Origin of the sequence: Streptomyces durmitorensis (genome assembly GCF_023498005.1) — a bacterium.
In the GTDB taxonomy this organism is placed as follows: domain Bacteria; phylum Actinomycetota; class Actinomycetes; order Streptomycetales; family Streptomycetaceae; genus Streptomyces; species Streptomyces durmitorensis.
The window spans coordinates 286,640-1,173,534 of sequence record NZ_CP097289.1 but is presented as its reverse complement, the minus strand read 5'-3'; the positions used below and the strand labels follow the sequence as shown (position 1 = coordinate 1,173,534).

Genomic DNA, 886,895 nt, shown 5'->3' with positions numbered 1-886,895 from the left:
GCGAGGGCGCGGCGCCGGGTCCCCGGGCGTCAGGGCTCCGGGGCTCAGAGGCGGAGCCCGCGACCGCCCTCGGCGGCAGGCGGCGCGGAACCGCGCAGCGAGCCTGCCATCAGCTCAACCGGGCGGGCGGCCATGACCAAGCGCCATGCCCGCGCCCGTACGCGTGCCCGCGCTTGTACCCGTACGCGTGTCCGCGCCCGTACCCGTACGCGTGCCCGTGCCCGCATTCAACTCGTGCCCAGTGGCTCAGGACCCCGTAACCCACACATGCGCCCCGCTGCCCCGCCACTCCACGAGGTGCGGGTCGTCGAGGGCCATGTCGGCGTCGCCGAGACCCGCGCGGCGCAGGAACTCCACCAGGTCACGGTCGTCGCGCGCGACGCCGACGGCCTGCCCGCGCACGGTGACCCGCCGCCCGCCGTCGGGAGTGGGCGGGTGGACGATGATGGGTGTCTGCCAGGTCATGCCACCAGAGTGCGCTGCGCGGGGCCGCCGCGCAGCACGGTTTACGGACCCGTGTGCGAAGCCGTTGCTCAGATGTCGGGGTAGCCGCTGCGCCGGTACCCCTCCCACAGGCGCCCGCCGGACGGCGCGAGCACCTCGTCCACGAGCGCGACAAGCCCGGCGTCCCTGCCCTCAAGGGCCTCCCGCACCAGGCCCTCCAGCTCCTCGGAGAACCCGGGCCACACCGCGTCCACGCGACGGGCCGTCCATTTCCCGCCGCCCGTCCACGACCCCGTACGCAGGAGGACGAACTCGGCGGCACGCCCGGCGATCTCGGTGACGATGAAGAACCGTTCGCCGGCCGTCGAGCACCCGGCGAGGTCGTCGAGAAGGTCGGTCAGGACGTATCGCTGGTCCTCGATCTCGGCCGGGGCCGCATCGGGAGGCCCGGCCGCCAGCAACTGCCGCGCCTCGTGCCGCAGGCGGGCGCCCGCCCCGTCCCGGTCCGCGAGCACCACCCCGTGGGCGCACATCGACAGCAGCGACGACTTCCGCCGGGGGATCTCCCGCTCGACGAACCACCGCCAGCTTGCCTCGGTGTGCACGAACAGCTCCACCGGCCATGCGCCGAACCGCAGACTGCTCCGCGACGGCTCCCGCTCACCGGCGAACACGATCACGATGTCCAGATCCGAGTACGGCGTGCGGCGCGAGGTCACCACGCTCCCGCCGAGAAGCGCCGCCACGGCGTCCGGGTACCACGCCTCGACCAACTCCTGTGCGACCCGCGTGGGTTCCATGATGTCCACGGCCCAACTGTGCCGCAGTACATCGTGGCGTACACGTGAACCCCCCGGTGCGGCGCGGGTCAGGCGGCCTGTTCTGCCTGGTGGAGCCATAGGCTGGGCTTGATGATTGAGACCGTCGTGTTCGACGTGGGGGAGACCCTCACCAAAGATGACCGCTACTGGGCTTCGTGGGCCGATTGGCTCGGCGTGCCCCGTCACACCGTCTCCGCGCTCGTGGGAGGTGTCGTCACGCGGGGCCGCGACAACGCCGAGGCGCTGCGGCTGCTGAGCCCGGACATAGATGTCGCCGCCGCCTACCACGCCCGCGAGGTCGCGGGGCGCGGTGAGCACCTCGCCGAGACCGACCTCTACCCCGATGTGCGCCCTGCCCTGGGCGGGCTGCGCAAGCAAGGGGTGCGTGTCGTCGTCGCGGGGAACCAGACGTCTCGCGTGGGTGAGCTGCTGCGTGGCCTGGATCTGCCGGCCGATCTCGTCGTCACCTCGGGCGAGTGGGGTGTGGCGAAGCCGGATCCGTCGTTCTTCGCCCGGGTGATCGAGGTGGCCCAGGCGGAGCCGGAGCGGACGCTGTACGTCGGCGACCACCCCGCGAACGACATCTACCCCGCGAAGGCGGCCGGGTTGCGGGCGGCGCACATCCGGCGCGGGCCCTGGGGGCACTGGTGGGCGGACGATCCGACCGTCATCGAGGCCGCGGACTGGCGCATCGACTCCCTCACACAGGTCGCTTCGATCATCGCTGAGTGAACGTCAGAGGAGTGGCCCCACCCGGCTGTTGCGGGTGGGGCCACTCCTCTTCCGTCATCTGCCGAGATTGTCGAAGAGCGCGTGGAACGGATCCGGGGTGGCCGCGACGCCACGGCTGTAGGGGGCGTCGAAGTCCCAGATGAGGAAGAGCAGGAAGGCGAACAGGGCCGAGAACAGCCCCGCGAGGATGAGTTCGCGTGGGGTGCGGCGGATCTGCAGGGCGAAGATCATGCCGACGGTGACGAGGCCGCCGATGATCAGACCGAACCAGACGACGCCGGGCATGGTGGCCCCGGCGCTCTCCCCACGGGAGTTGCGCGCGTCCGATGCGGCCGCGACCTCGTCGATGAGCGGCTGGTAGGCCTGGGCCTCGAAGTCGGACTTGGGCTGATAGTCGGTGACGTCGTGGCGTACGCGGCCGAGGAGTTGGGCGCCGCGGTCGGTGAGTTCGCCGCGGTCGGCCATGTAGTCCCACTCGGTGGTGACGACATGGCTGACATAGGTGCGTACATCCGTACGAATGCGCTCACGGACGTCGGTCGGGTACACCCGCGCCCGCTCGGACACCTCGTGCAACGCCTGGGCCTCGGCGTGCACATGGTCCTGGGCGACGCTGCGGGCCTCCCAGACGCCCGCGATGGCCAGACCGAGGACGATGGCGTACACCACGCCGATCATCATCGTCATGTACTCGATGACGTCCGGGGTCTCCGAAGCGTCGTAGTCCGGGCTCGTCCTGCGGTGCCGCAGGACGGTGACGATCAGGACGACGGCGCACGCGGCGGCCATCGCGAGGGTGAGAACAAGCCATTCCGACATGGGACCTCCGGCGGTCAGCGCGGTCGCAGCGCGGCGACGGCGAGCACCGCGGGCGCGGTGACGAGCAGGGTGAGCGAGACCAGGGACGGGCCGCTGCGGGGCGGCGCCTTGCGCGGCGCGGCGCGGTACGAGGGGTAACTCACCGGCGACGGGACGATCTTGGGGGCGAGGGTGGGGGTCGGCTTCGGCTCGGGGCTCGGCGGCGGTGGCGGCGGGGGCGGTGGCGGCGCGGGCGTGGCAGGAGCCGGGCGCGCGGGCGGTGGCGGCGGAGGAGGCGGCTCAGGGGCCCGAGGCTCCGGGCGTGGCGGTGGAGCCGGAGCGGGCGGCGGTGGCGGGGGCGGCGGCGGAGGCTTGGGCTTGGGGCGGTGTGTGGGGCCCGCCCTGCAGACCACCCCGTCGCCCGCGACGGCCACCGCGTCGCCGCCGGGGGCGTCACCGATCGAGGCGTAGGCGCAGTTGTCGGCGGGTGCGGCGACCGATGCCGCGGCAGCCGTCGGTGAACCGAGCAGCCAGGTCAGAACCAGAAGCGCAGCTAAGCGTGTGACCAGGCCGGATGAGGCCCTAGATGATCCATGCACCCAGGGATCATGGGCAGCGTGTCCCCCTGCCACGCCGCTGCCGCCCTCCTGATACCCGAAGGGAGGAGACGGCGGGCGCGAGCTTGACGAACAAAAGAATCTTGAACGCAGGTTGAACGCACCAGCCGTTCCCACCCGTACCTAGGGCCATGCGTGACGCACTCAGCGACGCGACACCTCAAGCGACAGCGGGAGTTTGAAATGCGGCATCCATCAGGGAGTTCCTCTCGGGCCTGGCGGAGCGCCTCGCTCGTAGCGACAGCTGCGGCCATGCTGGCGCTGACGACGGCGTGCGGTCAGGAAAAGGGGGACCAGTCGCCGAACGGACAGAACGTCGGCAACCAGGCCCCGGCCAAGGGGGACGGGTACGGGGCGGGGAGCGACGGGTACGGCGCCGACACGGGCGAGGCGAAGGAAGGTGCGGGGAAGGCGAAGGCCGCCGGTCAACTCGCCGTCTGGGACAGCAAGAAGCTCGGCAAGGTCGTCACCGACAGCGAGGGCCGCACGCTCTACCGCTTCGACAAGGACACGGCCGAGCCGCCCAAGTCGAACTGTGACGGCGCCTGCGCCACGACCTGGCCCGTCGCCTCGCCCGAGGGTGCCGAAGCCCCGCCCGGCGTCGACAAGTCCCTGCTCGGCGAGGTCACGCGGACCGACGGCAGCAAGCAGCTGACCATCGACGGCTGGCCGATGTACCGGTACGCCAAGGACGCCAAGGCCGGCGACGCCAAGGGCCAGGGTGTGGGCGGCACTTGGTACGCCGCCGCCCCCGACGGCAAGAAGGCCGCGCCCGCCGCCGAGGCCGAGCCCCCCGCCGATACCGCTCCCGTCGACCCGGCAGGGCTCTCCACCCGCAAGGACCCCAAGCTCGGGGAGATCGTCGTCGACAAGAACGGCATGACCGTCTATCGCTTCACGAAGGACTCCGCCTGGCCGATGAAGTCCGCTTGCACCGGCGCCTGCCTGGAGAAGTGGCCGGTCGTTCCGCCCGTCGAGAAGAACGACACCAAGGGAATCCTCAAGAAGGGCTTCGTCGTCTTCGACCGCCCCGACGGACAGCAGCAGCAGACGATCGACTGCTGGCCGATGTACACGTTCTCCGGTGACAAGAAGCCCGGTGACACCAACGGTCAGGGTGTGGGCGGCACTTGGTACGCCGCCGGGCCCGACGGAAAGCCTGTCGGCGCGCCGAAGTAGACGTACCGGAATCAGACGTACGGGAAATAGACGCACAGAAGCAACCGTGCCGAAGGAAAGTACCGAAGGAGAAGTCCGGCCAAGAAGGGGGTCCCGTCAGAAGTACCTCGCGTACGGTCTACCGGTCCGTTCTTTTCCCCTCTCCGGGGAAGGAGCGGACCGGTTCTTTGGGTTGATATTCGGCACTTGCCGCAGGCAGTGACCGAGAACGGACGGCCAATTTCCGTTTTGACTCGCTCCTTTGGCGGACGATCAGTAGCCTCACTTCGAACACCGGCTCGCCTCGCCTACGTCTTGGAGTCTTGATGGAGCGTCCCGCCTGGGCCCCGCTGGGCATCGACATCACGATGCCCAGCGTGTCCCGCATCTACGACTACTACCTGGGCGGTTCGCACAACTTCGAGGTCGACCGGGACGCGGCCCGCCGGGCCATGGAGTTCATGCCGGGGCTGCCCAAGATCATGCAGGCGAATCGTGCCTTCATGCGCCGAGCAGTGCGTTTCGCCGTGGACGAGGGCATCACCCAGTTCCTCGACATCGGTTCGGGCATCCCGACGTTCGGCAACGTCCACGAGATCGCGCAACAGGCGCACCCCGACGCCCGCGTGGCGTACGTCGACCACGACGCGGTGGCCGTCGCACACGGCCGGGCCGTGCTCGAAGGCGACGAGAAGGCGGTGGCCGTCGCCGGGGATCTGCGCAAACCACGGGACATTCTGGGCAGTTCGGAGGTCAACGGACTCCTCGACCTGGACCGCCCGGTGGCCCTTCTCCTCGTGGCCGTCCTGCATTTCGTGGAGGACGCGTACGATCCCTACACAGCGGTCGCCGAACTACGGGACGCTCTCGCGCCCGGCAGCGTGATCGCTCTCACGCACGCCTCGTACGAAGGGATGCCGATCCCCGCCGAGCAGGCCGGTCAGGTCGTCGGCGTCTACAAGGACATCCGCAATCCACTGATCATGCGCTCGCGCGACGAGATCGCGCGGTTCTTCGAGGGATACGACATGGTGGAACCCGGCCTCGTGCCGATGCCGCGCTGGCGGCCCGACACCGCGCCCGAGGAGGAGGATCCGTATGCCTTCTCCGGGTTCGCCGGCGTGGGGCGCAGGGCATGAGCGGGGAACCGGACGGCCCCGAGGGCAGAGTGCGCAGGTTCGCCACCATCTGGAGCCGTGCGATCTTCCCGGTGACGGCGACGTCGCTGACCCGTCCCGAGTTCGAGCAGCAACTGGTGCCGCTGGCACAGCGGTTGCGTGCTGCCCTGCACGAGCGGATCTTCGACGCGGCCGAGGGTCAAGCGATCGGCGCCGCACTCGTGGGCACGCACTGCACCGACCCCGAGGCACTGAGCCGCACGCTCGACTGCGTGGACGCCTACCTGGTCCTGTACTGCGGCGACGACGGCCCCCAGGAGGAGTTGCGGGCCCGCTCCGCGCGCCTGCAGCACGCCGTGGCCGCGGGCTTCGCCGCCGCCCTGCGGGAGCGGACCCTCGCCGAGCAGGAAGCGATATCCCGCGCTGCCCTGGACGCCCGCAGCGCCGTCGCCGAAGCCCTGCACGCGAGCGAGGCACGCTTCCGTGCCGTCTTCCACGGCGCGGCCATCGGCATCGGCATCGCCGACCTCACGGGCACGGTCCTCGAGGTGAACGACGCGCTGATCCGCATGTTCGGCGGCCTGGAGAATCAGCTGCGCGGGCGCAACGTCGCGGAGTGGACGCACCCCGACGACTCGCCCCACGTGTGGAAGCTCTACGACGAGCTGGTGCGCGGGGAGCGCGAGCACTACCGCGTGGAGAAGGCCTTCTACCGCCCCGACGGCACCGTCCTGTGGACCAATCTGACCGTCTCGCTGCTGCGTGACGCGGACGGAGTCCCGCAGTACCAGCTGGCGTTGATGGAGGACACCACCGAGCGCCGGCTGCTCAATCTGCGCCTTCGCTACGAGGCCACGCACGACGCGCTCACCGGCCTGCCGAACCGGACGCTGTTCTTCGAGCGCCTGGAGAAGGCCCTCGCGTCGGGCGACGGCGCGCGGTTCGGGCTCTGCTACCTCGACCTCGACGGCTTCAAGACCGTCAACGACAGCCTCGGGCACGCGGCGGGCGACCGGCTCCTCGTCGAGGTCGCCGACCGGCTCCAGTCCTGCGCCACGGCGCCCGGCGAGATGGTCGCGCGGCTCGGCGGCGACGAGTTCGTGGCGCTGACCACGGGGCGCGACACCGAGGCCGAGGTGGACGACCTCGCCGGACGCATCATGCACGCGCTCTCCACGCCCATCCGCGTCGAGGGCCGCGAGCTGACCGTGCGCGGCAGCATCGGCATCGTCGAGGGCCCGGCAGGGGAGCGCAACGCCGCTGAGGTGCTGCGCAGTGCGGACATCACGATGTACCGCGCGAAGTCCGCGGGCGGCAACCGCTTCGAGCTCGCCGACCCCGAGGCCGACGCCCGCGCCATCACCCGGCACGGCCTGACCACCGCGCTGCCCGCCGCCCTGGAGCGCGGCGAGTTCTTCATCGAGTACCAGCCCCTCGTGCACCTCGGCGACGGCAGCGTGCGCGGCGCCGAGGCGCTGGTGCGGTGGCTGCACCCGCAGCACGGCGTCATCGGCCCGGACCGCTTCATCCCGCTCGCCGAGCACACCGGTCTGATCGTGCCGCTCGGCCGCTGGGTCCTGGAGGAATCCGTACGCCAGGCCCGCACCTGGGAGGCGCGGCACAAGGACGCGGGGCCGCTGCGCGTGAACGTGAACCTCTCGCCCATGCAGCTGACCCACCCCGGCCTGGTCTCGGACACGGTGGAGATCCTGGAGCGCGCCGGGCTCGAACCGGGCGCCCTGTGCCTGGAGGTGACCGAGTCCGCGCTGATCGGCGCCGACGACGACCTGCTCAAGCCGCTGCGGCGGCTCGCCGAGATGGGCGTGGACATCGCGCTCGACGACTTCGGCACGGGCTACTCGAACCTCGCCAATCTGCGCCGCCTGCCGGTGAGCATCCTCAAGCTCGACCGCTCCTTCACGCAGGGCATGCAGCACTTCCCGGCCGACCCCGTCGACCTGAAGATCGTCGAGGGGATCGTCGCGCTCGCCCACAGCCTGGACCTCGCGGTCACGGTCGAGGGCGTCGAGACGGGCGCCCAGGCGGACCAGCTGCGAGAGTTGGGCTGCGACACGGCGCAGGGCTGGTACTACGCACGGCCCGGCCCGCCGGACCAGCTGCACGAGCTGGCACTCGCCGACGCGACGAGCTGAGGAGTACGACGGGTGTCCTCCGGAGTGATCAAGTGGGTGTACGCCTTCGTGGACCGTCCCGCGGACCGGTTCGCGCAGGCGCACACCTTCTGGACGGCGGTGACCGGGACGCGGCTCTCCGCGTTCCGGGGCGAGGACGACCAGTTCGTGACGCTGCTGCCGGACGGGGCCGACGCCTTCCTGAAGGCGCAGGCGGTCGGTGGCGGCTCGGGCGGTGCGCATCTCGACTTCGCCGTGGAGGACGTCGTCGCCAAGGCGTGCGAGGCCGTCGCGCTCGGGGCGACCCCGGTCTTCGCGGAGGAGGGCCTGGAGGTCCTGCGTTCGCCGGGCGGGCAGCTGTTCTGCGTGGTGACGTGGGAGGGGGAGCGGGTCCGGCCCGAGCCGCTCGTCGCGCCGGACGGCACCACAAGCCGCCTCGACCAGGTGTGCCTGGACGTGCCGCCTGCGGTGTGGGAGGCGGAGAAGGCGTTCTGGCCCGCGTTCACGGGGTGGTCCGCGAGGGCGGGCTCGCGCCCGGAGTTCCACCTCGTCGAGCCTTCCGCGCAGCTGCCGATCCGGATCCTGCTGCAGCGTCTGGATGCGGGGCCCGGTGGGGCGCACCTGGACTTCTCCTGCTCAGACCCCGAAGCGGACGCCGTCCGCCACGAGCGGCTGGGCGCCGAAGCCTTGGGGAGGAGCCCGCACTGGATCGTGATGCGGGACCCCGCGGGGGGCACGTACTGCCTGACGATCAGGAATCCCGAGACCGGAGGCTTGCCCGCCGCGGGCTAGAGGCTCTCCGCGGGCCGGTGGGGGCTGGCCGCGCAGTTCCCCGCGCCCCTAAGGGCGCTCTGCTTGCTGTCACCGGGTTCCCGGCGCCCCGTCAGGGGCGCGGGGAACTGCGCGCTCAGCCCCCACCGGCCCGCAGGGACACACAACCCCCGTCGGTAGCGGCCCTCACCGCTCAAGCAGCATCCGCTGGAGCTCCCGCGCAGCCCGTGGCGGAGCCACATCGCTGCGGTGAGCCAGAGCAATGGTCCGATGCAGGGTGGGCTTCGCCAGCGGCGTCATCCGCAGGCCGCGCCCCGCGCGCTCGGCCACCATGCGCGGCACCACCGCGACCCCGAGACCCGCCTGCACGAAGCCGAGGACCGCGTCCATCTCGCCGCCCTCCACCGCGAACTCCGGCTCGAATCCCTCGGCCCGGCAAGCGGCAACCGTCAGTTCCCGCAGGTCGTACCCGTGCCGGAACATCACGAGGCGTTCGCGCTCCAGATCGGCGACCCGTACCGACGTGCCGCCCAACTTCCGCGCCTCCGGCGACGACACCACGACCAGGTCCTCACGGAGCAGCTCCACGGTCGTCAGCGCGGGGGACGGCGACGGCAGCGGGAGCACGACGACGGCCAAGTCCAGGGCGCCGCGCGCCAGTTCGCGTACGAGGTCGTGGGAGCCGCCCTCCTCCAGGAGGAGCTGGATGCCGGGGTGCCGGTCGTGGAAGGCGCGAAGGACCTCGGGCAGCAGGCCGGTGCAGACGCTGGGGGTCGCGCCCAGGCGGATCCGGCCGCGGCGCAGCTGGGCCAGCTCCTGGACCTCGATCCGCGCGGTGTCGGCGTCCGCGAGGATCCGGCGGGCCAGCGGGAGCAGCGCCTCGCCCGCGTCGGTCAGCGCGATGTTCCCCCGTGCCCTGCTGAACAGCTCGGCGCCCAGCTCCTTCTCCAAGGCGCGGACCTGCTGGGAGAGCGAGGGCTGCGAGACGTGCACCTGCTCCGCGGCCCGAGTGAAATGCCTGGTCTCGGCCACCGCGACGAAGTAGAGGAGCTGCTGGAACTGCATACACGCCAGGATACGGCCGATGATAGCCACTCGCTATCGAGATGAGCTGATCCATCTCTTGGACCGATCGGGACCTTCGGCCTTAGCGTCGGTCCCATGGCTCTGGCAACGCGGACGGACCGACGGCCGTCGATGACGCGCACGATCTGGGACTCGTCCGTCGGCAAGAAGACAGTGATGGCAGTGAGCGGCCTGATCATGCTGCTCTATCTGATCGCCCACATGATCGGGAACCTGAAGATCTTCTTCGGGCCCGCGGAGATCAACCACTACGCCCACTGGCTGCGCACGGTCGGCGAGCCCTTCATGCACTACGAGTGGACGCTCTGGCTGATCCGTGTCGTCCTCGTCGCCGCCGTGGTCGCGCACGCCACCTCCGCGTACCAGCTGAGCCGCCGCGACATCAAGGCGCGCCCCACCAAGTACGTGAACAAGAAGGCGGGCAAGAGCTTCGCGACGCGCACCATGCGCTGGGGCGGGATCATCCTCGGCCTGTTCATCGTCTGGCACATCCTCGACCTGACGACCGGCACCGTGCACCCCGGCGGCTACGAGCACCTCCACCCGTACCAGAACATCATCGACACGTTCTCCACGTGGTACGGCAACGTCATCTACATCGTCGCCGTGGTCGCCCTCGGCTTCCACGTCCGCCACGGGCTCTGGAGCGCCGCGCAGACCCTGGGTGCGGGCAAGGCGACTCGTGACCGCGCCCTCAAGATCATCGCCAATGGCCTCGCGCTGTTCCTGACGGCGGGCTTCGTCGTCGTACCCGTGGCCGTCATGACCGGACTGGTGAGCTAGCAGATGAATTCCTCTCGTGATCACTCCTCCCGTGAGTACGCCGATTACGCGACCGGGGAGCCGGTCGTCGACACCAAGGCCCCGGCCGGTCCTGTCGCCGAACGCTGGGACACCCGCCGCTTCGAGGCCAAGCTGGTCAACCCCGCCAACCGCCGCAAGCACACCGTGATCGTCGTCGGCACCGGCCTCGCGGGCGGCTCCGCGGGCGCCACGCTCGCCGAACAGGGCTACCACGTCGTGCAGTTCTGCTACCAGGACTCACCGCGCCGCGCCCACTCGATCGCCGCGCAGGGCGGCATCAACGCCGCGAAGAACTACCGCAACGACGGTGACTCCGTCCACCGCCTCTTCTACGACACCGTCAAGGGCGGCGACTTCCGCGCCCGCGAGTCCAACGTCCACCGCCTCGCGCAGATCTCGGTGGAGATCATCGACCAGTGCGTCGCGCAGGGCGTGCCCTTCGCCCGCGAGTACGGCGGACTGCTCGACACCCGCTCCTTCGGCGGTGTGCAGGTCTCGCGTACGTTCTACGCCCGCGGCCAGACGGGGCAGCAACTGCTCCTCGGCGCGTACCAGGCGCTCTCGCGGCAGATCGCTGCCGGGAACGTCGAGATGCACCCGCGCACGGAGATGCTGGACGTCATCGTGGTGGACGGACGCGCCCGCGGCATCGTGGCCCGCGACCTGATCACCGGCAAGATCGAGACCTACTTCGCCGACGCGGTGGTCCTCGCGTCCGGGGGCTACGGCAACGTCTTCTACCTCTCGACGAACGCCATGAACTCCAACGCCACGGCCGTGTGGCGGGCCCACCGGCGCGGCGCCTACTTCGCCAACCCCTGCTTCACGCAGATCCACCCCACCTGCATCCCGCGCACCGGCGACCACCAGTCGAAGCTGACGCTGATGAGTGAGTCGCTGCGCAACGACGGCCGGATCTGGGTCCCCAAGGCCCAGGGCGACGACCGCCCGGCGAACAAGATCCCCGAGGCTGAGCGCGACTACTACCTGGAGCGCATCTACCCGGCCTTCGGCAACCTCGTGCCCCGCGACATCGCGTCGCGCGCAGCCAAGAACGTGTGCGACGAGGGCAGGGGAGTGGGCCCCGGCGGCCAGGGCGTCTACCTCGACTTCGCCGACGCCATCAAGCGCATGGGCAAGAATGCGGTCGAGGCCAAGTACGGCAACCTCTTCGACATGTACGCGCGGATCACCGACGAGGACCCGTACAAGACGCCGATGCGGATCTACCCCGCCGTGCACTACACGATGGGCGGCCTCTGGGTCGACTACGACCTCCAGACCACCGTCCCGGGCCTGTTCGCGATCGGCGAGGCCAACTTCTCCGACCACGGCGCGAACCGACTCGGTGCGTCGGCCCTGATGCAGGGCCTCGCCGACGGATACTTCGTACTGCCGTCCACGATCAACGACTACCTCGCGCGCAATCCGCACCACGACGAGGTGTCCGACGAACACCCCGCCGTGCGCGAGGTGTTGGACGAGACCGAGGACCGCATCACCCGGCTCCTCGCCGTCGGCGGCGACCGCACCCCCGACTCCTTCCACCGTGAACTCGGCGAGCTGATGTGGGAGTTCTGCGGCATGGCCCGTACGGAGACGGGGCTGCGCAAGGCTCTTGAGCGCATCCCGCAGATCCGCGAGGAGTTCTGGCGCCGGCTCAAGGTCCCGGGCACCGGCGAGGAGTTCAACCAGTCCCTGGAGAAGGCGAACCGCATCGTCGACTATCTGGAGCTCGCCGAGCTGATGTGCCTCGACGCCCTGCACCGCGCCGAGTCCTGCGGCGGTCACTTCCGTGAGGAGTCGCAGACGCCGGACGGCGAAGCGGCGCGCGTGGACGAGGAGTTCTCGTACGCCGCCGCCTGGGAGTTCACGGCCACCGGTGAGGCTCCCACCCTGCACAAGGAAGACCTCGTCTTCGAGTACGTCCACCCCACTCAGCGGAGCTACGCATGAAGCTCACCCTGCGCGTCTGGCGCCAGCAGAACGCCGAAGCCGAAGGCGCCATGTCCACCTACGAGGTGGACGGCATCTCGTCCGACATGTCCTTCCTGGAGATGCTGGACACCCTCAACGAAGAGCTCATCGTCAAGGGCGACGACCCCGTCGCCTTCGACCACGACTGCCGCGAGGGCATCTGCGGCGCGTGCTCGCTCGTCATCAACGGCGACGCGCACGGTCCCGAGCGCACCACCACCTGCCAGCTGCACATGCGGTCCTTCGACGACGGCGACACGATCGACATCGAGCCGTGGCGCGCCTCGGCCTTCCCAGTCGTCAAGGACCTGGTCGTGGACCGCTCGTCCCTCGACCGGATCATCCAGTCGGGCGGCTACATCAGCGCCCCGACCGGCGCGGCCCCCGAGGCGCACGCGGCTCCCGTGCCGAAGCCGGACGCGGACTTCGCGTTCGAGCACGCGGAGTGCATCGGCTGCGGGGCGTGCGTCGCCGCCTGTCCCAACGGCTCGGCGATGCTGTTCACCTCCGCCAAGGTCAACCACCTGGGCGTCCTGCCCCAGGGCGCTCCCGAGCGCGAGACGCGTGTCCTGGACATGGTGGCGCAGATGGACGAGGAGGGCTTCGGTGGCTGCACGCTTACTGGCGCCTGCGCCTCTGCTTGTCCTAAGGGCATCCCGTTGCCTTCCATCTCTGCGATGAACAAGGAGTGGTTGCGGGCCACGCGGAAGGTGAGCCGCTAGAGGCAGTTAGGGATCTGCGGGTCGATTGTGGCTGGTCGCGCAGTTCCCCGCGCCCCTGCGGGGCGCGTAGCGTCTCCGCATGCATCCGGGAGCGTACGACCCCGCCAGGCCGGCCGTCGTCACCGCCGACGGCACGAAGACCCTCACCTACGGACAACTCGAAGAACGCTCCCTGCGGCTCGCGGATCATCTGCGGGCCGCAGGCTTGAGTCGGGGCGACCACTTCGCCCTGCTCAGCGACAACGACCCGCGCGCCCTTGAGGTCTACTGGGCGGCGCTGCGCTCGGGCCTCTATCTCACCGCCGTCAACCACCACCTTTCCACCGACGAGGCCGCGTACATCGTCCGTGACTGCGGGGCGAAGGTGCTGATCGTCTCCGGATCGCTTGCCGAACTGGGCGCGACGGTGCGGGAGTTGGCGGGCGGTCCGCCGATCATGCTCGGCCTCGACGACGGAACGTACGAGAAGGCCCTTGAGTCCGCGTCCGCCGAGCCGCCCGTCAGTCAGCCCCGTGGCACCGACATGCTCTACTCCTCCGGCACCACGGGCCGCCCCAAGGGCATCAAGCCCGCGCTGCCCGAGGGGGACGTGCGCGAGGAGCCGAGCGCCTATGTGCTCATCTTCCAGGCCATGTACGGCTTCGGGGAGGACACCGTCTACCTCTCGCCCGCGCCGATCTACCACGCGGCGCCCCTGCGCTTCTGCGGGGTCGTCACGGCGCTCGGCGGCACGGTCGTGCTCATGGATGCCTTCGACGCGGAGGGCGCCCTCGCGGCCGTCGAACGCCATCGCGTCACGCACAGCCAGTGGGTGCCGACCATGTTCGTACGGATGCTGAAGCTGCCCGCCGAGGTGCGCGAGCGCCACGACCTGTCCTCGATGAGGACCGCCATCCACGCGGCCGCTCCCTGCGCCGTCGAGGTCAAGCAGCGGATGCTGGAGTGGTGGGGCCCCATCCTGTACGAGTACTACTCCTCGACCGAGGGCAACGGCATCACGTTCATCTCGCCCGAGGAATGGCTGCGCAAGCCCGGCTCCGTGGGCAAGGACGGACTCCTCGGGGAGCTGCGGATCTGCGACGAGGCGGGCGAGCGGCTGCCGAGCGGCGAGACCGGCGCCGTCTACTTCGAGCGCGAGGAGACACCCTTCCGCTACCACAACGACGACACCCGCACCCGCGAGGCCCAGCACCCCGAGCACCCCAACTGGACCACCACGGGGGACATCGGGCACGTCGACGAGGACGGCTATCTCTTCCTCACCGACCGCAAGGCGTTCATGATCATCTCGGGTGGTGTGAACGTCTATCCGCAGGAGGCCGAGGACTGCCTCGTGCTGCATCCGGCGGTCGCGGACGTCGCGGTGATCGGGGTGCCGGACGCGGAGATGGGGGAGGCGGTCAAGGCGGTGGTGCAGCCTGCCGACGGGGTGTCCCCCGGACCCGAACTGGAGCGTGAGCTGGTCGCGTTCGTGCGGGAGCGCATCGCCCACTACAAGGCGCCGCGCTCGGTCGACTTCGCGGATTCGCTGCCGCGCACGCCCACCGGGAAGCTCGCCAAGTCCTCGCTGCGCAGGTCGTACTGGCCGTGAACGGGCCGCGTCAGACGGCCTCGCCGTCGATCTCGCCGCTCGCGAGGACCGTCTCGCGGAAGGATGCCACCACCGGCCGCAGATCGATGGCGTGCCAGGCCGCCCAGAGGTGAACGGACGCCTTGTGCCAGGGCAGTTCACGTACGGCGACGCCGTCCGTCGTGCCGCGCACCATGCTCTTCTGGATGAGCGCGAGGCCCAGGCCGGAGGCGACGAGGCCGAGCGCGGTGAGCGGCTCGGCGGCGTCCAGGCGGATGTCCGGGGTGAAGCCGGACGCCACGCACGAGGCGAGGAAGGCGTCACGCCAGGCCGGGTCCTGGGAGTTCTCGACCGCGATCCACGCCTGGCCGTCGAGGTCGCCCGGCGCCAACTCCGCCTGCGCGGCCAGTGGATGGGACGCGGGCAGCGCGAGAAGGAGCGGGTCCTCCAGGAGAGGCGCGGCCAGCAGGTCCGGGTCGTCCCGCGCCGGTGGCTCCTGGACCAGGGCGATGTCGAGGCTGCGCTGCCGCAGGCCCTCGAACTGTTCCGCCGTGGAGAGGCTGTAGAGGGCGACGTGGATGCCGGGGCGCTCCTCCTGGAGGGTGCGCAGCGCGCCCGGCAGGACGCCGGTGTGCATGGCGTCGCCCACGTATCCGATGCACAGACCGCCTTCCTCGCCGCGCCCGAGCCGGCGGCCGAGATTCTCCAGGCGGTCCGCGTGCCGCAGCAGGGCGCGGGCCTCGCTCAGGAAGACCTTGCCGTCGGAGGTGAGGCGGATGCGCTGCTGGCTGCGCTCGAAGAGGGCGAGGCCGAGCTGTTTCTCCAGCTGGGCGATCTGGCGGCTGAGCGGCGACTGGGAGATGTGCAGGGCCTCCGCCGCGCGGCCGACGTGTTCCGTCTCGGCGACGGCCACGAAATAGCGGAGTTGTCGCAGGTCAAGCATGTAAGACCTCGGAGGACTCAAGTGTGTCCAAGCGAGTCTTGGACAGTCTCAAGCATCGATCCTAACCTCGAACTCGCAAGGCCGACGGATCAACCGGTCACCACCGATACCGTCGGAAATCCACCACCGCGAGGACTCCCCATGAGCATCACGTCCCTCCTCCCCGGAGCGCTCGGCTTCGGCACCGCCCCGCTCGGCAACATGTTCCGCGCCATCCCCGACGAGGAGGCCGCGGCCACCGTCGAGGCCGCCTGGGACCAGGGCATCCGCTACTTCGACACCGCCCCCTTCTACGGCGCGGGACTCTCCGAGATCCGCCTCGGCGACGTACTCGCGGGCCACCCCCGCGACGACTACGTCCTGAGCACGAAGGTCGGCCGCGTCATCCTCGACGAGGTCGAGGACCCCGCCGCACGCGACCTCGGCGAGAAGGGCGGCCTCTTCGAGCACGGCCGCCCGAACAAGATGGTCAACGACTACACGGCCGACGCCACCCTGCGCTCCGTCGAGGACAGCCTGAAGCGGCTCAGGACGGACCGGCTCGACATCGTGTGGGTGCATGATGTCGCGCAGGATTTCTACGGCGACGAATGGCTGGCCGCCTATGAGACAGCCCGCACGGGCGCTTTCCGTACCCTGGACCGGCTGCGCGACGAGGGCGTCATCAAGGCCTGGGGCCTGGGCGTCAACCGCGTGGAGCCGCTGGAGCTCACCCTCGACCTGGACGAGCCGAAGCCCGACGCGTTCCTCCTCGCGGGCCGCTACACCCTCCTCGACCACGACCGCGCCCTGCAGCGCCTGCTGCCGGCGGCCGAGGCCCAGGGGGTCGACATCGTCGTGGGCGGGCCCTACAGCTCGGGCATCCTGGCCGGCGGTCAGCACTTCGAGTACCAGAAGGCGCCCGCGGAGATCATCGCCAAGGTCGAGCGCATCAAGGCGCTCGCCGAGCGGCACGGCGTCGGCATCAAGGCCGCCGCCCTGCAGTTCTCCCTCGCCCACCCGGCGACGGTGGCGGCGATCCCCGGGGCCACCAGGCCGAGCCGCATAGCCGAGGACGTCGCCGCGCTCGGCGAGACGGTCCCTGCCGCGTTCTGGGCGGACCTGCGCGCGGAGCACCTGATCGCCGCGGACGCCCCGGTGCCGACGGCCTGACCTGCTCGAAGCTGGCAACTCCCGCTGCCCGTAAACCCGTACACCCCTCACGTCTCAAGGAGAATCCATGGCTTCCACCTCCGCGTCGATCGAGATCCCCGTACCGGCCGACCGCGTCTGGCAGCTCATCGGCGGCTTCGACTCGCTGCCCGACTGGCTTCCGTTCATCCCTGCCAGCGAATCCAGCGAGGGCGGTCGCGTGCGCAGCCTGACGAGCGAGGACGGCGGCATCATCATCGAGCGCCTCCTGACCTTCGACGACAAGGCGCGCACCTACAGCTACTCGATCCTGAAGGCGCCCTTCCCCGCCACCGACTACGTGGCCACCCTCACGGTGCACGAGGTGCCCGGCCAGGACGCGTCGCGCGTGGAGTGGTCGGGCGTCTTCACACCGGTGGGGGTCGGCGACGACGAGGTCGTCGCGCTGTTCCACGGCATCTTCAGCGACGGCCTCGCCGCCCTGAAGCAGACCCTGGCCGCTTGATGACCCAAGGGCCCCGGGGCTGTGCCTCCCCGGGGCCCGCCTTTCTGATTCTCAGACCCGGGCTACGAACTTGACCTCGACCAGCAGTTCGGGGAAGGCGAGCCGGGAAGTGCCGATCATCGTGCTCGCCACCTGCGGGTCCGGCCGACCATAGGCTTCCTTGCGCACCGGGCCCGCCGCGGCGTCGGCCGCGTCGACGTCGAGTGCGTAGATGACCTCTTCGACGACGTCGTCCAGCGATGCGCCGAAACGCCGAAGGAGTTCCGCCGCGTTGGCATAGCACTGGCGCAGCTGCTCGCCCATGAGGGAGAAGTCCGTGACCAGTCCGGCATCATTGACCGGAGCAGGTGCCACGACGTCCGTCCCGCTGTGGGCCACCTGGCCGGAGAGGTAGATGGTGTCGCCGCGTTGGACCGCCTGCACGTACCCGTAGGTCTCTTCCCACGGGACTCCGAAACGTTCGACTTGCTGTGTGCTGCTCATGGTGTCGACGGTATGGGGCCTGTTCAGGGGTGGGCCAGGCTCGGCTGTGCCACTTAGGGCAAGGATCGTGCCAGGGGCGGGCATCCGGTGCGCGCAGGGATGAGAGGGAACAGGTGCGATCCACAGAGGGCGAGACGGTTGTCGCGGTCCTGGCGATGCCGCGCTATTACGCGCTGGACGTCAGCATCCCTGAGCATGTCTTCGGGCGGCATCTGGGATATCGCGTCCTGGTGTGCGGGGATGCGGGCGACGGGTCGGCGTCGCTCGCCGACGCGGAGCACGCCGATGTCGTCGTGGTCCCCGGCTACGCAGATCCGCACCTCCCGGTCCCGGAGGAGCACCTCGGAGTGCTGAGGAGCGCGGTCGACCGGGGCGCGCGTGTCGTGGCCGTCTGCACAGGTGTGTTCGCGCTCGCGGCCGCAGGCATCCTGGACGGCAGGTCGGCCACGACGCACTGGCGTCATACCGATGAACTCCGCCTGGCCCACCCGCGCGTCGACGTCGTCGAGAACCGGCTGTTCGTCGAGGACGGGCCGATCCTGACGTCGGCGGGCGGCGGCGCGGCGATCGACGCGTGTCTCCATGTCGTCCAGAGCGATTTCGGCGCCGCGGTCGCGGATGCCGTGGCGAAGGACGTCGTCTTCTCTTCCGTCCGTGGCGCGAACGAGCCGCAGTACGCCGAGGCGCCCGCACCTCCTCGCGACAGCCTGCGGGCGACGCGGGAATGGGTGATGGAGAACATCGGCTCGCCGATCACCGTGCAGCGGCTGGCCGACCACAGCCTCCTGTCGCGCAGGACCCTGATCCGGCGGTTCGCGCGGGAGACTGGGATGCCGCCGATGCAGTGGGTGGCCCTCCAGAGGATCCTCGGCGCGCGCCGCCTCCTTGAGACCTCCGACTGGTCCGTCGAGAAGATCGCCGGAGCGACGGGCTTCGGCTCGGCCGCGAACTTCCGGACCATCTTCCGCAGAGAGGTGGGAGTGACCCCGACCGCCTACCGGAAGCTGCATGGCCCAGCCGCGGGGTGATCTACTGAACCGTGGGGGACAAGGCCGGGCCACGCCCCGATGGCCCACCCAGTCGCACCGCAGCAGGAGGTACGCAGCATGCTCGTCGATCTCTCCGGCAAGACCGCCCTCGTCACCGGATCGACCCAGGGAATCGGGTCGGCCATCGCGGTCGGCCTGGCCAGGGCGGGTGCTCGGGTGGCCGTCAACGGACGGTCCGCCGCTTCCGTCGACAAGGCCGTCGAGCGGCTGAAGGAGGAGCACGGCGGTGCCGAATTCCTCCCGGCGCCCGGTGACATCTCCACCGACGAAGGCGCCGCGCAGGTCTTCGCGGCCGTTCCGCAGGCGGACATCCTCATCAACAACCTCGGCGTCTTCGGCGCGGAGCCCGCCCTCGACATCAGCGACGACGAATGGCGCCGCTACTTCGAGGTCAACGTACTGACCGCCGTCCGCATGATCCGGCACTACCTGCCCGGGATGAAGGACCGCGCCTGGGGACGGATCCAGAACATCGCCAGCGACTCGGCGATCGTCGTCCCCGCCGAGATGATCCACTACGGCATGTCGAAGACCGCGCTCCTCGCGGTCTCCCGGGGCTTCGCGAAGGAGGCCGCCGGCTCCGGCGTGACCGTCAACTCCGTGATCGCGGGCCCCACGCACACCGGCGGCGTGGAGGACTTCGTGTACGAACTGGTCGACTCCGCGCTGCCCTGGGACGAGGCGCAGCGGGAGTTCATGGTCAAGCACCGCCCGCAGTCCCTGATCCAGCGGCTCATCGAGCCGGAGGAGATCGCGCACATGGTGGTCTACCTCAGCTCCCCGCTGGCCTCCGCCACGACGGGCGGGGCGATCCGGGTCGACGGCGGCTACGTCGACTCGATCGTTCCGTAGCCATGACCCCGACAGGCATGCCCCCGTCAGCCGTGACGCCGATGGCCGCGACCTCCGCCACCGCGCCCCGCACCGGTCTCCTGCTCGGCGTCGACATCGGGACGTCCTCCTCCAAGGGCGTCCTCGTCCGCCCCGACGGCACGCTCGTCGCCCAGGCGCAGCGCGAGCACGCGACGTCCACGCCGCACCCCGGCTGGTTCGAGCACGACGCGGACGGCGTGTGGTGGACCGATTTCCGTTCCCTGGCACGGGAGTTGCTCGCCGCCCTGCCCGCGGGCGATTCGCTCGCCGCGGTCGGTGTGAGCGGCATCGGGCCCTGTCTGCTCCCCGTCGACGAGAAGGGCACGCCGGTCCGCCCGGCCATCCTGTACGGCGTCGACACCCGGGCCGGAGCCGAGATCGCCGAACAGAGCGAGCGCTACGGCCCCGACGAGATCATCCGCCGTTGCGGCTCGCCCCTGACCAGCCAGGCGATCGGCCCGAAGTTGGAGTGGCTGCGCCGCTACGAACCGGCGGCGTACGAGGTCACCCGCCGCTGGTACATGGCCAGTTCGTATCTCGTGCACCGCCTCACCGGTCGGTACGTCCTCGATCACCACTCGGCGAGCCAGTGCACTCCGCTGTACGACCTGGCCGCCCGGTCGTGGATCGACGAGCGCTGCGAGGAGATCGCCCCGGGCCTCCAGTGGCCCGAACTGGCCTGGCCCTGCGACGTCGTCGGGACCGTGACCCCGGAGGCCGAGGCCCTGACCGGGCTCCCCGCGGGCACGCCCGTCATCGCGGGCACGGTCGACGCCTGGGCGGAGGCGGCCGGTGTCGGTGTCGCGGCCCCCGGCGACCTGATGCTCATGTACGGCACGACGATGTTCCTGGTCGGCATCCTGCCTCAGCCGCTGACCAGCCCGCATCTGTGGGGCACGGCGGGCGCGTTCCCCGGCACGTACTGCCTGGCCGCCGGGATGGCGACGTCGGGTGCGGTCACCGGGTGGCTGCGTGACCTCACCGGCGCCTCGTACGAGCAACTGACAGCGGAGGCAGGGGCGTTGCCGCCCGGCGCCGAGGGGTTGCTGATGCTGCCGTACTTCGCGGGGGAGCGCACCCCGCTCTTCGACCCCGACGCCCGGGGGCTGGTCCACGGACTGACGCTGCGGCACGGCCGCGGCCACCTCTACCGGGCCGCCCTGGAGGCCACCGCGTACGGCGTCCGGCACAATCTCGCCGCGATGACCGAGGCGGGCGCATCCGCCGAACGCCTGGTCGCGGTGGGCGGGGGTGCCCGCGCGCTGTGGACCCGGATCGTCTCCGACGTGACCGGGCGCGAGCAGCAACTGCCGCGCCACACCATCGGTGCCGCGTACGGCGACGCCTTCCTCGCGGCGGTCGGTGCCGGGCTCGCCGCACCGGGCGACATCGCGCACTGGAACCCGACGGTCGAGGTGGTCGCCCCCGATGCCACCACCTCGGCCGTCTATGACCAGCTCTACGGGCTCTACCTGGACCTGTATCCGGCGACCCGCGAGGCCGCGCACACGCTGGCGCGCCTCAACTAGCGGGTGAACCAGCGCGTGCCGCCTAGTTGTTGGTGGTCACGTGGACGTAGTCGACGACGAGCTGTTGCGGGAAGCTCGTGCTGCCGTCCGGGTCGCCGGGCCAGTAGCCGCCGACCGCGAGGTTCAGGATCAGGAAGAACGGCTTGTCGAAGACCCACTGCTTGCCGCCCAGGTCGGCCGGGGTGCGGGTCTGGTAGACGTTGCCGTCCACGGACCACGTGACCTTGTTCGGTGACCAGTCCACCGCGAACGTGTGGAACTTGTCCGAGAACGCCTCGCCGCCGGGCAGGGTGTAGCCCGCGCCGATGCCGCCCGAGCCCGAGTAGCCGGGGCCGTGCAGCGTGCCGTGGACGGTGCCCGGTTCGAAGCCGACGTTCTCCATCACGTCGATCTCACCGCTCTGGGGCCAGCCCACGTTGCCGATGTCGGCGCCCAGGATCCAGAACGCGGGCCACATGCCCTGCCCGCGCGGCACCTTCATCCGGGCCTCGACGTGGCCGTACGTCTGGGTGAACTTGCCCGAGGTGTTCAGGCGGGCCGATGTGTACTCACAACGGCCGTACCAGCACTGGTAGTTGCCGGGGTTCTCCTTGCGGGCGGTGATGACCAGATTGCCCTGGCCGTCGAGGGCGGCGTTGTTGTTGCCCGAGGTGTAGTACTGCCGCTCGTGGTTGTTGACGTTGTCGCCGGTCTCGATCTGCCACTTGCTGCCGTCGACCGCGGAGCCCGCGGCGCCGTTGAAGTCGTCGGTGAACGTGGCGGCGGCCGCCGTGGAACCGGTGGGGGAGGGGGCCGCCGACGCTCCGGCGGGCAGTCCGGCCAGGGCCGAGGCGCAGCAGGCCAGGGCGACCGTGGAGAGCGCCGCACGGCGGCGCCAAGAGGTGTGCACTGTCATCACATCGCTTCACGTGGGGGTGGCGAGGGGGTGGGGGGCGAGTGCTCAGGCATGCGCCTGATCGATAGGGCATGCGCATGACAATCAGACATCGAGAACTGAACGCGACGAGCGATCAACCCCGACGCTTTGTTCAGTACTTGATTTAAGGCAGACTCCCGGGTGCCGTCAAGGAGTTGGTGTGTACCAACCTCAGCGGCCCTCGGCCGTGGCCCGCGCCAGATACGGCGCCGTCCGGCTCCCCTCGGTGCCCGCCACCACCGCGGGCGGCCCGGCGGCGACCACACGACCGCCCGCGTCACCGCCGCCGGGACCCAGGTCGATCACCCAGTCCGCGCCCGCCACCACCGCCATGTCGTGCTCGACGACCACCACCGAGTGGCCCGCGTCGACCAGTCCGTGCAGCTGGCGCATCAGGACCTCGACGTCGGCCGGGTGGAGTCCGGTCGTCGGCTCGTCCAGGAGGTAGAGCGTGTGACCGCGCCGGACACGCTGCAACTCGCTTGCCAGCTTGATGCGTTGGGCCTCGCCGCCCGACAGCTCCGTCGCCGGCTGGCCGAGGCGCAGATAGCCGAGACCCACGTCCAGGAGGGTCCGCAGGCTGCGGGCGACGGCCGGGGTGTCCGCGAAGAACTCCGCGGCCGCCTCCACCGTCAGGTCGAGCACCTCCGCGATGTTCCGTCCGTGGTACGTCACTTCGAGGGTCTCGGGGTTGTAGCGCGCACCCCCGCAGTCGGGGCACGGCGCGTACGTACTGGGCAAAAAGAGCAGCTCCACGCTCACGAACCCCTCGCCCTGGCAGGTCTCGCAGCGCCCGCCCGCGACGTTGAACGAGAAGCGCCCCACGCCGTAGCCCCGTGTCCGTGCCGCGTCGGTGGCCGCGAAGACCTTGCGCACCACGTCGAAGAGGCCCGTGTAGGTGGCCAGGTTGGAGCGGGGCGTGCGGCCGATCGGCTTCTGGTCGACGCACACGAGGCGCCCCACGCCGTCGAGGTCCTCGGTGACCTCGCCGATGAGCGTGGACTTGCCCGAACCGGAGACGCCGGTGACCGCCGTGAAGGCGCCGAGCGGGAACTCGGCCGTCACGTCGCGCAGGTTGTGCCGGCTCACGGGGCCGACCTTCAGCCAGCCCTTCGGGGTGCGCACCGGGCGTACAGGAGCGGGCTCGCGGCCGAAGAGGAAGCGGGCCGTCGCGGACCCCGTGACGCTCTGAAGGTCCGGCACCGGGCCGCTGTGCAGCACCTGGCCACCGTGCTCACCGGCGTCAGGACCCACGTCGACGAGCCAGTCCGCGTGGCGCATGACATCGAGATGGTGCTCCACGACGAAGACCGAGTTGCCCGCGGCCTTGAGCCGGTCGAGGACGGTGAGCAGGGACTCCGTGTCCGCGGGGTGCAGACCGGCCGACGGCTCGTCAAGGACGTACACGACACCGAAGAGCCCGGAGCGCAACTGGGTCGCCAGGCGCAGCCGTTGGAGCTCGCCCGTGGAGAGGGTGGGCGTGGCGCGGTCCGGGCTCAGATAGCCGAGGCCCAGCTCGGTGATCGTGGCGATGCGGCCGAGGAGATCCTCGGACAGGACCCGCGCCGCCTCCGAACCCGAGCTGCTCTCCAGGCACTTGGCCAGTTCCGACAGGGGCAGCGCGGCGAGGTCGGCGATCGTGCGGCCCGCGAACGTGACCGCCATCGCCTCCGGGCGCAGCCTGCTGCCGCCGCACGCCGGGCAGTCGGCGCTCGCCAGGAACCGTTCGGCCTTGGCGCGCAGCGTCTGGCTCTTGGAGTCCGAGAACGTCTTCATCACATAGCGCCGGGCGCTCATGTACGTGCCCTGGTACGGGCGTTGGATGCGGCCCGCGTCCCGCACCGGATGCACCGTCACCACCGGCTGCTCGTCCGTGAACAGGATCCACTCCCGGTCCGTCCGCGGCAGCTCGCGCCAGGGACGGTCGACGTCGTGGCCGAGGGTGTCGAGCACGTCCCGGAGGTTCTTGCCCTGCCAGGCGCCGGGCCAGGCGGCGATCGCGCCCTCGCGGATGGAGAGGGACGGATCGGGGACCAGGAGCTCCTCGCTCGTGCGGTGGACGCGGCCCAGGCCATGGCACTGCGGGCAGGCCCCCGCGGCCGTGTTCGGCGAGAAGGCGTCCGAGTCGAGCCGCTCGGCGCCATCGGGGTAGGTGCCCGCGCGGGAGAAGAGCATCCGCAGCGAGTTCGAGAGGTTGGTGACCGTGCCCACCGAGGAGCGGGACGTGGGCGCCGAGCGCCGCTGCTGGAGCGAGACCGCCGGGGGCAGGCCGGTGATCTCGCCGACCTTCGGCGCGCCCACCTGGTGGATCAGCCGTCTGGCGTACGGGGCGACGGACTCGAAGTAGCGGCGCTGGGCCTCCGCGTAGATCGTCCCGAAGGCGAGCGAGGACTTCCCCGAGCCGGAGACGCCGGTGAAGACCGCGAGGACGTCACGCGGGATGTCCACGTCGACGTCCCGCAGGTTGTGCTCGCGGGCACCCCGGACACGTACGAACGGATCGTGGGGGCTGTGCATGGGGACTCCGTACGCGGCTCGGGGGCAAACCCCACGATTCTAGGTCGTGGCCAGACCCGCGACCCGGGCCAGGCGCCGGAAGGAGTCCAGGAGGCCCGCACGGTCGTACGTACTGGTCGTGACCAGCACTTCTTGGGCCCCGCTCTCCTTGATCAGCGTCTCGAGCTCGTCGGCCACCTGCTCCTCCGTGCCGTGGATGTGGCCGGCGAGACCGGATGCGTAGAAGCCGCGCTCCTTCTCGGTCATCGTCATCGCCGGTGACTCGACGCGCTCGGCCGGGGGCAGAGGCGGGAACGTGCCGTGGGTGCGTGAGTAGGCCATCGACCAGGCCTCCGGTATCAGCAGGCGGCGGGCCTCCTCGGGGGTCCCGGCGACGGCGATGGTGCCCGAGACGACGACGTACGGCTCGCTCGACCACTCCGACGGCCGGAACGACGCGCGGTAGTGCTCGATGCCGCGGAGCATCTTCTCGCGGCTCCTGATGTCGCCGATGACCATCGGGAGCCCGGCCTGTGCCGCGATGGTGGCGCCCTCGCCGATGGCCAGGACGAACGGGGGGACGGTCAGGCCCTCGGCGGGCCGCGCGTGCGCTCCGGTGTCCGACGTGCCGCGGAACCAGCCCAGGAGCTCGGTGAGCTGCGCCGCGAAGTCCTCCGCGTCGTGCTTGTCGCGGCCGAGCGCCTTGCGCACCCCGTCGGTGAAGCCCACCGAGCGGCCGAGCCCCATGTCGATGCGCCCGGGGAAGAGCGCTTCGAGGACCCCGAACTGCTCGGCGACGATGAGGGGTTGATGGTTCGGCAGCATCACGCCGCCCGTGCCGACCCGGATGGTGCGCGTCGCGGCGGCGACGGCGGAGGCGAGGACGGTCGGCGCGGATCCCGCGACGCCCGGCACCGCGTGATGTTCGGAGACCCAGAAACGGTGATAGCCGAGCTCTTCGAGCTCCTTGGCCAGGCGGACGGTGTCGCGCAGGGCCTCGGGGGCGTCGTGCCCCTCGCGCGTGCGGGAACGGTCGAGCACGGAGAACCGGGTCGCTGCCACTCGAGATCCCTTCGCCGGTGGGGATCGCGTACTGATCTCCTCTGTGGTCTCCATGATCCGTCACGTGCGGGGAGCGGGCAAAGTGATTTCGATCGCCGTGGAGACCGGGCCCCCTACTCCTCGGGCACCCTCTGCCGCAGCCCCTGGACGCGGACCACGAGGGCGGAGTGCGCCTGGGTCTACTCGGCGGCGGGCGCCATGACCGTCAGGAGCTCGCGGGCCGGTGGGGCGAGGCGGTACGTCGTGGCGTGCGGGAAGTCCATCGCGCGTTCGCGTTCGATGAGTTCTCCCTGCGTGAGGCGTTGCAGGGTCCGGCTCAGCATGCCCTCCTCGAGGTAATGGTGGGCATTTCCGGGCCAGTTGCTGACGGGGGTCTGCACGCGAACCGTATTCAATAGTTCCGTGTACTTCAGTGGCCGGTCATTCAGGGCCACGAGGACGTCCCAATGCCATTCGCCGTTCAACAAGTGGAAAAAGTCGTGGATTCGCTGGAGATATCGCTCGTCACTCGGCGGCAGCCCTGCGTGAGTCGGGGTCGTTCCGTTTGTTTTTGATTTCAACTTACGTGCTCTCACGGATAGTTGATCCTCCCTTCGCTCGGTTCGATCCGGTTCTCTCGCCATAGGGAATACGGACATACAAAGGGTTGCGCGCATCGATTGCAAGGTACAGAGTGTGCACGATCCACAAGTTGCGGTAAGTGCGGGAAGAGGGGAGGTGTTTGTGGCCCGCGAACGATCCGGCCGGACCGTCGCGCATCTCGTTCTGGCCACCCGGCTGAAAACGCTGCGTGAATCGGCGGGGCTGAGTTTCCGGCAGGCGGCAGAGGCTCTCGGCGCCCACCCGGCCACCGTCCGCCGCATCGAACAGGCCCAGACATCTCTGGACGCGGGCCAGGTCTCCACCCTCCTCTCGGTGTACGGGGCGGGCCCGGCGGAGACCGAGGAATTCCTCGGGAAACTGGCGGCCGCCAACCGCCCCGGCTGGTGGCATCCGTGGCGTGCCGTCATGGACGTATGGCAGCTGGACCTGATGAGCGTGGAGTCCGCGGCCAGCATCATCAGGACCTGGCACCCCTCGCTGGTCCCCGCCCTGCTGCGCACCCCGGCCTATGCCCGCGCCGTCGACGACGTCCTGCGCCCGGATCTGTCGCCTGCGGACAAGGACCGTCGCACCGAATTCCTGATGCAGCGTCAAGACCGGTTGCGCGCCCAGCAGACGCGCATCTGGGCATTGATGTCGGCCGCGGCCCTGCACACGCGCGTAGGGGACGCACAGACCATGGCCGGGCAGAAGGAGTCGCTCCGATCCGCCGCCGAGCGCCCCGAAGTGACCTTGCAGATCCACCCGCTGGACGGGCCCGCGCACGCCATGACGGGCAAACCACCGCTGACCGTGTACCGGGTCGAGGTGCCGGAGATCTCCGACCACGTGGTCCGGGAGGGATGCCTGCCCGGCACGGCCGACGTCTGGGACGCGCACGAGACCGTGACGGCCTACCTCATGCTCCTTGACTACTCCTGTACCGCCGCGTCCCACCCCCACGAGTCGAAAGAGGAACTGGCGTGACCGAACCGACGAAACTGCCCCCGGAGATAGACACCTCCGTCGCCCACAGCGCGCGTGTCTGGAACTACTGGCTCGGCGGCAAGGACAACTTCCCCGCCGACCAGCAGGCCGGTGACGCCTACCGCGACAAGTATCCGCTGATCGAGCAATTCGCCCGTGAGTCACGGGACTTCCTGAGGCGCACGGTCAGCCACCTGGCACGGGACGCCAAGATTCGCCAGTTCCTCGACCTGGGCGCCGGATTACCGACGGCGAACAACACCCACGAGGTCGCCCAGCGCATCGCCCCCGAATCCCGGGTGGTCTACGTGGACCACGACCCGCTCGTCCTGCTGCACGTGCACGCGATGCGCACCAGCACCCCGGAGGGCGCCACCGCCTATGTGCTCGCGGACATGCGCGACACGGACGCGGTCCTGGAGGGCGCGGCCAGGACGCTGGACATGACCCGGCCCGTCGCCCTGGTGATCAATGACGTCCTCGGTCACATCGTGGACTGGGACGACGCCCTGTCTCTCGTGCGTCGCCTGGTGGAGAAACTCCCCTCGGGGAGCTATCTGGCCCTGAGCCACTCCACCGCCTCGGACGAGGAACACCGAAAGGTGCAGGAGGAGTACAACAACTCCGGCGCGATTCCCTACATCTTCCGCGAGCCGGAGGTGACGGTCGCCTTCTTCGAGGGGCTCGAACTGGTCGAACCCGGCTTCGTCTCCTGGCCGAACTGGCGGCCCGACTCCACCACGGACCGCACCACCGTGCGCGCGGGGTGGGGCGCCGTCGCACGGATTCCGTGACGGAGAGCAGGGCGGGCCGCGCGCAGCACGGCGCGGGGCCCGCGCCCGCCCCCGCCGTCGAGGACACGCCCTGCCGGGCAGCGCGACGGCTCACGCAGGCGGCAGGCCGCTCCGACGCCGCGCTGATCGCCGAGGCCGCCGCCCTGGCCGGCGGCTGGGCCGCCTTGGTGACCCCCGCGGCGGGCGCCCTCCACAGCCACCCGCACAGCGCCGGGCCCGCGGGGGTGCGTGCCGCCGCGCACCCCCGGTCCCATCCGCACCTCACCATCCAGCCCGCGGCCGATGCCGTCCTCGTCCTCGGCCCCGGCAAGGCGACGCCCGCTCCCCGCGTCGCCCTGATCGCACAGCTCACCGTCGATCTGCTCCTGGTGCTCGCCCGGCAGGCGGACGAGACGCGCGGCGCCGAGCAGCGGCTGCACGGCGCCGCCCTGCACCTGCTGCTGAGCGGCCACCACCGGCTGGCCGCCGACATGCTCGGAGGCAGCACGGCCACGCACGCCACCCACGCCACGGTGTACCGGCTCGCCGGGAGCAACGCCCACACCGCACACCAGGCCCTGTGGCGCGCGGCGCAGCCCGGTGCGCCTCTCGGCAGCACCACCACCCGCATGCTGGTCAGCCTGGCCGCGAGGGAACTGGTGGTCGTCGCCCTGCACGGCGCCCGGGGCGACCAGAGCGCGACGCTCCCGCTCCTGGCCCGGATCGCCGAGCGCCACCAGCTGTCCGGGGGAGCGGCGGACCCCGCGCCCCTGGACATGGTCCCCACCGCATGGGCCGAGGCCGGGGCCGCGCGGAACAGCGCGGCCGTGGGCTGTCTCGTCCCCGCGGCCGGCCTCGGGGCACACGGCCTGCTCCGCGTCCTGCCCGCGGACCGGCTCGCCGCATGGTCCGCGGCCGTCCTCCAGCCCCTGGACCGTGACCAGCGCCGGACCCTGGAGGCCTGGCTGCGGTCGGGCTCGGCCCAGGCCGCGGCACCGGCCCTCGACGTGTCCGAGGGCACGGTCCGCTCACGGCTGCGCGGCATCGGCGCTCTCCTCGCGGCCGACCTGGAAAGACCCACCGCCCAGGCGCAGCTGCTGCTGGCCCTGCGCGCCCCGGCACCACCCGACCCGGCCGCCTCGTACGTACGCCTTCCCGCCACTCCACTGCCCCCTGAACTGCTCGGCTCCGGCCAGGCCGAGCGCTGGGCCTCCGCCCTGCTCGCGCCGTTGGACACGCGGCTGCGCACCGCGCTCCGTTGCTGGCTCGGGCAGCGCGGCAGGACCGCCCCCGCCGCCGCCGAGCTGGGGCTGCACAGGGCCACCCTCACCGCCTGGCTGAACAAGTGCGGCGACACCCTGGGCCTTGACCTGTCGTCCGTGACGGTCAGGGCGGAGCTGCACCTGGCCGCCGAGACGCTCGCGACTCCTGGCGAGGCGCAGGCCGCGTTGCCGCGTCGCGGGGGCAGAACCTACCGGGGGCCGCGGCCGTAGAACCCGAGGGCCCGGTGTGGCCGTCCCGGGGATTGCCTACGCTGGGCGCGTGACGGAAGACAGCAGGCCACTGGCCGTATTCGACCTGGACGGCACGCTCGCGGACACCGCGCACCGCCAGCGCTTCCTGGAGGGCAGGCCGCGCGACTGGGCGGCCTTCTTCGCGGCGGCCCCGGAGGACCCGCCGCTGGAGCGGGGCGTGGCTCTCGCCCTACAGAGCGCGGGGGAGTGCGAGGTCGCCTACCTCACGGGCAGGCCCGAGCGGTGCCGCAAGGACACCGTGGCGTGGCTCGCGGCGCAGGGGCTTCCCGAGGGGCGGATCTGGATGCGCCGCAACGACGACCGGCGGCCCGCCCGCCGCACCAAGCTGGAGATCCTGCGGAGGATCTCCGCGTCCCGCGAGGTCCGGATGCTGGTGGACGACGACGAGCTGGTGTGCGACGAGGCGGAGCGGGCGGGCTTCACGGTCGTACGGGCGCGCTGGGCGAGCACGTCCGCCGCTCTGAAGGACGCTCAGGAGCGTGAGGGGCGGACGTGACAGCCCGGCGTGGGTGTCAGGCGCTGTCGCCGTCCTCCAGGCGGAAGCCGACCTTCAGGCCCACCTGGTAGTGCTCGATCTCGCCGTTCTCGATGTGGCCGCGCACCTGGGTGACCTCGAACCAGTCCAGCGAGCGCAGCGTCTGCGATGCGCGGGCGACGCCGTTGCGAATCGCCTGGTCGACGCCCTCGTGCGAGGTGCCGACGATCTCGGTGACCCGGTAGGTGTGGTCGGACATCAGAGTGTTCCTCTCCGCCGTGTGGTGACCTCACAGCTGTGGGGTGAGGTCACTCCACCGTGCCCCACCAGGCGGCGGTGCGCGAGGCGGTGGGCGCGGGGTGCTCGGCGGCACCGTCCAGTTCGAGCCGCGAGACGATGCGGTAGCGGTCGCCGCGGTAGAGGGAGCGCACGTACTCGACGGGGCGGTCCTCGGTGTCCGTGGTGAGCCGGTCGAAGAGCAGGGCGGGGGAGAGCACGGGCACGCCGAGCAGGGCCGCCTCGCCCTCGGTCAGGACCGTGGGCTCGATGGACTGCGCGGCGTGCGCGGGGCGGATGCGGCGGGCCTCGCGCAGGTGGGCGTAGAACCCGGACTCCACCTGCGCGGGGGTGAGCCCCGGGGCGAGGGCGGCCGGGATGTGCAGGTGCTCCAGGGCGATGGGCTCACCGTCGACCAGGCGCAGCCGCACCACGTACACGAGCTCGGCGGCGGGGGAGATCCGGAGTCTGCGGCCGACCCGGGCCCCGGCCCGGACCGTGCTGAACTCCAGGACGCTGCTCGACCAGTCGCCCGCGGCCCGCGGGGCGGTGAGCGGGCGGCTGCCCGGCGCCAGCTCCTGGGTGACCTTGGCGCGGGCCACGAACATGCCCCGGCCGTGCTCGCGCACCAGCAGCCCCGAGGCCACCAGCGTGTCGACGGCGGCGCGCAACGTCGGCCGGGAGACGCCGAGTTCGGTGCAGAGCGTGCGCTCGGAGGGGATCGCGTCGCCCGGTCGGCGGCTCTCGATCAGATCGAGCAGGACCTCGCGCACGCGCTCGCGCTTGAGTACGCCGCCGGGTACGCCCTGCTGGTCCCTTGATGTCAACGCCTTTACTGAGTCATCCATGACGAGCAAGTCCCCCTCACGCAAGGGGACTTGACGCCCCCATTGGTCCATGCCACCTTCAGTCCTCGCGAGTGGTCACCTTACCAATTGGTAAAGCCACGGTGTGTCGTTGTACCGCACCTCCCCCCACGCCGGGAGCGGTGAGCGCTCCCGGCATTCCGAAAGGAATCAGGTCGATGAACCGACACCGCTCCAGCGTGACGTTCCGGGCCATGACGTTCCGGGTCAGAACTGCCATCGCGGTCGCGGCGGCCGCGGGGCTCGGCCTCGCCGGTCTGGCCGCACTGCCCGCCTCCGCCGCGCCCGACGCCGGCGGCACGGCGACCGTCGCCGCCCCCGCGCTCTTTGACGACTTCAGCTACACCGGCCACACCGACCCGAAGATCTCCCAGCACGGCTGGAGCATCCGCGCCAACGCGGGCGGGCCCGGAGTGCCCGGAGCCTCCTGGGTGCCCGAGAACATCACCTTCCCCGAAGCCGACGGCAACTCCGTCATGAACCTGGAGACGTCGACCGCGGGCACGGGCGGATCGACGGAGCAGACCGAGATCCTCACCAAGGCGGTCAAGTTCAAGAACGGCACCTACGCGGCCCGCGTGAAGTACGCCGACGCGCCCAAGGCGGGCGGCCCCGACGGGGACCACCTCGTGCAGGCGTTCTTCTCCATCAACGACCTCAAGGCCCCGATGGCGGACGACTACTCCGAGTACGACTTCGAGTACCTGCCCAACGGAGGCTGGGGCGAGCCGGCCGACATCCTCTACACCACGTCCTGGGAGACCTTCAACCCCGAGCCGTGGGAGGCCGTCAACCAGCACACCGAGGTGCGGCAGAGCTACGCGGGCTGGCACGACGTCGTCTTCACCATCGACGACAGCACCATCAAGTACTACGTCGACGGGCAGCTGTTCGCCGCGCACGACGCCAAGTACCTGCCGGAGCGGCCCATGTCGATCAACTTCAACCAGTGGCTCATCGACCTGGCGGGCCAGTCGAGCACGACCCCGCGCGCCTACGACCAGCAGGTCGACTACGTCCTGCACGTCAAGGACCAGGTCCTCCCGCCGGACCAGGTGAAGGCGCAGGTCAGCGCCTACCGCAGCGCGGGCACCGCGTTCGAGGACACCGTTCCCGGCAGCTGATCCCACCCGCGACCCCGCCCCCGATCCCGCGCGCGAACGGCACCGGAATATCCGATCCCGGTGCCGTTCCCTCTTGACCGACCCATTGGTACAGACCAAAATCCAGCCGTACCCGTTCGAGCCACCAGCTCACCCCCACGTCGGGCCGACCTTCCCCTGTCCGCAGGAAGAAAGTGACCCACGTGAAACCGCACCGCCGTGTCGCCAAGTCCCTGTCCCTCGCCCTCGCCACGACCACGCTGCTCGCGGGATGCGGCGTCCTGCCCGGCGGAGGAGAGGAGAAGCGGACCGTCACCGTGTGGTTCATGCGGGGCAGCGCTTCGGAGGAGTTCATCAAGCGGTTCACGACCGACTTCGAGAAGCGGAACGGCGACATCGACCTGGAGATACGCCTCCAGGAGTGGACCGGCATCGGCGGCAAGGTCAAGGCCGCGCTCAAGGCGGAGGACGGGCCCGATGTCATCGAGGTCGGCAACACCCAGGTCGCCCAGTACGTCGACGAGGGCGGGCTCGACGACCTCACCCTGGAGTCCGCGCGCGACTTCGGCATGAAGGACTGGCTGCCGGGTCTCGCCGAGCCCGGACAGTACAACGGCAGCCAGTACGGCATTCCCTGGTACGCCGCCAACCGCGTCGTCATCTACAACAAGGACCTGTTCGCACGGGCCGGGATCGAACAGCCGCCGAAGACCCGCGCGCAGTGGATCGCCGACACCCGGCGGCTCGACTCCGGTAGCGACCAGGGGATCTATCTGGCGGGCCAGGACTGGTACACCCTGGCCGGATTCATCTGGGACGAGGGCGGCGAGCTCGCCACGGAGGCCAAGGGGTCGCGAGGCGTGTGGGAGGGCAGCCTGCACACGCCCGCGGCGCTGCGGGGCATGGAGTTCTACCGGCAGTTGCAGGCCTTGGGCGAGGGCCCCCGGGACGCCGACGAGGAGCATCCGCCGCAGGCCGGGGTCTTCGCCAAGGGCGATGTGGCGCAGATCGTCGCCGTGCCGGGGACGGCACGCGCCATCGAGGAGGCGAACCCCGAACTGAAGGGGAAGCTCGGCTACTTCCCGATCCCGGGCAAGACGGCGGCGAAACCGGGAGCGGTCTTCACCGGCGGGTCCGACCTCGTCGTACGCGGAAAGACGGAGGACCGCAGGGGCGCGGTGGCCGTGATCGAGGCTCTCGCGGGCAAGAAGTGGCAGAAGGACCTGGCCAGGACCATGGACTACGTGCCGAACAAGACGACGCTGGCCTCCCTCGTCTCGGGCGAGGAGGGGGTCGCCGCGATGGCCGCGGGAGCGGCCAGGGGGCGGGCGACGCCGGCCTCGCCGAAGTGGGCCGCCGTGGAGGCGGACAACCCGATCAAGGCGTACATGTCGAAGGTGCTCGGCGGGGGTGACCCGGCGACGGAGGCGAAGGTCGCCTCGCGCCGGATCACCCGGGAGCTGGATGTCAGTGGGCCGTGATGGTCACAGGACCGAGCTGTTCACCGAGCTGTTCACCGGGCAGTGCTAGCGCGCCACACTCAGCGACAGCGCGAACCGTGCCCTCTCGTCCGTCCACCAGTGGGTCAGCTTCAGGTCCGCCGCGGACAGCTCGGCCCGCACGCCGTCCTCACGGAACTTCGCCGAGATCTCGGTGCGCATCTCCTCGTGGCGCTCGAAGTCGACCGCCAGGTCGAGCGCCGGGATCTTCACCGTCTGGGCGGCCAGGGAGCGCAGGCGCATCTCGATCCACTCGTGCTCGCGGTCCCAGACGGCCACGTGCGAGAACGCGTCCGGGTCGAAGTCCGCGCCCAGCTCGCGGTTGATCACGGTCAGGACGTTCTTGTTGAAGGAGGCCGTGACGCCCGCCCCGTCGTCGTATGCCGAGACGAGCACCGACTCCTCCTTCACCAGGTCGGTGCCGAGCAGCAGCGCGTCGCCGGGGGAGAGCAGGGAGCGTACCGACGCCAGGAACGCCGAGCGCTCCGCAGGCAGCAGATTGCCGATCGTGCCGCCCAGGAAGGCGACCAGGCGCGGGCCCGGTGTGCCCGGCAGGGCGAGGCCGCGGGTGAAGTCGGAGATCAGGGCGTGCACGTTCAGGGAGGGGCGCGAGGCGATCAGGGTGTTCGCGGCGCCGGTGAGCGCGCTCTCGCTCACGTCCACGGGTACGTACGTGTGCAGGCCCGGCAGCGCGTCGATCAGGTGGCGGGTCTTCTCCGACGAGCCCGAGCCCAGCTCGATCAGCGTGCGCGCGCCCGTCGCCCCGGCGATCTCCGGGGCGCGGGTCTGCAGGATCTCGCGCTCGGCGCGCGTCGGGTAGTACTCGGGCAGCGTGGTGATCTCGTCGAAGAGCGCGCTGCCCCGCGCGTCGTAGAACCACTTAGGTGGCAGCGTCTTGGGGATGGGGGTCCCCCCTGGTCGAGCGGAGTCGAGACCTTGGGGGAGGGTGAGGCCGTGCAGGACGTCGGCGCGCAGAGCGGCATCGGTGGCGTCCACGGGCAGGGTGCGGGTCAGCTGGAACGGGCTCACGCGGTGGGCTCCTTGAGCGGGGTCAGCAGGACATCGGTACGGCTGGCGGCGAGCAGCGTGCGGTCGGGCACCTGGCGCCAGTGCGGATCGTCGTCGTAGGGCTCGGAGGCCACGACGGTGCGGCGGCCCGGTTCGGACAGATACCAGAGGGTGTCGCCCCAGGCCGTCGCGGTGATCGTCTCGCCGTTGGTGAGCAGGAGATTGAGGCGCGATCCGGGTGCCGCCTCGGCGACCTCGGTCACGGTGTCCGCGAGGGCCTGGCCCTCGTCGTCGCCGCTGCGCAGCCGGTGCAGGACGAGCGCCCACACCAGCGCGGAGTCGCACCGCGCCTCCAGGGAGAGCAGGTTCTCGGGCGGCAGGAGGCGGGCCACCGGGGCCAGCGAGCGCGGCCAGCCCGTGACCGCGCCGTTGTGGCTGAAAAGCCAGGTCCCGGCGGCGAACGGCGCCGCCGCCGCTTCCCCGTCCGCGCCCGCCTCGGTCGCGTCGCGCACCGCGGCGAGCACCGCCCCGGACCGCACGACCCGGGCGAGGTCCGCGAAGGACTGGTCGCCCCAGACCGGACCCGAGCGGCGGTAGCGGGCGGGCACGGGGTCGCCGCCGGCGTACCAGCCCACCCCGAAACCGTCGGCGTTGACCGTGCCGTAGCGCTGCTGCCGCGGCGCCCACGACTGGCGGAACAGGCTGTGCGAGGGTTCCACGAGAAGCTTTCCGAGCGGCTCATGGGGTCCCAGGTAGGCCAGGTGACGGCACATCAGACCCCCTCCGTCGGATCCGCGTCGCGCGCGGTGCGGAACCCGGAGAAGATCTGCCGCCGCACCGGGTGGTCCCAGTTGCGGAACGTGCCACGGCACGCCACCTCGTCCACCGAGAACGCGCCGCCCCGCAGCACCTTGTAGTCGCCGCCGAAGAAGACGTCCGAGTACTCGGGGTAGGGGAAGGCGGCGAACCCGGGATAGGGCAGGAAGTCGCTCGACGTCCACTCCCACACGTCGCCGATCAACTGGCGTACGCCGAGCGGGGATTCCCCGGCGGGATAGCTGCCGGCGGGGGCCGGACGCAGATGGCGCTGGCCCAGGTTCGCGCGCTCGGGTGTGGGGTCGGCGTCGCCCCACGGGTAGCGCATGGAGCGGTCGGACGCCGGGTCGTGCCGGGCGGCCTTCTCCCACTCCTCCTCGCTGGGCAGACGCCGGCCCGCCCAGCGGGCGTACGCGTCCGCCTCGTACCAACTGACGTGCAGCACCGGCTCGTCGGGCGGGACGGCCTCGACGGTCCCGAAGTGCCGGCGCAGCCACCGGCCGCCCTCCTGGCGCCAGAACAGCGGCGCCGAGAGGTCGTTGCCGCGGACCATGTCCCAGCCCGACGGCGTCCACCACCGCTGTTCGCGGTAGCCGCCGTCGGCGATGAAGCGCTGGTAGTCGGCGTTGGTCACCGGCGTCGTGTCGATGTAGAACGGCGGGACCAGACGATGGTGCGCCGGACGTTCGTTGTCGAGGGCCCACGGTTCGGTGGACGTGCCCATCGTGAAAGGACCGCCCGGCACGAGGACTTCGGCCGGGCCCTTGAACGGCGGCGCGGGCGCGGGGTCCGGAGCCGTCAGTGCCGTGGCGCCCGAGCGCAGCTGATGGGTGATCAGCATCGTCTCGTCGTGCTGCTGTTCGTGCTGCGCGATCATGCCGAACGCGAAGCCCGACTCGGTCAGCGGTGAGCCGCGAAAGGGCGTGCTCTCCAGTACGTCCAGTGCGCGCCCCCGCACCTCGGACGCGTAACGGCGGGCCTCGACGGGCGCGAGCAGCGGCAGGCTCGGCCGCTCGGAACGGGGGTGCTCGAACGCGTCGTACAGGCCGTCGATCTCGGGCCGCATGGCGTCACGGCCCGCCACCGCCCGCAGCAGCCACAGCTCCTCCTGGTTGCCGATGTGCGCCAGGTCCCAGACCAACGGTGACATCAACGGCGAGTGCTGTGCGGTGAGTTCGGGTTCCTCGACGCACGTGGTGAGGAGCGAGGTGCGGTCCCTGGCGGTCAGGAGCGCCGCCAGGGCGCGCCGACGAAGCGCATCGGGGTCGCTGACGGTTCCGGTCGTCGGAGGAGTCATCGGAGGATGCCCTTCTCGTGCTCGTGGTCGTAGTGGTGGCCGTCCCGGTGCCCGTCGAGCAGGTCGTCCGCCGGGCAGCGGCCCCGCGCGACATACCGCTCGGCGTACGCGGCGACGGCATCGCGCACCTCGGCGCTCGCGCCCATGCGGGGCAGCGCGTCGGCCGCCGCGGCGAAACAGTCGGCCGCGGCCTCGCGCAGCTCCGGGTCGGCGAGACCGTGCCGCGCCGCGTCCAGCCACAGCGGGCTGCGCGGCGCCGCGGGCGCGCCGGGCGGGCACGCGCGCTCGGCCAGCGGCTTCACGGTGCGGTAGGCGGTCTCGGCGGCCTGCGGGTCGTCGAAGAGCGCGCTCGTCACCGCGAGCGGCACGACCCAGCCGTCCGCACCCGGCTGCGCGTCGACCATCCGCAGCTCCAGGTGGCCGCGCGGGCGCACGGGCGGGAAAAGCGTGGTCAGGTGATAGTCGAGGTCGTCGCGGGTCGGCGGACGCGGCCCGCCCGAGCGGGCCCAGGTGCGGAAGGTCAGGCCCTCCGGCACGGTCCAGGGCGCGTCGTGTCCGTCGTCCTCGCCCCTGATGAACATCACCGGCGCGTCCAGGGCGTGCCGCGCCCAGGCCGCACGCGGCTCCGCGTCCATCGACGGGGCGCCGGACGTGCCCGGGGCGATCGACGCCCACACGGCCTGCCGCGTGGAGCGCCAGCCGGTGGAACGCCCGTCCTGGACCGGCGAGTTGGCGAACGCGGCGACCAGTACGGGGCCGAGGAGGTGTGCGAGCCGCCAGCGCCGGCCGTAGCCGAGCGGGCCCGGCTCCTCGTGGCCCGCGTCCAGGCAGATCTGCACGGAGGCCGTCGAACACATCATGCGGCGGCCCGCGGGACCCGTGCGGTCGAGATAGGACTCCATCGCGTCATAGCGCGGCCGGTGCAGGATGCGGGACGGCGGGCGCCAGGGATCGGCACCGAGCCCGGTGAGTGTCAGATCCAGGGTGGCGAGTCGGTCGCGTACCAACGAGAGATCAGCCGATACGGCGGACACGCACTCCATGAGCGAGGTGGCGGGGAGCGAGCTGAGCTCCAGCTGGCCGCCTGGTTCGACGGTGATCAGGGAGTGCAGGGGCAGGGCCCGCAGTGCGGCGTAGGCCGCTTCGAGGCGGGCGGGGGACACGGGCAGATGGAGCCGGTGCGGCTCGTGGATCAGCCATTCCAGTTCGACACCGGTGACGCGTGGTGGTCCGGTCTTGAAGCAGATGCCGGTGACCAGCGCCTCCGCCTCGGACTCGGAGACCGCGGTGCCGTACTTCGCGCGGTACGTCGTACAGTCGCCCTCGGGCATGCAGAGGTCCTCCTGTTCAAGTTCTGCCTGGTCCAACGGTTGTGGACCACCCGGTCAACTCGATAGGGGTGTGACCGAGTTGGCAGCGCTCGTCCCACCCAAGACCTTGTCGGCCGTTCGCACAAGAGTGCCCCTCGGGCCAATACGGTGCGAGGGAATTCTGTTGCGGCGGGCGTCGGGAAGAGCTCACGATGCGTTCATGTGTGAGTCGGGTGACGAGGCGACAGAGGTCGGGACGGGAGAGCGGGCATGAGTGCGCGACTGCGTGGCATCGCGCAGCAGACCGAGGAAATCGTGGCGGCAGGGCGGTATACCGCTCCGGGCGGCCGCGAGGTGGTGATCGCGGAAGCGGTGGACGCCGCGCGCTCCGGCACGCGGATGTTCGGTCCGGCGGCCCTGCACGTGACTCCCGCGACGCCGCCCGAGCTGATCTCCACGGTAGTCGAGGTCACCGGTGAGAGCAGCTTGGAGGCCGCGCACCGCCTGACGGGCGGGGACGGCGGCCCGGTGGCGGCCTTGAACTTCTCCTCGGCGCGCAATCCCGGCGGCGGCTATCTGAACGGCGCGCAGGCCCAGGAGGAGGCGCTGTGCCGGGCCTCGGCGCTGTACACGTGCGTGCGCTCGGCCCGGGAGTTCTACGACCACCACCGCGCCCACCGCGACCCCTTCTACAGCGACCGCGTGATCCACTCCCCGGCCGTGCCGGTCTTCCGCGACGACCGGGGGCGGCTCCTCGACGAGGCGTACGGCGTCGGCTTCCTGACCTCGGCGGCGCCGAACGCGGGCGTCGTCCTGCGCCAGGCCCCCGAGCGCGCCGCGGAGCTGCCGTCCGCCCTGGCCGGGCGCGCCGAGCGGGTCCTGGAGACCGCCGTCGCCTGCGGCTACCGGCGGCTCGTGCTCGGCGCGTGGGGGTGCGGGGTCTTCCAGAACGACCCCGCGCAGGTGGCGGAGGCGTTCCGGTCGCTGCTCGCCGAAGGCGGCCGCTTCCACGGGTACTTCGAGCACGTCGTCTTCGGGGTGCTCGACCGCACGCGCGGCGCGGTGACGCGGGCCGCCTTCGAGGAGGCGTTCGGCGCGGGTTTCAGGGGCGCGGCTCAACCCCTGCCTTAGCGCTCAACGCCAGCCGTAACGCTCCTGAAGCCGCCGCACGACCAGATTGAACCGCATCCGGTCGAGCGCGCACGCCTCGCGCCGCATGCCCGCGTCGTGCACCCGAAGCACCCGGTCGACGGCGACCCACGACTCGCGGCCCTCGCGGTCCCAGGGCCCGCTGCCGATCGGCACCCAGTCCCTCTCGTCGGCGTGCCGCTTGCTGGAGAGCTGCACGGCGAGCAGCGTGCCGCGCGCCTCGCGCGCGACGACCAGGACGGGACGGTCCTTGCCACGCCCGTCGTTCTCCTCGTAGGGAACCCACGTCCAGACGATCTCGCCGGGGTCGGGATCGCCGTCGTGGGCGGGCGCGTACGTCGTTTGGACCTGGCCGACCTCGCGCGGCTCGGCCTCGGTGGTCGCGGTGCGGCCCGTGCGGCCAGGGTGCTCGGACATCTGCTGGTCATCGGTGTTGGCAGTCACGCGGGACACCGTAGAACCTGTCTGGCCCAACCCGCGGGGCGGGTCCGCCCGATGCGCCGCAGGCTCGGGTCCATGGCGCCACGACGACACCTCAGCCGAGCCCGGGTCACCGCAGTCCTTGCCCTCTGTGGCACGGCACTTGCCCCCACGCTCCCTCAGCCGACCGACCGTTCCGCACCGCCGCCGCGCACCGTCTCGGGGTGGCTTCCCTACTGGGACCAGGAAGCCGCGTACCAGGACGCCCTGCGCCACGCCGACCAACTGCACACCGTCAGCCCCTTCTGGTACGAGGCGAAAACGGCCGGAAGCGTCGCGGGCCACACGGGCGCCGGCTCGCGCCGCGTCATCGACGGGCTCCACAAGGCGGGCATCAAGGTCGTGCCGACCGTGATGGAACGGATGCGGCCCGGAGCGCTCGCGGCCGTCGTCACCGACAAGGCCCGCCGCGCGGAGCACATCGAGGCGCTCCTTCGGGTCGTCCGCAGCCGCAGTTACGACGGCATCGATCTGGACTACGAGTCCATCGCGCCGACCGGCGACTCCGCCTACAAGAAGGTGGGAGCGGGCTACGCGACGATGGTCACCGACCTGTGCGCGCGGCTGCGCGCGCTGCGCAAGAGTTGCGTGATCACGGTCTCGCCGAAGACACGGATCAGCGGGCGCGTGTGGGACTACCGCCGACTGGGCGCGGCCGCCGACCGGTTGCGCATCATGGCCTACGACCAGCACTGGGCCGAGGGCTCCCCCGGCCCCCTGTCGTCACCCGCCTGGTACGAGGAGATCCTGCGCAACGCCACCGCCGAAGTCCCGGCCGCCAAGCTGGAGATGGGACTGCCCGGCTACGGCTGGGACTGGACGGTCGGCAGCGGCGCCCGCGCCAAGCACGTCACGTGGAAGGAGGCGGAGGCGCTGCGCCGCAGGGTCGGCGCGCCCTACCGCATCGACCCCGAGTCGAGCACGCCCCACTTCACCTACAACGAAGGCGGCAAGCGCCGCACGGTCTGGTACCAGGACGCGCGCGGCACGGCGGCGCACCTGCCGGTCCTGCGGAAGTACGGCGTGCGCCACACCGTCCTGTGGGCCATCGGCTTCGAGGACCCGGCGCTGTGGGGCACCCTCGCCAAGAACTCATGACGCCCGCGCGGGACGTGCGGGCCGTGCGGGATGCGGGGGATACGCGGGCCACTGCTCGTGCCAGCGCTGGTCCGCCTCCAACTGCGCCGCGAGCGACACCAGGAGCGGCTCGCTGCCGTCGGGCCCGAGCAGCTGCGCGCCGACCGGAAGGCCGTCCCCCACCCGGCCCGCGGGCACGTTGACGCCGGGCCAGCCCAGGACGTTCCACGTCCACGCGTAGGGGCAGGCCGCGATCATCGCCTGGTCGGTGCGCCAGCCGCTGAGCTCGGACAGGGTGCCGATCCGGGGCGGGGGAGTGGCCGTGGTGGGCGTGAGGACCACGTCGTACGTCGAGAAGATCGCGCCGACCCGGCGGTGCAGGGCGGCTTCGGCGCGGCGGGCCAGGCGCAGCGGGGCGCCGCCGAGCAGGCGGCCCAGGCGAGCCGCCTCCTTGGTCCGCGGGTCGAGCAGGTGCGGGGCGGGGACCTCGCGGGCCCAGTCGGTGATGCCGGCCGTGGCGCGCGGCACGAAGTCGAGGCCGATCTGGCCGTAGCGCGGGTCGGCCTCCTCGACGTCGTGCCCGAGCTCGGCGAGGCGGTCCGCGAGGACCATGACCTTGCGGCGCACCACGGGGTGCAGGCGCTTGGGGGTCGCGGTGAACGGCATCCGCAGGGACAGGGCGATCCGCAGCCGCCCCGGATCGCGGGTCGCCGCGTCCGATGCGCTGATGGCGGACGGTTTGTGCAGGTCACCGCTGTGGTTGCCGCTCGCCGCGTCCAGCAGCAGGGCCGCGTCGGCGACGGTCCGTGCGAGCGGGCCGTTGACGGTGATGCCGTTGAAGGCCTCGGGCCAGGGCCACGTCGAGATGCGGCCGCGCTGTGGCTTGATCCCGACGAGATGGGTCCAGGCCGCGGGGATGCGCACCGAGCCCGCGCCGTCCGAGCCGAGCGCCGCGGGGACCAGGCCCGCGGCGACCGCGGCCGCCGAGCCGCCGGACGAGCCGCCGGGGGTGTGCCCGGTGTGCCACGGGTTGCGGGTGTCCCCGAAGCCGGGCCCCTCCGTGAAGGGCCACTGGCCCAGCTCACACGTGTTGGTCTTGCCGACGATCACGGCTCCGGCCGCCCGCAGCCGGCGTACGGACTCGGCGTCCTCCTTCTTCGGCGGGAAGTCGCCCCGGCAGCCGAAAGCGGTCGGTTCGCCAGCTATGTCGGTGTCGTCCTTCACGGCGAGCGGCACGCCGAGCAGCGGCTTCCCCGTCCCACCGGCCGCCAACTCCCGGTCGGCGGCGTCCGCTTCGGCGAGTGCGGCCTCGGCCCGCAGCAGCTTGAAGGCGTTGAGCTCGGGCTGCGAGGCCTCGATCCGCGCCAGCGTCCGCTCCGTCAGCGCACGTGAGGACACTTCTCCGGCGGCCAGCGCGCGGGCGGTGCGCGCGAGACCCTCGGCACGGTCGGCAGTCATGTGGGGGCACCTTTGATCGACGGGCAGGTGCACGCACGCTAACGGGCGAGGAGGGAACGCGGTACGAGGACAGGGCAGTTCACGCCGCGCACCATCCGCCGAACGCGCCCCGACGCAGGCCAGGGGCGCCCCGCCGCCCGCCTGGGAGAGCCCCCGCGCCGTCTGGAAGGATGAGCCCCGCCATGGTGCAGATACCGAACAAGACCGCACAGCAGCCCGCGCAGTACTCCGTGCCGACGAGCGCCGACGTGGCGCGTCTGGCGGGAGTCTCACGCGCGACCGTCTCGTACGTCCTGAACAACACGAGCGCCGTCCGCATCAGCGAGCCCACCCGCCGCCGCGTCCACGAGGCCGCCAAGGAACTGGGGTACGTCCCGCACGCCGCGGCCCGCAGCCTGCGCGCCGGGCACACCCGGGTGGTCCTGATGCCCACGCCGCAGATCCCGGCGGGCCCGCTCTTCAGCGAGTTCTTCAACGAGCTGCAGTGGGCGCTCAGCCGCTTCGACTACACCGTCGTGCAGTACGGCAGCCTCGGCCTGACCGGCGAGGAGGCCGCCCGCGCCTGGGCCGAGCTGCGCCCGGTCGCGGTCCTGGCCCCCGACGCGTCGGGGCTCGGCGCACGCGGCGTGAGCGTCCTGAAGCGCTCAGGCGCCAAGGCCGTCTTCACGCTCGGCCCGCAGCGGGCCGAGGGCGCCCACGCCCTGCTCATGGACCAGCGGCTCATCGGCCGGTGCGCCGCCACGCACCTCCTGGAGCGCGGCAGCAGGCACATCGGCGTCGTGATCCCCGAGGAGCCGGGCCTCGAACCCTTCGCGCGCCCGCGCGCCGAGGGCATCCGCCGCACGCTGGCCAAGCACGGACCGGACGCCACCGTGACGGAGCTGCCCCTCGCCTACGACGAGGAGTCCGCTGCCCGGCTCGCGGCCCGCTGGCGCACGCTCGGCGTCGACGGGGTCTTCACGTACAACGACGAGTTCGCGATGCTCCTGATGAGGGCGCTCCAGGACGAAGGCATCGCCGTCCCCGAGGAGACGGCGATGATCGGCGCCGACGACTTGATGCTCGGCAGGCTCCTGCGGCCGCGCCTCAGCACGGTCCGCATCGAGCTGCCCTCGGGTCAGAAGCTCGCGGAGCTCGTCGACCGGGTCGTGCGCGACCCGGGCATGGAGCCCGAGGTGCACGACGTGCTCGGTGCGACGGCAGTGCACCGCGAGTCCAGCTGACCCTGCTGCTTGTGGGGCTGTCTGTGGTCTGTCTGTGGGTCTTCCCTACTGCTCCTGCGCCTGGGCCTTGGCCTGCTCCTCGGCGACGGACTTGCGTACCTCGTCCATGTCCAGCTTCCTGGCCTGCCCGATGACGTCCTCCAGGGCGGCCTCCGGCAGCGCGCCGGGCTGTGCGAACACGGCCACCTGATCACGGACGATCATGAGCGTCGGGATCGACTGGATGCCGAAGGCCTGAGCGAGCTCAGGCTGCGCCTCCGTGTCCACCTTGCCGAAGACCATGTCGGGATTGGCTTCGGCGGCCTTGTCGTAGACAGGCGCGAACGACTTGCACGGACCGCACCACTCGGCCCAGAAGTCGATCAGGACAAATTCGTTGTCCGTGACCGTCTGGTCGAAGTTTTCCTTGGTGAGCTCCACAGTCGTGCTGCTCATGGTGTTTCCCTCTTCCTGCTGTCGGTCGAAGCCGCTGTGCACAACGGCCCGGGCGGCGGACGTATTCCACGCGCTCACCCGTGCTCGCTTTCGCGCGCGTACCCATGTGGCCACGACGCACACCTGCGACCACACTGGCTTCCATGACGGATTCGAAGACGTACGACGTAGTGGTCCTGGGTGCCGGTCCCGTGGGGGAGAACGTCGCGGACCGGGCCCGTGCGGGCGGCCTGAGCGTGGCGATCGTGGAGAGCGAACTCGTCGGGGGCGAATGCTCGTACTGGGCGTGCATGCCGAGCAAGGCGCTCCTTCGCCCGGTCATCGCCCGCGCGGACGCCCGCAAGGTGCCCGGCCTTCGCCAGTCGGTGCAGGGGCCACTGGACGCGGCGGCGGTCCTCGCACACCGGGACGACTACACCTCGCACTGGAAGGACGACGGCCAGGTCGGCTGGCTGGACTCGATCGGCGTGGACCTCCACCGCGGGCACGGCCGCATCGCCGGGACCCGTCAGGTGACCGTCACGGGCTCCGACGGATCCGAGGTGACCCTCACCGCACGGCACGCGGTGGCGGTGTGCACCGGCACCCGCGCCGCGCTGCCCGACCTGCCGGGCATCGCCGACGTGAAGCCGTGGACGAGCCGCGAGGCCACCAGCGCCGATCATGTGCCGGGGCGCCTCGCGGTGGTCGGCGGCGGCGTCGTCGCCGTGGAGATGGCCACCGCCTGGCAGGCGCTCGGCTCGCAGGTCACGCTCCTTGTGCGGGGCGAGGGGCTGCTGCCCCGTATGGAGCCGTTCGCCGGGGAGCTGGTCGCCAAGGCGCTGAGGGAGGCGGGCGCGGAGGTCCGCACCGGCGTCTCCGTCACGGCCGTGCGGAGGGAGAACGGCACGGTCACGGCGACCCTGGACGGCGGCGACACCCTCGAAGCCGACGAGATCCTCTTCGCCACGGGCCGCGCCCCGCGCACCGACGACCTCGGCATGGAGACGATCGGCATGGACCCCGGTGCCTGGCTGCCGGTCGACGAGAGCCTGCGGGTGCAGGGCAGCACCTGGCTCTACGCGGTGGGCGACGCCAACCACCGCGCGCTCCTCACCCACCAGGGCAAGTACCAGGCCCGCATCGCCGGCGCCGCGATCACCGCCCGCGCCCAGGGCGTCCCGCTCCTGGAGACCGACGCCTGGGGCGCGCACTCCGCCACCGCCGACCGCGCCGCCGTACCCCAGGTGGTCTTCACCGACCCCGAGGCGGCATCGGCGGGCCTCACCCTCGCGGAGGCGGAAGCCGCTGGCCGCCGCGTGCGGGCCGTGGACTACGACATGGCGGGTGTGGCGGGCGCGGGCCTCTACGCGGACGGCTACGAAGGCCGCGCCCGCATGATCGTCGACCTCGACCGCGAGGTCCTGCTCGGCGTGACCTTCGTGGGCCCCGGCGTGGGCGAGCTGATCCACTCGGCGACGGTGGCGATCGCTGGCGAGGTGCCGATCGACCGGCTGTGGCACGCGGTTCCGGCCTATCCGACGGTCAGCGAGGTGTGGCTGCGGCTGCTGGAGACCTATCGCGGGTAGGCGCGGCGGCGTCCGCGCCGCCTGCTGCTCGCAGCCTGATCCGGGGCCCGTCACCCACTGGGGGTGACGGGCCCCGGTGCGTCCCTGCGTGTGTCCGCCGACGCGGCTTGTGCCGACTGCGACTGCCGCCCGGGGGTAGCAGCGCTACGCTCAACGGTAGCGACGCTAACAATCTGGTGTTAGCGTTGCTCTCATCGGGTGACGGAAGCCGCCACCCGCCCCTCGGAAACAGGGAGCAACGCCATGAGCGAGCAGCAGCCGACCGCGCCCCGTCGAGTCGCCGTCGTCACCGGAGGCTCCCGCGGCATCGGCCGCGAGAGCGCCGAGCGCCTGGCTGCCGACGGGTTCGCCGTCGTCGTCAACTACGCGGGCAACAAGACCGAGGCCGAAGGGGCGGTGGCCGCGATCACCGCCGCCGGGGGAGCGGCCGTCGCCCACCGTGCCGACGTCGCCGACGAGGAAGCGGTGTCCGGCCTCTTCGACGCGGCCGAGGAGGCCTTCGGCGGCGTCGACGTGGTCGTCCACGCTGCGGGCGTCATGACGCTCGCCCCGCTGGTCGAGACCGACCTGGACGCCCTCGACCGGATGCACCGCACCAACATCCGCGGCACCTTCGTCGTCGACCAGCAGGCCGCTCGCCGGCTGCGCTCCGGCGGCGCGATCATCAACTTCTCCAGCTCCGTCGTGGGGCTCGCCATCCCCGGCTACAGCGCGTACGCCGCCACCAAGGGCGCCGTCGAGGCCATGACCCTGGTCCTGGCCAGGGAGCTGCGGGGGCGCGACATCACCGTCAACGCCGTCGCCCCCGGGCCGACCGCCACCGCCCTTTTCCTGGACGGCAAGGACGAGGAGACCATCGCGAGGATGGCCGCCCAGGCACCCCTGGAGCGGCTCGGCACCCCGCAGGACATCAGCGAGGTCGTCTCCTTCCTCGCCGGACCCGCCCGCTGGGTCAACGGCCAGGTTCTGCGCGCCAACGGCGGCATCGTCTGATCCGGGGATCCGGCGATCCGGGTGGGGATACGTATCGCAGCCAGTCAATCCCCTTGAACTACCGAGGAGTTCATCATGGGCAAGACCACCGTCATCACCGGCGCGGCCGCGTATCAGCGCTACGGCGGCCCTGCTAGCGTCCCTCGGGTGAGTACGCGAGAACGCATCCTGGAAGTGGCGGCGAACCTGGTCGCGGAGTCGGAGGACGGCGACGTCTCCACGCGGGCCGTGTGCGAGGCCGCGCAGGTGGGTGCCCCGGCGCTGTACCGGCACTTCGGGGACAAGCAAGGGCTGCTCTCGGCCGTCGTCGACCACGGCTTCGACAAGTATCTGGCGACGAAGCGGCAGCGCGAGGCCACCGCCGACCCTGTCGACGACCTGTGCGACGGCTGGGACAGTCACGTGGACTTCGCGCTGCGGAACCCGAACCTGTACCGGCTCATGAACTCGCCCGCCATGCGGACACCGCCCGCCGCGGCCCTGGAGTCCCACCAGATCCTCACCCGGGACCTGGAACGGGCCGCGGCCCAGGGCAAGTTGCGCCTGGCCCCCGAACTGGCCGCCCAGATGGTGATGTCGGCCAACGTGGGCGTGGCGCTCATGCTCGTCGCCCGCCCTGCGACGTTCGCCGACCGCGGCATGTCCCGGCGCGTACGGGACGCGGTGCACGCCGCGGTCTTCACCCCGGACGTCACCGAGAGCCGTGCCGAGTCCTTTGCACAGGAGGCCGGGACCGCCGGCCGCGACGAGGTGCAACTGCCCGCCACCGCGGCCCGGTTGAGCGCGATGCTGGCGCAGGCGCCGCCGTCGGCGCTGACCGATGCCGAGGCGGCGCTCATGGGCGAGTGGCTCGACCGCCTCTCGCGCTGAGGCCTCCGCGAGAGGGGGTCATCGGCTCAGCCGCCCACGCCCTTCTCAGGCGCCCGCGTCCCGCCACGCCGAATCCCGCAGCAGCCGCAGCCCGTTGAGCCCCACGATCACGGTGGAGCCCTCGTGGCCGAGCACGCCCAGGGGGAGCGGCAGGCTGCCGGCGAGGTCCCAGGTGACCAGGACGGCGATGAACGCCCCGGCGATCACCAGGTTCTGCACCACGAGCCCGCGGGCGCGCCGGGACAGGGCGATCACCCTCGGCACGGTGGCGAGTTCGTCCCGCACGATGACGGCGTCGGCGGTCTCCAGGGCGAGGTCGGAGCCGGCCCGGCCCATCGCGATGCCGGTGTGGGCCGCGGCGAGGGCGGGCGCGTCGTTGACGCCGTCTCCGACGACCAGGACCTTGCGTCCCGCACCCTCCGCCTCGCGTACCGCCGCGACCTTGTCCTGCGGCAGCAGCCCGGCCCGTACGTCAGCGATGCCGACCTCCGCCGCGAGCCGGGCGGCGGCCTGCGCGTTGTCGCCGGTGAGCAGCATCGGAGCCGTGCCGGTCAGGGACTCCAGGGCGGTGACGGTCGCCGCGGCGTCCGGGCGGAGGCGGTCGGCGATGCCGAGGACGCCCACGGGGGCTCCGTCGCGCAGGACCAGCACGGCGGTCTGGCCGCCCTCGCTCAACTCCCTTGCGTACGTGGCCGCTTCGGCCCTCGCCGTGTCCTGGGCGTCGGCACCCGGCTGCGTGCCGAGCAACCGCGCGGGAGACCCGACCTCGACGGTCGCGCCGTCGACGGTGGCACGCACCCCGACACCCGGCGCCGACGCGAAGTCCGTCACCGCCGGAAGGTCGAGGCCGCGAGCGCGCGCCGCGCCCACGACGGCGCGGGCCAGGGGGTGTTCGCTGCGGTGCTCGGCGGCTGCCGCGAGGGCGAGGAGGGCGTCGTCGGTCAGGTCGCCGCCGGGGATGGTGTGGACAGCGGTCACCCGGGGAGTGCCCTCGGTCAGGGTGCCTGTCTTGTCGAAGGCGACCGCGTCGACCTGCCCCAGACGCTCCATCACGACCGCGGACTTGACCAGGACGCCGTGCCGTCCCGCGTTCGCGATCGCCGAGAGCAGCGGCGGCATCGTGGCGAGGACCACCGCGCACGGCGAGGCCACGATCATGAACGTCATCGCCCGGAGCAAGGCCCCGGTCAGATCGTCGCCGAGCGCCAGCGGTACCGCGAACACGGCGAGCGTGGCGACGACCATGCCGAGCGAGTACCGCTGCTCGACCTTCTCGATGAACAGCTGCGTGGGCGCCTTGGTCTCCGACGCCTCCTCGACCATCGCCACGATCCGCGCGATCACCGAGTCCGACGCATCACGCCCGACCCGCACCCGCAGGGCGCCCGCCCCGTTCAGCGTCCCCGCGAACACCTCGTCCCCGGCCTCCTTGGCGACCGGAAGCGGCTCCCCGGTGATCGTCGCCTGATCGACATCGCTGGCGCCGTCGAGCACCTCGCCGTCCGCACCGACCCGCTCACCAGGGCGTACGAGGATGATGTCGCCGACCCTCAACTCGGCCGTGTCGACCGGCTCTTCGTCACCCCCGTCGGCCAGCCGCGTGGCGGTGGTGGGCGCGAGGTCGAGCAGGCTGCGCACCGAGTCGGCGGTGCGGGCGGTGGCAAGGGCCTCGAGGGCGCCGGACGTGGCGAAGATGACGACGAGCAGCGCCCCGTCCATCACCTGCCCGATCGAGGCCGCGCCAAGAGCCGCGACGATCATCAGCAGGTCCACGTCCAGGGTCTTCTCGCGCAGCGCACGCAGCCCGGCGAGCGCGGGTTCCCAGCCCCCGGCGACGTACGCGACGGCGTACAGCGCACCCCACGTCCACGCGGCGGCCCCCGCCAGCTGGAGCGGCAGCGCGATCAGGAACGCGGCCGTGGCCGCCGCCGCCCAGCGGGCCTCCGCGAGCGCGAGGACACGGGTGCGGCGGCGCGGAGCCGCCGCACGATCGTCGGAGACCCCCTGGTCGGAGTGGGGGAGGAGGGCAGTGGGCATGGCGAAGGAACCCTTCACGGGCTGGGGAACGGCAACGCCCACACCGTACAGGAATGAATGAACAGCTTTTCATGTGTCATCGATAGGATGACGCCCATGGGCCACGGAGTCGACGACAAGAGCACCGCCACCACGCGTGAACGCCTGGACAGCGTGGGGGCCGCCGACGTCGCCGCCACCCTCCAGGCCCTGGCGACGCCCTCAAGACTGCTGATCCTCGCCCGACTGCAGGAAGGCCCCTGTGCGGCGGGCGACCTGGCCGAGGCGGTCGGCATGGAGCAGTCGGCCTGCTCCCACCAGCTGCGCCTGCTGCGCAACCTCGGCCTGATCACCGGCGAACGGCACGGCCGTTCCGTCATCTACGCCCTCTACGACCACCACGTCGCCGAACTCCTCGATCAGGCGCTCTTCCACGTCGAGCACCTGCGCCTCGGTCTGCGGGACACGCCGGCGGGCGGCTAGCCTGATCTTCGAAAGTGACCTCTTGATTCCGCAGTGACCTCTTGATTCCGCAGGGTCGAGGGAGTTCGGCACAGGTGAGGGAGCGCGGTGTGTGGCCCGTGGTGGCGGTCGTGGCCGTCGGCGGCGCGATCGGCGCGTCGGCCCGCTACGGCGCGTCCCTGATCTGGCCCACCGCCCCCGGCACCTTCCCCGCGACGACGCTTCTGGTGAATGTCGTCGGCTGCGCGCTGATGGGCGTCCTGATGGTGCTCCTCACCGAGGCGCGACGCACCCTCAAGGAGCCGCACCGCCTGCTGCGGCCCTTCCTCGGCACCGGCGTCCTGGGCGGCTTCACCACCTTCTCCACCTACGCGGTGGACATCGAGCGCCTGGCGGAAGGTGGCCACGCGCGCACGGCCCTTGCCTATCTCCTTCTGACGGTGCTCGCGGCCCTCGCGGCGGTGTGGAGCGCGTCGTGGGCGACGCGGCGCGCCGTGGCGTGGAGGCGGCCATGAGCCAGTGGAGGCGGCCATGAGTCAACTGGCCAACTGGCTCTGCGTGGTGGCGGGCGCGACGATCGGCGCCCCGCTGCGGTTCCTCACCGACCGTGCCGTGCAGGCCAGGCATGACACGGTCTTCCCGTGGGGGACCTTCGCGGTCAACGTGGCGGGCAGCCTGATCCTCGGCGTGCTCACCGGCGCGACCGTCGCGGGCGCAGCCTCCTCCCACACCCAACTGTTCCTCGGCACCGGCCTGTGCGGCGCTCTGACGACGTACTCGACCTTCTCGTACGAGACGCTGCGGCTGACCGAGGGCGGCGCCCGTTTCTACGCGGCGGTCAATGTCGTGGCCAGTGTGGTGGCGGCGCTGGGCGCGGTCTTCGTGGGTGTCGCGCTGGCGGAGACGGTGTGGGCGTGACGGGCCGCGGCGGCCGGGTTCTCGTCCATCGCGGGATCGACGAGAACCCGGACCCCGGACTCCGGGATCAGGCCTCCGGGAAGTCCCCCGAGAGGGCCGCGGCCATCCGCAGGTGCGGCGCCGCGTCCGTGTCCCGGCCCTGCCGCTCCAGGGTGCGCCCGAGGAGCAGCCGGGCGTACTGCTCGACGGGGTCGAGCGCGATGACCGTACGCAACTCCGTCTCCGCGCGCCGCAGTTGCGCCGAGTGGTAGTAGGCGCGGGCGAGCAGCAGACGCGGGGCGACCTGCTCCGGTACCTCGTCGGCCAGGGTGCCGAGGATGCGCGCCGCCGTGGCGTACTCCTTGGCGTCGAAGAACTGCCGCGCGCGCTCCCAGCGCTCCGCCGCGGTTCCGTGGTCGTAGTACGTCATGTCCACTGTTGCCTCCTTCGAGCCGTCCAACGAGCGGTGGTGATTGAATATTCCACTAAGTTATTCCGTGGCAATTCCACTGGGACGGCGGCGGTTCCTCCGGAATGACCGGAGCGCGTGCCTGACGTCCGGTGCCCCGCGGGTCTAGGTTGTGCGGCATGAGCAATCTTGATCGCGAGGCGGTCCCGGCCCTGTGCGGCGGGCGCGGGTTCGTCGTCGCCGAACCGGTCCGGGAACTCCTCAGCCCCCGCAAGGTCAAGCTCGGCGAGTCCACGGAGGTCCGCCGCCTGCTGCCCAACCTGGGGCGCCGCATGGTCGGCGCCTGGTGCTTCGTGGACCACTACGGCCCCGACGACATCGCCGACGAGCCCGGAATGCAGGTCGGCCCCCACCCGCACATGGGCCTGCAGACGGTCAGCTGGCTGCACGACGGCGAGGTCCTGCACCGCGACTCCACGGGCAGCCTCCAGACGATCCGCCCCCGCGAGCTGGGCCTGATGACCTCGGGCCGGGCGATCTCGCACTCCGAGGAGAGCCCCAGGTCGCACGCCCGCCTCCTGCACGGCGCCCAGCTGTGGGTGGCGCTGCCCGACGTCCACCGCAACACCGACCCGCGCTTCGAGCACCACGCGGAGCTGCCCCTGGTCACCGCCCCCGGTCTGACGGCGACCCTCATCCTGGGCACGGTCGACGGCACCACGTCACCGGGCACCACGTACACCCCGATCGTCGGCGCGGACCTCACCCTCACCCGCGACGCGGACGTACGCCTCCCGCTGAACCCCGACTTCGAGTACGCCGTCCTGTGCATGTCCGGCGAGACGAAGGTGGACGGCGTCCCCGTCCTGCCCGGCTCGATGCTGTACCTGGGCTGCGGCCGTACCGAACTGCCGCTGCACGCGGAGTCGGACGCGGGCCTGATGCTCCTTGGCGGCGAGCCGTTCGACGAGGAACTGATCATGTGGTGGAACTTCATCGGGCGCTCGAACGAGGAGATCGCACGGGCGCGCGCGGACTGGATGGAAAGCGCCCGCTTCGGAGAGGTGAAGGGCTATGACGGTGACCGGATCCCCGCGCCGGACTTGCCGCCGGTGCCGCTGAAGCCGCGGGGGCGGGTGCGCTGAGCTGGTCAGATGCCTGTCCGGCTCGAGCGGCTTGCAGGTTGGACGCACCTAGCTGTCCCTGCCAGCGATGAACCGCCGACCTGAATGCTGACCCCTGGTGCAGGTAAGATCATTTAAGAGCTCGTAACGCGATCTTGTTGAGATGCCCTGGTCGGGCGTGACCGATGTGACGATTCGGCCGTTCGTGATGGCGTGGGCACTCGACCGTGGATCGTGGACGATGAGTTGTGGGCGTTGATCGAGCCGTCGCAGGCCGCCCAGGCCGGCCCCGCCGCAGACCTGAAGCTCTGCTTGGCGGCAAGGGATACGACTCCAACGCCCACCGCGACGGGCTCCGTCGCCGGCGGATCCTGCCCGTCATCTCCCGCAAGGGATCACCGAACATCAAGGGCTTGGGCAAGCTCCGCTACGTTGTCGAGCAGACCTTCGCTCTGCTCCACCGCTTCAAGCGCCTGGCCGTCCGCTGGGAACGCCGCACCGAACTCCACGACGCCTTCGTCTCCCTCGCCCGCAGCCTCATCTGCTGGCGGCGGCTTCGGAAGCCCAAGAACGGCTGACTGGTGTCAGGGCAGGCGAGGGCCCCGGCGGGCTGCTTCAGACGTTGGTACCCTCCGCATCTACGGCGAGGCGGGGGAGGTGATCGTGGGAGCCGAGCCGTCGAGTCCTCCGAGCCGGTGGTTCAGAGGAACTGGCTTTGGGGTCGCCTTCGGTGGGCTGACCGCGGTGGTGACCACTGCTGCCATCGGGAGGGCCTGGGTTGCTTGTGGCATCGGTAGCGGCGCAGCAGCCAACAGCATGACTTTGCTACTTCTTGCGCCTCTCATATGGATCGCCGCTGCAGTTCCGTGGGTGATCCTGTACGGCACCCTCGGGAAACGTCATCGCAGGACAGCCCTGGCTGCAGGGCTCGTCGTCACCCTGTGGTTGGCCTGGTTCCTCGTCACATGGCTCGGCATGCCGGACTCCTACCCCGCCCCGCTGTGCCCGGCCAACGTCCCACCCTGGTGGCCGAGCTTCGTCCCGGCATGACTCTGGCGAGGGCCATGAACGGTCTTGGCACAGGGATCGAGCTGCAGCCTGACAACCCGCAAGGCCGGGCGCTCCCGGTCAGGCACCCCACGCGCTGCCTGATGACCTGACGCTTGCAGGTTTCGTGTGGTCAGGTCGGCGCTCTGTTGCCCAGCTCTTGTTTGCGAATACCTCGGCTCTGGGGGCCCCGCTGGAACACGCACAGAGATGAGGTGTGCCCGAGGTATGCGCCAAAGGGGCAACGGGATGATCTTGAAGCCCCTGAGCGCCCATCATCTGTCACCGGACCAGGTGGAGGGCCCGGTTGCGCTCGGCGCGGGCCTTATGACTGTTCTTCAGGCGGGAGTCTCAGCGGTGGCTGTCAGGACCGCGCGGCCGAGGATGTGGCCGGCCATGGTGAAGCCGAGGGCAGCCGGGGTGGCGTCGGCGGGGACGCCGATGGTGTCGACGTCGAGGGCATGGACCACGGTGAAGTAGCGGTGCGGGCCGTGTCCGGCCGGCGGGGCGGCGCCGATGAAACGGGCCGCGCGGGCGTCGTTGGGCAGCTGGAACGCGCCCCCGGGCAGGCCCGAGCCGGTGTCGTCGCCAGCGCCTTCGGGCAACTCGGTGACGGCGGCAGGGATGTCGGCGACCGCCCAGTGCCAGAACCCGGACCCGGTGGGGGCGTCGGGGTCGTAGACCGTGACGGCGTAGCTCCTGGTGCCGTCCGGGGCTCCGCTCCAGGAAAGCTGCGGAGAGATGTCCTTCCCGCCGGGAATGCCGGAGAGGCCGGAGTACTGCTCGATCGACCAGGGGCTGCCGTCGGTGACGGTGTTGCTGACAACGGTGAAAGAGGCCGCCTCGGGGAGACGGGCAAAGGGGTCGTTGGCGCTCATGGTGTCGTGCCTCTCAGGTGTGTTGCGGGGTGTTGGTGATGCGGCCGACGGAGGAGGTCCCGCCGTGGCGGCGCCAGGAGGCGACGTGTCACGCTTCCGTTCACCACCGAGATCGACCATAACACTGATAATCGATTATTGATTTGATCGTCTATTGTGTAGGCATGACCCAGACGACTCACACCTCACCCTCGGCGGGGAAGCAGATGCTCTCCGAGCAGGTCTACACACACCTGCGGGACGCGATCATGCGCGGAGACCACGCCCCCGGTGAGCCCCTCAAACCCCAGGACCTTGCGAAAGAGCAGGGCGTGAGCCTGGCAGTCGTGCGTGAGGCGCTCGTGCGGGTGGTCGGCGAGGGCCTCGCCGACCGGCTGCCCAACCGCGGCTTCGCCGTCCCGGCCTACTCCGACCGCCGCTGGCAGGAGATCGCGGAGGCCCGTCGGACGGTCGAACCGGTCATGCTGCGCCTGTCCATCGAACGCGGCGATGTGGACTGGGAAGCCCGCGTACGAGCCTCCCACCACCGTCTGACCCGCACCCCGGCATACGTACCGGAGGAGGGCGAGCACTACAGCAGTACCTGGGCCGAAGCCCACCGCCTCTTCCACCGCACCCTGCTGGAGGGGTGCGGCAACCTCGTCCTGCTGGAGACCTTCGACCGGATGTGGACCGCGAGCGAGCTGGCCCGCCGCTGGTCGGCGCACCGCAACCCCGGCCGGGACGGCGCCCTGGAGCATCGCCGACTGGAGGAGGCGGCCCTGGCCCGCGACGCCGACACCGCGGCCGAGGTCCTGACCCAGCACCTCACCCAGACCGCGGCCGGACTGACCGACTGCCCCCACCACGAACCCACGAACGAAGCCTGATGCGCCCTGCCTGCCTGCCTGGCCGCGACCGCACCTGATCACCGAAACCGGAGCCACAGCATGACCACCTTCGAGGCGAGCACGGGCCGCCACTGCCACAACGCCGTCAGCCCTCTGCACTCATCCGTGTACTTCGCGCCGGAGCCGCAGGACGAACTCGCGGCACTCGGCCTTGAGCGCGGATCCATGATCTACCTCGCGAGCCGCGCGGCACCCCTGGGAGCCGTCGACGCGGGCACCGTCACAGCGACGTTCTACAACTTCAACCACGAGCACGTGCAGCGGTACATCCCCGCCGCATGGACCCTCACCACACCGCAGACGGTGCTCACGGCGCGGCTGCGCGGCGCGGACCGGACGCTGCAGCGACTGCTCGGAAAGGAGGTCCTCACGTCCACGGAAATGACCGAGGCGGCCGAACTGGCGCTGCATGCCACCGAAGCCTGCCGCCGGGAGGCACGGCCGCTGTACGCCGCCAACGCCGACCTCCCCGTACCCGAAGAACCGCACCTGGCCCTGTGGCACGCCGCGACACTGCTGCGCGAACACCGGGGTGACGGTCACCTCGCCGCCCTGGCGATCGCAGGTCTGTCCGGCATCGAGGCGCTGGTCCTGCACAACGCCACCGGCACGGCACCGACGTCGGCGTTGTTCATGCGGACCCGCGGGTGGTCCGCGCAGCAGTGGGACACCGCCCGGGACCAGTTGCGCGAGCGCGGCCTGCTGGACGGGGCAGGCGACCTCACGCAGGCGGGCACGGCCCTGCGCGGCGAGACCGAGGTGCTCACCGACCGCCTCGACGCCGCCCCGTACGACCACCTCGGCCCGGCCGCCACCGCACGCCTCACCGAACTGGCCGGCGGCTTCGCCAAAACCCTCAGGGCGGCGGGCGCCTTCCCCGCGGTGCACTTCGGCAGGGGCTGAGGGCTGAGGGTCGGGGGCCAGCCTTGGGGAGTTCAGCGATCGGCGGCCCCTGCGGATTTCATTCCGCACGGGCGCACTTGTGTCACAGGGGCAGCCCCGCCTCGACGAGAGGCGGGGCTGCATGGACGGCCCTTCTAGTCGGCCACGGGACGACCAAGGTGGCAGAGGCGAGCGGCTTGGCCAGATCCACGGCCCGCTGCCGGTGCCACATTCTGCGGCCATCTCGCACGCGCGCTCAGAACCGCTTCGGTCGCCCGGCCCGCTCACCCGCTCACGCATTACGCCACCTCGCGAGCCGCATTTCGTCGGCTCCCCCAAGAGGGACAGGGCACTCTTCTTGCCCAGTCCGTATGGCTCGGCGTCCTCCGCGGTCAGGACCACGCCCAGATCGACATCGGTCAGAGGGGTGTTGGCGTCGCCGTGCGCGACGCTGCCGTTGAAGTAGGAGGTCGATCCCGGGAGGGCCCGGCGGGCGGATCTGGCGAGAAGCCGGCGGCGCCGTTTGGCCCCGGAGCCGACATGACCGGTGAAGGGCTATGACGGTGACCGGATCCCCGCGCCGGACCTCCCGCCTGTGCCGCTGAAGCCGCGGGGGCGGGTGCGCTGAGGGGTGCGGTTGTCTTCGTGAGGGCTGCGTCCCGGGTGGTCCCGGGCGGTCCTGGGGGCGGCGGATGCGGGTAGACCTCGGGTGTGCCGCTGTGCGCCTCGGACGCGCATAGGCCGCCCGCGGCAGTCGCGTGTCGCGACCGGATCCTGACGCGGTCGTCGAGCCCCCGGCCGGGGGCTCGACCTTGCCTGTCAGGCGGCGTTTCCCGCCGAGGTCCGTGCGGCATCAGGGACCGGGGCGGCGCCCGTGTCCTCGGTGACCGCGGCCTTCGCCGGTACCCCGATTCCGAGCTTCTCCTTGATCTTCTTCTCGATCTCGTCGGCGAGATCGGGGTTGTCCTTCAGGAAGTTGCGGGCGTTCTCCTTGCCTTGGCCGAGCTGGTCGCCCTCGTACGTGTACCAGGCGCCCGCCTTGCGGACGAAGCCGTTCTCCACGCCCATGTCGATCAGGCCGCCCTCGCGGCTGATGCCCTGGCCGTACAGGATGTCGAACTCGGCCTGCTTGAAGGGCGGCGCGACCTTGTTCTTGACGACCTTGACGCGGGTGCGGTTGCCCACCGCGTCCGTGCCGTCCTTCAGCGTCTCGATCCGGCGGATGTCGAGCCGCACCGAGGCGTAGAACTTCAGCGCGCGGCCACCGGTCGTGGTCTCCGGGGAGCCGAACATCACGCCGATCTTCTCGCGCAGCTGGTTGATGAAGATGACCGTCGTCCTCGTCTGGCTGAGCGCGCTGGTGATCTTCCGGAGGGCCTGGCTCATCAGGCGGGCCTGCAGACCCATGTGGGAGTCGCCCATCTCGCCCTCGATCTCGGCGCGTGGCACCAGCGCCGCGACGGAGTCGATGACGATCAGGTCGATCGCGCCGGAGCGGATCAGGATGTCGGCGATCTCCAGCGCCTGTTCACCGTTGTCCGGCTGGGACAGGATGAGGTTGTCGGTGTCGACGCCGAGCTTCTTGGCGTACTCCGGGTCCAGAGCGTGCTCGGCGTCGATGAACGCCACCGAGCCGCCGGCCTTCTGCGCGTTCGCCACCGCGTGCAACGTAAGCGTCGTCTTGCCGGAGGACTCCGGCCCGTACACCTCCACCACACGGCCCCGGGGCAGACCGCCCACGCCGAGCGCCACGTCCAGCGCGGTCGATCCGGTGGGGATCACCTCGATGGGCTCATGGGGCCGCTCGCCGAGGCGCATGACCGCACCCCTGCCGAATTTCCGCTCGATCTGTGCGAGCGCGGTGTCCAGCGCCTTCTCGTGGTCGGTTCCTGCCATGAGCTTTCACCCGGTCCGATTGTGTGGCACGCGGCACGTCGGAGGACGTGAGCGTCAACTGCCGACAACGGACGTCTCGGAGATCCCAGTAAACGAACATCCGATCGATTTACGTGTCCAGTGAAAGGTACCAAACTGCGGGGGATCGGGACGGGACGCGCACCGGACCGCTCCGGACGCAGACCGCGCCGCCCCCCGCTTCTTCCCCTCGTGATGGGCTTGTTGGTGCGTGCCGAGCCGCGGTTCGGCCAGCTGTAGCGTTTGAAGACCACTGGCAGTGGCGAAAGGCGGAGCGGGCCCATGCACAGCGCAGGCGACCGGATCGACACCTCGACCGCGCATTCGGCGCGGGTGTACGACTACATCCTGGGAGGCAAGGACCACTACCTTGTCGACGCCGAGGCGGGCGACGCCATGTGTCAGCACTGGCCGGCGCTGCCCGTGCACATGCTGGAGAACCGGCGGTTCATGCACCGTGCCGGGCGCTCCCTCGCCCAGGAGCACGGTGTCCGGCAGTTCCTCGACATAGGCACCGGCCTGCCCACGGCCCCCAACCTGCACGAGGTGGTGCAGGAGGTGGCACCGGAGTCCCGTGTGGTCTACGTCGACAACGACCCCATCGTCCTGGCTCACGCCCGCGCCCTCCTGCAGGGCTCGCCCGAGGGGGCGACCGCCTACATCGACGCTGACATGCACGACCCGGACGCCATCCTGGACAGTCCCGAATTCCGTGCGCTGATCGACGTGAACGAGCCGGTCGGCTTGATGGTCATCGGAATACTGCACTTCATCTTGCCGCCGGACGACCGGCGTCTGGTGCAGCGACTGCTCGAACCACTGCCGTCCGGCAGCTTCCTGGCAATGACCATCGGCACCGCCGACTTCGCGCCCGAGGAAGTCGGCCGGGTGGCCGAGGAGTACACCCGGCAGGGCATGCCCATGGCGCTGCGCGACCTGCCGACCGCCACCTCCCTCTTCGACGGCATGGACCTGGTCGACCCCGGCGTCACCCAGGTGCACAAGTGGCGGCCGGGCCCTGAGCAGGACAGCATCGACGACCGGGCCATCGCCATGTACGGGGCGGTGGCCCGTAAGCCCTGACCGGTTGTGACGTCCAGGCACCAGGCACCAGGCACGAGCGCGTCAACGCCTACCTGCGGACGGGACGAGATGTCAGACCAGCCCGGAACGCGGCCAGGGTGGAACTCAGCTCCGGGGATCGAGGCAGCCTCGTACGGCGATCCACATCTTGGGACCAATCCGGTGGTCCCGACTGCTCCGGATTACTCATAGACGACGCTGCTCCGGATTACACCCAGCCGGATTCCACACAGAAAGCGAGGTGACGGTGAAATGACTGACGAAGAGTTCGACGAACTGATGGCTCAGGCCCGCAGGGAGATCCTTCAGCGGCACTTCGCTCCGCCTCCTCGCCAGGAGAAACGGGACGACGACGCGTATGCCGTCCGGGCCCGGCACGCGGAATTCGGTGCCTGCGCTCACTGAGCAGTGCCCCGTTCAGCGGTGAGTACGTCGTGGATCAGCTGGGCCGTGCCGGCGACGGCGGGCACGTGGTGTCCCACGACGACAGAGCCAACCCTGCCTCACTGGCGCGGTCCCGGAACCGCGCACGGTGCGGACGCACTCAAGGAGGTAGGGCGACATGAGCGTGACCGACCCCCACACTCTGGCCGGAGCGTACGCACTCCACGCCCTCGAACCCGATGAGCGTGTCACTTTCGAGGAGCATCTCGCCCTCTGCGCGGAGTGTCGACAGGACGTGGCGGAGTTCGGCGCCACGGCTGGTCGGCTGGCCCTCGCCGTCAGTGCCACGCCACGCCAGGCCCTCAAGCGAATCGTCCTTGAGGAGATCGCAGGCGTCCGCCAGGTGCCACCTCGCACCGTGCGGAGACGCGTTGCGACATCGCCACGAAGTGCCCGTCCACGCAGGTTCATGCTGGCCGCCTGCCTGGCCGCGGCCGCCTTGGGCGGCGTGGCGACCTGGCAGCACCAGGAAGCCCGACAGGCACGCGAGCAGGCAGGCCGCGCCCAGGACAGCGCCGATCAGGTGGCGGCTGTCCTCACCGCCGTCGACGCGCGAACCCACGCCGCGTCCCTGCCCGGAGGTGCCCGCGGGGTCGTGGTGACATCGGCGAGCCAGAACCGTGCCGTCTTCACCGCGTCAGGCCTGGACACACCACCGCAGGGCAAGGTCTACGAACTCTGGTTCGACGAGCATGGCGCCATGCGCCCCGCCGGGCTCCTCGACAGCGGCCGGAGTGATCAGATGACCCTCATGGACGGCACGATCGGCCAGGCCACCGGCATGGCCGTCACCGTCGAACCCGCAGGGGGCTCCAAGACGCCGACTCTCCCGCCCGTGGGTCTGATCAGCTTCCCTGCCTGACAGCGCCTGGCAGCGCCTGGCAGCGCCTGACAGGGCCTGGCAGCGCCTGACAGGGCCTGACACGCTGCCCCCTACGACCAGGGAACCCTCAGTGCTCATGGGATGGCTCGCGGTCAATATGTGAGCTTTAAATGGAATTTTCTGTCGGAGACGCCAATCCGGCTCTGGTTCCGCTTCGAATTAACGGTGTGATCGAAATGGGCTGGTTTCTCTGACTCCCTTCGGGGGTGAGTCGTCCGCCGGCCTTCATCGGCACTCGTACAAGAGCTCTTCGAGAGCTCATCTCGTCCCGAGGAGGGACTGATCATGACCACCCGAAGCATGATCCGCACTGCCGCTGTCTCTGCCGCGGCCATCGCCCTGCCCGTGTCCCTTGGGCTCCTCGCCCCAGCGGCCCACGCCGACGACAGCAAGCCGTTTGGGCCGGCGTGTTCGTCGGTTCCCAAAGAAGGGGCGGGCAGCCTGGACGGCATGGCCAAGGACCCGGTCGCCACGGCCGCGTCCAACAACCCGGAGCTGTCGACGCTCGTGACCGCGGTCCAGAAGGCGGGCCTGGTCGACACGCTCAACAACGCGAAGAACATCACCGTCTTCGCGCCGTCCAACGACGCCTTCGAGAAGATCCCGAAGGCTGACCTGGACAAGGTCCTCGCCGACAAGGATCAGCTCACCAAGATCCTCACGTACCACGTGGTCGGCGAGAAGGCCGCGCCGAGCCAGCTGGAGATGGGTTCGTTCAAGACCCTCGAGGGCAGCGAGCTCACCACCAAGGGATCGGACGAGTCCTTCAAGGTCAATGACATGGCGAACGTCGTCTGCGGCAACGTCCAGACATCCAACGCGACGGTCTACATCATCGACAGCGTCCTCATGCCGCCCAAGTAGGCGACAGACACGGCAAGGCAGGTCCGGACCGTGGCGTCAGGAATGACGCCACGGTCCGGACGCATGAATCCGCACGTCGACGGGCCGTACGTGTGACCGACCGGCCCTCTGTCGCCCTTCAGGGCCGTGCGGCGTGGGGCGCTTCGCGATCCGCCACGCGGCCGACGCGCGACTGTCAGTGCCGAGTGCCAGGCTGGTGTCACAAGGACCTGCGAAGGGAATCGTCGTGATCACCACTGACAACACTCCCGGATCCCCCTGCTGGCTCGATCTCGGCACCCCCGACGTCCCGGCCACCGCTGCCTTCTACGGCGCGGTGCTCGGCTGGGATTACGAGTCCATGGGCGAGGCGGACGGGGAAGGAGGCATGTTCCAGAAGGACGGCAAGACCGTTGCCGGGCTCGGCAAACTCACCGAGGAGGGCGCGCGCCCGGCCTGGATGATCTATTACACGGTCACCGACGCGGACGCCACGACTCAGGCCGTCGAGCGTGCGGGCGGCACGGTGCGGGTGGCGCCCAGGGACCTCGACGACTGGGGACGGATGGCGCAGTACACCGACCCGCTGGGGGGCCAGTTCGCCGTCTGGCAGCCGGGCACGAACTCGGGCTTCGAGCTGGCGGACGACCCGGGCTCGCTGTCCTGGGCCGAGCTGTTCACGACCGACGTGGCTGCCGCGAAGGAGTTCTACGGCGGCGTCCTCGGCTGGCAGTTCAGCAACATGGAGCTGCCGGGCGGCGCCGGCACGTACACCCTCGTCACCCCTGCCGGCCTTCCGGAAGAGCGCATGCAGGGCGGCCTGATGGAGCTGAGCGAGAAGGACCTCACGCTGACGGACGGTCGGCCGTACTGGCACCCGGTCTTCGCGGTCACCGACTGCGACGCCGCGGTCGCCCAGGTCACCGGGAACGGCGGCAGCGTGGTGATGGGGCCCGACGACGCGGAGGGCGTCGGCCGGTTGGCCGTCTGCCGCGACCCGTCGAACGCGGAATTCGTGGTGCTCAACCCCGTCGAGAGCTGAACTCATCTTCTGGCTGAGCCCCCAGGAACCAACGACATCGCCGTCCTTCCGGTGGGCCCGGACCCAGAGGTGGGTGGGGCTGGGCCCACTTCTGGGCTGACCAGGGGGGAATCGGGCTGCGTGCCGTGCAGAGTGGACGCACCGAGCCGCACCGGCCGGGGTTCATGAAGCAGAGGGAAGAGTCATGCGACAGGTCGTGTCGTGGGTGGGGAGCGCCTGCGTGGGGTTCGTCCGGGCGTGCGTGGTGGTGATCGTCAGCATGTTGGTTCCGGCCGTGTGGGCCGTTGCCGTGGCGTGGGGGATCTGGTGGGGAGCGGGCAACCCGTGGTCGTGGGTCGCGCCGGTGGTGGTGGCGGGTGTCGGTACGTTCGGCCTGTCCCGCCCGGTCTGCCGGATGTTCCGCTCCCTCGTCGCGCGGTGGACAGGCACCGCCATCCCCGACGGATACCGGCAGGCCGAGCCGGTGGTGCGGATGTCCACCGGGTTCTGGTGGAACGGCTTCTCCTACGAGCGCACCCGCCGCGATGCCTTGATGGACCAGCGGTGGCGGATCTGGTGGAGCGACCCGGCCGTCCGGCGTGACCTGCGCTTCACGGGGATCGCACCGCTCACGGCGGGCGTGATCGCGGCCGTCCCGCCGGCCGGCGTCGCGGCGGCGGTCCTCGGGTTCAGCCAGCCCTCGCTCTCCGCACGCCTGGTCGGAGGGTTCAGCCTCCTCGCCGCGATCGCGAGTGCTCCGTACGCCTGGCGGGCCGCCGAACCGGTGGCCGCCCGCTTCCTGCGCGCGTCTCCCGCGATGCTCCTCGCTGCCCGGGTGGACGAACTGACGGCCCAGCGCGCCGACACGACCGTCGCCCAGGCCGCCGAGATCCGCCGGATCGAACGCGACCTGCACGACGGGGCGCAGGCACGGCTGGTCGGGCTCGGGCTCTCCTTGGCGACGGCCGAGAAGCTGATGGAGACCGATCCCGACCAGGCCAGGGCCCTGATGCGGCAGGCACGAGCGGGCGCCACCACGTCACTGGCCGAGCTCCGCGAACTGGTCAAGGGGATCAACCCGCCGGTGCTCAACGACCGAGGGCTCATCGATGCCGTTCGCGCTCTCGCCCTGGACAGCCCGCTCGAAGCAGCTGTCACCGCCGACGTGTCGCTGCGCCTCGACCCGCCGATCGAGTCCGCCGCGTACTTCGGGATCGCCGAACTGCTGACCAACGCGGTCAAGCACGCACACGCGACCCGGGCGCGGATCTCCGTCGCGCGGGACGGCACCGGTCTCGTCGTGGACGTCGAGGACGACGGCCGGGGAGGGGCGAGCGTGCGCGCCGACGGTGGACTCGCCGGGCTGCGCCGCCGCCTCGCGGCCTTCGACGGCACCCTGGAGATCACCAGCCCGGCAGGCGGCCCGACCCGCGTGAGAATAGTGGTGCCATGCGCATCGTCGTAGCCGAAGATCTCTACCTCCTGCGTGACGGAATGGTCCGCCTCATCGAGGCGTGCGGACACGAGGTGGTCGCCACGGCGGCCACCGGACCCGAGACGCTCGACGCGCTCCTGAAGTGGCGCCCGGATGTCGCCGTCGTCGACGTCCGCATGCCGCCGAGCCAGAGGGACGAGGGCCTGCGGGCGGCTCTGGCCGCCCGCGGTGAAGTGCCAGGCCTCCCGGTCCTGATCCTCTCCCAGTACGTCGAACAGCTCTATGCCCGCGAGCTGTTGGCCGACGGAAGCGGAGGCATCGGATACTTCCTCAAGGAGAGCGTGTTCGACGCCGACCAGTTCATCTACGCCCTGGAACGCGTCGCCGCCGGTGGGACCGCCATGGACCCGGCCGTCATCGCGAAGCTGCTGTCCAGCGGGTCGTCGAACCGGCGACTCGACCGGCTCACAGAACGCGAACACTCCGTGCTCGCCCTCATGGCCGAGGGACTGTCCAACCAGGCCATCGCCGGGCGGCTGTTCCTGAGCGACAGCGCTATCAGCAAGTACACCACCTCGCTCTTCGGGAAGCTCGGCATCACCGACGACGACAGCAACAACCGCCGCGTCCTCGCCGTCCTCACCTATCTGAACAACCCCTGACGCGGGTACGGACCGGGGCGGTACGCCGTGTAGCGGGCCGCGGTCGTCGGGTCGGCCTGCTGGGCGCGGGAGTTGAGGCGTGGCCGGGCGGTGCGTGTCATGCGGAGTCTCCTCGTACGGAGGGCGCGGAGGATGCGGAGGAAGCAGAGGATGCGGAGGAAGCAGAGGACGCGAGAGGCGTGGTGGCCTGCACGGCGAGGTCGTCCGCATGGGTCTCCTTCACCCGCCAGACGGCCAGTGCCGTGATCGCACCCCCGGCCGTGAGCAGCAGGGCGACGGCGTCGCTGGAGTCGTAGGCGGTGAGCAGGCCGCTGGCGATCAGCGGAGAGAAACCGGCGCCGAGCAGCGTCGCCGTCTGGTAGCCGAGCGAGGCGCCGGTGTAGCGCACCCGGGTCGAGAACATCTCGCTGAACAGGGCGCCCAACGGCCCGTACATCACGGACTGGGCGATCCCGTGCCCGATCACGCAGGCCAGGATCAGCAGGCCCGGCCGGTGGCTGTCCACGAGCGCGAAGACCGGGAAGGCGGTGGCCGCCGACAGCAGGGCTCCGGCCAGGACAAGGGGGCGGCGCCCGAAGCGGTCGGAGAGAAGGTTCGCGCACGGCAGCACCACGAGGGCCACGCAGGAGGCGACGGTGACCGCGGTGAGCACCTGCGGGCGCGTGTATCCCTCGTCGACCGCGTACGAGATCATGAAGCTCGTCATCAGCGCCTGCGCGGTGAACGGGCCGATCCCGACCGCCGAGGCGAGCAGCACCGGGCGTGGCGCGCGCAGGACTTCGAGCAGCGGCATCCGCGCTCGCTCCCGCCGCTGCGAGAGCGAGGCGAAGAGCGGGCTCTCGGCGACCTTGAGGCGGATGTAGAGGCCCGCGCCGAGCAGCAGGACGGAGAGCAGGAAGGGCACTCGCCAGCCCCAGGCCCGGAAGTCGTCGTCGGGCAGGGTGCTGACCAGGGCGACGACCCCGGTGGACAGGACCGTGCCCAGCGGGGCGCCGAGCTGCGTGAAGCTGGTCCACAGTCCGCGCGGTCGGTCGCCCGCGTGCTCGGCGACCATGAGCGTGGCGCCGCCCCATTCACCGCCGATCGCGATGCCCTGCACGACGCGGAGCAGGACGAGAAGGACGGGCGCCCAGACGCCGATCGCGTCGTACGTGGGAAGGAGGCCGATGAGGAAGCTGCCCGCGCCCATCAGGACCATGGTCAGGAGCATCATCGACTTGCGGCCGAGCCGGTCTCCGAAGTGGCCGAAGACGATGCCGCCGAGGGGGCGGGCGAGGTAGCCCGCGGCGAACGTGCCGAAGGCGGCCACCGTGCCCACCGCCGGGTCGGCGTCGGGGAAGAAGAGGTCGCCGAAGACGAGTGCGGCGACGGTGCCGTACACGAGGAAGTCGTAGAACTCGATCGCCGTGCCGAGCAGTCCGGACAGGGCGACGCGGCGCAGTTGCCCGGATCCCTCTCCGGACCTCTCCTCGGATCCCTCTCCGGATCTCTCCCCGGGTCCTGCCTTCGAGTTCGTGCTTCCGTCGGGTGGGTGCGTCATGGCGTCGGGCTCCTCAGGCGTAGAAGCGGGACAGGCTGCGCAGGACACAGGCCGGCTTGTCGCCGCCCTCGATCTCGACGGTGCCGTCGACCGCGATCTGCACTCCGCCCCGCACCTCGTCGACGGAGGCGAGCGTGGCGCGCAGACGTATCCGGGAACCCGCCTTCACGGGGGAGGGGAAACGCACCCTGTCCAGGCCGTAGTTGACCTTCGTGGTGACGCCCTGGACATCGAGGAGATCGGTGAAGAGCGGGATGAAGAGGGACAGGGTGAGGTAGCCGTGCGCGATCGGTGCCCCGAAGGGCCCCTGTGCGGCCTTCTCGGGGTCGGTGTGGATCCACTGGTGGTCGTCGGTCGCGTCGGCGAAGGTGTCGATGCGGCCTTGGTCGACCTCCAGCCAGTCGGTGACGCCGAGTTCGCTTCCGGCGAGGGCGTGCAGGTCGTCAAGTCCCTTGGCAGTGACGGTCATTGGGGCGCTTCTCCTTCACGAGTGGGTGCCTGAAGCGTCTCCGCCGTGGTCGCGGCGCAGGCTGGGCTTGTGGAGCTTCCCGGAGGCGGTGCGCGGCAGTTCGCGCACGCACACCACCGACTTGGGGATCTTGTACTTGGCGAGCCGCCCGGACAGGAAGCCGCGTACGTCGTCCGGGGCGGGGGCCGCGCCATCGCGGGGCACGACGACGGCGCGCGGCACTTCGCCCCAGCGCACGTCCGGCACGCCGATGACGGCGCACTCCACCACGTCGGGGTGGGCGAGGAGCGCGCTCTCGACCTCGGCGGGGTAGATGTTCTCGCCGCCGGAGATGATCACGTCCTTGAGGCGGTCGGCGATGGTGACGAAGCCGTCGGGGTCCACCCGTGCCGCGTCGCCGGTGCGGAACCATCCGTCGGCGAAGGAAGCGGCGGTCTCGTCGGGCAACTGCCAGTACCCGGCCATGACATGAGGGCCGCGCACCAGGATCTCGCCGGTCTCTCCGGTGGCCGCGGGGCCGAGATCGGGGCGTACGACGCGTACGTCGGTGAAGAAGTGCGGCACCCCGGCCGAGCCCGCCTTGCGCTCTGCGTGCTCGGCGTCGAGATAGAGCACGCCGGGCGCGGCCTCCGTCATCCCGTACCCCTGCTGGAAGGCGAGACCGCGCTGGGCGTACGCCTCGATCAGCGGCTCGGGAACGGGTGCCCCGCCGCACATCAGGATCCGCAGCGAGGACAGGTCGGCCGCACGCCAGCGCGGCTCGCGGGTGAGGCGCTCGTACATCGTGGGCACCCCGAACATCGCGCTGACGCCGTGCTGTTCGACGATCCCGAGAGCCTCGGCCGGGTCGAAGGACGCGACCAGTACGCAGTGGCCGCCCTTGAGGAGCACGGGAAGGGTGAGCATGCCGAGTGCCGCGGCGTGGAAGAGCGGTGCGGAGACCAGGGCGACGGTGTCGGCGGTGAGGTCGGCGTCGACGAGGACGTTGACGGCGTTCCAGGTGAGGTTGGCGTGGGTGAGCATGGCGCCCTTGGGGCGGCCCGTGGTGCCGGAGGTGTACATCAGAAGGCACACGTCGTCGGCGCCGACCGCCTCGTCAAGCGGATCCTCGACGGAGCGTCCGATCAACTCCTCGTACGCCGCGCCCACGTCGACGCAGAGATCCACGTGTCCTGCCTGCCGCAGCTCCGCCACGACAGTGGTGTGCGCGGGGGAGTGGATCAGTGTGCGGGCGCCCGCGTCGGTCAGTTGGTACGCGAGCTCGGGCGCGGTCAGACGGGTGTTGAGCGGCACGAAGACCGCGCCGAGTGCGCCGGTCGCGAAGAAGGTCTCCAGGAAGGCGGGGTGGTTGGGCCCGAGGTGGGCGACCCGGTCGCCGCGCCGGACGCCCCGGGCCCGCAGGGCGTGCGCGAGCCGCAGGACGCGGGAGTGCAGGGCGGCGTACGTGGTGGTGCGGCCCTCGTGGGTGAGGGCGGTGCGGTGCGGGGTCTTGCGGGCCCGGCGCACGGGCCAGGAGCCGAGTCCTTCGTTGCGCATGGCGCCCCCTCTACTTGAGCCCGAGCAGACGGGCGGCGTTCTCCTTGAGGATCTTGGGGCGGACCTCGTCCTTGATCGCCAGCTTCGCGAAGTCGGCGAGCCAGCGGTCGGGCGTGAGGACGGGGAAGTCGGAGCCGAAGAGGACCTTGTCCTTGAGCAAGGTGTTGGCGTAATGCACGAGTTGGGGAGGGAAGTACTTCGGTGACCACCCCGACAGGTCGATGTGCACGCCCGGCTTGTGCGTGGCGACGGCGAGGGCCTCGTCCTGCCAGGGGAAGGACGGGTGCGCGAGGATGATCTTCAGATGCGGGAAGTCGGCGGCGACGTCGTCGACGTGCATCGGATTCGAGTACTTCAGCCGGATCCCGCCGCCTCCCGGCACGCCCGCGCCGATGCCGGTCTGCCCGGTGTGGAAGAGGGCGACGCAGCCGGTCTCCTCGACGACCTCGTACAACGCGTAGGCGAGAGAACGGTCGTTGGGGAAGAAGCCCTGAATGCTGGGATGGAACTTGAAGCCCTTCACGCCGTACTCCTCCACGAGCCGGCGGGCCTGCCGCACGCCCGCCTTCCCCCGGAACGGGTCGACGGACGCGAACGGGATGAGCACATCCGGGTGGGCGGCGGCGGCCTCGGCGACCTCCTCGTTCGGGACGGGCGCGGTGCCGGTGGCGGACTCGGCGTCCACGGTGAAGACGACGGCCGCCATCTTGCGCTCGCGGTAGTAGGCGGCCATCTCCTGGAGGGTGGGCCTGCGCTTGCGGGCCTCGACCTTGAAGTACGCGCTGGAGGCGGCGTCGAGGTCCTCGTCGAGCGAGGCGTGCCCCTGGGACGAGACCTCGGCGTGCGTGTGGACGTCGATGGCGGTGAGCTCGGAGAGGTCCAACTCCCTCACGCCCCAGGGATCTTGGGTGCGGGGATACCGACCGTCTCCGGGGCGCTGCCCACCGACGTGTGCCACGCGGCGGCGATCGTCCGAGGAGTCCAGCCGCCGTCCGCGTACGCCACGGAGGCTTCCCGCGGATGCGACCACAGGGTGAGCCGGTCGCCGCCGATGCCGACGCACTGCCCGGTCACGTCGCGGGCGAGGGCCGAGGCGAGGAAGGGGACCAGCGCGGCGCAGTCGTCGGCCGACCCGAACCCCTCGCCCTTGCGGAGGAAGTCCGGCAGCGGCTGCCCCTCCCTCATGGCCGCGACGTGAGGCGCGAAGGCGGGGATGGTCTCGGTCATCGCGGTGGCGGCCACCGGCACGATCGCGTTGACGGTGATCTCGGCCCTGGCCAGCTCCATCGACCAGGTGCGCACCATGGCCGCGATCCCGGCCTTGGCGGCGGCGTAGTTGGTCTGCCCGAAGTTGCCGCGCTGCCCGGCGGGGGAGCCGACCAGGATCAGGCTGCCGCCCTCGCCCTGCTCCCGCATGCGTACGGCGGCGGCGCGGGCGCAGGTGAAGGTGCCCCGCAGATGGGTGGTGACGACCGCGTCGAAGTCCTCGTCGGACATCTTCCACAGGACCCGGTCGCGCAGGATCCCGGCGTTGGTCACCATCACGTCGAGCCGCCCGAACTCCTCGACGGCACGGGCGACAAGGCGCTCGGCGGCCTCGGTGCTGCCGACCGCGGCGACCTCCGCGACGGCGCGCCCGCCCGCTTCGGCGATGGTCTTGACGGCGTGGTCGGCAGCCTCCGCGTCGACGTCGTTGACGACCACCGAGGCCCCGGCGCGAGCGAGGGCAAGGGCGTAGGCGAGGCCGAGTCCGCGCCCCGATCCCGTGACGACGGCGACCTTGCCGCGCAGATCCACGGCGTATGAGTCCAGCACTGGAAAACCCCTTCAACAGGCAGCGAAAAGAGATGGGTTGGCGGGCCGGGGGAACACGACTCCGGTCGGCATCGGCCCGCAGAAAGGAAGCTAAGACAAACCATTGTTGTCGTCAATGATTGTTTCCAACATCGAAGATGCGGCATGCTGGACACTGTCAGCGACGATCGCCGCGACGACCGCCGTACGCCTGCCAAGCACCGATCAGGGAGAGCGCCCCTCATGACCAGCCGGAAGACCACTGCCGAGCCCGTGGAGAAAGGGTCCGTCGACGAGGGGGCACCCTGGATGCGGGGCCTCCACGCGGATGCGGGCTATCTGCTCTACCGCCTCGGCCTGCGCTCGGGGCAGCTCTTCAACGCGGCACTCCAGAGATCAGGCCTCCGCCTGCGTCACTACGCGCTGCTGCGCTACCTGGCCACCGTGGAGGGCGCGGCGCAACGCGAACTGAGCCAGGAGCTCGGCTACGACCCCAGCGCGATCGTCGGCCTGGTGGACGACCTGGAGCGCCTCGGCTTCGTCGAGCGCCGCCCGGCGCCGGACGACCGCCGCCGCCGGATCGTCGCGCTCGCCCCGGCGGGCCGCGGCTTCCTGCGGGAGTCGGACGAGGTGGCCCGGGGGGTCACTGATGAGCTGCTGGCCCCGCTTGACGCGGAGGAGCGGGAGAGGCTGCATGTGTTGTTGTCTCGGGTGGCTCATGCGGGTGGGGAGTGAGGGGCGTGCCCTTGTGGCCGGGCGGGGGTCAGTCCGGGTCGCCGAAGAGTGTGCGTGCGTGGCGGTCGAGTTCGCGGCCTGCGGTCTGGCCGGGGTGGTTGGTGCGTGCGCAGGTAGCGTTCGATGTAGACCTGGAATTCGGGCAGCGCTCCGGGCAGGCTGTGCAGCGCGACGGTGACCGCGGTGCGGTGCGGTGACGAGGGCTCGGCCGGGTCGGGTCCCTGCTCCCGGGCGGCCCAGAGCTGGAGCAGGGCATGCGCTGCGGAGACGCATCGGTCGTCCCAGTAGCCGGTGAAGTTGCCGATGGCTCTGCCCAGTCCGGCATCGCACAGCGGCTCCAGAGCGTGCTGCAGTACGTCGCGATCCCTGTCACAGAGCAGGAAGGTCTCCCTGCGCATCGGTGCGTGTTCGTGCCTCAACCAGGACATCCGGCCGCGTGCCTCGCTGTCCGGTGCTATGCCGTACGTCCAGTCGAAGTACGCGGCGAGGACCACGACGGCGTGTGCCGCGGCAAGGCGCTGTGTGCGGTCGAACCGGCCGAGGCCGCGGGACCGTTCCGCGAGGCCGGAGACCAGCGACTGACTCAGCCGCGCCAGCTAGCCCCGCGCGTCGAACAGGCTCAGCGCAAGCGCGGACCCGCCGCCGGTGGCCATCAGGAGCGCCCCGCCCGTCAGCCGGTCGAGGGCCGCGAGCGCGGGGCTCTGCGCCCCGCCCAGCAGCCGCACCGCATCCGCGTAACTCATCCCCTGGACACCGGCGCCCTCCCAGCTCCGTGACGGAACGGCCAGCGTGTCCATCATGGCGCCGGACGAGGGCACGGGCGGCCATTCGGCATCAAATGGCCGCCCCGGCAGGCGCGTTCGGATCAGGAACCCGCGGGCAGCTCCGCCCTCACCTCGCGCGCGGCGGCGACCAGGTTCTCCAGGGAGGCCTTGGTCTCGGGCCAGCCGCGGGTCTTGAGGCCGCAGTCGGGGTTGACCCAGAGCCGCTCGGCGGGGATGGCCTCAAGTCCCTTGCGCAGCAGGGTCGCTGCCTCCTCCGTGCTCGGTACGCGGGGGGAGTGGATGTCGTAGACGCCGGGGCCCGCCTCGCGCGGGTATCCGTGCTCGGCCAGTTCGCGGGCCACCTGCATGTGCGAGCGGGCGGCTTCCAGGCTGATGACGTCGGCGTCGAGGTCGTCGATGGCCTGGACGATGTCGCCGAACTCCGCGTAGCACATGTGCGTGTGGATCTGCGTGTCCGGGCGTACGCCGCTGGTGGTGAGGCGGAAGGATTCCGTGGCCCAGTCCAGGTAGGCCGGGTGGTCGGCGGCGCGCAGCGGCAGCGTCTCGCGCAGCGCGGGCTCGTCCACCTGGATGGCCGAAGTGCCCGCCGCCTCCAGGTCGTTGACCTCGTCGCGCAGGGCGAGCGCGACCTGGCGGGCCGTGTCGCCGAGCGGCTGGTCGTCACGGACGAAGGACCAGGCGAGCATGGTGACGGGACCGGTGAGCATGCCCTTGACGGGGCGGTCGGTGAGGGAGTTGGCGTACGAGGTCCACCGCACCGTCATCGGCTCGGGCCGTGAGATGTCGCCGGCCAGGACCGGCGGGCGCACATAGCGGGTGCCGTACGACTGGACCCAGCCGTGCTGCGTGGCGAGGTAGCCGGTGAGCTGCTCGGCGAAGTACTGCACCATGTCGTTGCGTTCGGGCTCGCCGTGCACCAGGACGTCGATGCCCGCCTTCTCCTGGAAGGCGAGGACCTCGCGGATCTCGTTCTTGATGCGCTCCTCGTAGCCGGACGTGTCGAGACGGCCCGCACGCAAGTCGGCGCGTGCCGTGCGCAGTTCGGTGGTCTGGGGGAAGGAGCCGATGGTGGTCGTGGGCAGCTGCGGAAGGCCGAGCCGGGTCCGCTGGGCCGCCGCACGCTCCGGGTAGGCGTGGGCGCGGCGGGCGTCGGCGCCGGTGATCGCGGCGACGCGGGAGCGTACGGCCGGGTCGTGGGTGAGGGCCGAGCCCGAGCGGGACGCCAGGCCGGCGCGGTTGGCGGACAGTTCGGCCGTGATGGCGCCCGTGCCCTGGGCCAGGCCGCGGGCCAGCGTGGCGATCTCGGCGGTCTTCTGGTGGGCGAAGGCCAGCCAGCGGGCGATCTGCGGGTCGATGTCCCGTTCGGCGGTGGCGTCCAGCGGGACGTGAAGCAGGGAGCAGGACGCGGAGACGTCGACCCGGTCTGCGAGGCCCAGAAGCGTGCCCAGTGTGCTGAGGGACTTCTCCAGGTCGTTGATCCAGATGTTGCGGCCGTTGACGACGCCCGCGACCAGACGCTTGCCGGGCAGCCCGCCGACGGCGGCGAGATCCTCCAGCTGGCTCGCGGCAGCCTCGGTGAAGTCCAGGGCGAGGCCCTCGACCGGCGCCTTGGCGAGCACCGGAAGCGCGTCGCCGAGCCTGCCGAAGTACGAGCCGACGACGAGCTGAGGGCGGTCGGTGAGCGCACCGAGATCGCGGTAGGCGCGGGTGGCGGCGTTGAGCTCGGCCGGGGTGCGGTCCTGGACCAGGGCGGGCTCGTCGAGCTGCACCCACTCGGCGCCCGCGGCGCGCAGGTCGGCGAGGACCTCGGCGTAGACGGGCAGCAGGCGGTCCAGGAGGGTGAGCGGCTCGAAGTCGGCGGCCACGCCGGGCGCGGGCTTGGCGAGCAGCAGATAGGTGACCGGGCCGACGAGCACCGGCCGGGCCACGAGGCCGAGCGCGATGGCCTCCGTCAGCTCGGCGACCTGCTTGGCGGAGTCGGCGGTGAAGACGGTGTCGGGGCCGAGCTCCGGCACGAGGTAGTGGTAGTTGGTGTCGAACCACTTGGTCATCTCAAGGGGCGCCACGTCCTGCGTGCCGCGAGCCATCGCGAAATAGCCGTCGAGCGCGTCGGTTTCGACGGCCTCGCGGTGCCGCTGGGGGACGGCGCCGACCATGACGCTGGTGTCCAGGACGTGGTCGTAGTACGAGAAGTCGCCGGTCGGCACTTCGTGGATGCCTGCGTCGGCCAGGTGCTGCCAGGTGGACCGGCGCAGTTGCGCCGCGGTGTCCCGGAGGGCGTCTGCGGTGACGCGGCCCTTCCAGTAACCCTCGACGGCCTTCTTCAGTTCCCGGTTGGGGCCCTGGCGGGGGTAGCCGTACACGGTGGCCCGTGCTGCCGCGGCTGCGGGCTTCGCTGTCACGGAAATCTCCTTCGCGAGATGACTCCTGAGATCCCGGGACGGGACACGGACGCGAAGGGATGACGAACCGGATGGACCGAACGCGTGCCCGCGGCACGGTGCTCCACCTGATCTGACGCCGACCCGCCCACGAGGTCACCGGGATGTCCGTACGTGAGGGGTCACGTACGGGCAACGGGCAGGTCTTCGGACTCGCGGGCACACCTGCCGAGGCAGGTTCCTACTGGCCGTCGCTTCCCGGATCCGCGCTCGGATCCAGTGCGTATGACGGCGGTCGTTCCCACTCACCGCTGCGGGGCAGTCCCGGATTCCCACCGGGTTCCCTCTTACGACGCGTCTGCCTGGCGGACAGGGCGAACCAGCTGCACAGGTCAGGCTAGAGGGTGTTCGGCCTCCTGGGCAGTACTGATCACATTTCGGACCGTGAGGTGAGACACGGACCCCACCCGGATCCACACGTGCGGGGACCTGGATCAGCACATGAGGGCGCGCGGAACAGATCACCACTCTGTTCCGCGCGCCCGCTCACAGCAGCCGCGGGCCCCTCGGCCCGGCGGCGGACCCGGGCCCCTCAGCCCCGGTCGTAGGTGTGGAACCCGCGGCCGCTCTTGCGGCCGAGCAGCCCCGCCTCCACCATGCGCTGGAGCAGCGGCGGCGGGGCGTACAGGGGTTCCTTGAACTCTTCGTAGAGCGATGCCGCGATGGAGGCGACCGTGTCGAGGCCGATCAGGTCCGCCAGCTTCAGCGGCCCCATCGGGTGGGCGCAGCCCAGCTCCATGCCCGCGTCCACGTCGGCGGGCGTGGCGAAGCCGGACTCGGTCATCCGGATCGCCGAGAGGAGGTAGGGGACGAGCAGCGCGTTCACGACGAAGCCCGCTCTGTCCTGGGACCGTACGACCGTCTTGCCCAGGGTGTGCGTGGCGAAGTCCTCGACGGCGGCGACGGTCCGTGCGGCCGTGTGCAGCGAGGACACGACCTCGACCAGGGGAAGCACGGGGGCGGGGTTGAAGAAGTGCAGCCCGAGGACACGGTCGGCACGCCGGGTCGCCATCCCCAGACGCATGACCGGGATGGAGGAGGTGTTGGTGGCCAGGATCGCTTCGGGGTCCTCGACGACCTTGTCCAGGGTGGTGAAGATCTCCGTCTTGGCCGCAGTGTCCTCCACGACGGCCTCGACGACGAGCTGGCGGTCGGCCAGGTCGTCGAGGCTGCCGGTGAAGACCATGCGGGCCAGCGCGTCCTCGGCGCCGATGCGGTCCAACTTGCCGCGCTGGACGGCGCGTTCGAGCGACACGGTGACCCGCTCGGCGGCGGCGCGTGCGGCGAGGGCGTCGGCCTCGCAGACCACGGTGTCCAGGCCGGCGCGGGCACACACCTCGGCGATCCCGGCGCCCATCTGGCCCCCGCCCACCACACCGACCCGCCGGATGGCCATGGTCATGACTGTCCCTCCGGGCGGCGCACGAGGTGACGGCTGTAGGCATCCGTGGTGAAGAACGCGGGCAACTCCCGTGCCAGGGCTGTCCGTTCGAAGAGGCCACGGACTTCGTCGAGAGGGGCCCACGGGTACTCCGCGCCCAGGGCGGCGAGCTCGTCCTCCACCAGTTCGAGGACCGTCGCGCGATCCACGACCCGGTGGCGCAGCCACTGCCAGATCTGCACCCGGGCGATCTCGGCGGTGGCGGCGTCCTCCATCAGCCCGTACAGGTCGACGGCTCCCTGCCCGTGCAGCCACGCGGCGAAGTAGCGCAGGGCGACAGCGATGTTGGTGCGTACGCCCTCGGACGTCGGTGGCGCGCTGATGCGGCGCACGGAGAGCAGCCGGGCCGCCGTCACCTCGACGTCGTCGCGGGTGCGGTCGATCTGATGCGGGCGCGTGTCGAGCACCCCGTCGAACACCGCGCGGCAGACGGGCACAAGGGCGGGGTGGGCGACCCAGGAGCCGTCGAAACCGTCCTCGGCCTCGCGCTCCTTGTCGAGCCGCACCGTGGCGAGGGCCGCCTGGTGGGCGTCCGGGTCCTTGCCGGGAACGTGGGCGGCCATGCCGCCGATGGCGTGGGCGCCGCGCTTGTGGCAGGTGCGGACGAGGAGTTCGGTGTACGCGCGCATGAAGGGGGCCGTCATGGTGACCTTCGCCCGGTCGGGCAGCAGGAAGTCGGTGCGGTGGCCGAAGGTCTTGATGAGGCTGAAGAGGTAGTCCCAGCGGCCCGCGTTGAGGCCGGAGCTGTGCTCGCGGAGCTCGTAGAGGATCTCCTCCATCTGGAAGGCCGCCGTGATGGTCTCGATCAGGACGGTGGCGCGGATCGTGCCGCGGGGGATGCCGAGGAGGTCCTGGGCGAGCACGAACACGTCGTTCCACAGCCGGGCCTCGTCGCGGTTCTCCAGCTTCGGAAGGTAGAAGTACGGGCCGTGTCCGGCGTCGATCTGCCGCTGGGCGCAGTGGAAGAAGTAGAGCCCGAAGTCCACGAGCGATGCGGGCGCGGGCCGCCCGTCGATCAGCAGGTGCTCCTCGGTCAGGTGCCAGCCGCGCGGGCGGACGACGATGGTCGCGACCTGCTCGCCGAGCCGGTAACGCTTGCCCTCCGGTGTGCTGAAGTCGATCCTGCGCTCGATGGCGTCGAGCAGGTTCAGGTGACCGCCGACGATGTTGTCCCAGGTGGGCGAGGTGGCGTCCTCGAAGTCCGCCATCCACACCTGCGCACCGGAGTTGAGGGCGTTGACCGCCATGCCGCGCTCCGGCGGTCCCGTGATCTCCACGCGGCGGTCGGTCAGGCCGGGCGCGGGGGGCGCCACCTGCCAGGAGTCGTCCGCCCGTATGCGGGCAGTGGCGATGGAGAAGTCGAGCGGGGAGCCGGAAGCGAGGCGGGCCGCCACCCGCATGCGCTCCTTGAGGATCTCCAGGCGGCGTTCGGCGAAGGCGTCGACGAGTCGGCCGACGAACTCCAGGGCCTCGGGGGTGAGGATCTCGTCGTGCCGGTCGGCCGGTGAGCCGAGGACCCGGGCACGGCGGGTCGGAGCGGAGAGGGGCATGCGGTCTCCTCAACAGGGGGGTACGGATCTACGGGACGGTGGAGGCCCCGTAAGGGGCGCGGGGAGCTGCGCGCCAAGCCCCCACCGGCCCGCGGATGAGATGGCGGTGATCCAGTGAAGCGTCTAGTGGAACTGCTCTTCCTCGGTGGAACCGGACAGCGCCGTCGTCGAGGAGGCGGGGTTGACGGCGGTGGACACCTGGTCGAAGTAGCCGGTGCCGACCTCGCGCTGGTGCCTGACGGCGGTGAAGCCCTGCGCCTGCGCGGCGAACTCGCGCTCCTGGAGGTCGACATAGGCGGTCATGCCGTGCTCGGCGTAGCCGCGGGCCAGGTCGAACATGCCGTGGTTGAGGGAGTGGAAGCCGGCCAGGGTGATGAACTGGAAGCGGTAGCCCATGGCGCCCAGCTCGCGCTGGAACTTGGCGATCTGGTCGTCGTCCAGGGCGGCACGCCAGTTGAACGAGGGCGAGCAGTTGTAGGCGAGCATCTGGTCGGGGTGCTCGGCGTGGATGGCCTCGGCGAACTCACGGGCCTGCGCGAGGTCAGGGGTGCCGGTCTCGACCCAGATGAGGTCCGCGTACGGGGCGTAGGCGAGGCCGCGGGCGATGACGGGCGCCATGCCGTTCTGCACCCGGTAGAAGCCCTCGGCGGTGCGCTCGCCCGTGACGAACCGCGCGTCGCGCTCGTCGACATCGCTGGTCAGCAGGTTCGCCGCGAGGGCGTCGGTGCGGGCCACGATCAGCGTCGGCACATCGGCGATGTCGGCGGCCAGGCGGGCGGCGTTGAGGGTGCGGATGTGCTGGCCGGTGGGCACGAGGACCTTTCCGCCCAGGTGGCCGCACTTCTTCTCGGAGGCCAGCTGGTCCTCGTAGTGGATACCGGCGGCGCCCGCGGCGATCATCGCCTTGGTCAGCTCGAAGGCGTTGAGCGGTCCGCCGAAGCCCGCCTCGGCGTCGGCGACGATCGGCGCGAGCCAGTCGGTGGTGTCCTCGCCGCCCTCGGCGGTGGCGATCTGGTCGGCGCGCAGCAGCGCGTTGTTGATCCGACGGATCACCTGCGGCACCGAGTTGGCCGGGTAGAGCGACTGGTCGGGGTAGGTGTGCCCGGCCTGGTTGGCGTCGGCGGCCACCTGCCAGCCGGACAGGTAGATCGCCTGAAGGCCGGCCTTGACCTGCTGGACCGCCTGGCCGCCGGTCAGGGCGCCGAGCGCGTGGATGTAGTCCTGCTCGTGCAGCTGCCGCCACAGCCGCTCGGCGCCGCGCCGGGCGAGGGTGTGCTCCTCGCGGACGCTGCCGGAGAGCCTGACCACGTCGTCGGCGGTGTAGGTGCGCTCGATCCCGTTCCAGCGGGCGTCGGTAGCCCACCGCTGAGCAAGCTCCTGGGCCGTTGCCGTCGTCGTCCCTGCCTGTGCCATGACCGTCTCCTGGGAACTCGTGAACTAAGGAAATCGTGAACTGTGCGAATCAATGGCACAGAGTGCCGGACGTATTGAGAGTGCGGCCCGCCAGCTCCGTGGTGAGCGATCCGAGCAATGCCGCCGAGCCGGGCGGAAGGGTCGGGATCACCGACGTCAGGGCATTGAGTCGTGCCCCGTTTCCGATCCGCCCGACGGAGTCCGGCGGGCCGCGGTACGACTCTGGCATCGGCACTCAGTGCCAACAAGCGGGGAAAGATGCCAAGTTCTGCGCATCTTCCTTCGCCGTTTTGCCAATCTTGTTAAGCCCGCAGTTCTCGTCCGCGTGGCTACCATCACGGGCAGTGCCGACGATCGTGACCGGACGGGCAGGAGCCACGGGTGAGCAAGACGTACGCGGGAACGCGGCTGCGACGGCTGCGGGAGGAGCGCCGCATGAGCCAGGCCGACCTGGCCCGTGCCCTGGCCATCTCGCCGAGCTATCTGAACCAGATGGAACACGACTCCCGGCCGCTGACCGTGCCCGTGCTGCTGCGGCTCACGGAGGCGTTCGGCGTCGACCCGGGCTTCTTCTCCGCGCGCGACACCAGCCGTCTGGTGGCCGACCTGCGGGACGCCCTGACCGGCGAGGTCTCGGCGGGCCGGGTGTCCGCCTCCGACCTCTCGGACCTGGCATCGCGCATGCCCGCAGTGGCGACGGTCCTGGTGGACCTCGGCCGCCGGAACCAGCACCTCACCGAACAGCTCTCCGAGGCCGCGGAGGGGCGCGGTCCGGCAGCGGTGGCGCAGCCCCGTTCCGCGCACGAGGAGATCCGCGAGTTCTTCTACCGGCGCCAGAACTACCTGCACGACATCGATCTCGCCGCCGAACAGTTCGCAGCCGAGATCGGTGTACGTCCCGGTGAGGTCGTACGCGCCCTGTCCGCGCGCCTCGCCGAGCGCCACGGGGTGCGCCTGGCCGCGGACGCCGACCGACTCCTGCACCACTACGACCCGACGGCCCGGGTCCTGCACCTCTCCAACCGGCTGCGCCCCGGCCAGCAGGCGTTCCGGATGGCCACCCAGCTCGCGCTCCTGGAGTACGCGGACGAGGTCTCCGCCCTCGCGTCGGAGGACTTCGGTCAGGAGGCCGCGGCCTGGCCGCTGGCCCGCATCGGGATCGCCAACTACTTCGCGGCCGCGCTGATCCTGCCCTACCGCCGCTTCCACGCGGCCGCGGAGGAGTTCCGCTACGACATCGAGCGGCTCACCGACCATTTCGGCCTGGGCTACGAGACGATCTGCCACCGGCTCAGCACCCTGCAGCGCTCCCGGCTGCGCGGCGTGCCCTTCTCCTTCGTCCGGGTCGACCGGGCGGGCAACATGTCGAAGCGGCAGTCCGCCACCGCGTTCCACTTCTCCCGCGCGGGCGGCACCTGCCCGCTGTGGAACGTGTACGAGGCGTTCGCCGCGCCCGGCCGCATCCATGTCCAGGTCGCGTCCATGCCGGACGGCCAGCGTTTCCTGTGGACCGCCCGTGCGGTCACCCGGCACCGCGGCGGCTGGGGCGAGCCCGGCAAGACGTTCGCCATCGGCCTCGGCTGCGAGATCCGCCACGCCGCACGGCTCGTCTACTCGGACGGCCTCGACCTCGACAGCGCCTCGTCCGCCGTGCCCATCGGCATGGGCTGCCGCCTGTGCGAACGCACCGACTGCCCCCAGCGGGCGGTTCCCCCGCTGGACCGGCGCCTCGCGATCGACGAGAACAGCAGCACCTTCGTGCCCTACCCCGTGGCCGGGGAGGAGGCGCGCGCCGACTGAGGGGCGGGCCGACTGAGGGGCGGGCCGAGGGGGGTGGACTTACTAGGACGTCCAACTATATGTTCGTGGCACAAGGTCCGCGGTGCAGGGAAGTCGGTGTGAATCCGGCACGGTCCCGCCACTGTGACCGGGGAGTGTGCTGTCATCCACACGCCACTGGCGAGGTCTGCCGGGAAGGCGGGCGGCGCGCGCAGATCCGGGAGTCAGGATACCGGCCGCGGAATGTTCCGTGTTGTCCACGAGGATGGAGCAGACACGCATGGCACCGGTCCGTACCCACGACCCTGGTGATCCGGCGGAGCGCACGCAACTCAGCACGCGCTCATAGGACTTCGCGACCCCAGGCGGTCCCGATCCACGCCTGACGGTCCCGACGTCCGCTGTCCCACGGCTCGCACCGGCAGCGCACACACCCGTGCGCCCCGCCGGCGGCTCGCCGTGCCGTCCCCGGATCTCACCTGACGAGAGCAGGCACCCATGGTCCGTGAACTCACCCATTTCATCGGCGGCAAGCACACCGCCGGCACGTCGGGCCTCTTCGGCGACGTGTACGACCCCAACACCGGCACCGTCCAGGCCCGCGTACCGCTCGCGGGGCGGGCCGACACCGAGACGGCGATCGCCGACGCGGTCACCGCCCAGCGGGAGTGGGGCAGTTGGAACCCACAGCGTCGCGCCCGTGTCCTGCTGCGCTTCCTCCAGCTCGTCGAAGCGGAACGCGACTCCCTGGCACGGATGCTGTCCGCCGAGCACGGCAAGACCGTGGCCGACGCGCACGGCGACCTCCAACGCGGCCTGGAAGTCGTGGAGTTCGCCGCGGGAATCCCTCATCTGCTCAAGGGCGAGTTCACCGACAACGCGGGCACCGGGATCGACGTGCACTCGCTGCGCTCCCCGATCGGTGTGGTCGCCGGGATCACCCCGTTCAACTTCCCCGCGATGATCCCGCTGTGGAAGGCCGCGCCCGCGCTCGCCTGCGGCAACGCCTTCATCCTGAAGCCGTCCGAGCGCGACCCGTCCGTGCCCCTGCGCCTCGCCGAACTGTTACTGGAGGCCGGTCTGCCGCCCGGCGTCCTGAACGTCGTCAACGGTGGCAAGGAGGCGGTCGACACGCTCCTGGAGGACCCCCGGGTCGGCGCGCTCGGCTTCGTCGGCTCCACGCCGATCGCTGCGCACATCTACGCCACCGCGGCCGCGCACGGCAAGCGTGCCCAGTGCTTCGGCGGCGCCAAGAACCACATGATCGTCATGCCGGACGCCGACCTCGACCAGGCCGTCGACGCGCTCATCGGCGCCGGATACGGCTCGGCGGGCGAGCGCTGCATGGCCATCTCGGTGGCCGTGCCCGTCGGCGAGGAGACCGCCGACCGGCTGGTCGCCGCACTCAAGGAACGCATCGGCACGCTGCGCATCGGCCGCAGCGACGATCCGGAAGCCGACTTCGGCCCGCTGGTGAGCAGGGACGCACGCGACCGGGTCCGTCGCTACGTGGACATCGGCGTCAACGAAGGAGCCGAACTCGTCGTCGACGGGCGGCAATTCACCCTGGCGGACCACGAGAACGGCTTCTTCGCCGGAGCCTCGCTCTTCGACCGGGTCAGCCCGCGGATGCGGATCTACCGCGAGGAGATCTTCGGCCCCGTCCTGTGCGTCGTACGGGCCGCCGACTACGAGCAGGCCCTGCGCCTGCCCAGCGAGCACCCGTACGGAAACGGGGTCGCGATCTTCACCAGGGACGGCGACACCGCCCGCGACTTCACCCGCCGGGTCGACACCGGAATGGTCGGCGTCAACGTCCCCATCCCGGTCCCCGTGGCCTACCACACCTTCGGCGGCTGGAAGCGCTCCGGCTTCGGCGACCTCAACCAGCACGGCCCGGACGCCATCCGCTTCTACACCCGCACCAAGACCGTCACCTCGCGCTGGCCCTCGGGGGCCAGGGAAGGCGCGAGCTTCACCCTGCCCACCATGGGATGAGCGCCATGACCACCACCTCGCTCAGCCAGGACCAACAGGCCCTCGTCGAGACCACGCTCGACTTCGCGGAGGACCATCTGGCCCCCCGCGCCGTGCAGTGGGACCAGGACAAGCACTTCCCCCTCGACGTACTGCGCAAGGCGGCCGGGCTCGGGCTCGGCGGCGTGTACGTACGGGAGGACGCGGGCGGCAGCGGTCTGACCCGGGCCGACGGTGTCCTCGTCTTCGAGGCACTCGCCTCCGGCTGCCCGTCCATCGCGGGCTACCTCTCCATCCACAACATGGTCGCCTGGATGATCGACACCTACGGCGACCAGGAGCAACGGGCACGGTGGCTGCCCCGCCTGTGCTCCATGGACGATCTCGGCAGCTACTGCCTCACCGAACCGGGCGCCGGATCGGATGCCGGTTCCCTGCGCACCCGGGCCGTGCGCGACGGCGACGACTATGTCCTGAGCGGGGTCAAGCAGTTCATCTCCGGTGCGGGCGCCGCGCAGGTGTACGTCGTCATGGCGCGCACCGACGCAGAAGGGCCCCGCGGGATCTCCGCGTTCGTCGTCGAACGAGACGATCCCGGGCTCTCGTTCGGCCCCAACGAGAAGAAGATGGGCTGGAACGCCCAGCCCACCCGGCAGGTCGTCCTCGACGGCGTGCGGGTGCCCGCCGACCGGCTGCTCGGCCCTGTGGGCGACGGCTTCCGCATCGCCATGAGCGGCCTGAACGGCGGCAGGCTCGGCATCGCCGCCTGCTCCCTGGGCGGCGCCCGCAGCGCCCTCAACAAGAGCCTGTCGTACCTCGCCGACCGGGAGGCCTTCGGCGCCCGGCTCCTCGACGCGCAGGGCCTGCAGTTCCGCCTCGCCGACATGGCGACCGAACTCGCCGCCGCCCGCGCCCTGGTCCACCAGGCCGCCCAGGCCCTGGACCGCCGGGACCCACAGGCGCCGCAGCTGTGCGCGATGGCCAAACGCTTCGCCACCGACACCGGCTACTCCGTCGCCGATCGTGCCCTGCAACTCCACGGAGGCTACGGCTACTTGAACGAGTACGGCATCGAGAAGATCGTCCGCGACCTCCGCGTCCACCAGATCCTGGAAGGAACCAACGAGATCATGCGCGTCATCGTGGCCCGAGGCCTGACGGAGCCGCTGCGGTGACCGCGGCCGAGGACTTCGTCCTGCTCCGTACCGAGGGCCACGCGGCCCACCTCACGCTCAACCGGCCCCAGGCCCTCAACGCCCTCACTCACGCCATGGTGCGGCGCGTCGACGAGGCGCTCACCGCCTGGGAGGACGACCCGGACGTACAGACCGTGATCATCCAAGGCGCGGGCGGACGCGGCCTGTGCGCGGGCGGCGACATCCGCTCCATCTACGAGGACGCGCGCGCCGGGACGACCGCATCCGCCGACTTCTGGCGCGACGAGTACCGGCTCAACGCCCGCATCGCCCGCTACCCCAAGCCGTACGTCGCCCTGATGGACGGGATCGTGATGGGCGGCGGCGTCGGTGTCTCCGCGCACGGCGACGTCCGCATCGTCACCGAGCGCTCCCGCATCGCGATGCCGGAGACCGGCATCGGCTTCGCGCCCGATGTGGGCGGCACCTACCTGCTGGCCCTCGCGCCCGGTGAACTGGGCACCCATCTGGCGCTCACCGGCGCACAGATCGGCGCGGGCGACGCCTTGCTCTGCGGGCTCGCCGACCATTTCGTGCCCAGCGGGGACCTGCCCCGGCTCCTCGACGACCTCGCCGCGCGACCGGTGTGGGACGCGCTCCGGCCTTACGTGCGCCAGGTGCCGCACGGTGAGCTGGCCGGGCATCGCTCCTGGATCGACGACTGCTACGCCGCCGGCACGGTGGAGGAGATCTTCGCCCGGCTGCGCGGCCATGGAGCACGCGCCGCCGCGGAGGCGGCCGACACCCTCGCCGCCAAGTCGCCCACCGCCCTGAAGGTCACGCTCGCCGCACTGCGCTGCGCACGGCGGCTCGGCCCGTTGGAGCGCGTCCTGGAGCAGGAGTACCGGATCTCCTGCGCCGCGCTCGCCTCGCACGACCTGGCCGAGGGGATCCGCGCCCAGGTCATCGACAAGGACCGCAGCCCCCGCTGGGCCCCGGCCACCCTGGCCGAGGTCGGCGGCGCGGACGTGGAGCGCTACTTCGCCCCGCCCGCCGGAGGCGAACTCGACCTGGCCTCGGCCCCACAGGAGGTGGCGTGGTGAACGGCAAGCGCACGATCGGATTCATCGGCCTAGGTCACATGGGCGGTCCGATGGCCGCCAACCTCGCCGGGGCGGGGCATCGCGTCCTCGGCCACGACCTGATGCCCGACCTGCTCACCGCGGCCGTCGAGAACGGCGTGGAGGCGGCCGGATCATCGGCACGGGCCGCAGCGGCGGCGGACGTGGTGATCACCATGCTGCCCGCGGGACGGCACGTGCTCGGCCTCTACCGCGAGGAGGGGCTCCTGGCCGCCGCGCGGCCGGGCACGCTGTTCATCGACTGCTCGACCATCGACGTGGCCGACGCGCGCAGCGCGCACGAGGCTGCGGTCGCGGCCGGGATGCGGACGCTGGACGCCCCGGTCTCCGGGGGAGTGGTGGGCGCCGAGGCCGGCACGCTCACCTTCATGGCGGGCGGCGGCGAAGCCGAGTTCGCCGAGGCCGAGCCGCTCCTGACGGTCATGGGCAGGAAGGCGGTGCACTGCGGCGGGCCCGGCGCGGGTCAGGCCGCGAAGATCTGCAACAACATGATCCTCGGGGTCTCGATGATCGCGGTGAGCGAGGCGTTCGTACTCGGCGAGAGCCTCGGCCTCTCCCCTCAGGCCCTGTTCGACGTGGCGTCGACCGCGTCCGGCCAGTGCTGGGCCCTGACCGTCAACTGTCCGGTGCCGGGCCCCGTCCCGGGCAGCCCCGCCAACCGCGACTACCGCCCCGGGTTCGCCGCCCCGCTGATGGCCAAGGACCTCGGCCTGGCGGCCAACGCCCTTGCAGCCAGTGGGATCGACGCCCAACTCGGCCTCAAGGCGGCTGAGTTGTACGCCACTTACGCGCAGGGAGCCGGAGCGGACCAGGACTTCTCCGGGATCGTCAACACCATCAGGCACCACAAGGCAGGGGACGGGGACGACGCATGACCACGGAGACCACGGAGACCACGGAGACCGCGGAGACCGCGGAGACGGCTGAGGCCACGGAGTCGTACGAGACGATCCGCATCGAGCGGAAAGGCCGCACCGCGCTGCTCACGCTCGACCGCCCCAAGTCCCTGAACGCACTCAACCTCCAAGTGATGAACGAGATCGTCGCCGCGACGGCTGACCTGGACCGGGACCCGGGCATCGGCTGCATCGTCCTCACCGGATCACCGAAGGCGTTCGCCGCCGGGGCCGACATCAAGGAGATGCGGCCCCAGAGCTACATGGACATGTACCTCAGCGACTGGTTCACCGCCTGGGACCGGCTCGGGGCGCTGCGCACGCCGACGGTCGCGGCCGTCTCTGGTTACGCGCTCGGCGGAGGCTGCGAGCTGGCCATGCTGTGCGACATCCTGCTGGCCGCCGACACCGCCGTGTTCGGACAGCCCGAGATCAAACTGGGCGTCATCCCCGGCATCGGCGGCTCGCAGCGGCTGACCCGAGCGGTGGGGAAGGCCAAGGCCATGGAGATGTGTCTGACCGGCAGGACCATGGACGCCGACGAGGCTGAGCGGGCCGGGCTCGTCTCCCGGGTGGTGCCCGCCGGTGATCTCGTCGGCGAGGCACTCGCCGTCGCCGAGACCGTCGCGGGGATGTCCCTGCCCGTCGCGATGATGGCGAAGGAGGCGGTGTCACGCGCCTTCGAGACGACCCTCGCGGAGGGCGTCCGCTTCGAACGCCGCCTTTTCCACGCCGTGTTCGCGACCGCGGACCAGAAGGAGGGGATGGCCGCCTTCGTCGAGAAGCGACAGCCCGGCTTCACGCACTCTTGACCCTCCACCCGCTCCCCGACGCCCGAAGAAGGCGTGGCGCGCGCCAGGTGTGCACGCACCGGGCACAGGGGCTGACCAGGGGCGTACGCCCTGGTCGTGTGCGCTCGCGCGTGCCACAGCTGCGGTGGTCCCGCAAGTTGTCAGGAATCTCGGTCGCGCACTAAGGTCACCACGCCTTGGTGAACGGGAAATCCGGTGTGATGCCGGTGCGGCCCTCGCCACTGTGATCGGGAAGTCCGGCTCCAGCCCTCGCGGCAGCCACTGGGTGCTCACGCACCCGGGAAGGCGGAGTCCGGTCGGTACGACCCGTCAGCCAGGAGACCGGCCAAGGCACGTTGTCCATCCACGAGGTGCTGGAGAGGGTCTGCTTAGCCATGCACATAGCCGAGGGTTTCCTCCCACCGGCGCACGCGATCGCCTGGGGCGTAGCGTCCGCGCCGTTCGTCGTCCACGGAGTCCGCTCCCTGACCCGTGAGGTCAAGGAGCACCCGGAGAGCACCCTGCTCCTGGGAGCCTCCGGTGCCTTCACATTTGTCCTTTCCGCACTCAAAATCCCTTCCGTCACGGGCAGTTGCTCGCACCCGACGGGAACCGGGCTCGGCGCGATCCTGTTCCGGCCGCCGATCATGACGGTGCTCGGCACCATCACCCTGCTGTTCCAGGCCCTGCTGCTCGCCCACGGCGGGCTCACCACGCTCGGCGCCAACGTGTTCTCCATGGCGATCGTCGGGCCATGGGCCGGATACGCCGTCTACCGGCTCCTGAAGCGGTACGACGTGCCGCTCATGGTCGCCGTGTTCTTCGGCGCGTTCGTCGCCGACCTGTCCACGTACTGCGTCACCAGCGTCCAGCTGGCCATGGCGTTCCCCGACCCCAGCAGCGGATTCATCGGCGCCCTGGGCAAGTTCGGCGGCATCTTCGCCGTCACGCAGATCCCCCTGGCCGTCAGCGAGGGACTGCTCACCGTCATCGTGATGCGGCTGCTCGTGCAGTCCAGCAAGGGTGAGCTGACGCGGCTCGGCGTGCTCCTCCAGGGCAAGCGGTCGGCCACCAAGGCGACGGAGACGGCGACGACGGAGAAGACCGCGACGACGGAGGAGACCGCGGCGACGGAGAAGACGACGACGGAGACGGGGGCCAGCGCCTGATGAGCCGGAACGCGAAGATCAACACTCTGCTGCTCCTCATCGTCGCCGCGCTCGCGGTACTGCCGTTGGCGCTCGGTCTCGGCGACGACGAGAAGGAGCCGTTCGCCGGGGCCGACGCCCAGGCCGAGACCGCGATCACCGAGATCAATCCGGACTACGAACCCTGGTTCTCGCCGCTGTACGAACCCCCCTCCGGGGAGGTCGAGTCGGCGCTCTTCGCCCTGCAGGCGGCGCTGGGCGCGGGCGTCCTCGCGTACTACTTCGGTCTGCGCAAGGGACGCAGGCAGGGCGCGGAGATCGCACGGTCGCAGGAGGCACCCGCACCCGCACCCGCCCCCGCATCCGCCCCCACGGAGCAGACAACCGATGCGGAGGGCGCCCGGCCAGAGACCGAGCAGGTCTGACCCGGCGTGCTCCCCATCGACGCGGCGGCGCACAGCAGTCGCTGGCGCCGCCGCCATCCCGTGGACAAGGCCGTGCTCGGGCTCGGCCTCACCGTCCTTGCCGTCTCCCTGCCGCCCTGGCCGGGTGCCGCCCTGGTCCTGGTCGCCGCGCTCGTCGTGCTGCTCGGGCCCGCCGGTGTGCCGCCGCGCAAACTGTGGCGCGCCTACCGCGTGCCGCTCGGCTTCTGCGTCACCGGCGCCCTGACCCTGATCGTGCAACTCGGCGGGCCCGAAGGGTTCGTCACGCTGGCCGACGGCGGCCCCGCGCGGGCCGGCGGTCTGCTCCTGCGCACCTCGGCGGCCTCGCTCGGTGTCCTGCTCTTCGCCTTCACCACACCGATGTCGGATCTGCTGCCCCGCCTGGTGAAGGCGGGCGTACCGGCGCCGGTCGTGGACGTCGCCCTGGTCATGTACCGCATGAGCTTCCTGCTCCTGGACTCCATGAGCAGGATCCGGCAGGCGCAGGCCGCGCGCCTCGGCCACACCACCCGGGCCGCCACCTGGCGCTCCCTCGGCGGCCTCGGCGCCACCGCGTTCGTGCGGGCCTTCGACCGGGCGACGCGATTGCAGGCCGGGCTCGCCGGGCGTGGCTACGACGGAACCCTGCGGGTGCTCGTGCCCGACGCCAGGGTCTCCCGGGGCTTCGTGGCCGTCAGCGCGGTACTCCTCACGGGCCTGGTGGCCCTCACCCTCGTACTGGAAAGGCTTCTTCCATGAGCGAGCCGAGCGCTCCTCGCGAGCGAGAGGCGAGCGAGACCCTGGTCGCTCTGCGCGCCGCTTCCTACGCGTACGAAGAAGGGCCCACCGTGCTCAGCGGCCTGGACTTCGACGTCACCGAGGGGCGCGCGCTTGCGCTCCTCGGCCGCAACGGCAGCGGCAAGACCACCCTCATGCGGCTGCTGAGCGGCGGACTCCGCCCGGACCAGGGCGGATTGACGCTCGGGGGCACCCCCGTGACGTACGACCGCAAGGGTCTGACCCGGCTGCGCACCACCGTGCAGCTGGTCGTCCAGGACCCGGACGACCAGCTGTTCGCGGCCTCGGTCGAGCAGGACGTGTCCTTCGGGCCGCTGAACCTGGGTCTTTCCGACGCCGAGGTCCGGGCGCGGGTCGCCGAGGCGCTCGCCGCGCTCGACATCAGCGCCCTGGCGGACCGGCCGACGCATCTGCTCTCCTACGGCCAGCGGAAGCGGACGGCCATCGCCGGCGCCGTGGCGATGCGGCCGCGCGTACTGATCCTCGACGAGCCGACGGCGGGGCTCGACCCCGACGGCCAAGAGCGCCTCCTGGACACCCTGCAAGGCCTGCGGGACGCGGGGACGACCGTGGTCATGGCCACCCACGACGTCGATCTGGCCCTCCGCTGGGCCGACGACGCGGCGCTGCTCACACCCTCGGGGGTGCGTACGGGACCGGTCGCGCAGATGCTGGCCCACCGCGACCTCCTGGCGCAGGCGGGCCTTCGCCTGCCCTGGGGGATCGCCGTATCGGAGCTGCTGCGGACCAAGGGGCTGCTCGACGTCGCGGGCGAAGGGCCGCGCACCCCCGAGGAGTTGGCGGCCCTCACGGCCCCGGCGATGCCCGGTGCGTCAGCCGGCTGACGCACCGGGAGCAGGGGTGCGGCGGGGCAGCAGCGCCACGGCGAGGAGCGGGACCGCGGCGAGCGCGAGCCACGGCACCGAGGGCGGGAGCCCCGCGTCGAGCAGCGAGCCGGTCGCGGCGCTGCCCGCGAGGACGATCAGACCGGAGACCGAGGACAGGGCGCCGGTGTAGAGGCCCAGCCTGCCGTCGCGCGTCAGATCGGGGACCCAGGCGCGCGCGGCCGGGGCGACCAGCATCTGGCCGAGCGTGAGCAGGACGACGAAGGCGGCGGCGGGCAGCAGCCCGGCAGCGCCGGTCCAGGCGGCCGGGCGCGCGAGGGCCACGACGGCGAACCCGGCGGACACGAGCACGAGCCCGGCCGCCATGGAGCGCCGCTCGTCGAGCCGGCCCGCGGCCCAGTGCGTGACCGGAAGCTGCGTGGCCACCACGAGCAGCGAGGACAGGGCGAAGAGCCAGGCCAGCGGCGCCTGTGACCCGGCCGCGCGCTCCACCTCCTGCGGGAGGGCGAGATAGAGCTGGTTGTACGCCAGGAGATAGGCGCCGTAGGCACAGCACACCGCCAGGAAGCGGCGGTTGCGCAGCAGCTCGCCCATGCCTCCTCGTACGCGGATCCGCTCCCGCCCGGGGATCCGCTGGGGCAGCAGCCACAGGTGCCCGGCCAGGACAAGGACGAAGACCCCGGCCCCGGCCAGGCAGACGGCGCGGAAGTCGACGGAGAGCAGCAGCGCGCCGATGAGCGGACCGAGGAACGCGCCGGCCTGGCCCGCCACGGTGAGCAGGGCCAGGACGCGGGTGCGCGGGCCGTGGCCTTCCTCCTCCCAGAGCACCGCCTGCCGGGCGACCTCGGACTCCACGGCGGGGGAGAACAGGGCCGCGGCGAACCCGATCAGGAGTACGGCGCCGATGACCGCCCAGGTCTGCCGCGCGAAGCCGAGCCAGGCGAAACCGGCGATCCGCAGCACGCACCCGGTGAGCACGACCGGCCGTACGCCGTACCGGTCGGTCAGGGCGCCGCCCACGACGAAGAGCCCCTGCTGGCTGAACGTCCGAAGCCCGAGGACGAGCCCGACCAGTCAGCCCGCCATGCCGATCGCCGCGCCGAGGTGCTCGGCCAGGAAGGGCAGCACGGCGAAGAAGCCGACGTTGAAGGCGAGTTGGGTCAGGATCAGCAGGCGCAGGAGCGGGGACAGGTGCGGCCAGGTCCGTTCGCGGGGTGATTGCTTCCCGGGGCGGGTGCGCAGCCGTGCGGGCAGGGGCAGTTGACGTCGAACGCTCATCGGGAGCCCGTCCCTGCCGTGGTCAACTCCCGCTTCGGGGGCGGCGCTTCGTCCACGAGGGGCGGATCGTCGGACCGGCGTCCGCGCCGCAGCCACCGGGGAACCGGCACGCCGCCCGCCGACGTCACCGCGAGGGCCCCGAGGAGGGCGAGCGCCGCTGCCGGGGCGAGCAGTGCCCAGGGGGCGCGTTCGGCGTAGGGCTGGTTCTCGGCGAGGAGCAGGCCCCACTCGGGGGACGGGGGCTGGGCGCCGAGGCCGAGGAAGCCGAGGGCGGCCAGGGCGAGCGCGACGCCGGGAAGCCGCAGCAGCGCGTGGCGGGCGACGGGCGGCAGGACCGCGGGCAGCAGATGGTGCCGGAGCTGATGCAGGCGGCCCGCGCCCAGACTCCGGGTCGCCGTCAGGTGGAGGGTGGCGCGCTCCTGGAGGAGCAGGGCGGCGGTGTGGGCGGCCAGGGGGACCCAGGCGACGGCGGCCACCGCGATCGCGGGCGTGGCCGCACCGCTGCCCGCGACACCGGCGACGAGGAGGCCCGCGAGGGTCGGCGGGATGGCGTTGAGCGTGTCGAGGAGTGGACCGGAGAACCGGGGCAGGAGCCCGAGAAGCACACCGGTCACCAGGGCGAAGGCGCTGATGCCCAGGGCCAGGGAGAGTGTGTGCAGCGCGCCGTGCCCGACCCGGGCAAGGACGTCGCGGCCCAGGGCGTCCGTGCCGAACGGGTGCGCCCAGGACGGCGCTTGGAGCCGGGCCGCGGTGTCCAGGGCGAGGGGATCGCGGGCCAGGCTGAGCAGGATGACGCCCAGGAGCAGCCCGCCGTACAGGAGCGGCAGTCGGCTGGGCGCGGGCGGGGCCGGGCTGTGCAGGGTCGGCAGCGCGCCGTCGCGCAGGGCGGGACCGCTCGTGAGGCGAGCGGCGAGGCGGAAGAGGCCGCCCGCCACGGCGGCGAGCAGTACGAGCGCGAGCGCCCCGGCCTGGAGGACGGGCAGATCCTGCGCCACGGCGGCCTGGAGGGTGGAGCGGCCGAGCCCGGGAATGTCGAAGACCTGCTCCACGGCGACCGCGCCACCGGTCAGGCCCACGACGAACAGGCCGAGGTTCGGCAGCAGGCCGGGGACGCAGCGGCGCAGCGCGTGGCACGCGATGCGCCCGCTCGGGATGCCGCGGGCCGCGGCGGCCCGCGCCCACGGTTCGGCGAAGGCGCCGGGCAGCAGGTCGTCGAGGAGCCGCCCGAGCAGTGCGCCGGCGGGCAGGCCGAGCGAGACCGCGGGCAGCACCAGCCACTGCGGCCCGTACCAGCCGAGGGCGGGCAGCCAGCCCAGGTGCACGCCGATCACGGTGGCGAGCACCGAGGCGGTCAGGAACTCGGGCAGCGCGGCGAGGACCGCCGCGCCGCTGCCCGGGTTGCGGCGCCCGGTGAGACGGCGCCGCGAGCCGAGCCACAGCGTGCGGGCGCACACCGCGCCTGCCGTGACGACGGCCACCGCGAGCGCCACGGACATCAGGAGCAACGAGACGCCCAGGGACTGCACCACGGAGGGCAGTACGGCATCACCGGAGATCCACGACCGACCGGCATCCCCGTGCAGCAGCCCGCTGGTCCACTGCCCGAGCAGGTGCAACGGCCCCTGGTCCAGGCCGATGTCGGCACGGATCGCGTCCAGGACCTCGGGCGTGGGGGTGCGCTCCGCCGACCGCGCCTTGAGCACGGTGAGCGCCGGGTCGGTGTGCGAGAGCCAGGGCAGCAGGCCGATCACGCACAGCAGCGCGGCGGCCAGGGCCGCGCGCCAGAGCAGCGCCGCCGGCCGGCCGGCGGGGGCGAGGCTTGGCACGCCGCCCTCAGCGCCTCGTGCCGGCGGAGACCAGCGTCCGCTCGTACGGGTCGAGGATCTCGCCCCGCACCGAGCCGCCGACGCCTGTGATGATCCGCTGGTGGACCAGCGGGACGACGGCGTCGGTGCCGAGGATCGCGGCCTCGGCGGCCAGGGTCGCGTCCTGCCGCTTCGCGGTGTCGGCGGTGTTCTCGGCCTTCTGCACGGCCTTGTCGACCGACGGGTCGCACAGCAGCGAGAGGTTGTAGCTGCCGTCGCAGGTGTAGTCGCTCGCGAGGACCGAGACGGGGTCGCCGGTGTCGAGCATGGTGTTGCGGGCGCCGACGAACGCGTCGAACTTCCCGGCCAGCGCGTCGCCTTCGATGCGGGAGGACTCGCGGACCTCCAGCGTCACCTTGAACCCGGCCTTCTGCAGTTGCTGCTTGAGGACTTGGGCGACCTCGGGCAGTTCGGGCCGGTTGTCGTACGTGCCCAGGGTGATCGGCCTCCCGCCGGGTGCCTTCGCCTTCGCCTGTCCCTCGGGCTTGACGCGCTTGCCCTCGGCCCAGGTCAGGGCGGGGCCGAAGATGCCCTTGCCGGTGTCGGCGTGGCCTTCGTACACGTCCTTGGCGAGCGCGGACGTGTCGATCGCGGCACGGGCGGCGGCGCGCAGACCGGGGTCCTTGAAGACGCCCTTCTCGGTGTTGAGTTGGAGAGCCGTGGTGCGGGCCGTCGCGGTCTCGCGGCCGTGGCCCTTTTCGAGTGACGCGGCCTGGGAGACGGGGACCGCCTCGGCGACGTCCACGTCGCCGGTGCGCAGCGCGTTCGTGCGGGCGGTGCCGTCGGCGATGAACCTCGCGTCGACGCCGGACGCCTGGGCGCGACCGCCCCAGTAGTCGTCGAAGCGGTCGAGGACGGCCGCGGTGGCGCCGGTGCTCCCGGTCAGCTCGAAGGGCCCCGTGGCGGTGCCGACCGGACTGACCTTGTCGCCCTTCTCGTACGCCTTCGTGGAGAGCACGGCCAGGCCGGGGCTCGACAGGCGCAGCGGAAGCGCGGGGTCGGGGTCGGCGGTGGTGATCCGGACCCGGTCGTCGCCGACGGGCTCGGCGGTGAGGGCGGCCCCCGAGAGCGCGGCCGTGACGGGCTTGGCCTCGCCCGCGTGGGTGAGGGCCGACGAGACGGCGGCCGGTGTGACCCGGGTGCCGTCCTGGAAGGTGGCCTGGCGCAGGGTGAACAGCCAGCTGCGGTCGCCCTCCTGCTTCCACGACGCGGCGAGCGACGGGGCGGCGGCGCCGTTCGCGTCCAGCTTGGTCAGGCCCTCCGTGACGCCGAGACGGCTGAGGAGGGTGGCGTCGGCTCCGTACGGCGAGAAGTTCTCGGAGGGCGGGAAGGCGAGCGCGACCTTCAGTCGGGCGCCTTCCGCGGTGTCGCCGGAGCCGGACGCGTCGTTCTTGGCGGCGAAACAGCCGGCGAGCAGGGGAGCGACGAGCAGGCCGGCTATGAGGGGGCGGTGGCGGACGGAGCGCATGGTCCTCGTTCTCGGGTGGAGTGGGGCCGACTCGGGGTGGAGCGGGTCCGGTGGTGCAGCGGCAGCCACTGAGGTTACATGACAACCATTTCCATTAATGGGTCGGGGTCCTGGCGGGGCTGCGCGGCAGGGGAGGAGTGGGGGGGCTACGGCCGCATGGGCACTTCGAAGTGCATGACGCGCGACGCGCAGGAGTCCTCGCGCTCGTCGTGCACCACCTTGCCCAGCGAACGCCAGAAGCCCTCGGCGCCGGTCACCGCCGGGTCGGTGTGCAGGTAGACGGCCTCGTAGCCGCCGTCCGCCGCGGCGAAGTCGAGCAGCTCGCCGACCAGGCGCCGGGCGAGGCCGCGGCGCCGGTGCTCGGCACGTACATAGACGCGCCGCAGCTGCGCCGTCCCGCCCGAGGGGAATCGATCGGCGATCCAGCGCGGGTTCGGCGGATGTGCGGGGCCGCGGGAGTCGAGCGCCGCGGTGGCGGCGACCGCCCCGTCCCGCTCGTCCACCGCGACCAGCAGGGTGTGGCGGGCGGGCCTCAGATACGCACCGTCGAGGTCGATGATGTCGCCGTGCCAGCGCGGCACGTACCCCGTGCCGAAATCGTGGTAGACGGTGTCGAGCATGACGGCCCGCGCGGCGCCGAGGTCGTCGGTGGTGGCCGTCCTGATGCGGTATTCAAGCACTTGCACATCCTAGGCATTAGGCCGATACGGCCTGCGGCCAGGGCTTTGGCGCGCTGTCGATCGCGGCCGGGCGGCCAACGTTGCATGGTCATGCGAAGTGATGCATACTCTTCCTATGTCCAAGGTCCTCACCTCCCTCCCCGCCGGCGAGCGCGTCGGCATTGCCTTCTCCGGCGGTCTCGACACCTCGGTTGCCGTCGCCTGGATGCGCGACAAGGGCGCCGTCCCGTGCACGTACACCGCCGACATCGGCCAGTACGACGAGCCCGACATCGCCTCCGTGCCCGGCCGTGCCTCCGCGTACGGCGCCGAGATCACCCGGCTCGTCGACTGCCGTGAAGCGCTGGTCGAGGAAGGGCTCGCCGCGCTCGCGTGCGGTGCCTTCCATATCAGGTCGGGCGGGCGTGCGTACTTCAACACCACGCCGCTGGGCCGCGCCGTGACCGGCACGCTCCTGGTGCGGGCCATGCTCGAGGACGGGGTGCAGATCTGGGGCGACGGCTCCACGTTCAAGGGCAACGACATCGAGCGGTTCTACCGGTACGGGCTGCTCGCCAACCCGCACCTGCGGATCTACAAGCCCTGGCTGGACGCGGACTTCGTCACGGAGCTCGGCGGCCGCAAGGAGATGTCGGAGTGGCTGCTCGCGCACGAGCTGCCCTACCGGGACTCGACGGAGAAGGCGTACTCCACGGACGCCAACATCTGGGGCGCCACGCACGAGGCCAAGACCCTGGAGCACCTCGACACCGGGCTCGAGACGGTCGACCCGATCATGGGCGTGAAGTTCTGGGACCCGTCGGTGGAGATCGACACCGAGGACGTGACGATCGGCTTCGACCAGGGCCGTCCGGTCACCGTCAACGGCAAGGAGTTCGCCTCCGCGGTCGACCTCGTCATGGAGGTCAACGCGATCGGCGGCCGACACGGGCTCGGCATGTCCGACCAGATCGAGAACCGGATCATCGAGGCCAAGAGCCGCGGCATCTACGAGGCCCCCGGCATGGCGCTCCTGCACATCGCCTACGAGCGTCTGGTCAACGCGATCCACAACGAGGACGTCGTGGCCTCGTACCACAACGAGGGCCGGCGTCTCGGCCGGCTGATGTACGAGGGCCGCTGGCTCGACCCGCAGGCGCTGATGATCCGCGAGTCGCTGCAGCGCTGGGTCGGCGCTGCGATCACCGGAGAGGTGACGCTGCGGCTGCGGCGCGGCGAGGACTACTCGATCCTCGACACCACGGGCCCGGCGTTCAGCTACCACCCGGACAAGCTCTCGATGGAGCGGACCGAGGACTCGGCGTTCGGCCCGGTGGACCGGATCGGCCAGCTCACCATGCGCAACCTCGACATCGCCGACTCCCGCGCGCGGCTCGAGCAGTACGCGGCCCTCGGCCTGGTCGGCGGCGGCCACCCGACGCCGATCGGCGCCGCGCAGGCGGCTTCGACCGGCCTGATCGGCGCCATGGACGGCGGCGGCGCCGAGGCGATCGCCTCGCGCGGTACTGCCGCGGACGAGGAGACGATGCTGGACCGCGCGGCGATGGAGTCCGGCACGGACTGATCGCTCACCGGTCACGAGTACCTGACCACCAGCGGGCCCCCGCGGATTCCGATCCGCGGGGGCCCGCTGGCGTCCCGGTCAGTGAACGGATACCGGCCCGCCGGCGCGGACCACGCCGAAGGCGTCCGCCATCCGCAGTGCCGCCTCCAGGTCGCCGTTGACGCTGATGACGTCCGCGCTGACCGCGTCTTCGAGCGGCAGGGAGCCCACGCCCAGCTGGAGAAAGGTGCCCAGGTCGGTGACGAGTGTCGTGACCGCGTCCGCCGCGGGGCCGAGGCCCATCTCGACGGTGCCGTCGTCGACGCGGGCATGGAAGACGAGCCCGCCGATCACGAACTCGTAGGTCTCGCGTACGCCGAGCGCGTGCTCGGGGCGGAAGGTGGCCCCGACGGCTCCGACGATGCCGTGGCGGCCGCCGGTGGCCTCGGGGTGCGCGCCGACGATGGCGATCGCCCGTGCGGCGGCCGGGAGTTCGCCCTCCAGCTCGGCGAGGCCGCGTGCGGCGGCGTCCTGGATGTCCACGAGCCGCGCGCCGACGGCCATGAAGGTCCCGAGGTCGGTCGTGATGACGCAGGCGGGGTCCGTGGCGGAGCCGTTCCGGATGTCGAGCGCCCCGTCGTCCACGCGGAGGTGGAAGGCGTCGCCATCCACCCGGAACTCGTACGTCTCCCGCACACCGATGGCCTCTTCGGGTCGGAAGCTGGCGCGCAGACAGCCGAGCACCCAGCTGAGCCGGAAGGTGTCGCCGGGCCGCGACGAGGCGGGAAGGCGCATGCCCCAGCGGGTGAGCTCGTCGATCACCGGGCGCATGGAGGCGCCGAGTTCGGTCAGTTCGTAGACCGCGGACGGCGCAGGGGGCGGCAGCTTGGCCTGGCTGAGGATGCCCGCGTCGCGCAGTTCGCGCAGCCGCTCGGCGAGGACGTTGGGGCCGATGCCGGGCAGTCCCGCGACGAGGTCGGTGTAGCGCCGGGGGCCGAGCAGCAGCTCGCGCACGATCAGCAGGGACCATCGGCCGCCGACGACGTCCAGGGCCCGTGCCGCCGGACAGGACTGGTCATAGCTGCGTGTCATGCGGGTGGGTTCGCCTTCTCACTTGATAGCAGGCACTTAGGTTTTTGATAGTACCCCTCAACTCGGGTGCTTCGGGGGCCTGTTGAGACGTTCGGAGCCATGTCCCGCACGCGCTCCAGATGTCTCAATGGGTCACATGTCTCATTGGGACATTACGAGGAGTACAGTCGGAGACATGAGCACCTACCACCCGATCGACGGCGGCTAGGCACCGCGCCGCCGCGGGGATAGATGTCCAAGGGGGACACCAGCGCACAGCACGAAGAACGAGAAGAGGCATCCCGGATGTCAGCGCAAGAACGCCCCGCATCGCCCGTCGAGATGATGAAGGCCGTCCAGTACCGCAGCGTCGGCGCGGCCCCCGAGGTGGTCACCGTCCCGCGCCCGGAGCCGGCCCCCGGCCAGGTGCTCCTCAAGGTCACCGCCGCGGGCGTCTGCCACTCCGACATCGCGGTGATGAGCTGGTCCGCACAGGAGCTGACCTTCCCGCTGCCGCTCACCCTCGGCCATGAGGGCGCGGGAACCGTCGCCGCCCTTGGCGAGGGCGTCACCGGCTTCGAGGTCGGCGACTCCGTGGCCGTCTACGGCCCCTGGGGCTGCGGCGCCTGCGCGATGTGCGCGCAGGGCAAGGAGAACTACTGCACGCGCGCCGCCGACCTCGGCATCCGGCCGCCCGGACTCGGGGCGCCCGGCGCCATCGCCGAGTACATGATCGTGGACGACGCGCGCCACCTGGTCCCGCTGGACGGCCTCGACCCGGTGACCGCGGTGCCGCTCACCGACGCGGGCCTGACCCCGTACCACGCCATCAAGACCTCCCTGCCCAAGCTGACCCCCGGCAGCACCGCCGTGGTCATCGGCACCGGCGGTCTGGGGCATGTCGCCATCCAGCTCCTTCGCGCGCTGACCCCGGCACGGGTGATCGCCCTGGACGTCACCGACGGGAAGCTGCGCCTTGCCCACCAGGTCGGCGCCCACGAGACCGTCCTTTCGGACGAACACGCGGCGGCGAAGGTCCGCGAGCTGACCGGCGGCCTCGGCGCCCAGGCGGTGTTCGACTTCGTCGGCGCGCAGCCCACCGTTGCCACGGCGACCGCCTGTGCCGCGGTGGAGGCGGACGTCACCATCGTCGGCATCGGCGGCGGGACCGCGTCCGTCGGGTTCGGCTCGACCCCTTACGACGCCGCGGTCCGCGCCCCTTACTGGGGCAGCAGGGCCGAGCTGATCGAGGTCCTCGACCTGGCGCGCTCCGGCGCGATCGACGTCCACGTGGAGACGTACGCACTGGACGACGCCCCCAAGGCGTACGAGCACCTGCACGACGGCCGGATCAACGGCAGGGCGGTCATCCTCCCCAACGGCTGATCCCCGGCGCGCCGCGCGAGGGTGTCGGGAAGTGTCGGGAATGGGCGTCATCATCCGGCCATTCCCGGCAGGTTCGCCAGGACTTGTCCTCGCAGACCACCGCGCCGCGGGGAGATCCGCGCGCGAGGCACCGCAGATCACGTGTGGCGGGATGCGGCCTCCTGGTCGTGCGCCCGTTCGCACCGGCGTGGTTACGTGGCCTCAGCCGGGCCCGGGACGACTCGACGTACGCGACACCCTTCGTGCCGCGTGACGAGAGGAATCCGTGCCATGCCTGCGTTACCGGCCCTCATGGGCAGGCTGCTGACCACCGCCTCCTGGCTGACCAGCCCGCTCGCCCCGGACGACTACCTCGGACTGATCGATCCCCTGCTCGACGCGCGGCTCCCCGCGGGCCGGGTGACAGCGGTGAGACCGCAGACCCCGGACGCCACCACGCTCACCCTCAGGCCCGGCCGGGGCTGGGCCGGACACCGCGCGGGGCAGTACCTGGCCGTCGGCGTCGAGATCGACGGCGTACGGCACTGGCGCACCTACTCCCTCACGTCCGTGCCGGACCGGGCGGACGGGCTCCTGACGATCACCGTCAAGGCCGCGCCCGGCGGCAGGGTGTCCCCGCGCCTGGCCCACCGGACGCCGCCGGGCACGGTGCTCCGCATCGGCCCGGCGCAAGGGGAGTTCGTGCTCCCGGACCGGCTTCGGGACCGCATCCTGTTCGTGACCGCGGGCAGCGGCATCACCCCGGCCATGGGCATGATCCGCACCCTCGTGCGCGGTCGGACCCCGCCCCCCGATGTCCTCCTGCTGCACAGTGCGCCCGGCGCCGATGACAGCATCTTCAGCGACGAACTGCACGCGGCCGAGCGGCGGTTGACCTGGCTGTCCTACGGCGAACACCACACCCGGCCGCACGGCAGGCTCACCCCGGACGCCCTGGTCCGGCTCTGCCCCGACTGGCGCGAGCGCGAGACCTGGGCCTGCGGCCCGGCCGGACTGCTCGACGCGATGGAGGACCACTGGAGCGGGGCGGGCCTGCGCGAACGGCTCCACGTGGAGCGCTTCCGGCTCGCCCCGGTGGCGCCGCCGGACCCCTGCGCCGCCCCCGGCGGCCGGGCGCTGTTCACCCGTACCGGGACCGAGACCGCCGCGGACGCGTCGACCCCGCTCCTGGCCGTCGGCGAGTCGGCGGGGGTGCCGATGCCGTACGGATGCCGGCGGGGCATCTGCTTCGGCTGCCTCGTTCCCCTGACGTACGGGCGCGTGCGCGATCTGCGCACCGGTGAAATCCACGACGGGACCGGCCAGTTGATCCAGACGTGCGTCTCGGCCGCGGCCGGACCGGTTTCCCTCGACGCCTAGCCACACGCCTAGCCACACGCCTAGCCACACGCCTAGCCACACAAGGAGTCCCCGTGACCGCGAACCCTCTCGCCGCCACCGATACGGAACCCGGCAAGGAACCCCGCAAGGAACTGGGCGAAGAACTGGGCGAGGAACTCGACCGGATCCGCTCCGAGATCATCGCCGCGCGCGGCGCCGACGACGCCCGCTACATCCGCACCGTGATCGCCACCCAGCGCGGCCTGGAGGCGGGCGGCCGGGCGGCCCTCGCCGTCTCCCTGTTCCCGCCCGCCTGGGCGGCGGGCACCGCCATGCTCTCCGTCGCCAAGATCCTGGAGAACATGGAGCTCGGCCACAACATCCTGCACGGCCAGTGGGACTGGATGGGTGATCCCGCGATCCACTCGTCCACCTGGGAGTGGGACTTCCTGACGCCAGCCGAGGCCTGGAAGCACACCCACAACCATCTGCACCACACCTGGACCAACGTCGTCGACCGCGACCGGGACCTCGGATATGTCGTCTTCCGGATGAGCGCCGACCAGCCCTGGTATCCGCGCCATCTCGCCCAGCCGCTCTACAACTTCGTGCTCGCGCCCCTCTTCGAGTGGGGCATCGCGCTGTACGACCTGGAGCCCGAGACGGTCGCATCGGGCTCCAGGTCATGGCGTTCGTTCGTGACGGACCTGACCGGGTTGCTCACCAAGGCCACCCGCCAGATCGCCAAGGACTACGTGCTCTTCCCGCTGCTCGCGGGGCCGTCGGCGCTGCCCTGCCTGATGGGGAACCTCACGGCCAACACCGCGCGCAATCTGTGGTCGCACACCATCATCTTCTGCGGTCATTTCCCCGGTGACGTCCAGACGTTCACGGAGGAACACGTCGAGGGCGAGACGCGTGGTCAGTGGTATCTGCGGCAGATCCAGGGCTCAGCCAACATCGACGGCGGCGGGCTCTTCCACGTCCTCAGCGGCAACCTCGGCCACCAGATCGAGCACCACGCCTTCCCCGACCTGCCCAGCAACCGCTATGCCGAGATCGCACCTCGCGTGCGGGAACTGTGCGAGAAGTACGACATCCCGTACGTCACCGGGCCGTTGTGGCGGCAGTACGGCTCGGCGTGGGGACGCATCCTGCGCTTCGCCGTCCCCACGCCGCGTCGGCCCGCCTAGATGCGCAGCAGCCGTTCCATGGATTCCCGGTACTCCCGCAGCGCGAGGCGCAGTTCCTCCGTCTGCGTCTCCGTGTGCGCCTCGGTGTCCTGGCGGCCCTGCCAGCTCGCGCGCAGGGTGCGCCGTCGCTCCGTGAGGGTCTCGGTCAGGTGCCTGACGGCGTCGTCGAAGAGGCTGTCGGCCTCTTCCACCGCCTGGCGCGGGCTCTCGACGAAGGTGCTGAGGGCCTGTTGGAGCCGCAGACCGAGCTTGTCCCGTTCGTCCTGCGGGATCAGTACGGAGTCGGTGGCGTGGAGGGGGGCGGGGGCAGGAGCGGGGGGTGGTACAGAAGCCTGAGGCGGTACAGAAGCCTGAGGCGGTACAGGGGCGGCGCTGCCGGTGGCCGGCTCGCGCGGTGTGAAGTGCTGGGCGTCCGTCATCACGTGCCACTTCCCTTCGCATGGCGCCGGGGCAGTGCCCACGGCGTGTTGCCGCGCTCGGCGGAGGCCGGCCGGCCGTTCCGGGTCGAGTCGGCCGCGTGCTCGGCGACCAGGGCGTCGAAGAGGCGCCGGGCCTCGACCATGGCCTCCCGCATTTCCTCGGTGCCGCTCTGTCCACGGGTGGCCGTGTGCACCCTGCGGTAGCCGTGGACGGAGTGGGCGTGGTGGACGGAGAGCGCGGCGACCTGCTCGTCGAAGTGCTCGCCGTCGGGGAAGCCCCGGTCCCTGGCCAGGCGGGCAAGGAGCGCGTCGGCCTCGGTCACGGCCTGCTGCGGTGATTCGACGAACTGCTCCTGGACACCGGCCCACTGGGCCACGTAGCGCTCGCGCGCCCCGGGCGGCAGGGGCTCGGCCCGCACGGAGCCGTGGAGCCGTACGCGCTCGCGGAGTTCCTGTTCGGCTGCCCGTACGTCCCCGTCGTGACGGGCGACGGTGTGGTCGTACTCGGGCCCGAAGCGGTGCTTCAGGCCGCGTCCGCCGCCCCGGGCTCGCCGCAGTCCGACGAACAGGACGGCGGCTGCCGCGATGACGACCACGGCGATGATGACGGCGGTGATCATGGCTGCCTCCCTTGATCTCGTGGTCCGTTCGGCGCTGGGACCTGCCGATGGGCACCCACGCGACGTGGGCACCGGCCGGGGCGTCTGTGATCAGCGGTCGAACGGCTGGCTGTGGATGCGCATGGCGGCCGGGTACCCCCATGTCCGGCAATCAGTCGACCCGGTTCGAGCCACCGGTCCGGTCCGGCCGCAGCGAGCACCAGATCCGGTCGGGCAGGACGGCCCCTGTCCCACAGAACTAAAACAGGTATCTAGAAATTCGCTCCATGTCGCAGGTCGTGCGGCACGGCCGACACGCCTGCTCCGCGTCGGTCGCCCGATCCGCCGCGTCGGATGACATGCTGAAACGATCAGTGAAGTGGAGGGCGTAGTACGGCGAGTGCCGGTGACATCTGGACCACGCGAAGGACGAGTGCGAAGTGCTGACCGTGCTGGTGCTGGCCGCCGATCACCGGGCCAGGGACCTGATCCCGCAGATCGAGTCCGTCCCCGGCGTGTACGTCATCTCCCAGACGGACGACAGCTTCCTCGCCCTGGCACGGGCCCGCGCCCTGCTGCCCGACGTCCTGGTCATCGACCTCAGCGCCCGCTTCGCGGGCGACGCCGCCACGGTCATCGACCAGGCGCGCCAACTCCAGCCGCCCAGCCACATCCTGGTCCACTCGGGCGACTTCGTGGTGGGGACCGTCTCGCCCGCCGGCGCGGTCGGAACCGCACCGGCGGGCGCACCGCCGGGCCTCGCGCACGAGCTGGCACGCCTCGCCGGCGACGTGGCCCCGCCACAGTGACAGGACCGGTGACGCGGCCGCGCGGGACCCGGCGCCGCTAGAGGTCCGCGACCCGCACCGAGAGCCCGTAGTCCAGCTCGGACCCGTCGACCAGGAGTGCCTCGACGGTGCGGGTCCCGGGGTCGATGTCGGCCTCCATTCCGTCACCCGCGTACCGGGGAAACCCGGAGGACCCGGTCTCGCCCGTGGCCACCACGACGGCCGAGCGCAGGGCGCCGCGGGCGTCGGTCGTACTCGCGCCGTCCCCCGAGAACGAGGGAACCAGCAGGATCTCGAAACGCTGCGGGACAGTGTTCATGCACGTGACGCTAGACAGGAGTCGCGTCCCACGCACGTCCACCGCTGCCGGTCGGCGCCGCACACCGTGCTAGCCGAGCGTCAGCTCGACCCGCAGCCGCCCCTGGGGGGCGGCCTGGGCCGACGGTTCGACGCGGACGGTGGCCTCGGCCGTGCCGGACGGGCCCATGAGGGGGTCCGCCCGGCAGATGAGCGTGTACTCGCCCGCTGTCGGGGCGACGAGGGAGAAGCGCCCCTCGGCGTCCGTCACGGCAGCGATGTCCGGCAGGGGCTGCGGCCCCTCGGTGAACAGGACGTGGGCGCCCGTCACCGGGGTGCCCGAGGTGTCGCGGACGACGCCGGTGATCTCCACTGCGGACCTGCTGCCGTTCATAGGGGTTGGCTCACGCTTTCCATGCCACGTAGTTGTTGAAGACGGGTGTGGTGAACCGGGTTCCCGAGTTCACCCGGGCTCCGCCGTAGGCGTGTATGCCGAAGCCGTAGCGACCGGTGCTGTCGATGCGGTAGACGGAGCTGCCGCTCTGTCCGCCCGCGGTGTCGATGTCGTAGTACACCTTGCGCGGGGCGACCGAGTCGATCCCGCGCGCCGCGTACCACTGCGTCCCGGACGGCTTGTCGCCCGGATAGCCGGAGATGTTGCCGGTGGTCTTGAGCAGGTCCGAGTCCGACCAGACGCCGAAGCCGAACCAGCCCGTGGTGGAGCCGATGTTGGAGGGCGTGATGATGGCGCCGTAGTCGAAGTTCTCGTCGCCGTTGGTCGTCCAGCCGGTCACCGAGCGGAAGCTCGTGCAGGTGATGCTGCCGTAGGGCAGCGAGGCGCCGTTGCGTCCCGGCATGACCTGGATGCTCTTGACCCAGCCGTCCCTGCCCGCCACACCGCTGCCCTTGATGTAGACGCAGTGGCCCGCGGTGGCCAGGGTGTGCGGTCCGAGGAGCCAGCCGGTGCCCTGGTAGAGGGCGTTGTCGCGGGCGGTGATCAGCAGGTAGCAGTGGACGCGCCACGGATACACGCTGGTGTTGGTGATCTGGATGCGGTCATCGGGACCGTGCACGGTCTCCGGGGCCAGGGGCGGGGGGCCGTACGATGCCTCCCCGATGTCGGGAAGCGTGGCGGTCGGGGCCGTCCAGGCCTCCGGCGCGAAGTGCTCCGGGCGGCGGTAGCCCTCGACGTGCTCAAGGCCCTCACCCGTCGAGTGCTGGGCCTGGCCCTCCATCCCCTCGGAGGGCGGCTGCAGAACCGCCTCCTGCTCGGCGGCCAGGGTTATGGCTCCGTCGTCCGGCTCGTTCGTCACTGCGGTGTGTGGATCTTGCGCCATTCTGGATCACCCGGCTTCTCTCAGAGCTGATGTGATGCCTTGCAGGACGCCGCGGCCGCAACGTTTCTGGGTCGAGTCCCCTTCTTACTGCCGTCGGACAAGTGCCGCAATGAGCCTTTTGCGCCGTCCGTCGCGCGGGCGCACGTTCTGGGGCTCCGGGTGCCGCGTGCGTCAACTGCCCGGCTCCCGGGGCCCATACGGCGCGCGGGGCGTCAGCTCGCCCCGCCGCCTCAGGGCGAACGGCTCCGGGCCGGGTCCCCGCAGCCACGGCCGGGCACCCGGGCCCCGCCCGCAGCGCGAACGGGCGGGGCGTGATGCCTCAATCACGTCTCGAACACGTGGGCAGCCCCCAGGGAGGGGGCCGTTCCGCCCGAAGTCGCTAGGGGCGGGCGTAGGGCCGGGTCATGATCTCCATGTTGTGGCCGTCCGGGTCGTCGAAGTACGCGCCCCGGCCGCCGAACAGGCGGTTGATCTGGCCGGGTTCGGTATGGCTGGGGTCGGCGTAGTACGTGACCCCGACCGTCTCCAGGCGGGTGATCATGGCGTCGAACTGCTCGTCGGGCACGAGGAACGCGTAGTGCTGCGACTGGATCGGCTCGTCGCTCAGCTCGTAGTAGTCGAGCGTCACGCCGTTGCCGAGATCGACGGGCAGGAACGGCCCGAACGGGGCGCCGACCCGCAGGCCCAGGATCACGGCGAGGAACTCGGCCGACAGCTGCCGGTCCTTGGCGTAGACGGCGGTGTGGTTCAACTGGGCGGTGGTGACGGGCAGAGAGGGGTCGTGCGGGTGCTGGGCTTGTGGCATGTGTGGTGTCTCTTCCGGGTCTTGGGTTCCACTGAAGGCGCGCCGCACGGGGCGCGGGGAGGAAAGACGGAAGAGGGGACGGCGGGGCTCTGGCCCGCCTCGCGCTCACGCCGAGGCCGGGCGCCTCACTCGTACGTGGCCCATGGCCGACCCGGCAGTCACCCGAGTGACCTTAATGCGCGCCACGAGGCGGGGCAATGCCGTTTCGGCCGCGCCCCCGCCGGCACAGCACCGCGCCTGGCCTGCGGCACACCATCGGCGGGCGCGCGTTAGCCTCGTCCAAGGCGACCAGGCAGTGGAAGGGAGACGGGCGTGGCGGAGCAGCGGCGGCGTTCCCGGCGGCGGGGGCAGGGTGAGCTGGAGGCGCAGGTCCTTGTCGCCCTGCGCGAGGCGGAAGGTCCCGCGACGGCGGGCTGGGTGCAGGAGCGGCTCGGCGGTGACCTCGCGTACACGACCGTCGTGACGATCCTGACCCGGCTCCTGGACAAGGGTGCGGTGACCCGCGAGCGCGCGGGCCGCTCCTTCGCGTGGACACCGTCGTCCGACGAGGCGGGACTCGCGGCGCGCAAGATGCGCAAGGTGCTCGACGGCGAGCGCGACCGCGAGGCGGTCCTCGCCAGCTTCCTCACCGCCCTTCCGCCGGGCGACGAGCGGCTGCTGCGTGAGCTTCTGGGCCAGGCCGAGGCGGAGAAGGACGTCTGAACCGCCATGGGGATGTTCGTCCTTCTGCCGCTGGTGCTTCCGCTGACGGCCTGGCCGGTCGCCCGGCTCGCCGAGCAGCGTCTGCATCCGCGGACCGCCACCCGACTGCTCACGACGGTCGCCGTGGTCATGGCGCTCGCCAGCACCCTGTGCCTGGGCCTCCTGATGGTCGTCGGCACGGCCCAGCTGCCCGGCAACCCCCTGCCGGACGGCTGGTCGGACCCTGAGGTGCGCGCCGCCGTCCCGTACGACGAGGTGGCCGGACGCCTGGCCATTCCCGGTCTGCTCGCCGTGGCCGTGGCCTGCGGCAGGACACTGTGGCGCCACCGCCAGGTGCGCCGCCGCGCCCACCGCGCGCTGGCAGGCCTGCCCGGCACCGCCGTCGCCGTCCTGCCCGACTCCGTGCCCTACGCCTACGCGCTGCCCGGCGGCGCCCGCGACCGGGTCGTGGTCACCACCGCCCTGCTCGACTGCCTCGAACCCGGCGAACGCCGCGCCCTGTTCGCCCATGAGCGCGCCCACCTCGCGACCCGGCACCACCGCTACCTCCTCGCCGTGCAGCTGGCCGCGCGCGCCAATCCGTTCCTGCGCCCGCTGCGTACCGCTGTGGCCTACACCACCGAGCGCTGGGCGGACGAGGACGCGGCCCACGCCGTCGGCGACCGCAGGACCGTCGCCCGCGCGATCGGCAAGGCCGCCCTGCACTCCCGGGGCGCCCCGGCCCCTACCCTCGCCGGACTCGCGGCACCCGGGCCCGTGCCGCGCCGGGTCGCCGCCCTCCTGGGCCCGGCTCCCGCGGCGCGCAGCTGGCCGTCCCTGTTCACCGCGGTGGGGCTCGCGGCGTGGGCGGCCGCCGCGGGGGCTGCGGTCTCCGCCATGTCGTCGGCGAACTCCGCCGTGACGATGGTCATGATCCTGCACGCGGCCACCCCGCTCTAGGCGCTCCGGTTTGCCGTTCCTTTACAGTGGCTGTAGAAGCACCACCGCTTCCACGCCACCGCCCTCGTACGACACTTCGTACGAGTACGAGAAGGAGCCACGGACCCGCAATGGGTGAGCCTCCCAGTACGAACCGTGCCATTTCCCGCCCGCTGTCCGAGCGCGAGGGAACGGGGGTGGCACGGTGACCGAGATCCTGCTTCTGCTGCTCGCCCTGCTCCTCACGCTCGCCTGCGCGCTGTTCGTCGCGGCCGAGTTCTCCCTGACCACTGTCGAGCGCGGTGACCTGGAGCGCGCCGTCGAGGCGGGGGAGCGGGGTGCCGAAGGCGCCCTGAAGGCCGTCCGGCGCCTCACCTTCCAGCTGTCCGGCGCCCAGCTCGGCATCACCGTCACGTCACTGGTGATCGGCATGCTCGCCGAACCGTCCCTCGCGGCGCTCCTGAGCGGCCCGCTGGAGGCGGCCGGACTCGGTGGCGCCGCCCCGGCCACGGCCACCCTGCTCGGCGTGGCCCTGTCCACCGTGATCCTCATGGTCGTCGGCGAGCTGGTGCCGAAGAACTGGGCGATCTCCCGGCCGCTGGCCGTCGCCAAGGTGGTGGCGGCGCCCCAGCGTGGCTTCACCGCCGCCTTCGGGCCGTTCATCCGGCATCTGAACAACACCGCGAACCACGTCGTACGCCGCTTCGGCCTGGAACCCGCCGAGGAGCTGGCCTCGGCGCGCACCCCCGAGGAACTGGTCGCCCTGGCCCGGCGCTCGGCCGCCGAGGGCGCCCTGGAGGCGGACTCCGCCGAACTGTTCGTCCGCACCCTGCACTTGAGCGAACTGACCGCTCAGAACGTGATGACCCCGCGCGTCGACGTACGCGCCCTCGAAGCGCACGCCACGGCCGCCGACGCCGCGAACCTGACGCACGCCACGGGCCTGTCCCGCTTCCCGGTCTTCCGCGACAGCCTGGACGAGGTCATCGGCACCGTGCACATCCGCGACGTGCTCGCCCTCGCCCCCGGGGAGCGGCAGCTCACCCCGGTCACCGACCTGGCCACCGAGCCCCTGCTCGTGCCCGACAGCCTGCCCGCCGACCGGCTCCTGGTGCGGATGCGCGAGACACGCACGATGGCCGTGGTCATCGACGAGTACGGCGGCACGGCCGGTGTGGCGACGGTGGAGGACATCGTCGAGGAGGTCGTCGGCGAGGTCCGCGACGAGCACGACCCCGTCGAGGTCCCCGACCTGCTGCCCGCGCAGGCGGCCCCGGACGGCCGCACCGCCTGGGAGGCCGACGGCGGCGTCCGCATCGACCAGCTCGCCGCGATAGGGCTCACCGCGCCCGAAGGACCGTACGAGACCGTGGCGGGACTGATCGCCACCCGGCTGACCCGCATCCCCGCCAAGGGCGACGCCGTCGAGCTCGACGGCTGGCAGCTGGCCGTCCTGACCGTCGAGCACCACCGCGCCGACCGGATCCGCATCACCGAACCGGCACTCCAGGTGCCCCGCCAGGCCGTGGAGGAAGTGCGATGACCACGCTCCAGCTCGCCATCGGCGCCCTGACCCTGCTCACCAACGCCTTCTTCGTCGGCGCCGAGTTCGCCCTGATCTCCGTACGCCGCAGCCAGATCGAACCCCGCGCCCAGGCGGGCGACAAGCGCGCCCGCATCACCCTGTGGGGCCTGCAGCACATCTCCGCGATGATGGCCACCGCCCAACTCGGCATCACCGTCTCCTCGCTGGTGCTCGGCGCGGTCGCGGAACCCGCCATCGCGCACCTCCTGGAGCCCGCCTTCGAGGCGGTCCGCATCCCGCACGCGCTCGTGCACCCGATCGCCTTCGTCATCGCCCTGACGGTGGCGACGTATCTGCACATGCTGATCGGCGAGATGATCCCCAAGAACATCGCGCTCGCCGCGCCCGCCAGGACCGCCCTGCTGCTCGGCCCGCCGCTCGTGGCCCTCACCCGCGCCCTCAAGCCGGTCGTCTTCGGCATCAACGCCTTCGCCAACACCCTCCTGAAGCTGCTGAAGGTCGAACCGAAGGACGAGGTCGAGTCCGTCTACACGGACGACCAGCTCGCCCGCATGGTCGTCGACTCCAGCGCGGCAGGGCTCCTTTCGGCGGCCGACGGCGAGCGGCTGCGCGACGCCCTTGAGCTCGGCACCCGGCCGGTCGGCGAGATCCTCGTGCCGACGGCCGAAATGCGCACCGTCGAGCACTCGATCACCCCGGCTCGCCTGGAGCGGGTGGCAGCCGACGCGGGCTTCTCCCGCTTCCCGGTGACCGGACCCGACGGCACCCTGCTCGGCTACCTCCACATCAAGGACACCCTGGGCATCGCCGAGCGGGACCGGCCCTTCCCGCGCGGCGTCCTGCACGTGGTCACGCGGGTGCACATCGACACCCCGCTCGACGACACCCTCACCGCGCTGCGGGCCGCGGGCAGCCACCTGGCCGCGGTCACCGGCGAGAGCGGCACGGTGCTCGGCTTCGTCACCATGGAGGACGTCCTGTCCGAGCTGGTCGGTCCTTCACCGGCGGCACTCAGCTGATTCTCAGGTGGCGCGACTGTACGCGCGGGGGCTTCGATGGCTAAGGTGCCCGTGATGTTCTACACAGGTGTAGCACCCGCATTGAACGTAAGACGCGAGACCGCGGGCCCGGGTTCCCCCGGGAGGTCCCGTGAGTGAGCCTGTCCGCTCGATGAACCAGACCGGGGCACTGCGCGCGCCGCTGCCCGCCGCGCGCAGTGCCCTCCGGCGGCGCCCTCGGTGCCCACCGTGGCGCCGAAGCCGCCGGTCAAGCGCCGCGACTCGTTCTTCGACAACGCCAAGTACCTGGCGATCGTGCTGGTCGCGATGGGTCACGCGTGGGAGCCGCTGCGCGGCGACAGCCGGGCGGCGGCCGCGCTCTACATCACCGTCTACACCTTCCACATGCCGGCGTTCATCGTCATCTCCGGCTACTTCTCGCGGAGTTTCGACGCGAGCCCGGGTCGCCTCAAGCGCCTGGTGACGGGCATCGCGGTGCCGTACGTGATCTTCGAGGTCGCGTACACCTTCTTCAAGCGCTGGGCGGGCGACGACCCGACGTACCCGATCAGTCTGCTCGACCCCTGGTACCTCACCTGGTTCCTGGTCGCGCTCTTCGTCTGGCGGCTCACCACCCCGCTGTGGAAGGTCGTGCGCCGGCCGCTGCCGATAGCGCTCGCCATCGCGGTGCTCGCCTCCGTCTCGCCGGACATCGGCGACGACCTGGACCTGCAACGGGTGCTGCAGTTCCTGCCGTTCTTCGTCCTCGGCCTGTGCCTGAAGCCCGAGCACTTCCAGATCGTGCGCCGCCGGGAGGCACGCATCCTGGCGCTGCCCGTCTTCGCCGCGGCCCTGCTGTTCGCGTACTGGGCGGCGCCGCGCATGAACGCCGCCTGGTTCTACCGCAGGGACAGCGCACAGGAGTTGGCGGCGCCCGGCTGGTCCGGGGCCGTGATGACGCTCGGGATGTTCGGCTGCTCGGCGGTCCTCGTCGCGTGCTTCTTCGCCTGGGTCCCCGGCCGCAGGCTCTGGTTCACCGCGCTCGGCGCGGGCACGCTCTACGGCTACCTGCTGCACGGCTTCATCGCCAAGGGCTCGCGCTTCTGGGACTGGTACGAACTCGACTGGCTGCACACACCGCTCGGCGAGATCACGGTCACCCTCGGCGCCGCGACCCTCATCACCGTGCTCTGTACGCCACCGGTACAGCGCCTCTTCCGGTTCGCGATGGAACCCGACATGGAGTGGGCGTTCAAGAAGGACGCGCAGGCCGTGGCCCGCGGGCGGGGCGCGCACCGGCGCTGAGGTTCAGCCCGGCGCGGGCCCGAACCGGCGCCGGTACGCCGAGGGAGTCAGCCCTGTCTCGCGCCGCATCAGGGCGCGCAGATTGGCGGTGGTGCCGAGCCCGCTGTGCCGGGCGACCGTGGTGAGGGGTGCCACGCCCCGCTCGATCAACCGGCAGGCCAGCGCCAGGCGTTCGCCGGTGAGCCAGGCCAGGGGAGTGGTGCCCAGCTGCGCCTGGAAGCGGCGGTGCAGGGTCGCGGGGCTGAGCGCGGCCCGCGCCGCGAGGTCCGGCACGGACAGGGGCGAGTCGAGCCGTTCCTGCGCCCAGGCGAGGACCGGCGCCAGGGACTCGTCGGGCACATCGGGCACGGGCCGCTCCACGAACTGCCGCTGGCCGCCGTCCCGATGGGCGGCGAAGACGAGACGGCGGCTCACCGCGTTGGCGACCTCGGCGCCGTGGTCGCGGCGGACCAGATGCAGCCCGAGGTCGAGTGCGGCGGCGCTGCCCGCGGCGGTGAGGATGTCGCCGTCGTCGACGAAGAGCACGTCCGGTTCGAGCCGTACGCCGGGGAAGCGGGCCCGGAAGTCGTCCGCCCACTGCCAGTGCGCGGTGGCCCGGCGCCCGTCGAGGACCCCGGCCTCGGCGAGCGTGAACGCCCCGCTGCAGAACCCGACGAGCCGGGCCCCTCGGGCGTGCGCCCGGCGGACGGCGTCCAGGACGGCCGGGCGGCGGGGGACCTCGATGTCGGGCCGGTTGGGCACGATCAGCGTGTCCGCGGAGTCGGCCGCGTCAAGGCCCGCGACGCCGGTGAGCGTGAAGAGCCCGTCCCGCATCAGCGTGCGCGGCTCGGGCGAGCACAGCGCGAACTCGTACAGCTCACGCCCGAGTTCGGGCCTGCGAAGCCCGAACACCTCGGTGGCGCAGCCGAGCTCGAAGGGATTGGAGTTCGCGTCGACGATGACGACGACGCGGTGCGGAGCCCGCCCTCCGGCAGCTTGAGAGGATCCTTGCGACATGAGCTGTTCCTACCACTCACGGAGCGGGCGGCGAACGCCGGACGCTTGACCCATGAGCAACGAACCCATCGCCCTCAGCAAGGCACTGGCCTCCTTCGACGCCCTGTGGAGCCCGCGCATCGTGACCCGCGTCAACGACTACGACGTACGCGTGGCCAAGGTCGAGGGCGACCACCTGTGGCACGTCCACGACGACACGGACGAGTTCTTCCTGGTCCTGGACGGCGAACTGCACATCGCCCTGCGCGAACCGACCGGCGAACGCACGGTCACCCTCCCCAAGGGTGCGGTCTTCACGGTCCCGCGCGGCACGGAACACAAGCCGTCCTCCCCGACCGGCGCCAGGATCCTCCTCTTCGAGCCGACCGGCACTCCGACCGTCGGCGACCGCCACGACGAGGTCCCGGCCCACGTCGACGCGACGACGGGGCACGGGCTCGATCTCTGAGCGCGACCCGCCGACCTCCTGGGCAGCGGCACGCGACAGCGGTATGCCAGGTGTTGACCCGTCAACCACGAGAGGTGGGGTCAGACATGTGGACCGCTGGATTCTGGAAGGCCACCGCGGAGCGCGCGCTCCGCACCTTCGCGCAGTCGCTCGCCGCCGTCCTGGTCGCCGGGGCGACGACCCTCCTGGACGTCGGCTGGAAGGCGGCGCTCGCCACCGCGGGGATGGCGACGCTGCTCGCCGTCCTCACGGCGGTCGGCGCCGCGAACGTCGGGGCGCGCGGGCCCGGCATCACGGAGACGCCCACGGCCCGCCCCGACGCGACCTAGGGCCGCTCGATCGGATCAGTCCGGACCAACCGGCCCGCCTCCACCGAGACCCGGTCGCCCCGGAACCGCTCCCGCAGCCTCCGGTCGTGCGACACCACCACCAGCGTGCCCCGGTATCCCGCGAGCGCCTCGTCGAGCTCCTCCACCAGGGCGGGGGAGAGGTGGTTCGTCGGTTCGTCGAGCAGGAGGAGGTCGGCCGGGCGCGTCACCAGGCGGGCCAGCGCCAGGCGTCGGCGCTGTCCCACGGAGAGCCCCTTCACCGGCACCTCCAAATCCTCCTCGCGGAAGAGGCCGAGGGACAGGAGTGCCTGCGCGTGCTCCTCGGGCAGGCCAGGGAGGCCCGCCGCGAAGGCGTCGAGGAGCGGCCTCGTCGTGTCCTCGTCGGTGATGTACTCGATCTCCTGCGGCAAATAGCCGATGCGGGAAGGGAGTTGGGCATCCCCCTGGTCCGGGGGCAGTGCTCCGGCCAGCACACCGAGCAGCGTCGACTTGCCCGCGCCGTTCGCCCCCGTCACCAGCGTGCGCGAACCCGGGGCGAGCAGCAGGTGGTCGACGGTCAGGCGTTCGCCCACCGTGATGCCGGTCAGTTCGACCGGGCGTACGAAGGGGTGGTCACCGCCCTCGATGCCCTCACCGGCCGTGAAGTGCAGCGGGTCGGGCGGGCGCGGCACCGGATCCGCGTGCAGCCTGCGCAGCCGCTCGCGCGCGTTGCGCACGAGACCGGAGAGCTGGCCCTCCACCGACCGCTGGTGGCCCGCGAAGCGAGGGCTGTCGCTCATCCGCCAGCCCGTCGCGAGGCGGTCGGATCCCCCCTTCGCGAGCCGCTCCTGGCGCGCGACCTCCTCGCTCCACTCCCGGTAGCGCTCCTCCCAGCGACGGCGGGCCGTGGCGCGCTGCTCCAGATAGCCGTGCCAGCCGCCGCCGAAACGGGCCACGGATCTGCGGTCGCCGTCGACCTCGACGATCACGTCGGCGACCCGGTCGAGGAAGACCCGGTCGTGGGTGACGGCGACGACCGTGCCCCGGTGGGCGCGCAGCCGCTCCTCCAGCCAGCCGAGCGCCTGGTCGTCCAGGTGGTTCGTCGGCTCATCCAGCAGGAGCAGTTCCGGTTGCGGGGCCAGGACGCAGGCGAGTGCCAGGCGTGCGGCCTCGCCGCCGGAGAGCGAACCCAGCGTGCGGGAGCGCTCCAGATGAGGGACGCCGAGACCGTGCAGCGCCGCGTCGAGGCGCGCGTCGGCGCGGTAGCCGTCACGTGCCTCGAAGGCGGCGATGAGGTCTCCGTACGCGGCAAGTCCGGCCGGGCCCGCCGCGCCGAGCGCGGCCTCCGCCTCCCTGATCCGCCGCTCCAGGTCCCGCAGTTCGGCGAGCGCGTCGTCCACCGCGTCCTGCACGGTGGAGTGCGGCGGAAGGAGCAGGGTCTGCGCGAGGTATCCGGTGCCGCCGTCCGAGACGACGGCCACCTCGCCGTCGGAGGGCGCGAACTCGCCCGCCATCAGGCGCAGGAGGGTCGACTTCCCCGAGCCGTTCTCACCGATGACACACGCCTTCTCGCCGGGCCGCACCGACAGGGAGACCCGTTCGAGCACGGGGCGCCGCGGATATCCGTACGACACGTCGCGCAGGACGAGTTGACTCACGGCGCGCATCCCCCTCGCTTCAGAGTTTCAAAGCCGCGGCATCAGACGGGCTGACCGAACAGCTCCCGCAGTACGTCCTCCATCGTGACCATGCCGGCCAGCCTGCCGTCCGAACCGAGCACCGCCGCCACATGCGTCCGGCTGCCGCGCATCGCGGTCAGCACGTCGTCCAGCGGCGTGGTCTCGCGGACCTGGGCGATCTTGCGCATGTCCGGCACCCGGAACGGCAGATCGCGCGGCATCCGGTCGAGCGCGTCCTTGACGTGCAGATAGCCGACGATGCGACGGCCGTCGTCCACGACGGGGAAGCGCGAGAAACCGGACTCCGCCGAGAGCCGCTCCAGCTCCTCGGGCGTCACGCCCACCCGGGCGTAGACCACGCTCTCCAGCGGGAGCACCACATCCCTCACCGGACGGCGGCCCAGCTCCAGGGCGTCGTGCAGCCGCTCCTGGGCGCGGTCGTCGATCAGGCCCGCGTCACTGGAGTCCTTGACCATCCGGGCCAGCTCGTCGTCCGAGAAGGACGCGCTCACCTCGTCCTTCGCCTCGACCCTGAGCAGTTTCAACAGGCCGTTGGCGAACGCGTTGATCGCGAAGATGACCGGGCGCAGCGCCCGCGCGATCGCGACGAGCGGCGGGCCGAGCAGCAGCGCCGTGCGCACCGGCTCGGCCAGCGAGATGTTCTTGGGGATCATCTCGCCGAGCAGCATGTGCAGATACGTCGCCACCGTCAGGGCGATGACGAACGAGATCGGGTGGACCAGACCGTGCGGCACCCCGACGCCGTCGAACATCGGCTCCAGGAGATGCGCGATCGCGGGCTCGGCGACGATGCCGAGCACCAGCGTGCACAGCGTGATGCCGAGCTGCGCCGCGGCGAGCAGCGCGGAGACGTGCTGCAGACCCCACAGCACGCTCTTGGCGCGCCGGTCGCCCTCCTCGGCGTACGGCTCGATCTGGCTCCTTCGTACGGAGATGAGGGCGAACTCGGCGCCCACGAAGAAGGCGTTGACGACGAGGGTCGCCAGACCGATCAACAACTGGACGGCGATCATCGCTCCTCCTCCTGGTGGTGGTCGTCGTGCAGGGGTGCGTGCAGCAGGACGCGGGCCGCGCGGCGGCCGCGGGCGTCCACGACGTCGAGCCGCCAGCCGCCCACCTGGACGCTGTCGCCCTCGGCGGGGATGCGGCCGAGCTCGGTCGCGACGAGCCCGGCGAGCGTCTCGTACGGCCCGTCCGGGGCGCGCAGGCCCACGCGGGCCAGCTGGTCGGTGCGGGCCGAGCCGTCGGCGGAGTACCGAGTGCGGCCGTCGTCGTCCGTGCCGTCGGTGGCGATGTCGGGCGTCTCGTGCGGGTCGTGCTCGTCCCGCACCTCGCCGACGACCTCCTCGACGATGTCCTCCAGGGTCGCGACGCCGGCCGTGCCGCCGTACTCGTCGATGACCACGGCCATCGTGCGCTTGCCGGAGAGCCGGTCGAGCAGACGGTCGACGGTCAGCGACTCCGGTACGAGGAGAGGCTCGCGCATCAGCTCGGCGACGGGGAAGCGGGCCCTGCGCTCGGCCGGTACCGCGAGGACGTCCTTGATGTGCGCGACGCCGACGACCGAGTCGAGGTTGCCGCGGTAGACGGGGAAGCGGGACAGGCCCGTCGCACGGGTGGCGTTCGCGACGTCCTCGCAGGTGGCCATCACGTCGAGCGCCATGACCTGGACGCGCGGCGTCATGACGTTCTCCGCGGAGAGGTCGGCGAGGTTCAGGGTGCGGACGAACAGCTCGGCGGTGTCCGCCTCCAGGGAGCCCTGCTTGGCGGAGTGCCGGGCGAGCGCCACCAGCTCCTTGGGGCTGCGTGCGGAGGCCAGCTCCTCGGTGGGCTGGATGCCGAAGCGGCGTACGGAGCGGTTCGCGGTGTTGTTCAGATGCGCGATGAAGGGGCGGAACAGGGCGCTGAACAGGCGCTGCGGTGTCGCCACCCGTTTGGCGACGGCCAGTGGCGAGGAGATCGCCCAGTTCTTGGGGACGAGCTCGCCGACGACCATCAGGAAGACCGTCGAAAGGGCCGTGCCGATGACCAGGGCCACCGAAGAGGCCGCGGACGAGGGGATGCCCATGGAGCGCAGCGGGCCCGCGATCAGCTTGGCGATGGAGGACTCGGAGAGCATGCCGACGACCAGGTTGGTGACGGTGATGCCCAGCTGGGCCCCGGAGAGCTGGAAGGTGAGGTTCTTGACCGCCTTGAGGGCGCCGGCGGCGCCGCGCTCGCCCCGTTCGGAGGCTCGCTCCAGCTCGCTGCGCTCGACCGTCGTGAGGGAGAACTCGGCCGCGACGAAGACGCCGCAGGCCAGCGAGAGCAGCACCGCCACGAGGAGCAGGAGCACTTCGGTCATCGGGTCACCTCCGTCCCATGATCGGGCAGGGACCGGGGGAATGCGCGATGTCGGGTACTGGGAGGCTCGCCCATGGGCGGACGCTCACACCTTTCGTTGACGTTCGAGTGGTCCGTCCATATTAAAGGACCAGCAAAGGCCACTCCTGTGGACTGTTCGCGGGTACCCGCGGAGCGGCCGCTCAGTCGGTGAGGTGCTTGACCCAGCGGCTCCACTGCGGCTGGGGGGCGTAGCCGGCGGCGTGCCACGCGTGGTGGGCCGGCTCGTTGCGGTCGAGGACCATGGCGTCGCCCCTGCGCCCGCCGAGGCCCAGGAAGCGCTCCTCGGCCGCGGCGAGCAGCGCCGAGCCGATGCCCTGGCGCCGGTGGTCCGGGTGCACGGCGAGGCGGTAGAGGTGGCAGCGCCAGCCGTCGAATCCGGCGATCGCGGTCCCGGCGATGCGGCCGTCGCGCTCCGCGAGCAGCAGGGCATCGGGGTCCCGTGCGACGAGGCGGGCCACTCCGTCGCGGTCGTCGCTGATGCTCGTCCCCTCCGCGGCTTCGCGCCAGAACCGCAGCACGGTGTCGATGTCCGCAGGGGCCGCGCAGCGGATGTGGAGATCACTCATGGAGAGATGAAAGCAGTGCGGCCGCCTGTCTGGCGAGCGGTTTCCGACGGCCCGGCCGGTGCCCTCCGCCCTCGGGCGGAATCCCGCCTTGAAAACTTTTTCTAGAAAATGGCTCTAGAAAGGGTGATGATTGGGCGAGAATCTCGGTCATGGTCAATCGTGAGTCCGAGCCGGTGCATCAGCCGGTCCCCGGCAACCCCTACGTCCTGCCGGTGCCGCCCACCGGCAGGACGCGCAGAACCGGCGTCGCCATCGGCGCCGGCGCCGTCGCCCTGGTCCTGATCGGTGTGGGCTTCTACGCCGTCACGCACAAGGATGGCGGCGGGAGCGGGAACGGTTCCCGTGAGCCCGTCGCGGGATCGACACGGGAGTCGCCGGACGGCGGGCGTGAGTCGGCAGAACCGGACCGGGACGCCGGCGCTGAGGGTGACGCGAAGGACGACGGATCGGCCGCCGTGATCGACGTCAACGCGGGGCGCAAGCCCGGTGAGGCCAAGGCCTGGGTCGCCATGAACGACATCGAGCTGCCGGGCAAGGGCGCGCAGCTCCAGGACCTCTGGCACGTGCCCGGCATCGTGGCCCAGGCCGAGTACGACGAGGTCAGCGGCTACCGGACCTCGGACGGCACCAAGGCATGGACGGTTTCGGTGCCCGGCACGGTGTGCGACACCCCGGTGAACCCCACACCGGACGGCAAGGTCGTGGTCGCGTACACGAAGCGGAAGTCCGAGCGGGACACGGCCTGCGACCAGCTGCGGATGATCGATCTGAAGACCGGTGAGAAGGGCTGGCACAAGGAGCTCGTCGACCACGGCTTCTGGGACGACACCAGCATGACCCACGTCTCCATCACCGGCGGCACCGTGCTGGTCGACCAGAGCGCCACCATGCGCGCCTACCGGATCGGGGACGGCAAGCGGCTGTTCACGACCGAGCGGGAGCGCGAGGGCGGTTGCTCCCTCGACGGCGTCGCGGGCGGCTCGCGGCTGCTCCAGGTGGAGTCCTGCGCGCCGGGCAGCCCCAGCACCCACGGCCGGCTCAAGAGGCTCGACCCCCGCACCGGCGACGTCAAGTGGACCTACCGGACGAAGAAGGGCTGGAGCATCCAGAAGGTCCACTCCGTCGACCCCGCCGTGGTCGTCGTCCAGAACCGCGAGGAGATGGACAAGTGGGCCGTCGTCGCCGTCGACGACAAGGGGAAGCAGCGCTCCTGGATCGGCGTCGACAAGGGGCCGCACAAGTTCGCGATGTGCGCCGGGGCGGGAGACTCCGGCGAGGGCGTGCAGAACTGTCCGGGGGCCGCCGTCGCCGCGGACACGCTCTATATGGCGACCGAGCCCAAGGACGGCCTCCTCGGCCCGAACAAGATCGTCGCGTTCGACCTCGGCACGGGAAAGCCCAAGTGGACCGGTGCGGTCGAGGGCGGGCGGCAGATCACGCCGGTGCCGGTGGCCGGAGGGGCGCGGCCCGGGGTGATCGGCTACGCACGGGCGCAGGACGGCAAGAACGGGCAGACCGTCCGGTTCGGCCCCCGTGGCGGCAAGCCGGACGTGCTGCTGCGGCACACCTCGTCGGCCCAGGGCATGGAAGCCGGGATGTACGCCGGCAACACACTGTACGCCGACGGCCGGTTCTTCGTGACGCCCACGCGTCTGTCCGGCAAGAGCCACGGCGGCAAGGGCGAGGAGGGCAACGCCCGCATGCTCGCCTTCGCCCGGTGAGGCCCGTCGACGGGCGCCCCGTGCCCCCGTCGATGAGGCCCCGGCCTCGCAGCAGAGACCCGTATCAGCACCCGCACCCGTACCAGCACCCTCACCAGCAGTGGAGCCACGATGACGCAGCCCGCCCCGCCACCTGAGCAGTCCCCGCAGTACCCGCAGGGCCCGCCCGCGCAGGGTGGCTTCGGCCCGCCCCCGCAGGGCGCCTTCGGCCCGCCGCCGCAGGGGCAGTCGCCGCAGGGACAGCCTTCGCAGGGGCAGCCCCCCGGCTTCGGCCCGCCCGTGGCCCCGCCGCCCGGTGGCTTCGGTCCGCCTCAGCCCTATCAGCCGACTCCGCTGCCCGCCCCGCCACCGGGCGGCGGCGGAGGCAGACGGCCGGGGCGCCGCACCGCGATCGTCGTCTCCGTCGTCGCCGCGACAGCCCTGATCGTCGGCGGCGGAGTCTGGTACGCCACTTCGTCCGGCGGCGGCTCGAAGGACAAGACCGCGGCCAAGCCGGGCGGCGACGGCGCGGCGCCCACGTACGAGAAGCCCAAGGAGAAGGTGCCGGCGGATCCCAAGGCCTTCTTCACGACCAAGGCCCTGCAGCCCAAGTTGCCCAAGGGGGAGAACACTTGGAAGGCGGAGGGGTCCTGGCTCACCGACAAGGTGTACGCGAAGGCCTCGGTCGAAGCGATCGTCGGCGTCGACGCCACGTCGGGGAAGGGGCTCTGGCGCCTGCCGAAGCCGGGGGAGTCGTGCGCGGGCTCCCCGGACCTGGGCAAGGGCAACATCGCCGTCGTCGTCACCGGGTCCAAGGTGCACGACGACAGGGGCTTCAAGGACGCGTGCACCGAGGTCACCGCCTTCGACGTGGACACCGGCGAGAAGCTCTGGACGAAGTCGATCACCGTCGGCTACCAGAAGGACAAGACCGTGTTCAATCAGGTCACCATCAGCGGTGACACGGCGGCGGTCGGCGGTCTGTACGGCGGCGCGGCGTTCGACCTGCGCAGCGGGAAGGTCCTGTGGGAGCCGAAGCAGGGGGAGAAGTGCCACGACGTCGGCTACGCCGGCGGCAAGCGGCTGGTGGCGGTCAATTCCTGCGGTGAGTTCGGCTCGGAGCGCTACCGCGTCGAGATCCTGGACCCGCGGACGGGCGCGTCGAAGGGCGGCCACAAGCTCCCCGACGGCGTCACCTCTCCCAGCGTGATCTCCGTCCAGCCGGTGGTCGTCGCCGTGGACTCCGGAAAGATCAGCGGATCGGGTGCGACGGACGTCTTCGCCTTCGACGAGGGCAGCGACCGGCGTACGCGGATCGCGCTGCCCGACGACAAGTACCTGCACGAGTGCGGCACCGCCTCCATCGTCCAGGACTGCCGGGGCATCACGGTGGGCAACGGCAAGCTGTACGCCCCCACCGAGCAGCGGGACGGGGCCAAGGAGTACTCCTCGACGAACGACATCGTGGCCTTCTCCCTGGCCACCGGGAAGACCACGGGGGAGCGGGTCTCGGCGGGCGACCACTCGCCGATCTTCCCGATCCGGATGGACGGCGGGAACGTCCTCGTCTACAAGAGCAGCCCGGTCACCCAGGTGGTCTCCCTCGACGGCAGGACCCTGAAGCAGGAGAAGGTGCTGCTCGACGCCACGACCCGGCCCAGCACGCTGTCTCCCCTGCGGTCCGAACTCGTCTTCAACCACAACAAGCTGTTCGTCAGCTCCGACCTGCTCGCCCAGTACTCCGGGAGCAAGGAGACGGTCATGATGTACGGCTTCGCCGCCAAGTAGCCCGCGGGGTCCGGCGGCACGAGCGGCCGGGCCCCCGGCCCGGCGCTCACTCGTCGGCCAGCTCCTCGATGACCGGACCGAACGCCTCGAAGTACGGTTCGAGGACCGTGATGTACGAGAAGCCGTACCGCTCCCGCTGGGCGCGCAGCTGGTCGGCGATCTGCCGGACGGTGCCGACCAGCAGGAGCGGCAGGTCGAGCGCCGCGTCCTCGGTGAGATGCGGGATGTAGTCGAGGAGGGGCTTGATCGCTCTCCGGCGGTCGCCGGTCACCTCCACCAGCTGGGTCAGCAGGTTCAGCTCCGCCGGTGCGGAGCGGCCCGCGGCCAGGCGCCGGTAGGTGGCGACCCGCTCGTCCAGCTCCTCGGGCGTGAGGTGGCTCATCTTCCCGCTGCTGTCGCCCGGCGCCGCCTTGGCGCCGGTGAACGCCGCGATGTCGGCGTGCTCGGCCGCCAGCTTCAGCAGGCGGTCGCCGTTGCCGCCGACAAGGAGCGGCGGCCTGGGCTGCTGCAGAGGCCGCGGCTGGTGCTCGTCGGAGCCGAGGAGCCTGTCCAACTCCTCGACGGTGCGCCGGAGATGGTCCACGCGTTCACCGGGCGTGCCCCAGGGCAGGCCTGCTACGTCGTGCTCCGGTCCGACGTATCCCGTGCCGAGCCCCACCTCCAGGCGGCCGCCCGTGAGCTGGTCCGCGGTCGCCACCTCGCGGGCGAGCAGCGTGGGGTTCCAGAACCCGGTGTTCAGGACGAACGTGCCGACGCGGGGCCGCTCGGTGGCCTCGGCCGCGGCGACGAGCGAGGGGAACGGTGAGGGCATGCCGAGATGGTCGGCGACCAGGATGACGTCGTAGCCGAGTGCCTCCGCCTTGCGGCACTTCTCGCGCCACGCGTCGCCGGTGGAAAGGGCGACCATGTTGACCCCGAAGCGGAACGGGCGAGTCATGAACTCTCCTCACGCGTATGGACAGTTGGGCACATTCGGCCCCAGCTCATCACTCATGCGCGATGGCCGCCAGCACATTCATGCGTGATGCACGCAGCGCGGGCAGCAGCGCCGCGGCGAGGCCCACGACCACCGATCCGATCAGCACCGCGATCACCGTCGTCCAGGGGATCGCGAACGCCGTCATGCCCTGCAGCGCGAGCACTTGCTGCGCCGCGACGCCCCACACCAGGCCGAGCGCGAGCCCCAGCATGGCGCCGAACACCGCGATCACCACCGATTCGAGGCGGATCATCCGGCGCAACTGCCGCCGGGCGAGCCCGATGGCGCGCAGCAGACCGATCTCACGGGTGCGTTCGACGACCGAGAGGGCCAGGGTGTTGATCACACCGAGGACCGCGATGATGATCGCCAGGCCGAGGAGCGCGTAGACGAGGTAGAGCATCACGGCGATCTGCTCGCGGATCAGTTCCTTGTAGTCCGCCTGGTCGCGGACCTGCACCTGCGGATACGGGTCGAGGGTCTTCTCGAGCCGCTCGCGCAGCGTGTCGGCATCCGTGCTCGAGGCCGCGTTCACGTACAGCGCGGAGTCCTGCCCGCCCGGCACGTACTCCTCGACCGTCCCCATCCCGAAGAAGAGCCCGCCCTCGATGCCGAACCCCTCGGACCCCGGCTGGTCGGTGAGCGCGCCCACCGTCAGTTCCGTCTTGCGCCCGCCGGGGAACTCCACGGGCAGCTCGGAGCCCACCCGCGCCTTGTGGTCCCGCGCGAAGTCCCGCTGCATGGCGATGCTTCCGGGCGCGAGGGCCTGAGCGGTGCCGCCTTCGACGTACGTGACGCGGGCGACGTCGTCCAGACGCGGGTCGTAGCCCGCCGCGGTCGTCTCCACGCTCTTGCCGTCCGGCATGGACACCTTCACGGGCGCGAACCGCTGGCGCACGACGAGCCCGGCGCCGTCGGTGTCCCGCACCTTTTCGGTGATCTCCTGCGAGAACGGCATGAAGTTGCTGTTCTGTACGACGAAGTCGGCGCCCAGCGTTTTGTCGATCTGTTCGTCGAACGACTTGGTCATCGAAGCGCTCGCCACCGACATGCCGCTCACCAGGGCGAGGCCCACCATCAGGGCGGCGGCCGTGGCACCCGTGCGGCGCGGGTTGCGCAGCGCGTTGCGCTGGCTCATCCGGCCGACCGAGCCGAACAGGGCGGGGAACGCGCCGCCGAGCACCCGGATCACCGGGCGGACCAGGAGCGGCCCCGCGATCACGGTGGCGATCAGGGTCAGGACGAGGCCGAGCCCGAGCAGGGACGCGGCCGAGGAGGTCTTCTCCGCGGTGGCGCAGCCCACGAGCGCGGCCGCGCCCGCCGCCGCCACGACCGCGCCGACCGCGGCGCGGATCCTCAACGGCCGTCCCACGCCCGCGATCTCCGCGTCGGCGAGCGCCGCCATCGGCGACACGTGCGCCGCGCGCCGTGCGGGGAGGTAGGCCGCGACGAACGTGACGCCGACCCCGACGACGTACGAGACGACGGGAGTTGCCCACCCGATGACCATCTCGGTGGACTTCAGGTTCATCCCGAACAGGCCCATCAGCTCGATGAGCCCGGCCGCAAGGCCGATCCCCGCCGCGAGGCCGACCGTGGAGCCGACCGCGCCGAGCAGGACCGCCTCGGTGAGCACGGAGCGGCGCACCTGCCTGCGGTCGGCTCCGAGCGCGCGCAGTAGGCCCAGTTCGCGCGTGCGCTGCGCGATCAGCATCGAGAAGGTGTTGACGATCAGGAAGATGCCGACCAGGACGGCGATCCCGGCGAAGCCGAGCATCACGTACTTGATGACGTCCAGGAAGCCGCCGAGTTCGGACGCCGCCGACTCGGCCTGTTCGTCGGCGGTCTTGAGGTCGTAGCCCGAGCCCAGGTCGGCGGCGATACGGCGCTTGAGCTCGGTGTCGCTCACGCCGGGGTCGGCGTCCACCGAGATGCCCGTCGCCGCGTCCTTGTCGCCCAGGAGCTCACGCTGGGCGGTCGGGGTGTCCAGGAAGACCAGGGCCGCGCCGGGGTTGGTGGTGGTGAAGGTGACGATGCCGACGACCTCGACCTTGAAGGAGCCGGGCGCGGCGAGCACCGTGAGGGTGTCGCCGATCCGCACATCCTTCTTGTCGGCCGTGTCCGCGTCGAGCAGCGCCTGGTCCTTGCCGCGCGGGGCGTGCCCCGAGGTCAGCTCGACGGGGCTGCGGTCGGTGACGTACCAGTTGGTGGCGATGGTGGGGGCGCCGGTGGTGGAGCCCACCGGGTCGTTCTCGCTGTCGACGACCGTGAGGTTCTCGACGGCCGCGTCGACACGGGTCCTCGCGACCCCGTCGACCTCGGCGAGGCGCCCGGCGAGCTTGGCGGGGACCGTCGGTGTCTGCCCCGACGGCACCGCCTCGTCGAGGTCCTCCTTCGGCTCGACGGTCACATCGGCGGACGTCGAGGCGAAGAGGCGGTCGAAGGTGCGGGCCACCGTGTCCGAGAAGATGAGGCTGCCCGCGACGAACGCCACCGAGAGGATCACGGCGAGCGCGGAGAGCAGCAGCCTGCCCTTGTGTGCGAGGAAGCTCCTGAGGGTCGCCTTCAGCATGGCCGCGGACCGCCTCAGTCCCGGTCCGGCGTGCTGTCGGCGCCCTGGTCGCCGTCGGCCCCGGGAGGGCTCTCCTGTTCGGGGCGGCTCTCCTGCGGCAGCGCGTGGATCACGTCGAACCGCTTGAGGCGTTCCAGGACCGACTCCGCCGTCGGGCGCGGCATCTCGTCGACGATGCGGCCGTCCGCGAGGAAGAGCACCAGGTCGGAGTGGGCGGCGGCGCCCGGGTCATGGGTCACCATGACGACGGTCTGCTCCAGCTTGTCCACGGCGTCACGCAGGAAGCCGAGCACTTCGAGGCCCGCGCGCGAGTCGAGGTTGCCGGTCGGCTCGTCCGCGAAGATCAGCTCGGGGCGCGACACGAGCGCCCGCGCACAGGCCACGCGCTGCTGCTGGCCGCCGGAGAGCTGGGCGGGCCGGTGCCCCAGGCGGTCGCGCAGGCCGAGCGTGTCGATGACGTACTCCAGCCACTCCCGGTCGGGGCGCTGGCCCGCGATGTCCATGGGCAGCGTGATGTTCTCCAGGGCGTTCAGGGTGGGGATGAGATTGAAGGACTGGAACATGAACCCGATGCGGTCCCGACGCAGCTGCGTCAGCTCCCGCTCCTTGAGCCCCGTGATCTCGGTGTCGCCGAGCCACACCTGTCCCGCGGAGACGGTGTCGAGTCCGGCGAGCAGGTGCATGAGCGTGGACTTGCCCGAACCGGACGGGCCCATGACCGCCGTGAACCGGCCGCGTGCGATGTCCACGTCGACCGAGTCGAGGGCGAGCACAGCTGTCTCGCCGGAGCCGTACGCCTTGGTCAGCGCGCGTGCGCGCGCGGCGACCTCGATGGGCTCCGCAAGGCCTGGGGCCGGTGCCGAAGCAGGTGTGGACAAGGCCGCCTCCTGGGTCGTGGCCGTTCCAACTCCCGTAATCCTGCCGAGAGTAGAGGGTCGGGGCGGGTGCCGGTATCCCTCCAAGGTCGTGAACCGGAGACGTATGTAAGGGGCACTGGCCGGGGATTCCTGTGCGCCCCTGCGCCCGCCCTTGCCCTCTTGCCGGTGCTAGCGTCGCGGCGCTAGCTTGAAGGCATGGCGAAGACCCAGCTGAACGTGCGGGTGGACGAAGGCACCGCCCGGGCCGCGCGCGAGCGCGCGCTGGCCCGCGGGATGAGCGTGAACCGCTACATCGAGGAACTGGTCAAACAGGACGCCGGCGAGGTCGGCCACACCTTCGTCGAGGCAGCCGCCGATTTCATGAAGCAGTACGAATCCGTCTTCGCCGAGGAGTTCGGTCCCGAGCGCGAGGGTCGTCGTTAAGCCCTTGAACCTCAGAATCGATCTTGCCTGGCTGTTGATGGTCGCCGAACACAAGACGCCGGGAGACCCACAGGTCACCGACTGGGGTGCCCTGGTGGCCGCCGTCAGCCGGCACGAGGCGGAGATATTCGGCGTGCCCGTCTACGAAAGCCCGCACGACCGCGCCGCCGCCCTGCTCCAGGTCCTGCTGCACATCCCCGCCCTGGAACGCTCCAACGCCCTCTTCGCCTCGTCCGCCGCCTACGCCTATCTGGTCGCGAGCGGCCTGAAGGTCGTCACCTCGCCCGAGCAGGTGCGCGAACTGGCCCGTCTGGTGAAGGAGGACGGGGCGAGCGTGCGCACCATCGCGGACGAGCTGCGGAAGTGGAGCCTTTAGCCGCCGGGGGAGCAACCGGGGGAGCGACCGGGGGAGCCGCCGCCCGGCGGGAGCTCACAGGTCGGTGGCCCGCGGGTGGCGCGGTTCGTACAGGCCGACCTCGCCGCCGCCCGGCAGCCGGAAGCGCGTGAGCAGACCCCACCCGGCGTCGGTGACCGGCTGGGTGAACTGCACCCCCTTGGCGGTCAGTTCACGCACCGTCACTTCCACGTCGTCGCACATCAGATAGAGCTCGTGCGACTCCGGTCCCGGGGTGGGATGGACCGCGGCCTCGGCAGGCGGCAGCCTGAAGATCAGCCACCCGCCGCCCGCGTCGACGTGGGGATACTTCAGTACGTCCCGGAAGAAGTCCCGGTCCGCATCGGCGTCATTGCTGTAGATGATGAGGTGCGCGCCATTGATCATGCGGCGAGGATAGGTTCGGTGGGAGAGAGCCGCACTTCAGGAGGACGCCCATGCCTGCCGCCATCCAGCCGATGATCATCACCCCTGATCTCGACCGCCTGCTGCGGTTCTACCAGGAGCTGCTCGGGGCCCAGGAGGTGTCGAGGACTCCGGAGGAGGGGCCCGCGTTCTTCGTGGACCTGCGCATCGGCGACTCGGAACTCGGCGTCGTCTCGGACACGAGCGTGCCGCTCGACACGCCCCAGCGGATTCTGCTGAGCGTCGCGGTGGAGGCGGTGGACGACCTCCTCGAGCGGGTGGAATCCCTGGGCGGCGAGACGCTCGGGCCGGCCAACGACATGCCGTGGGGGCAGCGCGTCGCGCACATCAAGGACCCGGACGGCAACGCGGTCAACCTCACGCAGTTGATCTGACGCCCGGTCAGTCGTTCTCCGGCCGCCGTGCCGTGCCGAGCACGCAGTACGAGGAGGGCAGTCGCGGTCCCTTCGCCGGTACCAACAGCCTTCGGTACGGGCCGAGTTCGAAACCCGCGGCGCGCAGGGCGCCCAGGGTGTCCCGTGCGACGTGACAGCCGCCGAAGAGCAGCGGCCACACCGTGCGGTCCAGGGCGCGCTGCGCGGTCGCCATCCCCGAGCCCGGAGCCACGCCGTGCTCGAAGAACCGCAGCTCGCCGCCGGGCCGCAGCACGCGCCGCAGCTCGGCGAGGGCGCGGGGCACGTCGCGCACGCTGCACAGGACCAGTGAGGCCACGGCGCCGTCGAAGGCCTCGCTCTTGACGGGCAGGGCCTCGGCGGCGCCGGGCACGACATCGACCGGTACGTCGGCCCGCACGGCCGCTGAGGCCGCCAACTGTCGCAGGATGCGCTCCGGTTCGATGGCGACGACCTCGGAGACCGCCCCCGGATAGTGCGCGAAGTTCAGGCCGTTCCCCGCGCCGACCTCGATCACACGGCCGGAGAGCCCGGCGAGCAGCTCTCTGCGGTACGTCGCGATCACGCGCTCGGCGGCCACGCTCTGGCGGGCGTAGAAACGGGCGAAGACGGGATGGTACACGGCGTCCCGGGACGCTGCCTTGGCGGAGCGAGGTGACATGGGGCCCTCCTCGACGGGGCGAGCGGATACCGCAATGGTGCCCCGGCGACGCCGCTTTCCCCCACACGAACGGCACCGAGTCGCCCCGGCGGCGAGCGCTCGCACAGCCGCCGGGGCGACGGCACGGCCATCTTGGGTCGGCGGGGCGCGCTCGGGAGGAGCGAGGGGGCGGACCTGAGGAACCGGCTGCGCCTCGTCCGGTCGTGCCGGGGCGGACTACGCCGATCCGCGTCGCGAGGATCCATGCGTGTCGCTGCCGGATGCCCCGCGACCGGCGCTCCCGTACGCACGCGGCGTCTGCCGCCGCCGGATCCGCCCACAGCCCGGGTGTCGCAGCACCCGCCGCGTCCACGCGGGCCCGGCCAGGCAAAGGAGGCGGGAGGGTCACAGACCCTCCCGGCCCCGGGGCCTCAGCCCGCCCGCACCGCCGCCTCCCGTGCCGTGAATGCCGCCCCGTCCCATGTACCGCCCAGCTCCGGACCCAGCCAGCCCCCGGCCCGTGCCCGGAAGTCGGCGCGTGACAGGGCGCCCGCCCGCTCGGGCACCGCGCCCAGGAGCGGGGCCTCTGCCTGTTCCGGCAGGTCCGCGAGGTTGCAGCGTGCTGCCAGGTCCGGTGCGGCGGGCCAGCTGCCGATCGTCACGCCCAGGGGGGTCAGGCCGCGGGCCCGCAGCGCCTCCGTGGTGAGAGCCGTCATGTTCAAGGTGCCCAGGCCCGCCGGCGTGACCACCAGAACCGGGGCCGCGAGGAGGCGGGCGGCGTCCGCGAGGGAGGAGCCCTCGTCGTCGTAGCGTACGAGCAGGCCGCCCGCGCCCTCGACCAGGACCAGGTCGTGCTCCGTCGCCAACTTCTGTGCCGCGTCGGCCACTTCGTACGGACGGACCGGCGCCATGCCCGCCCGCCGCGCCGCCGTGTTCGGAGCCAGCGGCTCCGGGAAGCGGGCGAGTTCCAGGGTGGTGATCTCGTCGCCCGCGAGACGCGTCACCTCCTGCGCGTCACCCGGCTCGCCGGGTGCCACCCCCGTCTGCGCGGGCTTGAGCACCGCGACACTGCGCCCCGCGGCCAGCCCGAGCGCGGCCACGGCGGCCGTCGTGACCGTCTTGCCGATCTCGGTGCCGGTACCCGACACCACGATGACCGTCATCTCAGCCCTCCTTCGCCGCCGCGCACACCGCGCGCCCGATCCGTGCCACGTCGTCGTCGCTCGTGATGAACGGCGGCATCGTGTAGATGAGGTCGCGGAACGGCCGCACCCACACCCCCTCGCGCCTCGCCGCGCTCGTCGCCGCCGCCATGTCCACGTCGTGGTCGAGCTGGACGACACCGATCGCGCCGAGCACGCGTACGTCCCGTACGCCCGGCAGCGCGGACGCCTCGGTCAGCGTGCCGCGCAGACCCGTCTCGATGCGCTTGACCTCGGTCTGCCAGTCCTGCCCGAGCAGCAGCTCGATCGAGGCACAGGCCACCGCGGTGGCGAGCGGGTTGCCCATGAACGTCGGGCCGTGGGCAAGGACCGGCACCTCGCCCCGCGAGATGCCGTCCGCGACCCGCGCCGTGCACAGCGTCGCCGCCAGCGTCAGATAGCCGCCGGTCAGCGCCTTGCCCAGGCACATCACATCGGGCGTGACGCCTGCGTGGTCCGCGGCGAACAGCGCGCCCGTGCGGCCGAACCCCGTGGCGATCTCGTCGAACACCAGCAGCACGTCGTGCTCGTCGCAGGCCTCCCTCAGCACCCGCAGGTAGGCGGGGGAGTGGAACCGCATACCGCCCGCGCCCTGCACCACCGGCTCCACGATCACGGCGGCCAGCTCGTCCGCGTGGCGCCCGATCGCCTCACGCAGGTGATCGGCGTACGCGTCGTCGTACGCCTCGAACCCCGCAGGCGGCGCGTCCGCGAACACCTGCTGGGGCAGCGCGCCCTGCCACAGCTCGTGCATGCCGCCCTGGGGGTCGCACACCGACATGGGCTGCCAGGTGTCCCCGTGGTAGCCGCCCCGCCAGGTCAGCATCCGCCGCTTGTCCGGTCGGCCGAGCGAGCGCCAGTGCTGCAGGCACATCTTGACCGCGACCTCGACCGACACCGAACCGGAGTCCGCGAGGAAGACATGCTCGAGGCCGTCCGGCGATATGTCGACAAGGCGCTTCGCCAGCCGGACGGCGGGCTCATGGGTGAGCCCGCCGAACATGACATGGCTCATCCGGTCCAGCTGATCGCGGACCGCGTCGTTGAGCACGGGGTGGTTGTAGCCGTGGATCGCCGCCCACCAGGACGACATCCCGTCGACCAACTCGCCCCCGTCGCCCGCCAGCTGGAGCCGCACGCCGCTCGCCGACTCGACGACCAGGGGCTCCTGGCGGCCGGGCATGGGGCCGTACGGATGCCACACGTGGCGTCGGTCCAGGTCGAGCAGTTCGGGCACGGAGAGGTCAGGCATTGGGCGCCAGGTCCGTTCCCGCGCCCCGGCGGCGTACCGCCACCAGGTCCGTGCGCGCCTCCGAGGACTCCGAGGCATCCGACGACGCGGACTGCTCGGGCACGGCGGACTGCTCGGCCGGTTCAGCCGGTTCAGCCGGTTCGGACGAGCCGCAGGGCCCGCAGCCGCCCCCGCCGTCCCCGTGCGATCCGCACCCCGCCGCCGCGAGCGCGTCCGCGCGGTGCTCCGGCAGCGTCACCGTGTCCGTGCCCTCGACCTCGAAACCGGCGTCGGCGATCATGTCCAGGTCGGTCTTGCCGGCCTGGCCCTCACTGGTCAGGTAGTCGCCCAGGAAGATGGAGTTGGCCAGGTGCAGCGCCAGGGGCTGCATCGAGCGCAGATGCACCTCGCGGCCGCCCGCGATGCGCACCTCCACGTCGGGGCAGACGAAGCGGACCATCGCGAGGATGCGCAGGCAGCGCTGCGGGGTGAGGTTCCACTCCTTGGCCAGCGGGGTGCCCTCGAAGGGGATCAGGAAGTTGACCGGCACCGAGTCGGGGTCGAGGTCGCGCAGTGCGTAGACCACGTCCACCAGGTCGTCATCCGTCTCGCCCATGCCCGCGATCAGACCGGAACAGGCGGAGAGGCCCGCGGCCTGCGCCTGCTGCACGGTGTCCACGCGATCGGCGTACGTGTGGGTGGTGGTGATCTCGCCGTACGTCCCCTCGGACGTATTGAGATTGTGGTTGTACGCGTCCGCGCCCGCCGTGCGCAGTTTGTCCGCCTGGCCCGCGGAGAGCAGCCCGAGGCACGCGCACACCTCGACGCCTTCGTTCTGGTCCTTGATCGCCTCGATGGTCTGCGACACGCGGTCGACGTCGCGGTCGGTCGGACCGCGGCCGCTCGCGACCAGGCAGACCCGCTTGGCACCGCCCGCCACCCCGGCCGCCGCGGCCTGCGACGCCTCGTCGGGCTTCAGCCAGGTGTACTTGAGGATGCCGGCCGTCGAGCCAAGACGCTGCGAACAGTACGAGCAGTCCTCCGGGCAGAGGCCCGACTTCAGATTGACCAGATAGTTGAGTTTCACCCGCCGCCCGAACCACTGCCGCCGTACCTTCCCGGCGGCGGAAACCACGTCGAGAAGCTCGTCGTCGGAGGTGGCCAGCACGGCCAGCGCTTCTTCGCGGGTCGGCAGCTCGCGCCGAAGCCCCTTGTCCACCAGCGTGTTCAGCAGATCCATGGCGCTGATCCTTACGTACGAGAGCCTCCCTTTCCAAGGAGACTTCGCACAACAGAAACGCTGAGAGGTGTGGGTATTGCCACATCCTGGCCCGGTGGCCGGACGGCTAGGGTCTGTGCACTGTCTACAAACCGGCCAGTGATGACGACCCGGAGGAACCCTCATGGCGAGCGCGCCGTTCGACTGGATCGACGAGCAGGCGAGCCTGCGCGCACAGGCCGGACTGGTCCGCACCCTGCGCCCCCGCCCCGCCGACTCCGGCGGCCTCCTCGACCTGGCGAGCAACGACTACCTGGGCCTGGCCAGACACCCCGAGATCACCGGGGGCGCCGCGGCCGCGGCCCGTCGCTGGGGCGGCGGGGCGACCGGATCACGCCTGGTGACGGGCTCCACGGAGCTGCACGCGGAACTGGAGCGGGAGCTCGCCGAGTTCTGCGGCTTCGAGGCCGCCCTGGTCCTCTCCTCCGGATACGCCGCGAACCTCGCCGCCGTCACCGCCCTCGCCCCGCACGGCTCGCTCATCGTCTCGGACGCGGGCAACCACGCCTCGCTGATCGACGGCTGCCGCCTCGCGCGCGGGACGACGCAGGTGGTGCCGCACGCCGATCCCGAAGCGGTGCGCAAGACGCTGGACTCCCACGCGGGTCCCGCGGTCGTCGTGTCGGACACGGTCTTCTCGGTCGACGGCGACGCGGCTTCACTCATCGAACTGTCTTCCGCTTGTGGCGAGTTCGGCGCCGGGCTCATCGTCGACGACGCCCATGGACTCGGCGTGCTCGGCGACGGCGGACGGGGCGCACCGCAGGCGGCCGGGCTCGCGGGCACCGCCCACACGGTGGCCACGGTCACCCTGTCGAAGTCGTTCGGCAGCCAGGGCGGCGCGGTCCTCGGCCCCGCCAAGGTCATCGACCACCTGATCAACGCGGCCCGCACCTTCATCTTCGACACCGGGCTCGCCCCCGCCGCCGCGGGTGCGGCACTGGCCGCCCTGCGGCTGCTCGTGCGGGAGCCGGAGCGCGCCGCCCGGGCCCGCGCGGTCGCGGCCGAGCTGCATGAGCGCCTCACGGCGGAAGGTCTCTCGGCGGTACGTCCCGACGCCGCCGTCGTCTCCGTGCGCGCACCGTCACCGGAAGCGGCCGTGCGGTGGGCCGCCGACTGCCGGGGCGCCGGTCTCGCCGTCGGCTGCTTCCGTCCGCCGTCGGTGCCCGACGGCATCTCGCGGCTGCGGCTGACCGCACGTGCGGATCTCACCGGCGCGCAGATTGCCGATGCCGTACGAGTGATCAGCCGCACCGCACCCCGGTAGTCACCGGAGGCCGTGGACGAAGGCCTCCCATGTGGCGGGTGAGAAGAGCAGGGCGGGCCCTGCCGTGTTCTTCGAATCGCGCACGGCGAGAAGCCCCTGCTTCGGCCCTGAAGCGAGCGAGGCTGTCTCCACGCAGTTGTTCATGCCGTTGCTGCGGCTGCTGCGATACCACCGTGCGCCGTGCAGAGAAGTGCTTGAGGGTACGTGCCGAGGCAGTGCAGTCATGGTGCCTCCTTACGCGCCGTCACCTATCCCGGCGATGTGATCCGTTGATTCCTCGGGTGAAAGTGCTTTTCCTTGAAGGGAGTTGAAGGCATCCGTGTATGCCTGGAGGTCTTCTCTCCGTTCGAGGTAGAGGCTACTCGTCAAGTGGTCTAGAACAACCACATCCAGATCAGCAATGTTCGGAAAGGAGAAGATAACGAAAGATCCGATGAGGCCCACGTGCTCTCCGGCGGCGAACGGCAACACCTGAAGTCGTACATGGGGCAACTGTGCGGCTTCCAGTAACCGTTTCAACTGACCCGCGAGCACATGATTCCCGCCCACCGGCCGGTGCAGCACCGCCTCGTCCAGGATCACGCTCAGTCGCAGCGGCGGAGCCGCGCGCAGCACGTCCTGACGCGCCAGACGCACCTCGACCAGCGTGTCCACCTGTTCCTCCGGCAGTCCGTCAAGGGCGGCCCGCGTCACCGCACGCGCGTAGTCCGGCGTCTGCAGCAGGCCGGGCACGACGGTGGTCTCCAGGGTGCGCATCCGACAGGCCTGTGACTCCAGGCTGATGAAGTCGCGGTAGGCGGGCGGCAGCAGCTCGCGGTAGGCGTGCCACCAGTGGCGGCGTCCGCCGTCGTCGTCCGAGCCCGCCAGCGCCACCAGCAACTGGCGCAGTCGGGGGTCCCGCACCTCGTACGCCTCGAGCAGCAGGCGTACGTCGGCCGCCTTGACGCTGCTACGCCCCGTCTCGATCCGGCTCACCTTCGACTGATGCCAGCCGACCCGGTCCGCCGCCTGGCCACTGGTGAGCCCGGCGTGCGTGCGCAGTGCACGCAGTTCGGCGCCGAGTTTCCTTCGGCGCACCGCGGGACCGTACCGCATGTCCGTCTCCTTTCGGACGGAGCCTCCTTTTTCGGCCTCACTCCGCCCTCTTCCCGGCGACAGTAGAGGAAGCGTCGGCCTGCCGCCCAAATACGGTCTCTCGTAGCAGAGTTCACCGCTTCGAGCGACAGATATATGCACATCTTGGTGGATGGCCACCTCTGAGCACCCCAAGAGTGGCAGGCTGGCGCGAAGCACCATTCCGGGACTGTCCTCGTGCCTTCCGCTACGAGTCGGAGCCGAGCCCCGGTGGGAAAGGGACACGTCGCCATGGCAGACCTTCAGGAAGCATCCGTCACCCTGCCGAGCGCTCCTGCCTCGGTCTCCGCGGCCCGGAAGTTCGTCTCGAACATCCTCGGCGAGTGGGGCCTGCCAGGTGATACCGAAGTGGCCGACACGGTCCGGCTCATCGTCTCCGAACTCGCCACGAACGCCGTCCAGCACACCCGGGGCGAGTCACCCACCTTCACGGTGGACATCGAGCTGGACCGGGAGGAGCAGCTGCGCATCGGCGTCACCGACAGCCACCCCCGCTACCCCAAGCGGCTGCCCGCAGCCGTCCAGCAGGACAACGGCCGAGGCCTGGTGATCATCCGCTGGCTGACCATGGAGTGTGGCGGCAGGCTCTCGGTCACGCCCACCCCCGAGGGCGGCAAGACGGTCTGGATCGCGCTGCCGTGGACCGCGCCGGTCCGCGGCGGGACAGCGGCCTCCTCGCCCTCACCCCGGTGAGCGTCCGAAGGCGCCACGGAGCAGGGCCCTGAAGGTGTCCGCCGCGGGGTGCGACTCGTCGGTGCGGTGGACGACCGAGATCGTGCGGCGCAGATCCCCCGGCTCCAGGGGCCTGACCCCCACCGGGGTGGCCGCCGTCCTCGCCACCATCTCCGGTACGACGGCGACGCCGAGCCCGGCGCTGACCAGCGCGCACACCAGCGCGTATCCCGGAGTCTCGACCAGGACCGCAGGTGTCGCCCCGGCCCGGAAGAGCGCGGACTCCACGCCCTGGCGTGGCGGATGCGTCGGCGCCATGCTGATCAGCGGCTGTCCGGCGAGTTCGGTCAGGGGCAGCCGCGACGACGCGCTCGCCAGCGCGTGGCCGGGCGAGGTCACCAGGACCAGCTCCTCGACCAGGATCGGCTCCGCGGTCACGGACGCGGGCAGCGCCACCGGATCCGCGGGCTCGTACGTGTGCGTGAGCGCCAGGTCGACATGGCCCGCCGCCACGGCCGCGACACCGAGCGGCGGTTCATAGCCCCGTACCGTCAGATCGACGTCCGGATGGGCGCGGCGGAACGCGGTCAGCGCGGGCGGCACCAGATGGATCCCGGCGGTGGTGAAGGTCCCCACGCGCAGCCTGCCGCCGGACAGGCCCGCCAGCTGGGCCAGTTCGTGCCGGGCCTGCTCCATCTCGTCAAGGACCCGGCGCGCCCGCGCGAGCAGCAGCTCGCCCGCGCCGGTCAGCCGCGCCCCGCGGTGGTGCCGGACCAGGAGCGCGGTGCCCGCCTCCCGTTCGAGCTTGGCCAGCTGCTGGGAGAGGGCGGGCACGGTGTATCCGAGGCGCTCGGCCGCGCGAGTGATCGACCCGGCCTCGGAGACCGCCACCAGTGCGGCGAGCCGCGTCGGGTCGTACATGGTGTCTCCCGGTGCAGGAGCCGACGGGCGGTGGGGCTGTCCGGCGGCGTGGGGCTAAACGCCTGCTTAAGGCAGACCCAGGATATTCCACATACCCGCTGAAGGCAGAAGAACGGCAGGCTGGCGGCCATGGACGCTCAACTGGTCGCCTTCACCGGCGTCGCCGCGGGCATGGTCGCCATGCCGGGCGCCGACTTCGCCGTCGTGGTGCGCAACTCCCTCGCCTCCCGCCGCGCCGGGGTCACCTGCGCGATCGGTGTCGCGGGCGGGCTCCTGGTGCACACGGCGCTCGCGGTGGCCGGGGTCGCCGCGGTCCTCACGGCGGTTCCCACGCTGTTCCGGGCGCTCCAGGTCCTCGGCGGTGCCTATGTGCTGTACCTCGGGTATCGCGCGCTGCGGTCGGCGGCGCGGCCCCTGGCGAGTTTCGGGGTGCCGGACGGCGCGGAACAGCCGGCGGCCGGGGGCAGCCTGCGGCAGGGCTTTTTCACCAACGCCCTCAACCCCAAGGCGCCCATCACCTTCCTCAGCGTCCTTCCCCAGTTCGTGCCCGCGGGCAGCCCCGCGATGCCGAGGACACTGCTGCTCGCGTCGATCATCGTGGCGCTTGCCCTGGTGTGGTTCCCGGTCGTCGCGCTCCTGGTGGACCGTCTTGGCCGCCGGCTGCGCAGGCCGCGTACGGCCCGCGCGATCGAGGGCGGCACGGGCGTCGCGCTGAGCGTCCTCGGCCTGGTGCTCCTCACCGAGGCCCTGATGGCCTGACGTCGTCCGACGCGCCGGTGTCCGATTCCGGGTCCCGGCCCTTGCCCGCGCCGCGCAGCAGAACGGGCAGCAGGCCCCACAGGCCCGCGCACACCACCAGCGTGCCCGCGCTCGCGATGATCCCGCCGGTGCGGCCCACGGCCACGTCCACGACCAGGAGCACGGAACCGGCGAGCGCGAACACCAGGACCGCCATGCCGATGCCGGCGAGACGGGACGAGACCCGCACGATCCGCGGCTTGGAGTGCTGCCCGAACAGCGACCTGTGCACGGCGGCCGGCGCCGTGAACAGCGCGGCGGACAGGACCGCGAGCAGCAGCGTGGTCACGTACGTGGTGCGCTGCACCGTGTCGAGCGAGGGAAAGCGCTCGGTGAAGGCGAGCGTCAGCAGGAACGCGAAGAGGATCTGCACGCCGGCCTGTGTGACGCGCAGTTCCTGGAGGATCTCGGAGAAATTGCGGTCGGCGCGTTCGAGTGTCGTCTCGTTGCGGGCGTCGGAGGACTCGCCCGAGGAGCGGGAACCGTTGTTTTCGGACATGGCGACCGAGTATCCGCGTCGACGTGCTCCACGCCCGGCGGGCGCGCCGAACGGAGGGCCGGTCGAGCGGAGGGCCGGTCGAGCGGAGGGCCGGTCGAGCGGCGGCAGCGGCCGTGAGGCCGCCGCCGCCCTCCGACAGGTCTGCGGTCGACGGTCGGTGACGGGCTGTCAGCGCACCCGGCCGTACGAGACGCTCTTCGTCCAGATCTTCTCGAGGCGCACGACGGTCCCCCTCTTGGGCGCGTGCCAGATCTTGCCCTTCCCGGCGTAGATGCCGACGTGGTAGACGCTCCGCCCGGAGTGGAAGAAGACCAGGTCGCCGCGGGAGCGCTTCGACGCCGAGACGTGGCGGGTCTTGTTGTACTGCTGCGCGGCGGTGCGCGGCAGCTTCTTGCCCGTGCGCTTGAACGAGTAGAGCGTCAGGCCCGAGCAGTCGAACCGGTTCGGCCCCGCGGCCCCGTATCCGTACGGAGAGCCCTTCTTGGAGGCAGCGATCTTGAGCGCTTTGGTCCCGTGTGTCGCGGCCTCGGCTTCCGACGTGAGCCCTGGGGCCACGAGGGTGCCGCCTACGACGGCGAGCGTGAGGGCCGATACGGAACCGGCCCTGGTGAGCAGCGACGGAACATGATTCAGCGCGGTCATGCGCAACCCTTCGTCAACCGCCTGTGAAGGATGACCTGTCGGATTCGGGCTGGCGAAGTTGCCCGGCCGCGCTGTGCGGCTTCACCCCAAGGGTCGGCGTCCGGACCTTCCGGACCGACCCGTCATGCCTGGGTCCTCCACTCCTGCCGATGCACCGATGTCGACCGGTCATCCGGGCGGCGGCAGGACTCGGCGTCCGCCCGGACCGCCCCGCCGCTGTGGCGGGGGCTTGTCGTCGGAAGGGATCTTGACCCGTCAAGGGGTCGAATTCCGAGCCGAAACGGTGTTTTGTGAGGCTCCTCACGGCTGAACCGTTCGGGTGGACAAGGTCGGATTCGAGATCGGGCCGGGCACTCCGACGATCGTTCGACCAGCACCGGAACGAGTAATTCCGGCACTCGCGTACACATCTGACGCAACCGAAGACGTCTCAAATAACGACGATCGTCTACGCCGAACGAGGTAGCCCGTTTGGTTCGTTTGAGACCGGCCCCGGACGGTTCGGGCTCGGGATGCCGGGGTGACGGGTGCTCAGGACGCCGACGGAGGCGGCACGGTGACTCGTTCCGCACGACGCTCCCCGTCGAGCACACGCAGCGCTCGGGCCAACGTCGGCGCACACACGGCGCTCTCGCCCCGCTGGTGCATCAGCGTGAGCGCCTCCCGCAGGGCGGTCGCGCTGCCGACCAGGGCCTGGGCGGCGCGCAGTCCGCCGTAGGTGTCCGAGGCGCGGGCGGGGTTGATCCGGCCCACCAGATCGACCACTTCGAGATACCGGTCGATCAACTCGCCCTCGGCGCGGGTGAGTGCGGGCAGCGGAGGAAGTTCGGGTGGCAGCATCGGCTGATCACCGCGCGTCCGGGGCGCGGAGGGACGACTTACGGCTCGCGATGATCCGGTCCACCAGGCCGTAGTCGACGGCCTCGGGGGCGCTGAGGATCTTGTCCCGCTCGATGTCGGCCGCGATGCGCTCCGGGCTCTGGCCCGTGTGGTGGACCAGCAGCCTCTCCAGTGCGGCACGGGTGCGCAGGAGTTCGTCGGCCTGGATCGCCAAGTCGGTTGCCTGGCCGTGGATCGGCTCGGTGATCGAGGGCTGGTGGATCAGCACGCGGGCGCCGGGCAGCGCGCACCGCTTGCCGGGGGTGCCCGCGGCAAGGAGGACGGCTGCCGCCGACGCCGCCTGGCCGAGGCAGGTCGTCTCCACGTCGCAGGTGACGAACTGGATCGTGTCGTAGATCGCCGTCATGGCACTGAAGGAGCCGCCGGGGGAGTTGATGTAGAGCGCGATGTCGCGGTCCGGTGCCGCGTGTTCGAGGTGCATGAACTGCGCCATCACGTCGTTGGCCGAGGTGTCGTCGATCGGGGTGCCCAGGAAGACGATGCGCTCCTCCAGCAGCTTCGCGTACGGATCGAGGGTCCGCTGCCCCGCGCTGGTGCGCTCGGTGAACTCGGGCAGGACATGGCGGGCGAAGGGTCGGTTCATGGCGCGTCTCTCCTCTGCCGGGGTCGGCTGCTCCCCGAGGCTTCCTGAAGGCTTCCTGTAAAAAATGTACAGGACGTACGTAACGTCGTCTGGGGAGCATGTTCGCGTGATCCGCCGCAGTCAACAGCTGCGACGTGTTTCAGCCGCTCGCTGAAAGCGGGGGCCGCGGCGCGCGCGACCGGATGGCCGACGCGGTGACGTGGGCATACTCCGCCTCGTCGCGACCTCAGCCGCGAGCCGTCAGCCGCCCCGACCCGTCTCCCGCCGCCCCGAAGCCGTTCGAGCCGAAAGCGTCGTATGAGTCCTGAAGCCCACCGAGCCCACCGAGCCCGCCGAGTCCCTGAAGACCTTGGCGCGCAGCAAGTGCCCGAAGCCGCCGAGCTCGTCCGGCTCACCGCCCGCGAACTCGCCGCCAGGATCCGCACCCGCGAGCTGTCCGCACGCGAGGTCGTCCAGGCGCACCTGAACCGGATCGAGCAGGTCAACGGCGCCGTGAACGCCGTGGTGACCCTGACGGCCGAGCGCGCGCTCGACGAGGCGCGCACCGCCGACGAGGAAACCGCGCGCGGCGCGCCGCTCGGCCCGCTGCACGGCCTGCCCGTCGCCCACAAGGACACCCACGACACCCGCGGCATCCGGACCACCTACGGCACACCGCTCCTCGCCGACAACGTCCCGGACCGCGACGAGCTGATCGTCGAGCGCATCCGCGCCGCCGGGGCGATCACCATCGGCAAGACCAACGTGCCCGAGTTCGCGGCCGGTTCACACACCTTCAACCCGGTCTTCGGGGCCACTCGCAACCCGTACGACCTCCGGCGGTCGGCGGGCGGCAGCAGCGGGGGAGCGGCGGCCGCGCTCGCGTGCGGCATGCACCCCCTGGCCGACGGCAGCGACATGGGCGGTTCGCTGCGCAACCCCGCGTCGTTCTGCAACGTGGTGGGCCTGCGCCCCTCGCCGGGCCGCGTGCCGAGCTGGCCGGACACCGCACCGTGGTCGACGATGGCCGTGCAGGGCCCGATGGCGCGCACGGTCGCCGACGCGGCGCTGCTCCTCTCCGTCGTCGCCGGACCCGACCCGCGCTCGCCGATCGCCCTGGAGACGCCGGGGAGCGCGTTCGGCGGGTCACTGGCACGGGATCTGACGGGTCTTCGGATCGCCTGGTCGCCGGACCTGGGCGGAGCGGTGCCGGTCGACCGCGAGGTCACCGACGTGCTCGCGCCCGCCGTCGCCGTCCTCGCCGACCTGGGGTGCGCGGTCGAGGAGGCGTGCCCCGATCTGTCCGGCGCCGACGAGGTGTTCAGGACCTTCCGCGCCTGGCAGTTCCACCTGGGGCTCGGGGCGCTCCTGGAGACCGACGGCGACCGGATGAAGCCCAGCCTGGTCCGCAACGTACGGCAGGGGAGCGCGCTCACCGGCATCGACCTGGAGCGGGCCACCGTGCTGCACGCCGAACTGTTCCACCGGGTGCGGGAGTTCTTCGAGCGGTATGACGCCCTGGTCCTGCCGACCAGCCAAGTCGTGCCGTTCCCCGTCGAGTTGGAGTATCCGGCCGAGGTCGACGGGGTGGCGATGGCGGACTATCTGGACTGGATGCGCTCGGCGTACCTGGTGTCCGCGACCGGCAGTCCGGCGCTGTCCGTGCCCGCCGGATTCACCCCGGACGGACTGCCGGTGGGGCTCCAGATCGTCGGACCGCACCGCGGCGATCTACGGGTCCTGCAGATCGGTCACGCCTTTGAACAAGCCACTCGGCACGGCGAGCGCGGGCCGGAGCGCCGCGTTACGCGCGCCGACGGCCGGGTACTCGGGCGCCATGAATCGTCTGGAGCATCTTGACCATCTGGAGAAGAGCCTCGTCGATGAACTGACGCTTGCCGCCCGCGAGGCCGTGCGCGACGAACTGCGGGAGCAGACGCGGAAACAGCGCCGCACGGCCGCGCTGTACGCGGGTGCGGGCGCCTTCGGTCTCTACGCGGGTGCCGCGCTGGCGCTCGCCTTCGGCCTGGCGCTCGCGCTGGGGCTGCCCGACTGGGCGGCCGCGTTGATCACCGCGGTGGTCCTGGCCGGCGTGGCCTATTTCCTGCGTGAGGCCGCCCGTCCGGCAAAGGGCCGGCCCTCCACGGACGGCCCAGCCGTGGTCGGCCCTGCCGCGGACACCAAGGGCACCCCGTCCGTGCCCCCGCCGCCCGTGTCGCCGCCGACCGTGGAAGCGGCCGATCCGGGTGTGGACGCGATGGATCCGAGCGTGGATCCCGAGATGCCGCACCGTTGGGGCCGGTGAGCCGAGACAACTGGCCTGAGATGTTTGGCCAACGGCTTACGGGCCACCCGGGAGTTCGAGGTGGCCATATTGAACACATCGCCAGATCCAGCGAAGAAGAAGACGACCTCGAGTTCTCAGAACTCGAGGAACTCATCCGACGAACACGCGGAAAGCGGCGGCAGGGCGAAGCGTCGGCCGGGCCCCATGGAGGTGCTGCGCACGGCGCGCACCCAGCTCGCCGAGCTCACCGGGATGGCCGCCGAGTCCGTGTCGTCCTTCGAACAGACCGATGACGGCTGGACGTTGGAGATCGAGGTCCTGGAACTCACCCGGGTTCCGGACACGATGAGTCTCCTCGCCAGCTACCAGGTGGAGTGCGACCCGCAGGGCGAGCTCCTTGGCTACAAACGCGTCCGCCGCTACGAACGCGGGCGCGCCGACTCCCACAAGGGCGGCGGCCGATAGAGCCCGCTCCGCACGGAGCTTCCGCACTTCTTTCCACAGACTTCTCAGACAAGGAGGGCCGGTCGGCATGACCGTTGTCCCTGCACAGCAAGCCGGCGGATCGGGCGGCACCAGTGGCCTGTACGACGTCCTGGAGCTAGTCCTCGACCGCGGTCTCGTCATCGACGCCTTCGTGCGTGTCTCGATCGTGGGCATCGAGATCCTGAAGATCGACGTGCGAGTGGTCGTCGCCAGCGTCGACACCTATCTGCGCTTCGCCGAGGCGTGCAACCGACTCGACCTGGAGGCGGGCCCGCACAAGAGTCCCGGACTCCCCGACCTCGTGGGCGAGGTCACCGAATCCGGTGCGCGCGGCAAGTCCAAGGGTGCGCTCTCCGGCGCCGCCGAGACCATCTCCGACGCGTTCAAGCAGTCCCGTGAAGAGAGTCAGTCGGAGTCCCGCCCGCGCGCCCGCAAGAGCACGTCCGCGCGCAGGAAGGAGGAGCAGGAATGAGTACGTACGTCTATGGCATCGCCGCGAGCTCGCACCCGTCGCTCCCCGAAGGCATGAACGGGGTGGGCAAGCCGGCGCGCCAGGTGCGCATCCTCAAGGAAGGCGATCTGGCGGCGATCGTCAGTGACGCGCCCGACGAGCTGCGCGCCAAGCGCAACGACCTGCTGGCCCACCAGAACGTCCTGAACGAGGCGGGCGCGGCAGGCCCGGTCCTTCCCATGCGGTTCGGCAACGTCGCCCCGGACGACACGGCCGTCACGAGCGTGCTCGCGGAACGCGCCGAGCACTACCGCGAGCGGCTCACGACACTGGCCGGCAAGGTCGAGTACAACGTCAAGGCCAGCCACGACGAACAGGCGGCCCTGCACCGCGTGATGGCCGACAACCCCGAGGTGCAGGCCCTCGCCGAGGCCAACCGGCAGGCGGGCGGCGGCAGTTACGAACAGAAGCTGCAGCTCGGCGAGATGGTGGTGGCCGCGCTGCAGGCCCGGGAGCGCGAGGACGCGGTGGAACTGCACCGCGCCCTGGAGCCGACGGCGCACGCCGTCAGTGTGGGCCCCGAGTCCACGGGATGGCTGGCCAACCTGTCGTTCCTCGTGGAGCGCGACGCGTCCGCGGTGTTCCTTGCCGCCGTCGATGAGGTCCGCAAGGGGCATCCGCACGTCGAACTGCGGGTCAACGGCCCGCTGCCGCCCTACAGCTTCATCGAACCCGGACCCTCGGAGCCGACGGGAGCCACGTCGGAGGCCATGGGCTCCAAGAGCGGCCGGGAGTAGGCGCATGGGACTGATCGGCGAAGTGCTGATGCTGCCGTTCGCGCCCGTGCGCGGCGGCCTCTGGGCGGTGAGCCAGGTACTCGCCGAGGCCGAGCGTCTGTACTACGACCCGGCCACTGTCCGGGCCGAACTCGCCCTTCTCGAGCAGCGGCTCGAGTCGGGGGAGATCGGCGAGGAGGAATTCGACCGCCAGGAGGACGAGTTGCTCGACCGCCTGGAAATCGGCCTGCGCGCAGGCGCGGGAACTGACAACGGGACCACACGATGAATCGACTGGGACTTGGCCTCGCCGTAGGGGCCGGATACGTCCTCGGACGTACGAAGAAGATGAAGCTCGCGTTCGCGGTCGGCACCATGGTGGCCGGCAAGCGGATGAACCTGAGCCCGCGGGCCCTTGGGGACCTGCTGTCTCAACAGCTTCAGAACAACCCGCAGTTCAAGGAGATCGGCGACCAGCTGCGCGGGGATCTGCGCGGGGTCGGGAAGGCCGCCACCGGAGCACTGGTGGAGCGTCAGATCTCCGGACTCGCCGACCGGCTGCACGGAAGGACGGCGGATGTCCGCGATCAACTCGCGGGCGTGAAGCCGGACATACCGGGGCGCGGCAGCGAGCGCGAGGCGGAGGAGCCGGACGACGCGTACGAGGAGTACGACGACCGGGACGCACGGGACGACCAGGACGACCGCGACGACCGGGACGACCGCGACGACCGGGACCACGAGCCCGCAGAGGCGGAGTCCGAGGAGGAGTCCGAGGAGAGGCCCCGGCCGAGGAAGAAGGCTCCTGCGCAGAAGGCCGCCCCCAAGAAGGCGGCAGCCAAGAAGAGCCCCGCCGGAAAGGCGGCGGCGAAGAGCCCTGCCAGGAAGACGCCGGCGAAGAAGGCCCCCGCCAGGGCCGCGGCGAAGACTTCCGCACGCCGCGCCACCGGGGCCCGGTTGCCGAAGGAGGGTGGCCGCGATGAGTGACACGCTGAAGTCCGCGACGGGACGGGCGAAGGACAACCCCATCACCGGCGTCGTGCAGAGCGAGGCCGCCGACCGGCTCAAGGCGGAGGTCCAGGAGTATCTCGCCGCCCAGGCCCAGCGACTGCTGGTCGGAGTGGGCCACAAGCTCGGCGAGACGACGGGCAAGCTCAACGACATCGCCGACGGCAACAGCCCCGGCTTCGCCAAGCTCGCCCTCGACGGCGGTCGCAAGATGGCCGAGGGCAAGGGGCCGCTGCGGTCCGCTATCGAGGTCGGCGCGGGGCGGGCCAAGGACAGTGTGGTCGACGCCTTCAAGAACATGACCGGAGGCAAGGGCCGCCGCAAGGGCGGGGCCGGCAAGAAGCCGACGGTCATCATGGAGTTCGTGGACGTCGGCGTGCCGCTGCGCACGGCGTACGACCAGTGGACGCAGTACCAGGACTTCAGCAACTTCGCCAAGGGCGTCAAGAGTGCGAACCGCGCCGACGACACCACGTCCGACTGGCAGGCCAAGGTCTTCTGGTCGAGCCGGAGTTGGAAGGCGCACACCACCGAACAGGTGGCGGACGACCGGATCGCCTGGACCTCGGAGGGCGCGAAGGGCACGACGAAGGGTGTCGTCTCCTTCCACACGCTGGCCGAGAACCTCACACGCGTCCTGCTGGTCCTGGAGTACTACCCCAAGGGTCTCTTCGAGAAGACCGGCAACATCTGGCGCGCCCAGGGCCGCCGGGCACGGCTCGACCTGAAGAACTTCGCCCGCTTCATCACCATCAAGGGCGAGGCGGAGGACGGCTGGCGCGGCGAGATCCAGGACGGCGAGGTTGTCGTCAGCCATGAGGACGCGCTCGCGGAGGAGCAGGACGAGGACGAGCGCGACGAGGAGCAGCCGGAGGAGTCCTACGAGGAAGAGGACGAGGACGAGGACGAGCGGGGCGCCTACGGCGAGGCGGATGAAGAGGAGGAGGGCGAGTACGAGGGCGAGTACGAGGGCGAGGACCACGAGGCGAAGTACGAGGAGGACGAGCCGGAAGAGGCAGAAGAAGAGGCGGAAGAAGACGCCAAGTACGACGAAGAGCCCGCGACGAGCGGGAGTCGCCGATGACGATGCCTGGTCGGATCCCGGAGCCGTACGGGCAGGGCGGCGGCGCGAACCTGGCCGACATCCTGGAGCGCGTGCTCGACAAGGGCATCGTGATCGCGGGTGACATCAGGATCAACCTGCTCGACATCGAACTGCTCACCATCAAGCTGCGGCTCATCGTCTGCTCCGTCGACAAGGCGAAGGAGATGGGAATCGACTGGTGGGAGGACGACCCCGAGCTGTCCTCCCGTGCACACAGCAAGGAACTCACGCGTGAGAACGCCGAGTTGCGTGCCCATGTCGCCGAGCTTGAGCAACTGGAGCAAGGCAGGACGGAGCGGCGGAAGCCGGCGCGACGCAAGGTGGAACAAGGCAAGGCGGAGCAAGGCAAGGCGGAGCAAGGCAAGGCGGAGGAAAGCTCATGAGCGGACTGCGGTACGTCTACGCCATCTGCCGCCCCTTCGACGCGGCACTCCAGGCGCAGGTGACCGGGGTGGACGGCGCGCCCCCCGGTCAGCTGTCGCACCACGGCCTGATCGCCGTGGTCGGCACCGTGCCGGAGGGCGACTTCGGCGAGGAGCCCCTCCGGCGCCACTTGGAGGACCTGGACTGGCTGAGCGCTACCGCGCGTGCCCACCAGGCGGTGATCGACGCGCTCACCGCGGTCACCACGCCGCTGCCGATGCGGCTCGCCACCGTGTTCCGGGACGACGCGGGCGTGCGCGTGATGATGGAGGAGCGGGAGGCCGCGTTCCTGCGGACGCTCGACCGGCTCGACGGCCGCGTGGAGTGGGGCGTCAAGATCCATGCCGAGGCGGAGCCCGCCCCCGCGGCCGAGAAGCCGGAGAAGGCCGCGTCGGGCCGGGACTATCTGCGGCAGCGCCGGCAGCGGAACAGGGCCCATGAGGAGATGTGGGAGAGCGCCGAGAAGTTCGCGCGCCGCCTGCACGACACGCTCTGCGGACACGCCGAGGACGCCAGGCTGCACGCACCCCAGAACTCCGCGCTCTCCCAGGAGTCGGGCCGCAACGTACTCAACGCCGCCTATCTGGTGCCGCGTTCGGAGTCGGAGGCCTTCGTCGAACTGGTGGAACGCGTGAAGGGCGAGGAGCCGGGCCTGCGCGTGGAACTCACCGGACCGTGGGCGGCGTACTCCTTCGCGGGCCTGGAGGACGACGCGGACGACGCGGACGGCGTGGACGGCGTGGCGAGGGAGGCGGGGTCGTGACCGTCGTCGAACGCCGGGAGGTGGCCCTGGTGGACCTGCTCGACCGGCTGCTGGCGGGCGGGGTCGTCATCACCGGGGACCTCACCTTGCGCATCGCGGACGTCGACCTGGTCCGCATCGACCTGAACGCACTCATCAGCTCGGTGAACGAGCAAGTGCCCTCGCCTTTTGAGGAGTTGCTGTGAGCGAGCGGACTCCGGGAAAGAACCGCCTCGAACTCGAGCCGGACACGGTGGAACGCGACCTGATCAAACTCGTCCTGACCGTCGTGGAGCTGCTGCGTCAGCTCATGGAGCGGCAGGCCGTGCGCCGGTTCGACACCGGGGATCTGAGCGAGGACCAGGAGGAACGCATCGGACTCACACTGATGCTCCTCGACGACCGCATGACCGAACTGCGCGAGCGCTACGGCCTGCGGCCCGAGGACCTGAACCTGGATCTCGGGCCGCTGGGACCGCTGCTGCCGAGGGAGTAGCCGCTCAGGGATCAGGGGCCACCTGGGATCAGTGAGCGGAGGCCGGCTTCGCGAACTCCGTCAGGAATGCCTCGGAGAACGCCTTCAGGTCGTCCGGCCTACGGCTGGTGATCAGCGTGTTGGGCCCGTCGTGGCAGATCTTGACCTGCTCGTCGACCCAGGTGCCGCCCGCGTTGCGGATGTCCGTGCGGATGCTGGGGAAGGAGGTGAGTCCCCGGCCCGAGACGACGTCCGCCTCGACGAGGACCCACGGGGCGTGGCAGATCGCGGCGACCGGGCGGCCGCGGTCGAAGAAGTCGCGCACGAAGGACACGGCACCTTCGTCGAGGCGCAGCGCGTCCGGGTTGGCCACGCCACCCGGCAGGACGAGCCCGTCGAAGGAGTCGGCCGACACCTCGCCGACCACCTCGTCCACGGGGAACGTGTCGGCCTTGTCGAGATGGTCGAAGGCCTGGATGTGGCCAGGCCGCGTGGACACGAGGACGGGCTCACCGCCCGCGTCGGTCACCGCCTTCCAGGGGTCGGTGAGTTCGATCTGCTCGACGCCCTCGGGTGCCATCAGGAACGCGATACGCATGGCTGCTCACTCTCCTTGCCGGTCCCGGGCGGTCACGTCCGGGACCCGTTCGTCGGGTGGGGTCTGTTGCACGGATCACGGGTTCCCTGGCCGCATCAAGGTCAACCAAGGTGACTGACCCGTGGCCTGATGGGTACTCAGAGTTACATGCGATTGAGTGTGATGGATGTGGGTTCCAACGCGGTCCGGCTGGTCGTCGTGGACGCCGAGGACGGTGTGCCGTTGCCGGTTCACACCGCCAAGTGGAGAGTGAGACTCTCCGAAGAGGTCGGGCCGACGGGGGTGATCCCCGAGGAAGCCGTGGGGCAGCTCGTCACCGCGGTCTCCGAGGCCGCGAGGACCGCCCGGCGATGGGGCTCGGCGGAGCCGCTGGCCTTCGCCACGACCGTCGTACGCAGCGCGCCCAACCGGCTGGACGTGCTGCGGATGATAAGTGAGGAGACCGGCGTGGCGCTGTGCACCATGCCCGGAGAGGTGGAGGCCGAACTCACCTTTCTGGGCGCCCGCCGGTGGATGGGCTGGCGAGCCGGGCCCCTCGCGCTGTTCGACATCGGCGGTGGCTCGCTCGAGGTGGCCTTCGGGCGCGGAAGGCTGCCGGACTACGTGGCCTCGCTGCCCCTCGGCGCGCGCCGGCTGACCCGGGAGTTCTTCGAGGGCGAGGATCCGCCGACCGAGCAGAGTGTGAAGGCGCTGCGGCGCAAGGTGCGCCATCAGCTGCGGGACGTCGCCGCGCGCATCCGCTGGGAGGGGCCGCGCACCGCCGTGGCGACGTCACGGACGTTCCAGCAGCTGGCGCGGCTCGGGGGCGCCGCCCCCGGCCGCCACGGACCGTTCATGGCGCGGCAGCTGAGCCGCGCGGAGCTGCGCCTGTGCCGTGACCGGCTCGCCGCGCTGCCGGCGGCCGAGCGTGCCCGGCTGCCGGGGGTGTCGGCGCCGCGGGCCGTGCAGAGCCTGGCGGGCGCGATCGTGGGGCACACGGCGATGAAGCTGACGGGCATCAAGACGGTCACCATCTGCCCCTGGGCCATCCGTGAAGGCGTGCTTCTGCGGCACATGGAGGACGGCGGGGCGTGGTGGGCGGAAGTCAGTCAGCGCGAGGTGGTGCCGGATTCGTTGGCGCATCCGATGGCGCTGCGGATCGCGGCTCTGCAGAACTGAGCCGTGCGGGTGCGGAGCTGCCGGCCTTCTGGCGCAGCACCGCACGCTGCTCCGCGTTGGTTCCGCCCCAGACGCCGTACGCCTGACCGCTGTCGATGGCCCAGGCGAGGCAGGGCCGGAGGACGGGGCAGCGCAGGCAGATCCGCTTGGCGGCCAGCTCCTCGCGCAGAGCGGGGCCGGTCGCGCTGACGGGGAAGAAGAGCTCGGGGTCCTCTCGCGCGCAGAGCGCGCTGGTCATCCACTCCATCAACGCCTCCCTCGGGGGTGGAGTTCGCCTCCGTGCGGTCCGTGACCGGGGCACGAGTGCCCTTGTCGCGCGGACGGAAACCGAAGAGAGCCGGGAGAAGGGAGGGGCCCGTGTTCCGTCGGGCTCATCCACGCCTGTGTTACGTCGAGCTCATCCCTCGTCGGTGTGGGGTGCCGTCGGCGGCTCCTGGAGCTGGGCGACCGTCGCGGCCAGTTGCCGTCGGAACGGCTTCGGGATCTCACCTCCCGTGGCGGCATCGACGAGTTCGGCGGCCACGACATGCAGCTTGGTGTTCGTGTTCTGGGAGACCGAGACGAGGACGTCCCACGCGTCATCGGCGCTCAGTCCGAAGGACGCCATCAGGACTCCGCGCGCCATGTCGATGACGGGCCGCGTCCGCATGGCCCGCCGCAACTGACCGAGTTCGACCCGCGGGTCCTGCTCGACGTGACCGGTCGTCGGGCAGGAGGGCGCGTCGGGTGGGGCTTCGCTGCCCTCCGCGAGCTGCGCGGGAAGTGCACGTTCGGTCATGGCGGCCACTCCGTAGCATCCGTGGGTCGTCACCTCACTCAGCGTCGGCCCGGCGAGGTTAACCCGTCAAGAGATACCGGAAATGTAGTTCGTCTTTTTGAATACGTGAATCGGACCCCCTACCTTGGAGGGATGGGTGCAGTACCTGAACCACACATCGGTTGGACCTTCCTCACCAACCACGCCCGCGTGCTGGCCGCGATCGCCGACGACCCCGCCACCCGCATCCGGGACATCGCCGCGCGCTGCCGACTCACCGAGCGTGCCGTGCAGAAGATCGTCGCGGATCTGGAGGGGGGTGGATATCTCTCCCACACACGCCAGGGCCGCTCCAACGCGTACCGCATCGAAGCGGGGACCATCCTGCGCCACCCGGCCGAATCGGGTCTCGCGGTGGCGGAACTCCTGACGCTCCTCGTCCAGCACGACGACGAACGCAGCGAAGAGCCGCGGCGGTTGCAGGCCACGCCTTCGCACACGTCCGACCCGGATACCGCCCCCTGACCTGCGGCGTATCCGTTTCGCGCGGGCCGGATGGCCGTGGCGGGCGACGGTTAAGCTGGGGAGCATGGCCTACGAGATTCCGGTGACGCAAGCCCGAGCAGAGCTCGCCGATCTGATCAACCGCGTCGTCTACGGCGGCGAGCGGGTGGTCGTCACCCGCCATGGCAAGCCACTCGTGGCCCTTGTCTCCGCCGCCGACCTGGAACGGCTCGAGGCGATGGCGGACGTGGACGTGGACGAGGAGCAGGTGGTCAGCTCCGTCTCGTCGTTGCGCTCCACCTCGTCCCCGTCGGCGGGTGCGGGTGAACGGCAGCGCTTCGGTATCGCCGCCGAACACCGGGGGCCCAACGCGACGTAGCCGTACGGCGATCGAGCGCGGGAAGCGCCGTACACCCCCGTCCGCTACAGCGGAGGCGTACGGCTGTCTCTGTGGGCTGCCGGGTCAGGCGACCTGCACCGTCTCCCGCGCCGTCGTTGCCTCGTCGCGTGCCGCGGCGGAGGGGCGGCGAAGCGCACCGAGCAGTACGGCCGTCAGGCCGAGCAGGGCCCAGACGGCGAGGGTGAGCAGGGGGCCCGTGATGCGCGCGCCGTCGAAGAAGGAGACCGAGCGCAGCAGGGTGCCGCCGGCGCCGGGCGGCAGCAACTGGCCGATGAATCCGACCGGTTCGGGCAGCAGTCGAGGCGCGGACGTCACGCCGGAGAACGGGTTGCCGAGCAGCACCATGGTCAGCGCGCCGACCCCGATGCCCGCGGGGCCGATGAGCGCGGCGCACCCGGCCACGGTGGCTCCCACCGCGAGCGTCGAGAACCCCAACACCCCTGCTTCCGCCCACCAGTTGCCCGTCAGCACGCCCAGCCAGCTGTGCGTGACCGCGGCGGCGACCACGCCGACCAGCGCGGCGGCCAGGACGAGGGAGGCCACCGCGCGGATGCCGCGCAGGCCGAGCATCGTCACGACCGCACCGGCCGCGACACCCGCGATCGCCAGCGGCAGCACGCTCGCCCCGAGAGCGGAGCCCCGAGGGTCGTCGGCGGGCGCCGCCACCACATCGGTGGTGGTCACCTCGGCCCCCTCCGGAGCCTGACCGGCCACCGCCTGCTCCAGGAGCTGGGCGACCACCGGGCTCGCCGCGGTCGCGGTCAGCAGTTTCATTCCTCGCGGAGTGACGACGACCGCTCCGTACACGGCCCGGTCCTCGACGGCGTCGCGGGCCGCGGCCTCGTCGGCGTACCGATGGATCTCGAACGCGCCCTTCTGCTGCTCCAGTTGGGACTGGAGTGGCGCCGTCGCGGCGGCGGGTCCCGCGACGCCGAGCGGCAGATCGCGGGGGGCGGTCCTCGCGGCGGGCCAGGCGAAGGCCCACAGGGCGAGGGCCACGAGCGCGGAGACCAGGAGGGCCACCGCCACCATGCGGCGGCCTTGCGGGGGCGGGGTGGCGACCGGCGTGGACATGGGCTGAGCTCCCTGGAGATCAAAGAGAAGGATCGTTCGTTTTATGTGATGCCCACTGTGCTTCCGGGTGTGGAGCTTGTCAAGAATGAATGTTCGTTTTAGTTTGAGAAGCATGGCCCGCGTATCCCAGGAGCACCTCGACGCACGCCGCCGCCAGATCATGGACGGCGCCGCCCTCTGCTTCGCCCGCAATGGCTTCCACGCCACCTCGATGCAGGACGTGCTCAAGGAGGTAGGCCTCTCCGCCGGAGCGGTCTACCGCTACTTCCGGGGCAAGGAGGAGCTGATCGGGGCGATCGTCGGTGAGGTCCTCGAATGGCTCCAGGCGACCTTCGAGGCGGCTGCCCAGGAGACCCCGCCGCCACCGCCGGACGTGCTGGTCGGCCGCGCGCTGACCCAGGTGCTCGCCCAGAACCAGGGCGGCGGCGAGGGGGAGACGCCGTACTTCCCGCGTCTGATCGTCCAGGTGTGGGCGGAGACCCTCCGCAACGAAGAGCTCGCCACCGTGATGAGGCAGGGGTACGCCAAGGTGCGGGTGGCCTGGGTGAAGATCGTCGAGGGGTATCAGGCGGCGGGCATGATGCGGGACGACGTCCCGGCCGACCACGTCGCGCGGGTGATGGTCGCCACGGCCCAGGGGTTCGCCGCGCAGCTCGCGCTCTTCGACGAGGTTCCGGTCGAGGCGCTGCAGGACGGCCTGCGCGGCTTGATGAGTATGGGGAAGCCCACTTGACGAGTATGGGGAAGCCCAGCTGAGGGTCATGGAGCGGTCAAGCGCTGGTTAACCTCGTTGAAACTCCTCCCAACTAGCCTGCGATGCCACGCCGCCAGGGGATTTCGTAACCGGGGTGCGCAAGATCGAGCGTACTGCCTGTGTGTTACATCTATATCCGTCGCGGTGGCCGCGGCAGCCGGACCCCGCACGGTCCGGAGCGAGGACTGTGAGGTGGGACGCGTGCAACTGACCCCGCACGAGCAGGAGAGACTGCTCATCCATGTGGCCGCGGACGTGGCCGAGAAGCGAAGGGCGCGGGGGCTGCTGCTCAACCACCCCGAGTCGATCGCGCTCATCACGTCCCACATCCTCGAAGGGGCCCGCGACGGCCGCACCGTCGCCGAACTCATGTCGTCGGGCCGCAAGGTGCTCACGCGCGACGACGTCATGGGCGGCATCCCGGAGATGATCCACGACGTCCAGGTCGAGGCCACCTTCCCGGACGGCACCAAGCTCGTCACCGTCCACGACCCGATCGTCTGACGGGGGCCGGACAGATGAGTCCCACGCAACCCGTGGTCCCCGGCGAGATCCTCTTCGCCGACGAGCCCGTCGCCTACAACGTAGGCCGCGAGGTCACCGCCCTCACCGTCCTCAACGCCGCCGACCGCCCCGTCCAGGTCGGCTCCCACTACCACTTCGCCGAGGCCAACCCCGGCCTCGACTTCGACCGTGCCGCCGCGCACGGCAAGCGGCTCAACATCGCCGCCGGCACCGCCGTGCGCTTCGAGCCCGGAATCCCCGTCGACGTCGAACTCGTCCCCCTGGCCGGACTGCGCATCGTGCCCGGACTGCGCGGCGAGACCGGAGGTCCCCTCGATGCCTGAACTGTCCCGCGCCGCGTACGCCGATCTGTTCGGCCCCACCACGGGCGACCGGATCCGGCTCGCCGACACCGACCTCCTCGTCGAGATCGAGGAGGACCGCTCCGGCGGCCCCGGACTCTCCGGCGACGAGTCGGTGTTCGGCGGCGGCAAGGTCATCCGCGAGTCGATGGGGCAGTCGCGCACCACGCGCGCCGAAGGCGCCCCCGACACCGTCATCACCGGCGCCGTGGTCATCGACCACTGGGGCATCGTCAAGGCCGACATCGGCATACGCGACGGCCGCATCACCGGCATCGGCAAGTCCGGCAACCCGGACACGATGGACGGCGTGCACCCCGATCTCGTGATCGGTCCTGAGACCGAGATCCTCGCGGGCAACGGCAAGATCCTCACCGCGGGCGCCATCGACACCCACATCCACTTCATCTCGCCGACCATCGTCGACGAGGCGCTGGCCTCCGGCGTCACCACCCTCATCGGGGGCGGCACCGGACCGGCCGAGGGCAGCAAGGCGACCACGATCACCCCCGGCTCGTGGCACCTGGCCCGGATGTTCGCCGCGATGGAGTCGAGCCCGGTCAACATCGGCTTCCTCGGCAAGGGCAACACGGTCTCCAGCGAGTCCATGCACGCCCAACTGAGGGCCGGAGCCGTCAGCTTCAAGATCCACGAGGACTGGGGCGCGACGCCCGCCACCATCGACGCGTGCCTGAACGTCTGCGAGGACACGGGCGCCCAGCTCGCCGTCCACACCGACACCCTCAATGAGGCGGGCTTCGTCGGCGACACGTTCAAGGCCGTCGCGGGCCGTACTCTGCACGCCTTCCACGTCGAGGGCGCGGGCGGCGGGCACGCCCCGGACATGATCACGGCGGTGTCCCTGCCCAACATGCTGCCGAGTTCCACCAACCCGACCAGGCCGCACACCGTCAACACCATCGAGGAACACCTCGACATGCTGATGGTCTGTCACCACCTCAACCCGGCGGTCCCCGAGGACCTCGCCTTCGCCGAGTCGCGGATCCGGCCCACCACCATCGGGGCCGAGGACATCCTGCACGACCTCGGCGCCATCTCGATCATGTCGTCGGACTCGCAGGCCATGGGGCGCATCGGCGAGGTCGTCATGCGGACCTGGCAGACCGCGCACGTGATGAAGCGGCGGCGCGGCTTCCTGCCGGGGGACACCCGGGCGGACAACCGGCGCGCGCGTCGCTATGTCGCCAAGTACACGATCAACCCGGCGGTCGCGCAGGGCGTCGACCACGAGATCGGCTCCGTCGAGACCGGCAAGCTCGCCGACCTGGTGCTGTGGGACCCGAAGTTCTTCGGCGTGAAGCCCCAGCTGGTCATCAAGGGCGGTCAGATCGCGTACGCGCAGATGGGCGATGCCAACGCCTCCATCCCCACGCCGCAGCCGGTCCTTCCGCGCCCCATGTTCGGTGCGCACGGGACGGCGCCGAGCCTCAACTCCTTCAACTTCGTGACGCAGTCGGCCCTTGACGACGGGCTGCCCGAACGGCTCGGCCTGGCCAAGGAGTTCACCGCGATCCGCTCGACGCGCGGGCGCACGAAGGCGGACATGTACGAGAACGACGCCCTGCCCAGGGTGGAAGTCGCGCCCGACAGCTTCGCCGTCACCATCGACGGGGAGCTCGTGGAGCCGTCACCCGCCGCCGAACTGCCGCTCGCGCAGCGGTACTTCCTGTTCTGACGGGCGCCGTCATGTCCAGTGCCGCACTACTCGTCCTGGCCGATGGCCGCTTTCCCGCCGGAGGGCACGCGCACTCCGGCGGGGCCGAGGAAGCCGTCAAGGCGGGGCGCATCACCGGTGGAGCCGACCTGGAGGAGTTCTGCCGGGGCCGCCTGCACACGACGGGGCTCGTGTCCGCCGCCCTTGCTGCGGCCGCCGCGCTCGGCATCGACCCGCTGGAGCTGGACGAGGCCGCCGACGCGCGGACACCCTCGGCCGCGCTGCGGGTCGCCGGGCGGCGGCTCGGGCGGCAGATGATGCGGGCCGCGCGATCGGCGTGGCCCGACCCCTCGCTGGACCAGCTGGCCGCCGCCCGGCCCAAGGGGGCGCACCAGCCGGTCGTGCTGGGTCTCGCCGCCCGCGCGGCGGGTCTGGGGGCACAGGACGCCGCGTACTGCTCCGCGTACGAGTGCGTCAGTGGGCCCGCGACGGCGACCGTGCGGTTGCTGAGCCTGGACCCCTTCGACGCGACGGGTGTCCTGGCCCGGCTCGCACCCGAGCTCGACCTCGTCGCCCGCGCTGCGGCGGACGCGGCGCGGGAGGCGCTGACCGACGGGGTCGACGCGCTGCCCGCGGCGTCCGCGCCGCTGCTCGAGGTGGGGGCCGAGGCACATGCTGCCTGGCCCGCGCGGTTGTTCGCCTCGTAGAGGGGCTCCGCGGACCCACACGAGCCGCCCCGCATGAGCCGCACCGCACGAGCCGCACCGCATGTGCCGCTCACGGGGCACGCCGCACGAGCCGCCCACGGGGCACGCTGCACGGGCCGAAAGAACTGAAGAACTACTGACGAACTACTGAAGAACTGCTGGACCATAGGAGTCGCACCATGCACCTCGATCACTCCCACGACGAATCCGCCGCCGTGAGCGCCGACGCCCACCGTCCCGACGGGCGCCGCCGCGCGCTGCGGATCGGGCTCGGCGGGCCCGTCGGATCCGGCAAGACCGCCACCGTCGCCGCGCTCTGCAAGGAGCTGCGGGCCGAGCTGTCCCTCGCCGTCGTCACGAACGACATCTACACCCGCGAGGATGCCGAGTTCCTGCTGCGCGAGGCCGTCCTGCCGCCCGAGCGGATCACCGCCGTGGAGACCGGCGCCTGCCCGCACACCGCGATCCGCGACGACATCTCCGCCAACCTGGAGGCCGTCGAGGACCTGGAGGACGAGGTCGGGCCGCTGGACCTGATCCTCGTCGAGTCCGGCGGGGACAACCTCACCGCCACCTTCTCCAAGGGGCTCGTCGACGCGCAGATCTTCGTCATCGACGTCGCGGGCGGCGACGACATCCCGCGCAAGGGCGGCCCCGGCGTCACCACCGCCGATCTGCTCGTCGTCAACAAGACCGACCTCGCCCCGTACGTCGGCTCCGACCTCGCAGGCATGGCCGCGGACGCCAAGGCCCAGCGCGGCGAACTCCCGGTCGTCTTCCAGTCGTTGAGGTCGGACGAGGGCGTCGGTCCCGTCGCCGCCTGGGTGCGGGCCCAGTACGCCGCCTGGACCGCGTCCGCATGACCGTGCACGCCGTCGCGGCATCCGGGGTGCGGGGCATCGCCCGTATCACCGCGCGAGGGAACGGGCGGGGCGGCACCGTCCTGCCCGTGCTCGACGGGGAGGGGCCGCTCGCCCCGCGCCGTACCCGGGCGGCCGGAGCGGGCGCCCAGGTCACCCTCGTCGGCGCGATGAGCGGCCCCCTCGGGGGCGATCACCTCACCGTCGAGGCCGCCGCCCACGACGGGGCCCGGCTGCAGATCGGTTCGGCCGCCGCCACGCTCGCCCTGCCGGGGCAGTCGAAGGAGGCGGCGCGCTACGACGTGCGCCTCACGGTCGGGGACGACGCGGAACTGCGCTGGCTGCCCGAGCAGTTGATCTCCGTGCGCGACAGCGAGCTGCGGGTCACCACGCGGGCCGAGCTCGCCGGGAGCGCGAGCCTCGTGCTGCGCGAGGAACAGGTGCTCGGGCGGACGGGCGAAGCCCCGGGGCGCCTGGCCAGCCGCCTCACGGTGCGCCGCGCGGGCCGGCTCCTCCTCGACCAGGAGCTCTCCTGCGGACCCGGAGCCCCCGGCGGGTGGGACGGCCCCGCTGTCCTCGCGGGGCATCGCGCGATCGGTCAACTCGTCGTCGTACGCCCACAATTCGAGCAGCACCGCCCCGAGCCCGCACTGCTCGGCGAGGCGGCCGCCCTCACCCCGCTCGCGGGCCCCGCCGTCCTCGTCACGGCCGTCGCCCCCGACGCGCTGCGGGTACGCCGCGTACTCGACGAGGCATTGCGCACTCTCACCTGAACAGGGGCATAACCGCTCAGCGGAGTTCCGTGCACCGTCTATCGGATTGGTAAAGAAACCCCTGCTCCGTCTGTCGCACTGAACCCTCCGACCGACAGGATCCTCCTACTGTTCGAAAATCGACAGGTAAATCGACAGGGGGAGGAACCAGTTGAGACGCACCACAGCATTCGGCGCAGCCGGCACGCTGATCACGGGCTCGCTCATAGCGGGCGCGATCTTGGCGCCCGTCGCCAATGCCGACGCTCGCCGGAGCGGCGGCAGCGCTGACGCCCGTCAGCGCACCAGCGCCGAGGCACGCGGTGTCGCGCTCGCGGCGCAGCGCGCCGCCAAGGCCGGCATCGACTGGCAGGCATGCCCTGCCGACTGGGGCCTGGACAAGGCGATCAAGTGCGGCTGGGTCACTGTCCCGCTCGACTACGCCAAGCCCAACGGCAAGAAGATCAAGCTCGCCGTGGACCGCATCGGCAGCACCGGGACGAAGAAGGAGCGCCAGGGCGCTCTTCTCTACAACCCGGGCGGCCCCGGCGCCTCAGGGCTCCGCTTCCCCAACCGCGTGGTCACCAAGGCACCGCTCTGGGAGAAGACGGCGAAGGCGTACGACTTCGTCGGCTTCGAGCCGCGCGGTGTCGGTCACTCGGCGCCCATCTCCTGTGTGGACCCGCAGGAGTTCGTCAAGGCACCCAAGCTCGACCCGGTGCCGGACTCCGAGGCGGACAAGCGCGCCCAGCGCAAGCTGGCCGCCGAGTACGCGGACGGCTGCGCCGAGCGCAGCGGCGAGATGCTGCCGCACATGACGACGCCGAACACCGCACGCGACCTGGACGTCATCCGGGCCGCGCTCGGCGAGAAGAAGCTGAACTTCCTCGGCGTCTCCTACGGCACCTACCTCGGCGCGGTCTACGGGACACTCTTCCCTTCGCACGTGCGCCGCATGGTCGTCGACTCGGTGGTCAACCCCTCGAAGGAGAAGATCTGGTACGAGGCCAACCTCGACCAGGACGTCGCCTTCGAGATCCGTCTCAAGGACTGGATGAAGTGGGTCGCCAAGTACGACGCCACCTTCCACCTCGGGGACACCGCGGACAAGGTCGCCAAGAACTGGGACAAGCTGCGTGCCGCCGCGAAGAAGGAGCCCCTGGGCGGAGTGGTCGGCCCCGCCGAGCTCATCGCCTACTTCCAGAGCGCTCCGTACTACGACTCCGCGTGGGTCGGGATCGCGACGAACTTCAGCAAGTACGTCGCCGGTGACGCCAAGCCGCTGATCGAGGCAGCCAGCCCCGACCTGTCGGACACCGCGGGCAACATCGCCTCGGAGAACGGCAACGCCGTCTACACGGCCGTCGAGTGCGCGGACGCCAAGTGGCCCACCAGCTGGAAGAAGTGGGACCGCGACAACACCCGCATCCACCGCGACAACCCGTTCATGACGTGGTCCAACGCCTGGATGAACCTGCCCTGCGCGACCTGGAAGAGCAAGCAGCACGAGCCGGTCGAGGTCAAGACCGGCAAGGGCCTGCCGCCCGTCCTGATCGCCCAGGCCACCCGCGACGCGGCCACCCCGTACGAGGGTGCCGTCGAGCTGCACAAGCGGTTCAAGGGCTCGCGTCTGATCACGGAGAAGGACGCCGGCTCGCACGGCATCACGAACCTGGTCAACCCGTGCCTCAACGACCGTGTCGAGGCCTACCTCCTGACCGGCAAGCTGGACAGCAAGGACGTGACGTGCGCGCCGCACGCCACGCCCAAGCCGTAGCCTTCTGCCGCTAGGCAGCTGAGCAAGGGGCGACCGGGGCCTCCCGGTCGCCCCTTCGCTATGCCGCTTCCTGCGCGATCGCGGCCCTGCGCGGCTCGGCGATCGCCTCGTAGTCCGCGGTCCGCAGCGCCAGCGAACGGTCCAGGCGCGCCGCGTTGAAGAACAGCTCGTCGTGGGCGAGCAGCGCCGGATCCACGACCAGTTCGAGCTCGGGGTCGAAGGAGAACGGCAGGATCGTGCCGCTCACGCTGCCCGCGAGCCGCTCGGCCGCTTCCTGCGTGGCGAACCCCGCGTACGTACCGCCCAGGAGCTGCTTGACGGCGTTCAGGTCGACGCGGCGGTCACCGGGCACCACCGCGAGGACGTACCGCTTCGTCTTCTTGCCGATCTTCACCATCACCACGATGCACTTGGCGGCCTGCTGGAGCGTGTTGCCCCGCAGCGCGCTCACCGCCTCCGTGGCGCCCTCCTCCTCGTGCTCGATGACGCGGTACGCCGCGCCCCGCTCGTCCAGCAGCCCGATCAGCTTGGTGTACAGGTTGTGTTCGCTCATGTGCAGGACCGTACGTCAGGACGTCAACTCAGCGGCATCCGGGGGAATTTCCGCCTGCTCGCGGCGGCGGCCCGCTCGGCCTCCTCCGCCTTCACGACAGCGGCGTACTTGTCGACGTACTCCTGCCCCGAGAGCCCGAGGATCGCGTACATGATCTCGTCCGTGACCGCACGCAGGACTGCCTTCTCGTTCTCCATGCCCGCGTAGCGCGAGAAGTCCAGCGGTGCGCCGAAGCGGATGGACACCTTCTGGAAGTTCGGCATCTTCTGTCCCGGCGGCTGCGCCTCGAACGTGCCGATCATCGCGCACGGGATCACCGGCACCTGCGCCTTGAGCGCCATCGCGGCGACGCCGACCTTCCCCTTGTAGAGGCGGCCGTCGTGCGAGCGCGTGCCCTCCGGGTAGATGCCGAGCAGCTCCCCCTTGCGCAGCACGCCGAGCCCCTCGCGGATCGCGGCCTGGCCCGCTTCCTTGCCGGTGCGGTCCACCGGGATCTGCCCGGCGCTGTGGAAGAACGCGGCCGTGAGGCGGCCCCTGATGCCGGGGCCCGTGAAGTACTCGGCCTTCGCGAGGAAGGTGATCCGCCGCTTGATGATGGCGGGCATCAGGAAGTGGTCCGAGAACGAGAGGTGATTGCCCGCCACGATCGCCGCGCCGGATTCCGGAATGTGCTCGAGCCCCTCGATGCGCGGCCGGAACATGAGCCGCAGCAGCGGCCCCAGGACGACGTACTTGAGCAGGTAGTAGAACACCCGTTGCTCCTTGACGTAGGTGGACCGGCCTGGGTGCTGCGTCGTCGCAGGTCACGGGTCCTCGCGTAGCGGTCAGTTTAGGTGCGACATCCCTGAGGGAGAAGGGAGCGAAGCCGGGTGGACACGGTCCCTTGGGCGACGGAAACGACGGACAGGACGCCATCCGGGCCCCGCGCCCTGCCATCCGGGCCCCGTTCCGGCCTCGTACGGGTGAGCGCCCGGCGTGTCGACCGGGCGGGCGGCGCGTGCGGGGGTGGCCTGGCGTCTCTTTGACGCAGTCCGACGCAGCTTTCCGACGCAGCACGTCACCGTCCCAGGAGGTCCCCATGAGGTCTCGTCCCACGTCCCGCCTGCGCCCGGTCGCGGCCATCGCCGTCGCGCTGATCTCCCTGGCCGCGGCCGCGCCCGCCCACGCGGCCGAAGGGACGGCTCCCCCCGCCCGGTCGAGCGGCATCTTCCTCACCGTCACCGGTCAGGACAACGCCTGGGTCCGCGGCGTGCTGCTGGACTGCGTGACCCGGCAGCCCGGACACCATCCGCACGCGGCAAAGGCCTGCGCGGCGATCGACAAGGCGCGCGGCGACTTCGACGCCCTGCCCGCGAAGTCGGGGATCTGCACCAAGCAGTACGCCCCGGTCACCGTGAGCGCGACGGGGGTCCACCGCGGCAAGCCGGTCAGCTGGAACAAGACGTACGGCAACGCCTGCGAGATGGGGTACGCGACGGGCGCCGTCTTCCGCTTCTGACAGGCTTCCGCCTTTGACGGGCTTTCGCTTCTGACAGGCCCGACGCGCTCCCCGGTGCCCTCGCGCGGCGCCCCTCAGGGGGTGCTGCGCGACAGCACCATCGCCAGTGTGAGCATCCCGATGACGACCCAGCCGAACCACAGCCAGCCGTTGCTCCCGAGCGCGACCGTGTACGCGGTCACCGCGACCAAGCCTCCGATGGTGAATACACCCATCGTCTTCGTAGAATCAGGCATCGCCCTGCCTCCTCCCGGCAGCCCCGACGCCTCGACGCCAAGACCGCGGCCTGAGACCATCCTGACCCGCGAAGACCCTTCGCCGCTAGCGGCCGCGCGCGGCCAGTGATGCCAGATAGGCGTTGTACGCCTCCAGCTCCTTGTCGCCGTCACGGTCCGCGGCCCGGTCCGTGCGCCGTGCCTGACGCTGTTCGGAGCGGTACCACTGGAAGAGCAGCGCGAGCAGCACGAGCACCGAAGGCACCTCGCTGAACGCCCAGGCGATGCCGCCCGCGGCGGTCTGATCGGCGAGTGCGTCGATGCCCAGGGAGGCGGGCGGGTTCTTGTACGTGCCCACCATCGGCTCGGACGCCATCATCAGCGCGATGCCGAAGAACGCGTGGAACGGCATGCCCGCGAACAGCTCCAGCATCCGCATGATGTATCCGGGCCGGTGCGGACCCGGGTCCACGCCCATGATCGGCCAGAAGAAGACCAGGCCGACCGCGAGGAAGTGCACCATCATCCCGATGTGGCCCACCTTGGACCCCATCAGGGTGTCGAAGAGCGGCGTGAAGTACAGCGCGTACAGGCTCGCGATGAACAGCGGGATGGTGAACGCGGGGTGCGTGATGATCCGCATGTAGCGGCTCTGCAGGATCCACAGCAGCCACTCGCGCGGGCCCTTGTGGCCGCGGGCCGCGACCGGCAGCGCGCGCAGGGCGAGGGTGATCGGAGCGCCCATCAGGATCAGGATCGGCGAGAGCATGCTGATGACCATGTGCTGCACCATGTGCACGCTGAACATGACCATGCCGTAGTCGTTCAGCTTGGTGCACATCACGAGCAGGATGGTCAGGACGCCCGCCACGAACGAGATGGTGCGGCCGACCGGCCACTTGTCACCGCGTCGTACGAGCCGGACCACGCCCCAGCCGTAGAGGCCGAGGGCCACCAGGGAGCCGATGAGGAAGAAGGGGTCGGCCGAGAGTTCGAGCCCGCGCCCCAGCGTGAACGGCGGCAGATCCATGTTCATGCCGTGCCCGCTGTGATCCATCCACTGGCTCCTGATTCGTGCGGTTGTGCGCTGTGTGTCCGCACCAGACTAGAACGGCCCCCGGACGCCGACGCGTCCGGGGGCCGTTCCTTCAGCCTTGAAACAGGGCCTGGCTCTAGAGAACGCACTCCGCCTCGGCGTAGCGCTCTTCCGGCACCGTCTTCAGCGTCTCGACGGCCTCGGCCAGCGGCACCATCGTGATGTCCGTGCCGCGCAGCGCCGTCATCTTGCCGAACTCGCCGCGGTGCACGGCCTCCACGGCGTGCCAGCCGAAACGGGTGGCGAGCACGCGGTCGTACGCGGTGGGGGTGCCGCCGCGCTGGACGTGCCCGAGGATCACCGGGCGCGCCTCCTTGCCCAGGCGCTGCTCCAGCTCGCCGGAGAGCCGCGTGGCGATGCCCGCGAACCGCTCGTGGCCGTACATGTCCTTGGCGCCCTCGTCGAAGTCCATCGTGCCCTCACGGGGCTTGGCGCCCTCGGCGGCCACGACGATCGCGAACTTCTTGCCCGCCGAGAACCGTTCGCCGACCTTCTGCGCCAGTTCCTCGATGTCGAAGGGCCGCTCCGGCACGACGATCGCGTGCGCGCCCGCGGCCATGCCCGAGTGCAGCGCGATCCAGCCGGTGTGCCGGCCCATGACCTCGACGATCAGGACCCGCTGGTGCGACTCGGCGGTCGTCTTGAGGCGGTCGAGGGCCTCGGTCGCCACGCCGACCGCGGTGTCGAAGCCGAAGGTGACGTCGGTGACCGCGATGTCGTTGTCGATCGTCTTGGGCACTCCGACGATCGGCAGACCCGCGTCCGACAGGAGCCGGGCCGCCTTCAGGGTGCCTTCGCCGCCGATCGGGATGACCGCGTCGAGGCCCAGGTCGGCGAGGTGGCCCTTGGCCCGCTCGACGCCGTCGCGCAGATGCGCGGGCTGGACCCGGGACGAGCCCAGAATCGTTCCGCCACGCGCCAGAATGCCGCCCACCGCGTCCAGGTCGAGCTTGCGGTAGTCGCATTCGAGCAGGCCGCGCCAGCCGTCGTGGAAGCCGATGACCTCGTCGCCGTGGTCGACGACGGCGCGGTGCACGACCGAACGGATGACGGCATTCAGACCGGGGCAGTCGCCGCCGGAGGTGAGGACACCAATGCGCATAGCCCGGGAAACCTTTGCAACGTGGGCCGAAGTCCGGACCACGTCGTCCGGCTGGAACCCCGCCACCCTATAGGCGTCAGGGGGCGGGGCCGCACCGGGCGTCCGACTGCTGGACGGTGCCGCTCACCTGTGCGGCACGGGCTTCAGGCGGGCTGCTGCGCCGCGTTCATGCGCTCGGCGCGCAGCGCCTCGTACCAGCGGTCGTCCGTCGGCGGCAGCGCGTTCACGTCGAGGGCCAGCTTCAGGAGCAGGTCCGCGATCAGCGGGTTGCGGGCGAGGACGGGGCCGTGCATGTACGTGCCGAAGACGGTGCCGTTGTACGCGCCCTCGGTGCCGTCGCCCGTGCCGTTGCCCCGGCCCAGCGAGACGCGGGCGAAGGGGCGCGCGGACGGGCCGATGTGCGTGATGCCCTGGTGGTTCTCGAAGCCGGTCAGCGGGGGCAGGCCCAGCTGCGGGTCGATGTCGCCCAGGACGTCGCCGACGCACCGGTCGCCCTCGCCGCGGGTGGAGATCACGTCGAGCAGGCCGAGGCCCGGCTCGCGCTGGCCGAGGTCGTTGATGAACTCCTGGCCCAGGATCTGGTAGCCCGCGCACACCGAGAAGACGATCGCGCCGTTGCCGACGGCACGCTGGAGTCCGCCGTCGCGGCGAAGGCGCTCGGCCGCCAGGCGCTGCGGACGGTCCTCGCCGCCGCCGATCAGGTAGATGTCGCCGGAGGTGGGCACCGGCTGGTCGCTGCGCACGTCGTAGCGCTCGACCTGGAGGCCGCGCTGGTGGGCGCGGCGCTCCACGACCAGGGCGTTGCCCTGGTCTCCGTACGTGCTGAGCAGGTCGGGGTAGACCCACACCAGCCGCAGGCTGTTGTCGCTCATGCTCATTCGTCCCTACGAGGGTCTAGAGGGTCCGGTGGTCTCAGTTGCCGACGCGGCGGCGCAGGTCCTGGAACGCGGTGTAGTTCGCGATCGTCTCGATCCGTCCGGGCGGCGCGAGCTGCACGGCCTCGTCGAGGGACTCGCAGACCCGGAAGTCCAGGCCCGCGACCTCAAGACGCACGGCGAGGTCCAGCTTGCGGTCGCCGAGCACGAAGATCGGGTGACCGGCGAGGCGGGTGTAGTCGACGTCCCACAGCCAGGAGGTGTCGGTGCCGTCGGCGCCACGGGCGTTCACGGAGAGCACCACCGGGGTGGGCGGCGGGTCGATCAGCGAGAACGTCTCGAGCCAGCCCGCGGGGTTCTTCGCGAGCAGCAGCCGCAGGTCGCGGCCCTGGAACTGCACGACGTCATAGCGTCCCGCGACGGCCTGCACCTGGTACATCCGCTCCAGGGCGACCTGCGGCGGCACGCCGAAGACGGCGGCGACGGCGGCCGACGTGGTCGCGTTCGCCTTGTTCGCCCGGCCCGGCAGCTGCAGATGGATCGGCCAGGCCGAGCCGTGCGGGTCAAGGACGTGGTCGCCGGAGAGTACCCAGCTCGGCGCGGGGCGCCGGAAGCCGCACTCACCGCAGAACCAGTCGTCCCCGGGGCGCTGCATCACACCGCCGCAGGAGGGGCACGACCAGGCGTCGTCCTTCCACTCCTGGCCCGCGGCCACCCACACCACGTTCGGCGACGAGGAAGCCGCCCAGACGACCAGCGGGTCGTCCGCGTTCGCGATCACGACCGCCTTGGAGCCCGCCAGTCCCTCGCGCCAGGCCTCCGCCATCATGCGGGTCTCCGCGGCGCGGTCCAGCTGGTCGCGCGAGAGGTTGAGCAGCGCGATCGCCTTGGGCTCCACATCACGGGCCACGCCGGCGAGGTACTTCTCGTCGACCTCGATCACGCCGAACCTGGCGTCCGAACCGCCCGCGAGGGCCGAGGTGATTCCCGCCGGCATGTTCGCGCCAAGGGCGTTCGACACCACGGGCCCGCTGGCGCGCAGCGCCTCCGCGAGCAGCCGGGTCGTGGTCGTCTTGCCGTTCGTGGCGGAGACGAGCACCACGTCCAGGTGCGTGGCCAGACGCCCGAGCAGGTCGGGGTCGAGCTTGAGCGATACGCGGCCGCCGATCACCGATCCGCTGCCGCGGCCCGCCGCGCGCGATACCGCCGCGGCCGCCTTGCCCGCCGTCACGGCCAGCTTGGCCCGCGGCGACAGCGGGTCCGTGTTGCCTGCCATCAGTTCTGGATCCTCCTTGCGTACGGCGCCGCGTCTGCCCCCGGCAACGCGATGAACCTCAGCCTATCGAGATCCATTGTCAAGGCCGAACCGCGGCACCACCCCGACCCCGGGGCTTTCCAAGGACCGTACCCTTGCGGCCATGCGAAGCGGCTCGATCCCGGGCGCCTCAGGGCGCGTACGACCCCTGACCCTGCTCGGTGATCCCGTGCTGCACAAGGCCTGTGAGGAGGTCACCGACTTCGGCCCCGAACTGGCCGGGCTCATCGAGGACATGTACGCCACGATGTACGCCGCCCAGGGAGTGGGCCTGGCGGCCAACCAGATCGGCGTGAACCAGCGGGTCTTCGTGTACGACTGCCCGGACGACGACGATGTGCGCCATCTCGGGTACGTGGTGAACCCGCGCCTGGTGGAGGCGGACGGCATCGTCGTGCGCGGCCCGGAGGGCTGTCTCTCGCTGCCGGGCCTGGAAGCGAGCACCCCGCGCTTCGACCACGCCGTGGTGCAGGGGGTCGACGCGCTCGGTGAGCCGGTGCGGGTGCATGGGACCGGCTGGTTCGCGCGCTGCCTCCAGCACGAGTGCGACCACCTGGAGGGCGGCGTGTACACCGATCACGTCACGGGCTGGCGGCGGCGCAGGGTGCTGCGGGCCGCCGCCAAGGCGCCCTGGCACGGCTGACCTTCGGCGGCCCGCCGGTCCTCAGAAGCCGGGGCCGCCGATGCGGTTGCCCGCCGCGGCGAGCCGTCCCCACAGCAGGTCGGCCAGGCTGCTGACCAACTCCGCGCGCGGGCACGGCCGTTCGCCGAGCCACCAGTCGCCTGCCGCGTGCATCATGCCGACGATGCCGTGGCCCCACACGCGCGCGAGCTGCGCGCTGCCGGGGCCGAGGTCGACCCGCTCCTCGATGACCTGCGCGAGCTCCTCGCCCATGCGGCGAAGGACGGGGGCGGAGTGGAGCCCCACGTCGAAGCCGCCCTCACCGGGTGCGGCGCCGTCCGAGGGGTGCATGAGGAAGCGGTACACCTGCGGGCGGGCCTCGATCGCCGCGAGGTAGGTGTCGAGGGTCTGCTCGACCCGCTCCCTGCGCTCGGCCGGGGCGTCCAGGGCGGCGCGCAGCGATTCGAGGAGCGCGTCCGTGTGCCGCTTGGCGAGCGCGGCGTACAGTCCGCCCTTGTCGCCGAAGTGCCGGTAGAGGATCGGCTTGGTGATGCCCGCCTCGGCGGCGATGGCGTTCATCGAGGCGCCGGGCCCGTCACGAAGCACCACCCGGTCCGCGGCCTCGAGGAGCTCGCGCCGCCGGCGCTCGGCAGACCGCTGCTGATCGGTCTGCTGTGTGGTGGTCTCCATAGCGTTTCTCTCCCCGCCCGTGCGATTGCGCCCCGCACGCGCAACGTAACACCCCGAGCGGTGCGCCCATCGAACGGGCGGCCGGGAGTTGACATCGGCTACCGGCCGGTAACAGACTCCAGTTACCGCAAGTAACGTACGTCTTCACCGCAGGTCCTGGAGGGGTCATGGCCGAGTTCACCATGGAGCTCAACGACGAACAGAAGGAGGTCCGGGACTGGCTCCACGGGTTCGCCGCTGATGTGATCCGTCCGGCGGCCGCCGAGTGGGACGAGCGCGAGGAGACCCCGTGGCCGATCATCCAGGAGGCCTCGAAGCTGGGGATCTACTCCCTGGACTTCTACGCCCAGCAGTTCTTCGACCCCACCGGCCTCGGCATCCCGATGGCGACCGAGGAGATCTTCTGGGGTGACGCGGGCATCGGCCTGTCCATCATGGGCACGGGCCTGGCCGCCGTGGGCGTCCTCGCCAACGGCACCGAGGAGCAGATCGGCACCTGGATCCCGCAGATGTACGGCGACGTGAACGACGTCAAGGTCGCCGCCTTCTGCTCCTCCGAGCCCGACGCGGGCTCCGACGTGGCGGCGATGCGCACCCGCGCCGTCTATGACGCGGCCAAGGACGAATGGGTGCTCAACGGCACGAAGACCTGGGCCACCAACGGCGGCATAGCCAACGTCCACGTCGTCGTCGCGGTCGTCGACGCGGAGCTCGGTTCCAAGGGCCACGCCTCCTTCATCGTCCCGCCGAACACCCCCGGCCTCTCCCAGGGCCAGAAGTTCAAGAAGCACGGCATCCGCGCCTCGCACACCGCCGAGGTCGTCCTGGAGGACGTCCGCGTTCCTGGTCACTGCCTGCTCGGCGGCAAGGAGAAGCTCGACGAGCGCCTCGCCCGCGCCCGTGAGCGCGCCAAGACCGGCGGCGAGCGCGTGAAGAACGCCGCGATGGCCACCTTCGAGGCGTCGCGCCCGGCCGTCGGCGCGATGGCCGTGGGCACGGCGCGTGCCGCCTACGAGGAGGCCCTCGAGTACGCCAAGACGCGTACGCAGTTCGGTCGCCCGATCATCGACAACCAGGGCATCGCCTTCCAGCTCGCCGACATGCGTACGCAGATCGACGCGGCCCGTCTGCTCGTCTGGCGCGCCTCGTGGATGGCGAGCACGGGCAAGAAGTTCGAGTCGGCCGAGGGCTCCATGTCGAAGCTGTACGCGAGCGAGGTCGCCAAGAAGGTCACCGCGCAGGCGGTGCAGATCCTGGGCGGCAACGGCTTCACGCGTGAGTACCCGGTGGAGCGCATGCACCGTGACGCCGCCATCTACACGATCTTCGAGGGTACGAGCGAGATCCAGCGTCTGGTGATCGCGCGTACGTTGTCGGGGATGCCGATCCGCTAGCGCGCCTGTCGTACGCACAGCATCCGCCCCTGTCGCACCTGCGGCAGGGGCGGTTTTCGTGTGCGGCCCTGCTGGCTGCCTCCCTCGGGGATAGGCAGGCAGACTTGCAAGGTTACCTGTCTATCTCCTACGGTGGCGTGCATGAGCACACCCTCTGACGACGCGGATCCCGAGCGGATCGCCGCCGATCTGTCGAACGTCGTCCGGCGGCTCGTGCGGCGCCTGCGCGGCGTGACACCGGCGACCGGACTCAGCCCCACACAGCGTTCCGTGCTCGCCCGCCTCGACCACGCGGGCCCCGCCACCACCGCGAGCCTGGCCCGCGAGGAACTCGTCCGGCCCCAGTCCATGCGGCTGACCGTGGGCGCCCTGGAGGAGATGGGGCTCGTCGAGCGGGCCCCCGATCCCGACGACGGGCGGCAGTCCGTCGTCTCCGTGACCGATCAGGGGCATCGCACCCTCACCGAGATGCGGGCCGCCAAGCACGACTGGCTCTCGACGGTCCTCGCCGACGGGCTCGACCCGGCGGAGCGCCGCCAACTGGCCGATGCCATCGTGCTGTTGGAGCGGTTGGTGCAGAAGTGAGGACGGAGCAGGACGCCCCGGCCCGCCCGGCGGCGGGCGAGCGTCCCGCCTTCGGGGCACGGCTCACCGCGCCCCTCCTGCTCGGCTCGCTGCTCAACCCGCTCAACACCACGATGATCTCCACCGCCCTGGTGGCGATCGGGCACGACTTCGGGATCGGCGCCGCCGACACCGCCTGGCTCGTGTCCGTCCTCTACCTCGCGAGCGCCGTCTCCCAGCCGGTGCTCGGCAAGCTCGCCGACACCATCGGGCCGCGCCGGGTCTTCCTCGGCGGGCTCGTGGTCGTCGTCGCCTCCGGGCTCGTCGGCGCGCTCGCCCCGGGCTTCGGCTGGCTGCTCGTCTCCCGGCTGCTCCTGGGCATCGGCACCTCCGCCGCCTACCCCGCCGCCATGGCCGTCCTGCGCGACGAATCACGCAGGCTCGGCAGCCCGACCCCGCGCACCGTCCTCGGCAGGCTTTCCTTCGCCGCGCTCGGCAGCGCGGCCGTCGGACCGACGCTCGGCGGACTCCTCGTCGCGACCGCCGGATGGCGCGGCATCTTCGCCGTCAACGTCCCCGTCGCACTCCTCGCGTACGGCGCGGCGCTCCGCTGGATACCCGCGGACCCGCCGCGCGGGGAGCGGTCGGGCAAGAGCGCGGCGGGCGGCCTCGACCCGCTCGGCACCCTGCTCTTCACCGGCGCGCTGACCTGCCTCGTCTTCTTCCTGCTCGACCTGGCGCACCCCCTGTGGTGGCTGCTCGCCCCCGTGGCGGCGCTGTCCGCCGTGCTGACCTGGTGGCAGCTGCGCCACCCGCACCCCTTCATCGACCTGCGCATGCTCGGCCGCAACCACGCCCTGGCCCGCACCTACCTGCGGCACGGCCTGAGCTACCTCGTCGTGTACTGCGTGATGTACGGCATTCCGCAGAAGAAGGGTCCTGCGTGGTCCTGACCTGAACTTCCCTTGATCGAAAACCCCTTGATGGGAGACGACTGGGAGACGGTCAGGACTTCATCGGCCTCAGCTACCACTCCCACCACCCTGCTCCCTCTCCCAGCGATTCTGCAACAGCTTCACAATCTGCCGTTCCATCGCGGGAGTCGCACTGCGGTACACCCCGCGGACGCCCTGGATGAGATGCCCCAGCCGCTCCTCGATCGCCACGTCCGCGGCGCCGTCCTCCTCAAGATGCGGGCCGTGCGCATGCCGCACCAGGTGGATTCGCTTCTTCCTGAACGACTCCACCGGCTCAAGCTTCGGCCGCGCCCAGCGGCCCACACGCTCATCGAAGCCATCCCTGACCGGCTTCCAGTAGAAGGTGTTGAAGTCCGTCTGCAGCAGAGCGCCGCCTCCCATCGCCGGGAACACCCACTCCGAGTCGTGTGACGCCAGCAGCTGCCGGTGCAACTCGGCCAGGAACGGCGGGATCACCAGGGTGCGCTCGCTCCCGTACTTCGGCAGGGCGAGGGTCGGGATGCCCTTCTCCTCAGGATTCTCTGCATCCTTCACGTACTTGTGCTGCCACTGCACACGGATCACCGGCATCGGATCCTTGCCGCAGTACCGCTTCAGAGCCGTCTCCCGGCGCTGCTTGTCGTCGTCGCACTCCGGCCAGTTCGGGCCCACGAACTCCCGGCGCAGGCCGTACATCTCGCCGAGCCGCATCCCCGTGTACGCCTTCGTCAGCATGAACACGTAGCCGGTGAAGCCCCAGACTGCTTGCGCGTTCTCGGCGAGGTGATGGAGGTCCGCCGTCGGAACCTCTTCCTTCTCCTCCTTGACGGGCCGGACGTAGCGTCCGCGGCGCCGGCTCTCGTTCGGCACGGGTGTCTCAGGGATGAGCGGCGGCCGGTGATTGGCGGCGTCGGTCATCAGCGTTCCGAACAGGGTCCGCAGGCTGTTGACGTAGTTCACCGAGTAGCGCGCCCGCAGGCGTTTGACCCACGCGTTGTACCGGAGCGTGGTGATCTCGTTGACCGGCGTCGAGCCCCACTCGGGCAGCAGCTGCGCCCGGAGCAGCTTCAGATAGTGGTAATCGGTGCCAGGGTCCACGTCCAGGGACTTCAGCCACAGGGTGGCCCAGTCCTTGAAGAGCACCTTGCCGTCGGCGCGGGCGATGTAGCGGCCGTTGCGCGCCTCCGACTCCCGGTCGAGGCCGTAGTTGTACGCCTCTTCCTCAGTCCACTCGACGCTGGACTTGCTGTCGTACAGCTTCTTGCCGGTGCCAGGATCGGTCTTACCGGTCTCCCAGCGGACCCTGCAGCTGTTTCCCCGCCACTCGATCCACGGCACGTGATCCCCCTTGGCTGTTCGCCCGCGGTATCCCGGCAGGTACCCCTACCGCCAGGACGTCCGCAGCCGACTGATCAGGCGCCTTCGCTCATGTAGCAGCTCTGGCACTTATCGCAGTCGCCTCCACTGCGTCTCACGATCTCGCGCATCCTGCGGTGCCCATCGGCATCCTTCGCGATCTCGGGAGGCGCCACGCAAACCATCTTCCCATCGACCGCCCCGGCCCACCCTGAAAACTCAGGACCAAGGTCAGCTATGAGCAAGGTGCTCTGCATAACGGTTCCCCCTCTCGGGACTACGGGGAACCCCCAAGGTGATGCTCAAACCCTGCCATGTTACGGGCCAGTTGGGACCACACGGGACCAAAGTGATCTGTGGGTAACCGGTAACAAAACCGAGAAAGCAAATGGTTGTACGGCTTTCGGGTGAACTTCGGCTACAAAACGCCCCGTTCGCGGAGCTCCACCAGTACGCGCTCGTTCAGGGCCAGGATCTCATCGGCCGTCAGGGAGCCCTTCGTGGCGATGGCGGCGGACTGGACCGCATCACCCACCGCGCGCTCCAGAGCGGACTTGGGGATCTTCGCGATATGGCCGTCGGCGCCGTCGTCGGGCTCGTTGATGATCGGGTCCTCGCCGTCAAGGATGCGCTGGCAGCTTCTGACCGCCCAGTGGAGCGCCTTTTCGATGCCCGTGTATGTGGTGGGCCTGACATTCAGGCCTGCCTCTACGCGCTTCCAGGTGTCCTTGCTCATGCTGGCGAGTTTCGCTGCCGGCTCGATGCCGAGGCGTAGCTCTTTGCGGCGCGCCTCGACGAGCTTCGCAAGGCGCGCAAGGTCAGGTGTGGCCATGGGTCCATCCTGCCAGGACCCGCTAGGACCAGCTACAAGCAGGGCCCACTGAGTCCGGAACCTGTGGGGTCAAAGTCCGGAGGGGTGTGCTTTCGCGTGCCCCCGTGTGCGCCCTCGGGTGCCCCCTCGTTGAGGATTGTCCGCTATCTAGCGCGAGAAACCGCTAGACATAGCCGCTAACTCCCGCTAGCTTCGATGCATGGAACAACCCCTCCCCACCTACCAGGTGAACGGGGCGGAAATCCGCAAGCTCCGCATGCAGGCAGGGCTGAGCACAGCCGAGTTGGCAGAGCGCGCACAGATCAGCCGTCGCTATCTGAACCACCTCGAAAACGGCTACCGCACCCGCATGAGACCGACCGCACACTCCCGGCTCCGCGCAGCACTCGATCTACGGGCCGACTCCACGCAACTGCTCCTCGAACCCCCCGAGGGGCCCTCAGAGAAGAGGTGACATGTCTCCCCGAAACACTCCCCCCACCGCCCTCGAGGCCTTTTACACCGTCCGCGAAGCGGCAAGGAAGCTCGGCTTCAACAAGCCGGACAACCCTGACGAAGAGCTGCTGGACGAGGCCGAAGACACCGGGACGAGGCAAGCCGGCGAGCGCTGGCTCCGCGACGGCGTCAACCGAACCCCCGACAAGGGGCCGCGGTTTCCTCACCACCGGCTCGGTCGCCGCCTGATGTTCAGCGAGTCCGACCTTGCCGAAATCGCCGCCATGCACCGCAACGCCCCCACGCGTTCCGGTCGGCCGCGCAGGCACCGGTCCGCCGCCTAGATCGGCATGCGGCCCCAACCGCCGGGGGCTACCGGCAGCCAGGGCCTCTGAGGAACTCCCTCACCTGCACTTACCTGCAAGAGAAAGGGCACCCCGTGTCCCAATCATCACAGACGCCAGAGCGTGAGGCCGAGCGCCTCAAGATCGAGCGTGACGAGATCGCCGACGCTGCGAAGCGTGTGTCCGCCTCGCTGCAGATCTTCATGGACGACACCACCGATCCGGGAACCGAGGCGCTGGGAGCGCAGTACGAGCTGTCCCGGCTCCTGGCGAAGCTGGAGATCGACGGCCAGGTGGTCGGCGATTCCGAGTACCTGTCGCGCTTCTCCGTCATTCCGTCAGAGGTTCACCGCTTCCTGTCGACGCGCCTCGCCGAGGACGTCCACCTGCGCTACCAGCAGGCCGTCGGCGGGCGAGCGGTCGAGGAGGCGGCGAAGGATCTGCGCATGGCTGCGGCAAGCCTGGAGGTGCACAGCGAGCAGGTAACGCCTCTCGAGTACCGCAACGCCGCTGACGAGATCGACCCGCTGAAGGGCGGCGGCCCGTTCCCGTCCACCCTGATCCGCTTCGGCGAGACGGGCGGTGCGCGATGACGACGCCTCTCGTCTTCACCTTCCCGGAGACCGCGCAGCACGTGCGGTCCGTGATGATCGACGCAAAGCCCTGGTGGCTCGCGACAGACGTCTGCGCGGTGCTGTCCATCAGCAACGTCGGCAATGCCCTCTCCCGCGTGGATGAGGCCGACAAGAGTTCCATCCGTATCGCGGATGGAACTCCAGGCAACCCCAACAAGGCCATCGTCAACGAGTCCGGCCTGTACGACTTGGTCCTCGACAGCCGCAAGCCCGAGGCTCGCGCCTTCCGGCGCTGGATCACGGATGAGGTCGTCCCCTCTCTCCGCCAGACCGGCTCGTACTCAGTGGAGCCCGCCGCCCCGGCTCTTCCGCAGGACTACGAGGAGGCGCTGGTCGCTCTCCTCGGCCAGGTGCGGGAGACGAAGGCGCTGACGGCGAAGGTCGCGGAGCTGGAGCCCGCAGCCACGTCGTGGAACGTCCTTGCCTCTACCGAGGGCGACTTCGCGGTGGGTGACGCGGCGAAGATCCTGTCCCGCGACCCGCAGATCATGCTGGGCCGGAACCGCCTGTTCACCGTGCTGGCCGACTACCGGTGGACGTACCGCCAGGTCAGCGACAACCGGGTGCGGGCGATGCAGACGGCGATCGAAACGGGGCGCCTGTCGGAGATCCCGATGTCGCACTACCACCCTCGATCAGGCGAGTTGGTGCTGGACGCCCCGCAGCTGCGGGTGACGACGAAGGGCCTGCACGAGCTGCACAAGCGGCTCGGAGGTACGGCCGCCGTGCAGATCCCGTCGGTCCCGGTTCAGGGAGGCACGTCGTGATCACGATGACCCTTCCGGCTGTGCCGATGCCGGACCGCGTGGCGGTACTCGTCGGCAGGCAGATCCCGGAACACGTCCTGCTGGCGGAGACGGCGGCGATGGATGCGATCGACGAGTTGCCGCTGTGCTTGGGGCCGGAGGCTCGGGATGTGCTGGCCTTCAACCTGCGCAGCCTGGCCGCCGCGAACAAGATCCTGGCCGCGTACAACCCGGGCCTGATCGTGCGGATCGGCGGTGGCGAGCGATGAACATTCCCACCTTCCTGTCCGCTCTCACCGGCGGGGATCTCCCTGCGACTGCGGTGGCTGAGGAGCGGTGCCTGATGCCGCCGATCGGCTGCGGTGAGCCGCTGGTCGACGAGGACGGCACGGCGCGCGTCTTCTGGGACGAGTCCGAGGCCGCCCGCTATCAGGCGGAGTGGCGGATCACCGGGCTGTGCCCCGGCTGCCAGGACTCCCTCGGCGGTGAGGGCGATGAGTGACCGCCTGTCGCCGCAGCGCGAAGCCGTGGCTGTCGACCCCGCGAAGTCCTTCCATGGCGCGAGCCGCGAGGAGCTCGTGAGGCTGGTCCGCGAAGAGTGTGCCCGTGCGGACGCCAACGGTCAGCGTGCGGACCGGCTGGAGACCCGGCTCGGAGAGGTCCGCGCCGAACGCGACGAGGCGCTGGCGGAGACGAGCCGTCTCTCCGGGCTCCTGGGCGCGCGTGATGCCGAGCTGGAGCCGCTGCGCGAGCGCGCTGCCGCTGCGGGCGAGTACTACCGCACTATCGGCGTCCAGGGCGAGGAGATCGCCCAGTTGCGGGTCGAGCGCGGAGAGCTGAAGCAGCGTGTCGCACGGGCCATCTACGCCCTGAAGTCCCCTGCACCGTCCGGCTCAGAGCACTACCGGTCCGGCTGGGATGACGGCCTCGAAGCCTCCATCGACGCCGCCCGCACCGCACTGGACGAGGCGGGTGGTCCCCGATGACGACGATCGGTATCCCGCCGCGCTCCCAGGGCGACTGGGACGTGCCCGCCGACACAGTGGCCGCGTGCATCACCCTCCGGCAGGCGGCCACGGCCACACACAGCGAGTCCGACCGCATCGCCTATGGGCTCGACGTGCAGCTCGTCACGCATCCCGAGGTCTGCTCCCACGACGAGGACTATCCCGGCTGGGCCGAGCGCGTCGCGAGGGCCGAGGCGCAGAACGCGGCCTACCGCCGGGTCGTCCGCTGGAACGCCGCACACCCGATCGGGACCCCCGTCACCGCCTACCCCGGCAGCCGCCAGGGGCAGGGCATCGACACCGCGACCTGCAGCGAAGCCATGGTGCTTGGCGGCCACAGCGCCATCGTCATCGTCGACGGCATCTCGGGCGGCATCGCCCTCTCCCACATCGACATCCGCACCGGAGGTGCGTCGTGAACCGCTTGAACCTGGACGCCGGTCTCGCCGTAGTCGTCGACGCCGTGCGTGAGGCGCACGCCCCGATCGCTAAGGCGTTCGCTGAGCGACAGCCCGTCACGATCGTCGACTTCGCGGCCCTTCACGGGGCGGTCACCGGCCTCCTCAGCGCGATCGACGCCCGCACTCCGGCGCAGGCCAAGGGGGTGGCGGCATGAAGTGCGGAGAGTCGAAGCCCGACAGCAGCTACCAGGAGTGCGACCGGGAGCTGAGGCATCGCGGGGACCACGAGTACCTCGGCCAAAAGTGGCCGCGCGTGGTTCCTGCCGAACCGGACTGGGACGTGCACGAGTTCCTTGAGGACGCGCTGCCGCCCAACGCCTGGGGAATCAACGAGCGCCGATTCCCGATCATCGTCACCGAGACGATCACCCGCGTCCTGTGGGTCGACGCCGAAACCGAGGACGAAGCCCTCGCCTACTACGCCGACGACTGGTCCGAGGTTCCGCTCAAGGACGCCCACGTCATCAACGGCGACCTGGAGTTCGAGCGGCCGGACAAGCGGCAGCGGCAGGAAGCGCCCCAGGTGAGCGGCTACGGGCGACGCATCGGCCCGCAGATCGCCTGCCCGGACTGCGGCAGGGAGTCGTTCCGACAGACCTGGTTCCACAGCCCGTACCGCAAGTGCCACGGCCCCATCGCTTGGAAGACCTCCGGGATCGGACGGCCGATGCGTGAGCACCAGCAGACCCCGGCGCACGCCGCCCGCAGCACGAAGGCGGTGGCGTAAATGGCGACCGCGATCAACACCCTGACCGATGCCGACGGCATCGAGGAGTCCCTCGTCGCTCTCGACGCCGACTACACGGCCGTGTACGGGCCCGAACTGCGCACCTGGTCGCGCGGCGTGCGGGGCGAGTACTTCTCCACCTGCATCACGCGGCGAACCCGGCAGAGCGAGGCAGTCCCGCTGCACCCCCGGCGCAGCTCGGCCAGCCGCAGGCGCAGGCACTGCAAGCAGCTGTCCTTCCGCATCAGCTTGATCGCGCCCGGCGCGGTCACCGTCCTGGCGACACCCGTATGGACGGACACGTCGGGGGAGATGACCCAGACCTTCGTCATCCGCGCCAGCAACACGGACGGCGACATGATCCGCCTCCCGCGCGGCGGATCCCGACGGCTCGCTGCGCTCCTCCAGGGCGCCTTCCCGGCCGCCGACTGGCAGCAGACACAGACCTGGCACGCCGACACAGGCCGCCTCACCACCTGGGGCCGCCACGCATCCCGCGCCTTCCGCGACACCGCCGACGCCGGATTCGTCGAGAGCCTCGCCGCATTCGACGCCCGCATGAACGCCAGGGAGGCGCCGTGACACCCGCCGAGCACATGCGGCTCACCACGAACGCCATCGCCGCAGACGCCACCAAGACCGCCGGCCGCACGGCGGACAGCGAGTCCGACGACGACACCTACGCCGACGACCAGCCGACCCCCGAACGGAGGCAGTCGTGACCATCACGACCACACCCACCAAGGCCGAAATCGCCGACGTACTCGACAAGGCCATCGACGTCATCGACCGCGTCGGCTGGCACCGCGGCTACCTCTACGACGAAGAGCAGGCCGAGGAAGGCAAAGCACTCCGGGACTGCCCGGTCTGCGCGCTCGGCTCCATCAGCGTCGCAATCTGCGGAAGCCCGACGCTCGGCGCTGGCGACCGTGACATTCACGAAGCCGTCGCCCTCGCCGACGCCGCCGCGGTGGCCGTGGCCCGCCACGTCGGGGTCCCGCCGGTCCCGCGACAGGTCGCCTACTGGAACGACGAACTCCAGCGCACCGCTGACGACGTCCGCAACGCCTTCCGCGACACCGCGGCCGAACTCCGGGCGGGGGCGACGGCATGAGCGTCCTCGACACGGTCCGCGCATTCGCCGACTGCCGCGGCCTCACCCGCCGCCAGGTCGTGCAGAAGGTCGGGCAGCTGGTGCGGGAGGCCGACGATGCGGCCTGCCAGATGGTCGCCATGGCAACCGAGATCGACGAGCAGAAGGCTGCACGCACCAAGGCGGAGGAGGACTTCGACCGGGCCGCCATCGCCTACTCCGGACTCCTCGAAGACCTGCGCGTCGAACGCGAAAAGACGAAGCAGCTGGAAGCCGAACTCGCCCCGTACCGGGCGGCCGAGGCCAACGCGAACCGGGTCACCGTCCCGCCGATGGAGCGCGACACCCGTAACGGCGCCGACCAGGCCACCGGACCCATCGACGTCCGGCCCCTCTGGGCGGCGGCCGACGCGGGACTCCTCGGCCCCGTCGTCCGCGTGTCGACATCCGGCGCCTCCGCCGACCCCAGCCAGCCGCCGCGGGCCGCCAGCTGGGGCGTCGACGACACACAGCCGCTCAGCACCATGAAGGGGGCGGCGTCATGACGACCTACAGCCTGGAGTTCGGGAAGGTCGGCGATACCTACCCGGTGCCCGCCACCACGATCACCGCGGACGACGAGAACGTCTTCCACCGCGCCGTGGCCGAGTACGCGATCCCGTACCTGAAGCCCGCCCTCGAAGCCGCTGGCTGCCCGGAGCTCGCCGACTGCTTCTTCCGCGTCAACTCGGACCACTCCTACGGCGACTTCGTGTGGCTCGACCTGCCCAGCGGCAAAGGCGCCCGGTTCTGCGCCACCCGCATCACGCCCACCTGATCTGCCGGGCCGTCGGCTGGACACCCGCCGACCGCCCGGCAACCAAGCAAGAAGCCCCGAGCGCTAGAGACGCCCGGGGGCCCGACCTCAGCATCCCACAGGGAGATCCCGTGACCGTCACGATCAACGCCCATCAGCTCGGTCGACTCATCGACAAGACGATCAGCCACATCGGCAGCGAGAGCCACGAGTCGCTGCACGGCATCCGCCTCGACATCGACGCCCGCTACCTGTACGCCGTCGCCACCGACCGCTTCACCATGGTTGCCGCCCGCTACGGCCTCAACCACGACGAGAAGGACCAGGAACCGTGGGCGCGCACCATCCCCGCCGACTATCTGCCGTCACTCCGCGAGTGGATCAACTCCATGAAGGGCGCGGAGTACATCACCATCGAGGCAGGCGACAACCGCATCGTCTTCGACTCCCCGCAGACGACCTACAGCGCAGCCGTCAGCAGCAGCCTGGAGTTCCCCGACTGGCGCGGCCTCCTGCGCAGCATCACGGAACAGACCGTCGACGAGGTCCCGTTCCCGGCCATCGACTCCCGGATGCTGAAGCGCTTCAGCGACACCGACGACATCCTCCGTGTCCGCGTCACCGCCGAGCAGAAGCCCGTCCTCGTCTTCGGTGAGGACTTCATCGGCGCCCAAATGCCCTGCCGCTACACCGGAGTCGGTGCCGTCAAGGAGGAGACGTTCGAGACCGTCAGCAGCCTGTGGCTGTGGACCCTCGCCGCCGGGGCCAAGGGCGTCGACATGGCGACGGACATTCCGGAGTCGGAACCCACCCGGCACTTCGAGGCCCCGAAGGACGTGCGTCAGACCGGCGCTGACTTGCTGCGCGGCGTCCTGTCTTCCCTCGAAAGCTCCATGGAAGCCGACTGGGACGAGGACCGCGATGCCTGGCTCGCCCACATCGCTTCTGGAGTGGCCGACTGGCGCGCCTACCGCTACCTCGACGCCCTCTACCAGGTCGACCCGCGGGCCGCTCAGGAGGTCGTAGCCGACACCGCCGAGCAGCTCGACTCCGGGGAGATCGGCGAGTGGGCGTGGGATGCCGCCGAGGAGGCGGGCCACAAGCCGGCGCAGTGGAAGGAAGAGCGTGACGAGGCGGTCGCCAAGCAGATGGCGGAGGAGCCCGCCATGTGGGCGCGGCGCCTGGCGCGCGGCCTGAACCACGCGAAGAGCGCCGGGATCAACTTCCGCATCGACGACAACCCGTTCGTCACCTACGACGCCGAGGCCGAGGAGTGGAAGGCCACCCACCCCCGGCCCGCCGAGACCCCCGCCTGATCCGCCACCCATAGCTGCCGCGTCGAGCTACCTCCCCCAGGGCTCCGCGGCAAGGGCAGCCGCCCCAGCCAACCCCCCGGTTTCGGGGCGGCTGCCCGTCTTCCGCACACCCAATTCGGCCACCACACACGCATCACGAAGTGAACGGAGCACCACGAATGACCACCGACATCGTCCGGGCAGGCGGCGCTCTAGCCATCCGCCCCGACCAGATCGATTGGACGCCGGAGCAAGCTGTGGTCCTGCAGCAGTCCGGTATCGACGGCGACGTGACCAAGGCTGAACTGTCCGGCTTTCTGCACCTCTGCCAGCGCACCCAGCTCGACCCGTTCTCTCGCCAGATCTACCTGATCGGACGAAAGGACAAGAGGGCCGGACGGAAGGTCTTCACGCCCCAGACGGGCATCGACGGCTACCGCGTAGTCGCACACCGGGTGATCGCCGAGACGCGCGAGTCGTTCGGCTACGAGGACACCCTGTGGTGCGACTCAGCTGGCAACTGGCGAGACGTGTGGCTGCCCGACGAGGCACCCGCCGCCGCCAAGGTGACGGTCCTGCGGAACGGACAGCGGTTCTCCGCCGTGGCCCTGTATCGCGAGTACGTCCAGACCGATTTCAACGGCAACCCCAGCCGCATGTGGAAGAACATGGGCGCCAACCAGATCGCGAAGTGCGCCGAAGCCCTGGCGCTGAGGAAGGCGTTCCCGCACGACCTGGCCGGGGTGTACACCGCCGAGGAGATGGCGCAGGCGGACAACTCGCAGGCCGAGGAGAGGCACCTGCGGAAGGTACAGCCCGGCGAGGCCGACCCGTGGGCGACGCCCGATCCGCAGGAAACGGCAGAGGTGAAGGGCCGATCCCGGCCCGCCCAGGACATCGCGGACGTGGCAGGAACCACGACCGACCGGACGATCGTGCAAGGGCTCTACCGGCAGGCGCGTGCGGAGAACCTGCTCGCCGAGACGGTGAAGACCGCCGACCGGGAGCTGCTCGAGCTCGGCGCGTACCTGATCAACCGAGGCCAGCAGCTCGCCGAACCCGCGCCGTCCGCAGACGCACAGAGCGATGACGGCGTGATCGACGCAGAGGTCGTGGAGAGCGACACCCCCGCCGCTGCTCCGCCTGAGGATGCGGCAACCGTCGCTGAGCGCGGGCTGCGGGCTGCCGCCGTCACCGCCGGACTCCCCAACATCGAGGAGGAATTCGAGCGCTCCTACGGCCTGCCCATCGCCGAAGCCGGGGCAGCCCAGCTGAACGAGATGGCTGGCCTTCTCAAGGGGGCAGCGTGATGGAGCTCTCCAACCTGACGAAGCTCGCCTCCGATGAGGCAGTCCTCAAGGCCCTCGCCGACGCGGTCGCCGCTCGACTCAGGGCGGTACGCACCGACATGCAGGAGGCACTCGACGCCACCGGGGGAGTGCGGCAGGTCGCCGCGACCCTGCCCGACGGGACCGAGGTCGCCAAGATCTCCCTCACCGATCCGAAGGCTGAAGCGGTCGTCACCGATCCCGACGCCTTCCGCGATTGGGTGGTCAAGAACGCCCCCTCGGAGATCAGCCGCCGCGTCGTCACGGAAGTCCGTGACTCGTACAAGGCGCTGCTCCTCAACCAGATGACCGCCGCCGGACGGCCCGAGATCTGCGACACCGAGACTGGCGTCCTCGAGACGGTCCCCGGTGTCGAGGTCAGGGCCACCAGGGCGCGCAGCCACTCCGTGCGCTTCGCCAAGGCCGGCAAGGACGCCATCGGCAAAGCCTGGCGGAACGGCGAGCTCGCCGCCGACCTGATGCCCCAACTCGACGCGGGGGACGGCGATGCCGCCTGAGATCCGGTGCGCCCGATGCGGCGACACCGACGGCCCCTTCACCAAGCCGGATGGCGAAGCCCTCTGCGAGAGCTGCGCCCGGCCCATCCCGCTGACCCAGCCACAGCGGTAGCCCGCACACGCCAGAGCCGCCCGCGGGCTTAGCGCGGGCGGCCACCCCAAGGAGACCACGAGATGACGAAGACCAGCACCTACCGCCCCGCGGTCCGGAACCTGATCGACCTGCTCCGCGCCCGCTCCACCTTCGGCCGCCCCTGCTACATCAAGCGCAATCAGCGGCACGCCGCCCTGATCGTGCCCGAGCTGCGCAATGGCGCCGACGGGCCCTACGCGCACCTCAAGACGTTCGACCGGGCCACCGTCCACGAGGCCGTCGTTCTCGGCGCGGTCACCCTCGGCGGCGACCTGGTCGACGTCCCGGCCTTCAGCGGCAACCGCAACCACTGGGCCTACGACAGCGGGCACACCGGCCGCACCATCCAGCTGACGGAGCGTGCGTCATGACCTTCCGCCCGATCACCGTGTACGTCGTCGCATGCGACGCCCGCGGCTGCACGCAGACCGTCCAGTTCTACGACTACGACGCCGACAGGCACTACGAACTGCAGCTCGACGCCCCCGAGATGAGCGCAGGCCTCCGCCGGGAGATCGCCGAGCAGGGCTGGATCGTGTCCGGCCGCCTCCTCTGCCCCGACGACGCAAAGGCCGCCACCGAGACCGCGGTCGAGCGCATCGAGATCGAGCTCACCCACGAGCCGCTCTTCGACATCCAGCAGCAGGCCATCTCCGAGGAGGGCTCACGATGAAGGCACTGACCGTCAAACAGCCCTGGGCGGACGCGATCGCCCACGGCGCGAAGCGCACCGAGAACCGCACCTGGACCACGCGCTACCGCGGACCGCTCCTCATCCACGCCGCCGTCAGCGAGGACCGTCACGCGATCCTCCCCGCCGGACAGAACACAGCGCGCGCCGACTGGCCCGACTACCGCGCCGCGATCATCGCGACCGCCGAACTCGCCGACATCCACTTCGCGGACGGCTGCTGTACCCCGTGGGGCGAACCGGACGTCTACCACTGGCAGCTCGCAGGCGTCTACGCCCTGCCCGAGCCGGTGCTCACCAAGGGGCGGTTGCAGCTCTGGACCCCGGCACCCGCCATCATCCACGCCGCCCTCGACCAGGTCGAGGAGGACGCGTCATGACCGCGCCCGTGCAGCCTGCCCTGGACGGCAGCGTCCCGGCCCCGACCAAGACCCGCATACAGCGGCAGGCGGAGGACTACGAGACGTGGCTCGCCGAAGTGTGGCCCAAGTTCATAGCCGCCGCCGCAACCGGCCGCACCTTCACCTGCTACGAGATCGCCGACGTCCACGACCTGTCGTCGCCGCCGAACCCGCAAGCCCACTGGGGACGCCTGATGACGCTCCTGAAGGACGAGGGCTACGTCCGCACCGCCGGCTGGGCCTGCAGCGACCGGCCCACCGCCCACCACAGCGGAGTCCGCACCTGGAAAGGCACCGCCGCTGCAAGGAGGGCCGCATGAAAAGCCCCGTCCCGTACTTCGGCGGCAAGCAGCGCATCGCCCCCTGGATCGCATCCCTTCTGCCCGACCACGACCACTATGTCGAACCGTTCTGCGGCGGCCTCTCTGTCCTCTTCGCTAAGCCGCGCGCCGCGATGGAGACCGTCAACGATCTCGACGGCGAACTGATGACGTTCTGGCGAGTCCTGCGTGACCAGCCCGAGCAGCTGCTGCGCGCCTGCATGCTCACCCCGCACTCCCGCACCGAGCTCACCGCCACCTGGCAGCCCGCCGACACCGACCTCGAGCTGGCCCGCCGAATCTGGTGCCGCCTCGCCCAAGGACGCTCCGGCACCCTCCGCAACACCGGCTGGCGCCACTACATCGACCCCGCCGGCTCGGCCACGTCGATGCCCGGCTACCTCGAGGCCTACGTCACCCGGCTCGCGTCCGCAGCCGAACGCTTGCGGGACGTGTCGCTTGAGAACCTTCCCGCCCTCGACCTGATCGCCAAGTACGGCAAGCAGCAAAGAGTGCTGCTGTACGTCGACCCGCCCTACCTCGGAACCACCCGCGGGTGGGGCAACAACTACCGCTGCGAGATGAAGACCGAGCTTGAGCACCGTGAGCTCGCGGCCGCGCTCGCCGACTGCAAAGCCACCGTCGTCCTCTCCGGCTACCACTCGCCCCTGTACCTCGAGCTGTACGACGGCTGGCACCACTACGAGCAGTCGACCATGACCGGCAACGCGAAGACCGACAAGGACCGCACCGAAGTCCTCTGGTCCAACCGTGTCCTCGCCGGACAGTACGACCTCTTCGACGAGGTGACCGCGTGATGTGCACCCTCGCCCTCACCGTCGGCGCCCTCGGTATCGCCGCATCCGTGACCGCGATCGTCTTCGCGCTCAGGAGGCGGACGTGAAGGAAGACGCGCTCGAACTGATCGCCACCTACACCGCCATCGCCAACGCCCTCGCCTGGGTCATGGGCATCGCCGTCGTCATCGTCCTCGGCTTCGCCGCCTGGGTCGTGATCTCCCTCGGCCGCCTCGCCTTCGACCGGATCGGCGCCTCATACACCCGCGCCAACCAGACCATCGCCGACATCCAGCAGCGGAAGGAGGAGCAGTCATGACCACCGCCGACCACATCCCGAGCCGGGCCTGCTATCTGCGCGGATGCCGCAGCGACGGGTGCGAGCGGGAGAACTACCGGTACAAGAAGCAGCTCAGCCTGGAGTACAACCAAGGCCGACGCCGCCTCCGCGATGCGACGCAGACCCGTGTTCACATCGAGCGCCTGATGCTCGCGAACTGGACGCAGGTCCAGATCGGGCAGGCGAGCGGTGTCGCCTCCGCCTCGATCCACAAGATCTACACCGGGGCGCAGACCAGCATCGCCAACTGGCGCGCCGCAGCCATTCTGGCTATCCACATCGGCCCCCCGCCGCCGGACCGCAAGCACGTGGAAGCCGCAGGAAGCCGACGGCGTCTGCAGGCCCTTCGCGTCCTGGGACACAGCCGAACGCGCCTCGCCCTGGAACTGGGCTGCTCGCCCGACCGGATCAAGGCCATCACCAACGGGATCGTCACCAGGGTTCGCGCCGAAGAAGCCACCGAGATCAAGCGGGTCTACCGCCAACTCGCCACTGTGGCAGGAAAGAAGCAGGTCGCCAGCGTGGCCCACACCCGCGGCTGGTACGGCCCGCTCGCCTGGGACGACATCGACGACCCGGCCTGCGAGCCGGAATCGGGCTGGTGCAGCGAGGCCAAGGCTGGCGCTAAGCGCAAGGTGTACGCCGACCCGGCCCGCGTCGCCGAGCTCACCGCGCAGCGCAAGTCCGCCTCCGAGATCGCACTGCAACTCGGCTGCCACCAGCGGACTGTCGTCCGCATCCGTGGCCGCGTCGCGAAGGCGGTGGCCGCATGATCCTCGACCTCTTCGCTGGCCCCGGTGGATGGTCTCAAGGTCTCCGCATGCTTGGCCTGGCAGATGTCGGCCTGGAGTGGGATGAGGCGGCTTGTAAGACCAGGGCCGCCGCAGGGCACACCACTATCCGCGTCGACGTGTCCTGCTTCGCGCTAGCGCCGATCATCGGCCGCGTGCAGGGCGCCATATTCTCCCCGCCCTGCACCAAGTTCTCAGCCGCAGGCAAGCAGTTCGGGCTGAAGGTCATGGGCCTGCTCGCCGACGGCATCAGGCGGATGTTCCGCGGCGACGACTGCCGCCAGGAACTCCGCGACAAAATCTACCCGGCCGCGCTCGCCGAGCAGGAGACCGCCAACGCCAAACGGCGTGCACCTTGGACGCAGGACAAGGTGGAGACCGCAGCCCGCGAAGACGCGTTCGCCACGGTCCTCGTTCTCGAACCCGCCCGCTATTTGCACGCACTGATCACCGGTGACCCCGGCGGCGGCATACCTATGGAGTGGGCCGTCTTCGAGCAGGTTCCCGGGGTCCTCCCACTATGGAAGGTGCACGCCGAGGAACTGCGCCGTCTCGGCTGGAACGTGTGGACCGGTGTCCTCAACGCTGCCAATTACGGCGTGCCCCAGACGCGGAAGCGCGCCGTGCTTATCGCGTCGCGGGTCCGCCGAATTGCCGCACCGGACGCCACCCATGACAAAGACCCGGCATACGACCTGTTCGGTGAATGCCTGCTGCCTTGGGTCTCCATGGCACAGGCGCTGGGCCTGGATGCAGCCGACCTGGTCAACACCCGCGGCGACCGCAAGACGCCCGGCGGCAACAACTTCCCTGTCGATGAGCCCTCTTGGGCTCTCACCGAGAAGGCCCGCTCCTGGATCTTGCACACCAACCGGAACCAGCAGCCGGACGGCAGCAGGCAGACGATTGACCCGCACACCGCACCCGCACTGACCAGCAAATCCGGCGGACAGTGGGTTCTCAAGCACAACGCTCGCGCCAACGCCACAGTACGCACGGTGGATGAGCCGGCTGCAACTCTCGCGTTCGGGCACGCCCGCAATGAGTACGAGTGGATCAACCACCGGCCCGCGACGACTGTGTGCGCCACGAACCGGATCGCTCCTCCCGGCCATCGTGACCGATCTCCGCAGGGCGAGTCGCAGTTCGCCAGCGCCGACACCGTGCGCATCACCATCCCGGAAGCGGCCATCCTCCAGTCGTTCCCCGCCGACTACCCGTGGCAGGGAACGCGAACGAAGCAGTTCGAACAGGTGGGCAACGCCGTACCGCCGCTGCTGGCCGCCCACATCGTCGCGGCTGCCATGGGCGTGCTGTTCCAGGAAGCGCGGAGGGCGGCATGATGCGCAGCGCCAGTGAAATCGTCGACCTCTTCGCCGGACCAGGCGGATGGGACGTTGGGGCTACCCGGCTCGGCCTGAACGTCACCGGAATCGAACGCGACCACGCCGCATGCGAGACCCGCCGCGCCGCGGGGCTGGGGACCGTAGAAGGCGACGTCCGCGACTACGGACCCGCTGACTTCCCCGACTCCACCGACCTCATCGGCTCCCCGCCCTGCCAGCCGTACTCGGTCGGCGGGAAGGGGAGCGGACGCAAAGCCCTCGACACCGTCCTGGACCTGGCGCAGACGCTGGCGGCCAGGCAGAGCATCGCGCTGGCCTTGAAGGGCTTCGACGATGAGCGCACCGGGCTCGTCCTGGAACCGCTGCGCTGGGCTCTGGAAGCGAAGGACGCAGGACAGTCCTACCGGACCATCTGCCTGGAACAGGTATCCACCGTGCTCCCCGTATGGGAGGCGTTCGCTCCGATCCTGCGCGCCGAGGGCTACAGCGTCACCACCGGGCGGCTGTCCGCCGAGGAGTACGGCGTACCGCAGACCCGCATCCGCGCGTTCCTCGCCGCCACCCTGAACGGTCAGGCACGGCTCCCGCAGCCGACCCACGAGAAGTACCGCAAAGGCGCCGATAGGCAGGGCGCGTTCGGGCTCCAGCCCTGGGTCTCCATGGCTGACGCGATCGGGTGGGGCATGACGCACCGGCCCGCGCTCACCGTCGCAGTCGGAACCGCAGCCGGCGGCCCCGACCCGTCCTGCGTCGGAGGCTCTGGCGCACGCGCCACCCTCTACGGCGAACGCGACGCAGGCCGTTGGATCAACTGCCAGCGCATCGTCGACGCCGCCGATTTGCCCGCCTACCGCGGGGGGCGGCGGGACACCATCCGCCTCTCCGTCCAGGACGCCGCGGCCCTCCAGACCTTCCCGCCCGATCATCCGTGGCAGGGAAGCCGCACCAAGCAGCTGGAACAGATCGGCAACGCCGTCCCCTGCCTCCTCGCCGAACACGTCATCGCCAGCGCGCTCGGCATCGCCCGACCTCAGCCAGACGCCGAGGCCGCCGCATGACCCGCCCCCGCGCCGGGCCGTAGCGCCGGCCGTGACCGCAGACCGCACGACAAAAGCCCCGCACACGGCGGGGCTGGGAGGAGAGGAGGGGAGATGCGATCAGTCGTCGGACTTGGCGGCCGGCTTGCGGCGCACGACGACCTTGCGCTTCGAGGGCTCGACGTCGTCCACCTCGAGGACGCGCTGCTCTCCGAGCGCTTCCTGGGCGCGCTCGTAGAAGTCCATGCCGACCAGGACGGCGACGCGCTTCCCGCGGGACGTCAGGACGGTCGTCTCGTCGAAGTAGCGGGCCTTCTCGATCGCGTCTGCGAGCGAGTTGCGGAACTCCGCGATCTTCTCCTGGTTCTCCTTCTTCACCGCGCTCATGTCCGGAGTGTACCTCACGATCATGATGTACATGAGCGCGTTCACCGCTATGATGTACATGAAGACGGGAACCTCCGGGCCAAATCTGCTGCCGAAATCGCACGCTCAATTCCAGCGGCACCAAAGCAATCGCTCTTTCAGATCGAGGGACAAATGGCCGTCTCCAAACGCCTCCGGTACGAAATCCTCCGCCGGGACTCGCACACCTGCCGCTACTGCGGCGCGTCCGCCCCCGACGTCCCGCTGCGCGTCGATCACGTCACGCCCGTCGCGCTTGGAGGCGCCGACACCCCCGACAACCTGGTGACCAGCTGCGAGCCGTGCAACAGCGGCAAGAGCAGCGCCAGCCCGGACGCACACCATGTGGCGGCCGTGAGCGACGACGCGCTCCGGTGGGCCGAGGCCATGAAGCAAGCCGCCAGCGACCTAAGGGACAAGCAGAGTCCGAAGATCGCCTACCGCGAAGCCTTCAAGTCGGAGTGGGAGAGCTGGACTCGCGAGAGCGGATGGAAGACCGAGCGCGTCGAACTCCTCGACGGATGGAAGGGAAGCCTCGACGCCTTCTACGAGGCCAGCCTCCCCCAGGAGGTATGGCCCGACATCATCGAGAAGGCCATGACCAACCCCACGGTCAAGGTCGACAACACCTTCCGCTACGCCTGCGGCATCGCCTGGCGCATGGTCAACGAACTCCAGGACCGCGCCCGAGCGATAGCGTCCCCGCCCGCCGAGTCGACCGTCGGCCCCATGAGTGCCGTAGGCCAGGCCGTCGTCGAACTGTGGCACCGCGAATGGACGACTGACCTCGAGCGGCCACCGACCGAATCAGAGCGCGCCAACTTCCAGGAGAGCGTCATCCGCCTGGAAGCCGGCGGCGGCTACCTCGATCCCCAGGAGCTGATCAATGCAGCCATCCATGGCGCGAGCGTAGGCCTGGCTGACATCCAAGAAGCGCTGAACGCCGAAGCCGATCAACGGCGTGCGGACATCGCCATCGACTGGTGCGACGCATGGATGGATCTCGATGGAGCATCCCCACGCGTGCAGCCACCCGATTCCTTCCTCCTCAATGTCATCAAGAGCCAGGTTGACGAGCTGGCAGACGGCGGGGTCTCGCTGGACCGCATCCGGCGCACAGCCATCTTGGCGGGCTTTCATCACTCGACGGAGCTACACCACGGCCTGCGAGCGAACGAGATCGAGCACACCGGCACCGACGCCTTCCGCCAGCGAACCGTGGACCTGTGGACGCGCAGCTTCCGGGCGGGCACGAACCGGTGGCCCGAGGCCGAGGAGCGGAGCGCCTTCCTCGGCCACTACAACCGCATTGTCGCCGACGCGAACTTCTACCTCAACGACGCTCTCGCCGCCGCCGTGGCCGCCGGGGCTTACGGAGACACCGACCTGACCACTTGCCTGTCCCGGCATCTCTCCGCCCTGGAGATCGCAGCTCAGCCGCTGGGGGACGCCAAGTGAAGACCTGCCGAGAGATCCCAGGGGAGTACTGATGCCCTGGTTCAGGATCGACGACAAGGCCCACTCCCACCCGAAGCTGATCAAAGCCGGGAACGCCGCGATCGGGCTCTGGCTGCGCTGCGGCGCCTACGCCGCCCAGCACTTGACCGACGGCATCATTCCCGGCGTAGTCGCCGGGCTGTACGGCAGCAAGCCCCAGGCGGCCAAGCTCGTCAAGGCCGGCCTGTGGCACGAGCACGCTCACAACTGTCCCCACGGATGCCCCGACCCGGCCCCCGGCGACTACGTCTTCCACGACTTCCTCGACGACGGCCGCAACACCTCCCGAGCCCGCCACGAAGCGGAGAAGAAGAAGGCGCGCGACCGCCAGGCGAAGCACCGCGAGGAGGGCCGCGGAGACCAGAACGGAGGCAAAAACGCCGACGAATCGAAGAGATTGCGCGATGAAAGTTCTTCGAAAAACAGTGAAATTGCACTGGAAAAATCTCAAAGTTCAGACTCCAGTGCAGGTCAGAGCAATGAGTCACGGCGTGACACTTCCGTCACGGGTATCCATGCCGCTGCCGCTCCTTACCCCAGTAGTTCCTACGGAACTACTGGTGCTGCTGCAGGGCAGGCGTGCGAGCCGGACGCCCACCGCAGCTACGACACGCTCGCCGAGCTGAAGACCGCCGTCGCCTCCGCAGGGATCCGCGGCGTCGGCTGGGACCTCCAGGCCTCACAGATCGAGATCGCACGCCAAGCCATGGAACGCGTCGGCGTCGAAGCCATGGCCATCTACGCGGCCAACAGCGCCCAGCAGAAGGGCCTTCCAGCCAGCGCTTCCGCGTGGATCCGCGGCTGGAAGTCCCTCGAGCCGGAGAGCCACGAGCAGCAGCTTCCCGCCGCGGCGGGAAGCAACGTCGTCCGCCTCCAGCCCGGCATCCAGCGCCCCGCCACCTCAGACCAGCGCGTCCAGCAAGCCCTCGAAGCCGGTCGTCGCCTCCAGGCCGCCGCCGATGCCCAGAACCAGGAGACCTCGTGATCACTTTCGAAGAAGCCGGGCGGCTTCTCGGCCTCGCCGCCGCCCGCGACCAGCGCATAGTTGGCGACGCCGACATCCTCGCCTGGCACTCCGACCTCAACGCAGCAGGCGTCAGCTGCCAAGACGCCGAAGCCGCCCTCACCCGCTTCTACGCCGTCGAGATGGCTGGCCTCGAACCCGAGGACCGCCGCCGCGTCACCACGCCCGATGTCATCGGCATCGCCCGCAAGATCCGCAACGAGCGCCTCGCGAACTTCGTGTACGAGCCCCCGCCGGGCGATGACGACCCGCACTATCTGGCCCGCCTCCGCGGCCAGCTCGAGGCCACCGCCGACGGCCGCCGCCCTGCCCCCACCGAGCAGGCCGCCATCGAGGGCGGCCCCCACCCCGATCTTGCCAAGGTGCTCGCCACCATCGGCCAGCCCGTACCCGATGAGGACAGCGACACCGCGACCGTCCATCGGCCCGGCCCGCTCGGTATCGAGTGCCCCAAGTGCCGTGCCGCCATCGGCCGCCCCTGTCGAACACCTGGCGGCAAGGAGCGCGCCGCGCACCCGGCCCGGACGGGCGACACCTCCGATCCGGCGGCGGAGCAGGCGGAGATGGAGCGCAGGCGTGCCGCGTCGGCCCGCCATCTCGCCCGCCAGGCCGAGGGTGAGAACGCGGCCGACGAGGAGGCCGCTTCGTGAGCACCGACTGGCACCCCAGCGCCGCAGACGTCGCCGCCACCCGCCAAGCCCGGAAAGCCGGCGACTTCAAGGCCGCACTCCGCCAGCAGATAGCCGACGGACGCAGCCGGCTCCAGCCAGGCGGCACCAACTGGCCGACCGACGGCCAGCGCAAGGACCTGTACGGCATCACCTGCCCCCGCTGCACTGCCGGCCCCGACCAGAAATGCCACCTGCGCACCCGCGACAAGACCCTGCCCAAGCCGCACCAGCAGCGCGTGGCCGCCTGGGCCGAGCTCATCGCCAGCTGCCCCGAATGCCAGGTCACACCCGGGGCGCCCTGCCGCGACGGCAAGTGGCCCCTTGCAGCTGGATCCGTCCACGCCCGCCGCTACCAGGAAGCCGAAGGGACCGCCGCATGAGCACCTGGCACCAGACGCAGTGGCGGCACTGGAAGACCGCCGACGAGTACGACGTCGAGCTCATCGTCCGCGAGAAGCGTCCCGTCGAAGGGCTGACCCGCCTCGAGCGCGTCATGGTCGCCCGCGGTCTCACCGAACGGCGCGTACCTGCCGGGGAGATCGCCCGCATCGTCGGCGTCACCCCGCGCACCGTGTGGCGCTGGCGGTCCGAGGGATTCAGGCAGGCCGCCTGATGGCGCACGTTGAACCGCGCCCCGCAGAGGGACCGGTCCTGCCGCTCGCCGCGCCCGCGTCGGCCGCGCTTGCCGTTTCCCGCACCCTCGGTCCGTCTCTGGCGGCCTCGGGGCCGTCCGGTGGCGCTCGCCCCGTCCCGCGCCCTCCTGGCGCCTCTGAGGCCCGTACAGCGCCTCTTGGCTCCGCTCGAACCTCGATACCTGCACCAACCGGACAAACCCAACTCGCAATCAAGGAGCACCGCATGATCCAGGCCCACGACCACGAGCCCACCAACTTCTTCCGGGACGCCGAGACCGACGATTGCCCGCACAAGCCGATCCCCGAGCGTGGTACCGACGCCTGGGACGAGTGGATGACGCTGGGGCACCAGCCCTACGACGACGGCATCCTGTGCCTGTCCGCTCCCGCCGGAACCTGCTGCTCAGCGTGCTCTGCCGAGCAGGGCGACGCGGTGCCGTGGTCCCGCTGCGTGAACCGCAGCCACGCCCGCGCCTTCCAGCCCACCGAGTCGCGCGAGCACAAGCCGGTGACGGTCGACGTCGCCGGGTTGGAGTGCCTGGAGCGGGAGTGCGAGGAGTACTTCACCGACGACGGCGACGAGATCCCCGGCAAGACGACCTGCTCGCACGTGCGGCAGATGGAGATCTGCGAGGGCTGCTCCGATGCGCCACGGAAGGGCGACGAATACCCGGCCGTCGTCGCGTGGGCCGACTGCACAGAGCGCAAGGCTGCGGCGGTGCAGCGATGACCACCCAGGTGATCAGCCTCAAGGGCCGCATCCGCGAGTACGGCCCGCGCCTTGAGCGTGCGCCCGAGGGCCTCGTCTACGTCGGCCGCCGATGGACCATGGGCGGCTGGGACTTGCCGGCCCATGCCCTCGCGAACCCGTTCTCGGTGAAGCGCTACGGCTCCCCGGAGGCCGCGGTGGCGGCGTACATCCGGCTGCTGCTGCGACGTCCCGACCTGGTCGCGCAGGCCCGCACGCTCCAGGACGCAACCCTCGCCTGCTGGTGCGCGCCAGCCCTCTGCCACGCGCACATCGACGCCGAGGTGGCGGACGGCATGACCCGCGAGCAGGCAGCCGCACGCGCCGACCAGCTCGAGCGCACCCACCCCGCCCCGTGATCCCCAACCCGACCCGAAGGAGCACCACATGACCACGCAACTCGATCAGTTCCGGCGCAGCCTCGAAGACTCTGTCGAGAGCGAGATCAGCAGCCACGCTGACGATCTCGCCCGCGACGTCGTCAGCGCTGTGTGGAATGCCGTCGACGATCAGATCGGCGCGCACCGCCAGTACGCCGACGACGCCGGTAAGGCCCGCGACTTCGCGCAGCGGCAGACCGGGCACATCGCCGCCAAGCGCGACCTCGCCGAGCAGGTCATCGGCCTGTGGGACTCGGGCCGGTTGGCGGCCGAGGAAGCGCTGCGGATGATCCGATCCGCGCTCGCCGTCGGTGAGGTGAAGACCCTCGACCAGCTGCGCACCCCCGCCCCGTGACCACGCAAGCGCACCGCCCGGCGGCTATCCGGGCGGTGCTCGCCCCATCGTCTCACCGACCCGATCAAGGAGAAGCACCGTGACCGAGACACCACCCGCTGTCTGGATCGACGGCGACCCGCTGATGGAGGCCATGGCCGCTTCCGTCTGGGACCGCTGCCAGCATTCCGACAGCGGCCTCGTCATCGACGACCCCCGCAACATTGCCGTCGCCGCTGTGTCCGCCCTGCGCACCACACCCGCCGACCGGGACCTCCGCGACCGCGTCACCGAGATCGTCAACCGCCTCGCCGCCCACGCCAAGGGTTTCCAGGACGTGCTCGACGAGTCCGATCGGGGCCCGTGGGGGCGGCTGGTGTGCGGCGACATCGACGAACTGCGCACGGCGCTGGCCGACCCCGCACTCGCCGACCGGGCCGCCGTGCCACCGCGGGTGTTCGCTGATGGAGGTGTGAACGATCTGCGCGAGTTGTATGCCCTGCACCATGTCCTGCGAGACGCGGGCGTTGAGCCGACCCGCCCCATCCACAAGGCGATCGACGCCCTGCGTTCGGCCTGGGATCGCGAGCTGCGGCGGGAGCAGCTCCGCCGCATGGCCGCCGCGAAGACGCAGCCGGTCGAGCCGCGCTGCACGTGCGGAGACGCCGGTCCCGCCTTCGCCCCGGCAGGCCACTACGCCGACTACCCGCAAGCCGGGGAGGGCCGGTGACCACTCTCCGCCGCGCCCGTTTCCGTTCGATCTACGTGAACGGCTGCCCGGTCTGGGAGTGCAGCCGCTGCGGTGAACGCCGGGCCCCAGCCACCCGCGAGGAAGACCTCGCCGCTCACGAAGCCGAATGCGGACAACCCGTCCAGCCCGCCAACTAGCCCCGTGGGCGGTGGTTCCGGCCGCCGCCCACCCCCAACCCGAAGGACACACGATGACCGACTACCTGCCGCCCATCGGAGGCGACAAGCGGTACTACCCGGAGCTCGACGAGACGACCTGCGTTGACAGCGACGGCGAGGTCTGGCCGGAGCACGACTACCCGCCCGTCGAGGAAGGCAGCGAATGCAGCCGCTGCGGGGCCGAAGCCGACGACGAGGCGGCGTCGTGACCGTGATCCGCCACGTCACCGTCTCCGACGACCCGCAGGTCGCCGCCCTGGTCGACATCCTGCGCGCCCACTGCCACCTGGATGCGACGGGCCTGGTCGTCGACGACCCGCACGCCATCGCCACGGCCATCGTCGAATCCCAGCGCGAGACCCGCCGCACCCGTGAAGCCAACGGCAAATGGATCAACGGGGAGGGGAAGCAGATCCTCCGCCGCTGCTATCCCGGGTTGATCCCCGCCGTCGTCATCGCCGACGCACTCCGCGACAAAGCCCGCCACGACCGGAAGATCCACCTGCTTGAGGAGACGACATGACCAGCCCCGCCGACGAACTCCGCACCGCCGCCGAGAAGCTGCGCAAGCTGGCCTCCGACGCTACGCCCGCCCCGTGGACCTGGAACCGCTGGCACTCCGACACCTGCCCGACAGGCTGCGACGATCCTTCCTGCTTCCTGCTGATCGTCGGCTCGCCATACGGCCCTGTCGGTGACGCTGACGTCGACCGTGACGTGTTCGCTGTCGAGCGCAGCGTCCAAGAGCGCGGCGAGAGCGACGCCGCGTTCATCGCCGCCATGGACCCCACGGTCGGTCTCGCCCTCGCCGACTGGCTGGACACCGCCGCCGCGAACGCCGCCGTCCTCACGTGGCCGAACGACTTCATCGAGCGCGCCCTCGCTGTCGCCCGCGCGATCAACGGCGGTGCGTCGTGACCGCCGGGTGGGCTGCCGAGCCGTCCGGCCCCTCCGATGTGGACCTGATCGAGAACCCGCCGCCCACCGTCGCCGCCGACGTGCGCGGGCAGGTCAGCGGCTACGACCTGGAACACGCCGAGATTGTCGACACGGGGGAGTGGCTGTGACCAGAGGCCCGGCTCGAATGCCCCTCACGCCGCGACAGGCCGAAGTTCTCACCGCAGCAGCCAGCGGGGCCACGCTCGCCGAGGTTGCCGCTCAACTCGGCACGCCCCGCGAGCAAGTCTCCTCCCGCCTGTCCGAGGCCTACAAACGCCTTGGCGTCGACTGGCGGCCTCGCGGCCAACGCCGGGCCGCAGCCGTCCGCGTCGCCCGCGAGCGCGGGCTGATCCCCGCACCGACCAAGGAGGCCGCATGACCATCCAGCCCGGCCAGATCTACCGCAGCTGCGACCCGCGCGGCGGGCCACGCATCCGCATCTCGTCCTACATACCCGGCCACGCCCGCGCCCACGTCGTCGACGCCCATGCCGGCAAGCGCTTCCGGCAGATCCTCGTCACCGCCCTGCACGCCGACGCCACCACCCGCGACGGCCGGTCCCGCCGTACCGGATACGTGCTGGAGGTCGACCCGTGACGCCCGCCATGACCGCCGCCGTCTGGGCGGCCTGGGCGTGGGCGGCTGTCGCCGTCACCGCCGCCGGGATCGCCATCCACCGCCGCAACCGCCAAGGAGAAGCCATGACCGAGCCCCGCCCCGAGTCCCTGCCGAACGGGGAGGACTCCAGCGCTGACCCCCGCCAACCCGCCTACGACGCCGTGTATGCCTACCTCACCAGCACAAACCATGTACCCGGCGACCTCGTCACCCGCAACGCCATGATCTGGCGCGGCGTTCACGCAGCCCTCGCCGCGATACCCGAGACCAAGCAACAACCCACCGACCAACTGCTCCACGGCCAGCCCGCCCCCTACCGCCAGCTCCTCGCCCGCCTCGAAACCGACCGGCAGCAGATGCTCGCCGCAGTCGACACCACCACCCGCGACAAGGAAGAACTACGCCAAGCCCAAGCCCAATCCGACTTGGCCTCCGGCTACCTCTACGCCGCCGCCCTCGCCGTGCGCCTCTTCGAAGGCGTCGACGCCGCAGCGCAATACATCCGCCACCACGGCGACGGACGACACCTCGTCGCCCACGACGGGCCGACGGTCGCCGAAGCCGCAGCCGACGACCGCAACTGGGACGTCGAGAAGGGCGGCGAGTGATGCCCACACGCTGGCGTTCGGGCCTAGGCCCGAACGGCTTCCTCGCCCCGGAGCGCACCGACTTGATCGACACCGCCCTGGCCCGCGGATGGCCCCTCGACGGTATGTGCCCCCACCCGGCCTGCATTCTGCGCGGCGTGGCATGCGTGGACGTGACCGCCGAACCTCCCTACGTGAGCGAGATCGTCGTCTACGAGTTCCATCCCTGCGGACACCGGTACTGGCCGCAGTGGAGCACCCTCGCCTGGAAGGTCAGCCCGCTGCTGGAGCAGCCCGTAAGTCGACGGCGCAGGCGTCGATGGCCGTCAATCCTCCGACCGAGAGCGGTACAGCCGTGAGCAGCGCCGACGACATCCTCAACCAGATCGACAACGCCCTGTACGACTCGACGGTCGGACCCGACGCGATGCGCAGCCGGCCCGCCACCGAGCCCGGCCCGCGCCTGTGGATCGCCCCAGCGGGCACAGACGCGGACGGCGACGGCTGGGAAGAGATCGGTTACGTCACCGGCGTCGACCTCACCATCGACGATGGGCAGGACGCGTCCCTCCCCGATGACTTCGTGCAGTCCTGGTCCCGCTTCGGCCAGCGGCTCCGGGAAGCGGAGGAACGCCGAGTGCGGGCCGCGATGGAAGCGCTCCGCACCCTCACCGAAGCCTTCCAGCGGATCACTGACGGCCTGCGGGGCGGCGACTGGGTCGACACCAACGGCGGGCCCGTACAGCCGCCGGAGCGTCCCCGCCCGGCCCTGCCGCGACGTGACGACCGTCCCGCCTGGCAGAGCCCCCACGGCCCCGCCACACGGCGGCGCCACTGATCCCGCAACCGAGGAGCAGCCATGACCTCCCGCGTATGGACCGGCGAAATCGACTACCACCTCACCCAAGCAGGCCACAGCGGCTACCGGCTCCGGCAAGACAGCAACTACACCGCCCGCGTCGTCCACGACCAAGGACACCTGCAGGAATACGCAGCACTCCTCAAAAGCCACGGCTACCGACCCACTCTCGAACAGCCCACGGACATCCGGCCCCTGCGGCTCCGCATCACCCGGGCCTGAACCGCGGCATACGCCCCATCGAGCAGGGCAGCCTGCCCCGTAAAGGAGACACATGGCCTCAACCCAAGACCCGATCACTGACCTCGCCGAACTCCTGCACCAGGCCGGACTCGACAACACCACGGTCGAACGCAAGCACGGCCACATCCTCATCCGCCTCACACCCGACGACACCGCCGCCCTGGCCCGACTGCTGAACCTCGACGACGCGTGGTCCCTCGCCATGGGCCTGCCCCCGCTCGGCATCCGGTACCTCACCTGCTGCATCACCCCCGAGATCAGCGCGATCACCCTGACCGACGGCAACACCAGGCACCTTGCGACCCGCATCCGATACGCCCTCTAGGAGGCGATCATGTACGACGACCAGCTTCTGCCCGGCACCCCCCTCTTCGACGACGAAGACGACGACGGCCTCGAGCGCCGCATGGCCGGGCCCTCACCCGACACCGGCCGCCTCATCGGCCAGCACCTCGTCGACCGGCAGGCGGAAGGCCGCACCCCGTACTGGCCCGACTGGGACGAATAGCCGCAGCACCCAAGGCGGGGCTGCCGCCCGGTGGCCCCGCCCGCTAGTCGCGCGACGGCACCCTGGCGGCGAGGTTCGACAGCAGACGGTCCGCGACCTCCCGATCCGGCTCGCCGCCGTTGACGACCGCGGCCAGCACGTCGAGCACGTCATGCGCCTCGGGGAGCGTCAGCAGGGGGAGGAGCGCGGCCGGCGGGTCGACAGCGGTCGGGAGATCGGCAGCAAGATCGGTCATGCCCGGTGCAACGACGACATGGCAGGCGGGATGCGGACCGACCTGCCAGAACAGGCAGAGCGATACCGAGGCTGATATCAAAGCGATATCGTCGTGGCCTAGGCCATGAACGACGGCAGGGAGGCAGCGATGAGCGAGCAGCCGTGGACCATCGACGCGATCGCCCACGCGATCCCCGTCGCCGAGGTCCGGCAGACGTTCCTCCGCAAGGCCAACCTCACCCCGCTCCCCGAACTCCCCGACGTTCTCGCCAGCTGGCAGCGCTTCGTCGAACACTGGCGCGACGACGTCGTCCCCCGCCTGGACGCCGTCCTCGAATACGCCAAGACCCACAACGGGCAGCTACCGGACGAGTACCGTGAGACACCGGAATCACGGACCGCCTGGGACCAGTGGGAGCAGAGCATGCGCCAGCACCAAGGACACTCCGCGGCGTGACCTGGCACTTCGAGCGCGACCACCTCGCCCTCGACCTCATCGCCTCCCTGCCGCACGACGCCCAGTTCGCGTTCTTCAACCTGATCCCGCGCCTCGAAGCAGACCCCGACACGGCCACCCAGCCCCACGGCCTCGACATCGACGGACCCGTCCGCATGCGCGAAGCAGTCCTCCCCGGCGCCGTCACCGTCCTGCTGATCAGCGACCAGGCCGGCCGCATCAACCTCGTCGCCGTCCTCGACCCGCCCGCCGGGGACTGAACCCCCGAAGGAGCAGCCGTGACGGACTGGACACCGCCCCCTCCCGGCGACACCCGCGAACAGCTCCCCGACGCGATCCTCACGTTGATCGAGACGGCGCCGTACACGTCCACCGCCTGCGAGACCGCGGGGCTTCTTGCCGAAGCCGCCGCCGTCCACACCGACCAGGCCGACGAACTCGGCGCGTGGGCCGACCGCATGCACCAGCGGTGTCGGATCAACCACAAGTACACCGGCAGGCTCTGCGGGTGCAGCTGCCACTGACCACGGTGGTGGGACAACGCGAACGCCAGTGCCCCGACTAGCCGCCTACGTCCACGTGCAGGATCACCGCATGACCCGTAACGCCGCCGAAGCCTTCTCCGCCAGCCATGGAATCACCATCCCCCTCGAAGAGGGCCTCGCGCTCCTCGCCGCCGCTGGAACCTCCGCCACGATCACGGCCGACGAAATCACGGACGTCGAACAATCCGTCCTCGACAAGCTCGAAGACGGTGGACTCCTCGGCTAGCAGAGCACGACGACGCACCGCCCGAAGTCCGGAGCGGGGCGTCTTGCCGCCCGCAGCCCACAGCGGGACCCTGGCAGCAACGCAAGGAGCGCCGATGGCCTGGGTTGATCGCCGCCACATCCCCGCACTGGAGCAAGACCACCGCTACGGGCGGCTGCTCAACGCGACGAAGCGGCTCTTGGAGGAACACGTGCCAGCCTGCGGCGAATGCACCGGCGGGACGAAGACCGTGCGGGACGCAGACGGCAACGAGACGATCGTCGACTGCCTAGCATGCGGCGGGACGGGCGAGGTCGGCACGATGGCCGACAACGAGGACAACGGGCAAGCCGGCGGACGGTAGCGGCTAGCCGACGTCGGGCAGCTGCTCATCCCCGAGCGGCAGGACCGGCTGCTCCACCCTCGCCGCGTTCGCTTCCCGCAGCTTCGAGATCCGCGGCCACGGATCCGGGGGCAGCGGCTGATTAGGGCACACCAAAGCATGCTCGACCCGGCACAGCTGCGACTGGACCGGCGGGCAGACGCCGTACATCGCGACCTTGCCGTCCGGGATCTCGATCCAACGGCGTTCCGGAGGGATCTCGTGCGCGGGCACCCGCAGGCCCGGCTCCAGCAGGATCGGATCAGGGTCCAGTGTCTCCACCTGATCCCGCGGCAACCCGCAATGCGGGCAAGTCAATTGGACTCGATCAGGCCTCGGCTTGCGTGAATCCCCCATAGCGTGAGCGTGCAGCTCAGGGCGGCATGCCGCACGGCCCGAACCAGCCGGGGCATATGCGGTGTGACGGGCACTGTCAGGCGCGCGAGTTGAACGGTGAACGGTTCCGGCCCGCGAGACGCAGCCGTGGCGGCCGGACGGGCGCCGTAGACAGCGAGACGCCCCACCGGTTAGGGCGAGGCGTCGACACGCGAGAGATCACGCAGCCAGCAGCTCCGGCCCCAGCTCGGTGATCCGGTACTCGCCCGGCGGGTCCGGCATCGGCACCTGGAACGCCGTGCCCAGCAGCTGGCGCACGATCATGTCGCGCTCCTGCTCCGGGCGGTCCGGCGGCAGTGCCAGAACGGTCAACGCACCCTCACGGGCCACATACCCCGTGAACCCACGCATCGTGAGACGCGACTCCACCAGCTCCACCTGCAGCTCGGCCAGAAGATCGGGGAGGGGGGTGTCGAGGAGATGGTCGGTCGTGGGGGTCGGAGGCTGCTCTAAGACAGCAGAGGCTGTTACCTTCATGGGGAGCTCCCTTTGACGAGACGGGCTTACAGATCAGCGAGTGGCAACTCGCTGGTAGAACCGGCCGGGCGTCGCAAGCGCCCGGCCGTTCGCATGTCCGGCAGCCGCCATCCTGAAGAGGCGAACCGACCAAGCGCAAACTTTGGGTGTAATTCGTGGGAGCCACGCTCGAGATCAGGAACCCGTCAGGCTCGGCGGGGCTCGGCGAACCTCGGCGAGACTCACTGAAACTGGGCCGTACAGGGGCGGTGAAGACGGCTGGAAACGACGGGAGTTGACGACGGGTTTCGTGATCCCGAGTACTGACGGAAAGATAGCCCGTAAGCCTCTGACCTGCAACAATGACATATTCGCAGAGTGAGAAACTGTCATTCGCCGTCCGGGACCTGGTCGTTCAGCTAGCCGGGGAAGCCGACCGACCGCGGCCAGTCGTGCGGGAGCTTCTCGTAGGTCTTCGGCTCGGCCGGGGCATGTCTGCGTGGGCGAGGTCGGACCGCCCGAGGCTTGGACACGAACAGCCCGTGCCCGGCCTCGAAGGTGAGTAGGCCCTCAGCCTTGAGTAGGGCAGCGGCCTTGCTGGCGGGTCCCGAGCTGCCGACGCCAGCGGCCTTGGCGAGAGTCCTGAGTGACGGGATGCGCACCCCGGCCGGCCACCTCCCGCTGATGATCTCGCAGCGCATTAGATCGGCGATCAGAGGAGGCTTCGGGCTTCCGGATACCGGGGACCATGACGACGGATCGAACTCGGCGTCGTTGTGATTGTGCGTCCCGTTGTAAAGCGGCTTCTCTGTCTTGATCGCCACCTCTTCCGCCTTGAGGGCGAGCGGGCGGGAGGCGTGCCACTCGTCGGTTCGGCGGCCAGCTCGCTTCGGCCAGTCGTCGCGGCGCGACTCGTACAGGTGCGCCTTCGCGCGGAAGTCGGGCTTGTTCGAGATCCCGACGTACAGCAGAACGTCATCGGCGTCGAAGTAGCGGTAGAGCGCGGTGGGCTCGTCGGATTCGGGCATGGGGCCTCCGTTGTGCTGCCGCTGTGTGCTGCCGGAACTTCAATGAGTACTTGATGGCGCACCCACCGTGCCCGTGCTCCTTCGAAGGAGTCAAGGGGTTCTGCTGGATTCGCAGAATCCGCCCTGTTCGCGCGTGCTCTAGAGCGATAGCTAACATCTTCAAAGGAGTCGAGCGAGGAGGACCATTGGCGCCACGTAAGGGAGAGCCTGGGCGGTACGTCGCCGCAGAGCTTGCTGCAGAGTTTCGCGCCCTGATCCAGTCCGGCGAGTTGCTCCCCGGCGCCCAGCTGCCCAGCGAGGCCGCATTGAAGGATGAGCGAAGTCTGTCCAATGCGGCGGTTCGAGCCGCCTACGAGCGCCTCATGGCGGAGGGGCTGGCGGTCAGCCGGCACGGCAAGGGCGTCTACGTACTCGATCCTAAGAGGCTGGTCCGCACCTCCCCTCGGCGCTTCGCCCGCGGCGCCCAGTCCATTCAGAGCGCGGATCTTGAAGGTCGCGAGCCTGACGTGCAGGTGGATGTTGACGAGGTGGCGACCGCCTCGGATCGTGTCGTGGAGATCCTCGGTGCTGGACCGTTCTGTCGTCGAAGCCGACTCTTCTCTCTGGATGGCCGAAAGCTACAGCTCGCCACCTCGTACCTTCCTGCGGGTCTGGCCGTCGAGGCTGGGGTCGATCAGACAGACACCGGCTCTGGCGGCATGTATGAACGCCTGGCGGAGGTTGGGCGGCGCCCCGTGAAGGCGTGCGAGCGCGTGTATGGCCGCGTCGCCACGTCGGAGGAGGCTCAGGCTCTGGGGTTGAGCAAGGGCATGTCGATCTTCCTGATTGAGCGAGTCGCCTACGACGAGGAGGGCCGCGCGGTCGAGGTCAACGAGATGACCTTGGATGCGTCGAAGTACATCCTGGAGTACGAGTTCCCCATCTGAGCCACGTCGGCTCTCGGCCCCCACTGGCATCGGCCGGTGGGGGCTTTTTCGTGCGCCCAAATCCCTGCGAACTCAGTTCACTTGGCGAGCTTGACAACTCCTTCGAAGGACGCCATGGTTATCTCCATCGAGCTGTCCTTCGAAGGAGTCAGCCACAAGTCATTGGAGCCCGTGTGATCGCCGAAGACCGAGCCCCCGACCCGGATCAGGCCGACGAGCTGCTGGACGCCAAGCAGGTCGCAGCCCTCATGAAGGTGCACGTCGCAACCGTCTATCGCCTCGCCGACAGCGGCCTCCTCAAGGCCATGCGGCTCGGCAAGGGCGAGAAGCGGCGGCGCGGTTTCCGCTGCTGGGCCTCGGACGTCGACGCGTACATGCACGGCTCCCTCATCGCCCCCACCACGGAGGTGGCGTGATCATGAGCACCGCAACCCGTACCCTGAGCCCCGCCGATCGGGCCGCCCATGACGCGGCGAGCTTCGTCCGCCCCCGCCAGGTTCTGGAGCGCTTCCCCGCTGGCGGCCCGCGTGGCTCCTGGCCGGCGGAGGACTTCGCTCGTGCCCGCCGTATGGAGGGTCAGCAGGCGGAGGTCGTAATGGACCTGGCGTCCGACGCGTTCCTCGTGATCGTGCGGAACGAGGTGGCGTCGTGATGCCGCAGCCTGCTTGGCCTGAGGACGTGGTGGCCCGCTATCTGACGTTGAGCGGGGAGATTTTCCGCGATCCGTCGATGTACGTCGAGGTGCTGCGCAAGGACGGGCAGCACTCGGTCGCTCGCTGCCGCTGCTGCACCTATGACACCAGTCGGCAGCATGACGGCCGTGCGCAGGACATGGCGCAGGCGCATGCCGAGACGTGCCGGGCCCTGCCGAAGCCCACCGCGTAACCCCCTAGATCGGCTGCGGGCGGGAACGTCCATCCCCCGGTTTCTCCCGTCCGCAGCTGCCACTGCTTGATCCCCGAGAGGATCCTCATGAGCTCGAAGGACTACCAGCCCACGCAGGCCACCGACGAGAACGGCGAGGACCGAGGCACGTTCGAAAGCCCCTTCCTCGTCCAGGCCCGCTCCGAGACCGAGGCGAACCTCGGCACGACGAACGGCGACTGGACTTTCACGGCCCGGAAGGACGAGTCGTGAGCCAGATCAGCATCGAGTCCCTCGACGAGGGCGACGAGCTCGGATCTGCCGAAACTCCCCGGTGCTGCGAGGCGGCCATGGACACGTACCCCGGCGGCTTCCAGTGCGGCCAGTGCGACTCCTTCGTCAGCTACGACCGCGACCGCACCGTCACCCACGTCGAGATCACCTGACCGTCCCCGCTTCTTGATCCCCGCTCGCCCTGGAGGGCTGCCATGTCGTACATCCCGACCGCACCAGACCTGAAGTTCGAGATTGCCCAGACGATCCGAGCCCGCCGCAGGAGCATCGCGGCGGAGGCGGACAAGGGGCGCAGCTTCTATGGCAGCACGGACCACGACGAGGCGGGCAGCTTCGGCACGGCCGGAGGGGGGCGGGTCATCGTCCAGGCTTTCGTCCGGTCGAGCGAGGAGCGAAAGTCGGGCCCCGCCTATGGATGGGAGACCCGGCTCCGGGTCGGTGCGGTCGCCAAGTGTCACGGCCACGGCTGCGTGAGCCCCGACTTCACGGACCAGCATGACGGTCACTTCGCGCTGGACGATGACGCCGACGTGACCGCAAAGGCGGCGCTGCCGCACGTCCAGGCGGCCCGCGAGTGGGCGCAGGCCCACGCGGAGAAGTGTCGTGCCCAGCCGTACACCGGCCGCTAGACCACCACCCACCTATTGATCCCCGAGAGGATCGTCATGTCTCCGTTCCTGTTCGACGCCGATCGTGGCGTCACTGAGCTCGGCCGGAAGGCCCGGCAGGTGAAGGTCGCCGATGTGATCGCCGAGTTGTTCGGCGATGAGCTGACCCGCGCCTTGTACCGCGAGACCACCTACAACGTGCCGGATGACCAGCGCCAGACGTGCCCCGTCCACCAGGACTGGAGCCGCAACTGCCAGGACCTGCACCTCAAGGCGGCGGCGTGATGGCCCGGCCCGAGTTGTCGGCGTCTGGGCGTGCATCCGTCGACGTGGCGCGTGAGCTGCTGGTCGAGGCGCAGGGGCTGGACTTGTCGCAGCGCCGGGATGTGGTGGCGATGGTGGGCCGTCTGGAGGCGGCTGTGGTGTCGCTGCTGGAGGTCGCCGATGGCGGCGAGCCGGAGGCGGCGGCGTGATCGGCCGCCGCACCCCCGAGCAGGTAGCTGCCGCGCATCACGTGCGGCAGCAGAAGCGCCGCGACCCGGCAGCTGAGGCCAAGGCGCGGGAGATCAAGGCCGAGGCCGACGCCCGAGCGAAGCGCCGCAACCCCTGATCGCCGCGGTGGTGGGGCCCCTCCGTCCCCCACGGCACCCCGCCGCCGCGGCTTCAGCCTCCGCCAGACCGATCCCGGGTCTACGCCTCGAACGCAGGCAGGGGCACGCACCACCACCCGATTCCCGATCACGAAGGAGCCCGGCATGTCCGACTCTCTGGAGAGCTTCAACGACCGCCTCGATGCTGCGCTGGCCCCCGCTGTGCAGGGCGCGTCCGACCGCCTGATGGCCCAGCGCATGACGCACGCCGCGAAGACCGGTGGCGTCGAGGCCGCGAAGGAGGTCGCCAAGGAGATGACCCCGGAGCAGGCCGCCCGGGTCGAACGGCACCTGAAGAGCTGACCGGCTGCCCGCCGGGCCCGTCTCGCACGGACCCGGTCGAGGGGAGCCGGGACAGCCCCGAGCCCACCACCGAGAGGAGCCCGTCATGGGTCTGTTCAGCCGATCTCGCCCCAACGACGCCTTCGAGCCCCCGGAGGAAGGCGGATACCCCGTCACGGACCCGCACGGAAACGTCAGCTCCTGGCACGACTCCAAGGCTGCCGCCAAGGACGAGGCCCAGCGCCTCAACAAGGCGATGGACGCCGCCAACAAGCGCCGCTAACCCTCACCCCGACCCGAAGGGAGCCCGCCATGGGCTGGAAAGACAAGATCCTCGGCACGCCTGAGGACGTCGCCGCACACCAGCAGGCCTCGCGCGACCTGGAGCACTTCAACACGAAGGACGCCGACGACACCGACCCGGCGTACCTCGCAGCGAACGACCGCAAGGGCGAGACCGCCGAGAACGTGCCCTGGTACCGCCGCTGACCGGCTGCCTGTGGTCCCGGACATCGCGCCGGGGCCGCGGGGAACCGCTCAGCGTTCCAACCGCCACCCGAGAGGAGCACGTGATGGACAAGTACACGACCGACACCGGCAGCGAGGTCGAGGTTGAGGACGACGGCGACTTCACCGTCACCTTCTCGATGCAGCTCACCAAGCCTGCCGACGACAACGACGAGAGCTGACAGGGCCCGCGATGGACGTACCTCCCGGCGAATGTCGGCAGTGCTGGCCGTGCTCCAAGAAGCACCAGCAGGAAGCGGGATTCCTGGGGAACTTCCTCGGGATCGGAGCCGCCGCCAACAAGCCCTGCTCGTGCGAAAGCCATGTGACCGGCTGCCCCCCAAACATGATCGTTCCCAAGCCGAAGAACAGCTTCTGGTGACCCGCCGGACCTGACCCCCAACCACCTGAAGGGAGGCCGCCATGCGGCCCCTGTACTGGCTGCTCTTGGCGGCCCTCCTGCTTATCGCCGGCATGTGGCCGCAGACCGCCGAGGTCACCCTCGGCCTGATGGCCGACGGCGCGAACGCGATCCTCGCTCAGATCCCCACCACCGTGCTGCTCCTCGCCGGAGTCGGCTACCTCGCACTGCGACGGAGGACCACGTGATGCGTGCCCTCTACCTGCTCGGCATGGTCTTCCCGCTCATCCTGCTCGCCTTCCTGATCGGACGAGGTCTCTCGTGAAATCCCCGCCCGCCGGTGCCAGTCGTGACTACCTCGTGGCGATCTCCCTGATCGCAGGAGTCGGCTACACCGCATCCGCCGAATACAACCTGGCCCGCGCCATCGGCTCCCCGGTACCGGTGGCGGTACTGCTGCCCCTCGCACTCGACGTGTACGTCGTCGCCGCGATCCGCCGGAACCGCGGCCGGGACATCGCCTTGTCGCTCCTCCTGATGGGCGTCGCCCAGGTGTCGGCGCACCTTCTGGAGTCCCGCGTCGTGGTGGTGTCGGTACCGCTCGTCGTCGCCGTGTCGCTCCTCATCCCGCTCGTCATCTGGCGAGTCCACGCCCTGGCGGTACTGCCGCAGAAACTGCACGCCAAGGCCGGTACCGCCCCCGGTACCGAACCGGCCCCTGCGGCCGGTGCTGAACCAGTCGCCACCGTTGAACGAGTACCGGTACCGCAGCCCACCCCGGTACCGGCCACCGAGCCGACACCAGTACCGCCTGCGAGCCGCCCGGAACTCGCCGCCGTACCGGACTCAGTACCGGCCCCGGTACCGGTACGGCCGCGCCGCCGCACCACCGGTCAGCCCGGCAGGAACAAGCCGCGCAGTACCGGCACCAAGACCGGCCAGAAGGCGGCCAGTGCCGCCTCGTTCGACGAGCACGTGAAGACCGCCACCGCATGGCTCGCAGCCGAACCCGACCTGTCCGGTACCGACATCGGCAAGAAGCTCGGCACCGGCGACTCCTACGGCCGGCGCGTCCGCCGAGCCGCCCTCGGTACCGCGGCCACTGGCCCCGCGCACCTGACCACCAACGCCACCGTCGGACAAGGCGGAGAGGGCTACAACTGATGAGCATCCACAACGGCACGGCAGTCGAGGAGAAGCTTCCGCCCCTCAAGCTGATCCCCCCGCCGACCGAAAGCATCCCCGAGGCGGATCCACAGCCCGCGGCGAAGCCTGGACGCCGTCGCCTGCGTGAAGGCGTGCGAGCCGTCCTTACCGACGACCGCACCCACGCCACCTACCGCTACATCGTCCGGCACGGCGCCTACATGACCGGCGGCGCCGGCATCGTGTACCGCCGCGCCTGGGACAGCCGCAGCACCTCCCGCTACGAGCGGATGCAGCGCACCGCCGAAGCCGCCGGGAACATCGAAGAAGCGAAAGAGTGGGAAGAGCGCGGCCACCGCTTCCGCGAGGCCCGCCACAAGCGACGCATGGAAACGCTTGCCGCGATGCGGCAGACCCCCAAGGCGGTCGGTGCCGCCACAGTCGCCGGCAGCAGCGGCCTGCTCCTCCTCGGCATCGCCCTTGCCTGGGCAAACGGCGACATCAAAGACGTAATCGCCCCAGCCGAGTTCGTCGTCGAACTGATCCGCTGGGCGTTCTTCATCGGCACCGTCGTCTGGGGCCCGGCGAAGATGGCGCTGCCCGCGCTCGGCCTGCTCGCCCTGTGGCGGGTCGGACAGCAGCGCCAAGCCGCACCGGCATGGGCGCTCCCCGCGAAGCAGCGCGTCGAAGGCGAGGCCATCACCCCGTCGATCGTCGTCAAAGCGTTCCGTGACCTGCGGATTGGCGAGTTGAAGAAGGCCATCCTGGCGATGGAGGACGGTGCGGCGTCGATGCTGTCGCCGATCGTCACCGCAGGCTGCGGCGTGGAAGTCGACGTCACGCTGCCCTCCAGCGTCTCCACCGACGAGATCATGGGTAAGCGGCGCAAGCTCGCCGAGAACCTCAACCGGCACGAGCACGAGGTCTACGTCAGTATCGCCCCTGCCGCCCGCACAGTGCGGGTGTGGATCGCCGACAGCGGCGCCCTCGACGAACCGATCGGGCCGTCCCCGCTGGTCACAGACACCAGCCTCACCGCGGACTACAAGAGCGGACGCGCCCCCTGGGGTGTCGACCTGCGCGGCGACGCCGTCCTGATCAGCCTCTACCAGAAGATGGTGCTGGTCACCGGCCTGTCCAACCAGGGCAAGACCGCCAGCCTGCGGGCGCTTGCTCTCTGGCTGGCCATGGATCCGACCGTCGAATTCCGCATCGGCGACCTCAAGGGCATCGGCGACTGGCGGATGTTCGACGGTCTCGCCACGACCCTCATCGAGGGGCCGACGGACGATCACGTCATGGACGTCACACACATGGTCGAGGGCGTCTTCGACGAGATGAACCGGCGGCTGCAGCAGCCCGAGGGCACTGTGTTCAAGCCGCTGGTCTGCATCGTTGACGAGGCGCAGGTCGCCTACGGGTCGGGCGCCCGCGAGGAGTACATCGACGACAAGGGGAACGTCAAGTACGGCGCCCCCTACGGCGGAGCCAAGGCCACGAGCAGGTACTTCCGTGCGGTCAAGGGCATCCACGACCAGGGCCGCGCCGTTGACGTGGAGATCTGGGAAGGCACCCAGGACCCCACCGACCAGAACCTGCCCAAGCGGTCCCGCGAGGGTAACCACATCCGTGCCGCGCTGGTCCTGGGCACCAAGTCTCAGGCCGAGATGGCGCTGGGGGAGGCGCCCGTGGAGAAGGGCGCCGCACCGCACAAGCTGCGCCAGGGCCTCGACAAGGGGCAGCTTGTTGCCGCAGGTGAAGGCGTTCCTCTGCCGCCCGGCCAGGTGTCGCTGAACGTCCGCACGCACTACGTCAGCAACGACGACGCCAAGGAAGTCGCAGACCGGGCCAAGGCGCTGCGCCGCAACGTCGCAACACTCGGCCGCCCGGCCGCCGTTGAAAGGCGCGACGAGCTCGTCGACGTGAGGACCGTCCTCGTTGCCGAGGACCGGGTTCGCACCACGGAGGTCATCCACCGCCTCAAGAACCTCGCCAAGTCCTACTACAAGGACTGGGACGGCGCCCGGCTGCGCAAGGTCCTCACCGACGCGGGTGAGGACACCAACACCTTCCAGGGCTACCCGCACGTGACCCGCGAACGGGTTCTGAAGGCCCTCGCCAACCGCGAGAACGATGATCCAGAAGCCAGGTGAGGCGTGGAACCGCAGGTGACTTTTCACCTACCGCCTCACCCACCCGCCTCACCGGTCCTGACCTGCACGTATGCAGACCAGGTGAGGCAGATCGGCACCTCACCCAGACTCCCGGAACCCCCGGATTCCAAGGGTTTCGGTCGCTCGCACCGCGTCGCTTACCCGATCAACCATCAACAGAAGGAGATCCACATGCCCGGTTCGTACACCGCCCGCGAGAAGTGGGAGATCGCCAAGATCAGCGCCAAGACGCTGAAGCAGGCCGCCGCTTCCGATGGCCCGCACGGCACCACCGACATCGTCGACCCGCGCCTCGGCAACCGCCTGGAAACCATCCGGCAGCGCGGCGAAGAGCGCTACGAGCGTGAAGCCAGCGCCGTGTTCCAGAAGTTGGAGCAAGCCGAGAACGCGGTCGCCAAGGCCAAGGCCGACCTGAAGACCGCCCCCGACTCCCGGACGAAGGCCACGGCCCGCCAGGCGCTGCAGAAAGCCAAGAGCGACCTGAGCAAGGCCGACCGCGCCGCCCGCAAGTACTGACCCCAACCCGAAGGGAGCCCGTGATGGGCCTGTTCACCCGCAAGGACGACTACACGCCGAGCGACGCCGAGGTCCGGGCGGCAGCCCGGAAGCTCCAGCAAGGCGGCAGCCGCCGGGAAGCCGAGCGCCTCACCCGCAAGTCCGGAAGCCAGAGCGACGCAACCGCGGGGCGCATCCTGTCCGCCGCCTCCGAGATCGACGTCAACGACTGAAAGAAGCGCCATGAACCAGCCGCTGCCCGACCGGCTGCCCGACCTCACGGACGGGCGGCTGCAGGTCCCCGCACACCACCGACCGCCCAACGTCATCTACGACGAGCACGGCCGCCCCGTGCACTTCACCATCGGCCAACCGCTGCACCCGACCCAGATGGTCATCCAGGCGCCCGTTCAGCCAGGCCTGTCGCCGGAGATGCAGCGCCTGATCATCATCACGTTCCTGATCCTCGCTGTGGTCGTCGTCTGCACCGGAGCCCTCGTCGGAATCGTCGTCCTCGTCGGCGGAACCCTGATGGGGATCATCGGCGTCGTCTCCGCGAACCTCCCCATGATCGGTCTGACCATGGCGGGCGTCATCCTCGCCGCCGGATGGGCCGCAACCAAAATCCGCCCAGACAAGAGCAAGTAGCCCTACCACCCCCTGAAGGAGCACCCCATGTCCAGCTATGTGATCCCGTCCCAGACTGTCGAGTACGAGGGTGAGCACGCCACCGTGACCGTCGCGCTGCTCGTCCTCGCGCAGTGCGAGCACGGCCACAACGTCTCCTACGTCGCGCCGGACGTCGAGGACGTCGACCACCACAGCGGCAAGGCCTGCCACTGGGCTGCCGAGCACGTCAAGGAGTGCACCGGGCCCGGACGGATGGCCCCGCCGGAGCAGTCCGGCTACAAGCCGGTCATCGACTACAACGGCGACAGCAGCCGCCCCGCAGCCTGACCATCGACGACAACGGCGCCCCCTCCGCATGCAGCGCGGAGGGGGCGCCGCGTTGACCGTACCGTGACGCCGGCCTCCGACCGCCGTTGATTCAGCGTGAGAGCTCACCGTGGGCGACCCCGCCCCGCACAATCCTCACTGGCACTACAGCCGACGGTGCGGGAGAAGCGGATCGTTCCTGCTCGGCGTTGATGCACTCGCCAGGGTGAACGTCCCGGTGTGGCGGTGGCGCCAGCCCGCCGTGGCCCTCAACGCTTTCTGCAACGGGATGGACCATGTGGGAGGAACGCCTGTGAAGCGACAGCTCGGCAGCGTATGTGCGGCCATCGTGCTCATGGCCACGACCATCGGGATGGCCCCGCCCCGCGTCCAGGACCCTGACGGCTGCGGGAAGACAGACAGAGGACGGGTGTGCATGTCCAGCCCGGCAGGCGGCCACCGGCCAGGCGTGTACAAAGCCCACTACGCCCGCTACCGGGGCGGGGAGATCACCGTCAAGCTCGGCTACGAGATCCGCATGAAGCGCACCGGGATCATCGCCGAATCCAAGTGGCTGGGCACCAAGAAGACCCGCAACGGCTACGCGGCCTTCAGCAAGCGGCTCCCGATGGGAGACGACGCGTGCATCCGCGCCAAGATGAAGCACAACGGCAAGCGTTACATCTCCAAGTACCTCGACTGCTGACGTACCTGACCGGGCTGGGGAGGAATTCGGCGTGTGGCGCATCGTCTTCTACGTGAACGTGTGGACGGTGTCCCTGTTCCTCGTCGTGGTCGCTGTGGTGGCTGTCGGGCTGGGGGTGTGGCGCCGCACGTCGCCGCGCCGTCAACGCCGGGTGGCTCGGGTGCTGTGGGTGGTGTGTCTGGCGTTGGTGCTGGCGGCCACCGTGATCCCGGACCGGCCGATCGGCTCCGGAGTCCCCTACGTGGCGATGATCCCCGGTGAAGGATTGTGGGGGAGCGCCGCCGACTACATGTACGCCAGCGAACGGCACATGATCCTCGTGCTGCAGGTCGCCAACGCAGCGATGTTCGTGCCGCTCGGCCTGTTCGCCTATACGGCGGCCCGCCGCCCCTCGCTGCCCGGGATTGTCCTGGGCTGCCTCGCGCTGAGCGTCATGATCGAGGCCGTGCAACTGGTGATGAACGCCGGCCGGGTCGTCGATGTCGACGACGTCATCTTCAACACTCTCGGCGGCCTGGTCGGCTGCCTGCTCGCGAAGGCGGCCTGGGCGGTGACAGGGCGCGGGGCCGAGAAGGATGTGAGGCGGCACGCCGGGCAGGCGCATCCTCTCCGTGCATGGCTACTCGACCAGTTCAGGGGATGACGGGCCGGGTCCTTCTGCGGCTGCAGGCACCGCCCGCGCCATCCACCTGTCGTCCGTCACCTGCCGCGGCAGCAGGGCAGGCTCCAACCCGAGGCTGGCGCACAGGAGTTCTAACGCGTCCTGGCACTCCCGCTCCGTGTCTGCCTGCACTCCGAAACGGACCGCCATGGTCGCAGTGTGACGGGGCGGGAGGGGGAGCGGGGCGGGAACCGGCGAAGTGGCTAGCCTGCGGCTTGCCGCTCCCGGAGTTCGTCGAGCAGTGACGGGTTGACGATCGTGATGATGGCTTCGATGTCGCGGTCGTCTGCGGCAGTCCACAGCACGTTGCGGGCGGCCCGGTACTTCGCGGCGAGTCGTGTCCGCTTCTCTGCGGGGAGCTGGGCGGCCCGGTCGGGGTGGCTGTTGTGGGCGTTGTCCGAGATCTTCACGAGGGTGGCGTCGCTGCTCGCCACGATGCGGCGGATCTTCTCCTCGTAGGGGACGCCCTTCTGGTTGGTCACCGCTTCGACGGCCGAGACAACGCGATCGGAGAGTCCCTCCTCGCGTAGCCGCTCAGCGGTCCAGTCGGTGTCTTCGATGATGTCGTGCAGCAGCCCGGCCATCGTCATCTCGTCACCGAACGGTGCGAGTCCGGCGGCAACCGCGCGAACGTGCTCGATGTACGGCACGCCGATCTTGTCGACCTGCCCGGCATGCGCGCAGTCGGCTATGAAGTCGACATCATTGACGCTCTTCATTCCTGCCCCTCCTTGGCCCTCTGCGTGCGCGCTGCTTCGATGACGCTCCGGTCGGGCCGGGCAGGGAGCTTGGCTCCGGGCTCGCGGATGTACCAGTCGATGAGTTCCCGGATGACGGCTGCTCGTTCGGTCCCCATGGCCTTGGCGGCGGCGTCGAAGTCGTACCAGGTGTCCCCGATCCGGATCTGGCGGGCGGGGGTCTTCGGCGCGTTCGGTGACATGCGCTGACCGTATCCAGGTGTAGCTACCTGCGTCATCTTCCCTCTCCTCTCGTGTAGCTACCGGTGTAGCTACAGATTCTCGGTCGAACCACTTGCGTGGTGTAGCTACACCAGCCTACGGTGTAGCTACACCCCAAACAAGGGGCAGGGAGACCAGCAGGGGATAGGGAGAGACGGTGGCCAGGAAGCGCCCGGTACTCGAACGACTCAGGGAGAAGATCGTCGTCTCCTCCGCAGGCTGCTGGCTATTTACCGGCCGCCTCAGCCGTGACGGTTACGGGCGGATCTATGACGAAGGTAAGCAGCGTGAGGCTTACCGGGTGGCCTACGAGCAGTTGATAGGGCTGGTTCCCGCCGGTCTCGAGTTGGACCACCTGTGCCGGGTCCGGCGTTGCGTGAACCCGGCACACCTGGAGCCCGTCACCCCCGCAGTAAACAAAGCGCGCGCCAATCGAGTGACGGCCTCCATCAACGAACGGAGGGCTGAGTGCAAGCGTGGCCACGCGCTCACCCCGGAAAACACGGCCTACCAGAACGGCGGTAGACGCTACTGCCGACCGTGCAAGCGCATCACGCGCCGCGAGCGACAAGCGCGCCAGTCCAGCACCTGAGACCTCCGGTCCTCGTCGGCCGGGCCCGCCGATCCACCGCACACCGCACCCAGGGGGGAACCGATGATCCGCTCGAACCGCATCCGCCGCGCCACCCTGAAGGCCCGCGCCCTCACCACCCGCGCCGCCGTCCGCATCCGCCGCAACGGTGCCGGGACCCTCGCCTCGCACGCCATGGCGCACGGACTCTGCCACCGTGACGCGGCCAGCATGGTCGGCACGCTGCGCAAGGTTGCCGCGAAGCTCGGCGTCATCGGTGCCACCGGCCGGGTCCACGCCGGACGCCGGATGCGGGACTGTGCCAGGTTCACGCCCCAACAGGTTGCCGCCATCGCCCTCAACTACAAGCCGCGCCGCGCCGAATTCAAGATCTGCGCTGCCCGACTTGCCCTCGCCGCCTAGGAGTTGTCATGGAGTTCCACATCAGCCAGCAAGTTCAGACCACCGTCGACGCCCCCGCGCTGACCGAAGGTGACTTCGCGGCGCCCGCGGGAACCCTCGGCACGATCTCCGGCCTGCCCCTCCCGGACGGCACTAGCTATGGCGTGCTGCTCGACGGCGACCCCGACGCCTTGCCCGCCAGCTATGAACCGCAAGAGCTCATCGCCGCGCCATCACGAGAGGACGCATCCATGAGCCAGCGCCGCGACTACCTGAACACCGTCAATACCGTGATGGCGCAGGCCGGCTTCGGGCCTGCGTCCTACAGCCCTCTCACCGGTCACGCCCAGGCCTGGTACCAGTGGACTGGGGGCCAGTACGCCGTCAACGCGGACGCCTGGCCAGCAGGTTTGTACGTCATCTGGCACCACGCGCGAGGCTGGCACTACAGCACCGGTCGGGACACCGGCGTGCGGCACCCGCTGCCGTTCACGCTGTTCGCCGACCCCATGGATGTGGCCGACGGTGTCCGGCGTCTGCTCCTGGGCCTGGTCCGGGACCTGCCCGCCAGCACCGACGACTGGCAGCCCGCCGCCGCTCTCGCCGTCATTCAGGACGGCCCGCAGTGAACGCCGAGCCGGAGATTCTTCAGGTGCTAAGGGCGGCAGCCACGGACGGGCCCAGGCTTGTGCTGTCCGGGCCCCGCATGGACCCCAAGCTGTATCAGCGGGTCAACGAGGTGTTGGAGGCTGTCGGCGGGCGCTGGAGCCGCACCGCGGAAGCCCATCTGTTCCCGATGGGCGCGGCGGAGGCGATAGCCCCGGTCCTGGCTGGCGGGCAGGTCGTGACCTTGCGGGAGAAGCGCAATCAGGCCCAGTACTTCCCCACCCCGCCCGCGGTCGTGAATCGTCTCCTGGAGATTGCCGCGATCAATCCGGGCATGGAGGTTCTGGAGCCGTCCGCCGGCTCTGGTGCGATCGCCGCCGCGGTGGCAGACCTGGGCGCTGTCGTGGACTGCTTCGAGCAGGACCCCGGCTGTGCGGGGCTTCTCGACGGCGTCAGCACTATCCGTACCGTGCGCGTCGCCGACTTCCTGACTGTGCCCGCCACGCCCGCCTACGACCGGGTGGTGATGAATCCGCCGTTCACCCGGCAAGCCGATGTGGCGCACGTTCGGCACGCGCTCGGATTCCTCAGGCCCGAAGGGCTGCTGGTGGCGGTCATGTCGGGTGCGGTTGCCTACCAGAACGGTCCGGCGGCCGAATTCCGGAAGCTGGTGGAGGAGCGCGGCGGGCAGGCGGAGATGCTGCCGGAGAAGGCGTTCGCCGCATCCGGGACCGGTGTCAGGACGATGGTCGTGACGGTCCCGGCGACCCGTCCCGCCGATGCCTCCCCGACGGTTTGGCCGATCAGGGAAGCCGAGCAGGCCGACGAGCCGGAATTCGCCGACCCGGCGCAGATCGCCCGTCAGATCGTTGCCGACCTCCGCAAGGCCACTCGCGCTTTCGAAGCCGTCGCCAAGGCCCTGGAGCAGGCCACCTCGAAGCCCGCCGAGGCCGTTTCGGAGCCGGGCGTTCAGCTTGGCTTTGACGAAGTCGCCTGAGAGGAGCACCCCATGCACTTCCTGTCCGAGATCGTCCGCTGGGTGTGGGGTGACCACCAGACCGAGGCGATCATCGCCGCCGCTGTGGTCGTCGTCGCCGTCGGGCTGCGCGAACTGTTCCGACCCGGCAGCTAAGAAGCCGGGCGGACCTGCCCGGCACCCAGAACCGATAGGAGAACCCGATGGGCTACACCACGCACGTCTCCGGCGAATTCGCCATTGAACCGCCGCTCGCCTACACCGAGTTCAAGGACAGCAAGTTCGCCCCGGACAACATGACCAGCAGCTGGAGCCCGTCGCTGGCTCTCCGAGTGGACGAGCAGATGGTGGAGAAGGAGGACGGCGTCTTCCTCCGCCGTACCGCGACGGCGCTCGTCATGCGGGAGATCGACGAGTATCGCGAGCGCGGTCTCGTCGACGAGGTTCAGTCGGCAATCGACTCGTTCCCCGGTCACACGTTCACCGGCCGCCTGGAATGCGAGGGCGAGGAGAACGCCGATATCTGGCGCGTCGTCGTTCGCGACGGCAGCGCTACGAGGATCGAACCCCGCATCGTCTGGCCCGACGACGAGAGGGAGTGACCGCCCCGCCCTGCAGGTCCGCATGGCCCGTTCCGATCCTGGGGCGGGCCATTGCTGTGCCATCGGCCCACCCCTGTCAACCCGTCGTGCACAATTGGCCCATCCGTCACCCTGCTTCCCGAACCACCCGAGGAGCCTGCCGTGCACGACCACCCCACCGACCTCACCGAATACGAGTGGCCGGTCTGCGTAACCCCCGGCTGCGGACGGCAGCTTTGGGTCAGCGAAGCAGGCCGATGGGCTTGCAGGCCGGACGAGGATGCCACCGCGAAGCGCCTCGCCGAACTCCCCGCGCTGTTCCGGCAGCTGGACACCACGGCAGCGTTGATGCGCGGCGCCCGGCGAATAGGCGGCGGAGGCTCGGGCTCGAAGAACCCGCCGATCCCGCCCCGGCTGGAAGTCCTCGCGCTCGTCGGGCCCGGCGGTGTCGCGGCCCGGCTGTCGGCGATCGAGGACTCGTGGCGGACGGCGCTCGGCTGGACGGTCGCACCGTGGCGGGGCAGCCCGGCGGAAGCTGTCCCGCATCTCGTCAAGTTCCTGACGGACAACCTGCTGTGGGCGTGTGGCGGCTACGAGTCCGTCGGCCAGGATGTTGAAGCGGTCCGCAAGCTCCATGGCGAGTGCTCGGCGATCGTCAACGACAAGCCGAAGTACGGCAACGTGAAGATCGGGCTCTGTCCGGTCGTCATCGAGGACCGCCTCTGCGCTGAGCAGCTCTACGCCAGTGCCCGAAGTTTCAAAACTGCGTGCCCCGCCTGCCGGAGCAGGTGGGAAGGCGAAGAGGAGTGGCGGCAACTCCGGGCCGCGCAAGAGCAGATACTCGCCGAAGCGGCAGGGGTGGCGGCATGACAGACGACACCACCCTCGCCCTCACCTTCAAGCGCTACGCGCAGCAGTTCGCCATGGACGAGGAGCTGTTCCTTGACATGGACGTCTCTGTGCAACGTGACTTCATCGGGGACCAGCTTCTGTTCCAACTGAAGACAAAGATCCTCGCCGACGACTTGCCGCCCGAGACGTTCACCGCCCGGCACCGCGTCACCTACGAAGTCCCCACCTCCACCTGGCAGATGTGGAAGAAGCGGCACGCCCGCCGCTGGTACGCCCGACGCCTCGTCACGCGCTGGCCGGTCCGCTACGGCCCGGACCCGGACGGACGCGGCACGGACGCGGTCTGCGAGTTCAACCTGGAGCGGTACCGGATCTATCCACGCTCGCGGCTCCAGCTGCCGCGTGATCAGTTCGGTCTCGCGGTTCTGGCGCACGGGATCCGCGATCTGCGATGGGAAGAGAAGACCGAAGCGTGAACCAATCCAAGGGCCACCGATGAGCGAGATCGCCGACTTCCTGCGGAACCGATGGGCAGAGGCTCGCGCCGCTGAGCTCGCCAAGCGCCGCAGCATCCCCAGCGCGTTCGACGGCCACGACGTCGAGGTCCGGCACGAGAGGGACATGCCCGCAGAAGTCCTGATCGACGGCCACCCCTACGCGGCCGAGAAGTACTTGGCCGTGGCCACCGAGCCTGCACCCGACCCCCACGTCATCGCCGACCTCGACGCGAAGCTCGCCCTCATCGACGACCTGCTCGCCGAGCGGCACGAAGTCGTGGACGGCGACTGCTGGTACACCTGCGCAGCAGCCACCGAGGAACACGACGGCGGGGAAACGTGCGACGACGACCGCCGTGGCAGGCCCTGTGACTGCGGGAGGGACGCGCGCGTCGGGCGGCTACTCGCCATCCTCGCCCAGCCGTTCGCCGGGCATCCGGACCACAAGGGGGAGGAGTGGACGCCGTGAGCGTTATGCATGTCGTCGTAGAAGACGCCGGATACGACGTCGGCCGCCTCGTTCAAGGCGTATTCAGCACGCCGGAGAAGGCCGACGAGTGGATCGCGACAAAGCGCGCCGAGTACACCCGCCGAGCCCAGCAGGGCGGGATCTCTCGGGGCGGACCGTCGTATGACGTTGAGGAGTGCCCGCTCGACCCTGACGCGGGGGCGCCGTGAGCGAGCGCAAGACTTTGGAAGAGATCCGCGCGGAGCTTGCCGACGATGCCGAAGGCTGTGAGGCGTGCGCGGACTATGGTCAGTGCATCGACCATGGTGACGACTACCTGGACGACGTGGCGGAGCGGATCTTCCGAGAGCAGGACGTTCCGCGAGCTGAGGGCGCGCCATGAGTGGGATCGTCCCCAACCAGGGCCTGTTCAGGATGTACGCCGTCGCGTGGGTCGCCGCCGCCAGCATGACGGCCATGGTCACCCTCGCCGTCACCGGTCTATCACCCGAGGGCATCATGGCCCACCTGCTCGTCGGGGCGTTCCTGTGGGGCATCGACATGCTGCTCACCGGCGCAAGGCCGGAACCGGGTCACGGGGCCTCGCACGCCATCCTCGTCGCCGCCCTCGCCCTCGTCTGGCCGCTGGTCCTCGCAGGAATCATCGTGTTCCTTGTCGCGGGGGTCGTGCACGGCCTGCGTTCCGATCGTCAGGCTGCTTGACGATTTTGAGTCGATCTGTAATCGTGATCCCTAATCGTGGCACACGAGTCACAACACGCTTCTGGAGCCCCCGCCGTGAACACACCGGTGGGGGCTTTCGCGTACCCGGTGGAGGTGTCGTGGTCGCCTACCCGAACCCGGACGGGCTCGAAATCCACTTCGCGCAGATCGCAGGCAACGCCGACCTCGGTGACCTGTGGGAAGCCGCCCGCAGCGTCGGCGTGAAGCCCGGCACGATCCGCGTCTGGGTCACCCGAGGGAAGATCGAACCCGTCCTCGACGGTGAAGCAGGCCAGTACTTCCACCTCCCCACCATCCAGCGAGCGGCAGCAGGCGGCGCCAAGTACAAGCCCGCCGACCCCGCAGCCAACAGTCGCGGCCCCCACGCCCACGCCGCCTGAAAGCCCCCTGCGCATTGGTCGACGCAGGGAGGGCCTTGTAGCGCACCCCCCGCGCTCGGCCCCTTTGTCCGCCCGGCCGTGGGGGCCGGGCGGACAAAGACCCCCCAGACGGGGCGGTCGCGCTCATCCGCCCCTCGTCCCGCCGCCCACTTCACCCTCGGCCTGGCGGCGGGACACCCCCAAGACCGGGCCTCCGTCTCGGGACCCGGACACCCTCGGGTAGCGCCCGAGGAAACCCGCAAGGGGCGAGACGCCGCCGCCTGGCGATGGGACCGAAGAGATCCTCACTGCGCTTACGGGCGCTGGTGCGCTAGCAGCGTCCAGGCGGCGGAACTCCTTGCTACACCGAGAGGCGGTGCGGCATGCGGCGCCTCCTCTCCACAGCTGGCCTCCTCGCCGGGATGCTGGCAGCCAGCCTCCTCGCACCCACCGCCGAAGCCGGGCCAACGTGGAAGCTCCGCTTCTCCGACGCCTTCAACACCCCGGTGGCGAAGGGCCGGTTCACGGACTGCGGCCACAACGTGGACACCCCGAAGGTGTACTGCGGCGGCCTCACCGGCAGCACGCGGACCAACTGGTGGGCGTACCCGAAGGGGTGGCCCGACACCGCCACTCAGCGCTCGTATCCGGTCGGTGGCGTCTACGACCCGGCATCCACGGTGTGGGTGTCGGGCGGGCAGATGCACATCCGCATGTGGCGCGGCCCGTCCGGGCCCGTCCACTCCGCGGCCGTCGTACCGAAGAAGCTCATGGGCCAGCGCTACGGCCGGTACGAGGAACGCTTCCGCGTCTCCAAGGTCGCCGTCGGCTACAAGAGCGCACACCTGCTGTGGCCCGACGTGAACCAGACCTGCCCCGACTGCGAGATCGACTTTCCCGAGTCTGAGTGGACCGAGGACATTCACGCCTTCACCCACCCCAAGGGCGGCGGCAAGCAGGACGCCTTCGACACCAACCGATCCTGGGGCGCCTGGCGGACCTCGGTCATCGAGTGGCGGCCCGGCGAAGTGAAGTACTTCCTCGACGGCCGCCTGATCGGCCGCTCGACCCGCGGCATCCCCGACAAGCCCATGAGCTGGATCATCCAGAACGAGGCCGCCCTCAACGGGGACCGTGCCGCACCCAACTCGTCCGCACAGATGGACATCGCCTACGTCAAAGGCTGGACCTGGAACTAAGGAGGCAGCGATGCCCGACGAGTACGCGCTGTGGCTGGAGGCCTCCGGCGAGGTCACCACCGCCCAACCCGACACCGACGACAGCGCCGAGCCCGAGCCTGAGGAGAGCGAGCGATGACCGCAGGACTCGCCCCCGGCCTCGTCTCCGGCTGGCTCGACACTCTCCGTGCTACCGGCAGCGGCGGCACCTCGTACACGGCCGTCGCCGGGACGTTCGTGCAGCTGCACACCGGCGACCCCGGCGCGGCAGGCACCTCCGCGGTCTCCGTCGGTTCGACGACCCGCAACTCCTTCGTGTTCTCCGACTCTTCGTCCGGGTCGTCGCTGTCGCTGGGCACCCCGCCCTCGGCGTGGACGAACGGCGGCACGTCGGAGACGCTCACCCACATCTCGGTGTGGACTGCGTCGTCGGCCGGGACGTTCCTGTTCTCGGTGGCGCTGACGGCGTCGAAGGCCTGGGCGTCGGCGGATCAGTTCAGCCTCGCCACTCTCACCGCGGCCCTGACACCGCAGGCCGCCTGACGGATAGCGGTGGGAGCGGGAGGCCGCCGTGACGACCTTCACCGACGACTTCAACCGCGCGGACTCCAGCAACCTGGGCGCCAACTGGGTTGAGGTGTCCGGCGACTGGTCGATCATCTCCAACCGGCTGTCCTCCGGCTCCGCAGGCGGCACGATCATCCTCCGTGCCGCCGGAGCGATGGCCAGCAACGACAACTCCGCACAGGTCACGATCGCCACCACGGCAGCCGTCAGCCACGGCGTCTGGTGCCGCGGCAGTCTCACCCTCACCAGCGGCTACCTGTGGCGCAACGACGGCACAAGCTGGAACCTCTTCGCCGTCGTCGGCGGCTCCTTCATCAACATCGGCAGCTACGCCGCAGCGGCAGCCGCGGGCGACGTGGCGAAAGTTGAGGCCGTCGGCTCGACGATCAAAGGCTTCGTCAACGGCATCCAGCGCGTCTCGGTCACGGACACCAACGTCGCCACTGGCGCGAGCGTCGGCATCCGCGCCGAGAGCGTAAGCAGCCTCCGCTTCGACGACTTCACTGGAGCGGATGTCGTCACCGGCACTACAGGCGACGCGGCATTCTCGGGCGCCGTCGCGCTGTCCGCATCGGGGCTACGGGCCTCCGTCGGTTCCGCCACCCTCGGCACCACTGTTGCTCTCGCCGCGTCAGGCATTCGCACCACCGCAGGGGTCGCGGCACTCTCGCCCACAGCCGCCCTGGCCGCAGGCGGAGTGCGAGCCACGGCTGGCGACGCCGCGTTGGCGTCCTCGGCTGGCCTGGCGGCGGACGGACAGCTCACAGTCGCCGGTGACGCCACACTCGCGGCCACGGCAGATCTCGCTGCGGCCGGACTACACGGCGCGATCGCCGCAGCGGGTCTGGCCACTACCGCGGACATGGCGGCCGTCGGACTGGTGGGCCAAACCGGGCAGGCCGCGCTCGACGCAATTGCCGATCTCTTCGCAAGCGGGGCACGCCGAGTACAGGCCGACGCAACCCTGGTTGCCACGACCTCCCTGACCTCGCAAGGGCAGGTCGACCAAAGCAGCACCGCCACCCTGGTAGCCGTGGCCACGCTGACGGCTGCCGGAACGACGGGAACTCCGCCCGTTCTCGGGGACGCCATTCTGGTTGTGACCGGCACCCTCGCGGCGGCAGGCGACCGCACGGTGACCGCAGGCGCGGCCCTGGCCGCCACGGCGACCCTCGCGGCGGCAGGGGCGTCGGCAGTCACCGCCAGCGCGACGCTCACCGCCACAGCAACTCTCGCGGCCGGAGGCGCGACGCTCTCCACCACCGACGACATCAACATCACCGCCGGCGCCCCCTACAGCCCATGGGCCGCAGCGGCGCCGTACTCGCCCGCCTGGGCTGTGCATCCACCGAGCCTGTGACCGGGAGGTGGGTGCGTGCAGATCCCCGCGAGCAGCACCGAATACCTGCACATCCCGGTGACCGGCCCTGACGGCGTCGACCTGACCGGAGCCCAGGTGAGGATCGCGGCCGTCATGCACCGCGACAACCCGTCCGGCAGCGAGTGGAAGACCGCCGACTGGATCGGCGGCGAAGCCCGGCTCCTCATCGGCCCCGGCAGCGAACTCGCTCTGGCCCGCGGTGACTACCGGGTGTGGGTGTCCGTGGATCCGCCTGGCGCCGAAAACATCACCCGCATTGCCGGACACCTCGGCGTCACCTAGGACGCGATCGGGGGAGGGATGCGCTGCGGGGCGGGCGCCCTTACGAAGTCTCGCTCGCCGCGCGCCTGCCGGTCGACTATTGATCGCCCAATTCCGAGACGCCTGGCAATACTCAGATGGCTTTCCCCCGTCTTGAGGGCTTCCTCAATTTGAGCGTCGATCTCAGGTGTCGTCGCCACTGGACGTCCACGCGGGAGATTCTTCTTCTTGAGGTCGGTCATGTTGTCTTGGTGAGTCCCCAGAAACCAATGCCGCGGATTGTGGCACCAGCCGTGATCGCACGTGTGGAGCACGTGTAGGTCTCCTGGCGGGTATCCGTAGTGGATCTCCCAGCCGACGCGGGTCGCGATGTGCGTCTTGCCCTTCCAGCTGAACGCGCCCCGGTCGAGGCTCGCGTAGGCGCTCGTCCATGGCCAGCACTCGTCTGGTCCGCGCTCATCGACCTTCTCCAGGTATCGCGTCCGGTAGTCCTTCTTCGGAGCGGACGCCAACGGATCTCCGAATCGGTGCCAGCGCAAGTAATGAGCGCGGCACCATCCGCGAATTTGGACATGAACTGGCTTCGTGCATCCGTCAATTGAGCACATGACTCCATATTAATTTATGGCGCCCAGAAAAGGCGGTGATTGGAATTAGTGACAACCTTTCGAATACGGCCGAGAATCGGTGCCTCGACTGGATCATGGGGACGGCGACGACCGCCCCCACCCTTCCGCTCAAGGTCGCCCTCGTTACCGCCAACGGATCCGACAGCGCGGCAGGCACCGAAGCCACCGGCGGCAGCTACGTGCGCAAGAACTTGACCGTCGGGGCAGCCTCATCCGGCGCCACCTCCAACACGGCCGACCTGGTCTGGACGGGCATGCCTGCCGGAACGTTCGTCGGCGTCGAGGTGTGGGACTCCGCGGGCGTGCCGATCCGCCTCTGGTACGGGCCGCTCGCCGCCAGCCGCACCCTGCTCGCCGGGGATGAGCTCAAGATAACCGCAGGCCAGCTCACGTTTGCGCTTTCCTGATCGCGGGGTGAATCGTGGCCCTGCTCTCCACACTCGTTGACACGTTCAACGACAACGTCATCGGCCCCAACTGGGGCAACTCCTACGGTGGCGTCTCCGAGACGGGCGGCAAGGCCCGGATCCCGTGCGTGGCAGGCACGTTCGCCGGTTACCAGACCGCGAAGGACTGGACGCTCGCGGGCAGTAGCGCCTTCGTTCAGCTCACCCTGGCTGCGGCTGCGAACGGCGCCACGACGGAAGCCCAGACGACGTTCAACATCATCCAGGCGACCGCTGGCACGTCCATCGCCATCAACATCAACACGGTGGCGAACACGATCCGCTTCGAGTCCAACGTCGGCTACACCGACGGATCCGCGGTCTCCCTCACCTACTCGGCCGTCACGCACCTGTGGCTCCGCATCCGCGAAACCGGCGGCACCCTCTTCTGGGACACCAGCACCGACGGGTCCGCCTGGACTAACCGGCGCTCCATCTCCACCCCCGCCTGGGTGACCAGCGCCGTCAACACCGTCGCCGTCGAAATGTACTCGTGGCGCAACAACGGTTCCACGAACTATGCCGAGTGGGACAACTTCAACACCGCCGCCAGCTCGGCCGCCGTGTACTTCGGATCCGCCGCCCTCACCGCCGACGGTGCACAGACCGCAGCAGCGACCCGCTCCATCGTCGTCGCCTCCAGCCTGACCGCGGAGTCAGACCTCGGCGTGACCACAGTCCAGACAGGCACGGCCGCCGCCGCCCTCACCGGCAACAGCGAACTCGGCGCCCGCACCGACGCCCTCGACACAGACGACATCACCGTCCAGTACAGCGAACCCCGCGGGGGATGGACGGTGAGCCAGCCGTGGATCTAGCCGCCATCAGTACCGAGTACGTCAAAGTCACCGTCGTCACCCGAGCCGGTGGCGCCCAGGTCCAACTTGCCGTGCCGCCGCAGTTCGCGTTCCTCCTCACCGACACCAGCCCCGAAGAAGACGACTGGCTGGTCGGCGAATGGATCGCTCCCCACGGGCGCATCCTCGTCGGCCCCAACGGTGGCGTCACCACCCTCGAACCCGGCGAATACACGCTGTGGATCAAATTCGCGGGCGGCTTTGAAACCCCCGTCTACCGGGCCGGAACGCTCAAGGTCTACTGAACGGAGCCCACGCCATTGATCTCCGTCCTTCTGCCATCCCGCGGTCGACCCCAGCCGCTCGCCGAGACGGTGGCGACGCTCCTGGAACTGGCAGACAAGCCAGGCGGCATCCAAATCCTGATCGCCGCCGACCCTGACGACCAGCCCACCCTCCAGGCCCCGGTCCCCTGGCAGGCCAGCGTCTGGGCAGCCCCGGAACGATACGGCTACCCACGGCTCCACGAGTACGTGAACCGGCTGGCAGAGCAGGCCGACGGGGACTGGCTGATGCTGTGGAACGACGACGCCCGCATCCTCACCGAAGACTGGGACCGCCTCGTCGAAGAACGCGCACCCGGTGTGCTGTGGCCGCACAGCAACGACATCGCGACCTGCAACACCTTCCCGATCTGGCCCCGCACCTGGACTGATCACCTCGGCCACGTGTCCCTGTCACCGCACTGCGACTCGTGGATCCAATACCTCGGCCAGACCCTGGGCCTGCACCAGCGAGTCGATGTCGAGATCCTTCACGACCGCGCAGACCTCACCGGCGGGCACAACGACCAGACCCGAGCCGAATCGCTGGCCGGATACCGCACCACCGACTACGGCAGCCCCGCCATGGACGCCGCACGCGCCGCCGACATAGCCGCCCTCAAGCAGTTCCTCAACATCGCCTAACGGTCGGGCCCGCGCCCGGACCCGCGCCCCGGAAGGTAACCCCGCATGAGCACAGTCGGATGGATCGGCCTCGGGAAACTGGGCGTCGTATGCGCCCTCACCCTCGCCAAGCACGGCGGTCACCGCGTCATCGGCTACGACCCGTCACCGCGGCCCGCGCAGATCCTCCGAGGCGAAACACCGCCGCCGCAAGAAGAAGGCATCGAGGCACTTCTCGCCAGCGCCGAACTCACCCTGGCGTCCACGCCGTCGCAGGTCGTGGCCAGCATCGACCGTGTCGTGTTCGTCGCCGTCCAGACGCCGCACAGTCCCGCCTACGGCGGCGAGCAGCCCATGCCGGACGAGCCCAGCGACTTCGAATACCAGCACCTCGTGCAGGCCGTGCGCGACCTGTGCCGGTCTGCGGCACTGCAGGCGAAGCCGATCACCATCGCCGTCATCTCCACCTGCCTGCCCGGCACCATGAACCGGCTGATCCGGCCGCTCCTCAACGAGTGGACCACGCTCGTCTACAACCCCGCCTTCATTGCGATGGGTACGACGATCGCCGACTACCTCAACCCTGAGTTCGTGCTCCTCGGCGCCGACGATCCCCGGCATGTCGAACCGGTCCTCGACATCCACGCCACGGTCCACGACCGCCCGGCGCAGGTCATGGGCATCGAGTCGGCGGAGCTGACGAAGGTCGCCTACAACGTCGTCATCTCCACGAAGATCGTGGTGGCGAATGCGCTCATGGAGATCTGCCACAAGACCGGCGCCGACTGCGACGCCGTCACCGACGCACTCGCCGCGGCCACCGACCGTGTCGTCTCCGCGAAGTACATGCGCGGCGGCATGGGAGACGGCGGCCACTGCCACCCCCGCGACCTGATCGCCATGTCGTGGCTCGCCCAACGCCTCGACCTGTCCACCGACGTCCTCGGCTACATGGCGCGCGCCCGCGAAGCCCAGTCCGAATGGCTCGCCGACCTGGTGGGGCAGTGGGCAGAACAGTCCGGCCTCGGCGTTTGCATCCTCGGTAAGGCGTACAAGCCCGGCTCTGACCTCACCGGCGGAAGCCCCGCACTGCTCCTCGCGCATCAACTCCGCGACCGCGGCGTCGATCTGGAGCACTGGGATCCGCACGTCGACACCGGCGGCTCTTTCGCACCCGACCAGCCCGGGGTCTTCGTGATCGCCACCCGGCACGACGTGTTCCTCCAGTACCACTTCCAGCCCGGCTCCGTGGTCATCGACCCGCACGGCTACATGCCCGACCAGCCCGGCGTCACCACCATCCGCGTAGGGAGGAAGACGTGACGCTCGGGCTGCGCTACAGGCCGCGCTCCGACTGTCGGAGCACGACCATATGGATGCTGCGCTACCTCCTCGCCGAGCCCCGCGACGCCGTCTACTGCCTGCCTCGCCGCGTCGCCTGCCGTGCCCTCGGTCGCCACAACGCCACCTGCGCAGGACGCCCTGACCATCAACATCTCAGGAGGCGACGATGAAGGCCGATGAGGCGATCGCCAACTGGAGCCGCCCCGGCGCCACCGACTTCATTCACCCCTCGCGAGGTATCTCGGAAGACGCCTACTGGGAGAGCGGCAGCAAGCAGGCCGAACTCCTCGCCGCCGACATCCCGCCCGGGGTGAAGGTGATGGACTTCGGGTGCGGTGACGGGCGCGTCGCCATCCCGTTGCGGGCTCTCGGCTACGAGGTGACGGCAGTCGACGGCTCGGCGAGCATGGTCGACGCGCTCGCCGCCAACGCCCCCGACCTGACCGGCTTCCAGTCCGACGGCAGCGACTTCGGCAGCCACCTCGGCCGCCGCAAGACGGACGCCGTGTACTGCCTGGCCGTGCTCATCCACCTCGACTACGCGTCCGCCGACATGTTGATCCGCAACCTGCGGGCCATCGTCAAGAAGGGCGGGCTGCTCATCCTCGACTGGCCCGTCGCCAGCGAACCCGCCGAGGGTGTGGCCTGGCTGGACGTCACCACCTGGTCCCAGGAGCAGCAGGACGCGCTAGCCGCCGAGCTGGGGCTGACGTCGGTGGACGACCAGCACGTTCCCTGGCAGGTGTTCCGCGCATGAGCGTCGCAGTCGTCATCCCGTGGCGGCCCGGCACTTCGGAGCGCAACGCCCACCACGAGTACGTCCGCGCCCACCTTGCCGGGCTGCTTCCCGACGGGATCCACCTCGACGTCGACAGCGGGCACGACCCGTTCTCGCGGGCCGGATCCCGTAATGAAGGCATCCGTCAGGCCGCAACCGCAGGAGCTGACGTCGTCGTCCTCTGTGACGCCGACACCCTGCCCGAGCCGGAGCCCCTGTACACAGCGATCGAGGCAGCCGCGGACGGTGTTCTGCACCTGCCGTACAGCTGGTACCGCGGCCTGTCCCGTGACGGAACGCAGACCTACCTCGCCGGCGCCCCGGCGGCCGACTGCTCGACCGACCTCGCCCACGAGTGGGCCACCGGTGGAGTCCTCGTCATCCAGCCCGACGCCTGGCGGCAGGCCGGCGGCATGGATGAAGGCTTTACCGGCTGGGGTTTTGAGGATGCCGCCTACCGCATCGCGGCGGACGCGCTCCTCGGGCCGACCGTGCGTCACGAGGGCGCGATCACGCACCTGTGGCATCCGCAGGAGTCCGGCCTCGGCAGCCCGCAGCACGTGGCCAACGGGCAGCTCTGCCAGCGCTACGTCGACGCCACCGGCAAGCCGGATGCACTCCGCGCCCTGATCGCCGAACGCTCTCGCGTCGACGCCTGAACTGGGAGGTCTGCGCGATGCCCGCACCCGACTACGCCCTCATCGACCGCCTCGAACGCGAGCTCGGCATCGGCCAACGCGCGCGTAAGAAGCCCATGCAGACGGCCCGCCCGGTGTGCCTGATCAAGGACTGCGACGGCACCGACACGGAGCTCCGCACCTGGAACGGCGTGCTCGTCATGCGCATCCACGAACACTGACCACCCCACATCGGAAGGCCCGCGCCATGCCTGATCCCGAAGATCCGATCACCGAACTCGCAGCCGGAGCGGCCCAGCTCCACGAGGTGTACCTCGCCTACCTCGACGCCGGATTCACCAACGACCAGGCCTTCGACCTCACCAAAGCCGTCCTCATCGCCAGCATCGACGACTAGACCCGACCACCCCACAGGAGCCCGCGCCATGGCCCGCTACCGCAAGAAGCCCGTAGAAATCGACGCCGCGCAATGGGACGGCACAGCAGAGGGCGCCACGCCGATCATCGACTGGATCCTCAACGGCGGTTCGACCGCGAACTACATCTGTTCGAACCCCGACCGCTGCGCGGAGCACAACGGTGACATCCCGCATTCCATCAGCATCCGAACCCTCGAAGGCGACATGACCGCCTCGCTCGGCGACTGGATCATCCGAGGCGTGAAGGGCGAGTTCTACCCCTGCCGCGACGACATCTTCCGCGCCACCTACGAGGCGGTGGATGTCTGATGGCCCGCATCCAGATCCTCGAACTCCCCGAAGGTGGCGGAGACGACAGGGTGCCCTTCGTCCTCGTCGTCGACCAGTGGACGAATCCGTTCCGTGGATACCCCAATGAGTGGGCCGCGACCGTCGGAGCCCAGGGCGTTCTCGTCTTCGAGGACACCATCGACATCCCCGCCAACGACGTACCCCTCGACGAGAACGGACAGCCACTCTTCCTCAAGGTCCACGTCGAGGGCGAGTTCGAACGGTTCCGCGAGCAGGTACAGCAGGAAGTCCTCGCCGCTCAAGGAAAGATCACGCGAGCGATCAACGAGACCGACCCCGTACACGAGCGGGCCACCATCGAGCTGGACGCCGATCGCCTCGGCAAGTGGACGGACGAACTCGCCGACGCCCTCGGCATCGACCGACTCCGCGACTGGGACGACATGCGCGACGCCGCAGCCCGGCTGCGGCGGGAGCGCGACGCGCAAGCACGGGCCATCGAACGCGTCCGCAACCTACATCGAGCAGTCGAGTACCGGGGCACGGTCATCTGCGGGGAGTGCTCCGCATTCGCGGGCTCAAGCACAGACAACGCGCCCGTCGCCTACGACCAGTGCGGCACCCTCCTCGCACTGAACGGCGACCCCGCGAACACCCAGGAGCAGGCGTGAGCGGCGGCAGCTACAACTACCTCTTCGCCGCCGCCGACCTCGAAGACCTCGTCTCCCGACGCTGGGACCTCGAAGAGATGGCCAGCCGCCTCGCAGGCCTCGGCTACGCACAAGACGCCGCACGCGAAACCGAAGAACTCCTCGTCCTGTACCGGCAATGGGAGACCCGCGCCAGCGTCCGCCTCGCCCGTCTCAGCGACGTGTGGAAAGCCGTCGAATGGTGGGACTCCAACGACAGCAGCGAGAGCCGCGTCCACGAAGCCCTCGCCAAATACCGGGGCGACACCGACGGGACCACGGCGCCATGAGCGGCGGCTGGTCCGGATCGGACAGGCGGCAACGCCTCCCGTCCGGGTGGTCGAAGATCCGGGCGCGGATCTTGGAGCGCGATCCGATCTGCAAGATCTGCGACGTGCGACCCAGCCGATTCTGCGATCACATCGTGGCCAAGGCGGATCTCAATGGGCCTGCCGATCTTCAGGGCGTGTGCGGACCTTGCCATGATCGCAAGAGCAGTCGCGAGGGGAATGACGCGCAGCGCGCCAACCCGAAGCCCGGACGGCAACGGCCGGGCGAGCGCCATCCCGGACTCCTGTGAGGCGGTGACCATGCCGCGCTACCTGATCATCCACGCCGAACGACGCGGCGACGACACCCTCATCGAAGACGACCAGCTCACTGTCAAGTTCGACCCCCACTGGGTGACCCTCTTCGACAACGTCGGGCCGTGCTTCGCCGCACCCCGCGAGAAGATTCACGCCGTCATCCGGGTAGACGACCCGGAGCACGAAGACCAGAAGCCCGCGCCAGACGAGGAGTGATCCACGTGGCGAGCAAGGGACGAGGAAACCGCAGCCGGCGAGGGAACGCCGGGACCTTCACGGGCAGCCGAGCCAACGTCGGGCGGCGACGGTGACCAGCACGCTGCACGTCACTCCACTCCGTGACCTGGTCGACCATGACACCAGCACAGCCGAACCCGACTGCGTGTGCGGACCCGAGGGCAGGCCGGTAACCCGAGACGATGGGTCGACGGCATGGCTGCTGGTCCATCACTCCATCGACGGCAGGGAGCAGGCCGACCGCGAGGGGTAGGGCAGGCGGTGCCGCCACCCCCATGTGTTGCCCCCCTACCGGGGCAGGCGGGCAGGGCATGGGCAGGGCAGCGTCGGGGTGAGGCATGCATGTGCAGTGCTGCATGGTGATGCGATGGTGATCGCGTGAGAGTGATCAGTTGTTGATCGACGAATTGATCAATGATTGAAGTCGAAGAAGATTGAGAACAAAGATCGATTCGAGAGATCAACTGACGTGAGTAGCTAAGGCCTTAGGGAACACCATGGTCAACGGCACCGCCTGGATGATCCCTCAGTGATCTCTGGCTGATCCAAACGATCTCGGATTTGACTGTCGCGACGATCACGCCTCTGACCTGGGGGGATAGGCCTGACCTGCGGTTATGCGGATCGGGACCGTATACACGCTAAGGACGGCCCTGGGTCTGGGGACTTTGGATCTTGAGTTAAGGCGGGAGGTGAGCCTCTATGGCTGGCCGTGGACCCGCCCCTAAGGACCCGAAGCGCCGAGCTGGGCACAGTAAGGACCCGCACGCCCAGACGATCCTCCGCTTCGAGCAGGCCGAGCCGCCGGAGTTGCCGACGCTGTCGGTACTGAAGGACGGCGATCTGGTCGAGTACGCCTGGCCGGCGCGGACGCTGGATTGGTGGGAGATGTGGAAGGCCTCCCCGCAGGCCGAGCACTTCTCTTCGACCGACTGGGACTTCCTCCTCGATACGGCTGTCGTGCACGCCCGGCTGTGGTCCGGCGAGATGTCGGCGGCCGGCGAACTGCGGCTGAGGGTCGCCAAGTTCGGCGCGACTCCCGAGGACCGGGCCCGCCTGCGGATGCAGTTCGCTCAGGCTGACGAGGCGGACGGCAAGCGGCCCGACGGTGGCCGCTCGTCGAGGGAGCGTCGCGGCGTACTGAGGGCGCTTCCGCCCCCTCCTGGCGAGGCGAGCGGATAGAATCAACACATAGAACCCCGGCGGTAGTTGGAGCTACCCCGGGGCCGTGGCCAACCTGGTGAGAGGTTGACGTGAGTCAGCTTACCTGCGTCATTTGCGCTGCCCCGTTTGAGGGTCGCCGACCATCGAAGTACTGCACGTCGCGTTGCAAGTGGACGGCGGCGAACCGTAAGCGCTACAAGCGCCCCGACCGCTCATGCCCTGGATGCGGCACGGACCTGAGTCAACAACACGGCAGAGTGATGTTCTGCTCGAACGCGTGCCGAACTTGGGTGCGCAATGGACACACCGCCCTTCGATCCCCGGCGTCGGCCTGCGTGGAATGCGGCAAGGGCCTTTCAGGGATGCGAGCGAACGCAATCTACTGCACGCGTAAGTGCAAGAACGGCGCATCCGAGAAGCGGCGGGGTCGAGACGACGCCGCCCGCTACCAAGCCGAACGAGAGCGCCGTCTCGCATACGCCATCGCCTACGCCAAGGCGAACCCGCACGTGGGGCAGGCCGCCCGGAACCGTCGCAAGGCGTGGAAGCGCGATGCGGGAGTCTTCGCCTTTTCGGGCAGAGAGTGGCGCCGCCTTTGCGTCCGCCAGAGAGGCGAGTGCTTCTACTGCAAGGAACGCGCCGATCTAACGATGGATCACGTCATACCGCTCTCCAAGGGCGGACGGCATTCGATTGGGAACGTGATCCCAGCGTGCATCTCCTGTAACTCCTCCAAGTCAGACGCCTTCCTGGCGGTCTGGAAGATGAGGCGCCAAAGGGGGTGATCGTCATCCCCTGGAAACCACCTGAGCCTGGCGCAGTTCCGACGCTCGGCTACGGCGTGATCGACTGGATCTCGGAGATGCTGGCCGCTCCGGACCGCGGTGACTACGAGCCCTTTCTGCTGTATCCCGAGCAGGAGGACTTCGTCCTCCGGTACTACGAGATCAACCCCGGTACTGGGAAGCGTCGCTTCCGCCGTGGGGTGATCTCCCGGCCTCGCGGCTGGGGTTGAGGCAAGTCCCCATTCCTCGCCGCCTTGGCGATCGTTGAGGCTCTCGGCCCGGTCCTGCCGGACGGCTGGGATGCCGCGGGGCAGCCGGTCGGTAAGCCGTGGTCTGAGGTGCGGACGCCGTTGGTGCAGATCGCGGCGGTGTCGGAGACGCAGACGAAGAACACGTGGTCGCCTCTGCTGGAGATGCTCCAGGGTCCGGTGATTGACGCGTACCCGGGGCTGGAGCCGCTCGATACGTTCGTCAATCTGCCGCGGGGCCGGATTGAGCCGATCACATCGTCGGCGCGGACGGTGAAGGGCAATAAGCCGGTGTTCGCGGTGCTGGACCAGACCGAGGAGTGGGTGCGGTCGAACCGCGGGAACCGACTGGCGGAGACGATGCGGATCAACGCCGCGAAGATCGGCGGCACGACCATCGAGTCGCCGAACGCCTTCATCCCAGGCGAAGGCTCGGTGGCTGAGGAGTCTGCGGCATTCTGGGCGAAGATTCGCGAGGGTCGGGCACGGGACGACGGCCTCTTCTACGACCACCGTGAGGCGCCGCCCGAGACTGACATGACGGACCGCGTCTCGCTGGTGTCCGGGCTCTCGTACACCTACGGCGACTCGGCCGACCGCAACGGCGGCCATGTCGACTTGGACACCATCGTCGCCACGATCTGGGACCCCAGCACGGACCCCCAGACGGCACGGGCAGACTTCCTGAACCAGATCACACACGCTTCCGACTCGTGGATCTCGCAACCCGAGTGGGCTGGCGTTGCCGCGGCGGACAAGGTCGTCGGGCGCGGCGAGGAGATCGTCCTCGGCTTCGACGGTTCCCGCCGCCGCAACCGTGGCGTCACCGACGCCACCGCTCTCGTCGGCTGCCGAGTCTCGGACGGCCATCTGTTCCTCCTCGGTTGCTGGGAGCAGCCTGACGGGCCCTTCGGCCAGGACTGGCAGGTACCGACCATCGAGGTTCTGGCAGCTGTCGAGGACGCCTTCCGCGAGTACAAGGTCGTCGGCATGTACGCGGACCCGGCCAGGTGGGAGTCCCATGTGGCGAGGTGGGAGGCGGACCACGGCCGGCGGCTGAAGTTGAAGTCCTCGGTGCAGCATCCGATCGAGTGGTGGATGACGGGTGGCAGGTCGAACCAGATCGTGCGTGCGCTGGAGAAGTTCCGGTCGAGTGTCGTCGACGGCGAGCTGTCCCATGACGGGTCGAGCGTGTTGACGAGGCACATCCTCAACTCGCGGCGGCGCGAGTCGCGGAGCGGCATCCAGATCATGAAGGAGCATCCCGACAGTCCAAAGAAGATCGACGCCGCCATCGCTGCGGTCCTCGCCTGGCAGGCCCGCGTTGACGCGATGGCCAAGGGGCTCGGCAAGAAGAAGACAGGCAAGTCGGGACGGGTGGTGGTGCTGCGGTGACCGTCTCGATTCCTGATCTTCCGTTGGTGTATCTGTCGGATGACGAACTCGCCTTGATCAACATGTTGCGGGCGGACATGCTGCGTGACCGGCATGCGCTGCTGTTGCGGGATGCCTATTTCAACGGCGAGCAGCTGGTCCGCGACTTGGGTATCAGTATTCCGCCGCAGCTCAAGAGCCTGCACACGGTGATCGGTTGGCCGCGTGTAGGTGTCGAAAGCCTGGAGGAGCGTCTCGATTTGGAGGCGTTCCGTTGGGGGGATGGTTCGGACTCCAGCGAGCTGGACGAGATCGCCGACGCGAACGATCTGTTCGACGAGTCGAGTCTGGCTCATCTGGATTCTCTGGTGTATGGCCGCGAGTATCTGGCGGTCGGGTCGGGGGATTGTGGTACGGATGACTGCCCGCCGCTGATTTCGGCTGAGTCGCCGATGGACATGACGCTGATGTGGGATGCCCGTCTGCGGATGGGCACGGCAGCCCTGCGCGAGTGCGCGGCCGATGGCTTTGTGGAGTCGGGCCCCGAGGAGCGGATGATCGTCCTGTATCTGCCTGATCAGACGGTCACGGCTCTGCCGTCGCCGTCCGGTGGCTGGGAGGTCGTCGACCGGGACATTCACCGGCTGGGCGTCGTGCCGGTGGTGCGGATGGCGAACCGTCAGCGCACTGCGGACCGGGTCGGCAAGTCGGAGATCACCCCCGAGGTCATGTCGATCACGGACGCCGCCTGCCGGCGGCTGATGGGCATGGAGGTCGCGGCCGAGTTCTTCGGTGCCCCGCAGCGCTACATCCTGGGGGCGTCCGAGTCGGCGTTCCAGGACGCGGACGGTACGGCGAAGTCGGCGTGGGAGACGTACATCGGCCGGGTTCTCGCCTTGGAGCGGGACGAGGACGGCAACGTGCCGGACGTCGGTCAGTTCGCTGCGCATGATCCGACCGGCATGACGAAGATCATCGATCTGTATGCGCGGATCATGTCCAGCCAGTTCGGGCTGCCGCCGCACATGCTCGGCTACACCACCGACAATCCGGCTTCCGCGGACGCCATCCGTTCCACCGAAGCCAAGCTGGTCAAGCGCTCGGAGCGCCGCATCCGCCGGTACGGGGCGGCCTGGCAGCAGGCCATGCGCCTCGCTCTGTGGGTGCGGGACGGTGAGCCGCCGGAGAAGACCCGGCGGATCGAGACGGTGTGGCGCAACCCGGCGACACCGACGGTGGCCGCGCAGGCTGACGCCACGGTGAAGCTCGTCCAGGCCGGGATCCTCCCCGCCGACTCCGACGTCACGTTGGAGATGGCGGGACTCTCGGAGGGCCAGCGGCAGCGAGTCCGCGCGGATCGCCGGCGTGCGAACGGGCGGTCCGTGCTGGATCGCCTGGCAGCTCTGGGTGCTCCTGGCGATGAGGTTCAGTCTCCGGAGGTCGTCGATGGCGACGACAGTCTCGGATGATGGCGCCGGCGCGAACCGCCAGCGGCGCGTCCAGCGCGGCCTGACGCGGTATCTGATCCGGGACATGCGGACGCTGCGGCGTTTGATCCGCCCGCAGGATCTGGAAGGCACGGTGCCGGACTGGATTGAGGCGGTGCGCGCCCTGGTGGCGCAGTACGGCAACGCCTCGGCGACGGCGGCAGCGGACTTCTACGACGCCGAGCGGGTGGCCGCGAGGGTGACGGGACGGTTCACCGTTCCGCTGCTGGAGCCGCCCGCAGACGACAAGGTCAACAACAGTCTGCGGTGGGCGACGAAAGACCTCTGGCCCCGCGACCCGGACGACCCTGCTACCACCGAAGCCCAATTGCAACCGCTGGACGTGCGCCTGGATGCCGCCGAGAAGAAGGCCGAGGGCGCGGTCGAAAAGCTGGTCCTGGACCAGGGCCGGGGCACCCTCAGAGGTGCCGTGCAAGCGGATCGATCGGCGGTCGGCTACGCCCGCGCTGCCGCCCTTGGCGCGTGCTCCTTCTGCAAGCTGATGGCGGCGCGAGGCGCTACATACAAGGACCTGGACGCGGCTGGACGCACGGCCAACGCTTCGTTCGTCGGCGAGGACAGCGTCATCAAGTTCCATGACTGGTGCCACTGCCAACCGGTTCCGATCTTTAGAGGGCAGCAGTTCGAGCTGTCCGATCATGCCCGTGAGTGGGAGCGGCTGTACAAGCAGTACGCCGCTGGCCATTCCGGTAGCCAACTGGCCTGGTTCAGGCGGGCGCTGGCTGAGCACGACCAGTACCCACTCCCTGGATCCAACTGATCAACGGTCGCCCTGGTGGCGGCCTTTCTCATTTCCACAGCCCCTGGAGGGCCGATCCGTCATGCCTGAAGAGACCGAGCAGAGCGCCGAGCAGCAGACCGAGACCGGCACCGAGGAGGCCGTCGAGGAGACGGCGACCGAGGAGAACGGCACCACCGAGACCACGGAGGACGCCCCGGAGGCGGACCCCGAGGTCGAGGAAAAGCCGTTCGACCGGAAGAAGTTCGAAGCAGCGCTGCGCAAGAAGAACAGCGAGGCGGAGAACCTCCGCAAGCGGCTCAAGGAGCAGGAGCCGCTGCTGGCTGAGCTCAAGAAGCGTAAGGAAGCGGACCTGTCCGAGTCCGAGCGCCTCACCGAGCAGCTGACGGCAGCGCAGGAGCAGATCGCCAAGACCCGGCAGCGGCTTGTCCGCAGCCAGGTGCAGGCCCTGGCCGGCGTCGCGACGGACAGCCGGGCGGCGTTCGCTGATCCGGCGGATGCGTTCGGCGAGCTCGATTTCGACTCGTATATCGACGGCGATGGCGACATCGACGAGGCGGCCATTGAGGCCGACCTTCAGGCGCTTTTGGAGCGCAAGCCGCACTGGGCGAAGCCCCAGCCCCAGGAGGGCCCGCGGCGTCCGGCACCGGATCGCACTCAGGCGTCCGGCGCCAACAAGCAACGGTCCCCCAGCCCCGCTGACGAGTTCGCGGGGTTCCTTCATGCGCAGCTGAAGTAGCTGCCGAAAGCAGGAATCATGGTGGCTACGGCCCCGATCAAGCTGAGTGATGTCAACGCGTCGCTCCTGCCGCGGACCCTCGCCGGTCCCATCTTCGAGAAGAGCGTCGAGCAGTCGGCGGTGATGGCGCTGGCGCGTCCGGCGCCGCTGGCGATCGACGCGACCACATCCATTCCGATCCCGATGGACGTGCCGGTCGCCGACTGGGTCGGCCAGGCCGCCCGGAAGCCGCTGTCGAGCGGCGGCGTCAGCATCAAGCAGATGACCGCGAAGAAGGTCGCTGTCCTCATTCCCGTGGCCGAAGAGGTCGCGATGACCAACGCGGGCGGCCTGTACACGCAGCTGCAGCGGGATCTACCGACGGCGTTCGCCCGCGCTTTCGACCACGCGGCGATCCACGGCCTCACCATGAAGGGCGCTGCCGGCCCGTTCGACGACTATCTCGCGGAGACCACCAACTCGGTGGCTCTCGGCACTGCCGATCAGGCGGACGGCGGGGTGTGGGCGGATTTCGTCAACGGCATGGGGCTCGTCATCAACGACGACTGGGACTACACCGGCACGGTGGCGGACCACCGGCTGAAGCCGCGTCTGCTGCTCGCGACGGACACCACCGGCCGCCCGATCCTCGTTGACACCACGGTGCCAGGCACGCAGATGGCGTCGGCCGGAACTCTGATCGGTGAGCCGCTGGCCTACTCGCGGAGCGTGTCGGGCAAGCAGCGCCGACAGTCCACCTCGTCGGACACGGGACTGCGCGCGATCGGCGGCGACTGGTCGCAGGCCGCCTACGGCGTCGGCATGGACATTACGGTCAGGATCTCCAAGGAGGCGACCTACGTCGACGAGGACGGCGGCGTCCACTCGGCGTTCCAGGAGAACCTCGTTCTCATCCTCGCCGAGGCGTTCTACGGCTACGTGCAGGGTGACGCGCAGGCGTTCGTCAAGTACACCGGCACGGCGGGCTCCTCCTCGTGACGCAGGCCCGCAGCGGCGGGAAGAGCAGCCGGGCGATGCAGATCGTTGCCCGGCTGCATGCCGCCCCGCCCCGGCACAATGCGGGCGCAGAGTGGATGGCCTGGTCGATGTTCCGGGCTCTCGTCGAGCGCGGGCACGAGGTCACGGTATGGCTGTCGCGCTACGGAGAAGATCACAAGCCGTATGAGCTGGACGGCGTCAAGGTGATCCCGCTGGAGTCCCGTCTGGACTTCGCGACAGCGGTCCGGCGCGGCGACGTGCTGGTGTCTCACCTGGAGAATGTTCCCTCGACCGCCGCATTGTCCCGCGGCTACGGGAAGCCGTTTGTGGCGATCTGCCACAACACGTTCACGCCGACGTTTCGGGACATGGCTTCGGGGTCGACAGCCTTGGCGGTCTACAACTCGCAGTGGATGGCCCGAGAGGCCGAGCTGCACTTCGTGGACCACCCGAAGGGCGTCCGGCCCGAACGGTCGATCGTCGTCCGCCCGCCGGTGTTCGCCGAGGAGTATGCGACGAAGCCCGGCGACCGGGTGACGCTGATCAACACCAACCCCGACAAGGGCGGGCGGCTGTTCCACAAGCTCGCCAAGCGCATGCCCGACACCAAGTTCATGGCGGTGAAGGGCTCCTACGGGGAGCAGACCGACTACTCGGATCTCCCTAACGTGCTGGAGGTCGAGCACGTCTCGGGGCACGACATGCGGGAACAGGTGTATGCCCGCACCCGGCTGCTGTTGATGCCATCGCTGTACGAGTCGTGGGGCCGGGCAGGCTGCGAGGCACTCGCCTCCGGGATACCGGTCTTGGCTCATCCAACGCCGGGTTTGTGTGAGGCGCTGGCCGAAGGCGGGATCTTCCTGGAGCGGGAGGATCTGGACGGTTATGAGGCCGTGATCCGGAAGCTTGGTTCGGCGTCCGCTTACCGGCTCGCCAGTAAGCGGGCCAAGGCCCGCTCTGCCGAGCTCGATCCGTCAGCCGATCTGGCTGCCTGGTGCGAAGCCGTGGAGGCCCTGCCCGCCTAGGAGGCTGCTGTGGCATTCGAGATCCCGACAGCTGAGGATCTGGGCCTGTACCTGGACTTGGAAGAGATCGGTGGGGACAGGGCGGCACTCCTGATCCGGCAGGCCATCAACCTGTGCCAGACGGTGGTGAAGCCTCTCCCAGAGGGCGCCGAGGCCGTCGTCCTGTCGGTCGCTGGCCGGGCCTACACCAATCCGCAGCAGGTCTCTTACGAGACGATCGGCCCCATGTCGGTGCAGCGCCCGACCGGTTCGGGCGGCCTGTATCTGACCAAGGCCGACAAGTCGGCACTCAAGTCGCTGGCGGGTCGGGGCGGGGCGTTCACGGTCGACCCGACACCGGAGACGGCGGATCCGTCGCCGACCTGGCCGATCGACGATGCCGGGTTCGCCGACGAGTTCGAGCCTGGCTGGGGTTACACCTGATGCCCGGCCCGTACCCCTACGGGGAGACGGTGGTGCGCCTGAGGCGTGGGCCGTCGCCGGGCAAGGATCCACGAGGGCAACCGATTCCCGGCCCGCTGTTGGACCAGCCGGTGAGGGGCTGCGTTGTGGTGCCCCGCCAGTCCACGCCGACAGTCGGCGGGGATGAGCAGCAGGCCCGCGACACCGTGATTGTCGGCTTCACCGTGTATGCGCCGTCGGGCACTGACTGGCGCACAACCGACCGGGTGCGGATCCGCGGCGAGGTCTGCGAGATCACCGGCGAGCCCGGCGACTGGGGTCAGAGCCCGTTCACCGGCACTCGCGGCCCGATGCAGTTCGCTGCCGACCGCGTGACGGGCTAGCCGACCGGAGGTGGTCATGGCTGCACGGTTCAAGATGTCCAACAAGGGCGTGGGGCAGCTACTCCGCTCGGAGATGATCCGGGTGGAGATGGTGCGCCGGGCCGAGCTCGTCAAGTCGGTGGCCGAGTCGATCGCCCCCGTCGGCGGTGCATCGGATCCGCATCCGGGCCACTACAAGGGCAGCTTCAACGTCACCAGCACGCGACGTGGTGGCCGCCGCAGGGACCGGGCCACCGCCACCGTCACCAACACGGCCTACTACGCCCGGTTCGTGGAGTACGGCACCGAGAAGGTGCACGCCCACCACGTGCTGCTCCGTGCCGCACAGGCAGGTGGCCGCTGATGGCCGCCGTCGGGTCGGTGGACGTCGAGTTGGAGCTCATCGGCCGCACGCAGGCCTACGTGGGCAGCAGGGCTGCCGTCCGGGATGAGCTCGACAACAACCTGCTCAACGAGCTGCCCACGATCCAGATCGAAGTGATCAACGGTGACGACGACGGCTTCCGGCTCGACCGTGCCCTCGTCGACTTCAACGTCTACGCCGCTACCAGGGCGGAAGCGATCGCTCTGGCGGCCGAGTTGCACGGCTGGATCCTCACGCAGCTCAGCGGGTCCACCAGCGCGACCGCCGTGATCGGCAGAACGGGCACCATCTCCCGCCCTGCTGTCCGCCCCTACGAGAACACCTCGCTTCGCCGCGTCGGCGGCACCTACGAGATCTACAGCCACCCGGTCTCCTGACCGTTTGCGGGCCCGCGCCCCCCTGATCCCGCCCGTGCGCGGGCTTCACGCATGTCTGGAGACAACGATGGTCAACATCACCCGCGCCGCCGATTTGACGGTTATCGGAGCAAATGGAGGGGGTTGGGTAGGCGACACGGGCACTACTGCGCCTGCGTCGCCTCTCGTTCAGCCGCTCTCTCCGTGGGAGCCGCTCGGCGCGATCTCGGACGACGGTCTGACCTACGGATTCGACGAGGACAGTCAGGAGTTCACCCCCTGGGGTCTGACGTCGCCGTTCCGCACGCAGATCACCAAGTCCGTCCGCACGTTCAAGGTCACCCTGTGGGAGACCGCCCGCGTCGCCGTCCAGTCGATCATGTACCGGATTCCGGCCGCCGAACTGGAGCCCGTCTCCGGCATCACGAGCTTCGCGGAGACCGCGAGCCCGGTGCCGGACCGCCGCGCCTGGTGGTTCCTCGTCATGGACGGAGACACCGCCAAGGGCTTCTACGTCCCCCAGGGTGAAGTCTCCGACCGCTCCGACGTGACGTTCAAGCAGGACGAGATGTCCGGCTACGAGATCACCGTCACCGCCTACCCGGACGCTGCTGGGAACACCGTCTACCACACGGACTCGGTCCCGGCGACGCCCGACTACACCGGCTCCTGACCCCCTCTGACTGGTGGACGGGCTGCGCACGCGGGCCCGGCCCGTCCACCTCCCTTCCCACGCCCGCGCCATAGACGAACGAGAGGCCCGCGCCATGGCTGCCAATGCCAGGACCGCAACCGCCCGCACGAAGCCCGCCGCCCGCAAGAAGACTGCTGCCGCCCGGCCGCCCCGCAAGACGGACGTCGTCGTCCCGGACGTCGAGCCCGATGAGGACTACGACGACGAGGACGACGACGCCGCCGAAGCCCAGGAGTCCGAGGCGCTCGGTGGCTACGTGACTGCCCGGCTGCGTGGCGAGGAGCTGCGGGTTCTGCCGCCGATGGTGTGGAGGCAGTCGTGGAACCGGCTGTTGAACTCGGGCCAGATCGACGCTTTCGCCGAGCTTGCCATCCACCCGGACGACTTCGAGGTGTATGAGGAACTCGACCCGACGAATGGGGAGTTCGGCGAGTTCATCGGTGAGGCCAGCGAGCAGGCGCCGGAGAGCCAGGGAAAATCGCGTGGACCCAACAGGTCTACGAGGCGCATGCGGAGGCGGTAGAGGCCGATCTCTGGCGCTTCTACCAGCGTGACGTCCTGGACGTGCACCGCGGGTTGATGACGTGGCGGCAGCTGCGGGTCCTGATCCAGCATCTGCCGCCCGAGTCATCAACGATGACCGCGCTCCGCAACAAGCTCTCGGGCGAGGAGCTGACGGAGCAGGCGGAGAAGGGTGAGCCGGAGAAGGGGCGCTGGTCTCAGCTGGAGCAGCTAACGGCCTCCGTGCTGGATGCGGTCCGGCGCCTGGAGTACGTGACGATCTGCGCCAACACGGAGAAGAAGCGCGACCAGCCTGAGCCTCCGACGCCTACGCCCCGACCGGGCGCGAAGCCGCGTAAGCCGAAGCCGAAGATCACCGAGCAGGCCGCTGAGCGTCTCTTCGAGCTCATCAACGGGGGCGCCGCGTAGCGCTGCGAGGGGAGGCCCCTCGTGGCGATCAGTGTCGGCTCCGTTGAAGTTGATGTTGTCCCGAACACGCAGCAGATCTATTCCAGACTGCGCGCCGGGCTTGTTCCGGCGGCGACGCGCGCCGGTACTGATGCGGGCAACGCGGCCGGGCGCTCATTCGGGCCGGCGATGCAGGCGCAGGTCGGCAACGTCGGTCTGGCGATCGGCGAGCAGATCGGGCAGCAGATCGCCAACCGCATCACCGCTGCTCTGCGGGACGCGATCCGCGATGGCGTCACCCAGGGCGGTCGCACGGCTCGCCCTTCGGCTGTCCGGCAGGGCGACGACACGGCAGGTGCCTTCTCCCGGGCGATGAAGGTGCATCTGCAGGCGGCTTTCCGGTCGCTGCCGAAGCTGCAGATCGGCGCCGACACCTCTGAGGCGGACTCGGATCTGCAGGCGCTGCGGTTCCGTATGGAGACGCTGGCGGACAAGCGGATCGGGATCGACATTTCCGCCGCTGACGCCAAGGCCGAGATTAGGGCGATCGAGGCTGAGCTCACCCGTCTCGGAGCGAAGCATCCGAACGTCCAGGTCAGGGCGGACACAGCAGCAGCCCTGACGCAACTGGCGACCGTCCGGGCCGCGATCGCTGCGGTTGACGGCAAGCGCATCAACATCCGGACCGATGTCAGTACTGCTCAGGCGACTGCCGCGCTGTTGCAGCTGACCGTGGCGCTCGGCGCGGTCGGCGCCATCCCTGCCATCCCGATCCTCGCGGCGGGCATCGGCTCTATCGCCTCGGCGGCTGTTGCCGCCGGGGCTGGCGTTGGCGCGCTCGCAGCCGTCGCGATCCCTGCATTCGTTGGCATCGCGGGGGCTCTGCAGGCGCAGAAGACCGCCCAGGATGCGGCGGCGACCGCCTCCATCAAGGGCGGCCAGGCTGCCGGGCAGGGCGCCGGCAAGGCTGTGCAGTTGGCGGGCGCGCAGCAGTCGCTGGCGACGGCGCACCGCAATGCCGCCCAGCAGATCTCGCAGGGCCAGCAGGCGGTCGCAGACGCCGTCGAAGCGGGAGCCGAGCGGGTCCGGCAGGCGCAGGAGAAGGTCGGGGACGCGGTCCGGAGTGCGGCAGAGGCGAACCGGAGCGCCGCACAGCAGGTGAAGGCTGCCCAGCAGTCGGTGGCGGACGCGGTACAGCAGGCCGCCGACCGGCAGCGGGATGCGGCCGAACGTGTCGCGCAGGCCGAGGACTCTCTCGCGGACGCCCAGCGCACGGCCCGCCAGGCTCAGCAGGACCTGACGCAGGCCCGCAAGGACGCCGTCCTCGAGCTGGCCGAGCTGTCGGACCGTCTGGCGAGCGCCCAGCTGTCTGAGCGCGACGCGGTCCTGTCGGTGCAGGAGGCCCGGGACCGGCTGCGGGCGACACAGGCTGTCGGATCGAAGGCCACGCTGCTGCAGCAGCAGCGTGCCCAGCTGTCTTACGACCAGGCCGTGCAGCGGCTCAAGGAGCAGAAGGACGAGACGAAGAGTCTCGCCGCGGAGAAGCGGGCTGCGGACAAGGCTGGCGTTGAGGGCTCCGACACGGTCAAGTCGGCGCAGGAGCGTCTCGCGAACGCCCAGCGCAATGTGGGCTCCCAGCAGAAGGCGTTGGCGAAGGCCCACCAGGAGGCGGCGCAGCAGCAGATCCAGGGGACCAAGGACATCGCCGCCGCCCAGGCGAAAGTCTCTGAGGCGCAGCGCAATGCGGCGCGCACACAGGAGGACGGGGCCCGGTCGGTAGCCCGTGCGCAGCGTGAGGTGACTCAGGCCGCGGAGGAGTCCGCGGAGGGAGTGGCACGCGCGCAGGAGCAGCTGGCTCAGGCGCGGCTGTCGGCGGCGGACTCGATTGCGTCAGCTGAGCGGCAGATTGCCTCCGCGTCGCAGCAGGCGGCCGGAGGCGTGGATCAGGCTGCCGTCGCGCAGGCCAAGTACCAGGCAGCCCTGGCGAAGCTGACTCCGTCGGCACGGGACACCTTTGACGCGTTCGTCAGCTTGAAGGGCGCTTTCGGCGACTGGTCAAAGAGCCTGCAGCCGCAGGTCATGCCCATCTTCACGCGCGCCCTGAATGGCATCAAGAACAGCCTGCCGGGCCTGACGCCGTTCGTCGAGGGCGCAGTCCGGGCCATCACGAAGCTGCAGGACAAGGTCTCGAAGGGCTTCGATTCGCCCTGGTGGAACAGTTTCCGTGACGACCTGGCGGGCTCCGTCGAGCCCGCGATCGTCGGGCTGGGCGTGTCCTTCGGGCGCGTCTTCAAGGGGATCGGCGGGGTCGTCCAGGCCTTCCTGCCGCACATGGACACCATCTCCAAGACGATGCAGCGCATCACCGGGCGCTTCGCGAACTGGGGCACCAGTCTGAAGGGTTCGCCTGCGTTCGAGCGGTTCTTGCAGTACGCGGCGGAGAACGGCCCGCTGGTGGCCAAGACCATCGGTGACATCTCCAGCGCCTTCTTCGAGGTGGCGAGGGCTCTGTCGCCGCTGTCCGGCCCGGTGCTGGAGGTGCTGGGCGCGCTGGCGCGCGGTGTCGCCTCGATCGCCGTGAACCTGCCGTGGCTGATCCAGGGCATGTACCTGGCGTACATCGCAACGAAGTTGTGGACCCTCGCGGTGTTCTTGTTCAACCTCGTGCTGAATGCGAACCCGATCACGCTGATCGTGATCGGGATCATCGCGCTCGTCGCTGCCGTGATCTACGCCTACAAGAACTTCGGCTGGTTCCGCGACATCATCCAGGCGGCGTGGCAGGGCATTCAGACGGCCGCCTTGTTTGCCTGGAACAACATCCTGAAGCCGACGTTCGATGGGATCGTGCTGGCCCTTCAGTGGGTTGGCCGTATCGCGATGTGGCTGTGGCGCAACGCGATCAAGCCTGCGTTCGACGGGATCGTTCTCGCCGCGAAGATCCTCATCACGATCATCTTGGTCGTCCTCATCGCACCGCTGGTGATCGCGTTCCAGGTGGCGGCGGCGATCGGGAAGTGGCTGTGGAAGAACGCCCTTGCCCCGGCCCTCCGGGGCATCGGCGATGCCGCGAGGTGGCTGTATGAGAAGGCGATCAAGCCTGCGTTCGACGGGATCGTTGCCGCCTTCCGGTTTGTCGCCCGCATCGGTGCGTGGCTGTACAAGTCGGCGATCAAGCCCGCCTTCGAGGGCATCGCGACGGCGGGGAAATGGCTGTACGAGAAGGCGATCAAGCCCGCGACGAATGGCATCGTCACCGCCTTCCGTTTCGTCGGCAAGATCGGGAGGTGGCTGTACAACACTGCCATCAAGCCTGCGTTCCGAGGAATCGGCGAGGTGGGGCGGTGGCTGTACGACAAGGCCCTGAAGCCTGCATTCAATGCCATCGCGAGCCGGGCGAAGTGGCTGTACGAAAAGGGCCTCAGGCCTGCATTCAACCGGATCAAGGACGCGGTCCGCCTCGTCGGCAAGGCCTTCGACACGGCCAAGAAGGCCATCGGCGTCGCCTTCGGCAAGATCAAGGGCATCGTGAAGACGCCCGTCAACTTCGTCATCAAGTGGGTGTACAAGAAGGGCATCAAGGCCGTCTGGGACAAGGTCGCCGGTTTCGTCGGCCTCAAGAAACTGCCCGACGCACCAGACGAGCTCGCCGCCGGTGGCACGGTCGGGCAGGGCTGGAACCGGGCCCGCCCGATGGTCACCAACCGCCCGACCGCGATCGTCGGCGAGGGCAATCCTCGCTACCCCGAGTACGTCATCCCGACCGACCCGCAGTACCGCAACAGGGCGCAGGCGCTACATGCGGCTGCGGGCACCAAGCTCATGGCCAAGGGCGGCATCCTCGGCCCGCTCGACGGCGCGTGGGACTGGACGAAGGACACGGTCAGCGATGTCGTCGGCAAGGGCATCGACTGGGCAAAGGCCGGAGCCGACCTGCTGGTTCACCCCTCGAAGGTGTGGACCAAGCTGGTCAAGCCTGTCCTGTCCAAGGTCACCAAGGGCGTTGGTACGGCGCCGGTAGGCAAGGCGCTCGCCAAGTTCCCGATCAAGATGGTGGGTGGCCTAAAGGACAAGATCGTCGATGCCGTCTCGAGCATGTTCGCGGGCGGCTACGAAGGCCGGGGCCAATGGACAAAGCCCGTCAACGCGCGCTACGGCACCCCCTTCGGCAAGCGCGGCAGCATGTGGTCCTCCGGACGCCACACTGGCCTCGACTTCCCGGCCGCCACGGGTGCTGCAGTCAAGGCAGTCGCCGACGGAAACGTCTCCCAAGCCACCTCGGGCGGCCCCTACGGCAAACACATCATGATCGACCACGGAAGTGGTCTGCAGTCGCTGTACGCCCACCTGTCGAGAATCCGCACCACCGTCCCCAAGGCCGTCAACGGCGGCAGCCGCATCGGTGACGTCGGCGCGACCGGCAACGTCACCGGCCCTCACCTTCACCTTGAAGCACGCAAAGGTGGCAAGGCCGTCGACCCCATGCCCTACCTCACCGGCGGAGGAGGCGGGTTCGCGGGCAAGGCCGTCGGTTCCGCTCAGCGCTACGCCAAGTCGATTCTCGGACGCTACGGCTGGGGCCCATCCCAATTCGGGCCGCTCAAGAAGCTCTGGCACGGGGAATCGGGCTGGCGCTGGAACGCCGACAATCCCACGTCAGACGCCTACGGAATCCCTCAGGCGCTCCCCGGATCGAAGATGCGGTCGGCGGGCGCCGACTGGCGCACCAACCCGGCGACGCAGATCCGGTGGGGCCTGGGCTACATCAAGGGGCGCCCGGACTACGGGTCGCCGTCCAGGGCGTATTCGAAGTGGCTTTCGAGGTCACCGCACTGGTACGACGAGGGCGGCTACCTGCAGCCCGGCCTCAACCTTGCCTACAACGGCACCGGTCGGCCCGAACCCGTCTTCACGGGGACACAGGCGAACGCGCTGACACGGCTGGCGATGTCCCCATCCGCAGGGGGCGGCGGCCAGTTCGAAGGCGACCTGTACCTCGACTCCGGAGCCTTCCTCGGGCACGTCCGCGGCGAAGTCCAGCAGACGATGAACGAGCTCACCACCACGCTGACCGCAGGCCGGAGGTGAGACATGCCGATCCCCGGGAATCTCCTGTCGGCAACCACCGAGTCGGTTGACCCGAACACCTCCGGCTGGGTGAGCAAGCTCAACGCCACTCTGTCCAAGGGCACGGGAGGGAGGAACGGGGACGGCTGCTTGGTCGTCAAGTCCGTTGCGGCGGGGGAGATGCAGGCCCGCACCGTCTCCTCCTACCCGGTCACCGCCGGAACCGTCTATCAGACGTTCGCGGACGCGGCCGGAGTGGTTCCCGAGCGGATCGGGATCCGCTGGCTGTCAGCGACCAGCACCGAAATCTCGGTGACCTGGTCGCTCGTCACGTCGGCAGCGTCCAGCGGATGGCATCGGGTCGGCGTGGCCGGGATGGCGCCGGCGGGGTCGACACAGGCGCAGGTTCTCCTGTCGTCGACCCCGGCTGCCGGGCTGGTCAATCAGTACTGGGAGAACGTCTATTTGGGGTTGCCGATCCGCACGACCGGCAACCTCTTCGCGTTCGGTACCGAGTCCGCCGAGATCGACGTGGCCGGGTGGACGGCCGAGGTCAACGCGGGCGTCTCCCGGCAAGTCCCCGTCGCGTCCTGGGCCGTCGACAACTACCTGGCGGGCGGCCACACCATCGCGGTCACCGCGACCGGCGCAGGCAACGCCGCCGCAGTCTCGACCGATCGGCCTGCTGTCACGCCGGGCACCGACTATCTGACCTACGCCTACCTCAACCCGCCGACGCTGCTGGCGGACTGCTGGATTGAGCTGCGCTACTACGACGTCAATGGCAACCAGATCAGCGCCACGCGCTCCACTCTCGTCTCGCCGATGCCAGGCTCCGGCTGGTACCGGCAGCGGGCCTCCGCTGTCGCCCCTGCCAACGCCGCGACGTGCGGTGTCGCGGCGGGCGTCAACGGAGCTTCCGCGGGGCAGGTGCTGCGGCTCGAAGGCGTGGTCGTCGCGGTCGCACCGGTCTTGCAGGCCGGAACGGTCCTCCCGTATGCAGACGGCAGCTTCGAGCAGGGTGTCGCCGGATGGACGCGGCCCTCCGGGGTGGCGGTCATCAGCCGGTCGACGCCGTGGGGCCAGGTCGCCTTCGACGGCTCCTACTCCCTGTCCATCACGTCAGCGACGGCCACGGCCAGCGTTGTGCGCTCGGCGAAGTTCGCGGCGCCGGGAGGCGTGGGTACCAGCTACCGGGCGCAGGTCCTCGCGACGCTCGGCGCGGGTTCGTGGACCGTGAACGTCAAGGTCCGCTGGTACTCGGCAGCAGACGCGGACCTGGGCACCACCGGAGGCATCAACTACACCTTCCCCGGCGCCAGCTGGTACGCGATGGCGACCGACGCCAGCGTCCCCGCCACCGCCACCCAGGGCGCCATCGAGCTCACGGTCACGGCGGGCGCCACCAGCTCGGCGATGTATGTCGACGTGGCGGCCCTGTGGCTGGCCGTGCCGCTCACCGCAGTGGCCGTCGTGGAGGAGAGCGCCAGCATCACGCTGACGCTGCGGGAACTCGCTGTCGGTCAGTCCATCAGCGTCTACCGCGAAGGGGTCGACGGCCTCCGCACCCTCGTGCGCGGGCCGTCTGGCCTCCTCGACCGGACCCGCATCACCTCCGACCTGATGATCATCGAGGACTATGAGGCACCCCTCGGCGTACCCGTGACGTACCGGATCGAACTCTGGCCAGACGGGGCCACCACCCCCGGCACCCGCAGCTCCGACACCGTCACCATCACCGCCGGAGACGCCAACCTGTCCTGGCTGAAAGACCCAGGGAATCCGCAGCGCAACATCCGGCTCATGATCTCGAAGCCGCCCGACTGGCAGCGCCCCGTCGAGCAGTCCGTCTACCGGGTCAAGGGCCGCCGCAACGCGGTGGTTCTCAGCGATACGCGAGGCGGCCTCGAAGGCGACCTCACCCTGTGGACGCGATCCGATGACGAACGCAAGGCGCTGCACTGGCTCTTGGACTCGGGGAACGTCCTGCTATGGCAGGCCGTCCCCGGCATGGGCGTCGACGACAGCTACGTCAGCGTCGCCCAAGCCACGGAGGCCCGCGTCGGCGGCACCGCAATGGAACTCTGGCGGGCCTGGACGCTGCCCCTCACCCAGACCGACATGCCCGTCACGACCGGGCTCAGCGGATCTGCGGGCCGCACCTGGCAGGACGTACTCGCCGAATTCGACACCTGGGCGGATCTGCTTCCCGTGTATGCCACCTGGGAGGACGTCCTCCTCGACCGCCGGATGGGGTGACGCCGTGTACCCCGTCACCGACCGCTTCCTGCCGCGCCTTGGTGAATCCCACACCCCGGTCACCGAGGTCAAACTCTTCAAGGCCGACGGCAGTGTGGTCACGCTCGAGCACACCGGTGGCTCGGTGCCGGTGGACCGCGGGCAGACGATCCGCCGCACCTGCACCGTCACCTCGGCGGACGTCTCGCTGATCCCCCGGACCCCTACCGACCAGCTGGCAACCGACGGGGCGCGGCTGCGGATCGCCCGCGGTGTCAGCTACGGCGACGGCTCCCAAGAGCTCGTCCCCGTCGGTGTGTTCCGACTCGACAGCGTCGACGGCGACCCCTCGGACGGCCCGGTCACGCTGACGGGCAAAAGCCTCGAGGCGTGCGTCACCGACGACAAATTCACCGAGCCGTACAAGGCCACCGGGACCGTCGTCGGCGCCGCCTCCGCACTCATCCAGCGCTCCCTGCCGGACGCCGACGTCATCAGCCTTATCGTCGACACCCCGATCGGCGCCCGCACCTTCGACGTCGAAGCTGATCCGTGGGCGGGCGTGCAGGAGATCGTGGCCGCGGCCGGAGCCGAGTGCTACACGAATGCGGACGGGGTCTTCGTCATCGCAGCGTTGCCAGAACTCTTGGCAACACCCGCGGTCTGGGAAGTCGCCGCCAAAGAGGGCGGCGTGTACGTGCAGGGAAGCCGCGGAATGAGCGCCGACAAGGTCCACAACGGCGTCTTGGCCCGCGGCGAGAACACGGAGGAGAACGTCGCCCCCGTCGAGTACCTAGCCACCGACAACGACGTCAACTCGCCGACGTACTGGGGTGGTCCGTTCGGAAGGCGCCCGGACTTCTATAGCTCTAGCACGCTGATCACCGTCAACGCGTGCGCTCAGGCCGCCAACCTGAAGCTGATCGCCGGGAAGGCGCCCAACGCGAGCGGCGACTTCTCCGCGCTGCCCAATCCCGCGCTGGAGTGCGGCGACGTCATCCGCGTCATCCACCCCGACGGAACCCGCGAGCTGCATCAAGTCCAGAGCTTCTCCGTGCCGTTGGACACCGGCGGCGACTTCCCGATCACCACGATCGCGGCGAAGGAGGACTCGTGAAGGAATCCTTCGGCACCGTCCGCAAGCTCGCCGACGCACTCCAGCAGCAGGCCGTATCCGCAGGAGCCACCGCGACCAGCGTGCGCGGCGCGGACTGGCGGCTCGCTACCGTCCAGACCGTCAACGGAGACGGAACGATCCTCACCGCGGACGGCATCACGGTGCGCTGCCTGGAGACCTACGTTCAGCCGGTCGTCGGCGACCTGGTGGTGATCTCCCAGTCTTCGTCAGGGAACTGGCTGGCCACCGGCCGTACCGCCACCGCCGACCTCGGTATCGGGCAGACGCGCGTCGCCCTGAAGGCGGCCGACACTTCACGCACCAACAACGCCACACCCGCCGACGACCCGCACCTCACGTTCGAGGTAGCGGCGAACGCTATCTACACGGTCGACGGCTGGATCAAGTACTCGGCCCTGGTCGACCTTGACATCACCATCGACTGGACGACCCCGGCCGGGGCGCTCGGCGAGTGGACCGGTCACGGTGCAGGGCTGGGTACCACCGCCCAGTCCACCAACGGCTACAGCATCCGCACCGAGACCAACGACGTGGCGCAGCCCCGAAATTTCAGCGGCACCACCAGCGCCGCGGGCGAGTACAGCGTCCTGATCGCCGGGACGCTGCGCGTGCAGGGCACGGGCGGCACCTACGCCCTTCAGTGGTCACAGGGAAACACCGGTGCCACAGCCACCACCGTCTACACCGATTCCTGGCTCCGCCTGACCCGCATCGCATAAGGAGTGACCCGCGTGCCCATCACGGACGACTACGGGCAGGGCGTCCAGATCGCCGCCCTCACCGACGCTCCCGACGCCGGGAAGCTGGCCAAGGACATCGTCAACGCGCTTGCCCAGCGCGGAGGCATGCGCTTTGCTTCTGCTTCGGCGCGCTCGGCGACCCTGACAGGTGCTGCGGCACCCGTTGAGGGGATGCAGACCTGGCTTCAGGACGTGAACCGCCTGGATGTGTACGACGGTTCGGGCTGGGTGGCCGTCTCTACGGGCGCCTCCGCCTGGACAACGATCTCTGTCGCGTCCGGCTTCCAGCAGAACGGCAACAGCAACGGGACGTTGCAGTACCGACTGCTCAACATCTCTGGTGAGGAGTCGCTTCAGCTCCGTGGCGCGGTCGGACGCTCCTCCTGGCCGTCGACACCGGCGGGCAGCTACGTCATCAACTCGTTGGCTCTGCCGTCCGTGGTACGTCCGTCCACCCTTCGCACGGTGCTCATACCGTGCTCGGACATTGCCTCCGATCGCATCGCCTTGAAGCTCGACGTGCAGACGGACGGCTATCTGCAGGTCTACGGCACCGGCTCCTCCGTGAAACCCCCGTGGATCGGCTTCAACGGCGTCATCGTCAGCCTCTGACCAGCCCGAACGCGCAATCGCCACGCCCCGCGATCGGGGCTCTTTTCATGTTCGGAGGCGCCATGGCCACCGTGTGCAAGCTGTACCGCGGCGACAAGCCACAGATCGTCCCACCGGAGACGTGGACGCTCGTCACGTTCGAGCGGGTCATCACGAACGACCGCTCCATGGCCCGCAAGCTCAGCCTGATCATGCCGCCTTTCGACGGCGACTTCATCTGGTCCCGCAACCTGCGCTGGGCCGCCCTCGTCGTGCCCGAAGGTGATCTGCGGCAGCGGCAGTTCATGTCCCGGTTCATTCGCGACCCGCACGGCGAACGTGACGACACCGGGGCCGCCGACCATCCCGTCACGCCAGGTCGCAGCTGGGAGACCACGAGCTGGTGCTTCCACGGCGAGGCCAACCAGCCCGTCGGCGTCGAAGTCTGGCACGACCACCACGAGCCCTGGGCTGTCGAGCACGCCCAATTCGTCGGCACGACCTGGGACTACTAGAAGGGGCACCCCTTGAAGCTGATCACCCGCGCCCAGCTCGGCTGGCCCACCTCCGCCGCACCAGCACAGTCCTCCACCAAGGGCGTCAAGGTCCACTACGAGGGCACCACCGTCAGCACGACGCTCCTCACTGACCACGACAAGTGCATCGCCCTGTGGAAGGCCATCCGCAAGGCGCACCTGGCGAACACCGCCGAGGGCTACAGCGACGTCGCCTACAACTACGCCGCCTGCCCCCACGGCTACCTGATGGAGGGCCGCGGCCTGCGCAGGCGGACCGGCGCCAACGGCAACCAGTCGCTGAACGTCGCGCACTACGCGATCCTTGGCCTCCTCGGCTCGAAGGGCCTGACCGAACCGAACGATCCGATGCTCCACGCGCTCCGCGACGGCATCGAACTCCTCCGCAAGAACGGCGCTGGCAGCGAGGTCAAGGGGCACCGGGACGGCTACGCCACCGCCTGCCCCGGCGGCCCCCTCTACGCCTGGGTACAGAAGGGCGCACCCCGCCCCGGCGGCAGCACACCGCCCAAGCCCGGACCCGGCACACCAAAGTACGAGCCCTTCCCCGGCTCCAGCTTCTTCATGAAGGCCGGGAAGCCCGCCCTCGGCAAGGTGTCCCCGATCTTCACCGCGATGAGGAAGCGCCTTGTCGCCGTCGGCTGCGGGCGCTACCAGGTCGGGCCCGGCAAGACGCTCGGCCAGGCCGACGTCGACTCCTACGAAGCCTGGCAGCGGATGTGCGGATACAGCGGCGCCGCAGCCAAGTGGCCGCCCGGCAAAACCACCTGGGACGAGCTCCGCGTCCCCAACGTCTGAACCAGCCACCACCATCACATCGTCCGGCGCTGGCTCGCCGAACGGGAAGCGAGAACGTCATGAAGGTCTTCGGCAGAGAGCCCGCTCTCATCATCGCCACCGTCAGCGCAGGCCTGTCCCTCCTGGTCAGCTTCCAGTTCGGCCTCTCCGCCGAGCAGGCAGGCGCCATCGTTGCCGTCATCTCCGCAGTGTTCGCCGCGGCCACCGCAGCCATCACCCGCCCGATCGCCCCCGCGGCGTTCACCGGCCTCGTCGCCGCGGTCGTCGCACTGCTCGCCGCCTACGGCCTCGACGTGTCCGCCGAAACCGTCGGCGCCCTCAATGCTGCCGTGCTCGCCGTGCTTGGCCTGCTCACCCGTGGACAGGTCTCCCCGGCTAAGACCGCGGCAGTCTAAGTGCGGTGCCGTGTGCTGCGGCGGCTCGCCAGAGTGCTGGGGCGCCGCGGCGTAATCCTCCTGTCCTACGGCACGGTGTGGTCCCTGTACGGGTACGGGCAGCTCATCACTCCGCAGCCGGACCAGCGTGGCCTGCAGCTACTCCTCAACCTCATGCCACTGGACGCGTGGGCTGCCCTGTGGATTGGAACGGGCCTTGCCGCGATCGTGTGCGCATTCCTTCCGCAGGGCCGTGACGCGCCAGGGTTCGTAGCCCTGGTCCTGATCGTCATCCCGTGGATGTCCTCTTACCTGCTGTCGTGGTGGCCGCTGGGCACCTTCCCGCGCGGCTGGGTCGCGGCAGCAATCTGGGTGGTGATCGCCGTACCGGTGATAGTCGTGGCCGGGTGGCGTGAACCGCCGCGGTCCAAGAGAGTGGGGCCGCCCTATGAGTCCTGAGGTGATCTCCTCCGTTGTGGTGTCCGTACTCACCGCACTGTGCGGCTTGTGGGCTGCACGGTCGGCACGCAGGACACCGCGGCAGGAGAAGCGGGACGACTTCACCGCCATCACAGACCAGCAGGGCAAGGCCATCGAGCGCCTGGAGCACCGCATCCAGGTGCGGGAGGCCGAGGCCGAGCGGCAGCGGGAGCGGATCAGCGAGCAGGACGAAGCCATCGGCTGGCTCCTCAACCGGGTCCGCGGCCTCGTCGGCTACATCCGCGGGACCGGGCTGGAGCCGCCTGCGCAGGATCCGATGTCGGAGAGGGCCCGCAAGTACATTCACCACATCGACGGCTGAGCGAACTGGAGTTCCCGTGCCTGAACCCCGCCCGATGGACCGCCGCCTCGACGACTCGGCAGGCGACATGCCCAGCCTCGTCAAACTCGGCCTCGCCGAACCCCAGCCGCAGCCCTCCTACGAGGGCCTCTTCCTGGAGCCGGACCCGCCGCCGGAGAGCCCGACCGAATAGACGATGCCCCCGTCGCCTGCCTCGTGCAGGTGGCGGGGGCATTCCTGTGCGCTCAGTCCTTGATGGTCCCGCTGAACTCTGGCGGCTCTTCCGCACCGAAGTCGTTGCTGTCTCGCTGCACACTGACGATGACATTCCGGCCGTACTTGGTCTTCAGGGCGCTGTCGTCGGTCTTCGTCACCGTGACGCCTGCACCCAGACGCCCTTCCAACGGATCGGATCCCCGGTCGAGCATCGCGGCCCTCGCCTCCCCGCCGTTCGTGGCGCCCTCGACCAGGGTGGACAGGCTGTCCAGGGCGAAGGGCTCCTTCGACCCGTTGATGACCTTGATCTTCAGGCGGAAGTCCCGGTCTCCCGGTTCGGCGGACTCGCCCAACTCGGAGTTGTAGTCGGTGAAGACTCGCGCCTCGACGACACTGACCTTGATCCCGTCCGGATACGTGTACGTCTCGCCGAACTTCAGGCTTGTCGCCTGGCCCTCGGCCCCGTCCTCGCCAGTGCCTTCCTCGGCGCAGTGATCCAACCAGTCGGCCTGGCTGAGGTCTTCGTCCGTACAGTCGACCTGCTTCGAGGTCGTCTCCTTCTTGCCGGTGGCCGACTTCTCGTCGGGGTCGTCGTCCCCGCTGGCGCATCCGGTGAGGGCGGCAAGGAGCAGGACGGCCGTCGCTGAGATGGTACGAACTCGCATATGTCCCCCCAGGGTTGAGCTAGAGGGACACCGTAGGGCAGAAGCTACGGGCGGGGGAGAGGGTGCGGCCCAGGCTGAACGATCAGGCGAGTGCGCGGGCCCGCTCCTCGGCGCGCTCCAGCAACTCGCGCTCGCCGTCGCGGTAGTCATCGAGAGTCCGGGTGCCCAATCCGGCGAGGAAGACGCTGGCCTGACCGGAGGTGTCGCGGATGCCGAGCGCCTCGAACAGCATCGCCTGATCGGACTTACTTGTGTCCCGCCGGATCAACGTGAAGATGGCGTCGTTGAACAGGGCCCGGTCCCGCTGGTCCTGCATCCACTTGTCGAGGGTGGGCCTGCTGATGCCGAGGCTTTTGGCGATGGCGTCCTTGGTGGCGCCGTTCTCCTTGGCGCGCGCGATGAGCACGTCGCGACCGTCGAGAGCGACGCGCTCCTGGCGGGCCTGCGCTGCGGTGTGCGCGCGAAGCTGGGCGAGTACGTCCTCGGCGGCGTCCTCGGCGCGCTGCTGCCCGGCGACCTCCAGTTCCCAGCCGATCCAGGTGAGGAGGTCGGACCGGGTGGCGGTCTCGTCGGTGGCGACACGGACGAGCTCTGTGTGCTTGAGGTCGTCGAGGTAGCGGTCGGCGATGGAGCCGAGGGGGAGGGTGCCGATGAGTAGCTGGTCGAGCTCTGCCGGGGTGACGTAGTCCTGTAGGCCGGGTCCCTCATAGTTGAGGAGGTCGATGATGTCGGCGTAGGTCTTCATGGGGTCCTCCTCGGGCGATCCGTCCTTACGTAAAGAGACTTTACGTTGCTCCGGGTTGGACGTAAAGAGGCTTTACGTTCCCGCTGTCGGTTTGCCGCTCCCTCGTGGCGAGAGGGGACGGTCCGCGTGTGCAGGGCTAGCGCATAACGTCTTGTTATGTGCTGGTAGTTGACGATCCGTAACGGATGTCTGCGACGGCTACCGATCAAGCTGAGTGATGGTTGATAATGACAGTTATCCAATCCTAAGGAGTGGTCTAGGTGCCCGAGGAAGCGAAGGCAGCACTGCGCGAGATCATCGAGATGGAGCAGGAACGCAAGCTCCAGGGCTTCGGTCCGGTGCAACACGGGATCCAGTTCGCCGCCGAGGGCCGCCCGCTCGCTGAGTTTGTCTCCGAGGGGTACCTGCCTATCCCGGCAACGGGACAGCGGATCGAAATCCACGGCGTCCCGGTCCTCGTCACCGACGTCAGTGTCGCCTACGAAACGACGGAGGACGGAGCCCCAGCGGTCTACGCATCAGTCACTGTGGAGCCGGTGGACGCATGACCGGTCTCATCCCGCGTCCGTCGGCGGAGCTGTCGACCGACCGGCACGACCCCCGCGACGACTGGCCCGACGAAGCCCGTCAACTCGCCGACCACCTCGCAGGCATCTACGGCGACCGCGATCCGCTGCCCACTCTGACCGGAGGATGGATCGCACGGCAGAAGAGCCGCCACACCAGGAGGGCCTACGTCCGGACGTTCAAGTCGTGGGAGGAGTACGCCCGCTCCACCGGCATCCACCCACTCCAGGCGAAGCTGCCGCTCGCCGACGCCTACGCCAAGCACCTTGCCAAGACGCCCACGAGGAACGGCAAGCCGCCCGCCGAGACCACCCAGGCGCAGGCCCTCGCAGCCGCCGGGTCCTTCTACACCTACGCCGCTCGGCTCCAGGCCGTCGACTCCGACCCGTTCGCCGCCGTGCTCCGGCCCTACGTCGACCCGGACTACTCGCCGACGGAGGGCATGACGGACGAGGAGACCATGCGGCTGGTCGAGACGGCACGCGACTGGGCGCCCCGCTCCTACGCCCTCGTCATGCTGCTCTACCTCACCGGCGCCCGCGTCGACGAACTCCTCTCCCTCAACGCTGGCCAGCTCGGCTACGACCGAGGCCACCGCACGTTGCCGCTCACACAGAAGGGCGGCAAGAAGCGGCCCGCACCCGTGCCGCCGCTGGCACTCGACGCACTCCTCGCCTACCTCGGCGACCGCACCGACGGACCGCTGTTCGTCACCGACTCCGGCCGCCGCTGGTCCCAGCCCGAAGTCTGGAAGCACCTCCGCGTCCTCGCCCGACGAGCGGGCATCCCGCAGGCCGCCACGATCAAGCCCCACACGCTGCGGCACCAGTTCATCACCGACAACCTCGCCAACGGCGTCCCCTTGCAGGATGTGCAAGATGCCGTCTCACACTCCGACCCGCGCACCACGCAGCGGTACAACAGGCGGCGACGGCAGCTCGACAACCACCCCGCATACGCCCTCGCCGCCCGGCTGGGGGAGCGGCTAGCGTTAGAGGAGGAGGTGCCAGCGTCATGACGCATCGAGCGCGACCTCGAGTCCACTTCGTGACCGGCGGGCCCACCTGGGATGAGCGGCACTCTCAGTCAAGGGGGCAGGCGCGCAACTCCCCGAGGCACTTCACGAAGAAACAAAAGGCTGCGCGCAAGCCGCTGAACAAGGCCATGAACCAGCTGGGCGAGGCGGTGAGCCGACGGGACTGGCGCGCCGCACGCATCGCCCGCTCAGCTGCCTGGGATGAAGTCAATGCGCTCAACCCCGACCTCACCTGGGAGGAGCGCCAGAAGCTGTGGCAGTACAAGCAGCGCATCCTCGCGGGGGAGACCAAGGGCCGATCCAGAGGGGCAGGTCGTCCCTGACGCCATCGCTGATGGCCGGGCGCCACCTACTCCAGCACTCCGAGCTCGGTGTCCGGGCGGCAGTGCGGGCACGCGTCGACCTGCTCATGCAGCGCCCGCCGTGCCTGGTCCTGCGTCACCCCGCGCGACCGCTTCCCCGCCATGTGGCAGCCGCCGACGTGCACGTACACCGCGGCCCTGCCGTCGAGGCCCTTCTCGATGAGCCAGTCCGGGGCTAGCGGTCGGGCCTGCTCGCCGCGGATCCGCTCAGCCTCACGCCGTTCCTCGTCCGCGATCCAGGTCCGGGTGCGGGCGAGGTCGCGGAGCTGTACCCGCTCGAGGAACCGCAGGACGTCGAGGCGGCGGATGTCGGGCATCAGGTGATCCGGTAGTCCCGCCAGCCGGTACCGCGCGCTCGGGCGACGGCACCTGCCTGCTCGAGGCGGCGCAGCTGGTAGAGCACGGAGGAGGGGCTGGACAGGCCGACTGCGGCGCCGATCTCCCGCACGGACGGTGCGACACCGTGGTCGGCGATGTGGTCGCGGATGCAGGTGAGGACGGACTGCTGCCGGTCGGTGATGTCCCAGGAGCGGCGGACGCGGTCGGGGGTGGGGGTGGTGTGCGCCATGAACCCAGTAGAGCATGTGTTCGAATTAGTGGGCGAGCCGAAGCTGCGCAGCCATGAGTGCCGACGCATTCCCGCAGCACCGGCACCCATGGTCAGGCAGCACCGGCCGTGGAGGGGAGCTCGACGCGGACGGTACGCCCTCCGTCAACCGTCCTCTCCCCACGAGGCGCGGAACGGGATGGGGCGACGCATCTTCTCTACGCCGCGAAGGTCCCCGCGTGACCTGACCTCGCCGCGTTGTCAGTGGGGGCCGCTACCGTTGCTGCCATCACATCCGCGCTGTGGCTGCAGCGCTGCCGCCCCGCCCCTTGATGCAGGGGGCGGGGCGCTCGGCTGTCAGGCCCCGCCTTCGCCCTGCGGGTGCCGGGTCGCCTGCCGCAGCGCCTTCTCCACGTCGAAGCGGTTGAGCTCGTTCTCCCGCGCCCAGGCCGTCACCGCAGCCTGCGCTTTCGCCGCCGCTTCGAACCACGCTTCGCGCTGCTTCTCCCGCTCGCCGTCGTCGAGGTGCTCGAGCTTCCGCCCTTCCTCGTCGGCGGTCTGCTGCAATGCGATCAGGTCGTCAGGGAGTTCGATAGCCACGAGCGGATCATAGATCGTTCACCGATTCCCCTTGGGAACGGCACTCCCCGTAGCCGAGCCTGGATGCATGGACATCACCAACCTGGATGACCGTAGGCCCGAGGCTGCCCAGCCCGTCTACGACGGAGCGACCTGCACCTGCGGCGAGGCATGGTTCGTGCTCGACGGAGATAGCAGCGCACCGAATGGAGCGGTCTGCATGACCGCAGATGGAGTGATCACGGGCTACACGGGGAGCCCGCGCTGCATGTCCTGCGGCCATACCTACTTGAAGCCTCAAAGCTCCAAGTAGCCTTCAAGTAGGGGCGTCCCGTGCGCGACTGATCAGCGTGCGCCCTCAAGAGCAAGGGAACCGGGGCCTGGCGGTGGCCAGGCTTGAACGAGAGAGCTGTCCTGCGCCCACCCTTTGCGGTCGTCCGACGGCGGGACCCGGACGGCGCTACTCTCGGCCTATGGACTTCAAGCCGGGAGGGCTCGTTCCTGACGGGCCCATCGAGCTCTACCCCTACGCCTACCACCGGCCGCACCCGTGGAAGGCGGAGTTCCTTGTGCCGCTCGCGGCGACACCAGGGCAGGTGGCCTACGTCCTCACGGTGCAGGCCTTCCAGAAGGAGATCGAACTGCTCGACACGTCCTGGCTGGACGAGCAGTAGCTCACGCCGCCTCGACGATCCCGTCCCGCAGCGACTCCGCCTGCGCCACGGCCGTCCACTCGGCGACCAGCACCTCGTAGCGGTCCCGCGTCTGCCCGTACAACCAGCCGCCCGTCGCGACCAGCAGCTCCCTGATCTCGTCGTTCACCACGGCCGCAGACCGTGCGGAACCAGGCGGAGGGGGAGGGGTGGACATGTCGATCATCTTAATCGCCGGGTACGACATCCCCCAGTAGCCAGCGAAAACGGCATATGACGATCACGGCTGGTCGTCCCCGCGGATCAGCTTCACCAGCAGCTCCGTGTCCCGCAGGTCCGACAGCACCACCTCGGCGCCAGCCTCCCGCAACGCAGCTTCGTCGCTCTTGCCGGTGGCCACGGCGATGACCCGCACCCCGTTCTCGTGCCCGCCCTCCACATCGGCCGGAGTGTCCCCGATCAGCACTGCCTCGCCAGCTGGGACTCCGGCGCGCTTGAGTGCCAGTCGGACGAGCGCCGGACGCAGGTCGTCGTCCTCCCCGTAGGCGCCTGCCTCCCAGTCGATGTGCGTGTCCAGGCCGAACACCCCCAGTTTGATCTCCGAGACCGCCCGGACGTTCCCGGACACCACGACCTGCCGAACCCCGGCCGCGGCGAGAGCGTCGAGGACGGAGGCGGCGCCGGGCAGGGCATGCCCACGCTCCCGCAGCTCCCCGGCCCGGCGCAGGTGCTCCTCGGCGAGAGCGGCGGCGAACCGTTCGAAGTCGCCGCGGTCAGTGGTCAGCCCGTGCAGCCTCGCCGTCTCCCGGAAGATGACCGGCTCAGTGATCCCATCGATCCTCGCCTGCTCCCTCATCGGCTGGCCCAGCGTCCGCTCGAACGCCGCCGCCGACAACTCGCGGCCCACGCCGCGCGTCGAGATCAACGTGTGGTCGATGTCCCACAGCACCAGCCGCGCCATAACGCACCCTCTCCCGCCCTCAGGTAACAGCCCGTCACCCATCCGTGGAATCACCGTCCCACAAGGGAACACTCAGCCATACGCTGAGCCCACCAGTCGACACATACGGGGAGGTGGCGGACATGAGTACACCGCGTCTCCCCGTCGGGGCCCGCATCCGCTACCACCGCGAGCAGGCGGGCCGCAGCCAAGTCGCCATCGCCGGACTGTGCGGCATCACTGAGCGCTACCTCTCCCTCATCGAGAACGGCAAGAAGAGCCCCTCGCCCGATCTCCTCGGACGCCTGGCCGCCGAACTCGGCGTCACCATCGCCGCCTTGCTCAGCGACGATCCGATCCCCGAAGCCGTCCCCGCGATCACTGCCGCGCCCAGCGTCGCGCACGCCCTCATGGGCTGCAGCACCCCCCGCAGCGAACCCGCGGCCACACCCGGCCATCTCCGCGACCGCATCGAGAACGCGTGGCGGATCTGGCAGACGTCCCAGACCCGCTTCACCGAAGCCGAGGAACTACTGCCCGCCCTCATCGCCGACGTCGAGCACGCAGGCAGAGTCCACCGAACCGGCAGCGACCAGCAGGCCCGCCGCGAAGTATCGCGCTGCGCCGCCGACCTGTACGGGCTGCTGCGCTCCTACTGCCGCCGCACCGGACGCCTCGACCTGTCCCTGATGGTCGCCGACCGGGCCATGCGCGCAGCAGAAGACGCCGACGACCCCATCCGGATCGCCGCAGCGCAATGGAACCTGGGCCACGTCCTGCTCTCCCACAACGACGCCGGGGCCGTCGCTCACGCCCGCGAGGTCGCCGTCCTCGCCGTCGAAGACCTCCAACACGCCCCCGCCGGGCAGGAGAAGGATGCGGTCGCCGGCGCGCTGGAGCTGGTCGCCGTGGTCGCGGAGGCCCGCACGAGACGGTGGTGGGACGCCCGTGCCCGCCTGGAGCAGCGCGCCGTGCCGCTGGCCAAGCGGAGCGGTGAGGGCAATGCGCACCACACCGTGTTCGGCCCGACCAACGTCCGCCTGCACGCCGTGAGCATCGAAATGCTGGCAGGGGAGGCCTCCGAAGGCCTCCACGTCGCCGACAAGATCGACGTCAGCCGGATGCCCTCCCGCGAACGCCAGTTCACGTTCGGCCTCGAGGTCACCCGCCTGTACGACCTGCGCCGCGAAGACGCCGCCGTCCTCGTCCACCTCCTCGGCCTAGAAGAGCTTGCCCCCGAAGACCTCGCCCGCAGCCCCCTCGCCGTCGAGTTGGTCGAGGGGCTGCTCCGCCGGGTGCGCCCCACCTACCGCGGACAGGCCGTCGGGCTTGCGCAACGCCTCGGGCTGCTCTGACAACCCGAACTCGCAGGCACCCCGAACCGTCAGTTCGGGTTGTGCGGACGCCCTGCCACTAGCTTCTGCGCATGACCAGCGGAAATGCACCCTACGTGCCAGGACCGGCAGGAACCCGGATCGTGGCCGCCGGAGTCGACTGGGATGCCGTCAAAGTCGTCCGGTCCTTCGGTCTCCAAGCCCTCGACCGGATAGCAGAACCTGGCGCGGTCGTCGTCGACCCCAGCGCGGCTGCTCCCGCCGTGTACTTCTTCGTGCACCCCGGCACCACGGAAGGGTGGGATGTGCCGCAGTCCACGGCGCTGAGTGCCACCAACCACGTGACCCTGCCGCCGGAGGACAGGGTGATGCCGCCCGGCCCGTACTGGCTCACCTCGCCAGCCCAGGGCCGCCTCCACACCGATACGGCGTTGCTGCGGGCCGCCCTCGAACACGTCACCGGGCCGCGGCCAGTGTGGAACCCGAGGATGGAGCACTTCGCATGACCGCACCCAAGTACGCGCGCACCGAGATCCGCGGCCTGTGCTGGGATCAGAAGCCTGACGACGTCTGGCACTGCACGCACGAGCAGGACCACGAAGGCGACCACTTCCACGCCTACAGCAAGACCCGGTGGCCGAACCTGGTGCGGCAGAAGCAGGGATGAGACTCCCGCACGCGGCGGATCAGGCGGCGGGGCGGGCTGTATGGGCGTTCAGTACCGGAAAGCACTCCCCACGGCTTGACCAGCGGTGATTGCTTCACACGGGGCACGAACGGAATGCTCGTGAATATGCCTGCTGCAGTCTTTCCACAGACAGATATATGCATTTCAATGGTCAATCAGACGCCAAGTCCTGGACGTTGCACCCAGACCCCGTGCAGCGTTCAGTCAGCCACTCAGGCGGATCCGCCACCTGTCCATCGGCAGGATCAGGTCCGCAGTCTCAACGGGGGTTCCATGCGCATCGAGCCGGGTCCGCACCACGCGCAACGCCAAGGTGTCTACCAGCAGTCCCAGCGCATGAGCCTGATCCGCACCGAGCGGCACCACGTCGAGCTCGGCGCTGAACGCGACGTGAGGCTGGCGGCGGCCACGCCACCAGGTGCTGGCGAGCAGCGCCGAACGGCCGCCTGGATCCAGGCACTCGACGGTCTCGTGCTGCAGCATCGTCCGTACCGGGACACCAAGGCGCTCGGCCAGCTCTTCCGTGGCGGGGCGCGGGCGGGTGTCGGTGGTCTCGCTGGAGTACGGCCAGACGGCGTCGGCGTCGGTGAGAGTGCGCACAGCAGGAGGATGCGCGACAACGACCTGCTTCCGCTCCTCGCCCTCGAGGGCGCCGGTTCGCCGCAGGAGCGTGTAGGCGAGGTTGACGGTCTCGTGGTGCACGCCGTACTCGCCGGCCATGACGCGCCGCGAGGGCAGTGATTCGCCGGTGCGCCATTCGCCGTTGGCGATGCGGTGGCGGATGTCGTCAGCGATGCGCCTGTAGCGCGCTTCTGGCATCCGGACCCCTGGCGTCGATCACGTTGATCATGACGTGAGGTCTGAAGCTACGAATGCGGTCCCTGGCTGGTTATAACCAGCGCAGGTCGATGGCCTGGCGTATGCCAGGAGCAACTGAAAAGTGAGCTTCGGGGCGGCGGAATTTCAGGGCCCGCCTCCCCGAAGGGGTCGTCGTCGGCCCGTCGTACCCCTGTAGCGGGCTCGACGGCGGCTCCGCTTTACCCCGTGGCACATGCCACGTATCCACCCGAACGAGTGACCTATTAGCCGTGCTCCCTGTATAGGCCAGTCGTTGACCATTCAAGCCGGAGCCGGAGTCGGTCCCTCACCCCCAAGGTGTGCAAGACGACTCCGGCTCCGGTCCTTCTATTACGCCCCGGACGGTGTTGGCGCTCAGGTCCGGGAGAGAATGGGAGACCGATGGGAGATGATCAATGCGACATGCCGCGTGGAACCGCTAGATGCGGCTAACTTCCGCGAGGTCAGTACCGGGCTTATCCAGCTCACAGCCTGGAGCCTCAAGGTGAACAGCCCTACCTTGTCGTGTACTGCGTGATGTACGGCTTCACCCAGTGGCTGGAGGAGGCGCGCGGCCTCTCGTCCCTCCACACCGGGCTCGTCATGCTCCCCATGTCGCTTGCCGCGCTGGTCTGTTCACTGCTCGGCGCCCGTACGAAGGGCATCCGTGCCCCGCTGGGCATCGCCTCCGTCCTCCTCGTCGTGGGCGGCGCGCTGCTCTTGTTCACCTCGGGCACCACGCCGCTCGCGGTGCTCCTCCTGGCCGGCGCCTGCTTCGGCATCCCGCAGGGCCTGATGGGCACCAGCAACCAAGCGGCCGTGCAGAGTTTCGCCCCGCCCGACGCGATCGGCTCCGCCGCCGGGCTGCAGCGCACGGCCCAGTACATCGGCGCCATCGCCGCGTCCGGCCTGATCGGCCTCGCCTACGGGCAGCCGGCCGACGACGCCGGACTGCACCTGATGGCAGCCGTGGGCACCGTCCTCGCGCTCGCCCTGGTCGCCCTGACCCTCACGGACCGGGCCCTGCGCGCCCGCCCCTGACCAACTCCCAACTCCCGACTCCCGACTCCCAGGCCCCACCCACGCAAGAGAGAGATCCGCACCATGACTGCCACCACCCTGGACCCCACCACGGCCCTCGTCCTCGTCGACCTCCAGAAGGGCATCACCGCCCTGCCCACGGCCCACCCCGCCGCACAGATCGTCGAACGGTCCGCCCGCCTCGCCGGCGCCTTCCGCGAGCGCGGTCTGCCCGTCGTCCTGGTCCGGGTCACCGGCGGTGCCCCCGGCCGCACCGAAGGCCCCGCCCGTGGCGGCGACGTGCCCGCGGACTGGGCGGACCTGGTGCCCGAACTCGGCCGCCAGGACAGCGACATCGTCGTCACCAAGCAGCAGTGGGGCGCCTTCTACGGCACCGACCTCGACCTCCAGCTGCGCCGCCGCGGCGTCACCCAGGTCGTAATCGCCGGCATCGCGACGAGCATCGGTGTCGAGTCGACGGCCCGCGCGGCACACGAGCACGGCTACCACGTCACGGTCGCCGTCGACGCGGTGACCGACATGGACGCGGACGCGCACGCCAACAGCGTGGAGAAGATCTTCCCGAGGCTCGGCGAGACCGACACGGCGGAGGCGATCGCGAAGCTGCTGTAGGCGGCTTCACGGCACGTACACGTGGCTAAGGCGCGTACACGTCTCTACGGCGTATACACGTACGGCGTCGTCACACTCAGCGGCACGAACCCGAGGCGCTCGAGGATCGGGCGGCTGTCGTCGGTGGCGTCCACCTGGAGGTAGCGGTAGCCGCGCTCCGCGGCGATGCGGGCGCGGTGGGCGATCAGGGCCCGGTAGATGCCCTTGCCCCGCCACTGCGGCGCGGTACCGCCGCCCCAGAGGCCGGCGAAGTCGGTGCCCGGGCAGAACTCCATCCGCGCCGAGCTGACCGGTTCGTCGCCCGCCATCGCGACCACCGCGACGAGGGTGTCCGGGGTCTCGGTCAGCTGGGTCAGGACCCGCTTGGCGAGGCGTTCGCCGAGTCCCGAGCCGTCCTCGCCGAACGCCACCTCGTGGGCGTCCGCCATCAGTTGCACCCCGGAGGCGTCCGTCACCGGGAGCAGGCGTACCCCTTCGGGCAGTACGGGCTCCGTGGGCAGGTCGGCGACCTCGGCCACCAGCACGGTCTCCGGCGGCTCGGGGACGAAGCCCGCGGCCCGCAGGCGGTCGGCGAGATCGGCGGGGCGGTCGTGGGAGTGCAGCTTCCACTCGAACTCGCGGCCGAGAGCGGTGTAGTGGCGCACCTGCTCGGCGATGACGGCGTCCGCCGTGGTCGCGTCGATATCCGCCCAGTGGACGCCGTTCCAGTCGTGTTCCGCGCCGGTCTGCCGGACGACGGCCCCGGCTCGTTCGACGCGCGCGCCGGGGCTGTCCGTGTGGGCGTCGCGCCGGAGCTGCCGGTCGTACGCCGCGAGTACCGCTTCGTGGTCCATGCGGGCACTTCAGCAGCGGCGGTGGGGCGTGGCAACCGAATTAGCGAGCGGGTCGGCGTGCTGCCGGTCATGCCTGCCAGTGACAGCGCAGCCCTGCGGTGACGAAGCCTGGGCCGAAGGCCACGGCGGTGCCGTGCGAACCGTCGGCCGGCGGGGCGGCGTGAGTGCGTTCAAGCACTCGGAAGATGCTGGCAGCGCCCATGTTGCCCTCATCGGTAAGCGTGTCCACGGAGTGGCGGGTTTTGTCGGCATCGAGGCCGAGTGCCTGCGCGGTGTCAGAGATGATGCGATGGCTCCCGGGGTGAATCACCGCGAAGTCGACCGGCTGCGGCCCGAGCCAGTCCATGAGTGAGGGGAGGACGGCGGCAGCCGTGGACGGCGCCTGCTTGGTGGAATCGAAATGCATCCCGGAGGCGTCGAGTCGGCCCCTGTACCGATCGAGGCTGTCGGGCAGGGTGTGCTCGAAGCTGTCTTCGATGGCCAAGCCGGAGGTCAGCGGAGCGCCGGTGACGACGACGGCGCCCGCGGCGTCCGCGAACAACGCCTTGTAGATCATCGATTCCATGGTGGTGGCGCAGTGGTTGTACGAGGTGGAGAGGACTTCCGCCGCCACGACCAGGACCTTGCTGTCCGGACGAGCGGCGACGAGGTCCGACGCTCGGATGAGGCTCTGGACGCCCCCGGCACAGGCAACGGTCGTCAGCGCGACGCGGCGCACCGTGGGGCGCAGGCCGAGCCGGGCGATGAGGTGCACGTCGAGGTTGGGGACGGCCCAGCCGGTGGAGTGCGTGGTGACGATGGCGTCGATGTCTTGCGCCGTCAGCCCGGCCGCATCGAGGGCTGCGGTGGCTGCCTGCTCGGACATCGCGACGGCATCGTCGAATGCGGCCTGTGTGCGCTCGTGGACGCCGGCCGTTCCGGAGACGGTGGGGGAGGCGAGGGGGCGGCTGAAATGGCGGGTGCGTACACCGCAGTTGCCCACGACGCGCAGGACCGCGGTGAGCCGCGGGTGCTCGTTGTGGTGGGAGCGTATGTCGTCGACTATCTCGTCGGTGGTGACTTTGTGCGAACCGAACACAGTTCTAGGACTGGAGACGAAGGCAGGCACGGTTGCTCCCACGAGGTTAGGGCAGGCTGGGTGCCGTTCAACGTACTCGACGGGGATGAATTCTTACCCCCCTTGCCTCCGCGAGAAACGGGCAGGCTGCCCCACCTTCAGTTGGCCCGCAGGACCGGCGCCCGTGTGTGGTTGCGCTGAACGCCCGCCTTGAATATCAGGATGAACAGCCTCGAACCGGGCGCTGCCATGGGCTGTGCCGCGCAGATCGACACCCAGCCCGGCCCTTGTTCCGCGTGCCTCAGGGGGCGCTCGTGCCCGTCAGGGTGGATCAGGGCGCCGTCGACCTCGTACAGGGTGGCCATCTCGGGGTCGGTGAGGACCTCTTTCTCGATCTGGCGGAGGATCTCGTCGTCGGGCCGGGCCGTGAGCGCGGCGCGCAGCTGCGGCAGCACCATGGGCGCCCACGAGTTGCGCCAGTCCGTCAGTGATTCACGGCCGTTGCGGTCGAGGAGCATCCATCGCATGGTGTTGCTCGGAACGTTGCCCTGGGCGAACAGGGCGGCGAAGGCGTCGTTGTACGCGAGCAACTCCCAGGACGCGTCGGTGACGTAGGCCATGTGACTGATGCCGTCCACGGCCTCCTGCCACACGCCGGCTATCTCTTTGCCGGATGACGAGTACAGGGGGCCGGGTGGCTCCTGAGCCAACGCGTACCGGCACAGAGAAGCCCATTCCTGCTCGTTCAACCCGAACAGCCGCGCCACGTCCCGCAGGAACGCGGTCGGCGGATTGGGGTAACTGCCCGACTCCAGGCGGTGATACGTCCCGATGGCCCGGTGCAGCAGCTGGTCGACCTGGTGCTGGGAGAGGCCGCGGGCCCGTCGCCCCTGGCCCGTGGGGCGGCTGAAGCCGTGCGATTCGGGGGCAATGAGGGCGCGTCGTTCGCGGAGCAGAGCGCGGAGCGCCGTCTTGTTCATGGTGGGTAATCCCTCTTGGTGCACGCCGAGTTGAGCATCAGCAGTCTAAATATTCTCACCAGCTTTGGTAGTAAAGATTGCCCGAAGAAAAACGATCAGTCGATGCTGCATCATGGGCGGAGCGGGACCACCGACCTGCGAGTTCCATCGTCGGTGGGCACGCGGACACAAGTGTGGGGCATCTTGACCGGGGAGCTTGAAATTGGCTGAAATTCCTCGGCGTTGGGTACCCCCTCGGCCCATTGGGTCGCTGCGAGAAGAGTATGGATCGCTTGTTCGTATTCCGATGCGTGTGGTCGGAAACGTCGCACTCGGGACGTACGGCGCATGACTTCCCGCATCGGTTCCTGGGTCCACTGGCTGCGGCCGGTGCCGTCACTCGCCATTACGTAGCGGCCACGGTACCGGCCGCCCGCGGTTGTCCCGGGCGGTTCAGCCAGTTGGTGACCATCGGCTCATCCGGCCGGAAGTTGTTCCTCGGCCTGGGCCAGGATCTCCGTCACGCGCAGTCCGAACCGCACGTCGCAGGCGTGCGGCCGTCCGGACCGCACCGAATCGACGAGTGCGTCGACCGCCGAGCCGAACGCGTCGAGCGCCCCGCCCCCCGACGGCATCAGCGCCGTCCCTGCCTCGCCGCGCAGCTCCACCGTCACCCCCGAAGCCTTCGCCGGCGTGGTCAGGCTCAGCGTCGCCGTGCTCGAAGCCCCGCCGGTGTGCCGCAGGATCACATGGACCAGATCCGCCTGGCCGGCCGCAGCCGTCACGTCCGTGACATCGCCGAGCACCGGCATCAGGACGGACAGGGCGTGCGGGCCGACGTCCCACAGGCCGCCCCGCTGCGCCCGCCACGGCGAGGAGAACGGGCTGGTCCCGTCCGGTGAGTAGAACGAGCCGTACCAGTCGGCGCGCCCCGTGAACCAGCCCTCCGTCGCCGCCTGCTCCGACACCCAGGCCGACGTCGGCCCCGCGAAGCGCAGCGTGAAGAACACCACGGACGCCACCCGGGCCGCCTCGGCCGCCGCCGCGAGGTCACGCGCCGCGGCCACCGTCGTCGCCACCGGCTTGTCCAGGAGCAGATGACAGCCCGCCGCCGCGGCCCGCGCGGCCAGCGGCGCCTGCACGTCCGGCGGCACGGCGAACGCCACGGCGTCGCTCGCGGCGAACAGTTCGTCCACGTCCGCGTATGCCGTGGTCCCGTGCGCGGAGGCCAGCGCGTCCGCCGCGTCGGGCCGGCGTCCCCATGCGCCGCTGAACTCCACGTCCGGGTGCGCGGCGAGCGCCGGAGCGTGCGTGGACGAGGCCCAGGGGCCCGTGCCGACCAATCCAATTCGCAACATCTTCATGGGTCGCATTATGGCTGACTCCATACCGTCGCGGGCTGCGACGGCCAGTGCGCACAAGGCAGTTGGCCGCTCTTCGCGGTTGTGCCCACATCGCGGATGGCTTGATTCCGTATCCGGCCTCATCGGCCGTGAAAGCCCATTCACCCGCTATGGTGAATTCTCATTCACTTCGTTTCGTCCGCCCATCGCTTCTCTGCACTTCGTGTCCGCGCTGGAGTGATCATGAAGCTCGTCCCGATTTCTTCCGCAGATAGCGCAGGCATATGCGCCCGCCTGACGGTCCCGGTCCTGGCCTTCGGTGGCATTCTCATGGCGATCACGCAGACGGTGGTCGTGCCGCTGCTCCCCGATCTGCCCCGCCTGACGGGGAGTTCACCGGGCGCGGTGTCCTGGCTGGTCACCGCCACCCTCCTGGCCGGCGCCGTTCTCACGCCCGTGCTGGGCCGGGCGGGCGACATGTACGGCAAGCGTCGGGTGCTGCTCGCCGCGCTCGGCCTGATGACCGTGGGCTCGACGCTGTGCGCGCTCACCTCCGACATCCGGCTGCTGATCGCGGCCCGCGCGCTGCAGGGCGCCGCAGCGGCCGTCGTACCGCTGTCGATCAGCATCCTGCGGGACGAACTCCCCCCGGAGCGCACCGGATCGGCGGTGGCGCTGATGAGCTCGACGGTCGGGATCGGGGCGGCGCTCGGCCTGCCGCTGGCCGCGCTGATCGTGCAGTACGCGGACTGGCACGCCATGTTCTGGGCCACGAGCGCGCTGGGCGCCATCGGACTCGCCCTCGCCTGGTGGACCGTACGCGAGTCGCCCGTCCGCTCTCCCGGGCGCTTCGACACGTGGGGTGCGCTGGGCCTCGCCGCGGGTCTTGTCTGCCTTCTGCTCGCGGTGTCGCAGGGCGGTCAGTGGGGGTGGGGCAGCGCGCCCGTGCTCGGACTGTTCGGTGGTGCCCTCGTCGTCCTTGCCGTGTGGTGCCGACAGCAACTCCGGTCGAAGCAGCCCCTGGTGGATCTGCGTCTGGCCGCCGGGCGGCGCGTGGCGCTGCCGCATGTGGCGGCGCTGCTCGCCGGTTTCGCCTTCTACGCCAACTCGCTTGTCACCGCCCAGCTGGTGCAGGCGCCCGTCGCCAGCGGCTACGGCCTCGGCCTCTCGATCGTGGCGACCGGGCTCTGCCTGCTGCCCAACGGCGTGATCATGCTGGTGCTCTCGCCCGTGTCGGCCCGTGTCTCCACCGCGTACGGCGCCCGCGTGACGCTGGCGATCGGGGCGGGCGTCATCGCGCTCGGCTATGTCGTGCGCATCGTCGACAGCCGCCACCTGTGGGTGATCATCCTGGGGGCGGCCGTGGTCTCGGTGGGCACGACGTTCGCGTACTCGGCCCTGCCCACCCTGATCCTGCGGGCGGTGCCCCTGTCGCAGACCGCGTCGGCGAACGGCGTGAACGTCCTGATGCGCACGATCGGGCAGAGCGTGTGCAGCGCGGCGGTCGCCGCCGTGCTCGTGCGGCACACCACCGTGCTCGACGGGGTGCATGTGCCGACCCTGCCCGGCTACCGGCTGGCCTTCGCCATGGCCGGAACCGTCGCACTCGTCGCCTGCGCCGCGGCCGTCGCCATACCCTCGGACCCATCGCCGGACGGCCCGCGGCGGACCGCCGGCCGGCCAGGACCCCTGCAGGAGACGGCCCTGGAAGGAAGGAGCTGACGCCTTGAACACCTCTGACGCCATGACCGCAAGGGCCTTTGGCGCGGCACCGGAACCCGGGGCGTGTGCCACTGGACCCGCCCGCCGCGACGCCGAGGCGACGAAGGCCGCCATCATCCGTGCCGCCCGCTACCTCCTCGCCCGGCACGCGCACGCCGACATCACGCTCAAGGCGGTGGCTGAACGGGCCGGTGTGAGCCCGCCGTTGATCCTCAAGTACTTCGGCAACAAGGACGCGCTCTTCGCCCGCATCATGTCCTTCGAGGCCGACGCCGATGCCCTGCTCGACGCGCCCCTCGCCGCACTGGGCCGCCACATGGTCCACCACCTGCTGACCGGCCAGGCGGAGCACGGCGCCGACCCCATCCTGCGGATCGTCTTCGCCCCGCTCCACCGTGAACAGGGCGACACCCTGCGCACCAACTTCCGTACGCAGGTGGTGGAGCGGCTCCGCGAGCGCCTCGAAGGGCCGGACGCGGGCGTGCGCGCGGAGCTCGCGGTGGGCACGCTGCTCGGTCTGGGCGTGATGTACGGAATAGCCCGCGGACCGCACGTGCGCGGCACGCCGATCGACGAGATCACCGAGCGGTACGCGCCCACCGTGCAGGCCTTCCTCACCCCTCCGTGAGGAACCCTCCATGAGGAACCCCTCCGTGAGGGCGACGTCCGCCGCGCGCCTCCTCGCCACGCTCCGGGTGGGCCCGCTCGTCGACGTACAGTCCCTGGAGGCGAGGAATCCGTAGACCTCCGGAACGGAGAGCACGCATGAGTGACGCGACTGAACGCCCGGCCCTGGCAAGCGAGTTGGGCATGGAGCCGCACCCCGAAGGGGGCTGGTTCGTCGAGACCTGGGTGTCGGACCAGTCCTTCACGCCCCGGGGCTACCCAGGCCCGCGGTCCGCGGCCACCGCCATCTACTTCCTGCTCTGCCCGGGAGAGGAGTCCCGCTGGCACGCGGTGCGCTCCGACGAGATCTGGCTCTGGCACCGCGGCGGCCCGCTGGACCTGCGTCTGGGAGGTGACGGCGAACTCCCGAAGGAGGGCGCGGCGCCCATGCGGCTCGGCCCGGGGGTCGAGCACGGCGAGCGCCCGCAGATCCTGGTGCCGGGCGGTGTGTGGCAGGCGGCGCGCCCGGCCGGTGACGATCCTGTCCTGGTGAGCTGCGTCGTCGCGCCCGGCTTCGACTACGCGGACTTCCGGCTGGCGGACTGACGCGGCGCGGTCCGCGCTGCTTGCGCGGCCGTGGACGCGTCCCGCGGCGAGCACACCACCGTGGCCGCCGGTTCCTTCCCCCGGTGCACGACGGCGACCGCCGCGAGCCCGACCGCGAGGCCCAACGCCGTCTGTACGCCGAAGGGTTCGCCGAACATCAGGGCGCCCCACAGCGCCGTCACCGGAGCCATCAGGAACATGAGCGTGTTGACCTGCGTGACCCCGGAGCGCCGCAGGATCAGCCAGTAGAGCCCGTACCCGCCGAAGGTGGAGAGCGTCACCAGCCAGCTGATGGCCACCCAGAACGACGCCTCCGCCGGCGGCACCGCGGCGCCCGCGCCCACGGCCAGCGCCGTGAAGATGACGGCGCTGGTCACGCAGTGGACTGTCATGGAGACCGCCGGGGCGACCTGACGGGGGGAGCGGCGGTCCAGGAAGGTCGCCGCGACCAGCGAGAACATCCCGAGGAACGGCACCAGATAGGCCCACCAGGGAGCGTCCGTGCCGCCCGTGGCGTCCGCCGCGGTCACGATGACGACCCCGGTCACGCCGAGCCCGAGGCCCACCCACTGCGTGCGCGAGACGTACTGGCCGAGCAGCGGCCCGGCCAGGGCGCCCGCGACCAGCGGCTGGGTGCCGTCGATCAGGGCGGTGGTGCCGCTGGAGACGCCGAGTTGTATCGCGTAGTACACGGTGAGCAGATAGCCGCTCTGCGACAGCGCCCCGACCGCCGCCTGCCGCAGCGCGTCGCGTGCCGTGAGCCCGCGCCAGGACGCCCGCGCCACGGTGAGGGCGACGAGGGCGAGCACGAGAGCCAGCGGCAGGAAGCGCCACATCAGGACCGTCACCGCGGAGGCGCTGCCGGCGCCCAGTTTGGCCCCGATGAAGCCGGAGCTCCAGGTCAGTACGAACGCGATCGAGAGCAGGACGTTCATGGCGGTCCTCCGATGGCGGCTGAGGTCCCGACAGGGCCGTCGGGAGCGGACGGCAGAGTAAACCGATCTGTCTACTCCTCCTCGACTATACAGATCGGTTTACTATGGGGGTATGGGTGACAGGGTGAGTGAGATCGCGAAGGCCGCCACGGGCTCCACGAGCGCGCCGCGGAGGATCGTCATGACGCCGGGTGCGCGGCGCGCCCTGGACGCCGCGAGCGCGCTGTTCTACGACCGCGGCATCCATGCCGTCGGCGTGGACCTCATCGCCGCCGAGGCCGGGGTCACCAAGAAGACGCTGTACGACCGGTTCGGCTCCAAGGAGCAGATCGTCGTCGAGTATCTGGCGGCCCGCGACGAGCGCTGGCAGGCATTCCTCGCTCCGTACGTCGAGGCCGCGACCGCCCCGCGGGCCAGGATCCTGGCCGTTTTCGACGCCTCGCGCGACTGGGCCGACACGAACAGCGTCAAGGGGTGCAGCATGGTCAACGCGCACGCCGAGATCAGCGACCCCACGCACCCCGCGTATCAGGTCATCACCGGCCAGAAGGCCTGGATGCTCGCCCTGTTCACCGGGCTCGCCCGCGACATCGCTCCCCGGAGGGCGGCGAAGCTCGGCCGGACGCTCATGCTGCTGCATGAGGGCGCCCTGGTCGCGCACGGTCTGCGCATCTTCCCGGACGCGATCGGCCGGGCCCGCGACGACGTGGCGGCGCTGCTGCGTGACGCGCTCCGGGCTGCCCACGCCGCCGAGTGAAAGCGCAGGTGGGAGCCCCTTTGGAGAACTCTTTGCCGTTGGCCGGAATGTGCCGTTCCGTGTTACCGGCTCATTGACCGTACGCAGTCGCGAGGCGCACGCTCGCCGTATAGCTGCTATCTACACCTAGTTCGTCGGGTGGAAGCGCAGAGGCAGCGTGAAGCAGGAGGTAGCGCATGTGTGGCATTACTGGCTGGGTCTCCTTCGACCGTGATCTGCGGTCCGTCTCCGGCACCTTGGACGCGATGACCGAGACGATGTCCTGCCGCGGCCCCGACGACCGCGGCACCTGGATCGAGGGCCCTGCCGGACTGGGGCACCGCAGGCTCGCCATCATCGACCTGCCCGGCGGGCGCCAGCCCATGACCGCGCGCATGCCGCGCGGCACCGTCGCCCTCGTCTACTCGGGGGAGACCTACAACTACACCGAACTGCGCCGCGAACTGACCGGGCGCGGCCACCGGTTCACCACCGACTCCGACACCGAAGTCGTCCTGCGCGGCTACCTTGAGTGGGGCGAGGCGGTCGCCGAACGGCTCAACGGCATGTACGCGTTCGCGGTGTGGGACGGCAGGGACGACAAGCTCGTCATGATCCGCGACCGGATGGGCATCAAGCCCTTCTACTACTACGAGACCCCGGACGGCGTCCTCTTCGGCTCCGAGCCCAAGGCGATCCTCGCCAACCCGCTGGCCCGCGCCCGGGTGAACGCCGACGGTCTGCGGGAGCTCTTCACCTTCGTCAAGACGCCCGGCCACGCCGTGTGGGACGGCATGCGCGAGGTCGAGCCCGGCACCGTCGTGACCGTCGACCGCTCAGGCCTGCGCCGTCACGTCTACTGGCGCCTGGAGACCCGGCCGCACCCCGACGGCCGCGATGAGTCCGTCGCCAAGGTGCGCGAGCTCCTCGACGACATCGTGCGCCGCCAGCTCGTCTCGGACGTGCCGCGCTGCACGCTGCTCTCCGGCGGCCTCGACTCCTCGGCGATGACCGCGATCGCCGCGCGTCAACTCGGCGAAGCGGGCGAGACCGTACGCAGCTTCGCCGTCGACTTCGTCGGCCAGAGCGAGAACTTCGTCGCCGACGCGCTGCGCTCCACCCCGGACACGCCCTATGTGCACGACGTGGCCAAGGCCTCCGGCACCGATCACCGCGACATCGTCCTGGACTCGCACGCCCTCGCCGACCCCGAGGTCAGGGCCAAGATGATCCGCGCCCGTGACCTGCCCATGGGCTTCGGCGACATGGACGCCTCGCTCTACCTCCTCTTCCGGGCCATCAGGGAACACTCGACGGTCGCGCTCTCCGGGGAGTCCGCGGACGAAGTCTTCGGCGGCTACCTCCAGTTCTTCGACGAAGAGGCGCGCAACGCCGACACCTTCCCCTGGCTGGTGAAGTTCGCCGAGCACTTCGGCGACGACGCGGACGTCCTGCGCCCGGACCTGACCGCGGCCCTCGACCTCCCCTCGTACATCCAGAAGAGTTACGACACGGCGGTCGCCGGCATCCGACGCCTCGACGGCGAGAGCGACTTCGAGTACCGGATGCGGAAGATCTCCCATCTGCACCTGACCCGGTTCGTACGCGTCCTGCTCGACCGCAAGGACCGCGCGAGCATGGCCGTCGGCCTTGAGGTGCGGGTGCCGTTCTGCGACCACCGCCTGGTCGAGTACGTCTACAACGCGCCCTGGTCCCTGAAGTCCTTCGACGGCAGGGAGAAGAGCCTCCTGCGGGAGGCGACCGCGGACGTCCTGCCGCGCTCCGTGTACGACCGCGTGAAGAGCCCCTATCCCTCCACGCAGGACCCCAAGTACGCGACCGCCCTCCAGGAACACGTCAAGGACCTCCTCGCCAAGCCCGACCACCCGGTCTTCGACCTGGTCGACCGTGACCGGGTGGCGCGGGCCGCGGGACGCGACGTACCGCAGATCACCCAGGCGTCCCGGCGTGGCCTCGAACGCACGCTGGACCTGGCGCTCTGGCTCGACCTGTACGAGCCGGAGATCAGCTTGACCTGAGCGTCACTGCCCCGAGCAGCTGCGGACCGTCGGCTGCGGTGGGACCCGCTCCTCGTCAGGGGCGGGCTCCACCGCGGCCGCGAGCGTGTCCAGGAAGCGCTGGAGCGCGGGTGCGCCACCAGGGCCCAGGCTCCGGCGGACGGGCGGCACGGCCGCCGGAGCGCCGGAGCCGCGCCGGGCGCCGGTGGTGGGGCAGGGGAGTTCCGTGGCGTCGACGGTCGCGGCCCGGCGTATGAACTCATCGACCGGGAGCCCGAGCTGGTCCGCGTTGCGCTGGACCGCTTCGTACTCGTCGGGTGTGAACAAGACCTGCACAGGCTTGGCACCGTCCATGAACGCATGATGCCGTCCGGGGGGTGCGCCGCGCGGTGCGGTTGGCATATTCGCGCTCGAAGGCGTGAAACGGAACGGGATGGACATGTCCGGTCGGAAAGAGAGGTAGGCCCCGACCGGACGGGGGAATCGCGATCGGGACCTACGTACTGTTCAACGGTGAACCAATAGCCTGTGTTCCCAGGTCGGACCCTTGTTCCTGTGAGCTGCGTTACGTGCCGGTCGGTGTCGGGAGGTGTACTTACCGCCACCTCGGCTCGCGGTCGGCGGGGGAGCGCGCGACGCGGAACCCCACGTCGTCGATCCGGAACGTCGGGTGGCTGCGGCGCCGCACCGAGGCCCGGCAGCTCCAGTGCTCGTCGAACCAGCCACCGCCACGGAGCACCCGATAGGTGCCGTACACCTCGGGGTCGTAGAGGTCCCAGCACCACTCCCACACATTGCCCAGCATGTCGTACAGGCCCCACGCGTTGGCCTGCTTGCCGCCCACGTCGTGGATCCGTCCGGAGCCGTTGCCGCCGTGCCAGGCGATCTCGTCGAGCGGCCCGTACCGCGCACCGGCCGTGCCGGCCCGGCACGCGTGCTCCCACTCGGCCTCGGTCGGCAGCCGGTAACCGTCGGCGGACACGTCCCACTCGGCACCCTCACCATCGGCGGGGAGACGATAGGCGGGCGCCAGCCCCTCACGCAGGGACAGGGCGTTGCAGAACCGGACCGCGTCCAGCCAGGAAACGCCCTCGACGGGCAACCGGTCGCCGTGCGCGGTGCTCGGCCGCTCGCCGGTGACCTGCGCGTACAGCTCCTGGGTGACGGGGAACGCCGCGAGTTCGTGGGCCGCGACCTCCACCGGCCAACTGCGCCGTGTCCGCCGGTCCGACAGCGTCACCTGACCGCCCGGGACGCTGATCATCATGCTCTCCGTGCTCAGGTCGACGACAGGCGAGCCGCACGCATCTGCAGGTAGCGGGTCTCGGGGATGCTCAGCGTACGCTTGGCCGCCAACTGGTAGGCCGCCTGGGCCGCTTCGGTGTCGCCCGCCCGCTCCAGGAGATGGGCGCGCACGGCATCGAGCCGGTGATGGCCCGCCAACCGGCCCTCCAGAGACGCGACTTCGGCGAGCCCGGCCCGCGGCCCGTGCACCATCGCGAAGGCCACGGCCCGGCTGAGTTCGGCCATCGGGTCGCGCGTGCGGCGTACGAGGATGTCGTACAGGGCCAGGATCTGCGGCCAGTCGGTGTCGTCGGCGCGCGCCGCCTCGTCGTGCAGCGCGGCGATCGCCGCCTGCAACTGGTAGGCGCCCGCGGAGCCTTGGGACAGGGCCTTCTCGACCAGGGCGCAGCCCTCGTCGATCGCGCGCCGGTCCCAGCGCGAGCGGTCCTGTTCGTCGAGCGGGATGAGCTCCCCGTGGGGGCCGGTGCGAGCTGCGCTGCGGGCCTCGGTGAGCAGCATGAGCGCGAGAAGGCCGGTCACCGCGCCCTCCTCGGGCAGCAGGGTGCGCACGGCCCGGGTCAGCCGGATCGCCTCGCGCGCCAGATCGGAGCGGTGCAGAGCACTGCCCGATGTCGCCGTGTAGCCCTCGTTGAAGATGAGGTAGAGCACCTGAAGGACGGCCGCGAGCCGCTGATCACGGTCCTCGGGGCCCGGCTGCCGAAAGGGCACCCCCTTGACCTTGGCCTTCGCCCTGCTGATCCGCTGCGCCATCGTCGCCTCGGGCACGAGATGGGCGCGGGCGATCTCGGCCGTGGTCAGACCGCCGACCGCGCGCAGCGTCAGCGCGACCTGAGCGGCCGCACTCAGCCCCGGATGGCAGCACAGGAAGAGCAGCGTCAGGGTGTCGTCGTCGGAGGGCGCGCGGCTCTCGCCCGGCGCGGGTGCCGTGAAGGTGTCCCGGGGCGACAGCTGGGCGGCCTCCTCCTCACGTCTGCGCCGGGCCTCGTCACTGCGCAGCTGATCCGTCAGGCGCCGCGAAGCGACCCTGATCAGCCAGCCGCGAGGGTTCTCGGGAACGCCCTGCTCGGGCCACTGCCGGGCCGCGGCGAGCAGCGCCTCCTGCACTGCGTCCTCGGCCTCGCCGAAGTGCCCGTACCGGCGCACGAGCGCGCCGAGGACCTGCGGCGCGTGCAGGCGCAGCAGGTCCTCGACCAAGGCTTCGCTGTTCAGGATGCGTCGTCGGGGCCACCCATGATGGGGCGGATCACGACGGGGTAGTTGGGCGCGCCCTCGGGGATCGGGCACTGCTGGATGCGATTCGCGATCTCCGTGACCCGGTCGAGGCTCGCGCAGTCCAGGACCCAGTACCCGGCGAGCACTTCCTTCGTCTCGCCGTAGGGACCGTCCGTGATGACCGGGCGGCCGTCCTTGTCCACGTCGACCAGACGGGTCTGCGCGGGCTCGGCCAGGCCCTGACCGTCGACGATCTCGCCGGACTCGGCCAGATCGTCGTTGAGTGCGCCCATGAAGGCGAACATCGCCTGCAGGTCCTTCTCGCTCCAGGCCGGGCTGGTCGCGTTCCCCTTGCCGCTCTGCGCCTCGTAGTCCGCCTGCGTTCCCTGAACCATCACCAGATACTTCATGATGTCGCTCCTCCGCTGTGCGGTGGTCACCCCTTGTGGGCAACTCTCACAGGGGACGTCGGAGCGGACGACCCGTTCTCGACATTACGCCGGAACAATTTTCCCGCCCTGTCGGAAGGCCTGCCCGGCCGCCGCCCCACCCCTCGCCCACCAGGACGTTTCGGTGGTCGCCGAATCGACGCGCAGCTACGGTCCGCGCATGACGTACGCACAGCGAGCCGACCAGTTCCGCGCCCTGCACCGCACCGGCGCACCCCTGCTGCTGCCCAACGCCTGGGACCACGCCTCCGCCGCCGCGCTCGCCCACGGCGGCTTCCCGGCGATCGGCACGACCAGCCTCGGCGTGGCGGCGGCCGCGGGCAAGGCGGACGCCATGGGCGGCACACGGGAGGAGACCCTGCACCTGGCCCGCGGCCTGGCCCGGCTGCCCGCGCTGATCACCGTGGACATCGAGGGCGGCTTCGGCGAGCGGCCCCAGGAGGTCGCGGCCCTCGCCGCGGAACTGGTCGGGGCGGGTGTCGTGGGCGTGAACATCGAGGACGGGCGCCCGGACGGGACGCTGGCCGACACGGCCTCGCAGTGCGAGCTGATCCGCGCCGTCAAGGAGACGGCGCCGGATCTCTTCGTCAACGCGCGCACGGACACCTACTGGCTGCACGCCGGGGGACAAGGGGAGACCGAGCGCCGGGCCGACGCCTACCGGCAGGCGGGCGCCGACGGCCTGTTCGTCCCCGGGCTCCAGGACGAGAAGGTCATCGCAGGTCTTGTCGCGGGGATGGCCGGCCCCCCGCTGAACATCCTCTTCGCGTCCGGCGCCCTCACCTACCGGCGTCTGGCGGAGCTCGGCGTGCGCCGCGTGAGCAGCGGCTCGCTGCTCTTCCGTGCCGCCCTGCACGGAGCCGTCGAGGCGGCGCGCTCGATCGCCGAGGGCCTCGCCGTGCCGGACGGCATGCCCTCGTACGCGGACGCGCAGGCGCTCTCCGCGGCGTACGGCAAGGGCGACTAGGCGGCCAGGCGACTAAGCGACTAGGGGATTAGGGGCGCACTCCGTCCGCATCCGACTCGCCGTCCACGTCCGGCCTTTCGCCCTCGCCGTGGCGCGTGCCGCCGCCGTTGCGCTTCTGGTCCCCGTGGCCCGGCCACCACGCCGCGTGCCCGATGAGGGCCGTCAGCGCGGGCGTGAAGATCATCGCCATGACGAAGGCGGCGATGAGGATGCCGAAGGAGAGGGAGAAGCCCATCTGGGAGAGCGTCGAGTTGCCCGCGAGCATCAGTGTCGCGAACGTGCCCGCAAGGATCACGCCCGCCGAGCCGATCGTCGGGCCCGAGTGGCGCACCGCCGTGCCGGCCGCGTCGTGCGGGGTACGGCCCTCGCGGGCCTCCTCGCGCAGGCGCGACACCATCAGGATGTTGTAGTCCGTGCCGAGTGCGACCACGAACAGATACATGATCACCGGCAGCATGAACATCAACCCCGGCTGGCTGCCGATCTGTTGGAACAGCAGCGAGGTCGCGCCCAGGGTCGCGCCGAAGCCGAGGGCGACGGACAGCATCAGGTACCAGGGCGCCACCAGGCTCCGCAGCAGCAGGCCGAGGATGACCATGATGGCCAGCGCCGCCACCGGGAAGACCACCGAGTAGTCGCGGTCCACCGCCTTGTTGATGTCGACGTACACCGCCGTCGTCCCGCCGACGAGTGCCTCGGTGCCGGGCGGGGCGTCCTCGTGGGCGGTCGGGCGCAGGCGGTCCTTGACGGTCTCCAGGGCCTTGTCGGACGCGGGCGGGTCCGAGAGCACCACGGAGAACGACGCCGTGGAGCGGTCCGTGCTCAGACGGGGAGCGGAGACCTCGCCCACGCCCTGGATGTCGTCCAGCTGTCCCCGGAAGGCGGCGGTGCGCGCCGCGGGGAGCGGTCCGTCGTCCGTCGACGTGAGGTAGACGAAGGTCGGGTCGGTGGTGCCCGCGGGGAAGCCCTTCTGGAGATCCTTCAGGGCGACCATGGACTCCTTGTCCTTGGGCAGCGAGGATCCCGCCAGGTCGAAGTTGGCCCGGTATCCGAGGGCGCCGAGCGTGAGCGCGCCCATGAACAGCGCCGACACCAGGGCCCAGACGGCGGGCTTGCGGGCGATGGCCTTGCCGAGCCGCGCGAATCCGGTGCCCTGCGGCTCCCGCTGCCACGACTTGGAGGGCCAGAACACCTTCGTGCCGAGCAGCGAGACGACGGCGGGGACCAGCGTGAGCCCGGCGAGCAGCGTCACGAAGACCGCGATCGCCAGGGCCGGGCCCATCGACCGCAGCATCCCGAGCGAGGAGAGCGTGAGCGCGGCGAACGCGACGATGACGGCGCCCGCCGCCGAGGTGATCGCCTCGCCGACCCGCTCGACGGCATGCACCATGCCGCCCTTGGGATCCTCGCCCGCCCGCAACGCCTCTCGGTAGCGGAAGAGCAGGAACAGGATGTAGTCCGTGCCGACGCCGAACAGGACGACGGTGAGGAGTTCCTGGATGGAGGAGTCGGCCTTCATGTCGAAGGCCTTGTTCGCGGAGGCGATCAGACCGGTCGCCATCGGCGAGATGAGGCCGATCAGGACGACGGGCAGCAGCGCGATGATCGGGCTCCGGAAGATCACCAGGAGCAGCACGATGATGATCACGATCGTGCCGACCCCGACGAGCAGTCCCGCCCGCTCCGACGCGTCGCTCTCGTCGAGCGCCTGCGCGGCGGAGCCGGTGATCCCGGCGGACAGGTCCGTGCCCTTCAGCTCGGGCTTGAGATCGGACCGCAGGTCTTCGACCGCGTCCTGCTGTGCGGTGTCCTCGGGGTTGGTGATCTTCGGCATCGCGACGACCGACGTCTGCACCAGCTTGTTCGGCGAGACCGCGCCTGGCACGACCGCCTGCACCTCGGGGATCTTCTTGGCCTGGAGATCCTTGGAGATGCGGGCGACGTCCGCGGAGTCGGCGGCCGTCAGCTTTCCGCCGTCGGAGCGCTGGAAGACGATGATCGCGCCGACGTTCTGCTGTTTGGGGAACTCCGCTTCCTGCACGTCCGCCGCGCGGATGGACTCGTAATGGTCCGGCAGGAAGCTTGCCTCGTCGCTGCTTGAGGTGAGTTTCGGCGCCAGGGAGATCACGGCGCCGGCCGCCACGACCCACGCCAGGATGATCCACCACGGGCGACGGACCACGAATCGGCCCAGGCCAGAGAACATGCTGCTGCCTCTCCCTCGCCCCCGAGGCGTAGCGATGCGTTCTGACCAAGGATCTTCCGGACCGGGCGGCCCCGCCACTTGAGCCGTTCGGCGCAACGGCGGGGCGCGCCCGGGAGGCCCGAGGGGGCGCGCCCAGGAGGCCCAAGGGGGCGCGCCCGGAGGGCCCGGGGAGGCCCGCTCCAGGGGCCCCGCCCGTACGTGCCCGGCTGCCGTCAGAAGTTGATCATGTGTCCGGCCAGGCCGTGCACCGCTTCCTTGACCGCCTCGCCGAGCGTGGGGTGCGCGTGGACGTTGCGCGCGACCTCGTGCACCGTCAGGTCCCACTGCTGGGCCAGGGTCAGCTCGGGAAGCAGCTCCGTGACGTCCGGGCCGATCAGGTGGGCGCCGATGATCTCGCCGTACCGCGCGTCGCTGATGATCTTGACGAAGCCGACGGTGTCGCCGAGGCCGTGCGCCTTGCCGTTCGCCATGAACGGGAACTTGGCGACCTTGACGTCGAAGCCCTTCTCCTTCGCCTGCGCCTCCGTCCAGCCGAAGCTGGCGATCTGCGGCTGGGAGTAGGTGGCCCGCGGGATCATCGGGTAGTCGAGTTCCATCGTCTCGGCGCCCGCGATCGTCTCGGCGGCCACGACACCCATGGACTCGGCGGTGTGCGCGAGCATCAGCTTCGCGGTGACGTCACCGATGGCGTAGATGTGCGGCACGTTCGTCCGGCCGTGCCCGTCGATGTCGATGGCGCCGCGCTCGGTCACCGCCACGCCGGTCGCCTCCAGGCCGAAGCCCGTGACGTTCGGCGCGAAGCCGATGGCCTGCAGGACCTTGTCCGCCTCCAGGACCTCCTGCTTGCCGTCCTTGCCCGTCACCGTGACCTTGACCTTGGGGCCCGACTCGTCGATCGACTCGACGCGGGTGGAGGTCTTCACGTCGATGCCGAGCTTGCGGTACTGCTTGGCCAGCTCCGTCGAGACGTCCGCGTCCTCCAGGGGCGCGATGCGGTCGAGGAACTCGACGATCGTGACCTTCACGCCGTAGTTGTGCAGGACATAGGCGAACTCGATGCCGATGGCGCCGGCGCCCGCGATGACGATCGACTCCGGCACGCTGTCGGCGAGGATCTGCTCCTCGTACGTCACGACGCGCTCGGAGCGCCGCGTGCCGGGCAGCAGCTTCGGCGTCGCGCCCGTGGCGATGATGCAGTTCTCAAACGTGATCGTGTCCGTGGTGCCGTCCGACTTGGCGACCTGGAGCGTGTTCGCGTCGAGGAACGTGCCCCGCCCGTCGAACTCCGTGATCTTGTTCTTCTTCATCAGGAAGTGGACGCCCTTGACGCGGCCGTCCGCGACGGTGCGGCTGCGGTTGAACGCCTCGCCGTAGTCGAAGGACACGTTCCCGTCGACCTTGATGCCGTACGTCTTCTGCTCGTGCGTGAACAGATGGGCCAGCTCGGCGTTGCGCAGCAGCGCCTTGGTCGGGATGCAGCCGACGTTGAGGCAGACACCTCCCCAGTACTTCTCCTCGACGACCGCTACCCGCTTGCCCAGCTGGGCGGCGCGGATGGCGGCCACATAGCCGCCGGGTCCTGCTCCGAGCACGACGACGTCGAAGCGGTCTTCCATGGGGAGGTCCTCTCTGGTGGTACGTATCCGGTGGTACGTGATGCGCGCACGTCCGATCATGCGGCATCCGGCCGCCTCGCGGGCGCGCGGGTGTCCGATGTCATGCCCTGCGTCCCGGTCCATGTCCTCAACCACCGCTGTGGGTATGCCCGTTGATGATCGGTACCCGGTTCACTCGGCCGTGGGCCACGGGATAGTGTCGCCGCGACGGAGCAGAAACCCATGTTCCCTCCGGGAGAGGTGGAGAACGCGCTGTGGCCGCAGACGAGCAGACCGAGATCACATCCATACCCTTCGACGTGCCGACGTCGGCGCGCGCCTACGGCTGGATGCTCGGCGGCAAGGACAACTACGCGGTCGACCGCGACTTCCTGCTGCAGACGCTGCCCGACTTCCCCGAGTGCGTCGACATCGCCCGGCAGAATCGCGAGTTCCTCTTCCGCGTCGTGCGCCATCTGACCCGGGCCGGGATCCGCCAGTTCATCGACATGGGCTGCGGCCTGCCCACCGACGACAACGTCCACCAGGTCGCCAAGCGCTTCGCACCCGACACCCGCGTCGTCTACGTGGACATCGACCCGATCGTCCTCGCGCACGGCAGGGCGCTGCTCGCCGACGACTCCACCACCACGGTCATCCACGGCGACATGCGCGACCAGGACGCCGTCCTCGGCAACCCGGACGTGACGCGCCTCATCGACTTCGACGAGCCGGTCGCGGTGCTCTTCCTGTCGGTGGTGCACCACCTCACCGACGCCGACAACCCCCGCCGCGTGCTGCGCACGATCATGGACCGCGCGGCCCCCGGCAGCTACCTGGGCCTCTCGCAGGTCGTCGCCGACGACCCGCACCGCGGCGCCGCGATGAGCGCGCACATCTCCGGCGGCGGCGTCCCCTGGCAGACCCGCACCCCCGCCGAGCTCGACGCGCTTCTCGACGGCCTGGAGCCGGTCGAGCCCGGCCTGGTGAACCTCGTCGACTGGCGCCCGGACGCCGACCAGCCCCCGCTCGCCCCGGTCCACGACGATCTGGCCCCCTACCTGGGCGCCACCGAGCAGAGCAAGGGGATCTACGAGTACGGGGGTTTGCTCCGCAAGGCATAGCCATACACAATGGCGTGCATGATCCAGCACCTGACCGCCGCCGTGAGGACCTTCGGGGTTCCGTGGCGGCGCGGGTGCGAGCGATCGGGTCGCTAGCTGTCCGGGGATCCGTCTCCGTACCGCCACCCGTTCACTCACCACTGAAGGATCACCATGGCTGTGGTTTCCCCTGCCGTCTCCTCCGCTGCTCCTGCCGTCCCGCCCACGCTGCGTGACGCCCGCGTCCCCGCCGACGGCATGTACGAAGGCCGCCGCACCCTGCGCCGCGTACCCGAAGGCTGGGAGGAGCGCCCCTACGACCTGATCGACGTCGTCCCCCAGGGCCGCCTCATCGGCGCCGAGATCCGCGGCGTCGACCTCGCGAAGCCGCTCACCCCCGCGCTGCGCGAGGAGCTGAACCGCGCTCTCCTGGAGTGGAAGGTGCTCTTCTTCCGGGGGGCGGGGATCACCTCCGAGCAGCAGCGCGCCTTCGCCCTCAACTGGGGCGACCTGGAGACCAATCCGCTGCTCGCGCGCGGCTCGGCCGACGACGTCGTCCGGTTCGACAAGGGCGGCAGCGCCACCCCCACGTACGAGAACGTCTGGCACGCCGACGTCACCTTCCGCGAGCGTCCCGCGCTCGGCGCCGTCCTCCAGCTGCGTGAGGTCCCGCCGGTGGGCGGCGACACCATGTGGGCGGACATGGCGGCCGCGTACGACAACCTGCCCGACGAGGTGAAGGCGCGCATCGAAGGGGCCCAGGCCGTGCACGACTTCATCCCCGGCTTCGTCCGCTTCTACGGGCCCGAGAAGCTGATCCCGCTCCAGGAGCAGTTCCCGCCGGTCACGCACCCCGTGGTGCGCAGGCACCCGGAGACCGGGCGGCGGATGCTCTTCGTGAACACCTCCTTCACCACGCACATCGTGGGCATGGAGCGCGCGGAGAGCGACCGGCTGCTGAGCTATCTGGTGCGACAGGCGCAGGTCCCCGAGTACCAGGTGCGGTTCCACTGGCAGGCCGGTGACGTCGCCTTCTGGGACAACCGCTCCACCCAGCACTACGCGGTCGACGACTACGCCCCGCACCGTCGCGTGGCCGAACGTGTCGCGATCGCGGGCGACCGCCCGTACTGACCCCGCCCTCGGAAGGAACCCGATTCCTGATGTCAGCCGCAGCGCGCTTCCCGTTGACTCCCGAGCCCATCCACGTCCCCGACGCGGTGCTCGACGACCTCCGGGCGCGGCTGCGGCTGACGCGGTGGCCCGACGACGTGGGCAACGACGACGGGTACTACGGCGTCCGCCGCGGCTACCTCCAGGAGTTGGCGGAGTACTGGCTCCATCACTACGACTGGCGCAAGGCCGAAGCGGCCGTCAACTCCTATGAGCACTACCGGGTGAGCGTCGACGGCGTGCCGGTGCATTTCATGCGCAGGCCCGGCGTCGGCCCCGCCCCCACTCCGCTCGTCCTCACGCACGGCTGGCCCTGGACCTTCTGGCACTGGTCCAAGGTCGTCGATCCGCTCGCCGACCCCGCCGCGTTCGGCGGCGACCCGGCGGACGCCTTCGACGTCATCGTCCCCTCCCTGCCCGGCTTCGGTTTCTCCACGCCGCTGCCGGACCACCCCGACATGAACTTCTGGAAGGTCGCCGACCTCTGGCACACCTTGATGACCGACACGCTCGGCCACGAGAAGTACGCCGCCGCGGGATGTGACATCGGCGCCCTCGTCACCGGTCAGCTCGGCCACAAGTACGCCGACGAGCTGTACGGCATCCACATCGGCTCCGGCCAGAAGCTCACCATGTTCAACGGCGACCGGGGCTGGGACCTCAGCGGCGGACAGCCGATCCCGGAGGGTCTTCCCGAGCCCGCGCACCGTCAACTCCTGTCCCTGGAAAGGCGGTTCGCCGCTCATCTGGCCGTGCACGTCCTCGGCCCCAGCACCCTGTCCTACGGGCTCAGCGACTCACCGGTCGGGCTGCTCGCCTGGATCCTGGAGCGCTGGGACAAGTGGAGCGACAACCGGGGCGATGTGGAGAGCGTCTTCTCCAAGGACGATCTGCTCACGCACGCCATGATCTTCTGGGTGAACAACGCCATCGGAACGTCGGTGCGCTACTACGCGAACGCCAACCGCTACCCCTGGACGCCCTCCCACGACCGCCGGCCTGCCATCGAGGCCCCCACCGGACTCACGTTCGTCGGCCACGAGAACCCGCCCGGAGTCACCACCACCGAGCAGCGGATCCAGAGCTGGCTCGCCGGTGACCGTGCCGACTGGTACCACCACGTCAACCTCGCCGCGCACGAGAGCGGCGGTCACTTCATCCCGTGGGAGATCCCCGAGGGCTGGGTGGGCGACCTGCGTCGTACGTTCCGCGGCCGACGCTGAGCGGGACATCGTCGGCCGGCTTCGCTCAACGCTCCATCGTCCGCTGCCACTTGACCTCGCCGTCCTGCCACTCGTCCGTGGGGGAGAGACCCGCGGCGGTGGCGACGGCGGCCGAAGCCAGGTGGTCCGGGTGGACATGGGCGACGACGCAGCGCACGGCCCGCTGCCCCGCGAGCCAGCCGACGAGGCCGCGGGCAGCCTCGGCCGCGATGCCCCGCCCCTGCCAGGGGGTTCCCACGACCCAGGCGATCTCCGCGACCAGCGCGCCGCCGCGGTCGCTGCCGTCGGCGGTGGGGCCGACCGTGGCCTGCACCGTCCCGGCCAGGCAGTCCTCGTCGCGCAGCCGCAGCACCCAGTTGCACCAGGAGACCGCCGGGTCGGGGGAGCCCGCGGTCATCCGCAGGTAGCGGGCGCGCAGGGCCTGTGGATCGTCCGGGGATCCGCCGATGAAGGTGTGCAGGGCGGGGTCGGCGAGCACATCGGCCATCTCGTCCGCGTGCTCGACCTTCAGAGGTACGAGGACGAGGCGGGCGGTGTGGATCTCCTGGGCGTGGAGCGCGGTCAAGGACGACTCCCTCATCTCTCCTCCTGACGGCGGCCGAGCAGGAAGGCCCGCTCGGCGGCGTTCTCGGTGCGGGCCAGTGCGGCGTCGTACGCGCGTGCCGCCTCATCGGTGCGGCCGAGGCGTCGCAGCAGGTCCGCGCGGATGGCGTGGAACACGTGGTAGCTGTCGAGAGCCAGCTCGTCGACCAGGGGCAACGCTGCGGCGGGCCCCTTGACCTCGGCCACCGCCACCGCGCGGTTGAGGGCCGCGACCGGGCTCGGGGCCACGGCAAGGAGCTGGTCGTACAGCTGGAGGATCTGGCCCCAGTCCGTGGCGGACGCGGTCGGCGCGTCGCTGTGCACGGCGTTGATCGCGGCCTGGATCTGGTACGGCCCGGGGCTGCCGCGGCGCAGGCAGCGGCGGACGAGCGCCTGGCCCTCGTCGATCAGCGCGCGGTCCCACCGGCCGCGGTCCTGGTCGGCGAGGAGGACGAGCCCGCCGTCCGTGGTGGTCCTGGCAGCCCGCCGCGACTCGGAGAGCAGCATGAGCGCGAGCAGGCCCAGGGCCTCGGGCTCGTCGGGCATCAGCTCGGTCAGGAGCCGTCCCAGGCGGATGGCCTCCGCGCAGAGGTCGTCGCGGACGAGCGCGTCCCCCGCGCTGGCCGTGTGCCCCTCGTTGAAGACGAGATAGACGACGGCGAGGACCGCGCGAAGCCGTTCCGGCAGATCGGCGTCGCCGGGGATCCGGTACGGGATGTGCGCGTCGCGGATCTTCCCCTTGGCCCGCACGATCCGCTGGGCCATCGTCGGCTCCGGCACCAGGAAGGCGCGGGCGATCTCCGTGGTGGTCAGTCCGCCCAGGAGACGCAGGGTGAGGGCCACCCGCGCCGCGGGGGCGAGCGCCGGGTGGCAGCAGGTGAAGATCAGACGCAGCCGGTCGTCGCGCACGGGTCCCTCCACGGCCGGTGGCTCCTGGGCGTGCAGCAGCGCGGCCTGCGCATGCCGGTCCTCGCGGGACGCCTCCCTGCGGAGGCGGTCGATCGCGCGGTTGCGGGCGGTGGTGATGATCCAGCCCGCGGGGCTCGGCGGCAGACCGGTGGAGGGCCACCGCTGCACCGCCGTGGTGAACGCCTCCTGGACCGCTTCCTCGGCGATGTCGATGTCGCCGAAGACGCGGACCAGGACGGCCACCGCGCGCCCGTACTCCGCACGGAAGACCCGCTCGATCATTCCCGCCGTGACCGTGCCCTCCGGGGGACCCGCTGCCACTAGCAGGATCCGTGCTGCAGCGGCCTGACCTCGATGGGCAGGGTGATGGCGCGGGCCAGCTTGCGGCCCCATGCGAGCGCCTCGTCCAGATCGGCCGCCCGGATGACGGTGAAGCCGCCGAGATGCTCCTTGCCCTCGATGTACGGGCCGTCGGTCGTGAGCACCTCGCTGTCCTTGAGGCGCACCACGGTCGCCGTGCTCGGCGGGAAGAGGCCCCCGGCGAACACCCAGGCGCCGGCCTCCCTGAGCTCGGCGTTCACCGCTTCGACGTCGCGCATGACGGGCTCGAGGAACTCGGGATCCGGCACGCCGCCGTCGGGCTGGTAGATGCTGAGCAGGTACTGGTTCATGGTCGTCGCTCCTTGGCGGATCGTCCCTGGGGCCGGCCCTGTGCCGCCCTCTCACTGTCCATACGAACGGCAATCGGCCGGATCGACAGGGGGAGGCGAAAGATCCGCCGAAATTTCTCGCCGGGCGTTCTCGGCTAATGATCGGTGATGATCGCGTCGAGGTGCCGCAGCGCCGCCGTCACCCGCGCCGGATCGTCGAAGAACGGGTCGTCCGGGACGGGCAGCGAGCCCGCGAGGGCGAGCCCGCGGCCCCGCGCCCACGTCGCGTCGTCGACGTCGACCGCCGCGCGGAAGGCACCCCGGGCCTCGTCCGGCAGGAACAGCCACGCGGGCAGCAGATCGACCGCGGGGTCGCCCACGGCCAGCGTCCCGAAGTCGATGACGGCGCTCAGGCGGCCGTCGACGGACAGTAGATTGCCGGTCGCCAGGTCGCCGTGGACCCATGAGGGCGGGCCGTCCCAGGCGGGTGCCGCGAGGGCCTCGTCCCACACGGCGGTCACCGCGTCGCTGTCGACGAGCCCCGCCACCTTCAGCTTCTCGATCTTGGAGCGTACGAGGGAGTCGGCGAACAAGGAGTCGCACTCGGTGCCCACGCGTTCCCCGCGGAAGGCGTTGCTGAGCCGGGGGCCCGGACCGCCCGTGGGGTCGATGCTCCGCAGGGCGGTGACGAACCCGGCGAGGTCGGCCGCCGCCCGGAGCGGATCCGTGAGGGAGCCGGTGGTCGCGGTGTCGCCCTCCAGCCACCGGTAGACGGACCAGGGGAAGGGGTAGCCCTCGCCGGGCTCGCCCCTGCCCAGCGGCTCGGAGACGGCGAGCGGCAGCTGCGGGGCGAGCCACGGCAGCCACCGCTGCTCGGCCTCCACCTGCCCGACCCACCTGCGGTGGCGCGGCAGCCGCACGGACATGTCGTCGCCGAGCCGGTACGTCGCGTTGTCCATGCCGGACAGCGCGACCGGCGCGAGCGGCAGCTCCGCCCACCGCGGGAACTGCGCTGCGAGCAGACGGCGGACGACGTCCGTGTCGATGAACGGATCACTCATGGGCAACTCCCCGCGCACGAACTGCGCCTTGGACGACACTGGGGCGTCGTCCAAGGCGCAGTGGTGGATGTCGAGGCCTCATCCCACCGTCACGAGAGAGGCCACGTCCACCCGATTTCCGTCGGCCGCGCGAAGGGAGACCGCACGGCAGGGGGAGCTCAGAACGCGAGGGCCGCGCCTCCCGCGAGGCCCGCCCGCATCTCGCAGCTGTTGCCGAACGTCTGGGACCACGCGACTCGTCTGCCCTGCCACACGCCGTCGACCGCGACCACGACGGGCTTCCACTCCTTCGTGCAGGCCATGCCGGGCGACGTGCCGACCAGCTGCGCGAACTGACCGTCGACCGCCCGCAGTTCGGCGCACGCGGCGGACGGCGTGGGGTGGGTTCCGGAGGCCTTGGGCAGACAGTTCAGGGTCACGGCGCGTTCCATGATCGCGGTGTCCGCCTCTTCACCCTGGCCGACGGCGAGGACCAGCGACGAGGGCGCGTAGAGGCCGGCGGCGGCGGCCTTGGGCTGGGCCTGCGCCGTGCCAGAGGTTCCGGACATCACGCAGGCGGCCACGACAGCGGTGGCGCCCACCGTCTTGAGGAAGAAACGCACGTCAACTCTCCTTTGATGCGGGTGTGTTGCTGGTTGCAGACGGGAGTCTTGCCGGTGCGGAGAGTGAGTTCCAAACGCATGGTCGATTTCCGGATGCATGTGTCCGCTGAGCGGTCGCCGCGTGACCGTTCGGGCAGCTCAGGGCGGGCGAGGGGGACGCGTAAAGTCGCGCGGAGAGTGTCCAACATGTGGACCGGAAGCGATGGTGCAAGTCAGAACAACTGCCTGACCTGCGGGAACAGTTGATTTGATTTTCTACCGGAATCGACGGTCGACCGGAAAGCATCGGTGCTAAGGGGTCAGGCAGGGCCGCCGCAACGCAAAGCGGACCGCCGCGGCGCAAGGCGGCGCGCCGCGACGGCCAGACCTCAGCCGAGCGTGACGCTGATCCGCTGGGTGGCGCCCTTCGTGCCGCTGAGATCCCCGAACGTCAGCTTCAGGGAAGCGCCGGTGACCGCCGACGTGACCGTGGCGGGCTTGGCCGTCACCGCGGACACGGCGCGGTTCCAGGTGAGGGTCAGGGAGGTCTGGGCGCGCATCGGGTCGCTGACGCAGATGACAGCCGTGCCGTCGCTCTTCTCGCTGATCTGCACGGAACAGGGCGCACTCGCGGTGAGCTTGCCCACCGTGCCGCCGAACCAGAAGTTGACCCCGGTGAAGCCGAGCGAGGGGACCGAAACACCTTGCTGGTTGTCGGAGTTGGCGAGGATCTGGAGCCATCCGGTGTCCGCCGACCGGGCCGCTGTCTGCGCCGCGCTCGCCCCCGGCATCAGGGCGTAGGCGTACGTCCCGTTCGTCGGTGCTGTGCCGTGGTCGACGTACATCGTGAGGTACTTGCGGGCGATCGCCGTCGTCGCGCCGCCCTTGTTGATGTCGCTCCACTTGCCGCTGCGCTCCTCGCGCAGCGCCTTCACCGTCGCGCCGCCGGGGAAGACATAGCCGCCGTGGCCCCCGATGTGCGCCCACTTGGCGCCGGTGAGGGTCGCGGACCAAGGGGTGCCGGTCGGCTTGGCCGCGCCGTCCACCTGGAACGAGGTGGTGCCCGTCGGGCCGAGGTTGCGGTTCTCGACGGTCGTCTCGACCGCCGCGCCGTCCGTGCAGACGATGCCCGCGCCCAGACAGACGATCGCGTCGTCCAGGCAGAACCACGACTTCTTCGCGCGCAGGGTGCTCTGAAGCCCCTTCAAGTACTGCCCGATGGCGGCCCGTTGGCCGTCGCTCGCCCCGCCCACCCACTTCACGTCCGGCATCGACGCGCCCCAGTCGCCGCCCGCCGCGTCCGCGAGTGCCTTGCGCGACGCCGTGATGCCGGGCAGCCGGTACGGGTCGACCGTGGGCCAGAAGGCGTCGCTGTACTGCCCGTTGGCGTAGGTGTCGCCCCACCAGTAGAGCATTCCGGAGCCGGCGTGCCAGCCGCGCAGATTCTCGCCGTTGCCCGTCTCGTAGTACGTGATGCGGGGATCGGCCATGCTGATCGAAGCGGCCCAGCCGGGGCGCCGGTGCGTCGCGCGGGCCATGTTCGGGAAGAGCCGGTGGCCGGTGGGCTCGGCGATCGCGGCCACCGACGTGTCGTTCTCAACCCCCTGGAGACGGGCCAGACTTGTCAGGCCGAGCGAGGCGTCGCTCAGCGGCGGGCTGTAGTAGTCGCGCCGCATCCAGCCCTTGACCAGGCCGCGCCACCGCGCGTTCTCGGCCGCGCTGGCGCCCTGACCGAGGAGCACGACGGCGGACATGATGGGGTGGCCGCGCCGGTGGTCGTCGGCCTGGATCTTCTTGGCGTCGGACGTGGCCAGGCCACGGCTGATGGCACGGCCCGCCACGCCGTCCATGACGAGGCCGTTGTAGATGAACGGAGCCCACGCCTTCTCCACGGCGTCGAAGATGATCTGCTTCTTGGTGTCCGTGACCTCCCAACTCGACCCGCGCAGGAGGGAGAAGAGCATGCCGAGGCCGCCGAGCATCACCGATCCGTACGACCCCGTGTAGGGAACGGTGGTGTGCTGGATGAACGAGCCGTCGGTGTAGAGGCCGTCGCCGGTCGTCACGTACGGGAAGACGGGGGACAGGGCGTCCCTGGCCAGCGCGATCTTCGCGGAGCTCGCGCCGACGACCCCGCGCAGCGCGAGCACGCGGCACAGGTCGACGCGGTTCGCGCCGGTGCTCGTCCCGGTGTAGCTGCCCACCGCCGAGTCGGGCACGAAGTGGTCCACGGCCTTGCAGTAGTTGGCCACTTGGGTCGCCGACAGCTGGTCGTACATCAGGACGCAGACGTCGAGGAGGTTCTGCGGGGCGCCTATCTGCCAGCTGTACCAGTTGCCGAACCGGGCCTGGTTCTCGTTGTAGACCTGCGTGTAGAGGTGGTCGAGGCCGGTGAGGATGTCGGCCTTGAGGCCGGCGTCGCCGGTCAGGCCCGTGCCCTCCTGCCGGTAGGCCTGCGCCATGGTGCTGAGTCGGCTGTAACCGGTTACTACGTTCGCCGAGTAGCCGTACGACTCCTGGTCGGTGTCCGGATCGGGGTCGGCGTACGAGGCGTCCGGCCACAGGGAACCCGTGGCGGGGGCCATGGTGTCGCGCAACTCCCTTGCCGTGGTGCCGAGTTCGGCCAGGCGGCTCTTGAAGGGCTCGGCCGTGGGGGAGAAGCCCTCGCCGAGTATCAAGGTGCGCCACTTGGTGCGCAGTGCTTCGTACGCGTCCGCGGCCACCGCTGCTTCCGCCTCGTCCGAGGGCAGCAGCCCCGAGGTCGTCAGGGCGAGTGCGGAGCCGCCGGTGGTGAGCAGGAAGGCGCGGCGGGACCAGGGAGAGTGCATGGGGTCTCCGATGGTGAGGAGGGGGGAGGGTGCGGGAGGAGCGCGCGGAGGGCGTGAGGAGTAAGCGCTTTCTAGCATGGGTCCAGGCCACTGCTCAATGGGTCGCGCAACGCGCTGTAGCGTCAGGGGTATGAACGATCACGCAGTGGTGGATGTGGGCGACGTACGCCTGGCCTATCGGACCTGGGGCGACTCGTACGGAGCGCCCGTCGTGCTGCTGCACGGGCTCGGCGGTTCCTCGGCGACCTGGGAGCAGGTCGGGCAGGTGCTCGGCCAGGAGTGGCGCGTGTACGCCATCGATCTGCGCGGACACGGGGAGAGCGACTGGCCGGACGAGTACTCGGTCGAGCTGATGCGGGACGACGTGCTCGGTTTCCTGGACGAGCTCGGCCTCGACCGCGTCGGTGTCGTGGGCCACTCCATGGGCGGGGTCGTGGCGTACCTCCTCGCCCAGGAGCACCCGGACCGCGTCGAGCGCCTCGTCCTGGAGGAGACCCCGCCGCCCTACCCGCGCGACATGGTCGAGGCCCCGCGCCCCGAGGGGGCCCTCGACTTCGACTGGCCCGTGTCCCCCGCGGTCCGCGCCCAGATCTTTGACCCGGACCCGGAGTGGGCCGAGCGGCTCGGCGAGATCGTCGCACCCACGCTGATCGTGGCGGGTGGCCCGGACAGCAGCATGCCGCAGGGGCGTATCCCCGACATGGCATCGGAGATCCCCGACTCCCGGCTGATCACGATCCCGGTCGGGCACTCGGTGCACGAGGCGAGCCCGCAGCAGTTCGCCGAGCAGGTCAGCGAGTTCTTCACCAGCTGAGCAGAGCCGGGCTGAGCCGAGCTGGGCTGATCTGGGCCGGGCTGGGCTTGGCTGATCTGGGCCGGGCTGGGGCAAAGGGTGCGGGGCGTGGTCGGACCACGCCCCGCAGCACGTCCGTCGGCGGTTACGCCGGGCGTGGCCGTGACTGGTAGAGGCGGGTGTAGTAGCGGCCCTCCGCCTCCAGGCCCGTGGGATCGTCACCGGCCTTGAGCACCTGGTCCACCGCGCTGCTCTGCTCGTTGAGATCGCTGAACAGCCGCTGCGGATAGCTCCGTTCGGGATCGGTCTCGGTGGCGAGGCCATGGGAGTCCAGGACGGTCAGGATCTCCGTGAAGGGCACCGTGCGCAGGACGAACGCGCTCACCCACACCGGCAGGCGCGTCGCGTCGAGGAGCGCGCCGAAGGTGTGGTGGGTGATGTAACCGATGCCTCCGGTGACCGTGATCAGGCCGACGCGCCCCACCGCGCGGCGCAGCTCGTCGCTGGGCGGGTGACGCTCCAGGTTCTCGGCATAGGCCTCGTCGAGCAGGCCCACCTCCAGGGCGTAGCGCGTCGCGTTCTCGGCCGTATCCAGGCCGATGACAGGTACCGCGTCCGCACGCCGCCGCGAGGCGTAGAACTCCTTGTCGGACTCGATGAGCTCACCCCGGCTGAGCGCGGCGGTCTCGTCGCTGGTGTAGTGCGCGTACAGGTCCTCCAGGGTGAGGTCGTGGTTGAGCAGCGCCGCGTTGATCCCGTACGAGCAGCAGAGGTCCAGGACCGTGACCGGGAGGTGGGTGCCGCGCACCGCGGACCGCTGGGCGAGCGTGCGCCGGAAGACGTCCTGAGCCTGGTGCGGTATCTCGTACTGCAAAGGGGCCAGCGTACGGAAGTAGGCGCGGGGGTCAGGCTGGTTGTAGATGTCGTCGAACCGGGTCTTGCCTGCCGCGGTGGTGGTTCGGGCACCGGTCATGAGGCATGCCTCCTCGTGCTGAGTGGCGGGTCTACGGCCGCGATACGTCTACCTGACCCATGGCTCAACCCGATAGACCTCCTGGCGGTAACCGGCCATGACGACGGCTACGAGTCGCTGACGCCGCCCCGGCCCGTCCTCCGTGCCCGCTGGTCAAAGCCCGATGCTCCGCTGTTGTCCAAGAACGCCTCCGAAGCGGGTTTAGGCCCGAACGGCTGGGATCAGGCCTATGCCGCGGTCGGTCGTTTCGGAATCGGCTCCGCCGCGGGGGCGGGTGGTGCGGGCGAAGGCGGCTGTGCCTGCGTGGACCGCTCCAGGAAGCGCAACAGCTCCACGGGGAAGGGCAGTACGAGCGTCGAGTTCTTCTCGGCGGCCACGGCGACCACCGTCTGCAGGAGCCTCAGTTGGAGCGCCGCGGGCTCGTCCGCCATCTCGTGCGCGGCTTGGGCCAGCTTCTTGGAGGCCTGTAGTTCGGCGTCCGCGTTGATCACGCGGGCCCGCCGCTCACGGTCGGCCTCGGCCTGCCGGGCCATGGAGCGCTTCATCGTCTCCGGGAGCGACACGTCCTTGATCTCGACCCGGTCGATCTGCACGCCCCAGCCGAGGGCGGGAGAGTCGATCATCAGCTCCAGGCCTTGATTGAGCTTCTCGCGGTTGGAGAGCAGGTCGTCGAGATCGCTCTTGCCGATGATCGACCGGAGCGACGTCTGGGCCATCTGCGAGACCGCGAAGCGGTAGTCCTCGACCTTGATCACCGCGTCGGCGGCGTCGATGACCTTGAAGTAGATGACCGCGTCGACACGCACCGTGACGTTGTCCCGGGTGATGCCGTCCTGCGCGGGCACCGGCATCGTCACGATCTGCATGTTCACCTTGTGCAGCCGGTCCATGCCGGGGACCACCATGGTGAAACCCGGCTCGCGGATGTTCTCCCGCAGCCGGCCGAGACGGAGCACCACGCCCCGCTCGTACTGCTTGACCACGCGGGCCGCCGACACCACGTACACAAATCCGGCAGCCGCGACCGCGGCCCCTGCTGTGAGCAGCTCTTCGACCATGACGACCCCCTATCTTCCGAGTCGCCCGTCATTACAAAGATATGCCCAGGTTTGTCCGGGGTCGAGCCCCTGTCCACCCCTCCGCTGAACCGCCCCTCCGCTGACTAGGGTGGGGACGGTGTTCACCTCTCAGGGCCCCACACTCCGCGAACTGACCGTGCAGGCTCTCTCCTCCATCGAGGACGGCTACGACCTGCTGGCCCCCAAGTTCGACCACACCCCGTTCCGTACCCCCGACCGGATGCTCGACGCGGTCGCGGACACGCTGCGTGGTCTCGGGCCGTTCGAAGCGGGTCTCGATGTCTGCTGCGGGACCGGCGCGGGCGTCGAGACGCTGCTGCCGCTGTGCCGTGAGCGGGTCATCGGCGTCGACTTCAGCGCCGGGATGCTGGCCAGGGCACGGGCGGCGGTCGCCCGTGGGGACGGTGGGCCCGCGGTGGAGTGGGTGCGGGCCGACGGGCGTGCCCTGCCCTTCGCCGAGGCCTTCGATCTGGCGGTGAGCTTCGGGGCGTTCGGCCACTTCCTGCCCGCCGAGAGGCCCCGGCTCTTCGCGCAGGTCCACGGAGCGCTGAAGCCCGGCGGCGCATTCGCCTTTCCGATCGGCGCGCCGCAGCCGCTGACCTCGCCGCTGTACTGGGCGCTGCTCGGCTTCGACGGGGTGATGCGGGTGCGGAACCTGCTGTGGCGTCCGCCGTTCGTCATGTACTACCGGACGTTCCCGCTGCGGGGTGTCCTCGACGACCTGCGCCGGGCCGGGTTCACGGCGCGGCTGCATCCGCTGGAGGAGTTCGGCCGCCGGGGCGACGGCAGCCCGCACTGGTGTCTCGTCGAGGCGCGGAAGGCCTGAGCGCCACCGCGGGCCGCTGTCCCTGGCTCCGCCCCTGCGCCTGCCTCACTGGAACGCCTTGCGGTAGGCCTGCGGGCTGACACCGGCGACGCGCTTGAAGCGGTCGCGGAAGGCGGTGGGCGAGCCGAAGCCGACCTGGACGGCGATGCGCTCGACGGTGTGGCCCGTCGTTTCGAGCAGGTGCTGCGCCTGCCGGATGCGCGTGCGGTGCAGCCACTGCAGCGGCGTACTGCCCGTCTGCTCCCGGAAGCGGCGCAGCAGGGTGCGGGTGCTCATGCCCGCACGGCCCGCGATGTCCTCCAGGGTGAGCTCGCGTTCGGCGTTCTCCTCCAGCCAGCGCAGGAGCGGTTCGAGCTCCGATCCCTGCGGTGTGGGCGGCGCCTCGCAGACGATGAACTGGGCCTGGCCGCCCTCGCGTTCCAGCGGCATCACCGAGAGGCGGGCCGCGTCCGCGGCGACGGCGGAGCCGTAGTCCCGGCGGATCAGGTGCAGGCACAGGTCGAGCCCGGCTGCGGCGCCCGCGGACGTCAGGATCTGGCCGTTGTCGACGTAGAGCACGTCCGGGTCGACGTCGATGTCGGGATGGCGCTCGGCGAGTCTGGCCGCGGCCGCCCAGTGCGTGGTGGCGCGGAGCCCGGACAGGAGGCCTGCCGCGGCGAGCGTGAAGGTGCCCGCGCAGATGGAGGCGATCCGTGTGCCGTCGGCCGCCGCGTCCCGCAGCGCGTCGAGCACCGCGTCGGGGACCGGCCGGGACACGTCGGCGATGCCCGGCACGATGACCGTGTCCGCGTCCGCGAGCCCCTCCAGGCCCCACGGCGCCCGGAGCGTGAACAGACCGGCGTCGATCTGCGGCGCGGCGGCGCACACCCGCACCCGGTAGCCGGCCCGGCCGCCCGGCAGCCGGGTACGGCTGAAGACCTCGATGGGGGTGGACAGGTCGAACGGGATGACGTTGTCCGGCGCCAGGACGGCCACGGTATGCATGGCGGCAACGTACGACAGAGTCGCCATCCCGCCAAGCGCGTGTGCAGGGGGTTCGGCCTTCTCGTATCGGTCGGGACGGTCGAGAAGCAGGCCAGGGAGTCGATGGCGGTATCTCTGCGAAGCGTGTCACTAATGCCACTGTCGGCGGCCGGAGGCGCTCGCTAATCTCGGCGACCGGGTCCCGTTCGGGAGCCGTCAGACCTCCGCAGTTCTCCGCCGACATCCGTCGTTCTTCGTCGTTCTCCGAATCCCGAGGGCTCCCGCTGTGACCAAGTTCTTCCTGACGCTCCATGTGCTGGCAGCCATTCTCGCCGTCGGCCCGGTCACCGTCGCCGCCAGCATGTTCCCCCCGGCCCTGCGCCGCGCCCAGGCCGACCCGCAGGACGCGGCGGCCGTCGCGTCCTTGCGGCTGCTGCAGCGCATCTGCTCGGTGTACGCGTTCGTCGGCGTCGCCGTCCCCGTCACCGGCTTCGCGACCGCAGGCAGCCTGGGCGTGCTCGGCAGCGCCTGGCTGATCGCCTCGATCATCCTCACGATGGCCGCGGCCGTGGTGCTCATCATCCTTGTCCTGCCGCGCCAGGAGGCGGCACTCGAAGCGGTGACCGAGAAGGGCGGCGACGGCATGGGTCGTCAACCGGCCGACGGGGCGGGCGTGGTGGCCGTGGGCGAGCGCACCGGTGCCCAACTGGCCATGTACACGGGCGTGTTCAACCTCCTCTGGGCCACCGTCACCGTCCTCATGATCATCAGGCCCGGCTCCACGACCGGGGCCTGATCCCTCCTCCGCCCCTTCCTCGGCCGACCGGCAGCTCCGGACAGATCGCTGTTGACCCCCGTGGAGCGAACCCCCTAAGTTCGGTGAACGTGCGTTCACCAGCGCTTTCCTTACCACGGGGGTATCAGGAATGGTCCGTGCACCACATGCTCCGCAGGCCTTCGACCGGGCCGCCCTGCCACCGGACGCCGGCCTGTACGTGGAGCTGGCGCTCGACGCCGCCGAACAGGAGCGGCTGCGCGCCGTCGCGCCGGGCCCGGTCTGGTTCGCCGAACCGGACTCCGGATCCACCGACGACGCGCGTGTCCTGGCCGAGTCCCACATCGCCCTCGGCAACCCGAGGCCGGACTGGGTGGAGAAGGCGCCGCAGCTGCGCTGGCTGCAGCTCGCGTCCGTCGGCATCGACCGTTACGTCGGCCTCGACTGGCCGGCCCTGGGGCAGCGCCTCACCGTCACCAACCTCGGCGGGCTCTTCGCCGACCCCGTCGCTGAGACCTGCCTCGCGGGCATCCTCGCGCTCTACCGCGGCGTCGACGTCCTGGCGGGACTCCGCACCAGGGAGAGCTGGTCGAAGCTCGACGTCCGGCCCGGACTGCGGCTCCTGGGCGGCGCGAACGTCCTCATCCTGGGCAGAGGGTCCATCGCTCTGCGCCTCGCCGAACTGCTCGCGCCCTTCGGCTGCTCCGTCGCGCACTTCGCGCGGAGTGATGGCGACATCCGCACCCGGCATGAACTCGACGCCAGGCTCTCCGAGTTCGACATCGTCGTGGGGCTCCTTCCGGGTACGGCCGGGACAGCCGACCTCTTCGACCGGCGGCGCATCGACGGGCTGCGCCCCGGCGCGGTCTTCGTGAACGCCGGTCGCGGCACCCTCGCGGACGAGGACGCCCTGGTCGCCGCCCTCGCGTCCGGCCGCCTCGGCGGCGCGGTACTCGACGTCACCCGCGAGGAGCCGCTGCCCGCCGGACACCCCCTGTGGAGCTGCCCGAACGTCATCCTCACCCAGCACACCGCGGGCGGCTCGCGCGACGAGACGGAGCGCGTCATCGACCTGTTCGCCGACAACTGGCAGCGGCTCTCCGGCGGAGAGCCGCTGCACAACGTCGTGCGGTGGTCCCAGGGTTACTAGGGCGAGGGTGAGGGCGAGCGAGGGCCGGGCGCTCACCACGGATGGTCAGAGGAAGTGGAAGCCCGGCCCCGGGTGCATCAGGAAGTCGTGGTGCGAGATGTTCCACGCGTACGCACCCGCCATCGCGAACACCACCCTGTCCCCGGCCCGCAGCCCCGCCACCGGAACCTGCCGTGACAGGACGTCCTTCGGGGTGCACAACTGCCCCGCGAAGGTCACCCGGTCCTGAAGCGCCTCCGACCGGGGCCAGGGATGCGGCCACGGCTCGCGGGTGGGAAGCACGGTGCAGGGCTGATCGTGGCCCTTGGCCGCGGGGGTGCGCAGATGGTGGGTGCCGCCGCGCACCACCGCGAACTCCTCGCCGTGGCTCTGCTTCACGTCCAGGACCTCGGTCGCGTACCAGCCGCAGTACGCGGTCAACGACCGCCCCGGCTCGATGCGGAGCGTCAGTTCGGGGTGTGCGGCGCAGAGCCCGGCGAGGCCGTCCCCGTACGCGGCCCAGTCGAAGAGGGCGCCGGGCCGCGCGTAGTCCACGCTCATGCCGCCGCCGACGTTCACCTCCGCGAGGCGGATGCCGTGCCGCCGGGCGAGCGCCTGCGACCAGGTCACGATGGATTCGGCGACCGCCAGCTGCCGTGGTGCGTCGAGTCCGCTGGCCAGATGGGCGTGCACGCCGAGCAGACGCAGCTGGGGGAGGCTGCCGTCGGTGAACCGTGCGACCACGGAGTCCGCCTCACCCGGGTCGATGCCGAACGGAGTCGGCCGTCCGCCCATCGCCAATGAACTCCCCGCCAGGGACGCGGCGTTGAGGTCGAGGTTGAACCGGAGCAGGACGCCGACGCGGGCGTGCGGCACGACGCGGGCTGCGAGCGCGGCCAGCATCCCCAGCTCGTACGCGCTCTCCACATGGAAGCGCTCCACGCCGAGCTCGAGCGCGGCCGTGATCTCGTCGGGCGTCTTGCCGGGCCCGCCGAAGGCCAGCGGACGGCCCGTCACTGCCTTGGCCACATGGGCGAGTTCACCGCCCGACGAGACCTCGTAGCCGTCGACGTGCGGCCCGAGCGCGGTGAGGATCTCCGGCTCCGGATTGGCCTTGGCGGCGTAGTAGAGCTCGACCTGCGGGGGGAGCGCGGCGCGCACGGCGGCGGCATGCGCGGCAAGCGCCGACAGGTCGTACAGATAGGCGGGCAGCTCCTGCGGAGCGAGGCCGAGGGCGTGCTCACGTACGACGGGAGTGGGGGCGGTCATTCGGAGGTGCTCCAAGGTGCGTCGGTGCGGGTACCCAGGTCCCGTACGTGCTCGGCGAGCGGAAAGGGTGAGGTGAGGCGGACGTACCCCGCGTCCCGGTCGGCCTTGCGCTCCCAGCGGGTGAGCAGATTGGCCTTGGCGGGCAGCGGGACTCCGGCGAGCAGGGCGCTGAGCCGGGGCGGGCAGCCGTGCGCGTTGGCGAACTCCTGCACGGTGGCACGGACTTGGGACCACAGCGCGGGCTCGGTGTGCGGGTGCAGGTCGGCGAGGGCCGCGAGCAGCTCGGCGACGTGGTTGACCAGGAGGCAGTAGACGACGCGGTCCCAGCCGCGCTGCGCGTCGTACGTCATCGGGGCCGCGACCTCGGGCGGGAGCGCGGCCAGGGTCTTGGCGTGCCGCTCGGGGAGCAGCTTGGTGCCTTCCAGGTCGCGGAAGAGCACCTGGGCGGGCATGCCGTCGTCGTCGACGCAGACGAGGACGTTCTGCAGATGCGGTTCGAGCACCAGGCCGTGGTCGAAGTACGCGGCGAGTACCGGGGGCAGCAGGAGCCGCAGATAGGTCCGCCACCACCCGAGGGCACGCTGCGGCCCCGCGCCTTCGAGCAGGCGGGAGATGTGGCCGGGGCCCGTCGGATACTCGTCGGCGACGGCCGCGGCGAGCAGCGGTGTCGTACCGGGAAGGAGCCGTCCGGCCAGGCCTTCGCGGACGATGACGCCGAAGCCCTCCAGGAGGGCCAGGTCGGGAGTGCCGTCGGGCCCCGGGAGCGCCAGGCTGCGGTAGGCGGGCTCGCGGAGCACGGCGCTGCCCGGGAAGCGGGCGGCCAGGTCGTCCAGGGCTCCTTCGAGTACGCGGGTGAGCGCGACGGCGCCCGACAGTTCGTAACTGGCGTTCTTGCGCAGGCAGTTGGTGATGCGGACGTTCAGGCTGAACTTCAGGAAGGTGTCACCGTCGTACAGCGTGCGCACGGATGCGGTGGCCGCGAAGGGCGCGCCGCAGGGTCCCAGGTCGATGACGTCCCTGCGGTCCAGGGCGGCACGCAGCCCGGGGTGCTCCCGCAGCAGGTCGTACTGCCAGGGGTGCACGGGAAGCAGCCGGTAGCCGTCCGGCACCGTCCCGAGGCGGTCGAGCGGGGCCGTGGCATCCGGCCGCGCCGTCTCCTCGGCGACGAGGTGGTCCCGTACGGCGAGATGGCGCAGCGGGAAGGCCGCCGCGGTCTCGGGGGCGTACGCGGACCAGTCGGCGAGGTCGCCGCCGCGCGCCTTGGGGGTGGGATGGAAACGGTGGCCGAACAGCAGGGACTGCTCGGAGGCGAGGTAGTGAGCGAGCCACTTCGGGGCGTTCTCCGTGGCGGGCACCGGACGGTCGGCGGCGAGCGCGGCGCTGACGCCCTGGTGGCTGGAGGCGATCTGCTCCAGGAACTCCTCGTTGCGCACGCCCGTACGCAGCGAGAGCTCGGCGTGCGTGTACTCGGCCAGGCGCGGCCAGTCCACCTCCACCCAGGCGCCGTCGCACTGTTCGGTCACCGGGCCGGTGAAACGGTGGGCGCCCAGGAGGGACGCGCGGCGCAGCGCGACGCGCAGGAGGACCCCGCGGCGCGGCAGCCGGAGCAGGAGGTCGCCGCCGACGACGGCGGTCTGGTGCTCGGGTCCCGAGACCTCGCGCAGGAGGCAGTTGAGGAGGGTGTGCGTCACCGCCTGGTCGGCGCTGGGCAGACGGATGGGTGCGGCGCCGGCGACGTGGGCGCCTGCGGTGAGGGCGGCGGCCTTGGCGGGCGCCCAGGACGGGGCGGAGAACGTGCCGGTCGGCAAGGACATCAACGGCTCCAGCGGATGCGGGGCGAGCGGCGGAACAGGGCGGGAAGGGTGGCGGCGGCCAGCGCGACCAGGGCGATCGCGGTGCCGGTCAGGAGGGGCGCGGGCAGGCCGATGAGGCTGTTGCCGGCCGCTGCCGCGAGACCGGCGGCGACCGCGCCCCCTTTGGAGACGAGCTCCAGCGTGCCGAACATCCCGCCCGGGGGTCGGCCGTGGGCGCACTCGGCGGCCAGCACGGACAGGCTGACCAGGCCAAGGGTGAGGCCGGCGCCGAGCAGCAGCCGTACGCCGGTGAACGCGGTGAGCGAGTCGGCGGCGCCGTGCCCGGCGAGACCGAGCGCGACCAGACCGAACCCGGCGGCGATCCCCTGCATGGGGCGGCGCTCGACGGCCTGGTGCACCCGCAGTGCGAACAGGAGATAGCACAGGTGCGGCAGGGCGAACAGCGCGCCGGACACGACCGGGGAGACGCCGGGTATTCGGTCCTCGACCAGAGCGATCAGGTAGGGGAAGGAGATGACGGTGGCGAAGACGAAGGCGAACTCGAAGGCGTAGAGCGCCCTGAGCGGCGCGAGCGGGGCGGCGGCGTCCGGTGCCTCGGTCGGCGTGGCGACGGAGAGGTCCGCCGTGGGTTCGGGGAGAGCGGCGAGCATCGCGGCCGCGGCCAGTGGCAGGACGGCGAGCAGCGCGTACTGGCGGTGCGGCGAGACCCAGGGGGCGAGCGAGCCGACCAGGATCGGCGCGAGGACGAGCGCTGCCCGCGCGGCACCCTGCATCAAGGTGAGCGCCTTGGACAGGCCCGAACCGGTCAGCGCGGCGGCGAGGTATCCGTTGGACGCGGCGAACGTGCCGCCCAGGACGCCTTGCAGGACCAGTGCCGTGACGAACGCGCCGAGCGAGTCGGCCCAGCCGGCCAGCAAGAAGGAGACGGCGAGGCCGAGTTGGGCGCGCAGGAGCAGCCGTTTTCGGCCGAAGCGGTCGGCTGCCCGGCCCCACAGGGGCGCGCCGAGCGCGCCGAAGACGGTCGGGACGACGTACAGGAGCCCGGCCCAGCGGGCGTTCGCGTCGCCGAGGTCCGGGAGGATCGCGGTGAGGTACGGGGGCAGACCGAGCGCGGCGAAGGACGCGACGAAGTAGCAGGCGGCGACGGCGTGCACCTGGCGACGCCCGAATCCCGCGCCCACGGACGGGCCCTCCGAAAGGGCGTGCGCCGACGATGCGGTGGCCATCATGAAGTCCCCGTCATCCGCAGGTAATTGGGCCCTGTCGTGTAGTGCTTGTTGATGTCGGCGGCCCCGGAGCGCTCCTTGGAGAGCAGGGTGCCCGCGGTGACCATCGCCTTGACGGGCAGTTCCGCCGCGTCCAGGACGTGCGTCCGCAGGAGCGCGCCGGGTTCGCCGGGGCCCGTGCCGAGCCGGTCCGCGGCCTCGGCGAGCCGGTCGCGCACCAGCCGGAGCAGCCGCTCCAGCGGGGCGTGGCCGTGCCGGGCGAGACCGAAGGCGTATGAGCCCGCGCAGAGGTGGAGGGTGATGGTGGTGAACACGTCGAGCACGGGCAGATCACCGTCGACGAAGATCCGCGCATCATCGAACACGCCGTACTCCGCCGCCTGTTGCCCCATGGCATCGCGCAGCCGGGCGAGGTTGATGCGCGGCCCGTCGTTGTCCTTGAACAGCAGCCGCAGCCGGGTCCGGCGGTCCGCGCCCTGGTCGATCACCAGCGAGATGTTCTGCTGGTGCGACTCCAGGGCGATCCCGTAGGCGAAGAGGGTGGTCTGCCAGTCGAAGAGGAGGGTGAGCGTGGCGTCCAGGAGGGCGAGGGGGGCGCCGTCGTAGAAGCGTTCGGCGAGGTGGTCGATGATCAGCCGGCCATCACCGGGTGCCGGGCACAGGAGCGCGGCCATCGGCACGACGGCGGCGCCGTCGAGACCGGCGGGGTAGCAACGCAGGAGCACGGCGAGGAGTTCGTGCCCGGCGTGCGCGAAGCGGGTTTCGTCCGCGTGTAGGACGACACCCTGGAACCGTGGCTCGCGGGCGATGACGGCTTCGACGAGCCGCTGGCCCGCGGCGCCGTCGACGAGGGTGCCCGGCTTGATGGTGCGCCGATTGCGCAGGCCCAAGGTGGCAGTGGCGAGCGGCAGTTTGAGGTGGCGCGTGGGGTGCGAGGCGAGGGCGACGGTGCGCATCGACAGGGTCGGTACGACGTCGGGTCCTGGCTCGTCGAGGAGCAGGGCCCGCTCTTCCAGCCCCGCCTCGCGCAGCGCGTCCCGCAGAGGGCCGTCCGCGGTCAAGGGGTGCACGGGGAGCACGAGATGGCTCCCTTCGAGCTCGGGAACGCCTGCCTCGCGGGGCGAGAGCCAGGCATCGGTGCCGCCGCCGACGGTGAGGGCCTCGCGGGGCAGGGCGAGCTGGCGCAGCGCGAAGGTGGGGTGGAACTCGGGTGCGTAAGCGCGCAGTTGTGCGACGGAGAGGCCGGAGCGGCCGCGCGAAGTCGGATACACCGGATGATCCGCCCGCGCGGCGAGGGCGTCATGGCCGAGCCCGCCCGCGAGTCCGGTCCAGTCGGCGGGTTCGCTGCCGTACCGCCCGGTGAGCAGGGCGTCCACCTCGTCCCTCGTCGCGACGTGCAGCCGCATGGCGTCGAGCGCCTGCCCGCACTCCACGGCGAGCGCCTCGAACCCGCCGCGGTCGACAGGGTCGGCGAGGTCACGCAGGGCGGACAGAATGCTGCCGGTGTCGGTGAGTTCGACGCCGTCGGACTCGCGTCGGAGCAGGGGGAGCCGGGCGGCGTACGTTGCCTGATAGCCGTCAGGACGGACGGGCATCAGCAGGGCGTCGCCGGGCCCACACCCGTCGGAACCCGCGCCGAGGGCGCTCCCGGCCGACATCGGCGGATGTCCGGTGCCGTCGCCGCCAGGCCGCGAGGCGGCGGCTCCGGCGGCGCATTCAGCTGCCGCGGGGCCAGTTGGTGGCGCACCCGGCAGCCCGCCCTCTCTGCTCTCGGTGGCGTCGGCGGTGTGCTCGGCTGTGGGAGTCTGGGATGCGGTTGTGTGTTCTGCGGAGGTGTGTGGGGTGGGGTTGTTGGGCGGGGTGTCAGGTGTCGCAGGGGTGGTTGGTGCCGGGCCTGGCAGGCTGGCTTTTCTGCTCTCGGTGGCGTCGGCGGTGTGCTCGGCTGTGGGAGTCTGGGATGCGGTTGTGTGTTCCGTGGAGGTGTGTGGGGTGGGGTTGTTGGGCGGGGTGTCAGGTGTCGCAGGGGTGGTTGGTGCCGGGCCTGGCAGGCTGGCTTTTCTGCTCCCGCCCGCGTCGGCGGTGTGCTCGGCTGTGGGAGTCTGGGATGCGGTTGTGTGTTCTGCGGAGGTGTGTGGGGTGGGGTTGTTGGGCGGGGTGTCAGGTGTCGCAGGGGCGGTTGGTGCCGGGCCTGGCAGGCTGGCCATTCTGCTCCCGCCCGCGTCGGCGGTGTGCTCGGCGGCGGGAATCCCGGACGCGGCTGCGTCTTCCGCGGAGGCGTGTGGCGCGGGGAGCTTGGGCGGGGCCGCAGCTGCCGTGGAGTCATCCGGTGGTGCCACCGGCAGCCTCAGCCACAAGCCGTCCGGATGCCGCACCGTCTCGCTCCGGGTGCGCCACCCCACCACGTCCTCGCGCAGAAGCGCGCTCAGCACACGTAACAGGAGCTCGCCCTCGACGCCCTCGGCGGTGGAACGTACCGCGCCCGTTCCGTCCGTCAGGCGCGTCACGGCGTGATCTCCCAGTGCTGCTCGGCGAGGAAGTCCGCCACGGCCCGGTCCACCGCTGCCTGTTCGGTGCCGGTGGCCCGGACCACGCCGAGGAAGTCGCGGTTGGTGCCGTGGAGTTCGTGCCGTTCGCCGACCTCGCGCAGCGGACGGTACGTCAGTCGCACCCCGCCCACCGTCACTTCGCTGGCGCGCGGCGCGGCCGTCAGCGTGCCGGAGCTCCGCGCGCACGGATAGTCGAGCCGGGCCCGGCCGTCCGTCCGCGCGCCCAGGTCCGAGGGGAGTGGCTCGCCCAGATGCGTACGGAGGATGTGCTCGAAGAGCGGTACGTCCAGGAGCTGCGCCAGGAGCAGGTCGCACTGGTCGCCGATGGCGCGGTAGTTGACCTCGATGAGCCGTGCCCGCCCCCGCGCCACCACGAACTCCGTGTGACAGGCCCCGAACCCCACACCCAGCACGTCCAGTTGGGCAAGGACCTGGGCCGTCACCTGCTCCGGATGCGCCGGGACGAACGTCATCCGCTCCTCTATGAAGTACGGCGGCGGCGACACCTCCGTACGAAAGCCGCCCAGGACGTGCCGGACACGGCCGTCACCGAGCGTCTCCAGAGTGCACAGCTCCCCGGCGAGATACTCCTCGACGACCAGTGCCGCCCCCGGACGCCGCGCCTGTATCTCCGCGCACCGCCGGATCAGGTCCGCCGGCCCCTCGGCCAGCACCACGTCCTCGCTCGCCACGCCCTCCCGCGGCTTGACCACGCACGGGAACGGCACGTCGAGGGCCGTGAGTTCGGCCGGATCCTGGTCGGCGGAGAGCTCCGCCGACCAGACCGCGTCGGCCCCCGCAGCCGCCAGATGGCGGCGCATCTGCGCCTTGTCCTTGGTGCGCAGCGCCACCCGCCAGTCCTTGCCGGGCAGCCCGAAGTACTCGGCGGCAAGGGCGGCCTGGGTCTGGAGGTGGTCGCTGTTGGTGAAGACGGCGGCGGGGGGGTGGTGTGCGGAGATCCGGCTGATGACGGCGCGGAAATCGCGCACGTCGCACTCCAGGATCTCCAGGTTCTCCGGGATCTCCGGCGTCTCCGGGGTCTGCGAGGTCTCCGACGACTTCAGGGTCGCCTGGGCGGGACCGCGCCGGTGGGCATCGGGCTGATCGGTGAGGAGGGTGACGTCGAGGCCGAGCCTGCGCGCGGCGGGCAGAAAGCCTTCGGTGACCGAGTCGGTGGGGTTGCGGGCAAGGACGTACAGCCGCATGGCGGGGGTCCACTTCCGGGTGCGAGCGGAGGTGCGTGTGGGGGAGGGGGAGGTGCGGGCCGGTGGAGCGGCCCGCACCGAAGAGGCCCTGAGGGTTCCGTGAAGGCCGCCTACTTCGCGGGCAGTTCGACGTCCGTCGCCTTGGCCACGTCCTCAAGGACGTGCTCCGCGGCCTGGACCCCGATGCCCGACATCCACGTCTCGTCCGGGACCGTGAAGACCTTGTCCTTCTTGACGGCGTTCAGGTCCTTCCAGACGGGGTTGGACGTGACGTCCTTCTGCTGGGTCTTGTCGGGAGCGTCGGCCACCGTTACGAAGATCAGGTCGGCGTCGGCCTTGTCGATCTGCTCGGGGCCGACGTCGAGCATCGTCTTCTCGGGGTCGGACGAGTTCTGCGACGCCGGGCGCGTGAGGCCGATGTCGTGGAGGACGATGCCGCTGTAGGAGGACTTCTGGTAGAGCCGGGTCGGTCCTGCGACGAAGCGTACGACCGAGGCCGACGGCATCTTCCCGTCGTACTTCGCCTTGATGGAATCGCCGAGGGCCTTGGCGCGCGTCTCGTAGCTCTTGAGCGCCGTGTCGGCCTTGCTCTCCCTGCCGAGGGCCTTGGCGTGGACCTTCAGGTTCTCCTTCCAGGGGGAACCCGTGGTCTCGGTGAAGACGGTCGGCGCGATGCCGCCCAGCTTGTCGTAGACCTTTTCGTGCCGGACCTTGGAGGACAGGATCAGATCGGGCTTGAGCGAGGCGATGAGTTCCAGGTTCGGCTCCTCCATCGGGCCGACGTCCTTCACCCCGCCGATCTTGTCCTTGAGGTACGAGGGGAAGCCGCCCGAGGTCTTGAAGTGCGGGGAGACCGCGCCGACCGGCTTGATGCCGAGCAGCGTGACGTCGTCCAGCTCGCCGGTGTCGAGGACGACGACCTTCTGCGGCCGTGCGGGGATCTCGGTGCTGCCCATGGCGTGCTTGACGGTGCGCGGGAACCCGGTGTCGGCGGCGGCGTCGGCCGTCCCCTTGTCGTCTCCCTCGGAGCCGCCGCACGCGGCGAGTGCGCCGGTGCCGAGGACGACGGTGAGCAGGACGGAACTGAGCCTGCGCGGAAGGCTTCTGGTGGTCATGAGGCCTGGATCCCTTGCTGTGAGCGGAGGTTGGGACGGTGGGACGGGGTGGAGAGGAGTGCCCCGGGTTTGACGGAACACACGGGACGACGATCAGGCGGGGACTGCCGGATCGCCCGTGGCGCGGCGGGCGGTTCTGCCCTTCGGCACGACCAGTGGGGTGCCGGTCTCCGGGTCGGGGATGACCCGGCAGTCGACGTCGAAGACGTCTTTGACGAGGTCCGCGTCGAGTATGTCGGCGGGCGCCCCGGCCGCCGCGAGCCGCCCGTCCTTGAGTACGACCAGGTGGTCGGCGTACCGGGCGGCCTGCCCGAGGTCGTGCAGCACCATCACCACGGTGCGGTCCGCCTCGGTGTGCAGATCGGCGACCAGGTCGAGTACGTCGAGCTGGTGCCGCAGGTCCAGAAAGGTGGTCGGCTCGTCCAGGAGCAGCAGCTCGGTGTCCTGGGCGAGCGCGAGGGCGATCCAGGCGCGCTGACGCTGGCCGCCGGAGAGCCGGTCCACGGACCGGTCACGCAGCTCCTTGGTGCCGGTGCGCTCCAGGGCCTCGTCCACCGCTGCCTGGTCGGCCTCGGACCAGGGGCTGAGGAAGCTCTGGTGGGGGTAGCGGCCCAGGCGTACGAGGGCTTCGACGGTGATGGCATCGGGCGTCACCGGCTGCTGCGGCAGGAGGCCCATCCGCCGGGCGAGGGCACGCGCCGACATCCGGTGGATGTCCGCGCCGTCCAGGGCGACACTGCCGCCGGCGGGCGCGAGCAGCCGCGTCAGGCCGCGCAGCAGCGTGGACTTGCCGCAGGCGTTGGGGCCGACGATGGCGGTGACGGCGCCGCCGGGCAGCGTCACGTCGAGGCCGCCGACCACGACCTTGTCGCCGTACCGCAGATCGAGTCCGTGCGTGGAGAGTTGATTGGCGGGGGGCGTCGGCGTGGATGTCGGTGTGGACGTCGGCGTGGGGCTCATGCGGCACTCCGGTTGACGGGCCTGCTCTGTCGGATCATCAGCACAAGGAGCCAGGGGGCGCCGAGCGTCGCGGTGACCACCCCGACGGGCAGGCCCGACACCGGAAGCAGGTGCTGCACCACCAGGTCGGAGGCGAGCAGCAGCACCGCCCCCGCCAGACCGGTCAGCGCCAGCGTCCCCGGAGTCGGCGGACCGGCCACGAACCGCACCAGGTGCGGCACGGCGAGCGCCACGAACGCGACGGGTCCGGTGAGCGCGGCGGCGAGCGAGGCCAACACGATCGCGGTGAGCAGGAGTTGGAGCCGCGCGGCCGACGGGTTCAGGCCGAGCCCGCCCGCCGACTCGTCGCCCAGGTCCAGTACGGCGAGCCGCCGCTGGAGCGAGAACGCGGCCACGAGCGCGAGCGCCACCGCGCCTCCGGCGGCCCACACCTCGGTCCACGTCCGTCCGTAGAGAGATCCGGTGGTCCACTGGAGTGCGGAGCCCGCGAGTTCGGCGGGGAAGCGTACGACCATGAGGTTCACCGCGGCGGCAAGACCCGCCTGGACGGCGAGGCCGACGAGCACGAGCCGGGTGACGGTCAGCCCCGAGCGCCAGCCGAACACCCCGAGCAGCAGCGCGGCCAGGAGGCCGCCGCCCAGCGCGGCCGCCGGGATCAGCGTCTGGGACGCCCCGGTGGCGAGCAGTACGACGGCCCCGAAGGAGGCGCCGCCCGTCACGCCCATCACGTCCGGCGATGCCAGGGGATTGCGGAACACCCGCTGCAACAGCGAGCCCGCGACCCCGAGCCCGACCCCGGCCACGACCGCGGCGATCACCCGGGGCGCCCGGAAGTCCTGCACCACCAGTACGTCCGCCGGGTCGCCGAGCCCGACCAGGCCGCGCAGCGCGACCGAGGCGGGCAGCGGCATCTGACCCGTGGTCAGGGCGAGCGTGACGAGTGCGAAGAGGGCGGCGAGGCCGACGCAGGCGAGCAGGGCGAGGCGGCGCCGCTGCCGCACCCGCGCGCTGGTGGGCGCGGCCTTGACCTCACGTACGGCGAAGACGGTCATCGCGCCACCTTCCGGGCCAGGACCGCGAGGAGCGGCGCGCCGAGGAAGGCGCTGACGATGCCGACCTCCAGCTCGGAGGGGCGTGCGACCACGCGGCCGAGGACATCGGCGGCCAGGAGCAGCAGGGGCCCGGCGATCAGACAGCCCGGCACGAGCAGCCGGTGGTCGGAGCCGACCGCGAGCCGCACCAGGTGCGGGGCCGCGAGCCCGATGAACGCGACGGGCCCGGCGACCGCCACCGCCGAGCCCGCCAGCAATACGACCGCGATGCCGCCGACAACGCGGATCCTGGCCACCGGCACACCGAGCGCCTGCGCCGAATCGTCCCCCAGCGCAAGGGCGTTGAGGGCGGGCGAGATCGCGAGGGCGAGCACCAGGCCGATGACGAGGGTGGGCAGGACCGGCCAGAGCACGTCGAAGGTGCGCCCGGACAGCGATCCGGCCAGCCAGAAGCGGGCCTCGTCCAGAGTGCGTTCGCCGGCCAGCATCACGGCCTGGGTCCAGGAGAGGAGCACCATCTGGAGCACGACACCGCCGAGCGCGAGGCGCACCGGATCGAGGTCGCCCGCGCGCCGGGCCAGCATCAGGGCCAGCATCCCGGCCGCCGCGGCCCCGAAGAAGGCGAACCACAAGTACTCGACGGGCCGCGTGAGATGCAGGGCGTAGATCGCGACGACGACCGCGAAACCGGCGCCCGCGTTGATGCCGAGCGTGGTCGGCGATGCGAGCGGGTTGCGGGTGATCCCCTGGGCGACGGCTCCGGCCACGCCGAGGGCGGCACCGACGGCGAGTGCGACGACGGTGCGCGGAAGGCGCAGTCCGGTGACGACGATCGCGTCCCGCCCGTGGGCGTCGCCGAAGAGCGCTTCGGCCACGGTGGAGAGCGGTACGGGGCGTGATCCCAGGGCCAGGCTCAGGGCGGCGCACAGCACCAACGCACCGAATCCGGCGAGAAGCAGAGGGATCCGCCGCGTGACGAGGCTGCCTGGCGGGACGGCCCGAGCGATCTTGGACACGGGGTGAGAGTTTAGGTTAGGTATACCTAACGATGTCAACTCGCTGTGAGGGTCGGCTCACTCGTGGATCACTCATGGATCACTCGTGGGTCACTCGGTACGACGGGGTGCGCGGCGCGCCGCTCCCGATGAGGCAAGTTGAAGAGAAATAAGGTAAGCCTTACCTAGTTCGCGGTGGACGGGTTCGCCGCCGAACGACCGATGGACCTGCCTTTCAAGGAGTTACGCGTGCCGCTGACCGTGGCCCCGGACCTGGCGTCGACCGCCACCGCCCTGAGCCCCGCCGCCCTGCTCGCCACGACCTATCAGCGGCTCGCCGCGCACTGCGGGACGCTCGCCGTCACGGTGGCGCAACCTGGCTCGACCGTGGGTCAAGGGTGGCTCACCGGCGCCGAACTGACGACACGTCAAGACGCACTGCAAGCCTTCGTCGGGGCGGAGGCCGCACGCATCCGCGCCGGTCACGATCACACCCCGCGCCCGGATGTCGCCGCGTCCCGCGCGCTGCACGGCTACCTCTGGTCGGTCTCCCTCCTGATGAGCGGCGCCTGGTACCTGGATCGGCGTGTGCCGCGGATCCGCCCGCAGGACATCCGTGCCCATCTGGAGACCGGCGCCTTCGAGATCGTCCCCGGCTCCTTCGCCTGCCTCCCGGACGACCCGGCGGCCGGGCTTCCCGGAGCGCTCGTCCTGCCCGACGAGGAGTCGCTGCGCACCGAACTCCGCGCCGCGGTCGTCGCGCACATGCGCCCGCTGCTCACGGCGATCGGACCCCAACTGCGGCGAGGGCAGCGGGCGTTGTGGGGCATGGCCGGGGACGATCTCATCTCCGGGATCTGGTACCTGGGCCGCATGCTCGGCCAGGAGGACGGGGCGCTGCGCGCCGTGGACGCCCTGCTCCCGGGCCCCATCGAACCCTTCCCCGGTGGCGCCGCCTTCCGCCACCTGACGACCCGTGACGGCGAACGGCATCCGACCCGCACCCGTCTCGGCTGCTGCCTCTATTACACGATCCGCCCCGCCGAGGCATGCGGCACCTGCCCGCGCGTCTGCGACGCGGAACGGCTGCGGAGGCTGGAGGCGGACATCGACTCCGCTGACGTGCCGACCGCTGACGTGCCGTCTGAAACCGGGCAGTGAAATCGTGATAGGGAATCTTGCGTAGCCCTCGCTCACGCCAGGAGTCGCCCGTGCCCTTCCAGGTTCCCGTCATCGACATCACGCCGTACGTCGCCGGCGGCACGGCGGGCGAACGCGCCCGTGTGGCCCGCGAGATGGACGAAGCCTGCTCAGAAGTCGGCTTCGTCCAGATCCTCGGACACGGCATTCCCGAGGTGACGCTGGACGATCTGGCCGCTGCCGTGGACGGCTTCTTCGGACTGCCCCTGGAGACGAAGAAGAGCTACCGCGTCACCGGGGCGAACCGCGGCTACAGCCCGCCCAGGAGTGAATCCCTCAGTCTGAGCCTCGGCGTGGAGTCCGCCGCCCGTATGAACGACTTCTTCGAGGCGTTCAACATCGGCACCGAAGCCCGCTCGTTCCCCGGACTCGACCTGTCCGAGGACGACTACGGTCTCAACGTCTGGCCCGCGCAGGTCGACGGCTTCGAAGCGGCCGTGCTCGGCTACTTCACCCGGGCGGGCCAAGTGGCACGCACCCTGACCCGCATCTTCGCGGACGCCCTGGGGCAGCCCGCCGACTTCTTCGAGTCGCTGACCGACCACTCCATCGACGTACTGCGCATGAACCACTACGCCCTGCCGGAAGGAACCGTGACCCTGGACGGTGACCTGACGGGGATGGGGGAGCACACCGACTTCGGTCTGGTCACGGTGTTGTGGGCGGACCAGGTCGCCGGGCTGCAGGTGCTCGGCACCGACGGAGCCTGGCACGACGTGGCGCCTGTCGACGGCGCGCTCCTGGTCAACCTCGGCGACCTCACCGCCCGGCTCACCAACGACCGCTGGATGTCCACCCTGCACCGCGTCAAGCCGCCGATCGTGGACGGCGGCATCGTCCGGCGCCGGTCCGCCGCGTACTTCCACGACGGGAACGTCGACGCGGTCATCTCCACGCTGCCGAGCCACCTCGACGCGGCCGACGAACTCGCCTATGAACCGATCCTCGTGCGCGACCACATCAGGGCGAAGCTCGCGGGGTCCCGGCAGGGCAAGGCGAACGCGGCGGCCGTCCGGGAGGCGGCGCGGGTGCGCGCGGCCGCGGGGCGGGAGGCGGGGAAGGGTGATCCCGCGGCCGACTCTGGCTCCGTCACCCCTCGTTGAGGGAGGCGCGGACCGCCTCCAGTGCCTCGGTGATGTTCGCTTCGGCGGCCGCCTTGTCGACGCCGAGCCCGGCGAGCGTGCCCGTGCCGCCCTCCGCCTCCAGGAGGGAGAGCAGGATGTGCTCGGTCCCGATGTAGTTGTGACCGAGCCGCAGCGCCTCCCGGTAGGTGAGCTCGAGGACCTTCTTCGCCCCGGCGTCGTACGGGATCAGGTCGGGCACCTCGCCGACCGCGGGCGGCAGCGCCTCGGTGACGCGCTCGCGGATCGCGTCGAGCGAACTCCCCTGCGCGACAAGGGCCTTCGCGGCGAGCGCGTCCGGCTCGGTCAGGAGGGCGAGCGTCAGATGGCCGGGGCCGATCTCGTCGTTGCCCGCCGCGCGGGCCTCCTCCTGCGAGGCCATGACCACGTTCTTCGCCCGGAGGGTGAACCGGCTGAAGCCCTGCCGGGGGTCGAGGTCCGACATCTCGCCGGGGTCCTTGGCCACGAACCGCTTCTGGGCCGCCTGCCGGGTGACCCCCATGCTCTTGCCGATGTCCGTCCAGGAGGCGCCCGAGCGGCGCGCCTGGTCCACGAAGTGGCCGATCAAGTGGTCGGCGATGTCGCCGAGGTGATCGGCGGCGATCACGGCGTCGGAGAGCTGGTCGAGGGCTTCGGGGTGGGCCTTCTTGATGGCCTGGATCAGATCGTCGAGACGGACGGGCTGTGTGGGCTGAGCGGGCTGCGTCATGTGTCAACGGTAGGTTGACAGTGGAGCGGGCGTCAACCCTGCGTTGACGCTCGATCCGGTGGCCCTGTGATCGGGACCCCCGCCTCCGCGCCCGTCCGTGAGCGCTCCGCCCACCGCACCGCGGGCCCCATCGCAAGGCCCGCCGCGAGGAAGATCCCGCCGAGGAGCAGCCAGCCGGGCACGCCCCACACCACCAGGAGCGAGGTGAGCAGGAGCGGGCCGAGGGTGCGGGCGACGGGGACTCCGGTGCCGAAGAAGCCCTGGTACTGGCCCACTTGGTGCTCGGGCGCCAGGTCGAAGCTGATCTGCCAGGAGCCGGCGGACTGCTGCATCTCCGCGATGACCTGGAGCAGCGCCCCCGCCACCAGGACAGCCACCGTCGCCCACACCGGAAGCCCCGCGGCGGACAAGGCGAAGACGGCGCACGAGGCGAGCATGATGAGACCGGAGTGCCGCACCGCACGCGTGGCCGTGCGCGGTCCGCCGACATCACGCGCCATGCGGACCTGGAAGGCCATCACCGCAAGGGTGTTGAGGACGAAGAGCGCCGAGACCAGCCAGCTCGGCGCGTCCGTCCGGTCCACCACCCACAGCGGAATCGCGAGGCTCAGCAGCGGCATCCGCAGCAGCAGGACCGCGATGAGCGCGGTGATGACGGCGTACGGCCGGTCGCGGAGCACCGCGAGGCGCGGCTCCCCCTTCCCGCGAGCCATGGACCGCGGCACCGCGGGCAGCCGGAGCAGTACGAGTGCGCAGAGCAGGAAGCTGACCGCGTCCAGCGCGAAGACCGCCAGATACGCCCCGCGCGAGTCGTGGTGCAGGGCAAGGCCGCCGAGCGCGGCACCGACGGCGAGTCCGGCGTTGAGCGTCGACTGGAGATGGGCCAGGACGCCCGTACGTGCCGCGGGCGTCACCAGCCCCGCGAGCAGCGCCTGCCGTGCCGCGGCGAGCCCGCACTGGGCGACGGCGTACAGACAGGCCGCGAGGAGGAAGGGGACGAAGGAGCGGATGAGAAGGAAGGAGGCGACCGACGCGCTGGTGGCCAGGGCGAGCAGTACCGCGGTGCCGCGCGGACCCTTCCGGTCGGCGAGCGCGCCCAGCGGCACGCCCGTGACGGAGCCGATGGCCCAGGTGACCGTGAGCGCGAGCCCGATCTGCGTGGGGGAGAGGCCGACGACGCGGGTGAAGTACAGGGCCGAGGTCACGTAGTAGGCGCCGTCGCCCAGTGAGTTGCTCAGCTGGGCGGCGGCGAGCACGCGTGGCGCTCCGGCCGGCGGCAGGATCTGGATCGGCACAACGCTCCCTGACCAGGCGGCCGTTGGGCCGTATCTTCGCTGATGAGAAGAGGCTAGCCAGCCAAATGGTCCGGTCCATGGGCCATTTACAGGTCGCGAGTGCGGGCCAATTTCCCGCCCGAAGTGGGGTGGGGCCACGAAGAAGTCCTGACACGCACCCGCCCGGTCAGCCCGGCCTTCGCACCATGAAGACGTCGACCGGGTCCTCGTGCTCGACTCTGAAACCGTGGCGCTCGTAAAGGCGTTGGGCCGCGCTGCCCTGGAGGACGTTCAGGCGGACGAGGTCGCCGTCGGCATCGGTCCGGTCGAGCAGCCCGCGCAGCACGGCCGAACCCAGGCCCCGGCCCTGGAGCGCCGGATCGAGGTAGAAGTGCTCGAGCCACTGCCCGTCCTCGGCCGGGCGCAGGGCGACGCAGCCCGCGAAGGAGCCGTCGGCGACGACGACCGAGGTGTGCCCGGGAGCGAACGCATCCCGCAGTCTCTGGCGCACCCGATGCTCGTCGAACCGGCCGAGCCGCTCCAGATCCGGGCGCATCACCCTCGCGCGCAACTCGACCATGGCCTCGAGGTCGGTCTGCTCGGCGGCCCGCAGCACCCATCCCGGGACAGCCGGCACGGCCTTGCGCGGCTGCTTCGCATGTGTGGTCATGGCCGGAGTATCCCTGGTCAGGGCCCGGCGGAACGGGGCCGGGGTGCCCTCAGCGGAGAGCGTGCCCCGGCTCCCGTCCCGGTCATGGCGTACGGCACATCAGCGAGTGACCTGCCAGCTCAGCGAGCCGGTCAGGTGCTTGCGCTGTTCCGGGGCGCGCACCGACTTGCTCGGGTCGGTGGCGCGTGCCGTGACGGTGTGGGCGCGGCCGTCGGCCGGCACCCCGAGCGCGGCGGGGGTCACGCTGCTCGCGTCCCTGGCCTGGGGTGCCTCGCGGCCGTCGACGAACCAGCGCACCCGTGCGTGGGAGGACGCCTCGACGCGTATCCGCTCGGAGCCGCGCACCTGCCGGTCGGTGGGGGTGACACCGCTGAGGACGGGCGCGTGCTGGTGGAAGCCCGCGATCATCGCCTCGCGTCCGGGCAGGTTGAACTCGCGGCCCAGCGTGCGCATGATCGAGTCCTCGGTGGGGCGGTTGAGGCCGTGCCCGTGGTAGCCGCCGCCCTCGTACGCGCCGACCGTGCCGCCGTCAGGCGACTCCTGACCGAGCCACTGGTGCCACTTCGTCTTCTGCGCGGCCATCTCTTCGGCGCTGAGCTTGGTGAGGTTGGACTCGCCGGGCTCGGGGCCGGAATAGGTGCTTTCGTCGTACCAGTACTCGTCGGCGAGCTTGCCGAACGAGTGGCCGGTCTCGTGGACGGCGACCTGGTCGGAGTCGGGGTGGTCGGAGGACGCGGTGCCGATGCCGTCGTACCCGGAGGGCGATGTGATGGCGTTGTAGCCCGCGCCGCCGTACTTGGTGGAGTTGCCGAGCACGATGACGAGGTCGGGGTCGGCGGCCTTGCTGGCGTACGCCTCGACCTTGTTGGTGTCGACGCACAGCAGCCGCTCGATGCCGTCGCAGAAGAACGCCGAGTCCAGGGCGGTGTTCCTGCGGACGTCGCTCGTCGGGTCGCCCGAGACGCCGGAGTCCTGCGAATGCGCGTCGACGGCCCAGACGTTGAAGAGGTCCTCGTACTCGGCGTACGGCTCGACGGCAGCCATCTCCTTCCACTTGGTGCGCACGTCGGCGTGGAAGTCCTCCTGCTGGGCGGCGGTGTAGCCGTCACCGATGAAGACGACGTCGACCTTGGTGTCGCTCGCTCCGGCCTCCACGATCGGCAGGACGTCGCCGTCGCCCTTGATCGTGGACCGCTCCTTCGTGGTGAGGGGGGCGGAGGCGGGGACCTGGGTGTGGCGGGGGTGGCCGCCGGGCCCCGCGAAGTACTCGACCTCGACCTGGCCGGTGCCGTGGGCGGCAGCGGCGCTGCTGTCCTGTCCCTGGTCCGCGGCGACCGGCGCGGTGAGGGCGAGCGCGGCGGCCAGGGCGACACCGGTGGCGATGGCGAGACGCTTGCGGGATATGTGAGATATGCCGGATGAGTGTCTGCGACGCATGGAAGATCTCCCGGGATCTGCGCGGACTCGGGATCGGCAAGTCCGCGACGTAAGTGGGGGGTTAAGGGAGGTTAAGGCGCGGTTCAATGTAGGGGCTGTCGGGAAGTCGGGCAATGCCTGGGGCGCAAGGTGGCTGCGGGAATGGTGAGTTCGCGTCGCCTCCTCCCAAATGCCCCTGCGTCAGGTGCTGATGGGCTTGGGTCGGAAACGGAGAGGGAGAGATGACGGAGAGCGGATCTGGGGGTGTGCGGCTCGACGGGCCCGGGGCGATCGGGCGTCGCGTCCTGCGCCTGCGTACGGAACTCGGGCTCACCCAGCGGCAGTTGGCGGAGCCCGCGTACACGCCCGCCTACGTCTCCACGCTGGAGTCGGGCAAGGTGAGACCCTCCGAGGCCGCCCTCAGGCACCTGGCCGAGCGACTCGGCGTCACCCCCGAGGAGCTCGTGACGGGACGGCCTGCCCGGCTCGCCGCGGAGCTGCGCCTGCGCCTGACCGACGCGCGGCACGTCCTGGCCACCGGGGCTCCCGAGGATGCTGCCGCCCTCTTCCGCACCCTGCGCGACGAAGCCGTCGAGCACGCGCTGCCGGGGGAGCAGGCCACCGCGCTCCTCGGTCTCGGCGAGTGCCTCCTGGAGTCCGGCGACCTCGACGACGCGCACGAGTGCTTCGGCTCGGTGGAGCGGCTGCTCGCCGACGAGCCGCTGCCGCGCCGCGTCCCCGCCATCCGCGGCCGCGCCAACGCCCACCGCCTCACGGGTGAACTCCGCTACGCCTGCCACCTGTTGGAGACCGCTCTAGACCAGCTCAACGCGTCAGGCCTGCACGACCCCGACGCGCTGCTCCTCCTCTACTCGGCGTCCATCGCCCCGTACATGGACATGGGCGCACAGGAACGCGCCGCGCACGCCGCCGAACTGGCCCTCGCGCTCGCGCCGCGCGTGGACGATCCGGCCCTGCTCGCCGGGATGCACCGCGGGGTGGCCCGCACCCTCATCGCGCAGGGCCGCATCGCCGAGGCCGACGCATCGCTCGCCAAGGCCCAGGACCTCTACCAGCAGCTGCACATCCGCACCGAACTCGCCCACTGCCACTGGATGCGCGGCTATGTGCACGCCCAGGACGGCGACCTGGAACGCGCCGAGAGCGAACTGCGCACCGCACACGACATGCTCACCGCCAAGCGGGCTGCTCTCTACGCCGAGCAGGTCGAGGTGGAACTGGCGGACGTGCTGCGGCGGCGTGGCAAGGTCCGTGAAGTGGAGGCGCTGCTGAGGCCGCTGCTGGCCACCGGCACGGAACCCGCGGAGTCCAAGGACGTTCCGGCTCTGCGGGCCGGACGCGGCGCGGTGCATGTGGGCGCCGCGCACCGGCTGCTCGGCCTCATCGCGGAGGAGTGCGGTGACACGGAGGCCGCAGAGGAGCACTACCGCGCCGCACTGCCGCTGCTCGAACGCGCGGGCGTGAGCGGGGACGTGGCCGACCTGTGCCGCCTCCTCGGTGATCTGCTCCGGCGCACCGGACGGACGGAGGCCGCCCTGGACGCCTACCGCACCGGCCTCGCCCACCGGTCCACGCCGGGCACGACGACACTGGGACCCGCCCCGGCGCCCCCGCCGATGTGAGGGCGGACCGCTGAGCGATTGTCCGGCTTCTGTCACGGTGCTGTGCGCTCGGACAACCTGATGTCCCCTGATGTCCGTCCGCCTGCTAAAAATACGGGCGGCACAGGGACGCAGACCGCCTTGTGCGCCTGCATCGCAGTATTTCGACAGTTGGGCCCGAGAGGGCCGCAGGGGGAAAGGCAACAGCCTGATGAACCACGCACGCACGACCGCCGCAGTCCTGGCCACGGCGGGGGCACTCACGGCCGCTCAGCTCGGCCTGGCCGGATCCGCGTCCGCGGCGGACGCACCCAAGGCACCGAAGGCGTCGGCCGCATCGGCGCAGAGCGCCGGCTGCCCGATCGACATCGTCTACACCTCCCGGTTCTACATCGGCCCGGGTGGGTGGGTGAAGGGCGACGGCCTGTACTTCGGCCTCAAGAACAAGAGCACGAAGAGCTTCAAGAAGGTCACCTTCACCGTCAGCAACGTCAAGAACGTCCGCTTCGGCACGGCGAAGGCGAAGGGCGGCAAGGTCACGCACAAGACCTCGAAGACCATCTCCGTCTACGACAAGAGCCTCAAGGGCAAGGCCAGCCTCGGGGTCAGGGTCAAGACGCGCCTGCTGAACACCAGGTCCTACAAGGTGAAGTTCAAGGTCCACGGCAACGGCTGGAACTGCGCCGTCAACCAGGGCACGTGGGGCGCCTGAGCATCGCATGACCCATGCCTCCGGGGCCCGGATCAGTCCGGGCCCCGGAGGCACGCCTGTTCCCTGCGGGAGGCGTCGGCCCGCGGCCCTCGGCCAGCGAATCTCATCGCGCGTAACATCCGCACCATAGGCTGTTTGAATCTGAGTCAAACAACGGGTTGGAGCGGACACGTGGACGAGGTAGCGCAGGCGGGGCTCGGCGCAGGGAAGTACCTGCTGGTCACCAGTTTCCGCAAGAACGGCAACGGGGTGCCGAGCCCCGTCTGGGTCGTCGAGGACGGCTCCGCGCTCGGCATCTGGACGGTCACGGACTCCTGGAAGGTCAAGCGGATCCGCAACCGCGCCGACGTCCTGATCGGCCCCTGCGACCTGCGGGGCAACCCGACCGGCGAGTCGGTCCCCGCCACCGCCGAGATCTGCGACCCGGAGACGACGGAGCGCTACCGCACCCTCATCAAGCGCAAGTACGGTCTGGTCGGCCGCCTCACCCTGCTGGGCAGCAAGCTCCGGCGCGGCGCGACCGGGACGGTGGGCATCCGCATCACGCCCACCCCGCCCGCCGTGTGACGCCCCGCGTCACGCCACCCTCAGCCCCGCGGTCATCTCCTCCCGGAAGGCGACGGCCGTCTCCCGCGCGTGACGCAGCCCGATGCGGGCGAAGTCCCCTTCGAGCTCGGCCAGTTCGGCCAGCGTCTCGCTCCGGTCGCGGCCGAGGCGGGCACGCGACTTGACCAGGCCGAGCCGGGCGAGCGCCACGCCGCGCGGCTCCCGCATGACGTCGAACTCCTCCAGGGCGACCGCGTACATCTCGCGTGCCGCTTCGTAACTCCCGTGCCGGAACAGGACATTGCCGCGCATCTTGTGGTTGTACGCCAGCGCGCTCGCCAGATCCATGGACCGGCAGATGACCTCCGCCTCCGAGAGCAGCGCGAGCGCCCGCTCCGTCTCGCCCCGCAGCGAGAGGACGTCGGCGACCCCGCGCAGCGACCAGGCGCGCCCCCGCGCGTCCTGCGCCTCGGCCGCGATCCTGACGCACTCCTCGAAGAGTTCGAGCGCCTCGGTGTAGTCCCCGGTGTTCCGCCGCATCTGGGCGATGCCGGACATCGCCCACACCATATGCCGCGCCTCGCCGTGCGCCCGGCCCTGTTCGAGCAGCTGCTCGTGGAGCGCGGCCACCGCCGCGTAGTCCCCCTGGATGCGTCCCGTCTCGGCGAGCCCGGCGAGTGCGTAGCCGTGCGCGAGCCGTTCACCGCTGTCGGCGGCCAGCGCGACCCCCCAGGTCAAGAGCCTTCGGGCGAGCCGCAGTTGTCCGCACTGGCGGGCGAGCGTGCCGCCGCTCCACAGGGCCCAGGCCATGGCCCCTTCGTCCCCCGCGACGCGTGCGCTGCGGTAGCTCTGGCGCCAGGCGGCGCCCGCGTCGTCCACCTGCCCGAGCCGCCGGTTGGCCTCGGCCAGGGCGAGAGCGGCGCGCGCCCTCTCCAGTGCGGTGTCCGCCTGGGAGAGGGCGCGGTCGGCCGCTGTCAGCACCTCCTCGTAGGAGGAGTTCACCCCGAGTGCCGTGCCCAACTCGCCTTGGTATTCAGGCGCGAATGCCTTGCCGTGCATAGATCCATGACCTCTCGATCAACTCCGTACGCCGGTCTCCGTACGTTGATCAAGAAGCTACGAGCGGGGCGGGGTGCGGCGAATCCCTCCGCGTATGGGTCATTCCGTACGACTCCAGGGCTACGGGGGAGGCCATGGTCATCATCGGGATGTACGGGGAGGGTCGGGTTCCGCAGTCGTCAGTCGGTGTCCCCGGCAGGTGCGGCCGGTGCGGCGGTGCCCGCGGTCGCCGCCTGCAGGGCCGTGATGCACGCGGCGATCGACTTCTGCAGCTCCTCAAGGCGCAGCAGCATGTCGTCCTCGTAGATGTCGTCGACCTCGGCGTCGTCGAAGGTCAGCTCCTCGAAGACCTTCGTCGCCTTCTGCAGGCTGCTGTAGAACTTCGCGCGGCGCTCCTGCACCCGCAGCTGCGGGTCGCTCTGGACGGTCTGGGCGACCAGGTCCTTCACGGTGTCGTACGCCTCGCGGGCCCACTCGCCGGAGTCCTCGCCCTCCTCCAGTTCGTCGATGAGGGACAGGTGGCGCTCGGCCTCCTCCTTCAGCTCGGCGGGCGCGTCGATCAGCTGGCCCGCCGGCGTCTTGACCTGACCCTTGTCGACGATCTGCCGGACGTAGTCGACGCGGTCGCCCGCCTTGGCCTCGGCCGCGACCGCCTTCTTGAGGTCGTCGGCCCGGACGATGTCGCGCACCATCTCGGTGCGCAGCGCCGGGTCCTCCTCGAGCCGGTCCATCAGCGCGCGCCGCGCCGCCTCCGCGGTCCCGGGGTCGGCGAGGATCGCGGCCCGCAGTGCGGTGGGGTTCTCGGCGACCTCCAGGGCCTTGGTGGGGCGGATGCCCTCGGCCTCGGCGGCCTCCGTGATCGCGGTGCCGCGCGGGGAGAGGGCGCTGGAGCGGGACGCGTAGTACGTCAACCAGACGTCGGAGTCGGGAAGTTCGATGTCCTCGCCGGGCGTGAGCGCCTCGAAGTGGGGTACAAGGCCGTCGTCAGCGGCCTTGTCCCACGCTTTGTAGTAGCGCATGACGCGCTCGGCGGAGCAGCCGGCAAGATCGCTGAACTCCTTCGCCGAGACCTTCGGCGTCTCGTCGGCACCCTGTCCGCCGGGGCGCACGCTGCGCGCCACCTTCAGGGCGAAGGTCCAGCCGCCGGTCCGTGCGTAGGCACCGAAGTCGCGGGCGTCCCGGGCCACCGGCTCGGGCACGTCGCCCGAGGGGACCGCCGCGAGGCCGTCCGACGGCTCGGCGGAGGTGGCGTCCACCGAGGTGCCGTCCACCGAGGTGTCGTCCACCGGGGTGGCGTCGGGCGAGTCGGCGGCTTCAGACGGCGCGATGGCAAGAGTCACGAAGGTTCTCCTGGATGGTGATGACAAGTATCTGAGAGCTGACTCGACACCTTATCGCTCCTATTGGGGTGTTATGAGGGCGAGTTGTTGCGTGGTGAAGAGGTGTCCCACGGTACGGAGGCGAATCCTCCGGCGATCAGGCGTCCAGTGTGGGTCCTACACAACCTGACCACCCCTCCTCCCCGAGGATGACCCAGGGTGCACGGCACTACAGCGCCCGTGGGCCGATAGTCCGGCTCTGAGTCTGACTTCCGGCCCTGTCAGGGCCTGGACTATTGAGAGGAAACCTGCTGACCGCCCTGACGTGCGCTGATCGTGCCGCGGGGGAGTCACCCTGCCTGCCGACACCGACGGGAGCCCCTTCGCCGTGGCTACGTTCCTCTACAAACTGGGCCGCCTCGCCTTCCGGCGACGCCGCTATGTGGCACTGATGTGGGTGGTGCTGCTGGCCGGCGTCGGCTTCTCCGCGTCGGCCGCACCCGCACCGCCCGAGGACTCCTTCTCCATGCCGGGGACGGAATCACAGAAGGCCTTCGACCTCCTCGACGAGAAGTTCCCGGCGGCCAGCGCCGAGGGCGCCACCGCCCGTGTCGTCATCCGCGCCCCCGAGGGCGAGAAGCTGACGCAGTCCGGCCCCAAGGCCGACGTCGAGAAGCTGGTCAAGAACCTGGGCACCGGCCCGCAGGTCGCCGAGGTCGCCGACCCCTTCAAGGCCAACGCCGTCAGCAAGGACGGCACCACCGCGTACGCGTCCGTCACGTACAAGGTCAACGCCCAGGAACTCACCGACAAGGCGCGCGACGCGCTGACCAAGACCACCGACGACGCCCGTAAGACGGGCTTCACCGTCGAGACCGGCGGCGACGCCGTCATGGCCGAGCAGGAGATGGGCGGCACGGCCGAGCTCATCGGCATCGCGGTCTCCGCGGTCGTCCTGATCATCACGTTCGGCTCGATGGTCGCCGCGGGCATGCCGCTCCTGACCGCCATCATCGGCGTGGGCATCGGTGTCTCGGGCATCGCGGCCCTCGGCAGCCTCCTGGACCTCTCCGGCACCACGTCGACGCTCGCGATGATGATCGGCCTCGCCGTCGGCATCGACTACGCCCTCTTCATCGTCTCCCGCTACCGGGCGGAGATCACCGACGGCCGTGAACCGGAGGAGGCAGCGGGCCGCGCCACCGGCACCGCCGGTTCCGCCGTGGTGTTTGCCGGACTCACCGTCATCGTCGCTCTCTCCGGCCTGGCGATCGTCAACATCCCGATCCTCACCAAGATGGGCCTGGCCGCGGCCGGCACGGTCGCGATAGCCGTCCTCATCGCGCTCACCATGATCCCCGCGCTGCTCGGCTTCGCGGGCAAGAAGGTCCTGCGCCGCAAGGACCGCAAGAAGCCCGCCAGCGAGCTGCGGGACCCGAACGCCAAGCCGAAGCTCGGCACCCGCTGGGCTCGCTTCGTGCTGCGCCGCCCGATCCCGGTCCTGCTGCTCGCCGTGGTGGGCCTCGGTGTGGTCGCCGTACCGGCCACCAGCCTGGAGCTCGGCCTGCCCGACGAGGGCACGTCGGCACCGGACACCACGCAGCGCAAGGCGTACGACATGCTGTCCGAGTCCTTCGGCGCCGGCTTCAACGGCCCGCTGATGGTCACCGTCGACACCGACAAGGACAAGGGCGCCGCGGCCGCGGCCGACACCGTCGGCAAGGAGATCGCCAAGATCGACGGCGTCGCCGCCGTCACCCCGGCCAACGGCAACAAGTCCGACGACACCGCGATCTTCAACGTCGTACCGAAGACCGGACCCAGCGACCACAAGACCGAGGGCGTCGTCAAGACGATCCGCTCGACGGTCGACGGTCTCGGGGACAAGACGGGCTCCGAGGTCCTGGTCACCGGCGCGACCGCCATGACCATCGACTTCTCGCAGACCCTGGACGACGCGCTCCTGCCCTACCTGGGACTCGTCGTCGGCCTGGCCTTCCTGCTCCTGATGCTGGTCTTCCGCTCGGTGCTCGTGCCGCTCAAGGCGGCGCTCGGCTTCCTCCTGTCGGTGGCCGCCGCGCTCGGCGCCGTCGTCGCGGTCTTCCAGTGGGGATGGCTCGCCGACATCGTCGGCGTGGAGCAGCCCGGCCCGATCATGAGCATGATGCCGATCTTCATGATCGGTGTGGTCTTCGGCCTCGCGATGGACTACGAGGTCTTCCTCGTGACGCGCATGCGTGAGGCGTACGTCCACGGGGCGCGCCCCGCCGAGGCCGTCGTCACCGGCTTCACGCACGGCGGACGGGTCGTCGCCGCGGCGGCGGTCATCATGATCAGCGTCTTCTCCGGCTTCATCATGGAGAACGACGACATGATCAAGATGATGGGCTTCGGCCTGGCCATCGCCGTCCTCTTCGACGCCTTCGTCGTCCGTATGGCGATCGTCCCCGCCGTGCTCGCCCTCCTGGGCAAGTCGGCGTGGTGGCTGCCGAAGTGGCTCGACCGGCTGCTCCCGAACGTCGACGTGGAGGGCGAGAAGCTGCACAGGCAGCTCGGCGACTTCCCCGAGGCGCGCAAGGACGACCAGGACCGGGAGCTGGAGTCCGTACGCGGCTGAGCACCTGACGCTCCGTGAGGAGTACCCCGTCAGCCCGGTGACCGATCACGGTCACCGGGCTGACGCCTGTGCTGGTCCGCCCGCTCAGCGGTCCGCGAAGACCATCCACACCTGGCCGGGCGCGAAGGGCATCCGCTCCCCGTTGGGGCGGGTGAAGGTCGTGCCGCCCGTGGCGCTCGACCGCTTCCAGCGCGTCTTGTACGCCTTGCCGCCCCGCAGGACGGTCGCCCTGCCGCTGCCGATCGTCTTGATGTACGGGGTCGCCGCGCCGTTGACGTCCTTGTAGCGCGACGGGGGCATGTCCACGTACTGGATCACGATCGTCTTCGCGCCGAGGCGCGACCCCGATGTGCTGCGGGCCGGGGCCCCGTCGAAGGACGCGAGCCAGCGGCGCTCCTGGGGCGACCAGCGGAAGGTGTGGCTCGCCGACGCGTAGCGGACGGTCCGCACGGATGCGGGGGAGCCGCCCGCGGGGGCCCTGCCGAAGCGGAAGCCGATGTCGGTGGGGTGGTCGGCCTTCGGGGCCGAGCGCAGCACGGACCGGGGGCGGACGAAGAGGTTGTGCGGGGCGGGGCGGCTGCCGCTGCGGAAGTATGCGCCCGGGAGGCGGCCGTGCGAGCGGACGTACAGCGGGGACCGCTTGAGCATCTTGTTGAGCGAGCTGCGCACTCCGGAGTAGGCGAGGGCCGGGCGGCCGAACTGCCGCAGCAGCTCGACGTCGGACTCCCGGGCGCTGCGCACCGGGCCGACGTACTGCGGCAGCCGGCTGGAGTAGACCCCCATCAGCCGGCTCATGCCGCCCTCGACCTTCTCCACGTACACGATGTCCGCCTGCGCGAGACCGGTGTGCGGCCGTGCCATGCGCGCGTTGTCGAACTTCACCGCGAGCACCGGGCCCTGATCGGCGCTCACGCCGGTGAAGGGCGAGCGGTCGCGCGGCGGGGCGCCGGGGTCCGCCGGTGCGCTCTCCTGTGCGGCTCCCATGGTGAGCGCGCCCACGGCGACCGTGGCGAGGAGTCTGGTGCCGATGCGGGTGCGGCGCCGGGCCCCGGCGGACCTTGCTGTCATCGCGGTTCTCCGTTCGTCCCCGAACGCGCGGTTCCGGGACCAGTTCGTTCCTGGCAGTGGCAGCCGCAGTCCTTCCTCCGGGGCGTCCGAGGTGAACCCGGTTAGGGCCATCCAGCCGCCAGGACTCACCGCAGCGGCGTACGTGCCGGGCCCTTGCGCGGGCCCGGCACGGTCCGCCGCCGTCAGGCGGTGTGCAGGGTAAGGCCGTACCGGCCGAGGATCTCGTTGATCGGCTGGTGCCAGGTCTCGCCACCGCCGCTGCAGTTGCCCCAGCCGCCCGAGGTGACGCCCTGGGCCTGGTCGCCGCTGATGAACGAGCCGCCGGAGTCGCCCGGTTCGGCGCAGACGCTCGTCTTGGTCATCTGGTGGACGGCGCCCTGGCTGTAGTTCACGGTCTCGTTCTTGGCGAGCACGCTGCCGCAGTGCCAGTGCGTGGTGGAGCCGGAGCGGCAGATCGACGCTCCCACCGGAGCCTCGGCCGAGCCACGCACGAGCTGGTCGGAGACGGTGCCCCAGCCGAGCACCACCGGGACGGTCCACCAGCCGTTGCCCACGCTGACGTACGCGTAGTCGTTGTCGGGGAACGAAGAGCCCTGGAAGCTGCCGATGTTCGAGTTGTCCCAGCCGCGCACCGCGGCTCCTGCCTGCCCGCAGTGGCCCGCGGTGACGAACCCTCCGTGCACCGAGAAGCCGATGGAGCAGCGGACGTTGCCGGTGTAGTAGGGGTCGCCGCCCACGGTCCCCGCGGCGAAGGTGCTCGGCGCCTTGCCGACCGTCTCGACCTGGACGGGGCCCGCATCGCGGGCGCGGTCGACGAAGCGTCGGACATCGTTGTCGTCCCGCTGAGCGGCGACGACGTTCACCACGACCTTGTTGCTGCGCGGCGCGACGTGCCAGCTGCTGACGCCCTTGGGCGCGGGCAGGGCGTCGATGCGTTCCTTGGTCGCGTTCAGTTCCTTCTCGCTGTGGCGGACCACGCGGACGGTGGCGCCCGTCTCGCGCAGGGCCTGGGTCTTGCCCGCGCTGGTGGTGGCGACGGTCAGCTTTCCGGTCTTCGCGCTGTACCAGGAGCCGGCGTACGTCGATCCCGCCGCCCGCTGCGCCGCGCGGTCGACGCGGATCGCGGTCTTCTCGGAGGCGAGGCGGGCGCGCGCCTGGCTCGCGGTGAGCCCGAGGTCGTCCTGGAGGGCGGTGAGCATGCCCGCGGAGGCGGGGGGAGCGGAGGGTGCGGGGGCGGCGCTCGCGGTGGGGGCGAGCGAGGCGCTCGCCCAGGTGCCCACCAGGAGCAAGGAGGAGAAGGCGATGCGCACTCCGGTTCTGCGTCTCATGGCAGTGCCCTTTCTGTCGTTCCATCGAGGTGGGGAGGAACAGGGTGATGAGAGCGCTCTCACGATGAGTTCAGGCGGAGCATAGGAGCGGCTTGGCGGTCATGTCCATACCAACTGACCGCTCCAGGGCGGCAATTGGTGTCGGAAATTGATGCGAGACGAAGACTGGGTACGGTGTACGCTTTTCCTTCCGCCCGGTTCAGGCCAAGGAGCATCAGTGACGGTCACCCCCGCCGACAGCCACAACGTGATTCAGGTGCGAGGCGCCCGCGAGAACAACTTGCGCGACGTCTCGCTCGACATCCCCAAGCGGCGGCTCACCGTCTTCACCGGAGTCTCGGGCTCCGGGAAGTCCTCGCTCGTCTTCGGCACCATCGCCGCCGAGTCCCAGCGGCTGATCAACGAGACGTACACCGCGTTCATCCAGTCGTTCATGCCGAGCCTGGGCCGCCCCGACGTGGACGGCCTGCGCAATCTCAGCGCGGCGATCGTCGTCGACCAGGAGCGGATGGGCGCCAACTCGCGCTCCACGGTGGGCACCGCCACCGACGCCTACACCATGCTCAGGATCATCTTCAGCCGCCTCGGCGTCCCGGAGATAGGGACATCGGGCGCCTTCAGCTTCAACCTGCCCGAAGGCATGTGCCCCGAGTGCGAGGGCACCGGGGAGGCCTCCACGGTCGACGTCGACCAGCTCGTGGACCGCGAGCTCTCGCTGAACGAGGGCGCGATCACGATCCCGTACTACGCGGTGGACTCCTGGAGCTGGCAGATCATGGTCAACTCCGGCTTCCACGACCCCGACAAGAAGCTCAAGGACTACACCGAGCAGGAGTGGAACGACCTCCTGCACAAGCCCCCGGTCAAGGTGAAGGTCGGCTCGAACGGCTTCACGTACGAAGGCCTGATCGCCAAGATGCAGCGGACCTGGCTCGCCAAGGACCGCGACTCCCTCCAGTCCCACATCAAGACCTTCGTCGACCGTGCCGTGGTGTTCGCGCGGTGCCCGCTCTGCGACGGCACGCGTCTCACCGCGGCCGCGCTGTCGTCGAGGATCGACGGCCTGAACATCGCCGACTGCTCGTCGATGCAGATCAGCGATCTGGCCGTGTTCGTACGCGGACTCGACGACCCCGCTGTCGCGCCGCTGATCGCGAGCCTGCGCGAGCTGCTCGAATCGCTGGTCGAGATCGGGCTCGGCTATCTGAGCCTCGACCGCACATCGGGCTCGCTCTCCGGCGGCGAGGCGCAGCGCGTGAAGATGGTGCGCCATCTCGGCTCCAGCATCACCGACGTGACGTACGTCTTCGACGAGCCGACCATCGGCCTGCACCCGCACGACATCCGGCGCATGAACGACCTGCTCCTGCGGCTGCGCGACAAGGGCAACACGGTGCTCGTGGTGGAGCACAAGCCCGAGGTCATCGCGATCGCCGACCACGTGGTGGACCTCGGCCCCGGGGCCGGAACGGCGGGCGGCGAGATCTGCTTCACCGGCGACGTGGCGGGGCTCCGCGCATCCGGCACGCTGACCGGGCGGCATCTGGAGCACCGGGCCGGGCTGCGCGAGCAGGTGCGCGTGCCCAAGGGACAGCTGTCCATCAAGGGCGCCGACCTGCACAACCTCAAGGACGTCGAGGTCGACATCCCGCTCGGGGTGCTCGCCGTGGTCACCGGCGTCGCGGGGTCCGGCAAGAGCTCGCTGATCCACGGCTATCTCTCCGGGCGCGACGGCGTCGTGGTGGCCGACCAGTCGCCGATCCGTGGCTCGCGCCGCTCGAACCCGGCGACCTACACCGGACTGCTCGGCCCGATCCGCACCGCGTTCGCCAAGGCCAACGGCGTCAAGGCGGCGCTGTTCAGCGCGAACTCCGAGGGTGCCTGCCCCAAGTGCAACGGCATCGGGCTCATCTACACCGACCTGGCGATGATGGCCGGGGTGGCGTCCGTCTGCGAGGCCTGCGAGGGGGAGCGCTTCACGGCAGAGGTCCTCACCTACCGGCTGCGCGGCAAGAACATCAGCGAGGTCCTCGGGATGTCGATCGCCGAGGCGCACGACTTCTTCCCCTCGGGCCAGGCGCACACCATCCTCGGCCGCCTCAGCGATGTGGGGCTCGGCTATCTGCGGCTCGGCCAGCCGCTCAACACCCTGTCCGGCGGCGAGCGCCAGCGCCTCAAGCTCGCCATCCACATGGCGGAGAAGTCATCTACGTACGTCCTGGACGAGCCGACCACCGGACTGCACCTGGCCGACGTGGACAAGCTCCTCGCGCTCCTCGACCGGCTCGTCGACGACGGCAACTCGGTGGTCGTCATCGAGCACCACCAGGCGGTGATGGCGCACGCCGACTGGATCATCGACATCGGCCCCGGCGGCGGCCACGACGGCGGTCAAGTGGTGTTCACCGGGACGCCCGCGGCCCTGGTGGCCGATGCGCGGACCGTGACGGCGCAGCATCTGCGGGAGTACGTCGCGGGCTGAGCCGAGCCCGCGGTGACCAGCCGATCGTGCTCGGGCCCGGTGTCCGCGTAGGGTGCGTGGATGAGCATGCTGGATGACGCCCGCGCGGGCATGAACCCTGAGATCCGGCCGCAGGACGACCTGTTCGGCCACGTCAACGGTCACTGGCTGGAGACCGAGGCGATCCCCGAGGATCGCTCCAGCTGGGGCCCCTTTGTGCAGTTGGTCGACACGGCCGAGGAACAAGTGAAGGTGATCATCCAGGATCTGGCGTCGGCCGCGTCGTCCGGCGCCGTCCCGGATGACGCACGCAAGATCGCCACGCTGTACGCCTCCTTCATGGACGAGGAGACGATCGCCGCCCGCGGGCTCGCCCCCGCGCAGCCCTTGATCGACGAGGTCGCGGGGGTGCGGGACACCCGGGAGCTCGCCGCGTTCCTCGGCCGCTTCGAGCGGACCGGCGGCTCCGGCCTCTTCGGTTCGTACATCGACACGGACGACCGCAACTCCGACCGCTACCTCTTCAACGTCCTCCAGGGCGGGCTCGGCCTGCCCGACGAGTCGTACTACCGCGAAGAGAAGTTCGCCGAGATCCGTGAGAAGTACGTCGCCTACCTCACCGAGCTCCTCACGCTCGGGCAGCACGCCTCGCCCGCCGATGCGGCGCAGGCGGTCCTCGCCCTGGAGACCCGTCTCGCCGCGGGCCACTGGGAGCGGGCCGAGACGCGTGACGTGCAGAAGACCTACAACCTCCTCACCCTGCACGAACTGATCACCCTGGCACCGCACTTCGACTGGCGCGCCTATGTCGAGGGGCTCGGGGGCTCGGACGACACCATCGCCGAGACGTGCGTCCGTCAGCCGTCCTACTTCCGGCACCTGTCCGCGGTCCTCGACGAGGTGCCGATCGAGCAGTGGCGGGACTGGACGCTGGTCCGGGTCCTTCGCTCGTGCGCGCCGTACCTCACGGACGCGTTCGTCCGGAACAACTTCGAGTTCTACGGCCGCACCCTCAACGGCACCCCGGAGCTGCGCGCCCGGTGGAAGCGGGCGGTCGGCTTCGTCGAGGGCTCCATCGGTGAGGCCGTCGGCAAGGAGTACGTGGCGCGGCACTTCCCGCCGAGCTCCAAGGCGATGATGGACGACCTCGTCGCCAACCTGCTCGAGGCCTACCGTCAGTCGATCGCCCGCCTCGACTGGATGACGGACGAGACGAAGGAGCGCGCGTACGAGAAGCTCGCCACGTTCCGTCCCAAGATCGGCTACCCGGACACCTTCCGCGACTACTCGGCCCTTGAGGTCTCTCCCGACGACCTGCTCGGCAACGCGCAGGCGGCGGACGCCTTCGAGTCCGACCGGCAGCTCGCCAAGATCGGTGCGCCGGTCGACCGCGACGAGTGGTTCATGCTGCCGCAGACGGTCAACGCGTACTACAACCCGGGCACCAACGAGATCTGCTTCCCCGCGGGCATCCTGCAGAAGCCGTTCTTCTCGCCCGACGCCGACCCCGCCGAGAACTACGGCGGCACCGGCTCGGTCATCGGCCACGAGATCGGCCACGGCTTCGACGACCAGGGCGCGCAGTACGACGGCGCGGGCAACCTCAACGACTGGTGGACCGCGGCCGACAAGACCGCGTTCGAGGCGAAGTCGAGGGCGCTGGTCAAGCAGTACGACGCCTTCTCGCCCCGCAACCTGCCCGACGAGTTCGTCAACGGCTCGCTCACCGTCGGCGAGAACATCGGCGACCTGGGCGGCCTGACCATCGGGCACACGGCGTACAAGATCGCTCTCGACGGCGCCCCGATGCCCGAGAGCGACGGCACGACCGGCTCCCAGCGGCTCTTCATGAACTGGGCCTACTGCTGGCGCACCAAGCGCCGCAAGGAGCAGGAGCAGCAGTACCTCACCATCGACCCGCACTCGCCGCCCGAGTTCCGGGCCAACATCGTGCGCAACCTGGACGAGTTCCACGAGGCGTTCGGGACGGCGGAGGGCGACGGCCTCTGGCTGGACCGTTCGGAGCGCGTCCGGATCTGGTGATCACAGGCGGCCGCGGCGCTCCTGCCGCGGCCGCCGTCTCCACTCTCCGAAGGCGCCCAGGACCCGCTACGGCGAAGAGCCCGTCGTACGTCCCGTAGGTGTCGTGGCTGCGAGAACCGCAGGACGGGTGGTCCCGGACGAGGGAATCCGTCGTCAACCAGGCATGTTGGTTAAGGAGTTAAGCAAGCAGGCTGCTTCGTGCACTCCACGGACACTCCACGGCCCAGGTCGATCCGACGGCCTACTGACGGGAGACACCCATGCCTGCTGGCGGAACCCCTTGGATGCGCGTCGTACGCGCGCGACGTGAACCGGCGGACGCCGGTACGACCCGGCGCACCGTGCTGCGTGGCGGACTCGCCACCGCGGGCGGTCTCGCGCTCGGCGGCACGCTCACGCCCACCGCCGCGCGCGCGGCGGACCGCACCACCGCGCACGACGCCCGCGTCGTCGTCATCGGCGCGGGCCTCGCCGGGCTCACCTGCGCCCACCGGCTTGCCCAACAAGGCGTCAAGGCCCAGGTGTTCGAGGCGAGAGACGGCCGGGTGGGCGGGCGCTGCTGGACCGCGCGGGGCTTCGCGTCGGGCCAGCTCGCCGAGCACGGCGGCGAGCGCATCGACACCCGGCACACCCATATCCGCAAGCTGGCCGCGGAGTTGGGGATCTCCCTGGAGGAGGAGAACCCCGATCGCGAGCACGGCGAGCGCGGTGTCATCCATCTCCAGGGCAAGGTGGTCACGGAAGACGCGGTCTACCGGGACATGGAGGTCGTGCAGAAGCAACTCGCCGCCGACGCGCGGCGCATCGGCAGTTACGCCGCGGACGAGGCGGGGCGCGCCGCCCGTGACTTCGACGGCCTGTCGGTGCGGGACTGGCTCGCGGCGAACGTCCCCGGCGGAATGTCGTCCCTGCTCGCCTCCGCCATGGCCAACAGCGTGGCCACGTTCTTCGGCAACAACGCCGACGAACTGAGCGCGATCAACCTCATGGAGCAGTACATCGGCCCCGACGGCGCCGACGAGAAGTACCACGTCAAGGGCGGTAACGACCTCATCCCCCAGGCGATGGCCGAGCGGTTGCCCAAGTCGGCCCTCCACTTCGACACCCCCCTCACGGCCGTGCGCCGCGCGGGCGGCACCTACCGGCTGCGCTTCGGCGGCCGCAGAGGGGAAGTCACCGCCGACCGCGTCGTGTTCGCCCTGCCCTTCACCACCCTGCGCCGCGTCGACCTGGACGGCGCGGGGCTCAGCGCCCGCAAGCGCGAGGCCATCGACAACCACGGCATGGGCACGGATGCCAAGCTGCTGTTCCAATTCGACCGCCAGTTCCCGCGGTTCGACGGATTCAGCGGCGGCATCATGAGCGACAACCCGCTGTTCAGCTCCTGGGACACCTCCTCGTACCAGACAGGACCGGAAGGTCTGCTCACCCTGTTCACCGGCGGCTGGAGCGGCGCGACCTACCCGGCCGAGCGCCCGCACGCCGCACCGTCGGCCACGGTGACGGACACGGCGCTGCGGCAGCTCGACGCGCTCGTCCCTGGCCTCAAGAAGGCGTACAACGGCCGCGGCTGGCTGGACTCCTGGGTCGACGACCCCTGGGCCCGCGGCTCCTACGCCTCCTACCGCCCCGGCCAGTACACCCGGTACTGGGGCTTCACGGGACGCCGGGAGGGCGGCCTCCACTTCGCGGGCGAACACACCAGCACGCACAGTCAGGGCTACCTCAACGGTGGTGTGGAGAGCGGGGAACGGGCGGCGCGGGAGGTGCTCGCGGCCTTGGGACGAGGGCCGTTGGCGTAGAAGGCGGGGTGGGCGTGCAGGCGGCGGACGTACGCGCGGACGTGGGGATGGGAGTCACCGGTCTCGGCCGCGTCCGGAGTGGGGTGGACGAGAGCGGCCCACAAGTCCACGTCCACCGAGGTGAGTTCGTCGCCCACGAGATAGGAATGGGAGGCCAGCCGGCCGTCGAGGCGGTTCAGCGTCTCGTCGGTGAGGGGGCTCGCGAGGAGTTCGTGCCAGGTGTCGATGTGCGCCGCCAGGGCCGATGGGCGCAGGAGGGGCCCGCTGCCGTGCGCGGCGAGGCGGCAGGCGAGGTCGCGCAGGATGTCGGGCGTGTGGTTGCTGACGATGTGCCCGCTCCAGCGGTCGCACAGGGCGGGAACGGTCAAGGGGCCGTCGAAGTGATGCTCGGTGGCCTCGTAGTAGCGGTGCAGGGAGTCGAGTGACGCCGCAGGGGTGTGTGCTGTCAGGAGCGTCGTGGTGACCGACTCCCGGAGCCCGAGCAGGTCGAGGGTGATCGAGACGCGCAAGGAGCGCGGACATCCGGCCGAGAGGTACAGGTGATAGCGGTGTGGCGCCGGGTAGAAGCCGCCGGCCAGGTCGGCGCCGATGCGGCTGCGGATGGGCGCGGGACAGCTGCCGTCCGGGGCGGTTTCGAGCGGGGAGCACGGAGCCGTGAGGGAAGCCGGGTGGGAAGCGTGGGAACGGTGCGACGTGGTCTCGGGCATGGCTCTCCAGACAGGTGAGGGGGCGCCGACCGCGCGCACGGCGACGGTGGCACAGCGGAGGGAGACGGAGAGGAGACGGAGAGGAGACGGAGAGGAGAGGAGAGGGAGAGGGCGATGCGTGGACGTCAGACGGCTGGAGCCGATGCGCTGCACACGCGCAACAGGTCGATGTGCAGCCGTCTGGTCAACACGCGGGGGCGGGGCCGGGGCGCGGTCAGGAGAGGCCGCTGGGTGCTCTTCCTCTCACCGACCGCCCTGGACATGTCCACCAGCCCTGCCGTCGAGGCCCGTTGCAACCGGGCCGCACTTGCCCCGCCGCCACGGCGCGACCCGGTCGTCACCCGGGGCACCCCGTCGCGGCGGAAGGGTTGCCTGCCAGCGGGCCGGGGCCGATGAACCGCTCGGGCAGGGAGCCTGCCGGGCGGGCGCTGACAATCGTGACCGTCCCCGGAAGTCTGGGTCCGGGCACAGGGCGGAGTCAAGAAGGCCGATGCCGTGGAACTCCCGGCGTGGAAGCGGAACAGAAGGAGCGACTCGGCGGTTGTCCCTGACGGACAGGGACGGCGAGGCACGTACGGCGATGTGAGGACGCCCATGATCGACGGGCATTGCGCACCGCTGCGGCCTCACGTAACGTCCCGAGCAGTTACGAGTGTCAGCGTCAAGCCCTGGCTTGCCGAGCGGAGGTGACGGACATGCCGGCAGTCTCCGCTGTGCCGTCCACGTCATCCCTGCTGCCGCCCGTGTCCGCACTGCGTGTCGTCACGATCGCCCCGAGCCGCCAGGTGCATCTGTACTCCCGGCCGCACATCGACCTCCAGCGCGTCGCCGGCGCGCTCTGTCGTTCCTGACCCGTCACCCCGCCGCCGCACCCTCGGAGCAGAGGGGCCGGTGTTCTCGTACGGTCGATCAGGAAGGCACTCCTTCGTGTCGTCATCATCTTCACCCTCGTCCGCGTTGCCCTCTTCCGCTCCCTCCGCTCCTTCGCTGCATCTGGCCGTCGCGCTCGACGGCGCGGGCTGGCACCCCGCCGCCTGGCGCGAACCAGCCGCCCGCCCAAGGGAGTTGCTCACCGCCCGGTACTGGACCGATCTGGTCACCGAGGCCGAACGCGGCCTGCTCGACTTCGTGACGATCGAGGACGGACTCGGCCTCCAGTCCTCGCACTTCACCGAACCCGACGGACGCACGGATCAGGTACGAGGGCGGCTCGACGCCGTTCTCATCGCCGCCCGTGTCGCGCCGCTGACCAGCCACATCGGCCTTGTGCCGACCGTGGTGGCCACGCACACGGAGCCCTTCCACATCTCCAAGGCGATCGCCACGCTCGACTACGTCAGCGAAGGCCGCGCCGGGGTACGGGTGCAGGTGTCCGCACGCCGGAACGAGGCCGCGCACTTCGGGCGCCGCACGCTTCCCGCCCTCGACGCCGTCGAGGACCTCGGCAGGCCGGACGTACGGGAGCTGACCTTCGACCTCTTCGACGAGGCGGCCGACTACGTCGAAGCCGTGCGCCGCCTCTGGGACAGCTGGGAGGACGACGCGGAGATCAGGGACGTGGCCACCGGCCGCTTCATCGACCGCGACAAGCTGCATTACATCGACTTCGAGGGCAAGCACTTCAGTGTCAAGGGCCCCTCGATCACGCCCCGGCCGCCGCAGGGCCTGCCTGTCATCAGCGCCCTCGCCCACGAGGGGCCGACGGATGCCCCGTTCCGGCTCCTCGGCCGCTCAGCCGACATCGGATACGTCACCCCGCGCGACACCGGGCACGCACGCGCCATCGTCACAGCCGTCCGTGCCGAACAGGACGCGGCCGGGCGCGCCGACGAGTCCCTGCATCTCTTCGGCGACCTGGTGGTGTTCCTCGACGACGACCCGGCCGTCGCAGTGGCACGCCGGGAGCGTCTGGACGCCCTCGCCGGTCACCCGTACACCAGTGACGCGCGGGTATTCACCGGAACGCCCGCCCAACTGGCCGACCTGCTCGTGGAGTTGGGCCGGGCCGGGCTGAGCGGATTCCGGCTGCGGCCCGCCGTTGTCGGGCACGACCTCCCGGCGATCACCCAGGGCCTGGTGCCCGAACTCCAGCGCCGCGGCGCCTTCCGGCGCGCGTACGAAGCCGACACCTTGCGCGGCCTCCTGGGCCTGACCCGCCCCGCCAGCCGCTACGCCGCCACCGCCTGAGCCGGACCGGAAGGGACCCCGTCATGAGCAAGTCACCGGACAAACCGCTCAAGCAGATCCACCTCGCGGCACACTTCCCCGGCGTCAACAACACCACCGTATGGAGCGACCCCGAGGCCGGGAGCCACATCGAGTTCAGCTCCTTCGCGCACTTCGCGCGCACCGCCGAGCGCGCCAAGTTCGACTTCCTGTTCCTCGCCGAGGGGCTTCGGCTGCGCGAACAGGGCGGAAAGATATACGACTTGGACGTCGTGGGGCGGCCCGACACCTTCGCCGTCCTCACCGCGCTCGCTGCCGTCACCGAACACCTCGGCCTGACCGGCACCATCAACTCCACCTTCAACGAGCCCTACGAGGTGGCCCGCCAGTTCGCCAGCCTCGACCACCTCTCGGGCGGGCGCGCCGCGTGGAACGTCGTGACCTCCTGGGACGCCTTCACCGGCGAGAACTTCCGGCGCGGCGGATTCCTCCCGCAGGAGGAGCGGTACTCCAGGGCGAAGGAATTCCTCAGTACGGCCAATGAACTGTTCGACTCCTGGCGCGGGGACGAGATCGTCGCCGACCAGGAGACCGGCGCCTTCCTGCGCGACGCGCGGGCGGGAGCCTTTGTCCACCAGGGGCAACACTTCGACATCCAGGGGCAGTTCAACGTCCCGCGCAGCCCTCAGGGGCGACCGGTCGTCTTCCAGGCCGGTGATTCGGACGAGGGGCGCGAGTTCGCGGCCGAGGGCGCGGACGCGATCTTCAGCCGGTACAGCACGCTCAAGGAAGGCCAGGAGTTCTACCGGGACGTCAAGGGCCGCCTGGCCCGCCACGGCCGCACCCACGACCAGCTCCTCATCCTGCCCGCCGCCACCTTCGTCCTCGGTGACACGGATGCCGAGGCGGAGGAGCTCTCGCGTGAGGTGCGGCGCAAGCAGGTCAGCGGTGCCACGGCGATCAAGCACCTGGAGTTCGTCTGGAACCGCGACCTCTCCGCGTACGACCCGGAAGGCCCGCTGCCCGACATCGATCCGGACGTCGGTGAGCACACCATCGCCCGCGGGCGTGCGCAGGTGCGGATGTACCGCGACCCGCTGGCCACCGCGCGGGAGTGGCGAGAGCTCGCTGCCGCGAACAAGTGGTCCATCCGCGACCTCGTCATCGAGACCGGCAACCGCCAGTCCTTCGTCGGCTCCCCGGCCACCGTCGCCGAGACGATCAACTCCTTCGTGCAGGCCGACGCGTCCGACGGCTTCATCCTCGTCCCGCACATCACGCCGGGCGGACTCGACGCCTTCGCGGACAGCGTGGTCCCGCTGCTCCAGGAGCGCGGCGTGTTCCGCACGGAGTACGAGGGAACCACCCTGCGCGACCATCTCGGCCTGGCCCACCCCGACTCCGGGGCGCGCTTGCCCGAGCCTGATCCCGAACCCGTACCCATACCCGTGCCCGCGTCGGCCGACCACTGAGGAGGACCACCCACATGTCAGCCATCCCACTCGGCGTCCTCGACCTGGTCCCGGTCTCGTCCGGTTCCACGGCGGCCGCCGCACTGCACAACTCCATCGACCTGGCCCGGCAGACCGAGCGATTCGGGTACGCCCGCTACTGGTTCGCCGAGCACCACCTCAACCCGGGCGTGGCCGGCACCTCACCGGCGGTCGTCCTCGCCCTGACCGCCGCCGCGACCTCGACGATCCGGCTCGGCGCGGGCGCGGTACAGCTCGGCCACCGCACAGCTCTGTCCACGGTCGAGGAGTTCGGCCTGATCGACGCGCTGCACCCCGGACGCCTCGACCTGGGCCTCGGCCGCTCCGGCGGCAAGCCGCCCGGCACACCCGCCGCCGCGCCGCCGACCGCGACCCCCGTCGTCGACGGCCACGCACCCAACGGACTGCGGATCCCGCCGCGCTTCTCCTACGAGCATCTGCTGGGCTCGCCCCGCGTCGCCCTCCAGCGCAAGCTGCTCCAGCAGCCGCACGCCCAATCGCAGGACTACGGGGAGCAGATCGACGACATCCTCGCGCTGCTCGCGGGGACGTACCGCTCCGCCGACGGCATCGAAGCGCATGTCGTGCCCGGTGAAGGTGCCGACATCGAGGTGTGGATCCTGGGCAGCAGCGGCGGCCAGAGCGCGGACGTCGCGGGCCGCAACGGCCTGCCTTTCGCGGCGAATTACCACGTCAGTCCGGGGACGGTGCTGGAGGCCGCGGACGGCTACCGCGCCGCGTTCAAACCCTCCGACGTACTCGACGAGCCCTACGTCAGCGTCTCCGCGGACGTCGTCGTCGCCGAGGACGACGAGACCGCCCGCGAACTCGCCGCGGGCTACGGCCCGTGGGTCCGCAGCATCCGCACGGCGGAGGGCGCCATCCCGTACCCGACGCCGGAGGAAGCGCGCCGGCACGTCTGGACCGACGCGGACCGGGCGCTGGTGGAGGACCGTACCGAAACCCAGTTCACCGGCTCCCCGGGACGCGTCGCCGACCAGCTGGAACAGCTCCAGGAGGCCACCGGCGCCGACGAGTTGCTCATCACCACGATCACCCACGGCCACGCCGACCGGGTGCGCTCCTACGAACTCCTCGCGGAGGAGTGGCGGCGCAGGTGATCCTCGCCCTCGCCCTGCCCGGGCGAGGGCGAACACCGAACACGTCGTTCAGGAGACGGCGGCAGCTCGGGGACGGGGCCCGGCGGTACCGCGATTCGGGACCTGTATGTCCACATGGCGGAACCGGGTTGTCGCCGGCACGAGGACCCGGTCAGGATGCACGCATGAACCCCGCCCTCGTCTCCCGTCGCCACGTGGACCTTCTGCGTGTCTCGGGGATGCTGTGTCGGGCCATCTCCTGTTGTCGCGCGGCCTGTTGCTGAGCGCTCCACCGAGCCTCCGCACCCCTGCACACCGCTGACGACCTCATTCGACCGGTCGCCCGCCGTCGCCGCACCTGACTCCTTCCTCAGCCCCGGACACCCGGGCAGCCCGGCACGCCCCTGCGCATGACGCGGGGCGGCCCGCCCGCGTCCGCTCTCTCCCGAGGTGCCCCAGCATGTCCTCCCCTGCCGCCCCCGTGCTGCACTGGTTCCTGCCCACCGGCGGCGACGGCCGCGACCCCGGCGGTGTCACCGCCGTCCAGGGCCGCACCGCCACCGCGACCCGACGCGCCGCCGACCTCGGGTATCTCGCCCAAGTCGCCCGCGCCGCCGAGCAGTCGGGCTTCGCCAAGCTGCTGACTCCCGTGGGTCTCGGCTGTGTGGACCCCTGGGTGCTGACCCCGGCCCTCGCCGCGGTCACCGAGCGGATCGGCTTCCTCGTCGCCTTCCGCGCGGGGCTCGCCCGGCCGACGCTGCTCGCCCAGCAGGCCGACACCTTCCGCCGCCTGTTCGGCGACCGCATCGCGCTGAACGTGGTCACCGGCGGGGACCCGGCCGAGCAGCGGGCGTACGGCGACCATCTGCCCAAGAGCGAGCGGTACGTCAGGACCGGCGAACTCATGCAGGTCGTACGCGAGTTGCTCGACGGCAAGCCGGTCGACCTCGAAGGCCGCCATGTGCGGGTGGAGGGCGCCCGACTGGATTCGCCCGCTACGGCTTCGCACGTCCCCCTCTACTTCGGCGGCGCCTCCCCGGCCGCCGAGGAGGTCGCGGCGCGCCATGCCGAGGTGCAGCTCCTGTGGGGCGAACCCCCGGCCGCGCTCGCCGAACGCATCGCCAGGGTGCGCGACAAGGCCGCGCTCCTGGGCCGCACCCTGCGCTTCGGCCTCCGGCTGCACGTCATCACCCGCGACACCGCCGCCGAGGCGTGGGCGGAGGCCGACCGCATCCTCGCCGGGTTCGACCCGCAGGCGGTACGCGCCTCCCAGGAGCGCTTCGCCCGCATGGACTCCACCGGGCAGGCCCGGATGACCGCCCTGCACGGCGGCTCGGCCGAGAACCTGACCGTCGCACCCAACCTGTGGGCGGGCATCGGCCTCGTCCGAGAAGGTGCGGGCACCGCGCTGGTCGGCTCGCACGACGAGGTCGCCCAGCGGCTCTTCGAGTACCGCGGGCTCGGCATCGACGAGTTCGTCCTGTCCGGCTATCCGCACCTCGAAGAGGCCTACCGGGTCGGCGAAGAAGTCGCACCCCGGCTGCGCGCGCTCACGGAGGCGGCGGCGTGACCCTGCTCAAGAACAAGGATCCGCTAAAGAACTCGGACCCGCTCAAGAACGCGGAAGAGCACACCCGGCCCGCGTCCTCGGCAGCGGCGCGGCCCGCACGGCGTACGTGGGCCGAGGCAGCGCCCCTGCGCTGGACGGCGCTGCGGCTCCTGGCGCTCGCCGTGCTCCTCGCCGCCTGGCAGGCGGTGGTCGTGGCAGGCGTCTGGCCACGCGTCCTCGTGCCGTCGCCGGGGGACGTGTGGCACGCCTTCGTGCAGGCGTCGACCGTCCACGACGGGGTGCGCGGGTTCAGCGGCCACCTGCTCGGCGAGCACCTGGCCGTCTCGCTGCGCCGGATCGGCATCGGCACCGCGTACGCGGCTCTCGCCGGGATCCCGCTGGGGCTGCTTATCGGCGTGGTGAAACCGCTCGCGGTGGTCCTGGAACCGGCGGTCACCTTCCTCCGCACGCTGCCGCCGCTGGCATACCTCTCCCTGCTCGTCATCTGGTTCGGCATCGACGAGACCCCGAAGATCTGGCTGCTCGTCATCGCCGCGCTGCCGCCCATCGCGGCGGCCACCGCGGCCGCGGTACGCGGGGTGCCGGGCGACCTGGTGGAGGCCGCGCGGGCGCTGGGCGCCGGGCCCGTGGCGCTGCTCCTCTCCGTACGGCTGCCCGCCGCCCTGCCGGAGATCCTCACCGGGGTACGGATCGCGGTCGGCATCGCGTACACCTCGGTCGTCGCCGCCGAGACCGTCAACGGCGTACCCGGCATCGGCGGCATGATCCGTGATGCCCAGCGCTACAACCAGACCGACGTCGTCATCGCCGGGATCATCGCCATCGGCCTCTCCGGGATCCTCCTGGACGCGCTGTTCAAGGGGGTGGAGCGGGTGGCGGTGCCGTGGCGCGGGCGCCTCTGACGCCCCGACCGCCTTGCTCCCGCGCCTCTTCTTCCTGCCCTCTTCTTCCCGCCTTCCCGCTCCACGTCAACGTACGAAGGAACCGTCATGCCCTCACACCTGAGCCGCACCGCACTCCTCGCCTCGGCCACCGCACTGGTCGCACTGACCGCGACCGCCTGCGGCGACGGCGCCGATGCCGCATCCGGCAGTGGAAAGACCCAGGTCCGCATCGCCTACCAGGCGATACCCAACGCCGATCTGGTGGTCAAGAACCACCGGCTCCTGGAGAAGGCGCTGCCGGAGGCCGAGGTGAAGTGGGTGAAGTTCGACTCGGGGGCGGACGTCAACACGGCGGTGATCGCCGGGTCGGTGGACTTCGCCCTTGCCGGGTCGAGCCCGGTCACGAAGGGTCTTTCGGCGCCGCTCAACATCCCGTACAAGGTGCTGTGGATCCATGACGTGATCGGCGAGAACGAGGCACTCGTCGCCAAGAAGGGCATCGCGTCCGTCAAGGCGCTCAAGGGCAAGAAGATCGCCACACCCTTCGGGTCGACGGCCCACTACTCCCTCCTCGCCGCACTGGACTCGGCCGGTCTCAAGGCCTCCGACGTGTCGCTCGTCGACCTTCAGCCGCAGGACGCGCTCGCCGCCTGGCAGCGCGGTGACATCGACGCCGCCTACGTGTGGACGCCCACCCTCACGGACCTCAAGAAGGACGGGAAGGTCCTGGTCACCAGCCGTCAGCTCGCCGAGCAGGGCAAGCCCACCGCCGACCTCGGTGTGGTCACCGACGCGTTCGCGGCCGAGCACCCGAAGATCGTCGATGCCTGGCTCAAGGCGGAGGACCAGGCCGTCAAGCTGGCCAAGAGCGACCCGGACAAGGCCGCGGAGGCCATCGGCGCCGAGCTCAACCTCAGCCCCGAGGCGGCCAGGAAGCAGCTTGCCCAACTGGTGCTGCTCACCGCGGAGCAGCAGCGGGGAGCGGACTATCTCGGCAGGCCCGGCGCTCCGGGAGCGCTCGCCGGAAACCTGCACGACGCGGCCGGCTTCCTCAAGGCGCAGAAGGCCATCGACGCGGTTCCGGACCGGTCGGCCTTCGAGAAGGACCTCGCGGTGAAGGAGCTGGCCCGTGTCGCAGGCTGAGACCGAGCAGGCTGAGACCGGCTCGACCGCGTCAGACATCGACTCGACCGCGTCCGACATCGAACTGTCGGGCGTCAGCGTCCGCTACGGCACGGCCAAGGCGCCGGTGACGGCGGTATCCGACGTGTCCCTGGCCGTGCAGCCCGGCGAGTTCGTGGTGCTCGTCGGGCCGTCCGGGTGCGGCAAGACGACACTGCTGCGGCTGGTGGCCGGCTTCGAGCGGCCCGCCACCGGCACGGTGGAGGTGCGCCGGAAGGTGGGTGTCGTCTTCCAGCAGCCGCGCCTCTTCCCCTGGCGCACGGTGGGCGGCAACCTCTCGTTCGCGCTGGCGCGGCACGGCGTCGTACGCGCCGAACGTGCCGCCAGAATCCAGGAGTTGCTGTCCTTGGTGGGGCTGCCGGGCATGGCAGGGCGCCGCACCTGGGAGCTCTCGGGCGGACAGCAGCAACGCGTGGCCATCGCACGGGCCCTGGCGACGGAACCGCAGATCCTGCTCATGGACGAGCCGTTCGCCGCACTGGACGCGCTCACCCGCGAACGCCTCCAGGAGGAGGTCAGGACACTTGCGACCGTCACGGGAACGACCGTCCTGTTCGTCACGCACTCCGCGGAGGAGGCCGTACTGCTCGGCTCCCGGGTCCTGGTGATGGCCGCGGGCCCCGGGCGCGTGATCGACGAGGTGGCCGTCCCCCTGCCGCGCGCGGAGACGACCGATGTGGCCGCCTTGCGCGGCGCGCCCCGGTTCGCGGCCCTGCGCGCCGAACTCGCCGCCGCCACACGCGATGCGGCGGCGGCCTGACAGGGGGAGCTATCCGCTCCGGCCGCCGAGGACGATCGTGCGGGCGATGTCCAGGGTGAGGCGCTGCCACGGGTCCTGGGGGTCGCGGGACGCGAGGTCGCGGACGCGGCGCAGGCGGTAGCGCACCGACTGCGGGTGGAGGTGGAGCTCGCGGGCCGCGGCATTGGCGGAGCCGGTGTCGACGTACGCGGTGAGGGCTTCCAGGAGGTGGCGCTGGGCGCGGTCGACGAGGGGGCCGAGGACGATGCGGCCGATCTGGTCGGGGCTGACCACGGGGTGGCCCGCGAGCAGGGCCAGGACGTGCGCGTCGGCGTCGGTGAGGACCCTCTCGGGGTGGTGGGCGTGCGGGGGAGCGGTGTCCAGGGCGCCCGCGGCGAGGCGGTGGGCGACCGCGACGCGGTCCAGGCTCTCGCCCGAGATCACGCAGCCGCGCCAGGAGTGCCTGCGCAGGACGTCCGGCACGGCCTCGGCGGACGCGGCAGGCAGCAGCAGGACGGCACGCGAACCGTGGGTCGTCGCGAGGGACGTGCCGCGGGTCCCGCCGCCGTCGAGCGCCGTGAGCAGCGCGGTCGACGTGGCGAGGGAGATGTCGGACGAGCCGCCGTCCAGGGCCCGGGCGTCCATCGGCTCCGCGACCAACAGGCAGTAGCGTTCCGGGAGTTGCACACCCAGACGTGACGCCCGCGCGCCGAGCGCGCCCAGCGACGCGTGGCGGCCCGCGATCAGGTCGTCGAGCAGCAGCTGCAGCGACCTGTCGCGGTCACCCGTGAGGCGTTCACTGGTGGCCGCGTACGCCGTCGTCATCTCCTCGGAGATGGTGTCCATGGCGGTGAGCAGCAGCTGTGCGAGCGCGAAGGCGTCCTTCGCGGACAGCTGCGGCGCACGGGCCGCGACCTCGTCCGCGAGCACCGCTGCCGCGACCCGGTAGGCGCGCAGGACGGCCTGCAAGGGGCGGCCGTCCGCCGCCCGCGCCGCCGCGATCCCGCGGAAGCGCCGCAGATCGGCGTCACCGATCGCGCCGCCGGTGACCCAGTGGTCGAGGAGGCGGTCCGTCGCCCACGCGGCGATGGCCCGCACCTCGGGAAACCTGCTGCCGTCGAGCGCCGTGTACGCCGGAACCTGTTCGTGCACCGCGTCGACGACCGCCTCGACGAGGCGGGTGTCGGCCAGGAGCTCCTGCCGGACGCGTTCCCGCTTGTTTGTCACAGAGTGATAGTCCCATCGGAAAAGGGTGCGTACGGCCATGGACGGGACTTGTCACTGTGGCAAGGATCGTCGGGTAGACAGTGCTGGCTTGCTGTCTTGCTGTCTCACGCAGTCTCACGCCACCGGACGGGACCCACCACATGACACAGCCGAACTGGGCGGACTTCCAGTACGAGATCTACCTCAACGGCATGACCGGCGCCGTACCCCGCCTGCCCACCGACCTGACCCGGCTCGAGGAGCTGACCGAGCAGCGGCTCGGACCCGGCCCCGTCGGCTATGTCTCCGGAAGCGCGGGCAACGGCAGCACGGCCCGCGCCAACCGCGCGGCACTGGAGCGGCGCCGGATCGTGCCGCGCATGCTGCGCGACGTACACGAACGCGATCTGTCCGTGGAGGTGCTCGGCCACCGGCTGCCCGCGCCGCTCGCCCTCGCGCCCGTCGGTGTCCTGTCGATCATGCACCCGCAGGGCGAGTCCGCCGCCGCCCGCGCGGCAGCGGCCCGCGGCGTCCCGTACATCCTGTCCTCGGCGTCCAGCACCCCCATGGAACAGGTCGCCAAGGAGATGGGCGACGCGCAGCGGTGGTTCCAGCTGTACTGGGCCAAGGACCGTGACGTCACCAAGAGCTTCCTGGACCGGGCGAAGGCCGCGGGCTTCACGGCCCTTGTCGTCACGCTCGACACCCCGCTCCTGGCCTGGCGGCCCCGCGACCTCGACCAGGCGTACCTGCCCTTCCTGCACGGCGTGGGCACCGCCAACTACTTCAGCGACCCGGCGTTCCAGGCGGGCCTGGCCAAGCCGGTGCACGAGGACCCGAACGCCGCCGTGATGCACTTCGTCGGCATGTTCGCCGACCCCGCGAAGACCTGGCCGGACCTGGCGTTCCTGCGCGAGAACTGGGACGGTCCCATCGTGCTCAAGGGCGTGCTGCACCCGGACGACGCGCGCCGCGCCGCCGACGCGGGCATGGACGGGGTGGTCGTCTCCAACCACGGCGGCCGCCAGGTCGCGGGCTCCGTCGCGGCGGCCGACGCCCTGCCCCGCGTCGTGGAGGCGGTCGGCGACCGGCTCACCGTCCTGTTCGACAGCGGGATCCGCACCGGTGACGACATCTTCAAGGCGCTCGCGCTCGGCGCCGAGGCCGTCCTCGTGGGGCGCCCGTACGCCTACGGTCTCGGCCTGGACGGCCAGGCGGGCGTCGACCACGTGATCCGCTGTCTGCTCGCCGAACTCGACCTCACCCTGGCCCTGTCCGGACACGCCGGACCGGCCACGCTCACCCCCGACGACCTGATCGAGGAGACCGCATGACCACCGAGAAGAACGTCCTCGCCATCGTCTCTCCCCACGTGGGCGGCCGCGCCGCCGGAGGCGCACTCGCCGGGCTGCTCCCCGGGACGGCGCACGTGACCGTCGTCGAGTCGGCCGACGAGGACCCGGCCGCCCTGCGCGAGGCGCACGTCATCATCACCGGCCTCGCGCCCGTCACCGCCGAGCACATCGCCGCGGCCCCGCACCTGGAAGTCGTCCAGTGCGCGAGCCACGGCTTCGACTACGTCGACGTGGACGCGGCCCGCGCGCGCTCCGTCTCCGTCTGCTCGATCGGTTCGAGCGGCGCCGAGAAGCAGAACGTCGCCGAGCAGACCTTCGCCCTCATGCTCGCCCTGGCCAAGCAGTTGATCCCGGCGCACACCGCTCTCGTCGAGGCCGACTGGGCGCTGCCCCGCCTCCAGCAGTCCATCACGGAGCTCTCGGGCAAGACGCTCGGCATCGTCGGGCTCGGCCACATCGGCGAGGAAGTCGCCCGCCGCGCGGTCGTGTTCGACATGACCATCCTCTACGCAGGACCGAGGCCGGTGGCGGCGGAGACGGAGGCCCGCCTCGGCGGCGCCCGCCACGTCGAACTCGACGAGCTCCTGCGTACGTCCGACTACGTCACCCTGCACGCCCCGCTCACCCAGGACACCCGCCACCTCCTGGACGCCGGACGCCTCGCCCTCCTGAAGCCGACGGCCTTCGTCATCAACACGTCGCGGGGCGCGCTCATCGACCAGGACGCCCTCGCCGACGCGCTGACGGCCGGCACGCTGGCCGGGGCGGGCATCGACGTCTTCGACCCCGAACCGCCGACGGCCGCGCTGCGCCTCCTGAAGGCACCGAACGTCGTGCTGTCCCCGCACGTCGCGGGCGTCACCCGCGAGACGCTGGTCCGCATCGGCCTCGCCGCGATCCAGAACGTCGCAGGCCACCTGGAGGGCAAGCCGCTGGGCGACGTCGTCTCCTGACGCTCCGTCAATCACCTGTTGTGGCAGCGACCTTGAGGTCGCTGCCACAACAGCGGGGCGTGCTCTACCAGATCGCGCCGACCCACTCGGGGTGGTCGACGAACGGGTTGCGGTTGTGCTGGAACTGGTCGTAGATCGCCTGGTTGCGGTTCTTCTCGAAGGTGTCCGGCGGGTCCTCGTCGCTCCACTGCTTCAGAACGGACAGGCGTCCGATGGCGGGGGCGCTGCCGTTGTCGACCTTGTCGTTGGGCTCCAGGTCGGCGAAGCCGTCCTCGCCGTCGTAGCGCACGGCCATGTAGAGGATCATCCGGGCCACGTCGCCCTTGACGGCGTCACGGGGCTCGAAGGAGTCGGAGTCGGTGGAGTTGCCCGGCGCCTCGCCGACCTCGCTGCCGCCGTTGTCGAAGTCCTTGTTGCCGCGGGTGCTGTTGACCGACACGTCTTCCGGGCGCAGGTGGTGGATGTCGGTGCCGGGACCGGTCGCGGTGCCGAAGTCGCCGTGGGACTTGGCCCACACGTGCTCACGGTTCCACTGGTCCGGGTCTCCGCCGTTGCTGTCCTTGCTCTGCGAGCGGCCGGTGTAGAGGAGGATCACGTTGCTGCTGTTGGCCGGGTCCTCGTCGGTGACCTTCAGTGCGTCCCAGACCTGGTCGTACGAGAGCTTGGTCTGGTCGCTGATGATCGTGTGCAGGGCGCTCTTCAGCTCCGGACCGGTCTTGCCGATGGCGTCCTGGTAGTACGTGTCGTCATAGGCGCTGACGGGTGCCGCGGGCGGCGTGGGGGCCGTGGTCGCGGCGTCGGCGGCGGCCGGGACGGTGATCCCGACGAGGACCGCGGCGGCCGTCATGGCGAGCGGTTTCCAGCGGCGTATGTGAGGGACGGGCATGTGGGGGTGTCCTCTCCCGGAGGCTCGCGCACCGCGGATCCCTCCAACAGGACCTGCGGTCTACGCGAGTTGACAAGTGGGCCAACGGGAGAGTGGCACGGGTGAGCGCATCACTGTATGAACGTTGTGGGTCGACTGTGTGACGATGTCATGGACGCGACATGCGGCATGAATCGGGTGTGAAGGGGGCGAACTCAGGCCGTGGGTAGGCCGTCGAGCATGACCGCGACCACCTCGATGTACGGCGAGGCCCCCGCCCGCAGCCCCGACTGCGGCCGCATGGACCAAGTGGCCTACAGGGGGCGGACGGTGAGGATCTGCTGTGCGTGTCCGACGGGGCCGGCGGTGTCGTGCAGCACGGTGCTGGTGATGCCCTGGCCCGTGGGGCCGAAGGTCACCGCGGTGTCGAGCCCGGTCCAGTTCCCTTCGGGCTGACGGTGCAGGTGCACGGTGAGGTCGATGTTGGGGAACATCCACTCGGTCGGCTGCCGGCGCACGGCGATGCCGTTGGCGGTGTCGACGAGCGCGATGAAGGACGCGAGCGGGCTCGCGGTCCGCCCGGCGACCAGGTCGAGTCCGGTGGAGATCCACGCCGTCGTGCGGCCCGGCTGCGGGGGCGCGAGGGGGCGGACATCGAGGGACGCGATGTACCCGCCGGGCCACACGGAGGCCATCGGCCAGGGCGTGAGTGCCTCCGGCGGGGTGAGCTTGTCGGCACCGCCCCCGGCGACGGCACTGGTGTCACCGGAGCCGAGGAGCCACGCGCGGGCCCGCACCACCGGGCGGTCGGCCATGAGCACCACGGCTTCGAGCAGTTCGATGGTGCGGCCCGGCCGGATGGTCTCCACCCGGATCTCGCACTCGTCGAGGGCGAGGCGCCCGAGGATGTCGAAGCTGATCCGCGACAGGACGAGGCCGTTGTCCGGCCCGGCGGCCAGGTACCGGTCGATGGCGTGCACGATGAGGCCGCCGAGCGGGCTGAAGTGCTGCTCGTCGGTGGCCCAGGCGCCTCCGGCGTGCGGCGTGGGCTTGTAGCGGTGCTCGTCGGTGGGCTCGTAGTAGCTGCCGGTGTTCAACGGAGGCTTCTCTCTCGGCCGGGGTTCCAGTGTCCGAAGATCGTACCGACCGGAGAAAAGGGGCAGGGCGGAGCGTTACCGCAGCCCGTTGAGGTAGTGCTCCCCGATGTCGCGCAGCCGGTGCGCGGCGGAGCTGTGGGCCGTCAGGGCGCGGGCGTTGCGCCAGAACCTGTCCAGGCCGGGGTCGGTCGTAGGGGAGGGCGCGTCGGCGGTGAGTTCGAGGACGCGGGTGGTGATGTGCAGGGCGGACTGCGTGGTGACCGCTTCGGCCGCGCCCACGAGGAACGCGATGTCGGCCCGCTCGTCGGCGCCGAGCGCGGGTCCGGTCTCAAGCCCCCGGGCCATTGCCTCCGTCGCGCGTTCCACCACCGCCGCGGCGCTGTGCGCGGCCGTCGCCAACTCGCCGTAGGCGAGCAGCAGATAGGGGTCGGTGGGCGGCGGCCCGCAGTCCCCTGCCGTGTCGAGAGCCGACAGCGGGCCGGGTCGCGGCAGGGCGCGGCTGATGTCCCGCGCCTCGGCGAGGGCGCCCTCCGCGTTGCCGAGGCCGACCTGGACGAGCAGGAGGCGGCGGGTCAGCGGCGCGAGCGCGGTGAACGGCGAGATCTCGTGCTCGTCGACCGGAACCGTGCCGAGGACCTGGTGCGCGGCCAGCGGTACGTCGTCGTAGCTGACGCCGCCCGCGCCGCTGAGGCGCTGGCCGAGCAGGTCGTGCGCCGGTTCGGCGGACACCCCGGGGTGGGCCGGGTCCACGTGGACGACCGCCCATTCGCCGCTGTCCGTGCGCCGCACCGTGTGGACGAGCCGGTCCGCGACGGCGACACCGGCGGTCAGGGGCCGCCTGCCGTGCAGGACGTACCCGTCGGCGGCAGGGGTGAGTGCGAGGTCGGTGCCCGTCTGCGCGTCCGGCAGCTCGATGTCGCCACCCCAGAGCCACTGCTCCTGTACGGCGCGCAGTTCGAGCGCGGCGGCGCTCTCCGGCGTACCGAACAGGCGCGGACTCCACGACAGGGCGTGGTGGTGCGCGAGGAGTTCCGCGATGGAGCTGTCCGCCGCCGCGATGTCCCTGACCGCCGTACACGCCGTGCGCCAGTCGCTGCCCCGGCCGTCCGCACGGTCCTGGCCGGTCGGCGTCAGGAGCGCGGGCAGTCCCGCCTCGCGCAGCCGCGAGACCTCGTCGAACGGGGGCTTGCCCGCCCGGTCGCGCAGGTCCGCGTCGACGGCGAGGTCGTCGGCGAGCTCCCGGACGACGCGCGGCGAGGCGGAGGGGATCAGCGTTGTCACGGGGACGCCTCACAGATTCCTAGTTTCCCTACCTGATTGATAGGAATAGTGGGCGCGAACTCCTGCTGCGACAAGGGGGCGTTCAAGGGGCGGACTCCCGCGTCTCGGGATACGGGATCGTGCGGGGGCTGGTCGGGCAAGGGCCCTTCCTGTGGATCGCCGCGCGGTCGCACCGTAATTCGGTTACGGAACCACGGCCCGGGTGCCTAGCATCCGACCATGCCAAGACCTTCTGGTTTCACCTACGAGCAGCACGCCGACGCCAGTGTGACGATCACGCACCACGGCCGCGCCGCCGGCACGCTGCGAGGTGCGCGCGCCGAGAAGTTCCTCGCCGAGGTCGAGTCGGGCGACGCCCAGTTGGTGATGGCCCGCTGGACAGGTGCGTACAAGCACGGCAATGAGCGCACGGCGCGCGATCACCCGCGCAACCGGCGCTAAGGGTTCGTCCAGGCCGCGGGGTCCGCTGCGAGTGCCGTGACCGTGGTGGGCAGTCCGGCGCCCGCGACGTCGGCCAGGGACACGCCCTCGAGGATCTGGCGGACATTCGCCCGCAGCGCGATCCACAGCGGGAGCAGTGATTCCGCGGGGCCGCTGTAGGCCAGCTCCGGAGGGCGTACCCCGCGCACCGACACCAGGGGGCCCTCCACGACGCGGATGACGTCCGCGATGCTGATGCGGTCGGCGGGCCGGGCCAGGCGGTAGCCGCCGTTGCCGCCGCGCTGGCTGAGGACGAGACCGCCGCGCCGCATGTCGTTGAGGATGCCTTCGAGGAACTTGTGCGGGATCTCCTGGGCGTCCGCGATGGCCTCGGCCTTCAGCGGCCCGTCGTCCTGGCACGCGGCGAGTTGCAGCGCGGCACGTACCGCGTAGTCCGCCCTGGCTGAGATCCGCATGGCCGCATTATGCTGCACCGCCCCGGACGGAACGTATCGCCCCTGGTCATGAGGTGACGTCGCCGAGTGCCTGCAGCGGGCTTCTGAACAGCGGATTCAGCAGCACGGTGGCGGCGGCCACCGGTAGCGCGGCCGGTCCCGCGTGCGGGCCGACGATCCGCTCGGGGTCGTCGCAGACCAGCGAGTGGCCGGTCGCGGCAGCGCGGATCTCCTCCAGATACTCCGGGTTGAGCAGGCTCGACTGTTCGGTGATCACGGCAAGGTCGGGATTGAGTACGTCGAGCAGGAGACCCGCGGCCCGGCCCACCGCGCGGGCCCGCTCCCGCAGCAGCGCGTCCGCGCGCCGGTCCCCGGCCGCCGCCGCGTCCACCACCAGGGACGCGCTGGGCTCGGGGACGATGCCGCGCGTGACGGCCTCGTGGGCGAGCGCCGTGTCGGACGCCGTCGCCTCCAGGCAGCCGGTGCGGCCGCAGGGGCACGCGACCGCGCTGTCCGGCACCGGGAGATGGGCCACGTCACCGGCGCCGGAACGCGGCCCGCGGTGCACGACACCCGCGATCGCGAGCGCCGCGTCCACCACATTGCCCACGAAGAGATGCAGCAGGGAGCGCCGCGCGGCGGGCCGCCCGAAGAGCAGCTCGGACTGCGCCACCGCGCGCGCATGGTTGTCGACGCGCACCGGAAGCCCGGTGTGCCGCCGGAGTCCGGAGCCGAGCGGGTGCTGATGCCAGCCGAGGGCGTCGTGCCGTACGACCGTGCCGGTGGCGGGATCCACCCAGCCGCCGACGGCCGCGCCCACCCCCAGGAGCGGGCCGCCCGCCGCGCGCCCGGCGAGGAACGCGGCCAGGGCGCGCCCCACCGCGTCCGGCAGCTCCCCGGCGGGGATGCCGTCGTGGTGGAAGGCGCCGCGGGACAGGACCCGGCCGCGCAGGTCCGCCACGCAGAAGGTGGAACGCGGTACGCCGATGTGGATCCCGGCGGCGACCGGACCGCCGCCGTCCCCCGTGGTCAGGTCCACCGGGATCTGCGGTCTGCCCACGCCGCCGGAGGCCGCCAGCTCCGGGACCTCCCGGATCAGGCCGATGCGGGCCAGGTCGGTGCACTGCCGGGAGACCGCGGCCGGACTGAGCCCGGCGCGCCGGGCGATGGCGCTGCGGGACACCGGGCCGTGGTCGAGGACGGTACGCAGCACGGCCGCGACGTTCGCCTCGCGACGGCCGTCACCGGTGGTGGGCGGTGCGGAGGTGTGCGGCATGACTGCGCCTTCCGGGGGAGGGGAGGATGTGTGGGGGAGTTCGCGGGCCAGGTGGTCCAACGTGCCCTGTGCGCAGGGCATTTGGCGAGTGGCAGTGGTCCGCGTCACGCGTGCGGTGACGGGCGCGTTGCAGGGTCGTGAAGCGGGCGGGGGAGACCTTGACCGCGCTTCCGGCGGGCGGCCATGCTCCTGGACATGACCGCGATGACCCCTCTCGTCCCGCGGCTTCACGTAGACCTGGGCCGCCGCGTATCCGCTGCGTGTCGTCTGCGCGTGGCCTGACCGCCGCTTCTCTCGTCTCTGCCGCTGCCCCGCAGCCTCGCAGCCGTGCGTCCTCGCGTCCCTGCGCCCCGCGTCTCATCTCGCTCGGGCAGCGATGCCGTCTGACCTGCGCTGATTTCGTTCCGCTCCGAGAGCATCTAACGCCCGCCCCACCGAAGGGATTTCAACCCATGACGTCCGCACCTGTAGTGCAGAGCCCCACCCTCACCGTCCAGAAAGTCGGCGGCCGCATCGGCGCGGTGATATCCGGAGTCCGGCTCGGCGGTGACCTGGACGAGGTGACCGTGGCCGCCGTACGTGCCGCGCTCCTGGAGCACAAGGTCGTCTTCTTCCGCGACCAGCAGCACCTCGACGGGGAGAGCCACGAGGCCTTCGCCCGGCTGCTCGGCACCCCCGTCGCCCACCCCACCGTGCCCTCCGTGGACGGCCGTTACGCCCTCGGCATCGACAACGAACGCGGCGGCCGCGCCAACCAGTGGCACACCGACGTCACGTTCGTGCCCGCCTACCCGGCGTTCTCCATCCTGCGCGCCGAGGTCATCCCGCCGTACGGCGGCAACACCCTGTGGTCCAACACCGCCGCCGCGTACCGGGACCTGCCCGAGCCGCTGCGCACCCTCGCCGACAGCGTGCGCGGCGTGCACACCAACGACTACGACTACGCGGCCACCCGCCCCGGCGCCTCCTCCGCGGCGCTCGAACAGCACCGGAAGGTGTTCACCGCCGTCACGTTCCAGACCGAGCACCCCGTGGTCCGCGTGCACCCCGAGACCGGTGAACGCACCCTGATCCTGGGCAACTTCCTGCAGAAGCTCAGCGGGTTCCGGGCCGCCGACTCCCGCGCCTTGATCGGCGTACTCCAGTCACATGTGGAGCGGCCGGAGAACACGGTCCGCTGGCAGTGGCGCGCGGGCGACGTCGCCATCTGGGACAACCGCGCGACGCAGCACTACGGAGTGGACGACTCCGACGACCACGAGCGCACCCTGCGCCGCGTCACCATCGACGGCGACGTGCCGGTCGGCGTCGACGGCCGCCGCTCGGTGCTGCTCGCCCCGGAGTCGGTGCCTGAGCCCGGCCACGGAATCGCCTCCGGTGCCTCCACCGACGGTGCGGTGGCGGAGGCCTGAGCCGCCGAAGCCCGTCGGGCCGTGTCCCCTTCGGCGATGATTCGGCACGCCTTCAATAAACCTGCACATCGAATACGCAGCCCAGTCACGCCATTCGGCGAACGCTCCACACAAAGTCTCGTGCATTGACCACAGAACTTGCGCTTTGGTGCGAGAGTGTCCGCTTTGGTGGAGGGAGTCCTTCCGCTCACCGGATTTCCTTCTGTGAATCTTGTGAAGGAGCTGCTCCCGAGCGGTGAACATGCCTGCACGCAGCGGTGATTCGACGCCGCGGGCGCCGTCGCCCGCCGTCTCGTCGATTGGATGTACGACGTGCGAACGTGCTTTGATCCTGGCCACCGCGGAATTCGCACATCAAGTTCCGCAGTGTTGGAAACACCTTTGCAACATTCATGAGAAGGGCAGCTCACACCATGAACTACACCCCCCAGGTCGAGACCCTCGAGATTTCCGACGCCGACCTCGACAACGTCTCCGGTGGCCTCGTCGCCGGTGTCGCGGGCAACGTCACCAGCACCGTTGACTCCATCGCCCCCGTCTCGGGCGTCGTCGGCGGCGTCGTCGGCACCGTTGAGGGCGTCACCGGCCTCAACACCGGCGCCGTCACGGGCCTGGCCTCCGGCCTGACCGCCGGTCTCTGAGCCTTCGCTCACTGAGACACCACGATTCGTGAGCCCCGGAACCACTGGTTCCGGGGCTCACGGACGCCACAGGCAAAGTAAGGGAAGCGTTCCGTGCAGTTCCGTCAACAGGCCCTGTCCAAGCTGCAGTCGCCCGAGGAACTCGACCTGCCGGTGCGCTACGCCCGACCCCAGGGCCTGCTCGTGCTCGCTGTCACCGTCGTCGTCATGGCCGCCGCGAGCGTCTGGGCCGTGACCGGCTCGATCTCCTCCACGCTCAAGGCGCCCGGCATCCTCACCCACGGCCAGGGCAGTTACGTCCTGCAGAGCCCCGTCACCGGACAGGTGACCCGGGTCCTTGCCGAAGAGGGCAAACGGATCGCCGCGGGCGCTCCCGTGCTCAAGGTCCGTACGGACCAGGGCGACAAGGTCGTACGCTCCATCGCCGCCGGCCGCGTGACCACGCTGGTCGCCAGGATCGGCACCGTCGTCACCACCGGCGCCGACGTCGCGAACGTCGAGCGGGTCTCGGGCAGCGACGACCCCCTCCTCGCCATGATCTACGTACCCGCGGACAGCGCGGCCACCGTCCCCGTCGGCGCCTCGGTGGACCTCACGGTCCAGTCCGTGCCCACCCAGGAGTACGGCACGCTGCGAGGCCGCGTGAAGGCGATCGGACGAGCCGCACAGAGCGAACAGAAGATCAGCGGATTCCTCGGCGACAAGGAACTGGCCGGGCAGTTCACCAAGGACGGGCCACCCGTGGGCGTCCTGGTGCAGCTCGAACGCTCCTCGTCCGCCAAGTCCGGCTACCAGTGGTCGTCCGACGGCGGCCCGCCCTTCGCGCTCGAATCCATGACCCTGGCCAGCGGCGCCTTCCACCTCGCCGAGCAGCGCCCGATCGATTGGCTGCTTCCGTGACCGCACCGCACCCCTCACCGGCGCACCAGCAGCAACTGCCGCCCCCCGGCGGCCGACGCAGGCACCGCCCCGAGCCGCCGCAGCGCAACCGCCGCCGCGCAGCCCCGCGCCCCGCGTCGAAGGGCAAGCGGCAGAAGACCGTCCGCACCCCCACGGTCCTGCAGATGGAGGCCGTGGAGTGCGGCGCCGCCGCGCTCGCCATGGTCCTCGCCCACTACGGACGGCACGTCCCGCTGGAGGAGCTGCGCATCGCCTGCGGCGTATCGCGCGACGGCTCGCGCGCCAGCAACCTCCTGAAAGCGGCGCGCAGTTACGGCCTCACGGCCAAGGGCATGCAGATGGAACCGGCCGCGCTCGCCGAGGTGAAGGCGCCCGCGATCCTCTTCTGGGAGTTCAACCACTACGTCGTCTACGACGGCATGGGGCGTCGCCTGGGCCGCCGCGGCGTGCACATCAACGACCCGGACAAGGGACGGCGCTTCGTCCCCTCGGAGGACTTCGACACCAGCTTCACCGGAGTCGTCCTGGTCCTGGAACCCGGTGAGAACTTCCGCACCGGAGGGCGCAGGCCCGGCGTCATGCGGGCCCTGCCCGCGCGCCTTCGCGGCACCACGGGCACCATGCTCGCCGCGCTCTTCGCCAGCCTGCTGCTCGTCGCCGTCGGCGCGGCACTGCCCGCGCTCAGCCGCACGTACATCGACCTGTTCCTGATCGGCGATCAGACCTCGCTGCTCGGCGCGCTGTTCGCGTCCATGGGCGCGATGGTCGCGCTCACCGTGGTCCTGACCTGGCTGCAACAGGCGAACCTGCTGCGCGGGCGCATCATCTCCTCCACGCTCAGCAGCGCACGCTTCCTGCGCCATCTGCTGCGCCTGCCCGTCACGTTCTACGCCCAGCGCAGCCCCGCCGACCTCGTCCAGCGGCTCGCGTCGAACGACGCGGTCGCCGAGACCCTGGCCCGCGACCTCACCGCAGCGGGCGTCGACGGCATCGTCGTGCTCCTCTACGCGGCCCTGCTGTGGACGTACGACCCCCAGCTCACCCTCGTCGGCGTCGGCATCGCCCTGCTGAACATCGTCGCGATGCGCATCGTCATCCGGCTGCGGGCCACCGGAACCCAGAAGCTGCGCGCCGACAGCGCCAAGCTCACCAACACCTCGTACACCGGCCTGCAGTTGATCGAGACCATGAAGGCCACCGGCGGTGAGAACGGCTACTTCCGGCGGTGGGCGGGCCAGCACGCCACCACCCTGGAGGAGCAGCAGCGCCTCGGCGTGCCCAGCGCCTGGCTCGGCGTCGTCGCGCCGACCCTCGCGACGCTCAACAGCGCGCTGATCCTGTGGATCGGCGGCCTGCGCGCCGTCGAAGGACACCTGTCGATCGGTCTGCTCGTCGCGTTCCAGGCGCTCGTGACCCGCTTCACCGCGCCGATCACCCGCCTGAATGGCGTCGCGGGCCGCATCCAGGACTTCGGCGCCGACGTCGCCCGCCTCAAGGACGTCGAGAACTTCCCCGTGGACACCCTCTACTCGCGCCCCGAACCGGCCGCGAGCACCCGCCGGCTCAAGGGCCACGTCACCCTCGACGACATCACCTTCGGCTACAGCCCCCTCGACAAGCCGCTCCTGACCGGCTTCTCCCTCTCGGTCGGCCCCGGCCAGCAGGTCGCGCTCGTCGGCGGCTCCGGCAGCGGCAAGTCGACCGTCTCGCGGCTGATATCGGGGCTCTACAGCCCCTGGGAGGGCACGATCCGCATCGACGGACAGCGCCTGGAGGACATCCCGCGCGGCGCGCTCGCCGCCTCCGTCTCCTTCGTCGACCAGGACGTCTTCCTCTTCGAGGGCACCATCCGCGACAACGTCGCGCTGTGGGACCCCTCCATCCCCGACGACGCCGTCGTCGCCGCCCTCAAGGACGCCTGCCTGTACGAGGTCGTGGCCCGCAGGCCCGGCGGGATCCACGGCCGCGTCGAGCAGGACGGCCGCAACTTCTCCGGCGGGCAGCGCCAGCGCCTGGAGATCGCGCGGGCCCTGGTCCGCCGCCCCAGCATCCTCGTCCTCGACGAGGTGACCAGCGCCCTGGACGCGGAGACCGAGCAGGTCATCATCGACAACCTGCGCCGCCGCGGCTGCGCCTGCGTCGTCATCGCGCACCGCCTGAGCACCGTGCGCGACAGCGACGAGATCGTCGTCCTCGACCACGGCCAGGTCGTGGAGCGCGGACGCCACGAACACCTCGTCGCCGCCGGCGGAGCCTACGCCGACCTGGTCAAGGAGCACTGAGGTGACCTCGGTACCGGAGCAGTACACCCCGTACACCGACGATTCGGTGGCCGCGGCCTTCGGCGCGCTCGGCACACCGGCCGACTGCACAGGCCTGCGCAGCGTGCACCTCGAAGGGCCGCAGGTGCTTTGGCTCGTCGTGGCCGGCGCGCTCGACCTGTTCGCGGTCGACGCCGTGCAGCAGGGCCACTGGCACTTCCTCGGCCGCCTCGAACCGGGCACCCTGCTCCTCGGCCCCGTCGAAGGCCCCCAGCACACCCTCGTCGGACGCCCCCTCCAGGGCTGCGAGCTGCGCCGCATCCCGCTGCGCGAGCTCTACCGCCCCGACTACGGCGACACCTGGGCCTACGAGCAGCAGTTCCCCAGTCAGTACGACACTCAGGACCAGGCCCTGAGCCTGCTCGAGCACGCCTTCGCGCTCGGCATCGGACGCAGCCACCGAGTCCTGTTCGAGGCGCCGCTCGACGGTCGCACCATGGGCGACGACGTGGTGACCGACGACGACATCCTCTGGATGCCGGTCGCGCCGGGCAGCGTGCAGTACGGCTCCGCCTACAGCGCGGAGGCCACGGGCGATCTGCTCGTCGATGCCGCCATGTGGCAGCGGATGGTCAACCAGCAGTACCGGCTCCTGTCGACGCTCGACCGCTGGATCGAACGCCTGGAGCGGGCTCACGAGGACCGTACGGCGGCCGGCATCAAGGCGGGCGAGACGGTCCGCGAGCAGGCCGACCGCACCCTGATCGCCTCCATCGGCCGCTCCGGCAAGGGCGGTTCACGGCGCGGCGCGTCGCGGGGCGGTGACGACGCGACGTACGCGGCCTGTCGTCTGGTCGCCGACGCGGCGGGCATCACGCTGTCCGGCGCCGCGGAGGGAGGTGCGGTGAGCGACCGCATCGACCCGGTGGAGCAGGTCGCGGTCGCTTCGCGGATCCGCACCCGTGCCGTCCGGCTCGACGGGCGCTGGTGGCGTGAGAACACGGGGCCGCTGGTGGGGCACCGCGCGGCCAGCGGGCAGCCGGTCGCGCTGCTGTGGCGGCGCGGGGGCTACGAATCGGTGCACCCCACCTCCGGGCGCCGCATGCGCATCGACAAGACCAACGCGGACGAGTTCGAGCCGCAGGGGGTCATGTTCTACCGCCCGCTGCCGGAGCGGACGCTGACGCCGTGGCACCTGTTCCGCTTCAGCCTGCGGGGCACCGGCGGCGACGTACGCAATCTGGCGATCGCGGGTCTGGTGACGGTCGCGATCGGGGCGCTCGTGCCGATCGCGACAGGCCAGGTGCTCGGCGTGTTCGTCCCGAACGGCGAGAAGAGCCTCATCGTCCAGGTGTCCCTGGCGGTGATGATCACGAGCATCGTCTCGGCGGCCTTCATGCTGCTCCAGAACCTCACCATCCTGCGGATGGAGGGCCGTATGGAGAGCGCCCTCCAACCAGCGGTCTGGGACCGCCTGTTGCGCCTGCCCACCCGCTTCTTCGCCTCCCGCTCCACAGGCGAACTGGCGAGCGCGGCGATGGGCGTCAGCGCGATCCGCCGGGTGCTCTCGGGCATCGGCCCCGTGGCGCTCCAGGCGGGCACGATCGGCGCGATGAACCTGGTCCTGCTGCTGCTCTACAGCGTCCCCCTGGCCCTGGCCGCCCTTGCGATGCTGCTCGTGATCGCGGCGGTGTTCCTGACCCTGGGCCTGTGGGAACTGCGCTGGCAGCGCCGCCTGATCGAGCTGAGCAACAAGCTCAACAACCAGGCCTTCCAGACACTGCGCGGCCTGCCCAAGCTCCGCGTCGCGGGAGCGGAGAGCTTCGCGTACGCGGCGTGGGCGGGGGAGTTCGCACGCAGCCGTGAGCTTCAGCAGCGCGCGGGCCGCATCAAGAACGTGACGACGGTCCTCAACTCCGTCTACCTCCCGCTCTGCACGCTCATCATGTTCATCCTCCTCGCGGGCCCGGCCCGCGGCAGCCTCACGGCAGGGGAGTTCCTCACCTTCAGCACGGCGGTGACGATGCTGCTGACATCCGTCACGCAGCTCACCGGCGCACTGATCTCGGCGGCCGCGGTCCTTCCGATGTTCGAGCAGATCAAGCCGGTGCTCGACGAGGCTCCTGAGGTACGGGGCGCGAGCACGCAGCCGGGTGAGCTGCAGGGCGAGATCGAGGCCCGCGGCCTGTCCTTCCGCTACGCGGACGACGGCCCCCTGGTCCTGGACGACGTGTCCCTGGCCATCCGCCCGGGCGAGTTCGTCGCGGTCGTCGGCCCCAGCGGCTGCGGCAAGTCGACGCTCCTTCGCCTCCTGATCGGCTTCGACAAGCCGGTCTCGGGCAACGTCCTCTACGACGGCCAGGACCTCTCGGCCCTGGACCAGGCGGCAGTCCGCCGCCAGTGCGGCGTCGTCCTGCAGAACGCCCAGCCGCTCACCGGCTCGATCCTGGACTGCATCTGCGGCGCCGAGACGTTCACGCAGGAGGAGGCGTGGGAGGCCGCGGCGATGGCGGGCCTCGCCGAGGACATCAAGCGCATGCCGATGGGCCTGCACACGATGATCTCCGGCGGCGGAGCGGTCTCCGGCGGCCAGCGCCAGCGCCTGATGATCGCCCAGGCCCTGATCCGCCGCCCCCGCGTCCTGTTCTTCGACGAGGCGACGAGCGCCCTGGACAACGAGACGCAACGCACGGTCATCGACAGCACCCGCGCCCTGAACGCCACCCGCATCGTCATCGCCCACCGCCTCTCCACGGTGATGGACGCGGACCGCGTCATCGTCATGTCGGAGGGCAGGGTCGTCCAACAGGGGCCGCCCGCACAGTTGTTGGCGGACACGGGCGGGCGGTTGCATGAGCTGGTGCGGCGGCAGTTGAGCTGAGCCGTCGGCCCGTCAGCCGTGGGGATAGGCCTCCCGGACGAGCTTCTCGCGCAGCACCGACCACTGGGCCGCCATGTCGTGCACCAGATACAGGTCCCGGCGCCTCGTCCAGGCCTGACCCGACTCTGGGTCGTACGTCCCGGGCATGCTGAAGCCCTTCGGCGCGTACGCCGTCATGCCTCGGTCCCGAGTGGTCTGCACGCACCGCTTCACGTGGTCGCGGAAGCCGACCACACCGGCCCTGCCGATGCCTCCCGGCAGGTCCTTGCGGGCCTCGGCCACCTGGGCGGCGACGCCGTCGGTGCTGAGATAGGTGATCGTGCCGTCCGGGGCGATCACCGGCTCGATCGAGGTCACGTTCTTCATGTGGTGCTTCGACTCGAGGAAGCGGGCGATCTCCCACTGCGCGTACACGGGGATGTCGCGGTGCCTGCGGATGCGGGCCACGGTGTCGGCCAACTCCTCGTTGACCGGGCCCGGTTCGGGTCGGACCTTGGACGGGTCACCGCCGTCGGCCGGGGGCCGGTTGCCGAAGCCGTACGCGACGATGAAGTCAAGGTCCCTCAGGTCGGCCGTCGGAGGGTGCCAGTCGAAGCCGACGTCGTAGAGGTGCGGGACGAGGGCGTGGGCGGCGCCCTTGTCGTCGAGCTCCGGCGCCAGGACCGCCCGCATGTGGTGCGGAAGCCCGCTCCCGCCGCCCGAGCGGTCAGCGGCTGCGGCCGGGGCCGCGCCGAGCACGGCCGGGGTGGCGAGGGCGGCGGTCAAGGCGGCTGCGAAGTCACGTCGTTGCACGGAAGGGGCCTTTCTGCTCCGAGTGGTACCCGGCGGATGATCGACGCCCTGGGCGAACCTCACCTGAACGCGAAGGGGCGCGAAGACACCGGGGACGTGACAGCAGCGGCCGACCGCCGGTTGTCTCAGGCCCCGGCCGCGTACCGCCAGAAGTCCCGCATCAGCTCGGGGAAGCTGGGCCCGCCCAGCTGCAACTGGCTGTACATGACGGTGACCGCGCCGGTGGACGGTGTGATGTGCGCCGTCGTGCCCGTGCCGCCGACCCAGCCGTAGCGCCCCGGCACGCTCCATGGTTCGACGGCCTCCACGTCCACCGCTCCGCCGAACCCCCAGCCCATCCCTTCGAGGAACAGACCGGCGGACTCCCGTTCGCGCGTGGTGAGTTGATTGGTGGTCATCTGCCGCACCGCGTCGGGAGTGAGCAGCTGTTGCCCGTCCGGCGCCGTTCCCTCGGCGAGCAGCATGCGCCCGAAGGCGAGCCAGTCGTCGACGGTCCCGACCAGACCGCCCGCGCCGGACGGGAACGCGGGCGGAGTGCTCCACTGTCCGCGGGCGGCGTCGAGCAGTTCGAGTCCGGTCTCGGGATCGCGCTCGGGTCCGGCCTCGGGTCCGGCCGCGTAGTAGCTGGTGAACCGGTCGAGCTTGCCCGGCGGCACGAAGAACGCGGTGTCGGTCATCCCCAGCGGTTCGAAGATCCGCTCCGCCAGGTAGTCGGGCAGCGGCACTCCCGTGACCCGCGAGATCAGTACGCCCTGAAGGTCCGAGCTGAGGTTGTACAGCCAGCCGTCGCCGGGCTGGTGCAGGAGCGGGATGTGGGACAGCGCGGCCATCCATGCGTCCGGAGCGGGGACGGCCCGCGGCTGCGGAGGACCCTGCTTCAGTTCGCTGAAGAGCGGCGCGAGCGCGGGCAGCGAGAAGTCGGAGGGGAACCCGTATCCGGCACGGGAGGCGAGAAGGTGGAACACGGTGATGGGCCGGACCGCCGGGACCACGTCGTCCACCGGTGAGTCGGGAGCGCGGACGACGCTCGGCGACGCCAGTTCGGGCAGCCACTCGCCGACCGGGTCGTCAAGGGCGATCCGGCCCTCTTCGACCAGCATCATGACGGCCGCGGCGGTGACGGGTTTGGTCAGCGACGCGATGCGGAAGATGGAATCCCTGGCCATCGGGGCGGTCCCCTCGGCGTCGACGGACCCGACGGCCGCGACCTCCTCGACACGGTCACCGCGGGCCACCAGGCCCACCGCTCCCGCCACCGAGCCGTTGTTGACGTGTGTCTCCAGGGTCCTGCGCAGATCGGCCATGCGGCCACCATCTCAGCCGGACCCGGACCTGGGCGTCATGGCACGCAACAGCCCGGCCCGCAGGACCGACGGCGCGATGGCGCCGCGGCCCGGCAGGCCGGGCGGGGTGGTGTGGGGGAGCCACCCCGGGGCGGGGATCAGCCCGCGATGTTCACATCGATGCAGGCGTAGAAGGCGTTGGCGGTGTCGGCGATGTTCCACACCGCGAGCACCTTCTGCTTGCCGCTGAGCCCACCGAAGTCGACCTTGTGCGTGACGGTCTCGCCCGGCTGGGCGCCTCCGTCGTCAACTTCGGCGATCTTGTTGCCGCCGACGAAGTACTGCCAGGTGCTGGTGCTGTGACGGGCCGCCAGCTTCCAGCTGAACTCCTGCGACGTGCCGACGTCGGTGACCTTCCAGCCCTTGCCGTCGTCGTCCAGATCGGAGAACCGGGCGTTGCCGCCGCTGCACGTCGTCTGCCCCTTGGGGCCTTCGACGCTCTGCGGTTCGTTGGTGATCTCGCCGCAGGACACGGTGCCTGCCGCACACTGTGCCTGACGGCTCGGGGGTGAGGAGACATAGCCGTGCGCACTGGCCGGGGTGACGGAGGCCAGGACGAGCACGGGCGCGAATCCCGCACCCAGAGCGGCTGCCAGCTTCTGCTTCTTGTTCATCTCTGTTCCCTCTGTATGGGGGGAGGAGGGGCGAGAGACAACCGGGCGCCTCGGTCGACTCATTGGCCTAGACCATACGCCTTGTCGGAGCTCAGTCAACCCTTCAAGTAATGCGCGTGGTGCGGAAGTTGCGGCTGGGGCGGTCTCCGAGGTGCGGACGGTGCGGCTGAGGCCTAGGCGGCAAAGCCCAGGGCCAGGGCTCCGACCACCGGCGCCGCGTACAGCAGCGGGAACGGGATGTGCGCGTACCAGCGGGCCCGGATCACGGTGACGACGGCGCCGGTGAAGTACAGCGCGAGACCGATCCCGGCCGCGGCGCCGACGGCCGGCACGAGCAGTCCGGCCAGCAGGCCCGCCGCCCCCGCGGCCTTCGCCGCGCCGAGCCAGGGCAGCCACGAGAGGGGGACGCCGTAGTCGGCCATGGGCTCCACGACCCACTTGGCGCGGAGGAAGACGGAGGCGGCCGAGAAGCCCACCATGACGGCGGCCAGGACGGTGACGACAACGTAGGCGGTGGACATCAGAAATGCTCCCATCGGCGGATGCCTGGCGGACTCGTTCCGGCCGGGCGTCTTGAGTGCGTCACTGCTCTGACGGAGTGCGACGCGGGAATGTGACCGGTGAACGCCGCGCGCTGTGTGACCTGGGACACTCATGGCCAAGGGTGTCGCCCAACAAGACGATGAGACATGTGAACGAGACAGAAGGCTATTCTTCCGCTCATTCGATCTCCCTAGGGTTGAGGGCATCAGGCGGAGCAGCCCGTCCCGGCAGCCGAGCAGAACACCCAGCAGGACTGTGACCCAGGGAGAATTACCGTGCGCGCAGTGATCCAGAAGTCCTTCGGCGGACCCGAGGTGCTCGAAGTCGTGGAGACCGAACGACCGAAGCCGCTGGTCGGCGAGGTCCTCGTCAAGGTCCGTGCCAGTGCCGTCAACCCGGCGGACGTGGCCGTCAGGTCCGGCGCCTTTCCGCTGCTCGGCGAGCCGCCGTTCGGCGTGGGCTGGGACATCTCCGGAGTGGTCGAAGAGGCGGGCCTCGGTGCCACGTTCGCGGTGGGCGACGAGGTGTACGGGATGCCGCTCTTCCCCCGCGCCGCCACCGGGTACGCCGAGTACGTCATCGCGCCGTCCCGCCAACTGGCCCGCAAGCCCGCCTCGCTCGACCACGTGCACGCCGCCGCGGTCCCCCTCGCGGCGCTCACCGCCTGGCAGGCACTGGTGCGGGCGGCGGACATCAAGGAGGGCGACCGGGTGCTGATCCAGCGGGCGGCGGGCGGTGTCGGCCACTTCGCGGTCCAGATCGCGAAGGCGCGCGGCGCCCACGTGATCGCGATCGCCGGCGCGGCCCGGCACGACTTCGTACGCGGGCTCGGCGCCGACGAGGTCATCGACTACCGCACCACCGACTTCACCGAGGCCGTCAAGGACGTGGACGTGTTCCTCGACTCCACGGCCCAGGGCGATCTCTCGCTCGGCGTGGTGCGCCCCGGCGGCGTACTCATCAGCATCCTGGAACACGGCGACCGGGAGCTCGCCGAGCGTGTCGAGGCCGCCGGGCGGCGCTTCGCCGGTGTGCTTGTGGAGCCGGACTCCGAGGGGCTCCGAGCGCTCGCCGAGCTGATCGACGCGGGCCGGATCCGTCCCTACGTCGAGGAGACGTTCCCGCTGGCGGAGGCGGGCAAGGCACACGAGCTGGTCGGCACGGGGCACGTACAGGGCAAGATTGTCCTGACGGTCTGAACAGGCCGACCGCCACGGGCGGCACACGGCACCAGGAAGGGCGAGGCCGGATGGACATCCTCACCGAGGCGCTGGCCTCGATGCGCACCGGGCACCCGGCGTCCGTACGGACCAACGGCCGCGCCCCCTGGGGCCTGCACCTGCCACCCGTCGCGGGCGCGGGTTTCCACGTGGTCCTCTACGGGACCTGCTGGCTGGTCCCGCTGCCCGATGCCCTGCCGCACCTGAAGCCGATCCCGCTGAACCCCGGCGACGTGATCTTCCTGCGCGGCGGGCGGAGCCACATCCTTGCCGACCACCCCTCCACCCCGGCCGAGGAGTTCAAGGCCGGCGAGTTCCACGGGAGTTCACCGATCGGCTCGGTCACGCTCGGCGGCGAGGGCGCCGAGACCAGCCTGCTGTGCGGCAGCTACCACCTGGACCAGGGACGACCGCACCCTCTGGTGCGCCAGCTGCCCGAGGTGATCCACCTGCCCACGCGGCTCGGGCGCCATCCGGAGCTGAGCGCCGCCGTCCAACTCCTCGGCTCCGAGCTGGAGAACCCGCGCATCGGCTCGGACGGCATCGTGCCCGCCCTGATCGACTCGCTGCTCCTCTACATCCTGCGGGCCTGGCTGGACGATCAGCCGACGGCCGCCGCGCAGGGCTGGGCGGCGGCCCTCGGCGACGCGGCGGTCGCGCCCGCCCTGACGGCCATGCACGACGACCCCTCGGCCACGTGGACGGTGGAGTCCCTTGCCGAGCGGGCCGGCCTGTCCCGCGCCGCGTTCGCCCGGCGGTTCGCCACGCTGGTCGGCGAACCGCCGATGGCCTATCTGACCCGCTGGCGCATGACGACCGCCGCCCGCATGCTGCGCGAGTCCGACGCCCCGTTGACGACGGTCGCCGCCCGCACCGGATACGGCTCGGAGTTCGCCTTCGCCAAGGCCTTCAAGCGGGAGTACGGCCTGGCGCCCGGCGGCTACCGGCGCCAGAGCAGGGCGGCCTAGCCGGGGACCGGGACTCGCGCGGTCAAACCGCCCAACGGCCTCGGCGCGCTCACACGGCGACCGCGATGGCCGCCGTCACGCCGACGGCGACAATCAGCCCGCGCAGCACGGCGGGTGAGAGGCGGCGGCCCACCCGCGCGCCGATCAGACCGCCCACGGTCGAACCGAGGGCGATCACACCGGCCGCCTTCCAGTCGACGGTCGTCACCGCGATGAAGATGACCGCGGCGACGCCGTTCACGAGCGCCGCGAGGACGTTCTTGACGGCGTTCAGGCGCTGCAGATCATCCCGGAGGAACGACCCGAACAGGCCCATGAGCAGCACCCCTTGGGCAGCGCCGAAGTAGCCGCCGTAGACGCCGGTGGCCAGCACACCGGTCCACAGGGGGATGCCGCCGTCCTGCCGGCCCCGGCTGTCGCGCCGCGCGAGCCACTTCTGGAGGCGGGGCTGCAACAGCACAAGGACGCAGGCGAGCAGGATCAGCACCGGTACCGCGGCGCGGAACGTGTCGGCGGACAGCTTCAGGAGCAGCACCGCTCCCGCCACGCCGCCCAGGAGCGATGCGAGGCCGAGCTTGAGGAGGCGGGGCAGCTGGCCCTTGAGCTCGGCGCGGTATCCGTACACCGCGCTGATGACGCCCGGGACGAGCCCGATGGTGTTGGAGACGTTGGCCAGCACGGGCGGATATCCGAAGGCGAGCAGCGTGGGGAAGGTGATCAGGGTGCCGGAGCCGACCACCGCGTTGATGCCGCCGGCCGCGACGGCCGCGGCCCCGATGGCCACCGCCTCGAGTGCGTACATGGATCGCCCTTCCCGGGACGGTCGGCGTACCGGAGTGCGGGCAGCCCGGGACGGAAGAGACTGGTGCGGGGCCGGCGGGTCGGCACCCGGCCCGGCGTACACCTCATCCGGATGACGTGTACGCCGGGCCGGGTTGCCGCCCTGGGCCCGAAATGATCGTCCGCCCGCCCAACCCCCAAGTCAATCCTCAGATTTCCTTGCAGACCCCCAAGCTGTAGCTTCACCCTCCATGACCCTCGATGATCTGCGTGTCTTCGTCGCCGTCTGCCGAACGGGCAGCCTCAGCGCCGTCGCCCGCGACCTCTCCTGTACGCAGCCTGCGGTGAGCCAGCACATCAAGCGCCTGGAGCGGGAGCTGGGGCTCAGCCTGCTCGAACGCCACCCGCGCGGAGTCGTGCCCACCCCGGCCGGACAGCTCCTGCAGAACGCGGCGGCGGGCGGCCTGGGGGACATCGACCACGCGCTGCGTCGACTGAGCGACCTGGTGCGCGGCGAGGCCGGGTCGGTGCGGATCACCACCGGCGCCACCACGGTGCGCCACTTCATGTCCGACGCGATCGTGGCCTTCCGCCGCCGCCATCCCCAGGTGAGCCTCGAATTCGAGACCGCGCACTCCAGCCGCAGCTGCTTCGACGCCCTCATCGCGGGCGGCCTCGACCTGGCGTGGATCAGCCTCGGCGCACCGGTGAAGGGCATCGAGCAGCGCCCCGTCATCGAACTTCCCTGGGTGCTGGCCGTCCACCGGGACGACCCCCTCGCCACGAAGCAGTTGATCACCACCGGTGACCTGGCAGGCATTCAGCTCATCGGGCTCCCGGAGAGTACGACGTCCCGGGCGCGCCTGGACGCCTGGTTCACCGAGCGCGGCATCAGTCCGGCCTCCGACACCAGCGTCGCCGACTGGGACACCGCCCTGCTGCTCGCCGAACTCGGCCTGGGCCACGCGATCGTCCCCGACCTGCCGGGCTGGCGCGGTCCGGGCCACCCCGACCTGCGCCTGATCCCCATCCCGGAACTGCCCACCCTGTGGACGGGCTGGGCGGTGCGCCGCTGGGAGGCGCTGTCTCCTCTGGCCAAGGCGTTCGCGGACACGGTCAGCCACAACTGCCCGGGGGCGCACGTCCCCCAGCAGGCGTCGGAACAGGAGTCGGACGTGATTGTCAGTGGCCGTCTGTAGCGTTCTGTGAGTGGCCGACGACGACACGACGACAGGTGCCGCGGCCACCACGAGGGGGGAGAATCATGGCTGTTGGCGAGGGAGACGGCTGGGCGGGGCTCGGCTGGGAGGGCTGGCGGGACCATGCGCTGGTCCGTGATCTGCTTGAGCGAGGGGCCGACCCGAATGTGTGGAGCGGTGGCCGCCCCCTGCACCGGGCGGCCGTGTTCGGCTCACCGGAAGTGGTCGCCGAACTGGCCCGCCGTGTCGATGACGTCGACGCGCAGGACGAGGGCCGCACGGCTCTGTGGGACGCGGTCCTGTCCGATCGCGCGGACAACGCCCGCGTCCTGGCGGCCGCGGGCGCCGACCCGTGGCGGCCCATACTGGCGGGCTGGTCCCCGGGCAGGCTCAGCCTCGCGGGGCCGACCCCGGACCTCTTCAGGGTTCCGGCCGGCGAGCGCGGACTGACCCCGGCGGAGTCCGCCGCCGCGACGGAGGGCAGACGGCTGACCGCGGCATTGGGGGACATTCACTACGAGGGCACGGGTCTCGCATGTGTGGCCGGGATCGGCGCGGCCGAGGCCGCGCGCCGACTGGGGGCCGAGCCGTACGAAGACCCCGAGCTGGACGAACTCCTGGAGGACCTCGTGTCGTACGACGTGGACGAGTCCCTGCAGATCATCGGCGCCACCGATGTGCCGGGCGGCTGCGTCATCACCCAACCCTGGGGGTACGCACCGCAGATGCCCGGAGTGCAGGCCCTGCTCTCCGCGGGCACCGTCTGCTACGGCCTCTATGCCAATCCCAAGAGCGGCAACCAAGGCAGCGTCTTCCGTGACGGCGCCGGAGAAGGCTGGGACCTGCACCCGGGAGGCGGGCCGTACGAGGGAGACTCCGCAGAGGAAGTCCTCGCCGCCTACCTCTACCGCCACAGCGCTGTGGCCTACTCCTGCGCCCACGTCGGTCTCCGGCCGATCGACGCCCGCGCCGTCGTCGGCCCGCCCGACATATGGCTCAAGCTGCCCCGGGGCGACTACTGGCACTAAGGGCGCGAGGGTTCCTCCGGTACGCGGCAGGCGCCGACCCAGATGCTCCTGATCGCGCTGATGTAGCGCGCCCCGCAGCGGTCCGACGGCACCACGAGCTGGCTCCCCACGGAATCCAGCTCCTCACCGTCGAGACGGGTGGCCAGCAGGATGGGCGTATCGCCGAAGTCCGCGTCGATCTCCGCCCAGGACAGGACGGTGTGGTGACCGTCCCCGCCGCTGACGGCAAGGAGGAAACGCGAACGGTCCTTGCGGCGCCGGGGGTCGAACGCCGGCCGTGCGTCGCCGACGACGTCCCGGAGCAGGGGACCGGTGAAGGTGTGGCGCTGCGGTCCGTTGGTGGCGCAGTCGAAGACCACGTCCGACTTGTGCTGCTCCCAGTGCTCCCGCAGGTCCGCCACGGTCAGCGTGACGGGACGGTCGATGTCCCCGCACAGGGCGAGGGCCCCCGCGCGTACGGGGATCGTGCGCGTGGGCGTGCCGGTTCGGCTCATCGGATTCCCCCTCCGGGCGCCAGTCGTGGCTGCCGCCAGTCATACCCGGCCGCCGTCCAAGGGAATCGTGGATGCGACCCGTCTGGCCGCTTTTTCCTCGCTGTTGAGAGCTTGATACGAAGAGTGGGGTGGCGAATTCCAGTTGATCCTCTGGACGCTCCTCCTGCCTTCCCTCTCTCAGCCGGCGTGAAGGATCCGGAAGCGATCGGGTTCCGCCGGATCCCGATCGACGACTTGGATGGGCGTCGAAGCCCATTGCCACACGCTGATGCCCGGCGTGCGGGAGAACCGGATCCGCCCACGGGTGCCTTCGACGTCGACGAGCGGCCAGGCCGCGGCAGTACGCGCCCGGTCCGTGCCGTGCGAACGCAGCACATCGGCGAGGACGGTGACCGTGTCGTAGCCCTCGAAGGCGACGAAGGAGGGAGTTTCGGCCAGCCGTTCGCGCAGGGTCTTCTCGACGCGTGCACCGAGCGGCGTGAGGCGCTCGGGCAGATAGCGCAAGAACGGGATCGCGGCGCCGTCGTCGCCCAGCAGCGCCGCCCACTCGGCGAACTCCGGTTGCCCGGCCGGAGCACCGATCATGACCTCCGCGAGACGCCGATCGCTGCGCACGGACCTGACGATCGGCACTGCGGGATCAGGGTGGCCGACCAGAAGAAGGAGGGCTGTCGCGCGCTTGTCGGCGAGTTCGTCGCACAGGGCCGCGGGGGAGAGCGCACTCATGTCGAGTTCGACGACGGTGCCGCCGCGTGGGGTGAGGCAGTCCCGCAGGATGCGGGTCCCGGCTGCCCAGTAGACGCTCGGCTGGGCAGCCACGGCGATGCGGCTGTGGCCCGCGTCGAGAAGGAGGTCCGCGTAGATCCGCCAGCCGCGGGACTGCGGCGGGCAGAGGCGCGCGACCCACTCCGTCGGCTGTTCGGTGAGCGCGTCGAGAACCGCTGACGAGCAGAGGTAGGGCAGACCGACGGCGTCGGCTCTGGCGGCAGCGGCGCGAGCGACGACGCTGTGATACTCGCCCGCCACGGCAGCCACGCCCAGACCGGCCAGTTCCTCCACGGCCGCAGCGGCCCTCTCGGGATCGGCCGCGGTGTCCCGGACCACCAGCTCGAGCGGCCTACCGGCGATCCCGTCGGCGTCATTGACCTCGGACACGGCCAACTCAAGTCCTGCGAGCAAGTGTTGGCCTGCCTCGACCCAGCCCGGCCGAGTCAGCGGAACGAGAGCGCCGATCCGGACGGCTGAACCGTCAGCCCGTGCCGCTCCCGTTCCCGATGGGGTGGGTGACGTACTCATGCGCGTGCCCCCTCCGGTCCCCAGCCCCAGCCCTCAGCCCCAGCCCCTAGCCCTTGAGGCCGACCGTCGCGCACGCCGCCTTGAACTCGGCCGTGCAGATCTCCTTGGTCGTGTAGATGCCGTCCTTGATGACCGTGGACTTGATGGTGTCCCGCGTCAGGGGGCGGACCGAGACCAGGAGCGAGGGGATGTTCTTCGTGGTGGCGTTCTCGGACCTGTCCCCGGCCAGCGCGTCGTACTCGACCATGCGGCCCTGGGCGATCCGGACCGCCATCTGCGCGGCGCCGACGGCCTCTTCGGGGTAGGGCTTGTAGACGCTCATGTACTGCTCGCCCGTGACGACGCGCTGCACGGCCGGCAGCTCCGCGTCCTGACCGGTGACCGGCGGCAGGTCGGTGAGGCCTGCGGCCTTGAGGGCCTTGATGGCACCGCCCGCCATGCCGTCGTTGGCGGAGTAGACGGCCGCGATGTTGTCCTTGCCCAGCTCCGTGAGCGCCTCGGTCATGTGGGTGCCGGCCGTCTTCGGCTTCCAGCCCACGGTGTTGTACGACTTGGCGATGGTCACCTGGTTCTGGAGCTGGGAGAGCGCGCCTTCCTTGAAGACGGCCGCGTTCGGGTCGGTCGGTGAACCGTTGATCATGACGATCTTGCTGTTCTGGCGGTTGCCGCTGCCGAGCGCCTTCAAGATCGCCTGGCCCTGGACCTGGCCGACCAGTTCGTTGTCGAAGGCCACATACCCGGAGACGGGCCCCTCGGCGAGCCGGTCGTAGGCGATGACGGGAATGTTCGCTTCCTTCGCCTTCTTGACCGCCGGCGCGATCTTCTTCGCGTCCACCGCGCTCACCAGGATCGCGTCGACCTTGTCGGCGACCATCTGGTCGAGCTGGCTGCTCTGCTTGGCCGCGTCCTCGTCGGCGTTGGCGTAGACGAGCTTGCCCTTGCCGTTCGTGAGCTTCTTGACCTGCTTCTCGATGATGGGGTGGTCGAACTTCTCGTAGCGCGCCGTCTCCGCTTCGGGCAGGAGCAGGCCGATGGTGACCGCGTCACCCTTCCTCTCGGTCTGCGACTTGCCGTCGTCGGAGCCCAGCAGGCTGCCGCATGCGGCGAGCGAGAGTGCCAAGGCGCTCACAGATACGGCGACGGTGGCTTCACGCGTACGGGTTTTCATTCGCCCACTTCCTCGATCGGACCGCTTCGTTGTGGTCCGAGGTGGCTGAAAGCCAACCCCGGAGCGTTCCCGGCGTCAAGGAGTCAATGCATAACGAGATTGCAATGGAATGTGCGTTTCAGTATTGAACTGTCCTGCATTGACACGTGACAACGTCCGGGCGCACCCAGCCCGAGCGCGAGAAGCCGCGTCGAGGGCCGCCACGTGGAGGTTTCCTGCTCGACGGTCGGCCGCGTTCCCGGCGGCTGAACGTCGCCGTCGGTTCCGGCTCTCCTCCACCGGTGGTGGCGCTGTTCCATACGGTGACGGAGACTGCGCGCGGTGCAGTCGTACTCGTCACGGAGGGCGGAGAAGGATGACCGAATCGACGATGATCCGGACCGGGCCGATTCGCTACGCCACCGCGGAGCGCTTCACCCGCTCAAGGCCCGTGCCGGACCCCGACACCCGCCCGTCGAGCGGCGAGATCTGTCCTCAACTGCCTTCGAGGCTCGACGCGGTGATGGGCCCGCCCCTCGACCGCCACCCGCAGGGCGAGGACTGCTTGAACCTGTCGATCACGACACCGGCCCGTGACGCCGGGGCCCGCCCGGTGCTCGTGTGGTTGCACGGCGGCGGGTTCAGCAGCGGCGCCGGACTGATGGACTGGTACGACGGCGGCGCACTCGCCGCCCAGGGCGATGTCGTGGTCGTCAGTGTCAACTACCGCCTCGGCGCGCTGGGTTACCTCTGCCTCGACGGGATCAGCGAGGGCAACCTCGGCCTGTACGACCAGTGGGAAGCGCTGCGCTGGGTCAGCACGCACATCGACGCGTACGGGGGAGACCCCGGCAATGTCACGGTGATGGGCCAGTCGGCCGGCGGCCTGTCCATCCGCCTCCTCCTCGACATGCCGGAGGCCAAGGGGCTCTTCCGCCGGGCGATCCTGCAGAGCGCCCCGCTCGCGCTCGCGACGCGCCCCCGCGACGACGCCCAGGTGCTGGGCCGTCTCTTCGCCGATTTCGTCGCCACGGATCCGCGCACCGCCGACGTACGCGCGATCCTGACGGCCCAGCGCGAGACCGCGCTGGCCAACCTGAGCCGCTCCGGCAGCACGATGGAACCCGCGTTCACCCCTGTCGAGGCCGCCCACACCTCCGCGGAGCCCTTCGACTCCTTCGAGGAGAATGTACGCGGCCTCGACATCCTGTACGGCTGGAACCTCGACGACATGACCGCGTTCCCGGGCGAGGGCGACGACACGGCGGACCTGACCCGCCGTGCCTACGAAGAGCCCCTGTCCCTCTTCGGGGCGCGCGCGGCACGGGCGGGCGCCCAGGTGCACCGGTACCGCCTCGACTGGCGCCCGGCCGCATCACCCTTCGGCGCCACCCACTGCCTCGAACTCCCGCTCCTCTTCGGCTCGCGCGAGGCATGGCGGGCGTCGCCGATGCTCGGGAACGTCCCCTGGCAGGACGTGGACACGCTCGGCTCGAAGCTGCGTACCGCCTGGATCACCTTCGTGCGCACGGGCACTCCCGGGCGCACGTCCGCACCGTTGCGCTGTGTGCCGGTGCCCGGGTAGCCCGAGGCACGGGAGACGGCCCCTGGCTCACGCGCCGTCGTCGTCGACGGGATGCCACACGGCTCGGCCCTCCTGCGCCTGGACCCGTCCGAACACCACATCGGCGAAGTGGATGCCGAAGCCGATGGTGCCGGGCTCCTGGAGTTCGTCGACGAGGCGGCGGCGGAAGTCCGCGGCCTCGCCGGGGTCGTGGTCGGGGGCCGCGGACCACTCGGGGTGGCCGATCTGGACGGGGGAGTGGAGCGCGTCGCCGAAGGCTATGAGCCGTTGCCCGTCCGAGCCCTGCCTGCCCGAGTCCTGTCCGCCAGAGCCCTGCCCGCCAGAGCTCTGCCCGCTCGACGTGATGACGTAGGCGGCGTGGCCGGGAGTGTGACCGGGGACGAGCTGGACACGTACGCCGGGAAAGATCTCCTGGCCGTCCGCCACGGTCCGCACCTTCGGTGCCAGCACGGCGAGTGCCTCCTTGCTCGTGCCGTCCGCCTCCAGGAGGCGGCGTTGTGACCATTCGGGCTCGACCACCAAGTAGTCGGCCCGGGTGAAGACGGGCCGATCGCTGCCCGGGGCGACGTGCACGGCCCAGCCGATGTGGTCGGTGTGCAGGTGAGTGAAGGCGACCGCCTCGATCTCCTCGGGCCCGCGGCCGAGTGCGGCGAGGTTGTCCAGGAGCGCTCCGCCCTGGATGACGCCCACCGCGCTGCCCGGCTCGGCCGGGAAGGACCGTGGTCCGAAACCGGTGTCGATCAGCAGCGCCCGGTCGCCCTGTTCGACCAGGAGGCCGCCGATGCCCGCCACGAGGTGGCCAGTGTCGTCCACGTAATCGGAATGGGCGGCCCAGTCCTCGTCGGTGGTGGCAGGAAGCCAGCCGCGCGGCGTGAGCTGGACGGCTCCATCAGGTACGTACGTCACCTTCGTCTCGCCGAGTCGCAGGGAACGGATGCCGGAGGGCCGGCGCAGCCGTGCGGTCGCGGTCCGGTGCTGGGGAGTGGTCATGGCGACACCGTAAGCATCAAGCTTGAATCATTCAAGTTCGCAATATTTAAGACTGGGTGTACTTGCTAGGCTGGACCGCATGACGAACCCCGAATCGCAGGTCATCGCCGAGCGCCAGCTGTGCGGCCTGGTGAACGGGATGGCCGGCCAGATCGCGGAGCACCTCCGGCGGCGCGCCGCCAGGCTGGGGCTCACCGCGCCGCAGGCGGCAGCGCTGCGCGAGCTGACGGGGCCCATGACGATGCGTGAGCTTGCCGAGCGCTTGAGCTGCGAGCCCTCCAACGCCACCTTCGTCGTGGACAAGCTGGAGAAGCAGGCCCTGATCGAGCGCCGCCCGCATCCTTCCGACCGGCGAGCCAAGCAGCTCGTGCTCACACCGGACGGCGCCGCGCTGCGGGAGCGGCTCCTGGGGCTCCTGTCCGAGGATTCGCCCCTGGCTGGTCTCACACATAAGGAGCAGGACGCCCTGCGTGGCCTGCTCGAGCGGGCCATTTCTCCGCCCCGGTGAGACCAGAGGTCCGCAAATTTCCGCAATGTGCGGTGGGCCCTCGGCCGGTCGGGCGAAATATGTAGAGCTTGCCCGTGCCGCGAAGGCGATCTCGTGCTACTGTTGATCGTAGTTGCAGTTGTGGTTCCCATAAGACTTCAAGTGCCTTTGGTGGATCTATTCCGCCGGGCACTTTTGTATTTCCGGAGAAGTTTTCCGGACGGGGCAATCAACGTGGCGACGCCGGGGTTCGCACAGTGCGGGTCCCGGGCTTGCCCCGAAGGAGATATTTAGTATGGCTACTGGCACCGTGAAGTGGTTCAACTCGGAAAAGGGCTTCGGCTTCATCGAGCAGGAGGGTGGCGGCCCCGACGTCTTCGCCCACTACTCGAACATCGCCACCCAGGGCTTCCGTGAGCTTCAGGAAGGCCAGAAGGTGAACTTCGATGTCACTCAGGGCCAGAAGGGCCCGCAGGCCGAGAACATCGTTCCTGCCTGACGCTGAAGCGTAAGACGACGCTGGTGCCCGCACCTCACGGTGCGGGCACCAGCTCGTTGCTGTTTACAGAAGTTTGTCTTTTATTCGGCTCGTGCTTGCAATTCGTTCGGTTGAAATCCACCGAGAATTCCTCGATGCGTGCCATATCGAGGAAGGTTCTCCATGAACCGTTCAGCTCGCACGAACGACCGCTATTCCAACTCCCGCAACAGCGGCGGCCCCCGCGGCGCCGGCGCCCGTCAGGGCGGCTACCGCCCGGGCAACCGATCCGGCGGCCAGGGACGTCGTCCCGCCGCCCCGCAGGGTGAGTTCGCCCTGCCGGTCACCATCACCCCGGGCCTCCCGGCGGCGGAGACCTTCGCCGAACTCGACATGCCCGCACCGCTGTTGAAGACGCTCACCGACCTCGGCGTGACCGAGCCGTTCCCGATCCAGGCGGCCACGCTGCCGAACGCCCTCGCGGGCCGGGACGTACTGGGCCGTGGCCGTACCGGCTCCGGAAAGACCCTCGCCTTCGGGCTCCCGCTCCTCGTGCGCACCGCTGGACAGCGCGCCGAGTCGAAGCGGCCCCTCGCCCTGGTCCTCGTTCCCACCCGGGAGCTCGCCCAGCAGGTCACCGAGGCACTCACGCCGTACGCCCGTGCCCTGAAGCTGAAGCTCGCCACGGTGGTCGGCGGCATGTCCATCGGCCGACAGGCCGGTGCGCTGCGGTCCGGGGCCGAGGTGCTCGTCGCGACGCCCGGCCGGCTCAAGGACCTCATCGAGCGCAAGGACTGCCGTCTGGACCGGGTGAGCATCACCGTCCTGGACGAGGCCGACCAGATGGCCGACATGGGCTTCATGCCCCAGGTCACCGAACTGCTCGACCAGGTGCGCCCCGACGGCCAGCGGATGCTGTTCTCCGCCACGCTCGACCGCAACGTCGACCTGTTGGTACGCACTTACCTCCACGACCCCGTCGTGCACTCCGTCGACCCCTCCAAGGGTGCGGTCACCACGATGGAGCACCACGAACTGCACGTGCACGGCGCCGACAAGATGGCGACCGCCACGGAGATCGCGGCGCGCGACGGCCGGGTCATCATGTTCCTGGACACCAAGCACGCCGTGGACCAGTTCACCAAGCACCTGATGGGCAGCGGCGTGCGCGCCGCGGCGCTGCACGGCGGCAAGTCCCAGCCCCAGCGCACCCGCACCCTCGCCCAGTTCAAGACCGGGGCCGTGACGGTCCTGGTCGCCACGAACGTCGCCGCGCGCGGGATCCACGTCGACAACCTCGACCTGGTCGTGAACGTCGACCCGCCCACCGACCACAAGGACTACCTCCACCGCGGCGGCCGTACGGCCCGCGCGGGTGAGTCCGGCAGTGTCGTCACTCTGGTGACGCCCAATCAGCGCCGCGACATGAACCGTCTGATGTCCGCCGCCGGAATTCGGCCGCAGATCACCCAAGTCCGTTCCGGTGAGGCCGAGTTGAGCCGCATCACCGGTGCGAAGGCCCCCTCCGGTGTGCCGATCGCGGGCAGCACGCCCACGGAGCGACCCAAGCAGCGCGGCGGCGCCCCCTTCCGGGGAATGGGGACGCGTCCGGGGCAGCCCGGCCGCTCCGGCGGCGGCTCGCGCCGGACCGCCGAGTCCCGCGAGATGGCGGAGGCCCGCAAGGCCGCACGGGTGCGTCGCGCCGCCTGAGCGGAGTTCTTGACCTGAGGGTCAAGAAAGGTCTAGGCTCCTGACCATGGGAAGGCCGAAGCAGTTCGATCCGGACGCCGCCGTCGAGCGGGCCATGGACGTGTTCTGGCGCAAGGGTTACGCCGCCACCACGCCCCAGGACCTCGTCGACGCGCTCGGCATCGGCAAGGGCAGCCTCTACAACACCTTCGGCAGTAAACACGCTCTGTTCGAGCGGGCGCTGCGCCGCTACCGCGACAGTCAGGCCGTGGCTCTCATCGAGATGCTCGAGGAGACGGGGCCCGTGAAGGAGCGGTTGCGCGCGGCGCTGTGGCTGCTCGTCGAGATGGATCTCGCCGACCCGGACCGGCGCGGCTGCATGGCGGTGAACACCGCCGCGGAGCTGGCCGGGACGGACGAGGTGGCGACCGACCTGGTGCGGCGCATGTTCGACCGCACCGAGGAGGCCTTCTCCGCTCTGGTGGAGAAGGGGCAGCGGGCGGGGGAGATCGACTCCGGCCGGGACGCGCGCGCCGTCGGAAGCCTGCTGCTGACAACGGTTGTCGGTCTGCGGCTGATGGCGCGGGTCGCGGAAGGGCCGGAGCGGCTTTCCAGGGTGATCGACGCGACGGTCGACTCCCTCTGACCCTGCTTCTCCCTCTGGCTCTCCTTCTCCCGCACTGAGTTCGTCGGTTCGGCGTGCCGCATTCGGCTTTTGCATTCGATATTCGCTCTCGGCGCTCGGTCGTTCTCCGGTCGCTGACGTGTACCCACATTCTGTACTTGTAGTTCAAAAACTGTCGTTCGAAGGAGCTGGAACAGCATGAAACTCGACCTCCATGGCAAGACCGCCGTCGTCACCGGTGCGAGCCGCGGGATCGGCCTGGCCACCGTCAGGACCCTGATCGACGAGGGTGTACGCGTCGTGGGCGCGGCCCGCACCATCACCCCCGAACTCAAGGAGGCGGGAGCCTTCGCCGTGTCGGCCGACCTCAGTACTCCCGAGGGAGTGACCGTGCTCATGGACGGCGCCTTCGCCGAACTGGGCGGCATCGACCTGCTGGTGAACAACGTCGGCGCCGGTGACGCCGTGGAGCCGGTCGGTTTCCTCGACACCGACGACGCGCAGTGGCAGGGCGTCTTCGACCTCAACCTGCTCAGCGCGGTACGCGTCAGCCGCGCCGCGCTCCCCAGCCTGATCGAGCGCCGCGGCTCGATCGTGAACGTCTCGTCCATCAACTCCCGCCTGCCCGCGGCCGGTCCCGTCGCCTACAGCGCGGCCAAGTCGGCGCTCACCTCGCTGAGCAAGTCGCTGGCCGAGGAGTTCGGGCCGCAGGGAGTGCGGGTCAACACCGTCTCGCCCGGCGTGGTGCGCACCTCCATCTGGGAGGACCCCGACGGCTTCGGGGGCAAGGTCGCGGCCGGTGCGGGGGCCGAGCACGGGGCGTTCCTCGCGCAGATCCCGGAGGCGTTCGGCATCACCAGCGGGCGCATCACCGAACCGCAGGAGGTGGCGTCGCTGATCACGTTCCTGCTGTCGGGGGTGGCGGGCAACGTCACCGGTGCCGACTACGTGATCGACGGAGGCACGGTCAAGACGGTCTGATGGTGCCGTCGCCTCCCTTGATGACTGGCTGATTTGCCTAAAGGTATTAGGCAAATGCATAATCGGCTCTGTCGAAGGAGAGGGGGTGAGGGCATGGTGCGCGCAGGACTGACCACGGAGCGCCTGGCCCTGGCCGGGGCGGAACTGGCCGACGAGGTCGGCTTCGAGCAAGTCACTGTCTCGGCTCTGGCCAGGCGGTTCGACGTCAAGGTCGCGAGTCTGTACTCGCACTTGAAGAGCTCCCAGGACCTCAAGACGAGGATCGCCCTCCTCTCCCTGGAGGAACTCGCCGACCGAGGTGCGGCGGCCCTGGCCGGGCGGGCCGGGAAGGACGCGCTGACCGCGCTCGCCGACGTCTACCGCGACTACGCCCGGGAACACCCCGGGCGTTACGCCGCGGCCCAGCTGAGGCTCGACCCGGAGACGGCCGCCGCCAGCGCCGGTGGCAGGCACGCGCAGATGACGCGGGCGATCCTGCGCGGCTACGACCTGACGGAGCCCGACCAGACCCACGCGGTCAGGATGCTGGGCAGCGTCTTCCACGGCTACGTCAGCCTGGAGCTGGCGGGCGGCTTCAGCCACAGCGAGCCCGACTCCCAGGAGACGTGGTCACGCGTCCTGGACGCCCTCGACGCCCTGTTGCGGAACTGGCCCGCGCCCTGACCCAGGCCGTGTGCCTGTATCCGGGCCCGTGCCCTGACCCGGGCCCCTACGCCCCCAACTACCTTGATCAGCAGGCGGAGACATGGACACCGAGACGGACACCGAGCACGACTGGATCAGCACGCCCATCACCGCGGACATCCTGCGCGGTGCCCTCGATCTGGAGCACACCGAGCACGGCGTCCTGCCGCACCGGCTGCCCGCACGGGCCCGCGCCCAGTGCACCGACGGGCAACTGGCCATGGCGGAGTCCCAGCCCTCCGGCGTACGCCTCGTCTTCCGCACCCGCGCCACCGCCGTCGAACTGGACACGCTGCCCACCAAGCGTGTCTACGTGGGCGCCCCGCCCCGACCGGAGGGCCTGTACGACCTGCTCGTCGACGGCCGCCTGGCCGGTCAGGCTTCTGTGAGCGGCGGCAACACCCTGACCATCGACCTCACCACCGGATCCGCCGAGCGCAGCTTCGGCCCGGTCGGCACCCTGCGCTTCACCGAACTGCCCGACGGCGACAAGGACATCGAGATCTGGCTGCCGCACAACGAGAGCACCGAACTTGTCGCGCTGCGCACCGACGCACCCGTCGAGCCCGCACCCGACCGGGGCCGCAAGGTGTGGCTGCACCACGGCAGTTCGATCAGCCACGGCTCCGACGCCGCGAGCCCCACCACCACCTGGCCCGCGCTCGCCGCCTCCCTCGGCGGCACGGAGCTGATCAATCTCGGCCTGGGCGGCAGCGCCCTGCTCGACCCGTTCACCGCGCGCGCCCTGCGGGACACCCCCGCCGACCTCATCAGCCTCAAGATCGGCATCAATGTGGTCAACGCCGACCTGATGCGCCTGCGTGCCTTCGGGCCCGCCGTCCACGGGTTTCTCGACACCATCCGCGAAGGTCACCCCACCGCACCGCTGTTGGTCGTATCGCCCATCCTGTGTCCCATCCACGAGGACACGCCGGGCCCGAGCGTGCCGGACTTCAATGCCCTCGGAGAGGGGCGTCTCGGGTTCGTCGCCATGGGTGAACCGGCGGAGACGGCGAGCGGGAAGCTGACCCTCGGGATCATCCGTGACGAGCTGGCCCGGATCGTGGAGCAGCGGTCGGCCGATGACCCCCATCTGTACTACCTCGACGGCCGCGAACTGTACGGGGATGACGACTCGGCCGAGTTGCCGCTGCCCGACCAGCTCCACCCGGACGCCGCCACCCACCGCCGCATGGGCGAACGCTTCGCCAAGCTGGCCTTCGCGGCCGGCGGCGCCTTCGGGGGCCCGGGCGCGTGAAGCCGGGCCCGGTGACTCACCCGAGGTCCGCGCGTCCCTTGGCGCCTTGGGCGAGCAGCCACTGGACCACCTCGTCGGCGTCCTGCGTGCGGGCGATGTCCAGCGGCGTCATGTCGTCGTAGCCGATCCGGTTCACGTCTGCGCCTTGCTGCAACAGGCGCTGGGCAGTGGGAAGTTGGCCGCCGTGGCAGGCGCCCCAGAAGGCGCTGGTGATCTCGGCCCCGGTGGGGGAGTCGGGGGCGGAGAGGAAGGCTTCGACCTGATCGAGGAGGCCAAGGGTGGCCGCGTCCTGCAGGTCCGCACGGGCCCCGTGCTCCAGCAGCCTGCGGGCCGCCCGCCACTGACCGAAGCCGCGCGCGTCGGCCAGCGGGGTGCCGCCGCCGATGACGGCGCCGGAGGCCTCGATGTCGGCGCCCGCGTCGATGAGGGCGTCCAGTGCGGTGACGTCGTCGTTGCTGGCCGCCCAGTGCAGAGGCGTCTCGGTGTGGGCGCCGACGAAGCGGGCGTCGGGGTCGGTGCCCGCCGCGACGAGCGTGCCGATGACCGCCGCGGAGTCGGGGCGGTGGCCGGGCCAGTCGGTGGCGATGTGTAGGAGGCTCCGCCGGCCCGCGGCGGGACCGTCCTGGCTGATGGCGCTGGTGGCCAGGGCGGGGTGGTCGGCCAGGAGCTGACGAAGGGTGGGGACGTCGCCCTTCCGGATGGCCTCGGTCACCGTGACGGCCAGTGGATCGTGGGAGTTGAGGGTGTCCATGCGGGGGAGGGTCTCCTGCTCTCGAACGGTCTGGTCCAGACCTATTGACGGCAGGTCTGGACCTCTTTACGGTGTGGCGCGTCGCACCACTTACGTCTCCAGGCACCACAGTCCAGGAGGTAAGCGTGTCATCCCGAACCTCTCCTCGCGCCTCCGCCCCGCGCCGTGCACCGTCCCGCCTCCTCGCGATCGGTCTGGCGATGGCCTTCGCCGTGCCGGTGCTCGTGGGCGCCGCGCCGGGTGCCGCGTCGGGCGGCGCGGCGTCGCAGGACCGTCAGGGCACCACCCAGGCCGGGCAAGCGACCCCCAACGCCGAGGACGCCCAGGAAACCCAGGGCATCAAGGGCACCCAGGAAGAGACGTGCGCGGTCAAGTCGAAGCCCGCCGGGAAGGTGCTCCAGGGCTACTGGGAGAACTGGGACGGAGCCGCCAACGGCGTTCACCCGCCGTTCGGTTGGACCCCGATCACCGACACCCGCATGCGTGAGCACGGCTACAACGTGATCAACGCGGCGTTCCCCGTCATCCGTTCCGACGGCACCGTCCTGTGGGAGGACGGGATGGACTCGACGGTCAAGGTCGCCACACCGGCCGAGATGTGCCAGGCGAAGGCGAACGGTGCCACGATCCTGATGTCGATCGGTGGCGCGACGGCGGGCATCGACCTCAGTTCGAGCAAGGTCGCCGACCGCTTCGTCGAGACCGTGGTGCCGATCCTGAAGAAGTACAACTTCGACGGCATCGACATCGACATCGAGACCGGCCTCGTGGGCAGCGGCAACATCAACCAGCTCTCCGCCTCCCAGGCCAACCTCATCCGCATCATCGACGGCGTCCTCGCCCGCATGCCCGCCAACTTCGGCCTGACGATGGCGCCCGAGACGGCGTACGTCACCGGGGGCAGCGTGGTGTACGGCTCGATCTGGGGCGCGTACCTCCCCATCGTGAAGAAGTACGCGGACAACGGCCGCCTCTGGTGGCTGAACATGCAGTACTACAACGGAAGCATGTACGGCTGCTCCGGCGACTCCTACTCCGCCGGAACCGTCCAGGGGTTCGTCGCGCAGACGGACTGCCTGAACAAGGGCCTCGTCATCCAGGGCACCACGATCAAGGTCCCCTACGACAAGCAGGTCCCGGGCCTGCCCGCACAACCGGGCGCGGGCGGCGGCTACATGGCGCCGAGCCTGGTGGCGCAGGCGTGGAACCACTACAACGGCGCGCTGAAGGGCCTGATGACCTGGTCCATCAACTGGGACGGCTCGAAGGGCTGGACGTTCGGCGACAACGTGAAGCGGCTGTTCTAGCGTCAGCGTTCGAGCATGTTCAGCTGGGCCTCGTTGTGCGTGGCGCCTGCCGCGGGCGGGAGATTCGTCAGCCGGTCGAGCTGGGCGGGCGTGAGCCGGACGGCATCGGCGGCCGCGTTCTCCTCGAGGCGGCTCACGCGCTTGGTGCCCGGGATGGGGGCGATGTCGTCCCCCTGGGCGAGCAGCCAGGCGATGGCGATCTGCGCCGCGGTGGCGCCGGCCTCGGCGGCGACGGCCTGGACCTCGTCGGCCAGGCGCAGGTTGTGCTGGAAGTTCTCGCCGGAGAAGCGCGGGTTGTCCCGCCTGAAGTCGTCCTTGTCGAAGCCGTCGGTGGATCGGATCGTCCCCGTGAGGAAGCCGCGGCCAAGGGGCGAGAAGGGGACGAAGCCGATGCCGAGTTCGCGCAGCGTCGGCAGGACACGGGCCTCGGGTTCACGGGTGAAGAGTGAGTACTCGGACTGGACGGCGGTGACCGGGGTGACGGCGTCGGCTCGGCGGATGGTGTCGGGTCCGGCCTCGGACAGGCCGAACGCGCGGACCTTGCCCTCGGCGATCAGCTCGCCCATGGTGCCCGCCGTCTCCTCGATGGGGACGTTCGGGTCGACCCGGTGCTGGTAGTAGAGGTCGATGCGGTCCGTGCCGAGGCGGGCGAGTGATCCCTCCACGGCGGCACGGATGTTGGCCGGGCCGGAGTCCAGGTTCCCCGGCCCTTCGCCCTCGTGTGACACCAGACCGAACTTCGTCGCAAGCACCACCTGGTCGCGGCGCCCCTTCAGAGCGCGGCCGAGCAACTCCTCGTTCGTGTACGGGCCGTAGATCTCGGCGGTGTCGATGAAGCTGACGCCCAGCTCAAGGGCGCGGTGCACGGTGCGGATCGACTCCGCCTCGTCCGTTCCGGCGCCGGTGTACGCCTGGGACATGCCCATCGCCCCGAGACCGATCCGGGAAACGTCCAGATCGCGCAGGTGAATGTGGTGCATCAGTGCTCTCCGTTCCATCGCGTCCGGGCCGGTCCCACTCCGGCCCGGTCGGCCGACCGCGGCCTGTCGAGGACCTGCGGCTTCACGTCTCGTGGGAAGCCTACGACCGCCTCGCCTCGCCATCCGTGCTCGCGGGCCCTCGGTGAGGGGCCGAGTTGTTCGGGGTAGTGACAGGGCCCCCTCAGTGCCTGGCAGATGGGCGCCCTCGCGGCTCACGGCGCTGTCGGAATCGGCCGGTTGGGGACGGTCCTGGTCTATACCAACTGCTCCCGTCCCACTATCCTCGTCCGTGGCCAGTAGCACACCATCCCCCCACTCAGGTTGCGTGCCGGCGCGGGTGGCGCCCGCCCCAACTCTGTCCCAAGCAGCCGGGTGGTCCCCCCCCCATTCGCCGCCTCTAGGAGGATCACGGTGAAAGTCCGCACCAGAAGCTCGGCGATCATCGCCACCATCTGCCTCGTCGCTTCCCTCGCCTTGACCGCGGCGTTCGCCGACGAGCCCACCGCACCACGCCAGGTACCGAAGGTCGCGCTCACGAAGGTCACCACGGCCGCGAACCCGTCCGCCGGCGCCGCCGGACCCGGCGGCACGGTATGGATAGCCGAACGCGCGGGAACCGTAAGGGTGTTGGACGGTCAAGGGCTCGGCAAGCCCGTCCTCGACATCACCAAGGAGACCACCACCGACGGTGAACGCGGGCTGCTCGGCATCGCGTTCGACAAGAAGTTCGCGCACTTCTACATCTCGTACACGAACCTCGAAGGCACCAGCACCGTCGACGAGTTCGCCGTGCGGCACGGCAAGATCCGGCCCGACACCCGGCGCACCGTCCTCACCCAGACGCAGCCCTATCCGAACCACAACGGCGGCGACATCAAGTTCGGTCCCGACGGCTATCTCTACATCGCCTTGGGTGACGGCGGTTCGGGCGGCGACCCGCACGGCAACGGGCAGAACCTCGACACACTGCTCGGCAAGCTGCTGCGGATCGACCCGGCCGGCGGCAAGCCGTACGCGATCCCGAAGGACAACCCCTTCGTGGACGACCCGAAGGCGAAGGACGAGATCTGGGCGTACGGGCTGCGCAACCCGTGGCGGTTCTCCTTCGACGCGGGCACGGGCGACCTGCTGATCGGTGACGTCGGCCAGAGTGCCTGGGAGGAGATCGACTGGGCACCGTCCGACAGCGAGGGCGGCGAGAACTACGGATGGTCCCAGATGGAGGGCAACCATCCCTTCAGGGGAGGCACGGAGCCCGCGAACCACGTGCCGCCGGTCCACGAGTACGACCGCACGGGTCTTGGCTGCTCGGTGACCGGCGGATACGTCTATCGCGGCAAGGCGATCCCCGGCCTCAAGGGCCAGTACGTGTTCAGCGACTACTGCGACGGCACCATCCGCGCCCTCCGGATGGAGAACGGCAAGGTGACCGGGGCGAGCGACCTCGGAGTCAACGGCGGCGAGGTCATCTCGTTCGTGCAGGGCGGGAAGGGTGAGCTGTACGTGCTCGACATCGGCGGCAGTGTCTTCCGCATCGACCCGGCGTAACGGTCAGGTCGGCAGGGGCCGCACCCTTTAGGGTGCGGCCCCTCGCAGCTACCGGTGTCTACCGATGTCTACCAGTGTCTACCGATGTCACATCTTCGGCATCAGGACCGTATCGATGATGTAGACGTTGGCATTGGCGGTCTTGACGTTGCCACAGCCGACGTTGGCGGAGTCGTTGACCTTGAAGGATTCGCCCGAGCCCGACGTCGTCAGCTTGGACTTCTCCAGCGTCGGGAACGAGCCGTTCTCCAGGTCCTTGGGCGCCAGCTTCTGACCCACCACGTGGTAGGTGAGGACCTTGGTGAGCATGGCCTTGTCGTTCAGGACCTTGTCGAGGTCGGCCTTGGGGATCTTCGCGAAGGCGTCGTTGGTCGGCGCGAACACCGTGATGTTCTTGGCGTTGTTCAGGGTGTCGACCAGACCGGCCTTCTTGACCGCGGTCACGAGCGTGGACAGTTCCGGGTTGTTGGACGCCGCGGTGGCGACCGGGTCCTTCGCCATGCCGTCGAAGCTGCCCTTGCCGTCCTTGGGTACGGAGGCGCAGGCGGGGCCGAACGGCTCGTCGCTGCTCGTGCCGCCGGAAGCGCTGTCCGTGCCCTCGTCGGTCGCCTTGTCCGAAGCGGCGGACGACTTCGCGTCCGAGGACGCCTTGTCCTTGCCGTCGTCACTGGAACAGGCGGTCAGGGCGAGCGGCAGCATCGCCGCCGCGGCGAGAACGAGGGCTCCACGACGAGTGCGGCGGGTGATGGCGTTCATTTCTGCTCCTTGATTGTTTTGCGCAGTGAGGGAAATTCGAGAGGTCGTTCAGTTCTGCGGGCATTCAGTTCTGCGGTCATTCAGTCCTGCGGTCGTTGAGCCACGCAGTGAAGAAGGCAGTTCCGGAACAGCGGTCAATCCACGGTGACCACCACCGAATGCCATCCGCTGGCCCCGTCGGGGATGGTGCGGGTTCGCTGCTCGGTCTGGATCTCGCCCGTTCGGTCAGTGGCCCGGACCGTCACGGTGTGGCCACCGGAGGTGGCCTTCCAGGGAAAGGACCACTGGCGCCAGGTGTCCCGGGTGTCCTCGGCGGCCAGGTCGGCCTGCCGCCAGGGGCCGTTGTCCACGCGCACCTCGACCTTGTCGATGCCGCGATGCTGGGCCCAGGCCACCCCGGCGACCGTCACGGTGCCTTCCTTCGGCCGGGCGAAGGGCTTGGGGGTGTCGATCCGGGACTGGGTCTTGACCGGGGCCTTGCGGGCCCAGTCCCGCTTCACCCAGTAGGGGTCGTAGTCGTCGAACGTGGTCAGCTCGATGTCCTGGATCCACTTGCAGGCGGACACGAAGCCGAACAGGCCGGGGACCACCATGCGCACCGGGAACCCGTGCGCGAAGGGCAGTGGTTCGCCGTTCATCCCGAGGGCGAGCATGGCGTCGCGGCCGTCCATGACGTCCTCGACCGGGCTGCCGATGGTCATCCCGTCCACGGACCGCGCGACCAGCTGGTCCGCGGGCCCGCCCTTCGACGGCGGCTCCACACCGCACTGCGCCAGGAGATCCGCGAGGCGTACGCCGATCCACCGCGCGTTGCCCACGTACGGGCCGCCCACCTCGTTCGAGACGCAGGCCAGCGTGATGTTCCGCTCGATCAGCGGCATACGCAGCAGGTCCGCGAAGGAGAGGGTCGCCTCGCGGGTGACGCCCTTGCCGTGGATCCGCAGCCGCCACGAGGTCGCGTCGACCTTGGGCACCACCAGCGCGGTGTCGACTCGGTAGAAGTCCTGATTGGGCGTCATGAACGGGGTGACGTCCTTGACGCGCAGCGCCGCACCCTTGGGAACGGGCGATGCGGCCGAGGCGGGGACGGGCAGCCTGATCTGGTTGCGTGAGGCCACGGCGTCCTGCCCCTGAGCACCGTTCAGGGAGCGGCCGAGCAGGCCGACCCCCGTGGACGCGGCTGCCGCGGCCGTCGCGGCGACGATGAAGCCCCGCCGGTCCCAGCCCGTCTCCTCTTCCGTCGCCTCTTCAGCCTCGTGTGCCTCGTGTGCCTCGTCGTGAGTCTGCGCAGCAGTCGGGGTCCTGCGCGGCCGCAGGCGCCCGACGAGGTAGTACAGGAGCCCCGCTCCCACCACGGCACCGGCCACCGAAGGCAGCGCGTCCGCGATGCTCGTCGAATCGGGCCGGCTCGTCGCGGCGAAGCCCCCGACCACGCCGAACACGAGGACTCCTGCCGAGCCGACGCGCCGGTACCGGGCCGCCAGCGCTCCGAGGGCGAGCGCGAGAAGGGTGAGGACGGCGAGGATGCCGAGCTGCAGGACGAGCTTGTCGTTCGTACCGAAGTGCTGGATCGCCCAGTCCTTCACGGCGGCCGGCGTGCGGTCGATCGCGGCCCCGCCCACCGCGATCACGGGGCTGGACTCGGGGCGTACCGCGGCAGACGTGAGCTCGGCCGTCGCCAGTGCGGAGTAACCCGCCAACAGGCCGCTCAAGGCGCCGAGCGCGCCAAGCCGCCATACGCCCGTGCGCCTCGATGTTTTCGCTTCTTCGCTCACATCGGGTTATCCGGAGCGGTGGGCGGGTGCGGATTGGTCAGCCACTCGTTCGAGGGAGAATTTCTTCTGGACCAATCCGCACCCGCCCACCGCTCCGAATACATCCGGTAATCGCGGCAGCCCGGTAATCGCGGCAGCTACGAATTACTCGTGGAGGGGGAAGCGATGGCGAGATGACGGGCGAAGCTCGCTTCAGGCCTTCACGAGGCGCCGGACACTGTCGATGCTTCCGCAGCCCGCCTTGATGTGTTTGTCGCGTTCCTTGGTGAAGGCGGTGCCCAGTTCCTCGCGGCGTTCCATCGCCACGTTCTCGCGTGCGCCGTTGAGGATCGTCCGCTCCTCCTCATCGGTGTGGTGGGACACGGCCTCGACCAGCTTCTCCAGCTTCTCGTCCCAGCTGTCGGATCCGACGTCGTTCACCTCCAGAAGGGCCAGCAGCGCCTTGTTGCCGTCCTCGTGTTCCTCGACGCCGTGCTCGACCTCGTCGTCGTCGATGTCCCGGTAGCGCCTGAGCGCGGGGTAGACCTCGGCCTCCTCCGCGTGAGCGTGAGCGATGAGCAGGTCGGCGAACTCCCGCAGTGCATCGGCCCGTTCGGCTTCTACGCTGCGCATCTGGCGGAACAGGTCCTCCATCCGCCGGTGATCGTCGAGGATCAGCTCTACGACGTCGGTCGGCGTTGTCTTGTCCGGCATGTGAGGGGCTCCTTCTCGGTGGGGGGCGGACGGGCTCAGTGCGGTGGGCGCCTGCGTACGGATACGTGGCGTGCGCACCGGCCCACGAGCTGGCTCGTGTACCCGGACCTCGCGTGTGTCACTCAGGTCACCGGCAGCAGATCACCGAGTGCTGCGGGGCGAACCGTTTCGGGCGGCGTCGGCGGCCGGTTCGCCCGCCAGGGAGATGTGGGCGGTGACGCGTTTGCCGGCCGGTTCGAGGTGGACGTGGAAGTGCTGGGCGACGGCCATGACGATCTCCAGGCCGTGTCCGCCGATCCTGTGCGGGTCCTCGGCGCGGGCGACGGGCTGGGTACGGGCGCTGTCGTGCACGGTCACCGCCACCGTGGCGTCCTCGATGCACAGCTCCATCAGCAGGGGCCCGGGTGCGTACTTGCGGGCGTTGGTGACCAGTTCGCTGACCACCAGTTGGGTGAGGTCCATCGCGCGGGCGGAGACGGCCACGTTCTGGTCCGCCCGGGCGCGGGTGAGGAAGTCGACCGCGAGGTGACGTGCCTCGGCTATGGAGGAGTCCTCGCCGTTCAAAGAGACGGCGACGCCCATGGTGTGAGCTCCCGACGGCCCCTCGCCGTCGCTGCCGGCTGACTCCATTTCCTCTCACCTTCGTCCCCGTTGTCTGCGCTCACCTACCCTGCTGGACGCGGCGCATACTGTTCCGACCCGGATCGATAATCCGTTCGGTCTCGCCGCCTCTTGTGAGCCGGACTTCCGGCGCACGGGACGGCTCCGTTTCGCACCAGCGAGTGCAGTCCAGAACATGGTGACAGACACCGGCCCGGCACGGCCCGTCCATCTTTGTGACCGGGTGGTCGGTGCCGCGACCGTCGAGAGGGCGGTCGGCAGTGCTTCTGCGAGGATGTGTCGCATGGCTGTTCGGGGCAGGAATCATGTGACGGTGTCCGGTCGGGCCGGGGGCCCGGTGGTGATGCTGGCGCACGGGTTCGGATGCGACCAGCACATGTGGCGCCTCGTGGTGCCGCTCCTGGAGAGCGACTTCACCGTGGTGCTCTTCGACCACGTGGGCGCCGGGCGCTCCGATCTGTCGGCCTGGAGCGAGGAACGCTATTCCGCGCTGGACGGCTACGCGGACGACGTACTGGAGATCTGCCGTGAGCTTGCACTCGGCCCGGTGACGTTCGTCGGGCACTCGGTGAGCGCGATGATGGGCGTCCTTGCCGCTGCGCGGGAGCCGGAGGCGTTCGCCGGCCTGGTCCTGCTCGCCCCGTCGCCGAGTTTCATCGACGATCCGGCCACCGGCTATCGCGGCGGGTTCAGCGCCGAGGACATCGATGAACTCCTCGGCTCGCTGGACGCGAACTACCTGGGCTGGTCGGGCGCCATGGCCCCGGTGATCATGGGCAATCCCGAGCGGCCGGAACTGGGCGAGGAACTGACCAACAGCTTCTGCCGCACCGATCCGGACATCGCCCGCGTCTTCGCCCGTGTCACGTTCCTGTCCGACAACCGCGAAGACCTCTCCAAGGTCACCGTTCCCACCCTGGTCGCGCAGTGTTCCCGCGACGCGATCGCGCCCCCGGAGGTCGGAGCCTTCGTACAGGCCCAGATCCCCGGAAGCCGTCTCGTCACCCTGAACGCGACCGGCCACTGCCCCCAGCTCGCCGCGCCGGAGGAGACGGCGGCCGCGATCACCGACTTCGTCAGAGCCACACCATGATGTCCAGGACCAGCGACGGCGGGAGCAGCGAGCGCCCGGATCCCGGGGAAGGGGCCGGAGGCGACCGCGCGGCGTTCTCCGCGCTCCTGGAGGACAGTGCCGAGGACCTGTACGAGCACGCGCCGTGCGGCTACCTCTCCACGCTGCTCGACGGCACCATCGCCAAGATCAACACGACGCTGCTCGACTGGCTCGGCCACGCCCACGACGACCTGGTGGGCCGCAGGACGTTCTCCGACCTGCTGACCGTGGGCGGACGTCTCTACCACGAGACGCACTTCAGCCCCCTGCTGCGCATGCAGGGGGAGGTCAGCGGAATCGCCCTGGAGCTCAAGGCCGCCGACGGCAGCCGTCTGCCCGTCCTTGTGACGTCCACGGTCAAGACCGGCAGCGACGGACAGCCGCTGCTGATCCGCACCACCGTCTTCGACGCCCGCGAACGCCGCGCCTACGAAACCGAGCTGCTGCGCGCCCGACAAGAAGCGGAACGCGAACGCGAGGAACTCAAGCGGCTCAACGCCGCCCTTCAGCAGACCCTGCTGCCCCCGGCGCTGGTGAGCGTGCCCGGCCTCGAAGTGGCCGCGCACTACCACATCGCCTCCGCGGACATGGTCGGCGGCGACTTCTACGACCTCTTTCCCCTCGGCTCGGGGACGTGGGGACTGTTCCTGGGGGACGTGTGCGGCAAGGGCGCCGCGGCTGCGGCCGTCACCTCCCTGGCCCGCTACACCCTGCGTGCCGCAGCCGTCTACGACCCGGACCCGGCCGCCGTCCTGAGCAACCTCAACACGGTCCTCAACCACGAATACAACGGCCACGACCCGCGGTTCTGCACCGTCATCTTCGGACTGCTCACCCCGGACACCGACCAGGGCGGCTTTCGCATCACGCTGGCGAGCGGCGGCCACCCCCCGGCCCTGCTCCTGCGGGCGGACGGAAGCGCCGACCACCTGCCCACCCCCGGCGGACAGCTCATCGGCGTCCTGGCCGACGCCCACATCGCCACCACCAGCATCCACCTCACGGCCGGGGACACCCTGCTGCTCCACACCGACGGCCTCACCGAGGCCCACACGGCCTCGAACAGCGACGACGAGCGCTACGGGGACGAAGCGCTCCTCGGCTTCGCCCAGGCCCTGGCGCCGACCACCGCCCCGGGCGCCGTCGCGGCGATCCGTGACCTGCTCGACACCTTCGGCACCGGAGTCGACGACGACACCGCCGTCCTCGCCATCAGCGTGCACCGACCCATCAGTGAAGAGCAGCAGTGACCGAACTCGCCGTCCATGTCCGCACCACCACCGCCGGGCCCGTCGTCGAACTGGCCGGAGAACTCGACCACGACAGCTTCTCGCAGCTGCGCGAACTCCTGCCCGAGCTGCACCTTCAGGCGGGCCGGCAGCTCGTCGTCGACCTGGCAGGAGTCACTTTCTGCGACTCGAGCGGCATCTCCGCCCTGATCGCCGCCCGCAACCACGCCCTGGCCGCCCGGGCGGTCCTCGTCCTGGCAGCGGTCCCCGGCCACATCAGCCGCATCCTCGGCATCGTGGGGCTCGACTGGGTCTTCCCGGCGTACCCCACCGCGCAAGCAGCCGAAGCGGCCTGGACGCCCTCCTAGCCGACGGCGGACCGCAGAGCCGCCAGGGCCCGGTCCGCGTGGGCGCTCATCCGGAACTCGCTGCGCACCACTTCGAGAACGCGCCGGTCGGGCCCTATGACGTAGGTGACCCGTTTGGTCGGCAGGGGGCCGAAGCCGCGTGTCACGCCGAACTGCCCGCGCACCACGCCCTCCGGGTCGGACAGGAGCGGGAACCCGAGCGTGTGCAGCCCCGCGAACTCGCGCTGGCGCGCGACGTCGTCCGAACTGATCCCCACCGGCCTGGCACCCACCGCGGCGAACTCCGCGGCAAGGTCCCGGAAGTGGCACGCCTCGGCGGTGCAGCCGGGTGTCATCGCCGTCGGGTAGAAGAAGACCACCACCGGTCCTTCGGCAAGGAGCGACGAGAGGGACGTGGGCGTGCCCGTCTCGTCGGGCAGCGTGAAGTCCTCGACGAGGGAGCCGACTTGGATCCGGGTCATCGCGGTGCTCCTTGGCCGGGGTGGAGGCGGGCGGACGAAGGGAGAGGCGGACGAGGGGAATGCGCAGACACGAGGTCTCCTCGCGGCTCGGCGGTACGAGGCAGGGTGGCACGCGATACTACTCGGCGGTAAGGAGTGGTGGGCCCGGACCTGTCACTGATCGGACCGGGGCATGCGGACGACTGCGACCCCCTCGTCGAGGTTCACCGTCGTCCGGTGCGGGGGTGCCCCGTCGTCCTGGTCGTCCGGCATCACCGGTGCCGACTGCCGCTCCTTGAGCTCGTTCTGCTTCCCCGGCGAGAAGCTCGCGTGGAGCTGCTCGAAACCCCATGGCTCCAGTATCCGGATATCCGGATATCCGGACGGGCATCGGCATCCGTATCGGAGCCCGCGGCCGGCGTGCTCCGAGCCCCTGGGGCGGCCCTGGCGCCCCAGGGGCGGCTCAATCGCCGAGCACGGCGCGCACCCGCACGCGGTCCGCCGTCACGCCGCCTGGGCGTGCCCGGCGCCGCCGTCTGAGCGGGTGGCCTCCGAACGGACACGGGCGCAGCTGGTGGTGATGAGGCGTGAGACGTGCATCTGGGAGATGCCGAGCTCTTCCGCGATCTTGCTCTGTGTCATGTCCTCGAAGAAGCGCAGGTACAAGATGGTCCGTTCACGCTCCGGCAGCCGCCGCAGACCGGCCTTGGCGGCCTCGCGGTCGGTGATGCAGTCGTACGCCGGGTCGGGCGCCCCGAGGGTGTCGGCCAGGCTGAACCCGTCGGGGTCGGCGGACGACATCTCGGCGTCCAGGGACAGGGCGCTGTAGCTCGTCATCGCCTCCATCCCGTCGCGGACCTCGTCCTCGGTCAGCTGCGCCCGCTCGGCGATGGCCGCGATGCCGGGCTCGGCGTCGCCTCCCGGCTGGTCCATGAGCTCGCGGCGTGCGACCCGGACCTTGTTGCGCAGCTCCTGGACGCGCCGGGGCACGCGTACGTCCCACATGCGGTCGCGGAAGTGCCTGCGCAGCTCTCCGGTGATGGTGGGCACGGCATAGCTCTCAAAGGCCCCGCGCTCGGGCTCGTACCGGTTGACCGCCTTGATCAGGCCCATCGCGGCGACCTGACGCAGGTCTTCGAGGGTCTCGCCCTTGTTGCGGAACCGGCTGGCCAGCCGGTGCGCCATCGGCAGCCATGCCGTCACGATCTCCTCGCACAGCAGGTCGTACTCGGGTCCGCCTTTGAGCGTGGCCAGGTGGGCGGCGGCCGCCTTGGTGTCGGGGGCGTCGTCGTGCAGGTGCCGGGTCGACGTGCGACGACGGGACTGGGGTGCATGGAGATCGGTAAGCAACTGGAATCGCTCCTCAACGGTGGGCCAGTAAGTGACCGCGAGAAACGGGATGACCCGGAGCCGGACATCCGGCGGGAGTGGGCACACCGCTCCCCGCGAATGCGCCTCCGGTCCGAAGCACGAACTCCGCCTGCCCCTCGACTCGGAGAAGAAACAACCGCCAGGTGTGCGCATGCGCACGGCGCGGTCGGAGCAGGTGCGGTAAAGGGCCTTCGACGTGCGGACCGCTCGGCCACGAAGAATCATGGAGACACGAATCGCCGCGCTCGAACCCGCTGATGAGGAAGATGAGGAAGGGGCAGCACATGCCTGCTGGATCGAACAAGAAGCGTGAACGCCAGTACGAGCACATCAAGGACAGCGCCGAGGACCGCGGGGAGTCGGCCAAGCGGGCGAAGGAGATCGCCGCCCGGACGGTCAACAAGGAGCGGGCGCGTTCGGGGGAGTCGAAGACGGCCAGCAAGACGTCGACGGGGGACAAGAAATCGGCGTACGAGCGGGGCGGGGAGCGCTCGCACAGCGGCGCGCAGGGCCCGACCAAGGATCAGTTGTACGCCGAGGCCCGGAAGAAGAACATCGAGGGCCGCTCGTCCATGAACAAGCAGGAACTCAAGCAGGCGCTCGGCCGCTGACGTCGCCGCTGGTCGGGCGACGTTCACCCGATGGAGGGTGCATGCCGAGGAACGGATGGGGCACACGTGACGCGGGGTGCGAAGCGTCGGAACGGCCTCGGACGCTTGGCTTCGTCGGTCGGCCGCATTGGGGTGCGGCCGACCGACGGCCTCCCTCGGCGCAGGCCCGTGAGTGAGTCCCCTGATCAACCAGCGGTGGGACGAGGCCCGTTGGTGCCGGCGCCGTCCACGATCGCGAGAGTCCAGCGAGCGCGGCCATCCGCCTGGACGGGGTTGTCCTTCGGGTGTCCGCGCTCGATGAGCTTCATGGTGTCGGCCTCGGGGCGGTGAGGGTGGGTGGTGCGGATATCGGTGTCAGGCCAGCATTCCGGCGCGGAGCTTGGTGAGGGTGCCGGTGAGGAGGCGGGAGATGTGCATCTGGGAGAAGCCGAGTTCGGCGCCGATCTGCGACTGCGTCATCTCCTGGCCGAAGCGCATTTCGAGGATGCGGCGCTCCCGCTCGTCGAGTTCGTCGAGGAGCGGCGCAAGGGTGTGCAGGTCCTCCACCGTCTCCATGGCGGGGTCCGGGCCGCCGATCACGTCGGCCAAGGTCCGCGTCGGCGCGGCCGCGCTCTCGCCGCCGTCGGTGGGCGCCTCCAGGGAGCCTGCGGTGTAACCGTTCGACGCGACGATGCCGTCCATGACTTCGTCCTCGGTGATGTCCAGGTGCTCAGCGAGCTCCTTGACCGTCGGATCATGGTCGAGACGCGTGGAGAGCTCTTCCTTCGCCTTGGCGAGTTCCACGCGCAACTCCTGGAGCCGGCGCGGCACATGCACGGCCCAGGTGGTGTCCCGGAAGAACCGCTTGATCTCGCCGAGGATGTAAGGGACGGCGAAGGTGGCGAACTCGACCTCGCGGCTGAGGTCGAAGCGGTCGATGGCCTTGATGAGGCCGATGGTGCCGACCTGGATGATCTCTTCCATGTCGCCGTTGCCCCGGTTGCGGAACCGGCGGGCCGCGAACTGCACGAGGGTCAGGTTCATCTCGATAAGGGTGTTGCGTGCGTATTGGTATTCGTGCGTGCCCTCTTCCAAGGTCTGCAGCCGGTCGAAGAACAGCTTCGACAGCGCTCGCGCATCCTGCGGGGCCACCTTGTCCGTGTCCTCGATCCAAGGCAGCGCGCCCTCGACAGCGTGTTCAGAGATCAGCGACATATCCCTACCTCCCCTGGTGGGTTCGACATCCTCGTACGGCCCCTGCCCCGCCGCGCGGGAGGCATGTGCGTTGACCCAATTTTTCTTGCTGTGGGGAAATAGTTGTCTCCATGCATCGTACGATGTGGGAGGTTGCCCGGGATCAGCCAGGCATTCGTTAACGAGAAGCAGGATCACGTGGACAGATTCGCTGCCGTCGAGCGGGCACTGCGCAGTGCGGCTCCCCATTTGTTGCTCGATGCCGTGACCGCGGCCCTGCGGGAGCAGTACGGGGTCGAGAGGGCGGAACTGCGCCTCGCCGACTACGGGTTGACCACTCTTCAGGTGGTGGAGGACGTGCCGTACACCACCGAGTCGGTGTCCATCCAGGGCAGTCCGCAGGGCAGGGCCTTCGGCGCCCAGGAACCCCGCGTCGAACCGAAGGCAGTGGAGGGCGCGACGACCGTGCATCTGCCGGTGACCGTCCGGGGAGACCGGATGGGCGTCCTCACCGTCATCGTTCCCGACGAGCGCTTCGACCCGGCCCACCTGCCGGAGATGCAGCGCGTCTGCGAGGCCCTCGGCCACGAGATCCTGGTCGCCGAACGCGACACGGATCTGTACCTCCTCGCGCGCAGGGCCGCCCGCCTCACGCTCGCCGCCGAGATGCAGTGGCAGCTGCTGCCCGGGCGCTCGGTGTCCCGTCCCGAATTCTCCTTGGGCGCCCACCTGGAGCCCGCGTACGCGATCTTCGGCGACAACTTCGACTGGACGGTCTCGGCGCACCACCTCACGCTCACCGTGACCAACGGAATGGGCGAGGGGATGGAGGCGGCGCTGCTCACCAACCTCGTGGTGAACGCGCTGCGCAACGCCCGCCGCGCCGGGCTCGACCTCCCCGGCCAGGCCAGCCTCGCCGACCAGGCCGTCTACGCCCAGTACCGGGGCGCGCTGCACGCCTCCGTCCTGCTGCTGCGCTTCGATCTCGCCACCGGCGAGGTGGAGGCCGTCGATGCCGGATCCCCCCGCATGTGGCGGCTCCGAGGGCGGGTGGTCGAGTCCGTCGGCTTCGACGCGCAACTGCCCCTGGGCATGTTCGAGGAGACGGCCTACGTCGCGGAGCGTCTGCGGCTCGAACCGGGTGACCGCATTCTGGTGGGCAGCGACGGCGTCTACAACGGCGTATCGGCGGCAGGGGAGTTGTACGGGGAGCGGGCGCTCGCGCGGTCCCTGTCCGCGCATCGCCTGCTGCCGGCGTCACAGGTGCCGCAGGCCGTGCTGCGCGATCTCGGAGACTACCGAGGCTCGTTGCCCCTGGACGACGATGCCCTCGTGGTCTGCCTCGACTGGTTCGGACGGTAGAGGAGCGGGCCGGTCTAACCGACCGAGCGCCAGGTTCTGGCTCCGCCGTCGTCCTGCTCCGAAGCGGTCGCGACGTCACGAAAGCCCCTGAGCCCCTCGAGCAGCGCACGCCGGGCCTTGGGCGGCATGGCGTCGATGGTGGACATCAGGATGCTCTCCCGCCGCTTTCGCAGGTCGGCGAGGTACGCCCTGCCGTGGCTGGTCAGCCGAAGCTCCAGCTCGCGTCGGCTGACCGGGCTCGGCGTGCGTTCGATAAGCCCCGTGGCCTGCAGCCGGTCGCACAGGCGGCTCACTGACGGGGGAGCGGACCCCAGGGCTTCGGCGAGCATCCGCAGATTGATGCCGTCCTCGCGGTCCAGTGCGTACAGCACGCGCAACTGGGACGGAGACACAGGTCCCGTCGGAACGGCCTCACGCCCCTGCTCCCACATGACCTCGAGCAGTTCGATGAACTCGGAACCCGCATGAGCCGCATCCCGGGACCTGCGATCGGGTTCGGGACTCAGACCCATATCGATGACACTCCGATCGGCGTTGTCTCACTTGTACATCTTGCCACCGGGGCACGGCCCACACACCGTGGTCCGATTTCGGCTGACAAGGACACTCGGGTCGCGGAGTCCGGGGACCGTGCGTACGACGGCCGGCAGCCCCGCGAAACCGCGTCGACCCCGGCGAATCTCTCCGTTGATGGAGCGCGTAGCACCGGATCGCATCTCGGCGCAGGCGGTGGTGCCAGGAAGCATAGTGGAACCGGCCTGGGCTTCGTTGACGGGTTCGTGATTGACGTCCCCGTTCCCCGAAGCGGCTCCGCCGAGATTCGCCCCTTCTGGCATGAGACGTCAGATGTCTGATGCCTTGGTAGCGTGTGAACGCAGCTCGGCAAGCGAAAGGGGTCAAGAGGTGGGGAGTTCACCCATGTCCGGTGCGAAGCCCGGCCGGCAGTTGCTCCGGCAGGAGGTCGTCGAGGGCATCAAGCGCTACATCCTTCAGAAGCGGCTGCGCCCCGGGGACCCGCTGCCCACCGAGCCCGCCTTGTGCGAGGCGTTGGGCGCGAGCCGCTCCAGCGTGCGCGAGGCCGTCAAGATCCTCAACGCTCTGGACATCGTCGAGGTCCGCCACGGCCACGGCACCTACGTCGGCAGGCTGAGCCTCTCGGCCCTGGTCGAGAGCCTGACCTTCCGCGGGCTGCTCTCGCCGGGCGACGACTTCCAGGTCCTCGCCGACCTCGTCGACGTACGCGAACTCGTCGAGCGCGGGATGGCCGACCGGATCGTCACGCAGCTCGGCCCCGGTCAACTCGACTCGCTGGAAAGCCTCGTGGCCGACATGCGGGAACAGGGCGCGGGGGAGGGGGAAGCGCGCGGCTTCGTGGAGGCGGACCGGGCGTTTCACGCGCTGCTCGTGGAACCGCTCGGCAATGAACTCGTCGAGCAGCTCTCGATGGCCTTCTGGGACGTGTTCGCGATCGTCGCGCCGCATCTGGACGGATTCACGCACGCCGACGAGACCGAGACCGTCGCCGCGCATCAGAGCATCGTGGACGCCGCGCGGGCCGGTGACGTCCCCGCCTTCATGAAGTCGCTGGGCGAGCACTACGCGCCGGTGCGGCGCCGCATCGCCGAGGCCCGCGCCCGGGACGCCGCGCAAGCCTGACCTGGTTGTACGTCCTCCCGATGGCCCCGCCGGGGTCCCGGTCACTCCGTGGACCGGTCCGCGGGCGGTTCCAGGCGCGTGCGGATGCCGTCGAAGTGGGTCCGCATGGCGCGCACCGCGCGGTCGCCGTCCCCCGCCGCGACCGCGTCGACGATCTCGCGGTGCTGCGCGCAGGTGACGACGGGGTCCTGATGGCCGTCGTCGAGATCCTCGCGCACGCGGTCCATGGCCGCCCAGAACGCGTCGAGCACCTCGCTGAGCAGGTGGCTGTCCAGCGAGGCGTAGAGCGCGAGATGGAAGGCACGGTCGGTGGAGCGCGCCACCCGGCCGTCGCCCGCCTCGGTCTCCATCTCGCCCACGAGGGCGCGCAGCACCGCCAGATCCTCGGCGGGGATCCCCGCGGTGACCGCGCCGACCAGGCCCGCCTCCAGTGCCTCCCGCACCTTCATCAACTCGAAGAGCCCCGGCTCGCCCAGGCGGTGACGGACGGCGGCCCGGAACGCGAGGCCCTCGGCGAACGGCGACAGCGAGAGCGAGCCGACGAAGGTGCCGGAGCCCCGGCGGATCTCGACGACGTTGACGGCCTGGAGCGCCTTGAGCGCCTCACGCACCGTCACCCGGCCGACCCCGAAGAGCTCTGTCAGCTCGGCCTCCGTGGGCAGCGCGTCGCCGGGGGCCAGCCTGCGCTCCAGGATCAGCTCCTTCAGTCGGCGCTCGGTGTCCTGGGCCGTGGTCGGGCGAGCCACAGCATCCTCCTGAGGTGCGATTGCCCCTTGACCGGTGGCGGGAGCATCTGTTTAAGGTACGGCAAGACGTAGGACATCTTACGTCCCATGTCCCGCCCGACTGCAAGCGCAACCGTCTCGGACGGCGGGCCGATGTACCCCCCCCTGAGCTGGAGCCCTCCCCATGTCTCTGTCCGCACCCCTGCGCGGCGTCGTCCCGCCGGTCTGCACCCCGCTCGACTCCCACGGAGAGGTCGACACCGCGTCCCTCGCCCGGCTCGTCGACCACCTCGTCGACGGGGGAGTGCACGGCCTCTTCGCCCTCGGTTCCACCAGCGAGGTCGCCTACCTCACCGACGAGCAGCGGGCCACCGTCCTGGAGACCGTGGTCAACGCGGCCGACGGCCGGGTCCCGGTCCTCGCCGGAGTGATCGACACGACCACCGCACGCGTCGTCGAGCACGCCAGGGCCGCCGCCGCACTGGGGGCGCAGGCCCTCGTCGCGACCGCGCCCTTCTACACCCGCACCCACGAGAAGGAGATCGCCGCGCACTTCCGCCGCCTGCGCGCGAGCGTGGACCTCCCGCTGTTCGCGTACGACATTCCGGTCGCCGTCCACAGCAAGCTCGCCCCCGGCCTGGTGCGCGCCCTGGCCGAGGACGGCACGCTGGCCGGCCTCAAGGACAGCAGCGGCGATGAGGGCGGACTGCGCCGTCTGATCGTCGAACTGGGCGGCCGCGACGGCCGCACCCAGGGCCCGGCCCCGCAGTTCAGCGTGCTCACGGGGTCCGAACTGACCGTGGACGCGGCCCTGTTGGCCGGAGTCGACGGCGTCGTCCCGGGCATCGGCAACGTGGACCCGGCCGGATACGTGCGGCTGTACGAGGCCGCGCGGGCCGGGGACTGGGCGCTCGCCGCGAAGGAGCAGGAGCAGCTCGTCGACCTGTTCGCCATGGTCGACGTGGGCCCGGAGGCGGACATGGGCCGCAGCTCCTCCGCGCTCGGCTCGTTCAAGGCGGCGCTCCAGCTGCTCGGCATCATCGAGTGCGGGGACACCGCCTTCCCGCAGATCCAGCTGTCCGCCGAGTCGGTCGCGCTGGTGGCGCGGCGGCTGCGTGCCGCCGGTCTGTCGCCGGTCCGATGAGCTCCGGCTCCCTGGCGGGCGACGACGGCGCCGCGCTCATCGGCCTCGACCTCGGCGGTACGAAGATCGCTGCCGCGCTCGTCGGCGAGGACGGCACCGTCCTCGCCCGGCACACCCGGCCCACCCCGGCCGGCAGCGGCGCCGACGCCGTGCTCGACGCGCTGGCGACCGCGGCCGCCGAGGTCGACCCGGGCCGCGGCGCGGCGGCGCTGGGCATCGCCGCCGCCGGGGTCATCGATCCCCGCACCGGCCGGGTCACCAGCGCCACCGACTCCATCAGCGGCTGGGCGGGCACGGCCCTCGCCGCCGGGCTCGCCGAACGGACCGGGCTGCCGGTGGCCTGTGACAACGACGTACGGGCCACGGCCGGTCCGGAGCTCGCGGCACTGGACGCGGAGCACGGTTCGCTGCTGTTCGCCGCGATCGGGACCGGCGTCGGGGGCGCCGTAGCCGTCGACGGACGGATGCTGCACGGCGCCGCGGGCATCGCGGGCCACATCGGCCATGTGCCGAGCCTGCCGGCGGCCGGGCTGCCCTGCACCTGCGGCGCCACCGGGCACCTGGAGGTCATCGCGTCCGGGCCCGCGATCACTGCCCACTACCAGCGGCTCACCGGCACCGCGGTGGACCGCCTGGAGACGGTCGCCGGGCGGGCCGCACGGGGCGACGCCGACGCCGTCCACGCGATCACCACCGGCGCGGCGGCCGTCGGACAGGCGCTCGGCGGGCTCGCCAACGCGCTTGGCCCCGACCGGGTGGTCGTCGGCGGCGGGGTCCCCCGGATCGGCGCCCTGTACACGGACGCCCTTGCCGCCGCCTTCGCCGCCGAACTGATGCCGCCGCTGCGTGGCCTCGTCCCCCGGGCTCCCCTGTTCGGTCACGACGCCGCAGTGCTCGGCGCCGCCGCCCTCACCACGAGCCTGCCCCTTCACCACCCTGGAGCCCTCCGATGACCACGCAGCAGACATGGACCGCGTCCGATCTGCCCGCCGGGCTCCGCGGCAGCCTGATCGTCTCCTGCCAGGCACCGCCCGGTGATCCGATGCGGGACACCGGCACCCTCGTACGGCTCGCGCGGTCGGCGGCGGCCGGGGGCGGCGCCGCGATCCGTGCCAACGAGCCGGAGGTCGTCGCCGCCGTGGCCGCGGCCGTCGACCTGCCGGTGATCGGACTGTGGAAGGACGGCGACACCGGCGTCTACATCACCCCGACCGTCCGGCACGCCCTGGCGATCGCGGAAGCGGGAGCGGCCGTTGTCGCCGCCGATGCCACCGACCGGCCGCGCCCCGACGGCTCCACCTTCGCCGAGCTCGTCACCGCGGTCCACGCGGCCGGCGCACTGGTGATGGCCGACGTCTCCACGCTCGCCGAGGGCGTCGCCGCTGCCGCGCAGGGCGCCGACTTCGTCTCCACCACGCTCTCCGGCTACGTCCCCGGAACGCCGCAGCAGACCGGCCCCGACCTCACTCTGGTCGCCGACCTCGCCGCCGCGATCGACGTCCCGGTCGTCGCCGAAGGCCGTATCAACACCCCCGAGGACGCCGCCGCGGCCCTTGCCCGAGGCGCCCACTGCGTCGTCGTCGGCACCGCCATCACCGCACCCACGGCCCTGACCGCCCGCTTCGTCGCGGGCCTCACCCAGCACTGACCTGTCACAGCACTGACCTGTCCCCTCAGGCGACCGGCTGCTCAACGACGAGCGTCGCCCCGCATCATGGAGTCACCGTGCAGACCACATCACCCGCCAAGCCCCGCTGGTACCGCGAAGTCAGCCGTACCCAGTGGAAGTCGTTCTTCGCCGCCTGGATCGGATACGTCCTCGACGGCTTCGACTTCGTCCTGATCACGCTGGTCCTCACCGAGATCAGCGACGAGTTCGGCCTCAGCACCGTGCAGGCGGCCAGCCTGATCTCCGGCGCGTTCATCACCCGCTGGCTCGGCGGCGCGGTCCTCGGCGCCCTCGGCGACCGGTACGGCCGCAAGGCCTCCATGGTGCTGAGCATCCTGCTCTACTCCCTGGGCACGTTCGCCTGCGGATTCGCCTGGAACTACCACAGCCTCTTCGCCGCACGGCTGGCCATCGGCATGGGCATGGCCGGGGAGTACAGCGCAAGCGCCACGTACGTGATGGAGAGCTGGCCCGCGAAGCTGCGCAGCCGGGCGAGCGGCTTCCTCATCTCCGGTTTCTCGGTCGGCTCGGTGCTCGCCGCCCAGGTCTACAACTGGGTGGTGCCCTCGCTCGGCTGGCGGTGGATGTTCTACCTCGGCCTGATCCCGATCGCCGTCGCGCTGTGGATGCGGCGCGCGCTGCCGGAAGCGGCGGAGTGGACCGAGTCGGTCGCCGAGAAGGGCGCCAAGCCCAATCCGTTCCGTCCGCTGTTCGCCACCCGTGGACGGGCGAGTGCCAACACGGCCCTGACCGTGGTCGCCACCCTCTCCCTCTTCCTGGTCTTCACGCCGGGCGGTGCCGGTCTGGTGCCCGTGCTCTCCGTGGTCGCGGGGCTCTCGCTGGCCGCCTTCGCCGTCCAGCTCGGCGGGAAGCGCGGCTGGGCGCTGTACCTGTCGATGATCGTCACGCTGTTCTTCGCGTTCCTCTACTCCTGGCCCATTCAGGCGCTGCTGCCCACGTATCTGAAGACCGACCTCGGTTACAGCACGGACCAGGTCACCGATGTCCTCTACTTCGCGGGCTTCGGCACCATGGTGGGCTGCTGGGCGGCGGGCTTCCTCGGCGACCGGATCGGTGCGAAGAAGGCGTACGCGCTCACGCTGCTCGGCTCGCTCGCCTTCGTCTACCCCGTGTTCGCGGTGCACGACAACCTGCTCCTGCTCGGCGTCCTGCTGTTCCTGCTCCAGGCCACCAGCTTCGGCATCTCCGGTCTGCTCCCGCGCTACATCGGCGGTCACTTCCCCACGGAGAGCCGGGGCGCGGCGCTGGGCTTCACGTACAACGTGGGCGCCCTCGGAGGTGCGGTCGCACCCGTCCTCGGGGCGCACCTCGCGTCCGGCATGGACCTGGGGCAGGCCCTGGCCGTGCTGACGTTCGGGGGCACGGTGATCGTGGTGCTCCTCGTGGGCTTCGACGTGCCGGACCGCCTGAACCGGCTCACGGATCCGGACGCGGGGAGGGACCACCTGGCAGAGGTGTCCCAGCCGTCGGGGCGGACCGAGCCGTCGCAGGAGCGAGTACCGGCGGCCGGGGACACCGCCCGCACCTGACGGGAGTCAGATCACGCGGAACAGGTCGGCCGCGGCATGGACGTCGGTGAGGTCCTCGACGGACCTGAGGTTGTCGCACAGGACCTCGAGGACCGAGCCGCTCCCGGCGGCGTCCGGGGCGCCGATGGCCACGCCGAAGACACGGAAGCCCAGCAGGTGCTTGGCGTCGTTCCAGCCGCGCATCCACTCCTCGGCGACATCGCATTCGTCGTCGGTGAGCATCACGATGTCGCCGCGCGTGCGGGCGGCGTCGTCGAACTCCTCCTTCAGGAGCTCGGCGGCCGCCGTCAACGGCCGCTGGTAACTGGTGCCGCCGCCGAGGAACGTCTCCGCGAAGTCGAGCACCTGGGCGATGCCAGCATCCTGACCGGCCGGGAAGCGGAAGACCTGGAGCTTGTCCGCGGCGGCGAACAGGATGCCCACGAAGTCGCGCTCGGCCTGGCGGGCCTGATCCAGGAGCGCCAGGGCGCACGCCTTGGCCCACGCCTCCCGGGTGACTCCGCCGGGCCCTGCCACGTACATGGAGTGCGAGGTGTCCACGCACGCGATGACGGCCCCCTTGCCGGTGCTCTGCTCTCCCTGGGTGTCGTAGAGCATCAGCTCCCCGGCGGCGTAGCGCGCGGCGAACACCGCGCGCAGCTCCGGCAGACCGAGGTTGGCCAGCTCGGAGGGGATGACGCGGGAGAGGTCGTCGCCGAGGGTGACGCCGACCAGCTCCCCGGTGGTGTTCTCGACCTTGCGGGCGCGCTCGCCGCCGGCCATCTGCCGGAAGCGGCCGATCAGTTCGGCCCACTGGGCGAGACGGCCGGTCCGCAGCCGCTCGGCGAGCCGGGCGCGCTGGTCGAACGGCATCCGCTCGAGCTCTCCGGGGCCCACGCCCCACGCCCGCATCAGCGCGGCCTCCTCCCGCACGGCCTTGGCGGCCTTTGCGGCCGCGTTGCGCGCGCCGGTGCCGATACCGGGGGCCGCCGCCGTGAGGGCCTGCGCGGCGCCCATGGCGGCCTGTCGCGCGGCGGCCTCCGCTCGTTCGGCCGCTTCGACCGCCTCGTGGACGGTATCGGCGGCCGGGGCGGCCACGGTGCCGTCCTCGGCCCCGGCGGCGGCCTGCTGGAGCGCCTCGCTCACGGCGCTCGCCGCGCGTACGGCGTCCTGCTGGGCCTGCGTCGCCCGCTCGGCCTGTTCCTGGGCGTCCCGGGAGCGCTCCAGGAGCCGGCGCAGCGCTGCGGCCTGGGCGAGCACGGCCATCGCGGCGGCGTAGGGGTCGCCGGCCGTCTCCCGGTGCAGCTCGGCGAAGTCCGGTGACTCCAGCAGCGAGGCGATGACCTGGTGGTTGACCAGTCGGCTCGTGGCCATCTCCGCCCGCTCGCGCAACCGTGGCCCGACCTGGTAGGCGGCCAGGAACGCGTCGGTCAGGAGGTCGGTGGTGTCGGTGGTGGCGCCGTGATGCTCGTTCAGCTCCGCGGCAAGCTCGCGCAGTCCGGCCGACTGCTCGAAGGTGTCGCGCCAGGCGATCTGTTCGAACCGGTCCCCGACCACGGCCGCGGTGTGGCCCCCAGGAGCGGCGTCGGACAGGCCGAGCCACTTTCCTGCCCGGCCCGCCAACGCGTCGAGTCTGCTCGGCGTCCCGCCCATCGTCCCACCCATCGTCCCGATCCCCCCGGTGGTCAGAGCTGGGCCTGCACCATGCTCGCGTCCATGCCGAGGGCCTCGGTGAGAACGCGGGCACGGACGGCGCGCTGGCGGCCGGTGACACGGTCGATGGCGGCGGTGGAACGGCCGGCGCCCGCCGCCTCCTCACGCAGCTTCTCCAGGCGCTTGCCCGCCATGGCGAGCTTGTTGTGGGCCTTCTTGATGACCCAGTCGCTCAGCGCCTCGCGGGACTGCCCGGCCATGGCGTCGAGCTGCGCCTCCAGCTCCTCGATGGTGTCGGCCAGGTCGAGCGCCTCCTTGGCGTCGGGGTTGACCAGTTGCAGCACCTCCCGCTCGACGGCCGGGCGCTCGGCGGGGGAGTCCCACAGCACATGGGTCAGCACCGCCAGGTCGGTCACGGCGACGGCCGGGCGGTCGTCGAGGTACGCGGACGCCTGGAGCAGGGCCACCGCCTGCCGCCAGCGGCGGTCGGACGCGACGAGTTCCTTGCGGCGAAGCGCGGCCCGCAGCGTGCACACCGCGTCCACGATCACTTCGGGGACGTCCACGGCGGGGACGGCTTCGGTCACGGCGTGCTGCAGCGCGGACAGCTCGACGGTGGTCCGTGGCGGTGCCACGGGGCGGCCGACGGCGGAGCGGACCAGGGCGGCGAAGTTCGAGGGGTCCGTCAGGTATCCGACCTCGATCCGCACGAGGAGCCGGTCGTAGATCGCGGCCGTGTCCTCGCCGCTGGGCAGTTCGTTGCTCGCCGTGATGGCCCCGATCAGCGGGCAGCGGATCGGCTCGCCGCCGCTCTCGGGGTGGTAGATCCGCTCGTTGAGGTAGCCGAGCGTCTCGTTCAGGGCCGCCGTGGAGCACTTGAAGATCTCGTCGATGAACGCGACGTGCGCGGTCGTGGCACGGCCCTCGAAGACCTGGCGGTACTCGCCACGGGCCAGGGCCGCGACATCGACGGGACCGAACATCCTCGTCGGCGCGGTGAACTTCGACAGGAGTATCTCCCAGTAGGACGCCCCCTCGATCCTGCTTGTGAGCTCCCTGGCCATCTCGGACTTCGCCGTCCCGGGCGGGCCGAGTACCAACGAGTGCTGTCCGGCGAGGAGCGTCACCAGGAGCGTCCGCACCACGTCGGCCCGTTCGTAGAAGCGGTCCGACAGCTCGTCGCTGATCGCCCGCAGCCTCTTGGCCGTCGCCTGCGCTTCCTGTGCCCCCACGTTCGGCTCCTCGCCTGTGACGCCCTGCCCGGCTGACGAGACGGCGCCCGGCTCTTCGGGGGAACAGCCAACGGCCAGTGGCTGTCGGCCAACGGCTCAGCGCCTTCGCCCGAGCAAGATAACTCGGCGACGGGGAAGCCCCGATGGCGCGGGCCATGCGTCCGGCCGACTCCGGGAGGCGGGTGGTCCGGCGCGCGATTACGTTGAGCGTGACCGGTCACTCATCCGGTGGCGCCCTGCGGCCTTCGTCCCGTCTCACAGGGCTCACAGGGCTCACAGGGCTCATGGGGCTCATGGGGCGGGAGGGCGCGAGCCGCCGAGCCGGTCCACCGCTGTGGTGTCCGGCCTGCCGTACCTCTGACAAGGAGCAGCCATGGGCGATCCCGCGGTGAACCCCTCCTCACCCGCGAAACCTCCCTCCGATGCCGAACTGCAGGCGATCACGCGGTACTGGAGGGCGGCCAATTACCTCTCGGTGGGGCAGATCTATCTGATGGACAACGCCCTGCTGCGGCGCCCCCTGGCGGCCGAGGACATCAAGCCGCGACTCCTCGGCCACTTCGGGACCTCGCCCGGTCTGAACCTGGTCCACGTGCACCTCAACCGGGCCATCAAGGCGCGGGAGCTGCCGACCGTCTGCATCTGGGGCCCCGGGCACGGCGGGCCCGCGGTGCTCGCCAACTCCTGGCTGGACGGCACGTACACCGAGACCTATCCCGACGTCACCCGCGACGGGGAGGGCATGGCGAGGCTGTTCCGCCAGTTCTCGTTCCCCGGCGGAGTGCCCAGCCATGTCGCGCCCGAGACTCCGGGATCCATCCACGAGGGCGGCGAGCTCGGCTACTCCCTCTCGCACGCCTACGGCGCCGCGTTCGACAACCCGGACCTGCTGTCGGTGTGCGTCATCGGCGACGGGGAGTCCGAGACCGGACCGCTCGCCGCCTCCTGGCACTCGAACACCTTCCTGGACCCGGTGCACGACGGTGCGGTGCTGCCCATCCTGCACCTGAACGGCTACAAGATCGCCAACCCGACGATCCCGGCCCGGCTGCCCGAGGCCCAGCTGGACGACCTGATGCGCGGATACGGATACGAGCCCGTGCACGTCACCGGCGACGACCCCATGACGGTCCACCGGGACTTCGCGGTCGCCCTGGACCGCTGCCTTGACCGCATCGCCGCGATACAGCGCACGGCCAGGGCGGACTCGGACGCCGAGCGCCCCAAGGACACCCCCGCACCCCGCTGGCCCATGATCGTGCTCCGTACCCCCAAGGGCTGGACCGGCCCCAAGACGGTGGACGGCAAGCCGGTGGAGGGCACCTGGCGCGCGCATCAGGTGCCGCTCGCCAACGTCCGGGAGAGCGCCGAGCACCGCCACCAGCTGGAGGAATGGCTGCGCTCCTACCGGCCGGAGGAGCTGTTCGACGCCGAGGGACGCCCGGCCCCCGGGCTCGTCGACATCGCCCCGCGGGGCACGCTGCGCCTCGGTGCCAACCCGCACGCCAACGGCGGGCTGCTCCTGCACTCGCTGCCGCTGAAGCCACTGGAGGAGTTCGCGGTCGAGGTGGACAAGCCCGGCGCCACCCTGAACGAGCCGACACGGGTCCTCGGCGGCTACCTGCGGCAGGTCATGGCCGACACCGCCGAACGGCGCGACTTCCGGCTCGTCGGCCCGGACGAGACGGCGTCCAACCGGCTCGACGCGGTCTACGGGGCGTCCGGAAAGGCCTGGCAGGAGGAGATCCACGACGTGGACGAGAACCTCTCCCGGCACGGACGCGTGATGGAGATCCTCTCCGAGCACACCTGCCAGGGGTGGCTGGAGGGCTATCTCCTGACGGGGCGCCACGGTCTCTTCTCCTGCTACGAGGCGTTCGTGCACATCGTCGACTCGATGGTCAACCAGCACATCAAGTGGCTGCGCACGACCCGCGAGTTGCCCTGGCGGGCGCCGATCGCCTCGCTGAACTACCTGCTGACCTCCCATGTGTGGCGGCAGGACCACAACGGCTTCTCGCACCAGGACCCCGGGTTCATCGGACACGTACTCAACAAGAGCCCCGAGGCGGTACGCGTCTACCTGCCGCCGGACGCCAACACGCTGCTGTCCACCGCCGAGCACTGCCTCGCCTCACGCGACTACGTCAATGTGATCGTCGCCGGCAAACAGCCCGGCTTCGACTGGCTGGGCCTGGACGAGGCACGGGCGCACTGCGCGCGGGGCGCCGGGGTGTGGACCTGGGCCGGCAGCGAGACCACCGAGCGCGAGCCGGACGTGGTGCTCGCCTGCGCCGGGGACGTGCCCACCCTGGAGGTCCTTGCGGCGGCGAGCCTGCTGCGCGGCCACCTGCCGGACCTTGCGGTGCGCGTGGTCAATGTCGTGGACATCGCGCGCCTGATGCCGGAGGGCGAGCATCCGCACGGCATGCCGGACGCCGAGTTCGACGCGCTGTTCACCCGTGACAAGCCGGTGATCTTCGGGTTCCACGGCTACCCCTGGCTGGTGCACCGCCTCGCGTACCGGCGCGCGGTCCATCCGCACCTGCATGTGCGCGGATACAAGGAGCGCGGCACGACCACCACGCCCTTCGACATGGTGGTCGCCAACGACCTGGACCGCTTCCGCCTGGTGATGGACGTCATCGACCGCGTGCCGGGCCTGAGCGTCCGCGCGGTCCAGGTGCGCCAGCAGATGGAGGACATGCGGCTGCGCCACCACGCCTACGTGCGTGAGCACGGCGTCGACCTGCCGGAAGTGCGGGACTGGTCCTGGCAGGGCTGATCACCCGCAGAGGCCGAGAGCGAGGTCGAGAGCCGGGGCCGGTGGTTTTCCCGGCCAGACGAGTGGGCCCGTGTGGGCCGAGCGAGGGACGCGCGGCGTGTTGCCGGTAGGGACGCGCCGTGGGGCGGGAGGGCTGTTGGTAGGGGCGCGGTCGACGCCGGCAGAACGTTCCGGGGCACGAGAGCTTCGGGGGGCCGTGTCCGTACTGGAGGTAGATCCATGCGTTCCATCCGAGTCCTGACCGGTCTGGCCGTCGCGGGCGCCGCGCTGGCGGTCACCGCCCCCAACGCACAGGCCGTGTCGCCGAGTTGCCAGAAGGCTCTGGACGACGCGGAGATCACGCAGAAGAACGCCGACACGGTGAAGGCCGACCCGTCCGCCACTCCGGAGGAGAAGAAGGCCGCAGAGGAAGAGGCGAACATGGCCGCGTCCACGGCGCAGCGGTTCTGCGACTCCACGGACCCGGCCGTCAGGGGCGGCGTGCACGCCGGTTCGGGTGGCTCCCAGGGCAGCAGCAACCCGGTCGAGCTGGCGGCCGGGGCCGCGGTGCTCGCCGTCGGCGCGGGCGCGGTGTACTTGCACCGCCGCAAGACCGGCGGACAGAGCTGACCTCCCGCCTCCCTCAACAGCCGACCGCAGTGGCCTCCGCCGGAATGGCACCGCACGCATTTAGGGTCAAAACGTGCACATCATGTCTCGCGTCATCCCCGTGGTCATGGCCCTGGCGCTCGTCGTCGGCGTGCCCGTCGATGCGGGTGCGGACGCGCGCATCCCTGATGACCCGGTCTCCCGCACCGCTTCCGCGCCCCGCACCACTTCCGCGCCCCGCCTCGATGCGCGGGTCACCGCCGTGCCGAAGGCCAAGATCGGCTCCACCTACCACCGCGGGTGCCCCGTCCCGCCGCGGCGGCTCCGGCTCATCCGCATGAACCACTGGGGCTTCGACGGCCGCGTCCATCCCGGTGAACTGATCGTCCATCAGCGTTCGGTGAAGCCGCTGCTGTATGTCTTCCGGAAGGCCTTCGCGGCGAAGTTCCCGATTCGCCGGATGCGGGTGACGGCCGAGTTCGGCGGCAGCGACGCGGCGGCGATGGCGGCCGACAACACCTCCGCCTTCAACTGTCGCCGGGTGACCGGGAACCCGGGCCGGATGTCGCAGCACTCGTACGGCAACGCGATCGACATCAACACGGTCGAGAACCCGTACGTCGATGCCAATGGCCGTGTCCATCCGGAGTCGGCGGCGAAGTACCTGCGACGCGACCGCATGGTCAAGGGCATGATCCGCCCCGGCGACGTCGTGTGGACCGCCATGCGGAGGATCGGCTGGAAATGGGGCGGCCGCTGGGCGAACCCCGACTACCAGCACTTCTCGGCCAACGGGCGGTAGCGCGGGCCCGTACTCTTCACTGGTTGCTCAGGGGAGGGAATGTTCATGGGGCGCGGCAGGGTCAGGGGTACGGCAGGCAGGCGAGGAGCCGCGCGAGCGGCGACGGCTTTCGTCGTGGTCGGTCTGATGGGCGGTTGCTCGTCGCGCGACTCCGCGCAGGACGAGGAGTGGCGACACAACTACTGCTCCGCGCTCGGTACTTGGCAGGACACCAGGAACGCGTCGGCAGCCGACGGCAGCGGTGTCGACGCGGATGACGGACAGAGCGCCCAGCCGTCCGAGCCCGGTATCGCCGGGTATACGGTCATCGCCGCCGCGAAGCGGCTGGACCGGGAGGGGCTCGACCGCGGTGGCAGCCACATCCTTGACGACACCGCACGGGCGATCAGCGGCGACATGACCGCTGAGGGGCAAGCCGTTGCGTACTGCGACGACTCCGGCTTCGAGACCCTGATGAACGCGGGCTAGAGCTGTCGTCAGATCCATGCCGTCGCGAGCCAGGCGGTCACGGACGCGGTGAGCAGGAGCGTGATGTTGAGGGCGATCCGGCGGTCCCCGCGGCTCAGGTGGACCCTGGTCGCGCCGATCTGCAGGATCACGAACCCGATGGCCGCGGCCAGCGCGAGCCAGGGGGCGATGCTGGTCAGTGGCGGGAGGATCAGGCCGGTCGCGCCGAGTACTTCGGCGAGGCCGATGGCCCTGACGGCGGGCATCGGGGTGCTGTCCACCCAGGCCATCATGGGGCGGAGTTGCTCGTGGCTCCGGGCCAGCTTCATCCCGCCCGCGTAGAGGTAGAACAGGCAGAGCAGGCCGGCGACGATCCCATAGGCGATGTTCATGATTCCGTCCACGGTCGGGGTGCGGGGGCGCGGGCCTCAGGCGAAGTCGGTGGCGGGTTCGGTGGCGTAACGGCTCATCACCTGGGCGGTCGCCTCAGGGGTCAAGGCCTGGCCGCGGGCGATCATGGCGTGCAGGTCACGGAAGTACTGGACGTACAGGTCCGGTGTGAACGTGCTGACCATGACGGCCGGTTGACCGGTCGTGTTGGCGAAGGTGTGCGGCGCGCCGGGCGGGACCATCACGAGCGTGCCCGCGGTCGCGTCGTAGTCCTGCTCGCCGACCGTGAACCGCACCGTGCCGGAGACGACGTAGAAGCCCTCGTCGTGCTGGGCGTGACGGTGCTGCGGCGGTCCGGGCGTGTGCGGCGCGAGGACCGATTCGGCGAGCCCGATGCGGTGCCCGGTGTTGCTGCCGTCCTCGAGTACGCGCAGTCGCGTGGTGCCGAGGACGATCGTCTCGCCCTCGCCAGGACCGACCACCGACACGGCGGGGACGGCGAGCGGCTCGGTGTTTCTCGGTTCGTCGGGCATGCCCCGATTCCACCGCCAGGGCACCGCGACCGTCCAAGACCTGTTCCGCCACCCCGATACCGAACGGGTATCGTCGCAGCATGGAGCTACGCGCGCTGCGCTATTTCGTGGCGGTCGCCGAGGAACTCCACTTCGGCCGGGCCGCCGCCCGGCTGCACATGAGCCAGCCGCCGCTGAGCCGGGCCATCAAGCAGTTGGAGACCGAGGTCGGCGCCGCGCTGTTCGACCGGTCGTCCGCCGGGGTCACGCTCACCGCGGTGGGTGCCGTGCTGCTCGACGAGGCGCGCTCCCTGCTCGACCAGGCCGACCGGGTACGCGTACGCGTGGCCGCCGCGGCCGGTGCCGCGAGCATCACCGTCGGCATCCTGGGGGACAGCACCGATCCGGGCGCGGCGCGGCTGGCCGGCGCCTACCGCCGGCGCCACCCGCAGATCGAGGTGCGCGTCCGCGAGACCGACCTGACCGATCCGACGTGCGGGCTGCATGCCGGCCTCGTCGATGTCGCCCTGACCCGGGGGCCGTTCGACGAGACCGGCCTGACGGTCCACGAGCTGCGCGCCGACCCGGTGGGTGCGCTGCTGCGCGCCGACGATCCGCTGGCCCGGCACGCAAGCCTGAAGATCGCGGACCTGGTCGATCGCCGCTGGTTCGTCTTCCCGGAGGGCACCGATCCCCTCTGGCAGTCGTACTGGAACGGCGGAGAGCCTCGCGAGGGCCCGGTGGTGCGCGCCGTCGCGGAGTGCCGGCAAGCCGTTGTCTGGAACGGCACCGTCGGCATGACGCTCCTGGACCACGAGCCGGGGGACGGGCTCACCGTGGTGCCGTTGGTCGACATGCCCGCGAGCCGCGTGCTGGTGGCATGGAACGAGCGCGACACCAACCCACTGCTCCGGTCGTTCGTCCGGATCGCGATCGCCGCCTACCGAGGCTGAGCGCGCCGGGCATGCCGGGCGCGCCGACCGTGACCGCTGAATATGCCGTGCCATGCCGAGGGTGAAGGTGCAGACTCCCTCCATGGCAGACATGCGGGCGTTCCGGGACGCGGTCAGTGGCTGGGCGGCCGGCGGACCCGGCGGCCCTGCGCACGATCTGGCCGAGCGAGTGGGCGTGCGGACGGCCGTGCTGCTGGAAGGGCCGAGTGACCGCGAGGCAGTTGAGGCGCTGGCCGCACGGCGTGGCCGGGACCTGGCAGCCGAGGGGGTGTGCGTCGTGTCGATGGGCGGGGCGATGAGCATCGGCCGCTACGCCGAGATCCTCGGGCCGCCCGGCCTCGACCTGCGTCTTGCAGGACTGTGCGACGTGGCCGAACAGCGCTTCTACGACCGGGGTCTGGAGCGGGCAGGGGCGCCGGGCGGGGACTTCTTCGTGTGCGTGTCGGACCTGGAGGACGAACTCATCCGCGCGCTGGGCACGGCGAGGGTCGAGGATGCCATCCGGGCCGAGGGCGACCTGCGGGCCTGGCAGACCTTCATGCGCCAGCCCGCCCAGCACGGCAGGCCCCGGCAGCAGCAGTTGCGGCGCTTCCTCGGCACGAAGAAGGGCCGCAAGATCCGCTACGGCCGCCTCCTCGTCGAGGCCCTCGACCCCGATCTGACACCGGCCCCGCTGGATGACCTGCTCACGAGCCTGTGAGGGCCTGGCTTCAGCAGGCAGGCGCTCAGAAGGGCATGCGGCCCCGCGTGCGCCGACCGGCCGAGCCGCTGCGGCCCACGGCCTTGGAGCTGCTGCGGAAAGGCTTGCTGAAGATCCGGCCGAGGATGCCGGGGGCCTTGCCGCCGGCGCGCGAACCGGCCCCCAGAGTGCGTTGGGTGCCGCGTTCGGGGTGCCGTGAGAGGCGGGGCACGAAGAAGGCGAGGACGGCCAGTACGACGCAGACAGCGACGATGCCGACAATGACCATGAGGTGCTCCCTGGGTCGAGGCGTGTCAGCCGGGTGCCCTGTCGAGAGAGGTGTATGCGTGAGCCAGCCCGGCCGTGTCGGCGGGCCGCCTGAGCGCTCGCCTCGCCGGACTCAGCGCATGCCGGGCAGGCGTCGCAGCTCGCTGACCTTCAGCAGCCGTGCGAGGACGAGATATCCGAGGGCCGTCGTGAGCACCCCGGCGGAGAGCGCGGCCGCGGTGGGCCACGTTCCGCTTCCCAGGCCGGCGCATGCGCGCGTCGCGGCCCAGCCCAGGCCCGCGGCGGGACCCGCGGCGCACAGCAGCTTCGTATAGGTTCGGCGCAGGCTGCCGTCGTCGATGCGGGCTCCGAGTCTCCTGCGCAGCAGGTGCGCGGTGAGCGCGAGGCCGGCCAGATAGGACAGCGTGTAGGCCCCGGCCATGCCGACGACCGCCCAGCGGGCGGGCAGCAGCACGTGGCAGGCCGTGGCCAGGGCGATGTTCACGCCCGCGATCCAGGCCGCCACGAAGAAGGGAGTACGCGTGTCCTGCTGTGCGTAGAAGCCGCGCAGCAGGAGGTACTGGGCCGAGAACGGGATGAGGCCGAGTCCGAAGGCCTGCAGCATGTAGCCCAGAGGGCGGGCCGATGCCGCGTCCGCCGCTCCGTGGGCGAACAGGAGCGACGCGATCTGCGGCCCCTGGGCGAGGAAGAGGAAGGCGGCAGGCACGATGATCACGCCGCTGATCCGCAGCGCCCGGGACAGATCCGCGCGCAGGTCCTGCAGACGCCCTTCCGCGACGGCCCGGCTCATGCGCGGCAGCAGAGCCGTCACCAGGGACACGGTCACGATCGACTGTGGCAGCAGCCAGATGGTCTGCGCGTAGGTGTAGGCCGAGTAGCCCGCGCCGGCCTGCGGCAGCTCCTGGTCGGCGGCGTTGGCGTAATTCGTGACCACGGTCAGGGCGACCTGGTTGGCCAGGACGAACAGGAGCGTCCACTTCGCCGCGTGGACGCTCGTGCCAAGGCCGGTGCCGCGCCAGTCGAACCGCGGCCGGAACCGGAATCCCGCCGCCCGCGCGTACGGGACAAGCGCCAGGGCCTGTAGGGCGATGCCCGCCGTCGTGCCGAGACCGAGCAGCCGCACCTGGGCCGTGGTGATGTCCTCGACCTGGTCGGGGACCGTCATCAGCGTCAGGTAGGCGGCGAACATGCCGACCAGCACGACGTTGTTCAGGACCGGCGTCCACATCATCGCGCCGAACTTCTCGCGGGCGTTGAGGACTTGTCCGTAGATGCTGAACAGGCCGTAGAAGAAGATCTGCGGAAGCAGGAACCTGGCGAACGTCACCGTCAGCTCGAACGCCTCGTGACGTTCCGGGGTGTCGCGCATGTACAGGCCCACGATCTGCGGGGCAGCCCAGACCGCCAACGCCGTCCCCACGCCAAGGACACACACCACGAGCGTGACCAGACGCTGTTCGTAGGCGCGCCCGCCATCGGGCTGCGTCGCCCTGGCGCGCACCAGCTGCGGCACCAGGACGGCGTTGAGCGCACCACCGATCAACAGCGTGTACAGGCTTGTCGGCACCGTGTTCGCCGTGTTGTACGTGCTGGCCAGCAAGCCCGTGCCCAGCGCGGCGGCCTGCAGCACCTGCCGGATGAGACCCGTCGCCCGCGACACCACCGTGCCGACGGCCATCAGCAACGACGAACGGACAAGGCCGCCCTGATTCTTCTCCCGGCCGCCCTGCTTCTTCTCCCGCCGGACGGCATGCCGCCCCCGTGCCCGCTGCTCCTGCGGCCTCGACCGCACCGCAGGCTTCGCCCCCTCCACCATGGGGTCAACCTACGCCGTCAAGATCGGCGCGCGACCCGCAGGTCGCCTCACCCGGTGATGGATCCGGTGAACTCCGGGAAGTCCAGGTCGAAGTCCTCGCTGTTGCGCTGCACCGTGACGACGACCTTCTTGCCGTACTTCGTCTCCAGGGCGTTGTCGTTGGTCTTCGTCGCGGAGACCCCGGGGGCCAGGCGGCCCTCGAGCGGCTCGGACCCCTTCTCGAACACGGTCGCCCCGGCCTCGCCGCCCTTCGTGGCGCCCTCGACGATGACGGACAGGTCGTCGAGGGCGACCGCGGACTTGCCGGAGTTCGTCAGCTTCAACCGCACGCGGAAGTCGGTGTTGCCGGGCTCGGCGGACTCCATCAGCTCGGCGTCGTAGTCCGTGAACACCTTCGCATCGGCGACGGACACCTTCAGGCCGTCCGGCCAGGTGTAGGACTCGCCGAACTTCAGGCCCGTCGCCTTCCCCGCGGTTCCGTCCCCGTCGGCGCCGGCGCCGGCACCTTCGTCGGAGCAGTGCTCCATCCAGTCGGCCTGACTGATGTCCTCGTCCGAGCAGTCGACCTTCTTCGCCGTCGAGGCCTTCGAACCCTCCGACGACTTCGCATCGGCTGTGCCGCTGTCGCCGCCATCGCTGCCGCCGCACGCGGTGAGAGCGGCCAGAAGCATGGCGGCAGCAGCCGCGGTAGCGCGAACGCGCATATGTCCCCCCAAGGTTGAGCCAGGCGGAACACGCTAGGTCACATGCGGTTGAATCATGCAGGATGTGATCAAGTCGTGACGCGCCTCGCCCTCACGCCGCTGTCGCCTCGATCAGGCAGAACGGTTCCGCCTGTTCCAGCGGGGTCACCGAGGTGAGGGCAAGGCCTGCCCTGCGGCACACCTCTTCGAAGTCGGCCCGCGTCCGCTCCCTGCCGCCCACGTTCACCATCATGTTGAGGTCGGTGAGGTAGGTGAGTCCGGCGGTTTCGGCGTCGACGACCTCGGGCAGAACGGGCTCCACGATCAGTACGCGGCCCGCCGGTGGCAGCGCCTCGCGGCAGTGGGTCAGGATCGTGACCGCCTGCTCGTCCGACCAGTCGTGCACGATGCTCTTGAGCAGGTAGACGTCGGCGCCGCCCGGCACGGACTGGAAGAAGTCTCCGGCCGCCAGGGAGCATCGTGCCGTGAGCCCCTGCCGCTCCAGCGTCGTCGGAGCCTGGGCCAGGCCCTCCTCGGTGTCGTGGACGACGCCCGTCAGGGCCGGGTGTTCGCGGAGCACGGCGCTCAGCAAGGTGCCGTCACCGCCCCCGACATCGGTCACCGTGGTGAAGCGGCCGAAGTCGAAGGCGTGCGGCAGGACTGCGGCCGTCGCCCTGGAGGCCTGGCTCATGGCCGCGTTGAACTCCGCGGACAGGTCGGGGAATTCCTTGAGGTGGCTGAAGAAGTCCTTCCCGAAGATCGTGTCGAACGCGACGTCACCGGTGCGCACGCTGTCGTCCAGGTGTTCCCAGGCGCGCAGCATCGTCGGCTCCGTGAACATCCGGACCAGTGAGGTGAGCGAGCCGGGCCGCTCGGGGTCCAGGGTGGCGCCCGCGGGCGTCAACGAGAAGGAGCCCGCGGTGTGTTCGCGCAGCAGGCCCAGGCTCGCCAGGGCGCGCAGCAGCCTGGTCATGGGCTGTGTACGTGCCCCGGCATCGGCGGCCACCTCTGCCGCCGACCGCTCCTTGTCGCCGATCAGCTCCATCACCCTCAGCCGGACGGCGGCGCGAACGGTCTGCGCGGCCAGGCTTCCGAACACCAGTTGTGCGACCAGGTCACGGACGTCTTCGGTGTCGTTCGTCGTCGTGGTGTCGTCGTTCGTCATCGTCGCTTCCCCTCGGTTTGCCGGGCGGTGGTCGAGGCGAGTGGTGTCGCCCTGGCCCGTGCCCTCGACTGTGCCGACTCCGGAAGCGGTTGTCTTGGACGAATGTTCCCGCCCCGGTGGAGCCGCTCGGCCCTGGCCGCCCGAGCCCGAGCCCGCGCCCTCGGCCGAGCCCGCGCCCTCGGCCGAGCCCGCGCCCTCGGCCGAGCCCGCGCCCTCGGCCGAGCCCGCGCCCTCGGCCGAGTCGTCCCGGCCCATGTCCGGATGTGACAGGGAATCGTCATTGCGGCCATCGGTGGCGGCGGTGAGGATGGGTCCATGCCCACTCCGCACCGTGTCGTCATCGCGGTCTTCCCCGATGTCGACCTCCTCGACGTCACCGGTCCCGCCGAGGTCTTCGGCCTGGCCAACCGGGAGACCGCGGGCCGCGCCGGCTACCAGGTACGCCTTGCCGGGCCGGCCGCCGGTGAGGTCCGTACGTCGGCGGGAGTGCGGCTGGTGGCCGACATGGGCTTCGACGAGGTGCGCGGGCGGGTGGACACCCTGCTGGTGCCCGGCGCGGTCGACATGACCGACGAAGGACCCCTCGCCCGTATCGACACGGACGTCGTGGAGTGGGTCAGGGCGACCGCCCCGCAGGCCCGCCGAGTGGCGTCGGTCTGCGTGGGTGCGCACGTCCTGGCCGCGGCCGGACTCCTCGACGGGAAGACGGCGACCACCCACTGGTCGACCGCCGCCCAGCTCGCCGCCGAGCACCCGGCCGTCACGGTCGACCCGGACCCCATCTTCGTACGCACCGACCGAGGCCGGCTGTGGACAGGGGCCGGGATCAGTGCCTGCCTGGATCTCGCCCTGGCGCTCGTGGCCGAGGACCAGGGCGAGGACGTGGCCCTGTCGGTGGCCCGGCACCTGGTGATGTACCTCAAACGCCAGGGCGGTCAGAGCCAGTTCTCCGTGCCGCTCAGCCGCCCCGCGTCCGCCCGCCGCGACATCGACGCACTGCGGCTGTGGATCGCCGATCACCTGGACGCGGACCTGTCGGCGGCGGCACTGGCGGCCCGGATGTGCCTGAGCGAGCGGCACTTCGCCCGGGTGTTCAAACAGGAGACCGGCACCAGCCCGGCCGACTACGTCGAAGCCGCCCGCGTCGAGGTGGCGCGCCGTCTCCTTGAGACCACCGACAGCCCTCTCGACCGGGTCGCGGCAGCGGCCGGGCTCGGTTCGGTGGAGACGCTGCACCGGGCGTTCAACCGGCAGCTCTCCACCACCCCGGCCGCCTACCGCCGCCGCTTCCGCATCCAGACCACCTGACCCTCTTCACCCTCTTCACCCAGCACCACTCCTTGGGCATGCAGGCGCGCCCGAGCCCTGCGGCTCCGCCCTGCCTCATGCCGTGATCCGTCATGCACCGCACCACACGAAAGGCACCCCATGAGCACGCACACGCATCAGCCCTCCACGACCCTGCGCGACGTGATCGGCCTGGACGACCAGCCGCCCCGGCTGAGCGAATCCGCCCTGATCATGATCGACTTCCAGAACACCTACCGCACCGGCGTCATGGCCCTCGACGGCGCCGAGACGGCGCTCGCGGCGGGTGCCCGCCTCCTGGAGCGCGCCCGCGCCGCGGGCACCCCGGTCGTCCACATCCTCAACGACGGCGGCGAGAACACCCCCTACGACATCCGCGCCCACATCGGGGCCATCAGCGACGAGGTCGCCCCGGTGGAAGGTGAGGCGGTCGTGGTGAAGCAGTTCCCCAACTCCTTCCACGCCACCGATCTCGAGAAGACGCTGAGTGACCTGGGCATCGCCCCGGGCAGCGGCAAGGACCTGGTCCTCGCCGGTTTCATGACGCACATGTGCGTCAACTACACCGCCCAGGGAGCCTTCAACCTCGGCTACCGCCCCACCGTGATCGCGGAGGCCACCGCCACCCGCGCCCTCGCCGCCCCGGACGGCACCGTCCTGCCCGCCGCCGCGCTCCAGACCGCCGCCCTGACCACCATCACCGACCTGTTCGGCACGGTCGTCCCCACCGTCGACGCGCTCCCCGCCTGAGCCGCTCCCTGAGCGAGGTGTCCTTGGTGACGTAGGCCACGTCATGACGAAGCTTCGTCGTGGGTAGGGGCGGCATGATCGCCTGGGCTCGAGCCCGGGAAGCAACACGGGAACCACGGAGGTATCCATGTCCTCGAAGCGACGTCGCAAGAAGAAGGCCCGCCGCAAGAACGGCGCGAACCACGGCAGCCGCCCCCAGTCCTGACGGCGGGCGCGGCGATCGGGGGCGGCACCATGTGGTGCCGCCCCCGAGGCGTTTCCCGGGGAATCCTGGCGCAGTCCGACCGATCAGGAATCGAGAAGCGCCGCCCCCTGAGCCGGCTCTAGCGTGATGGCCATGGACGTCACCCTGCACGCGAGCTTCCTCCCGCACGACGACCCGGACGCGTCCCTGGCCTTCTACCGCGACACGCTCGGCTTCGAGGTCCGCGACGACGTCGGTTACGACGGACTGCGCTGGATCACCGTCGGGCCCGCCGATCAGCCCGGCACATCCCTCGTCCTGCAGCCGCCGGCCACCGACCCCGGCATCACCGAAGCCGAGCGCCGCACCATCGCCGAGATGATGGCCAAGGGCACCTACGCGGGCATCATTCTCGCCACCGCAGACCTCGACGGCACCTTCGCGCGGCTTCAGGCCGAGGGCGCCGAGATCGTCCAGCATCCGACCGAGCAGCCGTACGGGGTGCGCGACTGCGCCGTACGTGATCCCGCGGGCAACCTGCTCCGAATCCAGGAACGCGTTGCCGCAATCACGCCGACGAAGTAGAACCTGACGTACAGCTCGACACCGACCAGATCGAGCCAGGCGACACGGCGGAGACCGCGCAGGCGGCTCCGCCCGAACAGATGGAGAGACCATGAGCCCCGCCAAGAGAAAGAACACGCAGTCGCCTGCGCTCCACGCCGCCGACAGCCACGACCTGATCCGTGTGCACGGCGCCCGCGTGAACAATCTCAAGGACGTCAGCATCGAGATCCCCAAGCGGCGCCTGACGGTGTTCACCGGCGTCTCCGGCTCGGGCAAGAGCTCGCTCGTCTTCAGCACGATCGCCGCGGAGTCCCAGCGGATGATCAACGAAACCTACAGCGCCTTCCTCCAGGGCTTCATGCCGACGCTGGCGCGCCCCGAAGTCGACGTACTCGACGGGCTCACGACCGCGATCATCGTCGACCAGCAGCGGATGGGCGCCGACCCCCGCTCCACGGTCGGCACCGCCACCGACGCCAACGCGATGCTGCGCATCCTCTTCAGCAGGCTCGGCAAGCCGCACATCGGCCCGCCCAGCGCGTACTCCTTCAACACCGCATCGGTCCGGGCGAGCGGCGGGATCACCGTCGAACGCGGTGCCGCCAAGACCAAGACCGTGAAGGCGACCTTCAACCGCACCGGCGGCATGTGCACGCGCTGCGAGGGCCGCGGCTCGGTCTCCGACATCGACCTCACCCAGCTCTACGACGACTCCAAGTCGCTCTCCGAAGGCGCGTTCACCATCCCCGGCTGGAAGTCGGACAGCCAGTGGACCGTGCAGGTCTATGCCCAGTCCGGCCTCGTCGACCCGGACAAGCCGATCCGCAAGTACACCAAGAAGGAACTGCGGGACTTCCTTTACGGCGAGCCGATGAAGGTCAAGGTCAACGGCGTCAACCTCACCTACGAAGGCCTGATCCCCAAGATCCAGAAGTCGTTCCTGTCCAAGGACAAGGAGGCGATGCAGCCGCACATCCGCGCCTTCGTGGAGCGGGCGGTCACCTTCACCACCTGCCCCGAGTGCGACGGCACCCGGCTCACCGAAGGGGCCCGGTCCTCGAAGATCAAGCGGATCAGCATCGCCGACGCCTGCGCGATGGAGATCCGCGACCTCGCCGAGTGGGTGCGCGGCCTCAAGGACGCGTCGGTGGCGCCGCTGCTCACCGCGCTCCAGCAGACCCTCGACTCGTTCGTGGAGATCGGCCTCGGCTACCTCTCGCTCGACCGTCCCGCGGGCACGCTGTCCGGCGGCGAGGCGCAACGCGCCAAGATGATCCGCCATCTGGGCTCCTCGCTCACCGACGTCACGTACGTCTTCGACGAGCCCACCATCGGCCTGCACCCCCACGACATCGAGCGGATGAACAACCTGCTCCTGAGGCTGCGGGACAAGGGCAACACGGTCCTCGTCGTCGAGCACAAGCCCGAGGCCATCGCGATCGCCGACCACGTCGTCGACCTCGGCCCCGGCGCCGGTACGGGCGGCGGCTCCGTCTGTTTCGAGGGCACCGTCGACGGGCTGCGGGCCAGCGACACCGTCACAGGGCGCCACCTCGACGACCGGGCCACGCTCAAGGAGTCGGTGCGCGAGGCCACCGGCACCTTGGAGATCCGCGGCGCCACCCGCCACAACCTCCAGGACGTCGACGTCGACGTCCCGCTGGGCGTGCTGTGTGTCGTCACCGGCGTCGCGGGCTCCGGCAAGAGCTCGCTGATCCATGGCTCCGTCCCCGCCTCGGCGGGTGTGGTCTCCGTCGACCAGGCGCCGATCAAGGGTTCGCGGCGCAGCAACCCGGCGACGTACACCGGCCTTCTCGACCCGATCCGCAAGGCGTTCGCCAAGGCCAACGACGTGAAGCCGGCGCTGTTCAGCGCCAACTCCGAGGGCGCCTGCCCCAACTGCAACGGCGCCGGCGTCATCTACACCGACCTGGGAATGATGGCCGGGGTCGAATCGACCTGTGAGGACTGCGAGGGGAAGCGGTTCCAGCCCGCGGTCCTCGAGTACACCTTCGGCGGCCGTGACATCAGCGAGGTGCTCGCGATGTCGGTGACCGAGGCCGAGCAGTTCTTCGGCTCCGGCGAGGCGCACACGCCGGCCGCGCACAAGATCCTCGACCGGCTCGCCGACGTCGGGCTCGGCTACATCAGCCTCGGCCAGCCGCTCACCACGCTGTCCGGCGGCGAGCGGCAGCGGCTCAAGCTGGCCACGCACATGGCGGACAAGGGCGGCGTCTACATCCTCGACGAGCCGACCACCGGCCTGCACCTCGCCGACGTCGAGCAGCTGCTCGGCCTGCTTGACCGGCTCGTCGAGTCCGGCAAGTCGGTCATCGTCATCGAGCACCACCAGGCGGTCATGGCACACGCGGACTGGATCATCGACCTCGGCCCCGGCGCGGGACACGACGGCGGCAAGATCGTCTTCGAGGGCACCCCCGCCGACCTCGTCGCCGACCGCTCCACGCTCACCGGCGAGCACCTCTCGGCGTACGTGGGTTCCTGAGCCGGGAGTTGTTCACCAGGGCCTCTCGGAATCGTTCGGTACGAGGGCGGCGTTGCCCGGAGCGGAAAGGATCGTTGGACCCGGCATGAGCGATGCGGGGAGTGGAGTTCCTTCGCCGCGGCCGCCCCGTGCCGGGACAAGGGCCGGTGGCGGGGAGGCTCCTTCGCGATCCCCCATCTACGACGCGCTGGTGGCCGAGTGGCGTGCCAAGGACCGGGAAGTGCCGCGGACCCCCGCCCCGCGCTCGCGCTGGGAGCGCGTCGATCCGCAGGACCTGTTCCACAGAGGCTGACCGGCCGGGCCCGGCGCGGTAGAGGCTGACCGGCCGTGCCCCGCCGCGGGGTGGGTGGGTGCTCGGTGAGTGTGCGCGTCGTGTCACGTGAGCGGGGTCGCGGGATGGGCGTGGGTGCTGAGCCACCGGCAGATCGCGAGGGCGACCGTGTCATCGAGTGTGCTCAGCGCGTCGATGGCCTTGGTGTCGTCGGGGTGGGGAGGGATCCCGGCCGTGGTGAGCGTGGCGTGCAGGCTCAGGCGGTGCCGGTCACGGGGCGTCAGAACGGTCGGCGCCGCCATGTCCAGACGCTGCGTCGGGTCGGGCGGGGGCAGCAGGAAGTCGGCCTCCGCGTCCCAGTTGACGGTCGGCAGGATGGTGGCGGGTGAAGTCATGGCGGCTTCCTCACGACGGGTGGCGATGCCTGTGTCGGACAGGAAGCGGATGGGCGTCCATCCGGTTGCACCGGGTCCGCCAAGACACCCGAACGCGGTAATCGCCGAGTGCCGAGCCGCTTTTTCAGCCGCATATCAACTGCCCGCGGAGGGTGTTGAACAGTGGGCGGCGGCGGCCGCGAGCGGCCTGAGCCGGGGAGCGTCAGCGAGGCGTCAGCCGGACGTGAGCGGGACGTCGGCGCGGGAACCGAAGCTGTGAGCAGACCAGTTGACGGCCCAGCGCGTCGACCACAGCACCGCACCACACGGGGAGCCCCCACATGCGTACCTCCATCCGCCGCCCTGCCGTACTCGCCGCGGCCGCCTTCGCCGCGCTCAGCCTGACGCTCACCGCCTGCGGCGGCGACGGCGGCGTGCAGGACGAGGGAGCCGCCTCGCCCTCGACGTCCGTCGGAACCGGAACGGACGGCGACTCCGGCAAGGACGCGGCTGCCGACGGCGGGGCCGCGAAGGGCGGCGCGGCCGGGGACACCGAAGGTTCGGACGCCTCGGACTCCGCCGGTGCTGACGCCTCGGATACCACCGGTTCCGATGCCTCGGACTCCGCCGCGCGGACCGGCGCCAAGAAGAAGCCCGGCGTCAAGGCCGTGGCCTGTGCCGCCGACGACGTGGAGATCTCCGCGGTCAAGCAGGACGGCGTGCCCACCACGCACATCACGCTGACCGCCACGAACGTCTCGGGACACGCCTGCACGCTGCTGCGGCACCCGCTGATCGCGTTCGGCGACATCCAGACCGCCAAGGACGTTCCGGCCGTCGCCAAGAGCAGGCCGGGCACTCCCGTCGTGCTGGACGCGGGCGCCCCGGCCTACGCGGCCGTGCGGATCAACAACGGTGGTGCCGACGAGAAGAACCGCGCTGTCACCTCGTTCAACGTGAACCTCTTCGCCGCCGACGGGCCCGCCGAGGGAACCAAGGCCGTCACCGCGCCCCACGGCGGCATCGCGGTCGACGACGCGGTCGCGAAGACCGGCTACTGGACGCCCGAACTGCGCAACGGCGCCGACGAGTTCTGAGCCGCCGTTCCCAGGAACCGGCCGACGCGCAGGTGCGGCCAGGACTCAGGTCGGGGCCGCACCGCGCGATGGCTCCTACCAGCGGAGTACACACAACTTTTCGGCATGGCACGTGAGTTGGACAAAATCCGCCTCACGGGATGAGTCGCACGGCCGCTGAGCCAGAAATGATCTTTCTTGTCCAGTCATGCCGATCGGAAGGACCGTCCACATGCAAAGACGCCCGCTCGTCCCGCTGCTCGCGGTGACCGTGATGGCGGCTCTGGCCCCGGGCCTCGCAGCCGCCCCGGCCACGGCAACCCCCTTGACCCGTACGGCTCCTGACGTGGCCACAGCCGACGCCCTGCGTCCGTACACCCAGCAGAAGCCGGTCTGGGAGGGCTGCGGAGCCGACATCCCCGCCGCCTTGCGGTGCGCCACTCTGAAGGTTCCGCTGGACTATCGCGACCCCGGCGGCAAGAAGATCGACATCGCGATATCGCGGCTGAGGACCAGCGCCCCCGGCAAACGCCACGGCGTGCTCCTCTCGAACCCGGGCGGCCCTGGTGGCCCCGGCCTCGACATGCCGCTCCAGTTGGAAGAGCAACTGCCCCAGAAGGTGAAGGACCGGTACGACCTCATCGGGTTCGACCCGCGCGGCATCGGCCGCAGCACCCCCGTCCGGTGCGGCCTCAGTGCCGATGAGAACGTGCTGCTGCGCCCGCTGCGGACGTTCGACAAGAACGTCGCCTGGGCCAAGTCGGTGGCGGACAAGTGCCGTACGAAGGCGGGAGACACCCTTCCGCACATCACCACCCGCAACACGGCACGGGACATGGACGTCCTGCGGGCGGTCCTGGGCGAGCGGAGGATCTCGTACTACGGAGGCTCGTACGGCACCGCACTCGGCGCCGTCTACACGCAGATGTTCCCCCGGCGTGCCGACCGCTTCGTCCTCGACAGTGCCGTCGACCCGCAGCAGATGTGGCGCGGGATGTTCCGGACCTGGGCGCCGCAGGCCGAGCGGGCGTTCCAGCGGTGGACGAAGTGGACCGCCGCGCGCGACGCGACGTATGGACTGGGTGACACGCCGGCCGCGGTGAGCAAGAGCTTCTGGGATGTGATCGCCAAGGCCGACCGCGACCCGATCGTCGTCGACGGGGTACCGCTCGACGGAGCCGGGGTGCGCGAGCTGGTCCGACCGGAGTTCTACACCGTCCGCGCCGCCGCCGAGCGGGTCGTGAAGCTGAAGGAGGCTGCCGAGGAGCGGACGAAGGGGCCTGCTCCTGCCGAGGAGCCCCCGTCGGAGTTCGACATCTCCGCCGCCGTGGCCGTGCTGTGCGGTGACTCCTCCTGGCCGCGCGACCCCGAGACGTACCGCAGGGACTCGGTCCGTGACGCGGACCGCTACCCCTTGTACGGGGACTTCGCATCCGGTGTCGTGCCCTGTGCCTTCTGGGACAGGCCCGTTGAGCCTGTCACCGAGGTGAACAACAAGGTCCCCGCGCTGATCGTGCAGAACGAGTGGGACTCGCAGACCCCCCTGGTCGCCGCCCAGGTCATGCACCGTCAGCTGAAGGGATCGCGCATGGTGACGGTCGACGAGGGCGAGGGGCACGGTGTCTACAGCACGAACCCGTGCGCCGACTCCGCGGTCGACTCCTACCTGGCCACCGGCAGACTCCCGGCAGCCGACGTGACGTGTGAGGCGACCCCCGGCGAGCGGCGGGCGTCGTCCTCGCTCCCGGCCCCGGGCCCCTTGCGCTGAGCTGACGGCCACTTGCTGGGCTGACGGCCCCTTGGAGCGGGCGGCGACCGCCGCCCGCTCCAAGACACGTACCGCGTCGCCCTTCTTGTCTCTTCTTGTATATGCGGTGCCATATGAGCCCTGTTTTCCTGTACCGGCTGAATTAATCGCCTGTGTGCGAGGCGCTGCTATTCGCGCGAGCCATTCCATGCTCATTCGACTAAAGCTTTACTTGTGAGTTAAATCACATCTCGGCGAGCAAATGATCATGATTGCGCATATCCACATTCCTGTGACCCGTGTGACACGATGCAACGTGTTGGTTGGCTAGCTTTAATACGGGGAGACAAGCATGCCGACGATGATTGTTATCGGATACAGGGATGACCTCGACCAGGCGCTCAAGCGCCGAGGATTGGATCCCTGCTATATCGTGCAGGCGCCCGCGAGTGTGCCCAATGGGCGGCGCTTCAAGCGGGTCGCCGACATGGAGAACGTTCAGGAAGTATTGCGAGCAGTGCTCGCCGCCCGTGTTGATGATGTGGCAGGAGTGCTCACCGTCCACGAAATGGGCGTCTTTGCTGCCGCCTATTTGCGGCAGCAGCTCAGCCTCCCCGGCAATGCCGATTCAAAGGCCGCGCTCTATTTCCGGGACAAGTACCTCCAGAAGGGAAAGCTGCCGCCGCACATCAGGCGGGCGCGCTGTCGGTACGCGTCGAAGGACACCTCGTTCCTTGAGCTTTCCAAGGATCTCGGGGACGTCTTCGTCGTCAAGCCGGCGACCGGAGCCGGCTCGCTGCGCACGAACATCGTCCGCACTGCGCACGAGTACGCGCGGGCCTTGGAGCTGTTCCCGGGCGAGTCGGACGTCGCGATCGTCGCCGAGTCCTTCGTCGACGCCCCCGAGGTCTACATGGACGGCATCTGGAGGGGCGGCCGTCTGCAGTGGTCGTCCATGAGCAGCAACCACATCTCGCCGCTCAGCGCCGTGCAGGGCGGCATCCTGTCCGCGCACATCCTCGACAGGAGGCTGCATCAGGAGCTGTTCCGGCAGGCCGAAGAGCTCGCCGGGCAGGTGCTTGAGAGCCTTGAGGCACCTGACTGCGTATTCCACATGGAAGCGTTCGCGCAGGAAGCCGGACTGACTTTCGGCGAGTGCGCCATACGCCTCCCCGGGGCGCTGTCTCCGCAGGTCAACAAATTGACGTTCGGTGTCGACCTCTTCGACGTGGAAATCAGCCTGGCGCTGGGGGAAGAGCCTGCCGGGACTCCGGACAACGGCACGCCCGATCGCTTCTACGGATACCTGCTCCTGCGGCGCTCGAACGACGGAACACTCACCCAGCAGGACTTCGAGCGCAACTTCTCCTTCGACGAGATCTCATATCCTTCGTCGCCTGATGCGCCGATCGGTCCTTACGGCCGCTTCGGGCAGGCGATCGTGTCCGACCCGGACGAACTGAAGCTGCAGAAGACCATCGACGAAATCGTGCGCTTCAACGAGGTCGGCGGCTGACGGAAGCCGCGCACCCTGCGGCCGGATTCCGCGAGAAATTCTGGATCTGCGAGAAATTCCGAGCTCGGCACACATCTCGGGGCGCCAACTCGCGTCCGGCCTGAGCCGATTCTCAGCCATGGTGCTTTTCTCTGATCGGAGGTCGTCACCCCCATGCCGGACCAACCTCATGCTTCGACGCTCCCCCAACTGCTCGAGCGCGCGGCCCGGGACGCATCCCGAGGCATCACTTTCATCGGCGGCTCGTTCCTCTCGTACGCCGACTTGCGCGAGTGCGCCTGCCGCATTGCCCGAGGGCTGCGCGACCACGGCACGTCCCCGGGTGAACGGGTGCTGGTGTGCGCCCATGATCCGGAGACCTTCTTCCGCGCCTTCTGGGGGTGCGTCCTGGCCGGTGTCGTGCCCTGCCCGGTCGCGCCGCCGGCCGACCCGTCCCGATGGCGTACGCAGCTGGAACACCTGCGCACGCTCCTGGGCGACCCCTTGGTGATCGCGTCCAAGGAGACCCTCGGCGACCTGCCCGACACCGGCCTGCGGGCCGTGACGGTCGAGGAGTTGAGCCATGGCTCCGCCGGGCAGGACCAGCTCCCCGCGCCCGCCCCGGACGATCTCGCCGTACTGATGCTCACCTCCGGGTCCACCGGATCGAGCAAGGCCGTCAGGCTCACCCACGCCAACCTCCTCGCGGCGCAGGCGGGGAAGGCCGGGGCGCTGGATCTGGGGCCCGACGACACGTCGCTGAACTGGATATCGGCCGACCACATAGCGGCGATCGAGGCGAACCTGCTGCCGATGTTCAACGGCGCCGATCAGGTCATGGCGACTCCGGCCACGGTCCTCGCGGACCCCGTGGAGTTTCTCCGGCTGCTCGCTGCCCACCGGGTGCGCGTGACGTTCACGCCCAACTTCCTGTTCGGGCAGATCAACCAGGCGCTCGCCCAACGCCCGGTACCGCCGCAGGAGTTGGACCTCTCGCAGGTGCGGCACATCATTTCCGGCGGCGAGGCCACCGTGACCGGCACCGTCCGGGCCTTCCTGGACGCGCTCTCCCCGTACGGACTGCGCCACGACGTGATCGTGCCCGCGTTCGGGATGACCGAGACGTGCGCGGGCAGCGTGTTCAACCGTGAATTCGCCACCCGTGACCTGGAGACGGAGTTCCCTCCGCTGGGCCGTGCCGTACGAGGGCTGCACATCCGCATCGTCGACGGCAACGGCACGGTGCTGGCCTCCACCGCCGCCGGCCGGCCCACGACGGGCGCATCGGGGGAGGTGCAACTGCGTGGCACGATGGTCACCGACGGCTATTTCGGCAACGACCGGGCCACCGCCGAGGCGTTCACCCCCGACGGCTGGTTCCGCACCGGCGACCTGGGATGCCTCGACGCCGAGGGCCGGTTGACGCTCGTCGGCCGGACCAAGGACTCCGTCATCGTCAACGGCGTCAACTACTACAGCCACGACCTGGAAGCGGTCCTCGACGAACTGGACGGGGTGCGGCGCGGGCAGGTCGCGGCCTTCCCGATCCGGCCGGACGGCGCCGACTCCGAACAGCTCGCCGTCGCGTTCGTCCCCGCGGGCGATCCCGCCGACGACTCGGCCGTGTACCGCGCCCTCGTGGCGATCCGCAGCTCCACGGTGATGCACTGGGGCTTCAGGCCGCAACTGATCCTGCCCGTCGACGAGGCGGAGATCCCCCGCGGCAACCTCGGCAAGATCCAGCGGTCACGGCTGCGCGGGGCCGTCGAGGCCGGCGCCCTGGACGCGGCCGTCCGCAGGTCGGACGCGGTGACCTCCCGCTTCCTCGGCGGTTACGTGGCGCCGGAGGGCGAGGTCGAGATCGCCCTGGCCGATGTCTACGCACGCGTCCTGAACACCGGGAAGGTCCCGACGACCGCCAGCTTCTTCGACCTGGGCGGCACCTCGCTGGACGTGCTGCGGCTCAAACTGGAGATACAGACCGAGTTCGGCATCGACGACGTGCCGATGTCCACGCTCCTTCAGGCCCCCAGCGTGCGGGCCCTGGCCCGGCGCCTGACCGCCGCACGGAGCGCCGACGGAGACTCTGCCTACGACCCGCTGGTGCCCCTCCAGGTCACCGGCGACGGAACGCCGTTGTTCTGCGTCCACCCCGGCCTCGGGGAGGTGCTCGTGTTCGTCAATCTCGCCAAGTACTTCACCGGTGAGCGGCCGTTCTACGCGTTGCGGGCCCGTGGGTTCGGGCAGGGCGAGAGCCACTTCGCGTCGTTCGACGACATGGTCACCACCTATGTGGAGGCGATCCGGCGGGCCCAGCCGAGCGGCCCGTACGCCGTGGCGGGCTACTCCTACGGCGGAGCGGTCGCCTTCGAGATCGCCAAACGCCTTGAGGCCGACGGCGACGAGGTCAAGTTCGTGGGCGTCTTCAACCTGCCGCCGAGCATCTCCGGGCGCATGAACGAGATCACCTTCACCGACGGCGCGATCAACCTCGCGCTGTTCCTGGAGCTGATCGCCGCCGCCGACATCGAAGGCCTCACCGCCACCCTGCGCCCCCTGCCCGAAGCCGACCAGCTGGCCTACCTGGTCGACCACGCGCCCAAGCGGCGCCTGATCGAACTGGACCTCACCGTCGAGCGGTTCACCACCTGGGTGCACCTGGCGCAGAACATGGTGCACCTGGGCCGCACCTACGAACCCTCCGGGTCGGTCGACGACGTACGCGTCTTCTACTGCACGCCGCTCAAGGGCACCACACAGGAGTGGCTGGACGACCAGCTGCGCCACTGGGACGACTTCACCCGCAACACCAACCGGTACGTCGAGGTCGACGGCGAGCACTACACCCTGATGAGCCCGCAGCACGTGCAGACCTTCCAGGCAACGCTGCGGCACGAACTGACCCGCGCGCTCGGTTAAGGACGGACACAGGAATGCAAGGCAAGAAGATTCTCGTCACGGGTGGGACCGGGCAGGTCGCGATGCCCGTCGCAGAGGCGCTCGCCCCGGACAACGAGGTGTGGTGCCTGGGCCGGTTCGGCGACCCGGCCGCACGCAAGGCCCTGGAGGAGATGGGCGCCCGCACCTTCACCTGGGACATGTCCACCGACGAACTGGCGGAGCTGCCGGGCGACTTCACCCACGTCCTGCACTCCGCGGTGCACCGCGGAGACGGCAAGGACTTCGCGGAGACCGCGCGGATCAACGCGGCGGGCACCGCACGGCTGATGACCCACTGCTCCGGCGCCGAGGCGTTCTTGTACGTCTCGTCCGGGGTGGTCTACAACCGGGCCGACAGCACCCACCGGTACCGCGAGGGCGACGCCGTGGGCGGAGCGGTGCCGTGGCTGCCGACCTACCCCGTCGGCAAGCTCGCCGCCGAAGGGGTGGCGCGGGGCCTTGCCGAAGCGCTCGGACTGCCGACGGTGATAGCCCGGCTCAACATCGCCTACGGCCCGTACGGCCACGGCGGCGTACCCATGATCTTGTTCAAGCAGATGCGGAAAGGGCAGCCGTGCGCGGTGCCCCGCCAAGGGCAGAACTACTGCAACCTGCTGCACACCGATGACCTTGTCCGGCAGGTGCCGCTGTTGTGGGGCGCGGCGGGGACGCCCGCGCGGGTGGTGAACTGGGGCGGGGACGAGGAGGTCGGCATGACCGACCTGCTGGAGTACATGTCCGAACTCACCGGTGTGCCAATCCAGTTGGACCGCAGTGACTACAGCCGGGAGACGGCGATCTTCGACCACGAGGTCCGCCGGGGGCTGATCGGCGACTGTTCCATCGGCTGGAAGAGCGGCATCGCCCGCACCTTGGCCGAGGTGTTCGAGGAGTACCGCGACCGTATCGACGCGCATGTCATCGATGCGCATGTCATCGACGCGTACGCCGACGAGCAGGCGGCGGAGCAAGGAGCGGAGCACTAGCATGCGCGGACCCACAGATGCAGAGGCGCTCCAGCGGGTGCTGAGCGCCGCCCTCGGTTCCCGCGAACCGGTGGGCTCGCTGGCCCAACTGGACGTGGCCGACGGTGCGTTGAGCGCCTTGGACGCCGGCGTCCTCGAACGCCCCACCTTGGTCGGCGGCGCGGCCCTGTACAACCCGACCGGCCCCGCTCCCACTGCCCACACGGTCGATGAACTCGTGCGCCGCGCGGAGGCACTGGACGTCCCCCAGATCCTGGTGCCCCACGTCCGCCGCACCGACGACCCGGGCGCGCTGCGGGCGGCAGGATTCGTCCCCGTCGCCGCCGGGGCCGAGTGCGTCGTCCGCCTGACCGGGGACGTGGACGAGCTCCTGCGTGCCCGCGTCGGCGGCCGCAGGCAACGGGCCCTCCGGCGCTGCCACGAGGCGCTCTCCCATGACCTCACCTGGGAGCGGATCCGCCTGAGCGAGCTCGGCGGCGCGCCCTGGGCGCGCGACGCCTTCGTGGAACTCCACCGCCGCCGCGCGGAGCGGCACGGCGGCGGCCACAATCCGTACGGCGCCGATGCCCTCGACGCGCTCGCGGACGGTGTCCTCGCGGAGCGCACGGAGATGCTCGTGCGCCGCCGGGGGGACAGCGTGGTCCACGTGGCGCTCACGGCCAGGTCCCACAACGGCCGGGGGCTCTACCACCTGACACAGGCCGCCGACCCCGACGATCCCGCCGCGGACAGCGACCTCCACGTGACGGCCTTGTACGGGCTCTACCTCGATGCCCGGCGCTCAGGCCTGCACTGGGTCCATCTCGGCCCGGGGGAGAGCCACGACACGCGCTGCCACGGAGCCGACCTGTTCGTCCCCCTCGACCACTGGCTGCGCGCCGAAGGCCTGACGGCCCGGGAGGAAGCGCCGGGGGAGTCGGCGCTGTCGCGTTTCGCCGCGCCTCCCGTCACCACCGTGCCGGTCCCGGGGCCGGCGCGCGCCCGCCGCCTGCCGAGGTTCGACACCATCGACCTGTCGAGCAACACCAATCCGTTCCTGGGCGCCGCGGGCCAATACCCCCACCTCGACACGGCGGAGCTCGCCGAGACGTACTTGTCCACGATCTCCGGGCTGCCCGGCCACGAGGGCACCGGAGCGCTGACCGCGGACCATCTGCTGTTCTCCAGCGGATCGGTCGACGGCGTCATGCTGCTCCTTGCGGCCCTTGCCTCGCCCGGTGAGAGCGTGTGCGTCACGCCACCCACCTTCCCGCTCTACGCCCACTTCGCCCGGCTGCTGCGCCTGCCTCTGGTCGAGGTGCCCCTGCGCGGCGACGACCTGTCCGAGCTCGACACCGAGCGGATCCTGGCTGCCGATCCGCGGGTGACCATCCTGTGCGATCCGAACAACCCGGTCGGGACCAGGCTCGATCCGGCGCGGGTGCGGCCCCTTGTCACCGGCACACGCGGCCTTGTCGTGATCGACGAGGCCTATGTCGAGTTCAGCGAGAAGCCCTCGTACGCCGGTCTCGTCGCCGAGCACGACAACCTCATCGTGCTCAGAACCCTCTCGAAGGCATGGGGTCTTGCCGGTGCCCGCTGTGGGATCGCCCTGGCGCAGCCCGGCATCATCGACGCCCTGCGGCGGGTGCAGGTGCCCTTCGGGTTCACCGACGCGTCGCAGAGCGCCGTACGGGATCGGCTGACCGACGCGCGGCGGGTGCTGGCCAGCATCCGGCACATCCGGGCCGAGCGCGACCGCATGGCCCGGATACTGGCCGAACACCCCGCTGTGGAGCGGGTGTTCCCCTCGGAGGCCAACTTCCTGCTGCTGCGGCTCCACAAGCACGAGCGCGTCATGGAGCAGCTGCACGACGCGGGGATCGTGGTCGCCGACGTCGGGTTCCTCATCCCCGGCACCTGCCGTGTCTCCATCGGCAACCGGCGCGCGAACGACGCGCTGCTCGCGGCGTTCTCCGCCGCCGTGTGAGCCGGATCAGGAGCCGACGGTGTCATCCGACGGAAGGGGTTCGTTCGCCCCGTCCTTGATCTCGACGACCACGAACGACAGGACTTCGTCGCCGATGTTCTTCAGGTCATGGAGGTGGTATTGCCCACTGGAGAAACTGAAATACCGGGTCTGCCCGCGCACGTACGCTATTTCGCGGCTGCTGCCGTCACTCGCGTGCTGGCGGGCCTTGCCATGGGTGAGGGCGGTCCACGAGTAATCAAGTACGTGCCGGTGAACGGGAATACGCTCTCCCGGCTGGAGATGGGTCTCCCAGACACGCACCGATTCGGTCTCTTTCACCAGCGCCTGGCCGATGCATCCGTTATGGGTGTTGTTCTCGAATTCCTTGTGCAGTGGAGGGCTCCAGCGGTCGAACCCTTCGGCGACGACCGTGCTGGTCAGCGGAAGATCGGCGGATGAATTGCTGCCCACGAAGCGGTTCCTTTCGGTCCTTGGTGTGCGTCGATGGCACCCTAACTGACATATGCGCGAGCCAAGTAGCTGTTCCTGTCATGCAATTGACCCCATGAGGAGGCTGAACGCCTGTGATCGTGCTCGGTTACAACGGATTCACGAGGGGCGCGGAGCTTTTCGGACGTCTCTACGGAGCGACCGGAGTCGGCCGCAATCTGCTGGTGGGTCACGACGCCGCGGCGGCTCTTGCCATCGACGGCGAGGTGGTCGCCGCCGTCGAGGAGGAACAGCTGAGCCGGGTCAAGAAGACCTCGGATTTCCCGGCGAACGCGATCAGTTGGTGCCTGGAATCCGCCGGTGTCGAACTCGGCCAGGTGGACGTCGTCGCTTTCCCCTGGCGCTTCTCGCCGACCGTGGCCGAGGAGATGATCGCGCGGATAACCGCCGCCGACATGCCGGTCGCGGCCAAGTTCGACGCCCTGCGGCGCACGGGCGAGCTCTACACCGACATGCTCAGCCGCGAGGCGGTGTACGGCGACTTCGTCCGGCGCACCGGCCACGCCCTTGACCCCAACAAGCTTGCCCTGGTGCCCCATCACCTGGCCCACCTCATGTGCGGCGCCTATCTGGCGGGCGGCGACGACGCGGCCTTCCTGGTGAGCGACGGCCGGGCCGAGACCCTCTCCTCTGTCATGGGTGAGCTGCGCGACGGGGTGGTCCGTCTCTTCGACGAGGGCACCGTCGACATGGCCAGTTCGCTCGGCGTGGCCTACGGAAGGATCACCCGCTACCTGGGGTTCGTCCCCAACAACGACGAGTACAAGGTGATGGGCCTGGCCGCCTACGGCCCGCCGCCGCAGCACAACCCGCTGCTGGAGCACGTCGTGCGGTTGCACGAGAACGGCTCGTACACCCTGTCCATCCCCAGTGACATCGGCGCCTACTACGCGCTGTTCGACGACCTGTTCGGCGGCGACAGCGAGAAGCGCGAGGAGTTCGACTTCCGGGTCAAGGTGGCCGGTCTGGCCCAGCACATGGTCGAGGCCGTCACCGCTCATCAACTGCGGGCGCTGACCGCCGCATCCAGCCTGGACACCCTGCTCTTCGAGGGCGGTCTCGCGCTCAACTGCGTGGCCAACACGAAGATGCTGGAGCGGTCATCGTTCACCGGCATGGAGGTCAGCTTCGGGGCCAGCGACCCGGGTGTCGCCATCGGCGCGGCCGTGTACACCGCCGGCCTCAGGAACCTGCCCGCGGACGCGGTCACCACGCCGTACCTGGGCCCCTCGTACGATGAGCGGCAGATCCTCGACGCACTGGCACAGTACGCGGACCGCGTCGAGTGGCAGGAGGAGCCCGACACCTCCGTGGTCGCCGAGAGGACGGCGCAGCTGCTCGCGGGGAAGACCGTCGTCGGGTGGTTCCAGGGCCGCGCCGAGTTCGGACCGCGCGCCCTGGGCAACCGCAGCATCCTCGCCAACCCGGCCCACCCCGACATCAAGGACATCATCAATCTCCGGGTGAAACACCGGGAACCCTTCCGCCCGTTCGCGCCCGTCGTCCTCGAATCCGAGGCTCCCCGCGTCTTCGAGATGGGCAAGAAGACCTCGTCCCCGTACATGACGTTCGTCTTCCCGGTGCGCAAGGAGTTCCAGGAGCGGATCCCCGGCGCCTGTCACGTGGACGGCACGGCGCGGGTCCAGACCGTCGACGAGCGGCAGAACCCCGCCCTCGCGGAGCTGCTGCGCGCCTTCACGGCGCGGACAGCTGTGCCCTGCCTCCTCAACACCTCCTTCAACGTGGCCGGTGAGCCCATCGTCTGCTCACCGCGAGACGCGCTGGAGTGCTTCCTCGCCACCGAGATCGACTGCCTGGTCATCGACCGGTTCGTGGTCACCAAGAAGAGCGGCTGAGCCGGGGCCGGCCCCTGGAATCGAAGGCCGCGTACAACCCTTGTGCCCCATGCGGTGTCGAACAGGGCGCCGGACAAGGAACGGGCCCTTTCCGGACACCCTCGCGCCTGCCCGGCCACTTTCCTTCACAGGAGCCGCTCGTGCGCAAGAACCGTTCGGCCGCCCTCGCCGCGGCCTCGTTCCTCCTTCTCACCGGGGCGTGCATCGCTGCCGCCCCCTCCGCTGTGGCAGGCACCCCCGGGGGTACGCACGCCAACGACCGCAACAGTGACTTCAACGGCGACGGATATGAGGACGTGCTGGTCGGAGCCCCAGGGGCGACGGTCAGCGGCCAGAAGGGAGCCGGTCTCGTCACCGCCCAGTACGGCTCCTCCAGAGGCATAGGCACCACCTCCGTCGCCCGGTTCAGCCAGTCGACGGCCGGCGTCGCGGGCGCCGCTGAGGCGGGTGACGGCTTCGGGAAGGCCGTCGCCACCGGCGACCTGGACGCGGACGGCTTCGACGACGCGATCGTCGGCATCCCCGGCGAGGACATCGGCGACACGGCGGACGCCGGTGGTGTCGCGATCCTGTGGGGCTCGAAGCAGGGCCTCAACGGGGAGGCGAGCGACTGGCTGGAGACCCAGGAGCCCACCAAGGGCGAGCAGTTCGGCCTCGGCCTGGCCGCGGCGCACTTCACCGGCGAGACGCCGGGCGACGTGCTCGCCGTGCTGGACCGTGACGACCTGGAGCTCTTCGCGTACGACGCCGCGCCGCAGGCCGATGGGCAGGCCCCGCTGAAGCGGCAGGCGACCGAGCGGCTGTCCGCTGCGGCCGACGGACGCGACATCCTGCCGAAGTCGCTGACCACCGGCGACTACGACGACAACGGCTACGCGGATCTCGTCGTGTCCGGCGTCTCCGTGGGCGACGAGCCGGGGCACGGCTGGTCCGCGCACTTCTCGGGGAACGCCGACGGCCTCGCGTACGAGCAGGATCTGCGCGGCGGTCCCGTGGCCGCGTCCGGCGACATCAACAACGACGGCTACGACGACCTGGTGACCGGCGAGCCCAACTCCCCCGACGACGGGGGCGAAACGATGACCGGCGGTCTGGTGGGCGTCCGCTACGGCGACGCGGACGGCCTCAAGGACGAGGCCAAGTGGTGGACGCAGGACAGCTCCGACGTGCCCGGCACCGCCGAGCGCGGTGACGGCTGGGGCGCCGATCTGTCCGTGGCGGACACGAACGGCGACGGCTACGCGGACGTCGCGATCGGCGCACCGGGCGAGGACATCGGCACGGTCGCGGACGCCGGAGCGGCATGGGTGCTGCGTGGTTCGCACGAGGGCATGACGGGGATCGGCGCCAAGTCCTGGGACCAGAACTCCGCTGACATCCCCGGAGTGGCCGAGAAGGGCGACAAGTGGGGCGCCCAGGTGCGCCTGACGGACCCGAACCGCGACGGCCGCTTCGGCCTCCTTGCCGCCGCGCCCGGTGAGAACGCCGGAGACGGAGTGGTGTGGGTCCTGTCCGCCGGGACGGGCGGCGTCACCGCGTCGGGCTCCTGGACGTACGGGGCCGAGTCGCTCGGTGCGCCGGGCACGGCCGCGGCGTTCGGCGCGGCGATCGACGAGTAGGGGCCGAGGGGCCCATGGCGGGCCTTGCAGCAGGCCATCCGAACGTGGTCGTGAGCGGCCTACGTATGATCGCGGTCATGTGCTCACGACTGCGTTCGGAGGCTGAACAGGCATGACAGAGAGCCGAGTTGTCGTCGTCACGGGCGGCGGAACGGGCATCGGCGCCGCCACGGCCCGGCAGCTGCGTGCGGCCGGGCACCGCGTGGTCGTCTCCGGGCGGCGTCCCGAGCCGCTGCACCGCGTGGCCGAGGAGACCGGGGCGCTGGCCCACCCCGCCGACGCGGGTGATCCCGCGGAGGTCGCGGGCCTCGTCGATGCGGCCATGGAAGCCTACGGCCGCATCGACGGGCTCGTGCTCAACGCCGGGGTCGGGCGCAGCGGAGCGGTCGGCGACCTCTCCGACGAGGACTGGGAGGCCGTGCTGCGCACCAACCTCACCGGGCCCTTCCTGCTCCTGCGGGCCGCGCTTCCCCACCTCCTTGAGGCGCGCGGCTCGGTGGTCGCCGTCGCCTCGGTCGCCGCCCTGCGCAACGGCGTGGCCAACGCGGCGTACGCGACGTCCAAGGCGGCGCTCCTCCAGCTGTGCCGCTCCCTCGCCGTCGACTACGGCAAGGCAGGGCTGCGCGCCAACACCGTGTGCCCCAGCTGGGTGCGGACCGAGATGGCCGACCGGCGGATGACGCGCTTCGCCGAGGAGGCCGGACTGGGGGACGGCGGCGCCGACGCCGCGTACGAGGAGGCGACGCGGCTCGTCCCCGCGGGCCGGCCGGGTGAGCCGGAGGAGGTCGCCGAGGCGATCACCTGGCTGCTCTCGCCCGCCGCGTCCTTCGTCAACGGCGCGACGCTGACCGTCGACGGCGGGGTGACGGCGGTGGACCCCGGAACCTCCGCGTTCGACTTCAGCATCGCGCCGCGCGCCTAGCGGACCGGGCGGAGAGAACTGGTCGGGTCAGCCGAAGCGTTCCACGCGGAGCTGGGCGGGTGGGAACGGCGAGAAGGACGTCGTGCCCACCGACCAGTAGCCGCCGTCGGTGCCGGGGATCGGGGCGATGCCCTGGGGCAGATAGGTGGATGGCGTCTCCGGTCCGCGTTCACTGATCCAGGCCGTGCCGTCCCAGCGCAGGTAGTGGGCGCGCTTCTGGTCCCAGAAGTCCCAGCCGGATATCCGGTCGGGCCGTCCCTTGGCGTCCGCCGTGATGCCGCTCAACAGGCCCACGGTGAAAGGCGACTTGACGCTGGTCCACCGGGTGCCGTCCCAGTGTTCCAGCGTGACGCCGGGCGGTTTGCCGGGCGGCCCGCCCACGCCGTACGCGAAGCCGGTGAGCCAGATGTCGTCGTGCGCGACCGGGAGCAGCCCGGTCACCGAGGCGCGGATACCGAGCGTGCGGGGCACCACCGTCCAGGCACCGTCCCAGCGGGCGATGATGTCGCCGTGGACCCACACCTCACCGCCGGGTGTCACGTGGACGCCGGACGGCGTGGGCGCGGCCTCGTCCGGCAGCGGCCTGCACCAGCGCCATGTCGTGCCGTCGCCGCGCATCAGCCCGGCGCGGTCGCCGTGCCGCCCCGACACCCAGAACCGGCCGCCGGGCGCGGACGCGACACCGGTCAGCCGCGTGCCCGGCTCGCCCCGGCCGGGGAAGTCCGCCTCGCGCCAGGTCGTGCCGTCCCACGCCAGGAGCTGGTCGTGGCCCGCGGTGTTCGTGCCGATGGCCCACGCCGTGCCGTCCGGACCGGCGGCGACCGCACGCAGGCCACCGCGGTACGTCAGGTGGGAGAGGTCGCTCAGTGACCAGGCGGAGCCGTTCCAGCTGAGGGCGAGCGGAGTGCCGAGGGTGCTTCCGTTGCGCCCCTGTTCGCCCACCGCCCAGGCGCGTTCGGGACTCGCGGCGGCGACCGCGAGCAGGTGGGCGGCCTCCTGCCCGGCCGGGGCGGTGACCTGCTGCCAGGCCGCGGCGGTGCCGGTGCCGGTGTCTGTGTCGGTTTCGGGCCGCGCGGGGGCGGCTCTGGCTAAGGGCACGGGCAGGGCCAACCCAGCGCCGGTGATGGCCAGTCCACGGACAAAGACGCGTCTTCGCATGAAGGGAGCCCTTCTTGAGGTCATGTCTTGAGGTCTTGTCGGACGCTTGCCGGAGGCAACACCCTGAACCGGGCGAGGTGAGCCGTCAATGCACGGGGATGCGCAATTCGGGTCAGGCCGCGCGGAGTTATTCGGGGGCGATGCGGTGATGTTCGCCGGTAACGTGGCGCGTCGACTGAGGGGTGGACGCGACACATGACATCGAGCACCTTCCGCATCGGCGGTGAGATCGGCGTGCGCCGGATCGGGTTCGGGGCGATGCGCCTCGCGACCGAGGCCGGGGCGGCCAGGGAGGCCTCCATCGCGGTGGCCCGGCGGGCCGTCGAACTGGGCGTCACACTGATCGACACGGCGTTCATGTACGGCTGGGGCGCCAACGAGGAACTCCTGGTCGAGGCCCTGCATCCCTATCCGGACGACCTGCTCATCGCGACCAAGGTCGCCATCGAGAAGCCGCAGCCGGGGGAAGAGGCCTCGATCAACGGACGGCCGGAGTTCCTGCGTGAGCAGGTCGAGCAGGCCCTGCGCAGGCTTCGCGTGGAGCGGATCGGGCTGCTCCAGATGCACCGCCTCGATCCGAAGGTCCCGCTCGCCGATCAGCTCGGCACGCTGCGGGAGTTCCAACTCGACGGCAGGATCGGCCATATCGGCCTGTCCGAGGTCACCGTCGACGAACTCGACGAGGCGCGGGGCATCGTCGACGTGGCGAGCGTGCAGAACCGCTACAGCCTGCTCGATCGCGAGCACGAGGCCGTGCTCGACGCCTGTGACGCGGCCGGGATCGCCTTCCTGCCCTGGCGGCCCGTCCACCCGGCGGCCTCGACGGCGACGGCCGAGATCGCGGCCGTGGCGGCCGAACTCGACGCCACCGCGGCGCAGGTCGCGCTGGCGTGGCTGCTCGACCGTTCACCCGTCGTGCTGCCGATTCCGGGCACCGCGTCGCTCGACCACCTGGCGGAGAACGTCGCCGCGGGGGACCTGCGGCTGAGCGACGAGCAGCGCCGGCGCCTCGACGGGATCACGCTTCCCACTGCCGGATGAGCCCGGTCAGCGCCTGCGCCGCGGCACTGGTGTAGGCGCTGTCGCGGCGCAGGAGTACCACCGTGCGGGCGGGCAGTGCGGGGGCGAGCGTGACGGGGTGCAGGTGGGGGTGGTCGCGGGTGAGCGCGTCGGGCAGGACCGTGGCCAGGCCGGTGCGGTGGACGATCTCCGTCAGAGCGTTGATCGAGTTGGCTTCCACGGTGATGCGCGGCCGCACGTGGTGTGCGGCGAGATAGGCGTCGATGTGGCCGCGTGTGGCGAAGTCGCCGCTGAGCAGGGCCAGTTCGAGACCTTCGGTCATCTCCCGCACGGGCAGCGGCTCGTCGCGTCCCGTGTGCGGGTGGCGGGGCCCCACGACGAGGCCGAGGGTCTCGGTGAACAGCGCCGTTCCGGTGATGCCGGGAAGGTGGTCCGCGCTGAAGGCGATCCCCAGGTCGAGTTCGTCGGCGAGCAGCGCGGCCTCGATGCCGTCCTGGTTCATCTCGCGCACGTCGAGGCTGATCGCCGGATGGCGGGCGTGGAACCGGGCGACGAGCGGGCCGATGAGGTAGGCCGTGAACGTCGGGGTCATCGCTAGGCGCAGATGGCCGCGGGTCAGGTCCTGTACGTCGAGGACGGCGCGTTCGGCCGCGGCGAGGTCGCGCAGGGCACGGCGCGCGTAGGGGACGTAGGCCTCCCCGGCATCGGTCAGGCGGACACTGCGGCCGGTGCGGTCCAGGAGCTGGACGCCCAGTGACTTCTCCAGCTGCTTGATCTGCTGGGAGAGGGTCGGCTGGGAGATGCGCAGGTCTTCGGCGGCGCGGGTGAAGTTGCCGTGCTCGGAGACGGCGAGCAGATAGCGCAGGTGGCGCAGTTCCAAGGCCATGACCACAACTATAGATGGCATCGATGGCAGGCATGGCTATTACATCTTGGACGCTATAGACCCAGGTCATGCATGGTGGATCTCGTCAGCCCCACCAGGGCCGATGCCACCGAAGGGAGTGACCATGCAGGACCTCACCGAGGGTGTCGCGCGTTTCCGGCGCGATGTCTTCCCGGCGAAGGCCGACCTCTTCACCCACCTCGCGGACAGCCACGCGCCGACGACGCTCTTCATCAGCTGCTCCGACGCCCGGGTGGTGCCGGAGCTGATCACCCAGAGCGAGCCGGGTGAGCTGTTCGTCATCCGGACCGCGGGCAACCTCGTGCCCGCCTACGCACCTGGCTCGGACGGGGTGGCAGCCGGGATCGAGTACGCCGTCGCCGTCCTGGGTGTGTCGGACGTCGTCGTCTGCGGGCACTCCGCCTGCGGAGCGATGACCGCCCTCGCCGAACAGCACGACCTGGGCGGCCTGCCTGCCGTCGCCGACTGGCTGCGCCACGCGGACGCCTCCCGGGCCAGGGCCGGTGCCGAGGCCTGTGCCGAGCCGGGTACGGAACAGCTGGCCGACCTCGTACGGGAGAACGTGCGGGCCCAGCTGGCGAACCTCGCCACCCACCCCTCGGTGGCCCGCGCCCTGCTCCGGGGCACGCTCGCGCTGCACGGCTGGGTCTACGACATCCCCACCGGCACGGTCGAGGAACTCGACGCCGCCGCCGTCCGCGCCTGACGACCAAGCCCGTTACGCGCATCACACGCATCACACGCATCACGCCAACCAAGCAAGGAAGTCTTCCCATGACGCAAGCCCAGTTCGACCCCACCGCCCGCCAGGCCCTGGCCGTCACCGCCGTCGAGGCCAAGGTGCGCAAGGATCTGTCCTGGCAGCAGATAGCCGACGTCACCGGCTACTCGGTCGCCTTCGTCACCGCCGCCGTGCTCGGCCAGCACGCCCTGCCGGAGCCGGCCGCGCGGGCCGTCGCCGAGCTCCTCGGCCTGGACGCCGACGCGGCGACGCTGCTCCAGACCATCCCGACGCGTGGTTCCATCCCCGGCGGGATCCCCACCGACCCGACCATCTACCGCTTCTACGAAATGCTCCAGGTCTACGGCACCACGCTCAAGGCCCTGGTCCACGAGGAGTTCGGCGACGGCATCATCAGCGCGATCAACTTCAGGCTTGACGTGAAGAAGGTCGCCGACCCCGAGGGCGGGGAGCGCGCCGTCATCACCCTGGACGGCAAGTACCTGCCGACCAAGCCCTTCTGAGGCAGCGTCACATCAGGCCGTAGGACGGTCGATCCGGTAGAGGTAGTGGGCGCGGTCGTCGACGGGGTTGTCCGGTTCGAGCGACACGTCGGCGACGCGCCGCAGGCCCGCCTTCTCCAGTACGCGCCAGGACGCGTGATTGCCCGTGTGCACGGGGACGAGCACCGCGGTGGCATCGGGGTGGTCGGTCCAGGTGGCCTCGACGATCGCCCGGATCATGCGCGTGCCGAGCCCCCGGCCGACCCGGAGGGGGTCCCCGATGAGGTAGTCGATGGACATGGCGCCCTGGGGGAGTTCCACCTGGCCGGCCAACTCGGCGCCGTACTCGGGGTAGTCGGCGAAGCGGTAGCGCTGGACGAGGCCGAACGGCTCGCCGTCGAGCAGCATGAGCAGGTCCTCCGACGCCTCCTCTCCGCGGGCCGCCGGGCCGAAGTCGCGCTCCAAGGCCTCGGGTGACGTCTCGTGGTTCCACCAGCGCGCGACGTGCGGCTGCTCCAGCCACCGCCGCAGCAGAGGGAAGTCCGGTTCGTCGAGTCGACGCCAGGTGATCATCGGGCACCTCGGGGGAGTGGATCATGGGAGAGCGGGACGGTGGACGCCGCGTCCATTGTCCCGCTCACCGCGGTATCAACCTCCGTACGTGGCCTCGGACTCGCCGAGCACCGCGGCGAAGTCCGAGGCGAGCGGCGCCGTGTCCGCCACCTCCAGCATGGCCGTGGTGATCCGTACGGCGGTGGGCGTGGCGATGCGGAAGCGCGACCCCGCGGCCACCCACCACCCCCGCGAGCGCAGTCCGTTGACCACCGCGGACTCGTCCCGCACCGGCACCCACACGTTCATCCCGCTCGCCCCGCGCGCCGGGATCCCGCGCCGCGCGAGCTCCCCGATCAGCGCCAGGCGCCGCTCGGTGTAGGCGCGCTCGGCCCGCCCCACCAGCGCTCGCGCGGCAGGATCGGCCATCGTGCGCTCGACCGTCTCCTGGAGTACGTGACTGACCCACCCCGACGTGAGCAGCATCCGTCCCTCGTGCCGGGCCAGCGTGGTGGCGTCGCACGCCAGCGCCGCCCACCGCAGGTCGACGCTCAGATGCTTGGACACGGTCCGCACCTGGGCCCAACGTGCGAGCCCGCCGGCGGCCAGCGAGTACGCGGGCGGCCCCGCGATGTCCGCGTTGTGATCGTCCTCGACGACCAGGACGTCAGGGAAGCCGCCGAGGACTTCGAGCAGGGCGTCCCGCCGCGCCTCCGAGAAGCAGCCGCCCACCGGGTTCTGTCCGCGAGGGCTGCACACCAGGGCCCTGACCCCGGCCCGCAGCGCACCGCGCAACGCATCGGGCCTGATCCCCTCGTCGTCCACCGCCACCGGCACCATGCGAAGGCCCAACGCCGGTACCAGATCGAGGAGATGATGGAAACCGGGGTCCTCCACGGCCACCGCGTCGCCCGGCTTCAGTTCCACGGACAGCAGCCGCGCCATGCAGTCGAGCGCCCCGTGCGCGAAGGTGACCCGGTCGTCGGGCACGCCGTCCCGCGCGAACCACTCGCGGGCCAGCTCCTCAAGCCCCGCACGGCGCGGCGAACCGCGGTGCGAACCGCTGACGGGGTCCACCCGGTCGGGCGGAAGGAGCACCGGAAGCAGCGCCGGATCCGGATGTCCGCCCGCCAGATCGCGCACCCCCTGCGGCACCTTCGGCGGGCGGCGCGTGCCGACCGCCGGGGCCTGTGCCACCACCGTTCCGCCGCGCCCGCGCGTCACGACGATCCCGCGCTGCCGGAGCTCCTTGTAGGCCGTCGCCACCGTCCCCGCGCTGACCCCGAGGTCGTCGGCGAGCCTGCGCACCGGAGGCAGCGCGTCGCCAGGCGCCAAACCGCCCTCGGTCACGGCCTGTTCGACCGAGGAGGTGATTCCCTTGGCGGTCGCGCCACTGATCGCATATTGTGCTGCCACGTAAGTAAGTATGTATCAGTACAAAAGAAGGAGTCAAGCCGGGCGTGGCGACGTCACGTCACGGCCGGTCGCAACGCACGTCAGTCACCTCGCACGTCAGTCACATCGCAAGCCAAGGGGGAGTGGTGAGCCTCAGTCGCAGGCGGGCCGCGCTGTACGCACGCATACCAGGGGGCATCGACGGCCGCCGCATGCTCTGGATCGCACTGATCAACAAGGCGGGCACCGGACTCTGGATGGGGGCGGCGGCCCTCTACTTCACTCTGGTCACCGGGCTCTCCGTCACCGAGGTCGGCGTGCTCATGGGCGTCTCGGGGGCCGTTGGTATCGCGGGCGCACCGCTCGCGGGCCACCTCGCCGACCGCTTCCCCGTCACCCGCGTCATCATCGGTGCCCAAGTCCAGCAGGCCATCGCCCTGTTGGCGCTGCTGACCACGGACAACTTCTCCCTGCTCCTTGTCTACTCGGCCGTCAGCAGCCTCGCCGACCGCGGAGCCAACGTCCTCACCAAGCTGTACGCCGCCCGCATCGCGGGCCCGGACCGCACCAAGTACCAAGCCGTGCAGCGCTCCGTCTCCAACGCGGGCTGGGCCATCGGCGGCCTTGCCGGTGCGCTCGCCCTCGCCGTCGGCACCACCCATGCCTACCAGGCCCTGCTCATCGGCAACGTGCTCAGCTTCCTCGCCGCCGCGGCCCTCACCCTGCGCTGTGCCGAACCGCCCTCCCCCTCCCGGTTGGTCACCGACTCCACGGCCCCGGCCCCGCAGGCCAGGCCGTCCAGCCCCTGGCGCGACCGCCCCTACCTGCTGTTCACCGCCACCGAGGCGGCACTCTTCCTCGACGACGCGGTGCTCCAGGTCGGCATGCCCCTGTGGATCGTCCACGCCACCGACGCCCCGCACGGTCTCGCGCCGCTGCTCATGGTCCTCAACTGCGTGCTCGTGGTCTGCTGCCAGGTCCCCCTGTCCCGCTTCGGGAGCACGCCGGACAAGGCCCGCGGGCTCCTCGTGCCCCTCGCCGCCTGCTTCGTCGTCGGCTGCGCCGCCATGGCCGCCTCGGTGGTCGGTGGCATCTGGCCGACCGTCACGGCTCTGGTGGTCGCGGCGGTCGCCTTCACCTTCGCGGAGATCCTGCACGCCATCGCGTCCTGGGAGCTCTCCATCGCGCTCGCCCCCGACGACGCCCAGGGCGCCTACCTCGGGGTGCACGGTCTTTCCTCGTCCGCCCAGCGCAGCGGGGGACCGCTCCTGGTCACCGCCGTGATCGCCGCGGGTCCCCTCGCCTGGCCGCTGCTCGGCGCGGGCGTGATCGCGACCGTCGCGGCACAGAGCCATCTCGTACGTACGAGGCTGCGCAGGCCGGGCGGCCCCGCTGAGGCGCGGGGCGCGCTGCGCGAACGGGGCCAGCGGCTCGGGTCGTAGCCCGTCATCGGAGACCGACCCGTGACGGCGTCCGGCCCGCCACGGGTGCGTGGCGGGCCGGACTTGGGGAGGTGCGCAGTGCTTGAGCCTCAGCGGCCGACGCGGATGCGGTGCGCCTGGTCCTGGCCCTCGGGGCCGGTGCCGGACTTGTCGAGCACGAACGCCGTACCGTGTGTCACCTGGACGTGGTTGGGGTTGGCGCCGGTGGTCAGGGTCTCCACGACGGCGCCCTTGGCGGGGTCGACGACCGTGACGGTGCCGGGGGTCCGGTTGGCGACCAGGACGCTGCCCGAACGCCGGTCGGTGGCGACGGACAGGGCGCCCGCGCCGGTCGGCACGGACTTCGTGACGGTGCCCTTCTTGAGGTCGACGACCGAGAGGCCCCCGGCGGCCTGGTCGGCGGTGTAGGCGGTGCGGCCGTCCTGGGAGAGCGCGATGGAGATCGGGCCGTCACCGGTGGGGATGAGGCGGGGGCTCTCGCTTTTCCGGGTGATCTCGATGATGCGGTCGCCGCCCAGGTCGGCGGCGTAGGCGGTGCCGGTCCGTGCGTTCACCGCGAGGCCGGTCGGGCTCGATCCCTCGGCCGTGACGCGCTTCTTCTCCTTGAAGGTGCGGGTGTCGAAGGCGACGACGGTGGCGTCGCCGAAGCTGCTCGCCCACGCCGTGTTGTGCTTGGCGTCCACGACGACCTCACGGGCGTGGTTCACGCCGGGCAGCGAGGCGAGGTGCTTGCCGGTGCGCTGGTCGTAGACGGCGACTGAGTTGTCGCGCGTGTTCGTCGTCCAGACGGTGTTGTGCTCGTCGTCGACGGCGACTCCGTAGACGGCCTCGACGGCGCCGGTCTCGGCGTTGGTGACGGGAGGCGTGTAGGTGGCCTTCACCTTCAGCGTGCGCGGGTCGACCTTCAGGAGGCTGGAGTTGGTGACGGGCGGCCGGCCCACCGCGGAGGTGGCCCACAGCACGTTGTTCCGCTCGGAGTACGCGGACTGGTAGAGCCCCTTCACGAGCGGCGCGGACTCGACGGTCGAGCCGGACGCTTTGCCGGTGGTCTGGCCCGGCTGCGCGGACGCGGTGCCGGTCAGGGCCAGCGCGCTGCCCGCGGCGAGGGCCACGGCGACTGCGGCGGTACGGCGGATGCGGCAGGTGAGTGAGGTCATGCTGCGTCGATCTCCTTGACAGAGGCGCCTCCGGAAGAGGCGAGCACTCGATAACTTAGCTTAGCCTAACCTAAGTCACACGCCTTGAATCGTGTGGCGCCCGCCACATCCGACCCTACGACCCCTAGGGGCAAGACGAGGGCAAACCCTCAGCCATATAGGGCAGTTGGGAGGATGCGGCGGCCGGAACGGATCGGCGAGGCTCGTCCCCATGACGAAGATCAAGCGAAACGCAGCCCTGCTCGCCGCCTCCGCGGCCGTCCTCAGCCTGACCGCACCGCTGGCCGCGACGGCCTCGACGCCCGCCGCCCCCACCGCTCCCGCCACGGCCAAGTCGCTCGACTGGCAGCCGTGCAAGGGCAGCGGCGTCGACCCCCGCCAGGAGTGCGCCACCGTCGAAGTCCCGATGGACTACGCCCACCCCAAGGGCAAGCAGATCGGCATCGCCGTCTCGCGCATCCCCGGCGAGAACCCCGATGCGCGCCGCGGCGCACTGCTCCTGATCCCCGGCGGGCCCGGCGGCTCCGGCATCAACAACCCTTCGGGCAAGGGCCAGAAGCTGCCGCAGGCGGTCCGGGACGCCTACGACCTGATCGGCTTCGACCCCCGGGGCATGGGCCGCTCCACCCCGGTCAGCTGCGGCCTCGGCCAAGCCGACCTCGCCCCGTCGAGACTGCGCCCCTGGCCCGCTCCCGACGGTTCCGTCACCGGCAACATGACCGCGGCCCGGCGGGTGTCGGACGCCTGCGCACGCAACGGCGGCGACCTCATCCGCCACATCAGCACCGCCAACGAGGCGCGCGACCTCGACCGCGTCCGCGCGGCGCTCGGCGAGCGGAAGGTCTCCGCGTGGGGCGTCTCGTACGGAACCTACGTCGGCGCGGTCTACAGCCAGCTCTTCCCGCACCGCACCGACCGCGTCGTCCTCGACAGCAACGACGACCCCGACCCCACGCGGGTCTCCCGCGGCTGGCTCGCCGGGCATGAGCAGGGAGTCGAGGACACCTTCCCCGAGTTCGCCAAGTGGGCCTCGGCACCCGGTAATCCGGACCGGCTGGCCCGGACGGCGGCCGAGGTGCGCCCGCTCTTCCTGCGCCTGGCCGCCGAGCTGGACCGCGACCCGATCCCCTGGCCGGGCGCCAACCCCGCGGAGCTCGACGGCAACGTCCTGCGCCAGGCCCTGCTGACCACCCTCTATGACCCCGACGACTTCCCCGGCCTGGCCGAGCTGATCCTGGCCGCCCGGAAGGGCACGGTCCCGCCCGCGCCGCAGGCTCCCCCGGAGGCGGTGCTGCAGAACGCCGTCGCGGTGGGCTCCGCCGTCCTCTGCAATGACATCGAGTGGCCCGGGTCGCCGGACGCGTACGCGAAGGAGGTCGCCGAGAGCCGGTCCAAGTACCCCCTGACCGCGGGGATGCCGAGGAACGCGATGCCCTGCGCGGCCTGGCCGTTCCGGCCGAAGGAGGCCCCGGTGCGGATCACCGACAGCGGCCCGTCCAACATCCTCCTCGTCCAGAACGAACGCGACCCGGCGACCCCGCTCAGCGGCGCCCTCAAGCTCCGCACGTCCCTGGGCGAGCGAGCCACGATGGTGACGGTGAACTCGACGGGACACGACGCCTACCTCGACAACGGCAATGAGTGCGGCGACCGGACGGTCTCCCACTTCCTGGCGACGGGGGAGCGGCCGAGCCGGGACAAGTACTGCGGCTAGAGGGGACAGCAGGCGGGCCGCGCTGTTCCTGGTCGACGTCGCGCACCGGCGCTGTGCGGCCCACCCTTCAGGCCAGCGACTCCGCGGTGTCCAGGAACGGCCGACCGAGCTCCTGCGCACCGAAGTCGAGCACATAGAGCCCGGTGGAGACCCGCTCCAGGAAGCCCCACTCCCAGACCGCCCGCTGATCCACCCCGGTCCGCTCCGAGAGCTGCGCGCAGTAGGAGCGGACCAGACCCACGGCCGAAGCCGCGTCCATACCCCTCAACTCCCCGCACCAGTCGCGGAGTACGACCCCCAGGTCGTACGCGGGATCGGCGAGGAACCCGTCGGGATCCACGAAGACGAACCCCGCCTCTGCCCCGGGCCGCGGCGCGGTGACCCGCAGCGCGTTGCCCGGATGAGGGTCGCCGTGCACGACGACGCAACGGCCGGGATCGAACGCCGCTGCCCGCCGTTCGGCGTACGTCAGGGCCTGGGCCACGACCCGCTCCGAGCAGGGCCGGCCGAGGCCCTCCCACAGCCGTCCGACCAACTCGCCCAGGGCGAGGGCCTTCTCCTGCGACGGATCGACGCTCAGCCCCGGTGCGCGAGGTACCCGCCAAGCGCTCTGGAGCATGGCGCACAACGTCTTGATCTGCCGCCACGGATCGAGACCGAGCCGGTCCATCGAAGGCCCGAGCGCTTCCTGGAGCATCGCGTGACGGTCGAGATCATGGGCAAGGAGCTTCGCGTACCCGTGCCCCCGCGCGAGGTGAAGGGTCTGCACCTGGGCGGCGAAGTCCGGCGTGGGAAGGGAGAGTTTGAGCACCGCGTCACGTCCGTCCTCGATCCGGGCCCGCGCCACGTACGAGGCACTCCCGCCGGGCAGCGACCGCCCGACCTCGATGGACCAGCGCCGCTCCAGATCACGGATGAGACCGGGCAGCCCGGCCAGCCACCGCTCCCCGAGGGCTCCGAGGCTGTGGGCCTTCTGGCGTACGAGGGGCTGGACTTCGACGGCGGGCTCGGTCACGGCGTCGATTATGGCCGCCGGGAACGGGGAGTTGGCGCCCGGCGTGATCAACGCCTAGGGCAGCGGTCCGCCGCGGGCGGTGATCCACAGGTCGTACCACTCCTCGTGGGTGAGTTCCGGTTCGCGGTGCACGGCGTCCCGGCAGGCGAGGATGCGCTCGGGGCGGCTTGTGCCGATGACCGGGGCGATCCGTGCCGGGTGGCGCTGGAGCCACCACAGCAGGATGGTCTCCGGTGTCGTCCCCTTGCGGGCGGCGAGGTCGGTGACGAGCCGAGCGGTCGGTGAATCGCCGCCGCTCGTGAAGCGGCCCCTGGCGAGCGCTCCCCAGGCCTGCAGCTGGATTCCGTTGGTGGCGCAGTATTCCAGCGTTCCGTGCGGGAAGCCGCTGTCGGACGCCGCCGGTGTGTTCACGAGCACGCCCGACTCGACCCAGTCGCGGCTCTCCAGGCTCATCTCCAGCTGGTTGGCGACCAGCGGCACGTCGAGGTGTGCCCGCAGGTGGGCGATCTGGGCGGCGCTCATGTTCGACACGCCGAACCTGCGCACCAGGCCCTGCCCGTGCAGGGTGGTGAGGGCCTTCGCGATGTCCTCCGGGCCCGTCAGTGGGTCGGGGCGGTGCAGGAGCAGTACGTCGATCACGTCGGTGCGCAGCCGGGTGAGGCTCTCCTCGACGCGCTGGACGATGCTCGGGCCCCGCAGGTCGTACAACCCTGGCCGGTCGCCGTCGGCGAGGCGGATGCCGCACTTGGTCTGCAGGACGATGCGGTCGCGCAACCCGGTTGCTCTGGCAAGGACTTCGCCGAAGACTGCCTCGGACTTGCCGTGCCGGTAGATGTCAGCGTGGTCGAACACGGTGACGCCGGCCTCAAGGGCGGCGTCCACGGCGGCCTCTGCTCCGGCGATGTCCTTGGCGGTGTACGGCGTGGTGTCCCACGTTCCGCCGATCCCCATGCACCCGTACAGCACGCGGCCGGTGCGCCCGTCGGTCTGCGATGCCATGTCCCCTCCTCCGTGTCGCTCCGTGGTGGACCTGGTCATCGTCGCTCAGGTCCGCGAGTGTCCGGTCGGCGGGCCGTCCTGTGACTCGTCGACTCGGCGGACAGGGTGAGGAGTTGGTCCCTGGTGATGACGTCCGTCCGCGTGGCAGGGACGGTGCAGGCGTACGCGCCGGCGATCGCGCCGTAGTGGGCGCAGCGCGCGGGCGGCTCGCCGGTCAGCCGGCCGAAGAGGTAGCCGGACGCGAAGGCGTCACCGGCGCCGTTGGAGTCCACCACCGGCGCGGGGGGCGTGACGGCAGGCACGTGGGACAGCTCGCCGTCGACGAGGAGATGGGCACCCTCGGCTCCGGCCGTCGCGACGACCGCCTCGGCCCGGCCCCGCGCGGCGATCCGCCGCATCGTCCTCTCCGGGTCCGTCAGGGCGGTGGCCGACAGGAAGACGAGGTCGGCTTCGTGGGCGAAGGCCTCGTGGTACGGCTCGGATCCGTCCCAGTCGTGCAGGTCGGTCGAGACGGTCACTCCCGACGCGCGCAGTGTGGGCAGGGTGAAGGCGCAGGGGTAGGTGAGGGAGACGTGGGCGTGCCGGCTCACCGAGGCGAGGGCCTCGACCGTCGCCGCGGGCAGCCGGTCCGCTTCCTGGGAGCGGCTGTTGTCGTACAGCGAGAGGCGCCGCCCGTCGGGGCCGACGAGGTTCACCGCGCGTTTGGTGCCGCGGCGCTGGAACACCTCGGTGAGCGGGATGCCCCGCTCGCGGTGCAGGGCCCGCACCAGGTCGCCCTCGTGGTCGTCGCCGATCAGGTCGATGTGATGCGTACGCAGACCCAGGGCCTGCACCCCCATCGCCACGAAGTCGCCGGTCTGCCCGGCCCGCATGTCGATCGCGGGCACCATGTGGCTGTCGGCGAAGGGGAGCGGGAGCTCGGGAACGTACACGATCGAGTCCACACCGGCGCCGCCGAGCACCAGGACGTCGATCTCGGTCTCCCTGGGCACGGCCTAGGCGTCGCGCTGCTCGGACCGGCCGGATGCGGTCGAGTCGCGGACCACCAGTTCCGGCATGAAGACGAACTCGCTGTGCGGAGCCGGGGTCCCGCCGATCTCCTCCAGGAGGGTGCGGACCGAGGCCTGGCCCATGGCCTGGACCGGCTGGCGGATGGTGGTCAGCGGGGGATCGGTGAACGCGATGAGCGGGGAGTCGTCGTAGCCGACCACCGAGATGTCCCGGGGCACCTCCAAGTCCCGTTCCCGGGCGGCCCGGACGGCGCCGAGCGCCATCATGTCGCTGGCGCACACGATCGCGGTGCAGCCCCGGCCGATCAGCGTGCCCGCCGCTGCCTGGCCGCCCTCCAGGGTGTAGAGGGAGTGCTCGATGAGCTGCTCGGAGTCCTCGGGCGACATCCCGAGGCGTTCGCGCATGCCGATCTGGAAGCCCTCGATCTTGCGCAGCACCGGCACGAAGCGCTTGGGGCCCACCGCGAGGCCGATGCGGGTGTGGCCGAGCGATGCGAGGTGCGTGACGGCGAGGCGGGCCGCGGCGCGGTCGTCGGTGGAGACGAAGGGGGCCTGCACCTTGGGGGAGAAGCCGTTGACGAGGACGAACGGCACGCCCTTGCCGCGCAGGACTTCGTAGCGCTCCATGTCGGCGGTGGTGTCCGCGTGCAGTCCGGAGACGAAGATGATCCCGGAGACGCCGCGGTCCACCAGCATCTCAGTGAGCTCGTCCTCGGTGGAGCCGCCGGGTGTCTGGGTGGCGAGCACCGGTGTGTAGCCCTGGCGGGTCAGGGCCTGGGCGATGACCTGGGCGAGCGCGGGGAAGATCGGGTTGTCCAGCTCGGGCGTGATCAGGCCGACCAGTCCTGCGCTGCTGCGCTGTCGCAGCCGGGTGGGCCGCTCGAAGCCGAGCATGTCCAGGGCGGCGAGGACGGATTCGCGGGTGGCCGCCGCAACACCGGGCTTGCCGTTGAGGACGCGGCTGACGGTGGCTTCGCTCACCCCCGCCTGTGCTGCGATGTCGACGAGCCGTGCGGTCATGCAGGGACTGTACCGGTGATCTGCCTGCTTGCCCACTGCTTGTGAAAGCTTGCAGCAAGTACTGACTCTGCAAGGTACTTGCGGGGCATTCAGGGCGAACTAGGGAACAACGACCCCACCTCAGGGGCCTGTCAAGCGCAGCAAGAGCAACCGTAAGGACACACAGGAGTAACGATCAGCAGAGCTTGCAGAAATTTCTCGCAAGGTCTTTCGAGCGCTTTTCAATCCTGTTACGTTCCCTGGCAACCCGGCGCCGCGTCGAGTGCGGCTCGTAGGAGGCAGCTCTGTTGGGGGTTTCGCCTCCCCTTGTTCCGGGATCAGTTGAAGGAGTTCACATGCGGCGTGGCATAGCGGCCACCGCACTGGTCGCGGCCCTGGCTTTGACAGCGGCAGCGTGCGGTGGCGATGACAGTGACAGTGGTAAGAGCAGTTCGGGCAAGCTGTCCGGAACCGTCACTTTCTGGGACACCTCGAACGACGCCGAGAAGGGGACCTACGAGAAGCTCGCCAAGGGCTTCGAGAAGCTCCACCCGGACGTCAAGGTCAACTACGTGAGCGTCGCGTTCGGCGAGGCCAACGCCAAGTTCAAGAACGCCGCCGGCGGCAACTCCGGCGCCCCCGACGTGATGCGCACCGAGGTCGCCTGGGTCGCGGACTTCGCCAACCTGGGCTACCTCGCCCCGCTCGAGGGCACCCCCGCCCTGGACAAGGCGGACGACTACCTCCCGCAGGCCGCGGCAAGCACCAAGTTCAAGGGCAAGACCTACGCCGCCCCGCAGACCATCGACACCCTGGCGCTCTTCTACAACAAGAAGATGCTCAAGGAGGCCGGTGTCGAGGCGCCCAAGACCTTCGACGAGGTGAAGAGCGCCGCGAAGAAGATCAAGTCGAAGTCCGGCAAGACCGGCCTCTACCTCCGCGGCGACGACCCGTACTACTACCTCCCGTACCTCTACGGCGAGGGCGGCGACCTCCTCGACACCAAGAGCAAGAAGATCACCGTCGACGACCCCCAGGGCGCCGCGGCCTTCGAGGTCATGAAGGACCTGGTCGACTCCAAGGCGGCCACCACCGACGCGAGCGACGGCTACAACAACCAGCTCAACGCCTTCAAGGACGGCGATGTCGCGATGGCCCTCGACGGACCGTGGTCCATCGAGGGAGCCATGCAGGGCAAGGAGTTCAAGGGCGACAAGGGCAACCTCGGCATCGCCCCCGTCCCCGGCGGCAGCGACCGCCAGGCCTCCCCGCAGGGCGGCTGGAACCTCGCGGCCTACGCGGGCTCCAAGAACCTCGACGCGAGCTACGAGTTCATCAAGTACATGAGCTCGGCCAAGGTGCAGCAGCAGACCACCGAGAAGCTGAGCCTGCTGCCCACGCGCACCTCGGTGTACGACGTGAAGTCCGTCAAGGACAACCAGATGGTCCAGTTCTTCAAGCCGGCCGTGGACAAGTCCGTGGAGCGGCCCTGGATCCCGGAGGCCAACGCCCTGTTCGAGCCGATCCGTCTCCAGATGGAGAAGGTGCTCAGCGGCAAGACCTCCCCCGAGAACGGGGCGAAGGGTGTCGGCGACGCCTACCGCAAGCTGCTGAAGGACTACAAGTAAATGGCTGTTGACAGCAGCCAGTCACTGGCCAAGGCCGCGGACGCCCACAGCGTCCGCGGCCGCGGCCCGCGGACCGGCAAGACCCCCGGACGGCTGCGCAGGTCGCTGTCCACCCACTGGTACGCCTGGGCCATGGTCGCCCCGGTGGTGGCCGTGATCGGCGTGATCATCGGCTACCCGCTGGTGCGCGGCCTGTACCTGTCGACGACCGACGCCAACGAGGCGAACGTCGAGCGCACCATCGGCGTCAACCACATCCCGGCGACCTACAAGTCCGTCGGCCTGGACAACTACACCGCGGTCCTCTCCGACGGCGTCTTCTGGGACCGGCTGACCTGGACGATCATCTGGACCGTCTCCTGCGTCGCGATCTCCTTCACGCTGGGCCTGGTCCTGGCGAACATGCTCAACCGCAAGCTGGCGGGGCGCTCCTTCTACCGGATGGCGCTGATCCTGCCGTGGGCGGTCCCGGCCTTCGTCTCCGTGTTCACCTGGCGCCTGCTGTTCAACGAGAAGAACGGCATCCTCAACAAGATCCTCGCCGGCGGCGGCATCGACGCGATCCCGTGGCTGAACGACCCCACCTGGGCCAAGCTCTCGGTGATCACGGTCAATGTCTGGCTCGGCGTCCCGTTCATGCTGGTCGCCATGCTCGGCGGACTCCAGTCCATCCCCGGCGAGCTCTATGAAGCCGCGGAGATGGACGGCGCGAACGCCTGGCAGCGCTTTAGGCACATCACACTGCCGGGCCTGCGCACCGTCAGCAGCACCGTGATCCTGATCAGCGGCATCTGGACCTTCAACATGTTCCCGGTGATCTTCCTGCTCACCCGGGGCGGTCCGGGAGACGCCACCGAGATCCTGGTGACGTACGCCTACCGGCTCTCGTTCGTCGTCAGCCCGCGCGACTTCGCGGGATCCGCGGCCTGGGGCGTCATCATTCTGCTGCTCCTTTCGCTCTTCGCGGTCGTCTACCGCCGCGCGCTCCGCAAGCAGGGAGAAGTGTGGTGACCACCATGACCGACCAGAAGGCCTCTTCCGCTCGCGGGTCGAAGGCGAAGGTCAGGGAGCGCGGCGAACGCGGGCCGCTGGCCTCCGTCGCGCTCCACGTGGGCCTCCTCCTCGCCTCCGCCACCGCGGTGCTTCCACCGCTGTGGCTGCTCATCACCTCGTTCAAGCCGACGAGCGAGGCGTTCTCCACCGACCTGGTCAAGGACTTCACGTTCCGCAACTACGACCACGTCGTCAACGACACCGAGTTCCTGAGCTGGCTCGGCAACTCCCTGCTCGTCGTGGGCCTGACCACGGTGATCGGCGTCTTCATCTCGGCGACCACCGGCTATGCCGTCAGCCGCTTCAGGTTCCCCGGCATGCGCTCGCTGATGTGGCTCCTGCTGATCACCCAGATGTTCCCCGTCGCGGTGCTCATCGTGCCGCTCTACAACCTCCTCGCCAGCCTGGGCCTGCTCAACCAGCCCGTCGGCCTTGTCGTCACCTACCTGACGATCGCCGTGCCGTTCTGCGCCTGGATGATGAAGGGGTACTTCGACACCATCCCGGTGGAGATCGACGAAGCCGGGCGGGTGGACGGGCTCAACCCGTTCGGCACCTTCTGGCGGCTCATCGTGCCGCTGGCCAAGCCCGGTCTCGCCGTCACCGGCTTCTACAGCTTCATCACCGGCTGGGCCGAAGTCGCGTACGCCTCCGCCTTCATGACCGGCGAGGAGAACCTCACCCTGGCGGGCGGCCTGCAGACCTTCGTCAATCAGTACACCAGCGACTGGGGTTCGCTGACCGCCGCGGCCGTGATCGTCGCGGTGCCCGCCGCCGTGATCTTCGGCTTCGTCCAGCGCCACCTCGTCGGTGGACTGACGGCCGGCGCGACGAAGTCCTGACACGGCACGCAACCCCCCTCGCACCCGACCTCTCGATCTCAGGGAAGACATGACCCAGCATCTCGCTGCCCCTGCAGCCCCCGCCTCCGGCACCCACACGGACTGGTGGCGTGGCGCGGTGATCTACCAGGTCTACCCGCGCAGCTTCGCCGACGGCAACGGCGACGGAATGGGCGACCTGGACGGTGTCCGTGCCCGCCTGCCCTACCTCAGGGACCTGGGCGTCGACGCCGTCTGGCTCAGCCCCTTCTACGCGTCGCCGCAGGCCGACGCCGGGTACGACGTCGCCGACTACCGCGCGATCGACCCGATGTTCGGCAGTCTCCTGGACGCCGACGCCCTGCTGCGGGACGCCCACGACCTGGGCCTGCGCATCATCGTCGACCTCGTGCCCAACCACTCCTCGGACCGGCACGACTGGTTCCGGCGCGCCCTGCGCGAGGGCCCCGGCTCACCCCTGCGCGAGCGCTACCACTTCCGGCCGGGCAAGGGCGAGGACGGTGAACTCCCGCCCAACGACTGGGAGTCCGTCTTCGGCGGCCCGGCCTGGACGCGGGTGCCGGACGGCGAGTGGTACCTCCACCTCTTCGCGCCCGAGCAGCCCGACTTCAACTGGGAACACCCCGCCGTGCACGACGAGTTCCGCTCGATCCTGCGTTTCTGGCTCGACATGGGCGTCGACGGCTTCCGCGTCGACGTCGCCCACGGCCTGGTGAAGGCCGAAGGTCTGCCCGACATCGGCCGCGGCGACCAGCTCAAGCTGCTCGGCAACGACGTCATGCCGTTCTTCGATCAGGACGGCGTGCACGAGATCTACCGCAGCTGGCGCAAGGTGCTCACCGAATACGCGGGCGAGCGCATTCTCGTCGCCGAGGCATGGACCCCGACCGTCGAGCGCGCGGCCGCCTACGTGCGCCAGGACGAGATGCACCAGGCCTTCAACTTCCAGTACCTGGGCACCCATTGGGACGCCACGGAGCTGCGCGAGGTCATCGACGTGTCGCTGGCCGCGATGCGGCCCGTCGGCGCCCCGGCCACCTGGGTGCTCTCCAACCACGACGTCACCCGCCACGCCACGCGGTTCGCCAACCCGCCCGGACTCGGCACCCAGCTGCGCACCGCCGGTGACCGCGCGCTCGGCCTGCGCCGCGCCCGCGCCGCGACGCTCCTGATGCTGGCGCTGCCCGGCTCCGCGTACGTCTACCAGGGCGAGGAGCTGGGTCTGCCGGACGTCACCGAGCTGCCCGACGAGGTGCGCCAGGACCCCTCGTTCGTCCGCGCGAGCGGGCAGGACGGGTTCCGCGACGGCTGCCGGGTGCCGATCCCATGGACCACCGACGGCTCCAGTTACGGATTCGGCGCGGGCGGCAGCTGGCTTCCGCAGCCCGAAGGCTGGGGCGAGCTCAGTGTCCAGGCGCAGACCGGCGATCCCGCGTCGACCCTGGAGCTGTACCGCCGTGCCCTTGCCCTGCGCCGGGAGCAGCCGGGGCTCGGGGCGGGCGACTCGCTGGAGTGGCTCGAGGCTCCCGAGGGCGTACTGGCCTTCCGCCGCGACGGCTTCGTCTGCACGGCCAACACCACCGGCGCGGCGGTGCGCATCCCGGCCCCCGGCCGGATCCTCCTGTCCAACGCCGAGGTGGAGACGGCGGACGGCAAGGTCGAGCTGCCCGCCGACACCACCGTCTGGTGGGCGGTGTGACCCTCTCCCCGCCGCGGGACGCCGACCGGTCCGACCGGGGCGCCCCGCGGCTCGCGGACCTCGCGGCCCAGTCCGGGGTCAGCGAGGCCACCGCGAGCCGGGTGCTCAACGGAAAGCCGGGGGTGGCGGCCGGCACCCGGCGCCGGGTGCTCGCCGCCCTGGACGTCCTTGGCTACGAGCGGCCGATGCGGCTCAAGCGGCACAGCGCGGGCCTGGTCGGCCTGGTCATACCCGAGCTCAGCAACCCGATCTTCCCCGCCTTCGCGCAGGTCGTGGAGCAGGTCCTGTCCGGGCACGGCTACACGCCGATGCTGTGCACCCAGATGCCGGACGGGGCCAGCGAGGACGAGCTGGTCGAGCAGTTGGAGGAGCGTCGGGTCAGCGGCATCGTCTTCCTCTCCGGACTGCACGCCGACACCACGGCGGACCCCACCCGATATCTCGAACTGCACGCCCGCGGCGTGCCGTTCGTCCTGATCAACGGCTACAACGAGCACATCCCGGTGTCCTTCGTGTCGCCCGACGACCGCGCGGCCGCGCGGATGGCGGTGCGCCACCTCGTCGACCTGGGTCACCAGCGGATCGGTCTGGCCATCGGCCCGACCCGCTACGTCCCCTCGCTGCGCAAGGCGGAGGGGTTCACGTCGGCGCTGCACGCGCTGCTCGGCCTGGAACAGGGGGAGGCCGAACAGCTCGTGCAGCGCACGCTGTTCACGGTGGAGGGCGGGCACGCGGCGGCCAGCGCCCTGCTCGACCAGGGGTGCACGGCGATGGTCTGCGGCAGCGACATGATGGCGCTCGGCGCGGTGCGTGCGGTGCGCGAGCGCGGCCTCTCGGTGCCCGGCGACGTCTCCGTGGTCGGCTTCGACGACTCGCCCCTGATCGCCTTCACGGACCCGCCGCTGACCACGGTGCGGCAGCCGGTGCAGGCGATGGCGAGTGCCGCGGTGGGCGCCCTGCTCGAGGAGCTGCACGGAAACCCGGTGCAGCACACGGAGTTCGTCTTCCAGCCCGAGCTGGTGGTGCGCGGCTCCACGGCGCAGCCGCGGCGCTGAGAGGGAGGCTCCCGGTGCCTGCCCGGTCGGGGCAGCGGGGTCGTGATGGTGGCTCCGGGGCCTCCCCGTTCCATGACCGGTCCGAACGGCCGGGCGCGTGGGGCCCGTTGTCCGGGTCCCCCGGCCGTCCGGACCGGAGTCGTGGTTGAACGTAACACCGCCGCAAGGTCTTGCGGAAGGTTTTGCGGCGCACTGCATCCCAGGGCCTCCGCATCTGCCGCGAGAGTGTGCGCGGAGGGTTGACCGAGGTTCCCGAGGGTCGTACGGTCTCGACCGAAAACGGCGTTGAAATATTTCTGCAACATCCTTCAACGGCCTGACGGGCACGGCGCGTTGCCGGACAAGGTCACACCTCACTCATGCAGTCACATCTCACTCATGCAGGAGGCCCTCATGGCCGGCCGAAAGACCAGAGTCCGCAGACCTCTCGCCGCGACCCTCGCCCTGGTGGCGGGTGCCGCGGGCGGCATCGTCGCCGGAGCCCCGCAGGCGCAGGCCGCCCCGCCCGGCGGCAAGGACGTCACCGCCGTGCTCTTCGAGTGGAAATTCGACTCGGTGGCCAAGGCGTGCACACAGCAGCTCGGCCCCGACGGATACGGCTACGTGCAGGTCTCCCCGCCCCAGGAACGTATCCAGGGTGAGGCGTGGTGGGCCGCCTACCAGCCCGTCAGCTACAAGATCGGCACCCGGCTCGGCGACCGGGCCGCGTTCAAGAACATGGTCGACACTTGCCACGCGGCCGGGGTGAAGGTCGTCGCCGACGCGGTGATCAACCACATGACGAACGCCTCCGGCACCGGCTCGGCGGGCTCCGCGTTCACCAAGTACGACTACCCGGGCACGTACTCGGGCGCCGACATGGACAACTGCCGCTCGGAGATCGGCAATTACCAGGACCGCGGGAACGTCCAGAACTGTGAGCTGGGCGGACTCGCCGACCTCGACACCGGTGAGGAGTACGTCCGCGGACGGGTCGCGGCCTACCTGAACGACCTCCTTTCCCTGGGTGTCGACGGCTTCCGGGTCGACGCGGCCAAGCACATCCCCGTGGACGACCTGAAGAACATCAAGTCCCGGCTCAGCAACCCCGGCGTCTACTTCAAGCAGGAGACGATCTACGGCTCGGGCGAGGCGGTCTCGCCGAGCGAGTACACCGCCACCGGTGACGCCCAGGAGTTCCGCTACGGCTGGGACCTCAAGCGCGTGTTCAACAACGAGAAGCTCGCCTACCTGAAGAACTTCGGTGAGGGCTGGGGCTACATGCCGAGCGGATCGGCCGCCGTCTTCGTCGCCAACCACGACACCGAGCGGCACGGCCAGACCCTCAGCTACAAGGACGGCGCGAACTACACCCTCGCGCACGTCTTCATGCTGGCGCTGCCCTACGGCTCCCCGGACGTGCACTCCGGCTACGAGTTCAGCAACAACGACGCGGGATCGCCCCATGGCGGCCAGGTGAAGGCCTGCTACAGCGACGGCTGGAAGTGCCAGCACGCCTGGCCCGAGATCAGGAGCATGGTCAAGTTCCGCAACACCGCACGCGGAACAGGCATGACCAACTGGTGGGACAACGGCAACAACGCCATCGCGTTCGGCCGCGGAGACAAGGCGTACGTGGTCGTCAACCACGAGGGCTCCTCGGTCGGCCGGACCTTCCAGACGTCCCTCGCCGCGGGCAGCTACTGCGACGTCCAGAGCGGCAGGAGCGTCACCGTCAACGGCTCCGGCCAGTTCACGGCCACCGTGGCGCCGAACACCGCGCTTGCCCTGCACACCGGGGCCAAGAGCTGCTGAGTGCCATGCGGCGCGGCTGACCGCCCTGCTTCACGGGCCGCCCGGCGTTCGCTTCCCCGCCGCCGGGCGGCCCACACCGACTCGGGGCCCCGCCCCGGACCCCGCTCCTCAAACGCCGGAGGGGCTGATTCTTGCCCCCGGCGCGCTCACTTTCCGCATCCCGTGCCCCGCACTTCACAAGGAGAAGCTCCCCTTGGCCGGCTCCCCCCGCCGCACCCTCGTGACCACGGCCCTCGCCCTGCTCGCCGCGGTCGCGCCCATGACACCCTCGGTCGCCGCGGCGCCCCGAGCACCGGCCGCCGCCGACGCGCCCGCCGACCTGGACCTGTCCACGTCCCGGGCGCAGTGGGTCGACCGCGACACCGTCGCCTGGGACGTCCGAGGCGACTCCGCCACCCAGGAGCTGGTGTACGCCCACGACGGACAGCTGACCGTCAAGAACGGCGCACTCGTCGGCGAGGGACGGCGGATCCGCCTCGCCCCGGCCGAGGGCGGCCTGACCGACGCCCAGCGCAAGAAGTACCCGCACCTGAAGGGCTACGCGGCCTTCACCGTCGACCCACGCGACCGGGACCGGGTCCGCCACGCCCTCACCGGCCAGCTCGTCGCCACCCGCAGCAGCGCCGACGGCACCCTGCTCACCGCCACGGGAGTCCAGACGCAGGGCGTCCTCGACGACCTCTACAGCGCCACCGCCACCAAGGCCGCTCTTGGCCCGCAGTTCCGGGGCGGCCGCCCCACCCTGGCCCTGTGGGCTCCCACCGCCCAGTCCGTCAGCCTCGAACTCGACGGCAAGCGCGTGGCGATGCGGCGCGACGACACCAGCGGCGTATGGTCCGTCGCCGGAGCCAGGAGCTGGACGGGCAAGCAGTACCGGTACGTCGTGAAGGTGTGGGCGCCCAGCGTCCAGAAGGTCGTCACCAACAAGGTCACCGACCCCTACTCCACGGCGCTCACCGCCGACTCGCGGCGCAGCATCGCCGTCGACCTCGACGACCCGAAGCTGGCCCCCAAGGGCTGGGAACAGCTGAGGAAGCCGAAGGCGACGCCGCTGCGCGACGCGCAGATCCAGGAACTGCACATCCGTGACTTCTCCGTCGAGGACAGTACGGCGCGTCACCCCGGCAAGTACCTGGCCTTCACCGACACGAAGTCCGACGGCATGAAGCACCTGAGCAAGCTGGCCAAGGCAGGCACCTCCTACGTCCATCTGCTGCCCGCCTTCGACATCGGCACCATCCCCGAGCGCGCCGCCGACCAGGCCACGCCCGACTGCGACCTGAGGGCGCCCGCCCCGGACTCCGACCAGCAGCAGGCCTGCGTCACCAGGACCGCGGCCAAGGACGCCTACAACTGGGGCTACGACCCCCTGCACTACACGGTGCCCGAGGGCAGCTACGCGAGCGACCCTTCCGGGACCCGCCGCACGGTCGAGTTCCGGCAGATGGTGCAGGGCCTGGGCGACTCCGGTCTGCGCACCGTGATGGACGTCGTCTACAACCACACCGTCGCGAGCGGCCAGGCCGACAAGTCCGTCCTGGACAAGATCGTGCCCGGCTACTACCAGCGTCTCCTTGCCGACGGCACCGTGGCCACCTCCACCTGCTGCGCCAACACCGCCCCCGAGAACGCCATGATGGGCAAACTCGTGGTCGACTCCCTTGTCACCTGGGCCAAGGAGTACAAGGTCGACGGCTTCCGCTTCGACCTGATGGGGCACCACCCCAAGGCCAACATCCTGGCCGTCCGCAAGGCCCTGGACGCGCTGACCCTCAAGAAGGACGGCGTCGACGGGAAGAACATCGTCCTGTACGGCGAGGGCTGGAACTTCGGCGAGATCGCGGACGACGCCCGCTTCGTCCAGGCCACCCAGAAGAACATGGCGGGCACAGGCATCGCCACCTTCTCCGACCGCGGTCGCGACGCGGTGCGCGGCGGTGGCCCCTTCGACGAGGACCCCGGCGTCCAGGGCTTCGCCAGCGGCCTGTTCACCGACCCCAACGCCTCGAAGGCGAACGGCACCCCGGCCGAGCAGAAGGCCCGGCTCCTGCACTACCAGGACCTCCTGAAGGTGGCCCTCACCGGCAACCTCGCCGCGTACACCTTCACCGACTCCACAGGAAAGCGGGTCAAGGGATCCGAGGTCGACTACAACGGCGCCCCGGCCGGATACGCGGCGGCTCCCGGCGACGCCCTCTCCTACTCCGACGCCCATGACAACGAATCGCTGTACGACGCCCTGGCCTTCAAGCTGCCCTCGGACACCACGGCCGCCGAGCGCTCGCGCATGCAGGTGCTCGCCATGGCGACCTCCACCCTGGCCCAGGGCCCGTCCCTGTCCCAGGCCGGCAGCGACCTGCTGCGCTCCAAGTCCCTGGACCGCAACTCCTACGACAGCGGCGACTGGTTCAACGCCCTGCACTGGGACTGCCGTGACGGCAACGGATTCGGGCGTGGCCTGCCCCCGGCCGCCGACAACAAGGACAAGTGGCCCTACGGAAAGCCCCTGTTGACGTCCGCCACCCTGACCCCGGGCTGCGCGGAGATCGACGGAACCTCGGCCGCCTACCAGGACCTGGTGAAGCTGCGCGCGACGGAGCCCGCGTTCTCCCTGGCCACGTCCGGCCAGGTCCAGTCCCGGCTCTCGTACCCGCTCTCGGGTACGTCCGCCGAGACTCCCGGCGTCATCACCATGGAGCTCGGGAACCTCGTGGTCGTCTTCAACGCGACCCCGGACGCGCAGAAGCAGCGCGTCGCGGACCTCGCGAACACCGCGTACGCACTGCACCCCGTCCAGGCGAAGGGTGCCGACCCGGTGGTCAAGTCGGCCTCGTACGAAAGGAGTTCGGGCACCTTCAGCGTCCCCGCACGGAGCGTCGCCGTCTTCGAGCGAGGCTGAACCAGGGGCCGGACCGGTTCCGCGAGACAACCGATCCGGGCTGATGGCGCGCGTCGCCCTCCCACGTACCCCACTGCGTACAGGAAGCCGCATGTCGCACCACACATCACGCCTGCTCATGGCGCCGTCCTGGGCGGCCTGCTCCTGACCCTGTTGCCAGGGTCCGGGAGCGCCGCCCAGGGCGAGCCTGATTCGTCCGCCGTCGCGGCAGGAAGATCTACAACTGCCAGTGGCCGAGCCCCACATCAGGCATGTTCCCCGCGTCCAAGTACCACCAGTGCTGGATCGGCAACTGGGACGCGAGGACTCGCGCAGCTGCTGGCTCCACGACGACCTGGCGGACTTCAACACCGAGAACTCCGAGGTGCAGCAGTACCTGATCGACGCCTACGACAAGTACATCGACATCGGCGTCGACGGCTTCCGCATCGACACCGCCGTGCACATCCCGCGCACCACCTGGAACCGCCGCTTCCTGCCCGCGCTGCACGACAAGCTGGTGGCGAAGTACGGCGCGGACAAGGCCGACGACTTCTACGGAGACTCTCCGTCGCGTCCCCCGGCAAGGGCAACCTGCGCGCCTACGTCCTCGACCTGCCGGGCAACCCGGCCCCGGGCAAGGTGGGAGCGGACGGCCCGTACCTCAAGTAGCGGAGATCTCCCTCGCAGGGGCGTTGGCGGCGGGGACGAGTCGGTAGGCGTCTCCCTCGGGGACCACATGGCCCGCCGTGGGCGGCGGGAAGTGACTGCCGAGCAGCAGCGTGCCGGTGCCGGAGAGTGAGCCGAGGAGCTCCCGGCGGGTCCTTGCCGCCGCCGCGGGGTCTGTGTCCACGCAGCTTCCCAGGCCGGGGTCGACCAGCTGGACGGGATGGTGGATGCAGTCACCGGTGATGAGCGCGCGCTCGCCGTTGCTGCTCAGCTCCACCGCCACCTGGCCCGGTGTGTGGCCGGGGGTGGGGCGCAGGCGGATACCCGGGGCGATGTCGATGGCGGATCCGTCGAGCGGTACGTCGACGAGGTCGAGCAGGCCCGCGTCCTTGATGGGGTGCACGGAGTCCCGGAACATCTGGCGCCGGGCCTCGTCCATGTCGACGGCGGCCCAGTGGTCCCATTCGGTGCGGGTCGTGAGGTAGCGGGCGTTGGGGAAGGTGGGCACCCAACTGGCCCCGTCAGACCGGGTGTTCCAGCCGACGTGGTCGGTGTGCAGGTGGGTCAGGACGACGAGATCCACCGAATCGGGTGCGAACCCCGCCTGGGTCAGCCGCTTCAGGTAGTCGCTGTTCAGGTTGGACCACGCGGGGTTGGCCCGCCGCTTGCCATTGCCGATTCCGGTGTCGACGAGCACGCGCAGTCCGGCGACGTCGACCGCGAAACTGTGGCTCGCGAGCCGCAGGACGCGCTGTTCGTCCGCGAAGTCCGGCTGTAGCCAAGGGGCTTGGGCCACGACCTCGGGGGTGGCTCCGGGTAGCAGCCAGGGGCCCGTCTGCGGGGGCAGGGGTACCTCGTCGACACGGTGGACGGTGATGTCTCCCACGGTCCAGGTCGGGGCGTCGGTGTGGGGGGTGGCGTGGTGCGCGGTGGTGGGCATGCGGTGTTCCTCTGTCCGGTGCGTGAGCGTGACGTGGCCCTGTGGCTAAAAGCAACGTGTTTGCGTTAAGTCAGCGTAGGGCCTATCGTCGCGTTAAAGCAAACAATTTGCGTTTGAGTGTCGTCGTGCTGTGGTGGGCCTCCGTCCGGCATCGCGCGACGAGCCGAACCGAGTCGAGAGGGCCCGCATGGACGCCGCCGAACTCACCCCGCAGGAGGCCGCCCGAGGGGCGCTCCGGGCGGGCCTGCCGCTGGCAGACGACCGTCACGAGGTGGTGGCATCGACCGCCCAGCACATCCATTCCGTCATCGCGACGCTGCGCGAACTGGACTTCGGGGAGACGCCGCCCGCCATGTCCTACTCGCCCGAGCTGGAGGACGTACGTACGGCAGAGCTGGAGGACGCAGATGCAGCCGTTTGAGCTGTCGCTCGCCGATGCCGCCCGCGCGGTGGCCGCGGGGGAGCTGTCCCCGGTCGAGCTGACCGATTCCGTGCTGGACCGCATCGCCGAGGTGGAAGACCGCCTCCAGGCCTACGTCACCGTCGCCGCGGACTCCGCCCGGCGAGCGGCGGCCGAGGCCGAGCGCGAGATCGCCCGGGGCCGCTCGCGCGGCCCGCTGCACGGAATACCCATGGGCCTGAAGGACCTGATCGACGTCAAGGGCATGCCCACCACGGCGAGTTCCCGCGTCAGGGCGGACCACGTCGCCGAAGGCGACAGCACCGTCGCGGCGCGCCTGTCCGAGGCCGGAGCGGTGCTCCTCGGCAAGACCCACACCCACGAGTTCGCGTACGGGCTGACCACCCCTCAGACGCGCAATGCCTGGGACGACAGCCGTGTCGCGGGCGGGTCGAGCGGCGGCTCGGCCGTCGCCGTCGCGGCGGGCGAGGCCACCTTCGCGCTGGGGACCGACACCGGCGGCTCGATCCGCGTCCCCGCGGCTCTCAACGGCGTGGTCGGTCTCAAGCCGACGTACGGTCTGATCTCCCGCGACGGCGTGACGTCCCTGTCCTGGTCCCTGGACCACGTCGGCCCCATGACCCGCACGGTGCGGGACGCCGCGCTCGTCCTCGGCGCGCTGGTGGGACGGGACCGGTACGACCCCGCCGGACACGCCGCCGTGACCGGCGGCTGGGACTCCCCGGAGGCGGGTGACCTGTCGGGGCTGCGGGTGGGAGTGCCGCGCAACCACTACTTCGAGCGGGTGAGCCCCGAGGTCGAGGAGAGCGTGCGCCGGGCCATCGGGCAGCTCCAGGAACTGGGGGCCGAACTCGTCGAGGTCGAGATCCCGATGGCGCGCTACTTCCAGGCCATCCTGTGGGGGCTGATGGTCCCCGAGGCGACCTCGTACCACGAGCGGACCCTCCGCTCGACTCCCGATCTCTACGCGCCGGACGTCCGCATCCTGCTGGAGGCGGGCGAGCTCGTGACCGCCGGCGACTATCTCCGGGCCCAGCGCGCGAGGGCGCTGATGCGCGAGGCCTGGGCGCGGATGCTCGGCCACGTCGATGTGATCGCGGCGCCCGCGGTGCCGATGACGGCGGTCAAGTCCGTTCAGGACAGCGTGGAGTGGGCGGACGGCACGGTCGAGGCCGTCGCCGACAGCTACGTCCGCCTCTCCTCCCCGGCCAACATCACGGGCGTACCGGCGCTGACCCTGCCCGTCGGTCAGGATCACGCGGGCATGCCGATCGGCATGCAGCTGATGGGCCGCCCCCGCGGTGAAGCGACCGTGCTGCGGGCCGGGCATGCCTATGAGGTGGCCACGCGAAAGGAAACGGTCATCGGCAGTGGCTGGAGTGGCGGGGGCGGCGCTTAGAAGCAACGATTTTGCATTAGGGATAAAGTGGAGCCATGAGTCCGAAGCCCATGGTCAGGCCCGGAGGGCGCAGCGCCCGTGTCCAGGAGTCGGTCCACGCGGCGGTCCGTGGGCTGCAGGCCGAGGTGGGGCGCGAGGCGCTGACCGTTCCTCTCGTCGCCGCCCGCGCGGGGGTGACGCCGTCGACCATCTACCGCCGGTGGGGTGACTTGCAGGAGCTCTTGTCCGACGTGGCAGTGGAACACCTGCGCCCTGAAGGGCCGCCGGCCGACCTCGGCACCCTGCGTGCGGACCTCGGCGCCTGGGCGGAGCAGTTCCTCGACGAGATGGCATCCCCGCCGGGGCGCGCGTACATCAGGGACGCGCTCCTCGGCGACCCGGACGGGAGCAATGCGGGCCTGTGCTCCGCCTTCGCCGCGGACCAGATCGACATCGTCCTGTCCCGTGCGTCGGACCGGGGCGAGGCCGTCCCGGACATCGAGCAGGTCATCGACCAGATCGTGGCGCCGATGATGTACCGCATCCTCTTCCGCCCCAGCCAGCTGGACGCCGCCTACGCGCGCGCACTCGTGGAGCGCACGCTCTCGAAGTCCTGAATCCGGCGAACAGAACCAGCCCGGAACGGATCAACTTCGCGCACTCCCGATCGCCATGAGTGGCCGCAGCGTCAGCTGCCTGTCGCTTTCTGCGGGGATGCGCGGCCGTGCGGTACGGACCGCTAACGTGTGGCCCGCACTTGTTCCCGTCGGGCCCTGTGGGTCCCGGAGGTGAGAGATGGCGGATGCCGGCTCGGCGTCGGTCGGTACGATCCCGGTCCAGCACCTGCGGGCGGGCGACCATGCTTTCGTCAGTTACGCCGACGACGATGCGGGCCGCGACGTAGTGTCCGCTTTCGCCTGGTCCGGGCTGGTGAAGCGCGAGAAGGTGATGGTCTTCGCCGCTCCGCACCTGTACGAGGAACAGGTGTGGGACCGGCTCGATGCGCCGGGGGCCCTGCTGGGAGCCGCTCGCGAACAGGGGCAGCTGGTGCTCAGCAGCATGCGCGCCCTCATCCACCCCCAGGACGCGTTCACCCCCCACCGGCAGTGGGAGCGCATCACGGAGGAGACCGACCGGGCCCTGGCCGAGGGCTACAGCGGGCTGCGCACCTACATCGACATGCACTGGGTGGGGGATCTCGGCGCCGACGTCGAGGTCATGATGCACCGTGAGTCCCACGCCCAGCATCTGTTCACCGACCGCCCCTACACCGAGATCTGCGCCTACGACAGCCGCTGGTTCAACCCCGGTGTCCTGGAGGCCATGCACGAGGCACACCCCTGCCGGCTGCTTCCCCGCCTGGGTGCCCTGCACGTGGAACAGGCGGAGGCGTTGGTGCAGTTGGTCGGTGAGGCGGACATCGCCACCCGGGAGGAGTTCATCGGCGCCGTACGCGAAGGGCTCAGGCGCAGCGAGAACTCCGGGCCGCTGACCGTGGACCTGTCCGGCCTCGTCTTCCTCGGCGTCGCCTGTGCGGTGGACCTGCTGCGGCTCATCCTGGATCACCCGCACGGACCGGTCCGGGTCCAATGTCCGCCGCCAGCGGCCCGCATACTGCGCCGAGCAGGCGCCGACCAGGTGCCGAACATGGTGATCAGTGAGGTGGACCGCTGATGACGACCACGCCAGGTCCTCGCGAGGTCCCGCCCGTCACCCTGCTGGAATCGCGCTTCACCCAGGATGACCTGCCCCGGCTGCGGATGCTCGTCGAACAGTACGCAGACCACCAAGGCCTGACCGAGCCGCGGCGCAGCGACTTCATCGTGGCTCTGGACGCCGTGGCGGTCAACGCGGTCGAGCACGCGGGCGGTGGCGGCACGCTGGTCCTCCAGCGCAGCAACGGCCATCTTGCCTGCCACATCCACGACATGGGCCCCGGCTTCAGCGCCGACGTCATTCCTGAGCTGGCTCCTGGACTCGACGGCCAGGTGGGCGGGCGGGGACTGTGGCTCGCCGGCCTGCTCACCGACGAGCTGACCATTTCCGCGGGCCCCGGCGGGAGCATGGTGACCCTGACGGTGGAACTGCCCAAGGCCCACGGCTGACCGCGGTCATCAGGCGGGTACCTGTTCGGTCCGGAGGTCGCCAGCTGTGGCGAGGACGGCCCGGCAGGCCTAGCCTGGGCGGAAAGTGCCGTTATGGGCGCATGTCCGCAGGGCGGAAGGTTGGCAGTCTTGAGCGCGTCCGACGAGGAGCAGGAGCGGCTGGAGCCCAGGGTGGGCCCCGTCCCCACCGGCGATCCGGAGTTTCGTCCCTACCACCATCCGGCCGCCGGCTGGGGCGCCGCCAAGAGCGTCACCCAATTCCTCGTGCGCGAGGGCGCGTTGGTAGACGGGCCGCGGGCGATCAAACGGATGAACCACGAGGACGGCGGTTTCGACTGCCCGGGCTGCGCCTGGCCGGACGACACCAAAGGGCTGCACCTCGACATCTGCGAGAACGGCATCAAGCACGTCACCTGGGAGATGACCCGCAAGCGGGTCGGCCGTGAGTTCTTCGCCGCCCACGCGGTGACCGAGCTGCGGGGCTGGAGCGATTACGACCTGGAGAACCAGGGCCGGTTGACGGAACCGATGGTCTACGACCCAGAGACGGACCACTACGTACCGATCAGCTGGAAGGACGCGTTCGACGTCGTCGGCCGTGCGCTGCGCGGCCTCGACGACCCCGACCAGGCCGCGTTCTACACCTCGGGCCGCCTCGGCAACGAGGCCACCTTCCTCTACCAGCTGATGGCCCGTGAACTGGGCACGAACAACCTGCCCGACTGCTCGAACATGTGCCACGAGGCCAGCGGCCGGGCGCTCACGGCGTCGCTGGGTACCGGCAAGGGGACCGTCGACCTCAAGGACTGGGAAGCCACCGACGCGCTGTTCATCCTGGGCGTCAACGCGGCCTCCAACGCACCCCGGATGCTCACGGCCCTCGCCGACGCGTACGACCGCGGCGCGCAGATCGTGCACATCAACCCGCTGGTCGAGGCCGCCGCCACCCGCACCATCGTCCCGCACGACTTCACGGACATGGCGCTCAACAAGGCGACACGGACCAGCACCCTGAATCTGCAGCCGCGCATCGGCGGCGACATGGCCCTCCTGCGCGGCATGGCGAAGGCGGTCCTGGAACAGTCACCGACCGACCCTAAGGCGCTCGACCGCGAGTTCATCGACCGGCACACCACCGGCTTCGACGAGTACCGCGCCCTGTGCGAGGCCACGCCCTGGGAGGAGATCGAGAACCAGTCCGGGGTCAGTCGCGCAGACGTCCTCAAGGCGGCCCGTGTGTACCGCGACGCCGACCGCAGCATCGTCAGCTGGTGTCTTGGCGTCACCCAGCACGAGCACGGCGTCGACACGGCCCGGGAGATCGTCAACCTCCTGCTCCTGCGCGGAAACCTGGGAAGGGAAGGGGCGGGCCCCTCCCCGGTGCGCGGGCACAGCAACGTCCAGGGAAACCGCACCTGCGGCATCGACCACCGCCCCGGTGAAGAGTTCCTGAGCCGCCTCGCCGAGGTCTGCGACATCGAGCCGCCCCGCGAGCACGGCCTGGACACCGTCGCCACCATCAAGGCGATGCACCGGGGCGAGGTGAAGGTGTTCGTCGGCATGGGCGGCAACTTCGCCCTGGCGGCGCCCGACACCCCGTACACCTACGAGGCGCTGCGCACCTGCGACCTCACCGTCCAGGTCAGCACCAAGCTGAACCGCAGCCATCTCGTCCACGGCCGCGAGGCCCTCATCCTGCCGTGCCTGGGCCGCACCGAGAAGGACCATCAGCGCAAGGGCGTGCAGAGCACATCCGTCGAGGACTCGATGAGCATGGTGCACCTGTCCGTCGGCATGAAGCGCCCCGCCTCACCGCACCTGCTCTCCGAGCCGGCGATCGTCGCGGGCATGGCCCGAGCGGCCCTGCCCGACAGCGCCACCCCCTGGGAGTGGTACATCGAGGACTACGACCGCATCCGCGACACCATGGCCCAGGCGCTCGACGGCTTCGAGGACTTCAACCGCCGTGTGCGCCTTCCCCTCGGCTTCCGCATCAAGCAGCCCGCCCGTGAGCTGGTCTTCCGTACGCCGTCCGGGCGAGCCGAGTTCTCCGTCGCCGCCCTGCCCGACGTCGTGCCCGCCCCCGGCACGCTGGCCCTGGGCACCATGCGGTCGCACGACCAGTGGAACACCACCATCTACTCCGACAACGACCGCTACCGAGGCATCAAGAACCTGCGCACGCTCGTCTTCATGAACCGGGACGACATGCGCGAGCGCGGCATCACCGCATCGGCCCCCGTCGACATCACCAGTACCGCCAAGGACGGCAGCAGGCGCCACCTCAACGGCTACCTCGCCATCCCGTACGACATCCCCCGGGGCTGCGCGGCCGGCTACATGCCCGAGATGAACGTGCTGTGCGCGCTCGGCGACTACAGCACCCAGAGCGACCAGCCGATCATGAAACACGTCAAGGTCACCATCACCGCCGTCCGGTGAACTGCGCGTCCAGGCGGGCGCACATACGCTGACCCTGTCCGTTTTGGCCCTTTGGTCCCTTTGGAGTTTCATGGTCACCCCGCAGCCCGTGGTCACACCGCCTGCCAGGGCCGCCGTGTTCCTGGTGGCCACCGTGGCCCCCGGCGGCGAGGCCGCCGTACGCGAGGCCCTCGCCGATCTGGCGGGGCTGACCCGATCGGTGGCGTTCCGCCACCCCGACGAGGGCCTGACCTGCGTCGCGGGCATCGGCTCCCGGGGGTGGGACCTGCTCGTGGCCGGGCCGCGGCCCCGCGAACTGCACCCCTTCGAGCCGCTGCGAGGCCCCCGCCACCAGGCACCGGCCACCCCGGGCGACCTCCTGTTCCACCTGCGCGCCAGACGCATGGACCTCTGCTTCGAGCTGGCCCGGCTCATCGTGGAGCGGCTGGGCCCCGCCGTGACCGTCGTCGACGAGGTGCACGGCTTCAAGTACTTCGACGAGCGCGACCTGCTCGGGTTCGTCGACGGCAGCGAGAACCCCGGGGGAGGAGCGGCGGCCGACGCCGTGTTCGTCGGCGACGAGGATCCGCGGTTCCGGGGCGGCAGCTACGTGATCGTGCAGAAGTACGTGCACGACATGGCGGCCTGGCAGGCGCTCACTGTCGAGGAGCAGGAACACGTCATCGGACGCACCAAGCAGGAGAACGTGGAGCTGCCGGACGACATCAAGCCGGACGACTCGCACGTCACGCTCAACACGATCGTCGACGACGACGGGGTCGAGCAGAAGATCGTGCGCGAGAACATGCCGTTCGGGCGGATCGGCCGCGGCGAGTTCGGCACGTACTTCATCGGCTACGCGCGCACGGCCGCGGTGACGGAGCAGATGCTGCGCAACATGTTCCTCGGTGACCCTCCGGGCCGGACGGACCGCATTCTCGACTTCTCCACGGCCGTGACCGGCGGCCTGTTCTTCGTGCCCGACGCCGACCTGCTCGGCGACCTCCCCGACTTCGCGCCCGCCGGTGCGGAAGCCGATGCAGACACCGCCTTTGTGGCCGACGCCGCCTCCGGCGCCTCCCTGGGCATCGGCAGTCTGAAAGGAGCCTGAGCGCCATGACGACCCCCGCCGTCCCGAACAACCTGCACCGCGAGCTCGCCCCGATCACTCCCGAGGCCTGGGCCGAGATCGAGGAGGAGGCCCGCCGCACCTTCCGCCGCCTCGTCGCGGGCCGCCGGGTCGTCGACGTCCCCGACCCGGCCGGGCCCAAGCTCGCCGCCGCAGGCACCGGACACCTCGCCGACATCACCTCGCCCGCCCCCGGCGTGACGGCGCGGCTGCGCGAGGCGAAGCCGCTGGTCGAACTGCGAGTGCCGTTCACCGTCAGCCGGGCCGCCGTGGACGACGTCGAGCGCGGTTCGAGCGACTCCGACTGGCAGCCCGTGAAGGACGCGGCGCGCGCCATCGCCTTCGCGGAGGACCGCACGATCTTCGACGGATACGCGGCGGCGGGCGTCGAAGGGCTGCGCGAGCGGACGTCCAACCCGGTGCTCACCCTGCCCGGCGAACCGCTCGACTACCCCGACGCGATCAGCCGGGCCCTTACGGCGCTGAGGCTGGCCGGAGTCGAGGGCCCCTACGCACTGCTGCTCGGCGCCGAGGAGTACCGAGAGGTCAGCGAGACCTCCGACCACGGCTACCCGATCGCGGCGCACCTGGGCCGGATCATGGGCAGCGATCCGATCTGGGCGCCCGCGCTGAGCGGCGCGTTCGTCCTGTCCACCCGCGGTGGCGACTTCGAACTGCTCCTGGGGCACGATCTGGCGATCGGCTACACGGCGCACGACACGAGCGGCATCGAGCTTTACCTGCAGGAGACGCTCACCTTCCTGGCCTACACGGACGAGGCAGTCGTCGTCCTGAAGCACTGAGCGCGTGAAGCACCTGCTGCCGCTCTCCGCGGTGCCCCGACTGGCCGGAGCGGTGGTCATCGGGGCGGCGATCGGCGCGGTCGTCGGCGTACTGACCAGGGCGCCGCTCGGCGTACTCGCCGGGATCGCCGCGGCGCAGACGCTCTTCGTCGTGGCGGGCTGGATCGTGCTGTGGCCCATGGACGCCGCCACTACCCACCGCAACGTGCGGCGCGAGGAGTTCCGGCCGGTCACCGAGGAACTCGTCGTCGTCGGGGCCGCCCTGTGCGGCCTGATCGGCATCGTGGTGCTGCTCCTGCTCGGCGACTCGGGCATGGGCCACGCCGCGGCCGCGACGGCACTCGGTGGCGTCTTCATGGCCTGGGCGGCGCTCCACCTGATGTACGCCACCCGCTACGCGTACCTCTTCTACCTGGCCCCCAGGGGCGGCATCGACTTCAACTCCGAAGACCCGCCCGCGTACAGCGACTTCCTCTACTTCAGCTTCAACCTCGGCATGACCTACCAGGTCTCCGACACGGACGTCTCCAGCTCCACGATCCGCGCGGTGGTCCTACGGCATTGCCTGCTTTCCTACGTCTTCGGCGCGAGCATCCTGGCCACGACGATCAACCTCGTCGCCGGCATCGTCACGGGCTGAACGGGCGACGTGCCGGTCCCGGCCGGTGGCTCCGCCGATCCCTGTTGCGCCCCGCTGAGGGCGATGCACACGACACTCACCCCGATGACCAGGCTGACCGAGGCCACGCCGAATCCGGCGACCGCGGCTGTGACGGCGGCGGCGCCGAGCGGCCCCAGTGCGGAGTGGATGGTCCAGAAGGACGCGGTGACCCGCCCGAGGAGGTGGCCCGGCGTCACCTCCTGGCGCAAGGACATCGAGCAGATCCCCGTGAACGCGGTGCAGAACAGGATGACGGCCGCGAGCGCGCCGAGCGTCGGCACACTCTCCGACAGGCCCAGGCACGCGAGGGCGACGCCGGCCAGGGCGAACCCTCCGATCCAGCTGACCCCGAACCCCAGGCGTCTGCGCACCCGGTCCACCGCGAAGGCCGCCAGGCAGGAGCCGACGGTCCCGGCCGTCAGGACGTAGCCGACCGTGCTGTCCGCGTGGCCGAGGTCCTCCTTGACCCGGAAGATGATGACGTCGGTCAGTCCGTATGTGAGGAACGTCAGGAGCGACAGCAGCACCGTCAGGGGGCGCAGCACCGGATGTGCCCACAGGAAGCGGGCCCCGGCCAGGAACTCCCCGCGCACGCCTGCCCGTCGGCCCTGGTGCGGGTCGCCGTCGGGCGGCCGGTGATCTGGCAGGGAAGAGGCCGGTGGCGATCGAGGCGGCGCCGGTTAGCCCCGTGACCAGGCCCATCTGCACGATCGAGCCCGTGCTGTGCAGGACGAGGAGCGGGATCGCGACGTACGAGAAGGAGTGGCCCAGGGCGGACAGGGTCTGGATGCCCAGGAAAATGCGGTAGTTGGGGTTGGTCCATAAGCCGGGAGGCGGATCGGACCGGTCTCCACCGTCTCCACCGGCATCCGATGCCGCGCCGTCGGACGCGTCACGCGTGGACATGATCCGCCTCCCTCACGATGGCCGCAGCGATTGGACCACGGGCCGATCGTGTTGTCGGGCGGTCAGTCCTTCGGGGTGCGGCGCCGTGCCTTGACGGTGTAGTTGGTGCGCGTGGAGGGCTGCCCGTCGGGGTCCGTCAGGGGGTGCTCATGGGTGTCGCAGACGAGGACGTCCCACTGGTCGGCCGCCAGGTCGAGAGAGGCCAGGACCTTCTGGGGGGTGGGGAAGTCCACGCCGGGGTGCGGCTCGGTCTCCCAGGCCGGGAAGCCCATGTGGCCGACGATCAGGAGGGTGCCGCCCGGCGCGACGGCCGCGGCGGCGCCCCGCAGGATCTGCTCGCGCGGCATCTCGTGCAGGGAGTGCAGGAACTGGGCACAGGCCAGGTCGTAGCTCCCGGCGGGGAAGGACGTGCCGAGGTCGTGGCGCTGCCAGTCGACCCGGTCGGCGACCTGCGCCTGGGCCGCGTGCTCGGCCGCGCGGCCCAGGGCTACGCGGGAGATGTCGGTCGCGGTGACGCGCCAGCCCTGCCGCGCGAGCCAGATCGCGTCGCCCCCCTCTCCGCAGCCCAGGTCCAGGGCGCTGCCCGGCGTCAGACCTTCGGTCTCGCGGACGAGTGCGGCATTGGGTTCGCCGCTCCACAGACGGCCGCTCTGGTTGTAGCGCTCGTCCCAGAACGCTTCGGCCGTGTCGGCGGCGGCCGAGGAGGTCGGGCCGGTGGGGCCGGTGGGGGCGGTGTGGGCGTGGGTGTGCTGGTCGCTCATGTGGGCTCCTTCTGCTCTCTGGCAACCCTGCGCGCGGCCGCCGCGGCTTGACAAAGATATTTGCCGCATCGGCAAATGGAGGGATGAGCGACGAGGCCGAACTCACGGATGTGCTGACCGCCGTCGGACCGCGGCTGCGGGCACTGCGGAAGGCGCGGGGCGCCACACTGGCCCGGCTGAGCGAGGAGACGGGCATCTCCCTGAGCACGCTCTCGCGCCTTGAGGCGGGGCAGCGCGAGCCGACCCTGAAGCTCCTGCTGCCCCTTGCCAAGGCGTACGGCGTCCCGCTCGACGAGCTGGTCGGCGCGCCCCAGACCGGCGACCCGCGCATCCACCCGAGGCCGTTCATGCGCCACGGAAACACCTGGGTCCCCCTGACGCGCCACCTCGGCGGCATGCACGCCTACAAGCAGGTCATGCCGGTCGCCAAGAGGAGCGGCGGCAAGACCGCACGCCCCGAGCAGGGCATGCACGAGGGCTACGAGTGGCTCTACGTCCTCTCCGGCCGCCTGCTGCTCGCCCTCGGCGAACACGACCTCGTCCTCACGGCGGGCGAGGCCGCCGAGTTCGACACCCGCACACCCCACGGCTTCGCCAATGCCGGTGACATCCCCGTGGAATTCCTCGCCCTGTACGGGGCACAGGGCGAGCGCATGCACGTACGGGTCAGGCCGGCCGGCGAAGGCCGAAGCGAGGGCGAAAGCGAGGGCGACGGGGAGTGAGCGGTCAGGCGGTGCGCAGCGCCGGGTCGCTGGTGCCTGCCTCGCCCGTCTCCACGTGTCCGGCGAACCTGCGCAGGTAGGCGCTGTCGCTGTCGGACCGTACGCGCAGGTCGTACCAGCGCTTGCTGTGGCCGAGGTCGACCCAGCGGGTCTGCCGGCCGCCCGCGGCGACGGTGAGCTCGGTGCTCTTGCCGCCGTACGCGTTGGTGACGGTGAGGTGGCAGGCGGTCCTGGCGGGGTTGGTGAAGGTGAGCTTGCGGCGGCCGGTGCACTTGTCGTGGTGGCCGGTGACTTCCGGGCTCGCGGTCGCGGCCGTGCCCTCGTAGGTCCGCAAGTAGCCGCCTGGGCCGTGCACGCTCAGCTCGTACGCCCCTTCGGAGGGGCCGGTGCTCCAGGTGTCGGAGATCTTCTTGCCGGCCGCGGCGGTGTAGGTCCAGGGCCCGTCGTCGCGGTTGCCGGAGGTGACCAGGAAGCAGGCCCCGGTTTCGTCACCGGGGGTGAAAGTGAGCTTGATGCTCGCGTCGGAGGGTTTGACGGCAGCGGTGACGAGGGGCGCGTAGGGGAGGGGCCGGGTGGGCCGCGCGCCCTTCTCCTGCTTGGGCAGGGCCGGTGCGGCCGGCGGCGAAGGGGTGTAGCTGTCGTGCCGTTCGTTGTCCGGCGGCTCATAGGCGTCGGTGCTCGGCAGGGGCGCGGGCTTGGTGTGTTTGAGGCCGAAGTCGAAGGCCGACGTGAGGTCGCCGCAGATGGCGCGGCGCCAGGGGGAGATGTGCGGTTCGTGGACGCCGAAACGGCGCTCCATGAACTGGATGACGGAGGTGTGGTCGAAGACCTCGGAGCAGACGTAGCCGCCGGTCGACCACGGCGAGACGACGAGGGTGGGGACCCGCATGCCGAGCCCGTAAGGGCCCGCGCTGTAATCGCTGTCGCCCGGGAAGAAGTCGAGCCCGGTGTCGACGGTGGACGCGCCCCACGAGGAGTCGGCAGGCGGGTAGGGCGGCGGGACGTGGTCGAAGTAGCCGTCGTTCTCGTCGTAGGTGATGAAAAGGGCTGTCTTGCTCCACACCTCGGGGTTGGACGTCAGTGCGTCCAGGACCTGTGAGATGTACCAGGCGCCGTAATTCGCGGGCCAGTTGGGATGCTCGCAGAACGCTTCCGGAGCGGCGATCCAGGAGATCTTCGGGAGTTTGCCCGCCTTGACGTCCGCACGGAGGTCATCGAGAAGATGGCCGCTCTCCTTGACGTTCGTCCCCTTGCACGCCTTCTCGTACAGGGCGTCGCCGGGACGGGCGTTGCGGAACTTGTTGAAGAACATCAGGGAGTTGTCGGCGTAGTTGCCGCGGTAGGCGTCCTCCAGGCAGCCCCACAGCCCGTCCTCGGTGAGTCCGTCGCCGGTGTCCTGATAGATCTTCCACGACACCCCGGCCTTCTCCAGGCGCTCGGGATAGGTGGTCCAGTCGTAACCGGCCTCTTCGTTTCCGAGGACCGGTCCGCCGCCCTTGCCGTCATTGCCGGCGTGCCCGGAGTAGAGGTAATAGCGGTTGGGGTCGGTCGCGCCCATGAAGGACGAGTGGTACGAGTCGCAGACCGTGAAGGCGTCCGCCAGCGCGTAGTGGAACGGTATGTCTTCCCTGGTCAGATGGGCCATGGTCCCGGAGGTCTTGGCCGCGATCCAGTCGTCGTACTTGCCCTTGTTCCAGGCCTGGTGACCGGTTTCCCAGTCGTGGCTCAGCCCGGCGATGAACTGCATTCCCAGATCGTCGGCGTCCGGGTGGTAGGGCAGGACTTCCTCGCCGCCACCGGACTGGTGCCATACGGATTTGCCGCTCTCCAGCATGAACGGGCGGGGGTCGCCGAATCCCCGTACGCCGCCCAGCGTGCCGAAATAGTGGTCGAAGGAGCGGTTCTCCTGCATGAGCACCACGATGTGCTCGACGTCGTCGATCGACCCCGACCGGGCGGCGGCCGGGATATCGGCGGCGCGCATGATGCTGGCGGACAGAGCCGCGACGCCTGCGGTGCCACCCGCGGCCTGGAGGAAGCGTCGGCGGTTGAATGCGGGCATGTAGCTGTACCTCTGAAACGTGGGGGATAGAGGGCCGGTCACCGTAGTCAGGCCCGCCCTTGAGACGTCAAATGGTGAGAAGAAAAAGTGAAGGAGCGGGGACATTTCATCTTCGGAGGCAACGGGGCGGGCCTCCGGGACGTCGGCCGGTCGACACTGCCCGGCGGGTGAGACCCTTTGGCTGGCTCTTCGCGACAGCGGTTGAGTACCGAATGAGCACCGGACCGAAGGATCTGCACGCCATGCCAGAAGCAGTCGAAGCGCCCGTCATCCTGAGCAACGCGCCCGGTTCCTTCCCCCGGAGCGTGCTCGCCGAGCGGCATCCCGCGCTCATCAAGAAGGTGCGCGACGCCTTCCCCTACGGCCCGCGCCAGCACCGCGCCCTCGACGCCCTGCTGACACAGGCCACTCAGGGAGTGATCGAACCGCTGGGCCCCGACGCGCACGACCGTCAGCTGTGGGAGGCCTGGGGGAGTGAGTACGTCGGTCTGTCCTGGTTCGACGCGCCCTTCCTGTGGGCCGAGAGCTACTTCTACCGCCAACTCCTCACGGCTGTCGGGTACTTCGAGGCAGGGCCCTGGCAGGGCATCGATCCGTTCCGCCCGTTCAAGCAGGCGGAGCTGCACACCGAAGAGGCCGACGAGGAGCTGGCCGCCCTCGATGGGCTGACCCTGCGCCCCCTCGGCGAGCAGCGTCAGGCGCTGCTCCTCGGTTCGCTGTGGGGCAACCGCGCGGACCTGGGTTTCGCCGTGGGCGGCGGCGCGGCCGGGGCCGCCGACTCGCGCCTCGTCGCCGACGACTCCGCGCTGCTGTGGTCCCTGCTGCCCGAGGGTGGCGCGGCCACGCTGTGCCTGGTCGCGGACAACGCAGGGCGAGAGCTCCTGCCCGACCTCATCCTCGTCGACCACCTCCTGCGGCACCGGCGCGCCGAGCGGGTCGTGCTGCACGTCAAGCCCTACCCGTACTACGTCTCGGACGCCATGACCGCCGACGTGATCGACTGCCTGCGCCGCCTGACTGGCGCGCGGGGCGCCGCGGCCGAGGTGGGTGAGCGCCTGTGGTCGGCCATGGGTACCGGGCAGCTCACCGTCCGTGGCCACACCTTCTCCTGCGCCCCGCTGCCGTACGCCGACATGCCCGACGACCTGCGCCAGGAGTTCGCAGAGGCCGACGTGACCGTCATGAAGGGCGACCTGAACTACCGGCGCCTTGTCGGCGATCAACTGTGGCCCGCCACCACGCCGTTCGAGGAGCGCACCGCGTACTTCCCCGGCCCGGTGGCCGCCCTGCGCACGCTGAAGTCCGACGTGATCGTCGGACTCGACGAGCGGACCGAGGCGGCCCTCGTCGCCGAGCACGGCCAGGGGTGGCGCACCAGCGGCACCCACGCCCTGATCCAGGCGCGGCGGTGACCTCAGGGCCTTCAGGGGCTTTCAGGAGCCTCAGGAGGTGACTTAAGGCTTTGCCATTCGCTCCCGCGGTCGTTATCGTTTCAAACGGTCCTGTTGTCTCCGATAGAGGTGGACGTTGCGCATCTGAGGTTCGCGATCATCGCGCCGTACGGCCCTCGCCGTACGCCCGTCACGCCGCAGCCGGCCTTGCCGTGCCGCCCGTGACCCCGCGTGGATGCGACCTCGGTGCATGAGCCGTCCCTCGATCTTCCGGACCGCCGCACCTGTCTCCCTCTCGGTCGGTCGCCGCGTGGTGCTCGCATACGACGCCCCCTGCCCACCGCGCCCGCGACTGCGAGAGTCACCATGTCTGTACCCACCACGCCCAGCGCCTCCCTCACCTGTTCCGCCCTGTCGTTCCAGTGGCCGGACGGCACGAGCGTCTTCGACGGGCTGTCCGTCAGCATCGGACGCGGCCGCACCGGACTCGTCGGCACCAACGGCGCGGGCAAGTCCACCCTGCTGCGCCTGCTCGCCGGTCAACTGCGCCCGTCCCAGGGCTCGGTGACCGTCGGCGGCAGCCTCGCCTACCTGCCGCAGAACATCACCCTCGACACGACCCTCCGCGTCGACCAGGCCCTCGGCATCGCCGAGCGGCGTGACGCGCTGCGCGCCATCGAGTCCGGAGACGTGCGCGAGCAGCACTTCGAGACGATCGGCGACGACTGGGACGTCGAGGAGCGAGCCCTGGCCACGCTGGGCTCGCTCGGGCTCGGCGACGTCGAACTCGACCGCACCGTGGGCCAGTTGTCCGGCGGAGAGACCGTTCTGCTGCGCCTGGCCGCACTGCTCCTGGAACGTCCGGACGTGCTGCTCCTCGACGAGCCGACCAACAACCTCGACCTGTTCGCGCGGCGCCGGCTCTACGAGGCCGTCGACTCCTGGCGCACCGGTGTCCTGGTCGTCGTCAGCCACGACCTCGACCTGCTCGAGCGCGTGGACCGCATCGCCGAACTGCGCGCCGGATCCGTGAGCTGGTACGGCGGCGGCTGGTCCGCCTACGAGGAGGCCCTTGCCACCGAGCAGGAGGCGGCCGGACGGATGCTGCGGGCAGCCGAGGCCGACGTACGACGCCAGAAGCGCGAACTGGAGGAGACCCAGGTCAAGGTGGCCCGCCGCCAGCGGCACAGCAAGAAGATGGACGCCCAGCGGCGCGCCCCGCGCATCGTCGCGGGCGAGAAGAAGCGCTCCGCGCAGGAGTCGGGGGACAAGCTCCGGGGCTTGCACGAGGAGCGGCTCAACGAGGCGCGCGAGCGGCGCGAGGAGGCCGCGGACGCGATCCGCAACGACGCCGAGATCCGCGTCAGCCTGCCGCACACCGCGGTGCCCGCGGGCCGCACGGTCCTCACCCTGCGCGAACTGCGGCCCCGGTACGGCATGTTGCGGGAAGGCAGCCTGGAGGTGCGGGGGCCCGAGAGGATCGCCCTCGTCGGGCGCAACGGCGCGGGCAAGACGACGCTCCTGCGCACCCTCACCGGGGATCTTGCCCCGCTGTCCGGCGAGGTCAGGACGCTTGTGCCGGTGCGGTTCCTGCCGCAGCGCCTGGACGTCCTCGACGACGATCTGAGCGTCGCGGCGAACGTCTCACGGCTGTCTCCCGGGCTCACCGACAACCACATCCGCTCCCAGCTCGCGCGCTTCCTGTTCAAGGGCGCGCGCGCCGAACAGCCGGCGGGCACTCTGTCCGGCGGCGAGCGCTTCCGTGCCGCGCTCGCGGCGATGATGCTCGCCGCCCCGGCACCTCAGCTCCTGATGCTGGACGAGCCGACCAACAACCTCGACCTGGCCAGCGTGCGCCAACTGACCGGCGCGCTCGAGTCGTACGAGGGAGCGCTCCTGATCGCCAGCCACGACCTGACGTTCCTGGAGTCGGTCGGCATCACGCGCTGGGTGCTCGTGGCGGACGAGCTCCAGGAGACCACCGCGGAAGAGGTCCGCGACCTCCTCGCGGCACCGCAGGGGGCCTGACGACGCCTTCAGCGGCTGGAGCGAGTGACGGCTTCGAAGACCAGCGGGAGATTCAGGTGCCGTGCCACCAGGACGAGGTGCGCCCGCTCCTCTTCCTCGGGAACCCTGCCGCCGGGCATGGCCTTCAGGCGCGTGTCGTCCGGCAGCGGCGGGCGGCCCTGCCCACGCGCGTGGGCCGCGTGCAGCACGACGGCGGCGGCCTGCGCCGCGACGAGGTCGAAGTCGCGGGGCAGGTCGGACTCCTGGTCCGCGAGACCGGCCACGGCCTGGGCCGGTGCCCCGCTCCACCACGGGCTCAGGACGCGCTCGCCCTCGCGGATCTCGGCGAGCCTGCGGAGCAGTTCCACCCGCCAGTTCCGCCACCAGAACAGTGGCTGCGGGGCGAGGACGAGCTGTCCGTCGTCCTCGCCGAGCCGTGTCGCCACCTTCCACAGCTGTTCCATCGTCCGGCAGTCGCGGCGCTCCGCACGCCGGGAGCTGAACACCAGCCGGGCCAGCGCGAAACTGGCGGCCACGCCGCTGGCGATGGTGGCGAGCCACGCCGCCTCGGCAAGGAAGTCGAGACGGTGCGTGCCCGTGGCGGCGGCCGAGATCACCGCGGTGAGGGTCAGGGCGATGTTGACGATGTCCAGGGCGACGGCGGCCGCGAACGCCTTGAGGCTCTTCTTCAGTGCCAGGTCGAGGTCCGGGCGCCCCGGCATGACGACTCCACGGCACTGCTGCATGGTGACCAACGCGGTGGCGACGATGCCGGCCGAGTAGACGACCTGGAAGGCGACGACCTGCCAGACGTCGGCGTAGGCCGCGGAGTAGCGGAGAGGGCGGGCGGGGCCCTGCACATCGGCCCAGACGTAGAGGACCGCCATCAGGATGACCGCCGTGCCGTACACCGGTGCCCAGATCGCGGCCGTGCGTCGCAGGGCGGTCGGCTCTTTGCGTGCCGGGTGCCAGAGCTGCGTCATCAGGTGGGCGTGGCCGAGGCACAGCAGGGTGGCCGAGTTGACGACGAGCGCCGGAAGGTTGGCGGAGCCCGCGGCCGCTCCCACCGCCCGGTAGACGGCGGGCGTGCAGAGCAGGAAGATCACGCCGCAGTGGATCAGGACCGAGGCCGTCAGCTTGAGGGTGAGGTCAGGATTGCCCCGAGCCGCGTGGGCCTTGGCGCACCCCAGGACGAGGGCGAAGGCGGCGATCGCGAGGTTGACCGTGGTGAGGATCAGGTGCCACATCAGTGGAACCGCCGGTTGGCGAAGGCGGAAGTGAGCGACCCCGCGCCCTTCTTCCCGGTCAGCTGAAGCGCGGCGACCGTCCCGAACGCCTCCGCGCGCCACTCCGCCCTGCGCTCGAACGTCGTACGGAAGAAGACGGGACCGCTCAGCACTTCGTCCACCAACCCTGGTGGCAGCGTGGACAGTTCGCTCTCCAGGGCAACGGAGCCCTGGAAGTGGTGCCCGCTGACGCAGTCGTCCTCCTCGCCCTCCAGGAGGTGGAAGAGTTCGTGGCCCAGGATGAAACGCTGGTGATGCGGGCTGGTGTTGGTGGTGATGACGATGCGGTCCCCGTCCTTCCCCGGCAGGCACATGCCCGTCGCCTGCGGGCTCAGGGAGCGCTGGACGATCTCGATGGGGCGGCCCCGCTTCTTCCCGACGGCCTCGACCAGGTCCATCAGACCGGCGTCGGGCGCCAGCTGGAGTTCCTTGTAGATGAGGCGGGCGGCGCGACGTTCTTCCATGCTCCAGGCGCGGCGTTTGCGCAGGGCCGTCGAGACCCGTCCGGGGATCAGGCGGCCGGGACCGGTGCGGTGCTCGGGCTCGGGGGTGCCGATGGAATGCATGGGGTCAGCCCTCCCGGCGTTCACACTCCCCGTTCGTGACAGGCTGTGTCCGATGGCCTGCGCCGGGACACTATCAGCCCACCTTTGTCACCTCGTCCCGGCCGGGGCTCGGTCCCTCAGCAAGGCCGGCAGCGCTCGGGCCGCGTTGGACGAGTACGAGGCCACCGGCACCGGCTCGCCGACGAGTTCTACGTCGAACCGGCCGTGCAGGGCCCGAAGAGCGGCCGTGCCCATCATCTTCGCCAGCGGAGCCCCGATGCAGTAGTGGATGCCGTGGGAGAACCCGAGGTGGGAGGCGGCGGCCTGTCGGAGGACATCGAACTCCTCGGCTGTCGGGCCGAATTGCCGGGGATCGCGCCCGGTGGCCGCCACATGGATGACCACGGCCTCACCCGCCTTGATCCGGGTGCCCGAGAGGGTCACGTCCTTGGCGGCGTAGTAGAACATCACCGTGCGGACCGGGCTGTCGCGGCGCAGCGTCTCGTCCACGACCGCCGGCCAGGACTCCGACTCGCGTGCCAGGGCGAGCTGTTCGGGATGGCCGACCATGTTGAGCACGGCGTTTCCGATGAGGTTGGCGGTGGTCTCGTGCCCCGCGAAGAGGAACAGGAGCAGCGTCTCCGTCAACTCCTTCTGGCTGAGGCTGCCTTGTCCGTCGGCGTGGGCGGAGATCAGCGCCGACGTCAGATCGTCGCCGGGCGCTGCGGTCTTCTCCGCGATCAGCTCGCCGATCACGGAGACGAGTCCGGCCTTGCCTGCCGGTGCCTCATCGGCGCGGCTCTCGTCGTGCAGCGCCGCGAAGTTGTCGGCCAGCTGCTCGCTCTTGTCCAGGTCGAGCCCGAACAGGCTGCAGATGATGGCCATGGGCAGCGGGAGAGCGAAGGCCTCCCGCAGGTCGACCGGGCCGGCCACGGCCGCCAGGTCGTCGATCAGGCCCCCGACGATCTCCTCGACGCGCGGCCGCAGCGCCTCGATCCGGGGCGGTGTGAAGGCCTTGCCCACCAGCTTGCGCAGCCGGGTGTGGTCGTCGCCGTCCGCGTTCAGCATGCCGGAGAGCGTGATCAGCTCCAGCAGGGGCCAGCTGTCCGGCACCTCGCCGTCGGTGTACGCCTGCCAATGCGCCGGGTTCTTGCGGAAGTCCGGGTGGGTGAGGACCTCGCGCGCCGTGGCGTGGTCCCCGGTGGCCCACACCTCCACGTCACCGGTGAGCCGGACCCGCACCACGGGGCCCTGGTCCCTGAGGCCGCGACCCTCGGCCACGACGAGGTCGCGCGGGTCGAGCAAGGTCACTTGAGGTGGCGTCAGATCAGACACGAGAGGGAACCTCCGAGGCTGGGACCGAGCGGGCGGTCGGGGCGAATCGGACGGGCAGGGCCTCCAGGGCGCGCACGATGACGGACGGGCGCCATGTCAGGGACGCGCCGTCGGCGAGGCGGACGTCGGGCAGCCGCTGCAGCAGGCAGTCGATCGCCGTCACCGTGATCGCCTCCGCCAGGTCGGGGAACGGACACTCGTGTTCCCCCGCGCCGTACCGCAGGTTGGCCTCGCTGTGGGCGGCCATCGCGGCACGTTCGGCGTCCGACCCCATGCACGGGTCCTGATTGACGGCGGCCAGGTCGAGCACGAGCAGGTCGCCCGCCGCGATGTCCTGCTCGCCCAGGCGGGTGTCCCGCGTCGCCCAGCGGCCGATGACGCGCTGCAGCGGAGGCTGCTCCCACAGCGTGGCCCGCATGGCGCCCTCGATGTCGGCGAGGCCGTGGTTCACGTCGTTGCGCATCTTGGCGCTGTTGACCTGCCGCTCAAGGCCGTTCGAGATCCAGTTGCCCATGGCGCCCATGGCTGAGGCCAGGGTGAGCCACGCCTGTTCGGGGATCTCTTCATTGCTGCGGACGATCTCCTCCGCGCTCCGGGCGTCGCTCTCCTCGATGACGTTCATGATCTGCTGGTTGGCCTCCAGCGCCTTGTCCCCGCCGTCGAGAAGGGCGGGCAGGGCCGTCACCAGTTGCAGCGCCGCCTGCTCCGAGAACCCGAAGATCCGCTGCCAGTGCCGGGGGCTCCGGCTGTAGAGCACCCCCTCGCGCATCACCCGCTTCGTCTCCCCGAAGCCGATGACCAGCGGGCAGCCGGCGGTAGGTAAGAGAGTGCTGGCACCAGCGGGAAAATCAGGATATGAAGTCATGACACCGATTTCGTTGTCAATAATCGGGGAACTTCGCAGCGTACGGCTGGCGCGAACTGCCGGGCTGCGGCCCTGATCTGGTCTGTGATCTTCCAGCACCTCGCGACGGGGTGTCAACGATCGGGGAAGCACACAGAGGAGGGCGGCTCGTCAGTGGCTATCCTCACAACAGCCCATCGTGTCCCGTGGCCTTTGGAGACCTACAGGTGAACGCAGACGCCGACCCCAGAGGCGGCGACATCGACCGCCTGCTGGCCGGTACCCACCCGGACGCCCAGCAGGAAGAGGCGCCCCGGGAGTACCTCCTCCGATTCGCCATCGACCGCTTCCTGGTCGATGTCGACGCCTACGCGGGCCGGTTGGGGAAGGCGCGGGGGAATCTGCTGCCTCCCGAGCACGTCTCCTACATGACGGGGATCGCCGCCGAGCGCGCCCAGGCACTGCTGGACGGGGCGCCTCTCACGGAGGAGGAGCCGGCGGAGGTCAAGGAGCGGGAAGGCTTCCGCCTGGCCCTGCTTCTGCCGCGGTTGAGCTTCCTCAGGGCCACGCGACTCAACCCGGCGACCCAGAAGCCGTACAAGGACGCCGACATCGCCGCCAGGACCGGCATCACGCGACAGACGGTCTGGAACATCTTCAACGGCGAGCGCAAGCCGCGGCACGACATGGTCGGCACCCTGGAGAACTTCTTCCACGCTCCTCTCGGGTTCTGCTTCCGCAGTGAGGGCGAGGCGCTGGTCGAGCACCTGAAGCGCATGGTCAACGAGGATCTGCCGAAGCTGGCAACGAAGGTGGCCCTCAAGCGACTCGGGGCCGACAGTCTCGCCCTGCGCAGTACCGGTGAGGTCGACGTGCTGCGTGACATCCTCCCCGCCCTCGACACCCTCGCGCTCCAGGAGCGTGCGCGACGGGCGACGCCGGAATCACGGGACGAGTAGGCGACCGCCCCCTGAGTGCCCCAATTGTTGACAGGCCGTCGGGCCATGCACAAAGATCTACGTGTCCCCAGGCTCGGTAGACCATCCGCACCCGGGGGTGCTTCGGTTCACCCCGTGCCTCCGCGGCCGCCCGCACCCCACAGGGCCCCGCCGAGCACCGCAGAGGTGCTGATCGTCAATCCTTGAGGAGCACATCCGTCATGGCCCTCCAGCCAGTCGCGCCCGCTGCCCTTGAGACCGCATCGCACCCGGACCGCGTGGCGGTGGTCGTGGCTCCCTACGGCGATGACGGCGCGTACGCCGGAGAGTTCACCGCGCGCGGCTGGCCCTGCGTGGCGGTCGAACTGGCCCCCGAGACGCTCCCGCCGGAGCTCGCGGGCTCCACCGTCAGCGGGGAGTACCGCCGCCGGATCGTGCACACCGGATCCCTGCGCGAGACCGTCAAGTTACTGGCTCCCCACCAGGTGGGCGCGGTGGTCGCAGGGAGCGCACTGGGGATCGACCTCGCCGACCAACTGGCCGAGCGGCTGCGGAGCACGGGCAACGACCCCTCCAGCTCACCGCTGCGCCACGACATCGGGCTCCAGGCCGAGACACTGGCGGCCGCCGGCGTGGCGGTCCCGCGCGGCATCCGCACGGCGAGCCTGGCCACCGCGCTCGACTGGGCCGCCTTCTACGACCTGCCGGAGTACGTCGTCGCCGCCGCCGATACGGCCCTCGAGGCTCCCGTCCGGCGGTGCCGGTCGGGCTACGACCTCGCCGTGGCCTGGCGTGCGATGCGCCGGACCGCCCATCAGCACGGCCTCGACCCGCACTTGGTCCTCCAGGAGCATCTGTCCGGTGCCGTTTACCACCTCGACACCGTCACCGGAAGCGGACCCTTCGGCGCGGTTCAGCACCGCGTCACCCGCGTCTGGGCCGAGACCCGGGCCCCCTCCGGACTGCACGACCGGTCGGATCTGGTCGACCCGCGCGGTCACGCGCCCCGCGTCCTGACCCTCTACATGCAGCGGGTCCTTGACATCCTCGGGGTGACCACGGGCGCACTCCGCAGCCGACTCGTGGTCGTGCACGGACAAGGTCCGGTCCTGGTGCGCGCCGAGTCCGGGCCGCCGATGGACGCCGCCGACCGCGTCCTGCGCGAGCTGACCGGGAGCAACCTCGTACAGGACGCGGTACAGGCCGTGCTTCCCGAGTGCCCCCAGGCTGCGACACGTCCCTCGCCCCGGCCGCACGTCGCACGCGTGTCCCTGATCGCTCCGCAGGACGGAGCGCTCGACGAGGAGTTGCTGCGTACGGTCACGACGCTCCCCACCGTCCGGCAGGCCGTGGGCGCCTTGCGCCCCGGCGCCAGGGTGCGACGCACCGTGGACAGGGCCAGCTCCCCGGGCGAGCTGGTCCTGGCCGCCGACAGCCGCAAGGACGTCGACAGAGACCACCGGGCCATCAGGTCGGCCGAACGCAGAGGCCTCTACCGAGGAACGGCCGCCTGACCCGCGCCCACCGCTGCCGTACGCGGAGCACCCCAACTCCTGCTCCCCCCAAGCCCCCCACACGTGCCGGGAACAGCCCGGCCATCGACCAGGAGGTCACCTTGTTCCACCGCAACACCGCACTGCGCCTCGCCGTACCGACCGCCGTGCTCGCCCTGGCCCTGACGGCCTGTGGCGGCGGCGACTCGAAGTCGGAGGGCTCCGATGACAAGCCCAAGGACGGCGCCGCCAGCTCCCAGCCCAAGGAGGAGAAGCTGGCCGCCGGCGCGAGCACCACGGGGAAGGTGGAGGAGGACGGGGCCGCCGTCACCTACGACGTCGCCGCCCAGAAGGTCGACCTGGGCACGGCAGCCGACGCCAAGAAGCTGGTCCAGGATCCCGAGGACGCCAAGGGCCTGGTCCCCGCGGTCGCCCACATCAAGTTCACGCACAAGGGCGGTGCCCCGCTCACCGACACCCCCGACGTCGCGGACACCACGGAGGTCTGGGCGGACGGCACCCGCGGCGGACTGCTCATCGGCGCCGCGGAGGACGCGCAGGGCTGCGAGGACCCGCTGGACCTCGAGGGCTGGAAGAAGGGTGAGAGTCACGTCCTGTGCGAGACCTACCTGGTTCCCGAGTCCGCGAAGAACCTGGAAGTGCACTGGGCGGAGAAGGACGACGCCAAGCCCGCCATCTGGAGCCTGCCCGCCGAGTGAGGCGAGCGCGGGCCACGGCGCACGGCGCCGTGGCCCGCCCGGAAGCAACCGCCCAGTGCCATCCGGTCAGTCGTGCAGGGCCACCAGGACGACGGCGGCCGAGACGGCGCCCAGTGCCACGGCGGCGATGCCGTGGGAGAGGCGGTGGGTGCGCGGGACGGGCAGGAAGTGGTCGACGGCGTACCTGCCGGGTCCTGCTAGCGCCAGGCTCACGGCCGCCGTGAGCAGAACCAGGTCGTACTCGATGCCGGCGGGGTTGAAGAAGCCGTTGCCCCACTTCATGGCGATGGCGTTGAGCATGATGCCGACGATGCCCGCCCCGGCGAGCGGCGTGAGCAGGCCGATGGCCAGACCCAGGCCGCAGAACGTCTCGGTGAGACCGGCGACCGTGGCCATGGCCTTCGGGGCGGAGTAGCCGTCGCTCGCGAAGAACCCCGCGGTGCTGTCGAGGCCTGCGCCGTTGAACCAGCCGAACAGCTTCTGGGTGCCGTGGACGGCCATGGTCAGGCCGACTGCGCAGCGCAGCAGCAGGAGCCCGATGTCCATGCCGGACTGCGCGGAGGCGAGCGGGGAGCCGGTGCCGCCCGGAACCGCGGTGTGCGTGCCGGTGGAACTGGTGGAAGAGGAAAAGGGCATGCGAATCTCTCCAGTTGATCGATGCGATGCGATGCGATCGCTGTGATCGGTGAATGTGGTGTGGCGGTGCCGATCGGTCTCGTCGGCGTGGGTGCGGGTGGAGAGATCCCGTCTACGTTCTGATGACCTGGGTTCTGTAGAGGTCGACGGACGTCGCGTCCGGGGGCGAGGCTCCGGGCAGCGCGGGCACGTCGTCCCGTGGCTCGTACGACGCGGGTGCCGCCCCGAAGACAGGTGAGGTGGTCCGCTCGGGAGCGGGCAACGCCTCGCGCGGAGTCCTGTTCTGGCCCTCGTGACAGCCGCGGCCGCCGACTCGGTCATCGGTGGCCGACGCGGTGGCCGACGCGGTGACCGACGCGAGGGCGGTGCCCGACGGCCCGTCGACCCCGAGCAAGGGGATGAGGAAGAGGAAGGCCATGGCCAGGAGGACAGTGCACACCGCACTGCCCTGAGGTCGCCTCTCCCGTATCGCCATGTCCGACTGATGGTAGGCCAGGGTCGGCGGCGGGCGCAGGAGGAGATTGAGGCACCTGACATGACACCCGCCGCGAACGGCTCGGTTCTTCCGCCGCTCCCGCACCCAGCCGCGGATCGAGAGTCAGCGCCGCGCACACGTCATGTCGTGGGCGGGAAGGTCTCCCGTGCGCAGATAGTCGTTGACCGCGCGGTCGGCGCAGGGGACAGGGCGGTGGCCTTCGAGGGCGCGCCCGTAGACACCGTGGGAGCGGATGTCCGCGGTGACGAGGCGTGAGCCGGTGAGCTTGCGGTGCAGGGCCAGGGCTCCGGAGTAGGGGACGTTGTTGTCGTGCCGGGCCTGAAGCATCAGGACGGTTACGTCGTTGGCGATCTCCGTGCCCGGTTCGCGGGGCTCGGTGGCCCAGAACGCACACGGGGCGATCATGCCGTTGACGTACGGTCCGAACACGGGCTGGGTGGTGCGGCTGCGCACACTGTTCTTCCAGTACGTCTCCGGATCCTTCGGCCAACCGCCCGCGGGCCAGCCGCCGTCGCCGCACATGAAGAGCGCCCCGCCCACCATGCTGTCCGCGAGATCGGGCGAGGCGAGGAGCTCCAGCATGGCCGCGAGCTCGGGACCGGGCTCGACCGGCTTGCCCGCCGCGGCGTCGACCAGGTCCCGCACGATCGCGGCCAGCACCGGATCGTTCTCCGCGTGCTGGATGGGCTGCTTCAACAGCAGCCGCAGGACAGGGGCGTTGAGACGCTGACCGTCGACGCCGATCGGCTGACGCTCGGCCTGCGTGAGCAAGTGCTCCACACGCGACCGGACTTGGGTGGCCGTGCGGCCGAGGCGGTAGGTGCCGTGGTGCCGGGCGGTCCAGGCGGCCCACTCGTCGAGTGCTTCCTCGGCCGGTTGGCCTGAGCTCTGGAACAGTTCGTACTGCGTGGCCGACGGGTCAGTGGAGGAGTCGATGACCATGCGGTCGGTGCGCCGGGGGAACATCTGGGTGTAGACGGCGCCCAGATCGGCGCCGTAGGAGATGCCGTAGTAGGAGAGCTTCCGCTCGCCCATGGCGGCTCGGATCACGTCCATGTCCCGGGCCACATTGCGGGAGGAGGCGTGCGGCAGCAGTTGCGCGTTGTCACCGTGTTCCTGGCAGCGCAGCGCCGTGTTCCGCGCGTCCCGCACCGATGCGTCGAAGTCCGCACGGGGTGAGGTCGAGGGTGCGGGCGGGGTCGGCGGCCCGGCCGGTGCGCAGGCGAGCGGGGAACTCTCGCCGAGGAACCGCGGGTCGAATCCGATGAGGTCGTAGCCGTCGGCCACCTGCTTCAACGCGGGCCGCAGCGCCAGGGTGTGGGCAAGACCGCTGCCGCCGGGGCCACCGGGGTTGGAGAGCAGGATGCCGCGCCGGTGGGACGTGGACTTGGCCTTGATGCGCGAGACCGCGATCTGGAGGGTGCGGCCGCCGGGGGCGGAGTAGTCGAGGGGAACGGTCACCTTCGCGCACTGCGCCCCCGCGGCGTTCAGCTCCGTCTGCGCCTTCGAGCAGGGGCCCCAGGTGAGTCGCTGACGCTCGTAGGCCGACATGGGGTGAGCCAGCTGAGGGGCCTTGGACGGGGTGGCCGCCGAAGGCACGGCTCCGGCGAGCAGCCCGGCCAGGCTCAGACCGACCACGAGTGAGAGGGTGACGCCGCGCATCGTGCTCCTTGGGTTCGACCGGCTCAAGAGCTAGCCGGCCCGAGAACAAGTGGACGGAACTGACGCTAGAAGCAGGGGCGGTGACAGAACATCAGGTCACCTGGTCGATGGATACGGGGGCTGTCCCCCGCCCCGTCCAAAGCGTCCGGGCGTCGTGCCCACATGGCGTGTGAAGTGCCGGTTCAGATGGGCCTGGTCGTGGAACCCGACGGCGGTCGCGACCTCGGCGGGGCGTTGGCCGCCGAGCAGGAGGCGGCGCGCCCGGTCGATGCGCTTGCCGGTGAGGTAGGCATGCGGCGGCAGGCCGTAGGTCTGCCTGAAGCAGCGGATCAGGTGGGTGGGGTGCGCGTGCAGGACAGTGGCTGCCTGTTGCAGCGAGAGACCGGTGACGGTCCGGGAGTCCAGGAGCTCGCGCAGTGCGGCCGCGAGACGGTCGGCGTCCAGGCCCGGTGTGCGGGGCCGCAGCGCGTCGAGGTGGACGTGGAGGCGTTCGCGGACGAAGGACAGGCGCGACTCGGCTTCGAACTCGTCTCCCCTGTGCCCGAGGGAAGCGTGCAGTTGGTGGATCCGATGGCGCAGCAAGGGGTCGTCGAGGACGGGACCGCCCACCGCGCGACCGGCCAGCCGCTGGGGGAGCACGGAGTCATCGAGGTAGAGCACGCGTTTTTGGAAGCCCGCCGGGGTGACCGTCCGCCCGTCGTGCGGTACGCCGGGAGGCAGCAACAGAACACTGGCCGTGCCGGTCGCGTCATGGCGGCGGCGGTCGAGCGCGAAGTCGACCGCCCCGTCGTCGAGGATCATCAGGTCCCACGTGTCGTGGGTGTGGGCCGGATACGCGTGGTCGGTGAAGCGCGCGTGGAAGACCTCGGCGATCCCCGGGACCGACGGTCGCCAGGCGCTGATCGACGTACGGGACCCTGACGTGTGCGGGCTTGACGTGCGGGGTCGCTCTCCGGTCATGCCAGGAACGTACAAGACCGGCGGAGTCCGGGCGCGGCAGGCTCATGGCATCAGCCGGACAGCCGGAGGACTCGACAGGCCGAGGAGTCCTCCGGCCGCCGGCCATGAGGAAGGAATGCCCCATGCCCAGGAAGCCCGTACCCGTCAACATCGCCGAAAAGCTCGCGGGATTCAGCGAGTTGTGGTCGCAGAAGACGGTGGCCGTCCTCAACGACTACGAGGTCAAGCTGGCCAAACTGCACGGGGAGTTCGTCTGGCACAGCCACGAGGACACCGATGAACTGTTCCTGGTGATCAGCGGGCGGCTGACCATCCAGCTCAGGGACGGCGATGTGGTCCTGGATCCGGGGGAGTTGTTCGTGGTTCCCCGTGGGGTCGAGCACTGCCCGCTGGCGGACGAGGAGACCGCCATCCTGCTCTTCGAGCCGACGGGGACGATGAACACCGGTGACGCCGGAGGGCCGATGACGAAGGCAGCCGAGCTCGTCTCCTCGTGAGGGCTTGTACGTGCTGACTTCGCCTAAGACTCCGGTGTCCGCGCCCCTGAGTCGTGGCTCAGCGGAATGCGGTGATGTTCCGGGAGACCCAGTCGCTGAAGGGGCGCGGGGCGCGGCCGAGGACTCGTTCCACGTCCGGGCTGATCCGTAGTTCGGCCGGGATCGGCGCGGCGATGATGTCCAGGGTGTCGTCGGCGAGCTCCGCCGGTACGAAGCGGGTCATCGCGGCCCTGGCCTCGTCTCGGGTGAGTTCGTGGAACCGCACCGGCGAGCTGAGCGCGGCGGCGATCACCTCTGCTTGCTGACGCGGCGTGATCACCTCCGGCCCGGTCAGCTCGTACACCCCGCCGGTGTGCCGGTCGTCCACCAGGCAGGCCGCCGCGACCTCGGCGATGTCGGCCGGGTCGATGACCGGCACCCCCACGTCACCGAAGGGCGCGGCGACCGTCCCCTGCGTGCGGACGGACTCCGCCCAGCCCAAGGCGTTGGAGGCGAAACCGCCCGGACGCAGGACGGCCCAGTCCAGAGCCGACTCCCGCAACGCGTCCTCCACCGCGCGCATCGCGACCCGGGACGGGCCGAGGGGTCTGGTCGCCACGCCCTGCGAGGACAGCAGGACGACCCGGCGGACCCCACTGGCCGCGGCCAGGCCGATGATGTCGGCCGGCCTGGCTTCGGGAGCGTGCAGGTCGCCGGAGAGGAGGAGGAACAGCGCCTTCGCCCCGTCCAACGCGGGCCCCAGGCCTGCGGGCTCGGCCAGGTCGGCCGTCACATGACGGACGCCGTCCGGCATCGCCACCGCGCGCCGCGACACCGCTGTCACCTGCTCGCCCGCCTCGGTCAGGGCCTGCGTCAAAGGCATGCCCACATTTCCGGTAGCCCCGGTCACCACGATCATGTTCAGCTCCAAGTCCGTTGTTCGCTACGGAAATCGACGCTAGGAGCCGGGGCTTACTTTTCGTAAGAACATACCCAGAGGTAAGCTCCGGACATGAAGGAAGGCGCGCAGCTGAGGCAGGCCGAGACGGGCAACCGCTATGACGTGTTTCACACCGACTGCCCCGCGCGTGACGTGGTCGACCACGTGACCAGCAAGTGGGGCGTCTGGGTGCTGATCTCCTTGCGGAGCAACGACCTTCGGTTCTATGAGCTGCGCGACAGCATCCAGGGGATCAGCGAGAAGATGCTCGCGCAGACCCTGCGCGGACTGGTCGAGGACGGCCTGGTCCGGCGGGAGGTCGAGCCGACGACCCCACCCCAAGTCACGTACGGGCTCACCGAGTTCGGTCAGGACATCGGCGAGCCACTGACGGACTTGTTCGACCGGATCACTCAGCGGATGTCACTGCCCGGCGCGGGACCCACTGAACTCCCCGCGAGGACGGGGTAGTCCACGTACCCCTCCCCGCCGCCCCCGTACATGCCACTGGCGCGCTGCGGGTTGAGTGGTGCGTCGTCGGCGATGCGCCGGGGCAGATCCGGGTTGGCCAGGAAGAGCCGGCCGAAGGAGTAGACGTCGGCGAGCCCTGTGCGCAGCGCCTGCTCGGCCTGTTCCCGGCTGCCGGGCTCGGGGCCGTCGTAGGTGGCCACCAAAGTGCCGTTCCAGCGAGGGCGCAGGTCTGCGAGGGCGGCGTACTTTCCGGACTGCACCACGTGCAGGTACGCCAGGTCCATTCCGTTCAGCGCGTCCAGCAGGCGGTGGTAGCGCGAGGCCGGGTCGGTCTCGACGGTGTCCAGGAGCGGATTGCCGGGGGAGACGCGCAGGGCGGTGCGGTCCGCTCCGATCGCGGCGGCGACCGCTTCGACCACCTCGATCACGAACCGGACGTGGTCGCCGTATCCGTCGGTGCGCAGATTCGCGTTGTCGGACAGGAACTGGGCGAGGAGGTAGCCGTAGGCGCCGCTGATCTCGACCCCGTCGAAGCCGGCGTCGATCGCGTTGCGGGCGGCCGAGGCGTGGGCCTCGACGGTCTCGGTGACCTCGGCTGTGGTCAGTGCGCGCGGGACGACGTATTCCTGTGGTCCGGAGGCGGTGTAGATCTGGCCGTGGCCGGGCGAGACGGCCACGGCGGACGGTGCGACCGGCTGCTCACCGCCGAGGATGTCGGGGTGGCTGACGCGTCCCACGTGCCACAGCTGGGCGAAGACACGGCCTCCGGCGTCGTGCACCGCCCGTGTCACCCGGCGCCAGCCTTCGACGTGGGCCTGCCCGGTCAGGCCGGGGACACCGGGGCCGCCCTTGCCGAGACGGTGCGGCCAGATCCCCTCGCTGACGATGAGCCCGGCGGTGGCGCGCTGTGCGTAGTACTCGGCCATGAGCGGGATGGGGGCCCCGGTGGCGTCGTCCGCGCGGGCACGGGTCATCGCGGCCATGGCCGTCCGGTTGGGCAGGTGGAGGGCGGGTCCGCGGTACGGCTCGAGCAGGGGCGAGTTCACGGTTCTCCTTCACGACAGTATGTGCATGTACCTACAACAATTGCAGGCGCATGCAAATACTAATGAGTCGGCCGCCGATCTGTCATCAGGGAGGGGTGAGGAGGGGGGAAGTCGAAGGGGGAGTGACGCAGGGGCGCGGGTCAGGCAGACGTACGCAGGCTCCGGGTCAGGGTGGCGAGCGCCGGGTCGGTGGCGGATGCGGCCTCGTCCAGTGCCTCGCTCAAGGCGGCCTCGTAGATCGGCTGGGCCTGGGCCTGGCGTTCGCGTCCGGCTTTAGTGATCCCGAGGAAGACTCCGCGCCGGTCACCGGGGCAGTGGCAGCGCTCGGCCAGTTCGGCGCGCTCCAGGCGGCCGGCGAGGCGGGACGCCGAGCTCTGGTCGAGGCCGACCGCGTCGGCGAGTTCCTGCATCCGCAGCTCGCCCTCGGGGGCGTCCGTCAGGTGGCTGAGCGTGCGGTACTCGCGCAGGCCCAGTGCGCAGCGGCGGTGCAGGACCTCGGTCAGGTGCTGCTCGACGCGGCTGTGCAGCGTCACCAGGTGGGTCCAGCGTTCAGAGTCACCGTGGGTCATGTCTCAACTCCGCGTGTCGGCTCAACAGACCCATGATAGATGCACGTACAGCCCTTGCGTGTGCATGGAATGTGCGGGCGGGGAGATCCCCCGCGCACCAGACCGCGGTGCCGCCGGGCGTGGCCGGTCCCTGCAGGCCGGGCGTGCCCTGAAGGGTGACGAGCGCCACCTGCCCGGCCATGGGCAGGCCATCCCTTTGTATCCTCGGCAGGCAGTGCCGATGCCCCCGTCGCCGGCCGAGGCAGCTCACACGCCCCGGCAGCGCCGACAACGTAAGGACACACCATGACCACCGAGCTGAGCCCCGACTCCTTGACCGGGCTCCTTGAGCGGGCCCGCAAGGACTACCAGGACCTCGCAGGTCGCGGGCTCTCGCTCGACCTCACGCGCGGCAAGCCGGCGCCGGAGCAGCTCGACCTCTCCGAGGACCTGCTGAGCCTGCCGGGCGGGCGGCACACCGCCGCCGACGGCACGGACGTACGCAACTACGGCGGTCTCCAGGGTCTGCTGGAGCTCCGGGAGATCTTCGCGGACGTGCTCCAGGTGCCTGCCGGGCAGCTCCTCGCGCTCGGCAACTCCAGCCTCGAGCTGATGCACGACTGCCTGGTGCACGCCCTGCTGAGCGTGGTGCCGGGGGCCGAGTCGCGCTGGGCGGACCAGGAGCGGATCGCGTTCCTGTGCCCCGTACCGGGCTACGACCGGCACTTCGGGCTCTGCGAGCGGTTCGGGATCGACATGATTCCGGTGCCGATGACCGCCGAGGGGCCGGACATGGACGTCGTGGAGCGGCTCGTCGCCGAGGACCCGACGGTCAAGGGCATCTGGTGCGTCCCGAAGTACAGCAACCCCGACGGCGTCTCCTACAGCGACGAGACCGTCGCCCGCCTCGCCTCGATGCAGGCCGCCGCGCCCGACTTCCGGATCTTCTGGGACAACGCGTACGCCGCTCACCACCTCACCGACGAGCCCGTCGAGATCGCCGACCTGCTGACCGCCTGCGCGGACGCCGGGAACGCGGACCGCGTCTTCGTCTTCGGCTCCACCTCGAAGATCACCGCGGCGGGCTCGGGCGTCGCCTTCTTCGGCTCGTCGCCCGCGAACCTGAAGTGGATCCTCGCCAACAACGCCAAGCGCTCGATCGGCCCGGACAAGGTCAACCAGCTGCGGCACGTGATGTTCCTGCGGGACGCCGACGGGGTCCGCGCCCACATGGAGCGCCAGCGCGCCCTGCTCCAGCCGAAGTTCGAGGCGGTGGCCCGGATCCTGGAGGCGGAGCTCGGCTCCACCGGCCTCGCCCGGTGGACCGACCCCAAGGGTGGCTACTTCGTCACCCTCGAACTGACCGACGGCGGCGCCAAGGAGGTCGTACGCCGTGCCGCCGAGGCGGGCATCGTCCTGACCCCGGCCGGCGCCACCCACCCGCACGGCGACGACCCGCGCGACGCCACGATCCGCATCGCGCCCAGCTACCCGAGCCTCGCGGAGCTGGAGCAGGCCATCGCGGGACTCGCCGTGTGCGTACGGCTCGTGGGGTACGAGCAGCGGGTCGGCTAGGTCGGTCGTCACATGGGAGGGGTGGCCAGGCCGGTCGCCCCTCCCCTGGGCGTGGGGTGGACCTGCACCCCTGGCGCATATCGGGACCAACTGGCCGACGTCCACGACATGTTCACGCTCCTGCGCCCCAGCTCCGGTGTCGCCCACCCAATTCCGGCCAGTAAACTGCGCCCGCTCAGAAGCGTCGCAGGAGGCTGGGGGGAACCGTGGCACACGGGGGATATCAGGGCTGGGGACCGGGGAACGGCCAGCCCCAGGGCGGTGGCGACCCGCATCCGTACGGACCGCCGCAACCCGGCCCGTATGCGCCCCCGCAACCCGGTCCGTACCCGCCTCAGCCGTACCCGTACCCGCCGCAGCCCGTCCGGCGGCGGCGTTCCGGTCTTGGGCTCCTCTTCGTCTCGCCGCTGATCCCGGTGATCCGCTCCGCCCGCCGCCGCGCCGAGGCGATCTTCAACCAGCCCGGCGCCGGCCGTGTCGCGGACCGGCTCGTGACGCGCGTGCAGCTGGGGCGCGCGATCGCCGGTGCGATCGCCAGTCTTCTCCTCGTCTACACCTACGGCGCGGACGACGGCTGGAGCGGGGTCGCCAACGACGGCGTCGTGAAGCTGATCCTCGCCCCGCTCCTGCTCATCTTCACCGGGCCCCTGGTCGTCTTCGGCTTCATCCGCTACGCGCCCGCCGAGCAGCGCCGCGTGCTCCGCTCCCGGCTGCGCGCGCCGCTCAAGGCCGTGGGCTGGTACGTGGGCATCCTGGTGGGCGTCGTACTCGTGCTGGCCGGCAGCGCCGTGGTGCTCAAGCAGAACTACGGCACGCTCGTGAACGGCCTGATCGCGCTCGCGCTGCTCATCGGCCTCGTCTGGCTGCTGCCGTTCCTCCTCTTCGCCTCGGCCTACGCCGCCCGCTACGCGTTCAACACGTCCAACGTGCACGCCGCTCTCCCGGCCGCGCTCACCGTCGTACTCGTCTGGGAACTGATGCTCTGCAGCGTCGCGCTCGAAGGCGGACTGCCGTACGGGCCGCCGGCCGCTCAGTGGTGCGCGGTTCTCGGCGGCCCCGTGTCCGTGACCGCGGTGGCCCTGTGGGAGCTGCACCGCATGCGCACCCGCCACGGCGTCCGCATCCGGCATTGAGGACCACGTGAACCCGGTCCTGACCTGCCACGTTACGGTGTGAGGCGGCTCGTTTCCGCGTTCGCGTCCCCGTCCCACAGGAGATCCCCGCATGCCCCCGCGCACCGTCCTGATCCTTCAGCACGTCGAGGTCGAAAAGCCCGGCCTGATCCTGGACGCCCTGGACGGCAGCGGTCTCGACGTCGACATCCGGAACCTGATCGACACTCCGGGTGCCTCAGCCGGCGATCTGCCGCCCGTGTCCGAGCTGGCGGGGCTCGTCGTGATGGGCGGTCCCATGAACGCCGACGACGTGTTGGCGCATCCGGCGCTGAAGCTGGAGCGGGACCTCCTGGCCGACGCGCTGCGGGAGAGGATCCCGACGTTGGGCGTGTGTCTGGGTGCCCAACTCCTCGCCCGCGCGCAGGGTCTGACCGTGCGGACCGGGGCCGCTCTCGGCCGGCGCAGCGAGATCGGATGGGCTCCGCTGCAGGACGTGGACCGTGCCGATCCGGTCGTCGGCCCGCTGGCCGACGCGCCCGCCGTGCTCCACTGGCACGGCGACCGCATCGTTGCCGCCTCCGGTGCCCGCGTCCTTGCCCGGACGGACACCACCGAGTGCCAGGCGTTCCGGGCCGGACCGGCAGCCTGGGGTCTCCAGTTCCACTTGGAGGTCACCCCCGAACTTCTCGACGACTGGCTCGCCGAGCCGTCCTTCGCCACTGAAGCCGTGGAGGTCCTCGGAGCCGGTGCGGAGGACCAACTGCGGGCCGATGCCCGTGCCGTGGCCGCGCCCCTGCGCCCGCTCGCCGAGCGGAGCCTGGCCCACCTGCGGGACCTCTTCGTGGGACGCGCGGGCCTCTAGGAACCAGGCAGCCCCGGCCGGGGAGTCACGGGCGGGGTCCGACGAGAGCTAGGGCCTTTCGAGGACCATCTCGCGCTCCAGCTTGGAGGGATCGTCCTTCATCGGGACGGTCTGTCCGGAGCGCACGAATCCAAAGCGCCGGTAGAAGCGCTCGGCCCGCGCATTGTCCTCGTGGACGTACAGGCGCGCCCGCGCCACGTCCGGCACCGACCACGCCCACTCGACGGCCGTCTCGAAGAGCGCGTCGATCACACCGTTCCCGCGGTGTTCGGGGCGCACGAAGACACCGACGACATGGGCCTGGCGCCGGTCGATGGCCCCGCCGAACACATCGCCGTCGCCCGCCTCCTCGATGAGCACGGTCACCGTGCCGCTCCAGGACCCGTCCCGGTCCTCGGCCACGAACTGGCGTACGCGCGTCCCGTCGGCCGCTCCCTCGGCTCGGTCCTGCCAGAAGGAGTCAGGCTCCGCGGCGGCCTTCTCGTACGTCTCGAGAAAGGCGATCGGAGCTGCCGGATCTTGGAGCGCCAAGAGCCGCAGCGCTTTCACCTGGGGCCACTCATCGGCACGTATCGGACGGACGGCAGCGCGGGAAACGTGGGTCATGCTGCCGCACCTTACGGGACCGCCGTTGCGTGGCACCATGGCATTTCCCCAGGTCCGCGCTCCGCGACAGACACATCCGGGGGGCGCCGAGGCGCCCGCGGCTCACCCCTCGGGCTCGGCCGCCACCATCCCCAGGAGCCCGGGAAACCGCTGCTCCAGATCCGCCCGGCGCAGGCTGGCCATCCGGCTGTTGCCCCGGGAGACCTGCTGGATCAGCCCGGCCTCGCGCAGCGCGCGGAAGTGGTGCGTGACGGTCGCCTTGGAGACCGGCAGCGCGAAGGAGCTGCACGTGCGCGCGGTCCCGTCGGGCGCGGCCGCCAGTTCGCGCACCACGCGTCGGCGCAGCGGGTCCGCCAGCGCGGCGAGCACCGGGCCGAGCCGCATCTCCTCGACGGTCGGGTGGCCTTCGTCGTCGGGCATTCCGGGCGCCCCCCTTCAGGTATGGCTTGCATCGTACCTCTGGGCTCGCTAACGTCCGCCACCTAGGTACGAGATCAATCGTACCTACCGTCCACCGGTCAGGGCTCTGATCGGGACATCTATCGAGGAGAGACTCTTCATGGACCAGCCGTTCACGCTCGTCGGCACCGCCCGCCCCAAGCCCGAGCGCGCCGCCGAACTGAAAGAACTCCTGCTCTCGTTCGTCGAGCCGACGCGGCAGGAGTCCGGCTGCCTGGAGTACCACTTCCACGAGGACCGGGACGAGCCCGGCGTCTTCGTCTTCTACGAGGCCTGGCGCTCCCAGGCCGATCTCGACGCCCACCTGGCGCTCCCGCACATGCGGGCCTTCTGGGAGCGGCGGATGGACTTCCTGGAGTCCGACCTCGACATCCGCTTCCTGACCATGCACAGCCCCTATCCGGCCCGGTCCGCTGCCAGGGCTTGAGCGACGAGGCCGTGGGCCGGGCGCCCCGGAGGCGCGCTGACCGCACGGCAAGAAAGTTCGTTCCGCTCTCTTGACCGGTGGTCGCGCGCCGCGCACAGTACTCGTTAATGCGCATAGCTAATACGCATTAATGACGGAGGGGCAGTGGTGGACGAACCCAGGAAGCGGGCCGGACGAGGTCGGGCGCCCGCCCCCGCAGGGCGCACCGGACGTCCGCGCCAGGCCGAGGTCGCCCGGCTCGCGGGGGTGTCGCAGGCCACGGTCTCGCTGGTGCTCGCCGGCAAGAAGCAGGGGATCGCCATCTCGGACGAGACCCGACAGAAGGTGCTCGACGCGGCCGCCGAGCTGGGCTACGTCCCTGACCCCGCCGCCCGGCGACTCGCGGCGGCGCGCAACGGCCTGCTCGGCGTATTCAGCTTCACGGCCACGTTCCCCACGGATGTGCAGCACTCGTACTACCCGTTCCTCGTGGGCGTGGAGCAGGAAGCCGCCGCGCAGGGATACGACTTGGTGCTCTTCACCGGATCCAGCACGGGCGGTGCGGGGGCCACCGGGCCGCACGCGCTCCACCGGGCCAGACTCGCCGACGGGTGTCTCTTCCTGGGCCGCCATGCCCCGGTGGACGAGCTGCGCAGGCTCGTGGACGACGGGTTCCCCGTGGTCCACCTGGGCCGCAGGGACGAACCGGAAGGCCTCGCCTGGGTCGGTGCCGACTACGTCAGCGCCAGCACCGAAGTCGTCCACCGGCTCGTCACGCTCGGGCACCGCCGCATCGTCCTCGTACGCGAGGACGACGACGCGCCCGCATCGACCGACCGTGAGCGAGGCTTTCTGGAGGGGCTGAAGAGCGAGGGGCTGCCCGGCGGAGCCGATGCCGTGTTCCGTCGCGCCGATCCGGAACGGGCCCTTGGCCCCCAGCAGTTGCGGCAGTGGGTGGCGCAGGGCGTCACCGCGGTGGTGGCCGAGGAGACCGACAGTGGAGCGGCCTGGCGGGCACTGAGCGTGGCTGTCCGCGATGCCGGTCTGAACTGCCCGCGCGACATCTCCCTTGCGGTACTCGGCAGTCCGCCACCCGACCTCGCGGACGTGCCCCAGCCCACGGGATTCGACATCCCCCGCGCGCAGTTGGGCGCGGCGGCCGTCCGCCTGCTCGCCACGCTCGTCGCGGGCGAGGACGCTCCCGATCCGCTGGTGGCCTGCACCTTCCGGCCCGGCGCGAGCACGGGGCCACCGCCCGGGGCGCTGCCGGACGGCGCATGACCTCGTACAGACGTCGTCGGTAGCGACCTGGTCGTCCGGAGCGACTCCGGCCGCCGGACCCGTACGGAGAACGACCCGCACACCACCACCCGTACCGCACAGCAGGACCGTGCAGCACAGCACGACCCGTACAGCACAAGGAGAACCGTGATCCCTGAACCGGACATCCTCATCGTCGGCGGCGGTCTGGGCGGCGTGGCCGCCGCGCTCGCCGCCTGTCGGGCCGGCCGGACCGTCGTCCTCACCGAGGAGACCGACTGGATCGGCGGCCAGCTCACCTCCCAGGCCGTCCCGCCGGACGAGCACCCGTGGGTGGAGCAGTTCGGTACGACTGCCTCGTACCGAAAGCTGCGCGAGTCCATCAGGGACTACTACCGCCAGTGGTACCCCCTGCGCTCGGAGGCCCTGTCCCTGACCGGGCTCAATCCGGGGGCCGGCCGCGTGAGCAAGCTCTGCCACGAGCCCCGCGTCGCCCTCGCCGTCATGGAAGGCATGCTCGCGCCCCATCTCGCGTCCGGGCGGCTGACCCTTCTCACCGAACACTGGGCCGTCGCCGCCGAGTCTGACAACGATGTCATCACCTCGGTGACCCTGGAGAACCTGCGCGACGGCGACCGCACCACCCTGCACGCCCGGTACGTCATCGACGCCACCGAGACCGGCGAACTGCTCGAACTCGGCGGCGTCGAGCACGCCATCGGCGCCGAGTCACGCGCCGAGTTCGGCGAGCCGCACGCCCCCGAGGAAGCACAGCCCCTCAACCAGCAGGGCATCACCGTCTGCTTCGCGCTCTCCCACCACGAGGGCGAGAACCACGTCATCGAGCGCCCCGTCGACTACGACTTCTGGCGCTCCTACCAGCCCGACTTCTGGCCGGGCCCGCTCCTCGGCTTCCTCGCCCCTGACCCGCGTTCGCTGGAGGCCGTGCCGCGTACGTTCGTACCGAACCCGGAGATCGACCCGCTCGCCGTCAATGCCGACCAGAGTGCCGACGCGGGCGACAAGGAGCTGTGGGGGTTCCGCCGCATCCTCGCCCGCAAACTGCACAGGAGCGGAGCCTTCGACTCCGACATCACCCTGGTCAACTGGCCGCTCAACGACTACTGGTTGAAGCCTTTGATCGGGGGCGGCCGGGAGACCTCGGCCCAGGCACTCGCGGAAGCACGGCAACTGTCGCTCTCGGTCCTGTACTGGCTCCAGACCGAGGCGCCCCGCCAGGACGGCGGGACCGGCTTCCCCGGCCTGCGGCTGCGCCCCGACATCACGGGCACGGCGGACGGACTGGCCAAGGCCCCCTACGTCCGGGAGTCGCGCCGGATCAAGGCCGTCACCACCGTCACCGAGCAGGACGTGGCCATCGACGTCGTCGGCCCCTACGGGCGGACCGCCTACCGGGACTCCGTGGGCGTCGGCAACTACCGGATCGACCTGCACCCCTCCACCGGTGGCGACAACTACATCGACATCGGCTCGGTGCCGTTCGAGATACCGCTCGGAGCCCTAGTGCCCCGCCGGGTCCGCAATCTCCTCCCGGCGGGCAAGAACATCGGCACCACCCACATCACCAACGGCTGTTACCGCCTGCACCCCGTGGAGTGGAACATCGGCGAGGTCGCCGGCGCCCTGGCCGCGCACTGCGTGTCCGAAGGCGTCGAACCCCACCAGGTCCAGGGCGAGGACAAGCGGTTCGACGAGTTCGCCCGGCTGCTCGACCGTGAAGGCGTGCAGCGCCACTGGCCCGACGTACGCGGCTACTGAGAGCGCAGCACGCAAGGACGGAGCACGTAAGGACGCAGCACGCAAGGACGGTTCACGCAAGGACGGTTCACGCACCACGCGGAAGTGCCGGGTGGGACAGCTCCACCTGTCCCACCCGGCCCGCCCGCGCACCGCCAACCCGCACAAGGAGGTGCCCAACCATGACCACCCACCGCATCCGCGTCGGCATCGACGTGGGCGGAACCTTCACCGACGCCGTGGCAGTCGACGCCACGACCCTGGAACTCCTGGGACAGGTGAAGGTCCCCACCAGCCACCATCATGAGGACGGCGTGGCCCACGGCATCGTGGAAGCACTGAGCCGTCTGCTGGCAGAGACCGGCCGCGCGCCCGAGGACGTCGCTTTTCTGGCGCACGGCACGACCCAGGCTACCAACGCCCTGCTGGAGGGCGATGTCGCCACCGTGGGCCTGATCGGCATCGGCACCGGACCCGCCGCCGCTCTCACCCGCAGGCTCGCCGCGCTCGGCAGGCTCCAACTCACCCCGGGCAAGAGCCTTCCGCTCGCCTACGCCCACGTGACGGACCCGGACGACGCGGCGGCGGTCGGGCGCGCCGCGGACACGCTGGCGCGGGAGGGCGCCCAAGTCCTCGTGGCCACCGAGCCGTTCAGCGTGGACCGCCCGGAGGGCGAGCAGGCCGTCGTGGCGGCGGCGCGTTCCGCCGGTCTTCCGCTGACCGCCGCACACGAGATCACCTCGCTGTACGGGCTGCGCAAGCGCACCCGCACTGCGGTGGTCAACGCGGCGATCCTGCCGCGCATGCTGGCCACCGCCGACCTCGTCGACAGCTCCATCACCAAGGCCGGGGTCGGATCCCCGCTCATGGTGATGCGCTGCGACGGCGGCGTGATGTCCCTCGACGAGATGCGGCGCAGACCGCTCCTGACGGTCCTTTCGGGCCCGGCGGCGGGCGTGGCCGGCGCGCTGATGCAAGAACGCATCAGCGAGGGAGTGTTCCTGGAGACCGGCGGCACCTCCACCGACATCAGCGTCGTGCGGCGCGGCAAGGTGGCCGTCCAGCACGCCACGATCCTGGGCAAGAAGTCCTACCTCAACGCCCTGGACGTACGCACCGTCGGAGTCGGCGGCGGTTCCATGGTGCGGATCGGCGGCGGGAAGGTGACCGGGGTCGGACCGCGCAGCGCCCACATCGCCGGGCTGCCCTACGCGTGCTTCGCGACCCTCGACGACCTGCGCGACGCACAGCTCACCACCGTGCGCCCGATGGCCGACGACCCTCAGGACTACGCCGTGCTCGACGCGGCGGGCGGCCGCTTCGCGCTCACCATGACGTGCGCGGCCAACGCGGCGGGACGCGTGCCCGAGGGCGACTTCGCCCGCAGCGACCAGGCAGTCGCCAGAGCGGCCGTCGCCCCGCTCGCCGCCGCCCTCGGCGTGGACGTCGCCTCCGCGGCGGCCCGGCTCCTCGACGTGGGGACAGCCCACGTCAAGAAGGTCGTCGACGCGATGATCCGCGACTACCGGCTCGACCAGGACACCGCCCTGCTCGTCGGCGGAGGCGGCGGAGCCGCGTCCGTCACCCCGCACCTGGCCGAGGTCAGCGGCCTGGAAGGGCGCATCGCCCGGCACAGCGAGGTGATCAGCCCGATCGGTGTCGCGCTCGCCCTGGTGCGTGAGCAGATCGAGCGGACCATCCCGGGCGCGGGACAGGAACAGATCCTCGCCGTACGGGCCGAGGCGGAGGCCGCCGTCATCGCGCAGGGCGCCGCCGCCGACGGCGTCGAGGTCGAGGTCACCGTCGACCCGCAGACCAGCACCGTGCGGGCCGTCGCCACCGGCGCCACCGAACTGCGCACCCAGGACCGGGCGCACCGGGCGGACGAGGCGGAGCGGCTGCGCACGGCGGCGGCCAGCCTCAAGACCGACCCGTCCCAGGTCACGGTCCTCGCCAGGACCACCGCCCACACCGTGTACGGCACGGAGGTCCGGCGCACCCTGCGCGCCACCCGGCATCCGGTGCGGATCGTCGACGCCGACGGGGTGATACGCCTGCACGTCCCCGACGCCCGCGTGGAGACCACCCGGGTCGCCGACGCCCCCGAGGTCCTCGCGAAGCTGGTGCGCGAGACCACCTCGTACGGCGACGGCGGCGTCCGGGCCCCCGCCGTGCGGCTGCTGCTCGGCTCCCGGATCGCGGACCTGTCAGGCGTCCTCGACCCCGAGCCGCTGCTCGCGCTCGCCCGCAGCGAACTCGACGCCCGCGCCGCCGAGGAGCCGGTCGTCGCCGTACTGGAGGTGCGCACATGAGCGCGCCCACGGCGCCGGGGCCCGAGACCCGCGACGACCTGGACCACGCGGTCGACCTCCTTGCCGCGACGCCCACTCACGAGGGCCGCGACCCGCGGCTGCTGCGCCACTGGGCGCGCACGGCCGAGGAGTTCGGCTCGGCCCTGGCCCCCGTGCCGTGCCTGACCAAGGTCGTCGAGCGCACCGACGGCCTGGAGCGCGGCCTGCTCGCCCGCTACACCTCACGGCCGACGCCGACGGTGGAGCTCTACACCGACACCCTCGCGGCGGCCGAAGTACTGATCGACGAACGGGGCTGGCGGCACTGGTACCCGCCGGGCTCGGTGCGCGCGGCGGCCCTCGCCCACGAATCCGTGCACGAGCACCTCCACCACGGTCCGGCGAAGGCCGCGCTGAAGCGGGCCCTTGGCCATGTCGTCCTGCGCGCGGGACGGTTCCGGCTGTACGGCCACGTGGCGGGCGCGGAGGAGATCGCGGCCCACGCCCACGCCCGGACCGTCTGCGGCCTCGGCCGCAGCCCCCTTCTTCTCACGGCCGCGCTCGCCGACGCCGTGACCCACAGAGAGAAGTAGCGCCATGGGCGTTGTCATCCTGATCGTCATGGTGGTGGGTGTCGCAGCGATGCTCACCCGCAAACTCCCCACCGCCTTCGCCCTGGTCCTCCTCGGCGTCGCCATCGCACTCGTCGCCGGCGCCCCGCTGACCGGCAAGGAGAGCGTCTTCGACACCGTCCTCCAGGAGGGCGCCCCGATGCTCGCCTCGACGATGATCGCGGTGCTGCTCGGCTCGTGGCTGGGCAAACTCCTGGACGAGACCGGCATCGCCGGGACCATCGTCCGCAAGATCGTGGAGTTCGGCGGCGACCGGCCCACGGTCGTGGCACTCGGCGTCCTCGCCGTGTCCGCGCTGATCGGCACGGTCACCGGCTCCGCCCCCGCCGCCATGCTGGCCGGCATCATCGGCATCCCGGCGATGGTCGCCGTGGGCATCCCGAAGGTCACCGCGGCGGGCACCATCCTGATGGGCATCGCCGTCGGGGTTCCGTTCGAACTGCCCATCTGGCAGTTCTTCTCCACCGCCCTTGACCTGCCGGTTGCGACGGTGCGCGGTTTCATGGTGAAGCTGTTCCCGCTGGCCCTGGTCGCGGCCGTCGCCTTCGTCCTCGTCGAGTCGCGCCGCCGCGGGGTCGAGCACACCTGGGCGCTGAAGACGGCCGTCGACAAGCGCCGCTCGCGCCGCGAACGCCTCGGCGACGCACCCTGGTACGCGCTGCTCACCCCCGTCGTGCCGCTTGTCCTGGCCCTCGGCTTCGAACTGGCCATCATTCCCTCGCTGTTGGCCGGTGTGCTCTACGCACTGGTCACCACGACCCGGCCGCGCGAGATGAACAAGCGCCTGCTGCGCACCCTGTACGGCGGCTTCGAGGTCGCCGCGCCCCCGATCGCGCTGTTCATCGCCATCGGCATCCTGCTCGCCGCGGTGAAACTGCCCGGAGCCATCGAGGCCCTGGAACCCCTGGTCAAGGCCGTCAGCCCGCAGAACCCGGTGCTGTTCGTCCTGGTCTTCACCCTGCTGGTGCCGCTGTGCCTCTACCGGGGTCCGCTCAACGTCTACGGCCTGGGTGCGGGCATCGCGGGCGTCCTCATCGCGGCCGGCATCTACCCCGCCGTAGCCGTGCTCGGCCTCGCCGCCTCGTACAACCAGGTCTTCGGCGTCGCCGACCCCACCAGCACCCAGACCGTGTGGAGCGCCCAGTACGCGGGCGTCGGCCCCCAGCAGGTCATGGTGCGGACCCTGCCGTACGTGTGGGCCGTCGCCCTCGGCGGATTCTGTGTCACCGCCGCCACCTACCTCTGACCTACGGCTGACCCGCCTGACCCACCTCTGACATTCAACTCCCGGGACGGAGCACAGAAATGAACGAGCCTCAGCACACTTTCCCGCGCCGCGTCTTCCTGCGCGGGGCGGCCGCCACCGGCACGGCCCTGGCGATCGGGGCGGGGACGGCGGGGCCTGCCGCGGCGGCGCCCGGCGGCTTCCCCGACTACGCCTACGTGCGGACGGTCCTGAAGCCTTCGGACCTCGCGTACAACCCCACGGGCGAGATCATCTTCCCGTGCCTGCGCGGCACCGTCGGCCGCGTCTCCGGCGCACTGGGCCGCTACTACCTCTACTACGCCCCGCACGACGCCCCCGGCGGCATCTGCCTGGCCTACGGCGACTCGATCGACGGGCCCTTCACGGAGTACGCGGCCAACCCGCTCGTCACCAACGACTGGCAGCCGCACTACAAGGTCAGCCACGTCTCGTCGCCGCACGTGCTGTGGAATGAGGACGCCAAGGAGATGTGGCTGTACTTCCACGGGGAGAACACCACGACCCGTCTCGCCCGCTCCAAGGACGGCATCCACTTCACGTACGACAAGGTGGTGCTCTCCACCTCGATGCTGCCGAGCGGTTCGACCGAGACGTCCTACGCCCGCGTGTTCCGGCACGACATGCCGTCCCGGGGCGCCCGCTACGTGATGCTCTTCATGCTGAACAACACCACCAACTACCGTGACATCGCCTGGGGTTGGTCGGCCGACGGGCGCAACTGGACCTTCGACCAGACACCGTTGATCCGGCACGCCGACGTGGGCGCGCAGAACGTGGGCGGTCCGCACCTGCTGACGCGCGGGGACAGTGCCTACGTCGTCTACAACACGGACAAGGGAAGCGGCGGCAACATACTGATCACCGAGGTCGGCAAGGACTTCTCCCGCCGTGATCACCTCGGGATCTTCCACAACTCGATGGACGCGGCGCCGGACAACGGCCGCAGCGCCTCACCGAGTTTCGGAACGGAGAACGGCGTGCCTTACATGATGTACGAGGCGGGGGAGCGGCTCCAGGGCGCGATCGCCCTGGCCCGCGCCGAGTAGCCACGGCGCCGGTGGTCAGGGCGATCCGGGTCCACATGGCGGGGAGTCGCTCGGCTTGCCGTCCGGGAGGAAGGACGCGGGCGGCCAGGTGGGGCGGTGGGACGGCGGCAGGGACAGGAGGGCCTGGCCCACGGTGAGGTAGCGGGGGAAGATGTCCGAGCTGCCGGTCAGCGCGAGGAGTTCGGCGAGGTGGCGGCCTGTCCCCGCCAGCAGGAGCTGACCCTCGCGGCGCCGCAGCAGCCACCGCACGCCGAGCAGGCAGTTGAGCCCGCGGGAATCGCAGAACACCAACGCCGTCACATCGAGAACGAGATGTCGATGACCCGCCATGACGGAGGCGCCGAGCGTCCGCAGGAAGAACTTCTCGGCGTTCTGGTCGAGTTCACCGCTCACGCGCAGTACGGCACACTCGTCGCACCGCGCGAGCTCGTTGATGATGAGGCGATGGGTCTGCGTAGACATCGCGCCTCCCTGTGGTCGTCGTACGGAAGCCCGTGCGCATCCCGATGCACAATCTGTCTCGCTCCCGAGTCCCCCGTCCACCCCTCCCTACGCCTGGTGTCAGTCGAGCGTGTTGTCCTTGTCCCGCAAGGCGGCAAGCGCGGGGGCGTACATGCGGGTCTTGATGGTGCCGAGGGTGGGGCCTGCCTTGCCCACCTGGGAACGGGCGATCTCCACTGCCGCCCGTCGGACGGCCTCTTCGTCCACCGCCCGGTCGACGACGGCGGCGGCCAGGGCGTCGTGACCGCCGTAGCGGCGGCCGGTCGTCATGGCCTCGTGCGCGGTCTGCGGGGTCAGCCGTGCCTGGATCAGTGCGGACATGCCCGGGGTGAAGGGGATGTTGATGTCGACCTCGGGCAGGCACCAGTAGCCGCGGTCGGCGCGCATCACCCGGAAGTCATGGGCCAGGGAGAGCATCGCCCCGGCCGCGAAGGTGTGGCCCTGGAGCGCGGCCACGGTGACGACCGGCAGGGAGAGCATCCGCGCGAAGAGGCCGTGGACCCTGCGGACGTAGTCGTGCCGCTGCTCGGCGTGGGCGATGAGCCACTCCAGATCAAGGCCGTTGGAGAAGAACTTCCCCGTCGCGGCGGTCACCAGGGCGCGGGGCCCTTCCGCCTTCTCCACCTCGTCGAGCGCCGCGTCGACGGCGGCGAGCCAGTCGGGGTGGAAGCGGTTCTCGCCGTCCCCGATGTCGAGGATGAAGACGTCGTCCTGGCGGTCGAGCATGGGCATGGTGACTCCCTCGGGCGGGGTGGTTACTTATCGGTAACTTATGGGGCGTGGCATAGACATGCAAGAGGTCGGGGACATGTAAGAGGTCAGGCCGAGGCGAGCGGTGACGTGAACGTCGTCGACAGGGTGCCGCCCCCGCCCGCCCGCTTTGCGGCGTGCGCGTCCCACGCCGCAAAGCGGTCGGATGATAAGATTCCTGGCGTTCGTGTGTGATCCGGATCGAGGATGTTGGGAGTTGGGGCTGATGACCGCGCTCAAGGCCACTGCCATGCGCACCGCCCGGACCACCCTCACGTCCCGGGCCGCGGCCTGACCCCAGTCGCATGCGCCTCGCTGGGAGCGTGAGCTCGCGGGGCGGCACCCACACGAACCCACCATGAAACGGATCTCCATCCATCATGAGCAACACGAGCCACACCTGGATCACGCGCGCCGAGACCAGCGCTGACATCCCCGCCATCCATGCCATCAACGCCGCCGCGTTCGACACCCCGGCGGAGGCCGACCTCGTCGACGCGCTGCGCGCCGACGTCGCCTGGATCGACGGCCTTTCCGTCGTCACCACCGACCAGGACGGCAAGCTCGTCGGCCACGCGCTGCTGACCCGCTGCCACATCGGGGACACCCCGGCCCTGTGCCTGGCCCCCGTCGCCGTACTCCCCGAGTATCAGAGGACCGGCGCCGGCTCCGTGGCCATCCGCGCCGCGCTCGACGCCGCCAAGGGGAGGGGCGAGCGCTTCGTCACCGTCCTCGGACACCCGGAGTACTACCCGCGATTCGGCTTCAGCCGTGCCTCCGCGTACGGCATCGGCATCAGCATCGATGTCCCGGACGAGGCCATGATGGCTCTCGCCCTCGACGCCGGGCGCCCGCTGCCCAGCGGCACGGTGCGCTACGCCGCGCCGTTCGGCATCTAAGCCGGAGTTCGCCGTGCCGGGGCCTTCGTGGCCGCGGCACGGCCCGGGAAAGTCCGTTGCGGTCAAGCCCTCCGGCATCGGACAGTGGGCTCATGACCGCGCCCACCACCCTTCCGTCCGGCCTGACCGTGCGTCCGGCGACACTCGACGACGCGGCGGCGGTGTGCGCGCTGCTCAACGAGATCGACCTGCTGGAGATCGGCCGCGCCGACACCGAACTCTCCGAGATCCAGGCCGACTTGAAGCACCCCGAAGTGGACCTGGAGCACGACTCCTGGCTGCTGTTCGACGACGGCAGGCTGATCGCGTACGGCCTGCTCTGGGATGAGTCAGGCGGCGAGCGGATCGACGTGGAGTACTTCACGCTGCCCGACCGGCCCCAGGCCTCCGGGCATCTGCTCGACCTGATGGAGGCGCGCAGCGCCGAGCGGGCCGCCGCCAACGGAGCGGAGCGCGCCGTGGTGCACCTGCACCTCAACATCGCGCCCACCGTGGACCTGGGCGCGCTGCGCGGGCGGGGCTGGACCCCGGTCCGGCGCTACCACTCGATGGTCCGTCCCCTGTCCACCGGCGCCGACCGGGTGCCCGAGCCGCCGGCCGGTGTGACGTTGCGTGACTGCCTGGCCGAGCCGGACCGCAGGCGCGCCCACGCGCTGGTGCAGGACACGTTCGTCGACCACTTCGACTTCCACCCGCGCACGTACGAGCAGTGGCTGGACGACATCGACGCCGAGCGTGCCGACTGGTCGCGGATCTGGATCGCGCACGTCGAGGGCCTGGGGGACGCGGCGGTGCTGCACACCCGCAACGACCGCACGTCGATGGCCTGGATCAGCGCCCTCGGGGTGCTGCGCCAGGCCCGCGGCCGGGGCCTGGGCGGCCATCTCCTGCGTCATGCCTTCGGCCACTACGCGGCGCGGGGCCGAGACCGGATCGGTCTCGGCGTGGACACCGACAACAGCACCGGCGCGCTCGCCCTGTACGAACGCCACGGCATGACCATCGACTTCGCGCTCCAGGCCTGGGAGTTGACCCGCCCCGTGGCCCGCTGACCCCAGCCCCGTCAGACGGTGGCGGGGAACGCGAAGCGTACGTCGGTCAGTTGCTCCGAGACCTCCCACAGGCGACGGCCCGTCTCTTCGTGCGCCGCCACGGGCGCCAGCTGTACGCGCGTCGGTGCGCCGCGCAGCTCTGCGAGGCCGCCCGGCCCGATGAACTGGCCGCTCTCCACCCCCGGTTCGGTCGCAGCGAACAGCTGGGGCAGTGCGCCGTCGGCCGGGCGCTGCGCGAACAGCGGGTTGCCGATACGGCCGAGCACCACCCGCCACAGGCCGATCGGTGTGTCCTTCTGGAGGTTGGTCGCGGTGTAGCCGGGGTGGGCGAGCACGCTGCGCACCGGGCTTGCCGACGCGGTCAGCCGGCGGTGGAGCTCCTGGCCGAAGACGGCGTTGGCGAGCTTCGACTGGTTGTAGTGGCCCATGGGCTGGTAGGCGCGCTCGCCGTTCAGGTCGTCGAAGCGGATGCGTCCCTGCCGGTGATTGATCGAACTCACCGTCACCACACGGGAGTTGCCCGCGGCCGCCAACAGGTCGAGCAGCAGGCCGGTGAGCGCGAAGTGGCCGAGGTGATTGCAGGCGAACTGCAGCTCGTGGCCCTGCGCGCTGAGCGTGCGGGGCGGCGCCATCACGCCCGCGTTGTTGATGAGCACGTCGAGGCGTGGATGGTCGGCGTGCAGCTGATCGGCGAAGCCGCGTACCGAGTCGAGGTCGGCCAGGTCCAGGCGGCGTACTTCCAGGCTCGCGGCGGGGTGTTCTGCGGTGATCTCCGAGACCGCCCCGCGGCCCTTCTCCTCGTCGCGCACGGCGAGGATCACGTGCCCGCCCTGCCGGGCGAGCGCCCGCGTGGTCGCCAGGCCGAGGCCGCTGTTGGCTCCGGTGACGACGAACACCCGGTCGGTCTGGTCCGGTATCTGCTCGGCTGTCCAGCGCTGTTGCTGCGTCATGTGGCATATGTTGTCGCTTGTGGCACTGAGTGTCAAGAGGATCCTGAGTGCCATGCGAGGCATGGCGTGTACCATGGCCCGGTGAGTTCCCGCCCCGAAGTGAGCATGGCCGAGCGCAAAAGGCAGCTCGTCTCGAACGAGTTGACCGAAGCGGCGCTGCAACTCCTTGCCCGAAAGGGGTTCGACGCGGTCACCATCGACGAGATCGTGACCAGCGCCGGGGTCTCCCGGCGGACGTTCTTCCGGTACTTCGCGTCCAAGGAGGACGTGGTCGTCCAGTTCCTGGCCGACATGGGTGTGGGCATCCACGCGGAGCTGGCGGCTCGACCCGCGAAGGAGCGGCCCTCCGTGGCGCTGCGGCACGCCGTATGGGTTCCGCTCGCCGCCTGTGGGGATCACTCCGAGCGGGTGCTGCCCGTGGTGCAGCTGATTCTGCGTACCCCCGCCCTGCGCGCACGCTTCCTGGAGCGCCAGGCGCAGTGGAGCGACGACCTCACGGGGGAGGTGGCGCGGCGTGCGGGGCGCGACGCGGGCGTGGACCTGTACCCACGCCTTGCCGCCGGGATGGCGCTGACCGCCTTCGACGCCGTGCTCCAGCGGTGGAGCGACAGCGACGGCACCGAGGATCCCGCCGATCTGATCGACCGGGCGTTCGCCGTCATCGCCCCCGCACTCGACGGCGGAGCGTAGGGCCCGGCGGGCGGTGCCGGAGGGGCGGTGGCCTGCGCGCCGCCCGCGGGCTGGCATCATCGAGGGATGTCTGACTTGATCATCGCCGCCTGTGACGGAGCCGCGAAGAAGAACCCCGGACCCGCGGCCTGGGCCTGGGTGGTCGCCGATGCCGATGAGCGCCCGCAGCGCTGGGAGGCCGGTCCGCTGGGCCACGCCACGAACAACGTGGCCGAACTGACCGCGCTGGCCGAGCTGTTGGAGTCCACGGACCCCGCGGTGCCGCTGGAGGTCCGGATGGACAGCCAGTACGCGATGAACGCGGTCAACAAGTGGATCGCGTCCTGGAAGCGCAACGGATGGCTCACCGCGGCGAAGAAGCCGGTCGCCAACAAGGAGCTCGTCGTACGCATCGACGCGCTGCTGCAGGGCCGCACGGTGACCTTCCGGCACGTCGCCGCCCACCAGGTGGACGGCGATCACCTCAACGCGATCGCCGACGTCGCGGCCAGCGACGCCGCCACCTCGCAGGAGCCCGCAGGCACCGTCCACGGGGCGCTCACGATCCCGGAGCCGCGCCCCGAGCGCATGAGCGCCTCACCCGCCGCCCGGCCGCGCAAGAGCTCCACCGCGCGTGCGGGCAAGGGGGGTTCAGGCAGTTCGGGCGCTGTCATCAAGGCCAAGTTCCCCGGCCGCTGCCACTGCCAGAAGCCCTACGCCGCCGGTGAGAAGATCGCGAAGAACGCGCACGGCTGGGGCCACGTGGAGTGCCGCGACTCCTGAGGTCCATGCGCTGACGTCCACGGGCGCTCATGTGCCACGGGCGCTGACCGCGAGCAGGGCGGGCCCGCCGTCAGGAGGGATCGTCGGGCACGGCGCCCAGGAGGCTGCGGACCACGGGCCCCGCGGATGCGCCGCCGGTGACGCCCTTCTCGACGACGCAGGCCACGGCGACGTTGCCGCGGTGTGCGACGAACCAGCCGTTGTTGGGGGCGTCGTCGGATACCTCGGCGGTGCCGGTCTTGGCCCCCACGTCGCCGGGCAGGTCGGCAAGGACGGATGCCGTGCCGTCGGTGACCGTCGCGCGCATCAACTCGCGCAGCTGCTTGACGACTTCGCGCGGCAGCGGGGTGGTCGTGGTCGTGTCCTTGCCGCTGGTGAGGGTGGGCTGGTGGAACGTGCCGGACACCGCGGTCGCGGTGACGGACGCCATGATCAACGGGTTGGCCTGCACCCTGCCCTGCCCGATCATCGACGCGGCCTTCTCGGTCTGGTCGCGGGGGACCGGGACCGACCCGTCGTACGAGGGAATGCCGACCCGCCACTTCTGCCCGACCCCGAAGTACTTGCCGGCGACATCGCCCAGCTCCTGGTCACCGACCTTGTCGCGCAGGCTGATGAACGCGGTGTTGCACGAGGCGGTGAAGTCCTTGCGGAAGGTGGCGCCCCGGTACTCGGAGGTCTCGACGTTCTGGAACCGCTTCCCGACGGTGAGGTACTGGGGGCAGTCCACGACATCGCCGGGCGCGACCGCGCCCTTGAGCAGCAGTGCGCTGGTGGTGACGATCTTCCAGGTGGAGCCGGGCGCGTAGGTGCCCGAGACGGCGCGATTGAACCCGGAGGTGGGGGAGTTGGCCACGGCCAGGATCTCGCCGTCGTCTATCCGCAGGGCGACGAGCGCGGCGTCCTTGCCGTCGGCCTCGGCGGTGAGCGCCTTCTCCGCGGCGGACTGCCAGGTGGCGTCCAGGGTGGTCGCCACGGGCCGGTCGGCGGGGCGGTCGGACTTCTTGCCGAAGGAGGCCTCCGTGCCCTTGACGTCACCGGTGGCCCGGTCGACGCGCTGGACCGCGCCGCGCGGACCGGCACCGCTGCCCCCGGCGATCTGCGGGAGGAGCGGGCCGAGGGACGGGTGCGTCTCGGCCGACAGGTCGCTGCCCTCGCGGTCCGTGATCGTGGGCCCGGCCGAGTCCTCCCGCTCCAGGCGGAACTTCTCCGTGCTGCTCAGCTTCGGATGGACGAGGGACAGCGCCCAGTCGACCTTCCACGCGCCGTCGTCCTGCTTGCGCAGGGGCAGGGCCGAGTCATAGGTCCAGGTGCCCAGCTCGGTCACGGGCATCTTGGCGGTGAAGGCCACGGTCACGGCACCGTCGTCGCCGACCGTGGTCGCCCCCGGGGTCAGCGTCGGCTTGCTGATGTCGAGCCCGGCGGTGAAGCTCTGCAGGACACGCTCCGCCTGCTCGGGGCTCGAGGTCAGCGCCGCGGCCCGGTCCATGCGGCCCGCCTCCCAGTCGGCCAGGAAGGCACGCGCCTGCCTCGTCGCCTCCGGGTCCGGTATCTGAGGGCCGGGGTCGAAGGGGCCCAGCTCCGCGGCGTAGCCGATGCCTGCGGCGAGCGCGAGCGTCAGCCCCGCCGCGACCACCACGCGGGGGCCCTTCCTCGCGGGTCTGCGGCCGGGTCTGCGGCCGGGTCTGTGGCCGGGTCCGGTGAGTGGTGCGACATCCGTCATCAAGGGCTCCTTGGAGTGGCTTCGCGCTGCGGGGCCCGCCGCGCGCACGATTCGGTGCTCGGCCGCCGGGGCGCGCGCCCCGGCGGCGTACCGCCTGCTACGACAGCGAACGGCGTACCGCCCGCTACGACAGCGAGTCGACGACCACGGAGGCCGCCTCCGCGATCAGCTTGTCGTCGGGCTCGGCGTCCTTCTTGGAGCGGTTCGACAGGATCGACACGACGATGGGGGCACTGTCGGGCGGCCACACCACGGCGATGTCGTTGCGGGCGCCGTAGTAGGAGCCGGTTCCCGTCTTGTCGCCGACCACCCAGCTCTTGGGCACACCGGCCTTGATGGTGTGGTCCCCGGTGGTGTTGGTCCGCAGCCACTTGGTGAGCTGTGCGCGCTCGCCCTTGCGCAGGGCGTCCCCGAGCACGAACGCGCGCAGGTCCTTGGCCAGCGCCCGCGGCGTGCTCGTGTCCCGCTTCTCGCCAGGGACCCACGTGCTCAGATCGGGCTCGCGGCGATCCATCCGTGTCACGTCGTCGCCCAGCTCCTCGAGTACGGCGTCCAGGCCCTTGGGCCCGCCGAGCGTGTCGAAGAGCAGGTTGGCCGCGGTGTTGTCGCTGTAGCGGACGGCGGCGTCACACAGTTCGCCCACGGTCATTCCGGTCTCGACGTGCTTCTCGGTCACGGGGGAGTTGGCGACCAGGTCGTCCTTGGAGTACGTGATCTTCCGGTCGAGGCCGCTCAGGGAGTACTTGCGCAGGACGGCTCCGGCTTCCAGGGCCTTGAACGTGGAGTTGTAGGCGAAGCGCTCACCGGCGTTGTAGGCCACCTCGCGCCCGGTACCGGTGTCGACGGCGTAGACGCCGAGACGCGCGTCGAACTTGCGCTCAAGTGCCTTGAAATCACGGGCGAACGGCTTCGCCGCCGTTGCGGACCTCGCGGTTCCCGCGGGCTTCGTGGCCGCCTTGGAGGACGACGACGAGGCCGTGGAGTCACCGTCCGCGCAGGCCACGAGCGGGACGAGGCAGATCGTGGCGAACGCACCGAGAACGGCGCTACGGACACGGGTGTACTGCATGGGCCAAACCTCCGGGGCGCCCCAGGGGCAGGGCGCATAGGGGACGGGGCGGCACGGCTCCGTCCCGGTACGTGGTCGTGAGTGCCAGAGCCACCCTCGCGCTCGGGTGCGTATGCGGTCCAATACGCTCATGCGCGGTTCCATGCTGATCTGGCATAGGGTTTTGGGCGTGGATCTGGTGGGAGCGTGTCGCGCGTTCGTGAGCGTGAGCGAGTACGGAAGCTTCACCGACGGAGCCGCCGCGGCGCGGATGTCCCAGTCGGTGGCCAGCCGTCGCGTCGCCGCGCTCGAGGAACGGTTCGGTGAGCCGCTGTTCGAGCGCACGTCGAGGCGCGCCGTCCTCACCCCCTTCGGGCGGGACATGCTGCCGACGGCCCGGCAGCTTGTGCAGGCGGCCGACGTACTCCTTGACGAGGCGGAAGCCGTCAAGGCCAAGCCGTGGCGGCTCGCGGTGCCCGGCATCTGCTCCACGGTCGGCCTCGCCCGCCTCGTCGCCGAGGGGCGGGGCCACGGTGTCACGCTCGACCTGCGGGTCGCGGGGCCGACGCGGCGGCGGGAGCTCCTCCACGCGCAGCAGGTGCGCGCCGCCCTGCTCGCGGTGCCCGCGGACGAGGCGACGTGGTCCGTGCCGCTGGGGCTCGCCGGCGCCCGGGATCCCGGTGTGCGGCGCGTCTACCTCGAGACGCTGCGGGTCGGACGTGCCTCTTCCGGTCCTGCCCGCCGCGTCTGGATCCAGCCGGAGGACGACGTGCCGCACATCCGCGATCCGCTGACGCGCCTGCGCGACGCGGTGGGCCTGCGGCCCGCGCAACTGGTCGCCGCCGCCGATCTGACGAGCGCCGCGGCCGAAGTCCTCTGCTCGGGCGACCTGTTGCTGTGCTCCCGCGCACAGGCCGATGAACTCGCCCTGACCTGGCGGCCCATCGGCGAGATCACCTTCGGCCGGGGATTCGCCCTGGCCGCCGCGGCGGACGGCAATCCGCAGCACATCGAAGCGCGCCTCGGCGATGCCATGGCCCGCTGCCTGGGCGCGGATGCCCAGGCAGGGATCAGGGGAGGGACGGCGTGATGATCGGCGGGGCGAACGGGGGACCGGGGAGCGGCATGGACGGTGGCATGGGGGCCGGTATGAGCAGTGGCACGGGCAGCGGCATGGTGGTGGGCGGCGTGCACACCGAGGCGCTGCTGCGTGACATACGCGTGCAGCTGCGCGACGGCGGCCTGCGCGGTTGCCTGCTCGTGCGGGACCTGCACACAGGAGACGAGCTGGGGATCGATGCGGACACCCACCTGCCCTCCGCCTCCCTGGTCAAGGTCCCGCTCGCGCTCGCGACGGTCGAGCGGATCCGGCGCGGCGAGCTCGATGGAGCGACGCTGCTCGAGGTGCAGCCAGGGCGGGTCACCACGCCGGGCCCCACCGGTCTGAGCCGATTCCGCCACCCCGCCCGGATCGCGATCGACGACCTGCTCTATCTGAGCACCTGTCTGAGCGACGGAACGGCCGCGGACGCGCTGTTCGAGCTCACCCCGCCCGCCCAGGTCACCGACATCCTCCACGAGCTCGGCATCCGCGGCATCGCCGTCCGGACGTGTGTGGGCGAGCTCTTCGACACCCCCGTGGAACGCTTCGACGCCGACCAGATCCATCTCGCCCACGCCCTGGCCATCGACGCCGGCACCAGCGGACGCGGACACCGGGTTCCGCAGCTGGACACCACCCGCGCCAACACCGGCAGCGCGCGCACCTACACCGACCTGCTGCAGGCGCTGTGGACGCCGTCGAAGATCCACCCGGACGTGGCCGAGCGGCTGCGCGACCTCATGGCCCACAACGTGCTGCGGCACCGGCTCACCCCGGACTTCAGCTCCGACGCGAGCACCTGGTCCTCCAAGACCGGCACCCTGCTCAACCTGCGCCACGAGATCGGTGTCGTCGAGCACTCCGACGGCCAGTCCTTCGCGATCGCCGTCCTGACCGAGTCCCTCGTGCCCGCCGGCGCGCAGCCCGGCGCCGACGCCCTCATGGCGCAGGCCGCCCGCACCCTGCGCGACCACCTTCGGCAGCTCTAGGATCTGCCTGCCCGATGCTCTCGGCGTGACCGCGACGAACTGCCTCACCAGCCAGAACAGTTGACGTCGGGGCCTGTAGGCTCGGAAGATCTTTGTCGGCTGGGACGGGACGTACGTCGCCCGCCGCGCACTGAACCCGGTCGGACACGTAGGGGAGCCACGGATGACTGATGACGACACCAACGTCCAGATCGACACCAGCAAGCCGCACCCCGCGCGTGTCTACGACTGGCTTCTGGGCGGCAAGGACAACTACCTCGTCGATCAGGAGATGGGCGAGAAGCTGCCGCCCGAGGCCCGCGCGAACGCGGCGCGGAACCGGGCGTTCATGAACCGCGCCGCAGCCTGGCTCGCTGACAACGGTGTCAGGCAGTTCCTCGACATCGGCACGGGCATCCCCACCGCGCCGAACCTCCACCAGATCGTCCAGGCGATCGCTCCCAGCTCCCGGGTCGTGTACGCCGACAACGACCCCATCGTGCTGCGGCACGCCGAAGCACTGCTGGTCAGCAGCCCGGAAGGCGCCACGGACTACGTCCAGGCGGACGTGCGCCGACCCGAGGCGATCCTCGACCACGCCCGTGAACTCCTGGACTTCGACCAGCCCATCGCGCTCTCCCTCATCGCCCTGATGCACTTCATCACCGACGAAGAGGACCCCTACGCCCTCACGCGCACCCTCGTGGACGCGCTGCCCTCCGGCAGCTATCTGGTGCTGTCGCACGGCACCACCGACGAGCACCCCGAGCTCGCGGACTCCGTCACCGACACCTACAAGAAGGGCCAGGTGCCGTTGAGGATGCGGCGCCGCGCGGAGGTCGAGCGCTTCTTCGAGGGGCTGGAACTGGTTGAGCCGGGCCTGGTGACGGCGACGCACTGGTACAAGGAATCTCCCGCACCGAAGGCCGAGTTGAGCGGCTTCTACGTCGCGGTGGCCAAGATCCCCTGAGGTGTGACACGGGTGACTGCCCAGACCGGGTGCCTGCCCAGGCCCTCGGCCTGGGCAGGCACCACTGCGTCGCCGGATCAGGAGAACAGGACCGACCGGAGCTTCAACCGCTCGCTCGCGCCGCCCGTGTAGGGGCGCAGCGTGAAGTCGTCGCCGGAGCAGTCGGCGTTCGTGAAGACGATCGCGTAGGAGTCGGTGCGGTTCTTGGGGGAGTGGGCCGGCGGCTGGCTGTACTCCTCGGCCGCCTCGGCAAGCGTGATGCACTCCCCGCTGGCCGGGTCGTGCAGCGTGGCCTGCTCTTCCTCGCCGCTGCTGTCGATGTACGTGTAGCTGAAGTCGCCCTCGGCCGCGTACGCGGAGCCGGGCACGGTCAGGATCAGCACAGCGGCACCGGCCGCGGCGGCCAGTGAGTGACGAAGACGCATGGATCATTTTCCTTTGCTGGGTACGGCACGTGAACGCATCCCGCATTCCCGTCCTGACCAGCAGAGATACCTGAACAGACGGAGTTGTGCCGCCGAAACGATCCGCCCTCACCCGTTCGGTCCCCGGCAGGCCGGTCCGCCGGTCACATGTGACGATCCCGAACGGATTCAGCAAGCACGCAAACAGAACGCAAGAATTGCACTATTCTTGCGTGCATGACGCGACGACTTGCTCAGGTGGCGCGGAAGGTCGGGGTCAGCGAGGCCACGGTCAGCCGCGTGCTCAACAACAAGCCGGGGGTCTCCGACGCGACCCGGCAGTCCGTGCTCTCGGCCCTGGACGTCCTGGGGTACGAGCGGCCCACCCAGCTGCGCGGCGAGCGGGCCCGGCTCGTGGGTCTGGTGCTGCCCGAGCTGCAGAACCCGATCTTCCCGGCGTTCGCGGAGGTGATCGGCGGAGCGCTCGCACAGCAGGGGCTGACCCCCGTGCTGTGCACCCAGACCAAGGGCGGTGTCTCCGAGGCGGACTACGTCGAGTTGCTGCTGCAACAGCAGGTGTCCGGCGTCGTCTTCGCCGGTGGCCTCTACGCGCAGGCGGACGCCCCGCACGACCACTACAAGCGGCTCGCGGCGCGCAAGATCCCGGTGGTCCTCGTGAACGCGGCCATCGAGCGCCTCGGTTTTCCGGCGGTCTCCTGCGACGACGCGGTCGCCGTCGAGCAGGCCTGGCGGCATCTCTCCTCGCTCGGCCACCGCCGCATCGGCCTGGTGCTCGGGCCCGCCGACCACATGCCCTCGCAGCGCAAGCTCGCCGCTGCCCGCGCGATCGCCGAGCAGGCCGGTGGCGTGCTGCCGGATGAGCATGTCGCGCGGGGGATGTTCTCGATCGAGGGCGGCCAGGCCGCCGCCGCGGCGCTGCTCGACGCCGGGGTCACCGGCATCGTCTGCGCGAGCGACCCCCTCGCGCTCGGAGCGGTGCGCGCCGCGCGCCGCCGGGGGCTCGGGGTCCCGCGCGACGTCTCGGTGGTCGGCTATGACGACTCGGCGTTCATGACGTGCACCGAACCGCCCCTGACCACGGTGCGTCAGCCGATCGAGGCCATGGGGCGCGCCGCGGTCGAGCTCCTCGCGCTGCAGATCGCCGGGAGCGCGGTGCCCACGGAGGAGCTGCTCTTCGAACCGGAGCTGGTGGTGCGCGGCTCGACGGGGCAGCCCCCGCAGGCGTAGGAACGGGGGCAGCCCCCGCAGGCGTAGGAGCAGAGGAGTCCGTTTCGTGGGGCCGCGCAGAGTCGTCACGAACCCACTGTCAATTTCTTTCAATCATCGCGCGAGATATTGCGCGGATCTGTCGACGGTGCTTGAGTAAGCGCCGCCACACAGTCCGCGCAGCTGTGGGCTTCCTGCTCCTGCCATGCCGTCCCTGCCCTTGGGCAGGCGGCGCTGTCCAAAGGGGTCCACCGATGAGCAGCTCCGGAATGCCGTATCTCCGACGTATCCGCCGCCGCACCACCAGCCGTGCGGCAGGCCGCACGACGATCCGCACCCACCGCGCCCGTACGGCCACCGTCGCCGTCGCCTCCGCGCTCGCCCTCACCGCCCTCGCGGCCTGCGGCACCAGCAGCAGCGACGACGGCGACTCCGGCGGGGACAAGGGTGCCGACGCGGCCAACGCCGCCGCCCCCCTCGACCCGAAGACCAAGGTCACGCTCACCATCGACTGCATGCCGCCCGCCGCCGAGAAGGGCGAGCTCAAGCAGTGGAAGGAGGACGTGAAGGCGTTCAACAAGAAGTACCCGAACGTCACGATCCAGGGGAAGCAGACCGACCCCTGCCTGGAGCCTCCCCGCTTCACGGCGATGCTGAAGGCCAAGTCCCAACCGGACGTCTTCTACACCTACTTCACCGATCTGCAGCAGGTCCTGGACAACGACGGCGCGCAGGACATCAGCGCCTACGTCAACGACAAGTCGGTCCCGGCGCTCAAGGACATGGACCCGAACGTCCTCGACGTCATGAAGAAGGATGGCAAGCTCTACGGCCTGCCCTACAGCAACTACACGATGGGCCTGCTCATCAACCGCAAGCTCTTCGAGAAGGCCGGCCTCGACCCCAACTCGCCCCCGGCCACCTGGGCCGAGGTCCGCACGGCAGCCAAGAAGATCGCCGCACTCGGCGACGGCGTCTCGGGCTTCGGCGAGTACAGCGCAGGCAACAACGGCGGCTGGCACTTCACCGCCACCACCTACGGCCTCGGCGGCGACATCGTGAGCGAGGACGGCACCAAGGCCGCCTTCAACAACGACACCGGCAAACAGATCGTCGACAACCTCAAGGCCATGCGCTGGGACGACAACAGCATGGGCAAGACCCAGCTCCTGAAGTGGGGCGACCTGCAGAAGCAGATGGCCGCCGACAAGCTGGGCATGTTCCTCGCCGCGCCCGACGACATCACGTACATGGTGCAGAACCTCGGCGCGAAGTACGACGACTTCGGGATGGGACCGATCCCCGGCCAGAAGGCCACCCTCTTCGGCGGCAACGACTACATGATCAAGAAGGGCTCCTCGCCCGACCAGATCAAGGCCGCGATCGCCTGGATCAACTTCAAGTTCCTCAAGCCGGGCAAGGGCCAGTTCGACTGGGCCCGCACCAAGGCGGACGGACTGCCCGTGGGCCTGCCGCAGCCGAACTTCTGGACCGGTGAGAGCAAGACCGCGGACGACAAGGCCCGCAAGGCCAGCGCGACCATGCCCGTCGAGAACTTCCAGGCCTTCACCGACAAGCCGGTCACGGGCAAGGCCGAGCCGCCCAAGGCCCAAGAGGTCTACAAGGTCCTTGACACGCTGATGTCGGCCGTCCTCACGAACAAGGACGCCGACGCGGACAAGCTCCTGAAGACCGCCGAACAACAGGTCAACCAGGTTCTGGCCAACCAGTGATGTCGGCTCCCACTCTCTCCAAGAACAAGGCCCGGCCGTCCCCGCAGACGGACGGCCGGGCCGCCCGCCCCGAACGCGGCGCGTTCGTCCAGGCGTTGAAGCGCAACCTCACCGCCCACGCCTTCCTCATCGGTGCCCTGCTCTGCTTCTCGCTCTTCTCCTGGTATCCGATGGTCAGGGAGTTCATCCTGGCCTTCCAGAAGACGGAGAACGGCGAGACCGTCTGGGCGGGCTGGTCCAACCTCACCTACATCTTCAACGACCCGGCCTTCTGGCAGGCGTGGCGCAACACCCTGCTGTTCACCGGCCTCGCACTGCTCCTCGGCTTCGCCGTGCCCTTCGTCATCGCCCTCGTCCTCAATGAATTCCGGCACGGCCGGGGCTACTTGAGACTGCTCGTCTACCTCCCGGTGATGCTGCCGCCGGTGGCCTCGGTGCTGCTCTTCAAGTACTTCTACGACCCCGGCTACGGCCTGTTCAACCGCATCCTGGAATCCATCGGCCTGCCGGGACAGGCATGGCTTCAGGACACCGACACCGCCATGGTCTCCGTGGTCATCGCCGCCACCTGGATGAACATGGGCGGCGCGACGCTGATCTACCTGGCCGCGCTGCAGTCCATCCCCGGCGAGCTGTACGAGGCGGCCGAGCTGGACGGCGCGGGCGTGCTGCGCAGGATCTGGCACGTCACCATCCCGCAGACCCGCCTCATCCTCTCGCTGATGCTGCTCATGCAGATCATCGCCACCATGCAGGTGTTCGTGGAGCCGTTCCTGCTCACCGGCGGCGCGGGCCCCGAGGGAGCGACCCTGACCGTCGTCCACCTCATCTACCAGTACGCGTTCACCTTCAACAACTACGGCAGCGCGGCGGCGCTCGGCCTCGTCCTGCTCGTACTGCTCGCCGGATTCTCGGCGGCGTACGCACGACTGAGCCGCGCGGGCAGCGAAGACTAGCCGGGGGAGAGCACGGACATGAGCACACGCACCCTGATCTCCCCGGCCCAACTGGCCCGGCCCCGCGGCAAGGTCCTGTACTGGACCGCCTTCACCGTGGTGACCATCGTCTTCACCTTGGTCTTCATCGGCCCGCTGTACTGGATGGTCACCAGCGGCCTCAAGTCCCCGCAGGAATTCGCCCAGACACCGCCCACCCTGGTCCCCGACGCCGTCCACCCGCAGAACTACGCGGACGCCTGGGGCGTGATGGACCTGGCCCAGCTCCTGTTCAACACCCTGTACTACGCGTTCGGCGCGCTCGCCTTCCAGCTGATCTTCGACGTGGCCGCCGCCTACTCGCTCTCCAAGCTGCGGCCCGTGTTCGGCAAGGCGATCCTCGGGATGATGCTGCTCACCCTGATGATCCCGGCCACAGTCCTGGTCGTACCGCAGTACCTGACCGTCCTCGACGTGCCGATCGTGGAGCGCAACCTCATCAACTCGCCCTGGGCGATCTGGCTTCCCTCGGTCACCAACGCCTTCAACATCTTCCTGCTCAAGCGGTTCTTCGACTCGATCCCGCGCGAGCTCCTCGACGCCGCCTCCATCGACGGCGCCTCCTCCCTGCGCACCCTGCGCTCCGTGGTCCTTCCCCTGTCCCGGCCGATCCTCGGCGTGGTGTCGATCTTCGCGGTCGTGGCGGTCTGGAAGGACTTCCTCTGGCCGATGCTCACCCTGCCCGACCCCGGCAAGCAGACCGTCAACGTCGGCATCTACTCCCTGGCCGCCAGCGTCTCCGAGAACTGGCTCCTGGCCGCCCTCGCCATCGCCTCACTGCCGACCCTGATCGTCTTCCTGATCTTCCAGCGCAACATCATGAGCGGCCTGACCGCCGGCAGCCTCAAGGGCTGACCCCCGGGCCCACCCCGCGCACCCCGCCACCGCCGCCGTGCCGCGGCGACGGGGTCCCACCTGCCCGAAAGGAACCTCACGTGGCAGTCACCTCCCCGACCGATGCCTCCTGGTGGCGCTCGGCCGCCATCTATCAGGTGTACGTACGCAGCTTCTCGGACGGTGACGGCGACGGCACCGGCGACCTCGCGGGCGTCCGGGCCAAGCTGCCCTATCTCGCCGAACTCGGCGTCGACGCCCTGTGGTTCAGCCCCTGGTACCTCTCACCCATGGTCGACGGCGGCTACGACGTCACCGACTACCGCGTCATCGACCCCGCGTTCGGCACCGTCGCCGAGGCCGAGAAGCTGATCGCCGAAGCCCGTGCGCTCGGCATCCGCACCATCGTCGACATCGTCCCCAACCACGTATCCGACCAGCACGCCTGGTTCAAGGCGGCCCTGGCCGCGGGCCCCGGCGCCCCCGAACGCGAGCTCTTCCACTTCCGCCCCGGCCGCGGCGCGCACGGCGAACTCCCGCCCAACGACTGGCCGTCCCAGTTCTCCGCGACGGCGTCGACCTGGACCCGCGTCGAGGACGGCGAGTGGTACCTCCACCTCTTCGCACCCGAGCAGCCCGACCTCAACTGGGCGCACCCGGCGGTCCGTCAGGAGCACGAGGACGTCCTGCGGTTCTGGTTCGAGCGGGGCGTGTCCGGCGTACGGATCGACTCCGCCGCCCTGCCCGCCAAGGACCCCGCCCTGCCCGACTTCACCGAGGGAGTCGACCCGCACCCCTTCATCGACCGCGACGAACTGCACGACATCTACCGCTCCTGGCGGGCCGTCGCCGACGAGTACGCGGGCGTCTTCGTCGGCGAGGTCTGGCTCCCGGACGCCGAGCGCTTCGCCCGCTATCTGCGCCCCGACGAAATGCACACCGCCTTCAACTTCTCCTTCCTGTCCTGCCCTTGGGATCCGGCGAAGCTGCGTACGTCCATCGAGGCCACCCTCGCCGAGCACGCCCCGGTCGGCGCCCCCGCCACCTGGGTCCTGTGCAACCACGACGTGACCCGCACGGTCACCCGCTACGGTCGCGACGACACCGGCTTCGACTTCACCACCAAGGCCTTCGGCACCCCCACCGACCTGGCGCTCGGCACCCGCCGCGCCCGCGCCGCCGCCCTGCTCACCCTCGCCCTGCCCGGCGCGGTCTACATCTACCAGGGCGACGAACTGGGCCTGCCCGAGGCCGACATCCCCCTGGACCGCATCCAGGACCCCATGCACTTCCGCTCCGGCGGCACCGATCCGGGGCGCGACGGCTGCCGGGTGCCCCTGCCCTGGACGGCCGCGGAACCGCACGCGGGCTTCGGGTCGATGACAGCGCCCTGGCTGCCGCAGCCGGAGGGCTGGCCCTCGTACGCCGCCGACCTCCAGGCCACAGACCCCGGGTCCATGCTCACGCTCTACCGCGCCGCCCTGCGCCTGCGCCGCATCGAACCGGGCTTCGGCGACGGCCCGTTGACCTGGCTGCCGGGCGCCGACGGCGTCCTGGCCTTCGTACGCGAGCCGGGCCTTGCCTGCGTCGTCAACCTCGCCCCCGAGCCCTGCGAACTCCCCGCCCACACGCGCCTCCTGCTGGCCAGCGGCCCCCTCGACGGGGCGGGCCGGCTCCCGCAGGACACGGCGGTCTGGCTGCGCGTCTGACTGTCACCCGAGACCGAGCACTGACCTCCCCACTCACAAGGAAGGTGCACCACCCCATGGACAGATCTGACAGGAGCACCACAAGGAGTACGACAAGACCGGGTCGCGCGTGGTGTGCCGCCGTGGCCACCGCGGGCCTCGTCGGCACCCTCGTCACCGGCATCGCGAGCACCAGCGCGCACGCCGCAGAGGCGGCCGCGGGCGCCACCCTGCCCTTCACCTCCGTCGAGGCGGAGAGCGCGACCACGAACGGCACCAAGATCGGTCCCGACTACACGCAGGGCACCGTCGCATCCGAGGCGTCGGGCCGCCAGGCGGTGCGTCTCGCGGCGGGCCAGAGCGTCGAGTTCACGCTCCCCAAGGCCGCGAACGCGCTCAACGTCGCCTACAACGTCCCCGACGGCCAGTCGGGCTCGATGGCCGTGTACGTCAACGGGCAGAAGATCTCCAGGACATTGGCCGTCACGTCGAAGTACAGCTACGTCGACACCTCCTGGATCGCGGGCTCCAAGACCCACCACCTCTTCGACAACGCACGGCTTCAGCTCGGCCAGAACCTGCAGTCCGGCGACAAGGTGAAACTGGAGGCCACGTCCACGCAAGTCACCGTCGACGTCGCCGACTTCGAGCAGGTCGCGGGCGCCGCGGCCAAGCCGTCCGGCGCACTCTCGGTCACCGACAAGGGCGCCGACCCCACCGGCCAGGGCGACTCGACCCAGGCCTTCCGCGAGACCATCGCGGCGGCCAAGGGCGGCACGGTGTGGATACCGCCGGGCGAGTACAAGCTCACCCAGTCGCTGAACAACGTGGACAACGTCACCATCCGCGGCGCGGGCAACTGGCATTCGGTGGTGCGCAGTTCACGCTTCATCGACCAGTCGAGCGCACCCACAGGGAAGGTGGGGCTGCACGACTTCGCGGTGCTCGGCGAGGTCACCGAGCGGGTCGACAACAACCCGGACAACTTCGTCAACGGATCGCTCGGCCCGAACTCCACCGTCTCCGGCATGTGGTTGCAGCATCTCAAGGTCGGCCTCTGGCTGACCGGCAACAACGACAACCTGGTCGTGGAGAAGAGCCGCTTCCTCGACATGACGGCCGACGGCCTCAACCTCAACGGCACGGCCAAGGGCGTCCAGGTACGCAACAACTTCCTGCGCAACACCGGAGACGACGCCCTGGCCATGTGGTCCCTCAACACCACCAACAGCGACTCGACCTTCGCGGGCAACACCATCTCGCAGCCCAACCTGGCCAACGGCATCGCCATCTACGGCGGCCGGGACATCACCGTCAAGGACAACCTGATCCTCGACACCAACGCCCTGGGCAGCGGCATCGCCATCTCCAACCAGAAGTTCCTCGACCCGTTCTTCCCGCTGGCCGGCACCATCACCGTCTCCGGGAACACCCTCGTCCGCACCGGGGCCATGAACCCCAACTGGCAGCACCCGATGGGCGCGTTGCGCGTGGACGCGTACGACAGTGCCATCGAGGCCACGGTGAACATTACCGACACGACGATCACCGACAGCCCCTGGAGCGCGTACGAATTCGTGTCGGGCGGCGGCACCGGCAAGGCGGTCAAGAACGTCACCGTCGACCGCACGACCATCGACAAGGTGGGCACGGTCGTCGTCCAGGCCGAGACGCCCGGCGCGGTGAAGATGTCGAACGTCAAGGCCACCGGCGTCGGCGCGGCCGGCGTCTACAACTGCCCCTACCCGACCGGCTCCGGCACCTTCACCCTCACCGACGGCGGCGGCAACTCCGGCTGGGACAGCACCTGGGACGACTGCTCGACCTGGCCGCAGCCCGGCGGCGGCAACCCCGACCCCGACCCGGACCGCAACCTCGCCAAGGGCCGCCCGGCCACCGCGACCGGCTCCGCCGACGTCTACACCCCGGCCAAGGCGGTCGACGGCGACGCGGGAACGTACTGGGAGTCCACCAACAACGCCTTCCCGCAGTCGATCACCGTCGACCTCGGCAAGGCCGAAGCGGTGCGCAGGGTCGTCCTGAAGCTGCCGCCGCCCGCGGCCTGGGAGGCCAGGACCCAGACTCTGTCGGTCCAGGGCAGCACCGACGGAACCACCTACAGCACGCTGGCCGATGCGAAGGGCTACCGCTTCGACCCGGCGAGCGGCAACAAGGTCACCGTCACCCTGCCCGCCTCCGCCCCGAGTGTCCGCCACCTGCGGCTGCGTGTCACGGCCAACACGGGCTGGCCCGCGGCACAGTTCAGCGAAGTGGAGGCCTACCTCTCCTGACAGGCCGCGCGCCCCGCTCGCTCACGGCAGGTGCCGGGCGGGCGGGGCGCGCGTCTCGCGTGGGGTCAGACGTGCGCCGAGTCCTTCGTGTACGGCGACTCGGCCGAGGGCTCCGGCGCCGCGAGGCCTTCGCTGAGTCCGAACCGCCCGTGGACCTTGCGCAGGAAACCGGGCGCGTACCAGGCCGAGCGGCCGAGCAGGCGCATCGCGGCGGGTACGAGGATCCCGCGCACGGCGACCGCGTCGATGAGGATGGCGAGACCGCTGCCCAGGCCGAACATCTGCATGAAACTGAGCTTGGCCGTGCCGAAGGCGAAGAAGCTCACCGCGAGCAGGCAGGCCGCCGCGGTGACGATGCGGCCGGTGTGACCGAGGCCGTTGGTCACGGCGGACTCGTTGTCCTCGCCCAGGTCGTGGAGTTCCTTGATGCGGCTGGTGACGAACACCTCGTAGTCCATCGAGAGGCCGAAGGCGATGCAGAACATCAGCACCGTCATGGACACCTCCATGGGCTGCGCCGTGAAGCCGAGCAGGGAGGAGAGGTTGCCGTCCTGGAAGATCCAGGTCATGACGCCGAGGGTCGCTCCCAGACTGATCATGTTCAGGAGCAGCGCACGCAGGGGCTGGACGATGCTGCCGGTGAACAGGAAGAGCAGGAGGAAGGTGGTGAGGGCGACCAGGGCCACGGCGATCGGGAGCCGGCTGCCGATGGAGTCCTTGGAGTCGACCAGTTCGGCGTCGACTCCGCCCACCAGAGGGTCTGCCCCGGCGGGCGGGGAGACCGCCCGGACCTCCGTGACCAGGCTCTGGGCCTCGTCCGACTTCGGCACCAAGGCGCTGACCACGGTGATCTGCTGCGCGTCGGGGCGGCCGAGGGCCTTGTTGCCCGGGGCGCCCGCCTCGGAGTGTCCTTCGGCGTAGATGCCCTGGCTGGTCTCGACGCGGACGACGTGCTTGAGCCCGGACAGTTCGGCCGCGTACGTCTCCAGTGGCGCTTTGCCCAGGGGCTTGTCGATGGCGACGTGGAGGGCCGCGTCGTCGTTGCCGTTGAACTTCTCCTGAAGGACCGACGAGACCTGGCGGCTCTCGGCGTCCTCGGGCAGGACGCGATCGTCCGGAGTGCCGAAGGTGATGCCGAGGAGCGGACTCGCCGCGAGGAGCAGGACCGCGAGCACGGGCAGTGCGGTGAGCGCGGGGCGCCGCATGACGGTGCCGGCGAGGCGACCCCACAGGGGTGCCCGGGACGCGGGGCGCTCGCGCTTCGCCCACGGCAGGCGTCCGCTGTTGACCCGGTGCCCCAGGACGACGAACAGCGCCGGCATGACGAACAGGGTGCTGATGGCGGCGATGGCGACGACGCCGACCCCGGCATAGCCGAACGAGCGCAGGAAGTACTGCGGGAACACCAGCAGCGCCGCGAGTGCGGCCGCCACGGTCGCGGCGGAGAACGCGACCGTACGGCCCGCCGTGCTCACCGTCCGGCGGACGGCGTCCTCCACGCTTGCGCCGGTTGCGAGTTGCTCCCGGAAGCGGCTGACCATGAGTAGGGCGTAGTCGATGCCGAGCCCGAGTCCCAGGGCCGTCGTCAGGTTGATCGCGAAGACGGACACATCGGTGACACTGCCGAGGACGAAGAGTTCCGCGAACGTGCCCGCGATGGCGACGAGGCCGATCACCAGCGGCAGCAGGGCCGCCACCAGGCTGCCGAAGACGAGCAGGAGCAGCACGAGGGTGAGCGGCACGGCGATGGCCTCGGCCAGGAAGAGGTCCTTGCCCGACTGCGTGCCCATCTCGCTGGTCACGGCGGCGCCGCCGCCTGCCTCGACGCTGAGCGCGCCCTCGTACGGGCCGGTGTAGGTGTCGATGACGCCCTTGGCGTTCTCGTCCCGCTCCAGGTCGTCGCCCCGCACATGGGCGAGCACCATGGCCTCGCGGCCGTCCTTGGAACGGAGGTCGGGACTTGCCGTGTCCCAGTACGAGACCACGTTCTCGAGGTGCTTCTCCTTCCTGAGATCGGCCACCAGGGCCTTGGCGCTCTGGCGCGCGGCCGGGTCGTCGATGCGGCCTTCGGAGGCACGGACCAGCAGGACGAGGTTGGTCTCCCCGCCGAACTTCTCGTCGATGACTTCGCCGGCCCGGGTGGACTGGGAGGCGGGGTCGTCGTAGCCGCCTCCCAGCAACTTGCCGAAGGCGCCGGCGCCCAGGGCGCCCATGAGGGCCATGGCCGCGACGGCGACGACGAGTATGAGCCGGGACCGGCGGATGGCCAGTTCGGCTATGCGTTCAAACACGCACGCTCTCCTTTGGTGTCCGTACGGCGAAAACGACGCGAAGCGGCCGGAGTTGAGTGGTGAAGGGCCGGCGTGGTGCTCAGCGGGGCGTCTTTCGCTCCGTCAGAACAGGTGCGGTGTCGCACTCTTCGTCGCCGCTGACGACGTTAGTGAGGTGGCGGCAAATTTGGCAGTGTTAGATTTTCCGCACACCCCGCAGCTTCCGGGTGGCCCACCGGGGCGACCGCCGTACGGTCGCCGCATGACCGCAGAGGAGCACGCCATGGCCCCGACGACCACCCTGCGTCAGCGACGCCGGGCCGCCGCCACCCAGGAGATCCTGGACGCCGCCGAGCGCCACATCACCGAACACGGCCCCGCGGCCCTGTCGTTGAGAGCGATAGCCCGCAGCCTCCAGATGACCGTGCAGGCGCTCTACCACTACTTCCCGAGCCGGGACGCCCTGGTTACCGCGGTCGTCACCAAGGCGTACGACGACCTCACCGATGCCGTGCAGGCCGCCGTCGACAGCGCGGCGGACGACTCGGACCTGCCGGGTCTGGTGGTCGCCGCCGAGGGCTACCGCCGGTGGGCCATCGCCCACCCCGAGCACTTCCAGCTGCTCTACGGGACACCGCTGAGGGACTACGCGGCACCCGCCGAGGGTTCGACCACCCAGGCGTCGCGCAGGATGAGCGCGATCTTCGAGCGCGTGCTGTTCGACGGGTTTACCGCGGAGCAACTCGCCGCGGCCGAGGCCCCCGCGCTCTCGCCGTCACTGCGGGCGTACCTGGAACAGCTTCCGCACTTCGGGCACGGACATCTGCCGGCCCCCGCGACCGCACTCATCCTGAGCGCATGGGGACACCTCCACGGGCTCGTGGTCCTGGAGGTGTTCGGCCACACCTCTTTCCTCGGCGAGCACCAGGCCGAGATCTTCCGCATGGCGATGCGGAACCTGGTGGCGGACATGCACCGCCGGATCCCCTCGTGAGTGCCCGCGTGAGGTCCTATGTGTTGAGTTCGTACGTGGTGACCTCGCTGTCGCGGTTCTCGGCGGGGGCGGCGGCGGTGGGCCGGGTGCGCAGGATCCCGGCGGTGCAGGCGGCCAGGACGCAGAACGCCACGGGCAGGAAGAACGTGAGGTTGAGCGGCACGGCGTGCGTGAGCGGCCCGATGACGGCGGGCCCGGCGAGCATGCCGAGGTAACCGAGGCCCGCGACTCGGGAGACATTGGCTCCGGCGGCGTCCTGGTCGGCGTGGCCCGCGGCGCTGAACAGCTGCGGGATGCAGCCGGAGAGCCCGATCCCGAACACCGTCCAGCCGAGCAGGGCCAGCGGTATCCACGGGGACAGCGCGGCCACCGTCATGCCCACGGCGGCCACCGAAGCGCCGTGGCGCAGTACGGCCACCGGGCCGTGGCGCGCGGCGATCCGGTCGGCGAGCAGCCGGCCGACGGTCATCGCCGTGGCGAAGGCGCCGTAGGCGAGGGCGGCGGTGGCTGCGGGCGCGTCCAGGGTGTCCCGCAGGTGGAGCACGCTCCAGTCGTTGGCGACGCCTTCGCAGAGCATGAGCATCAGGGCGAGCGCGGCCAGCATCCAGATGCGCCGGGGCGTCCTGCGCCGGGTCGACGTCTCGGCGGCGGAGTCCGGTTCGGTGGGGTCCGGTTCGGTGGGGTCGGCCTCCGGACGCAGCAGCGCGGGCGCGGCCAGCGCGGCGACGGCGAGGCCGAAGAGCGCCACGGCGCCAAGGGTCAGCGACGGGCTCAGCTCCCAGCTGAGGGTGCGGGCACCGACCAGCGCGGCGAGGACTCCGCCGATGGAGAAGGTGGCGTGGAAGGCGGACATGACGGGTCGTTCGTAGCCGCGCTCGACCTGGATGGCGTGGGCGTTCATGCTGACGTCCAGGCAGCCGTTGCCGAGGCCCAGCACCAGCAGTGCGGCCCCCAGCGCCCAGGCGCTCGTGGCGAGCCCCGGCAGGACCACCGCCGCACTGCACAGGGCCGCGCTGAGCGGTACGACGGTGCGGGCGCCGAAGCGGTCGGTGAGCGGACCGACGAGCTGCATCCCGGCGAAGGCCCCCGCGCCGAGCAGCAGCAGGAGCCAGCCGAGCACGGCATGGCTGATGCCGGCGCGGTGTTCGACGGCCGGGATGTGGACGATCCACATCCCCATGAGGAAGCCGTTGAGAGTGAAGTAGACGAAGGTGGCCAGTCGGCCCGAGCGCAGCGATCTTTCCATGTCATCGAACATAACGAACATAGAAGCTGTTCGGAAGATTGCGTGTCGCACATCCATCATGTTCAATGTCGGCATGGCGAGCAGCACAGACCGACTGAGGCAGATCAGCGATGCCGTACGCGAGGCCGGCCGGATGGGCGTCGCGGAGCTCGCGGAACTGACCGGCGCTTCGGAGATGACCATCCGCCGCGACCTGGAGGCCCTGGCGGACCAAGGCGCCCTGGAGCGCTACCGCGGCGGCGCGAGAAGCCTGCTGCTGCGCGGCGAGGAACCGCCCTTCGCACTCCGGGCGCAGGACGGCATCGAGGCCAAGCGGCGCATCGCCGCCGAGGTCGCGGGCCTGATCGCGGACGGCGAGTCCGTCGTCATCGACAGCGGCACCACCTGCCTGGAAGTGGCCCGCGCGCTGGAGCAGTGCCGCCTGACCGTGATGCCGCTGTCCCTCCACGCGGTGAACGCGCTCACCGGGGCGCCGCAGCTGACGCTCCTGGTCCCGGGCGGCAGGCCCCGGCCCGGTGAGCTGGCGCTGACCGGACCGCTGACCGAGGCGTCCCTGGCCGCCCTGCGCTTCGACACCGCGGTCATCGGCTGCTGCGGACTGAACGCGACACACGGCCTGACCGCGTACGACCTGGACGACGCCGCGGTCAAACGCGCCGCGATCGCATCGGCCCGCCGCGTCATCGCCGTCGCGGACGCCCCCAAGCTCTCCCGCACGGCCCTCGCCTTCGTCGCCCCGGCCGCGGCCCTGCACGCCGTCGTCACCGACGAGGCCGCCGCGCAGGACGAGACCGACGCGCTGTCCGCCGCAGGCGTCACCGTACGAAAGGTGTGAACCCCGTGACCGTCGTGTTGTTCGATCTGTTCGGGGTCATCGCGCGCCACCAGTCCACCGAAGGCAAGGACCGCCTCGTCCGCACGGCCGAGGTCCCCGCCGCTGCGTTCTGGGACGCCTACTGGGCCTGCAGACAGCCCTACGACCAGGGCGAGTTGACCGGCCCCGCCTACTGGCGCCAGGTGGCGGACTCCCTCGACGTCCGCTTCGACGCGCACCGGATCGCGGACCTCATCGACGCCGACATCGCCGGCTGGAGCGCCGTGGACGAGGTGATGGTCGCCCTGGTCGAGGAGCTCGCGGCGTCCGGCCGCCGTATCGCCCTCCTGTCCAACATCCCCGAGGAGCTCGCCACTTACTACGAGGAACACCACCCCTGGCTCAAGCGCTTCTCCCTCCGCGCCTTCTCCTGCCGCATCGGCCACGCGAAGCCGGACCTCGGGGCGTACGAGTGGTGCCTGAACGCCCTGCGCGCCGCGCCGGACCGCGTCCTCTTCGTCGACGACCGAGACGAGAACATCCGCGCCGCCGAGACGGTCGGCATACGCGGCCACCGGTTCACCACGCCCGAGAGGCTGAGAGAAGCCCTCACCCCCTGACAGCGGCTCATCGAGCAAGTCCATCCAGAAGAACGTCAGTTGGAACACCGCCTTCGGAGCCGAAGGCGGTGTTCTCTTGTGCCCGCGTGTCCGTGCATGCCCTCTCGGCCAGGTGGCCGGAACGTCGCCGGTCGCCGGGATAAACCCTGTACGAAGCAAGATCACTGTTTCGTGTGCTGCCCACGGCCTTATCGGGCGAGCCAGGCGCAACGGCCGTTAAATGGGCACCGGATCAAGACGAATTCCGCGACATTACGCCCCTACTTCCGCGTTCGCCGGTTGGCGCGCCCACGCCGATTACCTCCCTCGTGAAGGAGAGCTCGCCCCGATGACCGTTGAGACCAGCCCGGCAGCACAACTGGAACCGCCCCGGCGGTCCAGCCTGAGCACCGCGGCTGCCCGTAACCTCGCCCATACGACCAAGTCCGCCCCGCAGATGCAGGAGATCACCTCTCGCTGGCTGCTGCGGATGCTCCCCTGGGTGGAGACCAAGGGCGGTGCCTACCGCGTGAACCGCCGACTGAGCTACACCGTCGGCGACGGACGCATCGAGTTCGTCCAGGACGGCGTCGACGTCCGGGTGATCCCCCGGGAACTGGGCGAACTGGCCCTGCTGCGCCGCTTCGACGACGTGGAGGTGCTGACCGCGATCGCAGGGCGGTGCGTCCAGCGCGACTTCCGTGCCGGTGAGGTACTGGTCGAGCGCGGTGCCCCCGCCGAGGCGCTCCACCTGATCGCCCACGGCCGGATCAGCCAGCACTCCGTGGGGAAGTACGGCGACGAGGTCGGCGTCGCGGTCCTCGCCGACGGCGACCGGTTCGGGGAGAACTCCCTTCAGGACGCCGACGCCAGGTGGGAATCCACCGCGAAGGCCGAGACCGCGGGCACCCTGCTCACCCTGTCCCGCGCCGACTTCGCCGCCGTGCTGTCCACGGCACCGAGCCTGCAGACCCACCTTCACGAGCTCAGCCGGCTCCCGAAACAGCGCCAGAACAAGCACGGCGAGGCCGAGATCGCGATGTCCGCCGGACATGTCGGCGAAGCCGAACTGCCCGGCGCCTTCGTCGACTACGAACTCAAGCCGCGCGAGTACGAACTCTCCGCCGCACAGACCATTCTGCGGGTCCACACGAGGGTCACCGACCTCTACAACGGGCCGATGAACCAGACCGAGGAGCAGCTCAGGCTCACCATCGAGGCGCTGCGCGAGCGCCAGGAGCACGAGCTGATCAACAACCGCGAGTTCGGCCTGCTCCACAACGCCGACTTCAAGCAGCGGATCCAGCCCCACTCGGGCCCGCCCATCCCGGACGACCTCGACGAGCTGCTCTGCCGCCGCCGCGGCACGAAGCTCTTCCTCGCCCACCCCAGGACGATCGCGGCGATCGGGCGTGAGTTCAACGCCCGTGGGATCTACCCCGATCACGTCGACCTCGGCGGACAGCAGGTACCGGCCTGGCGCGGGGTCCCGATCCTGCCCTGCAACAAGATCCCCATCACCAAGGAGCAGACCAGCTCGATCCTCGCCATGCGCATCGGCGAAGACAACCAAGGCGTCATCGGTCTGCATCAGACCGGACTGCCGGACGAGTACGAGCCCGGCCTGTCGGTGCGCTTCATGGGCATCGGCGAGCAGGCGATCACCTCGTACCTGGTCAGCACGTACTACTCCGCCGCCATCCTGGTGCCCAACGCCCTCGGCGTGCTGGAGAACGTGCAGATCGCCCACAGGCGCGCCTAGAGGATCCGTCGTACGGCCACGACAGCCCGGAACCCCCCGGGCCGGGCAAGCGTGCCCGGATCCGGGAGAGGCCACCCACCCCACCAAGGAGCCACGGATGCCCGATCCCGGGTTCTCCCCTCCGCAGTCGAGCCCGCCTGCCGCTGCGGCCCTCATCGGGGAGCAAGTCCCCACCCCCGTCCACGCCGGCGGCGTCCCGTCCGACCTGCCATCGACCCCCCTCTCCGAGCTGGAGCGGATCCTGCGCGGCCCCAGCGGCCTCGGCACCGCGAGCTTGCACCTGGCCCGGCGCGAGGAGCCGCCGGGGTTGTCGGAGCTGTCGCAGCCGGCGGGGCCGTCGGAGCCACCGGAGCTGTCGGAGTCTGCGGCAACTGAGCCGCCGGCGGAGGCCCTTCACATCCCGGGCCTCTACTACCACCCGGTGCCGGAGCCTGACCCCGCACGCGTTGAGGAGGTCAGCCGCCGGGTCAAAGACTGGGCGGTGGACGAGGTCGAGCTGTTCCCCGACGAGTGGGAGGGCCAGTTCGACGGCTTCTCCGTCGGGCGCTACATGGTCGCCTGCCATCCCGATGCCCCGACCATCGACCACCTGATGGTCGCCACACGCCTCATGGTCGCCGAGAACGCGGTCGACGACTGCTACTGCGAGGACCACGGAGGCTCGCCGATCGGGCTAGGGGGACGCCTTCTCCTGGCGCACACCGCCCTCGACCACCTGCACGTGACGAAGGAGTACCAGCCGCAGTGGGCGCAGTCGCTGCACGCGGACGCGCCGCGGCGCGCCTACCGCTCCGCGATGGACTACTTCGTCCAGCAGTCCACCGCCTCACAGGCCGACCGCTACCGCCACGACATGGCCCGACTGCACCTCGGGTACCTCGCGGAGGCCGCCTGGGCCCAGACGGACCACACCCCTGAGGTGTGGGAGTACCTGGCGATGCGGCAGTTCAACAACTTCCGGCCCTGCCCCACCATCACCGACACCGTCGGCGGCTACGAACTTCCGGCGGACCTGCATGCGCAGCCGGCCATGCAGCGGGTCCTGGCGCTCGCCGGTAACGCGAGCACCATCGTGAACGACCTGTACTCGTACACCAAGGAACTCGCCAGCCCCGGACGGCACTTGAACCTGCCCGTGGTGATCGCCGAGCGCGAGGATCTCTCCGAGCGGGACGCCTATCTGAAGGCGGTCGAGGTCCACAACGACCTCATGCGCGACTTCGAGGCCGAGGCCGCCGAGCTGGCCGCCTCCTGCCCCGTCCCGAGCGTGCAGCGCTTCCTGCGGGGCGTGGCCGTGTGGGTCGACGGCAACCACCACTGGCACCAGACCAACACCTACCGATACAGCCTGCCCGATTTCTGGTAAGGACGGAATTACCTGTGACCAGCACTGAGTTCACCACTGTCGACAGCGCCGCCGCGTTCGTCCCCGCCCCGGCGACGCCCTACCAGGGCGACATCGCGCGCTACTGGAACAACGAGGCGCGGCCCGTGAATCTGCGGCTCGGCGACGTCGACGGGCTCTATCACCACCATTACGGCATCGGCGACGTCGACCACGCCGCCCTGGGGGATGCCGACGACAGCGAGCACGAGAAGAAGCTGATCACCGAGCTCCACCGTCTGGAGTCGGCGCAGGCCGAGGTCCTGCTCGACCACCTCGGCTCCATCGGGCCCGACGACACGCTCGTGGACGCCGGTTGCGGCCGGGGCGGTTCGATGGTCATGGCTCACCAGCGGTTCGGATGCAAGGTCGAGGGCGTGACCCTGTCGGCCAAGCAGGCCGACTTCGCCAACCAGCGCGCCGATGAGCTGCGCATCCAGGACCACGTCCGTGCCCGCGTGTGCAACATGCTCGACATGCCCTTCGAGACGGGCCAGGCCGCGGGCTCGTGGAACAACGAGTCGAGCATGTACGTCGACCTGCACGACCTCTTCTCCGAGCACTCCCGGGTCCTTGAGGTCGGCGGCCGCTATGTGACCATCACCGGCTGCTGGAACCCGCGCTACGGCCAGCCCTCGAAGTGGGTCTCCCAGATCAACGCGCACTTCGAGTGCAACATCCACTCCCGCAGGGAGTACCTCCGCGCCATGGCCGACAACCGCTTGGTGCCGCAGGCCATCGTCGACCTGACGCCCGCGACCCTGCCCTACTGGGAGCTGCGGGCCACGTCGTCCCTGGTCACCGGCATCGAGGAGGCGTTCATCAACTCGTACAAGGACGGCTCCTTCCAGTACGTCCTGATCGCGGCCGACCGCGTCTGACCGACGCCGACCGCAGGGGCCGGACCGTCACCGCGCGGTCCGGCCCCTCCGCGCGCGGCGACGCGGGCTGTCGCGTATCGCTCCACCTCCCCTACAGTGCGTGACGCCTCCACCCGTCCGTGCCGACGTACAGCCGCCGAACCGTCCGTGCCGACGTACAGCCGTCGAACAGGAGCAGCCCCGTGGCCACCCGCGCCCGCCCCGGCTCCCTCCCGTCGCCTCCCGGGCGCCGGGTGCCGGAGCTCGATCCCACCGTCGTCGGACAGTGGCAGGCCGGGGGAGGGGAACTCATCGAACTCTTCGCCCAGGCGCGCGAACAGCTCGGCGGCATCGCCGCCTTCCGGCTCGGTCCGCGGCCGACCGTCCTGGTCACCGCCCCCGAGGCCGTGCAGCACGTGCTCGCGTTCCACCCCGACCGGTACGTGAAGCGTTCGCACCGCGCGCGGATGCTGATCGGCGACGGAGTCCTGGCCGCGACGGGCGACGCGTGGCAGCGGCAACGACGGCTGCTGCAGTCGCAGTTCACCGGCCGTGGCATGCGCCGCTACGAGCAGCGGATCACCGGGGCCGCCCGGACCACGGCGGCGCGCTGGGCCGGGTACGCCGCCACCGGGCAGGTCTTCGACGTCGGCGACGAGATGCGCCGCTTCGCCCTTGACACCATCTGGCGCTCCCTGACGGGACATGCCCTCGACCCCGCCTCGGAGCGCGAACTGGCCGCCGTGGCCGCGGTGGTGGCCGCGCTGCCGAGACTGCCCGCCGACGGCGCCGCGGCCCAAGGGGCGGTCGCCGCCGACCTGGCCAGGATCGACGCGGTGGCGAGCCTGGCCATCGCCGCCGCACGCGACGGCGAGGCCGGACCGGACGGTCCCGGTCTGCTGCACGTCCTGATCGAAGCGGCCGAGACGCGCCCCGAGTACACGGACCGGCTGATCCGCGACGAGCTGGTCACCCTCCTTGTCGCCGGACACGAGACCACCGCGACCACCCTGACCTGGCTCCACCTCCTGCTGGACCAGAACCCGAAGGCACGGGAGCAGGCCCTGGCCGCGGGCCCCGACGGCTCGCCCGAGCGGCGACAGGCGATCCAGGCGCTCGTCCACGAGACGCTGCGGTTCTACCCGTCGGCCTGGATACTGCCGCGCTGCGCGGCACAGGACGACATCCTCGCGGGGTACGAGATCGAGGAGGGCACCGACGTCCTGGTCTGCCCCTACCTCACGCACCGGGACCCCCAACTCTGGGAAGACCCGGGCCAATTCGATCCCACGCGCTTCACCACCCCCGGCCGGCGCCCCACCCACCCGGGAAGCTACTTCCCGTTCGGCATCGGCCCCCGGGCCTGCCTGGGCCTGCAGTTCGCCCTCCGGGAGTCGACCGCCCTCCTGGAGCTCCTGCTGCCGGCCCCCACCCCGCACTTCCGCTCCACTCCGGCGAAGGCCGCCTACAGCATCACGGTCCGCCCGGATGGGCCGACACCCGCGGTCCTTGGCGATGAGGGTCAGCCCGCCTGGCGGTAGTAGTCGAACTGGGTCACCCCGTGGTAGCCGTAGCTCTCGGGAGGCAGTTCGTGCAGCGCGACGCCGCAGCGGGCGAGCGGGCCGAGAAGGTCGGTCAGGAGCTGATCGGCCCCGGCGATGAAGGCGGCCTTCTCCGCGGCGCTGTTCGTGCCCAGGGTGATGCTGACCTCGACGTGCGCGTCGAGGCCGCCGGTCAGGGGCTCGGCGTCGACGAAATAGAGGGCGGCCGGAACCACGTCGATGTGGACGATGGTGCGCGCGCTGGACTTGCCGAGGGCCGAGACCGCGAGGGCGGTGAGCCCCTCGGCGAGGGCGCGCTGTACGTCGGTGGGCAGGTCGGCGTCGGTGACGGTGACGCGGATGTACGGCATGGCTCTCCTCAGTACGTGCTCGGTGGGCGCCGGCCGGAGTCGGCGGCACGGAGCAAGCCTGGCCGACCTGCAACGATGGATCCAACGCACCGACGTCATAGCCATATGAGGCCGCCGCATGACCGTGAACATTCCCCAGCTGAGGGCTTTCCTCGCCGTCGTCGAAGCCGGCGGCTTCAGCGCGGCCGCCGTCGAGCTGGGCATGAGCCAATCCGCGGTCTCGCACGCCGTGGCCTCCCTCGAACGCGAGCTGAAGGCCCCGCTGCTGGTCCGCGCCACGCCGGTACGGACCACGGCGCTGGGGGAGGGGATCCTGCCGCACGCCCGCACCGCACTGTCGGCGGTCCGGTCCGTGGAGGAGATCGCGGCCGAAGTCGCCGGGACGATGACGGGCACCGTACGTCTTGCCTGCACACCGACGGTCTGCCAGGGGCTGGGCCCGGAACTGCTCCGGCACTGGAACGAGGCCCGACCACAGGTGACGGTGCGGGTCTTCGAGGGCGACAGCACCGAGATCGCGGCCTGGCTGGCGGACGGCGTGGCGGATGCCGCCATCGTGATCGACCCGCCGCCCGGACAGGGGATCCACCTGACGGAGGACCGCTACCGGGCCGTGCTGCCCCGGGACCACCCCTTGGCGGACGAACCGCTCGTCGGCATCGGGGACTTGGAGGACGACCGGTTCCTGATATCGCCCAACAACTGTGAAGCCCGCATCCGTGCGATTCACGCCCAGGCAGGGCTGCCCTTCGCCCCCGCTCACCGAGTGCGGGACCTGGCGACGCTGATCAGCATGGTGCAGGCCGGTGTCGGCGTGACGGTCCTGTCAGAGGTCTCCCGCTCCCTGCTCCCGCCCGACCTGGTCCTGCTGCCGCTGAAGCCGGAGATGTCCCGCGACCTCGCACTGACCGGCCCTCACACAGGCCCCTGGCATCCAGCGGTCCGCACGCTGGCGGAGTCGGCCGCCGCCTGCCTCACTGCACTCCGTGCGGGCGGAACTGAATGCTGATGCGCCCTCCGGCCGCCCGGGTCGACTTGGGGATGGCGTGCTCCCAGGTGCGCTGGCAGGAGCCGCCCATCACGATCAGGTCGCCGTGCCCGAGCGGGCGCCGGACGGTCTCGCCGCCGTGGCGCGGGCGGAGCAGCAGGTCGCGGGGTGCCCCGGCCGAGAGGATGGCGACCATCGTGTCCTCGCGGGCGCCCCGGCCGATGCGGTCGCCGTGCCAGGCCACGCTGTCGCGTCCGTCGCGGTAGTGGCACAGGCCGGCCGTCGTGAACGCCTCGCCCAGCTCGGCGGCGTAGTGCGCGGAGAGTGCCTGGCGGGCCTCGTCGAGAATGGCGTGGGGGAGTGGTTCGCCGGCGCGGTAGAAGGCGAGCAGTCGCGGTACGTCCACGACTCTTTCGTACATCTGCCGGCGCTCGGCCTTCCACGGGACGTCCGCGGCCAGCCGCTCGAACAGGACATCGGCGCCACCGAGCCAGCCCGGCAGGAGGTCGATCCATGCCCCGTCGCCGAGGACTGTCCTGCGAATTCCGTTCAGAGGTCCCAGGCGCACGTCGTCGCCCTGATCGAAGAGTGATCCCTGGAGCTGGTGCGTCGCCATGCGGCCAGTGTATCCAACGAGTCGAACGTATGAACTAATACGTACCGCGCGTCAGCCCGGTGACCCGCGTCACATCCGACTCCTGTCAGCAATCGGGCCGCCATCTCGTTCAGAGGGCACGCGAACGAGACAGGAGCAACGCCATGAAGCACCGCATCGTCGTACTCGGCGCCGGATACGCCGGGGCCTTCGCCGCCGGGAACCTGGCCCGTCGGCTCTCCCCCGCCGACACCGAGATCACCGTCGTCAACGCCGTGCCCGACTTCGTCGAGCGAATGCGGCTCCACCAGCTCGCGATCGGCCAGGACCTCGGATTCCGCAAGCTCGCCGACATATTCGCGGGCACCGGGGTGCGACTGCGCCTGGCGCGCGTCACCGGCGTCGACCCCGAGCGCAGGACCGTCGCCGTGACCGGCGAGGACGGCGACGGGGAACTCGCCTACGACACGCTTCTCTACGCGCTCGGCAGCTCCGTGGCCCACCACGGCGTCCCCGGCGTGACCGAGCACGCCTTCGATGTGACAGGCCGGGACTCGGCGCTGCGGCTGCGCGAACGCATGGCCGGCCTGGGCGAGGGCGGCACCGTCCTCGTAGTCGGTGAGGGGCTTACCGGCATCGAGAGCGCCACCGAGTTCGCCGAGTCCCGGCCCGACCTCTCGGTCGCCCTCGCCGCCCGCGGCGAACTGGGTGCCTGGCTCTCCCCGAAGGCCCGCCGCCACCTGCGCCAGGCCTTCGACCGGCTCGGCATCACCGTCCACGAGCACACCGGCATCGAAGCCGTCGAGCCGACCCGGGCGATCACCGCCGACGGCACGTCGATCCCGGCCGAAGTGACCGTGTGGACGGCCGGGTTCGCCGTGCACCCCATCGCGGCCGCCAGCGGTCTGGAGGTCGCCGAGACCGGCCAGATCGTCGTCGACCGCACCATGCGCTCGGTCTCGCACCCGGACGTGTACGCCGCGGGTGACAGCGTCCACGCGATCGGCGAGAACGGCCGCCCGCTGCCGATGTCCTGTGCCTCGGCCGGCTTCACCAACATGCAGGCGACCGCCGCGATCATCGCGCGCCTCACGGGCGGCGAGGTCCCGACCCGCGCCCTGAAGTACGTCGGCAACCACATCAGCCTCGGGCGGCGGGACGCGATCTTCCAGGCGGTGGACGGGGAGGCCCGGTCGAAGTCCTGGTACCTGGGCGGCTGGGCCGCCACACGGTTCAAGGCGGGCATCCTCAAGGGGTCCGTCCTGAGCATCGCCCATCCGACTTTCGGCCTGCCGAAGCGCAGGCGCCGCCTGGCCACCGTGTCCGACCGGCCCGGTGTGAGGGTCGCCGCATAAGTTGTTCGAGGGTGTTCTAAGTTGTTCCGCATGGACAGTGCAGCCGTCGATCGGTTCGAGGCCAGCCGCGGCCGGCTGGCCTCGCTGGCGTACCGTCTGCTCGGCTCGGCCGCCGACGCCGAGGACGCCGTGCAGGACGCGTTCCTGCGCTGGCAGGCCGCGGACCGCGACCGGATCGAGGTGCCGGAAGCCTGGCTGACCAAGGTCGTCACCCATCTCTGCCTCGACCGGCTCCGCTCGGCGCAGGCGCGCCACGAGCGAGTGGCCGGCGCCTGGTTGCCCGAGCCGCTCCTCGACGGCGACCCGATGCTCGGACCTGCCGACACCTTCGAGCAGCGCGAATCAGTGTCCTTGGCCGTACTGACCCTCTTGGAGCGCCTCTCGCCGGTCGAGCGGGCCGTCTACGTCCTGCGTGAGGCCTTCTCGTACGGCCATGCCGAGATCGCCGGGATCCTCGACATCACCGTGTCCGCGAGCCAGCAGCACGCCCACCGGGCCCGCATCCGGGTCTCCGCCGAGCGCCGGCGCGGCGGCGAGACCGACCCCGCGTCCGCGCGCCGGGTCGTCGAGGAGTTCCTCGCCGCCGCCATGTCGGGGCGGACCGAACGGCTCGTGGAGCTGCTCACGGATGACGTGACGGCGGTCTCGGACGGCGCAGGCCTTGCCAAGCGTCTCCTGCGGTACAAGACGCGCGAGCGGGTCGCCTCCTACGTACGGGCAGGCTTCAGGCCCACTCCGGCGAAGCGGCGCCTTGCCGGCGGCTCGCCCGCGCTCCATGTCGGGGTGGTCAACGGCTCCCCGGCCGTCCTCGCCGTGATCGACGGCCGGGTCGTGGGCGCTGTGGCGTTCGAGGTCAGTGACGGCAAGGTCGCGTTCCTGAGCGGCATCGCCGCCGCGCACCGGCTCGTGCGCGTCAACGAGGTCTGGAGGCAGCACGAGCCGGACGCGCCGGTCATCAAGGCATGGTGACCAGGGGCCGTCACGCCGCGGACCCGGCCACGGCGACGGCCCAGGCGATGTAGAGGACGTTCACCACCAGCCGAGCCACCGCACCGACCGGCCGCTCCAGCAGCCTGGGCCGGTCCGGCCGCGCGCGTCGCAGCGCGTCCACGTGGGACACCTGGTAGCAGCTGATCAGGACGGCGGCGGCCCAAGCCCCGGCCTGTCTGGTGCAGGGAACCAGCACCAGCACACCCACCACGACCTCCGCCGCCCCGCTGACGGCCACGAGGAGCCGCTCCCGGCGGAGCCATGCGGGTACCAGCGTGCGGAAGTAGCCGGGGGCCAGGAAGTGCGTGACTCCTGTGACGGCCAGGAAGACGGCCAATCCGACGGCGGCGATAGCGTGCATGGCACGATGATCCGTTCACCTCGTGCCTGGGTACTTGAACAAAACGATCGCCGCATCGTCTTCGCCTCCGGCGCCGAGGCGACGATGTTCGCCGAGTCGCGCCCGTTCCGCGTCGCCCGACACCGGCTGCCCGTGTGGAAAGCCGTGCTGCCGATCGGCGGCCACGCCGAACTCCTTCAGCCGGCGGGGCCCATGGTGGCGGCTCCCGGTCTGATCGTGCCGCCCCAACTGGCCCACACCTGCGCGGCGACCTCGCCGTACGTCGCTCTGTTCATCGACTCGTGGCTGCTGCCGCCCTGCCCGGGGCCGATCCGGCTCGGCGCGGGTGAGGTCCGCCCTCGATCCGAGAGTCGCCCACGCCATCGACCTGTGCACGGAGCGCGAGCCGGACATGCCCATCACCTCCGTCGCCGACGAGGTCGGCCTTTCGGCCCCGCGGCTGCGCGCCCTGGTCCGGCAGGACGTGGGCATCGCACTGGCCCGCTTGCGCCGATGGGGGCGGCTCCGCACCGCGATCGCCGACCTGCCGGATTCCACGACAGCCCTGGCCGCAGCCACCGCGGGCTTCGCCGACCAGGCCCATCTCACCCGTACCGCGCGGGACTTCCTCGGGCGTACGCCTGCGTCTCTGCGACGCGGAGGTCTCTCAGCAGGCGGCTCGAACCGGCCCGAATCGGCGCCTGCGCGCGGGCGGTGAAGTTCCGCGTCTCTGGCCGACATTTTCGCCCGCACGGACGCCCCTGAGGGCCCTTCTGGCGCCCTGGCGGATTGGTTTCGGTAGGGGGAGTAATCGACACCCCTTTTCTTACGTCTCAACGCCGTTCAGAGGTCTTCCTGCCCTGGTGGGTGATGGCGCGACCGGTAGTCTGGTGACTGTTCCGGTCTGGAGTGCTGAGGCCGGTTCCCGCCTGCGTGGGAGGGCTTTGCCTGCCCTCGGGGCGATCTCTCTGTCAGTGATCTGGCGTTTCCGGCTGCCTTGCCGGGGGCGCTGTTCGTCGTGCCCGAAGAAGGAGCATCCGTGACCGAAGCTGGTACCTCCACCGCTACGCCTGCTCAGCCTCGCGCCGGTGGCGAGTCGTCCTATGACGCGAACGCCATCACCGTCCTGGACGGTCTTGACGCGGTCCGCAAGCGGCCGGGCATGTACATCGGCTCCACGGGGGAGAGGGGGCTGCACCACCTGGTGCAGGAGATCGTCGACAACTCGGTGGACGAGGCCCTGGCCGGGGTGGCGGACCGGATCGACGTGACGATCCTCGCGGACGGCGGGGTGCGGGTCGTCGACAACGGCCGTGGCATTCCGGTGGGCATGCACCCGGTGGAGAAGAAGCCCGCGGTGGAGCTGGTGCTCACTGTCCTGCACGCGGGCGGCAAGTTCGGCGGCGGTGGCTACGCCGTCTCCGGCGGACTGCACGGCGTGGGCCTGTCGGTGGTGAACGCCCTGTCCACGCGCTTGTCCGTGGAGATCTGGACCGAAGGCCACCGCTGGACCCAGGAGTACAAGGCCGGTGTGCCGATCGCTGCGCTGTCCCGCCACGAGGCCACTGAGCGAACGGGTACGTCGATCACCTTCTGGGCCGACGGGTCCATCTTCGAGACCACCCAGTACTCGTTCGAGACTCTGGCCCGCCGCTTTCAGGAGATGGCGTTCCTCAACAGGGGGCTGACCCTCACCCTCACCGACGAGCGCTCCGCGGCGCGGGCCACCGCGACCGCGGACAGGGCGGGCTCGGACACCGTCGAGGAGCAGCGGGCCAAGACGGTGGCCTACCGCTATGAAGGCGGGATCAGCGACTTCGTCAGGCATCTCAATGCCCGCAAGGGCGAACCGGTCCACCCCACCGTCATCGATTTCGCCGCCGAGGACGGCGAGCGCCTGATGTCGGTGGAGGTGGCGATGCAGTGGAACAGCCAGTTCTCCGACAGCGTCTACTCCTACGCCAACACCATCCACACCCACGAGGGCGGCACCCACGAAGAAGGCTTTCGCACCGCGCTGACGACCATCGTCAACCGGTACGCCCGCGACAGGAAGCTGCTGCGGGACAAGGACGACAACCTCGCCGGTGAGGACGTCCGCGAGGGCCTGACGGCGATCATCTCGGTCAAGCTGGGCGAGCCCCAGTTCGAGGGCCAGACCAAGGCCAAGCTCGGCAACACCGAGGTGCGCACGTACGTACAGAAGATCGTGCACGAGCAGCTGGCGGACTGGTTCGACCGCAATCCGAACGAGGCCGCGGACATCGTCCGCAAGGGCGTTCAGGCGGCAACGGCCCGGGTGGCGGCCCGCAAGGCCCGGGACCTGACCCGCCGCAAGGGCCTGCTGGAATCAACGGCTCTGCCGGGCAAGTTGTCCGACTGCCAGTCCAACGATCCGAGCAGGTCCGAGATCTTCATCGTCGAGGGCGACTCCGCAGGCGGCTCGGCCAAGTCCGGCCGCAATCCCGAGTTCCAGGCCATCCTGCCGATCCGGGGCAAGATCCTGAACGTAGAGAAGGCGCGCATCGACAGGATCCTGCACAACCAGGAGATCCAGGCGTTGATCTCGGCCTTCGGCGCGGGCGTGCACGAGGACTTCGACATCGAGAAGCTCCGCTATCACAAGATCATTCTGATGGCGGACGCCGACGTCGACGGCCAGCACATCAACACGCTGCTCCTGACGTTCCTGTTCCGCTTCATGCGGCCGCTGATCGAGCACGGCCACGTCTATCTCTCGCGACCGCCCCTCTACAAGGTCAAGTGGAGCCGGGATCACGCCGAGTACGCCTTCTCCGACCGGGAACGCGACGCCCTCATCGAGCAGGGCCGTCAGGAGGGACGGCGCATCAAGGACGACTCCATCCAGCGCTTCAAAGGCCTGGGCGAGATGAACGCCGAGGAACTGCGCATCACCACGATGGACGTCGATCACCGTGTCCTTGGGCAAGTGAGCCTGGACGACGCCGCCGTCGCCGACGACCTCTTCTCCGTTCTCATGGGCGAGGATGTCGAGGCACGCCGCTCCTTCATCCAACGCAACGCCAAGGACGTCCGTTTCCTCGACATCTGAGATACGTGAGATGTCCGAGACATCCGACCCCAACTGCCGCCGCATCGGAGGAAAACCCGCGTGAGTGCATCCCCGCACCCCTCACCCGCAACCGCCCCGGCCGGGGCCGTGACAGGCGGTTCCGACTACACCGCACGGCACTTGATGGTTCTGGAAGGCCTGGAGGCGGTCCGCAAGCGTCCGGGGATGTACGTCGGGTCGACGGACAGCCGTGGCCTGCTGCACTGCCTCTGGGAGATCATCGACAACTCCGTCGACGAGGCCCTGGGAGGCCACTGCGGCCACATCGAAGTCATCCTCCACGACGACGCCTCGGTGGAGGTCCGGGACAACGGCCGAGGCATCCCCGTCGACACCGAACCTCGTTCAGGACTCTCAGGGGTTGAGGTCGCCTACACCAAGCTGCACGCGGGCGGGAAGTTCGGCGGTGGCTCGTACGTGGCCTCCGGCGGCCTGCACGGCGTGGGCGCTTCCGTGGTCAACGCCCTGGCCCACCGCCTGGACGTGGAGGTCGACCGGCACGGCCACACCCATGCCGTCAGCTTCCGCCGCGGTACGCCCGGCATCTACCACGGCAACGGCCCCACGGCGGACTTCACCCCCGCCAGTGGCCTCCGCAAGACCGCGAGGACACCCAAGACGCGTACGGGTACGCGGGTGCGGTACTGGGCGGATCGCCAGATCTTCCTCAAGGATGCCAAGCTCAATTTGGAGACGCTGCATCAGCGTGCCCGGCAGACGGCGTTTTTGGTGCCGGGTCTGACGATTGTGGTGCGTGATGAGTACGGTCTGGGGGAGGGCGGTACCAAGGGGGAGGAGTCCTTCCGTTTCGACGGCGGGATCAGTGAGTTCTGTGAGTATCTGGCGCAGGACAAGGCGGTGTGTGATGTGCTGCGGCTGTCGGGGCAGGGCAGTTTCAAGGAGACCGTGCCGGTCCTGGATGATCACGGGCAGATGACGCCCACCGAGGTGACCCGTGATCTCGTGGTGGATGTGGCGATGCGCTGGGGCACGGGCTACGACACGACGCTGCGGTCCTTCGTGAACATCATTGCCACGCCCAAGGGCGGCACGCATGTGTCGGGCTTCGAGCGCTCGCTGACGAAGACGATGAATGAGGTGCTGCGCAGTCAGAAGGTGCTGCGGGTGGCCGAGGACGACATCGTCAAGGACGACGCCCTGGAGGGGCTGACCGCGGTGGTCACGGTGCGTCTGGCGGAGCCGCAGTTCGAGGGGCAGACCAAGGAGGTGCTGGGCACCTCGGCGGCCAACCGGATTGTCGCCCAGGTGATCGCCAAGGAGCTCAAGGCGTTTTTGACGTCGACCAGGCGTGATGCGAAGGCGCAGGCGCGGGCGGTGATGGACAAGGCGGTGGCCGCGGCCCGTACGCGGATCGCGGCGCGTCAGCACAAGGATGCCCAGCGGCGTAAGACGGCGCTGGAGTCGTCGTCGTTGCCGGCGAAGCTGGCGGATTGCCGCAGTGATGATGTGGAGCGCAGCGAGCTGTTCATCGTGGAGGGTGACTCGGCGCTGGGCACGGCGAAGCTGGCGCGGAACTCGGAGTTCCAGGCGTTGTTGCCGATCCGGGGGAAGATCCTCAATGTTCAGAAGGCGTCCGTGTCGGACATGCTGAAGAACGCCGAGTGCGGGGCGATCATCCAGGTCATAGGGGCGGGGTCGGGGCGGACCTTCGACATCGACGCGGCCCGCTACGGGAAGATCATTCTTCTGGTGGACGCCGATGTGGACGGCGCGCACATCCGGATCCTGCTGCTCACCCTCTTCCAGCGTTATATGCGTCCGATGGTGGAGGCGGGCCGGGTGTTCGCGGCGGTGCCGCCGTTGCACCGGATCGAGCTGGTGCAGCCGAAGAAGGGGCAGGACAAGTACGTCTACACGTACTCGGACAATGAGCTGCGCGAGACGCTCCTTGAGTATCAGCGCAAGGGGATCCGGTTCAAGGATTCCATTCAGCGTTACAAGGGTCTGGGTGAGATGGACGCGGACCAGCTCGCGGAGACGACGATGGATCCGCGTTATCGCACGCTGCGGCGGGTCAACATCGGTGACCTGGACGCCGCCGAGCAGGTCTTCGATCTCCTGATGGGCAACGACGTGGCACCCCGCAAGGAATTCATCACCAGCTCAGCCGCCACACTCGACCGCTCACGGCTGGACCTGTAGCCGCCGGTGACGGCTCCCAAGATGTGACTGATCAGCATTCAGGCGATGATGCTCACGAGCACGTTCCTTTCCCCCGTGCGCATGTCGGTGCTTGATCTGCCGTCCGGCACTGGGGCGACTGTCCAGCCGAGGGCGGCTCACGCGGGACCAGGGTCATCAGCCGCAGGGAAAACGTCACTCGTTTGGCGGCCTGCCGGGTGAAGACCGCGGTCCACGCCGCGGATGTGAAGAGAGCGTTGCAGGCTCTCCATCTCTTCGGTGCCGTGAGCATGCCAGTCAGGGGCAGGCGAAAAGAGAAGCTGCGAGGAGGACGCTGCCGATGCTAGTTGTCGCTCTTTTGCTCTTGCCGGTCATGGGGCTCCTGATGGTCGCCATGGACCGCATCGAGGACCTGATGAACGGGGAACCGTCGCCGAGAACCGATCGGCGTGTACGTCACCTTCGCCTCATCCACGGGGGCGGACACGCAGGACGCCATCGAGCGCCAGTCGCCGAGCAGCACCACAGCGACGCGGCCTGACGCGGCCTGACGCGCGAGGAAACGGCGCTGCGCCCACTTCAGCAGACGCGGGCGCAGCGCCGTTTCCTCGTGTGCCAGGGGTCCCCGACTCCGGGGCTGGGGCTATCGGGCCGTCTTCTCGGCGAGCTTCTGGAACTCACCCAGGTCGTAGTTGGCCAGGGTGGAGTCGAGGTTCGTGAGGGCGCCGAGGTGTTCCACGAAGCCCTTGGGGTCGTACTCGATCTGGAGTGTCACCCGGCTCGTGGTGTCGCTGAGGCGATGGAAGGTCACCACGCCGGCGTGATCCACCCCCTCGACGGTGTGCCAGGCGATCCGGTTCTCGGGCACCACTTCGGTGAGTTCGGCGACGAAGTTCTTCTCCGCACCGGGCAGCTCCAGCTGCCATGCGAAGCGGCGCTCGTCCATCGGCTCGACCAAGCGTACGTGGCTGAGGAAGGCGGGCCAGCGCGTCACGTCGCTCCACAGCGCCCAGGCGACGGACACCGGCGCCTTGATGTCGACGGACTCGAGCAGGGACGCGGACATACGCACCTCTTTCTGGACGGGTCTTTCCGGACGGAGACGTCACGCTGTCGCGCGGCGTCAGGCCTTCTCGCCGGATGCGGCGAGCTTCTGCAGGTCCACGGTCTCGCCGGGCGCGGGCTCCTCAGGGCTCACGGACTTGCCGTAGTCGCTGAAGGTGGCGGTGTTGGGCTCCTTGCCGCCGGTCGACGTCGTGCGCAGGATGTACGGCTTGCCCTCGGTGGCCACGTACAGCGTGAGGGTCTCGCCGCCGGAGGTCTTCTTCGTCAGCCGGATCGCCTCGGAGCCGTCGACGGTCGTCGTCGAGCCCTTCTTCATGCCCTTGCGTTCCGACTTGTCCTTGTCCATGGCAGCCGTGAGCGCCTTCTTGTCGCACACGTTCTTCGCCGTGGCGTCGTCCGCGGGCGCCTTCACCCACTTGTCCGCAACCTTCGGCACGATCTTGTCGCCGCCGGGCTGCCCCTTGAGGGCGGTCTCCCAGTACTTCTCGTCGCCCCGTAGATAGAACGTGCCCTTCGTGTTCCGTACGTCCGCGGACGCACCCGCCGTCTCGATGGTGCCGTCACAGTTCTTGCTCTGGTCCACCGACAGGTCGATGGTCATCGAGGAACCCGCGGATTGCTGCACGGTCCCCTTCATGTGCATCGAGTCGGCCTGCTGGGTGGCCTTGACCGCGTCGGCGGCGATCTGGTCGGCGCTCTTGCCCGCGAACGGCCCGCCCTTGTCGTCCGAGTCGTCGCCACCGCACCCGGCCAGTGCCACCAAGGCCGCTCCGGCCACGGCGGCCGCCAGAGTTCTGCTGCTCCTCACCACGTCTGCTCCCTCCTGGGGGCGCGTCCGCGCCCTCCGGTCGTTCCGCGGCCGTCGATGCCGCGAAACACCCGGTTACCCCGCTGCCCCGACAGATCACCGGAAGGGCGATCTCCACTTTCTGCGCGGTTGAGCCTGAGGTGTCGGCAGGGGGCTGGGCGTGCGGCCGGGGCGACCGCCCGGGGGCGTGACTGCCGCGCGCCTGGTGCGGCTGGCGCTTATGGTGACCGAGGGCATACGGAGACAGCCATGACGTCAGCCAAGAAGTCACACATCGACCTGGAACAGTGCCTGCTCCTGACCGGCATGGGCAGCTTCGACTGGGACCTGGACAGCGGTGAGCTCAGTCTCGACGCCAGTGCCCTGGCGGTACTCGACCTGCGTCCCGATGAGTTCCACGGCCTGGTCACCTCTCTGCGGAGACGGGTGCCACCAGAGGAGGCCGTACGCGTCAGCTTCGCCGTCACCGAGGCGGTCAACACGGGCGATGACGCCTATGGCGTCTACTTCCGTGTCCGCCACCGTGACGGCACGCGGCACCTCAGCCACGCCCGTGGACACATCCTGCGCGACGACGAGGGCCATGCCGTACGTGCCGTCGGCATCGTGCGGACGGCCTCGAAGGACGGGACGGAGCTCGCGGCCACCGACCCCAGGGAGGAGCGCCGCCAAGGCATCGCCCTGATGGTGCAGGGCACCACGGAAGCCCTCTCCCGGGCCGTCACGGTCGACGACGTGGTGGCCGTGCTGTCCGGCGCGAGCGGCCTCGACCGGTTCGCCGCCGACGGCCTGGTGCTCGGCCTGGTCGAGGGCGAGAACCTGAAGCTGATCGCCCTCGTGGGTCAGACGATGCAGGCCCTCGACGAACTCAAGCTGCACAAGGTCGACGAATCGCTGCCGCTGGCCGAGGCCGTCCTGACCCGCCAGCCCCGTTTCGTGGGCTCACTGCCCGACCTGGGTCGGCGCTTCTCCCGCCTGGGGCCCTACATCGAGGAGATGGAGCTCGACTCGGCGGCGTTCCTGCCCCTGGTCGCCCAGGACCGCGCCATCGGCGGACTCGCGCTCTTCTACCGCGGCCGGAAGGACTTCAGCGACGCGGACCGCAACCTCTGCATCGGTCTCTCCGGCATCGTCGCCCAGTCACTGCAGCGCGCCATGCTGTTCGACGAGGAACGGGACCTCGCCAGGAGTCTGCAGGCCACGATGTTGCCGCGTGGGGTCCCCGACGTCCCGGACTCCGAGGTCGCCGTGCGCTATCACGCCGCCTGGGGCGGTCGTGACGTCGGAGGGGACTTCTACGACGTCATCACTCTGCCCCGCGGACGGATCGGCGTGGTCGTGGGCGACGTACAAGGACACGACACCCACGCCGCGGCCATCATGGGGCAGCTGCGCATCGCCCTGCGGGCCTTCGCCGGCGAGGGGCACCCGCCCGCGACGGTGGTCTCGCGCGCCTCGCGCTTCCTCGCCGAGCTGGACACCGAGCGGTTCGCCACCTGCACCTATGCCCAGTTCGACCCCACCACCGGCATCGTGCGCGCCGTGCGGGCCGGACATCTGCCGCCCCTCGTGCGGCATGTGGACGGCCGCGTGGGTGTGCCACGGGTCCGAGGCGGGCTGCCGCTGGGCATTGCCACCGACTTCGACATGGAGGACTACCCCGAGGTGCGGCTCGACCTCGTGCCGGGCGAGACCCTGGTGCTGTGCACGGACGGGCTCGTGGAGGACGCCGGTCTCGACCTCGACACCGGGATCCAGCACCTCGCCGAGGTGTTGTCCACCGGACCCGAGTCGGCCGAGGATCTGGCGGACCACCTCTCGCGCGCGCTGTGGAAGAGATGGGGCAGCAGTGACGACGTGGCGCTCCTGGTCCTGCGCAGGCTCCCCGACCCTGGCACGCTCCAGGAGCCGCGCATCCACCGGTACGTCCACCAGGCAGACCCGGAAGGCCTCGCCGACGCACGCGCGGCGCTGCGCGAGCACCTCGCTTCGTGGGGTCTTGGAGCGGTCGCCGACGACGTCGAGGTGGCGGCGGGTGAACTCCTCGTCAACGCCCTCGTCCACACCGACGGGGGCGCCATCCTGACGCTGGAGGTGCTCACCGGCCCGCCTCGCCACGTCCGCCTGTGGGTGAAGGACCGTTCGAGCACCCGGCCCCGCAAGAGGTCCCCGGTGGAGACCGCCACCTCCGGCCGAGGACTGCTCCTGGTGGAGGCGGTCGCGTCGCGCTGGGGAATCGAGCCGCGCGGCGAGGGCAAGGCCGTCTGGTGCGACTTCGCCGCGCCGGAGGCGTGACCCGCCCGGCTCGGACGGTCTTTCATGGCTCTACCGCATGCATACGTCTGCCGCCGCCCTCCCAGGCAGCGGCAGACGTATGCAGCATCAGTCGTGCGAGTGCGAGTGCGAGTGCGAGCAGGTCAGGCCTTGTCCTGCATGCTGCTGCGGGCCGGGTTGGCCTGCTCCCCGGCCTTGGGGTCCTTCTCGTCCGCCTTGGCGCGCACTCCCTGCGCGATGCGCTCACCGATGGACTTGTCGATGTTCGACCAGTACTCGAAGGCCCTGGCGAGCACGGGCTCGCTCACGCCGTTGAGCAGGTGTCCGACGACGTTGTCCACGAGACGGTCGCGTGCGGCGTCGTCCAGGACCTCGCGCACCATGGTGCCCGGCTGACCCCAGTCGTCGTCCTCGGCGTGGTCGACGTAGGCGGCGCGGGTGATGTCACCGTCCGCGTACCAGCTCGGCGGGGCGTAGCGGCTGGTGTCGGCTGCCGGGCCGCCCTTGGAGTTGGGCGCGTAGACCGGGTCCTCCGTCTTGCGGTAGGCCATGGCCCCGTCCTTGGAGTACGTCCGCAGGGGCGCGACGGGAGCGTTGACCGGCAGCTGCTGGTAGTTGCCGCCGATGCGGTGGCGGTGTGCGTCGGCGTAGGAGAACAGCCTCGCCAGGAGCATGCGGTCGGGGCTCGGACCGATGCCGGGGACCAGGTTGTTCGGCTGGAAGGCCGCCTGCTCGATCTCGGCGTGGTTGTCCGTGGGGTTGCGGTCCAGGGTCATCCTGCCGACCTCGATCAGCGGGTAGTCGGCATGCGGCCACACCTTGGTCAGGTCGAACGGGTTGAAGCGGTAGGTCGCAGCGTCGTCGTACGGCATGACCTGCACGTGCAGCGTCCAGCTGGGGTACTCACCGTCCCGGATGTGCTCGAAGAGATCCCGGGTGTGATAGTCCGTGTCGGCCGCGGCCATCTGGTCGGCCTCGTGCTGGGTGAAGTGTTCGACGCCCTGGTCGGTCTTGAAGTGGTACTTGACCCAGAACCGCTCGCCCTGCGCGTTGATCCACATGTACGTGTGCGAGGTGTAGCCGTTCATGTGGCGCCAGGTGCGCGGGATGCCTCGGTCGCCCATCAGCCACGTGACCTGGTGGGCGGACTCGGGGGAGAGGGTCCAGAAGTCCCACTGCATGTCGTGGTCGCGGAGGTTGTTGTCCGCCCGGCGTTTCTGGGACCGGATGAAGTGCTGGAACTTCATCGGGTCCTTCACGAAGAAGACCGGGGTGTTGTTCCCGACCATGTCGTAGTTGCCCTCGGTGGTGTAGAACTTTACCGCGAATCCGCGCGGGTCACGCCAGGTGTCCGGGCTTCCGCGCTCACCGGCGACGGTGGAGAACCGCGTCACCAGGTCGGTCCGGGTGCCCGGCTGGAAGAGGGCGGCCTTCGTGTAGGCGCTCACGTCCGCGGTGACCTCGAAGTGGCCGAAGGCGCCGCTGCCCTTGGCGTGCGGCTGCCGCTCAGGAATCCGCTCCCGGTTGAACTGCGCCATCTGTTCGATCAGATAGGAGTCCTGCAGGAGGATCGGCCCACCGGCGCCGACCGTGAGCGAGTGCTCATCGCTCTCGACCGGAACGCCGGCGTCCGTGGTGGTCGCCTTGCCTGTGACGTCGCTCATGGGTGACGAGTGCCTTTCGGTGGGTGGTGTTCTCTGCGCCGCGAAGGTCCGGGTCAGCAGCTGCGAAGGGCCGTGTGCGGGCGGTGTGCTCGTGGCTCGTGGTTGGTCGCTGGGCGGATTCGGCAGTGCGTCGGCATCGTGTCCATCTTGCGGCTTATGTGCCGGTGTGGCCATTTGTTCACGTGCTTCCGGACGCGGAGGTTCGCGGGACCCTGACCGAGTGCCCGACTTGGCGCCGCCAATACGTGGCGAGCCTTCCGTTTCGCTCGGTTCCGCTGACGCGGCGCGAGAAGGGGCGCGTCAGGCGGCGAAGGTGTCCGGCCGCGCTGCATGCCAGTCGGCGGCCCAGCTCTCGGGTGGCGCTGCGAGCAGTTCGCCGGGGGACAGCCAGTCGTACAGCTCGGCGTACGACCTGAAGCGTCCCTGGTCCTCGCGGCGCCGCAGCAGATGCGGACCCAGCTCCGCGGCGTCGCGCACGCCCATCGCGGCCATGATCTGCAGCGCGCTGTGGACCGTGGCCTGCTGATAGCGCGTGACGCGTGCGGCCTTGTCCACGACGTCGAGGGCGCGGGCGCGATGCGGGTCCTGGGTGGTGACGCCGGTCGGGCAGCGGTTGGTGTGACAGCGCTGGGCCTGGATGCAGCCGACGGCGAACATCATCGCGCGGGCCGCGTTGGTGTAGTCGGCGCCCATGACGAGGCGCTTGACGATGTCGGAGCCCGTCGCCACCTTGCCGCTGGCCCCGATGCGGATCCGGCTCCGCAGGCCCGTGCCCGTCAGGGCGCTGTGCACGGTGAAGAGGCCCTCGGTGAGCGGCATGCCGAGGTTGTCGGCGAATTCGAGCGGCGCCGCGCCCGTGCCGCCCTCAGCGCCGTCCACCACGATGAAGTCCGGCGTGATCTCCTCTTCGGCCATGGCTTTGCACACGGCGAGGAACTGTGTCCGGGATCCGGGACACAGCTTGAATCCCACCGGTTTGCCGTCCGTCAGTTCCCGCATCCGGGCGAGGAAGTGGACGAGCTCGCGAGGGGTGGAGAACACGCGGTGGTACGGCGGCGAGACGACCGTCTCGCCTTCGGGCACGCCGCGTACCGAGGCGATCTCGGCGTTGACCTTGCTGCCGGGCAGGACGCCTCCGATTCCCGGTTTCGCGCCCTGTGACATCTTGAGGGACACGCAGCGCACGGAGGGGTGGGCGGCCTTCTCGGCGAACTGCCGCGCGTCGAAGTCTCCGTCACGGGTGCGGCAGCCGAAGTAGCCGGTACCGATCTCCCAGACGAGGTCGCCGCCGGGGCGCAGATGGTAGGTGGACAGGCCGCCCTCGCCGGTGTCGTGTGCGAATCCGCCGCGTTCCGCACCCGTGTTCAGGGCCAGGACGGCGTGGGAGGAGAGCGAGCCGAAACTCATCGCCGAGACATTGAGGAGCGCCATGTCGTACGCCTGGGTGCAGTCGGGCCCGCCGACCCGGACGCGGGGCGGCTCGTCGGGCACGTTCGACGGGGCCATGGACGGCACGAGGAATTCGTAGCCGCGCGCGTCCATGTCGCGCTCGGTGCCGAACGGTTCCTCGGCGTCGACACCCTTGGCCCGTTCGTAGACGATGCTGCGGGTGTCGCGGTCGTAGGGCCTGCCGTCGTAGTTGCGCTCCACGAAGTACTGCTGCAGCTCCGGGCGCAGCGTTTCCATGAGGAAGCGCAGATGGCCGAGCACGGGGTAGTTCCGCAGCACGGAGTGCCGCCTCTGGACAAGGTCGTACAGCCCGGTCAGCGCCACGGCCACGAAAGGGGCCGCGGCGAGCCACCACCACGGGGATGCCAGGACGGCGAGCAGCACACTGCCGACCGCGCAGGCCGCCAGCAGACCTACCGTTGCGAAGCGCGTCATGATCCCCGTCTGACCCGAATTCGGCCCGTCACACGCGTCCACCACATGCCTTCACGCCGAGGGCGGGAGGGACTACGCGAGGAACGCCGCGGTGGTCGTCCGGAACTGTTCTGCGTCGTCGAGCCAGGGATAGTGACCCGCTGCCGGCTGCACCACGGGAGTCGCGTCGCGGAACAGCGCCGCGAACTCGGCCACCGGCCGAGGGGGGCTGTTCACGTCGAACTCCCCGGTGAGCAGCAGGACGGGCATCTCGCAGCGGGCGAGCCGCGCACGTGTGGTCTCCACGTCGAAGGCACCCTCCGCCGCGAAACCGGCGACGGCTTCCTCGTTGCCCGGCCGACCGGCCGCGTGATGCTGCTGTGCGGCGGTGTCCCAGCGGCCGTAGAAGAAGGGGCTGATGGCCTCCCAGTCGGTGCCGGTGCCTTCGGTGATCGCCTCCAGGGCGGTGAACGCGGACGGGAACCACGGTTCGTTCCTGCGCAGTTGAGCGATCTCGCGCCGCATGTCACCGGTGATCGCCACCCCGACGGCTCGGGCCCCCGGGCTGATGAGGGCGAGCTTGCCGAGGCGCTGTGGGTACCGGGCCGCGTACTGCGTCGCGACGTTGGCGCCGCCGGAGTGGCCGAGCAGGTCCATCCGGGGGAGTCCGAGGTGGTCGCGCAGGGCCTCGACGTCCTCGACGAGGCGGTCGCACCGGTAGGAGGAGGGGTCTTCGGGAACCGCGGACCGCCCGGTACCGCGACTGTCCAGAACGATCAGCTGCCGGTGCGCGGCCAGGCCGCCGAGATCGCCGAGGTAGCGGGAATCCGCGGGACCGCCCGGGATGCACACGAGGGGGTCACCGTCTCCCTGCGGGTGGTAGGCGAGTCGGGTTCCGTCAGGCGCGGAGTAGGTGGGCATGCGCCGATCGTGACACTCATAACTGGGTTATACAACCCCGTTATGGAACCTGGTTATGGCGCCAGAGCGGCTGGACGGTATAACCGAGGCATGGCAGCTGAAGAGGACACTCACCAGAACGCCGGGGCGCTGACCGAGGGGCAGGCCGAGCGGATGCTCGCCGGCATGAACGAGGTCATCCGCGCGGGCGAGGAGATGCGGAAGTTGCGCGCGGAAATGATCCAGCTGTTCGCCGGCTTCGGCTGGACGCAGGACAAGATCGCCGAGCTCGCGGACATGAGCCAGCCCGCGGTGTCCAAGCAGATGGCGAAGTCCCGGACGGACGAGCGCCTCCTGCCGCCGATGGATCTCCACCTCGACCAGCGAGACCTCCCCTGGCTGGAGGGGCGCCTGTGGGGCCTGGCCGAGGAAGTCTCCGAGACCTTGGACGACGGAGCGCACTGCGCGCGTTACGTCCATGCCCTCGTCCGGGGAAGGAAGCGCTTCACGCCCCAGAACGTCGACGAGCTGCGGCGCCTCCTCGAAGAGGACCTGAGGCAGCATCAGGTGCAACTGCCGGGCAGCCACCGGCACGCGTACGACGAGATCAGCCGCCGTCTCGACATCCCCGAGAACGTCACCGCCCCCGGCTCGGCTTCCGTGCGCCGCGCCCTCGCCCGCGAGATCCAGCGGGATTGGCTGAGGGGTGATGCCTGAACAGTGGTCGCGGAACGGTCTGGTGGATCAGGGTGGCATACCGGAGAATTGACCTCACTTTTCGGCGGTGAATTGCACTCCGTGGCAGGTCTTTCGGCTTCGTAGAGTGGTGATCACAACGACAGCGGGTCCGCTGTCGAATCGAAGGGGACACCACCATGAGCAGCAAGAACACCGACTTCGCCGCCCTCCTCACCCGCGCCGCGGAGGCCGAGACCTCCGCCGATCCGAGCAGTGTGATGACGCTGCTGGCCGACACGGACGGGCCGGACGGCGGGTTCACCGTGTACCGCTCCACGTTCGCCGCGGGGGCCGTCGGGGCTCCCGCGCACTTCCACACCAAGGCGACGGAACTCTTCTTCGTGATCAGTGGCTCCCTCCAGGTCTTGGTGGGCGAGGAGATCACCGTCCTGAAGGCCGGCGACTTCCTCGCCGTGCCCCCGCACACTCCGCACGCCTTCGCCGCGGCTCCGGGCTGCGAGGCGGACGTCCTGTTCATCTTCACGCCCGGCATGGCCCGCTTCGACTACCTGCGCCTGCTGGGCAGCGTCATGCGCGGCGAGAGTGACCCGAAGAAGATCGCGGAGTCCTCGGAGCGCTACGACAACCACTATGTGGACAGCCCCGTCTGGCGGAACGCGCTCGCTGCCTCGTGGGGCAGGTGAGGGGGGGGGCGTGCTGCTGATGGGCGAGCGGGGAAGAGGGCGCGTGCGTAAGGGAGTTGGCGTGGACGCGAGTGCAAGTGGGCCTTCCATGGCTGCGGTTGAGGCCCTCCCGGGAGGGGGATCCGCGACATTCTTCGAAAGCGGGTGCGAGTACTGCCGGTAACGTCGGCCGTCCTCTCTCGACTTGAATGGATGTCGCTCGAACTTCTTGTTTCCCGTGAGTCGCCTGTGTCAAGGTGAGCGTCCTCGCGCCGAGGCAATGGTCAGGACCGCTTTTCCTGTTCGCGATTTCGTGCCGGTCGTCGACCCAAAAGGTCGTCAGTTGGCCGTATTCGGACAGTGTCGCGGTGCAGTATCGAGGCTGAGTCTCGTGGTTCGTTGATCTAATTCCCGCCTTGGCGAGTCCCAGGTATGCACCAATCAGCCGCCCGCATTTCGATGGGCCCGATATCCCGTGTGCCGTCCTTCGGTTTGGAAGGAAAAGGTTCTGTGCAACCGCCCCACCCCCCACGCCCGTCCCACCCCCCTCGTCCCGGCGTGAGCCACGCGGAATCCGACATGAGCCTCGCCGCCCGACTGCGAGGCCGGACAGAGGAAGAGTCGGACCAGCCCGTCGCCCTCCTGCTCGCGCGGCACTGGCAGTCGGCGCACGACTACTCGGCCATCTGCCTCGCCACTTGGGCGAGTTCGGCCTCGATGGTCGCCGCGGCATCCTTCCATCAGGTGCTCGGGCACATGGCGCGTGGCGAGCCGGGCGGTGCCCTGCGCCCCCTTCTCCTCGTGACCGTCAGGGAGACGGTCAGGGGATGGTGCGTCGACGACCGCATATCCGCTCTCATGCCGGAACTCCGCAAACCGACCGGCGGTCGCGGCATGCGGGCGGCGACCTCCATGACGCCCACGAAGCGGCAACTCGCCGCGCGTTCCTTCTGGGCTCTTCCAGGAGTTGCCCAGTGCCTGCTGTGGCACACCGCGGTCGAGGCCGAGCACATATCCATACCCGCTGGTTTGTCGGGCTTGAGCGCCGACCTCGCGGTCGACGCCCTTGAGCAGGCGCGTGAACAATTCCGGGCAGGCATCGTCCGCGCCCACCGGGAACTTGCACCTACCAAGGAATGCCCCCTCTACAACCGACTCCTCGACGTCACGATTCGCCGCGGTGGCGCCTTACTGCCCGATGTTCAACACCATCTGTCGGAGTGTGGCCACTGCCGTGACGTTTCCGACCAACTCGGCCTTGTCGAGAGTGGGTTGGACACTCTTCTCGCCGAAGCGGTACTCGGCTGGGGCGCCCGGCGGTACCTGGAGTCGAGGCCGGGGCGCGGGCGCCCGGCGACGCGTGGCGGAGCAGCCGCCGGACGCGGCGGCAGGCACTCGGGCAGCGGCGGACGCCATCGCCCTCCGTCGCGCATCCCCCTGCCGGGCGGTGCGCTCGGGCCCGCGCGGACGTACTCCAAGGCGCTGCGCACCGGAGCGGTCCTGGGGTCCGCCGCACTGCTCGCGACCGTGCTCGTCGCCATCCTCTCGTCGGGTGACGGCGGCAGCGGCGGGTCCGTGCCCCCGACCGACATGGCCGGAAGCCGTGAAACCCACCCGAGCGCGGATCCCGAGGCGCCGCCCGCAGGCTCACCCCCTCCCACATCCGCGGGATACCCCGACCGGTCCGACCAGGGCAGACTCCGCAACGTGGCGGCGGAGCTCTGCCTCGACATCCGGGGCGGCAAAGCCAGGCCCGGTGCCGAGACGAAGCTGGCCGAGTGCTCGGACGAGGCGGATCAGCAGTGGTCGTACGCGAAGAACGGACTGCTGAGCAGCGTCGCCCGTCCCGATCTCTGCCTGGACTCCCACGCGAACGACGGAGTGGTCACCCTCGGCAGATGTGTGGCGCCTTCGGACGCGCGTGCCGATGAGGTGCGCTACGACCTGACCGTGCTGGGGGAGTTGCTGCCCCGGTGGCACGAAGGTCTTGCGGTCACGCCTGCCTCCTCGCGCAAGGGCGCGGATGTCGTGGTCAAGGTTCGTGACGGCTCCGCCGACCAGCGATGGATGCTCGACACCTCGACGACATCCCCATCCCCGGACACACGCTCGATCGACGGAAGGAGCGGCCCCTCGGTGAAGGCGGGCCCTGACAGACCGCACGCGGACGGCGAGGTCTGCGCCGGCCCGACCTGCGAGCCGGCGTTACCCGGAGAGCAGAGGCCGGGGCCGAGGGGTGACGGGAAGAAGGGCGACGGGAAGAAGAATGTCGGGGAGAAGAATGACGGGAAGAAGAATGACGGGGAGAAGGGCAACGGCCGACGGCCCTCGCCGGACTCGACCGGGCACGGCGATGTCCACAAGCGGTACGCCGAGGTCGGCTGCTGTGACGGATCCGAGCCGGTCCCGCCCGACCGCCCCGGTGATCGCCTCCGTTCTCCCGCAGTACGAGGGGGAGACCTGGACGGAGTGCCCTCGCGCGAGGCCCTGACGGCACGTGAGATGCCTGCCGCCGAGCCGGGACGTGAACGGGGCGGTGTCGGCCTGGCCCCGTGAGGAGGAGGAGCGGCAACGCAGGGGTCATTGCCTCGCCCAGGTCAGCCGCCCACCCGCGACGCAGCCGGTGATTCCTCGATCGGGCGCTCGTGCGAGCATCCCGGTATGAAGTGTTTCGAGACCGTCACGCACATCGCCGCGTCTCCGGCGACCGTCTTCGACCTGTCGTTGGACGTGGATCTGCACACCGCGTCCATGGCCCGCTCCGGCGAGCGGATCGTCGGCGGCATCCGGGCGGGACGTATGGCGCTCGGTGACACCGTGACCTGGGAGGCTCGGCACTTCGGCATGCGGTGGCGGATGACGTCGCGCATCAGCGCGTACGAGCGGCCCGGAAGGTTCGTGGACGAGCAGGTGGCCGGGCCGTTCAAGCGGTGGCACCACACGCACTGCTTCGCGCCGGACGGGCGCGGGGGCACGGTGATGCGTGACGTGGTCGAATTCGCGGCGCCGTTCGGCCTGTTGGGAGCGGGCGTGGAGGCGATTGCCCTTGGCCGGTACATGCGGAGGCTCATCGAGGCGCGCAATGTACATGTGACGGCCTGTGCCGAGGCGTCGGCCTAGGCCGGTCTGCCGCCTGCCGCCTGCCGCCTGCCGCCCGCCGGTCATGGTCCGCACCTTCGCTCCGGCCCGCCACCCTCCCGTTCCGGCGCCCGGCGCCCGGCGTCTGAGCGCAACGCCAGACCGCCTGGACGCCGCCCATCCGCTGAGCCTAGGCTCGGCCTGCCGGGCCCCGATCCTGGTGCTGTCCTCGCTGCTGACTGCGGCATCCGTGCACCGGGCCGCTCTCACCCAGGCGTTCACGTGGCTCAACTCGGCCAGCGCCGGCGGCCACGTGCGTGATGGCAGTACTGACCGTGGCCCACGCGCGCGTGGCGTGGTGCCGCCGCGCGTACGCGTAGCCCCTCACGTCAGCCGTCATAGGCACCGCCCAGCCAGTCATCGAGTACGGCAGAGTCGGTTTCCGTGAGGCTGGTCTCGGAATCGGCGCGGTGGAGGAGGGCCGGGCCCCGATGGGGCGTCGACACCCAGTGCGGAGCTATGACCCTGTTGGCATCACGCATCCACGTCCAGGAAGAGCAGCGGGCGCTCTGCGCGATCAGCAATGGCGGAACGCTGTCGGCGCCGCTTCAACTGCTACTGGTACCAGTCGTCTCCGTCCCCCGCGAGTGACCGACGGAGGTGGTCCTCCAGGTCCCGGGCGACCCAGCGGCGGCTGTCGTTCTCGTGCTCCCATACGAAGACGTCAGCTCGCGGAGGCTTCCGGACGAGAGCGAACTGATCGCCGCCTCCGTTGTCACCGAAGAAGAGGAGAGCGTCGAAAGGCATGTACAGGTCGGCAAAGGAGCTGTCGGACCAGAAGAGAAGATTCTCCTCGACGATCCGCTCCAGGGGCCAGACCGTATCCACGCCGTAGTGCCCCACGATGCCGTCGGTCTCGTGCAACAGGCTCACGAGCCCGGACGGCAGAGAACACCCCAGCCGTCGCTCGGCATCGGCCACACCCGCCGAGTCGACCGGCGCACTGAACCCGGCCCCGGAAAATGCCTCGCCTGCGACCTCTCTCCACATGCGAGCAGCGTAGACAGCCTCAGTGGCATGCCGAGACTCAACTGGAGGTCTCCGCCGACGGCGTACCGAACGCTCGGAGTACATAGCCGTCGAGGAGTTCCCCGAACTCTTGGGGGTCCGGCGATGCAGATGCCGACGGAGTCGGGATCCTCCACCCGTGAACGGTCCTGCTCCAGCCGCCACGGCCAAGCCGCAGCCGCGTCACGCCAAGTGAGCGGCCGCCCGGTCGAGATCGATGCGTCGTTCCATCAGTTGATCGTCGGCCACACGGCACGGCCACGGACACGTCCACCGGCTTTCGCTCGGTGGAGGGGCCGGAGGGGGTGTTGGCGGCAGGGTGCCGGGTGGTGGTTAATGGCGTGGGTGGGGAATGCCCGCTGCCGTGTGTGCCGGTGCGAAAGGCTGGAGTTGCCTGTGAGTGCTCAGTCGTCAGGTTCGTCTCGGCGGTTCGTCGGTCGTTGTGTGGTGGTCAGTGGGGGAGCCCAGGGGATCGGTGCGGCGACGGCCCGGCGGGTCGCGGCCGAAGGGGCCGGGGTGGTGATCGCCGATGTGGATGCCGCGGAGGGCGAGCGCACCGCGCACGCCATCCGCAAGGACGGCGGGCGTGCGGTCTTCGAGCCGTGTGACGTGGCCGAGGAAGATTCGTGGGCGCGGGCGGTGGCGGTCGCCCGCGCCCGCTTCGGCCCGGTGACCGGCTTGCTCAGCAATGCCTACACCGTGCGCGGCGGCGCGGCCGACGTCATCGAACCGGAGGACTGGAACCGGCAGTTGTCGGTCATGCTGACCGGCGCCTTCCTCGGCGTACGGGCCTGCCTCGACGACCTGCGCGCCACGCGCGGCGCGGTGGTCCTGGTCTCGTCCGTGCACGCTGTCATGGGGCTGCCCGGACGCCCCGCCTACGCGGCGGCGAAGGCGGGCCTGACCGGCCTGGCGCGCCAGCTCGCGGTGGAGTACGCACCCGTCGTACGGGTCAACGCCCTTCTGCCGGGGCCCATCCTGACCCGGGCCTGGGACGCGATCGGTGAGGAGGACCGGGCGCGCAGCATCGAGCAGACGCCCGCGGGCCGCCTCGGCCGCCCGGACGAGGTCGCGGCGAGCGCCGCGTTCCTGCTGAGCGACGACGCGTCCTTCGTCACCGGGGCCAGTCTCGTGGTGGACGGCGGCTGGAGCGTGTACAAGACGTCCGCCTGAGCGAACCCGCTGCCCCGCCGCCCCCTTTGCCCGCCGCCGTCGGCCATCTGCCTTGTCGCTCAAGGAGGTTCACCTGATGAAGATCACCCGTATCGAGACGTTCTCCGTGCCGCCCCGCTGGCTGCTGTGCCGCGTGGAGACCGACGAGGGAGTGGTCGGCTGGGGCGAGCCGGTGGTCGAGGGGCGCGCGGCCACGGTCCGTACGGCCGTCGGCGAGCTGGCCGAACTCCTCATCGGCAAGGACCCGTCGGGCATCGAGGACCACTGGCAGGTGATGACGAAGGGTTCCTTCTACCGGGGCGGCCCGGTCCTCTCCAGCGCGGTGGCCGGGCTCGACCAGGCGCTGTGGGACATCGCGGGCAAGCGGCTCGGCGTGCCGGTGCACGTGCTTCTCGGCGGTCCGGTCCGTGACCGGGTCCGCGCCTACAGCTGGGTGGGCGGTGACACCCCCGCACACATCACCGATCAGGTGGCGGCCCAGGTCGAGGCGGGCTTCACCGCGGTCAAGATGAACGCGAGCGGCCGCATGAACCGCCTTGCCACCGTCGCGGACATCGACGAGATCGTCGACCGCGCCACCGCGGCCCGCGAAGTCCTGGGCCCGGAACGGGACTTCGCGCTCGACTTCCACGGCCGCTTCCATGCCGCGAACGCCCGCCGGCTGCTGCCCCACCTGGCGCCGCTCGCGCCCATGTTCGTCGAGGAACCGATCCTGCCCGAGTACGACCACTTGCTGCCCGCCCTGGTCGCCTCATCGCCCGTGCCGATCGCCACCGGCGAGCGCCTGTTCTCGCGGCAGGACGTGCTGCCCGTCCTCCAGGCCGGTGTGGCGGTCCTGCAGCCCGACCTGTCCCACGCGGGCGGCATCTCCGAGGTCCGCCGCATCGCCTCGCTCGCCGAGACCTTCGACACCCTCATCGCCCCGCACTGCCCCTTGGGCCCCGTCTCGCTGGCCGCGAGCCTGCAGATCGCGGTCAGCGTCCCCAACTTCCTGATCCAGGAACAGTCGATCGGCATCCACTACAACACCGGCGCGGACGTCCTGTCCTACCTCGCCGACACCGAAGTGTTCCGCTTCCACCAGGGCCATCTGCTGCGCCCGACCGGACCGGGGCTCGGCATCGACATCGACGAGAAGGCGGTGCGCGCGGCCGACGACAGCCAGGCGGACTGGCACAACCCGGTGTGGCGGCACGAGGACGGTTCGTTCGCCGAGTGGTGAGCCGAGTGGTGAGGGGAGTGGGGGAGGTGAGGGCGGCACGGACGACGGCCGCGCCGCGGAGGGCGAGCCGGTAGCTTGTGAGGTGTGGACCCGGTTCAGTACGAGGGCGACCGCCTGCGCGGGTGGGAGGTCGCGTGCCCGAGCCGCCCGTCGCCGTTCAACGGCGTGGTGGTGGCCGGATTCCGCGACCGGGCGGCGGCCGGACTGGACATGCGGGTCATCCCCCAGCCGATCGTGACGGTCGTGATCGAACTGGGCGACGACGCCCTGGCCGTCGACAACACCAGCGGCAGCAGGGCGCTGAGGAGCCTTGCCGCCGGGCTCGCCCCGGGCGAAGTCCGCATCCGCGGGGAGCGCGTGGACTGCGTGGAGCTGCGCATGTCGCCGGTGAGCGCCTACTCGTTGCTGGGCGTCTCGCTCTCCGATCTGAACGGCCTCGTGATCGGCCTCGACGAGCTGTGGCGCCATGAGCCCCGGCTCCGCGAGCAGTTGACCGCGGCGAAGGGGTGGGAAGGCCGCTTCGCGCTGATGGACGAGTTCCTGACGCGGCGCCAGGCGTCGGCGCGGTCGATGGATCCGGAGGTCGTCGCCAGCTGGGAGCACATCGTCTCCCGCCGGGGCCAGGTGCGGGTCGGTGACCTGGCGCTGTCGTGCGGGTGGAGCCGCAAGCGGCTGTGGTCGAGGTTCACCGCCCAGGTGGGCCTGACGCCCAAGCGCGCCGCGATGCTCGTACGGTTCGACCGCGCCGTACGAGGGCTTTCGGCGGGCCGGGGCGCCGCCGAGGTCGCCGTGGCGTGCGGGTACGTCGACCAGTCCCATCTGCACCGCGACGTACTGGCCTTCGCGGGCTGCACGCCGGGCGCGCTGGGCCCGCCGCCGGACACGGACACGGCGGGCGCCAGCCACCGGTGAAGACGAGCACGATGATGGGCACGACGGCGAACACGACGGCGAACACGACAGCAAGCTCGACATCCAGCAGCGGGGAACATTGGTCCAAGACGTGACCCGCCGCGGGCGGGAGGGTGGGGCCATGCAGAGCCGTGACCCTGGGACGCCGCTGACGTTCACAGGGGCAGGGCGCCCTCGTTCACCACGTGTTTCATGACGAGCGTGGAGCTCAGGCGCTGCACGCCCGGCAGAGTGGCGAGCTTGTCGTCGTAGAGCCGCTGGAAGGCGGGCAGGTCCCTGCTGACGATGCGTACGAGATAGTCCGGATCCCCGAACAGGCGCTCGGCCTGCAGGATCTCGGGGATCTCGGTGAGCGCCTGCTCGAAGGCGGAGACCGTGTCGCGGTCCTCCTGGCGCATGGTGACGAAGACCAGCGCCTCGAAGCTCAGGCCCACGGCGCGCGCGTCCAGGATCGCGCGGTAGCCGCGGATGGCCCCGCTGCGTTCGAGCTCGCGCAGCCGACGGTGGCAGGGAGAGAGGCTGAGCCGCACGCGGGCCGCCAGTTCCGTGACCGTCAGACGGCCGTCGTTCTGGAGCTCCGCAAGAATCTTCCGGTCCACATCGTCCATGAGGAAGATCCTGCCACGAAGGCCGCCCCAGCTGGCAATACTTGGAAACACCTTTGGGCGTATCAGAACTAATCTCCTACTCAGAACCTGTTTGAGAGGGAGAAGTACGTCGTGGCAGTCAGCTCCATCACCGCCTTCTGGGCGGTCTCAGTCCTGCTCATCCTCGTGCCGGGGGCGGACTGGGCCTATGCGATCAACGCCGGGCTCCGCGACCGGTCCGTGGTGCCGGCCGTCAGCGGTCTGCTGCTCGGCTACGTCGCGCTGACCGCCGTGGTCGCCGCCGGGGTGGCGGCGGTCGTGGCACGGACGCCGTCCGTCCTCACCGCCCTGACCGTCCTCGGCGCGCTCTACCTGGTGTGGCTCGGCGCCACGACGCTGGCCAGGCCCGCCGTGGCCGGGACCGGATCGCAGGACGCGGAGAGCGGGGCGGCGGGGGCCCGGGTCCTCAAGGGGGTGGGCATCAGCGGCCTCAACCCCAAGGCGCTGCTGCTCTTCCTTGCCCTGCTGCCGCAGTTCACCGCCCCGCACGGCAGCTGGCCGCTGGCGGCCCAGATCGGCACGCTCGGCCTGGTCCACACGCTCAGCTGCGCCGCGATCTACCTCTGCGTCGGCGTGCTGGCCCGCACCATCCTGCGGGCACGCCCCAAGGCCGCGCGCATGGTCACCCGCGTCTCGGGCGCCGCCATGATCGTGATCGGCGTACTGCTGCTGGCGGAACGCCTCGCGGCCTGAGGCGCAACCGGCGTACGCCCCTGAAGCAGGACCGCCGCGCGCCCTGAGGCGGGCACGTCACGCGGACTTCGGCTCGCCGCTCCACTCGTGCGCGAGCAGGGACCAGATCTCCATGTCATGGCGGACCCCCTTGTAGAGGGACTGCTCGCGCAAGGTGCCGTCCAGGTGCATGCCCATCCGCTGCGCGACGGCACGGCTGCGGGCGTTCCCCGCGCTGTTCCACCATTCGACGCGGTGCATGCCGCGCTCGCCGAACGCGTACGCGAGCAAGTGCCGGACCGAGGCGCTGATCAAGCCGTTCCCCTCGCCTGCCGGTTCGGCCCAGACGCCGATCTCGCAGGTGCCGGACTTCGCGTCGAACCGCACGAACATCACGCCGCCGAGCAGGACGCCGTCCCGCCAGATCCCGTAGATCCGTCCGGCGTCGGCGGCCTGCTTGTCCGCGTAGCTCTGGAGGGTGGCGTGGGCGGACTCCAGATCGGTGGAGCGGGAGGCCCAGGGGATCCAGGGGTCGGTGTGGGAGCGGGCCCGGTCGATGTGGGCCAGGAACTCGGCGTCCTGCCAGGGCTCCAGCGTGCGGAGCTCGGCATTCTCGGTCAGCGGTATGGCGTACATGGCTGGTCCTATGCGGTTGTCCGGCTGGGCGGGAGCGGTGTCGGGCGCCACGCACCAGGTACGTAACGAACGTTGGGTATGTACTCTAACGGCTATGACGCCCCCGGCCCGTACAGACCATGACGCCCGCAGGACCGAGGTCTCCCAGGCGGTGTGGCGAGTCCTTGCCGCCCATGGCTTCGGCGGCCTTACCTTGCGCGCGGTCGCCGCGGAGATGGGGGCCACCACCGGCCTGCTGACGCACTACTTCCCCAGCAAGCGCGCCCTGCTGCGACACGCCCTGGAGGTACTTGACCGGCGCTCGGCCGACCGCCCGCGCCCGGCGGCGGAGCGGGCCGGTGCGGCATCGGGCCTTGTGATGCTGCGGGCGACGCTGCTCGACATCCTCCCGCTGGACGCGGAGAGCGCGGCGAGCAACCGGATCTGGGTGGCCTCCTGGGACGTGGCGCTCGCCGACCCGGAGCTGGCGCGGGAGCACGCCGAGCGCTACCGCCGTGCGCGCGAGCGGAAGGCCCGGCACATCGCCGAGGCCCAGGAGCTGGGCGAACTACCGCCCGGCCCACGGGCCGATGACACCGCTGCGGCGGCCCAGAGCTTCGTCCTCGGCCTTGTCGTCCAGGCGCTGTTCGCGCCTCAGGACTTCCCCGCCGAGCGGCAGATCGCGCTGGTCGACGAGTACCTGGCGGGGATGGGCGGCGGGGGGACAGGTGCCTCCGGGCAGGTCGGCTAGTCATCTTCGATGGGCGCGCCGATCCGGGCATGGAGTTCGTCCCACTTGAACTTGAGGACCTTGCCGGGCCCGCCGAGGTGAAGCCGACAGGGGCACGGCGCTCCGGGCTGGTTCTGCGGGCTGCCGAGCCAGTGGGCGGCGGCCTGCTCGAACGCGTCCGGTTCCAGGGCCTCACCGCTCGCCCAGGCCACGACGCCGTCGGGACGCACAAGTACGGCAGCGAATCCGAGGCCGTCGCGCGCCGGTCCTGCCGTGTACCGGATGCGGTCGCCCCAGTTCTTGGCCGCACGCCGCACGCCGCACGCCGCACGCCGCACGCCGTACGCCGCACGCCGCACGCCGCACGCCGCACGCCGCAGTGCGTGGTCGGCGCGGAAGTCGGGGGCGGTGCTGCCGACGAGCGGGTGCGCGCTGCCCAGGTCGTAGCGGTTGAACGGTGGCCACTCGGTGCACCACATTGGTGCAGCGATCCACATGGCGCGCCGGGGCCCGCCGCCTGCGCGCGCCCTAGAGCCAGTCGTGCTCACGCGCGTAACGCGCCGCGTCGTGCCGGGTGCGTGTCTGGGTCTTCTGCATGGCGTTCGAGAGGTAGTTGCGTACGGTGCCCTGCGCCAGGCGGAGACGGATGGCGATCTCGGCGACCGAGTAGCCGTCACCCGTCACCCGCAGGACGTCGATCTCCCGGTCGGTGAGGGGGCAGTCGTCCACGACGGCGAGCGCGGAGACGTCCGGGTCGATCCAACGCCTGCCCTCGTGCAGCGTGTTGATGACCGCCGTGATGTGCGCGGGTTCCGCCGATTTGCTGACGAAGCCCTGGACGCCGAGTTTCAGGGCCTTGCGGAGCACTCCGGGCCTGGCGTGGCGGGTCAGCATGAGGATCACCTGGTCCGGCTGCACACGGCGGATCTCCGCGACGGCGCCGAGGCCGTCCACACCGGGCATCTCCAGGTCGATGACCAGTACGTCGGGCCGGTGCCGCAAGGTGGCCTCGACGGCCGAGGCGCCGTCCTGCGCTTCGGCGAGCACGGTGATCTCGCCTTCGAGCGTCAGCAGTGCCGCAAGGGCCTTACGGAGGAGGGCCTCGTCGTCGGCGAGCACCACGCTGGTCATCGGTCGCCCTCCCGCGCGGCGGAGGGCCGCGCCGCCGAGGGAGGCGAGGAAAGCAAGGGGAAGTCCGCGGCCGTGAGGAAGCGCCCGTCCTTCTGCTCCACCGTCAGCTCGCCTCCGCTTGCGCCCACTCGTTCCCTGAGTGCGGCCAGTCCGCCGAGGGCGGGAAGAGGAGTCTCGGGGGCGCCGTCGTTGGTGATCGCGATGCCCGATTCCGAGACCGTGATGCGCACCCGCGTGGCTTGCGCGTGGCGCAGGATGTTGGTCGTCGTCTCGCGGAGAACCTGGCCGAGCAGGCCGTTGACTCGCTCGTCGACGTCGACATCGGCCTCGCGGTTGACGCGTACGCGGATGCCCGCGGCTTCGAAGAGGTTCTTCGCGTTCTCCAGCTCCACGGAGAGGTTGAGCCGCCGCTGTGCGTAGGCGAGTTCCTTGGTCTGGGTGATGGTGTCGCTGACCAGTGCGTGCACTTCCCGCAGTTCCTCCTCCACGCGCCCGATGTCGCTGCGCAGCAGCTTCTCGGCCAGCGTGATCTTCAGTTTCACCACGTGGAGCGTGTGGCCCTGGATGTCGTGCAGATCGCTGGCGAAGCGCATGCGTTCCCGGACGACCGCCAGCTCCGCCTCGCGTTCCCGCGACTGCTCGATGACCTTGTAGAAGCGCTGGTTGACGAACATGAGGCCGGTCGCCGCGAGGGTGATGCCGGTGGGCAGGAGGACGTACACGATCAAGGTGCCGACAACATCGTCCGGCGATTGGAGCAGCTTCGCCGCGCCCACCGCGGCGATGAAGGTGCCAAGGCCCAGGGTGGCCGCGCCGCGGTGGCGCGGCAGCTGGGAGATGAAGTACGGGCCCACGATCGTGATGCCGTAGCACGCCGTGCGACTGTCGGTCACGAGCACGCCGATCAGCCACACGGCGGCGGTGATGATCAGGCAGGGGAGCGCGACGCGGTTGGTGTCGCCTGCCGTCCACCGCTCGACGATCACCAGGCCCGCCACCACGCCCAGGGTCAGGACGGCGGCCTCCCACCAGCTCCGGGCATCGATCGCCACAAGGACCGCTCCTACGACGACGAGCGGCGGGATGAACATGGTGAGGTTGACGTTGCGCAGCCGTCCCTGCGTCGTCCGGGCGTGCTCGGCCGTGGCCGTGGTCTCCATACGTGGGTCTCCGGGTCGCCGGGATCGATCAGCAGGGTCTGCCCGCAGTATTCTTCCGGCTCCGGGGCTGTCACCAGTGACACCGCGTCATGCCTTCACCCCGAGGAATGTCATGGCGCAGTGGTGACACCACGCCCCTGCCGGACGGGCGTGACGACGGCTGAGATCGATGCATGACCTCGACACCCGTCATCGACGTTGAACGCCTCAACCTCAACTACGGCGACTTCCATGCCGTGAAAGACCTGTCCTTCCAGGTGGCGAAGGGGGAGCTCTACGCCCTGCTCGGCACGAACGGCGCCGGCAAGACCTCGACCCTGGAGACCGTCGAAGGCCACCGTACGGCCACGTCGGGCACCGTGCGGGTCTTCGGGCAGAGCCCGCGGGACCGGCGCGCCGTGCGGCCCAGGATGGGCATCATGTTGCAGGAGAGCGGATTCTCACCGGACCTGACGGTGAAGGAATCGGTCCGCCTGATCGGCAGCCTCTCCCAGCGCAGGGACCGCGTCGAACGCGTCCTGAGCATCGTCGACCTCACGCACAAGGCCGGAACCCAGGTCTCCCAGCTCTCCGGCGGTGAGAAGCGACGCCTGGACTTCGCCACCGCCGTGTACGGCAACCCCGAGCTGATCTTCCTGGACGAGCCGACCACCGGCCTGGACATCCAGTCCCGGGACGCTCTGTGGGACGCCGTGGAGAAACTGCGCGAAGACGGATCCACCATCGTGCTCACCACGCACTACCTGGAAGAGGCCCAGCAGCGCGCCGATCGCATCGGGCTGATGCACCAGGGCGCCTTCCACCAGGAAGGGACCGTCGCCGAGCTGACGCGGACCCTGCCTGCCGCCATCCGCTTCTTCCTGCCCGCCACCGCGCCTGCGCTTCCGCTGCGGGCCAAGCGCGAGAGCGACGGGAAGGTCCTCGTTGAGACCTTCTGCCTGCAGAAGGACCTCCACCTCCTGCTCGGCTGGGCGCACGCCAACGCGGTGGAGCTGCGGGAGCTCGAAGCGGGACCGACTCGGCTCGACGACGTCTTCCGCGCCATCGGCAGCGCGTAGCCCGCTCCCACTCCCGGAACTTCCCAGAAGAGGACCTTCACCATGCTCTCCATCGCTCTGAGCGAGCTCACCCAGATCTTCCGGAACCGGCTGATCCTGCTCAACAGCTTCATCATTCCCGTAGCGGCCTGCGCGTTCTTCGTCCACCAGCACGAAACCTTCGCGGACCTGCGCAGCCTCGGATACATCGCGGCGGTGGTGATGTTCACCGTGGCCGCCTTCGGGCTCTACGCCACCACGGTGACCACGCTCGCCTCGCGCCGACAGACCCTCTTCCTCAAGCGGCTGCGCTCGACCCCGGCGGGCGACGCGAGCATTCTCTCCGGGCTGACGCTCCCGGTCACCGCCCTCGCGCTGGTCCAGGTGACCGTGATCCTCGCCGTGCTGGCCGTCGTCGCCGGTGAGCCGGACAACGTCCTCCTCCTGGCGGCGGCGGTCCTCTCGACGCTGATCATGATGCTGGCCCTTGGCCTCGCCACGGCGGGCCTGACGAACTCCCCCGAGCACGCCCAGGTGACGACCCTGCCCGTCAGCCTCGGCGCCATCGCCGTCGTCAACTGGGTGGCCATCACCGGCACCGAGGAGCTCACCCTGCTCAAGCGGCTGCTCCCCGGCGGCTCGGCCACCGAACTGGTACTCAACGCCTGGAACGGCGGCGTCCCCGTGACGGAGTCCCTGCCGCTGCTGCTGCCCACACTGGCCTGGGTCGTCGTGTCCGTCGCGCTGGCCTCCCGGCTCTTCCGCTGGGAACCGCGATGCGCGTCGGCTTCAAGCCGCTGACGGAACTCCTTCTGTCCGTGATCGGTGTGCCGCGACGCCGGTGAGGGCCGGCTCGATCTCCGGGTGCAGTACGAGTGCGTCGTCGTAGTCGCCGCGGTGTTCGTGGCGGTAGGGGAGTGGTTCGGTGACCGGCAGCGTGCGGAGTCGCTCGCGGAGTTCGGCTGCGCGGGTGCGGTAGTCGGCGGGGGTCAGGCGGTCGGCGCCGTAGACGACGTAGGGCGGCAAGGCGTCCATCCCCGTGTACCAGAACGTGCCGTGCAGCAGTGGGAAAAGGACCTCGTCCAGCTGGCCGTGGATTCCGCGTGGCCCGAAGCCCGACTCCCGCGCGCCGACCGTGGTGATGACCATGGCGCGCTTCCCCGCGAGGCCGCCGTCGCCGTACCGCAGGGTGCGCCCGGAGCCGTCCTGGAGCCCGAAGGCGAAGCCCTGCACGAGGACCCGGTCGAACCACCCCTTGAGGATGGCGGGCGGTCCGAACCACCACAGCGGGAACTGGAACACCAGCGCATCGGCCCAGGCGATCTTCTCCTGCTCGGCGGTGATGTCGTCGGTCAGCTTGGCCGTGCTGTAGGCGTGCTCCTGCTCGGCGCCGACCAGGAGCCGGTCGACCGTTTCGCGGTGGAAGTCGCCGGAGTCCACCACGGGCTTCCAGTCCATGGCGTAGAGATCGGACTCGCGGACCTCGTGCCCGAGGTCGCGCAGATCCCGGATCCCGTCGTCACGCAAGGAGCCGTTGAGGGATTGCGGTTCGGGGTGAGCGAATACCCAAAGAATCTTCATGCCGTCGATCCTCCGCTGCTGCCCGGCGGGGGGACGAGTGGCCAGATGGCCAGGGAGTGCAAGGATCTGGCCATGGTGCTACGGGGTGTCTTCGTTGGGCGCATCGAGTGACGTCTCACCCTCAAGGTGAGCGTGAGGGTGAGGGTTGACCACCCGGACGGCGTCGGGGGTCGGCTTGATTCCCGCCGCCGTGAGGCGGTTCAGCCCGTCGCGCGCGTGCTCTCCCGCACCACGAGCTCGTATCCCGCGGTGAGCCGCGTGTGCGGGGCCATCGCTCCGGCGTCGATCCTGCGCAGCAGTGCGTCCACGGCCAGTTCCGCGATTCCTCGCTTGTCCGGGGCGACGGTGGTCAGGGTCGGCACGCTGTAGCGGGACTCCTCCACGTCGTCGAATCCGGCCACGGCCACGTCGTGCGGGACGCGCAGGCCGTGCTCGTGCGCCACCCGCAGCGCGCCGGAGGCCAGCAGGTCGTTGAAGCAGAAGACGGCGTCCGGCGGGTCGTCGAGCGCCAGGAGCGCCCGCATCGCGTTCGCGCCCTCGGCTCGGGTGAATGTTCTTGTGTCCGGGGCGAGTTGAGGGTCGTGCGGGACGCCCGCCGCGTGCAGCGCGGTCAGGTAGCCGTGCATGCGCTGGACCGTCGTCGCATGGGCGGGCCCCGAGGGCTGTCCGATGACGGCGACGCGGCGTCGGCCGAGGGACAGGAGGTGGTCGGTGGCCTCGCGCGCCGCCGCCGAGTTGTCGATCAGGACGTGGTCGGCGGGGATCTCGTACGACCGCTCTCCCAGGAGCACGAGCGGCACGCGGCGTTCGCGGGCGGCGAGTGCCTCCTCGTCGAGGCGGAGCGGGCTGAGCAGGACGCCGTCGATGAGCGGGTCGCTGAGCCCGCAGGCGATGCGGAGTTCCTCGTCCGCGCTGCCCCCGGTGTCCTCGATGAGCACGGTGCAGCCGCGCTTCTTCGCGGCGGCGATGACCTGCGCGGCCAGCTCGGCGAAGTACGGCGCGACGAGTTCGGGGACGGCGAGCGCGATGATGCCGCTGCGTCCTGTGCGCAAGTGGCGTGCCGATGCGTTGGGTTGGTAGTCGAGGTCCGCGATGGCGCGCAGGACGCGTTCGCGTGTCCGGTCGGCGACTCGGGTCTCGCCGCGGACGACGTTGGACACCGTCTTGATCGATACTCCGGCGCGCTCCGCGACGTCCTTCAGGCGTGTGCCTGCCACGGTGTTCTCCCTCCCCCTGACCTCCCCCGACAGCAGCAGCGTACGTCATGGTCCAACGTTGTAACCGGTGAGGGGTGATGGGGATCCTTCGAGTGCGTGAACAGGTAATGCGGGCCCAGGTGTTGACGTCGTATTGCCAGCTGAGTACAACGTTGTAAACGCAGCGGGCAGCCACGCAATCCGGTTGCCGTCGCCGAGCATTCCAACGTTGCACTCGTACTCGCCTTGTCCGCCGTGGAAGGACGCATGCCCATGCGGGACCGCATACCGACCCCGTCGCCGCCCGCCCCGTCCCGCCGCCGTGTGCTGCGCGGAGGGATCGCGCTCGGTGCGGCCGGCGCCGCCGCGCTCACCGCGTCAGGCTGCGGCAGCACGCTCGCGCAGGGGTTCACCGGCGGCGCGCCCTCGCCGTCGCGGCTCAACTTCTGGAACCCGTTCACCGGCGGCGACGGCGAGCGGATGCTGGCGATGCAGGACGCCTACCGGGCCGCGCACCGGTCGACCGAACTGAAATCGGCGACGTTCCTGTGGGGCAACCCGTACTACACGAAGCTGACCCTCTCCACGCTCGGCGACCGGCCGCCGCAGGTGGCGGTGGTCCATCTGTCGAAGCTGCCCACGCTCGCCGAGGCCGGGCTGCTGACCGAGCTGCGCACCGATGACCTGGCCCGGCACGGGCTGACCGAGGACAAGTTCGACGCACGGCCGTGGCGGAAGTCCCAGTTCGGCGGGGCGCCGCACGCCGTTCCGCTCGACACGCACCCCTTCGTGCTCTTCTTCCGCACGGACATCGCAGAGAAGGCCGGACTGCTCGACGGGCAGGGCCAGTTGGTGGACGTGGACGGACCCGACGCGTTCATCGACGCGCTGCGTGCGGCGAAGGAGGTGACCGGCGCCTGGGGCGGTTCGATCGCCTCGGTGAAGGAGGCCTCGATGCAGTTCCGGCTCTTCTGGTCGCTGTACCGGCAGGTCGGAGGCGGGGACCTCGTCGCCGACCAGGGCAAGCGGGTGGTCGTCGACACGGCTGCCGCGGCCGAGGCGCTCGCGTACATCCGCCGCCTCAGCCAGGAGAAGGTGATCCCCGCCAACACCGACGGGAAGGGCGCCATCACGCTGCTGACCACCGGCAAGGCCGGATTCCTGATGGACGGCGTCTGGCAGGCGCTCGCGGTCCGGTCGGCGAAGGTGAAGTTCGACATGCGGCCCCTGCCGCGCATCTTCAAGGACGCGCCCTACGCCTGCGCCGCCGACTCGCACGCACTGGTGCTCCCGAAGGCACCCGACGAGAAGGCCCAACGCCTCGATCTCTCCCTGGGGTTCATCGCCTCGATGCTGCACTCCAGCAAGTTGTGGGCGGAGGGCGGCCACGTCCCGGCCTGGCTGCCGACGCAGCGATCGCGCGCGTACAAGGAACTGGTGCCGCAGTCGCACTACGCCACGGCCGCCGACGGAGCCGTCTACGACCCGGCCGCCTGGTACGGCGGCGCGGGCAGCACCATGCAGAACGTCGTGGGTGACGCGGTGACGTCCGTGTTCACCGGCGAGACCAGCCCCACGGCCGGCGCCGCACGCCTGCGCCGAGACCTGCGCACCCTGGCGTCGCGCCCCGCTCCCGTGTGAGCGAGGCCGCCCGCGACCGTCGCCCAACCCCCCTTGTTCCACGCGCCCTTGGATCCCGTACGCCTTGACCGAAAGGCCGAACCGTGGCCACGACGACCGCCCCAACCCCGACGTCCAGCAGAGGCGACCGCTGGGCAGGACCGGGGATGCTGCTGCCCTTCGCCCTCTTCTACCTGGTGTTCCTGGTGGGGCCGCTCATCTACACCGTGGTCGCCGGGTTCTTCGAGACGAGCCTGCTCAAGAGCGGCCTCGGTGACTTCGCGGGCCTCTCGAACTACACGGCGGTGCTCGGCGACGCGGAGTTCTGGCGGACCCTGCGCAACACGCTGTGGTTCACGGTCCTGACGACCGTGCCGCTTGTACTGCTCAGCCTGGCCCTGGCCCTGCTCGCCGACCGGTTCGTGCGCGGCCGCTGGTTCTTCCGGTTCGCTTTCTTCGCGCCGTTCGTGCTGCCCTCCGCCGTCGTCTCGCTGCTCTTCATGTTCATCTACGCCGATCAACTGGGCCTGGCCCAGGAGGCGGTGAAGTGGTTCGGCGTCGACACCCCGCCCTCGTGGCTCGGTGACCCGGACTGGGCGATGATCTCCATCGCGGCGGCCACGGTGTGGTGGACCATCGGCTTCAACTTCGTGCTCTACCTGGCCGGTCTGCAGGACGTGCCGCGCGAGGTGCACGAGGCGGCCGCCATCGACGGGGCAGGACCCTGGCAGCGGATCCGTCACGTGGTCGTGCCGATGCTGGGCCGTACGACGACACTGGTGACGGTGTTGCAGGTCATCGCCTCGCTGAAGGTCTTCGACCAGATCTACATGATGACCGCGGGCGGCCCCGACGGCAGCACACGCTCCTCGCTGCAGCTCATCTACGACACCGGGTTCGTCGAGGGCCGCGTGGGCTACGCATCGACCGTGTCGCTGCTGCTGTTCGTGGTGATCCTGCTCGTCTCCCTCGTCTGGTTCGCCCTCGTACGCCGTGCCGAGAAGGAGAGCTGACCATGACCGCCATCGCCACGCGCCCCGAGACCGGACAGCGCGGCACCAGCGCCCCTCCGGCCCGCCCCCGCGACTCGGAGCGCCTGTTCAACCGGGTGGCACTCGGCACGCTCATCGCCCTCGCGCTGCTGTGGCTCGTCCCCCTGGCGTGGGCGCTCGCCACGTCGATCCGACCCGCCCAGGAGGTCGTCACCAACCCGACGGGATGGTTCACCGCGCATCCGACCCTGGACGCGTACGGGGAGATATTCGACGCGGGCAAGCTGCCCTACTGGTACGCCAACAGCTTCATCACCTCGATCCTCACCACCGTCCTCACGGTGGTCATGGCGTCGCTCGCCGCGTTCGCCCTGTCGCAGACCCGCTTCCGGATGCGCCGGGCCGCGTTCGTGATGCTGCTCGCCGGGATCATGATCCCGGGCCAGGTCCTGATGATCCCGCAGTTCCTCGCCCTCCAGTCGGCCGGACTCTTGAACACCTACTGGGGTGTCGTACTGCCTCAAGTCCCCAATGTCGTGGCGGTGTTCGTCTTCAAGCAGTTCTTCGACGGGATCCCGCGGGAGCTGATCGACGCGGCGCGCGCGGACGGCGCGGGCTGGCTGCGTACCTACTGGCAGATCGTGATGCCGATCTCCCGGCCGGCCGTCTCGGCCGTCACGATCTTCGTGTTCGTCGGTGTCTGGAACAACTTCCTGTGGCCCCTGCTGGTGGTGACCGACCCGGAGATGATGACGCTGCCCGTCGGACTCACCTCCGTCCAGGACGTGTTCGGCGTGCCCTACGCCCAGCTCATGGCGTCCGCCGTGCTCGGCGCGATCCCGCTGCTCGCCGTCTTCGCGCTGTTCCAGCGCCGCATCGTCGAGGGCATCGCAGGCACCGGCCTCAAATAGCACACCCCCTGTCCGATTCAGCACACCGCACCACAGAGAGAGGCACCCGAACATGCCGCACACCGCACGGTTCGTCATCGACCCCGAGTTCAGCGTCGGCGACGTCGACCCGCGCCTGTACGGAACCTTCGTCGAGCACATGGGACGCTGCGTCTACACCGGCATCCACGACCCCGGGCACCCCACCGCCGACGCCGACGGATTCCGCGGCGACGTCGCCGAGCTGGTACGCGAACTGGGCACCGGCCTCGTGCGCTACCCCGGCGGCAACTTCGTCTCCGGCTATCACTGGGAGGACGGCGTCGGGCCGGTCGCCGACCGTCCGCGCCGGCTCGACCTGGCCTGGCGCTCCATCGAGACCAACCGGGTCGGCACCAATGAATTCCTCGGCTGGGCACGTCAGTTGGGCCTCGACCCGATGATGGCCGTGAACCTCGGCACGCGCGGCATCGACGCCGCCCGAGCCCTGGTCGAGTACTGCAACCACCCGGGCGGCACCGCCTGGTCGGACCTGCGCGTCAAGCACGGCGTGAGCGACCCGCACGGCGTGAAGCTGTGGTGCCTGGGCAACGAGATGGACGGGCCGTGGCAGACGGGCCACAAGACGGCCACCGAGTACGGGCGGCTCGCGGCCGAGGCCGGAAAGGCGATGCGCCAGGTCGACCCGTCCATCGAGCTGGTCGCCTGCGGCAGCTCCAACTCGCGGATGCCCACGTTCGGCACCTGGGAGCGGGAGGTCCTGGAGCAGACCTACGACGAGGTCGACTACCTCTCCCTGCACGCCTACTACGAGGAGTTCGACGGCGACCGCGCCAGCTTCCTCGCCTCGGGCGCGCACATGGACCAGTACATCCGCGACGTGGTGTCGACCGCCGACCACGTCCGTGCGGTGCGGGGCGCCAAGAAGCACATCAAGCTCTCCTTCGACGAGTGGAACGTCTGGTACGCCGCCCGCTTCCCCGGCGAGCGCAACCTGGAGACCGCCGAGACACCTCGCCTCATCGAGGACACGTACAGCGTGACCGACGCCGCCGTGGTCGGCTCGCTGCTCATCACGCTGCTGCGCAACGCCGACCGGGTGGCCATCGCCTGCCTCGCCCAGCTGGTGAACGTCATCGCACCCATCCGCACCGAGCCCGGCGGCGCGAGCTGGCGCCAGACCACCTTCCACCCGTTCGCCCAGGCGGCCCGTTTCGCGACCGGCCGCGTGCTGCGCACGGACGCCACCGGACCCCGCATCGACACGCCTCAGTACGGGGACGTGTCCACCCTCGACACCGTGGTGACGCACGACGAGGAGAGCGGCGCACTCACCGTCCTCGCCGTCAACCGCGACCAGGAGCAGCCGCTGCGCCTCGAGGCCGCGCTGCGCGGGGCGGCCGCCGGTCACCGCGTCGTGGAGCACCTGGTCCTCTCCGACCAGGACCCGGACGCGGTCAACACCGAGGCGGAACCGGACCGGGTGGTGCCGCGCCGCTCGTCCGGCACACACATCACCGCCGAGGGCGCGCTCGCGGCCGAACTGCCGCCGGTCTCCTGGAACGTCATCCGGCTCGCGCCCCAAGTGAGCTGAGGGCGGCGGTAGTTCAGAGCGTTCCGTACGTACGTCCCCCATCCCCCGCAGAGTCAGGAGAGGCCCATGTCAGCGCACGACCCCGCACGACCACGTCTCCTCCGCCCCACCGTCCTGTTCCCCCTGCTGCTCGCCCTCCTTGGGGCACTGTTCGTCACGCAGTCAGGGTCGTCGGCCGACGCCGCGACCGGCACCTTGCTGCGCGACGGCACCGGGCTCTACCCGCGTGCCGTCAGACTCGCCCACAGTGGTGACGCCAACGGCCGGATCCTGGCCTCGGTGGTCACGTTCTCCGGGAACGACGGGCTCGGCGCCATCCACGAGAGCACGGACGGGGGCGCGTCGTTCCGTGAAGTCGGCACGGTGCGGGACCCCGACGCCGCGGGCGGGCAGGGGCTGTGCTGCTCGACGCTGTACGAACTCCCGCAGCGCATCGGCGACATGCCCGCGGGGACGTTGCTGTGGGCAGCGTCGGTCGGGCAGGACGAACCGAACCGGCGCATGGCCCTGCGGGTCTTCAAGAGCACGGATGTGGGCCGCAGTTGGAGCCATCTGTCCACGATCGCCACGGCGTCGAACGACAAGGGTCTGTGGGAGCCGGAGTTCTCCGTCGACGCGTCGGGGCAACTCGTGGCGCACTACTCCGACGAGACCGACGCCGCGCACAGCCAGAAGCTGGTGGCCGCCCGCACCGCGGACGGGGTGACCTGGACGGGCCACCACGACACCGTCGCGAGCACGCTCGCCTCGGACCGGCCCGGCATGGCGGTGGTGCGCAAGATGGGCGACGGGACGTACTTCATGTCGTTCGAGATCTGTGCGGCCGCGGGCCAGTTCCAGTGCGTCGTGCACTACCGCACCTCGTCCGACGGCTGGAACTGGGGCGTCACCACCTCCCTGGGCATCCGCCCGGAGACCGCCGACGGCAAGTACTTCAAGCACGCGCCGAACCTGGCGTGGGCGCCCGAGGCGGGCAACCCGAAGGGCAGACTGTTCCTCGTCGGTCAGGTCCTGTACAACCGCGACGGCAGCAAGGCGGCCGGCAGCGGGCGCACCGTCTGGGTCAACAGCGCCGGTGGCGCGGGCAGTTGGCGGGAGATCCCCGCCCCGGTCGCCGTCGAGTCGACGACCGTCGACTACTGCCCCAACTACAGCTCCAGCCTGTTGCCGTCGGCCGACGGCAACAGGCTCCTCGAAATCGCCACGGACTGGTCCGGCTCGGTCTGCAAGCCGTACTTCGCCACCGGGTCGGTGCCTGCCGCCTGAGCGTGGAGGTGCCCCGCGTGCGCACGGCGGTCAGATCGCACGTGCGCACGTGGGGCACCGGCAGGGGGGCAGAAACACCGGACGGGGGTGTGGCTCAGGGAGCGAGCGCGGTGCCACCGAAGGTCACGACGAGGCGTCCGTCCGTGGCGAAGGACCACTTCAAGGCACCGGAGTACGAAGAGCAGCGGGACCCGTTCGAGCCGGACCAGAACTGGTTCGAGCTGTCGGAGTTGCCGACGATCTTGTCGTTCGTCCCGCTTCCGCTGCGGCAGGATGTGTTGTTCCGGAACACTGAAGTGCCCCCGTCGAACGAGTAGTTGCGTTCGTCGTTGTCGATGCTGACGTTGTCCGACACCGCCATCGACCCGAGGTTCCTGTTGTACGTGAACCCGTGCTTGCCGTTGTTGTGGGCGATGTTGCGCCGGATGACGTGGTTGACCTTGATGTCCTCGCCGCCGAGCTTGTAGCCGTTGCGGTCGCCGTTGCCGGCCTGGGAGCCGTCGCTGAGGGTGCCGTTGTCGTGGGCGAGTGAGTCCTCGATGGTCACCGCGCCGATGGGGCCCGTATCCGACTTGGTGTACAGGTCCCAGCCGTCGTCGATGTTGTTGTGGGCGACGGCGTAGCGGAAGACGTTCCCGGGCCCGGAGGTGAGCTTCGCGGCGAAGCCGTCGGCGTCCTCCCCGTCCGAGTCGGCGTTGTCGTGCGACTCCGCGCTCAGGATGAGGTTGTTGGACGGCCATTGGCTGCTGGGCGTGCTGGAGAGCATCCGTGAGAGCTGGAGGCCGGTGTCGCGGTTGTAGCGGGTCACCGTGCGCTCGAAGATGTTGTTGCTGCCGCCGACGAAGATGCCGTTGTCGCCGGCGCGCTCGACGACGATGCCCTTGACGTGCCAGTACGACCCGTTCACGGCGAGCCCGCGGTTCGACGTGCCCTCGCTCTGGGCGGAGAAGTTCAGGACGGGCTTCTCGCCCGGGTAGGCGGCCAGCTCGGTGCGGTCGCTCGCGGTGCCGTTGTTGCCCTGCGGGATCGTGACCGTCTGCGCATGGCGGTAGGTCCCGCCGCGCAGGTAGATCGTTCCGCCGGGCGTGATGCGGGTGATCGCTGAGGTGAGTGTCGTGGGATTCGACTCCGTCCCGGCGGCGCTGTCGCTTCCGGTCGGTGCCACGTACAGCGCGGCGGCGTTCACGGCGAATTGCGACTGGGCACCCGCCGGTACGGCCTGCGCCGCATGGCCGGACAGTGCGACGAGCGTGCCGGCGAGTAAGCCGAAGCAGGCGGTGATGGGTCTGGTTCGCATCGTTGGTCTCCAGGTCGAGTGGCTCGTCGGACCGGCGCGGGCAGGGTGCGGTCGGTGACGGGACGGTTCGGCAGGGTGAATGAGCAGAGTGGCCAGGTCTTGCACCTGCCGGTGGAAAGCGCTTTCCTGGAAGCTATTGCCATGCCATGAGGGCGTCAATGGTCATGTACATGATTCTTATTCAGGTACTGGGACGAAGGCGCGCGCGGGACAGCGGTCGAGAGGTCCACCTGCGGTGGTCGGAAGGTCGCGGGGCCGTCCGGTGTGCAGCCACACGGGGGAGCCCGCAGCGAGCCTTCGCCGCCCTGACCTCGGCAGCCGCTACCGAGAGATCATGACCTACGACCCCCTCGACGAGATGTTCCGGCGGATCGACCTGACGCAGGCCATGGAAGAGCAGTTCGGCACCTGCCGGGACTGGCCGCTGCACCTTCGTGCCGCCCACGCCCAGCTCGAGCAACTGCGCAGACTGCTCGGTGACACCGACTACGAGACGTTCGTGGCGGGCGCCGTCGAAGCCATCCGGCGCCGCGCGGAAGGCCAGGACTCCAGGGACCTCCACGGCCAGCACCTCGGCCGAGAACTGCACAAGCAGGATCGGCCCCTCGGCGAGGACGCCGCTCAGGTGGCGTGGGCGACTGCCTGCGGGCTCGCCGTCCTTCTCGACGACGACCGGTACGAGAGGGTCTTCACCGCCGCGGCAGCGGCGTGCCGGACCGGCGCCGTCACTCTCGCCTGACCGGACGACCACCGCGGCGCCGCCACCCGCGGTGGTCGCGCAACACCCGGCACCGGCCTCCGGCTCAGGACAGGACGCGGTAGGTCACATGCGTGACGAGTTCCGCTCCCCGCGACTTCACCTGCTCGAGTTTCAGCGGCGGGACGCCCTCGAAGAGCCGCGTGCCGGCGCCGAGCGTGAACGGCACGATGTGCAGTCGCAGCTCGTCGATCAGATCGGTGGCGAGGTACTGGTTGATGGTGGTCGCGCCACCCAGGACCAGGACATCGCCGTCGCCGGCCGCCGCACGTGCCTGTGCCAGGGCCGACTCGATGCCGTCGGTGACGAAGTGGTACGTGGTGCCGCCGTTCATCGGCTGCGGTTCGCGCGCGTGGTGGGTGAGCACGAAGACCGGGGCGTGGAACGGCGGGTCGCCGCCCCACCAGCCGTTCCACTGCCGATCCCACGCGCCGCGCACCGGGCCGAACATGTTGCGCCCCATGATGAACGCCTCGGCGGCGGCCATCTGGTCGACCTCGGCCCGGTTCTCGTCGGGAGTGTCGAACATCCAGGCGTGCAGCCTGTCGCCCGTACCGTCGCCGCCGTCGTCGCCGAACGGGCGCTTCTCGGTCTGGTTGAGCCCGGCCGAGTACCCGTCGGCCGAGACCGTGATGTCGCAGATCACCTTGCCCATACGTTTGGTCATGGCTCGCTCTCTCCTCTCGGGGCGACGTCCATCGCCTGCGCGGTGAGCTTCCCGTCCAGCATCGGCCACAGCGCCGAGAAGTGGGTGCCGCACAAGAGGACGGCCTTCTTCAGGTACCGCCCCTGATGCGCGACTTGGCGCGACAATGGACCCATGACCAAGCCTGCACCCGCGCCGAACGCAGAGCAGTTCCAGGCTTGTGCCGCGGCGCTCAGACGGGCGATGGTGCCCGCCGTGCAGCGGATGGCCGACCAGGCCAAGGCCCTGCACACCGCGATGATGCCGACGGCCGACAGGTACGAGTGCAACCCGGCTCCGCTCACGGCAGGGCCCTCCGAGCCCGGCTCCTGCCACTGCGCGTGCGGCACCCATCCCGAATTCCCCGGAACGTGCCGGGGCTACGCCGAACCAGGCCACACCATCGTCGCCAACTCGCCCACCACCGGCCCCCGGCACGTGCCGTTGTGCCGCAACTGCCACGACATCCGCATGGGTCTGGCCCCGCAACGCACCCCTGACCTGGAAGCAGTCACCGAGACCTGCACCTGCCACTGCCGGGCCAACCACCCCGGCCGGCCCGGCATTTGCGAAGCCGCCTCCGAGGACGGGGTGACGATCGACGGCAAGCCTGCCTGCCTGGAGTGCGCGGACGCGGACGCGGACGCGGGCCGCGGCCGGTCGGACAGCCAAGGGCAACAGCCTGCTCGCCCTCTGCGCCCCCTCAGGCCTTCGGCTGAGTGAAGCGGATGCTGTTGCCGAAGGGGTCGCGGAGGCCGCAATCGATGCCGTACGGGCGGTCGGTGGGTTCCTCGGTGAACTCGACGCCCCGGCCGAGCAGCGTCTCGTACGTCTTGCGGCAGTCGTCCGTGCCGAAGATGAGCGAGCCGCCCATCGCGCCCTTGGTCACCAGCTCACGGACCTGCTGGGCCGTCTCCTCGGAGAGCGCCGGAGGGCCCGGCTTCTCCAGCAGGATCTGGCGCTCCGGGTGGCCGGGGATGCTGACGGTCAGCCAGCGCATGAAGCCCAGGTCGACGTCGGCGCTGACCGTCAGGCCCAGCTTGCCGACGTAGAACTCGACGGCCTCGTCCTAGTCGAGTACGTAGATCTGCGAGTGCGTGATGGCCTTCAACATGTCCGTCACGCTACTGGGGACGCCGGACGGAAACTTGTCCAAAGCTGCTCAGTGGGCGGTCGGTTCGCGGGCGCGTCCATGCCATCGTGAAACACGTCGGCACGTCTGTGGCCGTCGCTTCCTTCGCTTCCTTGCGGTACTGCCGTGGCGACCGGCCGACGATGTCGCGGAAGGTGCGGCTGAACGTTCCCGGGCTGCCGAAGCCGACCTGGAAGCAGATGTCCGTCACGCTGCGGTCGGTGTCCCGCAGCAGGGACATCGCCCGCTCGATGCGGCGGCGCTGCAGGTAGCGGTGCGGCGTCTCGCCGAACGTGGCGCGGAAGGTGCGCGTGAAGTGTGCCTGCGACACATGGGCGATCCGGGCCAGGGCGGGGACGTCCAGCGGCTGCGCGTAGGAGCGGTCCATCGCGTCCCGTGCCCGGAGCATGCGGCGGTTGGTCTCTTCGGCGGCCCGGCTCACAGTGCCCCAGCAAACCAGCTCTGCCCCGGCCGCTCCAGAGGCGCCCGGCAGGAGAGGAGGGAGGGAGCACTCCTGCCGAGTGCTCCCTCCCTCCACCGCTTCCCGCCACCGTCAGCTGCCCTCCATCAGGGCGTGCCGAGAGGCGTCAGTGCCGCGGGCCCTGCTTCCGGTCGCGCCAGGCCTCGCCCTTCGCGCCGCGCTCGCCCTTGGCGTCGTCGAACTCGATCTGCTCCTTGCGCACCGTGTCGGAGATCTCCTGGGTCTCGGTGACCTTCTCGGTCTCCAGGCGGACGCGCTCGACCGGCACGGTCTCCTTGCGGGTCACCGCCTTCTCGGCGTGCAGAGTCACCTCGGTCTCCGCCTCACCGATGTCGGCACGCACGCGGTCGCCCTCGCGGATGGGCTCGCGTACGACGCGCACCTCCTCGTGGGAGAGGGGGACGGAGGTCTTCACGTCCTCGGTGACGACCACCTTGCGCAGGCGGGCCTGCCCGACCTCCTGCTCCTCCGTCCCGACATGCAGCCGCTCCTCGGAGCGCACCATTTCGTCCTTGCTGTCGTCGCCCGCGGCGGAGCGGGTCGCGAACTCACGCGCGCCCGCCTTCTGGCCGTCGCCGGCGCCCATGCCGGCGCCCGCTCCGGCCATGCCCGCGGTTCCGGCCATGCCCGCGGTCCCGGCACGGTCACGACCACCTGCCGCCGGGGCGGTACGCGTCTGGGCGCCGCCGGGCCGGGTGAGCCCGTAGTGGGTGTAGAGGTCCTGCTCCTCGCCGGGCTCGAGGTGCTGGTCGGCGTCCACGCGCGGCGCCTCCTTCACGGCCTCCTTCGTGGCTGCCACGTGCAGCTGGTCCTCCTGGCGGCGTGCTCCGGTGAGCGGCACGAAGCTCTGCTTCATGCCGAAGAGACCGGTCTTGACGGTCACCCACTCGGGACGCCCGGTTCGGTCGTCGAGATACACCTGCTCGACGCTGCCGATCTTCTCGCCGGTCCGGTCGTAGGCCGTCAGGCCCGCGAGCCCGTCAGCGCTGGTGAAGGCCTCGCCCTGAGCCATGGGTGATCACTCCCTCGTGGCGCGCGACGGGCAGAATCGAATCTCGCCACGGACGTCGCACGCGTCCCCTCCATCGCGCGCCACACAGGTGCGTGACGCAACCAGGAGAGTCACCGAGGGTGCACGGACAGCTCCACGGGAGCCCTTCGGCGGGTTGTTTGCGGCGATCGGGACGATCCGGTCCACCGCCCCGCCGACTAGCCCATCCGGGTGAGCCGGCGACCGGCTAGGGAAGGGCCGCCCGCACGAGGACCTGTTCCGTCTCCGAGGGGAAGAAGTTGGTGATCCCCTGCATCAGGCGCAGCGCGGTGGCCACGCGCTGGGGGAGGGGGCGGGGCAGCCCCGCCGGGGTGAGGCCTGCCGCGCACGGCTGGGTCCGTGCCCGGTCCAGCTCGTGCTGGGCGCGCTGGACCTCGCCGTTGTGGATGTGGATCAGAGCGCGCCGGACGCTGCCCGACGCCTGCTCCGAGACGCTCAGGAGCGCGGTGATGCCGGAAGTGGCGGGGGCGGGTCCTGCGGCCGGCCGGGGCAGGGCCGTCGCGGGTCCCGCGAGGGTGGATTCGCGCGCTGCCAGCCGGAGGTGGGTGCTTGCCTGGTCCAGGATTTTGACGATCGCACACAACCGTCCCGTGTCGAACGAGGCCATGGGATGACTCCTCTTCGATGCCGCGTGGGCGAACACGTACGCGAGTAGTTTGTCCTTCAGGCGTATCACCGGTGTGTGCCTGATCCGAACCCCTGCGGGGGGAGCGCACGCGGCGCGCAGGGAAGGGCACACGCGGGCACACGGACCCGGATTTCCGCCCGGGGGCGCACGACTCGGGGCTGCGTGTCAGCTCGTGTGCACGGGCACCGGGGCGCGGGCCATCTCCACCGTGAACTGAGCTCCGGCCAGCAGCGCCAGGTTGGACATCCAGAGCCACACCAGGAAGACCACCACGCCCGCGAGCGAGCCGTACAGCTTGCCGTAGGAGCCGAACCCCGAGGCGTACAGGGTGAACAGGCCCGAGGACAGGAGCCACAGCAGCGCGGCCAGCAGTCCGCCGGGCAGGCTGTGGCGCCAACCGCGTGCGGAGGGCGGCGCGTTGCGGAAGAGCACGTGGACGAGCAGGACCACCAGGCAGACCAGCGCGGGCCACCTCATGACGCTCCACACGGTCTGCCCCGCGTCGCCGACCCCCGCGCGCCGCCCGACGGCCTGGACGAGCGAGCCGCTCAGGACGAGCACGACCGCACTGGCGGCCAGCAGTGCGAGCAGCGCAAGGGCGGTCATCAGCACACGGTGCGCCTTGCGCCACACGGGCCGCGTGTCCTTCACGCCGTGCATCGCGTGCAGCGCCCGCCGGAAGACCGCCGCGTAACTGGAGGCGGACCACAGCGCGCTGACACCGCCGCCGACCACGACCGTCACGGCGGCGGAACGTGCGCCGGCCATCTCGGTGAGCACGTCGTTCAAGGCGCTGCCCGACTGTGCGGGTGCCCAGTCGGTGACCTCGGCGATCAGTGTCTGGGTCGTGCCGGGGCTCACCAGGCTGATCAGGCTGACCGTGACAAGGAGCGCGGGCAGCAGGGCGAGAATCGCGTAGTACGTCAGCGCCGCGGCCCAGTCCGACACGTCGTCGTTCCACATCGCCACCGGGGTGCGGCGCAGCGCGGCGCCCCGCCGTCCCCACGGGGACGGGGAACCGGCCCGCCCGGCAGGGGCGGGAATCGTGCCGGATCCGTCCGAGACGCGGGCGGACGCCGCATGCGCAGGCGTCGCGGAACTGTCCATGGCGTACTCCTCGTTGTCTGTCGCCGGCGGCCTACCGCGCCGCCATCCCCGCTCCACCCTTGGACGCCGGTCGCCCGTGTCCGTTACGCGGAGGCGGGCGGCACACAATCTTCCCCTGCCCCCGCTTGTCGGCCGCAGCCGCCCCAGGTGTGCGTATTACCGTTCGGTGACATCGCGGACAGGCCTGTGACGTGGGCGAGGGCAACGGGTTCGGGGTGTCGCGGGTCGTACGTGGCGTGGGAGCAACAGGCAGGCTGTGCTTCCGAGAACGGGGAGTTGACGATCATGAGTGTTCGCATGAGCCGAGGACTGTGTGCACTGGGGGCCGCTGTGGCCGTGGCGGGTGTGGTCGCCGGTACGGGTCCGGCGGCCGCCGCCGACTCGCCCCGGTTCCTGGCTCCGGCCGAACTGCCGCCGCACGCGACGTCGGCGTGGAGTGCGGGACCGGTGACCGCGGGGCAGCCCGACCCGCTGCCGATGTGTGTGGGGGAGGCGCTGCCGTCGATCTCCGTGCACCGCGCCTACCGCACGGACTACGACACCGGCGCCCTTCAAGTGACGGTGGTCGAGCGGAGCGAGCAGCGCGCCAAGGACTTCGCGGCCCTGCTGCGCAAGGACCTCGCAGGCTGCGCGGCGAAGGTGATGGAGCAGGATCCCGAGATCACCGCGACGCAGAAGTACTACGGAAAGCTGAACGTCGAGGAAGGCGCCCACGTCTACGGTGTCCACACCGAGGCCACGTGGGGAGCATCCGACATCAACATGTTCTCGGTCGGCCGGGACGGGAACACGGTGACGCTGGTCCAGTGGGGCCAGATGGGCAACTTCGCCCACGCGCAGGTGGCCGACTTCAAGACCACGACCATCAAGGCCGTCGCGAAGCTGTACTGACGGTGCGTGTGTGCGGTCGGCACCGAAGCGTCACCGGTGCCGACCGCATCGACCGCATCGACCGCATCGGGCGCATCGGGCGGACCTCAGCGCGGGGTGAGGACGCAGAACTCGTTGCCTTCGGGGTCGGCCAGGACCGTCCACGGCACATCGCCCTGACCGAGGTCGACGTCGACGGCGCCCAGAGTCCGTAGCCGGGCCACCTCCGCCTCGTGATCGTCACCGGCGTACGGGCGGAGGTCGAGGTGGATGCGGTTCTTCACCGTCTTCGCGTCGGGAGAGCGGAGGAACTCCAGATACGGGCCGACGCCCTGGGCGGAGCGCAGCGCCGCACGGTCGTCGGTCACCTCGTGCACGGTCCAGTCCATCGCCTCGCCCCAGAACCGGGCCATGGCGCGCGGATCCACACAGTCGACCACCACCGCGGCCACCGGCCCGGTGTCGCGATAGATCTCCCGCGGCTCAAGGACGCAGAACTCGTTGCCCTCCGGGTCCGCAAGGACGGTCCAGGGAACATCGCCCTGGCCCACGTCCGCGGGCTTCGCCCCCAGACCCTTGAGGCGCGCGACCAACTCCGCCTGATGGGCGTCGGAGGTGCTGGCCAGGTCGATGTGCACACGGTTCTTCACGGTCTTGGGCTCCGGCACGCGAAGGACGTCCAGGAAGAGGGCGGTGGGGTCGGGATAGCCGAGGCCCGCCGGTTCGATGTTGGTCACGCCGGGGCCCTCGCTGGAAACGCCCCAGCCGAGCACCTCGGCCCAGAACCCGCCGAGGGCGGAGTCGTCCCGAGCGTTCATTGCGATTTGAACAAGCCGTGTCGCCATGCCGTCGATCTTATGCGCGCGTGGGCGGCTCGCCTCAACTGGGCCGACAAGACGCCCGGTTGAGGGGCGAAAGGGTGATGAGCCGCAGCCTCCGCCAGGGGTGTGCCGCCTCGCGGCCTTCGCCCGGGTTCGGACCCCCTACTTCCAGCCAGACTAAGGTTAGGCTAACCTGCACGCCGTGAGATCAGGTGAACGCGCAGGTAGCGCCACACGTCCGCGCGGTCACGAATTGTCCGCCGAGCACATGACGGTGTCGTACGACGGTGTTGATGTCGTCCACGACGCTGCCATCCAGCTCAGGCCCGGCGAAGTGACCGCTCTCGTCGGCCCCAACGGGAGCGGCAAGTCGACGCTTCTGCGTACCGTCGCCCGCCTGCAGGGCGCCCGGCGCGGCACGCTGACCCTCGATTCCGGCACGGCCGATGCCGCCGACGGCTTCGACCTCACCGCCCGCCAGTTCGCCCGTCGCGTCGCGCTCCTGACCCAAGGACGCCCCACGCCCGGCGGCCTGAGCGTCCGTGACGTCGTCGAGTTCGGCCGCTATCCCTACCGGGGCCGCTGGGGCCAGGCGGATGTCGGGGGCGCCGCCGTGGTGGAGCGCGTGCTCACCCTGACCGGCGTGGACAACCTCGCCGACCGCGCCGTCGACCAGCTCTCCGGCGGACAGTTGCAGCGGGTGTGGCTCGCCAGCTGTCTCGCCCAGGAGACCGGCGTGCTCCTCCTCGACGAGCCGACCACCTACCTCGACCTGCGCTACCAGATCGAACTCCTCGACCTGATGCGTGACCTCGCGGACGACGGCGGCATCGCGGTCGGCGTCGTCCTGCACGACCTCGACCAGGCGGCCGCCGTCGCCGACCGGATCGCCCTCCTCGACGCCGGGCGCATCGTCGCCGACGGCGCCCCCGCGGACGTACTGCTCCCGGAGCGCCTCTCCGAGACCTACGGCATCCGCATCGAGGTCGACACAGACCCCCTCACCGGCCGGCTGCGCACCCGCGCGATAGGCCGCCACCACAGCAGAAGCGAAAGGCTCCACACCTCCTCATGAGACGCCCCCTCATCGCCGCGGCGGCCGCCACCGCCGTTGCCCTCATCCTGTCCGGTTGTGGCACGTCCGAGCCCGAGAAGGCCAGTTCGGACAAGAAGTCCGAACCGATCACCCTCACCGACGCAGGCGGCGCGTCGGTGAAGCTCGACGGCCCGGCCAAGAAGGTCGTCGGAACCGAGTGGAACGTCGTCGAATCCATGGTCACGCTCGGCGTGGACCCCGTCGGTGTCGCCGACGTCAAGGGATACAAGGCGTGGGACTCCGCGGTTCCGCTGAAGAACGACCCCAAGGACATCGGCACCCGCGGCGAGCCGAGCATGGACACCCTCGCCGGGCTCACCCCTGACCTCATCGTCACCACGACCGACATGTCGGCCTCCGCGGTGAAGCAGATGAAGAAGGTGGCCCCCGTCCTCCAGGTCAAGGCCGCCGACGGCGCCGACCAGGTGGGCCAGATGTTCGACACCCTGGACGTCATCGCCAAGGCCACCGGCACGACCAGCGAGGCCAAGAAGGCCAAGGAGTCGTACGAGGCGAAGGTCGCCGAAGGCAAGAAGGCGCTGAAGGAGGCCGAGCTCGACGGCTCGAAGGTCGCCTTCGCCGACGGCTACGCCGCCTCCAACCAGGTCTCCATACGCGGATACACCAGCAACTCCCTCCTCGGCGCAGTCAACGAGGACCTCGGCCTCAAGAACGACTGGAAGATCAAGGGCGACAAGGACTACGGGCTGGCCACCACCGACGTCGAGGGCCTCACGGCGCTCGGTGACGACGTGAAGTTCGTCTACCTCGGCAACAAGAGCGACGGCAGCTCCGACGTGTTCACCGACGAGCTCGCCGACAACTCCGTCTGGAAGTCGCTGCCGTTCGTCAAGGACGACGAGGTCCACCGCCTGCCCGACGGCATCTGGATGTTCGGCGGCCCCGAGGCGATGGAGGCGTACATCGACGCCCTCGTCGACAGCCTGAAGAAGTAGGAGACCGTGGCCGTCACCGCAACGCCCTCAACCACGCCCGAGCGCGCGGTCGCGTCCCCCACGGGCGCGGTCGCGGTGACGGCCGGTCTCATCCTTCTGGTCGCCGTCCTGGCCGTCGTCGACATCACGCAAGGCACCGCGTCCGTCGGCCCCGGCCAGGTGTGGAGAGCCCTCACCGGCCAGGCCGAGCAGGGCGACTCCTCCGTCGTCATCGCCTCGCGCCTGCCGCGCATGGTCGCCGGGATACTCGTCGGCGTCGCGCTCGGCGCGGCCGGCGCCGCCCTCCAGGCCATCAGCCGCAACGTGCTCGCCGCACCGGACACCCTCGCCGTCAACGCCGGTTCGTACCTCGCGCTGACCCTCCTGGTCGCCAGCGGTGCGACGGCTCCGCTGCTCGCCTCGTCGGGCGTGGCGTTCGTCGGCGGCCTCGCCGCTGCCGCCGTCGTCCTCGTCCTCGCGGGACGGAGTGCCGGAACGGTGCGCCTCGTCCTGGCGGGCAGCGCGCTCGCCCTCGGGCTCAACGCCATCACCGAGGCGTTGCTCCTGCTGTACCCCGAACGGACCGAGGGCCTCTACAAGTGGGGCCAGGGGAGCATCAGCCAGAACGGATTCGACGGTGTGGCCCAGATGGCGCCCGTCATCGCGGCCGCGCTCGCGGGCCTCCTGCTGATCGCCCGCCGCATCGACGCCCTGGCCCTGGGCGACGACGCCGCGCGCGGCCTCGGCATCCCGGTGCGCGGCACCCGCGTCACGGCCGTCGTCCTCGCGTCGCTGCTGGCCGCCGGAACGGTGACGCTGGCCGGGCCGATCGCCTTCGTGGGCCTGTGCGCTCCGGCTCTGGTGCGCCCGCTCGCCGGCCGCGTCCGTGCCCTCCTGCGCCACCGGACCCGCATCCCCGTCGCGGGTCTCGTGGGCGCCGCCCTCGTGCTCGGTTCCGACGTACTGCTGCGCGCCGTGACGTCGTCCCAGACCGCGGTCACCGTGCCCACAGGCGTCATCACCAGCGTCGTCGGCGCCGTGTTCCTCGTCGTCATGGCGATGCGCACCCGCGACGGCGCCGGTGCGGCAGCGCCGGACCGGCTGCGCATCCCGAGCCGGACCGCGTACGTCGTCACCGTGGTGCTCCTCGTGGGCGTGCTGGTCGGCGTCACGATCACCGCGGTGCTCGTCGGCGACAGCACGTTCCTGCTCGGCGACGTGGCCAACTGGGTCCGGGGCCAGTCGGGCCAAGCCATCACCTTCGTCCTCGACACCCGTGTGCCACGGGTGCTCGCCGCGCTCCTCGCGGGTGCCGCGCTCGCGCTGTCCGGCACCCTCGTGCAGTCCGTGACCCGCAATCCGCTCGCGGAACCCGGTGTCCTCGGCGTCTCCGGGGGAGCGGCGCTCGGCGCCATCCTCCTTGTCACCACGGCACCGGGCTCCGGATCGTGGAGCATCGCGGGCGCGGCATTCGCCGGTGCCGCGGTCAGCGCCGTGGTCGTCTTCGGACTCGCGGCCAAGGGCGGCTTCCAGAACAGCAGGCTCGTCCTCGTCGGCTTCGGTGTGTCCACCGGGACGATGGCGCTCATCAGCCTCCTGATCGTGCTCACCGACCGGTTCAGCGCGACCAAGGCACTGATCTGGCTCTCGGGTTCCACGTACGGCCGGTCCGGCACCGACCTCCTGCCGGTCGCGGGCGTGCTGGTGGTGGCGACCGTCATCGCCGTCGCGCGCCGCAAGGAACTCGACCTCGTGTCGCTCGACGAGGACACCCCCCGGCTCCTGGGCCTGGACCTGGCTCGCGGACGCCTCGGCTTCCTCATCGTGAGCGTGCTGCTCAGCGCCACCGCGGTGGCCGCGGCGGGCACGATCGGCTTCGTGGGACTCGTGGCACCGCACGCGGCACGCGCACTCGTGGGACGACGGCACGTACGCGTCGTCCCGGCCGCGATGCTGCTCGGCGCGATCCTGGTCTGCCTCGCGGACCTGCTGGGCCGGACGGTCATCGCCCCGGCGCAACTGGGCGCGGGACTCATGACGGCGGTCGTAGGGACGCCCTACTTCGTGTACCTGCTGGTGCGCAGCCGCCGCTAGCGGGCGGCGGCCGCGTGCCTCGCTACGACGCCAGGGCTCCGCGCTGCCTGAGCAGCGGCAGGACATGATCCCTGACCGCGGGGGCGAGCCGAACATCCCGCTCCTGCCCCGATATCCACCGCAGGGCGGACAGCTCGGCGGCGGGTTCGGGAACCTGGCCGATGCGCGCCTCGAAGACCGACAGCCTCATGGGTGTTCGCTCAAGGGCGGCCATGGCCTCGACATCGGCCAGGAACCGAGGCTCCAGGGGCTCCACCCCGAGCTCTTCGTCCAATTCACGGACCAGGGTCTCCAGCGGTGCCTCATCCGCATCGGGCTTTCCGCCCGGCAGATAGAAGACGGTGGGAGCCGCCTGCTTGCTGACGACCAGCAGGCGCCCCTCCTGAACGATCGCGGCTGCCACCACGGCCAGAGGGCCTGCGCTGTCGATGCTGGGGGCGCCTGTTTCGCTGTCGCGTGTCATGCGGATCATCTTCCCGCACCCCATCGGCGACCAGCGGCGCCGTCCAGCGCTGAGGCACGCGGCGGCCCCGCCGCGACGGGGGGACGCGGCGGGGCTCAATAGAGCGGGTGCCCCGGAAAACGCCTCTCACGCATCCGACTTCCGATGCGATTCGCCGGAGCAGCGGCACCAGAGACTTGACCGGCCGTCAGCGTGAAGCACCTCGAAGGGCCACCATGGGGATCACCGCGAGGGCCAGGGTTCCCGCGGCGATCGCCAGAAGCGGATAGCCGCCGCCCGCCACCACCAGGCCCGAGGCCATGCCACCCGTCGCACCCGCCAAGGACATGCCCACGTCGGCCAAGCCCTGCACCGAGGCACGGCGGTCGGCCGGGGCGGCATCGGTGATCAAGGCGGTGCCGCTGACCAGCGCAAGGTTCCAGCCCAGGCCGAGCAGCACCAGCGCACAGGCCAGCAGCGGCATGCTGTCCGGCGGGGCGAGGCCGGCGAGTACGCCCGCGCCCAGCAGGACGGCACCGGAAGCTGCCGCCACGGGCAGTCTGCCGACCCGGTCGGCGAGCAGACCGCTCAGTGGCGAGGGCAGGAACATCGCGCCCACGTGCAGGGCGATGACGAACCCCGCGGCCTGCGTGCTGTGGCCGTGCCCGGTCATGTGCAGAGGAGTCATCGTCATCACGGCGATCATGACCAGCTGGGCGGTGATCATCACGGTGGCGCCGGTGACGACCCCGGGGGAGAAGCGTTCCGACGCCCGGGGTGTCGGCGAGGTGCCCATGGCATCCGGCACCGGCCCCTGGGTGCCCGCGACGTTCTGCGGCTGCTGGAGACGGGCCAGGAACAACGGGTCAGGACGCAGCCACACCAACAGCACAAGACCCGCGGCCGTGTAGGCGAGTGCAGCGAGCAGGAAGGGCCCGGCAAGACGCGGGATGCCCCAGGCGTGTGCGAGCGCACCGGTGGGTCCCACGAGGTTGGGTCCCGCGACCGCGCCCAGCGTCGTGGCGAGCAGCACCGTGCCGGTGGCGCGACCTCGCCGCTCGGGCGGGGCGAGGTCGGCGCCCGCGTACCGGGCGAGCAGCCCGGTGGCCGTACCCACCCCGTACACGAAGAGCGAGACCAGCAGCAGCCCTGCCCACTGGCCCGCGGCCGCCGCCACGACTCCGATACTGCCGAGCGCGGCGATGCCGTGCCCCAGCGCCAGGCCGGGGCGCCGCCCGTGGCGTTGAGAGACCCGCCCGATGAACGCGGCTCCCAGGGCCGCGCCCGCGGTGAACAGGGCGGTCGGCAGCCCGGCCAGACCCGTGGAACCGAGCAGATCCTCGGCGAGCAGCGCGCCGACCGTGATGCCGGCCGCCATGCCCGCGCCGCCGAGTGCCTGCGAGAGGACGAGCACGGACAACACGCGCCGCAGCACGTGGGGCGACGCCTCTTCTGCGGTTCGCGTGACGGTGGTGGTCATGCCGTTCCCCGCACCGGAGCCTTCCCGTCGACGGCGATGTCGGCGATCTGAGCGAGGGACAGGTCCAGCACGTCGTGCAGGAACCGTACGACCGTCCAGTGCGGCAGGGCGTCCTCGTCGAACGGTCCGAACGCGGCGGTGTAGAGGGGAATCCACCGCAGGGCCTCCTCGGCGGCCGTCTCGCGCCCCGGGGCTGCTTGGTAGGCGTCGTACGAGATGCTGCGGTGGTGGATGAAGTGGCCGCCGGGCAGCCGTTGTTCGCACAGGTCGCGGTACTCGCGGGTCTGCAGGATGAGGTAGTGCCAGATCTCGTCGATGTCCTGCTCGACGGGGAGGAAGAGGCCACCGAGCCGGTCGGGGTGGCGCGAGACCAGGTAGAGATAGCGCAGGCACTCGCGGACCTGGTGGGTGACGACGGAGGCGGCCGGAGCGCCGGGCTTCGCCGCGAAATGGGCCACCACCTCGTCGTGCAGAGCGCTGCCGAGCAGTTCGTGGGCGGTGGGGGCTGTTTCCGCGCTGGCCTCGGAGGAAGCGGGGGCGGCGGTTGTGTGCATGGCGTCGTCCTGTCGGCAGAGGCGCAGCGGCGGGGCGACCGGCTGCGCCTGGGCGGGGCAACGGGCCGCGTACGCCAGGGAGTCGGTGCTACGGCGGCGTTGCTGCGGGCGGGAGTCGGGCAGTTGGTGGTCGGGAGGGAGTCAGGAAGGGTCGGGCGTGGACAGCCAGGCGTACTTGCCCGAGCGTCCGATCGGTACGTGTGCGCGGTGCTCGACGCGGCAGGAGCGGCCCGTCAGGACGCCGACGGATGCCGCGAGCTCGCTCTCCTCGGCGGGCGTCAGCGGCACGTCGTCGAAGGTCGTGCACCACAGCAGGCACTGGTCCTTGCCGGTCAGCCGCAGCTGGTGCAGGAAGACGCGGGGACAGACGGCGGCGATGCGGGCATCCAGGTCGGCCTGGGCGACGGGCCGCCGCCGGGTGTGGGCAGCAGTTCCTTCTCGCGGCCGCAGAAGGAGACGATCTCCTTCGGGTCCGTGCTGCCGTCGCGGGTGCGGACGCAGTCGCCGGACCGGTAGCGCACGAGCGGCATGTAGGGATTGCGGATGCTGGTGACGATGAGGCTGTGGATGCCGCTGCCCGGTTCCACCGGGATCAACTCCACGCTCATGTCGTGCAGATAGGGCTGATAGCGGCCTTCGGCGTCGCTGTAGAAGAGGTAACCCAGTTCCGTGCTGCCGAAGAGGTCGACCACGGGGCAGTCGAAGTGGGCGCGCAGGTAGGCGCGGACGTTCAACGGCGTGTATTCGTAGGCATGCACGATGCCGGCCGGTCGCGGAAAACCGTCCCACAGGTCCCACTCGGTGACTCTGCGGACGAGATGCGCCAGGTGATATCCGGAGCAGTCCAGGAGATACGTGCCGTCGGGGTGCGCGGCGGCGACCTCACGGATCTCGGCGAGCATCCGCTCGACCTCCGGACGATCCCAACCGGCCGGGTCCAACTGCCGGTTGAGGTACAGGGTGCGGTCGTCGAGCCATCGTTCGCCCGGAGTCGCGCCCGGCTTGGCGGCGTTGACGCGCGCGACGTGTTCGGTGGCGAGGACGGTGGTCAGGGAGATGCGCTTGGCCCCTGCGTGCCAGGCGGCGCCGAGGTCGGGGTGTTCGCTCCACAGGCGGTAGTAGGAGCGGAGCAGGAAGTACGGCGGCCGGATGATCTGCATGCGGGCGTGGTTGGTCCCGGTCGAGAGCACGAACTCGGCCTCGCCCGTCTCCAGAGCCCTGGCCAGCTCGGGTGTCATCCAGTTGTCGGGGAAGCCCCGGGCGATGTCCGGCTTCTCCAGGACCGGGAACTCGCCGCGCTCGGCTGAGGCGCGGTAGAGGGGGATGTCGCGTACGCGGTCCAGGACGTCGGCGCTCGGCAGGCGGTTCAAGGCGGCTCCGGTGCAGGCGGGGGGTGGGGGAGCGGGGTCGGGGCCGCCGCCGCGAAGGGTGCGGCGGCGGCCCCGCGGCATCAGCGGCTCAGGAGATACAGCCGGTCTTGCCGGTGGCGCTGATGCAGCCGCTCTTGGGCGCCGAGCTGATGCAGCCGTCCTTCGAGCCCTGCCCGGAGCCCGGCTGGGCCGAGTTGGTGGCGACCCACTTCTGCCACACGGACTCCTCGGTCATGCGCTTGATGAGCTGCTCCATGGTGAAACCTCCATTGATGATTGGTATTGAGCAATAACTGCCGGATCGATGGGCTTATTGGCTTTCGTCCCATCCCCTTGAAGGTAAAGAGATGGTCAAGGGAAAGTCAATGGGAGTGGACTGGATGGCTGAACCGCATGCCGAAGCCCGGTTGTTGCCCGCATCCAGGTGCGCCCGCGGTCACGCGGGCATGCCAAGGGGGCCCATCGCGGGCCGCGCACCGTCTGCCGCCGGGGCGGGCGGCAGACGGCGATCAGAGGGGGACGCCCGGCTTCAGTGCCGTGCAGGAGCCTGCGCGGTGGAACTCTCGGTGCCGGAACCGGAACCGGAACTGGAAGCGGCCATCGGGGACGTCTTCATCCGCACGGCTTCCGTGTCGCTGTCGTTGTGCCGCAGGGCCCAGTTCTCCAGCGTCGTACGGCAGGCGTGGTCCAGATGGCGCACCGCGGTCAGGTCCAGCTCGATGGGCCGGTCCTTGGGCAGGGCCTCCAGGGTCTCCAGGATGCGCGGCAGCCGAAGGAACGTGGCGTTGCCGGTGAGGGTGACCACCATGCGGCCGCCGGTCAACTCCCGTACGTCCAGGTGGACATGGGAGGTGTCCCAGGCGGACTTGACCACCGCGAGCACCAGGCCGAGCACGACGCCCTCGAACATGTTGGTCACCACGATGGCGATCGCGGTGGTGGCCAGGACCAGGGCCTCGCCCCGGTGGGCGCGGGCGAGCGGCACGATTTCCTTGACGGGGATCAGCTTGCAGCCCGCGTGGACCAGGACACCGGCGAGCGCCGCCAGCGGGATGATGCCGAGCGCGGCCGGAAGCAGCACGGCGAACAGCAGCAGCCACGCGCCGTGCAGGACACGGGAGAGCGGCGTACGCGCGCCGGCCGCGACGTTGGCCGAGCTGCGCACGATGACCGCGGTCATGGGCAGAGCGCCCAGCACACCGCACACCGTGTTGCCGATGCCCTGGGCGACCAGCTCCTTGTCGTACTGCGTGCGCGGACCGTCGTGCATGCGGTCCACCGCGGCCGCGCTGAACAGTGATTCGGCCGAGGCGATGAGGGTGAAGGCCAGGACCGTGCCGAGTACGGCCACGCTGCCCAGAGCGGCGAGGTCGCCGAAGCCCGGCGGCTGGATGGCGTCGACCAGGCCGCGCACCGTCACGTTGGCCACGTCCAGGCTCAGCCCGGCGGAGACCGCGGTGGCCAGCGCGACGGCGGCCAGCGGGGCGGGCACCACGCGCACGGCCGCGGGCAGCTTCGGCCACAGCACGAGCACGGCGATGGTGCCAAGACCCAGGGCAGCGGCGGTCAGTGAGGCGGTGTCACCCAGCACGTCGGCGAGCAGCCCGGGAAGCCCGGCTATCTTGTCGAGCCCGGAGCGTGGCTGCTCGGCCCCGGCCATGGTGTACAGCTGGCCGAGGATCAGGACGAGTCCGATGCCCGCGAGCATGCCCTGCACGACGGACACGGAGATGGCGCGGAACCAGCGGCCGCAGCGCAGCAGGCCCAGGATGATCTGGAGGGCGCCGGTGAGCAGCACGATGGCGCCGAGCATGCCGAGCCCGAACTCCTGTACCGCCTCGAAGACGAGCACGGTGAGTCCGGCGGCGGGCCCGCTCACCTGGAGGGCGCTGCCCGGCAGGAAACCGACGACCAGACCGCCGACGATGCCGGTGACCAGGCCCAGTTCGGCGGGCACACCCGAGGCGACGGCCACGCCGACGCACAGCGGCAGGGCGACCAGGAAGACGACGAGCGAGGCGAGGAAGTCCTGGCGCAGGACGCCCGGTTCACGCAGTGGGCGGAAGGGGGAGCGGAGGGAGGAGAGGAAGGAGGACATGAGGGTGGGGGGTCCTGTCGTGGGAGCGGTCCGGTCGGTGGGGCGCGGCGGCTCTCACAGCGGACCGAACGCCGGCCGGTCGTCGGGCGACGGGCGATGGGCGGTGATGGTGCCGGTGTGCACCTCGTAGTACCAGGCGTGCAGGGTGAGCGAGCCGTCCTCGATCCGCTCTCTCACGCATGGGTACGCGCGCAACCTCTCCACCTGCGCGAGCACGTGTGTCTGCACGGCCTCGGCCACGTCGGCGGAGGCCGGGACGAGAGAGCGCACGGCGGCGTCCGGGGCGACGGAGTGGTCCAGCCAGTCGCGCACGGCCGGTACGGCCGACAGGTCTTCGCCCCGCACCAGGGCGCCCACCGCGCCGCAGTGCGAGTGTCCGCAGACGACGATGTCGCGGACTCCGAGCACGCACACCGCGTACTCGATGGTGGCCGCCTCGCTCCCGGGGCGGGCTTCCCGGCCGGCTTCGTTGCCGGAGGGGTAGGGCGGTACGACGTTGCCCGCCGTACGGAGTTCGAAGAGTTCGCCGGGGCGTGCTCCGGTGATCAGGGCCGGTACGACGCGCGAGTCGGAGCACGTGACGAACAGGGCTTCGGGCGATTGCCCGGCCCCCAGGGCCTGGAAGGCCGCGGCGTTTTGAGGGGCCGCGACGTGTGTCGCGGCGAAGGAACGGGCGTTGTCGATCAGGGACTTCATGATGGCCTGCCTCCTGCGTCGCTGCGGCGGAGCCGGGACGCGGTGTGGTCGGGTCGATGGTGACAGTGAGGCGGCGCGGGCCGCTGAGTGACAGCGGGTTCCACGTCGCCCCGGGAGACAGCCTGTACTTCGGCTGTGACTCTCACTTTGCCATCGCATTAACCTCTGATGACAGAGCAAAAATCTGCCAAAGATTGAGTAATAAACGCCCCTGAACTGGGAGTTGGTCGAACTCTCAACCGTTGGGCAAGGTTCATGTGGAGATCATGTGGAGTCCGCGCGGCCATTCCGTTCGCACGCGCTTGCAGTCGCGACGACTTGGCTGCGCCGTCCGCGCTCTGTCCGCCGTCGCCGATCCGGCTGACGGCGCACTGTTCTTACGTACTGCTCGTCCCTAATTGGTCCGGTATGCCCGGAGGAAAGTCCGCACTCCCTCGACGACGAGTGGCTGAACACGGGTGTCCTCCGCCGCGTTCGCGGAACCGAGCCTGTCCAGCGCGACGCCGAAGGCCAGCGCGATGAACTGGTCGGCCGCGAGTCGAGGGTCGGGTACGTCGAGCAGCCCTGCGGCGCCCAGGGCGGCGAACCGCTCGGCGATCGCCTCGTCGGGAGTGTCGGCCATGGAGTTGTAGCCCCGGTGCGGCAGGTGGCCGGACTCCGCAAGGACCAGTCGCTGCAGCGTTGCGTACTCCGCCGAGCCGAGCATGTCGGTCGCGATGCGCATCGAGAACGTGACCAGGGCGTCCTCGAGTTCGGCGGCTTCGGTGAGGTCGCTGAGGGTGTCGTCGAGGGTGCGCCGGATCGTGGTGATCAGTGACTGGCCGACACCGTCGACGACCGCTTGCAGCAGCGTCTGCTTGTCGCCGAAGTAGTCGTAGACCGTCCGCTTGGACACCTCCGCCCGGGCGGCGACCGCGTCGACGCTGGACCGGTCGAAGCCGTCGGCGAGGAACAGTTCCCGGGCCGCCGAGAGGATGGCGGCCCGCTTTTGCGCGGACCCCTCGCGCAGTGTCTTCGTGGTCGGTGTCTTCGTGGTCGGCATGGCCACATCTTAACCGTCCTACACTGTACGGTGTAGTGTAATCTCTGGTTCATGGCGTGCCGTCCCCATGCACCCGCTCCTCCGGACGGAGCTGTGCAGACGTCATCTCGGTTGCCGCTTCACCGAGTTCACCCCGCCGGACGACCACGGACCTGTCCACGAAGGACTCGCCCGGCGACGACGGAAAGGACGTCCATGACTGCAACGCTGGCTCCCCCGGTCCGCATCGGGAAAGCCACTGTCTGGGCCCTCGGCATGCTGGCGGTCGCCACCGGGGCCCTGGAGTCGGTGGTGACGCCGACCCTCCCGCTCCTGCAACGCGAACTGGGCATGAGCCGGGCCGAAGGGGCGTTACTCAGCGTCGTGCTGCTCATCACCGGCGCGCTCATCACGCCGGTCGCGGGCAAGTTCGGCGACCGCTACGGCGGAAAACGAGTCCTGATACGGCTGATGGCGGTGGTCTCGGCCGGTGGCCTGGTGTCCGCCCTGGCGCCGAACCTGCCCGTGCTGCTGCTCGGCCAGGTGCTGCAGGGTGCGATGGTGGGCGCGCTTCCCCTGTCGTTCATTCTGGTGCGCAAACACCTCCCCGCAGGAGAGGCGAAGGTGGCCATCGGGGTGGTCAGCGGGCTGTTCGTGGGGGGCGGGATGGCGGGAACGCTGTCGGCCGGTCCCGTGGCGGAAGGGCTCTCCCGGCACTGGATGTTCGCGCTGCCGACGCTCGCGGTCATCGGGGCCACGCTGCTGGTGAACCGGCTGATGCCGCTCGATCCGCCGGGCCGGTCGGACGAGGCCGGATTCGACTGGCCGGGCCTGGTTCTCCTGAGCGGCACCCTGGTCACGCTCATGCTCGCGCTCGCCCTTGCACCCGACATCGGCTCGCAGCCACTCGTGCTCGGCGCCCTCGTCGTGGTGCTGGCCGCCTTCGCGACCGGATGGACGGCCGTCGAGCGCCGCGTGGCCTCGCCGATGGTCGATCTGCGCATGCTGGCACGGCCCGCGGTGTGGAAGTCGTGCGTGCTGACGTTCATGATCTGCGTCGGTACCTCGGGGGCGGTCTATCTCGTCCCGCAGTTGTTCGAGTTGTCCGAGGACGCCTACGGCTTCGGGGCCAGCGCCACCGAGATCGGGTTCTTCCTGCTGCCCGGCGCCGTGGCCGCGTCGCTGGCCGGGCCGATCAGCGGGATCTGGGCGCGGCGCTTCGGCTCGCGTGCCGTGGTCACCGCCGGGATCGTCATCATGGCCACCGCCCTGATCGCCCTGGCAGCAGTTCACTCCCAGGTCTGGCACCTCGTCGTCGGCAAGATGATGGTCGCGCTCGCCAACGGCCTGTGCGTCACGGCGATGGTGACAAGGACCGCCACATCCGTCGGTCAGAGCGACACCGGCATCGCCACCAGCCTGGTCCTGGTGACTCGCGTGATCGGCTTCGCCGTCGGTGTGCAGGTCAGTGGAGCGATCCTCACCGCCGGGACCCCTTCAGGGTCGGATGTCCCGGCCGAATCGGCCTTCGTCACCGGCTTCGTCGTAGCCGGCGCCATCACAGCCCTGTCCCTGCTGGTCACCCGCACCATGAGCAAAGGAGTCAAGGAATGACCCGCACTGATCTGTTGACGGACGTCCCCACGCATTCCCGTACGGCGCCGAGGCGCAAGGTCCTGATATCCGGTGCCAGCATCGCGGGGCCCGCACTCGCCTACTGGCTGAACCGCTACGGATACGCGGTCACGGTCGTCGAGAAGGCGGGCACGCTTCGGGACGGTGGATATCCCATCGACGTGCGCGGCACCGCACTTGAGGTCGTCCGCAGGATGGGAATCCTGCCGCGCCTGCGGGAGGCGCACATCGACCTGCGCCGGCTGACCTTCCTCGACGGGGACGGCGGCGAGGTGGCCTCGCTCGATCCGCACACCGTCACCGGCGGTGTCGCGGGACGGGATCTGGAGGTGCGGCGCGGGGATCTGAGCGCCGCTCTCCACGCGGCGGTCCGTGACGACGTGCAGTTCTTGTTCAACGACTCCATCGACACCCTCGACCAGTCCGGCCACGGGGTCGACGTCACCTTCCGCGGGGGCGGCAGGCGTACGTTCGACATGGTGTTCGGCGCGGACGGTCTGCACTCACGTACCCGTGCGTTCCTGTTCGGCCCCGAAGAGCAGTTCCACCGGTATCTCGGCTACTGCTTCGCCGTGTTCACCATGCGCAACACCTTCGGGCTCTCCCACGAGACCGTCATGTGGAACACCCCGGGCAGAGCCGCGGCGCTCTACGCCGTGGGGGACGACGACCAGGTGCACGCCTTCCTGAACTTCGCCCACCCCAAACCGCCGTTCGACGCGTTCCGGAACCCGGAAGCCCAACGGGACCTGGTCGCCGCGGTCTTCGCCGACGCGGGATGGGAGGTCCCCGGCATGCTCGCCGCCCTGCGCGACGCGGACGACGTGTTCTTCGACGCGGTCAGCCAGATCCGCATGCCCCGCTGGTCCAGCGGCAGGGGCGCGCTGGTGGGCGACGCCGCGTACGCACCTTCGTTCCTCACCGGACAGGGATCCAGCCTCGCACTCGTCGGTGCGTACATGCTCGCCGCGTCCCTGGCCGACCGGGACCACGCCGCGGGCTTCGCCGCCTACGAACACACCACCCGTGAGTTCGTGACCGTGAACCAGGCGAAGGTCGGCGAGGGCGATGCCACGCTCTTCCCCACCACGGCCCGGGCGCTGGAGCAGCGCAACGACATGCTGCGCGGACTCAGCACCATGCCCCCCTCCCCGGAGGGACAACCGGCCCACTCGGCCCTCACCCTGCCCGAGTTGGAGCGAACCCGCTGAGGAGGGCCTACGCCAGGACGGCCGGCCTGAGCACCTCCTGACACCACTGGCGGAAGCCGGTGGGCGCGGGGGTCATGTCGACCAGTCCCTGGGCCCAGGCCTCGCTCGCCCCGTGGCGCAGGTGCGCAGTACGCGGTCCTCCGCCAGCGTCAGGAAGAAGGTGCCCGCGTCGCGGATCGACTCGGCCTGGCCCAGCAGATTCTCCATCAGGAACGGCGGGCACAGCGCCCGGTGGTGCACGCCCGTGGCCGCGATCGCCTCGTCCATGGCGAGCGACGCGGATATCTGGCCGGCGTTCCTCGCCACGCCGCGGCCCAGGCTGGAGACGTCGCGGAAGTGGCCCTCGACGCTGTCGCCCGCAGGCGTCGGCGGCACCAGCCAGAACACGCGGTCGGCGCCCGCGCATGCCTCCTTCAGCCGCCGACCGCGCGTCGCCGCCCTCGCCACCAGCCACCCCCTCGCCGCCCGGGGCGCCCTGGCCCTCGCCGACCTCGGTCTGCGCCCCGGTGACCTGCACCAGTACCTCGACGAGATCCGCAGCGAGAGCCGCGACCTCGTCTACCGGCCGGTCCCGGACGCACCGCCCGCGATCCTCGCCATTGCCTGGCCGCAGCAGTCCCGTTCGAAGTCCACGGCGGCGCTGGTCCGCGCCGCCGCGTCCGTGGCCGAGGAGGCAGCGGACGGGCAGGCGGGCTCGTGACTTCCGCGCCCGGCTCCGTACGTCGTGCCACCGCGAGCGCAGGTGCGCGTGCCACTGTGGTGTCATGCCCATCGACGTACGCCCGGCTTCGGTCTTCGAGGATGTCCGTGCCGTGGTCGGCCCGAAGTCACCTGCCGCCAATGTCTGCTGGTGCTTGAGCTACCGGATCCCGTCCAAGCTCAACAACGAGCTCCGCGGTCCGGCCCGCGGTGAGTACGTCGCCGAGTTGTGCCGCGCAAAGACCCCTCCGGGAGTGCTCGCGTACGACGGAGACGAGCCGGTGGGCTGGGCGGCCGTGGCGCCGCGCTCGGAGACGTCCTTCGCGCGGAACCGGAAGATCCCGCACGTCGACGATTCTCCGGTCTGGTCGCTCTGGTGCGTTCGTGTGCGGCCCGGTCATCGCAAGCAGGGGATCTCGCACGCCCTGATCGCCGGTGCGGTCGAGTTCGCCCGCGCCCACGGCGCACCGGCGGTCGAGGCCTACCCGCTCGACAACGGCGACGCCAAGGTCGATCTGACGACGGCGTACGCCGGGCTCCGCAAGAACTTCGAGCGCGCCGGATTCACCCACGCCGCCGACACGACCTCCGTGCTGGCCGGTCATCCCCGGGTCCTGATGCGGCTCGACCTGCGCTGACCCAGCGGTCCCGGGCCGTTGCGGGACGCGTCAGCCCGCGGAGTCCGTCCGGTCGGCGGCGTCCGTGTCGATGACGTGCACCGCCGCCTCCTCGGCGGATGCCGCACCGCCGTCGATGCCCATGTCCTCGCCGATCATGTCCTGCGCCGCGTCGGACTCCGGGTCATCGCGCGCCCCGTCGTCGGGGGCGAACAGGCGCCCGGCGCGGACGTCTCCGACCTCCGTCTCGTCGATCGGCTCGCCGTCGGTGTCGGTGGTGTCCCCGATGCCGTCGTCGTCCTCCGCAGGGCCGGGAACCGCGAGCGCGGGGTCGGGCCGCTCCTCGGAGAGGCGTTCCGCCAGGCTCTCGCCGTCCTGCTGCTCTTGCGCGGTGGTGCCGGTGTGGGCCACCCCAAGGGGCCGCTCGGGCGGTGACCAACCCTCGTCGTACGGATCCGCCCCGCGGTCGCTGAGGGTGTCCTCCGCGTCGAGGATGCCCTCGTCCTCGCGGACCTCCTCCGCGTCGGGCTGGTAGACGTCGTCGCCCATGACCTCGTCGATTCCCACGGTGCTCGTCCTCCTTCACGCGCGACTGATGGTGCTGCTGTGCCGTGTATCCACCCTGATCCAGAACACACGTTCCGGCATGCGGGGAGGGTCGCCAGGGGGCGAGTGGCACGATGGGCCCCGCAGGTCACCGCGTTCCGGGCGGGCGCCACTCGAGCAGCAGCAGTGTCGCGTCGTCGCGCAGTTGGTTGTCCTGCCGGTCGAGGATGGCGTGGATGAGCTGGCGCAGTGCCTCCGGCGCCGGTTCGCCCGCCGCGGTCGCGCGGATGATGCTGTCCGTGAACCGCTCCAGGCCGAACTCGGCGCCGCCCCCGGTCCGCAGCTCGGTGACGCCGTCGGTGTACATGAGCACCCGGTCACCCGGCTGGAGCGCCTCCTCGTGGACCTGCCATTCCACGTCGGCCAGCAGGGCGGGTGTGCCCATCGGCGGCTGGGCCGGCCGCTCCAGCGCGCGGTCGAGCACGCGGTGGTCCCGGATCAGCAGGGGAGGCGGATGGCCGCAGTTGCACCACCGCAGCAGGCCGTCGGCCAGGTCGAGCTGGGCGAGGATCCCGGTGCAGAACTGCTCGGGCAGCCACCCGGCCAGCGCGTGCTGGACGGTGTCGACGAGCTCGGGCAGCTCGGCCTCGGCCCGCCGCGCGTTGCGGCAACCTGCCAGGGCCACGGCGGTCGTCAGGCCCGAGGCGAGGTTGTGGCCCATGGCGTCCAGGATCGCCACGTGCAGGGTGGAAGGGGTCAGGGAGTGGTCGAAGGCGTCGCCGCCGATCTCGTACGCCGGTTCCAGCACGGCGGTCGAGATCACGTGGGAGTTGCCGATGGTCCTGGGCGGCAGGAAGGCCCGCAGCATCTCGGCGGGGAGCTGCATGGACTCGGACCGTGTCCGGCGGGCGAAGCTGTCGCTCGACGCCCGCTTCGACGTGATCGTCATGGCCATCACCGAGGCCAGCATGCGGCAGCGGCGCAGCAGCGCGACGTCGATGACCGCCGCGGTGGCGCCGATCACACCGAGGCGTTCGGCGCCGTCGATCAGCGGCAGCCAGGCGACGATCCTGCCCTGGGCCAGTTCCTCGACGCGCAGCGCGTGCGCCCGGTAGGCCGAACCGGCGGCGGAGGTGTCCACATCGAGGGTGGGCGGCCCCTCGGCCAGCGGCACCAGGCACCGCTGCTGGAGGTCCACGAGGTACACGTCGATCCGGTCGAGCCCGACCGCTTCGGCGAACCGCTGGGCCAGTGCCGGAAGCTCCATCGGCGCCGCGGCGTGCGCCGATGCGAGCAGTTGCTCAAACAGCTGTTCCCCCGGGCCGGGCTGCCGGGGGCCCTGCTTCCCGGGACCTGTGCTTCCGGGGCCGGTGCTTCCGGGACCGGAGTTTCCGGCTCCGGGCTCCGTAGGCTGGCTCGACATCTGTGATCACCGCCTCATCAGCAGTCTCACACCGGGTCCCGGATCTTGCCCGGCTGCAGGCGCGCGGGAGGCGCATTTCGCTTGCGCCCGCCGGATTTCCGGCGTTCGGGCGCCCTCCCCGGTACACCGGGCCTGCCGTCTCAGCGGTCGACCCCGGTCCGCAGAGGCCCGCAGGCGCAGCGTAAGGTCGCGGACCGGCCGCATGCGGCCGTACCGCCCCATACAGTCACCCGAACAAGGAGCCGCTGGTCATGCCAGCCAATGACGCCGCTGAGGCGCCGATCTACGACACCCTCGTCCAGGAGCACGGCGACGTCCTCGCGACAGCCCGCAAGGCCGCCGAGGAGACGCAGCAGAGAGCCGAGGCCGTGCTGGACTTCCGGGGGCCGATCGCGGCCGTCCCGGACGCCGCGCCCGCCGAACCCGCGGCGTAGGCGTCCCCGGGGCGACGAAGGCTCCGGCCCTCGCGTGCCCCGCCGCCCTTTGTGGGCGACGCTGGAAGCACACGTACGCCGTCGGCAGTCCCCGACGGCCGGAGGTGCCGATGGACCCCGTGGAGGCGCTGGAACGGATCGCCTTTCTGCTGGAGCGAGGCCGCGCCCCGACCTACCGGGTGCGCGCCTTTCGCACCGCGGCCGAGGTGGTCGGCGACCTGCCCGACGGCGAGGCGGCGCGGCGCGTCGCCGACGGGTCCCTGGAGTCGCTCAAGGGGATCGGCCCCAAGACGGCCGGGGTGGTCCGCGAGGCGCTGGCCGGCGAGATGCCGGGATACCTGGAGCGTCTCGAGGGCGAGGCTGAGACCCCGCTCGCCGAGGGCGGCACCCGGCTGCGGGCCCTGCTGCGCGGCGACTGCCACCTGCACTCCGACTGGTCCGACGGCGGCAGCCCGATCGAGGAGATGGGCCGGACGGCGCGGGCGCTCGGCCACGAGTGGGCCGTGCTCACCGATCACTCGCCCCGGCTGACCGTCGCGAGCGGACTGTCCCCTGAGCGGCTGCGCGAGCAGCTGGCGGTGGTGGCCGGCCTCAACGAGCGGTGGGCGCCCTTCCGGCTGCTCACGGGCATCGAGTGCGACATCCTCGACGACGGTTCGCTCGACCAGGAGCCCGAGCTGCTCGACCAGCTCGACGTGGTGGTCGTCTCCGTGCACTCCAAGCTGCGCATGGACGCCGCCGCGATGACCCGGCGCATGATCGCCGCCGTCAGCAATCCCCGGGCCGACGTGCTCGGGCACTGCACCGGCCGGCTCGTCACCGGGCGCGGCAGGCCGGAGTCGCAGTTCGACGCGGACGCGGTGTTCGCCGCGTGCGCGGCATCCGGCACGGCCGTGGAGATCAACAGCCGTCCGGAGCGGCTCGACCCGCCGCGGCGGCTGCTGCGCCGTGCCGTGGACGCCGGCGTGCTGTTCTCCGTGGACACCGACGCGCATGCGCCGGGTCAGCTGGACTGGCAGGTGATCGGGTGCGCCCGCGCCGAGGAGTGCGGGGTGCCCGCCGAGCGCGTGGTGACGACCTGGACGGCCGAGAAGCTGCTGGCCTGGACGCGGGAGAAGCGGGCCGTGGCGTGAGGGCGCCGCGGTACTCCGGCGCCCCGGCCGGATTCAGATGCCGCCCGCCAGGACCCGGTCCGGCGTGAGGGGCAGTTCGCGCAGCCGCAGACCGGTCGCGTGGTGCACCGCGTTGCCGATGGCCGCGGCCGTCCCGACGATGCCGATCTCGCCGATGCCCTTGCTGCCCATGGGGTTGAGGTGGGGGTCGTCCTCGTCGATCCAGTGCGCCTCGATCGCGGGTACGTCCGCGTGCGCCGGTACGTGGTAGGCGGCGAGGTCCGCCTCCGTGAAGTCGCCGAAGGCCGCGTCCATGGTGCTGCCCTCGGTCAGCGCCATGCCCAGGCCCATCGTCATCGCACCGATGAACTGCGAGCGCGCGGTACGGGAGTTGAGGATGTGCCCGGCCGCGTAGACACCGAGCAGCCTGCGCACCCGGACCTCGCCGGACACCGTGTCGACGCCGACCTCGGCGAAGTGGGCGCCGAAGGAGTGCCGGGAGTAGCCGCTGTCCGCGTCGGCCTCGCCCGCCGTGTCGGCGGTGGCGCCCACCCCCTCCGGGGGCAGCTGCTGCCCCCGCTGTCCTGCCAGGCGCGCGGCCAGCCGCGTACAGGCCTCGTGGACGGCCCAGCCCCAGGAGCCCGTCCCGCAGGAACCGCCCGCCAGCGGCGCGGCCGGCAGATCGCTGTTGCCGATGTCGGCGCGCACGGAGTCCAGCGGGACGCCGAGCACGTCGGCGGCGACCTGCGCGAGCACGGTGCGGGCGCCCTGACCGATGTCGGTGGCGTTGACGCGGATCACGAAGCTGCCGTCCGGGTAGGCGTGCGCGCTCGCCCGGCTCGGCGAGACGATCACCGGGTACGTGGCCGCCGCGACCCCGCTGCCCACCAGGACGGGACCTTCGGCGCGTGAGCGGGGACGCGGGTCGCGCTCGGACCAGCCGAAGCGCCGGGCGCCCTCGCGCAGGCATTCGGCGAGGTGGCGGCTGCTGAAGGGCAGGGAGCTGTCGGGTTCCGTCTGCGTGTCGTTGCGCAGGCGCAGTTCGACCGGGTCGATACCGAGGGTCGCGGCGAGTTCGTCCATCGCCGACTCCAGGGCGTACATGCCGGGCGCCTCGCCCGGGGCGCGCATCCAGGAGGGGCTCGGCACGTCGAGCGGCAGCACGCGCTGGGTGGTGCGGGCGTGCGGCGACGGATACATGATGCGCGTGGCGGCGGTGGCCGTCTCGACGAACTCCTTGACGCGCGAGGTGTGCGCGGTCACTTCATGGATCACGGAGGTCAGCGTGCCGTCGGCTTCCGCCCCGAGCCGCACCCGGTGCAGGGTCGGCGAGCGGTGGCCCACCACGGCCGCCAACTGGCGCCTCGGCAGAGCGAGTTTGACGGGCCTGCCGGTCGCGCGGGCGGCCATGGAGGCGAGCACCACGTGCGGGCGCGGCGTGCCCTTGGAGCCGAAGCCGCCGCCGACGTGTTCGGAGACGACCGTGATCTGCTCCTTGGGCAGCGCGAACAGTCCCGCCAGGACGTCGCGGACGGTGGTGGCGCCCTGGCTGCTGTCGTGCACGGTCAGCCGGCCGTCCTGCCAGTGGGCGGTGGCCGCGTGCGGCTCCATGGGGTGGTTGTGCAGCGGCGGCACCCGGTAGAGGGCATCGACGCGCGCGGCAGCGGCGGCGAACGCGTCCTCCGCGTCGCCGCGCACGTGCTCGCCCGATGTGCCGTCCGAGTCCTCCGGCACGTAGGCCTCGGGGTGATCGGCCTTCAGGATGACGTCGTACGGTTCCTCGGCGTACGTGACCTGGACCGCCGCCGCGCCTTCGCGTGCCGCCTCCAGGGTGTCGGCGACGACGAGCGCGACGTACCACCCCCGGTGCGGCACGCGCGCGTCCTGCAACACGGAGAGGGTGGCGTCGTCCGGCTTCCCCAGGCGCGGCGCGTTCAGATGCGTGAGGACCTCGACGACGCCGGGCACGGCCAGGGCCGCCGTGGCGTCGACGGCGCTGACCGCGCCGCGCGCCACCGTGGCGGGCACCGGCCAGGCGTAGGCGCATCCTTCGGGGGTGTGCTCGGCGGCGTAGCGGGCGGTCCCGGTCACCTTCTGGGGGCCCTCCCTGCGCTCGGCGGGCGCCCCGAGGGCGCTGGCGGTGTCCGGCATGGGGTTCTCCCTGGGAGCGGAGGACAGACGGGATGGGTCAGGAAGGGGAGGGCGCCTCGGCGAGGCGTCGCAGGACGTCGCGGGCGAGATCGCGGGCGAGGCGCACCTTGAACGCGTTGTCCCGCAGCGGCTCGGCGGCGGAGAGCTCGGCGTCCAGGGCCCGCAGGAACGCCTCGTCGTTCGGCGGGCCGCCCAGCAGTGCGCGCTCGGCACGCCGGGCACGCCAGGGCCGGTGGGCCAGGCCGCCGAACGCGATCCGCACCTGGCGTACGACGGAGTCCTCGACGTCCAGGACCACGGCCACCGAGGCGAGTGCGAAGGCGTACGAGGCGCGGTCGCGGGCCTTGCGGTAGGCGGAGGGCAGCCTCGCGGCCGTGGGCGGGAGCAGCACACCGGTGATCAGCTCGCCGGGTGCGATCTCGGTGTCCAGGTCAGGGCGGTCAGCGGGAAGCCGGTGGAACTCGGTGACGGGCAGGGTGCGCCGACCCCGCACACCGTGCAGCTCCACCTGGGCGTCGAGGGCGCTGAGCGCGACCGCCATGTCGGAGGGGTTGGTGGCGATGCACTGCGGCGAGTGGCCGAGGACCGCGTGGTCGCGGTGGACGCCGTCGCGCGCCCCGCACCCGGTGCCCGGCTCGCGCTTGTTGCACGGTTTGCTCAGGTCCTGGAAGTAGGGGCAGCGGGTGCGCTGGAGCAGGTTGCCCCCGGTCGTGGCCACGTTGCGCAGCTGACCCGAGGCCCCCGCGAGCAGGGCCTGCGAGAGCACGGGGTAGCGGTCCCGCACCAGCGGATGGGCGGCGAGGTCGCTGTTGCGCACCGTGGCGCCGACGCGCAGGGAACCGTCGGGCAGCTCCTCCACCGTGTCCAGCGGCAGCCTGCTGACGTCGATCAGTGTCCCGGGGCGTTCCACGCCCAGCTTCATCAGGTCGACGAGGTTGGTGCCGCCGCCCAGGTAGCGGGAGCCCAGCCGTCCCGCGTGGGCCGCGGCCGCCTCTTCGACGCTGTAGGCGCGTACGTACCGGAAGGGCTTCACCGGGTCACGTCCTCGACGGCCTCGACGATGTGCGGATAGGCGCCGCAGCGGCACAGGTTGCCGCTGAGCCGCTCACGGATCTCGTCCCGGGTCAGCTCCATGGGCGCGCCGGTGTCCGCTCCCGGATCCGTGACGTGCGACGCGTGGCCCGCCGCGGCCTCCGCCAGGGCGCCGACGGTCGAACAGATCTGCCCCGGCGTGCAGTAGCCGCACTGGAAGGCGTCGCGCTCCAGGAAGGCCCGCTGCACGGGATGCAGGCCCTCACCGTCGGCGTCGCGCAGCCCTTCGACGGTGGTGATCTCGCACCCCTCGTGGGCGACCGCGAGGAGCAGGCAGCTGTTCGCGCGGCGCCCGTCGACGAGGACGGTGCAGGCACCGCACTGGCCGTGGTCACAGCCCTTCTTGGCGCCGGTGAGACCCAGCTGCTCGCGCAGGACGTCCAGCAGCGTCGAACGGTGGTCGATGGTGAGGCCGCGGGGCTCGCCGTTCACCGTCAGGCGCACTTGCGCGTGGAACACATCGGTTCCCATGGTGCTCCGCTCCCTGGTCGACGCGTGGTCAGGAGGTGACCGCGTATCCAGCCTGAGTCAGGACACCCGTTACGGCATGCCGGGATCACGCGTGTGGCGTATCGGCGGCAGCGGACGGCGCCGCGCCGTGAGGGGCGCGGCGCCGGGGACGGGGGAGGCGCCGTGGAGGAGGACGTCGGGTCACACGTCCATGTCCGCCTCGATCCGCTTGAGTTGATGGCGGGCCATGGCCAGGTTGGCACGGGCCTTGTCCAGGGCGAGGTAGAGGAAGAGCCCGTTGTTGTTGCGGCCCTTGATGAGCCGGATCAGGTGGTACTGGCTGCTGAGCGAGATCAGGATGTCCTCGATCTCGTCCTTGAGGCCGAGCATCTCCATGGTGCGCAGCTTGGCCCGCACCACGTCCGTGTTCCCCGCCGCGGCGACCGACAGGTCCAGGTCCTTGCCGCCGCCCAGGGTGCCCAGGGCCATGCCGCTCGTGTAGTCGACCAGGGCCGCGCCGATGACGCCCTCGATGGAGGTGGTGGCTTCCTTGAGGGCGGTTTCCGTGTTGCTCATGAGTTTGCTCCCTTTCCGTCTGCTGGATGCCCGTGATGAGGGCGTTGAAGGTGATGAGGATGAGGTGGGGGGCATGGGTCAGCTTTCCTCCGCTCGTTCGACGGCGGCGTCGACCAGCTCTCCGATGCAGGCGCTGGACCGGCGGGCCTCCAGGTGCAGCCGGCCCACGTTGATGCGGGGCTCCGCCAGCAGCGTCAGCACGGCGGACGAACCGGCCGCGTACGTGGCGACGTATCCGTGCTCACCGCGGATGAGCAGTTCCCGGAAGCCGCCCTGGTGGGTCGCTTCGGACAGGCGCAGGGCCACTCCCAGCGCCGCCGCGGTGAGTGCCGAGACGCCTTCGGCCTCCACGTCCGTGGCGTCCTGGGCCAGCACAAGGCCGTCGACGCTGGCCGCGAGCGCGCCCCTGAGCTGCGGAATCCGGGTGCGCAGGCGTCTCAGTTCGCTCAGTACGTCGGCTTCGGCGCCCATCAGGTGTCTCCTCTCGGCGCGCTTCCAGAGCGCGAAGAGCTTCATGAGGGCTGGTGCCCGGCCCGGTGTGCGCGGCGAGGCGTCATGGGCTCGCCTCCAGTGCGTCCCGCACCCGGCGCAGCAGAGCGATGTCCGGATCCTCGGACGACTCCATGCACCACAGGGCGACCGGGGGCTCCACCGGCTCGGGGAGCCGTGGCGTGTGCACAAGACCGGCCGCGGCGAGGCGCCGGACCTCAAGCAGGGTGTGGAACGCCGGGCGGCCGAGCGCCCAGGCGATCTGGGTCGGCGTACGGCTGCCGTCGGCGAGCCTGAGCACCTCCCGCTGGCGGTCGCCGACCGTCTGGCCGGGGGCGGGCGCACGGGGCACGACGGGGGCCGTGTCGATCACCCCGTCGGGCCAGACGCTGTCGAGGAGCTCCCGGCGCCGCCGCGTCTCCCGGGCCACGACCGTGGCCGGTACGGGGTGGATCTGCCCGAGCCAGTGGGCGGCGCCGTAGCGGAACCGGGTGGCGCCCCCGGGCGGTTCCAGGACGAAGAACGCGGCGTCGAAGAGCGCGCCGAGGTGGCACAACTCCAGCTCGCCCGCGGCCACTCGGCCGCTGTCGATCAGGTGCTGCCCGACCGCGTGCCGGGACCCCGCCTGCGAAAGGGCGTCCTGCCAGCCCTGCTGGGGCAGCGAGCCGCCGGTGGTCAGGAGCACGTCGATGCCGGGCGCCGCGGGGCTCTCGGCGTGCACGACGTGCCCCTGGGAGAGGTAGAGGACCCCCTGGTCGCGCAGCAGCGCGCCGGTGGCGTGTTCCTCGGCGAGCCGCAGCAGCATCGGGGAGGTGGCGACACGGGCCCGAGCGGTACTCATACCAGGGCCAGACGGTCGGAGATGTCGCGCAGCCGGATGCGGGCGAGCGCGAGGTTCCCGGTGTGCCGGTCGAGCCACAGGTGAAGGAAGACGCTGCTGTCGAACGTGGTCTCCACGAACCGGATCAGGTGGAAACCGGTGCGGGTGGTGAGCATCAGGTCTTCGACCGGTAACCCCTTGACGTCCGGTTCCTCGAACGCCGCGTCGACCGGCGCGAACGCCTGGTACTCGGCGGCCGCCCGCGCCACCTCCGCGGTCTCGGCGGCGGTCGCCTCGTGGTCGCCGTTGGGCGATTCGCCGACCGAACCAAGGGCGAGCCCACTGGTCCAGTCGACGATCGCGGCCCCGCGTGCACCGGGCAGTGTCATCGCCTCGAGCAGACACTCGTCTATTCCGGGCACGCGGCTTCCCTTCCCCAGGGTGAAACCGGGCGGTCCCCACCGCCCGTCTCGGACGGTCCCCACCGTCCGTGACGAGGAAGGTACGTAAGGCTGTGCGGGTTCTGGGGAGAATTGGCATTTTCCAGGGGGACATGCGCGAGATCGACGCGATCGCTTCGAGGGCGCCCGGGAAGGGCTTGGGAGCGACCGAATTCATCGGTCGGATGACCGGATCGGCCCTCGACGAATTCCCCGAGGCTCTCCTCAGGTCCCTCGTGCCGGCTCTGCGTCGGATCGCCGTTCGAGGGGTCGTCGGCGGGCTCGAGCAGACCGCCCTGAACGTCGCTCCGGCCCTGGGCATCGCCGCCGCCCCCGGCATGATCCTGCCGACGGCGGCACGCACCGGCCCCCGCCGGTCGTCAGGGGGCCGAGCTCCCTCGGGAGGCTAGCCGGGGGTGAGCGTCTGGCTGCCAAGGACCGCAAGCGGATCAACGCCGTGGAGCCCGGCTTCACCAAGACGGCTACCGCGATGCCGAGGGTCCGCTGCCCTGGTGACCCATCACTCGTGTCAGGGCTTGCGGGCGAGGCCGCCGTGTTCGCCGATGGGCTCCAGGGCGGGGGAGCCGGAGTCCGGGCGCCAGAAGGGGACCGAGACGACCCCCGGGGCCAGGAGGTCCAGGCCGTCGAAGAACGCGGTGATCTGGTCGACGGGGCGCAGGAAGTACGGGACGGCGCCGGTTTCGTTGTAGGCGTCCTGGGCCTGTTCGTAGGCGGCGTCGGTGCCGCGTGAACCGTCGTTGATGGAGAGGTAGCTGCCGGAGGGCAGGCCCTCCAGCAGGCGGGTGACGATGGAGCGGGCCTGTTCGTAGTCGGCGACGTGGCCCAGGATGTTGCTGAGGATCAGGGCGGTGGGGCGAGTGAGGTCGAGCGTCTCGGACGCGGCCGCCAGGATGCGGTCGGGGTCGGACAGATCGGCGTCGACGTACGCGGTCGCTCCCTCGGGCGTCGAGGTGAGCAGGGCGCGGGCGTGCGCGAGGACCATCGGGTCGTGGTCGACGTACACGATCCGGGTCCGGGGATCGAGCCGCTGGGCGACCTCGTGGGTGTTGTCGACGGTCGGCAGGCCGGTGCCGATGTCCAGGAACTGCCCGATGCCCGCCTCGGTGACCAGGTGGGTGATGTTGCGGCGCAGGAAGGCACGGCTGCTGCGGGCGACCGTGACGATGCCGGGGAACACGGCGCTGTAGGCGTCGCCGGCTTCCTCGTCGACGGGGTAGTTGTCCTTCCCGCCCAGCCAGTAGTTCCAGATCCGGGCCGAGTGCGGCACCGATGTGTCGATCTTCTGATGCGCCGCAGATCCGGGCGTCGTGGCGTCGTCGGTCATGGGTTGCGTCCGTCTTTCCACCGAGGCGTGAACTGTTCAACGCACAACCTACGTCCCAACCGTCCCGACACGTACACCAGTTCACGTCGTCGGCGCGTTCCGTGACCGTGACCGGGTCCGAGTTCGGTGGCGTCAGCGGTATGGCGGGACCTCCCGGCCTCCGCGAGGATGACCCCTTCGCGCGAGACGTCCGCCGGGTCCTGTGGGGCGTGCGTGCGCGGCCGGGAGGAAGGGCATCGCGATGGGATCACACGCGGCGGCGAGACGGCGCAGGCCGGTCGTGCTCGCGGCGCTCGGCACCACCCTGCTCGCCGCCCTGCTGGCCATCCCGAGCGCCGGGGGAGCGCCGCGGTCGGCCGATGCCTGCGGCAGCGTCGGCACCGAGCTGCCGCGCGGCGACTGCGGGCCGTTCTGGCAGGTCGTCGCCGAGGACTTCAACGGGGACCGGGTGCCGCTCGGCGCGTTCAGCGACTGCGACCATCACGCCGACACGTCCGCCGCGTACTGCGACGGTCTCAAGGGCTCCTACCGCGACAACTGGTGGGCCTACCCGACCGGTTGGCAGGACACGGCCAATGACCGGGGCCGTGACGTCGTCGGTGTCTACCACCCGGAGGACACCGTGAGCGTCGGCCCTGCGGAGAACGGCGACGGCCGTATGCGCATCCGGATGTGGCGGCCCGACGACGGAGGGCCGGTGCACGCGGCGGCGGTCGTACCGCGTGCCGTCATGCAGATGAAGTACGGCAAGTACAGCGCCCGCATCAAGGTGACCAAACCCGCCGCCGGTTACAAGTCGGCGTGGCTGCACTACGGCGGGGGCTGCGAGATGGACCACCCCGAGGGCAACTGGACCGGATCCCTCACTGCCTTCCACCACCCGTGCGGCGGTGGCGAGCAGGGTTCGTTCCGCGGCGCCGACGCGTGGACGGAGTGGCACACGGTGTCGACCGAGTGGACCCCCGGACGCGTGCGCTTCTTCGTGGACGGACGGGAGACGGGTCAGGACACGAGGGGCGTGCCGGACCGGCCGCTGTCGTGGATCCTGCAGAACGAGAGCGCCCTGGAAGGTCCGGGAGCCGAGCCCGGCAGCAGCGCGCAGCTGGAGATCACCTGGGTCGCCGCGTACGCGTACGACTGGAAATAGTGCCGGAAGGGCCCGAGTGGTCCCGCGCCGTGGGGGCAGCAGCCTCATGTGCCTTCCGATGCTGATGTTTCAGCGGGGGCCGTTCGGCAAAGCGTACAAATATGGTGCAAATCGGCTACACAATGATGACCGAGCAGGCAGGACCCCGTGCCCTCGTCGACGACCTGGTGGCGGCGGAACGGGCCGGATTCGACTTCTCGGTCACGTCCGACCACTACTTCCCCTGGCTCGACTCGCAGGGGCACGCGCCCTACGCGTGGAGCGTGCTCGGCGCGGCGGCGCAGGCGACCTCGCGGATCCCGCTCATGACGTACGTGGCCTGCCCGACGGTCCGCTACCACCCGGCCGTGGTGGCCCAGAAGGCCGCGACGATGCAGCTGCTCTCCGAGGGGCGCTTCCGGCTCGGACTCGGCTCGGGCGAGAACCTCAACGAGCACGTGGTCGGCGAGGGCTGGCCATCCCCGCAGGTCCGCCTGGAGATGCTGGAGGAAGCGGTCGGTATCATCCGCGCGCTGTTCACCGGCGACAACGTCAACCACCAGGGCACCCACTTCGACGTGGCGAACGCCCGCCTGTGGGACCTGCCCGACGAGCTGCCGCCCCTTGGTGTGGCCGTCTCCGGCGGACGGTCCTGCGCGCTGGCCGGCCGCCTCGCCGACCTGGTCATCGCCACCGAACCCAAGGCCGAGCTGCTCGACTCCTTCGACCGGCACGGCGGCAGCGGGAAGCCGCGCGTGGGCCAGCTGCCCATCTGCTACGACACCGACAAGGACGCGGCCGTCGCCCGCGCACACGACCAGTTCCGCTGGTCGGCGGGCGGCTGGCCCGTGAACGCCGAACTGCCGGGACCGTCCGGCTTCGCGGGCGCCACCCAGCACGTCACCCGGCAGGACATCGCCGACCAGATCCCGTGCGGCGACGACGTCGACACCTTCGTCGACGCCGTACGCCCCTATGTGGAGGCGGGCTTCACGGAAGTCGCCCTGGTCCAGGTCGGCGGCGACCACCAACGTCCCTTCATCGACTGGGCCGAGCAGAAGCTGCTGCCCGCCCTGCGTGACCTCTGAGCACCTCACACACCCGAGACCCAAGGGAGAACAGCGTGAACGAGACACCCGGCCCGGCATCCACCGCCGCGCAGCCCGACTCGCCCGACCTCGTGCAAGTGGTCCTCGGAGAGTGCTCCGCGGCCGACGCGGACGCCGTGTTCGGCGTGCTGCGGAGCCACTTCCCCTCCGACCGCGGCGAGGAAGCGCCGCACCGGACGGAACAGCCCCGGCCCGCCGTCTGGACCGGCGCCTTCCTCGCAGCCCACAGTCCGGGGCCTGTCCGAGGCGTGCTCCTCGCGGGCCCGGTCACCGCCGACCTGCAGGGCGCCCCGGTGGCGGTGGGCCGACTGCGTGCCACGCTCGCATCGGCCTTCGTCGCCGCGGACACCGGCACGGCATCCGGAGACCAGGAGGTGCAGGTGCAACTGCGCCTGACGGGCGCCGAGCACGGGGAGCCGCCGCTCCCGGGGCGCTGATCAGTCGGGGGTCGTCCGGGACGCATCGTGCGGGGGGCCGTGCCGATCGACGACTCCCTCGACGATTCTCATCAGTCGGTCCCCCACCTGATCGACGCTTCCGTTCTGGGTGCTGACCTGCGCGCCTTCGAGTACGAAGGTGATCTCGGCCGCGGCCTGTTCGGGGTCCGGCAGCCCGGCATCGGCACACATGGCGATCAGCCTGCGGGTCTGGTGCGCCTTGTGCTCCTCGATCACCTGCCGTGCGGGGTGGGCGCGGTCCGGCAGCTCGGCGATGGAGTTGATGAAGGGGCAGCCCCGGTGCGAGATCGCCGGCAGCCCCTCGGCGATGAAGCGGGCCAGGCCCATGATCTGCTCCCGGGGCTGCCGGGGGTATTGGGCCTCGACCCGGTCGAAGGCCGCCCGGTATTCGACGGCGACGATCCGCAGCCACTCCGCGACCAGGGCGTCCTTGGTCTCGAAGTGCCGGTAGATCGCCATTTTGGTGGTCTCGGCCCGGTCGGCGATGGCCTGGACGCCCACGCGCTGGATCCCCTCGCTCTGGAAGAGCTCCTCCGCCGCGTCGAGGATGCGCTCGCGAGGCGGCAGTTTCGCCACTCTGCTCGGCCTGCCGGCGGTCGATGTCATGCCTGCTCCGTGACGTCCGGTCAGTGGTGGGGCTCTCAACGCCTGCTACGGTACCAGCCCGTCCCAAGTGATACCGATCGGTATCATGAGGGACTCAACGGTATCGTTCTTTCCGCTGGGAGTGACAGTGAGAATTGCCGAGTACGTGACCTTCGACGCGGTCGGGCTCGCGGACCTCGTGGCCCGGGGCGAGGTGACCCCCGCCGAACTGGAAACAGCCGCCCGCGAGGCCGCGAGGGCGGTCGATCCGCAGATCAACGCCATCGTCGAGACCTGGCCGACCGACGACGAGCCCACCCCGGGCAGCACACCCCTGGCCGGGGTTCCTTTCCTGATCAAGGACCTCGGAGTCTCCATGGCAGGGAGGCGCATGGAGCTGGGCAGCCGTCTCGCGGTCGGCAACATCGCCGGTGCCGACTCCTCCTTGATGGTGCGTCTTCGCCGCGCGGGCCTCGTGACGTTCGGGCGCACCGCGACACCGGAGTTGGCCTACAGCATCACGACGGAACCACTCCTGCACGGCCCGGTCCGCAACCCATGGGATCCGGAGCGGAGCGCGGGCGGATCCAGCGGGGGAGCGGGCGCGGCTGTCGCGGCCGGGGTGGTCCCGATCGCACACGGCACCGACGCGGCGGGCTCGATCCGCATACCCGCCGCATACAACGGCCTCTTCGGGCTCAAGCCCACCCGTGGCCGCGTCTCCATGGGCCCCGACGTCGACGAGATCTTCAGCGGCCTCGCCGTGCACGGCAGCGTCAGCCGCACGGTGCGCGACAGCGCGGCACTGCTCGACCGGATCCGCGGACCGGAAGCGGGTGACCCCTACTTCGCCGAGCAGCCGTCCCGGCCCTACGCGGAGGAAGTCACCCGCCACCCGGGCGCGCTGCGGATCGGTGTCCTCACCCAGGCGTGGGGCGGACGCAGGACCACGAAGCCGGTGGCCGACGCTCTCAGCCGTACCGTGCACCTGCTCGAATCCCTCGGCCATCAGGTGGCGGAGGCCACGGTGGACCTCGGGGTCGACTGGGAGGAGTTCGTCCTGGCCAACGCCCGTCTGATGACGGTGAATCTCACGGCCCTGGTCGACGGTCTGGCCGCCGCCTTCGACCGGCCCGCCGACTCCTCGACCCTGGAGACGGAGACCCTGGCCGGCTACCACTACGGGCAGCGGGTCAGCGGCCCCCAGTTCGTCGCCGCCCTCGCGATGCGGAACAGGGTCGCTCGCAGCCTGGCGCGGTGCTTCGACGCCTGCGACGTGCTGCTCACCCCGACCCTGCCGGAGCTTCCCATGACCCTGGGTGCTTACGCCGAGGGCACGGAGGCGCTTGACGGCCTCGGCTGGATCGAGCGTCTCAACGACCGCTCGCCGTTCACCACGGCGTTCAACGTCGCGGGCACGCCCGCCATGTCGGTGCCCGTGACGGCCGACCCCGGGACGGGGCTGCCGATCGGCATGCAGTTCGCTGCCGGCTACGGGTGCGAAGGCCGCCTCTTCCGCCTCGCAGGCCAACTCGAACAGGCGAGTCCGTGGTCGGGCCGCACCCCCGCGGTGTGGGCGGGGAACCACGCGGGCGGTCGGGGGTGAGTCAGCGGCCGTACCAGACCGTCGTGGCGTTGCAGAACTCGCGGATGCCGTGCCCCGCGAGCTCACGTCCGTAGCCCGAGCGCTTGACGCCGCCGAAGGGCAGGCCCGGGTGGGAGGCGGTCATGCCGTTGAAGAAGACACCGCCCGCCTGGAGGTCCCGTACACAGCGCTCGACGTCGGAGTCGTCGCGGGTCCACACGTTCGAGCTGAGCCCGAACGGTGAGTCGTTGGCCAGGGTCACGGCCTCGTCCAGGTCCGCCACGCGATAGAGCGTGGCCACCGGGCCGAACGCCTCCTCCCGGTGGATGCGCATCTGAGGGGTCACATCGGCCAGGACGGTGGGGGAGTAGTACCAGCCCCGCTCCTGCTCCTTGGGGCGCTGCCCGCCGCACAGCGCGGTGGCGCCGCGGGCGAGCGCGTCGTCGACGAGTTCCTCCAGGTCCTTGCGGCCCTGTTCGGTGGCGAGCGGGCCGACGTCGGTGCCCTCGTCCGCCGGGTCGCCGACGGTCAACTCCCGCATGCCCGCGACGAATCGGTCACGGAAGGCGTCGTAGACGTCGGCGTGCACGATGAAGCGCTTGGCGGCGATGCAGGACTGTCCGTTGTTCTGCACCCGGGCGGTCACCGCGGTCGCGGCGGCCCGCTCGATGTCGGCGCTCGGCAGCACGAGGTAGGGATCGCTGCCGCCCAGCTCCAGGACGGTCTTCTTGATCTCGTCGCCGGCGATGGACGCCACCGAGCGCCCGGCCGGTTCGCTGCCGGTGAGGGTCGCCGCCACCACCCGCTCGTCGCGCAGGATGCCCTCGACGGCGCCCGAGCCGACCAGCAGCGTCTGGAAGCAGCCCTCGGGAAACCCGGCGCGGCGGAAGAGATCCTGGAGGTAGAGGGCCGTCTGGGGCACGTTCGACGCGTGCTTGAGCAGACCGACGTTGCCCGCCATGAGGGCGGGGGCCGCGAACCGTACGACCTGCCAGAGCGGGAAGTTCCACGGCATCACGGCCAGCACGACGCCGAGCGGGCGGTAGCGGACGATGGCCCGCTCCGCGCCGGAATCCGCGACGTCGGCCTGCGCGGGCTGCTCGTCCGCGAGCAGCTCCTCGGCCCGCTCCGCGTACCAGCGCATGGCCTTGACGCACTTGGCCGCCTCGGCCCTTGCCGCCTTGACGGGCTTGCCCATCTCGGTGGTCATGGTGCGGGCGATGAACGCGTTGTCCTCCTCGAGGAGATCGGCGGCCCGGTTCATCAGCCGGGCACGCTCGCTGAAGTCGCTGGTGCGGTACTGGCCGAACGCGGCGTGGGCGGCCGCCAGACGGGCCTCGACCTTCGCGTCATCGAGCGGCTCGAAGCTCTCGAGCGTCTCGCCGGTGGCGGGGTCGACCGTGGCGATGGGCATGCCGTTCCTCCTGGGACGCCTAGCGCGACTCGGGAGGATCCTCGTGGGGCTCCTCCCAGGAATCCGCGCGCGGCTGGGGTTCCTGTGGCGGGTCGGGGCGTCGAGTGACCTGTCGCCGTCCGAAAATGAACAGACCGAGCAGTACGACGACGATCACCACGCCGATGATCAGCATCAGCGACGAGGTTCCGCTTGCGGCGAGGGGCATGAATGGCCTCCTGTACGGCCCGAAGTCTGTGGCTCCGGGCATTGCGGGCCCCGGGATTCACCCTAGAGCGACATGCTCGGGCAAGCATGCGCAGCGACGTGACGGGTGCCCTGACATGCGGAGCGCACACTTCCTGTTGCCGGCCGGGTTCCTCGGGCGGGGCCCGTCAGAGGATCTCCAGGGGCTCCTTGCGCACCGGCGCGGGGAACGCGGCATCCAGCGCCTTGAGGTCGTCGTCGGTGAGGCTGACGTCGAGGGCGGCGTGGTTCTCCTCCACGTGCGCCGCGGTGGAGGCCTTCGGGATGGCGATGACGTCGTCGTGGCGCAGCACCCAGGCGAGCGCCACCTGAAGCGGTGTGCACCCGTGCGCCGACGCCACCGACTCCAGGGCCTGATGGCCGAGCAGCCGCCCCTGCTCCAGCGGGGAGTACGCCATCAAGGGCACCGAGCGTGCGCGGCACCAGGGGAACAGGTCGTACTCGGGGCCGCGGCGGGTGAGGTTGTAGAGCACCTGGTCCGTCTGCGGGCGGGCGCCTTCGGGGAGTTCCGTCAGGTCGTCGACATCGAGGTTGCTCACGCCCCAGGCGCCGATGCTGCCGTCGCTCACGAGACCTTCGAGCGCCTCGACGGTCTCGGAGAGCGGAACCCCGCCCCGCCAGTGCAGCAGGTACAGGTCGATCCGGTCGGTGCCAAGGCGGCGCAGGCTCGCATGGCAGGCCTCGACGGTGCCGCGGGCGTCGGCGTTCGACGGCAGCACCTTGCTCACCAGGAACACGTCGTCGCGGTGCCCGCGAATCGCCTCGCCGACCAGCTCCTCGGAGGCGCCGCTGCCGTACATCTCCGCCGTGTCGATCAGCGTCATGCCCAGGTCCAGACCCCTGCGGAGGGAGGCCAACTCCTCGGCGCGGCGCGACGGATCGTCGCCCATGCGCCAGGTGCCCTGGCCCAGGGCGGGCACGCTCACGCCGGAGGGGAAGGTCACTGTCCTAGCCGCTGCCATCACGTATCCCTTCTCGCACTTCTGCTCTCTGCTTCGCCGAGAACATCACCACGCCCCCGTGCCGTCGCACAACCGATCACCACCAGTACGCGGGGTAGCGCGGCGCGCTGGGCCGGGCGCACGAGGCGGCCCACCCCGCCAGGACGACCACGACGACCGATCCGGCGAGCAGCGGAACGAAGGTGGCGGGCCGGGGATGGTGCAGGACGATGACGACGGCGGTGGCGCAGGCCGGCGAGTGCGGGGTGCGCGCCACGGTCATCACGGCGAGACCGATGCCCGCGGCCAGCGCGGCGGCCCACGGGGCGCTGCCCAGGGCGGCGAGGATCGCGTATCCGACGCCGGCGCACAGCAGATGCCCGGCGATCACGCTGCGCGGCTGGGCCAGCGGGAGCCGCGGGAGGCTGTGCACGATCGCGGCGGACGCGGCGAGCGGGGGTATGAGGACCGGCTCGTGGACGACGGAACCGACGGCGACGAGCGCCAGCAGCACGGCGGTGACGGCACTGATGTTGTGCAGGGCGGTGCCCGCGGGCGGTGGGGCGGGGGCGCGGCCCACGAGGCGGGGCAGGACGCGTGGACGTGTGCGTGTACGGGGGCGCGCCTTGGCAGGCGCGGGCGGCGCCTCGGTTATTTCGTCGGTGCTCAAGAGAGGGACGTTCCGGACTTCAGCCGACGGGGGACCCGGTCGGCGGGGTGACAGAGGGCAGGAGTCGCCACGGCCGCCCGTGCGGTCGGCAGGGGGCGCTGGCACATCGGCGGCCCGGGGTCGGGGCGTCCGCGTACTCACCCGAGATCCTACGAAGTCGTGTCGCGCCGCCTGCGGCCAGGTCCAGTGATCACTGTGCTGACCAGGACCAATACAGTGATCATTCGACGTCCGGCACGACGCGGGACCACGAGTTGGCGGCCCGCGTCGCCGCGGCCGTCGGATACTCCCAGGCCGAGGCTGGCCTCTCCTGCGCCCTCCTGGCCCGCCTCGCGGCAGTCCCTCAGGCGGCGTGGCAGAGCGCCGCGGGATCGGCCGGGGCCGGGACGCGGGCCAGGGTCGCGTGCACGGGACGGGCCGTGGCCGGTGCCTGCGCGCGGCTGCGTGCGAAGACGACGAGGCGCAGCACCACGAACCGCGCGACACCGGCGAGTGCGGAGGCCGACAGGTAGACGACCTGTTCGAGCACCGCGCCGGGCGACGTCACCAGCTGCTGCAGGACGAGCATCGCCACGCAGGTCACCGCATATGCGGCCGCGGCGGACCCGGCCGACTGGGCGTGCTGGCGCCAGGTCGCGCGCCCGCCCGCCCCGAACGTGAAGCGGGCGTGCAGCTCGGTGGCCAGGAGGGTGGAGACCGCGGTGACACATGCGTTGGCCAGAGCCCAGGGAATCCAGGAGGCCAGGCTCGCCACCGCGAAGCTGGAGGCGAGCCCCACCCCGCCGCCGCAGAGTACGAAGCGGGCGAACGCGGTGAAGGCGCCGGGCGCTGTCTGCTGCTGATTCTGTGCTGTCTTCATGGCCCGGCCCCTTTTGATGACTCACTCCGCCACACGCGCGTCCCTCGGCTTGTGAGGCCGAGGGATGCTCCCCGTGGTGCCATCATGGCACACATGTGGCACCACGGGGAATCATCTATGGCGCCACTTGTGTCGCCAGTGGCGTCACGGGGGATTCGGAGGGCGGATCCGTCGGGTGCTCGGCCTTGCCCGCGCCCCGCAGCAGGACGAGGCAGAAGAGGCCCGCCGCGGTCATGACGACGGCCGCGCCGAGCGCGGCGAAGCCCATCCCGTGGCTGAAGGCGTCACGCGCCGCCGACAGCACGGTGTCCGCCGTGCTTGAGGGGAGTCCCGCGGCCACGGTCGTCGCGCCGCCCAGGGTTTCGCGTACCGCGTCGGCGTGCGGAACGCCCGCCGGGAGGGCGTCGGCCATGTCGCGGCTGTAGACGGCCGCGCCGATCGAGCCGAGGATCGCCATGCCCAGGGCTCCGCCCAGCTCCTGGCCCGACTCGAGGACGGCCGCGGCCGAGCCCGCGCGTTCTGGCGGTGCCGCTCCGAGGGCGAGTTCATTGGCGAGCGTCATGGAGGCGACCAGGCCGCCCGCGTAGACCGATGCGCCGGCCAGCGTGACCCAGAGTGCCGTGTCGGCGTGCACCTGGGTCAGCCAGAGGAAGCCGCAGGCGGAGACGAGGAAGCCGCCGCCCATGACGAAGGCGCGGTCGACGCGCTGGGCGAGCACGGCCGCGACCGGGGCCATGACGGCCAGACCCGTGGCGGGCACCAGGCTCCACAAGGCGGCTTCGAACGGGCTCATCCCGAGGACGGACTGCAGGTACTGCGTGAGATAGACGGCCATGCCCACCGTGGCGAACATGGCGAGGAGATTGGCGACCACCGGGCCGCCGAAGGCGCGCCGGCCCAGCAGGCCGAGGTCGATCATCGGGTGGGTCAGACGCTTCTGGCGGTGCACGAAGACGAAGCCGAGCACCAGCCCGGATGTAACGCCGAGAGCGGGCAGCGGCTCGGAGCCGTGCTGGGCCAGCTCCTTGATGCCGTAGATGACCGGCAGCAGGGAGGCGAGCGAGAGTGCCGCGCTCAGCAGGTCGAAGCGCCCCTGCTGCGGCACCTTGAACTCCGGCACCAGGAAGGGGACCAGGGCGAGCAGGAGCGCCATCGCGGGCAGATTGATCAGGAAGACCGAACCCCACCAGAAATGCTCAAGGAGCAGACCGCTGACCACGGGCCCCAGGGAGATGCCCGCGGTCATGACGCCCGTCCACAGGGTCACCGCCTGGGCGCGCTGCCTCGTGTCGCGGAACAGATTGCGGATCAGGGCGAGTGTCGACGGCATCAGGGCCGCGCCGCCAAGACCCAGCAACGCCCGTACGGCGATGAGCAGTTCGGCCGAGTGCGCGTACGCGGCGGCGACCGAGGCCGCGCCGAAGACCGCGGCGCCCCCGAGCACCAGGGTGCGCCGGCCGATCCGGTCGCCGAGGGCGCCCATGGTGATCAGCAGTCCGGCGAGGACGAAGCCGTACATGTCGAGGATCCACAGCTGCTGTGTGGCGCTGGGCTCCAGGTCCTGGCTGATGTAGGGAATCGCGAAGTAGAGGATCGAGACGTCCATCGAGACCAGAAGCAGGGGCAGCATCAGGACGCCGAGGGCGGTCCATTCCTTGCGGCCCGCGCGGGTGTTGGGTGTGTTCTCCATGCCCGGCACGGAATCGGATCCGCGCGTACACCGCAAACAATGACCTAGTGCACCTCTCTGAGTACCGCTAATTGGCAGGGCGATGGTGCACCTGGTGCACTAGTACAGTGAGCCCATGGCTGCCGACCCGCCCTATCTCCGCATCGCACGGGACATCCGCCACCGGATCGACTCCGGCGAGCTCGCTCCCGGCGACCGTGTCCCCTCCACCCGGCGCATCACCCAGGAGTGGGACGTCGCCATGGCGACCGCGACGAAGGCGCTCGCCGTGCTGAACCAGGAAGGCCTGGTGCGCGCGGTGCCCGGTGTCGGCACGGTGGTCGCGGAGCCGGCGCGGGAGCGCCGAGTGGCCCCCGGCCAGGGCCTGAACCGCGAGCGCATCATCCGCACCGCGATCGCGTTCACCGACGCGGAGGGGCTCGCGGCGCTGTCCATGAGACGCGTCGCCGCCGAGTTCGGCACCTCCACCATGGCCCTGTACCGGCACGTCCCGAGCAAGGGCGAACTCGTACGGCTGATGTCCGAGGCGGTGTTCAGTGAGGAACCGCCGGGCCCCGTACCGGGTGGCTGGCGTGCGCAACTGGCCCGGGAGGCGCGGTGGTTGTGGGGTCTGTACGAGCGTCATCCCTGGCTGGGGCGGGCCATGGCCGCCCTCACCCGGCCGATGGCCTCGCCCCATGCGATGCGGTACACGGAGCGTGTCCTCGCCGCCCTGAACGGAGTGGGCCTCACCCCGTACCAGATGATCCACGTCCACCTCTCGCTCCTCGCCCATGCCCAAGGTGTCGCGATGGCCATCGAGTTGGAGGCCCAGGCGCGGCAGGACACCGGCATGACCCCCGAGGAGTGGATGACGTCCCACGAGCCCCGGATGGACGCGATCCAGACCAGCGGGGCCTATCCGATCCTGTCCACGCTCTTCGGCGACGACGAATTCGACCTCGAGCTCGGCACGCTCTTCGAGTTCGGGCTCGAACGGCTGCTTGACGGAGTCGGGGACCTCATCGACGGCAAGGGCGTCCCCAAGCCCTGAAAGTCGTCAACGCACCAGGCACGGGCGCTTGTTGTCGAACTGCCAGTCGGGGATGAGGTAGCGCATGCCGGTGGCGTCGTCGCGCGCGCCCAGTGCCTTGTGCAGGTACAGGTCGTGGGCCGCCAGGAGACGGTCCATGTCGAGCTCGATGCCCAGGCCAGGGGCGTCGGGTACGGCGATCTCGCCGTCGACGATGCGGGGCGGGGCGGTGGTGAGGCGCTCCAGGCCCTCCTGCCAGATCCAGTGAGTGTCCAGGGCGTTGTAGTCCCCGGGGGCCGCGGCCCCGCAGTGGGTGACCATGGCCAGGGATATGTCGAAGTGGTTGTTGGAGTGGCAACCCCAGGTGAGGCCCATCGCGTTGCACAGCTGCGCCACGCGCACGGAGCCCTGCATGGTCCAGAAGTGCGGGTCGGCGAGGGGGATGGAGACCGACTGAAGGGCCAGGGCGTGGGTCATCTGCCGCCAGTCGGTGGCGACCATGTTGGTGGCGGTCGCCAGCCCCGTTGCGCGGCGGAACTCGGCAAGGACCTCGCGGCCGGAGTAGCCGTCCTCGGCGCCGCAGGGGTCCTCGGCGTAGGCGAGCGTGTCGGTCAGGGGCGTGCACAGCTCGATCGCCTCGCGCAGCGACCATGCGCCGTTGGGGTCGAGGGTGATGCGGGCCTGGGGGAAGCGGTCCTTGAGCGCGCGTACGGCCGCGACCTCCTCGGCGCCCTCCAGGACACCGCCCTTGAGTTTGAAGTCCCGGAAGCCGTACCGGTCGTAGGCCGCTTCGGCCTGCCGGACGATCGCCTCGGGGGACAGCGCCTGCTCGTGCCGGATGCGGTGCCAGTCGACGGGGGAATCGGGCTCGCGGACGTACTCCAGATCGGTGCGGTCGGGGTCGCCGACGTAGAAGAGATAGCCGAGGACGCGGACGGAGTCGCGCTGCTGTCCGTCGCCGAGCAGGGCCGCGACGGGCACCTCCAGGTGCTGGCCAAGGAGGTCGAGCAGCGCGGATTCGACGGCGGTGACGGCGTGCACGGCGGTGCGCAGGTCGAAGGTCTGGGCGCCGCGTCCGGCGGAGTCACGGTCGGCGAAGCGGTCGCCGATCTCGCGCAGGACGCGCTTGTAGTCACCGACGCGGGCGCCGACGACGAGCGACTCGGCGTCGCGCAGGGTCTGGGTTATCTTCTCGCCGCCCGGCACTTCGCCCAGGCCCGTGCGGCCCTCGGAGTCCCGCAGGACCACGATGTTGCGGGTGAAGTAGGGGCCGTGCGCGCCGGAGAGGTTCAGCTCCATGCAGTCCCGGCCTGCGACCGGGTAGACGCTGAACGCGGTGACGGTCGGCTGCCTGTTCATGATCACAAATTCCTCGGTGTCGGAGGTAGGGGGAGTTCGGAGCGGGGTGCAGGTCGGTGGTGGGTCAGAGGCTGAGGACGTCCAGGGCCCACTCCACCGCGAGTACGCCGCCGAGGCCGAGGATCGCGAGCACCGTCGTATAGGTGGTGCGGACCTTGATGGCCTCGATGACCGAGAGGTTGAAGTACTCCTTGAACAGCCAGAATCCGGGGTCGTTGACGTGCGAGAAGGCGATCGATCCGCAGGAGACGGCGAGCACCAGGACCTCGGGGTGGACGCCGCTGTTCGCCAGGAGCGGCAGCACCACACCGGAGGCGGTGACGACGGCGACCGTGGCGGAGCCGAGGGCGATGCGCAGGATCACCGCGATGAGCCACGCGAGGATGAGCGGCGATATGGACCAGCTGTCGGTGGTGTCCTTGATGTGGTCGGATATGCCGCCTTCGACGAGGACGTTCTTGAAGGCGCCGCCCGCCCCGATCACCAGCAGGATCATCGCCATGGCCTGCGCCGCCGACGTACAGGAAGCGCTGACGTCGGCCAGGCTGCGGCCGATGCGCGGGCCGAACGCCCAGATCGCCAGGAGGAGGGTCAGAAGCAGCGCGATGGGTGCCGAGCCGATGAAGGTGACGAAGTGGAGGAACGGGCTCTCGCCGGACGTGGCCATCTCGGTCACCGAGGCACCGGCGATCAGTACGACGGGGAAGAGCGCCACGGTCAGGGCCCAGCCCATGCCGGGCATCTCCTCGTCGGTGAACTCGCGCTCGCTGACAAGGCCCTTGGGAATGGAGGGGTTCATCGCCTTGATGAACGGAAGCCGCGGCCACACCAGCGCGATCAGCGCACCGGCGGGTACCGCGATGAACAGGCCGTAGACCAGGGTGAGTCCGACGGAGGCGTGGAACGTCGCGGCCACGGCGGTGGGGCCCGGATGCGGCGGCAGGAAGCTGTGCATCGTGGAGAGCGTGATCGACATCGGAAGCCCGATCCACAGCAGCTTCGCCCCGGTCACGCGTACGAGGGTGAAGGCGATGGGCACGATGATGATGAAGGCGACCTCGTAGAACATGGTGACGCCGATGAGCATGGACGTGACCACCATGGCCACTTGGACCCATCGCGGTCCGAAGGCGTCCAGCATCTTGTTGGCGATGCGCTGCGCGGCACCGGAGTCCCCCATGACGCGGCCGACCATGGCGCCGAGCCCGATGACGAGCATCGTGTCGCCGATCTGGCCGCCGATGCCCTCCGAGAGGACGTCGGGGATCGTGGCGACCGGAATCCCCTGCACAAGGGCGACGGCGACCGCCACGAACAGGAGGGCGGCGAAACCGTTCAGTTTCAGCCGGGTCATGAGGAACAGCAGGACCAAGACGCTGATCCCGACTACGACGAGCGGCATTTCAGTTCCCCTTTGAACTGTGGATGCGGGTGTGTTCAGGGCCTGTGCCGCGTGGCCCGGACCAGGTCGAGACCGGCGTCGAGCACCTTCTCCAGATCGGCGATGTCCTCGGGGCCGGGGTCGGTGAGGGGCGCGCGCACCGGGCCGACCGGGAGGCCGCGCAGCCGGGCGGCGGCCTTGACGAGCGAGACGGCGTATCCGGGAGCCCGGTCGCGCAGCTCGACCAGCGGGACGTAGAACTCCCGAAGGAGCCGGTCCACCGCGGTGTCGTCCCCCTCCCGCAGTGCGTCGAAGAAGGCGTTCGCGATCTCGGGGGCGAAGGCGTGGACGGCGGAGGAGTAGGCAGGGACACCGACGGTGGCGTACGCGCGGGCCTGGATCTCCGCGGTGGCGGCGCCGTTGAAGAAGAGGAAGCCGTCGGGGGCGGCAAGGGTGAGGCGCTGTAGCCGGTCGAGGTCGCTGTGCCCGTCCTTGAGGCCGATGACGGCGGGGATCTCCGCGATCCGGCGCAGGGCATCGGCATGGAAGGTGACCTGGCCGCGCTGATAGGCGATGAGAGGAAGCCGGGTGCCCGCGGAGAGGCGGCGCAGCTGCTCCACCAGGCCGTCCTGTGCCGCCTCGACCAGGTAGTGGGGCATCACCAGCAGGGCGTCCGCGCCCTCTTCCTCCGCGATCCGGGCGAACCGCAGCGACTGCGCCCACCCGTATCCGGTGCCCGCCACCACCGGCAGCCGGCCGTCGGCGACCTCCACCGTGACCCTGATGACCGCGCGGTACTCCTCCTCGTCGAGCGAGAAGAACTCGCCGGTTCCGCACGCGGGGAACACCGCGCCCGGCTCCGTCGCCAACTGGGCCGTCAGATAGGCGCGGTAGGACTCCAGGTCCAGGCCGCCGTCGCTGTCCATGCTCGTGAGAGGGAAGGACAGCACGCCGCGCGCCATGCCCTCCCGCAGCCGCTGGGCGACGCTCTGGGGCGTCGTACTGAGCTTGGTCGTGCTGTGTTCGATCGTGCCGTGCTCGTTCATGAATCTCATCTCTATATGCAGATGGCGTCCACGTATGAGAATGGAGGCTAGGGTCATGAACGACAGGGGTCAATGGGCGGACGCCGCGGATCTACGATGGGCGCATGGCGGAGAGCAGCGGAACGGACCGCGGGACCGGCCCGGGAGTCCGCGGGGTGAAGTCGGCGCTGCGCACCGTCGCGCTGCTCGAGCTGCTCGCCGAACGCGCCGACCGGCCGGCCCGCCTCGACGAGCTCGCCGAGGAGATGGACGTGCCGCGCAGCAGCATGTACCAGCTGCTGCGGACCCTGGTCGACTGCGGCTGGGTGCGCACGGACACCACCGGATCCCTCTACGGCATCGGCATCCGCACGCTGCTCACCGGCACGAGCTACCTCGACGGCGACGCGCGGGTGCGCGCCATCCGCCCGTATCTGGACGAGGCCTCGGACGCCCTGGGCGAGACGATCCACCTGGCACGGCTCGACGGCCCGAGCGTCGTGTACCTCGCGACCCGCGAGTCCCACGAGTACCTGCGCACCATCAGCCGGGTCGGCCGCCGCGTCCCCGCGCACGCCGGAGCCCTCGGCAAGGCGCTGCTTGCCGAGCGGCCGGACGGTGAACTCCCGCTCGGCGAGGGTCCGTTGACTGCGTTCACGCAGAGCACGCACACCGACCGCGCCGTGCTGCTCGCCGACCTCGGACGGGTGCGTGAGCGCGGCTACGCGATCGACCGCGAGGAGACGGTGAGCGGCATCGCGGGCTTCGGCTTCGCCCTGCGGTACGACGCGCCGGCCGTCGACGCCATCAGCTGCTCGGTGCCCGTGGCCCGGCTCACCGACGCACACCAGAGCCGCGTCGTGTCCGTCATGCGGGAGATCCAGACGAAGATCGAAAGCCTTCTGTCGCCCGTCTCGGGCGGCCCCGACTGGCGCTGACGGTCCGCGAAAGTCGGTGGCGCGCCGGACCCCCGCGGGCGACCATGGCCCGCATGAGCGACCGACCCGAACGATGGACGCAGGCGACCACCTACCCCGACATGTGGGCCGACCCGGACGACGACCCGCGCAACAGCGACGGAGTCAGCCCGGACGGCGAGCTGGCGACGCTTCAGGACTTCCTGAAGAGCTACCGCCTGACCCTGCGGATGAAGTGCGAGGGGCTGACCCCTGAGCAACTGGCCCTCCGTTCGGTCCCGCCGTCTACGGTGTCGCTGCTCGGCCTGGTGCGGCATCTCGCCGAGGTGGAGCGGGACTGGCGCAACTGGCTCCGCGACGGCGACCAGCTGCCGAAGCTGTACGGCGAGCGCGACGCGGACTTCGACGGAGCGGTCGGCGAGCAGGCCCAGGTCGATGCCGCGTACGCCGATCTGGCGCGCGAGCAGGCCGCGTTGGACGCCGAGCTGGCCCAGTACCCGGACCTGGGCGAGCGGTTGGGCATGGACGGGTTCGCGGTCCGGGAGCTCATGGTGCACAGGATCGAGGAGTACGCCCGGCACTGCGGGCAGGCCGACCTGCTGCGTGAGTGCATCGACGGCAGGGTGGGTCAGTAGCGTCAACTCGGCTCCCCCTTGCGGGGGTTCCTCTGCCCGCGCCCGCTGCTCGGTGTGGCCCGGCGGCCTCGACGTTCCGCTACCGAGCGGTGTGTGCGTTGTGCGAAGATCCGGAGACCATTCGACGGTCGCCGCGAGCGGACTCGCCTCCGTGGTGCCGTCGGCAACGGCCCAGCGGCCAGGCGGACTTACCGGGTGGGGAAGGCGGGAACATAGCGGTGGCGCCACAGCCATGGACTTCCGGCGTGCGGTTGGCGGCCGAGAACGACACCGCACCGGCGCGGCAGTTGCCGCAGCCGTCGGTGCTGCTGATCGAGGACGATCCCGGCGACGCGCTCCTGGTCGAGGAACTCGTCGCCGACAGCGCCCTGAAGATGCGCCTGCGGTGGGTGCGTTCCATGTCCGAGGCGCGTGAGGCACTGGCCCTGGAGGTGCCGGACTGCGTGCTGCTCGACCTGCATCTGCCGGATGCCCAGGGGCTGGAGGCCGTGTCCATGGTCCAGTCCCATGCCGACCAGGTCGCGGTCGTCGTGCTCACGGGCCTCGCCGAGGAGGAGACCGGCCTCGCCGCCGTGACCGCGGGGGCGCAGGACTACCTCGTCAAGGGCCGGGTGGAACCGGAGCTGTTCGGCCGGGCCGTGCGCTACGCGATCCAGCGCAAGCAGGCCGAGCAGGCGGGCGTCGCCCTGAAAGCCAGCCAGATGCAGGCCCAGGAGAACGCCCGCCTCGAACGGGGACTGCTGCCGAGGCCGCTCCTGAACAGCGCGGGTGTGGACGTCGTGGCCCGCTACCGGCCAGGCCGCGCCCAGGCCCTCCTCGGCGGCGACTTCTACGACATCGTCCAGGGTGCGGACGGTACCGTGCACGCGCTCATAGGGGACGTCTCCGGCCACGGCCCCGACGAGGCGGCCCTCGGTGTCGCGCTGCGCATCGCCTGGCGCACCCTGGTGCTCAGCGGCGTCACCGGCCCCGAACAGGTGGGCAGGCTCGAGGAGATCATGCTGGCGGAGCGGGCGAAGCCGTACATCTTCGCCACGCTGACGAGCCTCTCCGTTCCGGCCGGGGCACAGCACGTGCGGCTGACGCGCGCCGGCCATCCCGGGATGCTGCTGCGCACCGCGGAGGGCGGCGTCGACTGGGTGGAGGTGGCCGGCGGTCCTGCCCTGGGCGTCGTGCCCGGCGCGCTGCGCTGGCCGGTCGAGGAGGTGCCCCTTCCCGCGGGCGCGGCGCTGGTGCTGTTCACCGACGGCCTGTTCGAGGGGCATGTGGGCACGGGCCGCAGGCGCCTCGGTGAAGAAGGACTCCTCGGCCTCGCACGGGAGTTGGCCGCGCTGGCACCGGAGGCGTTCGTCGACACGCTCATCCAGCGGGCCGAGGATCTCGCCGAGGACCAGGGCGGCCTCGCCGACGACGTGGCCGTGGTGCACCTGCACTGGCACGGTGACGGCGACGGGCCGACGCGAGCGGTGGCCGAGGGGCGCTACAAGACCGGCATCGGAGAGCAACGCCGTGGCTGAGACGAAGAGCAGGGCGTGGATCGGCCGTCGGCTGACGGTGCAGGGCTGGTTCCAGCTGGTGCTGGCGCTGATGGTGCTCCTGGTGGTCGTCGGCACCGTGGTCGGCGCCCGCCTCCTCGGACAGACCGCGGACGTGACCGACCAGTTGACCGACCGCCTCCAGCCCGCCCGGACGCAGGCGTACCGCCTGCAGGCAGCTCTGGTGAACCAGGAGACCGGCGTCCGGGGCTACGCCATCACCGCCGACCGCCAGTTCCTCGACCCCTACGCCCAGGGCAAGCGGGACGAGGCCCACGCCGCCGCTCGGCTGCGTGACCTCATCGGCGACCGGCCCCGGCTGATGGCGGACCTCAAGGCGGTCCAGCGGGAGGCGGCGGACTGGCGGCGCGCCTATGCCGCACCGCTGGTGGCCGATGTGACGCCCGGTGAGCCACGCGCCGTCGCGGCGACGAACGCGGGGCGCGGCAAGAAGGTCTTCGACCGGATCCGCACGGTGTGGGCCACGCAGAACGCCGACCTGGCGCGGGCCGTCGAGGACGGCAAGGACGAGCTGGACAGTACCCGCACGGTGCGTACCGTGATCCTCGGCACCATGGTGGCGGTCTTCCTGCTGGCCGGGATCGCCCTGGCGTTCCTGGTGCGCACGCTGGTGGCCCGCCCCCTGGAGGCGTTGCGCGTCTCATCGCGCCAGGTGGCGCGCGGCGATTTCGACCACGTCATCACGGTCGACGGTCCCGCGGACCTCAGGGCGGTGGCAGGGGATGTGGAGGGGATGCGGCAGCAGATGGTGGAGGAACTGGAAGCCTCACGCCGCCAGCGGGACGTGCTGACCCAGCAGGCGGCCGAACTGGACGCCCAGGCCGTGGAACTGCGGCGCTCCAACGCCGAGCTGGAGCAGTTCGCCTACGTCGCGTCGCACGACCTGCAGGAGCCCCTGCGCAAGGTCGCCTCCTTCTGCCAGCTCCTGGAGAAGCGGTACGGAGACACGCTCGACGACCGGGCCAAGCAGTACATCGACTTCGCGGTCGACGGTGCCAAGCGCATGCAGGTCCTCATCAACGACCTGCTCACCTTCTCCCGCGTCGGGCGCCTCAACGACGCCCGGGTGCCCGTCGACCTCGACCAGGCCCTCACCAAGGCCCTTGCCAATCTGGACACCTCCGTCCGGGACACCGGCGCGCTCGTCGAACGTCCGCAGAAGCTGCCCGGGACTGTCGGCGACCCGACGCTCCTGACGATGCTCTGGCAGAACCTCGTCGGCAACGCCGTGAAGTTCCACCACCCCGAACGCACCCCGCGGATCCGGATCACCTGCGAGGAGGACGAGGGCTCCGGCACCTGGCTCCTCTGTGTCACCGACAACGGCATCGGCATCCCCGAGGAGTTCGTGGAGAAGGTGTTCGTGATCTTCCAGCGCCTGCACGGCCGCGACGCCTACGGAGGCACCGGCATCGGCCTGGCGCTGTGCAAGAAGATCGTCGAGCACCACGGCGGCCACATCTGGATCGACAGCGGCCACACCGGGGGGACGCGCGTGTGCTTCACCCTGCCGTCCGATGCCGATGCCGATGCCGATGCCGACCCCGACACCGCGCAGGACTCCGCATCCCGCACCGAGGAGAAGGCCCTGACATGAGCACCCCTTCCGCCACGCCGATCGACGTGCTCCTCGTGGAGGACGACCCGGGCGACGAGCTGATGACGCGCGAGGCGTTCGAGGACAACAAGATCCGCAACAAGCTGCACGTGGCCAGGGACGGCGAGCAAGCGCTCGACTTCCTCTACCAGCGCGGTGCGTACACGGAAGTGCCGCGTCCCGACCTCATCCTGCTCGACCTCAACCTCCCCAAGTACGACGGGCGCCAGGTCCTTCAGAAGATCAAGTCGGACCCGGACCTGAAGGACATCCCGGTGGTCGTGCTCACCACCTCGGCGGCGGAGGAGGACATCCTGCGCAGCTACAAACTCCACGCGAACGCCTACGTCACCAAGCCGGTCGACCTGGATCAGTTCATCGCCGCCGTACGCCAGATCGATGACTTCTTCGTCCAGGTCGTACGCCTGCCGCGCCGCCACCGCTGAGTCTTCGTCTCTCTCCCGTCAGGCCACTTGGTGTGATCGCACAATCTCGCCCGCCGAGGGATAGCCGCGGGTGGTCCATCGCGTCGTGATGGTTGCCAAGAAGGGGAGGGTCGATGGAGGCCTCAAGTCACGACGGGTTCCACGAGTTCGTAGCGATGCGCTCCACCGCGCTGCTGCGGCTCGCGGTGCTGCTCACCGGCGGGGACCGGCACGCGGCGGAGGATCTGCTGCAGATCGCGCTGATGAAGGCCTATGGACGCTGGGCGCGCATCGAACAGCCCGAGGCGTACGTCCGCCAGATCCTGTACCGCCAGCAGGTCAACCGCTGGCGACTGCGCGGACACCGGGCCGAGACGACGGTGCCCGTGCTGCCCGAGTCCGGCAGCCAGGGCGCGGAGTCGGAGTCCGAGCTGCGGATCGCGCTGTGGGCGGCGCTGCGTCGTCTCTCGAAGCGGCAGCGGGCCGTGGTCGTCCTGCGCTACTTCGAGGACCTGCCGGAGGCGGAGGTCGCGGCGCTGCTGAGATGCCCGGTCGGCACGGTGCGCAGCACGGCACATCGGTCGCTCGCCAAGCTCCGTGTCCTCGTGCCGGAGCTCGGGCCGGAAAGGCCCGCGGACCAGGTCCAGCCGCTCAGCTACACGCCGAAGGAGATGCAGGGATGACGACGGACCACGTCGAGGAGAAGGTCCGGGAGACGCTGCACGCGGTCGCGCTCGACCGGGTGCGGGCGCCCGGGGACCTGGTCGAGCAGGTGGTACGGCGGCGCAGCAGGCGCCGCTTCTCGCAGGCCGCGGGGGCGGCGGTGGCCGTTGCCGCGATCACCGTGGGGGCGGTGCTCGGCTTCGGGGGCGGCACCGGCGGCGAGCAGGACCGGCCGGTGCGTCCTGCGGCGTCGCCGGAGGACTGGAAGCCGTGGCGGAACGATGCCGCGGGTGACGCCGAGCGGGGCTGTCTGGTGGACGGTTCGGCGCTGTACTGCGCCGGGTCCAAGTACGACGCCGCGAAGTTCGACGCCAACACGGGCGAGCGCCTGTGGACCGTCGAGGTCAATCGGGAAGGCGACGGCCTTGACCACCCGTTCGCCGCGCGCGACGGCGTGGTCTACGCCTACCGCAATCACACCGCCAAGAACCTGCCGAACGGGGACTACATGGGCGGTACCGATCTGATGGCGGTGGACGCCGACAACGGCGACGTGCTGTGGAAGAAGAAGATGCCGCAGGACGACCGCACCGACCAGGCCGCCATGCTCATCGACGGCGCGGTCCTCGCCAACACCCCGTCGCTGCGCACGATGTCGGCCCTCGACCCACTGACAGGTGAGGAGAAGTGGCGCCACACCTGGGACAAGGGCATCGCGTGCCAGCGGGCGGTCCTGAGCGGCGTACCCCATCTCCTGTGCGCGCCGGACACGGAGAAGCCGGGCCACACCGACGTCATCCGGCTCGATCCCGCCACCGGCGACGCCAAGAAGATCACGACCATCCCTGGCAGGCACCAGTTCATGGGGACGTCGGGGGACCGGATGGTCCTGATCGAGCAGTGGGGTGTGGCCGACAAGGTCAGGCACGTGACCACCGTCGACAGCTCCGGGGAGCAGACCTCACACTCCCATCGGATCGAGGGGAAAGTGGCCAACTCGGACGTCGTCGGCGATCGTCTGATCTCCGTGAGCTGGCAGGGCAACGCGTCGGCCTACTCACTGACCACGGGAAAGAAGCTGTGGACCGCACCGGTGGGCGTCAAGATGCCCGGTGAGGAGTCGGTGACGGGCAGCGCGCCTCCCGTGGTGTCGGCGAGGCAGGGAGTCGTCTACTTCTTCAGCCCGAACGGAGACCTCTCCGGCCTCGACCTGCGCACGGGCGAGAAGGTCTGGCGCGATCACGTCGACATCGGCAAGCAGCAGGGGCCCGGCCTCGCGAACCCGCCCCAACTCATGCTCTATGAGGATGTGCTGGTCGCTCAGAAGGGCACCATGACGGTCTCCCTTCTGCCGCGGATCGGCGACTGACCGAAGGGCCGCCGGCCGGGGGCGTGATACCTGCCCCCGGCCGACGGCCCGTGTCGTGGCGCGAGCTCGACACCCAGCAGAGCACCCGAACCGTCACGCAGCCCCGGACGTGGGGCGAGGCGCGCGGCGCATCGCCCACAAGGTCGGTCCACCGCCCGGGAGTTGGATCTCGCCGAGCACCGTGAAGCCGAAGTGCTCGTAGACGGGGAGGTTGGACGGCTTGGAGGACTCCAGGTACACGGGCAGGCCGTCCGCGTCGGCCTTGGCGAGGCCCGAGCGCAGGAGGGCGGCTCCGTGGCCCTGCCCCTGGACGGCGGGATCCGCGCCGAGCACGGCCAGGTACCAGTGCGGCTCCTGTGGGCCGTGCCCGGCGGCAGCCTCCACGGCCTGCTGGAACAGCGAAGCCTGGTCGCCCAGGATCGCCGTGAGTTCCTTGATGGTCTCCGCGTCGGGAACAGCCTTGTCCTGCGCGCCCGGCGGCACCCAGTAGGCGGCCGCCGCCGGGGTGTGCTCACACACGCCGTGGCGGACGTACTGCCGGGTGAAGATCGTGGCGAAGTAGCGGCCTAGCCCCGCCTCACGCGTGGCGTCGTCGGGGAAGAACCAGCGCATCATCGGGTCGTCGTCGAAGGCGCGGGCCAGGGTGTGGCCGATCGCCGAGGCGTCGTCGATCGTTGCCGTCTTCGGAGTGTTCGATATCGACATACGGGCCATTCTGCACGCGATGATCTTCGTCGGCGGGGCGGGGGTCCCCCTCGCTCGCGCAGGCCGATGCGGCGCTCTCCGAGGGCAGTTCGGAGTCCCTGTCGCCGAGGTGGTCCGCCTCACCCAGCCGGGCCGGGACCGACGATGTCCTCGCCGAACGCGGCGGCAAGCGCCTTCGCGATCAGGTCGGGCAGCTCGGCCCGTCCGCCGTCCTCGGCCCAGCGCACCAAGGCCGTGTGCATCGCGCCCAGGCAGGCGCTGGCCGCCGCCTGGGCGTGGAACGCCGCGTCGCCCTCCGTGGCATCGCCCCCGAGGCCGTCGACGATCGCCTGTTGCAGTGCGTACTGGCTGTCCAGGTGCTTGGCCCGCAAGGCCGGCGTCGAGATCATCAGCTGGAGGCGTGCCAGCAGGAACTGCTCGTTCGCCGTCAGGCCCGCACCGTGGCCGCCATCGGTCAACACCGCGGCCGATTCGATGAGCGCCCTGCCGATGCGGCGGACCAGGGGCTGTGCGGCCGACGACGCGGCGATCCGTTCGGCCACGAGGCGGCTGTGCTGTTCCAGCAGGACGAGATCTTCCTTGGTGGGGAAGTGCCGGTAGACGGTCATGGGTGACACGCCCGCGGCCTCGGCGACGTCCGTCATGGTCGTGGCGTCATAGCCCCGCTCGGTGAACAGCCGTACCGCGTGCGCCTGAATCGTGCGCTGCGTCTCGACTCGCCGTTGTGCGCGCAGTGTTGAGTGGTGGTCAGGCATGTGGTAGACCCTACCGTAGTGGTAGTGACTACCAGATTGGTGGTCACTCACATCAAGGGGTGGTGGGCATGAGTGATCTGACCGGCAGGACAGCCCTCGTGACGGGGGCATCACGCGGCATCGGGCAGGCGATCGCTGTGCGGTTGGCGGCCAAGGGAGCCCTGGCCCTCGTGCACTTCGGCACGGACGAGGACGGTGCGGCGGCCACCGTGAAGGAGATCGAGCGGGCCGGCGGATCCGCGCTCGCCGTCGGAGCGGAACTGGGCGCGGACGACGACGTCGAGACGCTCTTCGCGGGAGTCGAGGCCTGCCTGGCGGGGCGGCCGCTCGACATCCTCGTCAACAACGCGGCGGCCGTGCCCGCCGGCCCGCTCGGATCCACGACGCGCGCGGAGTTCGACCGCCTCTTCGCGGTGAACGTACGTGCTCCGTACTTCATCATCCAGCGGGCCCTGCCCTTGCTCCGCGACGGCGGCCGCATCATCACGATGTCGTCGGTGGCGGCCCGCAGCGCCTTCCCCACCCAGACGTCCTTCGCCATGACGAAGGGTGCCGTCGAGACGATGAGCATGACCTTGGCCAACGAACTCGGTCCGCGAGGCATCACGGTCAACGCGGTCGCTCCCGGCACCACTCGGACGGCCACCAACGGAGCAGCCTTCGAGGCGCCGGGCCTGGCCGAGTTCATAGTCGGCGCGACGGCGCTCGGCCGTCTCGGCGGGCCCGACGACGTCGCCGACGTGGTGGCGTTCCTCGCCTCCGACGAGGCGCGCTGGATCACCGGGCAGGTCATCGACGCGAGTGGCGGCCTGTTCCTCGGGCCGCGCCCCTGACCCTGATCGCGGGGTGCCCGCCTCGCGAGCGTCGGGTCCGCGGCGATAATCGACTCGCTCCCCGACGTGCGCTGTCCCTATCCTCACGGGAGCGGGATCGCGCGGTCCCGCAGGTTGCGGAGCCGTGGCAGAGCGGTCCAATGCGATCGGCGTGGGGGAAGCCCCTCTCGCGTCGACTGGTGGGAACAGGGCGGGCCTTGCCCTTCCTCGCCCGCGGGTTCGAATCCCGTCGGCGCCGCAGCCGTCCCTCCGTCCCCGCCGCCGTCCCTGACTTCGCCTCCGCCGACTGGAGTCCGCATGAGCACCCCCGTCCCCGCCCCCGCCGCCCCGGTGTTCATCGGGCCGGAACAGACCGGGGCCGTCGGGCGAGGGCAGATCAGCGTCCTGTGGTCGCTCGGCGACCGTGCGAGGGACCTGGACGCCGACGTCGTGCGGCTGGCCCCGGGTGCGAGCATCGGCGAGCACGCGGAGGAGGGGTTCGGTGTCCTGTTCACCGTGCTGACCGGCGCCGGTGAGCTCCGCACCCCGGACGCGGCCTGGCAGCTCGCCCCCGGCGCCCTCGCCTGGCTTCCCGCGGGCATCACGCGCTGCGTGGACGCGGGGGAGAAGGGGCTCGTCTACACGACCTCCCACCGTCGTCGCCCGGCCCCCGGTACCGGTCCGGCCGACGGCTCCGACGCGGGCGAGCCGGTCTGTCTGCTCGACCGTGTCTGCCCCGAGTGCGGCCGTCTCGCCGCCGAACGAGACGCCCGCTACTGCGCCCGCTGCGGTACGCCGCTGGCCAACGCCGCGGCATAGGACAGGAGTTCCTCACGATGTCTGCATCGAAGGCGGGGCAGGCCGGTGCCCAGGACGTCCTGTCCGGTGACCACGGCTCCGCGCACCTCATCGCCGAGAACGTGCACTGCGTGCTCGGGGACCGCCTCGTGCTGCGCGACGTCTCGCTGAAGGTGTCCCGGGGCGAGCGGGTGGGCCTGATCGGCGAGAACGGCAGGGGCAAGTCGACGCTGCTGCGCGCCCTCGCCGGTGAACTGGCGCTGCAGCGCGGCCAGGTCGTACGGGCGGTCGCGGGCCAGGTGGGGTTCTTGCCGCAGCAGCCCGGCTTCCCGGTCGGCGCGACCATCGAGACCGTGCTCGCGCGGGCGACCGCCGAGTTCGTCGACATGGCCGAACGGATGCGCGCGGCCGAGGAGTTGATGTCCACCGGCCATGACGGTTCCAGCGGCGACGGCCCCGGCAAGGGCGGTTCCGGCAGGGAAGATGTCGGCAAGGACGATCTGAGCGAGGTGCTCAGTGAGTACGGCCGTCTCCAGGACGAGTTCGACCGGCGCGGCGGGTGGGAGCTCGATGCCCGCGTCGGCGAGGTCCTCGACGTCTTCGGTCTCGGCACCCTGGACCGGCTCCGTCCCACCGAGACGCTGTCGGGTGGTGAGCGATCCCGCCTGGCGCTCGCCGAGCTGGTCCTCGCCGAACCCGCCGGGCTGCTGCTCGACGAGCCGACCAATCACCTGGACGACCGCGCGGTGGACTGGCTGGTGCAGTGGCTGGCCCAGTACCAGGGGCCCTGCCTCATCGCCTCGCACGACCGTCTGCTGCTCGACACGGCCGTCACCGCCATCGTCGACCTGGACGGTCCCCGCGGCACCACCGTGCGCTACGGCGGCGGCTACCGCGACTACCTCGACGAACGCTCCGCGGCCCAGGCGCGGTGGTGGCAGCAGTACCGCGCCTGGCGTCAGGAGCTGGCCGAGACCCGGCGGAAGCTCGAAAGGGCCACCAGGACCGGCCGCACGTTCGGCGGCATGCGGGACAGCGACAAGCTGTCCTACAACCTCGCCGGAGGCGGTGCCCAGGCCGCCGCGGCCCGCGCGACCCGCGCCGCCCGGCAGCAATTGGGGCGACTCCTGGACGAGGAAGTGCACCGCCCGCCCGAGCCCCTTGCCTTCCAACCGCCGGAGAGCGAGGGTGCGGAGCCGTCCGACGGGGTGCTGCTCCGGGCTGCGGGCCTGGTCGTCGGCGATGTGGTGCGTGGCGTGGACCTGGAACTCGCCCCCGGCTCGCTGCATGTGGTCACCGGGGCGAACGGCGCGGGCAAATCCACGCTCCTGACCGTCCTGGCAGGCCTCCGGGTGCCCGATGCCGGGGCCGTCGTAGGTGAACCAGGGCTGCGCATCGGCTACTTGCCGCAGGAGAGCGACTTCTCCCAGGAGCGGCGGGGCGTCCTGGACACCTTCGCCGCGCACCGCTCGGCCTATGTCGACGACGCCGCGAGGGAGTTGACCCGGTTCGGTCTGTTCGGGACCGCGGACTTCGACGTTCCGGTGAATCGGCTCTCCGTGGGCCAACTGCGGCGGCTCGAACTCGCGTTGCTGTTCTCGCGGCGCCCGCACCTGCTGCTGCTCGACGAGCCCACCAACCACCTCAGCCTCGCCCTGGTGGAGCAACTCCAGGAAGCGATCGAGCAGTTCACGGGCCCGGTCGTGATGGTCACCCACGACCGGGCGCTGCGCGAACACCATCGGGACAACCTGCTGGAGTTGGCCGAGGGACGGCTGGCCCCGTCGGCGTGAGCCAGGTCAGTTGTCCACGTCCCCGTACGCCGTGCCGACCTTGAGCCCGTCGATCCAGTTGATGACGCGCTTGTCCTTGACCTCGGAGCCGTAGGAGCCGAAGCGGGTGTCGTTGCCCAGGTCGTCCCAGGTGCGGCCGGAGAACTCGGCGACCTTGGTGCCGTTGTAGAAGGCGCTGACCCACCCGGCGGAGGCGTCGGACGAGGTGTGGATGCCGAGCACGATGCGCTCGTACGTACTGGTGGTGACGGGTGTCGACCACTTCAGGGTCCACTTCTCGCCGACCTCGATGTGGAACAGCTTCAGGACGCCGCCCTCGACCTTCATCAACACCGGGTAGTTCTGCTGGTGTTGGTCGTTGGTGCCGTACGACTTCCACTGGAAGATCGTGCCCGCGTCCGGGGTGTTGGTGGAGGTGTCCCAGCCGATCCAGTACGTCGAGTTGTTCTTGAAGGTGTACCGCGAACCGCCGACGCTGATCCCGTGTGCCTCGCAACGCTCGAGGCCCAGCGGCTTGTTGAACTTGAAGACCTGGCCGCGCCCGTCGCCGTTGTCCTGTGCGGTGACGCTGCCGGGTGCGTCGCACAGCGTCGAGGAGAACACGCCGGTGCCCGCGGAGGCGTCCCCGTCCCAGATGACGGAGGCGTCGGCGGGTGCCGCGGTGAGCAGGACCAGGGAGGAGGCGGCGGCCGTGAGGGGGCCGGTTCGCTTGCGCATGAGGGGGCTCCTTGCGAGTGGGGGGAGGGGCTCGCGTGGCTGTGTGCCATCCGTGCGACGGGCTGAGGGTAAGCGGTTTCTAGCATGGTCGTGGCTGAACACTCAATAGGGAAGCGTCAGTTGAGCGTTGCCACGCAGTAACCGGTATCTGTCGCAAGCAGGTCTGTCGGGGGTGGTGACGCCACGCCCGCGCGCATCTAACATCCGATGTACCCGCCCCCGTACCTCCCTCGTGGCACGTGGAGCGCCCGTTTCAGCTCGTAACGTCGGATGAATCGACCTGGGGCAGTTGTAGAGGAGATTCGTGATGCGCAAGGTGATCGGCGTCGTGCTCGCGCTCCTGCTGGCCGTCGCGGCAGCCGTGGCAAGCCCTCCCGCAGCGGTCGCCACGCAGGCGGAATCGGCCGGCGGCCCCCGCACGCAGGGCATACCCGGCGAGATCGGGCCCAGCGACGACAAGGATCTCGCGGCCTGGCAGGAGCTCCAGTTCGGGATGTTCATCCACTGGGGCCTGTTCTCCGAACTGGGAGGAGTGTGGAAGGGCAAACCCGTCACCAAGGGCTACAGCGAACAGATCCAGATGTGGGCCGACATCTCCGAGCAGGAGTACCTCGAAGTGGCCGAGCGTTTCAGGCCCGACCGGTTCGACCCCGCGGAGATCTGCTCCCTCGCGAAGCAGGCCGGTATGCGCTACGTGGTCATCACCAGCAAGCACCACGACGGCTTCTCCATGTTCGACACCGGCACCACCGGCTACGACGTCGTCGACGCGACCCCCTACGGCAAGGACCCGCTGAAGGCGCTCGCCGACGAATGCCGCAGCCAGGGGCTGAAGTTCGGCTTCTACTTCTCGCTCGTCGACTGGCACCAGGGCCACGACTTCGACGGCGACAACAACAATCCGATCCCCGCGTCGATGGAACCCGTCATCGAGGGACAGCTCCGTGAACTGATGACCCGGTACGGAGACATCGCCGAGGTGTGGTTCGACATGTCGTCGCCCACCGCGGCCCAGAGCCGGAAGTTCGCCGGGATCGTCCGCGAACTCCAGCCGAAGGCGGCGATCAACAGCCGGGTGTGGAACAACGAGGGCGACTTCCGCACCCTCGGCGACAACGAGATTCCCGAAGTGGCCCTCGACGGCGCCTGGCAGACACCCGCGTCGATCTACCACGAGACCTGGGGGTACCGCAGCTGGCAGAAGCGTGAGGACCTGCCCGGCAAGATCAGGGACCTGGTCGGCGGTCTCACCGGCGTGCGCGCCCGCGGCGGCAACTACCTGCTCAACATCGGCCCGCGCGGCGACGGTTCGGTCGTGGAGTTCGAGGCCGACGTCCTGCGGGGCATGGGCGACTGGCTCGACCGCCACCCCGACGCCGTACTCGGCGCGTCGGCCACCCGCTTCGGCGGCCTGCCGTGGGGCGAGGTCACGGTCAACGACCGCGACCTGTTCCTGCACGTGAGCAAGTGGCCCACGTCCGGCGACGGCGAACTCCGGCTGCCGGGCCTGGCCACCTCCGTACGCGATGTCCACGAGGACGGCTCGAAGGACCGGCTGGCGTGGCGCTGGGACGGTGACGACCTCGTGGTGACGCTGCCCGACCGGCCGCGCGACGCGGTGCTGCCCGTCGTGAAGGTCGAACTCGGCGGCGAGCTGCGGATCATTCCGGAGCGCACGGTCGCCCTCGGCCCGGACGCGTCAGCCGTCCTGGACGCAGCCGACATCGAGCACGGCTACAGCTACGCCGACGACGGCAGCTACTACAGCACCCACCGGACCACGGTGCGGCACACCGCCCACGTCACGGCCGACCGTGCCGAGAGGCTGTCGGTATCGGTCCGGGGCGAGGCGCGCCCCGAGGCGCTCTACCGGGTTCAGGTCGGCAAGCACTCCCGGCTGGTGAAGGGTGCGGACCTGACCCGACGTGCCGTAGGCCCCTTCTCCGTCCGTGGCGGGAAGGTCACCCCCGTGACCATCACCCTGGCGGAGCCGGGGCACGCGGGGGAGGAACTCGGCCTGCGTCTGGACTCGTTGCTGGTCGCGCCCACCGGCAGCCGCGCCGATTTCTGACCCGCGCCGCGGATCAGGTGCGCCAGGCGGAGATCACCCGAGGACGAACGGGAGTTTCGCGGCAAGCTCGCCCAGTTCGGCCTGCTCCGCCTCGGTCGGGGCGCGCCGTCCGGTGCCCACGAGGAGCGCGTCCTGGTCGGAGAACGACGCGGGGAACGCGGTGCCTGCGATCTTCTCCAGCATCTCGCGGCTCCGGGCGAGCCCTTCCGCCGGTGGACCGGCCACGTGCGGGAGGTGCGCGATCAGGTCGAGGTGGTGCAGGGTCCACTCCATGACGTACGTCATGAGGTAGTCGCCCGTGGTGAGGACCTCGTCGCGGGTGCTCACCCGGGCGCCGGGATCGGCGAGTTCGGCGGCGCGTCCTGCGGCGGAGCCCACGTCGTCGAGGTGGAACTTGAGCAGCCAGGGCTCCTTGTAGGCGGCGGCGAGCCGGACGGTCAGCGCGTCGAGCGGGTCCTCGCCGGTCGGCGGCGTCTCGGTGATGTCCCAGTAGGTCAGCGCGTCGCGGGTCGGCTCCGAGTCGGCGGGCGTCACGAGGGTGATCAGGACGTCCTGGGAGTCGACGACCAGATGGCAGACCAGGTCCTGCACGAGCCAGCCGGTACAGCCTGAGGGCCGCGCGAAGTCCTCGTCCGGGAGTTCGGCGACGGCCGCGCGCAACGCCGCCCAAGAGCGCGAGAAGAGATCCACCTCGCCAACGTAGTGCGATGCCGCGAAGCCGGACAAGGGCATTTGGACGGAGCGCCCCCGTGCGTCATGATGCTGGGCTCTCCGCCGCCCGCTGCCGGATCCAGGGTGACTCAAGCAGCCCTCACGCGGCCTTGACGGCGCGGGCCACGGGGTGCAGGGCCGCGTACTCCAGAGGTGCGGACGGGTCGATGGACACGTCCAGCGGGGTGGGTTCGGCTCCCGCGCGGACCAGCAGGTCACCGACGGCCGCGATCATCGCGCCGTTGTCGGTGCACAGCTTCAACGGCGGCACCCGCAGCGCGATCCCGGCGGCCCGGCAGCGCTCCTCCGCCAGGGCCCGCACACGGGAGTTGGCGGCCACGCCCCCCACCACGACCAGCGTTCCCACCCCGTGTTCGCGGCAGGCGGCCACCGCCTTGCGCGTGAGCACGTCGGCCACGGCCTCCTGCAGCGACGCCGCCCCGTCCGCGAGCGGCAGCTCCTCGTCGCGCAGCCGGTGCTGTTCGGCCCAGCGTGCGGCAGCTGTCTTGAGCCCGGAGAAGGAGAAGTCGTAGCGCGGGTCCCGTGGCCCGGTCAGCGGCCGGGGGAACGCCACGGCGTCCGGGTCGCCCTGCCGCGCGGTGCGGTCGATGGCGGGGCCGCCCGGGTACGGAAGGCCGAACACCCGGGCCACCTTGTCGAAGCACTCGCCCGCCGCGTCGTCGATGGTGTCGCCCAGGTGCAGGATCGGGTCCCGCGCCAGATCCCGTACGAGCAGCAGTGAGGTGTGCCCGCCGGAGACGATCAGCACCATGCAGGGGTCCGGCAGCGGGCCGTGCTCCAGGGTGTCGGCCGCGACGTGCCCGGCCAGGTGGTGCACTCCGTACAGCGGCACCCCGAGCGAGAACGCCAGGGTCTTGGCCCCGGCAAGGCCCACCTGGAGCGCGCCCGACAGACCGGGGCCCGTGGTGACGGCCACCGCCCCGATGTCGCCCATCCGCAGCCCGGCCCGGTCCAGGGCCTCGCGGACGACGGGCGTGAAGGAGTGCACGTGCGCCCGCGCCGCGATCTCCGGCACCACCCCGCCGAACCGCGCGTGCTCGTCCATGCTCGACGCCACCGCATGTCCGAGCAGGTGTCCGTCGCGCACGAGACCCGCACCGGTCTCGTCGCACGAGGACTCGATGCCAAGGACCACTGGAGACTCCACGTCCCGACTCCCGATCTTTCCGGCTTGTTGCAACCTATGTGCAATAAGGGTACGGCCAGGACCACCTGGCCGGTGTCCGGCCAGGGCCGGACAGTAGAGTTCGGGTGCGTCAGCCCCCGAACACCGAGGTACCGTCCGTGACCCCCGCACCCGCCGCACCCCCCGCCCCGCCTGCCGTGAGCGTGGTGGGCATCGGAGCCGACGGGTGGGCCGGACTGCCCGACGCGGCACGTACGGAACTCACCGCGGCCCAGGTCCTGATCGGCGCCCCGCGTCAACTGGGCCTGCTCCCACCGGAATGCACGGGGCAACGCGTGCCGTGGCCCTCGCCGCTGCGGCCCGCCGTTCCCGGGCTGCTTGCCGAGCACGCGGGCCGCAGGATCGCCGTACTGGCCAGCGGCGACCCGATGTTCTACGGCATCGGCCGCGCTCTGACCGAGATCCTCGGCACCGACGGGCTGCGCATCGTGCCGCACCCCTCGTCCGTGTCCTACGCCTGCGCCCGCGTCGGCTGGGCCGTGGAGGACACCGAGGTCGTCACCCTGGTCGGGCGCCCCGCCGCCCGTCTTGCCGCGGCCCTGCACGACGGCCGTCGGCTGCTCGTCCTGAGCGCTGACGCCACCACGCCCGCCGTCGTCGCCACGCACTTGCGCGAACACGGCTTCGGACCCAGCCTGATGCGCGTCCTCGAACAGCTCGGTGGCGAGAACGAGGCGTACGCGGAAGGCACGGCGGACACCTGGGCGCATCCGCCGGGTGACCCCTTGAACGTCATCGCGGTCGAATGCCGACGTGCTCCCGACGCCCTGCGCCTCGGCGCCGTCCCCGGGCTGCCCGACGAGGCGTACGAACACGACGGGCAGCTCACCAAGCGCCACGTCAGGGCCGCCACGCTCGGCGTCCTCGCGCCGGCGCCCGGCGAGCTCCTGTGGGACGTCGGCGGCGGCTCGGGGTCCGTGGCCATCGAGTGGATGCGCACCCACCCCTCCTGCCGGGCGATCAGCGTGGAGCGCGATCCGGTACGGGCGCAGCGCATCGAGCGCAACGCCGCGCACCTCGGGGTGCCCGCCCTGCGCGTGATCGGCGGCAAGGCGCCCGAGAGCCTGGCCGAACTGCCCACGCCCGACGCCGTGTTCATCGGCGGCGGTCTCACCGTGCCCGGACTGCTCGACGCCTGCTGGGACGCGCTGCCCGCCGGCGGCCGTCTGGTCGCCAACACCGTCACGCTGGAGTCGGAGGCCCTGCTCGCCGAGCGATACCGCCGGCACGGCGGTGACCTGGTCCGCCTCGCCGTCGCGCACGCCGTGCCGGTCGGCGGCTTCACCGGCTGGCGCCAGGCGATGCCGGTCACCCAGTGGTCCGTACGCAAACCTTCGACCGACCCCACCGCGGAACGCTCAGCAGAGGCCCCCGCAGAACCCTCAGGAGACAACGGATGACCGTCTACTTCATCGGCGCGGGCCCCGGTGCGGCCGACCTGATCACGGTGCGCGGCGCACGCACGCTCGCCGCCTGCGGGGTGTGCCTGTACGCCGGCAGTCTGGTGCCCCGTGAACTGCTCGCCGAGTGCCCCGACGACGCCCGCCTGGTCGACACCGCGCAGCTGGACATCGACCAGATCACCGCCGAGCTCGTCGCCGCGCACGAGCGGGGCCAGGACGTGGCCCGGCTGCACTCGGGCGACCCGTCCGTCTTCAGCGCGGTCAACGAGCAGATGCGGCGCCTGGACGAGGCGGGCGTGCCCTACGAAGTGGTGCCGGGCGTGCCCGCGTTCGCGGCAGCCGCGGCGGCGCTCAAGCGGGAGCTGACGGTGCCGACCGTCGGCCAGACCGTCATCCTCACCCGGATCGCCCACCGGGCCACCGCGATGCCCGAGGGCGAGGACCTGGCCACGCTGGGCCGCAGCGGCGCCCTGATCGTGCTCCACCTGGCCGCCAAGTACGTGGACCGCGTGGTGGAGGAACTCCTGCCGCACTACGGGGCCGACTGCCCCACGGCGGTCGTGGCGCTGGCCTCGCGCCCCGACGAGCTCATCCTGCGCGGGCCCCTCGACGAGATCGCCGAGCAGGTCAAGGCGGCGGGTGTGATCCGTACCGCCGTCATCATGGTGGGCCGTACGTTGGGCGCCGAGCAGTTCCGCGACAGCCATCTCTACTCGCCCGCCCGCGACCGCCACGTCTGCTGAGGGCTCCGGGCCGGTGGGGGCCGGGCATTACGGAGCTCAGCGCACGCTGCTGCGCCCGACGACCGTGCCCGCCCGGTCGATGCAGATGACATCCACGGCGACCGGCGCGCCCCGCAGCACCGACAGCGCCTCGTCGCGCGCCGCCACGGCCACCAGGTCCCCGAGCGGGACACCCCGGGCCTGGCACAACTGGAGCGCGGCGAGGCCCGTGTTGGCGCCCGCCACCTCGGCCGCCAGGGCCTCGTCCGCGCCGCCCTTGCGGGCCAGCGCGGCCAGGAAGGGCTTGTCGACCTGGGAGCGGCCCGAGTGCAGGTCGAGGTGGCCGGCGGCGAGCTTCGACAGCTTGGCGAAACCGCCGCACACCGTCAGGCGGTCCACCGGGTGGCGCCGCACGTACTTGAGCACCGCGCCCGCGAAGTCCCCCATGTCAAGCAGGGCGATCTCCGGGATCCCGTACTCGGCCACCACGGTCTTCTCCGAGGTCGAACCCGTGCAGCCCGCCACATGCGTATGCCCGGCGGCGCGCGCCACGTCCACGCCGCGGCGGATCGAGTCGATCCACGCCGAGCAGGAGTAGGGCACCACGATGCCGGTGGTGCCCAGGATCGACAGACCGCCCAGGATGCCGAGCCGGGGGTTCCAGGTGGAGCGGGCGATCTCCTCGCCGTGGTCCACGGAGACGGTGATCTCGACGTCTCCCGAACCCCCGTGCTCCGCGGCGACCCGCGCGACATGGTCGCGGATCATCTGGCGCGGCACGGGGTTGACCGCGGGCTCGCCGACGTCGAGAGGCAGCCCCGGCAGGGTGACCGTGCCCACGCCGGGCCCCGCCTTGAAGACCACACCCGAACCCGGCGGCAGCCGCCGCGCGGTGGCCCGCACCAGCGCGCCGTGCGTCACGTCGGGGTCGTCGCCCGCGTCCTTGACCACCCCCGCTGTCGCCCGGCCTTCGGCCAGCTCCTCGATCGCCAGGGCGAAGGCCGGTGTCTGGCCCTTGGGCAGGGTGATGGTCACCGGGTCGGGGAAGTCGCCGCTGAGCAGGGCAGTGTAGGCGGCCGTGGCGGCCGCGGTCGCACAGGCACCGGTCGTCCAGCCGGGCCGCAGACCGGTGTGCTTGAGTTGGGCGCTGCGCCCGCCTTTCGCCTCACCCATGGATGGATCCGATGCACGTACTGGTACTTGGCGGGACGACGGAGGCCCGCCGCCTCGCCGAGGCCCTGGTGGACACGCTGCCTGCCACGGCGAGGGTGACCAGCTCACTGGCCGGGCGCGTCACGAGCCCGAAGCTGCCGCCGGGCGAGGTCCGCGTGGGCGGCTTCGGCGGAGCCGAAGGGCTTGCCGCATGGCTGCGTGCGCACCAGGTGAGCGCGCTCATCGATGCCACCCATCCTTTCGCCGAGACGATCAGTTTCAACGCGGCCGCTGCCGCCGCTGCCGCCCATGTTCCCCTGCTCGCGCTGCGCCGGCCCGGCTGGGTGCCGGGCGAGGGCGACGCCTGGCACACGGTCGGCTCCCTGGCCGACGCGGCCACGGCGCTGCCCGCGCTGGGGCAGCGGGTCTTCCTCACCACGGGACGCATGGGTCTCGCGGCCTTCGCCGAACTGGACCAGCTGTGGTTCCTGATGCGTTCGGTGGACGCCCCGGAGGCACCGCACCCCGCGCACATGGAGGTGCTGCTCGACCGCGGCCCGTTCACCTTGGAGGGGGAGCGCGAGCTGATCCGCCGCCATCGCATCGACGTCGTCGTCACGAAGGACAGCGGCGGCGCCGCCACCGCCCCCAAACTCGCCGCGGCCCGTGAAGCACGGATCCCCGTGGTCGTGGTGCGCCGACCGCCGGTGCCCGAAGGCGTGGCGGTGGCGGGCACCCCGGAGCAGGCCCTGACCTGGCTGCGCGCCCAGGGCGGCAGCCAGGTCTAGCAGACCTGGAGGCTAGTCCTCCGGGTAACGGCGGGGCGTCCACACGATCTGCTGTCCGTCGCCCCGCTGCTCCCAGCGGGTCTGCGAGGAACCCACCAGCAGGATCGTGCGCATGTCGACCTCGGCGGGGTCGAGATCGGCGAGCCGCACCGTGCGTACGCTCTCGGTCGGTCCGCCGATGTCGCGGCCGAGGACCACGGGCGTGTCGGGCGAGCGGTGCTCGAGCAGCAGGTCGCGGGCCTTGCCGACCTGCCAGGTCCGGCTGCGGGAGCCGGGGTTGTACAGCGCGAGCACCAGGTCCGCACCGGCCGCCGCCTGCAGCCGCTGCGCGATGACCTCCCACGGCTTGAGCCGGTCGGAGAGCGATATCGCGGCGTAGTCGTGTCCCAGCGGAGCGCCCGCGCGGGCGGCGGCCGCGTTCGCCGCCGTCACCCCCGGAAGCACCCGCACCGGCAGATCCGCGTACTGCTTCTGCGATGCCACCTCAAGGACGGCCGTCGCCATGGCGAAGACGCCAGGGTCGCCGCCGGAGACCACGGCCACGCGACGGCCGCGCCGGGCGAGATCCAGGGCGAACTCGGCGCGCTCCGACTCGACCTTGTTGTCGGAGCCGTGGCGCACCTGCCCCGGGCGGACCGGCACCCGGTCCAGATAGGTCGTGTAGCCGACGAGGTCGTCGGCTGCGGCCAGCACTCCGCGAGTCTCGGGCGTGAGCCACAGCGGCCCGGCGGGACCGGTACCGACCACGGCCACTTCGCCCGCGTCCGGGGCGCGCTCGGGCCGGGGGGCGTCGATCCGGCTCGGCAGGACAGCGACGGCGAAGTACGGCACCGAGTCGGCGTCGACCGCGGCCAGCTCGTCGATGCGCTCGCCCGCCATGGTGGCGCGCTCGACGTAGTGGGCCTCGGGCAGCCGCCCGGAGGCCTCGAAGGCGCGGCGCACGGCGGGGAAGGTGCGGCCCAGCTTCATCACCACGGCGGCGTCCGTGGCGGCCAGACGCGCGGTCAGCTCCTCCTCCGGCAGGGTGCCGGGCAGGATGGTGAGCACCTCCTCGCCCTCGGCGAGCGGAGTGCCGAGGCGGGCGGCCGCGGCGCTGACGGAGGTGACACCGGGGATCACCTCGGTGGGATAGCGGTCGGCCAGCCGCTTGTGCATGTGCATGTACGAGCCGTAGAAGAGCGGGTCGCCCTCGGCGAGGACGGCGACCGTGCGGCCGGCGTCGAGGTGCACCGCGAGGCGGGCCGCGGCCTCGGTGTAGAAGCCCTCCATCGCGCCCCGGTAGCCGCCGGGGTGGTCGGTGGTCTCCGTCGTGAGGGGGTAGACCAGCGCTTCCTCGATGTGGTCGGCCCGCAGGTGCTCGGCCGCGATGGACCGCGCGATGGACCGTCCGTGCCGGGCGCTGTGATAGGCGACGACATCGGCCTCCGCGATGACTTCGACCGCCCGCAGGGTCATGAGGGAAGGATCGCCGGGGCCGAGCCCGACGCCGTACAGCCGGCCTGTGTTCTGCTCGCTCACGCTCATTCTTCCTCGCTGGCGATCGCGTTGAGTGCGGCCGCCGCGATGGCGCTTCCGCCCCGTCGGCCCCGCACGATCATGTGGTCCAGGCCGGACGGGTGCGCGGCCAGGGCGTCCTTGGACTCCATCGCGCCGACGAAGCCGACGGGCACACCGATGACGGCGGCGGGGCGCGGCGCGCCCTCCTCGATCATTTCGAGCAGGCGGAACAGGGCGGTGGGCGCGTTGCCGACGGCTATGACCGAGCCTTCCATCCGGTCGCGCCACAGCTCCAGGGCGGCGGCGCTGCGCGTGGTGCCGAGCTTGGCCGCCAGATCGGGCACCGCCGGGTCGGACAGGGTGCACACCACGTCGTTGTCGGCGGGCAGCCGCTTGCGGGTGACGCCGCTTGCGACCATCGCCACGTCGCACAGGATGGGGGCGCCCGCACGCAGGGCCTCGCGGGCCCTGGCCACCACGTCCGGGGTGAAAGCGAGGTCGCGTACGAGGTCGACCATGCCGCAGGCGTGGATCATGCGGACCGCGACCTGGCTCACGTCGGCGGGCAGGCCCGACAGATCCGCCTCCGCGCGGATCGTGGCGAAGGACTGGCGGTAGATCGCCGGTCCGTCCTTCTCGTACTGGTGCACAGTGCGTTCGCTCTCTTGATAGGGCAGGGAACAGTCGGGTGTTGCGGGGTTGATCATGTGTTCATGTGTGGTTCAGCCGCGGGCCGCGGCCACGGCGGCGGCGAGCGCGCCCGGGCTGCCGGGGACGGTCGCCGGCGTGTCCCGTTTCTCGCCGCGTACGCGGGAGATCTGATGTCCGTCGGGAGTGGCGACGACGTCGATCCACTCCCCGTGCGGATGTCCGCACCGGCGTTCGCACCCGGACCAGTACACGGGCAGCGCCCCTCCGGGACCCGACGCGGCTTTCGCCGTGGCGCGTACGTCGTCCAGAGCTTTGGCGCAGCCGGGCCTGCCGATGCAGGCCCCCACTCCGGTCCAGGGCGAGTCGGGTCCGGTGATGAGACCGGCGGCCCCCAGTTCCTCCAGGAGTTGCGCGGCCGCTGTCCGCTCGACTCCGGGCAGGATGACTCCGCGCCAGGGGGTCAGCCGCAGCTCGCCGCTGCCATGGTGGCGGGCGGTGTCCGCCAGCGTCTGCCACTGGGGCGCGCTGACGCTTCCCAGGGGCAGGCCGAGGGAGAGTGCGGCCGTGCGGTGCGGGCCGGACACGACGCCGAGGGCGGGTCCGCCCGGATCCTGGGGGAGGGGCGCGGTGGTGCGAGTGACTTGGAGTCCGGCCTGGCGCAGGCGGTGCAGGACCGCGTCGAGGAGGGGGCCGATGCCGCCGGGCAGATCGGTGACCCGCCACGCACCGGCGTCGGGCGCCTGCTCCAGGAACGTCTCGGCCGCGATGAGCGCGGCCCGCGGTGCCTGCGCCGCCGTCATGAGGACGGCGTCGTGCGACGGTCCGATCCGCAGCAGCGCCTCGTCCGCGTCCCGCGCCGTCAGGGTCACGTCCCCGCCGAGCGCCCCCACGTCGCCGCGGCCGTCGTCCAGGGCGAACAGGAACCGGCCGGACAGAGCGGCGGCCCGGTCACTGGCGCACACCAGCTCGTCCAGGGCGGAGAGCCACGGGCGGATGTCCGCCTCGCCCCGGCCGTCGAGTCCCGCGAGCGGGGAGGCCACCACATTACGCACCCGCTCATGGCGTTCGGAGGGCAAAAGCCCCGATTCGCCCAGCAGGTAAGCCAGTTCACCGCCGCAGTGCGCGGGCAGCCCGCGCACCTGCACATTGCCGCGCGATGTGAGATGCAACTCCCCATCTCCCAGCCGCTCCGCCGCGTCCCGCAGCACATCGGCCTGCCCCGCGCTGAGTACGCCGCCAGGGATGCGGACGCGGGCCAGCGCCCCGTCGTCCGCCCGGTGCAGGCGCAGCGTCCCGGGGCAGGCGTCACCGCGGCCGCGGGCAGACTCGTCTCCCGAGAGCGGGGGCGAGGGGACCGATGGGGGCATGGCGGCGAGCATACCGACCCATCGCAGCAGGTCCGCCTGCCCCCCGGTAGTTGATCGGCCCTTAGTATTCCTAGCGACGGGTCAGCCGGCCCGTCGTCGCCACAGACGGCGACAAGGGGAGGAAGCCCGGTGCGATTCCGGCGCGGTCCCGCCACTGTGAGCCCGGTGCGCATGCCGGGTGAGTCAGGAACTCCCTTCCCCGAGCTCTCGTCCGCTCGAGCAGGGGAGACGCCATCGACACCACCCGGGGCGTGGACACCCCGAGGAAGGCCCGACGCCGCATGATCCTGCTCCTGTCGACGTCCGACACCGACCTGCTCAGCGCCCGCGCCGCCGCCGGCCCGGTCGACTACCGCTTCGCGAACCCCTCCCGGCTCCCGCTCGAGGACCTTCCGCAGCTCCTGGACGGCGCCGACCTGGTCGTCGTACGCCTCCTCGGCGGCGTACGCGCCTGGCAGGAGGGCCTCGACCAAGTCGTGGCGACCGGACGCCCCGTGGTCGTCCTCACCGGCGAACAGGCCCCCGACGCCCAGCTGATGGCCGCATCGACCGTGCCCATCGGCATCGCCGCCGAAGCCCACGCCTACCTGGCCCACGGCGGCCCCGACAACCTGGAGCAGCTGGCCAGGTTCCTCTCCGACACCGTCCTGCTCACCGGCCACGGCTTCGAGCCGCCCGCCCCCGCGCCCTCGTGGGGCCCGCTGGAGCGCACCGCCCGTCAGGTCGAGGGACCGACCGTCGCGGTGCTCTACTACCGCGCCCACCACATGAGCGGCAACACCGCCTTCATCGAGAGCCTGTGCCGCGCGGTCGAGGACGCCGGAGCGCGCCCGCTGCCGCTGTACGTCGCCTCGCTGCGTACTCCCGAGCCCGAACTCATCGATGAACTGCGCGCCGCCGACGCGATCGTGACCACGGTCCTCGCCGCGGGCGGCACGCGCCCCGCCGAGGCGTCGGCGGGCGGCGACGACGAGTCCTGGGACGCAGGCGCACTCAGCGGACTCGACGTACCCATCCTCCAGGCGCTGTGCCTCACCAGCTCACGCACCGACTGGGAGGGCAACGACGAGGGCGTGTCGCCGCTGGACGCCGCAAGCCAGATCGCGGTCCCCGAGTTCGACGGCCGTCTGATCACGGTGCCGTTCTCCTTCAAGGAGATCGACGAGGACGGTCTGCCCGCGTACGTCGCCGACGCCGAGCGCGCGGCCCGCGTGGCCGGCATCGCCGTGCGGCACGCACGGCTTCGCCACATCCCGGCCGCCGACAAGCGCATCGCGCTCGTCCTTTCCGCCTACCCGACCAAGCACTCGCGGATCGGCAACGCGGTCGGCCTCGACACCCCCGCCAGCGCCGTCGCCCTGCTGCGCCGACTGCGCGAAGAGGGCTACGACTTCGGTACGGAGGAGGTCCCGGGCCTTGCCTCCGGCGACGGCGACGAGCTGATCTACGCCCTCATCGAGGCGGGCGGCCACGACCAGGAATGGCTCACCGAGGAGCAGCTGGCCCGCAACCCCGTCCGCATCCCCGCGGCCGACTACCGCCGCTGGTACGCCACGCTCCCCGCCGAGCTGCGCGAGTCCGTGGAGCAGCACTGGGGCCCGGCCCCCGGCGAGATGTTCGTGGACCGGTCGAGCAACCCGGAGGGCGACATCGTCCTCGCGGCCCTGCGCCGCGGCAATCTGCTCATCCTCATCCAGCCGCCGCGCGGTTTCGGCGAGAACCCGATCGCGATCTACCACGATCCCGATCTGCCGCCCTCGCACCACTACTTGGCCGCCTACCGCTGGATCGCCGCGTCCGCCGCCGACAACGGCTTCGGCGCCGACGCGATGATCCACCTGGGCAAGCACGGCAACCTGGAGTGGCTGCCCGGCAAGAACGCGGGCCTTTCCGCCGCCTGCGGCCCCGACGCGGCCCTGGGCGATCTGCCCCTGATCTACCCGTTCCTGGTCAACGACCCGGGGGAGGGGACGCAGGCCAAGCGGCGCGTCCACGCCACCCTCGTGGACCATCTCGTACCGCCGATGGCCCGCGCCGACAGCTACGGCGACATCGCCCGCCTCGAGCAACTCCTGGACGAGCACGCCCAGATCGCCTCGATGGACCCGGCGAAGCTGCCCGCGATCCGTGCGCAGATCTGGACCCTCATCCAGGCCGCCAAGCTCGACCACGACCTGGGGCTGGAGGACCGCCCCAAGGACGAGGGCTTCGACGAGTTCATCATGCATCTCGACGGCTGGCTCTGTGAGATCAAGGACGTCCAGATCCGCGACGGCCTGCACGTCCTGGGCGGCGCCCCGGCCGGCGCCGACCGCGTCAACCTCGTCCTCGCGATCCTGCGCGCCCGCCAGATCTGGGGCGGCACGGCCTCGCTTCCCGGCCTGCGCGAGGCGTTGGGTCTCGACGAGTCCGCGGCCACCCGCACCGCCGCCGACGAGGTCGAGGAGAAGGCCCGCGCCCTGGTCCAGGCGATGGACGACGCCGACTGGGCCCCGGAGGCCGTCGCGACGGTGGCCCAGGGGCACCCGCAGTCCGTCGCCGACATTCTCGCCTTCGCCGCCCGCGAGGTCGTACCGCGGCTGGCCGCCACGACCGACGAACTCGACCACGCCGTCCACGCGTTGAAGGGCGGCTTCGTCCCCGCCGGACCCTCGGGCTCCCCGCTGCGCGGCCTGGTCAACGTCCTGCCGACCGGCCGCAACTTCTACTCCGTCGACCCCAAGGCGGTGCCCTCGCGTCTCGCCTGGGAGACCGGCCAGGCCCTGGCCGACTCGCTCCTTGAGCGCTACCGCACCGACAACGGCGACTGGCCGACCTCGGTGGGCCTTTCCCTGTGGGGTACGAGCGCCATGCGCACCGCCGGTGACGACGTCGCCGAAGCTCTCGCCCTTCTTGGCGTCCGCCCGGTCTGGGACGACGCGTCGCGCCGCGTGACGGGCCTGGAGGCGATCCCCGCCGAGGAGCTCGGGCGCCCGCGCATCGACGTCACCCTGCGCATCAGCGGTTTCTTCCGCGACGCCTTCCCGCACACCATCGGCCTCCTGGACGACGCGGTGCGCCTGGCCGCCTCGCTGGAGGAGCCCGACGACGCGAACTTCGTCCGGGCCCACGCCCAGGCGGACTTGGCGGTCCACGGCGACGAACGCCGCGCCACCACCCGCATCTTCGGCTCCCGCCCCGGCACCTACGGCGCGGGTCTGCTCCAGCTCATCGACTCCCGCGACTGGCGCACCGACGCCGACCTCGCCGAGGTCTACACGGTGTGGGGCGGCTACGCCTACGGCCGCGAACTCGACGGGCGTCCGGCGCGCGAGGAGATGGAGAGCGCGTACAAGCGCATCGAGGTCGCGGCGAAGAACACCGACACCCGTGAACACGACATCGCCGACTCGGACGACTACTTCCAGTACCACGGCGGCATGGTGGCCACGGTCCGCGCGCTGAAGGGCCGCGCCCCGGAGGCGTACATCGGCGACTCCACGCGCCCCGAGACGGTGCGCACCCGCACCCTGGTCGAGGAGACCTCCCGCGTCTTCCGCGCCCGCGTGGTGAATCCGAAGTGGATCGAGGCGATGCGCCGCCACGGTTACAAGGGTGCCTTCGAGCTCGCCGCCACGGTCGACTACCTCTTCGGGTACGACGCCACGACGGGCGTGGTCGCCGACTGGATGTACGACAAGCTCACCGAGACGTACGTCCTCGACCCGACCAACCGTGAATTCCTCCAGCAGGCCAACCCCTGGGCCCTGCACGGCATCGCCGAGCGACTCCTGGAAGCCGAGTCCCGCGGCATGTGGGCCAAGCCCGACCCCGCGGTCCTTGAGGCCCTGCGCCAGGCGTACCTGGAGACGGAAGGCAACCTGGAGGGCGAGGACTGAGCGGCGGCCTCGCGGCCGACGGACGAGAGGGAGGGCCCCATCCCGGCACCGGGACGGGGCCCTCCCCTTCGTGGTGTGCGGGCCGTCGCCGAGCACGACGGCCGGGGCGCTACGCCATGGGCGTGGCCCTGATCGCGGAGATGTCGAACTGAAGCCGGACCTTCTCGCTGACCATGGCGCCGCCCGTCTCCAGGCGCTGGTTGTAGACCAGGCCCCAGTCCGTGCGGTCGATGGTGGTGGTGCCGTCGAAGCCGGCTCTCTCGAAGCCGAAGGGGTCCACGACCGAACCGAGATAGTCGAGCTGCAGCTCGACGGGGCGCGTCACGCCGCGGATGGTCAGGTCGCCCGCCATGCGGAAGGTCTCCCCGCCCTCGTGGACCGTGGAGGTGCTGCGGAACGACATCTCCGGGTGGCGGCGCGCGTCGAAGAAGTCGGCGCCTATGAGGTGCGCGTCCCGCTGTTCCACACCCGTGTCGACGCTGGCGATCCGGATGACGATCTCGGCCCGCGACTCGGAGGGCCGGTCGCCGTCGAAGTACAGCGTGCTGTCGTAGTCAGCGAAGGCACCTCGCACCGTCGTGACCATCGCGTGCCGCACGGAGAACCCGATGCGACTGTGCGGGCGGTCGATGGTCCACTGCCCGGTCAGCGCGCGGAGCGCGGGGTCGAGCGCGGCACCGGCGGCCGCGGCCCCGGAGAAGGGCGAACCGGTGCCGGCGGACGGCGTCGGTTCGAGGGTCGCGGTCTGGCGACGGCTGAAGATACCCATGATGTCGTCGTCTCCTTGGATTTGATCACTCCGTGTTATCACGCAGTCGACAGGTGCCGCTCAGCAAGATGGGAGGTCTCGTCCGGGTTCCATGCTGCTGACTGCAAAGATGCACAAGATCGGCACGGATGTGGATGCACGGTTGGGTGGCTCCGCGTCACGCACGGTGACAATTGTGTCTGCGGTGCACGCACGCGTCGGCGGAAATGAGGCGGCCGTCGCGATGAGGTCCGTCCCTGGGGCCGCAATCAGCATTTAAAGGCGCATACTTGAAATAATTCTGAGGTTCGGAGGGCGCAATGATCGCACTCGGAGTCATCCTTCTCGTCATCGGCCTCGTGGCCGGAATCTCCATCCTGTGGACCATCGGCGTCATCCTCGTCGTCATCGGTGCGGTCTTCTGGATTCTTGGTTCCGTCGGCCACGCGGTGGGCGGGCGAAAGCACTATTGGTAGGCGTTTCACGGCGGCGGAAACGAAATCCGCGCGTGCGCCGGGTTCTTTTCACGCCCCGAACCCCGCATGCGGCCGGTCCCGCCGGGTAGCAGGCTGAGCTCGATGACCTGCTGAACGGAACGGAGTCGGTGCATGGCCGGCGAGGGCGGAGGGCAGCGGCCGGACGCCGCGGCCCAGGGGTGGTTCGAGCGTGCGCGGCGATGGTGCCTGCGGGCCAGGGGGACGCCGGGTTACGAGCGCCACACGCTGCTCCTGGTCCTCAAGAGCACGCTGGCCGCGACCCTGTCCTGGGTGGTCTCCTACTACGTGCTCGACGCGCCGTCCCCGGCGTTCGCGCCGTTCTCCGCGGTGCTGATCATGCAGGTGACGGTGTATCAGTCCGTGCTGCAGTCCCTCCGCTACCTGGCGGCGGTGGCGGCCGGCGTGGCCATGGTGGCTGCCCTGGGGTTCCTGGGCGGCCCCGACCTGCTGACCTTCGCGCTGGTCGCGCTGGTGGGTCTGTCCATCGGACGCTGGCCCGCTCTCGGCGCGCAAGGGTCGCAGGTCGCCACCGCGGCGTTCTTCGCCTTCTCCACCTACGCCGCCGCCACGACCGCCACCGAGAAGGTCACCCAGCTCGGGCAGATCCTCCTGCTGGTCCTCATCGGCTGCGGCATCGGCGTCGTCGTCAACGTGACGGTGGCCCCGCCGATGCGCTACCGCAGCGCCGAGTACGGGATCCGCTCGCTGTCCACCGCACTGGGCGAGCTGGTGAGCGACATGTATCCGGTGCTGCGCGAAGGCGAGTTGGACGAGGAGCGCTGCCGGCAGTGGCGCAGGAGGGCCGAGCAGACCGGAGGGCTGATCACGCAGGCGAGGGAAGGCTTCCGTACCGCGGAGGAGAGCCTGTACTTCAACCCCCGTCGGCTGCTGCGCAGGCACCGGGGCCGGGCCTCCTTCGACGGGTACGGCGCGGTGGCGGCAGCCCTCGAACGCTCGCTGTACCAGGTGGCGTCCCTGACGCGCAGCCTGCACCAGTGGCACGAAGGGGAGGGGGACCGGCACGACGACCGGGCCTTCCTCCTTGGCTACGCCGACTTCCTGGAGTCCCTCGCACAGATCGCCCAGGTGCTCGGAGGGCTGGACGAGGACTCCCTCGCCGAGCAGTCCCGGCAGTTGTGCCACCTGGCCGACGAGGCCCAGGGACGCTGCCGGGACGTGACCGGCACAGCGGACCGGGCCGGCCTTCCACTGGCCGACCCGGCCCGCCCTTATGGAGTCCTCGTCGTGGAGTCCACCCGCCTCATGGAGGAGTTCCAGCACGCCTGCGATGTGCTGCAACGGCACGTCGGCCAAGAGGCGTGATCCCTCTCCGGGCTCAATGGTGGCCGTGGGCGCTGGAAGAGGCTCCGCCGAAGAGTCGTGCGACGACTCGGAAGGGCAGCGTGACCACCGTGGCAATCGCTCCACCGATGGATCGGAGAACATCTGCAATGGCCTTCAGCATGTCGGGACCTCCATAGAACGTCTTTACTTTCTCGTCGACTTGGTTTGTCCTCTGCCGGTTGCCCTGCGAACGACGACGGAAACGTAAGGCCCGCTGTTCCGGAATTCGGCGCTCTCGGCCGCAGGGGAGTGAGCGCAGCGGTTCTGCGGATACCTGTTCAAGAGTGGCCGTGGACTCCTACCGTGGCTGCCGTACATCAGGAGTCCACGTTCCTGGGATGCAGCGGTCGGCTTTTCCCGCATCGGACAACGGGGGTAGGCACGTTGAGGGAGCTCGCTGCGGCTGGTGCCGCCCTGCTGGTCGAGCACATGCTGAAGGGTTCCTGGCGGACGGTCCGTGACGCCCTCGTCGAGGTGCTGGCAGCCGACGAGTCCGATGGCGGCACCCGCGCGGACGAGGCCCGGGACAGGCTGGACCAGGCCCGTGCGGACCTGATCCGGGCCAAGGACCGGGGAGAGCGGGAAATAGCCGCCGACGTGGAGGCCGAGTGGCGCATGCACGTGTGGCGAGCGCTGCGAAACGCCCCGCGGGCCGCCGAGCGACTCGAATCGCTGCTGCGCCACCTCTCGCCCCGGACTCCTCAGGACGGCCCGTCGGCGGCCCCGAGCCCCGACCCGGTCGACCGGCCGCGGGCGTCGTCCGTCGCCGCCGTGCACGATGCCGGGGCCCGGAAACTCTCCGGGCGCCGCCGCAAGGAGATCGTCGCGGTGCTGCTGTTCAGCGGTGGCCCCATCTTCGAGAGTTCCATACCGCTGTCGGTGTTCGGGATCGACCGCCAGGACGCCGGAGTACCGCGCTACCGGTTGCTGGTGTGCGGCGGCGAGGAAGGACCGCTGCGCACCACAGGGGGTCTGGAACTCAGCGCTCCGTACGGCCTGGAGGCGATCTCGCGGGCGGGCACGGTCGTCGTGCCGGCCTGGCGGTCGATCACATCGCCGCCGCCGCAGGAGGCGCTCGACGCACTGCGCCAGGCGCACGAGGAGGGTGCCCGCATCGTCGGGCTCAACACGGGTGCCTTCGCCCTCGCCGCGGCGGGTCTGCTGGACGGCCGTCCGGCGACGACGCACTGGATGTACGCGCCGACGCTGGCCAAGCGCTACCCGTCGGTGCGTGTGGACCCGCGTGAGCTGTTCGTGGACGACGGGGACGTGCTCACGAGCGCGGGTACCTCGGCCGGAATCGATCTGTGCGTGCACATCGTGCGCACCGACCACGGCAACGAGGCGGCGAGCGCACTCGCCCGCAGGCTCGTCGTGCCTGCGCGCACGACCGGCGGCCTAAAGCGCCGCCTCGACAGGTTTCTGCCCGAGGAGATCGGCACCGACCCGCTCGCCGAGGCCGTCGCCTGGGCCCTGGAACATCTCCACGAGCAGTTCGACGTGGAGACGCTGGCCGCACGCGCGTACATGGCACGGCGTACCTTCGACCGTCGCTTCCGCGCCCTGACGGGCAGCGCCCCCAAGCAGTGGCTGATCACCCAGCGAGTTCTGCAGGCGCAACGGCTGCTGGAGACGTCGGACTACCCGGTGGACGAGATCGCGGGCCGCTGCGGCTTCCGGTCGGCGACGGCGTTCCGCGAGGCCTTCCGGCGCGAGCTCGGCTCCTCGCCCGCTGCCTACCGGGCTGCGTACAGGGCCCGTCGCCCGCGGAGCGACAGGCCGATGGAGCCGACCGGTCATCCGCCCACGCCCCAGGCCGGACGGATCGGCGCAGCGGGGGCGCGCGGACCGTACCTGCACACCTCGCCCGGCCCTTCGCCCGCCCCGGACGACGACGAGTGGCCCGACCCGGCCACTGCTGCCCCCGGCCCCACCCCGCGGGTGACACCACACCCTGCACGGCCAAGTTCCCGCGACTGATGGGAGACATCGCGAAGGGAGCGCTCGGCGGTGCCTGGAGCCTGCTGGTCGGCTGGATCCTGCCGACCGCGCTCAACCTCGCCGTCCTCAGTGCGGCCCTGCTGCCCGGTCTGCGCGGCCTGCCGCCCTTCGCGCGCCTCGCGGGCCTGGCCGAGGGCAGGTGGGCGCTCGCCTTCCTCACCGCTTCGTTGATGCTGGGCCTGGTCCTCAACGCCCTGCAGAATCCGCTCTACAGGATCCTGGAGGGCTACCTGCTCTGGCCTTCCTTCGCCTACGCGTACGGCTGCCGCCGCCACCGTGAGCGCAGCCAGGGCCTCGCGGACCGTCTGACGGTCATGCGTCTGGAGAGGCGGGAGGCCGAGAGCGCACTACCGCCTGCCCAAGCGGCGGACCTCGCCCGCCTCCGAAGCCATCCGCGCGTGGCCCGGCACCGTCACAGCGACCTCCGCAGCACCGTGATCCGCCGCGCTCTGCTGCAGGAGCGCCTCGCGCGCTACCCCGTCGACGACGGCCAGTTGGCGCCCACCCAACTCGGCAACGCGATCCGCCGCTTCGAGGAGTACGCCTACGACCGCTACCGGCTCGACTCGCAACTGCTGTGGAACGAGCTGAGTGCCACGGCCCCCGAGCAGGCACGCCGACAAGTCGACACGGCCCGCACCAGCGTCGACTTCTTCGTCTGCCTGCTCTACGGCCACGTCGTCGTCCTGCTCGGCGCCCTGGCCACGTTCGCCTCCCCGGGCGCCGACACCCCCGTGGTGATCACGACGGCAGCCGTGCTCCTGACGCTCATCCCCGTGTGGTACCGCAGCGCCGTCGTCGCCACCGACGAATGGGCCGCGGCCGTACGGGCCCTGGTGAACGTCGGCCGGCATCCTCTGGCGGAGACTCTGGGCCTTGAAATCCCCCAGGAGCTGGCCGCCGAACGGGAGATGTGGTCCATGGTCTCCCGGCTGTCACGCATCCCCTACCACGAGCGCGCCACGGCCCTCGATCGCTTCCGGCGCCAGCCGGGGCCTCGTGCGGAAAGCCAAGGCCCCGCCGCCTCAAACTAGTTCAGGTTGCGGTTCCGCCTGCTGAACGGGTGCGACCTTCGGCTCCCACAGCCTGGTGGTCCGCATATAGCCGTAGACCACTGATGCCATCGCCAGTATGAGCAGTGGCCCGAAAATGCCCGGGTGCTTGGCCATCTGCATCGGCAGAAAGCGATACGACACCAAGAGCAGCGTGAAGACCGTTGTGCCGTACGCGACCAGCTGGATTCCTGAGCGGTCCCAGCCACGGTCGAGTGCCCGCAGGGCCGCGTCGATCGTGAAGGCGAACACGACGCCGGCGATGATGTCCACGCCGTAGTGATAGCCGAATCCCAGCGTCGCGCCGAGCGTGGCCGTCAGCCAGAACACGCCCGCGTATCGCAGAAGTCGTGGGCCCTTGCGGGAGTGGATGAAGATCGTGGTGGCCCACGCCGTGTGCAGGCTGGGCATGCAGTTGCGCGGCGTGATCTCGTCGAAGGGTATCTCGTGCGGGGCGGCGAGCGGCGGCGGCGTGTGCGGCCACAGGTTGGCCAGGGCCCATTGCTCACCGCCGGTGCCGAAGGCGCCGTCGCCGTAGGTGAAGATCGGTCCGACCACCGGGAAGATCATGTAGATGGCCGGCCCCAGGAGGCCGATGACCAAGAAGGTGCGCACCAGATGATGGCCCGGGAAGCGGCGCTCGACGGCCACGTTGCGCAGCTGGTACAGCGCGACGATGACCGCTGCCACCGCGAGCTGGATGTAGACGTAGTCGAGGACATGCGCGCCGATCGGACCGGTGGCGTTGACCAACCTGCCCACCACCCAAGAGGGGTTGCCCAGCGCGTGATCGGCGGTCGCCACGTACTGATCGAGCACCGTCGGGCGGGTCTTCGACGTGATGAGCAGCCAGATGTCGCCCGTCTTGCGGCCGGCCACCAGAAGCAGGCCGAGTCCGACGCCCTTCAGGAGCAGGACACGTTCCGCGCCGGTGCGGCGCGTGACGGCGATGACGGCATAGCCCAACATCACCCACAACGCGCCGTTGCCGAACATCATCTCGGCGCCGACGGCCCACCGCACCAGGAAGAAGACGACGTCGATGCCGACCGCGATGCCGGCCGCGATGAACCGTTGCCGCCAGGTGAGAACCACCATCATCAACGCCATCGAGGCGTAGAGCAACGGCCCTGATTTGGGGGCGAACACCACCTCTCGCACCTGATTGGCGATCGGCCCCGGTACGCCGTAGTGACGCGCGGCGATCTCCAGCACGATGAGGAACCCGAGGGCCACCACGGCTGCCGCGGTCCACAGCATCGCCCGTGGCTGACGCCACGCGGCGAACACCGCTCTGCAGTTTTTTCGCGAAAACACTTGAGATGCTATAGATATCAATGGTTTGGCCGATTTGTTAGATGTTAATTAAATAGCTCACTCTTCGTGCTAGATAGCATGGTTTCTGGTGAAGTACGGGCGATCAGGGCACTCGTTGTGAGTTCGATCATGTTAGCGGAGTGGTGTGGGTGGGTTCACTTGGTCGCCTGATCCCCGCCAACTGAGCTTTCCGGTCGGCTTGTGTTCGCGGTGCCGGTGATCACGTCCACGGCGTGGCGGCGGTGTGCGGCGAACAGGTCGAGGGCGGCGCCGGTGTCGCGGGCGCGCAGCGCGTCGACGAGCCCACGGTGCTCGCGCGGGATGCAGTCGAGGTATCCCTCGGTGCTGCGGCCGATCCGGGTCAGCAGGAACAGGTGGACCTGGCACCGGATGCCGTCCCAGGCGTCGGCGAGGCGTTGGTGTCCCGCGGCGGCGAACACCGCGTCGTGGAAGGCGATGTCACAGCGCACCATCTCGTGTGCGTCCACGGCCCGCTCCATCATGTCGGCCGTCTTCGCGACCGACGCGAGATCCTCGCCCGATGCGCGAATGATCACCTGACGTACGGCGAGATCCTCCAGGGCGCCGCGCAGGCTGTCGAGTTCGCCGACGTCCTCGGCGGACAGAGTCGTTACCGTCGTGCCCCGGTGCCATGCGCAGTGGACCAGGCCCTCGCGCTCAAGGAGCCGCAGCCCTTCGCGCACGGGGCCGCGGCTGACGTCCATCTCGCCGGACAGCTCCACCTCGCGCAGTTGCGCGCCGGGGGCGTAGGCGCCGCTGAAGATGGCCTCGCGGATGCGGTCCGCGACCTCGTCGGCCAGGCCTCGACGCCGAGCCGGGGACACCTTTCCCTGATCACTCATGTCCGGTGAACGCCTCCTCGGTGAATGTCCGAATGTTAACATTGGCGGGTTGTCGCATGGTGTCCCCCTGTCAGGAAGGCATGTCATGACCGCTCTCGACTCCCCGATCCCGCGGTTCCACCTGGCCATGCCGGTCGACGACCTGGCCGCCGCCCGTCACTTCTACGGCGAGATCCTGGGCCTGGAGCAGGGCCGCAGCGCGGACACCTGGGTGGACTGGAATCTGCACGGCCACCAGTTCGTCACCCACCTCGCACCCGAACGCGCCCAGCGCATCCACAATCCGGTCGACGGCCACGACGTCCCCGTGCCGCACTTCGGGCTGATCCTGACGATCCCCGCGTTCCAGAAGCTCGCCGAGCGGCTGTACGCGGCGGGCACCGACTTCGTCATCGAGCCCTATGTCCGCTTCCAGGGTCAGAAGGGCGAGCAGTGGACGATGTTCCTCCTCGACCCGGCCGGCAACGCCCTGGAGTTCAAGGCGTTCGCCGATGACTCCCAGGTCTTCGCCGCTTGACCAGTGGCCTCCGTGTCACTTTGAGATGCGGGCTTCGATGCCGTCGAGCAGGAAGTCGAGGCCGATCCGGAAGGTGTGGTCGGCGTCCAGATGGGCGGCGTCGCGCACCACCGTGGCCAGCGCGGGGAATCGGCCGGTGGCGAAGGTCCGCTCCAGGTAGGGCCCGAGTGAGGCCTGCCAGCGCTTCTCGTCCATCCCGGTGGCCCGCTCGGCACGCCGCTCGGCGATCTCCCGCCGCACCGCGCCGATCACGTACGCGTTGACTGTGGAGACCACCGGCATGATGGCGTCGACGTCGACGTCGCCCAGTGCGGCCATGACGGCTTCCCCGCTCGCCAGGGCGTTCGGCCCGAGCTGCGGTCGGCCGCCGAGCAGGTCGGCGAGCCATTCGTGCTCATGAGCGGCCTGCCGGGTGGTTTCGGCGAGGGACCGCAGCGCCTCCCGCCAGTCGTCTCCGACCGGCCGGATCTCGGCGTGGACCGCGTCGACCATCAGGTCGAGCAGTTCCTCCTTGCCGTCGATGTAGCTGTACAGCCGCATCGGCCCGACGCCCAGCGCGGTGGCGACCTTGCGCAGCGACACCGCCTCCAGGCCGTCCGCGTCGGCCAACTGGATCGCCGCTCGCACGATCCGGTCCCGGCTCAGCTGGGCCGGCGCGGGTCGATTCGGTGGCTCCGGCCTCTCCCACACCAACATGCCGCTCACAATACATTGCATCGAGCGATACAGTGTATCGACCAATACGGTGTATCGACGAGAGGTGAGAGGTAACCATGACCATCGCCATCATCGGAGCCGGCCCCGGCGGCCTGGCTCTTGCCCGCGTGCTGCACGTGAACGGCATAGATTCCGTGGTGTATGAACGTGAATCGTCACGTGGTGCGCGCGGTCAGGGCGGCATGCTCGACATCCACTCCGGCCAGCGGGCGCTGCGCGAGGCCGGACTGATCGACCAGTTCTACGAGATCGCCCGCGGTGAAGGCCAGGACATGAGCCTTCTCGAGCCGGATGGCACCCTCCTGTTCCAGGAGGACACACCCGACGACGCTCCGATGGACCGCCCCGAGGTCGATCGCGCCGATCTGCGCGACCTGCTGCTGGATTCCCTCCCCGACGGCGTGGTGCGCTGGGGGCGCGCGTTCGAATCCGCAGGCGACGGCCTGCTGCACTTCGCCGACGGGAGCAGCGCGACGTACGACCTGCTGGTCGGCGCGGACGGTGCGTACTCCCGGGTCCGTGCGCTGCTCACCGATGCCCGCCCGGTGCATATCGGCCAGAACGTCGTCGAGATCGGCATTCCCGACATCGACCGGACGCACCCCGACCTCGCGGCGATGGTCGGGCGCGGCAACTACTGGGTGCTCGGCAAGGGGCTGTCCCTGGCGGCGCAGCGCAACGGAGACGGCCGCGTTCGCATCGGCCTCAGCTTCTACGGCACCGCCGAGGACTGGTTCGCCACCAGCGGGATCCCGTTCGACGACCCGGCCGCCGCGCGGGCACGGCTGATCGACCTGCTCCCCGGCTGGGACCCACGGTTCATCGCGCTGATCGAGGCCTGCGACGACTCGGTCGTGCCGCGGTCGATCGCCACTCTCCCGGCCGGCCTGACCTGGCCGTCGAAGCCGGACGTCACGCTGCTCGGCGATGCCGCGCACCTGATGCCGCCGGTGGGGGAGGGCGCCAACATGGCGCTGCTCGACGGCGCCCTGCTCGGTCTGGCGCTGGCCGCGCACCCGGACGACCTTCCCGCCGCCGTCAAGGAATACGAACGCGAGATGTTCGAGCGCACCAGCGCCGCCGCCCGCATGTCCGCTGACATGCAGGAATTGCTGACGTCGCCGGACGCCGCCCAGAAATTGCTCGCCTTCTTCCAACCTGGCTGAAGGTGATCAAGGACGACCAGGAAACCGGTCGTCCGACCGGTGTGCCCCGACGCGGACCAGTGGCTGACGGGACGGGTTGCCAGGAGACTGTTCACGGGAGGTCCGTCTCACGTCCGACGCACTCCGGAGGTATCTCATGCCCCGCCCCGTCTGGTCCGGCGCGATCTCGTTCGGTCTGGTCACGATCCCGATCAAGGTGCTGCCCGCCACCGAGAACCACTCGATCTCGTTCCACCAGTACCACCTCGAGGACATGAGCCGGGTCCGCACGCGGAAGATCTGCGACCTCGACGGCAAGCAGCTCACGAACGCCGAGATCGGCAAGGGGTTCGAGGTCAGCAAAGACACGATCGTGGCGGTCACTGATGCCGAGCTCGACGAGATGCCGCTCCCGACCGCGAAGGCGATCGAGATCGCCGGCTTCGTGCCCTACGAATCGATCGATCCGATCCGGATCGGCGAGGGCTACTACCTGCAGGCCGACGGGCAGGTCGCGAACAAGCCCTACACGCTCCTGCGCAAAGCCCTCGAACGGAACAGCAAGGCCGCCGTCGCGAAGTTCGCGTGGCACGGGCGCGAGAGACTGGGCCTGCTGCGTGTGCAGGACGACGTGATCCTGCTGCACGCCATGAAGTGGGACGACGAAGTCCGGGATCCCAAGGAGCTGGCCCCCAAGGCGATGGAGCTGGACGACGACGAGATCGACCGGGCCATACTGCTCATCGACTCCATGACCACGGACGGCATCGCCGACCAGGACTGGGCCACCGACCGCTACACCGAAGCCCTCGAGCGGGTCATCGAGGCGAAGGCGGAGGGGAAGAAGCCGCCGGAGATGGAAGAGGAGGAGGCGCCCGCTGGGCAGGTCCTCGACCTCATGGCCGCGCTCCAGGAGTCCGTACAGAAGGCTCAGTCGGCCCGCGGCGAGACCGGTAAGGACGCGACGGTCCACGAGATGCCGAAGAAGCCGAAGAAGAAGACCGCGGCCACGACCGCGGCCAAGAAGACCGCGAAAAAGACGACGGCGGCCAAGACCTCCGTGGCGAAGAAGTCCTCCGCCGCGAAGAAGACCGCGGGCAAGAAGACGGCCGCGCGGAAGCCGCGGCGCACTGCTTGATCCGTCAGGGTTCGCGCTGATGGTCAGCGCCTCGCCAGTGATCCCGTGAGCGACCGAGCCAGCGGGGCTTCCGGCGCAAGCGCATCGCCCGTTCGAGGGCGATCGAACGTTCCGTGCTTTCGGGCGCCGCAGAGCAGGTCATGATCACCGCGGATTCGCTGCATGGCGGAGTCTGTCGTCTGCTCAGGAGGTATCAGTGGTCCTCGTCATCGTCGTCGCCGTACTCGCCCTGTGCGCAGGGCTTGCGGCGAACCGATTCCTGCGGCCGCGGCTGATGCCCGACGACGACACCGGTATGGCCGTCAAGGATCTTGTCGGCCCGTTGCTGACGCTGACTGTCCTCCTGCTGGCTTTCGTGCTGGTCACCGCATCGGGCTCCTACGGCAAGGCCGAGGTCGCATCGCGCGGCGAGGCGCGCGCGCTCGACCAGCTCACCGAGATCGCCGAGTACGCGTCGGCGGAGGAGCGGGAACGGGTCCAGGCGGACGCCGTCTGCTACGCACGTGCCGTGCGCACCCAGGAGTGGCCCGCCATGGCCGACGGCAGCGGGGCGGCCGCGCCCAGCGTGTGGTCGACGGACGTCCGGCGCTCCTTCCGCGGTCTGGAGGGCAAGCCGGTCTTCGGCATGCTGATCGCCGCCGACAACAAGCGGTCCGACGAGCGCGAGGAGCGCCTCACGCAGGCCACCGCCAGCATCCCCAGTGCCATCTTCTGGTTCCTGCTCGCCACCCTCGCCATCACCGTCGTGGCTCTCGCCGTCTGCCTGCCCCGCAGGAACAACCGCGGCCAGCTCGTCGTCCTGACGGTGATCACCGCGCTCCTGACGGTGACGCTGTGCATCATCCGTGACGTCGACCGGCCCTTCGACGGCATCATCAAGGTCAAGCCCACTGCGATCGCAGAGGTCGAACGCCAGGCCAACCGCGACTTCCTCGTGCACCATCAGCCTGCCGACCTGCCGTGCGACGACAAGGGCAACCGGCGTGCCACGTGACCCGTCCCGCAATGCCCGTACGACTGCCACTGCTATCCACACGTCGGGGCGGTGGGCTCGGGTGGCAGAGTGGAAGGGCTTGTTCCATCCAGTGGAGGTAGTCCCCGCATGCGCTTGCTGCTCATACGTCATGGCCAGACCCCGTCCAACGTCAAGCACCTCTTGGACACCGGGGCGCCGGGCCCGGGGCTGACGACGCTCGGGCAGGAACAGGCGGGTGCGCTGCCGCAGGCCTTGGCGGGGGAGAAGATCGCTGCCCTTTACGCGTCCACGCTGGTGCGTACCCAGCTGACGGCCGCGCCGCTGGCCGCCGCGACAGGGCTCGAGGTCCAGGTCCGGGACGGGATCCGGGAGCTGGTCGCCGGCGACCTGGAGATGCGAGGCGACGACGAGGCCGCCGCCGCTTACCTCGCCACGGCCTTCGCCTGGTCCGGGGGTGACACCGAGCGCCGGATGCCCGGCGGCGAGAACGGCGTGGAGGCCCTGGGGCGCTTCGACGCCGTCGTCGCCGAGGCCGCCGCGACGGGAGCCGAGACGGTGGCGATGGTCAGCCACGGTGCCGCGATCCGGATGTGGGTGGCGGCTCGGGCGGCCAACGTCGACGTGGCGTACGCGGCGAGTCACCCGTTGGGCAACACGGGCGTGGTCGTCCTCGCGGGCTCACCCGAAGAGGGCTGGCGGACCCTGGTCTGGGAGGGCAGCCCGCTGGGCCCGGAAGGCGACTCGCCCGAGGAGGACAGCGGCCCGGCGGGGGAGGCCACCGTTCCGGCGGTCTGAGACTCGGCCCGGGGGCTCTCGGGCGGGGGCGTGAGCGGGGCCAGCGCGCCGGGCTGAACCGCGCCCGCGGCGGTCGAGCCGAGCAGCAGTTCGGTCAGGTCATGGGGCTGAGCCCGCTCGTCGGTCGTGGCTGCCGCTGCGACCCGGTCGAGCCGGAAGCCCCGGCCCGCCCGTCGCGTGCGGCACCAGGCGATGAGGTACCACCGGCCGCCGGCGGTGAGCAGTCCGGCCGGCTCCACCACACGGTCGCTCTCGCGTCCCGCCGCGTCGATGTAGGACAGCCGCAGGACCGTGTTGGTGGTGAGGGCCTTCTCCACCGCGGCGCGGACCGTGGAGTCGGCCCGTGACGGCAGCGCGACGATCCGTGCGGCGAGCTCCTGTGCCGCCGCCGATGCGGGACCGGTCATCGAGACCGCGATCTTCTGCGCTGCCGTGCGGGCCGCACCGGCGTACGGAGCGGAGGCGTCGGCCGCGGCGAGCGCGACGGCCAGGGCCGAGGCCTCATCGGCGGTGAAACGGATCGGGGGCAGGGTCATCTCCGGGTCGATCGACCAGCCCCCGCCCCGACCGGGTGTGGTGCGTACGGGCACGCCCGCTTCCATCAGCGCCTGGAGGTCGCGCTGCGCCGTGCGCGTACTCACCTCGAATCGCGCGGCGAGCGCCGCGACCGTCAGCGGCCGTGGCGCCGCCGCGCGCAACTCTTCCACCAGCGCGTAGAGCCGAGCAGTGCGGTTCACGTCGCCGACGCTACCGTCCCGCTGCGGACAGGAAGTCCCGCTCGCGCCGCAGTTCCCGCTCGGTGATGGTCAGCGGGAACAGGGTGAAGCCGTGCATGGCACCGGCGACGACACCGAGCTGCACGGACGCACCTGCCGCCTGCCAACGTGCGGCCAGGAACAGCGAGTCGTCCCGCAGCGGATCCTCGGTGCCGACGACGATCCGGGCGGGCGGCAGTCCGGTCAGGTCGGCGAACAGCGGTGAGACCTCGGGAGCGCGGCGCTGTTCCGCTCCCATGCCCGGCGTGAACAGCTCGTAGGTCCGCCGGAGCGTGTCGGTGTTGCTCAGCAACTGCCGTGATCCGAACGCTCGCTGACTGGGTGTCATCGACAGGTCGTACGGGCCGAAGAGCAGGTGAGCCGCCCGGAACGCACCGGTGATGCCGTGCCGGTCGCGAAGGCGCAGCAGTGTCGCGACGGTCAGGTGCGCGCCGGCCGACTCGCCGCCGATCAGCAGCCGTTGCGTACCGAATTCGACCGAGGCGTGGTCCACCAGCCACCGGGCGGCCGCTTCACAGTCGTCAAGGCCGGCGGGGAAGGGGTGTTCCGGCGCGAGGCGGTACTCCACGCTCACCACGGCCAGACGTGCCTGCTCGGCAAGGCGCCAGAGCTTCTGATCCTGCCCGTCCGCGGAGCCGAACGCCCAGCCGCCGCCGTGGATGTGCAGGTACACGCCGTCGACGTGGTCGGGCACGAACGCCCGGACTCTCACCCCGCCCGCGACAACGCGGTCCTGCCCCTGCGGGAGTCTCACGGGTGGTGTGTCGCCGCCGAGCCGGTTGCGCCGCAGGGTGGCCAGGAGGGTTGCGTCCGGCGTCACTTCGCGGGCCGGGCGGCTCGCGGCAGCTGCGGCGAAACTCTCGTTGAACTTCAGGGTCTCGGTGAGGCAGTCCTCGTCTGTGATCGTCATGCTGCCGACGGTCGCAGGCGCTCGCGACAACGCCCTGTCACCCTTTCCTCGTGAGCCGCGTCACAAGGTGGCGTGCGGGAGTGCTCCTGCACGCTGCGATTAGGCGGACTCCTCAGCCGACATCGCGCCAGCCGCTCTCCAGGATCTCGAAGGCGCGGGTGATGGCCTGGCGAGGGTCGTCGTGGCCGCGAGCGGCGCGGGGGGCTTCGAGGGCGAAGTGGGCCAGGGCGGTGCAGGCGGGGTCGTCCGCGGGCAGGCCGCTTTCGTCGGCGATGGCCAGGGCCAGGGCTGAGGTGTGACGCAGCCACATGTTCTGGAGGTAGTCGCGCAGGGCCGGGGTGGTGTTGACCAGGCCGAAGAAGGCTGTGAAGCGGTCGTCGCCGTCCGTGGCCGCCATACGGTGCCGCAGTGCGTGTTCGCGCAGCGCCGCCGGGATGGACCGGCCCTGGGGACGCTCCCGTACGGCGGCGAGCAGCCCGGCTTCCCGGGCGGCGTCCTCATCGAAGACGAGGGCTTCCTTGACCGGGAAGTGCTTGAACAGCGTGGTGGTGGACACGTCTGCGGCATCCGCGATCTCCCGGATGCCGACGTCGTCGTATCCGCGCTCCAGGAAAAGGCGCAGTGCCGCATCGGCGATGGCCTGGCGGGTGGCGGCCTTCTTGCGCTCGCGGCGTCCCATCGGTGCCGACGGGGCGCCCGCCTCGGTGTCGGTATCGCTGTCCGTATCGGTCATACCTGGACTCTACCCTTCGGTTGCTCAGCTTCAAAAGTTGAGTCGTTGCACTTATTGAGTCGGTGTGCTCTTCTGGAGTAGCGGCCGTGAGGCGCACTGCGCGGCGCCCGGCGCCAGAACCGCCTTGCCGCCTCTCCGCGCGAATCGTCGAAGAACACCCACCCACGCGAAGCCACACCGCGGCTCGGCCTTGCCGTGCCGCAGAAACGGAGAACCACCATGACCACCACCCCCGCACCCCGTATCGCGATCATCGGCGCCGGTCCCGGCGGCCTGACCTGCGCCCGCATCCTCCAGGAGCACGGCATCGCCGCCACCGTCTACGACGCCGACGCCTCCCGCGCCGCCCGCGACCAGGGCGGCACCCTCGACATGCATCCCGGCTCCGGCCAACACGCCCTGCGTACAGCCGGATTGCTGGACGACTTCCTGGCCGAGGCACGTCCCGAGGGCCAGCAGATGCGACTGGTTGGCCGGGACGGGCGGATCCTGTTCGACGCCGCCCCGCCCGCGGCCGACGCCACCGAGGGCAACCCCGAAATAGACCGCGGCCAACTGCGCGGCCTCCTCCTCGATTCCCTCAAGCCGGGCACCGTGCGCTGGGGCCACAAGCTCACGCGCGTCGACCCGCTCAAAGACGGCACCCATCGCCTGCACTTCGCCGACGCCACGATCGCCGCCGCCGACGCCGACCTCGTCATCGGGGCCGACGGTGCCTGGTCCCAGGTCCGCCGTCTCCTGTCCGACGCGACGCCGGTCTACACCGGCGTCACCTTCGTCGAGGCCGGGCTCAGCGATGCCGACCACCGCCACCCCCGCCTCGCCGAACTCACCGGCGACGGCACCATGATGGCCCTCGACGACAACCAGGGCTTCGTCGCTCAGCGCAACAGCGGCGGACACATCCGCATCTACATCGGCATGCGCACCGACGAGAACTGGCACCGGCAGGCCGGACTCGACCTCACCGACACCGCAGCCGTACGCGACGCTCTCCTCGATGAGTTCACCGGTTGGAGCCCCGACCTGCTCGGCTTCATCACCGGCACGGACACCGGCTATACCAACCGCCCCCTGTACGCCCTTCCCGTCCCGCACACCTGGCCCCACACCCCCGGCCTCACCCTCCTCGGCGACGCCGCCCACCTCATGTCCCCCTTCTCCGGGATGGGCGCCAACCTCGCCATGCTCGACGGCGCCGACCTCGCCCGGGCGCTCATCGACCACCCCACCGTCGACCAGGCCATCACCGCGTACGAGAAAGTCCTCCTGCCGCGCTCCGCCGAAGCCGCCGCAGGAGCCGCAGAGGGAATCAACGGCGCCTTCGCACCTGACAGCGCCGCACAGACCCTCGCCCACATGACGCAGCACCACTGAAAGCGGCACCACTGAAAGCAGCACCACTGAAACTCGCGCGGCTGCGCGTCACACGACGGCGTCGAGGAGCATGAACGCCGCCACCGCCAGCAGCACGAACGCGAAGGAGCGCTGCAGCAGGGGACCGGAGGCCTTGAGAGCCAGGCGTTTGCCGTCCCACGCGCCGAGGAGTGCGGCGGCGGCGAACGGGCCGATGGCCGACCAGTCGAGCCCCGCGACGGTGGCCCCTCGGGTGGCCAGGGAAGCCAGTGAGTTGGCCGAGATGACCAGCAGACTGGTGCCGATCGCAGCCTGCATCTCGAACGCCAGCACGGTGACCAGCGCCGGTACCGCGAGGAAGCCTCCCCCCACTCCCAGGAGACCGGTCAGCGCGCCGAGGCCCGCCCCGGTGCCCGCCGCCTTCGCAGGCCGCACCGTGCCGTCCCCCGCACCGGCCGCCGGTGCCGGACGCAGCATCATGAGCGCGGCGAGGCCCGCGATGACGCCGAACGCGATGGTGAGGGCGGCCTGGGGCAGGCGGCTCGCGGCGGCTCCTGCGAGCGCCGCGGGCAGGAGACCGGCGGCGGCGAACAGGGCCCCGGCCTTCCACCGCACGTGACCGGACCGGGCATGGCCGTACAGGGCGGTCAGCGAGGTAGCGGTGACGATGACCAGGCTCGCGGTGGTGGCCGCCGCGGGTGTGAAGCCGAGCAGGTAGATCAACGCGGGCACGGCGAGGACACTGCCCCCGCCGCCGAGGGCGCCGAGCGCCAGGCCGACCACGGCCCCCGCGACCAAGGCCAGGACGAGGGTGCTCACGCGGCTCGGCCGCCCTGCCCGGATATCTCGCCCACCGACGGCACGGCGGTGCCGTCGCCAGTGTGGTGCAGGGCCTGTTCAAGGGCAGGGCGGCTGTGACCACTGTCGAGGTGGGACATCGTGGGCCTTCGCGCTTGTGGGTCAGGTGGTGTTCAGGCACGGGGGGTGGTGAGGGGCAGGCCCGCGTAGCCCGCGGCGTCGAGGCCGTCGTCGACCGCGACGACCTGCCGTCCTGCGGCGTCCAGGAGAGAGGCGGCGATCGCGGCGCGCATCCCTCCGGCGCAGTGGACCCACACCGTGCCGTCCGGTATCTCGTCGGTCCGCAGGCGCAGTTCATGGACCGGGATGTGCACCGAGCCGGTGATGTGTCCGGCGGCGCGTTCGGAATCACGGCGTACGTCGAGCACCAGCGCCCCCGCGCCGCACCGGCGGGCCTCGGCGAGGTCGGCGAAGGTGGCGCGCGGGAACGACGCTGCGCGTTCGCCCTCGCGGAGCCAGCTCGCCGGGCCGCCGGTGGCGGAGGCGGCCGGACGGTCGATGCCCACGCGGGTCAGTTCGCGCTGTGCGTCGGCGATCTGGGCGGCCGTCTCGGCCAGCAGCGTGACGGGCTTGCCCCAGGGGATCAGCCAGGCGAGATACGTGGCGAGCTTGCCGTCGCCTTCGAAGTTGAACGTCCCGGCCACGTGTCCCTCGGCGAAGGCGACCCGGTTGCGGAGGTCCACCACCCACTCTCCGGCGGCCAGCCGCTCGGCGATCTGTCCGGCGTCGGCGGGCGCGGGCGGGGTGAGGTCGACAGGGGCGGGACCGGCGGCGTTGATCGGGCCCATGTGCGTGTAGTAGGCGGGCACTTCCTCCAGGCTCGCGAGTGTCCGGGCGACGAAGGTGTCCACATCGAGGATGAGCGCGTCGTTGGCCCTGCGTTCCTTGCCGATCGTGGTCGCGTCCCCCTGGGCTTGGGAGGAGGAGCAGAAACTGCCGAAGCCGTGGGTGGGGAGCACCGGCACCGTGTCGTCCAGCTCGTCGGCCAGCCGGTGCGCGGAGGCGTGCTGGGCACGGGCCAGTTGCTCGGTCAGCCGCGGCTCCACCAGGTCCGGCCGCCCCACCGTGCCGATCAGCAGGGAGCCGCCGGTGAACGCCGCCACACCGCGGCCGTCCTCCTCAAGGACGTACGAGGTGTGGTGGGGCGTGTGACCGGGAGTGGCGATGGCACGCAGCACCAGACCCTCGTCCACCTCGAGCGTGTCACCGTCGGCGACCGGGGTTCGGGCGAAGGACACGTGAGCCGCCGATGGCACCAGGTAGACGGCGCCCGTGATGCGAGCCAGCTCAAGGCCTCCGGTGACGTAGTCGTTGTGCACGTGGGTCTCCGCCACGTACACGATGCGCACCCCGCGCTTCGTCGCCGCCGCGATCAACTGGTCGATGTCGCGCGGCGGGTCGACGACGACGGCGGCACGTGCGCCGCCGGACAGATAACTGCGGTTTCCCAGGCCCTCGAACGTCAGGGTGTCGACGAAGAACATGGCCATGGTTCCCTTCGCGAGAAAGCGGTGGATCACGTGACGGGCTTTGGGGGACGGGACGGGACGGGACGCGACGGAACGGTCGGCCCGCTGCCCTACACCCGGTTACTTCCCCGTGGGACCGGACACGACCGGCAGCCCGGCCGCTTCCCAGGCCTCGATCCCACTGGTGTGGCCGTGGCGCTCTGCATGGCGCTCGGCTCCCGTCGCGGCGGGTGATCGGTGCAGCAAGTACGCCCACTGTGTGCGACGTTCAGCAGAAGCGGCAGAAAGAATTGCTACTCCTGCACATCGAGGGCGTCGCCGGTGAGCCCGGTCACTCGCTGCGGGCTCCGAGCCGGGCGAGCGCGGTGGCGCTCGGGCTGCCCGGTTCCGCGGTGTACATCGCCAGTTGGAGGCCGGTGCCGGGCAGCAACAGGGTTTGGCAGACCACTTCCAGATCGCCCAGCTCTGGGTGACGCAGGAACTTCCGCAGCATCGGTACGGGCCGTACGTCGTGGTCGCGCCAGCCCGCCAGGAATTCCGGGCTGTGCGCGGCGAGTTCATTGATCAGTTCGGGGAGGGAGCGGTCGTCGGGGTAGCGGGCGGCTGCCGCGCGCAGTTGGGCGGCGAATTGCCGGGCGAACTCGCGCTCCTCGCCTGCCGGTGCCCGGCAGAAGGTGCCGCCCAGCCGGATGGCGAGCCGTACGGTGTTGCGCTCCTCGGCGGGCAGCAGCCCGAAATCGATGATCAGCGCGGACGCCGCGCTGTTCCAGGCCACGATGTCCTGCCGCTCGTCGACCAGATAGGCGGGTATCGACCCGAGCCGGTCGAGCAGCCCTTGGGCCTCGGCGGGCACAGGCCGCCGATCGGCCTCCGTGCCGGGCGGGACCTGACCGGCCAGCCGCGCCATGTGCTCGCGCTCCGTGACAGTGAGCCGCAGCGCCGTACCCAGGACCGCAAGGACCTCCGGGGACGGGCGCGCCGCGCGGGCCTGCTCGAGCCGCTCGTAGTAGCTGACCGACACCCCGGCCAGCGCGGCGACCTCTTCGCGGCGAAGCCCAGGAGTGCGCCGGGCGCGTCGGCCCGGCGGGTGGATCGCCGTGGCCGGCATCTGGGCCGGGCGCAGTGCTTCCCGTCGGCGGCGCAGAAAGTCGGCCAGTTCGGCTCTGCTCATTTCGTCCATGGTGGCACGGGGCGTCCGGCTTAGCCACGGACTGCCGGTCCGGGGCTCAGCCGTCGGTTCCACGGGGGCGGGCCGCCGACCAGTCTGAACTGGTCACGCCCCGTTGGACATTGGAGGACACCGTGCCGAGCTCTCCCGAGGAGACGTTCCGTCGGATGCTGGAGCTGCTGCTGGCCAAGGACATGGACGCCGCCGCCGGCCTCTGGGCGGATGACGGCACCGCCGAGTTCCCGTTCGCCATGGGGACCTCGCCGCGTCGGCTGACCGGGCGGGAAGAGGTCCGCACCTACCTGGGCCGCCTACCGGAGCTGATGGACGTGCGAGAGATCCCCGCGGTCACCGTGCACCACACGGAACGGCCGGACACGATCGTCGTGGAGTTCACCGGGGAGGGGCACACGGTGAGCAGTGGAGAGGCCTATCGGTTGGACTACATCGTGGTGATCACCGTCAAGGACGGTCTGATCCACCGCTACCGCGACTACTGGAACCCGCTGGCCACCGCCTCTGCGGCCGGGACGCTGCCCGAGTTCCTCGACTCGCTGAGCCCCGAGGCGACCCGATGACCGGCGGGCTGGTGACCGGTGGCACCGGCAAGACCGGGCGCGCGCTGGTCCAACTGTTGCGCGGCAACGGCGTGCCGCTCCGGGTGGCGAGCCGCACCCCGTCTGCCGGCGACCCTGCCGCGGTCCGGTTCGACTGGGGAGATCCGGCCACCCATCCGGCAGCGCTGCGCGGGATGGACCGGATCTTCCTGGTGCCTCCGACGCACTCCGTGGATCCGATGCCGCTGGTCGGTCCCTTCCTGGCGGAGGCGGAACGGCTCGGCGTACGCCGGGTGGTGCTCCTCGGCTCCGCCGTCGTGCTGCCGAACGCTCCCGGCGCGCTGGAGCTTGCCGCGCGGGTGCGGGCACGGCCGGGGTGGGCCGTGCTTCGCGCCTCCGGGTTCATGCAGAACTTCCTTCGCCCGCACCCGCTGGGGGAGCGGATCCGGCGGCACGGCGAGATCCGCACCGCCGCCGGTGACGGCCGCATCGGCTGGATCGACGTACGGGACATCGCGGCCACGGCCTCCGTCCTGCTGGCCGACCCCGGCGTCGAACCTGATGACCGGCGAGACCACCTGCTCACCGGGCCGAAGGCACTGAGTCACCCGGACGCGGCGGCGATCATTGCCGCCCGCACCGGACGGCCGGTCCGGGTGGTGCGCATCGGCACCGACGAACAGGCGGCGAACCATCAGGCCGCAGGCATGTCCGCCGAGTTCGCCGCCGCCCTCGCCGCTGTGGAAGACGGCATCAGGGCCGGCCGGGACGATCAGGTCAGCACGGCGGTGCTCGACCTGACCGGCCGCCCGCCCCGCTCCTTCGCCGAGTTCGTCCAGGACCACGCGACCGAGTGGGCGCCGCGCGGTTCTTCGGGGCGACGAGGAGTTCGGGAAGCGCCTGCTCGGCATGCGGGGCGGCGCGGGTGATCGTACGGTGGCCGCATGCGTTCCCAAGGACGCTGTGGGTGGGCCCGTTTCCGTTCGCACGTGGCGGGCCCACCCTTCTTGTGCGTGGGGTGGTCAGGTGAGCAGGGCGGCCACGAGCTCGGCGAATTCGTCCGGGGTGGCCAGACGGATGTCGAGCGACTCGGCCTTGGCGCGCTTGGACCCCGCGCCTTCCCCGGCGACGACCAGGCTGGTGCGCTTGGAGACGCTGGAGGACGACTTGCCGCCGGCGCGTTCGATCAGTTCGTTCATCTGGTTGCGGCTGAGCTGTTCCAACGGGCCGGTCATGGCGCCCGTGACGACCACGGTCATGCCGTCCAGCGGGCCCGGGGCCGCTGGTGTGCCGGTCTCGGTCCGGTCGTCGGGGGTGGGGGGTGTGGCGCCGGGCTCGGTCATGTTCACACCGGTCGCGGTGAGTTTGTCGATGACCGGGGCGAGTTCGGTCAGCTCGGCCACGATGACGGGGGCCTTCTCGCTGCCGATGCCCTCGACCTGCTGCATCGCCTCCGCGTCGGCGGCACGGATGTGGTCCATGGTGGCGAAGTGCCGGGCGATGCGGCGGGACATGGAGCGGCCGGTGCCGCGCACGCCCAGTGCGCACAGGACCCGGGAGAGGGGCTGGGTCTTGGCCGTCTCGATCGCGGCCAGGAGGTTGTCCGTGCTGGTCTCGCCCATCCGCTCCAGGCCCAGGAGCTGTTCGCGGGTGAGGGTGAAGAGGTCGGCGATGTCGGCGACCAGGCCCGCGTCGACAAGTTGCACGACGCGGCTCGCGCCGAGGCCCTCGATGTCGAGCTGGTCGCGCCCGGCGGCGTACGACAGCGAGGCGACCAGGTGGCAGTCGCGGCCGCGTTCGCACCGCCAGCGCTGCTCGCCGGCATCGATGGGGGAGCCGCACTGCGGGCACACCTCGGGGAAGACGATCGGCTGTTCGTCCCCGGTGCGCAGGTGGGCGACCGGGGCTTCGACGCGGGGGATGATGTCGCCCGCCTTGTAGACCATCACCTGGTCGCCGATGCGCAGGTCGCGCCGGGTGATGTCGGAGGGGTTGTGCAGCGTCGCGTACGTGACGGTGGAGCCGTCGATGTCGACCGGCTCCAGGACGGCGCGCGGGGCGATGATGCCGGTGCGGCCGACGTTCCACTCCACGTCGATCAGCTTGGTGATCTTCTCGACGGCGGGCAGCTTGAACGCGATTGCCCAGCGAGGGGCCCGGCTTCCGGATCCGGCGGCCTGCTGGTCGGCGGCGAGGTCGGCCTTGATGACGATCCCGTCGATCCCGAAGGGCAGTTCGGCCCGCAGCGCGGCGATCTCCTCCACCCGGGCCAGCACGTCCTCGACGCTCTCCAGCGTGACGCCGGGCACCGATGTGCCGGCCGGAGTCCGCACGCCGAGATCGGCGGCGTACTGGAGGAGGTCGCCGTGGGCCAGCTCGGCCAGGTGCCCGGCGGCGTCGGCGGGAGTGGTGGGCAGGGGCAGCAGGCCGTAGGCGAAGAACGTCATCGGCACTGTGTACGCGCGGTCCTTGGCCCGCAGGGTGCCCGCCGCGGCATTGCGCGGGTTGGCGAACGGGGCGCCGCCGTGCGCGGTGCGCACCGTGTTGGCGTGCTCGAACTGGCCGGTGGTCATCAGGACTTCGCCCCGCACCTCCACGGTGACCGGCTCGGTGAGCCGGCCGGGCAGGCCCTCGATGGTGCCGATGGCATGCGAGACGTCCTCTCCGGCCGTGCCGTCCCCGCGGGTGACAATCCGGGTGAGGCGGCCGTCGGTGTAGCGGGCGGCGATGGCCAGGCCGTCCAGCTTGGGCTGTACGTTCCACCGCGTCACCTCCCGGCCGATCCGGCGGGCCACGGAGGCGGTCCAGGTGGTGAACTCCTCGGGCGCGAAGACGTTGTCCAGGCTGAGCATGGCCACCGTGTGCGGCACATCGCCCTGCACGGCGCCGCCTGCGACCTTCCCGGTCGGCGAGTGGGGCAGCACCTGGTCGGGGTGCTCGGCCTCGAACTCCGCGATGGCCCGCACCAGGCGGTCGTACGCGTCGTCGTCCAACGCCGACGTGCCGCCCGTGTAGTAGGCGGCCGCGGCCTTCGACGCGTCCTCGACCGCCTGCGCGTAGGCAGCGGCATCGGCGAACACAGGAGCTGAGGTTGTCATGTGAGTCATCGTGCCCGGAGGCACTGACAATCGGCCTCAGCGAGCTCAGGCGCGGCGCGCGGCCCACACGGTGCGTTCGGTGCGCACGGCGAGGTCGCTGCGGCGCAGGATGCTGTGTGGGCTCTCGGTGTCGAGGAGTTGATCGAGGGCGCCGAGGTCTTCCGCGGTCAGGGCGTGGGCGGCTCCGGCGCGCAGGCGCTTCAGGCTGCTGAGCGCGTACCGGCCGACCGCCGCGCTGCGGGAGCCGTCGACGTTCACGGTGAGGGTCCGCTTCCCCTCGACGGTGAATCCGGCGGCGGCCAGCTTGGGGCCCCAGTCGGCGCCGCGGTGCGACACGTGCTCGGCGTCGCGGTGCGCCATGGCGGCGTGGCAGCGCTCCTCGATGCCGGGCCGCTCCTTCGGGGCGTCGGTGGGCAGGAAGCGCGGGAAGTCGGCCAGCTCCACGACGGCGAACAGGCCACCGGGGGCGAGCAGATCGTGGACCGCGCGCAGGGCGCGGTCCGGGTCGGCCATGTGATGCATCGAGGCCGACGCCCACACCAGCTCGGGCTCACCGAGCTCGGGCCAGCCCGCGTCGAGATCGGCGGGCACCGTGCGCACCCGGTCGGCCACGCCGAGCGCCTCGGCCCGTTCCGCCAGGCGGCGCAGATGACGGGCCGACGCGTCGACGGCGGTCACCTCCGCTGCGGGGAAGCGCGCGAGCAGGGCGAACGTGCCGGTGCCCGTCCCGCATCCCAGGTCCACGATGTGGCGCGGAGCCTGGTCGAGGGGCAGCCATGCGGTGATGGACGCGGTGTGCTCGGCGAGTACTTCCGCGTCCAGATCGAGGATCTCCGCCTGGCCGTCGTCGTCCGAATCGTGCTGGGGAAGGCGGTGGTGGGCGCTGTCGTGGGCCGCGTGCGGGGAGGTGTGGGTCATGACAGCGACGCTAGATCGATCATGCCGCTACGGCACCATGGATCCCGGAGTGCGCAAGAAGATGGCCCGCTCCGCTGCCGCACGCGCAACCGGCCGGCCGTGGCGGTTCGGTGCGGTCAGAGACGCAGGAGCAGGCGCAGGCGCCGGTCCGGTCCGTCACGGGCGGGGCCGGTCGCCGTCGCCGTCGTTCTCGCGCTGGTGGCCGCGGCGGGCGTCGCGGTCGAAGATGCCCAGGATCTCGCACGGCCCGCCCTCGGCACCGATGGCGTGCGGAAGCATCGTGGGGAACTCCGCCGCCTGGTTGGTCTCGACGCGAAAGCGCCGGTTGCCGAGGAGCAGGATCGCCGTGCCGGACAGGACGACGAGCCATTCGCGGCCCGGGTGGGCGCGCATGCGTGCAGGGCTGTCGGGCGGGGGATTGGTCATGCGCTGACGTACGACGCTCATGCCGGGCTCTGCCTTGATCGGCCAGCGCATGAGCCCATGGGCTCCGTCGATCGCCGGGCTGGTGATGACGTCGTCGGTGGCCGTCTCGACGAGCTGGTCCAGCGAGGTGTCCAGGGCCCGCGCGAGCGTGACGAGCTGGTCGAGGGCCAGGCGGCGCTGGCCGTTCTCGATGCGGCTGAGCGTGGACTGGCTGACGGAGGCGCGGGTGGCCAGTTCCTCCAGGGACCAGCCCTGCGCCACCCGCAGGGCGCGGATCCGTTTGCGTACCAGGCTGTCCATCTCGCCATTGTCTTGCGTCATAGGCAACATTGTATGCCTTGCTCGCAAGGCGTGCCTATCGTCGTGAGCGCAGCCCCCGAACCGACCGGACCGCTGGGGGCTCGCGTGAAGGAAAAGAGGTGCGACGCCATGTCTGAGACCACAGCCGTGCATGCGGCCGAGACCACAGCCGTGCATGCGACCGGCGAGCTGCCGGGCGAGACCGTCGACGCCGTGGTGATCGGCGGAGGCGCCGCGGGCTTGAACGGCGCGCTGATGCTCGCCCGCTCCCGCCGTACGGTCGTCGTGATCGACAGCGGCACCCCGCGCAACGCACCCGCCGACGGCGTGCACGGCCTGCTCGGCCTGGAGGGCATCCCGCCGGCCGAACTGCTGCGGAGGGGGCGGGCCGAGGTGCGCCGCTACGGCGGCCTGGTCGTCACCGGGGAGGTTGCCTCCGCTGCCCCAGCCGCTTCTCCTGCCCCAGCCGCTTCTCCTGCCCCAGCCGCTTCCCCTGCCCCAGCCGCCTCCGCTGCCCCAGCCGCTGCCGGGGGAGACCCGCGCTTCACGGTCACCCTCACCGACGGAAGCACCCTGACAGCGCGCCGCCTGCTCGTCGCCACCGGACTGCGCGACGTCCTGCCCGAGGTGCGCGGGCTCGCCGAGCACTGGGGTCACGGAGTGGTGCACTGCCCGTACTGCCACGGCTGGGAGGTGCGCGACGAGCCCATCGGGATCCTCGCCGTCGGCCCGGCCTCCGTCCACCACGCCCTGCTGTTCCGCCAGTTGACCGACGACCTCGTCTACTTCACCCGTGGCACCGAGCTCGACGAGGACACCCGCGCGCGCTTCGCCGCGCGCGGTGTCCGCGTCGTCGACACCCCCGTGACCGAGGTCGTGGCCTCTGCGGACGGCGGCATCGCGGGCGTACGCCTGAGTGACGGACAGCTGGTGGCCCGGCGTGTGCTCGCCGTCGCCACCACCATGCAGGCCCGCACCGACGGCCTGGAGAAACTGGGGCTCCCGATGCAGGACCTGCCCGGCGGGACGGGCCGTCACTTCGCTTCCGGCAAGGCCGGTGCCACGGAGGTGCCGGGGGTGTGGGTGGCGGGCAACGCCACCGACCTGACCGCCCAGGTCGGCGCCTCCGCCGCGGCCGGTGCACTGGCCGGCGCGCACATCAATGCCGACCTGGCCGCCGCCGACACCGAGGCGGCCCTCGCCGCCGCGCAGCGCGGCCTCACCCGGGCCTGAGACCCCGCGCGGGGCCTGCCCTCGCCCCATCCCCCGGCGCCCATCAACCGATCCGGCGCTGACGTCCGCATGCCATCGCATCCACATGCCCTTGGACCCGTATGCCCTTGGAGAGGAATCCATGAGTACGAACCAGCCTCCACAGCCGAGTGCCGATGAGCCCAGCGGCGCGCCCGGCGCGGCTGGCGCGGGCGTACCGGATGCGCGCCGGCGCCGCACCATCCTGATCGCCGTCTGCATCGCTTTGATGGCCGTGATCGCCTCGGTGTCCGGCCTGAACGTCGCCCAGCCCGACCTCGCCGTCTCCTTCGGTGCCTCGCAGAGCACCATCCTGTGGATCATCAACATCTACACCCTCAGTCTGGCCGCCCTGCTCCTGCCCCTGGGCGCGCTCGGCGACCGCTGGGGCCGCAAACCCATGCTGCTCGCGGGCCTGGCCCTCTTCGGTGTCGCCAATGTGGTGGCCGGCCTCGCGCCGTCGGCCGAAGTCATGCTCGCCGCACGCCTGTTCAGCGGTGTCGGCGCGGCGATGATCATGCCGATCACGCTGGCCGTCATCACCTCCACGTTCCCCAAGGAAGAACGCGGCCGGGCGATCGGCGTGTGGACAGGCGTCGCCGGAGGCGGCGGCATCCTGGGCATGTTCCTCTCCGCCGCCCTGGTCGACGTGGCGAGCTGGCGCTGGCTGTTCGTCCTGCCCGTCGCGCTGGTCGCCGTGGCCCTCGCCATGGCGCTGCGGTCCGTGCCCAACTCCCGTGAGAAGTCCCGGCACGCTTTCGACACCGTCGGCGCTCTGACCTCCGTCGTCGCGGTGGTCGCGCTCATCTTCGTCCTGCAGGAGGGGCCCGAGCGCGGCTGGACCGCGCCCGTGACCCTGCTCGGCCTCGCCGTCGGTGTCATCGCCGCCGTCGGTTTCGTGGCCTGGGAACTGAGCCGTGGGGATGCCGCGCTCCTGGACGTGCGTCTGTTCGGCGAGCGCTCGCTGGCCGGCGGCTCGATCACGCTCCTGGCGGTCTTCGGTGTCCAGGCGGGCATCTTCGTGGTCCTCTTCCCTTTCCTCCAGGCCGTGCTCGGCTGGTCGGGTCTGCTGTCCACGCTGGCCCTGATGCCCATGGCCGTGCTGATGATGATGGCCTCGGGCCTGGCCCCCAAGCTGGCCGCCCGCATCGGCGCGCGCTCCACCATGGCGGCAGGGATCTTGTTGGCCGGCGTCGGTCTGGCGCTCATGGCCGCCTTCGTCTCCGTCGACGGCGGCTACCTCTCCGTCCTTCCCGGCATGCTCGCCATGGGGACCGGCATGGGCCTGTCGATGACGCCCTCGACCGAGGCCATCACCGGCTCCTTGCCGCGTGGGCGCCAGGGTGTCGCCTCCGCACTCAATGACGTCACCCGGGAGTTCGGTACCGCGCTCGGCGTCGCTCTGCTCGGCGCACTGCTGTCCTCCGGCTACCGCAGCGCCATCGACTCCCGGCTCGCAGGCCTTCCCCGGGGCGCTGCCGACACCGCGCGCGAAGGCGTCGCCAACGCCGTCGGCGCCGCGGACGGAGCCGGTGCCCATGGCCGGGCGCTGATCCATGCGGCCCGGGAGTCGTTCGTCGACGGCTGGCAGCAGGCCATGTGGGCGGGCGTCGCCGTCATGGCCGTGCTGTTCCTGTACGTCGTGGCGCGAGGGCCGCAGGGCGGGGATGGAACGGCTGAGGGCTCCGACGACACGACCGATGAGTTCCGCGTCGCCGCATCGTCTGCACGGTGAGGACGTTTTCCTTCCGCGCCTGTGGGAGGCGCCTGAGCCGACGTTGAGATGACGACAAGGAGCGTGGACACCGTGGACCAGGAGAACGTGAGCGCCACCCTGACCATCGCCGCGCCCGCCGAGAGGGTGTTCGCGGTCCTTGCGGAACCGAACGCCCACTCTTCGATCGATGGCACCGGCTGGGTCCAGAAGGCCGTCGACCGGGCGCCGCTGACCGAGGTGGGACAGGTCTTCCGGATGGGCATGTACCACGCCAACCATCCGGACGGTGACTACCAGGTGGCCAACAAGGTCCAGGTACTCGACCCGCCGCGCGCCATCGGCTGGCTGACGGGGGAGGAGAAGGAGGACGGCCACCTGGAGTTCGGCGGCTGGATCTGGCGCTACGACCTGGTTCCGCTCGGCCCGTCCGAGACCGAGGTCACGCTCACGTACGACTGGTCCGCGGTCCCGCAGTTCATCCGGGAGTACCTCCAGTTCCCGCCGTTCGGCCCCGAGCATCTCCCCACGTCGCTGCACCACCTGTCCGAGCTCGTCTCCGGCAGGTGATGCCCAGCAGGCGAACCGGAATGAAGATGCCTGTCCGGTCGCCTGCGGCACCACCGGGCCCTCCACGGCAGGAAATCCCAACTGAAGGAGTGATCTATGCGCTCGGAGGAGTGACGCTCCTTGCTGGGCCGCCGCCCGTGTTGTGACCATCGCCGGATGGACGGACAGAAGCGGAAGGCCCAGCTGGATGGCGTCGCCGAGACGACGCTATGGACGTTGCACCACCGCGCTCTGGCCGCGAAGGACCCTGGTTCGGCACTGCTCGACCCGAAGGCGATCGAGGTGATCGACGCCGTCGACTACCCCTTCGAGCGGCGGTTCGGCACCGGCAACTGGGGCTATGCGCAAGGGATGGCCGTACGAGCACGCTGTTACGACCGCGAGGTGCGCCGCTTCCTCAGGGACCACCCGGACGGCACGGTCGTCTCGCTCGGAGAGGGCCTGGAGACGCAGTTCTGGCGGGTGGACAACGGCAGGGTGCACTGGCTCGGGGTCGACCTGCCCGAGGTCGCGGCGCTGCGGAAGCGGCTGCTGCCGGACGCGCCGCGCCACCGCACCCTGCCCTGTTCGGCCACCGACACACGGTGGATGGACGAGGTCGACGCCTCGCGCGGAGTACTGATCCTCGCCCAGGGGATGCTGATGTATCTCCCGAGGGACGTGGTGCACCGGCTCATCGAGGGGTGCGCCGCCCGCTTTCCCGGAGCGGAGCTCGTCTTCGACACCCCGCCCGCCTGGATGGCAGCCCGCACCGAACGGGGCCGCTGGAAGTACCCCGCGGGGTACCGGCCGCCGCCGATGCTCTGGGGGATGACGCCCAAGGAACAGCGGAAGCTGCGCGCGGTGCACCCGAACGTCGCCGCCGTGCGAGCGGTGCGTGAACCCCGGGGCCGGGGCTTCCTCTGCGGGTGGCTCCTGCCCCTGGCCAACCTTCTTCCCGCGGTCCGCACACGCAGACCGCTGTGGGTCACGCGCGTGTCGTTCGGCCCGACGAAACATCACCAAGGAGTCAGCAGATGACGGATCGCCTGGAAGCCGAGCGGGAGCAAGCCCCCCTGTGGGGGCCACGAGAGCCGTGCCAGACGCTGGTCGACGAACGGCCACCGGCCGTCTCCGAGCAGCGTTCCGTTCTCATCGAAGGCGCCACGCTGCGACTGCGGGAATTCCTGCCCAGCGACGTCGAGGGCGTACTCGCCATCTTCGGCGACCCGCGCACGACCCGCGAGTTCGGCATGCCGCCCTTCCGGCGCCCCGACGCCGCGGCACTGGTCGAGCAGGCCAGGGAAGGTGCGCGGCGCACTCCGCGCTCGCACTACCGACTGGGCGTCAGCGAGATCGCCACGGGCGAGTTGATCGGCTCGGCGAAGCTGATCGTCGAGAACCAGTCGGGCGAAGGCGGAATGGTCCGCGTCGGCTACCGCAGCGCGGAGGTGGGACTGGCACTGCGCGCCGATCGGGTCAGCGTGGGCCACAGCGTCGAGATCGGCTACCTGCTGGGTGTCCTTGGCTTCGACCGGCTCGGACTGCACCGCGTCTGGTCGGGATTCATGCCGTCCAACGTCGCCGCGCAGCGGGCCATCGAGAAGGCCGGGATGGTCCGGGAGGGACGGCTGCGGCACTACGGCCATGTCGACGGTGTGTGGCACGACATCGTCCAGTACTCCATCCTCGAGGACGACTGGAAGGCCCTGCGCGGTCACTGACGACCTGCGACGGCGTCTGCCGCACGAGCAGCTGTCGCTGCGTCCCCGGGAGTTGTGCCGCGTCACCGCCGCTCGGCGCGCCCACCCTATATGTCTCTTACTTGCCGATATGCATGACCCATGACCGTTTTGGTCCTGGCCCACTTCGTCGTCGCGCTCTGCGCCGTCCCGCTCGTCCGCCGCTTCGGCCCGCGGGCCTTCGTCGGGCTCGCGCTGCCGCCCGCGGCCGCCCTCGCCTGGGCGCTCTGCCAGTGGGGCACGCTCACCGGCGGCGGAACGCGTGACGAGGCGTGGACGTGGATCGAGGCGTACGACGTCGACGTGGCGTTCCGGCTCGACGCGCTGTCCCTGGTGATGGTGCTGCTCGCCGCCGGGATCGGGGCGCTCGTGCTGCTGTACTGCGTGAGCTACTTCGCCCCGGGGACACGGCAGTTGGGGGCGTTCGGCGGAAACCTCCTGGCCTTCGCCGGAGCGATGCTGGGGCTCGTCCTCGCCGACGACCTGATGATCCTGTATCTCTTCTGGGAACTGACGACCGTCCTGTCCTTCCTCCTGATCGGGTACGACAGCGAGAAGCGGGCCGGCCGCCGATCCGCGTTGCAGGCCCTGATGGTGACCTCGGTGGGCGGACTCGCCATGTTCGTCGGATTCCTGATGCTGGGTCACGCGGCGGGCACGTACCGGATCTCCCGGATCCTGGATTCGCCGCCGGCGGCCAGTGGCACGCTCTCGGCCGCGCTGGTGCTGATCCTGGCCGGGGCGCTCGCCAAGTCGGCGGTGTGGCCGCTGAGTCTGTGGCTGCCGAACGCGATGGCCGCGCCCACCCCGGTCAGCGCCTATCTGCACGCGGCGGCGATGGTGAAGGCGGGTGTGTACCTGGTGGCGCGCCTCGCCCCCGCGTTCGCGGACGTCGCGCCGTGGCGGCCGGTGCTCCTGACACTCGGCACGGCGACGATGCTGCTCGGCGGCTGGCGCGCGCTGCGACTGAACGACCTCAAGCTCGTGCTCGCCTACGGGACCGTCAGCCAACTCGGCTTCCTGATCGTGCTCGCGGGCGACGGCACCTACAACACCGCGCTCGCGGCCATCGCGATGATCCTGGGGCACGCGCTGTTCAAGGCACCGCTGTTCCTGGTGACCGGGATCGTCGATCACGCGGCGGGAACACGCGATCTGCGGCGGCTGTCCGGTGTGGGGCGGTCGCTGCCCTGGGTGGCCGCGGTCGCCGTCGTCGCGGGCGCGTCGATGGTCGCGCTGGTGCCGCTGCTCGGATTCGTGGCGAAGGAGGCCGCGTTCGAGGCGCTGCTGCACGGCAGCGTCGCCGAACGGCGGGTGCTCGCCCTGATCGTGATCGGCTCCGCGCTCACCACCGCGTACACGCTGCGTTTCCTGTGGGGCGCGTTCGCCCGCAAGCCGGGGCTCGCCGACACCGCCGTGCACCGCGTCGGTCCCGCCTTCCTCGCGCCGCCCGCCCTGCTCGCCGTCGGCTCCCTGCTGCTCGGCCCGGGGGTCGGGTGGGTGGCGCCGCTCTTCGAGGCGTACGCGGCGCAGTACCCTGTCCCGGCGCACCCCTACCACCTCGCGCTGTGGCACGGATTCGGACCCGCGCTCGGTCTGTCCGCACTCGCCTGGGTGGGTGGCGCGGCGCTGTTCGTGGGCCGGGGAGTGGTGGTGCGCCTTGGGCGGCGGTTCGCGTGGCCGAAGGCGGACGAGGGGTTCGGGCGGATCGTGCTCGGCGTGGAGCGGACGGCACTGCAGGTGACGGGCGCGGTGCAGAAGGGATCGCTGCCCGCGTACGTGGCCACCATCCTGGGCGTCATGCTCGCCGGGCTCGTCGCGGTCCTCGTCACGGACCGGCCCTGGCACGGCGCCCCCGCACCCCGCGTCTGGGACACCCCGTGGCAGGCCGGGGTCGCCGCGCTGACCTGCGCGTGCGCCCTGATGTGCCTGACCGTGCAGCGCCGCATGAAGGCGGCCGTCCTCGCGGGCCTGACCGGGTACGGCACCGCGCTGCTCTACGTCGTCCAGGGCGCACCCGATCTGGCGCTCACGCAGTTCGGCGTGGAGACCGTGTCGACCGTGGTCCTGGTCCTCGTCCTGCGGCGGCTGCCGGTGCACTTCGGGGAGGCGGCGCGGTCGTGGCGCCGCGTGGCCAGTCTGCTGCTCGCGCTCGGCAGCAGCGTCGTGGTCGCCTGCGCGGTGTGGCTCGCGGCGGGGGCGCGGACTGCGGATCCGGCCGGGGCCGCCATGACCGAGGAGACCGCGCACCACGGCCTGAAGGACGTCGTGGCGACGATCCTGGTGGACTTCCGGGCCTGGGACACGATGGGCGAGTCGGCCGTCCTCGCCGTCGCCGTCCTGGGCGTGACGAGCCTGCTGTACGTACACCGCAGACAGGGGCCGACACCGGGTGCGCCACCCGCGCTGCCCGGCGGGGTGACCGCCTGGTCCCTTGCGGCGCCCGCCATCCAGGTGCCGCTCAAGTACCGCCAGACCGCGCCTGAGCGCAGCTGGCTGACGGCCGGTGACACGCTCGCGCCCGAGCACCGTTCCGTCGTCTTCGAGGTGATCGCCCGCCTCGTCTTCCACCCGATCCTGATGCTGTCGGTGTACCTGCTGCTGTGCGCGGAGAACCTGCCGGGCGGCGGATTCGTCGGCGGGCTCGTCGCGGGCGTGGCCCTGATGATCCGTTACCTTGCGGGCGGGCGCCACGAGTTGGAGGCCGCGGCCCCGGTCCATCCCGGCTTCTTCACCGGTCTCGGCCTGGCCCTGTCCACCGGCGTCGCGCTCCTGGGTCTCGCCGATGGGACCGTGCTGCACGCCTGGACGTGGCACGGGCATCTGCCGCTGATCGGCGACTGGCACATGGGCACCGCCGTCCTCTTCGACCTGGGGGTGTATCTGCTGGTCCTCGGAGTGGTACTTGACATGGTCCGCGCCCTCGGATCGAAGATCGACCAGCAGACGGAGCACAGGGCCGGGCTCGCGCTCGCCGGGGCGGGGGAGCGGTGACCGTCAGCCTGAGCCTGCTGGTCTGCGCCGTCGTCCTGACCGCCGTCGGCGGGGTCCTCATCCACACCCGCAGCCTGACCCGGGTGCTCATCGGGGTCATCGTGTGCGGCAACGGCGTCAATCTGTTCGTCCTCACCACCACCGGGCGGGCCGGCGTTCCGCCGCTGCTCTACCCCGGCGTCGCCCACACCCGGGTCACCGATCCGCTGCCCCAGGCCATCGTGCTGACCGCAGTCGTCATCACCCTGGCCACCACGGCGTTCGTGCTCGCGATGGTCTACCGCAGCAGCCAGCTCACCGGCTCCGACTTCGTGCCGGACGACGTGGAGGACCGGCGCGTCGTCCTGCGCGCGGAGATCGCGGAGGAGCGCGCCGAACTGCGCGAGCTGCACCGCGGCGAGGGGCCGCGCGCCTGGCGCGACGAACGCCGCGAACAGCGCCGCAGGCTGCGCGCCGACCGTGCCTTCCAGGCCCGCGCCCGGGACGCCACCGGCGACCTGTGGGACGACATCCTCGGCGCGGACCCGCCCCCACCGCCAATCCCCGCACGGCAGGAGAACGACCCCCGGTGAACGCCCTCGTCCCGCTGCCCGTCGTGCTGCCGCTGACCGCATGCGGCCTGAGCCTGTTCATCGGGCCCCGGCTGCGCATGCTCCACCGGCTGATCGGCATCGGCGTCCTGGCGGCCGTCCTCGTCGTCGACATCGTCCTCCTCGTCGAGGCCGACCGCGGCGGCCCGCTCGTCGTCCATCTCGGCGACTTCGCCCCGCCGCTCGGGGTGACCCTGGTAGCCGACCGGCTCGCCGCGCTGATGCTGACCGTGTCCGGGGCCATCACCCTGATCGTCCTGATCTACGCACTGGGCCAGGACATGGTCGACCGCGAGGAGCGCGCTCCGATCGCCGTCTTCCACCCCGCCTATCTGGTCCTGGTCTCCGGGGTGTCGCTCACGTTCCTCGCCGGCGACCTCGTGAACCTCTACGTCGGCTTCGAGATCATGCTGATGGCCAGCTTCGTGCTGCTCACGGTGGGCGGCACCGAACCGCGCCTGCGGGCCGGTTCGACGTACGTCGTCGTCTCCCTCGTCTCGTCGCTCGTGTTCCTCGCGGGCATCGCGGTCGCCTACGCGGCCTGCGGCACCGCCAACTTCGCGCAGCTCGCCGTCCGGCTTGCCGAACTGCCCCTCGGCGTACGGACGTTGATCGAGGCGCTGCTGCTCACGGTGTTCGGGGTCAAGGCCGCCGCCTTCCCGGTGGCCGCCTGGCTGCCCGACTCCTATCCGACCGCGCCCGCCCCGGTGACGGCCGTCTTCGCGGGTCTGCTCACCAAGGTCGGCGTGTACTCGATACTGCGCGCCGAGACCCTGCTGTTCCCCGGCAACCGGCTCTCCCTGCTGCTGATGGCCGTGGCGTTCTCGTCCCTGCTGATCGGCATCCTCGGAGCGGTGGCCCAGACCGACCTCAAACGGCTGCTGTCCTTCACGCTCGTCAGCCACATCGGCTTCATGCTCTTCGGGCTCGCGCTCGGCAGCCGCGGCGGCATCGGCGGCGCCATCGTCTACACCGCGCACCACATCACCGTACAGACGACGTTGTTCCTGGCCGCGGGGCTGCTCGAACGACGTTATGGGACAACGGAGTTGACGCGACTGGGGGGCGCGGCGCGCACCGCGCCCCTGCTGGCCGCGCTGTGGTTCGTGCCCGCCATGAACCTCGCCGGGATCCCGCCGCTGTCCGGCTTCCTCGGCAAGCTCGGGCTGATGCGGGCGGGCGCCGCGGACGGCGGGAGTGAGGCGTACGTGCTGCTCGGCGCCTGCGCAGTCGCCAGCCTCCTGACGCTGTACGTGATGGCCAAGGTGTGGAACCTGGCGTTCTGGCGGGCCGCACCCTCCCAACTCCCGCTGGAGGGAACCGTGTTGGAGGACATCGATGACGACGAGGATTCCGTGGTCGCCGTGGGTGCAGGGAACGGAGGCGCGGTGGCCGTCGTCCCCGCCACCGTCTGCGTGCGCACCACGGCCCGTGTGCCGCGCGTGATGATCGCCGCGACCGTCGGTGCGGTGCTGCTCGGGCTGTCCTACACCGTGCTCGCCACGCCCCTGACGGGACTGGCCGACCGCTCGGCCGCCGAACTCCTGGCCAGGACCCCGTACATCACGGCGGTGCTCGGCCCGTGAGCTCCGCCGACCCCAAGAGCCGCCCGCGCCGCCTGGACCTCTCCCTGATCGCCTGGCTCACGGTGATCTGGATGCTGCTGTGGTCGGGGCCGACCTGGGGCAATCTGGTCAGCGGCGTCCTGGTCGCCGTCGCGCTGTGCCTCGTCTTCCCGCTGCCGGCCGTCGACCTCGCGCTGCGCCTGCGCCCGCTGGGCATCGTGCGCCTTGCGGGGTACTTGGTGTACGACATGGTCGCCTCCAGCGTCACCGTGACCCGCCAGGCGCTGAGCGGCCGCAGGCGCCCCGCCGCCGTGATCGCCGTCCGACTGCGGTGCCGCACCGACCTGATGATCGCCGCGACCGCCGTCGCCGTCTCCTGCGTGCCGGGTGGCGCCCTGGTCGAGGTGAACGGCGCCACCGCCACCTTGTACCTGCACATGTCCGACGCCGACGACCGCGACGCGGTGCGCCGAACCCGCCGTGACGTATGGCGACTTGAGGCACTGGTCGTGCGGGCCTTCGGCACCCGTGACGAGATCGAGCGCGTCGCCGTGGACCCCGATCCCCCGTCTCCCGCACGAAAGGACCCCCGGCCATGACCGCTCTGGACAACATCCTGCTCGACGCCGCCCTGGCGGTGATCCTGCTCGCGGGCGCGCTTCTCCTGATCCGTATCCGGCGCGGCCCGTCCATGCTCGACCGCGCGGTGGGCGTCGATGTCGCGGCGGCGCTGATGGTGGCCGGGATCGGGGTACAAGCGGCGTCCACCCGTACCCGCTACTACCTGTCGATCATGCTGGTGATCGCCTTCCTCGGCTTCACCAGCTCGGTGGGCATCGCCCGCTTCATCGCCGTACGCGACCGCCCCACCCCGCGTCCCGTCCCGAGGCCCGTCCCGCCCAAGGAGGGCCCGTGACCGCCTGGCACGAGGTGGCCGACCTGGCAGGGGCGGCCCTGCTCCTCCTCGGCGCCCTGGTCTGCCTGACCGGAGTCATCGGCCTGCTGCGGCTGCCCGACGTCCTCGCCCGGAGCAGCGCTGCGACCAACCCGCAGACGCTCGGCATCCTCCTGATCACCGCAGGCGTCGCACTGCGGCTGCGCTCCTGGGCCGACCTGGGCACGCTCGCCCTGGTCGTGTTCTTCCACCTCCTGACCAACCCCGTCGCCGCGCACCTGGTGGCACGCGTCGCCTACCGCACGGGACAGACCGGCGACTGCGCCCTGCTCTTCGACGAGCTCGCCGGGTCGGAGCCGGACCGGCGGAACTGACGAGGAAGGAGAGCGGAGAGGGCAGAATCCAGGACTGTGAAGATCAGTGAGCGTGAACTCAACCGGGCGACCCTCAGCCGTCAACTGCTCCTGGAGCGTGCTCCCTTGACCGTCCAGGACGGCGTGCGACGCGTGGTCGCGCTCCAGGCGCAGCACCCTGCCTCGCCGTATCTCGCCCTGTGGAACCGCCTCGCCACATTCACGGCGGCCGAGCTCGATACCGTGTTCGCCGGGCGTTCAGTGGTCAAGGCGACCCTGATGCGGATCACGCTGCACGCCGTGCACGCCGAGGACTACCCCGCTTTTCGTTCGGCGCTGCAGCCCACGCTGTACGCCTCCCGGCTCGGTTCCCGCTTCGCCGCCGCGGGACTGAGCCCCGCGGATGCCGACGAACTGGTGCCGGAGTTGCTGGACTTCGCCCGTCGGCCGCGGACCTCGGCACAGATGCAGACATGGGTCGAGGAGCGGTTCGGTGCCGAGAAGAAGGACGGGGCGTGGTGGGGGCTGAAGGGGTACGCGCCGTTGCACCATGCCCCGACGGATGCGCCCTGGTCGTTCGGTCACCGGCCGTCCTTCGTCGCGGCCCCGGGCGGACCCGTGCCCACCGGCCGGGCGGTGGATCCGCAGGCGCTGCGGACCCTGATCCTGCGCTATCTGGCGGGGTTCGGGCCCGCTTCGGTCGCGGACGTGGCGCAGTTCGCCATGGTGCAGAGGGCGCCCGTCCGTGCGGCGCTCGTCAGTCTGGGGGACGCCGTTGAGCAGCTCCAAGGCCCGGACGGGGTCGTGCTGTTCGACCTCCCGGGTGCTTCGCGGCCGCCCGCCGAAACTCCTGCCCCTCCTCGGCTCATGGCCATGTGGGACAGCGTTCTGCTGGCCTACGCCGACCGCGCCCGGGTGATACCCCCGGACTACCGCCCCTGGGTCATCCGGCGCAACGGCGACGTACTGCCCACCCTGCTGGTGGACGGTCAGGTCGCCGGTGTGTGGCGCCCGGTGGACGGCGGTGTCGAGGCCACGGCCTTCCACCCGCTGAGCCCGGACACGTGGGACGGACTCGCCGAGGAGGCCCAGTCCCTGCGGGCCTTCCTCGGCGACCGCGATGCGGCGGTCTACAGCCGCTACCACCACTGGTGGGCGAAGCTTCCCGAGGGCGAGGCACGCATTCTGTAGTCGACGGTCCCGGATCAGGGCTCTCGGCGCGAGGTCGCGGTCAGCGAGCCGAGGAGGGCGAGTGCCTCGCTGCTGGGTGAGGCCGGCTCCGCGTGGTAGATGACGAGTTCCTGGCCCGGGGCCGCCCGGACGTCGAAGGTCTGCATGGTCAGCGTCAGCGGCCCGACCTCGCGGTGCTCGAAGCTCTTGCGTTCCAGCGCCTTGCCGCGGGCGTCGTGACGGGACCACAGGTCGGCGAAGTGCGGGCTCTGGTCCAGTAGTTCACCGAGCACTCGGCGCACCCGCGGGTCGTCGGGCGCCGTGCCGTGGCCGAGCCGGAAGCCGGCCACGGAGTTGCGCGCCACCTCGTACCAGTCGCGGTAGAAGGCGCGGGCGGCCGGGTCGGTGAACACGACGTGCAGGAGGTTGCGCGAGTGCGCCCAGCCGTGGAAGAGCGCGTCGGCGATCGCGTTGGATGCCAGCACGTCGTACGCGCGGTTGTAGACGATCGCCGGGTTGTGCGGCCAGGCGTCCATGAGCGCCAGGAGGCTCGGCTCGACCCGGTCGGCCACGGCGGCGGCCCTGGTGCGCGGGCCGATGCCGGCGAGCCGGAACAAGTGCAGGCGGCCGTCCTCGTGCAGTCGCAGGGCGGCGGCCAGGGCGTCGAGCACCTGCGCGGAGGGCGTGCGCTCCCGGCCCTGTTCCAGGCGTACGTAGTAGTCGGCGCTGACCCCGGCGAGCAGGGCCACCTCCTCGCGTCGCAGCCCCGGCACCCGGCGGTGCCCCGTGGCGGGGAGGTTCACATCGGCCGGGGTGACGTGGGCGCGCCGGGCCGTGAGGTAGGCGCCGAGCTCTGAGCGTGCCATGCGGCCATCGTAGGTCGGGGTCCGCCGCTCTTCCTGGGTGCGCCGCACCCAGGAGGATGCCGCCTCTCCCGCGTGCCCAGCAGCCGGGCCAGGCTCAAGCCCATGACCACACAGCAAGCAGAACAAGCACCGGACAACGCCGAGTCGGCCGGCCGCAAGGTCGTCCTCGTCACCGGCGCGAGCAGCGGCATCGGCGCGGCCGTCGCCGCGCGACTCGTGGAGGAGGGACACCGGGTGGTGGCCGGCGCGCGCCGCACCGACCGTCTGTGGGACCTGGCGGAGAGCACGGCCGAGGCGGCCGCCCGCTCCGGGGGCAGCCTGCACCCCGTACAGCTGGACGTGACGGACCGCGCGGACGTCGCGGCCTTCGTCCACGGCGCCCGCGAGCGCCATGGCCGCGTCGACGTTCTCGTCGCCAACGCCGGGGTCATGCCGCTGTCGCGGCTTGACTCCCTGCTCGTGGACGAGTGGGACCGGATGATCGACGTGAACGTCCGCGGCCTGCTGCACACGGTCGCCGCGGCCCTGCCCGTCTTCACCGCGCAGGGCGCCGGACACTTCGTCACGGTCGCGAGCATCGGCGCCCATGAGGTCGTGCCCACCGCCGCCGTGTACTGCGCCACGAAGTACGCGGCCTGGGCGATCACCGAGGGCCTGCGTCAGGAGTCCGACCCCTCGATCCGGGTCACGACCGTCTCGCCGGGAGTGGTCGAATCCGAACTCGCCGACACCATCACCGACGTCAGCGCCGCCGAGGCCATGCGCGGCTACCGCGCCCACGCGATCGGGCCCGACGCTATCGCCGGAGCCGTCTCGTACGCCCTTGCGCAGCCGTCCGACATCGACGTCAACGAGATCGTCGTACGACCCGTGCTCCAGCGCTGAATCCACCGGCGGACTCCAGCGCCTCCGGCTGTACGAACGGCACTTGGCGGCCCGCAGGGGTGTGCGGCTGGGCTGCCCGCGTTGTCAGTGGCTCCGCGTACGGTCTGCACATGGTTGATCAGCCTTCTTCCTTGCCCTCGGTGCTCGACTTCGCGACCTGGGAGCCCGTGCTGCGCCTCCTGCGGGACAGCCGGGCACAGGAGGCTGTCCCGGCCATCCGCGTGGGGGGACGGATCGGTCGGCAGAGCTGGAATCTGCCCCTGCGGGGACAGGACACGCGGGGCGAGACGGAGGCGGTGGAGCGGGTGCGTGAGGCGCTCGTGGACGCCGGTGTCGACGACGTCTGGTTCACGGCGAAGATGTCGCCGGACGGCAAGAGCACCCTCCGCCTGCGCGGGGCCAGCCCTGCCGTGGAGTCCGACAGCGGCACCCCGCACCCGGCGCTCCTCCTGGTCGAGGGCGCCGTTCCGGAGCCGTGGCGCCGGGTTCCCGATCCGGCGCCCGCGGCGGTGCCCGCGCCTTCGGCGGATCCGTCATCGCTGGAGCGGACGCTCCGTGAGCGGATGCCCGACGCCATCGGAGCGACGCACGCGGAGATCGCCGCCGCGGAAGCGCGCATCGGAGTCGCCCTGCCGGCGGAGTTGAGGGCGCTCTACCAGGTGACACGGGCACGGTGGGAGGACTGGGAGGACGACGACGAGGCAGCGGAACGTGCCTGTGAGGCGGTCGACTGCGAACTCTTCCCGTTGGACGAGCTGTACGTCGCCGACGCGTCCTCCCGCCCGTGCCCTTGGGAGTTCGCGGCGATGGAAGCGGTGGTCACCCCGCCCGATGCCGCGGTGCAGGGCCTGGTCGGCTCGCCCGGCTGGATCGTCTTCGGGGACAACGGCGGCGGCGACCGGCTGGCGGTCGATCTGACACCAGGACCGTGCGGACACATCGGGCAGATCATCATCCTCGGCCACGAGGGGTACATCGGTGCGTCCCTGGTCGCCGACTCGCTCACCGACCTGGTGCTGGGCCGGCCCAGCGAGCGGAGTGGCGAATCGGGCGGAGACGGGCCGTCGGCCGTGGCCCACGTCAATGTCCGCAGCGTGCCGAGCGTCGAGGCCGCCGCACACCCCGGCCTGGAGGTCCTGTCCATCGGCGTATGGGACGGCGAGCCGCTCAGCCTCGCCCCGATCACCGGGCTGCCCCGCCTGCGGACCCTCGCCGCCTACCCCGGCACGCTCGCCGACCCCCGGGAGATCGCCGGGCTCACCACACTGGAGTTCCTGGCGCTCGGTCCGGAGGAATGGCGCGTCCTCCTCGACGCGGGTGCCGTCCCGCGCGGCCTGTCGGCCGCCGTCGTCACGGTGCACGGCGACGCGGACCCAGTGTCCACCGTGCCCATCGCCAACGAAATCCTCGCCCTCTGGGACCGGCCTCGGATCATCCGGACCGTCCTCGAAGGCGACCTCGGTCCTGCTTCCCTCGTACGCTGAATCCCGCACGTGACGGACAGGAGGCTGAGGTGGCCGAGACGACGGTGGCCGAGGTGACGGTGGCCCAGGTGATGGCCGAGCTGGCCGCATTCGAGGACCCGAAGGCACGCGAGGTGAACGAGAGGCACGGCGACGATCACGGCGTGAACCTCAGCAAGCTGCGCGCGCTCGCGAAGCGGCTGAAGACGCAGCAGGAACTCGCGCACGGGCTCTGGGAGACGGAGGACACCGCGGCGAGACTGCTCGCGATCCTGATCTGCCGCCCGAAGGCCTTCGGACGTGACGAGTTGGACGCCATGCTGCGCCAGGCGCGCACACCCAAGGTGCACGACTGGCTCGTGAATTACGTGGTGAAGAAGAGCCCGCATGCCGAGGATCTGCGCCTTGCCTGGTCCGCCGATCCGGACCCGGTGGTCGCGAGCGCGGGCTGGGCGCTGACCACCGAACGCGTGGCGAAGAAGCCCGAGAGCCTCGACCTCGCAGGGCTGCTCGACGTCATCGAGGCGGAGATGAAGGACGCCCCGGATCGCCTCCAGTGGGCGATGAACCACTGCCTGGCGCAGATCGGGATCGAGCACGCCGAACACCGCGCCCGCGCCATCGACATCGGTGAGCGCCTGGAGGTGCTCAAGGACTACCCGACGTCCCCGGGCTGTACGTCTCCGTTCGCGCCCACCTGGATCACCGAGCTGGTGCGCCGGAAGCAGGAGAAGACGGTGGTCTGACCGACGGTGGATCGTCGGCGCGGGCGGGGGCCTGGGCGCGGGTGTGGGCGGGGAAGTGGCCGACCGGCCGGTCTGCGGCTGCTCAGCCCTTCGGGTGCGTGCCCGGTGTATGGCCGAAGGTGCGCCGGAAGACGTCGATGAATGCGCTGGCGGACGACCAGCCACACAGATGCGCGACCGCGGTCACGGGTGTGTTCTCGGCCAGCAGGATCAGCGCGTGGTGGAGCCGCAGCTGCGTGCGCCACTGCGGGAACGTCATGCCGAGGTCGCCACGGAACAGCCGCGACAGGGTACGGTCGCTCGCCCCCACCTCACGCCCCAGTTCGGCCAGGGTCCGGCTGTCCGCCGGGTCGGCGCACAGGATGTCGCAGAGCGTCCGCAGCAGGGGCGCGGCCGGGGTGGGCAGGTGCAGCGGCTCTTGGTGCGAGGCCCGCAGCTGGTCGAGCAACACCGCGCGCAGTCGCGCCCGTTCGGGGCTTTCGTCGCCGGGGGAGTGGGTGTAAGCGACGATCAGTTCGCGCAGCAGCGGGCCCACCGCGAGCACGGTCGGTGTCTCCAGGGCGAGCGGGTTCTCGGCCGCAGGCAGTCCCACCAGGTGCAGTTCGAGTTCACCGTGGGCCTGATGGGCATGCACGGTGCCGGCGGGGATCCAGATGGCGCGGGTGACAGGGGCGACCCAGGATCCGGCGTCGGTGGTGACGGCCAGGACGCCACGGCCGGCGTAGACGATCTGGTGGTCGTCGTGGCGGTGGGTGTCGATCGCGGCTCCGGACGCCAGCGACTGGGTGCGGGTCGGGGCGACCGGCTCATGGCGGATGTTCGTCATCGTCTGGCAGATTATCGGAAGTGCGACACGGTCACCGGCGCCGACCATGACGGGGTGCGAAAAAATACACCCATCACCCTTTTGTCCGCCGGGCACGCCTGCGTCGACGTGTACCAGGGCGCCGTCGCGTCCCTGGTCCCGTTCTTCGTCGCCGAGCGCGCCTACAGCTATGCCGCCGTCTCGGGCATCGTGCTCGCCGCCTCGCTCCTGTCGTCGGTGGCGCAACCGGTGTTCGGTGTCCTCACCGACCGCTGGGCGATGCCGTGGTTGCTGCCGGTCAGCACGCTGCTGGGCGGTGTGGGCATCGCGCTGAGCGGGGTGAGCGGCTCCTACGCGCTGACCCTCGTGTTCGTGGCCGTGTCCGGGGTGGGCGTGGCCGCCTATCACCCCGAGTCCGCGCGGGTCGCCCGGATCGCCGGTCGGGGCAGCCATAGAGGGATGGGCTGGTTCTCGCTCGGCGGCAACATCGGCTTCGCGGTGGCCCCGCTCATGGTCGCGGCTGTCGTTGCCACGGGAGGTCTGCGCCTGACGCCACTGCTGGTGCTGCCGGCGCTCGTCGGTGCGGTGCTGTGCCTGCCCGTGCTGCGGGCGTTGGAGCGGCAGAAGGCCGCCGGGACCGGTACGGCGGTACCGGCGAGAGTTGACGACAAAGCGTCGTTCGTGAAGCTGTCGCTGGCCGTGGTGTGCCGGTCGATCGTCTTCATCGGCCTGAGCACCTTCATCTCCCTGTACGCCAAGGAACGTATGGGCGGCAGCACGGTGGCAGGGACTGTGGCGCTGTTCGTGCTCTACCTCGGTGGTGCGGTGGGCTCCGTACTGGGTGGCGCGCTGGCCGACCGCTGGGACCGAGTCACCGTCGCCCGCTGGTCGTACCTGCTCTCGGTCGGATGGGTCGCGGGCGTGGTGTTCGTGCCCGGCCCGGCGTTCTACCTGTTCGTGGCGCTCACCTCGGCCGGCCTGTACGTCCCGTTCTCGCTCCAGGTCACGCTCGGGCAGGACTACCTGTCCTCCCGCATCGGGACCGCCAGCGGGATCACGCTCGGACTGACGGTCAGCATCGGCGGTCTGGCGAGCCCCCTCATCGGCGGCATCGCCGACGCGACGTCCCTGAAGACCGCACTGGCGCCCCTGGTCCTGATGCCCGCACTGAGCTGGCTGCTGTTCCGCACGCTGCCCGAGCCCACCGTGCCGCAACCGGCGGATGCGGCGCGCCCGGAGGGCGACGGCACCGACGCCGCAGCGCTCTCTCCTGCCGGCCCCGACCACGGCTGACATCCACGCAGCGCACAGCGCCCGCCGCGCGCCGTGTGTCACAGATCGTCGACAGCCCCCACCGAACAGCCAACCGAGCAGACGGATCTCCTCTCTTGCGGAACGGATCGAGAACCCCAACTCCACCGCGTGCAGCCACTACTGAGGAGACATCCACATGCCCAGGGCACTCACTCCTTCCATGAACCGGCGTCTCCGCGGCCGCGCCGCGGGACTCGCGGTGGCCGGCACAGCCCTCGTCCTCGCCGCCCCGCTCCCGGCGACGGCCGTGACCGGCCAGGCCGGTACCGCATCGGCCGACCCGGTCTCCGTCTTGAAGTACACCGCGCAGGAACGCCAGGAAGCCCTCGCCTACTGGACGCCCGCCCGCATGAAGGCCGTGGGGAGGTCCGTGGACCTCGGACCGACAGGACCGAAGGCCAAGCCGTGGCGTGGCACCACCCTCAAGACCGTGGGGCGGCTGTTCTTCGTCAACGCGAACGGAGCCGACACCTGGTGCACGGCCACCGCCGTGAAGAGCGACAACCGCTCCGCCGTGATGACCGCGGCGCACTGCGTGCGCCGGGGTTCCTCGCCCGGCAACACCAACATCTCCATGGTGTTCGTCCCCGCCTACAGCAAGGGCAAGGCTCCGTACGGCGCGTTCGCGGTCCGCTCGGCCGCGTCCCCGCGCTCACCGACGTCGTGGGCTCCCAGGCCATCGCCTTCAACCGTCCCGTCGGCGGCACCATCTCCTCCTTCGGTTACTCCGCCACCCGCCCGCAGCTGGGCGAGGAACTCCTGCGCTGTGTAGGTATGGCCAAGAAGGAGAACGCACACAGGCCATCCCCTGCGACATGAGCGGCGGCTCCAGCGGCGGCCCGTGGCTGGCCGACTTCACCACCACCGGCAAGGGCACCTTGGTCTCGGTCAACAGCTCGCTGGACTCCCTGACGCCGAGCAAGATGTACGGAGGGGTGTGGGGCGCCACGGCCAAGAAGGTGTACGAACGGGCCCAGCGAGGCTGACACTGCCTCCATCTCATCGGGCAGGCGGTGGGTTCGCGAACGGCCGCTCGCGGGAGGGCGACAGCCTCACCGAAGACTTCGCCCACGTGCAAGTAGCTTCCCATCAAGGCGAGTTGTCCGAGGATCGCCTCCTCAGTCGACGCGACCGGCCAACCCCGCGAGACCGGTGTCGCACATGATGCGCTCGACCCTGTCGGCCAGGGTGCTGTCGGCTCCGATGACGGTCTCGACACCATCGGGGAGCAGATCGCGCTCGCGATACCAGGCACGCAGCTCCCGCTCGGTGACCTGGGCCAGATAATCGGGATCGGCCTTCGACGCGTGCCGGGCCACCGTCTCCTCGATCGGGATGTCGAGGTAGTACAGGATGCCCTCGACCACCACGTGGTAGCCGGCGTCCAGCGAATAGCGGACGACCATGTCGATGAGGCCGATGTTGGCGCCGCCAGGCACATCACTCTCCCTCAACACGGTCCGCCTCATGTTGTCCTGGCCGACCAGAGCCAGGCCGCGGCCGAAGCTGTCGCGGATTCCCGCTGCCACCGGCAACGGTGGCGGCATCGTCCGGGGTGAGCTCGCGCTCATGCCGGGCACCTCGGATCCGGCCGGCCGGGACCGCCTCGGCGCCACGAGGACCAGGCACCTGATGTGCCACATACAACTCGTCCCATAACCTCGTGCAGGGAGACCTCATGTGATGCCGCGGGTTTCCACTTCGAGGAGGCGATGGTGAGCGGAACCGGCGCGCGGTGGCTCGCGGGTGCCATGGTCGTGGCCTGCATGGTGGTGGTCGGGCCCAGCGCACCGAATGGTGTCCCCATCGCCAACCCGCTCCCGGCCGGCGCCCCCAAAGATGTCGTACCGAACCGGGTCATGACGTGGAACATCTGCAATCCCTGCAATGCGAGTGGGTACAACGCCGGCCGGGCAGCGGAGATCGCCACGTACGCGCCCCAGGTCGTCGGCCTGCAAGAGGCGTGTGTGCGTGACGTCGAGAGGATCCGGGACTATCTGCAGTACTTGTACGGGCTGGAATACCACGTCGAGTACGGCTCGGTCGTGGACAGTTGGAGCCGCTGCGGGGGGCTGCCCTGGAGTCCGGGGGGCTTTGGGCAGGCGGTGCTTTCGGCGGCGCCCATGACAGACCGTGTGAACGTGGAGTACCCCGACGGCGGATCCGAGGACCGCGGGTACATGGCCGTCACCACCCTCGTGGACGGCCGGCCCGTCCGGGTCTTCAATACGCACCTGGCCCAACGGGAGCAGCAACCAGTCCGCGCGGAACAGACCGGCGTACTCGCGGCGGCGGTCGCCCGGCACGACCGCGCGATCGTTCTCGGCGACTTCAACGCGGTGCCGGATGCCTCCGAACTCACCGCGATGTGGGGTCTGGGCACGGACGTGGACCCCGAGTGCGGTCCCTCGGGTACCGGTACGTGCGAGCCGACCACCGACTGGCGCAGCAAGTTCGACTACATCTTCCTGCGAGGCTTCGTCCCGACCGAACACGGTGTGCATCTCACCCAGTACTCGGACCATGACGTGCTGCACGCCGACCTGAGGCCGGCGTAGCCCGGAGGGAGAACCGCATGGAGCCAGAAGAACTCCGCCGCGCAGTTGAGGCAGGACGGGCGGTCGCTTCGGAGCTCGGCCTTCGGGTCGACGACGTGGTCGTCGTCCACAACTCGGACCGCGTCGCGCTGCGCCTCGTCCCTTGCGGCGTTCTGGCCCGGGTCGCGCCTTCGGGGCATCTGGCCGATTCCGAGTTCGAAGTACAGGTTGCCCGCCGTCTCGCCGACGTCGACGCCCCGGTGGCCGAGCTCGATCCTCGGATCGAGCCCCGGGTCCATGTGCGCGATCCCTTCGCCATCTCGCTCTGGACCTACTACGAACCTGTGGGATCAGGGATCGCGCCGGCCGACTACGCGGACGTGTTCCTGCGGCACCATGCCGCCCTGCGCCAGATCGATCTGGACGCACCGCATTTCACTGATCGCGTCGCCGCTGCACTGAGGGAAGTGGATGATCGGGAGCGGTCCCCTGAACTGCCGGATCCTGAAAGGGAGTTCCTCAGCGCCACCCTCAGTGGACTGAGCGCAGCGATCAGCTTCGACAGAACCGGCGACCAACTGCTGCACGGCGAGCCGCATCCGGGCAACCTCCTCAACACGAGCAGAGGGCCGCTCTTCGTGGACCTCGGCACCTGCTGCCGTGGGCCGATCGAGTTCGACCTCGCCCATGCGCCCGAAGAGGTGGGCAAGCACTATGCGGGGGCCGACCACGACCTGATTCACCGCTGCCGCGCCGTGAACTGGGCGCTGTTCTCGGCCTGGCGATGGCGCCGAGACGACCAAATGCCGGACCGGGACCACTGGAGAGCGGAGGGCCTCGACCGGGTTCGTGCCGCGCTCGATCGCTGCGGATCGAGCTGAAATCGCGGCAGAGGGGCTGATGGGCGGTCGGTCATCGCTTTCTGCGGGCGCCCCAAAGGGGCAGTTGCTCGAAGAGGGTGACCGCCTCGTCGTTCCAGTGCCGGTGCCAGGAGCCTGCTTCGGCTGCTGCGGCTTGGGCGTGGTGGTCGATGGCCTTCTGCAGGCGGGTGTGGACGTTGTGGCGGTGGGCGATGTCACGAATGCGGTCGATGGTCCGTGGTGTGCAGTCGGGGTTGCCGAGTGCGGACTTGACGGTGTCGTGATCGTCGTCGCTCGTGAGGGCAAGGAGCTCACGGGTCAGATAGGTGTGGCGGCCGGCCCGCAGGTCGGCGCCCTCGGGTTTGCCGGTGACGGCGGGGTCGCCGAAGAGGTCGAGGTAGTCATCGCGCATCTGGCCGCTGAGGCCGGCCAGCCGGGCATAGCGGCGCAGGCTCTGTTCGTGTGGCGCCAGGTCCTGGCCCGCGGCCAGGAGGCCGAGGCGCAGGGGGGCCAGGATGGTGTAGCGAGAGGTCTTGTACTCGCACACCGTCTCCAGCAACTCCTCGTCGGCCGAGGAGTTCACGTCGCGTTCGAGGTCGAGGGCCTGACCGATGACGGTGTCGGTCGTCACCCCGAGCTGGACGTCGATCATGGCCTGCTTGCGGTCGGCCGGCAGCTCGGCCCGGAACAGCACGCGCAGGGCCAGGAAGCCGGCGAGGTCACCCGCCATCATGGCCAGGCCGAGCGCGGCCTGCGGGTGGTTCGGGAGATCTTCGCGGCACGCGTAGTACGTCGACGGGCCACCGCGGCGCATCGGTGAGTCGTCCATGATGTCGTCGAGGATGAGCGCGTGGCTGTGGAGCAGCTCAAGACTCAGTGCGGCTTCTGCGAGCCCCGGTACCTCGTCCCGGGTGACGAGGCCTGCCGCCTCGTAGAGCAGGGCGATCCGGATCCGCTTCCCGCCGCGCAGCGACAACTGCGCGAGCAGTTCCAGACATCGGGGCGGGAAGCGGCCCAGTTGTGCACCGTTGAGGTCACCGGCGAGTTCGGCGAAGTACTTCGCGAAGGACACGTCGAACCGCTGCTGGTGACCGGCGGCACGCTCCAGGGCGCTGAGAGAACTGCTGTTCATAGACGTTCGGGCCGGCCTTCCTTCATGAAGTGCTGGCTGCCAGCCTGCCATTCGACGTGGAAGGTCCCGTCACTGCACCCTTGAGGACGCACGCCACCGGAGGGCCCCGCCTCGGGGCGAACCCACCGAGAGGACACACATTGAGCGCCACGGTCGTCCGAGCGATCCTTGAGCACATCCCGGCGGACCGGGTGCTCACCGATCCGGACAGCGTCGAGGCCTTCCGCCGTGACCAGGCGGCATGGGCGCCCAGCGGTCGCCCCGCGGCCGTCGTCCGCGCGAGGTCCACCCACGATGTCGCGGAGACGGTCCGCGCCTGCATCCGTCACCGCACCCCGGTCGTCGCCCGGGGAGCGGGCACCGGACTGTCCGGGGGCGCCAACTCGGGAGACGGGCACGTGGTCGTGGCGCTGGCGGCCATGGACCGGATCGTCGAGGTGAGCCCCCTGGAGCGGCTCGCGGTCGTCCAACCCGGCGTGGTCAACGACCACTTGCGGGCTGCGGTGGCCGAGCACGGGCTCTGGTATCCGCCCGACCCCGCCAGCTCCCCGTGGTCGACCATCGGCGGCAACGTGGCCACCAACGCGGGCGGGGTCTGCTGCGTCAAGTACGGCGTCACCGGCGACTACGTCCTGGCTCTGGAGATGGTCAACGGGCGCGGTGAGATCGTGCGGCTCGGCCGCCGCACCGCGAAGGGCGTCGCGGGCTACGACCTGACGGGACTCGTCGTCGGCTCGGAAGGGACGCTCGGCATCATCACGGAGGTGACCGTCCGCCTGCGGCCCCTGCCGCCGGCCGCGGTCACGGTCGCCGGTCACTTCGGCTCCATCGTCGACGCCGGCGCCGCCGTACAGGCCGTCGCCGCGGCGGGGCTGACCCCGTCGGCGCTGGAACTGATCGACCGGCACTGCCTTCGCGCCGTCGACGCGTGGAAGAACATGGGCCTCTCGGTCGACGCGGACGTGGTGCTCCTCGGCCGGATCGACGAGCCGGGTGAGACCGGTGCGGCCCAGGCCGAGCGCATGGTCGACTGCTTCCGGGAGGCCGGCGCGTCCTGGGCCGAGCGGTCCACCGACGAACACGAGGCCGACGCCCTGTTCGCGGCCCGGCGGCTCGCCTATCCCGCCCTTGAACGCCTGGGCCCGGTCCTGACCGAGGACGTCTGCGTGCCCAAGGAACGCATCGCGGAGATGCTCGGCCGCATCGAGAAGACCGCAGCCCGGCACGACATCCTCATCGCCAACATCGCCCACGCCGGTGACGGCAACCTGCACCCGCTGCTGATCACCCAGCCCGGCGACGACGCCGCACGCACGCGCGCCCAGGAGGCTTTCGCCGAGATCATCGCCGACGCCATCGACCTGGGCGGCACGGTCACAGGAGAGCACGGGGTGGGCGTGCTCAAACGTCCGGGCCTCGCTGCGGAGATCACGCCGGAGGTCATGGCCATGCAACGGGCCGTGAAGCAGGCGCTCGATCCGTACGGAGTCCTGAACCCCGGAAAGGTGCTGTCCTGAGCGTCGGCTGCGGGCGCCGCCGAGCAGGGCACCCGGCGCCGCCGCACCGTGCTGATCAGTCAGGAGGGCCGCTGCGACTGATCAGTCAGGAAGGCCGCTGTGCCGCGTAAAGACCCACAGCGCGAGCCCGAGACAGCTGAACGCTGCCCCCAGTGCGCAGACGGCGCCCCAGCCGGCCACCGTGTAGAGGGAGGTCGCGGCAAGGGCGCCGGTGGCGCTGCCGATCGAGTAGAAGACCATGTACCCGCCGATCAGCCGGCTGCCCGCGTCAGGGTGCAGCGCGTAGATCAGGGTCTGGTTGGTGACATGGACCGCCTGCACGGCGAGGTCGAGAAGCACCACCCCGACGACGAGGGCCCAGAGCGAGCTGCGGGTGAAGGCCAGCGGCAGCCATGAGGCGGTGAGCAGAGCCAGAGCGATGCCGGTGGTCCGCCGGGAAAGTCCGCGGTCGTTGAGGCGGCCCGCCGCGGTCGCGGCCAGGGCACCGGCCACACCGATCAGACCCAGCGCCCCGATCGCGCTGTGGGACAGGAAGTACGGGGCTTCGCTGAGCGGCAGCGCGACGCTGCTCCACAGCGTGCTGAAGGCGGCGAAGATCAGCAGACCGAACAGGGCCCGGAGCCGCAGCAGTCGTTCCCGTGCGAACAGGGTGATCGTGGAGCGCAGGAGCTGTCCGTAGCCCAGGGTTGCCGGCGGAGCCTCGCTGTGGCGCGGCAGCACGCGGTACAGGACCAGGGCGAGCAGAGCGGTGAGCGACGCCGAGGCGAGGTAGACGGAGCGCCAGCCCGCGAGGTCCGCCATGAGACCGGATGCGGTGCGGGCGAGCAGGATTCCGATGACCACACCGCTGGTCACGAGGCCGACGACCCGTCCGCGCACCGCGGGAGGTGCCAGTGACGCCGCGAAGGCCACCAGCGTCTGCGTGACGACGGCGAGAAGGCCTGTCGCGGCCATGCCCACGAGCAGGACCGCCGCGGTCGGGGCGGTGGCCACCACGGCCAGCGCACCCACCAGGAGCAGCAGTTGGGCCACGATGAGCCGTCTGCGGTTGACCACGTCGCCCAGCGGCACGAGCAGGAAGAGTCCCAGGCCGTATCCGACGTGCGTGAGGGTGACCACGCTGCCGACAAGTGCCGGGCTCATGGCGAGGTCGTGGCCCATGGTCACCAGGAGTGGCTGGGAGAAGTAGACGTTGGCCACCGCGGCACCGCAGGCGACGGCGAACAGAAGGACCACGCCTCGGGACAGGACGACCGTGGGACGTTCCCCTGTGCGGGCCTCGGGTTCGCGGGCTTCGGGCCGTCGTGGCATGGCCTCACAGTTGCCGGACATCGGCACCCCTCCACGTATCTGGTTTCAACTTGCTACCAATGACGACGGCGACGGTAGCCCTGTTTGGTAGCATGTTGCAACCGTTGTTGTGAGAGTGAGGGACGCGATGGTCACCAGGACGCGCTTCGACGACAGTGAATGTCCGGTCGCCCGGTCGGTGGACGCGATCGGCGACTGGTGGTCCCTGCTGATCGTGCGGGACGCCTTCGACGGAAGCCGGCGCTTCGGGGAGTTCCAGCGCAGCCTCGGCGTCGCGAAGAACATCCTCACCGCGCGGCTGCGCAGCCTGGTCGCCGGTGGCGTCCTCGAATCCGTCCCCGCCTCGGACGGCAGCGCCTACCGCGAGTACGTACTGACGCCGAAGGGCAGGGCGCTCTTCCCCGTCATCGTGGCGCTGCGGCAGTGGGGCGAACAGAACTTCTTCGCCGACGGCGAACCACACTCACAGCTGGTCGACCGCCGGGAGGGACAGGGGCTCCGCCCACTGGAGGTGCTGGCTGCGGACGGGCGGCGGCTGGACCCCGACGACACCACCGTCCACAAGGTCTCCGCCGAGTGAGGCCGCGTACGCGAGCACACAACTCGCGTACGCGGCCCCTGTGACGGCCTGCCTCTGACCGCCTGCCTCAGACGCGTTCCAGGACCATCACCGGGATCTCCCGGTCGGTCTTGCGCTGGTAGTCGTCATAGGCCGGCCAGGTGGCGGCCATGGTCCGCCACATGTCCGGCTTCTCCTCCGGGGTGGCGGTGCGCGCACGGGCGGTGTAGCGGTCGCCCTTCACCTGCACCTGGACCTCGGGGTTCGCCTCGATGTTGCGGTACCACAGGGGCGGCTGGTCGGCTCCGCCGTTGGAGGCCACCACGAGCACCGCGTCACCGTAGGGCCGGTAGATCAGCGGAGTGCTGCGCTGCTCACCGCTCTTGCGGCCGATGGTGGTGAGGATCAGCACTGTGGTGTTCTGCCAGTCGTGGCCTTCTGCGCCGTCCGTCGCCACATAGCGCTCGACGTGCTCTTTGCCGAACAGCATCTGCCGTCTCCTTTGTCTCCTCGCGCTCGTTTCCTCGCGCGATCGTGCGAGCTCTTCGTGTGCTGACCAACTCTTCATGGTCACTCCGCGGTTTCCCGCCAGCCTGGCGCCGAACCGGCGCGCCCGGCCTAACGACACGGCGGCTGTCTCGTCATCCGGCCCGCCCTGCCCGACGACGGGCCGATCAGTTAGAAAGGTTCGGGCCCCGTCGCTCTCGCCAGGCGTCTCCGGTCACCATGCCCCCTGTCGAACCACACCCAGAGGTCGTACGCACATGCCCGCCGCCGCAGCCCCCTGGCTGCTCCTCGCCGTGTTCTCCGGCACCCTGATATCCCTGCAGGCGCGGATCACCGGTGAGCTCGCCGCCGGGCTCGGCGGTGACGGATTCGCGGCGGCGGTGATCTCGTTCGGTTCGGGGTTCGTGGTGCTGGCCCTCGGGCTCCTCGTGCTGCGCGGGCCGCGCCGTGGCGTCGGCCTGGTGCTCGCGGACGTACGCGGACGGCGGCTCAAGTGGTGGCAGGTGCTCGGCGGCTTCGGCGGCGCGGCCTTCCTGCTCGCCCAGGGGCTGACCGTCGGGGCGCTCGGGGTCGCGCTGTTCACGGTCGCGATCGTCGCGGGCCAGGTCACCGGAGGCCTGCTCTTCGACCGGATGGGGCTCGGGCCTGCCGGACCTCAGCGACCCACGCGGCGACGGGTCGTGGGCGCGGTGCTCGTGCTCGCGGCCGTGGGCCTGTCGATGGCGGACAAGCTGGGCGGCGGCTTCCCGTACGTGATGCTGTCGCTGCCGCTGGTGGCGGGCGTCTGCGTGAGTTGGCAGCAGGCGGTCAATGGGCATGTGAAGAACGCCGCCGGATCCGCGTACGCGGGAACGTTCTTCAACTTCGCCGCCGGTGCCGGCGCGTTGAGTGTGATCTTCCTGGTGCATGCCGTGGCCGCGGGGCTTCCCTCCCGCCTGCCGACCGAGCCGTACCTCTACCTCGGCGGCCTGGTCGGCATCTCCTTCATCACCATCGCGGTCGCCACGGTCCAGCGACTCGGCGTTCTGCTGCTCGGACTCTGCACGATCACCGGCCAGTTGGTCGGCTCGCTGGCCCTCGACCTGCTGCTGCCGCACGGCGGCACGAGTGTCACGGCGGCCACCGTCGCCGGTGTCGTGCTCGCCCTGGCGGCGGTCGCACTGGCAGCGCTCTCGGGCACGCGAACAGGCCGGGTCGTGGCTTCGAGCGGCGTGACGCGGGCCGGTGCTTCGGAGCGGGTGAAGGGCCCGGGCGCGACCTAGCCGGGGCATGGTCCAGCCCGGGAATCACGAGGGCCGGCGGCTACCAGCGCACCGGCAGCTCTCGCAGGCTCCGCATGAGACTGGTGCGCCACTGCGGTGTGCCGTCGCCGTCGAAGGCCAGGCGGGGGAAGCGGTCCAGGAGGATGCGCAGGGCGAGGGTCGCCTCAAGGCGGGCCAGCGGGGCGCCCAGGCAGTGGTGCAGGCCGTGCCCGAACGCGAGGTGGGCGCGGGTCGCGGCCGGATCGCGGCGGATGTCGAACCGTTCGGGGTCGGTGAAGCGCGCGGGGTCACGGTTGGCGGCGGCGATGGAGAGCACCACACGCGCGCCCGTGGGTATCGAGGCGCCGCCGATGTCGATCGGTTCGGCGGTGTAGCGGTAGGTGCCCGCCGGCGCGGGCGACTCGAAGCGGAGCGTCTCCTCCACGGCGCCTTGCAGCAACTCGGGGTCGGCGCGCAGGGCGGCGAGTTGCCCGGGGTGGCCGAGCAGCAGGTGGACGGCGTTGGCGATGAGGTTGACGGTGGTCTCGTGCCCCGCGACGAGCAGGAGGAAGGCCATGCCGAGCAGTTCCTCGGGGGTGAGCCGGTCGGCGCCGTCCCCGTCGTGGCTGCGGACCAGGGCGTGCAGCAGATCGCTCTCCGCCGCGTCCCGCAGCTGCCGCTTCTCCTCCGCGAGGCCAGCGAGGTACACGGCCATCTCCTGCGAGGCGCGGGCGGACTGCTCCGGGTCGTCGAGGGAGACGACCTTTGTGGACCACTCCCGGAAGGCGGCCCGGTCCGCGTCCGGCACGCCGAGCAGCTCGCAGATGATGGTGAGCGGCAGCGGATAGGCGTACGCGGCCACCAGGTCGGCACGGCCTCCGGGGGTCACGGCGTCCAGGAGCCCACCGGCCGCCTCCTCGATGCGGGGCCGCAGCGCCTGGACGCGGCGGGCGGTGAACTCGCGGGCCACCAGCGTCCGCAGGCGCGTGTGATCGGGCGGATCGACCTGGAGCATGTTGAGGCCCACGGCGTACAGCCCGTCGTCCTCGAAGTCGGCGGAGTTCCGCACGTCATTGCGCAGCCTGGGGTCGACGAAAGCGGCACGCACTTCCTCGTGCCCGACCACCAGCCACGACTCGTCCCCGGTGGGGAAACGCACGTGGTGGACAGGTCCGCGGGGGCGCAGCGCGCTGAAGGCGGAGTACGGGTCGGCGGTGAAGTCGTCGGTGAGGTCGGCGAGTCGAACGGTGGGGTGCTGCGTACGCATGGGCGGCTCCCGGACAGAAGTGGGGATCGCTCCCCGTTTGCGTGTCAAGGGTGACCGTAGCATGAAGTGGGGACTGGTCCCCGATTCGCTGTGAGGGCCTCGCCAGAGCAACTCCTGGCCCGGCTACCTGGGCGATACGAGCGCGACCTTGGGGGCAGGGGGATGTGCCGTGGGCTGTGGCTGGTCGGTGAGGAGGTAGGCGCGACGCCATCGCAGAAAGGGGCGTTCGATGCCGTTGAACGTGACCACGGCTGCGGCCAAGGTGATGGGCAGAACCGCCGCTGTCGTGGTGATGAAGGCATCCAGCACCGGACGCCCCGTCAACTCGATCCACCAGCGGCGGGAGATGAACATGGTGACGACCATGTAGTGGAGCAGATAGACCGAGAAGCTCATTTCACCGAATTTGGCGATTCCTCTCGACACGAGCCCGGTCGAGGAGACGGTGGCCACATAGGTCAGCACCACCAGAGCCCACAGCGTTCCTTCGATGTCGACCCAGAGCAGACGCGTCGCGTGCCCTTCATGGAAGGAATGGGTCTGGTTGAAGGCCCAGATCGCGCCTGTGGCCAGGGCTGTTGAGATTCCGACCTTCAGTGGCCCCTGGAACCGCTTTCGATGGTGCACGAAGAGCCAGGCGGCCATCATGCCCAGCAGGAATTGGTCGATTCTTCCGGCGAGGCTGTAATAGAGCATCGAGTTCACGTTGATGCTCCCGGCGGCCGAGGCCCACACCAAGGTCCTGATCACGGTGATGGCGGCCAGGAGCTTGTACAGGGCCAGCGGGCCGTGCTTGGTGAGGAGTCTGCTGAGCAGCGGGAACAGCAGGTAGAACTGCAACTCGACCGCGATCGCCCACCACATCCTCGACACGGCCCCCAGATCGAGGGACCCGGGCAGGTTTCCGAGGCCGACCAGGGACTGGACCACGGCGAGCAGGTTCGCACCCTGCTTGTGCGCGCCGACGCCCAGAATGATCAACGCCATGTAGAGCGGGAAGATGCGCAGCACCCGGTTGCCCAGGAACCGGCCGTAGCGAATGTCCTTGCCCAGGGTGCCGATGGTGAAGATGAACCCGGACAGCACCATGAAGAGGGCCACCCCGGTATGGCCTTCCAATACCAGAGTGGCCAGAGGATTGTCCGCATACAGCCAGCCGTGCGGGGACCTGTTCGGGATCTCTCTGAGGTACGGAGAGATCATCTGCGTACCGTGGCAGAGGAGCACCAACACAGCGGCGTAGGCACGCAAATGATCCACGGACGCGAGGTACTGCCGATTGCGGCTGCGCATGAGTTGGCCCCGGCCTCTTGTCGCCGACGTCGCGACGGCCTCGCGACGGAGAAAAGGTCAGGGATGACAGCACCATGCACGGAAGTCGAGACAGCACATAGGCGCGAGCCGCCCCGGTTTTTGTCGGAAGATTTCACTCATCCGAGGGGCGTCTATATGCGAATGCCATAAATGGGCCAGGCTCAGCGGTAGAGCGCCCGGGCGCGGGCCAAGTCGATCGGCCCGTCCTGGTCGAGGCGCAGGAAGTGGTCCAGCTGCCATGCCTGCGCACTGCCCGCTTGACGGTTGGTGGTGGTCACCCAGGGCGGGTAGACACGGAAGGCTCGCTTCCCGCCGGATCCGTGTACGGACACGACACCGCGTCGGCTGAGCGTGTCCATGGAGAAGACGAACTGGCCGAAGTGTTCGTGATCGCGGGCGCTGATGACGAAGAGGTCGACGGGGTCCGTGATGTCGAAGGGCTGGATGGGTCCGCCCGGGGACCTCTTCCACACGGTGACGAACTGGCCGACCTTGGTGGGGGTCGTCCTGGCTGCGCGGTACCGGACGGCGAGGCCGTCGAGGGTCAGTGTGTGGGCGGCGTAGTCGGCGCTCTCGGCTTCGGGGACCGGTTGCGAGCAGGCGAAGCCGCACGGGTCGTAGACACGTTCCTTCGCCGCGACGAGGTCTGCGTGAACCCCGGTGGTGTCCGACCAGGGTGTGAGGTCGGTGCGGGCGGGATCGGATGGTTTGGCGTCGTTCGATGTCACTCGGACACCCTGCCACGAGTGTTCGGGAGGCATCGGACCGTCTCACGGCCGCCGTGAGCCGAACCGATGCCTCGAACGCCTTGTTCAGGTCCGGCTGCCGTCGGACCGGCCGAAGAGCTCGATCTCGGCGATCGCCACCTGCTTCTTCGCGGACGCGGCATGGGCCGACTCGATGGTGAACCGGACCCGGGTGACCTCGCCGACGCGGAACGCCCGGCGCTGGCTGCCCGCGCCCGGGTCCAGGGAGAGCTCCCGGGGCGTGGCCCCGCCGTCCTTCTTGGTGATCGTGGCCTTGACGCGGTGCGGCAGGGCGGACTTGCCGAGCTGGTCGGCGCGGGGCGAGACGCCCGGCGTGATGATGACGTCGAGCAGGCGGGTCGGCCGGGCGAAGCCCACCTCGATCCACTCGCCCTGGCCCGATTGCGCGACCCCCGGCCCCCACCACGTGTTGTTGAGCTTGTCGAAGGCGAGCTTCGCTCCATGGCCGGCGTACGCGTGTGAGGACCGGATCTGGTCCGGCGCGGCCGGAGCGCGCTTGGCGAAGTGGTCGCGCGTGGCCTGGATGCCGTCGGGGAGATTCACCGCGGCGAGGACGAGTGTGGTGACGACGACGGCTGCGGTGATCCAGGTGCCGATGCGGTCGAACACGCGGCGCAGGCGGGGGCGGTCACCCGCCCACGGAGTCTCCTGGCGGCCGGGGCCGAGTAGGCGACGCCACCAGGGGCGGAGACGCGTGGGCGTACGTTGGCCGCGCTCGGCCAGCGGCATCGCACAGCGGCTGTAGAAATGACGGTCGGGGCGGTTGGGAGTGGTGCACCACGCGCACGGCTGTCCGTTGCCGTCCTGCTGCTGGGGGCCGGATGCGCGCACGTGCGGGCGGTCGGTGTCGGCCCGTCCGGGGAGGACGGGGGCCACCGCCGGGGCCTGCGGCACGGGAGTGGTCTGCGGAGCCGTGACGGGGGCGACGAGGCGTCGGGCGCGATCTGACACGGCGTCACCTGGTGCGGTCGGGGATGCGCCGGTGGGCGCGGGCGAGGGCCCGGGCGTGCGCGCGGCATCGCGGATCGGGGTGTTGTGCGGGGCCGGGTCGTCCGCCAGGTGGCGCCGGGGCAGGCCGGAGGGAGTGGTCGGCAGCCCGGCGGTTGGTGTCCCGGACGCCTCGGGTGTCCGGGCCTCCGCTCGCGCGTCGGTGTCGGGAGCGCGGCCAGGGTCCGTCTGCTGCGCGCCGCCTGATGGGTGGGCCGGGCCGCCGCGAGCGGGCCGGGCGAGGCCCGGCCACTGATCGTGCTCTCCGTGCCGTCCGGAGCGCAGGTACGGCAGGGATGACGGCGGGGCAGTGCGGTGCGCCTCAACGGACAGGCCGTGCGGCCCTTCCGGCCTGCGGCCCCCGTGCGGCCCCGTGTGGCCCGTCCGCCCTGTGGCCCGTCCGGTCAGATGTAGCCCTCACGCAGGGCATGGGCCACCACGTGCGCGCGGTTGCGCAGGTGCAGGCGTGTGGTGAGGCCGTGCATCACGTTCTTGACGGTCCGTTCGGAGTACGACAGCTTCATGGCGATCTCCGAGGTGTCGAAGCCATCCGCCACAAGACGCACCACGTCCACCTCGCGCTTGGTGAAGCTGAGGAAAGAGCCCGGCAGATCGGCGCCGCCCCGGTGCAGGCGCCCCACCTGGCCGATGAGCTGGCCCAATAAGTCCGACGGCAGTTCGCCGCCGCCCCTGGCGGTGGTCAGCACCGCCTGGACCAAGCGCTGTGCGGTTGCTTCGTGGCGCCAGACTATGGCTCCCACACCGCACTCGATGACCTCCAGTAGCTCGTGCTCGCGGACCGTGCCCGCGACGAGCACCGCGCGGGCGCCCTCGCTGCGCACGGCGCGCCTGAGCCGGGTGAGCGCGGCCTCGTCGAGGGTGTCCTCGATGAACAGGGCGACGGCGGCCGGGCTGGCGTCCTCTTCCAGTTCGACCTCGGGGTGCCGGCGCAGCTGGCTGAGGACTCCCTCGCGGCTGATCGGGTCGGGGGCGGTGACGGTGACCCGAACCCGGTTCGTCGTCGGTGCGGAGATCGGCGCGGCGATCGGTGCGGAGGCCGGTGCGGCCGCGGAGGCCGGGGGCGAGCTGGACACGCGAGGTTCCTCAGTTCTGGGACGGGCAGTTCTGGGACGGGCGACGGACGACGGGCGCCGCCGGTGTGCGAAGGGGCGGCGGCGCCCGGTGTGGTCAGGAGCAGGACTTGTAGAAGTGCTTCCACCCGTCGGTGGGCATGGTCGGCGGCTCGGCGGGGGTCCCGCGCTGGCCGTACTTCATCGCCAGCTCGTAGTCGAAGTCCCCCGGGCCGGTGCCCGGCCCCGACAGACGCACGTCCCGGTCCAGCGACCCGTCACCGGAGTTGTTGAGGATGGCGAGGTCCGGGTAGGCGTCGTCGCCGTAGTTGGCGATCCGGAGCTGTTTGGCCTCGCCCATGTCGCCGATGTCGGAGTGCCGGGAGTGGGCGGAGCCCAGGTTCGCGCGCTTGAGCGGGCCCTGGCGGTATTCGGAGACGCGAGCCGTCGCGGGGTCGTCTCCGCCGGCCGGCGTGACGAGGTTGACGACGATGTCCAGGGTGCCGTCGTTCTGGAAGTCGGCGACCGCTGCGGACGTGACCTCCCCCGTCTTCGCGCCGAGCAGCTTGCTGGCGGCCTGCTTGCTGCCGAACGAGCCGTCCGCGGCCCCCCATTGGACCGTCATCCTGGTGCCGGTGTGCCCCGGGTTCGCGATCCTGTCGGGGCGGCGGTCACCGTCGAGGTCGCCGACCAGCGTCGTGGCGTCGGCCAGGCATGGCGCTGTCGCGGCGGCGTCGCCGGACCGCGCCGCGCTGCCCGTGGCCGGCGCCTGGGCGGCACTGGCCTGGTGGCCGGCGGCAGTCAGGGTCAAGGCGACAGCCGCGACCGGGGTGGCGATCAGGCGTAAGCGCTTGCGAAGCATCTGAGAACTCCTCATGTCGTTGCCGTTGAGCACGCCTCGAGCTTGTGGGGCGGTCTGTCCCGACGGCCATGAAATCCGGGCAGTTGGGGACGCTGGAACGCAAAGAGGGGTCTTGACCAGGGCAAACGCACGCCGCCTGGAACGCGGGGGTGGGACGCCCCCAGGGGCCACTCTCCCTTGGTGGCCGTCCTTCGCTCCGTCAGAACTGCTGCGGTGCCGCACTCTTCGTCGCCGCGAACGACGTTAGTGAGGCGGAAGTGAATTTGGCAGTGTTAGATTTTCTTCACACCTGTTGCTGGAGCCCCTGAAGCAGCAGCGCGACCAGCCGACGGGGGTCGTAGCGGGGGTCGCTGTCGGTCCCGATGCAGAGGTTGCCGATGCCGCGCATCAGTTCATAGGGCTGCGTACCGGGCCTGATCTCGCCCGAGCCGACCGCGGCGTCGAGCAACTCCTCGGCGACGGGCAGCAAGCGGTCGAGGAAGTAGGTGTGGAGCGCGGTGAAGCCGCTGCTGTCCGGTTGCACCGTGTTGGCGAGACCGTGCTTGGTGACCAGGAAGTCGACGAAGAGGTCGATCCACTCACGCAGCGCCGCGAGCGGTGAGTCGGCACTGGCCAGCAGGCTCGGGCCGGCTTCGGCGCACGCCTCGACCTGGTGGCGGAAGACGGCGACGACGAGATCCGCCCGGGTCGGGAAGTGACGGTAGATCGTCCCCATCCCGACGCCCGCCTTGGCCGCGATCTCGCGGATCGGCGCATCGACGCCGGAGGTGACGAACACCTCGGCGGCGGCGGCGAGCAGCTTCTGCTGATTGCGCACCGCGTCGGCCCGTTTGCTGGGGGCCGGCACCTCTCCGGACTGGCCTGCAGTGGGCACCGCGCTCTCCTTCCTGTAGTCGCCGAGAAGCCGGAGCGCTGTTCCGCTTGTCAAACGGAACAGTGCTCCGTATCGTAAGTGGAGCAACGTTCCGCTTCAGTCTAGCTGAAACCGGACCTTCCTCCCTGCCTCCCACGCGCCGCCCCACGCGAGCTCTGCGGCAAGAGGTGCTGAGGCCCCAAAGGGACAACCGAAGGGAAAGACGCATCGTGAGTGCATCGACTTCCGTGACCGACACCAACACCGACGCCGGAACCGACAGCGACGCCCTAGGCTCGCCCACCCCCGTGCTCTCCTTCAGCCCAGTGGTGCTGCCGGTGCCCGGACGCCCCGTCGACCTTCAACTGCGCGTCACCGCGCCCGCGACCGGCACCGGCCTGCCGGTCATCCTCCTCTCCCACGGACACGGCAACTCGAACCACCTCTCCTCGCTCCACGGCTACGGCCCGCTCGCCGACCTCTGGGCGGAACTCGGCTTCGTCGTCATCCAGCCCACCCACCTCAGCTCCAAGACGCTCAGCCACCTCCACGCGGACACCCCCGAAGCACCCCTGTTCTGGCGCTCACGCGCCGAGGACATGTCCCGCATCCTCGACCGGCTCGACGTGATCGAGGGCGCCGTGCCGCAGCTCGCCGGGCGCATGGACCACGACAGCGTCGCCGTGGCCGGACACTCGCTCGGCGGCTTCACCGCTGCCCTCCTGCTGGGTGCCCGGGTCACCGACCCCGACGACGTACAACAGGCAGATCTCTTCGAACCCCGGATCAAGCAGGGTGTACTGCTGGCTGCCCCCGGCAGGGGAGGCGACATCCTGACCGGAGCCATGGCCGAGCTGTTCCCGGTCTTCCGGAGCACCGACTTCTCCCGGATGACCACGCCCGCGCTCGTCGTCGCCGGTGACAAGGACGACTCGCGGCACTTCACGGAGATGGGTCCGGACTGGCACGCCGATCCGTACCACCTCGCTCCCGGCCCCAAGACGCTGCTCTCCCTGGTCGACGCGGAGCACGGACTGGGCGGGATCAGCGGGTACGACGCCGCCGAGACCACCGACGAGAACCCCGAGCGAGTCGCCGCGCTCGGACGGCTCACGGCGGCCTACCTCCGCACCCAGTTCCGCGAGGGTGACAACGCCTGGCAAGAGGCGCAGGACGCGCTGACCACCGGCCCTGGAGCCGTTGGGCGAGTCGAGTCCAAGTAGGCGGGGCTTGGCGGATGTTGGGTGGACGCCTGCCCGTCCGCGGCCGTCAGGCGGGGACGGGCTCCCGTTCGGCATCGTCGAAGGGGGGATAGCTCTCGCTGCCCATCTGCTCGGCCGCGTCGATGTAGTTCGCGAGCGCGCCGCGGGACTGGGCGAGCCTGGCCATCTGGTCGTCCAGCCGCCGCAGCCGTGACCGCATCGCGTCGAGGAGCTCCGTGCACCCGGGCAGCTCCGGAGTCTCTCCGACCGCGCAGGGCAGCAGGTACGCGATGTCCTCGGAGGACAGACCGGCGCCGAGCAGGTGGCGGATCTGCTTCACCCGCAGCACGGCGTTCTCGTCGTACTCGCGGTACCCGTTCGCCCTGCGGTCTGCCTCCAGCAGGCCCTGGGCCTCGTAGTAGCGCAACTGATGGGCGTTGACGCCCGTCCGCCGGCCCAGTTCCCCGATCCGCATCGAACCTCACTTGACCTTCACACCGGTATCAACGTTGACGATGCTGCCATGAACAACACAACGGATACACCCATTAACGTCATCGGACTCGGTCGGATGGGCCAGGCACTCGCCGGTGCGTTCCTGAAGGCCGGGCATCCCACCACCGTGTGGAACCGTACGGCCTCCAAGGCGGACCAACTGGTGGCCGCGGGCGCACAATTGGCGCCGACGGTCGGCGACGCGCTCACGGCAGGTTCTCTGACGATCATCTGCGTCACCGACTACCCGGCCATGTACGAGCTGCTCGGCGCGGGCGATGTCGCCCTGGACGGCACCACGTTGGTCAACCTGACCTCGGGCGACTCGGCCCAGGCCCGGGACGCCGCCCGATGGGCCGAGGAGCGCGGCGCCCGATACCTGGACGGCGCGATCATGGCCATCCCGCAGGTGATCGGGACGGACCAGGCGGTGATTCTGCACAGTGGGCCGCAGCAGGACTTCGAGGCACACAGGTCCACACTCGACGCGCTCGGCACCGTCACCCACCTCGGCGCGGACCATGGGCTCGCGTCCCTGTACGACGTGGCCGGCCTGGCCATGATGTGGAGCGTCCTGAACGCCTGGCTCCAGGGCACTGCCCTGCTCAGGACGGCCGGTGTCGACGCCGCGACGTACGCGCCGTTCGCACAGCAGATCGCTGCCGGGGTGGCCGAATGGCTGCCCGGGTACGCCGAGCAGATCGACAGCGGTTCCTTCCCGGCCGAGGTGTCGGCCCTGGAGACCGACGCGGCGGCGATGGCGCACCTGATCGAGGAGAGCGAGGCGGCGGGTGTCAACACCGAACTGCCGAAGCTGATCAAGGCGATGGCCGACCGCTCCATCGCCGCCGGTCATGGCGGGGAGCAGTATCCCGTGCTGATCGAGGAGTTCGGCAGGTCACGCGAGAGCTGAGTCAATCCTCCGCCGGGCATCTGTCGGCCCGGTGATCGTAAGGTCGTGGCCGGGGCGATCTCTTGTCGACCGCACCCCTGGCAGAGGCTGTGCTTCGGCAGCAGCCCAAGAAAGGAAGATCTTGTCCACCAAGACAGTGCAGATTCCCACCACGGACGGCCGGGCCGACGCCTTCGTCGCCTTCCCCGACCGCGGCGAGCGGCACCCGGGTGTGCTGCTCTACCCGGATGTCTTCGGCCCGCGGCCCGAGATGGAGCAGAAGGCCCGCGAACTGGCCGAGCACGGGTACTACGTGCTCGTCCCCAACCTCTTCTACCGGCACGGCCCGGCACCGGTGATCGACCTTCCCGACCACATAAGCAATGACGTCCGGCCCGAGATCTTCGCCCGGCTCATGCCGCTGGTCGAGGCTCACACCACCGAACGCATCCTGCGCGACGCCGACGCCTACCTCGGGTTCCTCACCACGCAGCCCGAGGTCAGCGCCGGACCGGTCGGCGTGGTCGGCTACTGCATGGGCGCCGCGTTGGCGATGCGCACCGCGACGGCCCATCCCGGCCAGGTGGCCGCCGTCGCCGGGTTCCACCCCGGCTTCCTGGTCACCGAAGCACCCGACAGCCCCCACCGCCTCGTCTCGGCGCTCACCGCCCAGGTCCACATCGGCCTCGCGGAAGGAGACCTGACGCCCGAGGCCATCAGCGAGCTGAACAAGGCCTTGGACGCCGCAGGTGTCGGCTACACCACCGAGATCTACCCCGACACCGCCCACGGCTTCACCATGTCCGACACCGACGCCTTCAGCCCTTCCGCACTCCAGCGTCACTGGGACCGGCTGCTCCCCCTCCTCGGCCGCACCTTGGCCACGGGCTGAGGCTCCGGGGAAGCGCTGCACGCTGCTTCCTGCGCGGCCATGACCTCATCGCCGTACTCGAAGGCCCATGCGCCGAAGGCATCGATGGGTGCCAGCAAGGTCCGGCCCAGATCGGTGAGTTGATACTCGACCCGTGACGGTGTCCCGTGGCGTGCCCGCCGGTCGACCAGGCCGCTGAACTGCAGCCGTCGCAGAGTCTCGGTGAGAACCTTGGAGCTGATGCCTCCGATCTGCTCCCGTAGTTCGGCCGGACGCCTGGGGCCGTCGCGCAGCGCCCAGAGCACCACGGCGTTCCAGGTGTTGGAGAGCAGGTCGAAGGCGAGGCGGGCACGGCAGTCGGCGAGGAAGGCGTCAGTCGTCACGTACCAAATGGTGCCCGAACAGCTCTCTAGCTTCGGTGTGAAAGGTCGAAGCAGGCACGGAGAGGGAGCACGTGATGAGAATCGGCGTACTGGGGACGGGCAACATGGCCGACGCGCTCGCCACGCACTGGGTGCGGGCCGGGCACGAGGTGACCATCGGGGGACGGGACACGCGCAATGCGGAGCGGCTCGCGATGCGCATCGGGGGCGGCGCGAAGGCTGCCGGTCTGCGTGCGGCGGCCGAGTCAGGTCAGGAAGTGGTGCTGGCCGCGCTGCCCTTCGGGGCCGGGGCGGACGTGGCACGGCAACTGCGCACGTCCCTGGAGGGCAAGGTGCTTCTCGATTGCTCGAACCCGGTCGGGCCGGGCTTCGGGCTGCTGACGGAAGGAGGCCCTTCGGCCGCGCGGCGACTGGCCGCGGCGGCACCGGGAGCCCATGTGGTCAAGGCCTTCAACCTCTGCCACGAGGACGTGTGGCGCATGCGGCCGCCCGTCTTCGGCGGAAGGCCGCTGGCCGTGCCGGTCTGCGGGGACGACGAGTCGGCCCTCGCACGCGTACGAGAACTGGTTCGCGATGTGGGCGCCGACCCCGTCGCCGGTGGTGGCCTCGAACGCGCGGGGCTCCTGGAGGCGACCGCCGCGCTGTTCATCGCGCTGTGGGTCGGCGAGGGGGCGGATGCGCAAGCCATCGCCCCTCCGCTGGCCCACGCGGCCGGAGACGCCCGTCGGCGCACCGGCGCCTCTGTTTCCTGAGCCGCTGCTCACGCTCGACTTTCGCCAGGGCTCGTGGCTACTGGCGGGAGTCGAGGGCGAGTTGGTGGAGGTCTTCCAGTGCGTCGAGGAGGACGGTGCGCTGGTGCCACTTGATCCAGGTGCCGAGGGTGCGGCTCGTGGTGTGCAGGGCCTGGAGCTGTGCCTGGGTGAAACCGATCAGGGGGCGGGAGTGATGGGAGGAGATGACACCGTGAACGGTGTCCTGGTCGTCGACGAGCGGGACGCTGTGGCAGGCGCGGCTACCGGCCGTGAGGATCACACGGCGCGTCTCGTCGTCGAAACCGGCCGATGAGGCCACCTCCTTGACGGTGACCTGGCTGCTGGCGGCTGCGGCCCGAGCACACGAGGTGTTCCCGTCGACGAACGCGAAGTAGTCGGTGAACTGCCGCGACAGGCCCGCGTGTTTGGCCATGCGCAGGACGCCGTCCTCGACCAGCTGCACGTTTCCCATGTCCGTGCCGGTGACGGTCAGGACCCGGTGCAGGGCGGCGCCGAGGACCTCGCCCTGGTTGGCAGCGTTGAGCGTGCCGGCCGCGAGTGCCGTCAGGTCGGGCATCGGATGCCGTGTCCGTCCGCTGAGCCACGCCTTGGCACCCGGCGCCGGTCCCGGTGTGCGGGCCACCGCGGAGGCCAGCTGGTGCAGCTTGATGTTGGCCCGCTGCGACGCCTGGCGCAGCAGCGTGAACGCCGCCTGTTCGTCCGCCAGACGGTAACGCTCGACCAGGATGCCCTCGGCCAGCGCGATCCTGGGGCGCGCACGCGCCTGGATCTCCAGCTCGGACACCTGCTCGCGCAGCTGCTCGGCGGTGGCCCTCAGCTGTTCCGTCTCGTCCTCGGGGGAGGGGAACAGCTGAGACGGCGGCTGATGGTCGGGCGGCGGCGCGGACGGAATGTTCGTCACGTTCTCTCCCATGGCGGCACCCTGCTCCTCACACAACATGGCGACCATAACGCTGCCTGCGACCGCTCTGTTCGGCGGTCCAGGGAATGACAGTGCCAAAAGACAGTGCCCTCCCTGACCATGATCATTCGGAAGGCGAGAGCTGTTCGCGCACCCATGCAGGATCGGGGTTGACGTGGGGTCGGCCTGCCACGACGACCGTCGGCACCGTCTCATTGCCGTCGTTGGCTTCCCTCACCGTCGCCGCTCCATCCGGGTCACGCCAGATGTCGACCCAGTGCAACTGGCGGGCACCGCGCCCCAATCGGAGGCGCAGCCGCAGGCAGTACGTGCAGCCGGGCCGCCAGAAGACGACCGGCCGGCCATCGACCGCGCTGCGGCGTCGCGCCTCCGCCGCACTGATCGACCTCGGGAACACCAGCGGCGAGTACACGGCTGCGAGCAGCGCGAACACCAGCACGAACGCGGCGGCCGCCCCGGGGCTCCCACTGAAGGCCTGCCCCGTCGCGACGAGTGCGCCGCAGAGCACGAACAGCATCGGCAATTTCCAGGCGCGCATCATGAAGGCGCAGGCTATCGGTGAGCCGGGATCGGCGCGGCCGCGGGCCACCCAGCAGCCGGGCCTGACGGCTTCCTATTTAGTAGCCATGTACATAGTAGCCATGTACTGTATGTCGAGTGAGTTCAGCAACTGAGGGCGCCACAGCGGGATTTCTGGTCTGGCGCTTGTCGATGAAGTGGCGAGTGGCCGTCGACCGGGCGGTCGCACCGCTGGGCCTGACCCATGCCCAGTACGCGTTGATGGCATCGCTCCACGGCATGTCGCGCTCCGGGCTGCAGCCCAGTCAGCGTCGGCTCGCCGACCACACGGGGCTCGAACCGCTCTACGTCTCCAAGCTCGCCCGAGCCCTGGAGACCGCCGGACTCGTGGCCCGGACCCGGGACCCGAACGACCCGCGCGCCATGCAACTGTCCCTCACCGAGCAGGGACGCGACGTCACACGCCGTGCGATCAAGGTGGTCCAGGGCCTCCTCGACCAGTTGCTCGAACCGCTCGGAGGACAAGACAGCGCCCGTACAAGGCAGTTCACCCGCGAGCTGACCACCCTGCTCGATGCACCTCTCAATCCGCATACAGAGAACGACGAGGAGCAGTCATGACCACCACCGCACCCGCACCAGCACCCATACCCGCACCCACAACCAACGGCCGGGTCATCGCCCTGGCGCACTACGCCGGGCGTGCCCTCCTGGAGGGTGTACTGGCCCGCCACGGCGCCACCTTCCACCAGAGTGTGACGATCCGGACCCTCGCGGTCGCGGGAGAGTCCATGGACCGCGACGAGCTCGTCGCGGAGGTGGACGGGTACCTGAAGATCGGCGAGTCGGTCGTGCGCGGTGTCGTCGAGGAGCTGACGGCGGCGAAACTGCTGGAAGGGGACCCGGCGCAGGCGTCCCGGCTGCGGCTCACGGACGCCGGACGGGAACTGCACGACACCACCGGCGCCGAGACCGCCGAGATCTCCGCCCGGCTGTACGCGGGCATTCCGGCCGAGGACCTCGCGGTCGCGGGCCGCGTGCTCGAGCTGATCACGGAGCGTGCGAACGCCGAGTTGGCAGGGGCCTGAGGCTCTGTCGCGCCACGGATGGCCGGTGCAACGGATGGTTGGTGCAGTGGCTGAAGGTGCGGCCTCGGCGTCAGGTTCGACGGGCGCGTTCGGCGAGGCGGTCCGAGAACGCGATGACGAGGTCGCGCAGTTCGTCGGGGCGTTCGACGACGAACGGCCGGTCGAGGGAGGCGAGCACCGGAGGCAGCCAGTCGAGCCGCTCCGCCCGTACTTCGACGCGCAGCCAGTCCTCGGTCGCAGGATCCGTGCCCGCCGCGGACGCGGGCGCCTCCACGCGCGCGACGCTCGCGGGAAGCCGGGCGCGGATCTGCTCGACCGTCCCGTGGATCCGCAAGGTCACCTCATGCCGGTACGCCGCCGTGGCGAACCCGGTCAGGACGCGCTGCGTCGGGTCCGGTCCGTCGGGTGCGTCGAACGACCCGGGCAGAGCCCTGGCGTCCGTGATGCGGTCGAGCCGGAAGGTCCGGTCCTCGGCGATCTCGGGGTCCGCCCCGGTGACGTACCACCGGCCCGAGTGGGCCACGACCCCGTACGGGTGCAGGGTGCGGCCGCTGCGCCGGCCGTCGCGGTCGGTGTATCTGATCGAGACCGGTCGGCGGTGGCGCACCGCATCGGCGATCGTGAGCAGGACCTCCCCGTCCGGGGTGGCGAGCTCGCCGGGTGGTTCCGTGAAGGCGAGGGACTCCAGGACCGAGTCGACCCGGCGGGCGAGGCGCTCGGGCAGCACCCGCCGGATCTTGGCCGTTGCCGTCTCGCTCGCGGTGGCTGTCGCCGTCATCAGCCCCGCTCGTCGGCCGGCGACCAGGCCGAGCAGCACGGCGATCGCCTCGTCGTCGCCGAGCATGAGCGGAGGCAGCCGATGACCGGGTGCGAGGCGGTAGCCGCCGTAGCGGCCGCGTACGGCCTCGACGGGCACGTCGAGATCGGTCAGCTGATGCACGTACCGACGCACGGTGCGTGCGTCGACGCCGAGTCGCTCGGCGAGTTCGGCCATCGTCCGGGTGCCGCCCGACTGAAGCAGCTCCAGGAGGGTGAGCACACGGCCGGTGGGTCGGGACATGTTCCGAGCTTAGCGTGAATAGTGGACCGATTCTGTCCACTATTTGTCCTAGCGTGCGTGGTGCAGGGGCTCATCAACGCAAGGGCTCCACCCATCCAGGGAGAACACCATGGACTTCGTCTCGATCCGGATCATCACCGGCGATGTCGCACGCCTCGTCACCTTCTACGAGAAGGCCACCGGGGTGTCGGCTACCTGGTTCACCGAGGACTTCGCAGAACTCAGGACCGCCGCCGCCACGCTCGCCATCGCGAGTACCCGTACCGTCCCGCTGTTCGCGCCGGGATCCTCCCGCCCGGCCGAGAACCACAGCGTGATCCTCGAGTACCTCGTCGACGACGTGGACCGCGTGCACGAGAACCTGACCGGCATCGTCACCGACTTCGTCAACGAGCCCACCACGATGCCCTGGGGCAACCGGTCGCTCCTGTTCCGCGACCCCGACGGCAACCTCGTCAACTTCTTCACGCCGGTCACCCCGGCGGCGATCGAGAAGTTCGCCCGCTGATTCCGGCAGCGGCTCACGCGCAGGCGATCCCTTCCAGGAACGGGACGATCGCATCGATGAAGTGTTCGTTGCGATCGCCGGCCACCATGTGCCCCGCGTCGGCCACGTCGACGCGTCGCGCGTGGGGCACCCGGTCGCAGAACTCCTGGGCGACGTCCTCGCGCACCACGTCACTGATCCCGCCGCGGACGAGCTGGATCGGTACGTCGGCGTGACGCGCGGCGTCGAGGAGACGCTCCGCCATGCCGGGCGGGTCCATCCGCCCCTCGAAGCTGTCCAGCATCCGGGGGTCCCAGTGCCAGACCCAGCGGTCGCCGTGGCGTCGCAGGTTGTTCCGTATCCTCTCGGGGGCCTGGGGACGTGGGCGATGCGGCAGGTAGGCGGCCACCGCGGCGGCCGCATCCGCGACACTGGCGAACCCGTCAGGCCGGCCGCGCATGAACTCGACGATCCGGCGCGCCCCGCGGGGGTCCGGTCGATGGGCGACGTCGACGAGCACCAGAGCGCGAACCGCCGCCCTGGGTGCCTCTCCGGCGGCGAGCAGCGAACTCAGGCCGCCGAGCGATGCGCCGATCAGCACAGGCCGGCCGCCGAGTTCGGCGACGAGCGCACGGACGTCCCCGGCGAACAGGTCGAGGGCGTAGTCACCGTCGGCCGACCATCCGCTGGTGCCGTGCCCGCGCAGGTCCGGGGCGATGACCCGCCACCCCAGCGCGGCCAGTCGAGGGCCGGTCCGATCCCAGGCGTGCCGCGTCTGGCCGCCGCCGTGCAGCAGGACAAGAGGGGGCGATGACGCCTCGCCCCACACATCCGCGGTGATCCTGATCCCGCCGTGGCCGACGAAGCTGCGGGGGAGTGGCGGCGCGTCGGCCGTCATGCCGTGCCCCGGGTGCGCAGCGGCGCCAACAGCTGGTCGCGGTGGGGATCCGCGGCCGCCGCGGCGAGCGCGACGTCAAGGCCGAGCAGCGCACGCGCGAGGAACCGGTCGTCATCGATCAGGGCGGCGACCCACTGATGCAGCGCGCCCACGCACGAGGTGCCGACAACGGCGGCCAACGCGTCCGTGTCGATGTCGGTGCGCAGGAGGCCCTGTGTCCGTGCGTCCGCCATCGCCCGTCGCAGTTGGACGAGGGGACTGCGGTCGAGCACGAGGCCGCTTGCCTCCCACTCACGCACCATGCGACGCGACACCACCGGGTCATCGACGAACAGATGGACGGTCGACCTGACGACCTCCCGCGGGTCGCCGGCTCCCAGTGCGGCCAGGCGGCGCTCGAGTTCGTCCATGAACCCGGCGGCGAGCGCTTCCCAGATCTTGTCGCGCGGTCCGATCAAGTTGTAGACGGTGGCCGGCGCGACCTCGGCGCGCTCGGCGATCCGCTCGGTACTGATCACCGATTCCGGTTCCTCCCGCAGGAGTTCACGCGTCGCGTCGAGAATCCGGCGTCGCCGCTGGGCCTTGTGCCGTTCCCGCAGCCCTTCTTCGACCGTCCGCATACGAGCACACCCTTCGCTGAAACTTAGAGAGCTATCTAAATTTAGAGCTACCTCTGGATGTGTCAAGCGGGCAGCGTCGGCCGCAGCGAAGTTCCTGCCCGTAGCGATGAGTTCCTGCGCCCGGGGCGGTCTGCCACGGACAAGACCACTTCAGGACCAGGGAGACCACGATGAGCGAGAACCAGACACCGCCCACCCCTTCTGAGCCGAGCGCCAAGGTGCGGGCGCTGGACTGCCTGGTCGGCAGCTGGCGGGTCAGCGGCGGCGTCGAAGGCACGGTCACATACGAGTGGGCGGCCGGGAAGTTCTTCCTTCTCCAGCACATCGACCTCCACCAGGACGGCATGGACATCCGCGGCCTGGAGGTCATCGGTCACCTCTTCAACCCGTTCGCGGGGGACGCGGGTCCCAGCGAGGACGTGTGGTCCCGGTTCTACGACAACCACGGGAACACGCTCGACTACGTCCACGAGATCGACGGCGACACCCTGACCATCTGGGGCGGCGAGAAGGGGTCACCCGCCTACATGCGCGGCACCTTCGACGCCGACGGCGACGTCATGGAGAGCGAATGGGTCTACCCGGGCGGTGGAGGCTACAAGTCGTCCATGACCCGCATCAACTGACTCTGTGCGTAGGTGAATTGACCCTATTCGCGGGTGCGTGGCGGTAGCGCGCCCGCTATGGCGCGGGCCGTCTCTCGCCCGAGGTCCGTCACGGAAGGATCGGTCGAAGGAAGGCACCGTTGTGCCGTGGGCCCGTGCTCGCAGCCCAGCACCCCGGCGTGGTCGGTGGCGGGCTCGGACAGTTGTGAGTTCCAGCCGTGTGCGAGCAGGGCTCCGTGCAGTTCACGCGAGGATTCGACGGGCACGACGGTGTCCGTGGTGCCGTGCACGAGCCGTACGGGCACCGGTGCCACCGCGCGGTCAACTGCCTGGAGGGGCACGGTGCCGGTGGTGCGTGCCGGGCGCCGGTAGCCGCCCGCGATGCCGACCACCGCGGCGGGCCGCCAGCCGTCGAAGAGTTCCGGCTGCAGGGCCACGCCCAGCGCGGCGCCCGCCCCCGCCGACCATCCGGCGAGGATCAGCTGTCCGCTTCCGTGGGTGGCATCGCGTACGTGGTCGCGGGCGAACCGCAAGGCGTCGGTGAGGTGTTCCCGGCCGCCGTCGGGCCGGTCCGAACGCCAGTCGGGGACAAGGACGGTGGGACCCAGAGCGGAGATCGCCTCGGCCAGTGGGGCCATCACGTCCCGCTCGTCGGGTCCCATGCCGTGCCACAGCAGTACGTGCCGGTCGTCCTGCTGACCGGAGGTGTAGATGTCGAGGAGTTTGCTGTCGTCGCCGGTGGCGTAACGCACCGTCCGGATCGTGATCCTCAAGTCTTTTCCTCTCAGCAGGCGAGGCCGCGCAAGAACCGACCCCTACTGCATGCGGCCTTCGACGACGAGGTTGCCGTCGTCGGTGAGGTGGGCGATGTCGCCGGTCTTGTAGAAGCCGTCGAGGGTGAAGGAGCGGGCGTTCCGGTCAGGGGACTTGTAGTAGCCGCGCAGGGTGTAGGGGCCGCGTGTCCGGAGTTGCCCGGCAGTTCCCGTCGGCACTTCGGTGCCGTCCGGGTCGGTGACGCGGAGCTCGTCCCCGGGAGAGAGGGGGCGGCCCTGCGTGTGACGGATGACGTCGTCGGTGTCGGTGAGGCGGGTGAGGGAGAGCACTCCCTCGGCCATCTCGAAGACCTGTTGGAGGCGGCAGCCGAGGGCCCTTTGGAGGCCGGCCACGAGTTCGGGATCGAGACCCGCACCGTCGATCTGGACGAGGCGCAGGCTGGAGAGGTCGTACTTCGCGTCGGGCAGGGCCGCCAGCCACTGCCGTGCGGCATCGGGGTCCAGGGACGTGACGGTGACCTTCTCGGTCTCGATCGCGCGGAAGGCATCGGTGGAGTCGGAGCCGGAGTGGAAGTCGGTGTCGGGGGCGTCGATCAGCACGACGGTGCCGCCGGTGGCCAGCGTGCCGACGATGCCCGGACAGCCGAAGGCGAAGTTGGACTCGGCAGGGAGAGCCGCGAGGTAGACGTCCTTGGGACCGAGGTCGATCAACTCGGCCGCGGCCCGGGTCTGGTACGCGTAGTCGTTGTGGGTGCGCGGGACCAGATGAGGCGAGGCCGTGCTCTCGCCCGACGGCAAGAGGAAGGCGACGTCGTTGGGGTCGTACGTGCGCTCCGGATCCATCGGAGCGTCCACGGAACTCAGGGGGAAGAACAGACAACCGCTGGCAGCGGTGGAGAAGCCTCCCTGAGCGCCGTCGGGGCTGTCGAGGGTGAAGGCGCGGCGCAGACGAGGATGGTCGTTGCTGACCTGCTCGACCATCTTGGCGTGGTCGTAGCCGCGGTGGAGGCTGGGGCCGATGTAGGCGGCGGCCTCGGTGATGTGGGCGAGGTGTCCGATCTCATCGGCGCGGCAAGAGGTGGACGCGAACACCGGGAGGGCCCCGGCCCGCATGAGGGCGTAGACGGTGACGACGAACTCGGGCACGTTCGGGAGCTGGACGATGACCCGGTCGCCCGCGCGCATGCCCCGGAGCGTGAGCCCGGCGGCCAGGCGGTCGACGCGGCGGTTCAGCTCGCGGTAGGTGAGGCGGCGTTCGCCGTGGACGAGGGCGGTGCGGGTGCCGTACGTGCGGGCGTGCTCGGCCAGGAGCTGGGGCAGGGCCGCGCCCCGGTAGTACCCCTGGTCGTAGTAGCGGCCGAGGGTCTCGGGCAGGTGCGGGGTGCAGCCGTCCAGCATGGGTCGGACTCCGTCCGGGTGCCGTATGAGGAATTCGATCACGGCCGCTCAGACTTCCATGCCGGGTGCGGAGGCGACAACCAACATATGTCTCCCCTCATGCGCCCCGGCCGTGGACCATTCGCCGCCCGCCTCAGTGCACGTACGCGATCGGGGAGGTCCTCAGCGGCCGGTGGATCCGTCGATCTGCTCGCGGAGGATGTCGGCGTGGCCCGCATGGCGGCCGGTCTCCTCGATCATGTGCACCAGGACCCATCGCATCGACGGCGTCGGCCCCCGGCGCGGTGGTCGCGGGGAGGGCAGTGTCAGGTCCGGGCAGGCGTCGATGACCTGGTTCGCTCGCTCGACGGTCTTCCGGTAGTCGGCGAGCACGCTGTCGATCGTGTCCTGCGCGGACGGTCGCAGGGTCGCAGGCCACTCGTCGACGTCCTCACCGAGGAAGTAGAAGCGTTCGACGCACGCCAGATGCTTGAGCAGCCCGAGAAGGCTGGTGCCCGAGGGCACTCCGCTCGTTCGGACTTGCGGTTCCGGCGCGTCCGCGACCTTGTCCGCGATCGAGTTCCGCAGCTGGTCGAGGAAGCCCCGCAGGGTGGCCTTCTCGTCGGCGCCGGTCCGCGGAGGGCCGGTGTCCTTCGCCCGGGTCCGGCATGGCTGCGCACGGTTTCCTGGCATCGAGTCGCTCCGTTCCGACGTGAAGTCGTGTGGTGTGGTGCGGTGTGGTGTGGTGCGGGAATTCATGGGGCGGGCAAGTGGGGCGCATGGGGCGGTCATCCGGCCGTGAGCCGGAAGAGCAGGACGTTGTCGATGACGGTGGCGGTCTCACCGGCGGGTCCGGTGGCCTGGCGGCGGGGCATGTCGGCGCGCAGGACGGACCAGTGCGCGGGGTCGAGAGCGAGTTCGGCGGCGATCTCGGCGGGTGTGGGGTGGTGGTTGTCGGCGTCCTGGTTCCACGACCAGGGCGCGGTGGAGCCGTGGTCGACGATCAGCAGGAGACCACCGGGTCGCAGGGACCGCGCGGCGGTGCGCAGGACTTGGCTGCGGGGCAGCGCGAACGGGGTGTGGAAGTACTGGGCGGACACGAGATCGAACCGGCCTGCCGGGAAGCTGCGGGCCAGGTCGTGCTGTTCGGCGGTGACCCGGTCCAGGATGCCGAGGTCGCGGGCTTGTTCCCGCAGCCGCTCGACGGCGGTTGCTGAGATGTCCACGGCGGTGACCTGCCAGCCCTGCTGGGCGAGCCAGACGGCGTCGCCGCCGGCGCCACAGCCCAGATCCAGGGCGGCGCCGGGACGCAGCGGCGCGGCGGTCTCCGCGAGCAGCGGGTTCACGCGTCCGCCACCGGTGCGTTGCGAGCGGTAGTGCCGCTCCCAGAACAGCGCGGCGTCCTCGCTCGTCGCGCCCTGGTCGCCCGTGGCGTCAGGGGTGGGTCGGCGTCGGGTGGAATCCATGGGGGTGCCCTTCGTCGGCCGGCGTGCGGAGTGCGATGCGATACGCGCCTTCGCCGCCGGCGGTGTACCCACAGCATCGGCACCGCTGTTTCGCCCTTGCAAGAAAAATTGCGGATCCGCATCATCGAGGCATGACGCGAGACGTGGAACGAGACGTGGAACGAGGCGCGGAACGGGACGTGGCACGAGGCACGAACAACCCCGCAGAAGCAGAAGCAGAAGACGTCTTGGCCGGAGTCGGCCCGCGGCTGCGCGCCCTGCGCCAGGCACGGAGCGCCACACTGGCCGCGCTCGCAGACGAGACCGGCCTCACCGCGAGCACCCTGTCCCGCCTGGAGAACGGCAAGCTCCGTCCCACACTTGAGCAACTGCTTCCCCTGGCCCGGTCGCACGGCGTCCCGCTCGACGACCTCGTCGCGGCGCCGCCCACCGGAGACCCGCGCGTCCATCTGCGACCAGTGCGGCGTGCGGGCCTCGTGATGGTGCCGCTGACCCGGCGGGCCGGAGGTATCCAGGCCTACAAGGTGATCTATCCGCCGGCAGGCCGTGCACCCACCCTGAACCTGCGGACCCACGAGGGATACGAGTGGTTCTACGTCCTCAACGGCCACGTCAGGTTCGTGCTCGGCGAGCAGGAGTTCCAGCTCGGCGTGGGCGAAGCCGCGGAGTTCGACACCAGCGTCCCGCACTGGATCGGCAGCGCCGACAGCCAACCGGCGGAACTGCTCGCCCTGTTCGGCGCGCAAGGAGAGCGCGCGCATCTGTCACCGTCCGGCCACTGACGCCGTCCCCTCGCGGGATCCGCGGTGATCGCCGCCCGTACTCTGGCGAGAGGAAGCGGGAGGGATCATGGGGACTGCTGTGTGCGCGGATCGCGCGGCCGAGGGGAAGCGGGGCGCCGACCGTCGCGGACCCAGGTGGGGACGGCTCGGCTGTGGCGCGCTGCTCGCCCTGCTTCTCGTCCTCCTTGTCGTACGGCTGACAGGGCTCGACGCGGGAACCCCACTCGCCGTGCCGGTGGTCCTCTTCCCCTACGCCGCCGTGCTCGATGTGCTCGCTCTGGCCGCCACGCTCGCCGTCCCCGCTCTGCGCTCCCGCCCGCTGGTCATCGGCGCCGCACTGCTCACGGCGGCCCACCTCGTGCTGCTGGTGCCGCGGTTCATCCCGGACGGCCGGCAGCACATCCCGGCGCAGGCACCCGAGTTGCGTGTGGCCACCCTCAACACCCACGTGGGCAGGGAGGACGCGCGTGCGCTGGTACGGCTGGTGAAGTCCGAACGGATAGACGTCCTGGCCGTGCAGGAGTTGCCCGCCGCCGGTATCGCCGCGCTGGCCGAAGCCGGCATGAGCAAGGTTCTGCCGTACGAGGAGCTCCAGCCCGAGAACGACTCCTCGCTCTACTCACGGATTCCGCTGACGCGCGGCGGCCCTCTCCAGGCGGACACCACCTGGCCCCAGACCACCGCACAGGTGACGGTCGGTGGACGCGCCGTACGGCTGGTGGCCGTTCACACCTACTACCCGCTCGGTGACGCGAAGCGCTGGGCGCGGGACATGACCGCCCTCACCTCCGTCGCCCGCGACAGTGGCCCCGACACCGTGTTCCTGGGTGACTTCAACGCCTCCCTCGACCACGCGCCGATGCGCGACCTGCTCGCATCGGGCGGGCTCACGGACACGCATGCCGAACTCGGTGAGGGCTGGGCTCGCACCTGGCCCGCGGGCAAGAGCCTGTTGCCGCCGCTCGTACAGCTCGACCACGTCGTGCACGGCCCCGGTCTCGCGGGCGTCTCGGTCGGAGAGCGGACCGTACCGGGCACCGACCACCGGGCGGTCATCGCGACGCTGGCCCTGCTGCCCGCGGATGCCGACTAGGACGGAGCCGGGCCGGTGGGCTCGTGAAGGGCGGTGATTCCGGTGAGGACGAGGTCGATGCCGGCGAGGAACTCTGTTCGGTCGTCGTGATCCCGTAGTTGGTCCGCGACGTCACGAGTGAACGCGTACTCGTCAGGGTCGAGGTTTTCCCATGCCGTCGCGGCGGCATCCAGGAACTCGGTCCGGTTCGTGCCCGGCCGGACTCCGCGGGCGTTGGCCGCGTTCTGTCCGCCCACTCCGAGGATGTAGTTCAGGAGCGCGGACGCGGCGGTGAACTGCGCGGTGTGGGGGACTCCGAGCGCTTGCACCTGGCGGCCGAGGTGTTCGAAGACGCGCAGCATCGGTGACTGCGAGGGGGTCCGGGAGATCTGCGAGCCGATCCACGGGTGGACGTCGATCGCGTCGAAGACGCCGAGCGCGAGGGTGCGGATCGCTTCCTGCGGCGTCGTGGCCGTGGTGTCGGCGCTCATGGTGTCGGCGACGACGGCGTCGGTGGCGGCGTTGAGGAGTTCGTCCTTGCCCGTCACGTGCCAGTAGATGGCCCCGGGCCCCGTGGCGAGGCGCTCGGCCAGCGCGCGGAACGTGAGCCCGCCCTCGCCCGCCGTGTCGAGCAGCTCGATCGCGGCCTCGACGATGCGCTCCCTGGAGAGCGGTTCCTCTCGTCGCTCCGGACGACGTGTCCTCGTTGCCATGCGTACATCCTGACACATGCCTGGAACACCGTTCCAGCTTGACATCTCTGGAACGGCGTTCCAGGCTGGTCGTGGAACAACGTTCCAGAGCTGACCTGCCGGATGCCTGCCCGGCAGCTGACCTGCGGGTGTCCACCCCGCAGGCGTGCCACAGGAAAGGAACCACCATGACCACCGACGTCACGATCATCGGCGCAGGGCTCGGAGGGCTGACCCTCGCCCGCGTCCTGCACATGCACGGCATACCGGCCACGGTCTACGAGGCGGAGGCCTCACCTACGGCGCGATCGCAGGGAGGGATGCTCGACATCCACGAGGACAACGGCCAGCCGGCTCTCCGGGCGGCGGGCCTGACCGACGAGTTCCGCGCCCTCATCCTGGAGGGCCGCGAGGCGATGCGGATCCTGGACACGGACGGGACCGTCCTGTTCGACGACGACAGCACGCGTGGACGGCCCGAGGTGCAGCGCGGCGAGCTGCGGCAGATCCTGCTCGACTCGCTCCCGGCCGGCACCGTCCGCTGGGGCCGCAAGGTCAGAAACACCCGAGCCCTCGGTGAGGGCCGCCACGAGGTGACCTTCGCCGACGGCACCACGGTCGTCACGAGCCTGCTGGTCGGCGCGGACGGCGCGTGGTCGCGGGTGCGGCCGCTGCTCACCGATGTGACACCCGAGTACATCGGCCATTCGTACGTCGAGACCTACCTGCTCGACGGCGACAACCGGCACCCGGCCAGCGCGAAAGCGGTCGGCGGCGGGTCGCTGTTCGTGCTCGCGCCGGGCAAGGGGATCTCCGTGCACCGGGAGAGCGGCGGGAACCTGCACACCTATGTGGCGCTCTCCAGGTCGCAGGACTGGTTCGCCGGTATCGACTTCACCGACGCCGACGCGGCCGCCGTACGCATAGCCCAGGAATTCGACGGCTGGGCCCCCGAGCTCACCGCGCTGATCACCGACGGCGAGACCGCGCCGGTCCTGCGCACCCTCAACGCCCTTCCCGTCGGGCTTCGTTGGGACCGGGTGCCGGGGGTGACCCTGATCGGCGACGCCGCCCACCTCGCGGCCCCGAACGGCGAAGGGGCCAACCTGGCGATGTACGACGGCGCCGAACTCGGCAAGGCCCTCGCCGCGCACCCCGACGACGTCGAGGCCGCGCTCACCGAGTACGAGCAGGCCATGTTCCCCCGCAGCGAGGCGGCCGCCGCCGACGGCGCCCACCTTCACGAGCTCCTCTTCGGCGACGACGCACCGCACGGCCTGATCGACATGTTCACCGGACACGACGTCGCTCCTGCCCAGTGACGTTGACGGTGCGACGGAATGGGGGTTCTCTCGCTGGAGACGCGGTGCGGGAAAGTCCCGAACCGGGAGGGGAGACATCCCAGTCATGGCATTTCAGCGAGGACTCGGTGTGGCCGTCATCGGCACGGGGAAGATGGGCGCGGACCATGTGCGCCGACTCCATGACGTCATCAGCGGAGCACGGGTGACGGCCGTCGTCGACATCGAGGCGGACCGGGCGAAGTCCCTCGCCGACGCGATCGACGGGTGCACGGCCTACACCGAATCGGCGGCGGCCATCGCGGCGGACGACGTGGACGCCGTACTCATCGCTTCGCCCGGCCCCGCCCACGAGGCGGCGCTGATCGAAGCGCTCGGCCGTGATCTGCCGGTGCTGTGCGAGAAGCCGATGACCCCGGACACGGGGTCCGCCCTGCGCGTCATCGAGGCGGAGCAGCGGCTGGGGCACCGGCGCGTCTCGGTGGGCTTCATGCGGCGCTTCGACGCCGAGTACGTCAAGCTCAAGAGGCTTCTCGACAGCGGGGAGTTGGGCGCGGCGCTGATGCTGCACCAACGGCACCGCAACCTGACGATGCCGCCCGGGTTCACCGACGCGATGCTCATCAGCAGCTCGGTCGCGCACGAGGTGGATGCGACCCGCTGGCTGCTCGGCCAGGAGATCGCGGCGGTCACCGTGCACAAGCCCGCGGCGTCCTCGCACGCCCCGGCCGGTATGAACGACCCGCAGTTCGTCCTCTTCGAGACCTCGGCGGGCGCGCTCGTCGACGTCGAGATCTTCGGCCACTGCGGCTACGGCTACCAGGTGCAGGCGGAGGCGGTCTGCGAGCGGGGCACCGTTCGGATCGGGGACGAGCCGGGGCCCCGGGTGAGCGCCGACGGCCGCTGGGGAGGCCGGGTCCCTCCGGACTACATCGAGCGCTTCGAGGACGCCTACGACCGCGAGGTGCAGGCCTGGGTGGATGCCACCCGCCGGGGCGAGGTCACCGGGGCGTCTGCCTGGGACGGCTATGCGGCCGCGGCCGTGTGCGAGGCGGGCGTGGCCTCTCAGCGGGAGGGCGGGCGCATTGAGGTCGCGCTGGTCGAGCGGCCCGCGTTCTATCCGTAGTCGACGCGGCGTTCTGTCCGTAGTCCGCGCGGCGCTCTGTCCGTAGACCGTGCGGCGTTCTGTCCGTAGTCCACGCGGCGCTCTGTCCGTAGACCGTGCGGCAAGGGGAGCGGTCGGCGCCGGGTCGGTGCGGCCCGCTCGGTCGCGCCCTGCCGCGCCGGGTCGGTGCGGCAGGGGGAGCGCGCGGCACCGGGTCGTTGCCGCCCACTCGGTCGCGCCCCGCCCCAGGACGTGCGCCGCGCGGTGCCGATGGCCGCTCGGTCCACGGCTACGACGACGACGCTTCGGCCGGTGCCGAAGCTTCCCGGACCTACGGTGCCGCCATGAGCACCCACACGCACGCCTACCGGGCCCGCCTGCACTGGGACGGCTCCACCGCCGTCGGGATCCGCGCCTACTCACGCGACCACACCGCCCACGCCGCGCCCGCGCCCCAGGTCGACCTGAGCGCGGATGCGGCCTTCCGCGGCAACCCTGACCGGCTCAACCCCGAACAACTCGTGGTGATGGCGGCCTCGTCCTGCCAGATGCTGTCCTTCCTCGGCGCCGCCGCCCGCGCGGGAGTGGACGTGCTCGCCTACGACGACGAGGCCACAAGCCACCTCGACCTGACCGCGCGGCCCGCCCGCCTGGCCGCGATCCGCCTGCACGTGACCGTCAGGGCTGCCGCCGGGACCGACGCGGCCACGGTCCAGGAGCTCGCCGTACAGGCCCACCACGACTGCTACATCGCCAACAGCCTGTCCGTCCCTGTCGAGGTCACGACCACCGTGGTGACCGCGTGAGCGCGCGCCCGCAGGACCTTCAGGACCTTGAGGTGCATTTGCCCGACCGGCCCGGCGCGCTGGCCGACCTCGGCCAGGCGCTCGGCGGCCGCGGGGTGAGCCTGGAAGGCGGTGGCGTGTTCACGCACGATGGGCAGGCCGTCGCGCACTACCTCGTCGACGACGGCCCCGCCGCCCTGGCCGCTGTCGTCGCCGCGAGGCTCGGCCCCGCCGTCGTGCGCGACGTGGCCATGACCCGGCTCGACCAGGAGCCCCCCGGCCAACTCGGCGCGCTGGCACACCGCCCTGTGCCGTGACGTCCTCGAACGATGGGGCGGGGGAGGGAGCGTCGGTGCGGTGCCTACGGGCGGACCGTGAGCACCAGCTTTCCCGTGACGCGGCCCGTCTCGCCCTGCGCGTGCGCCTTGGCGGCGTCGGCGAGGGGGTACGTGTCCGAGACGTGGACGCGCAGTTGTCCGGACTCGGCGAGCGCCGCGACCGCCGCCATGCCCGCCTGGTCGTGCTCCACCAGCATGTCCGTGGCCCGCACGCCCAACGCGGCCGCGCGCTCGGCCACGTCGCCGAAGTTGCCCGGCAGGATCGACACCAGGATGCCGCCGGGCCGCAGCACCTCGAGGGAGCGCAGCCGGTCGTCGCCGCCCAGCGGGTCGAGGACCACGTCGATGTCGCGGGCCTCCTTCACGAAGTCGGCGCTGCGGTAGTCGATGACCTCGTCCGCGCCCAGGCCGCGTACGAAGTCGTGCTTGGCGGCGGATGCCGTGCCGATGACGTACGCGCCGCGTGCCTTGGCGATCTGCACCGCGACATGGCCCACGCCGCCGGCGGCCGCGTGCACGAGGACCCGCTGCCCCGGCTCCACATGGGCGTTGTCGACAAGGGCCTGCCAGGCGGTGAGCGAGACCAGCGGCAGCGCGCCGGCCTCGATGTGGCTCAGCCCGGCGGGCCTCGGCACGAAGGCGCGGGTGGGCCCGGTCACGTACTCGGCGTGCGAACCCGCCCCGTACGGATAGGGCAGCATGCCGAAGACCTCGTCGCCCGGCTGGAACAGCGAGACGCCGATGCCGACCGCCTCGACGACGCCCGACACGTCCCAGCCGAGCGTGAACGGCGGCTCGCCCAGGAAGGCGCCGAACCTGCGGTGCTTCCAGTCGGTCGGGTTCACGCCGGCCGCGTGCACGGCCACGAGGATCTGTCCGACGCTGGGCTTCGGGCGCGCGACCTCGACCTCCCTCAGGACATCGGGATCGCCCAGGGCGTCCTGGCGGATGGCCTTCATGGTCGGTTCGGTCGGTTCGGTCGGCTCGGTCGACTTGGTCGGCTCTGCGGGCTGGGAAGCGGTGTTCTTGGTCATGGGTCCAGCGTGCGGCACCGGCTTGACCTGGGCAATGGCAAGATAGCCATTCAGCGATAGGATCGTGCCATGGCCTCGATGGAATTCCTCGCCGACCGCCCGCACCGCGTGGTCGTCCTCGCGCTCGACGGTGTCTACCCCTTCGAGCTGGGCATCCCGAACCGCGTCTTCCCGCTGGTCCCCGGGGGGTACGAGGTGGTGACCTGCGCGGCGACGGCCGACCGGACGGTGGCCACCAACGCCGACTTCACCATCACCGTCGGGCACGGCCCCGAGGCGCTGGAGAGCGCGGACACGGTGGTTCTGCCGCCCTATGACCTGCGGCTCATCACCGCCGAGCTGTCGGACCCCGTGCGCGACGCGCTCGCCCGTATCAGGCCCGGCACGCGGTTCGTCTCCATCTGTACGGGGGCGTTCACGCTCGCCGCCGCGGGTCTGCTCGACGGGCGGCCCGCGACGACGCACTGGGCACTCGCGGACCACTTCCGGCAGATGTTCCCCCATGTCGCCCTGGATCCCGGCGTGTTGTTCGTCGACGACGGCGACGTGCTCACCTCGGCGGGGGCCGCGTCCGGAGTCGACGTGTGCCTGCACGTGGTGCGCTCCGACCACGGCAGCGCGGTCGCCAACCGGGTTGCCCGGCACTGCGTGGTGCCGCCGTGGCGGGAGGGTGGCCAGGCCCAGTACATCGAGCAGCCGATCCCGGACGAGGGTGCCACCGGCACCGCCGTCACCCGTGCCTGGGCCCTGGAACACCTCGACCGGCCGCTCGCCCTGCGGGAGTTGGCGGACCACGCCCGGATGAGCCCGCGCACCTTCGCGCGCCGCTTCCAGGAGGAGACGGGCACGAGCCCCGGTCGGTGGCTGATCCAGCAGCGGGTGCACCGGGCCAGGCACCTCCTTGAGTCCAGCGACCTGCCGGTCGACCGGATCGCGGCGGAGGTCGGTTTCGCCACCGGGACGTCGCTGCGCCAGCACTTGCAGGCGGCCATCGGGGTGTCGCCGCAGGTGTACCGGAAGACGTTCCAGGCGGGGGTGGGGGCGGTGGCCGGCGGCGCCTAGGCGGTCTCGCCGCGAAAGCGGCCTCGGATCGGCGCCGACAGTAGATGTATCAGCCAGCTTTCAGAGGTGGGGTTGCACTGGATGCGTTACCGCACGCAAGGGTGCGTGCACTGAAAGTGAGGATCGATCATGGGTAACCGCCAGTCCCCGCAGGACAAGAAGCGCGCCGCTCGCGCCCAGGAGCGCAGCAAGCAGGCTCCCCGTCGTCAGGACGAGCAGACCGACGTCGAGAGGGTCGAGAAGAACCAGCGCCCTGAGCCCGGAGGCAAGCCGGGCGGCGACATGGACTTCTAGGGCTGGCGGGCCCTGACCGCGGCGCCTCACCTGACCCCTGACGGGGTGGGTGGGGCGTCGCGGTTCTCCATGGCGGCGTGTCCGGCCCCTTGTCGCGATGGTTGCCCATTCCGCGCGAGTACGGCACAAAAGTCCGCCGAAGCGCCCTGCGCCACTGATGCAACCGACGCATCCGCACCGCGGAGGGCACGCGACACATTGACCCCCCGGGTTTCGCGGTGTTCGCTCGCCTACGGTGCACCTGGTCATGACCGATCGCCGCAGTGGCTGATGGCCGGGGTTCCGGCGCGGGCGTGCGGCCTTGCCGACCGCCCCGCTCGCACCGGCCGGGGCAGAGTCCCCGCGGGGGCGGCGCACGGGGGACTTCACACGGGGGATTTCACACGGGGAACGACACGCGCTCCGGTACGCCTTCCTCCCCTGCTTCCTCCCTTGCTTCCTCCTCCCGGGCGTGCCCGGACGGCACACGGAGACCGCTGTCGACACAGGAGGAACCGATGACCGTTCATCAGCGCGTGACGGCGGCCGGCGCCGCGCTCGCCGCCCTCTGCGCCGTGACCGTGCTCGCACCCGCGGGCGCGTCCGCCGCCCCCACCTCCGCGCCGGGCACCGAGCGGGTGAGCGTCGGCGCGGCAGGAGCCGAGGGCAACGCCGCTTCCACGAACCCCGCCCTCAGCGCCGACGGACGCTACGTCGCATTCGTCTCGGCGTCCCGGAACCTGGTCGCGAACGACACGAACGGCACGCCCGACGCCTTCGTACGCGATGTGCGCACCGGGAAGACGGAGCGCGTCAGCGTCAAGAGCAACGGAAAGGCGAGCCACGGTGTCGTACGGGAGGTCTCGCTCAGTCCCGACGGTCGGTACGTGGTCTTCACCTCCACCGCCGACGATCTCGTGGGCGGCGACCCGAACGACCTCGACGACGTCTTCCTGCACGACCGGAGCACCGGCAAGACCCAGCGGATCAGCCCGACCGGCGCGTCCTACGACGGACTGCGCAGCAACCTGACGTACGACCCCGCCGTCAGCGGAGACGGCCGCTACGTCGCGTACGCCTCGGGTGCCGAGGATCTCGTCGCGGGGGACGCCAACGAGCGGGACGACGTCTTCCTCTACGACCGCAAGAAGAAGACCACGAAGCTGGCGCAGCTCACCGACGAGGGCAAGCAGGGTGAAGGCGACGCGTTCGGCCCCGCGTTCGCGGGCGACGCCGGCGGCCGGTACCTCGCCTTCACCTCCAACGCCTCCGGCCTGGCCGGGGTGGAGGACCACTCCTTGGCGACGGACGTCTTCCTGCGCGACCGCGAGAAGAGCACCACGGAACTCATCAGCATCCCGCACAGCTACAACCGCAAGACCCCGTCCTGGGGCGCGGCCCTCAGCGGTGACGCCCGCCTTGTGGCGTTCACCTCGACCTCCAGAGCGCTCAGCCCCGAGGGCCCGGCCCCGACCAGCTCGCACAACGTCTTCCTCTACGACCGCGAGGCCAAGCGCATGCGCCTGGTCAGCGCCGCCCCCGACGGCACACCGGCCAACGGGGACAGCGACGACGTCTCCCTGAGCCGGGACGGGCGCTACGCGGCGTTCACCTCCGCCGCCTCCAACCTCGCCCCTGACGCGGACGGCGACAGCAGCACGGACGTCTTCCTGCGGGACATGCGGACCGGCGATGTGCACCTCATCAGCGGCGAGAGCGAGCCGGTCTCCGAGGACACCGCCCCAGGCCCGCGGACCGGCGTCAGCGAAGAGGGCAACGCGGTGGTCTTCGACTCCCCGGCCGGAAACCTCGTCCCTGACGACACCAACAGCGCGTCCGACGTCTTCCTGCGTCAACTGCGCTGACGCGGAGGTGTGTCACCCTGCGCTCGCGCGCACGCAAGAGCGCCTGGCCGCCGGGCCTCGGCCGTGCGGGCGCCGGGTGTGTCAGGTCCGGTCGATATGTACGTTGGTCGACTTCACGCGGGCGGTGGCCTCCATGCCGACCTCGAGGCCCAACTCCTCCACGGCCTCCCGGGTCAGCAGCGAGACCAGGCGGTGCGGGCCTGCCTGGATCTCCACCTGGGCCGCGACATCGCCCAGCTTCACGGCGGTCACGATGCCGGGAAAGGCGTTGCGGACCGAGGTGTAGGAGGCGTCCTCCTCACCACCGTTCTGGGCGAGTTCGACCGAGAAGGCGGCCAGGTCCTTCCCGTCGACGAGGCGACGTCCGCCCTCGTCGCGCTGGGTGGTCACGCGCCCGGCATCGGCCCATCGGCGTGCGGTATCCGGACTGACGCCCAGCAGACGGGCCGCCTGCCCGATCGTGTAACGCTGCATGGCGCAAGGATAGGTGCCCGCGTAGCCGCCGACCGACCGGCTGGTACCACCGTGTTGGAGACCTGGTCAGTCGGTATGACTCATGGGCCACCGACCTGACAGAAGTGACCCAGGGCGTCTCGTGGGACCAATCCGGCGGGGGGAGTCCCTCCGAATCACACGTGAGGAGAGCGGGTACGCCGGTCTCCTGACCGGAGGGCGTCCCCCATGCTCACCTTGATCCTGATCGGGCTGCTCGGAGGTTTGATCACTGCCGTCTCGCCCTGCATCTTGCCCGTCCTGCCGGTCGTCTTCCTGGCCGGGGGCCCGGGGAGCGATACGCCATCGGCGGGGAAGTCCGCCGCGGACCCACAGGCGGAGACGTCACCGGCCACCGGTTCTGCCGACGCGGCCCGCGACACCCTCACCGTCCCCGCTCCACCGAAGTCCTCCCGTGTGCCCAACCGGCGTCCGTACGCGGTGGTGGCGGGCCTGGTCATCAGCTTCAGTTTCTTCACGCTGCTGGGCGTGACCCTGTTGACCGCGCTCGGGTTGCCGCAGGACATCCTCCGCTACGTGGGCCTCGCGCTCCTGGTGCTGATCGGGTTCGGCCTGATCTTCCCGCCCGTCGAGCGACTGCTGGAGAAGCCGTTCGCGCTGATCCCGCAGCGGCAGGTCAACAAGGAGGGCAGCGCCTTCGTGCTGGGCCTCGGCCTCGGGCTCCTGTACGTACCGTGTGCCGGGCCGGTGCTTGCCGCGATCACGGTGGCGGGAGCGCGGGGCGAGATCAGCGGAGACATCGTCGCGCTGACGGTGTCGTTCGCCGTGGGCACCGCGATCCCTCTGCTGGTCTTCGCGCTGGCGGGGCGGCGTGTGGCCGAGCGGGTGGCGGCGTTTCGCACGCGGGCCCGCAAGCTGCGTATCGCCGCCGGTCTGTTGATGGTCGTCCTGGCGTTCGCGCTGGCCTTCAACGTCACCGACACCATCCAGCGGGCCCTGCCCGACTACACCTCGGCGGCGCAGAAGAAGATCGAGGACAGTGACACCGCCCGCCAGCAGCTTTCGGGGCTGTACAACAACTCCAACAAACAGCTCTCGCGCTGCGAGGACGGTGCCGACGGACTGCGCTCGTGCGGCAAGGCGCCTGCCATCGACGGCATCGCGAAGTGGCTCAACACCCCGGGTGGCGCGCCGGTCGACCTGGCGTCACAGCGCGGCAAGGTCGTGCTGATCGACTTCTGGACGTACTCCTGCATCAACTGCCAGCGCAGCCTGCCGCACATCGCGGCGTGGAACGACGCGTACAAGGCGTACGGCCTTGAGGTGATCGGAGTGCACTCGCCGGAGTTCGCCTTCGAGAAGAACGCGGGAAACGTCGCCGGCCAGGCGAAGAAGCTCGGCGTCACCTACCCGGTCGCCCTCGACAACGACCTGACCACCTGGGACAACTACCGCAACCGGTACTGGCCCGCCAAGTACCTCATCGACGACAAGGGCACGGTGCGGTACTTCAAGTTCGGCGAGGGCGAGTACGACCGGACCGAGGACCTCATCCGCACCCTCCTGAAGCAGGCGGACCCGCAGGTGCAACTGCCGCCCAAGACCGGCCAGAAGGCCGACGACCTGACCGAGGACCGCACGCCGGAGACCTACCTCAGCAACCTGCGCATCCGCGGCTACGTCGGCACCCCGCTCGTCGACGACAAGGCGACCGTTTACCGCTTCCCGGCCGACATCCCCCTCAACTCCCTCTCCCTGGACGGCACCTGGACCGCGGGATACGAACACTTCACCGCGGGCGAGGACGCCAGGCTGGCCTTCACCTACCGGGCCAAGAACGTCAACCTGGTGATGGCAGGAGAAGGGCCCGTGACGGTTCTCGTCGACGGCAAGGTCACCAAGACGGTGCAGGTGGACGGCACCCCGTCCCTGTACTCCCTCGTGGACGGCGACACCCCGGACCGGGCGAAACTCGAACTGCGGGTGGCCCCCGGCATCCAGGGCTACGCCTTCACCTTCGGATAGGCCGCGATCTGCCAGGCACGGCAGGGGGACGGGCTGGCGGATGCGACGCCCTCCGCTCCGGTGCCGATTCGGCGCCCGCACCGGTCGCTACAGGTCGACGAGCAGGCCGTCGAGGGCCTTGTCGAGGGCTTGGGAGTTGGCCGCGTCGAACCAAGTGGTGCGGATGCGTTCGTTGTTGCCTTTCGGGGTCTCGTGGTCGGCGGCGAGCTGGTGCAGGGAGCGGGTCTCGTCGCTCAGGGCGCGGCCCACGCCCTGGAAGAGTCCGCGGACGTAGCGGTCGGCGTCGGCGGGTGCGATGCCCTGGCCGACAGCCCACGACGTGAGCGCGGCCAGGTACGCGTAGTGGGTGGTCAGCGTCCCCGTCAGCGTGGAGAAGACGTTGAAGGCCGCCTCGTCCGCGACGGGCTGCGCCCCGCCAAGACGCTCGAAGAGCGCGTCCGTGACCGGGTGGGACGGGAACGTCACCGTGACGGAGCGGCGCTCGCGTACGGAGGGCAGCGGGATGGCTCGTACCAACACGGCGTCGGTGCCGAGTGTCTGGCGCAGATCGTCGTTGGCGACGCCGGACATCACGTTGACCACGATCTTGTCGTCGTCCACTCGCAGACCGGCCAGCGCTTCGTGCCGGTCCTGTCCGCGTACGGCGATGATCACCACATCGGAGCGGTCCACCGCCTCCTGGTTGTCGGCGCAGACCTGGACGTTCTCGTAGCGCGATGACAGCTCCGCGGCCGTGCGGGCGCCCCGCGGGGAGAGGAACACCTCTGGCGACGTGTCGACTTCATCGCACAGGCCCACCACCATGGCCCGCCCGATCTCGCCGACTCCGATGATGCCGATGCGCTTCACTGCGTCTTCCTCCAAGAATGTTCGGGCAAGAGTGCGGGCGATTCGCTCATGACGTGCCTTCGTCGTCAGAGTGTTTCGCTTCCGGTCGCGCGGCGAGGCAGGCTCGGAGGAACTCGACGACCTCCACCCTCGCGGCCTCGGCCTGCGGCGCCAAGCCCGGCGTACTGAGGAACGCGTGCCCCGCTTCGGGGTATTCGATGAGCCGCGCGGGCGTCCCGGCCGCGTGCAGCCGTTCGGCGTAGCGGCGGCCGTGATCGGCCAGTGGGTCGTGGGTCGGCACCACGACGAGCGCCGGTGCGAGACCGTTCAGGCCGTCGGCACACAGGGGCGAGAGCGCGCGCGGGTCGGTTCCCGGCGGCACGGCGAGCCGCTGGAACAGCCGCAGTTGCGGCACGGCGAGGGTCGGGGTGCGGGCATGCTCGCTGACCGAGGCGTGGTCGAGCATCCTCGCGGTCACATCGACGGCGGGGTTGACCAGCACCTGCGCCCGAAGGCGCAAGCCGGTCTCGTTGGCCCGGATCGCCGCCAGGGCGTTGATCAGTCCGCCGCAGCTCTCGCCGAAGACGGCGATCCGGGCGGGGTCGATGCCCCACTGCGCGGAATGCCGCACCAGATGCTGGAGTACGTCCCAGCCGTCGTCGACGGCGGCAGCCAGTGGATGGTCCGGGTCGAGGAGGCGGTGCTCGACCGAGACGACGAGTGCGGGCAGCTGGGCGGCCAGGTGACTGTTGACCCAGTCGCTCTGCACCGCCGTGCCCACGAACCCTCCTCCGTGCACGTGGAGCACGAGGGGCAGTGCTGGTTGACCAGCGTCTTCACCGCCGTGCCCGTGCGACGGCCGGTGGACCCGGACCGGGATCTCGCGGCCGGGCAGCGCCACGTGCTGCCAGTGGATCGCGGCGCCGGGATCCGGATCCCCGAGGATCGCCCGGGCCCTGGCGGACGCCCGGAAGCGGTTCTCCGCGTCGCGATAGGCGACCAGCTCCTCGGCCGTCATCGTCGGCCAGTCCGGCTCCGGCGGCCGGCCCGTAGTCGTGACCTCGCTCATGCCTTCTCCTCGTCCAGAGAGTTACGCGACCCAAGGTATCGAAACCTAAGGTAGCGAAACCAGGTAGCGTGTGGCCATGCCCTCGCCCACATCCGCCAGACCGCCCGGTCGCCCGCGTACCGGCGTCAACGAAGTGGTCTTCGCCGCCACCCTGAGCACGGTCCACGAGCTCGGCTACGCGCGCGCCACCGTCGAACGCATCGCTGCCGTGGCCGGAGTCGCGAAGTCGACGGTCTACCGGCGCTGGCCGTCGAAGGGTGCGCTGATCGTGGACTGTCTCCTGGACGCGTTCGGCCCGGCGCCGCTGACGGGCGCCGGTCGGGCCGAACTCATGTCATCGACCATCCGCTGGATCGCTGCGAAGATCGGCGAGCCGGGGGTGGGCGACGCGTTCGCCGGCGTGTTCAGCGATGCCGTGAGCGACCCTGCCCTGCGCGAGATCCTGTCCACGCGGTTGCAGGACCCCTACCGACTCGCGCTCCAGGACGCACTTGGTGAGCCGGAGAGCCGGGTCCTGTTCTTCATCGATGTCGTGGTCGGAGTCCTGCTCCACCGGATGGGCATGACCGGCGAACCGATGGCCGACGCGGACGTCGACGCACTGGTCGAGATGGTGCTGTCGCACTTCGCCGGCGATTTTGGCCCGGCTTAGAGCTCGCAGGGGATGGGCGGGTCCTGCCCGCGCTCGGACGCGGAGCAGACGGGCAGCCGCGCGTTCAAGCCGCTTCGTAGTGGTGGGCCCGGCCGCCCCGCCACTTCACCCATGCCGCGTCGTCGAGCAGTACCTCCGCGTCCGGCAGCCCGGCCCGGCGCAGGAACTCGATCACGTCCGCGTCCGAGTGCGCGAGGCCGAGGATCTGCCCGCGTGCCGTCACCCTGCGCCCGCCCGTGGGCGAGAGCGCGTGGACGACTATCGGCGCGGTCTGCATGTCTCCAGGGTGCTCCCTGTCGCTCGCTCAAGCACTCCGAGCGCATGCCCGCAGGGCCAGGGCACGTGCGGCAAAGACCCACCGGGTAGGCTGCCCGCTCGCCGAGAGCGACAAGGGGGAGCGATCATTCGCGGAGTTGTGGGAACCAGGCACAGGGGAGTGGCGGCCGCCGTCGTGCTGGCCACTGTCCTCACGGCCGCGGGGTGTGGCACGGAATCCGGGCCGACCGGCTCCCGGACCACGGGCTCCGGCGACGGGGACGGCAGGGCCAAGAACCCTGCGGGGGCACTGACGTGGGAGTTCGAGCACATCGCGGACTTCAGCGGAGAGCTCACCGATGTCGCCGCCCTGGCCGAGGACGACATCTGGGCGGTCGCGACCGAGAACAACGGCGAGTCCAACGCGCACCTGCTGCACTACGACGGCACGCAGTGGAAGCGCGAGCCCCTCCCCGAAGCTCTCGGCGCCGGTGTCTACCCGCCCTTGCTCGAAGAGGTCGGTGAGGAAGCACTCTGGCTGCGGCCGCAGGGCTCCGAGGACAGCGCCGTCCTGCGCCGCTGGGCGCGGTGGGACGGCGCGCGCTGGTCCGCGGTGCCGAACCCCCCGCCGGGCAATCCCGGTGACTTCGAGGGCGCGGACCCGAACAACATCTGGGCCAAGGACAGCGAGCGGACCGCCCAGCACTGGGACGGAACCCGCTGGAGCACGACCCGGCTGCCCTACGAAGCCGCTGACCTCGCCGTGGTGGGACCGGACGACGTCTGGGCGGTCGGCAGCCGCTCGACCGGGCCGGGCACCGAAATGGAGGGCTCCGGCGAGAGCTACAGCCAGCCCGCGTCGATGCACTGGGACGGCACGTCCTGGAAGGCGGTGGAGACCCCGCAGGCCCGCTTCGACGAGCCGCTCCCGCCGGAACCCGGCGCGGGCCTCGGCCAGGTCTTCGCGCTCGAAAGCGGTGAAGTGCGCGCGTACGGCAGCAACTCCTTCAACCACGGTGAGGTCGAGAACGAACCCCAGGACGAGTTCATCCGGCTGCGCCGGGAGGGCTCGAAGTGGGTCGAGCAGGAGGAGGCGCCCGGCGGCTGCGCCCTGCGGACCCCGGTGGGTCAGGACGACAAGGGCCTGTTCCTCGACGGCAACTGGTACGTCACCGACGACGGTCGCTGCGCGAAGATCAAGCGCCACCGCCTGCCCCTGTCGAGCGGCGCCCGCAAGGAGTCCAACCAGTCGCTGTGGCTGAAGGAGATCCACCGGGTGCCGGGCACCGACGAGTGGCTCGGCGCCGGACACGTCCAGGTCAACCAGTCCGGCGACCCCTTCGGCGCCCCCGTCGTCGTACGCCTGAAGCGCGGCGGCTGATGCCCCTGCCACCCCTGCGCGGGAACGCCTACGCGCCGCCCCCGTATGTCCCGTACTCCGGAAGTCCTGTCGATTCGTAGACGTGAATCGCCAGTCCGCCCGGAGTCGTCTCGTTGCTCAGGAGCCGCAGTCCGGCGGGCGCGCCGCCGTCCGGGAGCAGGCGGCGTCCCGAGCCCACGATCACGGGGGCGATCGCGAGGCGCAGTTCGTCGATCAGGCCGGCGGCCAGCAGGGACTGGCCGAGCCGGCCGCTGCCGTGGATCTGCAGCTCACGGCCGGGCCGGCGCTTCAGCTCGGCGACCTGAGCGGGGATGTCGCCGGACAGGATCGTGGTCGGGTCCCACTCGGCCGTGGTCAGGGTCTGGGACGCGACGTACTTGGGCAGGCCGTTCAAGATGCCGGCGAACGGGTGCTCGGTCATCTTCGGCCAGTCCCTCGCGAAGTTCAGATACGTGCGGCGGCCGAACAAGAACGCGTCCGCCTCGCCGAGCCAGGTGCCCGCCACCCGTTCGAACTCCTCGTCCAGGTGCGGCACGAACCAGCCGCCCCGGGTGAATCCGTCACTGGTGTCCTCGTCCGGCGCCCCCGGGCCTTGGTACACGCCGTCCAGGGACAGGAACTCCTGCAGCACCAACCTCATCGCGCACCACTCTCCGGCCGGGGGACGTGTCCGATCCGTCCCCTCTTCAGCCATCGTGACACCGTTGCCGGTTCGCGGTGAGTTCGTTGGGCCCTGAGGCCGCCCCCGTTTGACCTGTGATGGCTGGATCGGAGCGGCTTGATACCTCTACGTACCGTCCGTCCGGCGTGGTGGAGCCGTGGACGGGGTACCGCTTCCCTCGCCAGGTCCACGGGCCATACTGGTCGGGCCCCGACCACTCACAGAACGAATTCATGGCGAAGAAAAGCAGCTCCTCGACCACCGTCCCCGACACCGCGTGGCTGGGGCGCGGGCGCCACCTCGGGCCCGAGCCCGAGCAGGACGTCCGGCGCAACCTGATCGCCCTCAAGGCGGCCGGGGTGCTCGACGACTTCCTGGACCTCGACCCCGTCGAGGCGGCGCGCTCCACCGTCCTGCACCCGCGGGACGAGTCCGCCGACCCCGGCCCCTCCGCCCGCCGCCTCTTCGAGGCCCGCTGGCGCGTGGCCGACGACGTCACGGTGCGCGCGCAGCTGACCCTGTACGACCCCGAGGCGCGCCGCAAGGAAGGCGAGGGCGTCGCCTGGGTCCTCGCCGCCGAGGCGGAGTGGGCGTGGGACATGCACTGGCCCTCGCCGGCCCTCATGTTCTGGCCCGACAGCGACCGGGTCGCCTGGGACCACGACACGGTGGGGGGCGTGCGCCTGCGGACGACGAACCACCTGCCCAAGGACGACGACGAGTTGCGCCACCGGCTGCGGGACTGCACCCGGCAGAGCTGGTACATCCATGTCGTGGTGCATGAGGCGATGACGCCGGACGCGATCGGGCAGCAGCCGATCTCGACGTTCCTGCCGCCGAGTCTGCGGCACCGGGTGATCGAGCACCGGGGCACGCCGGAGCAGGCACAGATCGCCGACTTCGCGATGAAGCGGGAGCTGAGCGTGCGGATGCCGCGCGGCGGCGCCGTCGTCCTGCCCACGGCGCCGCAGGGCCCGGACTACGACGCGGAGCGCTTCACCGTGCGCAGCGTCTTCCTCGACGGCTCGGAACCGACCGAACTCCTCGACAGGATCAAGGAGTTCGCCGTACTGCCGCGACCGCTGCCCGCGGAGGCCGAGCGGGCCCTGACACAGCTGCGCCAGGGCTGGCATCTGCTCACGCCGGACGAGGAACTGGCCCACGCCCAGGGCATGGTCACCAAGTACGCCGAGGCGCTCGACGCCATGAGGAACTCCCGTGACCTGTACCAGCAGGCGGCCGAGGCGGCGCAGGCCGCGCTGGCCGAGGTGACCGGAGGCGACGGTGTGCCCCGGTCGAGCGCGCCGGGCCACGTCAAGGCGGACGGCTCGCCGCTGAGCGCCCTGACCAAGGCGTTCGGCCGCTTCCGGGACCCGAACAAGTAGCGCGCGCCGAGGTCAGCCCGCCACCTCAGGGGCACGCCACAACCGCGGCGCGCTCTCGCGCGTCTTGTTGCTGAGTGCCGGCAGCAGCCGGCCACGGGGGAACGGGACGCGGTCCATGGCGAAGTACTCGGTCAACCAGCGCGTCAAGCGGTTCTTCCGGCTCCCGCGTGACGCGGCGCGAAAGCCCCCCACGCCCTACGGACGGCTGGTGGGGATCTGGCTGGCGGTGCTCGCCGTCGGGGCCGTGGTCACGGCGACCGGCTGGGACGACGAGTTCGGTGGCTCCTACCTCATGGCGGTGCTGCTCGTCCTGAACGCCGTCGACGACATCATCGGCGGGGTACGACACCGCTGGCCGGCCGCACTGGCCGCAGTGGTCGTCCTGCCGGCCGCGAGCCGCCTCACCGGCGCCGTCCTGCCCGGCTCGCTCGACGCGGCGTGGGAGGCGACCCTTGCCGCCGCCGTCGGGGTCACGCTGGGGATGGCGGTGGCCGCCGCGATCACGCGGCTCCCGTTCCCGGGGCGCAGGGCCGAGGCGCGCTGAGGTTCCGCACAGGGCGGCGGCGGTCACCCGGGTCGCCGACCCCGACCGGGCGCGTCGGCCGCGGCGTCGGCACAGCGGCGGGCCAAGAGTGCGAAGGCGTCCTTGAGTTCGGCCGGTCCTACGACCTCGATGTCGGCGTCGAACATGCCGATGGCGGCGGCGAGGCCGGGCCAGGACCACGAGCCAAGGACGAGCCGGCAGCGGTGCGGGCCGAGTGCCTCGACGATCCCCTCGCGGGAGTAGCGGGACACGTCGGCCGCGGGCAGGTCCAGGATCACCTCGCCGCTACAGGGCCAGTCGCCCGAGCCGTCGGAGCCCTGGAACCTGCCGGCGACGAAGGCGGCCACATCGCCGCCGGGCACATCGCGCGGGCTGAAGCGAGGCCCGGTCGGCGTACGCGGGGTGATCCGGTCCGCGCGGAACGTGCGCCAGTCCTCGCGGTCGAGGTCCCATGCGACGAGATACCAGCGCCCGCCCCAGGTGACGAGGTGGTGGGGCTGCACCCGGCGCGGTGGGAGACCGGCGCGGTCGCCGTCGTCGGCGTCCGGCGGGGAGACGGGTGCGTAGTCGAAGCGCAGCTCCTCGCAGGCGTGCACGGCGGCGCCGAGCGCCAGGAGCACGCGGCTGTCGACCTGCGGGTTCGGCCGGGTCGTCGGCCGCTCGACGGCGGTCACCTGGAGGGTGTCGACACGGCGGCGCAGCCGGGCGGGCATGACCTGCCGGACGGTGGCCAGCGCACGCGCCGCGGCTTCCTCGATGCCCGCGCCGGTGGTGGTGGCGATCTGGAGTGCGACGGCCAGGGCGATGGCCTGCTCGTCGTCGAACAGCAACGGGGGCAGTTCCGCGCCCGCGTCCAGCCGGTAGCCCCCGTCGGGCCCCTTGACCGCCGCGACGGGATAGCCGAGCTCGCGCAGGCGGTCGACGTCACGGCGCACGGTGCGCGGGCTGACGGCCAGCCGCTCGGCCAGCAGCGCCCCCGGCCACTCCCGGCGCGCCTGGAGCAGGGAGAGCAGCGAGAGCAGGCGCCCTGAGGTTTTCGGCATGACTTCATGGTCCCCCGAGAAGCGGCCACAACCTGGCCGCTTCTCTTGCGAGAGTCGGTCGTGCCAGACAACGAGCACGACCGGAAGGCCCGATCACTGTGACCACCACGACCACGCACCCCACGCACTCCACGCACTCCGGGCCCCTCGATGCCGAGCGCGCCGGCCTGCTCGCCGCGCTCGCCACCGCGCGATCGGCCCTGACCAACTCGGTGCGCGGACTCGGCGACGAGCAGGTGGGCGAGCACCCGACGGCCAGCGCACTGTGCCTGGGCGGCCTGATCAAGCACGTCGCGTCCATCGAGGAAGGCTGGCTGCGCTTTGTCGTCGACGGTCCGTCGGCGATGCGCTACGACCTGCCGGACGGTGTCAGCTGGGAGGAGCTCGCTGCTGGTACCGCCCGCGAGTTCCCGCAGTGGGCGATCGACCACCAGAACGACTTTCGGATGCTGCCCGGCGAGACGCTGACCGGGATCGTCACGCGCTACGAGGAGGTCGCCGCCCGCAGCGAGCGGATCATCACCTCCGTACCCGACCTGTCGGCCACGCACCCGCTGCCGGAGGCGCCCTGGCACGAGCGGGGCGCAGTACGCAGCGTGCGCGGGGTGCTGATGCACGTCATCGCCGAGACCGCGCAGCACGCAGGCCACGCGGACATCCTGCGCGAGACGCTCGACGGCCAGAAGTCGAGTTGAGCGTGGAGCGAAGGGGGCCGGTCGGGCGGTGGCAGCGTGTCGCCGCCCGACCGGGCCGGTTCCGCGGCATTACTGCTCGCAGCGCCAGAGACTGCTCGAAGCGCCCGAGGCTCACCGACCAGCACACCGCAGGAGTATCCCGATGACCGTTCTCGACAACCGGGCGCTCAACCGCGCGACGCTCGCCCGGCAGCTGCTGCTCGATCGCGCCGGCGTACCGGTCGTCGACGCCGTCGCCCACCTCGGGGGTCTGCAGGCGCAGGAACCGCAGGAGCCGTTCGTCGGCCTCTGGTCGCGCCTTGACGGCTTCGACCCGGCGGAGCTCTCGGACCACCTGGTCCAGCGGCGCGTGGTGCGCACCCACCTCATGCGCCGCACCGTCCACCTCGTCACCGCCGACGACGCTCTGGCCTGGCGCGCCCGCCACGACGCGATGCTGCGCCAACGGGTGCTCGGGGTCTACCGCAGCGAGCTCGACGGGACGGACCTCGACGAGCTCGCGGCAGCGGGCCGGGCGGTCATGGCCGACGGTGAACCGCGCTCGATGACCGAACTCGCGCGGGCGCTCGCCGGGCGCTGGCCGACGCCGGGGCCGCGCGCACTGGGGGAGATGCTGATGGCCCTGGTCCCGATGGCGCAGCTGCCGCCGCGCGGGCTCTGGCGGACGAAGGCAGGAGTGCGCAACGCCCCGCTGTCGTCCCTGCTGGGGCGCGAGGTCGACCCGCTGTCCGCGGACGGCGCCGATCCCGTGGGGCAGGCGATGCTCCGGCGCTACCTGGCCGCGTTCGGCCCCGCCGCCTCGGCCGACCTGCGCGCCTGGTGCGGACTTGCCGGACTGCCGGCCGCCGTCGCCGCGCTGCGCGAGGAGCTGATCACCTTCAGGGACGAGCGGGGCAGGGAACTCCTCGATCTGCCCGACGCGCCACGACCGGACCCCGACACCCCCGCCCCGGTGCGGTTCCTGCCGGCATTCGACAACGCGATCCTCGGCTTCCAGGACCGCACCCGGATCATCGACGACGCCCACCGCGGCCTGTCGGTCTCCGGCGCCCGCGTCGTCCTGGTCGACGGCCGGGTCGCCGCGACGTGGACCGTGGAGGACGGCACCGTGACGGTCGCACCGCTGGGCCGCTTCTCCCGCGCCGAACGGACCGCGGTCGCGGAGGAGGGGCGGGCGCTGGCGGAGTTCCTTTCCGACAAGGAGAACCGCAGCGTGCAGATCTCGGGGTCCTCGCGCTGAACTTGCCGCCGGGAAGACCTCGGACCGACCGTGCGTCATGCCGTACGGGGGCCCACCGTCTCGGACGGGCCGGTGAGATAGCGGTGGAGCATGGCCACGAGTTCGTCCTCGAACCGGCGCACGTCGATGGGGTCGGGGGCCGCGATGACCTTGTGGACCACCAACTCGACCGTCGTCACGAGAAGCCGGGTGGCGGTATAGGTGTCGGTCACCCGGACCTCCGGGTGTTTCGCCAGCAACTCCTCGATGTACGCGAAGCGTTCCGTCTCGTGGGCCTCCACCTTCGCCAGCAACTCGGCGGACCGCGGGGCCTGTTCCGCCATGACGCGCAGCAGCCGCGGATCGTCGAGGTGGTTGTCGATCGCGGTCCGGACGAAGAGGCGGAGCACCCCCTCCAGGGTGTCGGGCAACTCCTGCGCCTGGGAGCGCGCGACGGCGGCTCCGCCGGAATCGAGGTGCCGGGTCACCAGCTCGACGAGGATCGCGTCCTTGTTCGGGTAGTACTGATACAGCGAACCGATGGAGACCCGCGCCCGCTCGGCGATCCGGTTGGTGGTCCCCGCGGCATAGCCGTACTCGCCGAAAACGTGAGCAGCCGCGTCGAGGATGCGCTCACGGGTCAGCTCGGCCCGGATCTGCCGGGGCTGTTTACGTGGGGCGAGTCCGCGTCGGTCGGACGGCATGGAACCTCCTGGTCAGCACCGCAAAAGCGAGTAGCGAACGACCTGAGTAATTGCTCACAATAGTGCCATGAACTGCGGCGGAGCCGTCAGTGACGGTCGCTGGTGGGCGAGGTGTGCGCAGTGCGCCGACCTACGCGATCGCCGGCCCGCCCCTCCTGCCGAACCACCGGAAGGACCCCTTCATGACGTACGCCGCCACCCGCCCCCGGTGGGTCGCCCCGGACGAGGTCCGGGCCCGCCTGGGTGAGCCCGACGCCATGACCGCGTCGAAGAAGACCGACCGCCTGGACAAGCACTTCCGCCGGTTCATCGCCCACTCGCCGTTCCTGACGATGGCGACAGCGGATGCCGATGGGCGTGCCGACTGCTCGCCCCGGGGCGACTACCCGGGCTTCGTGAAAGTCCTCGACGACCACACCCTCGCCATCCCCGACCGGCCCGGCAACAAGATCGCCGACTCCTTCGGCAACCTCGCCGAGAACGACGGCATCGGACTGCTGTTCCTGATCCCCGGCATGCGCGAGACCTTGCGGGTCAACGGCCGCGCCTACGCCACCGACGACCCCGATGTCCTCGCCCGGATGGAGACGGAGGGCAGGCGACCGGTCCTGGCCGTCGTGGTCGACGTGGCCGAGGCGTACTTCCACTGCGGCCGCGCCCTCATCCGGTCCCGGCTGTGGGACCCCGAAAGCCAGTCGCTCGCCGACGAGATGCCGTCGGCCGGAGAGGTAGCCGTCGAGCAATTCGGCCTGGACATCCCCCCGGAGGCGATCGAGCGCAAGTTCCAGGACGGCTACCGCAAGCTCTACTGACCAGACCCGAAGGACAACCAACGATGACATCACCGACGCAAGCGACCGTCGTCGACCGCATCGACCGCGTCGCGCAGGACGTCGTCTCCCTGACCCTGCGGGGCACCGAGGGCCCGCTCGCGCCCTGGGAGCCCGGCGCCCACATCGACCTCCGCCTGCCCAACTGGCTCACCCGGCAGTACTCCCTGTGCGGCGACCCCGCCGAGCGGGACACCTACCGCGTCGCCGTACGCCACGACCGCCTCAGCCGGGGCGGCTCGGAGTACATCCACCGCTACCTGCGCCGGGGCCGCCCCCTCACCCTCTCGACTCCGCGCAACCACTTCCCGCTGCTGCCCGCGCCGCGGTACCTGTTCCTCGCAGGCGGGATCGGCATCACCCCCGTCGTGCCGATGCTGCGGGCGGCCCGGCGTGCGGGCGTGCCCGCCGAACTCGTGTACGTGGGACCGTCGCTCGACGCCATGCCCTTCGCCGCCGAACTGCTCGCCGAACACCGGGACTCGGTGCGTGCCGTCGCCACCCGGAGCGAGGGCAGACCGGACCTGGGGGCGCTGGCCGCAGGCCTGGACGAGGACACCCTGGTCTACTGCTGCGGTCCTGCGCCTCTGCTGGCCGCGGCGCAGGAGGTGTTCCCCGCGGGACGGCTGCACGCGGAGCGTTTCCGTCCGACGCCCAGGACGTTCGGCCCCGACACCGCCTTCGAGGCCGTGTGCCGCAGGTCGGGCCGGACGGTGCCGGTGCCCGCCGACGAGTCGCTGCTCGACGCCCTGACCCACGCCGGTCACCCGCTGCCCGCCGGATGCCGGGAAGGCGTCTGCGGCAGCTGCGAACTCGCCGTCGTCGAGGGCGAGATCGACCACCGCGACGACATCGGAGCTGCCGCGGGCCGCATGTACCCCTGCGTGTCCCGTGCGCGTTCCCCTCGTATCGTCGTGGACCTGTGATCCGTACGGAGAAGACCGCACCACCCGGAAGTGGAAGCATCACGATTGCAGGATGAGGGGACCGACGAGACGCGAGGGGCAGAGCAGTGGCAATCGGAACGGTGGCCATCACGGGCGCGGCAGGGAACATCGGATCGGTGGCGCGTGAGGCGCTGCGGCACGAGGCGAGCCGGTTGGTGCTGCTCGACCGCGTCCCGATCGCCCCGGTGGCCGACAACGAACAAGCGCACACGGTCGACCTGCGGGACGCGCAGGCCGTGGAGTCGGCGCTCTCGGGAGTCGATTGCGTGCTGCACCTGGGCGGCGTGCCGGACGAGGCACCTCTTCCCGACCTGTTGGAAGCCAACGTGCTCGGCACCCACCACGTCCTGGAAGCCGCGAGGCGCCACGGAATCGAACGGGTGGTGCTGGCCAGCAGCAACCGGCTGACCGGCTTCTACCCCACCGGACACCTCACCGGCCCCCGGGAGCCCGCCCGCCCCGATGGCCTGTACGGGGTGAGCAAGGTGGCGCTCGAGGCCCTGGGTCAGCTGTACGCGGACAAGTTCGGTCTCTCGGTGATCTGCCTGCGCATCGGCAGCTTCGAGCAGACGCCCACCGAGCCACGTCACCTGGCGACCTGGCTGAGCCCCCGCGACGCCGTCGGCTACATCCGGGCCGCGCTGACCGCCCCGCCCACCACGCGCTTCACCGCCGTGTACGCGGTCTCCGCCAACACCCGGCGCTTCTGGGAGCTTCCGGCCAGGGCGGAGCTCGACTACACCCCCCTCGACGACGCCGAATCGTACGCGGCACACATCCCGGGCGCAGACATTCCGGCCGACCCCGCATCGCCGCAAGCCGGCGCCTACGCCACGCCCGAGTTCACGTTGAAGCACCTTCGGCCTTGACGCACACCGCGCAGGGGTTGTGGTGGCCGGTCATGGGCTGTTGTCGGCAACCGTGGTGAACCGTGGATCGACGTGGCCCAGCCAAGCGTCCTGGCGGTCGGCCAGGGGTTGCCCGAGAGGGAGCGGGAGGAACCAGCAGGTGAAGGCGAGACCGGCGTCGTCTCCGTCGCCGTCGACGTGGTGTTCCCAGGCGTCGGAGGTGTCTGGCGGCACCTGTAGCAGGAAGAACGTGGTCCGGCGGGGCTGTCCCGTCTCGGGGTGAGGCTTGTCCTCCACGGCGATCTGCCGGACCACGGTGGCTGTCAGCAGCCCCGTCTCCTCGGAGACCTCGCGAAGGACGGCTTCTGCCAGCTCTTCGCCCGGTCTGACACCTCCCGCAGGGATCTGGGTGCCTGCATCGGGCATGTCGACGTGGTCGAACACCAAGATCTCGGGAACGGCGCGGTGCCGGATCACGTAGGCGGCGACACGCGTGCGAGGTCGGGCTCCGGGCGGCCGGGGGCGAGGGCGAGGTCGAGGCATCCTGACATCGTCGGCCATCGGAGCTTTCGGCGTCACCGCAGACGTGTTCGTCCGCGCGCACGCCCCTGAACTCCTTGGTCACCCTACGGTTACCCAGTCACCGGAAAGTGCGTTCTTCCAGGTCAACGGCCACTCTCCTAGGGTTTCCCAGTAACCGCCGGAGACCACGAGTGTCTCGGTTCGGTGGAAGCGAGCCCGCGGGCTCTCAGGACGAGGAGACAGGCAGCATGGCCATCACCCTGGTGAATCCCGACGGGTTGCCGAAGATCGATGCCTACCGGCAGGTGTCCATCGCGACCGGGTCGAAGCTGGTGTTCGTAGCCGGGCAGGTCGCCTGGGATGCCGAGGGGGTCACCGTCGGCGAAGGAGACCTCGCCGCCCAGGTCGAGCAGTGTTACCTCAATGTCGCCACCGCCCTGGCGGCGGCCGGGGGTTCCTTCGACGACGTGGCGAAGCTGACCGTGTACGTCGTCGACTGGACGCCCGACAAGATGCCTCTCTTCGGGGAGGGAGTCGCGCGGGCGGCCGCGAAACTGGGGGGCACTCCTGTGCCGCCCGGCACACTGGTGGGCGTGGCTGCGCTGGACGTGCCCGACCATCTCGTGGAGGTCGAAGCCACAGCGGTCATCGACTGAGCAAATGCTCGTCGTTCAGGGCGTGTTGCCCTGCTCGGGTGCCGGGACGTGGGTCGGGGTGGCGTAACGGAGTGATCTCGGGCCTTGGTACCGGGCGCGTACATCGGATCTAGTGGCCCCATGAAGTACGAGCGGGCAGAGGGCACTTGCAAGGGCTTGCGGCGGCGAGGGGGTCTTTGCCTCCTCGCCGCCGCACTGGTGATGGGCGCCGCCACGGGTGCGTACAACCACGAGGTCCGCCCGCCGATCCCGGACAGCGCCTGCCGCCCGTCGGCGCCCGACGGCACGTCCGGACCCGCGGGCCGGGTGGGCACACCCGCCCCCGACTTCGACGGCGACGGCCACCCCGACCTGGCAGCCGAGGTGCCGGCCAGTAATGGGGACGTCTCCGAGACCGGCCGCATCGCCCTGGTGTACGGCTCGGCGCACGGTCCGCGCCCCGGACACCGGACGGTGTTCACGCCCAAGGACTTCCGGCTGCCCGCACACGACGGCATGTCCTACGGACTGTCCGGTCCCACCGTCGCCGACCTGGACGGCGACGGCCACCTCGACCTCGTCGCGGGTGGCAGCGCCCATGTGCAGTGGGGCGACCCCGAAGGACCGGACCCCGCTCACCGGCCCGCCCGCGTCCGGCTGCCGCACGTCGGCAAGGGCGAGTCCGCGATCGACGGCAAGGGCCACGGCGTCTACGGCGACCAGCCGGTGGCCGGTGACTTCGACGGGGACGGCCACGCTGACCTGGCCACCTTCCGCACCGATACGGACAAGCGGCGCCTTGTGGTGCTGCACGGCCCGTTCACGCGTACGGGAGAGCCCGCACGGACCAGCGAGCGCGCCGACCCGGACCCACGCGGGGCCAACGCGGTGGTCGACCTCCAGCTCATCGCCGCGGAGGCCACCGGCGACCGCGCCACCGACCTCTTCGTCTACGAGCCCGCAGCGCCGGGCACGCCGCTGCTCCTGACCGGCGGAGCCGACACGGCGACCGGTCTCGGCAAGGAACCCGAACGGCTACCGAAGGGCGAAAGCATCGCCGTCGGTGACTTCGACGGTGACCGGCGGCCCGACATCGCCCTCGGCGACAGCGGCATTCCCGACGACGAGGAACTGGAACCGGCCGACCGCAAGGGCACGGTGACCATCCGCTACGGCAGGACGCCCGAAGCCCGCGTCGTCATCGAGGGCGGCGCCCGCAAGGGCGGCTTCGGCATCGGTCTGGTCGCCGGAGACGTGAACGGCGACGGCTGCGACGACCTCGCGGTGCACAGCGCGGGCGACCGCTGGGGCGAAAGCGGCAGCGTGGACATCCTGCGGGGCGGCTCCTCTCCCGGCCTCGGCTCCCAGCCATGGCGTCACGTGCCCCGCTCGCGCCACGTGCCCGACCCCGATCCCCTGAATTCACAGCACTGGGCGGGCAGTCCTGTGAGCGCGGCCGATTTCGACGGGGACACCCGCGACGAACTCGTCCTGGCCACCGCCTACCAGACCGACCTCGGGCGGGACTGGTGGATCATCAACGGCGCAGGCAAGGACATGGCATCCTTCGACGCCGCGGACCTGGCCCGCCACACGGCAGAGGAGAAGAGCCGTTGACGACATTCCGACGCCACATGGAGCAGATGGCGCTGCGCACCCTGGGCGAGTTCCCCGACGAGTTGATCTCCGACATCTACGTGGTCACGTTCCGTATCGACAGCGTCGACCAGGACCCCCGACACCCCTACGTGGCGATCGGCTACAACACCGAGACGGGGGTGGCCCGGCAGCTTGCGGAGACAGGCTCCTCGGAGCCGTGGGAGGCGCGCTGGAACTACGCCTACTTCCCGCCGTCAGGCCTTGAGGGCATCCGCATCGTCGGCCACCATCCCGAACACGATCCGGTCGGCGCCGACCTGTACCGGCGGGAAGCGGTGGTCCAAGACCTCTGGTACGAGGACGAGGACGACCTCTCCGAGCAGGAACAGGACGAGCGCGACGAACAGCTCGCGGAGCACTTCAACACGCTCTGCGTCGACCTGGCGCGCCAACTCCACGCGGACGGCCGCCTCGTCGGCGTCTTCGGGCGGCCCCTGCCGGTGATCCTCTACAACATGTTCGACCCCGACGAGATGTTCGCGCTGACCGCGGCCGCCAACCCGCCCGAGCTGGTCACGGAGTTCATGAGCGAGGACCCGGGAGCGCAGCCGCAGGCCTGAACAGCGGTCAGGGCGTGGGCGTCCGGCGCAGGAGCAGGGTGACGAATCCGAGTGTGCCCCGGTAGCCGTGGAGCCAGGCGTCGCGGTGTGCGGCGGCGGCTTCGAGGGCCTGGCCGGTGTCGGGGTGCTCGGGGTGGTCGAGGGCCCATCGGGAGAGGTCGCCCGTCCAGGACCATTCGTAGGCGTCCCACTCCTGGAGGGTGCTGACGTGTCCGTAGACAGGGGTCCATCCCTCGGCCATGACGTGGTCGACGGTCGTGGCCAGGTCGACGTACTCATCAGCGGTGAAACCGGCGTCGAGGGTCGCCCGGTCGGGCTCGCGTTCCCAGAAGCCGTCGCCGACGAGGACGCTCCCGCCGGGGGAGAGGTGACGGCCGGCGGCCTTCAAGGTGGGCAGCAGGCCGCCGAAGGCGTGTGTGGCACCGACGCTGACCACCACGTCGTAGAGGTGCGGGGAAGTGAACTCCGCGGCGTCCTGGGTGTGGAACGCGACCCGGTCACCGAGACCCGCTTCGTCGGCGGCACGCCTGGCAGCGGCGATGGCCCCCGCGTCGATGTCCACACCATCGGCACGGAGGCTGGGGCGCATGGCCTGTGCGCGCGCCGGCCACGTGCCCGATCCGCAGCCGAGATCGAGGAGCCGTGCCTCGCCGTGCGGAAGGGCGCGGTCGAGGAGCGCGTGCACGGAATCGTCGCTCAGCGGAGCGGCGATGGGGTGGCCGGAGTGGGCGATGGAGCTGATCTGTTGACGATGCATGGTCATATCCTGCCTGGCACCTGCGTGGCGCTTGCCGGGTGAGTGCCCGGTCGCCCTGAAGTCGCCGGGCGGCGATGGCGTGAGCCACTGATGCGCGGAGGGCGGGCCACTTGGCCCGCCCCTCCGCGCATCAGGCGTACCCACTCACGTCACGTCACGTCACGGCGCCGTGTCCAGGTCCACCCCGAGATCGTCCGTCTCCGTCCAGAAGCCCTCGTCCGCGTCCTGCAACCGGGACGCGGCGTGCTTCATGTGACGGCGTACGGCGCTGCGGGCCGCCGCCGCGTCGCCCGACTCGACGGCCGCCAGGATCGCGTGGTGCTCGACCCGCACCGCCTCGATGAAGTCGTCGCGCCGCGCCTCGTTGGCACGCGTGACGCGGATGCCGCCGCGCATGACCTCACCCAAGTACCGCACGGTGGAGACCATCACCGCGTTCCCGGTCGACTCGGCGATCGACTGATGGAACGCCAGGTCCTCCTCCACACCGTCACCGCCGGCCGCGACCGCCTCGTCGATCGCGGCCAGGGACCGGCGCATCCGGGCGACGTCGTCCGGTGTCGCCCGGGTCGCCGCCAGCGAGGCCGCCTCGCCCTCCATGGCGCGGCGGACCTCGACGATCTGCATGACCTTGGACTTGGTGCCGGAGGCCTCGGCCTCCAGGTCGAGCGGCCGGGTGCGCCGGGGCATGACGAACACGCCCCGGCCCTGGCGCGGTTCGACCAGGCCCGCGTTGCGCAGCCGCGAGACGGCCTCGCGGATCACGGTGCGGCTGACGCCCAGTTGCTTGACCAACTCGACCTCGGTCGGCAGCTTGTCGCCCTCGGCCAGACGTCCGGACTCGATCTCCTCCGAGAGGATCGCGGCGACCCGGTCCGCGAGCCGAATGGGGCCACTCACCTTGGAGAACATGCTCGTCAGTCTATCCGTCAGGGCCTGATCGCCCCGGCTGCGGGCAGCGCCGCGGCCGTGACAGCCTCGGGGTGGTCCTCGGCATAGGCCCGCACCACCGACTCGAAGCTCTCGTCGGGCCGCAGGCCCAGAGCCGTGGCGCGCGCGTTGTCGAAGGAGGCGGGCCAGGAGCCGACGATGGCCTCGACGGCGGGGTCGGGCGCGACCGTCACCAGGTCGGCGACGGCGTCACCGGCCACCCGGCGCAGGGTGTCGAGCATCTCGGCGACCGTGACCGTGAGCGCCGGCAGATTGACCGGAAGCCCTCCGTCGAGCTCGCCGGGCCCGCTGCCGCGCCGGGCCTCGGTGATGCGCAGGATGCCCTCGACGGTGCGCCGCGGCGAGGCCAGGGCGACCCGCAGATCAGGGCTGACCGGGCAGGTGGCGGGCAGACCGGAGAGGGGCTCGCGGACGATGCCGGACAGGAAGCTGGACGCGGCCGCGTTGGGCTTGCCCGGCCGCACCGAGACGGTCATCAGGCGCGCCACGCGCCCGTCGACGAAGCCCCGGCGGGTGTACTCGGCGACCAGTTGCTCGCAGATGCGCTTCTGCGTCCCGTAGCTGGACTGCGGCGTGGGCAGTGTGGACTCGCCGACCACCTCCGGCAGGGGCAGCGCGGCGTCGGAACCGTAGACCGCGACGCTGCTGGAGAACACCACCCGGGGCGTGGGACCGCCGGTGGCCGCCTGCGCGCGGGCGGCGTCGAGCAGCGCGCGGGTGGTGTCCAGGTTGGCGCTCATGCCGAGGTCGAAGTCGGCCTCGCACTCGGAGGAGACCGCCGCCGCCAGGTGGATCAGGACGTCCACCGGCTGCGCGAAGATCTCGTCGAGGCGCTCGCTCAGGTCGCCCTGGACGACGTCCACCAGCGGGTCGGCCGCCGGCGGCGCCCCGGTCGGTACGAACCGGTCGGCGAGCACAAGGCGGTCGATGGGCGCTCCGCACAGGGTCCGCCGCTGCAGCAGGGCTTCGGCGACCTGCCGGCCCAGGAAGCCGAAGCCACCGGTGATGACGATCCTCATGCGCGTTCTCCTCGGTAGTTCTTGAGCCAGCCGAGCCCCTCGCTCGTACCGGCCCGGGGGTTGTACTCGCAGCCGATCCACCCGTCGAAGCCAAGATCGTCGACGACGTCGAACAGATGGCGGACGTCGAGTTCGCCCTGGTCGGGCTCGTGGCGGTCGGGGACGCCCGCGATCTGCAGATGGCCGACGCGACCGGTGGGAAGGTCGCGGCGCAGGGTCGTGGTGAGGTCGCCCTCCACGATCTGGCAGTGGTAGAGGTCGAGCTGCACCTTGAGATTCGGCGCGCCCACCTCCTGCACGATCGCGTGCGCCTCGGCCTGCCGGTGCAGGAAGTAGCCCGGCATGTCACGGCCGTTGATCGGCTCGATCAGGAGGTCGACCTCCGTGGCGGCGGCCTGCTCGGCGGCCCAGGCCAAGTTGGTCAGGTAGGTGGCGCGGTGCGCGGCCCGCTCGGCGGTCGTCGCGTCCGGCGGCAGGAGACCGGCCATCACGTGCACCTGGCCGCAGCCGAGCGCGGCGGCGTACTCAAGGGCCCGCTCGATCCCGGAGCGGAGTTCGGCCTCGCGGCCGGGCAGCGCGGCGATGCCCCGCTCGCCGGACTCCCAGGCTCCGGGAGGCGCGTTGAACAGCACCTGCCGCAGGCCGTGGTCGTCGAGCCTGCTGCGCAGCTCGGCGGGTTCGTGGGCGTAGGGGAAGAGGTACTCGACGCCCTCGAAGCCGTCGGCCGAGGCCGCGGCGAAGCGGTCGAGGAAGTCGACTTCCGTGTACATCATGGACAGGTTCGCGGCGAACCTCGGCATGCGTGCTCCTGTGGTGGGGTCGGGACCGGACCCGGTCATCGGTTGACGACGTCCTTCTTGGTGCTCAGCACGGCGACCGCGCCGACGACGAGGCTCAGGGCAAGGACGTACATCGGGATGGAGGTCGAGCCGGTGGCGTCCTTGAGCCCGCCGATCATGTACGGGCTGACGAAGCCGGCCAGGTTGCCCACCGAGTTGATCAGAGCGAGCCCGGCCGCGGCGGCGGTGCCGCCGAGGAACGCGGTGGGCAGCGACCAGAACAGCGGGGCGCAGGTGAGCACGCCGGCCGCGGCGAAGGACAGGGCGATCAGGGACAGCACCGTCGACCCGCTCCAACTGGCGGCCAGCGAGAAGCCGACGGCACCCATGAGGCTGGGGACGACCAGGTGCCAGCGGCGCTCGCGGCGCTTGTCCGCGGAGCGTCCGAACAGGTTCATCGCGATCAGCGCGGCGACGAACGGCACGGCGCTGAGCACGCCGATGGTGAAGTTGTCGTCGATGCCGGTGGACTTGACGAAGGTGGGCATCCAGAACGTCAGGGCGTACTGGCCCATCACGAAGCAGAAGTAGATGAGGCACATCAGCCACACCTTGGGGTCGCGGAAGCCGTCCCAGACCCGGCTGTGCTTCTGGTGCGCGGTGTCCTTGGCGATCGCCGCCTCCACGATGTCCTTCTCCTCGTCGGAGAGCCACTTGGCGCTGCGCACGCCATTGTCGAGGTAGAACACCGTCGCGACGCCGATGAGGAGCGCCGGAATCGCCTCGAGCAGGAACATCCACTGCCAGCCGTGCCATCCGCTGACCCCGTCGAACGTGTCCATGATCCAGCCGGAGAGCGGGTTGCCGAAGATCCCGGCCACGGGGATCGCCGACATGAACATCGCGATCACGCGGGCCCGGCGGTGGGAGGGGAACCAGTAGGTGCAGTAGAGGATGACACCGGGGTAGAACCCGGCCTCCGCGGCGCCGAGCAGGAAGCGCAGCACGTAGAACATCGTCTCGTTGGTGACGAGCGCGAAGGCCCCCGAGATGAGACCCCAGGTGATCATGATCCGGGCGATCCAGGTGCGTGCGCCCACACGCTGCAGCATGAGGTTCGAGGGGACCTCGAAGATGAAGTAGCCGATGAAGAACAGTCCTGCGCCGAGGCCGTACGCCGCTTCGCTCAGACCCAGGTCGTCGGACATCTGCAGCTTCGCGAAGCCGACGTTGACGCGGTCCAGGTACGAGAAGACGTAACAGAGGATCAGGAAGGGGACGATGCGGAGAACGACCTTGCGGAACACGGCGTTCTCACGGGCGAGGTCGGGGGCCTCCGCCGTGGTGGTGGACGTGGACATGCGGAATCCTTACTGCGGCTCAGGGGATTCTCCGACGGGCGGTGCGCGATCACCAAGAGGCGCCGAACACGGCCTTGAGTTCGTCGAGAGCGGGGGAGGGGAGCGGCTCGGGGCGACGGTCGGTCAGGAGCCAGAGGCGTGCCGTTTCCTCGAGTTCTTCGAGGACGGCGAGAGCGGATGCGGCGTCCGGGCCCCAGACCACCGGGCCCAGACGGTCGAGCAGGACGGCCCTGATCGGGGTGCCTCCAGCGGCATGATCAGCGATGTGGCCGGTCACCAGGTCGGCCACGCGGGGATCGCCGGGCCGGTGGTAGGGGATGAGCGGGACGTGCCCGACCTTCATGACGTAGTACGGCGTGAGGGGCGGAAGCACGTCGTCCGTGCTCCACACGCCGGCCAGGGTGAGCGCGACCAGATGCGTGGAGTGGGTGTGGACGACGAACCGTGCCGTGGGGTCGGCGGCACAGATGCGCCGGTGCAGGGTGAGGGTCTTGCTGGCACGGTCGCCCGCGATCTGCTCGCCTCCGGCGTCGACCAGGGCCAGGCGCTCGGGGCCGAGGAAGCCCAGGGCGGCGTCGGTGGGCGTGATCAGGTGGGAGTCGCCGAGCCGCGCGCTGATGTTGCCGGCGCTGGCATGGACGTAGCCCCGGGCGAAGAGACTCGTGCCCACCCGGACGATCTCGGCGCGCGCCGCGTCCACGTCGCTCTCGGCCGGGCTCGGGAGCCGCGTCATGCGGTCTCCCGGGCGAGGTGGGCGAAGGACGAGGCGAAGAAGTCGGGGCCGCCGAAGTTGCCGGACTTCAGCGCGATGTGGAGCGTGTCCCCGCCGGGCAGGGCCGCCGCGCACCACGGCACACCGGGGTCGATCTGCGGTCCGATGCGCAGACCCGTCAGGCCGAGCGCCTGGACGACCGCGCCCGAGGTCTCGCCGCCGGCGACGACGAGCTGACGGACACCGAGTCCCACGAGCCCCTGGGCGACGCGGGCCAGGGTCTGCTCGACGAGCTCACCGGCCTCGGCGACACCGAGGCGGCCCTGGACGCTCTTGACCGCGTCGGGCGCCTCGGTGGAGTAGACGAGCACCGGCCCGTCGGCCAGCCGCGCGGCGGCGAAGGCCAGGGCCTGCCCGGCCACGTCCTCGCCGTCGGCGATCCGCAGCGGGTCCACGCTGAACGCGGGCCCGCCACTTCGCAGGAACTCCCGGACCTGACCATTGGTGGCACTGGAAACCGACCCGGAGACGACCGCTTGATGCCCTGTGGGCCGGGGCAGCCGGGCCGCGCCGGGGGACGGCTCGAAGCCCCAGTTCGCGGGCAGGCCGATCGCCAGACCCGACCCCGCGGTCACCAGCGGCAGCCCCTTGACCGCCGCGCCAAGCCGTACGAGATCGTCGTTCGAGACGGCGTCGACGATCGCGGCGCCGATGCCCTCCTCGCGCAGCGCGACGACCCGCTCTCCGATCGCATCGGCACCGGCGGCGACCACGGTGTGGTCGATGAGTCCGACCGGGCGGGCGGTCTGCGCGCCGAGCACGGACACCAGGTTGGAGTCGGTCATCGGCGTCAGCGGGTGATGGCGCATGCCGCTCTCGCTGAGCAGGACGTCGCCGACGAAGAGATGGCCCTTGAAGACGGTGCGCCCGTTGTCGGGGAAGGCCGGGGTCGCGACCGTGAAATCGGTGCCGAGTGTGTCCATCAGGGCCTCGGTGACGGGCCCGATGTTGCCGGCCCGCGTCGAGTCGAAGGTCGAGCAGTACTTGAAGTAGATCTGTTCCGCGCCCGCCGACCGCAGCCACTGAAGCGCCCGCAGCGAGGCCTCGACGGCGTCGGAGGCCGGGCTGGTCCGTGACTTGAGCGCGATGACGACCGCGTCCGCGTCGAGCGGGGCTTCGGCTCCGGCCTGCGGTACGTCGATCAGCTGGATCACGCGCATGCCCGCGCGCACCAGGTTGTTGGCCAGGTCCGTGGCGCCGGTGAAGTCGTCGGCGATGCAACCGAGTCGGATTCCCATGTCAGCCCTCCGACTTCTCGGTCCGTCCGGGCAGCTCGATGCCCGGGAAAATCTTGATCACCGCGCTGTCGTCCTCGCCGCCGAGACCGGAGGCCGACGCCTGAAGGAACATCTGATGGGCGGTGGCCGCCAGGGGGAGGGGGAACTTCTCCGGCCGGGCCGCGTCGAGCACGAGACCCAGGTCCTTGACGAAGATGTCGACCGCGGACAGCGGCGTGTAGTCCCCGGCGAGCACGTGCGCCATACGGTTCTCGAACATCCACGAGTTGCCCGCGCTGTGCGTGATGACCTCGTAGAGCGCATCGGCGGGCACGCCCGCCTTGATGCCGAGCGCCATCGCCTCGGCCGCCGCGGCGATGTGCACACCGGCGAGGAGTTGATTGACGATCTTGACCTTGGAGCCGATCCCGGCCGCGTGGCCCAGGCGGTAGACCGTGCTGCTCATGGCTTCGAGCACCGGATCGGCGATCGCGTACGCGGTGGGCGCGCCCGACGTCATCATGGTGAGCTCGCCGCGCGCGGCCCGTGCGGCGCCGCCGGAGATGGGGGCGTCCAGGTAGAGCACGCCGCGCTCGGCCAGACGCCGTTCGAGCTCGGCGGACCAGGTGGGGTCGGCCGTGGAGCACATGACGTAGACGGAACCCGGATGCAGCCGCTCGGCCGCGCCGCCGGCGCCGAACAGGACCGACTCGACCTGCGCCGCGTTGACCACGACGCCGACCAGGACGTCGACCGAGGCCGCGAGTTCACCGGCGGAGGCGAAGGCGGTACCGCCGTCCTCGGCGAAGGCCGAGGCCACATCGGGGCGCAGGTCATGAACACCCACATCGAAGCCCGCGTCCCGCAGGCTGCGTGCCATGCCGAGCCCCATGGCCCCCAGCCCCACCACGCCTACGCGTGGCAGTGCCGTTCTGTCCTGGTCGTTCATGCCCGTCCTCGTCTCGCTGTGCTGTGCCGTCCGGGGTGCGGCCCGGCTCTGATCCGTGCGGCGATCGGGTCATATGATGACCTGAGGATGTGGGATGGCGCACTGTGATGCCGGTCACATGTTGGGTGGCGTACGACGGATGGGACTGCCCTGGCGTACGTGCGCGTGCGGTCGGGGCCTGACCGGCAGGCCCTCAGAGGTGTGTCTGTCCCATTCCTGCGAACCATCGGGCCGCCACGGCGGCGACCTCGTCCAGCGCCTGCGGTTCCTGGAACAGGTCCGTGGCGTCGGGGATCACGCGCAGTCGGTTGAGGGGACGCAGGCGATTGGCCGTTTGCCGGGTGAGCCGCAGCGCCTCGGTGTCGCGGCCTCCTGCGAGCAGCAGGACCGGCGCGCGCACCTGGCCGAGCACGTCGTCTCCCGCCAGATCGGGGCGGCCGTCGGGGCAGACGACGGTGTCCACGATGCCTGGCCGGGCGGCCGCGGCGCCGAGCGCGGCCGCCCCGCCCGTGCTCGCCCCGAACAGGCCGAGCGGCAGATCCGTGGTACAGGCGGCGAGCCAGTCCACGGAGGCGATCAGACGGTGCGTCAGCAGGCCGATGCCGCAGTGATGCCGGCCGGTCGCCCAGTCTGCGGCCTCCTCGTCGGCGGTGAGCAGGTCGATGAGCAGTGTCCCGAGTGCGGCGTCCTGCAGCGCGTCGGCCACGGCCCGGTCGCGAGGGCTGTGCCGGGAGCTGTCGCTGCCGTGGGCGATGATCGCGACTCCGAACACCGTGTCCGGCACGGTCAGTTCACCGATGAGTACCCCCTCGCCGTTGGGCACGGTGACGGTCTCGGACAGCATGGGACCTCCGGATTCCGGGTACGCGTGCGGGCCGGGTACCCCGCGTGATCCGCACTACGCGGCGACACCTAGGGGTGCCGCCCCGGCCTTGCCGTGGCCGCGTCGAGAGCGCGCCGGGCCCGGACGAGGGCACGGCCCCCGGCCGCGTACCACTGGTGCCCGAGCAGCACGGCAAGGGCGATGCCGACCACGTCCCCGCCGTAGTACATGACGTACGACGCGAGGTGCAGGTCGGACGCGGCATAGGAGGTGCCGGGCGGGCCCGTGGCGTACAGCGACTTGGCCAGGATGCCGTGGGCCGCCGCCGCGGCCAGCAGGGCTCCGCCCCGCAGCGCGAACCCTGCCCGGTGGCGCAGCGGGTCCAGGGCAAGGACGGCGAAGGCGAACAGCACGCCGGAGGCCAGCAGATGAGCGCTGACGAGTGCGTGCAGCCAGGGCCGGTGGTGGCCGGCGGCAAGGAGCGGCGTGCGGTAGATCGCCCACAGCCCCGCGCTGTGCAGGAGCGCGGCCAGTGGCGGCCACACGAGCAGGGCCGCGGGCCGGGACCGTACGCAGCACAGAAGCCGCCGCCGAGGCCCCACCGGCAGGGCGCGCAGCGCCAGCGTCACGGGCCGGCCGAGCACGAGGAGCAGCGGCGCGATCATGCCGATGCCCAGATGGGTGGCCATGTGCCCGGTGAACGGCGGCCACCCGCCCCACGGAGCGGCCAGCGAGACGACGAGCACCGCGCCGCCCGCGCAGAACGCCGCGTCACGCCGGTGCGGCCAGCGGTCGCCGCGCCGGCGCAGGTGCCGGGCCGCTGTCACCTGGCCGAGACAGCCCAGGACCACGACCAGCACCAAGGCCGTCACCGGCGGGCCCGGACCAGCAGCAGGGCGCCGACGAGCAGGAGCAGCACGGCGATCACGTTCCAGGTCCAGTCGTACGGTGCCAGGTCCACGCCGTAGCGGATCTGGTGCAGCTCGAGTGCCTTGTGCTGGAACGTGCCGTCGTACAGCTGAAAGCCGCCGAGGCCCAGGCACAGGCCCGACCACCAGGCGGTGAGGTGCCGGGCACTTCGGCGCCACAGATCCGCGTACAGGAACAGGCCCGCCACCATGGCCAGCCAGCCGAAGGCATGGAAGATCCCGTCGGACACCAGACCGGCCTCGCTCGATGCCTTGTCGTAGAAGTGGTGCCAGTGCAGCAGCTGATGGAACACCATCTCGTCGACGAACGCCGCGATCCCGACGCCGACCAGCGCCCCGGAGAGCAGGGACCGCCCCCTCACCGGTCCGCGCCCCTGTGCACGGCGCGCTTGACGAGTTGCTGCTCACGAGGATGGAACGTCATGCGGGTCTCCTCGGCGTCCGGCGTCCGGCGGGAAAGCGAGGCGCCGAGTACCCGGAAGCGGAAGGAGAGACCGTCGCATTCGCGCCGATGTGCCGCTCAGTGACGCCGGTGGGCGTTGAGCCGGGCGGCCTGGCGCGTGAGGTGGTCGCGTTCGGCGAGGTTGGGCGCCTGCTGGGCCGCCTCGGCGTACAGCTGCGCCGCCGTCGCCAGGTCGCCGTCACGCTCGTGGAGGTACGCGGCGACCGCTGCGTACCGGGGCAGTGAGTCGTCCAGCGTCGCGAGCGCCGACAGACCGGCGCGTGCTCCGTCCGCCTCGCCGACGGCCACCGCGCGGTTGAGCCGGACGACCGGGCTGTCGGTGAGGCGTGCGAGCTCGTCGTACCACTCCACGATCTGCGCCCAGTCGGTCTCCTCGGCGGTGGGCGCGTCGGCGTGGAGTGCCGCGATGGCGGCCTGGGCCTGGAACTCGGCAAGGCGGTCGCGTGCGAGCGCCGCCTGGAGGATGCCGATGCCCTCGGCGATCGCCTCCGTGTCCCACCGGCCGCGGTCCTGCTCGGCGAGCGGCACCAGGCTGCCGTCGGGCGCGGTCCGGGCGGCGCGCCGTGCGTGGTGGAGCAGCATGAGGGCGAGCAGCCCCGCCACCTCGGGGTGGTCGATCGCGGCCGCGAGCTGCCGGGTGAGCCGGATGGCCTCGGCGGCGAGGTCGACGTCTCCGGAGTAGCCCTCGTTGAAGACCAGGTAGAGGACGCGCAGCACGGTGGCGACGTCGCCGGTCCGGCCGAACCGCACGCCGGAGACGGTGCGCTTGGCCCGGCTGATGCGCTGCGCCATCGTCGCCTCGGGCACCAGGTAGGCCTGGGCGATCTGGCGGGTGGTGAGCCCGCCGACGGCGCGCAGCGTGAGCGCGACCGCCGACGACGGGGTCAACGACGGGTGGGCGCACAGGAAGTAGAGCTGGAGCGTGTCGTCCACCGTGGGCGCTGGCCCCGGTGCCGGCTCCTCCTCGACGAGGTCCTCACGCCGGCGGCGGGCGGTGTCCGCCCGCGTCGCGTCGAGGAACTTGCGCCAGGCCACGGTGACCAGCCAGCCCTTGGGGTCGCGCGGCGGGTCGGCCGGCCAGACGCGGACAGCCTCGACCAGCGCGTCCTGCACGGCGTCCTCGGCCGCCGCGAAGTCGGCTCCGCGGCGGCCGAGGATTCCGAGCACGCCCGGTGTGAGGCTCCGGAGCAAGGCCTCGTCCACGTCGGAGGTCACTCCGTGACGGTGGGGTGCGCGCCCATGAACGGACGCAGCTCCAGCCACTCGTGGATCGGCTTCCCGCCCGCGCCGGGGGCGGCCGACAGCTCCCCGGCCAGCTCGACGGCGCGCTCGTAACTGTCGACGTCGATCACCATCCACCCGGCGATGACGTCCTTGGTCTCGGCGAACGGTCCGTCGGTGACCGGCGGGCGTCCTTCACCGTCGAACCGGACGAACGTCCCGCCGGGCGCGAGCGCCTGACTGTCGACGAACTCACCGGTCCCCTCGATCCGCGCCGCGAAGTCCCTCATGTACTGCACGTGGGCCGAGATCTCCTCGGGCGTCCACTGATCCATGGGCACGTCGTTGACCGAAGCCGGAGCGCCGCGGTAGTGCTTGAGCAGCAGGTACTTGGGCATGGTGTTTCTCCTCGGTACTGGTGCGACCCATTGTGGTCGCATGCACCACGGGGACGGAGCAGGCCATGGATTCTCGACATCGGCGGCCGAATCTTTCTGGCTCACGCAGCGTGCAGTACCTCGCCGGACTCTCGTCAGACCTTCCAGGACCTGATCTGATCGGCGACCGCGTAGACGCTGATGCGGCTCTCGCGGATCTTTCGTACGAGGTCGGACAGTGCTCCGTAGGGCGGGTCTATGCCCTCGCCGGACTGGTCCATGTACTGGGCAGCGACGAACGCCGCGTACAGGCTGTTGCGGTACGGCAGTGGTTCCAGGCGCACGATGGTGTGCAGCAGGGCGGCGGCGCGCCAGGCGGCGTCAGGGTCGGCCGCTTCCAGGGTCGGCAGTTTCGTCTTGTGGCGGGCGACCGCGGCGACCAGCGCGGAGTAGTCCGACACGGACATGTCCTCGGGGGAGACGGCGAACTCCTGGACGTCCAAGAGCCAGGCGACGTCTACGAACAGAACCATCAGGCGGCCGCGGACCCCTCGTGACGCGCGGAGGGTGGGATCTCCTCGGGGTTGGCCGCGTCGAACTCGGCACGCAGTCTGTCGGCCCACAGGGAGGCGCCCGCGACGAACTTCTGGCGCTCCATCTCACGGATTCCGAGGTCGTGCAGGTACTGCTTGAGGCTCTTGCCCTCGGCTGCCGCGGCCGCGCGGACACCCTTGAGCTCCTCGTCGGTGAAAGTCACGTTCAGAGACGGCATGTCTCCAAGGTACCAACTAGGTACCTGTCCGGGGAGTGTCTCCCCCGTCCGCACCTGAATCGGGCTGTGACAGCAACGGAAAGAGCCTGGTGATGAGGGCCACCGGGCGGGCGCCGTCCGGCCGGGCCAGGGGGCGTTGTTCGCGGGCCTGGTAGGGGGCCAGTGCCCGGCGGACAGTGTCCGCGACTCGGTTCATCTCCTCGGGCGTCAGGTAGGCGATGGCGCTGAAGGCCTCGTCGCGGCGCCATTCGGCCGGCGCCTGGTCGCGCTGGGCGAGCCACCGCTGCCAGCTCTCGTCCTCAAGGCCGCGCGCCAAGTCGCCGAACTGTTCCTCGGTGGGTGCACCGGCGTCGGGGTGGTGCCGCCTCAGGCGCCAGGGCCGTGCGCGTCCCCCGTGGTGAGGAGCTTCCTCGATGTGTCCGTGCCGTGCGAGCTGCCGCAGGTGAAACGAACAGAGCCCCGAGCTGTGGCCGAGCCGGGCGGCGGCTTCGGTCGCCGTGACCGTGCCGACTTCGGCCAGCAGGCCCAGCAGGGCCGTACGCACCTCGTGCTCGCGCAGTTCGTCGCCGGTGTCCCGCATCGGGCCGGGGGTGGGGGTGAGGTCATCTTCAGTCACTTTGCAAAGTCTGGTACTTTGCAAAGCCCTTGGCAAGGGGGTAGGCCGCGGTGTCGTCCGTCGTCCGCGGCATGTGGCGTACGCAGAAGGGGAGGCAGCCATGTCTGTTCGTCACCACCCGTCCCGTCCCGCGGACCGTCCCGTGGACCGGCGGGTCCGTGTGCAAGGCCGGCCCGTCGACACGTACCCCGCCCTGGCGCCGGAGGCGGCACGGGGTTCGGTGCGCAGGGTCACGGTGGTGGGGGAGGAGGTCCTGAGCCGTCCGTGCCTGGAGGTGACCGAGTTCAAAACCGCGGAGCTGTCGGCGCTCATCGACGACATGTTCCTGACGATGTACGTGGCCGACGGCGCAGGCCTCGCCGCCAACCAGGTGGGCGTCGCCCTGCGGCTTTTCGTCTACGACTGCCCGGACGACGACGGGGTCCGGCACGTCGGCCACATCGTCAACCCCGTCCTGGACCTGCCCGATCCGGGCAGCCGCCGACTCGTCGACGAGTTCGAGGGCTGCCTGTCGGTGCCCGGTGCCACCATGGCGGTTGCCCGCCCCGATCGGTCCGTTGTTCGCGGGTGGGACAAGGACGGCAACCCTCTCGTCATCGAGGGGATGGGCTACTTCGCCCGGTGCCTGCAGCACGAGACCGACCACCTCGTCGGCCACACGTACCTTGACCGGCTCTCCAAGCGGGACCGCAAGGACGCCCTTCGGCAGATGGAGGACCGCCGTGATGAGGTCTTCGCGCAACGGGCCGTCAAGGCCGACACTTTGGGGACCTGAGGACGTCACACCGCCCTCTCGTGTTCTGCGTCTCAGAGCCCTGCGCAGGCTTCGCCGATCGCCTGGTCCAGCATCGTCAGACCGAGCGAGAGCTCGCCCTCGGTGGCCGTCAGCGGCGGCGCCATCCGCAAGACCCCGCCCATGCCCGCGAGTTGGACGATGTTCATGTGCAGGCCCAGTTCGAGGCAGCGCCGCGTGACCCGCGCCCCCAGCTCGTTCGAATGCTGCTTCGTCTCGCGGTCGACGACGAGTTCCAGGCCTGCCAGCAGGCCCCTGCCGCGGATGTCGCCGACGACGGCGTGCCGCGCGGCGATGTCCGTCAGGCCCTGGTGGAGGAACGCGCCCAGCGACCGGGCGCGTTCGTCGAGCTTCTCGCCGGTCAGGACGTCGAGGACGGTGTTGCCGACCGCGGCGACCAGCGGGTCGGCGACGTGCGTGGTGAAGAACAGGAACCCGCGCTCGTACGCCTCCTGCTCGATCTCCGCGCTGGTCACCACGGCCGCCAGGGGCAGGCCCGCACCCAGCGTCTTGGAGAGCGTGAGGATGTCGGGGACGACGCCGTCGCGCTCGAACGCGTACCAGGTCCCGGTACGGCACAGGCCGGTCTGGGCCTCGTCGAGGATCAGGAGCATGCCGCGTTCCCTGCACTTGGCGTGCAGCGCCGCGAAGTATCCGGCCGGGGGCTCGATGATTCCGCCCGAGCTGAGAATCGGTTCGACGAGGCACGCGGCCAGGCTGCCGGTCGACTGGGCGTCGATCAGGTCGAAGGCGAAGTCCAGCTGACGGCGCCAGTCCAGCGAGCCGTCGTCCGTCGTGAAGTCGGGTCGGTACGCGTTCGGTACGGGGATGGCGAAGTTGCCCGGTGCGCCCGGTCCGTAGCCCTTGCGCCCCGCGCTGTACGTGGCGGACGCGGCGGCCTGCGTCATGCCGTGCCAGGACCGCGCGAAGGAGACGATCTCGTGCTTGCCCGTGACGAGTTTGGCCATCCGGATCGCGGCCTCGTTGGACTCGGCGCCGGTCGTCAGGAGCAGCGCCTTCTCCAGGGGCGCGGGCAGCGTGTCGGCAAGCCGCCGGGCGAGGTCGACGACCGGGCGGCTGAGCATGCCGCTGAACAGGTGGTCGAGGGACGCGACCTGCCGCTGGACCGTCGCGACGATCTCCGGGTGCGAGTGACCCAGGATCGCGCTCATCTGGCCGGAGGTGAAGTCGAGGATCCTCCGGCCGTCCGCGGCGAACAGGAAGCTCCCGGCAGCGCGTTCGATGATCTCGTGGGTGAACTCGCCGCCGTAGCGGACGAGATGCCGATCGGCATCGGCCCAGAAGGTGTCGGTGGACGCGGGAGCGGTGGTCGAAGCGGTCATGTCACCGACGGTAGGCGGCAGCCGAGCGACACGTCCATCTCACGATTCCGGCTTTCCTGTTCGGCAGAACCGCACAACAATGGGGGCATGATGAACCCCTGGAGGCTCCGGCTCCTGAGCCAGCTCGACATGCTCGGAACCGTCAGAGCGGTCGCCCAAGCCGCCAACCTGAGCCCGTCGAGCGTGTCTCAGCAGCTCGCCGTGCTGGAGGCCGAGACGCGCACGCAGCTCCTCGAACGCACAGGGCGCCGGGTCCGGCTGACCCCGGCCGGACTGATCCTCGCGCGGCGGGCGCGGGCGATCCTCGATCACATGGGCAGCGTGGAGGCGGAGCTGCGCGGGTTCGGCGAGGAACCCGCCGGTCTGGTGCGACTGGGGGCCTTCCAGAGCGCGATTCACACCATGGCCGTGCCGGCGGTGAGCCGGCTGGCGCGCGAGCATCCGCACCTCGACGTCGAGCTGCTCGAGCTGGAGCCGCACGCGAGCATGCCCGCGCTGCGGGGCGGCGACGCGGACATCATCATCACGACCACGGACTTCGACGAGCTGCCCCTGGGGCCGGACCTGGACATCGTGCCGCTGGCCACGGACCCGGTCCTCCTCGTGGTCCCGCCCGAGCACCCCGCGGCCGGGCGCGGCGCCGTGGACCTGGCGGCCTACGCGGACGAGCCCTGGGCGTTCGACATCCCGCAGTCGTACATGGCCAATCTCGCGCTGCGCCTGTGCCGTCAAGCGAGCTTCGAGCCGCGCGTGGTCTGCCGGTTCAGCAACTACATGATGACCCTTCAGCACGTCGAGGCCGGCCTTTCCATCGCGCTGTTGCCCGGCCTGGCGGTCGACCGCCGCTACGACGTCGCCACCAGGGAACTCGCCACTCCGGTGACCCGCACGATCACGGCGGCGATCCGCCGGGGCTCACCGCCCCGCGCTGCGGTGCGCGCCGTGCTGGAGGCGCTGCGTCACCACCCGGAGCTGCCGTTGCCAGGTCGGGAGTGAGGGGCTGCGTCAGCGGCGATGGTCTTCGTGGCTCGCGGTGGGGCACCGAGTCCTTCGGCGAGTTCGTCACCCATCTCGCCGATGTCGAGGCGCCGAGGGGGCGCAGCCGCTTCCCGCGGCTCGGGCACCGCGGCTCGGGCACGCCGAGATCGCAGATCGCCCCGGCGCAAGACTCCTCCGTCCGATGACGGCCACGCGCGCGGGCCTATCCGAAGATGTCGTAACTCCGCCGGTAGATCGCGTCCGTGTGGCCTCGTACGTCCCGGTGGACCTCCTCCAGGCGACGGTAGAGCTGGTGGTGGGCCTCGTCGGGCAGGAAGATCTCGCCGGGGCGGACCATCGCGGCCACCGCTTCGTCGAAGTCCGCGTACGCACCCAGGCCCACCGCCGCGCAGATCGCGGCCCCGAGCCCGGCGGTGCTCGATGCCTCGGCGCGGCGGGCCGGGACACCGTGGACATCGGCGTGGATCTGCATCATCAGGTCGGAGCGGGAGCCGCCGCCGGAGACGATGACCTCGCGGTACTCGGCGCCCAGTTCCGCCGCCATCCGGGCGCCGGTGTCATGGACGGTCATGGCGAGGGCCTCGAGGATCGAGCGGTAGATGTGGAAGCGGCCCTGGCGGCCGTCGAAGCCGAGGATGGACCCCTTGCGGAAGGGGGCGTCGCCGGGGGCGAGCCAGTCCAGGACCGTCATCAGGCCGTCGGAGCCCGCGGGGACCTTCGCCGCCTCGGAGTTGAGGTACTCCTCGACGGAGAGTCCCGCCGCACGCGCGTGTGCTGCCGCCTCCTCGCCGAGCAGGTCGCGGTACCAGCTGACCGTCCACATGCCGCGCCGTACGCCGTGGGACTCGTAGAGGTAACGGTGCGGCTCGGAGGCGTAGTTGGTCCAGAAGTCGGTCGCGTCCCGGACGTTGCGCGGGCCTGTCGTCATGCCCGCGACGTACGTGCCCAGGGAGACGAGGAATGTGTCGGGGGTGCGCAGGCCGCAGCCGAGGGCCTCGACCGCCTTGTCGTTGGCGGTGGCGACGACGGGGATGCCGACCGGGATGCCGGTGTGGGCGGCGGCGGCCTCGGTGACCGTGCCGAGCGTGTCACCGGGCCGGACCAGCTCGACGAGCATGTCGCGCGGGATGCCGTACTTGGCCAGTTCCGCTTCGTCGTCCGTCCACTGCCAGGTGTCGGGGTCCAGCGGCCACATGCCGGCGCAATTGGCCGCCGTGTCACGGAAGGCGCCCGTCAGGCGGTGGCTGATGTAGCCGGACGAGGTGGTGACGTAGGCCGCCTCGGGGTTCGTGCGCGTGTAGGGCAGGGAGACCCGCTCGTCCATCCAGCTCATCACCGGCTGGGCGAGGGTGCCGTCCGCCGTGAGGATCGCGCGGCAGAACCGGATCGTGCACAGGCCCACTCCCGCGATGTCCGCCACGCTCCCGCCGAAGGCCGCCATGGCCGCACGGCTCGCCTCGCCGATCGATGTCCACAGGTCGTCGTCCGGGTGCTCGACGACACCGGGGCGCGGGGTGTCGTAGGGCCGCAGCGCGGCCCGGCCCTCGCTGACGGCACGGCCATGGGCGTCGAAGACGGTCACCTTGGACGACTGGGAGCCGTTGTCGATGCCGATGAAGTAGCGGGGACGGGTGCTGTTCATGCCCACTCCGGTCAGGTCGTACGGGGAAGGGGGACGGGGAGGAGAAGGGCGCGGGCCCGGTCGCCGGGGGCGCGACCGGGCCCGCGGGCAAGGGACTTCAGGCGTCCGTCGGGAAGATGGTGCCCTTGTTCATGATCCCGTTCGGGTCGAAGGTCTCCTTGAGCTTGGCGAGGATCGCGTACGCGCTGCCGTGCTCCTGTGTGGTCCAGGGCGCGCGGTACTTGCCGATGCCGTGGTGGTGGACGATCGAGCCGCCGACCCTCAGGGCCTCCTCGACGATGATCGCGTTGAGCGGGATGTGGTACTTGTTGATCTCTTCCCGCGGCTCGCAGTTGATCTTGTAGTCGTAGACGAAGTAGAGGTTCGTGCCCGTCTGGTAGCTGTGCGAGGAGTGGGCGCCCAGCATGACCAGGTCGTCGGCCGCGGGGAACTCGGTGCGGATGCGGTGCATGACGTTGTCGTACAGCTCGACGGTGCGCGACCAGTCGACCGAGACCTCGGTGGTGTAGCCGAGTTCAGCCTGCTTGAGCATGACCTGCTGCTCGGCCTCGATCTTGTCGACGCCCCAGTTGAGGTTGTCGAACCAGTTCTCGATGAGGGCCGGGTCGACCTTCTGGTGCGCGTACTGGCCGATGACGCGCTCGATCTCCTCGCTGGTGGCGCGGACGATGCCCCGGGGGCCCTCGGCGACGAAGACCACGACGACCTTGCCGTCGTAGAAGTGCGCGAAGTGCTGGCGGGCGTCCTCCGGCGAGTACACGCGCACCACGGACGGCTTGAAGCCGTTCGTCACGACCTCGCGGATCACCTTCACGCCGGTGGCGATGTCGTCGACGAGGAAGCCGTGGAACTCGTTGTTCTCCGGCTGGTACTTGAAGATCTTGACGGTGACCTCGGTGATGTAGCACAGCGCGCCCTCGTTGCCGATGACGATGTGCCGGATGTCCGGGCCCGCCGAGCGGCGCGGCACGTTCTTGATGCGGGTGACGGTGCCGTCGGGGAAGACCGCCTCCAGGCCGACGACCATGTCCTCGATCGCCCCGTAGAGGGTGGAGAACTGGCCGATGGAGCGGGTGGAGACCAGGCCGCCGTACTGGGCCAGGGGCTTGGACTGCGGGGAGTGGCCGGTGGTCAGGCCCTGCGCGCGCAGCGTGTCCTCCAGGAGCTGAAGCGGAACGCCGCACTGGACGGTGGCCTGCATGTTCTCCGGGTCGATCCTGATGATCTCGTCGAGGCCCGAGCCGTCGAGTACGAGGGTGTCCTCGACCGCGGTCTCCAGGCCGCCCTCGGTGCCGGTGCGGCCGGTGCGGGCGACGACGTTGATCTTGTTGTCGTCGGCGAAGGCGAGGACCTTGGCGATGTCCTCGGTGGAGCGGGCGTTGACGATCGCGGCCGGGATCGGGCCGTCGAAGATGCCGTGCACGGACTGGTACTTCTTGAACCGGTCGACGCTCGCGAGCTTGAGCTGCTCCTCGTCCGTGACGATCTGCTCGGCGGTGAGCAGGTCGGTGAGGCGGGCGACGATGTCCTCGCGGGTGAGCTTGGAGAGCGACTGGGTCATGGTGATCTACCTCGTTCGGTGCGGTGTGAGGGGTGTGCCGTAGGGGTTCGGGGCGGGCGAGGGCGGCGGGCTCAGCGGACCAGGTAGCCCCCGTCGACGGGGAGGACGTGGCCGTTGACGTAGTCCGAGGCGCGCGACGCGAGGAAGACCGTCGTCCCCATCAGGTCGGCGACGTCGCCCCAGCGGCCGGCCGGGATGTGGTCAAGGACGCGCTGGTTGGTCTCGGCGTCCGCCCGCGTCGCCTCGGTGATCTTCGTGGCGAAGTAGCCGGGCGCGATCGCGTTGACCTGGATGTTGTGCTGGGCGACTTCGTCGCAGTAGGCCTTGGTGAAGCCGGCGATGCCGTGCTTGGTGGCGGCGTAGGCCGGGGAGAACTGGCCGCCGAGGAACGAGAACATCGACGCGATGTTGATGATCTTGCCGGAGCGCTGCGGGATCATGAATCGGATGGCCTCGTGGCTCAGCTCGAACGGCGCCGTGAGGTTCACGCTGATCATCGGGTCCCATTCGGACCGCCCGAACTTCTCCACGTCGGCGAGATTGCAGATGCCCGCCGAGTTGACCACGATGTCGACCGATCCGAAGGCGTCCGCGCACCCCTCGACGATCTGCCGCGGCACACCGGGCTCGGTGAGGTCGGCCGCGAGGAACTCCATGCGGCGCCCTTCGGCCTCGATGAGCTTGCGGGTCGTGCCGTCGTCGTCGGCGACGGACGGCACGAAGACGTTCGCCCCCGCCTTGGCCAGGGCCAGCGAAAAGGCCTGGCCGAGGCCGGTGTTGCCGCCGGTGACGATGGCGTTCTTGCCGTCGAGGGAGAAGAAGTCGCGGTGGAACTCGGTGATGTCCATGGGGAGTTCGCTCTTTCGTGGTGCTGCGGGCAAGTGGTGGGCTGCGGGCAGGGGGCCCGGCGGGTGGTTCAGGCGCTCACGGTCACCGCCTCGGGGGTGAACGGCTCGGTGCGTGCGGCCAGTTCGCGGCGCCGGACGCGGGTGGTGAGGGTGGTGAGCCCCAGGCCGAGCAGCGCCATGGCCAGGAGGAACAGGAAGAGGGTGGTGTAGCCGCCGCCGTGCTCGGGAACGGCCGGCGTGGCGGCCGGGTCGCCGATCCACCAGGCGCACACGGTGGGCAAGAAGGCGTCGGGCAGATAGGCGATCCCCGATGCGAGGCCGATGACGCCGCCGCGCTCGTTCTCCGGGATCTCGACCTCGCCGACCTGTGCCCAGTAGACGCCCCGGCTGGCGAACACCAGCAGGCACAGCGCGAACATCAGAGCCAGGGCGACCCACTTGAAGGCCGAGGCGCGCGGCAGGACGAGGAAGACCAGGGCGATGGCGGCGCAGCCCGCGAACATCAAGCGCAGAAAGCGGGGCGTGGAGCGGGTGACCTTGTCCACCACGACTCCGCCGGCCGGACCGGCGACGAACTGGAAGACGTAGGTGCGTACGACGCCGATGACGCCGATCAGCGCGGCGGCCATCCCGTACTGGTGCTCCAGGAGCGGCGAGAAGTAGCCGAGCGTGGTGTAGAAGCAGTACATCAGCATGACCGTGCCGCCGATCAGCCACGTGTACTTGTTGCGCGCGGCACGCCACAGCTGGTGCAGGGTGACGGTGCTGGAGCCGAGGCCGGCCAGACGCTCCTCGTCGCCCTTGACGAACAGCCAGACGAGCGCGGCATAGACGAAGCACAGGACGCCGTAGATGCGGATGAGCCACAGCACGCCCGCCGCCTCGGCGACGCTCGCCGCGACGACGGCCGTCCCCACGAAGCCGACGATCGTCGACGTGACACCCCGCACGCCCTCCAGGAAACCGAACAGGCGGCCCTGCTCGGAGGAATCGCCCAGCATTCCGATGGCTTTCACCAGAGCGGCCCAGTAGAGCCCCATTCCCATGACGGCCATGAGGACGTGCGCGGCGAGAATTCCCCAGTATCCCGGGACGGTCCCCAGATAGAGGTCGGCCACGCCGGTGCCGACGAGTGCGGTCACGATGAGGGCCTTGGGCCGGAACCTGTCGGCGAACCATCCGCCGAAGAAGTACATCACCATGGCGACGATGCCGAAGATCGAGATGATGTTGGCGTAGTCCTGCGCGGACAGATCGAGGGCTCGTGCCGTGGGTCCCAGGAACACGAACCGTATGTACGCGACCTGATAGACGATTCCGCAGGTCATCGACAGGATCAGAAAACTGATCCACCTCTGGGACTTGGTCACGGCGCTCACCACCTCTTTGTGGAAATGCAGGGCAGGACGGGGCAGGAAGGTGTGCCGCAAAAGGGCACAAAAAAAGAACAGCAACTCTCCCGGTGTCGGGTGGAGTTACTGTTCTCTGGTCTCTAGTAACTGCCCCGGAGCAGAGGTCCATTGACCTGTGTTCCGGAAGCCGATATGTGATTGTGGTGCAGCATGGGGCGGCGCCTTCTGCGGGCCGCTCCGCAAAAGTAAATCGGGGGTGTCGGCAGTGTCAACCCCCGATTTCACATCGCCCAGACCTCTCGGTTCGACGAGGCGATCGCGCTCGCTCCCGCCTTCAGCGCCGCGAACACGTCGTCCCGGTCGCAGACCAGACCGCCCGCGATGAGCGGCACGTCGATGTCCGCCACGACCCAGGAGATGACCCTCGGCATGCAGCCCGGCAGGATCTCCACGCAGTCGGCCTTCGACATGCGTACCTGCGGGGCGAGGTTGCGGTACGAGAGCGAGTCGATGAGGAAGAAGCGGTGCACCGTGTACAGGCCGAGCTCGCGGGCGGCGCGCAGCATGAAGGCCTTGGAGCTGAGGATCCCGTCGGCGGCCGTCTTCTCCTTGACGTAGCGCACCACGATCTCCTTGGCGGCGAAGCCTTCGAGCAGGTCCACGTTGACGAGCACGACCCGGCCGTCGTCCTTGAGGCGCTGCACGATCGCGGGCAGATCGAGGACGGTGCCGTAGAGCAGGAAGACGATGCGGCAGTCGGAGCGCAGCACGGCGTCGAGATCATCCGCGTCCTTGACGCTGGCGACGACCGGGTACTCCTCCAGGAGCGACGGGAGCGGCGTGGTCATCAAAGTGGTCTCCTGGAGTGCGGCGCGGCGACAAGACCCCTCAGGGTACGGCCGTGACCTGGCCCGACGAACGCCAGGCGCCTCTCGCGCGGTGGGCGGACGAGGGCCGGCTACACCTGCTCCTCATGGACGTCGACGCTGCTCGGCCCCAGCTCACGCAGCAGCGCCCACATCGGCCTCGATTCCCGGATGGCGGCCCATGGGGCGAGGTCATCACCGGCGTCGTGAAAGAACCAGGCCTCGAAGGAACCGAGGCTCCGAAGGGCCGGGGTGGGCATGTAGCTGATGACGCAATGGACCTGTACGTAGTGAGCGTGCTCGCCCGCGGCGTCGATGATGTCGAACTGACGGGTCAAGTCCAGCGAGAACATCGGGGGTCCGTCGAAGGAGTACGTGCCGTACTGGAAGAGCAGGCCGTCCGCTCGATCTTCCTCGGCAGAGTAGGACGGCCGAGCTGGAGTCGGCCAGTTCTCTGGCGGGACGAGCCTGGGCAGGGCGGATTGTCAGTGGTGGCTGGGAGTGTGGGATGTATGGACAGGGATGAGGAGTTGCTGCGCGGCCGGATCTACGGTCAGGATCATGACGACCCCCGGCAGGGCCCACAGCCGGGGCGGGACTATGCCGAGCTGGTCGGCGGGCCGCTGGACGGTCTGCTGCTCGACATCACCGGCTGGACGAAGGGCGAGATCGACACCGGTGTCGCCCTGCCCACGGAGCTCGGGCAGTTCGGTGCCGGTGGGCGCGCGATGTACGACCCGCGTCCGGGCGATCCGCGCCCCTGCGACCGCCGCCGCTGGGACTGGTCCGGCGACACCCCCTGACAACTGCCGGGATCCGGAGCCTGTGGGCAGTGATTGCGGGTGGTTGCGGCTTCGCACCGCCGTTTACCGCTCCTGGCCGGGGGAGACGTCGATCTCATGGTCCACCGCCCACTTCCAGTACTCCCTGATCGTCCGGCCGTCGGACGCGGCGACCGCGGTGATCGTCCGGGCCGGAGCGTTGAGGTCGGCCACCGGGGCCGGGATGGTCTCAAGGAGGACGGCGTGGCTCTGTCCGTCCGGTACACGTCCGGTCGCGAAGACGTAGGAGGCGCCGTCCGTCAACGGCTCTTCGCCCTGGTAGTAGCTGACCGTGGTGGTGTCGCGAACGGTCCCCTTGAAGACCTGGCCGACGCGGACGGCGTACAGGTCGGAGAAGACGCCGTAGATGTCGCGCTCGCCCGTCCGGCTCACCACCGTGCCGAGGAACACGTCGTCGGCGGTGCCGGCCACCTGCCGGGCATCCTGCGGGTCGTAGAGAGCGACCGCCTCCGTGGGGCCGCTGTTCTCCCTGGGCCCGGTGAGGCTGTACAGGCTCCAGAGGGCACCTCCCAGTACCGTCAGTGCTGCCGCGGCGACGGCCAGACGGCGGCGAACCTCGCTCATTGCTCTGCCTTTCAGCCCCACAGCGTGTGGTAGTTCCGCCGGTCTCGTGACGTCGGCGTTCCGTTGGAGGACATGTCGTAGATGTGTGGAGCCATCAACGAGCTGTAGGACGAGGGGTTCTTGTGGCAGAACCCCAGGGCATGGCCGAGCTCGTGCGCGGCGATCGTCCGCCGGGACCTGGTGTCCCCGTACTGCTTGCCGGGCCCCAGGTATGCCTTGTTCAGCCGCAGACTGTCGGTGCCCTGAAGCCCTTTCCAGAGCCCGAGGATGTTCTTCCACGGAGGCCTGGAGGTGTTGACGTCCGACCATTCCAGGTCGGCGTAGCGCGTCGCGTCGTCGGCGGGGAACTTCACCCGATCGAGCCCGTTTCTCGTCCAGGCCTGCTGGGCGTGCCGTCGTGCGCCGTCGAACCGCGTCGAGTCCTCCCAGGCGATCTCACCGCCGTCGACGGACGACCGTCCTCGCGAGTCCTTCAGGCCGTTCATGCACGTGGCAGGGGCCGCGGCATGGGCGGAGGAGGGCTGGGCGGTGACCATGACCAGAGCCAGTGCTGTGGCGGACAGCAGGGCGCTTCGAGGCCCCGGGCACACGGCCGGCGGGTGCGGGTGCGGGTGCGGGTGCGGAACTCGCCTGGTGTCAGAGCTGATTGCAGGCGTACGGGCGGCGACTTGGGCGGGGTGGGCAAGCAGCAGACGGCGTGAGGGCACAGGACTCCGTTCGAAGGGCACGCTGTGGATCTTCGTAGGCCGACGGCCGAAGCCGGGCGCGGACAGGCTGCACCTCACCCATATGAGAGTTACTGCACGGCCGGTAGCCCGCCAGGTGGAGACAGTCGCTGGTCGTGGCGGAGCTGCTGTTCGCACGGGGACCGCACCCGCACCTGCCCCGACATCACCCCCGTACGCACACAACTCGTAGAGTCGCAACGGTGAACGGAAACAACACCTTTGACACGTCGGGCGCTCCCGACCGCGACCTGCCGATGCTGACCGCCGCCCAGGCCGCCCGTCTGCGCGCACTCACCGCCCCTTACGCGCAGGTCGGCCACAGCTACCCCCTGCACAACCTGGCGCAGAAGTGCCGCCAGGCGCCGGAGGAGCGCTGGCCCGAAGTCGTCGCCGACCACTTCTCCGCCCTGCAGGCGGGCAGCCAGGGCGGCGAGAGCGCTACGGAGCTCCTTCGCGGCGTGCACGCGCGGCTGTTGCCCACGGATTCGCTCACCCCGGACATCGCAGGTGCCATGCGCTACGCGCGCGTGGTGGCCGAGGGGCTCGTCTTCGCCTACGCCCTGGACCTGCCCACCAGCGTGCGGATGCTCACCGACCCCGACGTGGAGCGAGCCGGGATCGAGGAGTTGGGGCAGGCGGCCTACGCGAACCTGATGCGGGTGCCCGTCGAGCACGAGGAAGTGCCCATCCAGGGAGGGGCGTTGCTGCACTCCGTGTACGGCGACTCCCCGTTCGTCGCGAGCAAGGCGCTGTTCCTGTCCGAGGTGGCCCGGCAGGTCACCGGCGAGCCGCTCCCGGACGCCGGGGCTCTCGTCGTGGTGCCCACCCGGCATCTGCTGGCGTACCACCCGATCGTCGACGGCTCCGTGGTCGACGCCGTCAACGGCCTTGCCGCGTATGCCCTCGGTGCCCACGAGGACGGTCCGGGTGAGCTGTCTCCGCGGGTCTACTGGTGGCACCGGGGCGGCCTGACCTCGCTCACGGTCATCGACCACGACACCCGTTCCTTCTCCTTGCAGCCACCGCCGGAACTCCTCGCCCTGATGAAGGGCCTGGTCCGTCTCGACCGTGCCGGGCGCATCGACACTCCCACGGCTGCCAAGGCGCCCGACGTCGCCGCACTCACCCACACCACGGCCGAGGCGATGGCCCGTCTCGCCGAGGACCCGTCCGCACTTGGCGACGCCTTCGCCTCGGCTCTCACGCTCAGCCACGCCCACTGCGCCACCGACCCCGAAGCGGCTCACGTCGACACCTGGGATGCCTGGGCCACCGCCGTGCAGCTCGGCTCGGCCCTGTTCACCGGCGCGCAGGCGCAGGAGTGCCGTCTGGGTGAGGATCGCGTGCGCCAGCTGCCCGCCACCCCCGCCGCGCCGCCCGCGGACGCGCGGGCCTGGCTCGACGCCTTCTACGTTGCCGTCGTGTGCCGTCAGAAGCACCGGGCCGACCGGCTGTGCGAGGTACCGCTGGAGGTCCTGCGGCAGGACGACTCCGTCGACGCGTACGTACTGCACTGGATCGACACGCTCCGGACCTATTGGGCCGAGCGCTCGATGGACGACGTCGTGGGCAAGCTGATCACCACCATGGAGACGTCCCAGCCCGCGTCCCTGACCCACACACCGAAGGACTTCGCTGACCTGATCGACTACCAGCCGGTCGCCCTCTTCCACCGCCTGGTCACCCGCGACCACGACGCCTTCGCCGAGGCCCTGGCCGAAGCCCTCGCGCACCACGGCACCTACTGGGGCGACTCGGCGGCGCCGCGCGCCCGGGTGGCGCTGGGGCCGCTGGCCATGGCCGGCCTGGCGTACGACCACGGGTTCCCCGTCGCCCTCAAGCAGCCCTACCTGCCCACGTATCTGCTCAACGGCGAACGGATCGAGGAGATGCCGGGCTGCTGAGTCCCTGAGTCCCTGAGTCCCTGAGTTCCTGCCCGGCGGCCGAGCCACCCCCGGTTCCAGGGCGCTGAAACCGTCGTGAAACCCCGCTGAATGCGCCCTGCCGCAATCTCAGCGGCATGACGACAACGACATCTCCCTACCTCGCCATCGCGGCCACGGGGCTGCGCAAGGCGTACGGGGACAAGACGGTCCTCGACGGCATCGACCTGGAGGTGCCGGCCGGGACCGTCTTCTCCCTGCTCGGCCCGAACGGCGCGGGCAAGACCACCGCCGTGAAGGTCCTCTCCACTCTCATCGGCGCCGATGCCGGGGAACTGCGGGTCGGCGGCCACGACCTGGCCGCCGACCCGCAGGCGGTGCGGGCCGCGATCGGTGTCACCGGGCAGTTCTCCGCGGTCGACGGCCTGATCACCGGCGAGGAGAACATGCTCCTCATGGCGGACCTGCACCACCTCTCCCGGCGCGAAGGGCGGCTGGCCGCAGCCGAGTTGCTGGAACGCTTCGACCTCACCGAAGCTGCGAAGAAGCCGGCTTCCACCTACTCCGGCGGCATGAGGCGCCGCCTCGACCTCGCCATGACGCTGGTCGGAGCGCCGCGCATCATCTTCCTCGACGAGCCCACCACCGGGCTCGACCCGCGCTCCCGCCACAACATGTGGGCCATCATCCGCGAGCTGGTATCCGGGGGCGTCACCGCCTTTCTGACCACGCAGTACCTGGAGGAGGCCGACGAACTCGCCGACCGCATCGCGGTGTTGAACGACGGCACGATCGCAGCCGAGGGCACGGCCGATGAGCTCAAGCGGCTCATCCCGGGCGGACATGTCCGCCTCCGCTTCACCGACCCGGCCGCCTACGAATCCGCCGCCTCCGCACTGCGCGAAGTGACCACGGACGACGACACCCTCACCCTGCGGATCCCCAGCGACGGCAGCCAGCGCGAGCTGCGCTCCCTCCTCGACCGGCTGGACTCCGCCGGCATCGAGGCCGACGAACTGACCGTGCACACCCCCGACCTCGACGACGTGTTCTTCGCCCTGACCGGCGGCACCGACGCCCCCAGCAAGACCAGCAAGACCAGCAAGACCAGCAAGACCAACAAGACCAAGGAGACCGTCCGATGAGCACCCTCTCCCTGGCCGCACAGGACTCGTCCACGATGCTGCGCCGCAACCTCCTGCACGCCCGGCGCTACCCCTCCCTCACCCTGAACGTCCTGCTGACGCCGATCGTCCTGCTGCTGCTCTTCGTCTACGTCTTCGGCGACGTGATGAGCGCGGGCATCGGGGGCGGCGGCGCCGACCGCTCCGAGTACGTCGCCTATCTCGTCCCGGGCATCCTGCTGATGACCATCGGCGCCACCCCGGCGGGAACCGCGGTGTCCGTCTCCATGGACATGACCGAGGGGATCATCGCCCGCTTCCGCACGATGGCCATCCACCGCGGCTCGGTGCTCATCGGGCATGTCGTCGGCAGCGTGCTGCAGGGGATCATGAGCGTGGTCCTCGTGGGTGCCGTCGCCGTGGCCATAGGATTCCGCTCCACGGATGCCACGGCCCTGGAGTGGCTCGCGGCGTTCGCGCTCCTCGTGCTGGTCGCCACGGCGTTCACCTGGATCGCGGTCGGGATGGGGATGGCCAGCCCGAACCCCGAGGCGGCCAGCAACAACGCGCTGCCGCTCATGATCCTGCCGCTCATCTCCAGCGCCTTCGTCCCCGTCGACGCGATGCCGGGCTGGTTCCGGCCGATCGCCGAGTACCAGCCCTTCACACCCGCCATCGAGACCCTGCGCGGCCTGCTGCTCGGCAGCGAGATCGGCAACAGCGGCTGGATCACGATCGTCTGGTGCCTGGGCCTTGCCGCACTCGGTTACCGCTGGTCGACGTCACTGTTCAACCGCGACCCGAAGTAAGCGCGCGGGCCGCCTCCCACAGCTCGTCCCGCTCCAGGGCGGCGTACTCCGACACGGCGTCGGCGTACGCCGCCCGGTCCGCGTCCTCGGCGGCCCGCCGGGCACGCGCCGCCGACATCGTCGGCTGGAACTCGCGCTGCACCCGCAGCCGTTCGGCCAGCGCGATCATCCTGACGGCGGACACGTCACCGGACGCGAGCCCGGCCATGCCGAGCGCGTGAAGGACCGTCCCGAACACAGGAAGCTCCATGGGCGAACGGAGCGGGCCGTCAAGGAGGGTCCGCAGCCGCCGTCGCAGCCGGTCGACCGGCTCTGCGACGAGGTCGAGACGGCCGGCGTACGCGTGCGCCGTCACCGCCGCCGACTGGATCTGCAGCGCCCACGGGTCGAGCCAGGGGTCACCGGCGTACATCGACCCGGCCTCGGGCATCCGCTCCACGGCGCCGCGCCACAGGCCGAGCCCGGCCTCCGTCAGCCCGCGGGCCAGCGCGATCTCGGCGCGGCCGCCGAGGTCGGGGCTGTAGAAGGCGTCCTCCTGCGGGGTGCCGTCTCCCTCCGCCTGCCGCAGCCAGTACTCGGCCTCATCGGGGTCGCCGCGCTGCAGGCAGGCGAGGACCAGGGCCGAGCGGATGCCGATGTAGTCGTGCTCGCCGCCGAGCCGCGGCAGCACCTTCAGCGCCGCCCTGAGGTGCTCGTGGGCGGTCTCGCCCTGCCCGGTCCGCAGGCTCAGCTCGCTCAGCCGGGAATGGCCCATGAGCCGCAGGGACGGGCTGTCCACCGGCTCCAGAGCGGCGACCATCCGGCGAGCCGAGGCCAGCGCGCGGTCGATGTCGTGCTCGTACTCCCAGACGTAGGTGGCCACGCACTCGGCGATGGCGGCGACGAGCGGCTGCTCGCTGCCGTCGTCGCCGTGGCCCTCGCAGAGCCGGTGCAGCACGGCGTAGTCGGGAGGCCGCATCTCGGGCACCGCGCGGAGCACCGCCGCTGTGGCGCGCGGCAGCGTGTCCGGCGGGGCCGCGGGCAGCCGCCGGAGGGTGACGAGCTGGCGTACGGCATGCGGGCCGTAGTTCATGAACAGGCCCGCCGTGCACAACACCGCGGCGGAACGGGCGACTTCGACGTACTCGGGCGTGGGGTGGTAGTGCGAAAGCGGCGGTCCGGTGTCCGCGGCGAGGGCGGCGAGGCGCGGGTAGTTGGAGTCGGTGGACCACAGAGCGGCCAGGACGGCGGTGAGGGCGGCGATCGTGGGACCGTCCGCGCGGGCCAGGGCGTGCCGCAGGGCCGGTACGAGGTTGTCCTGCTCGACCCTGATCCGTTCCCTGGCGGCGATGGGGTCTTCCCTGCCCGGGCGAGGCCGGGAGGTCGAGGAGGGTTCCGGGCCGAAGAGCACGTCGTGGTACGCGACCCCGAAGTCCCGGGCCCAGGCGAGGAACCGGCCGACGGCCTCGCCCTCCTCGCCGGCCTCCACGCGGCGCGCCGCGCTGAACTCCCGTACGGTCTCCAGCATCCGAAACCGCACGCCGACCGGCGTCTCGGCGACGGTGAGCAGCGACTGACCGGTCAACTGCTCCAGCAGGAACAGCGCATCCCCGCCCAGCACCTGCTCCGCCGCGTCGCCGCGGAAGCCGCCGGGGAAGACGGACAGCGTGCGCAGCGCCGCTCTGGCGTCCTGCGCGAGCAGGTTCCAGCTCCACTCCACGACCGCGTGCAGCGTGCGGTGGCGCTCCGGCACGTCCCGTGCCCCGCCGCGCAGCAGCGCGAACCGGTCGCCGAGACGGCGGGCGATCTCCGGCACCGAGAGCACCCGCACCCGCGCCGCGGCCAACTCCACGGCCAGCGGCAGTCCGTCAAGGTGCCGGCACAGCTCGGCCACCGCGTCCGGCGGCAGCTCCACGCCGCTCCTGGCAGCCCGTGCCCGCTGCGTGAACAGCTCGACCGAGGTGTCGAGACCGAGCTCCGGGAGCGCGTACACCGCCTCCGACGTGAGGTCCAGCGGCGCCCGGCTCGTGGCGAGCACCCGCAGCTCCTGCGAGGACGCGACCAGGTCCTGTACGAGGCCGGCGGCGCCCCGGACGACCTGCTCGCAGTTGTCGAGCACCAGCAGAGCGGGCCCCGATCCCAGCACGCCCAGGATGCCGGACACCGGGTCGGCCGCGGCGTGGCCGCTCACGACGCCGTGCCGCCCCTCGCCCGCGCCGAGCGCGGCGGCCACCTCCCGAGCCACCTCCAGCGTCACGTCCTGGTCCGCGGTCAGCCCGGCGAGCGGCACGAAATGCACCACGCACTGCTCCGCCCGGCGGCTGACCGCGTGAGCGAGCCGGGTCTTGCCGAGGCCGCCGGGGCCGACGACGGTGACGGCACGCGAGTCGCGCAACAGTCCCTCCACCGCGGCGATGTCCTCGTCACGGCCGAGCAGCGGGTTCGGCTCGTGCGGCACACCGTGCCTGACCACAGGCGTCTCGCCGTGCAGCAACTCCCGCTGCACGGCCTTGAGTCCGGCGCCCGGATCCGTGCCGAGCGCCTCGCGCAGCTCACGGCGGTAGGCCTCGTAGCGCGTCAGCGCGGCGGACGGACCCGCCGTCGCCGCCTGACCGCGCAACAACTCGGCCAGCACCTCCTCGTCGTGCGGATGCTCCGAGGCGGCCACGGCCAGCGGCCCGGCCGCCTCCGCATGCCGGCCGAGGCGGGCGAGCGCGAGCGCCTGTGCGCGTACGAGGGTGCCGTGGACGGGGGCGCGGTCGGCACGCAAGGCGCCCACCGGGTCGTCGGCGTCGCCCGTCCCCTCAGTGGCGCCGTCCCACAACGCGAGCCCGGCGTCGGCCGCGGCCAGCGCTCCCGCGTGATCCCCGGCCCTGGCCCGCTCCGCGCACAGGGCGGCGTGCAGCAGCAGGGCGGAGCTGTCGACCTGATCCTCGGCGAGGGCGAGCCGGTATCCGGTAGGCGTGCTCGCGATGACATCGGCGCCCAGCTGCGCCCGCGCCCTGGACACGAGAACCTGCAGCGCCTTCCCCGGCCGCTCCGGCAACGCGTCCGGCCACAGCCCCGCCACCAGCCGCTCGGTGCTGCAACCGGTGCGCACGTCGCCCGCGAGCAGCGCGAGCAGGCCGCGGAGCCGGGGCGCGGTGACCTCCTGCCCGCGATGGGCGACACGCGGCAGCAGGGTCAGGGCGGTGGTCACCCGTGCAGATTAGCCAAGGCGCAGGCCGGCCCGATCCTGCGAGGGGCTCACGCGACCGGACGCAGCGCGACATTCCGCGACATCCGCGGGAACGTATCCCGCACTCGCCTCCTCTGCTGGGTGTCGATTCCCAACGCAGGACGCATCATGTCCGACCGAACGGCACAGCGAGCAGCCGCAGTCATCGCCTCGGTGCTCACCGTGGACGCCCTGTTCCACCTCTCCTGGGCCACCGATGCCCCCTTCACCCCGCCCGTCACAAGGCACCCAACGCCCGCCAGGACACCGCCCATTGGGAAGATGCCGTACGTGTCCGATGACGAAACGGCGCGCCGGGTGCGCGCGGCGCCGGACTGCGACGGCACGCGGGTGGCGTTCACCGGCGGGGTGCGGGTGCCGGGACGCGCCGCTTGGCAGGTGGCGATTTCTACGGAGTAGCGCTCGATGGGGGAAGTGGAAAGATGGCACATGTCGATGAGAGGAGACGGTGTGACGTCGCGCGACAAGGACGCGGAAGGCTTGCTGGACGGCTTGTCGGTGGACGAGGCCCGGCCCGAGCGTCCGGTGCTGCTCGACGGGCAGGGGGAGCCGTTGCAGACCTGGCGGGAGAACTATCCCTACGCGGAGAAGCTGAGGCGGAAGGCCTACGAGCGCCAGAAGCGGATCCTGCAGATCGAGCTCCTGAAACTGCAGAGATCGGTGCGCGAGCAGGGCCAGCGTGTCGTGGTCGTCTGCGAGGGGCGGGACGCCGCGGGCAAGGGCGGCACGATCAAACGCTTCACCGAGCGCCTCAACCCCCGAGGGGCCCGCATCGTGGCGCTGGACAAGCCCACGGAACGGGAAGCGGGGGAGTGGTACTTCCAGCGCTACGTCGCACAGCTGCCGGCCGCGGGGGAGATCGTCTTCTTCGACCGCTCCTGGTACAACCGGGCCGGCGTCGAGCCCGTCATGGGTTTCTGCACCCCGCGACAGCACGAGGACTTTCTCCGGCAGGTCCCCTCGTTCGAGAAAATGATCACCGATGACGGCATCGTGCTGGTCAAGTTCTGGTTCTCCGTCTCCCGCGCGGAGCAGCGCACCCGCTTCGCGATCCGCCAGGTGGACCCCGTACGTCAGTGGAAGCTCTCGCCCACGGACCTCGCGTCGCTGGATCTGTGGGACGCCTACACCCACGCCAAGGTGGAGATGTTCCGTGCCACGGACACCGTCCACGCACCGTGGTCGGTCATCAAGTTCAACGACAAGCGCCGCGGACGCCTGGAGGCCATCCGGCACCTGCTGCTGCGTGTCGACTACGCGTCCATGGACAAGGACGCGGTGGGGGAGGCGGACCCGCTCATCATCGGCCCGGCCGACACGCTCCTGGAGGCGGACGAGGATCCGACGGACCTCTCACCCAGCAGACTCGCCGAGCACGACCGGGGGCCCGGTCAGCATCCGTGACGACGGCAGGTTAGCCATGTTCCGGCAGCCCGTACCGAGCCTGCTCGCCGTCTTCGCCCACCCGGACGACGAGTCCCTGTCTGCCGGCGGAGTGCTCACCCGTCATGCAACTGCCGGAGCGCGCACCGCGGTTGTCACGGCGACCTGGGCCACAGGCACCACACGCGCCACCGAGCTGGCCCGGGCGCTCCAGATCCTTGGTGCCGGCGAACCGAGGCTGCTCGGTCATGCCGACGCGCACGTACCGCATTCGGCTCCGGGCAGGGCGAGGTTCTGCGATGTGTCGATCGACGAGACGGTCCGCGAACTGGTCGCGCACCTAAGGGAGTTCCGACCGGAGGCCGTGATCACCCATGATGCCTACGGCGGACTGACCGGCCACCCGGACCACGTCCACACACACCGGGTGACCCTGCTTGCGTTCCACGCGGCGGGACTTGAGCGCCTCTACCCGGATGCCGGTCCGCCCTGGCGGCCGAGTGCCCTGTATCTGGCCACGCACCCACACTCGGCCGTGCGCGTGTGGGGCGCCTACCTGGCCGCGACAGGCAAAGCGATGCACAGCGTTCCGGACGAGTGGATCGCGGCGGCCGTGGATGTCAGGCCCTGGCTGGACCAGAAGGTCGCCGCGGTGCTGGCTCACCGCAGCGAGGTGGAGCGGGGAGCCGCCCCGGCGCTGATCGCCGGCCTCCCGGCAGCCGATCGGGAACGGCTGCTCTCCACCGAGTGGTACATCCGGCACGACCCCGTCCTCGCCGGGACGGCGGGGGATGAGCTGACGGCCTGAGGAACAAGGGAAACGAGAGAACGAGAGTAGGGAGAGCGCACGATGACCGCGATACACGTGACGACGTGGGACGAGACCGGTGGCGACGGAGCAGCCCCCGCGGTCTTAGCCCACAACATTTTCACGTGGGGCAGCGACGAGGCGTACGGGTTCGCGGCCCAGCGGCCCCTGGCCGACCGCCATCGGCTGCTCCTTGTGGACCGCCGTGGATACGGCCGCAGCCCCGACACCGACCGCAGTGACTTCGACACCGACGCCGACGACCTGGTGGAACTCCTTGAACAGCAGGACACCGGCGCGCACTTGGTCGGTCACGGCAACGGTGGCCTGGCAGCCATGCTCGCTGCCGGGCGCCGCCCCGACCTCGTACGGTCCCTGACGCTGATCCAGCCCGCGGCGTTCTCCGCTGCCGCCGGTCACCCGGTCGTCGAGGCCATGCTGGAACGGGTGCGGGGCGGTGCCGCGCTGCCGGAATCGGTGACACCGGAGCAGTACTTGCGCGCCTCCACGGAAGGCCTGGGCATGGCCATGCCGGAGCCCACCCCGCAGCGCCTGCGTGCCGTGGCCACCTCGATGCGCGAACGTCCGGTCTGGGAAGCGACCGTGCCCCTGAAGCCGTTGCGGGCCGCCTCGTGGCCCACGCTCGTGATCTGCGGGACCTGGCAGGACGCCCCGGAGATGTACCGCACATACGCCGGTGAACCGCTGATCGCCTGCGCCGAAGCCGTGGCCGACGCCGTCGGGGCCCGGCTGCTGCGCGTGGACGGCTACTACCCGCACACCCAGCAACCCGCCGCCGTCAACGCCGCCTTGCGCGAACTGTGGGGTTAGGGGAAGCGGGGACCCGGCGCAATCACCGCGCCGGGCCGCATCGCATCACGTACCGCGATGGCCAGAAGTGAACCGTCAGCGCGCCGCGAGGTCCGCGAGCAGCCTGGCCGCGGGCTTGGGGTGGACGAGCCAGCTCAGGTGGCTCGACTCGACGGTCCCGACATCGAAGGGGTTGTCGGGGGTGAGCGCGTCGGCCTCGCGGATCATGCGGTCCTGCATGGCGAGCGGGATGCAGGCGTCGTCGGCCAGGCGTACGTACGACTTGGGAATCCGACCCCACGTCGCGGCCTGCGTCCGGTCGGCCGACGTGCCGACATCGAGGTTCTCGTCGGGCTGGAAGGTGTTCAGGAACGTACGGAACTCGTCATCGGTGAGGTCGGCGGCGAAAGCCTGCTTCATCGCGGCGAGCGGCTCCGGCGCCGCGGTACGGAAGTTGACCCGCAGCAGACCGAGCTCGGGCGGGTTCCCGACGAGAGCGGCTGCGAAGGCACCCGGGTCGACGTCGGCCATCTCCGGCTCGGCGTAGTAGTCACCGACGTTCAGGTCGACGGGGCACCAGGCAGCGACGTAAACGATCCGGTCGATGAGATCGGGCCGGGCGTTGCCGGCCGCGGTGATCGTGGCGCCACCCCTGCTGTGGCCGACGAGGATGGTCGGCCCGTTCTGCTTCGCGCGCTCGAGGACCTCGATCACGCGGGCGACGTTGTCGGCAAGCGTGACCCCCTTGATTCTCCCTGGTTCCGCTGCGAGCGCGTCCAGATCCTGAGGTGCTTGGTAGGACGAGGCGAAGGTCGCGTCGAACCACCATGGACAAGTACGAAGGTCGGCAGATTTTGCATCCCCGTAGCCTCTGACGGAGCGATTTTCGGCACAAGCCCGCATTGGATCCATCCGTGCCAAGACGCAACCCGCGGAGTGACCTTCGCTCGCAGTCATGGCCCTGCCGGAGAGCGGCGGAAGCCGGTCATTAATCTGTGCCCATGAGTGACGACACCTGGGAAGCTCTGAAGGCGACCCCGATCGCGGAGATGCGGCGACGTGCCGCGATCATCCACACCCTTGTCGACGTCTCGCCGACGGCGGTCGAGGGCGCGGAGAGGTTCGCCTGGAACGACAGCGGCGGGCAGTCGGCCGTGTGGTATTTCGCGCCGGACGGCCGCGCGATGCTGCTGACCTTCGATCACGAGTCGGACCTGAACCTCTACGCCGAAGGCACCTACGCCCTCCAGGAGTCGCTCTACGGCGGAGTTCCGGCGGACCTCGTCCAGCTGGTGCGCAACCGCCCGGAGAACTACGAATCCCTGAACCTCACCGAGGCGGGGACGGACGAGACGATCCACTACGCCGGCGGTGTGTTCTGGTTCGACGGCAAGCAGTGGCGGGCCGCCGAGGGATTCCTGGACCACTGCGAGCAGGAGGGTCTGGACGCCATGGCCGAGTCAGGATTCGGCTACTGCCTCGACGACTACCTGCTCGGCCAGGAGTTCACTCCCGAGGCATTCGTCGCGTACCGGGACGCCGACAACTGGTACGACAGCGCCGAGGAGAAGGACCAGGCACTGGCCGCGACCCGGGAGATCTTCATCCGGCACGGATGACGTGGGGATCCCCTCCCCAGGCGCACGGCGTGCTTAGCATGGCCGCATGACCGTAGACCTGTTCGCGGGAATTCCTGTCAGCGACTACACCGTGGCGGTGGCCTGGTACGAGCGACTCCTCGGCAAGCCACCGTCCTTCCTGCCCAACGACACCGAGGCGGTGTGGGAGCTCGCCGAGCACCGGTACGTGTTCATCGAGGTGCGGCCCGAGCACGCGGGGCACGCCCTGCACACCGTCTTCGTGGAGGATTTCGACACCCGCATCGCGCAGATCGCCGAGCGCGGTCTGAAGCCGGACACGCGCGAGACGTATGCCAACGGCGTCCGCAAGGCCACCTTCCGCGATCCGGACGGCAACGAGATCGGATTCGGCGGCGGCGCGGAGGACTGAGCGGAGGACTGAAGGGACTTACGGACGGTGGACGTGGAACGATCGGAGAAGCCTGCCGTGCGGATGCGGGAGGCGGTGCGTGCGTTGCTGTCCGTCCTTGAGCCGGAGCAGGTGCGCGAGCTGCGCGCGGGGCCCGCCCGCCTTGATGCGCCCGAGCTGCGGGAGTGGACGTATCTGCCGGGCTCGCGCCCCGGGTTGTCCACCGAGGGGCTGGGCGGCGAGCAGCGCGAGGCCGTCGACGCGCTGCTGGCGGCGGCGCACAGTGCGGCGGGAGCGAAGCTGGCGCGCGGGGCGATCGAGGTGGAGCGGCACCGCCGCGCCATGGTCGGCGCCACGGGGGCCGACCGCTACTGGGTGCGGCTGCTGGGCGACCCGGACGGCTACGGCCCCTGGGGCTGGCGGATGAACGGGCACCATCTCGCCGTACACGTACTGATCACGGCGGCCGGGATGCGGGTGACGCCGCACTTCATCGGTGCGGAGCCGGCGCGCATCGCGGACGGCCCGCAGGCCGGCCGCCGACTGCTGGGCCCGGAGGAGGACTTGGCCCGGGAGCTGGTCACGGACCTGGACGTGGGCCGGCGGGCGGCGGCCGTCTTCTCCGCCGCGCCGCCGGACGACATCCTGACCCGCGCCGACCCGTTCGCCGATCCGGACCTGCTGCCTGCTGGCCTTCCGTACGGCGAGATGACCCCCGGTCAGCAGCCGCTGCTCGAGCGCCTGGTGCGCCGCTACCTGGACCGCGCGCCCGCCGCGTACGCGCAGGAGTGCTGGTCCGAGACCGTGGCGCGTGGGCTGGACGCCCTTTCCTTCGCCTGGGCCGGTGGCCGCGAACCCGGGGACCGGCACTATTACTGCGTTCGGGCCCCGGACTCGCTCATGGAGTACGACAACACCCAGGACGGCGGCAATCACGCCCACTCGGTCTGGCGGCACGTGCGCCACGACTGGGGGGCCGACTTGCTTCGCGCGCACTACACGGACCAGCACAGGTAGAAGAGGGTTTTGACCTGGGCCGACATTGAACTGTCAGCTCTCGGTGAGAGTGACTTCCTGCTGCTGCGTGGCGTGGAAGCTCGGCAGCGGGAGGCCGCCTTGAGCGGCCAGCTCCATCACGGTGGCTTCGACGTGGGCGGTGCCGGGCTTGAGGGTGGAGGGGGAGGGGCGCCCCGAGTTGGTCCAGGCGTGCTCCATGCCGTCACAGACCGCGCGGGTGCCGCCGATGCCGTGACGGACACGGCGATCCTTCTGTGCCAGGGAAGAGGACACGAAGACGCCGCCCGTCCCGCCGGTGCAGCGATAGGTGCCCGAGAGGGTGACGGTGCCGTCCGGGGCGAGGCGGCCGGTGGGGTTGACGGTCACCGTCTCACCCGGTGCGGCGAACGCGTTGGCAGCCGCGGCAGCAGGTGCGGTGAACAGGAACAGCGAGGCGGCGATGGCCGTGGCGGCCTGGCGCAGTGACATGGGGCCTCTTGGGGCAGGAGGAACACGGAGTTCCATCTATAGCGGGCCTCGTGCACGGGGCCGGGCCGACACGGCGCGAGGACGCTCATCTTGATCCTGCCGGTGCCTTGGCGCGGGGGTGAGGGATCGGATGCGGCCGTGGTCGAGGGTGAGGATCTGGTCGGCGCTGGTGAGGCCGGAGGCGTCGTGGGTGATCAGGAGGGTGGTGCGGCCGTCGGTGGCTCGGAGGATGTCGGCGAGTACGGCAGTGGAGGTCTCGGGGTCCAGGCCCTCCGTCGGTTCGTCCAGGACCAGGACCGGCGGGTCGGCCAGCAGGGCTCGGGCCAGGAGCAGGCGCCGGCGCTGACCGCCGGACATGGTGGAGCCGTTCTCGCCGACGAGGGTGTTCCAGCGGTCGGGAAGGGACTCGATCCAGTCCAGGAGCTGGGCTCTGCGGGCTGCTTCGTGCAGGTCGCCGCCGGTGGCATCGGGGCGCGCCAGGAGGAGGTTGGCCCGGATGGTCGTGTGGAAGACATGGGCGTCCTGGGTCATGCCGGTGATCGCGCGGCGGACGTCGGCGCCCGCACAGTCGCGCAGTTCGCGTCCGCCGATACGGATGCTTCCGGCCTCGTAAGGGACGAATCGCATGAGCGCGGCGATCAGCGTCGACTTGCCGGAGCCGCTGGCGCCCAGGAGCACGGTCAGGCGGCCGGGCGGCAGGCGCAGGCTCACGCCGTCGAGGGCCGGGGGGCCTTCGGGGCGGTGGCGTACGCGCAGGTCGGTGATGTCCACACCGAGTGGTCCGTGGGCGGGGAGTGGGCGTGGTGCGGGCGGGTCGGTGACGGGGGGCGGGGTGTCGAGCAGATCGGCCAACCTCCGTGCGCTGACCCGTACTTGGGCGAGGTGGCGGGCGGCAGCGGGCAGCGGTGTCAGGGCCTCGAAGGAGACCAGTGCGAGGACCGCGAGGACGGTGAGGTGCACGGCGGGCAGCTCCCCCGCCGCGTGGGCGCGCAGCGCGAGCCAGGTGACGCCGACCGTCGCCGCGGCCTGGAGGAGCAGGACCGAGGTCGAGGCGAGCGAGGTGGTCCAGGCCGCCCGGCGCTCCAGCGCGGCGATCTGGGCCGAGGCGCGGCTGGTGCGCTCGTGGGCGCGGCCCCGGGCGCCACAGGCGGCGAGGTCCGCCGCGCCCTGCGTCAAGTCCAGTGTGAGTGCGGCGAGTTCGGCACGTGCTGTGCTTTCCGCGCGGCTTGTACGGCGGGACAGCGTCAGCACCAGGGCGGGCACGAGGAGTCCCGCCACGGCCAGCAGCAGCCCCAGCAGCAGGCCCGCCTGCGGCAGCAGCGCCGCGGTCAAGGTGGTGGCCGACACGGCGACCGTGCAGGCGGCCGCGGCCGGGATCAGGACCCGCAGCAGGAGGTTCTGCGCGGCGTCGACGTCGTCGACCAGACGGGTGAGCAGGTCGCCGCTGCGGAAGGCGGGGGTGCCCGCGGGAGCGAGGGGCACGAGCGCCTCGTACACCTGGGTGCGGAAGCCCGCGACGGCTCGCAGCACGCCGTCGTGGCCCAGGAGCCGGTCGGCGTAGCGCAGTGCTCCGCGCCCCAGCGCAAGAGCGCGGACTGCGACGATGGCCAGGCTCACCGAGGCGAGCGGGGGCTGTTCGGCGGCGCGGGTGATCAGCCAGGCGGCGGTGGCCATCAGCGCGGCGGCGGCCAGCTCGCTGCCTGCCGAGGCGAGCGCGCCGGGCAGCAGTCGGCGCCAGTACGGCAGGAGATGGCGCAGGAGGCGCAGGGTGGGACGTGGTGTCCGCACCGGGGCGGAGGCGGCGACGCCGGCGTCGGCGTGGAGGGTCATGGGGCCATCAGCCGTTCTACGACGGCCAGTTGGGCAGGTGGGGTCGGTTGGGCCGGGGCGATGCTGCCCGCCTCTAGCGTGACGATCCGGTCCACGTGCGGCAGCAGGCTCGTTCGGTGGGCGACCACGATCGAGGTCCTGCCGCGCATGAGGCGGACCGTGGCGCGCGTGACGGTGGCCTCGCTCTGCGGGTCGAGGTGGGCGGTCGGCTCGTCCAGGAGCAGTACGGGGGCGTCCTTGAGGAAGGCGCGAGCCAGGGCGATCCGTTGGCGTTGCCCCGCGGAGAGCCCGGCGCCGTGCTCGCCGAGCACCGTGTCGTACGCCTGGGGCAGTTCCTCGATGAAGAGGTCGGCGAAGGCGGCGCGTGCAGCCCTGCGGACCTCGGCGTCGCTCGCGTCGGGGCGTGCGAGGCGGATGTTGTCCGCGATGCCGGCGGCGAACAGGTGCGGGCGCTGGGGCACCCACGCCACTTGGGCGCGCCATGGGCCGGGGTCGAGGTCGGCGAGGTCCGTGCCGTCGACCGTGACCCGGCCCGAGGCGGGGGTCGTGAAGCCGAGGAGCAGCGCAAGGAGCGTGGACTTGCCCGCGCCGCTCGGGCCGACGAGGGCCACGTGTTCGCCGGGGCGCAGCGAGAGGGAGACGTCGCGCAGGGCGGGCCCAAAGCGGCCCGGGTAGTGAACCGTGACCTCCTCCAGGCGCAGGTGAGCCGCACCGGCATCGGGCACCGTGGAGCGGTCGGCGGCGCCCTCAGCGGGTGAGTCCCGGTCGTCCGGGTCGTCCCGGTCGTCCGGGTCGTCGAGGATGGCGAAGACACGTTCGGCCACCGCGATGCCCTCGGCGCTGTCGTGGAAGGCCGCGCCCGCCGCACGCAGCGGCAGATAGGCCTCGGGGGCCAGGAATAGGACGATCAAGGCCGTACGAAGGGCCAACTCGCCGTCGAGCAAACGTAGTCCGACCGGCACGGCGACCAGCGCCACGGAGAGAGTGGCGACCGTCTCCAGGACGAAGGAGGAGAGGAACGCCACGCGCAGCGTGCGCATGGTGGCCCGCCGGTGGGCGTCGGCCATCTCCTGCACCACCCGGGCCTGGTGCCGCTCGCGGCCGAACGCGCGCAGCGTCGGCAGCCCGGCCACCACGTCGAGGAAGTGACCGCCGAGCCGGGACAGCAGGTGCCATTGCCGGGCGGTGCGCCGGGCGGTGTGGGCGCCGACCAGAGCGCCGAACACGGGGATCAGCGGCAGCGTCACGACGATGATCAGTGCCGATGTCCAGTCCGTCCACGCCAGCCACGCGACGACCGTGAAGGGGACCACCGCGGTGGCCGTCATCGTGGGCAGGTAGCCGACGACGTACGCGTCCAGGGCGTCGAGGCCACGCGTGAGCAGGGTGGCCGTCTCGCCGTGACGCCGGGCCGTCAGCCGCAGAGGGTTGGTGTGCCGCAGCCGGTCGGTGACGCTCTCGCGCAGGGTGCGTTTGGCTTCGGCCGCGGTGCGCTGCGCGAGCACTCCGCGGGCCCAGGTCAGCAGCGCGCGCAGCACCATGACGGCGGCCAGTGTGGCCAGCGGCATGATGCGGAACGGGTGCCCGCCGAAGCCGTCCGCGAGGACCGTGGCCAGCAGGACCGCCTGGGCGACGATGAGCCCGGCGCCAAGGAGCGCAAGAGCCGAGGAGTACGTCATGTGGCGGCGCACCACCGGGAGTTCGCGCATTAGACGGCGTTCGACGGGCTTCATCCGGGGGTCCCTCTCTCGTCGCGTTCCGGGGCTCAGAAGTAGCTGGGGTGACGGAGGCCGGTCCGTCCTCGGAAGGCCCACCAGCTCCATGTCTGGTACGCGAGGATCACCGGGATCACCAGGACCCCGAACGCGCTGAGGATCTTCAACGTGGCGCCGTCAGTGACGGCGTGGCCGACGGTCAGCCCCGCGCCCGCCGAGCTGATCAGGAGGTAGGGGTAGTGCCCGGCTCCCACGAGCAGCACGGGCAGCGCGGTGGCGCAGCAAGTGGCCGCGAATGCACGGGCGTTGTGTCCGCGGGAGAAGTGCCACCAGGCACTGGCGAGTGCCGCCGCGAACAGGGCGGCGATGACCGACGATGTGGAGCGGTTCGTCATCGAGGCGCCCGCTCCGAAGAGCGTGAGGAGCAGCGCGAGGGAGCCCATGGCGGCTGCCCAACGGAGTAGCAAGGCGCCCAAGTGCCGTGCTTTGAGGCCGAGTTCGGGATCTGAGCGCAGTGCCACGAAGGCCGCTCCGTGCGCCGCGAAGAGCAGCGCGGTCGTGACACCGCAGGCCAGCGTGAACGGCGAGAACACGTCGCCGAATCCGACGTGGAAGCTCCCGTCTGCCCGGCGGGGCACGCCGTGGAGCAGCAGGCCCACGACGATTCCCCAGCACACAGCGGGCAGTGCCCCTCCGAACACGATCAGGATGTCCCACCGTCGGCGCCCGCGAGGGCTGTGGGCGCGGCGGCGCAGTTGGATCGCGGCGTTGCCGAGGACCAGACCGACGAGGATGGCCACGACCAGGGGGTACAGGCCGGACAGGAGGGTGCCCTCCAGGTGCGGGAAGGCGCCGAACAGGACGCCTGCGAAGGCGACCAGCCAGACCTCGTTTCCCAGGAAGAAGGGTGCGATGGCGTCGAGGGCGGCGCTCCGGCCGACGCGGTCGCCCTCCTGGCCTTGTCCGTCGCCCCGGTCGCTCCGGTCGCCTCGGTCGCCGAGGAAGGGATGCAGCATCTGTACGCCGTAGTCGTAGCCGCCGAGCACAAAGTACCCGGCGAGGAGCAGGCCGAGGAGGGCCAGCCAGGCGGTCTCCAGACTCATCTCGCTCAACTTTCCGTTGTGGCAGGGGAGGTACAGCAGGGGAGGTCGTGCCGGTGCCGGTGCCGGGGTTGGTGTCGCGTATGCCGGAGGGGAATTGGTTTCGCGTGTGCCGGTCGTCGGCCCGCATCAGAAGGCCGGAAGCGGCTGTTTCTCCTCGGCGTCGCCCCCTGGCCCGTCGGGCGCGTCGTCGGGGAGCGGTTCGGTGGAGCCGAGCTGCGTGGCGTCCGGGCCGCGGAGGGCGAAGCGCGTGATCAGCGTCCAGTTCGTCACCGCCAGGGCGAGGAAGACGGCGATGAACACGGTGCAGGACACGGCCAGCGCGGCCGTACCGACGTGGGAGAGCGCGTCCTCCACCGTCAACTCTCCGTAGACGAGCCAGGGTTGCCGACCGACCTCGCGCACGACCCAGCCGCCCACGGAGGCGATGAAGGGGAACGGCACTGACGCCACCAGCACCCACAGCGCCGGGCGCCAGCGCATCAGCCGGTTCCTCCACAGCAGGATGACGGCGATGAACGTGATGGTGGAGACGGTGTTGCCGATGATCGTCATCGCGTCCATGGAGATCCGCAGCGTGTCCTGCCAGGGCACGTAGTCGCCGGGCCCGTGCTCCTTGACGAGCTGTGCCTGCACCTCGGCGACGCCGCTGTTCTCCAGGACCGCGTCCTTCATGGGCTGGGTCCGCTCGATCACGGGCCGCTGCATCTCGCCGACGATGACGACGAAGAAGGAGGTGACCATGGCGACCCACAGCCCAAGGAGCATGGAGCCGCGGAAGAGTTCGGTCTCCGTGGTGCGCCGGAGGAAGTGGTAGGCGCTGACCCCGGCGATGAAGACGCCGCCCGTCGTCAGCGCGGCCAGTGCGATGTGGAGGAGTGCGACCAGCGCGCTGGAGTTGGTGAGCAGCGCCCCGAAGTCGGTCAAGTAGGCGGCGCCGTCGCGTACTTCGTAACCCACGGGGTGCTGCATGAAGCCGTTGGCGACCATGATCCAGTATCCGGAGGCGTACGCGGTCAGGGCGACCAGCCAGATGAGCGTGACGTGTACGCCCCTGCGCATGCGCCCCCAGCCGAAGATCCACATGCCGAGGAAGGTGGACTCGGCGAAGAAGGCGATGAGGGTCTCGAGTGCCAGCGGGGCGCCGAAGACGTTGCCCGCGAACTTGCTCAGGCCGCTCCAACTGAGCCCGAACTGGAACTCCATGACCAGGCCGGTGACGATGCCGACCGCGTAGTTGATGACGTAGAGCTGGCCCCAGAACCGGGTCATGCGCTCCCGGACGGCTCTCTTGACGGGATCTCGGGTGTACGCGGCCCGGGTGTGCATGATCGCCACGAGGGGGACGAGCCCCATGGTGAGGATCACGAACAGCCAGTGGATGCCGGTCGTGGCCGCGAACTGGAGTCGGGCCAGATCCGCAGCGCTCATGGGGGGACCTTCCTACGGGGATGGGCGGCCGGTCGGACGGCCGTTCGTAAGAGCTTCGCGGGAACTTCGCGGGCCCTCGCGAGGCCTTGATGAAGACCGTAGGGAGGATCGCTTATGCATTCCAAGACCTGTTTTGCCATGTGAAGATGGCACGGAAGGCATAAGTGAAGGTGGATCATGGATCTTCTGCAGTTGCGCTACTTCCAGGCCGTCGCCCGTTACGAGCACATCAGCCGCGCCGCGCAGGAACTGCGCGTCGCCCAGCCCTCGCTGAGCCGCACCATCGCTCGCCTGGAATCGGAGCTCGGCTCCCCGCTCTTCGACCGGCAGGGCCGCCGCATCCGGCTCAATCCGTACGGCGCGATGTTCCTGCGGCATGTCGAGCGCGCCCTGAGCGAGCTCGACGACGGCCGCAGGGCGGTGCGCGAGGCCCGTGACACCGGCCTCGGCCGCGTCAGTGTGGCCTCGGAGACGCTCCTGACGGTCACTCATCTCATGGGTAGTTTCCGGGCGGACCACCCCCGGGCCGACGTGCGGCTCTTCCAGTCGACCGTGCAGGAGATGGACCGCCGGCTGCGCACCAGAGAGGTCGACTTCTGCGTGGCGTCGCAGCCGCTGACCGGCACGAACCTCGACTCGGTCGAGCTCGCCCGCGAGGAGGTGCTGCTCGCGGTGCCGCCAGGCCACTGGCTCGACGGGCGGGAGAGCGTGACGATCCCCGAGATCGCCGACGAACCCTTCGTCACCACGCGTCCGGGCCACTGGCAACGTGCCCTCCTGGACCGGCTGTTCGCCGCCGAGGGGCTCACGCCGCTGCTGTCCTGCGAGGGCGACGAGCCGGGCGCGAGCCAGGACATGATCAGCGCGGGGCTGGGCATCGGTCTCATCCCGGCGATGTCCCGCGAGGTCGGAACGGAGACGCGCGTTCCGGTGGCCTGGGTCGAGGTGGAGGCACCCGACTGCGAACGGGTGCTGACCCTGGTGTGGAGCCGCGACAGCTACCTGTCCGAAGCCGCCCTGAAGTTCCGGGAGTTCATCACGGGCACCCCCTTCATGGCCCACCGCCTGGGCCTGCCCGACGCGCGCCGCGAGGCGGGTGAGGCGGGTGAGGCGGTCGCCACGTGACCGGCCGGAGCACTCCCGGCGCGCGTAAGGGGGCAGCCGTCGGCCCGTGAGACTCAGCCGATGGGCTGGGGCAGGGGTGCCACCTCGTAGGCGAGCCGGATCGTGTTGCCGGTGGCGGGGTCACCCAGCTCCACACGCCAGCCGTCGGCGAACTGGTCCACGCCGTCGGCCATGGGGATGGTCCCCGAGATCAGGACGGTGCCGGACTTCAGGGCGCCGCGTTCGCGCAGCACGCCGGCCCAGTAGCCGGGGGTGAGCAGTTCGGCGAGTGTGCCGTCCTGGATCTCGGTCTCCCCGCCGTCGTGGGTGACCCAGGCGCGCAGGGTCAGCTCGTCGATGCGCGACTCGACGTCGGCCAGGAGCCAGGCCTGCCGGGCCAGGACGTCCGGTGCCGCGTTCTTGCTCCAGGCCACGCCGTGCACCTCGAGGTCGCGGTCGGTGTGGTCGCAGGCGGCCGTGAGGAGTAGCTCCCCGCCGTCCGCGACGACCAGCGCCCATTCGGCCTCACCCGATGTGCGGGCGTGCGGGGCGGCGACCCGGTCGGTCTGCTGGGCCAGGTAGGGGGAGACGGGGTAGAGCGCCGGGGTCACCGACGGCGCGGGCACCCCGAGCTGGGCGAGCTCCGCGACGTGCGCGGCGACGTCGGCCTGCTCGCGTCCGGCGTATCCGGCGTTGAGCAGTTGCACGACGTCGACGGCGCGGGTGGAGCCGTCGGGGAGTTCGAAGGTCAGCACAGTCATGGGGCACTCCAAAAGACGGGCGGGTCTCGACACGGTCAACTTCCGGCGAGGGGGTTGCGCATACGACCTGTATACAAGAAGTATGCCGGAAGGTCGATGTCCAGGTCGATGTCCCTCGACGCAAGGATCGGGAAGCATGCAGCACACCCCAAAGGGCCCACCGGCGGTTTCGCCGGACCGCTCCGGCATCCGCCGGGCCTTCTTCGCCAGCCTCACCGGGACCGCTCTGGAGTGGTACGACTTCGCGGTCTACTCCGCCGCCGCGGCGCTCGTCTTCGGTGATCTCTTCTTCCCCTCGGAGGACCCCCTCACCGGCACCCTCCTGGCGTTCTCCACCTACGCCGTCGGCTACGTCTCGCGCCCGCTCGGCGGGTTCGTCTTCGGGCGCCTGGGTGATGTGATCGGCCGCAAGAAGGTGCTCATCGCCACCCTGGTCCTGATCGGCGCGGCCACGTTCCTGATCGGGGTCCTGCCCACGCACGCCACCGCGGGCGCCGCCGCCCCCATCGCCCTGGTCGTGCTGCGGTTCGCGCAGGGTGTCGGGGTCGGCGGCGAGTGGGGCGGCGCGGTCCTGCTGTCCAGCGAGTTCGGCGACCCGCGCCGCCGCGGCTTCTACGCCTCGGCCGCACAGGTCGGACCGCCCGCCGGAAACCTCCTGGCCAACGGAGTACTGGCGGCTCTGGGCGTGCTGCTCACCGAGGAGCAGTTCCTCTCCTGGGGCTGGCGCGTGGCCTTCCTGCTCTCGGGGGTCCTGGTCGCCTTCGGGCTGTGGATCAGGGCGAAGCTGGAGGAGACCCCCGTCTTCAAGGCCATGGAAGCCGAGGAATCCCGGCCCGAGGCGCCCATCCGGGAGGTCTTCACCACCCAGCCCCGCGCCCTGTGTGCCGCGATCCTCAGCCGGGTGGCCCCCGATGTGCTCTACGCGATGTTCACCGTGTTCGTCCTCACCTACGCCACCGACGAACTGGGCATGAGCCGGGGCTCCGCACTGACGGCCGTCCTGCTCGGCTCCTTCCTCCAGATCTTCCTCATCCCGCTGGCCAGCGCCCTGTCCGACCGGGTCAACCGCCGCCTGCTGTACGGCTGTTCCGCCGTCGCCGCCGGGGCGTGGCCCTTCGTGTTCTTCCTCGTGGTCGACGGCAGCAGCTGGATCCTGCTGGTGTGCGGCGTCGTGGTGGCCCTGGCCATCCACTCCTTCATGTACGGCCCCCAGGCGGCCTTCGTCGCCGAGCAGTTCTCGCCCCGCCTGCGCTACACCGGGTCTTCACTCGCCTACACCCTGGCGGGTCTCATCGGCGGAGCGGTCGCCCCGCTGCTGTTCACCGCCCTGCTCAGCTCGTACGACAGCTGGGTCCCGCTGGCGCTCTACCTCGCCGCCGCGGCGGCCGTGACCCTCATCGGCCTCTGCCTGGGCAGGGACTCGGCCCACGCCGAGAAGGAGGACGCGCTGCTCGCAGGCGCAGGCGCAGGCGCGGGCGCGGGCGCAGGCGCGACGGAGGCTGCCGTGCCCGCCACCCGAGTGCCGTGACCGGCCGCACCGCCCGCCCCCTGGCTTCCACCTCACCCACCCGCCCCGACGCCGAAAGGCGGTCCACCGTGCGCATCGCACTGAGCCAGCTCACCACCGGCCCCGAGCCCAGCAAGAACCTCGCCCTCATCGAGGAATGGACCGCACGCGCGGCGGACGCGGGCGCGGACGTCGTCGTGTTCCCCGAGGCGTCGATGGCCTGCTTCGGCACGCCCCTGGCGCCGCTCGCCGAACCCCTGGACGGCCCCTGGGCCACCGGGGTCCGTGCTGTCGCGGAGGCGGCGGGCGTCACCGTCGTGGCGGGCATGTTCACGCCCGCGCCCGGCGGCCGGGTGGCCAACACCCTGCTGGCCACGGGCCGCGGCGCCGAAGCGTCGTACGACAAGATCCATCTCTACGACGCGTTCGGCTATGCGGAGTCCGACTCCGTGGCTGCCGGATCGCGGGTCGTCACGATCGACGTGGACGGTGTCCGCCTGGGCCTGGCCACGTGCTACGACGTGCGCTTCCCGGAGCTGTTCCGGGCCCATGCCGACGCGGGGGCCACCGCGACCCTGCTGGCGGCGTCCTGGGGTGCGGGACCCGGCAAGCTCGATCAGTGGGAGCTGCTGGTGCGGGCCCGTGCCCTGGACGCCACGCTGTGGGTCGCGGCCGTCGGCCAGGCCGATCCGGCCGCCGGGGGAGTCGCGGCCCAGGGAACGGCGCCCACCGGAGTGGGGCACAGCATGGTCGTCGGCCCGGACGGGACCGTGCGCGACCGCCTGGGGGCCGGGCCGGAGCTCGTGGTCACGGAGGTGGACGCGGACGAGGTCGCGGCGGTCCGCAAGAAGATCCCGGTACTGGCCAACCGCCGCCTGGGGGAGCAGGTCTGACCGACCGGCCCCGCAACTCCCTCTCCCCGCCGGGCCGGAGGGCTCCCGCCAGAGCCCTCCGGCCCGACGGCATGCCGAAGAACTCGGAGGCTGCGCCCGCCTACCCGGCGAGCAATACCTTCAGCGTCGACTCCAGATGGCTGTCGATCGCGGAGCACGCGGCCTGCGCGTCACCGGCCGCGAGGGCGTCCACGATCGCCTGGTGCTCGTCCAGCACCGCTTCCTGACGGCCCTGCTGGTTGTACAGGGCCACGACACCGGCCCGCACCTGACGGCTGCGCAGCCCCTCGTAATGGCGGTCGAGCAGGGCGTTGCCCACGGCCGACACGAGTGTCGAGTGGAACAGGTGGTCCACGTCGATGAACTCCTTGGCCTGGTCGGGCCCGCTCAGCACGCGCTGGCGCCGAAGGAGTTCCCCCAACTCCCGGGCCGGAGCCCGGCCCGCGCCGATGACGTGCTGGGCCGCGTACCGCTCGACGATCCCGCGCAGCTGCATCAGCTCGGTGATCTCACGCCCCGACAAGGGCGCGACCCGCGCACCGCGCTTGGGCACCAACTCGACGAGATCCTCGGCGGCCAGGAGGAGCAGCGCCTCGCGGATCGGGGTGCGCGAGACACCGATCCGATCGGCGATGTCCTGCTCCGAGAGGTACTCACCCTGCATCGCCGGGTCCGTCAGCACCGTGTCCTTGAGATACGCGTACGCCTTCTCCCGACCGGACGCCACCACTACCCCCAGAGATCGCATACACCTTGTATACGGAAGTTACCACGCGGTCCCGAGCACCGCGTGGCCTTGCGTCAAGGCGAGGGATGTCTACCGTGCAGGCATGGACGAGGGCGTCATCCCAGACGATCTGATCGACCGCATTCGCGCAGCCGCCCGTGAGTGGGCCCGGCCTTGGGGCGAGGACGCACCGCGGAACATTCGGGCCGTGGCGACGACTCAGGACGCTGCGATGAAGCACCTTCACGAGAGTGACCGAGTGAGCGCTCCCCAAGTACCGGTCTACCTCGTCACGATGGACGGTTCCTTCACGAGAAGGCCTGGCGTGCCCGGGGCCTGGGGCGTCTGGGCCGCCGTCTGCGTGTTCCGCTCGCCCTTTCGCGTCGGGTCCTACACGGTGAGGCCGCCCGGGTACGTTCCGCGCGGCCCGCTGGAACGGTTGGGGCGCGTGTACGAAGTCGGGGACGGCGGCAGCCGCTACGCCTCTGACCGGTAGCGAACCTCCTCGAACGGCCAGTCGGATGCCAGCCAGGTCGCCACTGCTCGGTGCAGTGGGCCGTCCAGTGCACCGTGGTCCGCGCTCACCCATGAGCGGACATCCGTCACGTGCTCGTCCGTGTGCGACGGGTAGATGTAGACGCAGCCGATCACCTTTCCGGTGTCGTCGAGAACCGTGTAGGTGAAGCCGGTTCGTTTGTCGAAGTCGCTCGCATGGCTTTGCAGGTCACGGAGGTTGTGGGCCAGGCTCATTCCCGCCGGGGGCGGCCAGCTCCGTTCTTGGAAACCGGGGGTGGCACGGATGTGCTCGATGCTCGATATCCAGGCGGCATGATCGGCGTCGTTGTGCTGCGGCCCGAGCGGTTCCAGGCGGAATCCGTCGGCAGCAAGACTCAGGGGAACGACGAAGTCGTCGGGGACACATGGCTTCTCAGGCATGCGGGGAGGCTATCGAACGCCGGGCTCGCCGCCCAGGACGTACAGCTCCGGCAGGTTCACCACGATCGCCTCCTGCGTGCTGCGGGCGATGACCACGACGGCCTCCTCGTCGGGGCTCGGGTTCTCCTCGCGGTGCGGGACGTACGGGGGGACGAAGATGTAGTCGCCCGGGGCCGTGCGGATCCGGATCTCCTCGGGCGTTCCGCTGGAGTCGTCCAGGAAGACGAACTCCGGGTGCCCCTTGATGACATGGATGGCTGTCTCGGACGCCCCGTGGTGGTGGTTGGAGGACGCGGTGTCGGGCGCGACGTGGGTCTGGCCCATCCAGATGCGCTCCGAACCGACGCTCCCGCCGCTGATCGCGGCGAAGCGCCGCATGCCGCCCGTCTGCGCGGTGTCGCCGTCGAGGGCGTCGGCGCGGATGTGGTGAAGGCGGGCGTTCAGGGGCGGTGAACCGGCGTCATGGCCGGGAAGGTCCGGGTGGAACGCGTCGCGATGGGCGGCCGCGGCCGACTCGTCGTCGGAAGGCGTGGACGCGGTGTTCGGGGCCATGGGAATCCTGCTCGTCGGGGCGGGCGCTCGGCGGTGTGGGGCACCGGAAACGGCGGTGAGCCGTGGCGGGTGCTCGGCCGACGGACGGCGTACTCAAGATCATTGGCGACGTTAGAGAGCCGGACGAACGGCCGTCAAGGTGTGCGCCCGCCCGAAGCATCCGCCGTAGGTGTGCGCGATGTGCCGGGCCCGTGGCGGCGCTTATTGCTCCGCCGGGCCCGGCACCTGGTGTGGCCGCTCGTCGCGAGGCGGCCTGATCCGGTCCGTCGGCGCGACGGAGGACGGGCCGGACATCGAGGGTGCGCAGGGGCGCCGGGGTGCCGGGGGGGGGCAGGTCAGGCGCCGAGTGCGTCGATCAGGGCCTTGGTGACGTCCTCGGTGGAAGCGGTGCCCGCGACGTCACGGGTGAGGACACCGGCCGCGGTGGTGGCCTCGATCGCCCTCTGCAGGCGGGCCGCCTCGTCGGCCAGGCCGAAGTGCTCCAGCATCAGCGCGGCGCTGCCGACCGCCCCGATCGGGTTGGCCAGACCCTGCCCGGCGATGTCGGGAGCCGAACCGTGCACGGGCTCGAACATGCTCGGGAAGCGGCGCTCGGGATTGAGGTTGGCGCTGGCCGCGAGGCCCAGGCTGCCGGCCAGGGCGCTGCCGAGGTCGGAGAGGATGTCGGCGTTGAGGTCGGAGGCGACGACGACGGAGAGCTCCTCGGGGCGCAGGACGAACTTCGCGGCCATGGCGTCGACCAGGACGCTCTCGGTCTCCACGTCCGGGTAGTCGGCGGCGACCCGCTTGAACACGTCGTCCCACAGCACCATGCCGTACTGCTGGGCGTTGCTCTTGGTGACGGACGAGACCTTGCGGTGCGTACGGGTGCGGGCCAGGTCGAAGGCGTAGCGCATGATCCGCTCGCAGCCCACCTCGGTGAACAGGGCCGACTGGAGGGCGACTTCACCGCCGGGTCCGCGGCCGGAGAGATTGCGTCCACCTAGGCCCGCGTACTCGCCCTCGCTGTTCTCGCGGACGACGACCCAGTCCAGGTCGGTGTCGTCCGCCTTGCGCAGCGGGCTGGTGATGCCGGGCAGGAAGTGCACGGGGCGGACGTTGGCCCACTGGTCGAAGCTCTGGCAGATCTTCAGGCGCAGGCCCCAGAGGCAGCCGCAGCCCCAGGGGAACTCCTGCCACTCGAAGGCGAAGGCGCCCTGCGAGGCGGCCGCGAGGGCGTCGAGGACGGCGCGGCCCGCGGCGACGACCTCGGTGCCGACACCGTCGGCGGGGATGGCGGCGATGCGGAAGGTGCGGGGTGCGGTCACGGGAGCCTCCGTTCATGTGGGTCACCCGGCGCGGAGTGAGACGGGGGACCGACGAGTGGATCGACGTCTTCGGTCGACGCACATGAGTCAACCCAGCGGGGCCGTGCCCCGTCCAAGACGAGGTTCCGATACAACCCATAGGCCCGGACGATCAGTTCGCCGGTCGCGGCTATGGCGGCTATGGCGCGCAGGGCGCGGGAACCTGCTTGTGCCCGGCGTACGAGCGGGTCAGCTCCAGGAAGGCGCGGGCGCCCGGGGTGAGATGGGCGGGCAGGCTGATCATCGCGACGTGCAGGTGCGCGGTCGGCTCGATGGCGGCGACCGACGCACCGCAGCGGCGGGCGAGCCGCGTCCAGGAAGCGGGCAGGACCGCGATGCCCACCCCGGCCAGGACCAGGGGCAGGACGGAGGTGCGGTGGTCGACGACCGCGACGATGTCGGTGCCGTCCGTCTGCGCGGTGATGTCGTCGACGATGGAGCGCATCAGACTGCCGCCCCGGGCGGCGATCAGCTTGCGCCCGCCGAGGTCTTCGGGGCGCAGGGTGGCCCCGTCCGGCACGTCACCGTCGGGACCGGCCACCACGACGAACGGCTGCTCCTCCAGGGGCAGGACATCGACACCGGAGAGCGCCACGGGCTTGGCCGCGCCGAGCAGGCCGAGCTCGCACGCACCGCTGCGTACGAGGCCGACGACGTCTTCGGGAGTGAATGCGGCGCGGCTGCTGATCGTGACGGACGGGTGCAGTTCGGTGAAGCGGTGGGTCAGCGTGGTCAGGGGCTCGATGCCGGGCGAGGGCATGGCGACGATCTCGACGGTGCCGCCGTGCAGCCCGGAAAGCGCCTCCGCCTTGTCGCGCACGGCGGTCAGGTCGCGCAGGACGCGGCGGCTGGGTTCGAGGAGCTCGGCACCGGCCTCGCTGAGGACCACGCCGCGGCCCATGCGGTGGAAGAGCGAGACGCCCAGGTCGGATTCGAGGTTGGCCATCGCCTGCGACAACGACGGCTGCGCCACGTGGAGCGCGGCGGCCGCCTTTCGGGGCATGCGTCATTGCAACCTCCATCCAGGCACGGGCGGGGTCCACCGGCGCGCTGCACGCAGAGGCGGCACCCCCAGGGGCAGGAGTGCCGTCGCGTACCGAGAGCCGACTGTGAAGCCCCGTGCGACACCGGGTCCCGACCGGTCGTCGCACCAACTACCGGGTCAGTGAAGCCGGTCACAGAGGAGGAGGTACACGACCAAAAACCGATGCCCCGTATAGGGCGTGCCTATACGGGGCTCGGTCACGGTGAACGGGCCTGCCGTCGCGACAGGGGCCCGGCCGCTCAGCTGGTGGTCGGGACGGCGTAGGGGGTGACTTCGCAGCGGTCGACCGAGTCGACCAGGCCCTCGCCACCGATCTCGATCCGGGCGGTCTTCTTGCCCTTCCCGGGCACCTTGATCTCTTCGCTCTCCTCGATGATGGTGATGCCGTCGGCGTCCAGGAAGGTGACCGACACCCAGAAGCGGCCCGACTTCTCGTTGCCGTTCGTGACCTTGACCGTCGCGTACGGAGCCGCCTTGGTCGCGCAGCTCACCAACTTGGCCTTCGCGTCCTCCATCCGTTCGCCGCCCGGGGAACTGGAGGAGGTGGAATTCTGGGTCGGCCTCCGGTTGTAGGAGCCGCCGCTGGTGCCGCTGCTTCCGTCGCCGCTGCTGCCGTACGCATCGTCATCGTCGTCGTCATCCGAACCCGATGTCGTCGACCCGGATGACCCATAACTGCCGGAGCTGCCGGAGCTGTTCGACGACGAACTGTCGTGGTTCTGACTCGAACTGCTGCAGCCGCCTCCGCCGCCACCGCTGCTGTGGCGACTGCCACCGCCGTGGCCCCGGCCTGTCGTGAAGCCGGTCAGGGCGAGCGCCGATAGCACCAGTGTTGCTGTGACCTTGAGTGTGCGCCCCCGATTTCTCATTGGATCATCCTAGTCACCGCTGCCGGTGCGACGGGCCGGGCCGTGTGCTGCTGGTGGGTGCCAACTCCGGGCGCAGCGGCAGTGGTTCAGGGCGTCCGCCGGGGGAGGGTCGGCGCGCGTCTCCCCCGGCCCTCGGACCGCCGGGCCGGGAGCCGACGACTGATCGGCCTTGCGTAAATGAAATCCATGGTCAACGGCGCGTCGGCGGTGTTGGTGCCGGCGGGCGGCTCCTCCAGTGGCGGGTGGAAAGAAGCGTGCTTAAAACGGGAGACACGTACACACGTGGGACGAGGACGTCCCGCTGAAATGGAGAAGTGAAATGGCCGCTGAGTCATTCTCTGCCGCGGGGGAAACTTCCGGGACCGGCGAACCTCTGGTTTCGACGTCGGTTCACTGGGGGACCGCGCAGCTCGGCGCCCCGACGCGCGACAAGACCGCCCCGTGGCCGCAGGAAGCCGACCACGACACCGACGGCGTTCCCCCGGAAGCGACCGCGTACGACGCCGACGGTGGCCCCTCGGAACAAGCACCGCCCGACACCGACGACGGAGCCCCGGAAGAGGCGCCGTCCGACACCGACGACGATGCGGTGGAAGAGCTCATACGCGTCGCCGTGGTGTCCCGGCCCCTGGACGACGTCGTCGACCTCGTCACCCTCCTGGAGCAGTCGCCTGACGGTGTGACCACCGCAGCCTCGGTACTGCGTCTGGCGGCCGTGGCCCGCTCCGTCGACGACGTCACCCGGCTGGTGGAACTGCTGGGCCCGCCGGAACACCCCGCCGAGCACATGGACGAGGCCATCCGGCACGCCGCCGAGGAGCGGCCCATTCCGGAGGTGAGCCGTCTCGTCCACCTGCTGTCCCGGCCTCCGCACGATCCGCACAGCGGCGCCGAGGCGGTGCACGCCGCGGGGACGACCAGGTCTGTCGAGGACCTGATGCAGCTGATCGGCAGCCTGAGAGAACAGCAGGGCGCCGACAGCGTCGAGACCGAAGCTCCGGACAACACTGCGGACAGCACTAGGGACAGCACCCGGGACAACTCCGGGGCCAAGGACCCGGAAGCGCCGAGCGCGGCGTCCGCCGAGACCGTACGCCCCGCATCCGTCCCGGCGGCCGAGGCCGCGCCCGCACAGAGCGCACCACTTCTGGTCTGGCTGCGTCGCGTGGCAGGCGTACTGCTTCTGCTCTGTGCGGCGGCTCACTTCCCGGTGAACTGGTCGGACGCCTCCGCCCTCGGCCTCTCCGTCGCGCTCGGGGTCTCCGTCCTGTGCGCTCTGGCGGGTGTGGCGCTGATCCTGAGCGGGTCACCGGTCGTGGCCGTGGCGAGCACCTTGGTGGCCGGTGCGCTGGCCGTCAGCCACCTCGTGGACGATCGGGTCGACTCCAAGACGCTCGCCTACGTGCTGCGGCCCGACGGGGTGGCAGCTCCCCTTCCGGCCCTGTCCGCGGTGGTGGCTGCGCTGGCCGCACTGCTGGTCGTGGCGCTCACGGTCGCCGGCCTCAGGGCCGCGGCCAACCGCGACCCCGCCGCGCGTAGTTAGGCGTACACGAGGGGACGCTCGCGCCCATCGGCGACGACATCGCCGATGGGCGCGAGCGCGTGTCCGTCAGCCGTCGGAGCCGTTCGCCGCGTCGAGCCACGTACCGATGCTCGGCAGAGCCTCGGGCCCGCTGTCCTGCTCCACCGAGCCGACCAGATCCGCGATGGAGACGGCCTGCAGCGACGCGCGCCAGGCGGCATCGGCCGCACTCATCGCGCGGGCGATGGGGCACTGCTTGGTGCAGTCCTGGGGTGGTGTGCCGAAGGGGCCCCGCTGGCGGATCTCGGTGCACGTGAAGGCCGGGCTCGCCCCGTCGACGGCCAGTACGACGTCCAGGACCGCGATGTCGGCGGCCGGCCTGGTCAGGACGTATCCGCCTGTCTTGCCCTGAATGGACTTCACGAGGTCGGCGCGGGACAGGGCCTGCATCTGTTTGGCCAGGTAGCTGGGCGAGACGTCGTGCAGCTGCGCCAGTCGCGCGGCCGGGACCGGCTCGGTTGCCGCGGTCAGCACGACACAGCAGTGCAGTGCCCACTCCACGCCGCCGGACAGTTTCATGCGTCCTCCCAGTTGACTCGGACACAGGCTATCCGAGTATTATCTCGGACATCAGATATCCGAGTTTGTGGCAGCAGTGGGACTCGGTTCACAGAAGGGCACGATCATGAACATCACGGTCATCGGCGGCACCGGACTGATCGGTTCCCAACTCGTCTCCCGGCTCCGTGAGGCAGGCCACGAGGTGGTCGCCTCATCCCTGTCGACCGGAGTCGACCTGCTCACCGGCGCGGGCCTCGACCAGGCGCTGAAGGGCGCGGACACGGTCGTCAACGTGTCGAACTCGCCGACGTTCGACGAAGCCTCCCCGGACTTCTTCCGCACCACCACGGGACAGCTGCTCGCCGCGGGGGAGCGCGCCGGCGTCCGCCATCAGGTCATCCTCTCCATCGTGGGCGTCGACCAGGTGCCGCAGCTGGACTACTACCGCGCGAAGACGCTCCAGGAGGATCTGCTGCGGCAGGGGCCCACCCCGTACTCGATCGTGCGCGCCACCCAGTTCTTCGAGTTCATGGACGCGGTCCTGTCCTGGACCGCCGACGAAGAGACCGTCCGGCTGCCCGCCACGCGCGTCCAGCCCATCTCGACGGCCGATGTGGTCCAGGCCCTCGCCGATGTCGCCACCGCCCCGCCGCTCAACGGCACGCTCGACGTCGCGGGCCCCGATGTCTTCCCGCTCGACGAGCTCGGCCGCCGCACGCTGTCGGCCCGCAAGGACCCCCGCAGCGTCACCACCGACGAGACGGCGGGCATGTTCGCCGCCGTCGAAGGCGACGTCCTTGTCGCGGGCCCGGGCGCGCGCCTGGCCGCCACCCACTACGAGGACTGGCTCGGCACCACCCGCTAGCCGACGCGCCCTGGGCTCGCTCCCGCTCCCGGCACGAACCGTGTCGGGGAGCCTCCCGTCAGGCCAAGAAGAGCATCGCCACCGTCACCACGCCGAGCAGCCCGACGTAGGCCCAGGCGTGCACGCGGTCGGGGATGCGCGGCGGGCGGCGTCTCAGCACCGCGATGACCGGCAGAGCTCCCAGAAGGAGCGCGCCGGCGGCCCGGACGTCGATGAGACCCACCAGGTGCACCCGCGCGTCCGTGGCCGCGGGGACCGCCGCCACGCCCAGGGACACCGCGGTGGCGGGGAGCGCGATGGCCAGGGTGAGGGGGTTGGCCAGGGCGGTCGCCACCCGCATCGTGTGCCCGGCCCGCCGCATCGCGGGGACGGTCATGACGCTGCCTCCCACACCGAGAAAGGCAGCCACCGCACCGATCGGTGCGCCGAGGAAGGCCGACAGCGGACGTGGAGCGTCATCCGATGCCGCTTCGACCGGGGCGTAAGGGCGGAGGAAGCCGGGGCGCAGGAGCAGGTCGGTGATGGTGAGGCCGACGTACGCGATGAAGGCCCAGCTCGCCACATCGGCCGGAGCCAGGCGCGTGGCGAGCGCGCCGACCGAGGCCCCCGCCGCCAGCAGGACCAGCAGCCTGCCGCTGCCGCGGAGCGCGAGAAGCACCCGCCGCGGCGTGACAGCCGTCGCGAACGCCGCGTTCACCACCATCACCAGGGCCGAGGTCGCCGTCGCCACCCGCATCGCGTCGCCGCCGAGCGCGGCGTCGGCCCCCACCACGACCGGCACCGCGACGAACCCTCCACCGAAGCCGAACAGAACGGTCGTCACTCCGGTGAGGAGCCCCACCCCGGTCAACATCACGAAGTCCATGGGGCCCACCCCACCAGCCGCAACGGCCGTCCCGCATGCGATGGTCGGCCCTCTTCTTTCGCGTGTCAGCCATTAGCATGGGCGGGTGAAGAACGTCCCGCTGGCCGATGTCGACCACGTCGACCGGGCAGTCCTGCCGATCGGCACCGACTACCCGCCCGGCCACGTACTGGACTGGCACGAACACCGGCGCGCCCAGTTCCTCCACGGCGCCACCGGCGTCATGGTCGTCGACACCGCCGAGGGGACGTGGACCGTTCCGCCCGAGCGCGCCGTGCTGATCCCGCCCGCCACGCGGCACCACGTCCGCATGCTGGGGGTGAGCACCCGGAGCCTCTACATCGAGCCGCATGCCGTGCCCTGGTGGCCGGCCACCTGCACGGTCGTGGACGTTCCGCCGCTGCTGCGCGAGCTGCTCCTGGCCGCTGTCGAATTCGACGCCGACTACAGCCTCTCCGGCCGTGCGGGAAGCATCGCGGCGCTCCTCCTCTACGAGATCGCCGAGCGCGCCCCGCTCCCGTTCCACGTGGGGATCCCGGCCTCCGCCGACCTCGCGCACCTCTGCCGCGCGTACCTGTCCGCCCCGGACCCCGACGCCACCAACGCCGCATGGGCCGCGAGCACGGCCATGAGCGAACGGGCCTTCACCCGGCGCTTCCGCTCCGAGACCGGTGACAGTCCCGCCGTCTGGCGGGGCCGCGCACGCCTGCTCGCTGCCGTCCCGCTGCTGCGCACCGCGTCGGTCAGCGAGGTCGGCGCCCGCATCGGCTACGCATCTCCCGCAGCGTTCACCGCCGCCTTCACCCGCGCCTTCGGTATGCCCCCTTCGCGCTTCACCGCGCGGTCGACGGCCACCTGACCTGCGCATTTGCAGCGAAATCAGGCTGGATCGGCCTTGAGCGGGGCCGCGTACCCAGCAGGAGCCGTTCTCAAGCCCCGCGGACCCGTAAAAAGTCGCTGTGGCTGTGAGCCCACCCATAGGAGCCACGTCACATGCTAACGACGGTAGTAGAACCGCCGAGGCGCCCACGGACGGCCGCGAGTCCCCTGTGGGGCCTCTGACCAGGGCGTCCTGCGTACCGGGGTAGTACGTCACATCATTGCGTCCCGCTCCGGCCACCGCTAACCCTTGCTGAAGTTCCGGGGAGCCGGGATCGCACCGGGCGAATCCGCTCGGGTCGACCGAGCCCCCCTCACAGACTTCGCATTGGAGAGTTACCCCCGCATGGCCACTACCGACACGAAGACCCGCACCGGCCGCATCACCCGACTGCGCAAGATCTCCGTCGCCGGCATCGCCACCGCTGGTGCCGCGGCCGCGGCCCTCACGCTGGTCCCCTCGACCGCCCAGGCCGCCGAGCCGACCGCCGCGAGCACCAAGGCAGCCCAGGCCGTCAAGGCCGACAAGCCCTACGCTGACAACCTCGACGGCTGGATCAAGGAATCCCTCGGCATCATGAAGGCCAAGGGCATCCCCGGCTCCTACGAGGGCCTGCACCGCAACATCATGCGCGAGTCCGCCGGTGACCCGAACGCCCAGAACGGCTGGGACGTGAACGCGCAGAACGGCACCCCGTCCAAGGGCCTGCTGCAGGTCATCCAGCCGACCTTCGACGCGTACCACGTCGCGGGCACGCCCAACAACCTGACCGACCCGGTCGCCAACATCACCGCGGCCGCGAACTACGCCGCCGACAAGTACGGCTCGATCGACAACGTCGACTCCGCCTACTGAGCAACCGGTCAACGAAACAACCGGTCAACGAAAAGGGGCAGCGCATGCCGCACGAGAGCGGTGACGAGCAGCAGGCGCACATGGCCGACGGCCCCGCAGCGCCCGCCTACGGGCCCGCGCGTGTAAGGCGCTCCCGGCGCAAGCCGCGGAAGAAGACTCTGCGCTACGTCGCATGGGGCGCCCTGGGAGTGGTCCTGATCGGCGGAGGCGGTGTGGCCTACGCCTGGCAGCACCTCAACGGCAACATCCAGGGCACGGACGTGAACGCCGCCCTCGGGCACGACCGGCCGAGCCAGCAGAAGAACGGCTCGATGAACATCCTCCTGCTCGGGTCCGACTCCCGGGCGGGAACCCACGGCAAGTTCGGCAGCGGCGTCAGTGGAGCGCGCGCCGACACGGCGATGGTCCTGCACGTCGACAAGACCCACAAGAGGGCTTCGGTCGTCAGCATCCCGCGCGACACGATGGTCGAGCGGCCCCAGTGCGCGAAGCCGCACGGCGGCGAGGCGGCCGGCGCGCAGCAGGCCATGTTCAACTCGTCCTACCAAGTGGGCGGACCGGCGTGCACCGTGAAGACGGTCGAGAAGATGTCGGGCGTCCGCATGGACCACTACCTCGAAGTCGACTTCAAGGGATTCCAGAAGCTCATCGACGAGCTCGGCGGCGTGGACATCACCACCCGCAAGGCGATACACGACCCCAACAGCGGCCTCGCCCTGAGCGCGGGCAAGCACACGCTCAAGGGCAAGCAGGCACTTGAGCTCGTGCGCACCCGGCACGGCGTGGGCGACGGCAGCGACCTGGGCCGCATCCAGCTCCAGCAGGCGTTCATCAAGGCGCTGATCCACCGCGCCGACACCGTGGACCCGCTGGGCAGCCCCGCCAAGTCCTACGACCTGGCGGACACCGCGACCAAGACCATCAGCGCGGACTCCGAACTGGCCTCCGCGGACAAGCTCCTCGGTCTGGCCAAGGAGCTGAAGGGCATCAGCCCCGACCGCACCAACATGGTCACCATGCCGGTCACCTACGACGCCCAGGACTCGGGACGGGTTCTGCCGCTGGACAAGGCATCGCACAAGGTGTGGTCCGCGCTGCGCCATGACCGGCCCATCCCGAAGTCCGCGACGCAGGATTCGGTGGGTGACAGGACCGACTCGCCGGTGACGGCGGGCACCTGACCCGATGCGGCCTGCCCAGGTTCCTCAGCCGGCCGCTGACTGCCCCGGCTGCGGGGAGTCGGGGCCGCGGCTGAGGACACCCGGCCACCACGCCGCCGGGCCGATGTCGCGCACCAGGGCCGGCACCAGGAGCGACCGTACGACCAGGGTGTCCAGCAGGACGCCGAAGGCGACGATGAACGCGATCTGGACGAGGAAGGCCAGCGGGATGATGCCGAGCGCCGCGAAGGTCGCCGCGAGGACGACCCCGGCCGAGGTGATGACGCCTCCGGTCGCGGTCAGCCCGCGCAACACCCCTTCGCGCGGCCCGTGGCGCAGTGATTCCTCGCGGACCCGGGACATCAGGAAGATGTTGTAGTCCACGCCGAGGGCCACCAGGAAGACGAATCCGTAGAGCGGTACGGAGGAGTCCGTGCCGCTGAATCCCAGTACGTGCTGGAAGACCAGGGCTGAAACCCCCAGAGTGGCAAGGAAGTTGAGCGCGACCGTCGCGACCAGCAGGACCGGCATGAGCAGCGACCTGAGCAGTCCGATCAGGATGACCAGGATGATCGCGAGGACCACCGGGACGATGAGCAGGCGGTCGTCCTCGGCGGTCCGCTGCGTGTCGTACTGCTGCGCGGTGTAGCCGCCGACCAGCCCGTCGGCCCCGTTCACGGCGTGGACGGCGTCGCGCAGCCGCGCCACGGTGTCCTTCGCCGCGTCACTGTCGGCGGCGTCCCGCAGGGTGGCGTCGATGCGTACGCGGCCGTCGACGACCAGCAGTTCACCCGCGCCCGCCCCGCCCGCAACCGGCCGGCCGGACGCGCTCACGGCCGCGGCGGCGGACAGCCCGTCGGTGCGTTCGACGGCGGCCGTGACCTGCTCGGCCCGGTCCGCATCCGCGATCACGACGGCAGGATTGCCCGAGCCTCCGGGGAAGTGCCTGCCGAGCGTCTGCTGTGCGGCCACCGAGGGAGCGTCGTTGACGAAGATCTCGTCCAGGGGCACGCCCTTGGAGCTGAGCGTGGGGGCGAAGGCAGTGCAGATGAGCAGGCCCAGGAGAGTGCTCGCCCAGACCTTGCGCGGCGCCCGGTCGACGAGCGAGGCGATCTTGGTCCACACGCCCTGCCCCGCGGATTTCTCCGTGGCCGGCTTGGGCTTGGCGGGCCAGTACGCCGTACGCCCCAGGAGGATCAGGACCGCGGGCAGGAAGGTCAGCGTGCTCAGGACGGCGCAGGCGATGCCGATGGCGCCGACGGGCCCGAGCGCGCGGTTGTTGGTGAGGTCGCTCAGGAGCAGGGCGAGCAGGCCGAGCGCGACCGTGGCGCCGCTTGCGACGATGGGGCCGAGTGAACGGCGCAGAGCCGCCCGCATGGCGGTGACCCTGTCGCGGCCGGCGGCCAGTTCCTCACGGAAGCGCGCGGTGAGCAGCAGCGCGTAGTCGGTCGCGGCGCCGATGACCAGGATGGACAGGATGCCCTGGACCTGGCCGTCGACCCGGACGATGTCGTGGTCGGCCAGTACGTAGACGATTCCGCAGGCGAGTCCCAGGGAGAAGACGACTCCGAGGATGATGACCAGCGGAAGCAGCAGGCTGCGGTAGACGAGCAGCAGAATCACCAGGACGGTGATCAGGGCAACCCCGAGGAGCAGGCCGTCGATGCCCCCGAAGGCGTCCGACAGGTCGGCCTGACTGGCCGCGGGACCGGCCACCTGGGCATCCGTCCCTGGCACCCGGGCCGCGGCGTCCCTGACCTCTGCCAGGGTGCCTTCCAGTTCCTCGCCGAGGTCGGGCCGCAGTTGGACGACACCTTGCAACGCCTTGCCGTCCTTGGACGGCAAGGCCGGGGATGCCGGACCGGCGACCCCTGACACGTCACTCAGGGAAGCCAGCGCCCGGGTGGCGGCGCTCTTCTGGGCCTGGTCGATCCCGTCGGCCCCCGTGTCGCCGTCCGCGGTCCAGACGACGATCGCGGGGAGGGTCTCCTCCTGCCGGAACTTCCGCTGTGCGTCGATGACTTGCGTGGACTCGGCGTTCTGCGGGAGGAAGGCGGACTGATCGTTGGTGGCGACCTCGCCGAGCTTCCCGGCGTACGGCCCGAGCGTTCCGCCGATGCCGAGCCAGGCGACGAGCAGGACGACGGGGGCAAGCCAGCGTGCCACGCGCGTACCTGTGGACATGGATCTCCTTGCGGACTCGATACCTCAATGGATAAGCATCTCAATGATTGAAGCATCTCGTCCGTCACGGGTGCCCGGCGGGGCGTACCTAGCGCTGACGCCCTCGCAGCTCGGAGAGCTCCTCGTTCATGGCCGCCAAGAAGCGCACCACCACGCCTAGTTCGTCCTCGCTGAACCGCACGCGAGCGTTCTCCGTCGCGGCGGCCAGGGGCTGGAAGAAGGTGCGTGCGGCCGACTTGGCTCCGGGTGCGTAGTGCAGATGCACCACCCGGCGGTCCTCGCTGTCCCGCGACCGGCGGATGTGTCCGGCCCGTTCAAGGCGGTCCAGGCAGGCGGTGACGGCACCCGAGGTCAGCCCCAGATGGTCGCGCAGCCGCCCGGGAGTGAGCGGACTGTCCGAGTCCAGAATGGCCGCCAGGGCCTGGACATCGGTCGCGTGCAGGTCGTGACCGGCGGCGAAGCCGTGGATCAGCCGGTTGATCTCGCCGTTCATGCGCCGCAGCTGCACCGCGAACGACTGCAGATCTGTCGACGCCGGGGCCGGAGCCGATGCCGCGCTGCCGCTGGACGCTGAATCCTCTGTACTGGCCACACGCGCAGCTTATAGATCGCGGACCGGTGCACTCCCGCCACCCGCCTCCCGCCTCCCGCCTCCCGCCTCCCGCCTCCCGCCACCCGTCACCCGCAGGTCGCAGTGGCTCCGGCGTCATGAGGAGGCGGCTCATAGCTCACCCCGTACACGCGGGCGAACCGGTTGGCGGGCGCCGCCGAGCCGCCGAGCCGCTCCAGGAAGAACGCGCGCGCCATCGACTCCATCTGCTCACCGCTCACGTACACGACCCATCGGTTGGACGCCGCGTTGAAGCGGGCCGCGTCCACAGCCGACTCCAGACCCGGCGCGGGGGCGTGCCGGAGGCGTCCGCGCAGCGCGAGGAACCGCCTGAGGGTGTCCAGCTCCGAGCGGCGCAGGCCCACCTGCTGCAGTCCGGGCGAGGGGGCCTCGGCGGTCGGCGGAGCAGCCCGCACCTGTGCGTAGAGGAGCGCATCCCACCCGTCGTCCGTCAATTGCACCGCCCACGCGGCCGTCCGACCGGCCTTCGCGGGCAGTCCAGCCTGATCCTCGCAGGGTGCCGCCCGGAGCAGCCCGAGCCTCACCAGGGGGCCCGTGGCGCGTTCATCAAGTCCGGGCCCTGCCGTGGCCCATCCATCAGTTGTGCGCTGCATGTCAGCCACGTGTCGCAGCAGCGCGTAATGCCCGGCCGAGCGCCGCATCCCTGCCCCTCCCGCCAAACAGTGCGTTGCCGCGACGCTAGCGTGCACCCCTGGCCGTAGGGGTGCTGTTGAGGTGGTCTACGCCCGAAATCGGTGCGGCACCAGGGGTAGTCGAACACGCGAACAAGCGGACAAGCAGTGCCCGTTCGAGTGGCCAATGGGCACTGCACCTGTTTGAGATCAACGGAGATGGCTACTCGATCACAGCGAAGGCACAGCGCTGTGCGACGTAGGCGCCGGTCGGTTGGGACAGACAGCCACCGGCGCTGCCGCGTGCACGGAAACAACAAACTCTGGCCACGAATGTGTGGGATCTGCGATGCTCACCTCATCAGCGGTCCTGCCGGCCCGACAGAGGCGGCGTGAGTAGACGAGAGGCAGAGCAGGTGGCTTCCTCATCGGACTCCCTCAACACACCGGCACTGAGCCCCCATCGCGCGCTCGGGCAACAGGCTCCCGATGATAATTGCGCGGAAGAGGTTGCCGAGATCAAGGCGTTGCGCACCGAGGTGAACGACCTGCATCGCGCCTTGGAGTCCCATCCCGCCATAGATCAGGCGCGGGGCATGCTGATGTCGCTGGGCCCGTGTACCGCGGATGAGGCGTGGGGGATTCTGGTCGAGGTGTCGCAGAACTCCAACACCAAACTGCGGGCAGTGGCCGAAGAGCTGATCGCCACGACGGAGGGCGAGCCGCTGCCCGGCGCGATCCGCGCGGCGCTCGCCGAGGCGCTGAGAAAGCGGCAGGAAGCTGCGGGGTGATTCCCCGTGCCTGCACAAGCGCTAGCCGGTGACCTCGCCGTGAGTCGACAGGCCACCGGCCGCAGCGCTCCGTAAACACTTCAGTCGGTCAGTCGGTCAGCCGGTCAGTTCTGCGAGGTCGGCGGCGTCCAGACGCAGTCCGGCCGCGGCGAGGTTCTCGGCGAGGTGGTCGGGTGAGCCGGTGCCGGGGATGGCCAGCATGTTCGGTGAGTTCGCGAGCAACCAGGCGAGGGCCACCTGTGCGGTGGTCGCCTCGTGCCTCTTGGCCACCTGCGCGAGGCGGCCGTGCTCGATCGGGTCGAAGCCGCCGCCGAGAGGAAAGAACGGCACGTAGGCGATGCCGTGCTCCTCGCAGCGCGCCAGCACGGCGGCGTCATCGGGATGGTGCACGTGGTACTGGTTCTGCACCGCGACGACCGGTGCGATGCCCCGCGCCTCGTCCAGCTGCGCCGCATCGACGTTGCTGACGCCCAGGTGGCGGATCAGACCCTCGTCGCGCAGTTCCGCCAGGGCCGCGAACCGGTCGGCCACGCTCTCGCCGCCCGGCTCGCTCATGCCCCCGACCCGCAGGTAGACGAGGTCGAGGCGGTCGAGACCGAGAGCGCGCAGATCCTCGGTCACCAGACCGCGCAGCTGCTCGGGGCCGGCCTGGCCGGTGGGCATGCCGTCCGCGCCACGCAGCGGGCCGACCTTGGTGGCGATCAACAGCTCGGCCGAGTAGGGCGCGAGAGCCGTACGGATCAGGTCGTTGGCGCTCACCTCGCCCCGGGCGTAGAAACCGGCCGTGTCGATGTGGTCGACGCCTGCCTCGACCGCCTGCCGCAGGACCGCGACACCGGTCTGCGGGTCGCGTGCCGGCCCGGTGAACGTGCCTGCCGCCAGGCGCATCGCGCCGAAGCCCAGGCGGTTGACGCGGCGGTCGCCGCCCAGCATGAACTGGCCGCTCGCTGCGGCCGTGATCTGTGTGGTCATGTCCCCACCCTCGCCCCGTGAGGCCCGATCGCAGACCGGATGGCAACGTTTTGCCACGAGCGTGAGCAAGACTGGGAGGGTGACCGACCACACCACGCAGACAGTGCACGGCGAGAGGCAGCTGGCCGCGCTGACCGCCCAGCTCTTCGGCGAGACGACGCGGGAGTTCTTCTGCGCCGCCAACGACCTGCACACCTGGACGCGTCCCGAGGCCAGGGAGACGATCGTGCGTCGCCTGCGCCCCCGGGCCGCCGACGGCATGGTCGTACGCAAGCTCTACACACCTGCCGTACTGGCCGACGAGGGACAGCGGTTGCACCTGTTCGACATCGAGGCCGCCGGCGGCCAGGTGCGCGTCCGGGCCGCGACACTGCCGCACGAGACGATCATCATCGACCGCCGGGTGATGATCCTCGCCGGGCGCAGTGGCGCCCGAGGCCGCGAGTTCACGATCACGACCGCACCGGCCCTCGTCGCCGGCGTCCACGCCCTGATGTGCGCCACGTGGGACGCAGGCACCCCTCTCGCGGACTACCTGCGGCGCGAGACCGAGGGCCTGGACGCCGACTCGTTCGCCGTGCTCCAGGCGCTCGCGGCCGGTCTCACCGATGCCGTGGGCGCGCGCAGAGTCGGCATGTCCGTGCGGACCTACCGCAGGCGGGTCGCCGAACTGATGACGGCTCTGGCGGCCGACTCGCGCTTCCAGGCCGGCGTCAACGCAGGCCGGCTGGGCCTCGCCGGAAGCTGAGCCGCCGCCCGTGCGCCGCCTCTGCGGGCTGTCGGCCTCGCAGCATGGCTCGGCGCGCGACCGGCGGCGTCCGGTCGCGACCGGGACCGTCCCCCGGCCACCCGGCTCCTCTGTGAGCATCGAGCTCCCAGCGGTGGCGCGCGGCTCGGGAGGCCGGAATGCGTACGTGGCAGGAATGGACGGCAGCAGTGCGGCTGCTGTGGCGAGCCGGGCCCCGGCACACTGTCGCACTCGCCGTGACCGTGGTCTGCGGGGCGCTCACCGGCCCGCTCATCGTGGTCGCGACCGGGCAGCTGGTGGGCGAGCTGCCCGGCGCCGTCGATGCGGGCGCCGGGTCGGCCGCCGCCCGGCGCGCACTGGTCGCCCTGATCGCCTTCGGCGCGCTGACCCTCGTACGCACGGGACTGCGCGCCTTGGACAGCGGGCTCGCGGCGGTACTGCGGCTGCGTGCCGCCGGCGTGGTGGAGGACCGGGCCATCGCGGCCGGGACCGGCCCGGACGGCATCGGACACCTCGAAGAGCCGGGCTACGCCGACACCCTGCGCCTGGCCACCGAGCAAGGCACCCGGCCGGACCAACTCGCGTCCCTGCTGCCCGAGATCGTGCGCCCGAGGCTCGAAGGGATCGGTCTGCTCGTCCTGTTGGCGCCGCTCGCCTGGTGGGCGCCTGTGCTGCTCGGGCTCGCGGCGGTGCTGACCTACCGCTCCTACCTGCGTCTGTCGCGCCAGGTGCACGGCAGCATGGAGTCGGCGAGCGCCGTGATCCGAAGGGCGGGCTATCTGCGGTCGCTTGCCGTGGATCCCGAGCCCGCCAAGGAGATACGCGTCTTCGGGCTCGGTGACTGGCTCGCCGACCGGATGACGGCCGTCTGGCAGTCGGGCATGGCCACGGTCTGGGCCACCCGAGGGAAGGCCGCGCGGCGCGCCTACGGGGCCGTCGCGTTCGTGGTCCTCGCGGAAGGCGTGGTCCTGGGGTACGCGGCCTTCGCCGCCGCGCGCGGCGACCTCGGGCTCACCCAGCTCGTGATCAGCGCCCAGGCGGCGCTCGCGCTGCCCGCGCTCGGCTGGGTCGGCGACGACGACCTCATGGTGCGTGACGCGCTGCTGGGGCTGAGGTCGCTCGTCGCGCTGGAGTTGCGGGGGATGGCCGACAGCAGGGGTCGGGGCGACGTGCAGAGCCCTGCTGGCGGTGACCAGGGCGGAGATCGGGAGGGCGACCGGGGCGGTTCGCGCGCCGACGGACAGAGGCTGCCCCGCAACGGTCACAGCAACGGCCGGGCTCCGGCAGCCCACGGCCGCATCGCCTTCGAATCCGTGGACTTCACCTATCCCGGCACGGACAAGCCCGTCCTGCGCGGGCTCGATCTGGAGATCCCGGCCGGGGCCTCCGTGGCGATCGTCGGGGCGAACGGCTGCGGCAAGACGACGCTGATCAAGCTTCTCGCGCGGCTGTACGAGCCGGATGCCGGGCGCATCACGGCGGACGGCGCGGACGTGCGGGAGTACGGAGTGCGGCAGTGGCGCCGAGGAATCTCCGTCGTCTTCCAGGACTTCGTGAAGTATCCGCTGACGCTGCGCGACAACGTGGCGATGGGCGCCCCGGACATCGGGGGTGACCCGGGCGCCCTGGAGCGCGCCCTGGAACTTGCCGACGGCGGTGAGCTGCCCCGCGGTCTCAGGGCGGGCTGGGACACCGTGCTCTCCCGGCAGTTCGCGGGCGGTGCCGACCTGTCCGCCGGTCAGTGGCAGCGGGTCGCGATCGCCCGTGCGCTCCTGGCCGCACGCTCGGGCGCCGTGCTCGTCCTCGACGAGCCCACCGCACATCTCGACGCGCGGGCGGAGGCCGACTTCTTCGACCGGTTCCTCACGGTCAGCGGGGGAGCCACCACGGTCCTGGTCTCGCACCGCTTCTCAGGCGTACGCAGGGTCGGCCTCATCCACGTCATGGACGGCGGGCGGATCGTGGAGAGCGGCACGCACGACGCGTTGATGGCGCTCGGCGGCAAGTACGCCCGGATGTACCGGTTGCAGGCGGAGCGATTCGTCGACGATGACGCGGAATCCGGTGATGGAGACGGGGCGGGTGCCGGGGCTGGTGCCGGCGCCCGGGACGATCGTGGTCCTGCCTGCCCACCCGTGGGGTTGCCGCCGGTGGCATCGGTGGCGTCGCCCCGGCCGGAGGACGAGCTGCCGGACGACCCAGGCGGCGGCGACCCTCCTCAGCTGTCCGAACGCGGTGGGCGCAGCGTGCTCGACGCGTTGCGCACCCTGGTCGCCGAGTCCTTCCGGGAGTCGTGGAAACTCGCCGTGCTAGGGCTGCTGCTCGTGCCCGCCGCGGCCGGACTCGCGGCCCTCCAGGCCCTGTGGCTGCGGTCCATGGCCGAAGGTGCACAACAGGAGCTGCTGGAGTCCACGTTGACGGCGGCGCTCCTGCTGGTGGTGAGCCTCGGGGTGTGGGAGGCGGTCGAACTGGCGGCCATCGGGGCCAGGATCGGGCTCAGCGAGCGCGTGGGCTTCGCCTTCGACCGGTTGCTGGCCCGCATCGCCGCGGGTATCCCCGGGCTCCGCCACCAGGAGTCGCCCGCGTTCCAGGACCGGCTCCACCTGCTGCGTGACCGCACCCTGGCCATGGGAGCGCTGCTCAACTGGGTGCTCAACCTGCTCGAACAGCTCGGCGGCTTCCTGGTCACCGCCGCGCTCCTGGCCACCGTCCACCCCGCCCTGCTGGTGCTGCCGCTCATCGGGGCACTCGCCCTGCGCCTGCAGATCTCCGCGCGCGGCGTCATCGCCCGCGCCCAAGAGGCGACGGCGGCCGACTACCGGCTCGCCGCGCGCCTCGCCCGCCTTGCCACCTCACCGGAGGCGGGCAAGGAACTGCGCATCTTCGAGGCGGGGCCCGAACTGTGGTCCAGGGTGGGCGAGTTGCGCGGCCGCGCGGACGGCGTCGCGAGCCGGGCACAGTGGCGGTTCGCCGCGGTCGGCTGCGCGGCGGGACTGCTCAACTCGCTCGGCCTGATCGGCGCGGTCGCCTTCGTCGTGCATCTCGCGGTGACCGGTCACACCAGCCTGGGCGCGGTACTGCTCACCGTCGTCCTGGCCGGGCGGTTCACCGGTCATGTCGGCGGACTCGTGCAGGCCACGGGGGCCGTCGTCGAACTCCTGCAGAGCGCCGAGCGGTTGCGCTGGCTGCGGACCTACGCGGAACGGGCGAATCCGGCGCCCGCCGTGACCGCAGCTTCCCCCACCACGGCCTCGGGCACCGCTCGGGCTGCCGTGCCGTCGATGCTGCGGCAGGGCATCGCCGTGGAGGGGCTGACCTTCCGCTATCCCGGCACGTCGGCGACCGCGCTGCGAGACGTCGATCTGCGGCTCCCGGCCGGGGGAGTGGTGGCCCTGGTCGGCGAGAACGGCTCCGGAAAGACCACCCTGGTCAAGCTGTTGTGCCGGATGTACGAGCCGACGCTGGGCCGGATCACGGTCGACGGGGTGAGTCTCGACGCCCTGGGCCCGGAGCAGTGGCGCGAGCGTCTCGGCGCCGCCTTCGAGGACTTCGTACGCTTCGAGTTCGTCCTCCGCGAGACGGTCGGCGTCGGGGAGCTGTCGCGGATCGCCGACCCGTGGGCGGTCGTCGGCGCTCTCGGCCGGGCCGGGGCCACCGACCTGCCCGGCACGCTGCCGAACGGTCTGGAATCCCAGCTGGGCAGCCGCTGGGAGCACGGGACCGACCTGTCGACGGGCCAGTGGCAGAAGCTGGCGCTCGCACGTGCCCTGATGCGGCAGGACCCGCTCCTGCGCATCCTGGACGAGCCGACCGCGTCCCTGGACGCGGAGACCGAGCACGTCATCTTCGAGCGCTACATCGAGGCCGCGCGCCGACCCCGGCCGGACGGCGGCCGTCCGGACACGGTCACGCTGCTGGTCTCACACCGCTTCTCGACCGTGCGCGGCGCCGACCTCATCGTCGTACTCGACCACGGACGGGTCGCCGAGACGGGCACTCACGAGGAATTGCTGGCGCGGGGCAGCCTCTACGCGCAGATGTACGGGCTCCAGGCGCGCGCTTATCTGTGAGGCCGACGGGACCGCGCGCCTACCTGTGAGGCGGACGGGACCTGCGCCGGAGGCCCCGCCCGCCTCACCGAGTGGCCTCCGGCGCCCTGCCGCTCAGTCCAGTCCGGGCAGGATTCCCTCCGGGCCGCCGGCGTCCATGATTCCGCGAAGGGAAGCCATCATCGCGTCGACCCCTCCGGTCGGGACGATGACGAGGTCGGGGCACTGGAAGAACGCGCCGCCCGCGCATTCGCCCGTCTGCTTCCAGCGGTCCATGACCTCGGCGATCTCGCGGAGCGTCATGAAGGTGGCACTCCACCTCGTTCCGTCGGGCAGGCGGAGCTCGACGTCGACGTTCTCGACGTCCTCGGCGCGGTCGTCGGCCCCCAGCATGAAGAGAGCCGAGAACCGGTCGTCCTCGACGACGTACTGCGGGTCACTTTCCATAGAGCTGCTTCAGCCTCGCAATCACCTTGGACTCGTTGCCCTTGTCGGCCTTGCCGACGATCTCGACGCCGCCGTCCACGTTCCGGAAGAAGAGGCGCCCGCCGTTCCGGCCGCGGGCGTACGTGATGTCGGTTCCCGCCAGAGCCTTGCTGCCGAGTCCCGGGTTCATGTTTCCACGGGACAGCTGCTCGAAGAGCCCGTCCAGGTCACGCTGGACCGCTTGGTTCCTGCCGGCCTGGTGCGCCGCCTTCGCCAGGAGCGAGTCCTTGCCGATCGCTGACGTGATGAGCCGGCACGGGGCGGCGTTGTGCACCAGGACAGGGGTGCCGCCCGCCAGCACGTAGTACGTGTGCGTGCCGGCCACGGTGAGGTTGCGGACCTCCTGGGGCCGGGCCCTCCACGAGGTGACCGCGTCGACTCGGGCGGGTACGCCCGATGCGGTCCGCAGCGTCATCCCGGGCGCGAGGTCGGCCGCGTTGGTCCACTGGTCGAGGCTGCCGGTCCAGAAGGGGTGCTGGTCCGTCGCGGTGACCGAGGCGGTCCGGTCCCCGCTGTCGCCGTCGACGTCCACGCCGACCTTGACGAGGTTCTTCTCGCCGCTGCCGACGATGAGGTCGGTGACGGGCTGTCCCTCGGTGTGTCCGGTGCCCGGGTCGGTGGACAGGACCTCGTCGCCCTCCCTTACCTGCTCGATGGGGACGGCGGTACCGCCGGCCATGAGCACGGGAGTGCCGGGCAGGAAGCTGTTGCCCGCGCAGGTGGCGCCGATGCTCCCGCCCTTACGGGCCTTGCGGACGTCGTCCGCGGTCAGGGCCTTGGCGCCGACCTTGCCGCCGACCTTGAGCCAGCGAAGGACGGCGAGCGAACCGGACGCCCGCTCAAGGCCGCTGAGCTTCTCACCGGTGGCCAGGTCCTTGCCGGTCAGCGCCTCCACGATGCCCTTGCCGTCGCCGATGCCAGGCACCAGGTCCAGGAAGAGGGACATCCGGCGCTGCTGTGCGGCCTCGTCCAGGCCGGAGGAGCCCGATCCCCAGGAGTCGCCGACGTGGGAGAAGTCGAAGCCGATGTCGGGGAGTTCGCTGAGCCTCTCGGCGCCCTTCTTGATCCCCGGGACGTGTTTGTTCGCGGCCTTCATGCCCTTGTTGGCCTGGGCGATGCCGGTGTTCATCTCCTTCATGCCCTTATTGGCCTTGGTGATCCCCTTGTTGGCCTTGGCCAGCCCCTGATTGACCTCGGTGACGCCTGTGTTCATCGTCTTGAGGCCGCGGTCCATCTGGGCGAAGCCCTTGTTCATCTGGTCGAACGCCGCGTTGAGCTCCCTGAGCTCCTTGCCCCAGTCGGTGGTGTCCTTGACGGGCTTGACATCCCTCGACGGCGGGAAGCCGTAGTCGCCGACGACGACGGTGAGAATGCTGAGGACATAGAGCGAGTCGCTCGTCGTGCCCATCATCTCGTCGGCCTTGGCCACGTTCGACGCGAGCTTGGTCAGATGCGGCTTCGCGGCCTTGGCGGTCTTGACCGCCTGGGTCAGGATTTGTTCTTGTTCTTTGGGATCAGCCGTTGTCGAGGGATCCTTGAGCTCAGCGAGCTTCAGCTTCCCCAGTGCGTCCAGCTCTGTGTCGAGCGTCTTGAACCGTGCGCCGTGGTCCTTCATCACTGACTGTGTCCCGTAGAGGAACAGCGCGGTGCCCGCACCGGCGATGAGCGCCTTGCGCGTGAACTCCCTGAGGCAGCCGGCCTTCTCGACGAGACCCAGATCGTCGCACTTCGCATAGTGGGAGACCCGCTCGGCGATCTCTATGAGACTCGGCGGCTCCTTCTCGGCGGCGAACGCCGGGGCGCCGGCCGCGACGGCCGAAGTGAGCGGGAGCGACAGAGCGGTCAGCGTCGTGAGCAGCCTGGTGGTGATTCTGTGGTGCATGTGTTCCTTGGTCATGGGGGCACGGCGCCCATGACGAAGTGACCCCCCGAGTCCATTCTGACGAGTACCCGCCAGAGTTACCGGCACGTACAGTAACACCGGGGCATCACGGAATATCCGATTTTCAATCACTAAGTCGCCACTTGGCCCGCACTACCGCCAACTGCACCCGTGGGCCTGTCTTTCGAGGGTGGGGCATGGTACTCCGCCTGCTGATGGCCGAAGTTGACCCCTGTGCGACCATGGATTCTGAGTGGCATGTTTGCATGTGTCCATGATCATTACCGCACAGCAAACATCCGAGCAGTCGACGTACGTGGACCGCATCCTGGAGCACTGGAACAAGGACGAGGACGCCGAAGCGCTCGTCCAGGGTGCGCAGCGGCTGACCCGGGGTGAGGCTCGGCGGCGGCTGTTCGGTCTGGGGCAGGCGCTGCGCCGGCAGGGTCTCGAACCCGGCGACGGAGTGGGACTGTTCCTGGCCAATCGCGTGGACTCCGTCCTGGTGCAACTCGCGGTCCATCTCATCGGCTGCCGCGTCGTGTTCCTGCCGCCTGAACCGGGCCCCGGCGAGCTCGCCGCACTCGTCGAGCAGTCCCGGGCGCGCGCCGTGGTCACCGACCCGGTCTTCGCCGAGCGGGCCGCCGACGCCGCAGGACGCAGCGTCCACGCGCCTGTACTACTGAGCCTCGGGCCCTGCGAACTGCCGTGCACGGACCTGCTCGCCCTGGCGGCCGAGTGCCCCGCGGTGCGCCCCGAGGGCGTGCCCGCCCCGGGAGCGGACGAGGCCGTCACCGTTCTCTATACCGGCGGCACCCTGGGCCATCCCAAGCTCGCCGCGCACACCCACCGGCTCTACGACACGGTGGTGGACCTCGCGGACGGCGCCCCGGGGGACTCCGGATCCGCCTTCTTCCCGACCATGGACGCGGACACGGACCGGGTGCTCGCCGCCACACTGCTCACGCACGGCAGCGGTCATCTCACCTCGATCCAGGCGCTGGTGACAGGGTCCGTCCTCGTCGTGCTGCCCGAGTTCGAGGCGGGCGCGGCGCTGACGGTACTGCGCGAGGAGCGGATCACCGCCACCATGTTCGTACCGCCCATGCTGTACGCGCTTCTCGACCATCCGGAGTGTGTGCCGGGCGTCCTCCCCGCGCTGCGGCGCATCGTCGTCGGCGGCGCGGCTTCGTCGCCCAGCCGACTGCAGCAGACGGTCGAGGTCTTCGGACCCGTGCTCAGCCAGGGCTACGGGCAGTCGGAGGCGCTCGGCATCGCCGCCTTCGGCGCGGATGATCTCGCCTCGGAAGGAGCCCGTCGCCCCGAGCTCTGGCGCAGCTGCGGTCGCGCGATATCCGACACCGAGATCGAGATCCGTGCGGAGGACGGCGTGACCGCGCTGCCCGTCCGGCAGGTCGGCGAGGTGTGTGTCCGAGGCAAGGCCGTGATGCTCGGCTACTACGAGGACCCGGAGCGCACCGCGGAGGCGCTGCGCGACGGCTGGCTGCGCACCGGGGACATGGGCTATCTCGACGCCGAGGGATACCTCTACCTCGTCGACCGGGCCAAGGACATCATCGTCACCGGCAGCACCAGCGACAACGTCTACTCCCGAGTCCTCGAGGACTTCCTGCTCACCATCCCCGGGGTGCGCAACGCGGCGGCGCTCGGCGTGCCGGACGAGGAGTTCGGGGAGGCCGTGCAGATCTTCCTGGCCACGGCCGATGGCGCCGACGTCGACCCGATCACGGTCGGCGCGGCGGTGACCGCCGAGTTGGGAGACCTGTACACGCCACGGAAGACGGTCCTGTTGGACCGGCTGCCGACGACCAAGGTCGGCAAGGTGGACAAGAAGGCGCTGCGTGCCGAGTGGGCGAGCGCAGCCTTGATGACGCCGTAGGCGCCGCTGTCGCCGAACGTCGGGGACCCGCTCCGGGACGAAGGGTGCACCTGGCCGTCCCGCGGTCCTCGGCGATCACGGCGCTGGGGTGCGGACGTATGACCGATCGTGTTCCGGAGCTCTTGCGAACCAGGGCCGACCTGGCCGAACTGGCCGCGTTCCCCGTCAACTTCGACGTGAGCCGTGCTTACCACGTCGAGGACGTGCACCTGGCCTCCGGTGCGTCGTTGGAGCCGATCGCCGGCGACGACACCGGCGGCACGTACTTTCTCTGCGCGGGATCGGCCGCGCTCCACGCGTCGTCCGAAGCACGTGGCAGCAACACACGACTGCTGGATGGCCCGTCGGCACGCTATCCGGAAGCGCGGTTCCATCGGCCCTGATGCGAGCCGTAGCCTCAGTGCCCGGTGTTCACGCGGAGGTCCGCTCAGGTGCGCGCGAGGCCGACGTGACCGCCTGCGGGGCGGGTACGGGTGCGGGTGCTGGCCCGGCTGCGGCGGCCCGGCGCCGGCGTCCTACCGACGCGATGACGCTGGTGAGCACGCCCGCGAGCAGCCCCCAGAACGCGGACCCGATGCCGAGCAGCGTCACACCGGAGGCCGTCGCGAGGAAGGTGACCACGGCCGCCTCCCTGGACGTGGGGTCCGACAGGGCACTGGCCAGGGACGCCTCGATCGTGGCGAGCAGCCCGACCCCGGCGACGGCCAGGACGAGCGCGTGCGGCATCGCGGTGAGCAGCGAGGCGACGGTCGCGCCGAGCAGGCCCACACACAGGTAGAAGACGCCCGCCCACACGGCCGCGAGGTAGCGCCGCTGCCGGTCGGGGTGGGCCGATTCGCCGGTGCAGATCGCGGCGGTCATCGCCGCCAGGTTGATGCCGAACGCCCCGAACGGCGCGAGCACGGCCTGCACGGCGCCGGTCCACGTCAGGACGGGCGAGACGGGCACCTCGTAGCCGGACCCTCGCAGCACGGCGACCCCCGGCAGATTCTGCGAGGCCATGGTGACGACGAACAGCGGCACGCCGACGCTGATCAGTACCTTCCAGTCGAACTCGGGAGCCGTGAACACCGGATGCGCGAGCGAAAGACGGACCCGTTCCAGATGCCAGCCCCCGGTGAGGACCGAGGCGACGACCCCGCCGCCGAGCGCGATGAGGACGGCGTAGCGGGGGAGCAGCCGGCGCGCGAGGAGGTAGAGCACGAACACCGGAAACGCGATCGCGAAACTGCCGCCCATCTGGGAGAACAGCCCCGTCCCGAAATCGAGCAGCACACCGCCGAGCAGCGCAGATGCGAGCGGTACCGGGATCCGGTCCATGATCCGCGCGAACCATCCCGTCAGACCGCTCACCGCGATCAGCGCGCCACTGAACACGAACGCGCCCACGGCCTTGCCCATGGACACCCCGCTCAGGCTCGTGGCGAGAAGCGCGGCGCCAGGCGTCGACCAGGACGTGACGATCGGGGCCTTGTACCGCAGCGAAAGACCCACGCAGGTCACGGCGATCCCGATGCCGAGCGCCAGCATCCACGAAGAGACCTCCCGCGCATCCGCCCCCGCGGCCCGCGCCGCGGTGAACACGAGGGCAGCGGCACTGGTCACCCCGACGGTGACCGCGATGAGCGCCGCCGCCACGGCCGAGGGTGGTGCGATGGCGCGTATGCGGGCGAGCGGGGACATGCGGGCATCACTTCCGGAGGGGGGCAGGAGAACGGGTCCAGACGTTCCTTATACGGAACGTTCTGTTTGTGGAACACTAAGGATGTGGGTGGCGGCACGTCAAAGCGCCGGTGGGCTTGGAAACGGACGGAACTGGACGGATGGGTCTGAACGACGAGGTGGGGCGCAGGCTGAAACGGCTGCGGCAGGACGACGGCCTGTCCCTGTCGGAGCTCTCGCGCCGCTCGGGCGTCGGCAAGGGCACGCTCTCGGAACTCGAGACGGGCCGGCGCAACCCCACGCTGGAAACGCTCTACGCCCTGACGACCGCGCTCGGCCGCCCGGTCAGCGCCGTGCTCGACGACCCGGCGCCAGGCGTCGCGGCGGGCGAGGGAGGAGTCTCCGGCAGCGCCGTCACCGCGGTCCTCCTGGAGCGGTACGAGGACGAGGACGCGGCCACGGACGTCTTCCGCGTCACCGTCGCCGAGGGCGCGACCCAGGAGTCGGCCGCGCATGTCCCGCTCACCACGGAGAGCCTGATGGTGCTCTCCGGAACGGCGGTCGTCGGCCTGCCGGACGCGCCGCAGACGGCCGGGCCCGGCGGCCACGCCCACTGGCCGGCCGACGTCCCGCACTTCTACAGCGCACCGGACGGCGAGGTCCAGGGCATTCTCTTCGTCCGTTATCCGAAGACGCGTTGATGATGTTGATGATGCGGGCGTCCTCATCCAGTGCCGTCTGCTGACCCCAGCTGATGGCGCACAGAAGGAGCGCCGGCACTGGCCGGCGCTCCCCTGTCGTGCGTACGGACGGCTACGCCGCGGCGTCCCGCGCCACCACCCATGCCGGGTCCCGCGGCTCCACCTTGTTGGCGAAGGCGACAAGCTGCGTGTACGCGGCCAGGTCGGCCATCGCGGACTGGATCCGCGGCAGCGCGGTGTCCGCAGCCGGGGCGTCGATCCGCTCCAGCCACTCGCCGATGAGGGCGGCCACGGCGAGAGTGCGGTCGCGCATGTCGTGGCAGATGCCGAGCGGGCCACCGGTCAGGGCCTGCCGGGTGTACGCCTGCCACAGCTCGGCCGCGTGCGGCACCGCGCCCAGGCTGATGCCCGAGCGGTAGAGCCGGTCGTAGTCGAGCCTGCTGTACCACGCGGCCGACTCCGGGCTGAGGCTGCCCTTCGCGAGGATGTCGGCCACCTGGGCCAGCATCCGGGCGGCACCGTCGAGCCGGTCCCGTGCCGCCGCGGCGTACACCGCGGCACCGGCCACCCCGTCACCGTGCTCGGCGAGTTCCAGGGCCCGGCACAACTCACTGGTGGCCGCGGTCACTTCGGTGCCCGCTGCCTGCGCGAGCTGCTTCTTGCTGCGCAGGTCCTCCTCGCCGAGGCTGAGGAGCTTGTTGCAGACTGCGCTCATATCCTGGTGCTCCTTTCCTGCCCGGCGCCGTCGACGGCGACGGCGCCGGGGGTCATGCCGAGGATGTTGACGACGGCCAGTGCCTGACCGTAGATCCGGATGCGGTCGAACCCGGTGAGCAACTGCCAGGCCAGGCGCTGCCAGTCGGCAGGACCGGCTTCGGTGGCCTGTGCCGCGAAGCCCTCGAGCTCAGCCGAGAAGCCGGTCAGCTCGGTCACGAAGTGGCCGAACGCCGCCTCGTCCCCGCCCTCTTCGTAGCGCCGCGCAATGGCCTCGACGGCTCCCCGGTCCAGCTGGACCAGGTCCGCTTCGCGGGCGGCGCCGAGCGTCTCGCGCACCGGGGCGGTCCCGCCGCCCGCGACCCGCAGCCGCTCGTCGTGGACCGGGTAGAAGCCCAGCTCCTGGGCGACGCGGTGCGAGGTGCGGTACTCCACCAGTGCGGCCCGGACGGCGGCGGCAGCGCAGCGCACCCGCAGGGCGGCCTGGCGCACGTCGTTGAGCTCCAGGTCGGAATGCATCAGGTGCAGCTCACTGCCCGCCCGCATGAAGTGGGCCGAGCCGGTGGCGATGGGGCCGTCCACGCGCTCGTACAGAGACTGTTCGGCCACGCTGCCGTCAGGCAGGCCGGGGGCTTTGTTGCAGACCCTACTCATATAGGTCGTGCCTCCTTGGTTGTCCGATGTCGGTTGTCCGATGTCGGTCGTGCGGTGTTGCGACGCTCGGCCCGTGGCGTTTGCCGGGAAGCCGCACCAAACCGGAGGGCGATAATCCACGAATGCCGTAGTGACAGCCGGTGCGGTGCCCGGTCGCCGATACGCGGGATCCGAGCGGTAGACGGATGCTCGCAGCGCGTCCCGGGGGGAGATCCCCGAAATCGGGCACCACCGGACAGGTCCGGATGGCCTCGGCCAGGCGACGGTCACACGAGGTCGCCCGGCGCGAGCCGGTGCGGAGGATGCCAACCATGTCAACGGGGGCGGCGGGACACCCGCCGGACGGGGGAGCGCGGGATGCGGCGGCGGACGTCGGCCCGGTCGAATCCGTGCACACGGCCGACGCGTTGGCCGCGCTGCTGCGGCAGCTGCGCAGACGCGCCGCGCGCAGGGACGGGGGCGCCCAGCTCACCTACCGTCAGTTGGCGGCGCGGACGGGCTGGGCGCACGGGGTGATCGGCGACTACTTCGCGGGCAAGACCCTGCCGCCGACCGACCGCTTCGACACCCTGGTCCAACTGCTCGGGGCGACCGGCCGCGAGCTGCGGCTGCTTGCGACGGCCCGCGACCGGGTGGAGGAGACGCGCCGCTCGCGCACGGCTGCCAACGGCCGCGCGGGCCCGCCCGGCAGGGACAACGCCGGTTGCCCGCCGGCCGTGCCCCGCCAGTTGCCCGCGGATATCCCGGAACTCCCCGGCAGGGGAGGGGAGTTGGATGTACTCGATGCGCTCCGCCCGATGCCGCGGGGCAGCGGCCCCCTGGTGGTCGCGCTCGACGGCCCCGGCGGTGTCGGCAAGTCGGCGCTCGCCGTGCACGCGGCCCACCGGCTCGCCGAGCGGTACCCCGACGGCCAGCTCTATGCCGACTTACGGGGCTCACGCCACGACGAGCATCCCGTCCCGCCCGCTGTCGTCCTCCGGCGTTTTCTCTGCGCGCTGGGCGCGCCCATGCCGACTCCTGGCAGTGAGGCGGACGCGGCGGCCGCCTACCGCACCCGGCTCACCGAGCGACGGGTGCTCATCGTCCTCGACAACGCCCTGGACGCAGCGCAGGTGCGCCCCCTGCTGCCCGCGGCGCACGGCTGCGCGGTGCTCGTCACCAGCCGCGGGGTCCTCGCCGCCCTGAACGGCGCCGCCCACCTCCACCTGACGCCTCTGCCGCCCCCGGCCTCCGTCGAGGTGCTCGGCCTCTGGGCGGGACCGGGGAGACTGACCGCGGAACCCGGCGCCGCCGATGCGATCGCGCACCACTGCGGTCACCTCCCGCTGGCCCTGCGCATCGCGGGAGCCCGCCTGGCGGCACGGCCCCGGTGGCCGGTGCGGGAACTCGCCGACCGGCTGGCCGACCCCGCGCGGCGTCTGGCGGAGCTGTCCTTCGCGGATCTGGACATGCGCGCGGCCCTGGAGGTGGGCCACCGCGAGCTCCTGGCCCGGGGCGCCACCGGACGGACCGCGGCGCTCGCGCTCCCCCTGCTGGCGGCGGGGCAGGGCGAGTTGACGGTGGCGCGGGCGGCGGCGACGACCGGCGAGGCGCCCTCGGCGACCGAGGTGATCCTGGAGCAGCTGGTCGACGTCCAGTTCCTGGAGTCCCCGGCTCCCGGCCGCTACCGCTTCCACCCGCTCACCCGGCTGTTCGCCCTGCGACCGGCGAGCCGGAGCACCGCAGGCCCAAACACCCTTACGCGTCCCAGTAGTTGAGCGGCGCCGACCCCATGCTGTGCCCTCTGCGGTCGAGCACCCGCCCCACGTGCTTGACCGTACGCAGCACCACGGCGCGCTCCGTGATCCGCAGATCCAGGTGCGCGAGGCGGCTGTTGAGCAGCGCCTCGGTGGTGTGGACCTCGGACAGGGCAGGCAGCCAGATGTCGAGCATCAGATTGTGCGCGCCCGCCGTGATGCTGCACATGCGCAGGCCCGGCAGGGTGCGCAGCGCGCTCACCGTCTCGTCGAGATGCTGGGCGGGCACCGAGCCGAAGTAGACGACCGAGACCGGAAATCCGGTCAGCGGCCTGGCAAGCGCGCAGCGCAGCGAGAGCCGCCCGGTGCCGGTCAGGACGCGCAGCCTGCGCCGGACGGTCGCGGCGGAGGCGCCGACGGTCTCCGCGAGCTCCGTCAGCGGCATCCGGCCGTCGGTGCCGAGCGCGAGGGCGATGCGGCGGTCGAGGGGCCGCAGCGGTTCGTCGGGCAGCGCGGGCCTCTCCACGGTGAGCGCGGTGCGCTGCTGCCGGGTGAGGATGCGCAGCCGCCACGAGGCCCCCTCGAAGGGAGCCGCCGTGATGACATGGCTGCGTACGGCGCGTACTCCCGGCAGTTGCGACACCCGGTCGCCGGAGAGCCTGGCGAGCCCGTCGAGGTCGGCGGCGGCGACGATCGCGAGCAGATCACGCCCGCCCGAGGTCTGCTTGAGGCTCAACACGTGTGGATCACGGGCGAGTTGCCCGATGGTGTCCTCGCTCAGGCGGCCGTCCATGTCGATCTCGATCTGGGCGTAGACGCCCTCGTCGTGGCCGGTCGACAGATAGCCGTCCACCCAGGCCACGCCCGCGCGCACCATGCGCTCCCAGCGGCGGGCGACCGTCACCGCGTCGACCTCCAGGACCTCGCCCATCCGTACCCAGGGGACCCTGGGCTGGATCTGGAGGGCGTGCACGATCGACAGATCCAGTTCGTCCAGGGTGTGCGTCCGCTGCGTGTCCATGAGAGGTGCCGAATCCTGCGTCGAAGGCATCGAGGTGAAGGATTCCGGCGATTTTACACAGTCGTGATCCCTGATACCGAGGATCGTCGGCCATGAGCCACGCACTGTTCTCCTCCTTGCGCATCATCCGGGCCCGACTCGTCGACGGCACCGGTGCGGCCCCCGTCACGGACGCCGTCATCGACATCGACGAGGACGGCACGATCGTCCACGCAGGACCGGCCGCCACCGCGCCCGAGGCCCCCGCCAGGGCCAGGACCGTGGACGCGGCAGGACGCACGGTCCTGCCGGGCTTCATCGACACCCACGTCCACCTCGCCATCGAATCGCCCCGGCAGATGGTCCGCCGGCACGAGAGCGACCAGACCCTGGAGACGTTCCGCACCGCCGAGCGCCTGCGCATCACCCTGGAAGCGGGCATCACCACCGCCCGCGACCTGGGCGGCCTGCCCGCGGGGTACCGGGACGCGGTCGCCGCGGGCCTCACCGCAGGACCCCGCCTGCACACGGCGGTCCGCATCCTCAGCCACACCGGCGGCCACGCCGACTTCCGCTCGGAGTGCGGCTTCGACCCCAGCGCCGGGGTGGGCGAGATCGCCGACACCCCGGACGAGGTACGGGTCGCGGTGCGCCGCCTGCTCCGCTCGGGCGCCGACGTGATCAAGGTCTGCGCGACCGGCGGAATGAGCAGCCCCTACGACCAGCCCGACGACGAAGGCCTGACCGTCGAGGAGATCCGCACGGTCGTCGACGAGGTGGCCCGGCACGGCGGCCGCCCCGTGGCGGCCCACGCACAGGGCACCGCGGGCATCGTCAACGCGATCCGCAGCGGCGTGAGCAGCGTCGAGCACGGCTACGGCCTCACCGCGCAGGCACGCGAACTGGCGGGCGAGCACGGCACGTTCGTGGTGCCGACCCTGTCAACGGTGTTCGACGGCATCGACCGTTCGACCATGCAGCCCTTCCACTACGAGAAGAAGGTCCGCTGGTCCGGCATCACCCGGGAGAACATCGCCGCGGCCATCGCCGACGGCGTACGCATCGCGATGGGCACCGACGCGGCGATGGTGCCCCACGGCCGCAACCTGCGCGAGCTCTCCCACCTCGTGGCCCTCGGCATGACGCCGCAACGGGCCATTGAGGCGGGCACCCGCAGCGCCGCCGAACTCCTCGGTCTCTCCGCGGAGATCGGCACGCTCGAAGCGGGCAAGCACGGAGACCTGGTGATGTGCGACGGCGATCCGCTCGCGGACATCTCGGTCCTGTCCGACCCGGCGCGCATCGTGTTCGTCGCCCAGCGCGGCGCCGTACGCAAGGACACGCTCGGCCTGGCACGGACCGCCCCGGCGGCGAGCGGCGCGCCATCGGAAGGAGCCGCCGGATGAGCACCTCGGTCACCTCCGCGAAGACGCCGACGGGCGGCCCGCCGAAGCGGTCCGTGCTCGACAAGGTCCTGAACGGCATCGAGCGTGCGGGCAACAAGCTCCCGCACCCGGTGCTGCTCTTCCTCGGCCTCTTCCTGATCATCGGCACGGTCTCGACGGTCCTCGCCGCCACCGGCACCACCGTCACGGTGCCCGGCGAGGACAAGACACTCGCGGTCAAGGGCCTGTTCAGCGGCGAGGGCGTGCGCTGGCTGCTCGAGAACTTCATCCCGAACTTCACCGGCTTCCCCTCGCTCGGCACCGTCCTGCTGATGATGGCCGCGGTCGGCGTCGCCGAGAAGACGGGCCTGCTCGAAACAGCCGTACGCGCCTCCATCGCGCGGGCGCCCAGGCGCCTGCTGCCCTACCTGGTCGCCTTCGTGTCCTGCCAGGCGCACCTGATGAGCGACGTCGCGATCCTGGTGATCCCGCCGCTGGCCGCACTCGCCTTCAAGAACGCGGGCCGCAATCCGATCGCGGGCCTGATAGGCGGCTTCGCCTGCGTCTGCGCCGGCTACGCGGCGGGCTTCTCGATCGGCGCGCTCGACGCGCTCTACACGGGCATCACGCAGCAGGCCGCCGCGGTCGTGCCCGGCGGCGAGAGCGCCCCCACGCACATCCTCATCAACTACTTCTTCACAGCCGCCGCCAGCTGCGTGCTCGCCCTGATCGGCGGCTTCCTGATCTCCCGCGTCCTGGAACCCCGGCTGCCCCAGCCGGATCCGACCGCAGATGGCGAGGCAGATGGCGAGGCAGATGGCGAGGCAGATGGCGAGGCAGATGGGGACGGCGCGGGCTCCGCCGTCACGGTCACCGTGACCGCAAGGCAGCGCACGGGCCTGCTGCGTTCGGGCCTGGCCGTCCTGCTCTATGCGGCCGTCGTGGTCACCTGCTGGCTGCTGCCGGGCTCCCCGCTGCGAGGCGAGGGCGGTGCCCTGGTCCCCTCACCGGTCCTCAACGGCATCGTGCCGCTCTTGTTCGTCGCCTTCGTCCTGGCGGGCATCGTGTACGGCCGCACCGTCGGCACCCTCAAGCGCGCCGACGACGCCCCGCGCATGATGGCCGAGTCGATCACCGGCATGTCCGGCTACATCGTCCTGATCCTGGTGATCTCACAGGTCATCGGTGTCTTCGACTGGTCCAACGTCGGCACGCTGCTCGCGGTGAAGGGCGCGAACCTCCTGGAGTCCGCAGGCCTGACGGGTTTCACGGGCCTGGTCCTCTTCGTCTTCCTGGTCTGTGTCCTGAATCTCTTCGTCACTTCGGGCTCGGCCCTGTGGTCCCTGGTCGCGCCGGTCTTCGTCCCGGCGTTCATGCTCCTCGGCATGGAACCGGCCGTCACCCAGGCCGCGTTCCGGATCGGCGACTCCGCGACCCAGATGATCACGCCGCTCAATCCGTACGTCTTCCTGATGCTGACGATCCTGCGCCGCTACGAACCCGGCGCGCAGCTCGGCACGGTCATGGCCCGGCTCTCGGTGTTCGTGGTGCCGTTCCTGATCGCCTGGCTCGTGGTCCTCGGCCTCTTCTACGGCCTGGGCCTGCCACTTGGTCCCGGCGCGGACATCCACCGCTGACCGTGGGAGGCGCGACGGGCCGCGGCCAGGAGCCCCCGGATCTGAGGTCCTGCCTGGTCGATGTCGCTGACGGGAGTGGCGAACGGCAGCCGGACGTCGAGATGCGTGGTGGGGTACTCCAGACGCAACGTCACGCCGTAGCGGTCCATGGCCAGCGGGACCGCGCGCAACATGCCCTTCTCCGGCTGCGGTTGCACCAGACGGACCAGGAGCGGGACGAGCTCCTGGTGACTGTCCACGAGATGGGTCAGCATCTCCGCCTCGCTGCCGGTGATCGGATCCGGGGGGACCGAGCAGAGCTCGTCGAGGGAGACGAAGTGGCGGCCCTGATCGTCTTCGAGGAGCGCCTGACCGAACTCCATGCAGGTGCTCTGGTCCGACTCATCGCTGTACGGGGCCGTCAGGAGCCCCGTGACGGTGACGCGGGCACGCAGGCGGTCGCGTACGGCGGTCGGTGCGATGTCGGTGAACTCCAGGCGGACCGGGCGGCGTTCCTGCGGCGACGCCGGGGTGTCCTGGCCCGGGGCGTGCAGGTGGATGTGCCCCGCACCCGCGCCGTCGAGCCGGTGGACCTCGGTGTGACTCCCGTCGCTGATCACTGTCATCGACTGTGCCGCGTGCAGGATCGCGTGCACGCGTTCGGCGGGGGTCGGCTGCGTGATGCGGGTGCTGTGTGGGCGCATCCAAATGCTCCATGCCGTTGAAGAGACCCAAGCCTCTACCTTAGGTATGCCTAACCTAACCCATGGAGGGAATGGGGAACACCTGGCGGTACGGGGTGGATTGCCTGCGGCCGATGTATCGCTGGAGGTTAATTTTGCGCACTCTGCATCTTTGCGTAGTCTGCAAGATGTGACGAGCAAAGACGCTGCGCCCGGACTCCGTGAGCGCAAGAAGCGGGCCACGCGGGCGGCGTTGTCCGATGCAGCGGTGCGGCTGGCCGCCGAGCACGGGGCGGAGAACGTCACCGTCGAGGCGATCAGCAGCGCGGCGGGAGTCTCTCCGCGCACGTTCTTCAACTACTTCGACAGTCACGACGACGCCTTCCTGATGATCGACGAGGAGGTCGGCGAGCGGCTCCGGCGCACGGTGCGCCAGGCGCCCGCCGATCTGGCCGTACTCGACGTGCTGCGGGACGCGTTCGCCGCGGAACTGGTGGACATCGAGGAGCGCCACGAGATCTGGAGCCTGCGGGCCAAGGTCTTCCAGCGCTCGCCGCACCTCCTCGTCCGTGGCCTGGGGGCCCACATGGCCGAGGAGTCGGAGTTGGCGCAGGCGATCGCCGAGCGGCTGGGGGGAGCGCCGGGCGAGGCGGTCGGGCTCTACCCCCGGCTGGTCGCCGCCGTCTCCACGACCGCCATCCGGGTCGCCATCGAGGACTGGTGCGGGCGGACGGCCGACATCGCCTTCGTCGAGGTCTTCCGCCTCACCTTCGAGCACCTGGCCGCAGGCCTGGCCGCCCCCGCGGCCGGCTCCTGAGCCCGCGTCACCCTTGAATCCCGTTCCTGCCCGATCCACGGATCGACTTCCGAGAAGGACACCTTGAGCACAGCAGAGGCGCCCGATCAGGCGCCCACCTCCATGAGCAACAAGCAGATACTCCAGGCCATGTCCGGGCTGATGGCGGGCATGTTCGTCGCCATCCTGGCCGGTACGGTCGTGGCCAACGCCCTGCCGCGCATCATCGCCGACCTCGGCGCCAGCCAGTCGTCCTACACCTGGGTCGTCACCTCCGAGCTGCTCGCCATGACGGCGACCGTCCCTCTGTGGGGCAAGCTCTCGGACCTCTACAACAAGAAGCTGCTCCTGCAGCTGTCCCTCGCCATGTTCATCGTCGGCTCCCTGCTCGCCGGGTTCTCGCAGGGCGTGGGGCTGCTCATCTTCAGCCGCGTCGTGCAGGGCATCGGTGCCGGTGGCCTCACCGCGCTTGCGCAGGTGGTGATGGCGGCCGTCATCCCGCCGCGCAGGCTCGGCAAGTACGCGGGCATCTTCGGCGCCGTGTTCGCCGTGGGCACGGTGGCGGGACCGCTGGTCGGAGGTGTCCTGGTGGACACGTCCTGGCTGGGCTGGCGCTGGTGCTTCTTCATCGGCGTGCCGTTCGCGCTCCTTGCCATCCTGATCCTTCAGCGCACACTGCGACTGCCGACCGTGCGCCGTGACGTGAAGATCGACTTCCTGGGCGCCTTCCTGATCGTGGCGGGCGTCTGCGCGCTGCTGATCTGGACCTCGCTGGCGGGCCAGCAGTTCGACTGGGCGTCCTGGCAGACCGCGGCGCTCACCTCAACTGGTGTGATCCTGTTGGTTGCTGCGGTGTTCGTGGAGTCCCGGGTGCCGGAGCCGATCATTCCGCTCGCCATCTTCCGCAACAGGACCGTCACGCTGACGACCGTCGCGAGCCTGCTGGTGGGTGTGGCCATGTTCGGCGGCACCGTATTCCTCTCGCAGTACTTCCAGATCGCGCTCGGCAAGTCGCCCACGGTGGCGGGCATGATGAGTCTGCCGATGATCCTGGGACTGCTGGTCTCCTCCACCGTCGCCGGCCAGTTCATCAGCAGGACCGGCAAGTGGAAGGCCTACCTGGTCTCGGGCGCCGTCATCATGACCGCAGGTCTGGGGCTGCTCGCCACCATCGACGCGAACACCGGCTTCGGACTGCTCAGCCTGTACATGGCCGTGCTCGGCATCGGTGTCGGCATGCTGATGCAGAACCTCGTCCTTGCCGCGCAGAACGATGTACCGGCAACCGAGTTGGGTGCGGCGACATCCGTCCTGTCGTTCTTCCGCAGCATGGGCGGCACGATCGGCACCAGTGTCCTTGGCGCCGTCCTGGCCAACCGCGTGGCTTCGGAGATCTCCAAGAGCGTGGGCGCGGCGGGCGGTACGGCCGCCGAAGGTGCCGGCGGCGGCGAAGGCGCCGTACCCGACATGACGAAGCTCCCCGCGCCGATGCGGGAGATCGTGGAGAACGCCTACGGCCTGGCGACCGCCGACCTCTTCCTGCTGGCGGCTCCCTTCGCGGCGCTGGCACTGGTCGCGGTGATCTTCATCAAGGAGAAGCCGCTGAAGACGACGAGCGGCATGGAACGGCTCGCACAGGAGAACGGCGCGCAGCCGGACGGCGACGGCAAGAAAACCGAGCCGATGCCGGCCAGTTGAGCCGCCTCCCCGGCGCAGCCGCCTTTCGAGGAACGGCCCCGGTCACCCCGCAAGGGCTGACCGGGGCCGCTCCCTTTGCGGGGAGGACGCCAGTGTGATCGGAGTGGAACAGCCGGTCAGGAGGTCGGCGGTACCTGTAGCGCGAGGGCGAGGCCCTGTTCGGCGTCGTCGTTGACAGCGTTGTGGAAAGCCTTGTCGTAGGCGTTGGCACCGGCCGCTTCACGGGCCTGCTGCTCCCATTGCTCGCGGATCTCGGAGAGTTCGGGCGTGCCGCGATTCGGGTGGCCGAGCATGCGCCAGTACGTCAGTCCGGTGCCGGAGGTGCAGGCGGCTCGGATGCCGTTGCCCTGGGCCGCGTTCGCGCCGGTGAGCAGGTCGAGGGCCAGGGCGATTCCGAGGTTGTCGTTGAGGTGGTGCTTGCTGGTGAGCATGGCTCGCGCATGGCGCTCCGCGGCCTGCGGGCGGCCTCGGCGCAGGTCGATGAAGGCGAGCTGGTGGAACGCGTACGACCGTGCCCAGTGCTCGCCGTACTGGTGGCTGAGAGCGCGCAGGGCGGTGGCCCCTTCGTAGGCCTCGTCCAGCCGGCCGAGCGCAGATTGGGCGAAGATCCTGATCACCATGCAGCAGAGCTGTGGCGCGCCCGCCGGGGGAGAGCTTGCGTGGGTGACCAGGGCATGGTCACTCACCTCGTATGCGGCCTGCGGGCGGCCGGCCATGAGGTGGGTCAGGCCAAGGGTGTGCGCGGCGAAGAGCGCGGACTGGGGTGTGCGGTCCTGGTCCTGTTGTGCGGCGACGGCGCACTCCTCCCCGACGCGCAGGGCGCTGTGGTGGTCGCCCTGGAGGGTGAGGGTGATGCCAAGGGCCCACAGCGCGCGCGTGCGGGGCGGACCGTCGGGAGTGTCGAGAGCGAGGGCGCGTTCGAGGTAATCGCGTGATTCGTGAAGGTGTCCGCAACAGGGCCAGAACAGGCCCGTTCGCCCGGCCATCTCGATGGCGGCGTCCGGGTCCTCGGCGATGAGGTGGTCGAGCGCGGCGCGTACGTCGGCGTGGCTGTCGGAGATTCTGGCGTACCAGGCGACCTGCCGGTCGCTGAGCCAGCCCGCCTCGGCGCTCGCGATCACGGTGGCGAAGTGCGCGGCATGGAGCTGGGTGAGGGCGTGCGTCTCACCGAGTTCGTCGAGCCACATCGCTCCGTACTCGCGCAGGGTGTCGAGCATGCGGTAGCGGGTGCCGTCCCGTTGGAGGACGGACTGGTCCGCGAGCCGCTCCAGGATCCGAGGGATCTCGTGCGTGCCGAGAGGGCCGCCGGCGCAGACGGACTGGGCGTCCGCCGTTTCCACGGGGCCGTGGAAGACGGAGAGCCTGGCCCACACTAGGCGTTCGAGCGGGGCGCACAGTTCGTGGCTCCAGCCGATCGCGGTGCGCAGGGCTCGGTGGCGCATGGGCCACACGGACTCGTCGATCAGGGTGTCGAGCCGCGAACTCAGACGCTCGGCGATCTCGACGAGGCTGTTCTCACCCAGCCGCGCGCAGGCGAGCTCGACAGCGAGGGGGATTCCCTCCAAGCGGTTGCAGATGCCGGAGATGACCTCGGCGTCGGCGGGGGAGTCGAGTGACAACCCGGGGGCGGCCGTGGCGCACCGCTCACGGAAGAGGCGCATCGCCTCTCCGCCGTCCTCCGTGGAGAGCGGAGCGACCTCGATGCAGTGCTCGCAGTGGGTGGCAAGGGGTTCCCTGCTGGTGGCGAGGACGGTCAGCTGAGGGGCGGCGGCGAGGAGTTCGCTGACGAGGTGCAGACAGGAGGAAAGGACCCGCTCGCAGCAGTCGAGGACGAGCAGGACCTGCCGTCCGGTCAGCCACTCGCACAGCCCTTCTATGGGCGCGCGCGGGTTGTGGTCCAGGAGACCGACGGCGTCGCAGACCGTGGCGGTGAACAACCGGTCGTCGTTGAGGGTGGACAGGTCGGCCCACCAGACCCCGTCGGCGTACGCGCCGCGTACCTGCTCGGCGACGCGCAGCGCCAAGCGGCTCTTGCCGACACCGCCGCCACCGGTGAGGGTGACCAGCCGGTGTTCCGTCAACGCCGTAGCGATGACGTCCAGTTCGCTGCTGCGGCCGACGAAAGTGGTCATCACAGCTGGAAGGTTGCCTACCACGGTCCTATCTTGCAGTGCCGCGGCGCGTGGCCACATCCCCTTGCGGGAATCGGTCACAAAGGATGACGTTTTCCGTACACGGCCCGCGCGCTGTACTACGTCGGTGACGCGGAGCACGAGGCGGCCCTGGCCGAGGAGCGCGCCTCTCGTTCACGCGGAGCCGAACACGGCCTGCCCCAGAGCCTGTGCGCGGAACGCGGCCGGCGTCGTGCCCGTCCGCAGCCGGAAGAACTTCGTGAAGTCGCTCGCGTCCGCGAACCCCAGCTTCCCCGCGATCTCCTTCGCCGGGAGGCTGGTGTGCTGGAGGAGGCGTTTGGCCTCCAGAAGCACCCGCTCGTCGACGAACTTCTTCGCACTCGCGCCGGTGACGGCCGACGTCGCCCGCGACAGCGTGCGCGGGCTGTAGCCGAGCGCCGCCGCGTAGTCCTCGACCCGCCGTGTCACCGCGTGGTCGCGCTCCACCGCGTCGTGAAAGCGCCGGAACACCTCGCTCACCGGGCCCGGCAGGGGCGCCGTTCCCCGCACCGCCGCCAGGCGCAGCACCAGGACGGACACCAGGTGCCTCACCACCTCGACGTGCGCCTCGAGCGGAAGGGAGGCCAGCGCGTCGTACTCGTACGTGAGATGGTCCAGCGCCCGCCGCAACGCCCCCGCCTGCTCGCCCTCGGGCACCAGCGGCCGCTGCTCGTAGGGCGGATCCATGTGCGCGGCCGCCACCGTCGCGGGCGGCAGGAACCCGGGCTGGAACAGGACGATCACTCCGTCCGCCGCGACGAGGTCCCGGCTGAACCGCTGCACCTGCCCCGGCCGGATCCACAGCCAGGATCCGGGCGGCAGGTCGTGCTCGACGAAATCCACCGCGATGCGCAGCGGGCGCGCGCGGACCACGATCAGCTGGTGGAAGGCGGGGCGCAAGGGCGCGTACGGATCGTTGCCGTGCCGCCGCGAGCGTTCGTAGAGGCCGCCGAGCTCCACCACCTCGACGCCTGTGGGAGCGCCGACCGCCGCGGTGTAATCCAGGTCCCTGACATCAGGGTGTCCGTTTTTCCCCATCGTGAGTCCCGAGCGTACCGCTGCCACGCACCAGCGGCCTCCTAGCGTGGAAACAACGGCGCGCAGGAGTAAAAGCGCAGGTCATCTTGGTGCAAGGAGCGGGCGAGTGCGGCTGATCGTGGGAATGACCGGGGCGACGGGAGCGGCCATCGGCGTGCGGCTCCTGGAGAATTTGGCCCAGCTGCCGGACGTGGAGACCCATCTCGTCCTGTCCCGCTGGGCACGCACCACCATCGAGCTGGAGACCGGTCTCCCGGTCTCCGCGGTGAGCGAGCTCGCCGACGTCACGCACCATCCCGACGACCAGGGCGCCACCATCTCCTCCGGCTCGTTCCGCACCGACGGCATGGTGATCGTGCCCTGCTCGATGAAGACGCTGGCCGGGATCCGCGCCGGCTACGCGGAGGGTCTCGTGGCCCGCGCCGCCGATGTCGTCCTCAAGGAGCGGCGCAGGCTCGTCCTCGTACCCCGCGAGACACCGCTGAGCGAGATCCACCTGGAGAACATGCTTGCCCTGGCCCGGCAGGGCGTGCGGATGGTGCCGCCGATGCCGGCCTTCTACAACCACCCGGCGACCGTCGACGACATCGTCGACCACATCACCGCCCGCGTGCTCGACCAGTTCGACCTGCCCGCGCCCGCCGCCAAGCGCTGGGAAGGCATGCGCGCCGCCCGCGCGGCAGCCCTGCGGCCCGCTTCCTGAAGCGCCAGGACCCTCAAACCGCCCTTCCCCACACAGGAGTTATCCATGGCCCACGACGACCTGCGCAGTTTCCTCGACACCCTGGAGCAGGAGGGGCAGCTGCTGCGCCTCACCGAGGAGGTCCTGCCCGAGCCCGACCTGGCCGCGGCCGCCAACGCCACGGGCCGCATCGGCGAGAACGCGCCGGCTCTGTACTTCGACAACGTCAAGGGCTTCACCGACGCCCGCATCGCCATGAACGTGCACGGCTCCTGGGCCAATCACGCCCTCGCTCTCGGCCTGCCCAGGAACACCCCGGTCAAGGAGCAGGTGGAGGCCTTCGCGGCCCGCTGGGACGTCTTCCCCGTCGCCCCCGAACGCCGCGAGGACGCCCCCTGGCGCGAGAACACCCAGGAGGGTGCGGACGTCGACCTCTTCTCCGTCCTGCCCCTCTTCCGCCTGAACGACGGCGACGGCGGCTTCTACCTCGACAAGGCCGCCGTCGTCTCCCGCGATCCCGAGGACCCGCGGAACTTCGGCAAGCAGAACGTCGGCACGTACCGCATCGAGGTGATCGGCACCGACCGACTCGCCTTCCAGCCCGTCCCCATGCACGACATCGCCCACCACCTGCGCAAGGCCGAGGAGGCGGGAGAGGACCTGCCCGTCGCCATCACCCTCGGCAACGACCCGGTGATCACGATCGTGGCCGGGATGCCGATGGCGTACGACCAGAGCGAGTACGAGATGGCCGGCGCCCTGCGTGGCGCGCCCGCCCCCATCGCGACCGCACCGCTGACCGGCTTCGACGTGCCCTGGGGCAGCGAGGTCGTCATCGAGGGTGTCATCGAGTCCCGCAAGCGCCAGATCGAGGGCCCCTTCGGCGAGTTCACCGGCCATTACTCCGGCGGCCGCCGCATGCCCGTGATCCGCGTCGACCGCGTCTCCCACCGCACGAACCCCGTCTTCGAGTCCCTCTACCTGGGCATGCCGTGGACCGAGGTCGACTACCTCGTCGGCCCCAACACCTGTGTCCCGCTCCTCAAGCAACTGCGCGCCGAATACCCCGAGGTGCAGGCGGTCAACGCCATGTACACGCACGGCCTGATGGTCATCATCTCGACCGCCAAGCGGTACGGCGGCTTCGCCAAGGCCGTCGGCATGCGCGCGATGACCACACCCCACGGCCTCGGCTACGTGGCCCAGGTGATCCTGGTCGACGAGGACGTCGACCCCTTCAACCTGCCGCAGGTCATGTGGGCCATGTCCGCCAAGGTCAACCCCGCCGACGACGTCGTCGTCATCCCCAACCTGTCCGTCCTGGAGCTGGCACCCGCCGCCCAGCCGGCCGGCATCACCAGCAAGATGATCATTGACGCGACGACCCCGGTCGCCCCCGACGTACGCGGCAACTTCTCCACCCCGGCCAAGGACCTGCCCGAGGCGAAGGAGTGGGCGGCAAAGCTCCAGCGGCTCATCGCGGCCCGCTCCTGACCTCCTGGCTCCCCTCCAGCCGCCCTCAGCTCCCCTTCCGGAAGGAACCCGGCCATGCCCCTGCCCGACGACCCCACCATCTGCCCGCGCTGCGCCTTCGAGACCATCGACCGGCTCGCGACCTCGCCGGTTCCCGGCGTCTGGGACGTCCTGCAGTGCCGTCAGTGCCTCTACACCTGGCGCACCACTGAACCCGCCCGCCGCACGCGACGCGACGCCTATCCCGACCAGTTCAAGATGACGGTCGCGGACATCGAGAACGCGATCGAGGTCCCGGCCGTCCCGCCGCTGCGCCGCGCGGGCTGATCAGGCGCGGCCGGAACCCGCGAGGTCGTACCCTGATGTGACATCAGATGAGCCCCGTGGTCACGCATGCCGCTAATCGGTTGCCGGGCTCAGTGCCGTGCCGCAGGATGCGGAGATGCGCTTCTCGGTCAACATTCCGAACTTCGGCGACTTCGCCGATCCCAGGACCGTGGCGAAGGTGGCCGTGGCGGCGGAACAGGCAGGGTGGGACGGGCTGTTCGTCTGGGACCACGTGCTGCATCGCAAGCACGGGGACAGGCCCTTCGGGGACCCCTGGATGCTGCTGACCGCCGCCGCGCTGGCGACCTCCCGGATCAGACTGGGGACACTGGTCACCCCCGTCGCCCGCAGGCGCCCACAGCAACTCGCCCGCCAGGTGGCGACCCTGGATTCCCTCAGCGGGGGCCGGGTCACCTTCGGGGCGGGGCTCGGCGGACCCGTCGAGGACGAGTACGCGAGCTTCGGCGACACCACGGATCCGAAGGTGCTGGCCGAGCGGCTGGACGAGGGACTGGACCTGCTCCAGCGCTACTGGTCGGGCGAGCCGGTGAACCATGACGGACGGCACTACCAGGCACGGGACGTGACGCTGCTGCCCGCCACGGTGCAACGACCTCGGCCGCCCGTCTGGGTCGCCGGCTTCTGGCCGAACCGCCCGCCCATGCGCCGGGCCGCCCGCTGGGACGGCGCGGTCCCGCTGTTCGCCGACGCCAAACACGGCCATGTGCCGCCGATCGACCAGGTGCGCGACCTGGTGGCGTACGTGCGACGGCAGCGCGAGGACGTGGGCCTGTCCGGTACCCCCTTCGACATCATCCTCGGCGGTGCCACGCCGGGCGACGACGCCGCCAAGTCCCGTGATCTGATCGGCCCGTTGGCCGACGCGGGAGCCACCTGGTGGGACGAACGCCAGATCCAGACCGACGACGGCCTCGACCGGCTCACCCCGGTGCTGCGGCGTGTCGAACAGGGGCCGCCGGTCTTGTGACCCGCGTCGCGTTGTTCGTGATGAAGGGCGCGAGGGTCTCCTTCGAGCACCTCGTCAAGCCAAGCTCCCGGTGAAGAGACTGAGTTGCCGTGCGGCGTGCTCGTAACGTCGGATCTCGGTGGTGGTGCCGCAGGTGCCCTCCGTGCCGCAGGGGTCCTCCGGGAGCAGGTCGCGGAGGTGCTCGCTGGTCGTGACGAGACGGAAGACGACCGCGCGGACGACGTACTGCACGAAGTCGGGTCCATGCGCGGAAGCAGCCTCGTGGAGCAGCTCGGGGCCGGCGCCATGCCAGATCAGGGCGTCGCCCACGACGACGGCCTCGCCGAAGGCCGGCGGGCGCCAATAGGGCGAGAAGTCGATGACGGCCGGGGGCAGCCCCGGTGCGAACAGGACGTTGCCTGTGAGATCGCCGTGGATGAGCTGGGGCCGCTCCTGCGGCTTCGGGCCGAGCAGCGCGGTCAACTCGTCGTAGGGCCGGCGCAAAGCGGGGAGCAGACCGACCTCCTTCTCCTGCCAGGCGACTCGGTCGCCGGTCGCCCACCAGTCGCGGCGCCGGTCGAGCAGGGCGGGGCGGGGGACGTCGGCCAGGGCGCGGTGGAAGGCGCGCCCTGCCGCCACGATCTCAAGCCAGCGGGGTGCCGCAGAGTGGTCGGGTTCGGTGCCGGGGACGAAGCGCGAGGCGGTCCAGCCGTCGTGGCTCCAGGCTCCGGTGGTGGCCCGCAGGGGGCGCGCGACGCGGAAGCCGTCTTCCTGGACCGAGGTCATGATGTCGGCAAGCCACTCGGCGAACTCGGTGTCCGGACCGGCGGGCTTGAGCACCACGTCTTCCACGCGGACACTTCGGCCTTCCCCTCCCGGCAGGCGAAGGGGGCTTCCGCTTCCGGTGAGTTGGAAGGCGTCGAGTACAGCGCGTCCAGGGATGGTCATGACTGCTCTTTGCTGTCGGGGGTTGATCTGGACTTGGCCGGGTGCCGGGTGCCGGGTGCCGGGTGATGGCTGATGGCCGACGGGCAGGTCTTTCGTCAGGAAGCCCCCCTCAGTGTGTCGACCCCCGGGCCGTCAAGCTCGTCCAGCGCTTCTTGCCGCCCGGAGATGGCCAGCAGCAGGGAAAGCGCGGTTCCGCGCACTTGCGGGCCTTCGCCGATGCGCAAGTCGGCGTCGGTCGGGGCCAGTTGGACGCCGGACACGCGCTCCTTGGCTCCGCCGAAGGACGCTGACGTACGAGCCTGTAGGCGCAGCGACCTGACGACAGCCTCCGGCAGGTACGAGTGGGTGAGTCCCAAGGGGCGACGGATGTCCTCACCATGGACGACTTCCTCGATGAGCCGGGTGTCGAGCGGTGCGGGAGGGCCCGATCTGCGGGAGGCCACCTGACGCAGCCGCTCCAGCGTCTTTTGTGGGGAGGCGCCACGCTCGCGATCCACACCGCGTGCGTTCTGCCGGTCGAAGTCGAAACGTGCCCGGACCATGCCACTCACGAAACCGATGCGCGTCGTGCGAGCCGTGTCGACCAGGTGGGCGACCACGTCGTGCACGGTCCACCCGTCACACATGGACGGGAGATCCCACTGCTTGTCATCGAGGCCAGTGAGGTCCTCGATCAGCGCCGCACGCTCGGCGTGTACCAGCGACCAGACATCATCTTTCACGGCTGTTCCTTTGCTCGACTCGGGTGTCTGTCAGGTGTCTGTCAGGGGAGACCCGAAGCGTGGGAGGAACTCATCGCCGGGTTGGGGCCAAGTCCTTCAGGAGCTGCGGGCCGGGTGCAGGAGTTGGTGGATGAGGGGTGCGATGCCGTCGGCGGGGCGGACGAAGTCGACCTGGCCGGTCTGGACGGCGGATTGGGGCATCCCTTGGAATGCGGCCGTCGCGGGGTCTTCCACGATGACGACGCCCCCGCGCGACTTGACCGCTTTCACTCCCCGGGCGCCGTCGCCGTCGGATCCGGTGAGCACGCAAGCGATGACCAGCGGCCCATAGGCCTTCGAGGCCGACTCGAAGAGCGGATCGGCGGCCGGGCGCGCGTAGTTGACCGGGCCCTCGCGGGACAGGGACAGCGCGCCGTGTGTCTCCACGCACAGATGGTGGTCGGGCGGTGCGATGCAGACGCTTCCCGCTCTCGGGTGCTCGCCGTCTTCGGCCAGTTTGACGCGGAGACCGGTGGCGCGGGACAGGATCGGGACGATGTGCGTCACGCGGTCGCGGCGCAGGTGTTGGGTCACCAGCACGGATGCCGGGAGCCCGGGGTCCAGGCCGCCCAGCAGCGTCTGCAAGCCCTGGATACCCCCGGCGGAGGAGGCCACCAGCACGATCGCGCAGCGGTCGGGGGACGTCTCCGGCTGCCGACTGTTCACGCGTGGACCCTAGCCCGGCCACCGGCCCTTCGCGAGTCATCGCGGCCGAGGGGCGAACACGGCCTGTAGTGCCGAGCGGGCCTGGGTGCGCAGCCACGCGTGGGCTCGATCGTTGTCGTGGCGTTGGTGCCAGACCAGGTGCAAGGGGACCGGCGGCATCACGAGGGGCAGGGGCAGCGTCCGCAGACCGAGGCCGCGCAGGGCGGAGTCGGTGACGGCTCGGGGGACGGTGACGACGAGGTCGGTGTCGAGGACGAGGGGGAGGGCTGTCGCCGTGCTCGGTGCCGCGGCGACGACCTGGCGTTCGAGTCCGAGGGTGGCGAGGGCGTCATCGACGGGGTCGCGCAGTCGTCCGCGCCGGGAGACGGTGACGTGTCCGGCCGCGGCGTAGCGCTCGGGAGTGAGGGGCCCGTCGGTCAGCGGGTGACCGGGGCGGACCGCGACGACGAGGTGGTCCTCCCCGATGAGTTGGTGGCGGATGTCGGGCACCGAAGGCTCGGCGGAACTTGATTCGAGGTCGACCTCGCCGCGCCGCAATTCCGGGGTGTCGGAGTTCGATTCGGCCACCATGCGCAGCCGTACGCCTGGGGCCTGACGGTGGACCGCGGCGAGCAGGGCGGGGCCGCATGCCGGAGCTCGATGCCAAGATGGTCCGGCGGGAGGTGCGGGTGATGAGTTTCAGGCTGGCGGCATACGCCGTGTGCGTAGAGGAAGGGCGGGTCCTCCTCGCCCGACACGTCTCCCCCCGGAGCGAGTCCAACTGGACGCTTCCGAGTGGCCGAGTCGAGCACGGGGAGGATCCGTACGAGACGGTGATCAGGGAGGTCGCCGAGGAGACCGGCTGCTCGGCGCTGGTGGAACGTCTCCTGGGCGTGGACTCAAGGGTCATCCCCGCGGCCGAACGCACCGTCCCCGGCGGGCCGGAGCACCAGAACGTCGGCATCTTCTACCAGGTGCGCATCACCGGTGGCCAACTCCGGCCTGAGCCGGGCGGGGAAATCGCCGAGTCGGTCTGGACCCCGATCTCCGACGTCAACGGCCTGCGCCGGTCATCGCTGGTCGACATCGGCCTCGACCTGGCGCGAACCCGTCCGGCAACCGGCCACGTCGCTCCAGTTCCGGTCGGTGGCCTGATCCAGCACTGATGCCCCCGAGGGCGTCCAGCCGCGTCGGATGGCCTGCCTGCTCACGCACCGAACAGCACTGCGGGGCCGGGACAAACCCGCTGGTGGGGCAGGTCTAGGCTCGTGCCTGCCGAGTGCTCACCGAGCGAGGGGGAAGCGCGATGAAGGTAGTGCTTGCAGGAGGCACCGGGCAGGTCGGAGCCGTGCTGGACCGGGCGTTGACCGCCGCCGGGCACGATGTCGTCGTCCTGACCCGGAATCCCGTGCGTGCGCGCCAAGTCGCCTGGGACGGACGGACATCGGGCCCCTGGGCGGCGGAGATCGACGGCAGTGATGTCGTGGTCAACCTCGCGGGGCGCAGCGTGAGTTGCCGCTACACCGAGGCCAACCTGCGGGGCATGATGGACTCCCGGGTGCGGTCCGCCGAGGCCGTCGGCGCGGCGATCGCCTCCGCGGCGAAACCGCCGGCGCTCTGGCTCCAGATGAGCACCGTCACGATCTACGCGCACCGCTTCGACGCACCTCACGACGAGGCGACGGGTGTCATCGGCGGTACGGAAGCCGGGGTGCCGGAGTACTGGGAGTACAGCGTACGAATCGCGAAGAACTGGGAGCGCGCCCAGCAGGAGGCCGCCACTCCACACACCCGCAAAGTCGCCCTGCGCGCCGCCATGGTGATGAGCCCCGACCGGGGCGGGGTCTTCGACGTCCTGCTGCGGATGACCCGGCTGGGCCTGGGCGGGCCGGTCGCGGGCGGAGGCCAGTACCTGTCCTGGATCCATGACCGGGACTTCGTGCGCGCGGTGGAGTTCCTGATCACCCGCGACGACATCGAGGGCCCGGTGAACCTGGCCGCCCCCGGCCCGCTCCCGCACCGGGCGTTCATGCGGGACCTGCGGGCGGCGGCAGGCGCGCGGGTGGGGCTCCCCGCGACCAAGTGGATGGCGGAGATCGGCGCCTTCGTCCTGCGCACGGACACCGAACTGCTCCTCAAGAGCCGCCGCGTGGTCCCGGGCCGACTGCTCGACGAGGGCTTCGCCTTCGAGTATGCCGACTGGCCGGACGCGGCGGCCGATCTCGTACGGCGCACGCGGGACCGCCGCTGAGCCGCGGCTTGGCCTACCGGTGAGTCAGACGACCGCCGAGGCCATCCGCCGGACCGCCTCGGTGATCACTTCCGGTGAGGCGGCCAGGTTGAGACGTACGAAGCCCTCGCCGCCGGTGCCAAAGGCTCTCCCCGAGCTCAGAGCGACGCGGCCGCGCTTCAGGAAGGCCTCGGCCGGGTCGCTGCCCAGGCCCAGGTCCCGGCAGTCCAGCCAGGCCAGGAAGGTGCCCTGCGCGGGCGCATAGCCGATGGAGGGAAGGTGCTCGGCCAGCAGAGAGGCCAGCAGCCGCCGGTTGTCGTCGAGGCCACGGAGCAGCGCGTCGAGCCAGTCGCCTCCGTCCCGCAGGGCCGCCGTGTGGGCGATGACGCCGACATGACTGGGGCCGTGACTGACCTCTTCCGGGATGCGGGCGAGGTCGTCGGCGGCTTCAGGTCCCGCGATGGCGAGGGCGGCCTTGAGCCCGGCCAGGTTCCAGGCCTTCGACGCCGACATCAGCGACAGCCCGTTCTCCGCTCCGGGCACGCTCAGGAAGGGGACGAATGAGGCGCCCGCCGCCACGATGGGGGCGTGGATCTCGTCCACCACCACGCGTACGCCGTACTCCCGCGCCAGGTGCGCGATCCGCGTCAACTCGGCGGCGGTGTGCACGGTCCCGGTCGGATTGTGCGGGCTGCACAGCAGATACACCGGACGGTTCGCACCCCGTGCCGCGCCCAGTGCCGCACCCCGCGCCGAGCCCCGCCCCGCGCTCCGGAACGCGTTCTCCAGCGCGGCGAACTCGATCCGCAGGTCCGGGCCCAGGGGTGCCTCGACGACGGGTCGGTCAAGGTTCCCGACGAACTGGTAGAAGGGCGGGTACACGGGACAGTTGACGATGACGGGGTCGCCGGGTGAGGAGACCAGCTTGAGCATCTCCACGATGCCGAGCATCACGTCGGGCACGATCGCCGTGCGCCCGACGGCGAGGCCGCCCCAGCCCCACCACTTGTGGGCGAACTCGGCCAGCGCCTCCGCGTAGGCCGTCCCGGCGGGATAGCCGGTGTCACCGAGCGCCACGGCGTCGGTGATCGCCTCGGCCACGGGCTCGGCCAGTGGGACATCCATCTCGGCCACCCACAGCGGCAGCACGTCGTGCGGGTAGGTCCGCCACTTCATGCTCGTACGCCGCCGCAGTTGCTCCAGGGAGAGGCGGCGCAGCGGATTCGAGTCATCCGGCATGTCGAGATCTCGCGACACAGATTCCATACGTCAAAAGTAGGCAGGCCCACGCGGATTCCTAACCCCTTTGACGCGATCAGGGCCCACGCTCATCAGCCGTTTCACACTCCAGTAAGGTGAGCCTAACTTGCGCAGTCGTCAGTCTGTTCGCCTGCTCGCCGACCTTTGAGGAACCCCGTGCCCGACGCCGCGACACCCATGACCGTCCCGTCCTCCGGCGGTAACGCCACGGCGCCGCACACCTGGCAAGAACTCCGCTCGGGCGAAGAGCTGACCGAACTGCTCGGCGAGCCGCACCCGATCGTCATCGACAAGGTCCACGACGAACTGACCTCGGACGACCTGGGGATATTGGCCCGCTCGCCGTTCTGCGTCGTCTCCACCTCGGATGCGGAAGGTAACTGCGACACCTCCCCGCGAGGCGACGCACCAGGTTTTGTCCACCCCCTGGACGCGCGCACCGTCGTCCTGCCCGACCGCCCGGGCAACCGGCGAGGCGACAGCTTCCGCAACATCCTCGTCAACCCGCACGTGGGGCTGCTCCACCTGGTGCCGGGCAGTGCCGACATCCTGCGCATCAACGGCCGAGCACGGATCCTGACGGACGCCCCGTTCTTCGACTCGATGACCGTCAAGGGCAAGCGCCCCCAACTGGCGCTCGTCGTCGAGATAGACGAGATCTTCCTGCACTGCTCGCAGTCACTGCGGCGTGCCGGGATCTGGCACCCGGAGACATGGCCCCAGGACACACCCCGCGCTTGATCGCATACGAACCGCGGTCCCGGTGCCGCAGGGCAGAGGCCACCCTGCGGGCACCCGGGACGGCCTGGGGTCGCTCTTCACCCCTCTGCCGCACCGCGTGAGCCGTCAGACACGGTCAGACGCCGTCAGGCAATGTCCCGGCAGAGCTCGGCAGAACCCCGGCCGACCTCCTGTCAGCTGGTGGAGGTCGTCTCCGGCTGCGGTGCGGCGGGCTCTTCCGCCGGGGTGACCGAGGTGTAGAAGACGGAGGAGCCCTGCTTGGTGCGGTGAGCCCGGCCCTTGGCGACCAGTCCCTCCACCGTGGTGCGCACCACGGTGGTCTTGATGCTGCGGTCGGGGAGGTCCTGGGCGAGCGCGCTGGTGATCTCGGCGGCGGAGCGCGGCTCGCTCTGCCGGCCGAGGTGGTTGTCGATCAGCTCGACCAGGGTCGGCCCTGCCGCCGGCGCGGAAGGCTTCTTCGCGACGGCCTTGGGTGCACTCTTGGCCGCCTTGCCCTGGTCCTTGTCTTTGTCCTTGGACTTGGTGGCAGTGGGCTTCTTTGTTCGGGCCGCGCTGGAGTTGTTCGCACTTGCCCGGGGGGCGGGCACCGCCTTCTTGCGGGTTGACGTCTTCTTGGCGGCTGCCGCCGGGGTGCTGGGCGAGCCCAGTGCCTGCTGCATGCTCAACAACAACGCGTGGTCCTTCTCCAGTGACTGCAACTGCTCCTGAAGCGCTGCCACTTCAGCTCCGATGCGCTCCTGTTCCGTGCGGTTGGTCTCCAGGTCCGTGGCTACGCGGGCGGCGTACTGGGCCTGCACTCCGGCAGTTTCCGGCTGAACGTCTGACATGGCAGTGACCTTTCGTGAGCGCACGCGGTCGTGCGGGGGCGGGTCGTGCCCACGACTGAGCACTCCTGATGGGGGCATCTGAGCGCACCCTGCATGTTGGCTGCCCAACCTGCACCAGCAGTAACTCATGTGCGGTTAGCGAAGGCTACGTGCTTGTGGCCGCGCGCGGGACGCACTGGGCGCAGACTCACCCTCATCTCGGGCGGGGACAGGGGAGTTTGCCGCCGTCACTGTGCGCGATCGGTGATGCCGCCCGGGAGTTGGGAGTTGCCATCGCGACGATCGATGGGGCTGTCGGATGGATGAGTGGGGGCAGCTGCCGCGGCCCGTCCTGGTGCGGATCGCGGAACGCGTGACACATACGAGTGGAGACGAGACGCATCGTCTTGTATGGTGGGGTCATGGCTTTCTACTACTACGTCTGAGTCCGGGCACGGCCGCCGCCGCCGTTTCTGCTGCCCGTAGACCCTTTCGCATTCCCAGGGAAGCCTCATGCCCGAACGCGCCCATACCGCTGTGCCCGCTGCCGTGGCGCAGCTGTCCGTCAAAGACGTCACCAAGTCCTACGGCACCCGAATCGTCCTCGATCAGGTCTCCTTCACCGTCCGCCCCGGGGAGAAGGCCGCCGTCATCGGCGAGAACGGCTCCGGCAAGTCCACCTTGCTGCGGCTGCTCGCCGCAGTCGAGGCACCGGACACGGGCGAGATCACTGTCAGCTTCCCCGGTGGCACCGGCCACCTGGCCCAGACCCTCGACCTCGACCCGGACTGCACCGTGCAGGATGCCGTCGACCTCGCGCTGGCCGAACTGCGCGGCATGGAGTGCCGGTTGCGCACGGCGGAGGAACACCTCGGCGAGGCGTCGCAGGAGGAACTCGACGCGTATGGCGAGCTGCTGATCGCGTACGAGGAACGGGGCGGATACGAGGCGGACGCCCGCGTCGATGCCGCCCTGCACGGGCTCGGTCTTGCCGGGATCACCCGCGATCGTGTGCTCGGTTCGCTCTCCGGCGGCGAGCAGTCGCGGCTCGCGCTCGCCTGTGTGCTGGCCGCCGCCCCCGAGCTGCTGCTCCTGGACGAGCCGACGAACCATCTTGACGCGGCCGCCGTGCGCTGGCTGGAGGAGCACCTGCGCGCACACCGCGGCACCGTCGTCGCTGTCACCCACGACCGGGGTTTCCTGGAGCGCATCACCACCACGATCCTCGAGGTCGACCGGGACGCGCGCACGGTGCACCGGTACGGCGACGGCTGGGCCGGATACCGCGCGGCGAAGGCGGGCGCCCGGCGCAGCGCGGAGCAGGCGCACGCCACCTGGCGTGAGGAGGTGGCCCATGCCGAGGAGCTGCTGGAGGCAGCCGGGAGGCGTCTTGCCACTACCGGCGGGGACCCGCGGCAGGGCTTCGGCAAGCATCGCCGCTCGCACGAGGCGAAGCTCGGCGGGCAGGTGCGATCCGTGCGGGAGCGTCTTGCCCACCTGCGGCGCAACCCGGTGGCTCCGCCGCCCGAACCGCTGCGGTTCACCGCGGCCCTGTCCGCGGCGGGCGGCGCGCATCCCGGAGGGTCCCCTGCGCCCGGCTCGGGCAGGCAATTCCCCCTGGCCGAGCTCGACGGAGTGCGCGTCGGCGAGCGGCTGCGCGTGGAGGGACGCCTGGCGATCGCGCCCGGACAGAGGCTGCTGGTCGGCGGCGAGAACGGGGCAGGCAAGACCACGCTCCTGCGTGTCCTTGCGGGCGACCTGGAGCCGGATGCGGGGACGGTGCGCCGACCGGCCCGGATCGGGTACCTCGCGCAGGAACTGCCCGCACGCTCCACGCGGCTCCCGCTGCTCGGCGCTTTCGCCGCGGGTCGGGCCGGCCTGCCGGAGCAGTACGCCGATGAGCTGCTGGCACTGGGGCTGTTCCGTGAGCAGGATCTGGACGTCCCGGTGGCGGCGCTGTCCGCGGGGCAGCAGCGGCGCCTGCAGATCGCGAGGCTGGTGACCCGGTCGGCGGACCTCCTCGTACTCGACGAGCCGACGAACCACATCGCGCTCGACCTGGTCGAGGACCTGGAGGAGGCGCTCGCGGCGTACCCAGGAGCGGTGGTCGCGGTCTCACACGACCACGGCTTCCGCGAGCGTTTCCCGGGGGAGCGGTTGGAGCTGCGCGACGGCCGCAGATGTTGACCCTCGCCCAAGGGTCGGCAATTCACCTGGCACGAGGGAGCCACTAGCTGGAAAGCCTTGTTCTGCTCGACAAGTTGCCCGGCCTCCTGGTCGCCACGGAACTGGACCGCGCACGCAGTCGCCGTGGAAGGCGATCTGACATCCTGTCAAAGTGCGTGTACTGATCGTGACAGCAGGCAGCTGGGGCGATGTCGCCCCCTACACAGGGCTGGGCGTGCGGCTGCGCGCCGCGGGGCATGAGGTCGCCCTCGCCACCCATGAGCGCTTCGAGCAGGCGGTGACCGCGCACGGACTCGGCTTCCGGGCCTTGCCGGTCGACCCGCGCCAGGAGCTGGCCTCACAGGTCGGCCAAGGGCTGGCCAGAGCGGTCAGTCCACCCGTGGCCATGGCGCGAGTGGCGCGGATGGCGAGGGCGTTCATGCCCCGGCTGAGCCGCGGCGTCGCAGACGCCGTACGGGAAGGCACCGACGTCGTGCTGAGCTCCACGGTCACCGACCCGATGTGCGCGACGCTCGGTGAGGCGCTGCGGCTGCCGAGCATCGGGGTCTACCTCCAGCCGGTCCAGCCCACAGGCGCCTTTCCGCCGATGATCACCGGTGCTCGCTCGTTCGGATCGCACGGCAACCGCCTGGCCGCCCATGCCCTGTGGGCCGGCACCGACCGGATCTTCGCCCCCGCCGTCGGTGCGCTGCGCCGCGAACTGGGGCTGCCGCGAAGGAGGTTGGGCGGCATGCTGGGCCTGCCGCGCGGGCGCACCGTCCTGCACGGCTTCAGCCCTCGGGTCGTCCCTCGCCCGGCGGACTGGCCCCAAGGGCACGAGGTCGGCGGCTACTGGTGGCCCCAACTCCCGCCCTCCTGGGAGCCCGACCCGCGGCTGCTGGACTTCCTGGATGCGGGCCCGCCGCCGGTCGTCGCCGGCTTCGGCAGCTTCGTCACCGCCGACGCCGAGCGCCTGAGCACCCTGCTCGCCGCCGCCATGCGCCGCGCGAAGGTACGGGGCATCATCCAGGCCGGCTGGAGCGGCCTGCACGCCGAGAACGACGACCTGATCACCGTGCAAGAAGTGCCCCACGCCTGGCTGTTCCCCCAGACCGCTGCCGTCGTCCACCACGCAGGGGCGGGCACCACCGCGGCCGCACTGCGTGCGGGAGTCCCGTCTGTCCCCGTCCCGGTCCAGCTGGACCAGCACTTCTGGGCCGCCCGCCTCCACACCCTGGGCGCCGCACCACGCCCCCAGCGCTACCAGCACCTGACCGCGCAACACCTCTCCCAGGCGATCACCACAGCCGTGCACAGCCCTGCCTTCCGCGCACGCGCCCGCGACATCGCCGCCGCGCTCGCCCAGGAGGACGGCGCGAGCCAGGTGCTCACGGCCATCGAGCGCCTTGCGAGCCCGGGCGGCATACTCTGAGCCGCGTCGACCGGAGCGAGGGCAAGGCCGTGAAGAACCGGCTTCACCTGTCAGCGGACGTCGATGACGGCTTTGCCCGGCACGCGGCGGTCGACCAGTTCGGTGGCCGCCCGTGCCACCTGCGTCCAGTCGGTGCGCAGGGCGACTTGCGGATCCAGTTCGCCGCGGGCGGTGAGCGCGGCGAGCCAGGTGAGATCGGCCCCGAGACCCGCTGAGTCGTCCAGCAGGTAGAACGTGGCGATCTGACGGTTGTGGCGATGGGCGTTGCCGAAGAGGGCCCCGAAGGGGAACTGCTCCCCCTCACCGGATATGTGCCCCGCGGCGACCAGCACCCCGTGCTCGGCGAGGGCGCCGTGCGCGGCGACCATGTGTGCGCCGCCGACGAGTTCGACCACGCCGTGTACCGGTTCGATGTGCTGAAGTGCGGCCAGGTCGGTGACGATCTCGTGGGCCCCGAGCTCACGCAGTGAGTCGGCCTTCGCCGGGTCGCTGGTCACCGCGGTGACATGCGCGCCGCCCCGGGCCGCGAGTTGCAGGGTGAAGCGGCCGACGCCGCCGCCCGCGCCGGTCACCAGCACCCGCCGTCCCAGGATCGGGCCGATGCGGTGCAGCGCACGCAGCGCACTGCCCGCCGCGACGGGCAGTGCACTGATCGGGCCCAGGTCGGCTCCCTCGGGCACCGTCCCGATCAACTCAGTGTCCACGGCGCGCAGTTCGGCCCATGCGCCGTCGGGTCCCAAGGTGACGACGGGGGTGCCGACCGGAGGGCCGGAACCGTCGGCGGCCGCCCGGACCACCACACCTGCGGCGTCCCAGCCGGGCACCGTGCCGGCCGCGCCGTCGGGGACGACGTGATGGACCTCGCCGGAGTTGAGGGAGAACGAGTGGACCTCCACCAGGGCCTGGTGGGCGGTGGGTTCGGGGTCGGCCACCGCGGTGAGAGCGAGGTGTCCGGGTGACGTGTGATCGATCGTCAGTGCCTTCATGGTGAGAGATAGTGCCACTGAGTGGCATAAGCCTACAAGGGGCAATAGCTGCTGATAGGCTGCGCCCGTGGAGAACGCCCCGAAGGACCTACCGCTGCGTGAGCGCAAGAAGCTGCGGACGCGCCAGGCCCTGGTCGACGCGGCCCTGGAGCTGTTCGCCGAGCGGGACTTCGCCGCCGTCACGCTGGACGAGATCGTCGATGCGGTGGAGGTCTCCAAGCGCACCTTCTTCCGTACGTTCCCCTCGAAGGAAGACGTGGCGCTGGCTCCGGAGAAGGAACTGTGGGCGGCATACACCGCGGACATCGAGTCGCGGCCCCTGTCCGGCGAGCACTTGCTGAGTGCCTACGAAGGTGCGCTGTTCGCTGCGGTCGAGCAGATGGCCGACGGGTGGGAACGGCGCTTCCTGGTCAGCCGAAGCCTCGCCGACCGCACTCCGGCGCTGACCGCACACAGCCTGCGCCACTGCTCCGAGGTGTCCGAGCAGGTCGTCCGGATCGTGGCGGACCGACTCGCACCGCACCCCCTGGGCCGCACCGAACTGCGCCTGCTGCTCGACCTCATGCTCGCCGCCTGGCGTTGTGCGCTGGAGACCTGGACTGCGTCGGACGCCGCGCGCCAGGACCGCGCGGCACTCATCCGGAACGTGCGCGACGCCTTCGGGGCGATCCCCGCGGTTGCGGCCTTGGCGTCAGGGGGAGCAGTTCCTCACGCGCGGTGAGGCAGGTGGGTGACCTCCCAGGCCGCTTCGATCATCCGGAAGATCTCGTCCACGGCGGCCTCCGGGTCGGCCGCCTCGCGGGCCAGTGAATGGGCGTCGATCGCGAACCTCGCGATCGTCCGGCAGGCCGTCGTGGTCCGTGACAGGCCGGGATCGGCGGCGATGGCCGTGGCCAGCGACTCCGCATGGCGCAGCCTCATCGACTCCTCGTACTCCCGCAGGGCGGGCGATGCGTCGATCATGCGCCAGATCGGGGCGGCGCCGTCCGCCGTGCAATGGCGTACCAGGGCATGGACCTCGCGGCGCAGCGCGGGGATGAGCGGTTCGTGCGGAGCCCGGTCGGTGACCGCCCGTGTGAGGCGTTGCTCGAAGTCGTCGTCCTGCTCGAACACCAGGGCCTCTTTCGAGGCGAAGTGGGAGAAGAGCGTGGTCACGGCCACATCGGCCTCGGCGGCCACGTCACGGATGCCCACCGCTTCGTATCCACGTTCCAGGAAGAGCCGCAGGGCGCTGTCAGCGATCTTCTGACGGGTCGCCGCTTTCTTGCGTTCGCGGCGTCCGGGCGGCTCGGTCATGATCTGACGCTATCAGATACAAAGCCCTAACAACTACAAAACGCTAACCGTTAGTGCTACGGTCGGTCGCATGAAGAGAGTGAGCTTCGCCGAGTTCGGCGGTCCGGACGTTCTGCAACTCATAGACGCCGAGGAGCCCCACGCGGGCCCCGGCCAGGTACGCATAGCCGTGCGGGCGGCGGGCGTGAACCCCGTCGACTGGAGGATCCGTGAAGGCCAGTTCCTCAAGGCCCACCCGATCGAGCTGCCTTCCGGCGTCGGGCTGGACGCCTCCGGGGTGGTGGACGAGATAGGGGAGGGCGTCGAAGGAATCGAGGTCGGCGACCCTGTGTTCGGCGAAGGGGCCAGCACCTACGCCGAGTTCGCCGTGCTGTCCGCCTGGGCCCGTATGCCCGAGGGCCTGACGTTCGAAGAGGCGGCCGGCTACCCCTCCGTGGTGGAGACCGCGCTGCGCATCATCCGCGAGGTCGGTGTGCGGCCCGGCCAGACGCTGCTGGTCAGCGGTGCGTCCGGGGGAGTCGGATCGGCGGTGCTGCAGGTCGCCCGCGACCGAGGCATCCCGGTGATCGGCACGGGTGGGGCCGCGAACCAGGACTATCTGCGCAGCCTGGGTGCTGTCGCGACGACGTACGGCGATGGCTGGGTCGAGCGGGTGCGGCGGCTCGGTCAGGTCGACGCGGCTCTCGACCTGGCCGGGTCGGGTGTGATCCACGAGCTCGTCCAGCTGACCGGGGATCCGCAGAAGGTGATCTCCATCGCCGACCTCGCTGCGCCGGAACTCGGTGTCCGATTCTCCGGCGTGGCCGGGAGCGTGCCGGAAGCGCTCGCCGAGGCCGCCGACCTCATCGCGCGCGGAAAGCTCCACATCCCGGTCGAGAAGTCGTACACGCTCGCCGAGGCCGCGGCGGCGCACATCGACAGCCGTGCGGGCCACACGCGCGGGCGCCGGGTCATCGTCGTCTGAGCCGTTGACCACCCGCAGCACAAGGGTTGGGGCCACGGGACGTACTCCAGCGGCCCCTGCGCACAGCAGACGATCGACGGCTACCTGATATCGGCGACGGCCCCGCCCCGCGGCGCGACGTGCCCGGCCGTCGGCAGGTAGCGCGGTGCTCGCCAGGCCTTCAACCGGTGTTCCACTGCGGCGCCCAGAGACAGGAGCTTGGCGTCCTGGTGGTCGCCGGCCATCAGGAGCAGGCCGACCGGCAGTTCGTTCACGGACCCGGCGGGTACGGAGAGGGACGGATATCCGGCGACGGCCGCAGGCGTGGAGGAGGGGATGACGTCGTTGTCGCCGCGGGCGCAGTCGGTCGTCCAGGCGGGCGGGTTCGTGGGCGCGGTGATGGCGTCCAGGTGGTGGGCAGCCATGGTCTCGTCGATGGAGCGACGGGAGAGGTCCTTCAACTCGGCGCGCATCGCCCGGTACGTGGGGTCGGTGGTGGGCGGCGCGGCGAGTGCCTGCTCGAACAGCTCCTGGCCGGCGAAACAGGTCTGTTCCTCGGGGCTGCTGCGGTTGAACTCGATCAGCTCGGCGAGATTCCGGGGGCCTTCACGCGTGCCGAGGTAGGCGTCGATGTCCCGGTGAAACTCGCTGAGCAGCGCCGGGAATTCGAGTTCGGCGAGCCGAGCCTGGTAGGGGGGTGTCACCTCGACGACCACCGCTCCGGCCTTGCGCAGCTTCTTCGCCGTACGGGTCATCACCGCGTCGACGTCGGCTCCGAGCGAGGGCAGGCGCCACAGGCCGATCCGCTTGCCGCGGAGGCTGGTTCCGTGGTCCGCCGCCGCGTCGTCCTCGGTCGGGAGGCCGGACGACGGGCCCGGGTTGCTCTGGAGAACCGGGAGACCCCGAAGGGCGCCTGAGCGGGCGCCGTCACCACGCGAGCTCTCGCCACCGCTCAGCACCGAGAGCGTGAGCGCGGTGTCGATCACGTTGCGTGCCATGGGCCCGGCCGTGTCCTGCTCGGCCGAGATCGGCACCACCCCCGACTGGCTGACCAGGCCGAGGCTGGGCTTGTGGCCGACGACGCCGTTCATCCCGGCCGGGCACACGATGGAGCCGTCCGTCTCGGTGCCGATCGCCACCTGCGACAACGACGCGGCGAGCGCCGCCGCCGAGCCGGAGGAGGAACCGCACGGGTTGCGGTCGAGGACGTAGGGGTTGTTGGTCTGCCCGCCCACGGCCGACCAGCCCGATGTCGGCTTCGCCGCACGGAAGTTGGCCCACTCCGACAGGTTGGTCTTGCCGAGGATCACCGCCCCCGCCTTCCGCAGCCGGGTCACCAGCGCGGCATCGGTGCCGGGCGGGCTCCCGGCGAGCGCGAGCGATCCGGCGGTCGTCGGCATGTCACGGGTGTTCACGTTGTCCTTGAGCAGAACGGGGATGCCGTCCAGCGGCCCAAGGGTCTTGCCGTGCCGGTGTCTTGCGTCGCTGGCGGCCGCCTGGCGCAGGGCCGTCGGGCTGGTGCGCAGCACCGCGTGAATCCTGGGATCGACGTTCTCGATCCGCCGCAGATAGGCCCGCGTCAGCGTCGACGAGGTCAGCGAACCGGCCGCCATGCGTGCCTGTAACTGCGGAATCGTCACGGTGTCCAGGTCGACTCCAGGTGCGAGAGGCGCCCCGGTCGGCGTCGACGAGCTGTTGGTGCCGTGCTCGGCGTCCTGCGCACCGGCATTCGGTACGCTCGTCAGAAGGGACCCCGCGACGAGGGCGGCGGTCATTGCGGCAATGCTCCTCTTCCCCATGCGCATCAGCGGACCACTCGGGCAGCGTCCGGCGCAAGGGTGCGGGGTTTCTACGGATCCCTCCCTTGCTGCCGCGGGCCGCGGGTGTCCGGAGCTGCCGGTGGCCGGACTGCACGTGCAGCGCCGTAGGGTGGCTTGCCGGGGCGTCCACCGGTGTGAACTGGGGGTCCAGCGTGATCGACATGAAGAGATCGCCCTTGTACATGGGCGTCGCGCTGACCCGCCCCATCCGGGGATCGATCCACACGACCTTGCCCTGGTAGTTGACGCCGGCGACGGCGTGTACGTGCCCCCTCTCCGCATGCCTGAACACGATCATGCTCGCGGAGCCGTGCCCCGCACTCTTCAGCCGGCTCGCCGCCGTCCGCTTCGAGTTCCATGTCCCCCCGAGTTGTGGACACCGGCGGCCACCGTGGGGTCACGGAGTTGCCGACGTCCTGCTGGAGCGCCAGCATCCGGGCCCCGTCCATCGAACGGCCGGGGATCGCCGGAGCCGCCTCGTGCGCGCCCGACGCGGTGATTCCTGACGCGGGCTCCTTCTGTGAAGCGGGCATCCGGGCAACGGAGTCGGGCCGTTCTTCCCGCTCACTTGCACGCACGACGGGCCACCTCTCTGTTGACATCACACGAGAGGAGCGTCCTTTCGGGCATGACGCCGAGCGCGTCCACGAGGTCCGGTACGAAGGCACTTCGCCGCTGACCGGTTCACCGCCCCGCCCGGCTCACCAGGTCTTGCCTGCCTGCTCCCGGACCGTGCGGTTGAGCCGGTTGAAGAAGTTGGTCAGTGCGATCTCCAGGGTGATCGCGCCGAGTTGCCGCTCGTTGAAGTGGTCGGCCGCGGCGTCCCAGATCTCGTCGGTCACGCCCGGTGCGCCGTCCTGGATACGGGTGGCGGCCTCGGTCAGGGCGAGGGCAGCGCGCTCCTGCTCGGTGTAGAAGGGCGTCTCGCGCCACGCGACCACGTTGTGCAGCCGCTCGGCTGTCTCACCGGCCTTTGTCGCCGCCTCGGTCGAGGCGAAGACGCACGGGCCGCAGGCGTTGATCTGGCTGGTGCGCAGATGGACCAGGGACAGCAGCCGCCCGTCCACGCCCCCGGCGTGAATCGCCTTGTAGAGGTGCTGAATTGCTGTCATCACGTCGGGATCGGCCGGGCTCTTCAAACGTGCTTCCATCGGTCCTGCTCCTTCATCGCTGGGTTCATCGGTTACCTGCGCCCCTTGGGGCCCGTCATCACCCATGACGGAGCAGCGCCGAGGAAGGTAACAACATGACTGACACCAGGCCGACGGACCCGATGGCCGAGACGTTCGAGGCCCAGCGCGACCGGCTGCGCGCGGTCGCCTACCGCATGCTCGGATCGCACGCCGACGCCGAGGACGCGGTCCAGGAGGCCTGGCTTCGCCTTTCCCGCCAGGACGCGACGGCCATCCACAACCTCGCCGGCTGGCTGACCACGGTCGTCGGCCGGATCAGCCTCGACGTCCTGCGCTCGCGCCAGGCCCGCCCGGAGGCGTCGTACGACGACCGCCTCTCCGAGCTCGTGGTGACGCTCGACGACAGTCCTGCTCCCGAGGACGACGCGGTGCTCGCCGACTCGGTCGGGCTCGCGCTGCTCGTCGTCCTGGAGTCCCTCAAGCCGAGCGAGCGGCTGGCGTTCGTGCTGCACGACCTGTTCGCGGTGCCCTTCGACGAGATCGGCCAGATCCTCGGCAAGTCCACCGCCGCCACCAAGATGCTCGCCAGCCGCGCCCGCAGGAAGGTGCAGACGATCGAGCGGCCGACGAGCGCCGGACGGGAGCAGCGCGAGGTGGTCCAGGCCTTCCTGTCGGCGGCCCGAAGCGGCGATTTCGAGGAGTTGCTGCGGGTGCTCGACCCCGAGGTGCAACTGACCCTCGACACCCCGTCCGGAGAAGTCGTCGTCCTTGGTGCCACCCAGGTCGCGGCCGGCGCGCAACTGTCCGCGAGCGCGGCCGCATCGGGGCGGTCGGTGCTCGTCAACGGCCTCCCGGGGATCATCTCCTGGCGCGAGGACGGTGTCCCCGCGTCGGTCCTCGCATTCACCGTCGTCGACGGCCGGATCACCGGCATCAGGGCCATGGTCGACCCGGACAAGCTCAAGCTGATGGACCTGCCGCGTCCTGCGTGAGGCCCTGCCGGGGCGGGTCCGCGACCTGACCCGGCCCTTCTGCGCTGTTCGTGGCCCCCGATGAGTGTCCGGCCCCACGTTGTCCGCCACGACGAAGCCGCGGTCGGGCCCGCTGCCCTAGCTTCCGGTCATCCGGTTCAGGAACCGGCAACCGCTGTGCCGCGCGGTACGGCCGTTGCCACTGATCGCAGCGACCGAAGGGGTCAGCAGATGGTAGGGCACACAGCACGGATGGGAGCGGTGGGGCTGGCGGCTGCGGCGGCTCTGACCGCCGCTTCGTTCACCTCGCCTGCGGCGGCCGACGCCGGCGTGGGACATGCGCGGACTCAGGAGGCCTTGGACGCCGCGGTCAAGGACGGGGTGCCCGGGGCCACCGGGCAGGTCGATGACCGGTACTCGATCTGGACCGGCACGTCGGGCGTCGGGGACCTCAAGACGGGCGCGCCGCGCTCGGCGGTCGACCGCTACCGGATCGGCAGCATGACCAAGACCTTCGTCGCCACCGTGCTCCTCCAGTTGGAGGCGGAGGGCAGACTCGACCTCGACGACAAGGTCGACAAGTGGCTGCCCGGCGTGGTCGAGGGCAACGGTCACGACGGCCGCCGGATATCGGTGCGGCAGCTGCTCAACCACACCAGCGGGATCTTCAGCTACACCGCCGACCCGGACTTCCTGGAGCGGGGCTTCACCGAGAAGTTCCTGGAGCACCGCTACGACACCTATACCCCCGCTCAGTTGGTGGGTATCGCCATGCGCCACGAACCGCTCTTCGAGCCGGGCGCGGGCTGGAGCTACTCGAACACCAACTACACACTGGCCGGAATGATCGTCGAGAAGGTCTCGGGCCACTCGTACGAGGACGAGATCGGGCGGCGCATCGTCAAGCCGCTTGGCCTGTACGCCACTTCCGTACCCCGCACTGCCTCGTCGATGCCGAAGCCGAGCTCCCGCGCGTACTCCAAGCTCTCCCTGGCGCCGAAGCCGACGGACCCGACCCATGACGTCACCGAGCTCAATCCGTCGGCCGCGGGTTCGGCGGGTGCGATGGTCTCCGGCTCCGGTGACCTGAACCGCTTCTACTCGGCCCTGCTGGGCGGGAAGCTGCTGCCTGCCCAGCAGCTCAAGGAGATGAAGACCACCGTCCCGGTCAGCGGGGCCGGTCTGATCACGGGCTACGGTCTTGGGCTGATGAAGTTCGAGCCGTCCTGCGGCGTTTCGGTCTGGGGGCACGGCGGCAACATCCAGGGATCGGCGTCCCAAGCTGTGACCACACCGGACGGCAAGCACTCGCTCGCCTTCAACTTCAACGGCGACTGGGCGGGGAACAGCCAGGCGGTGATCGAGGCGGAGTACTGCCCGGAGTGAATGGTGTCGGGGGGCGGCACCCGGCCTCGGGGTGTGTGGCCCGTTCAGCTCTCTAGTCGTGAAAAGCCGTGGTCGCATGGAGCGCGGCGCGGTCGGTCGTGACCCGGTTCACCGGTGCGGTCTCATGGCCATAACCGAAGGAGACGCCCACGAGCAGTTTTCCTCCGGTGACGCCGAGTTCGGCTCGGACGGTGTCGGCGTAGAAGCTCAGCAATCCCTGCGGGCAGCTGTCCACGCCGTACGCGGTCATCGCCAGGAGCAGTGTCTGCATGTAGGCGCCGACGTCCGCCGCCAGCCGGGCCCCGCCGTCGCCGGTGACGAACAGGAACGCGGCGTGGGGCGCGCCGTAGAAGCGCAGGCTCTCCGCGTCGTACGCCGCACGTGCTGCGTGGTCGTCGCGGCCGATGCCCAGCGCTCCGTACAACTCGGCGCCGAACGCGGCCTGTCGGTCCCTGTGCACCGGTGCGTACATGTCCGCGGAGTACGGAAAGTCGACCGAGGTGGTCTGGGCGGCGTGGGCCGCCTGAAGGGAATCCGCCAGGCGTGCGCGCCTCGCGCCGCTCACCACCTCCACCTGCCACGGCTGCGCGTTGGAATTGGACGGTGCGGCGCCGGCCAGCGAGAAGATCGTGCGCATGGTGTCCTCGGGCACCGGGTCCGGACGGAACGCACGCGTCGCGTGACGGCCGCGTATCAGCTTGTCCGCACTGCCGCTCAACTCGGTGGAAACCAGCCGGCTCATGGGGCACCCCTCAATCGATGGATGTAAACGTATGCGTTTACTTACGAGGTCGACGCTAGCAGGTAACTCTCAGCTAAGTAAACGAGTGCGTATACTTCCGCCATGAGTGCGGCGACGACGACATCTCAACGGCGGGGCCGCGGCGGACGGGAGCGGATCCTGGTCGCCGCCGCCCATCTGTTCGCGACCCAGGGGATCAACGCGACCGGCATGGAGCAGGTCGCCGAGGAAGCGCCGGTGTCCAAGCGCACGCTCTACGCGCACTTCCGGACCAAGAGCGACCTGGTGGTCGCCCACCTCCAGGACCTCGCGACCTCGGGAGTCACCCTGGAGAGCGTGCTGACCCGCGAGGACATCCCGCCGCGAGAACGGATCCTCGGACTCTTCGGCCCGCTCGCGACGGACGCGGCTCCGGTGCGCGGGTGCCCGTTCATCGATGCCGCGGCGGAGTTCCCCGACCCGGCGAGCGCGGTGCACTCCTACGCCCGCGAACAGAAGCTCCGGATGGTAGGGCTGGTCACCGCCCTGGTGGCGGGACTGGGCTGCCGCGAACCCGCCGCACTCGCCGAGCAGTTGGTCACCCTCGCGGACGGCGCGGCCAGCCGGGCCATGGTCCTCGACGAAGCCGACTACGGCCGGCACGCACGGGCAGCAGCGGAGATCCTCCTCGAACACGCCCTGCCCGAAGCGAGTTGACCGGGAAGCCGCCTCAGCCGAACCGCAGGATGCGCGGGGCGAAGGTGCCCTCGGGACCGGCGGCGCGGCCGACCGACCACACCGTCGCGGCGCCCGGCACGGGCGCAGGCCGCAGGTCCGAGGAGTCGCCCTCCCCGGCCACCGCCGGTTCGCTGTACTCGGTGAACGACTGACCGTCCCAGGCAAGGAAGTCCGGCCCGGGGACAAGCGGGGTCTGCGGCAGCGGGACGGTACTCCACCCTTCCGCCGACCGGCGCAGGATCTCCCCCGCGCCCCCGCGGTTGTGGAAGATCCACACCTCCTCGCCGACGAACTGCACCTTGCCGAGCCAGCCGGGCTCACCGGCGCCGGGGGAGCCGGTGTCCCGGCTCCACGCCCTGCCGTCCCACCGGTACAGCATCGGCCGCAGTCCATCGGCGGCGTGCTCGTAACCGGTCGCCCACGCCTCGCCCGGACCCCAGGAGGCTAGGTCGGACACGGTCACCGGCGGGGCCGCGGCCGGCACCGGCAGCGCCGACCAGTCCGGCCGCGCGGTAGCGGCCGGCGTCACAGCGGCGGCCGGCGACACGGCTGCGGCCCACGCGATCACCAGGCAGACGACGACCGCACGGAGACCGTTCACGAGCCCCCCAGGGCACACGAAGGTCGCAGAGCCTAGGGGCGTCCACCCACCCGTGAACAGACCGCATCCGGCCGACTGATCGCCGAAGGAACAGCCTCGTCCGCGTCTTCAGACCAGTTCGGGTTGCGGCTCCGGTCGGAGCGCTGGTGCGGCCTTCGGCTCCCACAGCCTGGTGGTCCGTACGTAGGCGTAGATCACCGAAGTCATGGCCAGAACGAGAAGTGGTCCGGACACCTCAGGATGCCTGGCCATCTCCACCGGCAGATAGCGGTAGGACACCAGGAGCGCGGCGAAGACCGTCGTGCCGTAGAGGACCAGCTGAACGCCTTGCCGGTCCCAGCCGCGGTCGAGCGCGCGCAGACCGGCCTCGACCGTGAGGGCGAACACCACGCCGACAAGGAGATCCACGCCGTAGTGGTAGCCGAAGCCCAGCGTCGCCCCGAGCGTGGCCATCAGCCAGAACGTGCCCGCGTACCGCAGAAGTCGTGGGCCCTTGCGGGAGTGGATGAAGATGGCGGTGGCCCACGCCGTGTGCAGGCTGGGCACGCAGTTGCGGGGCGTGATCCCGTCGTACGTCACCGGGTGCGGAATGCCGACCGCCGGTGGTGTGTGCGGCCACAGATCGGCCACCGCCCACTGCACGCCGCCGGTGCCCGAGGTGCCCGGGCCGTAGGCGAAGATCGGTCCGACCACCGGGAAGATCATGTAGATGGCCGGTCCGAGGAGGCCGATGACCAGGAAGGTGCGCACCAGATGGTGGCGCGGGAAGCGCCGCTCCGCTGCCACGTTGCGCAGCTGGTACAGGGCGACGACGATCGCTGCCACCGCGAGCTGGGCGTAGACCAGGTCGAGGACATGCGTGCTGACCGGTCCCGAGGCCTTGAGTATCCGGCCTGCAAGCCATGAGGGATTGCCCAGCGCGTGATCGGCGGTGGCCACGTACTGGTCGAGCACGGTCGGGCGGGTCTTCGCGGTGATGAGCAGCCACGTGTCACCGGTCTTGCGGCCGGCCACCAGGAGCAGGCCGAGGCCGACACCCTTGAGGAGCAGGACACGCTCCTGGCCGGTGCGGCGCGTGATCGCGATGACCCCACACCCCAGCATCACCCACAACGCGCCATTGCCGAAGAAATGGCCGTCCGGCACCTCGGCGTCGACCGCCCACCGCGCCAGGACGAAGACGGCGTCGATGCCGATCGCGGCACCGGCGGCGATGAAGCGCTGCCGCCAGGTGAGCACCACCATCATCAGGGCCAGACCGCCGTACAGCGGACCCGGTTTGGGGGCGAAGATCACCTCTCGCACCTGGTTGGTGATCGGCCCGGGTACGCCGCCGTAGCGACGCGCGGCGATCTCCAGCGCGACGAGGAATCCGAGGGCCACCACGCACGCCGTGGTCCACAGGATCGTCCGTGATGGGCGCCACGGGGTGACCTTGATCTTGCGGCGTATTCGTGAAGAAGCCCGCGCAACTATAGGTAGCAATTATTTGACCGATTTATTCAGAAGACCTACGAAGGGCGAGCTGCCGGACGGGCGGGCTCAGGGGGCGATGGGCAGTTGGCGCTTGTGCTCGGTGAGACGGTAGCGGCCGGTGATCGTTTCGAAGGCCCGCTCGTCCACCGGCTTGCCCTCCAGGAAGTCGTCGATGTCGTCGTAGGTGACCCCGAGCGCGTCCTCGTCGGCCTTGCCCGGGTCGAGGGTCTCCAGGTCGGCCGTCGGTGACTTCCACACCAGCTCGGCGGGCG

At 70.5% G+C, this 886,895-nt stretch carries 915 protein-coding genes, 1 tRNA gene, 16 pseudogenes and 6 riboswitches (1 of these 938 cut by a window edge); of the genes and pseudogenes, 549 read left to right on the top strand and 383 right to left on the bottom strand.

Going from position 1 to position 886,895, the window contains the following annotated elements:
• Positions 1-246: 246 nt before the first annotated feature.
• Both M4V62_RS05590 and M4V62_RS05585 read right to left on the bottom strand, forming a co-directional pair.
• Positions 247-465: a hypothetical protein gene (locus tag M4V62_RS05590; protein ID WP_249586103.1), complete on the bottom strand. Its 219-nt coding sequence runs from the start codon at positions 463-465 to the stop codon at positions 247-249.
• Between the two features lie 68 nt (positions 466-533).
• Complete coding sequence (locus M4V62_RS05585) at positions 534-1,244, bottom strand: nucleotidyltransferase domain-containing protein (RefSeq protein WP_249592701.1); 711 nt, start codon at positions 1,242-1,244, stop codon at positions 534-536.
• 111 nt (positions 1,245-1,355) lie between these two features.
• On the opposite strand from M4V62_RS05585, the gene M4V62_RS05580 reads away from it, so the two are divergent.
• Complete coding sequence (locus M4V62_RS05580) at positions 1,356-1,997, top strand: HAD family hydrolase (RefSeq protein ID WP_249586102.1); 642 nt, start codon at positions 1,356-1,358, stop codon at positions 1,995-1,997.
• Between the two features lie 54 nt (positions 1,998-2,051).
• Here the strand turns inward: M4V62_RS05580 and M4V62_RS05575 are convergent, their stop codons facing one another.
• Complete coding sequence (locus M4V62_RS05575) at positions 2,052-2,816, bottom strand: bestrophin-like domain (protein WP_249586101.1); 765 nt, start codon at positions 2,814-2,816, stop codon at positions 2,052-2,054.
• Between the two features lie 14 nt (positions 2,817-2,830).
• Positions 2,831-2,959, bottom strand: a complete 129-nt coding sequence (locus M4V62_RS43565) for a hypothetical protein (RefSeq protein ID WP_283779071.1) — start codon at positions 2,957-2,959, stop codon at positions 2,831-2,833.
• Positions 2,960-3,595: 636 nt separating this feature from the next.
• Here M4V62_RS43565 and M4V62_RS05570 point away from each other — a divergent pair.
• From M4V62_RS05570 to M4V62_RS05555, 4 genes are all read left to right on the top strand, one after another.
• On the top strand, positions 3,596-4,591 hold the full coding sequence (locus M4V62_RS05570) for an SCO0930 family lipoprotein (protein ID WP_249586100.1): 996 nt from the start codon (positions 3,596-3,598) through the stop codon (positions 4,589-4,591).
• A gap of 305 nt (positions 4,592-4,896) precedes the next feature.
• A complete protein-coding gene (locus M4V62_RS05565) occupies positions 4,897-5,709 on the top strand; it encodes an SAM-dependent methyltransferase (RefSeq protein ID WP_249586099.1) in 813 nt (270 codons plus the stop codon).
• A complete protein-coding gene (locus M4V62_RS05560; protein ID WP_249586098.1) occupies positions 5,706-7,841 on the top strand; it encodes a putative bifunctional diguanylate cyclase/phosphodiesterase in 2,136 nt (711 codons plus the stop codon). Before M4V62_RS05565 ends, M4V62_RS05560 begins: the two co-directional genes overlap by 4 nt.
• Positions 7,842-7,853: 12 nt before the next feature.
• A complete protein-coding gene (locus M4V62_RS05555; RefSeq protein ID WP_249586097.1) occupies positions 7,854-8,612 on the top strand; it encodes a VOC family protein in 759 nt (252 codons plus the stop codon).
• 165 nt (positions 8,613-8,777) lie between these two features.
• Here M4V62_RS05555 and M4V62_RS05550 read toward each other — a convergent pair whose 3' ends face one another.
• The gene (locus M4V62_RS05550; RefSeq protein ID WP_249586096.1) at positions 8,778-9,656 is read right to left on the bottom strand and encodes a LysR family transcriptional regulator; all 879 of its coding nucleotides are present in this window, start codon (positions 9,654-9,656) and stop codon (positions 8,778-8,780) included.
• Positions 9,657-9,788: 132 nt separating this feature from the next.
• Here M4V62_RS05550 and M4V62_RS05545 point away from each other — a divergent pair, with 132 nt between their 5' ends.
• The 4 genes from M4V62_RS05545 to M4V62_RS05530 all read left to right on the top strand — a co-directional run bounded on the left by M4V62_RS05545 (position 9,789) and on the right by M4V62_RS05530 (position 14,771).
• On the top strand, positions 9,789-10,460 hold the full coding sequence (locus M4V62_RS05545) for a succinate dehydrogenase (RefSeq protein WP_249592700.1): 672 nt from the start codon (positions 9,789-9,791) through the stop codon (positions 10,458-10,460).
• Positions 10,461-10,463: 3 nt separating this feature from the next.
• Complete coding sequence (locus tag M4V62_RS05540) at positions 10,464-12,437, top strand: fumarate reductase/succinate dehydrogenase flavoprotein subunit (protein ID WP_249586095.1); 1,974 nt, start codon at positions 10,464-10,466, stop codon at positions 12,435-12,437.
• Positions 12,434-13,180, top strand: a complete 747-nt coding sequence (locus tag M4V62_RS05535) for a succinate dehydrogenase/fumarate reductase iron-sulfur subunit (protein ID WP_249586094.1) — start codon at positions 12,434-12,436, stop codon at positions 13,178-13,180. Before M4V62_RS05540 ends, M4V62_RS05535 begins: the two co-directional genes overlap by 4 nt.
• A gap of 79 nt (positions 13,181-13,259) precedes the next feature.
• On the top strand, positions 13,260-14,771 hold the full coding sequence (locus M4V62_RS05530; protein WP_249586093.1) for an acyl-CoA synthetase: 1,512 nt from the start codon (positions 13,260-13,262) through the stop codon (positions 14,769-14,771).
• 10 nt (positions 14,772-14,781) lie between these two features.
• Here the strand turns inward: M4V62_RS05530 and M4V62_RS05525 are convergent, their stop codons facing one another.
• Positions 14,782-15,693, bottom strand: a complete 912-nt coding sequence (locus M4V62_RS05525) for a LysR substrate-binding domain-containing protein (protein ID WP_249586092.1) — start codon at positions 15,691-15,693, stop codon at positions 14,782-14,784.
• A gap of 141 nt (positions 15,694-15,834) precedes the next feature.
• On the opposite strand from M4V62_RS05525, the gene M4V62_RS05520 reads away from it, so the two are divergent.
• A complete protein-coding gene (locus M4V62_RS05520; protein ID WP_249586091.1) occupies positions 15,835-16,845 on the top strand; it encodes an aldo/keto reductase in 1,011 nt (336 codons plus the stop codon).
• Positions 16,846-16,912: 67 nt separating this feature from the next.
• The gene (locus tag M4V62_RS05515; RefSeq protein WP_249586090.1) at positions 16,913-17,329 is read left to right on the top strand and encodes an SRPBCC family protein; all 417 of its coding nucleotides are present in this window, start codon (positions 16,913-16,915) and stop codon (positions 17,327-17,329) included.
• Between the two features lie 51 nt (positions 17,330-17,380).
• On the opposite strand, the gene M4V62_RS05510 is transcribed toward M4V62_RS05515, so the two are convergent.
• The gene (locus M4V62_RS05510) at positions 17,381-17,812 is read right to left on the bottom strand and encodes a Rid family hydrolase (RefSeq protein WP_249586089.1); all 432 of its coding nucleotides are present in this window, start codon (positions 17,810-17,812) and stop codon (positions 17,381-17,383) included.
• A 113-nt stretch (positions 17,813-17,925) separates the two neighbouring features.
• Here M4V62_RS05510 and M4V62_RS05505 point away from each other — a divergent pair, with 113 nt between their 5' ends.
• The 3 genes from M4V62_RS05505 (at position 17,926) to M4V62_RS05495 (ending at position 21,263) form a co-directional block, all read left to right on the top strand.
• On the top strand, positions 17,926-18,840 hold the full coding sequence (locus M4V62_RS05505) for a GlxA family transcriptional regulator (RefSeq protein WP_249586088.1): 915 nt from the start codon (positions 17,926-17,928) through the stop codon (positions 18,838-18,840).
• A gap of 78 nt (positions 18,841-18,918) precedes the next feature.
• A complete protein-coding gene (locus M4V62_RS05500) occupies positions 18,919-19,713 on the top strand; it encodes an SDR family NAD(P)-dependent oxidoreductase (RefSeq protein WP_249586087.1) in 795 nt (264 codons plus the stop codon).
• A 41-nt stretch (positions 19,714-19,754) separates the two neighbouring features.
• Positions 19,755-21,263 carry an FGGY-family carbohydrate kinase gene (locus M4V62_RS05495; RefSeq protein WP_249592699.1) on the top strand — a complete coding sequence of 503 codons (1,509 nt, stop codon included), beginning with the start codon at positions 19,755-19,757 and terminating at the stop codon, positions 21,261-21,263.
• Between the two features lie 22 nt (positions 21,264-21,285).
• On the opposite strand, the gene M4V62_RS05490 is transcribed toward M4V62_RS05495, so the two are convergent.
• From M4V62_RS05490 to M4V62_RS05475, 4 genes are all read right to left on the bottom strand, one after another.
• On the bottom strand, positions 21,286-22,158 hold the full coding sequence (locus tag M4V62_RS05490) for a glycoside hydrolase family 16 protein (RefSeq protein WP_249586086.1): 873 nt from the start codon (positions 22,156-22,158) through the stop codon (positions 21,286-21,288).
• Positions 22,159-22,350: 192 nt separating this feature from the next.
• Positions 22,351-24,696: an ATP-binding cassette domain-containing protein gene (locus M4V62_RS05485; RefSeq protein ID WP_249586085.1), complete on the bottom strand. Its 2,346-nt coding sequence runs from the start codon at positions 24,694-24,696 to the stop codon at positions 22,351-22,353.
• A gap of 39 nt (positions 24,697-24,735) precedes the next feature.
• Entirely contained in the window at positions 24,736-25,791 is a 1,056-nt protein-coding gene (locus tag M4V62_RS05480; RefSeq protein ID WP_249586084.1) for an LLM class flavin-dependent oxidoreductase, read from the bottom strand.
• 125 nt (positions 25,792-25,916) lie between these two features.
• Positions 25,917-26,060, bottom strand: a complete 144-nt coding sequence (locus M4V62_RS05475; protein ID WP_249586083.1) for a winged helix-turn-helix transcriptional regulator — start codon at positions 26,058-26,060, stop codon at positions 25,917-25,919.
• A 400-nt stretch (positions 26,061-26,460) separates the two neighbouring features.
• On the opposite strand from M4V62_RS05475, the gene M4V62_RS05470 reads away from it, so the two are divergent.
• Genes M4V62_RS05470 through M4V62_RS05455 form a run of 4 tightly spaced genes read left to right on the top strand, consistent with a single transcriptional unit; the run spans position 26,461 to position 30,110 of the window.
• Positions 26,461-27,306 (top strand): helix-turn-helix domain-containing protein, encoded by an 846-nt coding sequence (locus M4V62_RS05470; protein ID WP_249586082.1) that lies wholly within the window; start codon positions 26,461-26,463, stop codon positions 27,304-27,306.
• Entirely contained in the window at positions 27,303-28,100 is a 798-nt protein-coding gene (locus M4V62_RS05465; protein ID WP_249586081.1) for an SAM-dependent methyltransferase, read from the top strand. Before M4V62_RS05470 ends, M4V62_RS05465 begins: the two co-directional genes overlap by 4 nt.
• Positions 28,097-29,572, top strand: coding sequence for a helix-turn-helix domain-containing protein (locus tag M4V62_RS05460; protein ID WP_249586080.1), 1,476 nt, complete (start codon positions 28,097-28,099; stop codon positions 29,570-29,572). Before M4V62_RS05465 ends, M4V62_RS05460 begins: the two co-directional genes overlap by 4 nt.
• Before the next feature lie 49 nt (positions 29,573-29,621).
• Positions 29,622-30,110 (top strand): phosphatase domain-containing protein, encoded by a 489-nt coding sequence (locus tag M4V62_RS05455; RefSeq protein ID WP_249586079.1) that lies wholly within the window; start codon positions 29,622-29,624, stop codon positions 30,108-30,110.
• A 16-nt stretch (positions 30,111-30,126) separates the two neighbouring features.
• Here M4V62_RS05455 and M4V62_RS05450 read toward each other — a convergent pair whose 3' ends face one another.
• Both M4V62_RS05450 and M4V62_RS05445 read right to left on the bottom strand, forming a co-directional pair.
• Positions 30,127-30,348, bottom strand: a complete 222-nt coding sequence (locus tag M4V62_RS05450; protein ID WP_190078819.1) for a dodecin — start codon at positions 30,346-30,348, stop codon at positions 30,127-30,129.
• A 49-nt stretch (positions 30,349-30,397) separates the two neighbouring features.
• Positions 30,398-31,213 carry a GntR family transcriptional regulator gene (locus M4V62_RS05445; RefSeq protein ID WP_249586078.1) on the bottom strand — a complete coding sequence of 272 codons (816 nt, stop codon included), beginning with the start codon at positions 31,211-31,213 and terminating at the stop codon, positions 30,398-30,400.
• A 335-nt stretch (positions 31,214-31,548) separates the two neighbouring features.
• Here M4V62_RS05445 and M4V62_RS05440 point away from each other — a divergent pair.
• Both M4V62_RS05440 and M4V62_RS05435 read left to right on the top strand, forming a co-directional pair.
• Positions 31,549-32,355: pseudogene (locus tag M4V62_RS05440) on the top strand (glycoside hydrolase family 16 protein); the annotation flags it as partial.
• 182 nt (positions 32,356-32,537) lie between these two features.
• Complete coding sequence (locus M4V62_RS05435) at positions 32,538-33,815, top strand: extracellular solute-binding protein (RefSeq protein ID WP_249586077.1); 1,278 nt, start codon at positions 32,538-32,540, stop codon at positions 33,813-33,815.
• Between the two features lie 45 nt (positions 33,816-33,860).
• Here the strand turns inward: M4V62_RS05435 and egtD are convergent, their stop codons facing one another.
• Genes egtD through egtA form a run of 4 tightly spaced genes read right to left on the bottom strand, consistent with a single transcriptional unit; the run spans position 33,861 to position 38,285 of the window.
• A complete protein-coding gene (egtD, locus tag M4V62_RS05430) occupies positions 33,861-34,862 on the bottom strand; it encodes an L-histidine N(alpha)-methyltransferase (RefSeq protein ID WP_249586076.1) in 1,002 nt (333 codons plus the stop codon).
• Positions 34,859-35,614: an ergothioneine biosynthesis protein EgtC gene (egtC, locus tag M4V62_RS05425; protein WP_249586075.1), complete on the bottom strand. Its 756-nt coding sequence runs from the start codon at positions 35,612-35,614 to the stop codon at positions 34,859-34,861. Before egtC ends, egtD begins: the two co-directional genes overlap by 4 nt.
• Positions 35,614-36,954 (bottom strand): ergothioneine biosynthesis protein EgtB, encoded by a 1,341-nt coding sequence (egtB, locus tag M4V62_RS05420; RefSeq protein WP_249586074.1) that lies wholly within the window; start codon positions 36,952-36,954, stop codon positions 35,614-35,616. The genes egtC and egtB overlap by 1 nt, the downstream gene beginning before the upstream one ends.
• Entirely contained in the window at positions 36,951-38,285 is a 1,335-nt protein-coding gene (gene egtA, locus M4V62_RS05415; RefSeq protein WP_249586073.1) for an ergothioneine biosynthesis glutamate--cysteine ligase EgtA, read from the bottom strand. Before egtA ends, egtB begins: the two co-directional genes overlap by 4 nt.
• Before the next feature lie 249 nt (positions 38,286-38,534).
• On the opposite strand from egtA, the gene M4V62_RS05410 reads away from it, so the two are divergent.
• Complete coding sequence (locus M4V62_RS05410) at positions 38,535-39,395, top strand: TIGR02452 family protein (protein WP_249586072.1); 861 nt, start codon at positions 38,535-38,537, stop codon at positions 39,393-39,395.
• A 3-nt stretch (positions 39,396-39,398) separates the two neighbouring features.
• Here the strand turns inward: M4V62_RS05410 and M4V62_RS05405 are convergent, their stop codons facing one another.
• Positions 39,399-39,857: a type II toxin-antitoxin system PemK/MazF family toxin gene (locus M4V62_RS05405; protein ID WP_425574967.1), complete on the bottom strand. Its 459-nt coding sequence runs from the start codon at positions 39,855-39,857 to the stop codon at positions 39,399-39,401.
• A 72-nt stretch (positions 39,858-39,929) separates the two neighbouring features.
• Here M4V62_RS05405 and M4V62_RS05400 point away from each other — a divergent pair, with 72 nt between their 5' ends.
• Positions 39,930-40,991, top strand: a complete 1,062-nt coding sequence (locus tag M4V62_RS05400) for a glycosyl hydrolase family 18 protein (RefSeq protein ID WP_249586071.1) — start codon at positions 39,930-39,932, stop codon at positions 40,989-40,991.
• Here M4V62_RS05400 and M4V62_RS05395 read toward each other — a convergent pair.
• The gene (locus tag M4V62_RS05395) at positions 40,986-42,428 is read right to left on the bottom strand and encodes an amidase (RefSeq protein ID WP_249586070.1); all 1,443 of its coding nucleotides are present in this window, start codon (positions 42,426-42,428) and stop codon (positions 40,986-40,988) included. The two genes, M4V62_RS05400 and M4V62_RS05395, sit on opposite strands and share 6 nt — an antisense overlap.
• Before the next feature lie 182 nt (positions 42,429-42,610).
• Here M4V62_RS05395 and M4V62_RS05390 point away from each other — a divergent pair, with 182 nt between their 5' ends.
• Positions 42,611-43,651, top strand: a complete 1,041-nt coding sequence (locus tag M4V62_RS05390; RefSeq protein WP_249586069.1) for a LacI family DNA-binding transcriptional regulator — start codon at positions 42,611-42,613, stop codon at positions 43,649-43,651.
• A 45-nt stretch (positions 43,652-43,696) separates the two neighbouring features.
• On the opposite strand, the gene trxA is transcribed toward M4V62_RS05390, so the two are convergent.
• Positions 43,697-44,086: a thioredoxin gene (trxA, locus tag M4V62_RS05385; RefSeq protein WP_249586068.1), complete on the bottom strand. Its 390-nt coding sequence runs from the start codon at positions 44,084-44,086 to the stop codon at positions 43,697-43,699.
• A 143-nt stretch (positions 44,087-44,229) separates the two neighbouring features.
• On the opposite strand from trxA, the gene M4V62_RS05380 reads away from it, so the two are divergent.
• From M4V62_RS05380 to M4V62_RS05370, 3 genes are all read left to right on the top strand, one after another.
• Positions 44,230-45,654, top strand: coding sequence for a dihydrolipoyl dehydrogenase family protein (locus M4V62_RS05380; protein WP_249586067.1), 1,425 nt, complete (start codon positions 44,230-44,232; stop codon positions 45,652-45,654).
• A gap of 243 nt (positions 45,655-45,897) precedes the next feature.
• Positions 45,898-46,647, top strand: a complete 750-nt coding sequence (locus tag M4V62_RS05375; RefSeq protein ID WP_249586066.1) for an SDR family oxidoreductase — start codon at positions 45,898-45,900, stop codon at positions 46,645-46,647.
• Between the two features lie 147 nt (positions 46,648-46,794).
• On the top strand, positions 46,795-47,517 hold the full coding sequence (locus M4V62_RS05370; RefSeq protein WP_249592697.1) for a TetR/AcrR family transcriptional regulator: 723 nt from the start codon (positions 46,795-46,797) through the stop codon (positions 47,515-47,517).
• Between the two features lie 45 nt (positions 47,518-47,562).
• Here M4V62_RS05370 and M4V62_RS05365 read toward each other — a convergent pair whose 3' ends face one another.
• Positions 47,563-49,554, bottom strand: coding sequence for a heavy metal translocating P-type ATPase (locus M4V62_RS05365; protein WP_249586065.1), 1,992 nt, complete (start codon positions 49,552-49,554; stop codon positions 47,563-47,565).
• 96 nt (positions 49,555-49,650) lie between these two features.
• Here M4V62_RS05365 and M4V62_RS05360 point away from each other — a divergent pair, with 96 nt between their 5' ends.
• The 3 genes from M4V62_RS05360 (at position 49,651) to crcB (M4V62_RS05350) (ending at position 50,913) form a co-directional block, all read left to right on the top strand.
• Positions 49,651-50,016: an ArsR/SmtB family transcription factor gene (locus M4V62_RS05360; protein WP_249586064.1), complete on the top strand. Its 366-nt coding sequence runs from the start codon at positions 49,651-49,653 to the stop codon at positions 50,014-50,016.
• 74 nt (positions 50,017-50,090) lie between these two features.
• Complete coding sequence (crcB, locus tag M4V62_RS05355) at positions 50,091-50,510, top strand: fluoride efflux transporter CrcB (protein ID WP_249586063.1); 420 nt, start codon at positions 50,091-50,093, stop codon at positions 50,508-50,510.
• Between the two features lie 16 nt (positions 50,511-50,526).
• Complete coding sequence (crcB, locus tag M4V62_RS05350) at positions 50,527-50,913, top strand: fluoride efflux transporter CrcB (RefSeq protein ID WP_249586062.1); 387 nt, start codon at positions 50,527-50,529, stop codon at positions 50,911-50,913.
• A gap of 67 nt (positions 50,914-50,980) precedes the next feature.
• Here the strand turns inward: crcB (M4V62_RS05350) and M4V62_RS05345 are convergent, their stop codons facing one another.
• Entirely contained in the window at positions 50,981-51,328 is a 348-nt protein-coding gene (locus M4V62_RS05345) for a tetratricopeptide repeat protein (protein ID WP_249586061.1), read from the bottom strand.
• Positions 51,329-51,480: 152 nt separating this feature from the next.
• Between M4V62_RS05345 and M4V62_RS05340 the strand changes: the two genes are divergently transcribed.
• Together M4V62_RS05340 and M4V62_RS43840 are read left to right on the top strand one after the other, a co-directional pair.
• A complete protein-coding gene (locus tag M4V62_RS05340) occupies positions 51,481-52,446 on the top strand; it encodes a pirin family protein (RefSeq protein WP_249586060.1) in 966 nt (321 codons plus the stop codon).
• A gap of 210 nt (positions 52,447-52,656) precedes the next feature.
• Positions 52,657-53,003, top strand: a pseudogene (locus M4V62_RS43840) (hypothetical protein).
• 807 nt (positions 53,004-53,810) lie between these two features.
• On the opposite strand, the gene M4V62_RS05330 reads toward M4V62_RS43840, so the two are convergent.
• Positions 53,811-54,350 (bottom strand): YbhB/YbcL family Raf kinase inhibitor-like protein, encoded by a 540-nt coding sequence (locus M4V62_RS05330; RefSeq protein WP_249586058.1) that lies wholly within the window; start codon positions 54,348-54,350, stop codon positions 53,811-53,813.
• Positions 54,351-54,514: 164 nt separating this feature from the next.
• On the opposite strand from M4V62_RS05330, the gene M4V62_RS05325 reads away from it, so the two are divergent.
• Together M4V62_RS05325 and M4V62_RS05320 are read left to right on the top strand one after the other, a co-directional pair.
• Positions 54,515-55,219: a GntR family transcriptional regulator gene (locus tag M4V62_RS05325; RefSeq protein WP_249586057.1), complete on the top strand. Its 705-nt coding sequence runs from the start codon at positions 54,515-54,517 to the stop codon at positions 55,217-55,219.
• A 60-nt stretch (positions 55,220-55,279) separates the two neighbouring features.
• Entirely contained in the window at positions 55,280-56,143 is an 864-nt protein-coding gene (locus M4V62_RS05320; protein WP_249586056.1) for an SCO6745 family protein, read from the top strand.
• A gap of 798 nt (positions 56,144-56,941) precedes the next feature.
• Here the strand turns inward: M4V62_RS05320 and recA are convergent.
• Positions 56,942-58,018, bottom strand: a complete 1,077-nt coding sequence (gene recA, locus M4V62_RS05315) for a recombinase RecA (RefSeq protein WP_249586055.1) — start codon at positions 58,016-58,018, stop codon at positions 56,942-56,944.
• A gap of 300 nt (positions 58,019-58,318) precedes the next feature.
• Here recA and M4V62_RS05310 point away from each other — a divergent pair, with 300 nt between their 5' ends.
• The 7 genes from M4V62_RS05310 to M4V62_RS05280 all read left to right on the top strand — a co-directional run bounded on the left by M4V62_RS05310 (position 58,319) and on the right by M4V62_RS05280 (position 64,407).
• On the top strand, positions 58,319-59,119 hold the full coding sequence (locus M4V62_RS05310; RefSeq protein ID WP_249586054.1) for an SAM-dependent methyltransferase: 801 nt from the start codon (positions 58,319-58,321) through the stop codon (positions 59,117-59,119).
• 252 nt (positions 59,120-59,371) lie between these two features.
• On the top strand, positions 59,372-59,524 hold the full coding sequence (locus M4V62_RS05305; RefSeq protein WP_249586053.1) for a hypothetical protein: 153 nt from the start codon (positions 59,372-59,374) through the stop codon (positions 59,522-59,524).
• Between the two features lie 157 nt (positions 59,525-59,681).
• The gene (locus M4V62_RS05300) at positions 59,682-60,425 is read left to right on the top strand and encodes an anti-sigma factor (RefSeq protein WP_249586052.1); all 744 of its coding nucleotides are present in this window, start codon (positions 59,682-59,684) and stop codon (positions 60,423-60,425) included.
• A 306-nt stretch (positions 60,426-60,731) separates the two neighbouring features.
• Positions 60,732-61,310 (top strand): fasciclin domain-containing protein, encoded by a 579-nt coding sequence (locus M4V62_RS05295; RefSeq protein ID WP_249586051.1) that lies wholly within the window; start codon positions 60,732-60,734, stop codon positions 61,308-61,310.
• A gap of 226 nt (positions 61,311-61,536) precedes the next feature.
• Positions 61,537-62,331 carry a VOC family protein gene (locus tag M4V62_RS05290; RefSeq protein WP_249586050.1) on the top strand — a complete coding sequence of 265 codons (795 nt, stop codon included), beginning with the start codon at positions 61,537-61,539 and terminating at the stop codon, positions 62,329-62,331.
• Positions 62,332-62,515: 184 nt separating this feature from the next.
• Positions 62,516-63,775 carry a sensor histidine kinase gene (locus tag M4V62_RS05285; protein WP_249586049.1) on the top strand — a complete coding sequence of 420 codons (1,260 nt, stop codon included), beginning with the start codon at positions 62,516-62,518 and terminating at the stop codon, positions 63,773-63,775.
• Complete coding sequence (locus M4V62_RS05280) at positions 63,760-64,407, top strand: response regulator transcription factor (RefSeq protein WP_249586048.1); 648 nt, start codon at positions 63,760-63,762, stop codon at positions 64,405-64,407. Before M4V62_RS05285 ends, M4V62_RS05280 begins: the two co-directional genes overlap by 16 nt.
• Before the next feature lie 97 nt (positions 64,408-64,504).
• Here M4V62_RS05280 and M4V62_RS05275 read toward each other — a convergent pair whose 3' ends face one another.
• Genes M4V62_RS05275 through M4V62_RS05255 form a run of 5 tightly spaced genes read right to left on the bottom strand, consistent with a single transcriptional unit; the run spans position 64,505 to position 69,764 of the window.
• Positions 64,505-65,947, bottom strand: coding sequence for an MFS transporter (locus tag M4V62_RS05275; protein WP_249586047.1), 1,443 nt, complete (start codon positions 65,945-65,947; stop codon positions 64,505-64,507).
• 13 nt (positions 65,948-65,960) lie between these two features.
• Positions 65,961-66,416: a MaoC family dehydratase gene (locus tag M4V62_RS05270; protein WP_249586046.1), complete on the bottom strand. Its 456-nt coding sequence runs from the start codon at positions 66,414-66,416 to the stop codon at positions 65,961-65,963.
• A gap of 15 nt (positions 66,417-66,431) precedes the next feature.
• Entirely contained in the window at positions 66,432-67,952 is a 1,521-nt protein-coding gene (locus M4V62_RS05265; RefSeq protein WP_249586045.1) for an acyl-CoA synthetase, read from the bottom strand.
• 10 nt (positions 67,953-67,962) lie between these two features.
• Positions 67,963-68,835, bottom strand: a complete 873-nt coding sequence (locus tag M4V62_RS05260; protein ID WP_249592696.1) for an amidohydrolase family protein — start codon at positions 68,833-68,835, stop codon at positions 67,963-67,965.
• A gap of 5 nt (positions 68,836-68,840) precedes the next feature.
• A complete protein-coding gene (locus M4V62_RS05255; RefSeq protein WP_283779147.1) occupies positions 68,841-69,764 on the bottom strand; it encodes an SDR family NAD(P)-dependent oxidoreductase in 924 nt (307 codons plus the stop codon).
• Positions 69,765-69,989: 225 nt separating this feature from the next.
• Between M4V62_RS05255 and M4V62_RS05250 the strand changes: the two genes are divergently transcribed.
• Positions 69,990-70,481 carry a MarR family winged helix-turn-helix transcriptional regulator gene (locus M4V62_RS05250; RefSeq protein WP_249586044.1) on the top strand — a complete coding sequence of 164 codons (492 nt, stop codon included), beginning with the start codon at positions 69,990-69,992 and terminating at the stop codon, positions 70,479-70,481.
• Here the strand turns inward: M4V62_RS05250 and M4V62_RS05245 are convergent.
• From M4V62_RS05245 to aceA, 5 genes and pseudogenes are all read right to left on the bottom strand, one after another.
• Positions 70,463-71,224, bottom strand: a pseudogene (locus tag M4V62_RS05245) (NACHT N-terminal helical domain 7-containing protein). The gene M4V62_RS05250 and the pseudogene M4V62_RS05245 sit on opposite strands and share 19 nt — an antisense overlap.
• Positions 71,225-71,346: 122 nt before the next feature.
• The gene (gene metE, locus M4V62_RS05235) at positions 71,347-73,668 is read right to left on the bottom strand and encodes a 5-methyltetrahydropteroyltriglutamate--homocysteine S-methyltransferase (RefSeq protein WP_249586041.1); all 2,322 of its coding nucleotides are present in this window, start codon (positions 73,666-73,668) and stop codon (positions 71,347-71,349) included.
• A gap of 160 nt (positions 73,669-73,828) precedes the next feature.
• Positions 73,829-74,046: riboswitch (cobalamin riboswitch) on the bottom strand.
• A 193-nt stretch (positions 74,047-74,239) separates the two neighbouring features.
• Complete coding sequence (locus M4V62_RS05230) at positions 74,240-75,109, bottom strand: 3-hydroxybutyryl-CoA dehydrogenase (RefSeq protein WP_249586040.1); 870 nt, start codon at positions 75,107-75,109, stop codon at positions 74,240-74,242.
• On the bottom strand, positions 75,106-76,698 hold the full coding sequence (aceB, locus tag M4V62_RS05225; protein ID WP_249586039.1) for a malate synthase A: 1,593 nt from the start codon (positions 76,696-76,698) through the stop codon (positions 75,106-75,108). The genes M4V62_RS05230 and aceB overlap by 4 nt, the downstream gene beginning before the upstream one ends.
• A 123-nt stretch (positions 76,699-76,821) precedes the next feature.
• Positions 76,822-78,111, bottom strand: coding sequence for an isocitrate lyase (aceA, locus tag M4V62_RS05220; RefSeq protein ID WP_249586038.1), 1,290 nt, complete (start codon positions 78,109-78,111; stop codon positions 76,822-76,824).
• 381 nt (positions 78,112-78,492) lie between these two features.
• Between aceA and M4V62_RS05215 the strand changes: the two genes are divergently transcribed.
• The 10 genes from M4V62_RS05215 to M4V62_RS05170 all read left to right on the top strand — a co-directional run bounded on the left by M4V62_RS05215 (position 78,493) and on the right by M4V62_RS05170 (position 89,045).
• On the top strand, positions 78,493-79,911 hold the full coding sequence (locus M4V62_RS05215) for a short-chain fatty acyl-CoA regulator family protein (RefSeq protein ID WP_249586037.1): 1,419 nt from the start codon (positions 78,493-78,495) through the stop codon (positions 79,909-79,911).
• Between the two features lie 63 nt (positions 79,912-79,974).
• Positions 79,975-80,145, top strand: a riboswitch (cobalamin riboswitch).
• A 243-nt stretch (positions 80,146-80,388) separates the two neighbouring features.
• Positions 80,389-81,888: a CoA-acylating methylmalonate-semialdehyde dehydrogenase gene (locus M4V62_RS05210; RefSeq protein WP_249586036.1), complete on the top strand. Its 1,500-nt coding sequence runs from the start codon at positions 80,389-80,391 to the stop codon at positions 81,886-81,888.
• Positions 81,889-81,893: 5 nt separating this feature from the next.
• Positions 81,894-83,042: an acyl-CoA dehydrogenase family protein gene (locus tag M4V62_RS05205; protein ID WP_249586035.1), complete on the top strand. Its 1,149-nt coding sequence runs from the start codon at positions 81,894-81,896 to the stop codon at positions 83,040-83,042.
• Positions 83,039-84,106 carry an enoyl-CoA hydratase/isomerase family protein gene (locus M4V62_RS05200; RefSeq protein WP_249586034.1) on the top strand — a complete coding sequence of 356 codons (1,068 nt, stop codon included), beginning with the start codon at positions 83,039-83,041 and terminating at the stop codon, positions 84,104-84,106. Before M4V62_RS05205 ends, M4V62_RS05200 begins: the two co-directional genes overlap by 4 nt.
• 38 nt (positions 84,107-84,144) lie before the next feature.
• Positions 84,145-85,020 carry a 3-hydroxyisobutyrate dehydrogenase gene (gene mmsB, locus M4V62_RS05195; RefSeq protein WP_249592694.1) on the top strand — a complete coding sequence of 292 codons (876 nt, stop codon included), beginning with the start codon at positions 84,145-84,147 and terminating at the stop codon, positions 85,018-85,020.
• A complete protein-coding gene (locus M4V62_RS05190) occupies positions 85,017-85,853 on the top strand; it encodes an enoyl-CoA hydratase (protein ID WP_249586033.1) in 837 nt (278 codons plus the stop codon). The genes mmsB and M4V62_RS05190 overlap by 4 nt, the downstream gene beginning before the upstream one ends.
• 160 nt (positions 85,854-86,013) lie before the next feature.
• Positions 86,014-86,197, top strand: a riboswitch (cobalamin riboswitch).
• 30 nt (positions 86,198-86,227) lie between these two features.
• Positions 86,228-87,001: an energy-coupling factor ABC transporter permease gene (locus tag M4V62_RS05185; RefSeq protein ID WP_249586032.1), complete on the top strand. Its 774-nt coding sequence runs from the start codon at positions 86,228-86,230 to the stop codon at positions 86,999-87,001.
• On the top strand, positions 87,001-87,405 hold the full coding sequence (locus M4V62_RS05180) for an energy-coupling factor ABC transporter substrate-binding protein (protein WP_249586031.1): 405 nt from the start codon (positions 87,001-87,003) through the stop codon (positions 87,403-87,405). The genes M4V62_RS05185 and M4V62_RS05180 overlap by 1 nt, the downstream gene beginning before the upstream one ends.
• 6 nt (positions 87,406-87,411) lie before the next feature.
• Complete coding sequence (gene cbiQ, locus M4V62_RS05175; RefSeq protein ID WP_249586030.1) at positions 87,412-88,161, top strand: cobalt ECF transporter T component CbiQ; 750 nt, start codon at positions 87,412-87,414, stop codon at positions 88,159-88,161.
• Positions 88,158-89,045, top strand: a complete 888-nt coding sequence (locus tag M4V62_RS05170) for an energy-coupling factor ABC transporter ATP-binding protein (RefSeq protein WP_249586029.1) — start codon at positions 88,158-88,160, stop codon at positions 89,043-89,045. The genes cbiQ and M4V62_RS05170 overlap by 4 nt, the downstream gene beginning before the upstream one ends.
• On the opposite strand, the pseudogene M4V62_RS05165 reads toward M4V62_RS05170, so the two are convergent.
• The 4 genes and pseudogenes from M4V62_RS05165 to M4V62_RS05150 form a co-directional block, all read right to left on the bottom strand.
• Positions 89,034-90,323, bottom strand: a pseudogene (locus M4V62_RS05165) (MDR family MFS transporter). The gene M4V62_RS05170 and the pseudogene M4V62_RS05165 sit on opposite strands and share 12 nt — an antisense overlap.
• Positions 90,320-92,149: an ABC transporter permease subunit gene (locus M4V62_RS05160; protein WP_249586028.1), complete on the bottom strand. Its 1,830-nt coding sequence runs from the start codon at positions 92,147-92,149 to the stop codon at positions 90,320-90,322. The pseudogene M4V62_RS05165 and the gene M4V62_RS05160 overlap by 4 nt, the downstream one beginning before the upstream one ends.
• A gap of 7 nt (positions 92,150-92,156) precedes the next feature.
• The gene (locus M4V62_RS05155) at positions 92,157-93,656 is read right to left on the bottom strand and encodes an ABC transporter substrate-binding protein (protein ID WP_249586027.1); all 1,500 of its coding nucleotides are present in this window, start codon (positions 93,654-93,656) and stop codon (positions 92,157-92,159) included.
• 146 nt (positions 93,657-93,802) lie between these two features.
• Positions 93,803-94,342: a GNAT family N-acetyltransferase gene (locus tag M4V62_RS05150; protein WP_249586026.1), complete on the bottom strand. Its 540-nt coding sequence runs from the start codon at positions 94,340-94,342 to the stop codon at positions 93,803-93,805.
• 109 nt (positions 94,343-94,451) lie between these two features.
• Between M4V62_RS05150 and argG the strand changes: the two genes are divergently transcribed.
• The gene (argG, locus tag M4V62_RS05145; RefSeq protein WP_249586025.1) at positions 94,452-95,900 is read left to right on the top strand and encodes an argininosuccinate synthase; all 1,449 of its coding nucleotides are present in this window, start codon (positions 94,452-94,454) and stop codon (positions 95,898-95,900) included.
• Between the two features lie 78 nt (positions 95,901-95,978).
• Here argG and M4V62_RS05140 read toward each other — a convergent pair whose 3' ends face one another.
• The gene (locus M4V62_RS05140) at positions 95,979-96,971 is read right to left on the bottom strand and encodes a winged helix-turn-helix transcriptional regulator (protein WP_249586024.1); all 993 of its coding nucleotides are present in this window, start codon (positions 96,969-96,971) and stop codon (positions 95,979-95,981) included.
• 324 nt (positions 96,972-97,295) lie between these two features.
• Here M4V62_RS05140 and M4V62_RS05135 point away from each other — a divergent pair, with 324 nt between their 5' ends.
• From M4V62_RS05135 to M4V62_RS05125, 3 genes are all read left to right on the top strand, one after another.
• Complete coding sequence (locus tag M4V62_RS05135) at positions 97,296-98,336, top strand: NAD(P)-dependent alcohol dehydrogenase (protein ID WP_249592693.1); 1,041 nt, start codon at positions 97,296-97,298, stop codon at positions 98,334-98,336.
• A gap of 270 nt (positions 98,337-98,606) precedes the next feature.
• On the top strand, positions 98,607-99,695 hold the full coding sequence (locus M4V62_RS05130) for a ferredoxin reductase (RefSeq protein ID WP_249586023.1): 1,089 nt from the start codon (positions 98,607-98,609) through the stop codon (positions 99,693-99,695).
• A gap of 53 nt (positions 99,696-99,748) precedes the next feature.
• The gene (locus M4V62_RS05125) at positions 99,749-100,849 is read left to right on the top strand and encodes a fatty acid desaturase family protein (protein WP_425574968.1); all 1,101 of its coding nucleotides are present in this window, start codon (positions 99,749-99,751) and stop codon (positions 100,847-100,849) included.
• Here the strand turns inward: M4V62_RS05125 and M4V62_RS05120 are convergent.
• Together M4V62_RS05120 and M4V62_RS05115 are read right to left on the bottom strand one after the other, a co-directional pair.
• A complete protein-coding gene (locus M4V62_RS05120) occupies positions 100,846-101,268 on the bottom strand; it encodes a hypothetical protein (protein WP_249586022.1) in 423 nt (140 codons plus the stop codon). The genes M4V62_RS05125 and M4V62_RS05120 overlap by 4 nt on opposite strands.
• Complete coding sequence (locus tag M4V62_RS05115) at positions 101,268-101,888, bottom strand: hypothetical protein (RefSeq protein WP_249586021.1); 621 nt, start codon at positions 101,886-101,888, stop codon at positions 101,268-101,270. Before M4V62_RS05115 ends, M4V62_RS05120 begins: the two co-directional genes overlap by 1 nt.
• 419 nt (positions 101,889-102,307) lie before the next feature.
• Between M4V62_RS05115 and M4V62_RS05110 the strand changes: the two genes are divergently transcribed.
• Entirely contained in the window at positions 102,308-102,676 is a 369-nt protein-coding gene (locus M4V62_RS05110) for a hypothetical protein (RefSeq protein WP_249586020.1), read from the top strand.
• A gap of 37 nt (positions 102,677-102,713) precedes the next feature.
• Here M4V62_RS05110 and M4V62_RS05105 read toward each other — a convergent pair whose 3' ends face one another.
• The 4 genes from M4V62_RS05105 to M4V62_RS05090 form a co-directional block, all read right to left on the bottom strand.
• Positions 102,714-102,974: a hypothetical protein gene (locus M4V62_RS05105; protein WP_249586019.1), complete on the bottom strand. Its 261-nt coding sequence runs from the start codon at positions 102,972-102,974 to the stop codon at positions 102,714-102,716.
• A 69-nt stretch (positions 102,975-103,043) separates the two neighbouring features.
• Positions 103,044-103,346: a carboxypeptidase-like regulatory domain-containing protein gene (locus tag M4V62_RS05100; protein ID WP_249586018.1), complete on the bottom strand. Its 303-nt coding sequence runs from the start codon at positions 103,344-103,346 to the stop codon at positions 103,044-103,046.
• 10 nt (positions 103,347-103,356) lie between these two features.
• Entirely contained in the window at positions 103,357-104,289 is a 933-nt protein-coding gene (locus M4V62_RS05095; RefSeq protein WP_249586017.1) for a trypsin-like serine peptidase, read from the bottom strand.
• Positions 104,290-104,668: 379 nt separating this feature from the next.
• Positions 104,669-105,094, bottom strand: coding sequence for a VOC family protein (locus M4V62_RS05090; RefSeq protein WP_249586016.1), 426 nt, complete (start codon positions 105,092-105,094; stop codon positions 104,669-104,671).
• A 312-nt stretch (positions 105,095-105,406) separates the two neighbouring features.
• On the opposite strand from M4V62_RS05090, the gene M4V62_RS05085 reads away from it, so the two are divergent.
• From M4V62_RS05085 to M4V62_RS05065, 5 genes are all read left to right on the top strand, one after another.
• Positions 105,407-105,796, top strand: coding sequence for a BlaI/MecI/CopY family transcriptional regulator (locus M4V62_RS05085; RefSeq protein WP_249586015.1), 390 nt, complete (start codon positions 105,407-105,409; stop codon positions 105,794-105,796).
• Positions 105,797-105,802: 6 nt separating this feature from the next.
• The gene (locus M4V62_RS05080) at positions 105,803-106,735 is read left to right on the top strand and encodes a M56 family metallopeptidase (protein ID WP_249586014.1); all 933 of its coding nucleotides are present in this window, start codon (positions 105,803-105,805) and stop codon (positions 106,733-106,735) included.
• A 184-nt stretch (positions 106,736-106,919) separates the two neighbouring features.
• Positions 106,920-108,257, top strand: coding sequence for a hemolysin family protein (locus M4V62_RS05075; RefSeq protein ID WP_249586013.1), 1,338 nt, complete (start codon positions 106,920-106,922; stop codon positions 108,255-108,257).
• On the top strand, positions 108,254-109,279 hold the full coding sequence (locus M4V62_RS05070) for a hemolysin family protein (RefSeq protein WP_249586012.1): 1,026 nt from the start codon (positions 108,254-108,256) through the stop codon (positions 109,277-109,279). Before M4V62_RS05075 ends, M4V62_RS05070 begins: the two co-directional genes overlap by 4 nt.
• Positions 109,280-109,507: 228 nt before the next feature.
• The gene (locus M4V62_RS05065; RefSeq protein WP_249586011.1) at positions 109,508-110,563 is read left to right on the top strand and encodes an acyltransferase family protein; all 1,056 of its coding nucleotides are present in this window, start codon (positions 109,508-109,510) and stop codon (positions 110,561-110,563) included.
• Positions 110,564-110,566: 3 nt separating this feature from the next.
• Here the strand turns inward: M4V62_RS05065 and M4V62_RS05060 are convergent, their stop codons facing one another.
• Positions 110,567-111,559 carry a GlxA family transcriptional regulator gene (locus M4V62_RS05060; RefSeq protein ID WP_249586010.1) on the bottom strand — a complete coding sequence of 331 codons (993 nt, stop codon included), beginning with the start codon at positions 111,557-111,559 and terminating at the stop codon, positions 110,567-110,569.
• A 52-nt stretch (positions 111,560-111,611) separates the two neighbouring features.
• Here M4V62_RS05060 and M4V62_RS05055 point away from each other — a divergent pair, with 52 nt between their 5' ends.
• Together M4V62_RS05055 and M4V62_RS05050 are read left to right on the top strand one after the other, a co-directional pair.
• On the top strand, positions 111,612-112,007 hold the full coding sequence (locus tag M4V62_RS05055) for a cupin domain-containing protein (protein WP_249586009.1): 396 nt from the start codon (positions 111,612-111,614) through the stop codon (positions 112,005-112,007).
• An 86-nt stretch (positions 112,008-112,093) separates the two neighbouring features.
• Positions 112,094-112,336: a holin gene (locus tag M4V62_RS05050; protein ID WP_249586008.1), complete on the top strand. Its 243-nt coding sequence runs from the start codon at positions 112,094-112,096 to the stop codon at positions 112,334-112,336.
• Here M4V62_RS05050 and abc-f read toward each other — a convergent pair.
• The 4 genes from abc-f to M4V62_RS05030 form a co-directional block, all read right to left on the bottom strand.
• Positions 112,333-113,982 (bottom strand): ribosomal protection-like ABC-F family protein, encoded by a 1,650-nt coding sequence (gene abc-f, locus M4V62_RS05045; RefSeq protein ID WP_249586007.1) that lies wholly within the window; start codon positions 113,980-113,982, stop codon positions 112,333-112,335. The genes M4V62_RS05050 and abc-f overlap by 4 nt on opposite strands.
• 32 nt (positions 113,983-114,014) lie before the next feature.
• Complete coding sequence (locus M4V62_RS05040; RefSeq protein WP_249586006.1) at positions 114,015-115,028, bottom strand: hemolysin family protein; 1,014 nt, start codon at positions 115,026-115,028, stop codon at positions 114,015-114,017.
• Complete coding sequence (locus tag M4V62_RS05035; RefSeq protein WP_249586005.1) at positions 115,025-116,359, bottom strand: hemolysin family protein; 1,335 nt, start codon at positions 116,357-116,359, stop codon at positions 115,025-115,027. Before M4V62_RS05035 ends, M4V62_RS05040 begins: the two co-directional genes overlap by 4 nt.
• Before the next feature lie 181 nt (positions 116,360-116,540).
• Positions 116,541-116,966, bottom strand: a complete 426-nt coding sequence (locus M4V62_RS05030; protein WP_249586004.1) for a GNAT family N-acetyltransferase — start codon at positions 116,964-116,966, stop codon at positions 116,541-116,543.
• A 149-nt stretch (positions 116,967-117,115) separates the two neighbouring features.
• Between M4V62_RS05030 and M4V62_RS05025 the strand changes: the two genes are divergently transcribed.
• Both M4V62_RS05025 and M4V62_RS05020 read left to right on the top strand, forming a co-directional pair.
• Complete coding sequence (locus M4V62_RS05025; protein ID WP_249586003.1) at positions 117,116-118,687, top strand: outer membrane protein assembly factor BamB family protein; 1,572 nt, start codon at positions 117,116-117,118, stop codon at positions 118,685-118,687.
• Positions 118,688-118,798: 111 nt separating this feature from the next.
• Positions 118,799-120,454, top strand: a complete 1,656-nt coding sequence (locus tag M4V62_RS05020) for an outer membrane protein assembly factor BamB family protein (protein ID WP_249586002.1) — start codon at positions 118,799-118,801, stop codon at positions 120,452-120,454.
• 46 nt (positions 120,455-120,500) lie between these two features.
• On the opposite strand, the gene M4V62_RS05015 is transcribed toward M4V62_RS05020, so the two are convergent.
• From M4V62_RS05015 to M4V62_RS05005, 3 genes are read right to left on the bottom strand one after another with little or no spacing between them, the layout of a single operon-like run.
• Positions 120,501-121,391 carry a TIGR03621 family F420-dependent LLM class oxidoreductase gene (locus tag M4V62_RS05015; RefSeq protein WP_249586001.1) on the bottom strand — a complete coding sequence of 297 codons (891 nt, stop codon included), beginning with the start codon at positions 121,389-121,391 and terminating at the stop codon, positions 120,501-120,503.
• A 49-nt stretch (positions 121,392-121,440) separates the two neighbouring features.
• On the bottom strand, positions 121,441-124,005 hold the full coding sequence (locus M4V62_RS05010) for an ABC transporter permease (RefSeq protein ID WP_249586000.1): 2,565 nt from the start codon (positions 124,003-124,005) through the stop codon (positions 121,441-121,443).
• A gap of 14 nt (positions 124,006-124,019) precedes the next feature.
• Entirely contained in the window at positions 124,020-124,883 is an 864-nt protein-coding gene (locus M4V62_RS05005) for an ABC transporter ATP-binding protein (protein WP_249585999.1), read from the bottom strand.
• Between the two features lie 195 nt (positions 124,884-125,078).
• On the opposite strand from M4V62_RS05005, the gene M4V62_RS05000 reads away from it, so the two are divergent.
• Both M4V62_RS05000 and M4V62_RS04995 read left to right on the top strand, forming a co-directional pair.
• Entirely contained in the window at positions 125,079-125,306 is a 228-nt protein-coding gene (locus M4V62_RS05000; RefSeq protein WP_190078868.1) for an antitoxin, read from the top strand.
• A gap of 4 nt (positions 125,307-125,310) precedes the next feature.
• Positions 125,311-125,682, top strand: coding sequence for a fic family toxin-antitoxin system, toxin component (locus M4V62_RS04995; protein WP_249585998.1), 372 nt, complete (start codon positions 125,311-125,313; stop codon positions 125,680-125,682).
• Positions 125,683-125,736: 54 nt separating this feature from the next.
• Here the strand turns inward: M4V62_RS04995 and M4V62_RS04990 are convergent, their stop codons facing one another.
• On the bottom strand, positions 125,737-126,087 hold the full coding sequence (locus tag M4V62_RS04990) for a VOC family protein (RefSeq protein WP_249585997.1): 351 nt from the start codon (positions 126,085-126,087) through the stop codon (positions 125,737-125,739).
• 50 nt (positions 126,088-126,137) lie between these two features.
• On the opposite strand from M4V62_RS04990, the gene M4V62_RS04985 reads away from it, so the two are divergent.
• Entirely contained in the window at positions 126,138-126,500 is a 363-nt protein-coding gene (locus tag M4V62_RS04985) for a VOC family protein (protein WP_249585996.1), read from the top strand.
• A gap of 7 nt (positions 126,501-126,507) precedes the next feature.
• On the opposite strand, the gene M4V62_RS04980 is transcribed toward M4V62_RS04985, so the two are convergent.
• The 4 genes from M4V62_RS04980 to bioB all read right to left on the bottom strand — a co-directional run bounded on the left by M4V62_RS04980 (position 126,508) and on the right by bioB (position 130,831).
• Positions 126,508-127,179, bottom strand: a complete 672-nt coding sequence (locus M4V62_RS04980; RefSeq protein WP_249585995.1) for a class I SAM-dependent methyltransferase — start codon at positions 127,177-127,179, stop codon at positions 126,508-126,510.
• Positions 127,180-127,589: 410 nt separating this feature from the next.
• Positions 127,590-128,321: a dethiobiotin synthase gene (bioD, locus tag M4V62_RS04975; RefSeq protein ID WP_249585994.1), complete on the bottom strand. Its 732-nt coding sequence runs from the start codon at positions 128,319-128,321 to the stop codon at positions 127,590-127,592.
• Between the two features lies 1 nt (position 128,322).
• A complete protein-coding gene (locus M4V62_RS04970; RefSeq protein ID WP_249585993.1) occupies positions 128,323-129,612 on the bottom strand; it encodes an adenosylmethionine--8-amino-7-oxononanoate transaminase in 1,290 nt (429 codons plus the stop codon).
• On the bottom strand, positions 129,605-130,831 hold the full coding sequence (gene bioB, locus M4V62_RS04965; protein WP_249585992.1) for a biotin synthase BioB: 1,227 nt from the start codon (positions 130,829-130,831) through the stop codon (positions 129,605-129,607). The genes M4V62_RS04970 and bioB overlap by 8 nt, the downstream gene beginning before the upstream one ends.
• Before the next feature lie 163 nt (positions 130,832-130,994).
• Here bioB and M4V62_RS04960 point away from each other — a divergent pair, with 163 nt between their 5' ends.
• On the top strand, positions 130,995-132,137 hold the full coding sequence (locus M4V62_RS04960) for an 8-amino-7-oxononanoate synthase (protein ID WP_249585991.1): 1,143 nt from the start codon (positions 130,995-130,997) through the stop codon (positions 132,135-132,137).
• Here M4V62_RS04960 and M4V62_RS04955 read toward each other — a convergent pair whose 3' ends face one another.
• Positions 132,138-132,362, bottom strand: coding sequence for a DUF397 domain-containing protein (locus tag M4V62_RS04955; protein WP_249585990.1), 225 nt, complete (start codon positions 132,360-132,362; stop codon positions 132,138-132,140).
• A gap of 9 nt (positions 132,363-132,371) precedes the next feature.
• Complete coding sequence (locus M4V62_RS04950; RefSeq protein ID WP_249585989.1) at positions 132,372-133,232, bottom strand: helix-turn-helix domain-containing protein; 861 nt, start codon at positions 133,230-133,232, stop codon at positions 132,372-132,374.
• Between the two features lie 270 nt (positions 133,233-133,502).
• Here M4V62_RS04950 and M4V62_RS04945 point away from each other — a divergent pair, with 270 nt between their 5' ends.
• Positions 133,503-133,964, top strand: a complete 462-nt coding sequence (locus tag M4V62_RS04945) for an ATP-binding protein (protein ID WP_249585988.1) — start codon at positions 133,503-133,505, stop codon at positions 133,962-133,964.
• On the opposite strand, the gene M4V62_RS04940 is transcribed toward M4V62_RS04945, so the two are convergent.
• Positions 133,953-134,864, bottom strand: a complete 912-nt coding sequence (locus M4V62_RS04940) for a LysR family transcriptional regulator (RefSeq protein ID WP_249585987.1) — start codon at positions 134,862-134,864, stop codon at positions 133,953-133,955. The two genes, M4V62_RS04945 and M4V62_RS04940, sit on opposite strands and share 12 nt — an antisense overlap.
• A 129-nt stretch (positions 134,865-134,993) precedes the next feature.
• Here M4V62_RS04940 and M4V62_RS04935 point away from each other — a divergent pair, with 129 nt between their 5' ends.
• Entirely contained in the window at positions 134,994-135,623 is a 630-nt protein-coding gene (locus M4V62_RS04935) for a LysE family translocator (protein ID WP_249585986.1), read from the top strand.
• Here M4V62_RS04935 and M4V62_RS04930 read toward each other — a convergent pair.
• From M4V62_RS04930 to M4V62_RS04915, 4 genes are all read right to left on the bottom strand, one after another.
• On the bottom strand, positions 135,601-136,161 hold the full coding sequence (locus tag M4V62_RS04930) for a DUF6328 family protein (RefSeq protein ID WP_249585985.1): 561 nt from the start codon (positions 136,159-136,161) through the stop codon (positions 135,601-135,603). The genes M4V62_RS04935 and M4V62_RS04930 overlap by 23 nt on opposite strands.
• Before the next feature lie 168 nt (positions 136,162-136,329).
• Positions 136,330-136,803: a C40 family peptidase gene (locus tag M4V62_RS04925; protein WP_249585984.1), complete on the bottom strand. Its 474-nt coding sequence runs from the start codon at positions 136,801-136,803 to the stop codon at positions 136,330-136,332.
• Positions 136,804-136,806: 3 nt separating this feature from the next.
• Positions 136,807-136,970, bottom strand: a riboswitch (cyclic di-AMP (ydaO/yuaA leader).
• 364 nt (positions 136,971-137,334) lie between these two features.
• On the bottom strand, positions 137,335-137,643 hold the full coding sequence (locus tag M4V62_RS04920; RefSeq protein WP_249585983.1) for a hypothetical protein: 309 nt from the start codon (positions 137,641-137,643) through the stop codon (positions 137,335-137,337).
• 7 nt (positions 137,644-137,650) lie between these two features.
• Positions 137,651-138,286 (bottom strand): ATP-dependent Clp protease proteolytic subunit, encoded by a 636-nt coding sequence (locus tag M4V62_RS04915; protein ID WP_249585982.1) that lies wholly within the window; start codon positions 138,284-138,286, stop codon positions 137,651-137,653.
• Between the two features lie 363 nt (positions 138,287-138,649).
• Here M4V62_RS04915 and M4V62_RS04910 point away from each other — a divergent pair, with 363 nt between their 5' ends.
• The 12 genes from M4V62_RS04910 to M4V62_RS04855 all read left to right on the top strand — a co-directional run bounded on the left by M4V62_RS04910 (position 138,650) and on the right by M4V62_RS04855 (position 146,039).
• Complete coding sequence (locus M4V62_RS04910) at positions 138,650-140,125, top strand: amidase (protein ID WP_249585981.1); 1,476 nt, start codon at positions 138,650-138,652, stop codon at positions 140,123-140,125.
• Positions 140,103-140,570 (top strand): phage holin family protein, encoded by a 468-nt coding sequence (locus tag M4V62_RS04905; RefSeq protein ID WP_249585980.1) that lies wholly within the window; start codon positions 140,103-140,105, stop codon positions 140,568-140,570. The genes M4V62_RS04910 and M4V62_RS04905 overlap by 23 nt, the downstream gene beginning before the upstream one ends.
• Before the next feature lie 60 nt (positions 140,571-140,630).
• On the top strand, positions 140,631-141,017 hold the full coding sequence (locus M4V62_RS04900) for a gas vesicle protein GvpO (RefSeq protein WP_425574969.1): 387 nt from the start codon (positions 140,631-140,633) through the stop codon (positions 141,015-141,017).
• Positions 141,018-141,084: 67 nt separating this feature from the next.
• Positions 141,085-141,510 carry a gas vesicle structural protein GvpA gene (locus M4V62_RS04895; RefSeq protein WP_249585978.1) on the top strand — a complete coding sequence of 142 codons (426 nt, stop codon included), beginning with the start codon at positions 141,085-141,087 and terminating at the stop codon, positions 141,508-141,510.
• A complete protein-coding gene (locus M4V62_RS04890) occupies positions 141,507-142,286 on the top strand; it encodes a GvpL/GvpF family gas vesicle protein (RefSeq protein ID WP_249585977.1) in 780 nt (259 codons plus the stop codon). Before M4V62_RS04895 ends, M4V62_RS04890 begins: the two co-directional genes overlap by 4 nt.
• A 4-nt stretch (positions 142,287-142,290) precedes the next feature.
• Entirely contained in the window at positions 142,291-142,554 is a 264-nt protein-coding gene (locus M4V62_RS04885; protein ID WP_249585976.1) for a gas vesicle protein GvpG, read from the top strand.
• A complete protein-coding gene (locus M4V62_RS04880; RefSeq protein WP_249585975.1) occupies positions 142,551-143,252 on the top strand; it encodes a DNA primase in 702 nt (233 codons plus the stop codon). The genes M4V62_RS04885 and M4V62_RS04880 overlap by 4 nt, the downstream gene beginning before the upstream one ends.
• A complete protein-coding gene (locus M4V62_RS04875) occupies positions 143,245-144,357 on the top strand; it encodes an SRPBCC family protein (protein ID WP_249585974.1) in 1,113 nt (370 codons plus the stop codon). Before M4V62_RS04880 ends, M4V62_RS04875 begins: the two co-directional genes overlap by 8 nt.
• Complete coding sequence (locus M4V62_RS04870; protein WP_249585973.1) at positions 144,354-144,761, top strand: gas vesicle protein; 408 nt, start codon at positions 144,354-144,356, stop codon at positions 144,759-144,761. Before M4V62_RS04875 ends, M4V62_RS04870 begins: the two co-directional genes overlap by 4 nt.
• The gene (locus M4V62_RS04865; protein WP_249585972.1) at positions 144,758-145,564 is read left to right on the top strand and encodes a GvpL/GvpF family gas vesicle protein; all 807 of its coding nucleotides are present in this window, start codon (positions 144,758-144,760) and stop codon (positions 145,562-145,564) included. Before M4V62_RS04870 ends, M4V62_RS04865 begins: the two co-directional genes overlap by 4 nt.
• Positions 145,561-145,749, top strand: a complete 189-nt coding sequence (locus M4V62_RS04860; protein ID WP_160509195.1) for a gas vesicle protein — start codon at positions 145,561-145,563, stop codon at positions 145,747-145,749. The genes M4V62_RS04865 and M4V62_RS04860 overlap by 4 nt, the downstream gene beginning before the upstream one ends.
• The gene (locus M4V62_RS04855) at positions 145,746-146,039 is read left to right on the top strand and encodes a gas vesicle protein K (protein WP_249585971.1); all 294 of its coding nucleotides are present in this window, start codon (positions 145,746-145,748) and stop codon (positions 146,037-146,039) included. Before M4V62_RS04860 ends, M4V62_RS04855 begins: the two co-directional genes overlap by 4 nt.
• Before the next feature lie 28 nt (positions 146,040-146,067).
• On the opposite strand, the gene M4V62_RS04850 is transcribed toward M4V62_RS04855, so the two are convergent.
• Positions 146,068-146,616, bottom strand: a complete 549-nt coding sequence (locus M4V62_RS04850) for a type 1 glutamine amidotransferase domain-containing protein (protein WP_249585970.1) — start codon at positions 146,614-146,616, stop codon at positions 146,068-146,070.
• 147 nt (positions 146,617-146,763) lie between these two features.
• Here M4V62_RS04850 and M4V62_RS04845 point away from each other — a divergent pair, with 147 nt between their 5' ends.
• Positions 146,764-147,774: a Ppx/GppA family phosphatase gene (locus M4V62_RS04845; protein WP_249585969.1), complete on the top strand. Its 1,011-nt coding sequence runs from the start codon at positions 146,764-146,766 to the stop codon at positions 147,772-147,774.
• Here the strand turns inward: M4V62_RS04845 and M4V62_RS04840 are convergent.
• Both M4V62_RS04840 and M4V62_RS04835 read right to left on the bottom strand, forming a co-directional pair.
• A complete protein-coding gene (locus M4V62_RS04840) occupies positions 147,701-148,012 on the bottom strand; it encodes a WhiB family transcriptional regulator (RefSeq protein WP_347277107.1) in 312 nt (103 codons plus the stop codon). The two genes, M4V62_RS04845 and M4V62_RS04840, sit on opposite strands and share 74 nt — an antisense overlap.
• 159 nt (positions 148,013-148,171) lie before the next feature.
• A complete protein-coding gene (locus M4V62_RS04835; RefSeq protein WP_249585967.1) occupies positions 148,172-148,552 on the bottom strand; it encodes an ANTAR domain-containing protein in 381 nt (126 codons plus the stop codon).
• Between the two features lie 132 nt (positions 148,553-148,684).
• Between M4V62_RS04835 and M4V62_RS04830 the strand changes: the two genes are divergently transcribed.
• Positions 148,685-149,056: a helix-turn-helix transcriptional regulator gene (locus M4V62_RS04830; RefSeq protein ID WP_249585966.1), complete on the top strand. Its 372-nt coding sequence runs from the start codon at positions 148,685-148,687 to the stop codon at positions 149,054-149,056.
• A gap of 64 nt (positions 149,057-149,120) precedes the next feature.
• Entirely contained in the window at positions 149,121-149,414 is a 294-nt protein-coding gene (locus tag M4V62_RS04825) for a type II toxin-antitoxin system Phd/YefM family antitoxin (protein WP_249585965.1), read from the top strand.
• 84 nt (positions 149,415-149,498) lie between these two features.
• Here M4V62_RS04825 and M4V62_RS04820 read toward each other — a convergent pair whose 3' ends face one another.
• Complete coding sequence (locus M4V62_RS04820; protein WP_249585964.1) at positions 149,499-150,509, bottom strand: ABC transporter permease; 1,011 nt, start codon at positions 150,507-150,509, stop codon at positions 149,499-149,501.
• A 112-nt stretch (positions 150,510-150,621) separates the two neighbouring features.
• Between M4V62_RS04820 and M4V62_RS04815 the strand changes: the two genes are divergently transcribed.
• The 8 genes from M4V62_RS04815 to M4V62_RS04780 all read left to right on the top strand — a co-directional run bounded on the left by M4V62_RS04815 (position 150,622) and on the right by M4V62_RS04780 (position 157,900).
• Positions 150,622-151,242 (top strand): TetR/AcrR family transcriptional regulator, encoded by a 621-nt coding sequence (locus M4V62_RS04815; protein WP_249585963.1) that lies wholly within the window; start codon positions 150,622-150,624, stop codon positions 151,240-151,242.
• 222 nt (positions 151,243-151,464) lie between these two features.
• A complete protein-coding gene (locus tag M4V62_RS04810; RefSeq protein WP_249585962.1) occupies positions 151,465-151,767 on the top strand; it encodes an urease subunit gamma in 303 nt (100 codons plus the stop codon).
• Positions 151,768-151,799: 32 nt separating this feature from the next.
• Positions 151,800-152,111, top strand: coding sequence for an urease subunit beta (locus tag M4V62_RS04805; protein WP_249592691.1), 312 nt, complete (start codon positions 151,800-151,802; stop codon positions 152,109-152,111).
• Positions 152,104-153,825, top strand: a complete 1,722-nt coding sequence (locus M4V62_RS04800) for an urease subunit alpha (protein WP_249585961.1) — start codon at positions 152,104-152,106, stop codon at positions 153,823-153,825. Before M4V62_RS04805 ends, M4V62_RS04800 begins: the two co-directional genes overlap by 8 nt.
• An 11-nt stretch (positions 153,826-153,836) precedes the next feature.
• Complete coding sequence (locus M4V62_RS04795; protein ID WP_249585960.1) at positions 153,837-154,511, top strand: urease accessory protein UreF; 675 nt, start codon at positions 153,837-153,839, stop codon at positions 154,509-154,511.
• Positions 154,512-154,690: 179 nt separating this feature from the next.
• Positions 154,691-155,374 (top strand): urease accessory protein UreG, encoded by a 684-nt coding sequence (gene ureG / locus M4V62_RS04790; protein WP_249585959.1) that lies wholly within the window; start codon positions 154,691-154,693, stop codon positions 155,372-155,374.
• Positions 155,371-156,144 carry an urease accessory protein UreD gene (locus tag M4V62_RS04785; protein WP_249585958.1) on the top strand — a complete coding sequence of 258 codons (774 nt, stop codon included), beginning with the start codon at positions 155,371-155,373 and terminating at the stop codon, positions 156,142-156,144. Before ureG ends, M4V62_RS04785 begins: the two co-directional genes overlap by 4 nt.
• Before the next feature lie 151 nt (positions 156,145-156,295).
• The gene (locus M4V62_RS04780) at positions 156,296-157,900 is read left to right on the top strand and encodes an alpha/beta hydrolase (protein WP_249585957.1); all 1,605 of its coding nucleotides are present in this window, start codon (positions 156,296-156,298) and stop codon (positions 157,898-157,900) included.
• 58 nt (positions 157,901-157,958) lie between these two features.
• Here M4V62_RS04780 and M4V62_RS04775 read toward each other — a convergent pair whose 3' ends face one another.
• Positions 157,959-158,453: a YbaK/EbsC family protein gene (locus M4V62_RS04775; protein ID WP_249585956.1), complete on the bottom strand. Its 495-nt coding sequence runs from the start codon at positions 158,451-158,453 to the stop codon at positions 157,959-157,961.
• Positions 158,454-158,476: 23 nt separating this feature from the next.
• A complete protein-coding gene (locus M4V62_RS04770) occupies positions 158,477-159,205 on the bottom strand; it encodes a lysophospholipid acyltransferase family protein (RefSeq protein WP_249585955.1) in 729 nt (242 codons plus the stop codon).
• Between the two features lie 326 nt (positions 159,206-159,531).
• Between M4V62_RS04770 and M4V62_RS04765 the strand changes: the two genes are divergently transcribed.
• Positions 159,532-159,951 carry an SSI family serine proteinase inhibitor gene (locus M4V62_RS04765; RefSeq protein WP_249585954.1) on the top strand — a complete coding sequence of 140 codons (420 nt, stop codon included), beginning with the start codon at positions 159,532-159,534 and terminating at the stop codon, positions 159,949-159,951.
• Positions 159,952-160,025: 74 nt separating this feature from the next.
• Here the strand turns inward: M4V62_RS04765 and M4V62_RS04760 are convergent, their stop codons facing one another.
• The 5 genes from M4V62_RS04760 to M4V62_RS04740 all read right to left on the bottom strand — a co-directional run bounded on the left by M4V62_RS04760 (position 160,026) and on the right by M4V62_RS04740 (position 164,515).
• Positions 160,026-160,187 (bottom strand): hypothetical protein, encoded by a 162-nt coding sequence (locus M4V62_RS04760; RefSeq protein WP_190078913.1) that lies wholly within the window; start codon positions 160,185-160,187, stop codon positions 160,026-160,028.
• Between the two features lie 85 nt (positions 160,188-160,272).
• Positions 160,273-161,223: a cytochrome c oxidase assembly protein gene (locus M4V62_RS04755; RefSeq protein ID WP_249585953.1), complete on the bottom strand. Its 951-nt coding sequence runs from the start codon at positions 161,221-161,223 to the stop codon at positions 160,273-160,275.
• Between the two features lie 115 nt (positions 161,224-161,338).
• Positions 161,339-162,364, bottom strand: coding sequence for a 6-phosphofructokinase (locus M4V62_RS04750; RefSeq protein WP_249585952.1), 1,026 nt, complete (start codon positions 162,362-162,364; stop codon positions 161,339-161,341).
• Between the two features lie 143 nt (positions 162,365-162,507).
• The gene (locus M4V62_RS04745) at positions 162,508-163,236 is read right to left on the bottom strand and encodes a type 1 glutamine amidotransferase (RefSeq protein WP_249585951.1); all 729 of its coding nucleotides are present in this window, start codon (positions 163,234-163,236) and stop codon (positions 162,508-162,510) included.
• A gap of 40 nt (positions 163,237-163,276) precedes the next feature.
• Positions 163,277-164,515, bottom strand: coding sequence for a MurT ligase domain-containing protein (locus M4V62_RS04740; RefSeq protein WP_249585950.1), 1,239 nt, complete (start codon positions 164,513-164,515; stop codon positions 163,277-163,279).
• A 142-nt stretch (positions 164,516-164,657) separates the two neighbouring features.
• On the opposite strand from M4V62_RS04740, the gene def (M4V62_RS04735) reads away from it, so the two are divergent.
• Positions 164,658-165,197, top strand: coding sequence for a peptide deformylase (gene def, locus M4V62_RS04735; RefSeq protein ID WP_249585949.1), 540 nt, complete (start codon positions 164,658-164,660; stop codon positions 165,195-165,197).
• A gap of 21 nt (positions 165,198-165,218) precedes the next feature.
• On the opposite strand, the gene M4V62_RS04730 is transcribed toward def (M4V62_RS04735), so the two are convergent.
• Positions 165,219-165,866, bottom strand: a complete 648-nt coding sequence (locus M4V62_RS04730; protein ID WP_249585948.1) for a TetR/AcrR family transcriptional regulator — start codon at positions 165,864-165,866, stop codon at positions 165,219-165,221.
• Positions 165,867-166,033: 167 nt separating this feature from the next.
• Here M4V62_RS04730 and M4V62_RS04725 point away from each other — a divergent pair, with 167 nt between their 5' ends.
• From M4V62_RS04725 to M4V62_RS04715, 3 genes and pseudogenes are all read left to right on the top strand, one after another.
• Positions 166,034-167,260 carry an acyl-CoA dehydrogenase family protein gene (locus tag M4V62_RS04725; RefSeq protein WP_249585947.1) on the top strand — a complete coding sequence of 409 codons (1,227 nt, stop codon included), beginning with the start codon at positions 166,034-166,036 and terminating at the stop codon, positions 167,258-167,260.
• A 141-nt stretch (positions 167,261-167,401) separates the two neighbouring features.
• Positions 167,402-167,845, top strand: a complete 444-nt coding sequence (locus tag M4V62_RS04720; RefSeq protein ID WP_249585946.1) for a MarR family winged helix-turn-helix transcriptional regulator — start codon at positions 167,402-167,404, stop codon at positions 167,843-167,845.
• Positions 167,842-168,753 (top strand): annotated as a pseudogene (locus M4V62_RS04715) (MFS transporter); the annotation flags it as partial. The gene M4V62_RS04720 and the pseudogene M4V62_RS04715, both read left to right, overlap by 4 nt.
• A gap of 93 nt (positions 168,754-168,846) precedes the next feature.
• Here M4V62_RS04715 and M4V62_RS04710 read toward each other — a convergent pair.
• Both M4V62_RS04710 and M4V62_RS04705 read right to left on the bottom strand, forming a co-directional pair.
• Complete coding sequence (locus M4V62_RS04710) at positions 168,847-170,118, bottom strand: integrase (protein WP_249585945.1); 1,272 nt, start codon at positions 170,116-170,118, stop codon at positions 168,847-168,849.
• A 436-nt stretch (positions 170,119-170,554) separates the two neighbouring features.
• The gene (locus tag M4V62_RS04705; RefSeq protein ID WP_249585944.1) at positions 170,555-170,968 is read right to left on the bottom strand and encodes a hypothetical protein; all 414 of its coding nucleotides are present in this window, start codon (positions 170,966-170,968) and stop codon (positions 170,555-170,557) included.
• A 199-nt stretch (positions 170,969-171,167) separates the two neighbouring features.
• On the opposite strand from M4V62_RS04705, the gene M4V62_RS04700 reads away from it, so the two are divergent.
• From M4V62_RS04700 to M4V62_RS04570, 27 genes are all read left to right on the top strand, one after another.
• On the top strand, positions 171,168-171,422 hold the full coding sequence (locus tag M4V62_RS04700; protein ID WP_249585943.1) for a helix-turn-helix transcriptional regulator: 255 nt from the start codon (positions 171,168-171,170) through the stop codon (positions 171,420-171,422).
• A gap of 1 nt (position 171,423) precedes the next feature.
• Positions 171,424-171,747: a helix-turn-helix domain-containing protein gene (locus M4V62_RS04695; RefSeq protein WP_249585942.1), complete on the top strand. Its 324-nt coding sequence runs from the start codon at positions 171,424-171,426 to the stop codon at positions 171,745-171,747.
• A gap of 95 nt (positions 171,748-171,842) precedes the next feature.
• On the top strand, positions 171,843-172,340 hold the full coding sequence (locus M4V62_RS04690; RefSeq protein ID WP_249585941.1) for a hypothetical protein: 498 nt from the start codon (positions 171,843-171,845) through the stop codon (positions 172,338-172,340).
• Positions 172,337-173,149 (top strand): BRO family protein, encoded by an 813-nt coding sequence (locus M4V62_RS04685; protein ID WP_249585940.1) that lies wholly within the window; start codon positions 172,337-172,339, stop codon positions 173,147-173,149. The genes M4V62_RS04690 and M4V62_RS04685 overlap by 4 nt, the downstream gene beginning before the upstream one ends.
• Before the next feature lie 5 nt (positions 173,150-173,154).
• Positions 173,155-173,397 carry a hypothetical protein gene (locus M4V62_RS04680; protein WP_249592690.1) on the top strand — a complete coding sequence of 81 codons (243 nt, stop codon included), beginning with the start codon at positions 173,155-173,157 and terminating at the stop codon, positions 173,395-173,397.
• A complete protein-coding gene (locus M4V62_RS04675) occupies positions 173,394-173,630 on the top strand; it encodes a hypothetical protein (RefSeq protein WP_249585939.1) in 237 nt (78 codons plus the stop codon). The genes M4V62_RS04680 and M4V62_RS04675 overlap by 4 nt, the downstream gene beginning before the upstream one ends.
• Positions 173,623-174,114, top strand: a complete 492-nt coding sequence (locus M4V62_RS04670) for a hypothetical protein (protein ID WP_249585938.1) — start codon at positions 173,623-173,625, stop codon at positions 174,112-174,114. The genes M4V62_RS04675 and M4V62_RS04670 overlap by 8 nt, the downstream gene beginning before the upstream one ends.
• Entirely contained in the window at positions 174,111-174,554 is a 444-nt protein-coding gene (locus tag M4V62_RS04665; protein ID WP_249585937.1) for a hypothetical protein, read from the top strand. The genes M4V62_RS04670 and M4V62_RS04665 overlap by 4 nt, the downstream gene beginning before the upstream one ends.
• Entirely contained in the window at positions 174,551-174,751 is a 201-nt protein-coding gene (locus tag M4V62_RS04660; RefSeq protein WP_249585936.1) for a hypothetical protein, read from the top strand. The genes M4V62_RS04665 and M4V62_RS04660 overlap by 4 nt, the downstream gene beginning before the upstream one ends.
• Positions 174,748-175,323: a hypothetical protein gene (locus M4V62_RS04655; RefSeq protein ID WP_249585935.1), complete on the top strand. Its 576-nt coding sequence runs from the start codon at positions 174,748-174,750 to the stop codon at positions 175,321-175,323. The genes M4V62_RS04660 and M4V62_RS04655 overlap by 4 nt, the downstream gene beginning before the upstream one ends.
• Entirely contained in the window at positions 175,324-175,905 is a 582-nt protein-coding gene (locus M4V62_RS04650) for a hypothetical protein (RefSeq protein WP_249585934.1), read from the top strand.
• Positions 175,902-176,045 carry a hypothetical protein gene (locus M4V62_RS04645; protein WP_249585933.1) on the top strand — a complete coding sequence of 48 codons (144 nt, stop codon included), beginning with the start codon at positions 175,902-175,904 and terminating at the stop codon, positions 176,043-176,045. The genes M4V62_RS04650 and M4V62_RS04645 overlap by 4 nt, the downstream gene beginning before the upstream one ends.
• Positions 176,042-176,437, top strand: a complete 396-nt coding sequence (locus M4V62_RS04640; RefSeq protein ID WP_249585932.1) for a DUF6197 family protein — start codon at positions 176,042-176,044, stop codon at positions 176,435-176,437. Before M4V62_RS04645 ends, M4V62_RS04640 begins: the two co-directional genes overlap by 4 nt.
• Positions 176,434-176,961 (top strand): hypothetical protein, encoded by a 528-nt coding sequence (locus M4V62_RS04635; protein WP_249585931.1) that lies wholly within the window; start codon positions 176,434-176,436, stop codon positions 176,959-176,961. Before M4V62_RS04640 ends, M4V62_RS04635 begins: the two co-directional genes overlap by 4 nt.
• Positions 176,958-177,233 (top strand): hypothetical protein, encoded by a 276-nt coding sequence (locus M4V62_RS04630; protein ID WP_249585930.1) that lies wholly within the window; start codon positions 176,958-176,960, stop codon positions 177,231-177,233. The genes M4V62_RS04635 and M4V62_RS04630 overlap by 4 nt, the downstream gene beginning before the upstream one ends.
• Before the next feature lie 110 nt (positions 177,234-177,343).
• A complete protein-coding gene (locus M4V62_RS04625) occupies positions 177,344-178,528 on the top strand; it encodes a hypothetical protein (protein WP_249585929.1) in 1,185 nt (394 codons plus the stop codon).
• A 158-nt stretch (positions 178,529-178,686) separates the two neighbouring features.
• Positions 178,687-179,817 carry a phage recombination protein Bet gene (bet, locus tag M4V62_RS04620; RefSeq protein ID WP_249585928.1) on the top strand — a complete coding sequence of 377 codons (1,131 nt, stop codon included), beginning with the start codon at positions 178,687-178,689 and terminating at the stop codon, positions 179,815-179,817.
• Positions 179,817-180,353 carry a hypothetical protein gene (locus M4V62_RS04615; protein ID WP_249585927.1) on the top strand — a complete coding sequence of 179 codons (537 nt, stop codon included), beginning with the start codon at positions 179,817-179,819 and terminating at the stop codon, positions 180,351-180,353. Before bet ends, M4V62_RS04615 begins: the two co-directional genes overlap by 1 nt.
• A gap of 174 nt (positions 180,354-180,527) precedes the next feature.
• Complete coding sequence (locus M4V62_RS04610) at positions 180,528-180,857, top strand: hypothetical protein (RefSeq protein ID WP_249585926.1); 330 nt, start codon at positions 180,528-180,530, stop codon at positions 180,855-180,857.
• Positions 180,854-181,159 (top strand): hypothetical protein, encoded by a 306-nt coding sequence (locus tag M4V62_RS04605; protein WP_249585925.1) that lies wholly within the window; start codon positions 180,854-180,856, stop codon positions 181,157-181,159. Before M4V62_RS04610 ends, M4V62_RS04605 begins: the two co-directional genes overlap by 4 nt.
• Positions 181,156-181,557, top strand: a complete 402-nt coding sequence (locus M4V62_RS04600; protein WP_249585924.1) for an ASCH domain-containing protein — start codon at positions 181,156-181,158, stop codon at positions 181,555-181,557. The genes M4V62_RS04605 and M4V62_RS04600 overlap by 4 nt, the downstream gene beginning before the upstream one ends.
• On the top strand, positions 181,554-181,898 hold the full coding sequence (locus tag M4V62_RS04595; RefSeq protein WP_249585923.1) for a hypothetical protein: 345 nt from the start codon (positions 181,554-181,556) through the stop codon (positions 181,896-181,898). Before M4V62_RS04600 ends, M4V62_RS04595 begins: the two co-directional genes overlap by 4 nt.
• Positions 181,895-182,716 carry a DNA adenine methylase gene (locus M4V62_RS04590; RefSeq protein WP_249585922.1) on the top strand — a complete coding sequence of 274 codons (822 nt, stop codon included), beginning with the start codon at positions 181,895-181,897 and terminating at the stop codon, positions 182,714-182,716. Before M4V62_RS04595 ends, M4V62_RS04590 begins: the two co-directional genes overlap by 4 nt.
• 82 nt (positions 182,717-182,798) lie before the next feature.
• The gene (locus M4V62_RS04585; RefSeq protein WP_249585921.1) at positions 182,799-183,014 is read left to right on the top strand and encodes a hypothetical protein; all 216 of its coding nucleotides are present in this window, start codon (positions 182,799-182,801) and stop codon (positions 183,012-183,014) included.
• Entirely contained in the window at positions 183,011-183,808 is a 798-nt protein-coding gene (locus M4V62_RS04580; protein ID WP_249585920.1) for a hypothetical protein, read from the top strand. Before M4V62_RS04585 ends, M4V62_RS04580 begins: the two co-directional genes overlap by 4 nt.
• On the top strand, positions 183,805-185,169 hold the full coding sequence (locus M4V62_RS04575; RefSeq protein ID WP_249585919.1) for a DNA cytosine methyltransferase: 1,365 nt from the start codon (positions 183,805-183,807) through the stop codon (positions 185,167-185,169). The genes M4V62_RS04580 and M4V62_RS04575 overlap by 4 nt, the downstream gene beginning before the upstream one ends.
• Entirely contained in the window at positions 185,166-186,230 is a 1,065-nt protein-coding gene (locus tag M4V62_RS04570) for a DNA cytosine methyltransferase (RefSeq protein ID WP_249585918.1), read from the top strand. The genes M4V62_RS04575 and M4V62_RS04570 overlap by 4 nt, the downstream gene beginning before the upstream one ends.
• 99 nt (positions 186,231-186,329) lie before the next feature.
• Here the strand turns inward: M4V62_RS04570 and M4V62_RS04565 are convergent, their stop codons facing one another.
• Entirely contained in the window at positions 186,330-186,596 is a 267-nt protein-coding gene (locus M4V62_RS04565; RefSeq protein WP_249585917.1) for a type II toxin-antitoxin system prevent-host-death family antitoxin, read from the bottom strand.
• A 153-nt stretch (positions 186,597-186,749) separates the two neighbouring features.
• Here M4V62_RS04565 and M4V62_RS04560 point away from each other — a divergent pair, with 153 nt between their 5' ends.
• The 20 genes from M4V62_RS04560 to M4V62_RS04465 all read left to right on the top strand — a co-directional run bounded on the left by M4V62_RS04560 (position 186,750) and on the right by M4V62_RS04465 (position 196,566).
• Positions 186,750-188,072, top strand: coding sequence for an HNH endonuclease (locus tag M4V62_RS04560; RefSeq protein WP_249585916.1), 1,323 nt, complete (start codon positions 186,750-186,752; stop codon positions 188,070-188,072).
• A gap of 31 nt (positions 188,073-188,103) precedes the next feature.
• Complete coding sequence (locus M4V62_RS04555) at positions 188,104-189,096, top strand: hypothetical protein (protein WP_249585915.1); 993 nt, start codon at positions 188,104-188,106, stop codon at positions 189,094-189,096.
• Positions 189,093-189,785 carry a zinc finger domain-containing protein gene (locus tag M4V62_RS04550; RefSeq protein ID WP_249585914.1) on the top strand — a complete coding sequence of 231 codons (693 nt, stop codon included), beginning with the start codon at positions 189,093-189,095 and terminating at the stop codon, positions 189,783-189,785. The genes M4V62_RS04555 and M4V62_RS04550 overlap by 4 nt, the downstream gene beginning before the upstream one ends.
• Entirely contained in the window at positions 189,782-190,186 is a 405-nt protein-coding gene (locus M4V62_RS04545) for a zinc finger domain-containing protein (protein ID WP_249585913.1), read from the top strand. The genes M4V62_RS04550 and M4V62_RS04545 overlap by 4 nt, the downstream gene beginning before the upstream one ends.
• Entirely contained in the window at positions 190,183-190,419 is a 237-nt protein-coding gene (locus tag M4V62_RS04540) for a helix-turn-helix domain-containing protein (protein WP_249585912.1), read from the top strand. The genes M4V62_RS04545 and M4V62_RS04540 overlap by 4 nt, the downstream gene beginning before the upstream one ends.
• Before the next feature lie 245 nt (positions 190,420-190,664).
• Positions 190,665-191,171: a hypothetical protein gene (locus tag M4V62_RS04535; protein WP_249585911.1), complete on the top strand. Its 507-nt coding sequence runs from the start codon at positions 190,665-190,667 to the stop codon at positions 191,169-191,171.
• Complete coding sequence (locus M4V62_RS04530; RefSeq protein ID WP_249585910.1) at positions 191,168-191,548, top strand: DUF4326 domain-containing protein; 381 nt, start codon at positions 191,168-191,170, stop codon at positions 191,546-191,548. Before M4V62_RS04535 ends, M4V62_RS04530 begins: the two co-directional genes overlap by 4 nt.
• 28 nt (positions 191,549-191,576) lie before the next feature.
• Positions 191,577-191,924 carry a hypothetical protein gene (locus tag M4V62_RS04525; protein WP_249585909.1) on the top strand — a complete coding sequence of 116 codons (348 nt, stop codon included), beginning with the start codon at positions 191,577-191,579 and terminating at the stop codon, positions 191,922-191,924.
• A gap of 79 nt (positions 191,925-192,003) precedes the next feature.
• Positions 192,004-192,633, top strand: coding sequence for a hypothetical protein (locus M4V62_RS04520; RefSeq protein WP_249585908.1), 630 nt, complete (start codon positions 192,004-192,006; stop codon positions 192,631-192,633).
• 211 nt (positions 192,634-192,844) lie between these two features.
• On the top strand, positions 192,845-193,021 hold the full coding sequence (locus M4V62_RS04515; RefSeq protein ID WP_249585907.1) for a hypothetical protein: 177 nt from the start codon (positions 192,845-192,847) through the stop codon (positions 193,019-193,021).
• On the top strand, positions 193,018-193,335 hold the full coding sequence (locus M4V62_RS04510; protein WP_249585906.1) for a hypothetical protein: 318 nt from the start codon (positions 193,018-193,020) through the stop codon (positions 193,333-193,335). Before M4V62_RS04515 ends, M4V62_RS04510 begins: the two co-directional genes overlap by 4 nt.
• Positions 193,332-193,730, top strand: a complete 399-nt coding sequence (locus M4V62_RS04505) for a hypothetical protein (RefSeq protein WP_249585905.1) — start codon at positions 193,332-193,334, stop codon at positions 193,728-193,730. Before M4V62_RS04510 ends, M4V62_RS04505 begins: the two co-directional genes overlap by 4 nt.
• Positions 193,727-193,879, top strand: a complete 153-nt coding sequence (locus M4V62_RS04500) for a hypothetical protein (protein ID WP_249585904.1) — start codon at positions 193,727-193,729, stop codon at positions 193,877-193,879. The genes M4V62_RS04505 and M4V62_RS04500 overlap by 4 nt, the downstream gene beginning before the upstream one ends.
• Before the next feature lie 17 nt (positions 193,880-193,896).
• Positions 193,897-194,130, top strand: a complete 234-nt coding sequence (locus M4V62_RS04495; protein WP_249585903.1) for a sigma factor-like helix-turn-helix DNA-binding protein — start codon at positions 193,897-193,899, stop codon at positions 194,128-194,130.
• Entirely contained in the window at positions 194,127-194,348 is a 222-nt protein-coding gene (locus M4V62_RS04490) for a hypothetical protein (protein WP_249585902.1), read from the top strand. The genes M4V62_RS04495 and M4V62_RS04490 overlap by 4 nt, the downstream gene beginning before the upstream one ends.
• Positions 194,345-194,977 carry a hypothetical protein gene (locus M4V62_RS04485; protein ID WP_249585901.1) on the top strand — a complete coding sequence of 211 codons (633 nt, stop codon included), beginning with the start codon at positions 194,345-194,347 and terminating at the stop codon, positions 194,975-194,977. Before M4V62_RS04490 ends, M4V62_RS04485 begins: the two co-directional genes overlap by 4 nt.
• 334 nt (positions 194,978-195,311) lie before the next feature.
• Positions 195,312-195,794, top strand: coding sequence for a hypothetical protein (locus M4V62_RS04480; protein WP_249585900.1), 483 nt, complete (start codon positions 195,312-195,314; stop codon positions 195,792-195,794).
• 21 nt (positions 195,795-195,815) lie between these two features.
• Positions 195,816-196,037: a hypothetical protein gene (locus tag M4V62_RS04475; RefSeq protein WP_249585899.1), complete on the top strand. Its 222-nt coding sequence runs from the start codon at positions 195,816-195,818 to the stop codon at positions 196,035-196,037.
• 52 nt (positions 196,038-196,089) lie between these two features.
• Positions 196,090-196,383, top strand: coding sequence for a hypothetical protein (locus tag M4V62_RS04470; RefSeq protein WP_249585898.1), 294 nt, complete (start codon positions 196,090-196,092; stop codon positions 196,381-196,383).
• A gap of 9 nt (positions 196,384-196,392) precedes the next feature.
• Positions 196,393-196,566 (top strand): hypothetical protein, encoded by a 174-nt coding sequence (locus M4V62_RS04465; RefSeq protein WP_249585897.1) that lies wholly within the window; start codon positions 196,393-196,395, stop codon positions 196,564-196,566.
• A 43-nt stretch (positions 196,567-196,609) separates the two neighbouring features.
• Here M4V62_RS04465 and M4V62_RS04460 read toward each other — a convergent pair whose 3' ends face one another.
• Positions 196,610-196,801 carry a hypothetical protein gene (locus M4V62_RS04460; protein WP_249585896.1) on the bottom strand — a complete coding sequence of 64 codons (192 nt, stop codon included), beginning with the start codon at positions 196,799-196,801 and terminating at the stop codon, positions 196,610-196,612.
• A gap of 129 nt (positions 196,802-196,930) precedes the next feature.
• Here M4V62_RS04460 and M4V62_RS04455 point away from each other — a divergent pair, with 129 nt between their 5' ends.
• From M4V62_RS04455 to M4V62_RS04435, 5 genes are all read left to right on the top strand, one after another.
• Positions 196,931-197,239 carry a hypothetical protein gene (locus tag M4V62_RS04455; RefSeq protein WP_249585895.1) on the top strand — a complete coding sequence of 103 codons (309 nt, stop codon included), beginning with the start codon at positions 196,931-196,933 and terminating at the stop codon, positions 197,237-197,239.
• Positions 197,236-197,499: a hypothetical protein gene (locus M4V62_RS04450; RefSeq protein ID WP_249585894.1), complete on the top strand. Its 264-nt coding sequence runs from the start codon at positions 197,236-197,238 to the stop codon at positions 197,497-197,499. Before M4V62_RS04455 ends, M4V62_RS04450 begins: the two co-directional genes overlap by 4 nt.
• Before the next feature lie 18 nt (positions 197,500-197,517).
• Complete coding sequence (locus M4V62_RS04445; protein ID WP_249585893.1) at positions 197,518-197,763, top strand: hypothetical protein; 246 nt, start codon at positions 197,518-197,520, stop codon at positions 197,761-197,763.
• Between the two features lie 70 nt (positions 197,764-197,833).
• Positions 197,834-198,010 (top strand): hypothetical protein, encoded by a 177-nt coding sequence (locus tag M4V62_RS04440; protein WP_249585892.1) that lies wholly within the window; start codon positions 197,834-197,836, stop codon positions 198,008-198,010.
• Positions 198,011-198,104: 94 nt separating this feature from the next.
• Entirely contained in the window at positions 198,105-198,353 is a 249-nt protein-coding gene (locus M4V62_RS04435) for a hypothetical protein (RefSeq protein WP_249585891.1), read from the top strand.
• 3 nt (positions 198,354-198,356) lie between these two features.
• On the opposite strand, the gene M4V62_RS04430 is transcribed toward M4V62_RS04435, so the two are convergent.
• From M4V62_RS04430 to M4V62_RS04420, 3 genes are all read right to left on the bottom strand, one after another.
• Positions 198,357-198,728 (bottom strand): DUF6083 domain-containing protein, encoded by a 372-nt coding sequence (locus tag M4V62_RS04430; protein ID WP_249585890.1) that lies wholly within the window; start codon positions 198,726-198,728, stop codon positions 198,357-198,359.
• Positions 198,729-198,926: 198 nt separating this feature from the next.
• Positions 198,927-199,244, bottom strand: coding sequence for a hypothetical protein (locus M4V62_RS04425; RefSeq protein WP_249585889.1), 318 nt, complete (start codon positions 199,242-199,244; stop codon positions 198,927-198,929).
• 398 nt (positions 199,245-199,642) lie between these two features.
• A complete protein-coding gene (locus M4V62_RS04420; protein WP_249585888.1) occupies positions 199,643-200,251 on the bottom strand; it encodes a GntR family transcriptional regulator in 609 nt (202 codons plus the stop codon).
• A 185-nt stretch (positions 200,252-200,436) separates the two neighbouring features.
• On the opposite strand from M4V62_RS04420, the gene M4V62_RS04415 reads away from it, so the two are divergent.
• The 22 genes from M4V62_RS04415 to M4V62_RS04310 all read left to right on the top strand — a co-directional run bounded on the left by M4V62_RS04415 (position 200,437) and on the right by M4V62_RS04310 (position 210,843).
• A complete protein-coding gene (locus M4V62_RS04415) occupies positions 200,437-201,177 on the top strand; it encodes a GntR family transcriptional regulator (RefSeq protein ID WP_249585887.1) in 741 nt (246 codons plus the stop codon).
• Between the two features lie 173 nt (positions 201,178-201,350).
• Complete coding sequence (locus M4V62_RS04410; protein WP_249585886.1) at positions 201,351-201,593, top strand: helix-turn-helix domain-containing protein; 243 nt, start codon at positions 201,351-201,353, stop codon at positions 201,591-201,593.
• An 83-nt stretch (positions 201,594-201,676) separates the two neighbouring features.
• Entirely contained in the window at positions 201,677-201,829 is a 153-nt protein-coding gene (locus tag M4V62_RS04405) for a hypothetical protein (RefSeq protein ID WP_488212579.1), read from the top strand.
• Positions 201,829-202,062: a hypothetical protein gene (locus M4V62_RS04400; protein ID WP_249585885.1), complete on the top strand. Its 234-nt coding sequence runs from the start codon at positions 201,829-201,831 to the stop codon at positions 202,060-202,062. Before M4V62_RS04405 ends, M4V62_RS04400 begins: the two co-directional genes overlap by 1 nt.
• Positions 202,063-202,149: 87 nt before the next feature.
• Positions 202,150-202,314 (top strand): hypothetical protein, encoded by a 165-nt coding sequence (locus M4V62_RS04395; RefSeq protein ID WP_249585884.1) that lies wholly within the window; start codon positions 202,150-202,152, stop codon positions 202,312-202,314.
• Entirely contained in the window at positions 202,311-202,487 is a 177-nt protein-coding gene (locus M4V62_RS04390; protein ID WP_249585883.1) for a hypothetical protein, read from the top strand. The genes M4V62_RS04395 and M4V62_RS04390 overlap by 4 nt, the downstream gene beginning before the upstream one ends.
• Positions 202,488-202,529: 42 nt before the next feature.
• Positions 202,530-202,964 carry a hypothetical protein gene (locus M4V62_RS04385; protein WP_249585882.1) on the top strand — a complete coding sequence of 145 codons (435 nt, stop codon included), beginning with the start codon at positions 202,530-202,532 and terminating at the stop codon, positions 202,962-202,964.
• A gap of 36 nt (positions 202,965-203,000) precedes the next feature.
• On the top strand, positions 203,001-203,228 hold the full coding sequence (locus tag M4V62_RS04380) for a hypothetical protein (RefSeq protein WP_249585881.1): 228 nt from the start codon (positions 203,001-203,003) through the stop codon (positions 203,226-203,228).
• Positions 203,228-203,416 (top strand): hypothetical protein, encoded by a 189-nt coding sequence (locus M4V62_RS04375; RefSeq protein WP_249585880.1) that lies wholly within the window; start codon positions 203,228-203,230, stop codon positions 203,414-203,416. Before M4V62_RS04380 ends, M4V62_RS04375 begins: the two co-directional genes overlap by 1 nt.
• On the top strand, positions 203,413-203,553 hold the full coding sequence (locus M4V62_RS04370; protein WP_249585879.1) for a hypothetical protein: 141 nt from the start codon (positions 203,413-203,415) through the stop codon (positions 203,551-203,553). Before M4V62_RS04375 ends, M4V62_RS04370 begins: the two co-directional genes overlap by 4 nt.
• Before the next feature lie 145 nt (positions 203,554-203,698).
• Positions 203,699-203,896 carry a hypothetical protein gene (locus M4V62_RS04365; RefSeq protein ID WP_249585878.1) on the top strand — a complete coding sequence of 66 codons (198 nt, stop codon included), beginning with the start codon at positions 203,699-203,701 and terminating at the stop codon, positions 203,894-203,896.
• Between the two features lie 85 nt (positions 203,897-203,981).
• Positions 203,982-204,158, top strand: coding sequence for a hypothetical protein (locus M4V62_RS04360; protein WP_249585877.1), 177 nt, complete (start codon positions 203,982-203,984; stop codon positions 204,156-204,158).
• Between the two features lie 29 nt (positions 204,159-204,187).
• Positions 204,188-204,364, top strand: coding sequence for a hypothetical protein (locus M4V62_RS04355; protein WP_249585876.1), 177 nt, complete (start codon positions 204,188-204,190; stop codon positions 204,362-204,364).
• Positions 204,365-204,805: 441 nt separating this feature from the next.
• A complete protein-coding gene (locus tag M4V62_RS04350; RefSeq protein WP_249585875.1) occupies positions 204,806-204,991 on the top strand; it encodes a hypothetical protein in 186 nt (61 codons plus the stop codon).
• A 73-nt stretch (positions 204,992-205,064) separates the two neighbouring features.
• Positions 205,065-205,907: a hypothetical protein gene (locus M4V62_RS04345; protein WP_249585874.1), complete on the top strand. Its 843-nt coding sequence runs from the start codon at positions 205,065-205,067 to the stop codon at positions 205,905-205,907.
• On the top strand, positions 205,907-208,042 hold the full coding sequence (locus M4V62_RS04340) for an ATP-binding protein (protein ID WP_249585873.1): 2,136 nt from the start codon (positions 205,907-205,909) through the stop codon (positions 208,040-208,042). Before M4V62_RS04345 ends, M4V62_RS04340 begins: the two co-directional genes overlap by 1 nt.
• A gap of 192 nt (positions 208,043-208,234) precedes the next feature.
• Entirely contained in the window at positions 208,235-208,579 is a 345-nt protein-coding gene (locus tag M4V62_RS04335) for a hypothetical protein (RefSeq protein ID WP_249585872.1), read from the top strand.
• Positions 208,580-208,602: 23 nt separating this feature from the next.
• On the top strand, positions 208,603-208,791 hold the full coding sequence (locus M4V62_RS04330) for a hypothetical protein (RefSeq protein WP_249585871.1): 189 nt from the start codon (positions 208,603-208,605) through the stop codon (positions 208,789-208,791).
• A 10-nt stretch (positions 208,792-208,801) separates the two neighbouring features.
• Positions 208,802-209,206, top strand: coding sequence for a hypothetical protein (locus M4V62_RS04325; protein WP_249585870.1), 405 nt, complete (start codon positions 208,802-208,804; stop codon positions 209,204-209,206).
• 27 nt (positions 209,207-209,233) lie between these two features.
• A complete protein-coding gene (locus M4V62_RS04320) occupies positions 209,234-209,515 on the top strand; it encodes a hypothetical protein (RefSeq protein ID WP_249585869.1) in 282 nt (93 codons plus the stop codon).
• A 415-nt stretch (positions 209,516-209,930) separates the two neighbouring features.
• Entirely contained in the window at positions 209,931-210,200 is a 270-nt protein-coding gene (locus tag M4V62_RS04315; protein WP_249585868.1) for a hypothetical protein, read from the top strand.
• Positions 210,201-210,231: 31 nt separating this feature from the next.
• A complete protein-coding gene (locus M4V62_RS04310; RefSeq protein WP_249585867.1) occupies positions 210,232-210,843 on the top strand; it encodes a VanZ family protein in 612 nt (203 codons plus the stop codon).
• A 221-nt stretch (positions 210,844-211,064) separates the two neighbouring features.
• Here M4V62_RS04310 and M4V62_RS04305 read toward each other — a convergent pair whose 3' ends face one another.
• A complete protein-coding gene (locus M4V62_RS04305; RefSeq protein ID WP_249585866.1) occupies positions 211,065-211,580 on the bottom strand; it encodes an HD domain-containing protein in 516 nt (171 codons plus the stop codon).
• Positions 211,577-211,801, bottom strand: coding sequence for a hypothetical protein (locus M4V62_RS04300; protein WP_249585865.1), 225 nt, complete (start codon positions 211,799-211,801; stop codon positions 211,577-211,579). Before M4V62_RS04300 ends, M4V62_RS04305 begins: the two co-directional genes overlap by 4 nt.
• A gap of 176 nt (positions 211,802-211,977) precedes the next feature.
• On the opposite strand from M4V62_RS04300, the gene M4V62_RS04295 reads away from it, so the two are divergent.
• From M4V62_RS04295 to M4V62_RS04025, 57 genes are all read left to right on the top strand, one after another.
• Positions 211,978-212,412 (top strand): HNH endonuclease signature motif containing protein, encoded by a 435-nt coding sequence (locus M4V62_RS04295; protein WP_249585864.1) that lies wholly within the window; start codon positions 211,978-211,980, stop codon positions 212,410-212,412.
• Between the two features lie 63 nt (positions 212,413-212,475).
• A complete protein-coding gene (locus M4V62_RS04290; RefSeq protein WP_249585863.1) occupies positions 212,476-212,814 on the top strand; it encodes a hypothetical protein in 339 nt (112 codons plus the stop codon).
• Positions 212,815-212,822: 8 nt separating this feature from the next.
• A complete protein-coding gene (locus M4V62_RS04285; RefSeq protein WP_249585862.1) occupies positions 212,823-213,422 on the top strand; it encodes a hypothetical protein in 600 nt (199 codons plus the stop codon).
• Between the two features lie 77 nt (positions 213,423-213,499).
• Positions 213,500-214,396, top strand: coding sequence for a class I SAM-dependent methyltransferase (locus tag M4V62_RS04280; RefSeq protein ID WP_249585861.1), 897 nt, complete (start codon positions 213,500-213,502; stop codon positions 214,394-214,396).
• A 12-nt stretch (positions 214,397-214,408) separates the two neighbouring features.
• Entirely contained in the window at positions 214,409-214,531 is a 123-nt protein-coding gene (locus M4V62_RS43560; RefSeq protein WP_283779069.1) for a hypothetical protein, read from the top strand.
• 47 nt (positions 214,532-214,578) lie between these two features.
• The gene (locus tag M4V62_RS04275) at positions 214,579-214,977 is read left to right on the top strand and encodes a DUF6205 family protein (RefSeq protein ID WP_249585860.1); all 399 of its coding nucleotides are present in this window, start codon (positions 214,579-214,581) and stop codon (positions 214,975-214,977) included.
• A gap of 141 nt (positions 214,978-215,118) precedes the next feature.
• On the top strand, positions 215,119-215,826 hold the full coding sequence (locus M4V62_RS04270; RefSeq protein WP_249585859.1) for a hypothetical protein: 708 nt from the start codon (positions 215,119-215,121) through the stop codon (positions 215,824-215,826).
• On the top strand, positions 215,823-216,284 hold the full coding sequence (locus M4V62_RS04265) for a hypothetical protein (protein WP_249585858.1): 462 nt from the start codon (positions 215,823-215,825) through the stop codon (positions 216,282-216,284). The genes M4V62_RS04270 and M4V62_RS04265 overlap by 4 nt, the downstream gene beginning before the upstream one ends.
• A 19-nt stretch (positions 216,285-216,303) precedes the next feature.
• Positions 216,304-216,774 (top strand): DUF6221 family protein, encoded by a 471-nt coding sequence (locus tag M4V62_RS04260; protein WP_249585857.1) that lies wholly within the window; start codon positions 216,304-216,306, stop codon positions 216,772-216,774.
• Positions 216,771-216,983, top strand: a complete 213-nt coding sequence (locus M4V62_RS04255) for a hypothetical protein (protein ID WP_249585856.1) — start codon at positions 216,771-216,773, stop codon at positions 216,981-216,983. Before M4V62_RS04260 ends, M4V62_RS04255 begins: the two co-directional genes overlap by 4 nt.
• On the top strand, positions 216,980-217,156 hold the full coding sequence (locus M4V62_RS04250) for a hypothetical protein (protein WP_249585855.1): 177 nt from the start codon (positions 216,980-216,982) through the stop codon (positions 217,154-217,156). Before M4V62_RS04255 ends, M4V62_RS04250 begins: the two co-directional genes overlap by 4 nt.
• Positions 217,153-217,476 (top strand): hypothetical protein, encoded by a 324-nt coding sequence (locus tag M4V62_RS04245; protein ID WP_249585854.1) that lies wholly within the window; start codon positions 217,153-217,155, stop codon positions 217,474-217,476. The genes M4V62_RS04250 and M4V62_RS04245 overlap by 4 nt, the downstream gene beginning before the upstream one ends.
• Positions 217,477-217,595: 119 nt before the next feature.
• Positions 217,596-217,877, top strand: coding sequence for a MerR family transcriptional regulator (locus M4V62_RS04240; protein WP_249585853.1), 282 nt, complete (start codon positions 217,596-217,598; stop codon positions 217,875-217,877).
• Positions 217,878-218,278: 401 nt separating this feature from the next.
• On the top strand, positions 218,279-219,055 hold the full coding sequence (locus tag M4V62_RS04235; RefSeq protein WP_249585852.1) for a glycoside hydrolase family 16 protein: 777 nt from the start codon (positions 218,279-218,281) through the stop codon (positions 219,053-219,055).
• 114 nt (positions 219,056-219,169) lie between these two features.
• Entirely contained in the window at positions 219,170-219,577 is a 408-nt protein-coding gene (locus M4V62_RS04230) for a phage tail fiber protein (protein WP_249585851.1), read from the top strand.
• A gap of 28 nt (positions 219,578-219,605) precedes the next feature.
• Positions 219,606-220,961, top strand: coding sequence for an autotransporter outer membrane beta-barrel domain-containing protein (locus M4V62_RS04225; protein ID WP_249585850.1), 1,356 nt, complete (start codon positions 219,606-219,608; stop codon positions 220,959-220,961).
• 15 nt (positions 220,962-220,976) lie between these two features.
• The gene (locus M4V62_RS04220) at positions 220,977-221,264 is read left to right on the top strand and encodes a hypothetical protein (protein ID WP_249585849.1); all 288 of its coding nucleotides are present in this window, start codon (positions 220,977-220,979) and stop codon (positions 221,262-221,264) included.
• Positions 221,265-221,886: 622 nt separating this feature from the next.
• Positions 221,887-222,279, top strand: a complete 393-nt coding sequence (locus M4V62_RS04215; protein WP_425574970.1) for a phage tail fiber protein — start codon at positions 221,887-221,889, stop codon at positions 222,277-222,279.
• Positions 222,280-222,293: 14 nt separating this feature from the next.
• The gene (locus tag M4V62_RS04210; RefSeq protein WP_249585847.1) at positions 222,294-223,136 is read left to right on the top strand and encodes a hypothetical protein; all 843 of its coding nucleotides are present in this window, start codon (positions 222,294-222,296) and stop codon (positions 223,134-223,136) included.
• On the top strand, positions 223,127-223,420 hold the full coding sequence (locus M4V62_RS04205; RefSeq protein ID WP_249585846.1) for a hypothetical protein: 294 nt from the start codon (positions 223,127-223,129) through the stop codon (positions 223,418-223,420). The genes M4V62_RS04210 and M4V62_RS04205 overlap by 10 nt, the downstream gene beginning before the upstream one ends.
• A gap of 15 nt (positions 223,421-223,435) precedes the next feature.
• Positions 223,436-224,083 (top strand): glycosyltransferase family 2 protein, encoded by a 648-nt coding sequence (locus M4V62_RS04200; RefSeq protein WP_249585845.1) that lies wholly within the window; start codon positions 223,436-223,438, stop codon positions 224,081-224,083.
• A 45-nt stretch (positions 224,084-224,128) separates the two neighbouring features.
• Positions 224,129-225,385 (top strand): Rossmann-fold NAD(P)-binding domain-containing protein, encoded by a 1,257-nt coding sequence (locus M4V62_RS04195; RefSeq protein ID WP_249585844.1) that lies wholly within the window; start codon positions 224,129-224,131, stop codon positions 225,383-225,385.
• A 187-nt stretch (positions 225,386-225,572) separates the two neighbouring features.
• A complete protein-coding gene (locus M4V62_RS04190) occupies positions 225,573-226,163 on the top strand; it encodes a class I SAM-dependent methyltransferase (RefSeq protein ID WP_249585843.1) in 591 nt (196 codons plus the stop codon).
• Positions 226,160-226,843, top strand: a complete 684-nt coding sequence (locus tag M4V62_RS04185; RefSeq protein WP_249585842.1) for a glycosyltransferase family 2 protein — start codon at positions 226,160-226,162, stop codon at positions 226,841-226,843. The genes M4V62_RS04190 and M4V62_RS04185 overlap by 4 nt, the downstream gene beginning before the upstream one ends.
• 17 nt (positions 226,844-226,860) lie before the next feature.
• Positions 226,861-227,043: a hypothetical protein gene (locus tag M4V62_RS04180; RefSeq protein WP_249585841.1), complete on the top strand. Its 183-nt coding sequence runs from the start codon at positions 226,861-226,863 to the stop codon at positions 227,041-227,043.
• A 26-nt stretch (positions 227,044-227,069) separates the two neighbouring features.
• Complete coding sequence (locus M4V62_RS04175) at positions 227,070-227,219, top strand: hypothetical protein (RefSeq protein WP_249585840.1); 150 nt, start codon at positions 227,070-227,072, stop codon at positions 227,217-227,219.
• Between the two features lie 28 nt (positions 227,220-227,247).
• Positions 227,248-227,550: a hypothetical protein gene (locus M4V62_RS04170; protein WP_249585839.1), complete on the top strand. Its 303-nt coding sequence runs from the start codon at positions 227,248-227,250 to the stop codon at positions 227,548-227,550.
• The gene (locus tag M4V62_RS04165; RefSeq protein WP_249585838.1) at positions 227,550-228,203 is read left to right on the top strand and encodes a hypothetical protein; all 654 of its coding nucleotides are present in this window, start codon (positions 227,550-227,552) and stop codon (positions 228,201-228,203) included. The genes M4V62_RS04170 and M4V62_RS04165 overlap by 1 nt, the downstream gene beginning before the upstream one ends.
• Positions 228,200-228,511 carry a hypothetical protein gene (locus tag M4V62_RS04160; RefSeq protein WP_249585837.1) on the top strand — a complete coding sequence of 104 codons (312 nt, stop codon included), beginning with the start codon at positions 228,200-228,202 and terminating at the stop codon, positions 228,509-228,511. Before M4V62_RS04165 ends, M4V62_RS04160 begins: the two co-directional genes overlap by 4 nt.
• A gap of 153 nt (positions 228,512-228,664) precedes the next feature.
• Complete coding sequence (locus tag M4V62_RS04155; protein WP_249585836.1) at positions 228,665-229,024, top strand: hypothetical protein; 360 nt, start codon at positions 228,665-228,667, stop codon at positions 229,022-229,024.
• A gap of 723 nt (positions 229,025-229,747) precedes the next feature.
• The gene (locus tag M4V62_RS04150; protein ID WP_249585835.1) at positions 229,748-230,227 is read left to right on the top strand and encodes a phage terminase small subunit; all 480 of its coding nucleotides are present in this window, start codon (positions 229,748-229,750) and stop codon (positions 230,225-230,227) included.
• Between the two features lie 242 nt (positions 230,228-230,469).
• Positions 230,470-230,994, top strand: a complete 525-nt coding sequence (locus tag M4V62_RS43835; protein ID WP_430626876.1) for an HNH endonuclease — start codon at positions 230,470-230,472, stop codon at positions 230,992-230,994.
• Positions 230,991-231,224 carry a hypothetical protein gene (locus tag M4V62_RS04145; protein ID WP_249585834.1) on the top strand — a complete coding sequence of 78 codons (234 nt, stop codon included), beginning with the start codon at positions 230,991-230,993 and terminating at the stop codon, positions 231,222-231,224. The genes M4V62_RS43835 and M4V62_RS04145 overlap by 4 nt, the downstream gene beginning before the upstream one ends.
• 24 nt (positions 231,225-231,248) lie before the next feature.
• Positions 231,249-232,637, top strand: a complete 1,389-nt coding sequence (locus M4V62_RS04140) for a terminase (RefSeq protein WP_249585833.1) — start codon at positions 231,249-231,251, stop codon at positions 232,635-232,637.
• The gene (locus M4V62_RS04135) at positions 232,634-234,085 is read left to right on the top strand and encodes a phage portal protein (protein ID WP_249585832.1); all 1,452 of its coding nucleotides are present in this window, start codon (positions 232,634-232,636) and stop codon (positions 234,083-234,085) included. The genes M4V62_RS04140 and M4V62_RS04135 overlap by 4 nt, the downstream gene beginning before the upstream one ends.
• Positions 234,063-234,884, top strand: coding sequence for a VG15 protein (locus M4V62_RS04130; RefSeq protein WP_249585831.1), 822 nt, complete (start codon positions 234,063-234,065; stop codon positions 234,882-234,884). Before M4V62_RS04135 ends, M4V62_RS04130 begins: the two co-directional genes overlap by 23 nt.
• A 61-nt stretch (positions 234,885-234,945) precedes the next feature.
• Positions 234,946-235,602, top strand: a complete 657-nt coding sequence (locus tag M4V62_RS04125) for a hypothetical protein (protein WP_249585830.1) — start codon at positions 234,946-234,948, stop codon at positions 235,600-235,602.
• An 18-nt stretch (positions 235,603-235,620) separates the two neighbouring features.
• A complete protein-coding gene (locus M4V62_RS04120) occupies positions 235,621-236,580 on the top strand; it encodes a phage major capsid protein (protein ID WP_249585829.1) in 960 nt (319 codons plus the stop codon).
• Positions 236,581-236,615: 35 nt separating this feature from the next.
• Positions 236,616-237,605 carry a glycosyltransferase family 4 protein gene (locus M4V62_RS04115; protein WP_249585828.1) on the top strand — a complete coding sequence of 330 codons (990 nt, stop codon included), beginning with the start codon at positions 236,616-236,618 and terminating at the stop codon, positions 237,603-237,605.
• A gap of 9 nt (positions 237,606-237,614) precedes the next feature.
• The gene (locus M4V62_RS04110) at positions 237,615-238,028 is read left to right on the top strand and encodes a hypothetical protein (protein ID WP_249585827.1); all 414 of its coding nucleotides are present in this window, start codon (positions 237,615-237,617) and stop codon (positions 238,026-238,028) included.
• Between the two features lie 128 nt (positions 238,029-238,156).
• Positions 238,157-238,390 carry a hypothetical protein gene (locus M4V62_RS04105; RefSeq protein ID WP_249585826.1) on the top strand — a complete coding sequence of 78 codons (234 nt, stop codon included), beginning with the start codon at positions 238,157-238,159 and terminating at the stop codon, positions 238,388-238,390.
• Between the two features lie 16 nt (positions 238,391-238,406).
• Positions 238,407-238,733, top strand: coding sequence for an HK97 gp10 family phage protein (locus tag M4V62_RS04100; RefSeq protein ID WP_249585825.1), 327 nt, complete (start codon positions 238,407-238,409; stop codon positions 238,731-238,733).
• The gene (locus M4V62_RS04095) at positions 238,733-239,131 is read left to right on the top strand and encodes a hypothetical protein (protein WP_249585824.1); all 399 of its coding nucleotides are present in this window, start codon (positions 238,733-238,735) and stop codon (positions 239,129-239,131) included. The genes M4V62_RS04100 and M4V62_RS04095 overlap by 1 nt, the downstream gene beginning before the upstream one ends.
• A 67-nt stretch (positions 239,132-239,198) precedes the next feature.
• On the top strand, positions 239,199-239,783 hold the full coding sequence (locus M4V62_RS04090) for a phage tail tube protein (protein ID WP_160502796.1): 585 nt from the start codon (positions 239,199-239,201) through the stop codon (positions 239,781-239,783).
• A 94-nt stretch (positions 239,784-239,877) separates the two neighbouring features.
• On the top strand, positions 239,878-240,327 hold the full coding sequence (locus tag M4V62_RS04085) for a hypothetical protein (protein ID WP_249585823.1): 450 nt from the start codon (positions 239,878-239,880) through the stop codon (positions 240,325-240,327).
• A 56-nt stretch (positions 240,328-240,383) separates the two neighbouring features.
• Positions 240,384-240,734 (top strand): hypothetical protein, encoded by a 351-nt coding sequence (locus M4V62_RS04080; protein WP_249585822.1) that lies wholly within the window; start codon positions 240,384-240,386, stop codon positions 240,732-240,734.
• Positions 240,735-240,755: 21 nt separating this feature from the next.
• Positions 240,756-245,801 (top strand): aggregation-promoting factor C-terminal-like domain-containing protein, encoded by a 5,046-nt coding sequence (locus M4V62_RS04075; protein WP_249585821.1) that lies wholly within the window; start codon positions 240,756-240,758, stop codon positions 245,799-245,801.
• 3 nt (positions 245,802-245,804) lie between these two features.
• On the top strand, positions 245,805-248,039 hold the full coding sequence (locus M4V62_RS04070; RefSeq protein ID WP_249585820.1) for a hypothetical protein: 2,235 nt from the start codon (positions 245,805-245,807) through the stop codon (positions 248,037-248,039).
• A 4-nt stretch (positions 248,040-248,043) separates the two neighbouring features.
• Positions 248,044-249,135, top strand: a complete 1,092-nt coding sequence (locus M4V62_RS04065; protein ID WP_249585819.1) for a DUF5047 domain-containing protein — start codon at positions 248,044-248,046, stop codon at positions 249,133-249,135.
• A complete protein-coding gene (locus M4V62_RS04060) occupies positions 249,132-249,875 on the top strand; it encodes a hypothetical protein (protein WP_249585818.1) in 744 nt (247 codons plus the stop codon). Before M4V62_RS04065 ends, M4V62_RS04060 begins: the two co-directional genes overlap by 4 nt.
• Before the next feature lie 12 nt (positions 249,876-249,887).
• Complete coding sequence (locus tag M4V62_RS04055) at positions 249,888-250,508, top strand: hypothetical protein (RefSeq protein ID WP_249585817.1); 621 nt, start codon at positions 249,888-249,890, stop codon at positions 250,506-250,508.
• Positions 250,509-250,570: 62 nt separating this feature from the next.
• Entirely contained in the window at positions 250,571-251,002 is a 432-nt protein-coding gene (locus M4V62_RS04050) for a hypothetical protein (RefSeq protein WP_249585816.1), read from the top strand.
• A 12-nt stretch (positions 251,003-251,014) separates the two neighbouring features.
• A complete protein-coding gene (locus tag M4V62_RS04045; protein WP_249585815.1) occupies positions 251,015-251,821 on the top strand; it encodes a peptidoglycan-binding protein in 807 nt (268 codons plus the stop codon).
• A 59-nt stretch (positions 251,822-251,880) separates the two neighbouring features.
• Positions 251,881-252,216 carry a hypothetical protein gene (locus M4V62_RS04040; RefSeq protein ID WP_249585814.1) on the top strand — a complete coding sequence of 112 codons (336 nt, stop codon included), beginning with the start codon at positions 251,881-251,883 and terminating at the stop codon, positions 252,214-252,216.
• 279 nt (positions 252,217-252,495) lie between these two features.
• Complete coding sequence (locus tag M4V62_RS04035; RefSeq protein ID WP_249585813.1) at positions 252,496-252,654, top strand: hypothetical protein; 159 nt, start codon at positions 252,496-252,498, stop codon at positions 252,652-252,654.
• Position 252,655: 1 nt separating this feature from the next.
• A complete protein-coding gene (locus M4V62_RS04030; RefSeq protein ID WP_249585812.1) occupies positions 252,656-252,997 on the top strand; it encodes a hypothetical protein in 342 nt (113 codons plus the stop codon).
• Positions 252,998-253,013: 16 nt separating this feature from the next.
• On the top strand, positions 253,014-253,169 hold the full coding sequence (locus tag M4V62_RS04025) for a hypothetical protein (RefSeq protein WP_249585811.1): 156 nt from the start codon (positions 253,014-253,016) through the stop codon (positions 253,167-253,169).
• 52 nt (positions 253,170-253,221) lie between these two features.
• On the opposite strand, the gene M4V62_RS04020 is transcribed toward M4V62_RS04025, so the two are convergent.
• Positions 253,222-253,857, bottom strand: coding sequence for a hypothetical protein (locus tag M4V62_RS04020; protein WP_249585810.1), 636 nt, complete (start codon positions 253,855-253,857; stop codon positions 253,222-253,224).
• An 82-nt stretch (positions 253,858-253,939) separates the two neighbouring features.
• Complete coding sequence (locus M4V62_RS04015) at positions 253,940-254,602, bottom strand: helix-turn-helix domain-containing protein (protein ID WP_249585809.1); 663 nt, start codon at positions 254,600-254,602, stop codon at positions 253,940-253,942.
• A 260-nt stretch (positions 254,603-254,862) separates the two neighbouring features.
• Here M4V62_RS04015 and M4V62_RS04010 point away from each other — a divergent pair, with 260 nt between their 5' ends.
• Genes M4V62_RS04010 through M4V62_RS04000 form a run of 3 tightly spaced genes read left to right on the top strand, consistent with a single transcriptional unit; the run spans position 254,863 to position 256,528 of the window.
• On the top strand, positions 254,863-255,150 hold the full coding sequence (locus tag M4V62_RS04010) for a hypothetical protein (protein WP_249585808.1): 288 nt from the start codon (positions 254,863-254,865) through the stop codon (positions 255,148-255,150).
• Positions 255,147-256,187: a tyrosine-type recombinase/integrase gene (locus M4V62_RS04005; RefSeq protein ID WP_249585807.1), complete on the top strand. Its 1,041-nt coding sequence runs from the start codon at positions 255,147-255,149 to the stop codon at positions 256,185-256,187. The genes M4V62_RS04010 and M4V62_RS04005 overlap by 4 nt, the downstream gene beginning before the upstream one ends.
• Entirely contained in the window at positions 256,184-256,528 is a 345-nt protein-coding gene (locus M4V62_RS04000; RefSeq protein ID WP_249585806.1) for a hypothetical protein, read from the top strand. The genes M4V62_RS04005 and M4V62_RS04000 overlap by 4 nt, the downstream gene beginning before the upstream one ends.
• 26 nt (positions 256,529-256,554) lie before the next feature.
• Here M4V62_RS04000 and M4V62_RS03995 read toward each other — a convergent pair whose 3' ends face one another.
• The 3 genes from M4V62_RS03995 to M4V62_RS03985 all read right to left on the bottom strand — a co-directional run bounded on the left by M4V62_RS03995 (position 256,555) and on the right by M4V62_RS03985 (position 257,714).
• Positions 256,555-256,884 (bottom strand): DUF6233 domain-containing protein, encoded by a 330-nt coding sequence (locus tag M4V62_RS03995; RefSeq protein ID WP_249585805.1) that lies wholly within the window; start codon positions 256,882-256,884, stop codon positions 256,555-256,557.
• Positions 256,884-257,135 (bottom strand): LexA family protein, encoded by a 252-nt coding sequence (locus M4V62_RS03990; protein WP_249585804.1) that lies wholly within the window; start codon positions 257,133-257,135, stop codon positions 256,884-256,886. Before M4V62_RS03990 ends, M4V62_RS03995 begins: the two co-directional genes overlap by 1 nt.
• Positions 257,136-257,471: 336 nt before the next feature.
• Positions 257,472-257,714 (bottom strand): hypothetical protein, encoded by a 243-nt coding sequence (locus M4V62_RS03985; protein ID WP_249585803.1) that lies wholly within the window; start codon positions 257,712-257,714, stop codon positions 257,472-257,474.
• Positions 257,715-258,166: 452 nt separating this feature from the next.
• Between M4V62_RS03985 and M4V62_RS03980 the strand changes: the two genes are divergently transcribed.
• The gene (locus M4V62_RS03980; RefSeq protein WP_249585802.1) at positions 258,167-258,367 is read left to right on the top strand and encodes a hypothetical protein; all 201 of its coding nucleotides are present in this window, start codon (positions 258,167-258,169) and stop codon (positions 258,365-258,367) included.
• Position 258,368: 1 nt separating this feature from the next.
• Here M4V62_RS03980 and M4V62_RS03975 read toward each other — a convergent pair whose 3' ends face one another.
• Entirely contained in the window at positions 258,369-258,563 is a 195-nt protein-coding gene (locus tag M4V62_RS03975) for a hypothetical protein (protein ID WP_249585801.1), read from the bottom strand.
• 63 nt (positions 258,564-258,626) lie between these two features.
• Positions 258,627-259,307 carry an HAD family hydrolase gene (locus tag M4V62_RS03970; RefSeq protein WP_249585800.1) on the bottom strand — a complete coding sequence of 227 codons (681 nt, stop codon included), beginning with the start codon at positions 259,305-259,307 and terminating at the stop codon, positions 258,627-258,629.
• 122 nt (positions 259,308-259,429) lie between these two features.
• Here M4V62_RS03970 and M4V62_RS03965 point away from each other — a divergent pair, with 122 nt between their 5' ends.
• The 3 genes from M4V62_RS03965 (at position 259,430) to M4V62_RS03955 (ending at position 261,287) form a co-directional block, all read left to right on the top strand.
• Positions 259,430-260,641 carry a helix-turn-helix domain-containing protein gene (locus M4V62_RS03965; RefSeq protein WP_249585799.1) on the top strand — a complete coding sequence of 404 codons (1,212 nt, stop codon included), beginning with the start codon at positions 259,430-259,432 and terminating at the stop codon, positions 260,639-260,641.
• 71 nt (positions 260,642-260,712) lie between these two features.
• The gene (locus tag M4V62_RS03960; protein WP_249585798.1) at positions 260,713-261,126 is read left to right on the top strand and encodes a hypothetical protein; all 414 of its coding nucleotides are present in this window, start codon (positions 260,713-260,715) and stop codon (positions 261,124-261,126) included.
• On the top strand, positions 261,123-261,287 hold the full coding sequence (locus M4V62_RS03955; RefSeq protein ID WP_249585797.1) for a hypothetical protein: 165 nt from the start codon (positions 261,123-261,125) through the stop codon (positions 261,285-261,287). The genes M4V62_RS03960 and M4V62_RS03955 overlap by 4 nt, the downstream gene beginning before the upstream one ends.
• A gap of 225 nt (positions 261,288-261,512) precedes the next feature.
• Here the strand turns inward: M4V62_RS03955 and M4V62_RS03950 are convergent, their stop codons facing one another.
• Complete coding sequence (locus M4V62_RS03950; protein ID WP_249585796.1) at positions 261,513-262,127, bottom strand: GntR family transcriptional regulator; 615 nt, start codon at positions 262,125-262,127, stop codon at positions 261,513-261,515.
• A gap of 534 nt (positions 262,128-262,661) precedes the next feature.
• On the opposite strand from M4V62_RS03950, the pseudogene M4V62_RS03945 reads away from it, so the two are divergent.
• Together M4V62_RS03945 and M4V62_RS03940 are read left to right on the top strand one after the other, a co-directional pair.
• Positions 262,662-263,186: pseudogene (locus tag M4V62_RS03945) on the top strand (MFS transporter); the annotation flags it as partial.
• Positions 263,187-263,249: 63 nt separating this feature from the next.
• Positions 263,250-263,798, top strand: a complete 549-nt coding sequence (locus tag M4V62_RS03940; protein WP_249585795.1) for an isochorismatase family protein — start codon at positions 263,250-263,252, stop codon at positions 263,796-263,798.
• Positions 263,799-263,842: 44 nt separating this feature from the next.
• Here M4V62_RS03940 and M4V62_RS03935 read toward each other — a convergent pair whose 3' ends face one another.
• The 4 genes from M4V62_RS03935 to M4V62_RS03920 form a co-directional block, all read right to left on the bottom strand.
• The gene (locus tag M4V62_RS03935; protein ID WP_249585794.1) at positions 263,843-264,631 is read right to left on the bottom strand and encodes a GNAT family N-acetyltransferase; all 789 of its coding nucleotides are present in this window, start codon (positions 264,629-264,631) and stop codon (positions 263,843-263,845) included.
• A gap of 67 nt (positions 264,632-264,698) precedes the next feature.
• Positions 264,699-265,739, bottom strand: coding sequence for a 3-oxoacyl-[acyl-carrier-protein] synthase III C-terminal domain-containing protein (locus M4V62_RS03930; RefSeq protein ID WP_249585793.1), 1,041 nt, complete (start codon positions 265,737-265,739; stop codon positions 264,699-264,701).
• 107 nt (positions 265,740-265,846) lie between these two features.
• Positions 265,847-266,668: an MmyB family transcriptional regulator gene (locus M4V62_RS03925; protein ID WP_249585792.1), complete on the bottom strand. Its 822-nt coding sequence runs from the start codon at positions 266,666-266,668 to the stop codon at positions 265,847-265,849.
• A gap of 455 nt (positions 266,669-267,123) precedes the next feature.
• Complete coding sequence (locus tag M4V62_RS03920) at positions 267,124-268,011, bottom strand: Gfo/Idh/MocA family protein (protein ID WP_249585791.1); 888 nt, start codon at positions 268,009-268,011, stop codon at positions 267,124-267,126.
• 222 nt (positions 268,012-268,233) lie between these two features.
• Between M4V62_RS03920 and M4V62_RS03915 the strand changes: the two genes are divergently transcribed.
• The 3 genes from M4V62_RS03915 (at position 268,234) to M4V62_RS03905 (ending at position 270,924) form a co-directional block, all read left to right on the top strand.
• The gene (locus M4V62_RS03915) at positions 268,234-269,712 is read left to right on the top strand and encodes an MFS transporter (protein WP_249585790.1); all 1,479 of its coding nucleotides are present in this window, start codon (positions 268,234-268,236) and stop codon (positions 269,710-269,712) included.
• Between the two features lie 22 nt (positions 269,713-269,734).
• Positions 269,735-270,340: a TetR/AcrR family transcriptional regulator gene (locus M4V62_RS03910; RefSeq protein WP_249592689.1), complete on the top strand. Its 606-nt coding sequence runs from the start codon at positions 269,735-269,737 to the stop codon at positions 270,338-270,340.
• A gap of 137 nt (positions 270,341-270,477) precedes the next feature.
• Positions 270,478-270,924 carry a cupin domain-containing protein gene (locus tag M4V62_RS03905; RefSeq protein WP_249585789.1) on the top strand — a complete coding sequence of 149 codons (447 nt, stop codon included), beginning with the start codon at positions 270,478-270,480 and terminating at the stop codon, positions 270,922-270,924.
• Here the strand turns inward: M4V62_RS03905 and M4V62_RS03900 are convergent.
• The gene (locus M4V62_RS03900; RefSeq protein WP_249585788.1) at positions 270,897-271,859 is read right to left on the bottom strand and encodes a DMT family transporter; all 963 of its coding nucleotides are present in this window, start codon (positions 271,857-271,859) and stop codon (positions 270,897-270,899) included. The genes M4V62_RS03905 and M4V62_RS03900 overlap by 28 nt on opposite strands.
• A 181-nt stretch (positions 271,860-272,040) precedes the next feature.
• On the opposite strand from M4V62_RS03900, the gene M4V62_RS03895 reads away from it, so the two are divergent.
• Together M4V62_RS03895 and asnB are read left to right on the top strand one after the other, a co-directional pair.
• Positions 272,041-272,616, top strand: coding sequence for a TetR/AcrR family transcriptional regulator (locus M4V62_RS03895; RefSeq protein WP_249592688.1), 576 nt, complete (start codon positions 272,041-272,043; stop codon positions 272,614-272,616).
• 176 nt (positions 272,617-272,792) lie between these two features.
• A complete protein-coding gene (gene asnB / locus M4V62_RS03890) occupies positions 272,793-274,634 on the top strand; it encodes an asparagine synthase (glutamine-hydrolyzing) (RefSeq protein WP_249585787.1) in 1,842 nt (613 codons plus the stop codon).
• Positions 274,635-274,637: 3 nt separating this feature from the next.
• Here the strand turns inward: asnB and M4V62_RS03885 are convergent, their stop codons facing one another.
• From M4V62_RS03885 to M4V62_RS03870, 4 genes are all read right to left on the bottom strand, one after another.
• Complete coding sequence (locus tag M4V62_RS03885; RefSeq protein ID WP_249585786.1) at positions 274,638-274,967, bottom strand: plasmid mobilization protein; 330 nt, start codon at positions 274,965-274,967, stop codon at positions 274,638-274,640.
• 241 nt (positions 274,968-275,208) lie between these two features.
• Positions 275,209-275,877, bottom strand: a complete 669-nt coding sequence (locus M4V62_RS03880; protein ID WP_249585785.1) for a formylglycine-generating enzyme family protein — start codon at positions 275,875-275,877, stop codon at positions 275,209-275,211.
• Between the two features lie 14 nt (positions 275,878-275,891).
• Positions 275,892-277,112 carry an RNA polymerase sigma factor gene (locus M4V62_RS03875; protein ID WP_249585784.1) on the bottom strand — a complete coding sequence of 407 codons (1,221 nt, stop codon included), beginning with the start codon at positions 277,110-277,112 and terminating at the stop codon, positions 275,892-275,894.
• Between the two features lie 11 nt (positions 277,113-277,123).
• A complete protein-coding gene (locus M4V62_RS03870) occupies positions 277,124-277,540 on the bottom strand; it encodes a YciI family protein (RefSeq protein ID WP_249585783.1) in 417 nt (138 codons plus the stop codon).
• Positions 277,541-277,739: 199 nt separating this feature from the next.
• On the opposite strand from M4V62_RS03870, the gene M4V62_RS03865 reads away from it, so the two are divergent.
• Positions 277,740-278,546 (top strand): isocitrate lyase/PEP mutase family protein, encoded by an 807-nt coding sequence (locus M4V62_RS03865; RefSeq protein ID WP_249585782.1) that lies wholly within the window; start codon positions 277,740-277,742, stop codon positions 278,544-278,546.
• 28 nt (positions 278,547-278,574) lie between these two features.
• Here M4V62_RS03865 and M4V62_RS03860 read toward each other — a convergent pair whose 3' ends face one another.
• Together M4V62_RS03860 and lpdA are read right to left on the bottom strand one after the other, a co-directional pair.
• On the bottom strand, positions 278,575-280,752 hold the full coding sequence (locus M4V62_RS03860; protein ID WP_249585781.1) for an MMPL family transporter: 2,178 nt from the start codon (positions 280,750-280,752) through the stop codon (positions 278,575-278,577).
• A gap of 212 nt (positions 280,753-280,964) precedes the next feature.
• Positions 280,965-282,368 carry a dihydrolipoyl dehydrogenase gene (lpdA, locus tag M4V62_RS03855; protein WP_249585780.1) on the bottom strand — a complete coding sequence of 468 codons (1,404 nt, stop codon included), beginning with the start codon at positions 282,366-282,368 and terminating at the stop codon, positions 280,965-280,967.
• A 254-nt stretch (positions 282,369-282,622) separates the two neighbouring features.
• Between lpdA and M4V62_RS03850 the strand changes: the two genes are divergently transcribed.
• From M4V62_RS03850 to M4V62_RS03840, 3 genes are all read left to right on the top strand, one after another.
• Positions 282,623-283,471: an SAM-dependent methyltransferase gene (locus tag M4V62_RS03850; protein WP_249585779.1), complete on the top strand. Its 849-nt coding sequence runs from the start codon at positions 282,623-282,625 to the stop codon at positions 283,469-283,471.
• A gap of 237 nt (positions 283,472-283,708) precedes the next feature.
• The gene (locus tag M4V62_RS03845; protein ID WP_425574977.1) at positions 283,709-284,584 is read left to right on the top strand and encodes a TauD/TfdA dioxygenase family protein; all 876 of its coding nucleotides are present in this window, start codon (positions 283,709-283,711) and stop codon (positions 284,582-284,584) included.
• Between the two features lie 29 nt (positions 284,585-284,613).
• Positions 284,614-285,846 (top strand): epoxide hydrolase family protein, encoded by a 1,233-nt coding sequence (locus M4V62_RS03840; RefSeq protein WP_249585777.1) that lies wholly within the window; start codon positions 284,614-284,616, stop codon positions 285,844-285,846.
• Positions 285,847-285,871: 25 nt separating this feature from the next.
• Here M4V62_RS03840 and M4V62_RS03835 read toward each other — a convergent pair whose 3' ends face one another.
• The 6 genes from M4V62_RS03835 to M4V62_RS03810 form a co-directional block, all read right to left on the bottom strand.
• A complete protein-coding gene (locus M4V62_RS03835; RefSeq protein WP_249585776.1) occupies positions 285,872-286,426 on the bottom strand; it encodes a GNAT family N-acetyltransferase in 555 nt (184 codons plus the stop codon).
• Positions 286,423-287,619, bottom strand: coding sequence for an RNA polymerase sigma factor (locus M4V62_RS03830; protein ID WP_249592687.1), 1,197 nt, complete (start codon positions 287,617-287,619; stop codon positions 286,423-286,425). The genes M4V62_RS03835 and M4V62_RS03830 overlap by 4 nt, the downstream gene beginning before the upstream one ends.
• Before the next feature lie 38 nt (positions 287,620-287,657).
• Positions 287,658-288,008, bottom strand: a complete 351-nt coding sequence (locus tag M4V62_RS03825; RefSeq protein WP_249585775.1) for a YciI family protein — start codon at positions 288,006-288,008, stop codon at positions 287,658-287,660.
• Between the two features lie 134 nt (positions 288,009-288,142).
• Positions 288,143-289,048 (bottom strand): aminoglycoside phosphotransferase family protein, encoded by a 906-nt coding sequence (locus M4V62_RS03820; RefSeq protein ID WP_249585774.1) that lies wholly within the window; start codon positions 289,046-289,048, stop codon positions 288,143-288,145.
• 158 nt (positions 289,049-289,206) lie between these two features.
• Entirely contained in the window at positions 289,207-289,596 is a 390-nt protein-coding gene (locus tag M4V62_RS03815) for a subtilase-type protease inhibitor (RefSeq protein WP_425574978.1), read from the bottom strand.
• 422 nt (positions 289,597-290,018) lie between these two features.
• Positions 290,019-292,457, bottom strand: coding sequence for a polysaccharide lyase 8 family protein (locus M4V62_RS03810; protein ID WP_249585772.1), 2,439 nt, complete (start codon positions 292,455-292,457; stop codon positions 290,019-290,021).
• A 130-nt stretch (positions 292,458-292,587) separates the two neighbouring features.
• Here M4V62_RS03810 and M4V62_RS03805 point away from each other — a divergent pair, with 130 nt between their 5' ends.
• Positions 292,588-293,271 (top strand): alpha/beta fold hydrolase, encoded by a 684-nt coding sequence (locus M4V62_RS03805; protein ID WP_249585771.1) that lies wholly within the window; start codon positions 292,588-292,590, stop codon positions 293,269-293,271.
• A gap of 124 nt (positions 293,272-293,395) precedes the next feature.
• Here M4V62_RS03805 and M4V62_RS03800 read toward each other — a convergent pair whose 3' ends face one another.
• Positions 293,396-294,223: a hypothetical protein gene (locus M4V62_RS03800; RefSeq protein ID WP_249585770.1), complete on the bottom strand. Its 828-nt coding sequence runs from the start codon at positions 294,221-294,223 to the stop codon at positions 293,396-293,398.
• Positions 294,224-294,456: 233 nt separating this feature from the next.
• Positions 294,457-295,281 (bottom strand): annotated as a pseudogene (locus tag M4V62_RS03795) (slipin family protein); the annotation flags it as partial.
• A 118-nt stretch (positions 295,282-295,399) separates the two neighbouring features.
• Here M4V62_RS03795 and M4V62_RS03790 point away from each other — a divergent pair.
• Positions 295,400-296,128, top strand: coding sequence for a class I SAM-dependent methyltransferase (locus M4V62_RS03790; protein WP_249585768.1), 729 nt, complete (start codon positions 295,400-295,402; stop codon positions 296,126-296,128).
• Between the two features lie 45 nt (positions 296,129-296,173).
• Here M4V62_RS03790 and M4V62_RS03785 read toward each other — a convergent pair whose 3' ends face one another.
• Positions 296,174-297,112 carry a GlxA family transcriptional regulator gene (locus tag M4V62_RS03785; protein WP_249585767.1) on the bottom strand — a complete coding sequence of 313 codons (939 nt, stop codon included), beginning with the start codon at positions 297,110-297,112 and terminating at the stop codon, positions 296,174-296,176.
• Between the two features lie 265 nt (positions 297,113-297,377).
• Between M4V62_RS03785 and M4V62_RS03780 the strand changes: the two genes are divergently transcribed.
• Both M4V62_RS03780 and M4V62_RS03775 read left to right on the top strand, forming a co-directional pair.
• The gene (locus M4V62_RS03780; RefSeq protein ID WP_249585766.1) at positions 297,378-297,887 is read left to right on the top strand and encodes a hypothetical protein; all 510 of its coding nucleotides are present in this window, start codon (positions 297,378-297,380) and stop codon (positions 297,885-297,887) included.
• A 130-nt stretch (positions 297,888-298,017) separates the two neighbouring features.
• A complete protein-coding gene (locus tag M4V62_RS03775) occupies positions 298,018-299,016 on the top strand; it encodes a D-2-hydroxyacid dehydrogenase (protein WP_249585765.1) in 999 nt (332 codons plus the stop codon).
• A gap of 45 nt (positions 299,017-299,061) precedes the next feature.
• On the opposite strand, the gene M4V62_RS03770 is transcribed toward M4V62_RS03775, so the two are convergent.
• From M4V62_RS03770 to M4V62_RS03730, 9 genes are all read right to left on the bottom strand, one after another.
• Positions 299,062-300,264: a type III PLP-dependent enzyme gene (locus M4V62_RS03770; protein WP_249585764.1), complete on the bottom strand. Its 1,203-nt coding sequence runs from the start codon at positions 300,262-300,264 to the stop codon at positions 299,062-299,064.
• On the bottom strand, positions 300,261-302,078 hold the full coding sequence (locus M4V62_RS03765) for an IucA/IucC family protein (RefSeq protein ID WP_249585763.1): 1,818 nt from the start codon (positions 302,076-302,078) through the stop codon (positions 300,261-300,263). The genes M4V62_RS03770 and M4V62_RS03765 overlap by 4 nt, the downstream gene beginning before the upstream one ends.
• Positions 302,078-303,304, bottom strand: coding sequence for an MFS transporter (locus M4V62_RS03760; protein WP_249592686.1), 1,227 nt, complete (start codon positions 303,302-303,304; stop codon positions 302,078-302,080). The genes M4V62_RS03765 and M4V62_RS03760 overlap by 1 nt, the downstream gene beginning before the upstream one ends.
• On the bottom strand, positions 303,304-304,899 hold the full coding sequence (locus tag M4V62_RS03755; protein WP_425574972.1) for an IucA/IucC family protein: 1,596 nt from the start codon (positions 304,897-304,899) through the stop codon (positions 303,304-303,306). The genes M4V62_RS03760 and M4V62_RS03755 overlap by 1 nt, the downstream gene beginning before the upstream one ends.
• 905 nt (positions 304,900-305,804) lie before the next feature.
• On the bottom strand, positions 305,805-307,055 hold the full coding sequence (locus tag M4V62_RS03750) for an ATP-grasp domain-containing protein (RefSeq protein ID WP_249585761.1): 1,251 nt from the start codon (positions 307,053-307,055) through the stop codon (positions 305,805-305,807).
• A gap of 110 nt (positions 307,056-307,165) precedes the next feature.
• Complete coding sequence (locus M4V62_RS03745; RefSeq protein WP_249585760.1) at positions 307,166-308,170, bottom strand: ABC transporter substrate-binding protein; 1,005 nt, start codon at positions 308,168-308,170, stop codon at positions 307,166-307,168.
• Positions 308,171-308,263: 93 nt separating this feature from the next.
• Positions 308,264-309,130: an ABC transporter ATP-binding protein gene (locus M4V62_RS03740; protein ID WP_249585759.1), complete on the bottom strand. Its 867-nt coding sequence runs from the start codon at positions 309,128-309,130 to the stop codon at positions 308,264-308,266.
• Entirely contained in the window at positions 309,127-310,182 is a 1,056-nt protein-coding gene (locus M4V62_RS03735; RefSeq protein WP_249585758.1) for a FecCD family ABC transporter permease, read from the bottom strand. The genes M4V62_RS03740 and M4V62_RS03735 overlap by 4 nt, the downstream gene beginning before the upstream one ends.
• Entirely contained in the window at positions 310,179-311,198 is a 1,020-nt protein-coding gene (locus tag M4V62_RS03730; protein WP_249585757.1) for a FecCD family ABC transporter permease, read from the bottom strand. The genes M4V62_RS03735 and M4V62_RS03730 overlap by 4 nt, the downstream gene beginning before the upstream one ends.
• A gap of 234 nt (positions 311,199-311,432) precedes the next feature.
• Here M4V62_RS03730 and M4V62_RS03725 point away from each other — a divergent pair, with 234 nt between their 5' ends.
• Together M4V62_RS03725 and M4V62_RS03720 are read left to right on the top strand one after the other, a co-directional pair.
• Positions 311,433-312,338, top strand: a complete 906-nt coding sequence (locus M4V62_RS03725) for a (2Fe-2S)-binding protein (protein ID WP_249592685.1) — start codon at positions 311,433-311,435, stop codon at positions 312,336-312,338.
• 50 nt (positions 312,339-312,388) lie between these two features.
• On the top strand, positions 312,389-313,480 hold the full coding sequence (locus M4V62_RS03720) for an isopenicillin N synthase family dioxygenase (protein WP_249585756.1): 1,092 nt from the start codon (positions 312,389-312,391) through the stop codon (positions 313,478-313,480).
• Here the strand turns inward: M4V62_RS03720 and M4V62_RS03715 are convergent.
• The 4 genes from M4V62_RS03715 to M4V62_RS03700 form a co-directional block, all read right to left on the bottom strand.
• A complete protein-coding gene (locus M4V62_RS03715; RefSeq protein WP_249585755.1) occupies positions 313,467-314,207 on the bottom strand; it encodes a Clp protease N-terminal domain-containing protein in 741 nt (246 codons plus the stop codon). The two genes, M4V62_RS03720 and M4V62_RS03715, sit on opposite strands and share 14 nt — an antisense overlap.
• Positions 314,208-314,239: 32 nt before the next feature.
• Complete coding sequence (locus M4V62_RS03710; protein WP_249585754.1) at positions 314,240-315,502, bottom strand: MFS transporter; 1,263 nt, start codon at positions 315,500-315,502, stop codon at positions 314,240-314,242.
• Positions 315,503-315,668: 166 nt separating this feature from the next.
• Positions 315,669-316,151: a GNAT family N-acetyltransferase gene (locus M4V62_RS03705; protein WP_425574973.1), complete on the bottom strand. Its 483-nt coding sequence runs from the start codon at positions 316,149-316,151 to the stop codon at positions 315,669-315,671.
• 99 nt (positions 316,152-316,250) lie between these two features.
• The gene (locus tag M4V62_RS03700; protein WP_249585753.1) at positions 316,251-317,588 is read right to left on the bottom strand and encodes a M64 family metallopeptidase; all 1,338 of its coding nucleotides are present in this window, start codon (positions 317,586-317,588) and stop codon (positions 316,251-316,253) included.
• Between the two features lie 221 nt (positions 317,589-317,809).
• Here M4V62_RS03700 and M4V62_RS03695 point away from each other — a divergent pair, with 221 nt between their 5' ends.
• The 3 genes from M4V62_RS03695 (at position 317,810) to M4V62_RS03685 (ending at position 320,468) form a co-directional block, all read left to right on the top strand.
• Positions 317,810-319,210: a helix-turn-helix domain-containing protein gene (locus tag M4V62_RS03695; RefSeq protein WP_249585752.1), complete on the top strand. Its 1,401-nt coding sequence runs from the start codon at positions 317,810-317,812 to the stop codon at positions 319,208-319,210.
• Between the two features lie 190 nt (positions 319,211-319,400).
• The gene (locus M4V62_RS03690; RefSeq protein ID WP_249585751.1) at positions 319,401-319,901 is read left to right on the top strand and encodes a hypothetical protein; all 501 of its coding nucleotides are present in this window, start codon (positions 319,401-319,403) and stop codon (positions 319,899-319,901) included.
• A gap of 171 nt (positions 319,902-320,072) precedes the next feature.
• Complete coding sequence (locus M4V62_RS03685; protein WP_249585750.1) at positions 320,073-320,468, top strand: PPOX class F420-dependent oxidoreductase; 396 nt, start codon at positions 320,073-320,075, stop codon at positions 320,466-320,468.
• Positions 320,469-320,477: 9 nt separating this feature from the next.
• On the opposite strand, the gene M4V62_RS03680 is transcribed toward M4V62_RS03685, so the two are convergent.
• Together M4V62_RS03680 and M4V62_RS03675 are read right to left on the bottom strand one after the other, a co-directional pair.
• Positions 320,478-321,506 carry a tetratricopeptide repeat protein gene (locus M4V62_RS03680; RefSeq protein ID WP_249585749.1) on the bottom strand — a complete coding sequence of 343 codons (1,029 nt, stop codon included), beginning with the start codon at positions 321,504-321,506 and terminating at the stop codon, positions 320,478-320,480.
• 179 nt (positions 321,507-321,685) lie between these two features.
• A complete protein-coding gene (locus M4V62_RS03675) occupies positions 321,686-322,846 on the bottom strand; it encodes a hypothetical protein (protein ID WP_249585748.1) in 1,161 nt (386 codons plus the stop codon).
• Between the two features lie 367 nt (positions 322,847-323,213).
• Here M4V62_RS03675 and M4V62_RS03670 point away from each other — a divergent pair, with 367 nt between their 5' ends.
• Entirely contained in the window at positions 323,214-325,442 is a 2,229-nt protein-coding gene (locus M4V62_RS03670; protein ID WP_249585747.1) for an MMPL family transporter, read from the top strand.
• A gap of 84 nt (positions 325,443-325,526) precedes the next feature.
• On the opposite strand, the gene M4V62_RS03665 is transcribed toward M4V62_RS03670, so the two are convergent.
• Positions 325,527-326,510: a DUF3048 domain-containing protein gene (locus tag M4V62_RS03665; protein WP_249585746.1), complete on the bottom strand. Its 984-nt coding sequence runs from the start codon at positions 326,508-326,510 to the stop codon at positions 325,527-325,529.
• Positions 326,511-326,692: 182 nt separating this feature from the next.
• Positions 326,693-327,838 (bottom strand): S1 family peptidase, encoded by a 1,146-nt coding sequence (locus M4V62_RS03660; protein WP_249585745.1) that lies wholly within the window; start codon positions 327,836-327,838, stop codon positions 326,693-326,695.
• A 247-nt stretch (positions 327,839-328,085) separates the two neighbouring features.
• On the opposite strand from M4V62_RS03660, the gene M4V62_RS03655 reads away from it, so the two are divergent.
• From M4V62_RS03655 to M4V62_RS03645, 3 genes are all read left to right on the top strand, one after another.
• Complete coding sequence (locus M4V62_RS03655) at positions 328,086-330,320, top strand: ATP-binding cassette domain-containing protein (RefSeq protein ID WP_425574979.1); 2,235 nt, start codon at positions 328,086-328,088, stop codon at positions 330,318-330,320.
• Between the two features lie 60 nt (positions 330,321-330,380).
• The gene (locus M4V62_RS03650) at positions 330,381-332,342 is read left to right on the top strand and encodes a M13 family metallopeptidase (protein ID WP_249585743.1); all 1,962 of its coding nucleotides are present in this window, start codon (positions 330,381-330,383) and stop codon (positions 332,340-332,342) included.
• Between the two features lie 260 nt (positions 332,343-332,602).
• Complete coding sequence (locus M4V62_RS03645; protein ID WP_249585742.1) at positions 332,603-334,144, top strand: flavin monoamine oxidase family protein; 1,542 nt, start codon at positions 332,603-332,605, stop codon at positions 334,142-334,144.
• Here M4V62_RS03645 and M4V62_RS03640 read toward each other — a convergent pair.
• Entirely contained in the window at positions 334,063-334,851 is a 789-nt protein-coding gene (locus tag M4V62_RS03640) for a glutathione binding-like protein (RefSeq protein ID WP_249585741.1), read from the bottom strand. The two genes, M4V62_RS03645 and M4V62_RS03640, sit on opposite strands and share 82 nt — an antisense overlap.
• 298 nt (positions 334,852-335,149) lie before the next feature.
• Positions 335,150-335,294: riboswitch (SAM riboswitch) on the bottom strand.
• Between the two features lie 252 nt (positions 335,295-335,546).
• Here M4V62_RS03640 and M4V62_RS03635 point away from each other — a divergent pair.
• From M4V62_RS03635 to M4V62_RS03600, 8 genes are all read left to right on the top strand, one after another.
• Entirely contained in the window at positions 335,547-335,702 is a 156-nt protein-coding gene (locus tag M4V62_RS03635; protein WP_249585740.1) for a putative leader peptide, read from the top strand.
• 106 nt (positions 335,703-335,808) lie between these two features.
• Positions 335,809-337,038, top strand: a complete 1,230-nt coding sequence (locus M4V62_RS03630; protein ID WP_249585739.1) for an LLM class flavin-dependent oxidoreductase — start codon at positions 335,809-335,811, stop codon at positions 337,036-337,038.
• 23 nt (positions 337,039-337,061) lie between these two features.
• Positions 337,062-338,489, top strand: a complete 1,428-nt coding sequence (locus M4V62_RS03625) for an NtaA/DmoA family FMN-dependent monooxygenase (protein WP_249585738.1) — start codon at positions 337,062-337,064, stop codon at positions 338,487-338,489.
• A gap of 14 nt (positions 338,490-338,503) precedes the next feature.
• Positions 338,504-339,631 (top strand): LLM class flavin-dependent oxidoreductase, encoded by a 1,128-nt coding sequence (locus tag M4V62_RS03620; protein WP_249585737.1) that lies wholly within the window; start codon positions 338,504-338,506, stop codon positions 339,629-339,631.
• 439 nt (positions 339,632-340,070) lie between these two features.
• Positions 340,071-341,180, top strand: a complete 1,110-nt coding sequence (locus M4V62_RS03615; protein WP_249585736.1) for an LLM class flavin-dependent oxidoreductase — start codon at positions 340,071-340,073, stop codon at positions 341,178-341,180.
• A 125-nt stretch (positions 341,181-341,305) separates the two neighbouring features.
• Positions 341,306-342,082 (top strand): ABC transporter permease, encoded by a 777-nt coding sequence (locus M4V62_RS03610; protein WP_249592683.1) that lies wholly within the window; start codon positions 341,306-341,308, stop codon positions 342,080-342,082.
• Between the two features lie 87 nt (positions 342,083-342,169).
• Complete coding sequence (locus M4V62_RS03605; RefSeq protein ID WP_249585735.1) at positions 342,170-343,207, top strand: taurine ABC transporter substrate-binding protein; 1,038 nt, start codon at positions 342,170-342,172, stop codon at positions 343,205-343,207.
• Entirely contained in the window at positions 343,194-344,006 is an 813-nt protein-coding gene (locus M4V62_RS03600; RefSeq protein ID WP_425574974.1) for an ABC transporter ATP-binding protein, read from the top strand. The genes M4V62_RS03605 and M4V62_RS03600 overlap by 14 nt, the downstream gene beginning before the upstream one ends.
• A 9-nt stretch (positions 344,007-344,015) precedes the next feature.
• On the opposite strand, the gene M4V62_RS03595 is transcribed toward M4V62_RS03600, so the two are convergent.
• Positions 344,016-345,212, bottom strand: a complete 1,197-nt coding sequence (locus M4V62_RS03595; RefSeq protein WP_249585734.1) for a PucR family transcriptional regulator — start codon at positions 345,210-345,212, stop codon at positions 344,016-344,018.
• Between the two features lie 140 nt (positions 345,213-345,352).
• Between M4V62_RS03595 and M4V62_RS03590 the strand changes: the two genes are divergently transcribed.
• Positions 345,353-346,525 (top strand): lactate 2-monooxygenase, encoded by a 1,173-nt coding sequence (locus M4V62_RS03590; RefSeq protein WP_249585733.1) that lies wholly within the window; start codon positions 345,353-345,355, stop codon positions 346,523-346,525.
• Positions 346,522-347,499 carry a 2-hydroxyacid dehydrogenase gene (locus M4V62_RS03585; RefSeq protein ID WP_249585732.1) on the top strand — a complete coding sequence of 326 codons (978 nt, stop codon included), beginning with the start codon at positions 346,522-346,524 and terminating at the stop codon, positions 347,497-347,499. Before M4V62_RS03590 ends, M4V62_RS03585 begins: the two co-directional genes overlap by 4 nt.
• A 64-nt stretch (positions 347,500-347,563) precedes the next feature.
• Here the strand turns inward: M4V62_RS03585 and M4V62_RS03580 are convergent, their stop codons facing one another.
• The 3 genes from M4V62_RS03580 to M4V62_RS03570 all read right to left on the bottom strand — a co-directional run bounded on the left by M4V62_RS03580 (position 347,564) and on the right by M4V62_RS03570 (position 350,742).
• On the bottom strand, positions 347,564-348,346 hold the full coding sequence (locus M4V62_RS03580) for an endonuclease I family protein (RefSeq protein ID WP_425574980.1): 783 nt from the start codon (positions 348,344-348,346) through the stop codon (positions 347,564-347,566).
• Between the two features lie 332 nt (positions 348,347-348,678).
• Positions 348,679-349,461, bottom strand: a complete 783-nt coding sequence (locus tag M4V62_RS03575) for a thioesterase family protein (protein ID WP_249585730.1) — start codon at positions 349,459-349,461, stop codon at positions 348,679-348,681.
• Between the two features lie 75 nt (positions 349,462-349,536).
• Entirely contained in the window at positions 349,537-350,742 is a 1,206-nt protein-coding gene (locus tag M4V62_RS03570) for an acyl-CoA dehydrogenase family protein (RefSeq protein WP_249585729.1), read from the bottom strand.
• Between the two features lie 219 nt (positions 350,743-350,961).
• Here M4V62_RS03570 and M4V62_RS03565 point away from each other — a divergent pair, with 219 nt between their 5' ends.
• The gene (locus M4V62_RS03565; protein ID WP_249585728.1) at positions 350,962-351,183 is read left to right on the top strand and encodes a hypothetical protein; all 222 of its coding nucleotides are present in this window, start codon (positions 350,962-350,964) and stop codon (positions 351,181-351,183) included.
• Here the strand turns inward: M4V62_RS03565 and M4V62_RS03560 are convergent.
• A complete protein-coding gene (locus M4V62_RS03560; protein WP_249585727.1) occupies positions 351,180-351,638 on the bottom strand; it encodes an RrF2 family transcriptional regulator in 459 nt (152 codons plus the stop codon). The two genes, M4V62_RS03565 and M4V62_RS03560, sit on opposite strands and share 4 nt — an antisense overlap.
• 46 nt (positions 351,639-351,684) lie before the next feature.
• Entirely contained in the window at positions 351,685-352,893 is a 1,209-nt protein-coding gene (locus M4V62_RS03555; protein ID WP_249585726.1) for an ROK family transcriptional regulator, read from the bottom strand.
• Between the two features lie 452 nt (positions 352,894-353,345).
• On the opposite strand from M4V62_RS03555, the gene M4V62_RS03550 reads away from it, so the two are divergent.
• From M4V62_RS03550 to M4V62_RS03530, 5 genes are all read left to right on the top strand, one after another.
• Positions 353,346-354,305, top strand: a complete 960-nt coding sequence (locus tag M4V62_RS03550; RefSeq protein ID WP_249585725.1) for a TauD/TfdA dioxygenase family protein — start codon at positions 353,346-353,348, stop codon at positions 354,303-354,305.
• Positions 354,306-354,718: 413 nt separating this feature from the next.
• On the top strand, positions 354,719-354,946 hold the full coding sequence (locus M4V62_RS03545; RefSeq protein WP_249585724.1) for a type A2 lantipeptide: 228 nt from the start codon (positions 354,719-354,721) through the stop codon (positions 354,944-354,946).
• Positions 354,947-355,039: 93 nt separating this feature from the next.
• Entirely contained in the window at positions 355,040-355,846 is an 807-nt protein-coding gene (locus M4V62_RS03540; protein WP_249585723.1) for a biotin/lipoyl-containing protein, read from the top strand.
• Positions 355,843-358,128 (top strand): NHLP family bacteriocin export ABC transporter peptidase/permease/ATPase subunit, encoded by a 2,286-nt coding sequence (locus tag M4V62_RS03535; protein WP_249585722.1) that lies wholly within the window; start codon positions 355,843-355,845, stop codon positions 358,126-358,128. Before M4V62_RS03540 ends, M4V62_RS03535 begins: the two co-directional genes overlap by 4 nt.
• A 1-nt stretch (position 358,129) precedes the next feature.
• Positions 358,130-360,988 carry an NHLP bacteriocin export ABC transporter permease/ATPase subunit gene (locus tag M4V62_RS03530; protein WP_249585721.1) on the top strand — a complete coding sequence of 953 codons (2,859 nt, stop codon included), beginning with the start codon at positions 358,130-358,132 and terminating at the stop codon, positions 360,986-360,988.
• Between the two features lie 12 nt (positions 360,989-361,000).
• Here the strand turns inward: M4V62_RS03530 and M4V62_RS03525 are convergent, their stop codons facing one another.
• The 4 genes from M4V62_RS03525 to M4V62_RS03510 form a co-directional block, all read right to left on the bottom strand.
• Positions 361,001-361,780 carry a hypothetical protein gene (locus M4V62_RS03525; RefSeq protein ID WP_249585720.1) on the bottom strand — a complete coding sequence of 260 codons (780 nt, stop codon included), beginning with the start codon at positions 361,778-361,780 and terminating at the stop codon, positions 361,001-361,003.
• A gap of 125 nt (positions 361,781-361,905) precedes the next feature.
• Complete coding sequence (locus tag M4V62_RS03520; RefSeq protein WP_249585719.1) at positions 361,906-363,084, bottom strand: serine hydrolase domain-containing protein; 1,179 nt, start codon at positions 363,082-363,084, stop codon at positions 361,906-361,908.
• 137 nt (positions 363,085-363,221) lie between these two features.
• The gene (locus M4V62_RS03515; protein ID WP_249585718.1) at positions 363,222-363,737 is read right to left on the bottom strand and encodes a lytic polysaccharide monooxygenase auxiliary activity family 9 protein; all 516 of its coding nucleotides are present in this window, start codon (positions 363,735-363,737) and stop codon (positions 363,222-363,224) included.
• A gap of 173 nt (positions 363,738-363,910) precedes the next feature.
• Positions 363,911-364,258 carry a DoxX family protein gene (locus tag M4V62_RS03510; RefSeq protein ID WP_249585717.1) on the bottom strand — a complete coding sequence of 116 codons (348 nt, stop codon included), beginning with the start codon at positions 364,256-364,258 and terminating at the stop codon, positions 363,911-363,913.
• Positions 364,259-364,555: 297 nt separating this feature from the next.
• Between M4V62_RS03510 and M4V62_RS03505 the strand changes: the two genes are divergently transcribed.
• Together M4V62_RS03505 and M4V62_RS03500 are read left to right on the top strand one after the other, a co-directional pair.
• A complete protein-coding gene (locus M4V62_RS03505; protein WP_249585716.1) occupies positions 364,556-365,479 on the top strand; it encodes an NADP-dependent oxidoreductase in 924 nt (307 codons plus the stop codon).
• A gap of 50 nt (positions 365,480-365,529) precedes the next feature.
• Complete coding sequence (locus tag M4V62_RS03500) at positions 365,530-366,468, top strand: AraC family transcriptional regulator (RefSeq protein WP_249585715.1); 939 nt, start codon at positions 365,530-365,532, stop codon at positions 366,466-366,468.
• A gap of 49 nt (positions 366,469-366,517) precedes the next feature.
• On the opposite strand, the gene M4V62_RS03495 is transcribed toward M4V62_RS03500, so the two are convergent.
• Positions 366,518-367,270, bottom strand: coding sequence for a sulfite exporter TauE/SafE family protein (locus M4V62_RS03495; RefSeq protein ID WP_249585714.1), 753 nt, complete (start codon positions 367,268-367,270; stop codon positions 366,518-366,520).
• Positions 367,271-367,499: 229 nt separating this feature from the next.
• Here M4V62_RS03495 and M4V62_RS03490 point away from each other — a divergent pair, with 229 nt between their 5' ends.
• Together M4V62_RS03490 and M4V62_RS03485 are read left to right on the top strand one after the other, a co-directional pair.
• A complete protein-coding gene (locus M4V62_RS03490; protein ID WP_249585713.1) occupies positions 367,500-368,447 on the top strand; it encodes a LysR family transcriptional regulator in 948 nt (315 codons plus the stop codon).
• Positions 368,448-368,512: 65 nt separating this feature from the next.
• Positions 368,513-369,475: an ankyrin repeat domain-containing protein gene (locus M4V62_RS03485; protein WP_249585712.1), complete on the top strand. Its 963-nt coding sequence runs from the start codon at positions 368,513-368,515 to the stop codon at positions 369,473-369,475.
• Here the strand turns inward: M4V62_RS03485 and M4V62_RS03480 are convergent.
• From M4V62_RS03480 to M4V62_RS03470, 3 genes are all read right to left on the bottom strand, one after another.
• Entirely contained in the window at positions 369,472-369,969 is a 498-nt protein-coding gene (locus tag M4V62_RS03480; RefSeq protein WP_249585711.1) for a molybdopterin-dependent oxidoreductase, read from the bottom strand. The two genes, M4V62_RS03485 and M4V62_RS03480, sit on opposite strands and share 4 nt — an antisense overlap.
• 177 nt (positions 369,970-370,146) lie before the next feature.
• Positions 370,147-371,265, bottom strand: a complete 1,119-nt coding sequence (locus tag M4V62_RS03475) for an ABC transporter substrate-binding protein (protein ID WP_249585710.1) — start codon at positions 371,263-371,265, stop codon at positions 370,147-370,149.
• A 46-nt stretch (positions 371,266-371,311) separates the two neighbouring features.
• Positions 371,312-372,433 carry a sugar ABC transporter substrate-binding protein gene (locus M4V62_RS03470; RefSeq protein WP_249585709.1) on the bottom strand — a complete coding sequence of 374 codons (1,122 nt, stop codon included), beginning with the start codon at positions 372,431-372,433 and terminating at the stop codon, positions 371,312-371,314.
• A 355-nt stretch (positions 372,434-372,788) separates the two neighbouring features.
• Between M4V62_RS03470 and M4V62_RS03465 the strand changes: the two genes are divergently transcribed.
• A complete protein-coding gene (locus M4V62_RS03465) occupies positions 372,789-373,997 on the top strand; it encodes a carboxylesterase family protein (protein WP_249585708.1) in 1,209 nt (402 codons plus the stop codon).
• 27 nt (positions 373,998-374,024) lie between these two features.
• On the opposite strand, the gene M4V62_RS03460 is transcribed toward M4V62_RS03465, so the two are convergent.
• Positions 374,025-374,987 carry an MBL fold metallo-hydrolase gene (locus M4V62_RS03460; protein ID WP_249585707.1) on the bottom strand — a complete coding sequence of 321 codons (963 nt, stop codon included), beginning with the start codon at positions 374,985-374,987 and terminating at the stop codon, positions 374,025-374,027.
• 79 nt (positions 374,988-375,066) lie between these two features.
• On the opposite strand from M4V62_RS03460, the gene M4V62_RS03455 reads away from it, so the two are divergent.
• The 7 genes from M4V62_RS03455 to M4V62_RS03425 all read left to right on the top strand — a co-directional run bounded on the left by M4V62_RS03455 (position 375,067) and on the right by M4V62_RS03425 (position 381,189).
• Positions 375,067-375,495, top strand: a complete 429-nt coding sequence (locus M4V62_RS03455) for a MarR family winged helix-turn-helix transcriptional regulator (RefSeq protein ID WP_249585706.1) — start codon at positions 375,067-375,069, stop codon at positions 375,493-375,495.
• A 274-nt stretch (positions 375,496-375,769) separates the two neighbouring features.
• Positions 375,770-375,973: a cold-shock protein gene (locus M4V62_RS03450; protein ID WP_100598391.1), complete on the top strand. Its 204-nt coding sequence runs from the start codon at positions 375,770-375,772 to the stop codon at positions 375,971-375,973.
• A 162-nt stretch (positions 375,974-376,135) separates the two neighbouring features.
• On the top strand, positions 376,136-377,662 hold the full coding sequence (locus M4V62_RS03445) for a DEAD/DEAH box helicase (RefSeq protein ID WP_249585705.1): 1,527 nt from the start codon (positions 376,136-376,138) through the stop codon (positions 377,660-377,662).
• A gap of 46 nt (positions 377,663-377,708) precedes the next feature.
• Complete coding sequence (locus tag M4V62_RS03440; RefSeq protein WP_249585704.1) at positions 377,709-378,287, top strand: TetR/AcrR family transcriptional regulator; 579 nt, start codon at positions 377,709-377,711, stop codon at positions 378,285-378,287.
• A gap of 177 nt (positions 378,288-378,464) precedes the next feature.
• On the top strand, positions 378,465-379,247 hold the full coding sequence (locus tag M4V62_RS03435; protein WP_249585703.1) for an oxidoreductase: 783 nt from the start codon (positions 378,465-378,467) through the stop codon (positions 379,245-379,247).
• Positions 379,248-379,340: 93 nt separating this feature from the next.
• On the top strand, positions 379,341-379,910 hold the full coding sequence (locus M4V62_RS03430; protein WP_249585702.1) for a TetR/AcrR family transcriptional regulator: 570 nt from the start codon (positions 379,341-379,343) through the stop codon (positions 379,908-379,910).
• An 82-nt stretch (positions 379,911-379,992) separates the two neighbouring features.
• Complete coding sequence (locus tag M4V62_RS03425; protein WP_249585701.1) at positions 379,993-381,189, top strand: GDSL-type esterase/lipase family protein; 1,197 nt, start codon at positions 379,993-379,995, stop codon at positions 381,187-381,189.
• Between the two features lie 16 nt (positions 381,190-381,205).
• Here the strand turns inward: M4V62_RS03425 and M4V62_RS03420 are convergent, their stop codons facing one another.
• Entirely contained in the window at positions 381,206-381,940 is a 735-nt protein-coding gene (locus tag M4V62_RS03420; protein ID WP_249585700.1) for an ankyrin repeat domain-containing protein, read from the bottom strand.
• A gap of 200 nt (positions 381,941-382,140) precedes the next feature.
• Here M4V62_RS03420 and M4V62_RS03415 point away from each other — a divergent pair, with 200 nt between their 5' ends.
• On the top strand, positions 382,141-383,247 hold the full coding sequence (locus M4V62_RS03415; RefSeq protein WP_249592681.1) for a chitinase: 1,107 nt from the start codon (positions 382,141-382,143) through the stop codon (positions 383,245-383,247).
• A gap of 2 nt (positions 383,248-383,249) precedes the next feature.
• On the opposite strand, the gene M4V62_RS03410 is transcribed toward M4V62_RS03415, so the two are convergent.
• Positions 383,250-384,227, bottom strand: a complete 978-nt coding sequence (locus M4V62_RS03410; protein WP_249585699.1) for an aldo/keto reductase — start codon at positions 384,225-384,227, stop codon at positions 383,250-383,252.
• Positions 384,228-384,638: 411 nt separating this feature from the next.
• Here M4V62_RS03410 and M4V62_RS03405 point away from each other — a divergent pair, with 411 nt between their 5' ends.
• Positions 384,639-385,775 carry a PQQ-dependent sugar dehydrogenase gene (locus tag M4V62_RS03405; protein ID WP_249585698.1) on the top strand — a complete coding sequence of 379 codons (1,137 nt, stop codon included), beginning with the start codon at positions 384,639-384,641 and terminating at the stop codon, positions 385,773-385,775.
• An 87-nt stretch (positions 385,776-385,862) separates the two neighbouring features.
• On the opposite strand, the gene M4V62_RS03400 is transcribed toward M4V62_RS03405, so the two are convergent.
• From M4V62_RS03400 to M4V62_RS03385, 4 genes are all read right to left on the bottom strand, one after another.
• Positions 385,863-386,522 (bottom strand): fasciclin domain-containing protein, encoded by a 660-nt coding sequence (locus tag M4V62_RS03400; protein ID WP_425574981.1) that lies wholly within the window; start codon positions 386,520-386,522, stop codon positions 385,863-385,865.
• A 143-nt stretch (positions 386,523-386,665) separates the two neighbouring features.
• The gene (locus M4V62_RS03395) at positions 386,666-388,306 is read right to left on the bottom strand and encodes a molybdopterin-dependent oxidoreductase (protein WP_249585696.1); all 1,641 of its coding nucleotides are present in this window, start codon (positions 388,304-388,306) and stop codon (positions 386,666-386,668) included.
• Positions 388,307-388,498: 192 nt separating this feature from the next.
• A complete protein-coding gene (locus M4V62_RS03390) occupies positions 388,499-388,999 on the bottom strand; it encodes a hemerythrin domain-containing protein (RefSeq protein WP_249585695.1) in 501 nt (166 codons plus the stop codon).
• A 141-nt stretch (positions 389,000-389,140) separates the two neighbouring features.
• Positions 389,141-389,629, bottom strand: a complete 489-nt coding sequence (locus M4V62_RS03385; protein WP_249585694.1) for an ATP-binding protein — start codon at positions 389,627-389,629, stop codon at positions 389,141-389,143.
• A 274-nt stretch (positions 389,630-389,903) separates the two neighbouring features.
• Here M4V62_RS03385 and M4V62_RS03380 point away from each other — a divergent pair, with 274 nt between their 5' ends.
• From M4V62_RS03380 to M4V62_RS03370, 3 genes are read left to right on the top strand one after another with little or no spacing between them, the layout of a single operon-like run.
• On the top strand, positions 389,904-390,713 hold the full coding sequence (locus M4V62_RS03380) for an alpha/beta fold hydrolase (protein WP_249585693.1): 810 nt from the start codon (positions 389,904-389,906) through the stop codon (positions 390,711-390,713).
• Positions 390,713-391,984, top strand: coding sequence for a SpoIIE family protein phosphatase (locus M4V62_RS03375; protein WP_249592680.1), 1,272 nt, complete (start codon positions 390,713-390,715; stop codon positions 391,982-391,984). The genes M4V62_RS03380 and M4V62_RS03375 overlap by 1 nt, the downstream gene beginning before the upstream one ends.
• A complete protein-coding gene (locus tag M4V62_RS03370) occupies positions 391,981-392,331 on the top strand; it encodes an STAS domain-containing protein (RefSeq protein ID WP_249585692.1) in 351 nt (116 codons plus the stop codon). The genes M4V62_RS03375 and M4V62_RS03370 overlap by 4 nt, the downstream gene beginning before the upstream one ends.
• On the opposite strand, the gene M4V62_RS03365 is transcribed toward M4V62_RS03370, so the two are convergent.
• The 3 genes and pseudogenes from M4V62_RS03365 to M4V62_RS03355 form a co-directional block, all read right to left on the bottom strand.
• A complete protein-coding gene (locus M4V62_RS03365; RefSeq protein WP_283779068.1) occupies positions 392,328-392,792 on the bottom strand; it encodes a peroxiredoxin in 465 nt (154 codons plus the stop codon). The genes M4V62_RS03370 and M4V62_RS03365 overlap by 4 nt on opposite strands.
• A 153-nt stretch (positions 392,793-392,945) precedes the next feature.
• Positions 392,946-393,119: pseudogene (locus M4V62_RS03360) on the bottom strand (DUF6191 domain-containing protein); the annotation flags it as partial.
• 156 nt (positions 393,120-393,275) lie between these two features.
• The gene (locus M4V62_RS03355; protein ID WP_249585691.1) at positions 393,276-394,121 is read right to left on the bottom strand and encodes a SigB/SigF/SigG family RNA polymerase sigma factor; all 846 of its coding nucleotides are present in this window, start codon (positions 394,119-394,121) and stop codon (positions 393,276-393,278) included.
• Between the two features lie 305 nt (positions 394,122-394,426).
• Here M4V62_RS03355 and M4V62_RS03350 point away from each other — a divergent pair, with 305 nt between their 5' ends.
• Complete coding sequence (locus M4V62_RS03350) at positions 394,427-394,753, top strand: plasmid stabilization protein (RefSeq protein ID WP_249585690.1); 327 nt, start codon at positions 394,427-394,429, stop codon at positions 394,751-394,753.
• Positions 394,754-395,107: 354 nt separating this feature from the next.
• Here the strand turns inward: M4V62_RS03350 and M4V62_RS03345 are convergent, their stop codons facing one another.
• Entirely contained in the window at positions 395,108-395,947 is an 840-nt protein-coding gene (locus M4V62_RS03345) for an RNA polymerase sigma factor SigF (protein ID WP_249585689.1), read from the bottom strand.
• 177 nt (positions 395,948-396,124) lie between these two features.
• Between M4V62_RS03345 and M4V62_RS03340 the strand changes: the two genes are divergently transcribed.
• Entirely contained in the window at positions 396,125-397,288 is a 1,164-nt protein-coding gene (locus tag M4V62_RS03340) for a PP2C family protein-serine/threonine phosphatase (RefSeq protein WP_249585688.1), read from the top strand.
• A gap of 14 nt (positions 397,289-397,302) precedes the next feature.
• Here M4V62_RS03340 and M4V62_RS03335 read toward each other — a convergent pair whose 3' ends face one another.
• Positions 397,303-397,800, bottom strand: coding sequence for a MarR family winged helix-turn-helix transcriptional regulator (locus tag M4V62_RS03335; RefSeq protein WP_249585687.1), 498 nt, complete (start codon positions 397,798-397,800; stop codon positions 397,303-397,305).
• Positions 397,801-398,206: 406 nt separating this feature from the next.
• Here M4V62_RS03335 and M4V62_RS03330 point away from each other — a divergent pair, with 406 nt between their 5' ends.
• Positions 398,207-398,944 carry a FadR/GntR family transcriptional regulator gene (locus M4V62_RS03330; RefSeq protein WP_249585686.1) on the top strand — a complete coding sequence of 246 codons (738 nt, stop codon included), beginning with the start codon at positions 398,207-398,209 and terminating at the stop codon, positions 398,942-398,944.
• Positions 398,945-398,985: 41 nt separating this feature from the next.
• On the opposite strand, the gene M4V62_RS03325 is transcribed toward M4V62_RS03330, so the two are convergent.
• Positions 398,986-399,690, bottom strand: a complete 705-nt coding sequence (locus tag M4V62_RS03325) for a FadR/GntR family transcriptional regulator (RefSeq protein WP_249585685.1) — start codon at positions 399,688-399,690, stop codon at positions 398,986-398,988.
• A gap of 163 nt (positions 399,691-399,853) precedes the next feature.
• Here M4V62_RS03325 and M4V62_RS03320 point away from each other — a divergent pair, with 163 nt between their 5' ends.
• The 4 genes from M4V62_RS03320 to M4V62_RS03305 all read left to right on the top strand — a co-directional run bounded on the left by M4V62_RS03320 (position 399,854) and on the right by M4V62_RS03305 (position 404,032).
• On the top strand, positions 399,854-400,813 hold the full coding sequence (locus tag M4V62_RS03320) for a dihydrodipicolinate synthase family protein (RefSeq protein ID WP_249585684.1): 960 nt from the start codon (positions 399,854-399,856) through the stop codon (positions 400,811-400,813).
• On the top strand, positions 400,810-401,766 hold the full coding sequence (locus M4V62_RS03315) for an ROK family protein (protein WP_249585683.1): 957 nt from the start codon (positions 400,810-400,812) through the stop codon (positions 401,764-401,766). Before M4V62_RS03320 ends, M4V62_RS03315 begins: the two co-directional genes overlap by 4 nt.
• Positions 401,763-402,461 carry an N-acetylmannosamine-6-phosphate 2-epimerase gene (locus M4V62_RS03310; RefSeq protein WP_249585682.1) on the top strand — a complete coding sequence of 233 codons (699 nt, stop codon included), beginning with the start codon at positions 401,763-401,765 and terminating at the stop codon, positions 402,459-402,461. Before M4V62_RS03315 ends, M4V62_RS03310 begins: the two co-directional genes overlap by 4 nt.
• A 77-nt stretch (positions 402,462-402,538) precedes the next feature.
• Positions 402,539-404,032: a sialate:H+ symport family MFS transporter gene (locus M4V62_RS03305; protein WP_249585681.1), complete on the top strand. Its 1,494-nt coding sequence runs from the start codon at positions 402,539-402,541 to the stop codon at positions 404,030-404,032.
• A gap of 6 nt (positions 404,033-404,038) precedes the next feature.
• On the opposite strand, the gene M4V62_RS03300 is transcribed toward M4V62_RS03305, so the two are convergent.
• Positions 404,039-405,664 carry a VWA domain-containing protein gene (locus M4V62_RS03300; protein ID WP_249592678.1) on the bottom strand — a complete coding sequence of 542 codons (1,626 nt, stop codon included), beginning with the start codon at positions 405,662-405,664 and terminating at the stop codon, positions 404,039-404,041.
• Positions 405,665-405,696: 32 nt separating this feature from the next.
• The gene (locus M4V62_RS03295; RefSeq protein WP_249585680.1) at positions 405,697-406,896 is read right to left on the bottom strand and encodes an AAA family ATPase; all 1,200 of its coding nucleotides are present in this window, start codon (positions 406,894-406,896) and stop codon (positions 405,697-405,699) included.
• Between the two features lie 373 nt (positions 406,897-407,269).
• On the opposite strand from M4V62_RS03295, the gene M4V62_RS03290 reads away from it, so the two are divergent.
• The 4 genes from M4V62_RS03290 to M4V62_RS03275 all read left to right on the top strand — a co-directional run bounded on the left by M4V62_RS03290 (position 407,270) and on the right by M4V62_RS03275 (position 411,539).
• Complete coding sequence (locus M4V62_RS03290; protein WP_249585679.1) at positions 407,270-409,681, top strand: phosphoketolase family protein; 2,412 nt, start codon at positions 407,270-407,272, stop codon at positions 409,679-409,681.
• A 219-nt stretch (positions 409,682-409,900) separates the two neighbouring features.
• On the top strand, positions 409,901-410,290 hold the full coding sequence (locus M4V62_RS03285; RefSeq protein WP_249585678.1) for a GVDTG sorting domain-containing protein: 390 nt from the start codon (positions 409,901-409,903) through the stop codon (positions 410,288-410,290).
• A gap of 82 nt (positions 410,291-410,372) precedes the next feature.
• On the top strand, positions 410,373-411,071 hold the full coding sequence (locus tag M4V62_RS03280; RefSeq protein WP_249592677.1) for a M15 family metallopeptidase: 699 nt from the start codon (positions 410,373-410,375) through the stop codon (positions 411,069-411,071).
• A gap of 45 nt (positions 411,072-411,116) precedes the next feature.
• Positions 411,117-411,539: a hypothetical protein gene (locus tag M4V62_RS03275; RefSeq protein WP_249585677.1), complete on the top strand. Its 423-nt coding sequence runs from the start codon at positions 411,117-411,119 to the stop codon at positions 411,537-411,539.
• A gap of 8 nt (positions 411,540-411,547) precedes the next feature.
• Here M4V62_RS03275 and M4V62_RS03270 read toward each other — a convergent pair whose 3' ends face one another.
• A complete protein-coding gene (locus M4V62_RS03270; protein ID WP_249585676.1) occupies positions 411,548-411,910 on the bottom strand; it encodes a DoxX family protein in 363 nt (120 codons plus the stop codon).
• Between the two features lie 36 nt (positions 411,911-411,946).
• The gene (locus tag M4V62_RS03265; protein ID WP_249585675.1) at positions 411,947-412,441 is read right to left on the bottom strand and encodes a cupin domain-containing protein; all 495 of its coding nucleotides are present in this window, start codon (positions 412,439-412,441) and stop codon (positions 411,947-411,949) included.
• Positions 412,442-412,521: 80 nt separating this feature from the next.
• Here M4V62_RS03265 and M4V62_RS03260 point away from each other — a divergent pair, with 80 nt between their 5' ends.
• Both M4V62_RS03260 and M4V62_RS03255 read left to right on the top strand, forming a co-directional pair.
• On the top strand, positions 412,522-413,373 hold the full coding sequence (locus M4V62_RS03260) for a LysR family transcriptional regulator (RefSeq protein ID WP_249585674.1): 852 nt from the start codon (positions 412,522-412,524) through the stop codon (positions 413,371-413,373).
• 82 nt (positions 413,374-413,455) lie between these two features.
• A complete protein-coding gene (locus M4V62_RS03255) occupies positions 413,456-414,073 on the top strand; it encodes a TOPRIM nucleotidyl transferase/hydrolase domain-containing protein (RefSeq protein WP_249585673.1) in 618 nt (205 codons plus the stop codon).
• A gap of 25 nt (positions 414,074-414,098) precedes the next feature.
• Here the strand turns inward: M4V62_RS03255 and M4V62_RS03250 are convergent, their stop codons facing one another.
• The 4 genes from M4V62_RS03250 to M4V62_RS03235 form a co-directional block, all read right to left on the bottom strand.
• Positions 414,099-414,341: a DUF6411 family protein gene (locus M4V62_RS03250; protein WP_249585672.1), complete on the bottom strand. Its 243-nt coding sequence runs from the start codon at positions 414,339-414,341 to the stop codon at positions 414,099-414,101.
• A 111-nt stretch (positions 414,342-414,452) separates the two neighbouring features.
• The gene (murJ, locus tag M4V62_RS03245; protein ID WP_249585671.1) at positions 414,453-416,156 is read right to left on the bottom strand and encodes a murein biosynthesis integral membrane protein MurJ; all 1,704 of its coding nucleotides are present in this window, start codon (positions 416,154-416,156) and stop codon (positions 414,453-414,455) included.
• Positions 416,157-416,203: 47 nt separating this feature from the next.
• The gene (locus M4V62_RS03240; RefSeq protein WP_249585670.1) at positions 416,204-416,827 is read right to left on the bottom strand and encodes a hypothetical protein; all 624 of its coding nucleotides are present in this window, start codon (positions 416,825-416,827) and stop codon (positions 416,204-416,206) included.
• A gap of 124 nt (positions 416,828-416,951) precedes the next feature.
• Entirely contained in the window at positions 416,952-418,004 is a 1,053-nt protein-coding gene (locus M4V62_RS03235; protein WP_249592676.1) for a methyltransferase, read from the bottom strand.
• Between the two features lie 315 nt (positions 418,005-418,319).
• On the opposite strand from M4V62_RS03235, the gene M4V62_RS03230 reads away from it, so the two are divergent.
• The 5 genes from M4V62_RS03230 (at position 418,320) to M4V62_RS03215 (ending at position 423,319) form a co-directional block, all read left to right on the top strand.
• A complete protein-coding gene (locus M4V62_RS03230) occupies positions 418,320-419,312 on the top strand; it encodes a GlxA family transcriptional regulator (RefSeq protein WP_249585669.1) in 993 nt (330 codons plus the stop codon).
• Positions 419,313-419,432: 120 nt separating this feature from the next.
• Entirely contained in the window at positions 419,433-420,062 is a 630-nt protein-coding gene (locus M4V62_RS03225) for a cysteine hydrolase family protein (protein ID WP_249585668.1), read from the top strand.
• A 127-nt stretch (positions 420,063-420,189) separates the two neighbouring features.
• Positions 420,190-420,267: a 50S ribosomal protein bL37 gene (locus tag M4V62_RS43830; RefSeq protein ID WP_370443954.1), complete on the top strand. Its 78-nt coding sequence runs from the start codon at positions 420,190-420,192 to the stop codon at positions 420,265-420,267.
• 132 nt (positions 420,268-420,399) lie between these two features.
• Entirely contained in the window at positions 420,400-420,831 is a 432-nt protein-coding gene (locus tag M4V62_RS03220; protein ID WP_249585667.1) for a VOC family protein, read from the top strand.
• A gap of 91 nt (positions 420,832-420,922) precedes the next feature.
• Positions 420,923-423,319 carry an ATP-binding cassette domain-containing protein gene (locus M4V62_RS03215; protein ID WP_249585666.1) on the top strand — a complete coding sequence of 799 codons (2,397 nt, stop codon included), beginning with the start codon at positions 420,923-420,925 and terminating at the stop codon, positions 423,317-423,319.
• A gap of 375 nt (positions 423,320-423,694) precedes the next feature.
• Here M4V62_RS03215 and M4V62_RS03210 read toward each other — a convergent pair whose 3' ends face one another.
• Positions 423,695-423,985, bottom strand: coding sequence for a hypothetical protein (locus M4V62_RS03210; protein ID WP_249585665.1), 291 nt, complete (start codon positions 423,983-423,985; stop codon positions 423,695-423,697).
• A 320-nt stretch (positions 423,986-424,305) separates the two neighbouring features.
• Between M4V62_RS03210 and M4V62_RS03205 the strand changes: the two genes are divergently transcribed.
• The 6 genes from M4V62_RS03205 to M4V62_RS03180 all read left to right on the top strand — a co-directional run bounded on the left by M4V62_RS03205 (position 424,306) and on the right by M4V62_RS03180 (position 434,177).
• Complete coding sequence (locus M4V62_RS03205; protein WP_249585664.1) at positions 424,306-425,061, top strand: DUF4232 domain-containing protein; 756 nt, start codon at positions 424,306-424,308, stop codon at positions 425,059-425,061.
• Between the two features lie 211 nt (positions 425,062-425,272).
• Positions 425,273-426,808, top strand: coding sequence for an alpha/beta hydrolase (locus M4V62_RS03200; RefSeq protein ID WP_249585663.1), 1,536 nt, complete (start codon positions 425,273-425,275; stop codon positions 426,806-426,808).
• Positions 426,809-427,139: 331 nt separating this feature from the next.
• Complete coding sequence (locus tag M4V62_RS03195) at positions 427,140-428,303, top strand: ATP-grasp domain-containing protein (protein WP_249585662.1); 1,164 nt, start codon at positions 427,140-427,142, stop codon at positions 428,301-428,303.
• A gap of 153 nt (positions 428,304-428,456) precedes the next feature.
• Positions 428,457-431,201, top strand: coding sequence for a non-ribosomal peptide synthetase (locus M4V62_RS03190; RefSeq protein ID WP_249585661.1), 2,745 nt, complete (start codon positions 428,457-428,459; stop codon positions 431,199-431,201).
• Between the two features lie 14 nt (positions 431,202-431,215).
• On the top strand, positions 431,216-432,208 hold the full coding sequence (locus tag M4V62_RS03185; protein ID WP_249585660.1) for an NAD-dependent epimerase/dehydratase family protein: 993 nt from the start codon (positions 431,216-431,218) through the stop codon (positions 432,206-432,208).
• 1 nt (position 432,209) lies between these two features.
• Positions 432,210-434,177 carry an aminotransferase class I/II-fold pyridoxal phosphate-dependent enzyme gene (locus M4V62_RS03180; protein ID WP_249585659.1) on the top strand — a complete coding sequence of 656 codons (1,968 nt, stop codon included), beginning with the start codon at positions 432,210-432,212 and terminating at the stop codon, positions 434,175-434,177.
• Between the two features lie 6 nt (positions 434,178-434,183).
• Here the strand turns inward: M4V62_RS03180 and M4V62_RS03175 are convergent, their stop codons facing one another.
• Positions 434,184-434,630: a cupin domain-containing protein gene (locus M4V62_RS03175; protein WP_249585658.1), complete on the bottom strand. Its 447-nt coding sequence runs from the start codon at positions 434,628-434,630 to the stop codon at positions 434,184-434,186.
• A gap of 113 nt (positions 434,631-434,743) precedes the next feature.
• On the opposite strand from M4V62_RS03175, the gene M4V62_RS03170 reads away from it, so the two are divergent.
• From M4V62_RS03170 to M4V62_RS03160, 3 genes are all read left to right on the top strand, one after another.
• Positions 434,744-436,525 (top strand): carbamoyltransferase family protein, encoded by a 1,782-nt coding sequence (locus M4V62_RS03170; RefSeq protein ID WP_249585657.1) that lies wholly within the window; start codon positions 434,744-434,746, stop codon positions 436,523-436,525.
• A 140-nt stretch (positions 436,526-436,665) separates the two neighbouring features.
• Complete coding sequence (locus M4V62_RS03165) at positions 436,666-438,144, top strand: integrin alpha (RefSeq protein WP_249585656.1); 1,479 nt, start codon at positions 436,666-436,668, stop codon at positions 438,142-438,144.
• A 112-nt stretch (positions 438,145-438,256) separates the two neighbouring features.
• Positions 438,257-439,066, top strand: coding sequence for an SDR family NAD(P)-dependent oxidoreductase (locus M4V62_RS03160; RefSeq protein ID WP_249585655.1), 810 nt, complete (start codon positions 438,257-438,259; stop codon positions 439,064-439,066).
• Positions 439,067-439,093: 27 nt separating this feature from the next.
• On the opposite strand, the gene M4V62_RS03155 is transcribed toward M4V62_RS03160, so the two are convergent.
• Positions 439,094-440,164, bottom strand: a complete 1,071-nt coding sequence (locus M4V62_RS03155; protein ID WP_249585654.1) for a ligand-binding sensor domain-containing protein — start codon at positions 440,162-440,164, stop codon at positions 439,094-439,096.
• A 255-nt stretch (positions 440,165-440,419) separates the two neighbouring features.
• On the opposite strand from M4V62_RS03155, the gene M4V62_RS03150 reads away from it, so the two are divergent.
• Positions 440,420-441,265, top strand: coding sequence for an aldo/keto reductase (locus tag M4V62_RS03150; RefSeq protein ID WP_249585653.1), 846 nt, complete (start codon positions 440,420-440,422; stop codon positions 441,263-441,265).
• Here M4V62_RS03150 and cynR read toward each other — a convergent pair.
• Entirely contained in the window at positions 441,243-442,130 is an 888-nt protein-coding gene (gene cynR, locus M4V62_RS03145) for a transcriptional regulator CynR (RefSeq protein WP_283779067.1), read from the bottom strand. The two genes, M4V62_RS03150 and cynR, sit on opposite strands and share 23 nt — an antisense overlap.
• A 124-nt stretch (positions 442,131-442,254) precedes the next feature.
• Between cynR and M4V62_RS03140 the strand changes: the two genes are divergently transcribed.
• Positions 442,255-442,857 (top strand): carbonic anhydrase, encoded by a 603-nt coding sequence (locus M4V62_RS03140; RefSeq protein ID WP_249585652.1) that lies wholly within the window; start codon positions 442,255-442,257, stop codon positions 442,855-442,857.
• 68 nt (positions 442,858-442,925) lie between these two features.
• A complete protein-coding gene (gene cynS / locus M4V62_RS03135; RefSeq protein WP_249585651.1) occupies positions 442,926-443,396 on the top strand; it encodes a cyanase in 471 nt (156 codons plus the stop codon).
• Positions 443,397-443,408: 12 nt separating this feature from the next.
• On the opposite strand, the gene M4V62_RS03130 is transcribed toward cynS, so the two are convergent.
• Positions 443,409-443,948, bottom strand: coding sequence for a GNAT family N-acetyltransferase (locus M4V62_RS03130; RefSeq protein WP_249585650.1), 540 nt, complete (start codon positions 443,946-443,948; stop codon positions 443,409-443,411).
• Positions 443,949-444,023: 75 nt separating this feature from the next.
• A complete protein-coding gene (locus M4V62_RS03125; protein WP_249585649.1) occupies positions 444,024-445,343 on the bottom strand; it encodes an aminotransferase class I/II-fold pyridoxal phosphate-dependent enzyme in 1,320 nt (439 codons plus the stop codon).
• A 125-nt stretch (positions 445,344-445,468) separates the two neighbouring features.
• Here M4V62_RS03125 and M4V62_RS03120 point away from each other — a divergent pair, with 125 nt between their 5' ends.
• On the top strand, positions 445,469-446,764 hold the full coding sequence (locus M4V62_RS03120) for an MFS transporter (protein ID WP_283779066.1): 1,296 nt from the start codon (positions 445,469-445,471) through the stop codon (positions 446,762-446,764).
• A gap of 89 nt (positions 446,765-446,853) precedes the next feature.
• On the opposite strand, the gene M4V62_RS03115 is transcribed toward M4V62_RS03120, so the two are convergent.
• The gene (locus M4V62_RS03115) at positions 446,854-447,921 is read right to left on the bottom strand and encodes a YncE family protein (protein WP_249585648.1); all 1,068 of its coding nucleotides are present in this window, start codon (positions 447,919-447,921) and stop codon (positions 446,854-446,856) included.
• Positions 447,922-448,132: 211 nt separating this feature from the next.
• Between M4V62_RS03115 and M4V62_RS03110 the strand changes: the two genes are divergently transcribed.
• On the top strand, positions 448,133-449,635 hold the full coding sequence (locus M4V62_RS03110; RefSeq protein WP_249585647.1) for an alpha/beta hydrolase: 1,503 nt from the start codon (positions 448,133-448,135) through the stop codon (positions 449,633-449,635).
• A gap of 67 nt (positions 449,636-449,702) precedes the next feature.
• Here M4V62_RS03110 and M4V62_RS03105 read toward each other — a convergent pair whose 3' ends face one another.
• Genes M4V62_RS03105 through M4V62_RS03090 form a run of 4 tightly spaced genes read right to left on the bottom strand, consistent with a single transcriptional unit; the run spans position 449,703 to position 453,679 of the window.
• On the bottom strand, positions 449,703-450,650 hold the full coding sequence (locus M4V62_RS03105; RefSeq protein WP_249585646.1) for an aminoglycoside phosphotransferase family protein: 948 nt from the start codon (positions 450,648-450,650) through the stop codon (positions 449,703-449,705).
• A 54-nt stretch (positions 450,651-450,704) separates the two neighbouring features.
• Positions 450,705-451,649 carry an aldo/keto reductase gene (locus M4V62_RS03100; RefSeq protein WP_249585645.1) on the bottom strand — a complete coding sequence of 315 codons (945 nt, stop codon included), beginning with the start codon at positions 451,647-451,649 and terminating at the stop codon, positions 450,705-450,707.
• Between the two features lie 35 nt (positions 451,650-451,684).
• On the bottom strand, positions 451,685-452,641 hold the full coding sequence (locus M4V62_RS03095; protein WP_249585644.1) for an adenosine kinase: 957 nt from the start codon (positions 452,639-452,641) through the stop codon (positions 451,685-451,687).
• A gap of 3 nt (positions 452,642-452,644) precedes the next feature.
• Positions 452,645-453,679, bottom strand: a complete 1,035-nt coding sequence (locus tag M4V62_RS03090; RefSeq protein ID WP_249585643.1) for a LacI family DNA-binding transcriptional regulator — start codon at positions 453,677-453,679, stop codon at positions 452,645-452,647.
• A gap of 335 nt (positions 453,680-454,014) precedes the next feature.
• Between M4V62_RS03090 and M4V62_RS03085 the strand changes: the two genes are divergently transcribed.
• From M4V62_RS03085 to M4V62_RS03050, 8 genes and pseudogenes are all read left to right on the top strand, one after another.
• Entirely contained in the window at positions 454,015-455,286 is a 1,272-nt protein-coding gene (locus M4V62_RS03085) for an extracellular solute-binding protein (RefSeq protein ID WP_249585642.1), read from the top strand.
• On the top strand, positions 455,287-456,297 hold the full coding sequence (locus M4V62_RS03080) for a carbohydrate ABC transporter permease (RefSeq protein ID WP_249585641.1): 1,011 nt from the start codon (positions 455,287-455,289) through the stop codon (positions 456,295-456,297).
• 5 nt (positions 456,298-456,302) lie between these two features.
• On the top strand, positions 456,303-457,181 hold the full coding sequence (locus tag M4V62_RS03075) for a sugar ABC transporter permease (RefSeq protein WP_249592673.1): 879 nt from the start codon (positions 456,303-456,305) through the stop codon (positions 457,179-457,181).
• Between the two features lie 49 nt (positions 457,182-457,230).
• Positions 457,231-458,880, top strand: a complete 1,650-nt coding sequence (locus M4V62_RS03070) for a glycoside hydrolase family 13 protein (protein WP_249585640.1) — start codon at positions 457,231-457,233, stop codon at positions 458,878-458,880.
• Positions 458,868-459,935 carry a LacI family DNA-binding transcriptional regulator gene (locus tag M4V62_RS03065; protein ID WP_249585639.1) on the top strand — a complete coding sequence of 356 codons (1,068 nt, stop codon included), beginning with the start codon at positions 458,868-458,870 and terminating at the stop codon, positions 459,933-459,935. The genes M4V62_RS03070 and M4V62_RS03065 overlap by 13 nt, the downstream gene beginning before the upstream one ends.
• A 393-nt stretch (positions 459,936-460,328) precedes the next feature.
• Positions 460,329-461,726 (top strand): annotated as a pseudogene (locus tag M4V62_RS03060) (alpha-amylase); the annotation flags it as partial.
• 196 nt (positions 461,727-461,922) lie between these two features.
• Positions 461,923-464,628: a pullulanase-type alpha-1,6-glucosidase gene (pulA, locus tag M4V62_RS03055; protein ID WP_344646293.1), complete on the top strand. Its 2,706-nt coding sequence runs from the start codon at positions 461,923-461,925 to the stop codon at positions 464,626-464,628.
• A 206-nt stretch (positions 464,629-464,834) separates the two neighbouring features.
• A pseudogene (locus tag M4V62_RS03050) lies at positions 464,835-465,166 on the top strand (alpha-amylase family glycosyl hydrolase); the annotation flags it as partial.
• A gap of 105 nt (positions 465,167-465,271) precedes the next feature.
• Here the strand turns inward: M4V62_RS03050 and M4V62_RS03045 are convergent.
• Positions 465,272-466,216 (bottom strand): MBL fold metallo-hydrolase, encoded by a 945-nt coding sequence (locus M4V62_RS03045; RefSeq protein WP_249585638.1) that lies wholly within the window; start codon positions 466,214-466,216, stop codon positions 465,272-465,274.
• A 187-nt stretch (positions 466,217-466,403) separates the two neighbouring features.
• On the opposite strand from M4V62_RS03045, the gene M4V62_RS03040 reads away from it, so the two are divergent.
• The 9 genes from M4V62_RS03040 to M4V62_RS03000 all read left to right on the top strand — a co-directional run bounded on the left by M4V62_RS03040 (position 466,404) and on the right by M4V62_RS03000 (position 475,113).
• The gene (locus tag M4V62_RS03040; protein ID WP_249585637.1) at positions 466,404-466,637 is read left to right on the top strand and encodes a hypothetical protein; all 234 of its coding nucleotides are present in this window, start codon (positions 466,404-466,406) and stop codon (positions 466,635-466,637) included.
• A complete protein-coding gene (locus tag M4V62_RS03035) occupies positions 466,624-468,036 on the top strand; it encodes an amidase (RefSeq protein WP_249585636.1) in 1,413 nt (470 codons plus the stop codon). The genes M4V62_RS03040 and M4V62_RS03035 overlap by 14 nt, the downstream gene beginning before the upstream one ends.
• 35 nt (positions 468,037-468,071) lie before the next feature.
• Entirely contained in the window at positions 468,072-468,632 is a 561-nt protein-coding gene (locus M4V62_RS03030) for a TetR/AcrR family transcriptional regulator (protein ID WP_249585635.1), read from the top strand.
• 178 nt (positions 468,633-468,810) lie between these two features.
• Positions 468,811-469,689 (top strand): MEDS domain-containing protein, encoded by an 879-nt coding sequence (locus M4V62_RS03025; RefSeq protein ID WP_249585634.1) that lies wholly within the window; start codon positions 468,811-468,813, stop codon positions 469,687-469,689.
• Positions 469,689-470,120, top strand: a complete 432-nt coding sequence (locus tag M4V62_RS03020) for an ATP-binding protein (RefSeq protein WP_249585633.1) — start codon at positions 469,689-469,691, stop codon at positions 470,118-470,120. The genes M4V62_RS03025 and M4V62_RS03020 overlap by 1 nt, the downstream gene beginning before the upstream one ends.
• Positions 470,121-470,249: 129 nt before the next feature.
• Positions 470,250-472,562: an FdhF/YdeP family oxidoreductase gene (locus tag M4V62_RS03015; protein ID WP_249585632.1), complete on the top strand. Its 2,313-nt coding sequence runs from the start codon at positions 470,250-470,252 to the stop codon at positions 472,560-472,562.
• Positions 472,563-472,632: 70 nt separating this feature from the next.
• Positions 472,633-473,652: a Dyp-type peroxidase gene (locus M4V62_RS03010; RefSeq protein WP_249585631.1), complete on the top strand. Its 1,020-nt coding sequence runs from the start codon at positions 472,633-472,635 to the stop codon at positions 473,650-473,652.
• A 5-nt stretch (positions 473,653-473,657) separates the two neighbouring features.
• Positions 473,658-474,473, top strand: a complete 816-nt coding sequence (locus M4V62_RS03005; RefSeq protein ID WP_249585630.1) for a family 1 encapsulin nanocompartment shell protein — start codon at positions 473,658-473,660, stop codon at positions 474,471-474,473.
• A 4-nt stretch (positions 474,474-474,477) separates the two neighbouring features.
• Positions 474,478-475,113 carry a DUF1345 domain-containing protein gene (locus tag M4V62_RS03000; RefSeq protein WP_249585629.1) on the top strand — a complete coding sequence of 212 codons (636 nt, stop codon included), beginning with the start codon at positions 474,478-474,480 and terminating at the stop codon, positions 475,111-475,113.
• Here M4V62_RS03000 and M4V62_RS02995 read toward each other — a convergent pair.
• Positions 475,047-475,727, bottom strand: coding sequence for an MFS transporter (locus M4V62_RS02995; protein WP_249585628.1), 681 nt, complete (start codon positions 475,725-475,727; stop codon positions 475,047-475,049). The genes M4V62_RS03000 and M4V62_RS02995 overlap by 67 nt on opposite strands.
• Before the next feature lie 375 nt (positions 475,728-476,102).
• Complete coding sequence (locus tag M4V62_RS02990; RefSeq protein WP_249585627.1) at positions 476,103-476,801, bottom strand: class I SAM-dependent methyltransferase; 699 nt, start codon at positions 476,799-476,801, stop codon at positions 476,103-476,105.
• A gap of 83 nt (positions 476,802-476,884) precedes the next feature.
• Here M4V62_RS02990 and M4V62_RS02985 point away from each other — a divergent pair, with 83 nt between their 5' ends.
• Positions 476,885-477,523 (top strand): helix-turn-helix domain-containing protein, encoded by a 639-nt coding sequence (locus M4V62_RS02985; protein ID WP_249585626.1) that lies wholly within the window; start codon positions 476,885-476,887, stop codon positions 477,521-477,523.
• A gap of 4 nt (positions 477,524-477,527) precedes the next feature.
• Here M4V62_RS02985 and M4V62_RS02980 read toward each other — a convergent pair whose 3' ends face one another.
• Positions 477,528-479,585 (bottom strand): phosphocholine-specific phospholipase C, encoded by a 2,058-nt coding sequence (locus M4V62_RS02980; protein ID WP_249585625.1) that lies wholly within the window; start codon positions 479,583-479,585, stop codon positions 477,528-477,530.
• A gap of 242 nt (positions 479,586-479,827) precedes the next feature.
• Here M4V62_RS02980 and M4V62_RS02975 point away from each other — a divergent pair, with 242 nt between their 5' ends.
• Positions 479,828-480,997, top strand: coding sequence for a damage-control phosphatase ARMT1 family protein (locus tag M4V62_RS02975; RefSeq protein ID WP_249585624.1), 1,170 nt, complete (start codon positions 479,828-479,830; stop codon positions 480,995-480,997).
• Positions 480,998-481,342: 345 nt separating this feature from the next.
• Positions 481,343-483,004 (top strand): ABC-F family ATP-binding cassette domain-containing protein, encoded by a 1,662-nt coding sequence (locus M4V62_RS02970; RefSeq protein WP_249585623.1) that lies wholly within the window; start codon positions 481,343-481,345, stop codon positions 483,002-483,004.
• An 8-nt stretch (positions 483,005-483,012) separates the two neighbouring features.
• Here M4V62_RS02970 and M4V62_RS02965 read toward each other — a convergent pair whose 3' ends face one another.
• The 4 genes from M4V62_RS02965 to M4V62_RS02950 form a co-directional block, all read right to left on the bottom strand.
• Positions 483,013-484,230 (bottom strand): DUF6545 domain-containing protein, encoded by a 1,218-nt coding sequence (locus M4V62_RS02965; RefSeq protein ID WP_249585622.1) that lies wholly within the window; start codon positions 484,228-484,230, stop codon positions 483,013-483,015.
• The gene (locus M4V62_RS02960) at positions 484,230-484,835 is read right to left on the bottom strand and encodes an ImmA/IrrE family metallo-endopeptidase (RefSeq protein ID WP_249585621.1); all 606 of its coding nucleotides are present in this window, start codon (positions 484,833-484,835) and stop codon (positions 484,230-484,232) included. The genes M4V62_RS02965 and M4V62_RS02960 overlap by 1 nt, the downstream gene beginning before the upstream one ends.
• Before the next feature lie 87 nt (positions 484,836-484,922).
• Entirely contained in the window at positions 484,923-486,149 is a 1,227-nt protein-coding gene (locus tag M4V62_RS02955; protein WP_249585620.1) for a cytochrome P450 family protein, read from the bottom strand.
• The gene (locus tag M4V62_RS02950; RefSeq protein ID WP_249585619.1) at positions 486,142-486,918 is read right to left on the bottom strand and encodes a cytochrome P450 family protein; all 777 of its coding nucleotides are present in this window, start codon (positions 486,916-486,918) and stop codon (positions 486,142-486,144) included. Before M4V62_RS02950 ends, M4V62_RS02955 begins: the two co-directional genes overlap by 8 nt.
• A 302-nt stretch (positions 486,919-487,220) precedes the next feature.
• Between M4V62_RS02950 and M4V62_RS02945 the strand changes: the two genes are divergently transcribed.
• The 3 genes from M4V62_RS02945 (at position 487,221) to M4V62_RS02935 (ending at position 490,143) form a co-directional block, all read left to right on the top strand.
• A complete protein-coding gene (locus tag M4V62_RS02945) occupies positions 487,221-487,952 on the top strand; it encodes a helix-turn-helix domain-containing protein (RefSeq protein ID WP_249585618.1) in 732 nt (243 codons plus the stop codon).
• A 200-nt stretch (positions 487,953-488,152) separates the two neighbouring features.
• Positions 488,153-489,445 carry a hypothetical protein gene (locus M4V62_RS02940; RefSeq protein ID WP_249585617.1) on the top strand — a complete coding sequence of 431 codons (1,293 nt, stop codon included), beginning with the start codon at positions 488,153-488,155 and terminating at the stop codon, positions 489,443-489,445.
• Positions 489,446-489,546: 101 nt separating this feature from the next.
• Positions 489,547-490,143, top strand: a complete 597-nt coding sequence (locus M4V62_RS02935) for a hypothetical protein (RefSeq protein WP_249585616.1) — start codon at positions 489,547-489,549, stop codon at positions 490,141-490,143.
• Positions 490,144-490,209: 66 nt separating this feature from the next.
• On the opposite strand, the gene M4V62_RS02930 is transcribed toward M4V62_RS02935, so the two are convergent.
• From M4V62_RS02930 to M4V62_RS02915, 4 genes are all read right to left on the bottom strand, one after another.
• On the bottom strand, positions 490,210-490,779 hold the full coding sequence (locus M4V62_RS02930) for a DoxX family protein (protein ID WP_249585615.1): 570 nt from the start codon (positions 490,777-490,779) through the stop codon (positions 490,210-490,212).
• 112 nt (positions 490,780-490,891) lie between these two features.
• The gene (locus tag M4V62_RS02925; RefSeq protein WP_249585614.1) at positions 490,892-491,197 is read right to left on the bottom strand and encodes a hypothetical protein; all 306 of its coding nucleotides are present in this window, start codon (positions 491,195-491,197) and stop codon (positions 490,892-490,894) included.
• A 180-nt stretch (positions 491,198-491,377) separates the two neighbouring features.
• Positions 491,378-492,937, bottom strand: a complete 1,560-nt coding sequence (locus tag M4V62_RS02920) for an alpha/beta hydrolase (protein WP_249585613.1) — start codon at positions 492,935-492,937, stop codon at positions 491,378-491,380.
• 96 nt (positions 492,938-493,033) lie between these two features.
• A complete protein-coding gene (locus M4V62_RS02915) occupies positions 493,034-493,897 on the bottom strand; it encodes a helix-turn-helix domain-containing protein (RefSeq protein WP_249585612.1) in 864 nt (287 codons plus the stop codon).
• Positions 493,898-494,019: 122 nt separating this feature from the next.
• On the opposite strand from M4V62_RS02915, the gene M4V62_RS02910 reads away from it, so the two are divergent.
• Positions 494,020-494,394, top strand: a complete 375-nt coding sequence (locus M4V62_RS02910) for a cupin domain-containing protein (protein WP_249585611.1) — start codon at positions 494,020-494,022, stop codon at positions 494,392-494,394.
• A gap of 58 nt (positions 494,395-494,452) precedes the next feature.
• Here M4V62_RS02910 and M4V62_RS02905 read toward each other — a convergent pair whose 3' ends face one another.
• Complete coding sequence (locus M4V62_RS02905) at positions 494,453-495,292, bottom strand: NAD(P)H-binding protein (protein WP_249585610.1); 840 nt, start codon at positions 495,290-495,292, stop codon at positions 494,453-494,455.
• A 93-nt stretch (positions 495,293-495,385) separates the two neighbouring features.
• On the opposite strand from M4V62_RS02905, the gene M4V62_RS02900 reads away from it, so the two are divergent.
• On the top strand, positions 495,386-495,784 hold the full coding sequence (locus M4V62_RS02900; protein ID WP_249585609.1) for a winged helix-turn-helix transcriptional regulator: 399 nt from the start codon (positions 495,386-495,388) through the stop codon (positions 495,782-495,784).
• On the opposite strand, the gene M4V62_RS02895 is transcribed toward M4V62_RS02900, so the two are convergent.
• The gene (locus M4V62_RS02895; RefSeq protein ID WP_249585608.1) at positions 495,727-496,830 is read right to left on the bottom strand and encodes an alkene reductase; all 1,104 of its coding nucleotides are present in this window, start codon (positions 496,828-496,830) and stop codon (positions 495,727-495,729) included. The two genes, M4V62_RS02900 and M4V62_RS02895, sit on opposite strands and share 58 nt — an antisense overlap.
• A 140-nt stretch (positions 496,831-496,970) precedes the next feature.
• A complete protein-coding gene (locus tag M4V62_RS02890; protein WP_249585607.1) occupies positions 496,971-497,399 on the bottom strand; it encodes a MarR family winged helix-turn-helix transcriptional regulator in 429 nt (142 codons plus the stop codon).
• A gap of 285 nt (positions 497,400-497,684) precedes the next feature.
• Between M4V62_RS02890 and M4V62_RS02885 the strand changes: the two genes are divergently transcribed.
• The 3 genes from M4V62_RS02885 to M4V62_RS02875 all read left to right on the top strand — a co-directional run bounded on the left by M4V62_RS02885 (position 497,685) and on the right by M4V62_RS02875 (position 500,930).
• Positions 497,685-498,953: an aspartate aminotransferase type Ic gene (locus M4V62_RS02885; protein WP_249585606.1), complete on the top strand. Its 1,269-nt coding sequence runs from the start codon at positions 497,685-497,687 to the stop codon at positions 498,951-498,953.
• 416 nt (positions 498,954-499,369) lie between these two features.
• Positions 499,370-500,086, top strand: coding sequence for a hypothetical protein (locus M4V62_RS02880; protein ID WP_249585605.1), 717 nt, complete (start codon positions 499,370-499,372; stop codon positions 500,084-500,086).
• 91 nt (positions 500,087-500,177) lie between these two features.
• The gene (locus M4V62_RS02875) at positions 500,178-500,930 is read left to right on the top strand and encodes a type 1 glutamine amidotransferase (RefSeq protein WP_249585604.1); all 753 of its coding nucleotides are present in this window, start codon (positions 500,178-500,180) and stop codon (positions 500,928-500,930) included.
• A 48-nt stretch (positions 500,931-500,978) separates the two neighbouring features.
• On the opposite strand, the gene M4V62_RS02870 is transcribed toward M4V62_RS02875, so the two are convergent.
• Positions 500,979-501,536 carry a GNAT family N-acetyltransferase gene (locus M4V62_RS02870; RefSeq protein ID WP_249585603.1) on the bottom strand — a complete coding sequence of 186 codons (558 nt, stop codon included), beginning with the start codon at positions 501,534-501,536 and terminating at the stop codon, positions 500,979-500,981.
• A 102-nt stretch (positions 501,537-501,638) separates the two neighbouring features.
• Positions 501,639-501,956 carry an ArsR/SmtB family transcription factor gene (locus M4V62_RS02865; protein ID WP_249585602.1) on the bottom strand — a complete coding sequence of 106 codons (318 nt, stop codon included), beginning with the start codon at positions 501,954-501,956 and terminating at the stop codon, positions 501,639-501,641.
• 139 nt (positions 501,957-502,095) lie between these two features.
• Here M4V62_RS02865 and M4V62_RS02860 point away from each other — a divergent pair, with 139 nt between their 5' ends.
• The 7 genes from M4V62_RS02860 (at position 502,096) to M4V62_RS02830 (ending at position 510,655) form a co-directional block, all read left to right on the top strand.
• Complete coding sequence (locus tag M4V62_RS02860; RefSeq protein WP_249585601.1) at positions 502,096-502,422, top strand: putative quinol monooxygenase; 327 nt, start codon at positions 502,096-502,098, stop codon at positions 502,420-502,422.
• Positions 502,423-502,569: 147 nt separating this feature from the next.
• Entirely contained in the window at positions 502,570-503,682 is a 1,113-nt protein-coding gene (locus tag M4V62_RS02855; protein WP_249585600.1) for a LacI family DNA-binding transcriptional regulator, read from the top strand.
• 147 nt (positions 503,683-503,829) lie between these two features.
• The gene (locus M4V62_RS02850) at positions 503,830-505,440 is read left to right on the top strand and encodes an FAD-dependent oxidoreductase (RefSeq protein ID WP_249585599.1); all 1,611 of its coding nucleotides are present in this window, start codon (positions 503,830-503,832) and stop codon (positions 505,438-505,440) included.
• Between the two features lie 161 nt (positions 505,441-505,601).
• The gene (locus tag M4V62_RS02845) at positions 505,602-507,731 is read left to right on the top strand and encodes a hydantoinase/oxoprolinase family protein (protein WP_249585598.1); all 2,130 of its coding nucleotides are present in this window, start codon (positions 505,602-505,604) and stop codon (positions 507,729-507,731) included.
• Positions 507,728-508,303, top strand: coding sequence for a hypothetical protein (locus M4V62_RS02840; protein WP_249585597.1), 576 nt, complete (start codon positions 507,728-507,730; stop codon positions 508,301-508,303). The genes M4V62_RS02845 and M4V62_RS02840 overlap by 4 nt, the downstream gene beginning before the upstream one ends.
• A 4-nt stretch (positions 508,304-508,307) precedes the next feature.
• On the top strand, positions 508,308-509,588 hold the full coding sequence (locus M4V62_RS02835) for a TRAP transporter large permease subunit (protein ID WP_249585596.1): 1,281 nt from the start codon (positions 508,308-508,310) through the stop codon (positions 509,586-509,588).
• A gap of 59 nt (positions 509,589-509,647) precedes the next feature.
• On the top strand, positions 509,648-510,655 hold the full coding sequence (locus tag M4V62_RS02830) for a glycoside hydrolase family protein (protein WP_249585595.1): 1,008 nt from the start codon (positions 509,648-509,650) through the stop codon (positions 510,653-510,655).
• 15 nt (positions 510,656-510,670) lie between these two features.
• Here M4V62_RS02830 and M4V62_RS02825 read toward each other — a convergent pair whose 3' ends face one another.
• Together M4V62_RS02825 and M4V62_RS02820 are read right to left on the bottom strand one after the other, a co-directional pair.
• Positions 510,671-511,117, bottom strand: a complete 447-nt coding sequence (locus M4V62_RS02825; RefSeq protein WP_249585594.1) for an STAS domain-containing protein — start codon at positions 511,115-511,117, stop codon at positions 510,671-510,673.
• A gap of 99 nt (positions 511,118-511,216) precedes the next feature.
• Positions 511,217-511,888 (bottom strand): enoyl-CoA hydratase-related protein, encoded by a 672-nt coding sequence (locus M4V62_RS02820; RefSeq protein WP_249585593.1) that lies wholly within the window; start codon positions 511,886-511,888, stop codon positions 511,217-511,219.
• 398 nt (positions 511,889-512,286) lie between these two features.
• Here M4V62_RS02820 and M4V62_RS02815 point away from each other — a divergent pair, with 398 nt between their 5' ends.
• Together M4V62_RS02815 and M4V62_RS02810 are read left to right on the top strand one after the other, a co-directional pair.
• Positions 512,287-512,805: a GNAT family N-acetyltransferase gene (locus tag M4V62_RS02815; RefSeq protein ID WP_249585592.1), complete on the top strand. Its 519-nt coding sequence runs from the start codon at positions 512,287-512,289 to the stop codon at positions 512,803-512,805.
• Between the two features lie 92 nt (positions 512,806-512,897).
• Positions 512,898-513,857 (top strand): GNAT family N-acetyltransferase, encoded by a 960-nt coding sequence (locus tag M4V62_RS02810; protein ID WP_249585591.1) that lies wholly within the window; start codon positions 512,898-512,900, stop codon positions 513,855-513,857.
• 11 nt (positions 513,858-513,868) lie between these two features.
• Here the strand turns inward: M4V62_RS02810 and M4V62_RS02805 are convergent, their stop codons facing one another.
• Positions 513,869-514,807 (bottom strand): oxidoreductase, encoded by a 939-nt coding sequence (locus tag M4V62_RS02805; RefSeq protein ID WP_249585590.1) that lies wholly within the window; start codon positions 514,805-514,807, stop codon positions 513,869-513,871.
• Positions 514,808-514,912: 105 nt separating this feature from the next.
• Between M4V62_RS02805 and M4V62_RS02800 the strand changes: the two genes are divergently transcribed.
• Both M4V62_RS02800 and M4V62_RS02795 read left to right on the top strand, forming a co-directional pair.
• On the top strand, positions 514,913-515,497 hold the full coding sequence (locus tag M4V62_RS02800; protein WP_249592672.1) for an acyl-CoA-like ligand-binding transcription factor: 585 nt from the start codon (positions 514,913-514,915) through the stop codon (positions 515,495-515,497).
• 66 nt (positions 515,498-515,563) lie between these two features.
• Positions 515,564-516,259, top strand: a complete 696-nt coding sequence (locus tag M4V62_RS02795; RefSeq protein WP_249585589.1) for a ribonuclease H family protein — start codon at positions 515,564-515,566, stop codon at positions 516,257-516,259.
• 70 nt (positions 516,260-516,329) lie between these two features.
• On the opposite strand, the gene M4V62_RS02790 is transcribed toward M4V62_RS02795, so the two are convergent.
• Positions 516,330-517,982 (bottom strand): penicillin-binding transpeptidase domain-containing protein, encoded by a 1,653-nt coding sequence (locus tag M4V62_RS02790; RefSeq protein ID WP_249585588.1) that lies wholly within the window; start codon positions 517,980-517,982, stop codon positions 516,330-516,332.
• 124 nt (positions 517,983-518,106) lie between these two features.
• The gene (bla, locus tag M4V62_RS02785) at positions 518,107-519,051 is read right to left on the bottom strand and encodes a class A beta-lactamase (RefSeq protein WP_249585587.1); all 945 of its coding nucleotides are present in this window, start codon (positions 519,049-519,051) and stop codon (positions 518,107-518,109) included.
• A 142-nt stretch (positions 519,052-519,193) separates the two neighbouring features.
• Between bla and M4V62_RS02780 the strand changes: the two genes are divergently transcribed.
• The 3 genes from M4V62_RS02780 (at position 519,194) to M4V62_RS02770 (ending at position 522,070) form a co-directional block, all read left to right on the top strand.
• Positions 519,194-520,120 (top strand): LysR family transcriptional regulator, encoded by a 927-nt coding sequence (locus tag M4V62_RS02780; protein ID WP_249585586.1) that lies wholly within the window; start codon positions 519,194-519,196, stop codon positions 520,118-520,120.
• Between the two features lie 98 nt (positions 520,121-520,218).
• A complete protein-coding gene (locus tag M4V62_RS02775; RefSeq protein WP_249592671.1) occupies positions 520,219-521,121 on the top strand; it encodes a serine hydrolase in 903 nt (300 codons plus the stop codon).
• Between the two features lie 163 nt (positions 521,122-521,284).
• The gene (locus M4V62_RS02770; RefSeq protein ID WP_249585585.1) at positions 521,285-522,070 is read left to right on the top strand and encodes an SAM-dependent methyltransferase; all 786 of its coding nucleotides are present in this window, start codon (positions 521,285-521,287) and stop codon (positions 522,068-522,070) included.
• A gap of 77 nt (positions 522,071-522,147) precedes the next feature.
• On the opposite strand, the gene M4V62_RS02765 is transcribed toward M4V62_RS02770, so the two are convergent.
• Positions 522,148-522,495, bottom strand: coding sequence for a hypothetical protein (locus tag M4V62_RS02765; RefSeq protein ID WP_249585584.1), 348 nt, complete (start codon positions 522,493-522,495; stop codon positions 522,148-522,150).
• 216 nt (positions 522,496-522,711) lie between these two features.
• Between M4V62_RS02765 and M4V62_RS02760 the strand changes: the two genes are divergently transcribed.
• From M4V62_RS02760 to M4V62_RS02735, 6 genes are all read left to right on the top strand, one after another.
• Complete coding sequence (locus M4V62_RS02760; protein ID WP_249585583.1) at positions 522,712-523,722, top strand: LacI family DNA-binding transcriptional regulator; 1,011 nt, start codon at positions 522,712-522,714, stop codon at positions 523,720-523,722.
• A 233-nt stretch (positions 523,723-523,955) separates the two neighbouring features.
• Positions 523,956-525,434, top strand: coding sequence for an extracellular solute-binding protein (locus M4V62_RS02755; RefSeq protein ID WP_249585582.1), 1,479 nt, complete (start codon positions 523,956-523,958; stop codon positions 525,432-525,434).
• Positions 525,434-526,390: a carbohydrate ABC transporter permease gene (locus M4V62_RS02750; RefSeq protein ID WP_249585581.1), complete on the top strand. Its 957-nt coding sequence runs from the start codon at positions 525,434-525,436 to the stop codon at positions 526,388-526,390. Before M4V62_RS02755 ends, M4V62_RS02750 begins: the two co-directional genes overlap by 1 nt.
• 18 nt (positions 526,391-526,408) lie before the next feature.
• Positions 526,409-527,284, top strand: coding sequence for a carbohydrate ABC transporter permease (locus tag M4V62_RS02745; protein WP_249585580.1), 876 nt, complete (start codon positions 526,409-526,411; stop codon positions 527,282-527,284).
• A gap of 80 nt (positions 527,285-527,364) precedes the next feature.
• Complete coding sequence (locus M4V62_RS02740) at positions 527,365-528,972, top strand: glycoside hydrolase family 13 protein (protein WP_249585579.1); 1,608 nt, start codon at positions 527,365-527,367, stop codon at positions 528,970-528,972.
• Between the two features lie 56 nt (positions 528,973-529,028).
• A complete protein-coding gene (locus M4V62_RS02735; protein ID WP_425574975.1) occupies positions 529,029-531,242 on the top strand; it encodes a discoidin domain-containing protein in 2,214 nt (737 codons plus the stop codon).
• A 65-nt stretch (positions 531,243-531,307) separates the two neighbouring features.
• Here M4V62_RS02735 and M4V62_RS02730 read toward each other — a convergent pair whose 3' ends face one another.
• On the bottom strand, positions 531,308-533,533 hold the full coding sequence (locus tag M4V62_RS02730) for an MMPL family transporter (RefSeq protein ID WP_249585578.1): 2,226 nt from the start codon (positions 533,531-533,533) through the stop codon (positions 531,308-531,310).
• A 241-nt stretch (positions 533,534-533,774) separates the two neighbouring features.
• Between M4V62_RS02730 and M4V62_RS02725 the strand changes: the two genes are divergently transcribed.
• Positions 533,775-534,506: a TetR/AcrR family transcriptional regulator gene (locus tag M4V62_RS02725; RefSeq protein WP_249585577.1), complete on the top strand. Its 732-nt coding sequence runs from the start codon at positions 533,775-533,777 to the stop codon at positions 534,504-534,506.
• A 16-nt stretch (positions 534,507-534,522) separates the two neighbouring features.
• Here the strand turns inward: M4V62_RS02725 and M4V62_RS02720 are convergent, their stop codons facing one another.
• Positions 534,523-535,752, bottom strand: a complete 1,230-nt coding sequence (locus M4V62_RS02720) for an MFS transporter (RefSeq protein WP_249585576.1) — start codon at positions 535,750-535,752, stop codon at positions 534,523-534,525.
• Between the two features lie 73 nt (positions 535,753-535,825).
• On the opposite strand from M4V62_RS02720, the gene M4V62_RS02715 reads away from it, so the two are divergent.
• The 6 genes from M4V62_RS02715 to M4V62_RS02690 all read left to right on the top strand — a co-directional run bounded on the left by M4V62_RS02715 (position 535,826) and on the right by M4V62_RS02690 (position 542,712).
• Positions 535,826-536,587, top strand: a complete 762-nt coding sequence (locus M4V62_RS02715; RefSeq protein WP_249585575.1) for a DeoR/GlpR family DNA-binding transcription regulator — start codon at positions 535,826-535,828, stop codon at positions 536,585-536,587.
• Positions 536,588-536,592: 5 nt separating this feature from the next.
• Entirely contained in the window at positions 536,593-537,186 is a 594-nt protein-coding gene (locus M4V62_RS02710; RefSeq protein ID WP_249585574.1) for an HAD family hydrolase, read from the top strand.
• A gap of 328 nt (positions 537,187-537,514) precedes the next feature.
• Positions 537,515-538,927: a family 2B encapsulin nanocompartment shell protein gene (locus M4V62_RS02705; protein ID WP_249585573.1), complete on the top strand. Its 1,413-nt coding sequence runs from the start codon at positions 537,515-537,517 to the stop codon at positions 538,925-538,927.
• Between the two features lie 97 nt (positions 538,928-539,024).
• Entirely contained in the window at positions 539,025-540,293 is a 1,269-nt protein-coding gene (locus M4V62_RS02700) for a family 2 encapsulin nanocompartment cargo protein terpene cyclase (protein WP_249585572.1), read from the top strand.
• Positions 540,294-540,307: 14 nt separating this feature from the next.
• On the top strand, positions 540,308-541,192 hold the full coding sequence (locus M4V62_RS02695) for a geranyl diphosphate 2-C-methyltransferase (protein ID WP_249585571.1): 885 nt from the start codon (positions 540,308-540,310) through the stop codon (positions 541,190-541,192).
• Between the two features lie 182 nt (positions 541,193-541,374).
• The gene (locus M4V62_RS02690) at positions 541,375-542,712 is read left to right on the top strand and encodes a cytochrome P450 (protein ID WP_249585570.1); all 1,338 of its coding nucleotides are present in this window, start codon (positions 541,375-541,377) and stop codon (positions 542,710-542,712) included.
• On the opposite strand, the gene M4V62_RS02685 is transcribed toward M4V62_RS02690, so the two are convergent.
• On the bottom strand, positions 542,694-543,083 hold the full coding sequence (locus M4V62_RS02685) for a tautomerase family protein (RefSeq protein WP_249585569.1): 390 nt from the start codon (positions 543,081-543,083) through the stop codon (positions 542,694-542,696). The two genes, M4V62_RS02690 and M4V62_RS02685, sit on opposite strands and share 19 nt — an antisense overlap.
• Positions 543,084-543,201: 118 nt before the next feature.
• Here M4V62_RS02685 and M4V62_RS02680 point away from each other — a divergent pair, with 118 nt between their 5' ends.
• On the top strand, positions 543,202-544,092 hold the full coding sequence (locus M4V62_RS02680) for a LysR family transcriptional regulator (RefSeq protein ID WP_249585568.1): 891 nt from the start codon (positions 543,202-543,204) through the stop codon (positions 544,090-544,092).
• Here M4V62_RS02680 and M4V62_RS02675 read toward each other — a convergent pair.
• Positions 544,058-544,687, bottom strand: a complete 630-nt coding sequence (locus tag M4V62_RS02675; protein WP_249585567.1) for an alpha-ketoglutarate-dependent dioxygenase AlkB — start codon at positions 544,685-544,687, stop codon at positions 544,058-544,060. The two genes, M4V62_RS02680 and M4V62_RS02675, sit on opposite strands and share 35 nt — an antisense overlap.
• A 143-nt stretch (positions 544,688-544,830) precedes the next feature.
• Here M4V62_RS02675 and M4V62_RS02670 point away from each other — a divergent pair, with 143 nt between their 5' ends.
• Positions 544,831-546,021 (top strand): NAD(P)/FAD-dependent oxidoreductase, encoded by a 1,191-nt coding sequence (locus M4V62_RS02670; RefSeq protein WP_249585566.1) that lies wholly within the window; start codon positions 544,831-544,833, stop codon positions 546,019-546,021.
• 30 nt (positions 546,022-546,051) lie between these two features.
• Positions 546,052-546,990, top strand: a complete 939-nt coding sequence (locus tag M4V62_RS02665; RefSeq protein ID WP_249585565.1) for a sigma-70 family RNA polymerase sigma factor — start codon at positions 546,052-546,054, stop codon at positions 546,988-546,990.
• Positions 546,991-547,000: 10 nt separating this feature from the next.
• Here the strand turns inward: M4V62_RS02665 and M4V62_RS02660 are convergent, their stop codons facing one another.
• On the bottom strand, positions 547,001-547,372 hold the full coding sequence (locus M4V62_RS02660) for a MauE/DoxX family redox-associated membrane protein (RefSeq protein ID WP_249585564.1): 372 nt from the start codon (positions 547,370-547,372) through the stop codon (positions 547,001-547,003).
• Positions 547,373-547,763: 391 nt separating this feature from the next.
• Here M4V62_RS02660 and M4V62_RS02655 point away from each other — a divergent pair, with 391 nt between their 5' ends.
• From M4V62_RS02655 to M4V62_RS02645, 3 genes are all read left to right on the top strand, one after another.
• The gene (locus M4V62_RS02655) at positions 547,764-548,069 is read left to right on the top strand and encodes a helix-turn-helix domain-containing protein (protein ID WP_249585563.1); all 306 of its coding nucleotides are present in this window, start codon (positions 547,764-547,766) and stop codon (positions 548,067-548,069) included.
• Between the two features lie 321 nt (positions 548,070-548,390).
• Positions 548,391-550,424 carry a DNA topoisomerase (ATP-hydrolyzing) subunit B gene (gene gyrB, locus M4V62_RS02650; protein WP_249585562.1) on the top strand — a complete coding sequence of 678 codons (2,034 nt, stop codon included), beginning with the start codon at positions 548,391-548,393 and terminating at the stop codon, positions 550,422-550,424.
• Between the two features lie 60 nt (positions 550,425-550,484).
• Positions 550,485-552,608 (top strand): DNA gyrase/topoisomerase IV subunit B, encoded by a 2,124-nt coding sequence (locus M4V62_RS02645; protein WP_249585561.1) that lies wholly within the window; start codon positions 550,485-550,487, stop codon positions 552,606-552,608.
• 622 nt (positions 552,609-553,230) lie between these two features.
• Here M4V62_RS02645 and M4V62_RS02640 read toward each other — a convergent pair.
• Positions 553,231-553,653, bottom strand: coding sequence for an SRPBCC family protein (locus M4V62_RS02640; RefSeq protein ID WP_249585560.1), 423 nt, complete (start codon positions 553,651-553,653; stop codon positions 553,231-553,233).
• Positions 553,654-553,710: 57 nt separating this feature from the next.
• Positions 553,711-554,460, bottom strand: a complete 750-nt coding sequence (locus M4V62_RS02635) for a hypothetical protein (RefSeq protein ID WP_249585559.1) — start codon at positions 554,458-554,460, stop codon at positions 553,711-553,713.
• Between the two features lie 249 nt (positions 554,461-554,709).
• Here M4V62_RS02635 and M4V62_RS02630 point away from each other — a divergent pair, with 249 nt between their 5' ends.
• The gene (locus tag M4V62_RS02630; protein ID WP_249585558.1) at positions 554,710-556,755 is read left to right on the top strand and encodes a SpoIIE family protein phosphatase; all 2,046 of its coding nucleotides are present in this window, start codon (positions 554,710-554,712) and stop codon (positions 556,753-556,755) included.
• Positions 556,756-556,877: 122 nt separating this feature from the next.
• Here M4V62_RS02630 and M4V62_RS02625 read toward each other — a convergent pair whose 3' ends face one another.
• The 3 genes from M4V62_RS02625 to M4V62_RS02615 all read right to left on the bottom strand — a co-directional run bounded on the left by M4V62_RS02625 (position 556,878) and on the right by M4V62_RS02615 (position 561,182).
• Positions 556,878-558,398, bottom strand: coding sequence for a catalase (locus M4V62_RS02625; protein ID WP_249585557.1), 1,521 nt, complete (start codon positions 558,396-558,398; stop codon positions 556,878-556,880).
• Between the two features lie 300 nt (positions 558,399-558,698).
• Entirely contained in the window at positions 558,699-560,282 is a 1,584-nt protein-coding gene (locus M4V62_RS02620) for an FMN-binding glutamate synthase family protein (RefSeq protein WP_249585556.1), read from the bottom strand.
• Between the two features lie 72 nt (positions 560,283-560,354).
• Positions 560,355-561,182 (bottom strand): alpha/beta fold hydrolase, encoded by an 828-nt coding sequence (locus M4V62_RS02615; RefSeq protein ID WP_249585555.1) that lies wholly within the window; start codon positions 561,180-561,182, stop codon positions 560,355-560,357.
• A gap of 90 nt (positions 561,183-561,272) precedes the next feature.
• Between M4V62_RS02615 and M4V62_RS02610 the strand changes: the two genes are divergently transcribed.
• From M4V62_RS02610 to M4V62_RS02595, 4 genes are all read left to right on the top strand, one after another.
• Positions 561,273-561,878 carry a sigma-70 family RNA polymerase sigma factor gene (locus M4V62_RS02610; RefSeq protein WP_249585554.1) on the top strand — a complete coding sequence of 202 codons (606 nt, stop codon included), beginning with the start codon at positions 561,273-561,275 and terminating at the stop codon, positions 561,876-561,878.
• A 158-nt stretch (positions 561,879-562,036) separates the two neighbouring features.
• Entirely contained in the window at positions 562,037-562,543 is a 507-nt protein-coding gene (locus tag M4V62_RS02605) for a cupin domain-containing protein (protein ID WP_249585553.1), read from the top strand.
• A 537-nt stretch (positions 562,544-563,080) separates the two neighbouring features.
• Positions 563,081-565,078 carry an RICIN domain-containing protein gene (locus M4V62_RS02600; RefSeq protein ID WP_249585552.1) on the top strand — a complete coding sequence of 666 codons (1,998 nt, stop codon included), beginning with the start codon at positions 563,081-563,083 and terminating at the stop codon, positions 565,076-565,078.
• 105 nt (positions 565,079-565,183) lie between these two features.
• The gene (locus M4V62_RS02595) at positions 565,184-565,642 is read left to right on the top strand and encodes an SRPBCC family protein (RefSeq protein WP_249585551.1); all 459 of its coding nucleotides are present in this window, start codon (positions 565,184-565,186) and stop codon (positions 565,640-565,642) included.
• Between the two features lie 573 nt (positions 565,643-566,215).
• Here M4V62_RS02595 and M4V62_RS02590 read toward each other — a convergent pair.
• Entirely contained in the window at positions 566,216-566,650 is a 435-nt protein-coding gene (locus tag M4V62_RS02590) for an SMI1/KNR4 family protein (RefSeq protein ID WP_249585550.1), read from the bottom strand.
• Positions 566,651-567,112: 462 nt separating this feature from the next.
• On the opposite strand from M4V62_RS02590, the gene M4V62_RS02585 reads away from it, so the two are divergent.
• The 3 genes from M4V62_RS02585 (at position 567,113) to M4V62_RS02575 (ending at position 569,975) form a co-directional block, all read left to right on the top strand.
• Complete coding sequence (locus tag M4V62_RS02585) at positions 567,113-567,841, top strand: SDR family NAD(P)-dependent oxidoreductase (RefSeq protein WP_249585549.1); 729 nt, start codon at positions 567,113-567,115, stop codon at positions 567,839-567,841.
• Between the two features lie 76 nt (positions 567,842-567,917).
• Complete coding sequence (gene dgoD / locus M4V62_RS02580; protein ID WP_249585548.1) at positions 567,918-569,063, top strand: galactonate dehydratase; 1,146 nt, start codon at positions 567,918-567,920, stop codon at positions 569,061-569,063.
• Between the two features lie 84 nt (positions 569,064-569,147).
• A complete protein-coding gene (locus M4V62_RS02575) occupies positions 569,148-569,975 on the top strand; it encodes a helix-turn-helix domain-containing protein (RefSeq protein ID WP_249585547.1) in 828 nt (275 codons plus the stop codon).
• 155 nt (positions 569,976-570,130) lie between these two features.
• Here M4V62_RS02575 and M4V62_RS02570 read toward each other — a convergent pair whose 3' ends face one another.
• Positions 570,131-570,583: an Lrp/AsnC family transcriptional regulator gene (locus tag M4V62_RS02570; protein WP_249585546.1), complete on the bottom strand. Its 453-nt coding sequence runs from the start codon at positions 570,581-570,583 to the stop codon at positions 570,131-570,133.
• A 111-nt stretch (positions 570,584-570,694) separates the two neighbouring features.
• Between M4V62_RS02570 and M4V62_RS02565 the strand changes: the two genes are divergently transcribed.
• Positions 570,695-571,315, top strand: coding sequence for a LysE family translocator (locus tag M4V62_RS02565; RefSeq protein ID WP_249585545.1), 621 nt, complete (start codon positions 570,695-570,697; stop codon positions 571,313-571,315).
• Positions 571,316-571,372: 57 nt separating this feature from the next.
• Here M4V62_RS02565 and M4V62_RS02560 read toward each other — a convergent pair whose 3' ends face one another.
• Positions 571,373-571,930, bottom strand: a complete 558-nt coding sequence (locus M4V62_RS02560) for a GNAT family N-acetyltransferase (RefSeq protein WP_249585544.1) — start codon at positions 571,928-571,930, stop codon at positions 571,373-571,375.
• Between the two features lie 94 nt (positions 571,931-572,024).
• On the opposite strand from M4V62_RS02560, the gene M4V62_RS02550 reads away from it, so the two are divergent.
• Entirely contained in the window at positions 572,025-572,660 is a 636-nt protein-coding gene (locus M4V62_RS02550; RefSeq protein WP_283779065.1) for a TetR/AcrR family transcriptional regulator, read from the top strand.
• Here M4V62_RS02550 and M4V62_RS02545 read toward each other — a convergent pair.
• Genes M4V62_RS02545 through M4V62_RS02535 form a run of 3 tightly spaced genes read right to left on the bottom strand, consistent with a single transcriptional unit; the run spans position 572,657 to position 574,930 of the window.
• Positions 572,657-573,118: an aromatic-ring hydroxylase C-terminal domain-containing protein gene (locus M4V62_RS02545; RefSeq protein WP_249585542.1), complete on the bottom strand. Its 462-nt coding sequence runs from the start codon at positions 573,116-573,118 to the stop codon at positions 572,657-572,659. The genes M4V62_RS02550 and M4V62_RS02545 overlap by 4 nt on opposite strands.
• A 49-nt stretch (positions 573,119-573,167) precedes the next feature.
• Positions 573,168-573,770, bottom strand: coding sequence for a response regulator transcription factor (locus tag M4V62_RS02540; protein ID WP_249585541.1), 603 nt, complete (start codon positions 573,768-573,770; stop codon positions 573,168-573,170).
• Positions 573,767-574,930: a sensor histidine kinase gene (locus M4V62_RS02535; protein WP_249585540.1), complete on the bottom strand. Its 1,164-nt coding sequence runs from the start codon at positions 574,928-574,930 to the stop codon at positions 573,767-573,769. The genes M4V62_RS02540 and M4V62_RS02535 overlap by 4 nt, the downstream gene beginning before the upstream one ends.
• Positions 574,931-575,103: 173 nt before the next feature.
• On the opposite strand from M4V62_RS02535, the gene M4V62_RS02530 reads away from it, so the two are divergent.
• Together M4V62_RS02530 and M4V62_RS02525 are read left to right on the top strand one after the other, a co-directional pair.
• Positions 575,104-575,988: an ABC transporter ATP-binding protein gene (locus M4V62_RS02530; RefSeq protein ID WP_249585539.1), complete on the top strand. Its 885-nt coding sequence runs from the start codon at positions 575,104-575,106 to the stop codon at positions 575,986-575,988.
• A gap of 42 nt (positions 575,989-576,030) precedes the next feature.
• Positions 576,031-576,768 (top strand): ABC transporter permease, encoded by a 738-nt coding sequence (locus tag M4V62_RS02525; protein ID WP_249585538.1) that lies wholly within the window; start codon positions 576,031-576,033, stop codon positions 576,766-576,768.
• Here the strand turns inward: M4V62_RS02525 and M4V62_RS02520 are convergent.
• Together M4V62_RS02520 and M4V62_RS02515 are read right to left on the bottom strand one after the other, a co-directional pair.
• Positions 576,757-577,548 (bottom strand): NAD(P)H-dependent oxidoreductase, encoded by a 792-nt coding sequence (locus tag M4V62_RS02520; RefSeq protein WP_249585537.1) that lies wholly within the window; start codon positions 577,546-577,548, stop codon positions 576,757-576,759. The genes M4V62_RS02525 and M4V62_RS02520 overlap by 12 nt on opposite strands.
• A 200-nt stretch (positions 577,549-577,748) precedes the next feature.
• A complete protein-coding gene (locus M4V62_RS02515) occupies positions 577,749-578,765 on the bottom strand; it encodes a LacI family DNA-binding transcriptional regulator (RefSeq protein WP_249585536.1) in 1,017 nt (338 codons plus the stop codon).
• 252 nt (positions 578,766-579,017) lie between these two features.
• On the opposite strand from M4V62_RS02515, the gene M4V62_RS02510 reads away from it, so the two are divergent.
• The 5 genes from M4V62_RS02510 to M4V62_RS02490 all read left to right on the top strand — a co-directional run bounded on the left by M4V62_RS02510 (position 579,018) and on the right by M4V62_RS02490 (position 585,106).
• Entirely contained in the window at positions 579,018-580,385 is a 1,368-nt protein-coding gene (locus tag M4V62_RS02510) for an extracellular solute-binding protein (protein ID WP_249585535.1), read from the top strand.
• Between the two features lie 83 nt (positions 580,386-580,468).
• Complete coding sequence (locus tag M4V62_RS02505) at positions 580,469-581,377, top strand: carbohydrate ABC transporter permease (RefSeq protein ID WP_249585534.1); 909 nt, start codon at positions 580,469-580,471, stop codon at positions 581,375-581,377.
• 2 nt (positions 581,378-581,379) lie between these two features.
• Positions 581,380-582,267, top strand: a complete 888-nt coding sequence (locus M4V62_RS02500; protein WP_249585533.1) for a carbohydrate ABC transporter permease — start codon at positions 581,380-581,382, stop codon at positions 582,265-582,267.
• A 52-nt stretch (positions 582,268-582,319) separates the two neighbouring features.
• The gene (gene arfA, locus M4V62_RS02495) at positions 582,320-583,840 is read left to right on the top strand and encodes an arabinosylfuranosidase ArfA (RefSeq protein ID WP_249585532.1); all 1,521 of its coding nucleotides are present in this window, start codon (positions 582,320-582,322) and stop codon (positions 583,838-583,840) included.
• Positions 583,841-583,906: 66 nt separating this feature from the next.
• Entirely contained in the window at positions 583,907-585,106 is a 1,200-nt protein-coding gene (locus tag M4V62_RS02490) for a sialidase family protein (protein WP_249585531.1), read from the top strand.
• A 94-nt stretch (positions 585,107-585,200) separates the two neighbouring features.
• Here the strand turns inward: M4V62_RS02490 and M4V62_RS02485 are convergent, their stop codons facing one another.
• The gene (locus M4V62_RS02485; RefSeq protein ID WP_249585530.1) at positions 585,201-586,403 is read right to left on the bottom strand and encodes a right-handed parallel beta-helix repeat-containing protein; all 1,203 of its coding nucleotides are present in this window, start codon (positions 586,401-586,403) and stop codon (positions 585,201-585,203) included.
• A gap of 334 nt (positions 586,404-586,737) precedes the next feature.
• On the opposite strand from M4V62_RS02485, the gene M4V62_RS02480 reads away from it, so the two are divergent.
• Entirely contained in the window at positions 586,738-587,142 is a 405-nt protein-coding gene (locus M4V62_RS02480) for a hypothetical protein (RefSeq protein WP_249585529.1), read from the top strand.
• Between the two features lie 64 nt (positions 587,143-587,206).
• Here the strand turns inward: M4V62_RS02480 and M4V62_RS02475 are convergent, their stop codons facing one another.
• Together M4V62_RS02475 and M4V62_RS02470 are read right to left on the bottom strand one after the other, a co-directional pair.
• Positions 587,207-587,827: a dihydrofolate reductase family protein gene (locus tag M4V62_RS02475; RefSeq protein WP_249585528.1), complete on the bottom strand. Its 621-nt coding sequence runs from the start codon at positions 587,825-587,827 to the stop codon at positions 587,207-587,209.
• Positions 587,824-587,982 carry a hypothetical protein gene (locus M4V62_RS02470; protein ID WP_249585527.1) on the bottom strand — a complete coding sequence of 53 codons (159 nt, stop codon included), beginning with the start codon at positions 587,980-587,982 and terminating at the stop codon, positions 587,824-587,826. The genes M4V62_RS02475 and M4V62_RS02470 overlap by 4 nt, the downstream gene beginning before the upstream one ends.
• Between M4V62_RS02470 and M4V62_RS02465 the strand changes: the two genes are divergently transcribed.
• Entirely contained in the window at positions 587,981-588,568 is a 588-nt protein-coding gene (locus M4V62_RS02465) for a hypothetical protein (RefSeq protein ID WP_249585526.1), read from the top strand. The genes M4V62_RS02470 and M4V62_RS02465 overlap by 2 nt on opposite strands.
• On the opposite strand, the pseudogene M4V62_RS02460 reads toward M4V62_RS02465, so the two are convergent.
• The 5 genes and pseudogenes from M4V62_RS02460 to M4V62_RS02440 all read right to left on the bottom strand — a co-directional run bounded on the left by M4V62_RS02460 (position 588,549) and on the right by M4V62_RS02440 (position 592,244).
• A pseudogene (locus tag M4V62_RS02460) lies at positions 588,549-588,959 on the bottom strand (VOC family protein). The gene M4V62_RS02465 and the pseudogene M4V62_RS02460 overlap by 20 nt on opposite strands.
• Positions 588,960-588,969: 10 nt before the next feature.
• Entirely contained in the window at positions 588,970-589,419 is a 450-nt protein-coding gene (locus M4V62_RS02455) for a helix-turn-helix domain-containing protein (RefSeq protein ID WP_249585525.1), read from the bottom strand.
• A gap of 145 nt (positions 589,420-589,564) precedes the next feature.
• Positions 589,565-590,470 (bottom strand): DUF2382 domain-containing protein, encoded by a 906-nt coding sequence (locus M4V62_RS02450; protein ID WP_249585524.1) that lies wholly within the window; start codon positions 590,468-590,470, stop codon positions 589,565-589,567.
• Between the two features lie 226 nt (positions 590,471-590,696).
• Positions 590,697-591,116 (bottom strand): hypothetical protein, encoded by a 420-nt coding sequence (locus M4V62_RS02445; RefSeq protein WP_249585523.1) that lies wholly within the window; start codon positions 591,114-591,116, stop codon positions 590,697-590,699.
• Positions 591,117-591,302: 186 nt separating this feature from the next.
• Entirely contained in the window at positions 591,303-592,244 is a 942-nt protein-coding gene (locus M4V62_RS02440) for a YihY/virulence factor BrkB family protein (protein WP_249585522.1), read from the bottom strand.
• Positions 592,245-592,541: 297 nt separating this feature from the next.
• On the opposite strand from M4V62_RS02440, the gene M4V62_RS02435 reads away from it, so the two are divergent.
• Positions 592,542-593,135: a hypothetical protein gene (locus M4V62_RS02435; protein WP_249585521.1), complete on the top strand. Its 594-nt coding sequence runs from the start codon at positions 592,542-592,544 to the stop codon at positions 593,133-593,135.
• Between the two features lie 86 nt (positions 593,136-593,221).
• Here the strand turns inward: M4V62_RS02435 and M4V62_RS02430 are convergent, their stop codons facing one another.
• Entirely contained in the window at positions 593,222-593,959 is a 738-nt protein-coding gene (locus M4V62_RS02430; RefSeq protein ID WP_249585520.1) for a VOC family protein, read from the bottom strand.
• A 244-nt stretch (positions 593,960-594,203) separates the two neighbouring features.
• On the opposite strand from M4V62_RS02430, the gene M4V62_RS02425 reads away from it, so the two are divergent.
• Genes M4V62_RS02425 through M4V62_RS02415 form a run of 3 tightly spaced genes read left to right on the top strand, consistent with a single transcriptional unit; the run spans position 594,204 to position 598,060 of the window.
• Positions 594,204-595,010, top strand: coding sequence for an ABC transporter ATP-binding protein (locus tag M4V62_RS02425; RefSeq protein ID WP_425575268.1), 807 nt, complete (start codon positions 594,204-594,206; stop codon positions 595,008-595,010).
• Positions 595,007-595,987, top strand: a complete 981-nt coding sequence (locus M4V62_RS02420; RefSeq protein WP_249585518.1) for an ABC transporter substrate-binding protein — start codon at positions 595,007-595,009, stop codon at positions 595,985-595,987. Before M4V62_RS02425 ends, M4V62_RS02420 begins: the two co-directional genes overlap by 4 nt.
• A gap of 6 nt (positions 595,988-595,993) precedes the next feature.
• The gene (locus tag M4V62_RS02415; protein ID WP_249585517.1) at positions 595,994-598,060 is read left to right on the top strand and encodes an iron ABC transporter permease; all 2,067 of its coding nucleotides are present in this window, start codon (positions 595,994-595,996) and stop codon (positions 598,058-598,060) included.
• A gap of 22 nt (positions 598,061-598,082) precedes the next feature.
• Here the strand turns inward: M4V62_RS02415 and M4V62_RS02410 are convergent, their stop codons facing one another.
• The 8 genes and pseudogenes from M4V62_RS02410 to M4V62_RS02375 form a co-directional block, all read right to left on the bottom strand.
• Positions 598,083-598,523, bottom strand: a complete 441-nt coding sequence (locus tag M4V62_RS02410) for an NUDIX hydrolase (protein WP_249585516.1) — start codon at positions 598,521-598,523, stop codon at positions 598,083-598,085.
• A gap of 187 nt (positions 598,524-598,710) precedes the next feature.
• Entirely contained in the window at positions 598,711-599,982 is a 1,272-nt protein-coding gene (locus tag M4V62_RS02405) for an MFS transporter (RefSeq protein ID WP_249585515.1), read from the bottom strand.
• Positions 599,979-600,536 carry a glycine-rich domain-containing protein gene (locus M4V62_RS02400; protein ID WP_249585514.1) on the bottom strand — a complete coding sequence of 186 codons (558 nt, stop codon included), beginning with the start codon at positions 600,534-600,536 and terminating at the stop codon, positions 599,979-599,981. Before M4V62_RS02400 ends, M4V62_RS02405 begins: the two co-directional genes overlap by 4 nt.
• 141 nt (positions 600,537-600,677) lie before the next feature.
• A pseudogene (locus M4V62_RS02395) lies at positions 600,678-601,906 on the bottom strand (phenylacetate--CoA ligase family protein).
• Between the two features lie 88 nt (positions 601,907-601,994).
• The gene (locus tag M4V62_RS02390; protein WP_249585513.1) at positions 601,995-602,162 is read right to left on the bottom strand and encodes a hypothetical protein; all 168 of its coding nucleotides are present in this window, start codon (positions 602,160-602,162) and stop codon (positions 601,995-601,997) included.
• Between the two features lie 273 nt (positions 602,163-602,435).
• Positions 602,436-604,004 (bottom strand): SulP family inorganic anion transporter, encoded by a 1,569-nt coding sequence (locus M4V62_RS02385; RefSeq protein WP_249585512.1) that lies wholly within the window; start codon positions 604,002-604,004, stop codon positions 602,436-602,438.
• Positions 604,005-604,058: 54 nt separating this feature from the next.
• Positions 604,059-604,700: a carbonic anhydrase gene (locus M4V62_RS02380; protein WP_249585511.1), complete on the bottom strand. Its 642-nt coding sequence runs from the start codon at positions 604,698-604,700 to the stop codon at positions 604,059-604,061.
• Between the two features lie 394 nt (positions 604,701-605,094).
• Positions 605,095-605,742 (bottom strand): TetR/AcrR family transcriptional regulator, encoded by a 648-nt coding sequence (locus tag M4V62_RS02375; RefSeq protein WP_249585510.1) that lies wholly within the window; start codon positions 605,740-605,742, stop codon positions 605,095-605,097.
• 195 nt (positions 605,743-605,937) lie between these two features.
• Between M4V62_RS02375 and M4V62_RS02370 the strand changes: the two genes are divergently transcribed.
• Together M4V62_RS02370 and M4V62_RS02365 are read left to right on the top strand one after the other, a co-directional pair.
• Positions 605,938-607,335 (top strand): MFS transporter, encoded by a 1,398-nt coding sequence (locus tag M4V62_RS02370; protein ID WP_249585509.1) that lies wholly within the window; start codon positions 605,938-605,940, stop codon positions 607,333-607,335.
• Positions 607,332-608,567 carry an FAD-dependent monooxygenase gene (locus M4V62_RS02365; RefSeq protein ID WP_249585508.1) on the top strand — a complete coding sequence of 412 codons (1,236 nt, stop codon included), beginning with the start codon at positions 607,332-607,334 and terminating at the stop codon, positions 608,565-608,567. The genes M4V62_RS02370 and M4V62_RS02365 overlap by 4 nt, the downstream gene beginning before the upstream one ends.
• A 72-nt stretch (positions 608,568-608,639) precedes the next feature.
• On the opposite strand, the gene M4V62_RS43825 is transcribed toward M4V62_RS02365, so the two are convergent.
• A complete protein-coding gene (locus M4V62_RS43825; protein ID WP_425575259.1) occupies positions 608,640-608,834 on the bottom strand; it encodes a Rossmann-fold NAD(P)-binding domain-containing protein in 195 nt (64 codons plus the stop codon).
• On the opposite strand from M4V62_RS43825, the gene M4V62_RS43820 reads away from it, so the two are divergent.
• Together M4V62_RS43820 and M4V62_RS02350 are read left to right on the top strand one after the other, a co-directional pair.
• Complete coding sequence (locus M4V62_RS43820; protein WP_425575260.1) at positions 608,812-609,267, top strand: hypothetical protein; 456 nt, start codon at positions 608,812-608,814, stop codon at positions 609,265-609,267. The genes M4V62_RS43825 and M4V62_RS43820 overlap by 23 nt on opposite strands.
• A gap of 64 nt (positions 609,268-609,331) precedes the next feature.
• Positions 609,332-609,904, top strand: coding sequence for a GNAT family N-acetyltransferase (locus tag M4V62_RS02350; protein WP_249585507.1), 573 nt, complete (start codon positions 609,332-609,334; stop codon positions 609,902-609,904).
• 30 nt (positions 609,905-609,934) lie between these two features.
• Here the strand turns inward: M4V62_RS02350 and M4V62_RS02345 are convergent, their stop codons facing one another.
• Together M4V62_RS02345 and M4V62_RS02340 are read right to left on the bottom strand one after the other, a co-directional pair.
• The gene (locus M4V62_RS02345) at positions 609,935-610,432 is read right to left on the bottom strand and encodes a DUF5709 domain-containing protein (RefSeq protein ID WP_249592669.1); all 498 of its coding nucleotides are present in this window, start codon (positions 610,430-610,432) and stop codon (positions 609,935-609,937) included.
• Between the two features lie 145 nt (positions 610,433-610,577).
• On the bottom strand, positions 610,578-611,852 hold the full coding sequence (locus M4V62_RS02340; RefSeq protein WP_249585506.1) for a PP2C family protein-serine/threonine phosphatase: 1,275 nt from the start codon (positions 611,850-611,852) through the stop codon (positions 610,578-610,580).
• A gap of 251 nt (positions 611,853-612,103) precedes the next feature.
• Here M4V62_RS02340 and M4V62_RS02335 point away from each other — a divergent pair, with 251 nt between their 5' ends.
• Positions 612,104-612,286 carry a hypothetical protein gene (locus M4V62_RS02335; protein ID WP_249585505.1) on the top strand — a complete coding sequence of 61 codons (183 nt, stop codon included), beginning with the start codon at positions 612,104-612,106 and terminating at the stop codon, positions 612,284-612,286.
• Positions 612,287-612,396: 110 nt separating this feature from the next.
• Positions 612,397-613,419 (top strand): PHP domain-containing protein, encoded by a 1,023-nt coding sequence (locus M4V62_RS02330; RefSeq protein ID WP_249585504.1) that lies wholly within the window; start codon positions 612,397-612,399, stop codon positions 613,417-613,419.
• A 33-nt stretch (positions 613,420-613,452) separates the two neighbouring features.
• On the opposite strand, the gene M4V62_RS02325 is transcribed toward M4V62_RS02330, so the two are convergent.
• From M4V62_RS02325 to M4V62_RS02295, 7 genes are all read right to left on the bottom strand, one after another.
• A complete protein-coding gene (locus M4V62_RS02325) occupies positions 613,453-615,549 on the bottom strand; it encodes a xanthine dehydrogenase family protein molybdopterin-binding subunit (RefSeq protein WP_249585503.1) in 2,097 nt (698 codons plus the stop codon).
• Positions 615,550-615,586: 37 nt separating this feature from the next.
• Complete coding sequence (locus tag M4V62_RS02320) at positions 615,587-616,582, bottom strand: FAD binding domain-containing protein (RefSeq protein WP_249585502.1); 996 nt, start codon at positions 616,580-616,582, stop codon at positions 615,587-615,589.
• On the bottom strand, positions 616,579-617,112 hold the full coding sequence (locus M4V62_RS02315; protein WP_249585501.1) for a 2Fe-2S iron-sulfur cluster-binding protein: 534 nt from the start codon (positions 617,110-617,112) through the stop codon (positions 616,579-616,581). Before M4V62_RS02315 ends, M4V62_RS02320 begins: the two co-directional genes overlap by 4 nt.
• 180 nt (positions 617,113-617,292) lie before the next feature.
• The gene (locus M4V62_RS02310; protein WP_249585500.1) at positions 617,293-617,667 is read right to left on the bottom strand and encodes a hypothetical protein; all 375 of its coding nucleotides are present in this window, start codon (positions 617,665-617,667) and stop codon (positions 617,293-617,295) included.
• A gap of 78 nt (positions 617,668-617,745) precedes the next feature.
• Complete coding sequence (locus M4V62_RS02305; RefSeq protein WP_249585499.1) at positions 617,746-618,138, bottom strand: roadblock/LC7 domain-containing protein; 393 nt, start codon at positions 618,136-618,138, stop codon at positions 617,746-617,748.
• An 82-nt stretch (positions 618,139-618,220) separates the two neighbouring features.
• The gene (locus tag M4V62_RS02300; RefSeq protein ID WP_249585498.1) at positions 618,221-618,997 is read right to left on the bottom strand and encodes a transcriptional regulator; all 777 of its coding nucleotides are present in this window, start codon (positions 618,995-618,997) and stop codon (positions 618,221-618,223) included.
• Positions 618,994-619,398 carry a hypothetical protein gene (locus M4V62_RS02295; RefSeq protein ID WP_249585497.1) on the bottom strand — a complete coding sequence of 135 codons (405 nt, stop codon included), beginning with the start codon at positions 619,396-619,398 and terminating at the stop codon, positions 618,994-618,996. Before M4V62_RS02295 ends, M4V62_RS02300 begins: the two co-directional genes overlap by 4 nt.
• 203 nt (positions 619,399-619,601) lie before the next feature.
• Between M4V62_RS02295 and M4V62_RS02290 the strand changes: the two genes are divergently transcribed.
• Positions 619,602-619,826: a hypothetical protein gene (locus M4V62_RS02290; RefSeq protein ID WP_249585496.1), complete on the top strand. Its 225-nt coding sequence runs from the start codon at positions 619,602-619,604 to the stop codon at positions 619,824-619,826.
• A gap of 119 nt (positions 619,827-619,945) precedes the next feature.
• Here M4V62_RS02290 and M4V62_RS02285 read toward each other — a convergent pair whose 3' ends face one another.
• Positions 619,946-620,761: an SAM-dependent methyltransferase gene (locus M4V62_RS02285; protein WP_249585495.1), complete on the bottom strand. Its 816-nt coding sequence runs from the start codon at positions 620,759-620,761 to the stop codon at positions 619,946-619,948.
• A 241-nt stretch (positions 620,762-621,002) separates the two neighbouring features.
• Here M4V62_RS02285 and M4V62_RS02280 point away from each other — a divergent pair, with 241 nt between their 5' ends.
• The 3 genes from M4V62_RS02280 to M4V62_RS02270 all read left to right on the top strand — a co-directional run bounded on the left by M4V62_RS02280 (position 621,003) and on the right by M4V62_RS02270 (position 623,433).
• A complete protein-coding gene (locus M4V62_RS02280) occupies positions 621,003-621,908 on the top strand; it encodes a glycoside hydrolase family 16 protein (RefSeq protein WP_249585494.1) in 906 nt (301 codons plus the stop codon).
• A 101-nt stretch (positions 621,909-622,009) separates the two neighbouring features.
• On the top strand, positions 622,010-622,975 hold the full coding sequence (locus M4V62_RS02275; protein ID WP_249585493.1) for an LLM class F420-dependent oxidoreductase: 966 nt from the start codon (positions 622,010-622,012) through the stop codon (positions 622,973-622,975).
• Positions 622,976-623,010: 35 nt separating this feature from the next.
• A complete protein-coding gene (locus tag M4V62_RS02270) occupies positions 623,011-623,433 on the top strand; it encodes a hypothetical protein (RefSeq protein ID WP_249585492.1) in 423 nt (140 codons plus the stop codon).
• Here the strand turns inward: M4V62_RS02270 and M4V62_RS02265 are convergent, their stop codons facing one another.
• On the bottom strand, positions 623,434-624,060 hold the full coding sequence (locus M4V62_RS02265; protein WP_249585491.1) for a TetR/AcrR family transcriptional regulator: 627 nt from the start codon (positions 624,058-624,060) through the stop codon (positions 623,434-623,436). It lies immediately after the preceding gene.
• A 127-nt stretch (positions 624,061-624,187) separates the two neighbouring features.
• Here M4V62_RS02265 and M4V62_RS02260 point away from each other — a divergent pair, with 127 nt between their 5' ends.
• Positions 624,188-625,645 carry an amidase gene (locus tag M4V62_RS02260; protein ID WP_249585490.1) on the top strand — a complete coding sequence of 486 codons (1,458 nt, stop codon included), beginning with the start codon at positions 624,188-624,190 and terminating at the stop codon, positions 625,643-625,645.
• Between the two features lies 1 nt (position 625,646).
• On the opposite strand, the gene M4V62_RS02255 is transcribed toward M4V62_RS02260, so the two are convergent.
• The 6 genes from M4V62_RS02255 to M4V62_RS02230 all read right to left on the bottom strand — a co-directional run bounded on the left by M4V62_RS02255 (position 625,647) and on the right by M4V62_RS02230 (position 631,444).
• Positions 625,647-627,038, bottom strand: a complete 1,392-nt coding sequence (locus tag M4V62_RS02255) for an NADP-dependent succinic semialdehyde dehydrogenase (protein ID WP_249585489.1) — start codon at positions 627,036-627,038, stop codon at positions 625,647-625,649.
• A gap of 19 nt (positions 627,039-627,057) precedes the next feature.
• The gene (locus tag M4V62_RS02250) at positions 627,058-627,246 is read right to left on the bottom strand and encodes a DUF6479 family protein (RefSeq protein ID WP_249585488.1); all 189 of its coding nucleotides are present in this window, start codon (positions 627,244-627,246) and stop codon (positions 627,058-627,060) included.
• A gap of 166 nt (positions 627,247-627,412) precedes the next feature.
• A complete protein-coding gene (locus M4V62_RS02245; protein ID WP_249585487.1) occupies positions 627,413-628,246 on the bottom strand; it encodes an aldo/keto reductase in 834 nt (277 codons plus the stop codon).
• 76 nt (positions 628,247-628,322) lie between these two features.
• Positions 628,323-628,895 carry an HPP family protein gene (locus tag M4V62_RS02240; protein ID WP_249585486.1) on the bottom strand — a complete coding sequence of 191 codons (573 nt, stop codon included), beginning with the start codon at positions 628,893-628,895 and terminating at the stop codon, positions 628,323-628,325.
• A gap of 343 nt (positions 628,896-629,238) precedes the next feature.
• Entirely contained in the window at positions 629,239-629,754 is a 516-nt protein-coding gene (locus M4V62_RS02235; RefSeq protein WP_249585485.1) for a GtrA domain-containing protein, read from the bottom strand.
• A gap of 115 nt (positions 629,755-629,869) precedes the next feature.
• The gene (locus tag M4V62_RS02230) at positions 629,870-631,444 is read right to left on the bottom strand and encodes an MFS transporter (protein WP_249585484.1); all 1,575 of its coding nucleotides are present in this window, start codon (positions 631,442-631,444) and stop codon (positions 629,870-629,872) included.
• A 115-nt stretch (positions 631,445-631,559) separates the two neighbouring features.
• Here M4V62_RS02230 and M4V62_RS02225 point away from each other — a divergent pair, with 115 nt between their 5' ends.
• Positions 631,560-632,477 carry a TetR/AcrR family transcriptional regulator C-terminal domain-containing protein gene (locus M4V62_RS02225; protein ID WP_249585483.1) on the top strand — a complete coding sequence of 306 codons (918 nt, stop codon included), beginning with the start codon at positions 631,560-631,562 and terminating at the stop codon, positions 632,475-632,477.
• Between the two features lie 6 nt (positions 632,478-632,483).
• Here M4V62_RS02225 and M4V62_RS02220 read toward each other — a convergent pair whose 3' ends face one another.
• The 3 genes from M4V62_RS02220 to M4V62_RS02210 all read right to left on the bottom strand — a co-directional run bounded on the left by M4V62_RS02220 (position 632,484) and on the right by M4V62_RS02210 (position 636,242).
• Positions 632,484-633,815: an enolase C-terminal domain-like protein gene (locus M4V62_RS02220; RefSeq protein ID WP_249585482.1), complete on the bottom strand. Its 1,332-nt coding sequence runs from the start codon at positions 633,813-633,815 to the stop codon at positions 632,484-632,486.
• 64 nt (positions 633,816-633,879) lie between these two features.
• A complete protein-coding gene (locus tag M4V62_RS02215) occupies positions 633,880-635,217 on the bottom strand; it encodes a gluconate:H+ symporter (protein WP_249585481.1) in 1,338 nt (445 codons plus the stop codon).
• A gap of 35 nt (positions 635,218-635,252) precedes the next feature.
• The gene (locus M4V62_RS02210) at positions 635,253-636,242 is read right to left on the bottom strand and encodes a 5-dehydro-4-deoxyglucarate dehydratase (RefSeq protein WP_249585480.1); all 990 of its coding nucleotides are present in this window, start codon (positions 636,240-636,242) and stop codon (positions 635,253-635,255) included.
• A 104-nt stretch (positions 636,243-636,346) separates the two neighbouring features.
• Between M4V62_RS02210 and M4V62_RS02205 the strand changes: the two genes are divergently transcribed.
• The 7 genes from M4V62_RS02205 to M4V62_RS02175 all read left to right on the top strand — a co-directional run bounded on the left by M4V62_RS02205 (position 636,347) and on the right by M4V62_RS02175 (position 643,383).
• Complete coding sequence (locus tag M4V62_RS02205; RefSeq protein ID WP_249585479.1) at positions 636,347-637,159, top strand: IclR family transcriptional regulator; 813 nt, start codon at positions 636,347-636,349, stop codon at positions 637,157-637,159.
• Positions 637,160-637,203: 44 nt separating this feature from the next.
• A complete protein-coding gene (locus M4V62_RS02200) occupies positions 637,204-637,773 on the top strand; it encodes a DinB family protein (protein WP_249585478.1) in 570 nt (189 codons plus the stop codon).
• A gap of 218 nt (positions 637,774-637,991) precedes the next feature.
• Complete coding sequence (locus M4V62_RS02195) at positions 637,992-639,290, top strand: PP2C family protein-serine/threonine phosphatase (protein ID WP_425575261.1); 1,299 nt, start codon at positions 637,992-637,994, stop codon at positions 639,288-639,290.
• Between the two features lie 70 nt (positions 639,291-639,360).
• On the top strand, positions 639,361-640,926 hold the full coding sequence (locus M4V62_RS02190) for a sensor histidine kinase (RefSeq protein ID WP_249592667.1): 1,566 nt from the start codon (positions 639,361-639,363) through the stop codon (positions 640,924-640,926).
• Complete coding sequence (locus tag M4V62_RS02185) at positions 640,923-641,372, top strand: response regulator (protein ID WP_249585477.1); 450 nt, start codon at positions 640,923-640,925, stop codon at positions 641,370-641,372. Before M4V62_RS02190 ends, M4V62_RS02185 begins: the two co-directional genes overlap by 4 nt.
• A gap of 113 nt (positions 641,373-641,485) precedes the next feature.
• Entirely contained in the window at positions 641,486-642,034 is a 549-nt protein-coding gene (locus M4V62_RS02180; RefSeq protein WP_249585476.1) for a SigE family RNA polymerase sigma factor, read from the top strand.
• Complete coding sequence (locus tag M4V62_RS02175) at positions 642,031-643,383, top strand: outer membrane protein assembly factor BamB family protein (protein ID WP_249585475.1); 1,353 nt, start codon at positions 642,031-642,033, stop codon at positions 643,381-643,383. Before M4V62_RS02180 ends, M4V62_RS02175 begins: the two co-directional genes overlap by 4 nt.
• 93 nt (positions 643,384-643,476) lie before the next feature.
• Here the strand turns inward: M4V62_RS02175 and M4V62_RS02170 are convergent, their stop codons facing one another.
• Together M4V62_RS02170 and M4V62_RS02165 are read right to left on the bottom strand one after the other, a co-directional pair.
• Complete coding sequence (locus tag M4V62_RS02170; RefSeq protein ID WP_249585474.1) at positions 643,477-644,097, bottom strand: GNAT family N-acetyltransferase; 621 nt, start codon at positions 644,095-644,097, stop codon at positions 643,477-643,479.
• 110 nt (positions 644,098-644,207) lie between these two features.
• A complete protein-coding gene (locus M4V62_RS02165) occupies positions 644,208-644,843 on the bottom strand; it encodes a TetR/AcrR family transcriptional regulator (RefSeq protein ID WP_249585473.1) in 636 nt (211 codons plus the stop codon).
• A gap of 68 nt (positions 644,844-644,911) precedes the next feature.
• On the opposite strand from M4V62_RS02165, the gene M4V62_RS02160 reads away from it, so the two are divergent.
• From M4V62_RS02160 to M4V62_RS02145, 4 genes are all read left to right on the top strand, one after another.
• The gene (locus tag M4V62_RS02160; protein ID WP_249585472.1) at positions 644,912-645,676 is read left to right on the top strand and encodes an SDR family oxidoreductase; all 765 of its coding nucleotides are present in this window, start codon (positions 644,912-644,914) and stop codon (positions 645,674-645,676) included.
• 118 nt (positions 645,677-645,794) lie between these two features.
• Positions 645,795-645,914: transfer RNA gene (locus tag M4V62_RS02155), tRNA-OTHER, on the top strand.
• Between the two features lie 59 nt (positions 645,915-645,973).
• Positions 645,974-646,474: a hypothetical protein gene (locus tag M4V62_RS02150; protein WP_249585471.1), complete on the top strand. Its 501-nt coding sequence runs from the start codon at positions 645,974-645,976 to the stop codon at positions 646,472-646,474.
• Positions 646,475-646,491: 17 nt separating this feature from the next.
• Complete coding sequence (locus M4V62_RS02145) at positions 646,492-648,246, top strand: ABC-F family ATP-binding cassette domain-containing protein (protein WP_249585470.1); 1,755 nt, start codon at positions 646,492-646,494, stop codon at positions 648,244-648,246.
• Between the two features lie 6 nt (positions 648,247-648,252).
• Here M4V62_RS02145 and M4V62_RS02140 read toward each other — a convergent pair whose 3' ends face one another.
• Complete coding sequence (locus M4V62_RS02140; protein WP_249585469.1) at positions 648,253-648,963, bottom strand: polysaccharide lyase family protein; 711 nt, start codon at positions 648,961-648,963, stop codon at positions 648,253-648,255.
• A 307-nt stretch (positions 648,964-649,270) separates the two neighbouring features.
• Between M4V62_RS02140 and M4V62_RS02135 the strand changes: the two genes are divergently transcribed.
• Positions 649,271-651,034 carry an alpha-L-fucosidase gene (locus M4V62_RS02135; RefSeq protein ID WP_249585468.1) on the top strand — a complete coding sequence of 588 codons (1,764 nt, stop codon included), beginning with the start codon at positions 649,271-649,273 and terminating at the stop codon, positions 651,032-651,034.
• A 33-nt stretch (positions 651,035-651,067) separates the two neighbouring features.
• Here the strand turns inward: M4V62_RS02135 and M4V62_RS02130 are convergent, their stop codons facing one another.
• Positions 651,068-651,724 carry a maleylpyruvate isomerase N-terminal domain-containing protein gene (locus tag M4V62_RS02130; protein WP_249585467.1) on the bottom strand — a complete coding sequence of 219 codons (657 nt, stop codon included), beginning with the start codon at positions 651,722-651,724 and terminating at the stop codon, positions 651,068-651,070.
• Between the two features lie 121 nt (positions 651,725-651,845).
• Positions 651,846-652,913 (bottom strand): tRNA (adenosine(37)-N6)-threonylcarbamoyltransferase complex transferase subunit TsaD, encoded by a 1,068-nt coding sequence (gene tsaD / locus M4V62_RS02125; RefSeq protein WP_249585466.1) that lies wholly within the window; start codon positions 652,911-652,913, stop codon positions 651,846-651,848.
• A 137-nt stretch (positions 652,914-653,050) separates the two neighbouring features.
• Between tsaD and cbiE the strand changes: the two genes are divergently transcribed.
• Positions 653,051-654,352 carry a precorrin-6y C5,15-methyltransferase (decarboxylating) subunit CbiE gene (gene cbiE / locus M4V62_RS02120; protein WP_249585465.1) on the top strand — a complete coding sequence of 434 codons (1,302 nt, stop codon included), beginning with the start codon at positions 653,051-653,053 and terminating at the stop codon, positions 654,350-654,352.
• Positions 654,349-655,098 carry a precorrin-4 C(11)-methyltransferase gene (gene cobM, locus M4V62_RS02115; RefSeq protein ID WP_249585464.1) on the top strand — a complete coding sequence of 250 codons (750 nt, stop codon included), beginning with the start codon at positions 654,349-654,351 and terminating at the stop codon, positions 655,096-655,098. Before cbiE ends, cobM begins: the two co-directional genes overlap by 4 nt.
• 36 nt (positions 655,099-655,134) lie before the next feature.
• Here cobM and M4V62_RS02110 read toward each other — a convergent pair whose 3' ends face one another.
• The gene (locus M4V62_RS02110; RefSeq protein ID WP_249585463.1) at positions 655,135-656,250 is read right to left on the bottom strand and encodes a cobalt-precorrin-5B (C(1))-methyltransferase; all 1,116 of its coding nucleotides are present in this window, start codon (positions 656,248-656,250) and stop codon (positions 655,135-655,137) included.
• An 11-nt stretch (positions 656,251-656,261) separates the two neighbouring features.
• On the opposite strand from M4V62_RS02110, the gene M4V62_RS02105 reads away from it, so the two are divergent.
• Positions 656,262-657,017, top strand: coding sequence for a cobalt-precorrin-6A reductase (locus M4V62_RS02105; RefSeq protein ID WP_249585462.1), 756 nt, complete (start codon positions 656,262-656,264; stop codon positions 657,015-657,017).
• A gap of 12 nt (positions 657,018-657,029) precedes the next feature.
• On the opposite strand, the gene M4V62_RS02100 is transcribed toward M4V62_RS02105, so the two are convergent.
• The 3 genes from M4V62_RS02100 to cobG all read right to left on the bottom strand — a co-directional run bounded on the left by M4V62_RS02100 (position 657,030) and on the right by cobG (position 660,544).
• Positions 657,030-658,541 carry a precorrin-2 C(20)-methyltransferase gene (locus M4V62_RS02100; protein ID WP_249585461.1) on the bottom strand — a complete coding sequence of 504 codons (1,512 nt, stop codon included), beginning with the start codon at positions 658,539-658,541 and terminating at the stop codon, positions 657,030-657,032.
• On the bottom strand, positions 658,538-659,164 hold the full coding sequence (locus tag M4V62_RS02095; RefSeq protein WP_249592666.1) for a precorrin-8X methylmutase: 627 nt from the start codon (positions 659,162-659,164) through the stop codon (positions 658,538-658,540). The genes M4V62_RS02100 and M4V62_RS02095 overlap by 4 nt, the downstream gene beginning before the upstream one ends.
• Positions 659,165-659,236: 72 nt before the next feature.
• Positions 659,237-660,544: a precorrin-3B synthase gene (gene cobG, locus M4V62_RS02090; RefSeq protein WP_249585460.1), complete on the bottom strand. Its 1,308-nt coding sequence runs from the start codon at positions 660,542-660,544 to the stop codon at positions 659,237-659,239.
• Between the two features lie 48 nt (positions 660,545-660,592).
• A riboswitch (cobalamin riboswitch) is annotated at positions 660,593-660,744 on the top strand.
• Positions 660,745-660,813: 69 nt separating this feature from the next.
• On the opposite strand from cobG, the gene cobN reads away from it, so the two are divergent.
• Entirely contained in the window at positions 660,814-664,410 is a 3,597-nt protein-coding gene (gene cobN, locus M4V62_RS02085; protein ID WP_249592665.1) for a cobaltochelatase subunit CobN, read from the top strand.
• A gap of 109 nt (positions 664,411-664,519) precedes the next feature.
• Here the strand turns inward: cobN and M4V62_RS02080 are convergent, their stop codons facing one another.
• Positions 664,520-665,179, bottom strand: a complete 660-nt coding sequence (locus tag M4V62_RS02080; RefSeq protein WP_249585459.1) for a YceI family protein — start codon at positions 665,177-665,179, stop codon at positions 664,520-664,522.
• Positions 665,180-665,478: 299 nt separating this feature from the next.
• On the opposite strand from M4V62_RS02080, the gene M4V62_RS02075 reads away from it, so the two are divergent.
• The gene (locus tag M4V62_RS02075; RefSeq protein ID WP_249585458.1) at positions 665,479-665,634 is read left to right on the top strand and encodes a DUF6131 family protein; all 156 of its coding nucleotides are present in this window, start codon (positions 665,479-665,481) and stop codon (positions 665,632-665,634) included.
• A 132-nt stretch (positions 665,635-665,766) separates the two neighbouring features.
• Positions 665,767-666,978: an FUSC family protein gene (locus tag M4V62_RS02070; RefSeq protein ID WP_249585457.1), complete on the top strand. Its 1,212-nt coding sequence runs from the start codon at positions 665,767-665,769 to the stop codon at positions 666,976-666,978.
• A gap of 13 nt (positions 666,979-666,991) precedes the next feature.
• Here the strand turns inward: M4V62_RS02070 and M4V62_RS43555 are convergent, their stop codons facing one another.
• Positions 666,992-667,120 (bottom strand): LPFR motif small protein, encoded by a 129-nt coding sequence (locus tag M4V62_RS43555; protein ID WP_283779064.1) that lies wholly within the window; start codon positions 667,118-667,120, stop codon positions 666,992-666,994.
• A 650-nt stretch (positions 667,121-667,770) separates the two neighbouring features.
• Between M4V62_RS43555 and M4V62_RS02065 the strand changes: the two genes are divergently transcribed.
• Positions 667,771-668,979 carry a helix-turn-helix domain-containing protein gene (locus M4V62_RS02065; protein ID WP_425575269.1) on the top strand — a complete coding sequence of 403 codons (1,209 nt, stop codon included), beginning with the start codon at positions 667,771-667,773 and terminating at the stop codon, positions 668,977-668,979.
• Positions 668,979-670,034, top strand: a complete 1,056-nt coding sequence (locus M4V62_RS02060; RefSeq protein WP_249585456.1) for a hypothetical protein — start codon at positions 668,979-668,981, stop codon at positions 670,032-670,034. Before M4V62_RS02065 ends, M4V62_RS02060 begins: the two co-directional genes overlap by 1 nt.
• Here the strand turns inward: M4V62_RS02060 and M4V62_RS02055 are convergent.
• Positions 670,026-671,312, bottom strand: a complete 1,287-nt coding sequence (locus tag M4V62_RS02055; protein ID WP_249585455.1) for a phosphatase PAP2 family protein — start codon at positions 671,310-671,312, stop codon at positions 670,026-670,028. The genes M4V62_RS02060 and M4V62_RS02055 overlap by 9 nt on opposite strands.
• A gap of 212 nt (positions 671,313-671,524) precedes the next feature.
• Positions 671,525-672,232, bottom strand: a complete 708-nt coding sequence (locus M4V62_RS02050) for a GntR family transcriptional regulator (RefSeq protein WP_249585454.1) — start codon at positions 672,230-672,232, stop codon at positions 671,525-671,527.
• An 85-nt stretch (positions 672,233-672,317) separates the two neighbouring features.
• Between M4V62_RS02050 and M4V62_RS02045 the strand changes: the two genes are divergently transcribed.
• Positions 672,318-672,749 carry a VOC family protein gene (locus M4V62_RS02045; RefSeq protein ID WP_249585453.1) on the top strand — a complete coding sequence of 144 codons (432 nt, stop codon included), beginning with the start codon at positions 672,318-672,320 and terminating at the stop codon, positions 672,747-672,749.
• A 15-nt stretch (positions 672,750-672,764) separates the two neighbouring features.
• Here the strand turns inward: M4V62_RS02045 and M4V62_RS02040 are convergent, their stop codons facing one another.
• Positions 672,765-673,445 (bottom strand): TetR/AcrR family transcriptional regulator, encoded by a 681-nt coding sequence (locus M4V62_RS02040; RefSeq protein ID WP_249585452.1) that lies wholly within the window; start codon positions 673,443-673,445, stop codon positions 672,765-672,767.
• A gap of 77 nt (positions 673,446-673,522) precedes the next feature.
• Between M4V62_RS02040 and M4V62_RS02035 the strand changes: the two genes are divergently transcribed.
• The 4 genes from M4V62_RS02035 to M4V62_RS02020 all read left to right on the top strand — a co-directional run bounded on the left by M4V62_RS02035 (position 673,523) and on the right by M4V62_RS02020 (position 677,520).
• Positions 673,523-674,632, top strand: a complete 1,110-nt coding sequence (locus M4V62_RS02035; RefSeq protein WP_249585451.1) for an FAD-dependent oxidoreductase — start codon at positions 673,523-673,525, stop codon at positions 674,630-674,632.
• A gap of 136 nt (positions 674,633-674,768) precedes the next feature.
• On the top strand, positions 674,769-675,749 hold the full coding sequence (gene ku / locus M4V62_RS02030; RefSeq protein WP_249585450.1) for a non-homologous end joining protein Ku: 981 nt from the start codon (positions 674,769-674,771) through the stop codon (positions 675,747-675,749).
• Positions 675,750-675,945: 196 nt separating this feature from the next.
• Positions 675,946-676,743 carry a bestrophin-like domain gene (locus M4V62_RS02025; protein ID WP_249585449.1) on the top strand — a complete coding sequence of 266 codons (798 nt, stop codon included), beginning with the start codon at positions 675,946-675,948 and terminating at the stop codon, positions 676,741-676,743.
• 108 nt (positions 676,744-676,851) lie between these two features.
• Complete coding sequence (locus M4V62_RS02020) at positions 676,852-677,520, top strand: histidine phosphatase family protein (protein ID WP_249585448.1); 669 nt, start codon at positions 676,852-676,854, stop codon at positions 677,518-677,520.
• 143 nt (positions 677,521-677,663) lie between these two features.
• On the opposite strand, the pseudogene M4V62_RS02015 reads toward M4V62_RS02020, so the two are convergent.
• The 3 genes and pseudogenes from M4V62_RS02015 to M4V62_RS02005 all read right to left on the bottom strand — a co-directional run.
• Positions 677,664-678,257 (bottom strand): annotated as a pseudogene (locus M4V62_RS02015) (helix-turn-helix transcriptional regulator); the annotation flags it as partial.
• Positions 678,258-678,267: 10 nt separating this feature from the next.
• A complete protein-coding gene (locus M4V62_RS02010) occupies positions 678,268-679,206 on the bottom strand; it encodes an alpha/beta hydrolase (protein ID WP_249585447.1) in 939 nt (312 codons plus the stop codon).
• A 112-nt stretch (positions 679,207-679,318) separates the two neighbouring features.
• Entirely contained in the window at positions 679,319-679,939 is a 621-nt protein-coding gene (locus M4V62_RS02005) for a TetR/AcrR family transcriptional regulator (protein ID WP_249585446.1), read from the bottom strand.
• 219 nt (positions 679,940-680,158) lie between these two features.
• Between M4V62_RS02005 and M4V62_RS02000 the strand changes: the two genes are divergently transcribed.
• Entirely contained in the window at positions 680,159-681,316 is a 1,158-nt protein-coding gene (locus M4V62_RS02000; RefSeq protein ID WP_249585445.1) for an FAD-dependent oxidoreductase, read from the top strand.
• 48 nt (positions 681,317-681,364) lie between these two features.
• On the opposite strand, the gene M4V62_RS01995 is transcribed toward M4V62_RS02000, so the two are convergent.
• From M4V62_RS01995 to M4V62_RS01985, 3 genes are all read right to left on the bottom strand, one after another.
• Positions 681,365-682,114, bottom strand: coding sequence for a sulfite exporter TauE/SafE family protein (locus M4V62_RS01995; protein WP_249585444.1), 750 nt, complete (start codon positions 682,112-682,114; stop codon positions 681,365-681,367).
• A 152-nt stretch (positions 682,115-682,266) separates the two neighbouring features.
• Positions 682,267-683,637 (bottom strand): MBL fold metallo-hydrolase, encoded by a 1,371-nt coding sequence (locus M4V62_RS01990; RefSeq protein WP_249592664.1) that lies wholly within the window; start codon positions 683,635-683,637, stop codon positions 682,267-682,269.
• Positions 683,638-683,953: 316 nt separating this feature from the next.
• Complete coding sequence (locus M4V62_RS01985) at positions 683,954-684,793, bottom strand: helix-turn-helix transcriptional regulator (protein WP_249585443.1); 840 nt, start codon at positions 684,791-684,793, stop codon at positions 683,954-683,956.
• Positions 684,794-684,957: 164 nt separating this feature from the next.
• Between M4V62_RS01985 and M4V62_RS01980 the strand changes: the two genes are divergently transcribed.
• Both M4V62_RS01980 and M4V62_RS01975 read left to right on the top strand, forming a co-directional pair.
• Positions 684,958-685,368 (top strand): nuclear transport factor 2 family protein, encoded by a 411-nt coding sequence (locus M4V62_RS01980; protein ID WP_249592663.1) that lies wholly within the window; start codon positions 684,958-684,960, stop codon positions 685,366-685,368.
• The gene (locus M4V62_RS01975) at positions 685,365-686,276 is read left to right on the top strand and encodes an NAD(P)H-binding protein (RefSeq protein ID WP_249585442.1); all 912 of its coding nucleotides are present in this window, start codon (positions 685,365-685,367) and stop codon (positions 686,274-686,276) included. Before M4V62_RS01980 ends, M4V62_RS01975 begins: the two co-directional genes overlap by 4 nt.
• Before the next feature lie 93 nt (positions 686,277-686,369).
• Here M4V62_RS01975 and ligA read toward each other — a convergent pair whose 3' ends face one another.
• From ligA to M4V62_RS01960, 3 genes are all read right to left on the bottom strand, one after another.
• Positions 686,370-688,454 carry an NAD-dependent DNA ligase LigA gene (ligA, locus tag M4V62_RS01970; RefSeq protein ID WP_249585441.1) on the bottom strand — a complete coding sequence of 695 codons (2,085 nt, stop codon included), beginning with the start codon at positions 688,452-688,454 and terminating at the stop codon, positions 686,370-686,372.
• A 36-nt stretch (positions 688,455-688,490) separates the two neighbouring features.
• Positions 688,491-689,363: a class I SAM-dependent methyltransferase gene (locus M4V62_RS01965; RefSeq protein WP_249585440.1), complete on the bottom strand. Its 873-nt coding sequence runs from the start codon at positions 689,361-689,363 to the stop codon at positions 688,491-688,493.
• A gap of 156 nt (positions 689,364-689,519) precedes the next feature.
• Complete coding sequence (locus tag M4V62_RS01960; RefSeq protein ID WP_249585439.1) at positions 689,520-690,110, bottom strand: helix-turn-helix domain-containing protein; 591 nt, start codon at positions 690,108-690,110, stop codon at positions 689,520-689,522.
• Between the two features lie 108 nt (positions 690,111-690,218).
• Between M4V62_RS01960 and M4V62_RS01955 the strand changes: the two genes are divergently transcribed.
• The 12 genes from M4V62_RS01955 (at position 690,219) to M4V62_RS01900 (ending at position 702,933) form a co-directional block, all read left to right on the top strand.
• Positions 690,219-691,322 carry an NAD(P)/FAD-dependent oxidoreductase gene (locus M4V62_RS01955; RefSeq protein WP_249585438.1) on the top strand — a complete coding sequence of 368 codons (1,104 nt, stop codon included), beginning with the start codon at positions 690,219-690,221 and terminating at the stop codon, positions 691,320-691,322.
• A 121-nt stretch (positions 691,323-691,443) separates the two neighbouring features.
• On the top strand, positions 691,444-693,075 hold the full coding sequence (locus M4V62_RS01950) for an MFS transporter (RefSeq protein WP_249585437.1): 1,632 nt from the start codon (positions 691,444-691,446) through the stop codon (positions 693,073-693,075).
• A 72-nt stretch (positions 693,076-693,147) separates the two neighbouring features.
• Positions 693,148-693,624, top strand: coding sequence for an SRPBCC domain-containing protein (locus M4V62_RS01945; RefSeq protein ID WP_249585436.1), 477 nt, complete (start codon positions 693,148-693,150; stop codon positions 693,622-693,624).
• Positions 693,625-693,780: 156 nt separating this feature from the next.
• Positions 693,781-694,644: a class I SAM-dependent methyltransferase gene (locus M4V62_RS01940; protein ID WP_249585435.1), complete on the top strand. Its 864-nt coding sequence runs from the start codon at positions 693,781-693,783 to the stop codon at positions 694,642-694,644.
• Positions 694,641-695,327: a GNAT family N-acetyltransferase gene (locus M4V62_RS01935; protein ID WP_249585434.1), complete on the top strand. Its 687-nt coding sequence runs from the start codon at positions 694,641-694,643 to the stop codon at positions 695,325-695,327. The genes M4V62_RS01940 and M4V62_RS01935 overlap by 4 nt, the downstream gene beginning before the upstream one ends.
• Before the next feature lie 120 nt (positions 695,328-695,447).
• Positions 695,448-698,339: a Na+/H+ antiporter subunit A gene (locus M4V62_RS01930; RefSeq protein ID WP_249585433.1), complete on the top strand. Its 2,892-nt coding sequence runs from the start codon at positions 695,448-695,450 to the stop codon at positions 698,337-698,339.
• Positions 698,336-698,911 (top strand): Na(+)/H(+) antiporter subunit C, encoded by a 576-nt coding sequence (locus tag M4V62_RS01925; RefSeq protein WP_249585432.1) that lies wholly within the window; start codon positions 698,336-698,338, stop codon positions 698,909-698,911. The genes M4V62_RS01930 and M4V62_RS01925 overlap by 4 nt, the downstream gene beginning before the upstream one ends.
• On the top strand, positions 698,908-700,515 hold the full coding sequence (locus tag M4V62_RS01920; protein ID WP_249585431.1) for a Na+/H+ antiporter subunit D: 1,608 nt from the start codon (positions 698,908-698,910) through the stop codon (positions 700,513-700,515). The genes M4V62_RS01925 and M4V62_RS01920 overlap by 4 nt, the downstream gene beginning before the upstream one ends.
• Positions 700,512-701,093, top strand: coding sequence for a Na+/H+ antiporter subunit E (locus M4V62_RS01915; protein WP_249585430.1), 582 nt, complete (start codon positions 700,512-700,514; stop codon positions 701,091-701,093). The genes M4V62_RS01920 and M4V62_RS01915 overlap by 4 nt, the downstream gene beginning before the upstream one ends.
• Positions 701,090-701,410: an MrpF/PhaF family protein gene (locus M4V62_RS01910; RefSeq protein ID WP_249585429.1), complete on the top strand. Its 321-nt coding sequence runs from the start codon at positions 701,090-701,092 to the stop codon at positions 701,408-701,410. The genes M4V62_RS01915 and M4V62_RS01910 overlap by 4 nt, the downstream gene beginning before the upstream one ends.
• A complete protein-coding gene (mnhG, locus tag M4V62_RS01905) occupies positions 701,407-701,763 on the top strand; it encodes a monovalent cation/H(+) antiporter subunit G (protein WP_249585428.1) in 357 nt (118 codons plus the stop codon). The genes M4V62_RS01910 and mnhG overlap by 4 nt, the downstream gene beginning before the upstream one ends.
• Positions 701,764-701,799: 36 nt before the next feature.
• Complete coding sequence (locus M4V62_RS01900; RefSeq protein WP_249585427.1) at positions 701,800-702,933, top strand: winged helix DNA-binding domain-containing protein; 1,134 nt, start codon at positions 701,800-701,802, stop codon at positions 702,931-702,933.
• A 14-nt stretch (positions 702,934-702,947) separates the two neighbouring features.
• Here the strand turns inward: M4V62_RS01900 and M4V62_RS01895 are convergent, their stop codons facing one another.
• The gene (locus M4V62_RS01895) at positions 702,948-703,778 is read right to left on the bottom strand and encodes a helix-turn-helix domain-containing protein (protein WP_249585426.1); all 831 of its coding nucleotides are present in this window, start codon (positions 703,776-703,778) and stop codon (positions 702,948-702,950) included.
• A gap of 102 nt (positions 703,779-703,880) precedes the next feature.
• On the opposite strand from M4V62_RS01895, the gene M4V62_RS01890 reads away from it, so the two are divergent.
• From M4V62_RS01890 to M4V62_RS01880, 3 genes are all read left to right on the top strand, one after another.
• The gene (locus M4V62_RS01890) at positions 703,881-704,663 is read left to right on the top strand and encodes an SDR family oxidoreductase (protein WP_249585425.1); all 783 of its coding nucleotides are present in this window, start codon (positions 703,881-703,883) and stop codon (positions 704,661-704,663) included.
• 110 nt (positions 704,664-704,773) lie between these two features.
• Entirely contained in the window at positions 704,774-706,147 is a 1,374-nt protein-coding gene (locus M4V62_RS01885) for an SMI1/KNR4 family protein (RefSeq protein ID WP_249585424.1), read from the top strand.
• Between the two features lie 71 nt (positions 706,148-706,218).
• A complete protein-coding gene (locus tag M4V62_RS01880; RefSeq protein ID WP_249592662.1) occupies positions 706,219-706,872 on the top strand; it encodes a DNA alkylation repair protein in 654 nt (217 codons plus the stop codon).
• Positions 706,873-706,954: 82 nt separating this feature from the next.
• Here M4V62_RS01880 and M4V62_RS01875 read toward each other — a convergent pair whose 3' ends face one another.
• Positions 706,955-707,698: an AraC family transcriptional regulator gene (locus M4V62_RS01875; RefSeq protein WP_249585423.1), complete on the bottom strand. Its 744-nt coding sequence runs from the start codon at positions 707,696-707,698 to the stop codon at positions 706,955-706,957.
• Positions 707,699-707,752: 54 nt separating this feature from the next.
• Between M4V62_RS01875 and M4V62_RS01870 the strand changes: the two genes are divergently transcribed.
• The 3 genes from M4V62_RS01870 to M4V62_RS01860 all read left to right on the top strand — a co-directional run bounded on the left by M4V62_RS01870 (position 707,753) and on the right by M4V62_RS01860 (position 709,977).
• Positions 707,753-708,970, top strand: coding sequence for an MFS transporter (locus M4V62_RS01870; RefSeq protein WP_249585422.1), 1,218 nt, complete (start codon positions 707,753-707,755; stop codon positions 708,968-708,970).
• A gap of 181 nt (positions 708,971-709,151) precedes the next feature.
• Positions 709,152-709,763 (top strand): trypsin-like serine peptidase, encoded by a 612-nt coding sequence (locus M4V62_RS01865; RefSeq protein WP_249585421.1) that lies wholly within the window; start codon positions 709,152-709,154, stop codon positions 709,761-709,763.
• Between the two features lie 43 nt (positions 709,764-709,806).
• Entirely contained in the window at positions 709,807-709,977 is a 171-nt protein-coding gene (locus M4V62_RS01860) for a hypothetical protein (RefSeq protein WP_249585420.1), read from the top strand.
• Between the two features lie 132 nt (positions 709,978-710,109).
• On the opposite strand, the gene M4V62_RS01855 is transcribed toward M4V62_RS01860, so the two are convergent.
• Positions 710,110-710,562 carry a P-loop NTPase family protein gene (locus M4V62_RS01855; protein ID WP_249585419.1) on the bottom strand — a complete coding sequence of 151 codons (453 nt, stop codon included), beginning with the start codon at positions 710,560-710,562 and terminating at the stop codon, positions 710,110-710,112.
• Positions 710,563-710,703: 141 nt separating this feature from the next.
• Between M4V62_RS01855 and M4V62_RS01850 the strand changes: the two genes are divergently transcribed.
• Complete coding sequence (locus M4V62_RS01850) at positions 710,704-711,549, top strand: endonuclease/exonuclease/phosphatase family protein (RefSeq protein WP_249585418.1); 846 nt, start codon at positions 710,704-710,706, stop codon at positions 711,547-711,549.
• A 17-nt stretch (positions 711,550-711,566) separates the two neighbouring features.
• The gene (locus M4V62_RS01845; RefSeq protein ID WP_249585417.1) at positions 711,567-712,409 is read left to right on the top strand and encodes a phosphotransferase; all 843 of its coding nucleotides are present in this window, start codon (positions 711,567-711,569) and stop codon (positions 712,407-712,409) included.
• Between the two features lie 31 nt (positions 712,410-712,440).
• Here the strand turns inward: M4V62_RS01845 and M4V62_RS01840 are convergent, their stop codons facing one another.
• Positions 712,441-713,520 carry a polyprenyl synthetase family protein gene (locus M4V62_RS01840; protein ID WP_249585416.1) on the bottom strand — a complete coding sequence of 360 codons (1,080 nt, stop codon included), beginning with the start codon at positions 713,518-713,520 and terminating at the stop codon, positions 712,441-712,443.
• Positions 713,521-713,660: 140 nt separating this feature from the next.
• Between M4V62_RS01840 and M4V62_RS01835 the strand changes: the two genes are divergently transcribed.
• A complete protein-coding gene (locus M4V62_RS01835; RefSeq protein ID WP_249585415.1) occupies positions 713,661-715,037 on the top strand; it encodes an FAD-binding oxidoreductase in 1,377 nt (458 codons plus the stop codon).
• An 81-nt stretch (positions 715,038-715,118) separates the two neighbouring features.
• On the opposite strand, the gene M4V62_RS01830 is transcribed toward M4V62_RS01835, so the two are convergent.
• Positions 715,119-716,348, bottom strand: coding sequence for an MFS transporter (locus M4V62_RS01830; RefSeq protein WP_249592661.1), 1,230 nt, complete (start codon positions 716,346-716,348; stop codon positions 715,119-715,121).
• A 127-nt stretch (positions 716,349-716,475) separates the two neighbouring features.
• On the opposite strand from M4V62_RS01830, the gene M4V62_RS01825 reads away from it, so the two are divergent.
• Positions 716,476-716,928: a winged helix-turn-helix transcriptional regulator gene (locus M4V62_RS01825; RefSeq protein ID WP_249585414.1), complete on the top strand. Its 453-nt coding sequence runs from the start codon at positions 716,476-716,478 to the stop codon at positions 716,926-716,928.
• A gap of 67 nt (positions 716,929-716,995) precedes the next feature.
• On the opposite strand, the gene M4V62_RS01820 is transcribed toward M4V62_RS01825, so the two are convergent.
• Positions 716,996-717,397 carry a nitroreductase family deazaflavin-dependent oxidoreductase gene (locus M4V62_RS01820; RefSeq protein ID WP_249585413.1) on the bottom strand — a complete coding sequence of 134 codons (402 nt, stop codon included), beginning with the start codon at positions 717,395-717,397 and terminating at the stop codon, positions 716,996-716,998.
• A 274-nt stretch (positions 717,398-717,671) separates the two neighbouring features.
• On the opposite strand from M4V62_RS01820, the gene M4V62_RS01815 reads away from it, so the two are divergent.
• Complete coding sequence (locus tag M4V62_RS01815) at positions 717,672-718,676, top strand: DMT family transporter (protein WP_249585412.1); 1,005 nt, start codon at positions 717,672-717,674, stop codon at positions 718,674-718,676.
• 40 nt (positions 718,677-718,716) lie between these two features.
• On the opposite strand, the gene M4V62_RS01810 is transcribed toward M4V62_RS01815, so the two are convergent.
• The 7 genes from M4V62_RS01810 to M4V62_RS01780 all read right to left on the bottom strand — a co-directional run bounded on the left by M4V62_RS01810 (position 718,717) and on the right by M4V62_RS01780 (position 725,796).
• Positions 718,717-719,922 (bottom strand): cytochrome P450 family protein, encoded by a 1,206-nt coding sequence (locus M4V62_RS01810; RefSeq protein WP_249585411.1) that lies wholly within the window; start codon positions 719,920-719,922, stop codon positions 718,717-718,719.
• 123 nt (positions 719,923-720,045) lie between these two features.
• On the bottom strand, positions 720,046-721,215 hold the full coding sequence (locus M4V62_RS01805) for an acyltransferase family protein (protein ID WP_249585410.1): 1,170 nt from the start codon (positions 721,213-721,215) through the stop codon (positions 720,046-720,048).
• A gap of 182 nt (positions 721,216-721,397) precedes the next feature.
• Positions 721,398-721,964: a MepB family protein gene (locus M4V62_RS01800; RefSeq protein ID WP_249585409.1), complete on the bottom strand. Its 567-nt coding sequence runs from the start codon at positions 721,962-721,964 to the stop codon at positions 721,398-721,400.
• Positions 721,965-722,048: 84 nt separating this feature from the next.
• A complete protein-coding gene (locus M4V62_RS01795; protein WP_249585408.1) occupies positions 722,049-722,954 on the bottom strand; it encodes a discoidin domain-containing protein in 906 nt (301 codons plus the stop codon).
• A gap of 440 nt (positions 722,955-723,394) precedes the next feature.
• Positions 723,395-724,036, bottom strand: a complete 642-nt coding sequence (locus M4V62_RS01790) for a helix-turn-helix transcriptional regulator (RefSeq protein WP_249592660.1) — start codon at positions 724,034-724,036, stop codon at positions 723,395-723,397.
• Positions 724,037-724,178: 142 nt separating this feature from the next.
• A complete protein-coding gene (locus M4V62_RS01785; RefSeq protein ID WP_249585407.1) occupies positions 724,179-724,922 on the bottom strand; it encodes an FG-GAP repeat domain-containing protein in 744 nt (247 codons plus the stop codon).
• Between the two features lie 283 nt (positions 724,923-725,205).
• The gene (locus M4V62_RS01780; protein ID WP_249585406.1) at positions 725,206-725,796 is read right to left on the bottom strand and encodes a TetR/AcrR family transcriptional regulator; all 591 of its coding nucleotides are present in this window, start codon (positions 725,794-725,796) and stop codon (positions 725,206-725,208) included.
• Positions 725,797-726,023: 227 nt separating this feature from the next.
• Between M4V62_RS01780 and M4V62_RS01775 the strand changes: the two genes are divergently transcribed.
• A complete protein-coding gene (locus M4V62_RS01775; protein WP_249592659.1) occupies positions 726,024-726,998 on the top strand; it encodes an alpha/beta hydrolase family protein in 975 nt (324 codons plus the stop codon).
• 46 nt (positions 726,999-727,044) lie between these two features.
• On the opposite strand, the gene M4V62_RS01770 is transcribed toward M4V62_RS01775, so the two are convergent.
• The gene (locus tag M4V62_RS01770) at positions 727,045-727,452 is read right to left on the bottom strand and encodes a MerR family transcriptional regulator (RefSeq protein ID WP_249585405.1); all 408 of its coding nucleotides are present in this window, start codon (positions 727,450-727,452) and stop codon (positions 727,045-727,047) included.
• A 48-nt stretch (positions 727,453-727,500) separates the two neighbouring features.
• Between M4V62_RS01770 and M4V62_RS01765 the strand changes: the two genes are divergently transcribed.
• Both M4V62_RS01765 and M4V62_RS01760 read left to right on the top strand, forming a co-directional pair.
• The gene (locus tag M4V62_RS01765) at positions 727,501-728,385 is read left to right on the top strand and encodes an NAD(P)-dependent oxidoreductase (protein WP_249585404.1); all 885 of its coding nucleotides are present in this window, start codon (positions 727,501-727,503) and stop codon (positions 728,383-728,385) included.
• 121 nt (positions 728,386-728,506) lie between these two features.
• Positions 728,507-729,256: a dienelactone hydrolase family protein gene (locus M4V62_RS01760; protein ID WP_249585403.1), complete on the top strand. Its 750-nt coding sequence runs from the start codon at positions 728,507-728,509 to the stop codon at positions 729,254-729,256.
• On the opposite strand, the gene M4V62_RS01755 is transcribed toward M4V62_RS01760, so the two are convergent.
• Complete coding sequence (locus M4V62_RS01755) at positions 729,205-729,618, bottom strand: winged helix-turn-helix transcriptional regulator (RefSeq protein ID WP_249585402.1); 414 nt, start codon at positions 729,616-729,618, stop codon at positions 729,205-729,207. The genes M4V62_RS01760 and M4V62_RS01755 overlap by 52 nt on opposite strands.
• Positions 729,619-729,692: 74 nt before the next feature.
• Here M4V62_RS01755 and M4V62_RS01750 point away from each other — a divergent pair, with 74 nt between their 5' ends.
• Complete coding sequence (locus M4V62_RS01750; RefSeq protein ID WP_249585401.1) at positions 729,693-730,370, top strand: NADPH-dependent F420 reductase; 678 nt, start codon at positions 729,693-729,695, stop codon at positions 730,368-730,370.
• Positions 730,371-730,407: 37 nt separating this feature from the next.
• On the opposite strand, the gene M4V62_RS01745 is transcribed toward M4V62_RS01750, so the two are convergent.
• Together M4V62_RS01745 and M4V62_RS01740 are read right to left on the bottom strand one after the other, a co-directional pair.
• Positions 730,408-731,304 (bottom strand): ANTAR domain-containing protein, encoded by an 897-nt coding sequence (locus tag M4V62_RS01745; protein WP_249585400.1) that lies wholly within the window; start codon positions 731,302-731,304, stop codon positions 730,408-730,410.
• Positions 731,305-731,416: 112 nt separating this feature from the next.
• Positions 731,417-731,854 (bottom strand): glutaredoxin domain-containing protein, encoded by a 438-nt coding sequence (locus M4V62_RS01740; RefSeq protein ID WP_249585399.1) that lies wholly within the window; start codon positions 731,852-731,854, stop codon positions 731,417-731,419.
• A gap of 116 nt (positions 731,855-731,970) precedes the next feature.
• On the opposite strand from M4V62_RS01740, the gene M4V62_RS01735 reads away from it, so the two are divergent.
• Together M4V62_RS01735 and M4V62_RS01730 are read left to right on the top strand one after the other, a co-directional pair.
• The gene (locus M4V62_RS01735; protein WP_249585398.1) at positions 731,971-732,453 is read left to right on the top strand and encodes a MarR family winged helix-turn-helix transcriptional regulator; all 483 of its coding nucleotides are present in this window, start codon (positions 731,971-731,973) and stop codon (positions 732,451-732,453) included.
• Positions 732,450-732,920 carry a MarR family transcriptional regulator gene (locus M4V62_RS01730; protein WP_249585397.1) on the top strand — a complete coding sequence of 157 codons (471 nt, stop codon included), beginning with the start codon at positions 732,450-732,452 and terminating at the stop codon, positions 732,918-732,920. Before M4V62_RS01735 ends, M4V62_RS01730 begins: the two co-directional genes overlap by 4 nt.
• A gap of 70 nt (positions 732,921-732,990) precedes the next feature.
• Here M4V62_RS01730 and M4V62_RS01725 read toward each other — a convergent pair whose 3' ends face one another.
• Entirely contained in the window at positions 732,991-733,980 is a 990-nt protein-coding gene (locus M4V62_RS01725; RefSeq protein WP_249585396.1) for a helix-turn-helix transcriptional regulator, read from the bottom strand.
• Positions 733,981-734,089: 109 nt separating this feature from the next.
• On the opposite strand from M4V62_RS01725, the gene M4V62_RS01720 reads away from it, so the two are divergent.
• Positions 734,090-734,488 (top strand): VOC family protein, encoded by a 399-nt coding sequence (locus tag M4V62_RS01720; protein ID WP_249585395.1) that lies wholly within the window; start codon positions 734,090-734,092, stop codon positions 734,486-734,488.
• A 13-nt stretch (positions 734,489-734,501) separates the two neighbouring features.
• Here M4V62_RS01720 and M4V62_RS01715 read toward each other — a convergent pair whose 3' ends face one another.
• Complete coding sequence (locus M4V62_RS01715) at positions 734,502-735,365, bottom strand: alpha/beta fold hydrolase (protein ID WP_249585394.1); 864 nt, start codon at positions 735,363-735,365, stop codon at positions 734,502-734,504.
• Complete coding sequence (locus tag M4V62_RS01710; protein ID WP_249585393.1) at positions 735,362-735,985, bottom strand: TetR/AcrR family transcriptional regulator; 624 nt, start codon at positions 735,983-735,985, stop codon at positions 735,362-735,364. The genes M4V62_RS01715 and M4V62_RS01710 overlap by 4 nt, the downstream gene beginning before the upstream one ends.
• A 170-nt stretch (positions 735,986-736,155) precedes the next feature.
• Between M4V62_RS01710 and M4V62_RS01705 the strand changes: the two genes are divergently transcribed.
• The gene (locus M4V62_RS01705) at positions 736,156-736,611 is read left to right on the top strand and encodes a hypothetical protein (protein WP_249585392.1); all 456 of its coding nucleotides are present in this window, start codon (positions 736,156-736,158) and stop codon (positions 736,609-736,611) included.
• A 23-nt stretch (positions 736,612-736,634) separates the two neighbouring features.
• On the opposite strand, the gene M4V62_RS01700 is transcribed toward M4V62_RS01705, so the two are convergent.
• From M4V62_RS01700 to M4V62_RS01685, 4 genes are all read right to left on the bottom strand, one after another.
• Positions 736,635-737,363: an alpha/beta hydrolase gene (locus M4V62_RS01700; RefSeq protein ID WP_249585391.1), complete on the bottom strand. Its 729-nt coding sequence runs from the start codon at positions 737,361-737,363 to the stop codon at positions 736,635-736,637.
• Between the two features lie 42 nt (positions 737,364-737,405).
• Entirely contained in the window at positions 737,406-738,761 is a 1,356-nt protein-coding gene (locus M4V62_RS01695) for an AMP-binding protein (RefSeq protein WP_249585390.1), read from the bottom strand.
• 162 nt (positions 738,762-738,923) lie between these two features.
• The gene (locus M4V62_RS01690) at positions 738,924-739,433 is read right to left on the bottom strand and encodes a DinB family protein (protein WP_249585389.1); all 510 of its coding nucleotides are present in this window, start codon (positions 739,431-739,433) and stop codon (positions 738,924-738,926) included.
• Between the two features lie 95 nt (positions 739,434-739,528).
• Positions 739,529-740,206 carry an SAM-dependent methyltransferase gene (locus tag M4V62_RS01685; protein WP_249585388.1) on the bottom strand — a complete coding sequence of 226 codons (678 nt, stop codon included), beginning with the start codon at positions 740,204-740,206 and terminating at the stop codon, positions 739,529-739,531.
• Between the two features lie 131 nt (positions 740,207-740,337).
• On the opposite strand from M4V62_RS01685, the gene M4V62_RS01680 reads away from it, so the two are divergent.
• Together M4V62_RS01680 and M4V62_RS01675 are read left to right on the top strand one after the other, a co-directional pair.
• Entirely contained in the window at positions 740,338-740,988 is a 651-nt protein-coding gene (locus M4V62_RS01680; protein WP_249585387.1) for a helix-turn-helix domain-containing protein, read from the top strand.
• A 67-nt stretch (positions 740,989-741,055) separates the two neighbouring features.
• Positions 741,056-742,081, top strand: coding sequence for an endonuclease/exonuclease/phosphatase family protein (locus tag M4V62_RS01675; RefSeq protein WP_249585386.1), 1,026 nt, complete (start codon positions 741,056-741,058; stop codon positions 742,079-742,081).
• Here M4V62_RS01675 and M4V62_RS01670 read toward each other — a convergent pair.
• Positions 742,078-742,773: a TetR/AcrR family transcriptional regulator gene (locus tag M4V62_RS01670; RefSeq protein WP_249585385.1), complete on the bottom strand. Its 696-nt coding sequence runs from the start codon at positions 742,771-742,773 to the stop codon at positions 742,078-742,080. The two genes, M4V62_RS01675 and M4V62_RS01670, sit on opposite strands and share 4 nt — an antisense overlap.
• Positions 742,774-742,940: 167 nt before the next feature.
• Between M4V62_RS01670 and M4V62_RS01665 the strand changes: the two genes are divergently transcribed.
• The 4 genes from M4V62_RS01665 (at position 742,941) to M4V62_RS01650 (ending at position 746,260) form a co-directional block, all read left to right on the top strand.
• Positions 742,941-744,074, top strand: coding sequence for an FAD-dependent oxidoreductase (locus M4V62_RS01665; RefSeq protein WP_249585384.1), 1,134 nt, complete (start codon positions 742,941-742,943; stop codon positions 744,072-744,074).
• Between the two features lie 85 nt (positions 744,075-744,159).
• Complete coding sequence (locus M4V62_RS01660; protein WP_249585383.1) at positions 744,160-745,179, top strand: Gfo/Idh/MocA family protein; 1,020 nt, start codon at positions 744,160-744,162, stop codon at positions 745,177-745,179.
• Positions 745,180-745,502: 323 nt separating this feature from the next.
• On the top strand, positions 745,503-745,964 hold the full coding sequence (locus M4V62_RS01655; protein WP_249585382.1) for an OsmC family protein: 462 nt from the start codon (positions 745,503-745,505) through the stop codon (positions 745,962-745,964).
• Positions 745,961-746,260 carry an ACT domain-containing protein gene (locus M4V62_RS01650; RefSeq protein ID WP_249585381.1) on the top strand — a complete coding sequence of 100 codons (300 nt, stop codon included), beginning with the start codon at positions 745,961-745,963 and terminating at the stop codon, positions 746,258-746,260. Before M4V62_RS01655 ends, M4V62_RS01650 begins: the two co-directional genes overlap by 4 nt.
• Before the next feature lie 44 nt (positions 746,261-746,304).
• On the opposite strand, the gene M4V62_RS01645 is transcribed toward M4V62_RS01650, so the two are convergent.
• Positions 746,305-747,315: an NADP-dependent oxidoreductase gene (locus M4V62_RS01645; RefSeq protein WP_425575263.1), complete on the bottom strand. Its 1,011-nt coding sequence runs from the start codon at positions 747,313-747,315 to the stop codon at positions 746,305-746,307.
• Between the two features lie 69 nt (positions 747,316-747,384).
• Between M4V62_RS01645 and M4V62_RS01640 the strand changes: the two genes are divergently transcribed.
• The 3 genes from M4V62_RS01640 to M4V62_RS01630 all read left to right on the top strand — a co-directional run bounded on the left by M4V62_RS01640 (position 747,385) and on the right by M4V62_RS01630 (position 750,515).
• The gene (locus M4V62_RS01640; protein ID WP_249585380.1) at positions 747,385-748,377 is read left to right on the top strand and encodes a GlxA family transcriptional regulator; all 993 of its coding nucleotides are present in this window, start codon (positions 747,385-747,387) and stop codon (positions 748,375-748,377) included.
• Between the two features lie 129 nt (positions 748,378-748,506).
• Positions 748,507-748,671 carry a hypothetical protein gene (locus M4V62_RS01635; RefSeq protein ID WP_249585379.1) on the top strand — a complete coding sequence of 55 codons (165 nt, stop codon included), beginning with the start codon at positions 748,507-748,509 and terminating at the stop codon, positions 748,669-748,671.
• Between the two features lie 497 nt (positions 748,672-749,168).
• Complete coding sequence (locus M4V62_RS01630; protein ID WP_249585378.1) at positions 749,169-750,515, top strand: TolB family protein; 1,347 nt, start codon at positions 749,169-749,171, stop codon at positions 750,513-750,515.
• Between the two features lie 81 nt (positions 750,516-750,596).
• Here the strand turns inward: M4V62_RS01630 and M4V62_RS01625 are convergent, their stop codons facing one another.
• Positions 750,597-750,989: a TOBE domain-containing protein gene (locus tag M4V62_RS01625; protein WP_249585377.1), complete on the bottom strand. Its 393-nt coding sequence runs from the start codon at positions 750,987-750,989 to the stop codon at positions 750,597-750,599.
• Between the two features lie 207 nt (positions 750,990-751,196).
• Between M4V62_RS01625 and M4V62_RS01620 the strand changes: the two genes are divergently transcribed.
• Positions 751,197-752,993, top strand: coding sequence for a redoxin domain-containing protein (locus tag M4V62_RS01620; RefSeq protein ID WP_249585376.1), 1,797 nt, complete (start codon positions 751,197-751,199; stop codon positions 752,991-752,993).
• An 87-nt stretch (positions 752,994-753,080) separates the two neighbouring features.
• On the opposite strand, the gene M4V62_RS01615 is transcribed toward M4V62_RS01620, so the two are convergent.
• The gene (locus M4V62_RS01615) at positions 753,081-753,842 is read right to left on the bottom strand and encodes an NAD(P)-binding domain-containing protein (protein ID WP_249585375.1); all 762 of its coding nucleotides are present in this window, start codon (positions 753,840-753,842) and stop codon (positions 753,081-753,083) included.
• Between the two features lie 46 nt (positions 753,843-753,888).
• Positions 753,889-754,890 (bottom strand): alpha/beta hydrolase, encoded by a 1,002-nt coding sequence (locus tag M4V62_RS01610; RefSeq protein WP_249585374.1) that lies wholly within the window; start codon positions 754,888-754,890, stop codon positions 753,889-753,891.
• A gap of 76 nt (positions 754,891-754,966) precedes the next feature.
• Here M4V62_RS01610 and M4V62_RS01605 point away from each other — a divergent pair, with 76 nt between their 5' ends.
• Entirely contained in the window at positions 754,967-755,542 is a 576-nt protein-coding gene (locus tag M4V62_RS01605; protein ID WP_249585373.1) for a TetR/AcrR family transcriptional regulator, read from the top strand.
• Between the two features lie 64 nt (positions 755,543-755,606).
• Here the strand turns inward: M4V62_RS01605 and M4V62_RS01600 are convergent, their stop codons facing one another.
• On the bottom strand, positions 755,607-755,819 hold the full coding sequence (locus M4V62_RS01600; RefSeq protein ID WP_249585372.1) for a hypothetical protein: 213 nt from the start codon (positions 755,817-755,819) through the stop codon (positions 755,607-755,609).
• 138 nt (positions 755,820-755,957) lie between these two features.
• Between M4V62_RS01600 and M4V62_RS01595 the strand changes: the two genes are divergently transcribed.
• The gene (locus M4V62_RS01595) at positions 755,958-757,178 is read left to right on the top strand and encodes a hypothetical protein (protein WP_249585371.1); all 1,221 of its coding nucleotides are present in this window, start codon (positions 755,958-755,960) and stop codon (positions 757,176-757,178) included.
• 28 nt (positions 757,179-757,206) lie between these two features.
• On the opposite strand, the gene M4V62_RS01590 is transcribed toward M4V62_RS01595, so the two are convergent.
• Positions 757,207-757,818 carry a dihydrofolate reductase family protein gene (locus M4V62_RS01590; RefSeq protein WP_249585370.1) on the bottom strand — a complete coding sequence of 204 codons (612 nt, stop codon included), beginning with the start codon at positions 757,816-757,818 and terminating at the stop codon, positions 757,207-757,209.
• 254 nt (positions 757,819-758,072) lie between these two features.
• Here M4V62_RS01590 and M4V62_RS01585 point away from each other — a divergent pair, with 254 nt between their 5' ends.
• Entirely contained in the window at positions 758,073-759,224 is a 1,152-nt protein-coding gene (locus tag M4V62_RS01585; protein ID WP_249585369.1) for a hypothetical protein, read from the top strand.
• Positions 759,225-759,339: 115 nt separating this feature from the next.
• Entirely contained in the window at positions 759,340-759,768 is a 429-nt protein-coding gene (locus M4V62_RS01580) for a hypothetical protein (protein WP_249585368.1), read from the top strand.
• A 23-nt stretch (positions 759,769-759,791) separates the two neighbouring features.
• Here M4V62_RS01580 and M4V62_RS01575 read toward each other — a convergent pair whose 3' ends face one another.
• Complete coding sequence (locus tag M4V62_RS01575; RefSeq protein WP_249585367.1) at positions 759,792-760,811, bottom strand: helix-turn-helix transcriptional regulator; 1,020 nt, start codon at positions 760,809-760,811, stop codon at positions 759,792-759,794.
• A 98-nt stretch (positions 760,812-760,909) separates the two neighbouring features.
• On the opposite strand from M4V62_RS01575, the gene M4V62_RS01570 reads away from it, so the two are divergent.
• Both M4V62_RS01570 and M4V62_RS01565 read left to right on the top strand, forming a co-directional pair.
• Positions 760,910-761,506, top strand: a complete 597-nt coding sequence (locus M4V62_RS01570) for a DinB family protein (RefSeq protein ID WP_249585366.1) — start codon at positions 760,910-760,912, stop codon at positions 761,504-761,506.
• A gap of 142 nt (positions 761,507-761,648) precedes the next feature.
• A complete protein-coding gene (locus M4V62_RS01565) occupies positions 761,649-762,746 on the top strand; it encodes a winged helix DNA-binding domain-containing protein (RefSeq protein WP_249585365.1) in 1,098 nt (365 codons plus the stop codon).
• A gap of 35 nt (positions 762,747-762,781) precedes the next feature.
• On the opposite strand, the gene M4V62_RS01560 is transcribed toward M4V62_RS01565, so the two are convergent.
• Entirely contained in the window at positions 762,782-763,429 is a 648-nt protein-coding gene (locus tag M4V62_RS01560) for a TetR/AcrR family transcriptional regulator (protein ID WP_249585364.1), read from the bottom strand.
• Positions 763,430-763,611: 182 nt separating this feature from the next.
• Between M4V62_RS01560 and M4V62_RS01555 the strand changes: the two genes are divergently transcribed.
• The 3 genes from M4V62_RS01555 to M4V62_RS01545 all read left to right on the top strand — a co-directional run bounded on the left by M4V62_RS01555 (position 763,612) and on the right by M4V62_RS01545 (position 766,075).
• Positions 763,612-764,241: an MSMEG_1061 family FMN-dependent PPOX-type flavoprotein gene (locus tag M4V62_RS01555; protein ID WP_249585363.1), complete on the top strand. Its 630-nt coding sequence runs from the start codon at positions 763,612-763,614 to the stop codon at positions 764,239-764,241.
• Between the two features lie 23 nt (positions 764,242-764,264).
• Positions 764,265-765,185: a PDR/VanB family oxidoreductase gene (locus M4V62_RS01550; protein WP_249585362.1), complete on the top strand. Its 921-nt coding sequence runs from the start codon at positions 764,265-764,267 to the stop codon at positions 765,183-765,185.
• A gap of 86 nt (positions 765,186-765,271) precedes the next feature.
• The gene (locus tag M4V62_RS01545; RefSeq protein WP_249585361.1) at positions 765,272-766,075 is read left to right on the top strand and encodes an NAD-dependent epimerase/dehydratase family protein; all 804 of its coding nucleotides are present in this window, start codon (positions 765,272-765,274) and stop codon (positions 766,073-766,075) included.
• A 30-nt stretch (positions 766,076-766,105) separates the two neighbouring features.
• On the opposite strand, the gene M4V62_RS01540 is transcribed toward M4V62_RS01545, so the two are convergent.
• Entirely contained in the window at positions 766,106-766,597 is a 492-nt protein-coding gene (locus tag M4V62_RS01540; protein ID WP_249592657.1) for an NUDIX hydrolase, read from the bottom strand.
• Between the two features lie 227 nt (positions 766,598-766,824).
• Between M4V62_RS01540 and M4V62_RS01535 the strand changes: the two genes are divergently transcribed.
• From M4V62_RS01535 to M4V62_RS01525, 3 genes are all read left to right on the top strand, one after another.
• Entirely contained in the window at positions 766,825-767,232 is a 408-nt protein-coding gene (locus M4V62_RS01535) for a RidA family protein (RefSeq protein ID WP_249585360.1), read from the top strand.
• A gap of 120 nt (positions 767,233-767,352) precedes the next feature.
• A complete protein-coding gene (locus tag M4V62_RS01530) occupies positions 767,353-768,828 on the top strand; it encodes an FG-GAP and VCBS repeat-containing protein (protein ID WP_249585359.1) in 1,476 nt (491 codons plus the stop codon).
• Entirely contained in the window at positions 768,825-769,430 is a 606-nt protein-coding gene (locus tag M4V62_RS01525; protein ID WP_249585358.1) for a hypothetical protein, read from the top strand. The genes M4V62_RS01530 and M4V62_RS01525 overlap by 4 nt, the downstream gene beginning before the upstream one ends.
• Before the next feature lie 7 nt (positions 769,431-769,437).
• Here the strand turns inward: M4V62_RS01525 and M4V62_RS01520 are convergent, their stop codons facing one another.
• From M4V62_RS01520 to M4V62_RS01445, 16 genes are all read right to left on the bottom strand, one after another.
• On the bottom strand, positions 769,438-770,187 hold the full coding sequence (locus M4V62_RS01520) for an SAM-dependent methyltransferase (protein WP_249585357.1): 750 nt from the start codon (positions 770,185-770,187) through the stop codon (positions 769,438-769,440).
• A 159-nt stretch (positions 770,188-770,346) separates the two neighbouring features.
• Positions 770,347-771,099 carry a FadR/GntR family transcriptional regulator gene (locus M4V62_RS01515; protein ID WP_249585356.1) on the bottom strand — a complete coding sequence of 251 codons (753 nt, stop codon included), beginning with the start codon at positions 771,097-771,099 and terminating at the stop codon, positions 770,347-770,349.
• Positions 771,100-771,116: 17 nt separating this feature from the next.
• Positions 771,117-772,157 carry a D-erythronate dehydrogenase gene (gene denD / locus M4V62_RS01510; RefSeq protein WP_249585355.1) on the bottom strand — a complete coding sequence of 347 codons (1,041 nt, stop codon included), beginning with the start codon at positions 772,155-772,157 and terminating at the stop codon, positions 771,117-771,119.
• Positions 772,154-772,957, bottom strand: a complete 804-nt coding sequence (otnI, locus tag M4V62_RS01505) for a 2-oxo-tetronate isomerase (protein ID WP_249585354.1) — start codon at positions 772,955-772,957, stop codon at positions 772,154-772,156. Before otnI ends, denD begins: the two co-directional genes overlap by 4 nt.
• A gap of 35 nt (positions 772,958-772,992) precedes the next feature.
• Positions 772,993-774,297, bottom strand: a complete 1,305-nt coding sequence (locus tag M4V62_RS01500; RefSeq protein WP_249585353.1) for an MFS transporter — start codon at positions 774,295-774,297, stop codon at positions 772,993-772,995.
• A 49-nt stretch (positions 774,298-774,346) separates the two neighbouring features.
• The gene (locus tag M4V62_RS01495) at positions 774,347-775,030 is read right to left on the bottom strand and encodes a class II aldolase/adducin family protein (RefSeq protein ID WP_249585352.1); all 684 of its coding nucleotides are present in this window, start codon (positions 775,028-775,030) and stop codon (positions 774,347-774,349) included.
• Complete coding sequence (gene otnK, locus M4V62_RS01490) at positions 775,027-776,307, bottom strand: 3-oxo-tetronate kinase (RefSeq protein WP_249585351.1); 1,281 nt, start codon at positions 776,305-776,307, stop codon at positions 775,027-775,029. The genes M4V62_RS01495 and otnK overlap by 4 nt, the downstream gene beginning before the upstream one ends.
• A 1-nt stretch (position 776,308) precedes the next feature.
• Entirely contained in the window at positions 776,309-777,235 is a 927-nt protein-coding gene (gene ltnD / locus M4V62_RS01485) for an L-threonate dehydrogenase (protein ID WP_249585350.1), read from the bottom strand.
• 193 nt (positions 777,236-777,428) lie between these two features.
• On the bottom strand, positions 777,429-778,079 hold the full coding sequence (locus M4V62_RS01480) for a dienelactone hydrolase family protein (protein WP_249585349.1): 651 nt from the start codon (positions 778,077-778,079) through the stop codon (positions 777,429-777,431).
• Between the two features lie 68 nt (positions 778,080-778,147).
• Complete coding sequence (locus tag M4V62_RS01475) at positions 778,148-778,930, bottom strand: cytochrome c oxidase assembly protein (RefSeq protein WP_249585348.1); 783 nt, start codon at positions 778,928-778,930, stop codon at positions 778,148-778,150.
• Positions 778,927-779,349 carry a DUF2243 domain-containing protein gene (locus M4V62_RS01470; protein WP_249585347.1) on the bottom strand — a complete coding sequence of 141 codons (423 nt, stop codon included), beginning with the start codon at positions 779,347-779,349 and terminating at the stop codon, positions 778,927-778,929. The genes M4V62_RS01475 and M4V62_RS01470 overlap by 4 nt, the downstream gene beginning before the upstream one ends.
• 158 nt (positions 779,350-779,507) lie before the next feature.
• Positions 779,508-780,653, bottom strand: coding sequence for an RNA polymerase sigma factor (locus M4V62_RS01465; RefSeq protein WP_249592656.1), 1,146 nt, complete (start codon positions 780,651-780,653; stop codon positions 779,508-779,510).
• An 8-nt stretch (positions 780,654-780,661) separates the two neighbouring features.
• Positions 780,662-781,069, bottom strand: coding sequence for a YciI family protein (locus M4V62_RS01460; protein ID WP_249585346.1), 408 nt, complete (start codon positions 781,067-781,069; stop codon positions 780,662-780,664).
• A gap of 134 nt (positions 781,070-781,203) precedes the next feature.
• Positions 781,204-781,581, bottom strand: a complete 378-nt coding sequence (locus M4V62_RS01455) for a toxin Doc (protein ID WP_249585345.1) — start codon at positions 781,579-781,581, stop codon at positions 781,204-781,206.
• On the bottom strand, positions 781,581-781,820 hold the full coding sequence (locus tag M4V62_RS01450; RefSeq protein WP_249585344.1) for a hypothetical protein: 240 nt from the start codon (positions 781,818-781,820) through the stop codon (positions 781,581-781,583). The genes M4V62_RS01455 and M4V62_RS01450 overlap by 1 nt, the downstream gene beginning before the upstream one ends.
• Positions 781,821-781,836: 16 nt before the next feature.
• Complete coding sequence (locus M4V62_RS01445; protein ID WP_425575264.1) at positions 781,837-782,436, bottom strand: ArsR/SmtB family transcription factor; 600 nt, start codon at positions 782,434-782,436, stop codon at positions 781,837-781,839.
• Between the two features lie 100 nt (positions 782,437-782,536).
• Here M4V62_RS01445 and def (M4V62_RS01440) point away from each other — a divergent pair, with 100 nt between their 5' ends.
• Positions 782,537-783,211: a peptide deformylase gene (gene def / locus M4V62_RS01440; protein WP_249585343.1), complete on the top strand. Its 675-nt coding sequence runs from the start codon at positions 782,537-782,539 to the stop codon at positions 783,209-783,211.
• 32 nt (positions 783,212-783,243) lie between these two features.
• On the opposite strand, the gene M4V62_RS01435 is transcribed toward def (M4V62_RS01440), so the two are convergent.
• Entirely contained in the window at positions 783,244-784,572 is a 1,329-nt protein-coding gene (locus M4V62_RS01435; protein WP_249585342.1) for an aspartate aminotransferase family protein, read from the bottom strand.
• An 87-nt stretch (positions 784,573-784,659) separates the two neighbouring features.
• On the opposite strand from M4V62_RS01435, the gene M4V62_RS01430 reads away from it, so the two are divergent.
• On the top strand, positions 784,660-785,568 hold the full coding sequence (locus tag M4V62_RS01430; RefSeq protein WP_249585341.1) for a LysR family transcriptional regulator: 909 nt from the start codon (positions 784,660-784,662) through the stop codon (positions 785,566-785,568).
• 205 nt (positions 785,569-785,773) lie between these two features.
• Here M4V62_RS01430 and M4V62_RS01425 read toward each other — a convergent pair whose 3' ends face one another.
• The 6 genes from M4V62_RS01425 to M4V62_RS01400 form a co-directional block, all read right to left on the bottom strand.
• Positions 785,774-787,213 carry an FGGY-family carbohydrate kinase gene (locus M4V62_RS01425; RefSeq protein WP_249585340.1) on the bottom strand — a complete coding sequence of 480 codons (1,440 nt, stop codon included), beginning with the start codon at positions 787,211-787,213 and terminating at the stop codon, positions 785,774-785,776.
• Between the two features lie 97 nt (positions 787,214-787,310).
• Complete coding sequence (locus tag M4V62_RS01420) at positions 787,311-788,774, bottom strand: FAD-binding oxidoreductase (protein WP_249585339.1); 1,464 nt, start codon at positions 788,772-788,774, stop codon at positions 787,311-787,313.
• Positions 788,775-788,845: 71 nt separating this feature from the next.
• The gene (locus tag M4V62_RS01415; RefSeq protein WP_249585338.1) at positions 788,846-789,622 is read right to left on the bottom strand and encodes an SDR family NAD(P)-dependent oxidoreductase; all 777 of its coding nucleotides are present in this window, start codon (positions 789,620-789,622) and stop codon (positions 788,846-788,848) included.
• 68 nt (positions 789,623-789,690) lie between these two features.
• Positions 789,691-790,992 carry an MFS transporter gene (locus M4V62_RS01410; protein ID WP_249585337.1) on the bottom strand — a complete coding sequence of 434 codons (1,302 nt, stop codon included), beginning with the start codon at positions 790,990-790,992 and terminating at the stop codon, positions 789,691-789,693.
• A gap of 263 nt (positions 790,993-791,255) precedes the next feature.
• A complete protein-coding gene (locus M4V62_RS01405) occupies positions 791,256-791,822 on the bottom strand; it encodes a glycerol-3-phosphate responsive antiterminator (protein WP_249585336.1) in 567 nt (188 codons plus the stop codon).
• Positions 791,823-791,932: 110 nt separating this feature from the next.
• On the bottom strand, positions 791,933-792,193 hold the full coding sequence (locus M4V62_RS01400) for a hypothetical protein (RefSeq protein ID WP_249585335.1): 261 nt from the start codon (positions 792,191-792,193) through the stop codon (positions 791,933-791,935).
• Positions 792,194-792,352: 159 nt separating this feature from the next.
• Between M4V62_RS01400 and M4V62_RS01395 the strand changes: the two genes are divergently transcribed.
• Positions 792,353-792,643, top strand: coding sequence for a hypothetical protein (locus M4V62_RS01395; protein WP_249585334.1), 291 nt, complete (start codon positions 792,353-792,355; stop codon positions 792,641-792,643).
• A gap of 63 nt (positions 792,644-792,706) precedes the next feature.
• On the opposite strand, the gene M4V62_RS01390 is transcribed toward M4V62_RS01395, so the two are convergent.
• Both M4V62_RS01390 and M4V62_RS01385 read right to left on the bottom strand, forming a co-directional pair.
• Positions 792,707-793,246 carry a hypothetical protein gene (locus tag M4V62_RS01390; protein ID WP_249585333.1) on the bottom strand — a complete coding sequence of 180 codons (540 nt, stop codon included), beginning with the start codon at positions 793,244-793,246 and terminating at the stop codon, positions 792,707-792,709.
• An 11-nt stretch (positions 793,247-793,257) separates the two neighbouring features.
• Positions 793,258-793,782 carry a matrixin family metalloprotease gene (locus M4V62_RS01385; RefSeq protein ID WP_249585332.1) on the bottom strand — a complete coding sequence of 175 codons (525 nt, stop codon included), beginning with the start codon at positions 793,780-793,782 and terminating at the stop codon, positions 793,258-793,260.
• A gap of 392 nt (positions 793,783-794,174) precedes the next feature.
• Here M4V62_RS01385 and M4V62_RS01380 point away from each other — a divergent pair, with 392 nt between their 5' ends.
• The 3 genes from M4V62_RS01380 (at position 794,175) to M4V62_RS01370 (ending at position 797,790) form a co-directional block, all read left to right on the top strand.
• A complete protein-coding gene (locus M4V62_RS01380) occupies positions 794,175-795,878 on the top strand; it encodes an immunity 49 family protein (protein ID WP_249585331.1) in 1,704 nt (567 codons plus the stop codon).
• A 116-nt stretch (positions 795,879-795,994) separates the two neighbouring features.
• Positions 795,995-797,002: an ATP-binding cassette domain-containing protein gene (locus M4V62_RS01375; RefSeq protein WP_249585330.1), complete on the top strand. Its 1,008-nt coding sequence runs from the start codon at positions 795,995-795,997 to the stop codon at positions 797,000-797,002.
• Positions 796,999-797,790 carry an ABC transporter permease gene (locus tag M4V62_RS01370; RefSeq protein ID WP_249585329.1) on the top strand — a complete coding sequence of 264 codons (792 nt, stop codon included), beginning with the start codon at positions 796,999-797,001 and terminating at the stop codon, positions 797,788-797,790. The genes M4V62_RS01375 and M4V62_RS01370 overlap by 4 nt, the downstream gene beginning before the upstream one ends.
• Here the strand turns inward: M4V62_RS01370 and M4V62_RS01365 are convergent.
• Positions 797,771-800,968 carry an ATP-binding protein gene (locus M4V62_RS01365; protein ID WP_249585328.1) on the bottom strand — a complete coding sequence of 1,066 codons (3,198 nt, stop codon included), beginning with the start codon at positions 800,966-800,968 and terminating at the stop codon, positions 797,771-797,773. The genes M4V62_RS01370 and M4V62_RS01365 overlap by 20 nt on opposite strands.
• A gap of 147 nt (positions 800,969-801,115) precedes the next feature.
• Between M4V62_RS01365 and M4V62_RS01360 the strand changes: the two genes are divergently transcribed.
• Genes M4V62_RS01360 through M4V62_RS01345 form a run of 4 tightly spaced genes read left to right on the top strand, consistent with a single transcriptional unit; the run spans position 801,116 to position 804,029 of the window.
• Complete coding sequence (locus M4V62_RS01360) at positions 801,116-801,406, top strand: hypothetical protein (protein WP_249585327.1); 291 nt, start codon at positions 801,116-801,118, stop codon at positions 801,404-801,406.
• Positions 801,407-801,436: 30 nt separating this feature from the next.
• Entirely contained in the window at positions 801,437-802,411 is a 975-nt protein-coding gene (ppk2, locus tag M4V62_RS01355; protein ID WP_425575265.1) for a polyphosphate kinase 2, read from the top strand.
• A 16-nt stretch (positions 802,412-802,427) separates the two neighbouring features.
• Complete coding sequence (locus M4V62_RS01350; protein ID WP_249585325.1) at positions 802,428-803,198, top strand: PIG-L deacetylase family protein; 771 nt, start codon at positions 802,428-802,430, stop codon at positions 803,196-803,198.
• A gap of 42 nt (positions 803,199-803,240) precedes the next feature.
• On the top strand, positions 803,241-804,029 hold the full coding sequence (locus tag M4V62_RS01345) for an alpha/beta fold hydrolase (protein ID WP_249585324.1): 789 nt from the start codon (positions 803,241-803,243) through the stop codon (positions 804,027-804,029).
• Positions 804,030-804,104: 75 nt separating this feature from the next.
• On the opposite strand, the pseudogene M4V62_RS01340 reads toward M4V62_RS01345, so the two are convergent.
• Positions 804,105-804,830, bottom strand: a pseudogene (locus M4V62_RS01340) (alpha/beta fold hydrolase); the annotation flags it as partial.
• Positions 804,831-805,009: 179 nt separating this feature from the next.
• Between M4V62_RS01340 and M4V62_RS01335 the strand changes: the two are divergent.
• Genes M4V62_RS01335 through M4V62_RS01325 form a run of 3 tightly spaced genes read left to right on the top strand, consistent with a single transcriptional unit; the run spans position 805,010 to position 807,014 of the window.
• A complete protein-coding gene (locus tag M4V62_RS01335) occupies positions 805,010-805,627 on the top strand; it encodes a hypothetical protein (RefSeq protein WP_249585323.1) in 618 nt (205 codons plus the stop codon).
• Between the two features lie 46 nt (positions 805,628-805,673).
• On the top strand, positions 805,674-806,018 hold the full coding sequence (locus M4V62_RS01330) for a VOC family protein (RefSeq protein WP_249585322.1): 345 nt from the start codon (positions 805,674-805,676) through the stop codon (positions 806,016-806,018).
• A gap of 33 nt (positions 806,019-806,051) precedes the next feature.
• Positions 806,052-807,014: a DUF3500 domain-containing protein gene (locus M4V62_RS01325; protein ID WP_249585321.1), complete on the top strand. Its 963-nt coding sequence runs from the start codon at positions 806,052-806,054 to the stop codon at positions 807,012-807,014.
• Positions 807,015-807,047: 33 nt separating this feature from the next.
• On the opposite strand, the gene M4V62_RS01320 is transcribed toward M4V62_RS01325, so the two are convergent.
• From M4V62_RS01320 to M4V62_RS01300, 5 genes are all read right to left on the bottom strand, one after another.
• A complete protein-coding gene (locus tag M4V62_RS01320) occupies positions 807,048-807,482 on the bottom strand; it encodes a DUF6299 family protein (protein ID WP_249585320.1) in 435 nt (144 codons plus the stop codon).
• Between the two features lie 36 nt (positions 807,483-807,518).
• A complete protein-coding gene (gene cydC, locus M4V62_RS01315) occupies positions 807,519-809,312 on the bottom strand; it encodes a thiol reductant ABC exporter subunit CydC (protein ID WP_249585319.1) in 1,794 nt (597 codons plus the stop codon).
• Positions 809,309-811,045, bottom strand: a complete 1,737-nt coding sequence (gene cydD / locus M4V62_RS01310; protein WP_249585318.1) for a thiol reductant ABC exporter subunit CydD — start codon at positions 811,043-811,045, stop codon at positions 809,309-809,311. The genes cydC and cydD overlap by 4 nt, the downstream gene beginning before the upstream one ends.
• A gap of 32 nt (positions 811,046-811,077) precedes the next feature.
• Entirely contained in the window at positions 811,078-812,130 is a 1,053-nt protein-coding gene (gene cydB / locus M4V62_RS01305) for a cytochrome d ubiquinol oxidase subunit II (RefSeq protein ID WP_249585317.1), read from the bottom strand.
• A gap of 126 nt (positions 812,131-812,256) precedes the next feature.
• A complete protein-coding gene (locus tag M4V62_RS01300; protein ID WP_249585316.1) occupies positions 812,257-813,558 on the bottom strand; it encodes a cytochrome ubiquinol oxidase subunit I in 1,302 nt (433 codons plus the stop codon).
• A 177-nt stretch (positions 813,559-813,735) separates the two neighbouring features.
• On the opposite strand from M4V62_RS01300, the gene M4V62_RS01295 reads away from it, so the two are divergent.
• Positions 813,736-814,683: a LysR family transcriptional regulator gene (locus tag M4V62_RS01295; protein ID WP_249585315.1), complete on the top strand. Its 948-nt coding sequence runs from the start codon at positions 813,736-813,738 to the stop codon at positions 814,681-814,683.
• Between the two features lie 53 nt (positions 814,684-814,736).
• Here M4V62_RS01295 and M4V62_RS01290 read toward each other — a convergent pair whose 3' ends face one another.
• A complete protein-coding gene (locus tag M4V62_RS01290) occupies positions 814,737-815,423 on the bottom strand; it encodes a DUF2848 domain-containing protein (protein WP_249585314.1) in 687 nt (228 codons plus the stop codon).
• A gap of 136 nt (positions 815,424-815,559) precedes the next feature.
• Between M4V62_RS01290 and M4V62_RS01285 the strand changes: the two genes are divergently transcribed.
• Both M4V62_RS01285 and M4V62_RS01280 read left to right on the top strand, forming a co-directional pair.
• A complete protein-coding gene (locus M4V62_RS01285) occupies positions 815,560-816,951 on the top strand; it encodes an MFS transporter (protein WP_249585313.1) in 1,392 nt (463 codons plus the stop codon).
• Between the two features lie 68 nt (positions 816,952-817,019).
• Positions 817,020-817,823 (top strand): carbon-nitrogen hydrolase family protein, encoded by an 804-nt coding sequence (locus M4V62_RS01280; protein ID WP_249585312.1) that lies wholly within the window; start codon positions 817,020-817,022, stop codon positions 817,821-817,823.
• Between the two features lie 100 nt (positions 817,824-817,923).
• On the opposite strand, the gene M4V62_RS01275 is transcribed toward M4V62_RS01280, so the two are convergent.
• The 6 genes from M4V62_RS01275 to M4V62_RS01250 form a co-directional block, all read right to left on the bottom strand.
• The gene (locus M4V62_RS01275; protein WP_249585311.1) at positions 817,924-818,571 is read right to left on the bottom strand and encodes a GntR family transcriptional regulator; all 648 of its coding nucleotides are present in this window, start codon (positions 818,569-818,571) and stop codon (positions 817,924-817,926) included.
• A 456-nt stretch (positions 818,572-819,027) separates the two neighbouring features.
• Positions 819,028-819,486, bottom strand: a complete 459-nt coding sequence (locus tag M4V62_RS01270; protein WP_249585310.1) for a GNAT family N-acetyltransferase — start codon at positions 819,484-819,486, stop codon at positions 819,028-819,030.
• A gap of 9 nt (positions 819,487-819,495) precedes the next feature.
• Positions 819,496-820,038: a cupin domain-containing protein gene (locus M4V62_RS01265; RefSeq protein WP_249585309.1), complete on the bottom strand. Its 543-nt coding sequence runs from the start codon at positions 820,036-820,038 to the stop codon at positions 819,496-819,498.
• A gap of 335 nt (positions 820,039-820,373) precedes the next feature.
• On the bottom strand, positions 820,374-821,345 hold the full coding sequence (locus tag M4V62_RS01260; protein ID WP_249585308.1) for an isocitrate/isopropylmalate dehydrogenase family protein: 972 nt from the start codon (positions 821,343-821,345) through the stop codon (positions 820,374-820,376).
• A gap of 178 nt (positions 821,346-821,523) precedes the next feature.
• A complete protein-coding gene (locus M4V62_RS01255) occupies positions 821,524-822,387 on the bottom strand; it encodes a LysR family transcriptional regulator (RefSeq protein WP_249585307.1) in 864 nt (287 codons plus the stop codon).
• Positions 822,388-822,668: 281 nt separating this feature from the next.
• Entirely contained in the window at positions 822,669-823,298 is a 630-nt protein-coding gene (locus M4V62_RS01250; protein WP_249585306.1) for a hypothetical protein, read from the bottom strand.
• A gap of 319 nt (positions 823,299-823,617) precedes the next feature.
• Here M4V62_RS01250 and M4V62_RS01245 point away from each other — a divergent pair, with 319 nt between their 5' ends.
• Positions 823,618-824,841 (top strand): hypothetical protein, encoded by a 1,224-nt coding sequence (locus tag M4V62_RS01245; protein ID WP_249585305.1) that lies wholly within the window; start codon positions 823,618-823,620, stop codon positions 824,839-824,841.
• Positions 824,842-824,907: 66 nt separating this feature from the next.
• On the opposite strand, the gene M4V62_RS01240 is transcribed toward M4V62_RS01245, so the two are convergent.
• Complete coding sequence (locus tag M4V62_RS01240) at positions 824,908-825,399, bottom strand: RrF2 family transcriptional regulator (protein ID WP_249585304.1); 492 nt, start codon at positions 825,397-825,399, stop codon at positions 824,908-824,910.
• 106 nt (positions 825,400-825,505) lie between these two features.
• Here M4V62_RS01240 and M4V62_RS01235 point away from each other — a divergent pair, with 106 nt between their 5' ends.
• On the top strand, positions 825,506-826,246 hold the full coding sequence (locus M4V62_RS01235) for an SDR family oxidoreductase (protein ID WP_249585303.1): 741 nt from the start codon (positions 825,506-825,508) through the stop codon (positions 826,244-826,246).
• A gap of 58 nt (positions 826,247-826,304) precedes the next feature.
• Here the strand turns inward: M4V62_RS01235 and M4V62_RS01230 are convergent, their stop codons facing one another.
• The gene (locus tag M4V62_RS01230; RefSeq protein WP_249585302.1) at positions 826,305-827,111 is read right to left on the bottom strand and encodes a sulfite exporter TauE/SafE family protein; all 807 of its coding nucleotides are present in this window, start codon (positions 827,109-827,111) and stop codon (positions 826,305-826,307) included.
• Between the two features lie 85 nt (positions 827,112-827,196).
• Between M4V62_RS01230 and M4V62_RS01225 the strand changes: the two genes are divergently transcribed.
• The 3 genes from M4V62_RS01225 to M4V62_RS01215 all read left to right on the top strand — a co-directional run bounded on the left by M4V62_RS01225 (position 827,197) and on the right by M4V62_RS01215 (position 830,027).
• Positions 827,197-827,970: an AraC family transcriptional regulator gene (locus M4V62_RS01225; RefSeq protein WP_249585301.1), complete on the top strand. Its 774-nt coding sequence runs from the start codon at positions 827,197-827,199 to the stop codon at positions 827,968-827,970.
• A 366-nt stretch (positions 827,971-828,336) separates the two neighbouring features.
• Complete coding sequence (locus tag M4V62_RS01220) at positions 828,337-828,846, top strand: transglycosylase SLT domain-containing protein (protein ID WP_249585300.1); 510 nt, start codon at positions 828,337-828,339, stop codon at positions 828,844-828,846.
• Positions 828,847-828,890: 44 nt separating this feature from the next.
• Entirely contained in the window at positions 828,891-830,027 is a 1,137-nt protein-coding gene (locus M4V62_RS01215; protein WP_249585299.1) for an LCP family protein, read from the top strand.
• A gap of 24 nt (positions 830,028-830,051) precedes the next feature.
• Here M4V62_RS01215 and M4V62_RS01210 read toward each other — a convergent pair whose 3' ends face one another.
• The 3 genes from M4V62_RS01210 to M4V62_RS01200 all read right to left on the bottom strand — a co-directional run bounded on the left by M4V62_RS01210 (position 830,052) and on the right by M4V62_RS01200 (position 833,414).
• A complete protein-coding gene (locus M4V62_RS01210; protein WP_249585298.1) occupies positions 830,052-832,190 on the bottom strand; it encodes an MMPL family transporter in 2,139 nt (712 codons plus the stop codon).
• Between the two features lie 88 nt (positions 832,191-832,278).
• A complete protein-coding gene (locus M4V62_RS01205) occupies positions 832,279-832,782 on the bottom strand; it encodes a MarR family winged helix-turn-helix transcriptional regulator (RefSeq protein WP_249585297.1) in 504 nt (167 codons plus the stop codon).
• A gap of 86 nt (positions 832,783-832,868) precedes the next feature.
• Positions 832,869-833,414 (bottom strand): DUF6417 family protein, encoded by a 546-nt coding sequence (locus M4V62_RS01200; protein WP_249592654.1) that lies wholly within the window; start codon positions 833,412-833,414, stop codon positions 832,869-832,871.
• A 410-nt stretch (positions 833,415-833,824) separates the two neighbouring features.
• Between M4V62_RS01200 and M4V62_RS01195 the strand changes: the two genes are divergently transcribed.
• Positions 833,825-834,223 (top strand): ANTAR domain-containing protein, encoded by a 399-nt coding sequence (locus M4V62_RS01195; protein ID WP_249585296.1) that lies wholly within the window; start codon positions 833,825-833,827, stop codon positions 834,221-834,223.
• A gap of 96 nt (positions 834,224-834,319) precedes the next feature.
• Here M4V62_RS01195 and M4V62_RS01190 read toward each other — a convergent pair whose 3' ends face one another.
• Entirely contained in the window at positions 834,320-835,195 is an 876-nt protein-coding gene (locus tag M4V62_RS01190; protein ID WP_249585295.1) for an oxidoreductase, read from the bottom strand.
• A 79-nt stretch (positions 835,196-835,274) separates the two neighbouring features.
• On the opposite strand from M4V62_RS01190, the gene M4V62_RS01185 reads away from it, so the two are divergent.
• Both M4V62_RS01185 and M4V62_RS01180 read left to right on the top strand, forming a co-directional pair.
• On the top strand, positions 835,275-835,943 hold the full coding sequence (locus M4V62_RS01185; RefSeq protein WP_249585294.1) for a helix-turn-helix transcriptional regulator: 669 nt from the start codon (positions 835,275-835,277) through the stop codon (positions 835,941-835,943).
• A 158-nt stretch (positions 835,944-836,101) separates the two neighbouring features.
• Positions 836,102-840,013, top strand: a complete 3,912-nt coding sequence (locus M4V62_RS01180; RefSeq protein ID WP_249585293.1) for an ATP-binding cassette domain-containing protein — start codon at positions 836,102-836,104, stop codon at positions 840,011-840,013.
• Positions 840,014-840,106: 93 nt separating this feature from the next.
• Here M4V62_RS01180 and M4V62_RS01175 read toward each other — a convergent pair whose 3' ends face one another.
• Together M4V62_RS01175 and M4V62_RS01170 are read right to left on the bottom strand one after the other, a co-directional pair.
• Positions 840,107-840,439, bottom strand: coding sequence for a hypothetical protein (locus tag M4V62_RS01175; RefSeq protein WP_249585292.1), 333 nt, complete (start codon positions 840,437-840,439; stop codon positions 840,107-840,109).
• Positions 840,429-842,360 carry a pre-toxin TG domain-containing protein gene (locus M4V62_RS01170; RefSeq protein WP_249585291.1) on the bottom strand — a complete coding sequence of 644 codons (1,932 nt, stop codon included), beginning with the start codon at positions 842,358-842,360 and terminating at the stop codon, positions 840,429-840,431. Before M4V62_RS01170 ends, M4V62_RS01175 begins: the two co-directional genes overlap by 11 nt.
• Before the next feature lie 274 nt (positions 842,361-842,634).
• Between M4V62_RS01170 and M4V62_RS01165 the strand changes: the two genes are divergently transcribed.
• Together M4V62_RS01165 and M4V62_RS01160 are read left to right on the top strand one after the other, a co-directional pair.
• On the top strand, positions 842,635-844,260 hold the full coding sequence (locus M4V62_RS01165; protein ID WP_249585290.1) for a class I adenylate-forming enzyme family protein: 1,626 nt from the start codon (positions 842,635-842,637) through the stop codon (positions 844,258-844,260).
• A 98-nt stretch (positions 844,261-844,358) separates the two neighbouring features.
• The gene (locus M4V62_RS01160; protein WP_249585289.1) at positions 844,359-844,643 is read left to right on the top strand and encodes a hypothetical protein; all 285 of its coding nucleotides are present in this window, start codon (positions 844,359-844,361) and stop codon (positions 844,641-844,643) included.
• Positions 844,644-844,671: 28 nt separating this feature from the next.
• On the opposite strand, the gene M4V62_RS01155 is transcribed toward M4V62_RS01160, so the two are convergent.
• The gene (locus M4V62_RS01155) at positions 844,672-845,943 is read right to left on the bottom strand and encodes a benzoate/H(+) symporter BenE family transporter (RefSeq protein ID WP_249585288.1); all 1,272 of its coding nucleotides are present in this window, start codon (positions 845,941-845,943) and stop codon (positions 844,672-844,674) included.
• A 140-nt stretch (positions 845,944-846,083) separates the two neighbouring features.
• Between M4V62_RS01155 and M4V62_RS01150 the strand changes: the two genes are divergently transcribed.
• Entirely contained in the window at positions 846,084-846,623 is a 540-nt protein-coding gene (locus tag M4V62_RS01150; protein WP_249585287.1) for a helix-turn-helix domain-containing protein, read from the top strand.
• Positions 846,624-846,735: 112 nt separating this feature from the next.
• Here M4V62_RS01150 and M4V62_RS01145 read toward each other — a convergent pair whose 3' ends face one another.
• Both M4V62_RS01145 and M4V62_RS01140 read right to left on the bottom strand, forming a co-directional pair.
• Positions 846,736-847,338 carry a hypothetical protein gene (locus M4V62_RS01145; protein ID WP_249585286.1) on the bottom strand — a complete coding sequence of 201 codons (603 nt, stop codon included), beginning with the start codon at positions 847,336-847,338 and terminating at the stop codon, positions 846,736-846,738.
• A complete protein-coding gene (locus M4V62_RS01140) occupies positions 847,335-847,991 on the bottom strand; it encodes a hypothetical protein (RefSeq protein ID WP_249585285.1) in 657 nt (218 codons plus the stop codon). The genes M4V62_RS01145 and M4V62_RS01140 overlap by 4 nt, the downstream gene beginning before the upstream one ends.
• Positions 847,992-848,302: 311 nt before the next feature.
• Here M4V62_RS01140 and M4V62_RS01135 point away from each other — a divergent pair, with 311 nt between their 5' ends.
• Complete coding sequence (locus M4V62_RS01135) at positions 848,303-849,748, top strand: helix-turn-helix domain-containing protein (protein ID WP_249585284.1); 1,446 nt, start codon at positions 848,303-848,305, stop codon at positions 849,746-849,748.
• On the opposite strand, the gene M4V62_RS01130 is transcribed toward M4V62_RS01135, so the two are convergent.
• Complete coding sequence (locus tag M4V62_RS01130) at positions 849,729-850,748, bottom strand: Lrp/AsnC family transcriptional regulator (RefSeq protein ID WP_249585283.1); 1,020 nt, start codon at positions 850,746-850,748, stop codon at positions 849,729-849,731. The genes M4V62_RS01135 and M4V62_RS01130 overlap by 20 nt on opposite strands.
• A 92-nt stretch (positions 850,749-850,840) precedes the next feature.
• On the opposite strand from M4V62_RS01130, the gene M4V62_RS01125 reads away from it, so the two are divergent.
• Positions 850,841-852,133, top strand: a complete 1,293-nt coding sequence (locus tag M4V62_RS01125) for a metal-dependent hydrolase family protein (RefSeq protein ID WP_249585282.1) — start codon at positions 850,841-850,843, stop codon at positions 852,131-852,133.
• Positions 852,130-853,749 carry an AbgT family transporter gene (locus tag M4V62_RS01120; protein ID WP_249585281.1) on the top strand — a complete coding sequence of 540 codons (1,620 nt, stop codon included), beginning with the start codon at positions 852,130-852,132 and terminating at the stop codon, positions 853,747-853,749. The genes M4V62_RS01125 and M4V62_RS01120 overlap by 4 nt, the downstream gene beginning before the upstream one ends.
• On the opposite strand, the gene M4V62_RS01115 is transcribed toward M4V62_RS01120, so the two are convergent.
• Entirely contained in the window at positions 853,701-854,432 is a 732-nt protein-coding gene (locus M4V62_RS01115) for a DUF2470 domain-containing protein (protein WP_249585280.1), read from the bottom strand. The two genes, M4V62_RS01120 and M4V62_RS01115, sit on opposite strands and share 49 nt — an antisense overlap.
• A 160-nt stretch (positions 854,433-854,592) precedes the next feature.
• Here M4V62_RS01115 and M4V62_RS01110 point away from each other — a divergent pair, with 160 nt between their 5' ends.
• Complete coding sequence (locus M4V62_RS01110) at positions 854,593-855,228, top strand: TetR/AcrR family transcriptional regulator (RefSeq protein ID WP_249592653.1); 636 nt, start codon at positions 854,593-854,595, stop codon at positions 855,226-855,228.
• Positions 855,229-855,330: 102 nt separating this feature from the next.
• On the top strand, positions 855,331-856,905 hold the full coding sequence (locus M4V62_RS01105; RefSeq protein ID WP_425575270.1) for an MDR family MFS transporter: 1,575 nt from the start codon (positions 855,331-855,333) through the stop codon (positions 856,903-856,905).
• 116 nt (positions 856,906-857,021) lie between these two features.
• On the opposite strand, the gene M4V62_RS01100 is transcribed toward M4V62_RS01105, so the two are convergent.
• Entirely contained in the window at positions 857,022-859,037 is a 2,016-nt protein-coding gene (locus tag M4V62_RS01100; protein WP_249585278.1) for an ATP-binding protein, read from the bottom strand.
• 174 nt (positions 859,038-859,211) lie between these two features.
• On the bottom strand, positions 859,212-860,141 hold the full coding sequence (locus M4V62_RS01095) for a helix-turn-helix domain-containing protein (protein ID WP_344646421.1): 930 nt from the start codon (positions 860,139-860,141) through the stop codon (positions 859,212-859,214).
• A 79-nt stretch (positions 860,142-860,220) separates the two neighbouring features.
• Here M4V62_RS01095 and M4V62_RS01090 point away from each other — a divergent pair, with 79 nt between their 5' ends.
• From M4V62_RS01090 to M4V62_RS01075, 4 genes are all read left to right on the top strand, one after another.
• Complete coding sequence (locus M4V62_RS01090; protein WP_283779063.1) at positions 860,221-860,817, top strand: non-oxidative hydroxyarylic acid decarboxylases subunit B; 597 nt, start codon at positions 860,221-860,223, stop codon at positions 860,815-860,817.
• Positions 860,818-860,862: 45 nt separating this feature from the next.
• Positions 860,863-862,290, top strand: coding sequence for a non-oxidative hydroxyarylic acid decarboxylases subunit C (locus tag M4V62_RS01085; protein ID WP_249585277.1), 1,428 nt, complete (start codon positions 860,863-860,865; stop codon positions 862,288-862,290).
• Between the two features lie 54 nt (positions 862,291-862,344).
• Positions 862,345-862,596 carry a non-oxidative hydroxyarylic acid decarboxylases subunit D gene (locus tag M4V62_RS01080; protein ID WP_249585276.1) on the top strand — a complete coding sequence of 84 codons (252 nt, stop codon included), beginning with the start codon at positions 862,345-862,347 and terminating at the stop codon, positions 862,594-862,596.
• Positions 862,597-862,711: 115 nt separating this feature from the next.
• The gene (locus M4V62_RS01075; RefSeq protein ID WP_249585275.1) at positions 862,712-863,584 is read left to right on the top strand and encodes an LLM class flavin-dependent oxidoreductase; all 873 of its coding nucleotides are present in this window, start codon (positions 862,712-862,714) and stop codon (positions 863,582-863,584) included.
• A gap of 54 nt (positions 863,585-863,638) precedes the next feature.
• Here the strand turns inward: M4V62_RS01075 and M4V62_RS01070 are convergent, their stop codons facing one another.
• The 4 genes and pseudogenes from M4V62_RS01070 to M4V62_RS01055 form a co-directional block, all read right to left on the bottom strand.
• On the bottom strand, positions 863,639-864,511 hold the full coding sequence (locus tag M4V62_RS01070) for an aminoglycoside phosphotransferase (protein ID WP_249585274.1): 873 nt from the start codon (positions 864,509-864,511) through the stop codon (positions 863,639-863,641).
• 95 nt (positions 864,512-864,606) lie between these two features.
• Positions 864,607-865,233: a maleylpyruvate isomerase family mycothiol-dependent enzyme gene (locus M4V62_RS01065; protein ID WP_249585273.1), complete on the bottom strand. Its 627-nt coding sequence runs from the start codon at positions 865,231-865,233 to the stop codon at positions 864,607-864,609.
• A 96-nt stretch (positions 865,234-865,329) separates the two neighbouring features.
• Positions 865,330-865,938, bottom strand: coding sequence for a chemotaxis protein CheB (locus tag M4V62_RS01060; protein ID WP_249585272.1), 609 nt, complete (start codon positions 865,936-865,938; stop codon positions 865,330-865,332).
• Between the two features lie 36 nt (positions 865,939-865,974).
• A pseudogene (locus M4V62_RS01055) lies at positions 865,975-866,583 on the bottom strand (LysR substrate-binding domain-containing protein); the annotation flags it as partial.
• A 26-nt stretch (positions 866,584-866,609) separates the two neighbouring features.
• Between M4V62_RS01055 and M4V62_RS01050 the strand changes: the two are divergent.
• Both M4V62_RS01050 and M4V62_RS01045 read left to right on the top strand, forming a co-directional pair.
• The gene (locus M4V62_RS01050; RefSeq protein WP_249592650.1) at positions 866,610-867,083 is read left to right on the top strand and encodes an NUDIX hydrolase; all 474 of its coding nucleotides are present in this window, start codon (positions 866,610-866,612) and stop codon (positions 867,081-867,083) included.
• 140 nt (positions 867,084-867,223) lie between these two features.
• Positions 867,224-868,168, top strand: a complete 945-nt coding sequence (locus M4V62_RS01045; RefSeq protein WP_249585271.1) for a TIGR01777 family oxidoreductase — start codon at positions 867,224-867,226, stop codon at positions 868,166-868,168.
• Between the two features lie 24 nt (positions 868,169-868,192).
• Here the strand turns inward: M4V62_RS01045 and M4V62_RS01040 are convergent, their stop codons facing one another.
• Positions 868,193-869,413: a MalY/PatB family protein gene (locus M4V62_RS01040; protein ID WP_249585270.1), complete on the bottom strand. Its 1,221-nt coding sequence runs from the start codon at positions 869,411-869,413 to the stop codon at positions 868,193-868,195.
• 171 nt (positions 869,414-869,584) lie between these two features.
• Here M4V62_RS01040 and M4V62_RS01035 point away from each other — a divergent pair, with 171 nt between their 5' ends.
• On the top strand, positions 869,585-870,148 hold the full coding sequence (locus M4V62_RS01035) for an MSMEG_1061 family FMN-dependent PPOX-type flavoprotein (RefSeq protein WP_249592649.1): 564 nt from the start codon (positions 869,585-869,587) through the stop codon (positions 870,146-870,148).
• Positions 870,149-870,321: 173 nt separating this feature from the next.
• Here M4V62_RS01035 and M4V62_RS01030 read toward each other — a convergent pair whose 3' ends face one another.
• A complete protein-coding gene (locus M4V62_RS01030) occupies positions 870,322-870,975 on the bottom strand; it encodes a hypothetical protein (protein ID WP_249585269.1) in 654 nt (217 codons plus the stop codon).
• 492 nt (positions 870,976-871,467) lie between these two features.
• Here M4V62_RS01030 and M4V62_RS01025 point away from each other — a divergent pair, with 492 nt between their 5' ends.
• Entirely contained in the window at positions 871,468-873,141 is a 1,674-nt protein-coding gene (locus M4V62_RS01025; protein WP_249585268.1) for an ABC-F family ATP-binding cassette domain-containing protein, read from the top strand.
• Positions 873,142-873,292: 151 nt separating this feature from the next.
• A complete protein-coding gene (locus M4V62_RS01020) occupies positions 873,293-874,552 on the top strand; it encodes a glycosyltransferase (RefSeq protein WP_249585267.1) in 1,260 nt (419 codons plus the stop codon).
• Positions 874,553-874,602: 50 nt separating this feature from the next.
• Here the strand turns inward: M4V62_RS01020 and M4V62_RS01015 are convergent, their stop codons facing one another.
• Entirely contained in the window at positions 874,603-875,538 is a 936-nt protein-coding gene (locus M4V62_RS01015; RefSeq protein WP_249585266.1) for a zinc-binding dehydrogenase, read from the bottom strand.
• 67 nt (positions 875,539-875,605) lie between these two features.
• Between M4V62_RS01015 and M4V62_RS01010 the strand changes: the two genes are divergently transcribed.
• Positions 875,606-876,259 (top strand): TetR/AcrR family transcriptional regulator, encoded by a 654-nt coding sequence (locus M4V62_RS01010; protein ID WP_249585265.1) that lies wholly within the window; start codon positions 875,606-875,608, stop codon positions 876,257-876,259.
• Here M4V62_RS01010 and M4V62_RS01005 read toward each other — a convergent pair.
• Entirely contained in the window at positions 876,247-876,834 is a 588-nt protein-coding gene (locus M4V62_RS01005) for a TetR/AcrR family transcriptional regulator (RefSeq protein WP_249585264.1), read from the bottom strand. The two genes, M4V62_RS01010 and M4V62_RS01005, sit on opposite strands and share 13 nt — an antisense overlap.
• A gap of 70 nt (positions 876,835-876,904) precedes the next feature.
• Between M4V62_RS01005 and M4V62_RS01000 the strand changes: the two genes are divergently transcribed.
• Positions 876,905-877,798, top strand: coding sequence for an NADP-dependent oxidoreductase (locus tag M4V62_RS01000; RefSeq protein ID WP_249585263.1), 894 nt, complete (start codon positions 876,905-876,907; stop codon positions 877,796-877,798).
• An 80-nt stretch (positions 877,799-877,878) separates the two neighbouring features.
• Here M4V62_RS01000 and M4V62_RS00990 read toward each other — a convergent pair whose 3' ends face one another.
• The 3 genes and pseudogenes from M4V62_RS00990 to M4V62_RS00985 form a co-directional block, all read right to left on the bottom strand.
• The gene (locus M4V62_RS00990) at positions 877,879-879,576 is read right to left on the bottom strand and encodes an amidase family protein (protein ID WP_249585262.1); all 1,698 of its coding nucleotides are present in this window, start codon (positions 879,574-879,576) and stop codon (positions 877,879-877,881) included.
• A 235-nt stretch (positions 879,577-879,811) separates the two neighbouring features.
• A pseudogene (locus M4V62_RS43815) lies at positions 879,812-879,955 on the bottom strand (toxin glutamine deamidase domain-containing protein); the annotation flags it as partial.
• Positions 879,956-880,298: 343 nt separating this feature from the next.
• Positions 880,299-880,748 carry a carboxymuconolactone decarboxylase family protein gene (locus M4V62_RS00985; RefSeq protein ID WP_249585261.1) on the bottom strand — a complete coding sequence of 150 codons (450 nt, stop codon included), beginning with the start codon at positions 880,746-880,748 and terminating at the stop codon, positions 880,299-880,301.
• Positions 880,749-880,843: 95 nt separating this feature from the next.
• Here M4V62_RS00985 and M4V62_RS00980 point away from each other — a divergent pair, with 95 nt between their 5' ends.
• Together M4V62_RS00980 and M4V62_RS00975 are read left to right on the top strand one after the other, a co-directional pair.
• Positions 880,844-881,722, top strand: a complete 879-nt coding sequence (locus tag M4V62_RS00980) for a sigma-70 family RNA polymerase sigma factor (RefSeq protein ID WP_249585260.1) — start codon at positions 880,844-880,846, stop codon at positions 881,720-881,722.
• 231 nt (positions 881,723-881,953) lie between these two features.
• On the top strand, positions 881,954-883,087 hold the full coding sequence (locus tag M4V62_RS00975; protein WP_249585259.1) for a serine hydrolase domain-containing protein: 1,134 nt from the start codon (positions 881,954-881,956) through the stop codon (positions 883,085-883,087).
• 52 nt (positions 883,088-883,139) lie between these two features.
• Here the strand turns inward: M4V62_RS00975 and M4V62_RS00970 are convergent, their stop codons facing one another.
• The gene (locus M4V62_RS00970; RefSeq protein ID WP_249585258.1) at positions 883,140-883,829 is read right to left on the bottom strand and encodes a nitroreductase; all 690 of its coding nucleotides are present in this window, start codon (positions 883,827-883,829) and stop codon (positions 883,140-883,142) included.
• A gap of 102 nt (positions 883,830-883,931) precedes the next feature.
• Here M4V62_RS00970 and M4V62_RS00965 point away from each other — a divergent pair, with 102 nt between their 5' ends.
• Positions 883,932-884,525: a TetR/AcrR family transcriptional regulator gene (locus tag M4V62_RS00965; RefSeq protein ID WP_249585257.1), complete on the top strand. Its 594-nt coding sequence runs from the start codon at positions 883,932-883,934 to the stop codon at positions 884,523-884,525.
• Positions 884,526-884,538: 13 nt separating this feature from the next.
• Here M4V62_RS00965 and M4V62_RS00960 read toward each other — a convergent pair whose 3' ends face one another.
• From M4V62_RS00960 to nadE, 3 genes are all read right to left on the bottom strand, one after another.
• A complete protein-coding gene (locus M4V62_RS00960) occupies positions 884,539-885,147 on the bottom strand; it encodes a hypothetical protein (RefSeq protein ID WP_249585256.1) in 609 nt (202 codons plus the stop codon).
• Positions 885,148-885,255: 108 nt separating this feature from the next.
• Positions 885,256-886,533 carry a phosphatase PAP2 family protein gene (locus M4V62_RS00955; protein ID WP_249585255.1) on the bottom strand — a complete coding sequence of 426 codons (1,278 nt, stop codon included), beginning with the start codon at positions 886,531-886,533 and terminating at the stop codon, positions 885,256-885,258.
• A 156-nt stretch (positions 886,534-886,689) separates the two neighbouring features.
• A protein-coding gene (gene nadE, locus M4V62_RS00950; RefSeq protein WP_283779062.1) for an NAD(+) synthase crosses the window boundary here: on the bottom strand, positions 886,690-886,895 show its 3' end. It continues 625 nt past the right edge of the window; 206 of the gene's 831 nt are visible here — the last part of the coding sequence; its start codon lies beyond the right edge, outside the window; it ends in the stop codon at positions 886,690-886,692.

Excerpts from the sequence above, each read along its gene's own strand:
- M4V62_RS01035 (WP_249592649.1), top strand. The coding sequence starts at position 869,585 with ATGACCGTCCCGTCCTCCGGCGGTAACGCCACGGCGCCGCACACCTGG.
- M4V62_RS03420 (WP_249585700.1), bottom strand. The coding sequence starts at position 381,940 with ATGGACACCCTCAACTCCCACGATCCACTGGCCGTCACGGTGACCGAG.
- cynS (WP_249585651.1), top strand. The coding sequence starts at position 442,926 with ATGACGCAAGCCCAGTTCGACCCCACCGCCCGCCAGGCCCTGGCCGTC.
- M4V62_RS03415 (WP_249592681.1), top strand. The coding sequence starts at position 382,141 with ATGGCCTTCGCCGTGCCGGTGCTCGTGGGCGCCGCGCCGGGTGCCGCG.
- M4V62_RS02745 (WP_249585580.1), top strand. The coding sequence starts at position 526,409 with ATGAGCACACGCACCCTGATCTCCCCGGCCCAACTGGCCCGGCCCCGC.
- M4V62_RS04525 (WP_249585909.1), top strand. The coding sequence starts at position 191,577 with ATGACCACGCAACTCGATCAGTTCCGGCGCAGCCTCGAAGACTCTGTC.
- M4V62_RS05550 (WP_249586096.1), bottom strand. The coding sequence starts at position 9,656 with ATGCAGTTCCAGCAGCTCCTCTACTTCGTCGCGGTGGCCGAGACCAGG.
- M4V62_RS05000 (WP_190078868.1), top strand. The coding sequence starts at position 125,079 with ATGGCGAAGACCCAGCTGAACGTGCGGGTGGACGAAGGCACCGCCCGG.
- M4V62_RS04960 (WP_249585991.1), top strand. The coding sequence starts at position 130,995 with ATGGCGAGCGCGCCGTTCGACTGGATCGACGAGCAGGCGAGCCTGCGC.
- M4V62_RS03275 (WP_249585677.1), top strand. The coding sequence starts at position 411,117 with ATGGGGCGCGGCAGGGTCAGGGGTACGGCAGGCAGGCGAGGAGCCGCG.
- M4V62_RS01385 (WP_249585332.1), bottom strand. The coding sequence starts at position 793,782 with ATGGTCACCGCCCAGCCCTCCTCCGCCCATGCCGCGGCCCCTGCCACG.
- M4V62_RS01540 (WP_249592657.1), bottom strand. The coding sequence starts at position 766,597 with ATGCCTCGACCTCGCCCTCGCCCCCGGCCGCCCGGAGCCCGACCTCGC.
- M4V62_RS04665 (WP_249585937.1), top strand. The coding sequence starts at position 174,111 with ATGACGACGATCGGTATCCCGCCGCGCTCCCAGGGCGACTGGGACGTG.
- M4V62_RS03660 (WP_249585745.1), bottom strand. The coding sequence starts at position 327,838 with ATGAGACGCAGAACCGGAGTGCGCATCGCCTTCTCCTCCTTGCTCCTG.
- M4V62_RS03555 (WP_249585726.1), bottom strand. The coding sequence starts at position 352,893 with ATGCCGCACACCTCCGCACCGCCCACCACCGGTGACGGCCGTCGCGAG.
- M4V62_RS03455 (WP_249585706.1), top strand. The coding sequence starts at position 375,067 with ATGACGAACCCCGAATCGCAGGTCATCGCCGAGCGCCAGCTGTGCGGC.
- M4V62_RS02890 (WP_249585607.1), bottom strand. The coding sequence starts at position 497,399 with ATGACCCACGGTGACTCTGAACGCTGGACCCACCTGGTGACGCTGCAC.
- M4V62_RS03185 (WP_249585660.1), top strand. The coding sequence starts at position 431,216 with ATGCAAGGCAAGAAGATTCTCGTCACGGGTGGGACCGGGCAGGTCGCG.
- M4V62_RS04425 (WP_249585889.1), bottom strand. The coding sequence starts at position 199,244 with ATGAAGGTAACAGCCTCTGCTGTCTTAGAGCAGCCTCCGACCCCCACG.
- M4V62_RS01580 (WP_249585368.1), top strand. The coding sequence starts at position 759,340 with ATGGCGAAGTACTCGGTCAACCAGCGCGTCAAGCGGTTCTTCCGGCTC.
- M4V62_RS01880 (WP_249592662.1), top strand. The coding sequence starts at position 706,219 with ATGGCCGAGCTGGCCGCATTCGAGGACCCGAAGGCACGCGAGGTGAAC.
- M4V62_RS03380 (WP_249585693.1), top strand. The coding sequence starts at position 389,904 with ATGGCTGTTCGGGGCAGGAATCATGTGACGGTGTCCGGTCGGGCCGGG.
- M4V62_RS04800 (WP_249585961.1), top strand. The coding sequence starts at position 152,104 with ATGCCTGAACTGTCCCGCGCCGCGTACGCCGATCTGTTCGGCCCCACC.
- M4V62_RS04230 (WP_249585851.1), top strand. The coding sequence starts at position 219,170 with ATGACCGCAGGACTCGCCCCCGGCCTCGTCTCCGGCTGGCTCGACACT.
- M4V62_RS05300 (WP_249586052.1), top strand. The coding sequence starts at position 59,682 with ATGAGCGTGACCGACCCCCACACTCTGGCCGGAGCGTACGCACTCCAC.
- M4V62_RS01810 (WP_249585411.1), bottom strand. The coding sequence starts at position 719,922 with ATGCGTACGCAGCACCCCACCGTTCGACTCGCCGACCTCACCGACGAC.
- M4V62_RS05050 (WP_249586008.1), top strand. The coding sequence starts at position 112,094 with ATGTGGACCGCTGGATTCTGGAAGGCCACCGCGGAGCGCGCGCTCCGC.
- M4V62_RS04015 (WP_249585809.1), bottom strand. The coding sequence starts at position 254,602 with ATGAAGACCTACGCCGACATCATCGACCTCCTCAACTATGAGGGACCC.
- M4V62_RS05070 (WP_249586012.1), top strand. The coding sequence starts at position 108,254 with ATGACCACGCTCCAGCTCGCCATCGGCGCCCTGACCCTGCTCACCAAC.
- M4V62_RS02940 (WP_249585617.1), top strand. The coding sequence starts at position 488,153 with ATGGCCCTCCAGCCAGTCGCGCCCGCTGCCCTTGAGACCGCATCGCAC.
- M4V62_RS05060 (WP_249586010.1), bottom strand. The coding sequence starts at position 111,559 with ATGTCGCAAGGATCCTCTCAAGCTGCCGGAGGGCGGGCTCCGCACCGC.
- M4V62_RS02335 (WP_249585505.1), top strand. The coding sequence starts at position 612,104 with ATGCCAGCCAATGACGCCGCTGAGGCGCCGATCTACGACACCCTCGTC.
- M4V62_RS03805 (WP_249585771.1), top strand. The coding sequence starts at position 292,588 with ATGAACGATCACGCAGTGGTGGATGTGGGCGACGTACGCCTGGCCTAT.
- M4V62_RS04950 (WP_249585989.1), bottom strand. The coding sequence starts at position 133,232 with ATGCGGTACGGTCCCGCGGTGCGCCGAAGGAAACTCGGCGCCGAACTG.
- M4V62_RS02705 (WP_249585573.1), top strand. The coding sequence starts at position 537,515 with ATGACCGTTGAGACCAGCCCGGCAGCACAACTGGAACCGCCCCGGCGG.
- M4V62_RS04115 (WP_249585828.1), top strand. The coding sequence starts at position 236,616 with ATGCAGATCGTTGCCCGGCTGCATGCCGCCCCGCCCCGGCACAATGCG.
- M4V62_RS01605 (WP_249585373.1), top strand. The coding sequence starts at position 754,967 with ATGCCCTCGCCCACATCCGCCAGACCGCCCGGTCGCCCGCGTACCGGC.
- M4V62_RS03500 (WP_249585715.1), top strand. The coding sequence starts at position 365,530 with ATGGACATCCTCACCGAGGCGCTGGCCTCGATGCGCACCGGGCACCCG.
- M4V62_RS03040 (WP_249585637.1), top strand. The coding sequence starts at position 466,404 with ATGGACGCCGCCGAACTCACCCCGCAGGAGGCCGCCCGAGGGGCGCTC.
- M4V62_RS03745 (WP_249585760.1), bottom strand. The coding sequence starts at position 308,170 with ATGACCACCAGAAGCCTTCCGCGCAGGCTCAGTTCCGTCCTGCTCACC.
- M4V62_RS01030 (WP_249585269.1), bottom strand. The coding sequence starts at position 870,975 with ATGTCAGACGTTCAGCCGGAAACTGCCGGAGTGCAGGCCCAGTACGCC.
- M4V62_RS04945 (WP_249585988.1), top strand. The coding sequence starts at position 133,503 with ATGGCAGACCTTCAGGAAGCATCCGTCACCCTGCCGAGCGCTCCTGCC.
- M4V62_RS01960 (WP_249585439.1), bottom strand. The coding sequence starts at position 690,110 with ATGACGCAAGACAATGGCGAGATGGACAGCCTGGTACGCAAACGGATC.
- M4V62_RS02435 (WP_249585521.1), top strand. The coding sequence starts at position 592,542 with ATGAGCCGAGGACTGTGTGCACTGGGGGCCGCTGTGGCCGTGGCGGGT.
- M4V62_RS05530 (WP_249586093.1), top strand. The coding sequence starts at position 13,260 with ATGCATCCGGGAGCGTACGACCCCGCCAGGCCGGCCGTCGTCACCGCC.
- M4V62_RS03255 (WP_249585673.1), top strand. The coding sequence starts at position 413,456 with ATGGCAGACATGCGGGCGTTCCGGGACGCGGTCAGTGGCTGGGCGGCC.
- M4V62_RS03445 (WP_249585705.1), top strand. The coding sequence starts at position 376,136 with ATGAACCGTTCAGCTCGCACGAACGACCGCTATTCCAACTCCCGCAAC.
- M4V62_RS04695 (WP_249585942.1), top strand. The coding sequence starts at position 171,424 with ATGTCTCCCCGAAACACTCCCCCCACCGCCCTCGAGGCCTTTTACACC.
- M4V62_RS04980 (WP_249585995.1), bottom strand. The coding sequence starts at position 127,179 with ATGTCACCTCGCTCCGCCAAGGCAGCGTCCCGGGACGCCGTGTACCAT.
- M4V62_RS04335 (WP_249585872.1), top strand. The coding sequence starts at position 208,235 with ATGCCCGGTTCGTACACCGCCCGCGAGAAGTGGGAGATCGCCAAGATC.
- M4V62_RS04190 (WP_249585843.1), top strand. The coding sequence starts at position 225,573 with ATGAAGGCCGATGAGGCGATCGCCAACTGGAGCCGCCCCGGCGCCACC.
- bla (WP_249585587.1), bottom strand. The coding sequence starts at position 519,051 with ATGCAGTACACCCGTGTCCGTAGCGCCGTTCTCGGTGCGTTCGCCACG.
- M4V62_RS01005 (WP_249585264.1), bottom strand. The coding sequence starts at position 876,834 with ATGACCGAGCCGCCCGGACGCCGCGAACGCAAGAAAGCGGCGACCCGT.
- M4V62_RS02100 (WP_249585461.1), bottom strand. The coding sequence starts at position 658,541 with ATGAGCGTGAGCGAGCAGAACACAGGCCGGCTGTACGGCGTCGGGCTC.
- M4V62_RS03235 (WP_249592676.1), bottom strand. The coding sequence starts at position 418,004 with ATGACGAACGACGACACCACGACGACGAACGACACCGAAGACGTCCGT.
- mmsB (WP_249592694.1), top strand. The coding sequence starts at position 84,145 with ATGGGCGGTCCGATGGCCGCCAACCTCGCCGGGGCGGGGCATCGCGTC.
- M4V62_RS04935 (WP_249585986.1), top strand. The coding sequence starts at position 134,994 with ATGGACGCTCAACTGGTCGCCTTCACCGGCGTCGCCGCGGGCATGGTC.
- M4V62_RS05180 (WP_249586031.1), top strand. The coding sequence starts at position 87,001 with ATGAGCCGGAACGCGAAGATCAACACTCTGCTGCTCCTCATCGTCGCC.
- M4V62_RS05040 (WP_249586006.1), bottom strand. The coding sequence starts at position 115,028 with ATGATCGCCGTCCAGTTGTTGATCGGTCTGGCGACCCTCGTCGTCAAC.
- M4V62_RS03545 (WP_249585724.1), top strand. The coding sequence starts at position 354,719 with ATGAACTACACCCCCCAGGTCGAGACCCTCGAGATTTCCGACGCCGAC.
- M4V62_RS03090 (WP_249585643.1), bottom strand. The coding sequence starts at position 453,679 with ATGACCGCACGGCTCGTCGACATCGCAGCACAGGCGGGGGTGAGCGAA.
- M4V62_RS01075 (WP_249585275.1), top strand. The coding sequence starts at position 862,712 with ATGCGCTTCTCGGTCAACATTCCGAACTTCGGCGACTTCGCCGATCCC.
- M4V62_RS02780 (WP_249585586.1), top strand. The coding sequence starts at position 519,194 with ATGCTGATCTGGCATAGGGTTTTGGGCGTGGATCTGGTGGGAGCGTGT.
- M4V62_RS01585 (WP_249585369.1), top strand. The coding sequence starts at position 758,073 with ATGGCGAAGAAAAGCAGCTCCTCGACCACCGTCCCCGACACCGCGTGG.
- M4V62_RS01425 (WP_249585340.1), bottom strand. The coding sequence starts at position 787,213 with ATGAACAGCACCCGTCCCCGCTACTTCATCGGCATCGACAACGGCTCC.
- M4V62_RS04890 (WP_249585977.1), top strand. The coding sequence starts at position 141,507 with ATGAGTACGTACGTCTATGGCATCGCCGCGAGCTCGCACCCGTCGCTC.
- M4V62_RS03020 (WP_249585633.1), top strand. The coding sequence starts at position 469,689 with ATGACGACCACGCCAGGTCCTCGCGAGGTCCCGCCCGTCACCCTGCTG.
- M4V62_RS04590 (WP_249585922.1), top strand. The coding sequence starts at position 181,895 with ATGAAAAGCCCCGTCCCGTACTTCGGCGGCAAGCAGCGCATCGCCCCC.
- M4V62_RS01235 (WP_249585303.1), top strand. The coding sequence starts at position 825,506 with ATGAACATCACGGTCATCGGCGGCACCGGACTGATCGGTTCCCAACTC.
- M4V62_RS04605 (WP_249585925.1), top strand. The coding sequence starts at position 180,854 with ATGACCTTCCGCCCGATCACCGTGTACGTCGTCGCATGCGACGCCCGC.
- ku (WP_249585450.1), top strand. The coding sequence starts at position 674,769 with ATGCCCCGCCCCGTCTGGTCCGGCGCGATCTCGTTCGGTCTGGTCACG.
- M4V62_RS03955 (WP_249585797.1), top strand. The coding sequence starts at position 261,123 with ATGACCGCACCCAAGTACGCGCGCACCGAGATCCGCGGCCTGTGCTGG.
- M4V62_RS02375 (WP_249585510.1), bottom strand. The coding sequence starts at position 605,742 with ATGCCGACCACGAAGACACCGACCACGAAGACACTGCGCGAGGGGTCC.
- M4V62_RS00980 (WP_249585260.1), top strand. The coding sequence starts at position 880,844 with ATGACTGACACCAGGCCGACGGACCCGATGGCCGAGACGTTCGAGGCC.
- M4V62_RS02975 (WP_249585624.1), top strand. The coding sequence starts at position 479,828 with ATGCCAGAAGCAGTCGAAGCGCCCGTCATCCTGAGCAACGCGCCCGGT.
- M4V62_RS03350 (WP_249585690.1), top strand. The coding sequence starts at position 394,427 with ATGCCTGCTGGATCGAACAAGAAGCGTGAACGCCAGTACGAGCACATC.
- M4V62_RS04070 (WP_249585820.1), top strand. The coding sequence starts at position 245,805 with ATGCCGATCCCCGGGAATCTCCTGTCGGCAACCACCGAGTCGGTTGAC.
- M4V62_RS03425 (WP_249585701.1), top strand. The coding sequence starts at position 379,993 with ATGGACACCGAGACGGACACCGAGCACGACTGGATCAGCACGCCCATC.
- M4V62_RS03735 (WP_249585758.1), bottom strand. The coding sequence starts at position 310,182 with ATGACCGTCTTCGCCGTACGTGAGGTCAAGGCCGCGCCCACCAGCGCG.
- M4V62_RS01840 (WP_249585416.1), bottom strand. The coding sequence starts at position 713,520 with ATGAACAGCAGTTCTCTCAGCGCCCTGGAGCGTGCCGCCGGTCACCAG.
- M4V62_RS03435 (WP_249585703.1), top strand. The coding sequence starts at position 378,465 with ATGAAACTCGACCTCCATGGCAAGACCGCCGTCGTCACCGGTGCGAGC.
- M4V62_RS01620 (WP_249585376.1), top strand. The coding sequence starts at position 751,197 with ATGCTCACCTTGATCCTGATCGGGCTGCTCGGAGGTTTGATCACTGCC.
- M4V62_RS04915 (WP_249585982.1), bottom strand. The coding sequence starts at position 138,286 with ATGAACCGACCCTTCGCCCGCCATGTCCTGCCCGAGTTCACCGAGCGC.
- M4V62_RS01285 (WP_249585313.1), top strand. The coding sequence starts at position 815,560 with ATGCAGCACACCCCAAAGGGCCCACCGGCGGTTTCGCCGGACCGCTCC.
- M4V62_RS04195 (WP_249585844.1), top strand. The coding sequence starts at position 224,129 with ATGAGCACAGTCGGATGGATCGGCCTCGGGAAACTGGGCGTCGTATGC.
- M4V62_RS43555 (WP_283779064.1), bottom strand. The coding sequence starts at position 667,120 with ATGCTGAAGGCCATTGCAGATGTTCTCCGATCCATCGGTGGAGCGATT.
- M4V62_RS01255 (WP_249585307.1), bottom strand. The coding sequence starts at position 822,387 with ATGCCCCGAAAGGCGGCCGCCGCGCTCCACGTGGCGCAGCCGTCGTTG.
- M4V62_RS03365 (WP_283779068.1), bottom strand. The coding sequence starts at position 392,792 with ATGACCCGGATCCAAGTCGGCTCCCTCGTCGAGGACTTCACGCTGCCC.
- M4V62_RS04725 (WP_249585947.1), top strand. The coding sequence starts at position 166,034 with ATGGCCGAGTTCACCATGGAGCTCAACGACGAACAGAAGGAGGTCCGG.
- M4V62_RS04175 (WP_249585840.1), top strand. The coding sequence starts at position 227,070 with ATGCCTGATCCCGAAGATCCGATCACCGAACTCGCAGCCGGAGCGGCC.
- M4V62_RS05585 (WP_249592701.1), bottom strand. The coding sequence starts at position 1,244 with ATGGAACCCACGCGGGTCGCACAGGAGTTGGTCGAGGCGTGGTACCCG.
- M4V62_RS01015 (WP_249585266.1), bottom strand. The coding sequence starts at position 875,538 with ATGAAGGCACTGACGATCGATCACACGTCACCCGGACACCTCGCTCTC.
- M4V62_RS02770 (WP_249585585.1), top strand. The coding sequence starts at position 521,285 with ATGACTGATGACGACACCAACGTCCAGATCGACACCAGCAAGCCGCAC.
- cynR (WP_283779067.1), bottom strand. The coding sequence starts at position 442,130 with ATGGCCTTGGAACTGCGCCACCTGCGCTATCTGCTCGCCGTCTCCGAG.
- murJ (WP_249585671.1), bottom strand. The coding sequence starts at position 416,156 with ATGGTGGAGGGGGCGAAGCCTGCGGTGCGGTCGAGGCCGCAGGAGCAG.
- M4V62_RS03225 (WP_249585668.1), top strand. The coding sequence starts at position 419,433 with ATGAGCACGCACACGCATCAGCCCTCCACGACCCTGCGCGACGTGATC.
- M4V62_RS05185 (WP_249586032.1), top strand. The coding sequence starts at position 86,228 with ATGCACATAGCCGAGGGTTTCCTCCCACCGGCGCACGCGATCGCCTGG.
- M4V62_RS04475 (WP_249585899.1), top strand. The coding sequence starts at position 195,816 with ATGACCTCCCGCGTATGGACCGGCGAAATCGACTACCACCTCACCCAA.
- M4V62_RS05490 (WP_249586086.1), bottom strand. The coding sequence starts at position 22,158 with ATGACAGTGCACACCTCTTGGCGCCGCCGTGCGGCGCTCTCCACGGTC.
- M4V62_RS03195 (WP_249585662.1), top strand. The coding sequence starts at position 427,140 with ATGCCGACGATGATTGTTATCGGATACAGGGATGACCTCGACCAGGCG.
- M4V62_RS02760 (WP_249585583.1), top strand. The coding sequence starts at position 522,712 with ATGACGCGACGACTTGCTCAGGTGGCGCGGAAGGTCGGGGTCAGCGAG.
- M4V62_RS02525 (WP_249585538.1), top strand. The coding sequence starts at position 576,031 with ATGCTCTCCATCGCTCTGAGCGAGCTCACCCAGATCTTCCGGAACCGG.
- M4V62_RS01070 (WP_249585274.1), bottom strand. The coding sequence starts at position 864,511 with ATGACCATCCCTGGACGCGCTGTACTCGACGCCTTCCAACTCACCGGA.
- M4V62_RS01675 (WP_249585386.1), top strand. The coding sequence starts at position 741,056 with ATGGGGACTGCTGTGTGCGCGGATCGCGCGGCCGAGGGGAAGCGGGGC.
- M4V62_RS01845 (WP_249585417.1), top strand. The coding sequence starts at position 711,567 with ATGGAGCCAGAAGAACTCCGCCGCGCAGTTGAGGCAGGACGGGCGGTC.
- M4V62_RS02280 (WP_249585494.1), top strand. The coding sequence starts at position 621,003 with ATGGGATCACACGCGGCGGCGAGACGGCGCAGGCCGGTCGTGCTCGCG.
- M4V62_RS01865 (WP_249585421.1), top strand. The coding sequence starts at position 709,152 with ATGAACCGGCGTCTCCGCGGCCGCGCCGCGGGACTCGCGGTGGCCGGC.
- M4V62_RS04540 (WP_249585912.1), top strand. The coding sequence starts at position 190,183 with ATGAGCACCTGGCACCAGACGCAGTGGCGGCACTGGAAGACCGCCGAC.
- ltnD (WP_249585350.1), bottom strand. The coding sequence starts at position 777,235 with ATGAACGACCAGGACAGAACGGCACTGCCACGCGTAGGCGTGGTGGGG.
- M4V62_RS05375 (WP_249586066.1), top strand. The coding sequence starts at position 45,898 with ATGAGCGAGCAGCAGCCGACCGCGCCCCGTCGAGTCGCCGTCGTCACC.
- M4V62_RS02265 (WP_249585491.1), bottom strand. The coding sequence starts at position 624,060 with ATGACATCGACCGCCGGCAGGCCGAGCAGAGTGGCGAAACTGCCGCCT.
- M4V62_RS03300 (WP_249592678.1), bottom strand. The coding sequence starts at position 405,664 with ATGGGCGGGACGCCGAGCAGACTCGACGCGTTGGCGGGCCGGGCAGGA.
- M4V62_RS03880 (WP_249585785.1), bottom strand. The coding sequence starts at position 275,877 with ATGATCAGCGTCCCGGGCGGTCAGGTGACGCTGTCGGACCGGCGGACA.
- M4V62_RS04875 (WP_249585974.1), top strand. The coding sequence starts at position 143,245 with ATGAGTGACACGCTGAAGTCCGCGACGGGACGGGCGAAGGACAACCCC.
- M4V62_RS04795 (WP_249585960.1), top strand. The coding sequence starts at position 153,837 with ATGTCCAGTGCCGCACTACTCGTCCTGGCCGATGGCCGCTTTCCCGCC.
- M4V62_RS05475 (WP_249586083.1), bottom strand. The coding sequence starts at position 26,060 with ATGCTGAGCCGGACCCTGCAACGCCTCACGCAGGGAGAACTCATCGAA.
- M4V62_RS02205 (WP_249585479.1), top strand. The coding sequence starts at position 636,347 with ATGGCGGAGAGCAGCGGAACGGACCGCGGGACCGGCCCGGGAGTCCGC.
- M4V62_RS04740 (WP_249585950.1), bottom strand. The coding sequence starts at position 164,515 with ATGGCAGGCAACACGGACCCGCTGTCGCCGCGGGCCAAGCTGGCCGTG.
- M4V62_RS03695 (WP_249585752.1), top strand. The coding sequence starts at position 317,810 with ATGACGGAGAGCGGATCTGGGGGTGTGCGGCTCGACGGGCCCGGGGCG.
- M4V62_RS03215 (WP_249585666.1), top strand. The coding sequence starts at position 420,923 with ATGAGCCCCGCCAAGAGAAAGAACACGCAGTCGCCTGCGCTCCACGCC.
- M4V62_RS01140 (WP_249585285.1), bottom strand. The coding sequence starts at position 847,991 with ATGAGTAGGGTCTGCAACAAAGCCCCCGGCCTGCCTGACGGCAGCGTG.
- M4V62_RS04680 (WP_249592690.1), top strand. The coding sequence starts at position 173,155 with ATGACCCTTCCGGCTGTGCCGATGCCGGACCGCGTGGCGGTACTCGTC.
- M4V62_RS02475 (WP_249585528.1), bottom strand. The coding sequence starts at position 587,827 with ATGACCAAACGTATGGGCAAGGTGATCTGCGACATCACGGTCTCGGCC.
- M4V62_RS02865 (WP_249585602.1), bottom strand. The coding sequence starts at position 501,956 with ATGCCCGACGACGAAGGCCACCCGACCGTCGAGGAGATGCGGCTCGGC.
- M4V62_RS03450 (WP_100598391.1), top strand. The coding sequence starts at position 375,770 with ATGGCTACTGGCACCGTGAAGTGGTTCAACTCGGAAAAGGGCTTCGGC.
- M4V62_RS01200 (WP_249592654.1), bottom strand. The coding sequence starts at position 833,414 with ATGCAGCGCACAACTGATGGATGGGCCACGGCAGGGCCCGGACTTGAT.
- M4V62_RS04300 (WP_249585865.1), bottom strand. The coding sequence starts at position 211,801 with ATGTCACCGAACGCGCCGAAGACCCCCGCCCGCCAGATCCGGATCGGG.
- M4V62_RS04750 (WP_249585952.1), bottom strand. The coding sequence starts at position 162,364 with ATGCGCATTGGTGTCCTCACCTCCGGCGGCGACTGCCCCGGTCTGAAT.
- M4V62_RS05140 (WP_249586024.1), bottom strand. The coding sequence starts at position 96,971 with ATGACACGCAGCTATGACCAGTCCTGTCCGGCGGCACGGGCCCTGGAC.
- M4V62_RS02535 (WP_249585540.1), bottom strand. The coding sequence starts at position 574,930 with ATGGAGACCACGGCCACGGCCGAGCACGCCCGGACGACGCAGGGACGG.
- M4V62_RS03925 (WP_249585792.1), bottom strand. The coding sequence starts at position 266,668 with ATGAACAAGACGGCGCTCCGCGCTCTGCTCCGCGAACGACGCGCCCTC.
- dgoD (WP_249585548.1), top strand. The coding sequence starts at position 567,918 with ATGAAGATCACCCGTATCGAGACGTTCTCCGTGCCGCCCCGCTGGCTG.
- M4V62_RS01535 (WP_249585360.1), top strand. The coding sequence starts at position 766,825 with ATGGCCATCACCCTGGTGAATCCCGACGGGTTGCCGAAGATCGATGCC.
- M4V62_RS05390 (WP_249586069.1), top strand. The coding sequence starts at position 42,611 with ATGGTGCAGATACCGAACAAGACCGCACAGCAGCCCGCGCAGTACTCC.
- M4V62_RS01190 (WP_249585295.1), bottom strand. The coding sequence starts at position 835,195 with ATGACCACACAGATCACGGCCGCAGCGAGCGGCCAGTTCATGCTGGGC.
- M4V62_RS02915 (WP_249585612.1), bottom strand. The coding sequence starts at position 493,897 with ATGACCGGAGAGCGACCCCGCACGTCAAGCCCGCACACGTCAGGGTCC.
- M4V62_RS01990 (WP_249592664.1), bottom strand. The coding sequence starts at position 683,637 with ATGTTCTTCGTCGACACCCTGACGTTCGAGGGCCTGGGAAACCGCAGT.
- M4V62_RS02075 (WP_249585458.1), top strand. The coding sequence starts at position 665,479 with ATGATCGCACTCGGAGTCATCCTTCTCGTCATCGGCCTCGTGGCCGGA.
- M4V62_RS02750 (WP_249585581.1), top strand. The coding sequence starts at position 525,434 with ATGTCGGCTCCCACTCTCTCCAAGAACAAGGCCCGGCCGTCCCCGCAG.
- M4V62_RS03845 (WP_425574977.1), top strand. The coding sequence starts at position 283,709 with ATGTACGAAGGCCGCCGCACCCTGCGCCGCGTACCCGAAGGCTGGGAG.
- M4V62_RS04765 (WP_249585954.1), top strand. The coding sequence starts at position 159,532 with ATGAGGTCTCGTCCCACGTCCCGCCTGCGCCCGGTCGCGGCCATCGCC.
- def (WP_249585343.1), top strand. The coding sequence starts at position 782,537 with ATGTCTGTTCGTCACCACCCGTCCCGTCCCGCGGACCGTCCCGTGGAC.
- M4V62_RS02255 (WP_249585489.1), bottom strand. The coding sequence starts at position 627,038 with ATGCCCATCGCCACGGTCGACCCCGCCACCGGCGAGACGCTCGAGAGC.
- M4V62_RS02985 (WP_249585626.1), top strand. The coding sequence starts at position 476,885 with ATGAGCGACGAGGCCGAACTCACGGATGTGCTGACCGCCGTCGGACCG.
- M4V62_RS03205 (WP_249585664.1), top strand. The coding sequence starts at position 424,306 with ATGCGTACCTCCATCCGCCGCCCTGCCGTACTCGCCGCGGCCGCCTTC.
- M4V62_RS01745 (WP_249585400.1), bottom strand. The coding sequence starts at position 731,304 with ATGGGAGAGAACGTGACGAACATTCCGTCCGCGCCGCCGCCCGACCAT.
- M4V62_RS04420 (WP_249585888.1), bottom strand. The coding sequence starts at position 200,251 with ATGCCCGAATCCGACGAGCCCACCGCGCTCTACCGCTACTTCGACGCC.
- M4V62_RS03335 (WP_249585687.1), bottom strand. The coding sequence starts at position 397,800 with ATGGGTCTGAGTCCCGAACCCGATCGCAGGTCCCGGGATGCGGCTCAT.
- M4V62_RS04670 (WP_249585938.1), top strand. The coding sequence starts at position 173,623 with ATGAGTGACCGCCTGTCGCCGCAGCGCGAAGCCGTGGCTGTCGACCCC.
- M4V62_RS03320 (WP_249585684.1), top strand. The coding sequence starts at position 399,854 with ATGTCTCTGTCCGCACCCCTGCGCGGCGTCGTCCCGCCGGTCTGCACC.
- M4V62_RS02800 (WP_249592672.1), top strand. The coding sequence starts at position 514,913 with ATGGCCGAGCGCAAAAGGCAGCTCGTCTCGAACGAGTTGACCGAAGCG.
- M4V62_RS01245 (WP_249585305.1), top strand. The coding sequence starts at position 823,618 with ATGGCCGCTGAGTCATTCTCTGCCGCGGGGGAAACTTCCGGGACCGGC.
- M4V62_RS04035 (WP_249585813.1), top strand. The coding sequence starts at position 252,496 with ATGTCCTCTTACCTGCTGTCGTGGTGGCCGCTGGGCACCTTCCCGCGC.
- M4V62_RS04990 (WP_249585997.1), bottom strand. The coding sequence starts at position 126,087 with ATGATCAATGGCGCGCACCTCATCATCTACAGCAATGACGCCGATGCG.
- M4V62_RS03080 (WP_249585641.1), top strand. The coding sequence starts at position 455,287 with ATGGCTGTTGACAGCAGCCAGTCACTGGCCAAGGCCGCGGACGCCCAC.
- M4V62_RS03485 (WP_249585712.1), top strand. The coding sequence starts at position 368,513 with ATGGCTGTTGGCGAGGGAGACGGCTGGGCGGGGCTCGGCTGGGAGGGC.
- M4V62_RS04615 (WP_249585927.1), top strand. The coding sequence starts at position 179,817 with ATGGAGCTCTCCAACCTGACGAAGCTCGCCTCCGATGAGGCAGTCCTC.
- M4V62_RS01860 (WP_249585420.1), top strand. The coding sequence starts at position 709,807 with ATGAGCGGCGGCTCCAGCGGCGGCCCGTGGCTGGCCGACTTCACCACC.
- M4V62_RS03010 (WP_249585631.1), top strand. The coding sequence starts at position 472,633 with ATGGTCACCCCGCAGCCCGTGGTCACACCGCCTGCCAGGGCCGCCGTG.
- M4V62_RS04825 (WP_249585965.1), top strand. The coding sequence starts at position 149,121 with ATGGCCTACGAGATTCCGGTGACGCAAGCCCGAGCAGAGCTCGCCGAT.
- M4V62_RS01695 (WP_249585390.1), bottom strand. The coding sequence starts at position 738,761 with ATGCTGGACGGCTGCACCCCGCACCTGCCCGAGACCCTCGGCCGCTAC.
- M4V62_RS01980 (WP_249592663.1), top strand. The coding sequence starts at position 684,958 with ATGCTGGAGCTGCTGCTGGCCAAGGACATGGACGCCGCCGCCGGCCTC.
- M4V62_RS04600 (WP_249585924.1), top strand. The coding sequence starts at position 181,156 with ATGAAGGCACTGACCGTCAAACAGCCCTGGGCGGACGCGATCGCCCAC.
- M4V62_RS03025 (WP_249585634.1), top strand. The coding sequence starts at position 468,811 with ATGGCGGATGCCGGCTCGGCGTCGGTCGGTACGATCCCGGTCCAGCAC.
- M4V62_RS04705 (WP_249585944.1), bottom strand. The coding sequence starts at position 170,968 with ATGGCCACACCTGACCTTGCGCGCCTTGCGAAGCTCGTCGAGGCGCGC.
- M4V62_RS05395 (WP_249586070.1), bottom strand. The coding sequence starts at position 42,428 with ATGACTGCCGACCGTGCCGAGGGTCTCGCGCGCACCGCCCGCGCGCTG.
- M4V62_RS02430 (WP_249585520.1), bottom strand. The coding sequence starts at position 593,959 with ATGGCGACACGGCTTGTTCAAATCGCAATGAACGCTCGGGACGACTCC.
- M4V62_RS03940 (WP_249585795.1), top strand. The coding sequence starts at position 263,250 with ATGACTGCCACCACCCTGGACCCCACCACGGCCCTCGTCCTCGTCGAC.
- M4V62_RS04090 (WP_160502796.1), top strand. The coding sequence starts at position 239,199 with ATGGTCAACATCACCCGCGCCGCCGATTTGACGGTTATCGGAGCAAAT.
- M4V62_RS05055 (WP_249586009.1), top strand. The coding sequence starts at position 111,612 with ATGAGCAACGAACCCATCGCCCTCAGCAAGGCACTGGCCTCCTTCGAC.
- M4V62_RS04490 (WP_249585902.1), top strand. The coding sequence starts at position 194,127 with ATGACCATCCAGCCCGGCCAGATCTACCGCAGCTGCGACCCGCGCGGC.
- M4V62_RS01220 (WP_249585300.1), top strand. The coding sequence starts at position 828,337 with ATGGCCACTACCGACACGAAGACCCGCACCGGCCGCATCACCCGACTG.
- M4V62_RS01770 (WP_249585405.1), bottom strand. The coding sequence starts at position 727,452 with ATGCGGATCGGGGAACTGGGCCGGCGGACGGGCGTCAACGCCCATCAG.
- M4V62_RS04555 (WP_249585915.1), top strand. The coding sequence starts at position 188,104 with ATGCCCTGGTTCAGGATCGACGACAAGGCCCACTCCCACCCGAAGCTG.
- M4V62_RS02450 (WP_249585524.1), bottom strand. The coding sequence starts at position 590,470 with ATGGCTCAGGGCGAGGCCTTCACCAGCGCTGACGGGCTCGCGGGCCTG.
- M4V62_RS00975 (WP_249585259.1), top strand. The coding sequence starts at position 881,954 with ATGGGAGCGGTGGGGCTGGCGGCTGCGGCGGCTCTGACCGCCGCTTCG.
- abc-f (WP_249586007.1), bottom strand. The coding sequence starts at position 113,982 with ATGCGCGCCGTGAGTCAACTCGTCCTGCGCGACGTGTCGTACGGATAT.
- M4V62_RS02615 (WP_249585555.1), bottom strand. The coding sequence starts at position 561,182 with ATGCCCACCTACTCCGCGCCTGACGGAACCCGACTCGCCTACCACCCG.
- M4V62_RS02925 (WP_249585614.1), bottom strand. The coding sequence starts at position 491,197 with ATGGCCTTCCTCTTCCTCATCCCCTTGCTCGGGGTCGACGGGCCGTCG.
- cydC (WP_249585319.1), bottom strand. The coding sequence starts at position 809,312 with ATGACCCTCCACGCCGACGCCGGCGTCGCCGCCTCCGCCCCGGTGCGG.
- M4V62_RS02510 (WP_249585535.1), top strand. The coding sequence starts at position 579,018 with ATGCGGGACCGCATACCGACCCCGTCGCCGCCCGCCCCGTCCCGCCGC.
- M4V62_RS05035 (WP_249586005.1), bottom strand. The coding sequence starts at position 116,359 with ATGACCGAAGTGCTCCTGCTCCTCGTGGCGGTGCTGCTCTCGCTGGCC.
- M4V62_RS04275 (WP_249585860.1), top strand. The coding sequence starts at position 214,579 with ATGGGCTACACCACGCACGTCTCCGGCGAATTCGCCATTGAACCGCCG.
- M4V62_RS04515 (WP_249585907.1), top strand. The coding sequence starts at position 192,845 with ATGACCGACTACCTGCCGCCCATCGGAGGCGACAAGCGGTACTACCCG.
- M4V62_RS03140 (WP_249585652.1), top strand. The coding sequence starts at position 442,255 with ATGCAGGACCTCACCGAGGGTGTCGCGCGTTTCCGGCGCGATGTCTTC.
- M4V62_RS05250 (WP_249586044.1), top strand. The coding sequence starts at position 69,990 with ATGACCAGCCGGAAGACCACTGCCGAGCCCGTGGAGAAAGGGTCCGTC.
- M4V62_RS01250 (WP_249585306.1), bottom strand. The coding sequence starts at position 823,298 with ATGAGAAATCGGGGGCGCACACTCAAGGTCACAGCAACACTGGTGCTA.
- M4V62_RS02010 (WP_249585447.1), bottom strand. The coding sequence starts at position 679,206 with ATGACGATCACAGACGAGGACTGCCTCACCGAGACCCTGAAGTTCAAC.
- M4V62_RS04850 (WP_249585970.1), bottom strand. The coding sequence starts at position 146,616 with ATGCGTATCGCGTTCCTGATGGCACCCGAGGGCGTCGAGCAGATCGAA.
- M4V62_RS04440 (WP_249585892.1), top strand. The coding sequence starts at position 197,834 with ATGACCCGTAACGCCGCCGAAGCCTTCTCCGCCAGCCATGGAATCACC.
- M4V62_RS04085 (WP_249585823.1), top strand. The coding sequence starts at position 239,878 with ATGGCTGCCAATGCCAGGACCGCAACCGCCCGCACGAAGCCCGCCGCC.
- M4V62_RS03605 (WP_249585735.1), top strand. The coding sequence starts at position 342,170 with ATGCCCTCACACCTGAGCCGCACCGCACTCCTCGCCTCGGCCACCGCA.
- M4V62_RS04320 (WP_249585869.1), top strand. The coding sequence starts at position 209,234 with ATGTCCAGCTATGTGATCCCGTCCCAGACTGTCGAGTACGAGGGTGAG.
- M4V62_RS02070 (WP_249585457.1), top strand. The coding sequence starts at position 665,767 with ATGGCCGGCGAGGGCGGAGGGCAGCGGCCGGACGCCGCGGCCCAGGGG.
- M4V62_RS01685 (WP_249585388.1), bottom strand. The coding sequence starts at position 740,206 with ATGGATTCCACCCGACGCCGACCCACCCCTGACGCCACGGGCGACCAG.
- M4V62_RS03210 (WP_249585665.1), bottom strand. The coding sequence starts at position 423,985 with ATGACTTCACCCGCCACCATCCTGCCGACCGTCAACTGGGACGCGGAG.
- M4V62_RS05015 (WP_249586001.1), bottom strand. The coding sequence starts at position 121,391 with ATGACTCGCCCGTTCCGCTTCGGGGTCAACATGGTCGCCCTTTCCACC.
- M4V62_RS03830 (WP_249592687.1), bottom strand. The coding sequence starts at position 287,619 with ATGATCGAGCGGGTCTTCCGTGCGGAGTACGGGCGCGCGGTGGCCGTC.
- M4V62_RS01815 (WP_249585412.1), top strand. The coding sequence starts at position 717,672 with ATGCCCGCCGCCGCAGCCCCCTGGCTGCTCCTCGCCGTGTTCTCCGGC.
- M4V62_RS01985 (WP_249585443.1), bottom strand. The coding sequence starts at position 684,793 with ATGAGCAGAGCCGAACTGGCCGACTTTCTGCGCCGCCGACGGGAAGCA.
- denD (WP_249585355.1), bottom strand. The coding sequence starts at position 772,157 with ATGAGGATCGTCATCACCGGTGGCTTCGGCTTCCTGGGCCGGCAGGTC.
- M4V62_RS01705 (WP_249585392.1), top strand. The coding sequence starts at position 736,156 with ATGAGCGAGAACCAGACACCGCCCACCCCTTCTGAGCCGAGCGCCAAG.
- M4V62_RS04595 (WP_249585923.1), top strand. The coding sequence starts at position 181,554 with ATGACCGCGCCCGTGCAGCCTGCCCTGGACGGCAGCGTCCCGGCCCCG.
- M4V62_RS03860 (WP_249585781.1), bottom strand. The coding sequence starts at position 280,752 with ATGTTCTCTGGCCTGGGCCGATTCGTGGTCCGTCGCCCGTGGTGGATC.
- M4V62_RS01155 (WP_249585288.1), bottom strand. The coding sequence starts at position 845,943 with ATGTCCCCGCTCGCCCGCATACGCGCCATCGCACCACCCTCGGCCGTG.
- M4V62_RS02020 (WP_249585448.1), top strand. The coding sequence starts at position 676,852 with ATGCGCTTGCTGCTCATACGTCATGGCCAGACCCCGTCCAACGTCAAG.
- M4V62_RS04760 (WP_190078913.1), bottom strand. The coding sequence starts at position 160,187 with ATGCCTGATTCTACGAAGACGATGGGTGTATTCACCATCGGAGGCTTG.
- M4V62_RS02815 (WP_249585592.1), top strand. The coding sequence starts at position 512,287 with ATGAGCAACACGAGCCACACCTGGATCACGCGCGCCGAGACCAGCGCT.
- M4V62_RS03475 (WP_249585710.1), bottom strand. The coding sequence starts at position 371,265 with ATGAGTACGTCACCCACCCCATCGGGAACGGGAGCGGCACGGGCTGAC.
- M4V62_RS04505 (WP_249585905.1), top strand. The coding sequence starts at position 193,332 with ATGACCAGCCCCGCCGACGAACTCCGCACCGCCGCCGAGAAGCTGCGC.
- M4V62_RS02180 (WP_249585476.1), top strand. The coding sequence starts at position 641,486 with ATGGAGGCCTCAAGTCACGACGGGTTCCACGAGTTCGTAGCGATGCGC.
- M4V62_RS04535 (WP_249585911.1), top strand. The coding sequence starts at position 190,665 with ATGATCCAGGCCCACGACCACGAGCCCACCAACTTCTTCCGGGACGCC.
- M4V62_RS03760 (WP_249592686.1), bottom strand. The coding sequence starts at position 303,304 with ATGGCCACCGCATCGTCGGCGCACGCCCTTTCGGAGGGCCCGTCCGTG.
- M4V62_RS03865 (WP_249585782.1), top strand. The coding sequence starts at position 277,740 with ATGACGTACGCACAGCGAGCCGACCAGTTCCGCGCCCTGCACCGCACC.
- M4V62_RS04845 (WP_249585969.1), top strand. The coding sequence starts at position 146,764 with ATGCGATTGAGTGTGATGGATGTGGGTTCCAACGCGGTCCGGCTGGTC.
- M4V62_RS01500 (WP_249585353.1), bottom strand. The coding sequence starts at position 774,297 with ATGTCCACGTCCACCACCACGGCGGAGGCCCCCGACCTCGCCCGTGAG.
- M4V62_RS01115 (WP_249585280.1), bottom strand. The coding sequence starts at position 854,432 with ATGCGCCCACACAGCACCCGCATCACGCAGCCGACCCCCGCCGAACGC.
- M4V62_RS04460 (WP_249585896.1), bottom strand. The coding sequence starts at position 196,801 with ATGACCGATCTTGCTGCCGATCTCCCGACCGCTGTCGACCCGCCGGCC.
- M4V62_RS01825 (WP_249585414.1), top strand. The coding sequence starts at position 716,476 with ATGGTCACCAGGACGCGCTTCGACGACAGTGAATGTCCGGTCGCCCGG.
- M4V62_RS02910 (WP_249585611.1), top strand. The coding sequence starts at position 494,020 with ATGCCCAGGAAGCCCGTACCCGTCAACATCGCCGAAAAGCTCGCGGGA.
- def (WP_249585949.1), top strand. The coding sequence starts at position 164,658 with ATGCGAAGCGGCTCGATCCCGGGCGCCTCAGGGCGCGTACGACCCCTG.
- M4V62_RS03635 (WP_249585740.1), top strand. The coding sequence starts at position 335,547 with ATGCCGGCAGTCTCCGCTGTGCCGTCCACGTCATCCCTGCTGCCGCCC.
- M4V62_RS01360 (WP_249585327.1), top strand. The coding sequence starts at position 801,116 with ATGTCCGACCGAACGGCACAGCGAGCAGCCGCAGTCATCGCCTCGGTG.
- M4V62_RS01105 (WP_425575270.1), top strand. The coding sequence starts at position 855,331 with ATGAGCAACAAGCAGATACTCCAGGCCATGTCCGGGCTGATGGCGGGC.
- M4V62_RS02385 (WP_249585512.1), bottom strand. The coding sequence starts at position 604,004 with ATGTCCTCCTTCCTCTCCTCCCTCCGCTCCCCCTTCCGCCCACTGCGT.
- M4V62_RS03310 (WP_249585682.1), top strand. The coding sequence starts at position 401,763 with ATGACCACGCAGCAGACATGGACCGCGTCCGATCTGCCCGCCGGGCTC.
- M4V62_RS03885 (WP_249585786.1), bottom strand. The coding sequence starts at position 274,967 with ATGGACGGTGCCAAGCCTGTGCAGGTCTTGTTCACACCCGACGAGTAC.
- M4V62_RS02315 (WP_249585501.1), bottom strand. The coding sequence starts at position 617,112 with ATGGGAACCGATGTGTTCCACGCGCAAGTGCGCCTGACGGTGAACGGC.
- M4V62_RS01715 (WP_249585394.1), bottom strand. The coding sequence starts at position 735,365 with ATGACGGCCGACGCGCCGCCACTCCCCCGCAGCTTCGTCGGCCACGGC.
- M4V62_RS03110 (WP_249585647.1), top strand. The coding sequence starts at position 448,133 with ATGACGAAGATCAAGCGAAACGCAGCCCTGCTCGCCGCCTCCGCGGCC.
- M4V62_RS02300 (WP_249585498.1), bottom strand. The coding sequence starts at position 618,997 with ATGAGTACCGCTCGGGCCCGTGTCGCCACCTCCCCGATGCTGCTGCGG.
- M4V62_RS03705 (WP_425574973.1), bottom strand. The coding sequence starts at position 316,151 with ATGACCACACATGCGAAGCAGCCGCGCAAGGCCGTGCCGGCTGTCCCG.
- M4V62_RS01575 (WP_249585367.1), bottom strand. The coding sequence starts at position 760,811 with ATGCCGAAAACCTCAGGGCGCCTGCTCTCGCTGCTCTCCCTGCTCCAG.
- M4V62_RS02720 (WP_249585576.1), bottom strand. The coding sequence starts at position 535,752 with ATGGAAAGATCGCTGCGCTCGGGCCGACTGGCCACCTTCGTCTACTTC.
- M4V62_RS02145 (WP_249585470.1), top strand. The coding sequence starts at position 646,492 with ATGTCTGCATCGAAGGCGGGGCAGGCCGGTGCCCAGGACGTCCTGTCC.
- M4V62_RS01655 (WP_249585382.1), top strand. The coding sequence starts at position 745,503 with ATGAGCACCCACACGCACGCCTACCGGGCCCGCCTGCACTGGGACGGC.
- M4V62_RS04165 (WP_249585838.1), top strand. The coding sequence starts at position 227,550 with ATGGCCCGCATCCAGATCCTCGAACTCCCCGAAGGTGGCGGAGACGAC.
- M4V62_RS03665 (WP_249585746.1), bottom strand. The coding sequence starts at position 326,510 with ATGACAGCAAGGTCCGCCGGGGCCCGGCGCCGCACCCGCATCGGCACC.
- M4V62_RS04685 (WP_249585940.1), top strand. The coding sequence starts at position 172,337 with ATGACGACGCCTCTCGTCTTCACCTTCCCGGAGACCGCGCAGCACGTG.
- M4V62_RS01335 (WP_249585323.1), top strand. The coding sequence starts at position 805,010 with ATGAGTGACGACACCTGGGAAGCTCTGAAGGCGACCCCGATCGCGGAG.
- M4V62_RS05495 (WP_249592699.1), top strand. The coding sequence starts at position 19,755 with ATGGCCGCGACCTCCGCCACCGCGCCCCGCACCGGTCTCCTGCTCGGC.
- M4V62_RS04835 (WP_249585967.1), bottom strand. The coding sequence starts at position 148,552 with ATGACCGAACGTGCACTTCCCGCGCAGCTCGCGGAGGGCAGCGAAGCC.
- M4V62_RS02250 (WP_249585488.1), bottom strand. The coding sequence starts at position 627,246 with ATGCCCCTCGCCGCAAGCGGAACCTCGTCGCTGATGCTGATCATCGGC.
- aceB (WP_249586039.1), bottom strand. The coding sequence starts at position 76,698 with ATGCCCCTCTCCGCTCCGACCCGCCGTGCCCGGGTCCTCGGCTCACCG.
- M4V62_RS01565 (WP_249585365.1), top strand. The coding sequence starts at position 761,649 with ATGACCGTTCTCGACAACCGGGCGCTCAACCGCGCGACGCTCGCCCGG.
- M4V62_RS02390 (WP_249585513.1), bottom strand. The coding sequence starts at position 602,162 with ATGGAGCAGCTCATCAAGCGCATGACCGAGGAGTCCGTGTGGCAGAAG.
- M4V62_RS04775 (WP_249585956.1), bottom strand. The coding sequence starts at position 158,453 with ATGAGCGAACACAACCTGTACACCAAGCTGATCGGGCTGCTGGACGAG.
- M4V62_RS02530 (WP_249585539.1), top strand. The coding sequence starts at position 575,104 with ATGACCTCGACACCCGTCATCGACGTTGAACGCCTCAACCTCAACTAC.
- M4V62_RS03230 (WP_249585669.1), top strand. The coding sequence starts at position 418,320 with ATGCCCACTCCGCACCGTGTCGTCATCGCGGTCTTCCCCGATGTCGAC.
- M4V62_RS02765 (WP_249585584.1), bottom strand. The coding sequence starts at position 522,495 with ATGCGTCTTCGTCACTCACTGGCCGCCGCGGCCGGTGCCGCTGTGCTG.
- M4V62_RS01170 (WP_249585291.1), bottom strand. The coding sequence starts at position 842,360 with ATGCACCACAGAATCACCACCAGGCTGCTCACGACGCTGACCGCTCTG.
- M4V62_RS03785 (WP_249585767.1), bottom strand. The coding sequence starts at position 297,112 with ATGCATACCGTGGCCGTCCTGGCGCCGGACAACGTCATCCCGTTCGAC.
- M4V62_RS02400 (WP_249585514.1), bottom strand. The coding sequence starts at position 600,536 with ATGCACACAACCGCCGCCCCCGCTTCCTCCGAGGCCAGCGCGGAAACA.
- M4V62_RS01625 (WP_249585377.1), bottom strand. The coding sequence starts at position 750,989 with ATGCAGCGTTACACGATCGGGCAGGCGGCCCGTCTGCTGGGCGTCAGT.
- M4V62_RS02790 (WP_249585588.1), bottom strand. The coding sequence starts at position 517,982 with ATGACGGATGTCGCACCACTCACCGGACCCGGCCACAGACCCGGCCGC.
- M4V62_RS02310 (WP_249585500.1), bottom strand. The coding sequence starts at position 617,667 with ATGAGCAACACGGAAACCGCCCTCAAGGAAGCCACCACCTCCATCGAG.
- M4V62_RS01555 (WP_249585363.1), top strand. The coding sequence starts at position 763,612 with ATGACGTACGCCGCCACCCGCCCCCGGTGGGTCGCCCCGGACGAGGTC.
- M4V62_RS03100 (WP_249585645.1), bottom strand. The coding sequence starts at position 451,649 with ATGGCATCGCAGACCGACGGGCGCACCGGCCGCGTGCTGTACGGGTGC.
- M4V62_RS02285 (WP_249585495.1), bottom strand. The coding sequence starts at position 620,761 with ATGACCGACGACGCCACGACGCCCGGATCTGCGGCGCATCAGAAGATC.
- M4V62_RS03250 (WP_249585672.1), bottom strand. The coding sequence starts at position 414,341 with ATGGTCATTGTCGGCATCGTCGCTGTCTGCGTCGTACTGGCCGTCCTC.
- M4V62_RS43825 (WP_425575259.1), bottom strand. The coding sequence starts at position 608,834 with ATGGACGAGGCGATCGCGGCCACGGGCGTGCACCACCGGGCGCTGTGC.
- M4V62_RS04925 (WP_249585984.1), bottom strand. The coding sequence starts at position 136,803 with ATGACCGCGCTGAATCATGTTCCGTCGCTGCTCACCAGGGCCGGTTCC.
- M4V62_RS02875 (WP_249585604.1), top strand. The coding sequence starts at position 500,178 with ATGCCCCCGCGCACCGTCCTGATCCTTCAGCACGTCGAGGTCGAAAAG.
- M4V62_RS02465 (WP_249585526.1), top strand. The coding sequence starts at position 587,981 with ATGACCAAGCCTGCACCCGCGCCGAACGCAGAGCAGTTCCAGGCTTGT.
- M4V62_RS01135 (WP_249585284.1), top strand. The coding sequence starts at position 848,303 with ATGTCAACGGGGGCGGCGGGACACCCGCCGGACGGGGGAGCGCGGGAT.
- M4V62_RS02755 (WP_249585582.1), top strand. The coding sequence starts at position 523,956 with ATGAGCAGCTCCGGAATGCCGTATCTCCGACGTATCCGCCGCCGCACC.
- M4V62_RS04655 (WP_249585935.1), top strand. The coding sequence starts at position 174,748 with ATGAAGTGCGGAGAGTCGAAGCCCGACAGCAGCTACCAGGAGTGCGAC.
- M4V62_RS04470 (WP_249585898.1), top strand. The coding sequence starts at position 196,090 with ATGGCCTCAACCCAAGACCCGATCACTGACCTCGCCGAACTCCTGCAC.
- M4V62_RS02885 (WP_249585606.1), top strand. The coding sequence starts at position 497,685 with ATGACCACCGAGCTGAGCCCCGACTCCTTGACCGGGCTCCTTGAGCGG.
- M4V62_RS02675 (WP_249585567.1), bottom strand. The coding sequence starts at position 544,687 with ATGGCGACGCACCAGCTCCAGGGATCACTCTTCGATCAGGGCGACGAC.
- M4V62_RS03680 (WP_249585749.1), bottom strand. The coding sequence starts at position 321,506 with ATGCACGGCAAGGCATTCGCGCCTGAATACCAAGGCGAGTTGGGCACG.
- M4V62_RS04395 (WP_249585884.1), top strand. The coding sequence starts at position 202,150 with ATGAGCTCGAAGGACTACCAGCCCACGCAGGCCACCGACGAGAACGGC.
- M4V62_RS03270 (WP_249585676.1), bottom strand. The coding sequence starts at position 411,910 with ATGAACATCGCCTATGGGATCGTCGCCGGCCTGCTCTGCCTGTTCTAC.
- M4V62_RS02060 (WP_249585456.1), top strand. The coding sequence starts at position 668,979 with ATGGGAGACATCGCGAAGGGAGCGCTCGGCGGTGCCTGGAGCCTGCTG.
- M4V62_RS05080 (WP_249586014.1), top strand. The coding sequence starts at position 105,803 with ATGGGGATGTTCGTCCTTCTGCCGCTGGTGCTTCCGCTGACGGCCTGG.
- M4V62_RS01590 (WP_249585370.1), bottom strand. The coding sequence starts at position 757,818 with ATGAGGTTGGTGCTGCAGGAGTTCCTGTCCCTGGACGGCGTGTACCAA.
- M4V62_RS04560 (WP_249585916.1), top strand. The coding sequence starts at position 186,750 with ATGGCCGTCTCCAAACGCCTCCGGTACGAAATCCTCCGCCGGGACTCG.
- M4V62_RS01560 (WP_249585364.1), bottom strand. The coding sequence starts at position 763,429 with ATGCCGTCCGACCGACGCGGACTCGCCCCACGTAAACAGCCCCGGCAG.
- M4V62_RS04530 (WP_249585910.1), top strand. The coding sequence starts at position 191,168 with ATGACCACCCAGGTGATCAGCCTCAAGGGCCGCATCCGCGAGTACGGC.
- M4V62_RS05535 (WP_249586094.1), top strand. The coding sequence starts at position 12,434 with ATGAAGCTCACCCTGCGCGTCTGGCGCCAGCAGAACGCCGAAGCCGAA.
- M4V62_RS04290 (WP_249585863.1), top strand. The coding sequence starts at position 212,476 with ATGATCCGCTCGAACCGCATCCGCCGCGCCACCCTGAAGGCCCGCGCC.
- M4V62_RS01630 (WP_249585378.1), top strand. The coding sequence starts at position 749,169 with ATGACCGTTCATCAGCGCGTGACGGCGGCCGGCGCCGCGCTCGCCGCC.
- M4V62_RS02245 (WP_249585487.1), bottom strand. The coding sequence starts at position 628,246 with ATGGCAGCGGCTAGGACAGTGACCTTCCCCTCCGGCGTGAGCGTGCCC.
- M4V62_RS01295 (WP_249585315.1), top strand. The coding sequence starts at position 813,736 with ATGGATCTTCTGCAGTTGCGCTACTTCCAGGCCGTCGCCCGTTACGAG.
- M4V62_RS02035 (WP_249585451.1), top strand. The coding sequence starts at position 673,523 with ATGACCATCGCCATCATCGGAGCCGGCCCCGGCGGCCTGGCTCTTGCC.
- M4V62_RS02840 (WP_249585597.1), top strand. The coding sequence starts at position 507,728 with ATGAGCGCGCCCACGGCGCCGGGGCCCGAGACCCGCGACGACCTGGAC.
- M4V62_RS03990 (WP_249585804.1), bottom strand. The coding sequence starts at position 257,135 with ATGGCGCACACCACCCCCACCCCCGACCGCGTCCGCCGCTCCTGGGAC.
- M4V62_RS02480 (WP_249585529.1), top strand. The coding sequence starts at position 586,738 with ATGACCTACGACCCCCTCGACGAGATGTTCCGGCGGATCGACCTGACG.
- M4V62_RS00970 (WP_249585258.1), bottom strand. The coding sequence starts at position 883,829 with ATGAGCCGGCTGGTTTCCACCGAGTTGAGCGGCAGTGCGGACAAGCTG.
- cobM (WP_249585464.1), top strand. The coding sequence starts at position 654,349 with ATGACCGTCTACTTCATCGGCGCGGGCCCCGGTGCGGCCGACCTGATC.
- M4V62_RS02970 (WP_249585623.1), top strand. The coding sequence starts at position 481,343 with ATGTCTGTACCCACCACGCCCAGCGCCTCCCTCACCTGTTCCGCCCTG.
- M4V62_RS02590 (WP_249585550.1), bottom strand. The coding sequence starts at position 566,650 with ATGTGGAGAGAGGTCGCAGGCGAGGCATTTTCCGGGGCCGGGTTCAGT.
- M4V62_RS02630 (WP_249585558.1), top strand. The coding sequence starts at position 554,710 with ATGACGTCAGCCAAGAAGTCACACATCGACCTGGAACAGTGCCTGCTC.
- M4V62_RS03035 (WP_249585636.1), top strand. The coding sequence starts at position 466,624 with ATGCAGCCGTTTGAGCTGTCGCTCGCCGATGCCGCCCGCGCGGTGGCC.
- M4V62_RS03345 (WP_249585689.1), bottom strand. The coding sequence starts at position 395,947 with ATGTCGCTGATCTCTGAACACGCTGTCGAGGGCGCGCTGCCTTGGATC.
- M4V62_RS03960 (WP_249585798.1), top strand. The coding sequence starts at position 260,713 with ATGACCAGCGGAAATGCACCCTACGTGCCAGGACCGGCAGGAACCCGG.
- bioB (WP_249585992.1), bottom strand. The coding sequence starts at position 130,831 with ATGGATCTGCTGAACACGCTGGTGGACAAGGGGCTTCGGCGCGAGCTG.
- M4V62_RS00990 (WP_249585262.1), bottom strand. The coding sequence starts at position 879,576 with ATGGGGAAGAGGAGCATTGCCGCAATGACCGCCGCCCTCGTCGCGGGG.
- M4V62_RS03200 (WP_249585663.1), top strand. The coding sequence starts at position 425,273 with ATGCAAAGACGCCCGCTCGTCCCGCTGCTCGCGGTGACCGTGATGGCG.
- M4V62_RS05135 (WP_249592693.1), top strand. The coding sequence starts at position 97,296 with ATGAAGGCCGTCCAGTACCGCAGCGTCGGCGCGGCCCCCGAGGTGGTC.
- M4V62_RS03480 (WP_249585711.1), bottom strand. The coding sequence starts at position 369,969 with ATGAGCCGAACCGGCACGCCCACGCGCACGATCCCCGTACGCGCGGGG.
- M4V62_RS02920 (WP_249585613.1), bottom strand. The coding sequence starts at position 492,937 with ATGCGCGGCGTCACCCTCTCACTCGTGGTCGGTCTGAGCCTGGCCGGG.
- M4V62_RS03030 (WP_249585635.1), top strand. The coding sequence starts at position 468,072 with ATGAGTCCGAAGCCCATGGTCAGGCCCGGAGGGCGCAGCGCCCGTGTC.
- M4V62_RS04100 (WP_249585825.1), top strand. The coding sequence starts at position 238,407 with ATGGCTGCACGGTTCAAGATGTCCAACAAGGGCGTGGGGCAGCTACTC.
- M4V62_RS04375 (WP_249585880.1), top strand. The coding sequence starts at position 203,228 with ATGGCCCGGCCCGAGTTGTCGGCGTCTGGGCGTGCATCCGTCGACGTG.
- M4V62_RS01165 (WP_249585290.1), top strand. The coding sequence starts at position 842,635 with ATGATCATTACCGCACAGCAAACATCCGAGCAGTCGACGTACGTGGAC.
- M4V62_RS05205 (WP_249586035.1), top strand. The coding sequence starts at position 81,894 with ATGACCACCACCTCGCTCAGCCAGGACCAACAGGCCCTCGTCGAGACC.
- M4V62_RS03410 (WP_249585699.1), bottom strand. The coding sequence starts at position 384,227 with ATGCACCACATTCACCTGCGCGATCTGGACGTTTCCCGGATCGGTCTC.
- M4V62_RS01435 (WP_249585342.1), bottom strand. The coding sequence starts at position 784,572 with ATGACCGCTTCGACCACCGCTCCCGCGTCCACCGACACCTTCTGGGCC.
- M4V62_RS02980 (WP_249585625.1), bottom strand. The coding sequence starts at position 479,585 with ATGCCCGCATTCAACCGCCGACGCTTCCTCCAGGCCGCGGGTGGCACC.
- M4V62_RS04265 (WP_249585858.1), top strand. The coding sequence starts at position 215,823 with ATGACAGACGACACCACCCTCGCCCTCACCTTCAAGCGCTACGCGCAG.
- M4V62_RS05115 (WP_249586021.1), bottom strand. The coding sequence starts at position 101,888 with ATGATCACCGCCGTCATCATCGCCGTGGTCGTCATCGCGGCAGCCGCC.
- M4V62_RS02680 (WP_249585568.1), top strand. The coding sequence starts at position 543,202 with ATGACCGTGAACATTCCCCAGCTGAGGGCTTTCCTCGCCGTCGTCGAA.
- otnI (WP_249585354.1), bottom strand. The coding sequence starts at position 772,957 with ATGCCGAGGTTCGCCGCGAACCTGTCCATGATGTACACGGAAGTCGAC.
- M4V62_RS04245 (WP_249585854.1), top strand. The coding sequence starts at position 217,153 with ATGAGTGGGATCGTCCCCAACCAGGGCCTGTTCAGGATGTACGCCGTC.
- M4V62_RS04280 (WP_249585861.1), top strand. The coding sequence starts at position 213,500 with ATGGACCCCAAGCTGTATCAGCGGGTCAACGAGGTGTTGGAGGCTGTC.
- ureG (WP_249585959.1), top strand. The coding sequence starts at position 154,691 with ATGCACCTCGATCACTCCCACGACGAATCCGCCGCCGTGAGCGCCGAC.
- M4V62_RS02210 (WP_249585480.1), bottom strand. The coding sequence starts at position 636,242 with ATGAACGAGCACGGCACGATCGAACACAGCACGACCAAGCTCAGTACG.
- M4V62_RS03800 (WP_249585770.1), bottom strand. The coding sequence starts at position 294,223 with ATGACCGGTGCCCGAACCACCACCGCGGCAGGCAAGACCCGGTTCGAC.
- M4V62_RS04905 (WP_249585980.1), top strand. The coding sequence starts at position 140,103 with ATGAATCGTCTGGAGCATCTTGACCATCTGGAGAAGAGCCTCGTCGAT.
- M4V62_RS02485 (WP_249585530.1), bottom strand. The coding sequence starts at position 586,403 with ATGCGAACCAGACCCATCACCGCCTGCTTCGGCTTACTCGCCGGCACG.
- M4V62_RS04330 (WP_249585871.1), top strand. The coding sequence starts at position 208,603 with ATGGGCCTGTTCACCCGCAAGGACGACTACACGCCGAGCGACGCCGAG.
- M4V62_RS03510 (WP_249585717.1), bottom strand. The coding sequence starts at position 364,258 with ATGTCCACCGCCTACGTTGTCGTCACCGTCCTGGCCGCCGTCATGGTG.
- M4V62_RS02545 (WP_249585542.1), bottom strand. The coding sequence starts at position 573,118 with ATGTGGTGCACCGAGTGGCCACCGTTCAACCGCTACGACCTGGGCAGC.
- M4V62_RS01400 (WP_249585335.1), bottom strand. The coding sequence starts at position 792,193 with ATGTTCTCGCTGGACTTGACCCGTCAGTTCGACATCATCGACGCCGCG.
- M4V62_RS03190 (WP_249585661.1), top strand. The coding sequence starts at position 428,457 with ATGCCGGACCAACCTCATGCTTCGACGCTCCCCCAACTGCTCGAGCGC.
- M4V62_RS01955 (WP_249585438.1), top strand. The coding sequence starts at position 690,219 with ATGTCTGAGACCACAGCCGTGCATGCGGCCGAGACCACAGCCGTGCAT.
- M4V62_RS03905 (WP_249585789.1), top strand. The coding sequence starts at position 270,478 with ATGAGTGACGCGACTGAACGCCCGGCCCTGGCAAGCGAGTTGGGCATG.
- M4V62_RS03700 (WP_249585753.1), bottom strand. The coding sequence starts at position 317,588 with ATGCGTCGCAGACACTCATCCGGCATATCTCACATATCCCGCAAGCGT.
- M4V62_RS05340 (WP_249586060.1), top strand. The coding sequence starts at position 51,481 with ATGAGCAATCTTGATCGCGAGGCGGTCCCGGCCCTGTGCGGCGGGCGC.
- M4V62_RS04235 (WP_249585852.1), top strand. The coding sequence starts at position 218,279 with ATGCTGGCAGCCAGCCTCCTCGCACCCACCGCCGAAGCCGGGCCAACG.
- M4V62_RS05515 (WP_249586090.1), top strand. The coding sequence starts at position 16,913 with ATGGCTTCCACCTCCGCGTCGATCGAGATCCCCGTACCGGCCGACCGC.
- M4V62_RS02990 (WP_249585627.1), bottom strand. The coding sequence starts at position 476,801 with ATGAGCGACCAGCACACCCACGCCCACACCGCCCCCACCGGCCCCACC.
- M4V62_RS05570 (WP_249586100.1), top strand. The coding sequence starts at position 3,596 with ATGCGGCATCCATCAGGGAGTTCCTCTCGGGCCTGGCGGAGCGCCTCG.
- M4V62_RS01270 (WP_249585310.1), bottom strand. The coding sequence starts at position 819,486 with ATGCCTGAGAAGCCATGTGTCCCCGACGACTTCGTCGTTCCCCTGAGT.
- M4V62_RS03180 (WP_249585659.1), top strand. The coding sequence starts at position 432,210 with ATGCGCGGACCCACAGATGCAGAGGCGCTCCAGCGGGTGCTGAGCGCC.
- M4V62_RS02445 (WP_249585523.1), bottom strand. The coding sequence starts at position 591,116 with ATGGCCTCGTTCGACACGGGACGGTTGTGTGCGATCGTCAAAATCCTG.
- M4V62_RS03495 (WP_249585714.1), bottom strand. The coding sequence starts at position 367,270 with ATGTACGCACTCGAGGCGGTGGCCATCGGGGCCGCGGCCGTCGCGGCC.
- M4V62_RS03550 (WP_249585725.1), top strand. The coding sequence starts at position 353,346 with ATGACGTCCGCACCTGTAGTGCAGAGCCCCACCCTCACCGTCCAGAAA.
- M4V62_RS04170 (WP_249585839.1), top strand. The coding sequence starts at position 227,248 with ATGGCCCGCTACCGCAAGAAGCCCGTAGAAATCGACGCCGCGCAATGG.
- M4V62_RS03775 (WP_249585765.1), top strand. The coding sequence starts at position 298,018 with ATGGTCCGTGCACCACATGCTCCGCAGGCCTTCGACCGGGCCGCCCTG.
- M4V62_RS04050 (WP_249585816.1), top strand. The coding sequence starts at position 250,571 with ATGGCCACCGTGTGCAAGCTGTACCGCGGCGACAAGCCACAGATCGTC.
- M4V62_RS01600 (WP_249585372.1), bottom strand. The coding sequence starts at position 755,819 with ATGCAGACCGCGCCGATAGTCGTCCACGCGCTCTCGCCCACGGGCGGG.
- M4V62_RS05100 (WP_249586018.1), bottom strand. The coding sequence starts at position 103,346 with ATGAACGGCAGCAGGTCCGCAGTGGAGATCACCGGCGTCGTCCGCGAC.
- arfA (WP_249585532.1), top strand. The coding sequence starts at position 582,320 with ATGCCGCACACCGCACGGTTCGTCATCGACCCCGAGTTCAGCGTCGGC.
- M4V62_RS01520 (WP_249585357.1), bottom strand. The coding sequence starts at position 770,187 with ATGCATCGTCAACAGATCAGCTCCATCGCCCACTCCGGCCACCCCATC.
- M4V62_RS02835 (WP_249585596.1), top strand. The coding sequence starts at position 508,308 with ATGGGCGTTGTCATCCTGATCGTCATGGTGGTGGGTGTCGCAGCGATG.
- M4V62_RS04815 (WP_249585963.1), top strand. The coding sequence starts at position 150,622 with ATGGCCCGCGTATCCCAGGAGCACCTCGACGCACGCCGCCGCCAGATC.
- recA (WP_249586055.1), bottom strand. The coding sequence starts at position 58,018 with ATGGCAGGAACCGACCACGAGAAGGCGCTGGACACCGCGCTCGCACAG.
- M4V62_RS02605 (WP_249585553.1), top strand. The coding sequence starts at position 562,037 with ATGAGCAGCAAGAACACCGACTTCGCCGCCCTCCTCACCCGCGCCGCG.
- M4V62_RS04155 (WP_249585836.1), top strand. The coding sequence starts at position 228,665 with ATGGGCCTGCCGATCTTCAGGGCGTGTGCGGACCTTGCCATGATCGCA.
- M4V62_RS03440 (WP_249585704.1), top strand. The coding sequence starts at position 377,709 with ATGGGAAGGCCGAAGCAGTTCGATCCGGACGCCGCCGTCGAGCGGGCC.
- M4V62_RS05560 (WP_249586098.1), top strand. The coding sequence starts at position 5,706 with ATGAGCGGGGAACCGGACGGCCCCGAGGGCAGAGTGCGCAGGTTCGCC.
- M4V62_RS01670 (WP_249585385.1), bottom strand. The coding sequence starts at position 742,773 with ATGGCAACGAGGACACGTCGTCCGGAGCGACGAGAGGAACCGCTCTCC.
- M4V62_RS04125 (WP_249585830.1), top strand. The coding sequence starts at position 234,946 with ATGCCTGAAGAGACCGAGCAGAGCGCCGAGCAGCAGACCGAGACCGGC.
- M4V62_RS01025 (WP_249585268.1), top strand. The coding sequence starts at position 871,468 with ATGCCCGAACGCGCCCATACCGCTGTGCCCGCTGCCGTGGCGCAGCTG.
- M4V62_RS01680 (WP_249585387.1), top strand. The coding sequence starts at position 740,338 with ATGACGCGAGACGTGGAACGAGACGTGGAACGAGGCGCGGAACGGGAC.
- crcB (WP_249586062.1), top strand. The coding sequence starts at position 50,527 with ATGAGTCAACTGGCCAACTGGCTCTGCGTGGTGGCGGGCGCGACGATC.
- M4V62_RS02550 (WP_283779065.1), top strand. The coding sequence starts at position 572,025 with ATGACGCCCCCGGCCCGTACAGACCATGACGCCCGCAGGACCGAGGTC.
- ppk2 (WP_425575265.1), top strand. The coding sequence starts at position 801,437 with ATGTCGATGAGAGGAGACGGTGTGACGTCGCGCGACAAGGACGCGGAA.
- M4V62_RS05280 (WP_249586048.1), top strand. The coding sequence starts at position 63,760 with ATGCGCATCGTCGTAGCCGAAGATCTCTACCTCCTGCGTGACGGAATG.
- M4V62_RS02080 (WP_249585459.1), bottom strand. The coding sequence starts at position 665,179 with ATGGGTATCTTCAGCCGTCGCCAGACCGCGACCCTCGAACCGACGCCG.
- M4V62_RS03620 (WP_249585737.1), top strand. The coding sequence starts at position 338,504 with ATGTCAGCCATCCCACTCGGCGTCCTCGACCTGGTCCCGGTCTCGTCC.
- M4V62_RS05030 (WP_249586004.1), bottom strand. The coding sequence starts at position 116,966 with ATGAGTGATCTCCACATCCGCTGCGCGGCCCCTGCGGACATCGACACC.
- M4V62_RS02150 (WP_249585471.1), top strand. The coding sequence starts at position 645,974 with ATGAGCACCCCCGTCCCCGCCCCCGCCGCCCCGGTGTTCATCGGGCCG.
- M4V62_RS05020 (WP_249586002.1), top strand. The coding sequence starts at position 118,799 with ATGACGCAGCCCGCCCCGCCACCTGAGCAGTCCCCGCAGTACCCGCAG.
- M4V62_RS03045 (WP_249585638.1), bottom strand. The coding sequence starts at position 466,216 with ATGCCCACCACCGCGCACCACGCCACCCCCCACACCGACGCCCCGACC.
- M4V62_RS04150 (WP_249585835.1), top strand. The coding sequence starts at position 229,748 with ATGGCTGGCCGTGGACCCGCCCCTAAGGACCCGAAGCGCCGAGCTGGG.
- M4V62_RS01885 (WP_249585424.1), top strand. The coding sequence starts at position 704,774 with ATGGTTGATCAGCCTTCTTCCTTGCCCTCGGTGCTCGACTTCGCGACC.
- M4V62_RS01855 (WP_249585419.1), bottom strand. The coding sequence starts at position 710,562 with ATGAGCGCGAGCTCACCCCGGACGATGCCGCCACCGTTGCCGGTGGCA.
- M4V62_RS01750 (WP_249585401.1), top strand. The coding sequence starts at position 729,693 with ATGAGAATCGGCGTACTGGGGACGGGCAACATGGCCGACGCGCTCGCC.
- M4V62_RS03935 (WP_249585794.1), bottom strand. The coding sequence starts at position 264,631 with ATGGACCACGAAGCGGTACTCGCGGCGTACGACCGGCAGCTCCGGCGC.
- M4V62_RS05325 (WP_249586057.1), top strand. The coding sequence starts at position 54,515 with ATGACCCAGACGACTCACACCTCACCCTCGGCGGGGAAGCAGATGCTC.
- M4V62_RS02365 (WP_249585508.1), top strand. The coding sequence starts at position 607,332 with ATGACCCGCACTGATCTGTTGACGGACGTCCCCACGCATTCCCGTACG.
- M4V62_RS04005 (WP_249585807.1), top strand. The coding sequence starts at position 255,147 with ATGACCGGTCTCATCCCGCGTCCGTCGGCGGAGCTGTCGACCGACCGG.
- M4V62_RS05210 (WP_249586036.1), top strand. The coding sequence starts at position 80,389 with ATGGTCCGTGAACTCACCCATTTCATCGGCGGCAAGCACACCGCCGGC.
- M4V62_RS05360 (WP_249586064.1), top strand. The coding sequence starts at position 49,651 with ATGGGCCACGGAGTCGACGACAAGAGCACCGCCACCACGCGTGAACGC.
- bet (WP_249585928.1), top strand. The coding sequence starts at position 178,687 with ATGACCACCGACATCGTCCGGGCAGGCGGCGCTCTAGCCATCCGCCCC.
- M4V62_RS01160 (WP_249585289.1), top strand. The coding sequence starts at position 844,359 with ATGACCGATCGTGTTCCGGAGCTCTTGCGAACCAGGGCCGACCTGGCC.
- M4V62_RS04630 (WP_249585930.1), top strand. The coding sequence starts at position 176,958 with ATGACGACCTACAGCCTGGAGTTCGGGAAGGTCGGCGATACCTACCCG.
- M4V62_RS03755 (WP_425574972.1), bottom strand. The coding sequence starts at position 304,899 with ATGCCCGTCCGTCCTGACGGCTATCAGGCAACGTACGCCGCCCGGCTC.
- M4V62_RS02165 (WP_249585473.1), bottom strand. The coding sequence starts at position 644,843 with ATGCCTGACCACCACTCAACACTGCGCGCACAACGGCGAGTCGAGACG.
- M4V62_RS01975 (WP_249585442.1), top strand. The coding sequence starts at position 685,365 with ATGACCGGCGGGCTGGTGACCGGTGGCACCGGCAAGACCGGGCGCGCG.
- M4V62_RS04340 (WP_249585873.1), top strand. The coding sequence starts at position 205,907 with ATGAGCATCCACAACGGCACGGCAGTCGAGGAGAAGCTTCCGCCCCTC.
- M4V62_RS02725 (WP_249585577.1), top strand. The coding sequence starts at position 533,775 with ATGACCGCAGAGGAGCACGCCATGGCCCCGACGACCACCCTGCGTCAG.
- M4V62_RS02340 (WP_249585506.1), bottom strand. The coding sequence starts at position 611,852 with ATGTCGAGCCAGCCTACGGAGCCCGGAGCCGGAAACTCCGGTCCCGGA.
- M4V62_RS04700 (WP_249585943.1), top strand. The coding sequence starts at position 171,168 with ATGGAACAACCCCTCCCCACCTACCAGGTGAACGGGGCGGAAATCCGC.
- M4V62_RS04730 (WP_249585948.1), bottom strand. The coding sequence starts at position 165,866 with ATGGAGACCACCACACAGCAGACCGATCAGCAGCGGTCTGCCGAGCGC.
- M4V62_RS04435 (WP_249585891.1), top strand. The coding sequence starts at position 198,105 with ATGGCCTGGGTTGATCGCCGCCACATCCCCGCACTGGAGCAAGACCAC.
- M4V62_RS01120 (WP_249585281.1), top strand. The coding sequence starts at position 852,130 with ATGAGCACCTCGGTCACCTCCGCGAAGACGCCGACGGGCGGCCCGCCG.
- M4V62_RS05155 (WP_249586027.1), bottom strand. The coding sequence starts at position 93,656 with ATGCGCTCCGTCCGCCACCGCCCCCTCATAGCCGGCCTGCTCGTCGCT.
- M4V62_RS03950 (WP_249585796.1), bottom strand. The coding sequence starts at position 262,127 with ATGCCAGAAGCGCGCTACAGGCGCATCGCTGACGACATCCGCCACCGC.
- M4V62_RS04020 (WP_249585810.1), bottom strand. The coding sequence starts at position 253,857 with ATGCGAGTTCGTACCATCTCAGCGACGGCCGTCCTGCTCCTTGCCGCC.
- M4V62_RS04985 (WP_249585996.1), top strand. The coding sequence starts at position 126,138 with ATGCCTGCCGCCATCCAGCCGATGATCATCACCCCTGATCTCGACCGC.
- M4V62_RS43560 (WP_283779069.1), top strand. The coding sequence starts at position 214,409 with ATGCACTTCCTGTCCGAGATCGTCCGCTGGGTGTGGGGTGACCACCAG.
- M4V62_RS03130 (WP_249585650.1), bottom strand. The coding sequence starts at position 443,948 with ATGATCACCTGGCGTCGACTCGACGAACCGGACTTCCCTCTGCTGCGG.
- M4V62_RS01040 (WP_249585270.1), bottom strand. The coding sequence starts at position 869,413 with ATGGAATCTGTGTCGCGAGATCTCGACATGCCGGATGACTCGAATCCG.
- M4V62_RS04400 (WP_249585885.1), top strand. The coding sequence starts at position 201,829 with ATGCCGCAGCCTGCTTGGCCTGAGGACGTGGTGGCCCGCTATCTGACG.
- M4V62_RS02420 (WP_249585518.1), top strand. The coding sequence starts at position 595,007 with ATGAGACGCCCCCTCATCGCCGCGGCGGCCGCCACCGCCGTTGCCCTC.
- M4V62_RS05565 (WP_249586099.1), top strand. The coding sequence starts at position 4,897 with ATGGAGCGTCCCGCCTGGGCCCCGCTGGGCATCGACATCACGATGCCC.
- M4V62_RS04325 (WP_249585870.1), top strand. The coding sequence starts at position 208,802 with ATGAACCAGCCGCTGCCCGACCGGCTGCCCGACCTCACGGACGGGCGG.
- M4V62_RS01530 (WP_249585359.1), top strand. The coding sequence starts at position 767,353 with ATGAAGTACGAGCGGGCAGAGGGCACTTGCAAGGGCTTGCGGCGGCGA.
- M4V62_RS03460 (WP_249585707.1), bottom strand. The coding sequence starts at position 374,987 with ATGACCACTCCCCAGCACCGGACCGCGACCGCACGGCTGCGCCGGCCC.
- M4V62_RS01080 (WP_249585276.1), top strand. The coding sequence starts at position 862,345 with ATGCCCCTGCCCGACGACCCCACCATCTGCCCGCGCTGCGCCTTCGAG.
- M4V62_RS04430 (WP_249585890.1), bottom strand. The coding sequence starts at position 198,728 with ATGGGGGATTCACGCAAGCCGAGGCCTGATCGAGTCCAATTGACTTGC.
- M4V62_RS01910 (WP_249585429.1), top strand. The coding sequence starts at position 701,090 with ATGACCGCTCTGGACAACATCCTGCTCGACGCCGCCCTGGCGGTGATC.
- M4V62_RS02685 (WP_249585569.1), bottom strand. The coding sequence starts at position 543,083 with ATGCCGTACATCCGCGTCACCGTCACCGACGCCGACCTGCCCACCGAC.
- M4V62_RS04940 (WP_249585987.1), bottom strand. The coding sequence starts at position 134,864 with ATGTACGACCCGACGCGGCTCGCCGCACTGGTGGCGGTCTCCGAGGCC.
- M4V62_RS03910 (WP_249592689.1), top strand. The coding sequence starts at position 269,735 with ATGACCGCAAGGGCCTTTGGCGCGGCACCGGAACCCGGGGCGTGTGCC.
- M4V62_RS02235 (WP_249585485.1), bottom strand. The coding sequence starts at position 629,754 with ATGAAGACAGCACAGAATCAGCAGCAGACAGCGCCCGGCGCCTTCACC.
- M4V62_RS01805 (WP_249585410.1), bottom strand. The coding sequence starts at position 721,215 with ATGCGCAGCCGCAATCGGCAGTACCTCGCGTCCGTGGATCATTTGCGT.
- M4V62_RS03835 (WP_249585776.1), bottom strand. The coding sequence starts at position 286,426 with ATGAGGGAGTCGTCCTTGACCGCGCTCCACGCCCAGGAGATCCACACC.
- M4V62_RS02305 (WP_249585499.1), bottom strand. The coding sequence starts at position 618,138 with ATGGGCGCCGAAGCCGACGTACTGAGCGAACTGAGACGCCTGCGCACC.
- M4V62_RS03970 (WP_249585800.1), bottom strand. The coding sequence starts at position 259,307 with ATGGCGCGGCTGGTGCTGTGGGACATCGACCACACGTTGATCTCGACG.
- M4V62_RS04895 (WP_249585978.1), top strand. The coding sequence starts at position 141,085 with ATGACCGTTGTCCCTGCACAGCAAGCCGGCGGATCGGGCGGCACCAGT.
- M4V62_RS04095 (WP_249585824.1), top strand. The coding sequence starts at position 238,733 with ATGGCCGCCGTCGGGTCGGTGGACGTCGAGTTGGAGCTCATCGGCCGC.
- M4V62_RS02965 (WP_249585622.1), bottom strand. The coding sequence starts at position 484,230 with ATGTGGCACCTGATCCTCACCACGGTCAACCTCGCGATCGCCGCCTTC.
- M4V62_RS01720 (WP_249585395.1), top strand. The coding sequence starts at position 734,090 with ATGGACTTCGTCTCGATCCGGATCATCACCGGCGATGTCGCACGCCTC.
- M4V62_RS04840 (WP_347277107.1), bottom strand. The coding sequence starts at position 148,012 with ATGACCAGCGCGCTCTGCGCGCGAGAGGACCCCGAGCTCTTCTTCCCC.
- M4V62_RS02140 (WP_249585469.1), bottom strand. The coding sequence starts at position 648,963 with ATGCGCAAGCGAACCGGCCCCCTCACGGCCGCCGCCTCCTCCCTGGTC.
- trxA (WP_249586068.1), bottom strand. The coding sequence starts at position 44,086 with ATGAGCAGCACGACTGTGGAGCTCACCAAGGAAAACTTCGACCAGACG.
- M4V62_RS05525 (WP_249586092.1), bottom strand. The coding sequence starts at position 15,693 with ATGCTTGACCTGCGACAACTCCGCTATTTCGTGGCCGTCGCCGAGACG.
- M4V62_RS04675 (WP_249585939.1), top strand. The coding sequence starts at position 173,394 with ATGAACATTCCCACCTTCCTGTCCGCTCTCACCGGCGGGGATCTCCCT.
- M4V62_RS04650 (WP_249585934.1), top strand. The coding sequence starts at position 175,324 with ATGGCGACCGCGATCAACACCCTGACCGATGCCGACGGCATCGAGGAG.
- egtB (WP_249586074.1), bottom strand. The coding sequence starts at position 36,954 with ATGACTCCTCCGACGACCGGAACCGTCAGCGACCCCGATGCGCTTCGT.
- M4V62_RS05400 (WP_249586071.1), top strand. The coding sequence starts at position 39,930 with ATGGCGCCACGACGACACCTCAGCCGAGCCCGGGTCACCGCAGTCCTT.
- M4V62_RS03995 (WP_249585805.1), bottom strand. The coding sequence starts at position 256,884 with ATGCCCGACATCCGCCGCCTCGACGTCCTGCGGTTCCTCGAGCGGGTA.
- M4V62_RS01730 (WP_249585397.1), top strand. The coding sequence starts at position 732,450 with ATGACCACCACCGCACCCGCACCAGCACCCATACCCGCACCCACAACC.
- cobG (WP_249585460.1), bottom strand. The coding sequence starts at position 660,544 with ATGCTCGCCGCCATGCCCCCATCGGTCCCCTCGCCCCCGCTCTCGGGA.
- asnB (WP_249585787.1), top strand. The coding sequence starts at position 272,793 with ATGTGTGGCATTACTGGCTGGGTCTCCTTCGACCGTGATCTGCGGTCC.
- M4V62_RS01150 (WP_249585287.1), top strand. The coding sequence starts at position 846,084 with ATGGGTCTGAACGACGAGGTGGGGCGCAGGCTGAAACGGCTGCGGCAG.
- M4V62_RS02275 (WP_249585493.1), top strand. The coding sequence starts at position 622,010 with ATGGTGCAAATCGGCTACACAATGATGACCGAGCAGGCAGGACCCCGT.
- cobN (WP_249592665.1), top strand. The coding sequence starts at position 660,814 with ATGATCCTGCTCCTGTCGACGTCCGACACCGACCTGCTCAGCGCCCGC.
- M4V62_RS04385 (WP_249585882.1), top strand. The coding sequence starts at position 202,530 with ATGTCGTACATCCCGACCGCACCAGACCTGAAGTTCGAGATTGCCCAG.
- M4V62_RS05105 (WP_249586019.1), bottom strand. The coding sequence starts at position 102,974 with ATGAACACTGTCCCGCAGCGTTTCGAGATCCTGCTGGTTCCCTCGTTC.
- M4V62_RS05330 (WP_249586058.1), bottom strand. The coding sequence starts at position 54,350 with ATGAGCGCCAACGACCCCTTTGCCCGTCTCCCCGAGGCGGCCTCTTTC.
- M4V62_RS03810 (WP_249585772.1), bottom strand. The coding sequence starts at position 292,457 with ATGCACTCTCCCTGGTCCCGCCGCGCCTTCCTGCTCACCACCGGCGGC.
- M4V62_RS01455 (WP_249585345.1), bottom strand. The coding sequence starts at position 781,581 with ATGGTTCTGTTCGTAGACGTCGCCTGGCTCTTGGACGTCCAGGAGTTC.
- M4V62_RS01660 (WP_249585383.1), top strand. The coding sequence starts at position 744,160 with ATGGCATTTCAGCGAGGACTCGGTGTGGCCGTCATCGGCACGGGGAAG.
- M4V62_RS04575 (WP_249585919.1), top strand. The coding sequence starts at position 183,805 with ATGATCCTCGACCTCTTCGCTGGCCCCGGTGGATGGTCTCAAGGTCTC.
- M4V62_RS05540 (WP_249586095.1), top strand. The coding sequence starts at position 10,464 with ATGAATTCCTCTCGTGATCACTCCTCCCGTGAGTACGCCGATTACGCG.
- M4V62_RS01350 (WP_249585325.1), top strand. The coding sequence starts at position 802,428 with ATGTTCCGGCAGCCCGTACCGAGCCTGCTCGCCGTCTTCGCCCACCCG.
- M4V62_RS02795 (WP_249585589.1), top strand. The coding sequence starts at position 515,564 with ATGTCTGACTTGATCATCGCCGCCTGTGACGGAGCCGCGAAGAAGAAC.
- M4V62_RS01635 (WP_249585379.1), top strand. The coding sequence starts at position 748,507 with ATGGGTAACCGCCAGTCCCCGCAGGACAAGAAGCGCGCCGCTCGCGCC.
- M4V62_RS04755 (WP_249585953.1), bottom strand. The coding sequence starts at position 161,223 with ATGGATCACAGCGGGCACGGCATGAACATGGATCTGCCGCCGTTCACG.
- M4V62_RS01740 (WP_249585399.1), bottom strand. The coding sequence starts at position 731,854 with ATGATGCGCGCCTGGAAATTGCCGATGCTGTTCGTGCTCTGCGGCGCA.
- M4V62_RS03515 (WP_249585718.1), bottom strand. The coding sequence starts at position 363,737 with ATGAACAAGAAGCAGAAGCTGGCAGCCGCTCTGGGTGCGGGATTCGCG.
- M4V62_RS02625 (WP_249585557.1), bottom strand. The coding sequence starts at position 558,398 with ATGAGCGACGTCACAGGCAAGGCGACCACCACGGACGCCGGCGTTCCG.
- M4V62_RS03920 (WP_249585791.1), bottom strand. The coding sequence starts at position 268,011 with ATGAAGATGTTGCGAATTGGATTGGTCGGCACGGGCCCCTGGGCCTCG.
- M4V62_RS01180 (WP_249585293.1), top strand. The coding sequence starts at position 836,102 with ATGCGTACGTGGCAGGAATGGACGGCAGCAGTGCGGCTGCTGTGGCGA.
- M4V62_RS02490 (WP_249585531.1), top strand. The coding sequence starts at position 583,907 with ATGTCAGCGCACGACCCCGCACGACCACGTCTCCTCCGCCCCACCGTC.
- M4V62_RS03825 (WP_249585775.1), bottom strand. The coding sequence starts at position 288,008 with ATGAACCAGTACCTGCTCAGCATCTACCAGCCCGACGGCGGCGTGCCG.
- M4V62_RS02215 (WP_249585481.1), bottom strand. The coding sequence starts at position 635,217 with ATGCCGCTCGTCGTAGTCGGGATCAGCGTCTTGGTCCTGCTGTTCCTC.
- M4V62_RS43835 (WP_430626876.1), top strand. The coding sequence starts at position 230,470 with ATGTTCTGCTCGAACGCGTGCCGAACTTGGGTGCGCAATGGACACACC.
- M4V62_RS02470 (WP_249585527.1), bottom strand. The coding sequence starts at position 587,982 with ATGGGTCCATTGTCGCGCCAAGTCGCGCATCAGGGGCGGTACCTGAAG.
- M4V62_RS02345 (WP_249592669.1), bottom strand. The coding sequence starts at position 610,432 with ATGGGCGACGACGTCTACCAGCCCGACGCGGAGGAGGTCCGCGAGGAC.
- M4V62_RS03900 (WP_249585788.1), bottom strand. The coding sequence starts at position 271,859 with ATGAACGTCCTGCTCTCGATCGCGTTCGTACTGACCTGGAGCTCCGGC.
- M4V62_RS03115 (WP_249585648.1), bottom strand. The coding sequence starts at position 447,921 with ATGACCTCACTCACCTGCCGCATCCGCCGTACCGCCGCAGTCGCCGTG.
- M4V62_RS02500 (WP_249585533.1), top strand. The coding sequence starts at position 581,380 with ATGACCGCCATCGCCACGCGCCCCGAGACCGGACAGCGCGGCACCAGC.
- M4V62_RS02665 (WP_249585565.1), top strand. The coding sequence starts at position 546,052 with ATGGACAGTGCAGCCGTCGATCGGTTCGAGGCCAGCCGCGGCCGGCTG.
- M4V62_RS01230 (WP_249585302.1), bottom strand. The coding sequence starts at position 827,111 with ATGGACTTCGTGATGTTGACCGGGGTGGGGCTCCTCACCGGAGTGACG.
- M4V62_RS01210 (WP_249585298.1), bottom strand. The coding sequence starts at position 832,190 with ATGTCCACAGGTACGCGCGTGGCACGCTGGCTTGCCCCCGTCGTCCTG.
- M4V62_RS01375 (WP_249585330.1), top strand. The coding sequence starts at position 795,995 with ATGACGACAACGACATCTCCCTACCTCGCCATCGCGGCCACGGGGCTG.
- M4V62_RS01820 (WP_249585413.1), bottom strand. The coding sequence starts at position 717,397 with ATGCTGTTCGGCAAAGAGCACGTCGAGCGCTATGTGGCGACGGACGGC.
- M4V62_RS01290 (WP_249585314.1), bottom strand. The coding sequence starts at position 815,423 with ATGACTGTGCTGACCTTCGAACTCCCCGACGGCTCCACCCGCGCCGTC.
- M4V62_RS04495 (WP_249585903.1), top strand. The coding sequence starts at position 193,897 with ATGCCCCTCACGCCGCGACAGGCCGAAGTTCTCACCGCAGCAGCCAGC.
- M4V62_RS01610 (WP_249585374.1), bottom strand. The coding sequence starts at position 754,890 with ATGAGCGAGGTCACGACTACGGGCCGGCCGCCGGAGCCGGACTGGCCG.
- M4V62_RS05025 (WP_249586003.1), top strand. The coding sequence starts at position 117,116 with ATGGTCAATCGTGAGTCCGAGCCGGTGCATCAGCCGGTCCCCGGCAAC.
- M4V62_RS02655 (WP_249585563.1), top strand. The coding sequence starts at position 547,764 with ATGCCCATCACCTCCGTCGCCGACGAGGTCGGCCTTTCGGCCCCGCGG.
- M4V62_RS01395 (WP_249585334.1), top strand. The coding sequence starts at position 792,353 with ATGGACAGGGATGAGGAGTTGCTGCGCGGCCGGATCTACGGTCAGGAT.
- M4V62_RS03150 (WP_249585653.1), top strand. The coding sequence starts at position 440,420 with ATGACATCGAGCACCTTCCGCATCGGCGGTGAGATCGGCGTGCGCCGG.
- M4V62_RS02950 (WP_249585619.1), bottom strand. The coding sequence starts at position 486,918 with ATGCGCGAGGGGGTGCTCTACAGCCGGAGCCCCCGGCACTGGCAGCGG.
- M4V62_RS02160 (WP_249585472.1), top strand. The coding sequence starts at position 644,912 with ATGAGTGATCTGACCGGCAGGACAGCCCTCGTGACGGGGGCATCACGC.
- M4V62_RS03770 (WP_249585764.1), bottom strand. The coding sequence starts at position 300,264 with ATGACCGCCCCCACTCCCGTCGTACGTGAGCACGCCCTCGGCCTCGCT.
- M4V62_RS01645 (WP_425575263.1), bottom strand. The coding sequence starts at position 747,315 with ATGACCAAGAACACCGCTTCCCAGCCCGCAGAGCCGACCAAGTCGACC.
- M4V62_RS01125 (WP_249585282.1), top strand. The coding sequence starts at position 850,841 with ATGAGCCACGCACTGTTCTCCTCCTTGCGCATCATCCGGGCCCGACTC.
- M4V62_RS04120 (WP_249585829.1), top strand. The coding sequence starts at position 235,621 with ATGGTGGCTACGGCCCCGATCAAGCTGAGTGATGTCAACGCGTCGCTC.
- M4V62_RS05365 (WP_249586065.1), bottom strand. The coding sequence starts at position 49,554 with ATGCCCACTGCCCTCCTCCCCCACTCCGACCAGGGGGTCTCCGACGAT.
- M4V62_RS03490 (WP_249585713.1), top strand. The coding sequence starts at position 367,500 with ATGACCCTCGATGATCTGCGTGTCTTCGTCGCCGTCTGCCGAACGGGC.
- M4V62_RS04305 (WP_249585866.1), bottom strand. The coding sequence starts at position 211,580 with ATGAAGAGCGTCAATGATGTCGACTTCATAGCCGACTGCGCGCATGCC.
- M4V62_RS05450 (WP_190078819.1), bottom strand. The coding sequence starts at position 30,348 with ATGTCCGACCACACCTACCGGGTCACCGAGATCGTCGGCACCTCGCAC.
- M4V62_RS03820 (WP_249585774.1), bottom strand. The coding sequence starts at position 289,048 with ATGAGTGATCCGTTCATCGACACGGACGTCGTCCGCCGTCTGCTCGCA.
- M4V62_RS05410 (WP_249586072.1), top strand. The coding sequence starts at position 38,535 with ATGAGTGCGCGACTGCGTGGCATCGCGCAGCAGACCGAGGAAATCGTG.
- M4V62_RS03765 (WP_249585763.1), bottom strand. The coding sequence starts at position 302,078 with ATGTCCTTGCCGACCGGCACGTTCTCCGCCCCGTCCTGGGCGCCCGCC.
- M4V62_RS03085 (WP_249585642.1), top strand. The coding sequence starts at position 454,015 with ATGCGGCGTGGCATAGCGGCCACCGCACTGGTCGCGGCCCTGGCTTTG.
- M4V62_RS03470 (WP_249585709.1), bottom strand. The coding sequence starts at position 372,433 with ATGAAAACCCGTACGCGTGAAGCCACCGTCGCCGTATCTGTGAGCGCC.
- M4V62_RS01935 (WP_249585434.1), top strand. The coding sequence starts at position 694,641 with ATGACGGATCGCCTGGAAGCCGAGCGGGAGCAAGCCCCCCTGTGGGGG.
- M4V62_RS02380 (WP_249585511.1), bottom strand. The coding sequence starts at position 604,700 with ATGAAGTCCCTGATCGACAACGCCCGTTCCTTCGCCGCGACACACGTC.
- M4V62_RS03465 (WP_249585708.1), top strand. The coding sequence starts at position 372,789 with ATGACCGAATCGACGATGATCCGGACCGGGCCGATTCGCTACGCCACC.
- otnK (WP_249585351.1), bottom strand. The coding sequence starts at position 776,307 with ATGGGAATCCGACTCGGTTGCATCGCCGACGACTTCACCGGCGCCACG.
- M4V62_RS01830 (WP_249592661.1), bottom strand. The coding sequence starts at position 716,348 with ATGCCACGACGGCCCGAAGCCCGCGAACCCGAGGCCCGCACAGGGGAA.
- M4V62_RS01215 (WP_249585299.1), top strand. The coding sequence starts at position 828,891 with ATGCCGCACGAGAGCGGTGACGAGCAGCAGGCGCACATGGCCGACGGC.
- M4V62_RS04465 (WP_249585897.1), top strand. The coding sequence starts at position 196,393 with ATGTACGACGACCAGCTTCTGCCCGGCACCCCCCTCTTCGACGACGAA.
- M4V62_RS04610 (WP_249585926.1), top strand. The coding sequence starts at position 180,528 with ATGACGAAGACCAGCACCTACCGCCCCGCGGTCCGGAACCTGATCGAC.
- M4V62_RS04745 (WP_249585951.1), bottom strand. The coding sequence starts at position 163,236 with ATGAGCGACAACAGCCTGCGGCTGGTGTGGGTCTACCCCGACCTGCTC.
- M4V62_RS01450 (WP_249585344.1), bottom strand. The coding sequence starts at position 781,820 with ATGCCGTCTCTGAACGTGACTTTCACCGACGAGGAGCTCAAGGGTGTC.
- M4V62_RS01390 (WP_249585333.1), bottom strand. The coding sequence starts at position 793,246 with ATGAGCGAGGTTCGCCGCCGTCTGGCCGTCGCCGCGGCAGCACTGACG.
- M4V62_RS01460 (WP_249585346.1), bottom strand. The coding sequence starts at position 781,069 with ATGCCCAAGTACCTGCTGCTCAAGCACTACCGCGGCGCTCCGGCTTCG.
- M4V62_RS03640 (WP_249585741.1), bottom strand. The coding sequence starts at position 334,851 with ATGCCCGAGACCACGTCGCACCGTTCCCACGCTTCCCACCCGGCTTCC.
- M4V62_RS02040 (WP_249585452.1), bottom strand. The coding sequence starts at position 673,445 with ATGTTGGTGTGGGAGAGGCCGGAGCCACCGAATCGACCCGCGCCGGCC.
- M4V62_RS01300 (WP_249585316.1), bottom strand. The coding sequence starts at position 813,558 with ATGAGCGCTGCGGATCTGGCCCGACTCCAGTTCGCGGCCACGACCGGC.
- M4V62_RS02805 (WP_249585590.1), bottom strand. The coding sequence starts at position 514,807 with ATGACGCAGCAACAGCGCTGGACAGCCGAGCAGATACCGGACCAGACC.
- M4V62_RS05295 (WP_249586051.1), top strand. The coding sequence starts at position 60,732 with ATGACCACCCGAAGCATGATCCGCACTGCCGCTGTCTCTGCCGCGGCC.
- M4V62_RS02640 (WP_249585560.1), bottom strand. The coding sequence starts at position 553,653 with ATGTCCGCGTCCCTGCTCGAGTCCGTCGACATCAAGGCGCCGGTGTCC.
- M4V62_RS03625 (WP_249585738.1), top strand. The coding sequence starts at position 337,062 with ATGAGCAAGTCACCGGACAAACCGCTCAAGCAGATCCACCTCGCGGCA.
- M4V62_RS05120 (WP_249586022.1), bottom strand. The coding sequence starts at position 101,268 with ATGACGGACGCCCAGCACTTCACACCGCGCGAGCCGGCCACCGGCAGC.
- M4V62_RS03390 (WP_249585695.1), bottom strand. The coding sequence starts at position 388,999 with ATGCCGGACAAGACAACGCCGACCGACGTCGTAGAGCTGATCCTCGAC.
- M4V62_RS05500 (WP_249586087.1), top strand. The coding sequence starts at position 18,919 with ATGCTCGTCGATCTCTCCGGCAAGACCGCCCTCGTCACCGGATCGACC.
- M4V62_RS03160 (WP_249585655.1), top strand. The coding sequence starts at position 438,257 with ATGACAGAGAGCCGAGTTGTCGTCGTCACGGGCGGCGGAACGGGCATC.
- M4V62_RS02610 (WP_249585554.1), top strand. The coding sequence starts at position 561,273 with ATGGCAGCTGAAGAGGACACTCACCAGAACGCCGGGGCGCTGACCGAG.
- M4V62_RS01710 (WP_249585393.1), bottom strand. The coding sequence starts at position 735,985 with ATGCGGACGGTCGAAGAAGGGCTGCGGGAACGGCACAAGGCCCAGCGG.
- M4V62_RS04285 (WP_249585862.1), top strand. The coding sequence starts at position 212,823 with ATGGAGTTCCACATCAGCCAGCAAGTTCAGACCACCGTCGACGCCCCC.
- M4V62_RS05190 (WP_249586033.1), top strand. The coding sequence starts at position 85,017 with ATGACCACGGAGACCACGGAGACCACGGAGACCGCGGAGACCGCGGAG.
- M4V62_RS02810 (WP_249585591.1), top strand. The coding sequence starts at position 512,898 with ATGACCGCGCCCACCACCCTTCCGTCCGGCCTGACCGTGCGTCCGGCG.
- M4V62_RS01100 (WP_249585278.1), bottom strand. The coding sequence starts at position 859,037 with ATGACCACTTTCGTCGGCCGCAGCAGCGAACTGGACGTCATCGCTACG.
- M4V62_RS02520 (WP_249585537.1), bottom strand. The coding sequence starts at position 577,548 with ATGAAGATTCTTTGGGTATTCGCTCACCCCGAACCGCAATCCCTCAAC.
- M4V62_RS02325 (WP_249585503.1), bottom strand. The coding sequence starts at position 615,549 with ATGCCGGACACCGCCAGCGCCCTCGGGGCGCCCGCCGAGCGCAGGGAG.
- M4V62_RS04355 (WP_249585876.1), top strand. The coding sequence starts at position 204,188 with ATGGGCTGGAAAGACAAGATCCTCGGCACGCCTGAGGACGTCGCCGCA.
- M4V62_RS05090 (WP_249586016.1), bottom strand. The coding sequence starts at position 105,094 with ATGCCACAAGCCCAGCACCCGCACGACCCCTCTCTGCCCGTCACCACC.
- M4V62_RS02185 (WP_249585477.1), top strand. The coding sequence starts at position 640,923 with ATGAGCACCCCTTCCGCCACGCCGATCGACGTGCTCCTCGTGGAGGAC.
- M4V62_RS05445 (WP_249586078.1), bottom strand. The coding sequence starts at position 31,213 with ATGGATGACTCAGTAAAGGCGTTGACATCAAGGGACCAGCAGGGCGTA.
- M4V62_RS05010 (WP_249586000.1), bottom strand. The coding sequence starts at position 124,005 with ATGCTGAAGGCGACCCTCAGGAGCTTCCTCGCACACAAGGGCAGGCTG.
- M4V62_RS01690 (WP_249585389.1), bottom strand. The coding sequence starts at position 739,433 with ATGCCAGGAAACCGTGCGCAGCCATGCCGGACCCGGGCGAAGGACACC.
- M4V62_RS02930 (WP_249585615.1), bottom strand. The coding sequence starts at position 490,779 with ATGCCCTTTTCCTCTTCCACCAGTTCCACCGGCACGCACACCGCGGTT.
- M4V62_RS03385 (WP_249585694.1), bottom strand. The coding sequence starts at position 389,629 with ATGGAGTCAGCCGGCAGCGACGGCGAGGGGCCGTCGGGAGCTCACACC.
- lpdA (WP_249585780.1), bottom strand. The coding sequence starts at position 282,368 with ATGGAAGACCGCTTCGACGTCGTCGTGCTCGGAGCAGGACCCGGCGGC.
- M4V62_RS04635 (WP_249585931.1), top strand. The coding sequence starts at position 176,434 with ATGAGCGTCCTCGACACGGTCCGCGCATTCGCCGACTGCCGCGGCCTC.
- M4V62_RS05130 (WP_249586023.1), top strand. The coding sequence starts at position 98,607 with ATGCCTGCGTTACCGGCCCTCATGGGCAGGCTGCTGACCACCGCCTCC.
- M4V62_RS05485 (WP_249586085.1), bottom strand. The coding sequence starts at position 24,696 with ATGCACAGCCCCCACGATCCGTTCGTACGTGTCCGGGGTGCCCGCGAG.
- M4V62_RS03590 (WP_249585733.1), top strand. The coding sequence starts at position 345,353 with ATGACACAGCCGAACTGGGCGGACTTCCAGTACGAGATCTACCTCAAC.
- M4V62_RS01965 (WP_249585440.1), bottom strand. The coding sequence starts at position 689,363 with ATGACCCACACCTCCCCGCACGCGGCCCACGACAGCGCCCACCACCGC.
- M4V62_RS02670 (WP_249585566.1), top strand. The coding sequence starts at position 544,831 with ATGAAGCACCGCATCGTCGTACTCGGCGCCGGATACGCCGGGGCCTTC.
- M4V62_RS01240 (WP_249585304.1), bottom strand. The coding sequence starts at position 825,399 with ATGAAACTGTCCGGCGGCGTGGAGTGGGCACTGCACTGCTGTGTCGTG.
- M4V62_RS04865 (WP_249585972.1), top strand. The coding sequence starts at position 144,758 with ATGAGCGGACTGCGGTACGTCTACGCCATCTGCCGCCCCTTCGACGCG.
- M4V62_RS04930 (WP_249585985.1), bottom strand. The coding sequence starts at position 136,161 with ATGTCCGAAAACAACGGTTCCCGCTCCTCGGGCGAGTCCTCCGACGCC.
- M4V62_RS03690 (WP_249585751.1), top strand. The coding sequence starts at position 319,401 with ATGAACCACGCACGCACGACCGCCGCAGTCCTGGCCACGGCGGGGGCA.
- M4V62_RS01370 (WP_249585329.1), top strand. The coding sequence starts at position 796,999 with ATGAGCACCCTCTCCCTGGCCGCACAGGACTCGTCCACGATGCTGCGC.
- M4V62_RS03965 (WP_249585799.1), top strand. The coding sequence starts at position 259,430 with ATGAGTACACCGCGTCTCCCCGTCGGGGCCCGCATCCGCTACCACCGC.
- M4V62_RS01515 (WP_249585356.1), bottom strand. The coding sequence starts at position 771,099 with ATGTTCTCCAAGGTGAGTGGCCCCATTCGGCTCGCGGACCGGGTCGCC.
- M4V62_RS02230 (WP_249585484.1), bottom strand. The coding sequence starts at position 631,444 with ATGGAGAACACACCCAACACCCGCGCGGGCCGCAAGGAATGGACCGCC.
- M4V62_RS03330 (WP_249585686.1), top strand. The coding sequence starts at position 398,207 with ATGTCCGGTGCGAAGCCCGGCCGGCAGTTGCTCCGGCAGGAGGTCGTC.
- bioD (WP_249585994.1), bottom strand. The coding sequence starts at position 128,321 with ATGACGGTCATCGTGGTGTCGGGTACCGGCACCGAGATCGGCAAGACG.
- M4V62_RS03980 (WP_249585802.1), top strand. The coding sequence starts at position 258,167 with ATGGACTTCAAGCCGGGAGGGCTCGTTCCTGACGGGCCCATCGAGCTC.
- M4V62_RS02000 (WP_249585445.1), top strand. The coding sequence starts at position 680,159 with ATGACCACCACCCCCGCACCCCGTATCGCGATCATCGGCGCCGGTCCC.
- M4V62_RS01550 (WP_249585362.1), top strand. The coding sequence starts at position 764,265 with ATGACATCACCGACGCAAGCGACCGTCGTCGACCGCATCGACCGCGTC.
- M4V62_RS01050 (WP_249592650.1), top strand. The coding sequence starts at position 866,610 with ATGAGTTTCAGGCTGGCGGCATACGCCGTGTGCGTAGAGGAAGGGCGG.
- M4V62_RS02440 (WP_249585522.1), bottom strand. The coding sequence starts at position 592,244 with ATGGACAGTTCCGCGACGCCTGCGCATGCGGCGTCCGCCCGCGTCTCG.
- M4V62_RS04955 (WP_249585990.1), bottom strand. The coding sequence starts at position 132,362 with ATGACTGCACTGCCTCGGCACGTACCCTCAAGCACTTCTCTGCACGGC.
- M4V62_RS03280 (WP_249592677.1), top strand. The coding sequence starts at position 410,373 with ATGTCTCGCGTCATCCCCGTGGTCATGGCCCTGGCGCTCGTCGTCGGC.
- M4V62_RS02135 (WP_249585468.1), top strand. The coding sequence starts at position 649,271 with ATGCGCAAGGTGATCGGCGTCGTGCTCGCGCTCCTGCTGGCCGTCGCG.
- M4V62_RS02560 (WP_249585544.1), bottom strand. The coding sequence starts at position 571,930 with ATGTACGCCATACCGCTGACCGAGAATGCCGAGCTCCGCACGCTGGAG.
- M4V62_RS01320 (WP_249585320.1), bottom strand. The coding sequence starts at position 807,482 with ATGTCACTGCGCCAGGCCGCCACGGCCATCGCCGCCTCGCTGTTCCTG.
- M4V62_RS02700 (WP_249585572.1), top strand. The coding sequence starts at position 539,025 with ATGCCCGATCCCGGGTTCTCCCCTCCGCAGTCGAGCCCGCCTGCCGCT.
- M4V62_RS02900 (WP_249585609.1), top strand. The coding sequence starts at position 495,386 with ATGAAGGAAGGCGCGCAGCTGAGGCAGGCCGAGACGGGCAACCGCTAT.
- M4V62_RS01875 (WP_249585423.1), bottom strand. The coding sequence starts at position 707,698 with ATGACGAACATCCGCCATGAGCCGGTCGCCCCGACCCGCACCCAGTCG.
- M4V62_RS01765 (WP_249585404.1), top strand. The coding sequence starts at position 727,501 with ATGAACAACACAACGGATACACCCATTAACGTCATCGGACTCGGTCGG.
- M4V62_RS04870 (WP_249585973.1), top strand. The coding sequence starts at position 144,354 with ATGACGATGCCTGGTCGGATCCCGGAGCCGTACGGGCAGGGCGGCGGC.
- M4V62_RS03750 (WP_249585761.1), bottom strand. The coding sequence starts at position 307,055 with ATGCGGCTGTACGTCCTTGCCCGCAACCCCACCGACTCGGTCACCGAA.
- M4V62_RS02350 (WP_249585507.1), top strand. The coding sequence starts at position 609,332 with ATGCCCATCGACGTACGCCCGGCTTCGGTCTTCGAGGATGTCCGTGCC.
- M4V62_RS02820 (WP_249585593.1), bottom strand. The coding sequence starts at position 511,888 with ATGCCCATGCTCGACCGCCAGGACGACGTCTTCATCCTCGACATCGGG.
- egtC (WP_249586075.1), bottom strand. The coding sequence starts at position 35,614 with ATGTGCCGTCACCTGGCCTACCTGGGACCCCATGAGCCGCTCGGAAAG.
- M4V62_RS05580 (WP_249586102.1), top strand. The coding sequence starts at position 1,356 with ATGATTGAGACCGTCGTGTTCGACGTGGGGGAGACCCTCACCAAAGAT.
- M4V62_RS04880 (WP_249585975.1), top strand. The coding sequence starts at position 142,551 with ATGAATCGACTGGGACTTGGCCTCGCCGTAGGGGCCGGATACGTCCTC.
- M4V62_RS04040 (WP_249585814.1), top strand. The coding sequence starts at position 251,881 with ATGAAGGTCTTCGGCAGAGAGCCCGCTCTCATCATCGCCACCGTCAGC.
- M4V62_RS05285 (WP_249586049.1), top strand. The coding sequence starts at position 62,516 with ATGCGACAGGTCGTGTCGTGGGTGGGGAGCGCCTGCGTGGGGTTCGTC.
- M4V62_RS01085 (WP_249585277.1), top strand. The coding sequence starts at position 860,863 with ATGGCCCACGACGACCTGCGCAGTTTCCTCGACACCCTGGAGCAGGAG.
- M4V62_RS05230 (WP_249586040.1), bottom strand. The coding sequence starts at position 75,109 with ATGACCATGGCCATCCGGCGGGTCGGTGTGGTGGGCGGGGGCCAGATG.
- M4V62_RS01330 (WP_249585322.1), top strand. The coding sequence starts at position 805,674 with ATGACCGTAGACCTGTTCGCGGGAATTCCTGTCAGCGACTACACCGTG.
- M4V62_RS01415 (WP_249585338.1), bottom strand. The coding sequence starts at position 789,622 with ATGGACATCACCGAGTTCCACCGCGACTTCTTCTCCCTCGACGGCAAG.
- M4V62_RS04885 (WP_249585976.1), top strand. The coding sequence starts at position 142,291 with ATGGGACTGATCGGCGAAGTGCTGATGCTGCCGTTCGCGCCCGTGCGC.
- M4V62_RS02540 (WP_249585541.1), bottom strand. The coding sequence starts at position 573,770 with ATGACCAGCGTGGTGCTCGCCGACGACGAGGCCCTCCTCCGTAAGGCC.
- M4V62_RS04455 (WP_249585895.1), top strand. The coding sequence starts at position 196,931 with ATGAGCGAGCAGCCGTGGACCATCGACGCGATCGCCCACGCGATCCCC.
- M4V62_RS02595 (WP_249585551.1), top strand. The coding sequence starts at position 565,184 with ATGAAGTGTTTCGAGACCGTCACGCACATCGCCGCGTCTCCGGCGACC.
- M4V62_RS03915 (WP_249585790.1), top strand. The coding sequence starts at position 268,234 with ATGAAGCTCGTCCCGATTTCTTCCGCAGATAGCGCAGGCATATGCGCC.
- M4V62_RS01950 (WP_249585437.1), top strand. The coding sequence starts at position 691,444 with ATGAGTACGAACCAGCCTCCACAGCCGAGTGCCGATGAGCCCAGCGGC.
- M4V62_RS03520 (WP_249585719.1), bottom strand. The coding sequence starts at position 363,084 with ATGGCCGATCTGCGCAGGACCCTGGAGACACACGTCAACAACGGCTCG.
- M4V62_RS03285 (WP_249585678.1), top strand. The coding sequence starts at position 409,901 with ATGCGTTCCATCCGAGTCCTGACCGGTCTGGCCGTCGCGGGCGCCGCG.
- M4V62_RS03645 (WP_249585742.1), top strand. The coding sequence starts at position 332,603 with ATGCCTGCTGGCGGAACCCCTTGGATGCGCGTCGTACGCGCGCGACGT.
- M4V62_RS04720 (WP_249585946.1), top strand. The coding sequence starts at position 167,402 with ATGAGCACACCCTCTGACGACGCGGATCCCGAGCGGATCGCCGCCGAT.
- M4V62_RS02110 (WP_249585463.1), bottom strand. The coding sequence starts at position 656,250 with ATGGGTGAGGCGAAAGGCGGGCGCAGCGCCCAACTCAAGCACACCGGT.
- M4V62_RS02170 (WP_249585474.1), bottom strand. The coding sequence starts at position 644,097 with ATGGCCCGTATGTCGATATCGAACACTCCGAAGACGGCAACGATCGAC.
- M4V62_RS02055 (WP_249585455.1), bottom strand. The coding sequence starts at position 671,312 with ATGCTGTGGACCGCGGCAGCCGTGGTGGCCCTCGGGTTCCTCATCGTG.
- M4V62_RS02825 (WP_249585594.1), bottom strand. The coding sequence starts at position 511,117 with ATGTCTACGCAGACCCATCGCCTCATCATCAACGAGCTCGCGCGGTGC.
- M4V62_RS03315 (WP_249585683.1), top strand. The coding sequence starts at position 400,810 with ATGAGCTCCGGCTCCCTGGCGGGCGACGACGGCGCCGCGCTCATCGGC.
- M4V62_RS01430 (WP_249585341.1), top strand. The coding sequence starts at position 784,660 with ATGATGAACCCCTGGAGGCTCCGGCTCCTGAGCCAGCTCGACATGCTC.
- M4V62_RS02045 (WP_249585453.1), top strand. The coding sequence starts at position 672,318 with ATGACCGCTCTCGACTCCCCGATCCCGCGGTTCCACCTGGCCATGCCG.
- M4V62_RS01275 (WP_249585311.1), bottom strand. The coding sequence starts at position 818,571 with ATGCGATCTCTGGGGGTAGTGGTGGCGTCCGGTCGGGAGAAGGCGTAC.
- cydD (WP_249585318.1), bottom strand. The coding sequence starts at position 811,045 with ATGAAGCCCGTCGAACGCCGTCTAATGCGCGAACTCCCGGTGGTGCGC.
- M4V62_RS04080 (WP_249585822.1), top strand. The coding sequence starts at position 240,384 with ATGACGTGGCGGCAGCTGCGGGTCCTGATCCAGCATCTGCCGCCCGAG.
- M4V62_RS02425 (WP_425575268.1), top strand. The coding sequence starts at position 594,204 with ATGACGGTGTCGTACGACGGTGTTGATGTCGTCCACGACGCTGCCATC.
- M4V62_RS05590 (WP_249586103.1), bottom strand. The coding sequence starts at position 465 with ATGACCTGGCAGACACCCATCATCGTCCACCCGCCCACTCCCGACGGC.
- M4V62_RS04360 (WP_249585877.1), top strand. The coding sequence starts at position 203,982 with ATGGGTCTGTTCAGCCGATCTCGCCCCAACGACGCCTTCGAGCCCCCG.
- M4V62_RS02220 (WP_249585482.1), bottom strand. The coding sequence starts at position 633,815 with ATGAACAGGCAGCCGACCGTCACCGCGTTCAGCGTCTACCCGGTCGCA.
- M4V62_RS02200 (WP_249585478.1), top strand. The coding sequence starts at position 637,204 with ATGGCCCGCATGAGCGACCGACCCGAACGATGGACGCAGGCGACCACC.
- M4V62_RS01000 (WP_249585263.1), top strand. The coding sequence starts at position 876,905 with ATGAAGAGAGTGAGCTTCGCCGAGTTCGGCGGTCCGGACGTTCTGCAA.
- M4V62_RS05380 (WP_249586067.1), top strand. The coding sequence starts at position 44,230 with ATGACGGATTCGAAGACGTACGACGTAGTGGTCCTGGGTGCCGGTCCC.
- M4V62_RS01045 (WP_249585271.1), top strand. The coding sequence starts at position 867,224 with ATGAAGGTAGTGCTTGCAGGAGGCACCGGGCAGGTCGGAGCCGTGCTG.
- M4V62_RS05520 (WP_249586091.1), top strand. The coding sequence starts at position 15,835 with ATGAGCATCACGTCCCTCCTCCCCGGAGCGCTCGGCTTCGGCACCGCC.
- ligA (WP_249585441.1), bottom strand. The coding sequence starts at position 688,454 with ATGACTCACATGACAACCTCAGCTCCTGTGTTCGCCGATGCCGCTGCC.
- M4V62_RS02005 (WP_249585446.1), bottom strand. The coding sequence starts at position 679,939 with ATGACCGATACGGACAGCGATACCGACACCGAGGCGGGCGCCCCGTCG.
- M4V62_RS04830 (WP_249585966.1), top strand. The coding sequence starts at position 148,685 with ATGGGTGCAGTACCTGAACCACACATCGGTTGGACCTTCCTCACCAAC.
- M4V62_RS04180 (WP_249585841.1), top strand. The coding sequence starts at position 226,861 with ATGCCCGCACCCGACTACGCCCTCATCGACCGCCTCGAACGCGAGCTC.
- M4V62_RS02660 (WP_249585564.1), bottom strand. The coding sequence starts at position 547,372 with ATGCACGCTATCGCCGCCGTCGGATTGGCCGTCTTCCTGGCCGTCACA.
- M4V62_RS02860 (WP_249585601.1), top strand. The coding sequence starts at position 502,096 with ATGGACCAGCCGTTCACGCTCGTCGGCACCGCCCGCCCCAAGCCCGAG.
- M4V62_RS03260 (WP_249585674.1), top strand. The coding sequence starts at position 412,522 with ATGGAGCTACGCGCGCTGCGCTATTTCGTGGCGGTCGCCGAGGAACTC.
- M4V62_RS04365 (WP_249585878.1), top strand. The coding sequence starts at position 203,699 with ATGTCCGACTCTCTGGAGAGCTTCAACGACCGCCTCGATGCTGCGCTG.
- M4V62_RS01850 (WP_249585418.1), top strand. The coding sequence starts at position 710,704 with ATGGTGAGCGGAACCGGCGCGCGGTGGCTCGCGGGTGCCATGGTCGTG.
- M4V62_RS01890 (WP_249585425.1), top strand. The coding sequence starts at position 703,881 with ATGACCACACAGCAAGCAGAACAAGCACCGGACAACGCCGAGTCGGCC.
- M4V62_RS05275 (WP_249586047.1), bottom strand. The coding sequence starts at position 65,947 with ATGACGCACCCACCCGACGGAAGCACGAACTCGAAGGCAGGACCCGGG.
- M4V62_RS03070 (WP_249585640.1), top strand. The coding sequence starts at position 457,231 with ATGACCCAGCATCTCGCTGCCCCTGCAGCCCCCGCCTCCGGCACCCAC.
- M4V62_RS05265 (WP_249586045.1), bottom strand. The coding sequence starts at position 67,952 with ATGCGCAACGAAGGACTCGGCTCCTGGCCCGTGCGCCGGGCCCGCAAG.
- M4V62_RS03375 (WP_249592680.1), top strand. The coding sequence starts at position 390,713 with ATGTCCAGGACCAGCGACGGCGGGAGCAGCGAGCGCCCGGATCCCGGG.
- M4V62_RS02960 (WP_249585621.1), bottom strand. The coding sequence starts at position 484,835 with ATGCATTCCATCGGCACCCCCGAGCCCGAGCACCGCACCGGTCCCGGC.
- M4V62_RS02105 (WP_249585462.1), top strand. The coding sequence starts at position 656,262 with ATGCACGTACTGGTACTTGGCGGGACGACGGAGGCCCGCCGCCTCGCC.
- M4V62_RS03615 (WP_249585736.1), top strand. The coding sequence starts at position 340,071 with ATGTCCTCCCCTGCCGCCCCCGTGCTGCACTGGTTCCTGCCCACCGGC.
- M4V62_RS03075 (WP_249592673.1), top strand. The coding sequence starts at position 456,303 with ATGACCGACCAGAAGGCCTCTTCCGCTCGCGGGTCGAAGGCGAAGGTC.
- M4V62_RS00965 (WP_249585257.1), top strand. The coding sequence starts at position 883,932 with ATGAGTGCGGCGACGACGACATCTCAACGGCGGGGCCGCGGCGGACGG.
- M4V62_RS02830 (WP_249585595.1), top strand. The coding sequence starts at position 509,648 with ATGAACGAGCCTCAGCACACTTTCCCGCGCCGCGTCTTCCTGCGCGGG.
- M4V62_RS01480 (WP_249585349.1), bottom strand. The coding sequence starts at position 778,079 with ATGCTGTCCGAGACCGTCACCGTGCCCAACGGCGAGGGGGTACTCATC.
- M4V62_RS02735 (WP_425574975.1), top strand. The coding sequence starts at position 529,029 with ATGGACAGATCTGACAGGAGCACCACAAGGAGTACGACAAGACCGGGT.
- M4V62_RS02370 (WP_249585509.1), top strand. The coding sequence starts at position 605,938 with ATGACTGCAACGCTGGCTCCCCCGGTCCGCATCGGGAAAGCCACTGTC.
- M4V62_RS04000 (WP_249585806.1), top strand. The coding sequence starts at position 256,184 with ATGACGCATCGAGCGCGACCTCGAGTCCACTTCGTGACCGGCGGGCCC.
- M4V62_RS02620 (WP_249585556.1), bottom strand. The coding sequence starts at position 560,282 with ATGACGCGCTTCGCAACGGTAGGTCTGCTGGCGGCCTGCGCGGTCGGC.
- M4V62_RS03430 (WP_249585702.1), top strand. The coding sequence starts at position 379,341 with ATGGTGCGCGCAGGACTGACCACGGAGCGCCTGGCCCTGGCCGGGGCG.
- M4V62_RS03740 (WP_249585759.1), bottom strand. The coding sequence starts at position 309,130 with ATGAGCCCCACGCCGACGTCCACACCGACATCCACGCCGACGCCCCCC.
- M4V62_RS03815 (WP_425574978.1), bottom strand. The coding sequence starts at position 289,596 with ATGTCCGGAACCTCTGGCACGGCGCAGGCCCAGCCCAAGGCCGCCGCC.
- M4V62_RS04785 (WP_249585958.1), top strand. The coding sequence starts at position 155,371 with ATGACCGTGCACGCCGTCGCGGCATCCGGGGTGCGGGGCATCGCCCGT.
- M4V62_RS05095 (WP_249586017.1), bottom strand. The coding sequence starts at position 104,289 with ATGGCGCAAGATCCACACACCGCAGTGACGAACGAGCCGGACGACGGA.
- M4V62_RS05305 (WP_249586053.1), top strand. The coding sequence starts at position 59,372 with ATGACTGACGAAGAGTTCGACGAACTGATGGCTCAGGCCCGCAGGGAG.
- M4V62_RS04970 (WP_249585993.1), bottom strand. The coding sequence starts at position 129,612 with ATGCCTGACCTCTCCGTGCCCGAACTGCTCGACCTGGACCGACGCCAC.
- M4V62_RS01145 (WP_249585286.1), bottom strand. The coding sequence starts at position 847,338 with ATGAGCGCAGTCTGCAACAAGCTCCTCAGCCTCGGCGAGGAGGACCTG.
- M4V62_RS01930 (WP_249585433.1), top strand. The coding sequence starts at position 695,448 with ATGACCGTTTTGGTCCTGGCCCACTTCGTCGTCGCGCTCTGCGCCGTC.
- M4V62_RS04260 (WP_249585857.1), top strand. The coding sequence starts at position 216,304 with ATGAGCGAGATCGCCGACTTCCTGCGGAACCGATGGGCAGAGGCTCGC.
- M4V62_RS04380 (WP_249585881.1), top strand. The coding sequence starts at position 203,001 with ATGTCTCCGTTCCTGTTCGACGCCGATCGTGGCGTCACTGAGCTCGGC.
- M4V62_RS02290 (WP_249585496.1), top strand. The coding sequence starts at position 619,602 with ATGACCGGATCGGCCCTCGACGAATTCCCCGAGGCTCTCCTCAGGTCC.
- M4V62_RS03290 (WP_249585679.1), top strand. The coding sequence starts at position 407,270 with ATGGGCGATCCCGCGGTGAACCCCTCCTCACCCGCGAAACCTCCCTCC.
- M4V62_RS01665 (WP_249585384.1), top strand. The coding sequence starts at position 742,941 with ATGACCACCGACGTCACGATCATCGGCGCAGGGCTCGGAGGGCTGACC.
- M4V62_RS03650 (WP_249585743.1), top strand. The coding sequence starts at position 330,381 with ATGAGCATGCTGGATGACGCCCGCGCGGGCATGAACCCTGAGATCCGG.
- M4V62_RS05575 (WP_249586101.1), bottom strand. The coding sequence starts at position 2,816 with ATGTCGGAATGGCTTGTTCTCACCCTCGCGATGGCCGCCGCGTGCGCC.
- M4V62_RS01265 (WP_249585309.1), bottom strand. The coding sequence starts at position 820,038 with ATGGCCCCGAACACCGCGTCCACGCCTTCCGACGACGAGTCGGCCGCG.
- M4V62_RS03975 (WP_249585801.1), bottom strand. The coding sequence starts at position 258,563 with ATGTCCACCCCTCCCCCTCCGCCTGGTTCCGCACGGTCTGCGGCCGTG.
- M4V62_RS03895 (WP_249592688.1), top strand. The coding sequence starts at position 272,041 with ATGACGCCGGGTGCGCGGCGCGCCCTGGACGCCGCGAGCGCGCTGTTC.
- M4V62_RS03265 (WP_249585675.1), bottom strand. The coding sequence starts at position 412,441 with ATGCCCGACGAACCGAGAAACACCGAGCCGCTCGCCGTCCCCGCCGTG.
- M4V62_RS03560 (WP_249585727.1), bottom strand. The coding sequence starts at position 351,638 with ATGCGGATCTCAGCCAGGGCGGACTACGCGGTACGTGCCGCGCTGCAA.
- M4V62_RS01785 (WP_249585407.1), bottom strand. The coding sequence starts at position 724,922 with ATGCTTCGCAAGCGCTTACGCCTGATCGCCACCCCGGTCGCGGCTGTC.
- M4V62_RS02190 (WP_249592667.1), top strand. The coding sequence starts at position 639,361 with ATGGTGCTCCTGGTGGTCGTCGGCACCGTGGTCGGCGCCCGCCTCCTC.
- M4V62_RS03840 (WP_249585777.1), top strand. The coding sequence starts at position 284,614 with ATGTCAGCCGCAGCGCGCTTCCCGTTGACTCCCGAGCCCATCCACGTC.
- M4V62_RS02410 (WP_249585516.1), bottom strand. The coding sequence starts at position 598,523 with ATGACACGCGACAGCGAAACAGGCGCCCCCAGCATCGACAGCGCAGGC.
- M4V62_RS01405 (WP_249585336.1), bottom strand. The coding sequence starts at position 791,822 with ATGACCACGCCGCTCCCGTCGCTCCTGGAGGAGTACCCGGTCGTCGCC.
- M4V62_RS01130 (WP_249585283.1), bottom strand. The coding sequence starts at position 850,748 with ATGGACACGCAGCGGACGCACACCCTGGACGAACTGGATCTGTCGATC.
- M4V62_RS05545 (WP_249592700.1), top strand. The coding sequence starts at position 9,789 with ATGACGCGCACGATCTGGGACTCGTCCGTCGGCAAGAAGACAGTGATG.
- M4V62_RS05320 (WP_249586056.1), top strand. The coding sequence starts at position 55,280 with ATGACCACCTTCGAGGCGAGCACGGGCCGCCACTGCCACAACGCCGTC.
- M4V62_RS02175 (WP_249585475.1), top strand. The coding sequence starts at position 642,031 with ATGACGACGGACCACGTCGAGGAGAAGGTCCGGGAGACGCTGCACGCG.
- M4V62_RS02405 (WP_249585515.1), bottom strand. The coding sequence starts at position 599,982 with ATGACCACCACCGTCACGCGAACCGCAGAAGAGGCGTCGCCCCACGTG.
- M4V62_RS04185 (WP_249585842.1), top strand. The coding sequence starts at position 226,160 with ATGAGCGTCGCAGTCGTCATCCCGTGGCGGCCCGGCACTTCGGAGCGC.
- M4V62_RS01175 (WP_249585292.1), bottom strand. The coding sequence starts at position 840,439 with ATGGAAAGTGACCCGCAGTACGTCGTCGAGGACGACCGGTTCTCGGCT.
- M4V62_RS02050 (WP_249585454.1), bottom strand. The coding sequence starts at position 672,232 with ATGAGTGATCAGGGAAAGGTGTCCCCGGCTCGGCGTCGAGGCCTGGCC.
- argG (WP_249586025.1), top strand. The coding sequence starts at position 94,452 with ATGTCCAAGGTCCTCACCTCCCTCCCCGCCGGCGAGCGCGTCGGCATT.
- M4V62_RS03580 (WP_425574980.1), bottom strand. The coding sequence starts at position 348,346 with ATGACGGCCGCCGCGGTCCTCGTCGGGATCACCGTCCCGGCCGCCGCC.
- M4V62_RS02845 (WP_249585598.1), top strand. The coding sequence starts at position 505,602 with ATGACCACCCACCGCATCCGCGTCGGCATCGACGTGGGCGGAACCTTC.
- M4V62_RS04820 (WP_249585964.1), bottom strand. The coding sequence starts at position 150,509 with ATGTCCACGCCGGTCGCCACCCCGCCCCCGCAAGGCCGCCGCATGGTG.
- M4V62_RS01940 (WP_249585435.1), top strand. The coding sequence starts at position 693,781 with ATGGACGGACAGAAGCGGAAGGCCCAGCTGGATGGCGTCGCCGAGACG.
- M4V62_RS01895 (WP_249585426.1), bottom strand. The coding sequence starts at position 703,778 with ATGGCACGCTCAGAGCTCGGCGCCTACCTCACGGCCCGGCGCGCCCAC.
- M4V62_RS05480 (WP_249586084.1), bottom strand. The coding sequence starts at position 25,791 with ATGGAGACCACAGAGGAGATCAGTACGCGATCCCCACCGGCGAAGGGA.
- M4V62_RS00985 (WP_249585261.1), bottom strand. The coding sequence starts at position 880,748 with ATGGAAGCACGTTTGAAGAGCCCGGCCGATCCCGACGTGATGACAGCA.
- M4V62_RS01345 (WP_249585324.1), top strand. The coding sequence starts at position 803,241 with ATGACCGCGATACACGTGACGACGTGGGACGAGACCGGTGGCGACGGA.
- M4V62_RS03585 (WP_249585732.1), top strand. The coding sequence starts at position 346,522 with ATGACCACCGAGAAGAACGTCCTCGCCATCGTCTCTCCCCACGTGGGC.
- M4V62_RS04315 (WP_249585868.1), top strand. The coding sequence starts at position 209,931 with ATGTCCAGCCCGGCAGGCGGCCACCGGCCAGGCGTGTACAAAGCCCAC.
- M4V62_RS43830 (WP_370443954.1), top strand. The coding sequence starts at position 420,190 with ATGTCCTCGAAGCGACGTCGCAAGAAGAAGGCCCGCCGCAAGAACGGC.
- M4V62_RS04580 (WP_249585920.1), top strand. The coding sequence starts at position 183,011 with ATGACCACCGCCGACCACATCCCGAGCCGGGCCTGCTATCTGCGCGGA.
- M4V62_RS04350 (WP_249585875.1), top strand. The coding sequence starts at position 204,806 with ATGCGGCCCCTGTACTGGCTGCTCTTGGCGGCCCTCCTGCTTATCGCC.
- M4V62_RS02870 (WP_249585603.1), bottom strand. The coding sequence starts at position 501,536 with ATGACCCACGTTTCCCGCGCTGCCGTCCGTCCGATACGTGCCGATGAG.
- M4V62_RS05170 (WP_249586029.1), top strand. The coding sequence starts at position 88,158 with ATGAGCGAGCCGAGCGCTCCTCGCGAGCGAGAGGCGAGCGAGACCCTG.
- M4V62_RS01420 (WP_249585339.1), bottom strand. The coding sequence starts at position 788,774 with ATGACCCAGTCGCTCTCCAAGCTCACCCGCGAGGACATCGTCGCCCGC.
- M4V62_RS03220 (WP_249585667.1), top strand. The coding sequence starts at position 420,400 with ATGGACGTCACCCTGCACGCGAGCTTCCTCCCGCACGACGACCCGGAC.
- M4V62_RS05270 (WP_249586046.1), bottom strand. The coding sequence starts at position 66,416 with ATGACCGTCACTGCCAAGGGACTTGACGACCTGCACGCCCTCGCCGGA.
- M4V62_RS02330 (WP_249585504.1), top strand. The coding sequence starts at position 612,397 with ATGGACCCCGTGGAGGCGCTGGAACGGATCGCCTTTCTGCTGGAGCGA.
- M4V62_RS01725 (WP_249585396.1), bottom strand. The coding sequence starts at position 733,980 with ATGTCCCGACCCACCGGCCGTGTGCTCACCCTCCTGGAGCTGCTTCAG.
- M4V62_RS02570 (WP_249585546.1), bottom strand. The coding sequence starts at position 570,583 with ATGGACGATGTGGACCGGAAGATTCTTGCGGAGCTCCAGAACGACGGC.
- M4V62_RS03715 (WP_249585755.1), bottom strand. The coding sequence starts at position 314,207 with ATGACGCAGCCCGCTCAGCCCACACAGCCCGTCCGTCTCGACGATCTG.
- egtA (WP_249586073.1), bottom strand. The coding sequence starts at position 38,285 with ATGCCCGAGGGCGACTGTACGACGTACCGCGCGAAGTACGGCACCGCG.
- M4V62_RS01495 (WP_249585352.1), bottom strand. The coding sequence starts at position 775,030 with ATGACGCGGCTCCCGAGCCCGGCCGAGAGCGACGTGGACGCGGCGCGC.
- M4V62_RS04570 (WP_249585918.1), top strand. The coding sequence starts at position 185,166 with ATGATGCGCAGCGCCAGTGAAATCGTCGACCTCTTCGCCGGACCAGGC.
- M4V62_RS03565 (WP_249585728.1), top strand. The coding sequence starts at position 350,962 with ATGCCAAGACCTTCTGGTTTCACCTACGAGCAGCACGCCGACGCCAGT.
- cydB (WP_249585317.1), bottom strand. The coding sequence starts at position 812,130 with ATGAGTCTGGAGACCGCCTGGCTGGCCCTCCTCGGCCTGCTCCTCGCC.
- M4V62_RS04130 (WP_249585831.1), top strand. The coding sequence starts at position 234,063 with ATGGCGACGACAGTCTCGGATGATGGCGCCGGCGCGAACCGCCAGCGG.
- M4V62_RS05310 (WP_249586054.1), top strand. The coding sequence starts at position 58,319 with ATGCACAGCGCAGGCGACCGGATCGACACCTCGACCGCGCATTCGGCG.
- M4V62_RS03240 (WP_249585670.1), bottom strand. The coding sequence starts at position 416,827 with ATGCTTCTGGCCGCTCTCACCGCGTGCGGCGGCAGCGATGGCGGCGAC.
- M4V62_RS02905 (WP_249585610.1), bottom strand. The coding sequence starts at position 495,292 with ATGATCGTGGTGACCGGGGCTACCGGAAATGTGGGCATGCCTTTGACG.
- M4V62_RS03005 (WP_249585630.1), top strand. The coding sequence starts at position 473,658 with ATGACGACCCCCGCCGTCCCGAACAACCTGCACCGCGAGCTCGCCCCG.
- M4V62_RS05510 (WP_249586089.1), bottom strand. The coding sequence starts at position 17,812 with ATGAGCAGCACACAGCAAGTCGAACGTTTCGGAGTCCCGTGGGAAGAG.
- M4V62_RS01640 (WP_249585380.1), top strand. The coding sequence starts at position 747,385 with ATGGCCTCGATGGAATTCCTCGCCGACCGCCCGCACCGCGTGGTCGTC.
- M4V62_RS04565 (WP_249585917.1), bottom strand. The coding sequence starts at position 186,596 with ATGAGCGCGGTGAAGAAGGAGAACCAGGAGAAGATCGCGGAGTTCCGC.
- M4V62_RS04920 (WP_249585983.1), bottom strand. The coding sequence starts at position 137,643 with ATGCTGCCACCCGAACTTCCTCCGCTGCCCGCACTCACCCGCGCCGAG.
- M4V62_RS03870 (WP_249585783.1), bottom strand. The coding sequence starts at position 277,540 with ATGAAGTATCTGGTGATGGTTCAGGGAACGCAGGCGGACTACGAGGCG.
- M4V62_RS02715 (WP_249585575.1), top strand. The coding sequence starts at position 535,826 with ATGGCGAGCAGCACAGACCGACTGAGGCAGATCAGCGATGCCGTACGC.
- aceA (WP_249586038.1), bottom strand. The coding sequence starts at position 78,111 with ATGGCACAGGCAGGGACGACGACGGCAACGGCCCAGGAGCTTGCTCAG.
- M4V62_RS02225 (WP_249585483.1), top strand. The coding sequence starts at position 631,560 with ATGGCTGCCGACCCGCCCTATCTCCGCATCGCACGGGACATCCGCCAC.